The sequence below is a fragment of the Streptomyces showdoensis genome (assembly GCF_039535475.1).
Classification (GTDB): Bacteria; Actinomycetota; Actinomycetes; order Streptomycetales; family Streptomycetaceae; genus Streptomyces; species Streptomyces showdoensis.
Genome location: NZ_BAAAXG010000026.1, coordinates 457,852 through 1,357,242, shown reverse-complemented (window position 1 = coordinate 1,357,242; position 899,391 = coordinate 457,852). Strand labels below are relative to the sequence as shown.

Annotated in this window: 853 protein-coding genes, 5 tRNA genes, 3 rRNA genes, 15 pseudogenes and 2 riboswitches (1 of these 878 only partly in view); of the genes and pseudogenes, 503 read left to right on the top strand and 373 right to left on the bottom strand. The window is 72.6% G+C overall.

The features are described 5' to 3' along the window. Positions 1–177: 177 nt before the first annotated feature. Entirely contained in the window at positions 178–798 is a 621-nt protein-coding gene (locus tag ABD981_RS18955; protein ID WP_046908551.1) for a DUF47 domain-containing protein, read from the top strand. 5 nt (positions 799–803) lie between these two features. Then, on the top strand, positions 804–1,802 hold the full coding sequence (locus ABD981_RS18950; RefSeq protein WP_046908552.1) for an inorganic phosphate transporter: 999 nt from the start codon (positions 804–806) through the stop codon (positions 1,800–1,802). 160 nt (positions 1,803–1,962) lie between these two features. On the opposite strand, the gene pstB is transcribed toward ABD981_RS18950, so the two are convergent. The 11 genes and pseudogenes from pstB to mshD form a co-directional block, all read right to left on the bottom strand. Continuing rightward, positions 1,963–2,739, bottom strand: a complete 777-nt coding sequence (gene pstB, locus ABD981_RS18945) for a phosphate ABC transporter ATP-binding protein PstB (protein WP_046908553.1) — start codon at positions 2,737–2,739, stop codon at positions 1,963–1,965. 25 nt (positions 2,740–2,764) lie between these two features. Further along, a complete protein-coding gene (gene pstA / locus ABD981_RS18940; protein WP_046908554.1) occupies positions 2,765–3,838 on the bottom strand; it encodes a phosphate ABC transporter permease PstA in 1,074 nt (357 codons plus the stop codon). Beyond that, positions 3,835–4,818 (bottom strand): phosphate ABC transporter permease subunit PstC, encoded by a 984-nt coding sequence (pstC, locus tag ABD981_RS18935; protein WP_046908555.1) that lies wholly within the window; start codon positions 4,816–4,818, stop codon positions 3,835–3,837. The genes pstA and pstC overlap by 4 nt, the downstream gene beginning before the upstream one ends. A 115-nt stretch (positions 4,819–4,933) precedes the next feature. Then, the gene (gene pstS, locus ABD981_RS18930) at positions 4,934–6,067 is read right to left on the bottom strand and encodes a phosphate ABC transporter substrate-binding protein PstS (RefSeq protein WP_046908556.1); all 1,134 of its coding nucleotides are present in this window, start codon (positions 6,065–6,067) and stop codon (positions 4,934–4,936) included. A 197-nt stretch (positions 6,068–6,264) separates the two neighbouring features. Then, positions 6,265–6,663, bottom strand: coding sequence for an NUDIX hydrolase (locus tag ABD981_RS18925; protein ID WP_046908557.1), 399 nt, complete (start codon positions 6,661–6,663; stop codon positions 6,265–6,267). Beyond that, entirely contained in the window at positions 6,660–7,679 is a 1,020-nt protein-coding gene (locus tag ABD981_RS18920) for a CHAD domain-containing protein (RefSeq protein WP_046908558.1), read from the bottom strand. The genes ABD981_RS18925 and ABD981_RS18920 overlap by 4 nt, the downstream gene beginning before the upstream one ends. After that, a pseudogene (locus ABD981_RS18915) lies at positions 7,666–9,919 on the bottom strand (RNA degradosome polyphosphate kinase). Before ABD981_RS18915 ends, ABD981_RS18920 begins: the two are co-directional and overlap by 14 nt. A 237-nt stretch (positions 9,920–10,156) precedes the next feature. Continuing rightward, a complete protein-coding gene (locus ABD981_RS18910) occupies positions 10,157–11,110 on the bottom strand; it encodes an ABC transporter permease (protein WP_046908560.1) in 954 nt (317 codons plus the stop codon). Further along, positions 11,107–11,946, bottom strand: a complete 840-nt coding sequence (locus tag ABD981_RS18905) for an ABC transporter ATP-binding protein (protein ID WP_046908561.1) — start codon at positions 11,944–11,946, stop codon at positions 11,107–11,109. Before ABD981_RS18905 ends, ABD981_RS18910 begins: the two co-directional genes overlap by 4 nt. Continuing rightward, positions 11,943–12,329 (bottom strand): GntR family transcriptional regulator, encoded by a 387-nt coding sequence (locus ABD981_RS18900; protein WP_046908562.1) that lies wholly within the window; start codon positions 12,327–12,329, stop codon positions 11,943–11,945. Before ABD981_RS18900 ends, ABD981_RS18905 begins: the two co-directional genes overlap by 4 nt. A 90-nt stretch (positions 12,330–12,419) precedes the next feature. Continuing rightward, complete coding sequence (mshD, locus tag ABD981_RS18895) at positions 12,420–13,346, bottom strand: mycothiol synthase (protein ID WP_046908563.1); 927 nt, start codon at positions 13,344–13,346, stop codon at positions 12,420–12,422. Positions 13,347–13,485: 139 nt separating this feature from the next. Here mshD and ABD981_RS18890 point away from each other — a divergent pair, with 139 nt between their 5' ends. Then, positions 13,486–15,327 (top strand): bifunctional metallophosphatase/5'-nucleotidase, encoded by a 1,842-nt coding sequence (locus ABD981_RS18890; RefSeq protein ID WP_046908564.1) that lies wholly within the window; start codon positions 13,486–13,488, stop codon positions 15,325–15,327. Positions 15,328–15,453: 126 nt separating this feature from the next. Next, positions 15,454–18,765 (top strand): FlgD immunoglobulin-like domain containing protein, encoded by a 3,312-nt coding sequence (locus ABD981_RS18885; RefSeq protein ID WP_123954586.1) that lies wholly within the window; start codon positions 15,454–15,456, stop codon positions 18,763–18,765. A gap of 56 nt (positions 18,766–18,821) precedes the next feature. Here ABD981_RS18885 and ABD981_RS18880 read toward each other — a convergent pair whose 3' ends face one another. After that, positions 18,822–19,628, bottom strand: coding sequence for an alpha/beta fold hydrolase (locus tag ABD981_RS18880; protein WP_046908565.1), 807 nt, complete (start codon positions 19,626–19,628; stop codon positions 18,822–18,824). A 156-nt stretch (positions 19,629–19,784) separates the two neighbouring features. On the opposite strand from ABD981_RS18880, the gene ABD981_RS18875 reads away from it, so the two are divergent. After that, complete coding sequence (locus ABD981_RS18875) at positions 19,785–20,645, top strand: phosphatidylinositol-specific phospholipase C (protein WP_046908566.1); 861 nt, start codon at positions 19,785–19,787, stop codon at positions 20,643–20,645. Here the strand turns inward: ABD981_RS18875 and ABD981_RS18870 are convergent. From ABD981_RS18870 to ABD981_RS18850, 5 genes are all read right to left on the bottom strand, one after another. After that, complete coding sequence (locus ABD981_RS18870; RefSeq protein ID WP_046908567.1) at positions 20,610–22,085, bottom strand: sensor histidine kinase; 1,476 nt, start codon at positions 22,083–22,085, stop codon at positions 20,610–20,612. The genes ABD981_RS18875 and ABD981_RS18870 overlap by 36 nt on opposite strands. After that, positions 22,082–22,819: a response regulator transcription factor gene (locus ABD981_RS18865; protein ID WP_046908568.1), complete on the bottom strand. Its 738-nt coding sequence runs from the start codon at positions 22,817–22,819 to the stop codon at positions 22,082–22,084. The genes ABD981_RS18870 and ABD981_RS18865 overlap by 4 nt, the downstream gene beginning before the upstream one ends. Positions 22,820–22,839: 20 nt before the next feature. After that, positions 22,840–23,931, bottom strand: a complete 1,092-nt coding sequence (locus tag ABD981_RS18860; RefSeq protein ID WP_046908569.1) for a S1C family serine protease — start codon at positions 23,929–23,931, stop codon at positions 22,840–22,842. A gap of 136 nt (positions 23,932–24,067) precedes the next feature. Further along, positions 24,068–25,090 (bottom strand): LacI family DNA-binding transcriptional regulator, encoded by a 1,023-nt coding sequence (locus tag ABD981_RS18855; RefSeq protein WP_046908570.1) that lies wholly within the window; start codon positions 25,088–25,090, stop codon positions 24,068–24,070. A gap of 61 nt (positions 25,091–25,151) precedes the next feature. After that, positions 25,152–25,937 carry a response regulator transcription factor gene (locus ABD981_RS18850; protein ID WP_046908571.1) on the bottom strand — a complete coding sequence of 262 codons (786 nt, stop codon included), beginning with the start codon at positions 25,935–25,937 and terminating at the stop codon, positions 25,152–25,154. Positions 25,938–26,170: 233 nt separating this feature from the next. Between ABD981_RS18850 and ABD981_RS18845 the strand changes: the two genes are divergently transcribed. From ABD981_RS18845 to ABD981_RS18815, 8 genes are all read left to right on the top strand, one after another. After that, positions 26,171–26,995, top strand: coding sequence for an alpha/beta hydrolase family protein (locus tag ABD981_RS18845; RefSeq protein WP_123954587.1), 825 nt, complete (start codon positions 26,171–26,173; stop codon positions 26,993–26,995). A 45-nt stretch (positions 26,996–27,040) separates the two neighbouring features. Next, entirely contained in the window at positions 27,041–27,295 is a 255-nt protein-coding gene (locus ABD981_RS18840) for a MoaD/ThiS family protein (protein ID WP_046908573.1), read from the top strand. Positions 27,296–27,305: 10 nt separating this feature from the next. Beyond that, a complete protein-coding gene (locus ABD981_RS18835; protein WP_046908574.1) occupies positions 27,306–28,583 on the top strand; it encodes a hypothetical protein in 1,278 nt (425 codons plus the stop codon). A gap of 113 nt (positions 28,584–28,696) precedes the next feature. Then, a complete protein-coding gene (locus tag ABD981_RS18830; protein ID WP_046908575.1) occupies positions 28,697–29,386 on the top strand; it encodes an LmeA family phospholipid-binding protein in 690 nt (229 codons plus the stop codon). Between the two features lie 242 nt (positions 29,387–29,628). Next, positions 29,629–29,709, top strand: coding sequence for a putative leader peptide (locus tag ABD981_RS38930; RefSeq protein WP_350497993.1), 81 nt, complete (start codon positions 29,629–29,631; stop codon positions 29,707–29,709). 148 nt (positions 29,710–29,857) lie between these two features. Continuing rightward, positions 29,858–30,703, top strand: coding sequence for a sulfurtransferase (locus ABD981_RS18825; RefSeq protein WP_046908576.1), 846 nt, complete (start codon positions 29,858–29,860; stop codon positions 30,701–30,703). Between the two features lie 53 nt (positions 30,704–30,756). Continuing rightward, positions 30,757–31,044: a DUF1416 domain-containing protein gene (locus ABD981_RS18820; protein ID WP_046908577.1), complete on the top strand. Its 288-nt coding sequence runs from the start codon at positions 30,757–30,759 to the stop codon at positions 31,042–31,044. Positions 31,045–31,136: 92 nt separating this feature from the next. Further along, positions 31,137–31,424, top strand: a complete 288-nt coding sequence (locus ABD981_RS18815) for a DUF3099 domain-containing protein (RefSeq protein ID WP_382747316.1) — start codon at positions 31,137–31,139, stop codon at positions 31,422–31,424. 9 nt (positions 31,425–31,433) lie between these two features. On the opposite strand, the gene ABD981_RS18810 is transcribed toward ABD981_RS18815, so the two are convergent. Next, on the bottom strand, positions 31,434–31,796 hold the full coding sequence (locus tag ABD981_RS18810) for a DsrE family protein (protein WP_046908579.1): 363 nt from the start codon (positions 31,794–31,796) through the stop codon (positions 31,434–31,436). Between the two features lie 327 nt (positions 31,797–32,123). On the opposite strand from ABD981_RS18810, the gene ABD981_RS18805 reads away from it, so the two are divergent. From ABD981_RS18805 to ygfZ, 3 genes are all read left to right on the top strand, one after another. After that, on the top strand, positions 32,124–32,696 hold the full coding sequence (locus ABD981_RS18805) for a heme-binding beta-barrel domain-containing protein (protein ID WP_046908581.1): 573 nt from the start codon (positions 32,124–32,126) through the stop codon (positions 32,694–32,696). Positions 32,697–32,757: 61 nt separating this feature from the next. After that, on the top strand, positions 32,758–33,195 hold the full coding sequence (locus tag ABD981_RS18800) for a Fur family transcriptional regulator (RefSeq protein ID WP_046908582.1): 438 nt from the start codon (positions 32,758–32,760) through the stop codon (positions 33,193–33,195). Between the two features lie 9 nt (positions 33,196–33,204). Further along, on the top strand, positions 33,205–34,170 hold the full coding sequence (ygfZ, locus tag ABD981_RS18795; protein WP_046908583.1) for a CAF17-like 4Fe-4S cluster assembly/insertion protein YgfZ: 966 nt from the start codon (positions 33,205–33,207) through the stop codon (positions 34,168–34,170). Positions 34,171–34,217: 47 nt separating this feature from the next. Here the strand turns inward: ygfZ and dtd are convergent, their stop codons facing one another. Then, complete coding sequence (gene dtd, locus ABD981_RS18790; RefSeq protein WP_046908584.1) at positions 34,218–34,643, bottom strand: D-aminoacyl-tRNA deacylase; 426 nt, start codon at positions 34,641–34,643, stop codon at positions 34,218–34,220. Positions 34,644–34,782: 139 nt separating this feature from the next. On the opposite strand from dtd, the gene ABD981_RS18785 reads away from it, so the two are divergent. The 4 genes from ABD981_RS18785 to ABD981_RS18770 all read left to right on the top strand — a co-directional run bounded on the left by ABD981_RS18785 (position 34,783) and on the right by ABD981_RS18770 (position 39,665). Continuing rightward, on the top strand, positions 34,783–35,388 hold the full coding sequence (locus ABD981_RS18785) for an RsiG family protein (RefSeq protein ID WP_123954589.1): 606 nt from the start codon (positions 34,783–34,785) through the stop codon (positions 35,386–35,388). Positions 35,389–35,482: 94 nt separating this feature from the next. Further along, positions 35,483–36,733: a GNAT family N-acetyltransferase gene (locus tag ABD981_RS18780; RefSeq protein WP_046908585.1), complete on the top strand. Its 1,251-nt coding sequence runs from the start codon at positions 35,483–35,485 to the stop codon at positions 36,731–36,733. A 38-nt stretch (positions 36,734–36,771) separates the two neighbouring features. Next, entirely contained in the window at positions 36,772–37,389 is a 618-nt protein-coding gene (locus tag ABD981_RS18775) for a TetR/AcrR family transcriptional regulator (RefSeq protein ID WP_046908630.1), read from the top strand. A 47-nt stretch (positions 37,390–37,436) separates the two neighbouring features. After that, on the top strand, positions 37,437–39,665 hold the full coding sequence (locus ABD981_RS18770) for a HelD family protein (RefSeq protein WP_046908586.1): 2,229 nt from the start codon (positions 37,437–37,439) through the stop codon (positions 39,663–39,665). A gap of 153 nt (positions 39,666–39,818) precedes the next feature. Here the strand turns inward: ABD981_RS18770 and ABD981_RS18765 are convergent. Then, positions 39,819–39,974 (bottom strand): annotated as a pseudogene (locus tag ABD981_RS18765) (HTH domain-containing protein); the annotation flags it as partial. Then, positions 39,971–41,389: an MFS transporter gene (locus ABD981_RS18760; RefSeq protein ID WP_046908587.1), complete on the bottom strand. Its 1,419-nt coding sequence runs from the start codon at positions 41,387–41,389 to the stop codon at positions 39,971–39,973. The pseudogene ABD981_RS18765 and the gene ABD981_RS18760, both read right to left, overlap by 4 nt. Before the next feature lie 146 nt (positions 41,390–41,535). On the opposite strand from ABD981_RS18760, the gene ABD981_RS18755 reads away from it, so the two are divergent. The 5 genes from ABD981_RS18755 (at position 41,536) to ABD981_RS18735 (ending at position 43,979) form a co-directional block, all read left to right on the top strand. Beyond that, complete coding sequence (locus tag ABD981_RS18755) at positions 41,536–42,021, top strand: MarR family winged helix-turn-helix transcriptional regulator (protein ID WP_046908588.1); 486 nt, start codon at positions 41,536–41,538, stop codon at positions 42,019–42,021. Continuing rightward, positions 42,018–42,527 carry an HAD domain-containing protein gene (locus ABD981_RS18750; RefSeq protein ID WP_046908589.1) on the top strand — a complete coding sequence of 170 codons (510 nt, stop codon included), beginning with the start codon at positions 42,018–42,020 and terminating at the stop codon, positions 42,525–42,527. The genes ABD981_RS18755 and ABD981_RS18750 overlap by 4 nt, the downstream gene beginning before the upstream one ends. A 58-nt stretch (positions 42,528–42,585) precedes the next feature. After that, positions 42,586–42,990, top strand: coding sequence for a helix-turn-helix domain-containing protein (locus tag ABD981_RS18745; protein ID WP_046908590.1), 405 nt, complete (start codon positions 42,586–42,588; stop codon positions 42,988–42,990). A 21-nt stretch (positions 42,991–43,011) separates the two neighbouring features. Next, positions 43,012–43,533: a hypothetical protein gene (locus ABD981_RS18740; RefSeq protein WP_046908591.1), complete on the top strand. Its 522-nt coding sequence runs from the start codon at positions 43,012–43,014 to the stop codon at positions 43,531–43,533. A 98-nt stretch (positions 43,534–43,631) separates the two neighbouring features. Further along, entirely contained in the window at positions 43,632–43,979 is a 348-nt protein-coding gene (locus ABD981_RS18735) for a DUF2516 family protein (protein WP_046908592.1), read from the top strand. Positions 43,980–44,162: 183 nt separating this feature from the next. Here the strand turns inward: ABD981_RS18735 and ABD981_RS18730 are convergent, their stop codons facing one another. The 3 genes from ABD981_RS18730 to ABD981_RS18720 form a co-directional block, all read right to left on the bottom strand. Then, positions 44,163–45,398, bottom strand: a complete 1,236-nt coding sequence (locus tag ABD981_RS18730) for a PP2C family protein-serine/threonine phosphatase (RefSeq protein WP_046908593.1) — start codon at positions 45,396–45,398, stop codon at positions 44,163–44,165. A gap of 440 nt (positions 45,399–45,838) precedes the next feature. Next, positions 45,839–46,897, bottom strand: coding sequence for a C40 family peptidase (locus ABD981_RS18725; protein ID WP_046908594.1), 1,059 nt, complete (start codon positions 46,895–46,897; stop codon positions 45,839–45,841). Between the two features lie 244 nt (positions 46,898–47,141). Next, on the bottom strand, positions 47,142–47,951 hold the full coding sequence (locus ABD981_RS18720; protein ID WP_046908595.1) for a hypothetical protein: 810 nt from the start codon (positions 47,949–47,951) through the stop codon (positions 47,142–47,144). A 257-nt stretch (positions 47,952–48,208) separates the two neighbouring features. Here ABD981_RS18720 and mshA (ABD981_RS18715) point away from each other — a divergent pair, with 257 nt between their 5' ends. Together mshA (ABD981_RS18715) and ABD981_RS18710 are read left to right on the top strand one after the other, a co-directional pair. After that, entirely contained in the window at positions 48,209–49,567 is a 1,359-nt protein-coding gene (mshA, locus tag ABD981_RS18715; RefSeq protein WP_046908596.1) for a D-inositol-3-phosphate glycosyltransferase, read from the top strand. Continuing rightward, on the top strand, positions 49,560–50,093 hold the full coding sequence (locus ABD981_RS18710; protein ID WP_046908597.1) for a type III secretion system chaperone family protein: 534 nt from the start codon (positions 49,560–49,562) through the stop codon (positions 50,091–50,093). Before mshA (ABD981_RS18715) ends, ABD981_RS18710 begins: the two co-directional genes overlap by 8 nt. Before the next feature lie 49 nt (positions 50,094–50,142). On the opposite strand, the gene ABD981_RS18705 is transcribed toward ABD981_RS18710, so the two are convergent. After that, positions 50,143–51,504 (bottom strand): MDR family MFS transporter, encoded by a 1,362-nt coding sequence (locus ABD981_RS18705; RefSeq protein ID WP_046908598.1) that lies wholly within the window; start codon positions 51,502–51,504, stop codon positions 50,143–50,145. A gap of 126 nt (positions 51,505–51,630) precedes the next feature. On the opposite strand from ABD981_RS18705, the gene ABD981_RS18700 reads away from it, so the two are divergent. After that, positions 51,631–52,392, top strand: a complete 762-nt coding sequence (locus ABD981_RS18700; RefSeq protein WP_046908599.1) for a phosphoglyceromutase — start codon at positions 51,631–51,633, stop codon at positions 52,390–52,392. Between the two features lie 78 nt (positions 52,393–52,470). On the opposite strand, the gene ABD981_RS18695 is transcribed toward ABD981_RS18700, so the two are convergent. From ABD981_RS18695 to ABD981_RS18670, 6 genes are all read right to left on the bottom strand, one after another. Continuing rightward, the gene (locus tag ABD981_RS18695) at positions 52,471–53,706 is read right to left on the bottom strand and encodes a tyrosine-type recombinase/integrase (RefSeq protein ID WP_046908600.1); all 1,236 of its coding nucleotides are present in this window, start codon (positions 53,704–53,706) and stop codon (positions 52,471–52,473) included. 423 nt (positions 53,707–54,129) lie between these two features. Continuing rightward, positions 54,130–54,354 (bottom strand): helix-turn-helix transcriptional regulator, encoded by a 225-nt coding sequence (locus ABD981_RS18690; protein WP_046908601.1) that lies wholly within the window; start codon positions 54,352–54,354, stop codon positions 54,130–54,132. A 240-nt stretch (positions 54,355–54,594) separates the two neighbouring features. Next, positions 54,595–56,229, bottom strand: a complete 1,635-nt coding sequence (locus ABD981_RS18685; protein ID WP_046908602.1) for a hypothetical protein — start codon at positions 56,227–56,229, stop codon at positions 54,595–54,597. Continuing rightward, on the bottom strand, positions 56,226–56,804 hold the full coding sequence (locus ABD981_RS18680) for an HNH endonuclease (RefSeq protein WP_123954591.1): 579 nt from the start codon (positions 56,802–56,804) through the stop codon (positions 56,226–56,228). The genes ABD981_RS18685 and ABD981_RS18680 overlap by 4 nt, the downstream gene beginning before the upstream one ends. Continuing rightward, positions 56,801–57,250, bottom strand: a complete 450-nt coding sequence (locus ABD981_RS18675; protein WP_046908603.1) for a helix-turn-helix transcriptional regulator — start codon at positions 57,248–57,250, stop codon at positions 56,801–56,803. The genes ABD981_RS18680 and ABD981_RS18675 overlap by 4 nt, the downstream gene beginning before the upstream one ends. Continuing rightward, a complete protein-coding gene (locus tag ABD981_RS18670) occupies positions 57,247–57,633 on the bottom strand; it encodes a hypothetical protein (protein ID WP_046908604.1) in 387 nt (128 codons plus the stop codon). Before ABD981_RS18670 ends, ABD981_RS18675 begins: the two co-directional genes overlap by 4 nt. Positions 57,634–57,844: 211 nt before the next feature. Between ABD981_RS18670 and ABD981_RS18665 the strand changes: the two genes are divergently transcribed. Beyond that, positions 57,845–58,174 carry a GntR family transcriptional regulator gene (locus ABD981_RS18665; protein WP_046908605.1) on the top strand — a complete coding sequence of 110 codons (330 nt, stop codon included), beginning with the start codon at positions 57,845–57,847 and terminating at the stop codon, positions 58,172–58,174. 288 nt (positions 58,175–58,462) lie between these two features. Next, positions 58,463–59,581, top strand: a complete 1,119-nt coding sequence (locus ABD981_RS18660; protein WP_240495274.1) for an NsdA family TPR-like regulatory protein — start codon at positions 58,463–58,465, stop codon at positions 59,579–59,581. Between the two features lie 643 nt (positions 59,582–60,224). Here the strand turns inward: ABD981_RS18660 and ABD981_RS18655 are convergent. From ABD981_RS18655 to ABD981_RS18645, 3 genes are all read right to left on the bottom strand, one after another. Then, positions 60,225–60,563, bottom strand: coding sequence for a hypothetical protein (locus tag ABD981_RS18655; RefSeq protein WP_131723878.1), 339 nt, complete (start codon positions 60,561–60,563; stop codon positions 60,225–60,227). Positions 60,564–60,896: 333 nt separating this feature from the next. After that, on the bottom strand, positions 60,897–61,115 hold the full coding sequence (locus ABD981_RS18650; RefSeq protein ID WP_046908633.1) for a YozE family protein: 219 nt from the start codon (positions 61,113–61,115) through the stop codon (positions 60,897–60,899). 751 nt (positions 61,116–61,866) lie between these two features. Further along, positions 61,867–63,324 carry a hypothetical protein gene (locus ABD981_RS18645; protein WP_131723879.1) on the bottom strand — a complete coding sequence of 486 codons (1,458 nt, stop codon included), beginning with the start codon at positions 63,322–63,324 and terminating at the stop codon, positions 61,867–61,869. 324 nt (positions 63,325–63,648) lie between these two features. On the opposite strand from ABD981_RS18645, the gene ABD981_RS18640 reads away from it, so the two are divergent. The 4 genes from ABD981_RS18640 to ABD981_RS18625 all read left to right on the top strand — a co-directional run bounded on the left by ABD981_RS18640 (position 63,649) and on the right by ABD981_RS18625 (position 65,627). After that, on the top strand, positions 63,649–64,077 hold the full coding sequence (locus ABD981_RS18640; protein ID WP_046908607.1) for an ester cyclase: 429 nt from the start codon (positions 63,649–63,651) through the stop codon (positions 64,075–64,077). Positions 64,078–64,149: 72 nt separating this feature from the next. Continuing rightward, positions 64,150–64,575 (top strand): hypothetical protein, encoded by a 426-nt coding sequence (locus ABD981_RS18635; RefSeq protein ID WP_131723880.1) that lies wholly within the window; start codon positions 64,150–64,152, stop codon positions 64,573–64,575. A 141-nt stretch (positions 64,576–64,716) separates the two neighbouring features. Further along, positions 64,717–65,073, top strand: a complete 357-nt coding sequence (locus tag ABD981_RS18630; RefSeq protein WP_046908609.1) for a hypothetical protein — start codon at positions 64,717–64,719, stop codon at positions 65,071–65,073. A 71-nt stretch (positions 65,074–65,144) separates the two neighbouring features. Beyond that, positions 65,145–65,627, top strand: a complete 483-nt coding sequence (locus ABD981_RS18625; RefSeq protein ID WP_046908610.1) for a GNAT family N-acetyltransferase — start codon at positions 65,145–65,147, stop codon at positions 65,625–65,627. Between the two features lie 46 nt (positions 65,628–65,673). On the opposite strand, the gene ABD981_RS18620 is transcribed toward ABD981_RS18625, so the two are convergent. Beyond that, a complete protein-coding gene (locus ABD981_RS18620; RefSeq protein WP_165590947.1) occupies positions 65,674–65,826 on the bottom strand; it encodes a hypothetical protein in 153 nt (50 codons plus the stop codon). Between the two features lie 103 nt (positions 65,827–65,929). Next, positions 65,930–66,610 (bottom strand): phosphate signaling complex protein PhoU, encoded by a 681-nt coding sequence (phoU, locus tag ABD981_RS18615; protein ID WP_046908611.1) that lies wholly within the window; start codon positions 66,608–66,610, stop codon positions 65,930–65,932. 300 nt (positions 66,611–66,910) lie between these two features. Between phoU and phoR the strand changes: the two genes are divergently transcribed. Then, on the top strand, positions 66,911–68,212 hold the full coding sequence (phoR, locus tag ABD981_RS18610) for a two-component system sensor histidine kinase PhoR (RefSeq protein WP_240495275.1): 1,302 nt from the start codon (positions 66,911–66,913) through the stop codon (positions 68,210–68,212). A gap of 40 nt (positions 68,213–68,252) precedes the next feature. Further along, positions 68,253–68,924: a two-component system response regulator PhoP gene (gene phoP / locus ABD981_RS18605; protein ID WP_466728736.1), complete on the top strand. Its 672-nt coding sequence runs from the start codon at positions 68,253–68,255 to the stop codon at positions 68,922–68,924. 100 nt (positions 68,925–69,024) lie between these two features. Here phoP and ABD981_RS18600 read toward each other — a convergent pair whose 3' ends face one another. Continuing rightward, positions 69,025–69,639 carry a hypothetical protein gene (locus ABD981_RS18600; RefSeq protein ID WP_046908612.1) on the bottom strand — a complete coding sequence of 205 codons (615 nt, stop codon included), beginning with the start codon at positions 69,637–69,639 and terminating at the stop codon, positions 69,025–69,027. Positions 69,640–70,273: 634 nt separating this feature from the next. On the opposite strand from ABD981_RS18600, the gene ABD981_RS18595 reads away from it, so the two are divergent. The 6 genes from ABD981_RS18595 to ABD981_RS18570 all read left to right on the top strand — a co-directional run bounded on the left by ABD981_RS18595 (position 70,274) and on the right by ABD981_RS18570 (position 76,657). Next, complete coding sequence (locus ABD981_RS18595; protein WP_003953493.1) at positions 70,274–70,756, top strand: CarD family transcriptional regulator; 483 nt, start codon at positions 70,274–70,276, stop codon at positions 70,754–70,756. Between the two features lie 301 nt (positions 70,757–71,057). Next, a complete protein-coding gene (ispD, locus tag ABD981_RS18590; protein ID WP_046908613.1) occupies positions 71,058–71,807 on the top strand; it encodes a 2-C-methyl-D-erythritol 4-phosphate cytidylyltransferase in 750 nt (249 codons plus the stop codon). Then, positions 71,797–72,327, top strand: a complete 531-nt coding sequence (gene ispF, locus ABD981_RS18585; protein WP_046908614.1) for a 2-C-methyl-D-erythritol 2,4-cyclodiphosphate synthase — start codon at positions 71,797–71,799, stop codon at positions 72,325–72,327. Before ispD ends, ispF begins: the two co-directional genes overlap by 11 nt. An 82-nt stretch (positions 72,328–72,409) precedes the next feature. Beyond that, a complete protein-coding gene (gene cysS, locus ABD981_RS18580) occupies positions 72,410–73,810 on the top strand; it encodes a cysteine--tRNA ligase (RefSeq protein WP_046908615.1) in 1,401 nt (466 codons plus the stop codon). 152 nt (positions 73,811–73,962) lie between these two features. Beyond that, positions 73,963–74,922 carry a 23S rRNA (guanosine(2251)-2'-O)-methyltransferase RlmB gene (gene rlmB / locus ABD981_RS18575; protein WP_046908616.1) on the top strand — a complete coding sequence of 320 codons (960 nt, stop codon included), beginning with the start codon at positions 73,963–73,965 and terminating at the stop codon, positions 74,920–74,922. A gap of 178 nt (positions 74,923–75,100) precedes the next feature. After that, the gene (locus ABD981_RS18570; protein ID WP_123954594.1) at positions 75,101–76,657 is read left to right on the top strand and encodes a DoxX family membrane protein; all 1,557 of its coding nucleotides are present in this window, start codon (positions 75,101–75,103) and stop codon (positions 76,655–76,657) included. Positions 76,658–77,061: 404 nt separating this feature from the next. On the opposite strand, the gene ABD981_RS18565 is transcribed toward ABD981_RS18570, so the two are convergent. From ABD981_RS18565 to ABD981_RS18555, 3 genes are all read right to left on the bottom strand, one after another. Continuing rightward, positions 77,062–77,775 carry a nucleotidyltransferase family protein gene (locus ABD981_RS18565; RefSeq protein ID WP_046908619.1) on the bottom strand — a complete coding sequence of 238 codons (714 nt, stop codon included), beginning with the start codon at positions 77,773–77,775 and terminating at the stop codon, positions 77,062–77,064. Between the two features lie 39 nt (positions 77,776–77,814). Further along, a complete protein-coding gene (locus tag ABD981_RS18560; protein WP_046908620.1) occupies positions 77,815–78,225 on the bottom strand; it encodes a hypothetical protein in 411 nt (136 codons plus the stop codon). A 231-nt stretch (positions 78,226–78,456) separates the two neighbouring features. Beyond that, positions 78,457–79,554 (bottom strand): ABC transporter ATP-binding protein, encoded by a 1,098-nt coding sequence (locus ABD981_RS18555; RefSeq protein WP_046908621.1) that lies wholly within the window; start codon positions 79,552–79,554, stop codon positions 78,457–78,459. A gap of 181 nt (positions 79,555–79,735) precedes the next feature. On the opposite strand from ABD981_RS18555, the gene ABD981_RS18550 reads away from it, so the two are divergent. From ABD981_RS18550 to ABD981_RS18535, 4 genes are all read left to right on the top strand, one after another. Further along, positions 79,736–79,809: transfer RNA gene (locus ABD981_RS18550), tRNA-Thr, on the top strand. Positions 79,810–79,949: 140 nt separating this feature from the next. Next, on the top strand, positions 79,950–80,345 hold the full coding sequence (locus ABD981_RS18545; RefSeq protein ID WP_046908622.1) for a hypothetical protein: 396 nt from the start codon (positions 79,950–79,952) through the stop codon (positions 80,343–80,345). A gap of 385 nt (positions 80,346–80,730) precedes the next feature. Continuing rightward, positions 80,731–81,135 (top strand): DUF6086 family protein, encoded by a 405-nt coding sequence (locus ABD981_RS18540; protein WP_046908623.1) that lies wholly within the window; start codon positions 80,731–80,733, stop codon positions 81,133–81,135. Continuing rightward, complete coding sequence (locus ABD981_RS18535) at positions 81,128–81,763, top strand: TOPRIM nucleotidyl transferase/hydrolase domain-containing protein (protein WP_345529876.1); 636 nt, start codon at positions 81,128–81,130, stop codon at positions 81,761–81,763. Before ABD981_RS18540 ends, ABD981_RS18535 begins: the two co-directional genes overlap by 8 nt. On the opposite strand, the gene ABD981_RS18530 is transcribed toward ABD981_RS18535, so the two are convergent. After that, positions 81,764–83,152, bottom strand: coding sequence for an NAD(P)/FAD-dependent oxidoreductase (locus tag ABD981_RS18530; RefSeq protein ID WP_046911144.1), 1,389 nt, complete (start codon positions 83,150–83,152; stop codon positions 81,764–81,766). 152 nt (positions 83,153–83,304) lie between these two features. Here ABD981_RS18530 and ABD981_RS18525 point away from each other — a divergent pair, with 152 nt between their 5' ends. From ABD981_RS18525 to ABD981_RS18510, 4 genes are read left to right on the top strand one after another with little or no spacing between them, the layout of a single operon-like run. Beyond that, the gene (locus ABD981_RS18525) at positions 83,305–84,021 is read left to right on the top strand and encodes a DsbA family protein (RefSeq protein WP_046911111.1); all 717 of its coding nucleotides are present in this window, start codon (positions 83,305–83,307) and stop codon (positions 84,019–84,021) included. 9 nt (positions 84,022–84,030) lie between these two features. Further along, positions 84,031–84,921 carry an aminoglycoside phosphotransferase family protein gene (locus ABD981_RS18520; RefSeq protein ID WP_046911112.1) on the top strand — a complete coding sequence of 297 codons (891 nt, stop codon included), beginning with the start codon at positions 84,031–84,033 and terminating at the stop codon, positions 84,919–84,921. A gap of 19 nt (positions 84,922–84,940) precedes the next feature. Further along, the gene (locus ABD981_RS18515; protein ID WP_046911113.1) at positions 84,941–85,420 is read left to right on the top strand and encodes a GNAT family N-acetyltransferase; all 480 of its coding nucleotides are present in this window, start codon (positions 84,941–84,943) and stop codon (positions 85,418–85,420) included. Positions 85,421–85,429: 9 nt separating this feature from the next. Next, positions 85,430–85,786, top strand: coding sequence for a hypothetical protein (locus ABD981_RS18510; protein ID WP_240495432.1), 357 nt, complete (start codon positions 85,430–85,432; stop codon positions 85,784–85,786). Between the two features lie 82 nt (positions 85,787–85,868). Here ABD981_RS18510 and ABD981_RS18505 read toward each other — a convergent pair whose 3' ends face one another. Both ABD981_RS18505 and ABD981_RS18500 read right to left on the bottom strand, forming a co-directional pair. Continuing rightward, positions 85,869–86,855, bottom strand: coding sequence for a zinc-binding dehydrogenase (locus tag ABD981_RS18505; RefSeq protein WP_046911114.1), 987 nt, complete (start codon positions 86,853–86,855; stop codon positions 85,869–85,871). 283 nt (positions 86,856–87,138) lie between these two features. Further along, positions 87,139–88,278, bottom strand: a pseudogene (locus ABD981_RS18500) (FAD-dependent oxidoreductase); the annotation flags it as partial. Between the two features lie 119 nt (positions 88,279–88,397). Between ABD981_RS18500 and ABD981_RS18495 the strand changes: the two are divergent. After that, positions 88,398–89,069, top strand: a complete 672-nt coding sequence (locus ABD981_RS18495; protein ID WP_240495433.1) for a pentapeptide repeat-containing protein — start codon at positions 88,398–88,400, stop codon at positions 89,067–89,069. A gap of 265 nt (positions 89,070–89,334) precedes the next feature. Here the strand turns inward: ABD981_RS18495 and ABD981_RS18490 are convergent, their stop codons facing one another. The 4 genes from ABD981_RS18490 to ABD981_RS18475 form a co-directional block, all read right to left on the bottom strand. Then, positions 89,335–89,835 carry a hypothetical protein gene (locus tag ABD981_RS18490; RefSeq protein WP_046911116.1) on the bottom strand — a complete coding sequence of 167 codons (501 nt, stop codon included), beginning with the start codon at positions 89,833–89,835 and terminating at the stop codon, positions 89,335–89,337. 12 nt (positions 89,836–89,847) lie between these two features. Continuing rightward, on the bottom strand, positions 89,848–91,059 hold the full coding sequence (locus tag ABD981_RS18485; RefSeq protein WP_046911117.1) for an FAD-dependent monooxygenase: 1,212 nt from the start codon (positions 91,057–91,059) through the stop codon (positions 89,848–89,850). Between the two features lie 115 nt (positions 91,060–91,174). Beyond that, positions 91,175–91,801 carry a response regulator gene (locus ABD981_RS18480; RefSeq protein WP_046911118.1) on the bottom strand — a complete coding sequence of 209 codons (627 nt, stop codon included), beginning with the start codon at positions 91,799–91,801 and terminating at the stop codon, positions 91,175–91,177. Next, positions 91,798–92,994, bottom strand: coding sequence for a sensor histidine kinase (locus ABD981_RS18475; protein WP_046911119.1), 1,197 nt, complete (start codon positions 92,992–92,994; stop codon positions 91,798–91,800). Before ABD981_RS18475 ends, ABD981_RS18480 begins: the two co-directional genes overlap by 4 nt. A 218-nt stretch (positions 92,995–93,212) precedes the next feature. Between ABD981_RS18475 and ABD981_RS18470 the strand changes: the two genes are divergently transcribed. Beyond that, entirely contained in the window at positions 93,213–93,761 is a 549-nt protein-coding gene (locus ABD981_RS18470; protein ID WP_046911120.1) for a GlcG/HbpS family heme-binding protein, read from the top strand. Between the two features lie 152 nt (positions 93,762–93,913). Continuing rightward, a complete protein-coding gene (locus ABD981_RS18465) occupies positions 93,914–95,329 on the top strand; it encodes a M1 family metallopeptidase (RefSeq protein WP_046911121.1) in 1,416 nt (471 codons plus the stop codon). 13 nt (positions 95,330–95,342) lie between these two features. On the opposite strand, the gene ABD981_RS18460 is transcribed toward ABD981_RS18465, so the two are convergent. Both ABD981_RS18460 and ABD981_RS18455 read right to left on the bottom strand, forming a co-directional pair. Then, a complete protein-coding gene (locus ABD981_RS18460) occupies positions 95,343–95,870 on the bottom strand; it encodes a GNAT family N-acetyltransferase (RefSeq protein ID WP_046911122.1) in 528 nt (175 codons plus the stop codon). Positions 95,871–95,947: 77 nt separating this feature from the next. Further along, on the bottom strand, positions 95,948–96,523 hold the full coding sequence (locus ABD981_RS18455) for a TerD family protein (RefSeq protein WP_046911123.1): 576 nt from the start codon (positions 96,521–96,523) through the stop codon (positions 95,948–95,950). Between the two features lie 114 nt (positions 96,524–96,637). Here ABD981_RS18455 and arfB point away from each other — a divergent pair, with 114 nt between their 5' ends. Then, positions 96,638–97,063, top strand: a complete 426-nt coding sequence (gene arfB / locus ABD981_RS18450; protein ID WP_205628291.1) for an alternative ribosome rescue aminoacyl-tRNA hydrolase ArfB — start codon at positions 96,638–96,640, stop codon at positions 97,061–97,063. A 165-nt stretch (positions 97,064–97,228) separates the two neighbouring features. On the opposite strand, the gene ABD981_RS18445 is transcribed toward arfB, so the two are convergent. Beyond that, positions 97,229–97,810, bottom strand: coding sequence for a flavin reductase family protein (locus ABD981_RS18445; RefSeq protein ID WP_240495434.1), 582 nt, complete (start codon positions 97,808–97,810; stop codon positions 97,229–97,231). Between the two features lie 281 nt (positions 97,811–98,091). Here ABD981_RS18445 and cdgB point away from each other — a divergent pair, with 281 nt between their 5' ends. Together cdgB and ABD981_RS18435 are read left to right on the top strand one after the other, a co-directional pair. Further along, positions 98,092–99,741 carry a diguanylate cyclase CdgB gene (gene cdgB / locus ABD981_RS18440; protein ID WP_046911126.1) on the top strand — a complete coding sequence of 550 codons (1,650 nt, stop codon included), beginning with the start codon at positions 98,092–98,094 and terminating at the stop codon, positions 99,739–99,741. Between the two features lie 121 nt (positions 99,742–99,862). Beyond that, the gene (locus ABD981_RS18435) at positions 99,863–100,816 is read left to right on the top strand and encodes a CBM35 domain-containing protein (RefSeq protein WP_046911127.1); all 954 of its coding nucleotides are present in this window, start codon (positions 99,863–99,865) and stop codon (positions 100,814–100,816) included. Positions 100,817–100,900: 84 nt separating this feature from the next. Here ABD981_RS18435 and ABD981_RS18430 read toward each other — a convergent pair whose 3' ends face one another. The 3 genes from ABD981_RS18430 to ABD981_RS18420 form a co-directional block, all read right to left on the bottom strand. After that, positions 100,901–101,839, bottom strand: a complete 939-nt coding sequence (locus ABD981_RS18430; RefSeq protein ID WP_046911147.1) for a 1-phosphofructokinase family hexose kinase — start codon at positions 101,837–101,839, stop codon at positions 100,901–100,903. A 140-nt stretch (positions 101,840–101,979) separates the two neighbouring features. After that, a complete protein-coding gene (nagA, locus tag ABD981_RS18425) occupies positions 101,980–103,125 on the bottom strand; it encodes an N-acetylglucosamine-6-phosphate deacetylase (RefSeq protein ID WP_046911128.1) in 1,146 nt (381 codons plus the stop codon). Continuing rightward, positions 103,125–104,075 carry an ROK family protein gene (locus tag ABD981_RS18420; protein WP_123955069.1) on the bottom strand — a complete coding sequence of 317 codons (951 nt, stop codon included), beginning with the start codon at positions 104,073–104,075 and terminating at the stop codon, positions 103,125–103,127. The genes nagA and ABD981_RS18420 overlap by 1 nt, the downstream gene beginning before the upstream one ends. 245 nt (positions 104,076–104,320) lie before the next feature. On the opposite strand from ABD981_RS18420, the gene ABD981_RS18415 reads away from it, so the two are divergent. The 3 genes from ABD981_RS18415 to otsB all read left to right on the top strand — a co-directional run bounded on the left by ABD981_RS18415 (position 104,321) and on the right by otsB (position 106,782). Further along, positions 104,321–105,595, top strand: a complete 1,275-nt coding sequence (locus tag ABD981_RS18415; RefSeq protein WP_046911130.1) for an extracellular solute-binding protein — start codon at positions 104,321–104,323, stop codon at positions 105,593–105,595. 31 nt (positions 105,596–105,626) lie between these two features. Beyond that, positions 105,627–105,866, top strand: a complete 240-nt coding sequence (locus ABD981_RS18410; protein ID WP_046911131.1) for a DUF3263 domain-containing protein — start codon at positions 105,627–105,629, stop codon at positions 105,864–105,866. Positions 105,867–105,930: 64 nt separating this feature from the next. Continuing rightward, positions 105,931–106,782: a trehalose-phosphatase gene (otsB, locus tag ABD981_RS18405; protein ID WP_046911132.1), complete on the top strand. Its 852-nt coding sequence runs from the start codon at positions 105,931–105,933 to the stop codon at positions 106,780–106,782. Here otsB and ABD981_RS18400 read toward each other — a convergent pair. The 4 genes from ABD981_RS18400 to ABD981_RS18385 form a co-directional block, all read right to left on the bottom strand. Beyond that, positions 106,770–110,180, bottom strand: a complete 3,411-nt coding sequence (locus ABD981_RS18400; protein WP_123955071.1) for a hypothetical protein — start codon at positions 110,178–110,180, stop codon at positions 106,770–106,772. The genes otsB and ABD981_RS18400 overlap by 13 nt on opposite strands. Positions 110,181–110,337: 157 nt before the next feature. Beyond that, positions 110,338–111,693: an alpha,alpha-trehalose-phosphate synthase (UDP-forming) gene (locus ABD981_RS18395; protein WP_046911133.1), complete on the bottom strand. Its 1,356-nt coding sequence runs from the start codon at positions 111,691–111,693 to the stop codon at positions 110,338–110,340. Between the two features lie 69 nt (positions 111,694–111,762). Further along, positions 111,763–112,104 (bottom strand): hypothetical protein, encoded by a 342-nt coding sequence (locus ABD981_RS18390; RefSeq protein ID WP_046911134.1) that lies wholly within the window; start codon positions 112,102–112,104, stop codon positions 111,763–111,765. A gap of 38 nt (positions 112,105–112,142) precedes the next feature. Continuing rightward, positions 112,143–113,084 carry a glucosyl-3-phosphoglycerate synthase gene (locus ABD981_RS18385; protein WP_046911150.1) on the bottom strand — a complete coding sequence of 314 codons (942 nt, stop codon included), beginning with the start codon at positions 113,082–113,084 and terminating at the stop codon, positions 112,143–112,145. A gap of 121 nt (positions 113,085–113,205) precedes the next feature. Beyond that, positions 113,206–113,400: riboswitch (SAM riboswitch) on the top strand. Between the two features lie 17 nt (positions 113,401–113,417). Between ABD981_RS18385 and thrC the strand changes: the two genes are divergently transcribed. The 4 genes from thrC to groL (ABD981_RS18365) all read left to right on the top strand — a co-directional run bounded on the left by thrC (position 113,418) and on the right by groL (ABD981_RS18365) (position 117,603). Further along, positions 113,418–114,704: a threonine synthase gene (gene thrC, locus ABD981_RS18380; RefSeq protein WP_046911135.1), complete on the top strand. Its 1,287-nt coding sequence runs from the start codon at positions 113,418–113,420 to the stop codon at positions 114,702–114,704. A 15-nt stretch (positions 114,705–114,719) separates the two neighbouring features. Next, entirely contained in the window at positions 114,720–114,998 is a 279-nt protein-coding gene (locus ABD981_RS18375) for a MoaD/ThiS family protein (protein ID WP_046911136.1), read from the top strand. Between the two features lie 418 nt (positions 114,999–115,416). Then, the gene (locus ABD981_RS18370) at positions 115,417–115,623 is read left to right on the top strand and encodes a cold-shock protein (RefSeq protein WP_046911137.1); all 207 of its coding nucleotides are present in this window, start codon (positions 115,417–115,419) and stop codon (positions 115,621–115,623) included. A gap of 357 nt (positions 115,624–115,980) precedes the next feature. After that, positions 115,981–117,603, top strand: coding sequence for a chaperonin GroEL (gene groL / locus ABD981_RS18365; protein ID WP_046911138.1), 1,623 nt, complete (start codon positions 115,981–115,983; stop codon positions 117,601–117,603). Between the two features lie 104 nt (positions 117,604–117,707). Here groL (ABD981_RS18365) and ABD981_RS18360 read toward each other — a convergent pair whose 3' ends face one another. Both ABD981_RS18360 and ABD981_RS18355 read right to left on the bottom strand, forming a co-directional pair. Next, entirely contained in the window at positions 117,708–118,751 is a 1,044-nt protein-coding gene (locus ABD981_RS18360; RefSeq protein ID WP_345529856.1) for a peptidase associated/transthyretin-like domain-containing protein, read from the bottom strand. A gap of 597 nt (positions 118,752–119,348) precedes the next feature. After that, positions 119,349–121,028, bottom strand: a complete 1,680-nt coding sequence (locus ABD981_RS18355; RefSeq protein WP_046911140.1) for a hypothetical protein — start codon at positions 121,026–121,028, stop codon at positions 119,349–119,351. Between the two features lie 201 nt (positions 121,029–121,229). Here ABD981_RS18355 and ABD981_RS18350 point away from each other — a divergent pair, with 201 nt between their 5' ends. Then, the gene (locus tag ABD981_RS18350) at positions 121,230–121,700 is read left to right on the top strand and encodes an SRPBCC family protein (protein ID WP_046911141.1); all 471 of its coding nucleotides are present in this window, start codon (positions 121,230–121,232) and stop codon (positions 121,698–121,700) included. Positions 121,701–121,749: 49 nt separating this feature from the next. On the opposite strand, the gene ABD981_RS18345 is transcribed toward ABD981_RS18350, so the two are convergent. From ABD981_RS18345 to ABD981_RS18330, 4 genes are all read right to left on the bottom strand, one after another. Further along, positions 121,750–122,088, bottom strand: coding sequence for a hypothetical protein (locus ABD981_RS18345; protein ID WP_046911142.1), 339 nt, complete (start codon positions 122,086–122,088; stop codon positions 121,750–121,752). A gap of 92 nt (positions 122,089–122,180) precedes the next feature. Continuing rightward, positions 122,181–122,924, bottom strand: coding sequence for a class I SAM-dependent methyltransferase (locus tag ABD981_RS18340; protein ID WP_046911143.1), 744 nt, complete (start codon positions 122,922–122,924; stop codon positions 122,181–122,183). A 326-nt stretch (positions 122,925–123,250) separates the two neighbouring features. After that, positions 123,251–123,982, bottom strand: a complete 732-nt coding sequence (locus ABD981_RS18335; protein ID WP_046911812.1) for a transporter substrate-binding domain-containing protein — start codon at positions 123,980–123,982, stop codon at positions 123,251–123,253. 28 nt (positions 123,983–124,010) lie between these two features. After that, positions 124,011–124,964, bottom strand: coding sequence for an aldo/keto reductase (locus tag ABD981_RS18330; RefSeq protein ID WP_046911813.1), 954 nt, complete (start codon positions 124,962–124,964; stop codon positions 124,011–124,013). Positions 124,965–125,062: 98 nt separating this feature from the next. Between ABD981_RS18330 and ABD981_RS18325 the strand changes: the two genes are divergently transcribed. After that, entirely contained in the window at positions 125,063–125,821 is a 759-nt protein-coding gene (locus tag ABD981_RS18325; RefSeq protein ID WP_131723946.1) for a hypothetical protein, read from the top strand. A 320-nt stretch (positions 125,822–126,141) separates the two neighbouring features. Beyond that, complete coding sequence (locus tag ABD981_RS18320; protein ID WP_046911815.1) at positions 126,142–127,638, top strand: alpha/beta hydrolase; 1,497 nt, start codon at positions 126,142–126,144, stop codon at positions 127,636–127,638. 72 nt (positions 127,639–127,710) lie between these two features. Here the strand turns inward: ABD981_RS18320 and ABD981_RS18315 are convergent, their stop codons facing one another. Genes ABD981_RS18315 through ABD981_RS18305 form a run of 3 tightly spaced genes read right to left on the bottom strand, consistent with a single transcriptional unit; the run spans position 127,711 to position 131,187 of the window. Further along, a complete protein-coding gene (locus ABD981_RS18315; RefSeq protein WP_046911816.1) occupies positions 127,711–129,219 on the bottom strand; it encodes a PTS transporter subunit EIIC in 1,509 nt (502 codons plus the stop codon). Between the two features lie 41 nt (positions 129,220–129,260). Then, positions 129,261–130,226 carry an N-acetylmuramic acid 6-phosphate etherase gene (gene murQ / locus ABD981_RS18310; RefSeq protein WP_240495475.1) on the bottom strand — a complete coding sequence of 322 codons (966 nt, stop codon included), beginning with the start codon at positions 130,224–130,226 and terminating at the stop codon, positions 129,261–129,263. Between the two features lie 19 nt (positions 130,227–130,245). After that, positions 130,246–131,187 (bottom strand): MurR/RpiR family transcriptional regulator, encoded by a 942-nt coding sequence (locus tag ABD981_RS18305; protein WP_046911817.1) that lies wholly within the window; start codon positions 131,185–131,187, stop codon positions 130,246–130,248. Between the two features lie 103 nt (positions 131,188–131,290). Here ABD981_RS18305 and ABD981_RS18300 point away from each other — a divergent pair, with 103 nt between their 5' ends. Then, the gene (locus ABD981_RS18300; RefSeq protein ID WP_046911831.1) at positions 131,291–131,647 is read left to right on the top strand and encodes a hypothetical protein; all 357 of its coding nucleotides are present in this window, start codon (positions 131,291–131,293) and stop codon (positions 131,645–131,647) included. A gap of 103 nt (positions 131,648–131,750) precedes the next feature. Beyond that, entirely contained in the window at positions 131,751–132,065 is a 315-nt protein-coding gene (locus ABD981_RS18295; protein ID WP_046911818.1) for a DUF4031 domain-containing protein, read from the top strand. Here the strand turns inward: ABD981_RS18295 and ABD981_RS18290 are convergent. The 4 genes from ABD981_RS18290 to ABD981_RS18275 form a co-directional block, all read right to left on the bottom strand. Next, positions 132,053–134,650 carry a hypothetical protein gene (locus tag ABD981_RS18290; RefSeq protein WP_131723947.1) on the bottom strand — a complete coding sequence of 866 codons (2,598 nt, stop codon included), beginning with the start codon at positions 134,648–134,650 and terminating at the stop codon, positions 132,053–132,055. The genes ABD981_RS18295 and ABD981_RS18290 overlap by 13 nt on opposite strands. A 56-nt stretch (positions 134,651–134,706) precedes the next feature. Further along, a complete protein-coding gene (locus tag ABD981_RS18285) occupies positions 134,707–135,717 on the bottom strand; it encodes a hypothetical protein (RefSeq protein ID WP_046911819.1) in 1,011 nt (336 codons plus the stop codon). A 47-nt stretch (positions 135,718–135,764) separates the two neighbouring features. Then, entirely contained in the window at positions 135,765–136,985 is a 1,221-nt protein-coding gene (locus ABD981_RS18280) for a Cmx/CmrA family chloramphenicol efflux MFS transporter (protein ID WP_046911834.1), read from the bottom strand. 247 nt (positions 136,986–137,232) lie between these two features. Then, the gene (locus tag ABD981_RS18275; RefSeq protein WP_046911820.1) at positions 137,233–137,919 is read right to left on the bottom strand and encodes an HD domain-containing protein; all 687 of its coding nucleotides are present in this window, start codon (positions 137,917–137,919) and stop codon (positions 137,233–137,235) included. A gap of 211 nt (positions 137,920–138,130) precedes the next feature. Here ABD981_RS18275 and ABD981_RS18270 point away from each other — a divergent pair, with 211 nt between their 5' ends. The 19 genes from ABD981_RS18270 to ABD981_RS18180 all read left to right on the top strand — a co-directional run bounded on the left by ABD981_RS18270 (position 138,131) and on the right by ABD981_RS18180 (position 159,985). Continuing rightward, the gene (locus tag ABD981_RS18270; protein ID WP_046911821.1) at positions 138,131–139,570 is read left to right on the top strand and encodes an MFS transporter; all 1,440 of its coding nucleotides are present in this window, start codon (positions 138,131–138,133) and stop codon (positions 139,568–139,570) included. A 91-nt stretch (positions 139,571–139,661) separates the two neighbouring features. Next, entirely contained in the window at positions 139,662–140,885 is a 1,224-nt protein-coding gene (locus ABD981_RS18265; RefSeq protein WP_046911822.1) for a trans-sulfuration enzyme family protein, read from the top strand. Between the two features lie 84 nt (positions 140,886–140,969). Continuing rightward, on the top strand, positions 140,970–141,533 hold the full coding sequence (locus ABD981_RS18260; protein WP_046911823.1) for a MaoC family dehydratase: 564 nt from the start codon (positions 140,970–140,972) through the stop codon (positions 141,531–141,533). Positions 141,534–141,625: 92 nt separating this feature from the next. Further along, positions 141,626–142,474 carry a class I SAM-dependent methyltransferase gene (locus tag ABD981_RS18255; RefSeq protein WP_046911824.1) on the top strand — a complete coding sequence of 283 codons (849 nt, stop codon included), beginning with the start codon at positions 141,626–141,628 and terminating at the stop codon, positions 142,472–142,474. Next, complete coding sequence (locus tag ABD981_RS18250; protein WP_046911825.1) at positions 142,471–143,514, top strand: class I SAM-dependent methyltransferase; 1,044 nt, start codon at positions 142,471–142,473, stop codon at positions 143,512–143,514. Before ABD981_RS18255 ends, ABD981_RS18250 begins: the two co-directional genes overlap by 4 nt. A gap of 118 nt (positions 143,515–143,632) precedes the next feature. Beyond that, positions 143,633–144,526 carry a diiron oxygenase gene (locus ABD981_RS18245; protein ID WP_046911826.1) on the top strand — a complete coding sequence of 298 codons (894 nt, stop codon included), beginning with the start codon at positions 143,633–143,635 and terminating at the stop codon, positions 144,524–144,526. 88 nt (positions 144,527–144,614) lie between these two features. Continuing rightward, a complete protein-coding gene (locus ABD981_RS18240; RefSeq protein WP_046911827.1) occupies positions 144,615–145,502 on the top strand; it encodes a class-II aminoacyl-tRNA synthetase family protein in 888 nt (295 codons plus the stop codon). Position 145,503: 1 nt separating this feature from the next. Then, on the top strand, positions 145,504–145,965 hold the full coding sequence (gene acpS, locus ABD981_RS18235; protein WP_123955185.1) for a holo-ACP synthase: 462 nt from the start codon (positions 145,504–145,506) through the stop codon (positions 145,963–145,965). Between the two features lie 13 nt (positions 145,966–145,978). After that, on the top strand, positions 145,979–146,230 hold the full coding sequence (locus tag ABD981_RS18230; RefSeq protein WP_123955186.1) for an acyl carrier protein: 252 nt from the start codon (positions 145,979–145,981) through the stop codon (positions 146,228–146,230). Continuing rightward, positions 146,227–147,435 carry a methionine adenosyltransferase gene (gene metK, locus ABD981_RS18225; RefSeq protein ID WP_046911828.1) on the top strand — a complete coding sequence of 403 codons (1,209 nt, stop codon included), beginning with the start codon at positions 146,227–146,229 and terminating at the stop codon, positions 147,433–147,435. The genes ABD981_RS18230 and metK overlap by 4 nt, the downstream gene beginning before the upstream one ends. A gap of 11 nt (positions 147,436–147,446) precedes the next feature. Further along, positions 147,447–148,430, top strand: a complete 984-nt coding sequence (locus tag ABD981_RS18220; protein ID WP_046911829.1) for a carbohydrate kinase family protein — start codon at positions 147,447–147,449, stop codon at positions 148,428–148,430. Continuing rightward, on the top strand, positions 148,427–151,894 hold the full coding sequence (gene metH, locus ABD981_RS18215; protein ID WP_345529842.1) for a methionine synthase: 3,468 nt from the start codon (positions 148,427–148,429) through the stop codon (positions 151,892–151,894). Before ABD981_RS18220 ends, metH begins: the two co-directional genes overlap by 4 nt. Continuing rightward, positions 151,891–152,751, top strand: a complete 861-nt coding sequence (gene metF / locus ABD981_RS18210) for a methylenetetrahydrofolate reductase [NAD(P)H] (protein ID WP_046906492.1) — start codon at positions 151,891–151,893, stop codon at positions 152,749–152,751. The genes metH and metF overlap by 4 nt, the downstream gene beginning before the upstream one ends. 13 nt (positions 152,752–152,764) lie before the next feature. Beyond that, a complete protein-coding gene (gene ahcY / locus ABD981_RS18205) occupies positions 152,765–154,153 on the top strand; it encodes an adenosylhomocysteinase (RefSeq protein WP_123954283.1) in 1,389 nt (462 codons plus the stop codon). After that, positions 154,153–154,827, top strand: a complete 675-nt coding sequence (locus tag ABD981_RS18200) for a maleylpyruvate isomerase family mycothiol-dependent enzyme (protein WP_046906494.1) — start codon at positions 154,153–154,155, stop codon at positions 154,825–154,827. Before ahcY ends, ABD981_RS18200 begins: the two co-directional genes overlap by 1 nt. A gap of 63 nt (positions 154,828–154,890) precedes the next feature. Continuing rightward, positions 154,891–158,652: a non-ribosomal peptide synthetase family protein gene (locus ABD981_RS18195; protein ID WP_046906495.1), complete on the top strand. Its 3,762-nt coding sequence runs from the start codon at positions 154,891–154,893 to the stop codon at positions 158,650–158,652. 108 nt (positions 158,653–158,760) lie between these two features. Continuing rightward, positions 158,761–159,039, top strand: a complete 279-nt coding sequence (locus ABD981_RS18190; RefSeq protein WP_046906496.1) for a hypothetical protein — start codon at positions 158,761–158,763, stop codon at positions 159,037–159,039. Positions 159,040–159,080: 41 nt separating this feature from the next. Further along, entirely contained in the window at positions 159,081–159,362 is a 282-nt protein-coding gene (locus tag ABD981_RS18185) for a DUF2087 domain-containing protein (RefSeq protein WP_046906497.1), read from the top strand. Then, a complete protein-coding gene (locus ABD981_RS18180) occupies positions 159,359–159,985 on the top strand; it encodes a LysE/ArgO family amino acid transporter (protein ID WP_046906498.1) in 627 nt (208 codons plus the stop codon). Before ABD981_RS18185 ends, ABD981_RS18180 begins: the two co-directional genes overlap by 4 nt. Before the next feature lie 14 nt (positions 159,986–159,999). On the opposite strand, the gene ABD981_RS18175 is transcribed toward ABD981_RS18180, so the two are convergent. Together ABD981_RS18175 and ABD981_RS18170 are read right to left on the bottom strand one after the other, a co-directional pair. Further along, positions 160,000–160,404, bottom strand: a complete 405-nt coding sequence (locus ABD981_RS18175; RefSeq protein ID WP_046906499.1) for a PIN domain-containing protein — start codon at positions 160,402–160,404, stop codon at positions 160,000–160,002. 82 nt (positions 160,405–160,486) lie between these two features. Further along, complete coding sequence (locus tag ABD981_RS18170; RefSeq protein WP_046906500.1) at positions 160,487–161,875, bottom strand: FAD-binding oxidoreductase; 1,389 nt, start codon at positions 161,873–161,875, stop codon at positions 160,487–160,489. A gap of 111 nt (positions 161,876–161,986) precedes the next feature. Here ABD981_RS18170 and ABD981_RS18165 point away from each other — a divergent pair, with 111 nt between their 5' ends. Beyond that, on the top strand, positions 161,987–162,520 hold the full coding sequence (locus ABD981_RS18165; RefSeq protein WP_046906501.1) for a hypothetical protein: 534 nt from the start codon (positions 161,987–161,989) through the stop codon (positions 162,518–162,520). Here ABD981_RS18165 and ABD981_RS18160 read toward each other — a convergent pair. The 5 genes from ABD981_RS18160 to ABD981_RS18140 form a co-directional block, all read right to left on the bottom strand. Then, positions 162,471–162,749: a hypothetical protein gene (locus ABD981_RS18160; protein WP_123954284.1), complete on the bottom strand. Its 279-nt coding sequence runs from the start codon at positions 162,747–162,749 to the stop codon at positions 162,471–162,473. The two genes, ABD981_RS18165 and ABD981_RS18160, sit on opposite strands and share 50 nt — an antisense overlap. A gap of 103 nt (positions 162,750–162,852) precedes the next feature. Next, the gene (gene tpx, locus ABD981_RS18155) at positions 162,853–163,350 is read right to left on the bottom strand and encodes a thiol peroxidase (protein WP_046906503.1); all 498 of its coding nucleotides are present in this window, start codon (positions 163,348–163,350) and stop codon (positions 162,853–162,855) included. Between the two features lie 101 nt (positions 163,351–163,451). Beyond that, the gene (locus ABD981_RS18150; protein ID WP_345530461.1) at positions 163,452–163,757 is read right to left on the bottom strand and encodes a TetR/AcrR family transcriptional regulator C-terminal domain-containing protein; all 306 of its coding nucleotides are present in this window, start codon (positions 163,755–163,757) and stop codon (positions 163,452–163,454) included. Between the two features lie 464 nt (positions 163,758–164,221). Further along, on the bottom strand, positions 164,222–165,367 hold the full coding sequence (locus ABD981_RS18145) for an MFS transporter (protein WP_123954285.1): 1,146 nt from the start codon (positions 165,365–165,367) through the stop codon (positions 164,222–164,224). Next, the gene (locus tag ABD981_RS18140) at positions 165,364–166,227 is read right to left on the bottom strand and encodes a pirin family protein (protein ID WP_046906506.1); all 864 of its coding nucleotides are present in this window, start codon (positions 166,225–166,227) and stop codon (positions 165,364–165,366) included. The genes ABD981_RS18145 and ABD981_RS18140 overlap by 4 nt, the downstream gene beginning before the upstream one ends. Positions 166,228–166,315: 88 nt before the next feature. On the opposite strand from ABD981_RS18140, the gene ABD981_RS18135 reads away from it, so the two are divergent. After that, a complete protein-coding gene (locus ABD981_RS18135) occupies positions 166,316–167,086 on the top strand; it encodes an MBL fold metallo-hydrolase (RefSeq protein WP_046906507.1) in 771 nt (256 codons plus the stop codon). 82 nt (positions 167,087–167,168) lie between these two features. Here ABD981_RS18135 and ABD981_RS18130 read toward each other — a convergent pair whose 3' ends face one another. The 3 genes from ABD981_RS18130 to ABD981_RS18120 all read right to left on the bottom strand — a co-directional run bounded on the left by ABD981_RS18130 (position 167,169) and on the right by ABD981_RS18120 (position 172,451). Then, positions 167,169–171,146: a hypothetical protein gene (locus ABD981_RS18130; RefSeq protein ID WP_123954286.1), complete on the bottom strand. Its 3,978-nt coding sequence runs from the start codon at positions 171,144–171,146 to the stop codon at positions 167,169–167,171. 114 nt (positions 171,147–171,260) lie between these two features. Further along, positions 171,261–171,809, bottom strand: a complete 549-nt coding sequence (locus ABD981_RS18125) for a GNAT family N-acetyltransferase (protein WP_046906508.1) — start codon at positions 171,807–171,809, stop codon at positions 171,261–171,263. 69 nt (positions 171,810–171,878) lie between these two features. Beyond that, on the bottom strand, positions 171,879–172,451 hold the full coding sequence (locus ABD981_RS18120) for a dihydrofolate reductase family protein (protein WP_046906509.1): 573 nt from the start codon (positions 172,449–172,451) through the stop codon (positions 171,879–171,881). 130 nt (positions 172,452–172,581) lie between these two features. Between ABD981_RS18120 and ABD981_RS18115 the strand changes: the two genes are divergently transcribed. Then, positions 172,582–173,175 carry an SMI1/KNR4 family protein gene (locus ABD981_RS18115; RefSeq protein WP_123954287.1) on the top strand — a complete coding sequence of 198 codons (594 nt, stop codon included), beginning with the start codon at positions 172,582–172,584 and terminating at the stop codon, positions 173,173–173,175. 1 nt (position 173,176) lies between these two features. Here the strand turns inward: ABD981_RS18115 and ABD981_RS18110 are convergent, their stop codons facing one another. Next, on the bottom strand, positions 173,177–173,452 hold the full coding sequence (locus ABD981_RS18110; RefSeq protein WP_046906510.1) for a DUF397 domain-containing protein: 276 nt from the start codon (positions 173,450–173,452) through the stop codon (positions 173,177–173,179). After that, a complete protein-coding gene (locus ABD981_RS18105) occupies positions 173,433–174,284 on the bottom strand; it encodes a helix-turn-helix domain-containing protein (protein WP_046906511.1) in 852 nt (283 codons plus the stop codon). The genes ABD981_RS18110 and ABD981_RS18105 overlap by 20 nt, the downstream gene beginning before the upstream one ends. 115 nt (positions 174,285–174,399) lie before the next feature. Here ABD981_RS18105 and ABD981_RS18100 point away from each other — a divergent pair, with 115 nt between their 5' ends. From ABD981_RS18100 to ABD981_RS18090, 3 genes are all read left to right on the top strand, one after another. Continuing rightward, positions 174,400–174,600 (top strand): hypothetical protein, encoded by a 201-nt coding sequence (locus ABD981_RS18100; protein ID WP_046906512.1) that lies wholly within the window; start codon positions 174,400–174,402, stop codon positions 174,598–174,600. Continuing rightward, positions 174,597–175,013, top strand: a complete 417-nt coding sequence (locus ABD981_RS18095; protein ID WP_046906513.1) for an ATP-binding protein — start codon at positions 174,597–174,599, stop codon at positions 175,011–175,013. The genes ABD981_RS18100 and ABD981_RS18095 overlap by 4 nt, the downstream gene beginning before the upstream one ends. A gap of 177 nt (positions 175,014–175,190) precedes the next feature. Beyond that, on the top strand, positions 175,191–175,730 hold the full coding sequence (locus tag ABD981_RS18090; RefSeq protein WP_276205560.1) for an SMI1/KNR4 family protein: 540 nt from the start codon (positions 175,191–175,193) through the stop codon (positions 175,728–175,730). A 56-nt stretch (positions 175,731–175,786) separates the two neighbouring features. Here ABD981_RS18090 and ABD981_RS18085 read toward each other — a convergent pair whose 3' ends face one another. The 5 genes from ABD981_RS18085 to ABD981_RS18065 form a co-directional block, all read right to left on the bottom strand. After that, positions 175,787–176,074: a hypothetical protein gene (locus tag ABD981_RS18085; protein WP_046906515.1), complete on the bottom strand. Its 288-nt coding sequence runs from the start codon at positions 176,072–176,074 to the stop codon at positions 175,787–175,789. Positions 176,075–176,246: 172 nt separating this feature from the next. Beyond that, positions 176,247–176,918 (bottom strand): DUF4097 family beta strand repeat-containing protein, encoded by a 672-nt coding sequence (locus tag ABD981_RS18080; protein WP_046906516.1) that lies wholly within the window; start codon positions 176,916–176,918, stop codon positions 176,247–176,249. Positions 176,919–177,142: 224 nt separating this feature from the next. Further along, complete coding sequence (locus ABD981_RS18075; RefSeq protein ID WP_205628122.1) at positions 177,143–178,186, bottom strand: HEAT repeat domain-containing protein; 1,044 nt, start codon at positions 178,184–178,186, stop codon at positions 177,143–177,145. A 2-nt stretch (positions 178,187–178,188) separates the two neighbouring features. Beyond that, a complete protein-coding gene (locus tag ABD981_RS18070) occupies positions 178,189–178,896 on the bottom strand; it encodes a HEAT repeat domain-containing protein (RefSeq protein WP_123954288.1) in 708 nt (235 codons plus the stop codon). A gap of 94 nt (positions 178,897–178,990) precedes the next feature. Continuing rightward, a complete protein-coding gene (locus tag ABD981_RS18065) occupies positions 178,991–179,734 on the bottom strand; it encodes a PIG-L deacetylase family protein (RefSeq protein ID WP_046906517.1) in 744 nt (247 codons plus the stop codon). 156 nt (positions 179,735–179,890) lie between these two features. Here ABD981_RS18065 and asnB point away from each other — a divergent pair, with 156 nt between their 5' ends. The 6 genes from asnB to ABD981_RS18035 all read left to right on the top strand — a co-directional run bounded on the left by asnB (position 179,891) and on the right by ABD981_RS18035 (position 187,004). Continuing rightward, on the top strand, positions 179,891–181,696 hold the full coding sequence (asnB, locus tag ABD981_RS18060) for an asparagine synthase (glutamine-hydrolyzing) (RefSeq protein ID WP_046906518.1): 1,806 nt from the start codon (positions 179,891–179,893) through the stop codon (positions 181,694–181,696). Beyond that, positions 181,686–182,585, top strand: a complete 900-nt coding sequence (locus tag ABD981_RS18055) for a 2-methylaconitate cis-trans isomerase PrpF family protein (protein WP_123954289.1) — start codon at positions 181,686–181,688, stop codon at positions 182,583–182,585. Before asnB ends, ABD981_RS18055 begins: the two co-directional genes overlap by 11 nt. A 146-nt stretch (positions 182,586–182,731) precedes the next feature. Further along, the gene (locus ABD981_RS18050) at positions 182,732–183,478 is read left to right on the top strand and encodes an SDR family oxidoreductase (protein ID WP_046906519.1); all 747 of its coding nucleotides are present in this window, start codon (positions 182,732–182,734) and stop codon (positions 183,476–183,478) included. A gap of 46 nt (positions 183,479–183,524) precedes the next feature. Beyond that, positions 183,525–185,090, top strand: coding sequence for a class I tRNA ligase family protein (locus ABD981_RS18045; RefSeq protein WP_046906520.1), 1,566 nt, complete (start codon positions 183,525–183,527; stop codon positions 185,088–185,090). 200 nt (positions 185,091–185,290) lie between these two features. Further along, positions 185,291–186,589, top strand: coding sequence for a D-inositol-3-phosphate glycosyltransferase (gene mshA / locus ABD981_RS18040; protein ID WP_123954308.1), 1,299 nt, complete (start codon positions 185,291–185,293; stop codon positions 186,587–186,589). Between the two features lie 217 nt (positions 186,590–186,806). Beyond that, positions 186,807–187,004 (top strand): hypothetical protein, encoded by a 198-nt coding sequence (locus ABD981_RS18035; RefSeq protein ID WP_046906521.1) that lies wholly within the window; start codon positions 186,807–186,809, stop codon positions 187,002–187,004. An 89-nt stretch (positions 187,005–187,093) separates the two neighbouring features. Here the strand turns inward: ABD981_RS18035 and ABD981_RS18030 are convergent, their stop codons facing one another. The 7 genes from ABD981_RS18030 to ABD981_RS18000 form a co-directional block, all read right to left on the bottom strand. Further along, positions 187,094–188,098, bottom strand: a complete 1,005-nt coding sequence (locus tag ABD981_RS18030; RefSeq protein ID WP_240495131.1) for a helix-turn-helix transcriptional regulator — start codon at positions 188,096–188,098, stop codon at positions 187,094–187,096. 114 nt (positions 188,099–188,212) lie between these two features. Continuing rightward, positions 188,213–189,247 (bottom strand): helix-turn-helix domain-containing protein, encoded by a 1,035-nt coding sequence (locus ABD981_RS18025; RefSeq protein WP_046906523.1) that lies wholly within the window; start codon positions 189,245–189,247, stop codon positions 188,213–188,215. Between the two features lie 97 nt (positions 189,248–189,344). Next, positions 189,345–189,785, bottom strand: a complete 441-nt coding sequence (locus ABD981_RS18020; protein WP_046906524.1) for a Fur family transcriptional regulator — start codon at positions 189,783–189,785, stop codon at positions 189,345–189,347. A gap of 108 nt (positions 189,786–189,893) precedes the next feature. Continuing rightward, complete coding sequence (locus ABD981_RS18015; protein WP_123954291.1) at positions 189,894–190,826, bottom strand: SAM-dependent methyltransferase; 933 nt, start codon at positions 190,824–190,826, stop codon at positions 189,894–189,896. A 211-nt stretch (positions 190,827–191,037) separates the two neighbouring features. Then, the gene (locus ABD981_RS18010; RefSeq protein WP_240495132.1) at positions 191,038–191,313 is read right to left on the bottom strand and encodes a GNAT family N-acetyltransferase; all 276 of its coding nucleotides are present in this window, start codon (positions 191,311–191,313) and stop codon (positions 191,038–191,040) included. A gap of 308 nt (positions 191,314–191,621) precedes the next feature. Next, positions 191,622–192,533, bottom strand: a complete 912-nt coding sequence (locus ABD981_RS18005) for a M56 family metallopeptidase (protein WP_046906526.1) — start codon at positions 192,531–192,533, stop codon at positions 191,622–191,624. Next, the gene (locus ABD981_RS18000; RefSeq protein WP_046906644.1) at positions 192,530–192,904 is read right to left on the bottom strand and encodes a BlaI/MecI/CopY family transcriptional regulator; all 375 of its coding nucleotides are present in this window, start codon (positions 192,902–192,904) and stop codon (positions 192,530–192,532) included. The genes ABD981_RS18005 and ABD981_RS18000 overlap by 4 nt, the downstream gene beginning before the upstream one ends. A gap of 83 nt (positions 192,905–192,987) precedes the next feature. Between ABD981_RS18000 and ABD981_RS17995 the strand changes: the two genes are divergently transcribed. Continuing rightward, positions 192,988–193,143 (top strand): hypothetical protein, encoded by a 156-nt coding sequence (locus ABD981_RS17995; protein ID WP_165590910.1) that lies wholly within the window; start codon positions 192,988–192,990, stop codon positions 193,141–193,143. A gap of 32 nt (positions 193,144–193,175) precedes the next feature. Here ABD981_RS17995 and ABD981_RS17990 read toward each other — a convergent pair whose 3' ends face one another. The 3 genes from ABD981_RS17990 to ABD981_RS17980 all read right to left on the bottom strand — a co-directional run bounded on the left by ABD981_RS17990 (position 193,176) and on the right by ABD981_RS17980 (position 196,141). Beyond that, positions 193,176–193,457 (bottom strand): metal-sensitive transcriptional regulator, encoded by a 282-nt coding sequence (locus ABD981_RS17990; RefSeq protein WP_046906527.1) that lies wholly within the window; start codon positions 193,455–193,457, stop codon positions 193,176–193,178. 31 nt (positions 193,458–193,488) lie between these two features. Beyond that, positions 193,489–195,759, bottom strand: a complete 2,271-nt coding sequence (locus ABD981_RS17985) for a heavy metal translocating P-type ATPase (protein ID WP_046906528.1) — start codon at positions 195,757–195,759, stop codon at positions 193,489–193,491. 91 nt (positions 195,760–195,850) lie between these two features. After that, complete coding sequence (locus ABD981_RS17980; RefSeq protein WP_046906529.1) at positions 195,851–196,141, bottom strand: heavy-metal-associated domain-containing protein; 291 nt, start codon at positions 196,139–196,141, stop codon at positions 195,851–195,853. 210 nt (positions 196,142–196,351) lie between these two features. Between ABD981_RS17980 and ABD981_RS17975 the strand changes: the two genes are divergently transcribed. The 4 genes from ABD981_RS17975 to ABD981_RS17960 all read left to right on the top strand — a co-directional run bounded on the left by ABD981_RS17975 (position 196,352) and on the right by ABD981_RS17960 (position 200,841). Continuing rightward, on the top strand, positions 196,352–197,347 hold the full coding sequence (locus tag ABD981_RS17975) for a hypothetical protein (protein ID WP_046906530.1): 996 nt from the start codon (positions 196,352–196,354) through the stop codon (positions 197,345–197,347). Positions 197,348–197,401: 54 nt separating this feature from the next. Beyond that, positions 197,402–198,100, top strand: a complete 699-nt coding sequence (locus ABD981_RS17970; protein ID WP_046906531.1) for a copper homeostasis protein CutC — start codon at positions 197,402–197,404, stop codon at positions 198,098–198,100. An 869-nt stretch (positions 198,101–198,969) separates the two neighbouring features. Beyond that, positions 198,970–199,869 (top strand): aminoglycoside phosphotransferase family protein, encoded by a 900-nt coding sequence (locus tag ABD981_RS17965; protein ID WP_046906532.1) that lies wholly within the window; start codon positions 198,970–198,972, stop codon positions 199,867–199,869. Between the two features lie 90 nt (positions 199,870–199,959). Next, positions 199,960–200,841 carry a hypothetical protein gene (locus ABD981_RS17960; RefSeq protein ID WP_046906533.1) on the top strand — a complete coding sequence of 294 codons (882 nt, stop codon included), beginning with the start codon at positions 199,960–199,962 and terminating at the stop codon, positions 200,839–200,841. Positions 200,842–200,887: 46 nt separating this feature from the next. On the opposite strand, the gene ABD981_RS17955 is transcribed toward ABD981_RS17960, so the two are convergent. Continuing rightward, positions 200,888–202,933 (bottom strand): HelD family protein, encoded by a 2,046-nt coding sequence (locus ABD981_RS17955; RefSeq protein ID WP_046906534.1) that lies wholly within the window; start codon positions 202,931–202,933, stop codon positions 200,888–200,890. A gap of 235 nt (positions 202,934–203,168) precedes the next feature. On the opposite strand from ABD981_RS17955, the gene ABD981_RS17950 reads away from it, so the two are divergent. Next, positions 203,169–203,351 (top strand): hypothetical protein, encoded by a 183-nt coding sequence (locus ABD981_RS17950; protein WP_046906535.1) that lies wholly within the window; start codon positions 203,169–203,171, stop codon positions 203,349–203,351. Positions 203,352–203,594: 243 nt separating this feature from the next. Further along, positions 203,595–204,056, top strand: a complete 462-nt coding sequence (locus ABD981_RS17945) for an RICIN domain-containing protein (protein ID WP_165590911.1) — start codon at positions 203,595–203,597, stop codon at positions 204,054–204,056. Positions 204,057–204,114: 58 nt separating this feature from the next. Here the strand turns inward: ABD981_RS17945 and ABD981_RS17940 are convergent, their stop codons facing one another. Beyond that, positions 204,115–205,755 (bottom strand): DNA repair helicase XPB, encoded by a 1,641-nt coding sequence (locus tag ABD981_RS17940; protein ID WP_046906536.1) that lies wholly within the window; start codon positions 205,753–205,755, stop codon positions 204,115–204,117. A gap of 130 nt (positions 205,756–205,885) precedes the next feature. Beyond that, entirely contained in the window at positions 205,886–206,629 is a 744-nt protein-coding gene (locus ABD981_RS17935; RefSeq protein ID WP_046906537.1) for a GntR family transcriptional regulator, read from the bottom strand. 218 nt (positions 206,630–206,847) lie between these two features. Here ABD981_RS17935 and ABD981_RS17930 point away from each other — a divergent pair, with 218 nt between their 5' ends. The 5 genes from ABD981_RS17930 (at position 206,848) to ABD981_RS17910 (ending at position 212,531) form a co-directional block, all read left to right on the top strand. Continuing rightward, the gene (locus ABD981_RS17930; protein WP_240495133.1) at positions 206,848–208,020 is read left to right on the top strand and encodes an ABC transporter substrate-binding protein; all 1,173 of its coding nucleotides are present in this window, start codon (positions 206,848–206,850) and stop codon (positions 208,018–208,020) included. Then, positions 208,017–208,952: an ABC transporter permease gene (locus ABD981_RS17925; RefSeq protein ID WP_046906538.1), complete on the top strand. Its 936-nt coding sequence runs from the start codon at positions 208,017–208,019 to the stop codon at positions 208,950–208,952. The genes ABD981_RS17930 and ABD981_RS17925 overlap by 4 nt, the downstream gene beginning before the upstream one ends. After that, positions 208,940–209,788 carry an ABC transporter permease gene (locus ABD981_RS17920; RefSeq protein WP_046906539.1) on the top strand — a complete coding sequence of 283 codons (849 nt, stop codon included), beginning with the start codon at positions 208,940–208,942 and terminating at the stop codon, positions 209,786–209,788. Before ABD981_RS17925 ends, ABD981_RS17920 begins: the two co-directional genes overlap by 13 nt. A gap of 2 nt (positions 209,789–209,790) precedes the next feature. After that, the gene (locus ABD981_RS17915; RefSeq protein WP_046906540.1) at positions 209,791–210,876 is read left to right on the top strand and encodes an ABC transporter ATP-binding protein; all 1,086 of its coding nucleotides are present in this window, start codon (positions 209,791–209,793) and stop codon (positions 210,874–210,876) included. A 113-nt stretch (positions 210,877–210,989) separates the two neighbouring features. Beyond that, positions 210,990–212,531 carry an HAD-IA family hydrolase gene (locus tag ABD981_RS17910; RefSeq protein ID WP_046906647.1) on the top strand — a complete coding sequence of 514 codons (1,542 nt, stop codon included), beginning with the start codon at positions 210,990–210,992 and terminating at the stop codon, positions 212,529–212,531. A 71-nt stretch (positions 212,532–212,602) separates the two neighbouring features. Here ABD981_RS17910 and ABD981_RS17905 read toward each other — a convergent pair whose 3' ends face one another. Further along, positions 212,603–215,152: a helicase C-terminal domain-containing protein gene (locus ABD981_RS17905; protein ID WP_123954295.1), complete on the bottom strand. Its 2,550-nt coding sequence runs from the start codon at positions 215,150–215,152 to the stop codon at positions 212,603–212,605. Between the two features lie 41 nt (positions 215,153–215,193). On the opposite strand from ABD981_RS17905, the gene ABD981_RS17900 reads away from it, so the two are divergent. Beyond that, a complete protein-coding gene (locus ABD981_RS17900; RefSeq protein ID WP_046906541.1) occupies positions 215,194–216,021 on the top strand; it encodes a hypothetical protein in 828 nt (275 codons plus the stop codon). A gap of 7 nt (positions 216,022–216,028) precedes the next feature. On the opposite strand, the gene ABD981_RS17895 is transcribed toward ABD981_RS17900, so the two are convergent. The 4 genes from ABD981_RS17895 to ABD981_RS17880 all read right to left on the bottom strand — a co-directional run bounded on the left by ABD981_RS17895 (position 216,029) and on the right by ABD981_RS17880 (position 220,435). Further along, entirely contained in the window at positions 216,029–217,471 is a 1,443-nt protein-coding gene (locus ABD981_RS17895) for a hypothetical protein (protein ID WP_046906542.1), read from the bottom strand. An 89-nt stretch (positions 217,472–217,560) separates the two neighbouring features. Next, positions 217,561–218,379, bottom strand: a complete 819-nt coding sequence (locus tag ABD981_RS17890; RefSeq protein ID WP_123954296.1) for an ABC transporter ATP-binding protein — start codon at positions 218,377–218,379, stop codon at positions 217,561–217,563. Further along, positions 218,376–219,437 carry a FecCD family ABC transporter permease gene (locus tag ABD981_RS17885; protein ID WP_046906543.1) on the bottom strand — a complete coding sequence of 354 codons (1,062 nt, stop codon included), beginning with the start codon at positions 219,435–219,437 and terminating at the stop codon, positions 218,376–218,378. The genes ABD981_RS17890 and ABD981_RS17885 overlap by 4 nt, the downstream gene beginning before the upstream one ends. Further along, the gene (locus tag ABD981_RS17880; RefSeq protein ID WP_046906544.1) at positions 219,434–220,435 is read right to left on the bottom strand and encodes a FecCD family ABC transporter permease; all 1,002 of its coding nucleotides are present in this window, start codon (positions 220,433–220,435) and stop codon (positions 219,434–219,436) included. The genes ABD981_RS17885 and ABD981_RS17880 overlap by 4 nt, the downstream gene beginning before the upstream one ends. 78 nt (positions 220,436–220,513) lie before the next feature. Here ABD981_RS17880 and ABD981_RS17875 point away from each other — a divergent pair, with 78 nt between their 5' ends. Beyond that, on the top strand, positions 220,514–221,158 hold the full coding sequence (locus tag ABD981_RS17875; RefSeq protein ID WP_046906545.1) for an HAD family hydrolase: 645 nt from the start codon (positions 220,514–220,516) through the stop codon (positions 221,156–221,158). Here ABD981_RS17875 and ABD981_RS17870 read toward each other — a convergent pair. Further along, positions 221,146–221,433, bottom strand: coding sequence for a hypothetical protein (locus ABD981_RS17870; RefSeq protein ID WP_046906546.1), 288 nt, complete (start codon positions 221,431–221,433; stop codon positions 221,146–221,148). The genes ABD981_RS17875 and ABD981_RS17870 overlap by 13 nt on opposite strands. 166 nt (positions 221,434–221,599) lie before the next feature. Here ABD981_RS17870 and ABD981_RS17865 point away from each other — a divergent pair, with 166 nt between their 5' ends. Then, the gene (locus ABD981_RS17865) at positions 221,600–221,983 is read left to right on the top strand and encodes a cold-shock protein (RefSeq protein WP_046906547.1); all 384 of its coding nucleotides are present in this window, start codon (positions 221,600–221,602) and stop codon (positions 221,981–221,983) included. A gap of 18 nt (positions 221,984–222,001) precedes the next feature. On the opposite strand, the gene ABD981_RS17860 is transcribed toward ABD981_RS17865, so the two are convergent. From ABD981_RS17860 to ABD981_RS17845, 4 genes and pseudogenes are all read right to left on the bottom strand, one after another. Next, complete coding sequence (locus ABD981_RS17860) at positions 222,002–222,850, bottom strand: 1,4-dihydroxy-6-naphtoate synthase (RefSeq protein ID WP_205628123.1); 849 nt, start codon at positions 222,848–222,850, stop codon at positions 222,002–222,004. 267 nt (positions 222,851–223,117) lie between these two features. Then, positions 223,118–223,783 (bottom strand): annotated as a pseudogene (locus ABD981_RS17855) (futalosine hydrolase); the annotation flags it as partial. A 14-nt stretch (positions 223,784–223,797) separates the two neighbouring features. Then, the gene (locus ABD981_RS17850; protein WP_046906548.1) at positions 223,798–224,277 is read right to left on the bottom strand and encodes a hypothetical protein; all 480 of its coding nucleotides are present in this window, start codon (positions 224,275–224,277) and stop codon (positions 223,798–223,800) included. 110 nt (positions 224,278–224,387) lie between these two features. Continuing rightward, positions 224,388–225,767 (bottom strand): MFS transporter, encoded by a 1,380-nt coding sequence (locus ABD981_RS17845; RefSeq protein WP_046906549.1) that lies wholly within the window; start codon positions 225,765–225,767, stop codon positions 224,388–224,390. Between the two features lie 335 nt (positions 225,768–226,102). On the opposite strand from ABD981_RS17845, the gene ABD981_RS17840 reads away from it, so the two are divergent. Together ABD981_RS17840 and ABD981_RS17835 are read left to right on the top strand one after the other, a co-directional pair. Next, on the top strand, positions 226,103–227,026 hold the full coding sequence (locus tag ABD981_RS17840) for a DUF3027 domain-containing protein (protein WP_046906550.1): 924 nt from the start codon (positions 226,103–226,105) through the stop codon (positions 227,024–227,026). A 132-nt stretch (positions 227,027–227,158) separates the two neighbouring features. Continuing rightward, positions 227,159–230,452: a sacsin N-terminal ATP-binding-like domain-containing protein gene (locus tag ABD981_RS17835; protein ID WP_046906551.1), complete on the top strand. Its 3,294-nt coding sequence runs from the start codon at positions 227,159–227,161 to the stop codon at positions 230,450–230,452. Between the two features lie 185 nt (positions 230,453–230,637). Here ABD981_RS17835 and ABD981_RS17830 read toward each other — a convergent pair whose 3' ends face one another. The 4 genes from ABD981_RS17830 to ABD981_RS17815 form a co-directional block, all read right to left on the bottom strand. Next, positions 230,638–233,097 (bottom strand): hypothetical protein, encoded by a 2,460-nt coding sequence (locus ABD981_RS17830; RefSeq protein WP_123954299.1) that lies wholly within the window; start codon positions 233,095–233,097, stop codon positions 230,638–230,640. Between the two features lie 191 nt (positions 233,098–233,288). Beyond that, the gene (locus ABD981_RS17825) at positions 233,289–233,987 is read right to left on the bottom strand and encodes a 2-phosphosulfolactate phosphatase (RefSeq protein ID WP_046906552.1); all 699 of its coding nucleotides are present in this window, start codon (positions 233,985–233,987) and stop codon (positions 233,289–233,291) included. 50 nt (positions 233,988–234,037) lie between these two features. Beyond that, positions 234,038–236,449, bottom strand: coding sequence for an HAD-IC family P-type ATPase (locus ABD981_RS17820; protein WP_046906553.1), 2,412 nt, complete (start codon positions 236,447–236,449; stop codon positions 234,038–234,040). Positions 236,450–236,612: 163 nt separating this feature from the next. Next, complete coding sequence (locus tag ABD981_RS17815) at positions 236,613–236,897, bottom strand: DUF2530 domain-containing protein (RefSeq protein ID WP_046906554.1); 285 nt, start codon at positions 236,895–236,897, stop codon at positions 236,613–236,615. Positions 236,898–237,050: 153 nt separating this feature from the next. Between ABD981_RS17815 and ABD981_RS17810 the strand changes: the two genes are divergently transcribed. Continuing rightward, the gene (locus ABD981_RS17810) at positions 237,051–238,496 is read left to right on the top strand and encodes an NCS2 family permease (RefSeq protein WP_046906555.1); all 1,446 of its coding nucleotides are present in this window, start codon (positions 237,051–237,053) and stop codon (positions 238,494–238,496) included. On the opposite strand, the gene ABD981_RS17805 is transcribed toward ABD981_RS17810, so the two are convergent. After that, complete coding sequence (locus tag ABD981_RS17805; protein ID WP_046906556.1) at positions 238,466–238,720, bottom strand: hypothetical protein; 255 nt, start codon at positions 238,718–238,720, stop codon at positions 238,466–238,468. The two genes, ABD981_RS17810 and ABD981_RS17805, sit on opposite strands and share 31 nt — an antisense overlap. Positions 238,721–238,852: 132 nt before the next feature. On the opposite strand from ABD981_RS17805, the gene ABD981_RS17800 reads away from it, so the two are divergent. Together ABD981_RS17800 and ABD981_RS17795 are read left to right on the top strand one after the other, a co-directional pair. Continuing rightward, positions 238,853–239,296 carry a MarR family winged helix-turn-helix transcriptional regulator gene (locus ABD981_RS17800; RefSeq protein ID WP_046906557.1) on the top strand — a complete coding sequence of 148 codons (444 nt, stop codon included), beginning with the start codon at positions 238,853–238,855 and terminating at the stop codon, positions 239,294–239,296. 26 nt (positions 239,297–239,322) lie between these two features. Beyond that, complete coding sequence (locus tag ABD981_RS17795) at positions 239,323–240,660, top strand: MFS transporter (RefSeq protein WP_046906558.1); 1,338 nt, start codon at positions 239,323–239,325, stop codon at positions 240,658–240,660. Positions 240,661–240,770: 110 nt separating this feature from the next. Here ABD981_RS17795 and ABD981_RS17790 read toward each other — a convergent pair whose 3' ends face one another. Then, positions 240,771–241,283 carry a GNAT family N-acetyltransferase gene (locus ABD981_RS17790; RefSeq protein ID WP_046906559.1) on the bottom strand — a complete coding sequence of 171 codons (513 nt, stop codon included), beginning with the start codon at positions 241,281–241,283 and terminating at the stop codon, positions 240,771–240,773. Between the two features lie 58 nt (positions 241,284–241,341). On the opposite strand from ABD981_RS17790, the gene thpR reads away from it, so the two are divergent. Further along, complete coding sequence (gene thpR, locus ABD981_RS17785; protein ID WP_046906560.1) at positions 241,342–241,929, top strand: RNA 2',3'-cyclic phosphodiesterase; 588 nt, start codon at positions 241,342–241,344, stop codon at positions 241,927–241,929. A gap of 168 nt (positions 241,930–242,097) precedes the next feature. Further along, complete coding sequence (locus ABD981_RS17780; RefSeq protein WP_046906561.1) at positions 242,098–243,087, top strand: aldo/keto reductase; 990 nt, start codon at positions 242,098–242,100, stop codon at positions 243,085–243,087. Between the two features lie 166 nt (positions 243,088–243,253). Here ABD981_RS17780 and ABD981_RS17775 read toward each other — a convergent pair whose 3' ends face one another. Beyond that, the gene (locus ABD981_RS17775; protein WP_205628124.1) at positions 243,254–243,814 is read right to left on the bottom strand and encodes a MarR family winged helix-turn-helix transcriptional regulator; all 561 of its coding nucleotides are present in this window, start codon (positions 243,812–243,814) and stop codon (positions 243,254–243,256) included. Here ABD981_RS17775 and ABD981_RS17770 point away from each other — a divergent pair. Both ABD981_RS17770 and ABD981_RS17765 read left to right on the top strand, forming a co-directional pair. Continuing rightward, positions 243,804–244,247 (top strand): carboxymuconolactone decarboxylase family protein, encoded by a 444-nt coding sequence (locus ABD981_RS17770; RefSeq protein ID WP_046906563.1) that lies wholly within the window; start codon positions 243,804–243,806, stop codon positions 244,245–244,247. The two genes, ABD981_RS17775 and ABD981_RS17770, sit on opposite strands and share 11 nt — an antisense overlap. Beyond that, positions 244,247–244,654 (top strand): RidA family protein, encoded by a 408-nt coding sequence (locus tag ABD981_RS17765; RefSeq protein ID WP_046906564.1) that lies wholly within the window; start codon positions 244,247–244,249, stop codon positions 244,652–244,654. The genes ABD981_RS17770 and ABD981_RS17765 overlap by 1 nt, the downstream gene beginning before the upstream one ends. 15 nt (positions 244,655–244,669) lie before the next feature. Here the strand turns inward: ABD981_RS17765 and ABD981_RS17760 are convergent, their stop codons facing one another. Further along, on the bottom strand, positions 244,670–245,356 hold the full coding sequence (locus ABD981_RS17760; protein WP_046906653.1) for a GDSL-type esterase/lipase family protein: 687 nt from the start codon (positions 245,354–245,356) through the stop codon (positions 244,670–244,672). Positions 245,357–245,454: 98 nt separating this feature from the next. On the opposite strand from ABD981_RS17760, the gene ABD981_RS17755 reads away from it, so the two are divergent. Then, positions 245,455–246,435, top strand: a complete 981-nt coding sequence (locus ABD981_RS17755) for a hypothetical protein (RefSeq protein WP_046906565.1) — start codon at positions 245,455–245,457, stop codon at positions 246,433–246,435. A gap of 116 nt (positions 246,436–246,551) precedes the next feature. Here the strand turns inward: ABD981_RS17755 and serC are convergent, their stop codons facing one another. Next, on the bottom strand, positions 246,552–247,670 hold the full coding sequence (gene serC / locus ABD981_RS17750) for a phosphoserine transaminase (RefSeq protein WP_046906566.1): 1,119 nt from the start codon (positions 247,668–247,670) through the stop codon (positions 246,552–246,554). 51 nt (positions 247,671–247,721) lie between these two features. Between serC and ABD981_RS17745 the strand changes: the two genes are divergently transcribed. Then, positions 247,722–250,556, top strand: a complete 2,835-nt coding sequence (locus ABD981_RS17745; protein WP_046906567.1) for an FAD-binding and (Fe-S)-binding domain-containing protein — start codon at positions 247,722–247,724, stop codon at positions 250,554–250,556. Positions 250,557–250,587: 31 nt separating this feature from the next. Here ABD981_RS17745 and ABD981_RS17740 read toward each other — a convergent pair whose 3' ends face one another. Together ABD981_RS17740 and ABD981_RS17735 are read right to left on the bottom strand one after the other, a co-directional pair. Further along, on the bottom strand, positions 250,588–250,968 hold the full coding sequence (locus tag ABD981_RS17740; RefSeq protein ID WP_046906568.1) for an FKBP-type peptidyl-prolyl cis-trans isomerase: 381 nt from the start codon (positions 250,966–250,968) through the stop codon (positions 250,588–250,590). A gap of 78 nt (positions 250,969–251,046) precedes the next feature. Continuing rightward, a pseudogene (locus ABD981_RS17735) lies at positions 251,047–251,956 on the bottom strand (LysR family transcriptional regulator). A 122-nt stretch (positions 251,957–252,078) separates the two neighbouring features. On the opposite strand from ABD981_RS17735, the gene ABD981_RS17730 reads away from it, so the two are divergent. Further along, entirely contained in the window at positions 252,079–253,035 is a 957-nt protein-coding gene (locus ABD981_RS17730; RefSeq protein ID WP_240495136.1) for an EamA family transporter, read from the top strand. A gap of 63 nt (positions 253,036–253,098) precedes the next feature. Beyond that, the gene (locus ABD981_RS17725) at positions 253,099–253,287 is read left to right on the top strand and encodes a DUF1272 domain-containing protein (RefSeq protein ID WP_046906571.1); all 189 of its coding nucleotides are present in this window, start codon (positions 253,099–253,101) and stop codon (positions 253,285–253,287) included. 62 nt (positions 253,288–253,349) lie between these two features. On the opposite strand, the gene ABD981_RS17720 is transcribed toward ABD981_RS17725, so the two are convergent. Beyond that, on the bottom strand, positions 253,350–255,896 hold the full coding sequence (locus tag ABD981_RS17720) for an FtsX-like permease family protein (RefSeq protein ID WP_046906572.1): 2,547 nt from the start codon (positions 255,894–255,896) through the stop codon (positions 253,350–253,352). A gap of 274 nt (positions 255,897–256,170) precedes the next feature. On the opposite strand from ABD981_RS17720, the gene ABD981_RS17715 reads away from it, so the two are divergent. The 9 genes from ABD981_RS17715 (at position 256,171) to ABD981_RS17675 (ending at position 267,940) form a co-directional block, all read left to right on the top strand. Continuing rightward, positions 256,171–256,989 carry a TIGR03084 family metal-binding protein gene (locus ABD981_RS17715; protein WP_046906573.1) on the top strand — a complete coding sequence of 273 codons (819 nt, stop codon included), beginning with the start codon at positions 256,171–256,173 and terminating at the stop codon, positions 256,987–256,989. After that, a complete protein-coding gene (locus ABD981_RS17710; protein ID WP_046906574.1) occupies positions 256,986–258,701 on the top strand; it encodes an acyclic terpene utilization AtuA family protein in 1,716 nt (571 codons plus the stop codon). Before ABD981_RS17715 ends, ABD981_RS17710 begins: the two co-directional genes overlap by 4 nt. Beyond that, on the top strand, positions 258,698–260,296 hold the full coding sequence (locus ABD981_RS17705) for an acyl-CoA carboxylase subunit beta (RefSeq protein WP_046906575.1): 1,599 nt from the start codon (positions 258,698–258,700) through the stop codon (positions 260,294–260,296). The genes ABD981_RS17710 and ABD981_RS17705 overlap by 4 nt, the downstream gene beginning before the upstream one ends. An 8-nt stretch (positions 260,297–260,304) precedes the next feature. Next, entirely contained in the window at positions 260,305–262,407 is a 2,103-nt protein-coding gene (locus ABD981_RS17700; protein ID WP_046906576.1) for an ATP-binding protein, read from the top strand. After that, positions 262,404–263,540 carry an acyl-CoA dehydrogenase family protein gene (locus ABD981_RS17695; protein WP_046906577.1) on the top strand — a complete coding sequence of 379 codons (1,137 nt, stop codon included), beginning with the start codon at positions 262,404–262,406 and terminating at the stop codon, positions 263,538–263,540. Before ABD981_RS17700 ends, ABD981_RS17695 begins: the two co-directional genes overlap by 4 nt. A gap of 96 nt (positions 263,541–263,636) precedes the next feature. Next, positions 263,637–265,241, top strand: a complete 1,605-nt coding sequence (locus tag ABD981_RS17690; protein WP_205628125.1) for a 4-coumarate--CoA ligase family protein — start codon at positions 263,637–263,639, stop codon at positions 265,239–265,241. Then, positions 265,238–265,972, top strand: coding sequence for an enoyl-CoA hydratase family protein (locus ABD981_RS17685; protein ID WP_046906578.1), 735 nt, complete (start codon positions 265,238–265,240; stop codon positions 265,970–265,972). Before ABD981_RS17690 ends, ABD981_RS17685 begins: the two co-directional genes overlap by 4 nt. Further along, positions 265,960–266,538 carry a TetR/AcrR family transcriptional regulator gene (locus ABD981_RS17680; RefSeq protein WP_046906579.1) on the top strand — a complete coding sequence of 193 codons (579 nt, stop codon included), beginning with the start codon at positions 265,960–265,962 and terminating at the stop codon, positions 266,536–266,538. The genes ABD981_RS17685 and ABD981_RS17680 overlap by 13 nt, the downstream gene beginning before the upstream one ends. A 343-nt stretch (positions 266,539–266,881) precedes the next feature. Then, complete coding sequence (locus tag ABD981_RS17675) at positions 266,882–267,940, top strand: isopenicillin N synthase family dioxygenase (RefSeq protein WP_046906580.1); 1,059 nt, start codon at positions 266,882–266,884, stop codon at positions 267,938–267,940. Here the strand turns inward: ABD981_RS17675 and ABD981_RS17670 are convergent. Next, positions 267,919–269,019 carry a citrate synthase 2 gene (locus ABD981_RS17670; protein ID WP_046906581.1) on the bottom strand — a complete coding sequence of 367 codons (1,101 nt, stop codon included), beginning with the start codon at positions 269,017–269,019 and terminating at the stop codon, positions 267,919–267,921. The genes ABD981_RS17675 and ABD981_RS17670 overlap by 22 nt on opposite strands. Before the next feature lie 272 nt (positions 269,020–269,291). Between ABD981_RS17670 and pdxH the strand changes: the two genes are divergently transcribed. Both pdxH and ABD981_RS17660 read left to right on the top strand, forming a co-directional pair. Further along, positions 269,292–269,930 (top strand): pyridoxamine 5'-phosphate oxidase, encoded by a 639-nt coding sequence (gene pdxH / locus ABD981_RS17665; protein WP_046906655.1) that lies wholly within the window; start codon positions 269,292–269,294, stop codon positions 269,928–269,930. Between the two features lie 341 nt (positions 269,931–270,271). Beyond that, positions 270,272–271,612 carry a PAS domain-containing protein gene (locus tag ABD981_RS17660; protein WP_046906582.1) on the top strand — a complete coding sequence of 447 codons (1,341 nt, stop codon included), beginning with the start codon at positions 270,272–270,274 and terminating at the stop codon, positions 271,610–271,612. Positions 271,613–271,670: 58 nt separating this feature from the next. Here ABD981_RS17660 and ABD981_RS17655 read toward each other — a convergent pair whose 3' ends face one another. Next, positions 271,671–272,426, bottom strand: a complete 756-nt coding sequence (locus ABD981_RS17655) for an SIS domain-containing protein (protein ID WP_046906583.1) — start codon at positions 272,424–272,426, stop codon at positions 271,671–271,673. Positions 272,427–272,576: 150 nt separating this feature from the next. Between ABD981_RS17655 and ABD981_RS17650 the strand changes: the two genes are divergently transcribed. From ABD981_RS17650 to ABD981_RS17640, 3 genes are all read left to right on the top strand, one after another. After that, the gene (locus tag ABD981_RS17650) at positions 272,577–273,269 is read left to right on the top strand and encodes an iron-dependent transcriptional repressor DtxR (protein ID WP_046906584.1); all 693 of its coding nucleotides are present in this window, start codon (positions 272,577–272,579) and stop codon (positions 273,267–273,269) included. Positions 273,270–273,686: 417 nt separating this feature from the next. After that, entirely contained in the window at positions 273,687–274,568 is an 882-nt protein-coding gene (locus ABD981_RS17645) for an alpha/beta fold hydrolase (RefSeq protein WP_046906656.1), read from the top strand. A 198-nt stretch (positions 274,569–274,766) separates the two neighbouring features. Continuing rightward, positions 274,767–275,459, top strand: coding sequence for a N,N-dimethylformamidase beta subunit family domain-containing protein (locus ABD981_RS17640; RefSeq protein ID WP_345529789.1), 693 nt, complete (start codon positions 274,767–274,769; stop codon positions 275,457–275,459). A gap of 24 nt (positions 275,460–275,483) precedes the next feature. Here the strand turns inward: ABD981_RS17640 and ABD981_RS17635 are convergent, their stop codons facing one another. Further along, a complete protein-coding gene (locus ABD981_RS17635; RefSeq protein ID WP_046906586.1) occupies positions 275,484–276,647 on the bottom strand; it encodes a phage baseplate protein in 1,164 nt (387 codons plus the stop codon). A 298-nt stretch (positions 276,648–276,945) separates the two neighbouring features. Here ABD981_RS17635 and ABD981_RS17630 point away from each other — a divergent pair, with 298 nt between their 5' ends. Both ABD981_RS17630 and ABD981_RS17625 read left to right on the top strand, forming a co-directional pair. Beyond that, a complete protein-coding gene (locus ABD981_RS17630; protein ID WP_046906587.1) occupies positions 276,946–277,974 on the top strand; it encodes a trypsin-like serine peptidase in 1,029 nt (342 codons plus the stop codon). Beyond that, positions 277,974–278,183: a hypothetical protein gene (locus ABD981_RS17625; RefSeq protein WP_046906588.1), complete on the top strand. Its 210-nt coding sequence runs from the start codon at positions 277,974–277,976 to the stop codon at positions 278,181–278,183. Before ABD981_RS17630 ends, ABD981_RS17625 begins: the two co-directional genes overlap by 1 nt. A 62-nt stretch (positions 278,184–278,245) precedes the next feature. Here the strand turns inward: ABD981_RS17625 and ABD981_RS17620 are convergent, their stop codons facing one another. Beyond that, complete coding sequence (locus ABD981_RS17620; RefSeq protein WP_046906589.1) at positions 278,246–278,689, bottom strand: subtilase-type protease inhibitor; 444 nt, start codon at positions 278,687–278,689, stop codon at positions 278,246–278,248. Between the two features lie 400 nt (positions 278,690–279,089). Between ABD981_RS17620 and ABD981_RS17615 the strand changes: the two genes are divergently transcribed. Continuing rightward, the gene (locus ABD981_RS17615) at positions 279,090–280,313 is read left to right on the top strand and encodes an NAD(P)/FAD-dependent oxidoreductase (RefSeq protein ID WP_046906590.1); all 1,224 of its coding nucleotides are present in this window, start codon (positions 279,090–279,092) and stop codon (positions 280,311–280,313) included. Positions 280,314–280,346: 33 nt separating this feature from the next. Continuing rightward, on the top strand, positions 280,347–281,264 hold the full coding sequence (locus tag ABD981_RS17610; protein WP_046906657.1) for an RNA polymerase sigma-70 factor: 918 nt from the start codon (positions 280,347–280,349) through the stop codon (positions 281,262–281,264). 109 nt (positions 281,265–281,373) lie between these two features. Here ABD981_RS17610 and ABD981_RS17605 read toward each other — a convergent pair whose 3' ends face one another. The 3 genes from ABD981_RS17605 to ABD981_RS17595 form a co-directional block, all read right to left on the bottom strand. After that, positions 281,374–282,987: a hypothetical protein gene (locus ABD981_RS17605; protein WP_046906591.1), complete on the bottom strand. Its 1,614-nt coding sequence runs from the start codon at positions 282,985–282,987 to the stop codon at positions 281,374–281,376. After that, positions 282,984–283,823, bottom strand: a complete 840-nt coding sequence (locus ABD981_RS17600) for an ABC transporter ATP-binding protein (protein ID WP_046906658.1) — start codon at positions 283,821–283,823, stop codon at positions 282,984–282,986. Before ABD981_RS17600 ends, ABD981_RS17605 begins: the two co-directional genes overlap by 4 nt. A 126-nt stretch (positions 283,824–283,949) precedes the next feature. Further along, positions 283,950–284,627 (bottom strand): bifunctional DNA primase/polymerase, encoded by a 678-nt coding sequence (locus ABD981_RS17595; protein ID WP_046906592.1) that lies wholly within the window; start codon positions 284,625–284,627, stop codon positions 283,950–283,952. Positions 284,628–284,916: 289 nt separating this feature from the next. Here ABD981_RS17595 and ABD981_RS17590 point away from each other — a divergent pair, with 289 nt between their 5' ends. Both ABD981_RS17590 and ABD981_RS17585 read left to right on the top strand, forming a co-directional pair. After that, the gene (locus tag ABD981_RS17590) at positions 284,917–286,299 is read left to right on the top strand and encodes an NsdA family TPR-like regulatory protein (protein WP_046906593.1); all 1,383 of its coding nucleotides are present in this window, start codon (positions 284,917–284,919) and stop codon (positions 286,297–286,299) included. 132 nt (positions 286,300–286,431) lie between these two features. Next, on the top strand, positions 286,432–287,859 hold the full coding sequence (locus ABD981_RS17585) for a hypothetical protein (protein WP_046906594.1): 1,428 nt from the start codon (positions 286,432–286,434) through the stop codon (positions 287,857–287,859). 15 nt (positions 287,860–287,874) lie between these two features. Here ABD981_RS17585 and ABD981_RS17580 read toward each other — a convergent pair whose 3' ends face one another. Beyond that, a complete protein-coding gene (locus ABD981_RS17580; RefSeq protein WP_046906659.1) occupies positions 287,875–289,140 on the bottom strand; it encodes an ABC transporter substrate-binding protein in 1,266 nt (421 codons plus the stop codon). 193 nt (positions 289,141–289,333) lie between these two features. Between ABD981_RS17580 and ABD981_RS17575 the strand changes: the two genes are divergently transcribed. Both ABD981_RS17575 and purU read left to right on the top strand, forming a co-directional pair. Next, positions 289,334–289,780 carry an SCO4402 family protein gene (locus tag ABD981_RS17575; protein ID WP_046906595.1) on the top strand — a complete coding sequence of 149 codons (447 nt, stop codon included), beginning with the start codon at positions 289,334–289,336 and terminating at the stop codon, positions 289,778–289,780. Positions 289,781–289,826: 46 nt separating this feature from the next. Further along, positions 289,827–290,678, top strand: a complete 852-nt coding sequence (gene purU, locus ABD981_RS17570; RefSeq protein WP_046906596.1) for a formyltetrahydrofolate deformylase — start codon at positions 289,827–289,829, stop codon at positions 290,676–290,678. Between the two features lie 42 nt (positions 290,679–290,720). Here the strand turns inward: purU and ABD981_RS17565 are convergent, their stop codons facing one another. After that, a complete protein-coding gene (locus ABD981_RS17565; protein WP_046906597.1) occupies positions 290,721–291,941 on the bottom strand; it encodes a zf-HC2 domain-containing protein in 1,221 nt (406 codons plus the stop codon). Continuing rightward, on the bottom strand, positions 291,938–292,522 hold the full coding sequence (locus ABD981_RS17560) for a sigma-70 family RNA polymerase sigma factor (protein ID WP_046906598.1): 585 nt from the start codon (positions 292,520–292,522) through the stop codon (positions 291,938–291,940). Before ABD981_RS17560 ends, ABD981_RS17565 begins: the two co-directional genes overlap by 4 nt. 225 nt (positions 292,523–292,747) lie before the next feature. Here ABD981_RS17560 and ABD981_RS17555 point away from each other — a divergent pair, with 225 nt between their 5' ends. After that, complete coding sequence (locus ABD981_RS17555; protein ID WP_046906599.1) at positions 292,748–293,137, top strand: STAS domain-containing protein; 390 nt, start codon at positions 292,748–292,750, stop codon at positions 293,135–293,137. A 12-nt stretch (positions 293,138–293,149) separates the two neighbouring features. On the opposite strand, the gene ABD981_RS17550 is transcribed toward ABD981_RS17555, so the two are convergent. After that, positions 293,150–294,655, bottom strand: a complete 1,506-nt coding sequence (locus ABD981_RS17550; protein ID WP_046906600.1) for a class I adenylate-forming enzyme family protein — start codon at positions 294,653–294,655, stop codon at positions 293,150–293,152. Between the two features lie 133 nt (positions 294,656–294,788). Here ABD981_RS17550 and ABD981_RS17545 point away from each other — a divergent pair, with 133 nt between their 5' ends. From ABD981_RS17545 to ABD981_RS17530, 4 genes are all read left to right on the top strand, one after another. Then, positions 294,789–295,979, top strand: coding sequence for an amidohydrolase family protein (locus tag ABD981_RS17545; protein WP_046906601.1), 1,191 nt, complete (start codon positions 294,789–294,791; stop codon positions 295,977–295,979). After that, positions 295,979–297,112: an acyl-CoA dehydrogenase family protein gene (locus tag ABD981_RS17540; RefSeq protein WP_046906602.1), complete on the top strand. Its 1,134-nt coding sequence runs from the start codon at positions 295,979–295,981 to the stop codon at positions 297,110–297,112. The genes ABD981_RS17545 and ABD981_RS17540 overlap by 1 nt, the downstream gene beginning before the upstream one ends. An 8-nt stretch (positions 297,113–297,120) precedes the next feature. Beyond that, complete coding sequence (locus tag ABD981_RS17535) at positions 297,121–298,092, top strand: acyl-CoA dehydrogenase family protein (protein WP_046906660.1); 972 nt, start codon at positions 297,121–297,123, stop codon at positions 298,090–298,092. Positions 298,093–298,471: 379 nt separating this feature from the next. Continuing rightward, on the top strand, positions 298,472–298,906 hold the full coding sequence (locus ABD981_RS17530; RefSeq protein WP_123954302.1) for an ATP-binding protein: 435 nt from the start codon (positions 298,472–298,474) through the stop codon (positions 298,904–298,906). A 170-nt stretch (positions 298,907–299,076) separates the two neighbouring features. Here ABD981_RS17530 and ABD981_RS17525 read toward each other — a convergent pair whose 3' ends face one another. After that, the gene (locus tag ABD981_RS17525; RefSeq protein WP_046906604.1) at positions 299,077–300,015 is read right to left on the bottom strand and encodes a cyclase family protein; all 939 of its coding nucleotides are present in this window, start codon (positions 300,013–300,015) and stop codon (positions 299,077–299,079) included. Positions 300,016–300,115: 100 nt separating this feature from the next. Between ABD981_RS17525 and ABD981_RS17520 the strand changes: the two genes are divergently transcribed. The 3 genes and pseudogenes from ABD981_RS17520 to ABD981_RS17510 all read left to right on the top strand — a co-directional run bounded on the left by ABD981_RS17520 (position 300,116) and on the right by ABD981_RS17510 (position 303,476). Then, the gene (locus ABD981_RS17520) at positions 300,116–301,042 is read left to right on the top strand and encodes an SDR family oxidoreductase (protein WP_046906605.1); all 927 of its coding nucleotides are present in this window, start codon (positions 300,116–300,118) and stop codon (positions 301,040–301,042) included. A gap of 2 nt (positions 301,043–301,044) precedes the next feature. Continuing rightward, positions 301,045–302,095, top strand: a pseudogene (locus ABD981_RS17515) (Zn-dependent alcohol dehydrogenase). A 103-nt stretch (positions 302,096–302,198) separates the two neighbouring features. Next, on the top strand, positions 302,199–303,476 hold the full coding sequence (locus ABD981_RS17510) for an MFS transporter (protein ID WP_046906607.1): 1,278 nt from the start codon (positions 302,199–302,201) through the stop codon (positions 303,474–303,476). Here ABD981_RS17510 and ABD981_RS17505 read toward each other — a convergent pair. Next, positions 303,437–304,423 carry a GlxA family transcriptional regulator gene (locus ABD981_RS17505; protein ID WP_046906608.1) on the bottom strand — a complete coding sequence of 329 codons (987 nt, stop codon included), beginning with the start codon at positions 304,421–304,423 and terminating at the stop codon, positions 303,437–303,439. The genes ABD981_RS17510 and ABD981_RS17505 overlap by 40 nt on opposite strands. 113 nt (positions 304,424–304,536) lie before the next feature. Here ABD981_RS17505 and ABD981_RS17500 point away from each other — a divergent pair, with 113 nt between their 5' ends. Together ABD981_RS17500 and ABD981_RS17495 are read left to right on the top strand one after the other, a co-directional pair. Beyond that, positions 304,537–305,778 carry an MFS transporter gene (locus tag ABD981_RS17500; protein WP_240495137.1) on the top strand — a complete coding sequence of 414 codons (1,242 nt, stop codon included), beginning with the start codon at positions 304,537–304,539 and terminating at the stop codon, positions 305,776–305,778. 150 nt (positions 305,779–305,928) lie between these two features. Further along, the gene (locus tag ABD981_RS17495) at positions 305,929–307,239 is read left to right on the top strand and encodes an MFS transporter (protein ID WP_046906610.1); all 1,311 of its coding nucleotides are present in this window, start codon (positions 305,929–305,931) and stop codon (positions 307,237–307,239) included. 10 nt (positions 307,240–307,249) lie between these two features. On the opposite strand, the gene ABD981_RS17490 is transcribed toward ABD981_RS17495, so the two are convergent. The 4 genes from ABD981_RS17490 to ABD981_RS17475 all read right to left on the bottom strand — a co-directional run bounded on the left by ABD981_RS17490 (position 307,250) and on the right by ABD981_RS17475 (position 309,088). Next, positions 307,250–307,552, bottom strand: coding sequence for a helix-turn-helix domain-containing protein (locus ABD981_RS17490; RefSeq protein ID WP_046906611.1), 303 nt, complete (start codon positions 307,550–307,552; stop codon positions 307,250–307,252). A gap of 4 nt (positions 307,553–307,556) precedes the next feature. Continuing rightward, the gene (locus ABD981_RS38925) at positions 307,557–307,709 is read right to left on the bottom strand and encodes a DNA-binding protein (protein WP_382748321.1); all 153 of its coding nucleotides are present in this window, start codon (positions 307,707–307,709) and stop codon (positions 307,557–307,559) included. A 283-nt stretch (positions 307,710–307,992) separates the two neighbouring features. Next, positions 307,993–308,577, bottom strand: a complete 585-nt coding sequence (locus ABD981_RS17480) for a flavin reductase family protein (RefSeq protein WP_046906612.1) — start codon at positions 308,575–308,577, stop codon at positions 307,993–307,995. Positions 308,578–308,641: 64 nt separating this feature from the next. After that, the gene (locus ABD981_RS17475) at positions 308,642–309,088 is read right to left on the bottom strand and encodes a MarR family transcriptional regulator (protein ID WP_046906613.1); all 447 of its coding nucleotides are present in this window, start codon (positions 309,086–309,088) and stop codon (positions 308,642–308,644) included. A gap of 89 nt (positions 309,089–309,177) precedes the next feature. Here ABD981_RS17475 and ABD981_RS17470 point away from each other — a divergent pair, with 89 nt between their 5' ends. Then, positions 309,178–309,561 (top strand): hypothetical protein, encoded by a 384-nt coding sequence (locus ABD981_RS17470; protein ID WP_046906614.1) that lies wholly within the window; start codon positions 309,178–309,180, stop codon positions 309,559–309,561. A gap of 16 nt (positions 309,562–309,577) precedes the next feature. On the opposite strand, the gene ABD981_RS17465 is transcribed toward ABD981_RS17470, so the two are convergent. The 3 genes from ABD981_RS17465 to ABD981_RS17455 all read right to left on the bottom strand — a co-directional run bounded on the left by ABD981_RS17465 (position 309,578) and on the right by ABD981_RS17455 (position 314,141). After that, positions 309,578–310,378: an enoyl-CoA hydratase/isomerase family protein gene (locus ABD981_RS17465; protein WP_046906615.1), complete on the bottom strand. Its 801-nt coding sequence runs from the start codon at positions 310,376–310,378 to the stop codon at positions 309,578–309,580. A gap of 21 nt (positions 310,379–310,399) precedes the next feature. Then, positions 310,400–312,634, bottom strand: a complete 2,235-nt coding sequence (locus ABD981_RS17460) for an acetate--CoA ligase family protein (protein WP_046906616.1) — start codon at positions 312,632–312,634, stop codon at positions 310,400–310,402. Between the two features lie 268 nt (positions 312,635–312,902). Then, positions 312,903–314,141 carry a flavin-containing monooxygenase gene (locus ABD981_RS17455; protein WP_046906617.1) on the bottom strand — a complete coding sequence of 413 codons (1,239 nt, stop codon included), beginning with the start codon at positions 314,139–314,141 and terminating at the stop codon, positions 312,903–312,905. A 157-nt stretch (positions 314,142–314,298) separates the two neighbouring features. Here ABD981_RS17455 and ABD981_RS17450 point away from each other — a divergent pair, with 157 nt between their 5' ends. After that, positions 314,299–314,748: a DoxX family membrane protein gene (locus tag ABD981_RS17450; protein ID WP_046906618.1), complete on the top strand. Its 450-nt coding sequence runs from the start codon at positions 314,299–314,301 to the stop codon at positions 314,746–314,748. Beyond that, positions 314,748–315,146: a Zn-ribbon domain-containing OB-fold protein gene (locus tag ABD981_RS17445; RefSeq protein WP_046906619.1), complete on the top strand. Its 399-nt coding sequence runs from the start codon at positions 314,748–314,750 to the stop codon at positions 315,144–315,146. The genes ABD981_RS17450 and ABD981_RS17445 overlap by 1 nt, the downstream gene beginning before the upstream one ends. On the opposite strand, the gene ABD981_RS17440 is transcribed toward ABD981_RS17445, so the two are convergent. The 3 genes from ABD981_RS17440 to ABD981_RS17430 all read right to left on the bottom strand — a co-directional run bounded on the left by ABD981_RS17440 (position 315,127) and on the right by ABD981_RS17430 (position 316,735). Then, positions 315,127–315,543 (bottom strand): PIN domain-containing protein, encoded by a 417-nt coding sequence (locus ABD981_RS17440; RefSeq protein ID WP_046906620.1) that lies wholly within the window; start codon positions 315,541–315,543, stop codon positions 315,127–315,129. The genes ABD981_RS17445 and ABD981_RS17440 overlap by 20 nt on opposite strands. Next, positions 315,540–315,776, bottom strand: a complete 237-nt coding sequence (locus tag ABD981_RS17435; RefSeq protein WP_240495138.1) for a CopG family transcriptional regulator — start codon at positions 315,774–315,776, stop codon at positions 315,540–315,542. The genes ABD981_RS17440 and ABD981_RS17435 overlap by 4 nt, the downstream gene beginning before the upstream one ends. A gap of 89 nt (positions 315,777–315,865) precedes the next feature. Then, on the bottom strand, positions 315,866–316,735 hold the full coding sequence (locus ABD981_RS17430) for an AraC family transcriptional regulator (protein WP_046906622.1): 870 nt from the start codon (positions 316,733–316,735) through the stop codon (positions 315,866–315,868). Between the two features lie 223 nt (positions 316,736–316,958). Here ABD981_RS17430 and ABD981_RS17425 point away from each other — a divergent pair, with 223 nt between their 5' ends. The 3 genes from ABD981_RS17425 to ABD981_RS17415 all read left to right on the top strand — a co-directional run bounded on the left by ABD981_RS17425 (position 316,959) and on the right by ABD981_RS17415 (position 320,076). Continuing rightward, positions 316,959–317,942: a hypothetical protein gene (locus ABD981_RS17425; RefSeq protein WP_046906623.1), complete on the top strand. Its 984-nt coding sequence runs from the start codon at positions 316,959–316,961 to the stop codon at positions 317,940–317,942. Positions 317,943–318,038: 96 nt separating this feature from the next. Next, positions 318,039–318,794: a MerR family transcriptional regulator gene (locus tag ABD981_RS17420; RefSeq protein WP_046906624.1), complete on the top strand. Its 756-nt coding sequence runs from the start codon at positions 318,039–318,041 to the stop codon at positions 318,792–318,794. Positions 318,795–318,846: 52 nt separating this feature from the next. Then, complete coding sequence (locus ABD981_RS17415) at positions 318,847–320,076, top strand: glycosyltransferase (protein WP_046906625.1); 1,230 nt, start codon at positions 318,847–318,849, stop codon at positions 320,074–320,076. A 29-nt stretch (positions 320,077–320,105) separates the two neighbouring features. Here ABD981_RS17415 and ABD981_RS17410 read toward each other — a convergent pair whose 3' ends face one another. Both ABD981_RS17410 and ABD981_RS17405 read right to left on the bottom strand, forming a co-directional pair. Then, complete coding sequence (locus ABD981_RS17410; protein ID WP_131723841.1) at positions 320,106–321,164, bottom strand: VanZ family protein; 1,059 nt, start codon at positions 321,162–321,164, stop codon at positions 320,106–320,108. 95 nt (positions 321,165–321,259) lie between these two features. Next, positions 321,260–322,363, bottom strand: a complete 1,104-nt coding sequence (locus tag ABD981_RS17405; RefSeq protein WP_046906626.1) for an alkene reductase — start codon at positions 322,361–322,363, stop codon at positions 321,260–321,262. A gap of 66 nt (positions 322,364–322,429) precedes the next feature. Here ABD981_RS17405 and ABD981_RS17400 point away from each other — a divergent pair, with 66 nt between their 5' ends. Then, positions 322,430–322,792: a MerR family transcriptional regulator gene (locus ABD981_RS17400; RefSeq protein WP_046906627.1), complete on the top strand. Its 363-nt coding sequence runs from the start codon at positions 322,430–322,432 to the stop codon at positions 322,790–322,792. Here ABD981_RS17400 and ABD981_RS17395 read toward each other — a convergent pair. From ABD981_RS17395 to ABD981_RS17385, 3 genes are read right to left on the bottom strand one after another with little or no spacing between them, the layout of a single operon-like run. Beyond that, positions 322,782–323,414: an HAD-IA family hydrolase gene (locus ABD981_RS17395; protein ID WP_046906628.1), complete on the bottom strand. Its 633-nt coding sequence runs from the start codon at positions 323,412–323,414 to the stop codon at positions 322,782–322,784. The two genes, ABD981_RS17400 and ABD981_RS17395, sit on opposite strands and share 11 nt — an antisense overlap. After that, positions 323,411–323,656 (bottom strand): DUF397 domain-containing protein, encoded by a 246-nt coding sequence (locus ABD981_RS17390; RefSeq protein WP_046906629.1) that lies wholly within the window; start codon positions 323,654–323,656, stop codon positions 323,411–323,413. The genes ABD981_RS17395 and ABD981_RS17390 overlap by 4 nt, the downstream gene beginning before the upstream one ends. Next, positions 323,653–324,516, bottom strand: coding sequence for a helix-turn-helix domain-containing protein (locus ABD981_RS17385; protein WP_046906630.1), 864 nt, complete (start codon positions 324,514–324,516; stop codon positions 323,653–323,655). The genes ABD981_RS17390 and ABD981_RS17385 overlap by 4 nt, the downstream gene beginning before the upstream one ends. A gap of 91 nt (positions 324,517–324,607) precedes the next feature. Here ABD981_RS17385 and ABD981_RS17380 point away from each other — a divergent pair, with 91 nt between their 5' ends. The 4 genes from ABD981_RS17380 (at position 324,608) to ABD981_RS17365 (ending at position 326,959) form a co-directional block, all read left to right on the top strand. Further along, on the top strand, positions 324,608–325,024 hold the full coding sequence (locus ABD981_RS17380; RefSeq protein ID WP_046906631.1) for an ATP-binding protein: 417 nt from the start codon (positions 324,608–324,610) through the stop codon (positions 325,022–325,024). 107 nt (positions 325,025–325,131) lie between these two features. Further along, positions 325,132–325,674 carry a hypothetical protein gene (locus ABD981_RS17375; protein ID WP_240495139.1) on the top strand — a complete coding sequence of 181 codons (543 nt, stop codon included), beginning with the start codon at positions 325,132–325,134 and terminating at the stop codon, positions 325,672–325,674. Between the two features lie 158 nt (positions 325,675–325,832). Further along, complete coding sequence (locus tag ABD981_RS17370) at positions 325,833–326,699, top strand: isocitrate lyase/PEP mutase family protein (RefSeq protein WP_240495140.1); 867 nt, start codon at positions 325,833–325,835, stop codon at positions 326,697–326,699. Next, positions 326,696–326,959 carry a hypothetical protein gene (locus ABD981_RS17365; RefSeq protein ID WP_240495141.1) on the top strand — a complete coding sequence of 88 codons (264 nt, stop codon included), beginning with the start codon at positions 326,696–326,698 and terminating at the stop codon, positions 326,957–326,959. The genes ABD981_RS17370 and ABD981_RS17365 overlap by 4 nt, the downstream gene beginning before the upstream one ends. A gap of 71 nt (positions 326,960–327,030) precedes the next feature. On the opposite strand, the gene ABD981_RS17360 is transcribed toward ABD981_RS17365, so the two are convergent. The 7 genes and pseudogenes from ABD981_RS17360 to ABD981_RS17330 form a co-directional block, all read right to left on the bottom strand. After that, positions 327,031–327,225: a hypothetical protein gene (locus ABD981_RS17360; protein WP_046906633.1), complete on the bottom strand. Its 195-nt coding sequence runs from the start codon at positions 327,223–327,225 to the stop codon at positions 327,031–327,033. 84 nt (positions 327,226–327,309) lie between these two features. Beyond that, positions 327,310–327,816 carry a mycothiol transferase gene (locus ABD981_RS17355; protein WP_046906634.1) on the bottom strand — a complete coding sequence of 169 codons (507 nt, stop codon included), beginning with the start codon at positions 327,814–327,816 and terminating at the stop codon, positions 327,310–327,312. A gap of 91 nt (positions 327,817–327,907) precedes the next feature. Further along, positions 327,908–328,432 (bottom strand): hypothetical protein, encoded by a 525-nt coding sequence (locus ABD981_RS17350; protein ID WP_131723842.1) that lies wholly within the window; start codon positions 328,430–328,432, stop codon positions 327,908–327,910. Then, complete coding sequence (locus ABD981_RS17345; protein WP_046906635.1) at positions 328,429–330,492, bottom strand: hypothetical protein; 2,064 nt, start codon at positions 330,490–330,492, stop codon at positions 328,429–328,431. Before ABD981_RS17345 ends, ABD981_RS17350 begins: the two co-directional genes overlap by 4 nt. Next, positions 330,492–330,935, bottom strand: coding sequence for a hypothetical protein (locus tag ABD981_RS17340; protein ID WP_123954306.1), 444 nt, complete (start codon positions 330,933–330,935; stop codon positions 330,492–330,494). Before ABD981_RS17340 ends, ABD981_RS17345 begins: the two co-directional genes overlap by 1 nt. Positions 330,936–331,032: 97 nt before the next feature. After that, positions 331,033–333,048 carry a serine/threonine-protein kinase gene (locus tag ABD981_RS17335; RefSeq protein ID WP_345529761.1) on the bottom strand — a complete coding sequence of 672 codons (2,016 nt, stop codon included), beginning with the start codon at positions 333,046–333,048 and terminating at the stop codon, positions 331,033–331,035. A gap of 182 nt (positions 333,049–333,230) precedes the next feature. Further along, positions 333,231–333,640, bottom strand: a pseudogene (locus tag ABD981_RS17330) (DnaJ family domain-containing protein). A 129-nt stretch (positions 333,641–333,769) separates the two neighbouring features. On the opposite strand from ABD981_RS17330, the pseudogene ABD981_RS17325 reads away from it, so the two are divergent. Beyond that, a pseudogene (locus ABD981_RS17325) lies at positions 333,770–333,886 on the top strand (M23 family peptidase); the annotation flags it as partial. A gap of 93 nt (positions 333,887–333,979) precedes the next feature. On the opposite strand, the gene ABD981_RS17320 reads toward ABD981_RS17325, so the two are convergent. Beyond that, a complete protein-coding gene (locus ABD981_RS17320) occupies positions 333,980–334,183 on the bottom strand; it encodes a cold-shock protein (protein WP_046908818.1) in 204 nt (67 codons plus the stop codon). Positions 334,184–334,499: 316 nt separating this feature from the next. On the opposite strand from ABD981_RS17320, the gene ABD981_RS17315 reads away from it, so the two are divergent. Beyond that, complete coding sequence (locus ABD981_RS17315; protein WP_046908819.1) at positions 334,500–335,369, top strand: menaquinone biosynthetic enzyme MqnA/MqnD family protein; 870 nt, start codon at positions 334,500–334,502, stop codon at positions 335,367–335,369. Between the two features lie 28 nt (positions 335,370–335,397). Here the strand turns inward: ABD981_RS17315 and ABD981_RS17310 are convergent, their stop codons facing one another. Next, positions 335,398–336,480, bottom strand: coding sequence for an alpha/beta hydrolase (locus ABD981_RS17310; RefSeq protein ID WP_046908820.1), 1,083 nt, complete (start codon positions 336,478–336,480; stop codon positions 335,398–335,400). A 180-nt stretch (positions 336,481–336,660) separates the two neighbouring features. On the opposite strand from ABD981_RS17310, the gene mqnC reads away from it, so the two are divergent. From mqnC to ABD981_RS17295, 3 genes are all read left to right on the top strand, one after another. Then, entirely contained in the window at positions 336,661–337,860 is a 1,200-nt protein-coding gene (gene mqnC, locus ABD981_RS17305) for a cyclic dehypoxanthinyl futalosine synthase (protein ID WP_046908821.1), read from the top strand. 11 nt (positions 337,861–337,871) lie between these two features. After that, positions 337,872–338,471 carry a hypothetical protein gene (locus tag ABD981_RS17300; protein WP_046908822.1) on the top strand — a complete coding sequence of 200 codons (600 nt, stop codon included), beginning with the start codon at positions 337,872–337,874 and terminating at the stop codon, positions 338,469–338,471. 89 nt (positions 338,472–338,560) lie between these two features. Beyond that, positions 338,561–339,256, top strand: coding sequence for a demethylmenaquinone methyltransferase (locus ABD981_RS17295; RefSeq protein WP_046908823.1), 696 nt, complete (start codon positions 338,561–338,563; stop codon positions 339,254–339,256). Between the two features lie 32 nt (positions 339,257–339,288). Here ABD981_RS17295 and ABD981_RS17290 read toward each other — a convergent pair whose 3' ends face one another. After that, the gene (locus tag ABD981_RS17290) at positions 339,289–340,782 is read right to left on the bottom strand and encodes a phosphodiester glycosidase family protein (protein WP_046908824.1); all 1,494 of its coding nucleotides are present in this window, start codon (positions 340,780–340,782) and stop codon (positions 339,289–339,291) included. Continuing rightward, on the bottom strand, positions 340,779–341,462 hold the full coding sequence (locus ABD981_RS17285) for a peptidase inhibitor family I36 protein (RefSeq protein ID WP_240495299.1): 684 nt from the start codon (positions 341,460–341,462) through the stop codon (positions 340,779–340,781). Before ABD981_RS17285 ends, ABD981_RS17290 begins: the two co-directional genes overlap by 4 nt. A 148-nt stretch (positions 341,463–341,610) precedes the next feature. On the opposite strand from ABD981_RS17285, the gene ABD981_RS17280 reads away from it, so the two are divergent. Continuing rightward, on the top strand, positions 341,611–342,897 hold the full coding sequence (locus ABD981_RS17280; protein ID WP_046908826.1) for a geranylgeranyl reductase family protein: 1,287 nt from the start codon (positions 341,611–341,613) through the stop codon (positions 342,895–342,897). On the opposite strand, the gene ABD981_RS17275 is transcribed toward ABD981_RS17280, so the two are convergent. After that, positions 342,863–343,837 carry a GlxA family transcriptional regulator gene (locus tag ABD981_RS17275; RefSeq protein ID WP_046908827.1) on the bottom strand — a complete coding sequence of 325 codons (975 nt, stop codon included), beginning with the start codon at positions 343,835–343,837 and terminating at the stop codon, positions 342,863–342,865. The two genes, ABD981_RS17280 and ABD981_RS17275, sit on opposite strands and share 35 nt — an antisense overlap. A gap of 102 nt (positions 343,838–343,939) precedes the next feature. Between ABD981_RS17275 and ABD981_RS17270 the strand changes: the two genes are divergently transcribed. Next, positions 343,940–344,809, top strand: coding sequence for an NAD(P)-dependent oxidoreductase (locus ABD981_RS17270; RefSeq protein ID WP_046908828.1), 870 nt, complete (start codon positions 343,940–343,942; stop codon positions 344,807–344,809). Positions 344,810–344,885: 76 nt separating this feature from the next. On the opposite strand, the gene ABD981_RS17265 is transcribed toward ABD981_RS17270, so the two are convergent. Continuing rightward, positions 344,886–345,731 (bottom strand): C40 family peptidase, encoded by an 846-nt coding sequence (locus ABD981_RS17265; protein WP_046908829.1) that lies wholly within the window; start codon positions 345,729–345,731, stop codon positions 344,886–344,888. 671 nt (positions 345,732–346,402) lie between these two features. Here ABD981_RS17265 and ABD981_RS17260 point away from each other — a divergent pair. From ABD981_RS17260 to ABD981_RS17185, 16 genes are all read left to right on the top strand, one after another. Further along, positions 346,403–346,762, top strand: coding sequence for an NADH-quinone oxidoreductase subunit A (locus tag ABD981_RS17260; RefSeq protein WP_019888619.1), 360 nt, complete (start codon positions 346,403–346,405; stop codon positions 346,760–346,762). Between the two features lie 17 nt (positions 346,763–346,779). Next, complete coding sequence (locus ABD981_RS17255) at positions 346,780–347,334, top strand: NuoB/complex I 20 kDa subunit family protein (RefSeq protein WP_046908830.1); 555 nt, start codon at positions 346,780–346,782, stop codon at positions 347,332–347,334. Further along, positions 347,331–348,062 (top strand): NADH-quinone oxidoreductase subunit C, encoded by a 732-nt coding sequence (locus ABD981_RS17250; protein WP_046908831.1) that lies wholly within the window; start codon positions 347,331–347,333, stop codon positions 348,060–348,062. The genes ABD981_RS17255 and ABD981_RS17250 overlap by 4 nt, the downstream gene beginning before the upstream one ends. Next, positions 348,059–349,381: an NADH-quinone oxidoreductase subunit D gene (locus tag ABD981_RS17245; RefSeq protein WP_046908832.1), complete on the top strand. Its 1,323-nt coding sequence runs from the start codon at positions 348,059–348,061 to the stop codon at positions 349,379–349,381. Before ABD981_RS17250 ends, ABD981_RS17245 begins: the two co-directional genes overlap by 4 nt. After that, positions 349,378–350,121 carry an NADH-quinone oxidoreductase subunit NuoE gene (nuoE, locus tag ABD981_RS17240; RefSeq protein ID WP_046908833.1) on the top strand — a complete coding sequence of 248 codons (744 nt, stop codon included), beginning with the start codon at positions 349,378–349,380 and terminating at the stop codon, positions 350,119–350,121. The genes ABD981_RS17245 and nuoE overlap by 4 nt, the downstream gene beginning before the upstream one ends. Beyond that, positions 350,121–351,470: an NADH-quinone oxidoreductase subunit NuoF gene (gene nuoF, locus ABD981_RS17235; RefSeq protein WP_046908834.1), complete on the top strand. Its 1,350-nt coding sequence runs from the start codon at positions 350,121–350,123 to the stop codon at positions 351,468–351,470. Before nuoE ends, nuoF begins: the two co-directional genes overlap by 1 nt. After that, complete coding sequence (locus ABD981_RS17230) at positions 351,467–353,950, top strand: NADH-quinone oxidoreductase subunit G (RefSeq protein WP_046908835.1); 2,484 nt, start codon at positions 351,467–351,469, stop codon at positions 353,948–353,950. Before nuoF ends, ABD981_RS17230 begins: the two co-directional genes overlap by 4 nt. Further along, positions 353,947–355,311, top strand: coding sequence for an NADH-quinone oxidoreductase subunit NuoH (gene nuoH, locus ABD981_RS17225; RefSeq protein ID WP_046908836.1), 1,365 nt, complete (start codon positions 353,947–353,949; stop codon positions 355,309–355,311). Before ABD981_RS17230 ends, nuoH begins: the two co-directional genes overlap by 4 nt. After that, positions 355,286–355,882, top strand: a complete 597-nt coding sequence (gene nuoI / locus ABD981_RS17220; protein WP_046908837.1) for an NADH-quinone oxidoreductase subunit NuoI — start codon at positions 355,286–355,288, stop codon at positions 355,880–355,882. The genes nuoH and nuoI overlap by 26 nt, the downstream gene beginning before the upstream one ends. Continuing rightward, positions 355,879–356,700 carry an NADH-quinone oxidoreductase subunit J gene (locus tag ABD981_RS17215; RefSeq protein ID WP_046908838.1) on the top strand — a complete coding sequence of 274 codons (822 nt, stop codon included), beginning with the start codon at positions 355,879–355,881 and terminating at the stop codon, positions 356,698–356,700. The genes nuoI and ABD981_RS17215 overlap by 4 nt, the downstream gene beginning before the upstream one ends. After that, positions 356,697–356,996, top strand: a complete 300-nt coding sequence (gene nuoK / locus ABD981_RS17210) for an NADH-quinone oxidoreductase subunit NuoK (RefSeq protein ID WP_046908839.1) — start codon at positions 356,697–356,699, stop codon at positions 356,994–356,996. The genes ABD981_RS17215 and nuoK (ABD981_RS17210) overlap by 4 nt, the downstream gene beginning before the upstream one ends. 10 nt (positions 356,997–357,006) lie before the next feature. Beyond that, entirely contained in the window at positions 357,007–358,902 is a 1,896-nt protein-coding gene (gene nuoL / locus ABD981_RS17205) for an NADH-quinone oxidoreductase subunit L (RefSeq protein ID WP_046908840.1), read from the top strand. 5 nt (positions 358,903–358,907) lie between these two features. Continuing rightward, a complete protein-coding gene (locus ABD981_RS17200) occupies positions 358,908–360,479 on the top strand; it encodes an NADH-quinone oxidoreductase subunit M (RefSeq protein ID WP_046908841.1) in 1,572 nt (523 codons plus the stop codon). Next, entirely contained in the window at positions 360,476–362,137 is a 1,662-nt protein-coding gene (nuoN, locus tag ABD981_RS17195) for an NADH-quinone oxidoreductase subunit NuoN (protein WP_046908842.1), read from the top strand. The genes ABD981_RS17200 and nuoN overlap by 4 nt, the downstream gene beginning before the upstream one ends. Positions 362,138–362,331: 194 nt before the next feature. After that, the gene (locus ABD981_RS17190; RefSeq protein ID WP_046908843.1) at positions 362,332–363,273 is read left to right on the top strand and encodes a helix-turn-helix transcriptional regulator; all 942 of its coding nucleotides are present in this window, start codon (positions 362,332–362,334) and stop codon (positions 363,271–363,273) included. A gap of 42 nt (positions 363,274–363,315) precedes the next feature. Further along, complete coding sequence (locus ABD981_RS17185; protein ID WP_046908844.1) at positions 363,316–364,143, top strand: dioxygenase family protein; 828 nt, start codon at positions 363,316–363,318, stop codon at positions 364,141–364,143. Between the two features lie 38 nt (positions 364,144–364,181). Here the strand turns inward: ABD981_RS17185 and fahA are convergent, their stop codons facing one another. Then, positions 364,182–365,414 carry a fumarylacetoacetase gene (fahA, locus tag ABD981_RS17180; protein WP_046908845.1) on the bottom strand — a complete coding sequence of 411 codons (1,233 nt, stop codon included), beginning with the start codon at positions 365,412–365,414 and terminating at the stop codon, positions 364,182–364,184. 287 nt (positions 365,415–365,701) lie between these two features. Between fahA and ABD981_RS17175 the strand changes: the two genes are divergently transcribed. Together ABD981_RS17175 and ABD981_RS17170 are read left to right on the top strand one after the other, a co-directional pair. Beyond that, positions 365,702–367,000 carry an LPXTG cell wall anchor domain-containing protein gene (locus ABD981_RS17175; protein ID WP_046908846.1) on the top strand — a complete coding sequence of 433 codons (1,299 nt, stop codon included), beginning with the start codon at positions 365,702–365,704 and terminating at the stop codon, positions 366,998–367,000. An 80-nt stretch (positions 367,001–367,080) separates the two neighbouring features. Further along, positions 367,081–368,391, top strand: coding sequence for a hypothetical protein (locus ABD981_RS17170; protein WP_046908847.1), 1,311 nt, complete (start codon positions 367,081–367,083; stop codon positions 368,389–368,391). A gap of 22 nt (positions 368,392–368,413) precedes the next feature. Here ABD981_RS17170 and ABD981_RS17165 read toward each other — a convergent pair whose 3' ends face one another. Together ABD981_RS17165 and ABD981_RS17160 are read right to left on the bottom strand one after the other, a co-directional pair. Continuing rightward, positions 368,414–369,316 carry a LysR family transcriptional regulator gene (locus tag ABD981_RS17165; protein ID WP_046908848.1) on the bottom strand — a complete coding sequence of 301 codons (903 nt, stop codon included), beginning with the start codon at positions 369,314–369,316 and terminating at the stop codon, positions 368,414–368,416. Between the two features lie 259 nt (positions 369,317–369,575). Further along, entirely contained in the window at positions 369,576–370,250 is a 675-nt protein-coding gene (locus ABD981_RS17160; protein ID WP_046908849.1) for a type 1 glutamine amidotransferase domain-containing protein, read from the bottom strand. 217 nt (positions 370,251–370,467) lie between these two features. On the opposite strand from ABD981_RS17160, the gene ABD981_RS17155 reads away from it, so the two are divergent. Together ABD981_RS17155 and ABD981_RS17150 are read left to right on the top strand one after the other, a co-directional pair. After that, the gene (locus tag ABD981_RS17155) at positions 370,468–371,205 is read left to right on the top strand and encodes a type 1 glutamine amidotransferase domain-containing protein (RefSeq protein ID WP_205628199.1); all 738 of its coding nucleotides are present in this window, start codon (positions 370,468–370,470) and stop codon (positions 371,203–371,205) included. 91 nt (positions 371,206–371,296) lie between these two features. Then, a complete protein-coding gene (locus tag ABD981_RS17150; protein ID WP_046908850.1) occupies positions 371,297–371,584 on the top strand; it encodes a putative quinol monooxygenase in 288 nt (95 codons plus the stop codon). A 21-nt stretch (positions 371,585–371,605) separates the two neighbouring features. Here the strand turns inward: ABD981_RS17150 and ABD981_RS17145 are convergent, their stop codons facing one another. The 9 genes from ABD981_RS17145 to ABD981_RS17105 all read right to left on the bottom strand — a co-directional run bounded on the left by ABD981_RS17145 (position 371,606) and on the right by ABD981_RS17105 (position 382,435). Then, positions 371,606–372,394: a type 1 glutamine amidotransferase domain-containing protein gene (locus ABD981_RS17145; RefSeq protein WP_123954636.1), complete on the bottom strand. Its 789-nt coding sequence runs from the start codon at positions 372,392–372,394 to the stop codon at positions 371,606–371,608. A gap of 59 nt (positions 372,395–372,453) precedes the next feature. Beyond that, positions 372,454–373,941, bottom strand: coding sequence for a glucose-6-phosphate dehydrogenase (zwf, locus tag ABD981_RS17140; RefSeq protein WP_240495300.1), 1,488 nt, complete (start codon positions 373,939–373,941; stop codon positions 372,454–372,456). A 30-nt stretch (positions 373,942–373,971) separates the two neighbouring features. Beyond that, positions 373,972–374,922, bottom strand: coding sequence for an SMP-30/gluconolactonase/LRE family protein (locus tag ABD981_RS17135; RefSeq protein ID WP_046908852.1), 951 nt, complete (start codon positions 374,920–374,922; stop codon positions 373,972–373,974). Positions 374,923–375,006: 84 nt separating this feature from the next. Then, on the bottom strand, positions 375,007–376,212 hold the full coding sequence (locus tag ABD981_RS17130) for an MFS transporter (protein ID WP_123954638.1): 1,206 nt from the start codon (positions 376,210–376,212) through the stop codon (positions 375,007–375,009). Between the two features lie 267 nt (positions 376,213–376,479). Then, positions 376,480–377,256: an HAD family hydrolase gene (locus ABD981_RS17125; RefSeq protein WP_046908853.1), complete on the bottom strand. Its 777-nt coding sequence runs from the start codon at positions 377,254–377,256 to the stop codon at positions 376,480–376,482. Then, positions 377,256–377,819 carry a DJ-1/PfpI family protein gene (locus ABD981_RS17120; RefSeq protein WP_046908854.1) on the bottom strand — a complete coding sequence of 188 codons (564 nt, stop codon included), beginning with the start codon at positions 377,817–377,819 and terminating at the stop codon, positions 377,256–377,258. Before ABD981_RS17120 ends, ABD981_RS17125 begins: the two co-directional genes overlap by 1 nt. A gap of 84 nt (positions 377,820–377,903) precedes the next feature. Beyond that, positions 377,904–378,704 carry a cupin domain-containing protein gene (locus ABD981_RS17115; RefSeq protein WP_123954639.1) on the bottom strand — a complete coding sequence of 267 codons (801 nt, stop codon included), beginning with the start codon at positions 378,702–378,704 and terminating at the stop codon, positions 377,904–377,906. 195 nt (positions 378,705–378,899) lie between these two features. After that, positions 378,900–380,909 carry a CocE/NonD family hydrolase gene (locus tag ABD981_RS17110; protein ID WP_046908855.1) on the bottom strand — a complete coding sequence of 670 codons (2,010 nt, stop codon included), beginning with the start codon at positions 380,907–380,909 and terminating at the stop codon, positions 378,900–378,902. Positions 380,910–380,929: 20 nt separating this feature from the next. Further along, positions 380,930–382,435, bottom strand: coding sequence for a peptide MFS transporter (locus ABD981_RS17105; protein WP_205628200.1), 1,506 nt, complete (start codon positions 382,433–382,435; stop codon positions 380,930–380,932). Between the two features lie 174 nt (positions 382,436–382,609). On the opposite strand from ABD981_RS17105, the gene ABD981_RS17100 reads away from it, so the two are divergent. Together ABD981_RS17100 and ABD981_RS17095 are read left to right on the top strand one after the other, a co-directional pair. Next, positions 382,610–383,620, top strand: a complete 1,011-nt coding sequence (locus tag ABD981_RS17100; RefSeq protein WP_046908856.1) for a polyprenyl synthetase family protein — start codon at positions 382,610–382,612, stop codon at positions 383,618–383,620. A gap of 161 nt (positions 383,621–383,781) precedes the next feature. Beyond that, the gene (locus tag ABD981_RS17095) at positions 383,782–384,978 is read left to right on the top strand and encodes a LolA family protein (RefSeq protein ID WP_046908857.1); all 1,197 of its coding nucleotides are present in this window, start codon (positions 383,782–383,784) and stop codon (positions 384,976–384,978) included. Between the two features lie 78 nt (positions 384,979–385,056). Here ABD981_RS17095 and ABD981_RS17090 read toward each other — a convergent pair whose 3' ends face one another. From ABD981_RS17090 to ABD981_RS17080, 3 genes are all read right to left on the bottom strand, one after another. Further along, positions 385,057–386,364 carry a M28 family metallopeptidase gene (locus ABD981_RS17090; protein ID WP_046908858.1) on the bottom strand — a complete coding sequence of 436 codons (1,308 nt, stop codon included), beginning with the start codon at positions 386,362–386,364 and terminating at the stop codon, positions 385,057–385,059. 231 nt (positions 386,365–386,595) lie between these two features. Next, a complete protein-coding gene (locus ABD981_RS17085; protein ID WP_046908859.1) occupies positions 386,596–387,084 on the bottom strand; it encodes a hypothetical protein in 489 nt (162 codons plus the stop codon). 36 nt (positions 387,085–387,120) lie between these two features. Further along, on the bottom strand, positions 387,121–387,699 hold the full coding sequence (locus tag ABD981_RS17080) for a TetR/AcrR family transcriptional regulator (protein WP_046908860.1): 579 nt from the start codon (positions 387,697–387,699) through the stop codon (positions 387,121–387,123). A 95-nt stretch (positions 387,700–387,794) separates the two neighbouring features. Between ABD981_RS17080 and ABD981_RS17075 the strand changes: the two genes are divergently transcribed. The 3 genes from ABD981_RS17075 (at position 387,795) to ABD981_RS17065 (ending at position 389,429) form a co-directional block, all read left to right on the top strand. Then, positions 387,795–388,241, top strand: coding sequence for an anthrone oxygenase family protein (locus tag ABD981_RS17075; RefSeq protein ID WP_046908861.1), 447 nt, complete (start codon positions 387,795–387,797; stop codon positions 388,239–388,241). Positions 388,242–388,502: 261 nt separating this feature from the next. Then, positions 388,503–388,784, top strand: a complete 282-nt coding sequence (locus ABD981_RS17070; RefSeq protein WP_123954640.1) for a beta/gamma crystallin domain-containing protein — start codon at positions 388,503–388,505, stop codon at positions 388,782–388,784. Between the two features lie 177 nt (positions 388,785–388,961). Beyond that, positions 388,962–389,429, top strand: a complete 468-nt coding sequence (locus ABD981_RS17065; RefSeq protein WP_046908862.1) for a pyridoxamine 5'-phosphate oxidase family protein — start codon at positions 388,962–388,964, stop codon at positions 389,427–389,429. A 215-nt stretch (positions 389,430–389,644) separates the two neighbouring features. On the opposite strand, the gene ABD981_RS17060 is transcribed toward ABD981_RS17065, so the two are convergent. The 4 genes from ABD981_RS17060 to ABD981_RS17045 form a co-directional block, all read right to left on the bottom strand. Next, positions 389,645–391,831 carry an alpha/beta fold hydrolase gene (locus ABD981_RS17060; protein WP_165590960.1) on the bottom strand — a complete coding sequence of 729 codons (2,187 nt, stop codon included), beginning with the start codon at positions 391,829–391,831 and terminating at the stop codon, positions 389,645–389,647. Positions 391,832–392,368: 537 nt separating this feature from the next. Next, complete coding sequence (locus ABD981_RS17055; RefSeq protein WP_046908864.1) at positions 392,369–392,668, bottom strand: DUF6342 family protein; 300 nt, start codon at positions 392,666–392,668, stop codon at positions 392,369–392,371. Between the two features lie 215 nt (positions 392,669–392,883). Beyond that, on the bottom strand, positions 392,884–393,786 hold the full coding sequence (locus ABD981_RS17050; RefSeq protein ID WP_046908865.1) for a hypothetical protein: 903 nt from the start codon (positions 393,784–393,786) through the stop codon (positions 392,884–392,886). A gap of 259 nt (positions 393,787–394,045) precedes the next feature. Next, positions 394,046–394,465, bottom strand: coding sequence for an ATP-binding protein (locus ABD981_RS17045; protein ID WP_046908866.1), 420 nt, complete (start codon positions 394,463–394,465; stop codon positions 394,046–394,048). A gap of 142 nt (positions 394,466–394,607) precedes the next feature. Between ABD981_RS17045 and ABD981_RS17040 the strand changes: the two genes are divergently transcribed. From ABD981_RS17040 to ABD981_RS17020, 5 genes are read left to right on the top strand one after another with little or no spacing between them, the layout of a single operon-like run. Beyond that, positions 394,608–395,474 carry a helix-turn-helix domain-containing protein gene (locus tag ABD981_RS17040; protein ID WP_046908867.1) on the top strand — a complete coding sequence of 289 codons (867 nt, stop codon included), beginning with the start codon at positions 394,608–394,610 and terminating at the stop codon, positions 395,472–395,474. Further along, positions 395,471–395,659 (top strand): DUF397 domain-containing protein, encoded by a 189-nt coding sequence (locus ABD981_RS17035; RefSeq protein ID WP_046908868.1) that lies wholly within the window; start codon positions 395,471–395,473, stop codon positions 395,657–395,659. The genes ABD981_RS17040 and ABD981_RS17035 overlap by 4 nt, the downstream gene beginning before the upstream one ends. A 38-nt stretch (positions 395,660–395,697) precedes the next feature. Further along, a complete protein-coding gene (locus ABD981_RS17030) occupies positions 395,698–396,207 on the top strand; it encodes a DUF1203 domain-containing protein (RefSeq protein ID WP_046908869.1) in 510 nt (169 codons plus the stop codon). A gap of 10 nt (positions 396,208–396,217) precedes the next feature. After that, positions 396,218–397,084, top strand: coding sequence for a HEAT repeat domain-containing protein (locus ABD981_RS17025; RefSeq protein WP_205628201.1), 867 nt, complete (start codon positions 396,218–396,220; stop codon positions 397,082–397,084). Between the two features lie 10 nt (positions 397,085–397,094). Next, a complete protein-coding gene (locus tag ABD981_RS17020) occupies positions 397,095–397,601 on the top strand; it encodes a MarR family winged helix-turn-helix transcriptional regulator (RefSeq protein ID WP_046908911.1) in 507 nt (168 codons plus the stop codon). Between the two features lie 13 nt (positions 397,602–397,614). Here ABD981_RS17020 and dapB read toward each other — a convergent pair whose 3' ends face one another. From dapB to ABD981_RS17005, 3 genes are all read right to left on the bottom strand, one after another. After that, complete coding sequence (dapB, locus tag ABD981_RS17015; RefSeq protein WP_123954642.1) at positions 397,615–398,421, bottom strand: 4-hydroxy-tetrahydrodipicolinate reductase; 807 nt, start codon at positions 398,419–398,421, stop codon at positions 397,615–397,617. Between the two features lie 4 nt (positions 398,422–398,425). Then, complete coding sequence (locus tag ABD981_RS17010) at positions 398,426–398,881, bottom strand: VOC family protein (RefSeq protein ID WP_205628202.1); 456 nt, start codon at positions 398,879–398,881, stop codon at positions 398,426–398,428. A 160-nt stretch (positions 398,882–399,041) separates the two neighbouring features. Further along, positions 399,042–399,482, bottom strand: a complete 441-nt coding sequence (locus tag ABD981_RS17005; RefSeq protein ID WP_046908872.1) for a winged helix-turn-helix transcriptional regulator — start codon at positions 399,480–399,482, stop codon at positions 399,042–399,044. Between the two features lie 101 nt (positions 399,483–399,583). On the opposite strand from ABD981_RS17005, the gene ABD981_RS17000 reads away from it, so the two are divergent. Further along, the gene (locus ABD981_RS17000; protein ID WP_240495301.1) at positions 399,584–401,032 is read left to right on the top strand and encodes an MFS transporter; all 1,449 of its coding nucleotides are present in this window, start codon (positions 399,584–399,586) and stop codon (positions 401,030–401,032) included. A 41-nt stretch (positions 401,033–401,073) separates the two neighbouring features. Beyond that, positions 401,074–401,397 carry a DUF6401 family natural product biosynthesis protein gene (locus ABD981_RS16995; RefSeq protein WP_046908873.1) on the top strand — a complete coding sequence of 108 codons (324 nt, stop codon included), beginning with the start codon at positions 401,074–401,076 and terminating at the stop codon, positions 401,395–401,397. Positions 401,398–401,430: 33 nt separating this feature from the next. On the opposite strand, the gene rarD is transcribed toward ABD981_RS16995, so the two are convergent. Continuing rightward, a complete protein-coding gene (gene rarD / locus ABD981_RS16990) occupies positions 401,431–402,378 on the bottom strand; it encodes an EamA family transporter RarD (protein ID WP_382748323.1) in 948 nt (315 codons plus the stop codon). 184 nt (positions 402,379–402,562) lie between these two features. Next, a complete protein-coding gene (locus ABD981_RS16985) occupies positions 402,563–403,429 on the bottom strand; it encodes an NAD(P)H-binding protein (protein ID WP_046908875.1) in 867 nt (288 codons plus the stop codon). Positions 403,430–403,532: 103 nt separating this feature from the next. Between ABD981_RS16985 and ABD981_RS16980 the strand changes: the two genes are divergently transcribed. The 4 genes from ABD981_RS16980 to ABD981_RS16965 all read left to right on the top strand — a co-directional run bounded on the left by ABD981_RS16980 (position 403,533) and on the right by ABD981_RS16965 (position 409,294). After that, on the top strand, positions 403,533–403,922 hold the full coding sequence (locus ABD981_RS16980; protein ID WP_046908876.1) for a winged helix-turn-helix transcriptional regulator: 390 nt from the start codon (positions 403,533–403,535) through the stop codon (positions 403,920–403,922). Between the two features lie 85 nt (positions 403,923–404,007). Further along, positions 404,008–404,844, top strand: coding sequence for a hypothetical protein (locus tag ABD981_RS16975; protein ID WP_046908877.1), 837 nt, complete (start codon positions 404,008–404,010; stop codon positions 404,842–404,844). Between the two features lie 23 nt (positions 404,845–404,867). Beyond that, positions 404,868–407,108, top strand: a complete 2,241-nt coding sequence (locus tag ABD981_RS16970) for a bifunctional serine/threonine-protein kinase/ABC transporter substrate-binding protein (RefSeq protein WP_046908913.1) — start codon at positions 404,868–404,870, stop codon at positions 407,106–407,108. Between the two features lie 2 nt (positions 407,109–407,110). Beyond that, positions 407,111–409,294, top strand: a complete 2,184-nt coding sequence (locus ABD981_RS16965; protein WP_046908878.1) for a bifunctional serine/threonine-protein kinase/ABC transporter substrate-binding protein — start codon at positions 407,111–407,113, stop codon at positions 409,292–409,294. A 55-nt stretch (positions 409,295–409,349) separates the two neighbouring features. Here the strand turns inward: ABD981_RS16965 and ABD981_RS16960 are convergent, their stop codons facing one another. From ABD981_RS16960 to ABD981_RS16940, 5 genes are all read right to left on the bottom strand, one after another. Further along, positions 409,350–410,402 (bottom strand): 2-oxoacid:ferredoxin oxidoreductase subunit beta, encoded by a 1,053-nt coding sequence (locus tag ABD981_RS16960; RefSeq protein WP_046908879.1) that lies wholly within the window; start codon positions 410,400–410,402, stop codon positions 409,350–409,352. Next, positions 410,395–412,332, bottom strand: a complete 1,938-nt coding sequence (locus ABD981_RS16955) for a 2-oxoacid:acceptor oxidoreductase subunit alpha (RefSeq protein WP_046908880.1) — start codon at positions 412,330–412,332, stop codon at positions 410,395–410,397. Before ABD981_RS16955 ends, ABD981_RS16960 begins: the two co-directional genes overlap by 8 nt. A 328-nt stretch (positions 412,333–412,660) precedes the next feature. Then, positions 412,661–413,314, bottom strand: coding sequence for a response regulator transcription factor (locus ABD981_RS16950; protein ID WP_046908881.1), 654 nt, complete (start codon positions 413,312–413,314; stop codon positions 412,661–412,663). 163 nt (positions 413,315–413,477) lie between these two features. Next, positions 413,478–414,764 carry a sensor histidine kinase gene (locus ABD981_RS16945; protein ID WP_046908882.1) on the bottom strand — a complete coding sequence of 429 codons (1,287 nt, stop codon included), beginning with the start codon at positions 414,762–414,764 and terminating at the stop codon, positions 413,478–413,480. 227 nt (positions 414,765–414,991) lie between these two features. Continuing rightward, a complete protein-coding gene (locus tag ABD981_RS16940; RefSeq protein WP_046908883.1) occupies positions 414,992–416,173 on the bottom strand; it encodes a sensor histidine kinase in 1,182 nt (393 codons plus the stop codon). A 213-nt stretch (positions 416,174–416,386) separates the two neighbouring features. Here ABD981_RS16940 and ABD981_RS16935 point away from each other — a divergent pair, with 213 nt between their 5' ends. The 14 genes from ABD981_RS16935 (at position 416,387) to ABD981_RS16870 (ending at position 429,147) form a co-directional block, all read left to right on the top strand. Further along, positions 416,387–416,806, top strand: a complete 420-nt coding sequence (locus tag ABD981_RS16935) for an NADH-quinone oxidoreductase subunit A (protein ID WP_046908884.1) — start codon at positions 416,387–416,389, stop codon at positions 416,804–416,806. Beyond that, positions 416,797–417,369: an NADH-quinone oxidoreductase subunit B gene (locus ABD981_RS16930; protein WP_046908885.1), complete on the top strand. Its 573-nt coding sequence runs from the start codon at positions 416,797–416,799 to the stop codon at positions 417,367–417,369. Before ABD981_RS16935 ends, ABD981_RS16930 begins: the two co-directional genes overlap by 10 nt. Then, positions 417,366–418,655 carry an NADH-quinone oxidoreductase subunit C gene (locus ABD981_RS16925; protein ID WP_046908886.1) on the top strand — a complete coding sequence of 430 codons (1,290 nt, stop codon included), beginning with the start codon at positions 417,366–417,368 and terminating at the stop codon, positions 418,653–418,655. Before ABD981_RS16930 ends, ABD981_RS16925 begins: the two co-directional genes overlap by 4 nt. Next, positions 418,652–419,620, top strand: a complete 969-nt coding sequence (locus tag ABD981_RS16920; RefSeq protein ID WP_046908887.1) for a complex I subunit 1/NuoH family protein — start codon at positions 418,652–418,654, stop codon at positions 419,618–419,620. Before ABD981_RS16925 ends, ABD981_RS16920 begins: the two co-directional genes overlap by 4 nt. A 2-nt stretch (positions 419,621–419,622) precedes the next feature. Next, a complete protein-coding gene (locus ABD981_RS16915) occupies positions 419,623–420,195 on the top strand; it encodes a NuoI/complex I 23 kDa subunit family protein (protein WP_046908888.1) in 573 nt (190 codons plus the stop codon). Next, complete coding sequence (locus tag ABD981_RS16910; protein ID WP_046908889.1) at positions 420,192–420,785, top strand: NADH-quinone oxidoreductase subunit J family protein; 594 nt, start codon at positions 420,192–420,194, stop codon at positions 420,783–420,785. Before ABD981_RS16915 ends, ABD981_RS16910 begins: the two co-directional genes overlap by 4 nt. Further along, positions 420,785–421,171, top strand: a complete 387-nt coding sequence (gene nuoK / locus ABD981_RS16905; RefSeq protein ID WP_046908890.1) for an NADH-quinone oxidoreductase subunit NuoK — start codon at positions 420,785–420,787, stop codon at positions 421,169–421,171. Before ABD981_RS16910 ends, nuoK (ABD981_RS16905) begins: the two co-directional genes overlap by 1 nt. Then, on the top strand, positions 421,168–423,141 hold the full coding sequence (locus tag ABD981_RS16900) for an NADH-quinone oxidoreductase subunit 5 family protein (RefSeq protein WP_046908891.1): 1,974 nt from the start codon (positions 421,168–421,170) through the stop codon (positions 423,139–423,141). Before nuoK (ABD981_RS16905) ends, ABD981_RS16900 begins: the two co-directional genes overlap by 4 nt. Positions 423,142–423,168: 27 nt before the next feature. Then, positions 423,169–424,722 (top strand): complex I subunit 4 family protein, encoded by a 1,554-nt coding sequence (locus ABD981_RS16895; protein WP_046908892.1) that lies wholly within the window; start codon positions 423,169–423,171, stop codon positions 424,720–424,722. Continuing rightward, positions 424,722–426,221 carry an NADH-quinone oxidoreductase subunit N gene (locus tag ABD981_RS16890; RefSeq protein WP_046908893.1) on the top strand — a complete coding sequence of 500 codons (1,500 nt, stop codon included), beginning with the start codon at positions 424,722–424,724 and terminating at the stop codon, positions 426,219–426,221. Before ABD981_RS16895 ends, ABD981_RS16890 begins: the two co-directional genes overlap by 1 nt. Positions 426,222–426,256: 35 nt before the next feature. Further along, entirely contained in the window at positions 426,257–426,706 is a 450-nt protein-coding gene (mscL, locus tag ABD981_RS16885; RefSeq protein WP_046908894.1) for a large conductance mechanosensitive channel protein MscL, read from the top strand. Positions 426,707–426,851: 145 nt separating this feature from the next. Then, complete coding sequence (gene htpX, locus ABD981_RS16880; protein WP_046908895.1) at positions 426,852–427,715, top strand: zinc metalloprotease HtpX; 864 nt, start codon at positions 426,852–426,854, stop codon at positions 427,713–427,715. Further along, positions 427,712–428,113, top strand: a complete 402-nt coding sequence (locus ABD981_RS16875) for a YccF domain-containing protein (protein ID WP_046908896.1) — start codon at positions 427,712–427,714, stop codon at positions 428,111–428,113. Before htpX ends, ABD981_RS16875 begins: the two co-directional genes overlap by 4 nt. 8 nt (positions 428,114–428,121) lie before the next feature. Next, positions 428,122–429,147 (top strand): barstar family protein, encoded by a 1,026-nt coding sequence (locus ABD981_RS16870; RefSeq protein ID WP_046908914.1) that lies wholly within the window; start codon positions 428,122–428,124, stop codon positions 429,145–429,147. Here ABD981_RS16870 and ABD981_RS16865 read toward each other — a convergent pair. Beyond that, positions 429,128–430,358: pseudogene (locus tag ABD981_RS16865) on the bottom strand (APC family permease). The gene ABD981_RS16870 and the pseudogene ABD981_RS16865 overlap by 20 nt on opposite strands. Before the next feature lie 57 nt (positions 430,359–430,415). Here ABD981_RS16865 and ABD981_RS16860 point away from each other — a divergent pair. Beyond that, entirely contained in the window at positions 430,416–430,685 is a 270-nt protein-coding gene (locus tag ABD981_RS16860) for a GlsB/YeaQ/YmgE family stress response membrane protein (RefSeq protein ID WP_046908898.1), read from the top strand. 12 nt (positions 430,686–430,697) lie between these two features. On the opposite strand, the gene ABD981_RS16855 is transcribed toward ABD981_RS16860, so the two are convergent. The 3 genes from ABD981_RS16855 to ABD981_RS16845 form a co-directional block, all read right to left on the bottom strand. Continuing rightward, on the bottom strand, positions 430,698–431,321 hold the full coding sequence (locus ABD981_RS16855) for an alpha-ketoglutarate-dependent dioxygenase AlkB family protein (RefSeq protein ID WP_046908899.1): 624 nt from the start codon (positions 431,319–431,321) through the stop codon (positions 430,698–430,700). Further along, entirely contained in the window at positions 431,318–431,830 is a 513-nt protein-coding gene (locus tag ABD981_RS16850; protein WP_205628203.1) for a methylated-DNA--[protein]-cysteine S-methyltransferase, read from the bottom strand. The genes ABD981_RS16855 and ABD981_RS16850 overlap by 4 nt, the downstream gene beginning before the upstream one ends. Before the next feature lie 62 nt (positions 431,831–431,892). Then, complete coding sequence (locus ABD981_RS16845) at positions 431,893–432,384, bottom strand: YajQ family cyclic di-GMP-binding protein (RefSeq protein WP_046908900.1); 492 nt, start codon at positions 432,382–432,384, stop codon at positions 431,893–431,895. Positions 432,385–432,556: 172 nt separating this feature from the next. Here ABD981_RS16845 and ABD981_RS16840 point away from each other — a divergent pair. After that, positions 432,557–432,638 (top strand) — tRNA-Tyr (locus tag ABD981_RS16840). A gap of 67 nt (positions 432,639–432,705) precedes the next feature. On the opposite strand, the gene ABD981_RS16835 is transcribed toward ABD981_RS16840, so the two are convergent. Continuing rightward, positions 432,706–433,149 (bottom strand): DUF6236 family protein, encoded by a 444-nt coding sequence (locus ABD981_RS16835; protein ID WP_345529706.1) that lies wholly within the window; start codon positions 433,147–433,149, stop codon positions 432,706–432,708. Between the two features lie 77 nt (positions 433,150–433,226). Here ABD981_RS16835 and ABD981_RS16830 point away from each other — a divergent pair, with 77 nt between their 5' ends. After that, positions 433,227–433,436, top strand: a complete 210-nt coding sequence (locus tag ABD981_RS16830; protein WP_345529704.1) for a hypothetical protein — start codon at positions 433,227–433,229, stop codon at positions 433,434–433,436. A 312-nt stretch (positions 433,437–433,748) separates the two neighbouring features. On the opposite strand, the gene ABD981_RS16825 is transcribed toward ABD981_RS16830, so the two are convergent. Beyond that, positions 433,749–434,405: an NAD(P)H-binding protein gene (locus ABD981_RS16825; RefSeq protein WP_046908902.1), complete on the bottom strand. Its 657-nt coding sequence runs from the start codon at positions 434,403–434,405 to the stop codon at positions 433,749–433,751. Positions 434,406–434,421: 16 nt separating this feature from the next. After that, positions 434,422–435,687, bottom strand: coding sequence for an amidohydrolase family protein (locus ABD981_RS16820; RefSeq protein ID WP_345529702.1), 1,266 nt, complete (start codon positions 435,685–435,687; stop codon positions 434,422–434,424). Between the two features lie 220 nt (positions 435,688–435,907). Here ABD981_RS16820 and ABD981_RS16815 point away from each other — a divergent pair. The 6 genes from ABD981_RS16815 to ABD981_RS16790 all read left to right on the top strand — a co-directional run bounded on the left by ABD981_RS16815 (position 435,908) and on the right by ABD981_RS16790 (position 438,429). Beyond that, positions 435,908–435,980: transfer RNA gene (locus ABD981_RS16815), tRNA-Thr, on the top strand. Positions 435,981–436,023: 43 nt separating this feature from the next. Then, a tRNA-Met gene (locus tag ABD981_RS16810) sits at positions 436,024–436,096 on the top strand. An 88-nt stretch (positions 436,097–436,184) separates the two neighbouring features. Continuing rightward, positions 436,185–436,349, top strand: coding sequence for a 50S ribosomal protein L33 (gene rpmG / locus ABD981_RS16805; protein WP_003956487.1), 165 nt, complete (start codon positions 436,185–436,187; stop codon positions 436,347–436,349). A gap of 82 nt (positions 436,350–436,431) precedes the next feature. Then, a complete protein-coding gene (locus tag ABD981_RS16800) occupies positions 436,432–436,884 on the top strand; it encodes a MaoC family dehydratase N-terminal domain-containing protein (protein WP_046912509.1) in 453 nt (150 codons plus the stop codon). Between the two features lie 2 nt (positions 436,885–436,886). Then, a complete protein-coding gene (locus tag ABD981_RS16795) occupies positions 436,887–437,315 on the top strand; it encodes a MaoC family dehydratase (RefSeq protein ID WP_046912508.1) in 429 nt (142 codons plus the stop codon). Beyond that, positions 437,296–438,429, top strand: a complete 1,134-nt coding sequence (locus ABD981_RS16790; protein ID WP_345530459.1) for a UDP-N-acetylmuramate dehydrogenase — start codon at positions 437,296–437,298, stop codon at positions 438,427–438,429. The genes ABD981_RS16795 and ABD981_RS16790 overlap by 20 nt, the downstream gene beginning before the upstream one ends. A gap of 15 nt (positions 438,430–438,444) precedes the next feature. Here ABD981_RS16790 and ABD981_RS16785 read toward each other — a convergent pair whose 3' ends face one another. Further along, entirely contained in the window at positions 438,445–439,476 is a 1,032-nt protein-coding gene (locus ABD981_RS16785) for an adenosine deaminase (protein WP_046908209.1), read from the bottom strand. Positions 439,477–439,613: 137 nt separating this feature from the next. Beyond that, positions 439,614–440,840, bottom strand: a complete 1,227-nt coding sequence (locus ABD981_RS16780) for a pyridoxal phosphate-dependent aminotransferase (protein WP_046908210.1) — start codon at positions 440,838–440,840, stop codon at positions 439,614–439,616. A gap of 228 nt (positions 440,841–441,068) precedes the next feature. Here ABD981_RS16780 and ABD981_RS16775 point away from each other — a divergent pair. The 10 genes from ABD981_RS16775 to ABD981_RS16730 all read left to right on the top strand — a co-directional run bounded on the left by ABD981_RS16775 (position 441,069) and on the right by ABD981_RS16730 (position 454,314). After that, positions 441,069–441,141, top strand: a tRNA-Trp gene (locus ABD981_RS16775). Between the two features lie 112 nt (positions 441,142–441,253). Further along, entirely contained in the window at positions 441,254–441,538 is a 285-nt protein-coding gene (gene secE / locus ABD981_RS16770) for a preprotein translocase subunit SecE (RefSeq protein WP_046908211.1), read from the top strand. A 44-nt stretch (positions 441,539–441,582) separates the two neighbouring features. Further along, positions 441,583–442,500, top strand: coding sequence for a transcription termination/antitermination protein NusG (nusG, locus tag ABD981_RS16765; RefSeq protein WP_046908212.1), 918 nt, complete (start codon positions 441,583–441,585; stop codon positions 442,498–442,500). 161 nt (positions 442,501–442,661) lie between these two features. Further along, positions 442,662–443,096: a 50S ribosomal protein L11 gene (gene rplK / locus ABD981_RS16760; RefSeq protein ID WP_030318720.1), complete on the top strand. Its 435-nt coding sequence runs from the start codon at positions 442,662–442,664 to the stop codon at positions 443,094–443,096. 78 nt (positions 443,097–443,174) lie between these two features. Next, a complete protein-coding gene (rplA, locus tag ABD981_RS16755) occupies positions 443,175–443,903 on the top strand; it encodes a 50S ribosomal protein L1 (RefSeq protein ID WP_046908213.1) in 729 nt (242 codons plus the stop codon). A gap of 159 nt (positions 443,904–444,062) precedes the next feature. Then, complete coding sequence (locus tag ABD981_RS16750; protein WP_046908214.1) at positions 444,063–445,001, top strand: SCO4651 family lipoprotein; 939 nt, start codon at positions 444,063–444,065, stop codon at positions 444,999–445,001. 247 nt (positions 445,002–445,248) lie between these two features. After that, positions 445,249–445,779, top strand: coding sequence for a 50S ribosomal protein L10 (rplJ, locus tag ABD981_RS16745; RefSeq protein ID WP_046908215.1), 531 nt, complete (start codon positions 445,249–445,251; stop codon positions 445,777–445,779). A 119-nt stretch (positions 445,780–445,898) separates the two neighbouring features. Further along, entirely contained in the window at positions 445,899–446,285 is a 387-nt protein-coding gene (gene rplL / locus ABD981_RS16740; RefSeq protein WP_015035540.1) for a 50S ribosomal protein L7/L12, read from the top strand. Between the two features lie 547 nt (positions 446,286–446,832). Then, the gene (rpoB, locus tag ABD981_RS16735) at positions 446,833–450,315 is read left to right on the top strand and encodes a DNA-directed RNA polymerase subunit beta (RefSeq protein WP_046908216.1); all 3,483 of its coding nucleotides are present in this window, start codon (positions 446,833–446,835) and stop codon (positions 450,313–450,315) included. Between the two features lie 99 nt (positions 450,316–450,414). Next, positions 450,415–454,314 (top strand): DNA-directed RNA polymerase subunit beta', encoded by a 3,900-nt coding sequence (locus tag ABD981_RS16730; protein ID WP_046908217.1) that lies wholly within the window; start codon positions 450,415–450,417, stop codon positions 454,312–454,314. A gap of 68 nt (positions 454,315–454,382) precedes the next feature. Here ABD981_RS16730 and ABD981_RS16725 read toward each other — a convergent pair whose 3' ends face one another. The 14 genes from ABD981_RS16725 to ABD981_RS16660 form a co-directional block, all read right to left on the bottom strand. Next, on the bottom strand, positions 454,383–454,646 hold the full coding sequence (locus tag ABD981_RS16725; RefSeq protein ID WP_046908218.1) for a hypothetical protein: 264 nt from the start codon (positions 454,644–454,646) through the stop codon (positions 454,383–454,385). After that, positions 454,633–454,926: a hypothetical protein gene (locus tag ABD981_RS16720; protein ID WP_240495254.1), complete on the bottom strand. Its 294-nt coding sequence runs from the start codon at positions 454,924–454,926 to the stop codon at positions 454,633–454,635. The genes ABD981_RS16725 and ABD981_RS16720 overlap by 14 nt, the downstream gene beginning before the upstream one ends. A 36-nt stretch (positions 454,927–454,962) precedes the next feature. Continuing rightward, positions 454,963–455,871 carry a peptidoglycan-binding protein gene (locus tag ABD981_RS16715; protein WP_046908219.1) on the bottom strand — a complete coding sequence of 303 codons (909 nt, stop codon included), beginning with the start codon at positions 455,869–455,871 and terminating at the stop codon, positions 454,963–454,965. A gap of 83 nt (positions 455,872–455,954) precedes the next feature. Further along, positions 455,955–456,341 (bottom strand): hypothetical protein, encoded by a 387-nt coding sequence (locus tag ABD981_RS16710; protein ID WP_046908220.1) that lies wholly within the window; start codon positions 456,339–456,341, stop codon positions 455,955–455,957. A 31-nt stretch (positions 456,342–456,372) separates the two neighbouring features. Then, positions 456,373–456,936 carry a hypothetical protein gene (locus ABD981_RS16705; RefSeq protein ID WP_046908221.1) on the bottom strand — a complete coding sequence of 188 codons (564 nt, stop codon included), beginning with the start codon at positions 456,934–456,936 and terminating at the stop codon, positions 456,373–456,375. Beyond that, positions 456,936–458,033, bottom strand: coding sequence for a hypothetical protein (locus tag ABD981_RS16700; protein WP_046908222.1), 1,098 nt, complete (start codon positions 458,031–458,033; stop codon positions 456,936–456,938). Before ABD981_RS16700 ends, ABD981_RS16705 begins: the two co-directional genes overlap by 1 nt. An 11-nt stretch (positions 458,034–458,044) precedes the next feature. Beyond that, positions 458,045–459,187, bottom strand: coding sequence for a hypothetical protein (locus tag ABD981_RS16695; RefSeq protein WP_046908223.1), 1,143 nt, complete (start codon positions 459,185–459,187; stop codon positions 458,045–458,047). Positions 459,188–459,229: 42 nt separating this feature from the next. Beyond that, positions 459,230–460,447: a hypothetical protein gene (locus tag ABD981_RS16690; protein ID WP_046908224.1), complete on the bottom strand. Its 1,218-nt coding sequence runs from the start codon at positions 460,445–460,447 to the stop codon at positions 459,230–459,232. A gap of 29 nt (positions 460,448–460,476) precedes the next feature. Next, positions 460,477–461,676, bottom strand: coding sequence for a hypothetical protein (locus ABD981_RS16685; protein WP_046908225.1), 1,200 nt, complete (start codon positions 461,674–461,676; stop codon positions 460,477–460,479). A gap of 37 nt (positions 461,677–461,713) precedes the next feature. Further along, entirely contained in the window at positions 461,714–462,637 is a 924-nt protein-coding gene (locus ABD981_RS16680) for a phage distal tail protein (protein WP_046908226.1), read from the bottom strand. Between the two features lie 45 nt (positions 462,638–462,682). Further along, complete coding sequence (locus ABD981_RS16675; protein WP_046908227.1) at positions 462,683–463,933, bottom strand: hypothetical protein; 1,251 nt, start codon at positions 463,931–463,933, stop codon at positions 462,683–462,685. Continuing rightward, on the bottom strand, positions 463,930–465,132 hold the full coding sequence (locus ABD981_RS16670) for a phage tail protein (RefSeq protein WP_046908228.1): 1,203 nt from the start codon (positions 465,130–465,132) through the stop codon (positions 463,930–463,932). The genes ABD981_RS16675 and ABD981_RS16670 overlap by 4 nt, the downstream gene beginning before the upstream one ends. A 30-nt stretch (positions 465,133–465,162) precedes the next feature. Beyond that, positions 465,163–465,918 (bottom strand): hypothetical protein, encoded by a 756-nt coding sequence (locus tag ABD981_RS16665; protein ID WP_131723871.1) that lies wholly within the window; start codon positions 465,916–465,918, stop codon positions 465,163–465,165. 236 nt (positions 465,919–466,154) lie between these two features. Next, positions 466,155–466,352, bottom strand: coding sequence for a hypothetical protein (locus ABD981_RS16660; RefSeq protein WP_046908304.1), 198 nt, complete (start codon positions 466,350–466,352; stop codon positions 466,155–466,157). A gap of 255 nt (positions 466,353–466,607) precedes the next feature. Here ABD981_RS16660 and ABD981_RS16655 point away from each other — a divergent pair, with 255 nt between their 5' ends. Next, complete coding sequence (locus ABD981_RS16655) at positions 466,608–467,465, top strand: hypothetical protein (RefSeq protein ID WP_123954532.1); 858 nt, start codon at positions 466,608–466,610, stop codon at positions 467,463–467,465. A gap of 57 nt (positions 467,466–467,522) precedes the next feature. Here the strand turns inward: ABD981_RS16655 and ABD981_RS16650 are convergent, their stop codons facing one another. From ABD981_RS16650 to ABD981_RS16635, 4 genes are all read right to left on the bottom strand, one after another. Next, complete coding sequence (locus ABD981_RS16650; protein ID WP_240495255.1) at positions 467,523–467,849, bottom strand: hypothetical protein; 327 nt, start codon at positions 467,847–467,849, stop codon at positions 467,523–467,525. Positions 467,850–467,968: 119 nt separating this feature from the next. Further along, a complete protein-coding gene (locus tag ABD981_RS16645) occupies positions 467,969–468,259 on the bottom strand; it encodes a hypothetical protein (protein ID WP_046908232.1) in 291 nt (96 codons plus the stop codon). A 94-nt stretch (positions 468,260–468,353) separates the two neighbouring features. Next, the gene (locus ABD981_RS16640; RefSeq protein WP_046908233.1) at positions 468,354–468,965 is read right to left on the bottom strand and encodes a phage tail tube protein; all 612 of its coding nucleotides are present in this window, start codon (positions 468,963–468,965) and stop codon (positions 468,354–468,356) included. Positions 468,966–469,103: 138 nt separating this feature from the next. Next, positions 469,104–469,514: a hypothetical protein gene (locus ABD981_RS16635; RefSeq protein WP_046908234.1), complete on the bottom strand. Its 411-nt coding sequence runs from the start codon at positions 469,512–469,514 to the stop codon at positions 469,104–469,106. A 314-nt stretch (positions 469,515–469,828) separates the two neighbouring features. Between ABD981_RS16635 and ABD981_RS16630 the strand changes: the two genes are divergently transcribed. Then, positions 469,829–470,662: an ATP-grasp domain-containing protein gene (locus ABD981_RS16630; RefSeq protein WP_046908235.1), complete on the top strand. Its 834-nt coding sequence runs from the start codon at positions 469,829–469,831 to the stop codon at positions 470,660–470,662. Positions 470,663–470,740: 78 nt separating this feature from the next. On the opposite strand, the gene ABD981_RS16625 is transcribed toward ABD981_RS16630, so the two are convergent. From ABD981_RS16625 to ABD981_RS16615, 3 genes are all read right to left on the bottom strand, one after another. Continuing rightward, the gene (locus ABD981_RS16625; RefSeq protein ID WP_046908236.1) at positions 470,741–470,950 is read right to left on the bottom strand and encodes a hypothetical protein; all 210 of its coding nucleotides are present in this window, start codon (positions 470,948–470,950) and stop codon (positions 470,741–470,743) included. After that, positions 470,944–471,648 carry a hypothetical protein gene (locus ABD981_RS16620; RefSeq protein WP_046908305.1) on the bottom strand — a complete coding sequence of 235 codons (705 nt, stop codon included), beginning with the start codon at positions 471,646–471,648 and terminating at the stop codon, positions 470,944–470,946. Before ABD981_RS16620 ends, ABD981_RS16625 begins: the two co-directional genes overlap by 7 nt. Positions 471,649–471,739: 91 nt before the next feature. Continuing rightward, entirely contained in the window at positions 471,740–472,087 is a 348-nt protein-coding gene (locus tag ABD981_RS16615; RefSeq protein ID WP_240495256.1) for a WhiB family transcriptional regulator, read from the bottom strand. A gap of 245 nt (positions 472,088–472,332) precedes the next feature. Here ABD981_RS16615 and ABD981_RS16610 point away from each other — a divergent pair, with 245 nt between their 5' ends. The 6 genes from ABD981_RS16610 to ABD981_RS16585 all read left to right on the top strand — a co-directional run bounded on the left by ABD981_RS16610 (position 472,333) and on the right by ABD981_RS16585 (position 480,365). Then, positions 472,333–472,782 (top strand): helix-turn-helix domain-containing protein, encoded by a 450-nt coding sequence (locus tag ABD981_RS16610; RefSeq protein ID WP_046908237.1) that lies wholly within the window; start codon positions 472,333–472,335, stop codon positions 472,780–472,782. Between the two features lie 396 nt (positions 472,783–473,178). Further along, positions 473,179–473,550 (top strand): 30S ribosomal protein S12, encoded by a 372-nt coding sequence (rpsL, locus tag ABD981_RS16605; RefSeq protein WP_003948652.1) that lies wholly within the window; start codon positions 473,179–473,181, stop codon positions 473,548–473,550. A 2-nt stretch (positions 473,551–473,552) separates the two neighbouring features. After that, positions 473,553–474,023, top strand: coding sequence for a 30S ribosomal protein S7 (rpsG, locus tag ABD981_RS16600; RefSeq protein WP_046908238.1), 471 nt, complete (start codon positions 473,553–473,555; stop codon positions 474,021–474,023). A 39-nt stretch (positions 474,024–474,062) separates the two neighbouring features. Further along, the gene (fusA, locus tag ABD981_RS16595) at positions 474,063–476,189 is read left to right on the top strand and encodes an elongation factor G (RefSeq protein ID WP_046908239.1); all 2,127 of its coding nucleotides are present in this window, start codon (positions 474,063–474,065) and stop codon (positions 476,187–476,189) included. Positions 476,190–476,339: 150 nt separating this feature from the next. Continuing rightward, positions 476,340–477,533, top strand: a complete 1,194-nt coding sequence (gene tuf / locus ABD981_RS16590; protein WP_046908240.1) for an elongation factor Tu — start codon at positions 476,340–476,342, stop codon at positions 477,531–477,533. 180 nt (positions 477,534–477,713) lie between these two features. Continuing rightward, a complete protein-coding gene (locus tag ABD981_RS16585) occupies positions 477,714–480,365 on the top strand; it encodes a peptidoglycan recognition protein family protein (protein WP_131723872.1) in 2,652 nt (883 codons plus the stop codon). Between the two features lie 60 nt (positions 480,366–480,425). Here the strand turns inward: ABD981_RS16585 and ABD981_RS16580 are convergent, their stop codons facing one another. Further along, the gene (locus ABD981_RS16580; RefSeq protein ID WP_382748343.1) at positions 480,426–482,246 is read right to left on the bottom strand and encodes a PIG-L family deacetylase; all 1,821 of its coding nucleotides are present in this window, start codon (positions 482,244–482,246) and stop codon (positions 480,426–480,428) included. Between the two features lie 273 nt (positions 482,247–482,519). Next, a complete protein-coding gene (locus tag ABD981_RS16575) occupies positions 482,520–482,699 on the bottom strand; it encodes a hypothetical protein (RefSeq protein WP_046908242.1) in 180 nt (59 codons plus the stop codon). A gap of 132 nt (positions 482,700–482,831) precedes the next feature. Between ABD981_RS16575 and ABD981_RS16570 the strand changes: the two genes are divergently transcribed. The 32 genes from ABD981_RS16570 (at position 482,832) to truA (ending at position 501,519) form a co-directional block, all read left to right on the top strand. Continuing rightward, positions 482,832–483,995, top strand: a complete 1,164-nt coding sequence (locus ABD981_RS16570) for a hypothetical protein (RefSeq protein ID WP_046908243.1) — start codon at positions 482,832–482,834, stop codon at positions 483,993–483,995. A 422-nt stretch (positions 483,996–484,417) separates the two neighbouring features. Further along, entirely contained in the window at positions 484,418–484,726 is a 309-nt protein-coding gene (gene rpsJ, locus ABD981_RS16565; protein WP_003948644.1) for a 30S ribosomal protein S10, read from the top strand. Between the two features lie 13 nt (positions 484,727–484,739). Continuing rightward, positions 484,740–485,384 (top strand): 50S ribosomal protein L3, encoded by a 645-nt coding sequence (gene rplC / locus ABD981_RS16560; protein WP_046908308.1) that lies wholly within the window; start codon positions 484,740–484,742, stop codon positions 485,382–485,384. Positions 485,385–485,388: 4 nt separating this feature from the next. Further along, positions 485,389–486,039, top strand: coding sequence for a 50S ribosomal protein L4 (rplD, locus tag ABD981_RS16555; protein WP_046908244.1), 651 nt, complete (start codon positions 485,389–485,391; stop codon positions 486,037–486,039). Then, a complete protein-coding gene (rplW, locus tag ABD981_RS16550) occupies positions 486,039–486,362 on the top strand; it encodes a 50S ribosomal protein L23 (protein ID WP_046908245.1) in 324 nt (107 codons plus the stop codon). Before rplD ends, rplW begins: the two co-directional genes overlap by 1 nt. 48 nt (positions 486,363–486,410) lie before the next feature. After that, entirely contained in the window at positions 486,411–487,247 is an 837-nt protein-coding gene (gene rplB / locus ABD981_RS16545) for a 50S ribosomal protein L2 (protein WP_046908246.1), read from the top strand. Between the two features lie 12 nt (positions 487,248–487,259). Continuing rightward, positions 487,260–487,541 (top strand): 30S ribosomal protein S19, encoded by a 282-nt coding sequence (gene rpsS, locus ABD981_RS16540; RefSeq protein ID WP_023547380.1) that lies wholly within the window; start codon positions 487,260–487,262, stop codon positions 487,539–487,541. A 44-nt stretch (positions 487,542–487,585) separates the two neighbouring features. After that, a complete protein-coding gene (gene rplV, locus ABD981_RS16535; RefSeq protein WP_030359020.1) occupies positions 487,586–487,933 on the top strand; it encodes a 50S ribosomal protein L22 in 348 nt (115 codons plus the stop codon). Further along, positions 487,933–488,766 carry a 30S ribosomal protein S3 gene (gene rpsC / locus ABD981_RS16530; RefSeq protein ID WP_046908247.1) on the top strand — a complete coding sequence of 278 codons (834 nt, stop codon included), beginning with the start codon at positions 487,933–487,935 and terminating at the stop codon, positions 488,764–488,766. Before rplV ends, rpsC begins: the two co-directional genes overlap by 1 nt. Before the next feature lie 5 nt (positions 488,767–488,771). Next, the gene (rplP, locus tag ABD981_RS16525) at positions 488,772–489,191 is read left to right on the top strand and encodes a 50S ribosomal protein L16 (protein ID WP_015035580.1); all 420 of its coding nucleotides are present in this window, start codon (positions 488,772–488,774) and stop codon (positions 489,189–489,191) included. Then, complete coding sequence (gene rpmC, locus ABD981_RS16520) at positions 489,191–489,415, top strand: 50S ribosomal protein L29 (protein WP_046908248.1); 225 nt, start codon at positions 489,191–489,193, stop codon at positions 489,413–489,415. The genes rplP and rpmC overlap by 1 nt, the downstream gene beginning before the upstream one ends. Beyond that, entirely contained in the window at positions 489,415–489,696 is a 282-nt protein-coding gene (rpsQ, locus tag ABD981_RS16515; RefSeq protein ID WP_046908249.1) for a 30S ribosomal protein S17, read from the top strand. The genes rpmC and rpsQ overlap by 1 nt, the downstream gene beginning before the upstream one ends. Before the next feature lie 98 nt (positions 489,697–489,794). After that, positions 489,795–490,163 carry a 50S ribosomal protein L14 gene (gene rplN, locus ABD981_RS16510; RefSeq protein WP_003956455.1) on the top strand — a complete coding sequence of 123 codons (369 nt, stop codon included), beginning with the start codon at positions 489,795–489,797 and terminating at the stop codon, positions 490,161–490,163. A gap of 2 nt (positions 490,164–490,165) precedes the next feature. Beyond that, positions 490,166–490,477, top strand: coding sequence for a 50S ribosomal protein L24 (gene rplX / locus ABD981_RS16505; RefSeq protein WP_041130777.1), 312 nt, complete (start codon positions 490,166–490,168; stop codon positions 490,475–490,477). Then, a complete protein-coding gene (rplE, locus tag ABD981_RS16500) occupies positions 490,474–491,031 on the top strand; it encodes a 50S ribosomal protein L5 (RefSeq protein WP_123954535.1) in 558 nt (185 codons plus the stop codon). The genes rplX and rplE overlap by 4 nt, the downstream gene beginning before the upstream one ends. Positions 491,032–491,036: 5 nt before the next feature. Beyond that, positions 491,037–491,222, top strand: coding sequence for a type Z 30S ribosomal protein S14 (locus tag ABD981_RS16495; RefSeq protein ID WP_003956452.1), 186 nt, complete (start codon positions 491,037–491,039; stop codon positions 491,220–491,222). Between the two features lie 223 nt (positions 491,223–491,445). Next, complete coding sequence (rpsH, locus tag ABD981_RS16490; protein ID WP_015035585.1) at positions 491,446–491,844, top strand: 30S ribosomal protein S8; 399 nt, start codon at positions 491,446–491,448, stop codon at positions 491,842–491,844. A 20-nt stretch (positions 491,845–491,864) separates the two neighbouring features. Continuing rightward, entirely contained in the window at positions 491,865–492,404 is a 540-nt protein-coding gene (gene rplF, locus ABD981_RS16485; protein WP_046908251.1) for a 50S ribosomal protein L6, read from the top strand. A 3-nt stretch (positions 492,405–492,407) separates the two neighbouring features. Next, complete coding sequence (gene rplR, locus ABD981_RS16480; protein WP_046908252.1) at positions 492,408–492,791, top strand: 50S ribosomal protein L18; 384 nt, start codon at positions 492,408–492,410, stop codon at positions 492,789–492,791. Between the two features lie 45 nt (positions 492,792–492,836). Further along, on the top strand, positions 492,837–493,439 hold the full coding sequence (rpsE, locus tag ABD981_RS16475) for a 30S ribosomal protein S5 (RefSeq protein WP_015035588.1): 603 nt from the start codon (positions 492,837–492,839) through the stop codon (positions 493,437–493,439). Continuing rightward, a complete protein-coding gene (gene rpmD, locus ABD981_RS16470) occupies positions 493,439–493,621 on the top strand; it encodes a 50S ribosomal protein L30 (protein WP_005313525.1) in 183 nt (60 codons plus the stop codon). Before rpsE ends, rpmD begins: the two co-directional genes overlap by 1 nt. A 2-nt stretch (positions 493,622–493,623) precedes the next feature. After that, positions 493,624–494,079 carry a 50S ribosomal protein L15 gene (gene rplO, locus ABD981_RS16465; RefSeq protein ID WP_030494264.1) on the top strand — a complete coding sequence of 152 codons (456 nt, stop codon included), beginning with the start codon at positions 493,624–493,626 and terminating at the stop codon, positions 494,077–494,079. A gap of 213 nt (positions 494,080–494,292) precedes the next feature. Then, positions 494,293–495,612 carry a preprotein translocase subunit SecY gene (gene secY, locus ABD981_RS16460; protein ID WP_046908253.1) on the top strand — a complete coding sequence of 440 codons (1,320 nt, stop codon included), beginning with the start codon at positions 494,293–494,295 and terminating at the stop codon, positions 495,610–495,612. Then, positions 495,612–496,259 carry an adenylate kinase gene (locus tag ABD981_RS16455; protein WP_046908254.1) on the top strand — a complete coding sequence of 216 codons (648 nt, stop codon included), beginning with the start codon at positions 495,612–495,614 and terminating at the stop codon, positions 496,257–496,259. The genes secY and ABD981_RS16455 overlap by 1 nt, the downstream gene beginning before the upstream one ends. Positions 496,260–496,367: 108 nt before the next feature. Beyond that, a complete protein-coding gene (gene map, locus ABD981_RS16450; RefSeq protein ID WP_046908255.1) occupies positions 496,368–497,219 on the top strand; it encodes a type I methionyl aminopeptidase in 852 nt (283 codons plus the stop codon). Between the two features lie 140 nt (positions 497,220–497,359). After that, complete coding sequence (gene infA / locus ABD981_RS16445; RefSeq protein ID WP_003956442.1) at positions 497,360–497,581, top strand: translation initiation factor IF-1; 222 nt, start codon at positions 497,360–497,362, stop codon at positions 497,579–497,581. 62 nt (positions 497,582–497,643) lie between these two features. Further along, positions 497,644–497,757 (top strand): 50S ribosomal protein L36, encoded by a 114-nt coding sequence (gene rpmJ / locus ABD981_RS16440; RefSeq protein ID WP_003956441.1) that lies wholly within the window; start codon positions 497,644–497,646, stop codon positions 497,755–497,757. A gap of 197 nt (positions 497,758–497,954) precedes the next feature. Further along, positions 497,955–498,335: a 30S ribosomal protein S13 gene (gene rpsM, locus ABD981_RS16435; RefSeq protein ID WP_015035595.1), complete on the top strand. Its 381-nt coding sequence runs from the start codon at positions 497,955–497,957 to the stop codon at positions 498,333–498,335. Between the two features lie 66 nt (positions 498,336–498,401). Next, a complete protein-coding gene (rpsK, locus tag ABD981_RS16430; RefSeq protein ID WP_003956432.1) occupies positions 498,402–498,806 on the top strand; it encodes a 30S ribosomal protein S11 in 405 nt (134 codons plus the stop codon). 139 nt (positions 498,807–498,945) lie between these two features. Then, positions 498,946–499,968, top strand: coding sequence for a DNA-directed RNA polymerase subunit alpha (locus ABD981_RS16425; RefSeq protein WP_003966937.1), 1,023 nt, complete (start codon positions 498,946–498,948; stop codon positions 499,966–499,968). Positions 499,969–500,110: 142 nt separating this feature from the next. Beyond that, complete coding sequence (gene rplQ, locus ABD981_RS16420) at positions 500,111–500,575, top strand: 50S ribosomal protein L17 (protein WP_046908256.1); 465 nt, start codon at positions 500,111–500,113, stop codon at positions 500,573–500,575. 86 nt (positions 500,576–500,661) lie between these two features. Next, the gene (truA, locus tag ABD981_RS16415) at positions 500,662–501,519 is read left to right on the top strand and encodes a tRNA pseudouridine(38-40) synthase TruA (RefSeq protein WP_046908257.1); all 858 of its coding nucleotides are present in this window, start codon (positions 500,662–500,664) and stop codon (positions 501,517–501,519) included. On the opposite strand, the gene ABD981_RS16410 is transcribed toward truA, so the two are convergent. Next, positions 501,490–502,443, bottom strand: a complete 954-nt coding sequence (locus tag ABD981_RS16410; protein ID WP_046908309.1) for a hypothetical protein — start codon at positions 502,441–502,443, stop codon at positions 501,490–501,492. The two genes, truA and ABD981_RS16410, sit on opposite strands and share 30 nt — an antisense overlap. Before the next feature lie 56 nt (positions 502,444–502,499). Here ABD981_RS16410 and ABD981_RS16405 point away from each other — a divergent pair, with 56 nt between their 5' ends. Continuing rightward, on the top strand, positions 502,500–504,122 hold the full coding sequence (locus tag ABD981_RS16405) for an ABC-F family ATP-binding cassette domain-containing protein (protein WP_046908258.1): 1,623 nt from the start codon (positions 502,500–502,502) through the stop codon (positions 504,120–504,122). 11 nt (positions 504,123–504,133) lie between these two features. Here the strand turns inward: ABD981_RS16405 and ABD981_RS16400 are convergent, their stop codons facing one another. Continuing rightward, positions 504,134–505,072, bottom strand: coding sequence for an NADP-dependent oxidoreductase (locus tag ABD981_RS16400; protein ID WP_046908259.1), 939 nt, complete (start codon positions 505,070–505,072; stop codon positions 504,134–504,136). Between the two features lie 115 nt (positions 505,073–505,187). Here ABD981_RS16400 and ABD981_RS16395 point away from each other — a divergent pair, with 115 nt between their 5' ends. The 4 genes from ABD981_RS16395 to glmM all read left to right on the top strand — a co-directional run bounded on the left by ABD981_RS16395 (position 505,188) and on the right by glmM (position 508,307). Continuing rightward, positions 505,188–505,595 carry a winged helix-turn-helix transcriptional regulator gene (locus tag ABD981_RS16395; RefSeq protein ID WP_046908260.1) on the top strand — a complete coding sequence of 136 codons (408 nt, stop codon included), beginning with the start codon at positions 505,188–505,190 and terminating at the stop codon, positions 505,593–505,595. Positions 505,596–505,799: 204 nt separating this feature from the next. Beyond that, positions 505,800–506,243 carry a 50S ribosomal protein L13 gene (rplM, locus tag ABD981_RS16390; protein WP_046908261.1) on the top strand — a complete coding sequence of 148 codons (444 nt, stop codon included), beginning with the start codon at positions 505,800–505,802 and terminating at the stop codon, positions 506,241–506,243. A 44-nt stretch (positions 506,244–506,287) separates the two neighbouring features. Beyond that, positions 506,288–506,800 carry a 30S ribosomal protein S9 gene (gene rpsI, locus ABD981_RS16385; protein ID WP_030750225.1) on the top strand — a complete coding sequence of 171 codons (513 nt, stop codon included), beginning with the start codon at positions 506,288–506,290 and terminating at the stop codon, positions 506,798–506,800. Between the two features lie 139 nt (positions 506,801–506,939). Then, entirely contained in the window at positions 506,940–508,307 is a 1,368-nt protein-coding gene (gene glmM, locus ABD981_RS16380) for a phosphoglucosamine mutase (RefSeq protein WP_046908262.1), read from the top strand. Positions 508,308–508,412: 105 nt separating this feature from the next. Here glmM and ABD981_RS16375 read toward each other — a convergent pair whose 3' ends face one another. Further along, a complete protein-coding gene (locus ABD981_RS16375; RefSeq protein ID WP_046908263.1) occupies positions 508,413–509,390 on the bottom strand; it encodes a DUF389 domain-containing protein in 978 nt (325 codons plus the stop codon). 2 nt (positions 509,391–509,392) lie between these two features. Beyond that, positions 509,393–510,394: a type I pantothenate kinase gene (gene coaA, locus ABD981_RS16370; protein ID WP_046908264.1), complete on the bottom strand. Its 1,002-nt coding sequence runs from the start codon at positions 510,392–510,394 to the stop codon at positions 509,393–509,395. A 104-nt stretch (positions 510,395–510,498) separates the two neighbouring features. On the opposite strand from coaA, the gene ABD981_RS16365 reads away from it, so the two are divergent. The 9 genes and pseudogenes from ABD981_RS16365 (at position 510,499) to ABD981_RS16325 (ending at position 519,232) form a co-directional block, all read left to right on the top strand. Further along, on the top strand, positions 510,499–511,242 hold the full coding sequence (locus ABD981_RS16365) for a hypothetical protein (protein WP_240495257.1): 744 nt from the start codon (positions 510,499–510,501) through the stop codon (positions 511,240–511,242). Between the two features lie 40 nt (positions 511,243–511,282). Beyond that, the gene (glmS, locus tag ABD981_RS16360; RefSeq protein WP_046908266.1) at positions 511,283–513,130 is read left to right on the top strand and encodes a glutamine--fructose-6-phosphate transaminase (isomerizing); all 1,848 of its coding nucleotides are present in this window, start codon (positions 511,283–511,285) and stop codon (positions 513,128–513,130) included. A gap of 8 nt (positions 513,131–513,138) precedes the next feature. Next, complete coding sequence (locus ABD981_RS16355; protein ID WP_046908267.1) at positions 513,139–513,507, top strand: holo-ACP synthase; 369 nt, start codon at positions 513,139–513,141, stop codon at positions 513,505–513,507. A gap of 135 nt (positions 513,508–513,642) precedes the next feature. Beyond that, a pseudogene (locus tag ABD981_RS16350) lies at positions 513,643–515,083 on the top strand (NAD(P)H-hydrate dehydratase). A 112-nt stretch (positions 515,084–515,195) separates the two neighbouring features. Continuing rightward, positions 515,196–516,053: a L,D-transpeptidase family protein gene (locus tag ABD981_RS16345; protein WP_240495258.1), complete on the top strand. Its 858-nt coding sequence runs from the start codon at positions 515,196–515,198 to the stop codon at positions 516,051–516,053. Positions 516,054–516,085: 32 nt separating this feature from the next. Beyond that, complete coding sequence (alr, locus tag ABD981_RS16340) at positions 516,086–517,234, top strand: alanine racemase (protein WP_046908270.1); 1,149 nt, start codon at positions 516,086–516,088, stop codon at positions 517,232–517,234. 17 nt (positions 517,235–517,251) lie between these two features. Further along, positions 517,252–518,406: an alpha/beta fold hydrolase gene (locus tag ABD981_RS16335; RefSeq protein WP_046908271.1), complete on the top strand. Its 1,155-nt coding sequence runs from the start codon at positions 517,252–517,254 to the stop codon at positions 518,404–518,406. A 14-nt stretch (positions 518,407–518,420) separates the two neighbouring features. Beyond that, on the top strand, positions 518,421–518,948 hold the full coding sequence (gene tsaE, locus ABD981_RS16330) for a tRNA (adenosine(37)-N6)-threonylcarbamoyltransferase complex ATPase subunit type 1 TsaE (protein WP_046908272.1): 528 nt from the start codon (positions 518,421–518,423) through the stop codon (positions 518,946–518,948). 110 nt (positions 518,949–519,058) lie between these two features. Further along, positions 519,059–519,232 carry a hypothetical protein gene (locus ABD981_RS16325; RefSeq protein ID WP_165590939.1) on the top strand — a complete coding sequence of 58 codons (174 nt, stop codon included), beginning with the start codon at positions 519,059–519,061 and terminating at the stop codon, positions 519,230–519,232. 22 nt (positions 519,233–519,254) lie between these two features. Here the strand turns inward: ABD981_RS16325 and ABD981_RS16320 are convergent, their stop codons facing one another. After that, positions 519,255–519,821 carry a L,D-transpeptidase gene (locus ABD981_RS16320; RefSeq protein ID WP_123954536.1) on the bottom strand — a complete coding sequence of 189 codons (567 nt, stop codon included), beginning with the start codon at positions 519,819–519,821 and terminating at the stop codon, positions 519,255–519,257. Positions 519,822–519,941: 120 nt separating this feature from the next. Between ABD981_RS16320 and tsaB the strand changes: the two genes are divergently transcribed. The 8 genes from tsaB to ABD981_RS16280 all read left to right on the top strand — a co-directional run bounded on the left by tsaB (position 519,942) and on the right by ABD981_RS16280 (position 525,827). Further along, positions 519,942–520,598 carry a tRNA (adenosine(37)-N6)-threonylcarbamoyltransferase complex dimerization subunit type 1 TsaB gene (tsaB, locus tag ABD981_RS16315; RefSeq protein ID WP_046908274.1) on the top strand — a complete coding sequence of 219 codons (657 nt, stop codon included), beginning with the start codon at positions 519,942–519,944 and terminating at the stop codon, positions 520,596–520,598. Positions 520,599–520,618: 20 nt separating this feature from the next. Beyond that, positions 520,619–521,089, top strand: a complete 471-nt coding sequence (gene rimI, locus ABD981_RS16310) for a ribosomal protein S18-alanine N-acetyltransferase (protein WP_046908310.1) — start codon at positions 520,619–520,621, stop codon at positions 521,087–521,089. Continuing rightward, entirely contained in the window at positions 521,079–522,200 is a 1,122-nt protein-coding gene (gene tsaD / locus ABD981_RS16305; RefSeq protein WP_046908275.1) for a tRNA (adenosine(37)-N6)-threonylcarbamoyltransferase complex transferase subunit TsaD, read from the top strand. The genes rimI and tsaD overlap by 11 nt, the downstream gene beginning before the upstream one ends. Then, positions 522,197–522,475 (top strand): hypothetical protein, encoded by a 279-nt coding sequence (locus ABD981_RS16300; protein WP_046908276.1) that lies wholly within the window; start codon positions 522,197–522,199, stop codon positions 522,473–522,475. Before tsaD ends, ABD981_RS16300 begins: the two co-directional genes overlap by 4 nt. Before the next feature lie 37 nt (positions 522,476–522,512). Next, positions 522,513–523,364 (top strand): polysaccharide deacetylase family protein, encoded by an 852-nt coding sequence (locus ABD981_RS16295; RefSeq protein ID WP_123954538.1) that lies wholly within the window; start codon positions 522,513–522,515, stop codon positions 523,362–523,364. 98 nt (positions 523,365–523,462) lie between these two features. Next, positions 523,463–523,828, top strand: a complete 366-nt coding sequence (locus ABD981_RS16290) for a YciI family protein (RefSeq protein ID WP_046908278.1) — start codon at positions 523,463–523,465, stop codon at positions 523,826–523,828. Between the two features lie 94 nt (positions 523,829–523,922). Further along, the gene (locus tag ABD981_RS16285) at positions 523,923–525,119 is read left to right on the top strand and encodes an RNA polymerase sigma factor (protein WP_046908311.1); all 1,197 of its coding nucleotides are present in this window, start codon (positions 523,923–523,925) and stop codon (positions 525,117–525,119) included. Positions 525,120–525,158: 39 nt separating this feature from the next. Continuing rightward, positions 525,159–525,827, top strand: coding sequence for a hypothetical protein (locus ABD981_RS16280; RefSeq protein WP_046908279.1), 669 nt, complete (start codon positions 525,159–525,161; stop codon positions 525,825–525,827). Here the strand turns inward: ABD981_RS16280 and ABD981_RS16275 are convergent. After that, entirely contained in the window at positions 525,772–526,956 is a 1,185-nt protein-coding gene (locus ABD981_RS16275; RefSeq protein WP_046908280.1) for a THUMP-like domain-containing protein, read from the bottom strand. The two genes, ABD981_RS16280 and ABD981_RS16275, sit on opposite strands and share 56 nt — an antisense overlap. Before the next feature lie 101 nt (positions 526,957–527,057). On the opposite strand from ABD981_RS16275, the gene ABD981_RS16270 reads away from it, so the two are divergent. From ABD981_RS16270 to groL (ABD981_RS16255), 4 genes are all read left to right on the top strand, one after another. Further along, a complete protein-coding gene (locus ABD981_RS16270; protein WP_046908281.1) occupies positions 527,058–527,990 on the top strand; it encodes a polysaccharide deacetylase family protein in 933 nt (310 codons plus the stop codon). Continuing rightward, positions 527,987–528,349: a hypothetical protein gene (locus ABD981_RS16265; RefSeq protein WP_165590940.1), complete on the top strand. Its 363-nt coding sequence runs from the start codon at positions 527,987–527,989 to the stop codon at positions 528,347–528,349. The genes ABD981_RS16270 and ABD981_RS16265 overlap by 4 nt, the downstream gene beginning before the upstream one ends. 174 nt (positions 528,350–528,523) lie before the next feature. Further along, complete coding sequence (groES, locus tag ABD981_RS16260; RefSeq protein ID WP_037688098.1) at positions 528,524–528,832, top strand: co-chaperone GroES; 309 nt, start codon at positions 528,524–528,526, stop codon at positions 528,830–528,832. Positions 528,833–528,948: 116 nt separating this feature from the next. Further along, the gene (gene groL, locus ABD981_RS16255; protein ID WP_046908282.1) at positions 528,949–530,577 is read left to right on the top strand and encodes a chaperonin GroEL; all 1,629 of its coding nucleotides are present in this window, start codon (positions 528,949–528,951) and stop codon (positions 530,575–530,577) included. A 107-nt stretch (positions 530,578–530,684) separates the two neighbouring features. Here the strand turns inward: groL (ABD981_RS16255) and ABD981_RS16250 are convergent, their stop codons facing one another. Then, positions 530,685–531,383 (bottom strand): ester cyclase, encoded by a 699-nt coding sequence (locus ABD981_RS16250; protein ID WP_046908283.1) that lies wholly within the window; start codon positions 531,381–531,383, stop codon positions 530,685–530,687. Positions 531,384–531,456: 73 nt separating this feature from the next. On the opposite strand from ABD981_RS16250, the gene ABD981_RS16245 reads away from it, so the two are divergent. After that, positions 531,457–534,945, top strand: coding sequence for a hypothetical protein (locus ABD981_RS16245; RefSeq protein WP_131723873.1), 3,489 nt, complete (start codon positions 531,457–531,459; stop codon positions 534,943–534,945). Here the strand turns inward: ABD981_RS16245 and ABD981_RS16240 are convergent. The 5 genes from ABD981_RS16240 to ABD981_RS16220 form a co-directional block, all read right to left on the bottom strand. Next, positions 534,942–535,961, bottom strand: a complete 1,020-nt coding sequence (locus ABD981_RS16240; protein ID WP_046908285.1) for a hydroxyacid dehydrogenase — start codon at positions 535,959–535,961, stop codon at positions 534,942–534,944. The two genes, ABD981_RS16245 and ABD981_RS16240, sit on opposite strands and share 4 nt — an antisense overlap. Positions 535,962–535,978: 17 nt before the next feature. Beyond that, positions 535,979–536,833: a carbohydrate ABC transporter permease gene (locus tag ABD981_RS16235; protein ID WP_046908286.1), complete on the bottom strand. Its 855-nt coding sequence runs from the start codon at positions 536,831–536,833 to the stop codon at positions 535,979–535,981. Then, positions 536,830–537,747, bottom strand: coding sequence for a carbohydrate ABC transporter permease (locus tag ABD981_RS16230; RefSeq protein WP_046908287.1), 918 nt, complete (start codon positions 537,745–537,747; stop codon positions 536,830–536,832). Before ABD981_RS16230 ends, ABD981_RS16235 begins: the two co-directional genes overlap by 4 nt. A gap of 4 nt (positions 537,748–537,751) precedes the next feature. After that, complete coding sequence (locus ABD981_RS16225) at positions 537,752–539,080, bottom strand: ABC transporter substrate-binding protein (protein WP_046908288.1); 1,329 nt, start codon at positions 539,078–539,080, stop codon at positions 537,752–537,754. A 127-nt stretch (positions 539,081–539,207) separates the two neighbouring features. After that, positions 539,208–540,320, bottom strand: a complete 1,113-nt coding sequence (locus ABD981_RS16220; protein ID WP_046908289.1) for a substrate-binding domain-containing protein — start codon at positions 540,318–540,320, stop codon at positions 539,208–539,210. Positions 540,321–540,510: 190 nt separating this feature from the next. Here ABD981_RS16220 and ABD981_RS16215 point away from each other — a divergent pair, with 190 nt between their 5' ends. Both ABD981_RS16215 and ABD981_RS16210 read left to right on the top strand, forming a co-directional pair. Then, positions 540,511–542,349 carry a DUF2264 domain-containing protein gene (locus ABD981_RS16215; RefSeq protein ID WP_046908290.1) on the top strand — a complete coding sequence of 613 codons (1,839 nt, stop codon included), beginning with the start codon at positions 540,511–540,513 and terminating at the stop codon, positions 542,347–542,349. Continuing rightward, positions 542,346–543,875: a right-handed parallel beta-helix repeat-containing protein gene (locus ABD981_RS16210; protein ID WP_046908291.1), complete on the top strand. Its 1,530-nt coding sequence runs from the start codon at positions 542,346–542,348 to the stop codon at positions 543,873–543,875. The genes ABD981_RS16215 and ABD981_RS16210 overlap by 4 nt, the downstream gene beginning before the upstream one ends. A 51-nt stretch (positions 543,876–543,926) precedes the next feature. On the opposite strand, the gene ABD981_RS16205 is transcribed toward ABD981_RS16210, so the two are convergent. Together ABD981_RS16205 and ABD981_RS16200 are read right to left on the bottom strand one after the other, a co-directional pair. Then, positions 543,927–544,700 (bottom strand): SDR family NAD(P)-dependent oxidoreductase, encoded by a 774-nt coding sequence (locus ABD981_RS16205; protein ID WP_046908292.1) that lies wholly within the window; start codon positions 544,698–544,700, stop codon positions 543,927–543,929. A 68-nt stretch (positions 544,701–544,768) separates the two neighbouring features. Further along, positions 544,769–545,434: an MOSC domain-containing protein gene (locus tag ABD981_RS16200; protein ID WP_046908293.1), complete on the bottom strand. Its 666-nt coding sequence runs from the start codon at positions 545,432–545,434 to the stop codon at positions 544,769–544,771. 80 nt (positions 545,435–545,514) lie between these two features. Here ABD981_RS16200 and ABD981_RS16195 point away from each other — a divergent pair, with 80 nt between their 5' ends. Further along, positions 545,515–546,435 (top strand): LysR family transcriptional regulator, encoded by a 921-nt coding sequence (locus ABD981_RS16195; protein WP_046908294.1) that lies wholly within the window; start codon positions 545,515–545,517, stop codon positions 546,433–546,435. Positions 546,436–546,848: 413 nt separating this feature from the next. On the opposite strand, the gene ABD981_RS16190 is transcribed toward ABD981_RS16195, so the two are convergent. Continuing rightward, positions 546,849–547,196, bottom strand: a complete 348-nt coding sequence (locus ABD981_RS16190; RefSeq protein WP_046908295.1) for a WhiB family transcriptional regulator — start codon at positions 547,194–547,196, stop codon at positions 546,849–546,851. A 470-nt stretch (positions 547,197–547,666) separates the two neighbouring features. Between ABD981_RS16190 and ABD981_RS16185 the strand changes: the two genes are divergently transcribed. From ABD981_RS16185 to ABD981_RS16170, 4 genes are all read left to right on the top strand, one after another. Then, entirely contained in the window at positions 547,667–548,278 is a 612-nt protein-coding gene (locus tag ABD981_RS16185) for a response regulator transcription factor (RefSeq protein WP_003948568.1), read from the top strand. Between the two features lie 246 nt (positions 548,279–548,524). Further along, complete coding sequence (locus ABD981_RS16180) at positions 548,525–549,127, top strand: sigma-70 family RNA polymerase sigma factor (protein WP_046908296.1); 603 nt, start codon at positions 548,525–548,527, stop codon at positions 549,125–549,127. Between the two features lie 139 nt (positions 549,128–549,266). Beyond that, entirely contained in the window at positions 549,267–550,766 is a 1,500-nt protein-coding gene (gene guaB, locus ABD981_RS16175) for an IMP dehydrogenase (RefSeq protein WP_046908297.1), read from the top strand. A gap of 106 nt (positions 550,767–550,872) precedes the next feature. Then, positions 550,873–551,997: a GuaB3 family IMP dehydrogenase-related protein gene (locus tag ABD981_RS16170; RefSeq protein WP_046908298.1), complete on the top strand. Its 1,125-nt coding sequence runs from the start codon at positions 550,873–550,875 to the stop codon at positions 551,995–551,997. A gap of 74 nt (positions 551,998–552,071) precedes the next feature. On the opposite strand, the gene ABD981_RS16165 is transcribed toward ABD981_RS16170, so the two are convergent. Together ABD981_RS16165 and ABD981_RS16160 are read right to left on the bottom strand one after the other, a co-directional pair. After that, positions 552,072–552,563 carry a hypothetical protein gene (locus tag ABD981_RS16165; RefSeq protein WP_046908299.1) on the bottom strand — a complete coding sequence of 164 codons (492 nt, stop codon included), beginning with the start codon at positions 552,561–552,563 and terminating at the stop codon, positions 552,072–552,074. A gap of 139 nt (positions 552,564–552,702) precedes the next feature. Beyond that, the gene (locus ABD981_RS16160) at positions 552,703–553,944 is read right to left on the bottom strand and encodes a nucleotide sugar dehydrogenase (protein WP_046908300.1); all 1,242 of its coding nucleotides are present in this window, start codon (positions 553,942–553,944) and stop codon (positions 552,703–552,705) included. 268 nt (positions 553,945–554,212) lie between these two features. On the opposite strand from ABD981_RS16160, the gene ABD981_RS16155 reads away from it, so the two are divergent. From ABD981_RS16155 to ABD981_RS16130, 6 genes are all read left to right on the top strand, one after another. Next, a complete protein-coding gene (locus ABD981_RS16155; RefSeq protein WP_046908301.1) occupies positions 554,213–555,919 on the top strand; it encodes a glycerol-3-phosphate dehydrogenase/oxidase in 1,707 nt (568 codons plus the stop codon). A 152-nt stretch (positions 555,920–556,071) separates the two neighbouring features. Further along, positions 556,072–558,318 carry a serine/threonine-protein kinase gene (locus ABD981_RS16150; RefSeq protein WP_123954539.1) on the top strand — a complete coding sequence of 749 codons (2,247 nt, stop codon included), beginning with the start codon at positions 556,072–556,074 and terminating at the stop codon, positions 558,316–558,318. A gap of 75 nt (positions 558,319–558,393) precedes the next feature. After that, the gene (locus ABD981_RS16145; protein ID WP_345529639.1) at positions 558,394–561,423 is read left to right on the top strand and encodes a protein kinase; all 3,030 of its coding nucleotides are present in this window, start codon (positions 558,394–558,396) and stop codon (positions 561,421–561,423) included. A 151-nt stretch (positions 561,424–561,574) separates the two neighbouring features. Continuing rightward, positions 561,575–563,245, top strand: a complete 1,671-nt coding sequence (locus ABD981_RS16140; protein ID WP_046911936.1) for a serine/threonine-protein kinase — start codon at positions 561,575–561,577, stop codon at positions 563,243–563,245. A gap of 110 nt (positions 563,246–563,355) precedes the next feature. Beyond that, positions 563,356–564,978, top strand: coding sequence for a succinic semialdehyde dehydrogenase (locus ABD981_RS16135; RefSeq protein ID WP_046911937.1), 1,623 nt, complete (start codon positions 563,356–563,358; stop codon positions 564,976–564,978). Positions 564,979–565,019: 41 nt separating this feature from the next. Further along, complete coding sequence (locus ABD981_RS16130) at positions 565,020–566,843, top strand: GMC family oxidoreductase (RefSeq protein ID WP_046911938.1); 1,824 nt, start codon at positions 565,020–565,022, stop codon at positions 566,841–566,843. 644 nt (positions 566,844–567,487) lie between these two features. On the opposite strand, the gene ABD981_RS16125 is transcribed toward ABD981_RS16130, so the two are convergent. After that, on the bottom strand, positions 567,488–567,793 hold the full coding sequence (locus ABD981_RS16125) for a chorismate mutase (protein ID WP_046911939.1): 306 nt from the start codon (positions 567,791–567,793) through the stop codon (positions 567,488–567,490). 322 nt (positions 567,794–568,115) lie between these two features. Here ABD981_RS16125 and guaA point away from each other — a divergent pair, with 322 nt between their 5' ends. The 4 genes from guaA to ABD981_RS16105 all read left to right on the top strand — a co-directional run bounded on the left by guaA (position 568,116) and on the right by ABD981_RS16105 (position 572,760). Next, the gene (gene guaA / locus ABD981_RS16120) at positions 568,116–569,708 is read left to right on the top strand and encodes a glutamine-hydrolyzing GMP synthase (protein WP_046911940.1); all 1,593 of its coding nucleotides are present in this window, start codon (positions 568,116–568,118) and stop codon (positions 569,706–569,708) included. A gap of 155 nt (positions 569,709–569,863) precedes the next feature. Then, on the top strand, positions 569,864–570,652 hold the full coding sequence (locus ABD981_RS16115; protein ID WP_046911941.1) for a class II aldolase/adducin family protein: 789 nt from the start codon (positions 569,864–569,866) through the stop codon (positions 570,650–570,652). A 152-nt stretch (positions 570,653–570,804) separates the two neighbouring features. Further along, positions 570,805–572,043, top strand: coding sequence for a hypothetical protein (locus ABD981_RS16110; protein ID WP_046911954.1), 1,239 nt, complete (start codon positions 570,805–570,807; stop codon positions 572,041–572,043). A 99-nt stretch (positions 572,044–572,142) separates the two neighbouring features. Beyond that, positions 572,143–572,760, top strand: a complete 618-nt coding sequence (locus ABD981_RS16105; RefSeq protein ID WP_046911942.1) for a DoxX family protein — start codon at positions 572,143–572,145, stop codon at positions 572,758–572,760. Here ABD981_RS16105 and ABD981_RS16100 read toward each other — a convergent pair. Beyond that, complete coding sequence (locus ABD981_RS16100; protein ID WP_123955198.1) at positions 572,670–572,930, bottom strand: hypothetical protein; 261 nt, start codon at positions 572,928–572,930, stop codon at positions 572,670–572,672. The genes ABD981_RS16105 and ABD981_RS16100 overlap by 91 nt on opposite strands. Continuing rightward, positions 572,917–574,419, bottom strand: coding sequence for a PspC domain-containing protein (locus ABD981_RS16095; protein WP_046911943.1), 1,503 nt, complete (start codon positions 574,417–574,419; stop codon positions 572,917–572,919). The genes ABD981_RS16100 and ABD981_RS16095 overlap by 14 nt, the downstream gene beginning before the upstream one ends. Before the next feature lie 167 nt (positions 574,420–574,586). Here ABD981_RS16095 and ABD981_RS16090 point away from each other — a divergent pair, with 167 nt between their 5' ends. Next, entirely contained in the window at positions 574,587–575,855 is a 1,269-nt protein-coding gene (locus ABD981_RS16090) for an ATP-binding protein (protein WP_046911944.1), read from the top strand. Continuing rightward, on the top strand, positions 575,852–576,562 hold the full coding sequence (locus ABD981_RS16085) for a LuxR C-terminal-related transcriptional regulator (RefSeq protein WP_046911945.1): 711 nt from the start codon (positions 575,852–575,854) through the stop codon (positions 576,560–576,562). The genes ABD981_RS16090 and ABD981_RS16085 overlap by 4 nt, the downstream gene beginning before the upstream one ends. 53 nt (positions 576,563–576,615) lie before the next feature. Here ABD981_RS16085 and ABD981_RS16080 read toward each other — a convergent pair whose 3' ends face one another. Beyond that, positions 576,616–577,704 carry a C40 family peptidase gene (locus ABD981_RS16080; protein ID WP_046911946.1) on the bottom strand — a complete coding sequence of 363 codons (1,089 nt, stop codon included), beginning with the start codon at positions 577,702–577,704 and terminating at the stop codon, positions 576,616–576,618. Between the two features lie 343 nt (positions 577,705–578,047). Between ABD981_RS16080 and ABD981_RS16075 the strand changes: the two genes are divergently transcribed. Next, positions 578,048–578,401, top strand: coding sequence for a hypothetical protein (locus ABD981_RS16075; RefSeq protein WP_046911947.1), 354 nt, complete (start codon positions 578,048–578,050; stop codon positions 578,399–578,401). Between the two features lie 81 nt (positions 578,402–578,482). Further along, positions 578,483–580,933: a DNA helicase PcrA gene (pcrA, locus tag ABD981_RS16070; protein ID WP_046911948.1), complete on the top strand. Its 2,451-nt coding sequence runs from the start codon at positions 578,483–578,485 to the stop codon at positions 580,931–580,933. A 90-nt stretch (positions 580,934–581,023) separates the two neighbouring features. Here pcrA and ABD981_RS16065 read toward each other — a convergent pair whose 3' ends face one another. Continuing rightward, positions 581,024–582,595, bottom strand: a complete 1,572-nt coding sequence (locus ABD981_RS16065) for a M23 family metallopeptidase (RefSeq protein ID WP_046911949.1) — start codon at positions 582,593–582,595, stop codon at positions 581,024–581,026. 293 nt (positions 582,596–582,888) lie between these two features. Next, on the bottom strand, positions 582,889–583,692 hold the full coding sequence (locus ABD981_RS16060; protein WP_046911950.1) for an esterase/lipase family protein: 804 nt from the start codon (positions 583,690–583,692) through the stop codon (positions 582,889–582,891). A 224-nt stretch (positions 583,693–583,916) separates the two neighbouring features. Here ABD981_RS16060 and icmB point away from each other — a divergent pair, with 224 nt between their 5' ends. Next, positions 583,917–584,324, top strand: coding sequence for a coenzyme B12-dependent isobutyryl CoA mutase small subunit (gene icmB / locus ABD981_RS16055; RefSeq protein ID WP_046911951.1), 408 nt, complete (start codon positions 583,917–583,919; stop codon positions 584,322–584,324). Positions 584,325–584,410: 86 nt separating this feature from the next. Here the strand turns inward: icmB and ABD981_RS16050 are convergent, their stop codons facing one another. Together ABD981_RS16050 and ABD981_RS16045 are read right to left on the bottom strand one after the other, a co-directional pair. After that, positions 584,411–586,003 (bottom strand): DUF5691 domain-containing protein, encoded by a 1,593-nt coding sequence (locus tag ABD981_RS16050; protein WP_345529629.1) that lies wholly within the window; start codon positions 586,001–586,003, stop codon positions 584,411–584,413. A 52-nt stretch (positions 586,004–586,055) separates the two neighbouring features. Then, positions 586,056–587,412, bottom strand: a pseudogene (locus ABD981_RS16045) (SWIM zinc finger family protein). 138 nt (positions 587,413–587,550) lie between these two features. Between ABD981_RS16045 and ABD981_RS16040 the strand changes: the two are divergent. The 5 genes from ABD981_RS16040 to sucD all read left to right on the top strand — a co-directional run bounded on the left by ABD981_RS16040 (position 587,551) and on the right by sucD (position 594,780). Continuing rightward, positions 587,551–588,678, top strand: coding sequence for an ATP-binding protein (locus ABD981_RS16040; RefSeq protein ID WP_046912502.1), 1,128 nt, complete (start codon positions 587,551–587,553; stop codon positions 588,676–588,678). Further along, entirely contained in the window at positions 588,675–591,095 is a 2,421-nt protein-coding gene (locus ABD981_RS16035; RefSeq protein ID WP_382748342.1) for a DUF5682 family protein, read from the top strand. The genes ABD981_RS16040 and ABD981_RS16035 overlap by 4 nt, the downstream gene beginning before the upstream one ends. After that, positions 591,092–592,249: a VWA domain-containing protein gene (locus ABD981_RS16030; RefSeq protein ID WP_046912436.1), complete on the top strand. Its 1,158-nt coding sequence runs from the start codon at positions 591,092–591,094 to the stop codon at positions 592,247–592,249. Before ABD981_RS16035 ends, ABD981_RS16030 begins: the two co-directional genes overlap by 4 nt. Positions 592,250–592,700: 451 nt before the next feature. Continuing rightward, complete coding sequence (gene sucC, locus ABD981_RS16025; RefSeq protein ID WP_046912435.1) at positions 592,701–593,879, top strand: ADP-forming succinate--CoA ligase subunit beta; 1,179 nt, start codon at positions 592,701–592,703, stop codon at positions 593,877–593,879. Positions 593,880–593,895: 16 nt separating this feature from the next. Further along, complete coding sequence (sucD, locus tag ABD981_RS16020) at positions 593,896–594,780, top strand: succinate--CoA ligase subunit alpha (RefSeq protein ID WP_046912434.1); 885 nt, start codon at positions 593,896–593,898, stop codon at positions 594,778–594,780. Positions 594,781–594,896: 116 nt separating this feature from the next. Here sucD and ABD981_RS16015 read toward each other — a convergent pair whose 3' ends face one another. Beyond that, the gene (locus tag ABD981_RS16015) at positions 594,897–596,153 is read right to left on the bottom strand and encodes a sigma factor-like helix-turn-helix DNA-binding protein (RefSeq protein ID WP_345529624.1); all 1,257 of its coding nucleotides are present in this window, start codon (positions 596,151–596,153) and stop codon (positions 594,897–594,899) included. Positions 596,154–596,270: 117 nt separating this feature from the next. Between ABD981_RS16015 and ABD981_RS16010 the strand changes: the two genes are divergently transcribed. Beyond that, positions 596,271–597,824, top strand: a complete 1,554-nt coding sequence (locus ABD981_RS16010) for a cell division protein PerM (RefSeq protein ID WP_240495499.1) — start codon at positions 596,271–596,273, stop codon at positions 597,822–597,824. A 1-nt stretch (position 597,825) separates the two neighbouring features. Here ABD981_RS16010 and ABD981_RS16005 read toward each other — a convergent pair whose 3' ends face one another. Then, positions 597,826–598,554 carry a hypothetical protein gene (locus ABD981_RS16005; RefSeq protein WP_046912421.1) on the bottom strand — a complete coding sequence of 243 codons (729 nt, stop codon included), beginning with the start codon at positions 598,552–598,554 and terminating at the stop codon, positions 597,826–597,828. Between the two features lie 217 nt (positions 598,555–598,771). On the opposite strand from ABD981_RS16005, the gene purN reads away from it, so the two are divergent. Then, positions 598,772–599,398 carry a phosphoribosylglycinamide formyltransferase gene (gene purN / locus ABD981_RS16000; protein ID WP_046912420.1) on the top strand — a complete coding sequence of 209 codons (627 nt, stop codon included), beginning with the start codon at positions 598,772–598,774 and terminating at the stop codon, positions 599,396–599,398. Then, complete coding sequence (gene purH, locus ABD981_RS15995) at positions 599,376–600,938, top strand: bifunctional phosphoribosylaminoimidazolecarboxamide formyltransferase/IMP cyclohydrolase (RefSeq protein ID WP_046912419.1); 1,563 nt, start codon at positions 599,376–599,378, stop codon at positions 600,936–600,938. Before purN ends, purH begins: the two co-directional genes overlap by 23 nt. Before the next feature lie 70 nt (positions 600,939–601,008). Here the strand turns inward: purH and ABD981_RS15990 are convergent, their stop codons facing one another. The 5 genes from ABD981_RS15990 to ABD981_RS15970 form a co-directional block, all read right to left on the bottom strand. Beyond that, positions 601,009–601,470, bottom strand: coding sequence for a hypothetical protein (locus ABD981_RS15990; RefSeq protein ID WP_046912418.1), 462 nt, complete (start codon positions 601,468–601,470; stop codon positions 601,009–601,011). A gap of 37 nt (positions 601,471–601,507) precedes the next feature. Further along, a complete protein-coding gene (locus ABD981_RS15985) occupies positions 601,508–602,398 on the bottom strand; it encodes a hypothetical protein (protein WP_131723956.1) in 891 nt (296 codons plus the stop codon). 97 nt (positions 602,399–602,495) lie between these two features. Continuing rightward, complete coding sequence (locus ABD981_RS15980; protein ID WP_123955291.1) at positions 602,496–603,371, bottom strand: M23 family metallopeptidase; 876 nt, start codon at positions 603,369–603,371, stop codon at positions 602,496–602,498. Positions 603,372–603,519: 148 nt separating this feature from the next. Continuing rightward, positions 603,520–604,911 carry a protein kinase domain-containing protein gene (locus ABD981_RS15975; protein ID WP_345529614.1) on the bottom strand — a complete coding sequence of 464 codons (1,392 nt, stop codon included), beginning with the start codon at positions 604,909–604,911 and terminating at the stop codon, positions 603,520–603,522. Then, positions 604,908–605,651 (bottom strand): hypothetical protein, encoded by a 744-nt coding sequence (locus ABD981_RS15970; protein WP_046912474.1) that lies wholly within the window; start codon positions 605,649–605,651, stop codon positions 604,908–604,910. Before ABD981_RS15970 ends, ABD981_RS15975 begins: the two co-directional genes overlap by 4 nt. A 185-nt stretch (positions 605,652–605,836) precedes the next feature. Between ABD981_RS15970 and ABD981_RS15965 the strand changes: the two genes are divergently transcribed. Beyond that, the gene (locus ABD981_RS15965) at positions 605,837–607,276 is read left to right on the top strand and encodes a DUF2079 domain-containing protein (RefSeq protein ID WP_046912475.1); all 1,440 of its coding nucleotides are present in this window, start codon (positions 605,837–605,839) and stop codon (positions 607,274–607,276) included. Between the two features lie 76 nt (positions 607,277–607,352). On the opposite strand, the gene ABD981_RS15960 is transcribed toward ABD981_RS15965, so the two are convergent. Beyond that, on the bottom strand, positions 607,353–607,940 hold the full coding sequence (locus ABD981_RS15960) for a hypothetical protein (RefSeq protein WP_046912476.1): 588 nt from the start codon (positions 607,938–607,940) through the stop codon (positions 607,353–607,355). Positions 607,941–608,176: 236 nt separating this feature from the next. Here ABD981_RS15960 and ABD981_RS15955 point away from each other — a divergent pair, with 236 nt between their 5' ends. The 6 genes from ABD981_RS15955 to ABD981_RS15930 all read left to right on the top strand — a co-directional run bounded on the left by ABD981_RS15955 (position 608,177) and on the right by ABD981_RS15930 (position 614,116). Next, positions 608,177–609,037, top strand: a complete 861-nt coding sequence (locus ABD981_RS15955) for a bifunctional methylenetetrahydrofolate dehydrogenase/methenyltetrahydrofolate cyclohydrolase (RefSeq protein WP_046912477.1) — start codon at positions 608,177–608,179, stop codon at positions 609,035–609,037. Between the two features lie 2 nt (positions 609,038–609,039). Next, positions 609,040–609,609 (top strand): DUF3017 domain-containing protein, encoded by a 570-nt coding sequence (locus tag ABD981_RS15950; RefSeq protein ID WP_345529610.1) that lies wholly within the window; start codon positions 609,040–609,042, stop codon positions 609,607–609,609. 328 nt (positions 609,610–609,937) lie between these two features. Continuing rightward, complete coding sequence (locus tag ABD981_RS15945; protein WP_046912082.1) at positions 609,938–610,927, top strand: malate dehydrogenase; 990 nt, start codon at positions 609,938–609,940, stop codon at positions 610,925–610,927. 271 nt (positions 610,928–611,198) lie between these two features. Then, the gene (locus ABD981_RS15940) at positions 611,199–612,845 is read left to right on the top strand and encodes a hypothetical protein (RefSeq protein ID WP_240495485.1); all 1,647 of its coding nucleotides are present in this window, start codon (positions 611,199–611,201) and stop codon (positions 612,843–612,845) included. Further along, positions 612,838–613,239 carry a hypothetical protein gene (locus ABD981_RS15935; RefSeq protein ID WP_046912084.1) on the top strand — a complete coding sequence of 134 codons (402 nt, stop codon included), beginning with the start codon at positions 612,838–612,840 and terminating at the stop codon, positions 613,237–613,239. The genes ABD981_RS15940 and ABD981_RS15935 overlap by 8 nt, the downstream gene beginning before the upstream one ends. A gap of 1 nt (position 613,240) precedes the next feature. After that, complete coding sequence (locus tag ABD981_RS15930) at positions 613,241–614,116, top strand: hypothetical protein (protein WP_123955220.1); 876 nt, start codon at positions 613,241–613,243, stop codon at positions 614,114–614,116. Here ABD981_RS15930 and ABD981_RS15925 read toward each other — a convergent pair. Together ABD981_RS15925 and ABD981_RS15920 are read right to left on the bottom strand one after the other, a co-directional pair. Beyond that, entirely contained in the window at positions 614,106–614,831 is a 726-nt protein-coding gene (locus tag ABD981_RS15925; protein WP_046912085.1) for an isocitrate lyase/PEP mutase family protein, read from the bottom strand. The two genes, ABD981_RS15930 and ABD981_RS15925, sit on opposite strands and share 11 nt — an antisense overlap. Continuing rightward, positions 614,828–615,340: a carboxymuconolactone decarboxylase family protein gene (locus tag ABD981_RS15920; protein WP_046912086.1), complete on the bottom strand. Its 513-nt coding sequence runs from the start codon at positions 615,338–615,340 to the stop codon at positions 614,828–614,830. The genes ABD981_RS15925 and ABD981_RS15920 overlap by 4 nt, the downstream gene beginning before the upstream one ends. A 47-nt stretch (positions 615,341–615,387) precedes the next feature. Here ABD981_RS15920 and pdxR point away from each other — a divergent pair, with 47 nt between their 5' ends. Continuing rightward, a complete protein-coding gene (gene pdxR / locus ABD981_RS15915; RefSeq protein WP_046912087.1) occupies positions 615,388–616,794 on the top strand; it encodes a MocR-like pyridoxine biosynthesis transcription factor PdxR in 1,407 nt (468 codons plus the stop codon). A gap of 120 nt (positions 616,795–616,914) precedes the next feature. Here pdxR and ABD981_RS15910 read toward each other — a convergent pair whose 3' ends face one another. After that, a complete protein-coding gene (locus ABD981_RS15910) occupies positions 616,915–617,751 on the bottom strand; it encodes a DMT family protein (RefSeq protein ID WP_046912088.1) in 837 nt (278 codons plus the stop codon). 111 nt (positions 617,752–617,862) lie between these two features. Between ABD981_RS15910 and ABD981_RS15905 the strand changes: the two genes are divergently transcribed. Further along, positions 617,863–618,153: a hypothetical protein gene (locus tag ABD981_RS15905; protein WP_046912089.1), complete on the top strand. Its 291-nt coding sequence runs from the start codon at positions 617,863–617,865 to the stop codon at positions 618,151–618,153. A gap of 7 nt (positions 618,154–618,160) precedes the next feature. Continuing rightward, positions 618,161–619,351 carry a glutathionylspermidine synthase family protein gene (locus tag ABD981_RS15900; protein WP_046912090.1) on the top strand — a complete coding sequence of 397 codons (1,191 nt, stop codon included), beginning with the start codon at positions 618,161–618,163 and terminating at the stop codon, positions 619,349–619,351. A 10-nt stretch (positions 619,352–619,361) separates the two neighbouring features. On the opposite strand, the gene ABD981_RS15895 is transcribed toward ABD981_RS15900, so the two are convergent. Together ABD981_RS15895 and rocD are read right to left on the bottom strand one after the other, a co-directional pair. Continuing rightward, on the bottom strand, positions 619,362–620,057 hold the full coding sequence (locus ABD981_RS15895) for a polysaccharide deacetylase family protein (RefSeq protein ID WP_046912091.1): 696 nt from the start codon (positions 620,055–620,057) through the stop codon (positions 619,362–619,364). A 153-nt stretch (positions 620,058–620,210) separates the two neighbouring features. Beyond that, positions 620,211–621,416: an ornithine--oxo-acid transaminase gene (gene rocD / locus ABD981_RS15890; RefSeq protein ID WP_046912092.1), complete on the bottom strand. Its 1,206-nt coding sequence runs from the start codon at positions 621,414–621,416 to the stop codon at positions 620,211–620,213. A gap of 105 nt (positions 621,417–621,521) precedes the next feature. Further along, positions 621,522–621,610: riboswitch (ZMP/ZTP riboswitch) on the top strand. A gap of 68 nt (positions 621,611–621,678) precedes the next feature. On the opposite strand from rocD, the gene ABD981_RS15885 reads away from it, so the two are divergent. From ABD981_RS15885 to ABD981_RS15875, 3 genes are all read left to right on the top strand, one after another. Beyond that, positions 621,679–622,986, top strand: coding sequence for a serine hydroxymethyltransferase (locus ABD981_RS15885; RefSeq protein ID WP_046912093.1), 1,308 nt, complete (start codon positions 621,679–621,681; stop codon positions 622,984–622,986). A 143-nt stretch (positions 622,987–623,129) separates the two neighbouring features. Continuing rightward, positions 623,130–624,143 carry a tryptophan--tRNA ligase gene (gene trpS / locus ABD981_RS15880; protein WP_046912094.1) on the top strand — a complete coding sequence of 338 codons (1,014 nt, stop codon included), beginning with the start codon at positions 623,130–623,132 and terminating at the stop codon, positions 624,141–624,143. Between the two features lie 95 nt (positions 624,144–624,238). Beyond that, positions 624,239–624,835, top strand: a complete 597-nt coding sequence (locus tag ABD981_RS15875) for a 2'-5' RNA ligase family protein (RefSeq protein ID WP_046912095.1) — start codon at positions 624,239–624,241, stop codon at positions 624,833–624,835. 64 nt (positions 624,836–624,899) lie between these two features. Here the strand turns inward: ABD981_RS15875 and dprE2 are convergent, their stop codons facing one another. Both dprE2 and dprE1 read right to left on the bottom strand, forming a co-directional pair. After that, positions 624,900–625,655: a decaprenylphospho-beta-D-erythro-pentofuranosid-2-ulose 2-reductase gene (gene dprE2, locus ABD981_RS15870; RefSeq protein WP_046912096.1), complete on the bottom strand. Its 756-nt coding sequence runs from the start codon at positions 625,653–625,655 to the stop codon at positions 624,900–624,902. Between the two features lie 106 nt (positions 625,656–625,761). Then, positions 625,762–627,153 (bottom strand): decaprenylphosphoryl-beta-D-ribose oxidase, encoded by a 1,392-nt coding sequence (dprE1, locus tag ABD981_RS15865; protein ID WP_046912097.1) that lies wholly within the window; start codon positions 627,151–627,153, stop codon positions 625,762–625,764. Between the two features lie 272 nt (positions 627,154–627,425). On the opposite strand from dprE1, the gene ABD981_RS15860 reads away from it, so the two are divergent. The 4 genes from ABD981_RS15860 to ABD981_RS15845 are packed head-to-tail and all read left to right on the top strand — an operon-like array spanning position 627,426 to position 630,382. After that, complete coding sequence (locus ABD981_RS15860) at positions 627,426–627,965, top strand: phosphatase PAP2 family protein (RefSeq protein ID WP_046912098.1); 540 nt, start codon at positions 627,426–627,428, stop codon at positions 627,963–627,965. Next, a complete protein-coding gene (locus ABD981_RS15855; protein WP_046912099.1) occupies positions 627,958–628,965 on the top strand; it encodes a decaprenyl-phosphate phosphoribosyltransferase in 1,008 nt (335 codons plus the stop codon). The genes ABD981_RS15860 and ABD981_RS15855 overlap by 8 nt, the downstream gene beginning before the upstream one ends. Continuing rightward, positions 628,962–629,411, top strand: coding sequence for a GtrA family protein (locus ABD981_RS15850; RefSeq protein WP_046912100.1), 450 nt, complete (start codon positions 628,962–628,964; stop codon positions 629,409–629,411). Before ABD981_RS15855 ends, ABD981_RS15850 begins: the two co-directional genes overlap by 4 nt. Continuing rightward, complete coding sequence (locus ABD981_RS15845; RefSeq protein ID WP_046912101.1) at positions 629,399–630,382, top strand: YihY/virulence factor BrkB family protein; 984 nt, start codon at positions 629,399–629,401, stop codon at positions 630,380–630,382. The genes ABD981_RS15850 and ABD981_RS15845 overlap by 13 nt, the downstream gene beginning before the upstream one ends. A gap of 367 nt (positions 630,383–630,749) precedes the next feature. Here ABD981_RS15845 and ABD981_RS38920 read toward each other — a convergent pair. Next, positions 630,750–631,472: pseudogene (locus tag ABD981_RS38920) on the bottom strand (D-alanyl-D-alanine carboxypeptidase family protein); the annotation flags it as partial. A 238-nt stretch (positions 631,473–631,710) separates the two neighbouring features. Between ABD981_RS38920 and ABD981_RS15835 the strand changes: the two are divergent. The 5 genes from ABD981_RS15835 to ABD981_RS15815 all read left to right on the top strand — a co-directional run bounded on the left by ABD981_RS15835 (position 631,711) and on the right by ABD981_RS15815 (position 636,720). Next, positions 631,711–631,956, top strand: coding sequence for an SCO4848 family membrane protein (locus tag ABD981_RS15835; RefSeq protein WP_046912102.1), 246 nt, complete (start codon positions 631,711–631,713; stop codon positions 631,954–631,956). A gap of 28 nt (positions 631,957–631,984) precedes the next feature. Further along, a complete protein-coding gene (locus ABD981_RS15830; protein ID WP_345529596.1) occupies positions 631,985–633,337 on the top strand; it encodes a metallophosphoesterase in 1,353 nt (450 codons plus the stop codon). Between the two features lie 253 nt (positions 633,338–633,590). Next, entirely contained in the window at positions 633,591–635,150 is a 1,560-nt protein-coding gene (locus ABD981_RS15825) for an ABC transporter substrate-binding protein (protein ID WP_046908514.1), read from the top strand. Between the two features lie 156 nt (positions 635,151–635,306). Next, a complete protein-coding gene (locus ABD981_RS15820) occupies positions 635,307–635,813 on the top strand; it encodes a SigE family RNA polymerase sigma factor (protein ID WP_240495270.1) in 507 nt (168 codons plus the stop codon). A gap of 103 nt (positions 635,814–635,916) precedes the next feature. After that, positions 635,917–636,720: a hypothetical protein gene (locus ABD981_RS15815; RefSeq protein ID WP_046908512.1), complete on the top strand. Its 804-nt coding sequence runs from the start codon at positions 635,917–635,919 to the stop codon at positions 636,718–636,720. Between the two features lie 48 nt (positions 636,721–636,768). Here the strand turns inward: ABD981_RS15815 and ABD981_RS15810 are convergent, their stop codons facing one another. Next, on the bottom strand, positions 636,769–637,548 hold the full coding sequence (locus ABD981_RS15810; protein WP_046908511.1) for a TetR/AcrR family transcriptional regulator: 780 nt from the start codon (positions 637,546–637,548) through the stop codon (positions 636,769–636,771). A gap of 93 nt (positions 637,549–637,641) precedes the next feature. Next, positions 637,642–638,872, bottom strand: a pseudogene (locus ABD981_RS15805) (MFS transporter). A gap of 85 nt (positions 638,873–638,957) precedes the next feature. Between ABD981_RS15805 and ABD981_RS15800 the strand changes: the two are divergent. Then, on the top strand, positions 638,958–639,485 hold the full coding sequence (locus ABD981_RS15800) for a MarR family winged helix-turn-helix transcriptional regulator (protein ID WP_046908509.1): 528 nt from the start codon (positions 638,958–638,960) through the stop codon (positions 639,483–639,485). 13 nt (positions 639,486–639,498) lie between these two features. On the opposite strand, the gene ABD981_RS15795 is transcribed toward ABD981_RS15800, so the two are convergent. From ABD981_RS15795 to ABD981_RS15770, 6 genes are all read right to left on the bottom strand, one after another. Next, a complete protein-coding gene (locus ABD981_RS15795; protein WP_046908508.1) occupies positions 639,499–639,975 on the bottom strand; it encodes a hypothetical protein in 477 nt (158 codons plus the stop codon). An 88-nt stretch (positions 639,976–640,063) separates the two neighbouring features. After that, complete coding sequence (locus ABD981_RS15790) at positions 640,064–640,822, bottom strand: succinate dehydrogenase iron-sulfur subunit (protein WP_041130880.1); 759 nt, start codon at positions 640,820–640,822, stop codon at positions 640,064–640,066. After that, entirely contained in the window at positions 640,822–642,576 is a 1,755-nt protein-coding gene (sdhA, locus tag ABD981_RS15785; RefSeq protein WP_046908507.1) for a succinate dehydrogenase flavoprotein subunit, read from the bottom strand. The genes ABD981_RS15790 and sdhA overlap by 1 nt, the downstream gene beginning before the upstream one ends. 24 nt (positions 642,577–642,600) lie before the next feature. Beyond that, on the bottom strand, positions 642,601–643,074 hold the full coding sequence (locus ABD981_RS15780) for a succinate dehydrogenase hydrophobic membrane anchor subunit (protein ID WP_046908506.1): 474 nt from the start codon (positions 643,072–643,074) through the stop codon (positions 642,601–642,603). An 8-nt stretch (positions 643,075–643,082) separates the two neighbouring features. Further along, entirely contained in the window at positions 643,083–643,463 is a 381-nt protein-coding gene (gene sdhC / locus ABD981_RS15775; RefSeq protein WP_123954581.1) for a succinate dehydrogenase, cytochrome b556 subunit, read from the bottom strand. Positions 643,464–643,687: 224 nt separating this feature from the next. Beyond that, entirely contained in the window at positions 643,688–644,179 is a 492-nt protein-coding gene (locus ABD981_RS15770) for a 2-oxo-4-hydroxy-4-carboxy-5-ureidoimidazoline decarboxylase (protein WP_046908504.1), read from the bottom strand. Positions 644,180–644,427: 248 nt separating this feature from the next. Between ABD981_RS15770 and ABD981_RS15765 the strand changes: the two genes are divergently transcribed. The 3 genes from ABD981_RS15765 to ABD981_RS15755 all read left to right on the top strand — a co-directional run bounded on the left by ABD981_RS15765 (position 644,428) and on the right by ABD981_RS15755 (position 647,418). Beyond that, positions 644,428–646,044, top strand: coding sequence for a beta-N-acetylhexosaminidase (locus ABD981_RS15765; RefSeq protein ID WP_046908503.1), 1,617 nt, complete (start codon positions 644,428–644,430; stop codon positions 646,042–646,044). Between the two features lie 138 nt (positions 646,045–646,182). Further along, positions 646,183–646,827 (top strand): DUF4328 domain-containing protein, encoded by a 645-nt coding sequence (locus ABD981_RS15760; RefSeq protein WP_046908502.1) that lies wholly within the window; start codon positions 646,183–646,185, stop codon positions 646,825–646,827. A 69-nt stretch (positions 646,828–646,896) separates the two neighbouring features. Next, complete coding sequence (locus ABD981_RS15755; protein WP_046908501.1) at positions 646,897–647,418, top strand: hypothetical protein; 522 nt, start codon at positions 646,897–646,899, stop codon at positions 647,416–647,418. A gap of 60 nt (positions 647,419–647,478) precedes the next feature. Here the strand turns inward: ABD981_RS15755 and ABD981_RS15750 are convergent, their stop codons facing one another. Then, on the bottom strand, positions 647,479–648,231 hold the full coding sequence (locus tag ABD981_RS15750) for a Clp protease N-terminal domain-containing protein (RefSeq protein WP_046908500.1): 753 nt from the start codon (positions 648,229–648,231) through the stop codon (positions 647,479–647,481). 410 nt (positions 648,232–648,641) lie between these two features. On the opposite strand from ABD981_RS15750, the gene ABD981_RS15745 reads away from it, so the two are divergent. Then, a complete protein-coding gene (locus ABD981_RS15745) occupies positions 648,642–649,331 on the top strand; it encodes an RNA polymerase sigma factor (protein WP_046908499.1) in 690 nt (229 codons plus the stop codon). Continuing rightward, positions 649,331–650,419 (top strand): hypothetical protein, encoded by a 1,089-nt coding sequence (locus tag ABD981_RS15740; protein ID WP_123954580.1) that lies wholly within the window; start codon positions 649,331–649,333, stop codon positions 650,417–650,419. The genes ABD981_RS15745 and ABD981_RS15740 overlap by 1 nt, the downstream gene beginning before the upstream one ends. Positions 650,420–650,596: 177 nt before the next feature. Here ABD981_RS15740 and ABD981_RS15735 read toward each other — a convergent pair whose 3' ends face one another. Continuing rightward, a complete protein-coding gene (locus tag ABD981_RS15735) occupies positions 650,597–651,451 on the bottom strand; it encodes a L,D-transpeptidase family protein (protein WP_046908498.1) in 855 nt (284 codons plus the stop codon). A 199-nt stretch (positions 651,452–651,650) separates the two neighbouring features. On the opposite strand from ABD981_RS15735, the gene ABD981_RS15730 reads away from it, so the two are divergent. The 3 genes from ABD981_RS15730 (at position 651,651) to ABD981_RS15720 (ending at position 654,955) form a co-directional block, all read left to right on the top strand. Next, entirely contained in the window at positions 651,651–653,231 is a 1,581-nt protein-coding gene (locus ABD981_RS15730) for an acyl-CoA mutase large subunit family protein (protein WP_046908497.1), read from the top strand. 200 nt (positions 653,232–653,431) lie between these two features. Then, positions 653,432–654,085, top strand: a complete 654-nt coding sequence (leuE, locus tag ABD981_RS15725) for a leucine efflux protein LeuE (protein WP_046908496.1) — start codon at positions 653,432–653,434, stop codon at positions 654,083–654,085. Positions 654,086–654,133: 48 nt separating this feature from the next. Beyond that, on the top strand, positions 654,134–654,955 hold the full coding sequence (locus tag ABD981_RS15720) for a MerR family transcriptional regulator (protein WP_046908495.1): 822 nt from the start codon (positions 654,134–654,136) through the stop codon (positions 654,953–654,955). Positions 654,956–654,959: 4 nt separating this feature from the next. Here ABD981_RS15720 and ABD981_RS15715 read toward each other — a convergent pair whose 3' ends face one another. Both ABD981_RS15715 and ABD981_RS15710 read right to left on the bottom strand, forming a co-directional pair. Then, positions 654,960–656,267 (bottom strand): alpha-2,8-polysialyltransferase family protein, encoded by a 1,308-nt coding sequence (locus tag ABD981_RS15715; protein WP_046908494.1) that lies wholly within the window; start codon positions 656,265–656,267, stop codon positions 654,960–654,962. After that, positions 656,264–657,274: a glycosyltransferase family 2 protein gene (locus tag ABD981_RS15710; protein ID WP_046908493.1), complete on the bottom strand. Its 1,011-nt coding sequence runs from the start codon at positions 657,272–657,274 to the stop codon at positions 656,264–656,266. The genes ABD981_RS15715 and ABD981_RS15710 overlap by 4 nt, the downstream gene beginning before the upstream one ends. 199 nt (positions 657,275–657,473) lie before the next feature. Here ABD981_RS15710 and ABD981_RS15705 point away from each other — a divergent pair, with 199 nt between their 5' ends. The 11 genes from ABD981_RS15705 (at position 657,474) to ABD981_RS15655 (ending at position 670,830) form a co-directional block, all read left to right on the top strand. Then, positions 657,474–658,775, top strand: a complete 1,302-nt coding sequence (locus tag ABD981_RS15705) for a DUF6716 putative glycosyltransferase (protein WP_046908492.1) — start codon at positions 657,474–657,476, stop codon at positions 658,773–658,775. Beyond that, on the top strand, positions 658,775–659,992 hold the full coding sequence (locus ABD981_RS15700) for an acylneuraminate cytidylyltransferase (protein WP_046908491.1): 1,218 nt from the start codon (positions 658,775–658,777) through the stop codon (positions 659,990–659,992). The genes ABD981_RS15705 and ABD981_RS15700 overlap by 1 nt, the downstream gene beginning before the upstream one ends. Positions 659,993–660,045: 53 nt before the next feature. Then, positions 660,046–660,939 carry an N-acetylneuraminate synthase family protein gene (locus ABD981_RS15695; RefSeq protein ID WP_046908490.1) on the top strand — a complete coding sequence of 298 codons (894 nt, stop codon included), beginning with the start codon at positions 660,046–660,048 and terminating at the stop codon, positions 660,937–660,939. Beyond that, on the top strand, positions 660,936–662,141 hold the full coding sequence (locus tag ABD981_RS15690) for a hypothetical protein (RefSeq protein ID WP_046908489.1): 1,206 nt from the start codon (positions 660,936–660,938) through the stop codon (positions 662,139–662,141). The genes ABD981_RS15695 and ABD981_RS15690 overlap by 4 nt, the downstream gene beginning before the upstream one ends. Positions 662,142–662,257: 116 nt before the next feature. Continuing rightward, positions 662,258–663,490, top strand: a complete 1,233-nt coding sequence (locus ABD981_RS15685; RefSeq protein ID WP_046908488.1) for an amidohydrolase — start codon at positions 662,258–662,260, stop codon at positions 663,488–663,490. A gap of 303 nt (positions 663,491–663,793) precedes the next feature. Beyond that, positions 663,794–664,852, top strand: a complete 1,059-nt coding sequence (locus ABD981_RS15680) for a BMP family lipoprotein (RefSeq protein ID WP_046908487.1) — start codon at positions 663,794–663,796, stop codon at positions 664,850–664,852. Positions 664,853–664,970: 118 nt separating this feature from the next. Then, on the top strand, positions 664,971–666,686 hold the full coding sequence (locus ABD981_RS15675; protein WP_046908486.1) for an ABC transporter ATP-binding protein: 1,716 nt from the start codon (positions 664,971–664,973) through the stop codon (positions 666,684–666,686). Beyond that, positions 666,683–667,801, top strand: a complete 1,119-nt coding sequence (locus ABD981_RS15670; RefSeq protein WP_046908485.1) for an ABC transporter permease — start codon at positions 666,683–666,685, stop codon at positions 667,799–667,801. Before ABD981_RS15675 ends, ABD981_RS15670 begins: the two co-directional genes overlap by 4 nt. Further along, positions 667,798–669,060, top strand: coding sequence for an ABC transporter permease (locus tag ABD981_RS15665; protein ID WP_046908484.1), 1,263 nt, complete (start codon positions 667,798–667,800; stop codon positions 669,058–669,060). The genes ABD981_RS15670 and ABD981_RS15665 overlap by 4 nt, the downstream gene beginning before the upstream one ends. Continuing rightward, positions 669,057–669,461 carry a cytidine deaminase gene (locus ABD981_RS15660; protein ID WP_046908483.1) on the top strand — a complete coding sequence of 135 codons (405 nt, stop codon included), beginning with the start codon at positions 669,057–669,059 and terminating at the stop codon, positions 669,459–669,461. The genes ABD981_RS15665 and ABD981_RS15660 overlap by 4 nt, the downstream gene beginning before the upstream one ends. A 91-nt stretch (positions 669,462–669,552) precedes the next feature. Next, on the top strand, positions 669,553–670,830 hold the full coding sequence (locus tag ABD981_RS15655; RefSeq protein ID WP_046908482.1) for a thymidine phosphorylase: 1,278 nt from the start codon (positions 669,553–669,555) through the stop codon (positions 670,828–670,830). A 168-nt stretch (positions 670,831–670,998) separates the two neighbouring features. Here ABD981_RS15655 and ABD981_RS15650 read toward each other — a convergent pair whose 3' ends face one another. Beyond that, positions 670,999–671,649, bottom strand: coding sequence for an HAD family hydrolase (locus ABD981_RS15650; protein WP_123954578.1), 651 nt, complete (start codon positions 671,647–671,649; stop codon positions 670,999–671,001). A gap of 69 nt (positions 671,650–671,718) precedes the next feature. Between ABD981_RS15650 and ABD981_RS15645 the strand changes: the two genes are divergently transcribed. Next, positions 671,719–671,988 carry an STAS domain-containing protein gene (locus ABD981_RS15645; RefSeq protein WP_046908480.1) on the top strand — a complete coding sequence of 90 codons (270 nt, stop codon included), beginning with the start codon at positions 671,719–671,721 and terminating at the stop codon, positions 671,986–671,988. A 12-nt stretch (positions 671,989–672,000) separates the two neighbouring features. Here the strand turns inward: ABD981_RS15645 and ABD981_RS15640 are convergent, their stop codons facing one another. The 3 genes from ABD981_RS15640 to ABD981_RS15630 form a co-directional block, all read right to left on the bottom strand. Next, positions 672,001–672,960: a sigma-70 family RNA polymerase sigma factor gene (locus ABD981_RS15640; RefSeq protein ID WP_046908526.1), complete on the bottom strand. Its 960-nt coding sequence runs from the start codon at positions 672,958–672,960 to the stop codon at positions 672,001–672,003. A 94-nt stretch (positions 672,961–673,054) separates the two neighbouring features. After that, positions 673,055–673,750, bottom strand: a complete 696-nt coding sequence (locus ABD981_RS15635) for a L,D-transpeptidase (protein WP_046908525.1) — start codon at positions 673,748–673,750, stop codon at positions 673,055–673,057. Positions 673,751–673,816: 66 nt separating this feature from the next. After that, positions 673,817–675,073, bottom strand: a complete 1,257-nt coding sequence (locus tag ABD981_RS15630) for an MFS transporter (RefSeq protein ID WP_046908479.1) — start codon at positions 675,071–675,073, stop codon at positions 673,817–673,819. 62 nt (positions 675,074–675,135) lie between these two features. Between ABD981_RS15630 and ABD981_RS15625 the strand changes: the two genes are divergently transcribed. Further along, positions 675,136–676,089 (top strand): LysR family transcriptional regulator, encoded by a 954-nt coding sequence (locus ABD981_RS15625; RefSeq protein ID WP_046908478.1) that lies wholly within the window; start codon positions 675,136–675,138, stop codon positions 676,087–676,089. A 109-nt stretch (positions 676,090–676,198) separates the two neighbouring features. On the opposite strand, the gene ABD981_RS15620 is transcribed toward ABD981_RS15625, so the two are convergent. Together ABD981_RS15620 and ABD981_RS15615 are read right to left on the bottom strand one after the other, a co-directional pair. After that, on the bottom strand, positions 676,199–676,876 hold the full coding sequence (locus ABD981_RS15620) for a dienelactone hydrolase family protein (protein ID WP_046908477.1): 678 nt from the start codon (positions 676,874–676,876) through the stop codon (positions 676,199–676,201). A 194-nt stretch (positions 676,877–677,070) separates the two neighbouring features. Further along, positions 677,071–677,889, bottom strand: a complete 819-nt coding sequence (locus ABD981_RS15615; protein WP_123954577.1) for a GNAT family N-acetyltransferase — start codon at positions 677,887–677,889, stop codon at positions 677,071–677,073. Between the two features lie 105 nt (positions 677,890–677,994). Between ABD981_RS15615 and ABD981_RS15610 the strand changes: the two genes are divergently transcribed. Then, positions 677,995–679,149, top strand: a complete 1,155-nt coding sequence (locus tag ABD981_RS15610) for an adenosine deaminase (protein ID WP_046908476.1) — start codon at positions 677,995–677,997, stop codon at positions 679,147–679,149. Between the two features lie 138 nt (positions 679,150–679,287). Further along, positions 679,288–679,734 carry a hypothetical protein gene (locus tag ABD981_RS15605; RefSeq protein WP_046908475.1) on the top strand — a complete coding sequence of 149 codons (447 nt, stop codon included), beginning with the start codon at positions 679,288–679,290 and terminating at the stop codon, positions 679,732–679,734. Between the two features lie 89 nt (positions 679,735–679,823). Here ABD981_RS15605 and ABD981_RS15600 read toward each other — a convergent pair whose 3' ends face one another. The 5 genes from ABD981_RS15600 to afsQ1 form a co-directional block, all read right to left on the bottom strand. After that, a complete protein-coding gene (locus tag ABD981_RS15600; protein WP_046908474.1) occupies positions 679,824–680,024 on the bottom strand; it encodes a PspC domain-containing protein in 201 nt (66 codons plus the stop codon). Between the two features lie 91 nt (positions 680,025–680,115). Beyond that, on the bottom strand, positions 680,116–680,631 hold the full coding sequence (locus ABD981_RS15595) for a VanZ family protein (RefSeq protein ID WP_046908473.1): 516 nt from the start codon (positions 680,629–680,631) through the stop codon (positions 680,116–680,118). 141 nt (positions 680,632–680,772) lie between these two features. Next, positions 680,773–681,402 (bottom strand): lipoprotein, encoded by a 630-nt coding sequence (locus ABD981_RS15590; protein WP_046908472.1) that lies wholly within the window; start codon positions 681,400–681,402, stop codon positions 680,773–680,775. Continuing rightward, complete coding sequence (locus tag ABD981_RS15585) at positions 681,399–682,970, bottom strand: sensor histidine kinase (protein WP_046908471.1); 1,572 nt, start codon at positions 682,968–682,970, stop codon at positions 681,399–681,401. The genes ABD981_RS15590 and ABD981_RS15585 overlap by 4 nt, the downstream gene beginning before the upstream one ends. After that, on the bottom strand, positions 682,967–683,644 hold the full coding sequence (afsQ1, locus tag ABD981_RS15580) for a response regulator transcription factor (protein WP_205628185.1): 678 nt from the start codon (positions 683,642–683,644) through the stop codon (positions 682,967–682,969). The genes ABD981_RS15585 and afsQ1 overlap by 4 nt, the downstream gene beginning before the upstream one ends. A 170-nt stretch (positions 683,645–683,814) precedes the next feature. Here afsQ1 and ABD981_RS15575 point away from each other — a divergent pair, with 170 nt between their 5' ends. Beyond that, positions 683,815–684,537: a SigE family RNA polymerase sigma factor gene (locus tag ABD981_RS15575; RefSeq protein ID WP_123954574.1), complete on the top strand. Its 723-nt coding sequence runs from the start codon at positions 683,815–683,817 to the stop codon at positions 684,535–684,537. A gap of 148 nt (positions 684,538–684,685) precedes the next feature. Here ABD981_RS15575 and ABD981_RS15570 read toward each other — a convergent pair whose 3' ends face one another. Then, a complete protein-coding gene (locus ABD981_RS15570) occupies positions 684,686–685,381 on the bottom strand; it encodes a uridine kinase (RefSeq protein WP_123954573.1) in 696 nt (231 codons plus the stop codon). A gap of 52 nt (positions 685,382–685,433) precedes the next feature. On the opposite strand from ABD981_RS15570, the gene ABD981_RS15565 reads away from it, so the two are divergent. Next, entirely contained in the window at positions 685,434–685,826 is a 393-nt protein-coding gene (locus tag ABD981_RS15565) for a hypothetical protein (protein WP_046908467.1), read from the top strand. Positions 685,827–685,923: 97 nt separating this feature from the next. On the opposite strand, the gene ABD981_RS15560 is transcribed toward ABD981_RS15565, so the two are convergent. Genes ABD981_RS15560 through deoC form a run of 3 tightly spaced genes read right to left on the bottom strand, consistent with a single transcriptional unit; the run spans position 685,924 to position 689,208 of the window. Beyond that, positions 685,924–686,814, bottom strand: coding sequence for an aldehyde dehydrogenase family protein (locus ABD981_RS15560; protein WP_046908466.1), 891 nt, complete (start codon positions 686,812–686,814; stop codon positions 685,924–685,926). Continuing rightward, the gene (locus ABD981_RS15555; protein ID WP_046908465.1) at positions 686,807–688,243 is read right to left on the bottom strand and encodes an aldehyde dehydrogenase family protein; all 1,437 of its coding nucleotides are present in this window, start codon (positions 688,241–688,243) and stop codon (positions 686,807–686,809) included. Before ABD981_RS15555 ends, ABD981_RS15560 begins: the two co-directional genes overlap by 8 nt. A gap of 5 nt (positions 688,244–688,248) precedes the next feature. Beyond that, positions 688,249–689,208, bottom strand: a complete 960-nt coding sequence (deoC, locus tag ABD981_RS15550) for a deoxyribose-phosphate aldolase (protein WP_046908523.1) — start codon at positions 689,206–689,208, stop codon at positions 688,249–688,251. A gap of 264 nt (positions 689,209–689,472) precedes the next feature. Here deoC and ABD981_RS15545 point away from each other — a divergent pair, with 264 nt between their 5' ends. The 3 genes from ABD981_RS15545 to ABD981_RS15535 all read left to right on the top strand — a co-directional run bounded on the left by ABD981_RS15545 (position 689,473) and on the right by ABD981_RS15535 (position 692,078). Next, the gene (locus ABD981_RS15545) at positions 689,473–690,666 is read left to right on the top strand and encodes a hypothetical protein (RefSeq protein ID WP_123954572.1); all 1,194 of its coding nucleotides are present in this window, start codon (positions 689,473–689,475) and stop codon (positions 690,664–690,666) included. 103 nt (positions 690,667–690,769) lie between these two features. Beyond that, positions 690,770–691,396, top strand: coding sequence for a class F sortase (locus ABD981_RS15540; protein ID WP_046908464.1), 627 nt, complete (start codon positions 690,770–690,772; stop codon positions 691,394–691,396). Positions 691,397–691,430: 34 nt separating this feature from the next. Continuing rightward, the gene (locus ABD981_RS15535) at positions 691,431–692,078 is read left to right on the top strand and encodes a PH domain-containing protein (RefSeq protein ID WP_046908463.1); all 648 of its coding nucleotides are present in this window, start codon (positions 691,431–691,433) and stop codon (positions 692,076–692,078) included. A 79-nt stretch (positions 692,079–692,157) separates the two neighbouring features. Here the strand turns inward: ABD981_RS15535 and ABD981_RS15530 are convergent, their stop codons facing one another. From ABD981_RS15530 to ABD981_RS15505, 6 genes are all read right to left on the bottom strand, one after another. Beyond that, positions 692,158–695,535, bottom strand: coding sequence for a flagellar hook assembly protein FlgD (locus ABD981_RS15530; RefSeq protein ID WP_131723875.1), 3,378 nt, complete (start codon positions 695,533–695,535; stop codon positions 692,158–692,160). A gap of 192 nt (positions 695,536–695,727) precedes the next feature. Continuing rightward, complete coding sequence (locus tag ABD981_RS15525) at positions 695,728–699,093, bottom strand: FlgD immunoglobulin-like domain containing protein (protein ID WP_123954570.1); 3,366 nt, start codon at positions 699,091–699,093, stop codon at positions 695,728–695,730. Between the two features lie 213 nt (positions 699,094–699,306). After that, entirely contained in the window at positions 699,307–700,503 is a 1,197-nt protein-coding gene (locus tag ABD981_RS15520) for a membrane protein (RefSeq protein ID WP_046908462.1), read from the bottom strand. Between the two features lie 171 nt (positions 700,504–700,674). Further along, entirely contained in the window at positions 700,675–702,330 is a 1,656-nt protein-coding gene (locus tag ABD981_RS15515; protein ID WP_046908461.1) for a phospho-sugar mutase, read from the bottom strand. Positions 702,331–702,417: 87 nt separating this feature from the next. Further along, positions 702,418–703,221, bottom strand: a complete 804-nt coding sequence (locus tag ABD981_RS15510) for a purine-nucleoside phosphorylase (RefSeq protein ID WP_046908460.1) — start codon at positions 703,219–703,221, stop codon at positions 702,418–702,420. A gap of 233 nt (positions 703,222–703,454) precedes the next feature. Next, on the bottom strand, positions 703,455–703,892 hold the full coding sequence (locus ABD981_RS15505; RefSeq protein WP_046908459.1) for a gamma-glutamylcyclotransferase family protein: 438 nt from the start codon (positions 703,890–703,892) through the stop codon (positions 703,455–703,457). 252 nt (positions 703,893–704,144) lie between these two features. On the opposite strand from ABD981_RS15505, the gene ABD981_RS15500 reads away from it, so the two are divergent. Together ABD981_RS15500 and ABD981_RS15495 are read left to right on the top strand one after the other, a co-directional pair. Continuing rightward, complete coding sequence (locus ABD981_RS15500) at positions 704,145–705,584, top strand: NAD(P)H-quinone dehydrogenase (protein WP_046908458.1); 1,440 nt, start codon at positions 704,145–704,147, stop codon at positions 705,582–705,584. Between the two features lie 224 nt (positions 705,585–705,808). Next, positions 705,809–706,741: a DeoR/GlpR family DNA-binding transcription regulator gene (locus ABD981_RS15495; protein WP_046908457.1), complete on the top strand. Its 933-nt coding sequence runs from the start codon at positions 705,809–705,811 to the stop codon at positions 706,739–706,741. 33 nt (positions 706,742–706,774) lie between these two features. On the opposite strand, the gene ABD981_RS15490 is transcribed toward ABD981_RS15495, so the two are convergent. Together ABD981_RS15490 and ABD981_RS15485 are read right to left on the bottom strand one after the other, a co-directional pair. After that, on the bottom strand, positions 706,775–707,320 hold the full coding sequence (locus ABD981_RS15490; RefSeq protein WP_046908456.1) for a TetR/AcrR family transcriptional regulator: 546 nt from the start codon (positions 707,318–707,320) through the stop codon (positions 706,775–706,777). A 94-nt stretch (positions 707,321–707,414) separates the two neighbouring features. Further along, complete coding sequence (locus ABD981_RS15485; protein ID WP_046908455.1) at positions 707,415–709,169, bottom strand: acetyl/propionyl/methylcrotonyl-CoA carboxylase subunit alpha; 1,755 nt, start codon at positions 709,167–709,169, stop codon at positions 707,415–707,417. A gap of 373 nt (positions 709,170–709,542) precedes the next feature. Here ABD981_RS15485 and ABD981_RS15480 point away from each other — a divergent pair, with 373 nt between their 5' ends. Beyond that, positions 709,543–709,965, top strand: a complete 423-nt coding sequence (locus ABD981_RS15480; protein ID WP_046908519.1) for a hypothetical protein — start codon at positions 709,543–709,545, stop codon at positions 709,963–709,965. Positions 709,966–710,004: 39 nt separating this feature from the next. Here the strand turns inward: ABD981_RS15480 and ABD981_RS15475 are convergent, their stop codons facing one another. The 3 genes from ABD981_RS15475 to ABD981_RS15465 all read right to left on the bottom strand — a co-directional run bounded on the left by ABD981_RS15475 (position 710,005) and on the right by ABD981_RS15465 (position 711,557). Then, on the bottom strand, positions 710,005–710,610 hold the full coding sequence (locus ABD981_RS15475; protein WP_046908454.1) for a nucleoside triphosphate pyrophosphatase: 606 nt from the start codon (positions 710,608–710,610) through the stop codon (positions 710,005–710,007). Between the two features lie 54 nt (positions 710,611–710,664). Continuing rightward, complete coding sequence (mmpB, locus tag ABD981_RS15470; protein WP_276205583.1) at positions 710,665–710,793, bottom strand: morphogenic membrane protein MmpB; 129 nt, start codon at positions 710,791–710,793, stop codon at positions 710,665–710,667. A gap of 71 nt (positions 710,794–710,864) precedes the next feature. Further along, a complete protein-coding gene (locus ABD981_RS15465; RefSeq protein ID WP_123954568.1) occupies positions 710,865–711,557 on the bottom strand; it encodes a TetR/AcrR family transcriptional regulator in 693 nt (230 codons plus the stop codon). A gap of 37 nt (positions 711,558–711,594) precedes the next feature. Between ABD981_RS15465 and ABD981_RS15460 the strand changes: the two genes are divergently transcribed. Continuing rightward, the gene (locus tag ABD981_RS15460; protein ID WP_123954567.1) at positions 711,595–713,040 is read left to right on the top strand and encodes an MFS transporter; all 1,446 of its coding nucleotides are present in this window, start codon (positions 711,595–711,597) and stop codon (positions 713,038–713,040) included. Between the two features lie 115 nt (positions 713,041–713,155). On the opposite strand, the gene ABD981_RS15455 is transcribed toward ABD981_RS15460, so the two are convergent. Both ABD981_RS15455 and ABD981_RS15450 read right to left on the bottom strand, forming a co-directional pair. After that, positions 713,156–713,368: an acyl-CoA carboxylase subunit epsilon gene (locus tag ABD981_RS15455; protein WP_046908451.1), complete on the bottom strand. Its 213-nt coding sequence runs from the start codon at positions 713,366–713,368 to the stop codon at positions 713,156–713,158. Between the two features lie 20 nt (positions 713,369–713,388). After that, positions 713,389–714,990 carry an acyl-CoA carboxylase subunit beta gene (locus tag ABD981_RS15450; protein ID WP_046908450.1) on the bottom strand — a complete coding sequence of 534 codons (1,602 nt, stop codon included), beginning with the start codon at positions 714,988–714,990 and terminating at the stop codon, positions 713,389–713,391. 134 nt (positions 714,991–715,124) lie between these two features. Here ABD981_RS15450 and ABD981_RS15445 point away from each other — a divergent pair, with 134 nt between their 5' ends. From ABD981_RS15445 to ABD981_RS15430, 4 genes are all read left to right on the top strand, one after another. Further along, positions 715,125–715,976, top strand: a complete 852-nt coding sequence (locus tag ABD981_RS15445) for a biotin--[acetyl-CoA-carboxylase] ligase (RefSeq protein WP_046908449.1) — start codon at positions 715,125–715,127, stop codon at positions 715,974–715,976. A gap of 181 nt (positions 715,977–716,157) precedes the next feature. Then, positions 716,158–717,342 carry an adenylate/guanylate cyclase domain-containing protein gene (locus ABD981_RS15440; protein ID WP_123954566.1) on the top strand — a complete coding sequence of 395 codons (1,185 nt, stop codon included), beginning with the start codon at positions 716,158–716,160 and terminating at the stop codon, positions 717,340–717,342. A 40-nt stretch (positions 717,343–717,382) separates the two neighbouring features. Further along, complete coding sequence (locus ABD981_RS15435; RefSeq protein ID WP_046908448.1) at positions 717,383–718,189, top strand: enoyl-CoA hydratase/isomerase family protein; 807 nt, start codon at positions 717,383–717,385, stop codon at positions 718,187–718,189. Between the two features lie 107 nt (positions 718,190–718,296). Next, on the top strand, positions 718,297–719,412 hold the full coding sequence (locus ABD981_RS15430) for a GGDEF domain-containing protein (protein ID WP_046908447.1): 1,116 nt from the start codon (positions 718,297–718,299) through the stop codon (positions 719,410–719,412). A gap of 11 nt (positions 719,413–719,423) precedes the next feature. Here ABD981_RS15430 and ABD981_RS15425 read toward each other — a convergent pair whose 3' ends face one another. Next, positions 719,424–719,621, bottom strand: a complete 198-nt coding sequence (locus ABD981_RS15425) for a hypothetical protein (protein WP_046908446.1) — start codon at positions 719,619–719,621, stop codon at positions 719,424–719,426. A gap of 56 nt (positions 719,622–719,677) precedes the next feature. After that, positions 719,678–720,349, bottom strand: coding sequence for a DUF4097 family beta strand repeat-containing protein (locus ABD981_RS15420; protein ID WP_046908445.1), 672 nt, complete (start codon positions 720,347–720,349; stop codon positions 719,678–719,680). 309 nt (positions 720,350–720,658) lie between these two features. Here ABD981_RS15420 and ABD981_RS15415 point away from each other — a divergent pair, with 309 nt between their 5' ends. Then, positions 720,659–721,540 carry an NmrA/HSCARG family protein gene (locus ABD981_RS15415; RefSeq protein WP_046908444.1) on the top strand — a complete coding sequence of 294 codons (882 nt, stop codon included), beginning with the start codon at positions 720,659–720,661 and terminating at the stop codon, positions 721,538–721,540. A 44-nt stretch (positions 721,541–721,584) separates the two neighbouring features. On the opposite strand, the gene ABD981_RS15410 is transcribed toward ABD981_RS15415, so the two are convergent. Further along, the gene (locus ABD981_RS15410) at positions 721,585–722,523 is read right to left on the bottom strand and encodes a hypothetical protein (protein ID WP_046908517.1); all 939 of its coding nucleotides are present in this window, start codon (positions 722,521–722,523) and stop codon (positions 721,585–721,587) included. 366 nt (positions 722,524–722,889) lie between these two features. Here ABD981_RS15410 and hutH point away from each other — a divergent pair, with 366 nt between their 5' ends. Then, the gene (gene hutH, locus ABD981_RS15405; RefSeq protein WP_046908443.1) at positions 722,890–724,431 is read left to right on the top strand and encodes a histidine ammonia-lyase; all 1,542 of its coding nucleotides are present in this window, start codon (positions 722,890–722,892) and stop codon (positions 724,429–724,431) included. Positions 724,432–724,536: 105 nt separating this feature from the next. On the opposite strand, the gene ABD981_RS15400 is transcribed toward hutH, so the two are convergent. Continuing rightward, positions 724,537–724,806, bottom strand: a complete 270-nt coding sequence (locus ABD981_RS15400; protein ID WP_046908442.1) for a hypothetical protein — start codon at positions 724,804–724,806, stop codon at positions 724,537–724,539. A gap of 109 nt (positions 724,807–724,915) precedes the next feature. On the opposite strand from ABD981_RS15400, the gene ABD981_RS15395 reads away from it, so the two are divergent. Both ABD981_RS15395 and ABD981_RS15390 read left to right on the top strand, forming a co-directional pair. Beyond that, positions 724,916–725,269 carry a hypothetical protein gene (locus ABD981_RS15395; RefSeq protein WP_046908441.1) on the top strand — a complete coding sequence of 118 codons (354 nt, stop codon included), beginning with the start codon at positions 724,916–724,918 and terminating at the stop codon, positions 725,267–725,269. Positions 725,270–725,474: 205 nt separating this feature from the next. Beyond that, complete coding sequence (locus tag ABD981_RS15390) at positions 725,475–726,740, top strand: L,D-transpeptidase (protein WP_046908440.1); 1,266 nt, start codon at positions 725,475–725,477, stop codon at positions 726,738–726,740. 113 nt (positions 726,741–726,853) lie between these two features. Here ABD981_RS15390 and ABD981_RS15385 read toward each other — a convergent pair whose 3' ends face one another. After that, positions 726,854–727,726: a helix-turn-helix domain-containing protein gene (locus tag ABD981_RS15385; RefSeq protein WP_046908439.1), complete on the bottom strand. Its 873-nt coding sequence runs from the start codon at positions 727,724–727,726 to the stop codon at positions 726,854–726,856. Between the two features lie 129 nt (positions 727,727–727,855). Between ABD981_RS15385 and ABD981_RS15380 the strand changes: the two genes are divergently transcribed. Further along, positions 727,856–728,899, top strand: a complete 1,044-nt coding sequence (locus tag ABD981_RS15380) for an NAD(P)-dependent alcohol dehydrogenase (protein WP_046908438.1) — start codon at positions 727,856–727,858, stop codon at positions 728,897–728,899. Positions 728,900–729,000: 101 nt separating this feature from the next. Continuing rightward, on the top strand, positions 729,001–729,351 hold the full coding sequence (locus ABD981_RS15375; protein WP_046908437.1) for a DUF1330 domain-containing protein: 351 nt from the start codon (positions 729,001–729,003) through the stop codon (positions 729,349–729,351). 4 nt (positions 729,352–729,355) lie between these two features. Here the strand turns inward: ABD981_RS15375 and msrA are convergent, their stop codons facing one another. Further along, a complete protein-coding gene (gene msrA / locus ABD981_RS15370; RefSeq protein ID WP_046908436.1) occupies positions 729,356–730,015 on the bottom strand; it encodes a peptide-methionine (S)-S-oxide reductase MsrA in 660 nt (219 codons plus the stop codon). A 104-nt stretch (positions 730,016–730,119) separates the two neighbouring features. Further along, complete coding sequence (locus ABD981_RS15365) at positions 730,120–731,226, bottom strand: hypothetical protein (protein WP_046908435.1); 1,107 nt, start codon at positions 731,224–731,226, stop codon at positions 730,120–730,122. Positions 731,227–731,298: 72 nt separating this feature from the next. Here ABD981_RS15365 and ABD981_RS15360 point away from each other — a divergent pair, with 72 nt between their 5' ends. Next, on the top strand, positions 731,299–732,453 hold the full coding sequence (locus ABD981_RS15360) for a cystathionine gamma-synthase (RefSeq protein WP_046908434.1): 1,155 nt from the start codon (positions 731,299–731,301) through the stop codon (positions 732,451–732,453). Between the two features lie 111 nt (positions 732,454–732,564). On the opposite strand, the gene ABD981_RS15355 is transcribed toward ABD981_RS15360, so the two are convergent. Genes ABD981_RS15355 through ABD981_RS15345 form a run of 3 tightly spaced genes read right to left on the bottom strand, consistent with a single transcriptional unit; the run spans position 732,565 to position 733,836 of the window. Continuing rightward, positions 732,565–732,816 (bottom strand): hypothetical protein, encoded by a 252-nt coding sequence (locus ABD981_RS15355; protein ID WP_205628184.1) that lies wholly within the window; start codon positions 732,814–732,816, stop codon positions 732,565–732,567. Next, a complete protein-coding gene (locus ABD981_RS15350) occupies positions 732,813–733,277 on the bottom strand; it encodes a sigma factor-like helix-turn-helix DNA-binding protein (RefSeq protein ID WP_046908433.1) in 465 nt (154 codons plus the stop codon). Before ABD981_RS15350 ends, ABD981_RS15355 begins: the two co-directional genes overlap by 4 nt. A 31-nt stretch (positions 733,278–733,308) precedes the next feature. After that, on the bottom strand, positions 733,309–733,836 hold the full coding sequence (locus ABD981_RS15345) for a MarR family winged helix-turn-helix transcriptional regulator (RefSeq protein WP_046908432.1): 528 nt from the start codon (positions 733,834–733,836) through the stop codon (positions 733,309–733,311). Positions 733,837–734,005: 169 nt separating this feature from the next. On the opposite strand from ABD981_RS15345, the gene ilvA reads away from it, so the two are divergent. The 3 genes from ilvA to ABD981_RS15330 all read left to right on the top strand — a co-directional run bounded on the left by ilvA (position 734,006) and on the right by ABD981_RS15330 (position 737,357). After that, entirely contained in the window at positions 734,006–735,238 is a 1,233-nt protein-coding gene (gene ilvA / locus ABD981_RS15340; protein ID WP_046908431.1) for a threonine ammonia-lyase, read from the top strand. Between the two features lie 206 nt (positions 735,239–735,444). After that, positions 735,445–736,503: an ATP-binding cassette domain-containing protein gene (locus ABD981_RS15335; RefSeq protein ID WP_046908430.1), complete on the top strand. Its 1,059-nt coding sequence runs from the start codon at positions 735,445–735,447 to the stop codon at positions 736,501–736,503. 5 nt (positions 736,504–736,508) lie between these two features. Further along, positions 736,509–737,357: an ABC transporter permease gene (locus ABD981_RS15330; RefSeq protein ID WP_276205585.1), complete on the top strand. Its 849-nt coding sequence runs from the start codon at positions 736,509–736,511 to the stop codon at positions 737,355–737,357. 19 nt (positions 737,358–737,376) lie between these two features. On the opposite strand, the gene ABD981_RS15325 is transcribed toward ABD981_RS15330, so the two are convergent. The 4 genes from ABD981_RS15325 to ABD981_RS15310 all read right to left on the bottom strand — a co-directional run bounded on the left by ABD981_RS15325 (position 737,377) and on the right by ABD981_RS15310 (position 743,272). Continuing rightward, the gene (locus ABD981_RS15325; RefSeq protein WP_046908428.1) at positions 737,377–739,662 is read right to left on the bottom strand and encodes a protein kinase domain-containing protein; all 2,286 of its coding nucleotides are present in this window, start codon (positions 739,660–739,662) and stop codon (positions 737,377–737,379) included. Between the two features lie 13 nt (positions 739,663–739,675). After that, on the bottom strand, positions 739,676–742,078 hold the full coding sequence (locus ABD981_RS15320) for a protein kinase domain-containing protein (RefSeq protein ID WP_046908427.1): 2,403 nt from the start codon (positions 742,076–742,078) through the stop codon (positions 739,676–739,678). A 105-nt stretch (positions 742,079–742,183) separates the two neighbouring features. Next, entirely contained in the window at positions 742,184–742,681 is a 498-nt protein-coding gene (greA, locus tag ABD981_RS15315; RefSeq protein ID WP_046908426.1) for a transcription elongation factor GreA, read from the bottom strand. A 189-nt stretch (positions 742,682–742,870) separates the two neighbouring features. After that, the gene (locus tag ABD981_RS15310) at positions 742,871–743,272 is read right to left on the bottom strand and encodes a DUF4307 domain-containing protein (RefSeq protein WP_046908515.1); all 402 of its coding nucleotides are present in this window, start codon (positions 743,270–743,272) and stop codon (positions 742,871–742,873) included. A 110-nt stretch (positions 743,273–743,382) separates the two neighbouring features. On the opposite strand from ABD981_RS15310, the gene mca reads away from it, so the two are divergent. Further along, positions 743,383–744,264, top strand: coding sequence for a mycothiol conjugate amidase Mca (mca, locus tag ABD981_RS15305; RefSeq protein ID WP_046908425.1), 882 nt, complete (start codon positions 743,383–743,385; stop codon positions 744,262–744,264). Further along, positions 744,257–744,490 (top strand): hypothetical protein, encoded by a 234-nt coding sequence (locus ABD981_RS15300; protein WP_205628183.1) that lies wholly within the window; start codon positions 744,257–744,259, stop codon positions 744,488–744,490. Before mca ends, ABD981_RS15300 begins: the two co-directional genes overlap by 8 nt. A 58-nt stretch (positions 744,491–744,548) precedes the next feature. Here ABD981_RS15300 and ABD981_RS15295 read toward each other — a convergent pair whose 3' ends face one another. Further along, a complete protein-coding gene (locus tag ABD981_RS15295) occupies positions 744,549–747,737 on the bottom strand; it encodes a tetratricopeptide repeat protein (protein ID WP_345529530.1) in 3,189 nt (1,062 codons plus the stop codon). Positions 747,738–748,033: 296 nt separating this feature from the next. On the opposite strand from ABD981_RS15295, the gene ABD981_RS15290 reads away from it, so the two are divergent. Further along, complete coding sequence (locus tag ABD981_RS15290) at positions 748,034–748,429, top strand: rodlin (protein WP_046912337.1); 396 nt, start codon at positions 748,034–748,036, stop codon at positions 748,427–748,429. A gap of 154 nt (positions 748,430–748,583) precedes the next feature. Then, positions 748,584–750,611 carry a thioredoxin domain-containing protein gene (locus ABD981_RS15285; RefSeq protein ID WP_046912338.1) on the top strand — a complete coding sequence of 676 codons (2,028 nt, stop codon included), beginning with the start codon at positions 748,584–748,586 and terminating at the stop codon, positions 750,609–750,611. Positions 750,612–750,713: 102 nt separating this feature from the next. Here ABD981_RS15285 and ABD981_RS15280 read toward each other — a convergent pair whose 3' ends face one another. Beyond that, positions 750,714–751,730 carry an LCP family protein gene (locus ABD981_RS15280; RefSeq protein WP_046912339.1) on the bottom strand — a complete coding sequence of 339 codons (1,017 nt, stop codon included), beginning with the start codon at positions 751,728–751,730 and terminating at the stop codon, positions 750,714–750,716. A 119-nt stretch (positions 751,731–751,849) separates the two neighbouring features. On the opposite strand from ABD981_RS15280, the gene ABD981_RS15275 reads away from it, so the two are divergent. Then, entirely contained in the window at positions 751,850–752,053 is a 204-nt protein-coding gene (locus tag ABD981_RS15275; RefSeq protein WP_123955270.1) for a hypothetical protein, read from the top strand. Positions 752,054–752,191: 138 nt separating this feature from the next. Beyond that, entirely contained in the window at positions 752,192–752,425 is a 234-nt protein-coding gene (locus ABD981_RS15270) for a chaplin (RefSeq protein WP_046912340.1), read from the top strand. Positions 752,426–752,495: 70 nt separating this feature from the next. Here ABD981_RS15270 and ABD981_RS15265 read toward each other — a convergent pair whose 3' ends face one another. Together ABD981_RS15265 and ABD981_RS15260 are read right to left on the bottom strand one after the other, a co-directional pair. After that, positions 752,496–753,755 carry an FAD-dependent oxidoreductase gene (locus ABD981_RS15265; RefSeq protein ID WP_345529523.1) on the bottom strand — a complete coding sequence of 420 codons (1,260 nt, stop codon included), beginning with the start codon at positions 753,753–753,755 and terminating at the stop codon, positions 752,496–752,498. 58 nt (positions 753,756–753,813) lie between these two features. Next, positions 753,814–755,127 (bottom strand): carboxylate--amine ligase, encoded by a 1,314-nt coding sequence (locus tag ABD981_RS15260; protein ID WP_046912342.1) that lies wholly within the window; start codon positions 755,125–755,127, stop codon positions 753,814–753,816. A gap of 160 nt (positions 755,128–755,287) precedes the next feature. Between ABD981_RS15260 and ABD981_RS38915 the strand changes: the two are divergent. Continuing rightward, positions 755,288–756,421: pseudogene (locus ABD981_RS38915) on the top strand (glycoside hydrolase family 26 protein); the annotation flags it as partial. 648 nt (positions 756,422–757,069) lie between these two features. Here the strand turns inward: ABD981_RS38915 and ABD981_RS15250 are convergent. The 9 genes from ABD981_RS15250 to ABD981_RS15210 form a co-directional block, all read right to left on the bottom strand. Then, on the bottom strand, positions 757,070–758,212 hold the full coding sequence (locus ABD981_RS15250) for a GNAT family N-acetyltransferase (RefSeq protein ID WP_123955271.1): 1,143 nt from the start codon (positions 758,210–758,212) through the stop codon (positions 757,070–757,072). After that, positions 758,209–758,859, bottom strand: a complete 651-nt coding sequence (locus tag ABD981_RS15245) for a YveK family protein (protein ID WP_046912344.1) — start codon at positions 758,857–758,859, stop codon at positions 758,209–758,211. Before ABD981_RS15245 ends, ABD981_RS15250 begins: the two co-directional genes overlap by 4 nt. Positions 758,860–758,871: 12 nt before the next feature. Further along, positions 758,872–760,008, bottom strand: coding sequence for a glycosyltransferase (locus ABD981_RS15240; RefSeq protein ID WP_046912347.1), 1,137 nt, complete (start codon positions 760,006–760,008; stop codon positions 758,872–758,874). A 29-nt stretch (positions 760,009–760,037) separates the two neighbouring features. Then, complete coding sequence (locus ABD981_RS15235) at positions 760,038–760,829, bottom strand: polysaccharide deacetylase family protein (RefSeq protein ID WP_046912345.1); 792 nt, start codon at positions 760,827–760,829, stop codon at positions 760,038–760,040. Then, entirely contained in the window at positions 760,744–762,537 is a 1,794-nt protein-coding gene (murJ, locus tag ABD981_RS15230) for a murein biosynthesis integral membrane protein MurJ (RefSeq protein ID WP_046912348.1), read from the bottom strand. Before murJ ends, ABD981_RS15235 begins: the two co-directional genes overlap by 86 nt. A gap of 673 nt (positions 762,538–763,210) precedes the next feature. Further along, positions 763,211–764,533 (bottom strand): O-antigen ligase family protein, encoded by a 1,323-nt coding sequence (locus tag ABD981_RS15225; protein WP_046912516.1) that lies wholly within the window; start codon positions 764,531–764,533, stop codon positions 763,211–763,213. A gap of 2 nt (positions 764,534–764,535) precedes the next feature. Next, positions 764,536–765,969 (bottom strand): sugar transferase, encoded by a 1,434-nt coding sequence (locus ABD981_RS15220; protein WP_345529515.1) that lies wholly within the window; start codon positions 765,967–765,969, stop codon positions 764,536–764,538. Then, positions 765,966–767,180, bottom strand: coding sequence for a glycosyltransferase (locus tag ABD981_RS15215; protein ID WP_123954834.1), 1,215 nt, complete (start codon positions 767,178–767,180; stop codon positions 765,966–765,968). Before ABD981_RS15215 ends, ABD981_RS15220 begins: the two co-directional genes overlap by 4 nt. After that, the gene (locus tag ABD981_RS15210; RefSeq protein WP_046909856.1) at positions 767,074–768,162 is read right to left on the bottom strand and encodes a DUF3344 domain-containing protein; all 1,089 of its coding nucleotides are present in this window, start codon (positions 768,160–768,162) and stop codon (positions 767,074–767,076) included. The genes ABD981_RS15215 and ABD981_RS15210 overlap by 107 nt, the downstream gene beginning before the upstream one ends. Before the next feature lie 409 nt (positions 768,163–768,571). Here ABD981_RS15210 and ABD981_RS15205 point away from each other — a divergent pair, with 409 nt between their 5' ends. The 6 genes from ABD981_RS15205 (at position 768,572) to ABD981_RS15180 (ending at position 772,555) form a co-directional block, all read left to right on the top strand. Continuing rightward, positions 768,572–768,811: a chaplin gene (locus tag ABD981_RS15205; RefSeq protein WP_046909855.1), complete on the top strand. Its 240-nt coding sequence runs from the start codon at positions 768,572–768,574 to the stop codon at positions 768,809–768,811. 278 nt (positions 768,812–769,089) lie between these two features. Next, positions 769,090–769,617, top strand: coding sequence for a hypothetical protein (locus tag ABD981_RS15200; RefSeq protein ID WP_123954833.1), 528 nt, complete (start codon positions 769,090–769,092; stop codon positions 769,615–769,617). A 258-nt stretch (positions 769,618–769,875) separates the two neighbouring features. Then, positions 769,876–770,142: a hypothetical protein gene (locus ABD981_RS15195; protein ID WP_046909854.1), complete on the top strand. Its 267-nt coding sequence runs from the start codon at positions 769,876–769,878 to the stop codon at positions 770,140–770,142. Positions 770,143–770,386: 244 nt separating this feature from the next. Next, on the top strand, positions 770,387–771,361 hold the full coding sequence (locus ABD981_RS15190; protein WP_123954832.1) for an LPXTG cell wall anchor domain-containing protein: 975 nt from the start codon (positions 770,387–770,389) through the stop codon (positions 771,359–771,361). A 131-nt stretch (positions 771,362–771,492) separates the two neighbouring features. Continuing rightward, on the top strand, positions 771,493–771,987 hold the full coding sequence (locus tag ABD981_RS15185; RefSeq protein ID WP_046909853.1) for a hypothetical protein: 495 nt from the start codon (positions 771,493–771,495) through the stop codon (positions 771,985–771,987). A gap of 295 nt (positions 771,988–772,282) precedes the next feature. Continuing rightward, positions 772,283–772,555 (top strand): chaplin, encoded by a 273-nt coding sequence (locus ABD981_RS15180; RefSeq protein ID WP_046909852.1) that lies wholly within the window; start codon positions 772,283–772,285, stop codon positions 772,553–772,555. 50 nt (positions 772,556–772,605) lie between these two features. On the opposite strand, the gene ABD981_RS15175 is transcribed toward ABD981_RS15180, so the two are convergent. Continuing rightward, a complete protein-coding gene (locus ABD981_RS15175) occupies positions 772,606–773,472 on the bottom strand; it encodes a tyrosinase family protein (RefSeq protein WP_046909851.1) in 867 nt (288 codons plus the stop codon). Continuing rightward, positions 773,456–773,878, bottom strand: coding sequence for a tyrosinase family oxidase copper chaperone (locus ABD981_RS15170; protein ID WP_046909850.1), 423 nt, complete (start codon positions 773,876–773,878; stop codon positions 773,456–773,458). The genes ABD981_RS15175 and ABD981_RS15170 overlap by 17 nt, the downstream gene beginning before the upstream one ends. A 150-nt stretch (positions 773,879–774,028) precedes the next feature. Here ABD981_RS15170 and ABD981_RS15165 point away from each other — a divergent pair, with 150 nt between their 5' ends. From ABD981_RS15165 to ABD981_RS15155, 3 genes are read left to right on the top strand one after another with little or no spacing between them, the layout of a single operon-like run. Then, positions 774,029–774,532, top strand: coding sequence for a DUF5949 family protein (locus tag ABD981_RS15165; protein WP_046909849.1), 504 nt, complete (start codon positions 774,029–774,031; stop codon positions 774,530–774,532). Positions 774,533–774,551: 19 nt separating this feature from the next. Beyond that, positions 774,552–775,199: a vitamin K epoxide reductase family protein gene (locus ABD981_RS15160; RefSeq protein ID WP_046909848.1), complete on the top strand. Its 648-nt coding sequence runs from the start codon at positions 774,552–774,554 to the stop codon at positions 775,197–775,199. Between the two features lies 1 nt (position 775,200). Next, complete coding sequence (locus ABD981_RS15155) at positions 775,201–776,262, top strand: glycoside hydrolase family 26 protein (RefSeq protein WP_046909847.1); 1,062 nt, start codon at positions 775,201–775,203, stop codon at positions 776,260–776,262. On the opposite strand, the gene ABD981_RS15150 is transcribed toward ABD981_RS15155, so the two are convergent. Both ABD981_RS15150 and trhA read right to left on the bottom strand, forming a co-directional pair. Then, the gene (locus ABD981_RS15150) at positions 776,216–776,848 is read right to left on the bottom strand and encodes a TetR/AcrR family transcriptional regulator (RefSeq protein ID WP_046909846.1); all 633 of its coding nucleotides are present in this window, start codon (positions 776,846–776,848) and stop codon (positions 776,216–776,218) included. The genes ABD981_RS15155 and ABD981_RS15150 overlap by 47 nt on opposite strands. A gap of 18 nt (positions 776,849–776,866) precedes the next feature. Continuing rightward, on the bottom strand, positions 776,867–777,559 hold the full coding sequence (gene trhA / locus ABD981_RS15145) for a PAQR family membrane homeostasis protein TrhA (protein WP_046909845.1): 693 nt from the start codon (positions 777,557–777,559) through the stop codon (positions 776,867–776,869). 197 nt (positions 777,560–777,756) lie between these two features. Between trhA and ABD981_RS15140 the strand changes: the two genes are divergently transcribed. Next, the gene (locus ABD981_RS15140) at positions 777,757–779,580 is read left to right on the top strand and encodes a phosphoenolpyruvate carboxykinase (GTP) (RefSeq protein WP_046909844.1); all 1,824 of its coding nucleotides are present in this window, start codon (positions 777,757–777,759) and stop codon (positions 779,578–779,580) included. A 150-nt stretch (positions 779,581–779,730) separates the two neighbouring features. Here ABD981_RS15140 and ABD981_RS15135 read toward each other — a convergent pair whose 3' ends face one another. From ABD981_RS15135 to ABD981_RS15120, 4 genes are read right to left on the bottom strand one after another with little or no spacing between them, the layout of a single operon-like run. Continuing rightward, positions 779,731–780,321 (bottom strand): hypothetical protein, encoded by a 591-nt coding sequence (locus ABD981_RS15135; protein ID WP_205628247.1) that lies wholly within the window; start codon positions 780,319–780,321, stop codon positions 779,731–779,733. Continuing rightward, positions 780,308–781,897, bottom strand: a complete 1,590-nt coding sequence (locus ABD981_RS15130) for a substrate-binding and vWA domain-containing protein (RefSeq protein ID WP_046909843.1) — start codon at positions 781,895–781,897, stop codon at positions 780,308–780,310. The genes ABD981_RS15135 and ABD981_RS15130 overlap by 14 nt, the downstream gene beginning before the upstream one ends. Further along, positions 781,894–783,084: a toxic anion resistance protein gene (locus ABD981_RS15125; protein WP_046909842.1), complete on the bottom strand. Its 1,191-nt coding sequence runs from the start codon at positions 783,082–783,084 to the stop codon at positions 781,894–781,896. Before ABD981_RS15125 ends, ABD981_RS15130 begins: the two co-directional genes overlap by 4 nt. Continuing rightward, positions 783,081–784,202 (bottom strand): hypothetical protein, encoded by a 1,122-nt coding sequence (locus ABD981_RS15120; RefSeq protein ID WP_205628246.1) that lies wholly within the window; start codon positions 784,200–784,202, stop codon positions 783,081–783,083. Before ABD981_RS15120 ends, ABD981_RS15125 begins: the two co-directional genes overlap by 4 nt. Positions 784,203–784,301: 99 nt before the next feature. On the opposite strand from ABD981_RS15120, the gene ABD981_RS15115 reads away from it, so the two are divergent. Beyond that, positions 784,302–784,757 (top strand): hypothetical protein, encoded by a 456-nt coding sequence (locus tag ABD981_RS15115; protein WP_123954830.1) that lies wholly within the window; start codon positions 784,302–784,304, stop codon positions 784,755–784,757. A 113-nt stretch (positions 784,758–784,870) separates the two neighbouring features. Here ABD981_RS15115 and ABD981_RS15110 read toward each other — a convergent pair whose 3' ends face one another. Then, positions 784,871–785,263, bottom strand: a complete 393-nt coding sequence (locus ABD981_RS15110; protein ID WP_046909840.1) for an SCO4983 family protein — start codon at positions 785,261–785,263, stop codon at positions 784,871–784,873. An 89-nt stretch (positions 785,264–785,352) separates the two neighbouring features. Next, positions 785,353–786,564: a pyridoxal phosphate-dependent aminotransferase gene (locus ABD981_RS15105; RefSeq protein ID WP_046909839.1), complete on the bottom strand. Its 1,212-nt coding sequence runs from the start codon at positions 786,562–786,564 to the stop codon at positions 785,353–785,355. A gap of 130 nt (positions 786,565–786,694) precedes the next feature. Here ABD981_RS15105 and ABD981_RS15100 point away from each other — a divergent pair, with 130 nt between their 5' ends. Both ABD981_RS15100 and mptB read left to right on the top strand, forming a co-directional pair. Beyond that, positions 786,695–787,180: a hypothetical protein gene (locus ABD981_RS15100; protein ID WP_123954829.1), complete on the top strand. Its 486-nt coding sequence runs from the start codon at positions 786,695–786,697 to the stop codon at positions 787,178–787,180. 33 nt (positions 787,181–787,213) lie between these two features. After that, complete coding sequence (gene mptB / locus ABD981_RS15095) at positions 787,214–788,686, top strand: polyprenol phosphomannose-dependent alpha 1,6 mannosyltransferase MptB (protein ID WP_046909838.1); 1,473 nt, start codon at positions 787,214–787,216, stop codon at positions 788,684–788,686. 7 nt (positions 788,687–788,693) lie between these two features. Here mptB and ABD981_RS15090 read toward each other — a convergent pair whose 3' ends face one another. Both ABD981_RS15090 and ABD981_RS15085 read right to left on the bottom strand, forming a co-directional pair. Then, positions 788,694–790,274 (bottom strand): N-acyl-D-amino-acid deacylase family protein, encoded by a 1,581-nt coding sequence (locus ABD981_RS15090; protein ID WP_046909837.1) that lies wholly within the window; start codon positions 790,272–790,274, stop codon positions 788,694–788,696. Between the two features lie 11 nt (positions 790,275–790,285). Then, the gene (locus ABD981_RS15085) at positions 790,286–791,551 is read right to left on the bottom strand and encodes an alanine racemase (RefSeq protein ID WP_046909836.1); all 1,266 of its coding nucleotides are present in this window, start codon (positions 791,549–791,551) and stop codon (positions 790,286–790,288) included. 152 nt (positions 791,552–791,703) lie between these two features. Between ABD981_RS15085 and ABD981_RS15080 the strand changes: the two genes are divergently transcribed. The 5 genes from ABD981_RS15080 to ABD981_RS15060 all read left to right on the top strand — a co-directional run bounded on the left by ABD981_RS15080 (position 791,704) and on the right by ABD981_RS15060 (position 796,241). Continuing rightward, positions 791,704–792,834 (top strand): sugar kinase, encoded by a 1,131-nt coding sequence (locus ABD981_RS15080; protein WP_046909835.1) that lies wholly within the window; start codon positions 791,704–791,706, stop codon positions 792,832–792,834. Beyond that, positions 792,831–793,589, top strand: coding sequence for an IclR family transcriptional regulator (locus ABD981_RS15075; RefSeq protein WP_046909834.1), 759 nt, complete (start codon positions 792,831–792,833; stop codon positions 793,587–793,589). Before ABD981_RS15080 ends, ABD981_RS15075 begins: the two co-directional genes overlap by 4 nt. 11 nt (positions 793,590–793,600) lie before the next feature. Continuing rightward, the gene (locus ABD981_RS15070; RefSeq protein ID WP_046909833.1) at positions 793,601–794,011 is read left to right on the top strand and encodes a RidA family protein; all 411 of its coding nucleotides are present in this window, start codon (positions 793,601–793,603) and stop codon (positions 794,009–794,011) included. Positions 794,012–794,124: 113 nt separating this feature from the next. After that, positions 794,125–795,591: a GntP family permease gene (locus tag ABD981_RS15065; protein ID WP_046909832.1), complete on the top strand. Its 1,467-nt coding sequence runs from the start codon at positions 794,125–794,127 to the stop codon at positions 795,589–795,591. Positions 795,592–795,797: 206 nt separating this feature from the next. Beyond that, positions 795,798–796,241: a hypothetical protein gene (locus ABD981_RS15060; protein WP_240495354.1), complete on the top strand. Its 444-nt coding sequence runs from the start codon at positions 795,798–795,800 to the stop codon at positions 796,239–796,241. A gap of 9 nt (positions 796,242–796,250) precedes the next feature. Here the strand turns inward: ABD981_RS15060 and ABD981_RS15055 are convergent, their stop codons facing one another. Further along, the gene (locus ABD981_RS15055) at positions 796,251–797,597 is read right to left on the bottom strand and encodes a M14 family metallopeptidase (RefSeq protein ID WP_046909830.1); all 1,347 of its coding nucleotides are present in this window, start codon (positions 797,595–797,597) and stop codon (positions 796,251–796,253) included. A gap of 201 nt (positions 797,598–797,798) precedes the next feature. Further along, positions 797,799–799,481 carry a chitinase gene (locus ABD981_RS15050; protein ID WP_046909829.1) on the bottom strand — a complete coding sequence of 561 codons (1,683 nt, stop codon included), beginning with the start codon at positions 799,479–799,481 and terminating at the stop codon, positions 797,799–797,801. Between the two features lie 300 nt (positions 799,482–799,781). Between ABD981_RS15050 and ABD981_RS15045 the strand changes: the two genes are divergently transcribed. The 14 genes and pseudogenes from ABD981_RS15045 (at position 799,782) to ABD981_RS14980 (ending at position 811,140) form a co-directional block, all read left to right on the top strand. Next, positions 799,782–800,648, top strand: a complete 867-nt coding sequence (locus ABD981_RS15045) for a hypothetical protein (protein ID WP_046909828.1) — start codon at positions 799,782–799,784, stop codon at positions 800,646–800,648. A 99-nt stretch (positions 800,649–800,747) separates the two neighbouring features. Further along, positions 800,748–801,452, top strand: a complete 705-nt coding sequence (gene cpaB / locus ABD981_RS15040) for a Flp pilus assembly protein CpaB (RefSeq protein WP_046909827.1) — start codon at positions 800,748–800,750, stop codon at positions 801,450–801,452. Between the two features lie 8 nt (positions 801,453–801,460). After that, positions 801,461–802,717, top strand: a complete 1,257-nt coding sequence (locus ABD981_RS15035) for a CpaE/TadZ family protein (protein WP_046909826.1) — start codon at positions 801,461–801,463, stop codon at positions 802,715–802,717. Between the two features lies 1 nt (position 802,718). After that, the gene (locus ABD981_RS15030; protein WP_046909825.1) at positions 802,719–803,087 is read left to right on the top strand and encodes a TadE/TadG family type IV pilus assembly protein; all 369 of its coding nucleotides are present in this window, start codon (positions 802,719–802,721) and stop codon (positions 803,085–803,087) included. Positions 803,088–803,491: 404 nt separating this feature from the next. Further along, positions 803,492–803,884, top strand: a complete 393-nt coding sequence (locus tag ABD981_RS15025) for a TadE/TadG family type IV pilus assembly protein (RefSeq protein WP_046909824.1) — start codon at positions 803,492–803,494, stop codon at positions 803,882–803,884. Then, the gene (locus ABD981_RS15020; RefSeq protein ID WP_046909823.1) at positions 803,881–805,227 is read left to right on the top strand and encodes a TadA family conjugal transfer-associated ATPase; all 1,347 of its coding nucleotides are present in this window, start codon (positions 803,881–803,883) and stop codon (positions 805,225–805,227) included. The genes ABD981_RS15025 and ABD981_RS15020 overlap by 4 nt, the downstream gene beginning before the upstream one ends. A gap of 15 nt (positions 805,228–805,242) precedes the next feature. Next, entirely contained in the window at positions 805,243–806,187 is a 945-nt protein-coding gene (locus tag ABD981_RS15015; protein WP_046909822.1) for a type II secretion system F family protein, read from the top strand. 13 nt (positions 806,188–806,200) lie between these two features. After that, positions 806,201–807,088: a DUF5936 domain-containing protein gene (locus tag ABD981_RS15010; protein WP_046909866.1), complete on the top strand. Its 888-nt coding sequence runs from the start codon at positions 806,201–806,203 to the stop codon at positions 807,086–807,088. Between the two features lie 8 nt (positions 807,089–807,096). Next, entirely contained in the window at positions 807,097–807,678 is a 582-nt protein-coding gene (locus ABD981_RS15005; protein WP_240495353.1) for a response regulator transcription factor, read from the top strand. Positions 807,679–807,768: 90 nt separating this feature from the next. Continuing rightward, positions 807,769–808,017: a Flp family type IVb pilin gene (locus tag ABD981_RS15000; protein WP_240495352.1), complete on the top strand. Its 249-nt coding sequence runs from the start codon at positions 807,769–807,771 to the stop codon at positions 808,015–808,017. Between the two features lie 35 nt (positions 808,018–808,052). After that, positions 808,053–808,667: pseudogene (locus tag ABD981_RS14995) on the top strand (pilus assembly protein TadG-related protein); the annotation flags it as partial. A gap of 57 nt (positions 808,668–808,724) precedes the next feature. Next, the gene (locus ABD981_RS14990; protein ID WP_240495350.1) at positions 808,725–809,276 is read left to right on the top strand and encodes a hypothetical protein; all 552 of its coding nucleotides are present in this window, start codon (positions 808,725–808,727) and stop codon (positions 809,274–809,276) included. Between the two features lie 10 nt (positions 809,277–809,286). Continuing rightward, a complete protein-coding gene (locus ABD981_RS14985; protein ID WP_123954827.1) occupies positions 809,287–809,919 on the top strand; it encodes an OmpA family protein in 633 nt (210 codons plus the stop codon). 6 nt (positions 809,920–809,925) lie between these two features. Continuing rightward, the gene (locus ABD981_RS14980) at positions 809,926–811,140 is read left to right on the top strand and encodes a hypothetical protein (RefSeq protein ID WP_046909819.1); all 1,215 of its coding nucleotides are present in this window, start codon (positions 809,926–809,928) and stop codon (positions 811,138–811,140) included. On the opposite strand, the gene ABD981_RS14975 is transcribed toward ABD981_RS14980, so the two are convergent. Further along, the gene (locus ABD981_RS14975; RefSeq protein WP_046909818.1) at positions 811,070–812,047 is read right to left on the bottom strand and encodes a DUF559 domain-containing protein; all 978 of its coding nucleotides are present in this window, start codon (positions 812,045–812,047) and stop codon (positions 811,070–811,072) included. The genes ABD981_RS14980 and ABD981_RS14975 overlap by 71 nt on opposite strands. 169 nt (positions 812,048–812,216) lie before the next feature. Between ABD981_RS14975 and ABD981_RS14970 the strand changes: the two genes are divergently transcribed. Next, entirely contained in the window at positions 812,217–812,573 is a 357-nt protein-coding gene (locus ABD981_RS14970; protein WP_046909817.1) for a hypothetical protein, read from the top strand. 52 nt (positions 812,574–812,625) lie between these two features. Then, positions 812,626–813,723 (top strand): hypothetical protein, encoded by a 1,098-nt coding sequence (locus tag ABD981_RS14965; RefSeq protein ID WP_123954826.1) that lies wholly within the window; start codon positions 812,626–812,628, stop codon positions 813,721–813,723. Here the strand turns inward: ABD981_RS14965 and ABD981_RS14960 are convergent. Continuing rightward, entirely contained in the window at positions 813,684–814,010 is a 327-nt protein-coding gene (locus tag ABD981_RS14960) for a DUF192 domain-containing protein (RefSeq protein ID WP_382748341.1), read from the bottom strand. The two genes, ABD981_RS14965 and ABD981_RS14960, sit on opposite strands and share 40 nt — an antisense overlap. 161 nt (positions 814,011–814,171) lie before the next feature. Here ABD981_RS14960 and ABD981_RS14955 point away from each other — a divergent pair, with 161 nt between their 5' ends. Further along, a complete protein-coding gene (locus ABD981_RS14955; protein ID WP_046909814.1) occupies positions 814,172–814,918 on the top strand; it encodes a prepilin peptidase in 747 nt (248 codons plus the stop codon). Positions 814,919–814,960: 42 nt separating this feature from the next. After that, positions 814,961–816,487 carry a DUF2079 domain-containing protein gene (locus ABD981_RS14950; RefSeq protein WP_123954824.1) on the top strand — a complete coding sequence of 509 codons (1,527 nt, stop codon included), beginning with the start codon at positions 814,961–814,963 and terminating at the stop codon, positions 816,485–816,487. 290 nt (positions 816,488–816,777) lie between these two features. Here ABD981_RS14950 and mgrA read toward each other — a convergent pair whose 3' ends face one another. Continuing rightward, on the bottom strand, positions 816,778–817,815 hold the full coding sequence (mgrA, locus tag ABD981_RS14945) for an L-glyceraldehyde 3-phosphate reductase (RefSeq protein ID WP_123954823.1): 1,038 nt from the start codon (positions 817,813–817,815) through the stop codon (positions 816,778–816,780). A 110-nt stretch (positions 817,816–817,925) separates the two neighbouring features. On the opposite strand from mgrA, the gene ABD981_RS14940 reads away from it, so the two are divergent. From ABD981_RS14940 to ABD981_RS14920, 5 genes are all read left to right on the top strand, one after another. Continuing rightward, on the top strand, positions 817,926–818,687 hold the full coding sequence (locus tag ABD981_RS14940) for an isoprenyl transferase (protein WP_046909812.1): 762 nt from the start codon (positions 817,926–817,928) through the stop codon (positions 818,685–818,687). A 345-nt stretch (positions 818,688–819,032) separates the two neighbouring features. Beyond that, a complete protein-coding gene (gene phoH2, locus ABD981_RS14935; protein ID WP_123954822.1) occupies positions 819,033–820,355 on the top strand; it encodes an RNA 5'-3' helicase PhoH2 in 1,323 nt (440 codons plus the stop codon). A gap of 360 nt (positions 820,356–820,715) precedes the next feature. Continuing rightward, entirely contained in the window at positions 820,716–821,408 is a 693-nt protein-coding gene (locus ABD981_RS14930; protein ID WP_046909810.1) for an aggregation-promoting factor C-terminal-like domain-containing protein, read from the top strand. 97 nt (positions 821,409–821,505) lie between these two features. Continuing rightward, a complete protein-coding gene (locus tag ABD981_RS14925) occupies positions 821,506–823,017 on the top strand; it encodes an AI-2E family transporter (protein ID WP_046909809.1) in 1,512 nt (503 codons plus the stop codon). After that, on the top strand, positions 823,014–823,694 hold the full coding sequence (locus ABD981_RS14920; RefSeq protein ID WP_046909808.1) for a hypothetical protein: 681 nt from the start codon (positions 823,014–823,016) through the stop codon (positions 823,692–823,694). The genes ABD981_RS14925 and ABD981_RS14920 overlap by 4 nt, the downstream gene beginning before the upstream one ends. A gap of 63 nt (positions 823,695–823,757) precedes the next feature. Here the strand turns inward: ABD981_RS14920 and ABD981_RS14915 are convergent, their stop codons facing one another. Further along, positions 823,758–824,291, bottom strand: coding sequence for an alkyl hydroperoxide reductase (locus tag ABD981_RS14915; RefSeq protein WP_046909807.1), 534 nt, complete (start codon positions 824,289–824,291; stop codon positions 823,758–823,760). 2 nt (positions 824,292–824,293) lie between these two features. Then, on the bottom strand, positions 824,294–824,848 hold the full coding sequence (locus ABD981_RS14910; protein ID WP_046909806.1) for a peroxiredoxin: 555 nt from the start codon (positions 824,846–824,848) through the stop codon (positions 824,294–824,296). 152 nt (positions 824,849–825,000) lie between these two features. Here ABD981_RS14910 and ABD981_RS14905 point away from each other — a divergent pair, with 152 nt between their 5' ends. Then, positions 825,001–825,936: a LysR substrate-binding domain-containing protein gene (locus ABD981_RS14905; RefSeq protein ID WP_240495349.1), complete on the top strand. Its 936-nt coding sequence runs from the start codon at positions 825,001–825,003 to the stop codon at positions 825,934–825,936. A gap of 84 nt (positions 825,937–826,020) precedes the next feature. Here the strand turns inward: ABD981_RS14905 and ABD981_RS14900 are convergent, their stop codons facing one another. The 3 genes from ABD981_RS14900 to ABD981_RS14890 are packed head-to-tail and all read right to left on the bottom strand — an operon-like array spanning position 826,021 to position 829,567. Beyond that, positions 826,021–828,366 (bottom strand): FtsX-like permease family protein, encoded by a 2,346-nt coding sequence (locus ABD981_RS14900; RefSeq protein WP_046909805.1) that lies wholly within the window; start codon positions 828,364–828,366, stop codon positions 826,021–826,023. Beyond that, a complete protein-coding gene (locus tag ABD981_RS14895) occupies positions 828,363–829,046 on the bottom strand; it encodes an ABC transporter ATP-binding protein (RefSeq protein ID WP_046909804.1) in 684 nt (227 codons plus the stop codon). Before ABD981_RS14895 ends, ABD981_RS14900 begins: the two co-directional genes overlap by 4 nt. Further along, a complete protein-coding gene (locus ABD981_RS14890; RefSeq protein ID WP_046909803.1) occupies positions 829,043–829,567 on the bottom strand; it encodes a PadR family transcriptional regulator in 525 nt (174 codons plus the stop codon). Before ABD981_RS14890 ends, ABD981_RS14895 begins: the two co-directional genes overlap by 4 nt. A 230-nt stretch (positions 829,568–829,797) precedes the next feature. Here ABD981_RS14890 and ABD981_RS14885 point away from each other — a divergent pair, with 230 nt between their 5' ends. Further along, positions 829,798–831,975, top strand: a complete 2,178-nt coding sequence (locus ABD981_RS14885; protein ID WP_046909802.1) for a transglycosylase domain-containing protein — start codon at positions 829,798–829,800, stop codon at positions 831,973–831,975. A 119-nt stretch (positions 831,976–832,094) separates the two neighbouring features. On the opposite strand, the gene ABD981_RS14880 is transcribed toward ABD981_RS14885, so the two are convergent. The 3 genes from ABD981_RS14880 to ABD981_RS14870 all read right to left on the bottom strand — a co-directional run bounded on the left by ABD981_RS14880 (position 832,095) and on the right by ABD981_RS14870 (position 836,410). Next, positions 832,095–833,945, bottom strand: a complete 1,851-nt coding sequence (locus tag ABD981_RS14880; RefSeq protein WP_345529470.1) for a SpoIIE family protein phosphatase — start codon at positions 833,943–833,945, stop codon at positions 832,095–832,097. A gap of 322 nt (positions 833,946–834,267) precedes the next feature. Continuing rightward, positions 834,268–834,933: a cytidylyl-2-hydroxypropylphosphonate hydrolase gene (gene fomD / locus ABD981_RS14875; protein WP_046909800.1), complete on the bottom strand. Its 666-nt coding sequence runs from the start codon at positions 834,931–834,933 to the stop codon at positions 834,268–834,270. Between the two features lie 76 nt (positions 834,934–835,009). Continuing rightward, entirely contained in the window at positions 835,010–836,410 is a 1,401-nt protein-coding gene (locus ABD981_RS14870) for a class II fumarate hydratase (RefSeq protein ID WP_123954836.1), read from the bottom strand. Between the two features lie 142 nt (positions 836,411–836,552). Between ABD981_RS14870 and ABD981_RS14865 the strand changes: the two genes are divergently transcribed. Beyond that, positions 836,553–838,082 (top strand): ricin-type beta-trefoil lectin domain protein, encoded by a 1,530-nt coding sequence (locus ABD981_RS14865; protein ID WP_046909798.1) that lies wholly within the window; start codon positions 836,553–836,555, stop codon positions 838,080–838,082. 164 nt (positions 838,083–838,246) lie between these two features. Continuing rightward, a complete protein-coding gene (locus ABD981_RS14860; protein ID WP_046909797.1) occupies positions 838,247–838,750 on the top strand; it encodes a dirigent protein in 504 nt (167 codons plus the stop codon). A gap of 4 nt (positions 838,751–838,754) precedes the next feature. Here the strand turns inward: ABD981_RS14860 and ABD981_RS14855 are convergent, their stop codons facing one another. Beyond that, a complete protein-coding gene (locus ABD981_RS14855) occupies positions 838,755–839,387 on the bottom strand; it encodes an HAD family acid phosphatase (protein WP_046909796.1) in 633 nt (210 codons plus the stop codon). A 214-nt stretch (positions 839,388–839,601) separates the two neighbouring features. Beyond that, complete coding sequence (locus tag ABD981_RS14850; RefSeq protein ID WP_046909860.1) at positions 839,602–841,272, bottom strand: fumarate hydratase; 1,671 nt, start codon at positions 841,270–841,272, stop codon at positions 839,602–839,604. Positions 841,273–841,481: 209 nt separating this feature from the next. Here ABD981_RS14850 and ABD981_RS14845 point away from each other — a divergent pair, with 209 nt between their 5' ends. Together ABD981_RS14845 and ABD981_RS14840 are read left to right on the top strand one after the other, a co-directional pair. Next, positions 841,482–842,192 (top strand): DUF1707 SHOCT-like domain-containing protein, encoded by a 711-nt coding sequence (locus tag ABD981_RS14845; protein WP_046909795.1) that lies wholly within the window; start codon positions 841,482–841,484, stop codon positions 842,190–842,192. Positions 842,193–842,428: 236 nt separating this feature from the next. Continuing rightward, entirely contained in the window at positions 842,429–842,797 is a 369-nt protein-coding gene (locus tag ABD981_RS14840; protein ID WP_046909794.1) for a WhiB family transcriptional regulator, read from the top strand. 109 nt (positions 842,798–842,906) lie between these two features. Here the strand turns inward: ABD981_RS14840 and glpX are convergent, their stop codons facing one another. Next, a complete protein-coding gene (gene glpX, locus ABD981_RS14835; RefSeq protein ID WP_046909793.1) occupies positions 842,907–843,938 on the bottom strand; it encodes a class II fructose-bisphosphatase in 1,032 nt (343 codons plus the stop codon). A gap of 117 nt (positions 843,939–844,055) precedes the next feature. On the opposite strand from glpX, the gene ABD981_RS14830 reads away from it, so the two are divergent. Then, positions 844,056–844,589, top strand: coding sequence for a DUF4245 domain-containing protein (locus ABD981_RS14830; protein ID WP_205628244.1), 534 nt, complete (start codon positions 844,056–844,058; stop codon positions 844,587–844,589). Between the two features lie 141 nt (positions 844,590–844,730). Here the strand turns inward: ABD981_RS14830 and ABD981_RS14825 are convergent, their stop codons facing one another. The 4 genes from ABD981_RS14825 to ABD981_RS14810 all read right to left on the bottom strand — a co-directional run bounded on the left by ABD981_RS14825 (position 844,731) and on the right by ABD981_RS14810 (position 848,840). After that, positions 844,731–845,324 (bottom strand): malonic semialdehyde reductase, encoded by a 594-nt coding sequence (locus ABD981_RS14825; protein ID WP_046909792.1) that lies wholly within the window; start codon positions 845,322–845,324, stop codon positions 844,731–844,733. A 135-nt stretch (positions 845,325–845,459) separates the two neighbouring features. After that, positions 845,460–845,717, bottom strand: a complete 258-nt coding sequence (locus ABD981_RS14820) for an exodeoxyribonuclease VII small subunit (RefSeq protein ID WP_046909791.1) — start codon at positions 845,715–845,717, stop codon at positions 845,460–845,462. Between the two features lie 176 nt (positions 845,718–845,893). Then, positions 845,894–847,105: an exodeoxyribonuclease VII large subunit gene (gene xseA, locus ABD981_RS14815; protein WP_046909790.1), complete on the bottom strand. Its 1,212-nt coding sequence runs from the start codon at positions 847,103–847,105 to the stop codon at positions 845,894–845,896. A gap of 367 nt (positions 847,106–847,472) precedes the next feature. After that, the gene (locus tag ABD981_RS14810; protein ID WP_046909789.1) at positions 847,473–848,840 is read right to left on the bottom strand and encodes an APC family permease; all 1,368 of its coding nucleotides are present in this window, start codon (positions 848,838–848,840) and stop codon (positions 847,473–847,475) included. A 54-nt stretch (positions 848,841–848,894) separates the two neighbouring features. Between ABD981_RS14810 and ABD981_RS14805 the strand changes: the two genes are divergently transcribed. Further along, the gene (locus tag ABD981_RS14805; RefSeq protein WP_123954818.1) at positions 848,895–849,914 is read left to right on the top strand and encodes a 4-hydroxy-3-methylbut-2-enyl diphosphate reductase; all 1,020 of its coding nucleotides are present in this window, start codon (positions 848,895–848,897) and stop codon (positions 849,912–849,914) included. A 30-nt stretch (positions 849,915–849,944) separates the two neighbouring features. Beyond that, entirely contained in the window at positions 849,945–850,691 is a 747-nt protein-coding gene (gene ppgK / locus ABD981_RS14800) for a polyphosphate--glucose phosphotransferase (protein WP_046909787.1), read from the top strand. A gap of 175 nt (positions 850,692–850,866) precedes the next feature. On the opposite strand, the gene ABD981_RS14795 is transcribed toward ppgK, so the two are convergent. After that, positions 850,867–851,478, bottom strand: coding sequence for a DUF6542 domain-containing protein (locus ABD981_RS14795; protein ID WP_046909786.1), 612 nt, complete (start codon positions 851,476–851,478; stop codon positions 850,867–850,869). 151 nt (positions 851,479–851,629) lie between these two features. On the opposite strand from ABD981_RS14795, the gene ychF reads away from it, so the two are divergent. From ychF to rrf, 4 genes are all read left to right on the top strand, one after another. Then, entirely contained in the window at positions 851,630–852,718 is a 1,089-nt protein-coding gene (gene ychF, locus ABD981_RS14790) for a redox-regulated ATPase YchF (protein ID WP_046909785.1), read from the top strand. A 754-nt stretch (positions 852,719–853,472) separates the two neighbouring features. Then, positions 853,473–854,998, top strand: a 16S ribosomal RNA gene (locus ABD981_RS14785). 283 nt (positions 854,999–855,281) lie between these two features. Continuing rightward, positions 855,282–858,400 (top strand): 23S ribosomal RNA (locus tag ABD981_RS14780). A gap of 86 nt (positions 858,401–858,486) precedes the next feature. Then, positions 858,487–858,603 (top strand): 5S ribosomal RNA (gene rrf / locus ABD981_RS14775). The 16S, 23S and 5S rRNA genes sit together here, the layout of an rRNA operon. Before the next feature lie 113 nt (positions 858,604–858,716). Here rrf and ABD981_RS14770 read toward each other — a convergent pair. The 3 genes from ABD981_RS14770 to ABD981_RS14760 form a co-directional block, all read right to left on the bottom strand. Continuing rightward, entirely contained in the window at positions 858,717–860,483 is a 1,767-nt protein-coding gene (locus ABD981_RS14770; RefSeq protein WP_123955092.1) for a DUF2075 domain-containing protein, read from the bottom strand. 176 nt (positions 860,484–860,659) lie between these two features. Then, complete coding sequence (locus ABD981_RS14765; RefSeq protein WP_046911258.1) at positions 860,660–860,860, bottom strand: hypothetical protein; 201 nt, start codon at positions 860,858–860,860, stop codon at positions 860,660–860,662. Positions 860,861–861,216: 356 nt separating this feature from the next. Then, positions 861,217–861,903, bottom strand: a complete 687-nt coding sequence (locus ABD981_RS14760) for a ScbR family autoregulator-binding transcription factor (RefSeq protein WP_046911259.1) — start codon at positions 861,901–861,903, stop codon at positions 861,217–861,219. A 268-nt stretch (positions 861,904–862,171) separates the two neighbouring features. Here ABD981_RS14760 and ABD981_RS14755 point away from each other — a divergent pair, with 268 nt between their 5' ends. The 22 genes from ABD981_RS14755 to ABD981_RS14650 all read left to right on the top strand — a co-directional run bounded on the left by ABD981_RS14755 (position 862,172) and on the right by ABD981_RS14650 (position 883,842). Beyond that, positions 862,172–863,152, top strand: a complete 981-nt coding sequence (locus ABD981_RS14755; protein ID WP_046911260.1) for a ScbA/BarX family gamma-butyrolactone biosynthesis protein — start codon at positions 862,172–862,174, stop codon at positions 863,150–863,152. 126 nt (positions 863,153–863,278) lie between these two features. Further along, the gene (locus ABD981_RS14750) at positions 863,279–863,974 is read left to right on the top strand and encodes an HAD family hydrolase (RefSeq protein ID WP_046911261.1); all 696 of its coding nucleotides are present in this window, start codon (positions 863,279–863,281) and stop codon (positions 863,972–863,974) included. A gap of 34 nt (positions 863,975–864,008) precedes the next feature. Next, entirely contained in the window at positions 864,009–864,776 is a 768-nt protein-coding gene (locus ABD981_RS14745; protein WP_123955093.1) for an SDR family NAD(P)-dependent oxidoreductase, read from the top strand. Between the two features lie 195 nt (positions 864,777–864,971). Further along, a complete protein-coding gene (locus ABD981_RS14740; RefSeq protein ID WP_046911262.1) occupies positions 864,972–865,574 on the top strand; it encodes a TetR/AcrR family transcriptional regulator in 603 nt (200 codons plus the stop codon). Positions 865,575–865,755: 181 nt separating this feature from the next. Then, on the top strand, positions 865,756–866,748 hold the full coding sequence (locus ABD981_RS14735) for a 2-dehydropantoate 2-reductase (RefSeq protein ID WP_345529441.1): 993 nt from the start codon (positions 865,756–865,758) through the stop codon (positions 866,746–866,748). After that, complete coding sequence (locus ABD981_RS14730) at positions 866,745–867,854, top strand: NAD(P)/FAD-dependent oxidoreductase (RefSeq protein ID WP_123955094.1); 1,110 nt, start codon at positions 866,745–866,747, stop codon at positions 867,852–867,854. The genes ABD981_RS14735 and ABD981_RS14730 overlap by 4 nt, the downstream gene beginning before the upstream one ends. 56 nt (positions 867,855–867,910) lie before the next feature. Beyond that, positions 867,911–868,207 carry a 2Fe-2S iron-sulfur cluster-binding protein gene (locus ABD981_RS14725; RefSeq protein ID WP_046911264.1) on the top strand — a complete coding sequence of 99 codons (297 nt, stop codon included), beginning with the start codon at positions 867,911–867,913 and terminating at the stop codon, positions 868,205–868,207. A 33-nt stretch (positions 868,208–868,240) separates the two neighbouring features. Beyond that, complete coding sequence (locus ABD981_RS14720) at positions 868,241–868,993, top strand: hypothetical protein (protein ID WP_046911265.1); 753 nt, start codon at positions 868,241–868,243, stop codon at positions 868,991–868,993. Positions 868,994–869,080: 87 nt separating this feature from the next. After that, the gene (locus ABD981_RS14715; protein WP_240495443.1) at positions 869,081–870,439 is read left to right on the top strand and encodes an ATP-grasp domain-containing protein; all 1,359 of its coding nucleotides are present in this window, start codon (positions 869,081–869,083) and stop codon (positions 870,437–870,439) included. Continuing rightward, positions 870,436–871,812 (top strand): ATP-grasp domain-containing protein, encoded by a 1,377-nt coding sequence (locus ABD981_RS14710; protein WP_205628296.1) that lies wholly within the window; start codon positions 870,436–870,438, stop codon positions 871,810–871,812. The genes ABD981_RS14715 and ABD981_RS14710 overlap by 4 nt, the downstream gene beginning before the upstream one ends. Continuing rightward, positions 871,809–873,068, top strand: a complete 1,260-nt coding sequence (locus ABD981_RS14705; protein ID WP_046911266.1) for an ATP-grasp domain-containing protein — start codon at positions 871,809–871,811, stop codon at positions 873,066–873,068. Before ABD981_RS14710 ends, ABD981_RS14705 begins: the two co-directional genes overlap by 4 nt. Positions 873,069–873,119: 51 nt before the next feature. Then, complete coding sequence (locus tag ABD981_RS14700) at positions 873,120–874,199, top strand: LLM class flavin-dependent oxidoreductase (protein WP_046911267.1); 1,080 nt, start codon at positions 873,120–873,122, stop codon at positions 874,197–874,199. Beyond that, positions 874,196–875,452 (top strand): MFS transporter, encoded by a 1,257-nt coding sequence (locus ABD981_RS14695; RefSeq protein WP_046911268.1) that lies wholly within the window; start codon positions 874,196–874,198, stop codon positions 875,450–875,452. Before ABD981_RS14700 ends, ABD981_RS14695 begins: the two co-directional genes overlap by 4 nt. After that, positions 875,442–875,939, top strand: coding sequence for a flavin reductase family protein (locus ABD981_RS14690; protein WP_240495444.1), 498 nt, complete (start codon positions 875,442–875,444; stop codon positions 875,937–875,939). The genes ABD981_RS14695 and ABD981_RS14690 overlap by 11 nt, the downstream gene beginning before the upstream one ends. Next, entirely contained in the window at positions 875,936–876,235 is a 300-nt protein-coding gene (locus tag ABD981_RS14685) for a hypothetical protein (RefSeq protein WP_046911269.1), read from the top strand. The genes ABD981_RS14690 and ABD981_RS14685 overlap by 4 nt, the downstream gene beginning before the upstream one ends. Next, positions 876,226–877,500, top strand: coding sequence for a fatty acid desaturase (locus ABD981_RS14680; protein ID WP_205628297.1), 1,275 nt, complete (start codon positions 876,226–876,228; stop codon positions 877,498–877,500). The genes ABD981_RS14685 and ABD981_RS14680 overlap by 10 nt, the downstream gene beginning before the upstream one ends. Before the next feature lie 69 nt (positions 877,501–877,569). Further along, a complete protein-coding gene (locus tag ABD981_RS14675; RefSeq protein WP_046911270.1) occupies positions 877,570–878,034 on the top strand; it encodes a cobalamin-dependent protein in 465 nt (154 codons plus the stop codon). Then, a complete protein-coding gene (locus tag ABD981_RS14670; RefSeq protein ID WP_046911271.1) occupies positions 878,031–879,500 on the top strand; it encodes a methylaspartate mutase in 1,470 nt (489 codons plus the stop codon). The genes ABD981_RS14675 and ABD981_RS14670 overlap by 4 nt, the downstream gene beginning before the upstream one ends. Before the next feature lie 4 nt (positions 879,501–879,504). Then, positions 879,505–880,467 (top strand): quinone oxidoreductase family protein, encoded by a 963-nt coding sequence (locus tag ABD981_RS14665; RefSeq protein WP_046911272.1) that lies wholly within the window; start codon positions 879,505–879,507, stop codon positions 880,465–880,467. Next, positions 880,464–881,471, top strand: a complete 1,008-nt coding sequence (locus ABD981_RS14660) for an EamA family transporter (RefSeq protein ID WP_123955095.1) — start codon at positions 880,464–880,466, stop codon at positions 881,469–881,471. The genes ABD981_RS14665 and ABD981_RS14660 overlap by 4 nt, the downstream gene beginning before the upstream one ends. After that, positions 881,468–882,979, top strand: a complete 1,512-nt coding sequence (locus ABD981_RS14655) for a pyridoxal phosphate-dependent decarboxylase family protein (protein WP_046911273.1) — start codon at positions 881,468–881,470, stop codon at positions 882,977–882,979. Before ABD981_RS14660 ends, ABD981_RS14655 begins: the two co-directional genes overlap by 4 nt. A gap of 107 nt (positions 882,980–883,086) precedes the next feature. Next, positions 883,087–883,842, top strand: coding sequence for a DUF4232 domain-containing protein (locus ABD981_RS14650; protein WP_046911274.1), 756 nt, complete (start codon positions 883,087–883,089; stop codon positions 883,840–883,842). A gap of 49 nt (positions 883,843–883,891) precedes the next feature. Here ABD981_RS14650 and ABD981_RS14645 read toward each other — a convergent pair whose 3' ends face one another. Further along, the gene (locus ABD981_RS14645; RefSeq protein ID WP_046911275.1) at positions 883,892–885,055 is read right to left on the bottom strand and encodes a threonine synthase; all 1,164 of its coding nucleotides are present in this window, start codon (positions 885,053–885,055) and stop codon (positions 883,892–883,894) included. A gap of 178 nt (positions 885,056–885,233) precedes the next feature. Between ABD981_RS14645 and ABD981_RS14640 the strand changes: the two genes are divergently transcribed. Next, the gene (locus ABD981_RS14640) at positions 885,234–886,811 is read left to right on the top strand and encodes a S8 family peptidase (RefSeq protein WP_046911276.1); all 1,578 of its coding nucleotides are present in this window, start codon (positions 885,234–885,236) and stop codon (positions 886,809–886,811) included. Positions 886,812–886,908: 97 nt separating this feature from the next. Here the strand turns inward: ABD981_RS14640 and ABD981_RS14635 are convergent, their stop codons facing one another. Beyond that, entirely contained in the window at positions 886,909–888,072 is a 1,164-nt protein-coding gene (locus ABD981_RS14635; protein WP_046911277.1) for a serpin family protein, read from the bottom strand. Between the two features lie 84 nt (positions 888,073–888,156). On the opposite strand from ABD981_RS14635, the gene ABD981_RS14630 reads away from it, so the two are divergent. Next, entirely contained in the window at positions 888,157–889,398 is a 1,242-nt protein-coding gene (locus tag ABD981_RS14630) for a DUF4190 domain-containing protein (protein ID WP_046911278.1), read from the top strand. 81 nt (positions 889,399–889,479) lie between these two features. On the opposite strand, the gene ABD981_RS14625 is transcribed toward ABD981_RS14630, so the two are convergent. Further along, positions 889,480–890,826 carry a glycoside hydrolase family 18 protein gene (locus ABD981_RS14625; RefSeq protein ID WP_046911292.1) on the bottom strand — a complete coding sequence of 449 codons (1,347 nt, stop codon included), beginning with the start codon at positions 890,824–890,826 and terminating at the stop codon, positions 889,480–889,482. Positions 890,827–891,012: 186 nt separating this feature from the next. Between ABD981_RS14625 and ABD981_RS14620 the strand changes: the two genes are divergently transcribed. The 6 genes from ABD981_RS14620 (at position 891,013) to ABD981_RS14595 (ending at position 897,780) form a co-directional block, all read left to right on the top strand. Then, complete coding sequence (locus tag ABD981_RS14620; RefSeq protein ID WP_046911279.1) at positions 891,013–891,765, top strand: GntR family transcriptional regulator; 753 nt, start codon at positions 891,013–891,015, stop codon at positions 891,763–891,765. A gap of 214 nt (positions 891,766–891,979) precedes the next feature. Then, positions 891,980–893,689 carry a purine-cytosine permease family protein gene (locus ABD981_RS14615; protein WP_046911280.1) on the top strand — a complete coding sequence of 570 codons (1,710 nt, stop codon included), beginning with the start codon at positions 891,980–891,982 and terminating at the stop codon, positions 893,687–893,689. 156 nt (positions 893,690–893,845) lie between these two features. Continuing rightward, positions 893,846–894,025, top strand: coding sequence for an SPOR domain-containing protein (locus ABD981_RS14610; RefSeq protein ID WP_046911281.1), 180 nt, complete (start codon positions 893,846–893,848; stop codon positions 894,023–894,025). A gap of 16 nt (positions 894,026–894,041) precedes the next feature. After that, entirely contained in the window at positions 894,042–894,497 is a 456-nt protein-coding gene (locus ABD981_RS14605) for a (deoxy)nucleoside triphosphate pyrophosphohydrolase (RefSeq protein WP_046911282.1), read from the top strand. Between the two features lie 109 nt (positions 894,498–894,606). Continuing rightward, positions 894,607–895,029, top strand: a complete 423-nt coding sequence (locus ABD981_RS14600; protein WP_046911293.1) for an ATP-binding protein — start codon at positions 894,607–894,609, stop codon at positions 895,027–895,029. 144 nt (positions 895,030–895,173) lie between these two features. After that, a complete protein-coding gene (locus ABD981_RS14595) occupies positions 895,174–897,780 on the top strand; it encodes a SpoIIE family protein phosphatase (protein WP_046911283.1) in 2,607 nt (868 codons plus the stop codon). Positions 897,781–897,817: 37 nt separating this feature from the next. Here the strand turns inward: ABD981_RS14595 and ABD981_RS14590 are convergent, their stop codons facing one another. After that, a complete protein-coding gene (locus ABD981_RS14590) occupies positions 897,818–898,525 on the bottom strand; it encodes a PspA/IM30 family protein (protein WP_046911284.1) in 708 nt (235 codons plus the stop codon). Positions 898,526–898,565: 40 nt separating this feature from the next. Continuing rightward, positions 898,566–899,391 carry the end of a TPM domain-containing protein gene (locus ABD981_RS14585; protein ID WP_345529426.1) on the bottom strand. 1,289 nt of this gene lie beyond the right edge of the window, so only the last 826 of its 2,115 coding nucleotides appear in the window; the start codon falls outside the window, past its right edge — the gene reads right to left on this strand; its stop codon occupies positions 898,566–898,568.

Sequence of the window (899,391 nt, the reverse complement as noted above, 5' to 3'; positions counted from 1 at the left end):
CCAGAAAGGGTGTGTATACCCCTCGTGGGTATATGGTACCGATCCCCGCCGAACCGGGCGGGGGCCCGTGCAGATCACTGTGCCTGATGGGCGACACTGAAGGGACGCCGGTTAGCCGTGGCCGGATGATGCGCCTAGCATCAGCCTGACCGAAACCCAGCACCCCGAGGACCCCACGTGCGATTTCGTCTGACCCCCAGGGAGACGAGCTTCTATGACATGTTCGCCGCGTCCGCGGACAACATCGTCACGGGCGCCAAGCTCCTGATGGAACTGCTCGGAGCGGATGCCTCCGCCCGGGCCGAGATCGCGGAACGGATGCGGGCAGCGGAGCACGCCGGCGACGACGCGACCCACGCCATCTTCCACCAGCTGAACTCCTCGTTCATCACGCCGTTCGACCGCGAGGACATCTACTCCCTCGCGTCCTCCCTCGACGACATCATGGACTTCATGGAGGAGGCCGTCGACCTGGTCGTCCTCTACAACATCGAGGAACTGCCCAAGGGCGTCGAGCAGCAGATCGAGGTGCTGGCCCGGGCCGCCGAGCTCACCGCCGAGGCCATGCCGAACCTGCGGACCATGGACAACCTCACGGAGTACTGGATCGAGGTCAACCGGCTCGAGAACCAGGCCGACCAGATCCACCGCAAGCTCCTGGCGCACCTCTTCAACGGCAAGTACGACGCCATCGAGGTGCTGAAGCTCAAGCAGGTCGTGGACGTACTGGAAGAGGCGGCCGACGCCTTCGAGCACGTGGCCAACACGGTGGAGACCATCGCGGTCAAGGAGTCCTGAGCTTCGTGGACACCTTCGCTCTGATCGTGACCATCGGTGTCGCGCTCGGCTTCACGTATACGAACGGCTTCCACGACTCCGCCAACGCCATCGCCACCTCGGTGTCGACCCGGGCGCTGACCCCCCGGGCCGCGCTCGCGATGGCCGCGGTCATGAACCTCGCGGGTGCCTTCCTCGGCAGCGGGGTCGCCAAGACGGTCAGCGAGGGTCTGATCGAGACGCCGCACGGCGACAAGGGGATGGGCATCCTCTTCGCCGCGCTGGTCGGCGCGATCATCTGGAACCTCGTCACCTGGTACTTCGGTCTGCCGTCCTCCTCCTCGCACGCCCTGTTCGGCGGCATGGTGGGCGCGGCGCTCGCGGGCGGCACCGAGGTCATCTGGTCGGGCGTGCTCGACAAGGTCGTCATCCCGATGTTCGTCTCGCCGGTGGTCGGTCTGGTCGCCGGTTACCTGGTCATGTGCGTGATCCTGTGGCTGTTCCGCAAGGCCAACCCGCACAAGGCCAAGCGCGGCTTCCGCATCGCGCAGACCGTCTCGGCGGCCGGCATGGCGCTCGGCCACGGTCTGCAGGACGCGCAGAAGACCATGGGCATCGTGGTGATGGCCCTGGTCATCGCCGACGTCCAGCAGGCGGGCGACGAGATCCCGGTCTGGGTGAAGATCGCCTGCGCCGTGATGCTGTCGCTGGGCACGTACGCGGGCGGCTGGCGGATCATGCGGACCCTCGGCCGCAAGATCATCGAGCTGGACCCGCCGCAGGGCTTCGCCGCGGAGACCACGGGCGCCTCGATCATGTTCGGCTCGGCGTTCCTCTTCCACGCGCCGATCTCCACGACCCACGTCATCACCTCGGCGATCATGGGTGTGGGCGCCACCAAGCGCGTCAACGCGGTGCGCTGGGGCGTCGCCAAGAACATCATCCTCGGCTGGTTCATCACGATGCCGGCGGCGGCGCTGGTGGCCGCCTTGAGCTACTACGTGGTGGCGCTGTTCTTCGGTTAGGAGCCGCGCCCACGGCGCGGTGCACCCACGTGGTTGGGCCCGGCTCCCCTGTGGGGGAGCCGGGCCCTTGTGCGTCATACGGCGGCACCGCCATGCAGCGCCGTACGACGGTCCTGGGGCCGGTCCGGACGAGCGGTCCGGACCGGCGGTGCCCGGAGGCCTATCCGAAGCGGCCGGAGATGTAGTCCTCGGTCGCCTGGACGCTCGGGTTGGAGAAGATGCGCTCGGTGTCGTCCAGCTCGATGAGCTTGCCGGGCTGGCCGACGGCCGCCAGGTTGAAGAACGCCGTACGGTCCGAGACGCGGGCGGCCTGCTGCATGTTGTGCGTCACGATGACGATCGTGAAGCGCTCCTTCAGCTCGCCGATGAGGTCCTCGATGGCGAGGGTGGAGATCGGGTCGAGGGCCGAGCAGGGCTCGTCCATCAGCAGGACGTCCGGCTCGACCGCGATGGCGCGGGCGATGCACAGGCGCTGCTGCTGGCCGCCGGAGAGGCCGGAGCCGGGCTTGTTGAGCCGGTCCTTGACCTCGTTCCAGAGGTTGGCGCCCTTGAGGGAGCGCTCGACGATGTCGGCCAGTTCGGACTTCTTGTAGCTGCCGTTGAGCCGCAGGCCCGCCGCCACGTTGTCGAAGATCGACATGGTGGGGAAGGGGTTGGGGCGCTGGAAGACCATGCCGACCGTGCGGCGCACCGCGACGGGGTCGACGTTGGTGCCGTACAGGTTCTCGTCGTCCAGCATCACCTTGCCCTCGACGCGGCCGCCGGGGGTGACCTCGTGCATGCGGTTCAGGGTGCGCAGGAAGGTGGACTTGCCACAGCCGGACGGGCCGATGAAGGCCGTCACGGAGCGGGGCTCGACGGTCATGGAGATGTCGTCGATGGCCTTGTGGTTGCCGTAGTAGGCGGAGAGGCCGCTGACGTCGATTCGCTTGGCCATATCAATTCACTTCCAGTGTGCCGCGTCAGCGGCCGGTCTTGGGGGCCTTCCAGCGGGCGATGCCGCGGGCCACCATGTTGAGGATCATGACGAAGGCGATCAGGACGAGCGCGGCGGCCCAGGCGCGGGCCACGGCGGCGTCGGTGCCGACCGCGTACTGCTCGTACACGTAGAGCGGCAGGGAGGACTGGGCGCCTTCGAAGGGGTTCGGGTTGATGAGCTTCGTACCGAACACGAGGAGGAGTACGGGGGCCGTCTCACCGGTGATGCGGGCGACCGCGAGCATGACGCCCGTGGTGATGCCGCCGATCGCGGTGGGCAGGACCACCTTCAGGATCGTGCGCCACTTGGGGACGCCGAGCGCGAGGGAGGCCTCGCGCAGCTCGTTCGGGACGAGCTTCAGCATCTCTTCGGTGGAGCGGACGACGACCGGCATCATCAGGATCGCGAGGGCCATCGCGCCGGCGAACCCGGAGGGCCCGAAGCCCAGCATCAGGTTCCAGGTGGCGAGGATGAAGAGGCCCGCGACGATCGAGGGGATGCCCGTCATGACGTCGACGAAGAAGGTGACGGCCTGGGCGAGCTTTCCGCCGCCGTACTCGACGAGGTAGACCGCGGTCAGCAGGCCGATGGGCGCGGCGATCAGCGTCGCGATGGCGACCTGCTCGATGGTGCCGAGCAGCGCGTGGTAGACGCCGCCGCCGGTCTCGGCGTCGAGGACGCCGTTCATCGAGTGGCTGAGGAAGTACGGGTCGAGCGCTTCCATGCCCTTGCTGATGGTGACCCAGGCGAGCGAGAGCAGCGGGACCACGGCGAGGACGAAGCAGACCCAGACGAGGCTGGTCGCGACGCGGTCCTTGGCCTGGCGGGAGCCCTCCACCTTGGTGGTGATCCCGTACGTGGCGAGGACGAAGAGCAGTGCGGCGATCAGGCCCCACTGGACCTTGCTGTGCCAGCCGGCGGCGAGGCCGATGCCGCAGGCCGCGGCGATCGAGCCGACGGCGACGGCGGCCGGGGTCCAGCGCGGGAGCCGGGCGTGGGAGAGGGAGCGGCGCGGGCCGGTCGTGGTGACGGGCCGGTCCTGTATGGCGTGGCTCATGCGTTCGCCCCCGAGTACTCCTTGCGGCGCGCGATGATCATGCGAGCGGCGCCGTTGACCAGCAGGGTGATGACGAAGAGGACGAGGCCCGAGGCGATCAGGGCGTCCCGGCCGAACTCGTTGGCCTCGTTGAACTTCGCGGCGATGTTCTGGGCGAAGGTGCCGCCGCCCGGGTCGAGCAGGTGGCCCGAGAGCACGAAGCTGGGGGAGAGGACGACGGCCACGGCCATCGTCTCGCCGAGGGCGCGGCCGAGGCCGAGCATCGAGGCGGAGATGATGCCGGAGCGGCCGAAGGGCAGCACCGACATGCGGATGACCTCCCAGCGCGTGGCGCCGAGGGCGAGCGCGGCCTCCTCGTGCATCCGCGGGACCTGGAGGAAGACCTCGCGGGTCACGTTGGTGATGATCGGGAGGATCATGATCGCCAGCAGGATGCCGACGGTGAACATGTTGCGGGCCACGCCGTCGCTGGACTTGTCGAAGATGTACGTCCAGCCCAGGTACTGGTCGAGCCACATGTTGAGGCCGCCGAGGTACGGGACGAGGAAGATCGCGCCCCAGAGGCCGTAGATGATGCTGGGCACGGCGGCGAGCAGGTCGACCACGTAGGCGAGCGGCTTGGCCAGCTTGCGCGGGGCGTAGTGCGAGATGAACAGCGCGATGCCGATCGCGACGGGCACGGCGATCGCCATGGCGATCACCGAGGACACGACCGTGCCGAAGGCGAGGACCGCGATGCCGAAGACCGGCGGGTTCGCGGCCGGGTTCCACTCGAAGGTCGTGAAGAAGTTGGTGCTGTCCTGCGAGATCGCGAGGACGGCGCGGTACGTGAGGAAGACCGCGATGGCGGCCATGATCACGAGGAGGGTGATGCCGGAGCCGCGGGACAGACCGCTGAAGACGCGGTCCCCGGCGCGGCCCACGCTCTTGGCGCGGCGGCTGCTCCGTATGTCGGGTGAGTCGGGTGTTGTCGTAGCCATCTGCTTCTCCGGTCTGCGGGGCCGGTACGGGGGGCGTACGGGCTCCTGGCGGCGGTGCACCGGATGCCGGGTCCGGCCCCTCCACGGGAGGTGAGGGGCCGGACCCGGCCGGGGGTCAGGACAGGGTGGGGACGATCTCGCGGACCTTGGCCGCGATCTCGGCCGGGAGCGGGGCGTAGCCGGCGTCGGAGAGGACCTTCTGGCCCTCCTCGCTGGCGGTGTAGTTCAGGAAGGCCTTCAGGGTCGGCAGGGTCTCCGCCTTGTTGCCCTTGTCGCAGGCGATCTCGTACGTCACCAGGGTGAGCGGGTAGGCGCCCTCGGCCTTGGTGGTGTAGTCGAGGGAGAGGGCCAGGTCGCTGCCGGTGCCCTTGACCTTGGCGGCGGCGATGGCCTTGGAGGCGTTCTCCGTGGTGGCCGCGACCGGGGCGGAGGCGCCGGTGTTGATGCTGACCGTGGAGATCTTGTTGGCGGTGGCGTAGGAGAGCTCGAAGTAGCCGATGGAGCCCTCGGCGTCCTTGACCGCGGTGGCGACACCGGAGGAGCCGTTGGCGGCCTGGCCACCCGGGGCGGGCCACGACTTCGTCTTCGGGTCGTACTTCCAGTCGGCCTTCGCGGTGGCCGAGAGGTACTTGCCCAGGTTCTGGGTGGTGCCCGACTCGTCCGAGCGGTGGAAGGCCTGGATGGTGGAGTCGGGGAGCTTGGCGCCCGGGTTCAGCTTGGCGATCGCCGGGTCGTTCCACTTGGTGATCTTCGTGTCGAAGATCTTCGCCAGGGTGGGGGCGTCGAGGACCAGGTTGTCCACGCCGTCCAGCTTGTAGCCGATGGCGATGGGGCCGCCGACCATCGGCAGGTTGACGCCCTTGCCGCCCTTGCAGATCTTCTGCGACTCGGCGACCTCTTCGTCCTTGAGGGCGGAGTCGGAGCCGGCGAAGGTGACCTGGCCCTGGTTGAACTTGGTGATGCCACCACCCGAGCCGATGGCCTGGTAGTTGACCTCGACGCCCGAGCAGGCGGCCTGGAAGTTCTTGACCCAGAGGTCCATCGCGTTCTTCTGCGCGCTGGAGCCGGCGGCGAGGAGCTGGCCCTTGGCGCCGTCGCACTTGATGTTCGACGCGGCGGCGGAGGTCTTGCCACCGTCCTTGGTGGGCTCGTTGTTGTTGTCCGAACCACACGCCGAGAGGACGAGCGCGCCGGAGACGACGAGGGCACCGATCGCGGAGGCGCGAAGCCCGTTTCGCGAAAGCTTCACTTTCGGGTGTTCCTTCCAGGAGCCGCCTGGCGTGGACCTTGCTGTCCTGAACGTTCTACGGCGGCGTGTGTCGGGGTGGTGGGTGCCTGGGCTGTGCCGTGCACCTTGTACAGCCGAAATTAGGCAGAACAGGTGAAGTGGTCGACGGAGGAGAGTGAACGGGAAGTGAACCGTGCCAGAAGGTGAGGTGCGGTCCGTTATCGAGCCGTTGCCGAAAGCAGTGCGTCCAGGAGCTCGCGGTCGCGGGGCTGGGTGAGGCGGGCGCGGGCGTCGGCGGGCGGCAGCCAGACCAGGACGTCGACCTCGCGGGAGGGGGCGAAGGAGCCGTCGAGGGCCCGTGCGGCCCAGTAGGCGACCTCCTTCGGCTCCCCGTTCACCTCGTAACGGAGCGTGGGGAGGCGCGGGCCCGGCTCGCAGGCGTGGCCCGTCTCCTCGCGCACCTCGCGCAGCGCGCACTCGCGCAGCGTCTCGCCGCGCTTGAGCTTGCCCTTCGGATGCGACCAGTCGCCGTATTTCGGCCGGTGGACCAGGGCGATCTCGATGCCCCGGCCCGATGCGGCCGGGCGCCAGAGGACGCAGCCCGCGGCGAGGATCACGGGACGCCTGCCGTCGCGCGGGACCAGGCGCGCTGGAAGGTGAAGCGGGCGGCTTCGACGTCGTGGCGCTGGTCGGCGTGGAGGACACCGAGGGCGTACGCGGTGGCCGGGGCGATGCGGGGGGTGCGGGCTGCGGTGGCGGCGGCCGCGGCGGCTTCGGCGGCGTCGCGGTGCCGGTCGAGGGCGCGGCCCGCCTCGTAGAGCACCGGGTCCGGGTCGGCGCCGGCGTGCAGGACCTCGCCCGCGTAGCGGTGCAGGCGGAGCAGGGCGCGGGTGTGGTGCCAGGGGGCGTCCTGGTTCTCGCCGGCGGCCAGGGCGAGGGCCTCGGCGTTGTACGGGTGGGCCGCCCGGTTCAGCGGGAGGGCGGCGACCGCGTCGAGGAGGCGGTGCTCGACGACGGCGGCGGGGGCGTCCAGGACCTCCAGGGCGGGGGCGCCGCCGGCCGGGCCGAGCGGGACCTCGGAGGCGAGCAGGGCGACGGCGTCCGCGAGGGCGTGGAAGCGGGCGGAGCCCAGGGCCTGGAGGGCGGCGGAGTGGGCGCGGGTGCGGGCGAGGGTGAGCTGGCGTTCCAGGAGGGCGCCGGCGCGGGCGGCGCCGACGGTCAGGCCGGGGCCGGCGCTCTCGTGGCCCTCGGTGCGGCGGGCGGCCGGGACCGGGCCCGAGGTCCTGGTCAGGCCGGCCCCGCCGTTCGACAGCCGGGAGAGGGCGTCCACCAGGCGGACCAGCCGGGAGGTGCAGGCGTGCTCCAGGGCGAGGGTGCCGGAGAGCCAGGCCAGCTCGGTGCGGAGCTGGTCGGCCCAGGCGGGGTCGAGGAGCGGCCGGAAGGTGTGGAGGGTTCCGCTGATGCGGCGGGCGGCGGCCCGCAGCGTCCGGGTGGCCTCCTCGGCGCCGGCCGTGTCGGCACCGCTGTCCCCGTGGAGCCGCAGGCCGCGGAGGAAGTCCGCGGCCCGCGCGTGCAGGTAGGGGGTGAGCACCTCGCCGGCCGAGACCTCGGAGGTGATGTCAGGGTTGTGCACGCCGGCGCCTCCGCGCGTCGATGAGCATCTCCTGGACGTGCCGCAGGGGCTGGCCTTCGGGGTCGGTCGCGTGCCGCGTCCAGTTCCCGTCCGGGCCGAGGTGCCAGGAGGAGGTGGTGTCGGACATCCCGGTCTCCATGAGCCGGGTCAGAGCGGCCCGGTGGGCGGGGTCGGAGACCCGTACGAGGGCCTCGATCCGCCGGTCCAGGTTGCGGTGCATCATGTCGGCGCTGCCCAGCCAGACCTCGGGCTCGCCGCCGTTGCCGAAGGCGAAGACCCGGGAGTGCTCCAGGAAGCGGCCCAGGATCGAGCGGACCCTGATGTTGTCGGAGAGGCCCTCGACGCCGGGGCGCACGGCGCAGATGCCGCGGACCCAGATGTCGACCGGGACGCCGGCCTGGGAGGCCCGGTAGCAGGCGTCGATGATCGCCTCGTCGACGAGCGAGTTGACCTTGATCTTGACGTAGGCGGGCCGCCCGGCGCGGTGGTGGGCGACCTCCTTGTTGATCCGGGTGACCAGGCCGTCGCGGAGCGACTTGGGCGCGGTGAGCAGCCGGCGGTAGGTCTCGCGGCGGGAGTAGCCGGAGAGCCGGTTGAACAGGTCGGAGAGGTCGGCGCCGACCTGCGGGTCCGCGGTGAGCAGGCCGAGGTCCTCGTAGAGCCGGGCGGTCTTGGGGTGGTAGTTGCCGGTGCCGACGTGCGAGTAGCGGCGCAGGACCTCGCCCTCCTGGCGCACCACCAGGGAGAGCTTGCAGTGGGTCTTGAGGCCGACCAGGCCGTAGACGACGTGGCAGCCGGACTCCTCCAGCTTGCGGGCCCACTTGATGTTGGCCTGCTCGTCGAAGCGGGCCTTGATCTCGACGAGGACGAGGACCTGCTTGCCGGACTCGGCGGCGTCGATGAGGGCGTCGACTATCGGGGAGTCGCCGGAGGTGCGGTACAGGGTCTGCTTGATCGCGAGGACGTCGGGGTCGGCGGCCGCCTGCTCCAGGAAGGCCTGGACGGAGGTGGAGAAGGAGTCGTACGGGTGGTGCAGCAGCACGTCCCGCTCGCGGACCGCGGCGAAGATGTCGGGCGCGGAGGCGGACTCGACCTCGGCGAGGTCGCGGTGGGTGCCGGCGACGAACTTGGGGTACTTCAGCTCGGGCCGGTCCAGGGAGGCGATGCCGAAGAGGCCGGTGAGGTCGAGCGGGCCGGGCAGCGGGTAGACCTCGGCGTCGGAGATCTTCAGCTCGCGCACGAGCAGGTCGAGGACGTACGGGTCGATGGACTCCTCGACCTCCAGGCGGACCGGCGGGCCGAAGCGGCGCCGCATGAGCTCCTTCTCCAGGGCCTGGAGCAGGTTCTCGGCGTCGTCCTCCTCGACCTCCAGGTCCTCGTTCCTGGTGACCCGGAACATGTGGTGCGCGAGCACCTCCATGCCGGGGAAGAGCTCCTCCAGGTGCGCGGCGATGACGTCCTCCAGCGGGACGTAGCGCTCGGGGGAGGCCTCCAGGAAGCGGGAGAGCAGCGGCGGGACCTTGACGCGGGCGAAGTGGCGGTGGCCGCTGACCGGGTTGCGGACGACGACCGCGAGGTTGAGGGAGAGCCCGGAGATGTACGGGAAGGGGTGGGCCGGGTCGACGGCCAGCGGGGTCAGGACCGGGAAGATCTGCTGCCGGAACAGAGTGAAGAGGCGGGCCTGCTCCTTCTCCGTGAGCTCGGGCCAGCGGATGAGGTGGATCCCCTCGTCGGCGAGGGCCGGGGCGACGTCCTGCTGGAAGCAGGCGGCGTGCCGGGCCATGAGCTCGCGCGAGCGGGTCCAGATGAGGTCGAGCACCTCGCGGGGCTGCAGTCCGGAGGCGGAGCGGGTGGCGACTCCGGTGGCGATGCGGCGCTTGAGTCCGGCGACCCGGACCATGAAGAACTCGTCGAGGTTGGACGCGAAGATGGCGAGGAAGTTCGCCCGTTCGAGGAGGGGGGTGTGCGGGTCCTCGGCGAGTTCGAGCACCCGCTCGTTGAACGCGAGCCAGCTGCGCTCGCGGTCGAGGAAGCGTCCCTGGGGCAGTTCCCCGGTGTTGTCGTCGTCCTCGTAGGCGTCGAGATCGGCGTCCAGATCGGGTTCCAGGTCGCTGGTGGCCGCGCCGTTGACGGCGTGCGGCCGGTGGGCGGCTATGGATCCCAGGGACGGCTGGGGGGGACGTCTTCGAGGATGCCTTCGCGGACGGCTGGACCGGGACCTCGGCGGGCTGCTGGCTCATGGTCCCATTCTTCCGCGCGAAGGGCTGGTGGGGCGCGTCGGAGCGGGCCGTGGGGGAGGGCAGTCTCCCCTTGGGAAGTCTTCCCGGCGGAAGGGCGGACACGGAGCGCTTCATTGCGTGAGCGTCGCAAGCGCGTCTGAATGGTTGGTAACGGGGACGTGTCCTGCGGGAATCGGTGGCGGGGCCGCATCGGGCCCCGCCACCGGTGTCTCCCGGCTCCGGCCGGCCCGCCTCCGGCTACGGGTGCCGGGTGCGCAGCAGCCGGAAGGCGGCGAGGAGGGCGAGGGCGGTGAGGGCGAGGAGGATGCCGGTCTCCGCGAGCTGGGTGGGCCAGAAGTGGGACCGCGGGTGGTAGTCGAGGTACTGGCCGGTGATGCCCAGGTCGGGCGGGCAGTCGGTGAGGTTCCGGGTGTGCTCGAAGCAGGTCCACTCGGGGAGCCGGTCGCCGTGCGGGCCGATCATCCCGGAGTCCATCATGAGCCAGTCGCCGGCGGGCGGAACGAGCGGTGCGGTGTCCTTGCCGACCGGTCCGGTGACGGTGAGTACGGGCATCAGGCTCCAGCGCAGCTCGCCGAGGACCACGGTCAGCAGGGCGAGGACGGCGGCGGTGAGGGCCATCGCGGGGAGCGTGCGGCGGATCAGCAGTCCGACGAGGGCGCCGACGGCGACGGCGGCGAGGACGTAGCCGACGAGGACGATGCCGGTCCCCTCGTACGAGCCGCGGTCGCTCCAGGCGAGCTGGTACGTGCCCGAGACCCGGCCCCAGCCGAGCCGGTAGACGGCGAGGAGGGCGAGGGTGGCGGCGAGGGCGACGGTGGCGGTGGTGAGGAGCTTGGCGCGCAGCCAGGCCGCGGGGCGGACCGACTGGGTGAGGGCGAGCCGGTAGGTGCCGGACTCGAACTCGCGGGCGATCAGCGGGCCGGCCACGAAGGCGCCGGCGAGGAGGGGCAGCAGGAGGAGGCCCGTGCCCGCGTACTCCATGGCGATGCGCAGGGTCTCGTAGCCGCGGCTCTCGTCGGCGGGGGCCCAGGTGCCGTCCGGGAGGCGTACGTCGGGGGTCCGCCCGTCCCAGAGGCGCAGGCCGCCGATGACGGCGAGGGAGAGGAGCACCAGGGCTCCGGTCGTCCACAGGGTGCGCCGGTACTGGCGGACCGTCACCCAGGCGGGTCCCTTGAGGGCGAGGGTGCTCATGACCGGGCTCCTTCGGAGGTGCGGAGGTGGGCGAGGAGGAGGTCCTCCAGGGAGGGGGCGGTGGTCTCCCACGGGCCTTCGACGGGGCCCTCGCGGCGGATCAGGGCGGTGAGCTGACGGCCCGTCGTGCGGGACTCGACCACGGTGTGCGGGGCGAGGTCGGCGACCGGGCCGGTGAGCAGGGTGTGGGCGGTGAGCAGGTCGTCGACGGGGCCGTCGAGGCGGATCCGGCCGTCGGCGAGCAGGAGCAGGTGGTCGCAGGTGCCCTCCAGCTCGGTGAGGATGTGGGAGGACAGGACGACGGTCGTGCCGTGTTCGGCGGCCTCGGCCAGGAGGAGGCCCATCAGCTCCTTGCGGGCGAGCGGGTCGAGGTCGGCCATCGGTTCGTCGAGCAGCAGCAGTTCGGGGCGCTTGCCCAGGGCGAGGGCGAGGGCGAGGCGGGTGCGCTGGCCGCCGGAGAGGTCCTTGACGAGGGCTTCCGGGGGGAGCGCGCCGTCGACCGCCCGTGCGGCGGCGGCCCCGCCCCAGCGGCCGGGGTTGAGCTCGTGGCCCATGCGCAGGGTGTCGGCGACGGTGAGCCGCGCGTACAGCGGCTTGTCCTGGGCCACGTAGGCCAGGCGCTCGCGGGGCGGGGCGGTGACGGTGCCCTCGGTCGGGCGGAGCAGTCCGGCCGCGAGGCCCAGGAGGGTGGACTTGCCGGCGCCGTTGGGGCCGACGAGGGCGCAGACGCGGCCGGCGGGGAGGGCGAAGGAGCAGTCGCGCAGGGCCCAGGGCCGGGCGCGTCCTCCGTACCGTATGCCGAGGCCCTCGGCCTTCAGCGCCGTCGTGGTGGTCATGCGTCGTCCCCCTCGAAGAATGCTTCCAGTACGGATGTGAAGAGCGCGGTCACGTCCTCGCGGTCGAGCCCCTCGGCGCGGGCCCGGCGTGCCCAGTCGGCGAGTTCGCCGCGCAGGGGAGAGTCGGCGGGGCCGGTGCCGAGGGTGGCGCGGACGAAGGTGCCGAGGCCGCGGCGGGCCTCGACGAGGCCCTCGCGTTCCAGCTCCCGGTAGGCCTTGAGGACCGTGTTCGGGTTGACGGCCGTGGCCTCGACGACCTCGCGTGCGGTGGGCAGGCGGTCGCCGGGCTCCAGCAGGCCCATGCGCAGGGCCTGTTTGGTCTGCTGGACGATCTGGAGGTACGTGGCGACGCCGCTGCGCCGGTCGATGCGGTAGGCGAGCACGGGCCCTTCCACCACCCTTTCACTAATCAAGTAGTGAAAGGGTGGTGGAAAGAAGGGGGCGGTGTCAACCGCCCCCTGGCCGAACGGGGTTCAGGACTCCGTGCGGTACATCAGGTCGACCTCGTGGGTCCGGAAGCCGAGGCGCTCGTAGACCGTGACCGCCGCCGTGTTGTCGGCGTCCACGTACAGCATCGCCGTCGGCAGGGTCTGGGCCGCCAGGTGGCGCAGACCGGTCGCGGTCAGGGCCTTGCCGAGACCGCCGCCCTGGGCGTCGGGCAGCACGCCGACCACGTACACCTCGCCCAGCTGCTCCTCGGCGTGGACCTTGGTCCAGTGGAAGCCGACCAGCCGGCCGTCCCGCTCCGCGAGGAAGAAGCCCTTCGGGTCGAACCACGGCTCCGCCATCCGGTCGTCCAGGTCCCGCTGGGTGAGCGAGCCCTGTTCGGGGTGGTGCGCGAAGGCGGCCGCGTTGACCGCGAGCCAGGCCGCGTCGTCCTGGCCGGGCACGAAGGTGCGCACGGTGACGCCCTCCGGCAGCACCGGCTCCGGGATGTCCAGCGGCACCAGCGGGCGGCGCAGCTGGCGCAGTTCGCGGAACAGGGTCAGGCCGAGGACCTGCGCGAGGTGGCGGGCCGCCGACTTGCCGCCGTGCGCCCACACCCGCAGCCGCTTGCCGGAGGCGTCGAGCAGGGCGCTGCCCAGCGCCCGGCCGTGGCCGCGGCCGCGGTGCGAGGGGTGCACGACCAGCTCGGCCGCCGGGGCCTCGACCGGGTCGGTCTCCTCCAGCTGGGCGTAGCCGTAGAGGTGGGGGCCGACCGTCAGCAGGAAGTGGCGGACGCCCTCGCGGCGGCCGTGGCGCAGGTAGAGCCGCCCCTGCTCGGACACGGCGTGCATGCCGTCGGCGCGGTCGGCGGCCTCCAGGAGGTCGAGGACCGCCGTGACCTGCTCGGGGTTCAGCTCTTCGTAACTGGTGATCTGCCGTCCGGGTTCAAGGGCCGGCGCCGCGTCGGAAGTCATGGTGACGAGCCTACGGCCGGGGCGCGCCGCCTTGGGGCAGATCAATGGCAACCAGCTCGTAACCGGCCAACCCCTGTTGCGCTACGCGCGTTGACCCTAGGCTGCGCTCGCAGGACAGATCGGGATTCAAGGGGAGCGGATGGCAGTGAAGCGGTCGAAGACGAGCAGGGCGGGGCGGCGGATTCTCGTCGCCGGAGCGGGGCTTGCCACCATCGGTGCGCTCGTCGCCGCGATGCCCGCCGGCGCGTCGCAGGACGACGTGAGCGCCGACGGCGCGTCGTACGGCACCAACGGCAAGGGCTGGGGGCGGATGGTCGACGTCCAGCTGCTCTCCTTCAACGACCTGCACGGCAACCTGGAGCCCCCGGCCGGCTCCTCCGGCCAGGTCACGCAGACCAACCCGGACGGCACCACCACGAAGATCGACGCGGGCGGTGTCGAGTACCTGGCCACCCACCTGCGCCAGGCCCGTGAGGGGAATCGTTACTCCATCACGGCGGCCGCCGGTGACCTGATCGGCGCCTCGCCGCTGCTCTCGGGCCTCTTCCACGACGAGCCCACCATCGGCGCGCTCAACAAGCTGGACCTCGACGTCACCTCGGTCGGCAACCACGAGTTCGACGAGGGCGCGCGCGAGCTGGCCCGCATGCAGAACGGCGGCTGTCACCCGACCGCCGGCTGTTTCGTCGAGGGCAAGAAGTTCAAGGGCGCCGACTTCCCGTACCTCGCGGCCAACGTGACGAACGAGAAGACCGGCAAGCCGCTGCTCGACCCGTACTTCATCTGGGAGAAGAACGGCGTCCGGATCGGCTTCATCGGCGTGACCCTGGAGGGCACCCCGAACGTCGTCACCGCCGAGGGCGTCAAGGGCCTGAAGTTCGGCGACGAGGTCGAGACGATCAACAAGTACACGAAGATCCTGGAGCGCAAGGGCGTCAAGTCCATCGTCGCCCTGGTGCACGAGGGCGGCATGCCGGCCTCGGCCTCGTACAACTACAACTGCGACGGTGACGGCGACGGCGACGGCGAGGGCGTCTCCGGCGCGATCGTCGACATCGCGAAGAACGTCTCGCCGCAGGTCGACGCGCTGGTCACCGGCCACACCCACCAGGCCTACGTGTGCAGCATCCCCGACCCGTCGGGCAAGCCGCGCCTGGTCACCTCGGCCTCCTCGTTCGGCAAGCTCTACACGGACACCACCCTGACCTACGACCGCCGCACCAAGGACATCGTCCGCACCGCGGTCGCCTCGGCCAACCACGTCGTCTCGCGCGACGTCCCGAAGGCCGCGGACCTCACCAAGCTGATCGACGACTGGAAGGCGCTCGCCGCCCCGGTCGCGAACCGCCCGCAGGGCTACATCGCCGCCGACATCAACGGCCGCGGCTCCACGGCCTACGAGAAGCCGCTCGGCGACCTGATCGCCGACGCGCAGCTGGAGGGTCTGGCCCCCGCGGACAAGGGCGGCGCCCAGGTCGCGCTGATGAACCCGGGCGGCATCCGCTCCGACCTCGTCTACAAGGCGTCCGGCGCCGAGGGCGACGGTGTGGTGACCTACGGCGAGTCCTTCACGGTCCAGCCCTTCACCAACATGATGAACGTGGTCGACCTGTCCGGCGCGAACCTGATCGCCGCGCTGAAGCAGCAGGTCAGCGGTTCGAACCTGAACTCGGTCAAGATCCTCCAGGTCTCCAGGGGGCTGACCTACACGCTCGACATGACGAAGACGGGCGCGGACCGCGTCGTCGACGGCACGATCAAGCTGAACGGTGAGGCGATCGACCCGGCGAAGACCTACCGCGTCGCGATGAACGAGTTCCTCGCGGGCGGCGGCGACGGCTTCCCGGCGCTGGCGACGGGCACCAACAAGCTGGTCGGCGCGTCGGACCTGGACGTCTTCAACGCGTACCTGGCGGCCAAGTCCTCGGCCACGGCCCCGCTGGCGGTGCCGGCGGCGGACCGGATCACGGTCGTGAAGTAGGTCTCCGGAGGTAAGGGAGGGGCGGTGTCCGCTGCGGCGGGCACCGCCCCTTTCCGTTGCCCGTGAACCTGTTCGAGTCGCTGTTACGCTCGTTCAATTCGGAACTTCTGGGGAGGGGTTCAGCCCATGGACAGAGGGTGGGGAAAACCGCGGAGGGGCGCGCTCGCGCTCGCCGCGGCGACGGCGGCGCTGGTCGCGCTGACGCCGGCGGGAGCGGGGATCGCGTACGCCGCTGAGGGGGACGCGCCGGCCGAGCTGGTGATCCCGGCGGAGGAGAGGACCGACCCGTACGCGTCGGTCGTGCGACCGGGTACGACGGGCTTCCTGCAGGGCGACTCGGCCGGCGGTTTCCGCTGGTACGCGTACGCCGACGGCGGCTCCACGGCCTTCGCGGACGGCGGCGCGCAGATCTTCGGCAACGGCACGGACACCCTGGCCCGCGTGGACGAGCAGTCGGGCAAGGTCGTCTTCCAGAACGGCGGGGGCGGCCCCGAGGAGACGTTCGTCATCGGGGCGGGCCGGCACGTCCTGAGCCTGGCCGGACGCACGGTCGTCGCCGAGCTCGCGGGCTTCGGCGGCCCGCCGCACACGTACTCCGTCGAGAACGGCGCCGTGGTCGACCGCGTGGTCACCGGGCTGCCGGCCGACGCGCAGGAGTTCGTGGTGCAGGGGGCCACCGCGTCCGGCTTCCTGCTGTCGTACCAGGCCGGCCAGGGGAGCGCGCTCGCCTGGGTCGATCTGTCCGGCGGCACGCCGACGGCGCGGGAGATCGACGGCGGACCGCGGTCCGCGTTCGTCTCCGGCGACGACCTGCTCCTGGTCACCGGCGACGGGAGGCTGCGCGTGCGGGACCTCACGGGCGACTGGTCCGCACCCGTCCGCGAGACCTCCTGGACCGGCGAGGAGTCCCCGCTGGCCGTCCGGGGCGACCGGGTCCTGAGTGCGCGGAGCGAGGCCGACGGGCGGCTGACGCTGCTGTCCCGCCCCTTCGGGGGCGGCGCCCAGACGAAGGTGCTCGACGGCCTGGCCGCGATGCCGAGGAGCGGCGGCGGATCCCTGCTCGCCGTCGTCGACGACGAGCAGGACCCCTCGCGCCCGGTGTACCGCGTCGCGGCCGGCGCCGACGGCGAGTTCGCGGCCACGAAGGTGGCCGTCGTCCCGTCCCAGCGCACCCTCACGCTCGGCGTCACCGCCGCGCAGGGCGTCCTGAACGCCGTCGACGAGGTGCCCCCGGGCAGCGAGCACCGACTGCGCTCCCTCACGCTGACGGCCGGCGGGCCGCTCGCCGCGGGCGCCCGGGTCGACCGGGGGACGGACCCCGAGCTCGACCGGTACTTCGGGGTCCCCACGGGCGACGGGCGGACCGTCTTCGCCGGCGGCTTCAGCCTGTACGTCCTGGAGGCCGGGGCGAAGCTGCCCCCCGCCTACACGGGGGCGTGGGACCTGGGCGAGCGGGGTGTCCTCGGCGCCTCCGGCCGGTACGTCTCCTACCGTGACGTGGCCGGCGCGACGCGGGTCTTCGACCTGGACGCCCGGGACGACACCACCCCGCGCGGCCTCGTCAAGGGAGCCCCGACGGCGCTGAACGGCGGCACCCTGTGGGCCTCGAACGCCACCCCGGGCGCGGTCGAGGCGATCGACCTGCGCACCGGGGCCGTCACCCGGAAGGCGACCGTCGCCGACTGCGTCCTGAAGGACGTCCAGGCGGTCGGCGCCGACCTCTACTGGAAGTGCGACGCGAAGTCCGGCGTCCTGAACACCGCGACGCAGGTGAACACCGCCCTGCCCGCGCACACGGCGGCCCGGCTCGGCGACGGTTACGTCACCCACGTGAAGGACGGGCTCCTCTCCCTGACGCCGCTGCGGGGCGGCGGCCGGACCCGCGAGATCGGCCGGCAGACCGACGAGGATCCCGAGCGCGGCTGGACCGTCGACCGCTTCGGCGGTCACACCGTGTCCGTCGACGCCCACCAGCGCCTGCACGTCGTGCCGAGCGGCGTCCCGGCCTCGGACCTGTCCGTGCTCGACTCCGAGCTGCCCGGCGACGTCTTCGACGTCGAGGAGGCCACCCCCTGGACCGCGAAGTGGTGGCTGTCCAAGCCCGCCGCGTCCTGGACGCTGACCGTCAGGGACGGGGCCGGGAAGGCCGTGCGGACCCTGGGCGGCGGGGACACCCGCGGACTCGTGAAGGCCGTCTGGGACGGCAAGGACGAGGCCGGGACCGTGGTCCCCGACGGGCGGTACGCGTACGAGCTCGCCGTCGTGCCCGCCGACGGGGCCGGCGGCGAACTGCGCCGGACCGGCGGGACGCTCCTGACGCGCGGCGGGCTCGGGGCGTACGAGCCGGTGACACCGGCCCGGATCCTCGACACCCGCAGCGGCCTCGGCGCGCGCAAGAGCCCCGTCTACACGGGCGACTCGGTGACCCTCCAGGTCGCCGGCCGCGCGGGGGTCCCGGCGACCGGGGTCTCGGCGGTCGTGCTGAACGTGACGGCGACGAACGTCTCGGCCGCCACGTACGTGTCGGTCTACCCGTACGGGACGCAGCGCTCCATCGCCTCGAACCTGAACGCGACGGCCGGCCGGACCGTGTCCAACCTGGTCACCGTGCCGGTCAGGGACGGCAAGGTGACGCTGTACAACTTCCGGGGCTCGCTCGACCTGGTCGCGGACGTGGCCGGCTCGTACACGATGAGCGGCCCGGGCCACCGGTTCTCCCCGGTGACGCCGTCCCGGCTCCTCGACACCCGTGCCGGTCTCGGCGCGCCCAGGGCCAAGGTCGGCCCGGCGCGGACGGTGAGCGTGCAGGTCGCGGGCCGCGGCGGGGTGCCGGCGGCCGGGGTGTCCGCGGTCGTGCTGAACGTGACCGCGACCGGTCCGACGTCCGCCGGCTTCGTGTCCGTCTACCCGTACGGCACCCAGCGGACCAGCGCGTCCAACCTGAACACGGCGGCCGGTGAGACCGTCGCCAACGCGGTGGTCGTCCCGGTGAAGGACGGCAAGGTCACGCTCTACAACCACGCGGGCTCGGTCGACCTGCTGGCCGACGTGTCCGGCTACTTCGCCGCGGGCGACCGGGGCGCGCTGTTCCACCCGCTGGCCCCGGCGCGACTCGTCGACACCCGGAAGGCCTTGGGCGGGCGGACGCTCGGCCCGGCGCAGAGCCTGGCGCTGCCGGTCGCGGGGATCGGAGGGGTGCCGGCGAGCGGCGCCTCGGCGGTGGTGCTGAACATGACGGGGACCGGCGCGACGAAGGCGACGTACCTGGCGGCCACGACGAAGCCGGGGACCCCGACGGTCTCCAGCATCAACCTGCTGCCGGGGCGGACCGTGCCGAACCTGGTGGTCGTGCCGGTCGTGGACGGGAAGCTCTACCTCTACAACCACACCGGTTCGACGGACGTGATCGTGGACGTCTTCGGGTACTACACCGGCTGACGTCCCGGGTGGGCGGAGGGGCGGTGCGCCGGGTGCGCGCCGCCCCTCCGGCGCGTTCAGAGGCCGGCCAGGAACTCCCGCACCGCCTTCTCGAAGCCCCGCGGGTCGCCCAGCTGCACGAAGTGGTCGGTGTCGAGCTCGACCAGGGTCGTGCCCGGGCGGCGGGCGGTCATCTCGCGGGCGTGCTCCCCGGAGAGGACCTGGCTGCGCGTGCCGCGGACCAGGAGGGCGGGGCAGTCGCTCCCGAGCCAGGCGGACCAGTGGTCGCCGTGGACGAGGTGCTCGGAGTCGACGGTGTCCCGGGGGTGGAAGGGGAGGCGCCAGCCGTCGGCGTGCGGGCGCAGGTGCGGGGCGACGGCGGGGCCGAAGGGGCCGCAGGCGGCGATCAGTTCGTCGCGGGTGGGGGCGGTGTAGGGGAAGCCGAGGACGAAGGAGAGCGGGCTCGTGCCGGGGTCGGGCAGGTCGGCGGCCGCGTCGGTGTCGACGAGCGCGGCCACGCGCCCGGGGTGTGCGGCGGCCAGGTGGTACGCGTTGACCGCGCCGAGCGAGTGGCCGAGGACGGCCACGCGGTCCAGGCCCAGGTGGTCGAGCAGCGCCAGGGCGTCGGAGACGTACCCCTCGCGGCCGTAGTCGGCGGCCCGGTCCGAGTCGCCGTGGCCGCGCTGGTCGAGGGCGACGACCCGCCGGTCCCGGCCCAGTGCCGCGGCGAGGTGGGCGAAGGAGGCGGCCTCGGAGAGGTGCCCGTGGAGGGCGAGCAGGGGGAGGGCGGCGGTGCCGCGTGCGGTGTCCGGGGCCTGCGCGTCGGGGGTGAAGTCGAGGTAGGAGAGGGTGCGGCCGTCGGCGGTGGTGCATTCCTTGCGCATGTCGGGTCTCCCAGGGGCTGGCGGGTCGTCGGATCGGGCGGGGCGACAGCCCGACTATACGCATGTATATGACGGACGTACAAGACGGTTGTATAGATCGCTTGTACCGGTTCGAGCTATGGCAGGGTCACGTCAAGCGATGCCATAGTCCGTCCCATGGACCGACGACGCTTTCTCGCGGGCGCCGCCGCAGCCTCCGGCGCCCTGCTCCTGGGTGCCCCCTCCGCCCGGGCGGCCACCGCCCTCGGGACGCAGGACTGGATGGCTGCCCACGGCGACCCCACCCCGCTCCAGAGGCTCACGATCCCCGGCACCCACGACTCGGGGGCGCGCTACGGCGGGCCCTGGACCGAGTGCCAGAACACCACCATCGCCCAGCAACTGGACAGCGGCATCCGGTTCCTGGACGTGCGGTGCAGGGTGACCGGCGGATCGTTCGCGATCCACCACGGGGCCTCCTACCAGAACCTCATGTTCGGCGACGTCCTCGGCGCCTGCTGGGACTTCCTCGCCGCCCACCCCACCGAGACCGTCCTGATGCGGGTCAAGCAGGAGTACTCGTCCGAGTCCGACGCGGCCTTCCGCGCGGTCTTCGACGACTACCTCGACCGCCGCGGCTGGCGGCCCCTCTTCCGGATCGGCGACGGCGTCCCCACCCTCGGCGAGGCCCGCGGCCGGGTCGTGCTCCTCGCCGACAACGGGGGACTGCCCGGGCTGCGGTGGGCCGACGGCACGTACTTCGACGTGCAGGACGACTACCAGGCCGAACCCTTCGGCAAGTGGCCGAAGATCAGGGACCAGTTCCGCAAGGCGGCCGGCCGGCCCGACCGGTTCTACGTCAACTTCGTCTCCACCGCCGCCGCCCTCCCGCCCCGGTGGAACGCCGACCGGCTCAACCCGCAGGTGCACGGACTGCTCGACGGGGAGGGCGCCGGCTGGAAGGGGCTGGGGATCGTCCCCATGGACTTCCCCAACACCCGCTCAGGACTGGTCGAGTCCCTCATCCGGCACAACTGAACCGCCCGGCGGCAGCGCCGAGGGTGACGGCGGTGGCGGTGTCGGGGCACCCGGCAGCCGCACCGTCGCCACCGTGCCGCCGCCCTCCGCCGGAGTGAGCGCGACCGTGCCGCCCGCCTGGCCGACCGTGCGGGCCACGATCGACAGACCGAGCCCCGAACCCGGCAGGCTGCGCGCCGACGGCGAGCGCCAGAAACGGTCGAAGACGTGCGGGAGCTCGTCCGCCGGGATGCCCGGACCGTGGTCCCGCACCGTCAGCTCGCCCCGCATCAGGGTCACCTCGACCGTCCCGCGCGGCGGCGAGAACTTCACCGCGTTGTCCAGGACGTTCACCAGCGCCCGCTCCAGACCCGCCTGCTCCGCCCGTACGTACCAGGGCGCCAGGTCCGTCACGAAGGTCAGCTCCGGGCCGCGCAGCCGCGCCCGGTCCAGCGCCGAGCGCAGGATCGTGTGCAGCGGCACCACCTCCAGCGGCCCGCGGGCCGCCGCGTCCGGCCGCGACAGCTCCTGGAGGTCGCCGATCAGCGCCGCCAGCTCCGTCATCTGCGCCTTCACCGAGGCCATCAGCGCCCGCCTGTCCTCCGGCGGCAGCGCCCGGCCGGTCTCCTCGCTGCGGGCCAGCAGCTCGACGTTGGTGCGGAGCGAGGTCAGCGGCGTGCGCAGCTCGTGGCCCGCGTCCGCGATCAGCTGCGCCTGCCGGTCGCGGGAGGTCGCGAGCGCGGCCGTCATCGCGTTGAAGGAGCGCGACAGACGGGCGATCTCGTCCTCGCCCTCGACCGGGATCCGGACCGTCAGGTCCTCGGTCGCCGCGACGTGTTCGACCGCCCCGGTCAGCCGGTGCACCGGCTCCAGGCCGGTCCGCGCCACCCACAGGCCGGCCGCCCCGGCACCGACCACGCCGATGCCGGAGACGAGCAGCAGCACCCAGGCGAGCGTGGACATCGAGTTGTCGATCTCGTACGTGGGCCGGGCGACGGAGACCGCGACCGGCTGCGAGAGCGGCTGCCGGATCAGGTTCATGGGGTACGTGTAGACCCGCATCTCCGTGCCGTCCGCGGCGTTCGTCGTGTGCAGCGCGGACGAGAGCCGGCCCTGCGCCACCGCCGTGTCCGAGGACTGCGCCGGGATCACCGAGCGGCCCGTGGAGCAGAGCACCTCGCCGTCGGTGGACACGATCTGCAGGGTCTGGCCGCCGCGCGGCGCCGGCGGCGGCCGGTTCTGGGTGGTCGCCCCGCAGGAGCTCAGCAGCTTCTGGGCGTCCTGCGGGGTGAGCTGCGCCGAGCGCAGCGAGTCGTCCAGCTCCGCCTCCAGCTGGGCCCGGGTCACGAACCAGCAGGCCACCGAGACCGCCGCCACCGCGACCGCCACCGCGAGCGCCGTCAGCAGCGCCAGCCGGGAACGCAGCGGCCGCGAGCGGAACCAGGCCACCGGGCTGGTCACTCCGCGCCCCCGCCGCGCAGCACGTAGCCGACCCCGCGCACGGTGTGCACGAGGCGCGGCTCGCCGCCCGCCTCGGTCTTGCGGCGCAGGTACATCACGTACACGTCCAGGGAGTTCGAGCTGGGTTCGAAGTCGAAGCCCCAGACGGCCTTCAGGATCTGCTCGCGGGTGAGCACCTGCCGCGGGTGCGCCAGGAACATCTCCAGGAGCGTGAACTCGGTGCGGGTCAGCTCCACCGGCCGCCCGCCCCGGCTCACCTCGCGCGTGGTCAGGTCCATCCGCAGGTCCTCGAAGGAGAGCACGTCGCCCTCGGGCCGGGGCCCGGCCTGCGGCGCCGCGTAGGAGCTGCGCCGCAGCAGCGCGCGGATCCGGGCGAACAGCTCGTCCAGCTCGAAGGGCTTGACCAGGTAGTCGTCCGCGCCCGCGTCGAGGCCGGTGACCCGGTCGCCGACGGTGTCGCGGGCGGTCAGCATCAGGATGGGCACGGTTGAGCCGGAGGCCCGGATGCGGCGGGCCGCGGTCAGGCCGTCCATGCGGGGCATCTGGACGTCGAGGACGACGAGGTCGGGCCCGTACGACTCCATCTTGGCGAGCGCGTCGAGCCCGTCGACGGCGTCCTCGGTCCCGTACCCCTCGAAGGCGAGGCTGCGGCGCAGCGCCTCGCGCACGGCGGGCTCGTCGTCCACGATGAGGATGCGCTCGGCGCGTTCGGCTTCGTTCTGCTGGCCAGTCATGGGGCCAGCGTCCCATGTGTTCAGGCGGCACCGCCCGAGCGCAGGCTGTCCAGGTCGGCCTTGAGGGTGTCCACCGGGATCGCGAATCCGAGGCCGACGCTGCCGGCCGTGGAGCCGCCGCCGGAACTGGGCGAATACATGGCCGAATTGATTCCGATGATCTCGCCGTTCATATTGATCAGCGCGCCGCCGGAATTACCGGGATTGAGCGAGGCGTCGGTCTGGATCGCCTTGTACGTGGTCTTCGAGGAGCCGGTGTCGCCGTTGAACTGGCGGCCGCCGAACTCGAACGGCCACCCCTGGCGCGGGTCCCACTGCTGCCCCTGGCCGCCCTGGTCCTGCCCCTGCCCGCCCTCGTCCTTGGCGACGGTCACGTCGCGGTCGAGCGCGGAGACGATGCCGCTCGTGACGGTGCCGGTCAGGCCCTCGGGGGAGCCGATCGCCACGACCTCGTCGCCGACCCGCACCTTGGAGGAGTCGCCGAGGGTGGCCGCCTTGAGGCCGGAGGCGCCCTCCAGCTTGATCAGCGCCAGGTCCTTGTCCGGGTCGGTGCCGACGACCTTGGCGTCGTAGCTCTTGCCGTCGGAGGTCTGCACCTTGATCGTCGAGGCGCCGGAGATGACGTGGTTGTTGGTGACGATCTCGCCGTCCCCGGTGATGATCACGCCGGAGCCGGTGGACTTGCCGGCGGACGAGCTCGCGGAGATCTCCACGATGGAGGGGGAGACCGCCTGGGCGACCCCGGCGACCGTGCCCTTGCTGCTCGCCGACACGTTGGTGCCGCTCACCGAGCCGGACGCGGTGACGGCGCCGTCGGAGGTCCAGCGCTCCACGAGGGTCGCGGTGCCGCCGCCGACCGCCGCGGCGGCGATGGCCACGGCCGCCATCAGGCCGACCCCGCGCCTGGCCCGGCGGCGCGGCCCGGGGGCGGGCGCCGGGGCGGCGAAGGCCGGCTCCTGCGGGGTCTGCGGCGGCGGGGGGTACCCGCCGGCCGGGGCGTGCCCGCCGGACGGCCAGACGGTGGTGCCCGGCTCGGTGCTGATGGGCTCCGCCGGGTCGTACGGCGGCCGCGGCGGGTAGTACGGCTGCTGGGGCTGCTGGTTGTCCGTCATGGATATGACGATCGGCGCCGTTCATGAGAACGGCCTGAGGGCGGGGTGAGAAGCCCGACAGAAGCGCGTATGCCCGATATAAAGACCTCTCCGGGAGGGCGGCCTCCCGGGCCAGGGGCGCTCCCCCCGATGGCGCTCAGCCGCAGCCGCAGGAGCGGCGCACGATCAGCGCCGACGGGAACTGCTTCACGCGCTCGCGGCGCGAGCCGGAGACCCGGATCGAGTCGTCGAGCACCAGGTCCACCGCCGCCCGGGCCATCGCCGGACGGTCGGAGTAGACGGTGGTCAGCGGCGGGTCCGAGAGCGCCGCCTCCTTGACGTCGTCGAAGCCCGCCACCGCGAGCTCCGTCGGCACGTCGATCCGCAGCTCGCGGGCGGCCCGCAGCACACCGAAGGCCTGGTCGTCCGTCGAGCAGAAGATGGCCGGCGGCCGGTCGGGGCCGGCGAGCACCTTCAGCGCCACCTGGTAGGCGTCGTAGCGGTTGTACGGCGCCTGGAAGAGCCGGCCCTCGACGGAGAGCCCGGCCTCGACCATGGCCCGCCGCCAGCCCTCCTCGTGGTCGGCGACCGGGTCGCCGACGGCCGGGGTGTTCGGGATGCCGCCCATGCAGGCCACGTACGGGTGCCCGTGCTCCAGGAGGTGCCGGACGGCGAGCTGGGCGCCGCCGATGTCGTCGGTGACGACCGCGACGTCGTCGATCGCCTCGGGCCGCTCGTGCAGCAGCACCACGCGGGCGTCCCAGGCCTCGATCTCGCTCGCGGCCTGCTCGCTCATGCCCTGGCTGACCAGGATCAGACCGGAGACCCGCATGCCGAGGAAGGCCCGCAGGTAGTGGATCTCGCGCTCGGTGCGGTAGTCGGAGTTGCCGACGAGCACCATCTTCCCGCGCTCGGCGGCGGCCTGCTCGACCGCGTGCGCCATCTCCGCGAAGAAGGGCTGGCGGGCGTCCGGGACGACCATGCCTATGAGATCCGTGCGCCGGGACGCCATCGCCTGGGCCACCCGGTCGGGGCGGTAGCCCAGCTCCTTGATGGCGGCGAGGACACGCTCGCGCGTGGCCGGGGCGACCGGCCGGGGTCCGTTGTTGATGACGTAACTCACGACCGCGGTCGAAGTACCCGCCAGTCGCGCTACGTCATCCCGCGTCACCTTGGCCACGCGCGGCAGTCTACGCGGGGTGACCTACCTACCGGCAGGTCGCGTTGTGGCATACGCCACGTTAACGGTCCTCCACCGGAGTGAGTTCCCGCGCGGCTTCCTTGACGCGGGCCTCCGTCCGGCCCCCGCTCCTGGCCTCCTGCTGCGCCCGCGCCTCCTCGGCCGCACGCTCCACCTTCTCGGGGGTGACGAAGCGGTAGCCGACGTTCCGGACGGTGCCGATCAGCGACTCGTGCTCCGGGCCGAGCTTCGCCCGCAGACGCCGTACGTGGACGTCGACCGTTCGGGTGCCGCCGAAGTAGTCGTAGCCCCAGACCTCCTGGAGCAGCTGGGCGCGGGTGAACACCCGGCCCGGGTGCTGGGCCAGGTACTTGAGGAGCTCGAACTCCTTGAAGGTCAGGTCCAGGACCCGGCCCTTCAGCTTGGCGCTGTACGTCGCCTCGTCCACCGACAGGTCGCCGTTGCGGATCTCCATCGGGGAGTCGTCCGCGACGATCTGCTGCCGGCCCATCGCGAGCCGGAGCCGGGCCTCGACCTCGGCCGGGCCCGCGGTGTCGAGCAGCACGTCGTCGATGCCCCAGTCGGCGGTGACGGCCGCGAGGCCGCCCTCCGTCACGACCAGGATCAGCGGACAGCCGGGCCCCGTGGAGCGCAGCAGCTGGCACAGCGAGCGGACCTGCGGGAGGTCGCGCCGCCCGTCGACGAGGATCACGTCGGCGCCGGGGGTGTCCACGAGCGCCGGGCCCTCGGCGGGGGCCACGCGCACGTTGTGCAGCAGCAGGCCGAGGGCGGGCAGCACCTCGGTCGACGGCTGGAGGGCATTGGTCAGGAGCAGCAGTGAGCTCATCGCGCCCCACCTGCCCGGGTCGTCGCTCGTTCGTACGTCGTCGTTCGCTCGTCCATGACGTCGGTTCCTCCTCGGTCCCTGCGAGGACGTCTGCGGCACTGCTTTCCGTACTGCTCACGCGTGGCTCTCGCGCCCTGAGAGCTTTCGGTAATCCGTCCGTAACAACGGTCGGAAAACACAAAAGGACCCGGGGGCTGCGTTGCCCGGATCCTCTCGCAAGCAGAATAGCCCACATGAGTTCCGAGGCAGAGGGGCGATTTCACATGGTGGATGTTTCCTCGCTCACTTCCGTCCATGATCGCGACGCCCGCCGTGCGATGTTGCGTACCGATGACGGTGTCCGGATCGAGGCGGTTTACGAACCGTCCACCGCAAGTGTCACCGATACGGCGGTGGTGGTCGCCCACGGGTTCACCGGGTCGGTCGACCGCCCCGCCCTCCGGCGCGCCGCCCTCGCCCTGCGGGAACACGCGCACGTCGTCTCCTTCTCCTTCCGCGGCCACGGCGGCTCCGGAGGCCGCTCGACCGTCGGCGACCGCGAGGTCCTCGACCTGGCCGCGGCCGTCCGCTGGGCCCGTGAGCTCGGGCACACCCGGGTGGCGACGGTCGGCTTCTCCATGGGCGGCTCGGTCGTGCTGCGGCACGCGGCCCTGGAGCGCGGCACCGGCGCGCACACCGACGCCGTCGCCGCCGTCAGCGCCCCGGCCCGCTGGTACTACCGGGGGACGCCCTCGATGCGGCGGGTGCACTGGGTGGTGACCCGGCCGGTCGGCCGGCTGGTCGGGCGCTACGGGCTGGGCACCCGGATCGACCGCAGGGACTGGGACCCCGTGCCGCTCTCCCCGGTCGAGGCCGTGCCGCTGATCGCGCCGACCCCGCTGCTGGTCGTGCACGGCGACCGCGACCCGTACTTCCCGCTCGACCACCCCCGCAGCCTGGTGGCCGCGGCGCCCGAGGGCACGGCCGAGCTGTGGCTCGAGCGCGGGATGGGGCACGCGGAGAACGCGGCCGGCGAGGAACTGCTCGCCCGGCTCGGCGGCTGGCTCGCCCGGCCATAGCCCATCATGGGGGGCGGCGCGCACACGAACGAAGGGAGTGCCGCTATGGCAGCGGGAACCATCCGCTACTGGGCCGCGGCGAAGGCGGCCGCCGGTGTGGCCGAGGAGCCGTACGCGGCCCGGACCCTGGCCGAGGCGCTCGACGCGGCCCGCGAGAGGCACCCCGGCGAGCTGGTCCGGGTCCTCCAGCGCTGCTCGTTCCTGATCGACGGCGACCCCGTCGGCACCCGCGCCCATGAGACGGTACGGCTGGCGGAGGGCGGCACGGTCGAGGTGCTCCCCCCGTTCGCAGGAGGGTGAACCGCACGCCATGAGCAGTGACCAGCACTATCCGTACGAGCCGCAGGGCGGTCAGGGCGGTCAGCCGTACGACCCGCACGTCACCCAGACGTGGGAGGGGCAGACCTGGGACACCCAGTTCCAGCCGACGGTGCAGCCCCAGCAGCCCCAGCAGCCCGTGTCGTACGACACGGCGTACCTGCCGCCGCAGGGCCAGACGCAGGGCCACGCGCAGGCCCCGGAGACGTACGGCCACGGGTACACCACGGGCGGGCACCCGCTGCCGCCCGAGAGCCCGGCCGCGTACCCGCAGGCGTACGGGACGCCCGCGCCGGTGTACGGGACGCCGGCGCCCGCTCACGAGGCTCCTGCGCCCGTGTACGGGACGCCCGCGCCCGCTCACGAGGCTCCGGCGCCCGCGTACGAGGCGGCCGCGTACGCCGAGGCGCCGGCACCCGTACCCGCCGCATCCGCGCCGGCCTCCGGGCCCGAGGGCGCGGTCGACGCCGACGGCCCCGCCTACTCCACCCCCACCATGGGCGGCAACGCCCGGATCACCGACGCCCAGCGGGCCCGCGCCGAGGGCCGCTCGCCGGTCATCGAACCCGGGATGCAGCCGGCCGCGCTGACCGCCGTGCTCGGCGTGCTGCTCGCGGTGGGCGCCTCGGCCGGCTCGTACGCGCTGCTCGTCCCGCTGCTGCTGCTCCAGGCGGTCACCGCCGCGGGCTGGTTCCGGCTCAACGGCATGTGGCCGGCCCGGCAGGGCATCGCCCTCGCCTTCCTGGGCGGCGTCACCGCCGACGTCGCCCTGCTCGCGGCCGGCCGGGAGAACGCGCCCGCCGCGATCCTGGGCACGCTCGGCGTCTGGGTGCTGCTCACGCTCGTGCTCCAGCTCCGCAGCCACGCCGACCCCGACGAGCGGATGTACGGCCTGATGGCGACGGTCGCCTCGGCGGCCCTCGCGGTCCTGGCCGCCGGCCACCTCGGCGCCGAGCCGGACGCGGTGGTCGTCGGCGGCGTGGCGGTCGCCGCCGCGGTCCTCGCCCGCGCGGTGCCGCTGCCCGGCCCGGTCTCCGTGGTCGTGGCGCTGCTCGCCGCCGCGGGCGGCGGCATCGCCGCCGGCGGGCTCACCGACCTGGGCGCCTCCGGCGCGCTGCTCGGCCTGGTGGCCGGGGTGTGCGCCCTGATCGGGCTGCGGGTGGCCAGCTACGACTACCCCTCCCGCTTCGTGCACATGACGGCCGGTGTCGCGCTGCCGCTGACCGCCGCCGCGCCCGCCGTCTACCTGCTGGGACGGGCCCTGGCGTAACCGCCGCCACAGCCCGCAGGGGAACCGACCGGCCCCCCGACACGTCGATCTTCGTGTCGGGGGGCCGGATCCGTCCCGGAACCGTCGCGGAACGACTGAGGGGGAAGAGGACCATGAGGGCCCTGCGGATTGTGCTGATCCTGGCCGTCGTGCTCGGCGGGATCCTGGTCGGAGTGGACCGCCTGGCCGTGGCCTACGCGGAGTCGGAGGCGGCCGACCGGGTGCGGCTCGGGGCCGTACGGGCCGAGTCCACCGACGTCGACATCAAGGGCTTCCCGTTCCTCACCCAGGCCGCCGACAAGCGCCTCGACGAGGTCGAGGTCCGGCTGACCGGGGTCCGGGCGACCGCCGGGGGCCGCCCGGTGCGCATCGGCGAACTGACCGCCTCCCTGTACGACGTCACCCTGAACGAGGGCTACACGAGCGCCCGCGCGGCCTCCGCCACCGGCACCGCGCTGATCTCCTACGCGGACCTGGGCGCCGCCTCCGGCCGGGACGTCAAGGTCGCCTACGGCGAGGGCGGCAAGCTGAAGGTCACCGGCGGGGTGCACATCCTGGGCCGCACCCTCACCCGCAGCGTGCTGTCCACGGTGACCCTCGTGAACGGCGACACCCTCCGGGTGCGCGCCGACGCGGTGCCCGGCGAGGGCGTCCCGGGGCTGGAGGACCTGGTGCGCGCCCGCACCGACTTCGACCGCAGGATCGAGGGTCTGCCGCAGGGCATGAAGCTGGCCAAGGTGGAGGCCCGCGCGGACGGTCTCGCGGTGAGCGTGACCGGCAAGGACGTCGTCCTGGCGGGCTGAGCGGCCCCGGCGCCCCGCGCCCGCACCCTCCCCGCGTACCGCCGCAAACCGCCCCATCCCGGGGCTGGTGATCACATGCTGAGACGCCCCTGTCCGATCCGCAGAAGCGGAACCCGGACACGTCACCCCACAGGCTCCGGGGCGCCCCGGCCTTCTCGGCGCATCCCGAATGCCGGACGATCGCGTCTCAAAATACGACACACCGGTGACACGGCCGCCTGTCCGTCCCTACGATCGAGGGCATGAAGCGACAGGCGGATCTCACGAAGCGGCGGGCAGTAGACCTGTGCCGCGTCGCCGCCATGCTCTGTCGCTCCGTCTGAGCGGGACGCACTGCTCCCGTATTCCTCAGGCCCTACGACGTGACGTCGGGGCCACCCCTGCGCAGCAGCACCACCATCGCCCGCATGCGATGGCGCGTACCCGCACAAACTGCACGAACCGCCGCACACTGCCCCGGAGGAGAACAGCATGGCTCGCAGCGACGTCCTGGTCGACGCCGACTGGGTCGAGGCCAACCTCGACAACCCCCAGGTCGCCCTGGTCGAGGTCGACGAGGACACCTCGGCCTACGAGAAGAACCACATCCGCAACGCCATCCGGATCGACTGGACGAAGGACCTCCAGGACCCGGTCCGCCGTGACTTCATCGACCAGGAGGGCTTCGAGAAGCTCCTCTCGGCCAAGGGCATCGGCAACGACACCACGGTCGTCCTCTACGGCGGCAACAACAACTGGTTCGCCTCGTACGCCTACTGGTACTTCAAGCTCTACGGCCACCAGGACGTGAAGCTCCTCGACGGCGGCCGCAAGAAGTGGGAGCTCGACTCCCGCGACCTGGTCGACGGCTCCGAGGTCCCCAGCCGCCCGGCCACCGAGTACAAGGCCAAGCCCCAGGACACCTCGATCCGCGCCTTCCGCGACGACGTCGTGGCCGCGATCGGCGTCCAGAACCTGGTCGACGTGCGTTCGCCCGACGAGTTCTCCGGCAAGCTGCTCGCGCCGGCCCACCTCCCGCAGGAGCAGTCGCAGCGTCCGGGCCACGTCCCGTCCGCCCGCAACATCCCGTGGTCGAAGAACGCCAACGACGACGGCACCTTCAAGTCGGACGAGGACCTGAAGGCCCTCTACGAGGCCGAGCAGGTCGACCTGGCGAAGGACACCGTCGCCTACTGCCGCATCGGCGAGCGCTCCGCGCTCACCTGGTTCGTCCTGCACGAGCTGCTCGAGGTCTCGAACGTCAAGAACTACGACGGCTCGTGGACCGAGTACGGCTCCCTCGTCGGCGTGCCGATCGAGCTCGGCGCCAACAAGTAGTCCTCCGGACTCCTCCCCTTCTCCGGACCCCTCGACCGTAAGGACAGAACGACATGTGTGGAGCGCAGCCCGGCGGCCCCGACGCCTCGACGATCAAGCCCGGTGAGACCACCATCCAGGGCTTCGTGACCAAGGACGGCCAGCCCGTCACCGGTTACGTCCGCCTCCTGGACTCGACCGGCGAGTTCACGGCCGAGGTCCCGACCTCCGCCACCGGCCAGTTCCGCTTCTACGCGGCCGAGGGCACCTGGACCGTCCGCGCCCTGGTCCCCGGCGGCACCGCCGACCGCCAGGTCGTGGCCCAGAAGGGCGGCCTCGCCGAGGTCGCGATCGCGGTCTGACACCGCACACCGTGAACGGCCGGAGGGCCGTGCCTCCTGGGGGGTTGGACGCCATCACCAGGACCTGAGGCACGGCCCTTCGGCTTGCCCTTATTCCGTCGTACGCTGAAGAGGTGTACGCACGGCGTCGGCGCGTCTATTTCTGGATGATGGGTGCCTGCCTGGTCCTGTTCGTGGGCGCCTGGGCCGTCGTGCGCCTGTTCTCGATCCCTGTGGCCATCGGCATGTGCGTGGTCGCGATGCTGATCCCCCCGGTCGCCGCGATGACGGCGAACCGGAGAGGGCCCGAGGACCGCTGGTGGGACGACCCCTCGGGCGACGGGCAGTCGGACGAGTGGTGGGACGAGCTGGACGGCAAGAAGCGCCCGGACCGGGACTAGCGCTCGGCCCTAGTAGACGAGCGCCTGCGTCTCCTCGGCCATCGCCTCCTGGACGAAGACCTGCGCGCCCGCGATGCGGACGCCCTTCAGGACGTCCTGTTCGGTGATCTCGCGGCGGGCGGCGCACTGGGTGCAGAGGGTCACCCGGCCGGCCGCCAGGATCGAGTCGATCAGGTCCGGCAGCGGCGCGGCGTGCGGGAGGTCGAACTCGGCCGCGCGCCCCGGGAGGGCGAACCACGAGGACTCACCGGTCAGCCAGAGCGAGACCTCCACCCCGCTGGCGACGGCGACGGCCGCCACCGTGAAGGCCTGGGAGCAGCGTTCGGGGGCGTCGGCCCCGGCGGTCACCTTGATCACGAGCTTCTTCGCCATATACCGAACTGTAATGCGGGCTTCCGCAGTGGGGGCCTCGGCGGGCGCGCCGGCCACCCCGGCGGGCGCGACGGTCGACCCGAGGCCGGACGGCGCCCGGCCACCCGAGACCCACCTCACCGAGAACGCCGGACCCCCGCCCACTAAGCTGGGGTCCGGCCCGTTCCGCCTTCACCGCTCATTCGAGGAGCACCAAAGTGATCGTTTTCTTCGAAGTCCTGCTGGCGCTCGTCTGCGTTGCGGTCCTCGCCTTCGCCGGTCTGACCGTGAAGAAGCTGTACCAGGGCCAGCGCTGAACCCCCTCCACACAGATCGCCTGAGCTGCTCATGATCCAGATTCCGTCCGACCTCAACCCGGGGCTCGTCCCCCTCGCGTTCCTGCTCGGTACGTGGGAGGGCGCGGGTGTCTCCGACTTCCCCGGCGCAGAGAAGTGCAACTTCGGCCAGTCCGTGACCTTCAGCCACGACGGCCGTGACTTCCTCGAGTACCACTCGCACTCCTGGGTCCTCGACGCCGACGGCAACAAGGTCCGCCCGCTGGAGAGCGAGAGCGGGTACTGGCGCATCGACAAGGACCGCAAGGTCGAGATCGTCATGGTCCGCGACCAGGGCGTCGTCGAGGTCTGGTACGGCGAGCTCGCCGACCAGAAGCCGCAGATCGACGTCGTGACCGACGCCGTCGCCCGTACCGAGGCCTCCGGCCCGTACAGCGGTGGCAAGCGGCTCTACGGCTACGTCAACAGCGACCTGATGTGGGTCGGCGAGAAGGCCACCCCCGAGGTCCCGCTGCGGCCGTACATGTCGGCGCACCTGAAGAAGGTCGTCACGCCCGAGGAGGTCGCCGAGATGGCGCGCAACCTCCCCGACATGCCCGACGACGGCATCGCCTTCTTCAAGTAGGACGCAATCCGGGCCGACCGGGCCGTGCCGTGGTGCGCCGCGCCCTCCTACACTGGGGGGCGTGGTGAGCACCGACTGGAAGAGCGACCTGAGGCAGCGCGGCTACCGGCTGACGCCCCAGCGTCAGCTTGTCCTGGAGGCCGTGGACGTGCTGGAGCACGCGACCCCGGACGACATCCTCGTCGAGGTCCGCAAGACGGCCTCCGGCGTCAACATCTCCACCGTCTACCGGACCCTGGAGCTCCTGGAGGAGCTCGGTCTGGTCAGCCACGCCCATCTGGGGCACGGCGCCCCGACCTACCACCTCGCCGACCGGCACCACCACCTGCACCTGGTCTGCCGGGACTGCACCGAGGTCATCGAGGCCGACGTCGAGGTGGCCGCCGACTTCACCGCGAAGCTGCGCGACACCTTCGGCTTCGACACGGACATGAAGCACTTCGCGATCTTCGGGCGGTGCCGGGACTGCAGCCGGAAGGCCGCCGACGCCGAGTCGTAGTCTTGGGGCATGAAGAGCCCCCTGCTGTCCCTGCCCGGCGCCGTCCCCGCCGAGGGCCGTGACGAAGGCGTCGCCGCGCACTACGGCGACCTGTTCCGCGAGCAGCGCACCCTCGCCGACGGCACCGGATTCGTCGACCTCTCCCACCACGGCGTCATCACCGTCACCGGCGACGACCGGCTGAGCTGGCTGCACCTGCTGCTCACCCAGCACGTCAGCGAGCTGCCGCCGGGGCAGGCCACCGAGGCGCTGATCCTGTCCGCGAACGGGCACATCGAGCACGCGCTGTACCTCGTCGACGACGGCGAGACCGTCTGGGCGCACGTCGAGCCCGGCACCCGCGCCGAGCTGGTCGCCTATCTGGAGTCGATGAAGTTCTTCTACCGGGTCGAGGTGGCCGACCGGACCGAGGAGTTCGCGGTCGTGCACCTCCCGGCCGGTTCCATCGCCCCGCTGCCCGAGGGCGCGGCGGTGCGCGAGACGGCGTACGGGCGGGACGTGTTCCTGCCGCGCGCGGAGCTGGAGGCCTTCGCGGCCTCGCACGGTCCGGCCGCCGGCATCCTCGCGTACGAGGCGCTGCGGGTCGAGGCGCACCGGCCGCGGCTCGGCTTCGAGACCGACCACCGGACCATCCCGCACGAGCTCGGGCTCATCGGCAGCGCCGTCCACCTCCAGAAGGGCTGCTACCGCGGCCAGGAGACGGTCGCCCGGGTGCAGAACCTGGGCAAGCCGCCGCGCCGCCTGGTCTTCCTGCACCTGGACGGCAGCGAGGTGCACCTGCCCGGGCACGGCACCCCGGTCCGGCTGGCCGCGGACGGTGCCGAGGGGCGCCAGCTGGGCTTCGTCACGAGCTCGGCCCGCCACCACGAGCTGGGGCCGATCGCGCTGGCCCTGGTGAAGCGGAACGTTCCGGTGGACGCCGACCTGGTCGCGGGCACGACCGCCGCCGCGCAGGAGACGGTCGTCGAGCCGTAGCGCGACGGGGCGACAGGGCGCCGGGGCGGGAGTCCCCGCCCCGGCGGTCAGACCTCGATCAGGACCGTGAACGGGCCGTGGTTGGTGAGCGACACGCGCATGTCGGCCCCGAACCGGCCCGTCTCCACGCGGGCGCCCAGCTCCCGCAGCCGGGCCACCACCTCGTCGACGAGGGGCTCGGCGACCGGGCCGGGCGCCGCCGCGTTCCAGGTGGGGCGGCGGCCCTTGCGGGCGTCTCCGTAGAGGGTGAACTGCGAGATGACGAGCAGCGGCGCGTTCACGTCGGAGCAGGACTTCTCGCCCTCAAGCACCCGGACGGACCAGAGCTTTCTGGCCAATTGCGCCGCCTTCTCGGGGGTGTCCTCGTGGGTCACCCCGACCAGGACGCACAGCCCCTCGCCGGCGATCTCTCCGACGGTCTCCCCTGCGACGACGACGCTCGCGCCGTCGACCCTCTGCACCACTGCTCGCATGCGCACCAACCTACCGATCGCCCCGGCGGCCGAAGGATCGAGGGCCGAACGGGTGCAGACCGCCTGCGTCGGCCGGGTCCCGAGTGGCACCATGCGTGTCAGGCGGTGCGGTTCCGCACCGGTCGAGGGGACGAATCTCATGAGTGCACCTGGCACCGGGCACACGCCGTCCGGTCCCGTTCCGCTGTTCCGAACCGGCGGCGCCGTCGGGCGCCCGCCCGTGCAGCGGAGCGCCGAACCCGGCCTGCCGGACCGGCCACGGCCGGATCTCGGCGCGCTGCGGCTGCCCGAGCTGCGGGCGCTGCGCCGCGACGCGCAGGGCGACGAGGCCGATCTCAGCTACGTACGGCGGATGCTGCAGGGCCGGATCGACATCCTGCGGGCCGAGCTGGCGCGGCGCAGCGACCCGGAGGCGCCGGTCCTGGACCGGCTCTCCGAGATCCTGGCCGACGCGCCGTCGCGGCGCGGGACGGCGGCCCGGTCGGCGCGGCACGTGACGCTGTCGACGCCGCGCAGCGAGGAGTACCGGCGGCTCGCGGCCGAGATGCTGTCCGAGGTCGAGCTGTCCGACCTGTCGGCCCGCACGGACGACGAGCTGCACACGGCGATGGGGCGGCTCGCGGGGTACGAGCAGCAGGTCTCCCGGCGCCGGCACGAGCTGCAGCGGACCGCCGACGACTGCAGCGCGGAGATCGCCCGCCGCTACCGGGAGGGCGAGGCGCAGGTCGACGACCTGCTGGCCTGACGGGCGGGGCGGGCCCGGGCGGGCGCCGTCGGGTGCTTTCGGGCGCGGGAAAACCCGGGTGCGGGGCTCGTCGGGCCGCGCTTAGGTTTGAACGATGAGCCTTGAGGTGCGTGCGATCGACGAGTCCGAGTTCCCCGACTGGCTGCGGGCCATCCGCACGGGCTTCCTGCGGCCGCCCGTCGTGCCGGACGCCGAAGTCGCGGACCGGCTGCCGCACTTCGACCTCTCGCGCGTCTTCGGGGCCTTCGACCGGGGCCGGATCGTCGCCACCTTCCACTCCTTCGACCAGCAGCTGAGCACGGTCGGCGGGGCGAACCTGGCGGCGGACGCGGTCAGCGGGGTCACGGTCGCCCCGACCCACCGCAGGCGCGGTCTGCTCAGCGGGATGATGAAGGACGACCTGGCGGCGGCGAAGGAGCGCGGCGACGCGTGCGCGACTCTGATCGCCGCCGAGTACCCGATCTACGGGCGGTTCGGCTTCGGTCCGGCGAGCTGGCTGACCGAGTGGTCCGTCGACGTCACCCGGGCCGGGTTCGACCGCCGCACTCCGGGCCCCGGCGCCGGGGACGGCGGCGGGCGGATCGATCTCACCGACGGCGCCGGGATCCGCGAGGCGGGCCCCGCGCTGCACCGCCGGCTGGCCGCGGGGCGCGCCGGGATCACCGCGCGCACCCCCCGTTCCTGGGACGTCGGCACCGGCAACAGCTTCCACACCCGTCCGTGGACCGAGCCGTTCTACGCGCTCTACCGCTCGGAGTCGGGCGAGGCCGAGGGGTACGTGGCCTACACGGCCGACGACGCGTGGAGCGATGCCAACCAGCCGGTCCAGACGGCGACCGTGCGCGATCTGGTCGCGGTGACGCCCGCCGCCGAGCGGGCGCTGTGGCGGTACATGTGCTCGATCGACTGGATCACCGTGGTGCGCTCCGGGCACCGCGCGCCGGACGACCTGCTGCCGCTGCTGCTGCCCGATCCGCGGGCGGCCCGGGTGGTGACCCACTCCGACATGCTGTGGCTGCGGATCCTGGACGTGCCGAAGGTCCTGGAGCCGCGCACGTACGCGGCCGAGGGCACGCTGGTCCTGGACGTGCGGGACGGGGCGGGCCTCGCGGCCGGGCGCTACCGGCTGGACGCCTCGCCGGGCGGCGGCTCCTGCGTGCCGACCGGGGCCGCGCCGGATCTGGTGCTGGACGTGGCGGAGCTGTCCCGGCTGGCGCTCGGCGACGAGTCCGCGGTGCGGCTGGCGGCGCTCGGCCGGATCGAGGAGGCCAGGGCGGGGGCGGCGGAGCGGGCGGACCTGCTGCTGCGGTCGGCGCGGCGGGCGTGGAGTATGGACATCTTCTGAGCGGGACGAACGTGGGGTCGAGAGAGGTGGCGGGCGGCGTGAGCGGGCTGCGCGAGCGGAAGAAGGAGCGGACGCGGCAGGCGCTGTCGGACATCGCCGTCGCGCTCTTCCTGGAGAAGGGGTTCGACGCGGTGTCCGTCGCCGAGGTCGCCGCGGCGGCCGAGGTGTCCAAGCCGACCCTGTTCCGCTACTTCCCGGCCAAGGAGGACCTGGTCCTGCACCGTTTCGCGGACCACGAGGACGAGCCGGCCCGGGTGGTGGCCGCCGCCCGGGAGGCCGGTGCGGTGCCGCTCGACGCGCTGCGCGACCACGTCCTGGCGGGGCTGGAGCGGCGCGACCCGGTGACGGGACTCAACGACGACCCGCGGGTGCTCGCCTTCCTGCGCCTCCTGTACGGCACGCCGGCGCTGGTGGCCCGGATGCACGCGTACCAGGGCCGGTCCGAGGAGCTGCTGGCGGACGCGCTGGGCGGGGCGGACCCGCTGGCGGCGCGGCTGGCGGCGGCGCAGGTGGTGGCGGTGCTGCGGGTGCTCGCGGAGGAGAACGTCCGGCGGATCACGGCGGGGGAGCGGGTCGAGGAGGTGCTGCCGGGGGCGGTGGCGGCCACCCGGCGGGCGTTCGCGGGGCTGGGCGAGGGGCTCTCCTCGTTCTGCTGACCAAGTAAAAAATGTAACTGAGTAACGTTTCTGGGTATCCTGGACCCATGAAGCCGCTCGACCATGAACTCCTGAAGGAACGCGGCCACCACGAGACCTGCCGCGCCGCACTCGCCCGGATGACCGCGGACGTCGAGGAACAGGTCGTCGTCGGCGAGGACACCGCCGCCTCCGGCGCCGACGCCGAAGCCCTCGGCCGCCATCTGCGCAGCCGGGCCAAGGTCTTCCGCGAGCAGCCGCCCGGCCCCCTCTTCTTCGGCCGCCTCGACCGCGAGGACGGCCAGGTGCACCACATCGGCCGCCGCCGCGTCGCCGAGCACCCGGCCGCCCCGCCGCTCGTCGTCGACTGGCGGGCGCCCGTCTCCCGCGCCTACTACCAGGCCGGGCCCCAGGATCCGCAGGGCGTCGTCCGGCGCCGCCGGTTCGGCTGGGCGGCGAACAGCCTGGGCGCCTCCGAGGACCTCACCGCGCTGGAGGACGAACGGCTGACGGCCGGCGACCCCGGCGACCCCGGCGGCTCCGGCGGCTCCGGCGGCTCCGGTGTGTCCGGCGGCTCCGGTGCGTCCGGGGCGGGCGGTACCGGCGCGGGCGCGATCCTCACCGGCGAGATCGAACGCCCCCGCGTCGGCCCCATGCGGGACATCGCCGCCACCCTCCAGCCCGAGCAGGACGACCTCGTGCGCTCCGGGCCCGCCGACTCGATCTGCGTGCAGGGCGCCCCCGGCACCGGCAAGACGGCCGTCGGCCTGCACCGCGCCGCCTACCTCCTCTACACCCACCCCCAGCGGCTGCGGCGCTCCGGGCTCCTCGTCCTCGGCCCCAACCGCGCCTTCCTCTCCTACATCGCCGAGGTGCTGCCCGCGCTCGGCGAGACCGGGGTGCGCCAGTCCACCGTCGGCGAGGAGCTCGCCCGCCACGAGGTGCGGGCCGAGGACGACGAGGCGGCGGCCCGGGTCAAGCACGACGCCCGCATGGCCGAGGTGCTGCGCCGGGCGCTGTACGCACGGGTCGACCCGGAGTCCGCCGGGGACCTCTCGGTGCCGGACGGGTCGTACCACTGGCGGCTGCCGGCCGCCGAGATCGCCGGGATCGTGACGGCGGTACGGGAGGAGGCCCCGCCCTACGCCACCGGCCGCGAACGGGTCCGCGCCCGGACCGTACGGGCCCTCCAGCTCCGCGCGGAACGGCGGGCCGGGCCGCTCGGAGCCGCCTGGACGCGCCGGATCGAGCGGGCCCGGCCGCTCTCCGCCCACGTCGACGCCTGCTGGCCCAAGGTCACCCCGGAGGAGGTCCTGGCCGCCTTCCTCACCGAACCGTCCACGGCCGGAGCTCCGTCGCTCACCGACGCGGAACGGGACGCGGTCCGCTGGGCGAAGCCCCCGCGCTCGTACCGCAGCGCCCGCTGGAGCGCCGCCGACCTCGTCCTCCTCGACGAGCTGGCCGGCCTGATCGAACGGCCCGAGGGCTACGCGCACATCGTCGTCGACGAGGCCCAGGACCTCTCGCCCATGGAGTGCCGGGCCGTCGCGCGCCGCGCGGACTTCGGCTCGCTCACCGTCCTCGGCGACCTGGCCCAGGGCACCACCCCGTGGGCGGCCCGCGACTGGCGCGCCCAACTGGTCCACCTGGGCAAACCGGACGCCGAGGTGGTGCCGCTCACCACCGGCTACCGGGTCCCCGCGGCCGTCGTCGACCTCGCCAACCGGCTGCTGCCGGACCTGGACGCGGACGTCCCGCCCGGCCGATCGCTGCGCGGGGGCGGGACGGTGACGGTCCGTCGGGTGACGGACCTGGGGAGCGGGGTGGCCGAGGCGGTCCGCGCGGCGCTGGAGGAGGAGGGCTCGGTGGCGGTGATCGCCCCGGACGAACTGGTGGGGGAGCTGCGGGAGTACGGGGCGGGCGACGCCGCCGGGAACGGCGACGGCTCGGCCGCCGCCCAGGGTCCGGTTCCCGGGGCCGCTCCCGGTTCCGCCGTTCCGGGTTCCGCCGCTCCGGGTTCCGCTCCCGGTTCCGTTCCGGAGGCCGCTGTCGGGTCCGGGTCCGGGGCCGGGTCCGGGTTCGCGTCCGGGTTCGGTGGGCGGGTGTCCCTCGTGCCGGCCTCGCTGGCCAAGGGGCTGGAGTTCGACCATGTCGTCGTCGCCGAGCCGGCCGCGATCGTGGCGGCCGAACCGCGCGGACTGCACCGGCTGTACGTGGTCCTCACGCGGGCGGTGTCCCGGCTGGACCTGGTGCACCGGGAGCCGCTTCCGGAGCAGCTGGGCCGTGGCGGGCGGTGATTCCGGCGCCGATGCGGGCGCGGCCCGGGTCCGCGGGCTGGTCGCGGATTCCGGGCCGGCGAGGAGGAAGGGTTCGCGGATCTCGGGGGCGGTGAGGCCGCTCAGGTCGGTGCGGGCCCCGCCGACGAGCCGCCGGCCGCCGCCCTCGCCCGCCGTCGAGCAGACGGGGACACCGGCGGCGGCGAGTGCTTCGAGGTCGCGTCGGTCGGTCCGTGCGGACACCTCGCGTTCCGCGGCGAGTTCGGCGGCGGTGACGCGTTCCCTCGTCTGGAGGCGGAGCGGGGCGGCGACGGGTCGGTCGGCGCTCATGCCGCCATTGTCAGCTCGCGTCCGGCCGGCTTCTCCGTGCGGAGGAGGGTGAAGGCGGCGGCGAAGGCGGCGACGAGCAGGCCGGCGCCGACGGCGAAGGCGAGGTGGTAGCCGCCGGTGAGGGCCTCGGCGGCGGGGCGGCCGGCGGCGGTCAGGGAGTCGGTGCGGGCGGCGGCCAGGGTGGAGAGGACCGCGATGCCGAGGGCCATGCCGATCTGCTGGGTGGTGTTGAAGAGGCCGGAGGCGAGGCCCGCGTCCTCCTCCTTGGCGCCGGACATCCCGAGCGCGGTCAGCGCGGGCAGGGCGAGCCCGAATCCGGCGGCGAGCAGCATCACGGGCAGCAGGTCGACGGCGTAGGAGGCGTGGACGGGGGTGCGGGTGAGCAGACCGAGGACGCCGACGAGCAGGACGATGCCGGTGAGCAGGACGGCGCGCTCGCCGAAGCGGGCGATGAGGCGGGCCGAGAGGCCGAGGGAGACGGCGCCGATGACGGCGGCGGCGGGGAGCATCGCGAGGCCGGTCTTGGCGGCGCCGTAGCCGAGGACCTGCTGCATGTAGAGCGCGACGAGGATCTGGAAGGAGAACAGGGCGGCGACCATCAGCATCTGGACCAGGTTGGCGCCGGCGACGCTGCGGGAGCGGAGGACGCGCAGCGGCATCAGGGGCTCGGCGGCGGTGGCCTGGCGGACCAGGAAGCCGGCGAGGAGGGCGAGCGCGAGGGCGCCGAGGCCGAGGGTGTGGGCGGAGGCGGCCCCGTGCTCCTCGATCTTGACGACCGCGTAGATGCCGGTCATGAGCCCGGAGGTGACGAGCAGGGCGCCGAGCAGGTCGGCGCCGCCGCGGGTGGTGGCGGGGCGGTCGGCGGGCAGGGCCGGGAGGGCGACGAGGAGGGCGGCGAGGCCGATGGGGAGGTTGATGAAGAAGATCCAGTTCCAGGCGAGGGCCTCGGTGAGGAGGCCGCCGAGGACCTGGCCGATGGAGGCGCCGGCCGCGCCGGTGAAGCTGAACACGGCGAAGGCCTTGGCGCGTTCGCGGGGTTCGGCGAAGAGGGTGACGAGGATGCCGAGGCCGACGGCGGAGGACATCGCGCTGCCGACGCCCTGGAGGAAGCGGGCGGCGATCAGGACGCCCGGGGAGGCGGCGAACCCGGCGAGGACGGAGGCGGCGGTGAAGAGGGCGGTGCCGACGAGGAACATCCGCTTGCGGCCGAGGAGGTCGCCGAGGCGTCCGGAGAGCAGGAGCAGGGAGCCGAAGGCGATGAGGTAGGCGTTGACGACCCAGCTGAGGCCGACGGGGGAGAAGCCGAGGTCGTCCTGGATGGCGGGCATGGCGACGGTGACGATGCTGCCGTCGAGGATCGTCATCAGCATGCTCGTGGCGAGGACGCCGAGGGCGGTCCAGCGTGAGGTGCGCATGGCGGTGTCTCCCTTTCGGGGCGTGGCGGGGCGGGGCGGGGTGGGGTGAGCCGTGCGGGGCGGCCCGCGGCGACAGATAGAACGCTAACAGATAGTTCCGTTGCAGACTATCTATCTCGGTCTCGCTTCCTGGGTACCCTGGCCGTATGACCTCCATGGCGCCCGCCCGCACCGAGCCCGACCTCTCCTACCTCCTCGACCACACCAGCCATGTCCTGCGGACCCGGATGGCCGCCCGGCTCGGGGAGATCGGGCTGACCGCGCGCATGCACTGCGTGCTGGTCCACGCGCTGGAGGAGGAGCGCACGCAGGCGCAGCTCGCCGAGATCGGCGACATGGACAAGACGACGATGGTCGTCACCGTCGACGCCCTGGAGAAGGCCGGCCTCGCCGAACGCCGCCCGTCGAGCACCGACCGGCGCGCGCGGATCATCGCGGTCACGGAGAAGGGTGCCGAGGTCGCCGGGCAGAGTCAGCGCATCGTCGACTCGGTCCACGAGGACGCCCTCGCCTCCCTCCCCGCCAAGGACCGCGACGCCCTCCTCCACGCCCTGAACCTCCTGGCCACCGGCCACCTGGAGACCCCGGCCGAGGGCCCGCACAACGCCCGCAGGGCCCGGCAGGCGAAGTGACCGGCCGGCCGCTGCTGTTCCTGGACGTCGACGGCCCGCTGATCCCGTTCGGCGGCCCGGGCCCGTACCCGACCCACGGCCCCACGCCCCCCGGGGCCCATCCCCTCCTCGCCCGCCTCGACCCGGCCCACGGCCCCCGGCTCGCCGCCCTGGGCTGCGAGCTCGTCTGGGCGACCACCTGGGGCGGCGATGCCAACGACTGCCTCGCCCCGCGCCTGGGGCTGCCGCCGCTGCCGGTCGTCGACTTCCCGGACGAGGGCGAGGTCGGGCGGCAGGCCGGGGTCGACGTCGTCGCGGGACTGCACTGGAAGACCCGGGCCCTCTCCGTGTGGGCGGCCGGGCGGCCGTACGTCTGGCTGGACGACGAGCTCCGCGAGCCCGACCGCGCCTGGGTCGCCGCCCATCACCCGGCCCCCGCGCTCCTCCACCGGGTGGACCCGCGGCAGGGCCTGGCGGTGGCGGACTGCGTGGCGGTCGGGGCGTGGCTGCGGCGGGAGGGGCTGTGACAGAACTATTGCAAGCGCCTGCTTGCAATAGTTAGCGCGGGCTGGCAGGGTTCGGAGCATGGCATCGCTCAACGTCGGCAATCTCGGTGAGTACCTGCGCGAACAGCGGCGCACCGCGCAGCTGTCGCTGCGGCAGCTCGCCGAGGCCGCGGGCGTGTCGAATCCGTATCTGAGTCAGATCGAGCGAGGGCTGCGCAAGCCCTCGGCCGAGGTCCTGCAGCAGGTCGCCAAGGCGCTGCGGATCTCCGCCGAGACGCTGTACGTGCGGGCCGGGATCCTCGACGAGAAGGAGCGGGACGAGCTGGAGACGCGTGCCGTCATCCTGGCCGATCCCTCGATCAACGAGCGGCAGAAGCAGGTGCTGCTGCAGATCTACGACTCCTTCCGCAAGGAGAACGCCGCCGAGGCCGCGCAGGCCGCCGAGCAGCAGGCGCACCAGTCGCCGCAGCCCACCGAGACGTAAACCTCCGGGAGGACCACGACCATGGCCATCATCGACGAACTCCGTACCCCCCTCTACTTCGCCGCCGGCACCGCCGACCGCGCCGTCCAGCAGGCCAAGAAGGTGCCCGGCCTCATCGAGCAGATCGCCGCCGAGGCCCCGTCCCGGATCGAGGCCGTCAAGAAGACGGACCCGAAGGCGGTCCAGGAGAAGGCGCAGGCGAAGTTCGCCGAGCTCGTGGGCGGTCTCGACACCGACCTGAAGAAGCTGGGCGAGCAGGCCCAGGACCTGGCCCTGCGCGGGGTCGGCGTCGCCGCCGAGTACGCGGTCAAGGCGCGCGAGAAGTACGAGGAGCTCGCCGCCCACGGCGAGGAGACCGTGAAGGCCTGGCGCGGCGAGATCGCCGAGGAGGTCATCGAGATCGCGGTCGTCGTCGAGCCCGAGCCGGAGGCGCCGGCGGCCGAGGCCGCGCCGGCGGCCGAGGAGCCCAAGCCCGCCCGCAAGACCACCGCCCGCAAGGCGGCCGCCAAGAAGGCCGCGGCCGTCGAGGGCGCCGAGAAGTAGCGGGCGGGGGAGCCGGGCACCAAACCCGGTGTCCGGAGCGTTGTAACGGGTACGTTGGCCGCGAGGCGCTCACTTCACTCACCTAGGCGGTGCACAGCATGTTGCGCGACGGATTCGACTCGATTCTGTGGCTGGTGGTCGGGCTGGTCTTCCTCGGCTTCGCCGTCGCCGCCCTCGTGTTCGCCGCCATGGCGCGCGAAGACGCCTACCGCGCGGCGGAGAAGCAGACCAAGAAGTTCTGGCTGATCCTGCTGGGCATCAACCTCGTGCTCAACCTGCTGCTGCCGATGCTCTTCCTCCAGATCGCCGGGCTCATCGCCGCCATCGTCTTCATGGTCGACGTGCGCCCCGCGCTCCGCGAGGTCTCGGGCGGCGGCGGCCGCGGCAGGCGCGGCGGCGGCTCCAGCAGCGACGGGCCGTACGGTCCGTACAACGGCGGGCGCTAGCCACCCGGCGACGGCGGCGCCCAGGCCGGTCCACCCGGCGACGGCGGAGGCCGGTGCACCCGGCAAACGGCCGGCGCGCAGGCCGGTCCACCCGGCGACGGCGGGTGTCAGGTCACCCGGCGACTCGGGTGCCGGCCACCACCCGCTCCCCGTCTCACGAACGGCCCACGGGCCCCGGCGGCGTCAGCCCCGGGGCCTCTCCCGTTCCAGGGCCAGGACGGCGACGTCGTCCGTCAGCTCGCCGCCGTTGAGCGCCCGCACCTCGGTGACCGCCGCGTCGAGCAGTTCCTCGCCGCGCAGCCCCTCCGCCAGCTGCCGGTTGATCATCTCGACCATGCCGTCCTGGCCGAGCCGCGGCGAACCGGGCCCCGCCGAACGGCCCTCGATCAGCCCGTCGGTGTACATCAGCAGGCTCCACGAGGCGCCCAGCTCCACCTGCCGGCGCGGCCAGCGGGCGCGCGGCAGCAGGCCGAGGGCCGGGCCGCCGTCCTCGTACGGCAGCAGCCGGGCCACGCTGCCGTGCCGGGCGATCAGCGGCGCGGGATGCCCGGCCAGGCACAGCCCGGCCCGCCGTCCGTCGGGCGCGATGTCGACCGTGCACAGGGTCGCGAAGATCTCCTCGCTCTCCCGCTCGTGCTCCAGGACCTGCTGCATCGTGGACAGCAGCTCGTCCCCGCACAGTCCGGCGAAGGTCAGCGCCCGCCAGGCGATCCGCAGCTCCACGCCGAGCGCGGCCTCGTCGGGGCCGTGCCCGCAGACGTCGCCGATCATGGCGTGGACGGTGCCGTCGGGCGTGCGCACGGTGTCGTAGAAGTCGCCGCCGAGCAGCGCCCGGGACCGGCCGGGGCGGTAGCGGGCGGCGAACCGCAGGTCGGAGCCCTCCAGGAGCGGGGTCGGCAGCAGGCCGCGCTCCAGCCGGGCGTTCTCCTGGGCGCGCAGCCGCGACTCGGCGAGCTTGACCTGGACGACGTCGGCGCGCTTGCGCTCGACCGCGTAGCGGATGGCGCGGCTCAGCAGCCGCCCGTCCAGCTCCTCGCGGAAGAGGTGGTCCTGGGCCCCGACCCGTACCGCCTCGGCCGCCAGCTCGGCGTCCGCGGAGGCGGCGAGGGCGAGGACGGCGTGGCGCGGGGCGAGCCGCAGGATGTGCCGGAGCGGCGCGAGCGGGTCGTGGTCGGCCGTGCGGGACGCGGGCAGCGCGAGGTCGACGAGCACGCAGTGCACGTCGTCGGTGAGCAGCCGCTCGGCCTCGGTGAGGTTGCGGGCGGTGCGGATCCGGACCCGGGTGCCGACGGCGTCGAGCAGCTCGGGTACGGCGAGGGCGCCCGCCGGGTCGTCCTCGACGACCAGGAGCGTGAGATCGGTGGCGGTGCCTGGTGCCGGGAGAGAATCGATTCTCTGCCGCGGTACGGGTACGGGCATCGGTCTGGTTTTCCTTCCCTCCCCCCGAGGGCCGGGGACCGACCATAGCGGTACCGCGCGGCGCTGCGGAACGGCGATCACACGGTGGACCGGAGATCCGCGCTGGCATATGCCGCGGATGGGGAGGTAGCCGCCTGCGGACCGATGAGAAAGGTCACCCCGGGGCCGGCCGGGATCCGTCATGCCGGGCCGGGCCGAGACCTTCCGCCGCTGCCCCGGCCGGGCCGAGACCTTCCGCCGCCGCCCCGGGCCGGGACCCTCCGCCGCCGCCCCGGGCGGACCGGGACGGGCGAGGACCCGCGGGCCCTCCGGGCGGACCGGGAGCCGCGGGCCTTCCGGGCGGACCGGGACGGGCGAGGACCCGCGGGCCCTCCGGGCGGACCGGGAGCCGCGGGCCCTCAGGGCCGGCCGGCTGGTGGCCGGCGGGTGCCCCGGAACCGTCAGCCCGGGCGGACGACGCCCAGGATCTCCATCGAGCCGGCGCCCGCGATCGTCACGTTCCGCCCGGGGCGCGGCGCGTGCACGATCGCCCCGTTCCCGACGTACATCCCGATGTGGCTCGCGTCCTTGAAGTAGACGATCAGGTCGCCGGGCCGCATGTCCTTGATGTCGACGCGCGGCAGCAGCCGCCACTGCTCCTGCGAGGTGCGCGGGATCGGGCGGCCGGCGCTGGCCCAGGCGCTCTGGGTGAGCCCGGAGCAGTCGTACGAGCGCGGGCCCTCGGCGCCCCACACGTACGGCTTGCCGATCTGGGCCGTCGCGAACTCCACGGCCCGCTTGCCCTCCGGGGTCGCCTTGTCGCTGAGGCCCTTGAGGACGCCGGAGTCGAGCCAGGCGGTCTGCGCCCGGTACTGCTCCTGCTGTTCCAGGCGCAGCAGCCGCTCCCGCTCCTCTGCGGCGAGGGAGGACTCCAGCTTCTTGGCGGCGGCGATCTTGTCGTTGATCTCCTTCTTCGCCTTGGCCTGCTTGAGGCGGTTGGCCTCCAGCTTGGTCCAGTTGACGCTGGCGTCCTTGGCGTACGTGGTGAGCTCGTCCTGCGTACGGGTCATCTCGCCGAGCAGGTCCCGGGTGGCCTTCTGGCCCTCCTTGAGGCGGCTCGCGTTGTCGAGGAACAGCTGGGGGTCGTTCGTCAGCACGAGCTGGGCGCCGTCCGGGAGCCCGCCGTTGCGGTACTGGGCGCGGGCCGCGGCGCCCGCCCTCGCCTTGAGGTCGTCGATCCGCTCGTTGCCGGCGACGATCATCCGGGCCAGCTTCACGATCTCGTCGGACTGCTCGTCCGCCTTCTCCTCGGCCAGGTTGTAGGCGTCGGTGGCGGCGGCGGCCTGGCGGTAGAGGCCGTCGATCTCCTTGCGGACCTCTTCGAGGGTCTTCTTCGGCTGGCTCGGCGGCAGCGGCGGCAGCGGGGCCGCGGCGGCCTGCAGGGTGAGTGCGGGTGATGCCAGCACCGTCAGGGCGCAGACCACGGTGATCGTGGCGATGGCATGGCGGCGTCGGTTCACAGGCTCCCCCTCAAGATGGCCCACGTCGATGGCCGAATCGATGGCCGAAATCTGATTTACCGTCAGTAACTTGGTCGTGACCTTGGTGATGGTGCCACGCGAAACACGAAAGCAACAGGGGAAAGCCGGGCCTGTCGGGTCACTTCCCCCCACGAGGGACGATCGTTTCGGGCGGCGCGTTCCCCGCGCGGGGGGAATCGGAGGGAATCGGAGGGAATTCGGCCGGCGTTCGACGGCCCGTCGCTCAGCCCCGCGGAGCCAGCGCCTCCCACCGCACCGTCACCTCGCCCTGCCGCCACCGCCGCGGACCGTCCGTCAGCGGCCAGTCCGCCGCCAGGTCGCGGACCGAACGGATCCAGCGCTGCCGCGCGCCGAGCGAGGCGTACGGGGCGGCCGCCGCCCAGGCCCGGTCGAAGTCCCGCAGGAAGGCGTGCACGGGCTCGCCCGGCACGTTCCGGTGGATCAGCGCCTTCGGCAGCCGCTCCGCCAGGTCGGACGGCCGGTCCAGCGAGCCGAGCCGGGTGGCGAAGGTCACCGTCCGCGGCCCGCTCCGGTCGAGCGCCACCCACACGTGCCGCCGCCCGATCTCGTCGCAGGTCCCCTCCACCAGCAGCCCCTCGGGGGCGAGCCGCGCGCACAGGCGCTCCCAGACGTCCGCGACCTGGTCCTCGTCGTACTGGCGGAGCACGTTCGCGGCCCGGATCAGGGACACCTCGCCGGCCACCGGCACCTCGAAGCCGCCGTGCCGGAAGGCCAGGCCCTCGCACTCGTACGGCTTCGCGGCGGCGACCCGGGCGGGCTCGATCTCGACCCCGACGACGCTCACCCGGGGGTCGGCGGTCCGCAGCCGGGCCAGCAGCTCGACCGGCGTCCAGGGCGCGGCCCCGTAGCCGAGGTCGACGGCGACCGGGGGTGCGGCGGAGCGGCGCAGGGCCGGGCTGTGCGCGGCGGCGATCCAGCGGTCCTGGCGGCGCAGACGGTTGGGGTTGGTGGTCCCGCGGGTGATGGTGCCGACAGGGCGGGTCGCGGCGGGTCGGGTGGTGCGGGGGGCCATGGAACGAGCCTAAGCGCTGCCGAGGCCCGGCCCCACGCGCTCAGGTGTACGTGGGGGGCGTGGGGGCTGTGGGGCTGTGGGGGTTGCGGGGGTGTGATCCATTGCCGCTTCCGGGTGAACCCTCGTAATGAATTGGCAAAGCGGGTGGCGTGGCGGAAATGAAACCCCGGATTCCGGTGTTGTCGCGGCTGGAGGGCAGAGCAGGCCCTCCCTCTGTCATGCCCGATGCCATGCCCGACAGCGGAAGGACCGCCGACGTGAGCCAGTACGTGTCCCGGTTCGCCGGCACCCTGGCGGCGCCGCCCCGGCTCCGGCTTCCCGGCCGGCACCGCACCCCGCGCCGCGTGGCCATGCTCAGTGTCCACACCTCCCCCCTGCACCAGCCCGGCACGGGCGACGCGGGCGGCATGAACGTCTACATCGTGGAGCTCGCCAAACGGCTGGCCGCGATCAACATCGAGGTCGAGATCTTCACGCGGGCCACCACCGGCGGCCTCGCCCCGGTCGTCGAGCTCGCCCCCGGCGTGCTCGTGCGGCACGTGGACGCGGGCCCGTACGAGGGGCTCGCCAAGGAAGAGCTGCCGGCCCAGCTGTGCGCCTTCACGCACGGCGTGATGCAGGCCTGGGCGGGCCACCGGCCCGGTCACTACGACCTGGTCCACTCCCACTACTGGCTCTCCGGCCACGTCGGCTGGCTCGCCGCCGAGCGCTGGGGCGTCCCGCTCGTCCACGCCATGCACACCATGGCCAAGGTCAAGAACGCGGCGCTCGCCGAGGGCGACACCCCCGAGCCCGCGGCCCGCGTGATCGGCGAGACCCAGATCGTCGAGGCGGCCGACCGGCTGATCGCCAACACGGCCGAGGAGGCGGACGAGCTCGCCCGCTTCTACGAGGCCGACCCGGCCAAGATCGCCGTCGTCCACCCGGGCGTGAACCTGGACCACTTCCGCCCCGCCGACGGCCGCGCCGCCGCCCGGGCCCGGCTCGGGCTGCCCGCGGACGCCTTCATCCCGGTCTTCGCCGGCCGCATCCAGCCGCTGAAGGCCCCCGACATCCTGCTGCGCGCCGCGGCCCTGCTCCTGGAGCGGGACCCGTCGCTGCGCTCGCGCATGGTGGTGCCGGTCGTCGGCGGCCCGAGCGGCAGCGGCCTGGCCAAGCCGGAGGGGCTGCAGAAGCTGGCCGCCAAGCTGGGCATCGGCGACATCGTCCGCTTCCACCCGCCGGTCGGCCAGGAGCGGCTCGCGGACTGGTTCCGGGCCGCCAGCGTGCTGGTCATGCCCTCGTACAGCGAGTCCTTCGGCCTCGTCGCCATCGAGGCGCAGGCCGCCGGCACCCCGGTCGTCGCGGCCGCGGTGGGCGGCCTGCCCGTGGCCGTACGGGACGAGGTCACCGGCTTCCTGGTGCAGGGCCACGACCCGGCCGACTACGCCCGCGCGCTCGGCCGCTTCGCCGAGGACCCGGGGCTGACCGCCGCCATGGGCGCGGCGGCGGCGCGGCACGCCGGCTCGTTCGGCTGGGACACGGCGGCGTCCGGGACGGCCGACGTGTACACGGCCGCCATGCACGACCACCGGCTGCGCGAGCAGCGGCGTCGCGTACGCTCGCACCATGGCTGAGGCTGCGGACGTCCGGCGGATCGCCGAGATCGCCGAGATCATGGTGGACACGTTCAAGGACGCGGAACTGGAGTGGGAGTCCCCCGAGGCGGGCTCCTACGTGGTCAAGCTCCCCGGCACCCGCAAGCTCTTCACGACCCTGTCGCTGCGGATCGGCCGCCACTCCCTCTCGCTCAACGCCTTCGTCATCCGCCACCCGGACGAGAACGAGGCGGGCGTCCACCGCTGGCTCCTGGAGCGCAACCTCAAGCTGTACGGGGTGGGTTACGCGATCGACGCCCTCGGCGACATCTACCTGGCCGGCAAGCTGCCGCTGACCGCCGTCACGCCGGAGGAGCTGGACCGGCTGCTCGGCTCGGTCCTGGAGGCGGCGGACGGCGACTTCAACACGCTGCTGGAGCTGGGCTTCGCGACGGCGATCCGGCGCGAGTACGAGTGGCGGGTGTCGCGCGGGGAGTCGACGCGGAACCTCGACGCCTTCAAGAACCTGACGCAGAACGGCCAGAAGGGCCGGCCGGCGGGCTGACCCTTCTGGGCCCTTCTGGGGAAGGTGCGCGTACGGAGCGGACGGAGCGTCAGGAGGCGCTGACCGTGTCCGCGGGGGGAGCCGCCGAGGCGGCGACGGTCGTGCCGGTGCCGGTGTCCGCGGCGGTTTCCACGCCCGGGGTGCCGGTGGCCACCGGAGCGGCGGCGGGCGCCGCGACCAGCGCGTCCTCCTCCGCGTCGGCGAGGACGGACCGCAGCCGGGTCTGGTAGCCGACCGCGGCGGCGACGCCGATCACGGCGCAGGCGATCCACAGCACGTCCGGCCCGGGCCCGTCCACGATCCAGCCGGCCAGCAGCGGCGCGACGGTGCCCGCGACGGCCCACGACATCCCCATCACGCCCTGGTAGCGGCCGCGGGCGTGCTCCGGGGCGAGCCGGGCGGTGGCGGCGGCGTTGGTGGGGACGTGGACCATCTCGCCGATCGTCCAGACGACGACGGTGGCGGCGAAGGCGACCGACGAGCCGGCCAGCGCGGTGGCGCCGGTGCCGATCGCGAAGAGGAGCGAGGAGACGCTCAGCAGCAGCGCGGGGGAGCGCTTGTCCGTCACCTTGTTCACCAGCAGCTGGAAGGCGACGATCACGACGCCGTTGACGGCGATGACGGCACCGTACGCGGAGGTGCCGAGGCCCTCGCCCGCCATGGTCAGCGGCAGGCCGATCCAGGGGGCGGTGAAGACCACGCAGACGAACAGGTTGAGCAGCACCAGGGTGCGGAACGGGGCGTCGCGCAGGACGGTGAGGACGCCGACCTCGGGCTCGGCGAGGGCCTTGCCGGTCGTCTGGTCGACCGCGGCCTCGGGCCGGGTCTCGGGCAGCCGCAGGAAGACGATCAGGGCGCAGAGCGCGGTGGCCGCGGCGTCGACGAGGAACAGCGTGCGGTAGCCGAGGACGATCGCGGCGCCGCCGCCGATGGCGGCGACGGCGAAGCCGAGGTTGAGGGCCCAGTAGTTGAGGGCGTAGGCGCGGCGGACGTCGTGCGCGGGCACCATGTCGGCGATGGTCGCGTTGATGGAGGGCCGGACGCCCTGCATGGCGACGCCCATGAGCAGGACGATGGCGGCGATGCCCCAGGGGGCGGTGACGAAGGCGAGCAGCAGGGCACAGGTGGCGGCCGCCAGGTGCATGCTCACCATGGTGGGGCGGCGGCCCCAGCGGTCGGTGAGGAAGCCGCCGAGCGCGGAGCCGGCGACGCCGCCGAGGCCGTGGAGGGCGACGACGACTCCGGCGAACCAGGCGGAGTGCCCGAGCTCGACGGTGAGATAGAGGGAGAGGAAAGTCAGGACGAAAGCCCCGGTCCTGTTGACCAAGGTCGACAGCCAGAGCCACCAGAAGCCACCCGGAAGTCCCGAGACCGTTTCGCGAGCCGATCGTATGAGCGAATCGATGGACATGTGAGGCCGCCCCCTGGTGCTACGTAAGTCCCTCTTACCGGTGTTGAAACTTACGCATCTCATACGCCGGACGCCAGCGAATTGACGGTGCGCGTCAATCGTCGGGTGTCGTCTAGGCTCGGACGCATGGCCGACGCACCGTACAAGCTGATCCTCCTCCGCCATGGCGAGAGCGAGTGGAACGAGAAGAACCTGTTCACCGGCTGGGTGGACGTGAACCTCACCGCGAAGGGCGAGAAGGAGGCGGCGCGCGGCGGAGAGCTGCTGAAGGACGCCGGTCTGCTGCCCGACGTGCTCCACACCTCCCTCCAGAAGCGCGCCATCCGCACGGCGCAGCTCGCCCTCGAGGCGGCCGACCGCCACTGGATCCCGGTCCACCGCTCGTGGCGCCTGAACGAGCGCCACTACGGCGCCCTGCAGGGCAAGGACAAGGCGCAGACGCTCGCCGAGTTCGGCGAGGAGCAGTTCATGCTGTGGCGCCGCTCGTACGACACCCCGCCGCCGCCGCTGGCCGACGACAACGAGTACTCCCAGGCCCACGACGCGCGTTACGCGACGATCCCGCCGGAGCTGCGTCCGCAGACCGAGTGCCTGAAGGACGTCGTCGAGCGCATGCTCCCGTACTGGTACGACGGCGTCGTCCCGGACCTGCTGGCCGGCCGCACGGTCCTGATCGCCGCCCACGGCAACAGCCTGCGCGCCCTGGTCAAGCACCTCGACGGCATCTCGGACGCGGACATCGCGGGCCTGAACATCCCGACGGGCATCCCGCTGGCCTACGAGCTCGACGAGAACTTCAAGCCGCTGAAGCCCGGCGGCACCTACCTCGACCCGGACGCCGCCGCCGCGGCGATCGAGGCCGTGAAGAACCAGGGCAAGAAGAAGTAGGAAAAGCGATCATGCCCCTGACCTGCTCTTATGGTGCAGATCAGGGGCATTTTCGCGCTCTGGGCCCACGCTGGGCCCTCAGCGCGGAGAGTCGTCAGGCCTCAGGGCCCTGCCGAGCGCCTGCCGTGCGCGGTCCCGGCTGCTCGGCATCAGGTGGGCGTACACCTTCAGCGTGAGTCCCGGGTCAGAGTGCCCCAGGTACTCGCTGACGGCCTTGATGCTCTCGCCTGCGTCCAGCAGCACCGAGGCGTAGAAGTGCCTCAGGGCGTGCATGCCGTGCTCTCGCGCGGCGGTGTGTTCCCGGCTCTTCGCCGCGGGGATGACGCCCACCTTGGCCAGTGCCGGCTTCCAGTGGTCCTCGTTCAGTGACGTGCGCCAGACGTGCCCACCCAGCGGGCCGGTGAAGAGCAGTCGCTTGGTCACAGGCGGACCGCCGGCGCGCATCCAGGGCAGCGTGATCTCCACCGGCGGGAAGAGCTTCATATGAGCCTTGAGCGCGTCCACCACCGGGTCGGGCAGGGGGACGTCACGCAGCTTGCCGCCCTTCGGTGGGGCGAACACCGGCTTACTCAGACTCAGCTTGAGCTGCTGTACGACGTGCAGCGTGGCGTTGTCGAAGTCCAGCTCTTCGACGGACAGTCCGAGGATCTCGCCCTGCCGGAGACCGCATCCGGCGCCCACGTCCACCATGGGCTGGAACCGCTCGACCAGGGCGGCGCGCATAGCGAAGACCCGTTCCGGCAGCCAGGGAACCACACGCCGCGCGCCCATCTCCGGGAGCGTCACGGTGCGTGAGTTGCAGGGGTTCCGCGGCAGGCAGCCGTCCTCGACGGCCGCGCTCAGGATGGCGCGGACGTTGGAGAAGATGACGCGCGCGTACGAGCCGGACATGCCGGAGGCTTCGAGCTGCGTCACGAACTCACGGATGTGGCTCGGCTGGAACGAGCCCAGCGGGCGGGTCCCGATCCGCGGGAAGGCGTGCAGCTTGAGCTGGGACTGCATCGACGCCTTGGTGTTCGGGTCGCCGCTCTGGCTCGCCAGCCACCCCTCCGCGAACTCCTGGAAGGTCGTCCGGGCCGCGTTCGGGTCGATGTACTGGCCCCGGGCCACGTCCGCGCTGATGCTGCTGAGCCACTGCTCGGCGAGACGCTTCTGCCCGTCGGCGAAGGACTTGGACTTCCGGGTGCCGTCAGGCGCGAAGTAGCGGGCCCGGTAGCGCAGGCCGCTGCCGTGGCGGGCGGTCTTGGTGCGGACGGTCTTGCCGTTGGCGTCGGTCTCGGTCTTGAACCAACGGTCTTGGATGCTGCCAGCCATGTGGGCTGTGTCCTCTCGGTTGGTGGCGTACCTGCCCTCAGGGAGGGAGGCATGGGGGTGCCGTGGAAGCGGCTGTGGAGGGGTTGTGGGGTGGCTGGGGAGGGTGCCTCCCTGCCTCCCTGGATGTGGGTTTGTGCAGGTCACTGGCAGGGAGGCGGGCCAGGGAGGCGGTGAGGGAGTTCTCCCTGCCTCCCTGGTGCCTCCCTGCCCGTGACGGGGGTGTGACGGGCGGAGTCACGGCCGTGACGGGCCCCCTTTACCCGCCTTACCTCGCAGGTCAGTGGCCTTTACCGCCCCCTCTACCGGGGTAGAGGGGCCCTCTACCTGAGCGGCTCCGGCGAGAGTGTGACGGTGGGGTGTGACCGGGGTGTGACGCCGTCACGGGTAGCGGGAGGGGGCTCTACCTCCCGCTCGGCCGGCGGGTCATGCTGCGGTGTCGGCGGCTTCCTGGTGCTGGACCCAGGTGCGGACGGCGGCGGGGTCATAGCGGACGTGGCGGCCGACGCGGAAGCCGGGCGGGCCGGTGCGCTGCTTGCGCCAGCGGTAGACGGTCTCGATGGGGACGGAGAACATCGAGGCGATGTCCTCGGGGGTCAGGTAGCGGTCCGGGAGTCCGGCGCGCAGGGTCTCGATCGGCTCGTTGGCCATGGGGTTGGGTGACTCCTCGTGTCCGTCGCGGGGCGAGGTGGGAGTGGTGCCGGTGGCCGTCCTGGAGAATTGCTGCATTTCAGCGTCCGCAGCGTCCCAGCGTCCGCACCGATCAGTCTTCGCAGGTCGGATGGGTGAGGGTTGCGGACTCTGGTGCGGACGCTGCGGGCATTGGACGGCTGTAGCGTCCGCAGCTCCGGCCGTGTCCGGGCCGCTGGTGCGCGGCCCGGTCCGACATCGTCAGTACTGGTCAGAGGGCCTGTGGCCCTGTCCGATCGGGGGTACGTCGGGCCACAGGGAGCCGGTCGGGGGTGCGGACGCTGTCTCCCCGGGGAGGTCGGTCCGGGTCAGCACGAGGAGCTTGTGGCGGTGCCGGTCCGGGCTGCGTTGCGTGTCGTCCACGGTGATCCCGACGGTCCGCAGGAGCGGGGCGAGGCGCCGGATCTTCCCGCCGGCGCGGGTCGCGTCCTTGGGCCAGGTGGGCGGCCGGATGCCGCCCGGGGCCTGGACGTGCTCCAGGAGTTGGGCGGCGGTGCCGGTCCAGGTGCCGCACTGCTCGACCAGGGCGACGACGGCGGAGCCGAACGGGTCGCCCTCCAGTGCGTCTCCGGCGACGGTCGCGGAGGCGGCCAAGTAGTCGTCCAGGGTGTTCCACTCCATGACCTGGTCGACGGCCGCGAGCACCCGGGCGAAGTCGGCCATGCGCGGTAGCGAGTCCAGTTTCACGTGGGGTAGTACCGCCAGAACCGTGGCCAGCAGATCAAACAGTGAGCCCAGGACGGCTGGCCGCACCGTCTCGAACGCGGTGTCCAGCTCCTCCTCGCTCCGGCGCCGCGAGGGATCGATGAGCTGGAGTTCGAGCATCAGCAGCCGCTCGGCCAGGTCCCCGGCGAAGGCTCCCGCGTCGATCGTGGTCATGGACAGCACGCGGCGGAAGGAGACCACCACGACATCGTCGTCGCTGTAGAGCTGCCGGTCCACGAACCCGTCGCCCGTGACGGCCTTGCACAGAGTGTCCGACAGCCAGCCAGGGATGGCGGAGACGTTGTCCAGGCACAGGGCCCAGGAGTTGAACGCCTGAATGGACCACGCCTTGAGGTCGCGAGGAGCGGAGCGCTTCGCCGCGGGCGAGGGGTCGACCAGGTTGACGACCATCTGCGCGGTCTTCGACTTCCCTGTGCCCTGCTCGCCCTTGAAGGTGATGACCGGGTGCGGGATGTTCGGGATCCACGCGGCGATCAGCCAGGCCACGAGCTGCCGGAAGGCGGACTCATTCATGTTGAACAGGCTGTGGAGCATGTTCAGTCCGTCTCCCAGAAGCGCCGGTGCGGGCATGGGTGCCATGGCTCCGGAGCGGCGGAACAGGATGGGCGAGCGGTCAACGATGTGCCAGCCGCCGGCCGACACAGTCACCGCGCGGCCGTCGGCGGTGCCCAGATCGACCACGATCGTGCCGAGGTCGTCCTGACCGACCCGCAGGTGCACCGGCACCGGGTCGTCGTCCTCTGCGATGCCCTCCAGGACCGTCATGGCGTCCGCGAGCGCGGACTGGGAGGCCACGTCACTCTCGTACGTCTCCGCGTACAGCCGGGCAAGTCGCTGCCGCAGCCCGGCACGTCCCTTGAACGGCAGGACGACGTTCGGGCCGTCGATCGCGACCGCGTACGGGCGGCCGTCGGCCGACATCACGAAACGGTACCGCTCCCGCGCGAGCTGGACGAGCCGCACGGCCGCCGAGGGCTTCTTGCCGCCGTCGTCGGCAGCCGGGCGCTTGTTCACGGTCGACCGCCTGGTGTTCACCGGGGCTGGGTCGGCCGGCTGGTTGGGATCGATCGGTCGGGTCTGGCCGTTCATGTGCTGGACGCTGCTGTTCACGCGCTCACCCCTCGATCGGTCGACCGTTCACAGGTGTTCATCCGGGCCGTACGGCGGTGGGAGTCGAGTCGACCGACCCGTACCCCACGCTGTTCCGACTTCTGGTGTTTTGTCTGGTCAGGGGTAGACCGTGCGGTGGTCGAACGGGCGTGAACGAGCCGCGCGAGCATCAACCAGTCGACCTCCTCGGGTCGGAGTCGGATCGGGTCGGAGTCGGCCGACCGATCGGGCCCCGTGAACGCCGACCCGTCGGCCGTGAACGCCCGACCGGTCGGGCCGTTCGTCGGCTGAACACCCGTGAACGTCGGGTCGGCCGACCAGACCAGCAGGAGTGCGAGCGACAGGAACAGTCGGTCGGCCTTGGCCCGGTTGCACGGCAGGCAGGCGAGCACCAGCGCGCTGACCGACCACGTGCGGTAGAGCGAGATGGGCACGACGTGGTCCATCGTCGCCTCCCGCAGGTCGCGGAAGCGGTGCCGGCAGTAGGCGCACCGCCAGCCGTCGCGGGCCGCGATCTGTGCCTTGCGGCTGCGACGGCGGGCGGAGTTGAGCTGTGGTCGGGCGTGCAGGCTCACGCGGACACCCCGGAGACGTCGACCAGGTCGAGCACGGTCCGCAGTGCGGACGAGAGCGAGCCCAGGTGCATGGCCATCGCGGTCGGGCTGGCACTGCCCAGGTCGAGGTTGTCGACCCGGCTCAGCGCGTCCCGCGCGGCGGCCAGCAGCACGGGCGGCACGGGCACCACGGTGGGCGTCTGCGGGGCCGTCTCCTGCGGCTGGCGGGCGGGCCACAGCTCCCACACGGTCGTACCCAGGATCCGGGCGACCGCGTGGGCGTGACGGGCGTACGGGCGCCGGCCGGGCTCGTTCACCCAGCGCTCCACCGTCTTCGGGTCCACCTGGAGCCGTTCGGCGAGTTCGGCGTAGGTCAGTCCGGCCTCCACCACGGCCTCCGCGAGTCGCATGTTCCGCTCAGGCGCCGACGTGGTCAGGTTCAGCGGGGTTTCGGGTGCGATCGTCACAGCGCCGCCTCCAGCCCGAACGCGCGGGTGATCGCGGAGCCGAGGGACTGCAGGTACTCGAACGACAGGGCGCGGCTTCCGGGCACCTTGCCCTGGTAGACGGCCATGACGTGCTCGGACCGCTGGTCCAGAGACAGGAGGTCCGTGGAGATGAGCGCGAACCGCACCGAGTCACGCACCACGTCGTCCCTGACCAGGTCCGCGTACGTCAGGCACACGCCCGGAGTGGTCACGAGCAGCGTCAGCAGCTCCGCGAACGACACGTGCGCCGTGATGGGGACGCTGATCCGTACCGGCTCGTTCGGGTCCGCGTCGCCGAACGTGTCGACGTGACTGCCGACCGGGCGACTGACCGAACGAAGAGCGAGGGATCCAGGCATCATAGTTGTACCCCTTCGTGGGTCGGGGAGCGGTGACTTTGCTTGGCCGCGAGCGCCGCTCCCTGCTTGCCCTAGGTCTTTGACCAGGGCTTTTCCTCTGATTCCGCCGCGTTTCCCCGGCGCCATCTACTAACTAGCGTGCACTAGTGCACGCTAGTCGTCAAGCGGTGTGCGATAGCGTGCACTAGTTCGCTCTAGTGGGTACTCTCAGGGCATGACTGTGACTGGGATCCCCAAGCCGAAGGCCGTCCAGGTCGCTGATGCGCTCCGTGAGGACGTCAAGAAGATGCAGCCCGGCGAGCGGCTGCCCACGCAGCGCGAATTGATGGACCGGTTCGGCTTTGCCGGCCAGACCATCCAGAACGGACTCGCGATCCTGCGCGCCGAGGGAGCGATTGTCTCGGCGGGAAACATGGGCAACTTCGTGAGCGGTGGCGAGGCGGGCGATAAGAACGACGAGCTCAAGGAAATCCGCTCCCAGATCCAGGCGTTGACTGAACGGGTCGCAGCGCTGGAAGGGCGCTCCGAGTCGGGCCGTGCTTGATCTGTATCCACCATGCGGCAAACGGAGCGTGTGCAGTAAGTGACACATGGGGGGCATCGCGGCAGGTGAGGGGACAGCACCGGTGTCCCCTGGCTGTCCCTTGCGTGTCCCCCCGGGCGATCGGCCAGACTCGCGGTAGGCACTCGGAAGAGAGGGCACATGGGCGACGACAGGCCCGCATGGGCACGGCGGATGGCTGCGGAGCGAGCGGCGCGCGACTGGTCACAACGGGATGCCGTTCGGGCCCTTCGGGCTCACGCACCCTCGGAGCTCCCGTCCGACGACAGCATGATCCGGCAGTGGAAGCGCTGGGAGTCCGGCGCTCTCCCCAACGACTTCTACCGTCCGGTCATCGCGGCCGTCTTCGGCACGGTGACGAACGCGCTCTTCCCGGCGCCCTCCCGCCGTGACGGCAACAGGGAGATCCTGGCCGCGAGCGGCATGGAGACGCTGGAGATCGTGAGCCGACTCAATCGGTCCGACGTCGACAATGCGACGCTCGACGCACTGCGGATCACGACGGACCGCCTGTGCTCCGAGTACCCGTTCATGCCGAGCGAACAGCTCCTCATCGAGGGCCGTCAGTGGTTGCGCCGGGTTGTTGAGCTGCACTCCAAGAGCCTCACGCTCGCCCAGCATCGGGAAGTGCTCGCCCTTTCGGGGTGGCTGGCTCTCCTCGTTGGCTGCGTGGAGTACGACTCTGGTGACCGTCACGCGGCCGAGTCGACGCGACGCGCAGCGCTCTCGATCGCGACAGAGGCGGATCACGCGGAAGTGGCCGGATGGGCTCACGAGATGCGGGCCTGGTTCGCTCTCACAACCGGCGATTACCGGGGAGTGATTGCCGCGGCTCAGGCCGGGGCGGAGGTCGCCTCCCACCACGGCGTGGCGGTACAGCTCGCCGGCCAGGAGGCGAAGGCTTGGGCGCGGCTCGGGGACCGGCGTCAGGTCGAGGTCGCGCTGGACAAAGGCCGGCGGCTGCTCGAAGGGATGCCGCATCCGGAGAACCTGGACAACCACTTCGTGGTCGATCCGGCGAAGTTCGACTTCTACTCGATGGACTGCTACCGCCTGGTGGGCGAGGACCGGCTTGCCCGGAACCTTGCCGAGGAAGTGCTGCGTGCGGGTACGGACTTCGATGGAACGGAGCGCTCGCCGATGCGCAACGCGGAGGCACGCGTGACGCTCGGCGTGACGGCGGCCCGCGAGGGTGACCTGGAACAGGCGCTCATCATGGGGGAACAGGCGCTCCAGGGAGACAGGCAGTCGGTCCCATCGCTCATCATGACGAGCCGCGAGCTGGCCGCCGAGGTCAAGCGCCGGTACAGCGACGAGCCGTCGGCTCAGGAGTACCTCGCGAACCTTCGAGCGCTCGGCCAGGAGAAGCCCGGCTTTCTGCCCAACTAGCAAGCACTCCTCCTTCCTCGGACCCCGGTTTCGCGCTGAGACCGGGGTCCCGGCGTCTTCCTTGCTAGACGCTAGAGCGCAGGTCAAGGCACCGATTGGCTGCTAGCGGGGGTGCTAGACCTAGCGCCCCCCGTTGCTAGACCTAGCGGCGCGTTCGGCCGGCCTTCTGCCTGTGGGAGGGGCTAGAAGGGGCGGCCCGTGGGCCGCTCGACCCTTGGCAGCTCGCTTCGCTCGCGCTGCGATGAGCGCCGTCTGCGGCCAGACGTTCGGCGCTCTGCCGCTTGTCTTGTCGCTTGTCGGCATGGACGTCCGTGTGCCCACCCAACGCGGCGAGAGGTCCTCTGACCTGCGTGGCGACAAGCGACAAGACAAGTGACAAGCGACAAGTGGACGACAAGCCGTTCCCCGTGCGGCGGAGGGCAGAAAGACCACAGCCCACGCCGCGCGCCCGGAGGATCTCTTTCCTGGGAGGCTTCTGCCCACTGGGGGGCGTATGCGGTTTCGATCACTCGCGGTGTTTCTCGGAGGGGGCTCTCGGGACTGCAGAGTCAAGGGCAGTTGCGTCCCCCAGGCCATGTTCGATATCGCCCGCCTTCACAGCCTGGCCCTATCGGGACACGGCTGCCCTGATGCGGGGCAGCCTTTAGCGGCTAGATCGCGCGCTTCCATCATCCTCAAGGGCGGATTGAGCAAGGCGCTCAAAGTCGCGAATCTGTTCTTCTATCGATGACGCAAAACCTTGCACGAAGCCAAGTGCATCGTGGCGGTCTCTCCGGTCGCTCTCGCTCATTGTCATGCCCTGAGTTTCAAGCATCCCCATCACGACGAATACTCGTGCTTCGCGCGTGACCTCGCTGGCCAGCTCTTCTATTTGCTGGGCGGCAATGCTTACTTGATCGGGACCCGATAGAACAACGTCAAGGCGGGCTCCCTGTAGGGCTGCCCAGGCTGTCTGCAGCTCTTGAGAGAATTGCTCAGTCACGACGTTATGGGAGTCGCGATGAGAGGTGGAGCGTCTCACCAAGTCCCGCACTTTGTATGCGGTACTCACGAATTCTCGGTAATGGGTTTGTCGGGACTGGAGTCGCTCTTTTCGGTGCTGGGATCGAGCGGCAATTCGAGCGGCCTCCCGCTGCGCCCAGCCCGTTGAAAGTGCGGCGCCGGTGGTTGCTACCGCGCCCGCCAATGCGCCGCATACAGCGGCCAATCCTGCGTCCATGGGCGCACCTTGTGTCAAAATCGGGCTCCGGGCTTTCGGGCACGCGGGGGCTGCTAGCTTATGCAGCAGCAGGCTTTCGGAGCATGGGTGAGGCGTTCAGTCCACCTGCGCGCGGTACAGATCCCAGGCCCGTTCAAGGGTCTCCACAGCCTGCGGCATCGCGCCCAGGTTCTCCAAGTACTCCCGTTGCCCATCAAGCTGCTTCCTTGAGGGCCAATTGGGATCGGAGGCCACGTCCCGGGCCAGATCGCCGATGGCGTTCCTGTCCTTAACGTGGCTCTTCAGCCACACGGTGAAGCTTTGAGGGCGCGTCATGGCCACATCCTCGCACCGCGCCGTCCACCGTGCGGCCGATTGCGGAGAGTTTGCGGACCTCCGCACAGACAAGAGGAGCACGCGGGGCCCGGGGTGCTCCTCTTGCCTGCGGGGGCTGGCCCCCATGGTGGTTCCGTGACGAGGGAGTGAGCGTCCGATGGTTGCTCTGCACTAAGAGCGCTTTGACCTGGGGTGATTCCCTTAGAGGGGGGATCTCTTACGGACGCTGCGGACACTGGCGGGCGCTACACATTTTGTTCAGCGTCCGCACGGAAACCGCAGGTCAGAGACCGCACGGAAGGTGCGTCGGACGCTGCGGACGCTGTTTTCTCTCAACTCTCTAGGATGAGAGGGAGAGGCTTTTCAGGAGTGGGGCGGCCGAGGATGCGCATCGCCGTCCTCTCCCCTCTGAAAAGCCCTCCCGAAGCTCCACGGAGCGGCAGGACGCCGGAGCCCTCGATCATCCCCGGGTGCCGATCCGGCGCCCACGGAAGTGCCCACGCCGCGCGGTCGGTTGGTGGACTCTTCCTCGATGACATGCGATAGCGGCCCGCCGGCCGGGACCCCCGGCCGTACGTCCGGTACGAGGTGCCGGTGGACCCAGGCGCTAACCGCTAACGCGCTGCTCACGGACGAGTTGGCCCGCTATCGGGGGCGCTAACGTTAGCGGGTAGTACCGATATCGAGACCCCGGAGTCCTAGCCCGGACACCAGTGAACAAGTCACCCGCCGGGTCCACTGAGGGTGGGACCTACAGGGACGGGTTGTACCCAGCGGCGCTCAGGGCTTGCCCCAGCGCGGGGTAGCTGTAGTAGTCGCCAGTCCCTTCGATCGCTCGGACCTTGGTCAGGAACTCGCCAAACACCGGGGCCCGCTCCGGGCCAAGGTGCGCGGTTCCCTGGAACAACTGCACCGCGAAGGCGGGCATGTCGGAGGCCCGGCGGCATTCTCCGTTCGCGCACCAGGCCCCCAACACGGTGCGCAGCCTCTCGATGGTCAGGAACGGGGCGTGGTGGAGAAGAAGCAAACCAGCCTGATTGCCGGAGCGCCAGCTCGGCGCCTCCTGGATGAGTTGGATCACGGCGGGCACGAAGTATGGATCGGGTCGCTCTGCGGCCACGAAGAGGCGTTGCGTCCACGAGAGGCTCGTGAACCGAGGTTCCAGCACCGGCAGCCGTTCGCGCGCGAAAGGGCTGAGGATCAGGGCCATGACGGCGGAGTGCTCAGCCGGGAGCGGATCCCATTCCGAGACGGTGACAGGCGTGTCCACCATGCCCTGCAGACGGGTGCCCAAGGCCTCGTCCACGCTGTTCCAGAAGAAGTCCTGGTCTCCGAGCCGCGCGAGCGCTCGCAACTGCGTGGCACCGTCGAGCACCTGGAACCGCTCACTCTGCGCCGCCACCGCCGCGCGGACCAGTTCCCGGTCGCGTTGCGCGAAGGCGAGCAACGCCGTGGCCATCCGGTCGGCGTGCTCGACGGCGGGCATCCGGCCTGCGGGATCGAGTTCAAGCAGCGCGTGCTTGGCGGCGAACTTGGTGATCGTCGACCGGGCCGCGGTGCGAACTCGATCGAAGAAGGTGGCTTGGATATGGGGAAGCGTCGGCACGAACAATGGGTCGCAGATGTAGGCGGAGAACTCGTCGAGTACCTTGCCCCCCTGCGTGGGCGGGTTGGTGAGCAGCGTGTTCAATGCGATGGCCAGGTGACCGCGGGCTACTTCCGGGCGAGGCTCGTAGACGTCGCCAAGGGCGCGCAGTGACGGGTGAACGCACAGGTTGCGGTCCTCGCGGATGCGCTCCAGTTCGCGCACGCCGATCGAGTCGATCAGTTCGAAGTCGGCGGCCTTGTCTAGCAGCGTCGCCTCAATTGCCTGCATGGCGCGTACGCCGTCTTTGTTCAGCCCCTTGCCTTGGGCACTCCTCAGGGTGGTACGGAACGGCACCGCTTGGGTGTCGCCGTCGTCGGCCATCCATACGAGCTTGGTGATGATGTCGGCGGTGATCGCCGTCCAGGTCGCGGCGATACATGCACGGGTGGCGCCGGCGTTGTAGCAACGCCAGGCCTCCGCGGCTAGCGGCCGGACGTCCGGGCTCCACACCTGCCTGATCAAGGTCTCCATATCCGTCACGCGCACCATCTTGTCTCCGGCGAGCACATGGCACCGGAAAACAGCAGAGAAGTGACCTCTGAATCCTTCCTGGTGGGTCACTTGTTCTTCGGTGTCCCGGCTAGGACTTCAGGGCCATCAATGCCGGTGCGGTGGGCCCCGCGCTGGGCCCTCTCGGGGCCCTCCGACGGCGACCGGTGACGGCCAACGACGACCAATAATGACCGCTCGACCGCAGGTCACTCGGGGTGCACGGCCCTCTGACCAGGGGCGGAAGACGGGCCCGCCAGACCCAGGGCAAGAAGTAGTCCTGACCCACGAAAGAGCCCCCTGCCCGCGGTTTCTCCGCCGGGAGGGGGCTTCTTCGTGCGCTGGGGCCGTCGGTCCGGGCCGCCCGCCGCGGGGACGGAATGCCAGACTGCGACCATGATCGATGCCAAGGAGACCGTCCACCAGTTCCTGCTGCAGGTGCGCTCGGGGCTGCACCCGGAGCGAGCCGGTCGATTCATGGCCGACCGGGTCCGGGCCCACCAGGTCGAATCGGAGGCGCCGGCGATCGTGGAGCGGACGCCGCAGCAGTACGCGGAGCACGTTCGGGAGATGCTGGACGCGTACGGCGCCTTCACGCTGACGGTGGACGAGCTCATCGCCGAAGGAGATCGGGTCTACGCCCGCTGGACCCAGACCGGTCGGCACGTCGGACCGGTCGCCGGCCATCCGCCGACCGGCGCGCCCGTCACGGCGATGACCAGCGCGGTCTATCGCGTCGAGGACGGACTCATCGTCGAGTACTGGATCCAGATCGACCGGCAGGGAATCGCCGCCCAGCTCCAGGCGCCGGCTGCCGATCACTGATCCGCGAGGCCCTCGCGTGCTGCTCGGTAGAGTGCCGCGCGGACACGGGCGGTACGAACACGGGGGTGGCGCATGGGAGTCGGGCGGGCTGTCGGGGTGCGGCCGTGGCACGTGTTCGTCTGCGCGGCGGGGCTGGTGCTGCTCGCGCTCCTCGAGCGGGTGCAGGGGTTCCGGTCGGGGCGTCAGTACGTGCTGTGTCACGCGGCGCCGGTGCTGGACCACCGCACGCTGCTCGCCCTCGCCCTGGTGGCGGCGGCCTTCCTCGCCGGTGTCGTCGGCGCGGCCGCCGCGGCCCTGCGGGGCCGGCCGGTCCGGCCCGGGCTCCTCGTCCTCTGCATGGTGGCCGCCCTCGCCTTCGTGGTGGCCGCCGACCGGGTGGACGACGGCGGCGAGCGGCGGGCGGCGGAGCTGGCCGCCGGGCCCTTCGACGAGAAGTCCTGCGACTACGCGCCGCAGGTGTACTCGGCCACGCCCGGCTGGTTCTCCCTCGGGACCTGACGCCGGGCCGCGGCCGGACGGGTGAGGGCGAAACCTTCCGGCCCGGGGGCTCCGCATGGCGGGCGCCGCGGGGGAGCAGAGGTGCAGACGACCCAGGTCGCTCCAGTCGACCCAGCCACCTCACGAAACGAGTAACCCCCCGTGCGTCTCCGGCACTCCCTCGCCGCCGCTTGCGGTGCCCTCGCCCTGACGGCCACCCTCGCCACGCCCGCCCACGCCGCCACCGGCGACTTCCACTACAAGGCCGTCGGCCAGAACGGCTCGCCGATCCTCGTCACGCTGCACGACCCGGAGAGCGGGACGTGCCTCACCCTCCCCGAGGTCGCGGACCCGGACGCCTCCGAGCCGGCCTTCGCCCCGCACAACGACACCGACGAGTACGCGCTCGTCTTCACCGGCCCCGAGTGCACCGGCGCCGAGTGGCGCCTCCGCCCGCACGGCCGGCCCGCCTCGGACCGGCTGAAGCTGCGCTCGGTCGTGTTCCTGCCGGGCCAGTGAACGGTAGGGCCCCCTTCCAGGGGGCCCTATTCACGCGCAGCGCGCGCCCGCGATTGGTTACCGTCCAGGCCATGAGCACGTCACTGCGCCTCGAACAGGTCACCCCCGCCACCATCGACGCCGCCCTTGAGCTGCGCGTCCACCCGCACCAGGAGAAGAACGTCGCCCCCGTCGTGCGCTCGCTCGCCGAGGCGTACGCGTACGGGGAGACGGCCTGGCCGCGGCTGGTGTTCGACGGGGACGAGCTCGTCGGCTTCCTCATGGCCTTCGTCGACATCCAGTGGAACGCCGAGAAGGACCCGGCCGACCGGCGCAGCGGGCTGTGGCGGCTGAACATCGGGGCCGAGCGCCAGGGCAAGGGGTACGGGCGGTTCGCCGTCGACGCCGTGCGGGAGGAGCTCGTGCGGCGCGGGGCGCGCGAGATGTACGTCTGCTGGGAACCGGGGGAGCACGGGCCCGGGGAGTTCTACCGGCGGCTCGGGTTCCGGGAGACCGGGGAGCGGGCCGGGGAGCAGCTCGTCGGCGTGCTGGAGATCGGCCCCGAGCAGGGCTGAGGAGCGCGGAGGCGGGGCCCGCCCTCGCGGGTCCCGCCTCACACGATCAGCCGGAGCAGCCCCCGCACTGGCACGGTCCGCCGGACTGGCAGCCGCAGCCGCAGCCCGAGCCGCAGCCGCAGGCGCCGAGGACGGGCAGGAACTCCGCGTCGCGCGGGGTCTCCTGCTGGGGGTCGGTGGTCGGAGCGGATTCGGCCATGGGGTCCCTCCCTGGAAGGCGTACCTCGCCTCCTCCCATTGGATGCCCAGCCACCAGGGCGCATCAACGGCGCACTGTTGTGCGAGCTCCGCCTCCGCGCGGCTTACGCGCCCTCGACCGGCGACTCCGCCGGCTGGAGCTCGTCCGCGTGCTCACCCGTCACCAGGTAGACCACGCGCTTCGCCACCGACACCGCGTGGTCCGCGAACCGCTCGTAGTAGCGGCCCAGCAGCGTCACGTCGACGGCGGTCTCGATGCCGTGGCTCCAGCGGTCGTCCATCAGGTGCTGGAAGAGCGTGCGGTGCAGCAGGTCCATCTCGTCGTCGTCCTGCTCCAGCTGGAGCGCGAGGTCGACGTCCTTGGTGATGATGACCTCCGCCGCCTTCGCCATCAGGCGCTGCGCCAGCTGCCCCATCTGCAGGATCGTGGCGTGCAGGTCGTTCGGCACCGCGCGGTCCGGGAAGCGCAGCCGGGCCAGCTTGGCCACGTGCTGGGCCAGGTCGCCCGAGCGCTCCAGGTCGGCGCTCATGCGCAGCGAGGTGACCACGATCCGCAGGTCCGTCGCCACCGGCTGCTGCCGGGCGAGCAGGGCTATCGCGCGGGCCTCCAGGTCGTGCTGGAGGTCGTCGACCCTCTGGTCCGCGGCGATCACGCTCTCCGCCAGCTTCAGGTCCGCGTCCAGCATCGCCGTCGTGGCGCGCCCGATCGCCGACCCGACCAGGCGGGCCATCTCGACCAGGCCCTCGCCGATCGAGTCAAGTTCCTCGTGGTACGCGTCACGCATGGATGTCCCTCTCTGGCTCTGCCTGCCTCGGTGCGAGGCACCGGTTCCGGTGGTCCGGTTCCGGGGTTCCGGGTGGGCTCGGACTCCCACGCTCCCACGTTCGGCCCCCTACGCGTCCGGATCCACCCCCTCACATGAACCGGCACTTTCCCCCAGGTGAACTCTGGGCGACGCGGGGCGCAGTCTCCACCAGGGCAAATGAACCAGCACCGTCCCCATGGTGAACTCTGGGCGACGACTGTTCGAGCAGCCACTCGGACGGCTGGGAGAGTGTCGGCGGACCCGCATAACCTTGATGCCATGGACGTGAACGCGGCGGTCGCCGCATTGGCCGCTATCGCCGGAGTGTGCACCGGCGTGATCGCCATGCTGGCGTTCCGCTGGAGCGAGCGCGACCAGGCGAGACCCACCCGTACCTCCCTGCACACCGACGCCGTGCTCCCGCCCGGCGTCGACACCGTGCTGTCCGTGCTGCGCTCCTCCGCGGTCGTCCTCGACGAGAGCGACTCGGTGGTCAAGGCCAGCTCGGCGGCGTACGCCCTCGGTCTGGTCCGGGGCGGGAAGCTGGCCGTGGAGCCGATGCTCAACATGGCCCGCGACACCCGCCGGGACGGGGAGATACGGCAGGTCGAGCTCGACCTGCCGCGGCGCGGCACGGGACGCGGCGAGGCCCTCGCCGTCTCCGCCCGGGTCGCCCCGCTGGGTTCGCGCCTGGTGCTGCTGCTCGTCGAGGACCTGACCGAGGCGCGCCGGATCGAAGCGGTGCGGCGCGACTTCGTCGCCAACGTGAGCCATGAGCTCAAGACTCCCGTGGGTGCGCTCTCCCTGCTCTCCGAGGCCGTCATGGACGCCTCGGACGACCCCGAGGCGGTCACCCGCTTCGCCGGCCGGATGCAGATCGAGGCCACCCGCCTCACCAACCTCGTACAGGAGCTCATCGACCTCTCCCGGGTGCAGAACGACGACCCGCTGGAGGACTCGGAGCCGGTGCGGGTGGACGAGCTGGTCGCGGAGGCGATCGACCGCTCCCGCCACACCGCGTCCACCAAGCAGATCACCATGGCCTCCGGCGGCACCGCCGACCTGCACGTCTGGGGCAGCCGGGGGCAGCTCGCCGCCGCCCTCGGCAACCTCGTCGAGAACGCCGTCAACTACTCGCCGGCCCGTACCCGGGTGGGCATCGCCGCCCGCCGCGTCGCGGCACCCGGCGGCGACCTGATCGAGATAGCCGTGACCGACCAGGGCATCGGCATCTCGGAGAAGGACCGCGAGCGGATCTTCGAGCGCTTCTACCGCGTCGACCCGGCCCGCTCCCGCGCCACGGGAGGCACCGGGCTCGGCCTGGCCATCGTCAAGCACGTGGCCGCCTCGCACGGCGGGGAGGTCACGGTCTGGAGCACCGAAGGCCAGGGCTCCACCTTCACCCTGCGGCTGCCCGAGGCGGGCGCCGCGCGGCGGAACCGCGGGTCGGGCGCCGAGGCCGGACCGGACCCGGACCTCGACCCCGACTTCGACCCGGACTTCGACACGGAGTTCGGCGCCGAGTTCGGCGCCGCGCCCGGCACCGCCGCCTCCGCCTCTCCCACACCCCCGATCTCATGACCGAACCGCTCCCCGCCCCGGAGGTCCTTCCGTGACCCGAGTGCTTGTCGTCGAGGATGAGGAATCCTTCAGCGACGCCCTGTCCTACATGCTCCGCAAGGAGGGCTTCGAGGTCGCCGTCGCGGCGACCGGGCCCGACGGCCTCGACGAGTTCGAGCGCAACGGGGCGGACCTCGTCCTCCTCGACCTGATGCTGCCGGGTCTGCCCGGTACCGAGGTCTGCCGCCAGCTGCGCGGCCGCTCGAACGTCCCGGTCATCATGGTGACCGCGAAGGACAGCGAGATCGACAAGGTCGTCGGCCTGGAAATAGGAGCCGACGACTACGTGACGAAGCCCTTCTCCTCGCGGGAGCTGGTCGCCCGCATCCGCGCGGTCCTGCGCCGCCGCGGAGAGCCGGAGGAGGTCACCCCCGCGGCCCTGGAGGCCGGCCCGGTCCGCATGGACGTCGACCGCCACGTGGTCACCGTCGCGGGCGGCAAGGTCGACCTGCCGCTGAAGGAGTTCGACCTCCTGGAGATGCTGCTCCGCAACGCGGGCCGCGTCCTCACCCGCATGCAGCTCATCGACCGCGTCTGGGGCGCGGACTACGTGGGCGACACCAAGACCCTCGACGTCCACGTGAAGCGCCTCCGCGCCAAGATCGAGCCGGACCCGGGCGCGCCGCGCTACCTGGTGACGGTGCGCGGCCTGGGCTACAAGTTCGAGCCGTAGGCCGCGGGCCCGTACGACTCCTCGGCGAGCCTCTGAGGGCATACGAAAAGGGGCGCCCCCTCCACAGGGAGGGGGCGCCCCTTTTCGTACTCCTGGACGGTCAGTGACCGGCCGCGTGGGTCGCCTCGCCCGACGGGGTGGCGGTGCCCGACGGGGTCGTCGTGGCGGTGGCCGTCGGCGCGGTGGCCGGCGGGGCCGGGACCTCGGAGGGGCCGAAGTCCTTGAAGTAGCTGTGGGCCGGGACGACGAAGGCGGCGATGCCGACGTCGCCGGTCTTGCTCAGCTTGAAGACGAGCTTCTGGGAGTCGCCGTTCTTCGCCTCGCGCAGGCCGCCCTCGATGGTGGCGGACGCGTTGCCCTTGCCGCCGATGACGACGGAGCCGCCGGCGGGGACGACGACCGGGCCGTCGCCCTCGGCCGCCTTGAGCTTCACCGGGCCGGCAGCGCCCGGCAGGGTGATCGAGTCGAGGGTCTGGCGGGTGAGGCCGTTGTTGAAGACCGTCGCGGAGACGACGGCGGGGCCCACGGCGCCGGGGTCGGGCTGGGTGATCACCAGTGCGTTCTGGATCTGGACGTCCTCGACCGTGACGGCGGCGTTGTCCGGCCGGATGCCGAGCGTCTGGGCGTCGTTGCCCGCGCCACAGGCGGACAGCGAGGCGATCGAGATCACGATGGCGGTGGCGGCGAGGGCGCCGCGTCGAAGGCTGCGGCTCACGGCGGCGGCATCTCCTAGGACGAACGGACAAGGCTAAGGACGAGCTAAGGGTGTGTCAGCGGGCCTTAGGTTACCGAGCCGCACTCTCCGTCCCGCACCCGACCCGCCCCCTACGCGCCGTCCGGGTCGCCGAGCCGGGCGCGTCAGCCCCTCTCCGTAGCGTCATGAACACGCCGACATGGCCGGATCACGTCCCATTGGCCTGCCGTTCACATAACCGCGGTGATCAATTCGACCGGCGCCCGCATTCCGCCCGCCCGCACTCCGAAACCGGCTCTCGGAAAATCCCGGGCCGGCCTCCCGGTGATCAATTCGGGATTCGGTCGGTTGAGTACGCTGGATGCATCCGTACGGGTGGACGATCCTCGAACGGAGTACGTGAAGAGCGCCACACCGAACCGGGCAAACCGGGGCATCGACCCTCTGTCGGGGCGCCCCGGACGGGTGTAACGTGCGCGTTTCTCTCCGTCCGCGCAGCCGCTCCGACCTGCGAATACCGCCCTCCGGAAGCCCGTCGCAGCACGTTCGCCGCGCTGTTGTCAAGCCCCGAGATATGCCCTGACCTGCGAAAACGCCATTCAGAAGAAGCCGTATCCGTGTTACCCTGGATAGCCACGGAAGGGGTACCTGTCACATGACGTTCAAGGTTGGCGACACCGTGGTCTATCCCCATCACGGGGCCGCGCTGATCGAGGCCATCGAAACTCGCCAGATCAAAGGCGTGGACAAGACCTACTTGGTGCTCAAGGTCGCGCAGGGCGACCTGACGGTTCGCGTCCCGGCTGACAATGCGGAGTTCGTCGGAGTTCGCGACGTGGTCGGTCAGGACGGGCTGGACCGGGTCTTCGAGGTGCTGCGCGCGCCGTACGCCGAAGAGCCGACGAACTGGTCTCGTCGTTACAAGGCAAATCTGGAGAAGCTCGCCTCCGGCGACGTCATCAAGGTCGCCGAAGTGGTGCGCGACCTGTGGCGCCGCGAGCGGGAGCGTGGCCTCTCCGCAGGTGAGAAGCGCATGCTCGCCAAGGCTCGCCAGATCCTGGTGAGCGAGCTCGCTCTCGCGGAGAACACCAACGAGGACAAGGCCGAGGCTCTCCTCGACGAGGTGCTCGCGTCCTGACGCCTGCGCTCTGACGCCTGGCGTCCAGCCATGCTCATCACCCATGCCGCGGTGCCTGTCGGCGCGCGCTGTGAATCCCACCGATGAACCCATCGGTGCCACAGTGCCGTCGCCGGGCACCGCGGCATGTTCGTCTCTCTTTTCCCGACCCCCTGCACATCTCCGGGCACCTGTCCGTGACGCTTTCGCAAGGCGACGCCCCGACCGTCGTCACGGAAAGGGCCCGGTCGAGGCGTCGCAACAAGCTCGTTGACGCCATACCCACGTCGCCCGCGGAAACAAACCTGCCGGAGTGCAACCGATGTCAGACGAAGCGCGTCCTCCACGTACCGCCGTGGTGATTCCCGCGGCCGGCCGGGGCGTGCGCCTCGGCCCGGGCGCCCCCAAGGCGCTCCGCGCGCTGAACGGCACCCCCATGCTCGTCCACGCCGTCCGGGCGATGGCCGCCTCCCGCGCCGTCTCCCTCGTCGTCGTGGTCGCGCCCCCCGACGGCGCCGGCGAGGTCAAGAACCTCCTCGACGCGCACGCGCTGCCCGAGCGGACCGACTACGTCGTCGTCCCCGGCGGCGACACCCGCCAGGAGTCCGTGCGCCTCGGCCTGGACGCCGTCCCCGAGGACGTCACCACCGTCCTCGTGCACGACGCCGCCCGCCCGCTGGTCCCGGTCGACACCGTCGACGCCGTGATCGAGGCGGTACGGGACGGGGCCGTGGCCGTCGTCCCCGCGCTGCCCGTCGCCGACACGGTGAAGGAGGTCGAGCCGGCCGAGCGCCCCGGCGGCCCCGAGCAGGTCGTCGCCACCCCGGTCCGCGCCCGCCTGCGCGCCGTCCAGACCCCGCAGGGCTTCGACCGCGACACGCTCGTCAACGCCCACGCGACCGTCGCCCTCACCGGCGAGGGCGCCACCGACGACGCCGGCATGGTCGAGAAGCTCGGCGCCCCCGTCGTCGTCGTGCCCGGCCACGAAGAGGCCTTCAAGGTCACCCGCCCGCTCGACCTGGTCCTCGCCGAGGCCGTACTCGCCCGCAGGAGGGCCACCGATGGTTTCTGACAGCCGCCCCACGCCCCCGCTCCTGCCCCGCACCGGCATCGGCACCGACGTCCACGCCTTCGAGAAGGGGCGCGAGCTGTGGTGCGCCGGCCTGCTCTGGGACGAGGACGCGAGCGAAGGCTTCGGGCTCGCCGGGCACTCCGACGGCGACGTCGCCGCGCACGCCGCCTGCGACGCGCTCTTCTCCGCCGCCGGCGTCGGCGACCTCGGCGCCCACTTCGGCACCTCCCGCCCCGAGTGGTCCGGCGCCGCCGGCGTCACCCTGCTCGCCGAGGCCGCCCGGATCGTCCGCGCCGAGGGGTACGAGATCGGCAACATCGCCGTCCAGGTGATCGGCGTCCGCCCCAAGATCGGAAAGCGCCGCGACGAGGCCCGGAAGGCGCTGAGCGAGGCGGCCGGTGCGCCGGTCTCCGTCTCGGGCACCACCACCGACGGGCTCGGCCTGACCGGGCGGGCCGAGGGCCTGGCCGCGATCGCCACCGCGCTCCTCTATCCCGTATCGCCCGCACCGGCTCCGTAATCGGCCCCGTAGGCGCAAAAAAGGCGCCCCGCGACCGGGAATCGGGCGCGGGGCACTACCACCTGCCCACTACCCTGGAGTGGTGACCATTCGCCTGTACGACACCAGCGCCCGGCAGATCCGCGACTTCGTCCCGCTCACACCGGGCTGTGTCTCGATCTACCTCTGTGGCGCCACCGTGCAGGCCGCCCCGCACATCGGGCACATCCGCTCGGGGCTGAACTTCGACATCATGCGCCGCTGGTTCGCGTACCGCGGCTTCGACGTCACGTTCATCCGCAACGTCACCGACATCGACGACAAGATCATCACCAAGGGCGCCGAGCAGGGTCGTCCCTGGTGGTCCATCGGCTACGAGAACGAGCGCGCCTTCAACGCGGGCTACGAGGCCCTCGGTTGCCTGCCGCCGACCTACGAGCCGCGGGCCACCGGCCACGTGCCCGAGATGATCGAGATGATGCGCGGCCTCATCGAGCGCGGCCACGCCTACGAGGCGGACGGCAGCGTCTACTTCGACGTGCGCTCCTTCCCGGGCTACCTGGAGCTGTCCAACCAGGACATCGACGACCTGCGCCAGCCCTCCGAGGACGGCATCACCGGCAAGCGGGACCCGCGCGACTTCGCCATGTGGAAGTCGACCAAGCCGGGCGAGCCCGACTGGGAGACCCCGTGGGGCCGCGGGCGTCCCGGCTGGCACCTGGAGTGCTCGGCGATGGCCCACAAGTACCTGGGCTCCGCCTTCGACATCCACGGCGGCGGCCTCGACCTGATCTTCCCGCACCACGAGAACGAGATCGCCCAGGCCAAGGCCTTCGGCGACGAGTTCGCCCGGTACTGGGTGCACAACGCCTGGGTCACCATGAGCGGCGAGAAGATGTCGAAGTCGCTCGGCAACTCGGTGCTCGTCTCCGAGATGGTGAAGAACTGGCGCCCCATCGTCCTGCGCTACTACCTCGGCACCCCGCACTACCGCTCGATGATCGAGTACAGCGAGGAGGCCCTGCGCGAGGCCGAGGCCGCCTTCGCCCGCATCGAGGGCTTCGTCCAGCGCGCCACCGAGAAGGCCGGGGCGCCCGTCGCCCCCGCCGCCGAGGTGCCGCCGGCCTTCGCCGAGGCCATGGACGACGACCTGGGCGTGCCGCACGCGCTGGCGATCATCCACACCACCGTCCGCCAGGGCAACAGCGCGCTGGCCGCCGACGACAAGGAAGAGGCGGTCGCCCGCCTCGCCGAGGTGCGCGCCATGCTCGGCGTCCTCGGCCTGGACCCGCTCGACCCGCACTGGGCCGAGGAGTCCGGTGGCGGCGAGGAGCTGCACGGCGTCGTCGACACCCTCGTCCGCCTCGTGCTCCAGCAGCGCGAGGCGGCGCGGGAGCGCAAGGACTGGGCGACCGCGGACGCCATCCGCGACCAGCTGTCCCAGTCCGGCCTCGCCATCGAGGACAGCCCCGACGGCCCCCGCTGGACCCTCGGAAACCGCTAGAACGCCGATGATGTGCCGTCCGGGCCCCCCGGGCGGCACACTTCAGTTAGCAGACACGTACAGATTCACGTACAGATTCACGTAAAGACTTACGCACAGAGTTACGCGCAGACTTCTCGCACGTACGCAGCAGGCAGAGGAAACAGGTAGTCATGGCCGGGAACAGCCAGCGCAGGAACCGCCGCACGTCCAACAAGAAGGGCGCGACGGTCGGCAGCGGTGGCCAGCGGCGCAAGGGCCTGGAGGGCAAGGGCCCGACGCCCAAGGCCGAGGACCGCAAGGGCCACAAGGCCTTCCGCGTCTCCAACGCGATGGCCCGGCAGGCGGCCAAGCGCCGCCCCGCGCCCCGCCGCGGCGGCCCCAAGGGCCAGAGCGAGATGGTCGTCGGCCGCAACCCGGTCTTCGAGGCGCTGCGCGACGGCGTGCCCGCCACCACCCTGTACGTGCAGCAGTTCATCGACAACGACGAGCGGGTGCGCGAGGCGCTCCAGCTCGCCGGCGCGCGCGGCAACATCAACCTGATGGAAGCCCCGCGCCCCGAGCTCGACCGCATGACCAACGGGCTGAACCACCAGGGCCTGGTCCTCCAGGTGCCGCCGTACGAGTACGCGCACCCCGAGGACCTCACCGCCGCCGCCTACGACGACGGCGAGGACCCGCTGATCGTCGCCCTCGACGGCGTCACCGACCCGCGCAACCTCGGCGCGATCGTCCGCTCCGTCTCCGCCTTCGGCGGCCACGGCGTGGTCATCCCCGAGCGCCGCGCCGCCGGCATGACCGCCGGTGCCTGGAAGACCTCCGCCGGCACCGCCGCGCGCACCCCGGTCGCCCGCGTCACCAACCTGACCCGCGCCCTGCAGGAGTACAAGAAGGCCGGCATCGCGGTCGTCGGCCTCGCCGCCGAGGGCACGCACGAGGTGCAGGACCTGGACGCGCTGGCCGGCCCGGTCGTCATCGTCGTCGGCTCCGAGGGCAAGGGCCTCGGCCGTCTCGTCGGCGAGACCTGCGACTACCTCGTCCGCATCCCGATGCCGGGCGGCGCCGAGTCGCTGAACGCCGGTGTCGCCGCGGGCGTCGTGCTGTACGAGGCGGCGCGCCGCCGCACGCGCTGACCGCACGGACCGACGCGCCCGACCGCAGGGACGGACGCGTCGGCCCACCGGGTGCGCCGACCCGTGTCCCCCGTACGGGCTGACCCGAACGGGGGACGCGCCCCGGCCGTGATCTTGACGGGCCTCGGACATTTGCGAGCCGTCAAGGCAGTGTCCTAAACGCACATCACTCGGTTAGATGAGTGTGGACACCAGAACGCCCCGGCCGGGGTTCGACGATCAGCCCGCGCTGAGCATGGTCAAAGTGGATTCCGATCCCGCCCAGGTGATCGTGAACCACGCCAGCTTCCGTGTGCGGCTCGCGCCGGCCCAACAGCCGAGGTTCGCAGTGAACCCCCGGATCGCCGCCCTCGCCGGATCGGCGGCCGGGGGTGCCGCGGCGGGCGCCGCGCGCCGCCGGCCCGTCGTGTGGACCGGGAAGTCCGCGCCCGGCGCGACCGGTCTCCTGCAGGCGGTGCGCGAGTCGTCCGCCGGCGCGGTCTCCATCCTGGAACCGACGACCCAGACCATCCCGCGCGTCGACGACACGATGCCCACCCCCGTGGTGCCCGCGGGCCCGGCGGCCCCGCTGCTGCCGCCGATGCGGCGCGCCGAAGGGGCGTACGACGAGGGCGCGTACGACGAGGTCTACGCCCTCGGGCCGGACGCCCACGACGACCAGGGCGCCGGGTACGACGCCAGGTCCCCGCACCGGCACGGCGCGGACGCCGTCCGGCACGCCTACTACCCGGGCCGTCGGATGAACCTCGGGGTGGTGCTGCTGCCGCTGCGGGTCTTCCTCGGCTTCATCTCCATCTACGCCGGCATGGGCAAGCTCTGCGACCCCGTCTACTTCGACGGCGGCGAGCGCGGCTCGATGGTCAAGTGGCTCAACTCGCTGCACCCGTGGGGGCTCGCCGAGCCGCTGCGCGACTTCGCCCTCCAGCACCCGGTCGGCGCGGGGCTCACCGTCGCCTTCCTCCAGGTCGTCGTCGGCGTCCTCACCGTCCTCGGCCTGTGGCAGCGGGTCGCCGCCGTCGTCGGCGCGCTGCTGTCCGCGGCGCTGATCCTGACGGTCAGCTGGAAGACGGTCCCCGTCTACGACGCGCCGGACATCATCTACCTGGCCGCCTGGTCGCCGCTGATCATCGCGGGCGCCCCGGTCTACTCGATCGACGGACGGCTGGCCGGCGAGGCCTGGCGCACCCTCGGGCCGCGCTCCGAGCTGTGGGAGCTGCGCCGCCGGGTCCTGCGCCGCGGCACGGTCGTCGCCGCGGTCGTCGTCGGGCTCACGCTGCTGGGCGGCTCGATGCTCGGCGGGGCCGTGCGGTCCACCCAGATGGTCACGGTCCCCGGTCCGGACGACGACCCGATCAACCACCTGCCCGGCGAGCCGCTCCCGAAGGAGCCCGGCGCCACCGGCCCGGCCCGCAAGCAGTCGAAGAGCCCCGAGCCCTCGGCGACGACCGGGGCGAGCGGGGAGAAGGAGCGGGACGAGGAGACGGCCGAGCCGTCGCGGACCACGGAGCCCCGCCGCAGCGAGCGGACCAGCCCCTCGGCCAGCCAGGGCAGCGGCACCCGCACCCCGAGCCAGTCGCGCACGGCGGCCCCGCCGACCTCCACGGGCTCCGGCTCGGGCTCCGGCGGCTCGGGCGGCACCAGCGGCACCCCGAGCAGCGGCAGCAGCAGCGGCTCCACGGACGGCGGTTCGTCCACGGCCGGACCCCGCAACCCGATCGGCGGCCTGCTGGGCTGAGACCCGGGACACGGGAGTGGGCGAGGGCCCCGGCGCCGCGACGGACGGCACCGGGGCCCTTTCGCGTGCTTGCGTGTCCGTGCGTGTCCGAGCGGTCCGTGCGGTCCGTGCGCGGGGTGCGCGGCGACCCTCGCCTTGCACAAGGTTCAAGAGACCACGCTGAACAGCCCGAACGCCCGAACGCCCTGAACGTGGTCGCCGCCGTCGCCCAGCTCCTCGTCGCCGCCGGCCCGCGCGCTGACGGCCGCGGCGCTGATCTGAGCGGGCGGGGCCGGCAGGCCGGGGACGTCCGTACGGGGGGCCAGGGGGCCTCCGTACGGACGTGGAAGGGGCCGCACCGGTCAGTCCGGTGCGGCCCCTTCCCCGTACGACCGAGGCCCCGGTGGGGGCCGCCCGTACTGCGTCTACGCGTGCGCGGCGAGCTCCTTGGCGGCCTCGGTGAGGTCCTTGGCGGTGTCGATGGCCCGCCAGTAGGCCCCCTGGGGCAGCGGGAAGCCCGCCAGGCGCCGTTCGCGGGCCAGCCGGGGGAAGGTGGTGCGCTCGTGGTCGCCGAGGTCGGGCAGCAGCTCGGTGAAGGCGGCGGAGAAGACGTACACGCCCGCGTTGATGAGGTACGGGGACGGCGGCGACTCGATGAAGTCGGTGATGTGGCCGAACGCGTCGGTCTCGACGGCGCCCCAGGGGATGCGGGGGCGGGCCAGGGCGAGGGTCGCGGTGGCGTCGCGCTCCTCGTGGAAATCGGCCATCTCGCGCAGGGAGAAGCGGGTCCAGATGTCGCCGTTGGTGGCGTACCAGGGCTTGCCCGGCTCCGGCAGGTGGGCGGCCGCGTACTTCAGGCCGCCGCCGCGGCCCAGCGGCTCCGACTCGACGACCGTCGTCACCTTGAGGGGCAGGACGGCGCTCTCCAGCCACTCCTGGAGGACCTCGGCGAGGTGGCCGCAGGAGACGACGACGTCCGTCACGCCCTCGGCGGCGAGCCAGGAGAGCTGATGGCCGATGATCGGGGTCCCGGTGCCCGGGATCTCGACCATCGGCTTGGGGCGGTCGTCGGTGTACGGGCGCAGCCGCGAGCCCTGGCCGCCCGCCAGGACCACGGCCTGCGTCGGGGAGGTATGCATACCGGGAACGATATGCGCACCGGGGTTGCCGGGCTCCACTCAGCTCGCGTGCATGACGCCGGTCGCGAAGGAGGTGTCGCAGACGGGGCGGGAGAAGGACTGCGCGCGGGCGGGGCCGTAGTGGCGGACGGCGGCTGCGCCGAGCGACCGGGCGATGGACATGCAGTGCTTGGCGAGCGACGGACGGTTCTCGACCTCGCGCTGGAGGTGGGTGAGGGCCTTTCCGGGGTCCTTCTCCTGAAGCTCTGCGAGCAGCTGGTCGCGCAGAATATCCTGCGGGGCACGGGACTTGGCCCGCGTCGAGACGTCCGTGGACGACGCCAGCAGCTGGGTGTCGGAACCGTGGCCGGCCCACGGGACGGCGGACACCGCGAGCGTTCCGGAGAGCACCAGGACGACGGGCAGGACGAGGGCGAGAGAGCGGCCGATTCGGCGGGCAGTGTGCGTCACGCAGGCGAGCGTAGCGGCCGGTAGTGATATGGCGACATTTAGTCACTCTCGCGAGGGATGGTTCGAAGTGTCTTTTCGAATCCCGTGTTGACGCCGAGGGTGGGTCGGGGGCCTGAATGCCCAGTTCTGCCGGGGTTTTCGCCAAGTCGGCGATTCATGCCTCCTGTACGCGAACGGCCCCGCCCCCCGCAAGCGGGGACGGGGCCGTCGGAAGCGCCGCGGATCGGTGCGTCAGTCGGAGAGGCGCTCGCCGGTCGAGGTCGAGAAGACGTGCAGCTCGGCGGAGCGCGGCACGACCTGGAGGGTGGAGCCCTTCGAGGGGACGTCACGGCCGCCGACGCGGACCACCAGGTCCTTGTCCTCGCCGCCGACGCGGGTGGAGCCGTAGACGAAGCCGTCGGAGCCGAGCTCCTCGACCACGTTCACGGTCACGGCCAGGCCGTCCTTGCTGCTCGCGCTCTGCACGTCGAAGTGCTCGGGGCGGACGCCGACGGTGACCGTGGTGTCGCCCTTGGCGGAGGCGGCGGCGATGGCGTCACGGGAGACCGGGACGATGCTGTTGCCGAACTTCACGCCGCCGTCGGTGATCGGGACCTCGACCAGGTTCATGGCCGGGGAGCCGATGAAGCCGGCGACGAAGAGGTTGGCGGGCTTGTCGTACATGTTGCGCGGGGTGTCGACCTGCTGGAGCAGACCGTCCTTGAGGACGGCGACGCGGTCGCCCATGGTGAGCGCCTCGGTCTGGTCGTGCGTCACGTACACGGTGGTGATGCCGAGCCGGCGCTGCAGCGAGGCGATCTGCGTACGGGTCGAGACGCGGAGCTTGGCGTCGAGGTTCGACAGCGGCTCGTCCATGAGGAAGACCTGCGGCTCACGCACGATGGCGCGGCCCATGGCGACACGCTGGCGCTGACCGCCGGAGAGCGCCTTCGGCTTGCGGTCGAGGTACTCGGTGAGGTCGAGGATCTTCGCCGCCTCCTCGACCTTCGCGCGGATCTCGCTCTTGTTGACGCCGGCGATCTTGAGCGCGAAGCCCATGTTGTCGGCGACCGTCATGTGCGGGTAGAGCGCGTAGTTCTGGAACACCATGGCGATGTCCCGGTCCTTCGGGGGCAGGTGCGTGACGTCGCGGTCGCCGATGCGGATGGCACCGGTGGTGACGTCCTCCAGGCCGGCGAGCATGCGCAGCGAGGTCGACTTGCCACAGCCGGAGGGGCCGACGAGAACGAGGAACTCGCCGTCGGCGATCTCGATCTCCAGCTCGTTGACGGAGGGCTTTTCGGCGCCGGGGTAGACCAGGGTCGCCTTGTCGTAGGTGACGGAAGCCATGGTGATGTGTCCCTTCACCGGCAGGAACGTGCCGGACGATCCGAGTAAAGGAAGGATTGAGGTCTAGTCCACCTGGGTGAACCGGGAGTGACGCTACCTGGCCACACCCGATCTGTCAGCAGTCCGGGCCCGTGAGATTCCCGCCCCTGTGCGTGCGCCCGTTGGTTACACTGCACGGACTGCCTCCTTAGCTCAGCTGGCCAGAGCACCGCTCTTGTAAAGCGGGGGTCGTCGGTTCGAACCCGACAGGGGGCTCAGGGCGAGGGCCGGTGCGGGGGGATGCTTCCCGGCGCCGGCCTTTTGCGTGCGACCGGAGGCGTGCCAGATGGCTCCGACGCCGGGCGCCATCGTGGAGGCAGCCCTGGCTGTCGTAGCCGCGTTGTACGGTCCGCGGCATGGCTGAGAGACCTACGACGAGTTGGCGCGAGGGCATAGCCCGTGAGGCCGAGCAGCTTGCCGCCGGCACCTTGGATCCTGGCTGCGCGTGCATGGCCGACCTGTACCCGGAGGGACTCCTGACGGCGACCGATGCCGTTCTCGATTCCTTCGACGGGGAGGTCGCCGGGCTGGAGGGAGCGGAAGACGCGCAGGTCTTCGCGGTGGTCGAGCGCGTCGTCCTGGCCCTGAACGCCGTGGACGACGTCCACGGCGGCTACGAGACGGATGAACGCGAGGCATTGTGCGCCTACATCGATGAGGCGCTGGGCGATCACGGTGTCGATGTGGCCGCGTTGGCTGCCCGGCATGGGCTTGGGCGGTACGAGCTCACGGACAAGTGGCGCGACTGGTAGGGGGTCCCGACGGTGTGGTGCGCGGTCGGTGACGCGCTCACGAGCCTGTGAGGTGGAAGGAAAACCCGTTGGGGGCCGTGTCGGGGGCGGCGTAGGGTCCGCGGATGGTTTTCGAGGGTGGCGGGGGCGTGTGGACCCTGCAGGGGTTCAGCAAGGCGGACGGTTCCTGCGGGCCGAGGTTCCCCTGAGCCGGGCGCAGGCTCTGCGGCTGCGTGAGGTGATCACGCCGGATGCGGATGATCCCTGGATGTGGCTCGACGCGGCCGGCGGTGGCGGCGATTCTGGGGTGCGGGCCGCCTGATCCCGGGCTCGGCCACCAGGTGGGCGCGTATGCGTCCGAACGATCGGCTGAGGCGGAGGTGCCGGATTGAGTCATCCCTTTGCGGTGGACGGCGAAACGCTCTGGGACGCGGGGTACCGCAGTGTACGGCTGTACTTCTCGCTGATGAAGGGAGTGGCGGAGCACATCGACTTGCCGATGGGCTTGGCGCGCAACGACCGGCTGGGCGGCTGCGATGTGGAGCCGGCGGTGTTCCGGGCGTTCGTGGCGGAGATGTACGACTCCTACTTCCGGACCAACAGCGCGGTGCTGCGGGGGCTGTGGCGCGGCCCGCTGGTCACGTCGCTCGTTCTCCTGGACATGGCGGGGGCTCCCCTCGCGCCGGGTGCCGGGCGCGAGGACGCCCTGTGGGGAGACATGGCCGCCGTCGGGCGTTCCATGGGGGCGCCGGACTGGAGGCGGTACGGCGACGTCGTACCGGACGCGCGGGGCGGCGACGGACATGGGTGACATGAAGTCGTTCCGGGACGCCGTCGTCGCCTGGGCCGGGAGTGGGCGGGGGGACGAGGGGGCTCGGGAGCGGGCGGTCGGGCTGGTGGGGGAGGTGGGGGTCCGGGGGGTCGTGCTCGTCGAGGGGCCCAGTGATGTCGGGGCCGTCGAGGCGTTCGCCGGGAGGCTGGGGCGGGATCTCGTGGGGGAGGGGATCTGCGTCCTGGCGATGGGGGGTGCCATGGGGGTCGGGCGGTTCGCGGGGTTCCTCGGGCCGGACGGGTTGGGGCTGCGGCTGACCGGGCTCTGCGACGAGCGGGAGCGCGACTACTTCGAGCGCGGGTGGACGCGGGCCGGGGTCGTCGGGTCGCGGGACTACTTCGTGTGCGCGGCGGACCTGGAGGACGAGCTGATCCGCGCGCTCGGGGTGGAGCGGGTGATCGAGATCGTCCGCGAGGAGGGCGACCTCCGGCCGCTGGAGACCTTCCTGCGGCAGCCCGCGCAGCGGGAGCGCACCCCGCAGCAGCAGCTCCGGCGCTTCTTCGGTACGACGAAGGGGCGCAAGATCCACTACGGCGGGGTGCTGGTGCGGGGGCTCGAGGGAGAGCGCGTGCCCGGGCCGCTGGCCCGGTTGTTCGAGGTGCTCTGATCAGCGGCCGCTCAGGCGGTTGGCGAGGGTGGCCACCCGGTCGGTGGCGGCGGTGTGGCCGGTGGCCTCGCGGCGGTCGGCGCCGCGGAACGCCGCGTACATCGTCTGCACGCCGAGCCAGCGCAGCGGCTCCGGCTCCCACTTGCGGACCTTGTGGTTCACCCAGGGCAGCGTGGTCAGGTCGGTCGGCCCGGACTGGCCGGAGTCCTGCTGGATGAGGTCGCGCAGGGTGCGGGCGGCGAGGTTGGTGGTCGCGACGCCGGAGCCGACGTAGCCGCCGGCCCAGCCGAGGCCGGTGGAGCGGTCGAGGGTGACGGTGGCGCACCAGTCGCGCGGCACGCCGAGGACGCCGGACCAGGCGTGGTCGATGCCGACGCCGGCGAGCTGCGGGAAGAAGCGGACCAGGATCTCGCGCAGGGCCTCGATGGTCTGGGGCTGGGTGCGGCCGTCGTTGTCGGTCTTCGAGCCGAAGCGGTACGGGACGCCCCGGCCGCCCAGGGCGATGCGGCCGTCGGCGGTGCGCTGGGCGTACATGTAGGCGTGCGCCATGTCGCCGAGGGTCTCCAGGCCGTTCCAGCCGATCGACTCCCACTGCGCGTCGGTCAGGGGCTCGGTGGCGATCATGGAGGAGTTCATGGGGAGCCACGTGCGGCGCTGCCCGGCGAGGGAGGCGGTGAAGCCCTCGGTGCAGCGCAGCACGTACGGGGCGCGGACCGTGCCGTACGGGGTGACGGCGTGCTTCGGGCGGATCTCGGTGACCGGGGTCGACTCGTGGATCGTGACGCCGAGGGCCTCGACGGCGTCGGCGAGCCCCTTGACCAGCTTCACCGGGTGGAGGCGGGCGCCGTGCGGGGTCCAGCTGGACCCCACGGCTCCGGCGACGCGGATGCGTTCGGCGGTCTCGCGGGCCCCGTACAGCTCCCGGTCCTTCTCGCCGAAGGCGAGCTCGGCGGCGTGGAACTGCTTGAGGCGGGCGAGCTGGGCGGGGGAGAGGGCGACCTCCAGGACGCCGCCGCGGTGCAGGTCGGCGTCGATGCCCTCGGCGGCGCAGACCTCGATGACCTCGGTGACGGTGTCGTTCATGGCGTGCTGGAGGCGGACGGCGGCCTCGTGGCCGTGCAGCCCGGCGTAGCGGTCGCGGCCCGCGATCCCGTTGTAGAGCCAGCCCCCGTTGCGGCCGGAGGCGCCGTAGCCGCAGAACTTGGCCTCCAGGACGGTGATGTCGAGGAAGGGGGCGGCCTTCTTGAGGTAGTAGGCGGTCCACAGACCCGTGTACCCGCCGCCGACGATGCAGACGTCGGCGGTGGTGTCGCCGGGCAGCGGTTCGCGGGGTGCGGGGGCGCCCTCCTGGGCGTACCAGAACGAGATGCCGCCGTTGATCGTGCTCATGTCCATCCCTCTTCCGGGTCCGTGCGCGGGAGGCTACAGGGCCCTTGGTCCCGTGGATACGGGCCTTTCGCGGCGGCCCGGGCGGCGGGGCCGCGCCTACGGTCGTGGATACGGATTCCGTCGCCTGTCGCCCGTCGTGGAAGGACCTCGTCATGCGTGTACGCAGGACCCGGCGGGCGGTGGCCGCCGCGCTGGCCGTCGCCGTCATCGGCCTTGCGGGGACGGCCTGTTCGCAGGACTCCCCGACCGCCGCGGCGCAGCCGGCGGTGGAGTCGGCGGACCACACGGCCGTGCTGGCCGAGCTGCCGGCGTCCGTGGACGGCCCCCGGATCGTGGTCGGGCAGCCCGAGGCGCCGCACACCGTGACGGTTTTCGTCGATCCGCGCTGCAGCTACTGCGCGAAGTTCGAGGCGGCCGCCGGGAAGGTCCTCGCGGAGCAGGCGGCGGCCGGGAAGGTGCGGGTCGAGTACGTGATCGCCTCCTTCCTGGACGCCCGCACGGGCGGTACGGCCTCGGCTCGGGCTGCCAACGCGCTGCGGGCGTCGGCGGAGGCGGGCCCGGGCGCGTTCGCGACGTACCAGGCGACGCTGTTCGCGAGCCAGCCCTCGGGGGAGTCGAAGGACGGCTACTCCGTCGACCACCTCCTCGGGATCGCGGACCGGGTGCCCGGCCTGCGCGGCGCGGCCTTCGACAAGGCCGTCCGGGAGGACGCGTACAAGGACTGGGTGGCCTCCTCGGAGAAGGCCTTCGAGGACGCGGGCGTCGGCGGCACCCCCACCGTCCTGGTGGACGGCAGGCCGCTGCCCGCCGGCAACGGCCTCTACGACGCGGCCCGATTCTCGGAGGCGCTGCGCGACGCCGGTGTCTAGGCTCGGCGTGTGATCCACGTACCCGAGGAACTCGCGGCGTCGCAGGCGAAGTACAACGGGGAGGCGGGCCGGGCGTTCATCGCCGGGCTGCCGGCCCGCGCGGAGGCCTTCCTGGACCGCTGGGACCTCCACCTCACCGGCCCGTCGATGCACGGAGTGGCCTCCCTGGTCCTGCCCGTGCGCAAGGACGGCACCCCGGCCGTCCTCAAGCTCCAGCTCCTGGACGAGGAGAGCGAGGGGGAGCCGACGGGCCTGCGGGCCTGGGCCGGGAACGGGTCGGTGCGCCTCCTCGACCACGACCCGGAGACGGGCACGATGCTCCTGGAACGGGCCGACGAGACGCGCCACCTGTCGACCCACCCGGACCCCCGCGAGGCGGTGGACGTCCTGGCCGGGCTGCTGGCCCGGCTGACGGCGCTGCCCGCCCCGCCCGGCCTGCGCACCCTGGCCGACATCGCGGCCGCCATGCTCGCCGACACGCCCCGGGCGGCGGAGCGGCTGGGCGCCGACGACGCCCGGCTCCTGAAGGACTGCGCGGCGGCCGTGCGCGAGGTCCTCCCCGAACCCGGGGACCGCCTCCTCCACTGGGACCTGCACTACGACAACATCCTGGCCGCCGAGCGCGAACCCTGGCTGGCCATCGACCCGAAGCCGCTCGCCGGCGACCCCGGCTTCGACCTGCTCCCCGCCCTGACCGACCTGGGGGACCCGGACCCGGCGGAGACCCTGTGGCGCTTCGACCTGCTGACCGAGCGACTGGGCCTGGACCGGGCGCGGGCCCGCGCCTGGACGCTGGGGCGGGTGCTGCAGAACGGCCTGTGGGACGTCGAGGACGGCGAACCGGCCCTCGACGAGGACCAGGTGTCCATCGCCCGGACGCTCCTGTCGCGGACGGCCTGATCCGGTGCACCCTGAGCCCATGATCCGTATCGCCACGCCTGCCGACGTCCCCGTCATCCACCGCCTGGTCCGCGACCTCGCGGAGTACGAGAAGGCCCTCGACGAGGCCCGCGCCACCGAGGCCCAGCTCCACGAGGCCCTCTTCGGCGAGCGCCCCGCCGCCTACGCCCACATCGCCGAGACGCCCGAGGGCGAGGTCGCCGGCTTCGCCCTCTGGTTCCTCAACTTCTCGACGTGGCGCGGAGTGCACGGCATCTACCTGGAGGACCTGTACGTCCGCCCCGACCTCCGGGGCGGCGGCCACGGCAAGGCCCTCCTCACCGAACTGGCCCGCATCTGCGTGGAACGCGGCTACGAGCGCCTGGAGTGGTCGGTCCTCGACTGGAACAAGCCGTCGATCGAGTTCTACGAGTCCCTCGGCGCCCGGCCCCAGGACGAGTGGACGGTGTACCGGCTGACGGACGGGGCGCTGGCGGAGCTGGGGCGGGCGGGGGTGTAGGAAGGGGGCATGGACAAGGTCAGCGACATGCGCGACATGGGTATTCAGCAGCGGTTCGAGCGGATCACCGGCTTCATCGAGGCGCGCCTCACGCCGCTCTTCGACCCCGAGAACGGGAGCGACCACGGGTTCGGGATGGACGACACCTCCCGGGCCCTGCGGGCGCTCCGCTACAGCGTGCAGGCCGCCTCGGCCGTGAACGGTCTGGTGGAGAAGCGCGAGACGGAGCCGGCGCTGCGGCAGGTGGTGGACCAGGCGCTGGAGCACAACTGGGACGTGCTGCGCTCCATCGCCCGGATGTGGGAGGACCACCCCGACTTCCTGAAGGAGTTCAAGGGGCACTCCTGGGACGTGATCGGGGTCTGAGGCGCGCCGGTTCCTGACGGCGGACCTGCATCCTCTGCCGTCAGGCGGACTTGGCCCCTCTTCCGTACGGCGGACCTGACCGCTACGGCACAAGGACCACCTTGCCCGTCGTCCCCCGGGTCTCCAGGGCCCGGTGGGCCCGGGCCGCCTCCGCGAGCGGGAAGCGGTGGACGGCGGGGCGGAGGGTGCCGGACGCGGCGGCCTCCAGGGCGGCGAGTTCCAGGTTGCGGACGTCGCCGCCCGCCTTCTGGATCATGACCGGGCCGAGGACGCCCTCGGAGCGGATGCCGCGCGCGGCGAGCTCCTCCTCCGTGAACGTGAGGGGCTCGCCGCCGCCGGACCAGCCGAAGACCAGGTGGTGGCCGCCCTCGCCGAGCAGGTCGACCGCCGCGCGGCCGGTGTCGCCGCCGACCGAGTCGAACACGATCGTCGCGGCGCGCCCGCCCAGGTACGCGCGGACCTCCTCCGGCCACTCCGGCCGCGTGTAGTCGACCGCCAGGTCGGCGCCGTTCTCGCGGACCAGCGCGGTCTTCCGGGGGCCGCCCGCGAGCCCGATGACGGTGGCGCCCGCGTTCTTCGCGTACTGGACGAGCAGGGTGCCGATGCCGCCCGCCGCGGCCGGCACGATCGCGACCGACTCGGGGCCGAGCTCCGTGAACTGCAGGATGCCGAGGGTCGTGCGGCCCGTGCCGATCATCGCCACCGCCTCCGCCTCGCCCAGGTGGTCGGGGAGGGCGTGGAGGCGGGCGGCCTCGGTGACGGTGAGTTCGGCGTAGCCGCCGGGGGCCATGCCGATGTGGGCGACCACCCGCTTGCCGAGCCAGGCCGGGTCCGTGCCCTCGCCGAGCGCGTCCACGGTGCCGGCCACCTCGCGGCCGGGGACCGTCGGGAGCTCCACGGGGGCGGGGAAGGGGCCCGGGTCGCCCTCGCGCAGGGCCGTGTCGAGGACGTGCACGCCGGCCGCCGCGACCTTGATCCGGACCTGGCCGGGGCCGGGGACGGGGTCGGGCGTCCGCTCGTACGTCAGGTTCTCGGCGGGGCCGTAGGCGTGGAGGCGGATGGCGTGCATGGGGGCTCCCCTGTTCGGCGGGCCGGTGGGCCGCTGGGCCCGCCGACCGTGGGCGGGTGTTCCGTGGTGGGCCCAGCCTGCGACCTCAACCGCGCTTGAGGTCAAGCGGCCGGGCCTCCTGCGTGCCCGTGGTCGTCGCTGCCGCCCCCGTGGTCGTCGCTGCCGCCCCCGTGGTGCCCGTCGTGCCCGTGGTCACCTCGGTCCGTGTGGCCCCCGTGGTGCCCGCGGTCGCCTCGGTCCCCGTGGTCCCCGTGGCCCCCCGCGGCCCGTGCGACGAGGCCCGCAGCGCCAGCGACACCGCCTCCACCGCGCTCGTGAACGACACCTCCGCCAGCACGCCCGGCGCCGCCACCTGGTCGCCCGCCAGGTACACGCCGTCGCCCCGGTCGATCGCCGGCCGGTCGCGCCAGGTCGTGCCGGGGCGGTCCACCGCGCCCGTACGCCCGTTGGAGACCGCGTCGCGCCGCCACACCGTCCGCTCGCGCCAGCCCGCGAAGCCCAGGTCCAGGAGGCGCTCCACGTGGGCGAGGCCGTCCGCCTTCGACTCGCCGGGGGCGATGGGCATCTGGGCCTGGATCAGCTGCTCGCCGGCCGGGGCGAGGGTCGGGTCCTGGGTGGTGAAGCGCTCGATCCAGCCGGGCGCGTCCAGGTCGGAGATCGCGAACGGGTCGCCCTTGCGGGTGCGCAGGGCCAGGTCGAACAGGACGGTGCGGCCCGACTCCCAGGTGAGGGAGGGGTCGTCGAGCAGGCGGGCCGCCGAGCTGAGGGCGGTCGCGACGACGACCGGGCCGCCGTCGGTCGGCAGCGAGTCGATCCGGGAGGAGGTCTCGATCCGTACCCCCAGCTCCCGGGCGTGCGCCGCCATCCGGTCGATCAGCCGGCCCCAGCCGCCCTTGATGAAGTGCGCCTCGGCCGGGATCGACGCGGCCCGGTGCAGCCGCTCCTGCACGAAGCGGGCCGACAGCGCGCCGGGGTCGTGGTGGTAGAGCGCGACCCCGCAGTACGAGGCGGCCGCGCGGGCCGCGGACTCGCCGATCAGGCCGGTCGCCCAGGTGAGGAAGTCGACGTCCACGGGTGCCTGTTCGCCCTTGCGGAAGGACTGCCGCAGCAGCCCGAACGGGGGCGTGCGGCGCAGCGCGCCCCGGTGGTGGAAGCGGATCCGGGCGGCTTCGAGGGCCGGCAGCGGGGCGAGCTCGCCGAGCAGTCCGCGCTGCTTCAGCCAGGTCCAGTGCGGGCCGCCGGCGTAGATCGCGTGCGGGCCGTCGTTGGTGAGGTACGGGCCCTCCGCCGTGCGCGCCCGGCCGCCGAGGCTGTGGTGCGACTCGTGCAGGGTGACCTCGGCGCCCGCCTCGGCGGCGGTGACGGCCGCGGTGAGTCCGGCGAAGCCGCCGCCGATGATGGTGATCTTCCGCGTGTTCCGCATCTCTCGCTCCCTCGTCTGCCCGGCCCGGTGTCGGGTCTCACGCACAGGACGGGCGGCGGGGGCGGGTTCGTGACATCGGGGCCGGGGCGTTGTCAGTGGCGTGCGTCACGATGGGGGGCATGACGCGCAAGACGGTGAAGCGAGTGGCCGGGGTGAGGAAGCCGGAGGTGCGCCTGCCGCCGCTGGCGGTGTACGAGGGTCCCGGGCTCGACCCGGACGGGGACTACGACGGGCTGGAGTTCACGGACCTCGACCTCGCGGGCCAGGACGGCGCGGGGGCGCGGTTCCTGGACTGCGCGGTGCGCGGCTGCGCGCTCGACGAGACGCGGCTGCGGTCGGCGCGCTTCGTCGACTCGGTGCTCGAAGGGGTACGGGGGGTCGGCACCGATCTCGCCGGGGCGCAGCTGCGGGACGTGGAGTTCGGGGTGGCCCGGCTCGGCGGGACGCAGCTGCACGGGGCGGTCCTGGAGCGGGTGTGGGTGCGGGGCGGGAAGATCGACTATCTGAACCTGCGGACGGCTGAGCTGAGGGACGTCCTCTTCGAGGGCTGCGTGCTGAGCGAGCCGGACTTCGGGGGCGCGACGCTGGAGCGGGTGGAGTTCCGGGACTGCGTGGTGACGGGGGCGGACTTCGGCCGGGCGAAGCTGAAGGACGTCGACCTGCGCACCGCCCAGCGCCTGGACATCGTCCGCGGAGTGGACGCGCTGGCGGGCGCGGTGATCTCCACGGGGCAGCTGCTGGACCTGGCGTCGGTGTTCGCGGCGCAGCTGGGGGTGCGGGTGGAGGACTGACGGCTGGGACGGAGGGCGGGGCGGGGGCGGGGGTGGCCGCCGGCCCCGGGTACCCGGCCCCGGTTGCGGCGTCGGCCCGGGGCCTTCCGTCCCCGCACCCTTCGGGGCCTGGTGCCTTCCGGCCCCGCACCTTCGGGGGCCCGGGGCCTTCCGTCCCCGCACCTTCGGGGGCCCGGGGCCTTCCGTCCCCGCACCTCCGGGGGCCCGGGGCCTTCCGTCCCCGCCGGGCCCCGCACCTCCGGCGGCCCGGCGCTCCGCCCCGCCCCTACGCGACCCGCGGGAAGCGGGCCTGGAGGGACCACACGGCCGGGTTGTCGGCCAGGCCCTCGTGCATGTCGGTGAGGTCGGCGATCAGGTCGTGCAGGAAGTCGCGGGCCTCGCGGCGCAGCGCCGCGTGGTTGAAGGTGAGCGGCGGCTCGTCGCCCGGCATCCAGTCGGCCTCGACGTCCACCCAGCCGAAGCGGCGCTCGAACAGCATCCGGTCCGAGGACTCGGTGAAGTCGAGCTCCGCGTACTGCGGCTGGGCGGCGCGGCTGCCGCGCGGGTCGCGGTCGAGCTGCTCGACGATGTCGCACAGCGCCCACGCGAAGTCGAGCACCGGCACCCATCCCCAGGCTGTGGAAACCTCCTGGTCCTTCTCCGTGTCCGCGAGGTACACGTCACCGCAGAACAGGTCGTGGCGCAGGGCGTGGACGTCCGCGCTGCGGTAGTCCGTCTGCGGCGGGTCGGGGAAGCGGCGGGAGAGCGAGTAGCCGATGTCGAGCACGGGGAGATGGTGTCATGCCCGCGAGGACCGGTGCACCGCCCTCGCCACCCGCGGCCCCAGCCAGCGCTTGAAGCGGCGCAGCGGCTCCAGCTGCTCGGCGGCGCGGTCCAGCCGGTAGTAGAGCTGGGGCGGGACGTGCGGGAGGAGCGGGGAGTGCCGCTGGCCGAGCAGCGCGAACATCTTGGCCGGCTCCAGCGCCATGTACCGGGGCAGGTTCTCGTACCACTGCGCGCTGTAGCGGGCCGCGCTCTGCGCCGAGACCAGCTCCGCGCGGCGGCGCTTGCCGTACGTGGTGAGGGCGGCGTCCAGGTCGCCCGCCGGGCGCAGCGCGGCGGCCAGCGCGAGGGCGTCCTCCAGGGCCAGGGTGGTGCCCGCGCCGATCGAGTAGTGGGTGGTGTGGGCCGCGTCGCCGAGCAGGACCAGGTTGCCGTGGTGCCAGGTCCGGGTGGTCAGGGTGCGGAAGGTCAGCCACTGCGCGCTGCCGTCCGCGTGCTCGCGCCCGATCAGCGGCTCGCCGTCGAGGAGGTCGGCGAACAGCTTCTCCAGCAGGTTCAGGCTGTCGGCCTCGTTCATCCGGTCCATGCCGAGGCCGGTCCAGGTGGCGGGGGAGCACTCGACGACACAGGTCGACCGCTCGCCGCTGAAGCCGTAGGCGTAGCACCAGATCCAGCCGTGTTCGGTCTCCTTGAAGGCGAAGCTGAAGGAGTCGAAGACCTTGGTCGTGCCGAGCCAGATGTAGTGGTTGCGCCCGCTGGTCAGCTCGGCGCCGAAGCGGTCGGCGTACGCCTCGCGGAGCGCGCTGTGCACGCCGTCGGCGGCCACGACGAGGTCGGATCCGGCGAGCTCGGGGGCGTCCGGGCCGCCGACGCCGTGCTCGAACTCGACCCGTACGCCGAGCTCCCGGGCCCGGTCGGCGAGCAGCCCGAGCATCCGGCGGCGCCCGATGCCGAAGCCGGCGTCGCCGCGGTGCACGGTCCGCTCGTCGCGGACGATGGCGACGCCGTCCGTCCAGGTGACCGAGGCGGCGGAGATCGCCTCGGCGGAGGCGGGGTCGCCCGCCCGCAGCTTGTCGAGCAGGCCCGCCCAGTACGTGACGCCCCAGCCGTACGTGGAGCCGGCCGGGTTCCGTTCGTACACGGCGATCTCGTGGGACGGGTCCTGGCGCTTCATCAGGATCGAGAAGTACAGGCCGGCGGGCCCGCCGCCGACGACGGTGATCTTCACGTGCGCTCCCACGGGGACATGACACTGTGCGCTGGAATGGCAACGCAGGGTAGCAGCGTCGTGGCCGCCCGTGCCCGGCGCCGTGCCGGGCGCCCGGGCGCACCGGCGCCGCGGCCTACGGCAGCAGGCGCTGTTCCTTCGCCACCGCCACCGCGCCCGCGCGCGTGTCGACGCCGAGCTTCGCGTAGATGCGGCCCAGGTGGGTCTTGACCGTCGCCTCGCTGATGAACAGCGCCCGGGCGATCTCCCGGTTGCCCAGGCCGTGGGCCAGCTGCCCGAGGATGTCGCGCTCCCGGTCGGTGAGCGTCGGGCCCGCCGCGCCCCGCATCCGGTCCATCACCCGGCTGGCGACCGGAGGCGACAGCGTCGTGCGGCCCTGCGCGGCGGAGCGGATCGCGGCGAACAGCTCCTCCGGGCGCTCGGCCTTCAGCAGATAGCCCGTGGCGCCCGCCTCGATCGCGCGGGTGATGTCCGCGTCCGTGTCGTACGTGGTGAGGACGAGGACGTGGACGCCGGAGCCCGGCACGGCGATCCGGCGGGTGGCCTCGACGCCGTCGATGCCCGGGCCGAGCTGGAGGTCCATCAGGACGACGTCCGGCCGCAGGTGGCCGGCCATCGCGACGGCCTCCTCGCCGCTGCCCGCCTCGCCGACCACCTCGATGCCGGGGGCGCTGCCCAGCAGGGCGAGCAGTCCGGCGCGGACGACGGCGTGGTCGTCGCAGAGCAGGATCCGTACGGTCACTCGCCTGCCTCCAGGGGGCGTGGGAGGGGGATCGCGGCGGAGAGCACGGTGCCCTCGCCGGGGGCGGACTCGACGGTCAGGGTGCCGCCCAGCTGCTGGGCCCGCACCCGCATCGCGGGCAGGCCGTGGCCCCGTACGCCCCCGTCGGGGCGGCCGGACGCCGGCTCGAAGCCGCGCCCGTCGTCGGCGACGTCGAGCACCACCTGGTCGTCCAGGTAGGTCAGGGTGATCGCGGCCGAGGTGGCCCCGGCGTGTTCGCGGATGTTGGCGAGGGCGCCCTGCGCGATCCGCAGCAGCGCCGACTGCACCCGGTCCGGCAGCGCGACGGCCGTCCCGTCCACCCGGAACGCGGCCGACTCGCGGGTGGCGAGGCCGCGCAGCGCCTCCTCCAGGCCGCCGCCCTCGGCGAGGTCCGCGGGGGCCAGGTCGTGCACGAAGCGGCGGGCCTCGGCGAGGTTGCGCTCGGCGATCGACTCGGCCGTACGGACGTGCCGGCGGGCGGTCGACGGGTCGCCGTCCCAGGTGCGGTCGGCGGCCTGGAGCAGCATCTGCTGGCTGGACAGGCCCTGCGCCAGGGTGTCGTGGATCTCCATGGAGAGCCGCTGCCGCTCCGCCAGGGTGCCCTCGCGCCGCTCGGTCGCGGCCAGCTCCCTGCGGGTGCGGATCAGGTCGTCGATCAGGGCCCGCTGTCGGTCCGCCTGCCGCTCGGCGTGCACGAACACGGCGGTCGCGATGGCGGCGACGGCCGGCGGGGCGATCACCAGGTTGGGGTCCCAGCCGCCGTGCGACAGCTTCACCTGGGCCGCCACCACGAAGACGGTGAGCAGCCCGACCAGGCCGAGCGCGGCCCGCGGCGGCAGGGTGCGCAGGCCCGTGTAGAAGAGCGGCACCGCGCACCAGGCGAAGCTGGGCGCCAGCACCACCAGGACCATCCACACGGCGACGACCGTGCTCAGCCAGGCGATCCGCCGGGGCGTCGCGCGGGTGCCGAGGACGGGCCCGAGGAGGTAGAGGGAGGCGAGCGCGCCCGAGAGGGCGACGATCCAGGGGCTGCGGTCCTCCCACGGATGGCGCAGCAGGAAGCGGGCGAGGGAGGCGCCGAGCAGCAGGAAGAAGGCGACGTGCATGACCCGCGCCAGCCAGCGGGCGTCGGGATCCTGCCGGCCCTGCTCCATCGTCCGCCCTCTCGCCATCGCTTCTGACCTGGGAGGACACCCAGGGGTACGGTCCCATCCTGGCCCAGGGGGACCAGGGCGGCATCAACCGATCGGCTGACACCCCCGTCCTCCACTATGCGCGGCGGGCCGAGCCGGAACGTGGACCGTACGGCCCGGATTGCGGGCCGAGGATCGATATCAGAGCGAACGGAACACCGATACCGGCCGCCGTACCCGACTCCCAGGAGCCCGCCATGAAGAAGAAGATCCTCCTCGGCACCACCGCCGCCGTCGTCCTCGCCGCCGGTACCTTCGGCGCCGTCTCCGCCAACGCCTCCGCCCCGCAGGCCGCGCCCGCCGCCGTGGCCGCGAAGAAGGCCGGCGCCGACAAGGACAACCTGCGCCAGGACACCCACCTGACGATCGAGGCCGCCACGAAGGCCGCGCAGGCCACGCTGAAGGCCGCCGAGAAGGAGAACCAGCGGGTCTCCGTCGCCGTCGTCGACCGCAACGGCAACACCATCGTCACCCTGCGCGGCGACGGTGCCGGCCCGCAGTCCTACGAGTCGGCCGAGCGCAAGGCGTTCACCGCCGTCTCCTGGAACGCCCCGACCTCCGTCCTCGCGGGCCGTCTCGCCCAGGCTCCGAACCTGAAGGACATCCCGGGCACCCTCTTCCTCGCCGGTGGCGCCCCCGTCACCGCGAACGGCGCCCCGATCGCCGGCATCGGCGTGGCCGGCGCCCCCTCGGGCGACCTGGACGAGAAGTTCGCCCAGGCGGGCGTGGCGTCCCTCGACGACTGATCCCCCTCCACGCGGCACCCCGTGCGGGCCGCGCCGCGTGGAACCCCGCACGTCAGCGGCGCCCGGACCCCCCGCCGGGCGCCGCTGACCCCGGTCCGGGCGCCGGCTGATTCGTACACCGATCCGTTCGCACGTCTGTTTAGGATCGGTTCGTGAACACCCGCAGCCGTCCCCGCACCGCAGGAGTCCGTACCGCAGGAGCCCTCGCGCTCGCCGTCGCCCTGCTCGCCGCCGGCTGCACCGGCGGCGGGGCCGGCGGGGTCAAGGGCACGCCCGGCGCGGCCGGGCTGCGCGACCCGTACTTCCCGCGGCTCGGCAACGGCGGCTACGACGTCGGCCACTACGGCCTCACCCTCGCCTACGACCCCGCCACCGGCCGCCTCGACGGCCGTGCCGAGATCACCGCGAAGGCCACCCAGGACCTCAGCGCCTTCAACCTGGACCTCGCCGGGCTCACCGTCCGCGGGGCCACCGTCGACGGCGAGCCCGCCGCGGTCAGCCGGGCCGGGAACGAGCTGACCCTGCGCCCGGCCGACGACATCGACGAGGGCGCGGAGTTCCGCGCCGTCGTCACGTACGAGGGCGTACCGGAGACCGTCACGGACGCGGACGGCTCGGAGGAGGGCTGGCTGAAGACCGCCGACGGGGCGCTCGCGGTCGGCGAACCGACCGGCTCGATGGCCTGGTTCCCCGGCAACCACCACCCGTCCGACAAGGCGGCGTACGACGTCACCGTCACCGTCCCCGTGGGGCTGAAGGCCCTGTCCAACGGCGTCATGACCTCGGAGAAGACGACGGCCGACGGGCGCACCACCTCCGTCTGGCACTCGCCCGAGCCCATGGCCAGCTATCTGGCGACCCTCGCCATCGGGCGGTACGACACGACGTCCGCGACCGCCCTCGGGAAGGTCCCCGTGCTCACCGCCGCCGACCCGCAGGTCGCCGCGGAGACCGCGGCGCTGCGCGCCCGGGTGCCGGAGATCCTGAAGTGGCAGACGGAGAACTTCGGCCCCTACCCCTTCGGGGCGGCCGGGGCGATCGTCGAGCGGGACGGAGACGTCGGCTACGCCCTGGAGACCCAGAGCCGCCCGGTCTTCCCCCTCGGCTCCTTCGACACCCCGACCCTCGTCCACGAGCTGGCCCACCAGTGGTACGGCGACTCCGTCTCGCCCGCGTCCTGGAAGGACATCTGGCTCAACGAGAGCTTCGCGACCTACGCGGAGTGGCTGTACGCGGAGGACTTCGAGCACACGCCGGCGCAGAAGAGCTTCGAGAGGGCCTTCGCCGACGAGGACGCCTGGGCCTTCCCCCCGGCCGAACCGCCCACCGCCGAGGACCTGTTCGGCGCGCCGGTCTACCAGCGGGGCGCGATGGTGCTGCACAAGGTCCGGCAGGCGGTCGGCGACGACGCCTTCTTCGAGATCCTGGCCGGCTGGCCGGCGAAGTACCGGCACGCCACCGCCACCACCGAGGACTTCACGCGGTACGTGGAGTCGGTGGCCGGCCGGGACCTGGGGGACCTGTGGGACGTCTGGCTGTACGGGGACGGGAAGCCCGCGCAGCCCTAGGGTGCCTCGTCGATCAGGCCGGGCCCTCCCGGAGCGGCTTGCGCATCACGACGCAGGCCCGCCCGTGGGCGAGGTCCGGGCGGCGCGCGGTCTCCGCGTAGCCGAGGGAGGTCCAGAAGGCCAGCGCCCGGGGGTTGTTCTCCAGGACGGCGAGCTTCAGTCCGGCGCGCCCGGCGGCGCGGAAGCGGTCCTCGACGTGGCCGGCGAGGCGGCGGCCGTGGCCGGCCCGGTGCTCCTCGGCGTGCACCATCAGCAGGCCGAGCCACGGATCGGGGTCGGCCGGGTCGGGGTGCCGGCCGAGGGTGACGGCGATGCCGACGAGGCGGCCGCCGGACCGGGCCAGCAGCACCTCGGCGGTGGGCTCGGCGAGCTCGTCGGCGAGGGCGGCGGCGACCTGTTCGGGCCGGATGTCGTCGGGGTCGGGGAAGTCGCCGCTGAGCTGCTGGAAGGCGTGGTTCGAGGCGTACAGCGCGGTGAGTTCCGTGAGCAGCGGGCCGGGGAGGTCGCGCGGGTCCTTGGCGGCCAGGGGTTCGACGATCACACGGGCAACAGTAGGGCCCCGGCCCGCCCGGCGGCTGCCGGGCGGGCCGGGGCCCTCCTTCTTCACGTGCGGTCGGGTCAGATGTTGACGCCGAAGTCGCGGGCGATGCCCTCCAGGCCCGAGGCGTAGCCCTGGCCGACGGCGCGGAACTTCCACTCGGCGCCGTTGCGGTACAGCTCGCCGAAGACCATGGCGGTCTCGACGGCGGCGTCCTCCGACAGGTCGTAGCGGGCGATCTCGGCGCCGCCGGCCTGGTTGACGATGCGGATGTACGCGTTGCGGACCTGGCCGAAGTTCTGCGAGCGGTTGACCGCGTCGTAGATGGAGACCGGGAAGACGATCTTGTCGACGCCGGCCGGCAGGCCCGCCAGGTTGACGTTGATCTGCTCGTCGTCGCCGCCGCCCTCGCCGGTGCGGTTGTCACCGGTGTGGACGATGGTCTGGTCCGGGGTGGACTTGTTGTTGAAGAAGACGAAGTGCCCGTCGGAGACGACCTTGCCGGTGCCGTCGACGCCGATCGCGGAGGCGTCGAGGTCGAAGTCCGTGCCGGTGGTCGTGCGGACGTCCCAGCCGAGGCCCACGGTGACGGCGGTGAGGCCGGGGGCCTCCTTGGTCAGGGAGACGTTGCCGCCCTTGGAGAGGCTTACAGCCATGGGAAGTCCCTTTCATCGTGGTGTGTTCGTACCCGATAACGCGCGGGGGACCCCGGCGGTTCCAGGTGGAAAACGGGGTGACGTCCCCGAGCCCCTGCGGGGAACATGGAGGACATGGCCGGTCCCTATCTCATCCGCGGCTCCGTCTCGCTCCCCGAGGCCGAGCTCCAGTGGCGTTTCTCGCGGTCGTCGGGGCCGGGCGGGCAGCACGTGAACACCAGCGACTCGCAGGTGGAGCTCCGCTTCGACCTGGCCGCGACGGAGGCGTTCCCCGAGGTCTGGAAGGCCCGCGCGCTGGAGCGCCTGGCGGGCCGTCTGGTGAACGGCGTCGTCACGGTCCGCGCCTCGGAGCACCGCTCCCAGTGGCGCAACCGCGAGACCGCCGCCGTCCGCCTCGCCGCGCTCCTGGCCGAGGCCACCGCCCCGCCGCCCAAGCCGCGCCGCGCGACGAAGATCCCGCGCGGCATCAACGAGCGCCGGCTGCGGGAGAAGAAGCAGCGCTCGGACACCAAGCGCGGCCGCCAGGGCCGCGACTGGTAGCACCGCGACCGGCAGCCGCCGTGACGGGTGGCCGCTGTGACGGGTGGCCGCTGTGACGGGTGGCCGCTGTGACGGGTGGCCGCTGTGACGGGTGGCCGCTGTGACGGGTGGCCGCCGTGACCGGTGGCCGCCGTGACCGGCAGCCCCGCCCGGGGGGCCGGCCGCTCAGCCCAGCGTCCGGTACTTCCCGCGGAAGTACGTCAGGGGCCCGCCCTCCGCCGAGGGCAGGGTCGTGGCGAGCACCCGCGCGACGACCAGGGTGTGGTCGCCGGCGACCACCCGGCTCTCCGTGCGGCACTCCAGCGTCGCGAGCGCGCCGCCGATCAGCGGGGCGCCGCTGTGCGGGCCGCGGGTGTAGGGGAGGTCGGCGAAGAGCAGCCGGTCGCTGACCCGGCCCTTCATCGCGAAGCGCCCGGCGACGTGCCGCTGGCTCTCGGAGAGCAGCGAGACGGCCCAGACGGGCACCTCGGCGAGGAGGTCGTCCATGCGGGAGTCGTTGCGGAGGCTGACCAGGACCAGCGGGGGGTCGAGCGAGACCGAGAGGAACGCGGTCGCCGTCATGCCGACGTCCTCGCCGGACGGGCCGTCGTCCGGGTCGTGGGCCGTCACCAGGACCACGCCCGCCGCGAGGCGGGACATCGCCGCCCTGAACTCGTCGTCGCTCACCCCCTCAGCATGAGGGATGGCCGACGGGCCGGGGACGGCCGGGTCGTGCACGGGGGGCTGGGTGGGAGTCTTCTGCAGCACCCTCGCACGCTAGTCCGGGCCCGGTCCCCCCTACATCGGGCCGCGGGACCAGTCGGGCTTCCCCCGCCGGTCCTAGGACCCCTTTCGCCCATCCGCCGCACGCCGTTCACGCAGGGTTCGGAATGGCCTGCGACCTGCTGTGACTTGAGTCACAGAGTGCAGTATTTGTTGACCCTGTGTACCGGGTGCACAGCTCGCTGTGATTCAGTGGCTGGGACAGTGCAGTACGAAGCCGATGAGAACCCTGGAGTTAGCTGTCGAGGTCTCGGGGAGAGCGAGCGATGGAGACCGAGTCGGAGCCGTACGTCCGTCTTGCGACCCTGCGGCAGCTGCATCAGGTCGTGGCGGACCTCAACACCGCCCGCAGCCTGGCGGACACCCTGCAGGCCGTCGCCGACGGCATCGTCGCGGGCCTCAACTATGAGCTGGCCTGCGTCAACCTCGTGCGCCCCGACGGCGACCTGGTGGTCGCCGCCTTCGCCGGCAGCCCCGCCGCCGAAGCGCTGATCACCGGCCGGGTCGGCTCCCGAGCCTCCTGGGACCGCCGCCTCTCCATGGGCGAGGCCTGGGGCGACCTGCGGTTCATCCCGCACACCGAGGGCTGGGTGCTGATCGAGGACGACGTCCCGCAGTGGCACACCGAGGGCCCCGCCCCCCGCTTCGAGGACGAGTGGCACCCCCACGACCGCCTCTACGCCCCCATGTACGCCTCGGGCTCCGGCCGCGAGCTGCTCGGCGTGATCTCCGTCGACCGCCCGCGCAACGGCCGCCACCCCGGTCCCTGGGGCCGCGAGGCCCTCCAGATGTACGCCTCCCAGTCCGGCATCGCGATCAGCAACGCCCGGCTGCGCTCCAACATGCAGCGCGCCCTCGTCCGCCTGGAGCGCGAGCAGCAGGCCCTGCGCGCCAGCGAGGAGTCCTTCCGGCAGGCCTTCGAGTACGCGCCCTCCGGCATGGCCATCGCCGAGATGGGCGGCGACCAGCACGGCCGCCTGCTGCGCACCAACGACGCGCTGTGCCGCCTCCTCGGCCGCCCCGCCTCCGTGATGCGCCGCTACTCCTTCGCCGACCTCGTCCACCCCGAGGACATAGGCACCCTGCTGCGCACCTCCGCCGAAGGCGGCCGCGCCGAGCTGCGCCTCGGCCGCCGCGACGGCACCTACGTCTGGGTCTCCCTGCGCAACTCCGTCGTCGCCGACACCGCCGACGGCCCCCGCTTCCTCCTCACCCACGTCGAGGACATCGAGGAACGCAAGCGGCACGAACTCCAGCTCGCCCACCGCGCCTCGCACGACGCCCTCACCGGCCTGCCGAACAGCGCCGAGCTCCGCTCCCGGCTCTCCGCCCGCCTCTGCGAGCGCCCCTTCGCGGGCTCCGGCGCCCCCGCCGACGCGTACGAGCCGCCGTACGAGTACGACTACGACCAGGGGCACGGGCACGGCTTCGGCTTCACCCCGGTCGGCGCCGCCGCCGGGGCCTACGACCACCACGTGCACTCCGTCGCCCCCACCGGCGGCGAGGTCGACGACGGCACGAAGGGGCTCGCCGTCCTCTTCTGCGACCTCGACGGCTTCAAGTCGATCAACGACCGCTTCGGGCACCACACCGGCGACGCCGTCCTCATCGAGGTGGCCCGCCGGCTCACCACGGGCGTACGGGACGGGGACACGGTCGCGCGGCTCGGCGGCGACGAGTTCGTGGTCCTCGCCGACGGGCTGGGCTCGGCCGACGCCGCCGATCTCGCGGTGCGGCTGCGGAACGCGATCATTCCGCCGATCCGGGTCGACGGGCGGGCGGTCCGGGTCGGGGCCAGTTTCGGCATCGGCTGGGCCGAGTGCGGCATGACCGTCGAAGAGGTCCTGAACAGCGCGGACCAGCGGATGTACATCGAGAAGCGGTCCCGTTCGAAGATGCACCGCCGGGCCGGCTAGGCGGTGTGCCCGGGCCCCCGTTCACGGCCCGTACACGGAGTGAGGAATTCCCCGCAGGGCCGTTCGGGGTAGGCTCGGCCGGTCGGCGACGGCTGGCGAGCGTGGAAAGGGAGTGACCCGGATGGCTGCGGGTAACGACGGCGCGAAGACGCCCCAGGACGACGATCCGTTCGGCTACCTCTACGAGGACGGCCAGGCGGCAGGCGCCCAGCCACCCCAGGGCGGCGGCTACGGCTACCCCGGCCCCGCGTCCCAGCCGGGCGTCCCCCGCACCTCGTACAACCAGGTCCGCACGGTCGGCGAGCGCCAGTACGGCGGCCGCCCCCAGCCCCACGTCCCGCAGCAGCAGGCGTACGGCCAGCCGCACCCGCAGTACGCGGCCCCCGAGACGTACCCCGGCGGCCCCCAGACCCGCCAGACCCCGCTGCCCCCCGCCGGGCGCGGCGGCGGCCCCAACACCAAGGGCCTGCTGATCGGCGCGGTCGCGGTCGTCGCGGTCGTCGTGATCGGCATCGCGGCCGCGGTCATCTCCAACAGCGGCGACCAGACGGACAACGCGGGCGCCGCGGGCGGCAAGACCAACGCCCCCACCCAGGTCGAGGAATCCCCGTCCACCGACCCCAGCCCCTCGTCGCAGCCTCCGGCGCAGCTGCCGCAGCAGGACGCGGCGACGCTGAAGCTGGGCGGGTCGGCGGTGCTGGCGAAGGACATCAAGGGCGCGGAGGGCGCGGACGGCGCGTACGTGACCGGGTTCAACGCGGTCGGTTCGTCGGTGACCTGGCAGGCGGACGTGCCCGAGGCCGGGGACTACTACCTCTACGTGCGGTACGCGATCCCGGCGAAGGACGCGAACGCGACGCTGACGGTCAATGACAAGGCGAACAGCAATCCGATAGGGCTGAAGAACTTCGTCGGCTCCTCGGACCCCAACCTGGAGAAGAACTGGCAGACCACCTGGGCGCCGGTCACTCTGAAGCAGGGTCAGAACTCGATCAAGCTCTCGTGCGAGCAGGGCAACCAGTGCGACGCGCTCTTCGACTGGCTGAAGATCAGCAAGACCAAGCTGAGCGGCTGAGCGGCTGAGCGACGGACGAACGGCGGGGCTCCTTCGGGGGCCCCGCCGGTGTTTCCGGGGGTTCGGTGCTCCGGGAGTTCCGGCTCAGGCCGCCGTAGCCGGGGTCTCGACCGTGATGCGGGGGAGGAGGGACTCGTACGCCGACTCGTCGAACTCGCCGGCCACCGGGGAGAGGACGGTCGCCGCGGAGAGGGCGACGGCGTGGGCGAGGCGGGTGGGCCAGTCGGCGCCGTCGACCAGGCCGGCGAGGAGGGCGGCGACCGCCGAGTCGCCCGCGCCGGTCGGGTTGCCCTGGACGGGGGCGGGCGGGGAGGCCTGCCACAGGCCCTCCGGGGTGGCCGCGAGGAGGCCCTCGGGGCCGAGCGAGGTGATGACCGCGTGGGCGCCGCGGCGGCGGGCGTCGCGGGTGGCGCGGTGGGGTTCGCGGGAGCCCGTGAGCTGGGCCAGCTCCTCGGCGTTGGGCTTGATCAGGTCGGGGCGGGCGGCGATGCCGCGGCGCAGCGGTTCGCCGCTGGTGTCGAGGAGGACCGGGACGCCGGCGCCCCGGGCGAGCCGGACGAGTTCGGCGTACGCGCCGACGTGGATGCCCGGCGGGAGGCTGCCGCAGAGCGCCACCGCCCGTGCCCCGTCGAGGAGTTCGGCGTAGCGGGCGGTGAACGCGGCCCACTCGGCCGGGGCGATGGCCGGGCCGGGCTCGTTGAGCTGGGTGGTGTCGCCGCTGGCCGCGTCGACGACGGCGACCGTGCGGCGGGTGGATCCCGCGACGGGGACCAGGGCGTCACGGACCGGCTGCCCGGCGGTCGTTCCGGCGAGGAGCTCGCGCAGGGTCTCGCCGGTGGCTCCGCCCGCGAAGCCGGTGACGACCGTCTCGTGGCCGAGGGCGCCGAGCACCCGGGCGACGTTGAGGCCCTTGCCACCGGGGCGTTCGATGACCTGGGTGACGCGGTGCGAGGCGTGCGGCACGAGCGCGGGGACCCGGTAGGTCAGGTCCACCGCCGTGTTGAGGGTGACCGTGAGGATCACCGGCGCCACCCCCGTCGTCTCGTGTCGGCCCCATCGGGCGCTGCTGGCGCCCTGATCATGCCAAAGAGAAGGCGGTTGGCCCAGACCCTGGACCGACCGCCGACCTTCGGTGACGCGTTTTCAGCTGGCTCGTCCCGTGATCAGCCGAGTTGCGGCTCGACCACCCAGGCGCCCTTGCGCATCACGCCCTTGAGCTCGAAGTCCGCGTCGAGGACGACGAGGTCCGCGTCCTTGCCGGGCTCCAGTGAGCCGACCCGGTCGTAGACGCCGAGCAGCTTGGCGGGGTTGGCGGAGAGGGCCTGGACGACCGACTCCACCGGCAGCCGGTCGATGGTGGCCGCGCGCTTGAAGGCGCGGTCCAGGGTCAGCGTCGAGCCGGCGATGGAGCCGCCCTCGACGAGCCGCGCCACGCTGTCCTTCACCTCGACCTCCAGCGGGCCGAGCATGTAGCGCCCGTCGCCGAAGCCGGCGGCGTCCATCGCGTCGGTGATGAAGGCGACCCGCTCGGCGCCCGCGTGGTGGAAGGCGAGCTCCAGGGCGGCCGGGTGCAGGTGGGTGCCGTCGTTGATGAGCTCGACGGTGATCCGCTCGTCCTCCAGGAGCGCGGCGATCGGGCCGGGCGCCCGGTGCCCGAGGCCGGGCATCGCGTTGAAGAGGTGGGTGGCGACGGTGGCCCCGGCGTCGATGGCGGCCTGGGTCTGCTCGTACGAGGCGTCCGTGTGCCCGATCGCGGCGATCACGCCGTGCTCGGCGAGCAGCCGTACGGAGTCGATGCCGCCGGGCAGCTCGGTGGCGAGGGTGACCATGCGGGCCTGGCCGCGGCCGGCGTCGATCAGCTTGCGCACGTCGGCCGGGTCGGGGTCGCGCAGCAGCGTCTCGTCGTGGGCGCCCTTGCGGCACGGGGAGATGAACGGGCCCTCGAAGTGCAGGCCGGCGATCTCGCCCTGCTCGGCCAGCTCGGAGAGCAGGCCGGCGCGCTCGGTGAGGAAGTCCATCTCGCCGGTGACGAAGGAGGCGACGACGGTGGTGGTGCCGTGCAGCCGGTGGGTGTGGACGCCGGTGAGCACCTCGTCCACGGTGCCGGAGGTGAAGGACGCGCCGCCGCCGCCGTGGTTGTGCATGTCGACGAAGCCGGGCACGAGCCAGTGACCGCTGAGGTCGAGGGCGGGTGCGTCCTCGCGGGCGGCGCCCACGATGCGGCCGTTCTCGACGATCACTCGTCCGTTCTCGACGATCCCGGTCGGCAGCACCACGCGGGCCCCGGTGAGAACTGTGGAAACGGCCATCAGGCGGATACCTCCGAGTCGGCGGGGTGCTGGTCGGCGAGCAGGTCCCAGGCGAGGAGGCCCGCGCCCAGGCATCCGGCGGTGTCCCCGAGGGCCGCCGGGACGATGGCGGGCAGCTTCTGGAAGGTGACGCGCTCCTCCACCGCGGCCCGTAGGGGTGTGAACAAGGTTTCCCCGGCCTCGGCGAGACCGCCACCGATGATGAGCATGCGGGGGTCCAGCAGGGTGAGCGCGGTGACGAGTCCGTCGGCCAGGGCGTCGACGGCGTCCTGCCAGACGCGGACGGCGGCCGGGTCGCCGGACTCCACGGCCTTGGCGCAGTCGGCGGCGTCGGCGTCGGGGTCGCCGCAGGCGGTCGCCCAGGCGAGGGAGACGGCGGAGGCGGAGGCGTACCGCTCCAGGCAGCCGCGCTGGCGGCAGCCGCAGGCGATGCCGCCGGGGCGGACCACGATGTGGCCGATCTCGCCCGCGTAGCCGTGGGCGCCGGCCTCGATCTCGCTGCCGATGCCGATGGCCCCGGCGATGCCGGTGCCGAGCGGCACGAAGAGGAAGCGGTCGGCGCCGTTCCCGGCGCCGATCCGGCCCTCGGCGAGGCCGCCGGTGCGCACGTCGTGGGCGAGGGCGACGGGGATGCCGCCCAGGCGCTCGCTGAGCAGGGCGCGCATGGGGACGTCGCGCCAGCCGAGGTTGGCGGCGTAGACGGCGATGCCGTTCTCGGTGTCGACGATTCCGGGGACGGCGACTCCGGCGGCCGCGGCGGGCTCTCCGTACCGCTCCTGGCCGAGGGCGCGCAGCTCCTCGGCGAAGCCCAGGATCGTCTCGACGATCGCCTCGGGCCCGCGCTCGCGGCCGGTGGCGCGGCGGGCCTCGTGGAGCAGGGTGCCGTCCGCCCCGACCAGGGCGGCCTTCATACCGGTGCCGCCCACATCGAGGGCGATGACGTGTCTCACGAGGACAGTCTCGCCCTTCGGGACCCGAAAGGTCTAGTCCACTGCGGAGGATTGTTGAGCTCGGATACAAATTCCCGCAGGTGGCGAGCCGCGATGCGTTGCAGAAGCGATATGCAAGTGGTGTAGACCGCCCCTGTTCATGCGCGAGAAACTTGCCGCTCAACGGCGATCAACGGGGATCGGCGGCGCTCGGTGACGCCTCGACCGATGACGCCTCGATCACGAGCAAAGGGTGGGTTACGGCTGTGCAGCGGCGACGATTCCTTGGACTGGCCGCGGCGGCCTCCGCACTCGGCCTGACCGGCGCCCTCTCCGGCTGCGGCACCCTGGACGCCGAGTCCGGCGACGTGACCCTCAAGCTGATCGCCGCCGACTACGACCTCGGCGGCGGCGACTCCACCAAGAAGTACTGGGCCGGCGTGGTCTCCGCCTTCGAGGCCAAGAACCCCGGCGTGAAGGTCCAGGTCCAGATCGAGTCCTGGAACGACGTCGACCGCAAGGTCGCCGAGCTGGTCAAGGCCGGCCAGGCCCCCGACATCGCCCAGATCGGCGCCTACGCCGACTACGCGGCCGCCGGTCAGCTCTACGCCGCCGACGAGCTCCTCTCCATCCGGGTCCAGGCCAACTTCCTCGCCCCGCTGGTCGCGGCCGGCGAGCACAAGCGCACCCAGTACGGGCTGCCCTTCGTCGCCTCCACCCGGCTGCTCTTCTTCAACGAGGACCTCTTCGACAAGGCCGGCGTCAGCGCGCCCCCGACCACCTGGGACGAGCTCGCCGCCGCCGCGCGCAAGCTGGAGAAGAAGGGCGTGAAGTACCCCTTCGCGCTGCCGCTCGGGCCCGAGGAGGCCCAGGCCGAGACGATGATGTGGCTGCTCAGCGGCGGCGACGGCTACACCGACGCCACCGACCACTACAAGATCGACTCCGAGGCGAACGTCCGCACCTTCGAGTGGCTGCGGACCAACCTCGTCGCCGAGGGCCTCACCGGCCCCGTCGCCCCCGGCAAGCTCAACCGCAAGGAGGCCTTCGCGGCCTTCGCCCGCGGCGAGGTCGGCATGCTCAACGGGCACCCCTCGCTGATGCAGGAGGCCGAGAAGCAGGGCGTCAAGGTCGGCAAGATCGCCCTGCCCGGCGCCTCCGGCAAGGCCAGGGCCACCATGGGCGTCGCCGACTGGATCATGGGCTTCAAGCAGAACGGGCACCGCAAGGAGATCGGCGCCTTCCTCGACTTCGCCTTCAGCGACGAGAACGTGCTGAAGTTCGCCGGCGACAACGACCTGCTGCCCGCCACCATCACGGCCTCCGCGCGGATGGAGTCGGACCCGGAGCACGCGGGCCTCCGCGAGTTCCTGCAGGCGCTGCCCGACGCGCAGCTGCCGCCGGTCGGCAAGACCTCCTGGGCGCAGGTCAGCGGGGTCATCAAGAAGGACATCGGGCAGGCGGTCGCGCCGGACGCCAAGCCCGCGGAGGTGCTGGGCCGGATCGCGCGCGCCGCGTCGACGGCGGAAAGCGCCGAGTGAAACGCCCGGCGGGCGGCATTAGGTTGGTCACATGACCACCGAACCCGGCGCGCTGGGCGAACGAGAGCAGGCCGTCCTGGCCATGGAACGCCGTTCCTGGCCGGGCCCCGGCGCCAAGGAGCGGGCGGTGCGCGAGGGACTCGGTCTCTCCGCCACCCGCTACTACCAGCTGCTCAACGCCCTCCTCGACGACCCGCGGGCGCTCGCCCACGACCCGGTCACGGTGAACCGGCTCCGCAGGGTCCGCGCGGAGCGCGAATCCCGCCGCTGACCCCCTCGGGACGGCCGGACCCGCCCCCCTGACGCGGGGCGCGTCCCTGGGTAGGGTCGGGTACATGGTCAGCAGCCTTCCGCACCCGACCACCACCGCCGGCCGCGACGGTCTCGACGCGCTCCTCGCGCGGCCCGAGAAGGCCGTCGTCGCCCTCGACTTCGACGGGACGCTCGCCGAGATCGTCCCCGACCCCGAGCGGGCCCGCGCCCACCCCGGCGCGGTCCCCGCCCTGGCCGCCCTCGCCCCCCGGGTGGCCGCCGTCGCCGTGATCACCGGCCGCCCCGCCGGAGTGGCCGTACGGTACGGGGGCTTCGCCGGCGTCCCGGGCCTGGAGCACCTCGTGGTCCTCGGCCACTACGGCGCCGAGCGCTGGGACGCCGTCACCGGCACCGTGCACGCCGCCGCCCCCCACCCGGGCGTGGCCTCGGTCCGCGCCGAGCTGCCCGGCTTCCTCGACCGGATCGGCGCCTGGCCCGGCACCTGGATCGAGGAGAAGGGCCGCGCGGTCGCCGTCCACACCCGCCGCGCCGACGACCCGCAGGGCGCCTTCGAGGCCCTGAAGGGCCCGCTCGGCGACCTGGCCACCCACCACGGCCTGGTCCTCGAACCCGGCCGCATGGTCCTGGAGCTCCGGCCCCCGGGCATGGACAAGGGGGTGGCCCTCTCCGACTACGTCCGGGAACTGGGCGCCGGGTCCGTCCTGTACGCGGGCGACGACCTGGGCGACCTCCCCGCGTACGCGGCCGTGGAGAAGCTCCGCTCCGACGGCACCCCGGGCCTGCTCGTCTGCTCCGCCTCGGCCTCCGAATCCGTCCCCGACCTCGCCGACCGCGCCGACCTCACGGTCCCGGGGCCGGCGGCGGTGGTGGGTCTGCTGGAGGGGCTGGCGGGGGCGCTGGGTCAGGGGGCGTAGAAGCCCTGGACGTCGGCGATGAGGTCGACGGAGCCGGAGTGGTTGTACAGGGTCACCTTGCCGTCCTTGACCGGCACCACCGCCAGGACGGACACCGTCCGCCCGGCCGGCACGTTGAGGTTGGACGTGCCGGGCCGGTTTGTGCCGTACGAGTAGGCGGTGACCACCGTGCCCCGCGTCCCACCGGTCGCCGTCAGGTTCAGCACGACCGCGGTGGCCCCGCTCGCCGGCACTCCGTTCAGCCCGGCGACGGTCAGCGTCACCGTCCGGCCCGCCCCGACCTTGCCCTTGGGGGTGCCGGTGCCCGTGCGGGTGTCGAGGGAACGGGCGGGGGCGAGGGGCTGGAAGAGGGAACCGAGGTGGGTGCCGGTGTAGTAGCCGGCGATGTCGGCGATGAGGTCGGCGGCGCCCGCGCGGTTGACGAACGTGATGGTGCCGTTGGGGGAGACGGGCACGACGGCGAGGTTCGAGACGGTCTCCCCGACACCGAGGTTCAGGATGCTGCCCTCGCTCTGTTCCACGTACGCCGTCACGTCCGTCCTGCGGGTGGCGTTGGTCGCGGTGAGGTTCACGAGGACGGCGGTGACCCCGGTCGCGGGTATCCCGGACCGGCCCGTGACTTGCACCGTCGGCCAGTGGTAGTCGTCCGCCTTGTGCGGGCGGCTGCCCAGGCCGGTGCGGGTGTCCAGCACGCGGGTGGGCTTGAGCGGTTCGAAGTGGTCGGAGGTGCCCGTCGTGGTGAAGTACCCGGAGATGTCGGCGACGAGGTCGACGCTGCCTGCGTGGTTGTAGAGGGTGATCTTCCCGTCCTTGACGGGCACGGTCACCAGGTTGGCCGTCGTGCTGCCGGCCCGCACGTTCACGTTGGAGGCGCTGCCCCGCGTGGTGCCGGCCGGGTACACCGAGACGTACGTGGCGGCCGTCGCGTTCACGGCCGTCACGTTCACGGTCACCGCGGTCAGCTCGTGGGTGGGCACGGCCCAACGATCGCCGATCTTCAGCGTGACCGTCCCCTTGGCCCCGACCTTGCCCTTCCGGACGCCCAGACCGGTACGGGTGTCCATGGCCCGCTGGGCGGGGATCGGGTGGAACTTCCCGGTGGCCTGACCGGTGCCGTTGACGAGGGTGGCCTCACCGGAGAGCGGGATGCCGGGGCCCACGCCGTCCGCCGGCTCGGCCGTGAGGGTCCATGTGTACGCACCGCTGGGCAGCAGGTTTCCGGCCTCGTCGTAACCGTGCCACGGGAGCCACAGCCGGCCCCGGACGTCCTTGCCCGAGCTCAGTCGGCTGACCGTGCCCGAAACGCGGTGGCGAGCCGTCAGGGTCCAGGTGCCGACCGGCTTGCTGAACAGCACCGAGGATAGGGAGTCGGTGCCCTTCTGGGCATCGACGACGGTGGACCCGCCCTCGTTCTCCAGCAAGGACAGCGGCGGCGCCTCGATGCCGGACGGCACGAGGTGCACCTGATCCCGGGCGTCGACGTAGGCGATGTGACCGCCGAACTTGTCGACGGTCCAGCGGACATGACGCTGCGAGACGCCGGTGTCGGGCAGGTCGCCCACGACCCGGCCGGCGGGCCCGGTCGGGTCGGCGCCGGTGAGGACCAGCTTTCCGGCGGCCCGGTCATGGGTGACGACATAGCCGTCACCGATCAGTGCCTCACCGGCGGGGACGGGCCGTGAGGTCTTCGTCGCGCGGTCGTAGATCCCGGCCGGTCCGTCGGGGCCACAGCTCCAGTAGAGCCGGCGCCCGGCTGCCTGGAGCTCCGCGGGCACGCAGGAGGCACCGGTGTCCACGGTCTCGACCGTCCTGGCGGTCTCCAGGTCCTTGGCCGTCACCACGCCCTTCGAGGTGCCGGCCGTCCACAGCCAGGACCCCCACAGCGCGGCCGCTCCCGGCGCCCGCTCGTCCAGGATCCGTCCGCCGTACAGTGCCGTGGTGGTCTGACGCCCGACCGCGCCGGGACCGGACCGCACCACGTAGAGGGGGTTGGCGTCGACGAGCCGTCCGCCCTTGGGCACGGTGACGGACACGTTGGCGCCCGTGTAGCGGTCGTTCGTGCCGTCGGCTCCGGCCCAGCGCAGGAACCGGCCGTCGCCGAGCGCCCGGAGCTGCGCGCAGGGGAGGTCGCCGTCCCCGGTGCAGGCGGGCTGGGCGCTGCCGTAGGTGTCCGAGACCCCTCCGTACGTGAGGGGAACCGTGCTGCTGACCGGTCGCTCCCAGGCGTACGTGCCCGCGGGGTTGCGGTCGTCGGCGGTCGACAGCTCACCCTTGGCCAGGGCGATGCCCCGGATGTGGCCCGGCTCGTGGAAGCGCTTCACCGTCGTCACCACGGGCCTGCCCGTGGGGTCCGCCGTGATGCGGTGGACCCCCCAGTCGGCGCGTCGGTCTCCGCCCGCGCCGGTGGTGCCGACGGCGACGGCCGTGCCGGCCGGGCCGGACGACAGCGTGCCCGTGATGTGCGTGAGCAGGTCGACGGTGGCGCCGCCCGCGATCGGGACGCTCTCGACGCGGGACTGGGAGTCGCGGTAGACGAGCCAGTCGCCGACGACGGCAAGGTGGTGCAGGGGCCCGGTGATCGTGGTGTCGACGGGTACGTCGACGAGCGGGGCCGCGGGGTCGGTGCGCGAGGCGACCACGGCCGTGTGGACGGCGGGGTCGGAGCTGTACGCGACGATGTACTCGGGCGAGAGCTTCCCGAAGGTGTAGCCCGCAGGCAGGGCCTTCGTGACGGTCTCGACCGTGCCGGTCTCCCTGGAGACGAGGACCTGGCGGCGCGTGCCGTCCTCGTCCTGCGCGGTGAACAGCAGGGACGTGGCGTCGGCCGCGCTGACGGACCCCAGCCGCGTACCCTCCGGGAGGCCGCCGATCTCCAGCTCGCGGGTCGTGCCGTCGTCCTGGAGCGACAGCAGGTGCTTCTGCGCCGTGCGCGTTCCGTCCGGCTGGGTGACGGAGGTGAACGCGAGCAGGGTGGAGCCGAACACCCGGGGGCTGAAGTAGCCCGGGGGAAGCGGGTGGACGCGTGCGCCGCCCTGGGGGTCGCGCAGCTCGACCTCTCCGTCGCGTATGAAGGCCAGTGTGTCGGTGCCCGTGCCCTGGACCTCTGTCCAGGGCACGGTCGGCAGCGGCACGGTGAGGGTCTTGCCGTCGGAGTAGCGGGTCCAGAGGATGTCGCGGGTGTGCCCCGCCTCGTAGCGGAAGACGCCTTCGGAGCCGGTGCTGTCGGCCTGCCACAGACGGGCTTGCTCGGCCTTGTACGTCCAGCTGTACAAGGGCTCGCCGTAGTAGGGCGCCGGGATCACCGTCTCCTCGGGCACCGGCTCCGCCGCCGCCGTTCCCGCCAGAGGCGTGAGACCGCCGCCCATCGTCAGTGCGAGCACCGTCGCGGCGGCGAACACGCCCCGCCTCAAGGTGTGACGAATCACCAGAAAGCCCCTCCCCGAACCTCTGTGCCTGCCGTGCCCCCACCGCAGGTGGACGGGAGCGTAACAGTGGGAAGGGCTGCCCCCATCTGCGGGGGCACGTGTTTTTGAACAGGGTCGGTCCTGAGTTGGCTCAGCCCGTGCGCAACGACCCGAGCTGCGCCAGGAACCACTCCCGCGGCGGCAGTGCCGTCGCCGCCGTGGCGAGGCGCTTGGTGCGTTCGGCGCGTTCGGGGGCGGGCATCGAGAGGGCCTGGTGGAGGGCTTCGGCGGTGGCCGTCACGTCGTACGGGTTCACCGTGAGGGCGTCCTCGTGGAGCTCCTCGTACGCGCCCGCCTCGCGGGACAGGACCAGGGCGCAGCCCTCGTCGGAGACGACCGGGATCTCCTTGGCGACCAGGTTCATGCCGTCCCGGACGGGGTTGACCAGGGCCACGTCGGCCAGCCGGTAGGCGGCGAGGGAGCGGGTGAAGTCGTCCTGGACGGAGACCAGGACGGGCTGCCAGTCGGGGGTGCCGTACTCCTCGTTGACCGCCGCGGCGAGCTCGGTCACCGAGGCCGTGTACGCGCGGTAGACCTCCAGGTCCTGGCGGGAGGGGTACGCGGAGGCCAGGTGGACGACCCGGCCGCGCCACTCGGGGTGGCGGGCGAGGAGCTCGCGGTAGGCGAGCAGGCCGCGCGGGATGTTCTTGGACAGCTCCGTGCGGTCCACCCGGACGATGGTCCTCCGGCCGGCGGTCTCGGCGCGCAGCTCGGCGAGGCGGGCGTCGACGGCGGGGCGGTGGGCGAGGGCGCGCAGCTCCTCGGCGTCGACGCCCAGCGGGTACGTGGCGACCCGGGGGGCCCGGTCCACGAAGGGGTCGGCCAGGAAGGCGGAGGCCCAGGCGCGGGTGTGGAAGCCCAGCTCGTCCGCGCCCGACATGCCCTCGACCAGCTCGCGGTGGACGTCGTCCGGGAGCATCGCCAGGTATCCGGGCGAGGCCCAGGGCGTGTGCGTGAAGTGGGCGATCCGCAGGTCCGGGCGGAGCGCGCGGAGCCGGCCGGGGACGAGCGCCAGGTGGTAGTCCTGGACCAGGACCGCGGCGCCCGGGTCGGCCGCCTCGGCGAGGGCCTCGGCGAAGGCGTGGTTGTAGGCGCGGTAGGACGCCCAGCGGCGGCGGAAGTCCGCGTCGAAGACGGGCTCGCGCGGGATGTCGTACAGGTGGTGGTGGAGGAACCAGAGCACCGAGTTCGCGATGCCGTTGTACGCGTCGGCGTACACCTCCGGGTCGATGTCCAGCATCCGCACGCCCGGCTCGGCGACCCCGCGGCGCACGGCCTCGCGGTCGCCGTCGCCCAGGGCGGCGCACACCCACAGGCCGCCCTCCGACGAGACGGCGCTCAGGCCCGAGACGAGCCCGCCGCCGCCCCGCCGGGCGTCCAGCCCGCCGTCGTCACGCACGGTGTACGAGACCGGGCCGCGATTCGATGCCACGAGGACGGAAGCCATGGGGCGAACCTAGCCCGTCCGGTAAACGCTCAAACGTACGGATACCAGACAGGGGGCGCGAAGTCGCCGTCAGTAGTCGCGGCGGCCGCGGACCGCCGCCCGTGCCACCAGGCCGGTCGCCGCGAGCGCCAGGGCCAGCCCGCCCAGCAGCCACAGCCGCTCCCGGTTCGCGCCGGCACCCGCCGTCACGCTGCCCCGGGGGGCGGGGCGCGGGGCCGGCGGGACCGCCACGTGAACGGTGCCGGAGCCGTGGCCGGGGCCCAGGGCGGCGGGGTCGATCCGCTGCGCGGCGAAGGTGGTGGTGCCGGTGCCCTGCCGGGCGGCGGCCGGGGCGGCTCCCCCGGGGGAGAGCGGCCCGGCCATCAGGCCGAGGGTCGCCAGCAGGATGCCCGTTCTGGTCGTGAACCGCATGAAACGGAAATTTATGCAGAAAGCACTATTTTCGTGCGTTACGCCACGCGGCGCCGGGCGTACTCCGCGATCTCCGCCATCGGCGGGCGCTCCTCGGTGTCCACCGGGTACGTACGCGGCTCGAAGCCCCGCTCGCCCCGCTCGAACTGGGTCAGCCAGGGCCGCACCAGGTGCCCCCGCGACAGCCGCAGCTGCGCCGTCCGGTAGATCGCGGCCGCCATCCGGCCCAGCGCCTGCCCGTCCTGGTGCCGGTGCTTGCGCACCCCCACGTCCACCTGCGCGAGCGCGTCCAGGCCCACCGTGTGCAGCGCGTCGACGAGCAGGCCCAGCTCCACTCCGTAACCGACCGGGAACGGCAGCCGCTCCAGCAGCGAGCGCCGCGCCGCGTACTCGCCGCCCAGCGGCTGGACGAAGCCGGCCAGCTGCGGCCAGTGCAGATTGAGCAGCGGGCGCGCCACCAGCTCCGTCACCCGACCGCCCTGACCAGGGGTGTCGCCGAGCGGGCGGTCGTACATCGCCTTCACGAAGTCGACGTCCGGCTCGGTGAGCAGCGGGCCCACGATGCCGGAGACGAAGTCCGCGGAGAAGTCCCGCAGGTCCGCGTCGACGAAGCAGACCACGTCCCCGGTCGTCACCATCAGTGACCGCCAGAGGACCTCGCCCTTGCCGGGCACCGCCGGTATCCGGGGCAGGATCGCGTCGCGCGCCACCACCCGCGCGCCGGCCGCCGCCGCGACCTCCGCCGTACGGTCCGTCGAGCCCGAGTCGATCACCACGAGCTCGTCCACCAGCGGCACCGCCTCGGTCATCAGCTCGCGGCGGATCACCGAGACGATCGCGCCGACCGTCGCCTCCTCGTTCAGCGCGGGCAGCACCACGCTGACCTTCGTGCCGCGCTTGGCGGCGAGGACGCGCTCCAGCGGGCGGTCGGCAACGGACCAGGACCGCCGGGCCAGCCAGCGCTCCACCTCTTCCAGCAACGTGATCTCCATCTCGCGGATCGGACGACCGTCTCCACCTTCGAAGCCTTCGGTTACAGTCTTGAACAACGCGGATCCCCGATGCATGTCGGGGTGCCGACCGCGTCTCACAATCGAATACCGCTCATCCAGAGGGGCAGAGGGAAACGGCCCGTTGAAGCCCCGGCAACCCTCCAGTCGGTCACTCGTCCACCCGTCTCCCGGCCACCACCCCAGGTGGAGCCCTGACGGGCGCTGCTCATAGCGCGAGGTCCCCGGCTAGGGAAGGTGCCAAATCCGTCTCATGGCGAAAAATTCGTCATGGGAAAGATGAGGAGAAAGGGCCTCGCCTCCATGGCTGTACAGACCGTCGCACCCGGAACCACCGTCGACCTCGGTCCCGCTTCCGGACTCTCCTGTCGCGAATGCGGTGAATCCTTCCCGCTCGGCCCGATCTTCGCCTGCGAACTGTGTTTCGGCCCGCTCGAAGTCGCGTACGAGCTGCCCTCCGGTGACCCGGAGGAGCTGCGCAAGCGCATCGAGGCCGGCCCCGCCAACATCTGGCGCTACGCCCCGCTGCTGCCCGTCCCGGCCGACGTCGCCGAGAAGCCCAACCTGAACCCCGGCTGGACCCCGCTGGTCAAGGCCGACAACCTGGCCCGCGAGCTCGGCGTCGAGCCCGGGAAGCTGTTCGTCAAGGACGACTCCGGCAACCCGACCCACTCCTTCAAGGACCGGGTCGTCGCCCAGGCCATCGAGGCCGCCCGCGCCTTCGGCTTCACCACCCTCTCCTGCTCCTCCACCGGCAACCTGGCCGGCGCCGTCGGCGCCGCCGCCGCCCGGGCCGGCTTCCGCTCCTGCGTCTTCATCCCGCACGACCTGGAGCAGGGCAAGGTCGTCATGGCCGGCGTCTACGGCGGCGACCTGGTCGCCATCGAGGGCAACTACGACGACGTCAACCGCTTCTGCTCGGAGCTCATCGGCGACCCGCTGGGCGAGGGCTGGGGCTTCGTCAACGTCAACCTGCGCCCGTACTACGGCGAGGGCTCCAAGACCCTCGCGTACGAGATCTGCGAGCAGCTCGGCTGGGTCATCCCGGACCAGCTGGTGATCCCGATCGCCTCCGGCTCGCAGCTCACCAAGATCGACAAGGGTCTGCAGGAGCTCATCAAGCTGGGCCTGGTCGAGGACAAGCCGTACAAGATCTTCGGCGCCCAGGCCGAGGGCTGCTCCCCGGTCTCGGTCGCCTTCAAGGCCGGCCACGACGTCGTGAAGCCCCAGAAGCCGAACACCATCGCCAAGTCGCTCGCCATCGGCAACCCGGCCGACGGCCCGTACGTGCTCGACATCGCCCGCCGCACCGGCGGCGCCGTGGAGGACGTGAACGACGAGCAGGTCGTCGACGCGATCAAGCTCCTCGCCCGCACCGAGGGCATCTTCGCCGAGACCGCGGGCGGCGTGACCGTCGGCGTCACGCGGAAGCTGGTCGAGGCCGGCCTCATCGACCCGGCGCTGACGACGGTGGTCCTCAACACCGGCGACGGCCTCAAGACCCTGGACGCCGTGGCCGACAGTTCTCAGGCGACCGCCACCATCCGCCCGAGCCTGGACGCGTTCCGCGACGCGGGCCTGGCCCACTGAAAGGTACGTGACCCCATGGCCGTCACCGTCCGCATCCCCACCATCCTCCGCACCTACACCGGCGGCGCGTCCGAGGTGAAGGCGGAGGGCGCGACCCTCGCCGAGGTCATCGCCGACCTGGAGAAGAACCACGCCGGCATCGCCGCCCGCGTCCTGGACGACCAGGGCAAGCTGCGCCGCTTCGTCAACGTGTACGTCAACGACGACGACGTGCGCTTCGAGCAGGGTCTGGAGACCGCCACGCCCGACGGCGCGGGCGTCTCGATCATCCCCGCCGTCGCCGGCGGCTGCTGAGCCGTCACCCCGCCCGGGTCGGCTTACCGGCGGTACCCGTCTTATCTGAATTGCCCCTTCCGCGAGAAGAAGCGGAAGGGGCAATTCTGCATGGTTGAGCGCGGTAGAGTTGGGGAAGTCCCCTCCGCTGCTCATGCCAGACGCATATGAGAATGCGCCCGCGCGCGACAAGAAGCAGCCAAAGTGCCCGTGCCTTGTGTACCTTCTGCGCGCTTTGCCCGGCCCGACTTGACCCGGAATTCAAGGGATTCTCCCCAATTCCCCTTTCCGGCGTGCCCAGAATTCTCGTCGGATTGACCTGTTGCAGAGGGCAGTTGGGCAGATACATTCAGCCGCGGTCGACGCGTTCCGGCGCAGGGTCTGACCCGGGTCCGCGAAGTGCGGTCCCGCGCAAGGGCCAGTAATAGGGGAGTTAGGCATGGCTCAGGGCACCGTCAAGTGGTTCAACGCGGAGAAGGGCTACGGCTTCATCGCGGTCGACGGTGGTGCGGATGTTTTCGTCCACTACAGCGCGATCCAGATGGACGGCTACCGCACCCTTGAAGAAGGGCAGCGGGTCGAGTTCGAGATCTCGCAGGGCCAGAAGGGTCCGCAGGCGGACATGGTCAAGCTCGCCACCGCCTGAGCGCGGCGCGATCGGCCACCGACGCACTTCCGTCGAGGGGCCCGCATCCGTAACCGGATGCGGGCCCCTCGTCATGTCCGGCGTCCGCCGTCATGTGCGCCGGGCTCGTGCGCCGGGCTCGTGCGCGCGGCGCGCGCGTTCGTGGGTGACCGATCCTCGGTAGTCGCTTGCACTCGCATGGGGCGAGTGCTAATCATTGGCGTTAGCACTCTGAAGGTGAGAGTGCTTACGAGGATCGGGCAGACGAGGCCCGCGGCCAGGTGGGGCAAGGAACCACAGGGCACGCAGGCCGTCCGTCGCGGGCGTCGGCGCGGTCCAGGAGCGTTATCCACCCCATGTCCGGGAGGACCACTTCACATGGCCAAGATCATCGCGTTCGACGAGGAGGCCCGGCGCGGTCTCGAGCGCGGCATGAACCAGCTCGCTGACGCCGTCAAGGTCACCCTCGGCCCCAAGGGCCGCAACGTCGTCCTCGAGAAGAAGTGGGGCGCCCCCACGATCACCAACGATGGTGTCTCCATCGCCAAGGAGATCGAGCTCGAGGACCCGTACGAGAAGATCGGCGCCGAGCTGGTCAAGGAAGTCGCCAAGAAGACGGACGACGTCGCCGGCGACGGTACGACCACCGCCACCGTCCTCGCCCAGGCGCTCGTCCGCGAGGGTCTGCGCAACGTGGCCGCCGGTGCCAACCCGATGGCTCTCAAGCGCGGCATCGAGAAGGCCGTCGAGGCCGTCTCGGGCGCCCTGCTCGAGCAGGCGAAGGATGTCGAGACCAAGGAGCAGATCGCTTCCACGGCCTCCATCTCCGCCGCCGACACCCAGATCGGCGAGCTCATCGCCGAGGCGATGGACAAGGTCGGCAAGGAAGGCGTCATCACCGTCGAGGAGTCGCAGACCTTCGGGCTCGAGCTCGAGCTCACCGAGGGCATGCGCTTCGACAAGGGCTACATCTCGGCGTACTTCGCGACCGACATGGAGCGCATGGAGGCGGCCCTGGATGACCCGTACATCCTGATCGTCAACTCCAAGATCTCCTCGGTCAAGGACCTGCTCCCGCTCCTCGAGAAGGTCATGCAGTCGGGCAAGCCCCTGCTGATCATCGCCGAGGACGTCGAGGGCGAGGCCCTGTCGACCCTGGTCGTCAACAAGATCCGCGGCACCTTCAAGTCCGTCGCGGTCAAGGCCCCGGGCTTCGGCGACCGCCGCAAGGCCATGCTGAACGACATCGCCATCCTCACCGGCGGCACGGTCATCTCCGAGGAGGTCGGCCTCAAGCTGGAGAACGCGGGCCTCGACCTGCTGGGCCGCGCCCGCAAGGTCGTCATCACCAAGGACGAGACCACCATCGTCGACGGTGCCGGTGACAGCGAGCAGGTCGCCGGTCGCGTGAACCAGATCCGCGCCGAGATCGAGAACAGCGACTCGGACTACGACCGCGAGAAGCTCCAGGAGCGCCTGGCGAAGCTCGCCGGTGGCGTCGCCGTCATCAAGGCCGGTGCCGCGACCGAGGTCGAGCTCAAGGAGCGCAAGCACCGCATCGAGGACGCCGTGCGCAACGCGAAGGCGGCCGTCGAGGAGGGCATCGTCGCCGGTGGCGGCGTGGCCCTGCTGCAGGCCTCCGCGGTCTTCGAGAAGCTGGAGCTGGACGGCGACGAGGCCACCGGTGCCAACGCCGTCAAGCTGGCCCTGGAGGCCCCGCTCAAGCAGATCGCCGTCAACGGTGGTCTCGAGGGTGGCGTCGTCGTCGAGAAGGTGCGCAACCTCCCCGTCGGCCACGGTCTGAACGCCGCGTCCGGTGAGTACGTCGACATGATCGCCGAGGGCATCATCGACCCGGCGAAGGTCACCCGCTCCGCGCTGCAGAACGCGGCGTCCATCGCGGCCCTGTTCCTCACCACCGAGGCCGTCATCGCCGACAAGCCGGAGAAGGCGTCCGCGCCGGCCGGCGGCGGCATGCCGGGCGGTGACATGGACTTCTGATCCTCGTAGAGGATCGGTCGTTCATCGCTGAACGCGACGAAGGGCGGCACCCCCCAGCGGGGGTGCCGCCCTTCGGTCATGTGCGGGCCTCCGCCCGCCGGGCGTCAGCGGACGTCGACGTAGTCGCCCTTGCCGGCCGCGTCGAAGTGCGACGCGTCACCGACGTAGACGATCGTGTACGTCCCGTCCACCGAGGTCCGCGCCTTCAGGCTCGTCCTGCCCGCGGCGTTGGTGCGGCCCCAGGCGACGGTCTTCCACGTCTTCGAGCCCCATGCGGCGAAGCGCAGCTGCACCGGCTGGTTGGCCAGCGGCTTCCAGCCCGCCAGGTCGTGCTGCACCGTGCCCGTCACCGTGATCTCGGCGCCCTTGCGGACCGGCTCCGGGGTCGCGTCCACGGCCAGGACGCGGGTGGAGGTGCGGGCCGCGTGGAAGGTCCGGCTGAGGGACCCGGCGTACATCGACGTGCCGACCGTGCGGAGCCGGAACCAGCCGCCCTTGGTGGTCAGGCCGAGGCCGAACGACACGCGCACGTTGGTGGAGAGGGTGGTCGAGGCGACCTTCCTCCAGCCGTTCTGCCCGTCCGGCGACTGCTCCAGGAGCACCGTCTGGTCGGTCGTGTAGCCCGCCCAGCTCTCGTACGGGGAGCGGAACTGGCCGTACACGGAGAGACGTCCGTCGCCGCCGAGCCGGTAGGCCGTGAGGGTCGTCCGGGTGTCCTTCGGCAGGGCCAGCGGACCGCTCGCGTACAGCCCGTCCTGGAACATGCTCGTGCCCCGCACGCTCCAGCCGGTGCTGTCCGGGCCCGGAGCGGCGACCAGCCGCACGGAGAACCGGCCGTCGGAGTCGGTGCGCACGGGCTTCGGGACCCCGCCGCCCAGGAGCGCCTCCAGCGGCTCGTCGGCGACGGGGGAGCCGTCCACCGGGTCGGTGACCCGGCCGGTGAGCGTGACGGTCTCCCCGTTCGCCGCGATCGGCCGGTCGGCGGCGGCGGTGATCGCCATCGTCCTGGTCCGCACGTCGACGGAGTCGTAGGTCGCGGTGGTGCCGTGAACCTGGTCGCTGTTCTCGCTGAACTCGGCCCGGTACGCGTCCCAGCGCGTGACCACCGGGATCGGCTCGGCGGCGAAGGTGCCGTCGGCGGCCGTCATGGCGGAGCCGAGCGGGGGCGTCGTCCGCCCAGCGCTCGATGGAGACGGAGCGGCCGGACAGCGGGACCTGGTCGCCGGATCCCGGCTGGATGCCGGTCAGGGTGCCCGCCGGGTGTCCGTTCCGGTCGGCCCAGGTGGCGAAGCCGGCGGTGAACCGGGTCAGGCTCGGCCGCAGCGTGAAGTCGAGCGTGCCGGCGTTCGCCCGGGTGACGGTGTTCCCGAGGGAGTCCGTGGCCGTCACGTCGATCGCGTACCTCCCGAGCTCCGGCAGCGTGCCGCCGTCCTCGGTGAGCTTGAGGGTGGACTCCACGGGCAGCGCGAACAGGCCCTTGTTGGCGGGGTCCTGGACGAGCGCGGGCAGGTCGGCGAGGACGGTGTCGCCCTTCCGGACCTTGGCGGACACCGCGGTGACGGTGGCCTGCGGTGCGTCGGTCCAGGCGGTGACCCGGAAGGTGCCCCGCTGGGTGTCGACGGTGACGGCCCGGCCGATGCCCACGGTGGCGGGGGGCCGGAGCGGGCTCCTCGGCGAGGGCGGGGGCCGCCCCGGCGCCCAGGGCGAGCGCCGTGACGAGCGAGACGGCGGAGAGCCGGCGGAGGTCAGCGCGCATCGACATAGAAGTTCCTCGACTCGCTGTAGAAGTAACCGGCCTTGGACTGCAGCCCCAGACCCCAGGTGCCGTCGCCGTAGTTGGCGGTGGTGACGGTGAACGCGCCGGTGGAGCCGGTGGCGATGTTCCTGGCCGCCCAGTACCAGTTCGGGTCGCCCTTCGGCTTGACGTAGAGCGTCAGCCGCGCGCCGGGCATGGCCTTCCAGACGCCGTTCACCTTCTGCTGCACGAGGCCCTTGACGGTCATCTTGCCGTTGACCCGCGGCCGCAAGGGGCTGTAGGTGACGTTGACGATCCGGGTCTCGATGCGGGAGAGGCGCACGTTCGCGGTGTTCTTGGCGACGTAGCGGTCGCTCTCCGGGTGGTAGATCCGGTAGACCGCGTTGACGTAGCCCCAGGCGCCGAAGTCGTACCAGCAGCCGGTGTCGACGTACCCGGACTTCAGGGTGCGGAAGGTGCGTCCGTTGTCCAGGGAGACCTGGAGGGCGACCCAGTCGGGCTTCGTGTCGCAGTACGTGGAGCCGTTCCCCAGGCGTCCTCGGGCCTTCACCCAGCCGTACTCGTCGAGCGTCATCGTGGCGCCGGCGTACGTGAACTGCTGCGGCACGGCGATGTCGGCGGTGGCGGACGGGTAGGTCGCGTTCCGGTCGAAGTAGACCGACGGCTTCGGCAGCGTGTACAGCCGGTGCGTCGAGTACTGGGCCCGGACGGGGTACGAGAAGTCGCCGTCGGCCGTCGTGGTGCCGCTGCCGATCGGGGTGATCACCTTGGTGTACGGGTACGGCTCGCCGGAGACGGTGACCACCGGGATCCCGCCGAAGCTCCGCCAGCCCTCCGTGGTCAGGCGCTCCACCCGGCCCGAGACCCTGACGTCCGTACCGGCGGCGACGCGGAACCGGTCGGTGTCCGAGGTGACCCGGTACTTGAGCTTCTCCACCCCCACGGCGGGCAGCGGGCGCGCGGCCGCCGGGTCGGTGTCGGTGGACGCCGGCACGACCTCGGCGGTACCGCCGGTGATCTCGTCGTCGGCGGTGACGGGCAACGTGAACGTGCCGTCCGCGGCGGTGGCGACGGCCAGGGTCCGGGACTGGGGCCTGGCGTAGGCGTCGGTCAGGTTCAGCACGACCTTGACCGTGGTGCCCTCGGCGGCCGGGCCGGTGGTGTCCGTGGCCGGGTTCCAGGTGGTGGCCTTGCCGGACAGGACGACGTCCCGGCTGTCGTAGCTGGTGGTCGTGCGGTCGAACGAGGCGGCCGAGACGCCGGTGTGCAGCCGGTAGCCGAAGGAGCCGCCGGTCCAGCGCTGCACGGTGCCGCCGGGCAGCCGGTACTCGACGGCGAGCGGGTAGTCCCCGAGGGCGGTGCCCTCGGGGAGCCGGATCGGCGCCTCGGTGGTCCAGGCGGCGTAGGCGGAGAGCGTGAGCTCGTCCGTCGAGGCGAGCACGGCGGCGTCCGGGGCGGCGGAGGCGAGCACGCTCACCTTGATCCACAGGGCGTCGTTCGGCAGACCGTCGACGGTCAGCCGGCCGTCGTCCAGCGTGGTCGTCCGGCTGACGGTCGCCGCGTACGCGGTCGGAGCCGTGATGACGGCGGGCAGGGCGACGCCCGCCGACAGGGCGAATACGGTGGCCGCACGCACGAGGGCATGCGGCAGGGTGCGCTTCGAGCGCATCAGAAGGACCCCCCACAGGTCAGAAAGACGCGGCGCCTGCTCGCGTTGGTGATCGCGGGCCGCGTGGGAGCACCATAGCGCTTGATCGTTGAACATGTTCACTGCATTGCCAGGCTCGCTGGAGCGGGCCCGGGGGGCGATCCTGGTGGAGAGGGCCGGACCCGGAAGCCCGGGGGCCCGGCCGGAAGCGGGAGAGATCTCATGATCACGCTGCTGACGACACCGGCGGAACGCGAGCTGGTCATCACCCGCACCTTCGAAGCGCCCGTCTCGCGGGTCTGGGAGGCCTGGACGCGGCCCGAGCACGTCCGCGCGTGGTACGGCGTCTCGGGCCTGACCATGTCCGTCTGCGAGGTCGACCTGAGGCCGGGCGGCGCCTGGCGCTGGGGGCAGCGGGCCCCCGACGGGCAGGAGATCGTCTTCTCGGGCACGTACGAGGAGATCGTGCCGAGCGAGCGGATCGTCTACTCGGAGGTCTTCGAGCAGATGCCGGGCGCCGAGCCGGTCCGCGTGATCCTCGCCTTCGACGCGACCCCGGACGGCGGCACCGCGCTGACCAGCACCTCCTTCTGGCCGTCCACGGAGACCCGGGACCAGGCGCTGGCGGCGGGCATGGAGGCGGGGGTGAGGGAGCAGTACGACCGGCTGGCCGACCACCTCCGCACGATGTGACCGCCCCGGGGCGACCGCCCCGCCTCCGCGGGCGCGACCGCCCCGGAGCTCAGCCCGCGGGCACCTCGTAGTGCAGCAGGGCACGGGCCAGGGGCTCGCCGGTGCGGCGGGCGTGGGCGCTGCGCTCCTTGACCTCGCGGAGGGTGCGGGGGCGCCAACCCGGGCCGCCGCAGCAGCTCTTGTGGAAGCCGATGCCCGCGTTCAGCACCACCGACAGCGCCCGCCAGGCCGCGAGGTCCCGCCGTCGGGGCGGCGCGAACGCCGAACCGGCGTGGATCATCACGCGCGCGCAGCGCGGACAGCGCCGCTCCCGGGTGATGTCGAGGTACGGCTGCTTGTACGACGCCCGGCACGGCAGACAGACGAACGAGGTCTTGGCGTAGCGCATGGGCGGAGCGTAGGAGGCGACGGGGCGGGAGCGCCATCGGATTCCGGCGGCCCCGCCCCTTCCCGTGGGACGGTGCCGGCTGCGGGACGGTGCTAGCTGCGGCGGAAAAGCCCCGTCCACAGGAAGGGCTCGCCGAAGAGGGGGGAGCTCGGTGTCTCGTCGCGCATGCGGCGCAGGTCGACGGGTTCGAAGGCGTCGAAGACCTCGCGGAGCGCCTCGGCCGTGTAGGCGAGGCCGCCGTGGAGGGAGCGGTCGCGGTAGAAGGCGGGGTCGGGGAGTTCGGAGCCCATGCCGCCGGGGCCGGCGGCGAAGCAGGTGAGGGCGAAGTGGCCGCCGGGGGCGAGGTGGCGGGAGAGGAAGGCGAGGTAGGTGACGCGGCGGTGGGGCGCGAGGTGGTGGAAGCAGCCCGAGTCGTAGATCAGGTCGTACGGGCCGTCGAGCGCGGCGTCCGTCTCCGGGGCGAACGCGTCCCCGTGGAGGAACCGGACGTCCCGGCCGGCCTCCTGGGCGCGCTCGCGGGCCCAGGCGAGGGCCCCCGGCGAGAGGTCCACCGCGTCGACGCGGAAGCCCCGTTCGGCGAGGTGCAGCGCGTTCCGGCCGGGACCGCAGCCGAGGTCGAGGGCGCGCCCGCCGGTTGGGACGAGGCCGCCGTCGAGGTACCCGACCAGGTTCTCGTCCGGCTTCGGCACGAAGAACGGCACCGGGCGCGAGCGGTCGTCGTAGAAGCCCTGCCACTTGTCGACGTCCTGCGCGAACAGGCCGTCCAGGAGGCGGAGGACGTCCTCGGTGGTGCGGGTCGTGCGGGTGGTGTGGGCCGTGCGGTCCGTACGGTTCATGCGGTCCCCTTCCGTCTCCGTTGAACGGTAGGGGAGTTGAGGGAGAAATCCCAGGTCAGAGGTGTTGCGGGGGAGGTCTGGGCGGGGTCTGGGCGGGCGTTCGGGAGGGGGTGTGGGCGCCCCTTGCCGGGAGGGGGTGGGGCGGGGCGTGGAGGGGGAGTCAGGGGGCGTGGAGGGGGGATTTCGGGGGGTGGGGGAGACGGTTTCCGGAGGAGTTTCGGGGCCGCCGGGGAAGCCGGCCCCGGGAGGCCGGGGCCCGCCCGAGTGGCCGCCCCCGGGGGCCGGTGAGGAGTGCCCGGCGGGGGGCGGCGGGGCGGTTCGGGCGGTTACGCCTCCGGGCCCGCCAGCAGGCCCGTGTCCTGGCCCGCTCGTTCCAGGGACGCCGTCACGAAGCCGTTCGTCTTCAGTTCCCCGATCGTCGCGCGGAGGAAGGCGACCGTCTCCGCGGAGCGGGTCACCGGGGTGCCCACGGCCTGCCGGATCTGCATGAAGCGGGGGTCGAGGAGGCGGACCTCCGGGTGTGCCGCCGCGTACGCGGTCATCGGCTGGCGGATGCCCGCGCCCGCCTCCAGGGACTGCGCGGCGAACGTGTCGACGCCCTCCTCGCCGCGCACCAGCGTCGCGTGGCGCAGGGTGCGGGTGAGGTAGAGGTCGTACGCCGAGCCCGCCTTCACGCCGATGCGGACGCCCGGGGCGTCGACCTCCTCGGGGCTCGTCAGGGCGGAGTCGCGCGGCACCGCGTACACGCCCTCGATGACGACGTACGGCGCCGTGAACGCGACCTCCGCCTCGCGCGCCGGCTCGACGGCGAGGAAGCAGAGGTCGGCGCGGCCGGTCGCCATCGCCTCGTACGACTTGCGGGCCGCGTCGAAGCACAGCAGCTCCACCGGGACGCCGAGCCGGGCGCCGATCTCGCGGGCCAGGTCCACCGTGATCCCGGCGGGGGCGTCCGGCGTGCCCTGGGCCAGGACCGGGTTGCCCAGGTTGATCGAGGCGCGCAGGGTGCCGGTCGGGGCCAGGTCGGAGACGAGGGCGGGGGTGGGCTTCGCAGAGGTCATGGGGCTGGAGTCTAGGGCGCCGCGGAGCTCAGGCCGCGGGCGGTTCGTGGGCCTCGGCCAGGAGGGCCAGATCCTCCTCGGTCAGCTTCAGCGCGCCCGCCGCCACGTTGTCCGCCAGGTGGCCGAGGTCGCCGGTGCCGGGGATGGCGAGCAGGTGGGGGCCCTGGTGGAGGGTCCAGGCGAGGCGGATCTGGGCCGGGGTCGCGTCGTGCGCGCGGGCCACGGCGAGGATCGCCGCCGGCTCCGGCGCGGCCGTCGTGCCGCCCTCACGGCCCGCCGCGGCGATCGAGTAGAACGGCACGAACGCGATGCCCTGGTCGCCGCAGTGGCGCACGAACTCCGCGTACTCCGGGCGCACTCCGATCCCGTACATGTTCTGCACGCAGACCACGGGCGCGATCCGCCGGGCCTCTTCGAGCTGTTCGGGGGTGACGTTGGAGACGCCGAGGTGGCGGATGAGGCCGGCCGTGCGGAGTTCGGCCAGGGCGCCGAAGCGTTCGGCGACGGAGTCGGTGCCGAGGACCCGGAGGTTCACGACGTCGAGGTGGTCGCGGCCGAGCTGGCGCAGGTTCTCCTCGACCTGGGCGCGCAGCTCCCGCGGGGTGCGGGCGTGCTCGGTCCAGGCGCCGGAGGCGTCCCGCGCGGGGCCGACCTTCGTCGCGATGACCAGGTCCTCGGGGTACCGGCCCGAGGGTCCGGCGAGCGCGCGGTTGATGAGCTCGTTGGCGGAGCGCAGGCGCGAGAAGTAGAAAGCGGCGGTATCCAGGTGGTTCACGCCGAGCTCGACTGCCCTGCGCAGGACGCCGATCGCCTGCTCGCGGTCCCTCGGCACGGCGTCCTCGACGAGGGCGCCACCGGTCTGCGGCAGTCGCATGGTGCCGAAGCCGATGCGGCGGACGGGGAGGTCGCCGAGCAGCCAGGTGCCCGCGGCGGCGGCGGGGAGGGACAGGGGGGCGGGCGGAGCGGTCAGGTCTGTGGTCATGGCGGGGATGATCTCCCGTCCGGCGGGCTGTGGCCAGCAGCTTTCCGCGGTCGTACGCTGCGTCGGACGTGATCGTGAGCGGCATGGGGGGCGGGGGAATGGCGGTGGCTCGTGAGGGCAGACCGGTGCGGGTGTGGCAGGTGCGGCGCCTGCACGCCGACGGGGACCGCGCCGAACGGACCGCGCGGCGCTTCCTCCTGAGCGCCCGGCTGGCGGCGGCCGCCGCCGTCCTGCTCGGCCATCTCGCGGTGCTGCTGCTCTGGTGGGATCCGAACACGGCCGGGCAGCGGTGGGCGCTCGGCGTCGGCACGGCGGCGCTCGGCTGCGGGGTGGCGTGGGTGACGGTGCTCGCCCGGGCGCGGCGCTGGGTGCGGGCCGGCGTGGTCGCCGACGCGGGCACCGGCCCGCCGCCCGCGACCGGTCTGCTGCCCGACGGCCTGGGCGGGCCGCCCGACTGGCTGTGGGACTGGGCTCGGCTGCTGCACCTGGTGTCGATGTGCGTGCCGATCGGCGCGCTGGCCGCCGCCCTGACGAACGGGGCGGGCGACGAGGCCTTCACGAGGCTGTCCGTCTGGGGCACCACCGGCTTCGCGCTGCTGCTCACCGGGATCATGGGCGGTGTCGTCGGCGGCCTGGGCTTCGGCCTGGTGGACTCGGACGAGGAGTGCTGGACGGTACGGGGGGCCGTGCGCCGCCTCCGCCGGTACGCCGTGCCGTTCCTGCTCGCGGCACCGTGGCTGGCCGGCTGGACCGGGGTCTGGCCGGCGCTGCTCGTGTGCGGGGCGGTGCTGTGGCTCCTGATCGCTCCGGTGAACTACGTGGGCACGCAGATACCGTCGACGGGCTCGTCCGACTGACGGCGGTGATCGGTCGGTGGCGGCGATCGGCTGACGGCGGCGATCGGCTGACGGCGGCGATCGGTCGGTTGCGCCGCCCGGTCGGTGCACGGCCTCGTCCCGTCCCGTCCCGTCCGGTCCGGCTCCGCCCGGTCCCGCCCGGTCCCGTACGGTCCCGCCCGGTCCGTACGGCTTTCGGCTTGTCCGCCCGGCGCATGGCCTCGTCCGCACGTCGGCCCCGATCGACCTCAAGTGCTCCCCGATCCGCGGGGGTTACCCCCACCCCCCGCCCGCCTGCCTCCCGGATGGGGACCTGACGCCCGCTCAACCATGCTTCACACATGACGACTTCCGCTGGTCTCGCGCTCGCCCTGGCCCTCTCCTCCGCCGCCCTCGCCGTCCCCGCGGCGGGACCGGCCGGGGTCTCCGCGCCGGTCTCCTCCGGCTCCTCCTCCGCCGCCCTCGCCTGGGAGAAGTGCGGTCCCGAGGGCCTGCGCCAGGAGTGCGCCACGCTCACCGTCCCGCTCGACTACGCCGAGCCCGACGGGCGCCAGGCCACGCTCTCCGTGTCCCGGATCCTCAGCGGCCGGCCCGAGGCCCGGCGCGGGGTGCTGCTGGTGGTGCCGGGCGGGCCCGGCGGGTCGGGGGTGCAGCGGCTGTCGGCCAAGGGGCCGGCGCTGGTGAAGGAGCTGGGCGGCGCGTACGACCTGGTGGCCTTCGACCCGCGCGGGGTCGGCGGCAGCATGAAGGCGGACTGCGGGCTCGCCGACGAGGACCGGCACCTGGTGAACCTGCGCAGCTGGCCCGCCGCCGACGGCTCCATCGACGTCTCCGTCGCGCGCTCCCGCCGCATCGCGGAGGCCTGCGCCCGCAACGGAGGCGCCGAGCTGCGCAGCCTCACCACCGCCAACCAGGTGCGGGACATGGACCGGCTGCGGGAGGCGCTCGGCGAGCGGAAGGTGTCGGTCTGGGGCGTCTCGTACGGCACCTACGTCACCGCGCAGTACGCGCAGAAGTTCCCGCGGCACACCGACCGGCTGGTGCTGGACAGCAGCGCCGACCCGGATCCGCGCACGGTCGCCCAGGGCTGGCTGCGCGGGATGGCGCGGGGCGCCGAGGACCGCTTCTCCGACTTCGCCGCCTGGGCCGCGCACCCGGACCGGGCGGGGGAGGGGCTGCGGCTCGCCGAGCGGGCCGAGGACGTGCGGCCCCTGGTCCTGGATCTCGCGGCCCGGCTGGACCGGGAGCCGAAGCCGTCGACGACGCCGGGCGTGCCGCTGACCGGCAACCTGCTCCGCCAGGCCCTGCAGATGGCGCTCTACTCGGACTCCCAGTTCGAGGGCTTCGCCCGGCTCGTGCAGCAGGCCGGGACGCCGGGCGCGAAGCCCGTCCTCCCGCCCGCCCTGTCGGGCCCGATGCCGGGTTCCGACGCGGCCGTCACGGTCGGCGTCATCTGCAACGACGTGAAGTGGCGCGGTTCCGTCCGCTCGTACGAGCGGGCCGTCGCCGCCGACCGGGCCGCGTACCCGCTGACGGCGGGCATGCCGGCCAACATCACGCCCTGCTCCTTCTGGAAGGGCGGCCCCGTCGAGAAGCCCACCCGTCTCACCGACGAGGGCCCCTCCAACATCCTCATGATCCAGAGCCTGCGCGACCCCTCCACCCCGCACTCCGAGGGCCTCAAGATGCGCCGGGCCCTGGGCGCCAAGGCCCGGCTGGTCTCCGTCGACCACGGCGGCCACGGCATGTACCTGGGCAACGGCAACGCCTGCGGCGACCGCACGGTGACCCGCTTCCTGCTGACGGGCGAGCGGCCGGCGACGGACGTCGGCTGCTGAGCCGCCGTATGCGGAAGGGCTCCCGGTACGCACGTACCGGGAGCCCTTCCGCATGCCGTCGGGCCGGGAGCGTCAGACCTTCGCTGGTTCGGGCGCCGTGGCCGGTTCGGGGGCGGTGCCCGCGCCCGGGGCCGCCCCGGCCCCGGCCGCGGTCTCCGGGGCCGTCTCCGTGTCCACGTCGAACTCCTCGATCAGCTCCTTGCTGAAGCCGAAGAAGTACGTGGCCAGGAAGCCCACCACGTAGCCGACGAGGAGGCCGCCCGCGTAGATCGCGATGGTCTCGCCGAGGCCCTTGTTGCCGTCGAGGAGGGGGAAGAGGGCCCAGCCCGAGGGGCCGATGGCGGTGGAGCCGACCTGGTCGCCCAGCATGTTGAAGAGGCCGACGAAGCCGCCGCCGAAGGCGCCGCCGATGCAGGCGGTGATGAAGGGGCGGCCCAGGGGCAGCGAGACGCCGTAGATCAGGGGCTCGCCGACGCCGAGGAAGCCGGCCGGGAGGGCGGACTTGATGGTGCGGCGGATCGAGCCGTTGCGGGGGAGCTTGCGGTAGACGGCCATCGCCGCGCCGACCTGGCCCGCGCCCGCCATCGCCAGGATGGGCAGGAGGACGGTGTAGCCCTGCTGCTCGATCAGGGTGGTGTGGATGGGGATCAGGGCCTGGTGGAGGCCGAGCATCACCAGCGGGAGGAAGAGGCCGCCGAGGAGGAAGCCCGCGCCGGCGCCCGCGTTCGCGAGCAGCCAGGTGGCGAAGTCGCCGATGCCCTGGGAGATCTCACCGGCCACGAACATCAGGCCGAAGATCGTGACGAGGCCGGAGATCAGCACGGTGAGGGTGGGGGTGACCAGCACGTCGAGGGCTTCGGGGACCCAGCGGCGGCACCACTTCTCCACGTACACGGCGAGGACCGCCGCGCCGAGCGCGCCGAGGACGCCGCCCTGGCCGGGGGAGAGGGTCTGGCCGAAGACCTCGATCTTGGCGACGCCGGCGAAGACGATGATGGACGCGACCGCGCCGCCGAGGATGGGCGTACCGCCGAACTCCTTGGCCGTGTTGAAGCCGACGAAGACCGCGATCAGGGCCATGAAGCCGCTGGCGATGGCGGCGAGCGCGGGGGTGATGCCGGGCAGCCAGCCGAGGTTGACGAGCAGGCCGTTGAGGCCGGCGATGATGCCGCAGCCGATGAGGGCGGGGATCAGCGGGACGAAGATGTTCGCGATCTTGCGCAGGAGCAGCTTGACCGGGGTCTGGTTCCTCGCCTTCTGCGCCGCCTTGATCGCCGCGCCCTGGGCGGCGAGGTCGTCGGCGGAGTGGGCGGGCTTGGGGGCCGCGGCGACCAGGGCCTCGAACTCGGGGGTCACGCGGGCGACGGTGCCCGGGCCGAGGACGATCTGGTACGTGTCGTCCTCCACCACACCCATCACGGCCGGCACGGCCTTGAGGGCTTCGTCCTGGACGAGCGAGCGGTCCCGCAGACCCAGCCGGAGGCGGGTCATGCAGTGGGCCACGGAGCTGATGTTCTCTGCGCCGCCGACGAGGGGGAGGATCGCGGCGGCGATGGCGCGGTTCTTGTCGTCTGTGCTCATGGTGCGGTGGTGCCTTGCTGTGAGGGGGTGCCCGGCGGGGGTTAGGGGGTGAGGGGGGCGGCGGGGCCGGTGGCGTGCAGCGCTGCGCGCAGGTGGCCCCGGGAGGCGTCCAGCCGCTGGTCGGCGGCCTTGGCATCGATGTCGGCGAGGATCATCAGGATCGCGGTCTTCACCTCCCCGTCGGCGGCGGCGAGGGCGGTCTCGATCTGCTCGTCCGGCGCGCCGGTGGCGAGGGCCACGATGCGGCGCGAGCGGGCCTGGAGCTTCTCGTTGGAGGCGCGGACGTCGACCATGAGGTTCCCGTAGGTCTTGCCGAGCCGGATCATGGTGATCGTCGAGATCATGTTGAGGACCAGCTTCTGGGCGGTGCCCGCCTTCAGCCGGGTGGAGCCGGTGAGGAGTTCGGGGCCGGTGACGACCTCGATGCCGTGCTCGGCGGCGGCGGCCAGCGCGCTGTCCGCGTTGCAGGACAGGCCGATGGTCAGCGCGCCCTGGGAGCGGGCGTGCTCGACGGCGCCGATGGCGTACGGGGTGCGGCCGGAGGCGGAGATGCCGACCACCGTGTCGTCGGCGGTGAGGCCGAGCGCGGTGAGGTCCTCGACGGCGAGCTCCTTGGAGTCCTCGGCGCCCTCGACGGCCTTGACCATGGCGGAGGGTCCGCCCGCGATGAGGCCGACGACCTCGGAGGGGTCGGTGTTGAAGGTGGGCGGGCATTCGCTGGCGTCGAGCACGCCGAGCCGTCCGGCCGTGCCGGCGCCGAGGTAGATGAGCCGGCCGCCGCGGGACATCCGGGCGGCGGTGGCGTCGATGGCGGCGGCGATGACGGGCAGCTGCTTGGCGACGGCGGCGGGGACGGACTGGTCCTCGCCGTTCATCAGCGCGGCGATCTCGGCGGTCGGGAGCTGGTCGATCTCGGCGAGCTCGGGCCGGAACGCCTCGGTGGTGAGGGTGGCGAGCTGGGCGCGCAGTGCGGAGTAGGTCTCGGAGGTGATGGGTGCGGTGGACACGGGGCGGCTCTCTCGTGTTTCAGCGGGCGCGGGGGGCGTGGCGGTGGGCGAGGGCTTCGTACGAGGCCGCGAGGGCAGGGGCCGCCGTCTCGTACGTACGTTGGGTGACACAGGTGAACAGACAGTCCACGACCAGGAGTTGGCTGGTGCGGGACGACATGGCCGCGGGGCGAAGTTCGCTCTCGCGGGCGGTGGAGGTGGTCAGCACGTGGTCGGCGTACTGCGTGACCGGGCCGTCCGGTCGGCCGGTGATGGCCACCGTGGTGGCGCCGTGGTCGAAGGCGACCCGCAGCGGTTCTATGACGTCGCCGGTCGACCCGGAGTGGGTGATGGCGATGGCGACGTCGCCGGAGCGGAGCTGGACGGCGTTGGTGACGGCGAGGTGCGGGTCGCTGTGGGCGTGGGCGATGAGGCCGATGCGCAGCAGCTTCTGGCCGAGGTCCTGGGCGACGAGGCCGGAGGCGCCGACGCCGTAGATGTCGACGCGGCGGGCGGTGGCGAGGGCGGCGACGGCGGCGCCGAGCTGGACGGTGTCGAGTCCGGCGGCGGTGTCGGCGAGGGTCTGCTGCTCGTCGTAGGCCAGCTTGGCGACGACGTCGGCGACCGGGTCGTCGACGGCGATGTCGGCGGTGACGGAGGGGGCGCGGCCGGACTGCTGCTGGGCGGCGAGGCCGGCCAGGGCGAGGCGCAGGTCGCGGTAGCCGGGGTAGCCGAGCAGCCGGGCGGTGCGCACGACGGTCGCCTCGCTGGTGCCGGTGAGCTCGGCGAGGCCGGTGACCGTGAGGGCGGCGCAGCCGGCGGGGTCCCCGGCGACGGCCTCGGCGACGCGCTGCATGGAGCGGGTCATGGAGGGGGCGAGGGTCCGCACCTTGGCCGCGAGGGCGGCGGGGGCGGGCGGGGCCGCGACGGCGGCCGCGGTTCCGGCGGCGCCGCTGAAAATTTCCTTCACTTCATTGGTCACACTTGAAAGATATTTTCGGCCGGGGGGAGCGTCAAGACCCCGTTGGTCCCCTCTCCGGGCAGGACATTGGTCCCGCGCGGGGCCTTGGGGCGAGAATGTGAACATGGACGACATAGACCCCGTGGAACAGGCACTCCATGCCGCCCGCGCCCTGGTTCTCGCCGACCTGGTGGCCCGCGAGGTCGCGATGGCCGAGGTCGTCTCGATGGTGGAGGACGCCGTCGCGCACCGCCGATGGTGGGTCGAGCAGTGGCCCGAGGGAGCGCCCTTCGTGGCCGGCCTGGTCGCCCAGGACGTGCAGGACGCCCTGCTCGAACGGTACGGCCGCTGGCCGATCTGCCCGGTCTGCTCCTCGGGCGACCCGCACGCCCTCGACGTCGAACCCGAGATGGGCCCCGACCCGCACTGGGTCTGCGGCAAGCAGGGCGTCGTGGTCGCCCCGGTGGGCGGGCTGACGTGACGGGGGCCGGAGCGGTGCGGACCGGAGGGGCGAGGACCGGAGCGGCGCGGACCCGAGAAGCGAGGGCCGGAGTGGTGCGGGCCGGAGCGACGGGGGCGGCGGAGTGACGCTGTACATCGACCCGCCCTCCTGGCCGGGTCACGGCCGCATGTGGTCCCACCTGGTCAGCGACGTCTCCTTCGAGGAGCTGCACGCCTTCGCCGGCTCGATCGGCGCGCCCACCCGGGGCTTCGACGGCGACCACTACGACATCCCGTCCGACCGCTACGCGGACGCGGTGGCGGCGGGCGCGGTCGAGGTCGGCTCGAAGGAGCTGCTGCGCCGGCTCACGGAGGCGGGGCTGCGCCGGCCGAAGGGGCGGCCGGCGCAGACGGACACGCAGTCGCAGTCGCAGTCGCCGACGGACTACGAGGTGTAGTACCCGGCGACGTCGGCGAGGAGGTCGACGGAGCCGGCCTTGTTGTAGAAGCTGACCTTGCCGTTGACGACGGGGACGACGACGAGGTTGGGGATGGTCTGTCCGGTGGTGAAGTTGAGGTTGGACGCGCTGGTGCGGGTGGTCCCGTCGGGGTAGACGGAGACGAAGCCTCCGGCCGTGGGCGCCGTGGCCGTGACGTTGAGGACGACCGCCCTTACGCCCGCGGCGGGCACCCCGGCGACCCCCTCGACCTGGAGGGTGACCGTACCGCCGGGTCCTACCTTGCCCTTCGGGACACCGAGTCCGGAGCGGGTGTCCATGAGGCGGGTCGGGCTGAGCGGCTTGTACGTGGCGCCGGTGACCCGCTTCGTGAAGTACCCGGCCACGTCGGCGAGCAGATCGACCGAGCCCGCCCTGTTGTAGAAGTTCACCTTGCCGTTGACGACGGGGACGACGACGAGGTTGGGGATGGTCTGTCCGGTGGTGAAGTTGAGGTTGGACGCGCTGGTGCGGGTGGTCCCGTCGGGGTAGACGGAGACGAAGCCTCCGGCCGTGGGCGCCGTGGCCGTGACGTTGAGGACGACCGCGGTCACGTCCGTGGCCGGGATTCCGCCCTGTCCGGTCACCTGGAGGGTGGCGACGCCGCCGGGGCCGACCTTGCCCTTCGGGACGCCGAGTCCGGTGCGGGTGTCCATGAGGCGGGTCGGGGTGAGCGGCTCGTACGTCGAGCCGAGGGGGCCCGAGACCGACTCCTCGCCGGAGAGGTAGTAGCCGGTGACGTCGGCGAGGAGGTCGACGGAGCCGGCCTTGTTGTAGAAGTTCACCTTGCCGTTGACGACGGGGACGACGACGAGGTTGGGGATGGTCTGTCCGGTGGTGAAGTTGAGGTTGGACGCGCTGGTGCGGGTGGTCCCGTCGGGGTAGACGGAGACGAAGCCTCCGGCCGTGGGCGCCGTGGCCGTGACGTTGAGGACGACCGCCCTTACGCCCGTCGTGGGGATGCCGGCCTTTCCGGCCACCTGGAGGGTGATGACGCCGCCGGGGCCGACCTTGCCCTTCGGGACGCCGAGTCCGGAGCGGGTGTCCATCAGCCGGGTCGGGGTGACCGGCTTGAACCAGCCGTGCGTGTTGTCGTAGAACTCGCACCCGAGCGTCGGCTCGGCGCAGGCCAGCCTGGTCTTGTAGGCGGTCCGGTCGGTCCGGTCCGGCAGCGAGACCAGGAGGAGGCTCTCGCCGTTGGGCTCGCAGGACTGTGTGGAGGAGACCGCGCACCAGGTGCGGTTCCGCTTGCTGAAGAGGGCGCCCTTCGCGTTGACGCTGCCGCCGTCGGTGGCGGTGACGGAGCCGTACAGGCGGGCGCTGTCCGAGGTCGGCAGCACGGCGCACACGGCGGTGCGCTGCTCGTCCAGCTCACCGGTCACGGGCCCGAACCCGGCCCGTACCGAACCGGCCCGCGGGCACTCGGGGGCGAGACCGGCGGAGGTGGCGATCCGCCAGGCGTCCAGGCGGTACGAGGCGGGCAGGGTCCAGTCCGCGGGGGCCTGGGTGACGACCTGGTAGCCGGTGGAGCCGGTGACCGCGCACGAGGAGGTGCGCGGATAGCACTTGATGGTGCCCGCGTCGTCCATGACGAGCAGGTGCGTGGCGTCCTCGGTGTCCCGGGCGTCGATCCGCAGGTGGTCGGTGGCCGCTGCCGTCGTGACGCGGTGACAGCGCAGGGAGCCGTTCGCCCCGGAGGCCGCGGTGAGCGCGGGTGCGCCGATGGCAGTGGCGGCGGAGGCGGCGCAGCCCTGGGCGCCGGAGGTGACGTCGCGGCGGTTCAGGGTGTGGGTGCGGGGGGCGTCCTGGCCCGCCACCAGCACGGTGTACGCCACCCCGGCCGTGAAGGAGCAGCTGACCAGGGTGTCGGTCTTGAGCTGCTGCTGCGTCGGGTGGGCGTAGCAGTCCGAGCCGTTGCCGTCGGTGCCGATCAGGTACAGGCCGTAGTCCGGGAACTCCTCGGTGTCGTCCGGGAGTCCGTACCGCACGCGGAGGAGTTCGTGGGTGGAATGGGCGCCGGCCGGGATGGTCAGGCAGTGCGAGAAGACGCCGTTGCCGGTCTCCAGGCGGACGGCCGTCGTGTCGTCGGCGAACGTGCCGGCGGGCAGGACGGCGCAGTCGGCCTGGAGTTCGTCCGTACGGACGAGGTGGATGCCGTACGCGCCGGTGTCGGCGGGCTCGTCGGCCGTCACCTGGAGCCTGAAGGGGGCGGTGCCGGTCAGGGCGCACTCGCCTGTGGCCAGTTCGGAGGCGTTGCACTGGGTGGTGCCGCCGGCGTCGATGGCGGTGACGCCGACCTCGACCCCCGCGCCGCTGCGCGAGGTGAGTGCGGCGATGCGCGCGCCGCGCGGGACCGGCAGAGTCAGACACGCGGTCTGACCGGCGCTCGTGAGCTCACCCGCGTACCGGCCCATGGCGACCGGTGCGCATGCCTCGGCGGCCTGCGCGGTCCCGGCGGTGCCGGGCTGCAGGAGCGCGAGGAGGACGGTGAGCAGGCACGTCAGTGCGGTGGAACGAGCCGTCGCCAGACGGGATGCCCTTGGCATGTACCCCCCAGGGTGTGTGCGAACGAGAGATCGTCGCACACGCCCCGGGCCGCCCGTCAGGCGGTGTAGCTGATCCCCGCCCCGTGGGTGGCGGCGACGGTGCCGGAGGCGTGGCCGTCGTGGATCTTCACGGGGTTGCCGTCGGTGTTGCGGACCTTGAGGGTCGCGCGGACCTGGGTGCAGCCGCCGAGCTGGGCGCGGGTGAGGTGGAGGGTGTTGGCGGCCGTCTGGTGGTGCTTGGCGTCGGTGATGTTCCAGCGCGAGACCGGGCCGGTGAGGGCGGGGCCGCAGAGGGAGCCGTCGGGGTTGCGGGGCTGGGCCTCGACCCAGGTCTCGGCGGTGGTGCCGGTGTGGGCGGTGGTGCCGCCGGAGCAGATGGGGGAGCCGGCGGCGCAGGTGGACAGGGCGGCGTCCTGGTAGACGACGAAGTCCGTGTCGCTCGCGGACGGGGTGTACGTGTACCCGAGCGTCGTCGCGGTGGTGCCGCGGGCGACGGTGGTGCCGCTGCCGGCGAGGAGGGTCCAGCGGGCGGTGGCCGGGTAGGCCTTGCGGGCCAGTTCGGCGCCGGCCGGGACGCGCATGGTGACGGTGCGGCCGTTCACGATGACCGAGGAGTACGAGACGACCGACAGCGTGCAGGTGTAGCTGCCGTCGGCGGGGGCGACGAACACCCAGCGCAGGGAGGCGGTCAGGGAGGTCTCGCCCGGGGGCACGAGGTTGGCGGCCCAGTAGGAGCCGGCCTCGGTGCCGGCGGGCAGCGGGGTGCCGTCGGCGTTCGCGCAGCGGATGGCGAAGGTGTTGCCTATGTTGTCGCCGGCGGCGAGGCGGTCGACCGGCTCGGTGGCGAAGTACCGGGACCACAGGAACGAGCGCTCCCCGGCCGCGGCGTCGAAGGTGATCGCGGTGCCGGGCACGTCGAGGTAGGTGCCCGCGTTCCGCGTCACCTCGTACGGGAAGCCGGCGGAGACGGCGCTCGCGGGCGCGGCGGTGAACACCGCGCCCGCGAGGGTGAGTACGAGCGCACCGGCCGCGGCGGCGGCGGTCCGGAGTGTCGTCCTGAGGCGCACGGGGACGTCCTGCTCTCTCGTCGGAGGTCGGCCCTCCGGCGGGAGGGTCAGCGGGACGATACGGCCTTCGCGTCCAGCGGCGCACCCGCATCCGAGCCCGCGCCCCCGGCCACCAGCCGGGACGTGCCCTTGTGGAGCCGCAGCGAGAGGGCGACGGTGGCGAGCGCGAGCAGGGTCATGGCGGCGCCGGCCCAGGCGGGGGAGGCGTAGCCGTGTCCGGCGTCGATGACGGTGCCGCCGAGCCAGGGGCCGCCGGTGTTGCCGAGGTTGAAGGCGGCGGTGGTGGTGGCGCCGGCCAACGTGGGGGCGGCGCCGGCGACGTTGAACATGCGGGCGTTGAGCGCCGGCGCCGTGTAGAAGCAGGAGACGCCGAGCAGGAAGGTCAGCGCGATCGTGGCGGCGGGGCTGGAGGCGAACAGCGCGAGCGCGGTGAGGAAGACGGTGGAGGCGGTGACGCCGCTGAGCAGCACCCCGAAGAGGTGGGCGTCGGCGACCCGGCCGCCGATGTACGTACCGATGAGGGCACCGATGCCGAACAGGGCGAGCACGCCGGAGACCCAGCCCTCGTCGAGGCCGGAGACGTCGGTGAGCAGCGGGGCCAGGTAGGAGAAGGCGCAGAAGACGCCGCCGGCGGCGAGGGCGGTGAGCAGGACGGAGAGCAGGACCTGCCGGTCGCGGTAGATGACGAGCTCGGCGCGGAGCCGGGGGCGGGTCTCGGGCGGCGGGATGCGCGGGATCCTGGTCACGACGCCGACCAGGGCGATGGCGGACGCGGCGCCGACGGCCCAGAAGGCGGAGCGCCAGCCGAGGTGCTCGCCGAGGAAGGCGCCGGCGGGGACGCCGAGGACGTTGGCGATGGACAGTCCGCCGATCATGACGGCCATGGCCCGAGCCCGGGCCCCGACCGGCACCATGGCGATCGCGACGGCGGCCCCCACGGCCCAGAACCCGGCGCAGGCGAGCGCGCTGACCACCCGGGAGGCGAAGAGCACCGCGTAGTTCGGCGCGAGCGCTCCGGCGACCTGACCGAGCCCGAAGAGGCTGATCAGGGCGACGAGCGTGGTCTTGCGGGGGAGCCGCAGGGTGGCGACGGCGAGCAGCGGGGCGCCGACGACCATCCCGATGGCGAAGGCCGAGATGAGCAGCCCGGCGGTCGGTATGGAGACGTCCATGTCCTCCGCGATGGGCGGCAGCAGCCCGGAGAGCATGAACTCGCTCGTGCCGAGCGCGAAGACGGAGAGCCCGAGGATGTAGACGGCCAGGGGCATGCGGGTGGAGGCGGCGGGGGCGGGTGCCGCGGTGGGTGCGGGGGCGGGCTGTGGGGAGTCGGGTCCGGCATCGGCGGAGGCTGAGGGCATGACATGGGCAACCTGGCGTTTGTGCCTGTCATTCCTCCCCGGGTGACCGTCTCGGGATACGGGACGGTCACCCGGGGAGGGGCCGCGGCGGGCCCGGCTTCCGAAGCGGGCCGCCCCGGTGTCCGTCCCCGCGCCTCCCCGCGGCCGGGCCCCCGGCCTACCCCTCCTCCACCGGTGCGCGCAGCTCCGCCAGCTCCCGCTCCAGGTTGGTCCGGGCCCGCTCCTCCCAGGCCGCCGCCCCGTACGGGGTGCGGAAGAGGCGGGGGAGGGAGAGGAGGTGGGTGAGGATGGCGGCGCGGCCCTCGCGGAAGGCGGCTTCGGGGACGAAGGCGTACTCCTCGCGGACCGCGGCCGTATACCCCGTATAGGTATCCGGGCGGCTGGCCAGGATCGCCAGGTCGGCGTCGCACAGGGCCTCGCCGTTGAGGTCGCCGGGCGCTGGGTCGTGGGTGGTCGTGAGGCGGACCAGGCGGGCCACCTCGGCGACCTCGTGGGGCGTGAGGCCCGCCTCGGGGAGGGCTCTTTCGGCCAGGTTCGCCGAGCGCTCCTCGTTCTCCGAGCGGTCCGGCCGGTAGACCGCGTCGTGGAACCAGGCGGCCAGCCGGACGAGCTCCAACTCGCCGCCCTCACCGCCCTGGTCGGCGAGTTCGTCGATGCGGTCGAGGACCGCCTTCAGATGGTCGACGGTGTGGTACCTGCGCTGGGGCTCGGCCCAGCGGGACAGCAGGTTCCGGCCGTACGGCAGGGGGTCCGGGCCCTCGCGGCCGGCCCGGGCGGCGAGCAGGGTCGAGGTCCAGCGACGGAGCAGCTCCCGCTCCAGGTCTGTCTCCTGATCCGTGGTCATGCAGGGCATTCTGCCGTGCCGGACGGGGCTTCCGGGTGCGGAGGCGCGCGCTCCCGTTCGCGCTCCACCTCGCCTTCATCTCACTCTTACATACCCCCCATGGGTATGCTACGGTGCAGCGCACAGGTACCCCCCAGGGGTATGTCTCGGGGGTTCCCGAGGTGGTCCCGAGGTCTCCCCGGGGTCGGAACGCGAGCGAAGGGTCAGGGCAATGTCAACCGTCAATCCCCGGCGCTGGTGGGCACTTGTCGTGCTCGCCGCCGCACAGTTCATGGTCATCATGGACACCTCGATCATCGGGGTGGCGCTCCCCGAGATGCAGAAGGACCTGGGCTTCTCCCAGGGCGAGCTCCAGTGGGTCTTCAACGCCTACGTGATCGTCTTCGGCGGACTGCTGCTGCTCGGCGGCCGGCTCTCCGACCTGATCGGCGCCCGCAAGATCTTCGTGGCCGGCTGGGTCGTCATGATCGCCGGTTCGGTCCTCGCGGCCGTCGCGCAGACCGCCTGGGTCGAGATCCTCGGCCGCGCCGTCCAGGGCGTCGGCGGCGCGCTCATCGCGCCCTCCGCGATGACCCTGCTCATGATGCTCTTCATGCACGACCCGAGGGAGCTCGGCAAGGCGATGGCGCTGTACGGCGCGGCCGCCCCGGCCGGCGGCACCGCGGGCGTCTTCCTCGGCGGCGTCTTCACCGAGTGGGCCGCCTGGCAGTGGTGCTTCATCATCTACGTGCCGATCGGCATCGCGACCCTCGCCGCGACCAAGCTGCTCCCGAACGTCGAGTCCCGCCGCGGCTCCGTCGACGTCCTCGGCGCCGTCGCCGTCACCGCCGGTCTGGCGCTCGCCGTCTTCGCGGTCGTCCGCGCCCCCGAGGTCGGCTGGGGCTCCACCGGCACGATCCTCCAGCTGGCCGGCGCCGTCGTCCTGCTGATCCTGTTCTTCGTGATCCAGAAGGCCATCCGCGAGCCGCTCATGCCGCTCAGCGTGTGGCGGGTGCCGCGGCTCGGCACGGCCAACCTGGCGATGACGCTGCTCGGCGCCGCGTGGATCCCGATGTGGTACTTCCTCAACCTCTACCTGCAGCAGGTCCTCGGCTACGGCGCCTTCGCCTCCGGTGCCGCGCTGCTCCCGATGACCGTGCTCCTGATGATCTTCATGACGGCCATCACCGCCAAGCTGATGGCGAAGGTCGGCGCCAAGCCGCTCATCGGCGTCGGTCTGCTCGTCCTCGCCGCCGGTCTGCTCTGGCTGGCCGCCGTCGAGCCCACCGGCACCTTCCTCGTCGACGTCCTGCCGGCCTCGCTGGTCGCCGCGCTCGGCATGTCCCTCGCCTACATCCCGGCGATGATCGCCGCGATGTCCGGCGCCCCGCAGGAGCAGGCCGGTCTCGCCTCCGGCATCGTCAACACCACCTACAACGTCGGCTCCGCGCTCGGCCTGGCCGCCCTCACCGCGGTCGCCATGTCGCAGGGCGCCGACCAGCTGGGCAACCTGCCGAAGCTGACGGACGGCTTCTCGTCCGCCTTCATCGGCGCCGCGGTCATCGCCGCGGTCGGCGGTGTGATCACCCTCCTCGTGATGAAGGGCGACAAGGCTCCGGCCGCCGACGCCTCCGTCCCCGCGCAGCAGGGCGGCGACAAGGTCTCCGCGTGACGCAGCCCCTCAGGGGCCGCCCGGCATCCGTCAGCAGCGGATGCCGGGCGGCCCCTTTCCCGTACCCGATCCGAAGGGAAAGCAGCCGGACATGGATCTGAACACCCGGGCCGTGCACGTCGTGAACCAGCCGTTCGATCACGGGAGTTGGCCGCTCTCCGTGCCCCTCGTGCAGTCCTCCGCCTTCGCCTTCTCGTCCGCCGACGAGCTCGCCGGGGCGATGGCCGGGCCCGACGGGCGGTACGTCTACAGCCGCCGCGGCAACCCGACCGTACGGGCGCTGGAGCAGACCCTCGCCGGGCTCGAAGGGGGCGCCGGCGCCATCGCCTTCGCCTCCGGGATGGGCGCGATCAGCGGGGTGCTGCTCGCGCTGCTCAAGCCGGGCGACCGGGTGGTGGCGCAGCGCTGCCTGTACGGGGGGACCTTCGCCGTCCTGTCGGACCTGGCCCGGCGGTACGGGATCGAGGTCGTGTACGTCTCCGGGGACGAGGTCGCCGAGTTCGAGGAGGCGGCCGTGCACCCAGCGGTCCGGCTGCTGGTCCTGGAGACCATCGCCAATCCGACGGGCCAGGTGGCCGACCTGCCGGGGCTGCTCGCGGCGGCCCGCCGGCTGGGGGTGACCAGCATGGTCGACAACTCGCTCGCCTCGCCGGCGCTGTGCCGCCCGATCGAGCTGGGCGCGGACATCGTGGTGCACTCCACCACCAAGTACCTCTCCGGCCACTCGGACGTGCTGGGCGGCGCCGCGGTCTTCGCGGACGACGCGCTGCGCCGGAAGGTGTGGCCGCGGACGGTCGAACTGGGCGCCTGCGCGGACCCGTTCGCCGCCTGGCTGACGCTGCGCGGGATACCCACGCTGCCGCTGCGGATGCGCGAGCACTGCGCCAACGCGGCGGTGCTCGCCGAGCGGCTCGCGGGCCGCAGCGACGTGACCGCGGTGCACTACCCGTGGCTCGCCGGCCACCCCTCGTACGCCACGGCCCGCAAGGTGCTGGCCGGGGGCGGCGGGCTGCTCTCCTTCGAGCTGGCCGGTGGCCGGGAGGCGGGGCGGGCGTTCATCGAGCGGGTGCGGGTGGCGAAGCTCGCGCTGTCGCTGGGCGGGGTGGAGAGCCTGGTGACCCATCCGGCCTCCACCTCGCACCGCGAACTGGACGCGGAGGCGCTGGAGGCGGCCGGGATCGGGGCCGGTCTGGTGCGCATGTCGGTCGGCATCGAGGGCGTCGAGGACCTGTGGGGCGACATCGAGCGCGCACTGGCCGGCGAGGGCGGTGAAGACCCCGGCGGATGGGGTCATTTGAGCCTTCTTTTGGGTTGACAAAATAAATGGTGAATTCGTAGATTGGGTAGTGCCAAGGAACAAAGGAACGAACGACCACTCCTAGGTCAGGGGGGGCGCGTGATGCGCTACTTCGAGGACTTCCGGCCCGGCGACATCCACGAGCTGGGCACCGTCACCGTCACGGCGGAGGAGGTGCTGGAGTTCGGCAGGCGCTTCGATCCGCAGCCCTTCCACACGGACCCCGAGCTCGCCGCGGAATCCCAGTTCGGCGGTCTGATCGCCAGCGGTTTCCACACCCAGTCGATGTTCATGCGGCGCTACGTCGACGGCCTGCTCGCCTACAGCTTCTGTATGGGCTCGCCCGGGATCGACGAGGTCCGCTACCTGCGTCCCGTACGTCCCGGGGACGTCCTCACGGCACGGGTGGAGGTCCTCGCCGCCACCCCGTCGCCGTTCAACCCCACCAGCGGCACCGTCAAGCCGCGCTGCACGCTGGTGGCCGCCGACGGGACGGCCGTGTTCAGCATGATCCTGCACAGCATCTTCCGGCGCCGCCCCGCCGGGACCGAGGTCGGACATCTGTCGTCGATGCCCGCGGCCCAGGACCCGATCGGATGCTGCGCGCGCCCGCGCACGCACGCGCGCGCCGAGAAGAGCGCCCCCGCAGCGGCCATGAGCGCCTGACCTGAACAGGTACGCGACTGAGCACGGCCGTCCGCACCGCCCGTACTCCCGTACTCCGGCATTCCCGCCAACCAAGTGAAGGGGGACCTCCTGTGGAGGCCGTATCCCGCACCGCCCAGTGGACCGCCGCGGCGCGCGCCCTGGAGACCGAGCGCGAGGACCGGCTGTTCGCCGATCCGTACGCGCGCACCGTCGCCGACCAGATCGGCTTCGAACTGCTCGAGCGCTACGACGGGGGCGGCATCGTGCCGTTCCTCGCCATCCGCACCACCTACCTGGACCGCGCCATCGTCGCGGCGGTGCAGGAGCGCGGCATCCGCCAGGTGGTCTTCCTCGCCGCCGGCATGGACACCCGGTTCTTCCGGCTGCCCTGGCCCGACGGCGTCACCGTCTACGAGCTCGACCGCCCGGCCCTCCTGGAGGCCAAGGCCGAGATGCTGAAGGACGAGCCGCTGCCGGCCGGCCGCACCCGCGTGCCGATCCCGGTCGACCTCACCCAGGACTGGACCGGCGCCCTGAAGGAGGCGGGATGGAAGAGCGACGAGCCCGTCCTGTGGGTCGTCGAGGGCCTGCTGTTCTTCCTCCCCGAGGAGGCCGTGCGGACCCTGATCTCGACGCTCTCCGCGCACGCGGCGCCCGGCTCCGTGCTGCTCGGCGACGTCATCTCCAGGGCCGCCCTGGAGAACCCGCTCGCCCGCACCTTCATGAACGCGCTGAAGGAGGACGGCAACCCCTGGCTCTTCGGCACCGAGGAGCCCGAGGCGCTGCTCGACGCCTGCGGCTGGGCCGTGCGCGAGGTCAGGCAGCCGGGTGAGCCCGGCGCGGACTTCGACCGCTGGCCCTACCCGGTCCCGGCCCGCAACGTCCCGCGCGTCCCCCGCTCCTTCCTGTTCACCTGCGACCTGCCCGCCCACGGATACGAGGAGGAGACGGCCGCATGAGCGCCCACGACTTCCACCAGAGAGTCATCACCGACGCCGGCGCGGCCGTGCGCGGCCTCACCGTCGCCATCGGCGAGCGGCTCGGCCTGTACAAGGCGCTCGCCGAGCACGGCCCGCTGACCTCGGCCGAGCTCGCCGGGAAGACCGGCACGGACGAGCGCTACATCGAGGAGTGGCTGCACGCCCAGCTCTCCGCCGGGTACGTCGAGCGGCACCCGAGCTCGCTCACGTACACGCTGCCCGCCGACCACGTCGAGGTGCTGGCCGACCCCACCGCGGTCACCTTCGCGGCCGGCTTCTTCACCGCCCTCAAGGCGCTGTACGCCACCGAGGACCTGCTCGTCGAGGCGTACAGGACGGGTGACGGCGTGGGCTGGGCCGAGCACGACGCGGCCCTCGACACCGGCATGGGCTCCTTCTTCCAGCCGACCTACGAGCACAAGCTGGTCCCGGACTGGCTGCCCGCGCTGCACGACGTCATCGAGAAGCTCGGCGACGGCGGCACCGTCGTGGACGTCGGCTGCGGCGTCGGCCACACCACGCTGCTCATCGCCAAGGCCTTCCCGAACGCCACCGTGCACGGCTTCGACTACTCCGAGGAGGCCATCAGCATCGCCCGGCAGCTCGCCGAGGAGGCCGGCCTGTCCGACCGGGTCGTCTTCGAGGTCGCCTCCGCCGACGACTACCCGGGCACCGGCTACGACCTGGTCTGCTTCTTCAACGCCCTGCACGACATGGGCGACCCGGTGGCCGCCGCCTCGCACGTGCTCAAGTCGCTCGACAAGGACGGCACCTGGATGCTCGTCGAGTCGAACGTCTCGCCCGCCGACATCGACACCCAGACCCCCGCGGCCCGCATGTTCATGGCCCTGTCCGCCGTGATGTGCCTGCCCGTCGCCGTCGCCCAGCGCGGCCCGCACGCGCTCGGCAACCACTCCGGCGAGAAGGCCTTCCGGGCGATCGCCGAGGAGGCCGGCTTCACCCGCTGGCGGCGCGCCACCGAGACCCCGGTCAACGCGGTCTACGAGGTCCGTCCCTGAGGGACCCCACCGACAGTCCGGCCCTGAGGGTTCCACCCCGACAGTCCGGCCCTGCGGCTCCCCGGGTCCCGTCCGGCCCCCCGAGCCCATCGCCCCACGAGTCCCGAGGAGTCACACCATGGGCGTCACCGCCCCGCTGCCCGTCACCGACCGGTTCATGGAGGTCCTGGAGCGCCTCAGCGAGCGCTCCGTCGAGGACTACTACAACCCGTACCAGACCTTCCAGTGGCCCGAGACGCTGGAGGAGAACCGCTACTGGATGACGCCGGAGCTGCTCACCGTCTACGGCACCGAGCACTTCGAGACCCTCGGCGAGGAAACGCTTCAGCGCCTCTCGAAGTGGGAGTCCATCAACTTCTACAGCCTCAACGTGCACGGCATCCGCGAGCTCCTCATCGAGGTCGTCGGCCGGATCCACATGCCGGGCTTCGAGGTCCCCTCGGACTTCTTCCACCACTTCATCGGCGAGGAGAACGAACACATGTGGTTCTTCTCCGAGTTCTGCCGGCGCTACGGCAACAAGATCTACGGCTCCACCGCCATGCGCGCCGACGCCGCCTGGGAGCCCGAGGTCGAGAACTTCCTCGTCTTCACCCGCATCCTGTTCTTCGAGGAGCTGGTCGACCACTACAACTCCCGGATGGCCAGGGACGCGAGCCTGTGCCACACCATCCGCGAGGTCAACCGCATCCACCACCAGGACGAGTCACGGCACATCGCCTTCGGCCGCGAGCTGGTCTCGCTGCTCTTCCAGCGCATGTGCCAGGCCGTGAGCGCCGAGCGGGTGCGGGAGGTGGAGGCGTACCTCAAGCGGTACGTCGTCTACAGCACCAACTCGCTCTACAACCCCCACGTGTACCGGGACGCCGGCATCCCCGACCCGCTCGCGCTGCGCAACTCCCTCGTCGCCGACGAGCGCCGCCGCCCGCACGAGCGCAAGGCCATCCGCAAGCCGCTGTCCTTCTTCCTGAAGACCGGGATCTTCACCGACGACACGCTGCCCGTCGTCTGAACCCGCCCAGGAGACCTCCCCGGAGACCCGGTCCCCACCCGGAGCCCGGAGCTTCCCGGAGGCCTCCCACCCGAGAGGTGACGAGACCATGACCTTGACGAGCCCCGAGACCGTCGGGGAGACCAGGGGCCTGCCCACGATGGGCCCCGAGGGGACCCGCCTGCTGCGGCTCCTCGACGACACCTTCGAAGGCTGGGGAGTGGCCGCGGGCGCCCGCCCGATGACCATGCCCCCGCTGCTGCCGGCCGCCGAGCTGGCCAAGCTGGACTACTACGACAACTTCCCCCACCAGGCGGTCGTCGCCACCTCGCTCGACCTCGAGCGACGCGAGACCGTCCCGTTCTCCGCCGACACCGGCCGCTTTCCGACCGCCGCGCTCGAACAGGCCGCGCTCGGACTGCCCTCGGCGTCCTGCTACGCCGTCTACCTGACGCACCAGGGCCAGTCGGTCGCCGACGACACGCTCGTCACGATCTGCTCCTGGTGCTTCCGCAAGGAGACGCATTACGAGGGCATGCGGCGCCAGCTCGGCTTCCGCATGAGGGAGATCGTGGCCATCGGCGCGCAGCAGCACGCCGAGGACCACCTGGCCGACTTCACCGCCCGGATCCACGCCTTCGCCGCGGCGCTCGACCTGCCGCTGCGCAAGGAGGCCGCCTGCGACCCGTTCTTCGACAAGGGCAGCTCCAAGGCGGTGCTCCAGCGGCTCACGCCGGTGAAGTACGAGTTCCTGTACGAGGACCTGGCCATCGCCTCGGTCAACACGCACCGGAACTTCTTCGGCGACCGCTGCGACATCGCGCTGGCGTCCACCGGAGGCCCCGCCTTCACCAGTTGCGTCGCCTTCGGCCTGGAGCGCTGGCTGTCGGCACTGACCCGGCGGCACGGCAGCTGGGAGTCCGCCACGCAGGCGGTGCTCGACGCGAACGCCCGACTGCGGGCCGATGCGAGTGTCGCGGCCGGGCCGGTGATCTGACGTGACGGCCCGTCCCGTGGCCCCGCCGGCGGGCGGCCTGGGCTGGGCGAACCTCGGCATGGACATCGTGTCCGTCAACCGTGTCCGCAGGCTTCTCGCGCAGTACGGGGAGAAGTTCTTCGAGCGGATGCTCACCCCCGGTGAACTCGACGACTGCCGCACCTCCGGCGGGCTCGACGTACTGAGCCTGTGCGGGCGGATCGCGGCCAAGGAAGCGGCCTTCAAGACGTTACGGGTCCGCGGCAGGTTCCTGCCCTGGCCGGACATCGTCGTACGCCGCTCCGAGGGCGGCTGGCCGCTCGTGGAGCTGTACGGGCCCGCGGCCGACATGGCCGCCGAGTCCGGCATCTCGGAGATCACCGTGTCCATCAGCCACGACGTGGACTATGCGGTCGCGGTCGCCGCGCCGATCATCGCCCCCACCCCTTCCGCCCCCACCCCCTTTCACAGCAGCAGTAGCTAAAAGGAGAGCAATCATGGCCGACGGCCTGCAGACGGTGAAGAACTGGATCCTCGAGCGCCACCCCGAGCGCGAGGACATCGCGCCCGACCTCGACCTGATCGAGAACCGGCTCATCGACTCGCTGTCCTTCGTCGAGTTCGTCTTCCTGCTGGAGCAGGAGAGCGGCACCGCCATCCAGATGGAGACCCTGGAGGTCGACTCCATCCGCACCCTCGGTGCCATCGAGCAGCACTTCTTCAAGACCCCGGCGGAGGCCCAGGCATGAGCCGCCGCCTGTTCACCTCGGAGTCCGTCACCGAGGGACACCCCGACAAGATCGCCGACCGGATCAGCGACACCATCCTGGACGCGCTGCTCGCCCAGGACCCGTCCTCCCGCGTCGCCGTGGAGACCCTGATCACCACCGGTCAGGTCCACATCGCCGGCGAGGTCACCACCGGGGCCTACGCGCCGATCGCGCAGCTCGTCCGCGACGCCGTCCTGGACATCGGCTACGACTCCTCCGCGAAGGGCTTCGACGGCGCCTCCTGCGGCGTGTCGGTGTCCATCGGCGCCCAGTCGCCGGACATCGCGCAGGGCGTCGACACCGCGCACGAAGCCCGCGTGGAGGGCGTGGAGGACGAGCTCGCCGCCCAGGGCGCCGGCGACCAGGGCCTGATGTTCGGCTACGCCTGCGACGACACCGCCGAGCTGATGCCGCTGCCGATCGCGCTGGCCCACCGTCTGTCGCGCCGGCTGACCGAGGTCCGCAAGAACGGCACCGTCCCGTACCTGCGGCCCGACGGCAAGACCCAGGTCACCATCGAGTACGACGGCGACAAGCCGGTCCGCCTCGACACGGTGGTCGTCTCCTCGCAGCACGCCGCCGACATCTCCGTCGAGGGCCTGCTCACCCCGGACGTGCGCGAGTACGTCGTCGAGCACGTCCTCAAGGAGCTCGTCGAGGAGGGCGTGACCCTGGAGTCCGACGGCTACCGGCTCCTGGTCAACCCGACCGGGCGCTTCGAGGTCGGCGGCCCGATGGGCGACGCCGGACTCACCGGCCGGAAGATCATCATCGACACCTACGGCGGCATGGCCCGCCACGGCGGCGGTGCCTTCTCCGGCAAGGACCCGTCGAAGGTGGACCGCTCGGCCGCCTACGCGATGCGCTGGGTGGCGAAGAACATCGTCGCCGCCGGGCTCGCCCGCCGGGCCGAGGTGCAGGTCGCGTACGCGATCGGCAAGGCCGAGCCGGTCGGTCTCTTCGTCGAGACCTTCGGCACCGGGACCCTCCCGGACGAGCGCATCCAGGAAGCCGTCTCCGAGGTCTTCGACCTGCGGCCGGCCGCGATCATCCGCGACCTGGACCTGAAGCGCCCGATCTACGCGGCCACCGCCGCGTACGGGCACTTCGGCCGGGAACTGCCGGAGTTCACCTGGGAGCGCACCGACCGGGTGGAGCGGCTGAAGAAGGCCGCGGGGATCTGAGGAGAGCCGTCATGCGTATCGCTGTCACCGGATCCATCGCGACCGACCATCTGATGACCTTCCCCGGCTGGTTCAGCGAGCAGCTGCTCGCCGACCGGCTCGACCGGGTCTCCCTGTCGTTCCTCGCCGACAACCTGGAGGTCAGGCGCGGCGGAGTGGCAGCGAACATCGCCTTCGGACTCGGCGTGCTCGGCCTGCGTCCCGTTCTGGTGGGCGCGGTCGGGGCCGACTTCGAGCCGTACCGGATCTGGCTCAAGGACCACGGTGTGGACACCGACTCGGTGCGCGTCAGCGAGTCGCTCCACACCGCCCGGTTCGTCTGTACCACCGACCGGGCGCAGAACCAGATCGCCACCTTCTACGCCGGAGCGATGGCCGAGGCCCGCGAGATCGACCTGCGGGAGGTCGTCGCCCGGACCGGGCGTCTGGAGCTCGTCCTGGTCTCCCCGGACGACCCCGAGGCGATGCTCCGGCACTCCCGCACCTGCCGTGAGCTGGGCGTCCCCTTCGCCGCCGACCCGTCGCAGCAGCTCGCGCGGCTCGACGGCGGCCAGGTGCGGGAACTGGTGGACGGGGCCCGCTTCCTGTTCACCAACGAGTACGAGACCGCCCTGCTGCACGAGAAGACCGGCTGGTCCGAGGCGGACGTGCTGCGCCGCGTCGGCACCTGGATCACCACCCACGGCGAGGCCGGCGTGCGGATCCGCGGCGAGGGCCGTGCCCCGCTGGCCGTGCCGGCGGTGCCGGTGGCGGGCGTGGTCGACCCGACGGGCGTCGGCGACGCCTTCCGGGCCGGCTTCCTCGCCGGAACGCTGTGGGGCGTGCCCGAGCGGTGCGCGGCCCAGCTGGGCTGCGCGGTCGCCGCCACCGTCCTCGACTACGTGGGGACACAGGAGTACCGGCTGCACCGGGATCCGCTCCTGGACCGGATCAGGACGACCTACGGAGTGGGCTGCACGGCGTCGCTCCTCACCCATCTGAGGGGGCTGACATGAGCCAGGGAAGGCGTTCACTGCGGGAGGAGTTCGCCACGCGGGTCGTGGTGGCCGACGGGGCGATGGGCACCATGCTCCAGGCCGCCGACCCCTCGATGGACGACTTCCAGCAGCTGGAGGGCTGCAACGAGATCCTCAACGTCACCCGGCCCGACATCGTGGCCTCCGTCCACGACGCCTACTTCTCGGTCGGCGTGGACTGCGTGGAGACCAACACCTTCGGCGCCAACCTGGCCGCGCTGGCCGAGTACGGCATCGAGGACCGGGTGTACGAGCTGTCCGAGGCCGGCGCCCGGATCGCCCGCACCACCGCCGACGCCCACACGGCCGCCGACGGGCGCCCCCGCTGGGTGCTCGGCTCGATGGGCCCCGGCACCAAGCTGCCGACCCTCGGGCACATCACGTACGAGCCGCTGCGCGACGCCTTCCGGCAGAACGCCGAGGGCCTGATCCGCGGCGGCGCCGACGCCCTGCTCGTCGAGACCTCGCAGGACCTGCTCCAGACCAAGGCGGCCGTCATCGGCGCCCGCCAGGCCCTGGACTGGTGCGGGCTCGACCTGCCGCTGATCGTGCAGGTGACCGTCGAGACGACGGGCACCATGCTGCTCGGCTCCGAGATCGGGGCGGCGCTGACCGCGCTGGAGCCGCTCGGCATCGACATGATCGGCCTCAACTGCGCCACCGGTCCCGCCGAGATGGCCGAGCACCTGCGCCACCTGTCCCGGCACGCCCGGATCCCCCTCTCCGTCATGCCCAACGCGGGCCTGCCGGTGCTCACCTCGGACGGCGCGCACTATCCCCTGACGCCGTCCGAACTGGCCGACGCCCAGGAGGCGTTCGTACGGGACTACGGCCCGGCGCTGGTCGGCGGCTGCTGCGGCACCACCCCCGAGCACCTGCGCGAGATCGTGGAGCGGGTGCGGGGCGCGGCCGTGAAGCCGAGGACCCCGGTCGTCGAGCCGGGCGCCTCCTCCCTCTACAGCCACGTGCCGTTCCGCCAGGACACCTCGTACCTGGCGATCGGCGAGCGGACCAACGCCAACGGGTCGAAGCAGTTCCGCGAGGCCATGCTGGAGGGCCGCTGGGACGACTGCGTCGAGATGGCGCGGGACCAGATCCGCGAGGGCGCGCACATGCTGGACCTGTGCGTGGACTACGTGGGCCGGGACGGCGTCGCCGACATGGCGGAGCTGGCCGGCCGGTTCGCGACCGCGTCCACGCTGCCGATCGTGCTGGACTCCACCGAGGTCGGCGTGCTGCGGGCCGGCCTGGAGAAGCTGGGCGGCCGGGCCGTGCTCAACTCGGTCAACTACGAGGACGGTGACGGGCCCGAGTCGCGGTTCGCGCAGGTCACGTCGCTGGCGCGGGAGCACGGGGCGGCGCTGATGGCGCTGACCATCGACGAGGAGGGCCAGGCCCGTACCGTCGAGAACAAGGTCGCCATCGCGGAGCGGCTGATCGGCGACCTCACGGAGAACTGGGGGATCAGGGAGTCGGACATCCTGATCGACACCCTCACGTTCACCATCTGCACGGGTCAGGAGGAGTCCCGCAAGGACGGCATCGCCACCATCGAGGCGATCCGCGAGCTGAAGCGGCGGCATCCGGACGTCCAGACGACCCTGGGCCTGTCCAACATCTCCTTCGGCCTGAACCCGGCCGCGCGGCTGGTGCTGAACTCGGTCTTCCTCGACGAGTGCGTGAAGGCCGGTCTGGACTCGGCCATCGTCCACGCGTCGAAGATCCTGCCGATCGCCCGCCTGGAGCCGGAGCAGGTCGAGGTCGCGCTCGACCTGATCTACGACCGGCGGCGGGAGGGCTACGACCCGCTCCAGCGGCTCCTGGAGCTCTTCGAGGGCGCCACCGCGAAGTCCCTGAAGGCCGGCAAGGCCGAGGAGCTGCTGGCGCTGCCGCTGGAGGAGCGGCTGAAGCGGCGGATCATCGACGGCGAGAAGAACGGCCTGGAGGCCGACCTGGACGCGGCGCTCGCGGTGCGCCCGGCCCTGGAGATCGTCAACGACATCCTCCTGGACGGCATGAAGACGGTCGGCGAGCTCTTCGGCTCGGGCCAGATGCAGCTGCCGTTCGTGCTCCAGTCCGCCGAGGTCATGAAGAACGCGGTGGCCTACCTGGAGCCGCACATGGAGAAGTCGGACGCCGAGGGCAAGGGCACCATCGTCCTCGCCACGGTCCGCGGGGACGTCCACGACATCGGCAAGAACCTCGTCGACATCATCCTCTCCAACAACGGCTACAACGTCGTCAACATCGGCATCAAGCAGCCCGTCTCCGCGATCCTGGAGGCCGCCGAGGAGCACCGCGCCGACGTCATCGGCATGTCGGGCCTCCTGGTCAAGTCCACGGTGATCATGAAGGAGAACCTGGAGGAGCTGAACCAGCGCGAGCTGGCGGCCAAGTACCCGGTGATCCTCGGCGGAGCCGCCCTCACCCGGGCGTACGTCGAACAGGACCTGCACGAGCTGTACCGGGGCGAGGTCCGCTACGCCCGCGACGCCTTCGAGGGCCTGCGCCTGATGGACGCCCTCATGGCGGTGAAGCGGGGCGTGCCGGGCGCCACCCTGCCGGAGCTGAAGCAGCGCCGGGTGCCGAAGCGGGTGACCCCCGTCCTGGAGGTGCGGGAGCCCGAGCCGGCCGGGCGTTCCGACGTGGCCGTCGACAACCCCGTACCGGAGCCGCCGTTCCTCGGCACGAGGGTCGTCAAGGGGATCCAGCTCGCCGAGTACGCCTCCTGGCTCGACGAGAGCGCCCTGTTCAAGGGGCAGTGGGGGCTCAAGGACGCGGCCACGATCGAGTCGGAGGGCCGGCCGCGGCTGCGCGGCTGGCTGGACCGGCTGCAGACGGACCAGCTCCTCGAAGCGGCCGTCGTGTACGGCTACTTCCCCTGTGTGTCCAAGGGCGACGACCTGATCGTCCTGGACGAGGACGGAGGCGAGCGGACCCGCTTCTCCTTCCCCCGCCAACAGCGGGGCCGCCGCCTCTGCCTGGCCGACTTCTTCCGCGCGGAGGACTCCGGCGAGGTCGACGTCCTCGCCCTCCAGGTCGTCACCGTCGGTTCGCGGATCGGGGAGGAGACGGCGAAGCTCTTCGCCGCCGACGCCTATCGCGACTACCTCGAACTCCACGGCCTGTCGGTGCAGTTGGCCGAGGCGCTGGCCGAGTGCTGGCACGGCCGGGTGCGCGCCGAGTGGGGCATCGGGGGCGCCGACCCGGAGGGCATCGAGGGGATGCTGCGGACCGAGTACCAGGGCTGCCGCTATTCGCTGGGCTACCCGGCCTGCCCCGACCTGGAGGACCGGGCCAAGATCGCCGAGCTGCTGCGGCCCGAGCGGATCGGGGTCGAGCTCTCGGAGGAGTACCAGCTGCACCCCGAGCAGTCGACGGACGCCTTCGTCGTGCACCACCCGGAGGCCAGCTACTTCAACGCGGGAGGCAGACGCCTGTGAACCCGACCTTCTCCTTCGAGTTCTTCCCGCCGAAGACCGACAAGGGCGAACAGACCCTGTGGGACGCGATCCGGCGGGTGGAGGCCCTCGCGCCGGACTTCGTCTCCGTGACGTACGGCGCGGGCGGCTCGTCCCGCGACCGCACCATCGAGGTGACCAAGCGGATCGTCACCGAGACCACGCTGCGGCCGGTCGCGCACCTGACGGCCGTCGGCCACTCGGTCGCCGAGCTGCGGGCGATCATCGGCGCCTACGCGGACGCCGGCGTGCGGGACGTCCTGGTGCTGCGCGGCGATCCGCCGGGCGATCCGCGGGCGCCGTGGACCCCGCACCCGGACGGCTTCACGTACGCCTACGAGCTCGTCGAACTCGTGCGCTCGCTGGGCGAGTTCCGGATCGGCGTGGCGGCCTTCCCGGAGGGCCATCCGCGCTCGCCCGACCCGGCGAGCGACCTGGCGCACTTCGTCGCCAAGTGCCGGGCGGGCGCCGACTACGCCATCACGCAGATGTTCTTCGACCCCGAGGACTACCTGCGGCTGCGGGACCGGGTCGCGGCGGCCGGCTGCGACACCCCGATCATCCCGGAGATCATGCCCGCCACCGACGTGCGGCAGATCCGCCGCTTCGCGGAGCTGTCGGACGCGGCCTTCCCGGAGGACCTGGCGCACCGCCTGGAGGCCGCGAAGGACGACCCGGCCGCCGCCTACCGGATCGGGGTCGAGCACGCCACCGCGATGGGCCTGCGGCTGCTCGACGAGGGCGCCCCGGGCCTGCACTACATCACGCTCAACAAGAGCACCGCCGCCCTCGAAATCCACCGTTCGATCCACGCCTCAAGGAGCCTCGCACGTGTCTGAGTCCACCGGTGCTGTGTTTTCCGACTACAAGGTCGCCGACATCGGCCTCGCGGAGTTCGGCCGCAAGGAGATCACCCTCGCCGAGCACGAGATGCCCGGCCTGATGGCGATCCGCCGCGAGTACGCCGAGCGGCAGCCGCTGGCCGGGGCCCGGATCACCGGCTCCCTGCACATGACGGTGCAGACCGCCGTGCTGATCGAGACGCTCGTCGCGCTCGGCGCCGAGGTCCGCTGGGTGTCCTGCAACATCTACTCCACCCAGGACCACGCGGCCGCCGCGATCGCCGCCGCCGGCATCCCGGTCTTCGCCTGGAAGGGCGAGACCCTGGAGGAGTACTGGTGGTGCACCGAGCAGGCGCTGACCTGGCCGGACGCCGACGGCCCCAACATGATCCTGGACGACGGCGGCGACGCCACGCTCCTCGTCCACAAGGGTGTGGAGTACCGCAAGACCGGTGCGCTGCCGGAGGCCTCCAACGAGGAGCTGGCCGTCGTCCGCGCCCTGCTGGAGAACAGCCCGCTCGACTGGGGGACGATCGCCGCCGAGATCCGCGGCGTGACGGAGGAGACCACCACCGGTGTCCACCGCCTCTACGAGATGCACCGCGAGGGCGAGCTGCTCTTCCCGGCGATCAACGTGAACGACGCCGTCACCAAGTCGAAGTTCGACAACAAGTACGGCTGCCGGCACTCCCTGATCGACGGCATCAACCGCGCCACCGACGTCCTCATCGGCGGCAAGACCGCCGTCGTCTTCGGCTACGGCGACGTCGGCAAGGGCTCGGCGGAGTCGCTGCGCGGCCAGGGCGCCCGGGTGATCATCACCGAGATCGACCCCATCTGCGCCCTCCAGGCGGCGATGGACGGCTACCAGGTGGCGACCCTGGAGGACGTCGTCGAGACCGCCGACATCTTCATCACCACCACGGGCAACAAGGACATCATCATGGCGTCCGACATCGCCCGCATGAAGCACCAGGCGATCGTCGGGAACATCGGCCACTTCGACAACGAGATCGACATGGCCGGCCTGGCCAAGATCGACGGCATCGTCAAGGACGAGGTCAAGCCGCAGGTCCACACCTGGACCTTCCCCGACGGCAAGGTCGTCATCGTGCTGTCGGAGGGCCGCCTGCTCAACCTGGGCAACGCGACCGGCCACCCCTCCTTCGTGATGTCGAACTCCTTCGCGGACCAGACCCTGGCCCAGATCGAGCTCTTCACCAAGACCGCCGAGTACCCCGTCGGCGTCTACACGCTGCCGAAGCACCTCGACGAGAAGGTCGCCCGGCTGCACCTGGACGCCCTGGGCGTCCGGCTCACCACCCTCCGCCCGGAGCAGGCCGCGTACATCGGCGTCCCGGTGGAGGGCCCGTACAAGCCGGACCACTACCGCTACTGATGTGTACCGACGACACGCACGACAGACGTGACCCCTGGCTCCCGGACCACCTCCTGAAGACGGAGCGGGACCTGCTGATGCCGCTGCTGCGCCGGACGCCCGCCGAGGCGTTCGAGCTCCGCACGGCCTGCCCGGGCTGGACCGCCCGGCAGGTGCTCGCGCACTGCGGGGCGGCCCTGGTCAGGATCGTCGAGGGGCGGCTGGAGGAGGGCGTGTTCCTGCCCGAGGCCAACGCCTGCGACGTGGCCGAGCGGGAGGACTGGCCGCTCGACCGGGTCCTCGACGAGCTGGAGCGGGGCCTCACCGAGGCCGGCCCGGTGATCGCCGAGCGGGAGGACGGCCGGCTCGACGCGGTCGCGCTCGGCGAGTGGGTCCACGCCGGGGACGTACGGGAGGCCTTCGGCGAACCCGGGGCCTACTGCGGGGACGCCCTCGACCTGGCCCTGCCGCTGCTCTCCGTCACCAGCCGCAAGCGGGAGACCCCCCGGCTGGTCGGGGTGCTCGCGGACCGGGACGGCGAGGTCGCCCTCGGCAACGAGATCGAGGGCCGGCCGCCGGCCCGCTTCCACGGGGACGCGGCGACCTTGATCCGCATCTATTCGGGACGCCCGCTGGTACGGACCCGCTACGAACTGACGGGCGCGACGGAGCAGGAACTACTCATCTACCGCTGAGGGTGGCGGGCCCCGGTCCTTCGGGACCGGGGCCCACCCCTTTCACTCACGAAGAGGACCTTCATGCCCAGCACGGTGACACCGCGGGAGACGCTCGACCGGCTCCTGCGCGACCAGGCGGCACGGCGGCCGGAGGACACCGCCGTCGTCTTCGGCGACGACGGCCTGTCGTTCCGCGAGCTCCACGAGGGCGCCGCCGTCCTCGCCGCGTACCTCCGCACCTTGGGCGTGCGCGCCGACGAGCGGATCGGCGTGCACGTCGAACCTTCACTCGAACTGGTGATCGGCACGTGGGGCGTGCTGTTCTCCGGCGGTGCCTACGTCCCGCTCTCCCCGGAGTACCCCGAGGAGCGCCTGCGCTACATGATCGAGGACAGCGGCGCCCGGATCGTCTTCACCCAGGAGCGCTTCCGCGAGCGCGTCGCCGAACTCGCCCCGCCCGGCACCACCGTGGTCACCCTCAAGGACGCCGTCCAGCACGCCTGGCGCACCGCCGGCGAGGAACCGCCCATCACCGAGGTGGAGCTGAGCCCGTCCCAACTCGCGTACGTCATCTACACCTCGGGCTCCACCGGCAAGCCCAAGGGCGTCATGGTCGAGCACCGCTCCCTCGCCGCGCAGCTGCGCTGGATGGGCGCCGAGCACGCGCTCGGCCCGGACGCCGTCGTCGTCCAGAAGACCCCCATGTCCTTCGACGCGGCCCAGTGGGAGATCCTCGCCTCCGCCGTCGGCGCCCGCGTCGCCATGGGCCCGCCCGGCGTCTACCGCGACCCCGAGGGGCTGATCGACACCATCCGCCGGTACGACGTCACCATGCTCCAGGGCGTCCCCACCCTGCTCCAGGCCCTCGTCGACACCGAGCGCCTCGGCTCCTGCACGAGCCTGCGCCGGGTCTACTCGGGCGGCGAGATCCTCTCCCGCAACCTCGCCGTGCAGCTGCTCGCCGAGCTGCCCGGGGCCGAGCTGGTCAACCTGTACGGCCCGACCGAGTGCACCATCAACGCCTCCTCCCACACCGTGGACCGCGCCACCGTCGCCGACGGGCCCTCCGCGATCCCGATCGGCAGACCGGCGTACGAGACGAGCTTCCACATACGCGACGGCGAGCTGTGCATCGGCGGCGTCCAGGTGGCGCGGGGGTACCTGGACCGGCCCGAGCTCACGGCCGAGCGCTTCATCACCGCCGAGGACGGCGAACGGCTCTACCGCACCGGCGACCTGGCCACCTGGAACGAGGACGGCACCGTCCAGTTCGCCGGCCGCGCCGACAACCAGATCAAGCTCCGCGGCTTCCGCGTCGAGCTCGACGAGATCGCGCTCGCCATCGAGAACCACGACTGGGTGAAGTCCGCGGCCGTCATCGTGAAGAACGAGCCCCGCACCGGCTTCCAGAACCTGGTCGCCTGCGTCGAGCTCTCCCCGAAGGAAGCCGCCCTGATGGACCAGGGCAACCACGGCGCCCACCACCAGTCCAAGGAGTCCAAGCTCCAGGTCAAGGCGCAGCTGTCCAACGCGGGCACCCTCGACGCCGCCGCCCTCGCCGGCCGCCCCGTCGTCGGGCTCCCCGGCCGCACCCCCACCGAGCGGATGCGCCGCACCGTCTTCGCGCGCAAGACCTACCGCTTCTACGAGGGCGGCCCGGTCACCCGGGCCGACGTCCTCGCCGCCCTGGCCCGCCGCCCCGAGGACATCGGCTCGCGCCCGGTCGGCAGCCTGACCGCCGCCGACCTGGGCGAGATCCTGCGCTGGTTCGGCCAGTTCGCCAGCGAGGAGCGGCTGCTCCCGAAGTACGGCTACGCCTCGCCGGGCGCGCTCTACGCGACGCAGCTGTACGTGGAGGTGCGCGGGATCGCGGGCCTGGAGCCCGGCACGTACTACCACCACCCGGTCCACCACCGGCTGCACCTGATGGAGCCGGGCACCGCCGAGGGGGAGCCCCTGGTGCGCTTCGGGTTCCGCGGCAGGTGGGCGGCGATCGAGCCGGTCTACCGGAACAACATCCGCGAGGTGCTGGAGATCGAGGCCGGCCACATGGTCGGTCTGTTCGAGGAGATTCTGCCGGGCCTGGGCCTCGCGATCCGCCCGGTGCGCGGCGGGGCGCCGGGAGCCCCCGAGGGCATCGTGGACCTGGGCGTCTTCGAGCTGGTGCCGTACGACGAGGAGTCGGCCGCGGCGACGGAGGCGGAGGTCGACCTCTACGTCCAGGCCCACCCGGACCGGATCGCCGACCTCCCGGAGGGCCAGTACGCCTACGAGGACGGCGGGCTGACCCTCCTGTCGCCCGGCCTGGTCGAGAAGAAGCACGTCATCGCGATCAACCAGGCGGTGTACGAGCGGGCGAGCCTCGGCATCACGGCGATCAGCCGGAGCACGGAGCCCTGGCGCGCCTACATCGACCTCGGCCGCGCCCTGCAGCGGCTCCAACTCGGCGGGCACGGACTCGGGTTCATGTCCTCCGGCTACAGCTCCATGTCGGGCAACCCGCTGCCGGCCGCCCGCCGCATGGACGAGGTCCTGACGGCGGCGGGCCGCGCGACCGGCCCCTCGTACTTCTTCGTCGGCGGCCGGGTCAGCGAGGAACAGCGGCTCAGCGAGGGCATGTACGAGGACACCGTCCACATGAAGGGCCCCGCGGAGATGATCCGCGACGACCTGGTCAACCACCTGCCCGACTACATGATCCCGAACCGGGTCGTCGTCCTCGACCGGCTGCCGCACTCCGCCAACGGCAAGGTCGACACCAAGGCGCTGGGCGAGCTGGCCGTCGTCAACGCGGGCCTGCACGGCCGCCCGCACGTGCTGCCGCGCACCCGCACCGAGAAGCGGCTCACCGAGATCTGGGCGGCGGCGCTCAAGTACGAGGAGGTCGAGGCGGTCTCCGTGCAGGACGACTTCTTCGAGTCGGGCGGCAACTCGCTGATCGCGGTCGCCCTCATCACGAAGATCAACCGCGAGTTCACGGAGGCCTCCCTCCCGCTCCAGATCCTCTTCGAGGCCCCCACCATCGAGAAGCTGGCCCACCGCGTGGACGGCGCCGCGGCGGCCCCCGCCTCCCGGCTGGTGCGGCTGCACGCGGACGGCGCCCAGTCGCCCGTGTTCTGCTGGCCCGGGCTCGGCGGTTACACGATGAACCTGCGCTTCCTGGCGGAGGAGATCGGCATCGACCGCCCGTTCTACGGGGTGCAGGCGCACGGCATCAACCGGGGCGAGACGCCCCACGCGACGATCCGCGAGATGGCCGCGGCCGACGTGGCCGCGATCCGGCGGCGCCAGCCCTCCGGCCCGTACACCCTGTGGGGCTACTCCTTCGGGGCCCGCGTCGCCTTCGAGTCGGCGCACCTCCTGGAGGCGGCGGGCGAGCAGGTGGAGAACCTCTTCCTGATCGCCCCCGGCTCCCCGAAGGTCCGGGCGGAGTCCGCGGCCGGCGGCGCCTCGTACGACAACCCCGGCTTCACCCAGATCCTGTACTCGGTCTTCGCGGGCGCCCTCGCGGACGTCCCCGCCGAGGACGCGGAGTCGTTCGCCGCGCACGTGGCGGAACGCTTCCCGGCGCTCGACCCGGAGCTGATCGCCCGGATCATCGCGATCGTGGAGCAGACCTTCGACTTCACGTACACCTTCCGGGAGCTGACCGAGCGGAAGGTGTCCTGCCCGGTGACGATCTTCAAGGCGCAGGGCGACGACTACTCCTTCCTCGAAGCCGCCACCGGCTGGTCCTCCCGCCCGCCGACGGTGATCGAGCTGGACGCCGACCACTACAGCCTGCTGCGGGCGCCGGACCTGAAGGAGCTGGTCAAGAAGATCCACTACCGGCTGGGGCGGTAAGGGCCCCCGCGCCGGTAGCCCTTTCGGGCCCGGCCGCGGTGCGGGGCGGGGGACCGGCTGCTGTGCTGGTCGGGACCCCGCCCCTTCGCGCGCACCGGGAGCAGCACCATGGCCGTCATCGTCACCATCGAGGTCCCCGGTCTGACCCAGGAGGTCTACGAGCGCGCCACCGCCGCGCTCGTCGCCGCGCCCTGGTGGCCCGCCCGGGGCTTCCTCGCCCACGCGGCCGGTCCCGACGGGTCGGGGGGCTGGCGGGTGGTGGACTTCTGGGAGTCGGAGGAGGACTTCCGGGCCTTCGTCGAGCAGGCCCGGCCGATCTTCGTGGAGCACGGGATGCCGCCGCTGATGCCGAGGATCGACCCCGCGGTGAAGGTCATGACGCGATAAACCCGTTGCCGCGGGCGGCCGTCCGGCGCCAGTCTGCACCCATGACCTCCGACCTCTTCGCCGCCGACGGGCGCCTCAAGGCGATCCCGCGCAAGCCCGCCCGCCGGGCGGCCCTGCTCGACCACCTGGCCGCCACCCTCTTCGAGCCGTCCCGCGTCTACACCGAGCGCGAGGTCAACGAGGCCCTGAAGACCGTGCACGCGGACTTCCCGGCGCTGCGCCGCTACCTCGTCATCGGCGGACAGCTCGCCCGGACCAAGGACGGCTCGGCCTACCGGCGACAGCCCGGCGCCCCCGTAGGAGCGACCGCCGCCGTCGCGTGACGACCGCGGCCCTGGCCGGCCTGCTGGCCGGCTACGGCATCGCGATCCCGGTCGGCGCGGTCGGCGCGTACCTCGTCGCCGTCACCGCCCGCACCGGCTGGCGCACGGGCGCCGCGGCGGCCCTCGGCGTCGCGACCGCCGACGGCGTCTACGCCCTCCTCGCGGTCGCGGGCGGCTCCGCCCTCGTCCCGTACCTGACCCCCGTGACGACCCCGCTCCGCTGGGTCTCCGCCCTGGTCCTGGTGGTCCTGGCCGTCCGCGCGGCCCGGACGGCCCTCCGCGCCCACCGCGACGGCGCCCTCGCCTCCCGCGACGACGGCTCCGCGCCCCTGAGCCCGGCCCGCGCCTACGCGACCTTCCTGGGCATCACGGTCCTCAACCCCATGACGGTGATCTACTTCGTCGCCCTGATCCTGGCGACCGGCCCCGACGCCCCCGCCTCGGCCGCCGAACGCACCGCCTTCGTGACCGCCGCCCTCGCCGCCTCCGCCAGCTGGCAACTCCTCCTGGCCACCGGCGGCACCCTCCTGGGCCGCACCCTCACCGGCCCCCGCGGCCGCCTGACCACGGCCCTGGCGTCGAGCACGCTGATCGTGGTGCTGGCGGTGCGGTTGGTGGGGTAGGGCCTCGCCGCCCGTCAGAGCGTGTCGAGGCGCAGCACGGAGATCCCCGGACGCACCTTGGCGACGGCGTCGAAGTCGTCGTCGACGTGGATGAGGGTCAGCCCGTGCTGCGCCGCCGTCAGGGCGATCAGGAGGTCCGTCGGGGAGGGGCCGCGGTGGTGTCCGATGCGGACCAGGTCCCGCTGGATCGCGATGATCTCCGGCCAGGGGTCGTCCGGGGCGGGGACCCACCCGAAGGTCTGGCCGAGCATGGTGAGGAAGGGCTCGCAGTCGCGGTCGGACCGCAGCCCCGGCATCAGTTCGGCCTCCACGGGCGGGCACAGGGAAACCTGCCCCCGGGCCACCCGCTCCGGCCACGGCGAGCCGATCTGCCGGCGCAGGATGCGCCACACCGCGGAGGCGTCGGCGAGGTAGTTCACCGGCCGGACCGCTCCCGCTCTTCCAGGACCTCGAAGTCGAGGAACCCCGCTCGACCCTCGGGTGGCCGAGGGGCTCTAGGCCCTAGCCCTTCGCCGGTTCGACGTTCTGGGTGTGGCGGAAGACGTTGTCCGGGTCGTACGTGCGCTTCACCCCGGCCAGCCGGTCGTAGTGGCCGCGGTAGGTGGCCCGGACGCGGGCGTCCGGTTCGTCGGCGCCGAGGAAGTTCACGTACGCCCCGCCCATCGAGTGGGGGTGCAGCGCGTCCCAGTAGCCGACGGCCCAGTCGCGGATGCGGTCCGCGTCGGACGGGTCGGGGCTGATGCCGCCGATCACGCCGGACCAGACCGCGTCCCGGTAGGCCCAGGCGGTGTCCGCCGGGCCGGGGCGGTGGGCCGCGCCGTCGACCGGGTAGAGGTGCATCGTCGACAGCTCGGTGGGGAGGTCCTCCAGGAAGGCGCGGTGCACGTCGATCGCGCCCTCGGTGATCCGGTCGAAGAAGTCCCCGCGCCAGTACCACTGCAGGCCCTTCGGGATCAGCTCGTCGAACAGCGACTGGAGCGCCGGGTACGGGATGGGCGTCGCGAAGTGGAAGACCGGCGGGGCCGGTTCGGCGACGTCGGCGAAGGTGCGGACCAGCTCCTCCTCGTCCACCGGGCCGGTGGAGCACCACACCACGCCGCACATCCTCTTCCCGTGGATCTCCTCCGGGAACGGCGGCCCCGGCGCCACGGTCAGCGTCGCGAAGAAGCCGTTCAGCGTCTCCGGGGCGGCCGGCAGGAACTCCCGGTACCAGCGGAGCACGGCCCCGATGTCCTTCGGGTCCCACAGCGTGACCGCCAGGCCCACCGTGTCCACCGGATGCAGGGCGTACGTGAACGAGGTGGCCACCCCGAAGTTCCCGCCGCCGCCGCGCAACGCCCAGTACAGGTCCGGGTGTTCGTCGGCCGAGGCCGTCACGAACGAGCCGTCCGCGAGGACCACGTCCACCGAGAGGAGGCTGTCGATCGTCAGCCCGTACGCCCGGGTCAGGTGCCCGTGCCCGCCGCCCAGGGTCAGCCCGCCCACTCCGGTCGTCGACATGATCCCGGCCGGGACGCCGAGCCCGAAGCCGTGCGCCTCGTGGTCCAGGTCGCCCAGTTGGGCGCCGCCGCCGACCCGGGCCGTCTTCGCCTCCGGGTCCACGTGCACCCAGCGCATCCCCGACAGGTCGAGCAGCAGGGAGCCGTCCACCATGCACAGCCCGCCGCCGCTGTGGCCGCCGCCGCGCACCGCCAGGTCCATCCCGCTCTCGCGGGCGTACCGCACCGTCGCCCGCACGTCCGTCACGTCCGCGCACCGCGCGATCACCGCGGGCCGCCGGTCGATCATCGCGTTGTAGACCGACCGGGCCTCGTCGTACCCGGCGTCCTGCGGGCCGGTCACCTCGCCGCGCAGTGCCTCGCGCAGCGTCTCCACAGCCGTACCGCCCATGACCATTCCTCCAGCTCCAGGGCACCCCTGTGGCCGGCCGCGCTACCCCTTCAGTCTCCCCCTCGGCGTGGCAGCCCGCCTCCCGGGCCGCGGCCTCGGCATCCTTGCGCCATGACCGACAGCGAAGAAGCCGTCCGGACCTCCGCCCGCGGCTGGCTGACGCTCCAACTCGCGGCCCTCGGCTTCGTGGGCCTGTGCGGCGCGCTGAAGGCCGGCGGCGGCCCCGGGACGGCACCCCGGGGCGTCGAGGCCGTCGCGGGCGTCCTGGTCCTGGTCGCCCTGCTGCTCGCCGTCCTCGCGGTCTACCTGGTGGGCCGCACGGCCTGGCCGCACTCCGGCCCCGACGACCCGGACCGGGCCGCCCGCCGGCTGCGCACCGGCCTGATCCTCACCTTCGCCACCGTCCTGCTGACCGCCCTCGCCGCCACGAGCTCCTGGTGGCCCGCTCCGGAGGACGCGGGCACCCCGTCCGGCGCCGGTGCCGGTTCCCGGGCCGTGGAGGTCGTGACCTCCACGGGCGCCCTGTGCGGCGAACTCACCCGGGGCAGCGGCGCGTTCACCCTCGTCGTGCAGGGCCGCACGGTCGACGTCCCGCTCACGGACGTGACGTCGGTGACCCCGGTCGCCGGCTGCGGGAGCGCATGACCGCGGCCACCGACCGCGAGGCCATCACGGACCAGCGCGAGCGGTCCGACAGCAGCGACCCGACGCTGAGGAAGGACCCGACGGAGCCGATCGAGAAGGCCGAACCGACGGATCCGATGGACATGAAGGACCCGACGGACCCGATCGACAGGAACGAGCCCTTCGACCAGAGCGAGAGGAAGGAGGTGGAGGAGCCGCATGATCCCGGGGCGGTGCGTGTGCTTCTCATCCTCCGATCGTAGGCCGCGGGCGGGACGGCACGGGGAAGACGCCGCAGGGGCCGCCACGACACCTGTCGTGACGGCCCCTGCGGGCGGGTGGACCCGGGTGGACTACAGGGCGGCGAGGGCGGCCTCGTAGTTGGGCTCGTCGGCGATCTCGTTGACGAGCTCCACGTGCAGGACCTTGTCGTTCTCGTCGAGGACGACGACGGCGCGGGCGGTCAGGCCGGCCAGCGGGCCGTCGGCGATGTCCACGCCGTAGTTCGTGTGGAACTCACGGCCGCGGAGGGTGGAGAGGTTCTTCACGTTCTCCAGGCCCTCGGCGCCGCAGAAGCGGGACTGGGCGAAGGGCAGGTCCGCCGAGATGCAGAGCACGACGGTGTTGTCGAGCTCGGCCGCCTTGCTGTTGAACGCCCGCACCGAGCTCGCGCAGGTCGGGGTGTCGACGCTCGGGAAGATGTTGAGGACCTTGCGCTTGCCGGCGAAGTCCTTGAGCGAGAGGTCCGCGAGGCCCTCGCCGACCAGGCTGAACTGCGGGGCCTGCTCGCCCGCGGCGGGCAGGCTGCCGTTGACCTGAACCGGGTTGCCCTTGAGCGTGACCTGCGCCATGCCGAATCTCCTTCGATGGGTAGTGCTGACGACGGTCCCGATCCTACTGCGCGTGGAATCCGCATCTCGCGGAACGGAACGTTCGGGACCCGCTCGCCCGTTCAGCCGCGCCCGTACCGGGCCAGGAAGAGGTCCACCCCCGAGGCGATCTGCCGGGTCAGCTCCGCGTCGTCGACGGCGGTGCCGGGCGCGAAGGTGTGGACGAGCTGGGGCACGCCGACCGTGGTGGCCACGAGCTGCCGCACGGCGAGGTCCGGGTCGGGCACCTCCAGCGCGCCGCTCGCGTCGAGCGCGGTCACGGCCTCGACCAGCGGGCCGTTGTACATGTCGTACGTGAGCCGGTACCAGAGCTGTCCGAGCTGCGGGAAGCGGTCGATCTCGCCGATCACCAGGCGCCGCAGCGACATCAGGTCCGGGCGCAGCAGCGTACGGGCCCAGTCGCCGGCCAGCCGGACGAGCGCGGCCCGCAGGTCGGGGGGCCTCCGCCAGGCCGGCGCCGCCGGGCTCCACGTCGGCGTAGGTCCGGGTCAGCACTCCTCCGATGACGGCGAGGAACAGGCGCTCCTTGCTGCCGAAGTGCTTGTAGATGGTCGCCTTGGAGACACCGGACCGCTGGGTGATCGCGTCCATGGAGGCCGCCGAGTACCCCTCGGCCAGGAACTCCGTGAGCGCGGCGTCGATCATCGCCCGGCGCTTGCGGGCGGCGGCGGCGGCGGGGTCGGGGATGACGGGGATGCCGTACGCGTCGAGTACGTCGTCCGTGGTGTGGGCGCCCATGGGGGTCCTTCGGGGTGGCGGGGCGGAGTCACCGCCAGTATAGGAAGTGCGTGAACTGAACGGTTCGGTCTGTCGGGGCGGGCGTTCGATCGGGTCAGGCGGTCGCCGCGAGTGCCGGGCCGATCGCGACGCCGGTCAGGAAGGCCAGGTTGAACAGGGTGATCGCCGTGCCGTGCCGCTCCTCGCCGAGCCCCCTGGTCGCGGCCCCGGTCAGCACCCCCTGGCCGCCCGCGGTCACGAGCGCGCTCAGCCCGGAGCCGAGCAGCACCGCCGCGGGCCAGGGGGCGAGGGCCGCGAGCAGCAGTGCGGTCGCCGAGCCGGCGGCCAGCAGCGTCCGGGTCCTGCGCGTCCCGAGCCGGGGCGCGAGGCGGATCAGCCGCCAGGAGAGCAGTGCCCCGGTCAGGGCGGCGAGCGCGGCGGCCGCGCCCGTCTGGACGGGGCTCCAGCCGGTGAGGGCGGAGAACCGGCGCGGGGCGCCGTAGAGCAGCGCGAAGTTGACGGTGGAGAGCGCGAGCATGAGCCCGGCGGCGGCGAGGAAGCCCGGGGCGCGCAGTACGCCGAGGGGGCGCCCCGCGCCGGTGGCCGCGGCGGTACGGGATTCCGTCGGACCGGCCAGTCGCCGTACCGGCGGCAGGACGAGGAGGCTCAGCAGCGGCAGGACGAGGGCGGCCTGCCAGCCCGCCGCCCAGGCCGCGGCGGCGCCCGCGAAGAGGCCGAGGGTGCCGCCGACGGCGCTGCCGATGGCGACGATCCCGGCCGTCCGGCCCGAGCGGTCGCGGCCCGCGAGCCGGAACGCGGCGACGGTGACCCCGGCGGCCCCGAGGGCCTCGACCGCGCGTCCGGCGACGGCGAGCGGCAGGGCTCCGGCGCTGCCGGAGGCCCCGGAGGCCCCGGAGGCGAGGACGAGCGCCGCGCCCAGGGCGAGGAGCACGCCGCTCGCCCGGACGAGCCCGCCGGGGCCGCGCCGGCCCGCCGTGGCGGAGAGCAGCGGGGTGCCGACCGCCAGGCCGATCCCGAACACGGTCATCAGCCAGGCCGCCGACCCGGCGGGGACGCCGAGCTCCCGGGCCGCGTCCGGCAGGGCGAGACTCGGCCCCGACACGCCCATCGAGGCGGGTGCGACGAACAGGGCGGGGAGCAGGGCGCGCCGGGCACCCGTCCCGGTCCGGCGGCGACCGGGCGCCCCCGCCCCCGCACCCGCACGCGTCGCCGTGCTCGTGCTCGCACTCGTGCCCGTCATACCGGCATCCGTCCCATCAGCCCGTTCGCGAAGTCCTTCTCGGCCTGCCGGAGTTCCGCCGCCGTGTTCATCACGAAGGGGCCGCTGCGGGCCACGGGCTCGCCGATCGGTTCGCCCGCGAGCACCAGCACCTCGGCCGCCGCGCCCGGGGCCTCGACGGTGAAGCGCTCGCCGTCCCGGTCGAGCACCGCGAGGTGTCCGTCGGCCAGGGGCTCGCCGGCGACGGCGGCGTCGCCGGTCAGCACGTACGCCATCGCGTTGTGCCCGGCGGGCGCGGTGAACTCGGCGCGACCGCCCGCCGCGAGGCGCGCGTGGACGACGAGGACCGGGGTGTGGGTGCCGAACGGGCCGGTCACCCCGTGGCTGCTGCCGGCGAGGACGGTGAGTGCGGTGCCGTCGGGGGTGGTGACGGTCGGCAGGTCGGCGGCCCCGGCGTTCTGGCTGCGGGGCGGCAGCGCCTTGAGCCGGGCCGGGAGGTTCACCCAGATCTGCAGCATGTGCTGGCGACCGCCCGAGGCGAGGAACTCCTCGGTGGGCAGCGCCTCGTGGACGATGCCGGAGCCCGCGGTGAGCCACTGGACCCCGCCGGCCCGGACGACGGCGCGGTGGCCGCGCGAGTCGGCGTTGGCGACGTCGCCGTCGAGGACGTACTGGATCGTCTCGAAGCCGCGGTGCGGGTGCGGGGGAGCGCCCTTGGCCTCGCCGGGGGCGAGTTCGGTGGGGCCGACCTGGTCGACCATCAGGAAGGGGTCGACGAAGGGGAGTTCCGCGGTGGGGAAGGGGCGGCGGACGGGGAAGCCGGCGCCCTCGTGGGTGTGGAAGGGGCGGGCGATGCGGGTGACGGTGCGCTCGGTGGTCATGCCAAGAATGAACTACACCATTCAGTTCAGTGTCAAGACTGAACCGTTCGGTTGACATAGATAAACCGATCGGTTTAGTTTCACGTCCATGACGACAGGGATCAGCGCCACCTACATCGGCACGGCCACCGTCCTGCTCCGCATCGGCGGCCTCACCGTCCTGACCGACCCCGCCTTCGATCCGGCGCCCGCCGACTACCCCGCCGCCCGCCCGCTCCGGCGCCTCGCGGGCCCCGCCCTCGCCGCCGACCGGCTGCCGCCCGTCGACCTGGTGCTGCTCTCGCACGACCAGCACGCCGACAACCTCGACCCCACCGGCCGCGAGGTCCTCGCCCGCGCCGGCCGCACCTTCACCACCCCCGAGGGCGCCGCCCGCCTCGGCGGCCGGGCCGAGGGCCTGGAGCCCTGGGAGAGCCGGGAGTTCACCGCCGGCGGCACGACCGTACGGATCACCGCGACCCCCGCCCGGCACGGTCCCGAGGGCACCGAGCAGGCCACCGGACCCGTCACCGGCTTCGTCCTCGAACACGACGGCGGCGCCCTCTACCTCTCCGGCGACACCGTCCGCCACGACGCGCTCGCCGCGATCGGAGCCCGCTTCGCCCTCGACACCGCCTTCCTCCACTTCGGCGACGCCCACTTCCCCTCCACCGGAGACCGCGCCTTCTCCCTCAGCGCCGCCGAAGGGGCCGCCCTCGCCCGCACCCTCGGCGCCCGCACGGTCGTCCCCCTCCACTTCGACTCCTGGGCCCACCTCGCCGAGGACCCGGCCGCCATCACCGCCGCCTTCGCCGCCGACCCCGCACTCGCGGGGACGCTGCGCTGGCTGGAGCCGGGGGTGGCGGAGGAGCTGGGCTGAACTCCCGCCCGCACGAACGCCGGAGGGCCGGACCGCATCCGCGGTCCGGCCCTCCTCACACCGCGCGCGAGCGGCGACGGCGTCAGCCGCTGTACCAGCCGTTCAGGTCGGCGATGACCTGCACGCCGCCCGAGTGGTTGGTGAAGGTGATCCGCCCGTCGACCACCGGCACGACCACCAGGTTGGAGATCGTCCGGCCCGCCGGGTAGTTGAGGTTCGACACCGCGGGACGCGGGCGCCCGTGCGGGTGGACGGTCAGGAAGCTGCCCGAGGTCGGGGCCGCGGCCGTGACGTTCAGGACGACCGCTGTGACGCCCTCGCTCGGCACCCCGGCCACGCCGGAGACCCGCATGCTCACCACGCCGCCGGGACCGACGGCCCCCGCACGCGCGCCGAGACCGGAGCGGGTGTCCAGGAGCCGGACCGGCTCGGCCGCGGTGAAGCCCGCGCCCGTGGCGGTGAAGTACCCCGTCACGTCGGCGAGCAGATCGACCGCGCCCGCGCTGTTGCGCAGCACCACCGAGCCGTTCACCACCGGCACGACCACCAGGTTCGGCAGGGTCTCCCCGGCCGAGTAGTTGATGTTCGACGCGGTGGGGACGGCCTGCCCGTCGGGGTAGACCGTCACGAAGCCGGTCGCGGTCGGGGCGACGGCGGTGACGTTCATGACGACCGCCGTGACACCCGTCGCCGGGACGCCGTTCACCCCGGCGACCTTCAGCTTCACCGAACCGCCCGCGCCGACCCGGGCCTTGGGGGCGCCGGTGCCGGACCGGGTGTCGAGGAAGCGCGTCGGGTCGATCGACGTCAGCGCGGAGCCCGCACCCTCCGCCGTCGTGTAGTAGCCCGCCACGTCGGCGACGACGTCGACCGCGCCCGTGCTGTTGCGCAGGTTCACGGTGCCGTTGCGCACGGCCACCGTCACCAGGTTGGAGAGCGTGCGCCCCGCCGTGTAGTTCAGGCTGGACGCCGACGGGACCGGACGGCCGTCCGGGTAGACGGTGAGGAAGCCGGTGCCGGTCGGGGCGACGGCGGTGACGTTCATGACGACCGCCGTGACACCCGTCGCCGGGACGCCGTTCACCCCGCCGACCTTCAGCTTCACCGTGCCGCCCGCACCGACCTTCGCCTTCGGCGCGCCCGTGCCGTACCGCGTGTCGAGGAAGCGCTTCGGCGCGACCGGGACGAAGCGGCCGGGGGCCGCCGCGGCCGGGGCCTCCGTCACCGTGAAGGCGTTCGGGAGGTAGCCGGGGGAGCGGGTGCCGGAGGTGTAGCCACCGTCGCCGACCTGCAGGTCGTACCGGCCCGGAGGCAGGTCACGCGTGCCGAGCAGCACCTTCATCGAGGTCCCGTCCGGGGCGACGGACACCACCTGGTTCATCCAGGTCTCGCCGGACGTGGCGTCGTTGCGGAGCCTGATCCGCGTGCCGAGCGTCAGCCCGGAGCCGTACAGCTGCACCGGGTGCGCGGTGCCGGCCGGGCCGGTGGTCGTGCCGAGGCGCTCCACGTCGGGCTGGGCCGGGAGGCTGTCGCAGGGCGACTTGCAGGTGCCCTGCATCGTGAACTCGTACGGCGTCGGGGCCTTGCCCGGGGTCACCAGCAGCACGTACTGCCCGGTGGGCGCGTTGCCGTCGGCGAGGCAGTTGTGGCGGAACCCGGTGCCGTTGCACTGGTACGAGTAGTCGGTCGTCGGGCCGAAGGCGTTGGCCGCCAGCAGGCTCACCGTCGGGGAGGCCCCGTTCGGCTCGCTGTCCACGCCGTCCACGTCGAAGTACGTGCGCGGCTTCATGTCCAGCACCGCGCAGTACGCCGTCGCCGACTCGGTCAGGACCGCGCTGCGCTGCGCGAACCCGGCCGCCGACACCTTGTTCGCCGTGCACTCCGGTGCCCAGCCGGAGGCCGTGCCGACCCGCCAGGTGTCCACGTACGAGGCGATCGGCGTCTCGCCGTAACCGACCGCGACGACGTACACCAGGTACGAGGTGGAGCCGGTGACCCGGCAGGTGCCGGCGGTGCCCCAGGTGCGGCACTTGATGGTGCCGCTGCCGTCGACGACACCGAGGACCGCGCCCGTCTTGTAGGCCGCGTCCGGGGTCCGCACGGACAGCCACAGCTTGTCCGCGGCCGCCGCCGTCACCCGCAGACAGGTGGCGTCGAGGTCCCCGCGGAGGGTGTACGGGGTGGAGGGCCCGCCGACCGCGAGCGACTTCGGCGCCGCGCAGCGGGCCGTCTCGGAGATGTCGCGGCGGACCAGCTTGTACGTGTCGGAGCCGTAGCCGTTCTTCGTGAGCAGCGCCGTGTAGGGGGCGCCGGCGGAGAGGCGGCAGGTCGTCGTCGAGGTGCTGACGGTGGTGCCGCACACCTGGTTGCCGGCGGCGTCGTGGACACGCAGCCAGGCGTTCACCTGGTTGCTGTCGTTGGTGTAGTCGACCATCTCGGCGGTGGAGTGCGCGTCGCCCGCGAGGGACAGGCACGCGGTCTGCCCGGCGGCGAGCGCGGTCTGCGCGCCCCACGTGTTCCCGAAGCCGGACGGGGCCCAGGGGGTGCAGCCCGCGGCCTCGCCGGTGCGGTGCACGGCCAGCGCGTACGCACCGGGGGCCGTCGCGCTCAGCACGGCGTGGAAGGGGGCGGTGCCGGTCAGCTTGCAGACCCCCGGCGCGCCCTCGTTGGCGCACTGTGCCTCGCCCTTGGCGTCGTAGACCCGCACGGTCGGGTGCGCGGCGCCCTCGCCGCTCGCCCGGTCGAGGAGGTACAGGCCGCGCCCCGAGGCGGTCGGCAGCCCGAGGCACAGGGCCTGGCCGGCGTCCGTGAAGGTGCCGGTCGCCGGGCCGGAGGCGAAGCCGTCGTCCTTGACCGGCGTGCAGCCCTGGGCCTGCGCGGTCGCCAGGAACCAGACGCCGTACGCGTCGGTGACGGCGCCGGTGACGGCGTCGCGGGACCAGGTGTAGTCACCGGCGGTCAGCCGGCACGGGGTGGTGGGCTCGGGGGAGCAGACCGGGGTGCCGTCGCCGCGGTAGAGGCGGCCGGCGAGGCTCGCGCCGTTCCCGTCCTTCCCGTCCACGGTGCCGAAGAGGTACGGGCCGTCCGCCGGGACGCGCAGCGTGTGGCAGCGGGCCGTGCCGGTCGCGTCCGGCACCGCCCCGTACGCCTGGGGCTGGACGACGGGGCAGCCGCTCGGGTGCGAGAGGCGGGCCGTGGTGAGCGTGAGTTCGGACGCGGCACCGTCGCGCTCGGTCGCCAGCAGGCGGTAGGGCGCGGTGCCGGTGAGCGTGCAGTCGACGTACTGGTAGCCGGAGACGCGCGTCGAGCAGATCTGGGCGCCCGCGGCGTCGTACACGGTGTGCGAGACCCGGTAGTCGGTGCCGAACAGGCGCAGCACCTCGCCGGAGCCCGTCGGCAGCGTGAGGCAGTCGCCCGTCGAACCCGCCGCGAGGCTCAGCGCCCGGGCGGCGGGACGGCCGAGCGCGGTGTCCCCGTCGGTCACGGCGGTGCAGGCGGTGTCCGAGAGCAGCGCGCGGTACGAGACGGAGAACCCGCTTCCGCCGCCCCACGTGTCGGTCAGCCTCAGCGTGTGCGGGCCCGCCTGCGAGGTCGGGCAGCGCAGGCTGCCGCTGCCGTCGGGCAGGTCGCAGGCGACCTCGGAGCCGTCGGGAGCGGTCAGGACGACGTTCAGCGAGCTGCTGTGGGCGCCGACGACCCGAGCGACCACGAGGTCCTCGGCGCGCGGCACGTCGAGTGTGAACGAGGTGGTGCTGCTCTCCGCGGGCCAGGCGGAACAGGTGTGGACGGTGTTCGGCGCGATCGGCCCGGAGCACGTGTCCGCGAGGCCGCCCTCGGCGATCTGGCGGGCGGCGAGGGCGCGGGCCTGGGCCGCGGTGGCCTTCGGCGCGGCGGTCTCGGGCGCGGCCTTCGACGGGGCCGGGGCGGTCGGCGTCGGCGCCGCGGCGGCGGACGCGGTGGCGACCGGGCCGAGGACGGACGCGACGACCGCGACGATCAGCGCGATCAGTGTGAGCGCGCGCGGCGGGCCTGCCGGTCTTCCGGCATGGGCGGAGTACAAGAGGTCCCCCCCTGGGACGGTTCATGAAGCACGAACGGAAGCCGTTCGGACGAGGTGCGAGAGCTGCGGGAGCCGCGTGGGCGCCGCTCGGGCGCTGCTCGGGTCGGGCCGAGTCTATGGGTGCGTCGTCCGGGCGAGCCGCCAGGTCCGGAGACCGTCGCTCACGTCGTGGTCGGCGAAGCCGAGACGCGCGGCGACCGCCCCGCTGGCGTGGTTGCCGAGGTCGTGGACGATCAGCAGCTCGTCGACGCCGGGCAGCCGGAATCCCTCCTCGACCAAGGCCCCCGCGGCCCGGCTGGCCACGCCCCGGCCGGTGGCGGCGGGGTGCAGCCAGTACCCGATCTCGCGGGCGCCCTCGGGGGTGTCCTCGTGCCGGTACAGCCCGCAGGTCCCGACGATCGCCCCGTCGGCCACGACGGCGTACGTGAACTCCGCGCCGGCCTCCCAGAGCTCCGCCCGCCGCGCCAGGAAGTCGGCCGCCCTGGAGGGGCTGTGCTCGGCGACCCAGGGCATCCAGGGCCGCAGGTGCTCCAGGGACTCCTCGATCACCCGCAGCCACACGGCCAGGTCCGCCTCGGCGTCGAAGGGGCGGAGGACGAGGCCGTCGTCGATGCGGATCAGTTGCGCGGGCGCCTGCGCGGGTGCGTGCTGCGGGAGTTCCATGCGAGGAGGCTCGTACGGGAACCCCCGCGTCGGCAAGGCGATTTCGGCGCGGCGCCGGGTCCTGTTCGGTCAGCGGACGACGTCGAAGACCTGCTTCTGCAGCCCGTTCGCGTAGACCTCGTGCTCGACGAGCTCCAGCTTCTGCGCGTCCTTGTCCGTGGTGCTGAACAGGCGCTTGCCGGCGCCGAGGAGGAGCGGGAAGACGAGGAGGTGGTAGCGGTCGATCAGGCCGGCGTCGGAGAGGGCCTGGTTCAGGGAGGCGCTGCCGTGCACGATGATCGGGCCGCCCTCGGTCTCCTTGAGCGCGGCGACCTCGTCGAGGGTGCGCAGGATCGTCGTCTCGCCCCAGTTCGACACGAGGTCGTCCTCGGTGAGGGTCGTCGACACGACGTACTTCGGCAGCTCCTTGTAGCGGGCGAAGTCCTCCATGCCCGGCCACACGGGGCTGAACGCCTCGTAGCTGGCCCGGCCGAGCAGCATCGCCGCGGCCTCCTTCTGCTCCCGCTCCTTGATCTCGAAGGACTCGGGCAGGAACTCCGTGTGCTTGAAGGTCCAGCCGGAGTTCCGGTAGCCGGGCTCGCCGCCGGGGCCCTCCACGACGCCGTCGAGGGAGATGAAAGCGGTGCTGATGAGAGTGCGCATGGCCGGGATCCTTCGTGGTTGTCGGTGCGGTCGTCGTTGTCCGTCGTGAGTAGGACCGGGGGTGCTCCGGAAAATCATCGGTGATCGCCGATCTTTTTCGACCCCGCCGCGACCGGGCGACAATGCCGGGATGAGCATCGACTGGAGCGCGGAGTACCGGCGCCTGGCGCAGGGCTGCCGGTTCGGGCACCCGGAGGAGGGCTACGCCCCCACCGCCTGGCCCCTCACCGAGGCGGACGTCCTCGAGGCCGAGGCCGACCTCGGCGTCACCTTCCCGGCGGCCTACCGCGACCACCTGCTCACGAGCACCGCCCCGGGCAAGGCCCGCCCCCTCTGCCGGGGCGCGCGAGGCTGGGGCTGGCACGGCGACACGGACACGAACTACTTGTTGCTCACCGAGCCGTTCCCGCACCCGGACAGCTACCGCGCCTACGACGACGAGCTCGACGACCGGGAGCCGCCCCGCGAGGACCTGGCGGCCTGGCAGGCCTGGGACGACGAGTGCGGGGTGCTCCAGGAGCGGAAGACCGCCGGGGCGGTGTTCCTTGAGGAGAACGGCTGCGGCTTCCGCACCCTGATGGTCGTCACGGGCCCCCACCACGGCGAGCTGTGGTTCGACGCCCGCGCGACCTGCGACCTGCTCCTCCCGATGCGCCGGCACGGGCGCGCGGCGACGTTCGCGGACTGGCTGGAGCACCACTCCATGGACATGGTCCCGTGGTGACTCAGGAGCTCGCCTTCACGGCCGCGACGAACGGCGCCCAGGCGGCGGCCGGGACGACGAGCACGGGCCCGTCGGGCCGCTTGGAGTCGCGGACGGGGACGAGGCCGGGGGCGTCGTCGCGGACTTCGAGGCAGTTGCCGCCGGACGTGTTGCTGTAGCTGCTCTTACGCCAGGCGGCGAAGCCTTCGGCCACTTCGAGGCAGTCGCCGCCATCGCCGTTGCTGTAACTGCTCTTGCGCCAGACGGCGGCGGTCAGATCAAGGGCTTTGCTGGCCATGTCGGTAGTCCTCAGCCGCTTGTTCGAGCAGGGCGAGGGACGCCTCCGGCGGCATGGCGGCGGCCCTCAGCCGATCGTATGCCCTGCGGTACTGCCTCACGAGGGACGGATCGTCGACTGTCTGACCGTGGTACGGGCCCTCCGTGTACATCAGCGGTGGTTCGTCGTCGAACTCCATGAACTTGAACGGCAGCGCCATGAAGGGTCTCGTCGGAGCGTTCCACGGGAGGATCTGCAGAACGACGAGGCCGCGTCGTACGAGGGCGGCGATGTGGTCGAGTTGCTCGGCCATCTCCACCGCCGAGATCGTGGGGTTGCGTACCAGTGACTCATGGAGAATGACCCAGTACTCGGGTCTCTTCGGCTCGTTGAAGAGCCCCGCACGCTTGAGTCGGGCATCGATCTTCGCCTGCACCTCGTCCGAGGTGTGGCGCGGATGCGTGGCATGGATGACGGCGCGCGCGTACGCAGCGGTCTGGAGCAGACCTGGGATGAGGACGTTGCACCACTCCTCGATCACCAGCGCCCGCTTCTCCGCCTCCGCGATCGCCGCGAAGTACGCCGCATGCGCGCCCTGCTTCGCCTTGCGGACGTCCTCGCACCGCCGCGCGAAGAACCCATCCGTCCCGAGGACACGGTCCACGTGCTGCGCCAGATCGCGCGGCATCCGCCGCTTCCCGTGCTCGATCTCGCTGAGATACGTCACACCGTAGAAGCTGCCCTCCACCAACCCCTCCAGCGTCAGGCCCGCCTCCTCCCTCTTGAAGCGGAGCTCCTTCCCGTAGAACTGCGGGACGCTCGCCGAGCCGTCGATCTCCTTGCGCGCAGCCACCGTCGACCGCCTTTCGCACCTTGCGTCGTGGAGCGGGAAACCCTTCCACGGTAGGGCGCCGACCGGCAGCGTGTGAGGGGTTCGTCACGGCACGCTACGAAAGGCGGAACCCCGCATGACCGACGACATCAGGCCCGACGTCGAGGCCCTCCGTACCGCTCTCGCAGGTCACGGCATCACGCTGCCGTCCCTGGGGGTGGACCCGGTGACCCTCGCGGGGCGGACCGTCCGGCCCCCGCTCGTCGCGCTGGGCAACTGCACCGTGGCGACCGCACGCCAGTTGGCGGAGGCGCTGCGGACGGCGGCGGGCGGGTGACGCTGCCGTTCGCGGTCGAGCTGATCGCGGTCCCGAAGGCGGTGCCGGAGGTGCGGCGGATGGTGGAGGGGGACGAGCTGCGGCTCTGCGTGAGCGAGTTGCTGACGAACGTCATCCGGCACGTGGGGGAGGGGACCCCGGTCACCGTCCGGGTGTCCGCGACGCGGGAGGGGCGGACGAGGCTCGCGGTGACGGATCCGGATCCGCGGGTCTGGCCGGTGCTGCGGGAGGCCGTCGACGGGGCCGAGTCGGGGCGGGGGCTCGCGATCGTGGAGGCGGTGGCGCTGCGGTGGGGCGTCGAGCAGGGGCCGTACGGGAAGACGGTGTGGTGCGAGCTGTCCGGCACCGGCCGGAGGGATGCCGGGACGGGTTCCCCGGAACGGCCCTCGCGCGGGCGCTCGTTCGGCGGGTGACGTGGGCGGTGGGCGTTTCCGGCTTCGCCACGGGCCGAGCCCGCGCCTCGGGGAGGGAACGCACGCGCGAAGTACCATCCCTGCACGGTTCTCCGGCCGGTACTTCCCGGGCGCCGGAGACATCCCTGCGGAGAGGGGTAGAGGGCGGTGGATGTGGCGGAGAGCTGGTCACGTGTGATGGGTCTTCTTCGGGAGCACGCGCCGGCCGATCACGCGGATCTGCCGGGGCCCGCCACGGAGCAGGTGCTCGCGGCAGCCGAAGCGCGGATGGGGATCTCCCTGCACGGGGACCTGCGGACGTGGCTGTCGCAGAACAATCCGGATCTGCCGGCGGAGGAGGTCGACGACGACGTGATGTGCTGCGGCTTCGACGGGTTCCCCGACGAGGGAAGCTTCTTCCTGGGTGTCCGGGCGATCGAGAGGCTCTACGCGAATCGCTCCACGTCCTGCGGATTCGACCCTCCGGACCAGCCGGACCATCCGTTCTGGCGCAACGAGTGGATCCCGTTCCTGTCGGACCGGGACGGGTGGAGCGGGAAGTTCGTCGACGTGCGGGACGGGCGCGTCGGCAGCTGGTTCGTGGGTGAGCCCACGGTCACGGGCGAGTACGAGTCGATGGCCCGGTACTTCGACTCCGTGGCGGAGACGCTGACGAGGATCGCCGAGGGAAGCCACCCGGTCTGCCGGTTCGGCGAGGGCCGACTCGTCTGGTCGTGAGTCGGTTCCCGACCGGAGGCGGGTCACGATGACGCGTCGGGAGGGGGCCGCGGCCCTCAGACCCAAGGGGGGTCGCACTTCAGGATGCATTCGCCGTGGTGCCATCCGCAGCAGTCCTGGCTGCGGGTGGGGTCTCGGTCGACGAACTCCGTGATGATGCGGCCGTCCTCGACGCGGGCGATGCCTTCCTGCCTCCTGAAGTCGATCTTCAGGTAGTCGAGTTCCAGGGTCATGCACTTGATCGCGTACTTGTCGGCCGCTTCGGGGTACTGGTCGAACAGCTTGTTCAGCGCCTCGAAGAACTCGGGGTCGCTCTGCGGCCCGCACGCGGGCTTGGTGGTCATGGCAACGCTCCACGGCGATGAGTGCTCTGAATCCCCCGGGCGAGTGCGTTGCAAGCCTCGGCTCCCATCGTCTCGCGGGCGCCGGGCCGATGCCACTCGGGCCGCCGGCCCTGCGGCCCCCGGTCCGGCGGCGAACCGATGTCGCCGCTCGACCGGTCGGTGCGAGGCGCCATCAGATGCTGCGGGCGGTGATGTCGCCGTACGAGGTGGTGGCGCGGATGGTCAGCTCGGCGTCGGGGCCGACGGTGTTGGCGAGGGCGTTCTGGACGCGGCCGTAGGCGGTGCCGGCGTCGAGGGTGGCGGAGGCCCCGCGGGCGGCGGAGACCTCGATGTCGCCCTTCTCGGTGCGCAGTTCGACCGCGCCGCGCACGGCTCCGGCGACCTTGATGTCGCCGCGCATGGTGCGGAGCTGCGCGGGGCCGCTCAGGCGGCCGACCAGGATGTCGCCGTCCTGGATGCTGATGCGGGCGCTCGCGGCCTCGTCGAGCTTGACCTGGCCCTGGGCGGTCTCCAGGACGACGTCGCCGAGGCGCCCGACGCCGCGCAGGTCGCCGGCGGCGGCCTTGGCCTCGACGCGGGAGCCGGCCGGGAGCTGGACGGTCACCTCGACGGCGCCGGAGTTCCCGAAGAGCCTGTTCTCCGGCGCGGGGGCCTGGACCCGCAGGACGCCGTCGGCGAAGGCGACCTGGACGCGTTCGGCGGCCTTCACGTCACGGCTCTTGGTGGCGTTCGCGGGGCGGATGTCGACGGTGGCGTCCTCGCGGTCGGCGGCGATGAGCTGGACGCGGCCGGCGGGGATGTCGAGGACGGCGGTGATCGGGGCGGTGGCGGGGAAGTTCTGCATGGCTCTTCCGGCTCCTCTGGAGTGGCGTTCCCTGTGTCTTTCTGACTTGAGAAACGCTACGTTGCGTTCGGGAGGGGCGCAACATGAATGTTGCGTAGTGGAAGTGTATGAGCAGGTCGGAGGGTCTAAATCGTTGCAACGAGTGACGGGGGAACGCAATGTTCGCCGCCCGGTTCGTTGCAATGGGTGGTGCGTGAACGCTCTGCCGGAGGTGGGGGACCGCCCTACCGGCCCGCGCGCAGCCCCAGGACGTACGTGGCCGTCAGCGCGACCGCCCGGTCCGGGTCCCGCGACAGTTCCGCGAGGGCACGGGTCGCCGCCGGGCCCGGGATGTCGGCCAGGGCCTGGGTGAGGCGCCGGCGGGTGGGCGGGGTGGTCGTGGTGCGGGTGAGGCGGTCGACGAGGGCCGTGGTGATCGCCTCGGCGCGGGCCGGGTCGGCCGCCAGCGCGCCCAGCGCGTCCGCGGCGTCCGCGTCGTTGCGCTCCTCGACGACCATCCCGACGAGCGTCGGGACCGCCTCCGCCACTCCCCGTACCCCGAGCGCGAGGGCCGCGTACCCGCGCACCGCCGGGTCGGGGTGGGCGTGGGCCTCCCGCAGGAGGGCGGTCGCCCCGGCGTCCGGGAGCTCGGCGAGGGAACGGACCGCCCGGACCCGTACCTCGGGGTCGGCGGAGTCCAGGCCCCGCGCGAGCAGGGGGGCCGCCGTCGCGCCCGTCTGCGCGAGGGCCCAGCGGAGGGCCCCCGCGACGATCGGGTCGGGCTCGCCCAGGACGGCCTCGACGAGGGCCTCCACGGGTACGGGCGGGGGCGCGGAAGGGTGCTCGGCGGACGGGGTCGCGGGGCCCGGCGGCGCCGACTCCAGGGCCGCGCGCTGCCGGGTCTCCGGGCTCGGCGACCCCAGGCCCTGGAGGAGCGCGGTGATCCGCAGGACCTCCTCCCACCCGGCGGGTTCCGCGGCGCCGATCCGCCGCAGCCGGGTGAGCAGTTCGGTCTCCGCCGCGATGCGCTCCCGGGTCCGGCGTACGAGGTCGTCGACGAGCTCCGCGGGCGCGAAGCCGGGGTCGTCGAGCGCGCGCCCGACGTCGCGCAGCGAGAGCCCGAGCGAGCGCAGGCTCTCGATGTGGAAGACGCGCCGGATGTTCGCGTCGGAGTACTCGCGGTAGCCCGAGCCGCTGCGTCCGGTCGGGCGGACCAGGCCGAGCGACTCGTAGTGCCGGAGCATCCGGGCGCTGACCCCGGACCGTCGAGCGACCTCGCCGATCAGCACCGCTACCGTCCTTCCCGGCCGTCCCCGCCGAGGGCCACGATCCGCTTCGCCTGCTCGACCGCGGACGCGAACCCGGCCTCCGGGTCCCGCCACAGCTGCTCCGTGGCGAGCGCGTGGGCCCGTACCCCCGGGTCGGGGTGGGCCGTCGCCGCGCCCAGGGCCGGCAGCATGACCTCCCCGAGCGCGATCAGCGCCCGGCTGAGGCTCAGTCGCGTCTCGTGCGGTCCGCGCCCGAGCTGCGTCGTCAACCCTACGGCGAGCGCGCCCTCCTCACCTTCCGGTACGAGCACGACGGCCGCGCGCCACGCGCTGCGGGCCACCTCGTCGTCGGGGTCGGCGAGCAGGGCCGGGGTGATCGCCGGCCAGGCCGTGCGGTCGCCGATCTTGGAGAGGGTGTGCAGGGCCTGGCTGCGGGCCTGCGCGTGCTCCGAGCGGACCTCGTCGACCAGCGGCGGGACCGTCGCGGCGGGGGCGTGGCGGGTGAGCGCCCAGGTCAGCATCTCGCGCACGGAGAAGTCGGGCTCGACCGCGCACCGCTCGACCAGGGTGCCGACGGAGGCCGGCGCCGGGTCCGAGCCGACCGCGAGGGCCGCGCGGAGCCGGACCGACGGGTCGGCGTGCGCGAGGGCGCGGAGGGCGGACGCGGGCGCGGATACGGGTGTGGGCGCGGATGCGGGTGTGGATGCGGGCGTGGGCGTGGGCTGGGTCATCGGGGGACCACCTCCTCGGCCACAGTGAAGGGCTTGTCACCGTGTCAAGGTCAAGCGAGTCGCCCGCCCGCTTCCCCGCTCGCGTGCCCGCCGGTCAGTCGATGTGCACGATCTGGAACGCCTCCGCCATCCGCCCCGCCGGCAGCCCGCCCGCCGTCGCGTGCTCGCTGAGCCAGTCGCGCAGCAGCCCGGCCAGGTCGTCGAAGTGGGCGGTCTGGGAGGTGTGGATGCGCAGGGCCTCGACCTTGCGGTCGAAGACGGGGGTGACGTCGACGTACTGGTTCGGGGTCGGCCCCGTCATCAGCCACAGCTCGTGGACCGTCCACGGCTCCAGGCCCTCCTGCTTGAGGAGCTGCGGGTGGGCGAAGGGGTTGCGGGCCTCGGGGTATATCGCGCGCAGACAGGCGTCGCCGACGGCGCGGTGGTCGGGGTGGAGGTCGGCCACGCGGGCCCAGTTGATCTCGGGGGACGGGATGATGGCGCGCTGCGGGCGCACCTCGCGGATGACCCGGCACAGGTCGCGGCGCAGGTCGACGGAGGCCTCGACGAAGCTGTCGGGGTAGCCGAGGAAGCGGACGTCGGCGACGCCGCTGAGTTTCGCGGAGTGGACCTGCTCCGCGCGGCGCAGGTCCGCCATGGCCTGGCGGGGGAGCGCCTCGTCGTAACCGCCCGCGCCGCCGTCGGTGACGATGCAGTAGGTGACGCGGGTGCCGCGTTCGATCCACTGCATGACGGTGCCGCTGACGCAGAACTCGATGTCGTCCGGGTGCGCCGCCACCACCAGCAGTGATTCCGGTGCGCTGCGGACGGTCGGGTCGGTCGTCGCGAAGTCCTCCATGGGGCCAGCCTCTTGGTGCGGCGGGGACGTCGCAAGGCCAAGCCGTGGCGTGAACTGGACATGGCACTTACGCGCCATTCAAAAGCTTGGTAGATTCAAATCATTGGGTGTTCCACGTGGATAGAGACTGGTAGAGAGATCCGGAGGCGACCGGCAATGTGCAGGATCCTCGGCACCATCGCCGCGGGTGCGGCGCGTCCCGACCCCGCCGAGCTCGCGGCGGTCTCGGCCCGGCAGCGGCACGGCGGCCCCGACGAGCACCACGTGCTCAGCGGCCCCGGCTGGTCGCTCGGCTGCGACCGGCTCGCCGTCACCGACCCCTGCGGCGGGCGGCAGCCCTACCGGCTGCCCCACCTGCCCGGCATCCTCGCCGTGCTCAACGGCGAGATCTACAACCACACCGAGCTGCGCCGCCGGCTGGCCGCGCGCGGCCACCGCTTCCCCGACCGCTGCGACGGCACCCTGCTGCCCGCGCTGTACGCCGAGTACGGGCCCGCCTTCGCCGAACACCTCGACGGCATGTTCGCCGTCGCGATCCTCGACCTGCGCCCCGCCCGCGCCCAACTCGTGCTCGCCGTCGACGACATGGGCATGAAGCCGATCCACCTGCACCACGACCCGACCGACGGCTCCACCCGCTTCGCCTCCGAGATCCCCGCCCTGCTCGCCTTCGAGGGCGTGCGGATCGCCCCGCGCGAGGACGCCCTCGACACCGTCCTCGCCACCCGCACCTCCTTCTCCGCGCGCACCGCCCTCGACGGCATCGACGTGCTGCCGCCCGGGGCCACCGCACTCGTCCGGCCCGGCTGCGCGCCCGTCGTGCGCCGCCGTGCCCCGCACGCGGCGCGGCCGCTCGGCGACACCCAGGACGTGCTGCGGCACGAGGTGCGCCGGCTCGCCACCGCGGACGTGCCCGTCTGCGCGGTCACCAGCGGCGGGCTCGACTCGGGGCTGGTCACCGCGCTCGCCGCCGAGCACGCGCGCGAGACGGACGCGCCGCCGCTGCACACCTTCCACCTCGCCTACCGGGGCAAGTGGCCCGACTCCGAGGCCGCGTACGCCCGTTCCGTCGCCCGGCGGGCCCGGACCGTGCACCACGAGGTCGTCGTCGATCCCGACGAGATCCCCTCGCTGCTCACCCGCACCGTCCGCCACCTCGGGCAGCCCAACGCCGACCCGATCGCGCTCTCCACGTACGCGCTGTTCCGGGCCGTGCGCGAGAACGGCTTCACCGTGGCGCTCACCGGGGACGGCGCCGACGAGCTCTTCGGCGGGTACGACCGGATGCGGGCCGCGCTCACCGCGCCGGCCGGCATCGACTGGGCCGGCGCCTACGCCGACGCGCTCTCGGCCGCGCCGCGGCTGCTGCGGGAGCACCTGTACACCTCCTCGTACGCCGCCTTCATCGCCGACCACGGCTCGGCCGCCGACCGCATCGAGCAGGAGCTGCGCTCGGCCGACGCGGCCGGGGGCGACCGGGTGACCGCGCTCAGCGCCTTCGAGACGCGGTGGCGGCTGCCCGCGTACCACCTGCGGCGGGTCGACCACCTGTCGATGGCGTGGGCGGTGGAGGCGCGCATGCCGTTCTGCCAGCCCGGGGTCGTGACGCACGCCCGCTCCCTGCCGGCCGCCGCGCGGCACGGGAAGCCCGCGCTGTACGAGGCGGGGGCGGAGCTGCTGCCCGCGGCGGTCCTCAACCGGCCCAAGCAGCCGTTCACGCTGCCCGTCGCCGCCATGCTCGCCCCCGGCGGGCCGCTCCTCGACACCGTCCGCGAACTCCTGTCCCCGGCCCGCCTGGTCCTCGGCGGCAAGGTCCGCGCCGACCGCGTCCAGAAGCTGCTCGCGCGGCATCTGCAACGGCCCAACCAGCACGCGGCGATGGCGCTTTGGGGGCTGGCCGTGCACGAGCTGTGGACGGAGGTCGTCCAGGGCATGCGAATCCCGGCCGGCTGTGCGGCCTGACGTCCCGGAGCCGCCCGTCCGCGTCACCGTCGTCCGGGCCGAGGACGCCCCCGGGCCCACCCTCGTCGTCCGGCTCGACCAGCTCCCCCCGGGCGCCCTCGCGCTCGGCGACGAGCTGGCGGGAGTGCGCCGGGCGCTCGCGGGCACCCCGTACGCGGAGCTCAACAAGATCGCGCTGTACGGGCCTTCGGCCGGACGCCGGGGCGGGCTCGACTACCGGTTCGTGCAGGCCCTCCCGGACGGCCGGTTCGACTTCCGCACCGGGTGCGGGCATTCGCTGCTCGCCTGCGTGGTCGCCGAGGGCCGGCCGGACGACGTCACCGTGCGGGCCGTGACGACCGGGGACACCGTGCGCGTCGAGCGGGAGGACGGCGACGGCGAACGGCACGCGCTGCACTTCCTGCGGCCCCCCACCGCCCCCGGCACCCTCCCCACCGGCCGCCCCGTCGACACCCTGCTCGGCGTGCCCGTCTCCCTCGTGCGGTACGGGAACCCGTACGTCTTCGTCGACGCCCGCCACCTGGCGGACGGGGGGACGGAGGAGGGGCTGGAGCGGCTGCGGGGCGAGGCGGCCCGTCTGCTCGGGTACGCCCCGCACGCGCCGCTGCCCAAGATCGCCGCCTTCCGCCCGACCCCCGAAGGGCTCTTCGTGCGGGCCCTCACCGTCGGCGGCTGGCATCCGCGCCTGGCGCTCACCGGCGCCGCCGCCCTCGCCGCCGCCGGCGCGCTCGACGGGACCGTCGTGCCCGGCGGCCCGGGCCGTACGGTCAGGACGCCCGGCGGGGTCGTCACCGTCTCCACCGGGCCCGACCGGGTCACCGTGCACCACAAGCGGGCCCGGGTCCTGGACCGGCTCGAACTCCCCTGGCGTATCCACGCAACGGCGTGAATGCGCACCCCTGGGGACGGGCGGTCACCCGCGAACCTCTGTCACGCTGAAATACGACCGGCAATCGGTGGCACGCCATGGCGGAGCCGTATCCGTGCCGTGGTCCGTGCGTATCCGTGGCGTATCCGTGGGGAGAGCAGACACACATGAAATTCGAGAATCTGCGTGTCGTCGTGACCGGGGCGTCCCGCTATTTCGGCCGCGCGCTCGCCGTCGGATTCGCCCATCTCGGCGCCGAGGTCTACGTGTCGGCCCGCACCGTCGAGGCCGCCGAGCGCACCCGCGCCGAGGTCATGGGCTCGGCCCGCGACCGCATCCACGCCTTCGGCTGCGACCTGAGCCGCCCGGCCGAGATCCGGGAGTTCGCCGCCCGCGTCGGCGAGCGCACCGACCGGGTCGACCTGCTGGTGAACAACGGGGCCCGCTGGCTGGACGGCATGGACCTGGAGGCGGCCAGCGACGACGAGATCGTCGAGACGATCGAGTCGACGGCCGGCGGCACCGTCCTGATGGTGAAGCACTTCCTGCCGCTGCTGCGCGGCTCGCTGCGCCCCGACATCGTCAACATGGTCGCCGTGCGGGACGCCGAGGGCGCCTCGGCCGCGACCGCGGGCGCCGCGCACGAGGCGTTCTGGACGGCGAAGAGCGCGCAGGCGGGATTCGCCGACATCCTCTCCCGGCGGCTGCGGCCCTCCGGCGTCCGGGTGTTCTCGCTCTACCCGCCGGACTTCTCGACCTCCGACCCGCGATTCGCCGAATGGAACGGCCTGAATCCGGACGGAATAGCGCCCGACGAGAAGCTGACCACGCAGGCGCTCTTCGAATGCATCGTGTACGCCGTCGAGCAGCCCCGTGACTGCTTCATCCGTTCCTTCCACTTCGAACCCCGCTGACCCGGGCTCCCCCGAGCTCACCGCAGCACAGCGTCAAGGAGGTCCCATGAGCACCCCTGTCTGGATCACCGCGACCCCTCCGGCCACCCATGGCGAACTGCACATCGGACACCTCGCCGGTCCGTACGTCGCGGCCGACGTCCTCACCCGCTACCTGCGGGCCGAGGGCGAACCGGTGCGGTTCACCACCGGTACCGCCGACCACGCCAGCTCGGTGGAGGTCAGAGCGCTGCGGCACAACCGCAAGCCCGAGGAGGTCGCCGAGGGCTACCGCGCGGCGATCACCGCGGACTGGCTGCGCTCCGGTGTCGAGTTCGACCACATCGTCCGGCCCCGCAAGGACCGCGGCTACGCGCGCTGGGTGCAGGAGCTCTTCAGCCGCCTGTACGCGCAGGGCGTCATCGCCCCGCGCACCCGCCTGCTGCCGTACTGCGAGCCCTGCGAGCGCTGGCTGTACGGGGCGCACGTCACCGGCAGCTGCCCGCACTGCGGGGCCACCAGCGACGGCGGCATGTGCCACGAGTGCGCGCGCCCCAACGACGGCGGGGACCTCATCTCGCCGCGCTGCTCGCTGTGCGACACCCCGGCGCTCGCCAAGCGCTGCCGGCGGCTCTACGTGCCCCTGGAGCCGTTCCGCGAGACCCTCGCCGACTACTGGGCGGCGGCCGGCCTGCCGCCGCGGCTCGCGGCGCTGTGCGAGTCGCTGGTGGAGGACGGGCTGCCGGACATCGCGGTCGGCCACCCCGCCGACTGGGGCCTGCCGGTGCCGGTGGAGGGCTTCCCGGACCACCGCATCGACGGCTGCTTCGAGGCCGCCGCGATGCACCTGTTCGGCTACGACACCAAGGGCCCGCTGCCCCGCCGCACCATCCACTTCTGCGGCTTCGGGCACGCCTTCTGCCACGCGGTGCTGCTGCCGGTGCTGCTGCTCGCGCAGGACGTGAAGCTGCCGCAGGAGTTCAACGTCAACGAGTCGTACGTGGTGGAGGAGGGCGTCCGCGAGGGGAACGTGTGGGCGCTGGACCTGCTCACCGAGTACGGCTCCGACACCCTGCGCCGCCATGTCCTGCAGGCCCGCCCGACCGGCCGCCGGACCGTCTTCCAGCGGGACCGGCTCGCCGCCGCCCGCATGGAGCTCGACGAGAACTGGAACAGCTGGCTGGCCCGGCTGTTCGCGTCCGTCCGCGAGGAGTGCGACGGGCTCGCCCCGCAGGCGATGCCCGGCGGCACCGGCTGGGAGATCCTGGAGCGGCGGCTGCACCGGGGCGTGGACGACCTGCGCGAGGCCTACGGTCCCGACGCCTTCGACCCGCGCCGCGCGGTGGCGGTGCTCGACGAGATGGTCCGCTCGGTCGCCGACTTCGGCTACGTCAACGCGCACGAGCGCTGCCGGCCCAGCAACTCCTGCCGCCACCTGCCCTCGCTCGCCGCCCAGTTGGCGGTGGCCTCGGCGCTGTCGGCGTGGTCCCGGCCGGTGATGCCCGAGGGCGCGGACCGGCTGGCGTCGGCGCTCCAGGTGGCGCCGGGCCGCCCGGTCGACTGGTCGGCGCTGATCGCCCCGCTGCCGGGGACGCGGCTCGCGCCGCCCTCCGGTCCGGTCTACGGGTTCTGACGAACTCGCGCCGGATTTCCCCGCCCTCTACTACTAATCAGCTAAGTAATTCAGTGCATCGGCGAGCCGGTGCCACCGCACAGCGCCAAGAGAGAAACACGAGCAACGCAGTCCCCATCCCCGCCGCGTGACCGTGCGCGCGACGCGCAGGGACCACGTGGCCCTCCCCACAGGAGCCCCACGTGTCCCTGCGCGTCGCCATGCTCAGCGTCCACACCTCCCCGCTCCACCAGCCCGGAACCGGGGACGCCGGCGGCATGAACGTCTACATGGTCGAACTCTCCCGGGCCCTCGCCGAACAGGGCGTGGAGGTGGACCTGTTCACCCGCTGCCGCGGCGAGGGCCGGCCCGGCATCGAGGACCTCGCGCCCGGCGTCCGGGTCCGCCACCTGCACGCGGGACCGCGCCGGCCGCTGCCCAAGGAGGCCATGCCGGACCTGGTCGTCCCCTTCTCGCTGGCCCTGCTCAAGCAGAAGCGCCGCTACGACCTGGTCCACTCGCACTACTGGCTGTCCGGGCAGGCGGGGCGGATCGCCTCGTTCGGCTGGGGCATACCGCTGGTGCACACCGCGCACACCCTGGCCCTGGTCAAGAACGCCCACCTCGCCGAGGGCGACACCCCCGAGCCCGAGCTGCGGATCCGCGGCGAGCGCCAGGTGGTGGGGGACGCCGACCGGCTGATCGCCAACACCGCCGACGAGGCGGAGGCGCTGCGCTCCCTGTACGGGGCGGCGGCGCCGCGCACCGAGGTGGTGCGGCCGGGCGTGGACCTGCGCACCTTCGGGCCGGGGGCCGGGCGGGCGGCGGCCCGGGCCCGGCTCGGGCTGCCGGCCGACGCCTTCATCCCGCTGTACGCGGGGCGCATCCAGCCGCTGAAGGGGCCCGACGTCCTGGTGCGGGCGGTCGCGGAGCTGCTGCGGATGGCGCCGGAGCTGCGCCCGCGGCTGCTGGTCCCGGTGGTGGGCGGGCACTCGGGGGCGGGCCGGGAGGGCTCGATGGGGCGGCTGGCGGCCGAGCTGGGGGTCGCGGACGTGCTCCAGGCCTGTCCTCCCGTACCGCAGGATCGGCTCGCCGAGTGGTACCGGGCGGCGGACGTGCTCGTGGTGCCCTCGCGCAGCGAGTCCTTCGGGCTGGTGGCGCTGGAGGCGCAGGCCTGCGGGACGCCGGTGCTCGCCGCGGCGGTGGGCGGGCTGCCGACGGCGGTGTGGGACGGGGTGTCGGGGATGCTGGTCCGGGGGCACGACCCGGTGGAGTACGCCCGGCGGCTGCGCTGGCTCGCGACGCACCCGCAGGCGCGGGTGTCGATGGGGGAGGCGGCGGTCCGGCACGCGCAGGGGATGAGCTGGCGCACCTCCGCCGCGCGGACGATCGACGTCTACGAGGACGCCCGGGCGGCCGCGCTGGGCCGGGCGGACCGGGTGGGGCAAGGGCGGCGGCACGCCCCTGCCCCGACGGCCCCTCTCTCCTGGAGGAACGAGAAGGCCGTAGCTCAAGTCTAGCATCTCTTTTGGTTCGACCAAAGGTTAGAGGAGCTCCGGATCCCCCAATTCCGTTGCTCGGGCGGCACATTGACGCACTCACGCCATGGCGGGTGCACGCATCGACCATCTATGGATTCGCTTCCGGAGGCGGAACAGAATAGAGATGTCTTCAGGGAGCGCCCGGCGGCACGGGCCCCCAGAAGGCGGAATTCACATTCCAACTCCTGGAGGAATCATGTCCGCTCAGCAGAACGCCGGTGTGCGCAAGACGGTCCGCCAGTTCGCCCTCGCGCTGGTCGCGTGTCTCGCCGTCGCCGGCGGTGCGAGCCTGGCCGCCGCCGACGACAGCGGAGCTGCCCAGCAGCAGAACGCCGGCGTCACCAACGAGTGGCCCTTCGTCGACCCCACCCCCACGCCCACCCCCACCAACTGAATCCCGGCTGCCTCCCCTGAATTCGGCAGCGAAAAGGCCCCGCAATCGACCTGCCACGATTGCGGGGCCTTTCCTTTCCGTCGAACGGGTCAGTCCAGCCAGCCCAGGCGAACCGCGCGGACGCCCGCCTCGAAGCGGCTCGACGCCCCCAATTCCTGCATGAGTTCCGAGAGCATGCGGCTCACCGTGCGCAGCGATACCCCGAGGTTCCGGGCGATCTTCTCGTCCTTCATGCCGGTCGCCAGCATCTCCAGGGCGGCCCGCTGCTGCTCCGAGAGGCCGTCGCCCCCGCGCTCGACGGAGGTCTCGTCGCCGTAGGGGGCGGCCGTGTGCCAGCAGTGCTCGTAGAGGCCCAGGTAGGAGCGGACGAGGGCCGAGCCGCGGGCCAGGATGGCGCCCTCGCGCCCGTCCTCGGGGCGGATCGGCAGCAGCGCGTACTGCTGGTCGGCGATCACCATGTTCATCGGCACCTGCCGGGCCACCTTGATCTCCACGCCCATCTCGATGCGCATCCGCAGCAGTTCGGCGACGTCCGGCAGGTCGGCGTGGGCGCGTGAGTAGATGGCGCGGACCCGCACCCCGTTGTCCAGCTGGCGGCGGTCGCGGTCCAGGGTCCTGGCCTGCGCCTGGCGGCTCGGGCCGCCCGGGTGCATGGAGGCCGAACTCTCCTGGATGACGTCGGTGATGTCCTCCAGCGTCTGCTGGATCCTGCGGTAGTCCGTCAGCGCCTCCACCTCGACCTCGGAGCCCGCCAGCGCGCTCGCCCGCAGGAACGTGCCGGCCAGGGTCTCCAGGGTGCTGAACGCCCGGTCCGCCTCGGCCAGGTGCTCCCTCAGCCGGGCCCGCTCCCGGTCCAGCAGGCGCAGCAGCGCGATCTCCGGGGCCACCGAGGCCACGGTGTCGGCGTCCGGCCGCCACTCGGCGTTGCGCACGTCGGCGACGGTGGCGTGGGTGGTGCCGGTGGGCACGATCAGCCCCAGGGCGATCAGTTCGGCCCGACATCGCTCGAACTCCTCGGGGGCGATGCCTAACGCGCCCGCGGTCTCGGTGAAGCTCGACGCCCCCCGCCGGCGGAGCTCCTGATAGAGGGTCACCAAACGACCGGTCGCCGGCCGGCCCCCTGTGCCGCCGCCCGTCGTGACCATGGCGAACCACCCCCCTGTCGTGCTCTCGTCAGCGTCGCGAATCGATCGTCCGGACCGTTCAGGCTACGCGCCGCGCCCGTGCGTCTCGCCGTCCAGGAGTCCCATCCGGGCGGCCTTCACGCCCGCCTCGAAGCGGCTGGCGGCGTCCAGCTCCTGCATCACCTCGGAGATCAGCCGGCTCACCGTGCGCAGCGAGACGCCGAGGTTGCGGGCGACCTGCTCGTCCTTGATCCCGGAGGCGAGCATCCGCAGCGCGGCCCGCTGCTGCTCGTTCAGCCCGTCGCCGCCGTGCTCGGCCGGCTCCTCGTGGCCGTACGGGGTGGCGGCGTGCCAGCAGTACCCGTACAGCGCCCGGTAGGAGCGGACCAGGCCCGGGCCGCGGGCCAGGATGGCGGCCGATTCGGGATCGTGCGGATCGGTGGGCAGCAGCGCGAAGTTGTCGTCGGCGAGGACCATGTTCATGGGGACGACGGGGGAGAGCCGGACCTCGACGCCGAGCGCGGTGCGCGCCGCGAGGTGCTGCACCATCTCCGGTACGGCACCGACCCGTTGGCTGTACATGGCGTGCACCCGCACCCCGCGCGCCACCCGGCGGCGGTCCCACTCCAGCTCCAGCGCCATCTCCTCGCGCCGCACCGCTCCGGTCAGCATCGAGTAGACCGAGTCCCGGACGGATTCCGTCAGGTCGGCCAGTTCGCGGTGGACCTGGGCGGGGTCGTCGACGATCTCCACCTCGACCTCGGAGCCGGGTTCGAGGCCGGCCCGGAGGAACGGTCCTGCGAGGGTCTCCAGGGTGGTGTGGGCGCGGCTGGTCTCGGCCAGCCGGTTCTCCAGCCGGTCCCGCTCGTGCTGGAGCAGGTGGAGCAGGGCGACGTCGGGGGCGACGACGACGGGGGCGGGGCGCTCGGGGGTGATGTGCCCGTGGTCGAGCAGGCCGAGGGCGATCAGCTCGTCGCGGCAGCGCTCACGCTCGGTCCCGGACAGTTCCAGGCGGGCGGCGACGACCTCGAAGGAGTCGGCCGGGGTGGCGCGAAGCGCCTGGTAGAGGGTGAGGGCCTGTTCGCTTCCCGCACGCGCACCGGCGGCGTTTTTGGACACGGCGCAGCAGACTCCCCTCGGATCGCGCGGATCCCGTTGAAACGCCCCGCTCGACCCTGCCACAGATTCGAACGCGACGCACGGTGTTCAAGCGCTTTCAGCGCGAAGGGTGCTCTTCGTGGCAGTCGGGGCAAAGGCCCTTGAAGACCACCTCGGCATCGCTCACCCGCCACTGCGGCAGGCTGCCGCGCGGCGGGGCGGGGGCGGTCGCGGTCACGTTCTCCACCCGGCCGCACTCGACGCACAGGGCGTGCTGGTGCGGCGGGCCGGACACCTCGAAGACGGCCGGGAGGCCGGGCCGGTCGAACTTGCTGACCAGGCCGGTCTCCTGGAAGTGCCGCAGCATCTCGTACACGGCCTGGCTGGTCAGGGTGCCGAGCCGCTCACGGGCGGTCGCGGTGATCGCCTCGACGTCGAGATGGCCGCCGGCGGCGAGCACGGTGAGCACCTCCAGGCGCGGTCCGGTGACCCGCAGGCCGACGTCGCGCAGGCGCTGGATCACCGCCTCGCGGCCCGTCAGCTCTTCCACGACTGCCATCTTCTCCGCCCGCCACCTGGTCGGCCCAAACCTTTGTGGGCATCGTACCTCTTGGCCATCCTTGTCGTCAGTGGGTCGGCCCCGGGCGGTACCCGGGGCGGGCCCCGGTCAGTCGTCGGGCCGGCAGACCAGCAGGACGCTCTCGGTCCGCTCGTCGATCCGGTGCCGCCGCCGGCCCTCGATGTGCAGACCTGCCGAGTGCAGCTCGGCCGCCAGGTGCGCGCCGTCCACGATCCACTTGTCGGTGGTCAGCACCACCCGCTCGGTGGAGAGCTTGCCGGTCCGCGCCGAGTAGTAGGTGATCCGCTCGCTCATCGAGCGCAGGTCGAAGACCTGGCGGGCCACCACCCACTCGTCGATCCCGTCGAAGCGCGGGACCTGGAAGGCCCAGGTCCGCTGCGGCTCCGCGATCAGCCCCGGCACCTGGTGCGCGGTGTAGTCGAGCGCGAGCGCTCCGCCCGCCCCCAGGTGCGAGGCGATCTCGCGCAGCAGCCGGGGCCGTGCGCGGGGCGGCACGGCGGAGACCATCGCGCCGGCCAGCAGGGCCAGCCGGTAGTCGCCGTCGAGCCGCAGCTCGGTGAGGTCGGCCCGGGTGGTCACGACGAGCTCGGCGACCTGCGGGCCGATCCGCCGGGCCCAGGACTCGAGGCGTTCCAGGGCGGGGCCGTCCCGGTCCACGGCCTCCACGGCGAAGCCGTGCCGGGCGAAGGGGACGGCGAGCCGTCCGGCGCCGGAGCCGAGATCGAGGACGGGGCCGCCGGTGGAGCGGGCGAGGCTGAGGTACCGGACGATGTCGGCGCTGTGCGGGCCGAGGAGCGCGTCGTAGAGCCAGACCGAGTCCTCGTCGCCGGGGGAGACCGATTCGAGTCCGGGAAGGGTGTCGGACTTGAGCCGGATGCCCGCGCCGGGGGCGGGCGGTTCGAGGGGGCCGAGCGCGTCGAGCGTCCCGGCCCGGGTGCCGGGGAGGCCGTATCGGGACGGCAGGACCGGCGCGAGCGCTGCGGGCACGGCGGGCAGGGAAGTGCCGCTCGGTGTGTGCATCGCTCCTCCAGGGGCTCGCTCGGTCCATGCCGTCCGGGCGGGGCTCCCGTGCCGCCGGGGCCGCGCCGCTGAGCTCCATCCTGGCCGGGGACGGAGGGCCGATTCCAGCGGATCCGGGGGCGTGAACACGCGATGGCGTGTGTCTGCCACGAATGCGTGGGCGAGCGGGAGGTGAGGAGGGGTCAGGTGTACGGGCGGACCCGGGGCGCCGTCAGAGCGCGCGGTTCAGACGGGTCGGGCCCAGCGGCCTGAAGCCGAGGCGCTCGAAGAAGGGGAGCGAGGGGTCCCGCTCGCTCGGCAGCGTGACCCGCTGCTCGGTGGCGCCGAAGCAGAGCATCCGTTCGCCGGCCGCCGTGAGGAGCGCCCGGCCCACCCCGCGGCGGCGCGCGCCGGGGACGACGGCGAGGGCGTAGATCTCCCCCTCGCCCGGCAGCGGGACTCCGCCCGCCGCGACGCCGATCACCGAGCCGTCCGCTCCGGTCGCCACCAGCCAGCCGAGCCAGCCGGGCGCACCGCCGGGAATTTCAATTTCCGCACGGATACGGGGAAGTGCGCATTGTGTGGCGACAAGGCGCCCGGTCGGCATTTCTCCGAGTATTTCCGTATAGCTGCCCCGAATGGACTCAGCCAGCAGCCTGGATATGGTCGTCGCGTCCGCGGCACCCGCCGCCCGCACGTCACCCAGCTGCATTGGTTCGTACCCTTCGACGTGCCGAGCTGAACGCCAACATACCCACAATAGCGGGGAATTCAGACGGCCGTGACCGATGTGAAATCTACGAATTCACTTAGTATTTAATTGGGGAACGAGCAGCAGGCGATGATCAGAGGCGCCGTGGCGAGTCCGGCCGTCGCGATCGTGAGCAGCCCGCGCAGCACCGGGTGTCCGGCGCTGTGCGGGGTGAGGATGCGACGCATGCGCAGCGCCGCCGAGGGGCCGCCCGCGGCGAACGCCTCGCGCGGTGCCTTTCCGGAGGCCAGCGCGTACAGCGCGGTGGCCAGCGCGTCGCGCGAGCAGCGGCGCAACGCCCGGTCGTCGGCGGCCATTTCGAGCAGCAGGGGCACCGCCGTGGCGCCGTGCCGGGCGAGCGGCAGGTGCGGGAAGGCGGTGGCGAAGGACTCGGTGGCCGCGACCAGGATGTGGTGCCGCCCGGAGATGTGCGCCCGCTCGTGCGCGAGGGCGGCGTCGAGCTGAGGGGGCGTCAGGGTGCGTAGGGCGCCCGAGGAGACCACCACCCGGCGCGAGCGGCCGGGCAGGCAGTAGACGGCGGGGTGTTCGTGTTCCAGGACGGTCGCCCGCAGCTCGGGGTCGTACCGTCCCACCAGCCGCAGCGTCTCCGCGTGCCGCCGCCGCAGCCGGCGGGCCCGCAGCAGGGCGCGGGCGAATCCGGCGAGCGGGCCGGCGACCAGGCCGAGGGCGATCGCGGCGGCCACGTACTCGCGTCCGTCGAGGTGGAGCAGGCGTTCGGCGGGCGGGAGCCGGAGGGCGAAGAGGGCGTCGCTCAGCCGGTGTCCGGTCCGGCTGGGCAGGAGCAGCTGGGCGGCGAGCAGGGCCACGCTGCCGGCGAAGAACGCCCCGCTCGCGGCCCACACGGCGAGCGCGAGCCGGGGGACCTGCTGGGCCCAGCGGGCCCGCACCAGCAGCCAGGGCACCAGGAAGCCCGTACAGAGGGCGAGGCCGAGCGGGGGGAGGGTGTGGTGGTTCATCGGTCCTCGCCGTGGGCCCGCCGGGCGGTGCGCAGCGCCGCGTCGAGGGCGGCCATGTCCTCGTCCGAGATGGTCTCCACGAAGCGCAGCAGCGCGGCGGGCCGGTCCTGGCTGTCGCCGAGCGCGTCCTGCATGAGGCCCGCGGTGTACTCCTCGCGGCTGCGGACGGGCTCGTACAGCCAGGCCCGGCCCGATTTCTCGCGGCGCAGCCAGCCCTTGCGGTGGAGTATGTCGGCGACCGTCATCACCGTGGTGTAGGCGACCCGGCGTCCCAGGTTGATGTCCTCGACGATCTCGCGGACCGTCGCGGGCCGCTGCCAGGCCCACAGCCGGTCCATGATCTCGGCCTCCAGCTCTCCCAGCCGGCGCACGTGCATCCCCTCCCGTCACGGGCGGCTCATCGTACGGGCCGCCTCACCCGCACAGGTATACCCCCCAGGGGTACAGTGGCGGGATGACTACTCCGATACGGAACCGCCCCTGCGCGAAGGTCTGCGGCCTCGAAGTCCCCGGTTCGGCGGAGCTGGTGCTCCTGCGTCAGGTGCTCGGCCTGTGTCTTCGGCTGAGCGTCCGGCTGTCCGCTGGCTGCCCTTCGCACAAGGGCGGTTGACTCTCTCTTTACTTCTCGCGACGCCGACTGCGTCAGGTCCGGATCAGGCGGGCGATCGCCTTCGAGGCCTCGCCCACCTTCACTTTGGCCTGATCCCCGCCGGCCTCGATGGCCTCCGTGACGCAGCAGCTGAGGTGCTCGTCCAGGAGGGCCACCGCGCAGGACTGGAGCGCCGCGTTGATGGCGGAGACCTGGGTGAGGACGTCGATGCAGTAGACGTCCTCGTCCACCATCCGCTGCACCCCCCGGACCTGGCCCTCGATGCGCCTCAGGCGTCTGATGATGTCTTCCTTGTGCTGTCCGTAACCGGCCACGGCGGCCTCCTCGTCACATCACGGCCGACGGCTACTTGTCGGCGGCTTGGAAACCACGCAGGCGCAGGCTGTTGCCGACCACGAAGACCGAGGAGAAGGCCATCGCCGCTCCGGCGATCATCGGGTTGAGCAGTCCGGCCGCGGCGAGCGGCAGGGCGGCCACGTTGTAGGCGAAGGCCCAGAAGAGGTTCGAGCGGATGGTGCCGAGGGTCTTGCGGGAGAGCCGGATCGCGTCCGCCGCCGCCCGCAGGTCGCCCCGTACCAGGGTCAGGTCGCCGGCCTCGATGGCGGCGTCGGTGCCGGTGCCCATCGCGAGGCCGAGGTCGGCCTGGGCGAGCGCGGCGGCGTCGTTGACGCCGTCGCCGACCATGGCGACCGAACGGCCCTCGGCCTGGAGGCGCTTGACGACGTCGACCTTGTCCTGCGGCATGACCTCGGCGATCACCTCGCCGATGCCGACCTCGGCGGCGACGGCCTCGGCGACCGCCTTGTTGTCGCCGGTGAGCAGGATCGGGGTCAGGCCCAGGGCCTTGAGCCGGCGGATGGCCTCGGCGCTGGTCTCCTTGACCGCGTCGGCGACCTCCAGGACCGCGCGGGCCTCGCCGTCCCAGGCGACCGCGATGGCGGTCTTGCCGGCCTTCTCGGCCGCGTCCTTGGCGGCCTTGAGGGACGGGGTGAGCTCCATCGCCCACTCTTCGAGCAGCTTCTCGCGGCCGACCAGGACCGCGTGGCCGTCGACGACGCCCTGGACGCCGAGTCCGGGGATGTTGGCGAAGTCCTCGGGGGTGGGCAGGGTGCCGACGCGGGCGGCGGCGCCGGTGGCGACGGCCTGGGCGATCGGGTGCTCGGAGGAGTGCTCCAGGGCGCCCGCGAGGCGCAGCACGTCGGTCTCGTCGGTGCCGGCGGCGGTGTGGACCTTGATGAGGGTCATCCGGCCGGTGGTGACGGTGCCGGTCTTGTCCAGGACGATGGTGTCGACCTTGCGGGTGGTCTCCAGGACCTCGGGGCCCTTGATCAGGATGCCGAGCTGGGCGCCGCGGCCGGTGCCGACCATGAGGGCGGTCGGGGTGGCCAGGCCGAGGGCGCAGGGGCAGGCGATGATCAGCACGGCGACGGCGGCGGTGAACGCGGCGGTGAGGCCCTGTCCGGTGCCGAGCCAGAAGCCGAGGGTGCCGAGGGCGAGCGCGATGACGATCGGCACGAAGACGGCGGAGATCTTGTCGGCCAGGCGCTGGGCGGCGGCCTTGCCGTTCTGGGCGTCCTCGACCAGCTTGGCCATGCGGGCCAGCTGGGTGTCGGAGCCGACCCGGGTGGCCTCGACGACCAGGCGGCCGCCGGCGTTGAGGGTGGCGCCGGTGACGGAGTCGCCGACCGAGACCTCGACCGGCACGGACTCGCCGGTGAGCATGGAGGCGTCGACGGCGGAGGAGCCCTCGACGACGGTGCCGTCGGTGGCGATCTTCTCGCCGGGGCGGACCAGGAAGCGGTCGCCGACCTGGAGTTCGGCGGTCGGTACGGTGACCTCCTGCCCGTTCTTGAGGACCGTCACCTCCTTCGCGCCCAGCTGCATCAGCGCCTTGAGCGCGGCGCCGGCCTTGCGCTTCGAGCGGGCCTCGAAGTAGCGCCCGGCCAGGATGAAGGCGGTGACGCCGGCCGCGGCCTCCAGGTAGATGTTCCCGGCGCCGTCGGTGCGGGCGATGGTGAACTCGAAGGCGTGGGTCATGCCCGGGGTGCCGGCGGTGCCGAAGAACAGCGCCCACAGGGACCACAGGAACGCGGCGATGGTGCCGACCGAGATCAGCGTGTCCATGGTCGCGGCGCCGTGCTTGGCGTTGGTCCAGGCGGCCTTGTGGAAGGGCCAGGCGGCGTAGACGACGACCGGCGCGGTGAGCGTGAGGCTCAGCCACTGCCAGTACTCGATCTGGAGCGCCGGGACCATCGCCATCGCGATGGTGGGCACGGCGAGGGCGACGGCGGTGATCAGGCGCTGCTTGAGCGGGCGGAGCTCGGCGTCGGCGATCTCGTCGTCCGTGGGGCCCTCGGGGCCGCCGCCGGAGGCGGCCGGGCGCTCGGGCTCGGGCTCCTTGGCGCTGTAGCCGGTGGCCTCGACGGTGGCGATCAGGGCGGCGACGTCGATGTCGGCGTCGAAGGTGACCTTCGCCTTCTCGGTCGCGTAGTTGACGGTGGCCTCGACCCCGTCCATGCGGTTGAGCTTCTTCTCGATACGGGCCGCGCACGAGGCGCAGGTCATGCCGCCGATGGCGAGCTCGACCTGGGCGGTGCCCGGAGTGGTCGTTGTCATGAAACTGCTCCTCGGTGTAGCGAGTTCGGGGGCCGGGGCCCGGGCGTGGTGGGCGAGCCCCGGCGGCCGGTGTCGGCGCGGGCGGCGCCGGTCAGGCGCGGCCGGTCAGCTCGTAGCCCGCGTCGTCGACCGCGGCGGCGATCGCGGCGTCGTCGGGCTCGCCGCCGGTGGTGACGGTCACCCGGCCGCCCGCGATGTCGACGTCCACGGTGATGACGCCGTCGAGCGCGGAGACGGAGTTGGTGATGGCGGTCTTGCAGTGGCCGCAGGTCATGCCGGAGACGGCGTAGACGGTGGCGGTGGTGTCGGCGACGGCGGTGGCCGTCGTGACCTCGACGGTGTTGGTCGAGCAGCTGCCGTCAGGGGTGCAGCAGGAACCCATGTCTTCCTCCAGTGTTCTGCGGACTCAGATACCCTCGGGGGGTATCGATCTGCCTCCATGTATACCCCCCTTGGGTATCTGGCGCAAGCGCCGGCCTGACTTGACTTGATACCCCCCAGGGGTATGGTGAAGTGCAATGAAGGTGAGGCTCACGCGTTTCTGCGGGTTCGCCGGAGCCCACGCCGCCCATGCACGTACGGGAGAGCAGCCATGAACACCGGAGTGAAGATCACCGCCTTTGCCGCCGCGCTCGCCGCGACCTTCGGGACCGCGTACGGGGTGGGCAAGGGCGTCGGCCCGGTCGGCGGGACCGTCGAGAAGGGGCACGGAGGGCACGCCGCCGCCCCCGCGGAGCCGGAGGCCGGGGGCGACGGGCACGCGGGCCACGGCGCGGACGCCACAGGCGCGGACACCGGGGGTGCGAGCGCCCCCGCGGCCGGCGGCCTGCAGATCTCGGAGGGCGGCTACAGCCTGACCCTGGAGACCCCGACGCCGGCCGCGGGCCGGAGCACCCTGAAGTTCGCGATCAAGGACGCGAACGGCCGGAAGGTCACCGCGTTCACCACGGAGCACGGCAAGGAGCTGCACTTCATCGTCGCCTCGCGCGACCTGACCGTCTTCCGCCACCTGCACCCGGTGAAGGGCGCCGACGGCACCTGGACGGTCCAGGCGGACCTGCCGGCCGCCGGCGGCTACAAGGCCTTCGCCGACTTCAAGCCCGCGGTCAAGGGCGCGAAGGGCATCACGCTCGGCGCCGACCTCTCCGTGCCCGGCGCCTACGCCCCGCGGCCGATGCCCCCGGTCGCGCCGACGGCGGCCGTCGACGGCTACCAGGTCCGGCTCGCCGGGACGCTCGACCCGGGCAAGGCGGGCGAGCTGCGCCTCACGGTCACCAAGGCCGGCAGGCCCGTCACCGACCTGGAGCCCTACCTGGGGGCGTACGGCCACCTGGTCGCCCTCCGCGACGGCGACCTGGCCTACCTGCACGTCCACCCGAACGAGGGCGGCCCCGGCCCCGACGTGTCCTTCACGGCCACGGCCCCGAGCTCGGGCACGTACCGCCTGTTCCTGGACTTCCAGCACGAGGGCAAGGTCCGCACGGCGGCCTTCACGGTCCGCGCGGGAGCGACGGGGACGCCGGTCGCCGCCGCGCAGACGCCGACCGAGTCCGCCTCGCACGATGCGGGAGGCCATTCCCACGGCTAGTCTGGTCATTGGACTAGACCTGTAAGCCGTGTGATCACTGGAGGAATGGGCTCAATGAGCAACCGTGCAGTGCTGGAGGTGATCGCCCTCGACGAGGAGGACGCGGTCGCTGCCCAGGCCGGTGGGGCGGACCGCCTCGAGCTGGTCACCGACATGGCGGCGGACGGGCTCACCCCGTCCACGACCGGCTTCGCGGCGATCCGCGCCGCCGTGGACATCCCGCTGCGCGTGATGCTCCGGCTGACGGACGGCTTCTCGGCGGGCGACCCCGGGCAGCTGGACGCCCTGGCCGGCCGCGCCGCCGAGCTGCGCGCGGCCGGAGCCGACGAGTTCGTCCTGGGCTTCCTCACCCCGTCGGGCGACCCCGACCTGGTCGCCGTCGAGCGCCTGATCGCGGTCCTGGACGGCTGCCGCTGGACCTTCCACCGGGCGATCGACCGGGCCGCCGACCGCGACGCCCTGCGCAAGCAGCTCGCGGACCTCCCGGGCCTCGACACCTACCTGACCGCGGGCGCGGCCACCGGCGTCGACGACGGCCTCGGCACCCTGAAGGCCGAGGCCGCCCGCGCGGGCGAGCCGGGTTACGAGCCCCAGATCCTGGTCGGCGGCGGCCTCCGCCTCGACCACCTCCCGACCCTCCGCGCGGCCGGCCTCACCGCCTTCCACATCGGCGGCGCGGCCCGCCCGTCCGGCTGGGCGGCCCCGGTGTCGGCGGACGCGGTACGCACCTGGCGCGAGGCGCTGGACGCGTAGCCGTGCCAGAGCGGGCGTCTCTGCGGTGCCGGACGCCCCGAAGCCCCGGAGGGCGTCCTCCGGGGCTTCGGAACTGCTCGGTGTCGCGCTCTACTTCTCCAGAGAGAGTGTGAACCGGCAAGGAAGATCCTGCGTGAACCTGCCACTTCCCTGGACGTAGCTGAAGCGGCAACTGGATGCCTCACCGGATACCGCTCCGGTGACCTTGGTCTTCACCACGTAGTAGATGAAGTTGTCGTCCCCGGGGGCTATCTCGATTGGCAGCTTCGAGTAGTCCTTTGTAAGTGGACGTCGGGAATGCCGGATCCCCATCCGGAGAGATGAGCACCACACCCCGGGTCTCCGCGCTGCTGAACGCCGTGTACCCGATGACCTGAAGGCCCTTGGGCGGGTCGAGCACCTGAACACCGGTCAACTTGACAGGAGAATCGGATTGGTTCTGGACCATGGGGAGGGCGAACCACCAGTACTGCCCGATCTTCGCGTGCTCGCTTCCTACGATTGCACTGTCTCCCGGCCCGGTCAGGGCGTCTCCTTGGCTGACCTGGTCTACTCCGGGGGCAGCGCAGGAGGTGAGTGCCGACAGAACGGCGAAGACTACGAGGCTAGTACGAGTAGAACGTACCTTCCTTGCCCGACCCGACTTGTCCACAGAGTTGGCACTTCGCCCCCGGCCCAGTGAGTAGTACGTGCCGGGCATGATACGAGCTCGGTTTGTGACCGGAGACTTGAAGAAGCGCGCCATACCATTAATGTTCCCTTCTTGGCCGTTTGCCCGCCGGATGCGTCAGTTACTTGATCAATATCTGAGCTTCCGGGAGAGGGAATTGGGGCGCGGGTGGGGGCCGGGGGCAGCTAGCCTCGCGGCTATGTCGACGCTACCCGCCTCGCCGAGCCCCGTGACTCCCGACGCCGACCTCGTCCGGCGGCTCGTCGCCGCCCAGTTCCCGCAGTGGGCCGGTCTGCCCGTGCGGCAGGTGGATTCCGCCGGGACCGACAACGCGATGTTCCGGCTCGGGGACGCGCTCGTCGTGCGGCTGCCCAAGGCCGCGTGGGCGGTGGGGCACGCCGAGAAGGAGCAGCGGTGGCTGCCGCGGATCGCCGCGCACCTGCCGCTGCCCGTGCCGGTGCCCGTCGGGGAGGGGGTGCCCGGGGAGGGGTTCGGGGAGCGGTGGGGCGTGTACGCGTGGATCGACGGGGAGGACGCCTTCCGGGCCCCGGTCCGTGATCTCGCGGGCGCCGCGGTCGAGTTGGGGCGGTTCGGGGTCGCCCTGCGCGGTGTCGACGCCACCGGTGGGCCCGCTTCCTCCCGGGGCGGGCCGGTCACCGGGTGGGAGGAGGGCGCGATGGAGCCCGCCATCCGCACGCTCGGGGCCGACGGCACGCTCGACGCCGACGAGGTCTCGGCGGCCTGGGAGGCCGTGCTGCGGCTCCCGCAGTGGGACGGCGCGCCCGTGTGGGTCCACGGCGACCTGCTGCCCGGCAACCTCCTCACCCGCGACGGCCGCCTCAGCGCCGTCATCGACTTCGGCGGGCTCGGGGTCGGCGACCCGGCCTGCGACATGATGGCCGCCTGGACGCTCTTCACCCCGGAGACCCGGCCGCTGTTCCGCGAGGCCGCCGAGGTCGACGACGCGACCTGGGCGCGCGGGCGGGGGTGGGCGCTGTGCTGGGGCGTGGTGACGGAGGAGTACTACCGCGTCACCAACCCCGTGCTCGCCGCCGTCGCGCGACGGGCGTGGACGCAGGCGCTGCCGGAGTACGCGTAGCCCCCGCGGCCCGCCCTATGATCGCGCGGGATTCGGGATGATCGCGCGGGATTCGCGCGGGATGCGGGACGGGGAGCGGGGGAGGCTGCCGTGGAGACGGTGCTGTCGGGGAAGGGGACGCGGGCGCGGTGCGACGGAGCGCGGCTCCTGATCGTGCGGGGCGGTACGACCTGGACGGTGCCGGTCCGGGCGATCGCCTCGGTCGAGCGGACGGCGGACTCCGAGGTGACGGTCGCCCTCTCCGGTGATCCGGCCGCCGCCGCCCGGGCCCGGCACGGCCTGGGCCGGTCCGTGACGCTGTCCGGGCCGAACGCCCGGGCCGCCGACGCCTTCGCCGGCCACCTCCGTACCGCCTGCGCGGGGGTCGGGACCGCCGCCGACGGGCATCCCCTGGTGACCGTCCGGCGGGCACCGGACCCGGCGGGCGCGGGCGGCGCCGGTACGGGGGAGTCGGGGCTGCGCGCGGTCCTGGTCTTCTTCCTGCTGCTGGTCTACGCGGCGGTCCTGTGGGCCGTCGGCGCGACCGGACCCCTTCGCCCGGGCCCGGCCGCCGCGTCCCTCGTGGTCGGCGGCGGCCTCGGCATCCTCGGCGGGGTGACGCTGTGGCGGGTCGGCCGGAGGTTCCGCACCGTGGCGGTGCTGCGCGCGCGGGGCGTGGGCGTCGTCGGCCGGGTCACGGGCCGCGTGAGGATCTGGGCCAAGGGATCCTCGGTCTGGGTCTTCCCCCTCGTCTCGTACACGACCGTCGAGGGCGAGGAGTTCGAGCGGGTGCCGTCCGCGGTCTCGGCCGGCCTCGGGGCCGTGCCCCTCGACGAGGCCGAGGTCCTCTACGACCCCGAGCGGCCGCACCGGATGGGCCTGCCGCCGACCTTCGGTTTCGCGGTCCGCAGCCTCGTCCTGGGGCTGGCCGGACTGGGCTCGACCGCCCTCTTCGGGTGGGCGGTGCTCGCCAACACCGCGGTACTGGGCTGACCGGCGGGGCGGAGGGCCGCCCCGCCTCCACCGGGTGCCGGGCCGCCTACCCCAGCTGCCCCGGCATGTCCGCCGCGTGGACCACCGTCAGCCCCGACACCGCACGCGTCAGCGCCACGTACAGGCGCCGCAGGCCCGTGCGCTCGTCCGGTTCGCCGTCCACCACGGCGGCCGGCTCGTCGAGGACCACGTAGTCGTACTCCAGGCCCTTCGCGAGCGAGGCCGGGACCAGGGTCAGGCGGGAGTCGGCCGTGGTCTCCTCGCCGGGGGAGAGGTGGGCCAGGCCTGCGGCCTCCAGGGCCCCGGCCAGGGGGGCGATGCGGGCGTCCGCCGCGATCAGGCCGATCGAGCCCTCGTGGGCGAGCGACGCGACGCACGCCGCGATCACGGCCGCGTCCAGCTCCTCCGGCCCGGCGACCCGCCGGAGCTCCAGCGAGCCCGGGTTCTCCCGTACGGACTCGACCGGGGCGAGCCCCGGCGACATGTGGGGGAGGAGCCGGGAGGCGTACGCGATGACCTCGCGCGGCACGCGGAAGCCGGCCGTCAGCTCCTCCACGTGGGCCTCCGGCTTGCCCAGGTGCTCCAGGGCCTGCGCCCAGCTCTCGGTGGCCCACGGGGTGGTGCCCTGAGCCAGGTCGCCGAGGACCGTCGCCGAACCGGTCGTGCAGCGGCGGCCGACCGCCCGGTACTGCATGGGGGAGAGGTCCTGCGCCTCGTCGAGGACCACGTGGCCCAGCGAGTGGGTCCGCTCCACCAGGTCCTTCGTCTCGTCGACGAGGACCGCGTCCGCCGCCGACCACTTCGCCGACTTCACGCTCCGGGCGGGCTTCGCCCACAGGAGCAGTTTCTGCTCGTCCTCGCTCAGGACGCCCTCGGCGTGCGCCGCCAGGAACTCCGGGTCGCTCAGCAGGCGCAGCACCAGCTTCGCCGGGTCGACCGCCGGCCAGCACTCCTTCACGACCGCCTTGACCGCGGCGTTGCGGGCGACGGCGTTCTGCACCCGGTCGTCGGGGGCCTCGCCGGCCTCCTCCATGCGCACCAGGACCGCGTGCGCGATGCGCTGCGGCAGGGCCTCGCGGGCCGCCCCGTACCGGATGTCCCGGTCGAGCAGCTCCCGGACCATCTCCTCCAGTTCGTACGCGGGCACCCGCCAGCGCCGGGAGCCGCGGACCACCATCAGCGGCTCGGTGGGGAGGGCGACGTGCGAGCGGACCGCCCGGCGCAGCACCTCCGCCATCCGGGCGTCGCCCTTCACGACGGCGGTGGCCGCCTCGTCCGTGCCGCGCACCTCGACGTGGGCGACGAGGTCGTCGACGGTGGCCTGCTGCACCTCCAGCTCGCCGAGCGCGGGCAGCACCTGCTCGATGTAGTGGAGGAAGGACCGGTTCGGCCCGATGACCAGGGTGCCGGTGCGGGCGAGCCGCTCCCGGTGGGCGTACAGCAGGTAGGCGACGCGGTGCAGGCCGACGGCGGTCTTTCCGGTGCCGGGGCCGCCCTGCACGCAGACCGTGCCGGACAGGTCGGAGCGGACGATCTCGTCCTGCTCGGGCTGGATGGTCGCGACGATGTCCCGCATCGGGCCGACGCGCGGGCGCTCGATCTCCGCCTGGAGCAGGCGGCTGGTGTGCTCCAGCTCGGCCGGGTCGGACAGGTGCTCGTCCTCGTACGCGGTGAGCTCGCCGCCCGTGTACCCGAAGCGCCGGCGCAGCCCGACGTCCTGCGGGTTCTTCTTGGAGGCCTGGTAGTACGGCTGGGAGACCGGCGCGCGCCAGTCGATCACCATCGGGTCGCCGGCGGCGTCGTGGACGTGGCGGCGGCCGATGTAGAAGCGCTGCCCCTCCTGCGTGGTGTGCAGGTAGTCGAGGCGGCCGAAGAAGAGCGGGGTGTCGGCGAGGTCGGCGAGGGCCTTGATCCGGTCCTCGATCTGCCGGGTCAGGATGACGGCGTTGACCCAGTTCGCGGTGACGTCCTTGATGTCGAGCGACTCGACGTCCTCGCGCATCGCGCGCAGGGCGGCGCGGGAGGCGGCGAGGTGGGCGCGCTCGCGGGCGAGCGGGTCGTCGAGGGGGTCGGTGGCGGACGTTACGGACACGGTGGAGCCTCCGGGTCGGGTACGCGGACACGTCGAGGTGGCCGCCGGTTTCCGACCGGACGGCGGCGCTCCTGGAGGGAGGCGGGGAAGCTGGCGAGTGTACGCCGCCGTGGTGCTTCGGTGCGAATGGATTGACCGGGCTCCTACCCGTAGGGGGCGGGGTCCGACTCGCGGGGGATCCCGGTTCCACCCCAGGGCCGATGTGTTCCGAATGTCCGGATTCCATCATGGATGCATGACCGCCACGACCCTCACCCCCGCGCCCACCGTCCCCAGCCTGCCCCGCGCCCGCCGCCTGGCCTCCGCCCCCTTGCGCGCGATACGCGCCTTCGGCGGCGCGCTCGTCGCCGTCGTCGTCCTCGGGGTGCACGACGAGGAGGCGGGGGTCCGCGACCCGCGCCCCGTCCACGAGGGCTGACCGGCCCGGCCGCTCCCCCCGGGGGTCTGTCGCCCGTGCGCCAACTCGGCGCTCTCCGCATCGAGATGTCCCGGCCGGGATGATCTAATGACCGGGCAAGGAGACACGGGGGGTGCGCTCCAGTGCCGCGTCTTCGACACGCACGCGTGCTCCCCGCTAGGTACGACAACGGGGGACATGATGCGATCGCTACGACGCTCTTTCATCGGCGGACTCGCTCTGGCGTTCACCTTCCTCATCGGCATGGCGGCCACGCCGGCGGCGGCGATGAACGTCCAGCGAGTGACCAACGGCTCCAGCGGCCTGTGCCTGGAGATCTACCAGCAGTCGAAGAACAACGGCGCGGTCGCCAGCCAGTGGCCCTGCAGCGACCAGCTCCACCAGACCTGGTACTTCGACCAGCAGTACCCCGACAACCGCTGGCGGCTGATCAACAAGAACTCGGGCAAGTGCCTGGAGGTCGTCGGCTGGGGCACGAACGACGGCGCCGCCGTCGGACAGTGGGACTGCACCGGCGGTGCCAACCAGGTCTGGTACGCGATCGACTACCCCGGCGACGGCACCGGGGCCATGGCCCTCGTCAACGTCCACAGCGGCAAGTGCCTGGAGATCGGCGGCTGGAGCTCGACCTGGGGCGCGCGGGCGAACCAGTGGAGCTGCCACAAGGGCGCCAACCAGCTGTGGGGCGGCGTCCCGCGCTGGTAGTCCGGACCCGGCGGAGGCGGAAGGGCGGCCCCGTGCCCGGGGCCGCCCTTCCCGTTCCTCAGGGCGCCAGCAGCTCGCTCGCGTCGAGGATCCGGTACGCGTACCCCTGCTCGGCCAGGAAGCGCTGCCGGTGCGCGGCGAAGTCCTGGTCGATCGTGTCGCGGGCGACGACCGAGTAGAAGTGCGCCTGGTGGCCGTCGGCCTTCGGGCGGAGCACCCGGCCCAGCCGCTGGGCCTCCTCCTGCCGGGAGCCGAAGGTGCCCGAGACCTGGATGGCGACCGTCGCCTCGGGCAGGTCGATCGAGAAGTTCGCGACCTTGGAGACGACCAGCACGCTGATCTCGCCGTTGCGGAACGCGTCGAAGAGCTTCTCGCGCTGCGCGTTCGAGGTCTCGCCCTTGATCACCGGGGCGTTCAGGTGCTCGCCGAGCTCGTCGAGCTGGTCGATGTACTGGCCGATGACGAGGATCTGCTGCCCGGCGAACTTCTTGACCAGCGCCTCGGTCACCTTCCGCTTGGTCGCCGTCGTCGCGCAGAAGCGGTACTTCTCCTCCGCCTCCGCCGTCGCGTAGGCGAGCCGCTCCGAGTCGGTCAGGTCGACCCGGACCTCGACGCAGTCGGCGGGCGCGATGTAGCCCTGCGCCTCGATCTCCTTCCACGGCGCGTCGAAGCGCTTGGGCCCGATCAGCGAGAAGACGTCGGACTCGCGCCCGTCCTCGCGTACCAGCGTCGCCGTGAGGCCGAGCCGGCGGCGCGCCTGGAGGTCGGCGGTGAACTTGAAGACGGGGGCCGGCAGCAGGTGCACCTCGTCGTAGACGATCAGGCCCCAGTCGCGGGAGTCGAAGAGCTCCAGGTGGGGGTAGATCCCCTTCCGGCGGGTGGTGAGCACCTGGTACGTGGCGATGGTGACCGGCCGGATCTCCTTGCGGGTCCCGCTGTACTCGCCGATCTCGTCCTCGGTGAGCGAGGTCCGCTTCACCAGCTCGTGCTTCCACTGCCGGGCCGAGACCGTGTTGGTCACCAGGATCAGGGTGGTCGCCTTGGCCTTGGCCATGGCACCCGCTCCGACCAGCGTCTTTCCCGCCCCGCAGGGCAGTACGACGACGCCGGAGCCGCCGTGCCAGAAGCCCTCGACGGCCTGCTGCTGGTACGGGCGCAGGGCCCAGCCGTCCTCGGCGAGGTCGATCCGGTGCGCCTCGCCGTCCACGTACCCGGCGAGGTCCTCGGCCGGCCAGCCCAGCTTGAGCAGGGTCTGCTTGATCTGGCCCCGCTCGGAGGGGTGCACGGCCACGGTGTCCGGGTCGATCCGCTCCCCGACCAGCGGCTGCACCTTCTTCGAGCGCAGCACCTCCTCCAGGACCGGCCGGTCGGTGGTGGTGAGCACCAGCCCGTGCGTGGGGTGCTTGGACAGGGTGAGGCGCCCGTAGCGGGCCATGGTCTCTGCGATGTCGACGAGCAGCGCGTGCGGCACCGGGTACCGGGAGAACTCCACCAGCGCGTCCACGACCTGCTCGGCGTCGTGCCCGGCGGCCCGCGCGTTCCACAGGCCGAGCGGGGTGACCCGGTAGGTGTGGATGTGCTCGGGCGCCCGCTCCAGCTCCGCGAAGGGCGCGATGACCCGCCGGCAGGCCTCGGCCTGCTCGTGGTCGACCTCCAGCAGGAGCGTCTTGTCGCTCTGGACGATCAGTGGACCGTTCACGTGTCGTGCTTCCCTTCCGCGCGGCCGAACGTGGCCAAACATCCAGTCTGCCCGACCGGCGCGGGAAGGGGCAGCCCGGCGCCCGCCGCGTCAGCCCGGCGCCCGCCGCGTCAGCCCGGCGCCCGCCGCGTCAGCCCGCCGTCGTCCGGGACAGCGCGTTGTTGGCGATCGAGTTGTGGACGGTGAAGCTCACCGCGTCCGGGCGGTAGCGGTCGTCGGACCATTCGACCGGGCGGCCGTCGTGGGTCGTGGTGACGCGGCGGACGCGGAGCAGCGGGCTGGTGCGGCGGACGGTGAGGAGGGCGGCGTCGCGGGCGCCGGCGGCGACGGCATCGATGACGTGCTCGCCGTGGGCGAAGACCAGGCCGGTGTCCTCGTACAGGCGCTGGGTGACCGAGGCGCACTCCGGGTCGAGGGAGGCGACGGTCGGGGAGATCCAGTCGGCGTAGACGCTCCGCTCGATCAGCACCGGCTCGCCGTCCAGGCCGCGCAGCCGGAGCACGTTGAGGAGCGGGGTGCCCGGGGCGAGGTGGAGGCGGGCGGCGTCCTCGGCGGTGGCGGGGCGGTACTCCTGCTCGACCACCCGGCCGGTCGCCGTGCGGCCCATGGCCTGGGCCCACTGGGCGAAGCTGCGCAGCTCGGCGAAGCTCTGGCTGCGGCGGCCGGCCAGGACCACCCGGCGGGCGCCCTGGCGGGAGCCGATCAGGCCCTCGGCGGTGAGGGCGGCGAGGGCCTGGCGGACGGTGCCGCGGGAGGCGTCGTGGCGGGCGGCTAGCTCGGCCTCGGTCGGCAGCCGGCTGCCGACCGCGTACTCCTCGCGGTCGATGGCCCGCCGCAGTTCCTCGGCGATCCGCTCGTGGCGTGGCGTCGGCATGGTTCCCCCTTCGCGCTTCGAGGACGTCCTCAGTGCGCAGTGGCATCAGCCTAGTTGAGCGTGTCAGTGGCCGAAAAGCGTTGCCAATGTGCAGGGAATGGCGGGCGGCCGTTCCCTTGCCGTTCATGTTCACGTCACGGACGCCCGGCGTACTGGGGCCAACTTGTCCATACAAGTTGATCACCTCTCCCCTGGACCGACGCTCCCCTGGAGAAGCCGTGCCCGTCCCCACGCCCCCGCTGAGCCTCCCGAGAACCGCCGCCCTCGGCGGCTCCCTCGCCCTCGTCGCCGCCCTCGCCCTCACCGCCTGCGGCGCGGCCCCCGAGAACGCCGCCACCACGCCCGACGGCAAGAACGCCGCCACCGCGGCCTCCGCCGCCGACTTCGGCGGCATGGACGCCCTCGTGAAGGCGGCCAAGAAGGAGGGCGCGCTGCACGCCATCGCGCTGCCCCGCGACTGGGCCAACTACGGCGCCCTCATCGACGGCTTCCAGCAGAAGTACGGGATCAAGGTCGAGGTCGAGAACCCGGACGCCTCCAGCCAGGACGAGGTCAACGCCGTCACCTCCCGCAAGGGCCAGGACCGCGCCCCCGACGTCCTGGACCTCGGCAGCTCCTTCGCGCTCAGCGCCGCCCAGCAGGGCCTCCTCGCCCCGTACAAGGTCGCGGCCTGGAACGACATCCCCGAGGGCCAGAAGGACCCGAAGGCCCGCTGGTACAACGACTACGGCGGCTACGTCTCCATCGGCTGCGACGCCAAGCGGGTCAAGAACTGCCCCGCCACCTTCAAGGACCTCCTCAAGCCCGAGTACAAGGGCCAGGTCGCCCTCAACGGCAACCCCACCAAGTCCGGCTCCGCCTTCGGCGGCGTCTACGCGGCCGCGCTCGCCCAGGGCGGCTCCTTCGACGACATCCAGCCCGGCCTCGACTTCTTCGCCGCGCTGAAGAAGAACGGCAACTACACCCCCGTCGAGTCCACCCCGGCCACCGTCGAGAAGGGCGAGACGCCCATCAGCATCGACTGGGACTACCTCAACGCCGGCTACGCCCAGGAGTTCAAGGCCAAGGGCCTCGACTGGAAGGTCGCCGTCCCCACCGACGGCCGCTACGCCATGTACTACTCCCAGGCGATCAACAAGGACGCCCCGCACCCCGCCGCCGCCCGCCTGTGGCAGGAGTACCTCTACAGCGCCGAGGGCCAGAACCTCTGGCTCAAGGGCTTCGCCCGCCCCGTCCTGATGCCCGCCATGGACAAGGCCGGCACCCTCGACGCGCAGGCCGCCCTCAAGCTGCCCGCCGTCTCCGGCATCCCGTCCTTCCCGACCGAGGCCCAGCAGGCCAAGGCCAAGACGGTCCTCGCGCAGGGCTGGGGCAAGGCCGTCTCCGGATGACGAGCACCCTGACCACCCCCGCCGCCTCCCGGACCGGTTCCGGGAAGCGGCGGGGCCGCGCCCCCGGCGCCGGGCCCGATGCCCGGCCGCGCCGCCGCCGCGCCCCCGCCTGGCTCGCCGCCGTCCCGCTGCTGGCCTTCACCGCGGTCGCCTTCGGCGTCCCCGCGATCGCCATGCTCGGCGGCGCGTTCACCGTCGACGACCCGGCCGGCGGCCCCGCCTCGTACGGCACGGGGAACCTGGCCACCTCCCTCCAGGGCGCCTACCTCACCGCCCTGATCGGCAGCGTCAAGCTCTCCGCGACCGCCGCCGTCCTCGCCGCCCTGCTCGGACTGCCGCTCGCCCAGGCCGTCGTGACCGGCTCCCGCGCCCTGCGCGAGGCCGTGCTCACCGCCTCCGGCGTGCTCGCCAACTTCGGCGGCGTCCCGCTCGCCTTCGCCTTCGTCGCCACCCTCGGCAACGCCGGCGTCCTCACCCGGCACCTCGGCCTCGCCGACAAGGGCTGGAGCCTCTACAGCTTCTGGGGCCTGGTCGTCGTCTACCTGTACTTCCTCGTCCCGCTCATGGTGCTCACCATCACCCCCGCCCTCGACGGCCTGCGCACCCAGTGGCGCGAGGCCGCCCGCAGCAACGGCGCCACCACCGTCCAGTACTGGCGGCACGTCGCCCTGCCCGTGCTGCTGCCCAGCCTGCTCGGCGGGCTCGTGCTGCTCTTCGGCAGCGCCTTCGCCGCGTACGCCACGGCCGCCGCGATGGTCGGCAGCGCCGTCCCGCTCGTCACCCTGCAGATCTCCGACGCCCTCTCCGGCAACGTCCTCGTCGGCCAGGAGAACGTGGCGCTCGCCCTCAGCCTCGACATGGTCGTCGTCGCCGGGCTCGTCATGGCCGTCTACCTGCCCCTGCAACGCCGGAGCTCCCGATGGCTCGCCTGACCCCCACCGCTCCCCGGAGCCCCCAGTGGCGCCGCTGGGTCCTCGGCCTCGCCGGGCTCTACTTCCTGGTGCCGCTCGCCGCCTCCGTCGTCTTCACCGTCGACGTCCCGGGCCAGGGCCTCACCCTCGACGCGTACACGAAGATCATCGGCACCGAGGGCTTCACCTCCAGCCTGCTGCTCTCGCTCGGCCTCGCCGCCGTCACCATCGCCGTCGTCCTGCTGCTCATGGTGCCCGCCCTGGTCGCCCTGCGGCTCGGCGCGCCCCGGCTGCGCCCGGTCGTCGAGGCGGTCTGCTCGCTGCCGCTCGTCGTGCCGCCCATCGCCTTCGTCGCCGGCCTCGGCACCGTCCTGAAGTGGGGCCCCGAGCACTTGGCCCGCACCCCCCTCTTCCAGACCTTCGTCGCCCTGCAGAACCCGGACTTCCCCGTCGTCCTGGTCCTCGCGTACGTGGTGATGGCGCTGCCCTTCACCTACCGGGCCCTCGACGCCGGCCTGCGCGCCGTCGACGTCCGCACCCTCGTCGAGGCCGCCCGCAGCTGCGGCGCCGGACCGGTCCGGGCCCTGGTCACCGCGGTGCTGCCGAACCTGCGCGGCGCGCTGATGAACGCGGCCTTCCTCGTCCTGGCCCTGGTCCTCGGCGAGTACACCGTCGCCCAGCTGCTCGGCTTCCGGCCCTTCGCCGTGTGGATCGTGAACATCTCCGGCTCCCAGGCCCAGATGTCCGTGGCCGTCTCCGTGCTCAGCCTCCTCGTCACCTGGGTGCTGCTCCTGGCCCTCGCCGGGGCCGGCGGCCGCGCGCCCGGCGCCCGCCGCACCCGTACCGCCAAGGGATAACCATGACCGTCACCACCACCGACGCCGCGCCCGCCGCCACCGCCGAGGCCGCCACCGTCGAATTCCGCGGCCTGCGACGCCAGTTCGGGCCGACCACCGCGCTCGACGGGCTCGACCTGACCGTCCGGCCCGGCGAGCTGCTCGCCCTGCTCGGCCCCTCCGGCTGCGGCAAGACCACCGCCCTGCGCATGCTCGCCGGCTTCGAGACCCCCGACTCCGGGGCGGTGCTCGTCGACGGCCGGGACATCACCCACGTGCCGGCCCACCGGCGCGACGCGGGCATGGTCTTCCAGTCGTACAGCCTCTTCCCCCACCTCGACTGCGTCGACAACGTCGCCTTCGGCCTGCGCATGCGCAAGACCGGCAAGACCGAACGCCGCAGGCAGGCGGCCGAACTGCTCGACCTCGTCGGCCTCGGCGACAAGGGCGGGCGCTTCCCGCACCAGCTCTCCGGCGGTCAGCAGCAGCGCGTCGCCCTCGCCCGCGCCCTCGCGCTGCGCCCGCGCGTCCTGCTCCTCGACGAGCCGTTGTCCGCGCTCGACGCCAAGGTGCGGCTCACCCTGCGCGAGGAGATCCGCCGGATCCAGTCCGAACTCGGCATCACCACGCTCTTCGTGACGCACGACCAGGAGGAGGCCCTGTCCATGGCCGACCGGGTCGCCGTCATGCGCGCCGGGCGCCTCGAACAGTGCGCGGCCCCCGCCGAGCTGTACGGGCGTCCCGCGACCGCCTTCGTCGCCGAGTTCGTCGGCACCATGAGCCGGATCCCCGGACGCCTCGACGGCGGCACGGTCGAGGTCCTCGGCCGCCGCCTCCCCGTCGACGGCGAGCCGCCCGCGACGGCGGAGGTCGACGTCCTCGTCCGTCCCGAGGACCTCAAGGTCGGTACGGACGGCGCCTGTTCCGCCCGTGTCGTGGCCACGGCCTTCCTCGGGGCCACCACCCGGCTCACCGTCCGGCTGGCCGACACCACCGAGGTCAAGGCAGACCTGCCCACCCACGAGGCCGCCGCCCTCGCCGCCGGCGACGCCGTCACGGTGACCCCGCGCGAGCGCCCGGTCCTCGTCGCGGAGCGCCGCACCCCCTGAGACCGCGGCTCGCGCGACAACTGGACCGGTGGCGCGAGCCGCTCTTGTACGAAGCGATAGAGAAAGCGACCAGCGTGACCAACGAACTCCCCCTGCACGCCGTTCTGTTCGACATGGACGGCACGCTCGTCGACACCGAGGGCCTGTGGTGGGAGGCGGTGGAACAGGTCGCGGGCCGCCCCCTCACCGAGGCCGACCGCCCCGACGTCCTCGGCCGCCCGGTCGAGCACACGGCGGCCTGGCTGGCGACGGAGGCCGGGCCGGACGGCGCCCCCGGTGACCGGGACGGTGTCCTCGCCGCGCGGGCCGCCACCGCCGACGCCCTCGCGGCCGAGCTGCACCGGGAGTTCGCCGAGCGGGTCCGGGCCGGGGTCGTGCCACGGCCCGGCGCGCTCGCGCTGCTCGCCGCGCTCGCCCGGGACGGGGTGCCGACCGCCCTGGTCACGGCCTCGCCCCGGGCCGTCGCCGACACCGTGCTCGACGCCCTCGGAGCGCTCGGCGCACCGGGGTTCGCCGTCTCGGTCACCGCGGACGACACCGAGCGCACCAAGCCCGAGCCCGACCCGTACCTCGCGGCCTGCCGCGCCCTCGGCGTCGACCCCGCGCGCTGCGTGGCCGTCGAGGACACCCCCACCGGGGTCGCCTCCGCCGAGGCGGCGGGGTGCGCGGTGCTCGCGGTCCCCTCGGTGACCCCGATCGGGGCGGCCCCCGGACGGACGGTGCTGGACGGGCTGACCGGGGTCACCCCTGACCGGCTGCGGGCCATGGCGGGCCGTCGGCTCACCGTCATGAGCTGGAACCTGTGGCTCGGCGGCGCCCTCGTCGACGACCACCGGGCCAAGCAGCTCGCCGCCGTCCGCGCCTCGGGCGCCGACGTCGTGGGCCTCCAGGAGACCGGCGGCACCGCGACCCGCGAGCTGGCCGAGGCGCTCGGCTGGCACCACCACGAGGCCGGCGAGAACCTCGGCATCCTCAGCCGCCACCCGGTCGTCGCCCGGCTCGGCGACCCGGACGTCGGCTTCTACGGCGCGGCGGGCGTCCGGATCCTCGTCGACGGCGAGCACGAGGTGGACGTGTGGACCGCGCACCTCCACCACACCCCGTACGGGCCGTACGAGGCCGTCTTCGACGGGCTCCCGGCCGAGCGGCTGATCGCCCACGAGGACGTCCGCCTGGAGCAGATGCGGGACACGCTCCGGCGGATCGCGGAGGGGGCCGGGCAGGACACGGGGCAGGACCCCGGCCAGGACTCGGGCCGGGACACGGGGGGAGCGGCGGGGCGGGCGCGGCCCGTGGTCCTGGTCGGCGACTTCAACGCGGCCTCGCACCTCGACTGGCCCGAGGTCGCCTGGCCGGTCACGAAGGCCGCCGAGGAGGCGGGGTTCCGCGACTCCTACCGGGAGGCCCGCCCCGACCCCGTACGGGACCCCGGACACACCTGGTCGCCGGTCCACCCCGTGCACCCGGAGGAGGGCGGGCACGCGGGCCGCCCCGAGCCGCAGGACCGCATCGACTACGTCCTGCACAACGCCCGCGGCCTGCGCGTCCTCGCCTCCCGCACGCTGGTCACCGGCACGCCCGCGCCGTGGCCGGACGTCGCGGCGAACGCCTGGCCGTCGGACCACGCGGCGGTGGTGACGGCCTTCGCCCTGTAGGCCGTGTCCTCCGGATCGGGCGGGGCGCGCGGCGTGATCCGACAGGCACGTCCCAGGCGCCCCGGGGCGCCTCAGACGGTCTCGTCGTCCGCCAGCTCGGCCACGCCCGTGATCCGGTGCAGCGGGTACGTCCGCACCTCGTCGGCCGTGTGGTCGTACCCGGTCACGAAGCCGCCCTCGACCCGGACCGGCGCGATGACCCGCTGGCTGGCCGCGCCCTCCGCGTTGACGTAGCCGATCCACACGGCCGAACCGGTCATGGCGGCGGCCTGCACGGTGGCCAGGGTCTCGGCGGCCGAGGTGCGGGGGAGTTCGCCGGCCGCGAGCGGCGTGGCGGGCTCCTTGCGGACCACGGTGGCGGCCCGGTCGCCCGCCCGGATCGCCCGCACCGCCGCCGTGAGCAGCGTGGCGTCCGGGGCGGGAGGGCCGTCCGGGACCGGGGCGGGAGGGGTGCGCGGCGGGGTGCGGTACGCGTCGGCGCGGGTGATCAGCACGTCGCCCTCGGCGGACTCGGCCGCGGGCGCGTACCCCATCGCCCGCAGCCCGTCGAGCAGCGCGGACGGGTCCGCCTGCGCGGCGAGCACGGTCGGGGCGAGCCGCCGCAGCCGCAGCGGGGCCGACCGCCGGTCGGCGAGGATCTCGCCGAGCACCGCGTCGTCGTCGCAGCGCACGTACGCCGACGCGGCGCCGACCCGCAGGTGCCCGTGCTTCCGCGCCACGTCGTCGATCAGGTACGAGAGCGGCTGCGGCACCGGCGTGCGCGCGTGCGCGGTCAGGAAGTCGTGCAGGTCGGACGCGCTGCGCCCGGCGTCCAGGGCCCGGCGTACGGATCCGGGCGTGAAGCGGTAGACGGTCGCGCCGCCCTTCGACTCCACGTCGGCGAGCACCGAGAGCACCTCCGCCAGCGGGCGGCGCAGCGGCCCCGGGGCGACGGCCGTCAGGTCGGCCTGGAGCAGCACGTGGTCGACCGCCTCGGGCAGCAGCGGCGCCAGCAGGGTCGCGGCCCGCGAGGCGGCGACGGACGGCTCGCAGTCGCCCGGGTGGGCGGATTCGGGGGCGGCCTCCGCGAGCGGCAGGTTGAGCAGCGCGCGGGCGGGCGAGGCGAGCGCGCCGCGGCCGGTGACACCGAGGAGTTCGGCCTCGTCGAGGGTCCAGGCGGCGATCCGGGCGCGCAGGTCGGCGGGGGTGCCGGAGCCGCCGTCGTCGGTGCCGGGGCCGCCGGTGCCGCCCCGCAGCGGCCGGTCCCAGCGCAGCCGGGCGAGCACCGAGGCGCGGTCGGCGGCGGAGCCCGGCGGGAGGGTCGCCTGGAGGGCGAGGACCCGGTGGCGCACCTCGGGGGCGGCCGCCCGGTCGAGTCCGGGGCCGAGGGCGGAGAGGGCGCGGCCCTTGCCGTCCAGGGTGCCGACCAGGCCGGAGGTGCGGGTGGCGGCCAGCCACGGGACGACGAGCCGCACCCAGCGCTCGGCGGGCGGCAGGTCGAGCCAGTCGTCGTACGCGGGGGTCGGCGCGTAGCGCTCGTCGGCCTCCCCGTCGGAGGCGAGCAGTCCCGCCCCGTACAGCAGCTCCAGCCAGAACGCGGCGACCTGCTCGCCGGTGTCGAGGGCGGCGGCCGTGCGCTTCAGGTCGCGGACGGCGAGGCCGCCGGCCCGCAGCACCTGCGGGCCGCCCTGGTCCCAGGACTTCAGCAGCTCCTCGGCGGTCGCCAGCGCCGTGTACGCCTGGCCGGCCGCCGCGCTGTCCACCACCTGGGGACGGTACTCGCGGGCCGTCCCCACGACGGGGGGCACCGGCTCCGGCGTGCGGTGCGCCCGGCCGCCCCGCAGGTGCAGCGCCGCCTCCCGGGGCAGCACCACCGTCCGGGTCGACACCGGGAGCAGCAGCCCCCGGTCGCGCAGCCAGCGCACCGGCGGCGTCGGATTGGCCGTCACCTCCCCGTACGGCGGGCCCCACACCAGCCGGTCGAGCACCGTGAGCGCCTCCGGCGGCGCGGTGTCGAGCAGCGCCGCCATCCTCGTACGGTCCGTGAACAGGCTCGTCAGCGCCGCGACCGCCGACACCGGGTCGTGGGTCGCGGGCAGCCCGGCCGCCGCGATGATCTCCTGGAGCCGGCCCGGCGACATGCCCGCCGTCGCCTCCGCGACCGTCGGGCCGAGCCCGGTCGGCGAGGGGTGCTGCGCCGACGGGGCGAGCAGCTCGCGCGCCGTCCGCACCAGCCGCAGCCGCTCGTCGTCGCCCCACACCAGCGCCTGCTCGCGCAGCACCCCGACCGCGCGCGGCAGCGCCGCCTCGATCTCGGGCTCGCCGCCGTCGCCGGTCAGCAGCTCCAGCAGTACGGGGTAGGGGGCGGGGTCGGGCGCCACGGCCAGCGCCTCGGCCGCCTGCAGCGCGAACCGGTCCAGCCGCTCCAGGGCCCGCACCACGGAACCGCGGGTGCCGGCCCGGGTGGCCAGCTGCGTCAGGTCGTTCGGCACCGGCGAGAGCAGGTCCGGGCGGGCCCGCAGCAGCGCGGCGATCCCCCCGTCGCCACCGGCGCGCAGCGCCTCCGCGAGGGTGCGCGGCGCCGCGCCGACACCTGTTGCCTCGGGCACGTGCGCCTCCCGGTCCAGCTCACCGATCCCCATCCGCACCACGTTAGCCCCTGCGCAGGCGCTAACGTCGTGCCGTGGGGATCGAGAACGACCGGTTGGTCTTCGACTATCTGAGCCGCGTCGGCGACCTGGCCCAGCAGCGCCGGATGCCCTCGGCCGAGCGCCGCGAGCTGGTCACGGGCCTGCGCGACGAGATCGAACGCCGCCGCACGGTGAAGGGGGAGCCGGTGCGGGGGATCCTCGGCGACCTGGGTACGCCGGACGAGGTGGTCGACGGGACACGCCGGGTGCCGGGTCCACGGCCCGACACCGACACCGAGGCCGAGGCCGAGGCGGTGCCCGCGCCCCGGGAGCCGGACTGGTGGCGTGCGGACGCCACCGGGGCCGGCGGCGATGTCGTCGACGCGATGGACGTCCCGGCCGCCCTCGGCTTTCACGGCGGGGTGGAGATCCCGGAGCTCCTGGAGCCGCCGGACGCCGAGGACGACGCCGATGACGACGCCGCGACCGCCGAAGACGCTGACGAGGAGGCCGTACCGGAGGAGCGCGGGGCGGCGCTCCGCCGCCGTCTCTCCTTCCGCCTCGGCAGCCCCCTCCTGCTCGTCTCCGCCGCCCTCCTCCTGACGGGCGCGGCCGGCGGCTGGCTGCTCCCGCTCGCCGCGGGCTGGGTGCTGACCTACTTCTCCCGCGAACGCCGCGCCGCCGCCCTCACCCTCCCGGGCCTCGCCGTCACCGCGGGCGCGGTCTGGCTGTGGGGCCGCGTCGGCGGCCGCTGGGGCGACCCGGTGGCCCCGGGCGGCGAGGCGCTGGGAGCGGCCCTCTCCGACACCTGGCCCTGGACCCTGCGGGCCGCGGCGATCGCGTCGGGGCTGTACCTGCTGTGGCGGTCGCGGCGGGGGTGAGCGGGGCTCAGGGGCGGGGGTCCACGACGTCGGCGAAGGGGATGGCGGCGTCGGCGGTGACGGTGAACAGGTCGTATCTCTTGTTCTCACGCTCCGTCTCGGCGTCGCTCATGAAGCCCTTCCCCTTGAACGTGGAGATGTTGGAGTCGAAGTTGGAGTCGGCCTCGCCCAGGCCCCACCACGCGGTCACGTAACGAGGCTTCCGCGTCACGTTGACCAGGTTGTTGTTGTTGCGAACCTGGGCGTTGTAGGCGAGGAACTCGCCGTGACACTTCTCCTCGGGGCAGTACAGGACCGACTCCTTGTCCCACGAGTACTGCTCCGTGCTGAAGGCGGCGAGGTCGATCCTTCCCCGGTCCATCCGCATGACGTGGAGCTTCAGCTGGGCCTTGACCGTGTCGTACTCCGACGCCTTGGGGATCTCGACGATCTTGTCCTGGCTGAACTCCTCACCCGGTTCGTACCAGTTGCCGGGTCCTGAGAACGGGCCGACGCCGAGGGAGGTGTCCCCGACGGATTCGACGTGGCGCCACGCGTCGTGCTCCCCCTGCTCGAGTGCCGTCCTGCGGTCCCGCAGTTCCTCGCTCTTCTCGACGTACTTTCCCCCGCGCCCGTAGACGGACCAGTCGCCGGCGAGGATGTAGAGGGGAACGGTGCCCGAGTTCTTCAGCCGGAACGTCACGGGAACGTGGTAGACCGGCTCGTCGAGGTCCAGGCGCGCTTCTCCGAACCGTGCAGAGACGTCCAGCTTCGCCGGTGCCGTGGTGGGCTGGTACATGGCCGAGTAGGCCAGGTTCACCGCGGCGAGCAGCGCGGTGACCACCACCCCGGTCGCGATCTTCGTCGGATGCGGAGTGCCGCGCCACACCTTCCCCCTGATCACCACCCACAGTGCCCACAGGGACCAGGCGCACAGAGGGAAGATCGCCCACATGTACGGCGTGTACTCCATCTCCTCGGACCACAGGAAGATCAGCAGGGTGGTGACGGTCAGGGCGATCAGGACGCCCACGAGGACGATCGCCCCGGAGGCCGTCAGGCCGCGTTTGCCCCAGTAGTCGACGGCCGCGACGGCCGCCGCCACCTCGGTCACGCCCCCGAGGATGAACAGGAACCCGGAGATCCGCCCCGCGAAGGTCAGCGCGTTGAAGGCGTCCGGGGCGCCCACCGTGGTCAGCAGGACCCCGCCGGTCACCAGGCCCGCCACCATCAGGACGATCACCGCGTGCCTGCGCCAGCTGTGATCGGGCCAGGTGTCGCTTCCGCCGCCCAGCCAGGACACGCGGGACCTGTCGTCCGGGTCCAGGTCGGGAGGGACGCCGTGGCGCCGGAGCAGGGTCCGCAGTTCTCGCAGCGACCAGACGCTGCCCACCGTCTCGCCGCCGATGCGCACCTCGCGCAGGCCGCGGTTGTTCGGCGGATGCACCGTGATCTTGGTCCGGCGTTCCATGCCCACAGACTCCCGCCCCGGCGGGCGCCCCGCAGGAGGTGTTGCCCCGTTGGAGTGCGGAAACGCCCTGGAGAGGGACTACACGCCGGTCACCCCCGTACCGGCTCCGCGTCCTCCACCGCCCCCGACCACGGCGCGCCCGGCACCACCAGGGGCGACCCCGTCACCGGGTCGGGCACGACCACCGACTCCAGGCCGAACACCTCGCGGACGAGCTCCGCCGTGACGACGTCCCCCGGGGCGCCCTCCGCCACCACCCGGCCGGCCTTCATCGCGACCAGGTGGTCCGCGTAGCGCGCGGCCTGGTTGAGGTCGTGGAGGACGAGGACGACGGTGCGGCCGCGGACGTGGTTGAGGCGGCGGACCAGGTCCAGGACCTCGACCTGGTGGGCGATGTCGAGGTAGGTGGTGGGCTCGTCGAGGAGGAGCAGGTCGGTCTCCTGGGCGAGGGCCATCGCGATCCACACGCGCTGGCGCTGCCCGCCGGAGAGCTCGTCCACCGAGCGGTGCGCCAGGGCGGCGACGTCGGTGCGTTCCATCGCGTCGACGACCGCCCGCTCGTCCTCCTCCGACCACTGCTTCCACCACGCCTGGTGCGGCTGCCGGCCGCGCGCGACGAGGTCGCCGACGGTGATCGCCTCGGGGGCGACGGGCGTCTGCGGGAGCAGGCCGATGGACCGGGCGATCCGCTTGGTGGGGACCTTCGCGAGCTCCTCGCCGTCGAGCAGGACGGCCCCGCCCCTGGGCTTGAGGAGCCGGCCGAGCGCCCGCAGCGTGGTCGACTTGCCGCACGCGTTGGGGCCGACGATGACGGTGACCCGGCCGTCGGGGATCGCCAGGTCCAGCTCGTGGACGACGGTCCGCTCCTCGTACGCGAGGGTCAGCTCCCGCGTCGCAAGCCTGCTCACGATCTGCCTCCTACTCCACGGCTGCGCATGATCAGCCAGATCAGGTACGGGGCGCCGACCGCCGCCGTGAGGACGCCCACCGGCAGTTCGACGGGGGAGAAGAGCCGCCGGCCCAGCAGGTCGGCGGCGACGACGACCAGCGCGCCCATGAGGGCCGAGCACAGCAGCGGGATCTGGGCGGTGCGGGTGGTCCGGCGGGCGATCTGCGGGGCGAGCAGCGCCACGAAGTCGACCGGTCCGGCGACGCCCGTGGCGACCGAGGCCAGGATCACGCCCACCGCGACGAGCCCGAGCCGGACCCGCCCGAGCCGCACCCCGAGCGCCGTCGCCGTGTCGTCGTCGAGCGCCACCGTCCGCTGGGCGCGCGCCGCCCACAGCACGGCCGGCAGCATCACGAGCAGCGTGATCCGCAGCGGCAGGGACTCGTCCCAGCCGCGCCCGTTGAGCGAGCCGGTCATCCAGATCTGGGCCTGCTGGGCGACCAGGTAGTCGCCCTTGGTCATGAACAGGGTGGTCAGCGAGCGCAGCGCGATGGCGAAGCCGATGCCGATGAGCACGAAGCGGGTGGCGTGCAGCCCGCCCCGCCAGGCGAACACGTACACGAGCGCGGCGGCGAGCACGCCGCCGGCGATCGAGAGGTACGGCAGGACGGTGTACGAGGCGAGCCCGAAGGTCATCGCCGCCACGGTCACCGCGCCCGCGCCCTGGCTGATGCCGATGATGTCGGGGCTGGCCAGCGGGTTCCGGGCGACGGTCTGGATGAGCGCGCCCGCGATCCCGAAGGCGGCGCCGACCATGAGCCCGGTCGCGAGCCGCGGCAGCCGCAGGTCCTCGACGACGAAGGCGGCGGGCGCGCGCTCCCCGGCGAGGATCTTCAGGACCTCGGCGGGGGCGACGAACCGTTCGCCGACGCAGAGGTACGCGACGCAGACCGCGGCCAGCAGCAGCACGAGCCCTGCGGCGACGAGCGCGGAGCGCCGGTGGACGAGGAAGGAGGCGCGCCCGGCGCGCACGAGCCCGTACCCGGCGGGGCGCACGGGGGCGGTGGTGGCGCTCACGCGGGCACCGCCTTCCGGCGCACCAGCGTCACCAGGAACGGCACGCCGATCAGGGCGGTCATCACGCCCGCCGGGACCTCGCCCGGCGGGAAGAGGATGCGGCCGAGGACGTCCGACACCAGCAGCATCACGGGTCCGATGAGCGCCGCCATGGGCAGCACCCAGCGGTGGTCGCTGCCGACGACCGCGCGGGCGATGTGCGGGACGGCGAGGCCGACGAAGGCGATCGGGCCGGCGGCTGCGACGGCGGCGCCGGTCAGCACGGTCGCGCCGAGGCCGCCGACGATCCGCACGGTCGCGACCCGCTGGCCGAGGCCCTTGGCGACGTCCTCGCCGAGGGCGAGCGCGTCCAGGCCGCGGGCGACGGAGACCACGAGGACGGTGCCGAGCAGCAGGAAGGGCCAGATCTGGGCGACGATCTGGGCGTCCCGGCCGTCCAGCGAGCCGATCTGCCAGAACCGGAACTCGTCGAGGGCGGACGCCTTCGTGGTGAGGACCCCGGTCGTCACGGAGAGCAGCAGCGCGTTGATCGCCGCCCCGCCGAGCGCCAGCTTCACCGGGGTGGCGCCGCCGCGGCCGCGGGAGGCGATCGCGTACACGGCGACGGAGGCGAGCGCGGCGCCGGCGAAGGCGAACCAGACGTACCCGGTGAGGGAGTGCACCCCGGCGAACGCGATGGCGAGCACGACGCCGACCGAGGCTCCCTGGCTGATGCCGAGGATGCCGGGGTCGGCGATCGGGTTGCGGGTGATGCCCTGCAGGGCGGTCCCGGCGAGGGCGAGCGCGGCGCCGACCATGAGGCCGATCAGGGTGCGGGGCACCCGCAGCTCCCGTACGACCTCGGCGTCGGGGCTCGTCGCGCCGTGCAGCAGGGCGTCGACGACGGTGGACGGGGGGACGGCGCGGGCGCCGACCGCGAGGCTCAGCAGGATCGCGAGCACCAGGGCGGCGAGGGCCGCGCCGGTCGCGACGGCGCGCCGGGTACGTGGGGCGGTCATGTACACCCATCAGAGGGACGAGGTTCGGTAAGGCTTGGCTAAGTCTAGACAGCGGCCCCTTTCGAACACCCGGGCACAATGACCCCTATGACGACGACCTCCGCGCCCGTGCCCCTGAGCCCCCTCACCGTCGGTTTCGACCTCGACCTCACGCTGCTCGACACCCGTCCCGGGATCAGGGCGGCGTTCGAGGCCCTCTCGGCCGCCACCGGCGTCCCGGTCGACGCCGAGCTCGTCGTCACCCGGCTCGGGCCGCCGCTGGAGCAGGAGCTCGCGCACTGGTTCCCGCAGGAGCGCGTGCCGGAGATGGCGGCGCTCTACCGGGAGTTCTACGGCGTCCACGCGATCGAGCCGACCGTGCCGATGCCCGGGGCGGTGGATGCGATTCAAGCCGTTCGCGAGGCCGGCGGCCGGACCATCGTGGTGACCGCCAAGAACGAGCCGCAGGCCAAGCTGCACTTCGCGCACCTCGGCATCGAGCCGGACGCCGTCATCGGCGGTCTGTTCGCCGAGGGCAAGGCGGAGGCGCTCCGTGCCCACGGCGCGGGGGTGTACGTGGGTGATCACGTCGGCGACGTGCGCGGGGCGATGACCGCCGGCGCGTTCTCGGTCGCCGTGGCGACCGGCCCGTGCGCCCCCGAGGAGCTGCGCGCGGCCGGCGCGGACGTGGTCCTCGACGACCTGACGGACTTCCGTGCCTGGTGGGAGGCCTACCGGGGCTGAACCGTCGCGGCCTGGACCGCGCGGGCCCGGCGCCGCTGGACGGCGATCGAGCGGAACACCCCGGCGCCGGCGACGAGGAATCCGACGCCCATCAGCATGGAGACGAGGTAGGCGACGGTCGGGAACGGCTTCGTTCCGAGGAACAGCGGAGCCACCGTGACCAGCGTCGCCACCGCGCCGACGATGAAGACGATCGCGCCGGCGCGGACCAGGCCGTCACCCGGCGCGCTGTCGTCCGCGGGCGTCGAGGGGGCCGAAGGGGTTTCACTACGCATTCGGCCAGGGTAGTTCCCAGGCGCGGACAACAGTCCGGCGACGTCTTGTCACCGGGCCTGATCCCATTAGCCTTGGTGCCGGCGGGTCCGCGATCAGTGACCCGCTGTATCTCTTTCCCGAGCCGGAATCCCGGCGCACCCATCGAGTACGAGGACGAGGACGGACGTGCCTACCGGCAAGGTCAAATGGTTCAACAGCGAGAAGGGCTTCGGCTTTCTCTCCCGCGACGACGGCGGCGACGTCTTCGTGCACTCGTCGGTGCTCCCGGACGGCGTCGACGCCCTGAAGCCGGGCCAGCGCGTCGAGTTCGGCGTGGTCGCCGGACAGCGCGGCGACCAGGCGCTCTCGGTGACGGTTCTGGACCCGACCCCGTCCGTCGCCGCGGCGCAGCGCCGTAAGCCCGACGAACTGGCGTCCATCGTCCAGGACCTCACGACGCTCCTGGAGAACGTCACGCAGCAGCTGGAGCGCGGCCGCTACCCCGACAAGGCGCACGGCGGGAAGATCGCCGGCATGCTCCGGGCGGTCGCCGACCAGCTCGACGTCTAGTCGCCCGTCCCCCCTCCGCTAGGGGAAGCGCAGCGCGTCCGGGCCGAGGGGCGGTACGAGCCCCTCGGCCGCGGCGCGCGTGAGCAGCCCGCGCACCGCCGCGTAACCGGTCTCGCCGAGGTCCGCGGTGAACTCGTTGACGTAGAGACCGATGTGCTGATCGGCCACCTTCGGGTCCATCTCCTGCGCGTGCTCCAGTACGTACGGCCGGGAGACGGACGGGTCGTCCCAGGCCATCCGGACCGATGCCCGCGCCGACTCGGCGAGCAGCCGCAGGGTGTCCTCGCCCAGCGAGCGCTTGGCGATGATCGCGCCGAGCGGGATGGGCAGCCCGGTGGTGTGCTCCCAGTGCTCGCCCATGTCGGCCAGCGCGTGCAGGCCGTAGTTCCGGTACGTGAAGCGGGCCTCGTGGATGACGAGCCCCGCGTCGACCTTGCCGTCCCGCACGGCGGGCATGATCTCGTGGAACGGCAGCACCACGACCTCGCCGACCCCGCCCGGGACGACGTCCGCCGCCCACAGCCGGAACAGCAGATAGGCCGTCGAACGCTCGCTCGGCACGGCGACCGTCTTCCCGGTCAGGTCCGCCCCCGGCTCCCGGGTCAGTACCAGCGGCCCGCAGCCGCGCCCCAGAGCGCCGCCGCAGGGCAGCAGGGCGTATTCGTCGAGCACCCACGGCAGCACGGCGTACGACACCTTCAGGACGTCGTACGGGGCCTCGCCGCCCTCGGCCCAGCCGTTGGTGAGATCGATGTCGGCGAAGGTCACGTCGAGCCGGGGCGCCCCGGGGACCCGGCCGTGGGCCCAGGCGTCGAAGACGAAGGTGTCGTTCGGGCAGGGCGAGTAGGCGATCTTCAGCTTGGTCACGACGGGGGCTCCGACTCCACGGGGGCGGGGACGACGGGGGGCGGCGGGGGTGGTGCGGGCTGCGGGCCCGGCGGCGGACCCGACCGCCGGCCCGGCTGCGGGCTCGGTGGCCGCCTCGGCGGCAGGTTCGGTGACCGGCCCTGCGGTGGGCAGGCCGGTGGGCGCGGCGGTGGGCGCGGCGGTCGGGCCGGCGGTCGGGCCGGCGGTGGCGCGCGGGTGCGTCCCGGGGTGTTCCGCGACGGTTCCGAACACGTCCCGGTCGAGCAGCGCGAAGGTGTCCCGCAGGGCGCCCAGGGCCTCGCCGATGCGCCAGGCGGCGCGGTCGCGCGGGCCGACGGCGTTGGACACGGCCCGGACCTCCACCACCGGCAGGCCGTGCGCGGCGGCCGCCTCGGCCACCCCGAAGCCCTCCATCGCCTCGGCGACGGCGCCGGGATGACGTTCCGCCAGTTCGGCGGCGCGGGCGGCGGTGCCGGTGACCGTGGATACGGTCAGTACGGGCCCGACGGCGCACGGCCGCCCGCCGTCCGCGAGCGCGCCCGCGATCCGTGCGACGAGCCGCTCGTCCACCGGGTGCACCGAGCGCCCGAAGCCGAGCGCGTCGACGGGCAGGTAGCCCTCGGGCGTCTGTGCCCCCAGGTCGGCCCCGACGACGGCGTCCGACACCACGACCGCCCCGATCGGGGCGTGCGGCGCGAAACCCCCGGCGATCCCGGCCGACACGACGAGCGCGTACGGGTCGGGGGCACAGGCCAAGGCCGTCGCCGTGGCGGCCGCGGCGGCCGCGGGACCTACGCCCGCGACGAGCACGTCGGCCCGCGCGTGGCGGCGCAGGACGAAGCCGCCGGGCAGCGGGGACTCGCCCCCGCCCGGCCCGGCGGACCCGAGACCGCCGGCGACGGAGTCGGCCTCCGCCGCCACCGCGGTCACGATGAGGATCCGGTGGATCAGGACTTCTTCTTGAGCTCGAAGTGCCAGATGCCGGTCACGGTCTTGCCGGTGTTCTCGACGATCGTGACCTGGGTCTTGTTCGTCGACTCGCCCGACTGGCTGGAGAAGAAGGCGCTGGCCGGGATGGTCCGGTACGTCTTCTTGTACGGCTCCGGCTCGGCCTGCTGGCCGCCCAGGAAGATGGTCCAGCCGTTCTCGGCGATCTCCGGGTCGACGCCGAAGCGGATCTTGTCGTCGGACTCGACGCTGATGGACTTCTCGGCCTTCTTGTTGAGGCAGGCCGGGATCTGCGACTCCTTGATGGGGTCGCCGTCGTTGTAGCAGGCCGCCTCGGAGTTCACCGACTCGGTCCCGACCGTCACGGTCGCGAGCGGCGTCGGCTTGTCGCAGGCGGAGAGGACGAGGAGCCCGGCGGAGACGGCCCCGATGGCCACGACGGCCCGGCGGCGCTTGCGGGTGAGGAACGCAACGGTCATGGGCCGAAGGCTATCGGGCCGCCGCGTCCACGCCACGCGGGGGTACGGCGTGCCGCCCTCGGAGCGACCCGTTGTATGCATTCGTCCCGGGTCCCCGCACCAGCCCGCCCCTACGCCACCCGGGCCTTCGCGGTCCCGCCCCGGCCCTTCTGCCGCCGTGCCGCCGTCAGCAGGCCCCGTACCGAGAGCGAGGCGCCGACCGCCAGGATCCCGGCCGCCACCGACATGCCCACCGTTCCGTTCAGCGGCAGCGCGATGCCGATCCCGCCGCCCACCACCCACGCCATCTGCAGCGCCGTCTCCGAACGGGCGAACGCCGAGGTGCGGACGACCTCCGGCACGTCGCGCTGGATCAGCGCGTCCAGGGACAGCTTCGACAGGGCCTGGGTCAGGCCGGCCACCGCGCCGAGGACGGCGACCATCAGGCCGCCGAAGAAGATCGCCGTGCAGATCGCGGTGCCCAGCACCGCCGACAGCATCGTGGCGATGATCACCTCGGGCCCGTGCCCCCGGTCCCGCAGCAGCGAGCCGACCGCCGTGCCGCACGCGTTGCCGACGCCCGCCGCCACGCCCACGATGCCCAGCGAGACCGCCGCGCTCTGCCCCGACAGCGGGTGCACGCGCAGCAGGAACGCCAGGAAGAAGATCAGGAAACCCGACAGCATCCGCTGCGAGGCGTTCGCCTGGAGCCCGTGCAGGACGGATGGCCCGACCGTGCGCAGACTCGGCTTCTTCTCGCCGTGCGTCAGCAGGTGCGCCCGCCGTTCACCCTTCGCCGAGTCGACCTTGTGGGGCATCCGCAGCGCCCAGAAGGTGCCCAGCAGGAACAGTGCGCACGCCCCGTACAGCGGCCAGGCCGGCCCGATCAGCTGGAGGCCGGCCCCGATGGGCGCGGCGATGCCGGTGGCGAGCAGCCCGGCGAGGGTCACCCGGGAGTTCGCCTTCACCAGGGAGAAGTTCGGTGGCAGCAGCCGCGGCACGACGGCGCTGCGCACCACCCCGTACGCCTTCGACGCCACGAGCACGCCGAGCGCCGCCGGGTACAGCTGGAGCCCGCCGGTGGCGACCGCCCCGGACATGGCGACGGCCAGCACCGCCCGGGTCAGCATCGCGCCGGCCATGGCGGCGCGCCGGCCGTGCGGGATGCGGTCCAGGAGCGGGCCGATGACGGGGGCGAGGAGGGTGAAGGGCAGCATCGTGATGCCGAGGTAGAGCGCGACACGGCCGCGCGCCTCGTCCGTCGGCACGGCGAAGAAGACCGTGGTGGCGAGCGCGACGGTGATCATGACGTCGCCCGCGCCGTTCACGGCGTGCAGCTCGATGAGCTTGCCCAGGCCCGACTCGCCCGCGCCGTGCGCGTGGGTGGCCCGCCGGATGCCCCTGGCCGTACCGGTGAAGGGCAGGTGGAGGGCGCGCCCGAGCTTCCGGCCCGCTCGGCTGAGCGGCCCGGCATGATCGTGGGATCGTGCGGAAGACCGTGCGGCTGCCACTCCGTCATAGTGCCCCACGCGCCCCTCGAACGAACCGTGGCGCGGCCCGGAGGAACTCCTCGATCGTCCGCGATGCGGGCCGTTTGGTACGGGCAGGTGGGCGGCGGGCGGCGGAGAGGGTAGCGTGCGTAGCGCGTCACCGGCGGATGTTCTCGGCCGCGCGCCTCTTCGGCATCCCGCAGAATGGATGACGATAGGTGTGCCCGAGACGCGCGAGTCATGTCGGGCGTGGACGTCGATGCGGCCCTCTGGTCCGCTCCGCCCACGACCCGGGACTTCGCTCCCGCTCCTCGGCCGGCGCACCCGTGAGACGGCGTAGGAGAGAAGCGAGACCTGTGAGTGCTGCGACGACGCGAACCCCGCGTACCCCGCGAGCCACGCGTACCCCCGACCGCCTCTGCGTCGAGGCCGTAGAGCTCGCCCGCGAGGCCGCCGAGGAGGCGGCCGCCCCCGGCATCGTCGGGGAGCACGTCGAGGCGATCGCCGAGGGCGACCGGGTCGTCACGCACTTCTTCGAGTGCAAGGAGCCCGGTTACCGCGGCTGGCGGTGGGCCGTGACGGTCACCCGCGCCTCCCGAGCGAAGAACGTCACGCTTGACGAAACCGTCCTGCTGCCCGGCTCCGACGCCCTGCTCGCGCCCGAGTGGGTGCCGTGGAGCGAGCGGCTGCGGCCCGGCGACATGGGCCCGGGCGACCTGCTGCCCACCGAGGCGGACGACCTGCGTCTGGAGCCCGGCTACTCGGGCGAGGACGCGCCGCCGCCGAACTCGGCGGTCTCCGAGGAGCTGGCCGACCACCTGGACGTCGAGGACGCGGAGATCGTCTCCCGTACGCCGTCCCGGGGCGCGATCGGCGCGGTCGCCGAGGAGCTCGGCATGCGCCGCGCCCGGGTGCTGTCCCGCTACGGCCTGCACGTGGCGGCGGACCGCTGGGACGAGGCCTTCGGGGCGAAGACGCCGATGGCGCAGGCGGCACCGGCGACCTGTGTCTCCTGCGCCTTCCTGGTGCCGATGGCCGGCTCGCTGAAGCAGGCGTTCGGTGTGTGTGCCAACGAGTTCTCGCCCGCGGACGGCCGGGTCGTCTCCCTGTCGTACGGCTGCGGGGGCCACTCCGAGGCCGCGGTCATGCCGAAGCCGCCGCGGCCGGCACCGCCGGTGCTGGACTCGATGGCCGCGGACGAGTTCCCCCTCCGCCCGGCGAAGGACTCGGGCTCGACGACGGAACCCGACACGAGCTCGGACGACCTGGGCCACTCGTAGCCGACCCGGCGGGGTCATCGGGGCGGGCGCGGTATTGCCCCCGCGCGCCCCCACGGGGGCACGCGCCCCCACGCCGGTCCTGCGGTACGGCGCGGTACCTTCGGGCACCGGCCACCTTCCCCGTCCCGCAGAGTGGAGTCAGACGTGAACGTCAGCGTCAGGACGTCGACCGACGGAACCGACCCCTTCGGTACCGCACGGCTCCGCAGAGGCGTCCTCGACGCGTGGGGCGCGGGACCCGCCCGCTTCCGGGAGGACGCCAACGCCGAGGAGGACCTGGTCCTCGGCGGCTACCGCGACCGGCTCGTCGTGGAACTGGCCCAGAACGCGGCCGACGCCGCCGCCCGCGCCGGCGTCACCGGCCGGCTCCGGCTCACCCTGCACCCGGCCGACTCCGACGGCCCCGCCGTCCTCGCCGCCGCCAACACCGGCGCCCCGCTGGACGCCACCGGCGTGGAGAGCCTGTCCACGCTCCGCGCCTCCGCCAAGCGGACCGCGCACGACACCACCTCCGTGGGCCGGTTCGGCGTCGGCTTCGCCGCCGTCCTCGCCGTCTCCGACGAGCCGGCCGTCCTCGGCCGCCACGGCGGCGTCCGCTGGTCCCTCGCGGAGGCCCGCGAACTCGCGGCGGACGCGGCCCGGCACAGCCCCGGCCTCGGCGACGAACTCCGCCGCCGCGACGGCCACGTACCGCTGCTGCGGCTCCCGCTGCCCGCCGAGGGCACCGCGCCCGACGGCTACGACACGGTCGTCGTGCTGCCCCTGCGCGACTCCGCCGCCGTCGACCTCGCCGAACGCCTGCTCGACTCGATCGACGACGCCCTCCTGCTCACCCTCCCCGGCCTCACCGAGGTCGTCGTCGAGACGGCGGCCGGCATCCGCTCCCTGGTGCGGGACGAGCGGGACGGCTACGTGACCATCAGCGACACGGCCGATTCCGCCGACCGGGCCGCCGGCACGCACCGCTGGCGGACCGTCAGCCAGGCCGGCCCGCTCGACCCGGCCCTGCTCAAGGACCGTCCCGTCGAGGAGCGGCTGCGCCCGCACTGGTCGGTCACCTGGGCCGTGCCCGTGGACGCGGAAGGCGCCCCGCAGTACCCCCGTACCAGCGCCGTCGTGCACGCCCCGACCCCCACCGACGAGCCGCTCGGCATCCCCGCCCTGCTCATCGCGTCCTTCCCGCTGGACACCGCCCGCCGCCACCCGGCGCCCGGTCCGCTCACCGACTTCCTGGTACAGCGGGCGGGCGACGCCTACGCCGAACTCCTCGCCGAGTGGCAGCCGGTGACCCCCGCCACCCTCGACCTCGTGCCCGGCCCGCTCGGCAAGGGCCCCCTCGACGGCGCCCTGCGCGCCGCGGTCCTGGAGCGGCTGCCGCGGGTCGCCTTCCTGGCCCCCGCCACCGCCTCCGAGGAGCTGCCCGCGCTGCGGCCGATCGAGGCCGAGGTCGTGGAGGGCGCGGGCGCCGAGACGGTCGAGGTGCTGGCCGAGGTGTTCCCGACGCTGCTCCCCGCGGGCCTGGAGCGCCGGGTGGAGCTGCGCACGCTGGGCGTCGGCCGGGTGCCGCTGACCGAGGCCGTGGACCGGCTCGCGGGCGTGGACCGGGCGCCGTCCTGGTGGTGGCGCCTCTACGACTCGCTGGCGGGCGTCGACCCGGACCGGCTGACGGGCCTTCCGGTGCCGCTGGCCGTGCCGGAGGGAGAGCGGCCCGGGGCGGCGTCGCCCGAGCCGTACGGCGTCGGTGACATCGGTGACATCGGTGACATCGGTGACGTCGACGGCGCGGAAGGCATCGACGGGGGCCTCGGCGGCCTCGGCGGCGGGGTGCAGCCCTCGCGGGTGCGGACCACCATCGGGCCGCGCCAGGTCCTCCTGCCGCAGGAGCGCACCCCCGCCGAGCTGACCCGGCTCGGCCTCAAGGTCGCGCACCCGGAGGCCGCCCACCCGCTCCTGGAGAAGCTCGGCGCGCTCCCGGCCACGCCCCGGGCCGTGCTGACGACCCCGCAGGTCAGGGCGGCCGTCGCGGCCTCGCTCGACGCGGGCGAGATCTGGGACGAGGACGCCGACACGCTGGACGCCGAGGAGCTCGCCGAGACGGTCCTCGCGCTCGTCCGGGACGCCGACCTGGCCCCCGGCGACGAGCCCTGGCTCGGCGCGCTCGCGCTGCCCGACGAGGACGGCGAGCCCGCTCCGGCGGGCGAGCTGGTGCTGCCGGGCTCGGCCTTCGCCGCCGTGATGCGCGAGGGCGAACTGGCCCTGGTCGACCAGGAGCTGGCCGACCGCTGGGGCGAGCAGCCGCTCGCCGCGTGCGGCGTCCTCGCGGACTTCGCCCTGGTCCGGGCCGCCGACCTCGTCCTCGACCCGGACGAGCTGGAGCCCCGCGAGGGCGACTTCGCCGAACCCGACGACGCGGGACTCCTGGACGCCGTCGACGTGTGGTGCGAGGACGTCCTCGACCGGCTGCCGGAGACCCCGGTGCCGCCGGTCGCGACGGAGATCGTGGCGGTCCGGGACCTGGACCTGGTCGACGACGACGCCTGGCCGCAGGCGCTGGCCCTGCTGGCCCGCCCGCCGCTGCGGGACGCGCTGACCCAGCCGGTGCGGGTGCTGCTGCCGGACGGCACCACGGAGACCGTGCGCTCGTACACCGCCTGGTGGCTGCGCGACCACCCCGTCCTCGACGGGCGGCGCCCCGCCGGACTGCGCGCCGAGGGCACGGACCCGCTCCTGCTCGGCCTGTACGACTCCGTCGACGCGACCGGCTTCGAGGACGAGCAGGTCCTGCGCGCCCTGGGCGTACGGACGTCCGTCCCGGCGCTCCTGGACGAGCCGGGCGGTGCCGCCGAGCTCCTGGGCCGGCTCGCCGACCCGTCCCGCGAGGTGTCGGGCGCCCAGCTGCACGCCCTGTACACGGCCCTGGCCGACCTCGACCCCGAGCAGGTCACCCTCCCGGACGAGCTGCGCGCGGTGGTGGACGGCGCCCTGGTCGTCGTCGACGCGGCCGAGGCGCTGGTCGCCGACGCCCCCGACCTGCTGCCGCTGGCGGCGGGCCTGCCGCTGCTGCCGGTAGCGCCGGACCGGGCGGCCGAGCTGGCCGAGCTGTTCCAGGTGCGCCGTCTGAGCGAGGCGGTCGAGGCCGAGGTGACGACGGTGGGCGAGGAGCACGAGGTGCCGTCGGCGGTGCACGCGCTGCTCGGCCCCGCGACCCCCGGCACGTACGTCGAGCACGAGGAACTGCGTGCGGCCGGCGTCGAACTCGACTGGCGCCGCACCCCCGACGGCGTCCTCCACGCCGCCACCCTGGAGGGCGTCGCCGCGGGCCTCGCCTGGGCGGCGGGGCAGTGGCCGCGCCGCTTCGAGGTGGCGGCGCTCCTGGAGGACCCGTCGCGGACGGCGGAACTGGCCCGGGACCGTTGGTTCGACTGACGGGACGGGCAGGGCCGGCCCGGACCCGCCCGGACCCGGCCGGACCCGCCCGGACCCGGCCCGGACCCGCCCGGACCCGGCCCGGACCCGCCCCGGACCCGGCCCGGCCCGGCCTGGAACGGACGGAGAACGCGAAGGGCCCCGGTCGCGCCGTGCGACCGGGGCCCTTCGCGTGCGTCCAGGGGTCAGCGCACGTCGACGTTGTCGACCCACGAGTACGAACCGGCCGCGGCCGTCGTGCCCGCGAACCGGAGGCGCCAGCCGCCGTCGCTCCACGCGGCCCGCTTCACGGTGACGGTGCCGGTGGCGTTCGTGACGCCGGTGCCGACGGTCGACCACGTCGTGCCCGGGCCCGCCTTGCGGAACTGGAGCTCGACCTTCTGGCCCGCGAGGCCGGTCGGGGCGCCGTACTCCCAGGCCGCGCCGGACAGCTTCCCGGTGACGGTGAGGGTCTTGCCGCGGGTGAGGGGCTGCGGGGTGGCGGTGATGGTGAGGGAGGTGGCGCGCTGGACGGCGACGCCGCCGGGGACGCCGCCGTAGAACTGGGCCGTCCGGTCGGCCGAGTGGGCCCAGACGGCCACGGACCAGGTGCCGGCCAGCTTGTCGAGCCCGGGTCCGGTGGTGCCGAAGCCGAGCTGGGCGACGCAGTCGTGGACGGGGCTCGCCACCCGCCGGGTGCAGGAGGCGGGGGCGGCCGTCGCGCCGTCCGGGTTGTCGAAGGCGCCGTGGTACAGGACGACGCCCGCCGTCTCCACGCCCGAGGGGGACGAGACGGTGAAGCGGGCCGGGAACGTGCCCTCGACGGGCTGCGGGGCGACGACCGGGCGTCCGCCGTTCACGGTCACGCCGCTGACCGGGACGGAGCCGATCCGCAGCGGCTGCTGCGCCGCGGGGCCGCCGAAGGCCCGGGTGATCGTCTGCCGGACGGTGCCGCCGCCGTTGTCCTGCCCGCTGATCCGCAGGGAGACGAAGCCCGCGCCCGCGGGCACGTCGACCGTGGCCGTGCCGGAGGCGCCCTCGGCGGTGAGTGGGGCGGTGCGCCAGGTCGCGCCGTCGTCGGTGGAGTACTCGACCGAGGTGAGGGTGGCGGCGTACGAGGCCTGCCGGTTGGCCAGGGAGACCGTGACGGAGGCCGGTCCGGCCGCCGCGCGGTTGCGGAGGTCGAGGCCGGGGACGTCGACGCGGGCCTCGATGACCGGGAGCGCGAAGGTGTTGTAGAGGCCGAGCATGCTGCTGGAGAGCAGCCAGTCGGTCTCGATGCGCGGGGACAGCCGGCTCTGCGCCCCGGTGCGGGTGAGGGTGTGGTGGATGCCGTAGGTGGCGTGCTGGTTCACGGGCAGGGAGTACTGCTCGTGGGAGGCCAGCGTGCCCGAGCGGCCCAGCTCCTGCCCCTCGGCGGTGACCCGGTAGCTGTGCGTCGCGTGGAAGTCGGTGCCGGTCTCGCCGGACGGCCCGGCCAGCTGGCGCTCCTGCAGGACGAGGGTGCCGCGGCGCCAGGTCGAGGCGGAGCGGCCGCCCGCGTTGAGGGTGAAGGGCGCCTGGCCGAAGGCCTCGGCGGGCAGCGCCTGCCCCTTCGGACCGTTCAGCGGCGGCAGGTTCGTCTGCAGGCCCGACCGCGACAGCAGTCGCTCGAAGGTGATGCCGGGGGTGAGGTAGTGCGTGAAGGGCGCCCCGGCGGGGACCGTGCCCGACGCGAAGGTCCCGCTGCTCTCGCCGAGCGACGGGTACACCGCGAGGTTCGCGGTGAGCCCCGCGCCGTCCACCTTGACGGTGGTGCGCGTACGGGTCAGGTCGGCGGTGCGCACCTGGGCGACCGGGTTGGCCGGGACGCCGTTCGTGAAGCGGTGGACGAGGTCGTAGCGGTACGGGGTGGGCCGGCTGCCGGTGGAGCCCTTGCGGCCCAGCACCTCGTGCACCGAGAGCGTGACGCCCGGCAGGGACAGCGGGGTCACGTACACCTGCTCGCCCCAGCCGCCCACGGATCCGGCGATGCTCCCGCCGGGGAGGGTGAACCAGATGTCGGCGGACTGGCGGACCGCGCTCGGGTCGTCGACGCCGATGCGGGTCGGCTTGGCGAGCCGGGCGTCCAGGGTCACGGTCAGCGGGGCGGCGCCGACCGTGAAGGTCTTCGACAGGAGGTGGCTGTCCTGCTGCCAGTTGGCGTAGAGCCCGATGGTCAGGTAGTCACCCGGCGGCAGGGAGACGGTGCCGTAGTCGTCCCACTGCTCCTCTTTCACGTCGTAGTACTGCCAGGTCCGGCGGTTCCAGACGTGGATGAGCCCGCCGAAGTGGTTCGCGTTGACCAGGTCGATCTTCACCCGCTGGTTCGCGACGGCGGCGCGGGACGTGCGGGCGGGCGCCTCCGTGCCGCCGCCCAGGACCGTGGTCGCCGTGCCGCGGGCCGGGCCGTCCGCGGTCGGCGTCACCTCGGTCCTGCCGTGCACGGAGGAGAAGCGGTACGAGCCCGGGGCCGCCCCGTCCGGCCCGGTCACCCGCAGCCCGCCGGCGGCGTCGAGCGTGGCCCGGTCGCCGTTGGCGAGCTGCGCCGAACGCGGTGCCGGGCCGGCCTCCGCCACGGGCGCCGACGCGGCCGGCCCGCCCTCTTCCGCCCCGGCCGGGGCCGCGAGCAGCGCGGTGGCCGCCATGGTCCCGCACATCACTCCGGCGACCGCTGTCCATCTCTTCGTACGGCTCGTACGACGCACCCGCGTCCCCCCACACCCCACTCGTCACTGCTGTAGCACAGGCAAGACACGTGAGGGGGCGAAAGGTTGTACGGATCCCCGCACGGGTTCCGTACGGGTTCCGTGCGGGGTTCCGTACGGAACCAGCGGGTTCAGCGCGGGTCGGACGGCGCGCCGGGCGGTGTGACGGGGCGGAGCACCGTGAGGGAGTCCTCGCGGCGGGCCAGCAGCGCGAAGGGGAACCGGTCGACCTCCAGGCAGAGCTCGACGTCGTCCGGGTGGAAGCCGCTCCGCAGCCCGGCGGCGAGCTCCGCCGCGGCGCGGGAGGTCCGCGCGCGGTGGAGGTACGGGGCCGCCTCGACCTCGTCCCCGGCCGTGCGCCGCCCGATGTACTCGGCGCAGGCCAGGTCCTCGTCGGCCCGGCCGCCCTCGCCGGTGACGACGAAGGTCACCGGACCCGGGGCCCCGCTCCGCAGGAGGCTCGCGGTGGGGCCGGCCACCACGAAGCTCGCGCAGAGGACGAGCGGGGCGTCGGCGACGGCCAGCGCCCCCACCGTGCCCGCCGTCGTCTTCTGCACCAGCGTGCGGCCGGTGAAGTCGCGGGACCGGAGCAGGCCGGGCGAGTTCACCGCGTCGAAGCCCGCCGCCGGGGGCCCGTCCTTCAGGGCCAGCCAGCCGGGGTGACGTTCCTTCAGGGCGAGCGCCTCGCCCTCGGTCGGAGCGAGGACGATCCGTTCGGCGCCGCGCGAGAAGGCCCAGGCGGCCGTGGTGAAGGCGCGCATGACGTCGATGACGACCGCGACGCGGGGGACACCGGTCAACTCCGGTATGCCGACGAAGTGATGATCCATCGCGTCATTCTGGCGGGCGCGCCGGCCTTCCGGCGGGCTTGCGGGCGGAATCAGGCCGGGAACCTGCGTCCCACCCACCGCCACACGAACTCCAGCACCGCCGCCCCCGCCGCCGCGATCGCGACCGCCGTCCACGGCATCGTCACGCCGACCAGCTTCAGGGCGAAGAAGTCCTGGAGCCAGGGGACGACGAGGACGAGCAGGAAGGCGCCGCCCATCGCGGCCACCAGGGCGATCCGCCACCAGGTGTAGGGGCGGGCGATGATCGCGAGCACCCACATCGAGACCAGGAACAGGGTGAGGGTGGCCGCGCTGGTCTCGGCGTCGAGGGCGTCGGGGCCGGTGTAGTAGTGGCGGGCCAGGAGGTACGTGGTGAAGGTGGCGGCGCCCGCGATGACGCCGGCCGGGATCGCGTACCGCATCACCCTGCGGACGAAGTGGGGCTTGGCGCGCTCCTTGTTGGGGGCGAGGGCCAGGAAGAACGCGGGGACGCCGATGGTCAGCGTGGACAGCAGGGTCAGGTGCCGGGGCAGGAACGGGTACTCGACCTGGGAGCAGACCACCAGGATCGCGAGGAGCACCGAGTAGACGGTCTTCGTGAGGAAGAGCGTCGCGACCCGGGTGATGTTGCCGATGACCCGGCGGCCCTCGGCGACCACCGACGGGAGGGTGGAGAAGGAGTTGTTGAGGAGGACGATCTGGGCGACCGCCCGGGTGGCCTCGGAGCCGGAGCCCATGGAGACGCCGATGTCGGCGTCCTTGAGGGCGAGGACGTCGTTGACGCCGTCGCCGGTCATGGCGACGGTGTGACCGCGGGACTGGAGGGCGGCGACCATGTCGCGCTTCTGCTGCGGGGTGACGCGGCCGAAGACGGCGTTGTCGTCGAGGACCTCCGCCATGGCCTCCGGCTCGGCGGGCAGGGTGCGGGCGTCGACGGTGTTCGCGGCGCCGGGCAGGCCCAGCTTGCCGGCGACGGCGCCGACGGAGACCGCGTTGTCGCCGGAGATGACCTTGGCGGCGACGTTCTGGTCGGCGAAGTAGGCGAGGGTGTCGGCGGCGTCGGGCCGCAGCCGCTGTTCGAGGACGACGAGGGCGGTGGCGCGGGCGCCCCGGGCGACCTCGGGGGAGTCGAGCTCGGCGGCGGCGCGGGCGAGCAGCAGGACCCGCAGGCCCTGCTCGTTGAGCCGGTCGACCTCGCCGAGGGACGGGTCGCCGGGCGGGAGCAGCACGTCGGGGGCGCCGAGCAGCCAGGTGGAGTTCTCGCCGTCGCCCTCGCTGAAGGCGGCCCCGCTGTACTTGCGGGCGGAGGAGAAGGGCAGCGACTCGGTGCAGCGCCAGTCCACCGTGTCCGGGTAGGCGTCGATGATGGCCTGGAGGGAGGCGTTGGGGCGCGGGTCGGACTCGCCGAGGGCGCCGAGCACCCTGCGTACGTAGCTCTCGTCGGCCCCGTCGAGGAGCCGCAGGTCGGTGACGTCCATGCCGCCCTCGGTGAGGGTGCCGGTCTTGTCGAGGCAGACGACGTCGACCCGGGCGAGGCCCTCGATGGCGGGGAGCTCCTGCACCAGGCACTGCTTGCGGCCGAGCCGGATCACGCCGATGGCGAAGGCGACGGAGGTGAGCAGCACCAGGCCCTCGGGGATCATCGGGACGATGCCGCCGACCGTGCGGGCGATCGACTCCTTGACGTCGTTGTCCTTGACGACGAGCTGGCTGATGATCAGCCCGATGGCGGTGGGGATCATCATCCACGTCACGTACTTGAGGATCGTGGAGATGCCGGTGCGCAGCTCGGAGTGGACCAGGGTGAAGCGGGAGGCCTCCTCGGCGAGCTGGGCGGCGTAGGCCTCGCGGCCGACCTTGGTGGCGGTGAAGGCGCCGCCGCCGGCGACGACGAAGGAGCCGGACATCATCCGGTCGCCGGGCTTCTTCACGACGGGGTCGGCCTCGCCGGTGAGCAGGGACTCGTCGACCTCCAGGCTGTCGGCCTCGGCGACCTCGCCGTCGACCACCACCTTGTCGCCGGGGCCGAGCTCGATGAGGTCGCCGAGGACGATCTCGGAGGTCGAGATCTCGGTGGCGGCGCCGTCGCGGCGGACGGTGGGTTTGGCCTCGCCGATGACGGCGAGGCCGTCGAGGGTCTTCTTGGCGCGGAGCTCCTGGACGATGCCGATGCCGGTGTTGGCGATGATCACGAAGCCGAAGAGGCTGTCCTGGATCGGCGCGACGAAGAGCATGATCACCCACAGCACGCCGATGATCGCGTTGAAGCGGGTGAAGACGTTGCCGCGGACGATGTCGGCGGTGGAGCGGGAGCTGCGCAGCGGGACGTCGTTGACCTCGCCCCGGGCGACCCGCTCGGCGACCTCGGCGGTGGTCAGGCCCGAGGGGCGGTGCACGACGGGTGGTCCCGCCGCCGGTCCCGTGCCCCCGCCGTCGGTGTCGATCTTCGCCCGCTGAGTCATGTTTTCGACGGTACGGCGGGAAAGGGGCGCACACCTGCCGAGAAGTCCGAAGATCAGACCGGGGGAGGAGGGGAATGGTCCCCTGGGATTACGTGGGGCACCCAGGGCCACGGGTCCCCAGGGCTAGGGGTCCCTGGGGCTGCGGGGCTGCGGGGCTGCGGGGCTACGGGGCGGGGTGCGCGTCCGGTCCGGTCGCCGCCTGCGCGGCCGCGTGGCGCTTGATCGCCGCGTCGCGCTTGCGCACGTACCAGATGCCGATCAGGCCGAGGCCCGCGCCGGCCAGGCAGGTCCACACCCACCAGGCGAGGTCCCGGTCGTCGAACCAGCCGTAGAAGGGGACCTGGACGAGGAACAGGACGAACCAGAGGATCGTGCCGCCCGTGATGGTGGCGACGACCGGGCCCTCAAGGGGTTCGGGTGCCTCGTGCTTCGGTGTCCACTTCGCCATGGGGCTCAGTCTAGGCGGCCCGATTTCGTATCTACGCGCGGAGATGGACGCTCGCTCGTTCATGTGTTCATACTGAAACGGTTTGCCTCTGGCGGGTTCCCTTCGTATGAACCGCCAAAAAGGACTTCTCTGAACCTCCGAAGAGGAACCCCCATGAGCACCACGGCCCCCGCCAAGGCCATGCCCCCGGAGAGCCCCCAAGGGCCCGTCTCCGGTCTCGACCGCTACTTCAAGATCTCCGAGCGCGGCTCCACCGTCGCCCGCGAGGTCCGCGGCGGCTTCGCCACCTTCTTCGCGATGGCGTACATCATCGTGCTGAACCCGATCATCCTGGGCAGCGCGAAGGACATGTACGGCCACCAGCTCGACGGCGGCCAGCTGGTCACCGCGACGGTGCTCACCGCCGCGTTCACGACCCTGCTGATGGGCGTCATCGGCAACGTGCCGATCGCCCTGGCCGCCGGTCTCGGCGTCAACACGGTCGTCGCGCTCCAGCTCGCGCCGAAGATGTCCTGGCCGGACGCGATGGGCATGGTCGTGCTCGCCGGTCTGGTCGTGATGCTGCTGGTCGCCACGGGTCTGCGCGAGCGCGTCATGAACGCCGTACCGCTCGGCCTGCGCAAGGGCATCGCGATCGGCATCGGCCTCTTCATCATGCTCATCGGTCTGGTCGACTCGGGCTTCGTCTCCCGGATCCCGGACGCCGCGCACACCACCGTGCCGCTCCAGCTCGGCACCGGCGGTCACCTCACCGGCTGGCCGGTGCTGGTCTTCATCCTGGGCACCCTGCTGACCCTGGCCCTGATCATCCGCAAGGTGCCGGGCGCGATCCTGATCTCGATCGTCGTCATGACGCTGGTCGCCATGGTGATCAACGCCGTCGCCGACATCCCGTCCTGGGGCCTGACCACCCCGGAGTGGCCGGGCAACCCGGTCGCCTCGCCGGACTTCGGCCTGGTCGGCCAGGTCAGCCTCTTCGGCGGCTTCTCCAAGGTCGGCGTCCTGACCGGCGTCCTCTTCGTCTTCACCGTCCTGCTGTCCTGCTTCTTCGACGCCATGGGCACGATCCTCGGCGTCGGCGACGAGGCCAAGCTGACGGACGCGGACGGCAACTTCCCCGGCATCAACAAGGTCCTGCTGGTCGACGGCCTCGCCGTCGCCTCCGGCGGTGCCACCTCCTCCTCCGCCACCACCTGCTTCGTGGAGTCCACGGCGGGCGTCGGCGAGGGCGCGCGCACGGGTCTGGCCTCGGTGGTGACCGGTGCGCTGTTCTCGGTCGCGCTGTTCCTCACGCCGCTGGCGACGATGGTCCCCTCGCAGGCGGCCACCCCCGCCCTGCTGGCGGTGGGCTTCCTGATCCTGGCCGGGTCGATCAAGGAGATCGACTGGAGCGACTACACGATCGCCGTTCCGGCCTTCCTGGCCATGGTGATGATGCCGTTCACGTACTCGATCACCAACGGCATCGGCATCGGCTTCATCACGTTCAGCGTGCTGCGTCTGGCGGCCGGCCGGGGCCGCGAGGTCCCGGTGGCCATGTACGTCGTGTCGGCTGTCTTCGTCTTCTACTACGCGATGCCGGCACTCGGCCTGATGTGAGGCGCGCGGGGGGCGGCCGGCGCGGCCGCCTCCTCGTGCCCCGCCTGCTTCCCGTAGAACTTCTCGGTCTCGTCGACGGCGGTCTTGAACCGTTCGTCGAAATCCTCGCGAATGAGCGTCCGGACGACATAGTCCTGGACGCTCATTCCGCGTCTGGCGGCGTGCCCGCGGAGCCGTTCGAGCAGCTCTCCGTCGAGGCGCAGGCTGAACACGGTCGATTCCATGCCCGTCAGGGTCGCGCCACGGAAGGCCTCCGTGCGTCACTTTCCGGATCGCTCTCACTCGTTCGGGTGACAGTTGGCGGCTACACGTTTTCGATTGGTCTTTAGGAAGAGTAATGAGTTACGCTAAGGACTATGCCTGATCTGTCCCACGGCACCGCCGACGACGCCGCGGCCGTGAACGCGCTCCGCAGTTCCGTGATGCGGTTGAGCCGACGCCTGAAGCACCAGCGCGTCGACGAGTCGCTGAGCCCCACCGAGATGTCGGTGCTCGGCACCCTGTCGCTCTGCGGCTCGGCCACCCCCGGTGAGCTGGCCCGCAAGGAGCACGTCCAGCCGCCGTCGATGACCCGCATCGTCGCGCTGCTCGAAGCCAAGGGACTGGTCCGGCTGGAGCCGCACCCCGACGACCGCCGGCAGAAGGTGGTCCGCCAGACCGAGCAGGCCGAGGCCATGCTCGACGAGTCCCGCCGCAAGCGGAACGCCTGGCTGGCCTCCCTCGCCGAGGGTCTGGACGAGGACGAATGGGCCAAGCTGCGCGCGGCCGCCCCGGTCCTGGAGAAGCTCGCCCATCTCTGACCCCGCAGCCGAGGAGGCGACGCACTTTGAGTACGGGACCCGGAGCAGACTCCGCACCCGTCCATAAACCCACCCTCAAGACCCGTGGGCGGGGGGAAACCTTCTCCTCGCTCAGAATCCGGAACTACCGGCTGTTCTTCACCGGAGCGATCGTCTCCAACACCGGTACGTGGATGGCCCGGATCACCCAGGACTGGCTGGTGCTGAGCCTCACCGGCTCCGCCGCCGCCGTCGGCATCACGACGGCCCTGCAGTTCCTGCCGATGCTGCTGTTCGGGCTGTACGGCGGCGTCATCGCCGACCGCTACCCCAAGCGGCGCCTCCTCCTCGTCAGCCAGGCCGCGCTCGGCCTGTGCGGACTGACCCTGGCGGTCCTGACGCTCTCCGGCTCCATCCAGGTCTGGCACGTCTACCTGGTCGCCTTCCTGCTCGGCATGGTCACCGTGGTCGACAACCCGGCCCGGCAGTCCTTCGTCTCCGAGATGGTCGGCCCCGGACAGCTGCGCAACGCGGTCTCGCTGAACTCGGCGAACTTCCAGTCCGCCCGGCTCGTCGGCCCCGCCGTCGCGGGCCTGATGATCGCGTCGATCGGCAGCGGCTGGGCCTTCCTGATCAACGGCCTGTCCTTCCTCGCCCCGATCGTCGGCCTGCTGTTGATGCGGACCGGCGAGCTCCACAAGGTGGAGCGCGCCCCGCGCGGCAAGGGCCAGCTGCGGGAGGGCCTGCGCTACGTCGCCGGCCGCCCGGACCTGATCTGGCCGATCGTCCTCGTCGGCTTCATCGGCACGTTCGGGTTCAACTTCCCGATCTGGCTGACCGCCTTCTCCGAGGAGGTCTTCCACGTCGGCGCCGGTACGTACGGCTTCCTCAACACCCTGATGGCGGCCGGGTCCCTCGCGGGCGCGCTGCTCGCGGCGCGGCGGGGCTCGACCCGGCTGCGGATGCTGGTCGTCGCGGCGGGCGTCTTCGGCGCGCTGGAGATCGCGGCCGCGCTGTCGCCGGCGTTCTGGCTGTTCGCGCTGCTGCTGGTGCCGATCGGCGCGATCGGCCTGACGGTCAACATCAGCGCGAACTCGGCGGTCCAGATGGCGACGGACCCGGCGATGCGGGGCCGGGTGATGAGCCTCTACATGATGGTCTTCGCCGGCGGCACCCCGATCGGCGCGCCGCTGCTGGGCTGGGTCACCGACACGTACGGTGCCCGCGTCGGCTTCGCGACAGGCGGCCTGGTCTCGCTGACCGCGGCGGCCGTCATCGGCCTGGTCCTGGCCCGGGTCGGCCGTCTGAAGCTCGCCCTGGGCTGGCACCACGGCCACCCCCAGGTCCGCTTCGTCCCGCGCGAGCGGCTGGCGACGGCGGCGTGATGCGAATGGCGGCGTGAGGAGAGGGACTGCGCGACCCGAAGGATCGCGTGATCCGAAGGACGGCGTGAGCAGAGGGGGCGGGCCCGTGTGGGCCCGCCCCCTCTCGGGTGTCACACCCGCCGCTCCAGCACCTGCCCCGGCCAGTCCCCGACGGTGAACGTCTCCGTCCGGGTGAACCCCTGGCCCTCGTAGTACGCGACGAGCCGCCCCTCGCTCCCCGCGAAGCAGTCCACCCGCAGCAGCGAGATCCCCTGCCGCCGGGTCTCCTCGGCCGCGTGCGCGAGCAGCGCCGCGCCGACGCCGAGGCCGTGGAAGCGGGCGTCGGTGGCGAGGAAGCGGACGTACGACTCCGGCTCCCCGGCGGGTTCCACGTAGGCGCCGGGGTGCGGGGTCAGGGTCAGCGTCCCGGCCGGCACCCCGTCGACCTCGGCCATCCACGGGACCCCCTCGGCGGCGACCCGCTCGACCAGTTCCACCGTCTTCGGCCGCGCGCTGAACGGCTCGGTGCCCCACTGTGCGGTGATGCCCCTGCCGTTGAGCCAGCCGACGGCGCTGTCGAGGACGGCGAGCATCGCGGGGACGTCCGCTGCCCCGCCCTTCCTGATCGTGATCACGTTGTCCATCCGGCAGAGGCTAGTCCGCGGCCTCCGGTCCGCGCCCCCGCCCTGCCACACTCACCGTATGAGGCTTTTCGCCGCCGTCCTGCCGCCGCCCGCGCAGCTCGCCGAGCTCGCCCACGAGGTCGACCGGCTCGCCCACCTGCCCGGTGCCGGGCGGCTGCGCTGGACCTCGCGGCCCGGCTGGCACTTCACCCTCGCGTTCATGGGGGAGGTCGACGAGGCGCTGCTGCCGGACCTGCGCGCCCGCCTCGGCCGGGCCGCCCACCGCTCGGCGCCCTTCCCGCTCCGGTTGCACGGGGGCGGGCGCTTCGGGCGTGCGGTGCTCTGGACGGGCGCGGCGGGCGACCTCGACGACCTGCGGCTGCTGGCCGAGCGGGCGGACGCGGCCGCCCGGCGGGCGGGCGTCGCGATGGACGAGCACCGCCGCTACCAGGCCCATCTCACGGTCGCCCGCTCCCGCACGGACCTGGACCTGCGGCCCTTCGTCACCGCCCTGGACGCCTTCGAGGGGACCCGCTGGGAGGTCGCGGAGCTGGCGCTGGTGCGCAGCAACCTGCCCGGCGGCGGCACCCCCGGGGAACGGCCGCGGTACGAGACGGTCACCACATGGCCCCTGGGCGGCGCGGGGGCGGGGGACCGGCCGGGTTAGTCTCGGAGGGTGGACCCGAAGACCCGAAACCGGATCATGGCCGGCGTGCTCGTACTGATGTTCGCGATCATCGCGGTGGCGTCCGTGGTGGGCTGACCCGGCGCGGTCGCCGTGCCGCCGCGGAAGGCCCTTGCTTCGAGCGCACTCGAAGGCGTTGGCTTGACGCCCATGGAGTACACGCAGCTCGGACGCACCGGACTCAAGGTCAGCCGACTCGTCCTGGGGACGATGAACTTCGGCCCGCAGACGGACGAAGCCACCAGTCACGCCATCATGGACACCGCGCTCGACGCGGGGCTCAACTTCTTCGACACCGCCAACGTCTACGGCTGGGGTGACGACAAGGGCCGCACCGAGGAGATCATCGGCTCCTGGTTCGCCAAGGACCCGGCCCACCGCGACAAGGTCGTCCTCGCCACCAAGGTCTACGGGAACATGGGCCCCGACGGCGCGGCCTGGCCCAACCACGACAAGCTCTCCGCGCTGAACATCCGCCGGGCCGTCGACGCCAGCCTGAAGCGGCTCGGCACGGACTACATCGACGTCTACCAGTTCCACCACGTCGACCGCCTGACCCCCTTCGAGGAGATCTGGCAGGCGATCGACGTCCTCGTGCGGCAGGGCAAGATCCTCTACGCGGGCTCGTCCAACTTCCCCGGCTACAAGATCGCCCAGGCCAACGAGACCGCCGCCCGGCGCGGCTCGGTCGGCCTGGTCAGCGAGCAGTGCCTCTACAACCTCTACGAGCGCCGCGCCGAGATGGAGGTGATCCCGGCCGCGCAGGAGTACGGCCTGGGCGTCATCCCCTGGTCGCCGCTGCACGGCGGTCTGCTCGGCGGCGTGATCCGCAAGGAGGTCGAGGGCGGCCGGCGCGCCACCGGCCGGGCCGCCGAGGTGCTCGCCGACCCGGTGGCGCGGGCCCGTCTCCAGGCGTACGAGGACCTGCTGGCCAAGCACGGCGCGGACCCGGGCGAGACGGCCCTGGCCTGGCTGCTCACCCGGCCCGGGGTGACCGGTCCGATCATCGGCCCGCGCACCCCGGAGCAGCTCCAGGGCGCCCTGCGCGCGCTGGAGGCGGAGCTCGGCGAGGAGCTCCTGGCCGGTCTGGACGAGGTCTTCCCGGGCCCGGGTCCCTCGCCGGAGGCCTTCGCCTGGTGATCCGGGCGGCCGGGTGATCCCGGTGATCCCGGTGATTCCGGCGGCCCGGTGATCCCGGCGGCCCGGTGATCCCGGCGGCCCGGTGATTCCGGCGGCGCGGTGAGGCCGCCCGGACGGCGGGCCGCCCGGACGGCGGGCCCGCCCGGACGGCGGCCCGCCCGCCCGGTCAGGTCCCGCCCAGCCAGCTCGTCGCGTCGAGACGGGAGACGGTCCCGGGCGGGACCACCGTGCCCAGCGCCTGCTCCAGGTCGCGGACGCGGTCGGCGCCGAGCCGGTCGGCCCACTCGGCGCGCAGCGCGTCGAAGGCGGCGGCGGAGCGGGTGAGGGCGTCGATGCCGCGGGGGGTGACGCGGACCAGTTTGCGGCGGGCGTCGGCGGGGTCGTCGGTGCGTTCCGCGTAGCCGAGGGCGAGGAGGCGGTCGACCGTCTTGCCGGCGGCCTGCTTGGAGACGCCGAGGCGGCGCCCGATCTCGCTGGCGGTGGCGCCGCCGGGCCCGATGGCCTGGAGTGCGAAGCCGTGCGCCGGGCGCAGGTCGGGGTGGCCCTGCTCGGCGAGTTCGGTGTGGACGCGGTCGATGAGGGTGCGGAAGCCGGCGAAGAGGAGCATCGGCAGCATGAAGCCGGGCGGGTCGGCGGCGGCGCGCCCGGCTGTCCCGGAAACCCCCTTGCGCGAATCGACAACCTGGTTTACGTTTTCTCCATCGACATGGTCAACCATGTTGTCCATCTTAGCCGGGGGAGTCACCGTGCCGCAGGACCTGTCCAGTCGTACCGCCGGGGCCGTCGCCCTTCTCAAGGAGTCGCCGCACACCCTCGACGGCTTCCTCAAGCTCAGCGAGATCTTCGAGTCGACCACCCTCGACCCGCACTCCCGCGAGACCGTCGTCCTGACCGTCGCCGCCCGCAACCAGTGCCACCTCTGCGTCGACATGCACGAGGCGAAGTTCGCCGCTCTCGGCCCGGCCCCCGAGCGCGCGCGGCTCGACGCCGTGCGCCGCTTCACCCTCCAGGTGCTCGCCGCCTCGGGCGCGGTGTCCGACGCCGAGCTGGAGGCGTTCTTCGCCCACGGCTACACCCGTCAGAACGCCCTGGAGGTCGTCCTCGGCATAGGGACGTACACGGTCTCCACCTTCGCCAACCGCCTGACGAGAGCAGCCTGATGACCGACCGCACCACCCCCCGCAGGAACATCGCCTCCGGGTCCCCGCTCGAACCCGAGATCGGCTTCTGCCGGGCCGTCCGCAAGGGCGCGCACGTCGCCGTCGCCGGCACCGCGCCCATCGGCCCCGACGGCGGCACCGTCGGCCCGGGCGACGTCCACGCGCAGACCGTGCGCTGCCTGGACATCGCCGAGGCCGCGCTCAAGGAGGCCGGGGCCACGCTGGAGGACGTGGTCCGCACCCGCATCATGCTCACCGACGTGACGGCCTGGAAGGAAGCGGCCCGCGCCCACGGCGAACGCTTCGCGGACATACGCCCGGTGACGACCTTCGTGGAGGTCTCGCGCTTCATCGACCCGCTGTGGCTGGTGGAGATCGAGGTCGACGCGATCGTCGACGCCCCCTAGACCGTGTCCTCCGGGTCAGGCCCGGCCCCGGTAGGGGCCGCCGATCCCCCAGGCCTGGTGCAGGGCGTCCGCGAAGGCCGCCGCCAGCTTGTGCTCGCCGGTGGGGCCCGGGTGGGTGCCGTCGTAGGTGTCCATGTGGATGTCGTACGACTCCGGCACCGAGCCGAGGAGCAGTGGCGAGGCCGCCGAGTCCAGGTCCGCGACCGTCTTCGCGAGCAGCTCGTTGAAGCGGGCGCACTCGGCGGCGAAGGTCTCGTCCTTCTCGGCCCGGGTGTTCGGGATGACCGGCAGGAGCACGGCCCGGACGCGCGGGTTCGCCGCCCGGGCGGCGGCCAGGAAGGCGCGGACGTTCTCCGCGGTCTGGTCGCTGTTCGTGTAGAAGCCCAGGTCGATCAGGCCCAGCGAGATCAGCAGCACGTCCGCGCCGGTCTCCGCCACCGTCCCGCCGATCAGCGGCGCCATGTGCAGCCAGCCCTCGCCCCAGCCGGCCAGATGGCGGCGCGCCCCGGCCGGGAAGTCCGGGGCGGCGTAGGCGTGCGACACGGCCGCGTCGGCCCCGGTCTCGTACAACTCCGTGCGCGGGCCCACGATCTCGTGGGCCCCGGGCAGGACGGACTCCAGGTGCTGCCACATCCGGTAGCGCCAGGTGAAGTCGCCGGCGCGTCCGATGGTCATGCTGTCGCCGACGAACAGAAAACGCATGGCGACCATCATCACCGACCGCGGGCGGGCCCTGCGACGTGATCCCCGACACCCGGATGCCGCGGCCCCGCCGCGGCACCCATGGCAGGCTGGAGGGCATGCGACCTGCTCTGTGCGCCCTCGGAACGGCGGCCCTCGTCCTGCTCGCGGCGGTGCCCGCCGTCGCGGCGGACGCCGACCGCGACTTCACCATCGAGGACCCGCGGATCACCGAGTCCAGCGGCCTCGCCGCGAGCCGCGCGCACCCCGGCGTCTACTGGACGCACAACGACCAGGACGCCCCGCTGATCTACGGCGTCGACTCCCGCACCGGCGAGACGGTCGCCACCCTCACCATGAAGGGCGTCGGCACCCCCCGCGACATGGAGGGCATCTCCGTCGGCCCCGACGGAGACATCTACGTCGGCGACATCGGCGACAACCTCGACGGCTCCTGGGACCACGTCTGGATCTACCGCTTCCCCGAGCCGAAGGAGCTCAAGGACCAGACCGTCCGCGCCACCCAGTACGACGTGAAGTACGCCGACGGGGCCCGCAACGCCGAGGCGCTGATGGTCGATCCGAAGACCGGCCGGGTCTACATCGCCAGCAAGAACGAGGACGGCGGCGGCCTCTACCAGGGCCCCGAACGGCTCAGCACCTCCGGCACCAACGTCTTCCGCCGCATCGGCGAGGTCCCCTGGGTCACCGACGGCGCCTTCTCCCCGGCCGGCGACCGGCTCGTCCTGCGCGGCTACCTGATGGCCAGGGAGTACGCCTGGAAGGACGGCCGCCTCGGCGACGAGGGCACCTCCGTCGGCGCCCCGTTCCAGGGACAGGCCGAGTCCGTGACGTACACGCCGGACGGCTCGGCCTTCATGTTCGGCTCGGAGGGGCGGAAGAGCCGGGTCGTCCGGATCGACCGGGAAGGCGCCGGGGCCCCCGAGGAGCAGCCGACCCGGGCGCCGGGCGGCTCGCCCGACTCCCCTTCGGCCGCGGCCGAAGGGGGCGAGAAGGGCAATGTCACCCTCGGCTTCCTCGTCCTCGCCGGCGCCACCGTCCTCGTGGTCGGCATCAAGCGGCTGTTGCGCCGCGACTGACCCCCGACTGACCCCCGACGGATCCCCGACGGACCGGCCCCGGACGCGCCCGGACGCGCCGGAGGCCCGGCATCGGCCATGTCCGACGCCGGGCCCCCGTACGGAGCGTCCGCCCGTTACAGCTTCTCGATCACGTAGTCGATGCAGGCCGTCAGGGCCCGCACGTCCGCCGGGTCGATCGCCGGGAACATCGCGATGCGCAGCTGGTTGCGGCCCAGCTTGCGGTACGGCTCGGTGTCGATGATGCCGTTGGCGCGCAGCACCTTGGCGACGGCGGCGGCGTCGACCTCGTCCGCGAAGTCGATCGTGCCGATGACCTGCGAGCGCTTCGCCGGGTCGGTGACGAACGGGGTCGCGTACTTCGACTCCTCGGCCCAGCCGTACAGGACGTCCGAGGACTCCTTCGTACGGGCCACGGCCCAGTCCAGACCGCCCTGGCCGTTGATCCACTTCAGCTGCTCGTTGAGCAGGAAGAGGGTCGCGAGCGCCGGGGTGTTGTACGTCTGGTTCTTCAGCGAGTTGTCGATCGCGGTCGGCAGGCTGAAGAACTCCGGGATGTGCCGCCCCGAGGCGTGGACGCGCTGGGCGCGCTCCAGCGCGGCGGGGGAGAAGGCCGCCAGCCACAGACCGCCGTCGGCGGCGAAGGACTTCTGCGGGGCGAAGTAGTAGACGTCGGTCTCGGCGATGTCGACGGGCAGACCGCCGGCGCCGGAGGTCGCGTCGACCAGGACGAGCGCACCCTCGTCGGCGCCCGCGACCCGCTTCAGCGGGGCGGCGACACCGGTCGAGGTCTCGTTGTGGGTGTAGGCGTAGACGTCCACGCCCGCCTCGGCCACCGGCTCCGGGTGGGTGCCCGGGTCGGAGGAGATCACGGTCGGCTCGGCCAGCCACGGGGCCGCCTTCGCCGCCTTCGCGAACTTGGAGGAGAACTCGCCGAAGGTGAGGTGCTGCGACTTGTTCTCGATCAGCCCGTGGGTCGCGACGTCCCAGAAGGCGGTCGATCCGCCGTTGCCCAGGATCACCTCGTAGCCCTCGGGCAGCGAGAACAGGTCACTGATGCCGGTACGGACCTCGCCGACCAGGTTCTTCACCCGGGCCTGGCGGTGGGACGTACCGAGGTAGGAGGTGCCGGTGGCGGCCAGGGCGTCCAGCGCCTCCGTACGCACCTTGGAGGGGCCCGCGCCGAAACGGCCATCGGCGGGCTTGATGTCAGCGGGAATCTGGATATCGGCCACGAGGCGGAGCGTATCGGGTCGGCGGAGGCGGGGTTGCGGCATGTCCGCCCGATGAGACGAGGACTGAGACATTCTGTAGTGGTGGGATCACACGAACACGCGACGGCGGAACTGGCGGACGCACTGCGGGCGGCGGTGGCGGGCGAGGTCGACTTCTCCCCCACCGCCCGCGCCCTGACCTCGATGGACGCCTCCAACTACCGGCGCGTCCCGCTCGGCGTCGTCGCCCCCAGGGACGCCGACGACGTCGCCGCGGTCCTGGAGGTCTGCCGGGAGCGCGGGGTGCCGGTCGTCCCCCGCGGCGGGGGTACGTCCATCGCCGGACAGGCCACCGGAACGGGTGTCGTGCTCGATCTCACCCGGCACCTGCGCGCGCTCGTCTCCCTCGACCCCGAGGCGCGCACCGCCGTCGTCCAGCCAGGGCTCGTCCTCGACCGGCTGCGCGAGGCGGCCCGCCCGCACGGGCTGACCTTCGGCCCCGACCCGTCCACGCACAGCCGCTGCACGCTCGGCGGGATGATCGGCAACAACGCCTGCGGCTCGCACTCGGTGGCCTGGGGCACCACCGCCGACAACGTCCGCGGCCTCGACGTGGTCACCTACGGCGGCGAACGGCGGCGCCTGGGCCGCGACTGGCAGGGCGCGCCGGCCGGGCTGCGCGAGCTGGTCGGCCGCAACCTGGCGCCCCTGCGCACCGGTTACCCCGACGGCCTGCCCCGCCGGATCTCCGGCTACGCCCTCGACGCGCTGCTGCCCGAGCGGGGCGCGGACGTGGCCCGCTCCTTCTGCGGCAGCGAGGGCACGCTCGGGGTGGTGACGGAGGCCGAGCTGCGGTTGGTTCCGCTCCCTGCGGAACCCGTCCTCGTGGTCCTCGGCTACCCCGACGAGAGCGCCGCGGCGGACGCGGCGGCCGGACTGCTGCCGCTCGGACCGCTGACCGTGGAGGGCATGGCCGCCGACCTCGTGCGGGGCGCGGCCACCGGGCTGCCGAAGGGCGGGGCCTGGCTGTTCGTCGAGGTCGACGGCGCCGCGGCCGCCACCGCGCTGGTGCGGGCCGCGGACGCCCTGGACTCCCTGCTGGTCGCGGACCCCGTCGGGCAGCGGGCGCTGTGGCGGATCCGGGAGGACGCGGCGGGCACGGCCACCCGGATGCCCGGGGGCGGCGGGGAGGCCTGGCCCGGCTGGGAGGACTGCGCGGTGCCGCCGGCCCGGCTCGGCGCGTACCTGCGCGCATTCCGCTCGCTGCTCAAGGAGTTCGGGCTGCGGGGCACCCCGTACGGGCACTTCGGCGACGGCTGCGTCCACGTCCGCATCGACTTCGACCTCTACACCGGAGCCGGGGTACGGGACTTCCGCCGTTTCTCGGAGGCGGTGGCCGACCTGGTCGTCGCGCACGGCGGCTCCCTGTCGGGCGAGCACGGCGACGGCAAGGCGCGGGCCGAACTGCTGCCGCGCATGTACGGGGACGCGCTCGTCGGCCTGTTCGGCGAGGTCAAGGACCTGTGGGATCCGGCGGGCGGCCTCAACCCCGGCATGCTGGTCCGTCCCGAGCCGCTGGACTCGGGCCTGCGCTTCGCGGAGCTGCCGGTGGTGGGCCTCGGGCGCGAGGTCGCCCGCTGCGTGGGCGTCGCCGCATGCCGTACGGAAGGACCGAGTTCGGGACCCGGCGTGATGTGTCCGTCCTACCGGGCGACCGGCGAGGAGCGGCACTCCACACGCGGCCGGGCCCGGCTGCTCCACGAGATGGCGCTCGGCGAGATCATCACGGACGGCGCGCGTTCGGAGGAGGTCCGCGAGGCGCTCGACCTGTGCCTGTCCTGCAAGGGCTGCCACAGCGACTGCCCGGCGGGCGTCGACATGGCCGCGTACAAGGCGCGGTTCCTGGACGAGCACTACGCGGGGCGGCCCTGGGCGCGCCCGCGCTCCCACTGGACGATGGGCGGACTGCCGCGCCTGCTCGACCACTTCGGGCCCGCCCTCAACGTGGCGATGCGGCTGCCGTTCGCGGCCCGGCTCGCGGGCGTCACCCCGGAACGGGCCATGCCGAGGGTGGCGGGGGAGTCGTTCACGTCCTGGTTCGGCGAGCGCGCCTCGGACCGGCCACCGGCGCTCACCCTGTGGCCCGACACGTTCACGGACCACCTCGCCCCCGAGGTCGGGCGGGCCGCCGTCCGCGTCCTGGAGGACGCCGGGCTGGGCGTCACGCTGCCGCCCGGCCGGGTCTGCTGCGGCCTGACCTACGTCTCGGCCGGCCGGCTGGACGCGGCGCGGAAGGCGATGCGCCGGACGCTCGACGTCATGGTCGGCGGGGGCACGGCGGACGGTGCGCGGGGCGGTGCGGGCGGGGCCACCGTCGGTCCGTCCGGCGGTGCGGGGCTCCCGGTGCCCGGGCCCGTCGTCGTCCTGGAGCCCTCCTGCGCGGCCACGCTCCGCTCCGACCTGACCGCACTCCTCCCGGACGACCCGCGCGCCGCCCTGCTGGCCGCCTCCGTGCGCACCTTCGCCGAGGCCCTGGAGGAGCTGGCCCCGGACTGGGCCCCGCCCCGGGTGGACCGCCCGGTCACCGGGCAGACCCACTGCCACCAGCACGCGGTCCTGGGCGACGCGGCCGACCGCCGTCTGCGCGAGCGCGCCGGCCTGGACGGCGAGCCGGCGGGCGGGTGCTGCGGCCTGGCCGGCAACTTCGGCTTCGAGCCGGGCCACGAGGAGGTCTCCGCCGCCTGCGCCGAGGACCAGCTCCTGCCGGCCCTGCGGGCCGCCCCGCCGCACGCCGTCGTCCTCGCGGACGGCTTCTCCTGCCGTACCCAGATCGCCCACACGCGGCCGGACCGGCACGCGCGGCACACCGCGGAGATCCTGGCGGAGGCGCTGGAGGAGGGGGAGTGAGGAGGGCCGGGGGACGGGTGGGCGAGGGGGCTCAGACCGCGACGGAGAGCAGGTCCACGACGAAGACGAGGGTCGAGCCCGCCGGGATCGCCGACGTGGGCGACTGGTTGCCGTAGCCGAGGCGCGGGGGGATGACGATCTCGCGCCGGCCGCCGACCTTCATGCCCCGGATCCCCCGGTCCATGCCCTTGACGACCCGGCCGCCGCCCACGGCGAACTTGAACGGCTCGCCCCGGTCCCAGGAGGAGTCGAACTCCTTCCCCGACGCGAAGGTCACCCCGACGTAGTGGATCCGGACGACCCGGCCCGGCTTGGCCTCCAGGCCGTCGCCGACGACGAGGTCGCGGAAGGTCAGCTCGGTGGGGGCCTCGCCCTCGGGGCGCTCGACCACGGGCTTGGTCGGTTCGGTCATCGCAGTCTCGTCACTCTCCGCCGGGAGCCCTGGCCCGGGCCGGCCGGGGCCGGACCAGCCTAGACCCCGCCCTCCGGATCACGCCGGGCCCGCGGTCCCCGCGATCTCCCGCGCCAGCTCGACCAGCGCCGCGACCGCGGGGTGCCGGTCGCCCTCCCGCCAGGCCAGCAGGACCGGCACCGGCGGCGCGTCGGTCAGGGGGCGGTAGGCGACGCCCGGGTGGGGGTGGAGGGTGGCGGTCGAGGCGGAGGTGACGCCGATGCCCCGGGCCGCGGCGATCGTGCTGAGCCAGTCGTCGGTGTTGGCGACGGTCAGGGTGGTGCGGGGGGCGGGCGGCGGCGGGCCACAGGTCGAGGGTGGTCGTGCCCGAGACCGGGTTGAGGATCGCGGTCTCGGCCGCCAGGTCCGCCAGGGCCAGGGCGGGGCGCGCGGCCAGCGGGCTGTCCGCCGGGACGGCCGCCACCCGCTCCTCGGTGAGCAGTTCCTCGGTCGCCAGGCCCGGGACCTCCACCGGCCCGCGCAGCAGCGCCGCGTCCACCTCGCCGCGCAGCAGGCCGGCCGTGCGGTCGTCGACGCGGAGGAGTTCGAGCGGGGTCCCGGGGTGCTCGGCCTGCCATCGGCGTAGCAGCGGGGTCGTGTACGGGCCGAAGGCCGACCAGGCGTGGCCCAGGCGCAGCGGGCGGTGGCGGAGCAGCTCCGGGTCGACGGCGGCGTCGAAGGCGGTGACGGCCGCGGCGGCCCGGTCGTGGAAGGTCCGCCCCTCGGGGGTGAGGGCGAGGTGGTGGGTGCTGCGGTCGACGAGCCGGGCGCCGAGGTGGCGTTCCAGCGCGGCGAGGGTGCGCGAGACGGCCGGCTGGGTGAGGTGGAGGCGGGCGGCGGCGCGGGTGAGGTTGCCTTCCTCCGCGATCGCGAGGAAGCAGCGGAGGTGGCGGAGCTCGATGTTCGTCCGGCTCATGTCTTCGGAGCATAACCACAGATCAATCGGCATTTCACATGCCGCGCGGAGGCTCCTAGCGTGAGGGTTGGAGCCTCGGGGGTCGGTCCACTACTCTGGACTGGTTGGTTCAGAGTAGTGAACTCTTGATCGTTTTCAGTACAAGGAGCGCGCCGGTGGACAGCCCGGTCAAGGAGACAGCCGCCGTATCCACGGCCACCACCGCGGGCCCCGCCGTTCCGGGCGGAAGCGCCTCCCGGGCCTCCCGGGCCACCCGGGCCACCCGGCTGGGGCCTGTCGCGCTCGTCGTCGCCGGCGGCCTCTCCGTGCAGTTCGGATCCGCCGTCGCCGTCCTGCTCATGCCCCGGGCCGGCGCCCTCGGCGTGGTCACCCTGCGGCTCGTGCTCGCCGCCGCCGTCCTGCTGCTGGTCTGCCGCCCGAAGGTCCGCGGCCACAGTCGTGCCGACTGGGGCACCGTGCTCGCCTTCGGCGCCGCCATGTCCGGCATGAACATCCTGTTCTACCTGGCCGTCGACCGGATCCCGCTCGGTGCCGCCGTCACCCTCGAAGTGCTCGGCCCGCTCGCGCTCTCCGTCATCGCCTCCCGCCACCTGGCCAACCTGCTCTGGGCCGGCCTCGCGCTCGGCGGCGTCGTCCTGCTCAGCGGCGGCGGCTTCGACCGGCTCGACCCGGCCGGCGCCGGCTTCGCCCTCGCGGCGGGCGCCATGTGGGCCGCGTACATCGTCTTCAGCGCCCGCACCGGCCGCCGCTTCCCGCAGGCCGACGGACTCGCGCTCGCGATGGCGGTCGGGGCGGTCATCAGCCTGCCGTTCGGCATCGTCGAGGCCGGCGACCGGCTCCTCGTGCCGTCGACCGTCGGACTCGGCCTGGCCGTCGCGCTGATGTCCTCGGTCCTTCCGTACACCCTCGAACTGCTCGCCCTGCGCCGCCTCCCGGCCCCCACCTTCGCCATCCTGATGAGCCTGGAACCGGCCATCGCCGCCACCGCCGGCTTCCTCGTCCTGCACCAGGCCCTCGGCGTGACGGACGCCCTCGCCATCGCCCTGGTCATCGCGGCGAGCATGGGCGCGGTGCGGACCCAGGCCAGGCGGTCGGCCGGCGGACCGGCCTGATCCTGTCGACGTCTGGCCCGTGGGCGGTTTCCCGCCCACGGGCCTTCTCGCAGGATGGGGGGCATGGCACTGGACATGCGCGAACTCTGCGAACGCTGTGAGACGACCCGGCTCACCCCCGACGGCCCCGCCCGCATCTGCACCTACGAGTGCACCTTCTGTGTGCCGTGCGCGGACGAGATGCGGGACGTCTGCCCCAACTGCGGCGGGGAACTGGTGCCCAGGCCCCGCCGCCGCGTCACCGCCGGCTAGCGCCCGTCCGGCGGGCCCGGACCGGCAGGACGCCCGCGCCGGCCTGATCCGAAGGACACGGGCTAGGCCTCCCTCAGCGCCTCCACCACCACCATCCGGCGCACCCGCCGGGCCGGCAGGACCGAGGCCGCGACGCCCGTGAGGACCGTGGCGGCGAGGATGCCGAGGACGGTGAGGACCGTGCCGCCGGAGGAGGCCAGCACCTGGGGCGCGGAGACCTGGTCGCCCGTCACCGAGCGGGCGGCGAGGGAACCGTAGACCAGGCCCAGGACCGTGCCCGCGAGGGCGCCGGAGAGGGCGAGGAGGACGGACTCCAGGGTCAACATGCGGCGGAGCTGGTCGCCCGCGAGGCCGATCGCGCGGAGCATGCCGAACTCGCGGGTGCGCTCCTCCACCGTGAGCATCAGGGTGGCCGCGACGCCGAGCGCGGCGATGGCCATCGAGAAGCCGAGCAGCACGGTGACCACCAGCATCATCCGGTCCAGCATCGAGCGGACCGTGACGGCGTCGGAGCCGGTGTCCGCGACCCGGATGTCGGGGTGGGCGGCGAGCGCGCGGTCCAGGGCGGCGCGGGCCTCGGTGTGGCCGGTGCCGTCGGCCGGGTTCACCAGGACCGTCGCCAGGTGCGCGGCGGAGCCGGGGGCGAGCCGCTCGAAGGTGGCGCCGTCGACGTACACCGTGGCCTCGGGGAAGAGCGCGACCGGCAGCATGGAGCCCGCGCCGGCGTCGACGACGGTCAGGCGGGTGCCGGCCGCGGACGCCGCCCCGCCCTTCACCGTCAGGCTCCCGTCCCGTGCGCCGAGGGCCAGCGCCTGCCCGTCCTTCAGGGCGCGGGCCGCGGCCACGCCCTCCGCGTCGGGGTTGAGGGCGGCCGGGTCCGCCGTGGCGACCACCGTGCGGCTCCCGTCGACGGTCAGGACGGCGGTGCGGACCGGGGTGACCCGCAGACCGGACTCGGCCCGCAGGGCCGTGAGGGCGTCGGCCGGGACCCGGTCGCGGTCGGAGTCCAGGGTGAAGACGGCGGGCATCCGGCTCGCGAGCATCTCCTCCAGGCCGCCCTTGGTGACGCCGATCGCCGTCACCGCGGAGACCGCGACCGTCACGCCGACCAGCATCGCGGAGGCGGCGGCGGAGGTGCGGCCCGCGTTGGCGCGCAGCTGCTGGACGGAGAGCCGTCCGACGGTGCCGAAGGGGCGGCGCAGGGCCAGCCCGATGAGGGCGACGAACGGCGGCAGCACGTACCGCGCGTACCGCAGCACCGCGAAGAAGGTGAGGATCGCGCCGAGCGTCACCGCGAGCAGCATGAGCGGCGAGCCGCCGAACGCGCCGAGCGCGAGCAGGCCGGTACCGGCGACGAGCAGGAGCAGCGAGACGAGCTCGCGCAGGGCGCGGCTGCCGGGCTCGGGCAGCTTCGCCGCGCCGCTCGCGGCGAGGGCCGCGACGGGCGGTACGGCGGAGGCGGCCCGGGCGGGCTTGCGCACCGCCCAGAGGGTGAGCAGGACGCCGAAGAGCCCGCCGAGGACGAAGGTCCAGCGGCCCGGCATCAGCGAGACCTCGACGGGGCCGAGGTCGGCGAGCCCGTTGAGGAGGGCGGTGCCGAGGGCGCAGGCGCCCGCGCCGGCCGCGAGTCCGCCGGCGGAGGCGAGCACGCCGAGCATCAGGCCCTGGCGGCGGATGATCCGGCGCACCTGGTCGCGGTCGGTGCCGATGCAGCGCAGCAGGGCCAGCTGGCGGGCGCGCTGGGCGAGGACGACGGAGAAGGTGTTGGTGACGACCATCCGGGCGACGGTCATCGCGATGAGGACGAAGGAGAGCGCGGCGGTGAGCACGACCGCGTACATGGTCCTGCCGCTCTGCTTGGCCTCCTCGACCGCCCCGGCGTGGGTGCGGGCGGTGACGCCGCCGCCGAGTTCCTTCTTGACCTCCTTCGCGACGGCGAGCGCGTCGGCGCCGGGGCGGAGGGCCAGGTCGAGGTGGGTGGCGCGCAGGCCGGTGGCGTACGTGGCGGTCTGCGCGTACGGGACGCCGATGGCCGGCTGGGAGCCGAGGGCCTGGGAGGCGGAGGTGTCGAGGAGGCCGGTGAGGCGTACCTCGGCGGTGCCGCCGGCGGCCCTGGTGAGCCGTACGGTGTCGCCGACGGCGGCGCCGACCCGGGCCGCGCTGTCCCGGTCGAGGGCGATCTCGCCCGCGCGCTCGGGCCAGCGGCCCCCGTCGAGGCGCTGCCAGCGCAGGGCCGGGTCGGCGGCGACGGAGGTGACCAGGGCCCGGTCGTCGAGCGGGCGGCCGGCCGGGGTGAGGACGTTGGCGTGGCCGGTGAGCCGCTCGGCGACGCCGCCGACCTGCGGGAGCCTCGCCGCGCGGGCGGCGCTGCCGGCCGGCAGCGGGGCGCCGTCGCGGCCGGCCACCTGGACGGCCGCGTCGCCGACGTCGGCCGCCGCCGACTGCTCGTAGGACTGGACGAGCGCGCCCGCGCCGCCGACGGACAGCACGAGGAAGGCGACGCCGACGGCGACGGCGGCGCCCGTGAGGACCAGCTGGCGCAGCTGCGCCCGGAAGTCCTTGACGGTGAATCCGAGCAGCGAGGAGGAGCGCGAAGGCGACGGCGACATGCTTCAACGCTAGGAGCGGGAGGGGGCGTTCTCGGCCCCACGAGGCAGGATTCGGGGTCATCCCGGAGTCGTCGGCGGGCGGGTGGGGGTGTCCCTCCGGAGGAGGACACGGGGTCGTTCCGGGGTCGTTCCGGGGGCGTGCGGCCGGCGCTGTCCAAAAATCATGCAAGCGTGCTTGATTGTTTCTTGGGGCCCTGCCATGCTCCTCCGCAACACGCCCGTGCACAGCTCTGTGGACGGGCCCGCGACCGCCGATCCCCGAGGGGGGCGTTCCGTGTCCGACCCCGTCACCCTGCTCGACGACCTGTCCGCCGAGAGCGGGGAAGTCGACTCCCTGGTTGCGGAGTTGAGCCCCGAGCGGTGGGCCGCTCCGACTCCCGCGGCCGGGTGGACGATCGCCCACCAGATCGCGCACCTGGCCTGGACCGACCGGGCCGCGCTGCTCGCCGCGACCGATCCCGAGGCCTTCGCCGCCGAGGCCGCCGAGGCCCTCGCCTCGCCCGGGACCTTCGTCGACGAGGGCGCCGAGAAGGGCGCGGCCCTGCCGCCCGCCGAGCTCCTCGCCGGCTGGCGGGACGGCCGCGAACGGCTCCTCCGGGTGCTGCGCGAGGCCCCGCCGGGCGCCCGCTTCCCCTGGTACGGGCCGGCCATGAGCGCGGCCTCCCTGGCCACCGCCCGGCTCATGGAGACCTGGGCGCACGGGCAGGACGTCGCCGACGCGCTCGGCGTCGTGCGCGTGCCCACGGCGCGGCTGCGGCACGTGGCCTGGATCGGACTGCGCGCCCGCGACTACGCCTACCTCGTCCGGGGACTCACCCCGCCCGCCGAGCCCTTCCGCCTCGAACTCGTCGCCCCCGGCGGCGAGACGTGGGCGTACGGCCCGGAGGACGCGACCCAGGTCGTCAGCGGCCCCGCGCTCGACTTCTGCCTGCTCGTCACGCAGCGCGTGCACCACGCCGACACGGCCCTCGTTCCCCTCGGAGCGGAAGCGGCCCGCTGGCTCACCTTCGCCCAGGCCTTCGCCGGCCCGGCCGGCCAGGGCCGCCCCCCGAAGGACGGCGCACAGGAGCGCGCGGAAGGGGGCGCCGCGTGAGCCGGGTCCTGCGCATCGGCAACGCCTCCGGCTTCTACGGCGACCGCTTCGACGCCGTCCGCGAGATGCTCACCGGGGGAGCGGAGGGCGGCGGGCTCGACGTCCTCACCGGGGACTACCTCGCCGAGCTCACCATGCTCATCCTCGGCCGCGACCTCCTCAAGGACCCCTCCGCCGGGTACGCCAAGACCTTCCTGCGCCAGATGGAGGAGGGCCTGGGGCTCGCCCACGAGCGCGGGGTGCGGATCGTCGCCAACGCCGGCGGGCTCAACCCGGCCGGGCTCGCCGACGCCCTGCGCGCGCTGGCCGGGCGGCTCGGCGTCCCGGCCCGGATCGCCCACGTCGAGGGCGACCGGCTGCCGGCCCGGGACGGGGTGCTCGCCGCCAACGCCTACCTCGGCGGCGCCGGGATCGCCGCCTGCCTCGACGCGGGCGCCGACGTCGTCGTCACCGGCCGGGTCACCGACGCCGCCCTGGTCACCGGGCCCGCGCAGTGGTTCTTCGGCTGGCGGCCGGAGGACCCCGGCGGGTACGACCGGCTCGCGGGAGCGGTCGTCGCCGGGCACGTCCTGGAGTGCGGCACCCAGGCCACCGGCGGCAACTACGCCTTCTTCACCGGCCACGACCCGAAGCTGCTGCGCCGGCCCGGCTTCCCGCTCGCCGAGCTCCACGAGGACGGCAGCGCGGTGATCACCAAGCACCCCGGCACCGGCGGCGTCGTCGACACCGGGACCGTCACCGCGCAGCTGCTGTACGAGACGGGCGGCGCGCGCTACGCGGGCCCCGACGTCACCGCGCGGCTCGACACCGTCCGGCTCGCCCAGGAGGGCCCGGACCGGGTCCGGATCTCCGGGGTGCGGGGCGAGGCGCCGCCGCCGACGCTCAAGGCCGGGCTCTGCCGGCTCGGCGGCTTCCGCAACGAGCTCGTGTTCGTGCTGACCGGCCTCGACGTCGAGGCCAAGGCGGAGCTGGTCCGCGACCAGGTCGAGGACGCCCTCGCCCGGGGACCGAAGCCGCGCCCCGCGCAGGTCCGCTGGGAACTGGCCCGCACCGACCGCGCGGACGCCGCCACCGAGGAGACCGCGAGCGCCCTGCTGCGGCTCGTCGTGCGGGACCCGGACCCCGAGGCCGTCGGCCGGACCCTGTCCGGGGCGGCGATCGAACTGGCCCTCGCGAGCTACCCCGGCTTCCACGTGACCGCCCCGCCCGGGAAGGGCGCCCCCTACGGGGTCTTCGAGACCGCGTACGTCCCCGTCGGGGAGGTCCCGCACACGGCGGTGCTGCCCGACGGGACCCGCCTCGCCGTGCCCGCACCGCAGGAGCGCCGGGCCCTCGCGCCCGTACCGGAGCCGCCGCTGCCGGAGCCGCCGCCGTCGGGGCCCACCCGCCGGGGGCCGCTCGGGCTCGTCGCCGGGGCGCGCAGCGGCGACAAGGGCGGGGACGCGAACGTCGGGGTGTGGGTCCGGGACGACCGGGCCTGGCGCTGGCTCGCGCACACCCTCACCGTCGACCTCTTCCGGCAGTTGCTTCCGGAGACGAAGGAACTGCCGGTCGAACGGCACGTCCTGCCCGGTCTCCGGGCCCTCAACTTCACCGTGACCGGGCTGCTCGGCGAGGGCGTCGCCTCGCAGGCCCGGTTCGACCCGCAGGCCAAGGGACTCGGCGAATGGCTCCGTTCCCGGCACGTGGACCTACCGGAGGAACTGCTGTGACCGTCCTCGCCTCCGCCCTCGACACCGGCGGACCCGACTACGCGCTGCACCGCTCGGCCATGCTGGAGAAGCTCGCCGCGCTCGACGCCGACCACGCCAAGGCCTGCGCGGGCGGCGGCGAGAAGTACACCGCGCGGCACCGCGGGCGCGGCAAGCTGCTGGCCCGCGAGCGGATCGAGCTGCTCGTCGACCCGGACACCCCCTTCCTGGAGCTGTCCCCGCTCGCCGCCTGGGGCAGCGACTACCCGCTGGGCGCCTCGCTCGTCACCGGCATCGGCGTCATCGAGGGCGTCGAGTGCCTGATCACCGCCAACGACCCGACCGTGCGCGGCGGAGCCTCCAACCCCTGGACGCTGAAGAAGGCGCTGCGGGCCAACGAGATCGCGTTCGCCAACCGGCTCCCGGTGGTCTCGCTCGTCGAGTCCGGGGGCGCGGACCTGCCCTCCCAGAAGGAGATCTTCATCCCGGGCGGCGCGCTCTTCCGCGACCTCACCCGGCTGTCCGCCGCCGGCATCCCCACGATCGCGGTCGTCTTCGGCAACTCGACGGCCGGCGGGGCGTACGTCCCCGGCATGTCCGACCACACGGTGATGATCAAGGAGCGGTCGAAGGTCTTCCTCGGCGGGCCGCCGCTGGTGAAGATGGCCACGGGCGAGGAGAGCGACGACGAGTCGCTCGGCGGCGCCGAGATGCACGCCCGGGTCTCCGGGCTCGCCGACCACTACGCCGTCGACGAGGCCGACGCCCTGCGCCAGGCCCGCCGGATCGTCGCCCGCCTCAACCACCGCAAGGCACACCCCGACCCCCTCCCGGCGGCGCCCCCGAAGTACGACGAGGACGAGCTGCTCGGCATCGTCCCCGGCGATCTGAAGACCCCCTTCGACCCGCGCGAGGTGATCGCCCGGATCGTCGACGGCTCGGAGTTCGACGAGTTCAAGGCGCTGTACGGGCCGAGCCTGGTGACGGGCTGGGCCGAGCTGCACGGCTATCCGGTCGGCGTCCTCGCCAACGCGCAGGGCGTGCTGTTCAGCGCCGAGTCGCAGAAGGCGGCGCAGTTCATCCAGCTCGCCAACCAGCGCGACATCCCGCTCCTGTTCCTGCACAACACCACCGGCTACATGGTCGGCAAGGAGTACGAGCAGGGCGGCATCATCAAGCACGGCGCCATGATGATCAACGCGGTGGCGAACTCGAAGGTCCCGCACCTCTCCGTGCTCATGGGGGCCTCGTACGGCGCCGGGCACTACGGCATGTGCGGCCGGGCCTACGACCCGCGCTTCCTCTTCGCCTGGCCGAGCGCCAAGTCGGCCGTCATGGGCCCGCAGCAGCTCGCGGGCGTGCTCTCCATCGTGGCGCGCGCCTCGGCGGAGGCGAAGGGGCAGCCGTACGACGAGGAGCAGGACGCCGGCATGCGGGCGTTCGTCGAGGCGCAGATCGAGGCGGAGTCGCTGCCGTCCTTCCTCTCCGGACGGCTGTACGACGACGGGGTCATCGACCCGCGCGACACCCGCACCGTCCTCGGGCTCTGCCTGTCCGCGATCCACAACGCACCGGTCGAGGGCGCGCGCGGCGGCTTCGGCGTCTTCCGAATGTGAGGCCTCTCGTGATGACGACTGTTCTGGTGGCGAACCGGGGCGAGATCGCCTGCCGGGTCTTCCGCACCTGCCGCGAACTGGGCATCGCCACGGTGGCGGTGTACTCCGACGCGGACGCCGGCGCCCTGCACGTGCGCGAGGCGGACGCGGCCGTACGGCTGCCCGGGGCGACGCCCGCGGAGACGTACCTGCGCGGCGACCTGGTGGTGAAGGCGGCGCTCGCGGCGGGCGCGGACGCGGTCCACCCTGGCTATGGATTCCTCTCCGAGAACAAGGAATTCGCGCAGGCGGTGATCGAGGCCGGCCTGCTGTGGATCGGCCCGCCGCCCGCCGCGATCGAGGCGATGGCCTCCAAGACCCGCGCCAAGGAGCTCCTCGGCATCCCGCCGCTCGCGGCCGCCGACGTGACCGAGGCCGAGCTGCCCGTCCTGGTGAAGGCCGCGGCGGGCGGCGGCGGGCGCGGCATGCGTGTGGTGCGCGAACTGGACGCGCTGAAGGGTGCGTTGGCGGCGGCGTCCGCCGAGGCGCTGAGCGCCTTCGGGGACGGCGAGGTGTTCGTCGAGCCGTACGTCGAGGACGGCCGGCACGTCGAGGTGCAGATCCTCGCCGACGCGCACGGCACGGTGTGGACGCTCGGCACCCGCGACTGCTCCCTCCAGCGCCGCCACCAGAAGGTGATCGAGGAGGCTCCGGCACCCGGCCTCCCGGCGGAGCTGCTGGACTCCCTCTACGCGGCCTCCGCCTCCGCCGCGCGCGCCGTCGGCTACGTGGGCGCGGGCACGGTCGAGTTCCTGGTCGCCGAGAGCCCCCGAGCACTCGGCTCCGCTGGAGCAGGGGGGAACCTCGTCGCGCACTTCCTGGAGATGAACACCCGCCTCCAGGTCGAGCACCCGGTCACCGAGGAGATCCACGGCCTCGACCTGGTCGCCCTCCAGCTGGCGGTGGCCGAGGGGACCCCGCTCCCGCCCGAGCCGCCCGCGCCCCGCGGCCACGCCATCGAGGCCCGGCTCTACGCGGAGGACCCGGCGGGCGGCTGGACCCCGCAGACGGGGGTGCTGCACACGCTGGAGTTCCCGGACGCTCCGGACGCTCCGGACGCCACCGGGGCCACCGGGGCCACCGGGGCCGCCGCCACCGGCGCGCCCGCCCGCGCGTCCGGCGCGTCCGCCCTGCCGGGTGCCGTTCCGGCGCACGCCCCGGCCCGTACCCGGGTCCGCGTCGACACCGGATACGCCTCCGGCGACACCGTCGGCGTCCACTACGACGCCATGCTCGCCAAGGTCGTCGTCCACGCCCCCACCCGTGCCGAGGCGGCCCGCAAGCTGGCCCACGTCCTGGAGCGGGCCCGGATCCACGGGCCCGTGACCAACCGGGACCTGCTCGTCGCCTCCCTCCGGCACCCCGACTTCACCGACCCGGCCCGCCTCGGCACCGGCTTCTACGAGCGCCACGTCGAGGGCGCCGTGAGCGCTGACGGCACCGACGGCGTCGGCGTCCTGACCGAGCCGCCCGCCGGGGAGGAGCAGGCCGCCGTGGCCGCCGCGCTCGCGGCGGCGGCGCAGGGCCGCGGCCGCTTCGGCGGCGGCTGGCGGAACGTGCGCTCGCAGGACGAGACCCGTACGTACACGGGGCACGGCACCCACGAGGTCCGCTACCGCCCGACCCGCACCGGCGGCCACGAGGTGACGGCCCCGCCCGGGATCCGCGCGGTGGCCGTCGGGCCCGACCGGGTGAGCCTCGAAGTCGACGGCGTGGTGCGCCACTTCGAGGTCGCCCGGCACGGCGACACGGTCTTCGTCGGCCGCCACCGCCTCACCGCCGCCCCCCGCTTCCCCGACCCGCGCGAGCAGACCGCCCCCGGCTCCCTGCTCGCCCCCATGCCCGGCACCGTCGTCCGGGTCGCCGAGGGCCTCGCCGTCGGCGACCCGGTCGAGGCGGGGCAGCCCCTGCTCTGGCTGGAGGCCATGAAGATGGAACACCGGGTCACCGCGCCCGCCTCCGGCACGCTCACCGCGCTGCACGCCGCCCCCGGCCGCCAGGTCGAGGTCGGAGCCCTGCTCGCCGTCGTACAGCCCGTACCGACCGAAGCCCAGGAGGACCAGACCGCATGAGCAGCAGCATCATCGAGTCCCCGGAGCACACCGCGCTCCGCGCCGCCGTCTCCGCGCTCGGCCACCGCCACGGCCCCGGCTTCGACCGGGCGAGCCTGTGGGCCGAGGCCGGCAAGCTGGGCTACCTGGGCGTGAACCTGCCCGAGGAGTACGGCGGCGGGGGCGGCGGCATGGCCGAGCTGTCCATCGTCCTGGAGGAGGCGGGCGCGGCCGGCGCGCCGCTCCTGATGATGGTGGTCTCGCCCGCCATCTGCGGCACGGTGATATCCCGCTTCGGCACCGAGGGGCAGAAGCGGGCCTGGCTCCCCGGTCTGGCCGACGGCAGCCGCACCATGGCCTTCGGCATCACCGAGCCGGACGCCGGCTCCAACTCCCACCGCATCACCACCACCGCCACCCGCACCGAGGACGGCTGGGTCCTCAACGGGCGCAAGGTCTTCGTCTCCGGCGTCGACATCGCCGACGCCACCCTGATCGTCGGCCGCACCTCCGACGCCCGCACCGGCACCCTCAAGGCCTGCCTGTTCATCGTGCCGCGCGACACGCCGGGCTTCGAGCGGCGGCAGATCGAGATGGAACTGGCCGCGGACGAGAAGCAGTTCGAGCTGGTCCTGGACGACGTGCACCTGCCGGCCGACGCGCTGGTCGGCGACGAGGACGCGGGCCTGCTCCAGCTCTTCGCCGGGCTCAACCCGGAGCGGATCATGACGGCCGCGTTCGCGATCGGCATGGGCCGGTACGCCCTCGCGCAGGCGGTGAAGTACGCCAAGGAGCGGCAGGTCTGGAAGGCCCCCATCGGCTCCCACCAGGCCATCGCCCATCCGCTCGCGCAGGCCCACATCGAGCTGGAGCTGGCCCGGCTGATGATGCGGAAGGCCGCCGCGCTCTACGACGCGGGCGACGACATGGGCGCGGGCGAGGCCGCGAACATGGCGAAGTACGCGGCCGCCGAGGCCTGCGTCCGGGCCGTCGACCAGGCCGTCCACACCCTGGGCGGCAACGGCCTCACCAAGGAGTTCGGCCTGGCCCGGCTGATCACGGCCGCCCGGGTGGCCCGGATCGCCCCGGTCAGCCGCGAGATGATCCTCAACTTCGTGTCCCACCAGTCCCTGGGTCTCCCCAAGTCGTACTGACCCGGTCCATGCTGGCCGTCCCGTGACGGCGGCACCGCCGGTGCCGCCGTCACGACCGTCACCGCCGTCCACCCACCGATCAGGGGGCCCGTACGCATGGTGTTCCACAGCGAGTTCGCGGATGTTCCGGCCGTCTCCCTCCCCATCCACGACGCCGTCCTCGGGCGGGCCGCCGAGTTCGGAGACCTCCCGGCGCTCGTCGACGGTGCGGCCGGTGCGGCCGGTGCGGCCGGGGCGGGGGAGCTGACGCTCACGTACGGCCAGATCGACGTCTTCCACCGGCGGATCGCCGCGGGCCTCGCCGAGGCGGGCGTCCGCCAGGGGGACGTGCTCGCCCTGCACAGCCCCAACACCGTGCTGTTCCCCGTCGCCTTCTACGCCGCCACGCGCGCCGGGGCGGCCGTGACCACGGTGCATCCGCTGGCCACGCCGGAGGAGTTCGCCAAGCAGCTGCGGGACTCCTCCGCGCGGTGGATCGTCACCGTGTCGCCGCTGCTGGCGACGGCACGGGCGGCGGCCGAACTCGCGGGCGGCGTCGAGGAGGTCCTCGTCTGCGACACGGCCGAGGACTGCCGCTCCCTCCAGTCCTTCCTGGGCTCGACCGCGCCCGAGCCGGTCCTGGACATCGACCCGGCCGCGGACCTCGCCGCCCTCCCGTACTCCTCCGGCACCACCGGCGTCCCCAAGGGCGTGATGCTGACCCACGCCTCCATCGCCACCAACCTCGCCCAGCTCGAACCGCTGATGCCGATGGGCCCGGGAGACCGGATCCTGGCCGTGCTCCCGTTCTTCCACGTGTACGGCCTGACGGCGCTGATGAACGCCCCGCTGCGGCGCGGCGCGACCGTGGTCGTGCTGCCCCGCTTCGAGCTGGACGGCTTCCTCGCCGCCATCGAGCGGCACCGGATCAACGCCCTCTACGTGGCCCCGCCGATCGTCCTCGCCCTCGCCAAGCACCCGGCGGTGGCCGACTACGACCTGTCCTCGCTGCGCTACATCGTCTGCTCCGCCGCCCCGCTGGACGCGGCCCTCGCCGAGGCCTGCTCGGCCCGGCTCGGGCTGCCGCCGATCCGCCAGGCTTACGGCATGACGGAGATGTCCCCGGCCACCCACCTGGTCCCGCTCGACGCCGTGAACCCGCCGCCCGGCACCGTCGGCAAGCTGCTGCCGTCCACCGAGATGCGGCTGGTCGCCCTCGACGACCCGGCGCGGGAGGCCGGACCGGGCGAGGAGGGCGAGATCGCCTTCCGCGGTCCGCAGGTCATGCGGGGCTACCTGGGCCGGCCCGAGGCCACCGCGGCCATGATCGACGCGGACGGCTGGCTGCACACCGGCGACGTCGGGCGGGTCGACGAGGACGGCTGGCTGTACGTCGTCGACCGGGTCAAGGAGCTCATCAAGTACAAGGGGTTCCAGGTCGCCCCGGCCGAGCTGGAGGCCCTGCTGCTCACCCACGAGGGCATCGCCGACGCGGCCGTCATCGGGGTCGCGGACGAGGACGGGAGCGAGATCCCGAAGGCGTTCGTGGTGCGCCAGCCCGCGGCGAAGGAGCTGACCGGCGACGAGGTGGCCGCCTTCGTGGCCGAGCGGGTCGCCCCGTACAAGAAGATCCGCCGGGTGGAGTTCATCGAGACGGTGCCGAGGGCAGCGTCGGGGAAGATCCTCCGCCGAGAGCTGCGAGAACCGAGGGACCGCGCATGAGCCAGAGCCAGAACCTGATCGAGGCATCCACCGACCGGGGCGTCACCACGCTCGCCCTGGACTCCCCGGCGACGCGCAACGCGCTGTCGGCCCCCCTGGTCGCCGAGCTCGCCGACGCGCTGAGCGCCTGCGGCAAGGACCCGGCGGTGCGGGCGGTGGTGCTCACCCACACCGGCAGCACCTTCAGCGCGGGCGCCGACCTGAAGGCCCCGCCCGGGCCGTACGCCTTCGTGGACCTGCTGCGACAGATAGTGGAGCTCCCCAAACCGGTCGTCGGCGTCGTCGAGGGCCACGCCCGCGCGGGGGGCCTCGGGCTGCTCGGCGCGTGCGACATCGTGGTGGCCTCGGACGCGGCGGACTTCGCGCTGACGGAGGTACGGATCGGGGTCGCGCCCGCCGTGATCTCGCTGACCCTGCTCCCCAAGCTGGACCAGCGGGCGGCGGCCCGCTACTACCTGACCGGCGAGCGCTTCGGGGCGGCCCAGGCGCGCGCGATGGGCCTGGTGACCGCTCCCGCCGCCGACCTGGACGGCATCCTCGACGGGCTGCGCGGCGCCTCCCCGCAGGGGCTGCGCGCCTCGAAGCGGCTGGTCACGGCTAGAGTCCTGGAAGCCTTCGAGCGGGACGCGGAGGAGCTGGTCCAGCTGTCCGCGTCGCTGTTCGCCTCGGCCGAGGCACGCGAAGGGATGACGGCCTTCCTCGAACGACGGGACCCAGCATGGCGGCTCTGACCGGCCCGAAGCAGGACAGGAGCCGCGCCACCCGGCAGCGGCTCCTGGAGGCCGCGGTGTCCTGCCTGGCCGAGCACGGCTGGGCGGGCTCCACGGTCGCGGTCGTCGCCGAACGGGCCGGCGTCTCCCGGGGCGCCGCCCAGCACCACTTCCCGACCCGCGAGGACCTGTTCACGGCGGCGGTCGAGTACGTCGCCGAGGAGCGTTCCCAGGCCCTGCGCGAGCTTCCCGCCGTCGGCCGCCAGGAGGCCGTAGCGGCCCTGGTCGGCCTCTTCACCGGCCCCCTCTTCCGGGCCGCCCTCCACCTGTGGGTGGCCGCCTCCGACGAGGACCAGCTCCGCGCCCGCGTCACCGAGCTGGAAGCCCGCGTGGGCCGCGAGTCGCACCGCATGGCCGTCGCGCTCCTCGGCGCCGACGAGTCCCGCCCGGGCGTCCGCGAGTCCGTCCAGGGCCTCCTCGACATGGCCCGCGGCCTGGGCCTCGCCACCCTCCTCACCGACGACCGGGCCCGCCGCGATCGGGTCGTCGCCCAGTGGGCCCGGCTCCTGGACGAGGCGCTGGGCTGAGGCGGGGCGGCCGGGGACGGGCGGGGACCCGGCCCCGGCCCGGGACGGGCCCCGTCCCGGGTCCGTCCGTACGACCGGCACGGACGGGCCCGTACGGCGGTCACGCGGGCCCTCCCCGGGCGCTCGTGACGCGGGCCACAGCCACCCCCGCGCGCCCGCAGTACGCTGGTCGCATGCTTTCGCTCGTACGTCGCCGCCACGTGGACCTGCTCCGCGTCGCGAGCATGGGCTGTCCGGGTCGTCACTGACCCCAGGCCCCACCCATCGCCCCGTTCGGAACGACACGGCACGACCTGCCACGCATCCGGAACCCGGGCGCCGTACACCCCCGCGGACGCACACCATGAGTTACACCTCGCAGCTCCCCATCGTCGACCTCTCCGCCGCCGACCGAGGCCCGCAGGCCCGCCGGCTGCTCCACGCGCAGCTCCACTCCGCCGCCCATGACGTGGGTTTCTTCCAGCTCGTCGGGCACGGCGTGACCGAGGCCGAGACGCGGGCGCTCACCGGCGCCATGCGGGCCTTCTTCGCGTTGCCGGAGGCGGACCGGCTCGCCCTGGACACCACCAACTCGCCGCACTTCCGCGGCTACACCCGGATCGGCGACGAGCGCACCGCGGGCGCCCGCGACTGGCGCGACCAGCTGGACATCGGCGCCGAGCGGCCCGCGCACGTGCCGGGCCCGCAGGAGGCCCCGTACTGGTGGCTCCAGGGCCCCAACCAGTGGCCCGTCGCCCTGCCGGAGCTGCGCCTCGCGGCGCTGAACTGGATCGAGCGGCTCAGCGGCGTCGCCGAGCGGCTGCTGCACGAGCTGCTGACGTCGATCGGCGCCGCGCCCGACTTCTACGACGACGCGTTCGGCCCGCGCGCCCACCCGCACCTGAAGCTGGTCCGCTACCCGGGCAGCAGCGGCGAGGGCGACGACCAGGGCGTGGGCGCGCACAAGGACTACGGCTTCCTGACGCTGCTGCTCCAGGACCACGTGGGCGGGCTCCAGGTGGAGCGGGAGGACGGCGTGTTCCACGACGTGCCGCCGCTGCCGGGCGCGTTCGTGGTCAACCTCGGCGAGCTCCTGGAGGTGGCGACGGACGGCTACCTGGTCGCCACCAACCACCGCGTGGTGTCGCCGCCCGGGGCGACGGAGCGGTATTCCGTGCCCTTCTTCTACAACCCGCGGCTGGACGCCCGGATCGCCCCGCTCCAGTTCCCGTACGCCGCGGCGGCGCCCGGGGTCACGACCGACCCGGCGAACCCGCTGTTCGCCGAGTACGGTCGCAACGAGCTGAAGGGCAAGCTCCGCGCCCATCCGCTGGCGGCGGCCCGCCATCACGCGGACCTGCTGCTGGGCCGCGACCGGTCGGCCGGGCCGGCCCAGCCCGCTCAGCCCGCGATGTCCTCGTAGCCCTCGATCTGACGGGGGTCGCGGACGCCCGGGCCGGTGTAGCGGGCGGACGGGCGGACCAGGCGGCCGGTGCGCTTCTGCTCCAGGATGTGCGCCGACCAGCCGGCCGTGCGGGCGCAGGTGAACATCGACGTGAACATGTGCGCCGGGACCTCGGCGAAGTCCAGGACGATGGCCGCCCAGAACTCGACGTTGGTGGCGAGGACGCGGTCGGGGCGCCGGTTGTGCAGCTCCTCCAGGGCGGCCTTCTCCAGCGCCTCGGCGACCTCGAAGCGCGGCGCGGCCAGCTCCTTGGCCGTGCGGCGCAGGACGCGGGCGCGGGGGTCCTCGGCGCGGTAGACGCGGTGGCCGAAGCCCATGAGCCGCTCGCCCTTGTCGAGGGCCTGCTTGACGTAGGCGGTGGCGTCGCCGGTGCGCTCGATCTCCTCGATCATGCCGAGCACGCGGGAGGGCGCGCCGCCGTGCAGCGGGCCGGACATGGCGCCGACCGCGCCCGAGAGGGCCGCGGCGACGTCGGCGCCGGTGGAGGCGATGACGCGGGCGGTGAAGGTGGACGCGTTCATGCCGTGCTCGGCGGCGGAGGTCCAGTAGGCGTCGACGGCCTTGACGTGCTTCGGGTCGGGCTCGCCGCGCCAGCGGACCATGAAGCGCTCGACGACGGTCTCGGCCTTGTCGATCTCGCTCTGCGGGACCATGGGCAGCCCCTGGCCGCGGGCCGACTGGGCGACGTACGACAGGGCCATGACGGCGGCGCGGGCGAGGTCGTCGCGGGCCTGCTCGGCGGAGATGTCCAGAAGCGGTTTGAGGCCCCAGACCGGCGCGAGCATCGCGAGCGCGGACTGCACGTCGACGCGGATGTCGCCGGAGTGCACCGGGATGGGGAAGGGCTCGGCGGCGGGCAGACCGGGGTTGAAGGCGCCGTCGACCAGCAGGCCCCAGACGTTGCCGAACGAGACGTGACCGACCAGGTCCTCGATGTCGACCCCGCGGTAGCGGAGCGCGCCACCCTCCTTGTCGGGCTCGGCGATCTCCGTCTCGAACGCGACGACTCCTTCGAGCCCCGGTACGAAGTCAGACATGAGGCGGCTCCTCTATAGCGATGTGTGCGGTGCATGCGCTGTGCGGTGTCGCATGCGGTGCCTGATCGATGATCAATCATTAGGTCGGGCCGGTTGGCGGGACGTAACAGTGATCCAGCCGATGAGTCTGTACGGTTCCGATGATGCGGGGAAGCGTGACATCCGGCACACTGCGCCGAATCGGCGATGAAGGATTAGCCGCCCGCGGTGCCGGGCAGACTCGGGCGCTACGGCAGGATGGCCCCGTGACCGACGCCCTCGATCCCGCCGACATGCGCGAGCAGTACCGGACCATGGAACTGACCGTGGCGGACCTCGCACCCGAACCGATCGAACAGTTCTCGCGCTGGTTCAAGGAGACCGCCGCGACCCCGGCGATCCACGAGCCGAACGCGATGGTCGTCTCCACCGCCACCCCCGACGGCCGCCCGTCCTCGCGCACCGTGCTGCTCAAGCACTACGACGAGGGGGGTTTCGTGTTCTTCACCAACTACGGCTCGCGCAAGGGCCGGGAGCTGACGGACAACCCGTACGTCTCGCTGCTCTTCCCGTGGCACCCGATGGCACGGCAGGTCATCGTGACCGGCCGCGCGGTCCGGACCGGGCGGGACGAGACGGTGGCGTACTTCCGCACCCGCCCGCACGGCTCGCAGCTGGGCGCGTGGGCCAGCCACCAGTCGACGGTGATCGGCTCGCGGGCCGAACTCCTGGCCCGCTACGAGGAGCTGGCCGCGCGGTACCCGCAGGACGAGCAGGTGCCGGTGCCGCCGGAGTGGGGCGGCTTCCGGGTGGTGCCGGAGACGGTGGAGTTCTGGCAGGGCCACGAGAACCGGCTCCATGACCGGCTGCGGTACGTGCGCGAGGACGCCGCCGGGGGCACGACCTGGCAGGTGGAACGCCTCTCCCCGTGAGGGGCGGGCCCCGGGAAACGCAGACGACCCGTGGGCCTTGGTCCCGTCCGCTGCAGTTCGGACGGAAGCCGGCCGGACTGACCGGCGGCCCACGGGTCGGGTGACTGCGATTGTTTCGGCAGAAGGCCTGCCGAGGTGCACAAGAGTGCGACGGCAGGCCTTAGCCCGCAGTCACCTCACGAGTCCGAAAAGAAACCATTTTTTCGGATCACCTCCTTTCACGTGTGGCTTCACCTTAGGAAGCCGCGCGCCCCCGCTCAACCCATTTTCGGGAACGGGATTTTCGGCAACGGGCTGTGTCCTGGGTCACGTTTCCAGTTGAATGAGGCGGGGGGTGTCGAATGAGTGCTTCGACGGGTTCTGCCAGCGACACGGCGCGGGTTCCGGGGGTGCCGGGGGCGGACCTGCTGGCCGCCCTGCTCGACGGGATGGACGCGGCGCTGTGCGCGCTGGACGTCGACGGGACCGTCACCCACTGGAACCGCGAGGCCGAGCGGATCCTCGGCTGGTCGGCCGGGGAGGCCGTCGGCCGGCGGGGCTTCGACGGCTGGGCCGCGCGCAGCGCCGACGCCGAGGAGACCCTGGCCCGGCTGATGCGGGCGATGACCGCGCCGGGCCGCCAGGTGCACGAGTTCGCGCTGCTGCGCAAGGACGGCGGGCGGGTCCTGGTCCGCACCCAGACGGCGGGCGTGCGCGGGGCCGACGGCGGGCCGGCCGGGGTGTACTGCGCGTTCAGCGAGGTGCACGTCCAGGTCGACCTGGAGCGCTCCATCGCGCTGAGCGAGGCGCTGTTCGAGGACGCGTCCTGGGGCGTCGTCCTGGTCGACGTGGACCTGCGCCCGGCGGTGGTCAACGCCTACGCGGCCCGCGCGCTGGGCACGGCCCGCACGACGCCGCTCGGCCGCCCCCTCGGGGAGATCGTCACGCAGGGCGTCGAGCAGCTGGAGGCGGCCCTCCAGCACGTCCTGGCCGCGGGCGCGCCGCCCGAGCCGGCCGACCTGTGGGTGACGCTGCGCGGCCCGCGCGGCGACCGCCGCCGCTGCTGGCGCTCCGGCTTCGTCCGGCTCGCCTCCCCGCTCGCCGAGGCGCCGGAGCCGGTCCCGCTGGGCGTCGGCTGGCTCTTCCAGGACGTGACCGAGGCCCGTCTCGCCGCGCAGGAGGCGGACCGGCTGCGCTTCCGCTGGAGCCAGCTGCACCGCGCGGGCGCCGCGGCGGCGGAGTGCGAGGACCCGAGGGAGGCCGCCGCCGTCCTGCTGGACTTCGCGCTGGCCGGCTTCGCCGACCACGTCCTGGTCGACCGGACCCTCCCGGACGGCCGCCTGGCCCGCGCCCTGGCGACTCCGGCCGGAGCCCCGGGCCCGGTCACCCCGGCCGTGACGGGCGGCATCCCCCTCCCGTACCCGCCGTCCCACCCGGCCCTCCAGTCCCTGAGCCGCCAGGGCCCGGCGAGGGCGACCGCCACCCCCGACACACCCGACTGGTCCACCGCCCGCCTGTGGCCCCCCGACATGGCCCACGCCCTCTGCGTCCCCCTCCGCAGCCGCGCCCGCACCCTCGGCATCGCGACCTTCCTGCGCTCCCCGTCCCGCCCGGCCTTCGCGCGGGAGGACGCGGTGTACGCGGAGACGGTGGCGGGGCGGGTGGCGGCGGAGCTGGGCCGGGCCGGTGGACCCGAGGCCTGACGCACGACGAGGGGGTGGTGGCGAGTTCTCGCCACCACCCCCTCGGTGCGTCTCCGGCTCAGTGGCGGAAGAAGATGCGGTCCCCGTACTCCGTCATCACGCGGCCGTTCCACTCGTGGCCGCCGTCCACGTTGCCCGAGCGGAGGAGGGGCGGCTCGATGCCGAGGCGGACCAGTTCCTCGGCGGCGGCCGCCATCGTGGCCTGCATGAGGGCACTGGTGACGACGGTGGAGGCGGGGGCGAAGGGGGCCTCGATGCCCTCGTGGGTGAGCTCGGCGTCGCCGATGGCGATCTTCGAGTCGAGGACGACGTCGCAGTGGTCCTTCAGGTAGGTCCCCGAGACGTGCCGCGACTTCGTCTCCGTCGCGTACGCCACGGAGGTGACCCCGATGACCGTGAGGCCGAGGGCGCGGGCGTTCATCGCCATCTCGACCGGCAGGGCGTTGCGGCCGGACAGGGAGATGATGATCAGGACGTCGCCGGCCCGCGCGGGGGAGGAGTCCAGGACGGCGCCGGCCAGTCCGTCCACGCGTTCGAGGGCGGAGCCGAGGGTCGCGGGCATGACGTCCACGCCGACGACGCCCGGCACGGCCAGCAGGTTCATCAGCGCGAGACCGCCCGCGCGGTAGACGACGTCCTGGGCGGCGAGCGAGGAATGGCCCGCCCCGAAGGCGAAGAGCCGGTTGCCCGCGGCGACCGCCCCGGCGATGGCCTTCCCGGCCTCGGAGATCGCGTCCGCCTCCTCGTCCCGCACCTTCTGGAGCAGGCCGATCGCGGCGTCGAAGAACTGTCCGGCCAGCTTGCTCTCGCCCATGGCGGCGGCTCCTTCTCGTCGTGGTCGCCGATCACGGTGCGGTCTGGACCATTGCTCTGTCAATACCGCCGCACCCCGGCACGCCCCGGTTGTCGGCGCGATGCGTCAGAATTGGTGCAGGGCCAGCGCACGACTCATCGAGGGGCACGTATGTCCGGACTGATCGACACCACGGAGATGTATCTCCGCACCATCCTTGAGCTCGAAGAGGAAGGTGTGGTCCCCATGCGCGCCCGGATCGCCGAGCGGCTGGACCAGAGCGGTCCGACCGTGAGCCAGACCGTGGCCCGCATGGAGCGCGACGGCCTGGTGGCCGTCGCCAGCGACCGCCACCTGGAGCTCACGGACGAGGGCCGCCGCCTGGCCACCCGCGTGATGCGCAAGCACCGGCTCGCCGAGTGTCTGCTCGTCGACGTGATCGGCCTGGAGTGGGAGCAGGTCCACGCGGAGGCGTGCCGCTGGGAGCACGTGATGAGCGAGGCCGTGGAGCGCCGGGTGCTGGAGCTGCTGCGCCACCCGACGGAGTCGCCGTACGGCAACCCGATCCCGGGCCTGGAGGAGCTGGGCGAGAAGGCCGAGGCGGAGTCCTTCCTGGACGACTCGATGGTCTCGCTTGCCGACCTGGAGGCCGGCGGCGAGGGCAAGACCGTGATCGTCCGCAGGATCGGCGAGCCCATCCAGACGGACGCCCAGCTGATGTACACGCTGCGGCGTGCAGGTGTGCAGCCGGGTTCGGTCGTCTCCGTGACCGAGTCCCCCGGCGGCGTCCTGGTGGGCAGCAGCGGCGAGGCGGCCGAGCTCGACGCCGAGGTCGCCGCGCACGTCTTCGTCGCCAAGCGCTGACCGCCGCCGTGCGCCGACGGGGTGCCCCTCGGGGGTCGGCCCCGTCCCGTCCCCGTCCCGTACGGGCCCGTTTTACGGCGGAATCGCCACGCCCACGCCCCCGCCCGTGCCACGCTGGGGGGATGAGGGCGGTCCTTCATGCGTATCGCGCCACCGCGACAGAAAGCCCCGGCGCCCTGAGGCGCCGGGGCCTGTCCTCCCCTGTGCTGACCCGGAGCCCCGAGCTCCCAGGGTCATTCCCCACGGACCGTTTTCCCCGAGCGGTCCGCCTCCCGCTCAAGATCTCCCCTCGGCAGCGCCCGCCAATCCTTGAGCGCCGTCACTCGAACGAGGGGTGTTGAGCGGCAGGAGCGCATTTTCGAATACGGGTTCGATAGTCTGGCGCAGTTCCAAGGGAAAGAGGGGGTGCCGAGCAGCATGGTGCGACGACTCGACGTCACCGCGGCCGACGGCGTACGCCTGGCGGCCTGGGACTTCACGGAGGACACCGCCCCGCGGGCCGCTGACGGCTCCGGGGTCTTACTCCTCCACGGGCTCATGGGGCACGCCGCCCACTGGGCCCGCGCCGCCGGCTGGCTCGGCCGGAGCCACCGCACGGTCGCCCTCGACCAGCGCGGCCACGGGCGCAGCGAGAAGCCCGAGGCGGGCCCCTTCACGCGCGAGGCGTACGTCGCCGACGCGGCGGCCGTCGTCGAGCGGCTCGGCCTCGGCCCCGTCACCCTCGTCGGGCACTCCATGGGCGCCCTCACCGCCTGGCAGCTCGCCGCCGAGCGCCCCGACCTGGTCCGCGCCCTCGTCATCTGCGACATGCGCGCCTCCGCCCTCGGCGCCGCCTCCCAGCGCGAGTGGCAGGACTGGTTCCGCCGCTGGCCCGTCCCCTTCGCCTCGCTGGACGCGGTGCGCCAGTGGTTCGGCGACGCGGACCCGTGGGTGGAGCGGCCGCATCCGGCCCGCGGCGAGTTCTTCGCCGAGGTGATGACCGAGCAGCCGGACGGCTGGCGCCCGGTCTTCGACCCGGCCCAGATGCTCACCTCCCGCGAGACCTGGGTCCACGACGCCCACTGGGAGTCCCTCGCCCAGGTCCGCTGCCCGACCCTCGTCGTCCGCGGCCTCGACGGCGAGCTGGGCCGCGCCGAGGCGCAGGAGATGGTCCGCGTCCTGCCCCGCGGGGCGTACGCGGAGATCCCCGACGCCGGGCACCTGCTGCACTACGAGCACGCCGATGCCTGGCGCGAGGCCGTCGAGCCCTTCCTGGAGGGTGTCCTGACGTCCCGGCAGGCACCGGCGCCGGGTTCGTAGGACCACCGGTCTATAAGATCACCGGCGGGCGCCGATCGGGCGTCAGACAGCCAGCGACGTCGGACCCGGAGGTCCCCATGCAGCTCGCCCGCCGTACGGTCCTGCTCGCGGCCGGAGCCGCGTCCGCCGCCCTCGCGGTCGCCGCCCCGGGCACCGCGGCCGCGGCCGGCCCCCTGCCCCCGGCCGGTCCGCACACCGGTGACAACCCCGTCGTGCGGGAGAACCTGGCGGAGGGCTCCGACGAGTGGGGCATCGGCCCCCCGCGAGACCTGTGGGGTCGACCCGCGCCACCCGGAGATCCAGGGGTACGCGGCCGCCGCCTCGGTCGAGCCCGGCCAGGACCTCGCGCTGCGGGTGTCGGCCCGCGGCGAGCGCACCTGCACGGTCGAGGTCTACCGGCTCGGCCACTACGGCGGCGACCGCGCCCGCCACCTGCTGACCGCCGAGGACGTCCCGGCCGACGGCCGGACCTGGAAGACGCGGGTGCCCGCGAGCTGGGTCTCCGGCCTCTTCCTCGCCGTCCTCACCACGTCCGGAGGGCACCGCGCCTACACGCCGTTCGTGGTCCGCGAGCCCGCCCGCCGCTCCGACGTCCTGGCCGTCGTCCCGCTGAGCTACGCCGGCCGGCGCCCGTACCCGGGTCTCGGCATGCCCGGAACCCTCGGTACGGACGCCAGCACCGCCCGCTGGCTGGAGGAGGCCGGGTACGACGTCACGTACGCGACCGAGGAGGACGTCCGCAAGGGCCGCGTCCGCCCGGCCCGTTACGGGGCCGTCGTGCACCCCTCGGCGACCGCCCTGCCCCGCCCGCTCGCGCTCGCCGAGCCCGGTCACGCGGACGAGCGGACCCGGAGCGAGGCCGCCGCACTCCTCGACGGCCTGCTCGACTAGACGTACCCGGGTACGGGGAGGGCGTCAGCAGACCCAGAAGCCGGCGTCCGCCCCGACCCAGCCCACCAGGCTGCGCTCGTCCCAGATGGTCACCTTGCCGTCCGCGGCCACCTCGAAGCGCACCGCCATGGTGTCGCCGTTGACGGCGCCGCCGCTGACCACGCCGAGCAGCCGCTGGGTGCGGTTCGGCCGGACCCGCTGCGGCAGCGTGAAGAGCACCTCGCCCTGGCCCCACGCGGTGCCGTCCGCCTTCGACATCGAGAAGTGCAGGTGCACCTGGTCGCCGGCGATCCGGTACTGGGGAACGTAGTTGGCGCTGTTCGGGGTGTAGGCCGCGGAGTCGTAGGGGATCTCGACCCACGGGTTCGTGCCCGGGTACGGGAAGCGGGCCACGTTCAGCTGGCGCACGCCGGAGACGCGGCCGGCGATCCCGAACGCCAGCGTGCCGTCGTACACGCATATGCCCTCGGGCTCGCGGTACTCGATGCCCGGGAAGGCGCCGACGCGCTGCGACTGGAGCACCGTCCCGGTGGCCCAGTCGGTGCACGTCACCAGGAAGTTGTCGACGCCCTGGTCGCCGTACAGGTGGTACACGTAGTCGCCCAGGCTCGTGAAGCCCTGGAGCGTCTTGCCCGAGGCCTCGAAGGCCACCGAGCGCACCCGCTGGAACGTCCCGGTGGCCGCGGCCCCCAGGTCGTACGCGTCGATGCCGCCGACCGCCGTCGGCGAGGCCACGTTGTTCGACTGCCAGCGGACGACGAGCTGGTGGCGGGTCGGGTCGATCGACGCCGAGACCCGGTACACGCCCGTGCGCGGGGTGCGCACGACGGACGCCTCGGACGCGTCGGCGGTGCCGTTCGGCACGTACGGGATGCGGGCGAGGGCCGTGGCCCAGCCGCCGTTGGGCACGGCGCCGGTCCAGAGGTGGACCCCGGCGGCGGTCCGCTCGACGCAGAGGCCGGTGCCGTGTCCCGATCTGCCGATGTACATCTTGTCGACGATCGCGCCGTCCACGCTCAGCCGGGTGACCGTGACCCGGTCCATATCCTCCGGCGTGCCGTCGGGCTGGCACACGTACCAGAGCTGGTCGGTGGTCTCCCAGAACACCGACTGCGCCACGCTGACCGGCGAGGCGAGGGTGGCGCCGACGAGCAGCGGGGGCGTGCCGGCGGAAGCGAGCTTGATCAAGTGACGTCTCCTCAAAAGTGGCAGGAGAGGCCGAGCCTACGTTCCGGGCCCCGGAGGATGGCATGGGCGTCGGGACAGTCCCGGGCGGGGCGCCCGCGGCTGTCCGCCCCGTGATCGCCCCGCGGCCGTCCCGGCGCCGCGCCCTCCGCTCAGGTCTAGGCCAAAGGCGCAGGTCAGGGCCGGTAACCGGTCGCCGTGTCCCCGGAACCGGCCATACCTCCACGGGCTCCGTTGACGCCCTTTCCCGCCTCCGCCAAGCATTGCGTGTCCATGCCAGCAACGGAGATCGAGGTATCACGTGTCGGGCATACGCCACAGACGCAGGCACTCCATCGCGGCCGGCCTCGCCGCCGCCATCGCTCTGTTCCTGATCCCCACCGCCGCCACCGCCCAGGCGGCGGGGGCTCCCCGCAAGGGCGCCGACCCGGCCGCCGCGGTCGAACACGCCGTACCGGCGGGCGAGTCCGCGCGGCTCGCGGAGTACTGGACCCCCGAGCGGATGGCCCGCGCCGTCCCGTTCGACCTGGCCGACCGCACGCCCAGGGGCGGCCAGGCCGCCCCGCAGGCCCCGGCGGCCCCGCGGAAACCGACCGGCCCCGCCGCCACCGGCTCCGACCCGGTGGCGGGCCACGCGCCCGCGCCCGGCGGCATCAGGATCAGCGTCACGGCGACGCGGGTCGTCGGCAAGGTCTTCTTCACCGGCTCGGACGGGAAGGACTACGTCTGCTCGGGTTCGGCCGTCAACAGCACCAACAAGAACATGGTGTTCACCGCCGGGCACTGCGTCCACGGCGGCCCCGGCCAGTCGTGGAACTCGAACTGGCAGTTCGTCCCGTACTACGACCACGGCAACCGCCCCTACGGCACCTGGTGGGCCGAGACGCTCGTCGCCTTCAACGGCTGGACGCAGAGCGGCAACTTCGGCTACGACCTCGGCATCGTCATCACCTCGCCCAACTCCAGCGGTGAACTGGTCAACGCCGTGGGCGGCATGGGCATCCAGTGGAACTACCCGAAGGACCGCTACGTGACGTCCATGGGCTATCCGCAGGCCCCGCCGTTCGACGGGCAGTGGCAGTACTTCTGCGCCGCCACCAGCTCCCAGCGCAGCTGGTGGACCACCGACCAGATCAAGATCCCGTGCAACATGACGGGCGGATCGAGCGGCGGCCCCTGGATCTTCGGCAAGGACGACAACGTGTACTACAGCGGCTGGGTGAACGGCGTGAACAGCAACGTCGACAGCGCGACCGCCCCCACCGAGATGCGCTCGCCGTACTTCGCCACGTGGGTCGGCGACGCCTTCAACACCTACTCGAACTACTGATGAACCGGTCCGCACGCGCGCCGCGCGGCCCGCTCGCCGCAGCCGCCGTCAACGCCGTGCTGCTGGCCGGCCTGCTCGGCCTGCTCGGTCCGCTCGCCGGGTGCGGGCCGGAGTCCGGGGACCCCGGGGGCAGCCGGACCCACTCCGTGGACCCGGGCGGCGACCACGTCATCGAGAGCGGTGCGCCGGACATGCCGGTGGACCCCTGAGCGACCCGCGCACGACGAGGCCGGACCCCCGCGGGGTCCGGCCTCCTCGCGTACCGCGGGCGTCAGAACCCGAAGACCGTCCGCTCGCCGGTCTTCTCCCGCAGCTCGCACGTGTTCCCGTACCGCGCCGACCAGTTGACCCGCTTGCCCCGCCAGACCCCGGAGCCGGTGACCACGACCGGGTCCCACTCGCGGGTACAGGGGCGCTGCCCGGGCGAGCCGGCCGCGAGCCGGGCCAGGTCGCCGCCGACCGCCGCCAGCTCCGAACAGGCCGCCGCCGGGGCGGGGTGGGTGCCGCCGGGGGTGGGGGAGCAGACCAGGGTGACCGCGCGGTCGACCGTGGCCGTGGCGGCCCGCTCGCCCTTGCCGACGGTGAGGACGAGCGCCGAGGGCGGGTAGAGCCCGGCGGGCGCGGCCTCGGCTTCGCTCGTGACCGCGGTGGCGATGAGAGCGAGGCCGGTGGTGGTGGCGAGCGCGGTGGCGCCCAGGGTCCGGAAGTAACGCACGGGGGTGTCCCTTCGCGTGGGTGTGCGGATACGGACGGGAGTCTTGTCGACGCGGAGGGTGATCGCACAATCGCTCACCGCTTTCCGGCCGTACGTGCGAATCGCGGCCTACCGACCGGTAGTTCGGGCAGCTCGGGGCGGGTGTGCGGGGGTGTGGCGAGGTCCTTGATCGACTCGGATGGGATGGCGGTTCAAGCGAGAACGACCGTCTGACCTGGGGCGATCCGGAAAATGTTCCGAGTTGGAGCATTCTCGCCCGAGTTCGATCGACTGGAACCCTCCGTTCAGAGTCCGGCGATGCGCCGTGACACGCCCTCGGATGTGATCCGGGCCACAACGTGTCACAGGAGCGGGCCCCCCGGTGTCTTGTGCCCGAACCGCCCACCACGGAGGAGACACCATGAACGCGCACACCACCGCCCCCGCCCACGTCGTCGTCATCGGCGGCGGCTACGCCGGCGTCATGGCCGCCAACCGGCTCACCGCCCGCGAGGACGTCACCGTCACGCTGGTCAACCCCCGCCCCTCCTTCGTCCACCGGATCCGCCTGCACCAGCTGGTCGGCGGGACCGACCCGGCCGTCATCGCCTACGAGGACGTCCTGGCCGAGCGGGTCCGGCTGGTGGTCGACTCCGCGACCCGGATCGACGCGCCCGGACGGGGCGTCGAGCTGGCGGGCGGCGGCACCCTCTCTTACGACTACCTGGTCTACGCGGTGGGCAGCGGCAGCGCCGACCCGAAGGTCCCCGGGGCCGCCGAGTTCGCGTACCCGATCGGCACCCTGGAGGAGGCCGAGCGGCTGCGCCCGGCCCTCGACGCCGTCCCCGCCACCGCCCCGGTCGTCGTCGTGGGCGCCGGACCGACCGGCATCGAGACGGCCGCCGAACTGGCCGAGGCGGGCCGCACCGTGACCCTGGTGTGCGGCGGCGTCCTCGGCCCCTACCTGCACCGGCGCGGCCGGCGCTCGGTCGCCAAGCGGCTGGCCGGGCTCGGCGTGACCGTGGTCGACGGCCCCGGCACCAAGGTGGCGGCCGTGCGCGAGGACGGCGTGCTGCTCGCCGACGGGCGCGAGCTGCCGGGCGCGCTGACCGTCTGGACCGTCGGCTTCGGCGTGCCGGACCTGGCCGCGCGCAGCGGGCTGAGCACCGACGCGCTGGGCCGCCTGCTCACGGACGAGACGCTGGCCAGCGTCGACGACGACCGCGTCATCGCCGCCGGGGACTCGGCCGCGCCCTCGGGCCTGCCGCTGCGGATGAGCTGCCAGGCCGCGATCCCGATGGGCGCGCGGGCCGCCGACACGGTCCTCAGCCTGATCGCCGGCGAGCGGCCCGCCACGCTCAACCAGAACTTCGCCGCCCAGTGCATCAGCCTCGGCCGGGGCGCCGGCATCTTCCAGTTCGCCAACCGGGCCGACGAGGCGGTGTGGTTCCACATCGACGGCGGCCTGGGCGCGAAGCTCAAGGAGACCGTGTGCACGGTCGTCCCCAAGCACCTGGCCGACGAGGGCCGCAAGCCCGGTTCGTACCGCCTGCACGCCGGCTCGGGCGGGCCCGCCCGAGCCAAGGCGCTCCAGACCGCCGGCGCCCCCGTCCCCGCCCCCGCGCTCGCCGGCCGGAAGGGCTAGCGCGCCATGTGGCACGACTACCAGGATGTGATCATGAACGATCACGGGGACACACCGGCCGACCTGGCCGAAGCCGACACGGCGACCGACGCCTTCGTCGCGCACCGCAACCTGCTCTTCACCGTCGCGTACGAGATGCTCGGCTCGGCCGCCGACGCCGAGGACGTGCTCCAGGAGACCTGGCTCCGCTGGAGCAAGGTCGACCTGGACACGGTCGACGACCGGCGCGCCTACCTGGTCCGCATCACGACCCGGCAGGCCCTCAACCGGCTGCGGTCGCTGAAGCGCCGGCGGGAGGCGTACGTCGGGCAGTGGCTGCCCGAGCCGCTGCTCACCACGCCGGACGTGGCCGAGGACGTCGAGCTCGCCGAGAGCGTGTCGATGGCGCTGATGCTCGTCCTGGAGACGCTGTCGCCGACCGAGCGGGCCGTCTTCGTCCTGCGCGAGGTCTTCGAGGTCGACTACGAGGAGATCGCGGCCGCCGTCGACAAGACCCCGGCCGCCGTCCGCCAGATCGCCCACCGGGCCCGCAAGCACGTGGAGGCCCGCCGCCCCCGCAAGACGGTCTCCGTGCGGGAGGCCCGCACGGTCCTGGAGTCCTTCCAGCGGGCGCTGGAGAGCCGGGACCCGCAGCAGCTCCTCGACGTGCTCGCCCCCGACGTCGTGGTGCTGAGCGACGGCGGCGGCATCCGGCGGGCCGCGCTCCGCCCGATCATCGGCTCCGACAAGTTCACCCGCCTGTTCCTCGGCGGCTCCGCCAAGGCCGGCGTCACGGTCACCTGCCAGCCCACCGTGCTCAACGGCAACCCGGCGCTCGTCATCCTCGCCGACGGCGAGATCGACGGGGTCATGGCGATCCGCGCCGAGGAGGGCCGGATCAGCGGCCTCTACTACGTCCGCAACCCGCACAAGCTCACCCGCGTCGGCGAGGCGACCCCGCTGACCCGCTGACCCTCTGACGGACCCACGGGCACACGAAAGGGCCGGGCTCCTCCGCGAGGAACCCGGCCCTTCGCCGTGTGCGCACGGCCGGCCCCGTGGGACCGGCCCCGTCGCCCGGCTAGCCCTTGCTGACCGCCGCCAGGATCTCCGGCAGCCGGCCCGACACCCGCGGGGCGGCCAGCTTCAGACCGGCCCAGGTGATCAGCCCGCCGTACAGCACGCCGCCGGGCAGCAGCAGCCACAGCAGGTCCTCGTGGTCCGCGAGGTGCAGGAAGAGCGTCAGGCCGATCACGGGGGCGCACAGCACCGCCGCGGAGACCATGCCGCCGAAGATGGAGATCCAGGCGAGCCCGCCCTGCCCCGGCGCGACGTTCTTGTACGCGCTGTCCTGCGGGATCGAGTACGGGAAGGTCGCCGAGGCCACCGCGCCCGTCGCCATCATCGCGCCGAGCAGCGCGAAGGCCACGCCCAGCGCCTCCGGCAGCTGGTGCCAGGCGTCCAGCATCCCCGCCGTCACCGCCGTCACCAGCGCCGTGTAGGGCACGGTGACGGTCAGCAGCGCGAGGGCCCGCGCGCGCAGTTCGGCGTACGCGTCGGCCTTCGTCGCGATGGTCTGCGCGACCATCCAGAAGGCCGAGGTGTCCTGGCCGAACTGGTTGTACATCTGGATGCCGAGCATGCCGGAGGCGAAGCAGGCGAAGTAGATGGTGCCGGTTCCCTGCAGCGCGTTGAAGACCGGCACGATCGCGCCGATCGCCAGCGAGGTCACCCACGCGGCCTTCGTCTTCGGGTCCCGCCAGATGTAGCGCAGGCTGCGCTCCATCACGGTGCCCGTGCGCCCGCCCGGCAGGATCCGGCCCAGCAGGCCGGAGGAGGCCTTGTCCTTGGCCGGCTCCGAGGCCGCGCCGACCGTGGAGCCGTCCGGCTCGACCATCAGGCGCACCAGGCTCCGCTGCCACCAGTGGACCAGGCCGGCCAGCGCGGCGGCGGTGAGCAGCAGCTTGGCCGCGGCCACCGCGTACTCGCCCCGGGCCGCCGCGTCCACCGCGGAGATCGCGGAGGCCGGGGGCAGCCAGCCGACGACCCCGGCGGCCGGCTCGACCGCCGTCAGCCCGCCGGCCTGACTGAGCCGCTGGGCGCCGAAGTTGACCAGCTGCATGCCGACCGCGATCACGAGGCCGGACAGGACGGCGAGGTCACGGCCCTTGCGGGAGGTGAGGAGGCGTACGTTGGCCGCCGCCACCGAGCGCGAGAGCGCCACGCACACCAGCACCACCAGCGGTACGGCGAGGACGGCGGCGACCGTCCCGGCGGCGCCGTGCGCGAGGGCCAGGACCGCGCCGATGCTGACGATCAGGGTGAACACCGGGCCGACGCCGACCAGCGAGGCCACCAGCAGCGCCCGGACCAGCGGCCGGGGCCGCAGCGGCAGCATCACGAGCCGCGAGGGGTCGAGGGTCTCGTCGCCGCTCGCGATGAACAGCGGCATGACCGTCCAGGCGAGCGCCAGGATCCCGGCGAGCAGGACCGTGACGGTGGCCGCGTCGGTGTGGCCGCGCAGCAGCACGAAGCCGAGCAGCAGTACGGCGCCGAAGACGGCGGCGAAGACGACGGAGAAGACGTAGGCGGCCGTCCGGCCCCCCGACTGCTTCAGACCGTTCTTCAGCAGCGACAGCTTGAGCCGTACGAAGACGGAGGTCAGGGAGGGGACGGGCGGAGCGGCGGTGGTCATCGGCCCGAACCGCCCAGCCAGTCCAGGGACTCGCCGGCGTCCCGCCCGTTCGCGCCGACCAGCTCCAGGAACGCGGCCTGGAGGGACGGCGCTTCGCCCCGCACCTGCTCCAGCGGGCCCTGTGCGCGGATCTGGCCCGCGGCCATCACCGCGACCCAGTCGCACAGCGACTCCACCAGCTCCATGACGTGGCTGGAGAAGACGACCGTGGCGCCGGAGGCGGTGTAGCGCTCCAGGACGCCGCGGATGGTCTGCGCCGAGACCGGGTCGACGCCCTCGAACGGCTCGTCGAGGAAGAGGACTTCCGGGTTGTGCAGCAGGGCCGCGGCCAGACCGATCTTCTTGCGCATGCCGGTGGAGTAGTCGACGACCAGCTTGTGCTGCGAACCGGCCAGGTCGAGCACGTCGAGCAGCTGGGAGGCGCGCTTGTCGACCTCGGCGCCGGGCAGCCCGCGCAGCCGGCCGCTGTAGGCGAGGAGTTCACGGCCCGAGAGGCGCTCGAAGAGCCGCAGCCCCTCGGGCAGGATGCCGATCCGGGCCTTGACCTGGGCGACCGACTCGGGGTCGGCCCAGACGTCGTGGCCGGAGACCAGGATGCGTCCGTGGTCGGGGCGGAGCAGGCCGGTGATCATCGACAGCGTGGTGGTCTTGCCCGCCCCGTTGGGGCCGACGAGCCCGATGAACTTGCCCGCGGGCAGGACGAGATCGATCCCGTTCACCGCGATCTGCTGGCCGAAACGCTTCCACAGCCCCTCGACACGAACGGCGGGCACCGCACCGGATCCCGGTGCGTCGCCCGCCGTTTCGAACACTCCGTCAAATGCCTGGTCAGGCATCATGTTGCGTCAACCCTTCGATGGTCCCCGTCTGACGGGCACCACCTTACGGCCGCGCCTGATCCGGCCATATGGGCCGGAAGCCCCGAAGATCGGGCGGGAGCCGAAGAGCGGACGACGAGGGGATCAGGCCTGCCGGGCCCGGGCGTCCGCGGCCTCCCGGCCGCACGCGTAGGCCAGCGCGCTGATCAGCTCCTCCGCGTCCGGCAGCCAGCGGTTCGCCGCCGTGGGCTTGCGGGCCCACTGGACCGCCCCGAAGCCGCCGACCCGGGTCGGCGGGGCCGCCACGAAGTGCCCCTCGCCGCGCGTCACGAGGTCGATCGAGGAGGGCACCCAGCCCAGCTTGCGGACCAGGTCCGGCACCTTGGCCGCGGCGCCGGGCAGCACGAAGAAGAACATCCGGCGGTCCGGCGTGCAGGTCACCGGGCCGAGCGTCAGCTCCATGCGCTCCATGCGGGCCAGCGCGAGGAAGCCGGCCGACTCGGACACCTCCAGCGCGTCGAAGGTGCGGCCGGTGGGCAGCAGGATCGAGGCCTTCGGCTGCTTCGACCACATCCGCCGGGCCCCCACGGCGCTGCCCGTCGCCTGGGTCGACCAGTCGGGCCGCGCGGGGTGCGCGCCGGGGGAGGCGCACGCGTCCGCGCCGCAGGAGCAGCGTTCCCTGCCCTCGACCGCCTCCAGCCAGGTCCCGGGGAACACGTCCCAGTGCCGCTCTTCCGCGTACCGCACGGCGCTGTCCAGCAGCTGCTCGCCTCGCTGCTTGGGGATCTGTGCGGCTTCCGTGACTCCGATGGTCTCTTCCACGTCGAACTCAACTCCCGCCGTCACCTGGGGTTACGGGCGGGGCCGAGAGCGGTGTGGAGCATCGATCCTGCATGCGGGGCGCACGGTTGCACGGGCGGGGGCGCGCGCGGGGCAGGGGAGCGGTGGGCGGGTAGGGAGGAAACGGGAGGGCGTCGGTGTGACGTGTGCCCGGAGGCGCTCGCGACCGACGTGTCCGGTTTCGCGTGTTCACATCGGCATTGACCGGATATCTGCCGGGCATTGATCAGTCCTGTTGTTGATCACCGCACGGCCTCAGGGGGTAGTCATCATGGCAGCCAGGCCACTCGTCGCCCGCCAGCCCAACGAACGGCTGCAGGCGCTCATCCAGGAGGCCGCGTGCTCCAACGCCGGCCTCGCCCGCAGGGTCAACATGGTCGGCGCGGAGCGCGGCCTCGACCTGCGGTACGACAAGACCTCGGTGGCGCGGTGGCTGCGCGGGCAGCAGCCGCGCGGCCGGGCACCGGGCGTCATCGCGGAGGCGCTCGGCCGCAAACTGGGCCGCACGGTCACGATCGACGAGGTGGGGATGGCCAACGGCCGCAACCTCGCCTCGGGCGTCGGCCTCCAGTTCGCGCCGACCGTCCTCGGCGCCATCGAGCAGGTCTGCGAGCTGTGGCGCAGCGACGTGGGCCGCCGGGACTTCCTGTCCGGCTCCGCCGTCGCCGCCTCGGCGCTGGTCGAGCCCAGCCGCGACTGGCTGATCACCGGCGCCGACCCGCAGGTGGCACGGGCCGCCGGGGCGCGGGTCGGGCCCTCGGACGTCGCCGCGGTACGGGCGATGACCGGCGCGCTCGTCGACCTCGACCGGCGCTTCGGCAGCGGGCACGTACGGCCGGTGGTGGTCCACTACCTCAACAGCGTGGTGTCGGGGATGCTCTCCGGCTCGTACCGGGAGGCGGTCGGGCGGGAGCTGTTCGCGGCGGTCGCCCGGCTGACCGAGCTCGCCGGGTACATGGCCGTGGACACCGGCCAGCCCGGCCTCGCCCAGCGCTACTACATCCAGGCGCTGCGCCTCGCGCAGGCGGCGGGCGACCGGGCCTACGGCGGCTACGTGCTGGCCGCGTCGATGAGCCACCTCGCCGCCCAGCTCGGCAACCCGCGCGAGATCGCCCAGCTGGCGCGGGCCGCGCAGGAGGGTGCGCGGGGGCACGTGACGCCCCGCGCGCAGGCCATGTTCCTCGCGGCCGAGGCCCGCGGCCACGCGCTGCTCGGCGACATCTCCTCCTTCGAGCCGGTGGCGGGGCGCGCGATGGAGGCCCTGGGGCAGGCCGACCCGGAGTCGGGCGACGACCCGGACTGGATCGCCCACTTCGACGCCGCCTACCTCGCGGACGAGCTGGCCCACGGCCACCGGGACCTCGGCCAGGCGCGGGCCGCGGCCCAGGCGGCCCGGGAGTCGCTGGCCGGGCACCCCGAGACCCGGGCCAGGCGCCGCGCGATCGGCCTCGCGCTGCTCGCCACGGCGCAGGTCCAGCAGCGCGAGGTCGAGCAGGCCTGCCAGACGGGCACCCGGGCCCTCGAACTCCTCGCCACGCTGCGCTCCTCGCGGGGCATGGAGTACCTGGAGGACCTGCGCGACCGTCTGGAGCCGTACGCGGGGGAGGCGGTGGTGCGGGAGTTCGGGGCGAGGCTGGAGCTGCACGCGGCATAGCGACGGCTCCCGGGGGCGTCCTACGTCACACCTCTGTCACACGTGTGTGCGGGGCGCTGGGCGCACCCGGTAGCGTGAGCCGACGCTTCCGTAGGCACGCAGGTCCATCAGCAGGCATCAGTAGGAGTCCCGGTGACGCACAGCGGACAGGGGCCGGAGCAGCAGTATCCGGCCGCTCAGCCCCTCCCCCCTGAGGTGACCCCTGGCGGCTCCTCGGACGCCCAGGCCACGCAGTACCTGCCGCCGGTCCCGGCCCAGCCGCCGGTGGCCCCGCAGCCCCAGCCGGGCTACGGCTACCCGCCGCCGCAGCAGGCCCAGCCGCCGCAGGGCTACGGGTACCCGCCCGCGCCGCCGCAGCAGCAGCCCCAGCCGGGCTACGGCTACCCGCCCGCGCCGCAGCAGGCCCAGCACCAGGCCCCGCAGGGGTACGGCTATCCGCAGCCGCCCGCCGACGCGCAGGCCACGCAGTACCTGCCGTCGATGGCCGCCGACGCGCAGGCGACGCAGATGATCCCGCCGGTGGTGGCCGACGCCCAGGCGACGCAGATGATCCCGCCGGTCGCCCCGGGCCCCGCCGGTCCGGGCCCGGACATGCAGGCGACCCAGTTCATCGCGCCCGTACCGCCGCAGCAGACGCCGCAGGCCCCGTACGCCCCGCACGCCGCGCCCGCATCCGGTGAGCGGCCGCCGCTGGCCGACTTCGAGAGCCTCTTCCGGAGCGAGACGCCGCAGCAGGCGGCGGCCCCCGTGCCGCCCGTCGTGCAGCACCAGCAGCCGTCGGTCCAGCTGCACCAGCAGCCGTACCAGCCGCCGCAGGCGCCCCCGCAGCAGCCCCAGCAGCCCCAGCAGCAGTACGGCGGGGGCGGCTTCCAGGGGGCGTACTACGACGAGCAGGGGTACGACGAGCCCGAGCCGCGCCGCCGGAAGTCGCCGGTCGCGCTGATCGGCGCCGTCGTCGTGGGCTGCGCCGTGATCGGACTCGGCGCGGGCGCGCTGCTCAGCGGCGGGGACGAGAAGAAGGACGACCAGAAGGGCGGCCAGAACGTGGCCGCGAGCTCCTCCGCGCCGTCCGCCGGCGGCGGGACCGCCGACAAGCCCGCCGACCCGGCCGAGGCGCAGGCCAAGGAGCTCGACAAGCTGCTCGCCGACAGCAACAACAGCCGCGACGCGGTGATCCGTTCCGTCGAGGCGATCAAGACCTGCTCCGACCTCGACAAGGCCGCCGGCGACCTGCGCGGCGCCGCCGAGCAGCGGCGCGGTCTGGTCACCCGGCTGCAGGCGCTCTCCGTGGACAAGATCCCGGACAGCGGCGCGCTCACCGCCGCCCTCACCAAGGCCTGGCAGGCCTCGGCCTCCGCGGACGACCACTACGCGGCCTGGGCCGACCAGGCGAAGAGCAAGAAGGTCTGCAAGGGCGGCAGGGCCCGCTCGACCTCGCAGACGATCGAGGCCAACAAGAAGAGCGGCGAGGCCAGCGCCGCCAAGCGCGAGGCGGCCGGGCTGTGGAACCCGACCGCCGAGAAGTACGGACTGACGAAGCGCAGCCAGACGCAGCTGTAGGCGTCGCCGCGCGGGCTACGGCGCCGCCAGCACGGTCTCGCCGACGTCGACGAAGCCGGGCTTCTGCGCCACGAGCCGCCCCTGGCGGACCACCTGGAACGTCACGTCGTGGTTGACGATCCGGGGGAAGCCGGGGGCGCCGAGCAGGTCGTCGTACCGCCAGCGCAGGGCGGGGGTCAGGCCGCCGGTGTCGATCCGCACGCCGTTGTCGAGGGCGTGCGAGAGCTGCACGGCGGTGACCCGGTCGCTGTCGAGGGACTCCACGACCTGCTTGAGCACGGTGTACGCGATCCAGGTGGTCTGCACGCCCGCGTCCGAGGGGTCGACCCGGTTGTCGACGAAGGCGTGCTCCTTGATCACCTTGCGCATCGGGGCCCAGCTCCCGTCGTCGGCGTCGGGGTACCAGCCGGTGACGAACGCGCCCTCGAAGGGGCTGTGCGCGCCTCCGGTGCGGTCGATGAGGGGCTGGCCGACGCTGCCGAGCACGGAGGAGATCCGCACGGTGCTCCCGTCCTTGTCCTTCTCCTCCTCCGGCAGGCGCCGGAAGGAGTCGAAGAAGGTCTGGGTGCGCTCGCCGAGGACGGCGGTGACGCAGCCGCCCTCGTCCCCGGCCCGGGCGCGGGCCCGGTCGGCCTGCTCGGTGTACTCGGCGGCGTCCTCGACGGCCGGGATGTCGATGGCCTTGCGGTGGCTGGCCTTGCGCAGGCCGGAGTTGAGCAGGTCGGGCAGCTTGTCCCCGGCGATGGTGTCCGGGCGGACCAGGGAGACCTTGCGGCAGCCGGCCGCGAGCTGCATGCCGTGCCCGGCGATGAGGGAGGCCTGGCCGCCGTTGACGGGGTACGAGAGCGGGGAGGTGAACTCGTCCTCGGAGATCCCGTAGCCGCCGATGTACGGGATGCCGGCGGCCTCCAGGGGGGCCATGAAGGCGCGCCCGTTCTGGCTGTACGAGCCGACGACGGCGACGGCGCCCTCGCGGACGGCCCGGCGGGCGCACGCGGCGGCGCCGGCGGTGGTGTTCTGTTCGTTGCAGGTCAGGACGCGCAGCTCGTGCCCGTCGAGGCCGCCCTGGCTGTTGACCCAGCGGGCGTAGGCCTGGGCCATGGCGGGCATGCCGGGCATGTTGGTGGCGCGGGTCTGGTCGGGTGCCCAGGTCATGACGGTGACGGGCTCCCTGGAGCCCCCCGTGGCTCCAGGGAGTACGCCGCAGCCGGTGAGCAGCGACACACCTGTCGCCGCTGTCGTGACGTACGCGATGAGTGAAGTGAGTCGCCTACCGGTCATGGGCATGCACAATTCCGCCCCACGGGTAACGCGGGAGTGAGCACGCTTCAACGCTGGGTGACGAGAAGGTGAATTACAGGGGCCGCCCGGGCCCGGAACGGGCGCTGTCAGTGGGTGAACGTACGATCGAGCGATGTCCGGTACCACCTCCCCTTCGGTGAACTCTTCCCGTCGCGGCCGTCGCTCCTCCACCATGGGCGGCATGCCTCTCAACGACATGCCGTGGTGGCGCTGGCGCAGCAACGTGCGCTCGGCGCTCCACATGCTTTCGGACCCGGGGTTCCACGAGACGACCTGGCTGGCCGGCCAGGAGGGGTACGGCGACGTCACCGACGCCGTCTACCGCCTGGTCGAGGACACCTGGCTGGACAACTGGTCCGCCGAGAAGTACGTGGGAACGATCTTCCGCGACTCCGGCGAGGCCGCCCTGGTGGACGTCGCCGTGCTGCGGGTGCTGCGGATCATGCACCAGGTCGGCCCGGACGCCCCGGTCTCCGCGTACCTGGAGCACCACGGGTGGCCGGAGGCGGTGCGGGCCGCCCGCGAGGCACACGTACGGATGGCGACGGCGGACGGGGAGGACCCCGAGGTGCCCCCGCGTTCCCTGGAGATCCTGCGCATCATGACCCGTTCCGCCTGACGGACGGCGGCGCGGGGCGGTCCGCCCGGTGTGGCAGGCTGGGCCAATGACCGACCAGTACGTCCTCACCCTCTCCTGCCCCGACAAGCAGGGCATCGTGCACGCCGTGTCGAGCTATCTCTTCATCACGGGATGCAACATCGAGGACAGCCAGCAGTTCGGGGACCGCGACACCGGTCTCTTCTTCATGCGGGTCCACTTCTCGGCGGAGGCGCCGGTCACGGTGGAGAAGCTGCGGGCCAGCTTCGCCGCGGTGGGCGACTCGTTCACGATGGACTGGCAGATCAACCGGGCCGACGAGCGGATGCGCGTCGTGCTCATGGTGTCGAAGTTCGGCCACTGCCTGAACGACCTGCTGTTCCGCTCGCGGATCGGGGCGCTGCCCGTCGAGATCGTGGCGGTCGTCTCCAACCACACCGAGTTCTCGGCACTGGCCGGCTCCTACGGGATCCCCTTCCGGCACATCCCGGTCACCAAGGACACCAAGGCGGAGGCCGAGGCGGAGCTCCTCGCCCTGGTCGACGAGGAGAACGTCGAGCTGGTCGTCCTCGCCCGCTACATGCAGGTCCTCTCCGACGACCTGTGCAAGCGGCTCTCCGGGCGGATCATCAACATCCACCACTCCTTCCTCCCCAGCTTCAAGGGCGCCAAGCCCTACCACCAGGCGCACGCCCGCGGCGTGAAGCTGATCGGTGCCACCGCCCACTACGTCACGGCGGACCTCGACGAGGGCCCGATCATCGAGCAGGAGGTCGAGCGGGTCGGCCACGAGGTGACCCCCGACCAGCTGGTGGCGATCGGCCGCGACGTCGAGTGCCAGGCCCTGGCCCGCGCCGTGAAGTGGCACGCCGAACGCCGCATCCTGCTGAACGGCCGTCGCACGGTCGTCTTCGCGTAGCCCCGCGGACGCCCGCCGCGCCCCGGCCCGGGGCGCCCTCCGCTACATCCGGCTCAAGGACGCCGCCGCGCACAGCACGTCGCGGATCGCCTCGCGGTCGCCGTCCTGGCCGGCGGCGGCCTCCTCCGGCGGGATGTGACCGGCGACCAGCTGGAAGAACTCGGCGCCGTCCATCGCCACCTGTGCCACCGTGTGCTCGCGGGAGCCGAGCGCCGCGGGGGAGTCCAGGGCGATGTACCAGTGGCCGCCGCCCGCGCCCTCGATCTCCAGGTGGAGGGAGCGCCCGGGCGAGCCGGCCGCGACGAGCTCGCGGGGCGGGGCCGCCAGGCCCGTACGGCGGCGTCCGGCGAGGGTCGCCGGGAGCAGCCGGGCCGCGAGGTCGATCATGTCGTGCATGTGCGCGCCGCTCGGCGGGTCGTACGGATAGGCGACCGCCTGCGCGATGTCCTCCGCGTGCACCCAGCACTCGAAGGCCCGCTCCAGGAGCGAGTCCCGCAGCGGCAGCGCGAAGTCGCCGTACGTCACCGTCAGGTCCGCGACCCCGCGGCCCGCGAAGGAGGCGGTGCGGATGAGGGTGTGGCTCTGCTCCCGCCAGGGCTCGCGGACCGCGCGGGTCGGCGGCCGGGGCGAGCCGTTCCAGTAGGCCTCGGTGCGCTCGGCGGGGGAGAGCTCGCCCACGCCGGGACCCAGCGGGTCGTCCAGGCCGAGGGACGCCGCCACCAGGCCGTCCACCGCGAGGAGGTGCCCGATCACCCCGGCCACGGTCGTCTTCCGGTTCACCCGGCGCTCGTCCTCGAACCACTTCAGCCGCACCGGCGCGTGCCACTCCGACTCGCCGATGTCGCGCAGCAGCGCGTCGAGCCGCGCGGTCTCGGCGTCGTACGGGGTGGCCCAGACGGGCACCGGGATACGCGCCGGGCGCCGGCCGAGGCAGTTCTCCAGGACCCGCGAGCGCAGCAGCGGGTCGAGGTCCAGGTCGCGCTCGGCGTGCAGCAGCCCGACCGCGTCGCGCAGCCGCAGCGCCTCGTCGGCGCACGGCGCGCACTCGGTGAGGTGGTCCTCGACGGCCTGCGTCTCCTCGGGCGAGCAGGCGGACAGCGCCCAGGCGCCGAGGAGCGACTTGAGGACGCGGTGCGGGAGCGGCGGCTCCGGCGGGTCCGGCGGCGGGGACGACAGGTCCGCGTGGTCGTCCGCCGCCCACCTCGGGCCCGGTATCCGCGGGGCGCGTGCGGTCTCCTCAGGATCGCCGTTCGCCCCGGTCACAGCGGACGTCCGTAGGAGCCGGGCGGAGAAGAGCCCTCCAGCGGACGGGTGTTGGCCGTGGACAGCAGCTGGAGCCCGAGCCGCAGCCGGCGCCGCGCCTCGTCCTCGGTGACGCCCAGGTCCGCGGCGGTCTGCCGGTAGTCCCGGCGCTGGAAGTACGCCAGCTCCAGTGCCTGCCGCAGCGGCGTCGGCATGGAGGTCACGATGTAGTCCGCGCGGGCCGCGACCGAGGCCCGGCGCACCTTCTGCTCCAGCTCCTCCGCCGAACCCTCGCCGCGCTCCGCGTACGCCTCCGCCTCGGACTGCCGCAGCCGGTGCACGGCCTGCCGCTGGGTGAGCCGGGCGACCCAGGCGCGCAGGTTGCCCTGCTTGGGGTCGTAGGCGTCGGGGTTCTCCCAGATGTAGCCGAAGACCTCGCGGGTGACCTGGTCGGCCGCGTCGTCGTCGTCGAGCACCCGGTGGGCGAGGCTGTGCACGAGGGAGGCGAAGCGGTCGTACAGCTCGCCGAGGGCGGCCGCCTCGCCGCGTGCGAGCCGCTGTTGCATCCTGCGGTCCCAGCGCGGCGGTGTGTCCTTCGCCATCCGAAGCCCTCCCGGCAGCCCTCCCGACGCCCCGGCCCTCCTGACCGGGTTCTTCTCCAAAGTAATGCGCCCGGACCCGGCGCACTCCTCTTTGCCGCAAGTGCGCCCTTGACGGATTCGGGGATGGTAAGGAACGGGGCAACCTCGGCCCCGGGGGTTTCGCGGCCCCCCGACGGGGCAGCGGAGACCACGGGAAGCACTGCCTCCGTTTGAAAGGCGCCGCTCGTGACGATCCGGGTCGACGAGGACGAGCAGAACCGATGGACCGTGCTGCGCATCAGCGGCGAACTGGACCTGGTCACCTCCCCGCTGATCCGCAGACGCGTCCACGACGCCGTCGCGGCCGGCCGGCACGAGCTGGTCCTCGACCTGGCCGGGGTCCGCTTCTGCGACTCCAGCGGCGTCGGCGTGCTCGTCGCCGCCCGGCGGCTGATGCGCTCCTGCGGCGGCCACCTCCGGATGGTCCTGCCCGCCCGCGGCGCCGAGGACGGCGCCCATGTCAACCGGGTCCTCGGCGCCCTGGGGGTCCGCCGCCTCTTCGAGGTGTACGAGGACCTCCCCGCGGCCCTCGACGATTCGGCCGAGCCGCTCCGCACGGCGGCCCCCGCCTGCTGAGTCCCGTGGTGCTCAGGAGTACCGCTCGCGGAGCTTGTACTTGAGGACCTTCCGCAGCGTCTCGTTGCGTGGCAGCGCCTCCACCACCTCCAGCTGTTCGGGCAGCTTGAAGACCGAGAGTCCCGCCTCGCGGAGGAAGGCCGTGACCGTCTCCAGGGTCAGCGGCTCGGCGCCCCCGGGCTGTTCGACGACCGCGCAGACGCGTTCGCCGCGTTCGGGGTCGGGCAGTCCGATGACGGCCGCGTCGCCGACGCCGGGATGCTCGTGGAGGAGGTCCTCGATCTCCTTGGCCGAGATGTTCTCGCCCTTGCGGATGATGATGTCCTTGATCCGCCCGGTGAGGACGAGGTGGCCGTCCTCGGTGAGCCGGCCGACGTCCCCGGTGATCAGGAAGCCGTCCTCGTCGAAGGCGGCGGCGGTCTGCGCCGGGTCCAGGTAGCCGCGGCAGACGGCCTCGCCGCGCAGCCGGACCTCGCCGTCGGCGGTGATCCGTATCTCCATGCCGGCGGGCGGGCGGCCCTCGGTGCCGGCCAGGTTCTCGGGGGTGTCCCCCGGGTCGCCCATGGTGATCATGGGGACCTCCGTCATGCCGTACCCGTGGGTGAGCTGACAGCCCATCTCGCGCGTCACCGCGTGGTAGATCTCCGGCGGCTTGGGCGCGCCGCCGCCCGCGAGGAGCCGCAGGGTGGGGATGACCGGCTCGCCCGGCTGCTTGCGCTGCTCGGCGAGGAACATCGAGTAGAAGGCGGTGGACCCGCCGGCCACCGTGACGCCGTGCTTGCGGTACTCCTCCAGCGCCTCCGGCAGCGCGAACTGTTCGAACATGACCGCGGGGAATCCGTACAGCAGCAGCATCACCGTGTAGTCGGGTCCGGCGATGTGCGCGTACGGGAAGGCCATCGAGCCCACGTCGGCCTCGCTGAGGTGCAGGGCGTGGGCCAGGCAGGAGCCGCCGGCGAGGAGCGAGCGGTCGGTGTGCAGGACGCCCTTGGGGTCGGAGGTGGTGCCCGAGGTCCAGTAGATCCAGCGCACGTCGGTGCCGGAGGCGGGCGGCGGCGGGAGCACGGCCGGGTCGCCGTCGGGCAGCGCGTCCGGCTCGTACGCCTCGAAGACCCCCCGCGCGCCGAGCCGCCGGGCCATCGCGGCGTGGTCGAATCCGCGCCAGACCCCGGGGACCGCGAAGAACTCGGCGCCGGACTCGCGCAGCGCGAAGCCGACCTCCTTGTCCCGGTAGAAGGGGATGACGGGGGTTTGCACGGCGCCGAGCCGGGCGAGCGCGAAGGAGAGCACCGCGGTCTCGATCCGGGTGGGCAGCTGCCAGGCGACGACGGAGCCCGGGCGCACGCCCCTGCCGTACAGGCCGGCGGCGCAGCGCTCGGCGCGGTCGCGGAGTTCGCCGAAGGTGAGGACGCGGTCGCCCTGGAGCAGGACGGGCCGGTCGGGGGTCAGCGCGGCGCGGCGCTCGACGAGCTCCCAGAGCGTCCGGGACTCGCCCAGGGCGTGTGCGGTCTCGTTCATCCCGTACTCCTCGTGGCTGACGTTCCGTCAGATGGTGCGGTGAGCGTAGAGGTCCGGCGCTTGTCGGTCCAGGGGGTCGGGGCTAGCCTGGCTCCACAGGATCTGACGGGTCATCAGAAATGGGAGAGGCTCCATGACGGAACTGCCCCGCATCATCAGCGTCGACGACCACGTGATCGAGCCGGCCCACCTCTTCGACACCTGGCTGCCGGCGAAGTACCGCGACCGGGGGCCCAAGGCCCTCACCGCGGGCATCGGCGAGCTCGCCTACGTGGGCGGGAAGTACCGGATCACGATGGACCCCGACGGTCCGCCCACCGACTGGTGGATCTACGAGGACCTCATGTTCCCGTACAAGCGGAACATCGCCGCCGTCGGCTTCGACCGCGACGACATGACCCTGGAGGGCATCACCCGCGCCGAGATGCGGCCCGGCTGCTGGGACCCGGCCGAGCGGCTCAAGGACATGGACCTCAACCACGTCGAGGCCTCGCTCTGCTTCCCCACCTTCCCCCGCTTCTGCGGCCAGACCTTCGCCGAGGCGCACGACAAGGAGGTCGCCCTCGCCTGCGTCCGCGCCTACAACGACTGGATGGTCGAGGAGTGGTGCGGCGACAGCGGCGGCCGGCTGATCCCGCTGTGCATCATCCCGCTCTGGGACATCGACCTCGCCGTCGCCGAGATCCGGCGCAACGCGGCCCGCGGCGTCAAGGCCGTCACCTTCTCCGAGATCCCCACCCACCTCGGACTGCCGTCCATCCACTCCGGCTACTGGGACCCGTTCTTCGCGGTCTGCCAGGAGACCGGGACGGTGGTGAACATGCACATCGGGTCCAGCAGCCAGATGCCGGCCGCCTCCCCGGACGCCCCGCCGGCCGTCCAGGCGTCCCTCTCCTTCAACAACGCGATGGCGTCGATGATGGACTTCCTCTTCTCCGGCGTCCTGGTGAAGTTCCCCCGGCTCACGCTCGCCTACAGCGAGGGCCAGATGGGCTGGATCCCGTACGCCCTGGAGCGCGCCGACGACGTGTGGGAGGAGCACCGCGCCTGGGGCGGGGTCCGCGACCTGATCCCCGAGCCGCCCTCCACCTACTACTACCGGCAGATCTTCTGCTGCTTCTTCCGCGACAAGCACGGCATCGCCTCGCTCGACGTCGTCGGCCGCGACAACGCCACCTTCGAGACCGACTACCCGCACGTCGACTCCACCTTCCCGCACACCAAGGACGTCGCCCTCGACCACGTCAAGGGCCTCGACGACGAGACCGTCTACAAACTGATGCGCGGCAACGCCATCCGCATGCTCGGCCTCGGAATCGTCTGATGGAGCTGGCCTACACGGAGGAAGAGGAGGAGTTCCGGGCCCGGCTGCGGGAGTGGCTCGCCGCCGCGCTGCCCGGACTGCCGCCCAAGCCCGACCCGCTCGACTGGCCCGCCCGGCGCGCGTACGACTGCGGCTGGCAGCGGCGCCTCTACGACGCCGGGTACGGCCACGTCCACTGGGACGCCTCGCCGACCCAGCGCCTGATCTTCCTGGAGGAGACCGAACGGGCCGGCGCCCCCTACGTCGGCGCCAACTTCGTCGGCCTCCTGCACGCCGGGCCCACCATCGCCGCCGAGGGCACGCCCGCACAGCGCGAACGCTGGCTCGAACCCGTGCTGCGCGGCGACGAGGTCTGGTGCCAGGGCTTCAGCGAACCCGAGGCCGGCTCCGACCTCGCCGCCCTGCGCACCCGGGCGGTCCGCGACGGGGACGCGTACGTCGTCACCGGCCAGAAGATCTGGACCTCGCACGCCGAGGCCGCCGACTGGTGCGAACTCCTCGTGCGCACCGACCCGGACGCCCCGAGGCACCGGGGCATCAGCTGGCTCGCCATGCCCATGGACGCCCCCGGGATCACGGTCCGGCCGCTGCGCACCCTCGCCGGGTCCACCGAGTTCGCCGAGATGTTCCTGGACGAGGTGCGCGTGCCGGTCGCCAACCGGGTGGGCGAGGAGAACGACGGCTGGCGCGTCACCATGGTCACCCTCTCCTTCGAACGCGGCACCGCCTTCGTCGGCGAGGTCGTCGCCTGCCGCCGGGTGCTCGGCGAACTCGCCCGCACCGCCCGGAAGAACGGCACCTGGGACGACCCCGTCCTGCGCCGCCGGCTCGGCCGCCTCGGCGCCGAGTTCCAGGCACTGTGGCGGCTCACCCAGTGGAACGTCAGCGAGGCCCAGGCGAGCGGCGGCGTCCCCGGCACCGGCGGCTCCGTGTTCAAGCTGCGCTACTCGCACGCCCGCCAGGAGCTGTACGACGCGGCCGCCGCCGTCCTCGGGCCCGAGGCGCTCGACCTGGGCCGCGAGTGGAACCAGGACCGGCTCTCCTCGCTGTCGTACACGATCGCCGCCGGCACCTCGCAGATCCAGCAGAACATCGTCGCCGAGCGCATCCTCGGCCTGCCGAAGGGCCGGTGAAGCCGACCGTGGACTTCCGACTCACCGAGGACCAGCGGGCGCTCCGCCGGGGCGTGCGCGAGCTGCTCGACCGCAGCTTCGGCCGGGACGCGCTGCGGGCGGCCGTGGAACGCGGGTCCCTCGACCGGGAGCTGTGGCGCGAGCTCGGCGCCGCCGGCTTCTTCGCGCTCCGGCTGCCCGAGGAGGCGGGCGGGGTCGGCCTCGGGCTCCCGGAGGCGGTGCTGCTGTTCGAGGAGGCCGGGCGGGCGCTGCTGCCGGGACCGCTGATCGCGACGCACCTGGCGGCGGGGGAGGTGCCGGGGGCGGCGGAGGGGGCCGCGGTCGTCACCGCCGTCGACCCGAGCGGGTTCGTGGAGTGGCTGACGGAGGCGGACACGGTACGGGGGGAGGCCGGGTCCGCCGTTCCCGTGCGGAGCGTGGACCCGCTGACGCCGCTGCACCGGGTGCCGGGCGCCGGGGGTGCGCGGCCGGATCCGGACCGGCCGGACCGGGCGGACCCGGCGGACTGGGCAGACCGGGCGGACCCGGCGGACCCGGCGGACCCGGCGGCCCGGGAGGCCCGGGAGGCCCAGGAGGCCCAGGAGGCCTCCCTCCTCACCGCCGCCGAACAGCTCGGCAGCGCCGCCCGCACCACCGAGCTGGCCGTCGCCCACGCCCGTACCCGGGAGCAGTTCGGGCAGCCGATCGGCGCCTTCCAGGCGGTCAAGCACCTGTGCGCGCAGATGCTCGTGCGGACCGAGCTCGCCCGGGCCGCCGTCTACGCGGCGGCCGTCACCGCCGACCCGGTCGAGATCGCCGGGGCCCGGCTGCTCGCCGACGAGGCCGCGACCCTCTGCGCCCGGGACTGCCTCCAGGTGCACGGCGGGATGGGCTTCACCTGGGAGGCGGACGTGCACCTGCACCTCAAGCGGGCGTGGGTGCGGGCCGAGCGCGGGCTGTCGGGGGCGGCGGCGGAGGAGCTGGTGGCCGCGCGGCTGTAGGCGCCGCCCGTGGTCGCGGCGTCACACAGCGTCGATACCGTGTTGTGTCCTTCGGCGCGGTCGTCACGGGCCGGAGTCGGCCTCCGGCTCCGGTACGCTCCGTGGGATGCGAGTGTGTGTGAGCCCGGATCGCGCCGGTGCTGCCGATGCGGCGGCGCCGCGTCCGGGAATGCCCGCCGCTCGCACCCCCCGGCGGCCTTGCGCGCGCCTCTGTTCGACTCCCAGCGACGTGCGTCGCACAGTATGGACCACACGTACTCCTTCGCGCTGGAATATGCCCGAAGCGCTTGTTGCGGTGACTGTACGTCAACCATGCTGTCCCACAAGGGAATCACGTTCCGTTAGGTCGTCGAGGACGCCGGTTCGGATGGTGTGAACGGTGCAGGTGCTTCAGGTTCAGTTGGAGGTCGGACCCGATCCGGCCGAGGTGGGTCGCGCCCGGCGCTGGGCGCGTTCGCGGCTGGCCGGGTCGGGGATAGGGGACGACGAGCCGCTGGCGGACACGCTGGTGCTGCTCATCTCCGAGCTCGTCACCAACGCGGTGGTCCACACGGGCTGCCCGGCCGTGCTGCGGATGCTGTTCGGCGGGGGCGGGGTGCGGGTCGAGGTCGCCGACACGAGCGACCGGCCGCCCAAGCCCCGGCACGCGGAGGGCGAGGACACCAACGGGCGCGGTCTGGAGCTGGTGGACGGCCTGGCCGACCGGTGGGGCTGGCAGCGCGAGGGCGCCGGCAAGAGCATCTGGTGCGAGGTGGACCGGGCCCCGGCCGCGGGGACGCTCGCGCAGGGCTCACCCTCCCGGGTGCACTGTTGACGGTTCGTGGCGAATTGATCACCCTGGGGTGAGCGATTCGTACGGCGAGGGGAGCCGAGGGGCGTGGCCCCTCGGCGAGCGCGGGTCGTGACGGGTGGCGGCCCGGTCGTGCCGTGCTCGGGGCGCGCGCGAGTGCGCCGCCACCCACGTCCGTCGGGGCCCGGCCGGCCTCAGAGGACGGCCACCGGTGCCACGGGGGTACCCGTCCCGCCCACGAAGGGTTCCGGCATCGCGGAGAGCAGGAACGCGTACCGCCGCTCTTGTGCACAGGCTGTGGACAGTTCCTCCAGGTTCCAGTTCTGCCCCTGGAGCATGCCCATCTCGACCAGGTCGAGGGCGTGCACGGGCAGCCACAGGTTCTCGATCTCCGGCGGGAAGATCTCGAAGGTGAGCGTGTCGTTGGCGACCGCCGCCACGTCCCGGGCGTGGAACCACTCGGGCGTGCGCACGGACAGGCCGGGCGAGGGGAACGCGTAGCCGTGCTTGTCCCCGGCGAGATACGCCCGGATCTGCCCGGTGCGTACGAGGACGATGTCGCCGGAGCGTACGGTGACCCCGCCGAACTCCGCCGCCTCGTCGAGGTCTTCGGGGGTGACGGCGTGGTCGCCGGGCAGCCGGTCCAGGCCCTTGGCGGCGGCCACGTCGAGCAGCACCCCGCGGCTCACCAGGTGGCGGGCGGTGTGGATGCCGCTGTACTGCGAGCGGCCGTGCGCGGTGACGGTGTCGGCGGGCCGCCCGTTGTAGATGCGCCCCGAGTGCGAGACGTGGGTGAGCGCGTCCCAGTGGGTGCCGGCCTGGAGGCCGAGGGTCACGGCGTCGTCGCTGGTGGCGACGGTGCCGGGGCCGAAGAGCTCCTGGTTGATCTGGACCATGACGTGGAGCGGGTTGACCCGGCCGGGGATCATGCCGGTCTGTACGCCGTCCTGTTCGAGGGCGACGGCGAGCGGGACGCGCCGGCCGGTGCGGACGGTGGCGGCGGCCTCGCGGACCACCTCGTCGGTGATCAGGTTGAGGGTGCCGATCTCGTCGTCCCGGCCCCAACGGCCCCAGTTGTTGACGCGCTTGGCGATCTCGTGGAATTCGGGCGGGAGTGCGCTGGGGGAAGACATCGGGCCTCCGGGGTCTTGTTTTCCGGTATCTGACGGGCCGTAGAATCCTGACGACGAAAGAATCTAACGGACCGTCAGAAACCGCGGGAAGGGGCCGGGCGTGGGGAACTTCTTGGCAGGGAAGGTCGTCGCCGTGACGGGCGCGGGGCGGGGGATCGGCCGCGCGGTCGCCCTCGCCTGCGCGGCGGAGGGCGCGAAGGTCGTCGTCAACGACTACGGGGTCTCCATCGAGGGCGGCGAGCCGACGAGCGAGATCGCCGAGTCCGTCGTCAAGGAGATCGAGGCGGCGGGCGGGGCGGCCGTGGCCGTGGCCGACGACATCTCGACGATGGCGGGCGGGCAGCGCGTCGTCGACGTGGCGCTCGCCGAGTACGGGCGGATCGACGGCGTCGTGTGCGTCGCCGGCATCCTGCGCGAGCGGATGCTCTTCAACATGTCCGAGGAGGAGTGGGACCCCGTCGTCGCCACCCACCTCAAGGGCACCTTCACCGTCTTCCGGGCCGCCTCCGCGGTCATGCGCCGGCAGGGCGGCGGTACCCTCGTCGGCTTCACCAGCGGCAACCACCAGGGCTCGGTCGCCCAGGCCAACTACTCGGCGGCCAAGGGCGGCATCATCTCCCTGGTCCGCTCGGCGGCGCTCGGCCTCCACAAGTACGGCGTCACGGCGAACGCGGTCGCGCCCGTCGCCCGCACCCGGATGTCGGCCAACGTGCCCATGGAGCTCAAGGAGATCGGCGAACCGGAGGACGTGGCCGCGCTCGTCGTCTACCTGCTCTCCGACCGGGCCAGGGCCGAGAAGATCACCGGCCAGGTCTACACGATCGCCGGACCCAAGATCGCCGTCTGGGCCCAGCCCCGCGAACTGCGGGCCGGATACGCCGAGGGCGGCGCCTGGACCCCGGACCGGATCGCCGACTTCCTCCCGGGCACGGTCGGGACGGACCCGATGCCGATGCTCCAGCAGCTGGAGGAGATGGCGCGGGCGGCCGCCGCCGGAGACCGCCCCAACTCCCGCAAGGAGGGCTGACCGTGAGAGGCGTCGTCTTCGACGGGAAGCAGGTCCGGGTCGTCGACGACCTGGAGGTCCGCGATCCCGGACCCGGCGAGGTGCTCGTCGCGATCGCCGCGGCCGGGCTGTGCCACAGCGACCTCTCGGTCGTCGACGGCACGATCCCCTTCCCCGTGCCCGTCGTCCTCGGCCACGAGGGCGCCGGCGTCGTGGAGGCGGTCGGCCCCGGCGTCACGCACGTCGTGCCGGCCGACCACGTGGCCCTGTCCACCCTCGCCAACTGCGGGGCCTGCGCCGACTGCGACCGCGGGCGCCCGACGATGTGCCGCAAGGCGATCGGGATGCCCGGCCGGCCGTTCTCCCGCGACGGGCAGCCGCTGTTCCAGTTCGCCTCGAACTCCTCCTTCGCGGAGAAGACCGTCGTCAAGGCCGTCCAGGCCGTGAAGATCCCGACGGACATCCCGCTGACCTCGGCCGCCCTCATGGGCTGCGGCGTCCTCACCGGCGTCGGGGCCGTCCTCAACCGGGCCCGGGTCGACCGCGGCGAGACCGTCGTCGTCATCGGCACCGGCGGCATCGGCCTCAACGTCCTCCAGGGCGCCCGGATCGCGGGCGCGACGACGATCGTCGCCGTCGACACCAACCCGGCGAAGGAGACGGTGGCCCGCGACTTCGGCGCGACCCACTTCCTCGCCTCGACGGACGCGGTACGGGAGATCCTGCCCACCGGCGCGGACCACGTCTTCGAATGCGTGGGCCACACCGGCCTCGTCCGCACCGCGATCGACCTGCTCGACCGGCACGGCCAGGCCATCCTGCTCGGCATGACCGCCCCCAAGGCCGAGGCGAGCTTCCCGCCCGCCGCGATGTTCCTGGACAAGTCGATCCTGGGCTGCCGCTACGGCTCCTCACGCCCCCAGAAGGACATCGCCCTCTACGCCGAGCTCTACCTCTCCGGCCGGCTCCTGCTCGACGAACTGGTCACCGCCACCTACCCGGTGGAGGAGTTCGAGCGGGCCGTGGAGGACGCGGAACAGGGGAAGGTGGCGCGGGGGGGTGCTCACCTTCTAGGCGCTGTCCGCCGGATCGCGCCGGCCCGGCCCGGGCGCCCCCGGCCGACGAGGCCGCCGAAAGTGCCTGGGCAGCAGGGCCGTACCTCGTTACGGTCCTGTCCATGTCCTACCGCGAGCTCGTCACCCGCCCCGTCCTCGCCTGGTCGGCGGTCACCGTCGCCGCCCGGCTGCCCGTCGCGATGGCGCCGCTCGCGCTGGTCTTCCTGGTACGGGAGGAGCCCGGCGGGTACGCCCTCGGGGCCGTGCTCGCCGCCGCGTACGTCCTCGGCGAGATCATCGCCGCGCCCGTGCTCGGCATGCGGATGAACGCGGAGCGGGCCCGGCCGCAGCTCGCGGCCGGGCTCGCGGTCGGCGCCACCGGCTTCGCGGGGCTCGGGCTCGCGGGCGGCGGCGCCCACCCCGTCCTCCTCGGCACCCTCGCCTTCTGCGCCGGCGCGGGCCCGGCCGCCGTCCCCGGCGGGCAGCGGGCGCTGCTCACCAGCCTGGTCCCGGAGCGGGCGGTCACCCAGGCGATGAGCATGGAGTCGGTCCTGACCTTCGGGATCTGGGCCGCCGCCCCCGCGCTCGCCACCGGACTCGCGCTCGGCGCCGGGCCCGCCGTACCACCGCTGCTCCAGGCCGGGCTCATGGCCCTGTCCGTGGCGGGCCTGTGGCTGCTCCCCGCGGGCTGGTCCGCCGAGGCGAAGGAGACCGGCGCAGCGATGGGCCGGGTCCTCGCCCGGGCCTGGCCGGTGTACGTCACGGGCGCGGCGAGCCTCACCCTGCTCGCCCTCGCGGAGCTGGTCCTGCCCGCCCTGCTGGAACAGCGCGGGGCCGCCATCGGCTGGGCCGGGCCGCTGCTCGCCGGCTTCTCGATCGGCTCGGCCGTCGGCGCCTTCCTCTACGGCCTGCGCGACTCCTGGCCGGGGCGGCTGCCCGTCCAGTCCGCCGTCCTGATCGTCGCCGTCTCCGCGGGCGTCGCGCTCGTCGCCGTCCTGCCCTGGACCGCCGCCGTCGGCGCCGCCCTGATCGCGGCCGGACTCCTCCAGGCCCCGGCCATGCTCACCCGCAACCTCGCCCTGCGCCAGATCCTGCCGCCCGGCGCCCTCGCCGCCGGCTATTCGGTGATGTACGCGGCGGTCGGCGCCGGATACGCGGTCAGCGGCACCCTCGCGGGCGCGCTGCTCGGGGTCGTGGCCCCGTCGACGGCGATCCTGTGCGGGGTGGTCCTGACGCTGGTCCTGACGGCGGTGGGGGTGTGGGGCGAGCGCCGGATGCCGGTGGCGCGGAGGGCGGACGGGGCGGAGGAGGCGGAGGAGGCCGGGGACCGGGCGGCCGGGGCGGCACCCGGCGCGGTCGCTCAGCCCACGGCCCCCGCCGCCCGGAAGGTGCGCCGGTAGGCCGTGGGGGTCACCCCGATCGCCGCCTGGAGGTGCACCCGCAGCGACTGGGCGGTGCCGAAGCCCGCGTCGTGGGCGATCTGGTCGACCGGGAGGTCGGTGGACTCCAGGAGGTGACGGGCGCGTTCCACCCGCTGCCGGGTGAGCCACTGGCCCGGGCTGACGCCGGCCTCCTCGCGGAAACGGCGGGTGAAGGTCCGCACGCTCATCGACTCGCGCACCGCCAGGTCCCGCAGCTGGATCGGCTCGTGCAGGTGGGCGAGGGCCCAGGCGCGGGCCGCGGTCGTGGTCGAGCTGCCCGCCTCGGGCACCGGGCGCGCGATGTACTGGGCCTGGCCGCCGTCCCGGTGCGGGGGCACGACCGTGCGACGCGCCACCTCGTTGGCGACGCCCGTGCCGTGGTCGCGGCGCACGATGTGCAGGCACAGGTCGATCCCGGCGGCGACCCCCGCCGAGGTCAGCACGTCCCCGTCGTCCACGAACAGGACGTCCGCGTCCACCCGCACCCGGGGGAAGAGCCGCTGGAAGTGGTCGGCGGAGGCCCAGTGGGTGGTGGCCGGGCGCCCGTCGAGGTAGCCCGCGGCGGCCAGCACGTACCCGCCGGTGCAGATGGAGACGAGCCGGGTGCCGGGCCGGACGTGCGCGAGCGCCGCCGCCAGTTCCGGGGTCAGCCGTCCCTCCTCGTAGACGGGGCCGAGCTCGTACGAGGCGGGGACGACCACCGTGTCGGCGGTGGCGAGGACCTCGGGTCCGTGCTCGACGTGCACGGAGAAGTCGGCGTCCGTCGGGACCGGCCCCGGGACCGGAGCGCAGGTGACGATCTCGTACAGGGACCGTCCGCCGGGGTCCTTGGCGCGGCCGAAGATCCGGTGCGGGATGCCGAGTTCGAAGGGGAGCAGGCCGGGCAGGGCGAGGACGGCGACCCGGTGCGGACGGATGCTGCTCACTCCTGCTCGCTCCTTGAAATCCAGTGGTGGTCCAGACCAGTCACTGATACCTCTGTGTGCTCGTGACGGACAACACGTACAAGTCTGAGGCCGACGGACGGATTCCCGCCCCCGTGGAGCCGCCCGCACCCGTCGAGGGGATCCCCGCCCCCACCGAGCCGCCCGCTCCCGCCCTCTGGAACCGTAACTTCCGGCTCTTCTTCGTCGCCCGCGCGGTCGCCGTGTTCGGCGAGGGCATGGTCCCGGTCGCCTTCGCCGCCGGGCTCATCGGCGCGGGTCACTCCGGCTCCACCGTCGGCTACGCGCTCGGTCTGTGGACCGCTTCCTTCGCCGTCTTCGTGCTCTTCGGGGGCGTGCTCGCCGACCGCTTCACCGCGCGGCGCATGATGATCCTCGCCGACCTCCTCCGGCTGCCGGGCGCGGTGCTGCTCGGGGTGACCTTCGCGCTCGGCAGCCCGCCGCTGTGGGCCGTGTACGTGCTGTCCGCCGTCAGCGGCATCGGCGCCGCCCTCTTCCAGCCGGGCGTCGCGTCCACGATCCCGCGCATCGCCCCGGACGTGCAGCGGGCCAACGCGGTGCTCAGGGTCGTCGAGGCGCTCATGACGATGGCCGGCCCGGCCGCCGCCGGTCTGCTCGTCGCCCTGTGGAACGCCGGCGCGGCCTTCGGCGTCAACGGCGCCGCCTTCGCCGTCAGCGCCCTCTGCTTCACCCTGATGCGGCTCGCTCCGGTCCCCTCGGACGGGATCCGGCGCGGCTCTATGGCCTCCGAACTCGCTCTCGGATGGCGTGAGTTCCGGGCCCGGAGCTGGCTGTGGGGGGTCATCTCCATCTGGACGGTGTACGGCCTGACGGTGGCGGGCCCGATGGTGCCGCTCACCGCGAGCCTGGTGACCGAGCAGCACGGCTCGGCGACGTACGGCGTGCTGATGGCCGTCAACGGAGCGGGCAGCGCCGTCGGCGGCCTGCTCGCCCTGCGGCTGCGCCCGGTCCGCCCGCTGGCCGCCGGGGCGGTCGCCCTGCTCGGCCTGCCGGTGAACCTGCTGCTGCTCGGCACGGACGCGGCGGTGCCGCTGCTGTACGCGGGCCAGTTCACCGGCGGGGCGGCCTTCGCCTTCTGGCTGGTGATGTGGTCGACGGCGGTCCAGACCCACGTCCCGCAGGACGCGCTGAACCGGATGCACGCGTACGACGTGGCCGGATCGCTGCTGATGATGGGCGTCGGCCGCACCCTGTCGGGCCCGGTCGCGGCGGTGGTGGGCGCGGAGCAGGTGCTGCTGGCCGGGGCGGGGATCGCGGTGCTGGTGGTGACGGCACTGCTGGTGGTGCGGCCGATCAGGACCTTGCCGAGGGCGTAGGCGGGGTGGGCGCACGGGCGTGCCGGGTGCGCCGGGCGGGTTCGGAGTCCGGCCGGCGGGTCGGCGGGTCGGCCCGCCTGGCCCGATCCGTTGCAAACCCGTCCCTCGGGCCAATGGTGGCGGGGCTCCGATGGCCGGATTCTGTATGACGTGACCCAGACAACCGAGCCCCCCGCGCGGCCCGCGCCGCCCGCCGCCTCCCGCCCGTCCGCCCGCACCCCCCGCGTGCACCGCGCCTGGTTCGTCGCGGCCGTCACCTTCGTCACGATCATCGGGGCGGCGGCCTTCGCCTCGCTGCCCGGCCTGCTGATCGAGCCGCTGCACGGCGAGTTCGCGTGGTCGCGCGGCACGATCGGCTTCGCGGTCTCCGTGAACCTCGCGCTGTACGGCCTGACGGCACCGTTCGCGGCCGCGCTGATGGACCGCTTCGGCATCCGCAGGGTCGTGGCGCTGGCCCTCACGGTCATCGCGGCCGGCTCCCTGCTCACCGTCTGGATGACGGCGGCCTGGCAGCTGATCCTGTTCTGGGGCGTCCTGGTCGGCCTCGGCAGCGGCTCGATGGCGCTGGCCTTCGCGGCGACGGTCACCAACCGCTGGTTCGTCGCGCGGCGCGGCCTGGTCACGGGCATCCTGACCGCGGCCGGCGCCTCCGGGCAGCTGATCTTCCTGCCGCTGCTCTCCTGGCTGGTCGAGCACCACGGCTGGCGCCCCGCCGCCGTCACGGTCGCGCTGGCCGCCCTCGCCGTCGTGCCCTTCGTCTGGCTGCTGCTGCGCGACCACCCGGCGGACGTGGGCCTGGCCCCGTACGGCGGGGAGTACGCCGACAAGCCCGCCCCCGTCACCGGCGCCGCCCGCCGCGCGGTCACGGTCCTCTTCAAGGCGGCCCGCACGGGCCCCTTCTGGCTGCTCGCCGGCACCTTCGCGATCTGTGGCGCCTCCACCAACGGCCTGGTGAAGACCCACTTCGTGCCCGCCGCCCACGACCACGGCATGCCGGTGACGGCGGCGGCCGGACTCCTCGCCGTGATCGGCGTCTTCGACGTGGTCGGCACGATCGCCTCCGGCTGGTTCACCGACCGCTTCGAGGCCCGCCGCCTGCTCGCCGTCTACTACGCCCTGCGCGGCGTCTCGCTGCTCTTCCTGCCGATGCTGCTGGCTCCCGCGGTCCACCCGCCGATGCTCTTCTTCATCGTCTTCTACGGCCTCGACTGGGTCGCCACGGTCCCGCCGACCATCGCCCTGTGCCGCGAGCACTACGGCGAGGACAGCGCCATCGTCTTCGGCTGGGTCCTCGCCTCCCACCAGGTCGGCGCCGCCGCCGTCGCCTTCGCCGGCGGCCTGGCCCGCGACGTCTTCGGCTCCTACGACCCCGTCTGGTACGCCTCCGGCGCCCTGTGCGCGGCGGCGGCACTGATGGCCCTGGTCATCCGGCGGCCCCGGGGCGGGGTGGTGGCGGCGTAGGGCGGCGCGGTCATCCGGCGGCGCGGTCCAAGGGCTCGAACCCGACGTGCAGGCGCAGGTCCAGCGCCGCGGCGAGCCGTTCGAGCACGGGCAGCGTGGGCATCGTGCCGCCGGCCTCGAACCGGGCGACGGCGGGCTGCTGGAGCCCGCTCGCCAGCGCGAGCTGGCTCTGCGTCATACCCAGCTCCTCCCGCCTCGCCCGAACGGCGACCCCCAGCTCGTACCGGATGCGGGTCGCCTCGTACGAGGCGACCGCCTCGGGGTCGCGCAGCGCGTCCTGCCGCAGGTCGGCCCAGTCTTCTCGGCTGGTCATCGGGTCACCCCTCGTCGACGGTGTGTTCCTGCCCGACGCAGTGAGCCCAGGCCCGCACGGCCCGAGCGATCTCGGCCGGCTCCCGCTGTCGCGTCTTGCGGAAGGCGGTCAGGAGAATGATCCGTCGCTCGGGCGCGATCCAGTACGTGATGCGCATCGCGTCGCCGTCCAGGTGGAAGCGCGTTCCCTGACCTTCCCGGACAGCTGGCGCGTGTACGGCTCGCCGAGGTGCACACCCTGGTCGGCCAGGAGGTCGATGTAGAACGCGGCGGTACCGCGATGGCCCGGACTGAGCCCGAGGAACCACTTTTCCACCTCCGGCTCGACTTCGACGCTTCCCCACGACATAACGCGGACGTTATAGCCAGCGTAGCCGTGCGGGGCGTCGGTTGCCCAGGAGCATCCGAACGGGTGAGTCGGCGCCTGGGGGGCTTTTGGTGCTACTCGCTGAACCGCCCGAACCGCCCCCGGTGGAACAGCAGCGGGTCCGCCGTGCCGTCCGTGGCGCCGAGGGAGTCCACGCGGCCCACCACGATGAGGTGGTCGCCGCCCGTGTGGACCGTCGTGATCGTGCAGTCGAGCCAGGCCGGGGCGTCCGGGAGGCGGGGGGAGCCGGTGCTCGGGGCCGGGGTCCACTCCACGCCCGCGAACTTGTCGGCGCCGCTCACCGCGAAGGAACGGCACAGTCCGCCCTGGTCGGCGCCGAGGATGTTGACGCAGAAGGTGCCCGCGCGGGCGATCCGGGGCCAGGTCGTGGAGGTGCGGGCGACCATGAAGGCGATCAGCGGCGGGTCGAGGGAGAGCGAGGCGAAGGACTGGCAGGCGAAGCCCGCCGGGCCTTCGGCGTCCAGGGCCGTCACGATCGTGACCCCGCTCGCGAAGTGCCCGAGCACGCGCCGGAACTCGGCGGGGTCGACCGGCAGCCGCTCGTCGTCCCGTACGGCGCGCAGCGCGGGGCGGGGCAGGGGTTCCACGGCCGTGGGCGCCCCGGCCGACCTGAGGTATCGGACGGCGGTGGCCGCCATCCCAGCGTGTCCCATCATGCCGACCAGTGAAGCTGACGGAGCGTCAGATGAGAAGCCCCGCGGCTCAGTCGGCCTCGCCCACGGCCGTCTCGTAGGCGAGCAGGGTGTCCACGAACAGGCGCCGCTGCTCCGCCGTCAGTGGGGCGAGGGCCGTGCGCCAGGCGGCGGCGCCCGGGGCCAGCCAGGCAGTGATGGCCGGTGCGTGGGCCTCGGCGATCCGGACGATCCGGCGGCGCCGGTCCCGCTCGTCCTCGCGCCGCTCCAGCACGCCCTTCCGGCTCAGGTCGCCCACGAGCAGGCTGACCGTGGTCGGTGCGACCTCCAGGCGGGCGGCGAGCTCGTTGACGGACATGTCCCCGTCGAAGAGCAGGAGGGCGAGGAGGGAGAGGTGGCGCGGGGCCAGGTCGAGGGGGCGGAGCGGTTCGGGGACGGGGATCCGCTTGGCCCGGCCGATCAGGCGGGGCATGAGCAGCAGCAGCTCGCGGACGGTGTCGTCGGCGTTCCCGGACATGCGGCGGCGGCCTCCCTCATTTACCTTTGAGTACAAAGGTGTTTTACTGGCAAAGCTAAACCCCCTCATCGTACGGAGGTCGGTCCGCTATGCCCCACTTCACCGTGCACATCCGCGAGGAGACCCTCGACGGCACCGTCGAAGCCCCTCTGATCCGCGCCCTCACCGACGCCGTCGGCGCCGTCTTCGGCGACGGCTTCGCCCGTCTCGTCGGCGTCGACCTGATCGGCGTCCCCCAGCACCGCCGGGGCCTCGGCGGCGTCCCGACCGAAACCCACGGCCCGCTCGTCACGCTCAGCATGCGCGAGGCCGCCTACCACCTCCCGGAGGTCCCCGACGCCCCCGCACGGCTCGTCGCCGCTACGACCGACGCCCTCGCCGGCGTGCTCGGCGAGGGCGTGCGCGGTCAGGTGATCGTCACCGTCGCGGGCGTGCCGGACGGGCGTACGGGCGTGGCGGGCGCAGTGGCGTAGGGGCCGCCAGCCCCCCTCAGCGCCCCCCGTACGTAGGGGTCCGGCGTTCCACGAACGCCGCCACCCCCTCCTGCGCGTCCCGCGTCGTCATGCACAGCTCCTGGGCGTTCGCCTCCGCCGTGAAGGCGGACGCCCGGTCGGTGTCCAGGGACGCGTTCACCAGCTGCTTGGTGAGGGCCAGGGCCCGGGTCGGGCCCTGGGCCAGCCGCTCCGCCCACTCGCGGGCGGTCTTCTCCAGCTCCTCCGCCGGCACCACCCGGTTCACCAGGCCCATCGCCCGCGCCTCCGCCGCCGGCACCGCGTCGCCGAAGAACATCAGCTCCTTCGCCCGCTGCGGGCCCACCAGTCGCGGCAGCAGATACGCCCCGCCCCCGTCCGGCACGATCCCGCGCCGCACGAACACCTCCACGAACTTCGCCGGCTCCGCCGCCAGCACCAGGTCGCACGCGAAGGCCAGGTGCGCCCCGATCCCCGCCGCCGTCCCGTTCACCGCCGCGATCACCGGCTTCTCGCAGTCCAGCACCGCCCCGACGAAGCGCTGGGCGCCCCGGCGGATCATCCGGGCCACGTCCCCGGCCACCCGCTCCCCGTCGGCCGGGGAGGCCGGCGGGCCTCCCCGCAGGTCCGCGCCCGCGCAGAAACCGCGCCCGGTCGCCGTGATCACCACCGCCCGGACCTCCGGGTCGGCCGAGGCGTCCGCGAGGAGCGCGATGATCCGCTCCCGCTGGTCCCAGGTGACCGCGTTCATCGCCTCGGGCCGGTTGAGCGTGATCCACGCGACGCCGTTCTCGACGGCGTGCAGGACGTCCTCCGACATGGGTTCCCCTTCGCCTGCCGCCTACCGGCACACCGCGAGCGCGTCCAGGGCCACCGCGCCCTGTCCCCGCGGCAGCACCATCAGCGGGTTGATGTCCAACTCGGCCAGATCGCCGTCCAGTTCGAGCGCCATGCGCTGCACCCGCAGCACCACCTCCACCAGCGCGTCCACGTCCGCCGGCGGCGCCCCCCGCACCCCGTCGAGCAGGGCCCGGCCGCGCAGTTCGCCCAGCATGTCCCGGGCCTCCCGCTCGCCGAACGGCGGCACCCGTACCGCCGCGTCGTTCAGCACCTCCACCAGGACGCCGCCGAGCCCGACCGTGACCGTCGGCCCGAAGAGCGAGTCGTGGGTCACCCCGACCACCATCTCCACCCCGCGCCCGACCATCTGGCAGACCAGGACGCCGTCCAGGTCGATGCCCTCGTAGCGGGCGATGTCGGTCAGTTCGCGGTACGTGTCGCGGATCTGGCTCGCCGAGGTCAGCCCGACCTTCACCAGGCCCAGCTCCGTCTTGTGGGCCAGCTGCGCGCCCGAGGCCTTCATGACCACCGGGTAGCCGACCAGGCCCGCCGCCCGCACGGCCGCCGCCGCGCTGGTGACCAGCTGCTCGCGCGGCACCCTGATCCCGTACGCCCGCAGCAGCTGCTTCGCCGCGTGCTCGCTCAGCCGGTGGCCGGGCCGCATCAGGGCCTGCGCCTTGCGGAAGGAGGGGGACGGGGTGCGCGGGGCCTCGTCGAAGGGGGAGCGGTAGCCGGCGGTGAAGCGGTGGTGGTCGAGGTAGGCCTTCACCGCGCCGATGCAGTTGCCGAAGGTGCGGAAGGTGGCGACCCGCGAGGAGCCGAGCAGCGTGGTGCGGTAGGCCTCCTCGGTGCCGACCGGCGAGCCCCACACCACGCAGACCAGCTTGTCCGTCGCCTCGGCCGCGTCCACCAGGTCCTGCGCCAGCTTGTCGCTCATCGGGGGGAAGGGGCCGGTGATCGGACAGATCAGCACCCCCACCTCCGGGTCGGCGAGGATCGAGTCGATGATCTTCCGGCCGCGCCAGTCGCCCACCGGGTGCCCGCCGTTGTCGACCGGGTTGGCCACGCTCAGGTACGGGGGGATCCACTGGTGCAGCTCGTCCTGCCGGGCCTGGGAGAGGGTGGGCAGCTTGAGCCCCGCCGCCGTGGCCAGGTCCGAGAAGTGCGCGCCGGTGCCGCCGGAGATCGAGTAGACGACCACCCCGTCCGCGACCGGCTTGCGGGCCCGGGCCAGCAGCGCGGCGGTGTCCTGGAGCTGGTCGAGCCCGTCGACCCGGATCACCCCGAACTGCCGCATGGCCGCGTCGACGACCTGGTCCGCCCCGGTCAGCTTGCCGGTGTGCGAGGCGGCCATCCGGGCCCCGGCCTCCGTGCGGCCCACCTTCACCGCGACGACCGGCACCCCGCGCCGGGCGGCCTGGTCGGCGGCGAGCAGGAAGGAGCGTCCGTCCTTGAGCCCCTCCACGTAACAGGCGATGGCGCCGACCTCGGGCCGGTGCGCGAAGTACGAGAGGAAGTCGGCGGTCTCCAGGTCGGCCTCGTTGCCGGTGGGCGCCCAGTGCGAGAGCCGGACACCCAGCTCCTGCATGGTGAAGACGGGCCGGCCCTGGTGCCCGGACTGGGTGATGAGGGCGACGGCGGGTCCGTCGAGGTCCTCGCGGAAGCGCTCGAAGGCGTTGAGGTTGGTGTTGGGGCCGAGCAGCCGCAGCCCCGAGCGGCCCACCGCGGCCGCCAGGCGCTCCTGCGCGGCGGCACCCTCCTCGCCGGTCTCGGCGAAGCCGGACGCGAAGGCGACGGCGAACCGCACCTTGGCCTCGGCCAGTTGCTCGATCACGGGCAGCGGGTCGGCCACCAGGAGCACGGCGAGGTCGACGTTCACGCCGAGCGCGCCGAGTTCGCCGACGGACGCGACGCAGTCGATGCCGAAGACCGAGGTGCGGGTCGGGTGCACCGGCACCACCCGTGCCCCGACCCGCCCGGCCCAGTCGAGGAGCTGGCGGGTGATCCCGGTGTTGGGCCGGCCCTCGGCGTCGGAGGCGCCGACGACGGCCACCACCTCGGGCCGGAAGAACCGGTCGAGCTCGGGCACGGACGCGTGCAGCGGGCGCCCGCTGACGTCCGTATCGCCCTCGACGGCGGTGACGCCGTGCACGGCGACCCGGGTGGGCTGCTCGCCGCAGGCGACGACGCGAGCGCGGAGGTCTGTGGTGAAGGTGCCGTGAGTCGATCCAAGCATCGTGGTAGCTCCGCCCGTCCGTCCGCTCGTCCGCGTGTGCTGTTTCCGGCCGTTCCCTTCTCTGACGCACAGTCAGATTACAGAACTGACGGTAAGTCAGGAATGGCCGTGCAGCGAACTGTCGTGGGGAAGGGGGATCTTCGCGGTGCGGGAGGTGCCGTCGGGCGCCTCTCGCGGGGGCGCCTCCCGCACCGCGGAGCCCGCCGAGTCCGTCCCCTGGCGCCCCGCCGCGCCGCCGCGCCTGCTACCGGGATCGAGGGCGGGCCCGCTACCGGGCCCGCTGCCGGGCGATCCGCCGGGCGATCCGCTCCGCGTCGAGCGCCATCTCCCGGAACATCCCGCTGATCGGATTCGTGAACCCCGTGAAGTAGAGCCCCGGCACCCCGTCCGGGCACCGCGCCCCCCGCGCCACCGGACGGCCGCGCTCGTCGAGCACCCCGAGGTGGCCGAGCAGGGGCTCGAGGGCGCGCTCGTAGCCGGTGGCGGCGACCACCGCGTCGGGAGTGATCCGGGAGCCGTCGGCGAGGACGACCCCGTCGCCGTCGAAGGAGGTCACGGCGGCCACCGGCTCCACCTTCCCGGCCCGCACGGCCGCGACCAGGCCCACGTCCTGCACCGGGATCGCGCCCTGGCGCACCCGGGAGTAGAGGCCTCCCTCGGGGCGGGGCAGCCCGTACGCCGAGAGGTCGGCCGTGATGAACCGGCCGAGCAGCCCCGTGGCCCGGTCCACCAGGCCCGCCGGGAGCCGCCGCACGAGGATGCCGGTGCGCTGGCTGGGCCAGCCGGCCGTGGAGCGGCGGACGATGTACGGGGCGGTGCGCACGGCCAGCCGCACCCGGGCGGCGCCGCCCTCCGCGAGGTCCGCGGCTATCTCGGCGCCGGTGTTGCCGACGCCGACGACGAGGACGTCCCGGCCCTCGTACGGCCGGGGGTCGCGGTAGGCGCTCGCGTGGACGAACTCGCGGCCGGGGGTGCCGGCGTAGGCGTCCAGGCCGGGCCAGTCGGGCACCCGGGGCGTGTGGTTGTAGCCGGTGGCGACGACCACGGCGCTGCCGACGAGCCGGCGCCCGCCGGTCGCGTGCAGCACCCAGTGCCCGTCGGCGTCGGCGTCCGGGCGCTTGCGCGACCGCTTGCGGCCGCCCGCGCCCGGGTCCCCGTCCCCGCCCGCGCGCGCCCGGGCCTCCTCCCGCTCGATCCGGGTGACCTCGACCCCCGTCACGATCTCCAGGTCGTGGACCTCGGCGTACTTCTCCAGGTAGCGCACCACGTCCGCGCGGGCGACCCAGCGTCCGAAGGAGCGGGGGATCTTCAGTCCGGGGAGCGCGGAGAGGCGGCGGGTGGTGTGCAGCCGCAGCCGGTCGTAGTGGCGGCGCCAGGAGGCGCCGACGGCGTCCGACTTCTCCAGGACGACGGCCCGCACGCCCTGCTCGCGCAGGGTGGCGGCGACGGCGAGTCCGCCGGGGCCGCCGCCGATGACGTAGACGGGGTGGGTCTGGGGGGTGGTCATGACCGCTGAGCGTAATGACGCGTACACGCGATGGGTCTCGGTCAAGAGGGGGTTCGGTTGCGAATCGATCACGCGTGCAGAGGTCTTGCGGAGAACCGGCGCCATCCGCTGAACTGACGGCCTGTCAGATTTCATCACCCGAAGGGCGGCGGGGCACATGCGGACGATCTGGCTCACGGGCGCCGAATGGCTCGCCGTCCTCCGTATCGGCCTCGGCCTGTGGTGGCTGGAGAGCTGGCGGCACAAGGACAAGAAGGGCTGGTTCGAGCGGGGCACGGGCATCGCCTGGGCCGCGGACGTGGCGGGCAGGCACAAGTGGCCGCCGGTGAAGAAGGGCTTCGACGCCGTCGTCGCCCCGCGCCCCAGGCTCATGGCGTACGTCGTCGTCTACGCCGAACTCGCCCTCGGCCTCGGCCTGATCTCCGGCCTGCTCACCCCCGTCGCCCTGGTCGGGGGGCTGCTCCTCAACCTCCTGTACCTCACCCTGATGATCCACGACTGGGCCGAGCAGGGGCAGAACGCGATGATGGCGCTGATCTCCCTGGTCGCCCTCTTCGCCGTGTCCTGGCAGACCTGGTCCCTCGACCACGCGATCGGACTCTTCTGATGACGGCCACCCCGGATGTCGACGCCTTCACCCGCACCTACTGGGACGCCGCCGCCGAAGGCCGCCTGCTGCTCCGCCACTGCGCCGGCTGCGACCGCGCCCACCACTACCCGCGCGAGTTCTGCCCGTACTGCTGGGGCGAGTCCGTCGCCTGGCGCCCGGCGAGCGGCCGCGCCACCCTCTACACCTGGTCCGTCGTCCACCGCAACGACCTCCCGCCCTTCGGCGAGCGCGTGCCGTACGTGGCGGCGGTCGTCGACCTCGCCGAGGGCCCCCGGATGATGACCGAGGTGGTCGACTGCCCGGAGGCGGACCTGCGCATCGGCATGGACCTGGACGTCGCCTTCCGCCCGGAGGGCGACGTCCGGGTGCCGGTGTTCACACCCCGACGGTCGTGACCCGCTGTCCGCAGAGCTTGACCATGTCGTCGACGTCCGAGGTCACGACGATCCTCGGGCCGGGGTAGCCGAGGGCGGTGGCGGCGACGACGGAGTCGATCGCGTACTTGTGGCCGTGCAGATGCGCGTTGCGCAGGAGATCGAGCGCCCGCCACGAGATCTCGTCGGTGACGGGGACGACCTCCAGGCGGGAGACCTCCCATCGGAATCGGTCCATGCGCGTCCGCGGGTTCCAGGCCTCGAGCAGGGTCAGGTTGCTGAGGGCGACGAGTGTGTCCTTCGACTGGGCGGTCCGCACCAGGCCGACCACCTTGGGGTCGTTCGAGAGGTACTTGCCCAGCCCCCGGGAGTCCAGCAGGAGAACGCCGTGGGCCAACTGGCTTCGCGTGCGTGTCACCGCTTCTCCTCCCCGGGCTCCAGCCGGGCGGCCTGCTCCTCGGCTTCGCGGAAGATCGCCGCGGCCCAGTCCTGGATCTCCTGGGTGGGAGGGCCGATCTCGGCCTCCTTGGCCCGGAGCGACTCCTCCAGCAGGTCCCGTTGTATCTGCCGTTCGACCGCCGCGCTGACGTAGGCGGAGAAGCCGCGCGCGCCCACGCGCGCCTTCACCGCCGCGACGCGACCTGCCGGCATGGAAACGCTGACCTTCTGGGCGGGGCCCTCATCCGGCCCGTACTCCGCCTGAGACTCCATGGAGCGAGAGTGGCAAAGCGAGTGGCAATTCAGGGTCGGATCCGCTCCACCGGCACCCACAGCTGGGAGTCCGTGTCCGTGCCGATCTCCACCGGCACGGTCCGCAGCAGTTCCGGGCCCGGGCGGCTCGCGTACGGGTTGGAGGGGAACCACTGGGTGAACACGGCCCGCCACAGCTCCTGGAGTGCGCTCGGGTAGGGCCCGTGGTCGTCGAAGACCGCCCAGGTCCCCGCCGGCACGTCGAGGGCTTCGAGCCCCTCGGCGGCCGCCCCCGGGCCCGCCACCACACCGATCCAGTAGTCCAGCTCGGTGCCCTCCTCGCGGCTGTCGGACAGGTGGACCGCCGCCGACAGCACGCCCGCCGGCTCCCCGTCGGCCACCCCCTTCATCGCGCCGATCGCCCGCTCGTCCAGGCTCGCCACGAGCGCCGCCCCGGCCGGGTTCACCCCCTCGTGGACCAGGGGGATCCGCGCCTTCCTGCCGAGGAACCGGAACGCTTCCTTCTCGACGATGCGGTACCGCATGGTGCTGCTCCCTTCGATGACGACCCGGAAGGACATCCGCGGCTGCGCCGTGAGCACCGCGCCGGTGCGCCGCGCCTCCCCGGGCCCCACCCCGTGCACCGCGCGGAACGCCCGCGCGAACGCCTCCCCGGAGCCGTAGCCGTAGCGCACCGCCACGTCGAGCAGCGTGCGCTCCCCGCCGATCACCTCGGCCCCGGCCAGCGTCATCCGCCGGCGCCGCACGTACACGGAGAGCGGCATCCCGGCGAGCGCCGAGAACAGGCGCCGGAAGTGGTACTCCGAGGTCATCGCGATCCGGGCCGCCTCGGCGACGTCGAGCTCGCGGTCGAGGTGCGCCTCGACGTATTCGAGAGCCCGGTTCAGGTCGTCCAGCACGGGTGGGTGTCCTTCCCTCTGATGCCTCCACCGTAGGAATCACCACCCTCCCAGGACCCGACGAACCGTGCCCGGAAAGGTCGGGAGGGCCGGGAGGGCCGGGAGGGCCGGGAGGGGGCCGGGGCAGCGAAGTGTGCCCCCGCGCACCTGACGCCGGCCGGGGCCCGGCCGGTAAGCAGGAGGGGCCACCCGTCAGCCCCGCCCCGCAGAATCGAGACACCTCATGTCCGCCCGAGACACCCGGGACTCCCGAGCGGCCCACCCCGCCGCCCCCGACCGCACCCCGCCCCGCCGCACCGGAGCCGCGCCCCAGCCCCTGCTGGCCCTCCAGCGCAGCGCGGGGAACGCCGCCGTCGTCCAGTTCCTCCGCCAGGCGGGCCACGCGGAGGCCCAGGAGCCCGTCGTCGTGCAGCGCGCGGGCGGCAAGGACAAGGACAACGGCGAGGGGTCCTCGGGCGGCGACCGGAAGGGGAAGGCGGTGAAGAAGGACAACGGCAAGGGGGAGGAGGAAGAGTCGGCGTCCGCGCAGGGCGAGCACGTGTTCAACGCGCTGGACGACCTCGCGAAGGAGTTCGCGGGCGCGATGATGAAGGCCCTCGGCGAGCGCGCGGGGTTCATCCAGGGCAACCGCAAGTCGCTCTCGGAGACCCAGCGCACCAGGTCGGCGGGGATCGGCACGGTCAAGGACGCGATCAACCACCTGAGGACGTCCGCCACCGAGGCCGGCACGTCCCGTGACCACGCCCGGTTCCGCTCCGCCTCGCACGGCGGCCCCAAGGGCAAGGACGGCGACCAGAACTCGCAGGACTACGGGCAGTACAAGAGGGACGTCATGGCCGCCCTGGGGACCTGCGGTACGCGGGAATGGCGCGACGCCGCCGAGCTCAGGGCCCTGCAGGACCGGCTGATGGACACCATCTACGACGGCGCCGCGGCCGACGTTCTCAGGAACGAGGACCTGGTCGGCGGGACGAAGGGCAGCAGCGTCGGGAAGAAGCGGACGAACACCGCCGACCAGCAGGCCTTCGACCGGTGGGTGACCGACACGTCCACCCTCATGACGAACCTCTTCCGGGAGATGGTGACGACCGCGAACCAACTGCACGCCGTGCTGCGGCAGACCCGCCGGGGCGCCCTCGGATACTCGGACAACGACCCCGACCTCTCGGGCACGGACGCCGAGCCGGACTCCGACCCGGAGGAGTAGCCGCCGGCGCCGCGCTTGCGCTTGCCGCAGCGTCAACTCCTACGGTCGTGGTGTGGGGGCCGGAGACACCGGCCCCGGCGACGGAAGGACACCACCATGGCCTGGTCGATCGCGGACGTGGCCCGGATGTCCGGGGTGACCTCCCGGACCCTGCGCCACTACGACGAGATCGGCCTGCTGCCCCCCGCGTGGACCGGCTCCAACGGGCACCGCATGTACGAGCGGGACGACCTGCTGCGGCTGCAGCAGATCCTGCTCATGCGGGAGCTAGGCCTGGGCCTCAAGGAGATCCGCGCGGTCCTGGACAGCCAGGTCGACCGGGTGGCCGTCCTCCGCGAGCACCACGAGCGGCTGCTCGCGGAACGCGAACGCCTCGGGACGCTCGCCCGGACGGTCGCCCGCACCATCACCGAACTGGAGGAGGACGCCCCCATGGCGCAGATCAACCGACCCGAGAACCTCTTCGAGGGCTTCGAGCCGGACCCCGAGATGGAGGCCGAGGTACAGGAGCGCTGGCCCGCGGCCTACGAGCAGTCCCGGCAGGCGACGGCGGGCATGACCCCCGCGGACATGGAGCACTGGCAGCGCGAGGTCACGGCCCAGATGATCCGCCTCGCGGAGTTCATGACCGCCGGCACGCCCGTCGACGACCCGGCCGTCCAGGCCGAGATCGACGCCCACTACCGCAACGTGAGCCGGTTCTGGACGCCGAACGCGGAGGCGTACAAGGGCCTGGCCCTGATGTACGTGGAGGACCCGCGCTTTCGCCGGAACTACGAGCGGATCGCGGCCGGTCTTGCCGAGTATCAGCGCGATGCGATGGCTGTCTACGCGGACACCCGGCTGAGCTGAGCCGGCGACGGGGGCGGCACGGCCCCGGGGCGCCCCGGGCAGAATCGCCGCCATGCGCATCGTCATCATCACCGCCGGTTCCCGGGGCGACGTCGCCCCCTTCACCGGCCTCGGCCGACGCCTCCGGGACGCCGGCCACCAGGTCGCCGTCGCCGCGCACGGGTCCTTCGCCCCGCTCATCGGCGGCTGCGGGCTCGACTTCCGTCCCGTCCCCGGCGACGCGCAGCAGCTCATCCGCGACTGGTCGCAGGCCGCCTCGCGGGCCGAGGTCCAGGCGCTGACCAGGGCGTACGCGGACGGGATCGCCGACGGGGTGGCGGACGCCGTGTCGGGCGGGGCCGACCTGCTGCTCACCCCCTTCGGCCCGGCGCCGCTCGCCCGCGCGGCCGGCGAGGCGCACGGCGTCCCGGTCCTCGGCACCTACCTCACCCCGTCCTTCGCCACCGCCCGCTTCCCGCTGCCCAACGCCCGCGACCTCTCCCGGGGCAACCTCGCGGCCGGGCAGGACGTGGTGCGGCGCGCGGAGGGGGCGTTCGCGGGGGCGGTGACCCGGCTCCGCACCCGCCTCGGCCTGCCGACGGGGCCCGGAACCGCGACCGGGGCGGGGACCGGGGCCTGGGCGGACACCGGGGGCCTCCGGCCGCCCGTCTTCCACGGCTACAGCCCCCTCGTACTGCCCCGCCCCGACGACTGGCCCACCGGTGTCGGGGTGTCGGGCTACTGGTGGCCCGCCCGCCCCGACGGCTGGCGGCCCCCGGCCGAGCTGGCCGACTTCCTCCAGGCGGGCCCGCCCCCGGTCTTCCTCGGCTTCGGCAGCATGGCGCCGGGCGAGGGGGAACGGCTCGGCGACCTGGTCACCGCGGCGGTCCGCCGCGCGGGCGTCCGCGCGGTCGTCCAGGCGGGCTGGGCCGGGCTGCACGCCCTCGGCCCCGACGTCCTGCCCATCGGCGACGTCCCGCACGACTGGCTGTTCCCGCGCACCGCCGCCGTCGTGCACCACGCGGGCGCGGGCACCACCGGCGCCGCCCTGCGCGCCGGCGTCCCCGCCGTCCCGGTCCCCGTCATGGCCGACCAGCCCTTCTGGGCGGACCTGCTCCACGCCCGCGGTGTCGCCCCCCGCCCCCTCCCGTACGCGGAACTCACCGCCGAGAACCTGGCCGACGCGATCACGACCTGCCTCACCGACCCGACGTACCGCACCCGCGCGACACAACTCGCCCAGGGCATCGCGACGGAGGACGGCGCGGGGGCGGTCCTGTCCCACATCGGGCGGGCGGCCTGAGCCGGACCTGCGACCGACCGGCACCGCGTTCACGGCACGAAGACGACCCCCGTCACGCGTCCGGCCCGGTCGACCTGGACGTCGAGCCTCATGGGCAGGAGAACGCCGTTCGCGTCGTGGCGGCGCCGGCTGGTCGTCCAGCCGAGTTCCGCCTTCTCGTCGACCTTCGTGGTCCTCGGCCGAGCACCGCGCAGTCCCCATGCGGCGTGGCGAGCGGCGTACGTCCTGGCGACCTCCTGCGCCTGCTGCCCGCCGGAGGGGGAGACGTTGACGCCGGGGAGCGGGTAGCCGCTCGGCTCGCCCGTGCTCGACATGTCGAGATAGGCCTGGAACGTATCCCGGCCGGGCCAGCGGAGCTCGGCGGAGCCGCCCCCGACGAACTGGGCCATGACCGTGCCGGTGCCGTCCGGTCCGGCCGCGAAGTCGACGCGGCTGACCTCGTAGTACCCGTCGAAGGACTCGTCCACGGCCGCACGGATCGCCGCTTCCTGCGCGGCGTCCGCCCGCCCGATCCCGAGAGTCCGGTCCACGACCTGCGGCTCGATGGCGAGGCCCCAGACCAGGGCGAGCCCGGCGACCAGGGAGACGGCCGCCCAGGTGTTCCGAGTGCGCCAGACGTGGAGGAACCCGGCACGCGGCCTTTCCAGGGCAGTGATGCCCCAGCCGACGCATGCGCCGACGACCACGCCCAGGGAGTTCATCAGCAGGTCGCTCGAATCGCAGCCCCGCCCCAGGAAGGTGAGCGAGCCCTGCAGGGTCTCGATCGAGAAGGTGAGCAGGATGCCGAACGCGAGGGTGCCGAGGACCTTCCGGGTCGCGAGCACGCCCAGCAGCCCGACCGGGAGGAACAGCCCGGCGTTGAGGAGGCTCTGGTCGGTGGTGAAGGGCTCGATGAGGTCGCGGTTGACGACGCACATCCGCGGCTGATGGACAGGCGAGCCGGTCGACCAGAGCGTCAGACTGGTCACGGCGGCCACGGACGCCCCGAACAAGCCCTTGAGGGCACGGTGCCCGGCTTCACGCGGGGACTGCTTGTAGACGACGAAGCCGACCGTTGCCGACAGCAGGGTCGCCAGGGCGATGAACATCCCGTGCCCTTTGAAGACGGCGTACAGCACCTGACCACTCGCTTCGACCCGTGCGGACGGGAGCCCGGGCGGGCACGGACCCCCGGCGTCCTCTTCTAGGCCGCGTCCAGTGTCGGGTAGTCGGTGTAGCCCGCCGCCCCGCCCGTGTACATCAGGCCACCGTCCCGTACCGCGTTGATCGGGGCGCCCGTGCGCAGGCGGGTCACCAGGTCCGGGTTGGCGAGGAAGGAGCGGCCGAGGGAGATCAGGTCGGCGCCGGCGGCCAGGAGGCGTTCGGCCGCCGCGCGACCGCCGTCGGCGGGCAGCGGGCCGCCCCAGCCGAGGACCGGGTTGGCGATCAGCGCGCCCGGCCAGGCCTTCCGGATCTCCTGGAACAGCGGCTGCTCCGGGTCGGCGAAGACGACGTGCAGGTACGCGAGCCCCCGGTCGGCCAGGGCGGCGACGAGGGCCGGGTAGATCGCCTCGGTGTCGCCCTCCTCGATGCCGTTCACGCCGACCCCGGGGGAGACGCGCACCCCGACCCGCTCCGGCCCGATCGCCTCCGCGACCGCCGTCACGACCTCCACCGCGAAGCGGACGCGGTTCTCGACCGTGCCGCCGTACCCGTCCGTCCGCAGGTTCGTGTTCTTCGCCAGGAACTGGTGGATCAGGTACCCGTTGGCCGCGTGCACCTCCACCCCCTCGAAGCCCGCGTCGACCGCCCGACGCGCGGCGGCGGCGAAGTCGGCCACGGTCGCCCGGATCTCGTCGACGGTCAGCTCGCGCGGCGCGACTGCCTCCCGCGGCCCCTCGGCGGTGTGGATGTGCTCCGGCAGCGCCACCTCCGAGGGCGCGACGGGCACGGCCCCGCTCGTGTCGGGGTGGCCGACCCGCCCGCCGTGCTGGAGCTGTACGAACATCCGCCCGCCCGCGTCCCGTACCGCGTCCGTCACCCGCCGCCACCCCGCCACATGGGCGTCCGTGTAGAGGGCGGGGATGTTCGCGTACGTCCGGCCGACGGCGTTCGGCGTCGTCGCCTCCGCGATGATCAGACCGGCCGTCGCGCGCTGCGCGTAGTACGTGGCCATCAGCGGCGTCGGTACCCCGTCGGCCGCCGCGCGGTTCCGCGTCAACGGCGCCATGACCAGCCGGTTGGCGAGGGGGAGGGGGCCGAGGCGGGTGGCTTCGAAGAGGCGGGATCCGCTCGTGTTCTGCGTCATGCCGGTACCGTAGATCCTGACATCAATGTCAGATTCAAGCGTGAACGAGGCGTACGGGGGCGGCACATGAGGATCGGTGAACTCGCACGGCGGGCCGGCGTGAGCGAGCGCTCCCTGCGCTACTACGAGCAGCAGGGCCTGCTCCGCTCCGAGCGCACCCCCGGCGGCCACCGCGCCTACGGCGAGTGGGCGGTGGACCGCGTCATCCGCGTCCAGGCCCTGTACGCGGCCGGCCTCAGCAGCAAGAAGATCGCCGTCCTCCTCCCCTGCATGCGCGACGCCGACGGCGGCCCGACCGAGCACACCACCGGCGAACTCGTCGACGAGCTCATCGTCGAGCGCGACCGCATCGACCGCATGATCCTCGACCTCGTCCGGTCCCGTGACGTCCTGGACGAGGTCATCGACGCGGCGACCGTCAGGGTCTGACGCCGGCCCGCGCCAGGATCTCCGGCGCGGCCTCCGCGAGCGTCCCGAAGTGGCGCTGCGAACCCTCGGCGGGCGTCGGGGTGTTGACGGTCCAGACCGTCATCCCGGCCGCCCGCCCCGACCGCACACCCGACGGCGCGTCCTCGATCACCAGGCACTCGGCCGGGTCCGCGCCCAGGATCTCGGCGGCCCGCAGGTACGGCACGGGCGACGGCTTCCCCTCGCTCACCGAAGCCGCGTCCACGATCAGCTCCGGCAGCGGAAGCCCGGTCCGCTCGAACCGGCCCCGCACCCGGTGCTCGTAGTTCGACGTGACGAGCGCCCAGCGCCCGGTCGGCAGCGCGGCGAGGAGCTCGGCGGCGCCGTCGAAGGCCGCGTACGTGCCCGTCCGCACGTCCTCGTCCTCCAGTGCGTGCAGCAGCGCCAGGCACTCGGCCGGATCCGCCCCGGGCACGACGGCGGCGAAGGTCTCGACGGGCCGCGTCCGCAGCGCCACCGCGTACACCTCGTCCCCGTCGAGCCCATACCGACCGGCCCACTCGTGCCAGACGCGCCGCTGGTTGGCGACGGCGTCCATGAGGGTGCCGTCCACGTCGAAGAGGATGGAGTCCTTGCTGGTCACGCGCCCGATGCTACGACCACGAACGCGGCCCAGGACGCGGGGGTCACGGCGAGCTGAGGGCCGTGGGGGTCCTTGGAGTCGCGGATGTGGACGGCGGTGGGGTGGGCGGCGACCTCGACGCAGTTGCCGCCCTCGCCGCCGCTGTAACTGGACTTGCGCCAGTCGTAGGCGACCTCGACGCAGTTCCCGCCCTCGGAGCTGCTGTAGCTGCTCTTGAACCAGGCCAGACCCTTGGTGTTCATAGTTCTCCCAGCAGTTTTTCGATCCAGTCGATGGACTCCCGAGGAGGGAGAGCCCGCGCCCGGATGATCCCATAGCGCTCCGCGTACTGGCGCACGAGTTCGGGGTCGGTGATCAGCCGGGCGTGACCGTAGATCTCGGTGTACGCGACCTCTCGCCGACCTCTGGGAGTAAGAAGGGTGAACGCTCCGTCCAGGTAAGGGTGTTCCTGGCCATCTAAGGGCATGATCTGCAGCTCGACGGTCCGTCGTCGAGCCACGTCCAGGATGCGGCGGAGCTGTTCGCGGTGGACGTCCGGCCCGCCGAACGGGCGAAGCAGGACGGCGGCCTCCAGGACGAAGCTGATCGTCGGGGTGGGCCACTTGTCCAGGATCGCTTGGCGGGAAATCCGGTCGGCGACGCGCTTCTCGATTGTCTCCTCGTCCAGCATGGGGCGCCGGTTCTCGAACAGGAAGCGCGAGTACGACGGTGTCTGCAGGACGCCCGGGACTGCCTGCACCTCGTAGTAGTGCAGAGCCACTGCCTCCGCCTCCGCCTTGGCGAAGTCCTGGAACCAGTCCGGGTGCCGCACCCTCGCCCGCGCCAACGCCTCCCGCACGTCGTCCACGGCCGCGATCAGCACCCCGTCCGCCCCCAGCACCGGATCCGCCCGCACCAGGAAGTCCGGCTGCGGCGTCCGCACCCCCCGCTCCACCGACGACACCAGGTCCTCGCTACAGTGCGTCGCCTCCGCGAGCTCCGCCTGGCTCAGGCCCGCGTTGCGGCGCAGCACCTTGATGATTTTGCCCAGCGCCCTGAACAGGTGCGCCGTACCGTCGACTTCGGAGGGCCTTTCCGGCCGCTCCTCCTCGTTCACCGACATCCGTACCGCCCTCTTGGCGTGCTCGTACCGCTACTCAGCGTCGTGGTGTCGCCCCTGGTCAGGGTAGGGGCGGGCGTCCAGGCTCGGGGTCATGACGACGGAAATGACCTCCTCCGCCACCCCAACCGGTGAGTCGGGTGGCGAGTTCGCGCAACGCTTCTCCGCCACGCACCGGGGCGCGCGTCTGGCGCGGCTGCTCGCGGTGCAGCAGTTGCGCGACTGGGGGGTGACGGCGACGGACGCGGCGGAGCTGGTGGTGGCCGAGCTGGCGAGCAACGCGGTGACGCACGGGCGGGTGCGGGGGCGGGACTTCGAGTTACGGCTGGTGCTCGCGGGCGACCACGTCCGGATCGAGGTCTCGGACGCCCGCGCCGAGCGCGAGCCGGCGCCCGACCCGTACCCCGACGAGCACGGCTACGGGCTGCTGCTGGTCGGCGCGCTCGCCACGGCGTGGGGCGTGAAGGGCCGGAGCGTCGGCAAGACGGTGTGGGCGACGGTCCGCATCTGAGGTGCGCGGCGGCTACCTCAATTCTTCCTCTGAGGATCGAGGGTTTCCTCGACCGGTCCGACGGGCGCGGTTACCTTCTGCTCATCGATCTTGTTTCGGGGGGAACTGTGAAGACGACCGATCGGCGTACCAAGATCTTCGTGGCGGCCGCGGCCCTGGCGCTCCTGGCGCTCTCTGCGACCGGGTGCACGGAGGGTGCGGCGAAGGGGGCCGCCCCGTCGGGGAAGGCGTCGGCGAAGGCCTCGGCTCCGGCGAAGGCGGCCGGGGTCGAGAGCGAGCAGGAGCAGGGGCAGCGGGCCAAGGCCGCGCTGGAGCCGCTCGATCCGGACGAGATGCTCGAACCGAATGGGCCGCGCTTCGTCGAGTCCGGGCTGGACCGGGTCGTGGAGGGCGTGCACCACCTCTCCCGGCTCAAGGCGGGCAAGGACTACCAGGTCTTCGTGGCCTGCGTGGGCAAGGGGACCGTCAAGATCGTCCTGGCCGGCCAGGCGCCGAGGACCGCGGCCTGCGACGGGCGGCCCGTGGGTGAGTCGGTCCGGAACGCGCCGGAGGAGCTGAGGCTCGACATCACCGCGGTGGGCGGAGCGACCGGCATGGTCGCGTGGCAGCTCCACGCGCTCACGCCGGACGGCGGGACGCGGGTCCAGTGACGTTTCTCTGGTGAATGCGCTACGCCTGGAGAGTGAGTAAAGCAGGCGTATCGGAAACTTCTCGGATCTCTCAGGAAATCATCAGGTTTTGGTAAAGGGCCGTCGTGTTGCGGCCCCCTGCCTCTTCCGATTTCCCCGAGATGACCAGGAGTCAGGCGTTGACCAGTTACGGAAACCTGCTGCGCGAACAGATCGCCGCACCCGGGACCACGCCCCTCATCGGCGTGTACGACATGTACTCGGCGTCGGTCGCGGCCGACCACTACGACGGCATGTTCGTCTCCGGGTTCGGCTTCGCCGCCTCGTACTACGGGCTGCCGGACATCGGGTTCATCGCCTGGCCCGACATGGTCGCGTTCGTGCAGCGGCTGCGCGGCGCGTTCCCGAAGCAGCACCTGCTCGTGGACATCGACGACGGCTACGTCGACCCCGAGGTGGCCTGCCACGTCGTCCAGGGCCTGGAGCGGATCGGGGCCTCGGGGGTCATCCTGGAGGACCAGAAGCGGCCGCGCCGGTGCGGGCACGCGGACGGCAAGCAGGTGCTGCCGCTGGACGAGTACCTGGCCAAGCTGGAGATGGTGCTCGCGACCCGGCGGGACATGGTCGTCGTGGCGCGTACGGACGCCACGGACGAGGCGGACATCCTGCACCGGGCCGAGACCCTCGCCGCGACCGACGCCGACGTCGTGCTCGTGGACGGGGTGCGGAGCGTGGAGTGGATCCGGCGCATCCGGGAGGTCGTGAACGGCAAGCCGCTGCTCTTCAACCAGATCGCCGGCGGAAAGTCCCCGCGGCTCTCGCTCGGCGAGCTCTCCGAGCTCGGCGTCGACGTGGCGATCTACAGCACCCCGTGCCTCTTCGCCGCGCACCAGGCCATGGACTCGGCGCTCTCCGAGCTGAAGCGGGCCGACGGGCGACTGCCGTCCTTCGACCCGGCCGACGGGGTCGGCGTCGCGGCCTCGACCCGGCTCCTGGAGCGGAACATCGCCCGCCACCACGACGCCCCCGAGCGGGTGGGGGTGTGATCCCCCGGCCGCGAAGGGCGCTCCCCAAGGCGCTCGGGCTGGCCGCCGTCCTGCTCGCGGCGGGCGCCGCGCCCGCCGCCGCGGGCGGCAGCCTGGTCACCGTCATCGACAACTCCCACGCCGACTCGGTGCTGGAGGTCGACCGGTCCGCCAACCTCCAGCACGGCGGCAGCGGCGTCGTCGGCAGCGACCAGGACGGCAGCGCGGTCGACGCGATCCAGGCGCTGATGGGGTCCGTCGGGGCCGGGCACGAGGACTGAGGAACGACGAGCGGCCGGACACCGCCCTCGTGGTGTCCGGCCGTTCCGTCACGTCGTGCGGTGCCCGGGGATCAGTCCTCCGACAGGTCGGCCCTGCCGTCCTCGCCCACCTCGACCGGCTCCGGGTCCTCCGCGACGCGGTGCGTGACGGAGGCGTCGGCGGACTCGGGGGCGGTGGCCTGGGCCGTCTGCGCGGCGAAGCCGAGCGCCGCGCCGGTCAGGGCCAGGGCGGAGACGAGCACACGGGGGAGGGTGGTGAGGTTCATGCCCGGCCAACGGTCCGGTGTTCCCGCAGGTCACGGACAGTGACCCGGGAGAGGGAGGGGCGCGCGGCGGGGGCGCGGGCGCCCTCAGCGCCGCTCGACCACGCCCCGTACGTACGAGGCCTGCCCCGCGTGCTGGTTGTCGTCGGTGAGCACGCTGACCAGCCGGACGCCCAGGGTCACCGGCGGGTCCCAGCGGGTGTCGACGATCCGGTCGAGGTCCGCGGCGGTGACGGAGCCGACGTGGGCGAGGGTGTGGGTGTGGACCGCGTCGTAGTAGGCGAGGAGCAGGTGCGCGGGGGCGCGGACGGCGGCGACCTGCTCGCGGGAGTGGCCGTAGCCGGTGTCCGGCTCGGGGAAGGGCAGGCCGAAGCGGGCGGCCCAGCCCTCGGTGTGCCAGATCTGTTCCGTGCCGAAGGCGTCGGCGATGTGGTCGTCCTGGATGCGGGTCAGGTGCCACACGAGCCACGCGATCGAGTTGGCGTCGGCGTCGACCCGTACCGTCAGGTCGTCCTCCGACAGGCCCTCGACGGCCTCGTGCACGGTCTCCTGGATCCGGGCGAACGCGTCGAGCAGCAGGTCGGAGCTTTTCATGGGGCCAGCCTTCCGGTCCGGCGGCGCACGGCCCGGCCCCGACCGGCGCCGTACGGGCGGATTTCACCCGAACGGCGTCCGGCCGGGCGGCTCAGGCCGTGCAGCCCGCGGCCTTCTGCGCCGCCGGGAAGTAGGCGGCCATGAAGCGGGTCAGGGCCTCCTTGCGGGCGGCGGCGTCGCCGCCCGCGGTGCTGAAGCGCTCGGCGCGGGAGACGAAGACGGCCTTCCGCGAGCCGACCGCGCACGCGCGCGCCGCGCTGACGAGGGTGTCCGTGGCACGGCCCGCGTCGCCGATCTCCACCGCGGTTCCGTTCGCCATCTGCCACTTCCAGGTGGACCGGTAGTCCAGGGTCGCGGGGCCCGTCGTGTTCTCCAGGGCCAGGATCCGCTTGCCGTCCACCGACACCGCGCAGCCGGCCCCGCCGGAGGCCGCGCCGGCGAGGGAGACGGCGACCTCCTCGCCCGGGACGAGCAGGGGCTTGAGGACCTCCGGGTCCACGGAGACCCCGCACAGCGCCGTCGGAAGCTCCGGTGGCTTCGGATCCGCCCCCTTGGAGCAGCCCGCCGCCGCGAGCACCGCGACCGCCGCCAGCACCGCCGGCGCGCCGCGCCTCACTGGTCGCCCGCCAGGCCCTTGGCGCGGCTGTTGCCGTTCAGGGCGGCGAGGTTGATCTCGTTCTCCAGGGTGTACGCGTTGTTGGTGCCGCCCGGGTTGGCCTTCGCCCACTCCTGCGACAGGGCCCGCAGCTGGTTCTCCCGGAAGTCGAAGGTCTTGCCGTTCTGCTCCTGGATCCCCTTCTCGATGCGGGCCTGCTCGTCGAGCTGCCACTGGTAGGCGAGGGCGTCCACGCCGCGCTGGGCGGCGTCACCGACCACCGGGATGAAGTTCACCGCCCCGCCGAAGCCGTGGTACAGCCACTTGGCGTTCCAGGACGGGTCCTCCTTGTCCGTCTTCAGCGCCTGGTAACGGGCCTCTTCGAGGAAGCCGACGGTGGCGCCGCCGCGCTGGAGGGTCTCCTTCGGGTCGCTCGGGTGGTCGCCGTGGATGTCGTTGAGGATCTCCCGGTTCATCGCCTCGTTGAGCATGCCGTAGGCGTCCTGGTCGCGGGAGATCTGCTTCGTGACCTCCAGGAGCTGCTTGCGGTCCAGCTGGCGCGGGTCCTGGGCGTCGTCCGAGAGCGAGCTCGCCGAGTGGTGGACGACGTCGCTGTGGCGGGACAGGACCTTCGCCATGTCGTCGCGCATCTCCGGCGGGAAGTCGTCGCCGCGCCCGGACAGGTACTCCAGGGAGCGGTCCAGGACCCGGCGGTGGTCCGGGGTGAGGTCGACCTGGGGGGCGTTCGGGTCGTTCGGGTTCATGCCGGTGGCGGCGGCGGCCAGGGCCTGGCCGGTGGCGTCGAAGGCCGAGTTGCCGTCCTTGCGGTTCAGCGGGGTGTCGTCGAAGGTGTGCCGGTCGCCGAGGACGTACCGGGCGTTGTCGTCGGGCCGGGTGGCGTTGAAGAACTCGGTGGCCGCGTCCGGGCTGGCGGCCAGGCCCTTCATGAAGCCGGTCATCGGGTCGCGGCCGAAGTCCTCGCCGATGAAGTTCATCTTCGGCATCGGCGGGGCGCCCGCGTTCCAGTAGTGGTCGGGCAGCTTCATCTTCTTCTCGGTCGCGACGAGCGCGTTGCCGTAGTCGTTGAGGAAGCGGTCGTCCCAGTCGCCGGTGCGCATCAGGTTGCTCATCAGCTGGTAGCCGTAGACGTGGGCGCCACGGGTCTGGATGCGCTCCTCGCCCAGCTTCACCATGTCGTTCTCCCAGGTGCGCATGGCGGGGCTGTCCGACTGGGTCGCGCCGGCCAGGACCAGGGAGAGGTTCTGCTGGAAGTCGCCGAGCTCCTTGAGGCGGGCGCGCTGGAGGGTGCCGCCGTCGGACGGGTCGGAGAGGTCCGCCCAGAAGTCGAGGACCCCGCGCGGGCCGAGGGTGGTGGCCAGCTTCTCCTGGAAGAGCCGGTCGTCCTTGTAGGCGGCCAGGTCCTTGTTGAGCCGGTCGAACTCCTCGGGGGAGAGGTCGTCGCCCTTGGTCTTGAGCAGGTTCGCGATCCGCTCCGCGTCCTGCATGGCCTGCGCCGCGCGGTCCCGGTCGTAGTAGGCGGCGTCCGAGAAGCCGTACGGGGTCCGGGAGACCAGCATGGTCAGCGCCTGGGCGGCGGTGCCGTCGCTCTCGGTGGCCTGCTGGAGGATCTTCTGGACCTCGTTGCGCAGGCTGATCGCGTCGGCCTCGGTGTGCTCCGGGACGGTGGTGCCCTTGGCGGCCCGGTCGGGGTGGATGTTCATGGTGACGGTGAAGCCGCCGCCGCTCGTCCCCACCACCGTCAGGTTGCGGGTGAGGGCCTGCGTGATCGTCTCGTTGAGCTGCTTCTTGTAGCCGTCGAGTTCGCCGTGGGTGTCGCGGAGGATGTTCGCGATGCTGGTCGCCTGGGTGGCGGCGTCGGCGAACTCCTTGGCCGTCTTGCCTATGAACTCCCGCGTGACGGTGGCGTTCACGCCCTTCCAGTCGGCCTTCCGCGCCGTGCCGCCGAGGTTGTCGCGGGCGTCCGACTCCAGCTCCCACAGCTTCTTCGCCATGGCGTCCCAGTCGCCGGCGGCCGTGCCCAGCTTCGAGAAGTCGGCGAACCTGAGTGCGTCGAGGTCCATCAGTGGCCCGCCCTCTCCTCGAAGCCCTTGTCGAGCTGCTCGTACTTGAAGCGGGTGGCGATCCAGTGCTCGTCCTCCGCGTGCGTCCGCTGCGTGTACTCGAGGTGGTTGGAGATGTGGGCACAGGCGTCGAGCAGCGTGTTGACCTGCTCGTTCCACTTCTCGGCCACGGTGGTGAGGGCCGGCCCGAGCGCGAAGTCCTGCTTCATCGCGGTGCCGGCCTCCTGCGTGCTGGCCTTCGCGTGGTCGCCCTCGGTGCCGAGCCGGGTGTGGAGCTTGAAGGCGGCGTCGCCGACGGCCGCCAGGTCCGTCTGCCCGACCCGCAGATCGCCGCCCTGGGCGGAACCGCCGTCGCCGTCGATGTCGACGTGGGCGAGCTGCATCGCCGCCCGGTCGTCCTGCGTGGCCGACCTGATGCCGGCCCATTCGTCGTCGAATGACACGAGACCCCCGTGTGGTTCCAAGTACCTTCGTGCGCCGGACAGATGTACGGCGCACCGACGTGAGCGCAATCAGCATATTGCTATCGGGAACGCCGTATCAGGCCCTCTCGTAGTGATAGCCCTCTCCGTGGGAGGGCCCCACGTCATGGCGCAGTCCGGTCGGCGTGGCGAGTGCGAAGTAGGTGGGATCGCCGTCCTGGCAGAGGCTGTCGGAGCGGGCCCGGTCCGTGACGGCGGTCCCGAGGTTGATCCGGCGGCCGCCGTCGCTGACGGAGACCAGCCTGGCCACCTGCTCGCAGTGCAGTCCGCTCTGCATGTCGGTGACCAGCTTGGCCGCGATCTGGCCCGGGGCGACCCGGTAGATGTACACGGTGCCCGGCTGGTTGATGTTGAACTGCGCCGTGTACTTCCAGGTGCCGACGAAGGCCGACGGGACGCGGTTGTCCGTGGTGGCCGGGGGCTTGGGCTTGGGGGCGGTGGTGGCGGGCGGCCGGGTCGTCGTACCGCCGGAGCCGCTCGTGGCGGAGCCCCCGGTCGAGCCGCCGGAGGTGCCGGCCGAGGATCCGCCGGACGCGCTGGTCGAGGACCCGCCGCCCGAGGCGCCGCCGACGGCGCCGCCCGAGGCCCCGCCCGAGACCGAGGCGCCCCCGGCCCCGCCGCCGCCCGCCCCGCCCGCCGCTCCCGCGCCGCCCGCCGTGGTGGGAACGCCCGGTGGCGGTACGGCCTTCGTCGGGGCCGGGCCCGTGCTCGGACCGGCCGACGTGGTGCCGGCCGACGGGGTCCCGGTCGACGGGCCGCCCGCCGTCGCCGGGGGCGCGCTGCTGTTCGTACCGGGTGCGCCCTGGAGGTCGCGCTGCCGTGCGCTGTCGTCGATGAGGCGGACCACGGTGCCGCTGATGCCGAGGACGACGAAGACGGCGGCCACGACGGCCCAGACCCGTGAGGCCCGGCGCGGCTCCCTGGCGGCGGTGCCGGTGCTACCGGCGGCGCCTGCGGTCCCGCCGCCCGCCGCGCCTCCGGTGGTCGCGGCGCCGTCGGCCTGCGGGCGCAGGCCCAGGGTGCCGGTGCCGGAGGCCCCCGTGGTCCCGGAGGCCCCGGCGGCGGCCTCGGCGTCCCGGGCCTGGCGGGCCTCCTCGGCCAGCTCCACCGACAGGGCCTCCACGTCGAGCAGCCGGGCGGCCTGGCGGGCGAGCCGGGCGACGAGCGCGGGCGGCAGCCAGGCACCGGAGGCGGCCGCCCCGCGGCCCGCCTCCTCGCCCGGCAGGGCGGGATCGGCGAGCAGCAGGTCGACGCCGGGCCGCTCGGCGGGGTCCTTGGTCAGGCAGCGGGCCAGGAGGGCGCGCAGCGGCTCGGACTCGATCCGGTCGAGCTCCGGCTCGGCCTCGACGATCTGGAACATGATCGCGTGCTGGTTGCTGGCCCCGTGGCCGAACGGCAGCCGCCCGGTGGCCGCGTACATGAGGACGCAGCCGAGCGCGAAGACGTCCGCCGCGGGCCCCAGGGACTCGCCCCGGACCTGCTCGGGGGCCATGAAGCCGGGGGAGCCCACCACCATGCCGGTGCTGGTGAGCAGCGACTCGACGGAGGGCTCCAGGGCGCGCGCGATGCCGAAGTCGATGACCCGGGGGCCCTCGACGGTGAGCATGACGTTGGACGGTTTGAGGTCCCGGTGCAGGATCCCGGCCCCGTGGATGCCCTGGAGCGCCCGCAGCAGGCCGAGCGCGAGGGCCAGCACCGAGTCGGCGGGCAGCGGCCCGTGCTCCCGTACGACCTGCTCCAGGGAGGGGCCGGGGACGAACCCGGTGGCCACCCAGGGCCGTTCGGCCTCGGGGTCGGCGTCGAGGACCGGCGCGGTGTAGTGCTCGCCGACCTTCCGCACCGCCTCGATCTCGCGCCGGAAGCGGGCCCGGAACTGCGGGTCCTGCGCGTGCTCCTCGTGCACGACCTTCACGGCCACGGTCCGCCCGCCCTCGGACCGGGCCAGGAACACCCGCCCCATGCCGCCGGAGCCGAGCCGTCCGAGCAGCCGGTACGGCCCGATCAGCCGCGGATCGCCGGCGGCGAGCGGCTCCATGCCGCTGCCGCCCTTGTCGCGCTTGCCGTTCTCGCTCATGCCGGTCTGACTCCCCCTGGTCGTGACGGTGCCCCGCGGTCGGCCGAACGCGCTCAGATTAGATGAGTACGCGTCAAGTGGACGCCTCGGACGCCCACTTGGTTTCCGGGGGCACCGATCCGCGACCGCGTCGCCCCGAGCCCCCGGTCACCCCCCAGTCGGGTGATCATGATCGAAAGCGTTCAGGAGTCCGCCGGCGGGCGTCCCGCCCGCCACTCCGCCGCCATCGCCTCCACGTCGAACGGCTTCAGGTTCAGCGGCGGCCCCGCGGGCGGCCGGGCCAGGGCGGCGGCGATCTTCGTGTTGATCTCGCCCAGGATCCGGCGCAGCTGCGACTCCGAGACGGCCGCGCGGGCGGCCTCCGCCGCGTCCTCGGCCTGCTTGCGCAGGGTCAGCGACGGGGGCAGCACCGAGGCGCCCTCGCGGTGCATCTTCTGCTTGATCCACCACAGCTCGTCGTACGGCGCGGTGTCGTTCTCCAGCGGTCTGCCGAAGCCCTTCAGGCGGCTGAACTCCCCGCGCTCCGCGGCTCGCGGATCTGCTTGTCCACGAACGACTCGAAGCTGACGCCGGGCGGTTTGCGTTCGGTCATGTGTCCAGCGTACGTACCCGCCGGGCCGTACATGTGGGTGCGGCGGGCTTCTGCGGAGGGCGGAATTCGGGCACGCTGTGCGCGTTCAACGCGCGTCGACCCCTGTCGGTGCCGTCGTGCCCGACCAGCGACACCGTCTACTCCGGCAAGAACGGTCGCGGGGCGTACGTGTCCGCGTACCACCTGTCGCGGTGGGGCGACGGCGAGGCCCGGGACAACGGCGGGGACGTGATCCGGGACCGCTGAGGAACGGCAGGAGCCCCGCTCGTACGCTCGTCACGTACGGAGCGGGGCTCCTTGGGTACAGCTCTAGAGATCGCGATCGTCGACCCGGGTCACTTAGACCGGGGTGACGTTCTCCGCCTGCGGACCCTTCGGGCCCTGCGTGACGTCGAAGTTCACCTGCTGGTTCTCCTCGAGGGAGCGGAAGCCAGAGGCGTTGATCGCGGAGTAGTGGACGAAGACATCCGGGCCGCCGCCTTCCTGGGCAATGAAGCCAAAGCCCTTTTCAGCGTTGAACCACTTCACGGTTCCGGTAGCCATGAGCCCTCCTATGGGCCAAAGGGTCGCCCTGCTCCAGAACCTGCAACCAAGTCTGAAAACTACAAAAGCCTGCGGGTTACATGCTCCGCAGGCTCTGTACTGCAAGGGAAACCAAACTGCAACTTGCGTTGAGCGTAGCACGCAGCGTGGTCGAAGCGGTAGAGGGAAAGATCACGTCACCCGCATGTTTGACGCGCTTCCGATGTGCTGACGCGAGGGTCCTGCCGAGTTCGGACGGATGTCCGATACGGCCCGACGTACGCCCCATGCGTGCCCCGGCGAGGTCCACCGTGCGAGACGGGTCTAGCCTCGCGATGTGGACAATGCAACCGATGACCACCAGCGCCGCCGGCCCCGGGTCGGGCACATCCAGTTCCTGAACTGCCTGCCCCTCTACTGGGGCCTGGCGCGTACCGGAACGCTCCTCGATCTGGAGCTGACGAAGGACTCCCCGGAGAAGCTCAGTGAGCAGCTGGTGCGGGGCGACCTCGACGTCGGCCCGATCACCCTCGTCGAATACCTCCGCCACGCGGACGACCTGGTCGCCCTGCCGGACATCGCCGTCGGCTGCGACGGACCCGTCATGTCCTGCGTGATCGTCTCGCAGCGGCCGCTGGACCGGCTGGACGGGGCCCGGGTGGCGCTCGGCTCGACCTCGCGCACCTCCGTGCGCCTGGCGCAGCTGCTGCTCGCCGAGCGGTACGGGGTGCGCCCCGACTACTACACGTGCCCGCCCGACCTCGGCCTGATGATGCAGGAGGCGGACGCGGCGGTGCTGATCGGCGACGCGGCGCTGCGGGCCTCGCTGCACGAGGCGCCCCGGCTCGGGCTCCAGGTCCACGACCTGGGGCAGATGTGGAAGGACTGGACGGGGCTGCCGTTCGTCTTCGCCGTGTGGGCGGCCCGCAAGGACTTCCTGGCCCGTGAGCCGGAGACCGTCCACGAGGTGCACCAGGCCTTCCTGGCCTCGCGCGACCTCTCCCTGGAGGAGGTCGCGAAGGTGGCCGAGCAGGCGGCCCGCTGGGAGGCCTTCGACGCGGAGCTCCTGGAGCGGTACTTCCGGACGCTCGACTTCCGCTTCGGCCCGGAGCAGCTCGCCGGGGTGCGCGAGTTCGCCCGCAGGACCGGTCCGACGACCGGTTTCCCCGCGGACGTACGGGTGGAGCTGCTCGCGCCCCGGCGCTAGCGCCCGCCGGGGGCCGGGCCGTGCCGGCCTAGGAGGAGGACTCCGAGGAGGAGGGGACCGGTCCCTGCATCTGGCGGCTCAGCCAGGCGATCGATCCCTCGTCCATGCCCTTGATGTAGCTCAGCGCGTTGTGCCCGCCGTTCTGGATGATCTGCAGGTGGGACTTGATCGGGCCCTTGGTGTAGGTCTTGATGAAGGCCTTCAGCTGCGGGGCCAGCCGGGTCTCCTTGGTGCCCAGCTGGAACGCCAGGAAGAGCTCGTCGCCCTTCCTGTCCGGCTTCGCGCCGAGCGCCCGGGCCAGGAGGCGCGGGTCGTTCGCCCGCTGCTCCCGGGCGTGCCCCTTCCACAGCGGCGAGTCCGGGACGAGGTCCGGCCCGGAGGCGATGACGCCCTTGAACCTGTCCGGCTTCTGGAGCACGGACTTGAGGCCCACGAAGCCGCCCGAGGACGAGCCCATGAACGCCCAGCCGTCCCGCGACTTGAACGTGCGGAAATTCGCCCGGACGAAATCCGGGACGTCCTCGGTCAGCCAGGTGCCCATTCGCGGCTGGCCCGGGATATCGCTGCCGTCGTAATAGTGCTTGTCGTCCGGGTTGAGGACGGGCATCACGACGATGAACGGGAGGCTCTTTCCCTCCTCGGACCACCGGGCGATGCTCGACTGGAGTTTGAGGTCGACGCCCATCCAGTAATTCGTCGGATAGCCGACGCCGCCCGGCAGGGAGATCAGGACCGGGAAGCCGCTGTTCGCGTACTTCGGGTCGAAATACTGCTTCGGGGCCCACACCCACACCTTGCCGGTGAAGCCCGACTTCGCCCCGTGGAGTTCGGTGACGCCGATCTTCGTGCCGTCCTCGACGGTGTTGGCGTCGGTGAACTCGGCCCTGGGCCCGGTGGGGAAGACGGTCTCGGGGACGTGGCCCCCCTTGGTCCCGGTGCCCTTCCCGCCCGGCTTGTGCACGACGGTCTGCTGGGGCTTGTCGCTCCGCGGCGTGTCGAAGGAGACCGGGTCGCCCTTGCCGTCCGACGAGCAGCCGGCGACCACGGCCAGCGTGGTCCCGAGGGCGAGGGTGGCCGCGAGGGTGCGGTGGAGGCGGCGGCGACGTGTCATGGCGGGGTCTCCGAGTGCGTTTCGGGTCATACGGCGGATTCCGGATAGGGAGAGGGATCCGGTGACCGTTCGGTTGGCTCGGGACCGGCACGAATCCGTCCGGGGGCGCTGGCGTAGGCTGGCGCGGTCCGTCCAGTACGCGCCCGCCCGTGCGTACGCAGCCTCCGAAAGGGACACCCGGTGACCGAGAAGGCCGCACTCCAGTCCGTTCTCGACCGCGCCGCCGCCGGTGGCCGGATCACCCCCGAGGAGGCGCTCGACCTGTACCGCTCGGCGCCGCTGCACGCCCTCGGCGCCGCCGCCGACGCCGTGCGCCGCCGCCGCTACGCGGGGACCGAGCACATCGCGACGTACATCATCGAGCGCAACATCAACTACACGAACGTCTGTGTGACGGCGTGCAAGTTCTGCGCGTTCTACGCGGCCCCGAAGGACACCAAGAAGGGCTGGACCCGCGACCTCGACGACATCCTGCGCCGCTGCGCGGAGACCGTGGAGCTCGGCGGCACCCAGATCATGTTCCAGGGCGGCCACCACCCCGACTTCGGCGTCGAGTACTACGAGCAGCACTTCTCCGCCATCAAGAAGGACTTCCCGCAGCTGGTCATCCACTCCCTCGGCGCCTCCGAGGTCGAGCACATGGCCCGGATCTCCAAGGTCTCCGTCGAGGAGGCCATCACCCGCATCCACGCGGCCGGCCTGGACTCCTTCGCGGGCGCCGGCGCCGAGCTCCTCCCGGAGCGGCCGCGCAAGGCGATCGCCCCGCTGAAGGAGAGCGGCGAGCGCTGGCTGGAGATCATGGAGATCGCCCACAAGCTGGGCGTCGAGTCCACCTCCACCATGCTCATGGGCACCGGCGAGACCAACGCCGAGCGGATCGAGCACCTGCGGATGATCCGTGACGTGCAGGACCGGACGGGTGGCTTCCGGGCCTTCATCCCGTACACCTACCAGCCCGAGAACAACCACCTGAAGGGCCGTACCCAGGCGACCCTCTTCGAGTACCTGCGGATGATCTCCATCGCGCGGCTCTTCCTCGACAACGTGGCGCACATCCAGGGCTCGTGGCTCACCACGGGCAAGGAGATCGGCCAGCTCACCCTGCACTACGGCGCCGACGACCTCGGCTCGATCATGCTGGAGGAGAACGTGGTCTCCTCGGCCGGCGCCAAGCACCGCTCCAACCTGCGCGAGATGATCGACATGATCCGCACCGCGGACCGCGTCCCCGCGCAGCGCTCGACCACCTACGAGCACCTGGTCGTCCACGACGACCCGGCGAACGACCCGGTCGACGAGCGCGTGGCCTCCCACATCTCGTCCATCGCGATCGAGGGCGGCACGGCCCACCCCGAGCTGAAGCTCCTCGACGCCAACTGAGAACGGCTCCGATGCTGACCCTGCACGCCGCCGAGGCCTCGCCCGAGCTCGCGGTCCTGGTCGACGGCCCGCTCGTCGCGGCCGTCGGCCCGTACGAGGAGCTGGCCGACGCCCACCAGGACGCGCGGCTGCGCCGCTGGCCCGGCATCCTCACCCCCGGGCTGATCAACCCGTACGGCCCCGAGCTGCTGGAGGCGACCTACCACCCGGACCCCCGGGAGGCCGCCGAGTTCGGTACCGAGCCGGTCACGGGGGAGCGGGCGCAGGACATCTTCGAGGCCGACCCCGCCCGCCGGGGCGCCTCCGCGCGCCGCGGTGTGCAGCGGCTGCTCGCGCACGGCACGGTCGCCGTCGGCGGGGAGCTGCGGGGCCGGGCCGCCGCGGACGCGGTGCGCCGGGCCGGACTCGCCGTGGGCCGGCGCCCGCCGAACCTGCCGGGGCCGCCGTCCCTGACGCCGGCGCCGCTCGTGCTGCTGCCCCCCCTGGCTGCGGGCGCGCCGGCCCGGTTCGCCGTCTTCGACGTGTCCGACCGGGCGGAGCTGGTGCGCCGGGGGCCCGCCACCTGCGTGGCCACGGTCATCGGCGGCCGGCTGGTCTACCGGGCCCGCTGACGGCGGGGGCCGGGCGGCCCTGCGACAATGCGGGCGTAACGTCAGCCCGTAGCCCCAGACCCGCACCGAACCAAGTGAGGCGAACGCCGGTGACCCGCGCCACCCTGGACAAGCAGCCGCACGAAGTCGCCTCGATGTTCGACGACGTGGCGGAGAACTACGACCTCACCAACGACGTCCTGTCGCTGGGCCAGGACCGGCGCTGGCGCAAGGAGGTCGCCAAGGCGGTCGACGCGCGCCCGGCCCAGAAGGTCCTGGACCTGGCCGCCGGCACCGCGACCTCCTCGCAGCCCTTCGTGCGCGCCGGGGCGTACGTCGTGCCCTGCGACTTCTCGCTGGGGATGCTGCGGGTCGGCAAGAGGAACCACCCGTGGATGCCGTTCACCGCGGGCGACGGCACCCGGCTGCCCTTCCGTGACGACGTCTTCGACGCCGTCACCATCTCCTTCGGGCTGCGCAACATCCAGGACACCGACCAGGCGCTGCGCGAGCTGTACCGGGTGACGAAGCCCGGCGGCCGGGTCGTCATCTGCGAGTTCTCGCACGCCACCTGGGCGCCGTTCCGCACGGTGTACGAGGAGTACCTGATGCGCGCGCTGCCGCCGGTGGCGCGGGCCGTCTCCTCCAACCCCGACGCGTACGTGTACCTCGCCGAGTCCATCCAGTCCTGGCCGGACCAGCCGACCCTCGCGCAGATGATGCAGAAGGCCGGCTGGTCGAAGGTGGCCTGGCGGAACCTGACCGGCGGGATCGTGGCCCTGCACCGCGGCTTCAAGGCCGAGTAGGGCCGCGCGGGGCGGAGCGGGGCCGCCCGGGGCTACTTCTTGTACATGCCGTAGCCGCTGATCCCGGCGTACACGGCGTCGGAGACGGCCCGGTGCACGTACGTGCCGTTGACCCGGTCCGTCGGCGGGGTGCGCACGGTGGTGGTGCCGGGTGTGGTGGTGGCGGTGATCAGGGTCGCCGAGCCGCCGCCGTCGAGGTTGAGGGCGTCGATCAGGCCGAGCTCCCCGGAGTGCAGGAGTTCGGCGAAGTCCCGCAGCCAGGCGCCGTCCTCGTGGGTGGTGGCGGTGCTCGCCTGGGGCTGCCCGGTCAGGGTGACGAGGACCGTGCGGCCGCGCACGTTCGTGCCGAGGGCCACCCGGGAGTCGGTGCAGATCTCGGTGCCGTCGACGCCGGTGTCCGTGTCGCCGCAGGTGTCGGGCAGTTCGGCCGGGACGTCGCCGTTGCGCAGGAGCTGGTGGAAGGAGCTCACGACGTCGAGCGACGGGTCCAGCGGGATCTCGCGCTTGAACCGGGTGTCGGTGAGCTTCTGGGAGACCGCGAGGGTGCTGTTCAGCGGGGCGTGGTCGCGCAGCCAGGTGGCACCGGTGCCGACGCCCTGCAGGATGCGGCCGCCGGAAGGCACCGTGACCTGGGCGGTGTTGCCCTTGCCGCCGCCGCGGCTCGCGCGGGCGGCCGTCACCTTGCCCGTGGCGTCGAGGACGACCTCGTAGCCCTCGTCGTCGTCCGTGGTGACGTACGGGTCGAGGCCGGGCTTGGGCACCGGGTACTTGTAGTCCGAGGTGAACAGGACGATCTCGTCGGCGTCCACGAAGACGCCCTTCTGATCGCCGGCCTGCTCCTGGGGGATGAGCCTGTCCTCGTTGTCGCGGGCGCAGCCGCGGGCCCGGCCCGGGTCCCGGTTGATGTCGTCGAGGCGCATGGGGGCGGACCCGTCGGACGCGGTCAGGGTGAGGTCCGTGCGCAGCTTGGTGATGTACGGGACGCCGTACTGGATCACGGCGCCCGAGGTGCCCTGGCCGCCGCCCCAGCAGCTGGAGCCATGCAGGACGCCGTCGGTGACCGAGACGCCCATGTGCTGGAGGGTGACGGGGCCGGCGGACGCCAGGTCCGGGTGCGGCTTCTCCGACTTGAACAGGCTGCCGTTGACGCCCGCCAGGGGGTGCCTGGAGGGGGACTTCGGGCTGACGGCGGCGAGCTGTTCGGCGACCGTCTCGGCGAGGCCGTCGCCCGTGCCGACGGTGCTCTGCAGGTCGAGCGGGGCGGCGGTGGGGTCGATCTCGACGACCTGGAGGAGACGGGGTCTGCTCCGGTTGTCCTTGCCCGGATCCTTCTCGGTCCAGTGGGTGACCGTGATGCCGGCGGGGAGCTCGGCGGCGCCTGGTACCGGAGTCTGCTGCCAGGAGGCGGCGAGCGGGCTCTCCACGCCGTCCACCGCGGTGGAGGCGGGGGCGTGGGAGGTGGTCAGGGCGAGGGTCGCGACGAGGGCGGCGGCGACGGCGAGGGCCGGGCGCGGGGGCGTGGTCACTGGCACTCCGAGGTTCCGTCGACGAGCTCGTGGGAGCGGAAGGTGCCCGTGAAGGGCGAGGGGACGGTGACGCTCTGGCCGCGCAGCACGACGTAGGCGCCGTACGTGTCCTTGTCCCAGGTGCCGGTGTAGTCGGCGTTCGGGTAGAAGCAGAGGTGCTTGGCCGTCCGGTTGAACACGGAGGCGGGGGCGACCTCGGGGCCGTAGCTGTTGCCGTAGTTCCGGGTCGCGGTGTCGAGGGCCGGCCGGTGGACGGTCATCGCCCCGCGCCCGTTCTTCTCGGCGAAGGTGCAGACCTCGCCGTTCGCGCAGCGCTCGTAGCCGGTGAAGCAGAGGGCGCGGGTGGGCACCAGCTTGTACGAGCCGACGAGCCAGCGGGTGCCGTCGGTGACGTACTCGTCGCCGTTGCCCGGCTTGACGGTCTGGAGGCCGCCGCCGTACTCGGGCCTGCCGTACACGCAGGCCCACATGCCGGTGTTGTTCTGGACGGACAGGATGGTGCCGGCGTCCCGCTCGGCCTTGGCGCCTTCGGCGAGGTCCACGCGGGTGCCGGTGCCCCCGCTGCCGTCGTAGAGGCAGAACTGTCCGGCCGGGCAGTCGGGGAAGGAGGCGGCGCCGGCCTTCCCGGGCAGTCCGAGGAACGCGGAACAGAGCAGGGCGAGGAGGGCAGCGAGCAGCATGCCTCTCCGCATGTGTGTGCGATTAAGGGTCACGGCTGGTGATCTTGCATGGAGGGGTGGCCCTCCGGCTACTCCATTCCCGGTCCCCATAGACTGCCCCGGTACGTCCGTACCGCCCCCTACCGTCGAGTCTTCGGGAGAATCCGCCGTGACCGAGCAGCCCCTCTCCGAGCACAGCGCAGACGTGATCGTCGTCGGGGCGGGCCCGGCCGGCTCGACCACCGCGTACTACCTCGCCAAGGCCGGACTGGACGTCCTGCTCCTGGAGAAGACCGCGTTCCCGCGCGAGAAGGTCTGCGGCGACGGCCTCACCCCGCGCGCCACCAAGCAGCTCGTCGCCATGGGCATCGACATCTCCGAAGAGGCCGGCTGGCTCCGCAACAAGGGCCTGCGGATCATCGGCGGCGGCGTCCGGCTCCAGCTCGACTGGCCCGATCTCGCCTCCTACCCGGACTACGGACTGGTCCGCAAGCGCGACGACTTCGACGAGCAGCTCGCCCGCCAGGCCCAGAAGGCCGGCGCCCGGCTGTACGAGCGCTGCAACGTCGGCGCCCCGATCGTCGACGACCGCACCGGCCGGATCACCGGCGTCCACGCCAAGCTCGGCGAGGAGAAGCGCGAGGTCACCTTCCACGCCCCGCTGGTGGTCGCCGCCGACGGCAACTCCACCCGGCTCTCCCTCGCGATGGGCCTGCACCGGCGCGAGGACCGGCCGATGGGCGTCGCCGTGCGCACCTACTTCACGACCCCCCGGCACGAGGACGACTACCTGGAGTCCTGGCTGGAACTGTGGGACCGGCGCGGCCCGCAGGACCGGCTGCTGCCCGGCTACGGCTGGATCTTCGGCATGGGCGACGGCACCTCCAACGTCGGCCTCGGCATCCTCGACTCCTCCTCCGCCTTCAAGGAGCTGGACTGGCGCGAGGTCCTCAAGGCCTGGTGCGCCTCCATGCCCGAGGACTGGGGCTTCACCCCGGACAACATGACCACCCCGATCCGCGGCGCCGCCCTGCCGATGGCCTTCAACCGCCAGCCGCACTACACCAAGGGCCTGCTGCTCGTCGGCGACGCCGGCGGCCTGGTCAACCCGTTCAACGGCGAGGGCATCGCGTACGCCATGGAGTCCGGCCAGATCGCGGCCGACGTCATCGTCCAGGCGCACGCCCGCGCCACCCCCGCCCAGCGCGAACTGGCCCTGCACAACTACCCGAAGATCCTCAAGGACACCTACGGCGGCTACTACACGCTGGGCCGCGCCTTCGTGAAGCTCATCGGCAACCCGAAGGTCATGAAGATCGCGACCCAGCGCGGCCTGACCCACCCGCTGCTGATGAAGTTCACGCTGAAGATGCTGGCCAACCTCACCGACCCGACCGGCGGCGACGCGATGGACCGCATCATCAACGGCCTCTCGAAGGTGGCCCCGAAGGCGTGAACGAGCGCCGGTAGGCGGTCGGGGAGAGTCCGACCGCCCGGGTGAAGTGGCGGCGCAGGTTCGCCGCCGAGCCCAGCCCGCTCTCCTCGCCGATCCGCTCCACCGGAAGGTCCGTCGACTCCAGGAGCGTCTGCGCGCGCGCCACCCGCTGCTCCAGCAGCCACTGCAGCGGGGTGGTGCCGTGCACCTCGCGCACCCGGCGGTGGAAGGTGCGCGGGCTCATCCGCGCCCGACGCGCCAGCAGCTCCACCGTCAGCGGCTCGCCCAGCCGCTCCAGGGCCCAGTCCAGGGCCGGGCCCAGCGTGTCGGCCCCGCCGGCCGGGAGCGGCGCCCCGAGGGACTGCGGCCGGTCGCCGGGGCGGTGCGGCGCGACGAGCAGCCGGTCGGCGAGCGCGCCCGCGACGGCCGCGCCGAGGTCCTTGCGCACCAGGTGCAGGCACAGGTCCAGGCCGGCCGCCGCGCCCGCGCTGGTGAGCACGCGTCCCCCGTCGGTGTAGAGCACCGAGGCGTCGACGGTGACCCGCGGGTGACGGGCGGCCAGCGCGGGCGCGTAGGCCCGGTGGAGCACCGCCCGGTGGCCGTCCAGCACCCCGGCCGCCGCGAGCGCGAAGGCGCCCGTGCACATCGAGACCATGCGCGCGCCCGCCGCGTGCGCCTCCCGCAGGGCCGCGAGGAGTTCGGCGGGCAGTTCCCGGCGCCCCTCGGCCACCGCGTCCGGCACCGAGGGGACGACGACGGTGTCCGCGCCCGCCAGACCGCCGAGGCCGTGGGCGGCGTGCGGGGCCGGGCCGCACACCCGCAGGGTGTACCAGGGGTCGGCCAGGTCGGTGTGCGGGACCCCGAACACCATCGAGACCGTGGACAGCTCGTACATGTCCCAGGGCGAGAGGCCTCCCTGCTCGTCGGGGACCAGGACGACGGCGACCGTTCCAGCGCTCATGCCACGACCGTACGGGAGGCGACCGACACCGTGGCAGGAATCGTGCGCCGCGGGGCGGTTCCGCCGCTGTCGGGGCGGTCGCCGCGCTGCGAGCGTGGAGCCATGAGCACGCAGCGCACTCCAGTGACCGTCATCGGCCTCGGGCAGATGGGCGCCGCCCTCGCGGGCGCCTTCCTCGACGCCGGCCACCCCACCACCGTCTTCAACCGCAGCCCCGAGAAGGCCGGTCCGCTCGTCGCCCGCGGCGCCCGGCACGCCGCCACCGTCGCCGAGGCGGCCGCGGCGGGCGAACTCGTCGTGGTCTGCGTCCTCGACTACCCGGCCGTCCGCGCCCTCCTCCAACCCGTCGCCGCGGAGCTGCGGGGCCGGGTGCTGGTCAACCTGACCTCCGGCTCGCCCGAACAGGCCCGTGCCGAGGCCGAGTGGGCCGCGGGGCACGGCATCGGCTACCTCGACGGCGGCATCATGACCACCCCGCCCGGGGTCGGCGACAGCGCCAACATGATCCTGTACGCCGGTGACGCCGGGCTGCTCGCCGCGCACCGCCCGACGCTCGCCGTCCTCGGCGACCCGGTGGACCTGGGCGCGGACGCGGGCCTCGCCTCGCTGTACGACGCCGGTCTGCTCGGCCTGATGTGGTCGGTGTTCGGCGGCTGGCTGCACGCGACGGCGCTCACCGGGGCCGACGGGGTGCCGGCGAAGGAGTTCACGGCGCTCGCCGTGCGCTGGCTGCGCACGGTGTCCTGGTTCATGACCACGTACGCCGAGCAGATCGACGCGGGGGAGTACCCGGGCGACGACGCCACGATCGACGTCCAGGTCGCGAGCATCGGCCATCTGCTGCACGCGGGGGAGGCGCGGGGCGTCGACGGCCGGCTGCCGCAGCTGCACCTGGCGCTGATGGAGCAGGCCGTGGCGGCCGGACACGGCGGGGACAGCTACGCCCGGATCATCGAGGCATTCCGGGAGTAACACCCGAAAGGCCGCAAAGAGAAGGGCCGTCGCTCCCCCGAGGAGTGACGGCCCTTCACACGTGCAGGTGGTGCGATCAGAGGATGCGCACGGCGCCCGAGGGGGTGTCCCAGTCGAGCGAGCGCTCGACGACACCGGTCGAGGGGTTCTGCGCGCCGACGTACTTGCCGCCGCCGACGTAGATGGCGACGTGGTACGAGCCGCTGCGGCTGCCCCAGTACAGGATGTCGCCCGGCTGGAGGTTGCTCAGCGAGACGGAGGTGCCGCGGCTCGACTGGTCGCCGGAGATGCGCGGCAGGTCGATGCCGGCGGCGCGGTAGGCGGCCTGGACGAGGCCGGAGCAGTCCCAGGAGTTGGGGCCGGTGCCGCCCATGACGTAGGCGTCGCCGACCTGGGCCTTGGCGAAGGCCACGATCGCGGCGGCGGAGCCGGTGGCGACCTGCTGGTCGCTGCTGGAGGCGGAGTTGCCGCCGACGGCGCCGGAGGAGCCGGACGACGAGGAGGACTTCGTGGAGAGCGAGGTGCGCTCCGCGGTGCGGGAGGCGCGCTCGCGGGCCTCGGCGCGGGCCTTCTCGGCCTTCTCCGCCTCGGCCTTGCGGTCGGCCTCGGCCTTGGCCTTCTTGGCCTCGGAGGCGGCCTTCTTGAGGGCGGCGTCCTCCTGGGCGGCGAGGCTCTGGTCGAGGGCCTCCTGCTGGCTCGCCTCGGCGGAGGCGGAGACGGCGCTGGCGAGGTCGGCGTCGAGCGAGCCCAGGGTGGGCATCTCGAGGGTCGTCTCGGTCACCGGCTCGGCGTTCGCCGGGGCGGCGGCGCCGGCCACGGCGATCGTGCTGAAGACGCCACCGGCAACTCCGGCTCGGAACGCGAGCTTCGAAGCGCTGCGGCGGGGCTTCCGGTGGCTGGGTATGTGAGCGGTGTGGGACATGGGTACAACCGCTATCAGGGCTTCGCGGTTCCCTTCAAGAAACGTGGGTTGCGCCACAGTTACGTTCGGAACCGCTGAATCCGCTTCCTTGGCGCCCTTATTGACGCCGTAACGGGCAAATCGGGCATGGCCCCATGCGGGCTTGATCACGGGTTTTCAATGAAACGTCCGAATTGCCCGTCACTTACCACCTCTTCACCTCGATGGCCAAGCCCCGTTCTTCCAGGCCGGTTCCTTGTGTGACGCAGGTCACATCAAGGCTCGTGAACGCGTGCACACGTCCACCGCGGTACGCCGGACCCCCCGACCGGGCGATGGCCGGATCCCTTATCACCCGTACGCGTCCCACTGCCAATTTGCTTGTAGGGCCCAACTCTTGATAGTGCGCCACCCCCTCCGACCAGCGTTTTCCGGTCCGGATGTCACATCTGGTGATCACCTGGGCGCTTCGAGTGGCAAGATCACCGCTCATCCGACTTCATGATCCTTCGTCAGGTGGTGGAGATCACAAAGTCGTTGCTGTACCCCGTGTCGCAGATCACAGAGGGGCGGGCTTAAGATGCGGGGCAGTCAGGCTTGTGAACTGCCTCACATGGGAGCGATCTTCCACGGGGAGGCGCAGGCCGGCAGTGCGGTCCAACGGTCAAGGACGACTGGAAGGAGCGAGGAGCGTGAATGCGTACGCGCCCGTCCTCGTGCTCGGTGCCCTGGGTGCGGGGTTTGCGATCTTCTCCGTGGTCATGGCCACGCTAATCGGGCCAAAGCGGTACAACAGGGCAAAACTTGAGGCCTACGAGTGCGGCATCGAGCCGACGCCCACTCCGGCCGGAGGCGGCCGCTTCCCGATCAAGTACTACCTGACGGCGATGCTCTTCATCGTCTTCGACATCGAGATCGTCTTCCTCTACCCCTGGGCCGTCACCTTCGACGCCCTGGGGCTTTTCGGGCTCGTGGAGATGCTGCTCTTCGTGCTCACCGTCTTCGTCGCCTACGCCTACGTGTGGCGGCGCGGCGGCCTGGAATGGGACTGAGGGGCTGAGGAGCACCCATGGGACTCGAAGAGAAGCTGCCCAGCGGTTTTCTGCTGACGACCGTCGAGCAGGCCGCGGGCTGGGTCCGGAAGGCCTCCGTCTTCCCCGCGACCTTCGGCCTCGCCTGCTGCGCCATCGAGATGATGACGACCGGCGCCGGCCGCTACGACCTGGCCCGCTTCGGCATGGAGGTCTTCCGCGGCTCGCCGCGCCAGGCCGACCTGATGATCGTGGCCGGCCGCGTCAGCCAGAAGATGGCGCCCGTCCTGCGGCAGGTCTACGACCAGATGCCGAACCCCAAGTGGGTCATCTCCATGGGGGTTTGCGCGTCTTCTGGCGGAATGTTCAACAATTACGCGATTGTGCAGGGCGTTGACCACATTGTTCCGGTTGACATCTATTTGCCGGGTTGCCCGCCGCGCCCCGAGATGCTGATGGACGCGATTCTCAAGCTCCACCAGAAGATCCAGGGCTCCAAGCTCGGCGTGAACGCCCAGGAGGCGGCCCGCGAGGCGGAGGAGGCGGCGCTCAAGGCGCTGCCCACCATCGAGATGAAGGGTCTGCTCCGGTGAGCGACGAAACCCCGAACCCCGAGAAGGAGCTCAGCGAGCAGAACCTCCCGGGACAGCGCGGCGAGCACGGGGAGGAGGTCCGCGTCCAGCGCGGCATGTTCGGCGCGAACAACGGCGGCGACACCTCCGGCTACGGCGGCCTGGTCCGCTCGGTGCGGCTGCCCGGACCGGCCTCCCGCCCGTACGGCGGCTGGTTCGACGAGGTCGCCGACGAGCTGGAGGGCGCCCTGGAGGAGCAGGGCCTGGTCCCGGAGAACGCGATCGGGAAGACGGTCGTCGACCGCGGCGAGCTCACCTTCCACATCGAGCGCGAACACCTGGTCCGGGTCGCCCGCACCCTGCGCGACGACCCCGCCCTGCGCTTCGAGCTGTGCACCGGCGTCTCCGGCGTCCACTACCCGGGCGACAAGGGCCGCGAGCTGCACGCCGTCTACCACCTGCGCTCGCTCACCCACGGCCGGCTGCTGCGCCTGGAGGTCTCGGCCCCCGAGGGCGACCCGCGCATCCCGTCGCTGGTCCCGGTCTACCCGACCAACGACTGGCACGAGCGCGAGACGTACGACTTCTTCGGCATCGTCTTCGACGGGCACCCCGCCCTCACCCGGATCATGATGCCGGACGACTGGCCGGGCCACCCGCAGCGCAAGGACTACCCCCTCGGCGGCATCGCCGTCGAGTACAAGGGCGCCCAGATTCCGGCTCCGGACCAGCGGAGGTCGTACTCGTGAACACCCCCAACGCCTCCGCACGGGAGACCACGGAAGGGACCGTCTACACGGTCACCGGCGGCGACTGGGACGAGGTCGTCCAGTCCGCCGCCAAGGCCGACGACGAGCGCATCGTCGTCAACATGGGCCCCCAGCACCCGTCCACCCACGGCGTGCTCCGGCTCATCCTGGAGATCGACGGCGAGACCGTCACCGAGGCCCGCTGCGGCATCGGCTACCTCCACACCGGCATCGAGAAGAACCTCGAGTACCGGACCTGGACGCAGGGCACCACCTTCGTCACGCGCATGGACTACCTCACCTCGTTCTACAACGAGACGGCGTACTGCCTCGGCGTGGAGAAGCTGCTCGGCATCACCGAGGACGTCCCGGACCGGGCGAGCATCGTCCGGGTGCTCCTCATGGAGCTCAACCGGCTCTCCTCGCACCTGGTCTGCATCGCCACCGGCGGCATGGAGCTCGGCGCCACCACGATCATGATCTACGGCTTCCGGGACCGGGAGATGATCCTGGACCTGTACGAGCTGATCACCGGCCTGCGCATGAACCACGCGTTCATCCGCCCCGGCGGCCTCGCCCAGGACCTCCCGCCCGGCGCCGTCGACGCCGTGCGCGAGTTCGTGAAGACCATGAAGAAGAACCTGCCGGAGTACGACAAGCTCGCCACCGGCAACCCCATCTTCAAGGCCCGCATGCAGGACGTCGGCTACCTCGACCTCACCGGCTGCATGGCGCTCGGCGCCACCGGACCGATCCTGCGCTCCGCGGGCCTCCCGCACGACCTGCGCAAGGCCGACCCGTACTGCGGCTACGAGACCTACGACTTCGAGGTCCCCACCGCCGACAGCTGCGACTCCTACGGACGCTTCCTCGTCCGCCTGGAGGAGATGCGCCAGTCGCTGCGGATCGTCGAGCAGTGCCTCGACCGGCTGGAGCCCGGTCCGGTCATGGTCGGCGACAAGAAGATCGCCTGGCCTGCCCAGCTGGCCCTCGGCCCCGACGGGCTCGGCAACTCCCTCGACCACATCAAGAAGATCATGGGCACCTCCATGGAGGCCCTGATCCACCACTTCAAGCTGGTCACCGAGGGTTTCCGGGTCCCGGCCGGACAGGCCTACGCGGCCGTCGAGTCGCCCAAGGGCGAGCTCGGCGTGCACGTCGTCTCCGACGGCGGCACCCGCCCCTACCGGGTCCACTTCCGCGACCCGTCCTTCACCAACCTCCAGGCCATGGCCGCGATGTGCGAAGGCGGCCAGGTCGCCGACGTCATCGTCGCCGTCGCGTCCATCGACCCCGTGATGGGAGGCGTCGACCGATGACGGACGGACACACCAGTCTCGGGATGCCCCAACTGCCCGCGCCCGACTACCCCGCCGAGGTCCGCGCCCGGCTGGAGGAGGACGCGAAGGCGATCATCGACCGCTACCCGGGGTCCCGCTCCGCGCTCCTGCCGATGCTGCACCTCGTGCAGTCGGAGGAGGGCCACGTCACCCGCACCGGCATGCGGTTCTGCGCCGAGATGCTCGGCCTGACCACCGCCGAGGTCACCGCCGTCGCCACCTTCTACACGATGTACCGGCGCAAGCCCTCCGGCGACTACCAGGTCGGCGTCTGCACCAACACGCTCTGCGCGGTCATGGGCGGCGACGCCATCTTCGAGGAGCTCAAGGAGCACCTCGGCGTCGGCAACGACGAGACCACCCCCGACGGCAAGGTCACCCTCGAACACATCGAGTGCAACGCGGCCTGCGACTTCGCGCCCGTCGTGATGGTGAACTGGGAGTTCTTCGACAACCAGACGCCCGACTCCGCCAAGCGGCTCGTCGACGACCTGGTGGCCGGCCGTCCCGTCGCCCCCACCCGCGGCGCACCGCTGTGCACCTTCAAGGAGACCGCCCGCATCCTCGCGGGCTTCCCCGACGAGCGCGAGGGCGCCGTCGGGGCCACAGGCGGAGCGGGCCCCGCCTCGCTCGTCGGCCTGCGCCTGGCCAAGGGGGAGACCCCCCAGCACCGGATCGTCCACCCGCGGGGCGAGGCGGCCCGTGAGGAGGGGGAGTGATGACCTTGGCGGCCGAGATCAACAACAGCAGCCCCGAGAAGCTGCTGGCACCCGTCCTGTCGGCGTTCTGGGACGAACCCGAGTCCTGGACCCTGGAGACCTACCGGCGGCACGAGGGCTACGAGGGCCTGCGCAAGGCGCTCGCGATGTCGCCCGACGACCTCATCGCGTACGTCAAGGAGTCCGGCCTCCGCGGCCGCGGCGGCGCCGGCTTCCCCACCGGGATGAAGTGGCAGTTCATCCCGCAGGGCGACGGCAAGCCGCACTACCTCGTCGTCAACGCCGACGAGTCGGAGCCGGGCACCTGCAAGGACATCCCGCTGCTCTTCGCCAACCCGCACTCCCTCATCGAGGGAATGATCATCGCCTGCTACGCGATCCGCTCCGAGCACGCGTTCATCTACCTGCGCGGCGAGGTCGTGCCCGTCCTGCGACGGCTGCACGAGGCGGTCCGCGAGGCCTACGAGGCCGGCTACCTGGGCCGGGACATCCTGGGCAGCGGCCTGAACCTCGACATCACCGTGCACGCCGGCGCCGGCGCGTACATCTGCGGCGAGGAGACCGCGCTGCTCGACTCGCTCGAAGGGCGCCGCGGCCAGCCCCGGCTGCGTCCCCCCTTCCCCGCGGTCGCCGGTCTGTACGCCTGCCCCACAGTGGTGAACAACGTCGAATCCATCGCCTCGGTTCCCGCGATCCTCAACCGGGGCAAGGACTGGTTCACCTCCATGGGGACCGAGAAGTCCCCCGGCTTCACGCTCTACTCGCTCAGCGGGCACGTCTCCTCGCCCGGCCAGTACGAGGCCCCGCTCGGCATCACCCTGCGCCAGCTCCTCGACATGAGCGGCGGGATGCGGCCCGGCCACCGGCTCAAGTTCTGGACCCCCGGCGGCTCCTCCACCCCGATGTTCACCGAGGAGCACCTCGACGTCCCGCTCGACTACGAGGGCGTCGGCGCCGCCGGGTCCATGCTCGGCACCAAGGCGCTCCAGTGTTTCGACGAGACCACCTGCGTGGTGCGGGCCGTCACCCGCTGGACCGAGTTCTACGCCCACGAGTCCTGCGGCAAGTGCACCCCCTGCCGCGAGGGCACCTACTGGCTGGTCCAGCTGCTCCGTGACATCGAGGCCGGCAAGGGCGTCATGAGCGACCTCGACAAGCTCAACGACATCGCCGACAACATCAACGGCAAGTCGTTCTGCGCCCTCGGCGACGGCGCCGCCTCGCCGATCTTCTCGTCCCTGAAGTACTTCCGCGACGAGTACGAGCAGCACATCACGGGCAAGGGCTGCCCCTTCGACCCCGCCAAGTCCACCGCCTGGGCGGACAAGCACCGGGAGGTGAACGCATGACAGTCACCACGTCCGCCCCGGGAGGGGGCGGGGCCGCGGCCGTGCCGCCGGAGGACCTCGTCACGCTGACCATCGACGGCATCGAGATCTCCGTCCCCAAGGGGACCCTGGTGATCCGGGCGGCCGAGCAGCTCGGCATCGAGATCCCCCGCTTCTGCGACCACCCGCTCCTCGACCCGGCCGGCGCCTGCCGCCAGTGCATCGTCGAGGTCGAGGGCCAGCGCAAGCCGATGGCCTCCTGCACCATCACCTGCACCGACGGCATGGTGGTCCGCTCCCAGCTGACCTCGCCGGTCGCCGAGAAGGCCCAGCACGGCGTGATGGAGCTGCTGCTCATCAACCACCCGCTGGACTGCCCGGTCTGCGACAAGGGCGGCGAGTGCCCGCTGCAGAACCAGGCCATGTCCCACGGGCAGGCCGAGTCCCGCTTCGAGGGGAGGAAGCGGACGTACGAGAAGCCGGTCGCCATCTCCACCCAGGTGCTGCTCGACCGCGAGCGCTGCGTGCTCTGCGCGCGCTGCACCCGCTTCTCCAACCAGGTCGCCGGCGACCCGATGATCGAGCTGGTCGAGCGCGGCGCGCTCCAGCAGGTCGGCACCGGCGAGGGCGACCCCTTCGAGTCGTACTTCTCCGGCAACACCATCCAGATCTGCCCGGTCGGCGCGCTGACCTCGGCCGCCTACCGCTTCCGCTCCCGCCCCTTCGACCTGGTGTCCTCGCCGAGCGTCTGCGAGCACTGCGCGGGCGGCTGCGCGACCCGCACCGACCACCGCCGCGGCAAGGTCGTGCGACGGCTCGCCGCCGAGGACCCCGAGGTCAACGAGGAGTGGATCTGCGACAAGGGGCGGTTCGGCTTCCGGTACGCGCAGCAGCGCGACCGGCTGGCCACCCCCCTGGTCCGCAACCCGGAGACCGGCGTCCTGGAGGAGAGCTCCTGGCCCGAGGCGCTCGAAGCCGCGGCCCGCGGGCTCGTCCGCGGCCGCACCGGAGTCCTGGCCGGCGGGCGGCTGACCGTCGAGGACGCCTACGCGTACGCCAAGTTCGCCCGGGTCGCCCTCGACACCAACGACGTCGACTTCCGGGCCCGCGTCCACTCCGGCGAGGAGGCCGACTTCCTCGCCTCCGCCGTCGCCGGCCGGGGCCGCGACCTGGACGGCGCGGGGGTCACGTACACCTCCCTCGAAGCCGCGCCCGCCGTGCTGCTCGTCGGCCTGGAGTCCGAGGAGGAGGCGCCCGGCGTCTTCCTGCGGCTGCGCAAGGCCTGGCGCAAGCACGGACAGCGGACCTTCGCGGTCGCCGCGTACGCCACCCGAGGCCTGGAGAAGACCGGCGGCACCCTGCTCGCCGCCGCCCCCGGCACCGAGACCGAGTGGCTCGACGCCCTCACCTCCCGGGTCGGGCTCTCCGCGGACGGTCTCGCCGCGGCCGAGGCGCTGCGCCAGGACGGCTCCGTCATCGCCGTCGGCGAGCGGCTCGCCGGGGTCCCCGGAGCGCTCACGGCCGCGCTGCGGGCCGCCACCGCCACCGGCGCCAAGCTGGTGTGGATCCCGCGCCGGGCCGGAGAGCGCGGCGCGATCGAGGCGGGCGCCGTCCCGGCGCTGCTGCCCGGCGGCCGGCCCACCACCGACCCGCGCGCCCGGGAGGAGGTCGCCGCCGTCTGGGGCGTCCGCGAACTCCCGCACGGCTACGGCCGCGACACCGGCCAGATCGTCGAGGCCGCCGCCACCGGCGAACTCGGCGCGCTGCTCGTCGGCGGCGTCGACGTGGACGACCTGCCCGACCCGGCCCGCGCCCGCGAGGCCCTCGACGCCGCCTTCGTGGTCTCGCTGGAGCTGCGGCCCGGCGCGGTCACCGAGCGCGCCGACGTGGTCCTGCCGGTCGCCGCGGTCGCCGAGAAGTCCGGCACCTTCCTCAACTGGGAAGGCCGCGCCCGGATGTTCGAGGCCGCGCTGAAGCCGGAGCAGATGACCCGGACGCTGCCGCCCGCCGACGCCCGCGTGCTGCACATGCTGGCCGACGCCATGGACGCCCACCTCGCCCTGCCCGACCTGCGGGCCGTCCGGCGCGAGCTGGACCGGCTCGGCGGCTGGACCGGCGAGCGGGCCGGCGAGCCCGCCGAGCCCGGACAGGCCGCGGCGCGGCCGGCCGACGGCGAGGCCGTCCTCGCCGGGCACCGGCTGCTGCTCGACCTCGGCCGCCTCCAGGAGGGCGACACGGCGCTGGCCGGCACCCGGCACGCGGCCGTCGCCCGGCTCTCCGCCGGCACCGCCGCCGCGACCGGCGTCAAGGACGGCGACACGCTCGAAGTGACCGGGCCCGCGGGCGCGGTCCGCTTCCCCCTCCAGGTCACCGAGATGCCCGACCGGGTGGTCTGGCTCCCGCTGAACTCGGCCGGCCGCGGCGTCCTCGCCGGCACCGGCGCCCGCCCCGGCGACCTGGTCCGCATCGGCCCGGCCACCCTCACGGAGGTGGAGGCATGAACACGCTGCTCGCCGCCGAAGACCTGTCCATGTTCGGACGCGACCCCTGGTGGCTCGTCCTCGTCAAGGCGGTCTTCTGCTTCGCGTTCCTGATGGTGACGGTGCTCTTCTCCATCGTGTGGGAGCGCAAGGTCGTCGCCTGGATGCAGCTGCGCATCGGCCCCAACCGGCACGGCCCCTGGGGCATGCTCCAGTCGCTCGCCGACGGCGTGAAGCTGATGCTCAAAGAGGACCTGATCGTCAAGCGGGCCGACAAGGTCGTCTACGTCCTCGCTCCGGTCATCGCCGCCATCCCCGCCTTCATGGCCATCGCCGTCATCCCCTTCGGCCCGGCCGGCAACGAGGTGTCGATCTTCGGCCAGCGCACCACGATGCAGCTGACCGACCTGCCGATCGCGATGCTGTACATCCTCGCGGTCGCCTCCGTCGGCATCTACGGCATCGTGCTCGCCGGCTGGTCCTCCGGCTCGACGTACCCGCTCCTCGGCGGACTCCGCTCGGCCGCGCAGATGATCTCGTACGAGATCGCCATGGGCGCCGCGTTCGCCTCGGTCTTCCTCTACTCCGGGTCGATGTCGACCTCGACGATCGTGGAGGCGCAGGCCGACCGCTGGTACGTCGTGCTGCTGCCGGTCTCCTTCATCATCTACATCGTCACCATGGTGGGCGAGACCAACCGCGCCCCCTTCGACATGCCGGAGTCCGAGGGCGACCTGGTCGGCGGCTTCAACACCGAGTACTCGTCCATCAAGTTCGCGCTGTTCATGCTCGCCGAGTACGTGAACATGGTGACCGTCTCGGCGGTCTCCGTGACCCTGTTCCTGGGCGGCTGGCGCGCCCCCTGGCCGATCTCCGGCTTCTGGGAGGGCGCCAACCACGGCTGGTGGCCGATGCTCTGGTTCGTCCTCAAGGTCCAGCTGCTCCTCTTCTTCTTCATCTGGCTGCGCGGCACGCTCCCCCGCGTCCGCTACGACCAGCTGATGAAGCTGGGCTGGAAGGTGCTGCTGCCGGTCTCCGTGGTCTGGCTGATGCTGGTCGCCACCGTCCGGGCGCTGCGCAACGAGAACTACGACTTCCAGTCGATCGTGCTGTACGTCGCCGGGGCCGTCCTCGGCGTGCTGCTGATCTCCTTCGTGGTCGACGTCTTCCGCGACCGCAAGGGCAAGGCGGCCGCCGCCTCGGAGGAGGCGGACACCCGCCCGTTCGACCCGATGGCCGGAGGCTTCCCCGTACCGCCCCGGCCCGGACAGTCCCTGCCGCCCGTACCGCGGCGTCGGCCCCGCCACGAGCGGGAGCTGATCGTCAGCGGTGGCCCCGATTCCGCTACGGCGACTGATGGAAAGGAGACGGACGGTGTCTGATTTCCAGAATCCGGTGGCCGGCTTCGGCGTGACCTTCAAGGCCATGTTCAAGAAGCGGCTGACCGAGCAGTACCCGGAGCAGCAGAAGACGACGGCGCCCCGCTTCCACGGCCGGCACCAGCTCAACCGTCACCCCGACGGTCTGGAGAAGTGCGTCGGCTGCGAGCTGTGCGCCTGGGCCTGCCCCGCCGACGCCATCTACGTGGAGGGCGCGGACAACACGGAGGAGGAGCGCTACTCCCCGGGCGAGCGCTACGGCCGCGTCTACCAGATCAACTACGCCCGCTGCATCCTGTGCGGGCTGTGCATCGAGGCGTGCCCCACGCGGGCGCTGACGATGACCAACGAGTTCGAACTGGCCGACTCCTCCCGCGAGAACCTGATCTACACCAAGGAGCAGCTGCTCGCGGGCCTCGAGGACACCATGGTCGACACCCCGCACGCCATCTACCCGGGCATGGACGAGCAGGACTACTACCGGGGCATGGTCACCGAGGCCGCCCCCGGCACCGTCCAGCAGGTCGCCGTGTCCAAGGGGGAGAAGGGCGAGCCGGAGGGGGCGGACGCATGAGCACGACACTCGCCGCCTACACGACGTCCACGGGCGAGGCCTTCCAGTTCTGGGTCCTCGGCACCGTCGCCGTCGTCGGCGCGCTGTGCACGATCCTCATGAGGAAGGCCGTGCACTCCGCGCTCTGTCTCGCCGGCACCATGATCGTCCTGGCCGTGTTCTACCTCGCCAACGGCGCCTACTTCCTCGGCATCGTCCAGATCGTCGTCTACACCGGCGCGATCATGATGCTCTTCCTCTTCGTCGTCATGCTGGTCGGTGTCACCGCCGCGGACTCGCTGAAGGAGACCATCAAGGGACAGCGCTGGTGGGCCGCCCTGTGCGGACTCGGCTTCGGCGTCCTGCTGTTCGCCGGCATCGGCCACGCCTCGCTGACCGAGTTCAACGGGCTGGGCACCGCCAACACCGCCTCCGGCGGCAACGTGGAGGGCCTCGCCGCCCTCATCTTCACCAAGTACGTGTTCGCCTTCGAGATCACCGGCGCGCTGCTCATCACCGCCGCCATCGGCGCGATGGTCCTCACCCACCGCGAGCGCACCGAACGCGCCCGCACCCAGCGCGAGCTGGCCGAGCAGCGCGTGCGCGAGGGCAAGCACCTCCCGCCGCTGCCCGCCCCCGGCGTCTACGCCCGGCACAACGCGGTGGACGTCGCGGGCCTGCTGCCCGACGGCACCCCGGCCGAGCTGAGCGTGATGCAGACCCTGCGCAAGCGGGGCCAGATCCGGGACGTGTCCAGCGAGGCGCTCGCCGACCTCAAGGCCCTCGAACAGCGCTCCGAGGAGCGGCTGGGCCGGGACGCAGAGGAGGCTTCGCGGTGAATCCCGTCAACTATCTCTATCTCTCCGCGCTGTTGTTCACCATCGGCGCGGTGGGCGTGCTCATCCGGCGCAACGCGATCGTGCTCTTCATGTGCGTCGAGCTGATGCTCAACGCCTGCAACCTCGCGTTCGTCACCTTCTCCCGCATGCACGGCAACCTCGACGGCCAGATCATCGCCTTCTTCACGATGGTCGTGGCCGCCGCGGAGGTCGTCGTCGGACTCGCGATCATCGTGTCCGTCTTCCGTGCCCGCCATTCGGCCTCGGTCGACGACGCCAGCCTGATGAAGCTGTGAGGGGCTGACCGTGGACAACCTCATTGCGCTGCTCGTCGCGGCGCCCCTGCTCGGAGCCGTCGTCCTGCTGTGCGGCGGCCGGCGGCTCGACAGGGCCGGGCACTGGCTCGGCACCCTGCTCGCCGCCGTCTCCTTCGGGATCGGCCTGGCGCTCTTCGCCGACATGCTCTCCAAGAGCGCCGACGACCGGGCCCTGCACCAGACGCTGTACACCTGGATCCCGGTCGAGGGCTTCCAGGCGGACATCGCCTTCCAGCTCGACCAGCTGTCGATGACCTTCGTGCTCCTCATCACCGGGGTCGGCACCCTCATCCACGTCTACTCGATCGGGTACATGGAGCACGACGAGCGGCGCCGCCGCTTCTTCGGCTACCTCAACCTGTTCGTCGCGGCGATGCTGCTGCTGGTCCTCGCCGACAACTACCTGCTGCTGTACTTCGGCTGGGAGGGCGTCGGCCTCGCCTCCTACCTCCTGATCGGCTTCTGGCAGCACAAGCCCAGCGCGGCCACCGCCGCCAAGAAGGCCTTCCTGGTCAACCGGGTCGGCGACATGGGCCTGTCGATCGCGATCATGCTGATGTTCACCACCTTCGGGAGCTTCGCCTTCGGGCCGGTCCTGGAGTCGGCCGGCGAGGCCTCCGAGGGCAAGCTCACGGCGATCGGCCTGATGCTGCTCCTGGCCGCCTGCGGCAAGTCCGCCCAGGTGCCGCTGCAGTCCTGGCTCGGTGACGCGATGGAGGGCCCGACCCCGGTCTCGGCCCTCATCCACGCCGCCACCATGGTCACCGCCGGCGTCTACCTGATCGTCCGCTCCGCCGACATCTTCAACGCGGCCCCCGACGCCCAGCTGGTCGTCACCGTGGTCGGCGCCGTCACGCTCCTCTTCGGTGCGATCGTCGGTTGCGCGAAGGACGACATCAAGAAGGCGCTGGCCGGCTCGACGATGTCGCAGATCGGCTACATGATCCTGGCGGCCGGCCTCGGCCCCATCGGCTACGCCTTCGCGATCATGCACCTGGTGACCCACGGCTTCTTCAAGGCCGGGCTCTTCCTCGGCGCCGGTTCGGTCATGCACGGCATGAACGACGAGGTCGACATGCGCCGCTACGGCGGGCTGCGGAAGTACATGCCGGTCACCTTCGTCACCTTCGGCCTCGGCTACCTGGCGATCATCGGCTTCCCCGGCCTGTCCGGCTTCTTCTCCAAGGACAAGATCATCGAGGCGGCCTTCGCCAAGGGCGGCACCGAGGGCTGGATCCTCGGCGCGGTCACCCTGCTGGGCGCCGCGATCACCGCGTACTACATGACCCGCGTGATGTTCATGACCTTCTTCGGCGAGAAGCGCTGGCAGCCCGACGAGAAGGGCGAGCTGCCGCACCCGCACGAGTCGCCCAAGTCCATGACGGTCCCGATGGTCCTGCTCGCCTTCGGCTCGGTCTTCGCCGGCGGAATCTTCGGCATCGGCGACCGCTTCGTGACGTGGCTGGAGCCGGTGACCTCTTTCGAGCACGGGCACCCGCCGATCAGCGCCGGGGCGATCACCACCGCCACCGTCGCCGTGATGGTCCTGGGCGTCGGCCTCGCCTACCTCCAGTACGGGCGCCGGCCGGTCCCGGTCGTCGCCCCGCGCGGCTCGCTGCTCACCCGGGCCGCCCGCCGCGACCTCCTCCAGGACGACTTCAACCACGTCGTCTTCGTCCGGGGCGGCACGCACCTCACGCGCTCCCTGGTCTACGTCGACCACAGCCTCGTCGACGGGGTCGTCAACGGCACCGCGGCCTCGGTCGGCGGACTGTCCGGCCGGCTCCGCAAGCTCCAGAACGGCTACGCCCGGTCGTACGCGGTCTCCATGTTCGGAGGTGCGGCGGTGCTCATCGCCGCGACCCTGCTGATGAGGGCGGTGTAACTCCCATGTCCTTCCCGCTCCTTACGGCGACGGCGGCGGTCCCGGCGGTCGGTGCGATCCTCACCGCCGCCGTGCCCGCGGCCCGGCGCACCGCGGCCAAGTGGTTCGCTCTGCTGGTCTCGCTCGTCACGCTCGTGCTCGCCGCCGTCGTCTTCGTGCGGTTCGAGCCCGGCGGCGACCGCTACCAGCTCGTCGAATCGCACTCCTGGATCAAGGACTTCGGCGTCCGCTACGAGCTCGGCGTGGACGGCATCGGGGTGGCGCTCATCGCGCTCACCGCGCTGCTGATCCCCTTCATCGTCCTCGCCGGCTGGCACGACGCCGACCCCCTGGAGACCTCCTCCACGCGGTGGCGGCCCACCCAGGGCTTCTTCGCCCTGATCCTCATGGTCGAGGCGATGGTGATCCTCTCCTTCGAGGCCACCGACGTCTTCCTCTTCTACATCCTGTTCGAAGCCATGCTCATCCCGATGTACTTCCTCATCGGCGGCTTCGGCGACCGCGCCCACGCGGGCTCCGACGAGAACGCGGCCGCCCAGCGCTCCTACGCGGCGGTCAAGTTCCTGCTCTACAACCTGGTCGGCGGCCTGATCATGCTGGCCGCGGTCATCGGGCTGTACGTGGTCGCGGGGAACTTCTCCCTCACGGAGATCGCCGAGGCGCGGGCCAACGGCTCGCTGGAGATGGCGACCGGCACCGAGCGGTGGCTGTTCCTCGGCTTCTTCTTCGCCTTCGCGGTGAAGGCCCCGCTGTGGCCGCTGCACACCTGGCTGCCGAACGCGATGGGGGAGGCCACCGCCCCCGTCGCCGTCCTCATCACCGCCGTCGTCGACAAGGTCGGCACCTTCGCGATGCTCCGCTTCTGCCTCGGGCTCTTCCCGGAGGCGTCGAAGTGGGCCACCCCGGTGATCATCGCCCTCGCGCTGATCAGCATCGTGTACGGGGCGCTGCTCGCCGTCGGCCAGCGGGACATCAAGCGCCTGGTCGCCTACGCGTCGATCTCGCACTTCGGCTTCATCATCATGGGCATCTTCGCGATGACCAGCCAGGGCCAGTCCGGCGCCACGCTCTACATGGTCAACCACGGCATCTCGACGGCCGCCCTGATGCTGGTCGCCGGCTTCCTGATCTCCCGGCGCGGCTCGCGGCTCATCGCCGACTACGGCGGTGTGCAGAAGGTGGCCCCGGTGCTCGCCGGGACCTTCCTGATCGGCGGCCTTGCCACCCTGTCGCTGCCCGGACTCGCCCCGTTCGTCAGCGAGTTCCTGGTCCTCGTCGGCACCTTCGCGCGCTACCCGGTGGCCGGGATCATCGCCACCACCGGCATCGTCCTCGCCGCGCTGTACGTCCTCGTCCTCTATCAGCGGACGATGACGGGCCCGGTGAAGGAGGAGGTGCGCGAGCTGCCGGACCTGCGGGCGCGCGAGCTCGCCGTGGTCGTCCCGCTGATCGCGGTGCTGATCTTCCTCGGGGTCTTCCCTAAGCCGCTGACGGACGTCGTCAACCCGGCGGTCCAGCACACCATGTCCGATGTCCAGCAGAAGGACCCGAGCCCGGAAGTGGAGGCGGCCAAGTGAGCCCGTACGCCGTCGCACCCGCTGTCCACAGCCTGTGGACGACGGCCGCCGAGCCGATCAACAAGATCCCGGCACCGCACATCGAGTACACCCAGCTCTCGCCCGTGCTCATCGTGGTGGGCGCGGCCGTCCTCAGTGTCCTCGTCGAGGCCTTCGTGCCGCGCAGGGGCCGCCACTACGCGCAGGTCTTCCTCAGCGTCCTCGCCCTCGTCGTCGCGTTCGCCGCGGTCGTCGGCCTCGCCGCCGGCGGCTACGGCACCACCAAGGCGCACCTCGCGGCGATGGGCGCCATCGCCGTCGACGGCCCCGCGCTGTTCCTCCAGGGCACGATCCTGCTCGCCTCGGTCGTCGCGGTCCTCACCTTCGCCGAGCGCAGGCTCGACCCGGCCGACCACGGCCACCGGGTCGACTCCTTCGCCGCCGAGGCCGCCGCGGTCCCCGGCAGCGAGCAGGAGCGGGCGGCCGTCAAGGCCGGCTTCACCACCACCGAGGTCTTCCCGCTCGCCCTGTTCGCGGTCGCCGGCATGCTGGTCTTCCCGGCGGCCAACGACCTGCTGACCCTGTTCATCGCGCTGGAGGTCTTCTCCCTCCCGCTCTACCTGCTGTGCGCGGTCGCCCGCCGCAAGCGCCTGCTCTCGCAGGAGGCCGCGGTCAAGTACTTCCTGCTCGGCGCGTTCTCCTCGGCGTTCCTGCTCTTCGGGATCGCCCTGCTCTACGGCTACGCGGGCTCCGTCTCGTACGCCGCGATCGCCGACGTCGTCGACGGCGCCGTCCCGGGGATCGACCCGGCGCTCGCCGACACCATGGGCAACGACGTGCTGCTGCTCATCGGCTTCGCCATGGTGCTGATGGGCCTGCTGTTCAAGGTCGGCGCCGTCCCGTTCCACATGTGGACCCCGGACGTCTACCAGGGCGCCCCGACCCCCGTCACCGGCTTCATGGCCGCCGCGACGAAGGTCGCCGCCTTCGGCGCGATGCTGCGCCTGCTGTACGTGGTGCTGCCCGGGCTCACCTGGGACTGGCGGCCGGTCATGTGGGGCGTCGCGATCGTCACCATGCTGGGCGGCGCGATCGTCGCCATCACCCAGACCGACATCAAGCGGCTGCTCGCGTACTCCTCGATCGCCCACGCCGGGTTCATCCTGGCCGGTGTCATCGCGGCCACGCCCAGCGGCGTCTCCTCGGTCCTGTTCTACCTGGGCGCCTACTCCTTCGTGACGATCGGCGCCTTCGCCGTGGTCACGCTGGTGCGGGACGCGGGCGGCGAGGCCACCCACCTCTCCAAGTGGGCCGGTCTGGGCCGTCGTTCGCCGCTGGTCGCGGCGGTCTTCGCGGTCTTCCTGCTCGCCTTCGCCGGCATCCCGCTGACCTCCGGGTTCTCCGGGAAGTTCGCGGTCTTCAAGGCGGCGGCGGACGGCGGCGCGGGCGCGCTGGTCGTGGTCGGCGTGATCTCGTCGGCGATCGCCGCGTTCTTCTACATCCGGGTGATCGTGCTGATGTTCTTCAGCGAGCCGAAGGCGGACGGCCCCACGGTCGCCGTGCCCTCGGGGCTCACCTCGGTGGCGATCACCGCCGGTGTGGTGGTCACGCTGGTGCTCGGCTTCGCGCCGCAGTACTTCCTGGACCTGGCGAACCAGGCGAGCGTGTTCGTGCGCTAGCCGTCACCGACGCGTCGACCGGCACCGTCCGCCGACGCCGTACGCCGGGGAAGGGCCCGGCCGCCCGACACGGGTGGCCGGGCCCTTTCGCGTACGCCTTCGGCCACCGGTTCGCCCACCGGGTCGCCCATCGCGGGGGGTTGTGTCATCGTGAGGGGCTGGATTGGTCTCGACCAGTCGAGGGAGGCCGCACGATGCGCGGGACCACCGCGTCGCCCGACACCCCCCACGCCGAGCCCCCGCGCGGCGCGCTGCCGGTGCACCGGCTGGAGGTCCGGCTCCCCGACGGCGTGCCGTTCGCCGTCGGCAGCTTCGACAGCATCGGCCCGATGTCCCGGGCCGCCTTCCCGCACCGCCACACCTTCTACGAGTTCGTCCACGTCACCCGGGGCACCGGCACCCACGTCGTCGACCTGGCCCGCTGGGAACTGCGCCCGCCGCATCTGGGCCTGATCCTGCCCGGGCAGGTCCACCACTGGGAGGACACCCGGGACCTGGACGGCACCGTCGTCCTGTTCACCCCCGAGTTCCTGCTCGACCACCCCGGCGACCGGGAGCTGCTGCGCCGCCTCGGCGAACACCCCTGGCTCCGCCTCGACCCGGACGAACACGCCCGCACCGCCCGGCTGATGGCCGAACTCACCGAGGAGTACGGCCGGGTGGACGCCGGCTTCGCCACCGTGCTCCGCTCGCTGCTGCACGTCCTGCTGGTGCGTACCGCCCGCCTCGGCGACCGCACGGGGGGACGGCGCCGGCCCCCGCCGCCCGGGCGGCACGCGGCCGTCGCCGAGGAGTTCGCCCGGCTGGCCGCCCGTACCGGAGCGGACGCCGCCCGGTCCGTACGGGAGTGCGCGGAGCGGATCGGGGTCACCCCCGGCTACCTCACGGAGGCCGTCCGGACGGCCCTGGGCCGCACCCCGGCCGAGCTGCTGCGGGAGGCCCGCGCCCAGGAGGCCCAGCGGCTGCTCGCCCGGACCGACCTGTCGGTGCGGCAGGTCGCGGCCCGGACCGGCTTCGAGGACCCCGCGTACTTCTGCCGCTTCTTCCGCCGGGAGGTCGGGATGAGCCCGGGGGACTTCCGAAAGCACCATGACCGCCGGGTTCCGTCCATCGAAGCGGGCCCCGGCGCGGCCTAGGTTTCTGCTCGATCGTTCAAGCCCCCCACCCGAGGAGCAGGCATGGACAGCGAGACCAGTACCGGGCACGTCACCCGCAAGGCCGTGTTACGCGCGGCGGTCGCGGCCGGCATGGCCGTCCCCACGGTGCTCATGGGCGTCCCCGCGCTCGCCCGCACGCTCGACCCGGGCGTGACGGAGCCCGCGCTCACGCCGGAGTGCGACGACGGCGACCACCCCACCGTCGCGCAGATCGAAGGCCCCTACTTCAAGCCCAACTCGCCCCTGCGGTCCAGCCTGTTGGAGGCGGGCACGCCCGGGGTGCGGCTCACCGTCAGCGGCTACGTCTTCGGGCGGGCCTGTCTGCCGGTGTCCGGGGCGCTGCTCGACTTCTGGCAGGCCGACACCAACGGCGCCTACGACAACACGGGCTTCCGCTTCCGGGGGCACCAGTTCACCGGCGCGGACGGCGCCTTCAGGCTGACCACGATCGTGCCGGGGCTCTACCCGGGCCGGACCCGGCACCTCCACGTCAAGGTCCAGGCCCCCGGCCGGCCGATCCTGACCACCCAGCTGTACTTCCCGGGGGAGCCGCGCAACAACACGGACTCGATCTTCGACGCGCGGCTGCTCATGACCGTGCGGGACGCGGGCGGGGCCAGGGAGGCGGCGTTCGACTTCGTCCTGGACGTGCCGCAGACCCCCGGCCCGAATCCCACGCCGACCCCGACCCCGACTCCGGGGCCCGGGGGCAGCTGGGCGGTGGGGACCGCGTACCGGGCGGGGGACGCGGTCACCTACGCCGGGCGGGGCTACGTGTGCCTCCAGGCGCACACGGCCCAGCCCGGCTGGGAGCCGCCGACGGTGCCCGCCCTGTGGCGGGCGGTCTGAGCCGGCGGCTCCGGGGCGGCTGAGGGAGCCCGAGGGGGTCAGCCCGCGTTCGGCGCGATCCGGCCGGTGACCTCGCCGAGCGCGACCCGGGTGCCGTCCGGGCCCGGGGCCCAGGCGGTCAGCGTGACCTCGTCGCCGTCCTCCAGGAACGTCCGCTTGCCGTCGGCCAGTTCGAGGGCGTCGCGGCCGTTCCAGGTGAGTTCGAGCAGCGAGCCGCGCTGGCCGACCTCGGGGCCGGAGACCGTGCCGGAGCCGTAGAGGTCGCCGGTGCGCAGGGAGGCGCCGTTCACCGTCATGTGGGCCAGCTGCTGGGCGGCGGTCCAGTACATGGTGGAGAACGGCGGCTCGGCCACCACCTCGCCGTTGATCGTCACCGTGATGCGCAGGTCGAAGCCGCCGGGCTCCTCCTCGGCGGCGTCGTCCAGGTACGGCAGCAGGGCGAAGTCGCGGGCCGGCGGCGCGACCCGGGCGGCGTCCAGGGCCTCCAGGGGCGTCACCCAGGCGGAGACGGAGGTCTGGAAGGACTTGCCGAGGAACGGGCCCAGCGGCACGTACTCCCAGGCCTGGATGTCGCGGGCCGACCAGTCGTTGAGCAGGGTCAGGCCGAAGACGTGCTCGCGGAAGTCGCCGAGGCCGACCGGGCGGCCCATCGCGGACGGGGTGCCGACGAGGAAGCCGACCTCCGCCTCGATGTCCAGCTTGACCGAGGGGCCGAAGACCGGCGCCGGATCCGTGGGCGCCTTGCGCTGGCCGGCCGGACGGACGACGTCGGTGCCGGAGACCACGACGGTGCCGGAGCGGCCGTGGTAGCCGATCGGCAGGTGCTTCCAGTTCGGGGTGAGCGGCTCGCCGTCGGGGCGGAAGATGTGGCCGACGTTGGTGGCGTGGTGCTCGCTCGCGTAGAAGTCGACGTAGTCGGCGACCTCGTACGGCAGGTGCAGGGTGACCGCGTCCAGCGGGTGCAGCAGCGGCTCGACGACCGGCCGGTGCGCGGGGACGGTCAGCCAGCCGGTGAGCGCGCGGCGCACGTCGCGCCAGGCGGTGCGGCCGGCGGCGAGCAGCGGGTTCAGGCTCGGCTGGGCGAGCAGCGCGGCGTACGGCGAGCCGAGCGCGTGGGCCGCGGCCCCCGCGTCGAGCACGTGCCCGCCGATCCGGACGCCGAGCCGGCGCCGGTCGGGCTCGTCGGCGGTGCTGAAGACGCCGTACGGAAGGTTGTGCGGGCCGAAGGGATCGCCCTCGGCCAGGTCGAGCGGGCTCTGCTGCTCGGGCATCGGTGCTTGCCTCGCTTTCCAGGTGTGTGGGGGACACGTTACGGGGCGGGCGGCGAGGCGCAGATGACATGTGTCACACGGAAAGCGGGGCCTCCGTGGGCAACTGTCCGGGTTCGCACGCTTTGCGTCCGCTGTGAGCTCGCTGTGTCGACGCGAACGCGTCAATACGACTATTCCGGGGTCGTATTCCAGTCATACGATCTCGTGGACGTCGCGCCGCGTGAGTTATCCGCAGGCGCGGCCCCCACAACTCTCCTTTCCTTTTGTCCGACCAGAAAAGGTCCATCTTGAAGATCCGTCGGATTCTCGCGACCGCCGTGGCCGCCGCCGTGACCACCCCGGTCGTGCTCCTCTCCGCCGCGCCCGCCTTCGCGGACACCAAGCCGGGTACCGCCGCCGAGCAGCGGACCAAGAAGCCCACGATCGAGGAGCTCCGGCTCGCGGTCACCAAGGCGCAGGCCGCGTACGACGCGGCCGTCGTCGCGGACTCGGACGCCCAGCGGGCCATGGACGAGTTCGACAAGCCCAGCAACCCGCTGGCCGTCACGCTCGCCGCGGCGAAGAAGGCCTCCGCCGAGGCCGCCGCCGCCAAGGTCCTCGCCGACGAGGCGCTGACGAAGGCCAAGGACGCGCTGGCCGCGCTGCCCGCCGACGCCCCGCAGGTCGACAAGGACGCCGCCCAGAAGGCCGTCGACGACGCCCAGAAGGCAGCCGACGAGGCGAAGACCACCGCCGAGACCAAGGCCGCGGCCTACACCGCAGCGGACAAAGCCTTCGACGACGCCGCAGTCGAGCTCTCGCGCAAGATCGGCAAGGCGCAGAAGGCCAAGGCCGACGCCCTCAAGACCCTCGACGCCGCCAAGGCCGCCCTCAAGGCCGCCGAGGAGGAGGAGCCGGGCGAGGACTGCGACTTCGACAAGAACTTCGTCACCACGCTCACCGGCCCGAAGAAGGTCACGGTCGGCACCAGCGCCGTCTACAACCTGCGCTTCACCAACAAGGGCAAGGAGCTGACCTTCGACGAGGTCGGCGGCTACGCCAACGCCTTCTCCCTGGACGACGGCCAGGACAAGTACCTCAGCGTGCTCTGGTCCTCGGCCAACAGCCCGAAGTGGCAGCCGGTCGACGAGGAGGAGGGCTTCTCCAGCCTCTCCGCGGTCAAGCCGGGCGGCTCCTTCGACTTCAAGCTGAAGGTCACCGTCGACGCCAAGGCCAAGGCCGGCGACGCGGTGCTGGCCGGTGGCGGTGGCTACATGAACAAGGACGGCTCCTGCGGCTTCAGCGACGAGGGCGCCTTCGCCGAGTTCACCGTCGTCAAGGCCGCCAAGCCCGCCCCGGGCAAGGGCACGGGCGGCTCCGGCAACGGTGGCTCCAGCACGGGTGGCAACGGCAACACCTCCCAGCAGGGCGGTTCGTCCGACACCGCGGTGACCGGCGGCACGTCCGGCTCCACCGGCGGCACCCTTGCCAAGACCGGTTCGAGCAACTCGACCCTGCCGATCGCCCTCACGGGCGGCGCGGCGGTCGTGCTCGGCGCCGGCGCGATGGTGCTCGTGCGTCGCCGTAAGGCCGGCGCGGACGCGTAATCGCGCGCGGACAGCGTGAGAGTGGCCCCGATTCCGCTTTCCGGGATCGGGGCCCCTTTTTTCTTTTGAAAGGCCCTTTTATGAAGTTCCGTCACATTCTCGCGACCGCCGTCGCCGCGGCCCTCACCGCACCCGTCGTGGCCCTTTCCGCCGCGCCCGCATTCGCGGACGTACGGCAGGAGGCGAAGCCGACGATCGAGCAGCTGCGGCTCGCGGTCACCAAGGCGCAGGCGGCGTACGACGCGGCCGTCACCGCGAACGCCGAGGTGCAGAAGAAGGTCCTCGCCACCCTCAAGTCGCTGGGCCCGGGCGGCGACCACCCGCTCGCCGTCGCCTCCGACGCGGCCGAGAAGGAGGCCAAGGCCGCCGCCGCCGCGAAGACGGAGGCCGACGCCGAGCTGGAGAAGGCGCGGGCCGGCCAGGACGCGCTGCCCGACGACGCGACCGCCGAGCAGGAGGCCGCGGCGCAGAAGGCCGTGGACGCCGCGCAGAAGGCCGTCGACCAGGCCGTGGCCGCGAAGACGGCGGCGGACGCGAAGGCCGAGCGCGCGAGCGGCGACTTGGTGGACGCGCAGGCCGCCGCCGCGCACGAGGCCGCCGTGGCCCGCTCCGCGAAGGAGGACGCCCTCAAGGCCCTCGACGCCGCCAAGAAGGAGCTCGCCGACGCCGAGAAGGCGGCGGGGGAGAAGGACTGCGCGCGGGACGACGTGCTGGCCGTCTCGATGACGGGTCCGAAGGCGATCGAGGCCGGCGGCAGCGGCGTCTTCACGTACCGAGTCACCAACACGAGCGAGCGCACCTTGGAGAAGGTGACGTCGAGCGCCTTCGCCTTCGGCTGGGATCGGATCGAGCAGGACTGGCGCCACGTGCACCTCGCGTGGTCCTCGGCGGACAGCCCGAAGTGGCAGACCGGCGGAAAGGGGTACGCCCACCTCTCCTCTGCGCTCAAGCCCGGTGGCTCCGTCGACTTCAAGCTCAGGGTGAGCGTGGACGCCGAGACCGAGTCCACCAAGGGTGAACTGGTCGTCGACCCGGCCCGCTACAGCGACACGACCGGCTCCTGCGGCGTCGCGAAGGACGGCGGCTACGAGCAGTTCGTCATCAGCCACAGGCCTGGCGAGCCGGCCCCCGACAAGGGCTCCGAGGAGGGCTCCGACAAGGGCTCCGGCAAGGGCTCCGGCAACGGCGACACCGCCGAGCAGGGCGGTTCGTCGCAGGCGCCGGTGACCGGCGGCACGTCCGGCACGTCCGGCACGTCCGGTGACGCCCTCGCGACCACCGGCGCGGACTTCTCGACCCTGCCGATCGCCCTGACGGGCGGCGCGGCGGTCGTGCTCGGCGCCGGCGCGATGGTGCTCGTGCGGCGCCGTAAGGCCGGCGCGGACGCGTAACCCCGTCAGGGACGCCCGCGCGTCACGTCCACAGCTGGCCCTTCATCAACAGGTGACCGTGGAGGAGGGCCAGCTGCGGGTGGGACAGCTCGCCCTGGCGGACGGCCAGGTAGAAGGTGTTGATCGGCGGGACCTCGGGCTGGAGCAGCGGGACGACGTCGCCGGACGCCATCTCCTCGGCGCACAGGTACGTGGGCAGGATGGAGATGCCCGCCGAGGACCGGACCGCCGCGAGGGCGCCGCGCAGGTCGGGGACGACGACGGCGGGCGTGACCACGGGCACGGTGTCGAAGACCGTGCGCCAGTAGCGCCGGATGATCGGCAGGGACTCGGCGTAGCTGATGAGCGGGACGCCGTCGAGGACCGAGGGGCCCTCGGTGGCCAGCTGGTCGCACGGGATGCGGGCGGCCAGCTCGGCGGAGGCGAGGAGCACGAACTCCTCGTCCACCAGGGGCGTCGCGCTGATCCCGCGGGAGCGCGGCCGGATGGTGGACAGCACGAGGTCCAGTTCGCCGGCGCCCAGGTCGGTGAGGAGCTCCTCGGCGAGGCCGAAGCGGAAGCGGAACTGCATGCCCTCCGCGACGAGGTCGCTGACGGACGGGATGAGGCGGGTGGTCGTGAGTTCGACCGGGCCGCCGATGTAGAGGGGCCGGTGGGCCACCTCGTTGCCCAGGGAGCGCTGGACGGCCTGGCCCAGGGCGTCCACCGGGCCCTGCACCTCGCGGAGCAGGCCGTCGGCGGCCGGCGTGGGCTGCGTGCCGTGCGGCAGCCGCTCGAAGAGCGGGCGGCCCATCTCCTTCTCGAGGTTGCGGATCTGGTGGGTGACCGCGGGTTGTGAGATGCCGAGCCGGTGTGCGGCCTTCGTGAACGAACCCAGTCGGTAGACCGTCACGAATGTGCGCAGCCAGTTGAGTTGTACGGACAAGGCATCCCCCGATGCTTCCCGAACTGACAGATCTGGTCACAGATCATCGTTTTCCGGGCCCCCGTGCAGCCTCGAAGGCCCGATTATGTCAGGACTGTCGTCTCACACCGGCTGACGGTTCCCGGGGTGAGACGCGCCGGACAGCCCGACGGACCCGTTCTCGCGCGCCGCGGCGGGGGTGGATACGGCACGGAGAGCGGGTCCGTCGGACGGGTGCGACGCGCCGGGCGGCGAGCGGCGGCCCGGGGCGTCGCGCGGGTCAGGCGCCCAGCTCGGCGACGGCGAGCTCGGCGACCTTGGCGGCCGAGGCCGGGTTCTGGCCGGTCACGAGGCGGGAGTCGGCGACCGCGTGCTCGGCGAAGTTCGGGGCCTTGGTGAACTTGGCCCCGCGCTCCTCCAGCTTGGTCTGGAGCAGGAAGGGCACCACGCCGGTGAGGCCGACCGCCGCCTCCTCCTCGTCGGTGAAGGAGGAGACCTGCTTGCCGTCGACGAGGTACGAGCCGTCGGAGAGCTTGAGGTTCACCAGGCCGGCCGGGCCGTGGCAGACGGCCGCGACGACGCCGCCGCGCTCGTAGACGCCGGCGGCGAGCTCGGCGAGCTCCACGGAGTCCGGGAAGTCCCACATGGTGCCGTGGCCGCCGGCGAAGTAGACGACGTCGAAGTCCTCGGCGCTGAGCTCGGCCGGCTTGGGCGTGGCGGCCAGGGCCGCGGCGTTGTCCTCGTCGCCGAGGAAGGCGGAGACCACGGCGTCGTCGGGGTTGACGCCGTCCTGCGGGGCGGCGCCGCCCTGGACGGAGACGTAGGCGATCTCGTAGCCCGCCGCGCGGAACACCTCGGCGGGGTGGGCGACCTCGGGGACGTAGAAGCCGGTGGTGCGGCCCGTGTCACCGAGCCGGTCGTGGCTGGTCAGGGCGAAGAGGACCTTCTTGGCCATGGTGGCTCTCCAGAATGCGAGGAAAACGCCGGCCGGGGGTGCCCCGGACCGCTGCTGATATCCAGGAATCTACGGACGGATAGCCACGCCTTTCAAATAATCAACCGCATGACCCCTATGAATTAATTTATGGGGGGCGATAAGCGGGTGCATGCTTTAATGGTCAAGAAACCCGCGGTAATGGGAAAGTGAGGCAACGATGCCTGCGCCGGTGCCCGTGAGAGAGCGAGGGCTCATCGTCCTCACCAGCGTCGAGCGGCTGCCGGGCGGCCGCTCGGCCGGCTTCTGGCTGCCGGAGGCCGCCTATCCATGGCTGGCGCTCGTCACCGCGGGCTGGGACTACGCCTTCGCGAGCACGCGCGCGGGCACGCCCCCGATGGGCGGCGTGGACCGCTCCGACCCGCCGCAGCGCATGTTCCTGGAGGACGGTCTCGTACGGGAGCGGCTCGCGTCGACGGTGACGCCCGGGCTGCTCGATCCGGCCGACTTCGGCGTCGTCTTCGTCGCGGGCGGCCACGGCGCCATCCTCGATCTGCCCGAGGACGAGCAACTCGCGAGATTTCTGGGGAAGTTCACGGAGTCCGGCGGCGTCCTCGCGGCCGTCTGCCACGGGGTCGGAGCCCTCCTCGGCGTCGCCGCGCCCGACGGGCGCCCGCTCGTCGAAGGGCGCCGGGTGACCGCCTTCACGCAGGCGGAGGAACGGGCGGTGGGCCTCGACGGCGTGGTGCCGTACTTCCTCGACGAGGCCCTCGAACAGCGCGGCGCGCGCTATCTGGCGGGCGAGCCCTTCCGCAGCCACGTCGTCGTCGACGGGCGCCTGATCACCGGCCAGAACCCCGCCTCGGCCGTCGCCGTCGCGGCGCAGGCGATGGAGCTGGTCACCGGCCGGCCGCTCCCCGAGGGCTGGTCGAGAAGAGCCCCGGCCGTACACCCCCTCGCGCAGACACGTACGTAAAGAGCCATCCCCTATACCCGCCATAAATTTCCCGATGTGCCCGGACCGTTAATGTTCGGGACGTCAGGAAATGCATGACGAAGGAGTGGGAATGGCTATTTACGTGGTGGCGCGTTGGCTCGCCAGGACCGGCGAGGACGAGCGCGTCGCGGAACTGCTGCCGGAGATCTCCGCGGCCAGCCGGGCCGAGCCCGGCTGCCTGGAGTACCGCGCGGTGCGCGCGACGGAGAACCGCCGCGAGTTCGTGCTCTTCGAGGGGTACGCGGACGAGGCCGCGCTCGCGGCCCACCGGGAGTCCGAACACTTCCGGACCCTGGTGGTCGGCACGGCCGTGCCGCTCCTGGAGGAGCGGCAGGTCACGGTCTGTACCGGCGTCTGAGCCCGCCGGCCGGCGGGGGGTTCAGACGGCGGCCAGGAGCTCCGCCATCCGCCGGCCGAGGCCGTCGGCGGACTGCGGGTTCTGCCCGGTGACCAGCCGCCCGCTCACCACCACGTGCGGGTGCCGGTCCGGCGCGCAGCTGTAGGCGCCGCCGTCCTTCTCCAGGGCGTGCTGGAGGGAGAAGGGGACCACGGTGTCCAGGCCGCGGGCGGTCTCGCCCTCGTGGGAGAAGGAGGTCACCGCCTGCCCGTCGAGGAGCAGCCCGCCCCCGGCCAGCCGCACGCCCACCAGGGCCGCGGGACCGTGGCAGAGGGCCGCGACCACGCCGCCGCTCCCGTACACGGCCCGGATGATCCCGTGCAGCGGCGGGTGCTCGTGGAAGTCCCACATGGTGCCGTGGCCGCCCACGAAGTAGACGCCCCGGTACGCGGCGGGGTCCAGGTCCTCGGGACGCGGGGCGGCGTCGACGAGGGCGCCGCCCGCCGGGTCGGCGAGGAAGGCCGCGTGGGTGGGGTCCGAGGGGTCGTGGCCGATCATGGGCGGCCGGCCGCCGCGCACGGACGCGAACTCCACGGTGTGCCCGGCGTCGCGGAGGATCCGCCAGGGCTCGATCGTCTCGCCGAGGTGGAAGCCGGTCGGCTGACCGCTGTCACCGAGCTCGCCGTGGCTGGTGAGGACGAAGAGGACGCGGTGACCGGAGAGGTCCGCGGGGACAGAGGGGTCTGCGGGGACGGCGGAGTGCTCGGGGACGGCGGAGTGCTCGGGGACGGTGGAGTGCTCGGGGACGGTGGAGTGCTCGGGAGTGGGCATGTCGGCTCATCTCGATTCTTCTCTGAGGGTATGACGGGGCCGGGCGGGATGTACGGGGCTCAGGGCCTGCGCCAGCGGCGGCCCTCCCGGGCGAGCAGCTCGTCCGCCTCGGCCGGGCCCCAGCCGCCGGCCGGGTAGGGCGCGGGCGCCGCCGGGTCCGCCGCCCAGTGCCGCTCGACCGGGTCGAGGATCCGCCAGGACAGCTCGACCTCCTCGGCGCGCGGGAAGAGCAGCGGATCGCCGAGCAGGACGTCGAGGATCAGCCGTTCGTAGGCCTCGGGGCTCGACTCCTCGAAGCTGTCGCCGTACGCGAAGTCCATGGTCACGTCCCGGATCTCCATCGCGCTGCCCGGGACCTTGGAGCCGAGCCGCACGGACACGCCCTCGTCGGGCTGCACCCGGAAGACCACCGTGTTCGGGCCGAGCCGCCGGGTGGAGGCCGCCGCGAAGGGGGTGCTCGGCGCCTCCTGGAAGGCGACCGCGATCTCGGTGACCCGGCGGGCGAGCCGCTTCCCGGTCCGCAGGTAGAACGGCACCCCCGCCCAGCGCCTGCTGTCGATCTCCAGGCGGACCGCCGCGTAGGTGTCGGTGCGGGAGCGCGGGCCGACCCCCGGCTCCCGGAGGAAGCCCGCCGCCGGGCGCCCGCCGGCCCGGCCGTCCGTGTACTGGCCCCGGACCGCGCCGCGCGCCAGGTCCCGGGGCAGCCGTACGGACCGCAGCACCTTCGCCTTCTCGGCGGCGATCGCGCCCGCGGCGAAGGAGGCGGGCTCGTCCATCGCGGTCAGCGCCAGGAGCTGGAGGAGGTGGTTCTGCAGCACGTCACGGGCCGCGCCGACCCCCTCGTAGTACCCCGCCCGGTCGCCGATGCCGATGTCCTCGGCCATGGTGATCTGCACGTGGTCCACGTACGAGCGGTTCCAGACCGGCTCGAACAGGGCGTTGGCGAAGCGGAACGCCAGCAGGTTCTGGACGGTCTCCTTGCCCAGGTAGTGGTCGATGCGGAAGACCTGATCCGGTGCGAACGCCCGGTCCAGGACCGCCTCCAGCTCCCGCGCGGAGGCCAGGTCGTGCCCGAAGGGCTTCTCGACCACCGCCCGCCGCCAGCCGCCGCCGTGCGGCCCGGCCGGACCGTGCCCGGCCAGGCCGTGGCGGGTCAACCGCTCGACCACCAGCGGGAAGAAGCGGGGCGGCACGGAGAGGTAGAACGCCATGTTGCCGGCCGTGCCGGGCAGCGCGTCGAGCTCCTTGCGCAGCAGCTCGTACGCGGTGTCGTCACCGAACTCGCCCTCGACGAACCGCAGTCCGGCGGCGAACCGCGCCCACACCTCCTCCCGGAAGGGGGTACGGGCATGGGCGCGGACGGCCTCGCGGGCGATCCGCACGAACTCCGTGCCGCCCTCCCGGGCGAACCCGACCACCGGGAACCCCGGGGGCAGCAGGCCCCGCTGGGTCAGGTCGTACAGGGCGGGCAGCAGCTTGCGCCGGGAGAGGTCGCCGGTCATGCCGAAGAGGACGAGGGCGGACGGCCCCGCCGGTATGGACGCCACTGCTGTCACTCCTGTCTGTGGGGGTCCGGGTCAGCGGGCGAGCCGCACACCGAGGACGTTGGGGTCCTTCTGGGTGAAGTAGGCGGCGCTGGTGACGACCGCGCGGCCGTCCTCGACGGCGACCGCCGTCGGGTTGGAGAGCCCGTCCGCCTCGGACAGGACCCGCGTGACGCCCCGGCCCGGCGTGAGCCGCAGCACCACGTTCTCCTTGATGCCGGTCGCGAGCAGCTCGTCGCCGCGCCCGGTGAAGGCGAAGTCGTCCACCGCGCCCAGGCCGGACGCGACCGTCCGCGCCGTGCCCGCGGCGCCGTTCCAGCGGACCGGCACGCGCAGCAGGGTGCCGGCGTCGAGGTTCGACACCCACACCGCACCCCGGTGCAGCTTCAGGCCGTTGGCGCCGAGGAAGCCCTGCGTCGGGGCGAGCGAGGGGGAGCGGTACCAGGCGGTGGCGGGGCCGTCGCCGTCCAGCGGGGCCCGCCAGACGGTGGCGTCGACGGAGTCGGCGACGTAGATCCAGCCGTTGTCGGCGTCCACCGCGAGCCCGTTGAGCAGGCTGGTGGCGGGCAGCGCGGCGACCCGCACCGGGGCCTTGCCCCGGGTGACCCGCCAGATGCCGGTCTCCTCGGCGGTGCCGGTGCTCAGGGCCACGTACAGGCTCCGCCCGACGCGGTCGATGCCGGCGGCGAAGGTACGGCTGCCGAGGACGGGGGTCCGCCCGGCGGCCGGGGCCGGCAGCTGGGCGAGGACGTTCACCCGGCCGTCGCGGGAGACCTCCGCGACCTGGCCGGTGAGGGCGAAGGTCACGGCGGCCGAGCCGTCGGGGCGCAGGACCAGGTTCTCCGGCTGCTGCCCGCCGGCCAGATCGAGGTGGGTGACCGTCCGGGCCCGGTGGTGGGCGGAGGCGGGGACGGCGGTGGCCACGACGGTGGCGGCGAGGGCGGCGGCGGTGGCGAGGCCGAGGAGACGGCGGGGGGCGTGCACGGGAAGACCTCCGAGAGGATGAAGGGGAAACGGGATGAGGGACGGGAAGGCGAGGGGGTGAAGGGGCGGGCAGGGGGCGGCGGTTCACGCCCCCGCGCGGCCCCCGGCCAGGCGGCCGGTCGCCGCCACCGCGCCCGCGGCGGCCGTCAGTGCCACCGCCGCCACGGTGCCGACCTCGTGGTACGAGGCGGACGCGGCGAAGGTCTGGCCCAGCGAGGCGCCGAGGAAGAGGACGGCCGTGTTGACGGAGACGGCGGCGCCGCGGGCGTGCGGGGCGAGCTGGTGCAGCAGGCCCACCAGACCGGGCACCACGAGGCCGATCCCGGCGACGAAGACCACGCTTCCGGCGATCGGCAGCGCGGAGCCGGCCGTGGCCTGGGCGAGCAGCAGCCCGCCGAGCGCGGTCAGGAAGCCGGTGACGGCCAGGAAGCGGGGGCCCCGGGCGCCCGCGTACCGGCTCACCAGGGGCGCGACGACCAGGCCGAGCGCGCCGAGCGCCTGGACGCCGAGGAGCCCGGTGCTGGAGTAGCCGTGCTCGGCGGCGAGGTGGCGGCCGAGCACCGCGTACAGGGCGACGAAGCTGCCGAAGACGGTCGGCGCCGCGCAGAACACGGCGACCACGGCGGGGGTGCGCAGCAGCCGGCCCATCGAGCGGAGCGCCGTGCCGACGCCGGCGGACGCGTCCGTGGAGCCGACGCCGAGCAGGCGCCGGAAGAGCAGGGCGGCGGCCAGGTAGAGGACGGCGGCGGGCCAGAAGGCGGCGCGCCAGGCGTGCGCCCCGGCCACCGCCTGGCCCAGGGCCTGTCCGGCGGGCCCGGCGCCGAGCAGCCCGGTGGTGAGCAGGGACAGCGCGAGCGGGCGGCGGGTGGCGGGGGCGTGCTCCGCGACGTACGCGAGCGCGACGGGGGCGAAGGTGGCGGCGGCGAGCCCCTGGAGCGCGCGCAGGGCGAGGAACCAGCCGTACGAGGGGGAGAGCGGGACGAGCGCGGTGACCGCGGCGAGGGCGAGCGCGCCGGCGACCAGGACGGGGCGGCGCCCGTAGCGGTCGGAGAGCGGCCCGAAGAGCAGGAAGCCGAGGGCGTACGCGAGGGAGAAGGCGCTGCCGGTCCAGGCGGCCGATCCGGCGCTCGTGCCGTAGTGGGCGCCGACCGGGGCCGCGAGCGGGATGGCGAGGTAGAGCTGGGCGGGGATGGCGACGGCCATGACGGCGAGGAGCGCCAGCTGGGCGCCGAACCCGCGGGGGGCGGCGGGGGAGGGCGTGGGGGCGGTCAGCGGGTGGAGCGCGGTCATGGGTGTCGCCTCCCTGGAGGGTGCGGAGGGTGCGGAGGGTGAAGAGGGCGCGGAGGGTGCGGAGGTGCGGAGGGCGCCGGGGGCGCCGGGGGCGCCGACGGTGTGCGCGGTGTTTTCGGGCAGGCCGGTGCGCGGCCCGGTGCGCGGGTGGACGCGCCCCGGGCCGCGCGGGGGAGGGGGTGCCTCGGAGGACGGCCTCCGCAGAGGTTCCTCCGAGGGAGGTCTCCGAGCTCGCGCCTCCGCGGAGGCGCGAGCTCGGAGCCGGTCTCAGACCGTGGCAGCGGCCGTGTCCGCCGGGACCAGCGACGCCACCGCGTCCAGCTCCAGCGGGGTCAGCGCGAGGCGCTCGGCCTCGGCCCGGTGCTCGGGGGTCTGGTAGCCCCACTGGGCCCACCGGGAGCGGGCCCCGGTGGCGGCCACCCGGACCGCGTTGGTGAGGTTGTCGTCGATGAAGGTGATCCGCTCGGCGGGGACTCCCCAGCGGGCGCTCACGTCCAGGACGGCCTCGGCCTTGGCGCCGGTCTCGCCGAAGATCTCGGCGACGGTGTCACCGAGCCCGTGCCGGCCGAGGATGGCCCGTACGGAGTCGGCGTCCTTCGCGGTGACGACGACCACCGAGCCGCTGAAGCGGCGCAGGAGTGCGTCGAGACCGGGGTAGAGCGTGTGCAGGTCGAGCCAGAAGTCGGACTCCTGGGTACGGAACCAGTCGCGGGCGGCGGTGGCCGTCTGCGTGAACTTCCGTACGTATGCGGGGTCCAGGGCCTCGAAGAGCCGGTCGTAGTCGGCCTGCGAGGTGATGGCGGCGGCCTCCGGGAGGTGCGCGACCACGAAGTGGTCGAGCAGCCGGGAGTAGTCCCGGACCTTGCGGAAGCGCTCCAGGAACTCCGCGGGCACGGCCGCGAGCTGGGCCGGTCCGGGGACCGTGGTGTCGTGCGGGTGGATGCCCAGCCAGGTGACGAGCGCGCACTCCTCCAGGGCGTCGCAGATGACGCCGTCGAAGTCGAGCGCGAGCACCGCGGGGTGGTCGCCGTCCTGCGGTGCCATCAGGCGGCCTGCTTCTCGCCGGCCTGGGCGGCGAGCTTGTCGGCGGTCTCGAAGACCGAGCGCATGAAGGCGCCCATGTAGCCGTAGTACGAGCAGGTGATGATGTTGCCGTCGACGATGACGTCGCTGTCCACGACGTCCGCGCCGGCGTTGATGACGTCGTCGCGCAGGCCGATGTAGGCGCAGGCCTTGCGGCCCTTGAGGACGCCCGCCGAGACCATGATCCAGGGGCCGTGGCAGAGACCGGCGACGATCTTGCCGGCCTTGTCCATGCCGGCGACGAAGTCGAGGACGTTGCGGTCCTGGCGGACCCGGTCCGGGGCCTCGTGGCCGCCGGTGAGGATGACGACGTCGTACTGGTCGACCGTCAGCTCCTCGAAGGAGATGAGCGGGCGGGCGGTCTTGTCCATCGGCAGCGGGATGCCGTACTTGCCGTTCACGGCGTCGCCGTTCTTGGTGGCGACGTCGACGTGCCAGCCCTCTTCGAGCAGCCGGTAGTAGGTGAAGACGACGTCGTGGTCCTGGAAACCGGGGCCGGTGATGATGACGGCGCTACGGGACATGGTTCTGCCTCTTTCCTGTTCTGTGCGGGAATGTTTTTCGGCACGTAATTCGGTTGACGCGCCGATGTCGTGATGCCCGGTTTCTCAGTGGTTCCTGCTGATGCAGAGGTACTGCTTGTCCGTCTGCGGCCGCCGGTTGTCGTCGCGGTTTCCGGTGAGGATTTCGACGTCCCGCGCGATGACCCCGGAGATGTGGAGCGGAATGTGGAAGATGTCTTTGTCGCTGGGGCGGTAGAAGATGTCCATGCCCGTGCGCAGGTCGAAGCGGAACCGGCCGTCCGGGGTCTGCGCGCGCATCTTCGTGTTCGGGTACGCGGGCACCTTCCGCATGGGGTGCCGCGGCTCCTCCAGGGCGGTGGTCTCGTACGCGGTGCCCGCCCGGTTGTAGTCGTCGCGCAGCCGGATCAGGTCGAACTTGTTCCGCGGGACCTCGACCTCGATGAGTTCGAGGGGCTCGGTGCCGGTGTTGCGGGTGCCGTGGAAGGCGCCCGCGCCGATGCGCAGGATCGTGCCCGCCCGGACCGGGATGTCGGCCCGGCCGAGGCCGGTGGTCACGCCGACTCCGCCGAGGCAGATGAGGTAGGTGAGCTTGCGCGGGTGGACGTGCACCGAGGTGCCGGCGCCCGGCTCGATGTGCAGCGCCCACAGGTCGAAGAAGTCGTCGACGAAGGCGCGGTACTCGTAACCCCACGGCTTCGGAATGACGTCGTTCAGGTGCGCGTCCTCGTCGAACTGCTCGTTGAACGCGCGGGCTCCGTCCTGGAGCAGCCGGTGGAGCTTCGCGATGTCCGCCCGGCCCGGGTCCACCCGGACGGGCTGATGGGAAGGTGCCTCGGTCCCGGGCCCGGTCGCTGTGGCGACCGGGGCCTCCTGAGTGACGGTCATTATTCCCCCGTTTTCTTCGTTTGGCGATTTCCTGCCGGTTCCCCCCGGCGGCATGTACAGCCAACCAGGTGCCCGGCTCGTCGCTCAAATAAGAAAACTTGGGTGGGGTATAACCGTGCCCCACCTGGAATTACCTGCTCCGCGCCGGGAAATCCGGCATTAAACATTCCGCAACGGCGGACGACTTTCGCGCCGTCAGCCCGCCGTGCGCGGAATGGCGCGTTCCCATGTGCGGTGGAACACGACCTCGCCGCCCTCCTTGCAGACCAGCTCGTTCGAGGTCAGGAAGGAGTCGGCGTCGCAGTGGATCTCGGAGCGGGTGTCGATCGTGACGTCCCAGGCCATGTCGGGCCGGTGCAGCCGGACCGACCAGTCGGAGCGGGTGCGGGCGGTCAGCGGGCCGGACTCGGCGATCGTGTACGTCTCCAGGGCGTCCTCGGTGAACTCCAGGCCGTCGGGGTAGACGCGGGTGCCGCCGTAGCGCGGGTCGACCTCCAGGCGCCACTCGCCCTTGGCGACGTCCCGGACCAGGAGCCGCTCGGGGCGGGGCTCCTCCAGGGTGGCCGGGTGGCTGACGCCCAGCGGCTCGGACTGCTCGGGCTCCTCGAAGGCGACGGCGTCCTGGGTGCGGGCGCGCACCGGCAGGGTGAGGGAGGAGCCGGCCGGGTCGAGGGTGAAGCCGGCGGCGTCCGGCTGCGGCCAGATCCAGGGCCAGTACGTGGAGGAGACGGCGAGCCGGACCCGGTGGCCGGGCGGGAAGGTGTGGCCGATCGCGTTGAGCTCGAAGCCGACGCCCTCCCATTCGCCGATCTGCGCCTCCACCGCCCGGTCGCGGCCGTAGCGGGCGGAGAGGTTCAGCACGCCCCGGGTGACCAGGGTGGAGGAGCCGTCCGGGGCGACGTCGCAGAGCCGGGCGATGACCTGGCCGGTGGGCGCGGGCGTCATCAGGTGGAGGTCGACGGCGGGCCGGCCCAGGATCTCGATGGGCTCGCCGTCGGCCGGCACCGGGAAGTCGAAGCAGGCCGAGTGGGCGTCCTCCTCGCGCTGGTCCGGCGGTAGGTCGGCGTCGTTGCCGAAGGGGAAGAAGCGGCCCGCGTCCAGGCCCGTCTGCTGGGGCGAGACGACCTCCACCGGCTCGCCCGCGAAGCCGTACCGGACCGGCGTGACGTACGGGGAGGGCCAGGAGGGGTCGGCGACCCAGCGGCCGGGCAGCTCCTCGTACACCGTGGCCGGCGGGTGGGAGCCGCTGATCCAGGAGCGCAGCAGCGGCTCGGCCATCACGTCGTTGTCGACGCCCTTGAGGTGGTGGTCCCACCAGCGCAGGGTCTCCTGGAGGAAGCCGATCGCCGGGCCGGGCGGCAGCCCGCGGTCCGGGTACTGGTGCGACCAGGGGCCGACGATGCCCCGGACCCGGTCCTGGGGGAGGTGCTCGACGAGCCGGAGCACGGTGTCGCGGTACGGGTCGTGCCAGCCGCCGACGGCCAGCACGGCGGCCCTGACCGCCGAGTAGTCCTCGCAGACGCTGCCGTGCCGCCAGTAGGCGTCGCGGGTCTGGTGGGCGAGCCAGGTGTGGACGAGCGGCTCGACCGCGTCCAGCCGCTTCAGCCACAGCTCGCGCCACTCCTCGCCGGCGTACCGCGGGTCCGGCGGCCGGGCGACGAAGGCGAGCATGGTCGCCGCCCAGGCGTGCATGTCGACGGCGAGGACGGAGCCGCCCATGTAGTGCACGTCGTTGTCGTAGCGGTCGTCGGTCGAGCAGACGGTGACGACCGCCTTCAGCGGCTCGGGGGCGAGCGCGGCGATCTGCAGGGAGTTGAAGCCGCCCCAGGAGATGCCGAACATGCCGACCTTGCCGGTGCACCAGGGCTGCGCGGCGAGCCAGTTCACGACGGCCACGCCGTCGGCGAGCTCCAGGGCGTCGTACTCGTCGCCGGGCAGGCCCTCGCTGTTGCCGTGGCCGCGCACGTCGACCCGTACGGAGGCGTAGCCGTGGCCCGCGTACCAGGGGTGGCGCTGCCAGTCGCGGGGCGCGGTCCAGTCGGTGAGGCGGTACGGCAGGTACTCCAGGAGGGCCGGTACGCGCTCGTCGGTGAGCGGGCGCCACACCCGGGCGTACAGCCGCGTCCCGTCCGGCATGGGGATGCGGACGTCCTCGTGGCGGGTCTCGTACGGGAAGTCGGTGCGGATCTTGGGCGTCTCGCTCATCGGGGTCACCTCGGGCTGCCTCAGTGGACGGGGTGCATGGTGCGGCGCAGCCACGGCGCCAGGGCGATCACGGCGAGGCCGACGGCGACCGCGATGGCGCCGTTCACGCCGAAGTAGGCGGGCTTGGAGACGTCGTCGTAGAGCTTCACGGTCTGGGCCTGGATGCCGTTGGCGAGCGCGAGGGAGAGGAACCAGAGCGACATCGTCTGGCTCCCGAAGGCCTTCGGCGCGAGCTTGCTGGTGGCGGACATCCCGGAGGTCTCCAGGAGCACGTCGCCGAGGCCCAGCAGCAGGTACGAGCCGACGATCCACCAGGCGGCCATCTGGTAGGTGTCGTCGGCGTGCCCGGAGGTCGGCAGGACCATCAGGAGGAAGGACAGGCCGCCGAGGATCACCCCGAAGGCGATCTTGTTGGAGGCGTGCGGCTGGCGGGGGCCCATCCGCGCCCAGACGGCGGCCACCACGGGTGCCAGGAGCACCTCGAAGGCGCCGAGGGCGGAGGCGTACCAGCTGGCCGGGAAGTCGAAGCCGAGGATGGTCGTGCGGGCGTTGGTGGAGGCCAGCAGCATCATCGTCGAGTACGCCTGGAAGAGGATGAAGTTGAACGCCACCGAGGCCAGGAAGAGTACGACGTACGGCTTGAGCCGCCCCCGCTCCTCGGCGGTCACCCGGGGGCTCGCGAACATGACCCAGAAGTAGACGACCGGGGCGATCACCGAGATCAGGGTGAGCAGGTCGACGAAGCGGTCCATGGTGAGCCGGCCGGCGAGCGCCAGGCCGGTCGCGGCGAGGGCGGTGACCAGCGCGCCGACCACCATGATCCGGATCGCCCGGCGCAGGGCCTCCGGGGCGAGCGCGTACTCGGCGGAGTGCTTGCGCCCGGCCAGGTGACGGCGGCCCGCCACGTACTGGATCAGGCCGAAGGTCATGCCGATCGCGGCGGCGGAGAAGCCCCAGTGCCAGCCCTTGTGGTCGCCGAGCCAGCCGGTGATCAGCGGGCCGGCGAAGGCGCCGATGTTGATCGCCATGTAGTAGAGGGCGAAACCGGCGTCGCGGCGGTCGTCGTCGGTGCGGTAGAGCTTGCCGACCATGGTGGCCACGTTCGGCTTGAGCAGCCCGGTGCCGGCGCTGATGAGCCCGAGCCCGACCCAGGTCATGGCCGGGGTCGGCACGGCCATCGCGTAGTGCCCGCAGGCGATCAGGACGCCGCCGTAGAGCACCGCCCGGTACGAGCCGAGGATCCGGTCGGCGAGCCAGCCGCCGGCCACCGAGACCAGGTAGACGAGGGTGCCGTACGCGGCGGAGACGGAGGCCGCCGTGCCCGGGTCCATGCCCATGCCGCCGTGCGCGACGGTGTCGGCGAAGTAGAGGACGAGGATCGCCTGCATCCCGAGGAACGAGAAGCGCTCCCAGACCTCCAGGCCCGAGAGGGTGAGCAACCCCCTCGGCTGCCCGAAGAACGCGTGGTCGTCCTCGGGCGGCGGCTGCTCGCCGTTCGTGTCGGTGTCGATCGCTGTTCGGGACAAAACGCCTACTCCTGGTCGTATGAGCTGATCACGAACATACCGGGGGTGACGGGAAGGCGCCCACGGTGATCGAAACGTGACCGGATACGCTGGCTTGAGTGAATCGACCGACACATCGACAATCCGAGTGATCGGGACAGCGTCAGCAGGCGTCAGCAGACAGGAGACCCCCTCGTGACCGTCGTCGGGCCGTTCGGTCTTAGCGTGCGGGACCAGGCTCTCGAAGCCGATGTCCAGACCGGATTGGCGGCGGTGGAGGCCGGCCTCCTCGACGCCACCAAGAGCGACGTGCCGTTCATCACGGAGGCCGCCCAGCACCTGGTGCTGGCCGGCGGCAAGCGGTTCCGGCCGCTGCTCGTGATGCTCGCCGCCCAGTTCGGCGACCCCTACGCGCCGGGTGTCGTGCCCTCGGCCGTCGTGGTCGAGCTCACCCACCTCGCCACGCTGTACCACGACGACGTCATGGACGAGGCGGACGTGCGCCGCGGTGTCGACAGCGCGAACACCCGCTGGGGCAACTCCATCGCCGTCCTCACGGGTGACTTCCTCTTCGCCCGCGCCTCGCACACGCTCGCGGACCTCGGACCCGAGGCCGTACGCATCCAGTCCGAGGCGTTCGAACGGCTGGTCACCGGCCAGATCCTGGAGACCGCGGGCCCGCAGGACGGCCGCGACCCGATCGACCACTACCTCGACGTGCTCTCCGGCAAGACCGGCTCGCTCGTCGCCGTCTCCTGCCGCTTCGGCGCCATGATGTCCGGCGCCGACGAGAGCGTCGTCGACATCCTCACCCAGTACGGGGAGCGGCTCGGCGTCGCCTTCCAGCTCGCCGACGACGTCCTCGACATCGCGTCCGACTCCCACGAGTCCGGCAAGACCCCCGGCACCGACCTGCGCGAGGGCATCCCGACCCTCCCCGTCCTCCGCCTCCGCGCCGCCGCGGCCGCCGAGGGCCGCCCCGAGGACCTGGAGCTGGTCGCCCTCGTCGACGGCGACCTCACCGACGACGCCCGCCACGCCGAGGCCCTCCGCCGCCTCCGCGTCCACCCCGCCCTGGAACAGGCCCGCCGCGACACCGTCCGCTACGCGGAGGAGGCCCGCGCGATGCTGGCCCCGCTGCCGGAGTGCTACGCGAAGTCGGCGCTGGAGGAGATGTGCGACGCGGTGGTGCACCGGGCGGGGTGACCGCGCGGGCCATGCCGTACCCCTCCGAGGGCTAGGGGTTCTCGGGGTGGGGTCATCCTGGAGAGGTACTCCGGGTTGATCCCGAGGGCTGACGATTTTGGGGCGTCGGCTTGGTGAGATGGATCCATCGACCAAGGTGCCCCACGGAGGTAGCGCAGACCATGGCAACGAACGAAAACCGTCAGCGCAAGGCGAGCCGTTACGTCGTCCCGGTCGCCGTGGCGGGGGTGGCGGCGGCCACGATCGGCCTCGTTCCCGCGCTCGCGGCGTCCGGTGACCCGGACCTGCCCGAGATCACCGCGCAGCAGCTGATCGAGAAGATCGCGGCTTCGGACACGCAGGCCCTGTCCGGCACGTTCAAGATCAGCACCGACCTGGGCCTGCCGTCCGTCGCGGGTCTGCTCTCCTCCGGCTCCGGCTCCGGCTCCGGTTCCGCCGATCCCGCGGACCGGCTCACCCAGCTGGTGTCCGGCTCGCACACCCTGCGGCTCGCCGCGGACGGCCCCGACCGGCAGAAGCTGACCGTGCTCGACGGCTCCGACGAGTACAGCCTGATCCACAACGGGAACGACGTCTGGGCGTACGACAGCAAGTCGAACGAGGTCTTCCACGAGAAGAGCGAGGGCGCGGGCGGCAAGCCGGAGGACGCGAAGCTGCCCGGCACCCCCAAGGAGCTCGCCGACGAGGTCCTGAAGGCGGCCGGCGACACCACCTCCATCACCGTCGGCGGCACCGCGAAGGTGGCCGGCCGGGACGCGTACCAGCTGGTGATCAAGCCGAAGCAGTCCGGCTCCACCGTCGAGTCGGTCAAGATCGCGGTGGACGCGGCGAACGGCACCCCGCTGAAGTTCACGCTCAACTCGGTCAGCGGCGGCAAGCCGGTCGTCGACGCGGGCTTCACCAAGGTCGACTTCGGCAAGCCGGAGGCCTCGGCCTTCGACTTCAAGGCCCCGAAGGGCGCCAAGGTGACCGAGGGTGCCGCCGAGAAGGCCGGCAAGGACGCCGAGGGCGAGTTCGGCAAGGGCGACTTCGACAAGGAGTTCGGCGGCCTGTTCGGCGGCCTGGTTCCGGAAGGCGCGGGCGGCCCCGACGGCAAGGGCGGCTTCAACGTCATCGGCGAGGGCTGGACCACCATCGCCACGCTCGACTCCGGCGCCCCCGCGCCCAAGACGGACGAGGCGCCGAAGGAGGTCCGGGGCTTCCTGGACGCGCTCGGCGACAAGGTGAGCGGGAAGTTCGGCTCGGGCACGGTCTTCAAGACGAAGATCGTCAACGCCCTGATGACGGATGACGGCAAGGTCTACGTGGGCGCGGTCACCCCGCAGACCCTGGTGGACGCCGCCAACTCCGGCAAGTAGCCGGAGCGGTAGGACGGTTGGGACCCCGGGTGGGTCGGGGGCGATGGTCACCGACCCACCCGGGAGTTTTCGCGCGTCTTACGGGAACGTCAGCTTGAACGAGTTGATGTAGCCGGTGTCGACCGACGCCTTGTCCTGGACGCGGAGCTTCCAGACGCCGTTGGCGACCTCGGAGGAGGCGTTCACGGTGTAGGTCTGGTTGATGTTGTCGGCGCTGCCGCCCGTGCGGTTGTGCAGGTTGTAGACCGAGCCGTCGGGGGCGATGAGGTCCACGACGAGGTCGCCGATGTAGGTGTGGACGATGTTCACACCGACCGCGAGGTTGGTGGGCGCGTTGCCGGTGACGCCGGAGACGGTCACCGAGGAGGTCACCGCGGCACCGTTGTCCGGCACGGACACGTCGGCGGTGTTCTCGAAGACGGTCCCGGTCGGCGGGGTCGTCGAACCGCTCGACAGGTTCCACACGGCGTACGCGATGGCGTCCGCGTTGCGGTCCAGGGCGGTGTCGTTGATGTTCGCCGTCGTGTCGCACGAGGAGTGGTAGCAGCGGTCGAACGCCTGGCCCGAGGTGCCGCCCCACTTCTGCGCCTGGGCGGCCGTCTTGGTGTAGTCGGCGCCGGAGAACAGGCCGCCGACCGGGATGCCGACGTTCTTGAACGGCGCGTGGTCGGAACGCCCGTCGCCCTCGGTCTCGATCTCCGTCGGGACGCCGAGCCCGGCGAAGTAGGTCTTGAAGGTCTGCTCGATCGTCGGGTCGTCGTCGTAGACGAAGTAGCCCGGGTTCGGCGAGCCGATCATGTCGAAGTTCAGGTAGCCCGAGATCTTCGAACGCTCGGCGGCCGGCAGGTTGTTGACGTAGTACTTCGAGCCGACGAGCCCGAGCTCCTCCGCGCCCCACCAGCCGAAGCGCAGGTGCTTGGTGGGCTGGAACTGGGCCCGGGAGACGGCGAGCGCGGTCTCCAGGATGGCCGCGGAACCGGAGCCGTTGTCGTTGATGCCGGGCCCGGCGGTCACCGAGTCGAGGTGCGAGCCGGACATGACGACCTGGTTCGGGTCGCCGCCCGGCCAGTCGGCTATCAGGTTGTAGCCGGTGGCGCCGTTGTAGGTGAAGGTCTGGAGCGTCGTGGTGTAGCCGGCGGCGTCCAGCTTGCCCTTCACGAAGTCGATCGAGGCCTTGTAGCCGGTACGGCCGTGGGCGCGGTTGCCGCCGTTGGCGGTGGCGATCGACTGGAGGTCGGTGAGGTGCTGCTTGACGTTGGCCACGGATATGTCGGGCGGGGTCACGGCCTGCTCCGAGGCGGACGCGACCGGCGCGGCACCGGCGAAGGCACCGAGCACGAGCGCCGAGGCTCCGACGGCGGCGGAAAGTCTCGCGGAGAGTTTCATGTGGGGGCTCCGGATTCCGAACTGGGGATGGGACGGAACGTACGAGCGCCTCGCACCGTGGGTGGTACGAGGCGTTGGAGCTGTGCGGTTGCGCTGTGTGTGACGAATGTTCAGCGAGAGTTTGACGTCACGTCAAGAGCAGAATCCGGTCAGGAGTGTTCGCTGTGCGAACGCGGTGGTGGGTGCACGCATGGGAGGCCAACACTCCACTTGGCTCTGAGAGTTGGCGCCTCACATGAAGCCGAAGAACCGCGTCCACCAGGTGGGCCGCGCGGCGAAGAAGCCGAGATCGCTGGGGCCCTCGTAGTCGGTCTCCAGCAGCTCCTCCGGGACGCTCACGTAGCCGAGCTCGGCCAGCGCCCGCTCCACGGTGGCGAGGTCGGCGGGGTCCAGCACGCCCTCCGCGCAGGCCTCGTCCGTGCCGAGGTACGCCCCCGGATTGTCGGCGCAGACCTCGGCGAGCGAGCCGAACTTGCTCACGCAGATCACGATCCGCGTCCCGCGGATCGTAGCCTCGGCGGGCACGTGGACGCGTCCGTACTCGCTTGAGTCCTGGGTGTCCCGCTCGAAATCGCACGGAGCTCCGAAGTCCGCTTCGAGCCGCCGCACCAGGCCGCCGAACGCGAGGCGCGTCGCCGCGGGGTCGTAGTGCCGCGGCTGCTCCAGTCGCTCGGGATCGTCGAGCTCGCGCAGCAGCGCCAGCAGTTCCGTCTCGCTCATGGCCCCCCCATGTCCACCCGCTTGTGTGCACGCGCGTCAGAGTACGGCGAGCCGGTCCACGAGGAGGGTCAGGCGGCGGGCGGTGTCCTCCGGGGGGAGGCGGCGGGATCGGGTCAGGGTGGCCTGGCCGTGGAGGGCGGACCAGAAGACCTCGGTGAACATGCCCGGGTGGACGCCCGGCCCGGCGACCTCGGTGAGGGTTTCCAGGAGGGCGGCGAAGGCGTCCTTCAGGGGTTCCGGGGTGTCCTCCCGCGCGAAGGCCAGCCCGCCGTCGAGCTGGAACATCGCGTCGTAGACCGCCGGGTTGTCCTCGGCGAAGGCGAGGTACGCGCGGGCCAGGGCGGTGACCCGGGCGCGCGGGCCGTCGGCCGCGGCGGTCGCGGCGCGCAGGGCCGCGGCCATCTCGGCGGCGCCCTCCAGGGCCACCGCGCCGATGATCTCGCGCTTGCCGCGGAAGTGGCTGTAGAGGACGGGCTGGCTGTACTCGATGCGCTCGGCCAGCCGGCGGGTCGTCACCGCGTCCCAGCCCTGCTGCTCGGCGAGTTCACGGGCCGTCGCCACGATGAGGCGCTCGCGGTCCGCCCGTTCGCGTTCCTTGCGTTCCTGTACCGACATACCTCGATGCTAGCACCGCTAGACAATCGAGCGGCAGTAGCGCTAGCGTTGCTTCATCAGCTAGCAGCGCTAGATCAGGGAGAGGTCAGGTCGCCATGCTCAACGCACTCGAGGTCGTCACCACCGTGGTCGTCGGTGTGATGGTGGGGGTGGAGTTCTCCGTCGCCTTCGTCATGAACCGGATCTTCAAGGCCCTCCCGGAGGACGGCGGCCTGCTCGCCCGTGCCCACGGCGGCCGGATGCTCGGCGCCCTCATGCCGTTCTGGTACATCGGATCGCTCCTCCTCGTCGCCGCCTGGGCCGTCGCCGGATGGGGCCAGGGCGGGGCCGGACTCGTCGTCACCGCCGGCGCGCTGCTCGTCGTCAGCGTGCTCATGTCGGTCCTGCTGCTCGTCCCGATCAACAACCGCAGCAAGACCTGGACCCCCGACAACCGGCCCGCCGACTGGAAGGAGCAGAGCGACCGCTGGGACCGCTACCACTACGCCCGCGTCGCCGTCATCGTGGGCGCCTTCGCCCTGCTGGCCGCCGCCCTCGCCTGAGGGGCTGAGGAAACGGGACGGACCGGTGCGAGTTTCGGTCGCCTGCACGTGAGTTGATTGCGCGTCGCATCCACTTCGTAGGAGCCTCGATGTGCGACCGCGAACGCCCTGCCGGCGTCCGCGGTGCGGGATTCCGGCGTGCCCGCGGCGCGCCGGACGCCCTTCCCGCTCGATTCCCTGAACGGAGAGATCGTGCTCTTGAGTTCGACGAGGTTCGTTCGTTCCGCTGTCGTCTCGTTCGTCGCGGCGGCATCCCTGACCATGGCCGTCCCCGGCAACGCCTACGCCATCGACCACATCGAGTGCCGTGGCGGCGAGAACTTCCTGAAGATCTGGTCCCACAGCGGCGGCCGCCAGAGCGTCGACTGCTACGCCAACAAGGGGCGGACCGGCTTCGGAAGCTGGTGGGTCGACAAGATCTCCACGGGCAACAACGACCTCATCTACTACGACGTCAACGGCGACTCCGTCCGCATCAACCGCTGGACCGAGATCACCTTCCCGCACCGTCCGCCGCAGGTCAGGGACATCGAGATCCTCTGACAGTCCGATCGTGCGAGACCCTGACGTCCTGACGTGACCCTCCCCTCGCAGGGGCCGGCCGAGTTCCTCGGCCCCTGCGAGGGGAGCGGCGTCACCGGGTTCGGCCCACGGTAGGTCTCCGGGCCTAGGGCCCGCGCCCCATGTGCTCCGCCGGCCCGCCGGCTAAGGTCGGCGATCATGCGACAAGCCACGGAGACCACGCGCCGCACCACCGCGGAGCGCAGGCGGGACACCCTGGAGCGGCTCGGTTCGGAGCGCGACGTCTGGGTGTCGACGTCCCACCCCGACCACGGCCCGCACCAGGTGCCGCTGTGGTTCCGGTGGGACGGCCGGGCGGTGTGGATGTGTACGGGCGCGAATTCCGCGACCGCGCGCAACGCGCTCAAGGAGCCCCGCGTCCGGCTGGCCCTGCCGGACGCCTACGACGTGGTGCTCCTGCAGGGGGTCGCCACCTGCTACCCCGCGCGGGACGTCCCGCAGGACGCCGCGGACGCGTTCGCGGACAGGTTCGGCGGCTGGGACCCGCGTACGGCGGACGCCCCCTACCTCTACCTGTGCGTGACGCCGAGGACCGTGCGCGCCTGGCGCGGGGAGGCCGAACTGCGCGGCAGGGTCGTGATGCGCGACGGGGCGTGGCTGGCGTAGCCGGTCCCGCTTCCCTCCGGTCCCGCTTCCCTCCGGTCCCGCTTCCCTCCGGTCCCGCTTCCCTCCGGTCCCGTTCCCTCCGGTCCCGCTTCCCTCCGGTCCCGTTCCCTCCGGTCCAGGGTCCCGGCCGCGTGGTCGTCAGGTTCGCCGCCGGGGCCCGTCACGAGGGCTCCGGCGGCTCGGTCCCGAGGAGTCGGCCAGGCTCCGGGCGCCCGTCAGGGCTTGGGCAGGGTGCACTCCTGGCGCTCGAGGTCGACGGTGTTGCCGGCGCCGATGCACGCGGCGATCGCCGCGGTCTGGGTGGCGTATCCGCGTCCCCGGTGGACCGTGGTGCCCGTCTCGTCGATCTCGCAGGGGTTGTTCAGCCCGCACGTCCCGCCGTCACGGTTGCTGGTGCTGTTCACCGCGACGAGCTCCCGGGTCTCGGCGTCGACGACGGCCGAACCCGAGCTTCCGGGTCGGGTGTCGCATTCCTTCGCGTACCGGATCGCACGGGTCGACGTGTAGTCGCCTTCCTTGAGCGTCGGCACCACGGCCTCGGCCTGGCACGACCAGACGCTCTCCAGGAAGCTCGACGCCACCTTGATCTTCTGCCCGGGGACAGGACCGGTCGAAGCCAGCGGGAACGCCTCGATCCCGTACTTCTGCCGGATGTCCGCGTACGTGGAATCCAGCTGGGCCAGCGTGATGTCGGTTCCGGTCATCGTCGCGTAGCGGACCCGCCCCGTCACCGGGCCGAGGTCACGGCCCGCCGGGCTCAGCACGGTGCCTTCGATCGGGGCGCCCTCTCCGGTGATCACTTCACCCGGCTTCGGCCGTCCCTCGGGGTGGCAGTGCCCGTTCGTGAGCAGCAGCGCCTTGTCCTCGTCGCGGGCGGTGCGGGGGCGGACCAGCGAAGCGGAGCAGTTCGGGAGCCGCACGGTCCCCGCCAGGTTGCCGGCGGGGCCTGCGGGACCGGTCTGATCGGCGGGGAAGCCGGGGCAGCTGCCCTTCGCCGGCGTGCCGTCCCGGAAGAAGTCCGCCACCTTGGAGCCGCAGGCGAGCTCGGTGGACTTCATGGTGGAGTGCGTCGCGTCCGTGACGGTCAGCAGCGATCCGCCGATCTTCTTGTGCATCATCTTCGCCCACGCGTAGGGCGTGACGGTTTCGAACTCGTGGCCGGACAGCTGGAGGCGGCTCTTGCCGGGCTTCAGGTCCCACGGCTTGCCCGCCGGCCAGCCGGCGCAGTAGGTGATGGGCTGGTCGCTGAAGTCCGGGGCGAAGGGGTACCTCGCCTGCCGCTCCTTCCTCATCCTGACGAGATCGGCGTAGGTGCGGCCGTCGGCGCTCGCGTTGCACATGAAGGCGTCATGGGTGAACCCGTAGTTGTGCCCCATCTCTCCGAACCCGAAGGACTTCCGCTCCCTGTCCTTCCGCTGGGGGACGACCTTGCCCCTCCCCTCGTTCCGCAGCTCCAGCAGCTTGGCGGCAGAGCGCTCCCAGCGGTCCGGTATGGCTTCCAGGTTGGGATCGAGGAAGGGGGCGAACTCGTCCCGTCCCACCTTCGCCTGCAATGCCTTCATCGCGGCTTCGACCTTCTTGGGCGAGTTGCCGAAGCGGTACGTCGCGTCCTTGCCGGCCAGCCATGCGAAGAAGCGCCGGTACCCGGCGTGGTACTGCGCGACTTCCGCGGTGATCGCCGCGTCCTGGCCGACCGGGGACATGATCGAGTCCAGCCACATCCGGTCGACACGGCTGTCGAACATGGAGCGGTAGACCGCGCCCAGCGCTGTTCCGCCGGAATTTCCGTAGAAGTTGATCGTGCGGTAGCCCAGCACCTCCCGGACGCGGTCCATGTCCCGTGACGCGTTCTCCATGCTGATGGAGAGCGCCAGTTCCGGGTCCTTGGCGATGCAGGCGCGCTTCGCCTCCGCCTGACGTTCGAAGGACTCCCGTTCGCTCTCGCCCTCCCGGAATTCGGGCGTGTCGCAGGAGATCTGGGCGCTGTAGCCCGTACCCCGGGTGTCGATGCCGATGAAGTCCCACTCCGTGTTCATCGGCGCCAGTTGGCTGTTGAGCAGGCCGTACGGGGACGGCGTGCCGGCCAGGCCGGGTCCCCCGGGGTTGCCGAACAGGGCGCCCGTGCGCTTTCCGGTGGCCTTGACCCTGCTCACGGCGATGTCGATCGTTCTGCCCGTGGGCTTGGCGTAGTCCACCGGGACGGGGATGAGCGCGCATTCGCTGCGGTTGTCCGCGCGATTCCAGTCCGCCGCGGCATCCCGGCAGAGCTCCCACTTCACGCGCTCCGGGGTGGATCTCGAAGCCGCGTCGGCGGGAGCGGCTGTCAGGGAAATCAGCGAGGCGGCGACGCTGATTCCGACGGCGATCGACGGGACGGTCACATACCGCAAGATGATCTGCACCTCTTCGATGGGAGACGGCGGCTTCGGCTGTCCTGGAGGCGAGCCGGCCCAGGCGGCCGGCAGGAGGCGGTTCCCCCTGCGCCGCTGCTGGGCAAGGCTCGCCGCCGAAGACTTCAGCCTCACATCGGAAATGTGTCGATCACCGCTCGATCGCGTTCGAGGTGCGGAGGTCCACAGGTTCTGTCGTCGCATGCCACGCGCGCATCAGGATCGAGGCGCGTGCGACGGCGGCTTCCCAGGACTGGGGGTCCGCTCCGGAATCGTGGGGGCGATGCTCCGCCGGCGGAGCCGGGCGCGGATCGCCTTCGGGCCGCAGCCCTTGTCGCCCAGGACGTGATCGGACCGGACGCGGACCGGACGCGGACCGGCCGCGGGCCTGACGCGGGCCGGACGCGGGCCGGAGGCCGTCCGGCCGCTTGCGTCCCCGCGACGACTCGGGCACCAGCGGCCGGACGAACTCCCGGTCGGCTTCGAACAGTTCATGACGGCGTACCACGACCCCGTGATCCACCGGTCGTGATCATGTGAAGGTGCCGCCTAGTAGCCGAGGTCCTTCTGCTCGGTGATCAGGCGGCCGGCGATGCGCAGGTTGCCGTCGGAGTCGAGCACCGCGATGATCTTCTTCGTCGAGCCGTGGTACGTCGTGAAGTAGATCTTGTCCGCCTCCTGCGAGGAGGAGTGGTTCGTGTTCACGGACAGCTCGATGCTCACCGGGGAGCTGATGAGCACGTCCTTCTTCGGTGAGCCCGGGTAGACCTGGTTGTCCCGCAGCCTGATGCGGCCGTGGGTGTCCCCCTCGTCCCAGTCGGATGCCACGCCGAGGTCGATGTCAGCCATGCGATTCCCCTCCGGTTCCAGTGGGCGAACTCTGCGGCCGGGCGTCACGGGACGTCCCGAACCGAGCCCAGAAACTACGCAGTTCGCTCACAGAACGGCATGACATCGCGTGACTATGACTGATTTTCACCCCGCTTCGCCGCGAAACGGCATCAAGGTGCCGGAGGCCCCAAAAGCCCGAAAAGAGGCGTGACAGTTCCCGAGGGGGCGGCTAGCTAGGCGGCCTCGGTGTCGGTGTCGCGGCAGTCGGCGCACAGGCCGTCCGGTGCCGGGGCGCCCCGGAACGGGCGGCCGCAGTCCTCGCATTCCGCGAACGGCGAGCGGGGTGACGTGAGCGTCATCCGGCCGGTCGGGGAGACGACGGCCGTCGGGGAGACCGCGGCCGTCGGGGAGACCACGGCCGTCGGCGGCGGCAGCTGCGCCGCGAGGCGGTGGGCCAGCAGCCCGGCCGGGTGGGCCAGGTCCTCCGGCAGCCCCGCCGCGAGCGTGCGGCTCACCGCGTCGGGACGGGCTCCCCGTTCCAGCCACGCCGTCACCCCCGGAGCCAGGCGTTCGATGTCCCGCACCCCGAGTAGCAGCCGGGGATCGCGGACGCGGAGTTCGGCCAGGAGTGCGGCGGCAGGCAGGTCGCGCTCCGCGAGCGGCGCGACGGGTGGGGACGGCGGGGCGGACGGGGGTGGCGGGGGCGGTGGGAGCTGCGGCGGCGGTGGCGTCTCGCGTCGCCCTTCCCGTACCGGCGTCGGCGCCGCCGGCTTCCGCGTCGCGCGTACGGGCTCGGGCTCAGCCCCCGGCCGGTTGTACGAGATGGTGCGCGGCAGGAAGCGTCCGCTCGGCAGGCGCTCCCTGGTCCGCTTCACGTACCCGTGCTTCTCCAGCTCCCGCATCGCCGCCGCGACGCGCAGCTCGCTCTCCGGGTGCTGCGCGGCGAGGGCCTTGACGCCCACGGCGGCACCGGCGGGCAGCGACTGGAGGTAGAGGGCCAGCCCCTTCGCGGTGAACGAGAGCCCGCGGTGCTGGGCGAGGTGGTTGCCGACGACCGTGTACCGGGTCGTGTGGCGGACATTGACGTGTACGAGCCCGGCAGCGGACGGGCGCGCGCTAGTCTTCTGTGTATCCATCGGGAAGGTGCTTCTTCCTCGGTGGTCAGGCCCTCGATCGGGATGCCAGTCCCGGCCGGGGGCCGACGTATGTGTCGGGTGGTGAGCGAGAGCATATGCCACGCAACCCGCGCCAAATCCAGCCCAGTTGGTCGAAGTCACCCGTCCGGGTGATGGGCGGCCGGGGGAGGCTGGAGGGGTTGGGAGGGGGATTTCCCCCGGGCTTTAAAGCCTTTACGGCGCGGGCCTCCGCGTCGCGAACGTCCGCGACGCGGGCCCGTCATTTCAGGGCCAGTTCCGCCCACACCGTCTTCCGGGGCACGGGCCCGAGCCGCACGCCCCAGCCGCGCGCCGCCAGCCCCTCCACGATGAGCAGCCCGCGCCCCGACTCGGCCTCGCCCGGCCGCCCGAGCCGGGGGAGGCGGTCACCCCGCGTGTCCGTGACCTCGATCCGCAGCGCGTCCCCCGACGCGAACAGCGCGAGGTGGAAGTCCCGGCCCGCCACGTGGCCGTGCGTCACCGCGTTCGCGGCGAGTTCCGCGACGATCTGCGCCGCCGGCTCCGCCACGTACGCCAGCTCCCAGGAACGCAGCTGCTCCACGGCCAGGAGCCTGGCCAGGCGGGCGCCGCGGCGGGTCGCGGAGAGCTGGATTCCGAATTGGCGTACGGACGCCAAGAGTTGGGTGGGTTCCTGATTCATGTCACCCAGCGTGGCGGTGGCTGCTTACGCTGCCCATCGAACATGCCCTTACGTACGGTTACTGTCCCGCGACTGTCCGGTCCTGTCCTGACTGTCCCGGGCCACCCGGGGGGTAGGGCGGGGCCGAAGGAGGTGGGCGCGCATGAGCGTGAACGATGTGGACGGTGCGGAGACCGAGGACGCCGGCTGGGAGGTCGAGCCGGGTGACGAGTCGGGCGCGGCCGTCATCGCCACGGTCGGCCGGCAGGTCCGGTTGTGGCGGGAGTCGAAGGGGTTGCGGCCGGTCGAGCTGGGGGACCGGATCGGCTACGGCGAGGACCTGGTGCGCAAGGTCGAGCGCGGGGTGCGCATTCCGCGTCCCGAGTTCCTGGACAGGTCGGACGAGGTGCTGGGTGCGGGCGGGCTCATCTCGGCGATGAAGAAGGACGTGGAGGAGGTGCGCTATCCCAAGGAGGTGCGAAACCTCGCGAAGCTGGAGGCGAAGGCGGTCGAATTCTCGATGTACTTCAACTACAGCATCCACGGGCTACTGCAGACCGAGGAGTTCACGTGGGCGCTGCTCCGGACGAGGCGACCGGCGTACGGGCCGGAGGAGCTGGAGCGGCTCGTCAAAGCGAGGACGGCGCGCCGGGCGGTTCTGGAGAAGGACCCGGGCCCTGAGTTCAGCTTCGTCCAGGAAGAGGTGACTCTGCGGCGGCCCATCGGAGGGAGAATGGTCCTGCGTCGTCAGCTCGAACGACTCCTGGAGGTGGGTGAGCTGCCCAACGTCGAGATCCAGGTGATGCCGACCGATCGCGCTGACCACCCAGGGTCGGGAGGGTTGATCGAACTGCTGAAGTTCGGTGACGGCACGGCGGTGGGGCGCTCCGACGGCATCTTCAACGGTCGTCCGGTCCACGATCCCAAACGGCTTCGGATCTTGGAGCTGCGCCATGGCATCATCCGGGCTCAGGCTCTCACCCCTGGGGAGTCACGGGCTTTCATCGAGCAAGTGCTGGGAGAGACATGATCCGCACGTCCGAGCTGGCTTGGTTCAAGAGCAGCTACAGCAGCAACAGCGAAGGCACTGACTGCGTCGAGGTCGCCGCCGCCCCCGGCACCGTCCACGTCCGCGACTCCAAGGACGCCGACGGGGCCCGGCTCGGGTTCGGGCGGGACGCCTGGGCCGGGTTCGTGAGCTTCGCGTCCGAATAGCGCCAGCGTCGGGGTCGGGTGCGCGTGAGGGTGGACGCATGGCAACCACCTACACCGCACTCCCCATCCCGCCCGCCGCCCTCGCCGAGCTCCGCCGCACCGACGACGCCGGCCGCCCCTGCGTCCCCTACGCCGCCACCGCGGACGCCGCCGGCAGCCCGCTGCGCTGCTGTCTCCGCGGCGTCCAGGAGGGCGAGTCGATCGCGCTCGTCGCGTACGCCCCGCTGCGGCGCTGGGCGGCCGAGACGGGGGCCGCGCCCGGGGCGTACGACGAGCAGGGGCCCGTGTTCATCCACGCCGAGGAGTGCGGGGGGCCCGACGGCGACCCCAAGACGTACCCCTTCGACCGGCCCGGCGCCCTGCGCACCCTCCGTCGCTACGACGCCCGCGGCCGGATCGTCGGCGGGCGGCTGATGGAGATCCCCGAGGTCCCCGCCGAGGGCTTCGACCGGGGCTTCGAGGAGGCCTTCGCCGATCCCGCCGTCGCCCTCGTGCACGTACGGGCCGTGGAGTACGGCTGCTTCCAGTTCGAAGTGCGGCGCGCCTAGCATCCGTGGCATGGCGATGTTCGTGCACCTGACTTCGGCGGCGAACGCGCCGCGCATCCGGCGGTCCGGGATCCGGGCGGTGTCGCACGGGCAGGGCGGCGCCCGGGGCGTCTACTGCTTCCCGGTGCTGCCGTCGTACACCCTCACCCACCAATGGCTGCGCGAGCTGGCCCGGTTCGGCACGCGGGGCGGGCTGGTGGCGGTGCACGTGCGCGTCGACGACGCCCAGGACGTGTTCGTCGGCCGCTACGGCGACCGGGTGCTGGGCGCCCAGGCCGCCGTTCCCGCGGCGGAGGCGGTGCGGCGGATCGGGGCGCTGGAGGATCCGCGCGGGTGGGAGGTGTTCGTGCCCCGGGCGATCCGGCCGCGCGAGGTGCACCGGGTCCGCCCCGCGCCGCAGGTGGCGGGCTGGCGGTACGTGCCGGACGCGCACGGCAGGCGCCCCTGCACCTGTTTCGGGTGCCGCGAGCGCGGCGGGTACGGGGCGCGGCGCCTGCGCGAACGGCTGCCGCACCCCCTGGACGGGCCGCCGCCCCCGGTCCGGGTGCTGCTCGCCCGGGTCGAGGCGGCCGACCCGGGGGACCCGGCCGCGCTGCGGGAGGCGCTGTACTGGTTCGGGATGCGCCGGCGCGGCCCGCTCGCCGAGTTGAGCCGCCTCGCCGGCCATCCCGACCCCCGGGTGCGGCAAGACCTGGTGTGGGCGGTCGGCCGTTGGACCACACCCGGGGTCGCCGAGCTCCTGGACGGGCTGGCCGAAGACCCGCACGCGGACGTCCGGGCGGCGGTGGAGGAGGTCCGCGATCCGGAGTGCCGGCGGATCCCGGAGCCGCCGGGGGCCCGTTCGGTAGGCGACGCGCTCCGGCTGGAGCGGAGGTAGCGTCGTGATCATGAAACCGTCAGGCGGCAGCGCCGCCCCCGCCACCGACCAGGCCCCCGCCGACCCCGCCGCCACCGACGCCGCGCTGGCCAGCCAGCCGATCGGCTACTGGAGCGGGCTCGCCCACGCGGCCGTCACCCGGCACCTGCGGGACGCCATGGCCCGGATCGACGTCACGCAGCCGCAGTACTGGGTGCTCAACCGCGTGCACGGGGGTCCCGAGGCGCCGAGCCGCGCGGACGCGGTCGCCCAGCTGACCCCCCTCGCGGACGGGCCGGACGAGATCGGCCGGGTCGTCGACCAGTTGGTCCACCGCGGGTGGCTGCGTACGGACGCCGATCAGCGGCTCCACCTCACCGACGAGGGCGAGGCCGCCCGGCTGCGGCTGCGCGCGCTCGTCACCGAGCTGCGCGCGGTCGTCCACGAGGGGATCGGCGACGAGGAGTACGTGGCCGCGCTCAAGGTGCTGCGCACGATGATCGCCAACGTCGAGGGCGCCGGGGCCCGGCACTCCTAGCCGTGCCTTCCGGCTACCCCTTCGCGTCGAAGAGCACCGAGCCCAGCCCCCGCCGCACGCCCACCGCCTCGCCCACCCGCCGCACGGCGAGCAGCGTGCCCGCCGTGTACGGGTCGGGGGTCGGGCCCGCGTCGTGGCGGAGGGTGAGGCGTTCGCCGTCGCCGCCGAAGACGACCTCCGTGCTGACGACGAAGCTGGGCAGCCGCACCGAGTGCACCCTGCTGCCCGCCACGTCGGCGCCCCTGGCCTCCGCCGGTCCGTGCAACTCGGCGAGCGGAACGCCCTGTTCGGGGGTGCGGATGCCGCCCAGGGACTCGGCGAGCTCGCGGGCGGTGCCGCTCGGCACGTCCGGCTTGGCGGCGCTCGCGTAGTCGATGATCTCCCAGTGGTCCAGGTGCTCCGCCGCGAGCTCGGCGGCGCGGGCGAGGACCGCCGCCATCACGGAGAAGTTGCCCGCCGCGATCACCCCGACGCCCCGCGCCCGGGCCAGGGCGTCGAGTTCGGCGTAGTCCTCGGCGCTGAGACCGCTGGAGCCGACGACCACGTGGACGCCCGCCTCGACCGCCGCCCAGACGTTCTCCCGGACGGCGGCGGCGCTCGTGTAGTCGATCAGCACGTCCGCGGGCGTCGCCGCGAGGGCTTCGGCGACCGAGCCGTGCACGATGCCGTCGGAGCGGACCCCGGCCACCTCGGTCAGCGGGCGCCCGGCCGCCGACCGGGAGACCCCGGAGACCAGCTCCAGGTCGGCGGCGTGGGCGATGCCCGCGAGGATCGGCGGGGCGGTCCAGCCGGTGACTCCGGCGAAGCAGACTCGGATCATGCGGTCAATGTACGCAGAACTCGTTGCCTTCCGGGTCCGACATCACGACCCAACTGCCGCCGGGTTGCGCCACTTCCCGCAGGGTCGAGGCGCCGAGGGAGGTCAGCCGCGCGACCTCCGCTTCCCGGCTGTCCGTCCGGGGGTGCAGGTCGATGTGGAGGCGGTTCTTGACGGTCTTCGCCTCCGGGACGCGCTGGAAGAGGATGCGGCGGCCGAGGCCGGTGTCGGAGGCCGGGTCGTGCGGGTCCTCGGGGTGCCGGACGGCGGCCAGGTCGCGCCAGGCGGCGCGGCCCCGGACGGTGAGCGTGGCCTCGGCCGGGGCGGCTCCGGCGGCGAGCAGCGTGGCGATCAGCCCGCTGTGGTCCTCCTCCGCGTAGCCGAGCGCCGCGGCCCAGAAGGCGGCCTGGGCGTGCGGGTCGGCGCAGTCGACGACGAGCTTCCAGTGCACGGGAGTGGTCATGGGGCCGTTTATACGGGAAGGGACTGACAGACCGTCGGAGGCCGGGGTCGGGGCCGGCCAGGTCCGGGGCCGGCCAGGTCCTGGGTCCGGCCAGGTCCGGGTCCGGGGCGGATCCGGCCCGGGACCGGCCCGGCCCGGCCAGGTCCGGGCCCCGCGCGGCTCAGACGGCCGCTTCCCGCGCGTCGTACGCCTCGCGTGCCGCCGCGATCTCGTTCTGGTGCTCCTCCGTCCAGGTCACCAGGGTGCGGATCGTCGTGTGCAAGGTGCCGCCCAGCGGGGTGAGTTCGTACTCCACGCGCGGCGGCACCACCGGGTACACGGTCCGCTTCACCAGGCCGTCCCGCTCCAGCTGGCGCAGGGTCACGGTCAGCATGCGCTGGCTGACGCCGTCGATCTCGCGGCGCAGCTCGGTGAAGCGGAGCTTGCGCCGGTCGAGCAGGGCGATGACGAGCAGCGACCACTTGTCCGCCACCCGGTCCAGGATCTGCCGCACCTCGCAGTCCTCGCGGGTGTCCCACTGGAAGGGGTCGGTGTCCGCGGCGCCCGCGGCGTGGTCGGTATCCGCGCAGTGACTCGGTGACTTCGAAGTGCCTTCTTCCATGGCACCCGATGCTCCCGCAGGATGCAGATGGTTACAAGAGGGAACCGACCCTCATTCCCGTAACCGAACGCACCCCAACCCTCCCCGACCTGGAGACAGTTGTGTCCGTACGCGCCTGGAGCCTGCTCCTCGTCCTCTGCGGGACGATCTTCCTCGAAGGCATCGACGTCGCCATGCTCGCCGTCGCCGTCCCCGCCGTCCGCGCCGACCTCGGCCTGAGCACCGGCACCACCGCCTGGGTCATGTCGGCCTACGTCCTCGGCTACGCCGGCTTCACCCTGCTCGGCGGCCGGGCCGCCGACCTCCTCGGCCGCCGCCGGATGTTCCTCGGCTGGCTCGCCGTCTTCCTCGTCTTCTCCGGCCTCGGCGGCTTCGCGGAGGAGGGCTGGACGCTGATCCTGGCCCGCTTCGTCACCGGCGTCGCCGCCGCCTTCATGACCCCCGCCGCGATGTCGATCATCACGACCTCGTACGCGGAGGGCCCGGAGCGCGACAAGGCGCTGCTCGTCTTCGCCGGCACCGCCGCCGGCGGCTTCTCGCTCGGGCTCGTCATCGGCGGCGTGCTCACCACGCTCGGCGGCTGGCACTGGGTCTTCTTCGCCCCCGTGCTGCTCGCCGCCGTGGTGCTGGCCGCCGCGGTCCGGCTCATCCCCGCCGAGGCCCGCCCCGTCCGGACCGGCGGCTTCGACCTGGGCGGCGCGCTGACCGCGGCCGGGGCGATGCTGTTGCTCGCCTACGGCATCGTCCGCCTGGAGCACGGCCTCGACGGCTGGGCCGTCACCGCCGCCGTCCTCGCCGGCGGACTGGTCCTCGCCGGGCTCTTCGTCGCCGTCGAACGCCGGGCCGCCGCACCACTCGTCCGCCTCGGGCTGCTGCGCCGCGCCCCGCTGGTCCGGGCCGACCTCGGCGCGCTGCTCTTCGTCGGCTCCTTCTTCGGCTTCCAGTTCGTCGCCACCCTCTACCTCCAGGAGCTGCGCGGCTGGTCCTCGCTCCAGACCGCCTTCGCGCTGCTCGTGATGGGCTGCGACGCGATCCTCGCGCCCACGCTGACGCCCCGGCTCGTCGCGCGCTACGGCAACGCCAAGGTGATCCTCGGCGGCTTCGTCCTCGCCGTCCTCTCGTACGCGCTCTTCCTGCCGGTCGGCCCGGACCGCTCGTACGCGGCGATGTTCCCCGCCCTGCTGCTCACCGGCCTCGCCTTCAGCCTGGCGTACGGGCCGCTCACCATCGCCGGCACGGACGGCGTGGCGGAGGAGGAGCAGGGACTGGCGAGCGGGCTGCTGACCACGGCCACGCAGTTCGGTTCGGCGGTCGGCGTGGCGGCGGTGACCGCGGTGTACGGGATCGCGGGCGGCGGCCTCGACGGCATCCGGGCGGCGCTCGTGGTCCCGCTGGCGATGGTGGCGGTCGGCGCGGTGATCGCGGCGACGGGGGTACGGGGGAGCCGGGCGGCGGCCGACGGCCCGGACGCGGACCCCGGTCAGGTCCCCGGTCAGGCCCCCGGTCCGGCCGCCGCGCCCGCCCCCGCTGCGACCAAGCTCACGGCCTGAGGGGCGTCCGCGGCGCCTCCCCCCGCGCCTACCGTGGAGGAATGAACGATTCGCCCGGCTGCCCCCTGGCCGATGTCGCCGCCACGTACGGGCCCCGGCTCTCGGAGTGCTCCTCCGAGCCGGGGCTCGTGGCCGCGCTCGACCAGCACGAGGCGGCCGTGTGCGACGCCCTGGTCCCGGCCCGGCGCGGGGCGCGGCGCCGGGCCGTGGGGCGGGAGGAGCTGGGGGACTACGTCCTCGGGTTCACCGACCGGCTCGCCGAGGTCGCCTGGGTCGAACCGGCCGGGCACGACTTCGCCACGCTGCGGCTCACCGCGGTCTGCCGGCTGATCCGGGACCACGGCCTGCTGGGCACCGCCTCGTAGGCACCGCCTCAGGCGCCACCCCGCGGGCGGGCGCTACGCGGGGTCCGTGACCGGCTGCGGCGCTGCGGCCGTCGCCGGGGGCGCTGCGGCCGTCTCGCGGGCCGCCGCCGGGACGGGCGCCGTCTCGCGGCCCGCCGCCTCCACGGCCGCCCGGCTGCGGCGGGCGGTGCGCAGGGCGTCCCAGCTGAGGATCGTCAGCGCCAGCCACACCAGCGAGAAGCCGGCCCAGCGCTCCGGCGGCATCGCCTCGTGGAAGTAGACGACGCCGAGCAGGAACTGGAAGACCGGTGCCAGGTACTGGAGCAGGCCCAGCGTGGACAGCGGGACCCGGATGGCGGCGGCGCCGAAGCAGATCAGCGGGACGGCGGTCACCACGCCGGTGGCCGCGAGCAGGGCCGCGTGCCCCGCGCCGTGGGCGCCGAAGCTGAGCGTGCCCCGGGTGCCGAGGAAGAGCAGGAAGCCGAGCGCGGGCAGGAACTGCACGGCCGTCTCGGCGGCGAGCGACTCCAGGCCGCCGAGGTTGACCTTCTTCTTCACCAGGCCGTAGATCGCGAAGGAGAAGGCCAGGGTGAGCGAGATCCAGGGCAGCCGGCCGTAGCCGACGGACAGGACGACCACGGCCGCGAAGCCGACGCCGACCGCCGTCCACTGGGCGGGGCGCAGCCGTTCCTTGAGGACGAGGACGCCCAGTGCGATGGTGACGAGCGGGTTGATGAAGTAGCCGAGCGAGGCCTCGACGACCTGGCCGTTGTTGACGGACCAGATGTAGAGGCCCCAGTTGACGCTGATGACGGCCGCGGCCACGGTGATGAGTCCGAGCTTGCGCGGGCTGCGTATCAGCTCGGGCAGCCAGCTCCAGCGGCGCAGTGCCAGCAGCGCGAGGCCGACGACGAGGAGCGACCACACCATCCGGTGGGCCAGGATCTCGACCGCGCCCGAGGGCTTGAGGAGCGGCCAGAAGAGCGGGACCAGCCCCCACATCCCGTAGGCACCGATCCCGTAGAGGAGCCCTGCCCGGGCCTCGCTGTCGTCCTTCACCGAACCTCCCCGCCCTGCGCCGCGCTGTCCCGTCGAAGGTAGCGCCGCACAGGGCGGGCTGTCATGTCCGTATCGCCATACGGTCCTGACCGATCTTGAAGGGGGTGGAGCCGGACCGGGCCTCGGCTCAGGCGTCGGCGAGCGCGGCCGCGATCGTCTCGGCGATCGGGGTGGTCGGGCGGCCGATCAGCCGGGCGAGGTCGTCGCCGCGGCTCGCCAGCGCGCCCTGCGCGACGGCCCGGTCGACGTCGACCAGGATCTCGGCGAAGGGCTGTGGCACCCCGGCGCCGGTGAGGATCTCCAGGTGGGTCGCGGCGGGCACGTCCGCGTGGCCGATCTCCCGGCCGGACAGGCGGGCGACCTCCGCCGCGTACTCGGCGAGGGACCAGGACACGTCGCCGTTCAGCTCGTACGCCCGGTTCAGGTGCTCCTCGGCCGGGCCGGTCAGGACGGCCGCCGCGGCGGCCGCGTAGTCGGCGCGGGCGGCGGAGGCGATCCGGCCCTCGCCGGCGTTGGCGACGACGGTGCCGTGGGCCAGGACGGGGGCGAGGTTCGCCGTGTAGTTCTCGGTGTACCAGCCGTTGCGCAGGAAGGTGTACGGCAGCCCGGAGTCGAGGATCGCCCGCTCGGTCGCCTTGTGCTCCTCGGCGAGCAGGAAGTCGGCCTCGGGCCCGCCGAGGATGCCGGTGTACGCGAGCTGGGCGACGCCCGCGGCCTTGGCGGCTGCCACCACCGCGGTGTGCTGGGCCACCCGCTGCCCGACCTCGCTGCCCGAGATCAACAGCACCCGGTCGCCCGCCCCGAAGGCGCCGGCCAGTGTCTCCGGGCGGCCGTAGTCGGCGATCCGCAGCTCGACGCCGCGCTCGGCCAGGTCGGCGGCCTTCTCCTTGTCGCGGACGACCGCGGCGACGGACTCGGCGGGGACGGTGGCGAGGAGGGCGTCGATGACGAGGCGGCCCAGCTGGCCGGTGGCTCCGGTGACGACGATGCTCATGAGGGGCTCCTGTGGTGCGGCGGGGTGGGGCGTTCCGTTCTGCACTCACCGTACGACGGGCGCTAACCTTTCGTAAGTACCCACCTTGAAGTAAGGTACTGGTGTGGAAGTAAGTGAGAGCCCGCTCGGCCGGACCGTCGTCGACGCCGTGTGCCCCGAGCGCCGCGTCCTGGAGCACGTCACCAGCCGCTGGGGCGTCCTCGTCCTGATCGCGCTCGGAGAGCGCTCGTACCGCTTCGGCGAGCTGCGCCGGGCCATCGGCGGGGTCAGCGAGAAGATGCTCACCCAGACCCTCCAGACCCTGGAGCGCGACGGCCTCGTGCACCGCGCCGCCCAGCCCGTCATCCCGCCCCGGGTCGACTACAGCCTCACCCCCCTCGGGCGCGAGGCCGCCGAGCAGGTCACGGCCCTGGCCCGGTGGACCGAGCGCCGGCTGCCCGCCGTGCAGGAGGCGCGCGAACGTTACGACCTGGTGCGCGGGGCGTCCCAATGACGTTGTAGCCCCGCCGAGTTGACCCCCGGGGCCGTACGATCTCCCTCACCGACCGGGGGATCGTGTGAGCGACCGTGGGGGAATCGTGAAGGACGCAGGCAGAAGGGCGCTGCGCACCGGAGCCGTGGCGGCGGCGGGCGTGGCGCTGTTGGCGGGCTGCTCGTCGGGCGGAGGCGGCGGCGGGGGCGACGGGAAACCGTCCCGGACGGCGACGCCGGGCGCGAGCGCGTCCGGGACCCCGGCCGCGTCCCCCACCCCGTCCGCCACGCCGACCGGTCCCGGCTTCACCCCGGACCCGAAGAAGGCCCCGCGCGACGCGGCCGACGCGAAGCGGCTGGCGCTCGCGATGGTCGCGGGGCCCGACGACTGGGGGCCCGAGTACGCCGAGCGCGCCCCCAACTTCAGCGAGCCCGGCTACTGGCCGGTCCTCGACGCGAACTGCGAGTGGGAGGCGGGCACCACGCCCCGCACCGTCCTCTACAGCGTCACCGCCTACAGCGAGATCCCGGCCACGGGCGGCAAGGCCCCGCTGCGGGTCGCCGCCACCGTCACCGTGCACCGCACCGAGTCCGACGCCGACTGGGAGATGGCCGAGACCCTGGAGGAGGCACTGCGCTGCCCCGACCAGCAGCTGCGCGACGGCGAGCGCATCACCGAGCTCAACTCCCTCGGCGTCCCGTACGGCACCGGCGGCAACGCCTCCACGATCGACTCCGTCCTGGAGCGCGGCTCGTACGTCAACAGCGCCTTCAAGGGCACGCACTTCTACAGCTGGCTGCAGACCCGCACCGGCCAGGTCACCGTCGCCACCGTCGTCAAGGGTGCCCCCGGCTACACCGAGTCGGAGACCAACACCGCCCAGATCCGGGCCAACGTCATCATGCAGGACCGCGTCAAGAAGCAGCTGGGAGTCCAGTCGTGAGCCCGACCGCCCAGCCCGGCCCCCTGCCGGAGCCGCAGCCCGCCCCGCGCCCCGGAGCGCTCCAGCCGCTGCTCCCCTCCGACCCGTCCGCCCTCGCCGGCTACCGCCTCCTCGGGCGGCTCGGCGCCGGCGGCATGGGCGTGGTCTACCTCGGCCGCACCGACACCGGCGAGCTCGCCGCCGTCAAGGTCACCCACGCCGACCAGGCCGACCAGGCCGACTTCCGGGCCCGCTTCCGCCGCGAGGTCGAGGCCGCCCGCAGGGTCGTCAGCCCCTGGGCCGTCCCCGTGACCGGCGCCGACCCCGACGCGCCCGAGCCGTGGATGGCGACCGCCTTCGTGCCCGGCCCGTCCCTCGGCGAGGCCGTCCGCGCCCACGGGCCGCTGCCCGAGCGGAGCGTACGGATCCTCGGCGGGAGCATCGCCAGGGCGCTCGCCGCCGTCCACGCGGCCGGGATCGTCCACCGGGACGTGAAGCCCGGCAACATCCTGCTCGCCATCGACGGCCCCCGGCTGATCGACTTCGGCATCGCCCGCGCCACCGGCGAGACCGGGCTCACCTCCGCCGACATGGTCGTCGGCACGCCCGGCTTCCTCGCCCCCGAACAGGCCGAGGCCCGCGCCGAGGCCATCGGCCCGCCCGCCGACGTCTTCGCGCTCGGCTGCCTCCTCGCCTTCGCGGCGACCGGCCGCCCGCCCTTCGGCACCGGAGCCCTCGACGCGCTGCTCTACCGGACCGTCCACGACGCGCCCGACCTCGCCGGCGTCCCGGCGGGCCTGCTGCCGCTCCTGACGGCCTGCCTGGCCAAGGACCCGGCCCACCGGCCCGCCGCCGCCGAGATCGCCGCCGGGCTCACCGAGGACGCCCCCGGCAGCGCCGCCGAGTGGCTGCCCGCGCCCGTCGTCACCACGATCGCCGAACGCTCCGCGGCCATGCTCGCGCTGCCCGACATCGACCCCACCGTCTCCGGCACGGACCCGGCCGGCCCGGCGAAGCCCAGCCGCCGCGGCTTCCTCGCGCTCGGCGCCGGCGCCGCGGTGCTCGCGGCCGGCGGCGGCGGGTACGCGCTGTGGAACTCCCGGCGCGACGACGCGGACGCGAAGCCCCCCGCGGCCAGGCCCCGGAACACCTGGACCATCGGCGTCCTCGCCGACCTGTCCGGGCCCGCCCAGGAGATCGGCCGGGCCCAGGAGCGCGGCGCCCGGCTCGCCGTCGAGCAGTTCAACGCCGTCCACAAGGGCAAGCCCTTCACCCTCGCGCTCAAGGTCTCCGACGACCGCGGCGACCGCAACGGCGCCCTCGCCGCCGCCCGGCGCCTCACCTCGGACCCCTCCGTGCTCGCCGTCCTCGGCCCCACCTCCGACGACACCGGCCAGGCCGCCCTCCCCGCCTTCGAGGAGGCCGGAACGCCGCTGATCACCGTCTCGGCGGGCTACAACCTGCTCACCCTGCGGGGCGAGTCCGGCCCGCCGAACACCACCGTGCTGCGCGCCATCCCGAACCACCTCCTGGCGGGCACCTACATGGCCTGGGCCGCCACGCTGCTGCCGCAGATCCGCCGCCCCGGAGTCCTCCAGGAACGCACCGACGACCAGTACAGCTGGCAGTACGTCAGGGGCGTCGGCTTCGGCTTCAAGCAGGCCGGCATCAAGCCGCACTTCCGGGTCATCCCCGGCCGGGTCACCGACTACCGCACGGTCATCGGGGAGATGATCGACGCCGGCATCGACGCGTACGTCCACTGCGGGGTCCGCTCCACGGCCGTGCTCGCCGCCCGGGCCCTCCAGCAACTCGGCTTCACCGGACCGAAGTTCGTCGGTCAGCACGCCTTCGGGAACCGGTTCCTGAAGGAGGCCGGGAGCGCCGCCGAGGGCTGGTTCCTCTGCGCGCCCGTCATCGACCCCCTCCAGCGGGTCGCCGACACCAAGGAGAAGCCGGCCACCCTCAAGATCACCCAGGACTTCCTCGACGCCCACCGCAAGCGCTACGGCACCACCCCGGCGTTCTACACCGGCGAGTCCTTCGACGTGGTCAACATGGTCACCTCCTGGCTCTCCACGAAGGCCGCCAAGGGCCCGCTCTCCCGCAAGGGCCTCTGGGAGGCCCTGCGCGCGCGGAAGTACACCGGGGCCATGGGCGGATACGAGTTCGGCGAGGCCGGCGAGCTCCGGGGCATGGGCACCTTCCTGTACGGCGTGCAGAACGGGGCCTACAAGTACCTCGGCGCCGCGCCCCCCGAACCCAACAAGCCCAAGAAGGCGTGAGCGTGCAGCCCCTCAAGAAGGCCGACCCCTCCTCGATCGCGGGGTTCCGGCTGCTCGGCCGGCTCGGCGCCGGCGGCATGGGCGTGGTCTACCTCGCCCGGTCCGCCGGCGGCGCGCTCGCCGCGCTCAAGCTCATCCGCGCCGAGCACGCCGCCGACCCCGGTTTCCGCGAGCGCTTCCGCCGCGAGGCGCGGGCCGCCGAGCGGATCACCGGGCAGTGGGTGGTCCGGGTCCTCGGCGCCGACCCGGAGGCCCGGGAGCCGTGGCTGGCCACCGAGTTCGTGCCCGGGCCCTCGCTCGCCGAGGCCGTCGCCCTGCACGGCGCGCTGCCCGAGCCGACCGTGCGGGCCCTCGGCGCGCGGCTCGCCGACGCCCTCGCCGACATGCACGTGGCCGATCTCGTGCACCGGGACGTGAAGCCCGGCAACGTGCTGCTCGCCCTCGACGGGCCCCGGCTCATCGACTTCGGCATCGCCCGGACCAGCGGCGCCACCGCGCTCACCGCCACCGACGCGATGATCGGCACGCCCGGCTTCCTCGCCCCCGAGCAGGCCCGCGCCCTGGGGGCCGGCGAGGTCGGCCCGGCCAGCGACGTCTTCTCGCTCGGCTGCGTCCTCGCGTACGCGCTGACCGGCCGCCGCCCCTTCGGCACGGGCGGGGTGGCCGCGGTCGTCTACCGCACCGTCCACGAGGAGCCCGACCTCGACGACGTACCGGACACCCTGCTCCCGCTCGTCACCGCCTGCCTCGCCAAGGACCCGGAGCTGCGGCCCACCGCCGTCGAGGTGCGGGCGGAGCTCGGCGCGGCCGACGGGCCCGCGCGCGACTGGCTCCCGGCCGACCTGCCCGCCCTCATCGCCCGGAGCTCCGCCCGCGTCCTCGACCTCCCGGTCGCCGATCCGACCCTCCTCGTGGCGCCGGAGGAACCCTCCGGGCCCACCCGCCGCCGGCTCCTGATCGCCGGCTCCGCGGCCGCCGTCGCGAGCGCCGGCGGCCTCACCGCCTGGCTGCTCGGCCGCGGGCCCGCCGGTACGGGCGCGGGCGGCGGCACCGGCTCCGGAGCCGTCCGCGCGGCTTACACGATCGGCGTGCTGACCGACCTGAGCGGCCCGGGCAAGGCGGACGGGATCGGCCAGGAGCGCGGGCTGCGCCTCGCCGCGGAGACCTTCAACGCGCGTCCCGACCGCCCCTTCGACCTGGTCCTCAAGGTGACGGACGACGGGGGAGACCCCAAGCGGGCCGCCGCCGGGGCCCGCGCCCTCCTGAAGGACCCGGCCCTGGCCGCCGTCCTCGGCCCGACGAGCACCGAGACGGCCATGGCGGCGGCGGACGTGCTCGTCGACCCGAAGGTGCCGATGCTGAGCGTGGTGGCGTCCGTCCCGGACGGGGTGATCCGGGGTCAGACGCCCGAACTGCGCACCTACTTCGAGGTGCGGCCCTATCCCGACGTGATGATCGTGCCCTTCGGCCGCTTCCTCAGCGAGCACGGCCTGGGCCGCACCGCCGTCATCGAGGACCGGGCGGGCGGCACCTACAGCTGGCTCGCCACCAAGAACACCAAGAACTCGCCCCCCGCCGGCGGCACGGTCACCAGCCACCCGGTCGAGGCGGACAGCGAGGACTTCGGCCCGGCCGTCCGGGCCGCGCTCGCCGGCTCCCCGACGGGCGTGATGTACGCGGGGAAGTCGCCGCGCCGGGCCGCCCTGTGCGCCAAGGCCCTGCGGCAGCAGGGGTACAAGGGTCCGTGCGGGGGTCCCGAGCCCGCGTTCCGGCCGGAGTTCCTCACCGTGGCGGGCGAGGCCGCCGAGGGCTGGTACTTCGGGGCCGGGTTCACCGACCCCGACACGGTCCCGGCCGCCAAGGAGTTCGCGGCCGCCTACCGGAAGCGCTGGCGGCTCGCCGCCACGGATCCGGTCGACCGGTTCGCGGTGGAGTCGTACGACGCCGTGCTCTGGGTGGGGAAGGCGCTGCGGACCGGCGCCACGAGGAACGCGGCGAACCTCGGCGCGGCCATGGCGAACACGTTCATGAAGGACGACAAGGTGTACCGGGGGATCGCGCGGTCCTACGACTCCCGGCCCAGCGACAGCTCGGCGGCCATCCTCATGGGACTGACCCTCTGGCGGATCGTCTCGGGCCGGCCGCGCTGCCTCGGCCCGTATGCCGAGGCGGCCAAACGCGACTGACCGCGGCCCCGGGAGCCGGGGCGGCGGTCAGTCGGTGCGGTCGTGCGGCCGGCCGTCAGCCGACCACCGTCCAGGTGTCGTTGCCGGTCAGCAGCTGCCCCAGGTCGCCCTTGCCCTGCTGCTCCACGGCCTTCTCCAGCTGATCCGCCATCAGCGTGTCGTACACCGGCCGCTCCACCGACCGGAACACCCCGATGGGCGTCTGGTGCAGCGTGTCGGGGTCGGCGAGCCGGGACAGCGCGAAGGCGGTCGTGGGGGAGGAGGCGTGGGCGTCGTGGACGAGGATCCGGCCCTCGTTCTCCGGGGTCACCGGGACGACCCGGAGGTCGCCGGTGGCCTCGTCGCGGACCACGCCCTTGTCGAGCGCGGCGCCGAAGCGGATCGGCTGCCCGTGCTCCAGGCGGATCACCGCCTCCTTGGCCTGCTCGTTGTCCTTCAGGACCTCGAAGGCGCCGTCGTTGAAGATGTTGCAGTTCTGGTAGATCTCCACCAGCGCCGTGCCGTCGTGGGCGGCGGCCTGCCGCAGCACCTCGGTGAGGTGCTTGCGGTCGGAGTCCACCGTGCGCGCCACGAAGCTCGCCTCGGCGCCGATCGCCAGCGACACCGGGTTGAAGGGCGCGTCGAGGGAGCCCATCGGCGTCGACTTGGTGATCTTGCCGAGCTCCGAGGTGGGGCTGTACTGGCCCTTGGTCAGGCCGTAGATCCGGTTGTTGAAGAGCAGGATCTTCAGGTTGACGTTGCGGCGCAGCGCGTGGATCAGGTGGTTGCCGCCGATGGACAGGGCGTCGCCGTCACCCGTGACGACCCACACCGACAGGTCGCGGCGCGAGGTCGCGAGGCCGGTCGCGATGGCCGGGGCGCGGCCGTGGATCGAGTGCATCCCGTACGTGTTCATGTAGTACGGGAAGCGGGACGAGCAGCCGATGCCGGAGACGAAGACGATGTTCTCGCGGGCCAGTCCGAGCTCGGGCATGAAGCCCTGGACGGCGGCGAGCACCGCGTAGTCACCGCAGCCGGGGCACCAGCGGACCTCCTGGTCGGACTTGAAGTCCTTCATCGACTGGGCGGCCTCGGCCTTCGGCACCAGGTGCAGCAGCGACTCACTCATCGATGGCCTCCTTGAGAGCGGCGGCGAGCTGCTCGGCCTTGAACGGCATGCCGTTCACCTGGGTGTGGCTGCGGGCGTCCACGAGGTAGCGGGCCCGGACGAGGGTGGCGAGCTGGCCCAGGTTCATCTCGGGCACCACCACCTTCTCGTACCGCTTCAGGACCTCGCCGAGGTTCTTCGGGAAGGGGTTGAGGTGCCGCAGGTGGGCCTGGGCGATGGGCCGGCCGGCCACCCGGAGCCGCCGTACGGCCGCGGTGATCGGGCCGTAGGTGGAGCCCCAGCCGAGGACCAGGGTGCTCGCGCCGTCCGGGTCGTCGACCTCGATGTCCGGCACCTCGATGCCGTCGACCTTGGCCTGCCGGGCGCGGACCATGAACTCGTGGTTGGCCGGGTCGTAGCTGATGTTGCCGGTGCCGTCCTGCTTCTCGATGCCGCCGATGCGGTGTTCGAGACCGGGGGTGCCGGGCACGGCCCAGGGCCGGGCGAGGGTCTCCGGGTCGCGCTTGTACGGCCAGAAGACCTCGGTGCCGTCCGCCAGCGTGTGGTTCGGGCCGGTGGCGAACGCCGTGGTCAGGTCGGGGAGTTCCTCGACCTCCGGGATGCGCCAGGGCTCGGAGCCGTTGGCCAGGTAGCCGTCGGAGAGCAGGAAGACCGGGGTGCGGTAGGTGAGCGCGATCCGGGCCGCGTCGACCGCCGCGTCGAAGCAGTCGGCGGGGGTCTTCGGGGCGACGATCGGGACCGGGGCCTCGCCGTTGCGCCCGTACATGGCCTGGAGGAGGTCGGCCTGCTCGGTCTTGGTGGGCAGACCGGTGGACGGGCCGCCGCGCTGGATGTCGACGATGAGCAGCGGCAGTTCGAGCGAGACGGCCAGACCGATGGTCTCGGACTTGAGCGCCACGCCGGGGCCGGAGGTCGTCGTCACGGCCAGCGATCCGCCGAAGGCGGCGCCGAGCGCGGCGCCGATGCCGGCGATCTCGTCCTCGGCCTGGAAGGTGCGCACGCCGAAGTTCTTGTGCTTGGACAGCTCGTGGAGGATGTCCGAGGCCGGCGTGATCGGGTACGAGCCGAGGTAGAGCGGCAGGTCCGCCTGACGGGCGGCGGCGACCAGTCCGTACGAGAGGGCGAGGTTCCCGGAGATGTTGCGGTACGTGCCGGTGGGGAAGGCCCGGGTCGCCGGGGCGACCTCGTAGGAGACGGCGAAGTCCTCGGTGGTCTCGCCGAAGTTCCAGCCGGCCCGGAAGGCGGCCACGTTCGCCTCGGCGATCTGCGGCTTCTTCGCGAACTTCTGGCGCAGGAAGGTCTCGGTGCCCTCGGTGGGCCGGTGGTACATCCAGGAGAGCAGCCCGAGCGCGAACATGTTCTTGGAGCGCTCGGCCTCCTTCCGGGACAGCCCGAACTCCTTCAGCGCCTCGACCGTCAGGGTGGTCAGCGGCACCGGGTGCACCCGGTAGGCGTCCAGCGAGCCGTCCTCCAGCGGGGAGCTCGCGTATCCCACCTTCGCCATCGCGCGCTTGGCGAACTCGTCGGTGTTGACGATGATCTCGCCGCCGCGCGGCACGTCCCCGATGTTGGCCTTCAGCGCGGCCGGGTTCATCGCGACCAGGACGTTCGGAGCGTCGCCCGGGGTCAGGATGTCGTGGTCGGCGAAGTGCAGCTGGAACGAGGAGACGCCCGGCAGGGTGCCGGCGGGGGCCCGGATCTCCGCGGGGAAGTTCGGCAGCGTGGAGAGGTCGTTCCCGAACGACGCGGTCTCCGAGGTGAACCGGTCACCCGTGAGCTGCATGCCGTCACCCGAGTCACCCGCGAAGCGGATGATCACCCGGTCGAGCCGGCGGACTTCCTTCGCGGAACCGTGGTCGGCCGTCGCCGGGGCGCTGCGCTGCTCCCCGACCAGGGCCTCACCGGCCTCGCTACTGACCTGGCTGGTCACTGAACTGGACCTCCCTCGCGGCAGGGGTTCTCTCTCCGCCGAGGCGGAGAAGGCTCGGAAGACGACCGGCCGACCGGTCGTCCCGTGGCCCACCCTACGTCCGTGAGGGGGGCCTTCCCGGGACTTCTCGCATGGTGGACCTCGTTTTGAGACGCCCGCGACGCCGTTTTCTTATCAATTGTCGCGCTCCGTGAACCGCCGGGTCCACCGAGGGTCACGCTCCGTCCATTGTCGGTCACGCGGAGGCGTCCTCCGTCCACTCCGTGGACCGGATGGCGCCGAACCGCCGGCCGAACCGTCCCGAACTATCTGACAGGGTGTCAGGTAACTAGGAATTCAGGTAGGTCAGCACCGCCAGGACCCGGCGGTGATCCCCGTCACTCGGCGAGAGGCCGAGCTTCATGAAGATGTTGCTGATGTGCTTCTCCACCGCGCCGTCGCTCACCACCAACTGCCGCGCGATGGCCGAATTCGTGCGTCCCTCCGCCATCAGACCCAGCACCTCGCGCTCCCGCGGGGTCAGCGCCGCCAGCACGTCCTGCTTGCGGCTCCGGCCGAGCAGCTGCGCCACCACCTCGGGATCCAACGCCGTGCCGCCCCGGGCCACCCGCACCACCGCGTCCACGAACTCCCGGACCTCCGCGACCCGGTCCTTCAGCAGGTAGCCGACGCCAACGCTGGACCCGGCCAGCAGCTCCGTCGCGTACTGCTCCTCCACGTACTGCGAGAGCACCAGCACGCCGATCCCCGGGTGCTCCTTGCGCAGCCGCACCGCCGCCCGCACGCCCTCGTCCGTGTGGGTCGGGGGCATCCGCACGTCCGCGACCACGACGTCCGGCAGCGCGCCCTCGGCCGCCAGGTCGGACACGGTCTTCACCAGTGCCTCGCCGTCACCCACCCCGGCCACGACCTCGTGCCCCAGGTCGGTGAGGAGACGGGTCAGACCCTCACGGAGCAGCACCGAATCCTCGGCGATGACCACCCGTACTGCCTCCGTGCCCTTGTCCGTCACGGCCCTGCCTTTCTGCCTGAGCTGAGAGCTCCCCAGCATCGCAGCAGAAAGGACGCGGGAGACGGCGCGGGGGTTCAACTCGGCCAGGTGGACCGCCCGCCCGCGGGCCGCCGCGGTCACGCCCCCACGGCGGTCAGGCCCGCCAGGGCAGCTCGGCCGTGACCGTCGTCGGGCCGCCGGCGGGGGAGTCCACCGCCAGGACGCCGTCGACCGCGTCCAGTCGCTCCGTCAGGCCCGCCAGGCCGCGGCCCTCCGCCGGCGCCGCGCCGCCCACGCCGTCGTCGCGGACCTGGAGCATCAGCCGGTCCCCCGAACGCCACACGTCCACCCAGGCCTGCCGGGCCCTCGCGTGCTTCGAGACGTTCTGGAGGAGCTCGGAGACCGTGAAGTAGGCGATGCCCTCGATGGCCGCGGCCGGGCGGGCCGGCAGCTCCACCGTCACCGTCACCGGGACGGTGCAGCGGGCGGAGACCGCGGAGAGGGCCGCGTCGAGGCCGCGGTCGGTGAGGACGGCCGGGTGGATGCCCCGGGCCAGGTCGCGCAGCTCCTGGAGGGCCAGCTTCACCTCGCCGTGCGCCTCGTCGACCATCACCGCGGCGGCCAGCGGATCGTGCGCCAGCTTCTCCTTCGCCAGGCCCAGGTCCATCGCCAGGGACACCAGGCGGGCCTGCGCCCCGTCGTGCAGGTCCCGCTCGATGCGGCGCAGATCGGCGGCGGCCGTGTCCACGACCACGCCCCGGTCCGACTCCAGCTCCGACACCCGCGAGGCCAGCCGGGACGGCCCCAGCAGCCCCGAGACCATCAGCCGGTCCACCGCCACCAGGCCCCGCAGGACCCACGGCCCGGCCAGCACGAACAGCAGGCCCACCAGGCTGGTGAAGGCGATCTCGAAGCCCGAGTCCAGGTAGATGTCGTGGGTGCCGTCCCCGTACAGCTGGAGCCCGGCCTGACCCGCGTACATCGGGAAGACCCACTGCCACAGCGGATACGTGAACAGGCCCCAGCCCCAGGTCCACAGCGCGAGCGCCAGGGAGAAGGAGAGGACGGCCCACGGCAGGTGCAGCAGCGCGTACAGCAGGTGCCGCCAGGACGCCCCGCTCTTCAGCATCGCGCCCATCCACGACAGCGCCCCGCCGGTCCGGCCCCGCACCGGCTCCGGCGCCCGCACGTCCAGCCCCAGCAGCCCGCGCGCCCGGGCCCGCTCCACCGCGCCGAAGCCCCGGCACATCGCGAGCGTGCCGGCCAGCACCGGAATGCCGAGGAAGGTGATGAGCAGTCCGGCGCCGGCCGAGAAGAAGGCGATGGAGAGGGAGAAGAAGAGGACGCTCAGCGGCAGACCGAGCAGGACGTAGCCGAGCCCGCGCCAGGTACGCCCTTCGAACGGCGCGCGGACGGCGGCGGGGAGACGGGGGGAGGCCATCGGGAAGGTCCGTTTCTCACGCGGGTGTGGTGGTCGCTTCCAGCCTCCCGGGAAGGAGGAGCCGGGACCATGAGGTGGGTCGGCGTCTGCGGAGGGGGGTTTTCCCTACCGGCCGGGCGCCGGCGGTGCACTGGCCGGGCGCCGGCGGGGCGCCGGCGGTGCGCTGGCCAGGCGCCGGCCGGGCGCCGGCCGCGCACCGGCGGGGCGGGAGCGGGTCCCGCCGGGGCCTACCGTCCGCCCGTCGCCGGTGCGCGGTCCCGCCAGGGCAGTTCCGCCGTCACCACCGTCGGGCCGCCCTCCGGCGAGTCCACGACGAAGACCCCGTCGACCGCGCCGAGCCGCTCCGCGAGCCCCGCCATCCCCGTACCGCCGCCGTCCAGGCGCGCGCCGCCCACGCCGTCGTCGCGGACCTGGAGCATCAGCCGGTCCTCCGCCCGCCACACCTCCACCGAGGCCGAACGGGCCCGGGAGTGCTTGGAGACGTTCTGGAGGAGCTCGGAGACCGTGAAGTAGGCGATGCCCTCGATGGCCTCCGCCGGGCGGGCCGGCAGGTCGACCCCCACCTTCACGGGGACCGTGCAGCGGGCGGAGACCGCGGAGAGGGCCGCGTCGAGGCCGCGGTCGGTGAGGACGGCCGGGTGGATGCCCCGGGCCAGGTCGCGCAGCTCCTGGAGGGCCAGCTTCACCTCGCCGTGCGCCTCGTCGACCATCGCCGCCGCCGCGTCCGGGTCGTCGAGCAGCTTCTCCTTCGCCAGGCCGAGCCCCATCGCGAGCGCCACCAGCCGGGCCTGCGCCCCGTCGTGCAGATCGCGCTCGATGCGGCGCAGGTCGGCGGCGGCCGTGTCCACCACGACCCCCCGGTCCGACTCCAGTTCGGCGATCCGCCGCTCCAGCTCGTCGGAGGGCGACAGCAGCCCCCGGACCATGGCCCGGTCGACATTGGTCAGCCCGCGCGCGATGAACGGCAGCACCGGCCACAGCACGAACAGCGACACCACCGTCACCGTGAACGTCACGATGCCCCAGGGCAGCCGCACGAAGCCGTACAGCTGGCTCCGCCACGCCACCGGGTCCTTCAGCTGCGCCCACAGCCACGGGAAGAAGCCGTGCCGCCGGGGCAGCCGGCTCGGCTCCTCGACCCGGACGCCGAGCAGCCCGCGGGCCCGCGCCCGCTCCGACCGGGCCATGCCGCGCGCCCCGGCCAGACCGAGCGCGAGCAGCGGCAGCCCGATCACGGTGACGGCGAGCCCCACACCGAGCGCGATCGTCACGACGGCGTAGACGAAACCGGCCAGCGCGCACGGCAGATCGGCGAGGAGGTGCGCCACCTCCTTCCAGGTGTGCCGGCCGTAGGCGAGGCGCGCGGGCGGCGGAGGGGCGTCGGCGTCGGGGGCGGTGAGGTCACTCATGAGGACAAGGCTGCCGGTAGGAGGCCCGGGCGCGCCATGGGGGAGGTCGGTGAGGAAGAGGGGGGATAACCCCACCCGGACCGAGGCCGCACCCCACCCGGACCGAGGCCGGACCGAGGCCGCACCGAGGCCGGATCGCGGCCGGACCGCCCCGCTCCGGCTGCTTACGGTCTCTTTAGCAGGGCCTAGACTCGCGTGCGTAAACGAAACCCGATGAGACACCGAGACCGAGGGGCGGACGTGCGGGAACCGACCGTTGTCGCGGCGGACTACTTTCAGACGTACTCCGTCGTCGGGCTGCTGGCCGTGCTCGGAGTGCTCTTCGTGGCCGTCGCGTTCGGCGCGGGCCGGCTGCTCCGGCCCGTCGTGCCCACCCCCGAGAAGCTGCTGACGTACGAGTGCGGCGTCGACCCGGTCGGCGAGGGCTGGGCCCACACCCAGGTCCGCTACTACGTCTACGCCTTCCTCTACGTGATCTTCGCGGTCGACTCGATCTTCCTCTTCCCCTGGGCCACGGTCTTCGCCGCGCCCGGCTACGGCGCGACGACGCTGGTCGAGATGTTCATCTTCCTCGGCTTCCTGGCCGTGGGACTGCTCTACGCGTACAAGAAGGGCGTCCTGGCATGGACGTAACACCCCTGCCGGCCCCCACGCTGGGCCCGCTCGCCCGCCTGGCCCCCGAGCCGATGAAGGTGGTCCTGAACTGGGGCCGCCGCTACAGCCTGTGGGTCTTCAACTTCGGCCTCGCCTGCTGCGCGATCGAGTTCATCGCCGCGTCGATGGCCCGCCACGACTTCATCCGCCTCGGCGTGATCCCCTTCGCGCCGGGTCCGCGCCAGGCCGACCTGATGATCGTCTCCGGCACGGTCACGGACAAGATGGCCCCCGCGGTGAAGCGTCTCTACGAGCAGATGCCCGAGCCGAAGTACGTCATCTCCTTCGGCGCCTGCTCGAACTGCGGCGGCCCCTACTGGGACTCGTACTCGGTCACCAAGGGCGTCGACCAGATCATCCCGGTCGACGTCTACGTGCCCGGTTGCCCGCCGCGCCCGGAGGCCCTCCTCCAGGGCATCCTCAAGCTCCAGGAGAAGATCGCCCGCGAGAGCCTCGGCGAGCGCTACGGCGCGGGCGCGCCCTCGGTCGCGCAGCTCACCAGCGGCCTCGTGCGGCCCCCGAAGCCGGGAGCCACCGCATGACGCTCGACGAGAACGCCTACGACACCCTCCCGGACGCGGTGACGGAGCTCTTCGGCGAGGAGGCGACGGCGGAGCGGGCCTACGACCTGCTCACCGTCGACGTCCCCACGGCCTCGTGGATCGCCGCGCTGGAGATCGCCCGCGACAAGCTGGGCTGCACCTACTTCGACTGGCTCAGCGCCGTCGACGAGCCGGGCACGGGCTTCCGCGTCTGCGCGCACGTGGCCTCGCTGGGCCCCGGCCACGTCCGCCGGCTGCTCCTCCGTACGACGGTCCCGCACGCGGCCCCCTCCCTCCCGACCGCCGTGGCGGTGTACGCGGGGGCGGCGTGGCACGAGCGCGAGACCTACGAGATGTTCGGCGTGACCTTCACGGACCACCCGCACCTGGTCCACCTGCTGCTCCCCGAGAACTTCGAGGGCCACCCCCTCCGCAAGGACTTCGTGCTGGCCGCCCGCGTGGCCAAGGCCTGGCCCGGCGCCAAGGAACCGGGCGAGTCCCACGACCCGAACGCGCCCAAGCGCCGCCAGATGCTGCCCCCGGGCGTCCCCGACCCCAACGAGTGGGGCCCGCTGAAGGGCCAGCTCCCGCCCGCCCCGGCCCGCCCGGCCCGCGCCGCCGCGGGCGACCGCCCGGTCCGCCGCACCCGCACGGCCGCCGAGGGCTCGGCGACCCAGCCGGACGCGTCGGCCCCGGTGCGCCGCGCCAGGACGGCGTCGGAGGGTTCGGCGAGCCAGGGGGCCGTGGATCCGTCGGCTCCGGTGCGTCGGTCCCGGTCGGCGTCGGACGGCTCGGCCAGCCAGACGGGTACGGGTGTGGATCCGTCCGCTCCGGTACGGCGGTCCCGCAGCGCGAGCGCCGGTTCGGCGAGCCAGCGCGCGGAGGCCGCGGACGCCCCCGAGGCCACGACCCCGGCCCCCGAGGCCCCGGCCGCGGGCCAGGACGCCGAGGCGCCGCGGAAGCCCGCGCCCGCTCCCCGTACCCGCAGCGCGGACGCCCCGTGGCACCACGCCCGCCCGGCCTTCGACGAGGAGCCGAAGACGGGCACGGAGCCCGCTCCGACCGAGCCGGCCGGGGCCTCCGCGCCCGAGGCCCCGGAGGCCCCGGCCCCGGAGCCCGCCGAAGGCGAGGCCGACGCGACCCCCGAGGCCGACGCGACCCCCGAGGCCGACGCGACCCCCGAGGCCGACGCAGCCCCCGAGGCCCCGGCCCCGCCGCCCGCCGAGGGCCCCCGCTCCGAGCCCGACGAACCCCACGACACCCCCGCCGGAGGCGATCCCGCGTGAACGACGTACTCGACGTCGCCCTCCGGCTGCTCGTCGTCTTCGCCGTCTTCCTCGTGCTGCCGCTGGTCGTCGGCCAGACCGAGCACAAGGTCATGGCCCACATGCAGGGCCGCCTCGGCCCGATGTACGCCGGTGGCTTCCACGGCTGGGCGCAGCTCGTCGCCGACGGGGTGAAGTTCGCGCAGAAGGAGGACGTCGTCCCGGCCGCGGCCGACCGGCGGATCTTCCAGCTCGCGCCGGCCGTCGCCCTCCTCCCGTACCTGCTCGTGCTGGTCGCGATCCCGATCGGGCCGAGCGAGGGCGCGGTCGGGCAGGTGATCGACGCGGGCATCTTCTTCGTGCTCGCGGTGATGGGCGTCGGCGTGCTCGGCAGCCTGATGGCGGGCTGGGCCTCGGCCAACAAGTTCTCGCTGCTGGGCGGGCTCCGCACCGCCGCGCAGCTGCTCGCGTACGAGCTGCCGATGCTGCTCGCCGCCGCGTCCGTCGCGATGGCGGCCGGCACCGTCTCCCTGCCCGGCATCCTGAACGCCTTCGAGTGGTGGTGGGTGCCCTGGCAGATCGTCGGGGCGCTGGTCTTCTTCACCGCGGGCCTCGCGGAGCTCCAGCGACCGCCGTTCGACATGCCGGTCGCCGACTCGGAGATCATCTTCGGCGCCTACACGGAGTACACCGGCCTCCGCTTCGCGCTCTTCCTGCTCGCCGAGTACGCGGGCATCGTCGTCCTGTGCGGCCTGACCACCGTCCTCTTCCTCGGCGGCTGGCACGGCCCCTTCGGCGCCGACGGGCTCGGCTGGGTCTGGACCCTGCTGAAGACCGCCGTCCTGGCGTTCGTGGTGATCTGGCTGCGCGTCTCGTACCCCCGGCTCCGCGAGGACCAGCTCCAGAAGCTCGCCTGGACGACCCTCGTCCCGCTCGCCCTCGCGCAGATCGCGCTGACCGGCATCGTGAAGGTGGCGATCCAGTAACCATGGCCCCCCCGATCCCCGGCTCCGGCCTCGCCAAGGGCCTCGCCGTCACCCTCCGCACGATGACCCGCAAGAGCGTCACCGCGCAGTACCCGGACGTGCAGCCCGAACTGCCGCCCCGCACCCGCGGGGTGATCGGGCTGTTCGAGGAGAACTGCACGGTCTGCATGCTGTGCGCCCGCGAGTGCCCCGACTGGTGCATCTACATCGACTCCCACAAGGAGACGGTCCCCCCGGCCGCCCCCGGCGGGCGCGAGCGCAGCCGCAACGTCCTGGACCGCTTCGCGATCGACTTCTCCCTCTGCATGTACTGCGGCATCTGCATCGAGGTGTGCCCGTTCGACGCGCTGTTCTGGTCGCCCGAGTTCGAGTACGCGGAGACCGACATCCACGAGCTGACCCACGAGCGCGACAAGCTCCGCGAGTGGATGTGGACCGTGCCGGAGCCGCCGGCGCTCGACCCGCGCGCGGAGGAGCCGAAGGAGATCGCCGCGGCCCGCAAGGCGGCCGAGAAGGCGGCGGCCCAGGCCGCGGCCTCGGCCGCCGCCGAGGCCGCCGAGGGGGAGCAGCAGTGATCCTCGCCGCCCCGAACGCCCACGGCTTCCTGTCGCCCACCGGCGTCGAGATCGCCTTCCTCCTCGTCGGCCTCGTCACCCTCGGCGCGGCCCTCGTCACGGTCACCACCAAGCAGCTCGTGCACGCCGCCCTGTGGCTGGTCGTGGCGCTCGGCGGGGTCGCCGTCGAGTACCTGCTGCTGACCGCGGAGTTCATCGCCTGGGTCCAGGTGCTGATCTACGTCGGCTCGGTCGTCGTCCTCCTCCTCTTCGGGCTCATGCTCACCAAGGCCCCCATCGGCCGCTCGCCGGACTCCGACTCGGGCAACCGCTGGGTCGCCCTCGGGGTCGCGGTGACCGCCGCGGCCGCCCTGGTGTGGGTGGTCGTGGACGCCTTCCGCACCACCTGGATCGACCTCGACGGGCCCGGCGGCACCGTCCAGGGCTCCACCGCGGTGACCGGAGAGATCCTCTTCCGGCACTGGGTGCTGCCCTTCGAGGCGCTGTCGGTGCTGCTGCTCGCGGCCCTGGTCGGCGCGATCGTCCTGTCGAAGCGCACGAACGGGACCGAGAACGGGACCGAGAACGCGAGTGCGGGGGAGCGGGACTGATGCACCTCGTCTACCCGGCCGTCCTGGCCGCCCTCCTCTTCTGCGTCGGCCTGTACGGCGTGCTCGCCCGCCGCAACGCGATCCTGGTCCTGATGTCCGTCGAGCTCATGCTCAACGCCGTCAACCTCAACCTGGTCGCCTTCGACGTCTGGCTGCGGGACGCCCTGCACGCCGGGCAGGCCCTCACCCTCTTCACCATCGCCATCGCCGCCGCGGAGATCGGCATCGGTCTCGCGATCGTCCTGATGGTCTACCGCAACCGCGGCACCTCCGACGTGGACCGGCTCCGCGACACCAAGGAGACCGCGTCCGAGGACGAGCCGTCCGACGACGACCGGTCCGACGACGAGCCGTCCGCGGACGAGAAGGCCGAGGCCCACGCGTGACCACCACGACCCTCGCCGTCCTCGTCCCCCTGCTCCCCTTCCTCGGCGCCGTCGCCGGCCTCTTCCTCGGCCGCACCGCCCCCGGCTTCGTGCGTCCCCTCGCCGTGCTGCCGACGCTCGCCGCGGCGGTCCTCGCCGCCGTCGTCGCCGGCCGCCAGGGCGGCGGGAAGTCCATCGACGCCGCCACCCAGCTGACGCCCACCGGCTCGGTCCCGATCGACCTGGCCCTGCACATCGACGGCTTCGCCGCCCTCGTCGCCGTCCTGGTCGGCGTGGTCGCCACCTGCGTGCAGGTCTACTCGACCGGCTACCTCCGCCACGACCCGCGCTACCCCTCGTACGCGGCGCTGGTCTCCCTCTTCACCTCCGCGATGCTGCTCGTCGTCTACTCCGGCGACCTGATGGTGCTCCTGGTCGGCTGGGAGATCATGGGCATCTGCTCGTACTTCCTGGTCGGGCACTACTGGGAGACCCCCGAGGCCCGCTCGGCCTCCCTGAAGGCCTTCCTCGTCACCAAGCTGGGCGACGTCCCCTTCCTCATCGGGCTCTTCGCCCTCGCCACCGACGCGGGCACCTTCCGCATCACCGGCGTCCTCGGCGCCGTCGCGAGCGGCGGCCTCGACCACCCCACCCTGATCGCGCTGCTGCTCCTCGCCGGCGTGGCCGGCAAGTCCGCGCAGTTCCCGCTGCACACCTGGCTGCCCGACGCGATGGCCGGCCCGACCCCGGTCTCCGCGCTGATCCACGCGGCGACGATGGTCGCCGCCGGCATCTACTTCGTGGCCCGGCTGCTGCCCGTCTTCACCGCCTCGGCCGCCGCGCTCGTCGTGCTCGCCGTGATGGCCGCGGTCACCATGGTCGGCTCGGCGCTCGCCGCGCTCGCCCAGGACGACATCAAGCGGGTCCTCGCCTACTCGACGATCGGCCAGCTCGGCTACATGTCCGGCGCCCTGGCCGTCGGCGACCGCGGCGCCGCCGTCTTCCACCTCCTGTCGCACGGCGCCTTCAAGGCGCTGCTCTTCCTCGCCGCGGGCGCGGTCATCCACGCCGCCGGCACCAACTCGCTCTCCGCGATGTCCCGGATGAGCGGGCTGACCAAGCGCATCCCGGACGCCTACTGGACGATGACCGTCGGCCTGCTCGCGCTCGCCGCGATCCCGCCCTTCGCCGGCTTCTTCTCCAAGGAGGCCGTCCTCGTCGCCGCCGAGCACACCGCCACCGGCGAGACGACCGTCGCCCCGGCCGGGGCCGGCTGGATCGTCTTCGTCGCCGGACTCCTCACGGCGCTGCTCACCGCCGCGTACGCGATGCGGCTGTGGCTGCTCGCCTTCCGCGGCCGCGGCACCGAGGCGCCGGACCACGGACGCCAGCCGCTCGCCATGACCACCGTCCTGTGGGTGCTGGCCGTCCCCTCGCTCGGCTTCGGACTGACCGCCGCCTACCTCGACGACTGGTTCGACGGGCACCCGCTGACCCCGACCGTCACCACCGCCGTCCTCGGCACCGGCCTCGCCGTCGTCGGCGCCGCCGTCCTGTACGCGGTCTGGCGGGCGCTCGCCCCCCGGCGCGCGGTCCCCGCCGGGACCACCGTCGCCCACCCCGACGCCGAGGGCGGCCAGGTCGAGGCGGAGGCCCTGGACCTGCCGCACCCCGCCCAGGACCCGGCCGACCCCGGCCGCGCCCTGCTCGGACCGCTGCACCGCCCGGCCGCCGACGGCTTCCACCTGGACGCCGTCTACCGGGCCGCCTTCGTCCGCCCCGTGCTCGCCGCCGCCTCCCTGGTCCGCTTCCTGGACCGCGAGGTCGTCGACACCTACGTCCGCGGCGCGGCCGACAGCGCCAAGGGCCTCGGCTGGCTGGTCCGCCGCGCCCAGACCGGCAACGTGCAGAGCTACCTCAGCGCCCTGCTCGCCGGCTCCGTCGTCCTGGCGATCGTCGCCGTCGTCCTCGCCAACGTCGCCGGAGCGTGAGCCGTGATCGATATCAGCGAATCCGTGATGCAGTTCCTGCTCGCCCTGATCGTCGCCGGCCCGCTCGTCGGCGCCGCCGCGGCCCTCCTGCCGGCCCCGCCCGGACTGAGGGGGAACTCCCCCGACCAGGCCGTGCTGCGCCACGGCGTCACCGTCACCGGCGTGATCCTGCTGGCCGCGATCGTCCTCGCGCTCGGCTTCGACCACGACCGGCCGTCGGCGATGCAGGCCACGACGGACGTCAGCTGGATCCCCGCGCTCGGCGTGCGCATCCACCTCGGTGTCGACGGCATCTCGCTCCCCCTCCTGCTCCTGACCGCGCTGCTGACCTTCCTCTGCGCGCTGTACAGCTACTTCAAGATGCCGTCGGGCCCGTCACCCAAGGCATTCGTCGCGCTGCTGCTCGTCCTCGAGTCCGGCACCCTCGCGACCTTCGCCGTCCTCGACCTGGTCCTGTTCTTCCTGGCCTTCGAGACGGTCCTCATCCCGATGTACTTCCTCATCGCCCGCTGGGGCGGCGAGGGGAGGCGGGCCGCCTCCTGGAAGTTCGTCCTCTACACGCTGCTCGGCTCGGTCGTGATGCTGCTCGGCCTCCTCCTCATCGGCATCAAGGCGGGCACGTTCGACATGGTGGCACTGGCCACCGACAACGGCCGGGGCCTGACCACGACGGTGCAGGTCGTCGCCGTTCTCGCGATCGGCCTCGGACTCGCGGTGAAGACCCCGATGTGGCCGCTGCACAGCTGGCTCCCGGACGCCCACACCGCCGCCCCGACCGTCGGCTCGGTCCTCCTCGCCGGCGTCCTGCTGAAGATGGGCACCTACGGGTTCGTCCGCATCGTGCTGCCGATCGCCCCCGACGGCATGCGCACCTTCGCCCCGTACCTCGCCGCCTTCGCCGTCGCCGGGATCATCTACGGATCGCTCGCCTGCCTCGCCCTCGTACGGCCCGGCAACAAGGGCGACCTCAAGCGCCTGATCGCGTACTCCTCCGTCGGCCACATGGGCTTCGTGCTCCTCGGCATCGCCACCATGACCCCCACCGGGGTCAACGGCGCCCTCTTCGCCAACATCGCCCACGGCCTCATCACCGGCCTGCTCTTCTTCCTGGTCGGCGCCCTCAAGGACCGCTACGGCACCGCCGACCTGGACACCCTCGCCGGGGCCACCGGCGCCGCCCTCTACGGCCGCGCCCCCCGTCTCGGCGCCCTCCTCGCCTTCGCCGCCGTCGCCTCCCTGGGACTGCCCGGCCTCGCCGGGTTCTGGGGCGAGATGCTCGCCCTGTTCGGCGCCTTCGACCCGGCCGAGGGCCTCAGCCGGCCCGCCTTCCTCACCTTCATGGCGATCGGCGGCCTCGGCACCCTCCTCACCGCCGCCTATCTGCTCCTCGTCGTCCGCCGCGTCTGCATGGGCGGCCCCCGCCCGGCCGGCGAGACGCCCATCGCCGACGTGCAGGGGTACGAGGTCGCCGCCTGGAGCCCGCTCGTCGCCCTCACCGTCCTCGCCGGACTGTGGCCCGCGGTCCTCCTCGGCCTCACCGACCCGGCCGTCCAGCAGCTGCTCGCCGGAGGAAAGCCGTGATGTCCCTCGTCCAGTCCGTCGACTGGCTCACGATCGCGCCGCCCACCCTCACCGCGGTGGTCGCGGTCGGCATCCTCGTCGCCGACCTCTTCGTCCCCGCCGCGCGCAAGCAGCTGCTCGGCTGGACCGCGGTCGGCGGCCTGGCCGCCGCCCTCGCGCTGCTCGTCCCGCTGCGGGCCGGCGACCGGTCGACCTTCTGCCTCACCCCCGACACCGGCCTGCGGGCGTGCAGCTACACCGCCGACCACTTCACCGTCGTCATCCAGTTCCTGGTGCTCGGCGGCGCGCTCGTGACCGCGCTGCTCTCGCTCGCCGACACCCGTGACAAGCTGCCCGTCGGCGAGTACTGGTTCCTGCTGCTGTCCTCCGCGGCCGGCGCCGCCCTGCTGCCCGCCTCCCGGGACCTGGCGACCCTCGTCGTCGCCCTCGAAGTGGCCTCGCTGCCCGCCTTCGCGCTGGTCGGCCTCAAGCGCGGCGACCGCATGTCCAGCGAGTCGGCCCTCAAGTTCTTCCTCTCCTCGGTCACCGCGACCGCCGTGACCCTGCTCGGCGTCAGCTTCGTCTACGCGGCGACCGGCACCCTCCACCTCACCGAGATCGCCCAGCGGCTCGGCGGGGTGCCGGGCCAGCTGCAGACCCTCGCCCAGGCGGGCGTGGTGCTCACCCTCGTCGGCTTCGCCTTCAAGACCGCCGCCGTGCCCTTCCACTTCTGGGTGCCCGACACCTACGTCGGAGCCCCGCTGCCCGTCGCCGCCTACCTGTCCGTGGTCGGCAAGGCCGTCGGCTTCACCGGGCTCATCCTGGTGACCGTCGTCGCCTTCCCCTCCTACGCGGACGTGTGGGGACCGGCGCTCGCCGTCCTGGCCGCGCTCACCATGACCGTCGGCAACGTGGCCGCCCTGCGGCAGGTCTCCACGCGCGCGTGGAGCGCGGTACGGCTGCTCGCCTGGTCCTCCGTCGCCCAGGCCGGCTACCTCCTGGTGCCGATCGCCGCCGCCGCGTACTCCAGCGACGACCAGATCGGCGCCACCGTCGCGTACGCCCTGATGTACGCCGTCGTGAACCTCGGCGCCTTCGCCGTCGTCGTGCTCGTCGCCCGGACCCGCCCGCAGGCCCGGATCTCCGACTTCCGCGGCCTGTACGCCGAGCGCCCCGGCGTCGCCCTCGCGCTCGGCTTCTTCCTGCTGAATCTGGCCGGACTGCCCCCGGGTATCATCGGCCTCTTCGCCAAGGTGACCGTCTTCTCGGCCGCCGTCGACGCCGGCCTCGGCTGGCTCGCCGTGATCATGGGCGTCAACGTCGTGATCGCCCTCTACTACTACCTGCGGTGGACGGCGCTGATCTTCCGTGCGCCCGAGGGCGCCGCCGACGGCGCCGTCACGCGGCTCGGGGCCCCCACCCCCGTCACCCTGGCGATCGCGCTGACCGCCGTCGCGGGCGTCGTCCTGTCGGGCTACCCGCAGATCGCCCTCCGCTTCGCGGCGAACAGCGTCTTCTGATCCCCCCACGGAAAAAACCCAAGGAGCAGTACCCCGTGCTGAACGGTTTCAAGGACTTCATACTTCGCGGGAACGTCGTCTCGATGGCCATCGGACTGGCCGTCGGCTCGGCCTTCACGGCCGTCGTGACCGGTTTCAGCAAGGCGTTCATCACCCCGCTCATCGGTCTCGCCACCGGCTCGGTCGGCGACTTCAGCGAGGCCAGCTTCACCGTCGGCAAGACCGTCTTCCCGTACGGTCTGGCGATCGCCGCCGCCATAGCGTTCGTCATCACCGCGGCCGTCCTCTACTTCCTGATCGTCGTCCCCATGTCGAAGATCCAGGAGAGGTTCGCCAAGGAGGAGGCGTCCGACCCGAAGTCCGAGAAGCGCGACTGCCCCCGCTGCTTCACCGAGATCCCGGCCATCGCCTCCCGCTGCGCCCACTGCACCAGCGAGGTCGAGCCGGTCTTCTCCCTCGCTGAGAAGATCCCCGCCGCCCGCTAGTCACCCGTACGGCCCACACGGCACCCCGTGCGGCCCGGGGAACCCGAGCCTTCCGCCTGGCGTTGACCAGGAGGGGAGGGTCCACTGGACGGTGGATCCCCATAGAGCAAAGGGTTCCCCTGCCGCACCACTTGGAGGGCGTACCGTGCACCGCCGGCACAACGGGCTGAGGACCGCCGTACTCCTCGGAGGGCTCTCGGCCCTCATCATCGTCATCGGCAGCTTCTTCGGGCGTACGGGCCTGATCGTCGCGCTCTTCGTGGCGATCGGCACCAACGCCTACGCGTACTGGAACAGCGACAAGCTGGCGCTGCGCGCCATGCGCGCACGTCCCGTGAGCGAGTTCGAGGCCCCGGCCCTCTACAAGATGGTCCGGGAGCTCTCGACCCAGGCCCGCCAGCCCATGCCGCGGCTCTACATCTCGCCCACCCAGGCGCCCAACGCCTTCGCCACCGGCCGCAACCCGCGCAACGCGGCCGTGTGCTGCACCGAGGGCATCCTCGCCATCCTGGACGAGCGCGAGCTGCGCGGGGTCATCGGCCACGAGCTGAGCCACGTCTACAACCGGGACATCCTGATCTCCTCGGTGGCCGGCGCGCTCGCCTCCGTGATCATGTTCCTGGTGAACTTCGCCTGGCTGATCCCGATCGGCCGCTCCAACGACGACGACGGCCCCGGGCTGCTCGGCATGCTGCTGATCATGATCCTGGGCCCGATCGCCGCCTCGGTCATCCAGCTCGCCATCTCCCGCTCCCGCGAGTACGAGGCGGACGCCTCCGGCGCCCAGCTCACCGGCGACCCGCTCGCCCTCGCCAGCGCCCTGCGCAAGCTGGAGGCGGGCACCAAGCAGCTTCCGCTGCCCCCCGAGCCGAAGATCGAGACCGCGAGCCACATGATGATCGCGAACCCGTTCCGCCCGGGACAGGGCCTCTCGAAGATGTTCTCCACCCACCCGCCGATGGCCGAGCGCATCGCCCGGCTCGAACAGATGGCAGGTCGACGCCCGTGAAGACAATCCTGAACGTCATCTGGCTGGTCCTCTGCGGATTCTGGATGTTCCTCGGCTACATGCTGGCGGGCGTCCTGCTCTGCATCACGATCATCGGCATCCCCTTCGGCCTCGCCGCCTTCCGGATCGGCGTCTACGCCCTGTGGCCCTTCGGGTACACGGTCGTCGACCGCCGCGACGCGGGCGCGCCCTCCTGCGTGGGCAACGTGCTGTGGCTGATCCTCGCCGGCTGGTGGCTGGCTCTCGGCCACATCACCACCGGCATCGCCCTGTGCATCACGATCATCGGCATCCCGCTCGGCATCGCGAACTTCAAGATGGTGCCGGTCTCGCTGCTGCCGCTGGGCAAGGAGATCGTCCGCACGGACCAGGCCGCCCACGGCTACCCGGTCCACTAGTGCGGGGAGTGCCGAACCCGAAGTACGCGCTGCTGTCCGGCGCGGACGTCCTCGCCCTGTGCGCCGACGTCGACGGCCTGTTCGCCGACCCCGCGCCGCCCGCCCGCGCCCGCTACGAGCTCCGCGGCTGCGAGCCGCGCGGCCCGCTCGCCCGGGCCGTCACCCAGGCCGTCGTGGAGGGCACCGCGCCCCAGGGCGAGCTCCTCGTGCGCACGGCGGACGGCGTGTCCCGCCTCCTGGACGTCCGCGTCCTCGGCATACGCGGCGACGTCGTCACCGTCGAGGCCCGCACCCCGCCCCTGCGCGAGCGGGACCGGCGGGACGCCGTCGACTGCGCCAACCTCATACGGGTCTCCCCCGAGGAGCCGGAGGAGGCGACGCACACCGAGGTCACCTTCCTCGGCTGCTCCCCGCGCGGGGCCCTGCGCGGCGCCGTGGAGTCCGGCGGGCCCGCGCTCCCCGGTCCCGTCACCTACGAGCGCCTGGCGCGGGCCGGCACGGCCGCCTCCGGCACCCGGGGCGCCCGGATCACCGGCTGGGCGCCGTCCGAGGGCGACGCGCACGCCCGGGCCGGACTGCTCGACCTGACCGTGCTCGTCGACCGCCGCGACCTGCGCCCGCCGGCCGTCGCGGACATCTGGGAGCTGTGGTGGGGGTGCCGCCCCGAGGAGCCCGGCACCTGGGCCCGCTTCCCCTCCGGGACCCGCGGCGCGTGGCTGGAACAGGCCAGGCGCCGCTCCGAGGTGCCGGACCCGCCGGCCGACACGTACCACCTCGACGGCACCCACGTCGTCGACGCGGACTCCTTCTGGTGCGCGCTGGGGGAGGCCTTCCTGGGCCCCGGCGGCTATCTCGCGGAGGACCTCGACCAGCTGCACCCGCCGTTCGAGCCGGGCACCACCCTCGTCTGGCACGACGCGCACGTCGCCCGCACCTGCCTCGGCGTGCTGCCCCGGACGCGGAACCGGCCGCCCACCTTCGAGGAGATCGTCGTCGCCCTGGCCTGCTCGGGCGTCACGGTCGAGTTCGCCTGACGGCGCCCACCACGGCGTACGCGACCGTCCCCGCCGCCAGGACGCCCACCCCGGCGAGGACGGCGCCCATCGGCAGCGCGAAGGCCAGCACGCCGCAGCCGAGCAGCCCGAGGGCGGCCAGCGGGCGTTCGCGGGGGCCGAGCGTCCAGGCGGCGGCGTTGGCTATGCCGTAGTAGACCAGGACGCCGAACGACGAGAAGCCGATCGCGCCCCGCACGTCGGCCGTCGCCGCCACCACGGCCACCACCGCGCCCACCGCGAGCTCCGCGTGGTGCGGCACCCCGAAGCGGGGGTGCACGGCGGCCAGCGGGGCCGGCAGATGCCCGTCCCTGGCCATCGCGAGGGTGGTCCGGGAGACGCCGAGGATCAGCGAGAGCAGCGCGCCGAGGGCCGCGAGCGCCGCGCCCGCGGTGACGGCCGGCACCAGCCAGGGCGCGCCCGCCGCGCGCGCGGCGTCGGCGAGCGGGGCCGCGGAGGCGGCCAGCCGGGGCGCGCCGAGGACGGCGAGGACGCTCAGGGCGACGGCCGCGTAGACGACGAGCGTGATGCCCAGGGCGATCGGCACGGCCCGGGGAATGGTCCGCTCCGGGTCGCGGACCTCCTCGCCGAGCGTCGCGATCCGCGCGTACCCGGCGAAGGCGAAGAACAGCAGCCCCGCCGCCTGCAGCACCCCGCCGGTCGGCACGTCCCCGTCGAGCCCGAGCCGCTCGGCCTGTCCGGCCCCCCGCGGAGACCGTCACGACGGCGGCGAGCACGGCCAGGACGAGCGCCACGATCACCCGGGTGAGGAGCGCCGACTTCTGCACGCCCCGGTAGTTCACGGCGGTGAGCGCGACCACGGCGGCGACCGCGACCGCGTGCGCCTGCTCCGGCCACAGGTAGGCGCCGACGGTGAGCGCCATGGCCGCGCAGGAGGCCGTCTTGCCGACGACGAAGGCCCAGCCCGCCAAGTACCCCCAGAACGGGCCCAGTCGTGCCCGCCCGTACACGTAGGTGCCGCCGGAGGCCGGGTAGCGGGCGGCGAGCCGGGCGGAGGCCGTGGCGTTGCAGTAGGCGACGACGGCGGCGGTCGCGAGCGCCGGCAGGAGTCCGGTGCCGGCCGCGTGGGCCGCCGGGCCCAGCGCCGCGAAGATCCCGGCGCCGAGCATCGAGCCGAGCCCGATGACGACGGCGTCGAACACCCCGAGGGAGCGGCGCAGTTCCTGTGTCATGGGCCGCACACTAGTCAGCGCGGCAACCGCGGGGGCCGACAGGGCGTCCTTCCTGGCATGAGCATCATCGGTTGGATCGTCCTCGGACTCCTCGCCGGAGTCATCGCCAAGATCCTGCTGCCCGGGCGGGACCCCGGCGGCCTGATCGGCACGACGCTGATCGGCGTCGTCGGCGCGTTCCTCGGCGGCTGGCTGTCGGCCCGCTTCCTCGACCGCCCGATCACCGCGGACTTCTACGACGGGGCGACCTGGCTGTCGGCGATCGGCGGCTCGCTGGTCCTCCTGATCGCGTACCGGGTCCTCTTCGGCCACTCGCGGGAACGCTAGGACCTCGGAGCCCTAGAGCCCCGTCTCGCGCAGGGTGATGTTCAGCCGCCCGCCGAGCCCCAGCGCGGGATCGGCCGTCCCGGCGTACACCCTGGGCACCCCGTGGTACGCGAACCTGGACGGCCCGCCGAAGACGAACAGGTCCCCGGAGGCCAACTCCACGTCGGTGTAGGGCCGTCCGCGGTCCTGCGTGTTCCCCAGCCGGAACACGCAGGTGTCGCCCAGGCTCAGCGACACCACCGGGGCGGCGGACCGCTCCTCCCTGTCCTGGTGCATGCCCATGCGCGCGCCGTCCGGGTAGAAGTTGACCAGCGCGGTGTCCGGCGCGAACCCGCCGTGGTCGCCGTACGCCTCGGCCAGCGCCTCGCGCCCCAGCTCGGCCAGCCAGCCCGGGAGTTCGACGGCGACGCCGTCCAGGTAGCGGTACGGCTCCCAGCGCCGGCCCAGGCAGAGCGAGCGCACCGACATCACCCCGCCGCCGGGCAGCACGGTCTGCCGGTACGGGACGGGCCCGCGCCCGAAGTCGCGGCAGGCGGCGACCAGTTCCCGCTGGCGCGCGAACGGCAGCCAGCCGGGGACGTGCACCGCCCCGGGCGCCGGTTCGGCCCGCTCGCGCGGGAACAGTCCCTCGCTCACGCGAGGGCCCCCTCCAGCCCCAGCAGGGCCTCCTTGCGCTCCAGCCCGGCCGCGTAGCCGCGCAGGCTCCCGTCCGCGCCGATGACCCGGTGGCAGGGCCGCACCACGAGCAGCGGATTGCGTCCGATCGCGGTGCCCACGGCCCGCACGGCGGCGCCGGAGGCCCCGACCCGCCGGGCGACGTCGCCGTACGACACGGTCGTCCCGTACGGGATCTCCTCCAGGGCGGCCCACACCCGGCGCTGGAAGTCGGTCCCGCCCCCGGCGAGGAGCAGGTCGAAGGAGTCCCGCTCGCCGGCGAAGTACTCCCCGAGCTGCCGCACGGCCTCCTCGAAGGCCGCCGGATCGCGGACCCACCCCTCCTCGACCGTCGCGCCCCCCTTCTGGCCGGGCAGCGAGAGCGAGCGCAACGCGGTACGGCCCCCTTCGGCGAGCTCTCCGACCAGGAGCATCTCGCCCAGGGGGCCGTCGGTGTACGCGTACACGGTGATCTCGTCGATGACGTCCATGACTCCAGTGTGCGATTCCCGCCGGCCTCCGGCTGGCGGTTTTCGGACGCCGAACCGGGTGCTTACCGGTAGTTCACGAACTGCAGGGCGAAGTCGAAGTCCTTGCCCTTGAGCAGCGCGATGATCGCCTGCAGGTCGTCCCTGCTCTTCGAGGTGACCCGCAGCTCCTCGCCCTGCACCTGGGCCTTCACGCCCTTGGGGCCCTCGTCGCGGATGACCTTGGAGACCTTCTTGGCGTTCTCCTGGGAGATGCCCTCGACGATCGAGGCGAAGAGCTTGTACTCCTTGCCGGACAGCTGCGGCTCGCCCGCCACGTCCAGCGACTTCAGCGAGATGCCGCGCTTGATCAGCTTGGTCTGGAAGATGTCGAGGATCGCCTTGACCCGCTCCTCGCCGTTCGCCTCCATCAGGATCTTCTCGCCCGACCACGAGATCGAGGCGTTGGTGCCCTTGAAGTCGTAGCGCTGCTGGATCTCCTTGGCGGCCTGGTTGAGGGCGTTGTCGACCTCCTGCCGATCGACCTTGGAGACGATGTCGAAACTGGAGTCGGCCATGGGGTGAGGCTCCTTGCTCGGATGCGTTCGGGTACAGCACAAAGCGTAGCCACCCGGACCGCCGCGAACCCGTGATCAATCCGGTGGCGAAGCACCCCTGGGGATCAGGTATCGTTTACGTCGTTGCCAAGGAGCACCGCCGAAAAGCGGCCATCCGAAGCAGCGATCCCATGGCGGTGTGCCCGAGTGGCCAATGGGAGCGGACTGTAAATCCGTCGGCTTAGCCTACCCAGGTTCGAATCCTGGCGCCGCCACATGGAAGGAACGGCCCCCGATCTGCGGAAACGCGGATCGGGGGCCGTTCCGCGTTTCCGCGGTCGTTCAGCCCAGGTCCTCGCGGACGTGGTGCAGGTAGGCGAAGTCGTGGTCGTCGCGACGGGTCTTCAGCGGGCGGATGGGGGCCGTGGCCACGTTGACCGCGTAGGCGCCCGCCGTGGCCGCCGTCACCGTGGCCCAGCCGGGGAGCGAGGCCGCGGCGCCGGCGGCGCCCGTGAGGGCGACGGCGACGGTGATCAGGCGGGTGCGCCAGGCCAGGCGGAGGGCGGTGCCGGCCGCGCGGTAGTCGGCCGCCGCCGCGGACAGCTCGCGCTCCAGCTCGCCGAGGACCTCGGCGGGGTGGGCGTAGTCGCGGCGCAGCTCGCCCAGGAGGCGGTGGACGGCCCGCAGCAGCCGGTGCCGCTCGTCCGCGTGGCGCTCCCGGAAGGCCAGCACCGCCGAGAGCGGCGTGCCCGGGGCCGGGAGCGGCAGGACGCGGCCCAGGTCCACCTCGTAGCCGCCGCTCAGGGTCCCGGGGGGACAGCTCCCGCGCGGCCCGGTGCGCGACGCGAGCGTCGGTGTACGGGATGTACGCCGTGGTGTCGCGGCTCGCCTCCGCGGCGGCGATCCGCGCAGCCGCCCCGATGACCGTCTGCGCGGTCTCCGCGGTCACGGCGATGGACCAGCGGCCCGACAGCCGGGTACCGAGCCCCAGGGAGACGAGGTGCCGCTCCAGGGACCACGACCACTTGGAGGAGTTGATGTACGCGTCGAAGGGCGCGGGGGCCGCCGCCTGACGCTCCGCCAGCCGCCGCAGCGCGACGCGGATCCGGTCCGTGAACTCCCGGTCGGGCAGGGCCTGGTCGAAGAGCCGGTAGTGGTCCATCGGGTGGTACAGCCCGAGCTGTTCGAGTTCCGCGAGTTCCGGGCTCGTCGCGGCCCGCCGGACCTGGCGGTCCAGCGGCGTGACGGACGCCAGGGCGTCCCAGTAGAGCAGCGCCTGGTGGACGACCTCCGGCGGCGGCGAGACGAGCGGGTAGTAGAGCAGGACGCGCATGTGCTGGACCCCCCGGTGCGGCGTGGAGGGTCCAAGCTACGCCCGGCGGGGGTCAGTTGCCCGCGACGTCCTTCACCGCCACCGTGACCGGGACCGAGCCCGAGATCAGTTCGAGGGTCAGGCCCGCCGTCGCCGGGGTCTCCAGCAGCTCGGCCAGCACCGCCGCCACGTCGTCGCGGGGGACCGGGCCGCGGCCCGTGCGGGCCTCCAGGCGGACCAGGCCCGTACCCGCGTCGTCGGTGAGCATCCCGGGGCGCAGGACCGTCCAGTCGAGCCCCGTGCGGGCGCGTACGGCGTCGTCCGCGGCACCCTTGGCGCGCAGATAGGCGTCGAAGACCGCGTCGCCCTCGTGGGCCGCGTCCGCGCCCATCGACGAGACCACGAGGAAGCGGCGCACGCCTGCCCGTTCGGCCGCGTCGGCGAAGAGGACCGCCGCCGCGCGGTCCACCGTGTCCTTGCGGTCCGCGCCGCTGCCCGCGCCCGCGCCCGCCGCGAAGACGGCCGCGTCCGCGCCCTGGAGGATCCCGGCGACCTCCTCCACGGAGGCCGACTCCAGGTCCATGAGCGCCGGTTCCGCACCCGCCTCCCGCAGGGCCGCGCCCTGTTCGGGACGGCGGATGACGCCCACCGGTTCGTGCCCGGCAGCGGCGAGCAGCCGCTCCAGGCGCAGGGCGATCTGTCCGTGTCCACCAGCGATGACTACGCGCATACCCCGACCGTACGACTCAGCGGGCCGCGTTGCTCCCCGGATCGGGCCGCTCAGGGCGTGTCTGCCTCGGCAGGTCCAACGCCGCCGCCGAATCGCAGTACTCCCGCACCGCGCTGGTCCGCGCCACCACCCGGCCCCGGTGCACCACGATCCGGCTGTACGCGAGGGACAGCACGCCCGCCAGCCGCTCGCCCCGCACCGCCAGCAGCTCCGCCGGGAAGCCCGCCTCCACCCGCACCTCCGGCAGGCCCATCGCCGCCCGCGCGTCCGTGCTGACCGCCGCGTACGCCGCCCCGGCCGGCAGTCCGGCCACCGAGGCCAGCAGATAGGCGGCCTCCAGCGGGTCCCCGCGCCCCACCGGGTTGGAGACGTCCCGCAGCGCCCCGCTGCCCGCCGCGACCCGCACCCCGGCCGCCCGCAGCAGCCGCACCGGGGCCGTCCCGCGCCGCTCGGTGGCCCCGCAGCCGCCCTGGGGCAGCGTGACCACCGTCACCCCGGCCGCCGCCAGCCGGTCCGCCGCCCGCCGGGCCGCGTCCGGGGCCGGCCGCCCCAGCCCCGCGCAGGGCCCGATCGTCACCCCGGGCCGCAGCCCGCCGGCCATCGCCGCCAGCCGGGCCAGCCGGGCCGGGTCCTCGCCGTCGGTGTGCAGGTCCACCGGGCAGCCGTGCTCGGCGGCCACCTCCAGCACCGCCTCCACGTACCCGGTCGGATCCGGGTCCAGGTCCGGGCAGCCGCCGACCACCCCGGCGCCCATCTTCACCGCGTCCCGCAGCATCGCCAGGCCGTCGGCCCCGGCCGCCCCGGTGAGCAGCCGGGGCACCGCCACGGCCGTCAGGTCGACCAGGCCGCGCAGCGAGCGCCGCGCCTGGAGCACGGCCTCCAGCGGCCCGAGGCCGTGCACGTCCCCGATCCGCACCTGGGCGCGCTGCGCGGTGGCCCCGTGCCCGAGCTGGAAGAGCGCCGCCTCGGTGGCCCGCCGCTGGACGTCCTCGGGGGCGTACGAGACGGGGCCGGGGGAGTCCGCGGTGAGGGCGGTGTCGGCGTGCGCGTGGGGCTCGGCCGGAGCGGGCAGCAGCAGGTAGCCGGCGAGGTCGACCCGGGCGCCGACGGCCGCGAGGCTGCCGGCCGTGCCGACCGCCTCGATCCGGCCGCCGCCGAGCCGTACGTCCACGGTGCGCCCGTCGGTCAGCCGCGCGTTGCAGAGCAGCAGCGACGCGGCGTCGGCGGTGGCCGCGGCACGGTCCTCGGGCGACGGCTGGGGCTGCTTGCTGTCGGCTGACAATCGGGCTCCTCTGGGCTCCGGGCCACCGCTGGCCAAGATCAAGATCACGCAGCGTGCGCCCGAGCCTAGGGGCGCCCACGGCCGCCTTCGAGGAGGAGCGCAATAGTCGTACTGATGAGGGCACGAGTGGCCTAGGAGGCTGCCGGGAAGCGGCCTCGCAGGTGGCCGGGGAAACGGATTTGGGTGATGGGCGGAGGACCGTGTAATGTCTTCCTCGCTCGCCCCAATAGCTCAGTCGGCAGAGCGTCTCCATGGTAAGGAGAAGGTCTACGGTTCGATTCCGTATTGGGGCTCTGGTGAGAAGGACCCACCTTCGGGTGGGATCCGGATCATCAAAGCGGTGTAGCTCAGTCGGTAGAGCAAGCGGCTCATAATCGCTGTGTCACCGGTTCAAGTCCGGTCACCGCTACACGCAGTAGCCGATTGTGGGGTCGGTCCTACGATCGGCTACTATTTTCTGCGTTCATCCGTCAATCCGTCCGTCAAGGAGCACTCACGTGGCTGCCACCGACGTCCGCCCGAAGATCACGCTGGCCTGCGTGGAGTGCAAGGAGCGGAACTACATCACCAAGAAGAACCGGCGTAACAACCCGGACCGTCTTGAGATGAAGAAGCACTGCCCTCGCTGCAACTCGCACACCGCGCACCGCGAGACGCGCTAATCAGGCTCGTACACGAGGCCGTCCCCTTTGGGGACGGCCTCGTGTCGTTTGTACAGGCAACACACCAGGAGGTATCGAGGCCATGGCGCTCGACCAGTCCTTCGTGGGCCGGACCTATCCGCCCACCGCGCCGTACGAAGTCGGCCGCGAGAAGATCCGCGAGTTCGCCGAGGCGATCGGGGACGCGAATTCCGCGTACACCGACCAGGAGGCCGCCAAGGCGCTCGGCCACCCGGACGTGATCGCCCCGCCGACCTTCGTCTTCGCGATCACCTTCAAGGCCGCGGGCCAGGTCATCGAGGACCCGCAGCTGGGTCTGGACTACAGCCGGGTGGTGCACGGCGACCAGAAGTTCGCCTACACCCGCCCGGTGCGGGCCGGGGACCGCCTCTCGGTCACCTCGACCATCGAGGCGATCAAGTCCCTCGCCGGCAACGACATCCTGGACATCCGCGGCGAGGTCCACGACGAGACCGGCGAGCACGTCGTCACCGCCTGGACCAAGCTCGTGTCCCGCGCGCCCGAGGAGGCCTGACCGTGACCGCGAAGATCGCTTACGACGAGGTCGAGGTCGGCACCGAGCTGCCCGCGCAGTCCTTCCCGGTGACCCGCGCCACGCTCGTGCAGTACGCCGGCGCCTCCGGTGACTTCAACCCGATCCACTGGAACGAGAAGTTCGCCCGCGAGGTCGGCCTCCCCGACGTCATCGCCCACGGCATGTTCACCATGGCCGAGGCGATCCGCGTCGTCACCGACTGGACCGGCGACCCGGCCGCCGTCGTCGAGTACGGCGTCCGCTTCACCAAGCCGGTCGTCGTCCCCAACGACGACGAGGGCGCCGTGATCGAGGTCTCCGCCAAGGTGGCCGCCAAGCTGGACGACCAGCAGGTCCGCGTCGACCTCGTCGCGACCTCGGCCGGCCAGAAGGTGCTGGGCATGTCCCGCGCTGTGGTCAAGCTCGCCTGACGACCCCGGAGACACGGGCCCCTTCCGTACGGGAGGGGCCCGTACCCTTGAGCCCGTGCAGCAGCTCAACGACGCCCCCCTCGCCCCCCTGACCACCTTCAGGCTCGGCGGGCCCGCCACCCGGCTCGTCACCGCCACCACGGACGACGAGGTGATCGCCGCCGTCCGCGAGGCCGACGCCTCCGGCACGCCGCTGCTCGTCATCGGCGGCGGATCCAACCTGGTCATCGGCGACAAGGGCTTCGACGGCACCGCCCTGCACGTCGCCACGACCGGCTTCTCCCTCGACGGCACCCGTCTGGAGCTGGCCGCCGGAGAGGTCTGGACGGACGCCGTCGCGCGGACCGTCGAGGCCGGGCTCGCCGGGATCGAGTGCCTCGCCGGCATCCCCGGCTCCGCGGGCGCCACCCCCATCCAGAACGTCGGCGCCTACGGCCAGGACGTCTCCGCCACCGTCACCGAGGTCGTCGCGTACGACCGGCGGGCCGAGGAGACGGTCACCCTCACCAACGCCGAGTGCGCCTTCTCGTACCGCCACAGCCGCTTCAAGGACCAGCCCGACCGCTACGTCGTGCTCCGGGTCCGCTTCGAGCTGGAGGACGCCGACGGGATGTCCGCGCCGATCGCCTACCCGGAGACCGCCCGCGCCCTCGGCGTCGAGGCCGGCGACCGGGTGCCCCTCACGCGGGCCCGGGAGACCGTCCTGCGGCTGCGGGCGGGCAAGGGCATGGTCCTGGACCCGGAGGACCACGACACGTGGTCGGCCGGCTCCTTCTTCACCAACCCGATCCTCACGGCGGAGCAGTACGCGACCTTCCTCACCCGGGTCGCCGAGCGCCTCGGGCCCGAGACCGCCCCGCCCGCCTACCCCGCGGGCGCGGACGGCGCCGTGAAGACCTCCGCCGCCTGGCTGATCGACAAGGCCGGCTTCGTGAAGGGCTACGGCTCCGGGCCCGCCCGGATCTCCACCAAGCACACCCTCGCCCTCACCAACCGCGGCGAGGCGACCACCGAGGACCTGCTCGCGCTCGCCCGCGAGGTCGTCGCCGGGGTACGGGACGCCTTCGGGGTCACCCTCGTCAACGAGCCCGTGACCGTCGGCGTCCGGCTCTAGGCCGGGCCGCGGGGATCAGCCGGCCGGCGCCGCCAGCCAGTCGTCGATCCCCGCGAGCATCCGCGTGCGCACGTCCTCCGGGGCCGCCGAGCCCCGCACGGACTGCCGGGCCAGCTCCGCCAGCTCCGCGTCCGTGAAGCCGTGGTGGACGCGGGCGATCTCGTACTGCGCCGCCAGCCGGGAGCCGAACAGCAGCGGGTCGTCCGCGCCCAGCGCCATCGGCACCCCGGCGTCGAACAGGGTCCGCAGCGGCACGTCCTCCGGCTTCTCGTACACCCCGAGCGCCACGTTGGACGCCGGGCACACCTCGCAGGTCACCCCGCGCTCCGCCAGCTTCCGCAGCAGCCGCGGGTCCTCGGCCGCCCGGACGCCGTGCCCGACCCGGGCCGCCCGCAGGTCGTCCAGGCAGTCCCGTACGGACGAGGGGCCGGTCAGCTCGCCGCCGTGCGGGGCCGCCAGCAGGCCGCCCTCGCGCGCGATGGCGAAGGCCCGGTCGAAGTCGCGCGCCATGCCCCGCCGCTCGTCGTTGGAGAGCCCGAAGCCGACCACGCCCCGGTCCGCGTACCGCACGGCCAGCCGGGCCAGCGTGCGCGCCTCCAGGGGGTGCTTCATGCGGTTCGCGGCGATCAGCACCCGCATCCCGAGCCCGGTCTCCCGCGCGGCCGCCTCCACGGAGTCCAGGATGATCTCCATGGCCGGGATCAGACCCCCGAGCAGCGGCGCGTACGAGGTGGGGTCGACCTGGATCTCCAGCCAGCCCGAGCCGTCGCGGACGTCCTCCTGCGCCGCCTCGCGCACCAGCCGCTGGATGTCCTCCGGCTCGCGCAGGCAGGAGCGGGCGAGGTCGTAGAGCCGCTGGAAGCGGAACCAGCCGCGCTCGTCGGTGGCCCGCAGCTTCGGCGGCGTGCCGCTCTTCAGCGCCTCGGGGAGGTGCACCCCGTACTTGTCGGCCAGTTCGATCAGGGTCGAGGGGCGCATCGAACCCGTGAAGTGCAGGTGCAGATGGGCCTTGGGCAGTGTGGCGAGGTCGCGGTAAACGTGCTCCATCGACCGATCTTGCCGCACCCGAATGGACGAGGACAGTCCCTTTCCCCGATCGGGACCTTGCTAGAACGCAAAAACGGGCCCCCGGTTCCGCAGAACCGGGGGCCCGCACGACCTGGCGACATCGCCGGCCGGTCAGGTCAGTCGCGGGCCTCGGCCAGCAGCTTCTGGAGCCGGGACACGCCCTCCACCAGGTCCTCGTCGCCGAGCGCGTACGACAGGCGCAGGTAGCCCGGGGTGCCGAAGGCCTCGCCCGGGACGACCGCGACCTCGGCCTCGTCCAGGATCAGCGCGGCCAGCTCGACCGAGCTCTGCGGGCGCTTGCCGCGGATCTCCTTGCCGAGCAGCGCCTTCACCGACGGGTACGCGTAGAACGCGCCCTCGGGCGTCGGGCAGTAGACGCCCTCGATCTCGTTGAGCATCCGCACGATGGTCTGGCGGCGCCGGTCGAAGGCGGTGCGCATCTCCGCGACCGCGTCCAGGTTCCCGGAGACGGCGGCCAGCGCGGCGGCCTGGGCCACGTTGCTCACGTTGGAGGTGGCGTGCGACTGCAGGTTGGTCGCGGCCTTCACGACGTCCTTCGGGCCGACGATCCAGCCCACCCGCCAGCCCGTCATCGCGTAGGTCTTGGCGACGCCGTTGACCACGATGCACTTGTCGCGCAGCTCGGGCAGGATCGCCGGCAGCGAGGTGAACTTCGCGTCCCCGTAGACGAGGTGCTCGTAGATCTCGTCGGTCAGGACCCACAGGCCGTGCTCGACGGCCCAGCGGCCGATGGCCTCGGCGTCGGCCTCGCTGTAGACCGCGCCGGTCGGGTTCGAGGGGGAGACGAAGAGGACGACCTTGGTCCGCTCCGTGCGCGCCGCCTCCAGCTGCTCCACCGAGACCCGGTAGCCGGTGGTCTCGTCGGCCACGACCTCCACCGGGACGCCGCCCGCGAGGCGGATCGACTCCGGGTACGTGGTCCAGTACGGGGCCGGGACGATGACCTCGTCGCCCGGGTCGAGGATCGCGGCGAAGGCCTCGTAGATCGCCTGCTTGCCGCCGTTGGTCACCAGGACCTGGGAGGCGTCGACCTCGTAGCCGGAGTCGCGCAGCGTCTTCGCGGCGATGGCGGCCTTCAGCTCGGGCAGCCCGCCGGCCGGCGTGTAGCGGTGGAACTTGGGGTTCTTGCAGGCCTCGACGGCCGCCTCGACGATGTAGTCCGGCGTCGGGAAGTCGGGCTCACCCGCGCCGAAACCGATGACCGGGCGCCCGGCGGCCTTGAGGGCCTTTGCCTTGGCGTCGACGGCGAGGGTCGCGGACTCGGAGATCGCACCGATCCGGGCGGAGACCCGGCGCTCGGTGGGAGGGGTAGCAGCGCTCATGCGGCCCATCGTCCCAGACCCCGAACGGGCCCGGCACACAGGTTTCACGGAGCGGACAGGAACGGTCATTCGTGGTCGTACAGGCCCTCCCGCAGGCCGTTCTGACGGGTCGGACGCAGGTCGGAGCCGTTTCTGTTCGACGTGGGGCCCCATCACCACGTACACTCACTGCTCGTTGGCCCCGCACCGACCACATCTCACGATGCGGTAGGTTGGGGGACACCGCAAAGGGTCGTAGCTCAATTGGTAGAGCACCGGTCTCCAAAACCGGCGGTTGGGGGTTCAAGTCCCTCCGGCCCTGCTACACACACCGCCAGGTGTTGTGCGCATGTTGTACGTACTTCATTGCACCGCCGTGCGGCTTAACCCATCCGGGCGCGGCACGGCCACGACCCGGAATCAGGTGAAACATCGTGACGGACGCCGTAGGCTCCATCGACATGCCTGATGCCGAAGATGCCGCGCCGGAGTCGAAGAAGGCCCGGAAGGGCGGCAAGCGCGGAAAGAAGGGCCCTCTGGGCCGCCTCGCGCTGTTCTACCGCCAGATCGTCGCGGAACTCCGCAAGGTCGTCTGGCCCACCCGAGGCCAGCTGACGACGTACACCACTGTGGTGATTGTCTTCGTTGTCATCATGATCGGCCTCGTGACCGTGATTGACTATGGCTTCCAGGAAGCAGTCAAGTACGTCTTCGGCTGACTTTTTGTTCCACCCCATCTGTATCGCAGGAAGAAGCAGCCACCGTGTCTGACGCGAACCTGAACGACGCCTTCGAGTCCGAGTCCGTCGAGGACGAGCTGGACATCGTCGAGGCGGCCGACGAGGACCAGGCCGACGCTGCTGACGCCGAGGCCGGCGAGGCCGCCGAGGAGGCCGCCCTGCACGCCGAGGCCGACGAGGACGTCGAGTCCGTCGACGCCGAGCTCGAGGCCGAGGAGTCCGACGAGGACGCCGAGGGCGACGAGGAAGCGGTCGAGGACTCCGAGGACGACGCCGAGGCTGACGAGGCCGTCGAGGACGTCGACGCCGAGCCCGCCGCCCCGGTCGACCCCATCGCCGCGCTCCGCGAGGAGCTGCGCACGCTCCCCGGCGAGTGGTACGTGATCCACACCTACGCGGGCTACGAGAAGCGCGTGAAGGCCAACCTCGAGCAGCGTGCCGTCTCGCTGAACGTCGAGGAGTTCATCTACCAGGCCGAGGTGCCCGAGGAAGAGATCGTCCAGATCAAGAACGGCGAGCGCAAGAACGTCCGGCAGAACAAGCTGCCCGGTTACGTTCTCGTCCGCATGGATCTGACGAACGAGTCCTGGGGTGTCGTCCGCAACACGCCGGGCGTCACCGGCTTCGTGGGCAACGCCTACGACCCGTACCCGCTGACCCTGGACGAGATCGTCAAGATGCTCGCCCCGGAGGCCGAGGAGAAGGCCGCCCGCGAGGCCGCCGAGGCCGAGGGCAAGCCGGCGCCGGCCCGCAAGGTCACCGTCGAGGTCCTGGACTTCGAGGTGGGCGACTCGGTCACCGTCACCGACGGCCCCTTCGCCACCCTGCAGGCCACGATCAACGAGATCAACGCCGACTCGAAGAAGGTCAAGGGCCTCGTCGAGATCTTCGGTCGCGAGACCCCGGTCGAGCTCAGCTTCGACCAGATCCAGAAGAACTGATCCACACAGGTTTCCGACCAGGTCAGAGCGGCTCCCAGAGCGGCTCTGACCTGCTCGGTTTTTAGCCGCACGTCTATACCCGTTATCGTTGTGCGGTATGCCTCCGTCCGGACGACCGGATGGATCGGCTGAAAACTCTCACTAGGACCCGGAGAGAGCACATGCCTCCCAAGAAGAAGAAGGTCACGGGGCTTATCAAGCTCCAGATCAACGCCGGTGCGGCGAACCCGGCCCCGCCGGTCGGCCCCGCGCTCGGTCAGCACGGCGTCAACATCATGGAGTTCTGCAAGGCCTACAACGCCGCGACCGAGTCGCAGCGTGGCATGGTCGTGCCGGTGGAGATCACGGTCTACGAGGACCGTTCCTTCACCTTCATCACCAAGACTCCGCCGGCCGCCAAGCTGATCCTCAAGGCCGCGGGTGTGGACAAGGGCTCCGGCGAGCCGCACAAGACCAAGGTCGCGAAGCTCACGGCCGCCCAGGTCCGCGAGATCGCCACGGTCAAGCTGCCCGACCTGAACGCCAACGACCTGGACGCCGCGTCGAAGATCATCGCCGGCACCGCCCGTTCCATGGGCATCACGGTCGAGGGCTGACCAGCCCCCTAAGTCCCCAGTGGTAGGGCCTGCGCCGGCCCGCACCACGACTCCCCCCTGAAACACACAGGAGCAGAAGTGAAGCGCAGCAAGTCTCTCCGCGCTGCGGACAGCAAGATCGACCGGGAGAAGCTCTACGCCCCGCTCGAGGCCGTCCGTCTTGCCAAGGAGACCTCCACCACGAAGTTCGACGCCACCGTCGAGGTCGCCTTCCGCCTGGGTGTCGACCCGCGCAAGGCCGACCAGATGGTCCGTGGCACCGTGAACCTTCCGCACGGCACCGGCAAGACCGCCCGGGTCCTGGTCTTCGCGACCGGTGACCGTGCCGAGGCCGCGATCGCCGCTGGCGCCGACATCGTCGGCTCCGACGAGCTCATCGACGAGATCTCCAAGGGCAACCGCCTGAACGAGTTCGACGCCGTGGTGGCCACCCCGGACCTCATGGGCAAGGTCGGCCGCCTCGGCCGCGTCCTCGGCCCGCGTGGTCTGATGCCGAACCCGAAGACGGGCACCGTCACCCCCGACGTGGCGAAGGCTGTCACCGAGATCAAGGGCGGCAAGATCGAGTTCCGCGTCGACAAGCACTCGAACCTGCACTTCATCATCGGCAAGGTGTCCTTCGACGACACCCAGCTGGTGGAGAACTACGGTGCGGCCCTGGAGGAGATCCTCCGTCTGAAGCCGTCCGCCGCCAAGGGTCGCTACATCAAGAAGGCCGCCATCGCCACCACGATGGGCCCCGGCATTCCGGTCGACTCGAACCGCACCCGCAACCTCCTCGTCGAGGAGGACCCGGCCGCGGTCTGAGTCTCCTGACTCAAGCGTCCTGAAACCGCCCCCCACGGCTCTCCGGAGCCGTGGGGGGCGGTTTTCTCGTGCGGGGGTTGTCGGCACCGTGCGTTACGGTGCTGGGGACCACAAGTTTTGCGAACACATTAACGATCAACGATCAAGGGGTGGGGACGCATGAGCATGTCCGCATGGAAGCGCGCGGGCGTCTCGGTGGCGGCCGTGGCGGTCATCGCCGGTGTGGCCGGCTGTCAGGACGGCGACAAGGGCGACAGCGGCAAGAAGGCGGCCGGAGCGGGCGAGCAGGTCCAGACCCGCGACGAGACGACCAAGGTCATCCAGGCCGCCTACAAGAAGACCTCGGCCGCCAACTCCGCCAAGGTCAAGATGACCATGGACATGAAGATGCCGGCCGCCCCCGGGGAGTCCGGCACCATGGAGATGACGGGCATCCAGTCCTGGAACCCCGCCGCCATGGACATCACCATGACGGGCTCCGCGCTCACCGCCGCCGACCCGGAGGCTCCCAAGGAGTCCCGCATGATCATGCTCGACCAGGTCATGTACGTGGACATGGGCGCCAAGCAGGCCGCCGAGATGGACGGCAAGCGCTGGATGAAGCTGGACCTCAAGGCCGCGGCCGAGGCCTCCGGCGACCCGGCCGCGCAGAAGCAGATGACCGGCGGCCTGGAGAACATGAACCAGGACCCCGCGCAGCAGCTCGCCCTGCTCCTGGAGTCCCCGAACCTGAAGCACGTGGGCTCGGAGAAGGTGAACGGCGGCGACACCGAGCACTACAAGGGCACGCTCACCTTCGAGCAGATGCTGAACGCGAACAAGCAGTCCGAGTTCCTCACGGCCAAGGAGCGCGACCAGCTCGTGGCCAACATGAAGAAGATCGGCATGAAGGGCTACGACACCGAGGTCTGGGTCAACCAGGACGGCTACCCGGCCCGCATGGTCGTCGACATGAAGATGGCCCAGGGCACGATGAAGATGCGCGCCGACTACACCGAGTACGGCGCCAAGGCGACCGTCCAGGCCCCGCCGGCCAAGGACACCTTCGACCTCTTCGAGATGCTGAAGGGCCTCAAGGGCGCCGGCGCTCAGGGCTGATTTGCCCCTTGCCCGTTCCGTCACGTACTCTTCCACAGAAGCCAAAGACCGCTGGTCGTCGCTGCGCCCCTATAGGTGCGGTGGCCGAAGGATTCGCTGAGTGGCGAACGACCCGCGCAGGTGACTGTGGATGAGTTCCCGGATTCCGATCCGGTCGAGCTGAGCCCCGTGCGCCTGCGCCCGGGGCGTTCTGTTTTGTTCAGCCCCTTCCGTGCGGTCACATCACCCGGAAGGAGGCCGACGCTCTATGGCAAGGCCCGACAAGGCTGCCTCGGTGGCCGAGCTCGCGGACCAGTTCCGTGGCTCGAACGCCGCTGTGCTGACCGAGTACCGGGGTCTCACCGTTGCGCAGCTCAAGACGCTGCGTCGTTCGCTCGGTGAGAACGCCCAGTACGCCGTGGTGAAGAACACGCTGACCAAGATTGCGGCCAACGAGGCCGGGATCACCGCACTGGACGAGCACTTCGCTGGTCCGACCGCGGTCGCCTTCGTCACCGGTGACCCGGTGGAGTCGGCGAAGGCTCTGCGTGACTTCGCCAAGGAGAACCCGAACCTCATCATCAAGGCCGGTGTCCTTGACGGTAAGGCTCTCTCCGCCGACGAGATCAAGAAGCTCGCGGACCTCGAGTCCCGCGAGGTTCTGCTCAGCAAGCTGGCCGGCGCCTTCAAGGGCAAGCAGTCCCAGGCTGCTTCGCTCTTCCAGGCTCTGCCGTCGAAGTTCGTCCGCACCGCGGAAGCGCTTCGCGTCAAGCTCGCCGAGCAGGGCGGTGCCGAGTAATTCGGCTCGCGCAATGATCCGTACCGCCGCCTAGGCGGAACGGGTCGCAGCGGGCCGAACGTACGCCCGCCTCACCAGTACATCCGGCACCTGCCGAATTAGTGGAAGGATCGCCCATCATGGCGAAGCTCTCTCAGGACGACCTCCTCGCCCAGTTCGAGGAGATGACCCTCATCGAGCTCTCCGAGTTCGTGAAGGCCTTCGAGGAGAAGTTCGACGTCACCGCCGCCGCGGCCGTCGCCGTTGCCGGCCCCGCCGTGGGTGGTGGCGACGCTGGCGCCCAGGCCGAGGAGCAGGACGAGTTCGACGTCATCCTCGAGGGTGCCGGCGACAAGAAGATCCAGGTCATCAAGGTCGTGCGCGAGCTCACCTCCCTGGGCCTCAAGGAGGCCAAGGACCTCGTCGACGGCACCCCGAAGCCGGTCCTCGAGAAGGTCGCGAAGGAGGCCGCCGAGAAGGCTGCCGAGTCCCTCAAGGCCGCCGGCGCCTCCGTCACGGTCAAGTAAGACCGTTTCGGCTCGCTGAGCTGACTCTCGCCCCCGTGTAACGCGGAGGCACCGAAAGGCGATCATCCATCTGGGTGGTCGCCTTTCGGCGTTCCCTGGGACCGCGTGGCGGCGGTCGTGCGGGCCTCCGGATGCGGAGTATGGTGATCTTCGCCGTGCGCTGCGCAGGGGCGGGGGCCTTGACGAACCGCACGCAGCGCGCAATTCTCAGGACGCGTCGTCACATCGATCCGTTTCCGAGGCATGGATCGGCGACCGAACGGGCAGTATCGAGGTGCGCCGCACGGCGCGAGGTACCGCGGAGTTGAGAACAACGAGGGTTGCGAAGAACTCGCCCTGGACATCAGTGGGCCAACTGGCTACACTGTCCCTTTGCGCTGCCTGTTAACTGCCCCCTGCCCGTCACCAGGGGCATCCCCTCGCAACCGCTTCGCTGGTCGACCCACTCTGACCTGGCCTTTCAGCCACATCGGGAAACGTCTTCCAACAAGCTCCGCTAGGGACCGGTACGCGCGTAGTGAGTCCGAGCCCTCGGAAGGACCCCCTCTTGGCCGCCTCGCGCAACGCCTCGACCAATACGAACAACGGCGCCAGCACCGCCCCGCTGCGCATCTCCTTTGCAAAGATCAAGGAGCCTCTCGAGGTTCCGAACCTCCTCGCGCTCCAGACCGAGAGCTTCGACTGGCTGCTCGGCAACGCTGCCTGGAAGGCTCGCGTCGAGGCCGCCCTTGAGTCGGGACAGGACGTCCCCACGAAGTCCGGTCTGGAGGAGATCTTCGAGGAGATCTCCCCGATCGAGGACTTCTCCGGGTCGATGTCGCTGACCTTCCGCGACCACCGCTTCGAGCCGCCGAAGAACTCGATCGACGAGTGCAAGGACCGTGACTTCACCTACGGTGCCCCGCTCTTCGTGACCGCCGAGTTCACGAACAACGAGACCGGCGAGATCAAGTCCCAGACGGTCTTCATGGGCGACTTCCCGCTCATGACCAGCAAGGGCACCTTCGTCATCAACGGCACCGAGCGCGTCGTCGTGTCGCAGCTCGTCCGTTCCCCCGGTGTCTACTTCGACTCCTCCATCGACAAGACGTCCGACAAGGACATCTTCTCCGCCAAGATCATCCCGTCCCGGGGTGCCTGGCTGGAGATGGAGATCGACAAGCGCGACATGGTCGGCGTCCGCATCGACCGCAAGCGCAAGCAGTCCGTCACCGTCCTCCTCAAGGCTCTCGGCTGGACCACCGAGCAGATCCTGCAGGAGTTCGGCGAGTACGAGTCCATGCGCGCCACCCTGGAGAAGGACCACACCCAGGGGCAGGACGACGCGCTGCTCGACATCTACCGCAAGCTGCGTCCGGGCGAGCCGCCGACCCGTGAGGCCGCGCAGACGCTGCTCGAGAACCTGTACTTCAACCCGAAGCGCTACGACCTCGCGAAGGTCGGCCGCTACAAGGTCAACAAGAAGCTGGGTGCGGACGAGCCGCTGGACGCGGGCGTCCTCACCACCGACGACGTCATCGCCACGATCAAGTACCTGGTCAAGCTCCACGCGGGCGAGACCGAGACGATCGGCGCCAGCGGCACGGAGATCGTCGTCGAGCCCGACGACATCGACCACTTCGGCAACCGTCGTCTGCGCAACGTCGGCGAGCTCATCCAGAACCAGGTCCGCACGGGTCTGGCTCGTATGGAGCGCGTCGTGCGCGAGCGCATGACCACCCAGGACGTCGAGGCGATCACGCCGCAGACCCTGATCAACATCCGGCCGGTCGTCGCCTCCATCAAGGAGTTCTTCGGCACCAGCCAGCTGTCGCAGTTCATGGACCAGAACAACCCGCTGTCGGGTCTGACGCACAAGCGTCGTCTCTCGGCGCTGGGTCCCGGTGGTCTGTCCCGTGAGCGGGCCGGCTTCGAGGTCCGAGACGTGCACCCGTCCCACTACGGACGCATGTGCCCGATCGAGACCCCCGAAGGCCCGAACATCGGTCTGATCGGTTCGCTCGCCTCGTACGGCCGGATCAACCCCTTCGGCTTCATCGAGACGCCGTACCGCAAGGTCGTCGACGGCCAGGTCACCGACGAGGTCGACTACGTCACCGCCGACGAGGAGGACCGCTTCGTCATCGCCCAGGCGAACGCGACCCTGAACGACGAGCTCCAGTTCACCGAGCCTCGCGTCCTGGTCCGTAAGCGTGGCGGCGAGGTCGACTACGTCGAGCCCTCGGACGTGGACTACATGGACGTCTCGCCGCGCCAGATGGTGTCGGTCGCGACCGCCATGATCCCCTTCCTCGAGCACGACGACGCCAACCGTGCCCTCATGGGCGCGAACATGATGCGTCAGGCCGTTCCGCTGATTAAGTCGGAGGCCCCGCTCGTCGGCACCGGCATGGAGTACCGCTGCGCCACCGACGCCGGCGACGTGCTCAAGGCCGAGAAGGACGGTGTCGTCCAGGAGCTGTCGGCCGACTACATCACGGTCGCCAACGACGACGGCACGTACATCACGTACCGCCTGCACAAGTTCTCCCGCTCGAACCAGGGCACCTCGGTCAACCAGAAGGTCGTCGTCGACGAGGGCGACCGGGTCATCGAGGGCCAGGTGCTGGCCGACGGTCCCGCCACCGAAGACGGCGAGATGGCGCTCGGCAAGAACCTGCTCGTGGCGTTCATGCCGTGGGAGGGCCACAACTACGAGGACGCGATCATCCTGTCGCAGCGCCTCGTGCAGGACGACGTCCTCTCCTCGATCCACATCGAGGAGCACGAGGTCGACGCCCGTGACACCAAGCTGGGCCCCGAGGAGATCACCCGGGACATCCCGAACGTCTCCGAGGAGGTCCTCGCCGACCTCGACGAGCGCGGCATCATCCGCATCGGTGCGGACGTCGTCGCCGGCGACATCCTCGTCGGCAAGGTCACGCCCAAGGGTGAGACCGAGCTGACGCCGGAGGAGCGCCTGCTCCGTGCGATCTTCGGTGAGAAGGCCCGTGAGGTCCGTGACACCTCGCTGAAGGTCCCGCACGGCGAGATCGGCAAGGTCATCGGCGTCCGCGTCTTCGACCGCGAGGAGGGCGACGAGCTTCCCCCGGGCGTGAACCAGCTGGTCCGCGTCTACGTCGCCCAGAAGCGCAAGATCACCGACGGTGACAAGCTCGCCGGCCGTCACGGCAACAAGGGTGTCATCTCCAAGATCCTTCCGATCGAGGACATGCCGTTCCTCGAGGACGGAACCCCGGTCGACATCATCCTCAACCCGCTCGGTGTGCCGTCCCGAATGAACCCGGGACAGGTCCTGGAGATCCACCTCGGCTGGCTCGCCAGCCGCGGCTGGGACGTCTCCGGTCTCGCCGACGAGTGGGCGCAGCGCCTCCAGGCCATCGGTGCCGACCAGGTCGCCCCGGGCACCAACGTCGCCACCCCGGTCTTCGACGGTGCGCGTGAGGACGAGCTCGCGGGTCTGCTCCAGCACACCATCCCGAACCGCGACGGCGAGCGCATGGTGCTCCCGACCGGTAAGGCGCGCCTGTTCGACGGCCGCTCCGGCGAGCCGTTCCCGGACCCGATCTCGGTCGGGTACATGTACATCCTCAAGCTCCACCACCTGGTCGACGACAAGCTGCACGCCCGGTCGACCGGCCCGTACTCGATGATCACCCAGCAGCCGCTGGGTGGTAAGGCCCAGTTCGGTGGCCAGCGCTTCGGTGAGATGGAGGTGTGGGCGCTGGAGGCTTACGGCGCCGCGTACGCCCTCCAGGAGCTGCTGACGATCAAGTCCGACGACGTGACCGGCCGCGTGAAGGTCTACGAGGCCATCGTCAAGGGCGAGAACATCCCTGAGCCCGGCATCCCCGAGTCCTTCAAGGTGCTCATCAAGGAGATGCAGTCCCTGTGCCTCAACGTGGAGGTGCTGTCCTCGGACGGCATGTCCATCGAGATGCGCGACACCGACGAGGACGTCTTCCGCGCAGCGGAGGAGCTCGGCATCGACCTGTCCCGGCGCGAGCCGAGCAGCGTCGAAGAGGTCTGACGGGAGTCCGGCAGGGGGACCAGTGAAGGTCCCCCCGCCGGCCCCAGGACCCCCGTATCAGACCCACAGCCTTACAACCCTGAGAGGGATTGACGCATAGTGCTCGACGTCAACTTCTTCGACGAGCTCCGGATCGGTCTGGCCACCGCTGACGACATCCGTCAGTGGAGCCACGGCGAGGTCAAGAAGCCGGAGACCATCAACTACCGCACCCTGAAGCCCGAGAAGGACGGACTCTTCTGCGAGAAGATCTTCGGTCCGACCCGGGACTGGGAGTGCTACTGCGGCAAGTACAAGCGTGTCCGCTTCAAGGGCATCATCTGTGAGCGGTGTGGCGTCGAGGTCACCCGCGCCAAGGTGCGCCGTGAGCGGATGGGCCACATCGAGCTCGCCGCTCCCGTCACCCACATCTGGTACTTCAAGGGCGTTCCGTCGCGTCTTGGCTACCTGCTCGACCTCGCCCCGAAGGACCTCGAGAAGGTCATCTACTTCGCGGCGTACATGATCACGTTCGTCGATGACGAGCGTCGTACGCGTGACCTGCCCTCGCTGGAGGCGCACGTCTCCGTCGAGCGTCAGCAGATCGAGAACCGTCGCGACTCCGACCTGGAGAACCGCGCGAAGAAGCTCGAGAACGACCTCGCCGAGCTCGAGGCCGAGGGCGCCAAGGCCGACGTGCGCCGCAAGGTGCGCGAGGGTGCCGAGCGCGAGATGAAGCAGCTCCGCGACCGCGCCCAGCGCGAGATCGACCGCCTCGACGAGGTGTGGACCCGCTTCAAGAACCTCAAGGTCCAGGACCTCGAGGGCGACGAGCTCCTCTACCGCGAGCTGCGTGACCGCTTCGGCACGTACTTCGACGGCTCGATGGGTGCCGCGGCGCTGCAGAAGCGCCTGGAGTCCTTCGACCTCGAGGAAGAGGCCGAGAAGCTCCGCGAGATCATCCGGACCGGCAAGGGCCAGAAGAAGACCCGTGCGCTCAAGCGCCTCAAGGTCGTCTCCGCGTTCCTGCAGACCGCGAACAGCCCCAAGGGCATGGTTCTCGACTGCGTGCCGGTCATCCCGCCGGACCTGCGTCCGATGGTGCAGCTGGACGGTGGCCGCTTCGCGACCTCCGACCTGAACGACCTGTACCGCCGTGTGATCAACCGCAACAACCGTCTGAAGCGTCTGCTCGACCTCGGCGCCCCCGAGATCATCGTGAACAACGAGAAGCGGATGCTCCAGGAGGCGGTCGACGCCCTCTTCGACAACGGCCGTCGTGGTCGCCCGGTGACGGGCCCCGGCAACCGTCCGCTGAAGTCCCTCAGCGACATGCTGAAGGGTAAGCAGGGTCGATTCCGTCAGAACCTGCTCGGCAAGCGTGTGGACTACTCCGCGCGTTCCGTCATCGTCGTCGGCCCGCAGCTCAAGCTGCACCAGTGCGGTCTTCCGAAGGCCATGGCGCTGGAGCTCTTCAAGCCGTTCGTGATGAAGCGCCTGGTCGACCTGAACCACGCGCAGAACATCAAGTCGGCGAAGCGGATGGTCGAGCGCGGCCGCACGGTCGTGTACGACGTCCTCGAAGAGGTCATCGCCGAGCACCCGGTTCTGCTGAACCGTGCGCCCACGCTGCACCGCCTCGGCATCCAGGCCTTCGAGCCCCAGCTGGTCGAGGGCAAGGCCATCCAGATCCACCCGCTCGTCTGCACCGCGTTCAACGCGGACTTCGACGGTGACCAGATGGCCGTCCACCTGCCGCTCTCCGCGGAGGCGCAGGCCGAGGCCCGCATCCTGATGCTGTCCTCGAACAACATCCTCAAGCCCGCCGACGGCCGTCCGGTGACGATGCCGACCCAGGACATGGTCCTCGGTCTGTTCTTCCTCACCACCGACGGTGAGCTCCGTGACACCAAGGGCGAGGGCCGCGCGTTCGGCTCCACGGCCGAGGCGATCATGGCCTTCGACGCCGGCGAGCTGGCGCTGCAGTCCCCGATCGACATCCGCTTCCCGATCGGCACCGTCCCGCCGCGCGGCTGGGTTCCCCCGGTCGCCGAGGAGGGCGAGCCGGAGTGGCAGCAGGGTGACTCGTTCCGCATCCGGACGACCCTGGGCCGCGCGCTCTTCAACGAGCTGCTGCCCGAGGACTACCCGTTCGTCGACTACTCGGTGGGCAAGAAGCAGCTCTCCGAGATCGTCAACGACCTGGCCGAGCGCTACCCCAAGGTCATCGTGGCGGCGACGCTCGACAACCTGAAGGCGGCGGGCTTCTTCTGGGCGACCCGTTCCGGTGTCACCGTGGCCATCTCCGACGTCGTCGTTCCCGAGGCGAAGAAGGAGATCGTCAAGGGCTACGAGGCGCAGGACGAGAAGGTCCAGAAGCAGTACGAGCGCGGTCTGATCACCAAGGAAGAGCGCACGCAGGAGCTCATCGCGATCTGGACCAAGGCGACCAACGAGGTCGCCGAGGCGATGAACGCGAACTTCCCCAAGACGAACCCCATCTTCATGATGGTTGACTCGGGTGCCCGAGGAAACATGATGCAGATGCGGCAGATCGCCGGTATGCGTGGTCTGGTGTCGAACGCCAAGAACGAGACGATCCCGCGTCCCATCAAGGCGTCCTTCCGCGAGGGTCTCTCCGTCCTCGAGTACTTCATCTCGACGCACGGTGCCCGTAAGGGTCTCGCCGACACCGCCCTGCGTACCGCCGACTCGGGTTACCTGACCCGTCGTCTGGTGGACGTCTCGCAGGACGTGATCATCCGCGAGGAGGACTGTGGCACCGAGCGCGGTCTGAAGCTGAAGATCGCCGAGCGCGGTGCGGACGGCTCCCTGCGCAAGACGGACGACGTCGAGACCTCCGTGTACGCGCGGATGCTCGCCGAGGACGTCGTCGTGGACGGCAAGGTCATCGCGCCGGCCAACGTCGACCTGGGCGACGTGCTCATCGACGCGCTGGTCAACGCGGGCGTCGAGGAGGTCAAGACCCGTTCGGTCCTGACCTGTGAGTCGGCCGTCGGCACCTGTGCCTTCTGCTACGGCCGCTCGCTGGCCACCGGCAAGCTGGTCGACATCGGTGAGGCGGTCGGCATCATCGCCGCCCAGTCCATCGGTGAGCCCGGTACCCAGCTGACGATGCGTACCTTCCACACCGGTGGTGTGGCCGGTGACGACATCACCCAGGGTCTGCCCCGTGTCGTCGAGCTCTTCGAGGCCCGGCAGCCGAAGGGTGTCGCCCCGATCTCCGAGGCGGCCGGTCGCGTCCGCATCGAGGAGACCGAGAAGACCAAGAAGATCGTCATCACCCCGGACGACGGCACCGACGAGACGGCGTTCCCGATCTCGAAGCGCGCCCGTCTGCTCGTGGGCGAGGGCGACCACGTCGAGGTGGGCCAGAAGCTCACCGTGGGTGCCACCAACCCGCACGACGTGCTGCGCATTCTGGGCCAGCGTGCCGTCCAGGTCCACCTGGTCGGCGAGGTCCAGAAGGTCTACAACTCGCAGGGTGTGTCGATCCACGACAAGCACATCGAGATCATCATCCGGCAGATGCTGCGCCGCGTGACGATCATCGAGTCGGGCGACGCGGAGCTGCTGCCCGGGGAGCTGGTCGAGCGTTCGAAGTTCGAGACCGAGAACCGTCGTGTGGTCCAGGAAGGCGGCCACCCGGCCTCCGGCCGTCCGCAGCTGATGGGTATCACCAAGGCCTCGCTGGCGACGGAGTCCTGGCTGTCGGCCGCCTCCTTCCAGGAGACGACCCGAGTCCTGACGGATGCGGCGATCAACGCCAAGTCCGACAGCCTCATCGGCCTCAAGGAGAACGTCATCATCGGTAAGCTCATCCCGGCCGGTACGGGTCTGTCCCGCTACCGCAACATCCGGGTGGAGCCGACCGAGGAGGCCAAGGCCGCGATGTACTCGGCCGTCGGCTACGACGACATCGACTACTCGCCGTTCGGCACCGGCTCCGGCCAGGCCGTTCCGCTGGAGGACTACGACTACGGTCCGTACAACCAGTAAGCGAGTCGCTTGACCGAAGGGCGGTCACCCCGCGAGGGGTGGCCGCCCTTCGGCGTTCCCGCGAAAGGTCAGCGCGCGGTCAGCTCCCAGGCTGTGACGGCCACCGTGGCCACCGCGGCGAGGGCGCCGATGCTGGCGAGCGGCCAGCGGGCGCGCTCCAGCGCGTCGAGCCGTGCCTCGTGGTCGGCGAGCTGCTTGTCGGTCTGGTCGCTGCGCTGCACCAGCAGGGCGAGCGAGCCGTCGACGCGGGCGAAGCCGGCCTCCAGCGTGCCGCGCAGCCGCTCCAGTTCGAGGGCGACGGCGACCGGGTCGTTCGGGTCAGACTCGGTCATCGGCCGCCTCCGGGAGGTCCTCCGGGGCGGCCACGAGGGCGAGCTCCGGGGCCGGGAGCGGCGCGGGCGCCGGTTCGACGCGCAGCCAGGCCGGCAGCAGCACCTGGAAGGCCGGGTAGGCCATCACCCGGGTGAGGGCGCCGGCCGCGGCCAGCGCCCCGGCGACCCAGGGGAGGGTCGCGGGGATGCCGGAGGCGTCGACCAGGGCCGGCAGCAGCACGGCGATGCCGACCGCGGTCTGCAGCACGGTGCGGACCGTGCGCTTGGCGGCTTCGGACATGGGTGGTTCTCCTTGCGTGGGGGTTCGGTGCGGGGGTTACCGGACGTAGGGGACCTTCAGCGCGTTCCAGGAGGCGGGGCCCGGCCAGCCGTCCGCGTCGGTGCCGGAGAAGCCGAGCTTGCGCTGCCAGGCGGCGTACGACTGGCGGTCGGCCTCGGACCAGCGCGGGCTCGGGCCGGTCCGGTAGCGGCCGCAGCCCTCGGCCATGAGCCGGCGGCCCATGGCGGTGACGACGGGGGAGCTGGGGGTGGTCTTGAAGAAGGCGGTCCCGGGGAACGGCTGGTAGCGCGGGGCGGCCGGCTTGGGGGCGGTGGGCTTGGCGGCCGGCGCGGAGCCGAGCCGCTTCTGGACCCGCTCGCGCATGCCGGGCATGCCGAAGCCGCGGGGGTCGTTCTTCCAGTCGGACCACTCGGAGTGGCCGATCACGGAGCGGGCGCCCCAGCCGTGGGCCCGGCACAGGGCCGCCGACACCCGCTCGATGGCGTCGAGCTGGGCGGGCGGCCAGGGGTCGGAGCCGTTGCCGAGGTTGATGCACTCGAAGCCGTAGAAGCGGGCGTTGCCGTCGACGGCGCCGGGGCTGCCCTGGTGCTCGCGCGGGGTGGGCGGGCGGTCCCCGTAGGTCTCGGTGATCACGGCCTGGAGGACGGACGGGTCGCCGCCGCCCGCGTGGTTGGCGCGGCCGCTGGCGACCAGGTGGACCGAGCCGTCCTTGGCGATGACGCCGTGGCAGAGCGGGCCGGGCAGGCCCGCGTACCCGTCGTAGCAGAGCGCGACGGTGTTCTCCGTGCCGGCCGAGACGGTGTGGTGGATCATCACGCCGGTCACGGGCCCCCAGGCGCCGTGGCCGTTGCGGTTGTGGGTGCGCCAGCCGTCGTGCTCGACGACGGTGACGCCTTCGGCGCGGAGCGCGGCGACGAAGCGGTCCGCGGAGAGGGGAGTGGCCATCTGTGTCCTCCGGGCATGCGAAAACCCCGGCCGGATCGGCACGGGGCGTGGGACGTACGGGGGCGGGCGGGGTGCCCGCGGGGTTACGGGGCCGGGGCCGGGGCGGGTGGCGCCGGCGCCCAGGCGGCGCAGAGCGCGGCGTAGGCGGTGCGGCGGGTCTCGAAGTCGGTGAGCGCCGCGGTGACGGCCCGCTGGACGGCGGTCGGGTCGGGGACGACCGGCGCGCCGTCCTGGGCGTTGACCACGACGAGGCCGTTGCCGCGCAGGGCGGCGTCCCCGGCGCCGTTCTCGGCGAAGGCGGCCGAGACGTAGACCGGCGGGTACTGGCCGGTGACCGGGTCCCGGTCCAGGTTGCCGCCGAAGGTGTTGTCGTAGACGCGGATGTCGAGGGTGTGGCCGTTCTCGGTCACGGTGGCGCGGCCGGCGTAGTCGATGGCCACGCCCCACGGCTGGGTGGGGTCGATGTTCATGGGGTGCTCCTCGTGCTCCTGGGCGGGCCGGTCAGCTCTGGGTGCCGTAGATGAGGACCGGCTGGGCGTAGACGGTGCCGCCGCTGGCCAGGGCCTGGATCTCGATCTTCATGGTCTGGCTGAACCGGGTCTTGAAGTCGCCGGGCACCAGGCCGGTGTAGTCGTAGGTGGTGCCCGCGGTGACGGTGGGGCCGAACTGGACGTCGTCGACCATGACCTTCACCTGGCCGGTCGCGCCGCCGGAGGCCGCGGTGCTGAGCGAGATCCGCATCTTCGGCTGCCAGATCGGGTTGAAGGACCGGGCGACGGTGACGAAGGAGCCGCTGGTGGTCTGCGGCCACCGGGTCGTGCTGGTGTCCTTCGGGGGCAGCAGCGCGAGCCAGGGGCGGGCGAGGCCGCCGGTGACGATGTCGTCCGAGAAGATCTCGTGGACGTAGCCGTCGTACATCCGGATCACCGGCCGGTTGGGCACGAAGTTCGGGTCGGGGCGGATCTCGTTGAGCGGCGGGCGGGTGTTGACGGCGGTGGACAGTGCCTTCAGCCGGCGTTCCATCTGGTTGAGCCGGTCGATGATGTCCTCGGGCAGCTGGGGCATCAGGCCTCCTCGAGGTAGAGCTCGGCGGTGTCGGGGCGGCCCCGCTCCGGGGGAGTGATCTTGACGCCGATGATGCGGTAGCGGGCGTCGAGGCCGGTGGAGAACCACTCGTCGGTGATCCGGATGCGGGCCACCCGCCCGAGCAGCGCCGGCGGGACGATCCCGCCGAGGTGGATGCTGATCGCGGGGATCAGCACGGCGCCGCGGGCCTCGGCGAGCTCCGCCGCGGCCACCTGGTTCAGGGTGAGCTGGTCGGCGATCTCGTTGTGGTCCGAGGACAGGTCGATCCGCGGCCAGCCGTCGACGAGCAGTCCGGTGTCGACCTGTTCGGCCGAGGCGAGCGGCCGGGACTCGGTGCCGGCGTTGGAGTTGACCGAGCCGCCGCGGGCCACCGCCGTGGTGCCGCCGCGGGTCGCGTCGTACGGGAAGGAGTAGGACAGGATGACGCCGGGCCGGTCGAAGACCAGGTCGGTGGCGCCGGTACGGATCTTGGTGGAGCCGAGCCGGAGCTGCCGGACGCGCTTGCCGTCCTCCGGGTTCCGGTAGACCAGGATCTGGTACTCGAAGCCGTTCTGGAGGCCGGCGAGCTGGTCCAGGGCCTCCTGGTAGACCGTCTCGTCGCCGTAGCGGTAGCTGATCGTCCGCTTGGTGTCGGAGCTCTCCTCGCCCATCGTGAGGGTGAAGGAGTTCGGCCCCTTGGTGAGCTCGCCCCACAGCTTGCGGGCGATCTCCAGCTGGTCGGTGTCGGTGTAGGCGAGGTCGGTACGGATCCGGCGGCGGGCCGCGTACGAGTCGAAGGTCGCCGCCTGCAGGGACAGGGTCAGCACCCCGCGCCCGCTGGACTGCAGGGTGGTGGTCCAGACGATGCCGCCCCACCACAGGTCGCCGCCGCGCTCCAGGTAGATCGCGGTGCGGCCCTCGCGGACCTTCTTGACCCGGTCGGCGATCTCCTTGTTGGGGACCGGGATGGTGCCGGACAGGGAGCCGGCCTTGCCGATGTAGTCGTCGAAGGAGACGTCCCGCAGCGGCAGGATGTCGATGGTCTGGTCGGTGATCAGGTCGCAGAAGATGGCCCGGTAGGGCGTGTCGAGTGCCATCGCGGGCCTCCTTACAGGACGTAGGTGGCGGAGATGCGGATGTTGCGGCCGGCGGCGAGCTGGCCGTTGGGGGACCAGGTGCGCAGGTCGATCTGCCCGTTGGTGTTGATGTTGGCGCCGCCCGAGCCGAAGCCGTCGCAGGCGACGGCCTCCATGGAGTTGCCGCCGGGCCGCCAGCCGGCCGGGATGACGCACACCGGCTCGTCGCTGATCTGGCCCGTGTTGTCCGCGGTGACGGTGGAGCCGGTGCGGGTGACGGTGACCGTCATCGTGCACAGGCCGCCCTTGGTCCTGCGGCCGTTGAAGGCCACCACCGACCAGTTGGGCAGTCCGGTCGCTCCGGCGGTGGTGGACTCGGTCTCGACGGGCGGCTGGTAGACCACCCAGGAGGTGCCGTTCCAGCGCTGCAGGCTGGTGCCGTTGTCCCGGTACTGGCCGCTGTAGCTGCCGGTGGTGATGGTGCCGCTGGGGGCGATGCCGCCGACCTCCTTGGGATAGGCCACCCAGAGGGTGCCGTCCCAGCGCTGGAGGAAGTGGGCGTTGTCGTTGTCCTGGTACTGGCCCGGGTAGGCGCCGGGCACGCCGCCGTTGTTGTAGACGGGCAGGATGCCGCCCGCCGCGACGACCGTCTGGCGCAGGTCGGTGGAGGCGCCGGCGGCCCAGTCGATGCCGCCGGTGCCGGCCGAGGCGCCCTTCTTGACCTGGACCGAGAAGAGGACCAGCGAGCGGGCCGGGGCGACCGGGGCCACCGGGACGGCCTTGGCCTCGCCCTTGACGATCTCGACGGTGGCCTCGTACTTGCCGAGGGTGTCCACGTCGTTGTCGTAGACGCGGACCACGACGAGGTCGATGCGCGGGTTGAGCGGGTCGCCGTCCGCGAAGGTGATGGTGACGTCCTGGTCGAGGGTGACCGGGTAGGCGCCGTCGTTGTCGGTGCCCTGGATGACGGCCCGGCCGGCGTAGACGATGGCCGTCATCGGGCCGTTGGAGCTCATCCACAGGCCGCCCACGCGGTACTTGCCGTCGTAGGTGCCGGGCAGGATGCCCGAGCGGACGCCCAGGGTGTTGACGGGGGTGGTGGCCCCGAGGTTGGTGATGCGGGTGTGCTGACGGGTCTGACCGGTGGGCAGCAGCCAGCCGGAGCGTACGGGCATGAAGATCTCCTGGAGAGGGGGCGGACGGGACCGGCGGGCGGCTCAGTACTGCGGGGTGACCTGGATGAACGTGTTGTCGAACCAGGCCCGCACATTGGTGTGGGTGGTCCGGTAGTACGCGGTGACCGTGTAGGTCTGGCCCGGCGTCAGGTTGTAGAGGCGCTGGGTGGTCGAGACCGAGACGGCGTCCGTCGGGTCGGCGGACTTCGAGGCCATCGCGGCCAGTTCGTCCTCCACCTCGCGGACCACGGTGGCGCCCTGGGTGATCCGTACGCACATGAACGCCGAGCTGGCGATGCCGGTGGTGCCGGAGGCCAGGCTCAGCTCCATCCGGGAGCCGAAGCTGAGGATCGCCTGCTTGGACTCGGGCGCGACGAAGCTCACCACCAGCGGGTTCTCGGCCCGCTCGACCAGCGCGTTCACGTAGGTCGTCGAGACCGTGTAACCGGCGTCCAGCGAGTCGTTGAAGTACGGGCCCGGGTAGGCCGGCGCCCACGCCGCGCCGGTCCAGCGCTGCAGCGGGCCGTCGGCGACGGCGCGGTACTGGCCGGTGTACGAGCCCGGGCTCGCGGTCGGCACCGAGGTCGGCACGACACCGCCGACGGCCTGCGGGTACGCGACCCACTTGCCGCCGTCCCAGCGCTGGAACTGGTTGTTCGGGGTGTCCTGGTACTGGCCCGGGTAGGCGCCCGGCAGCACCGCGTTCTCGACGGGCAGGATGCCGCCCGCGGCGACGACCGTCGTGCGCAGGTCCTTCAGCGAGGTGTTCCACGGGATGCCGCCGTTGCCGGCGCTGGCGCCGGCCGGGACCAGCACCTCGTACAGCGGGAGGCTGCGGGGCGGGGCGGCCGGGGCCTTCGGGGCCTGCTCGGGGACGCCCTGGATGACCTCGACCACGGCCTCGTTGCGGTTCAGCCCGTCGTACAGCTTGTCGTAGATCTTCAGGACGACCAGGTCGACCCGGCCGTACTGGGCGTTGCCCACGGCGAAGGTGACCGGCTCGGCCGCGGGCAGGGTCACCGGGTAGGCGCCCTGGGAGATGTCGCCCTGGATGACGGCGCGGCCCTCCGCGACGGTGGCCGTCATGGCCGAGACGCCCGTCATCCAGAAGCCGGAGAGCCGCCACTGGCCGCTGTAGGAACCCGGCAGGATGCCGGAACGGACCTGGACGGGGTTGACCAGGGTGGTCGGGGTCTGGGTGAGGCGGGTGTCCTCGCGGGTCTGGCCGGTCTCGAGGGTCCAGCTGCTGCGCAGGTTCATGCGGTTCTCCTATCGGGAAGCGGTGGGGGTCAGGACTTGAGCCACTCGGCGGTGAGGGTGCAGGCGTAGCCGGAGCCGCCCAGCGTCTTGATCGCCGCGGTGTGGTTGTGGAACCCGGCGAGCTGGAGCGTGTCGCCGGCGACGAGCCGCATGAGGCCCGTACCGCCGACGGAGATGGCGCCGTTGCCGGCGGGGACGAGCCAGGTCGTACGGGACTGGCCGACGCCGCTGACCATGATCCGGGCACCCCGCATGCCGGTCTGGGAGTCGTTCTGCCAGGTGGCCTGGCCGGAGACGCTCCACCAGCCGGTGCGCGGCACGACGTAGGTGTTGGCGCTCTTCCAGCCGGCGGCGTCGTCGATCTCGACCGTCGGCAGGTTGAGCACGGTCCAGGTGTTGGGCGGCACGGTCTGCTGCTCGCCGGACAGCCACTGGGTGGCGCCGAAGAGGATCTTGGCCGTGCCCTCGGCGTACTGCCAGGTCGTGCCGTCCCAGCGCTGCAGGCTCGTGCCGTTGTCCCGGTACTGGCCGGTGTAGCTGCCGGTCGACAGCAGGGAGCCGGGCGCGATGCCGCCGATCGCCTTCGGGTACGAGATCCAGGTCGCGCCGTCCCAGCGCTGGAGCATGCCGCCGGCGTCGCGGTACTGGCCGACGTACGCGCCCTTGAAGCCGCTGGTCGGCAGGATGCCGCCGAGCGCGACCACGGGCCAGTGCTGGGTGGCGTACCCGCCGGTGGTCCAGGCGATGCCGCCGGTGCCGGCGGAGGTGCCCTTCGGGACGGTCACCGTGTAGAGCGGCAGGGTGCTGCCGGGGCCGCTCGGCGGGGCGACCGGGGTGGCCGACGGGGTGCCCTTGACCAGGCGCACGACGGCCGTGGTGGTGCCGGTCTTGTCGTAGTCGTCGTCGATGACGGCCAGTTCGATCAGGTCGATCCGGCCGTACTGCGGATCACCGTCGTCGATGGTGACGGTCTCCGGGGTGACGGCGCTGACCAGGTAGGCACCCTGCTTGGTGTCCTTGCCCTGGACGATCGCCCGCCCGGTGCCGATGGCGCACTGCATGGCGGCCGTCGGGGTCAGGACGAAGCCGCCCGGCACGATGCCCGGGCGGGAGCGGAGCGGGGTCTCCTCGGGGCTCTGGCCGCTCGGGGTGAGCAGTGCGGCCAGGGTGAGACGGGTGTCCTCGCGGGTCTGGCCCGTGGGCTGGAGCCAGGCGGCCTTGACGGTCATGGTTCACCTCTCTGCGGGGTTCTCGGCGGGACGTCGGTCACCATTCGGCGCTGCGCCAGCGGATCGTCATGAGCGCGTCCGGGGTGGCGTAGTCGGGCCGGAACGCCAGCTCGGTGCGGCCCGGTTCGAGGAGGAACAGCTCCTCCGGGCTGGAGTCGGCCATCGCGGTGTGCCGGCGGGAGGCGGTGTTGTTCAGCATCACGGTGCCGTTGGCGGTGTCGACGACGAGCTCGTCGCCGGCCGCCAGGTCGATCGCGTACCGCAGCCGGCGCCTGCTGACCCGCTCGGTGACGGTCGGCATGGAGCAGGGGCCGCGGAAGACGATCACCGGGTGGGTGGGCGCGGAGCCGGTGTTGTCGGCGATGGCGTCGCCGGTCGACTTGGCCTGGCCCCAGTTGAGCGGCCAGACCAGCGGCCAGGTCAGGCCGCTCTCGGGCTGCGGCGGGGTGGTGGAGGCGGACTGCTCGTTGACGGCGTAGCGGCGCGGGTCGGAGGCGAGCCACTGGATCGACATCTTCGAGCTGCCCTGGGTGGCGAAGCCCTGGTCGGCGGGGACCACGCGCTGCGCGATCCGGGCGCGTACGGCGAGCAGTTCGCCGTGCAGCCGGACGGTGAGCCAGCGCTCCTCGTCCAGCAGGGCGAGCGCCTGGCGCAGGGCGCGGATCGCCTCGCCGGCCTGGTTCCACTCCGGGACCAGCACGATCGTGCCGCCGATCTTGCGCGGCTTGGCGTACCGCGAGCCGGGCCAGGCGCCGTGCGAGGTGGGCCGGTCGGCGTCGGAGGAGTCGTACTCGGGCAGGTCCTCCCAGCCCTGGAGCCCGCTCCGGTCGACGGCGAACGGCGTGCCGGGCCCGATGAGGAGCCCGGCCCACTGCATCTGCCCGTCCTGGGTGATGAGCGAGCCGGGCGCGAGGTCGGCGGTGAAGTTGCTTCCGGCATAGGGGGTGGTGGTCTCGGCCATGAGGCCGTCACCTCACTTCTGAGGGGTGTCGGGTGGGTGGGCGCCTCAGGCGTGGGCGGCCATGAGGAAGAGCAGGTCCTCGGCGGTGGACCGGGGGCCGGCACCGGCGTCCTCGTGGAAGTCCCGGATGCGGTGGGGCTGCCGTGGCGCCTCGGTGATCGCCGGGACGCGGCGGTTGTCGAGGTCGGTGACGGGGTCGATGCGCGGCGCGGAGTCGGCGCCGGGGAAGACGACACCGCCTTCGGCGAGCATGGGGATCTTCGGGATGTCGACGCCGAAGTGCTTGCCGAGGAAGTCGAAGCTCAGCTTGTTGAGGCCGTCGATGATCCAGTTGGCGAAGGCGATGAGGCCCTTGATGGGCCCCGTCACCACGCCGCTGACCGAGGTCAGCGCGCCCTTGATGAGCTCGCCGAAGCCGTGCATGGCGCCGCCGACGGCGGTGTTGGCGGAGCGGAAGAAGCCGGGCACTTGGTCGGTGAAGAAGGAGAGCATCGGCTGGACGGCGTTGCGGATCCCGCCCATGGCGCCGGAGGCGATGCCACGGAGGGCGTTGGAGGAGGACGAGACGGAGGAACCGGTGCCGGAGAAGCCGCCGACGGCCGCGCCGATGACGGTCAGGGCGCCGGTGATGACCGTGAGGTAGCCCTGGAAGTACGTCATGACGGCGTTGCCGACGAACTCCATGACCGGCTGGAGGTACTTCCAGATCGACTCGAAGCCCTTGAACGCCTGCTTCATGACCTGCTCGATGATGCGCTGCCCGGCCTCGCTGTTCATCGCGTACTCGATGAGCCAGGCGGCGACCGGCACCAGGATGCCGACGAGGAAGCCGAGCGGGTTGGCCCGCATGGCGACGTTGACGGCCATCATGACGACGGAGGCGACGGTCATCACCATGCCGAACTTGTCCATCAGCCCGGTGATGATGTCGGTGATGGGGAGCATCGGCAGGAGGATGGTGAGGATCCCGCCGAGCCCCTTGCCGAGCTTGCCGAAGACGCCGTTGGCCTTGCCGGCTTTGTCGCCGAAGGACTTGACGCCGTTCGCCGTGCCGGGCTTGCCGAGCTTGCCGAGCGAGGCGCCGGCCGTCGAGGCGTTCCGTCCGAAGTCGCTCACGGAACCGGCCGCGTTCCGTGCCGCGGCGCCGAGCCGGTCGACACCACCGGCAGCCTGCCGTACGGCGTCCTTGATCCGCCGCACCGTGACGACCGCCTGTCCGGCGCTGCGGCCCAGCGTGGCGAACCCGGACGCGCTCCCCCTCAACGGGTCGAGCGGCATGGCCGCGGCGGCACTCATCCGCGCGCCTTGGCCAGGTACATCAGGGCGTCGGCGGTGGACTGCGGGTCGCTGTTACGGGCCGCGTGGTAGTTCTCGATGTGCAGCCCGACGCCGCCGCCCTGGCCGGACTGCATCTGCGCCGACATGCGGGCGCGGCGGGCGGTGAGGGCGAGCAGCCGGTCCAGCTTGGAGAGCGGGAGCACGGCCTCGGCCTCGCCGGCCTCGGCGATGATCGCCGGGACACCGCCGGCGCGCGGCATGACGACACCACCGGTGGCGAGCATCGGGATGGTGGGCACGCTGACGCCGAAGGTCTTGCCGCCGACGATCGGCACCCAGCCGGGAACGCTGACCTTGACCCGGTTGACGGCGCTGATCATGCGGTTGATCAGCCCGATGATGGAGTTGATCGGGCCGGAGACGCCGCTCTTGATGCCGTTGAACGCTCGGGACGCGATGTCCTTGAGGCCGTTCCAGATGGACGACATCTTGTCCTTGACGGCCTGGAAGGCGCTGGGGATCGCGCTCTTGATCCAGTTGACCACCGGGGTGATGACGGCCTTGATGCCGTTCCAGACGGAGCTGATGACCGTCTTGATCGCCTTCATCACGGTGGTGATGACGGTCTTCCAGATGTTCACGTAGGTCTTGACGACGGTCGCGACGGCCTTGACCACGGTGGAGATGGCGCTCTTGATGCCGTTCCAGACCGTCTTGATCAGTGCGCCGGCGCTCTTCATGATCGGGCCGATGGCCTTCATGACGGCGCTGATGACGACCTTGATGGCGTCGAACGCCTTCTTCATGATCGTCTGCATCGTCTTCGAGCGGGACGCCATCTCGACGATCTTCTCGATGAGCGGCATGAACAGCTCGATCAGGCGGGCCAGGAAGTTGCCCTTCATGGACTTGTTGAGCTTGTCCTGGCCCTTCGCCGCCTTGCCCGCGCCGGACTCGTACTTGCCGAGCTTCGTTCCGGCGCTCTGGCCGGTCTGGCCGGCCTTGGTCATGGACCGCTCGGCCTGGTCGGACGCGGTCTTCAGGCTCTTCAGCTGACCGGAGGTCCCCTGGGATGCGGTCTGCAGCGAACGCAGCCCGGTCTCGCCGGTGCGGGCCTTCTGCCGGATGCCGTCGGTGGCGCGGGCCGCTTCCGCGGCCTTGTCCTTGAAACTCTTGAGCGCGTTGGAGCTCGACGTCAGTGACTTGACGAGAGACATGGATCCCTCACTTCTCAGATGGGTTGATCGTCAGAGGGCGCCGAGAGACGCGATGAGCTGGTCGACCGCGCTGCGGAGGTTCTTCACGTCCTTGGCCACGGGGCCCACCGTCGGCTTCTGGGCGTCGACGCCCTGGTGGTTCGGTCGGAGCCCGGTGCGGTCGTTGCGGGCGGTGGTGGCGCTGTCCCTGGCGCCGCGCAGCGCCTTGAGGATCTTGTCGATGTCCTGTTCGTTCTTGCCGACGCGCTTCGGCAGACCCTTGAGGTCCTCCTGGAGCTTCTTCTCGGCGGCTTTCGCCTTCTCGGCCTCTTTCGCGTCCTCCGCTTCCTTCTTCTTCCGCTCCTTGGCCTTTTCCCGGAGGATCTGGTCCTTCAGCTTTTCGAAGAGGCTTCCGCTGCCCCGGCTCGTCAGCTTCGTGAAGATCTTCTGGGCCTTTTCGATGCCGGTCCGGAGCTTGAGGAAGTTCCAGACGTTCTTCTCGTCGATCTTCTTCAGGAGAGTCAGGTCGATCTTGATGGCCTGGATGTCGAACTTGACGAGGGTCCCGGTGGCGGCCAGGCCGAAGACCAGGTAGCGGAACTCCTTGAACTTGTTGGACATGTCCAACAGCTTCGTGTCGATGCCCGCCAGCCGGGCGGCCACGTTCTGACCCTGGGGAAGGTTCCCCATCTGGGTGGTGAGCGTCTGAATGCTGGTCGCGTGGGCGTTGACATCGGCCCTGAGGATGCCGATTTCTTTCTCGGCGGCGGCGACGTCCTGATCCAACTGCTTGAGATCTCGTGCCATTTCACCTCGTCCTCTGCTTGAGAGGGATGCAAAAAACCCGACCCCTGCCGGGGTCGGGTTTCGATTCCTTGTGTCTTGTGTCAGCGGATGAGCGCGGACGCGGATCCGACGAGGGCGGCGACTGCCGGGACGGCAGGGGTTTCCGTGGTCGGGCGGCGGGGGCTCATGGTGTGGCGCTCGTGGTCCCGTGCTTGCCCGGGTTCAGTGGTGCCCCGGGTTCGGCGGGAGAGGAGGGTTCAGCGGGAGACGCGGCGGAGTTCGGCGAGGGCGTCGGTCCAGCCGGCCGTGTAGGCACGGATCTCCAGGGCCGAGGCCTCGGCGTCGAGCGTGTCGATCAGGGCGAGCTTGTCGAGGGGGCCGGGGCCTCGGAGCAACGCTTCGACGCGGTCGCGGAACGTGTTCCCGGTGTGGCTTCCCCCGGCCTGAGACGTCATGGTGGTGCCCTGCCTTCCGGTGTCGAACAAGTGAGCGATAGTCATTCTCGAACAAGAGTTCGAGCTTTGTCGAGTCGAAACGCCCGCCGAGGCGTGCTGATCAGGCCACTCCCCTGGATGAGGTCCAGATCGGAGCCGGTGTTCGAACCGGGGTACCCTGGACGATGCGTTCCCCAGACCTGACACAGTCGGGGGGCGACGGGGCGCGAGGGGCGCGCGGGGGGACCCCAGGGGGCTGGAAGGCAGTGCTGACGCATGGACACGGAGCCGGGGGCTAGCCGGCGGGAACGGGGCGTCGACTGGCTCGAATCCCACCCGGACCTGCCGCATCTCTTCGCCCGCCTCGCCGAACTCGTCCATGTCGAGGGCTACGCGCCGGAGGACCTCGTCGTCCTGCCGCGTGCCGAGGTCGACCGGCGGGAGACCGCCGCGTTCACCGGCGGATGGGCCGAAGCTGTCGCGGACGAACTCCCGCGGATCCGCCGCGAGTACGAGAAGCGGGTGGGCGACGCCTACACCCAGGGACAGGCCGACGCCCGCGGCCTCCGGCGCCCGGAACGGCGCACCGACCCGAACCCCGACGGGGCCCGGGTCATCACGCTGCCCTTCGCCCGACTGCTCGAACCGCCGGCCTCGCTCGTCCAGGCCGAGGAGCGGGTGCGCCTGGAGCGCCGGCTGTTCGACCAGCGGGCCGAGCACGCCTACCCGGACGAGTCCGGGGCCCGGCCCGAGTCCGAGGCCCGGCCCGAGCCCGCTCCCGAACAGGAACCCGACTCCGCGGGGGAACCGGAGGAGGGACCCGCGCGCCGGCCCGAAGCCGAACGCGGGCAGGGGCCGGAACAGGAGGCCGGGGCCGGGCCCTCCGCGACACCCGAACGCCGCCCCCGCCGTGCCGCCCAGCCGGTCCGCAAGGTCGTCCGCGGCAAGGGCGGGCGTCCGATCGTGCCGCCGCTGACCAGCGTGCCCGCCCAGGACCGGCGCGGCGGCGAACCCGCCGACCCGGACGCCCGCGCGCGTGCGCGTGGGCGCCGCCTGTCCGACCGGGCCAAGGCCCTGGAGCAGGAGCTGGGCGTCGAGCAAGCACGGGAAGTGCCCCCGGAGCCCGCTCCCTGACGGGAACGGGCGCCGGGGGCCATGGGGGTGGCCGGCCGGGGACGGCCGGGCGGAGGGTCAGCCGAAGAAGCGGGCGAGCGCCGTCGGTGAGATCGTCTCGGCGTTCGTCCTCGAAGGGCCCCCCGCTCCGTGACCGTCCCCGTCGTGCTCGCCGTGCCCGTCGTTCTCGTCGTCCTCATCGTCCTTGAGGCCGGGACGGGGGATCGGCTGCGGAGGATCGGGGGTCTCGTCGTCCTCGCCCGTGTTCACGGCCTGGAACATCCAGTTGGCGACGGCGAGATGGTCCACCGCGGCAGCCATCAGGTGGTCGGTGATCGACCACTCCGCGGACTCCCCGTGCAGATCGCGCTGCACGGCGCCGTCCTGCGGCAGATGCTTGATCATGACCATCAGGCGTCTGCTCGACAGTTCTCCGCGATGCCAGTCGAGGAGGTCCGTCCCGTAGTAGCGGAGCAGGTCCGCCTCGAGTGCCTCGGCGTGTTCGTCGACGAACTCGACGAGGCTCAGTCTTCCCCCAGGCCGAGCCCGGTCTCCGCGCCGTAGGCCTCCAGGATGGCGCCGACGTCCTGCATGGTGACCTCGTGCTCCTCGAAGCGGGCGTACTGCTCCGCACCCATCAGGAGTTCGAGCAGGCCGTCCACGTCGTTGTCGTCGAGCTGGCGCAGGGCCTTGGCCGTCTTGCGCGAGAGCTCGGTGGGAAGCGTGTAGGACTCGCCGTCCAGCTCGAAGGACCAGGTGCGACCGTGGGCCTCCAGGCGCTGGGCGCGAGCGGCGTTGACGTCGAAGCGGGTCATGGTGATGCGTACTCCTTGGTCGGGTGGTGCGGGCTGCGGAGAAAAGGGGCGGGGCGGGACGGCGGTGGGCCGTCCCGCCCCGGGTGGAGAAGGATCAGACGGTCGCGGAGTACTGGCTGTCCTTCATGATGAAGGTGGCCAGCGGCTTGCCGTCGCCCTTCGACATGGCCGTGAAGGTGACGCCCAGCTGGGACGCGGCCTTGCGGCCCAGCTTGATGTCGTCGGTCGCGGTGACCTGGCCGTTCGGGATGATGAAGCGGTACTTGACCACGGTCGTGCCACCGGCCTTGACGTCGGTGAACTCGAGGCCGAGGGCGCGCACGTCCGCGAACGGACGCTCGGCGATCTCGTAGCGGTAGGTGTCGACCGCCGGGGCCGCGTCCTGCTTGACGGCGTCGCCGCCCATGAAGAACGGCAGCGTGTCCTCGTTGAACTGCAGCATCGAGAACTTCAGCGACAGGTCACGGGCCGAGTAGATGTAGTGGATCGGGGAGACCGACTGCCACGAGTCGATGGCCTCCAGCTTGTCCTTCTTGGAGAAGGTGACGCCGTCGCTGGAGGTGAAGCCGAGGTCCTTCCAGCCCGCGCCCGACCAGTCGGTGGCGGAGTCGGCGCCGAAGGAGGTCGGGGCGGCGTTGCCCGCGGTGGCGACGTAGAGCTTGCCGGCACCTGCGACGCGGATCTCGGCGGAGTTGTTTCCTGCCATGGTGGTGTTTCTCCTTGATGAGAGGGTGAGGGCACCGCCCCGGACCGTCGGGGTCCGGGTACGGCAAAGGCCCCGCCGGACGGCAGGGCCTGGTCTGTGGGGGCGGCCGGCACGGGGGTGACGGCCTGCGCGGGACCGTCAGGGAGCGACGGTCAGGGAGAGCTGGATGAGGCAGAGGTAGCGGTTGGCGCCCCGGTAGAGGTAGTCGGGCGTCCAGCGCGGACCGTCCATCTCCTCCACGTCCTGGACGAGGCTGTTGCCGAGCGGCTTGCCGAGCGTGCCCAGCAGCGACTTGCGGGCGGCGTTGGCGAGCAGATGGGCCGCGGGCTTGGTCGGCGCGTAGACCTCGAACTCGATCAGCGGCTTGTCCAGGTGCAGGTCGCCGATCCAGGCGCCGCCGCGGCGGTTGACGAGGACCGCGCTCTGGGTCCCGTCGAAACCGGCCGGGGCCTGGGCGGCGACCGAGGCACCGGCCAGCGCCGGGTCGGCCTTGAGGACGTCGACGACCAGCTTCTCGACGTCCGGGAACGCACTCGGGGGAGTGGTCATGACGGTTCTCCTCGAAGGAAGGCGGGAGGGGAGAGGGGGTGGTGCGGGTGGTGCGGGGTGCCGCCCGGGGCGCTCGACGCGGGGAAGGGGGCGGGGGCGCGGAGCGCTCCCGGACGGCGAACGGCGGAGACCGCCGCCCGTCTGCGGGCGCAGCTCCGCCGCTGCACCAACTGTGACAGAGAGCGTGCGCGCACGCAACTAGTTCGGTGATCCGGTGCGGGACTCCCCGGAAGAAGAGCTGCCGCGCGACCCTGACCTGCGGTTTCGCGCCGGCGGATAGGTTGGCCCGGTCTTCCCCGAACAAGGAGCCGCCCGTGTCCGCCGCCCGCCCCCGCCTCCTCTACGTCTCCGACCTCGCCTACCCGGCCCGCGGACGGCGCTACTGCGACGAGGACATCGACCTCACCGCCCGGCTCCGCGCCGAGTTCGACCTCGCGCTCTGCCACCCGCGCGACGCCGCCGCCCTCATGGACGGCTTCGACGCCGTCGTCGTCCGCAACAGCGGGCCCGTCCTCCACTACCAGGAGGCCTACGACGACTTCCGCGCCCGCGCGGCCGCCCGCGGCACCCGGGTCTACAACCCGCTGCACGGGCGCGGCGACATGGCCGGCAAGCAGTACCTCCTCGACCTCACCGCCGCCGGACTCCCCGTCATCCCCACCGTCGACCGCCCCGAGGACCTCGACCGGCTGCCCGCCGCCGGCTCGTACGCCGTCAAGCCGAAGGCCGGCGCCGACTCCATAGGGCTGCGCTTCCTCCCGTACGAGGAGCTCGCCGGGCTCGCGTACGGCGAGGGGCTCCTCGTCCAGCCGCGGATCGACTTCCGCCACGAGGTCTCCTTCTACTTCGTCGACGACCGCTTCCAGTACGCCCTGTACGCCCCCGACCCCGAGCGGCGCTGGGAGCTGGAGCCGTACGAGGCCGACGAGGCCGATCTGCGCTTCGCCCGCCGGTTCGTCGACTGGAACACCCTCGACCACGGCATCCAGCGCGTCGACGCCTGCCGCACCCGCGAGGGCGAGCTGCTCCTGGTCGAGCTGGAGGACCTCAACCCGTACCTCTCCCTCGACCTGGTGCCGGAGGCGGTGCGCGCGGGGTTCGTGGCCGCCATGGCCGAGTCGCTGCGGGGCTTCCTCGGCGCCCGTTAGGCCTGCCGGGAACGCCGGAGCGCCCCGTGTCTCCCAGGGGACACGGGGCGCTTCGACGGGGCGGGCGGTTCGGGCGGTTCAGGCGGTGCGGGGGCGGCGGCGGGCCGCCCGTTCGGCGGCGAAGACGTCCTCCAGGCGGAACAACTGCGCCCGGCCGGCCCTGCCCGCGGCCCGCAGGTGGCCCAGCTGGACCCACTTGCGGATCGTCGCCGGGGCGACCCCCGCCTCGACGGCGGCGAGCGGTCCCGGGATGAGTGCCGGCAGGGAAAGCGCGGTCGAGCTCAGCATGAGGTCTCCTTCGTGTCGTCCATCGCCGCTTCGATCTCGTCCGTGCGCGCACCCGACGCGTCCGCGAGCTCCGTCCACCCGTCCTCCGGCCACAGGTGCCGGTAGGCCGGGTCGTCCTGGCAGCCGCAGGCCTGGTCCGTGCACACGCACGCCGGGTTCACGCACAGCACCGCCCGCCGGTCCGGGAAGGCCCGCAGCGACACCGAGTCGCACCAGGGGCAGCGCCCCGACACCCGTACGACCGTCTCCGCGTCGCCCAGCGTCCGCGCGCAGCGGCGCGCCATCCGGCGGATCTCGTCCCGCACGTGGCGGGCCAGCACCGGGTGGGCCGCGATCGTGTCGAGCGTCCCGGTGACCCGGCGCAGCCGCTCCACGACGCCCGCCCGGCGCGGCCGGGGCAGCCCGAGGCGGGCGCAGACCGCCTCCTCCAGCTCCACCACGCCGTCGGTGATGTCGCGGATCGCGTCGGAGACGTGCAGCCGGATCGGGGCGGCGCCGTGGCCGGGTACGGAGAGGCCGTGCCGCTGTTCGAGCAGCAGCGCCTCCCGCCGCTCCGCCCGGATCTGCTCGTCGCGCCCCGGGTGGGGGGCGGTGGGCGCGCTCCCGGCGGGGGAGCGGCGGCCGGGGGCGAGCTCCTCGGCCAGCTCGGGGAACTGCCGGACGAGGGAGGCGGTCCAGAGCACGATGTCCCGCACCACCCGCTCGTCGGCGGCGGCCCCCGGGGCGGGGGACGTGGCCGCGTACTCGGTGGGTTCCGCGTGCTCCGCCGTGGCCGCGTCACGGATGTGCTCAGCCACGGTCGCCTCCGGCGAGGGCGGCGCCCGCGGCGTCCAGAGCGGCGTGGTCGGCGTGGCCGGCGAGCGCGGTGGCGGCGGTCCGGGGCGCCGGGGCCGGCTCGCCGCGGCGGCGGCGGGGCTTCACCGGGCGGCCGTTGCGCCACAGGCGCCCGGCGCAGACCCCGTCGAACCAGCTCTCGGCGGGGGCGACGGCCGTCTCGCACTCGCGGCGGACGGGGCAGACGGCACAGGCGCGCAGGGCCGGGGCCGCCTCTTTGCCGCGGCGCGAGAACACGACGGACGGGGAGAGGTCGGCGCAGGCGGCGGAGGCCTGCCAGGGGGAGGAGTCGGACTGGTGCAAGGAGGTTCTCCACGTTCCGGGGCCCCAGGCACCCATGGGGCCAGTGGGGCCCTTGGGACTCAGGAGACCGACGAGTGCGGCGGCGAGAACACTGACATGTTGCGTGCGAGCTCGCAACTACCTTTGGGGGCGCCCCTTCACCGATTCGACACGATTGCGTGCCCGAAAGCACGTAATTCCGTGCGCGCAAGCACGCTAAAGTAAGGGGCCCGAAAGGTGGGGGAGTTAGAGGGAGCGGTACACACATGAGCACTCAAGGGCTCGACGAGTTCGCCGGATGGGTCGAGGGCCTGATGCGAGCGCGCGGCTACGACATCGACAGCCCCCGCGGTGGAGGGAAGTCCCGGATCGCGGACGAGGCCGGAGTGCACCGTGCCGCCGTGACCCGGCTGCTGCAGCGGCAGAGCATGCCGGACCTGGAGACCATGCGCAGGATCGCCCCGCTCCTCGGGGTCTCCGTCCGCGACATGCTCATCCGGTCCGGCCGGGTGACCCCGGAGGAGCTGCCGCTGGCGGAGGACCTGCTCGCGCCGGGCGACTGGCAGCCGACCATGGAGGACTTCGCGCGCTGGCTCGGGGTCCCAGACGAGCGCATGGACGTCTTCGTCAAGGTCGTCACCCAGTTCCTGGAGCCGGACGCCGAGGGCGCCGACGCCCGCGGAACGGCCGAATCCCGCCGCGCCGCCCAGGACTGACCCCGCGCGGACCCCGCACCCCCGGTCGTGCGGGGTCCCGGCGGGCCGTACGGGGCCGCACAGGGCCGTACGGGGCGTGCCGGGCCCCCGCGCGCCCCGCTTACCACGTCGTGACCCGGCATGGGCGGCGTTCTCCCAGGTCGCCCGGGCCGGCTTGCGCGTGGGCATTTGTTTTGACCGGAGTCCATGCGATAGGTACGCTCATGCCTTGTGCCTGGGGTGTGCCCGGACTCGTGTGCGTGTCCTCAACCGCAGACTGAGTCCGATACCGGCCACCGCGATCCGCGCCTCTCTCCGCCTCTGGCGGAGGTTCGCAGGATTCGACACACCCGACCGCGTGGGTCGGCGAATGTTCCAGGTTAGTTTTACCGACGGCACACAGAAACCGGAGAAGTAGTGCCTACGATCCAGCAGCTGGTCCGTAAGGGCCGGCAGGACAAGGTCGAGAAGAACAAGACGCCCGCACTTGAGGGTTCCCCTCAGCGCCGCGGCGTCTGCACGCGTGTGTTCACGACCACCCCGAAGAAGCCGAACTCGGCCCTCCGTAAGGTCGCGCGTGTGCGTCTGACCTCGGGCATCGAGGTCACGGCCTACATCCCGGGTGAGGGCCACAACCTGCAGGAGCACTCGATCGTGCTCGTCCGCGGTGGCCGTGTGAAGGACCTGCCGGGTGTTCGTTACAAGATCATCCGCGGTTCCCTCGACACGCAGGGCGTCAAGAACCGTAAGCAGGCTCGCAGCCGCTACGGCGCCAAGAAGGAGAAGTAAGAATGCCTCGTAAGGGCCCCGCCCCGAAGCGCCCGGTCATCATCGACCCGGTCTACAGCTCTCCTCTTGTCACCTCGCTGATCAACAAGATCCTGCTGGACGGCAAGCGTTCCACCGCCGAGCGCATCGTGTACGGCGCCATGGAGGGCCTCCGCGAGAAGACCGGCGCTGACCCGGTCGTCACGCTGAAGCGCGCTCTCGAGAACGTCAAGCCGTCCCTCGAGGTCAAGTCCCGCCGTGTCGGTGGCGCCACCTACCAGGTGCCGATCGAGGTCAAGCCCGGTCGCGCGTCCACCCTGGCGCTGCGCTGGCTGGTCGGCTACTCCCGCGCCCGTCGCGAGAAGACCATGACCGAGCGCCTCATGAACGAGCTGCTGGACGCCTCGAACGGCCTCGGCGCTTCGGTCAAGAAGCGCGAGGACACGCACAAGATGGCCGAGTCCAACAAGGCCTTCGCGCACTACCGCTGGTAGTCGCAACCCACATCGAGACCGAGAGAAGACTGAAGCCTTATGGCTACCACTTCGCTTGACCTGGCCAAGGTGCGCAACATCGGCATCATGGCCCACATCGACGCGGGCAAGACGACCACCACCGAGCGGATCCTGTTCTACACCGGCGTTTCGTACAAGATCGGTGAGGTCCACGACGGCGCCGCCACGATGGACTGGATGGAGCAGGAGCAGGAGCGTGGCATCACGATCACCTCTGCTGCCACCACCTGCCACTGGCCGCTCGAGAACGTCGACCACACGATCAACATCATCGACACGCCGGGCCACGTCGACTTCACCGTCGAGGTGGAGCGTTCGCTGCGCGTGCTCGACGGTGCTGTCACCGTGTTCGACGGCGTGGCCGGCGTCGAGCCCCAGTCCGAGACCGTCTGGCGTCAGGCGGACCGCTACGGCGTTCCGCGTATCTGCTTCGTCAACAAGCTCGACCGGACCGGTGCCGAGTTCTTCCGCTGCGTCGACATGATCGTGGACCGCCTCGGCGCGACCCCGATCGTCATGCAGCTCCCGATCGGTGCCGAGGCCGACTTCCAGGGTGTCGTCGACCTCGTCCGCATGAAGGCGCTCGTCTGGTCCGCCGAGGCCAGCAAGGGCGAGATGTACGACGTCGTCGACATCCCGGCCACGCACACCGAGCTCGCCGAGGAGTGGCGCGGCAAGCTCGTCGAGGCCGTCGCCGAGAACGACGAGCAGCTGATGGAGCTCTACCTGGAGGGCCAGGAGCCCACCGAGGAGCAGCTCTACGCCGCGATCCGTCGCATCACCATTGCCTCGGGCAAGGGTGGCGAGACCACGGTCACCCCCGTGTTCTGTGGCACCGCGTTCAAGAACAAGGGTGTTCAGCCCCTGCTCGACGCGGTCGTCCGCTACCTCCCGTCCCCCCTCGACGTCGAGGCCATCGAGGGCCACGACGTCAAGGACGCCGAGGTCGTCGTCAAGCGCAAGCCGTCCGACGACGAGCCGCTGGCCGCCCTCGCGTTCAAGATCGCGAGCGACCCGCACCTGGGCAAGCTCACCTTCGTCCGGATCTACTCCGGTCGCCTGGAGGCCGGCACCGCGGTGCTGAACTCCGTCAAGGGCAAGAAGGAGCGCATCGGCAAGATCTACCGCATGCACGCGAACAAGCGTGAGGAGATCGACTCGGTGGGCGCCGGCGACATCGTCGCCGTCATGGGCCTGAAGCAGACCACCACCGGTGAGACGCTGTGCGACGACAAGAACCCGGTCATCCTGGAGTCCATGGACTTCCCGGCGCCGGTCATCCAGGTCGCGATCGAGCCCAAGTCCAAGGGTGACCAGGAGAAGCTGGGTGTCGCCATCCAGCGTCTCGCGGAGGAGGACCCCTCCTTCCAGGTTCACTCTGACGAGGAGACCGGCCAGACCATCATCGGTGGTATGGGCGAGCTTCACCTCGACATCCTCGTCGACCGTATGCGTCGCGAGTTCAAGGTCGAGGCGAACGTCGGCAAGCCGCAGGTCGCGTACCGCGAGACGATCCGCAAGGCCGTCGAGCGCGTGGACTACACCCACAAGAAGCAGACCGGTGGTACCGGTCAGTTCGCCAAGGTGCAGATCGCGATCGAGCCCATCGAGGGCGGCGACGCCTCGTACGAGTTCGTGAACAAGGTCACCGGTGGCCGCATCCCGAAGGAGTACATCCCTTCGGTCGACGCGGGTGCGCAGGAGGCCATGCAGTTCGGCATCCTGGCCGGCTACGAGATGACTGGCGTCCGCGTCATCCTTCTCGACGGTGCCTACCACGAGGTCGACTCCTCCGAGCTCGCGTTCAAGATCGCCGGCTCGCAGGCCTTCAAGGAGGCCGCGCGCAAGGCTTCTCCCGTCATCCTTGAGCCGATGATGGCCGTCGAGGTCGTCACGCCCGAGGACTACATGGGCGAGGTCATCGGTGACATCAACTCCCGCCGTGGCCAGATCCAGGCCATGGAGGAGCGCAGCGGCGCTCGCGTCGTGAAGGGCCTCGTGCCCCTCTCGGAGATGTTCGGCTACGTCGGAGACCTCCGCAGCAAGACCTCGGGTCGCGCAAGCTACTCGATGCAGTTCGACTCCTACGCCGAGGTTCCGCGGAACGTCGCCGAGGAGATCATCGCGAAGGCCAAGGGCGAGTAACTCACCCGAGTGCACGCTTTAGGCTTGACACCGTACGCCGGGGCTCGGACTTCGAACCCGAAGGAAGAGTCCCCGGCGGACGGCATCCCAGCAAAGATCACCTGGCGCCGATGAGTAAGGCGTACAGAACCACTCCACAGGAGGACCCCAGTGGCGAAGGCGAAGTTCGAGCGGACTAAGCCGCACGTCAACATCGGCACCATCGGTCACATTGACCACGGTAAGACGACCCTCACGGCCGCCATTACCAAGGTGCTGCACGACGCGTACCCGGACCTGAACGAGGCCTCGGCCTTCGACCAGATCGACAAGGCTCCTGAGGAGCGCCAGCGCGGTATCACGATCTCGATCGCGCACGTCGAGTACCAGACCGAGTCGCGTCACTACGCGCACGTCGACTGCCCCGGTCACGCGGACTACATCAAGAACATGATCACGGGTGCGGCGCAGATGGACGGCGCCATCCTCGTGGTCGCCGCCACCGACGGCCCGATGCCGCAGACCAAGGAGCACGTGCTCCTGGCCCGCCAGGTCGGCGTTCCGTACATCGTCGTCGCCCTGAACAAGGCCGACATGGTGGACGACGAGGAGATCCTGGAGCTCGTCGAGCTCGAGGTCCGTGAGCTCCTCACCGAGTACGAGTTCCCGGGCGACGACCTGCCGGTCGTCCGCGTCTCGGCGCTCAAGGCGCTCGAGGGCGACAAGGAGTGGGGCGAGAAGCTTCTCGGCCTCATGCACGCCGTCGACGAGGCCATCCCGCAGCCCGAGCGTGACGTCGACAAGCCGTTCCTGATGCCGATCGAGGACGTCTTCACGATCACCGGTCGTGGCACCGTCGTCACCGGTCGTATCGAGCGTGGTGTCCTCAAGGTCAACGAGACCGTCGACATCATCGGCATCAAGACCGAGAAGACCACCACCACGGTCACCGGCATCGAGATGTTCCGCAAGCTGCTCGACGAGGGCCAGGCCGGTGAGAACGTCGGTCTGCTCCTCCGTGGCATCAAGCGCGAGGACGTCGAGCGCGGCCAGGTCATCATCAAGCCCGGTTCGGTCACGCCGCACACCGAGTTCGAGGCCCAGGCCTACATCCTGTCGAAGGACGAGGGTGGCCGTCACACCCCGTTCTTCAACAACTACCGCCCGCAGTTCTACTTCCGTACCACGGACGTGACCGGCGTCGTGACCCTCCCCGAGGGCACCGAGATGGTCATGCCGGGCGACAACACCGCCATGTCGGTCGCGCTGATCCAGCCGATCGCCATGGAGGAGGGCCTCAAGTTCGCCATCCGTGAGGGTGGCCGGACCGTCGGCGCCGGCCAGGTCGTCAAGATCACCAAGTAAGTTCTCACGAACTTCGGTGGTTTGACCTGGTAGCTCGACAGAGCTGCTTGGAAGGGCCCCGTACCGCTTCGGCGGTGCGGGGCCCTTCTGTTTGCCCACCCCGGTGGCAGCCGCAAACCTGACGTCCCGTAGGCTCGGCCGGTCAGGCGTGTCATGGCCACATACAGGGGTGGATTCGACTTGAGTTCGGGACGTGGAGTACGCCGCAAACAGAGCAAGCGGGTGCGCCGTACGGCGATCGCCGCGGGTCTCGCGGCGGCGACGGTGCTGGGATTCCAGGCCGCCGCGAACGGCGCGGTGTTCGGCGAGGAGGGCCCCACGCCCAACCCGCCCAGCGTCTACAGCGCCACGGGCGAGGAGACCGGACCCGTCAAGAGCGAGGTCCAGAAGCTGGCCCTGACCGACAAGGGTCACGGCGAAGCGATCCTGTCCCAGCGTGACACCCAGCGCTTCGGCCTCCTCGGCGTGTCCTGGACGGACCCCGAGGCGAAGATCAAGGGCAAGATCCAGGCCCGGTCCCGCGACGCCGAGACGGGCGCCTGGACCGAGTGGATGGACCTGGAGCCCTACCCGGCGCTGCTGGACGGCAAGCGGGCCGGCGCCCGCGGCTCCACCGAGCCGATCTGGGTCGGCGCCTCCGACGGCGCCGAGGTGCGGGTCACCGACGGGGCCGCCAGCGGCGTCCTCCCGGCCGGCCTGCGGCTCGACCTGGTCGACCCCGGCACGCCCGCGAAGGCGGCCGGTGACCTGAACGCGGAGAACACGGCCTTCCGCGCCGACGTCCCGCCGACCCCGACCGGCCCGGCGTCGACGGCTCCGAAGCCGACGATCGTCACCCGCGCCGAGTGGGGCGCCGACGAGACCCTGAACAACGAGGGCCCGATCTACCTGCCCGGCGGGAAGATCAAGGCCGCGTTCGTGCACCACACGACGGACGCGGACTACGACTGCGCCCAGTCCGCCGCCCTGGTCAGGGCGATCCACGTGTACCACGTGAAGACCAACGGCTGGCGCGACCTCGGCTACAACTTCCTCGTCGACAAGTGCGGCACGATCTTCGAGGGCCGCCAGGGCGGTGTCGACCAGCCGGTCCTGGGTGCGCACACCTACGGCTGGAACTCCGAGTCGACCAGCGTGTCCATCATGGGCAACTACACCGACAAGGCCGCGCCCCAGGCCGCGCTGATCTCGGCGGCCAAGGTCGTCGCGTACAAGCTCGGCCAGTACGGCGTCGACCCGGGCGGCAAGGCCACGCTGACCGCCGGCGCCACGCAGAACAACTTCTTCGGCGACAAGTTCACCGTCGGCCAGACGTACAGCTTCGACGCCGTCTCCGGGCACCGCAACGGCTTCAACACCGAGTGCCCCGGCACCAAGCTGTACCCGCAGCTGCCGGAGATCCGCTCGTACGCCACCGGCTCCGTCGCCGACCTGAAGATCGACTCGCTCGGCGGTGGCGCGACGAAGGCGGGCGACGGGTACGAGACCCCGGGCCCGGTCGAGGTGAACTGGTCCACCAGCACCACCCCGAACAGCCTGATCAACAAGTTCGAGGTGCTCGTCGACGGCCAGGCCGTCAACTCCGCCTGGGGCCACATCCGCAGCTCCTCGCTGACCGTCAGCGGCGCCGGCGACCACACCGTCGCCGTCCGGGCCACCCACATCTCCGGCAAGGTCACCACCTCCGCGCCGGTCACCGTGACCGTGCCCGGGCCGAAGACCTACAAGCCGCTCACCCCGGCCCGCCTGATGGACACCCGCTCCGGTCTCGGCGTGCCGAAGGCCAAGGTCGGCCCGGCCGGCGAGGTCGTGCTCCAGGTCACCGGCAAGGCCGGCATCCCGGACACCGGCGTCGGCGCCGTCGTGCTCAACGTGACGGCGACCGCCCCGACCGCGACCAGCTTCGTCTCCGTGTACCCGAACGGGACGGCCCGCACCAGCGCGTCGAACCTGAACTTCACCGCGGGCAAGACGATCCCGAACCTGGTCGTCGTCCCGGTCGTCGACGGCAAGGTGCGGTTCTACAACCACGCCGGCTCCGTGGACCTGCTCGCCGACGTCACGGGCTACTACGCCAAGGACGACAGCGGCTCCACCCACGTGAACCTCGGCCCGCTGCGGCTGATGGACACCCGCTACGGCACCGGCGTCGCCAAGGCGAAGGTCGGTGCGGACAGCACGGTCGACCTCCAGGTGGCCGGCGTCAACGGCGTCCCGGCCGACAAGGTCACCGCCGTGGTCCTCAACGTGACGGCGACCAACCCGACCGCGGGCAGCTTCGTCTCCGTCTACCCGCACGGCACGGCCCGCACCAGCGCGTCGAACCTGAACTTCACCGCCGGCCAGACGATCCCGAACCTCGTGGTCGTCCCCGTCGTCGACGGCAAGGTCAGCTTCTACAACAAGGCCGGCTCGGTGGACCTGCTGGCCGACATCACCGGCTACTTCACCTCGGAGAACACCGGCGCCTCGCACATCAACCTGGGTCCGAAGCGCCTGATGGACACCCGCTCCGGCCTCGGTGTCCGCAAGGGCGCCATCGGCGCGGACAGCTACGTCACGCTCGACGTGGCGGGCGTGCAGGGCGTTCCGGCGACCGGCGTCACGGCCGTCGTCCTGAACGTGACCGCGACCAACCCGACCGCGGGCAGCTTCGTCTCCGTCTACCCGGACGGCACGGCCCGCACCAGCGCGTCGAACCTGAACTTCACCTCCGGCCTGACCATCCCCAACCTGGTGGTCGTCCCGGTCGTCAACGGCAAGGTGAACTTCTACAACAAGTCCGGCTCGGTCGACCTGCTGGCCGACATCACGGGTTACTTCACCAAGTGACCTGAGCGCAGGGCTGCTTGAGGGCCTGCCTCCCTTCGGGGAGGCAGGCCTTCGGCGTTCCTACGGCCGCCAGGCCCACGGCCGCGCGTCCGCACCCAGGCCGACCGCCGCCCCCTCGTGCAGCACCGCGTCGCCGACCGGCGCCGGTCCTCCCGTACGGGTGTGCAGACGGCCCGCGCGGTGCAGCTGGACCCGGTGGAGCTCGTCCCGGCCCAGCAGCGCCGGGCCGGGGGCGGCGGACAGGAGGCCGTAGCCGGCGAAGGCGGGGGCCGTGCCGGTCGTGGTGCGGAGCCGGGCCTCGGCCGGGCGGCGGTAGAAGACCCGGACGCCGTCCGGGCCCGGGGCCGGGACCGCGGCGACCGGGTCCCCGGCCAGGGGCAGCGGGGCGGCGGGGGAGCCGTCGATCCAGTGCCGTACGGCCTCGCGGCCGGCCGCGAGGAGGTGGACCCGGCCGGTGGCGTCGATCAGGGCGGTCAGACCGTCCTGGAGCTCGCCCTGCGCGGGGAGCGCCCGCCACGGGCCCCAGGCGCCGTCGGCGGCCCGGACCCGGGTGGAGACGCCCTTGTCGGCGTCGCGCACGAAGAGGTGGACCCGGCCGTCGGGCGCGGCGACGGCCACCGGGGCGCCGATCCGCCGGCTGCGGTCGTCGCCGCGCTCCGGGCTGCCCAGGCCGCGCCAGGCGAGGAAGGGGCCGCCGGGGGAGCGCTGCTCCAGGAGGACGAGCTCGCGCCGGTTCGGGCCGCCGCGACCGGCGACGGCGGCGAAGCGGACCCCGAAGAGCAGGACGCGCCCGTCGCGGAGCACCGCCCGGCCGAGCGCGGGCGCCAGCGGGCCGCCGCCCAGGTCCTCGGGCGCGCCGAAGCGGCCTGAGCCGGGGGCCGTCTCGTGCCAGCGGACGGCGCGCAGCCCGAGCACGCCGTACGCGGCGAGCCGCCCGTCCGGCTCGGTGGCGACGGCCGGTCCCGGCGCGGGCCAGCGGTAGTGGGTGGCGCGGACCCAGCCCTTCCTGTTGGTGAGCGGCCGGTCGCCGCCGACGCCGTAGTCGCCGCAGCCGGAGGGGTTGCCGCACTCCCAGGACGGGTCGCCCCCGTAGGGGACGAGGTGGGCGGCCTTCTCGGCGAGGACCCCGGGCGGGAGGTTCTTGGGCCAGTGGCGGTTGTAGTAGCCGCGGAAGGCCGTGGTGGTGAAGGCCGGGACGGGCTCTCCGGCGGCGGTGGCGTCGGCGACCCGGCGCAGCAGCGCCGCCCAGGTGAAGGAGGCGACGGCGGTGTGGTCGCCGTGGTCGGAGTAGCCGGGCTGCTCGCTGTCCCGCTTGCGGGTGGCCTCGTCGCTGTGCTGGATGTCCGGGTCGGGGTCGAGGGTGTGCACGACCGTCGGCCGGTACCTGGCCAGGAGCCCGGCGAGGACCTCGGTCAGGCCGTCGTGGTCGTAGCCGTCGGAGCGGGTGACGGGGGAGTCCGCGGACAGGTGGGTGCGCAGTTCGAGGGCGCGGTCCTCCCACAACGCGGGCAGCGCCATGGAGCGGCGGGAGGTGTGCATGGGCAGGTTGAGGAAGACCAGCTCGACCCGGCGCCCGTCGTGCACGAGCACGTCGGCCTCGGCCCGCCGCCCGCCGGCGAGGGTGATGATTCGTTTCTGCCACCGGATGAAGCGGTCTGCGCCGAGGGCTTCCGCGTATGCCTGCCGCAGGCCCTGGTGGCGGGCGGAGGAGTAGGCGGCCCTGTCGGGCGGGGTCGCGGGCATGCCCTTGATCCAGTTCTTGCCCGTGTGCTCGCCGGCCGTGACGTACACGGAGACGAGCGGCACCCCGGCGTCGAGCAGCCGCTGGGTGTCGGGGTTCATGAAGTACAGGTCGTCGTCCGGGTGGGCGGCGAACTGCATCAGGAGCGCCCGCCCGGAGGCGTGCGCGACGGGCCGGCCGGGCGCCGGGTCGGCGCTCTTCTCGGTGCTGGGCGGCCTGGGGACGGAACATCCGGCGGCCGTCGCGGCGGCGGCCGCGACCGCTCCCGCGAGAACGCTCCGCCGCGCCACTCTTCTGCTGTCCACCGGCGTGCGTCCCCCGTGCGTCGTGCTGCGTCCTGGGCCTCGTGCGTCTGACTAGACGGCTTTTCGATTCCCCGGGTTCTACGGTAGGCGGCCGTTCGTACGCGTGATTCACCCGGGGCGGTGGCTCCCGAGCGGCACGGTGGCCCTGACCCGCATCGGGCCGTCGGCCCGGCGGGCGAGCAGCACGAGCGCGGTGACGTCGGCGTCCGCCGTCCCGAGCAGCGCCTCGGCGGAGGCGGCGAGGGCCCCGGGGTCACCGGGGTCGTCCGGCGCGGCACGGGGGCACATGCTCCGGCTCTGCCCCGATTCGAGCGGTCACGAACTGATCAAGAGGCCCTGACCAGGCTTTTCCGCCCGTCCGGCGGCGTGAGAACGTCCGGAGCGCACCAGGCGACACCGCAGCACCCGGGGTGGGAAGACATGAGTGAGAAGCCGTCGGTCTCCGACGAGGAATGGGCCGCGTTCGTCGAGTCCGCGCGCGAGCAGGGACTGGGCACCGAGGCCCAGGAGAAGGCCCTGCGCAAGGCCAGGCCGCCGAAGCGGCCGAAGCCGGCCAAGGCGCCGAGGCCGCCGAAGCGCCGGGAGCCGGAGGGCTGGCGCACCGGGCCCGCCTGGCAGGAGATGAACGGCACCGCCCGCCGCCGGGGCCGGGCCAAGGCGGCGCTCGGCATCACCCTGGTCGCCGCCCTGGCGCTGGTCGCCGTACGCCCCCAGCTGCTGACCGAGCACCTCCCGGAGGGCGTGACCTCCGCGCTGCCGTCCAGCTGGACCGACCGCCCCGAGGACGCCACCCCGCTGGCGGCCGAGACGGCCCGGCCGACGGCGCCGCCGCCCACGGTCGACCCGCAGCGCCCGACCCTGAAGGAGCCCTTCAAGGGCTCCCCGGCGCTGCGGTGGGGGAACGGTGCGGCGGGGATCGTGCCGCCCGAGGCGAAGGCCACGGGCGGCCTGTCGAAGAAGCGGGTCGCGGAGGGGCTGCGGCTGACCAAGGCGTTGCTGGTGGCCGCCAACCTGGACCCGGACACCCTGGCCGGCCGGCGCCCGGCCGAGGCGCTCGCCCTGATCGAGCCCGAGCAGCGGGACCTGCACGCCGACATGGAGGCGTCCCTGCGCAAGATGACGGCGGAGAACGACCCGCTGTACTGGTTCACCCGCTTCGGGCCCGAGGTCAAGCCGGTCGGCACGGTGGTGAAGACCCGCGGCCGGATCACCTTCGAGGCGGGCGACGAACCCGGCATGGTCCTGATCAAGGCCGACTACACCTTCGTCTACCCGCTGGTGAAGTCGCGGCCCGGGGCCGACGAGGTCGCGAGGACGGTGATCCGCCGCACCCTGCACGTCGGGCTGTACGGCGGGCGGACCGGACCCGCCACGCCGGGCACCGTGACGCTGATCCGCCACCTGCACGAGGTGGCCAACAGCTCCTGCACCGTGCAGGACGGATTCCTCCACCCGCAGTTCCGGGAGGACGCTCCCGACCCGGCCGGCGTGCGCCCGACGGGGGCGCCGGTCGACCCGTACGACCGCAGCCACGACCAGGTCGTTCCCGAGGAGGCGGGCTGCGGGCGGGTCTCGCGCACCTGACGTCGTGCCCCTGCGTGTACCCCGACGTGACGTGGGGTACAGTCTTCGCCCCCGATTGGCGGCGGGATGGCCGTGTATGGCAGACTGTCGGGGTTGCTCGGTTGAGTGCCGATGCTGCGCGCCTCCCGCCGGGAGGACCGGAAGCGAGTCCCACAGTACTCGTCGCCCCCCAGGGGCGGACGTACGGGAATCTTCCGGGAAGTGTCAGCGGGGCTCCTACCAGGCACCCGGTGGGTGTTCCACCCCCGTCTCGCGGTCCACGGCCCGCACCCCCTTGGTTGGGAATTCCTCAGGGAATTCTTCGTAGAGGGAGTGCGACACGCCCGACCGCGTGGGTCGGAGGAGGGGCCGCGTTCCCGCAAGGGAGACACAGCCGACCAGGTTCCAGAGCGTTACGACAGAGACAGGACTACGAAGTAGCCATGGCGGGACAGAAGATCCGCATCCGGCTCAAGGCCTACGACCACGAGGTCATCGACTCCTCGGCGAAGAAGATCGTCGAGACGGTGACGCGCACTGGTGCGTCGGTCGCGGGCCCGGTGCCGCTGCCCACTGAGAAGAACGTGTACTGCGTCATCAAGTCGCCGCACAAGTACAAGGACTCGCGCGAGCACTTCGAGATGCGCACGCACAAGCGCCTCATCGACATCCTCGACCCCACGCCGAAGACGGTCGACTCGCTCATGCGTCTCGACCTGCCGGCCGGCGTCGACATCGAGATCAAGCTCTGAGGTGACGCGCGAGATGGCTAAGAACATCAAGGGCATCCTGGGCGAGAAGCTCGGCATGACGCAGGTCTGGGACGAGAACAACCGGGTCGTCCCGGTGACCGTCGTCAAGGCCGGCCCGAATGTCGTGACCCAGGTGCGTACGAACGACAACGACGGCTACGAGTCGGTCCAGATCGCCTTCGGCGAGATCGACCCGCGCAAGGTGAACAAGCCCCTCAAGGGCCACTTCGCCAAGGCCGACGTGACCCCGCGCCGTCACCTCGTCGAGATCCGTACCGCTGACGCCAGCGAGTACACCCTCGGCCAGGAGATCACCGCTGAGCTCTTCGAGGCCGGCGTCAAGGTTGACGTCACCGGCAAGAGCAAGGGCAAGGGCTTCGCCGGTGTCATGAAGCGCCACAACTTCCGTGGTGGCAAGGCTTCGCACGGTGCCCACCGCGTGCACCGCAAGCCGGGTTCGATCGGTGGCTGCGCCACCCCGGGCCGCGTCTTCAAGGGCATGCGCATGGCCGGCCGTATGGGCAACGAGCGCGTGACCACCCAGAACCTGACCGTCCACGCCGTTGACGCGGAGAAGGGCCTGCTCCTGATCAAGGGCGCGGTTCCTGGTCCGAACGGCGGCCTCGTCCTGGTCCGCACCGCGGCCAAGGGGGCCTGAGGATATGAGCACCATTGACATTCTGTCGCCCGCGGGCGACAAGACCGGGACCGTCGAGCTCCCGGCCGAGATCTTCGAGGCCAAGGTCAGCATCCCGCTGATCCACCAGGTCGTCGTCGCGCAGCTGGCCGCCGCCCGTCAGGGCACGCACAAGGTCAAGACGCGTGGCGAGGTCCGTGGTGGTGGCAAGAAGCCCTACCGCCAGAAGGGCACCGGCCGCGCCCGTCAGGGTTCGACCCGCGCCCCGCAGTTCGCCGGTGGTGGCGTCGTGCACGGTCCCGTGCCGCGTGACTACTCGCAGCGGACCCCGAAGAAGATGAAGGCCGCCGCCCTCCGCGGTGCCCTCACCGACCGGGCGAACCACTCCCGCATCCACGTCGTCTCCGGCGTGGTCGAGGGTGGCATCTCCACCAAGGCCGCCAAGACGCTGTTCGGCAAGATCTCGGAGCGCAAGAACCTGCTCCTGGTCGTCGAGCGCTCCGACGAGGCCGCGTGGCTGTCCGCCCGCAACCTGCCCCAGGTGCACATCCTGGAGCCGGGCCAGCTGAACACGTACGACGTGATGCGATCCGACGACGTGGTCTTCACCCAGGCCGCCCTCGAGTCCTTCGTGTCTGGCCCCCAGGCCGCCACGACCGAAGGGAGCGAGGCCTGATGTCCGAGGCCACGATCACCAGCAAGACCTTCACGGACCCGCGCGACATCCTCGTCAAGCCGGTCGTCTCCGAGAAGAGCTACGCGCTGCTGGACGAGAACAAGTACACGTTCATCGTCGCGCCCGGCGCCAACAAGACCCAGATCAAGCAGGCCGTCGAGGCGGTCTTCTCGGTCAAGGTCACCGGGGTCAACACGATCAACCGTCAGGGTAAGCGCAAGCGCACCAAGACCGGTTTCGGCAAGCGCGCCAACACCAAGCGCGCCATCGTGACCCTTGCCGAGGGCAACCGCATCGACATCTTCGGCGGCCCGACCGCCTGACGGCGGTCGGAGACGTCCAGAAGTCGGATATCTTCCGAGGACTGAGAAATGGGAATCCGCAAGTACAAGCCGACTACGCCGGGCCGTCGTGGCTCCTCCGTAGCCGACTTCGTCGAGATCACGCGGTCCACGCCGGAGAAGTCGCTGGTCCGTCCCCTGCACAGCAAGGGCGGCCGTAACAACACCGGTCGTGTGACCGTCCGTCACCAGGGTGGTGGCCACAAGCGCGCCTACCGTGTGATCGACTTCCGTCGTCACGACAAGGACGGCGTGCCGGCCAAGGTCGCTCACATCGAGTACGACCCCAACCGCACCGCTCGCATCGCGCTGCTGCACTACGCGGACGGCGAGAAGCGCTACATCATCGCCCCGCGCGGTCTCTCGCAGGGCGACCGGGTCGAGAACGGCCCCACGGCCGACATCAAGCCCGGCAACAACCTGGCCCTCCGCAACATCCCGGTCGGTACCACGATCCACGCGATCGAGCTCCGTCCCGGCGGTGGCGCCAAGTTCGCCCGTTCCGCGGGTGCCTCCGTGCAGCTGCTGGCGAAGGAGGGCACGATGGCCCACCTCCGCATGCCGTCCGGTGAGATCCGTCTGGTCGACGCCCGCTGCCGCGCCACCATCGGCGAGGTCGGCAACGCCGAGCAGTCGAACATCAACTGGGGTAAGGCCGGCCGTAAGCGTTGGCTGGGCGTTCGCCCGACCGTCCGCGGTGTGGCGATGAACCCGGTCGACCACCCGCACGGTGGTGGTGAGGGCAAGACCTCCGGTGGTCGCCACCCGGTCTCCCCGTGGGGTCAGAAGGAGGGTCGTACTCGTTCGCCGAAGAAGGCTTCGAACAAGTACATCGTCCGCCGCCGCAAGACGAACAAGAAGCGCTAGGAGCGGGTTTAGATGCCGCGCAGTCTCAAGAAGGGGCCCTTCGTCGACGACCACCTCATCAAGAAGGTGGACGCCCAGAACGAAGCCGGCACCAAGAACGTCATCAAGACCTGGTCCCGTCGCTCCATGATCGTGCCGGCCATGCTCGGCCACACGCTCGCGGTGCACAACGGCAAGACCCACATCCCGGTGTTCGTCACCGAGTCGATGGTCGGTCACAAGCTCGGCGAGTTCTCGCCGACGCGCACCTTCCGGGGTCACGTCAAGGAAGACCGGAAGTCGAAGCGCCGCTAGTAGCGGATCGCATTCAGACACGTAAGTAACTGAGAGGGACAACCATGGAAGCCAGGGCCCAGGCGCGGTACATCCGCGTCACGCCCATGAAGGCCCGCCGCGTGGTGGACCTGATCCGTGGCATGGATGCCACGGAGGCTCAGGCTGTTCTGCGATTCGCTCCGCAGGCAGCCTCCGTGCCGGTCGGCAAGGTGCTCGACAGCGCCATTGCCAACGCCGCGCACAACTACGACCACACGGACGCCTCTTCGCTGTTCATCAGCGAGGCGTTCGTCGACGAGGGTCCGACCCTGAAGCGGTTCCGTCCGCGTGCCCAGGGCCGTGCCTACCGGATCCGCAAGCGGACCAGCCACATCACCGTGGTCGTCAGCAGCAAGGAAGGAACCCGGTAATGGGCCAGAAGGTAAACCCGCACGGGTTCCGGCTCGGCATCACCACGGACTTCAAGTCCCGCTGGTACGCCGACAAGCTGTACAAGGACTACGTCAAGGAAGACGTCGCCATCCGTCGGATGCTGACGTCCGGCATGGAGCGCGCCGGCATCTCGAAGGTTGAGATCGAGCGCACCCGTGACCGTGTCCGCGTGGACATCCACACCGCTCGCCCGGGCATTGTCATCGGTCGCCGTGGCGCCGAGGCCGACAAGATCCGCGGCCAGCTGGAGAAGCTGACCGGCAAGCAGGTCCAGCTGAACATCCTCGAGGTCAAGAACCCCGAGATGGACGCTCAGCTGGTGGCCCAGGCCGTCGCCGAGCAGCTCTCCTCCCGCGTCTCCTTCCGTCGCGCCATGCGTAAGAGCATGCAGGGCACGATGAAGGCCGGCGCCAAGGGCATCAAGATCCAGTGTGGTGGCCGTCTCGGCGGCGCCGAGATGTCCCGCTCGGAGTTCTACCGCGAGGGCCGTGTGCCCCTGCACACGCTCCGCGCGAACGTCGACTACGGCTTCTTCGAGGCCAAGACGACCTTCGGCCGCATCGGTGTGAAGGTCTGGATCTACAAGGGCGACGTCAAGAACATCGCCGAGGTCCGCGCCGAGAACGCTGCTGCCCGCGCGGGCAACCGCCCGGCCCGTGGCGGCGCTGACCGTCCGGCCGGCCGCGGTGGCCGCGGTGGCGAGCGTGGCGGTCGCGGTCGCAAGCCGCAGCAGGCTCAGGCTGCCGAGGCCCCCAAGGCCGACGCTCCCGCCGCCGCTCCGGCTGCTGAGAGCACCGGAACGGAGGCCTGACCGAAATGCTGATCCCCCGTAGGGTCAAGCACCGCAAGCAGCACCACCCGAAGCGCAGCGGTATGTCCAAGGGTGGTACGCAGGTTGCGTTCGGCGAGTACGGCATCCAGGCCCTCACTCCGGCGTACGTGACCAACCGCCAGATCGAGGCGGCCCGTATCGCGATGACCCGCCACATCAAGCGTGGCGGCAAGGTCTGGATCAACATCTACCCGGACCGCCCGCTCACGAAGAAGCCGGCCGAGACCCGCATGGGTTCCGGTAAGGGTTCTCCGGAGTGGTGGATCGCGAACGTCAAGCCGGGTCGGGTGATGTTCGAACTGTCCTACCCGAACGAGAAGATCGCGCGCGAGGCTCTGACCCGTGCGGCTCACAAGCTGCCGATGAAGTGCAAGATCGTTAAGCGCGAGGCAGGTGAGCTGTGATGTCGGCCGGTACCAAGGCGTCCGAGCTGCGCGAGCTGGGCAACGAGGAGCTTGTCGCCAAGCTCCGCGAGGCCAAGGAAGAGCTGTTCAACCTCCGCTTCCAGGCGGCGACGGGCCAGCTCGAGAACCACGGTCGGCTCAAGTCCGTCCGTAAGGACATCGCCCGGATCTACACCCTGATGCGCGAGCGTGAGCTGGGCATCGAGACGGTGGAGAACGTCTGATGAGCGAGAACAACGTGACTGAGAAGACCGAGCGCAACGCTCGCAAGGTCCGCGAGGGCCTCGTCGTCAGCGACAAGATGGACAAGACCGTCGTCGTCGCTGTCGAGGACCGCGTCAAGCACGCGCTGTACGGCAAGGTCATCCGCCGTACCAACAAGCTCAAGGCTCACGACGAGCAGAACGCTGCGGGCGTCGGCGACCGCGTCCTCCTCATGGAGACGCGCAAGCTGTCCGCCTCGAAGCACTGGCGCGTCATCGAGATCCTCGAGAAGGCCAAGTAAGCACCTGAGGATTCCCTCAGGTTCGTTCCGCCAGGCTCCGCCGGGGGCCGAGTGATCGGCCCCCGGCGGGGAACCGGCAGACAAATCAGGAGATAGACGTGATCCAGCAGGAGTCGCGACTTCGCGTCGCCGACAACACTGGTGCCAAGGAGATCCTTTGCATCCGTGTTCTCGGTGGCTCGGGTCGCCGCTACGCGGGCATCGGTGACGTCATCGTCGCCACCGTCAAGGACGCGATCCCCGGTGGCAACGTGAAGAAGGGTGACGTCGTCAAGGCGGTCATCGTTCGCACCGTCAAGGAGCGCCGCCGCCAGGACGGCTCGTACATCCGCTTCGACGAGAACGCCGCCGTCATTCTGAAGAACGACGGCGACCCTCGCGGCACCCGTATCTTCGGCCCGGTGGGCCGTGAGCTGCGCGAGAAGAAGTTCATGAAGATCATCTCGCTCGCGCCGGAGGTGCTGTAAGCATGAAGATCAAGAAGGGCGACCTGGTCCAGGTCATCACCGGTAAGGACAAGGGCAAGCAGGGCAAGGTCATCACGGCCTTCCCCGCTGAGAACCGCGTCCTGGTCGAGGGTGTCAACCGGGTCAAGAAGCACACCAAGGCCGGCCCGTCGCAGGCCGGCGGCATCGTGACGACCGAGGCTCCGGTCCACGTCTCCAACGTCCAGCTGGTCGTGGAGAAGGACGGCAAGAAGGTCGTCACGCGTGTCGGTTACCGCTTCGACGACGAGGGCAACAAGATCCGCGTTGCCAAGCGGACGGGTGAGGACATCTGATGGCTACCACCACTCCGCGTCTCAAGACGAAGTACCGCGAGGAGATCGCGGGCAAGCTGCGTGACGAGTTCAAGTACGAGAACGTCATGCAGATCCCCGGCCTCGTGAAGATCGTGGTCAACATGGGTGTCGGCGACGCCGCCCGTGACTCGAAGCTGATCGACGGTGCCATCCGCGATCTCACCACGATCACCGGTCAGAAGCCGGCCGTCACCAAGGCCCGCAAGTCCATCGCGCAGTTCAAGCTGCGCGAGGGTCAGCCGATCGGTGCCCACGTCACGCTCCGTGGCGACCGCATGTGGGAGTTCCTGGACCGCACCCTGTCGCTCGCGCTCCCGCGCATCCGCGACTTCCGCGGCCTGTCCCCGAAGCAGTTCGACGGCCGTGGCAACTACACCTTCGGTCTCACGGAGCAGGTCATGTTCCACGAGATCGACCAGGACAAGATCGACCGTACCCGGGGTATGGACATCACCGTGGTCACCACGGCGACCAACGACGACGAGGGCCGCGCGCTTCTCCGTCACCTCGGCTTCCCGTTCAAGGAGGCGTAAGCGAGATGGCGAAGAAGGCTCTCATCGCGAAGGCTGCCCGCAAGCCCAAGTTCGGTGTGCGTGCGTACACCCGCTGCCAGCGCTGCGGTCGTCCTCACTCCGTGTACCGCAAGTTCGGCCTGTGCCGCGTGTGCCTTCGTGAGATGGCTCACCGTGGCGAGCTGCCGGGCGTGACCAAGAGCTCCTGGTAATTCCCCCTCGCCCTTTGGGCGTTGAGGAATGACCGGAGTCTCTCGGTAAGCATTGGGTTGGCGGAGGCCCACCCCCGCATGGCTTAGGCTTGTGGGGTTGGGCGTCCGCCGCCCGTACGACTTACTACGCCGTAGGTCCACCGCACCGCACCCGCCCCGTCTCGGATCGGGGAGAGGGATGGTGCACCAGGAAACCCCGGCGAGAGAGGCCGAAGGCCAATTCATGACCATGACTGATCCGATCGCAGACATGCTCACGCGTCTGCGTAACGCGAACTCGGCATACCACGACTCCGTGACGATGCCGCACAGCAAGATCAAGTCTCACATCGCGGAAATCCTCCAGCAGGAGGGCTTCATCACGGGCTGGAAGGTCGAGGACGCCGAGGTCGGCAAGAACCTCGTCCTCGAGCTCAAGTTCGGTCCGAACCGTGAGCGCTCCATCGCGGGCATCAAGCGGATCTCGAAGCCCGGCCTCCGGGTTTACGCGAAGTCCACCAACCTGCCGAAGGTCCTCGGCGGCCTGGGCGTGGCGATCATCTCCACGTCCCACGGTCTCCTGACCGGCCAGCAGGCAGGCAAGAAGGGCGTAGGTGGGGAAGTCCTCGCCTACGTCTGGTAGTCGGGAACGGAGGAAAAGCTATGTCTCGTATCGGCAAGCTCCCCATCCCGGTTCCCGCCGGCGTGGACGTCACCATCGATGGCCGCACGGTCACGGTGAAGGGTTCCAAGGGCACCCTCACCCACACCGTTGCCGCCCCGATCGAGATCGTTAAGGGCGAGGACGGCGTTCTCAACGTCACCCGTCCGAACGACGAGCGTCAGAACAAGGCCCTCCACGGCCTGTCCCGCACGCTGGTGGCCAACATGATCACCGGTGTGACCCAGGGATACGTCAAGGCGCTCGAGATCAGCGGTGTCGGTTACCGCGTGGCCGCGAAGGGCTCCGGTCTGGAGTTCCAGCTCGGCTACAGCCACCCGATCGTGGTCGAGGCGCCCGAGGGCATCTCGTTCAAGGTCGAGTCCCCGACCAAGTTCGCTGTCGAGGGCATCGACAAGCAGAAGGTCGGCGAGGTCGCCGCCAACATCCGCAAGCTGCGTAAGCCCGACCCGTACAAGGCCAAGGGCGTCAAGTACGCGGGCGAGGTCATCCGCCGCAAGGTCGGAAAGGCTGGTAAGTAAGCCATGGCATACGGTGTCAAGATCGCCAAGGGCGACGCTTACAAGCGCGCTGCCAAGGCGCGCCGTCACCTGCGCATCCGCAAGCACGTGTCGGGTACGGCGGAGCGTCCGCGCCTCGTCGTGACGCGTTCGAACCGCGGCATCACCGCCCAGGTCATCGACGACCTCAAGGGTCACACCCTTGCGTCTGCGTCGAACCTGGACGCGTCGATCCGCGGTGGCGAGGGTGACAAGTCCGCGCAGGCCAAGCAGGTCGGTGCCCTGGTCGCTGAGCGCGCCAAGGCCGCCGGTGTCGAGGCCGTCGTGTTCGACCGTGGTGGCAACAGGTACGCCGGGCGCATTGCCGCTCTGGCTGACGCCGCCCGCGAAGCCGGGCTGAAGTTCTAAGCCCCGGTTCCGGGACTAACGGACGTAACAGAGAGAGGTAATCCAATGGCTGGACCCCAGCGCCGCGGAAGCGGTGCCGGTGGCGGCGAGCGGCGGGACCGGAAGGGCCGCGACGGTGGCGCTGCCGCCGAGAAGACCGCGTACGTTGAGCGCGTTGTCGCGATCAACCGCGTCGCCAAGGTTGTCAAGGGTGGTCGCCGCTTCAGCTTCACCGCGCTGGTCGTGGTGGGCGACGGTGACGGCACGGTAGGTGTCGGTTACGGCAAGGCCAAGGAAGTTCCCGCGGCCATCGCCAAGGGTGTCGAGGAAGCCAAGAAGAACTTCTTCAAGGTTCCGCGCATCCAGGGCACCATCCCTCACCCGATCCAGGGCGAGAAGGCCGCGGGCGTCGTCCTGCTCAAGCCGGCTTCCCCCGGTACCGGTGTTATCGCCGGTGGCCCGGTGCGTGCCGTGCTCGAGTGCGCCGGCGTTCACGACATCCTGTCGAAGTCGCTCGGCTCCGACAACGCGATCAACATCGTGCACGCGACCGTGGAGGCCCTGAAGGGCCTGCAGCGTCCCGAGGAGATCGCGGCTCGCCGTGGTCTGCCCCTCGAGGACGTCGCCCCCGCGGCTCTGCTTCGTGCGCGTGCGGGAGCGGGTGCGTAATGGCTCGCCTCAAGATCACGCAGACGAAGTCGTACATCGGCAGCAAGCAGAACCACCGCGACACCCTTCGTTCGCTCGGGCTCAAGCGCCTGAACGACGTGGTCGTCAAGGAGGACCGCCCCGAGTTCCGCGGCATGGTGCACACCGTCCGCCACCTCGTGACGGTTGAGGAGGTCGACTGATCATGGCGGAGAACAACCCGCTCAAGATCCACAACCTCCGTCCCGCCCCGGGCGCCAAGACCGCCAAGACCCGTGTGGGTCGTGGTGAGGCGTCGAAGGGTAAGACGGCCGGTCGTGGTACCAAGGGCACCAAGGCCCGTTACCAGGTTCCGGAGCGCTTCGAGGGTGGGCAGATGCCCCTCCACATGCGTCTCCCGAAGCTCAAGGGCTTCAAGAACCCGTTCCGCACCGAGTACCAGGTCGTGAACCTGGACAAGCTGGCCGCGCTCTACCCGCAGGGTGGCGAGGTCACGGTGGCCGATCTGGTCGCCAAGGGTGCGGTTCGTAAGAACCAGCTCGTCAAGGTGCTCGGCACCGGCGAGGTCTCCGTGGCGCTGCAGGTGACGGTCGACGCCGTCTCCGGCTCCGCCAAGGAGAAGATCGCCGCCGCCGGCGGCACCGTCACCGAGCTCGTCTGAGACGACTCGATGGCCTGAACATCCGACCGGGGATGCCTCTCAAAAGGGGCATCCCCGGTTGGTCGTTCCTAGGGGGCCATAGTCGCCGGTAAGGTGGCGTCCACTGTCTAGAGTGCGTGCGGTGTGTCCGCAGGTTCTCCGGACGGATTCATATTCGTCGAACCTCAAGACCGTCACCTCTGACGCACGTGCGCGGGGGTCGCAGGAGGCACCGTGCTCACCGCGTTCGCCCGGGCGTTCAAGACGCCCGACCTGCGCAAGAAGCTGCTCTTCACGCTGGGCATCATCGTGCTGTACCGCCTCGGGGCGCACATCCCCGTGCCGGGTGTCAGCTACGAGGCCGTGCAGCAGTGCGTGGACCAGGCCAGCCAGGGCAACAACAGCCTGTTCGGTCTGGTCAACATGTTCAGTGGCGGGGCGCTGCTGCAGATCACCATCTTCGCGCTCGGCATCATGCCGTACATCACGGCGAGCATCATCCTGCAGCTGCTGACCGTCGTCATCCCGCGTCTGGAAGCCCTCAAGAAGGAGGGCCAGTCCGGTACCGCCAAGATCACGCAGTACACGCGTTATCTGACGGTCGCCCTGGCCATCCTCCAGGGCACCGGTCTCGTCGCGACCGCCCGTACCGGTGCGCTCTTCAGCGGCTGCACCGTCGCGAACCAGGTCGTCCCGGACCAGTCGATCTTCACCACCGCCACCATGGTCATCACGATGACCGCCGGCACCGGCGTGGTCATGTGGCTCGGTGAGCTCATCACCGACCGCGGCATCGGCAACGGCATGTCCATCCTGATGTTCATCTCGATCGCCGCCGGTTTCCCCGGCGCCCTCTGGGCCATCAAGAAGAGCGGCAACCTGGCCGGGGGCTGGATCGAGTTCGGCACCGTCATCCTCATCGGCTTCGTGATGGTGGCCCTCGTCGTCTTCGTCGAGCAGGCCCAGCGCCGCATCCCGGTGCAGTACGCGAAGCGCATGATCGGCCGCAGGTCGTACGGCGGTACGTCCACGTACATCCCGCTGAAGGTGAACCAGGCAGGTGTGATTCCTGTCATCTTCGCGTCGTCGCTGCTCTACATCCCGGCCCTGGTCGCGCAGTTCTCGAACTCGACCGCCGGGTGGAAGACCTGGATCGAAGCCCACTTCGTCAAGGGTGACCACCCCTACTACATCGCCGCGTACTTCCTCCTGATCGTGTTCTTCGCCTTCTTCTACGTGGCGATCTCGTTCAACCCCGAGGAAGTCGCCGACAACATGAAGAAGTATGGTGGCTTCATCCCGGGTATCCGGGCTGGTCGTCCTACTGCCGAGTACCTGAGCTACGTGCTCAACAGGATCACTTGGCCGGGCTCGCTGTACCTGGGTCTGATCGCTCTTGTGCCGACGATGGCGTTGGCAGGCTTCGGTGGCGCCAATGCCAACTTCCCGTTCGGCGGGACGAGCATCCTCATCATCGTGGGTGTGGGTCTTGAGACCGTGAAGCAGATCGAGAGCCAGCTCCAGCAGCGCAATTACGAAGGGTTCCTCCGCTGATGCGAATCGTCCTCGTCGGACCGCCCGGGGCCGGCAAGGGAACGCAGGCCGCGTTCCTTGCCAAGAACCTGGACATCCCGCACATCTCCACGGGTGACCTGTTCCGTGCCAACATCTCGCAGGGCACCGAGCTGGGCCTGAAGGCGAAGGCGTTCATGGACGCCGGCGACCTCGTCCCGGACGAGGTGACCATCGGGATGGCCAAGGACCGCATGGAGCAGGACGACGCCGTCAACGGCTTCCTGCTCGACGGGTTCCCGCGCAACGTGGCCCAGGCCGAGGCTCTGGATGTGGTCCTCAAGGCCGAGGACATGCAGCTGGACGCGGTCCTGGACCTGGAGGTCCCCGAGGACGAGGTCGTGAAGCGGATCGCGGGTCGCCGCATCTGCCGCAACGACTCCTCGCACGTGTTCCACGTGTCGTACAACGCTCCGAAGTCCGAGGGCGTCTGCGACGTCTGCGGCGGCGAGCTGTACCAGCGCGACGACGACTCCGAGGAGACCGTCCGCCGGCGCCTGGAGGTCTACCACACGCAGACCGAGCCGATCATCGACTACTACCGGGCGCAGAACCTGGTCGTCACGATCTCGGCCCTCGGCAAGGTGGACGAGGTCACGGCGCGGGCGATGGACGCGCTGAAGAAGTAACCCACGGTTCGTCCGATACGGCCGCGGTGCCCGCGAGGGGCGCCGCGGCCGTATCGTTGTTCTGTCCCCCGTACACGCGCAGTACTCGCAAGGAAGGCCCCCGTCACGATGGTGCAGATCAAGACCCCCGAGCAGATCGCGAAGATGCGCGAGGCGGGGCTGGTCGTCGCGGCCATCCACGCGGCCACCCGCGAGGCGGCGGTGCCCGGCGCGACCACGCGCGACCTGGACGAGGTCGCCCGCAAGGTGATCGCCGACCACGGCGCCAAGTCGAACTTCCTGGGGTACGGGGGCTTCCCCGCGACGATCTGCACCTCGGTGAACGAGGTCGTCGTCCACGGCATCCCGGACGAGAAGACCGTCCTGAAGGACGGCGACATCATCTCGATCGACGCCGGCGCGATCGTCGACGGCTGGCACGGCGACGCCGCGTACACGGCCTTCGTGGGCACCGGGCACGCGCCCGAGCTGGTGGAGCTCTCCCGGGTGACCGAGGAGTCCATGTGGGCCGGCATCGCCGCGATGAAGCAGGGCAACCGCCTGGTCGACATCTCGAAGGCGATCGAGACCTACATCAAGCGTCAGCCGCGTCCGGGCGTCGGCGACCACAGCCTCGGCCGCTACGGGATCATCGAGGACTACGGCGGCCACGGCATCGGCACCGAGATGCACATGGACCCGCACCTGCTGAACTACGTCTCCCGCAAGCGCGGCAAGGGCCCGAAGCTGGTCCCCGGCCTCTGCCTCGCCATCGAGCCGATGGTCTCGCTGGGCACCCCGCAGACCGAGGTCCTCGCCGACGACTGGACGGTCATCACGACCGACGGCACCTGGTCCTCCCACTGGGAGCACTCGGTCGCCCTCACCGAGCAGGGCCCGCTGGTCCTGACGGCGGTCGACGGCGGCAAGGCGAAGCTGGCGGAGCTGGGCGTCGTGGCGGCGCCGGATCCGCTGGCGTAACGATCTTCCGCGTGGGGCAGACTTCCCGGATTCGTCTTTTGGAAGGCCCTGACGTAGACTGATGCGTCGGCTCTCGTGTACCCGTGTGTCCGCACTCGGAGGCGAGAGTCGATCAAGGTAGCCGATTCGAAGGGCGAAGCGTGGCCAAGAAGCAAGGTGCCATCGAAATCGAGGGCACCGTGATCGAGTCCCTGCCGAACGCCATGTTCAAGGTGGAGCTCCAGAACGGTCACAAGGTCCTCGCGCACATCTCCGGCAAGATGCGGATGCACTACATCCGAATCCTCCCGGACGACCGGGTCGTCGTGGAGCTGTCTCCGTACGACCTGACGCGTGGCCGGATCGTCTACCGGTACAAGTAGATCTTGCCCGCACCCCGCATTCCGCGCGGGTGGTGGCACTGACCCGGAGAACCTCACATCCCATGAAGGTCAAGCCGAGCGTCAAGAAGATCTGCGACAAGTGCAAGGTGATCCGCCGCCACGGCCGGGTCATGGTCATCTGCGACAACCTGCGCCACAAGCAGCGCCAGGGCTGACGCACGCCGACCGACCTGCATCTCGCAGTCTTCGCGCGACGCATAGCAACACGTACATAAGCAGAGCCCGTCGGGCCGTGATCCCTGAGATCCGCGGCTGACGACACCTCCGGCGGGGGCCGGGGACTCGATTCGTACCTCGTACGGCGGTCGGGAGCGGTTCTGCAGCAGACCCCCGAGAACACAGGAGCCATTGAATGGCACGCGTTTCCGGTGTTGACATCCCGCGCGAAAAGCGTGTGGTGGTCGCACTCACCTACGTCTTCGGCATCGGGCGTACCCGGTCCGAGGAGATTCTCGCCGCGACCGGCGTGAACCCGTCCACCCGTGTCCGCGACCTTGCCGAGGAAGACCTCGTCAAGATCCGCGAGTACGTGGACGCCAACCTCCAGACCGAGGGTGACCTCCGTCGCGAGATCGCCGCCGACATCCGCCGCAAGGTCGAGATCGGCTGCTACCAGGGCCTCCGCCACCGTCGTGGCCTGCCCGTCCGCGGCCAGCGCACCAGCACGAACGCTCGTACCCGCAAGGGCCCGCGTCGCGCCATCGCCGGTAAGAAGAAGCCGGGCAAGAAGTAGTCCTCAGCGGACGCTTGACCAAGCGGTCTTCGCTGTAGGACCGACCACCTCCCGTAGGAGTAAGAGATGCCCCCCAAGGGTCGTCAGGGCGCTGCCAAGAAGGTGCGCCGCAAGGAAAAGAAGAACGTCGCTCACGGCCACGCGCACATCAAGAGCACGTTCAACAACACGATCGTCTCGATCACGGACCCCTCGGGCAACGTGATCTCCTGGGCCTCCGCCGGCCACGTCGGCTTCAAGGGCTCGCGCAAGTCCACCCCCTTCGCCGCGCAGATGGCCGCCGAGTCGGCCGCCCGCCGCGCGCAGGAGCACGGCATGCGCAAGGTCGACGTCTTCGTCAAGGGTCCCGGCTCCGGCCGTGAGACCGCGATCCGCTCCCTCCAGGCCACCGGCCTCGAGGTCGGCTCGATCCAGGACGTCACCCCCACCCCGCACAACGGCTGCCGTCCGCCGAAGCGCCGCCGCGTCTGACGCAGCGACGCCTGTGCGTCTTTGAGTGTCCGGGCGGTACGACCCCGTGAGGGGACGTGCCGCCCGTACCCTTGGCAGTACTCCGCAGTACCTGTCGGGCGTCAAATAGTGGGCGTCCACGACTGAAGGAAACGAAGACATGCTTATCGCTCAGCGTCCTTCGCTGACCGAAGAGGTCGTCGACGAGTTCCGCTCCCGGTTCGTCATCGAGCCGCTGGAGCCGGGCTTCGGCTACACCCTCGGCAACTCCCTCCGCCGCACCCTCCTCTCGTCGATCCCCGGCGCTGCTGTCACCAGCATCCGCATCGACGGTGTCCTGCACGAGTTCACCACCGTGCCGGGCGTCAAGGAGGACGTCACCGACCTCATCCTGAACATCAAGCAGCTGGTCGTCTCCTCGGAGCACGACGAGCCGGTCGTGATGTACCTGCGCAAGCAGGGTCCGGGTCTGGTCACCGCCGCCGACATCGCGCCCCCGGCCGGTGTCGAGGTGCACAACCCCGACCTCGTCCTCGCCACGCTCAACGGCAAGGGCAAGCTGGAGATGGAGCTGACCGTCGAGCGCGGTCGCGGCTACGTCTCCGCCGTGCAGAACAAGCAGGTGGGCCAGGAGATCGGCCGTATCCCGGTCGACTCCATCTACAGCCCCGTGCTGAAGGTCACCTACAAGGTCGAGGCGACCCGAGTCGAGCAGCGCACCGACTTCGACAAGCTGATCGTCGACGTCGAGACCAAGCAGGCCATGCGCCCGCGCGACGCCATGGCGTCCGCCGGCAAGACCCTGGTCGAGCTGTTCGGTCTGGCGCGCGAGCTCAACATCGACGCCGAGGGCATCGACATGGGCCCGTCCCCCACGGACGCCGCCCTGGCCGCCGACCTGGCGCTGCCGATCGAGGAGCTGGAGCTCACGGTCCGCTCCTACAACTGCCTCAAGCGCGAGGGCATCCACTCCGTGGGTGAGCTCGTGGCGCGTTCCGAGGCCGACCTGCTCGACATCCGCAACTTCGGTGCGAAGTCGATCGACGAGGTCAAGGCGAAGCTGGCCGGCATGGGCCTGGCCCTCAAGGACAGCCCGCCCGGATTCGACCCGACCGCCGCCGCCGACGCCTTCGGCGCCGACGACGACGCGGACGCGGGCTTCGTCGAGACCGAGCAGTACTAAGAGCTCGTCTGCGGGCCGGTCCCGGCCGGCCCCGCAGTTCCCCGCGCCCCTCAGGGGCGCGGGGTCTCCGACAGGCGACCGCCTGCTCGGATACTGACCCCGGTACCTCATACGGCCGGGGCAGACACCAAGGAGAAACACCATGCCGCGTCCCGCGAAGGGTGCCCGCCTCGGCGGTTCCGCCGCTCACGAGAAGCTGCTCCTCGCCAACCTGGCGAAGTCGCTGTTCGAGCACGGCCGCATCACGACGACCGAGGCCAAGGCCCGTCGTCTGCGTCCCGTCGCCGAGCGCCTCATCACCAAGGCGAAGAAGGGCGACATCCACAACCGTCGCCTGGTGCTGCAGTCGATCACCGACAAGGGGATCGTCCACACCCTCTTCACCGAGATCGCGCCGCGCTACTCGGAGCGTCCGGGTGGTTACACCCGTATCACCAAGATCGGCAACCGCCGTGGTGACAACGCGCCGATGGCCGTGATCGAGCTGGTCGAGGGCGAGATCGCCAAGAAGGCGACCGTCGCCGAGGCCGAGGCCGCCACCGTGCGCGCCGTCAAGGAGGCCGACGAGGCCGCCGCGGTCGAGACCAAGGACGAGCAGGACGCCTGAGCGTTCTGAACGATCTTGTGGGCGGGCCCGCACCCCTCGGGGTGCGGGCCCGTTCCGTATGGACAGGCTTTGAGAGGATGGGTCGCGTGAGCGATGACGTGCAGCCCGGTTTCGTACGGGTACGGATGGACCTTTCGTACGACGGCAGGGACTTCTCCGGCTGGGCCAAGCAGGCGCACGGGCAGCGCACCGTTCAGGGCGACATCGAGGACGCCCTGAAGACGGTCACCCGCTCCAAGGAGACCTTCGAGCTCACCGTCGCCGGCCGCACCGACGCCGGGGTGCACGCCCGCGGCCAGGTCGCCCACGTCGACCTGCCCGTCGCCCTGTGGGAGGAGCACCGCGAGAAGCTGCTCCGGCGGCTCGCCGGCCGCCTCTCGCACGACGTCCGGGTGTGGAGGCTGACCGAGGCCCCCGAGGGCTTCAACGCGCGCTTCTCGGCGATCTGGCGCCGCTACGCCTACCGCGTCACCGACAACCCCGGCGGCGTCGACCCGCTGCTGCGCGGCCACGTCCTGTGGCACGACTGGGCGCTCGACATGGACGCCATGAACGCCGCCGCCGAGCGGCTCGTCGGCGAGCACGACTTCGCCGCCTACTGCAAGAAGCGCGAGGGCGCGACGACCATCCGCACCCTCCAGGAGCTGCGCTGGGAGCGCCGCGCCGACGGGGTCATGGAGGCCACGGTCAAGGCCGACGCCTTCTGCCACAACATGGTCCGCTCGCTGGTCGGCGCGCTGCTGTTCGTCGGCGACGGGCACCGGCCGGTGGAGTGGCCCGGCAAGGTGCTCGCCGCCGGTGTGCGGGACTCGGCCGTGCACGTCGTGCGGCCGCACGGCCTCACCCTCGAAGAGGTCGGCTACCCCGCCGACGACCAGCTCGCCGCCCGCAGCAAGGAGGCGCGCAACAAGCGCTCACTCCCCGGGAGCGCCGGCTGCTGCTGAGGCCTGGGCGCGGCCGCGGGCGTAGATCTGGTTGAACGCGAAGGTGCCCAGGTCGTCGGCGGTCTGGAAGACCGCCTTGTCGCCCTTGGTGACCTTGGTCCCGTTGGTGAAGCCGGTCTGGGTGAGGTAGACGTACCGCCCGATCGCGTTGGTGCGCCGCAGGCAGACCGTCGCGTGGCAGAAGTCGGCGACGCCCGAGCCCGCGAGCGGGGCGATGCCGCCCGTCGCCTGCTGCTTCGCCTTGAGGGCCTTCTCGTCGGTGGGGAAGACGGCCACGCCCACGGTGACGGCGACCCCGTCCTTCACGTACGTGGCGCGGATCACCCGGGTGCAGCCGTTGGCCTTCAGGACCGGGCCGAGGCCGCCCTGGGTGACGGCGGCGCAGTCGGTCGTCGAGGAGGTCGCGCCCTTCTGGTACGGGCGCCCGTTCATGGTCAGCTTCTTGCCCGGGAAGAGGCCCTCGGCGCTCAGCGGCGCCTTGTCCTTCTTCGCGTCGGAGATGAAGTCCATGGGGTTCGGCGGGGGCAGCGGCGCGACCGAGGAGAAGGTCGGCGCGGGGCTGGCGGAGTCCGTGGGGGCGGCCGAGCCGGTCGGGGAGGGCCCGCCGTTCTTGGCCTCGTCGTTGCTCTTGTCGGTCAGCACCACGGCGGTGGCGACGGCCGCGCCCACGGCGAGGACCGCGAGGACCCCGCCGCCGATCAGCAGGCCGCGCCTGCGCTTGTCACGGGCGGCCGAGGCGTCGGCGAGGGCGCCCCAGTCGGGGGTGTGCCCCGGCTGCGCCCCCGGGAAGGGGTTCGGCTGCCCCTGCCCGCCTTGCGGACCCCCCTGCGGGCCGCCCTGCCACGGCTGCGGCTGAGGCTGCTGTCCGTACGGCTGCTGCTGTCCCGGGCCCTGCTGCGGCCACTGTGGTCCCCCAAAGCTCATGCCGCGCATCCTAATCCGCTTGGGATCACACGGGTCCGGCGGTGACAATGCCCCTCATGGGACATGTCGAGGCCGCGCATCTGGAGTACTACCTTCCGGACGGGAGGGTCCTGCTCGGGGACGCCTCCTTCCGGGTCGGAGAGGGCGCCGTCGTCGCCCTGGTCGGCGCCAACGGCGCCGGCAAGACGACCCTGCTCCGGATGATCGCCGGTGAGCTGCAGCCGCACGGCGGCACCGTCACCGTCAGCGGCGGGCTCGGCGTCATGCCGCAGTTCGTCGGCTCCGTGCGGGACGAGTCGACCGTGCGCGACCTGCTGGTCTCGGTGGCGCCCGCGCGGATCAAGGCCGCCGCGAAGGCCGTCGACGCGGCCGAGCACCGGATCATGACCGTCGACGACGAGGCCGCGCAGATGGCGTACGCGCAGGCCCTCAGCGACTGGGCGGAGGTCCAGGGGTACGAGTTCGAGACCCTCTGGGACATCTGCACGACGGCCGCGATGGGCGTGCCGTACGACAAGGCCCAGTTCCGCGAGGTGCGCACGCTCAGCGGCGGCGAGCAGAAGCGGCTGGTGCTGGAGTACCTGCTGCGCGGCAACGACGAGGTGCTGCTGCTCGACGAGCCGGACAACTACCTGGACGTCCCCGGCAAGCGCTGGCTGGAGGAGCGGCTGCGGGAGACCCGCAAGACCGTGCTCTTCATCTCGCACGACCGGGAGCTGCTGTCCCGGGGCGCGCAGAAGATCGTCGCCGTCGAGCCCGGCCCTGCCGGCTCCGACGTGTGGGTGCACGGCGGCGGCTTCGACACCTTCCACGAGGCGCGGCGGGAGCGCTTCGCCCGCTTCGAGGAGCTGAAGCGGCGCTGGGAGGAGAAGCACGCCCAGCTGAAGAAGCTGGTGGTCAACCTGCGGCAGGCGGCCGCGGTCAGCCACGAGATGGCCTCGCGCTACGCCGCCGCGCAGACCCGGCTGAAGAAGTTCGAGGAGGCCGGCCCGCCGCCGGAGCCGCCGCGCGAGCAGGACATCCGGATGCGGCTGCGCGGCGGACGCACCGGGGTGCGGGCCTTCACGGCCGAGAACCTGGAGCTGACCGGCCTGATGAAGCCGTTCTCGCTGGAGATCTTCTACGGGGAGCGGGTCGCCGTCCTGGGCTCCAACGGCTCCGGCAAGTCGCACTTCCTGCGGCTGCTGGCGGGCGACCCCTCGGTGGCCCACACCGGTACGTGGAAGCTGGGCGCGCGGGTCGTTCCCGGCCACTTCGCGCAGACCCACGCGCACCCGGAACTCTTCGGGCGCTCGCTCGTCGACATCCTGTGGACGGACCACGCCAAGGACCGGGGCGCCGCGATGTCGATGCTGCGCCGCTACGAGCTGGAGCGCCAGGGCGACCAGCCCTTCGACAAGCTCTCCGGCGGCCAGCAGGCCCGTTTCCAGATCCTCCTCCTGGAGCTGGCCGGCACCACGGCGCTGCTCCTGGACGAGCCGACGGACAACCTGGACCTGGAGTCCGCCGAGGCGCTGCAGGACGGCCTGGAGTCCTACGAGGGCACGGTCCTGGCGGTCACCCACGACCGCTGGTTCGCCCGCTCCTTCGACCGCTTCCTGGTCTTCGGTTCGGACGGGGTCGTGCGGGAGACCTCGGAGCCGGTGTGGGACGAGCGGCGGGTCGAGCGGGCGCGGTAGGGGGCCGCGTCCTACGGGACCAGCACCAGCCGGCCGCGCAGGCCGCCCTCCGCGAGCCGGCGGTGGGCCCGGGCCGCCTCCGCGAGGGGGAGGGTTCCGGCCAGCCGCGGGGTGAGGGTCCCGGCGTCGGCGAGGGCCGCCAGGCGGGCCAGGCCGGCCGGGTCGGCCCGGACCCAGACCGGGAGGACCCGGATGCCCCGCAGGGGGAACGGGGCGCCGCCCGCGACCAGGGCCGCGAAGGCGCCGCCGGTGCGGACGGCGTCCAGCGCGGCGGCCCCGAGGACGGCGCCGTCCAGGGCCGCGGCCACGCCGCCGGGGACCAGGGCGCGGACCGCCTCGCCGAGGCGCGGGGCGTCGGCGGGCACGAAGAGCTCGGCGCCCAGGCTCCGTACCGGTGCCTCGTCCGCCGGACGGGCCGTCGCCAGGACCCGCAGGCCGCGTGCGGCGGCCAGCTGCACCGCGTAGCCGCCGACCGCGCCCGCCGCGCCCGTGACCAGCACCGTCTCGCCCGCGGGCAGGGCGAGGGCGTCCAGCGCCTGGAGCGCGGTGAGCCCGGCCAGCGGCAGGGTCGCGGCGGCCTCGGGGGCGAGCCGGGCGGGGGCCGGGGCGACCGCGTGGGCGTCCAGCACCACGTACTCCGCCTGGGTGCCGAGCGGCACGTCCAGCCGGTCGTTCATGCCGATGACCCGGTCGCCGGGGCCGAGCCCGGCGACCCCCGGGCCGGTCTCCTCGACGACGCCGGCGACGTCCCAGCCGAGGCCGGTGCGGCCCCGGCCGGCCATCAGGCCCGCCTCGGCGAGGGCGCCCGAGCGGGTGGCGAGGTCGACCGGGTGGACCGTGGCGGCCTCGACCCTGATCCGGACCCTGCCGGGTCCCGCCGGGGGCACGGGGACCTCGGCGATCCGCAGGACCTCGGGGCCGCCGAAGGAGTCGATGACGAGAGCGCGCATGGCGGGGGCCTTCCCTGGGGGAGCGGTGACGCTGACCCGACGAACCTAGGGAGAGCTACTCTCCGTCGGGAAGTACGTACCCAGGAGTGCGTACCGCACCGGAAGGAGCGCGCCCATGGGCACCCGTACCGCCGCCGAACGCCGCGAGGAGAGCCGGCGCGCCTATGACGCGTATCTCGCCGAGTGCCCCGCCCGGCAGCTCCTCGACCGGCTCTCCGACAAGTGGGTCACGCTGCTCCTGAACGCCCTCGCGGACGGCCCGCGCCGCTACGCCGAGCTGGGGCGCAGGGTCGCCGGGGTCAGCCAGAAGATGCTCACGCAGACCCTGCGGGGCCTGGAGCGGGACGGTCTGGTGGCGCGTACGGTGACGCCGTCCGTGCCCGTGCGGGTGGACTACGCCCTGACCCCGCTCGGCGTGAGCCTGCTGCCGGTGGTGCGGGCGGTCAAGGACTGGGCGGACGGGCACATCGAGGAGGTCGTCTCGGCGCGCGAGGCGTACGACGCCGGCGCCGACGCGTTTTGACCCGCTCGGGGGAGCCCGGGTACGCTTCTGCTTTGTTATGCGTATTGGCTCCGTCGTTCTCACGCGAAGGGCCGTTCCGCAAGTTCCCTGGAGCAGTTACCAGTGGCTCGCATACGGGCAGTGATCCCGGCAGTGCAGGCCCCAGCTGCATGATCGCTTCAGGTGTGTCTGGACTCCATCCACTGAAGAAGCGAAGGCTACGAAGTGCGTACGTACAGCCCCAAGCCCGGCGATGTCACTCGCCAGTGGCACATCATCGACGCGCAGGACATCGTCCTGGGTCGTCTGGCGACCACGGCTGCGAACCTCCTGCGAGGCAAGCACAAGCCGGTTTACGCCCCCCACATGGACATGGGCGACTTCGTCATCATCATCAACGCCGACAAGGTTCACCTGTCCGGCAACAAGAAGACCCAGAAGATGGCGTACCGCCACTCTGGCTACCCGGGTGGTCTGCGCTCCGTCCGCTACGACGAGCTGCTGGACAAGAACCCCGAGAAGGCCGTCGAGAAGGCCATCAAGGGCATGATCCCCAAGAACTCCCTGGGCCGTCAGATGATCTCGAAGCTGAAGGTCTACGCGGGCGAGAACCACCCGCACGCTGCCCAGCAGCCGGTTCCGTTCGAGATCACCCAGGTCGCGCAGTAGTTCCGGCCACACCCCCTAAGAACGAAAGAAATCTGAGGAGCATCGTGGCCGAGACCACCCCCGAGACCCCCGTCGACGAGTTCGAGGGCGTCGAGGAGTACACCACCGAGACCGAGATCGTCGAGGGTGACTACACCTCCGAGTCCCTCGCGTCCCGCTTCGGCGACCCGCAGCCGGCCGCCGGCCTGGGCCGTCGCAAGAACGCCATCGCCCGCGTCCGGATCGTTCCGGGCACCGGCAAGTGGAAGATCAACGGGCGTACGCTCGAGGACTACTTCCCGAACAAGGTCCACCAGCAGGAAGTCAACGAGCCCTTCAAGGTGCTCGAGCTCGACAACCGCTACGACGTCATCGCCCGCATCGCGGGTGGCGGTGTCTCCGGCCAGGCCGGCGCCCTGCGCCTCGGCGTGGCCCGTGCGCTGAACGAGGCGGACGTCGAGAACAACCGCCCGGCGCTGAAGAAGGCCGGCTTCCTCTCCCGCGACGACCGTGCGGTCGAGCGCAAGAAGGCCGGTCTCAAGAAGGCCCGTAAGGCTCCGCAGTACAGCAAGCGTTAATCGCCTGCTCGGTCTGCTTGTCCGTACGCCCCGGCGGCACTGTCCGTGCTGCCGGGGCGTACGGCTTTTTCACACCTTGGTTTCATAATCTTGGGGCAGGACCCCGGACACCCTGGGCACGTACATTCGGAGGACAGCTGTGGGACGACTCTTCGGCACGGACGGGGTCCGCGGTGTGGCCAACGCCGACCTGACGGCGGAGCTGGCGCTCGGCCTGTCGGTCGCGGCCGCGCACGTGCTCGCCGAGGCGGGCACCTTCGAGGGCCACCGGCCGACGGCCGTGGTCGGCCGTGACCCGCGTGCCTCGGGAGAGTTCCTGGAGGCCGCCGTCGTCGCCGGTCTCGCCAGCGCGGGCGTGGACGTCCTGCGCGTCGGCGTGCTGCCGACCCCCGCCGTGGCGTACCTCACCGGCGCCCTCGGCGCCGATCTCGGCGTGATGCTCTCGGCCTCGCACAACGCCATGCCCGACAACGGCATCAAGTTCTTCGCGCGCGGCGGCCACAAGCTGGCCGACGAGCTGGAGGACCGGATCGAGTCCGTGTACGAGGAGCACCGCACCGGCGCCCCCTGGGACCGTCCGACCGGCTCGGGCGTCGGCCGGGTTCGCGACTACGACGAGGGCTTCGACAAGTACGTCGCCCACCTCATCGCCGTCCTCCCCAACCGGCTCGACGGGCTGAAGATCGTCCTCGACGAGGCGCACGGCGCCGCGGCCCGCGTCTCGCCCGAGGCCTTCTCCCGGGCCGGCGCCACCGTCGTCACCATCGGCGCCGAGCCGGACGGCCTCAACATCAACGACGGCTGCGGCTCCACCCACCTGGGGCTGCTGAAGGCCGCCGTCGTCGAGCACGGCGCCGACCTCGGCATCGCGCACGACGGCGACGCCGACCGCTGCCTGGCCGTGGACGGCGCCGGCAACGAGGTCGACGGCGACCAGATCCTCGCCGTGCTCGCCCTCGCCATGCGCGAGGCCGGAACGCTGCGCGGCGACACCGTCGTCGGCACCGTCATGTCGAACCTCGGCTTCAAGCTGGCCATGGAGCGCGAGGGCCTCGCCCTCGTCCAGACCGCGGTCGGCGACCGCTACGTCCTGGAGTCCATGAAGGAGCACGGCTACGCCCTCGGCGGCGAGCAGTCCGGCCACGTCATCGTGCTCGACCACGCCACCACCGGCGACGGGACCCTCACCGGCCTGATGCTGGCCGCCCGGGTCACCGCCACCGGAAAGTCCCTCGCCGAGCTCGCCGCCGTGATGGAGCGGCTGCCGCAGGTCCTGGTCAACGTGCCGGACGTGGACAAGTCCCGGGTCGGCACCTCGGCCGAGCTGGCCAACGCCGTCGCCGAGGCCGAGCGCGAGCTGGGCTCCACCGGCCGCGTGCTGCTGCGCCCCTCGGGCACCGAGCCGCTGGTGCGGGTCATGGTCGAGGCGGCCGACATCGAGCAGGCGCGCTCGGTGGCCGGACGCCTCGCGGACGTCGTGAAGTCGGCCCTCGGCCAGACCGGCTGACGACCCGTCCGGCTGACGCGCGGTCCGCCTGACGGACCGTCGCCGTCGCACGGGATCCGCCCCGCCGGCCCCCTTCCCCGTACCGGGAAGGGGGCCGGCCCCGTGTCAGCGGGAGCCGTTGCCGCCCGGTCCGTCGGCGCCCTTGCCCTTGCGGGTCCACTGGCCGCGCTGCGTGCGCCACAGCAGCACCTGCCCGAACAGCGTCACCGTGCCCGCGAGGATGATGCCGGTCAGGTTGAGCAGCAGCTGCTCGACCGAGCCCCACATCTGGGAGTACTGCCCGTAGCTGAGCGCCACGGCCGCGTTGGCGGCGGCCGGCACGGTCGTCACGGAGATCGCGACGCCGATCAGCGCGCCCGACTTCGTCGAGGTCAGCGAGAGCGTGCCCGCCGCGCCCGCGAGGAGGGCGACGACGAAGGAGAACGGGTCCGGCTTCCAGATGAAGCCGGTGTTCAGGCGCGGCGCGTCGAGCTGCTCCACGCTGAACAGGCCGAGCGCGTCCATCCCCAGGCTGAAGACGGTCGTCGCGACGATGGCCGCCGCGAAGCCGACGATCAGGGCGTACGAGGAGCGCAGCACCAGCTTCGCGGAGCGCCGCACGATCCCGGTGCAGATGCCGGCCAGCGGGCCGAACTCCGGGCCGACGGCCATCGCGCCCACGATCAGGATCGCGTTGTCGAGGACCACACCGCAGGCCGCGATCATCGTCGCCAGGATCATGAACGCGCTGTAGGTGATGGTGAGGGTCGACTCCTCGTGGGTGGCGTCGGTCAGCTGCTCCCAGACGACCGCGTCCGCGGCCTGGCCGGGGGCTTCCTCCTCGGCCGCCGTGGCGCGCCGGGACAGCGAGAGGTCGATGTCGTCGACGGCGATCGACCCGTCCTGGTCGATCCTCAGGTCCCGCATGCCGTTGAGGAGTTCGTGCCCCGCCTCGCGGGCCACGTCGCACATCACGACGTCCCCGGCCGGTTCGCGGGCGGCGCCCGGCAGGACCACCACGTGGGTGGTGCCCACCGTGCGGTCGATGAGGGCGACGGCCGCCTCCGTCCGGTCGGGCGGAACGATCATCCGTAGGTGCAGCATCCTCAGAGCTTACGGAGGCTCAGCCGCTGCACCTTGTGATCGGGGCCCTTGCGCACCACGAGCGTCGCGCGGCCGCGGGTGGGGGCCACGTTCTCCAGCAGGTTCACCTTGTTGATGGTCCGCCACATCGTGCGGGCGTAGTCCAGGGCCTCCTCCTCGGAGACCGTCGTCCAGCGCCGGAAGTACGAGGACGGGTCCTGGAAGGCGGTGTCGCGCAGCTTGCGGAAGCGGTTGAGGTACCAGCGCTCGATGTCCTCCGGCCGCGCGTCCACGTAGACCGAGAAGTCGAAGTAGTCGGCGAGGCCGACCCGGGTGCGGCCGTCCTTGCCGGGCAGGGCCGGCTGGAGGACGTTCAGCCCCTCGACGATGAGGATGTCCGGGCGGCGCACGACGAGCCGCTCGCCGGGCACCCGGTCGTAGATCAGGTGCGAGTAGACGGGCGCGGTGACCTCCTCCTTGCCCGCCTTGATGTCCGCCACGAACCGGGTCAGCGCCCGCCGGTCGTACGACTCGGGGAAGCCCTTCCGGGACATCAGCCCGCGGGCCCTGAGCTCCTCCATCGGGTAGAGGAACCCGTCGGTGGTCACCAGCTCCACCCGCGGGTGCTCGGGCCAGCGCGCGAGCAGCGCCTGGAGCAGGCGGGCCACCGTCGACTTCCCGACCGCCACCGAGCCGGCGACCCCTATGACGAAGGGGGTGCCGCGCTGCTCGGCCCGCTCCCCGAGGAAGGTGTTCAGCGCCCCGCGCAGCCCGCTGGTGGCCTGCACGTACAGGTTGAGGAGCCGCGACAGCGGCAGGTAGACGTCCCGCACCTCGTCGAGGTCGATGACGTCCCCGAGTCCGCGCAGCCGCTCGACCTCCTCGGCGGACAGCGGCAGCGGCGTCTTGTCCCGCAGCGCGCTCCACTCGGCCCGAGTGAGATCGACGTACGGCGTCGGCTCGGCCCCCCGCCTGGCTCCGTTGCCGGCGGGACCGTTCGGGCTTCGTGGCGGCGAAGTGATCACCCCGCCATTGTCGTGGCTGCGGGGCGATCGTGGGCCGTGGGGTGGGTCACGCGCGCGACGGCTTGTGGGGTAAGGGGCCGGGCCGTGATCATTCGGTCATGCGCATGTCTGTACGTACCGCCCTCACCGCCGCCACCGCCGCCTCCCTGGCCCTGCTCCTCACCGCCTGTGGAGGGGACTCCGGCGACGGCAAGCCGAAGGGGGACAACGACGCCTCCGCCTCCGCCGCCGCCAAGCCCGACGTCAAGGCGCTGACCGCGGCCGAGCTGGAGAGGCTGGTCGTCGCGCAGGCGGACCTCAAGGGCTACCTGGTGAAGAAGACGGACGCCGCGGACGTCGCGAACACCGGCGACGTCGGGGCCGACAAGGCGGCCTGCGAGCCGCTGGCCGAGGCCCTGTCCGCGGTGTCCACCGGCACCCCGGGGGCCAGCGTGCAGCGCAAGGCCGTCCAGGCGAAGAAGGGGACCGGGGCCTCCCCGGAGGACATCATGGGCGCGCTCGGCGCCCCGGCCACCGCGGTCACGCTCGGCTCGTACGCGGGGGAGGGCGCCCAGCAGGCGTTCGCCTCGCTCAAGGCCGCCGGGGACGCCTGCGGCGAGGGGTTCACCGTCAGCGCCAGCGGCGAGAAGACCAAGGTCGTCAAGGTGACGCCGGAGCCGCTGACCGCGGGCGACGAGGCGCTGGCCTTCACCGTGATCAGCCAGATGGAGGGCAAGCCCTTCATGAGCACGCTGGCCGTCTTCCGCAAGGGCAACAACCTGGCCACCTTCTCCACGATCAGCCTCACCGGCAAGGTCAAGACGCTGCCGCAGGACGTCGTCGACGCGCAGGCGGCCAAGCTGCGCTGAGTCCGGACGGCGGGGGCCGTCGGGTCGTAGGCTGCGCGGTATGTGCGGAATCGTGGGCTACGTAGGCGGACAGTCGGCACTCGACGTCGTCATCGCCGGCCTCAAGAGGCTCGAATACCGGGGCTACGACTCGGCCGGGGTCGCGGTGCTCTCCGACGGGGGGCTCGCCGCGGCCAAGAAGGCCGGCAAGCTGGTCAATCTGGAGAAGGAGCTGGTGGACCGCCCGCTGTCGAGCGGCTCCACCGGCATCGGCCACACCCGCTGGGCCACCCACGGCGGGCCCACCGACGCCAACGCGCACCCGCACCTCGACAACGCGGGCCGCGTCGCCGTCGTCCACAACGGCATCATCGAGAACTTCGCCGTCCTGCGGGCCGAGCTGGCCGACCGCGGCCACCGGCTGACCTCCGAGACGGACACCGAGGTCGTGGCCCATCTGCTCGCCGAGGAGTTCTCCTCCGTCGGCGACCTCGCCGAGGCCATGCGGCTGGTGTGCCGGCGGCTCGACGGGGCGTTCACCCTGGTCGCCGTCCACGCCGACCAGCCGGACGTCGTGGTCGGCGCCCGCCGCAACTCCCCGCTGGTCGTCGGCGTCGGCGAGGGCGAGAACTTCCTCGCCTCCGACGTCTCCGCCTTCATCGCCCACACCCGCTCGGCCGTCGAGCTCGGCCAGGACCAGGTCGTGGAGCTCACCCGCGAGGCCGTCACCGTCACCGACTTCGACGGGGCCCCCGCCGAGGTGCGGGCGTTCCACGTCGACTGGGACGCCTCCGCCGCCGAGAAGGGCGGCTACGCCTCCTTCATGCTCAAGGAGATCGCCGAGCAGCCGAAGGCCGTCGCCGACACCCTGCTCGGCCGGATCGACGCCGAGGGGCGGCTGCGCCTCGACGAGGTGCGCATCCCCGACGCGGTGCTCCGCGAGGCCGACAAGATCGTCATCATCGCCTGCGGCACCGCCTTCCACGCCGGGCTCATCGCCAAGTACGCGATCGAGCACTGGACCCGGATCCCCTGCGAGGTGGAGCTGGCCAGCGAGTTCCGCTACCGGGACCCGATCCTCGGGCAGCGCACCCTGGTCATCGCGATCTCCCAGTCCGGCGAGACCATGGACACCCTGATGGCGCTGCGGCACGCCCGCGAGCAGGGCGCCAAGGTGCTGGCCGTGTGCAACACCAACGGCGCGACCATCCCGCGGGAGTCGGACGCCGTCCTCTACACGCACGCCGGGCCCGAGGTCGCCGTCGCCTCCACCAAGGCCTTCCTGACCCAGCTCGTCGCCTGCTACCTGCTCGCGCTCTACCTCGGCCAGGTGCGCGGCACCCAGTGGGGCGACGAGATCCACGCCGTCGTCCGCGAGCTGGCCCGGATCGCCGACGAGGTCGAGCGGGTCCTGGAGACCATGGAGCCGGTCCGGGCCCTCGCGCGGTCCCTGGCCGACAAGGACACGGTGCTCTTCCTCGGCCGGCACGTCGGCTACCCGGTGGCCCTCGAAGGCGCGCTGAAGCTGAAGGAACTCGCGTACATGCACGCGGAGGGCTTCGCGGCGGGCGAGCTCAAGCACGGCCCGATCGCCCTGATCGAGCACGACCTGCCGGTGGTGGTGGTCGTGCCCTCGCCGCGCGGCCGGTCCGTGCTGCACGACAAGATCGTCTCCAACATCCAGGAGATCCGGGCGCGCGGGGCCCGGACGATCGTGATCGCCGAGGAGGGCGACGAGGCCGTCGTGCCGTACGCCGACCACCTCATCCGCATCCCCGCGACGCCTACGCTGCTCCAGCCGCTGGTCTCCGCCGTGCCGCTCCAGGTCTTCGCCTGCGAACTGGCCACGGCCCGGGGCAACGAGGTGGACCAGCCGCGCAACCTGGCCAAATCCGTGACGGTGGAGTGAGTGGACAGATGATCATCGGGGTGGGGATCGACGTGGCGGAGATCGACCGGTTCGCCGCGTCGATCGAACGGACGCCGGGGCTGCTGCAGCGCCTCTTCGTCGAGCGCGAGCTGCTGCTGCCGAGCGGGGAGCGGCGGGGGACCGCCTCGCTGGCGGTCCGCTTCGCCGCCAAGGAGGCCGTCGCGAAGGCGCTCGGCGCCCCGGCGGGGCTGCACTGGACGGACGCCGAGGTGTACGTCGAGGACACCGGGCAGCCGCGGCTGCGGGTGCGCGGGACGGTGGCCGCGCGGGCGGCCGAGCTCGGGGTGCGGCACTGGCACGTGTCCCTCAGTCACGACGCGGGCGTGGCCTCGGCCGTGGTGATCGCGGAGGGCTAGGCCCTGTCTTCCGGATGAGGCCGGGCCCGGTCCGGGCCCTGGCTTCCGGATCATGCCGGAGATGGCTCGGGCCGCCCTCCCGCGGGACCGGCCCGAGGGTGGCGGGCGGCGCGCGGAGCGGAGAGGGTGGGTGCCATGCGTACCGCTTACCGCGTGGAGACCGTACGGGCCGCCGAGGCCGAACTGATGGCCCGGCTGCCGGAGGGCGCCCTCATGCAGCGGGCCGCGGCCGGGCTCGCCGCCGCCTGCCGCACGCTGCTGCCCCGGGTGTACGGGGCCCGGGTGGTGCTCCTCGTCGGGAGCGGCGACAACGGGGGCGACGCCCTCTACGCCGGGGCCCGGCTCGCCCGGCGCGGGGCCGGGGTGGCGGCCGTCCTGCTCGGGGCGCGGGCCCACGAGGGCGGGCTCGCCGCCCTGCGCGCGGCGGGCGGCCGGGTCGTCGGCGAGCACGACGACCCCTACGAGGTGCTGGCCGTCGCCGACCTCGTCCTCGACGGGATCACCGGGATCGGCGGGCGGGGCGGGCTGCGGCCCGACGCCGTACCGGTCGCCCGGGCGGCGCGCGGCTCCGACGCGGTCGTCGTCGCCGTCGACCTGCCGAGCGGGGTCGACGCGGACACCGGCGAGGTGACCGGGGAGGCGCTGCGGGCCGACGCGACCGTCACCTTCGGCACGTACAAGCCGGGTCTGCTCGTCGACCCGGCGCGGGAGTACGCGGGCGCGTTGCGGCTCGTCGACATCGGGCTCGGCGCCTCCCTGCCCTCGGTCCCCGAGCTGGAGGCGCTCCAGCACGAGGACCTGGCGCGGATGCTGCCGGTGCCGGGGGCCGAGAGCGACAAGTACCGGCGCGGGGTCGTCGGCCTCGTCGCCGGCTCCGCCCGCTACCCGGGCGCCGCCGTCCTCGCCGTCGAGGGCGCGCTGCGCGGCGGCGCGGGCGCGGTCCGGTACGTGGGGCCGGCCGGCGACGCGGTGATCGCCGCCCGCCCCGAGACGCTCGTGCACGCGGGGGCCCCCGGCGAAGGCGGGCCGGGTCCAGGCCTGGGTCGTCGGGCCCGGCCTCGGCGACGGGCCGGGCGTGCCGGAGGTGCTGGCGACGGACGTCCCGGTCCTGGTCGACGCCGACGGCCTGCGCGACCTGTCCCCGGAGGCGGTGCGGGCCCGGGGCGCCGCCACCCTGCTCACCCCGCACGCGGGCGAGGCGGCGGCGCTGCTCGGCGTCTCCCGGGAGGAGGTCGAGGCGGGCCGGCTCGCGGCCGTCCGCGCCCTGGCGGCCCGGTTCGGCGCGACGGTGCTGCTGAAGGGCTCGACGACGCTGGTGTGCGGGGCGGGCGGCACCGGCCCGGTCCGGGTGAACCCGACGGGCACGTCCTGGCTCGCCACGGCGGGCAGCGGCGACGTCCTGTCCGGCCTCGCGGGCTCCCTCCTGGCCGCGGGCCTGCCCGCGCCGGACGCGGCCTCCGCCGCCGCCTACCTCCACGGCCTCGCGGCCCGCCGGGCCGCCCGGGGCGCGCCGGTGTCCGCCGGCGACGTGGCGGCGGCGCTGCCGGGGGCCTGGCGGGACGTGACGGGCGGCTGAGCGGGGCGTCCACGCGGGGGAGCCCCCCCCGGGCCCGCCAGTCGGCGGAACGTGTTGGTCCGCAGGGGGCGCAGCGCAGGCGGCCGGGGGCGGGGCGGCGTGGGATGGGCGGGTGATCAGATGGAGAAGAGGACGCCGCCGCGGCGTCGCCGTGCTGGTGCTCGCCCTGGCCCTCGTACCCCCGCCGCTCGCCCTCGCCGACGGTCCCGGGCCCGCCGAGCCCTTGCTGCCGGGCGGGGTCGGGGCCGCGCGGGCCGAGTACCCGATGGACACGCCCGACCAGGTGCTGCCGCCGCTCCCGCCGGACGGGGAGGTGCCGGTGCCGGTGCCCGAGGCGGAGGTGGACGAGCTCGTCGAGTACCTGCCGCGCAGCGCCGTCGGGGCCTCCTGCACCGCGAGGACGGGGCCCCACCAGCGACGGGTCGAACGGCTGCTGCGGCTGAAGGCGGACGGGAAGCAGTCCGCGGCGGACTGCAGGGCGATCCGGGCGTTCCAGCGCCGGGAGAAGATCAAACCGGCCGTCGGCTACGCCGGTCCCGTCACCTGGGGCCGGGCCGAGCTGCTCGCCGCCCGCGGGAACCCCAACGCCGCAGGGAGGTGCCCGGTGCGCGCGTACACCGTGGCCTGCGTCGACCTCGACCGCGAGCTGATGTGGGTGCAGAAGGGGAAGAAGGTCACGTACGCGGTGGTGAACGTGCGCAGCGGGCGGCCCGGGTACCGGACCAGGACCGGCTGGCACGAGGTCTACTGGCGGCACAAGGACCACTGGTCGTCCATCTACGACACGCCCATGCCGTACGCCCAGTTCTTCAGCGGCGGCCAGGCCTTCCACGCCGTCTACGGGCAGATCGCCACGCCCGGCGGGAGCCGCGGCTGCGTGAATCTGGGCCACGCCGACGCCAAGCGGCTGTGGGGTGCGCTGCGCAAGGGTGACCGGGTCTACGTCTGGGGCAAGCGGCCGGAAGGGTGAGGCGGGCCGGGGACCTGAGAGACTGGGCGGCGATGACTGAGACACCACAGCCCCGCCGAGCCCGCGCCGAGATCGACCTCGGTGCGCTGCGTGCGAACGTCCGCACGCTGCGCGCCAGGGTCGATCCGCACGTTCAGATCATGGCCGTGGTCAAGGCCGACGCGTACGGGCACGGCGCCCTGCGCTGCGCCCGGGCCGCCGTCGAGGCGGGGGCGACCTGGGTCGGGACGGCGACACCGCAGGAGGCGCTGGCGCTGCGGGCGGCCGGTCTGCTGGACGTGCGGATCATGTGCTGGCTGTGGACGCCGGGCGACCCGTGGGCGGAGGGCATCGAGGCCGGGCTCGACATGTCGGTGAGCGGCCTGTGGGCGCTGACCGAGGTCGTGGAGGCGGCCCGGGAGACCGGCCGCCGGGCGCGGATCCAGCTCAAGGCCGACACCGGGCTCGGCCGCAACGGCTGCCAGCCCGCGGACTGGCCGGAGCTCGTCACCGAGGCGCTCAAGGCCGAGGCGCAGGGGCTGGTCAAGGTGACCGGGCTCTGGTCGCACTTCGCCTGCGCGGACGAGCCGGGGCACCCGTCGATCGCCGCCCAGCTCGACGTGTTCCGCACCATGCTGGACTTCGCCGAGAAGGCCGGGGTCGAGCCCGAGGTGCGGCACATCGCCAACTCGCCCGCCACCCTGACCCTGCCCGAGGCGCACTTCGACCTGGTCCGGCCGGGCATCGCCATGTACGGCGTCTCGCCCGCGCCCGAGGTCGGCACCTCCGCCGAGCTGGGGCTGCGGCCGGTGATGAGCCTCAAGGCGAGTGTCGCCCTGGTCAAGGACGTGCCGGGCGGGCACGGGGTGTCCTACGGGCACCACTACGTGACCTCCGGCGACACCACCCTCGGCCTTGTCCCGCTGGGGTACGCGGACGGGATCCCGCGGCACGCCTCCGGGCGCGGTCCGGTGCTCGTCGACGGCCGGGTCCGTACGGTGGCCGGGCGGGTCGCCATGGACCAGTTCGTCGTGGACCTCGGCGGCGACCGGCCCGCGCCCGGCACCGAGGCGGTGCTCTTCGGACCCGGCGACCGGGGCGAGCCGACGGCCCAGGACTGGGCCGACGCGGCCGACACCATCGCGTACGAGATCGTCACCCGGATCGGCGCGCGCGTCCCGCGCGTCTACCTGGGCGAGTAACGAGGGGGAGGGCGGTCGTGGGCGACGAGACCTGGCGGCGGGCCGGCTGGGCCGGTGCCGCGATCGGCGTGCTCGCGGCCGGGGCCGCCGCCGGCGTCGCGGTCGAGCGGCTGACCGTCGGGCGTTCGGTACGGGAGAAGGCCCGGCTGGCGCTGGACGCCGAGGGCCCCTACGGGGCGCTGCGCTCCGCCCCGGGCTGGGCGGTGGCCGACGACTCCACCCGCCTCTACTTCGAGGTCGACGAGGTCGAGGGCGACGCGCCCGCGCCGCGCAGGCGGCGGCTCTTCGGGCGGAAGGCGCCCGCGCCCGTCACCGTCGTCTTCAGCCACGGCTACTGCCTCAACCAGGACTCCTGGCACTTCCAGCGGGCCGCCCTGCGGGGTCTGGTCCGCACCGTCTACTGGGACCAGCGCAGCCACGGGCGGTCCGGCCGCGGGGTCGAGCAGGCGGGGCCGGACGGGGTGCCGGTCTCCATCGACCGGCTGGGCGAGGACCTCAAGGCCGTGCTCGACGCCGCCGCGCCCGAGGGCCCGCTGGTCCTGGTCGGGCACTCCATGGGCGGCATGACGATGATGGCGCTGGCCGACCGGTACCCGGAGCTGGTGCGCGAGCGGGTGGTCGGCGCGGCCTTCGTGGGGACCTCGGCCGGGCGGCTGGGCGAGATCAGCTACGGGCTGCCGATCGCCGGGGTCAACGCCGTGCGCCGGGTGCTGCCCGGGGTGCTGCGGGCGCTCGGCTCGCAGGCGGAGCTGGTGGAGCGCGGCCGGCGGGCCACCGCCGACCTCTTCGCCGGGCTGATCAAGAAGTACTCCTTCTCCTCGAAGGACGTGGACCCGGCGGTCGTCCGGTTCGCGGAGCGGATGATCGAGTCGACCCCGATCGACGTGGTCGCCGAGTTCTACCCGGCCTTCGTCGAGCACGACAAGACGGCGGCGCTGGCGGCCTTCCGCGAGCTGCCCGTGCTGGCGCTGGCCGGCGACCGCGACCTGGTCACGCCCGGCTCGCACACCGAGGCCATCGCCGACCTGCTGCCGGAGGCGGAGCTGGTGATCGTGCCGGACGCCGGGCACCTGGTGATGCTGGAGCACCCCGAGGCGGTCACCGACCGGCTCGCCGACCTCCTCGGGAGGGTGGGAGCGGTCGCCGTCGGCGGCCGGCCCGTCGGCGGGTAGGTAAGTTGGCGGCCATGGACACTCCGCACATCCAGGCCACCCTCGACATCGACTCGCCCGAGCGCATGCAGGAGCTCGGCCGCCGGCTCGCGAAACTGCTGCGCCCCGGCGACCTCGTGATGCTCACCGGCGAGCTCGGCGCGGGGAAGACCACGCTCACCCGCGGGCTCGGCGAGGGCCTGGGCGTCCGCGGGGCGGTGACCTCGCCGACCTTCGTCATCGCGCGCGTGCACCCCTCGCTGGTCGGCGGCCCGGCGCTGGTCCACGTCGACGCGTACCGCCTGGGCGGCGGCCTCGACGAGATGGAGGACCTGGACCTCGACGTGTCGCTGCCGGACTCGGTCGTGGTGGTCGAGTGGGGCGACGGCAAGGTCGAGGAGCTCGCGGACGACCGGCTGCACGTGCTGATCCACCGGGTGGTCGGGACCCCCGGGACCCCGGAGAACGCCGAGAACGCCGAAGAAGCGGCGGACGACCGGCGGACCGTGGTGCTGAACGGGATCGGCGCCCGCTGGGCCGAGGAGGACCTGCTGCTGGGCTGAACGTACGTAGGTTCCGACAACGTGTCGGGAAAATGTTGCGTCAGTGCTCCGCGCCGTGGTCACATGGAATCACGAGCTGGTTAGGTGTACCTAACCTACGGGAGGCATTCATGGCGACGCCGGAGCACGCCGCACGGATGGACCGCACCGCGGACAGCGTCTCGATGAGAGACCTGCTGGCCTCCTGCGCCGCGGCCAGCGCCGTGTCGACCCCGCCGCGCGAGCCCGTGGCACCGGACGAGCCGGAGCAGCGCGCGGCCGCGGCCCACGACGAGGCCGCGTAGGCCCCGCGGGAGCGGGCCCCGGCTACGCGACGACGACGACCTTCTGGCCGATCACCGCGAAGGTCCACAGCGCGTCGCCGTCCGCCCGCTTCATCCGCACGCCGCCGGTCTTCTTCGACGGGTCCGGCTTCGGCGTCGAGCCGTCCACCGCCGCGCTGAAGCCGATCGACACGTCCTGGACGGTCGCGAAGCGCACCACGTGCTCGATCGCCACGCCGTCCGAGCCGCGCACCGCGCCCGAGCGCGAGGTCACCGCGTACGCGCCGGGCGGCGGCGAGACCGTGCTGGGCATCACCGAGAAGGTGTGGGTGACCTGGTTCTTCTCGTCCACCAGCCACACCCGGCGGTCGGCCAGGGCGTAGACCACCCGCTCGCCGGTACCGGAGCCCGCGGGCAGCGCCAGCGGGTCCTTCCGGGGCTTCGGGGTGTTGCTCGCGGTGGCCGCGGGGGCCGAGCTCGGCGCCTGCGGCTTGGCCGCCAGTTCGGCGGGCGAGGGCGCGACGGCCTGGGCCTGGTAGGCGAGGAAGCCGATCACGGCCACCGCGGCCGCGGTGAGCCCGGCCACGAATCCCGAGCTGCTCCTTGCCACCGTGCGCCCACCTTCTGTCGTACGTACGTATCGGTGCCTGACCGTAGCAGCCGCCGCCCGGTGCGGGCGGGGCGCCGTACGCCGGACACGCCCTGCGCTCCGGCGCCGTAGGCTGTTCGCGTGCTCTTGCTCGCCATGGATACCGCCACCCCCGCCGTCACCGTCGCCCTGCACGACGGGGACTCCGTCGTCGCCGCGTCGAGCCAGGTCGACGCCCGCCGGCACGGGGAGCTGCTACTGCCCGCCGTCGACCGGGTCCTGAAGGAGGCCGGGCTGAAGCTGGACGCGGTGACCGGCATCGTGGTCGGCGTCGGCCCCGGCCCGTACACCGGTCTGCGCGTCGGCCTGGTCACCGCCGCCTCCTTCTCCTCCGCGCTCGGGGTGCCGGTGCACGGCCTGTGCACCCTGGACGGGCTCGCGTACGCCTCCGGGATCGAGGAGCCGTTCGCCGTCGCGACGGACGCGCGCCGCAAGGAGGTCTACTGGGCCCGCTACGCCGACGCCCGCACCCGCGTGACCGACGCCGCCGTCGACCGGCCCGCCGAGATCGCCGGGCAGCTCGCCGGACTGCCCGTGGTCGGCGCCGGCGCCCGGCTGTACCCGGAGGCGTTCCCCGACGCCCGCGACCCCGAGCACCAGTCCGCCGCCGCGCTCGCCGCCCTCGCGGCCGAGCGGCTCGCCGCGGGCGGGGGCGGCTTCCTCGACCCGCGGCCGATGTACCTGCGCCGCCCCGACGCGCAGGTGCCCAAGAACTACAAGGTGGTCACGCCGAAGTGAGCGGCGTGACCCTGCGCGAGATGCGCTGGTGGGACATCGGCCCCGTGCTCACCCTGGAAGCGGAGCTGTTCCCCGAGGACGCCTGGTCCGAGGGGATGTTCTGGTCGGAGCTCGCGCACGCCCGCGGGCCGCGCGCGACCCGGCGCTACGTGGTGGCCGAGGACGCGCACGGCCGGATCGCCGGGTACGCGGGACTCGCCGCGGCCGGTGGCCTCGGCGACGTCCAGACCATCGCCGTCGCCCGTGACCAGTGGGGCAGCGGCCTCGGCGGGCGCCTCCTCACCGACCTGCTCCAGCACGCCACGGCCTTCGAGTGCGACGAGGTCCTGCTCGAAGTGCGCGTGGACAACACCCGGGCCCAGAAGCTCTACGAGCGCTTCGGCTTCGAGCCCATCGGTTTCCGGCGCGGCTACTACCAGCCCGGAAACGTGGACGCGCTCGTGATGCGACTGACCGTTCAAGGAACTGAGACTGATTCTGATGGCTGCTGACGAACCGCTCGTACTCGGCATCGAGACCTCCTGCGACGAGACCGGCGTCGGCATCGTCCACGGGACCACCCTCCTCGCGGACGCCGTCGCCTCCAGCGTCGACACCCACGCCCGCTTCGGCGGCGTCGTGCCCGAGATCGCCTCCCGCGCCCACCTGGAGGCGATGGTCCCGACGATCGAGCGCGCCCTCAAGGACGCCGGCGTCTCCCCGAAGGACCTCGACGGCATCGCCGTCACCGCGGGCCCCGGCCTCGCCGGCGCGCTGCTCGTCGGCGTCTCGGCGGCCAAGGCGTACGCGTACGCCCTCGGCAAGCCGCTCTACGGCGTCAACCACCTCGCCTCGCACATCTGCGTCGACCAGCTGGAGCACGGCCGGCTGCCCGAGCCGACGATGGCCCTGCTGGTCTCCGGCGGCCACTCCTCGCTGCTGCTGTCCTCGGACATCACCTCCGACGTGCGGCCGCTGGGCGCGACCATCGACGACGCCGCGGGCGAGGCCTTCGACAAGATCGCCCGGGTGCTCGACCTCGGCTTCCCCGGCGGACCGGTCATCGACCGGCTCGCCAAGGAGGGCGACCCGAAGGCGATCGCCTTCCCGCGCGGCCTGTCCGGCGCCAAGGACCCCGCGTACGACTTCTCCTTCTCCGGTCTGAAGACCGCCGTGGCCCGCTGGATCGAGGCCAAGCGGAACGCGGGCGAGGACGTGCCCGTACGGGACGTCGCCGCGTCCTTCCAGGAGGCGGTCGTCGACGTGCTCACCCGCAAGGCCGTCCGGGCCTGCAAGGACGAGGGCGTCGACCACCTGATGATCGGCGGCGGCGTGGCCGCCAACTCGCGGCTGCGGGCGCTCGCCCAGGAGCGCTGCGAGCGGGCCGGCATCCGGCTGCGGGTGCCCCGGCCGGGCCTGTGCACCGACAACGGCGCGATGGTCGCGGCGCTCGGCGCCGAGATGGTCGCCCGCAACCGGCCGGCCTCCGACCTGGAGCTGTCCGCCGACTCCTCGCTGCCGGTGACGGACCCGCACGTGCCGGGGGCCCACGCGCACGACCACGGGCACGCGCACGACCACGACCACGTGCACGAGGTCAGCAAGGAGAACCTGTACCCGTGACCGTGGTGACCCTGATGTGGGAGGCCCGCGCCGCCGAGGGCCGCGGCGCCGAGCTGCTGGCCTGGGCGCTCGCCCAGGAGCCGGCGCCGGCGCCGCTGCGCCGCGAGACCTTCCGCGCCCCCCAGGACCGGGTCCTGGTGCTCACCTGGTGGGAGACGCCGGACGGGCTGGACGCGGAGCTGCCCGAGCTGCCGGAGCCGGAGGCGGGGCTGCTCACCCGTCCGGTGCACCGCTGGCGCTTCGAATCGATCGAATCGATCGAATCCGCGACATAGGGGCAACCGTTCGAACGGTTCGCGCATCCCACAGCGTGTGAAGAAGACGATCGCGCTGTGGGCGGCGCTGACCGCCGTGGCCCTGTTCGCCACGACCGGCTGCACGACGACGGCCGACGCGGACAGCCCCGCCGCCGGAACCGGCGGCGTGACCCCGTCGGCGTCGGCGTCCGCCGGGACGCAGGAGCCCGACGTGGCCGCCGCGCGCGCCGCCGCGTACCGCAGGTGGGGACTGAAGCCCCTCGCGCCCCCGCCCGCCCCGCCCGCGAAGAAGCCGGTGACGCGGAGCGCCGGCGGGCCCGTGCCCGTGGTCAGCGACATCCCGACCACCGAGAAGATCGTCTTCCTCACCATCGACGACGGCGCCGAGAAGGACCCCGAGTTCGTCGCGATGATGCGCGACCTGAAGATCCCCGTGACGATGTTCCTCACCGACGCGGCCATCCGCGCCGACTACCGGTACTTCGCGCCCCTCGTCGCCCAGGGCCACGGCGTCGCCAACCACACCCTCACCCACCCCAACCTGCGCACCCTCTCCGCCGAGGCCCAGCGCAGGGAGATCTGCGGACAGCAGGAGAAGCTCGCCGAGGAGTACGGTCAGCGGCCGCGGCTCTTCCGCCCGCCCTACGGCAACTGGAACGAGTCCACCCGCGCCGCGGCCGCCGCGTGCGGGGTGGACGCGATCGTGCTGTGGCGCGAGTCCATGCAGATCAAGAACATGCAGTACCAGCGCGGCGACAAGAAGCTGCACCCCGGAGACATCGTCCTGGCCCACTTCCGCGGCCCGTCCGAGCTCAAGGGCACGACGATGACCGAGATGACGGCCAACCTCCTGCGCCACATCCAGGAGCAGGGCTTCACCGTGGCGCGCCTGGAGGACTACCTCTAGAAGAAGATCCCGGGGTGGTGTCGATGCGGGCGACCGCCGTTCGACGTATGAGTGTGAAGGCGGGGAACGGCCCCGCCACCGCACCCCGAGGAGCCACCATGCCCCGCTACCTCTCCCTCGTCCGCATCGAGGAGAACACCATCGACATGGCGTCCGCCGACCCCGGCTTCGAGGAGCGCATGGGCGCGCTGTTCGAGGAGATCACCAAGGCCGGCGTCATGCTCGACACGGCCGGGCTCAAGCCCACCGCCGACAGCACCCGGATCTCCTGGCAGGACGGGAAGCTGTCCTACACCGACGGCCCCTTCACCGAGACCAAGGAGGTCGTCGGCGGCTACGCCATGATGCAGTGCAAGGACATGGCCGAGGCGATCGAGTGGGGGAAGCGCTTCCTGGAGGTCCACCCGCCGCAGTGGACCGTGGGCCTGGAGATCCGCGAGGTCGAGGAGATGCCGGGGTCCTGAACCCCGCCGCTGTCGGCCGCTGTCAGTGGGCTGTGCTGTCATGTGAGACGTGACGGCACAGTCGGTCGAGCAGACCCTGGACACGGTCTTCCGGATGGAGTCCGCCCGGATCATCGCCACCGTGGCACGGATCGTCCGGGACGTCGGGATCGCCGAGGAGATCGCCCAGGACGCGCTCGTCGCCGCCCTGGAGCAGTGGCCCCGGACGGGCGTCCCGGACCGGCCGGGCGCCTGGCTGACGGCCACCGCCAAGCACCGCGCCGTCGACCTCGTACGGCGCCGCGAGACGTACGCCCGCAAGCTCGCGGAGGTCGGCCGCGAGCTGACCGACACGGCGTACGACCCCGAGCCCTCCGGCCCCGGGGACATCGACGACGACGTGCTGCGGCTGGTCTTCACCACCTGCCACCCGGTGCTCTCCGCCGAGGCCCGCACCGCGCTCACCCTCAGGCTGCTCGGCGGGCTGCGCACGGACGAGATCGCCCGCGCCTTCCTGGTGCCGGAGCCGACCGTCGCCGCGCGGGTCACCCGGGCCAAGCGGACCCTGGCGCGCAGCGGGGTCGCGTTCGAGGTCCCCTACGGGGAGGACCGGGCGGCCCGCCTCGGCTCGGTCCTGGAGGTCATCTACCTGATCTTCAACGAGGGGTACGCGGCGACCGCCGGCGACGACCTGCTGCGCCCGGCCCTGTGCGAGGACGCGCTGCGGCTCGCCCGGGTGCTCGCCGCGCTGATGCCCCGGGAGGGCGAGGTCCACGGGCTGGCCGCCCTGCTGGAGATCCAGGCCTCCCGGACGGCGGCCAGGACCGGCCCGGACGGGCAGCCGGTGCTCCTCGCCGACCAGGACCGGCGGCGCTGGGACCGGCTGCTGATCCGGCGCGGCTACGCGGCCCTGGGGCGGGCCGTCGAGGAGGGCGGTGCCACCGGCCCGTACGCCCTCCAGGCCGCCATCGCCGCCTGCCACGCCCGGGCGGCCCGGTACGAGGAGACGGACTGGGCGACGATCGCCGCGCTCTACGGGCGGCTGGCCGCCGTCGCGCCCTCCCCGGTCGTCGAGCTGAACCGGGCGGTCGCCGTGTCGATGGCCGAGGGCCCCGAGGCGGGCCTCGCCCTCGTCGACGCCCTCGCCGCCGCACCCGCCCTGGCCCGCTACCACCTGCTGCCCAGCGTCCGGGGCGACCTGCTGGCCCGGCTCGGCCGGGAGGAGGAGGCGCGGGCCGAGTTCGCGCGGGCCGCGGAGCTCACCCGCAACGAGCGGGAGCGGGCGCTGCTGCGCCGCAGGGCCGCCGGGTGAGGCCGCCGTGCGGGAGGGCCGCCGGTTAAGCTCCCCCGCATGTCCCGCCGCATGCCTCTCCCCCCGCCCCCGCCGCCCGCCGAGGTCCAGGCCTGGCCCGACCGGGAGGCGCGGCTCGCCGACCGGGCGCTCGCCATGGACGAGTTGGTGCGCCGACTGCTCGGCGGCGGACGGCTGGTGCTGTTCCTGGTCTGGTTCGGGCTGCTCCAACTGGGCTGGTCGCTGGTGGGCGTCCCGCTCGTGTCCTTCGGCGGCGCCGGCGGGGTGGCGGACCCGATCGGCATGCTGCTCGGACTGTTCTGCGGAGCCGCCGGGATCGCCGTGCTCGTCCCCGCCGTCTGGCTGACCGTGCGGAGCCTCGGCCGGGACCGGGTGGCCCGCGAGCGGCTCGCGGCCTGGGCCGCGCTCGACCGGCACGGGCCGTCCGACGCGCGGCTGCGGCTGCCGCTGCTGAGCGCGGGCTGGCTGCTGCTGTCCTTCGCGATGTGCGCGGTCGGCCTGTGGACCGCCTTCGCCGTGCCGCTCAACACGGGCCCGGAGGACGGCGGTTACGGCGCCGTCGCGTACGGCATGGGCGCCGCCCTCATCCTGTGGGTGACGGGTCTGACCGGGCTCGCGAAGGCCGTCGGGCACTACCGCATGGCCGTCCGCCTCACCGGCCGGCCGGGCGCCCGATCAGCATCGTCGGGGCTCCCGCGACCCGAGTGAGGAGCACCGTCGCGGAGTTGGGGCCCTTGGGCTTCACCTTGCGCCGGATCTCCTCGGGTTCGACGGCGGAGCCGCGCTTCTTCACGGTCAGCACGCCGACCTCGCGCTCGCGCAGCAGGGCCTTCAACTTCTTGAGGTTGAAGGGGAGTTCGTCGGTGATCTCGTATGCGGAGGCGTACGGGGTCGGGACGAGCGCGTCGGCGGTCACGTACGCGATGGTCGGGTCGATCAGGCCGCCGTCGAGCTCCCGGGCCACCTCGGCGACCAGGTGCGCGCGGATGACGGCGCCGTCCGGCTCGTACAGGTAGCGGCCGACGGGGCGGACCTCCGGGTCGGGGAGCCCGCCCCCGGTGAGGGTCGCGCCGCCGGGCAGCAGGGTGGCGCGGCGGGCGCCGGGCTCGGTGCCGAACCAGAGCACCGCCTCCTTCACGTCCCCGCCGTCCGAGATCCACTCCGCCTCGGCCTCCTCCGGCACCGCCTCGTGCGGGATGCCCGGGGCGATCTTCAGGGCCGCGTGCGGGGCCTTGCGGGCCGCCTCGACCGCCCAGGACAGCGGCGGCGAGTAGGCCTCCGGGTCGAAGATCCGGCCCCGGCCGCCACGCCGGGCCGGGTCGACGAAGACGGCGTCGTACGGGCTGGTGTCGATCTCCGTCACGTCCGCGCAGCGCACCTCGATCAGCCCGTCGAGGCCGAGCGCCGCCGCGTTGGCGCGGGCCGCCTCCGCGGTGAGCGGGTCGCGGTCGACGGCGAGGACGGAGATCCCGGCCCGGGCGAGCGCGAGCGCGTCGCCGCCGATGCCGGAGCAGAGGTCGGCGACGCTGCGCACGCCGAGCGCCTTGAGGCGGGCCGCGCGGTAGGCGCCGACGGTGGCCCGGGTGGACTGCTCGACGCCGTTGGGCGTGAAGTACATGCGGTACGCGTCCTCGGCGCCGAACTTCGCCACCGCGCGCTGCCGCAGCCGGGCCTGGCCGAGCGCCGCCGAGACCAGCTCGGCGGGGTGCTCCCGGCGCAGCCGGGAGGCGACGGCCAGCTCCTGGGCGGGGTCGTAGTCGCGCAGGGCGGCGAGGAGCGCCTGCCCCTCGGGGGAGAACAGGGCGGCGAAGGCGGCGAGGTCGGTCACCCGTCCCATTCTGAGGGGCGCCGGGGCTGTGGGCCGCCCGGGGGACGGCGTGGGCGGCGCCGGTGGTGTCGGAGGCCGGGAGGGGCTCGGCGCTGACAGGATGCGGCGCCATGCAGCTAGTCAGACAAAAGGAACAAAAAGCGCGCTTCCGGTCCGTGCGCATGATCGGCGCCGCCCTCGTCGTCGCCGCCCTCGGCTCCGCCTGCGCGGGCCCCGGCGGCGACGGCGGAGCCGCGCCCCCGAAGCCCGCCGCGGGCCAGCAGGGTGCGCAGAACGCGGCCGGCGCCCTCGACGCGTACGTCGCACGGGTCCGCGCCGCGCGCGCCGCCCGGGTGGCCGCCGCCAAGAAGTGGGGCCTGGCCCAGCCGCCGCTCGAAGCGCCGGCGCCGCCCGCCGTGAAGCCGAGGATCACCACCCGCAAGGGCTTCGAGACCCAGGGGGAGGGGCTGCCCCCGGTCTTCACCACCGTGCCGACCAAGCAGAAGGTCGTCTTCCTGACGATCGACGACGGCGCCGAGAAGGACCCCGCGCTGCTGCGGATGATGAGCGAGCTGAAGCTCCCGTACAGCGCGTTCCTCAGCGACTACCTGGTCAAGGAGGACTACGGCTACTTCCGGACGATGCAGAAGTCGCAGCCCGGCGGGGTCGCCCTGTACAACCACACCCTCCGCCACCGCTATCTGCCCGGGCTCGACTACGACGACCAGAAGCGCGAGATCTGCGGGATGCAGGACGTCATCCAGAAGCAGTTCGGCAAGCGGCCCGAGCTCTTCCGCCCGCCGTACGGCAACTACAACGAGGACACCCTGCGCGCGGCGAAGAGCTGCGGGGTCAAGGCCGTCCCGCTGTGGGCCTCCGAGGCCTTCCCCGACCACATGGAGTGGCGCGAGTGGGACCGGGACCTGCACCCCGGCGACATCATCCTCACGCACTTCCGCGGCAAGGAGGACTGGAAGGGCACCATGCCGGACATGATCCGGCGGGTGATGAAGACGATCACGGCGAAGGGGTACGCGGTGGCCAGGCTGGAGGACTACGTATGAGCCCGGCGCGCCGGCTGGCAGCCGCCCTGGCCCTGACCGGCGCGCTGCTCACCCTGCCCGCCTGCGCGTCCTCGGCCGACCCGATCGACCCGATCGAGCGGCTGGGCCGCAAGGCGGCGGAGAAGGTCTCGCCGCACCCGCCGCGCGTCCCGCGCCCGCCGCACGCGGCCCGGGGGCCCGCCGCCGACCCGCACGCGGGTCCCGCGGCTCCCGCCGGGCCCGCCGGGCCCGCCGCCTCGGCGGTTCCCGCCGGCCGGGCCTCCGCCTCCCCGGTCCCGGTGAGGCCCCTCGTACGGAACCACGGGCTCCGTCCGCGCGTTCTTCCCGACGCGCCCTCCGCTCACGCCACGGGGTCGTGAATTGGCACTCCGCTTGACCGAGTGCTAATCGCGGTCATAGTCTCGGCTCTGGCACTCACCACTGGAGAGTGCCAACACAGCGACGGGCAGGTCCGGCACCCGCGACGACGGATCCAGCTGGTCGCCACCTCAGACAGTTAACCCCGTGAGATCTCCGAAGGGGGAGGTCGGATCGTGACGACCACCAGCTCCAAGGTTGCCATCAAGCCGCTCGAGGACCGCATCGTGGTCCAGCCGCTCGACGCCGAGCAGACCACTGCCTCTGGCCTGGTCATCCCGGACACCGCGAAGGAGAAGCCCCAGGAGGGCGTCGTCCTCGCCGTCGGCCCGGGCCGCTTCGAGAACGGCGAGCGCCTGCCGCTCGACGTCAACACCGGCGACATCGTGCTGTACAGCAAGTACGGCGGCACCGAGGTGAAGTACAACGGCGAGGAGTACCTCGTCCTCTCGGCTCGCGACGTGCTCGCGATCATCGAGAAGTAAGTCACCAAGGCACCTGTACAGATGCTTTGAGCTGCGCCCCTGACCCCTGCTTTTTCCGTGGGCGTCCAGGGGCGCAGTTTTCTTTCAACGATTTCCGAGAGGGCTGAACCGCTCCCATGGCGAAGATCCTGAAGTTCGACGAGGACGCCCGTCGCGCCCTTGAGCGCGGCGTCAACAAGCTGGCCGACACGGTGAAGGTGACGATCGGCCCCAAGGGCCGCAACGTCGTCATCGACAAGAAGTTCGGCGCCCCCACCATCACCAACGACGGTGTCACGATCGCCCGCGAGGTCGAGATCGAGGACCCGTACGAGAACCTCGGCGCCCAGCTCGTGAAGGAGGTGGCGACCAAGACCAACGACATCGCGGGTGACGGCACCACCACCGCCACCGTGCTCGCCCAGGCCCTGGTGCGCGAGGGTCTGCGCAACGTCGCCGCCGGCGCCTCCCCGGCCGCCCTGAAGAAGGGCATCGACGCCGCGGTCAAGGCCGTGTCCGAGGAGCTCCTCGCGACCGCCCGCCCGATCGATGACAAGTCCGACATCGCCGCCGTCGCCGCGCTCTCCGCGCAGGACCAGCAGGTCGGCGAGCTCATCGCCGAGGCGATGGACAAGGTCGGCAAGGACGGTGTCATCACCGTCGAGGAGTCCAACACCTTCGGCCTGGAGCTGGAGTTCACCGAGGGCATGGCCTTCGACAAGGGCTACCTCTCGCCGTACATGGTCTCCGACCAGGAGCGCATGGAGGCCGTCCTCGACGACCCGTACATCCTGATCAACCAGGGCAAGATCTCCTCCATCCAGGACCTCCTGCCGCTGCTCGAGAAGGTCATCCAGGCCGGTGGCTCCAAGCCGCTGCTGATCATCGCCGAGGACGTCGAGGGCGAGGCCCTCTCCACCCTCGTCGTCAACAAGATCCGTGGCACCTTCAACGCCGTCGCCGTCAAGGCGCCCGGCTTCGGTGACCGCCGCAAGGCGATGCTCCAGGACATGGCCACCCTCACCGGTGCCACCGTCATCTCCGAGGAGGTCGGCCTCAAGCTCGACCAGGCCGGTCTCGACGTGCTGGGCACCGCCCGCCGCGTGACCGTCACCAAGGACGACACCACGATCGTGGACGGCGCCGGCTCCTCCGAGGACGTCCTCGGCCGCGTCAACCAGATCAAGGCCGAGATCGAGTCCACGGACTCCGACTGGGACCGCGAGAAGCTCCAGGAGCGCCTCGCGAAGCTGGCCGGCGGCGTGTGCGTGATCAAGGTCGGCGCCGCCACCGAGGTGGAGCTGAAGGAGAAGAAGCACCGTCTGGAGGACGCCATCTCCGCGACCCGCGCCGCGGTCGAGGAGGGCATCGTCTCCGGTGGTGGCTCCGCGCTCGTCCACGCCGTCAAGGTCCTCGAGGGCAACCTCGACAAGACCGGCGACGAGGCCACCGGTGTCGCCGTGGTCCGCCGCGCCGCCGTCGAGCCGCTGCGCTGGATCGCCGAGAACGCCGGCCTCGAGGGCTACGTCATCACCTCGAAGGTGGCGGAGCTCGACAAGGGCCAGGGCTTCAACGCCGCGACCGGCGAGTACGGCGACCTGGTCAAGGCCGGCGTCATCGACCCGGTGAAGGTCACGCGCTCCGCCCTGGAGAACGCCGCCTCCATCGCCTCCCTGCTGCTCACGACCGAGACCCTGGTCGTCGAGAAGAAGGAAGAGGAGCCGGCGGACGCGGGCCACGGCCACGGCCACGGTCACTCGCACTGACGCCGTAGCTCGTAGCGCGTAGCGCGTAGCTCACAGCCGAGGCCCGGTGCCCCCGTCGCGGGGGCACCGGGCCTCGATGCGTTCCGGCGGGATCCGGAAGGCGGGGCCTAGGCCTCGACCGCCCCGAGCTGCCCCATCAGCCCGAGCATGTCGTACTGCCACCACCCCGCGACGGCCTTCCCGTCCTCCCGGAACCGCTGGATCATCGTGCCGGTCATCTCCACCGCGATGCCGGAGGGCTGGAGACCCATGAAATCGCCGGTGTGGGTGGCGTGCCAGGTCCAGCGGGTGCACACCCGGTCACCCTCGGCGATCTGGTCCTCGACGGTGAAGGCGAAGTCGAAGCCGCCCCGCCACATCTCCACCTCGCGCCGCACCGCGTCCATGCCGATGACGTCCGTGGGGTTGGACGGATCGTGGTCGTGGTACCCCTCGGCGAGCACCTGGTCGAGGAGCGACAGGTCCTCCCCGCCGGCGACCAGTTCGAGGAAGCGGCGCGAGTTCGCCTTGTAGAGCGCCTCGTCGCGGACCACGTCCAGATCGGTGAAGGTCGGCATCTCGTCGCAGAGCGCGACCATCTCCCGGAAGATCCGGTCGGTCTCGGGCAGCTGCGAGTTGCGCATGGCCACGTCGTACGAGGGGAACTCGACGATCTCCACCACATGGGAGGCGTCCGAGCGGTCCGTACCGACGATGCTGTGGGTGGCGGTGCGCTTGCCCTTGGTCTGGGCGACCCACTCGTCCATGAGCCGGTTCAGGTCGTCGATCCGGCTGGTCTTGCAGTCGATTATCTGTACGAAACTCATGGCGCCTCCCGGGCCGGGGCGGACCCTTCCAGTCTAGGTCCGCGGGCGCGGGGTGCCCTGGCAGCATGGGGGCATGCGGGCCATGGGGGAGGAACCGGGGGAGCGGTCGGTCACGGTCGACAACGGCACGGGGATCGTGGTCGTCGGCGACGGCAACCGGATCGTGGCCGGGGCGGCGGCGCCCGTCCGGTCCGCGTACTGGGAACAGGTCGGCCGCCTCGCCCCCGCCGAACTGCGCGACCGGGAAGACGAGTTGGCGGAGCTCGCCGCCTTCTGCCGGGGCGGCGCCCCCGGCTACCTGTGGTGGCGGGCCGACGCCTGGGCCGGCAAGACCGCGCTCATGGCCTGGTTCGCCCTCCGCCCGCCGCCGGGCGTGCGGATCGTCCCCTTCTTCGTCACCGCCCGCTGGGCCGCCCAGAGCGACGCGGCGGCGTACCTCGACGTGGTCCTGGAACAGCTCGCCGAACTGGCCGCCGAGCCGCTGCCCGCCCTCCTCACCGCCGCCACCCGGCAGGCCCACCTGCTCCGCCTGTACGGGGCCGCCGCCCGCGCCTGCGCCGAGCGCGGCGAACGGCTGGTCCTCCTCGTCGACGGCCTCGACGAGGACCGGGGAGTGACCACCGGCCCGGACGCCCACTCGATCGCCGCCCTCCTCCCGGACGACCTGCCGGTCGTCGTCTCCGGCCGCCTCAACCCGCCGCTCCCGGCCGACGTCCCCGACACCCACCCGCTGCGCGACCCGGCGGCCGTCCGCCTCCTCGCCCCCTCTCCGTCCGCCCGCGCGATCCGGGTCGAGGCGGAACGCGAGCTGAAGCACCTCCTCACGGCGGGCGGCCTCCCGTACGAGCTCCTCGCCCTGCTCACCGCCGCGGGCGGCGGCCTCACGGCGGACGACCTCGCGGAGCTCACGGACGAGGTGCCCTACCGGGTCCGCGACCTGCTGCGCACCGGCCCCGGCCGCACCTTCGCCCCGGCCGGCCCCGCCTACCTCCTCGCCCACGAGGAACTGGCCGCCCAGGCCCGGGAGATGCTGGGTCCGCGCGAACTGGACCGCTTCCGGGCCCGGTTGCACACCTGGGCGCAGCGCTGGCGGGAGCGCGGCTGGCCCGAGGGCACACCGGAGCACCTGCTGCGCGGGTACGTCGCGATGCTGCGGGCGGCGGGGGACGTGGACCGGCTGGTCTCCTGCGCCCTCGACACCGCACGGCACGGCCGGCTGCTCGCGGTGACCGGCGGGGACGGGGCGGCCCTCGCGGAGGTGCGGGCGGCGGAGGAAGCCCTGCTCGCCGGGGGCGACCGGCCGGACCTGGTCCCGCTGATGCTGAGGCTCGCGATCCGGCGGGACGGCCTGGAGCTGAGCGGCGGCCTCGTGCGCCCGGAACTCGCGGCCGGGTGGGCAGCCGTCGGCGAGGTCGACCGGGCGGTGGCGCTGGCGCGGGGTGCGGGGGACGAGGGGGCGGTGGCGGGGCTGTGCGCGGTGGCGGCGACCTTGCTGCGGCGCGGGGACCGGGACAGGGCCGTCCGTCTCGCCGAGGAGGCGGAGACGCTGGCGCTGCGGGACCGGGAGAGCTACGGGCGGGACCGCGCGTCGGCGGATGCCGCCATGCTGCTGGTCGCGCTCGGCTTCCACGAGCGGGCGGAGCGGCAGGTACGGCGGATCGTCAGTGACCACAACCGGTACCGGCCGCTGTACGCGCTGACCCGCGCGTTCTGCGCGACGGATAAGTACGAGCGGGCCCTCGGCCTCGCGCGCGGCGAGCCGCACATCCGGCTGCGGGCCAACGCGCGCTCCGAGACGGTCCGCTCGCTGATCTGGGCGGGCCGGGGCGGGGACGCAGAGCAGGCGGCGCGCGAGACTGACCCGAACCGGGCGGTCGCCGCCGTGGTCCTGATCAGAGCGGCGACCGCACTCCGGGAAGCGGGACAGGACGGCGCGGTTGCCGACCTTCTGGCCGAAGGACTGCGGCAGTACGAGGTGATGGAGCCTGACGAGGACGGGGCCGGGCTACGGCGCAAGCTGATCGAGGCGTTGGTGGAGGCCGGTGAGCTCGGTCTGGCGCGCGCACCGCGGCATCCGTCGAATGGCGGTGACGCGGAGGCCTACACCGTCGCGCTGGCGAGGATCGGAGCGTGGGACCTGGCCTGGGAAGCGTTCGACTCGGCTAGCGATGGGGTTCTGGCGAGCTTTCCCCGCGTCACGGCTGAGCGCGGTCTGGACGGGGAGGCCGAGGAGATGGCTCTCGGACTGCCACCGGGCGAGTACGCCGAGAACGTGTGGGAGATCATCGCGGAGACCCGTCTCGCGCGCGAGGAGCCGGACACGGTCATGCCCCTGCTGGGACGGCTGACCGAGAGTGCCCGCGGCTTCGCCGCTATCGGTGAACTCGTACGGCAACTGACCATGCGAGGCCGGGTCGACGAGGCGCGGGAGGTGGTGGCGCGCATGACCGGGCCCGAGCACGAACTGCGTCTCACCTCCGCGCTGATCGGACCGGCGGCCGAGTCCCTGCACGATGTCGGGTACTTCGCAGAGGCGCGTGAGCTGCTGACAGCGGCCGAGGCGGGCAGTCGCAAGCCGCCCCGGCGCATGCTGGTGGAGCGCCTGGCGGGGTGCGCCCGCGCTCTCGCGGAAACCGGACAGCGGGAACGGGCCTCGGTACTGCTCGACGGCGTGACCCACGAGCAGGACCGCGACGACGGAGACCTGGTGCCGGCGCTGCTGGCGACCGGGCAGACCGGGCTCGCCGAGTCGTTCGCCGTGAGGTCCCACGATTGGATCGGGGCGGTCGCGAGAGTCGCGGCGGCCCGGATCGCCGAAGGCTCGCTCGCGGAGGCGGGTCCGCTGTTCACCGCCGCCAGGTCCGGAGTTCGCGTGTCGGAGGCCACCGCGTACGCGCGGTCGGGCGAGGTGGAGCGGGCGGCCTGGCTCGCCCGACGGCTCACGGCAGACCTCGATGTCATCGAGGTCTCCACCGCACTGGCGCACGCCCTGGCTCTCCAGGGCCGCCGCGAGGAGGCGGAGCAGTGGCTGGACCGGGCCGTGGAGGTGTCCTGGCCCCGGGCGGCCACCACCGCGTACATGCTGCCGGACCTCGTCCGTGCCCAACTGGCCCTCGGCCGCCGCGAGGAGGCCACGGCCCTGCTGCACCGGGCGACCCGGTCCTGGCTCACCTACTACGGCTCGTCCCAGCCCGAGTACCTGCTCCGCGCCTGGGTCCTGCTCGGCGCCCACGACCACGCGCTCGACCTCGTGCGGCGACTGGAGCCCGACGCCGTGCAGAAGGCGCTGCCGCTGCTCGCCGCCGACCTCGCCCGCGCCGGCGAGCACGCGCGGGCCGAGGCGGTGCTCGCGGAGCTGCACCACCTGGGCCCGAAGTGCGCCGCCGCGTACACCGTCCTGGCCGTCGAGCACCCCGACCCCCGCCGCGCCCGCGAACTCACCGCCCTCGCCCTGCACCTGGGCCCCTGGTACGAGGCGCTGCCGGCCGTGCTGGCGCGGGAGCCGGGCGCGAGGGAGGAGGTGGTCGCCGAGGGCGAGCGGCTCCGGCTGCTGCTGCGCTAGGCGGACCGCGTCAGGTCCGCCGCCCGTACCTCCTCCGCGAACGGCTCCCCCCGCCCGTACCGCGCCACCTCCTCGATCGCCTGGTCCGCCATCCGGTGCAGTTCGTTGCCGAGGGAGCCGGCGACGTGCGGGGTGAGGAGGACGTTGGGGAGGGTCCACAGGGGGGAGTCGGGGGCGGGGAGTTCGGGGTCGGTGACGTCGAGGACGGCGTGGAGGCGGCCCGAGCGGAGGTGGGGGAGGAGGGCGGTCTCGTCGACGAGGGAGCCGCGGGCGGTGTTGATCAGGGTCGCGCCGTCGGGCATCGCGGCGAGCTGCGCGGGGCCGAGCATGTGGTGGGTGGCGGGGAGCTGGGGGGCGTGGACGGAGACGACCGAGCTGCGGGCGCAGAGTTCGTCGAGGGGGACGAGCGAGACGCCCGGGCCGGGGTCCGTCACGTACGGGTCGTGGAGCAGGATCTCGTAGTCGAAGGGGCGCAGCAGCTCGATGACCCGGCGGCCGATGCGGGAGGCGCCGATGATGCCCACCGTGCGGCGGTAGTTGCCCCAGGCGGTGGACTCGTCGAGCCAGGCCTGGGCGGTGCGCCGGTCCGCGTACTGCTGGGCGGAGCGCAGGACCCGCTTCCCGGCGAAGAGGATCGCGGCGAGGGTGTATTCGGCGACGGGCAGCGCGTTGGCGGCGGCGGCCGAGGTGACGGCGAGGCCGCGGGTCCAGCAGGCGTCGGTGACGTGGTGCTTGACCGAGCCGGCCGCGTGGACGACGGCCTTGAGGCGGGGGGCGCGGGCCAGCACCTCGGCGGTGAGCGGGGTGGTGCCCCAGCAGGTGAGGAGGAGTTCGGCCTCGGCGAGGGCCGCGGCGACCCTCGCGTCCGGGGCCGACAGGTCGTGGGCGACGAGCCGCGGGTCGGTGCGGGTGAGGGCGGCGAGGCGGTCGCGGTGGGCGTCGGTGAGGAGGCGTTCGGCGATGCCGGGGCCCATCGCGAGGAGGAGGGCGGGGCGGTTGTCAGTGGTGTGGTGCATCGTGGGACCTGTGCTCCTCACTTGACGCTGCCGGCGGTCAGGCCCGCTTTCCAGTGGCGCTGGAGGGAGACGAAGGCGACGACGAGGGGGACGACGGCGAGCAGGGATCCGGTGACGACGAGGGGGTAGAAGTCGGGCTCGGCGTGGGCGTTGCTGTTCCAGGAGTAGAGGCCGAGGCTGAGCGGGAAGAGCTTCTGGTCCGAGAGCATCACGAGGGGGAGGAAGAAGTTGTTCCAGATCGCGGTGAACTGGAAGAGGAAGACGGTCACGAAGCCGGGCATGACCATGCGCAGGCCGATGGACCAGAAGGTGCGCAGCTCGCCCGCCCCGTCGATGCGGGCGGCCTCCAGCGCCTCGTCGGGGATGTAGCCGGCGCTGAAGACCCGGGCGAGGTAGACCCCGAAGGGGTTGACCAGGACGGGCAGGATGACGGCCCAGTAGGTGTTGACGATGCCCGCCTCGCTGGCGAGCAGGTACATGGGCAGGGCGAGCGCGGTGGTGGGGACGAGCACGCCCAGCAGGACGACGCCGAAGAGTTTCTCCTTGCCCGGGAAGTCGTACTTGTCGAAGGCGTACCCCGCGGCGACGCTGACCAGCGAGCAGGCGAGGGCGCCGACGCCCGCGTACAGCAGGCTGTTCAGGTACCAGTGGAAGTAGATGCCGTCGTTGTACTCGGCGAGCCGGGACAGGTTGCCGCCGAGGTCGAAGCCCTCGAAGGAGAAGGCGTTCCCGGCGAGGAGCCCGCCGGCGTCCTTGGTGGCGGCGGTGAGCAGCCAGACGAGCGGGAAGAGCATGTAGACGACGGCGAGGACGAGGGCGCCGTTGACGGCGGCCTTCGACAGCCAGACGGAGGGGGTGCGGGGCTTGCTCATGCGGCCTTCTCCTTCCGGCGGCCGGTGCCGCGGCGTCCGCCGCGACGGCCGGTCAGGCGGGTGACGGCGAAGGAGAGCAGGGCGGCGGTCAGGGCGAGCAGGACGGAGGCGGCCGCGGCGAGGCCGTAGTCGTTGCGGTCGAAGGCGGCGGTGTACGCGTACATGTTGGGCGTCCAGGTGGAGGTGACGGCGGATCCGGTGCCCTTGTTGAGGATCAGCGGTTCGGTGAAGAGCTGGAGCGAGCCGATGACGGTGAAGAGCGCGACCATCGCCAGGGAGGACCTGATCAGCGGGAGTTTGATGGAGAAGGCGACCCGCCAGGAGCCCGCGCCGTCGACGGTGGCGGCTTCCAGGACGGAGCGGTCGATGGCCTGGAGGGCCGCGTAGAAGATCACCAGGTTGTAGCCGAGCCACTCCCACAGCGCGATGTTCACGATGGAGGGGAGGGCGCCTTCGGGGGAGAAGAAGTCGAAGCCGATGCCGCCGGCCTCCATGGCCTGGACGACCGGGCTGAGCTGCGGGGTGTAGAGGTAGACCCAGATCAGCGCGGCGATGATGCCGGGCACGGCGTGCGGCAGGAAGAGCGCGAGCTGGAAGAAGCGGCGGGCGCGGGCGAGCGCCGAGTCGAGCAGCAGGGCGAGGCCGAGGGCTCCGGCGAGCAGCAGCGGGATGTAGAGCAGGCAGTATCCGAGCAGGACGCCGAAGCCCTCGAGGAAGGCCCGGTCACCCAGCGCCGCGGTGTAGTTGTCGAGTCCGCTGAAGACGGTCTCGGCGCCGCCGAAGCCGAGCCCCGACTGCTTCTCGGTGAAGAGGCTGAGCCAGACCGCGTAGCCGATCGGCACCACCATCACCGTGGTGAACAGGAGGAAGAACGGGGTCAGCAGGGTCGCGGCGGCACGGGTGCGGGCCTTCACCGGATCAGCCCTCGACCTTCAGTCCGCGCTTGGTGAGTTCGGCGACGGTGGCGTCGTGGCCGGCCTTGATGGCGTCGGTGATGCCCGGGCCGCCCTTGGCGATCTTGCCGAACTGGTCCTTGATGGTGGTGTTGGTGGTGCCGGTGGTCGGTCCCCAGGACCAGCCGGGGGCGATGGAGGCGCCGGACTGCTCGAAGAGGGCGTAGATGTCCTGGCCGCCGTAGTAGCTCGCGTCGAAGACCTGCTTGGCGACCGGGCGGAGCGCGGTGGCGGCGGGGAAGGCGCTGGAGGTGCCGGAGGCGATCCGGGCCTTCACGCCGGCCTCGGTGGTGGACATCCACTCGGCGAACTCGACGGCGGCGGCCTTCTTCCCGCTGTCCTTGGTGACGGCGAAGGAGGTGCCGCCGAGCATGCCGCTGGCGGGGGTGCCGTTCCAGTTCGGCATGGGGGCGACGGCCCACTTGCCGCTCTGCTCGGGCAGGGTGCCCTTGAGGACGCCGGCGCCCCAGGAGGCGCCGAGGTAGCCGATGGTGGTGCCGTTCTTCAGGGAGCCGGTCCACTCGGGGCTGAACGAGGCGTTCTTGTGGACGAGGTCGGCGTCGAGGAGGCCCTGCCAGTAGGCGGCGACCTTGGTGGTGGCGGCGTCGGTGGTGTCGATCTTCCAGGTGTCGTTCTCGGCCTTGAACCACTGGGCGCCGGCCTGCCAGGCCATGGCCTCGAAGGTGGTCGGGTCGTCGGGGAAGAAGGTGGCGATCCGGGCCTTGGCGTCGGCCTTCTTCACCTTCTCGGCGGCGGCCTTGAACTCGTCCCAGGTCGTGGGGACGGCGACCTGGTACTTGGCGAACAGGTCCTTGCGGTAGAAGAAGGCCTGCGGCGCGGCGTCGAAGGGCACCGCCCAGCTCTTGCCGCCGAGGGTGGTGAGCTGCACGGCCTGCGGCAGCAGCTTGGCCCGGTCCTGTTCGGTGAACTCGCCGCCGATGTCCTGGAGGGCCCCGGAGGAGACGAACTCGGGGAGCGAGGAGTACTCGATGGAGACCAGGTCGGGGGCGTTGCCCGCCTTCACGGCGTTGGAGATCTTGGCGTAGCCGCCGGCGGTGCCGGAGGGGATCTCCTCGAACGTCACCTGGATGTCTTCGTGCGAGGCGTTGAACGCGTCGACCACGTCCTTGGAGCCCTTGGCCCAGCCCCAGAAGGTGAGGGTCACGGGCCCGGAGGGCTTCGCCGCGGTGTCGCCGTCGCCGCCTCCGCAGGCCGTGAGGACGGCCAGGGCGGTGGCGGCGACGGTGGCGGCTATGACACGGGTGATTCTTCGACTGCGGGGTCTACGGGGCACGGCACGGCTCCTGACACGGCGGCACGGACGGGGTTGGCCGTGATCCTGGAACCGTTCATGACCGAAGTCAAGAGCGAAAGATTGAATGATCGAAAAATGATCAGGATATGAGGGCTGGGCGTCCCGTTCAGGAGAGCGCGGACGCCCCGCAGGAGGACCGCACCCGCAGGCTCGGCAGCAGGCTCAGATGGCGCCGCGCCGGCTCCTCGCCGCCCCCGTCCCCGGCCCGTTCCCCCGCCCGCTCCGTGACCCGTTCCACCAGCAGCTCCGTCGCGTGCCCGCCCACCTGCCGCTTGGGCGGTGCGACCGCCGTCAGCGGGGTGTCGGCCAGTGCGGCGACCTCGTCGTCGTACGCGATCAGCGCCAGGTCCTCCGGCACCCGCACGCCCAGCTCGGCCAGGCGCTGCACGATCTGGATCGCGTCCACGTCGTTGTGGACCAGCGCCGCGCTCGCCCGCCCGGACCCCACCGCCTCGTGCAGCGCCCGCACCGCCCGCTCGAAGCCCTCGGGGTCGTGCTCGGCCGGTACGGAGTCGATCACGGCCCGCGGCGCCTCCAGGCCCAGCGTGCCGAGCGCCTCGGCGTACCCCGCGCGCACCGCGAGCGCCGTCGGACTGTCCCCGCGCGCCACGAGGAGCGGCGTCGCGTGGCCGAGCGCGAGCAGGTGGCGCAGGGCGAGCAGCACCCCGTGGGCGTGGTCCGAGGCCACCCGGTCCAGGCCGTCGAGCGGGGTGCCCGGGTCCGCCCGGCGCTCCAGGAGCACCGCCGGCACCGGCAGTTCGGCCAGCCAGTCCCCGTACGCGAGCCGGTCCTCGGGGCCCCGCCAGCCCGGCGCGACCAGCACGCCCTCGGCGCCCGCCGCGAGCAGGCCCTCGGTGCGGGCCCGGTCCTCCTCGGGCCGGTAGTCCGAGATCCGCAGGATGAGCCGGGCTCCGGCCCGGGCCGCCGCCTCGTGCGCGCCCCGGATGACCTCGGCGAAGTAGTAGGTGGCCGAGGGGGCGAGGAGTCCGAGCACCAGCCCGCCGCCGCCCTGGGGTCCCGCCGGGCCCTGGCCGCGGGGCCAGGAGACCTGGCCGTGCACCCGGTCCAGCAGGCCCCGGGCGGCCAGCGCCTCGACGTCCCGGCGCGCGGTGACGGGGGAGACCCCGAGCAGTCCGGCCAGGTCGGAGACGCGGGCCGTGCCGCGCTCGCGCACCAGGGCCAGCAGTCGGTCGTGTCGTTCGGCAGCACTCTCGCGCACGGTGCGGTTCCCCTCGGTTCCCCTGGCGGTGGTGGTCGTTCCCGACCTTAGAGCAGGACGAGCCGAAATGATCGAACGGAAGGAGTTTCGATCATTCGCTCCGTCTCCTCTTGACGTTCGATCGAAGCGTCTTCAGGATTCCGGGCGACGCCGCCGTCACCCGCCGACGCACGGAATCCCAGGGAGCATCATGCCCACGCCGCCCGAGAACCGTGAGCTCAGCCCGTACACCGGCTGGACCCGTGCCCACTGGGAGGCCACGGCCGACCGCCTCCTGCTCGCCGTCCGCCCGCACGCCTCGCCCCGCGGCGGACTCATCGCCCTGCCCGGCCCCCGCCCCAGCTGGTCCGGCCCCCGCTCCGACGCCCTGGAGGGCTACGCCCGCACCTTCCTGCTCGCCGCCCTGCGGGCCGCGCACGGCGACGACCCGCACGGACACCTCGGCCGCTACGCCGAAGGACTCGCCGCCGGCACCGAACGCCCCGGCGGCGACGGCCCCGAGTCCTGGCCCCTCATGGCCGGCACCCGCCAGGCCGTCGTCGAGTCCGCCTCCGTCGCCCTCGCCCTGCGCCTGACCCGCCGCCGGCTCTGGGACCACCTCGACGACACCGTCCGGCAACGGGCCGTCGACTGGCTGCTCCCCGCCCTCGGCCCGTCCCCCGTCGACAACAACTGGTGGCTCTTCGGACTCACCGTCGCCGGCTTCCTCCAGGACGCCGGCATCGAGACCGACCGCGCCGCCGCCACCGTCGACCGCGCCCTCGAAAGGATCGAGCACTGGTACCTCGGCGACGGCTGGTACAGCGACGGCGACAACCGCGCCTTCGACCACTACAACGCCTGGGCCCTGCACTTCTACCCGGTCCTGCACGCCCACCTCGCCGGTGACCGCGCCCTGCTCGACCGCTACGGCCCCCGGCTGCGCGCCCAGCTCGACGACCACGTGCACCTCTTCGACACGAACGGCGCCCCCCTCCCGTACGGCAGGTCCCTGACCTACCGTTTCGCGGCGGCCGCCGCCCCCTGGCTCGGCACCCTCACCGGACACACCCCGCTCACCCCCGGCGCCACCCGCCGCCTCGCCTCCGGCAGCCTCCGCCACTTCCTCGACCGCGGCGCCGCCGACGCCCGCGGGCTGCTCACCCTCGGCTGGCACGGCCCCCACGAGCCCGTCCTGCAGACCTACTCCGGCCCCGGCTCGCCCTACTGGGCCTCCAAGGGCTTCCTCGGCCTGCTGCTCCCGGCCGACCACCCCGCCTGGACCGACCCCGAGGAACCCCTGCCCGCCGAACGCGCCGACACCGTAAGGGCCTTCGGGCCGACCGGGCTCCTCGTCCAGACCACCGCCGCCGACGGCCTCGTCCGCCTCCACAACCACGGCAGCGACCACGTCGGCGACCCCCGGGCGGACGACCCCGGCTACTCCCGCCACGCCTACTCCACCCGTACCGGCCCCACCACCGCCCCCGACCCCGCCGACAACCACTTCGCCCTGCTCGACGCCGACGGCCGCGCCACCCCCCGCGGCCCGGTCACCCCGCTCGGCACCGGTCCCGACCGGGCCGTCTCCCTGCACGCGCCGCTCCCCGGCGTCCGCGTCGTGTCCGCCGTCCTCGTCCACGGCCGCGCCGAGGTCCGCGCCCACCTCGTCCTGGACGCCCCGGAGGGGACCCCCGTCCGGCTGACCGGCTGGACCGTCCACCCCGACGGGCCGGTCTCCCAGCTCCACCCCGTCCACGGCTACGGCCCCGGGCTCGCCGAACTCCCCACCGGCGCCACCCTCCAGGGCCCGGGCCCCACCCGCACCCCCGCCCTGCACGGCACCACCGCCGGACCCGCCGCCCTCTTCGTGGCCCTCGCCTCGCTCACCGCCGAACCCGGCCCCGAGCCCGGCTCCGCCGCCACCCCCGCCCCCGTGTCCGACCTCGCGAACGTCCAGGTCAGCGGTGCCCGCACGCTCCACGTGACCTGGCAGAACGGCAGCACCTCCCGCATCGCCCTCGACGCCCCCGACCCGGAGGACCAGTGACCCAGCGCCGTACCTTCGCGGCCCTCACCGCCGCCGCCCTGGCACTACCGTTCCTGACCGCCGTCCCCGCCACGGCCGCCCCGCGGACCGGCGACCGCCACTACGTCGACTGCTCGGCCGCCGCCCCCGGCGACGGCAGCGCCCGACGCCCCTGGACCACCCTGGCCGAGGCCAACGCCCACCCCTACGGGCCCGGCGACCGGCTCCTGTTCAAGCGCGGCACCACCTGCACCGGCACGCTCCAGCCGCGGGGCGCGGGCGCCCCCGGGGCCGTCTTCACCATCGCCGACTACGGCGGCGCGCCCGGCCGCGCGGTCATCGACGGCAACGGCGCCCACGACGCCGTCCTCCTCGCCGACACCCAGTACGTCCGCCTCACCCGGCTGGAGATCACCAACGCGGCGGCCCCCGGCACCGAGCGCAACGGCGTCCGGCTGCGCCTCGCGGACTACGGCGCGGCCAAGGGCATCACCCTCGACCACCTCTCCATCCACGACGTGCGCGGCGGCGACTCCAAGACCCTCACCGGCTCCAGCGCCATCCACGTCGCCGTCGAGGGCACCACCGTCCCCAGCTGGTACGACGGCCTCGACATCGGCCACAACGAGATCCGGGACGTCGACCGCGAGGGCGTCTACTTCAAGTCCCGCTTCTCCAAGCGCGACCTGGTCGGGAACCAGCAGGACCCGGTCGCCTTCCCCGGCCCCTGGACCCCCAGCCTCGGCGTCCGGGTGCACCACAACTCGCTGACCTCGATCGCCGGCGACGGCATCAAGATCGACACCACCAGCGGCGCCCGCGTCGACCACAACCGCGTCGACGGCTTCCAGCTGCGTTCCAAGGCCGCCAACGCCGGCATCTGGACCTTCAACACGGACGACACGACCGTCGAGTACAACGAGGTGTCGGGCGGCGGCAACACCAAGGACGGCATGTCCTTCGACGCAGACGGCGCCTCCAAGGGGACCGTCTTCCAGTACAACCACAGCCACGACAACGCCGGCGGCTTCCTGCTGATCTGCCCCTACAGCGGTGCCCGGACCCTCGACACCGTCGTCCGCTACAACGTCAGCGTCGACGACGGCGCCCGCCTGATCCAGAACTGCTGGGGCCCCATCCTCAACACCAGGATCTACAACAACACCTTCGTCAACCGGACGGCCGTCCCCGCCCACCTCGTCCAGGACGACGCCGGAAGCCCCGCCACCACCCGCCACGAACTCGCCCTCACCAACAACCTCTTCGTGAACGAGGGCGCCCCCGGCGGCTACGCGTTCAAGAACCCCACCCCCGGGCTCTCCTTCGCGAACAACCTCTTCCACGGCATCACCATGGCCCGCCCGAACCCCGGCGGCCTCACCGCGGACCCGCTGCTCCGGCCCGACCTCCGGCTCGCGGCCGGCTCCCCGGCCCTGACCGCCGGCGCCCCGATCGAGGACAACGGCGGCAGGGACTGGTTCGGGAACGACGTGTCGGCGACATCGCCCCCCAACATCGGGGCGTACGAGGGGCCGGGCCTGGACTGACCGCACGGACCGCCGCACGGACCGCCGCACGAGCGGGCGTGCGTACGGGCCCTACTTGGGCCCGTACTTGCGCCCCGCTCGGGAGGACACCCCGCCCAGCAGCCCGCGCGGCGCCAGCTTCACCACGCCCATCAGCGCCTTGTAGCGGGGATCGGGGATGGACAGCGTCCGCCCCCGGGCCAGGTCGACGAGCGCCGCGGAGACCAGCTTGTCCGCGTCGAGCCACATCCAGCCCGGGATGTTGTCCGTCCCCATCCCCGCCCGCTGGTGGAACTCCGTCCGCACGAACCCCGGGCACAGCGCCATCAGCCGCACCCCGCTCCCCGCGAGGTCCCGCGCGGCGCCCTGCGTGAACTGCACGACCCACGCCTTCGACGCCCCGTACGTGCCGCGCGGCACGAACGCGGCCACCGAGGCGACGTTCACCACCCCGCCGCGCCCCCGGGTCCGCATCGACTCCGCCGCCGCCGAGGTGAGCCGCAGCACCGCCTCGCAGTGCACCTTCAGCATCTTCAGCTCGTCGGCCATGGACACTTCGAGGAACCGGCCCTTGTTGCCGAACCCGGCGTTGTTCACCAGGAGGTCCACCGGCTTCCTGGTGTCCGAGAGCCGCGCCGCCACGGCCTCGATCCCCTCCTCCTCGGAGAGGTCGGCCGCCAGCACCTCCGCCTCGATGCCGTGCCGGTCGTGCAGCTCCGTCGCCTGGTCCCGAAGCCGCTTCACATCGCGGGCCACGAGCACCACGTCGTGCCCGTCCGCGGCCAGCCGCCGGGCGAAGGCGGCGCCGATGCCGGCGGTCGCGCCCGTAATCAGTGCAGTCGTCATACGCGGCACGGTAACCCGCGCCGTGTGAACGCCGTGTGCGGGAAAGGGGCGCTCCCCGGCCGCCCGCCTTACTCCCCGTACTTCTCCGCGTGGTTCCGCGCCAGCGCCAGCAGACCCGACTCCATCCACTCGGCCGCCACCAGTGTGCTCGGCAGCAGGGAGCGGTCCGCGGTGGCGGCGTGGTGGAGGCGCGTGACGGTGATCGGGTGGGCGGGGCGGTGGACGACCTCGACGGGGTCGCCCGCGCGGACCTCGCCCGGCTCGATCACCCGCAGCAGCGCGCCCGGGCCCGCCGGCGACCGGTTGAGGCGGCGGACCCAGGCGTCCTCCTGGACGAAGCCGGCGAAGGTGCGGCAGGGGATGCGGCCGCCGGTGACCTCCAGCACCAGGTCGGGGCCGATCCGCCAGCGCTCGCCGATCAGGGCGCCGTTCACGTCGAGGCCCCGGGTGGTGAGGTTCTCGCCGAAGGAGCCGGGCGGCAGCGGGCGGCCGAGCTCGCCCTCCCAGACCTCCATGTCCTCGCGCGCGAAGGCGTGCACGGCCCGGTCCGGGCCACCGTGGAAGCGCAGGTCGCACACGGCGTCCCCGGCGACCCCGCTGGCCCCTCCGGGCGCGGGGGCCGTGATCAGGACGGGGCCGTCGACCGGGCGCTTGTCGATGCCGGTCCGGCCCCCGGGGGCGTTGGTGTAGTCGACGGTCCTGGGGCGTCCCACGTTCACGCTGAGCAGTTCCATGGGGGCAGCCTAGGCGAGCTTCCTCAAAGTTTGGTGCAAGAATTCTGCGCCATATCCAAGGGTGGCTTATGATTGGGGTCATGATCGAGGCCCGCCACCTCCGCGTCCTGCGCGCCGTCGCCGCCACCGGTTCCTTCTCCGCCGCCGCGCGCGAACTGGGCTGCACCCAGCCCGCCGTGAGCCAGCAGATGAAGGCGCTGGAGGGCTCGGCCGGCACGCCCCTGCTGATCCGCACCGGACGGGAGATGCGCCTCACCCAGGCGGGCGAGGCCCTCGTGCGCCACGCCTCCGGGATCCTGGCCGGGCTCACCGCCGCGGAGGAGGAGGTCGCCGCCATCGCGGGCCTGCGGGCCGGGCGGGTGCGCCTGGTCTCCTTCCCGAGCGGCAGCTCCACCCTGGTGCCCACCGCCCTCGCCGCGCTGCGCGCCGCCCACCCCGGCACCCGGGTCTCCCTCGTGGAGGCCGAGCCGCCGCGTTCGGTGGAGATGCTGCGCGAGGGCGACTGCGACCTGGCCCTCGCCTTCCGTTACGGGGCGGGCCCGGACGCCTGGGACGACCTGGTGGTCCGCCCGCTCCTCGCCGACCGGCTCGTCGGCCTGGTGCCCGAGGGGCACCGGCTGGCCGGGGCGGAGTCGGTGGCCATCGGCGAACTGGCCGAGGACCCGTGGATCGCCGGCTGCCCGCGCTGCCGCCGCCAACTGGTCGACGTCTGCCGCGAGGCCGGCTTCACCCCGCGCATCGACTTCGCCACCGACGACTACCCCGCCGTGATCGGCCTGGTGGGCGCCGGTCTGGGCGTGGCCGTGCTGCCGGAGCTGGCCCTCGAGTCCGTACGGCCCAAGGGTGCCGTCACCGTCACGGTGGAACCCGCCGTCGAGCGCGAGATCGTGGCCCTCACCCTTCCGGACCTGGCCCAGGTCCCGGCCGTCGCGGCCACCCTGGACGAGCTGACCCGCGCCGCTGAGCGCGCCGCCGAGCGGTCGGCGACGACACGGGCATAGCCCGTCCGGGTGAGGCCGGGCCGCCGCCGTACGGGTGGTCCGTGGACCGCCGTCCGGGGGACCGCGGTACGGGTCGGGCTGCGCCGTACGGGGGAACGGGGTCCGGCCGGACGGGTGCGGGCGCACGCCCGTCGGAGTGGGTGCGCGGCGCCGTACGGGTGAGGGGGCCGCGACCGTACGGGTGAGGCCGCCGGTATCGGCCGGCCGAGCGCGTTCCGCCCCGAGGGGGTACGCGCCCGCCGTCCGGGCGACGGCCCGGTTCCGCGGCCGTCCGCCGCGCGGCGGGCGCGGGCCCGCGCGGCCACGGGCGCCGCACGCCCCCGGGCCGCGTGCGGCGCGGCTCCCGGAGCCGGGTGGGTGCGGGCCCGGCCCGTGTCTTCGGTTGTCCCGGTCAGTCGTGCAGAAACGTTACTTCAGGCGTGACCCAAGCCTGCCGAGCTCGTGTGGGACGTCCGCGCGGCGGCGGACGTCGTGACCAGGCGATTGCGGGCTCGACCCATGAGCTCTTCGCGTTCGTCCTCGGTGAGGCCGCCCCAGACGCCGTAGGGCTCCCGTACGGCGAGCGCGTGTGCCGCGCACTCCGCGCGTACCGGGCACCGCATGCAGACCTCTTTCGCCGAGTTCTCGCGCGCACTCCGTGCCGCGCCGCGCTCTCCCTCGGGGTGGAAGAACAGGGAGCTGTCGACCCCGCGGCAGGCCGCGAGCAGTTGCCAGTCCCACAGATCGGCGTTGGGTCCGGGAAGGCGGGAGAAATCTGCCATTGCGCTAGTCCCCTTGAAACCGTGTCGAACGGATTGGTGGGCGGGTTGATGGCTTGGCTGGCTGATCGACGGGGGCCCTTCGCCCCCCGCCGGGTGTCGCGTACCCGCTCTCGCGGGTTCGATCCGACCGTACAACTACTGTCTAAGTAGATGTAAATATGACTCATTGCGAATCTAGCCACAGACACCGCGAAAAGGGAAGAAAACCCGCTAAATGGGGCATAGCTTCGGGTGAAGGACGGATGACCTGCGACGCTCTCCTCCGCGTACGGGCCCTCACATAGAGTGCCGAAGGCGGCCGTCCGACCCGTAACTCTTTCGAGTGACCGTCGTTAGAGAGTGCGGAGGCGGTTGAAGAAGAAAGCGCTCGGACAGGTGTCCGGGGGTGTCAACCGCACAGGTGACGATACGTACCAGCCCTGGAGGCTCAAGGTGACGCGCTTCAGCTGCGAGAGCAACGGAGGTCAGGCATGACTTCCGTCCTCGTCTGCGACGACTCCCCGCTTGCCCGAGAGGCGCTTCGGCGGGCGGTCGCGACCGTGCCCGGCGTCGAGCGCGTGACCACCGCGGCCAACGGCGAGGAAGTCCTCCGCCGCTGGGGCGCGGACCGCTCGGACCTGATTCTGATGGACGTGCGCATGCCCGGCCTGGGCGGCGTGGAGACCGTCCGCCGGCTGCTCTCCGCGGATCCCGGCGCCCGCATCATCATGCTCACCGTCGCCGAGGACCTGGACGGCGTCGCGCTCGCGGTCGCCGCGGGTGCCCGTGGCTATCTGCACAAGGACGCCTCGCGCGCCGAGCTGCGGGCCACCGTCACCCAGGCCCTCGCCGACCCCACCTGGCGACTGGCCCCGCGCCGGCTGCGTTCGGCCGAGATGGGCGCCGCGCCCACCCTCACCGCCCGTGAGATCCAGGTGCTCGAAGGCATGAGCCACGGCCGGTCCAACGCGGAGATCGGGCGCGAGCTCTTCCTCTCCGAGGACACGGTGAAGACCCACGCGCGCAGGCTGTTCAAGAAGCTGGGCGCCTCCGACCGGGCGCACGCCGTCGCCCTCGGATTCCGCTGGGGCCTGGTCCGCTGACCTGCGGCCATCGGCCGCATCCCCGTCCGCCGAGCGGCGGACGGGGTGGGCTTGTGTCACTTCTCCGCGGAATGCCGCATCCTTGAAGGTGTGGAGTTCCTCGGGGACGAGACGAACGAGCGAGCGGACAACCAGCGGAAGGGGAGGGCGCAGGAGATGAGTGCCGGCGCACCTGCTCATAACGCTTCGGTGCACAACTACGGACGCGGTGCCGCGAACGAGCAGGCGTCAAGGCACCATGGAGCGATGCGCGACGACGAGACCATGGGGTCCCCCGTGCCCGCAGGGCAGGGGGAGATCGGTGCACTCGTTCACCGTGCCGTCGAGGGGGACCAGCAGGCGACGCACGACCTCCTCGCGCGCGTGCACCCCCTTGCCCTGCGCTACTGCCGTACCCGGCTGAACCGGCTGCCCGGTGACGCCCGTCACTTCGTGGAGGACCTGGCCCAGGAGGTCTGCGTCGCGGTCCTGATGGCGCTGCCGCGCTACAAGGACACGGGCAGGCCGTTCGAGGCCTTCGTCTTCGCGATCGCCGGACACAAGGTCGCCGACCTCCAGCGGGCCGCCATGCGGCACCCGGGATCGACGGCCGTGCCCTCCGACGAGATGCCCGAGAGGCCGGACGACTCGCTCGGGCCCGAGGAGCGGGCGCTGCTCAGCGACGACGCCGAATGGGCCAAGAAGCTGCTCGCCAACCTCCCGGAGAACCAGCGCGAGCTGCTCGTCCTCCGGGTGGCCGTCGGACTCACCGCCGAGGAGACCGGGCAGATGCTCGGGATGTCCCCGGGGGCCGTCCGGGTGGCCCAGCACCGTGCGCTGAGCCGGCTGCGGGCGCTGGCCGAGCAGTAAGGGTTCGGAGGGGCGGGTGTCCCTCACGTACACGTATGAACGTCCAAAGCTGCCCGCTGATCTTGATCGTGGAATGAGACACGGCCGCGGCCCGTTAGCATGGACATCCGCACCGATCAAGGCCATTGGGGAAGGTGTCATGACCAACATCGACGGAGTGCCCGAGAAATTCGCGACACTCGGGCTGACCTACGACGATGTACTGCTGCTGCCGGGCGCGTCCGACATGGCGCCCGACCAGATCGACACCTCCTCGTACATCTCCCGGAACGTGCGGGTGAACATCCCGCTGCTCTCCGCCGCGATGGACAAGGTCACCGAGTCCCGGATGGCCATCGCCATGGCGCGTCAGGGCGGTGTCGGTGTCCTGCACCGCAACCTCTCCATCGCCGACCAGGCGAACCAGGTCGACCTGGTGAAGCGCTCCGAGTCCGGCATGGTGACCGACCCGATCACCGTGCACCCGGACGCCACGCTCGGCGAGGCCGACGCGATCTGCGCCAAGTTCCGCATCAGCGGCGTCCCGGTCACCGACCCGGCGGGCAAGCTGCTCGGCATCGTGACCAACCGCGACATGGCCTTCGAGTCGGACCGCAGCCGCCAGGTGCGCGAGGTCATGACCCCGATGCCGCTGGTCACCGGCAAGGTCGGCATCTCCGGCGTGGACGCCATGGAGCTGCTGCGCCGCCACAAGATCGAGAAGCTGCCGCTGGTCGACGAGGCCGGGCTGCTCAAGGGCCTCATCACGGTCAAGGACTTCGTCAAGGCCGAGAAGTACCCGAACGCCGCCAAGGACAAGGACGGCCGGCTGCTCGTCGGCGCGGCCGTCGGCGTCGCCGGCGACTCGTACGAGCGCGCCCAGGCCCTGATCGAGGCGGGCGTCGACTTCATCGTCGTCGACACCGCGCACGGTCACTCCCGCCTGGTCGGCGACATGATCGCCAAGATCAAGTCGAACTCCTCGGTCGACGTCATCGGCGGCAACGTCGCGACCCGCGACGGCGCCCAGTCGCTCGTCGACGCCGGCGCGGACGGCATCAAGGTCGGTGTCGGCCCCGGCTCCATCTGCACCACCCGCGTGGTCGCCGGCATCGGCGTCCCGCAGGTCACCGCCATCTACGAGGCCTCCCTCGCCGCCAAGGCGGCCGGCATCCCGGTCATCGGCGACGGCGGCCTGCAGTACTCCGGCGACATCGCGAAGGCGCTCGTCGCCGGCGCCGACACGGTGATGCTCGGCTCGCTGCTCGCGGGCTGCGAGGAGTCCCCGGGCGAGCTGCTCTTCATCAACGGCAAGCAGTTCAAGTCGTACCGCGGCATGGGCTCGCTGGGCGCCATGCAGACCCGCGGCGACCGCAAGTCCTTCTCCAAGGACCGCTACTTCCAGGAGGGCGTCGCCTCCGACGAGCAGCTGATCCCCGAGGGCATCGAGGGCCAGGTGCCGTACCGCGGTCCGCTCGCCTCGGTCGTGCACCAGCTGACCGGTGGCCTGCGCCAGTCGATGTTCTACGTCGGTGGCCGCACGGTCCCGGAGCTCCAGCAGAACGGCCGCTTCGTCCGGATCACCTCGGCGGGCCTCAAGGAGAGCCACCCGCACGACATCCAGATGACCGTCGAGGCGCCGAACTACAGCAGGAAGTAACACTCCGCGACGCAGGGGGGCGGTTCCGGCATGTGGCCGGAGCCGCCCCTTCGGCGTGTGTCGGGGATACTGGTAGGCGCAGACCAAGAGGGAAAGGCCACACAACGTGACTGAGATCGAGATCGGGCGCGGCAAGCGCGGCCGCAGGGCGTACGCGTTCGACGACATCGCCGTCGTACCGAGCCGGCGCACCCGGGACCCGAAGGAGGTCTCGATCGCCTGGCAGATCGACGCCTACCGCTTCGAGCTGCCCTTCCTGGCCGCCCCCATGGACTCGGTCGTCTCGCCGCAGACCGCCATCCGGATCGGCGAGCTCGGCGGCCTGGGCGTGCTGAACCTCGAGGGCCTGTGGACCCGCTACGAGGACCCGCAGCCGCTGCTCGACGAGATCGCCGAGCTGGACGAGGCCACCGCGACCCGCCGTCTGCAGGAGATCTACGCGGCTCCGATCAAGGAGGAGCTGATCGGGCAGCGCATCAAGGAGGTGCGCGACGCGGGTGTGGTCACCGCCGCCGCGCTCTCCCCGCAGCGCACCGCGCAGTTCTCCAAGGCCGTGGTCGACGCGGGCGTGGACATCTTCGTCATCCGCGGCACGACCGTCTCCGCCGAGCACGTCTCCGGCGCGGCCGAGCCGCTGAACCTCAAGCAGTTCATCTACGAGCTCGACGTCCCGGTGATCGTCGGCGGCTGCGCCACGTACACCGCGGCCCTGCACCTGATGCGCACCGGCGCCGCGGGCGTCCTGGTGGGCTTCGGCGGCGGCGCCGCGCACACCACGCGCAACGTGCTCGGCATCCAGGTCCCGATGGCCACCGCCGTCGCCGACGTGGCCGCGGCCCGCCGCGACTACATGGACGAGTCCGGCGGCCGGTACGTGCACGTCATCGCCGACGGCGGCGTGGGCTGGTCCGGCGACCTGCCCAAGGCCATCGCCTGCGGCGCCGACGCGGTCATGATCGGCTCCCCGCTGGCCCGTGCCACGGACGCGCCCGGCAAGGGCCACCACTGGGGCATGGAGGCCGTCCACGAGGACGTGCCGCGCGGCAAGCTGGTCGACCTGGGCATCGTCGGCACCACCGAGGAGGTCCTCACGGGCCCGTCGCACACCCCGGACGGCTCGATGAACTTCTTCGGCGCCCTGCGCCGCGCGATGGCCACCACGGGCTACAGCGAGCTCAAGGAGTTCCAGCGCGTCGAGGTGACGGTCGCGGACGCGCAGCACAAGCGCTGACGGTCCGCACGGACGTACGAGAGGGGCCCCGCACCGGGTGGTGCGGGGCCCCTCTCGCGTACCGGTGCCGCCGGTTACTGCGCGGCCTTCTTCGAGCCGCTGAAGGCGGCGAAGGCGGCGAGGCCGAAGAAGAGGAAGTCCATCGGGCCCAGCTCTTCCTTCCACGCCGCCTGGACGACGTCGAGGTGGTCGAAGAGGAGCGTGGTGACCGAGACGTTCAGCTCCTTCGCGCCGATGATCGAGATGGCGAGCAGCTGGCCGACGTAGACCGCGCCGAGCGAGAGCACCGCGCTGACCACCGGCAGGGCGGGGTTGCGGCCGCCGGCCTTGCCGGACGCGAAGCCGACGAGGAAGCCGACACCGACGGCGGCCCAGCCGATCTCGCGCTCGATGGCGCCGGCGATCCCGCCGTAGACGCCGCCGGCGACGAGCGCGGCGACCAGCGCGACGACCAGGCCGAGGCCCACGTTGGAGCGGGCCGGCGGGGCCGGGGCGACCGGCGGCTGCGGGAAGGGCTCGGCACCCTGGGCGAACGGGTTGCCGGGCGGCGGAACGGGCTGAGACATGAAGAAGATCCCCCCATGGGACGCGTGATGAAGCGGCCTGGAGGCTAGCAGCCACGTACGACATCTTCACAGGGGGTTTACTTCGGACGTTTCGTCAGCGGTGGGGCGGGGTGCTCCGCGGGGTCTCCGCGGGCCCCGCTCACAGCCGGTGGGCCGCGCCCGCCGGGGTGGCGCCCCGGGTGTCGAGGAGGAGCTGGGCCTTCACCGACAGGCCCTGGAGGTCGTAGGTGCGGTGGTGCTGGAGCAGGATCGTCAGGTCGGCGTGGGCGGCGGCCTCGTAGAGGGAGTCGGCGCGGGGGACGGGCAGGTCGCGGACGCGCCAGTCGGGGACGTACGGGTCGTGGTAGCTGACCGCGGCGCCCAGGTCCATCAGGCGGCGGGCGATCTCGTCGGCGGGGGAGCCCTGCCGGTCGGCGAGGTCGGGCTTGTAGGTGACGCCCAGCAGCAGGACCCGGGCGCCTCGGGCGGACTTGCCGTGCTCGTTGAGGAGGGTGGCGGAGCGCTGGACCACGTACTGCGGCATGCGCTCGTTGACCTGGCCGGCGAGTTCGACCAGCCGCAGCGGGCGGTGGGCGCCGACGGTGTCCACGGGGACGCCGTGGCCGCCGACGCCGGGTCCGGGGCGGAAGGCCTGGAAGCCGAAGGGCTTGGTCTCGGCGCAGCGGATGACGTCCCACAGGTCGACGCCGAGTTCGTTGCAGAGCACGGCCATCTCGTTGACGAGGGCGATGTTGACGTGCCGGAAGTTGGTCTCCAGGAGCTTGACGGTCTCGGCCTCGCGCGGGCCCCGGGCGCGGACCACCTTGTCGGTGAGGCGGCCGTAGAACGCGGCGGCGGACTCGGTGCAGGCGGGGGTGAGTCCGCCGATGACCCTGGGGGTGCCGGCGAAGCCGTGGGTGCGGCTGCCGGGGTCGAGGCGGCCGGGGGAGTACGCGAGGTGGAAGTCGCGTCCGGCGCGCAGCCCCGAGCCCGCTTCGAGGAGCGCGCGGAAGGGGCCTTCGGTGGTGCCGGGGGGCACCGGGGACTCCAGGAGGACCGTCGTGTGGGGGCGCAGCCGGGCGGCGAGGGCGCGGGCGGCGTCGGTGACGGCGGTGAGGTCGAGGGAGCCGTCGGGTCCGGGCGGGGTGGGTGCGCAGACGACGGCGGTGCGGACCCGGCCGAGTTCGGCGGGGCCGGTGACGGGGCGGAAGCCGGCGGCGAGCATCCGGCGGATCTCGGCGGCGGTGAGCGAGCCGTCGACCGGGGGCCGTCCGGCGGCGAGTTCGGCGACGGGACGGGGGTCGGTGTCGTAGCCGATGGTGCCGACGCCGGCCGCGGTGGCCGCCTGGGCGAGGGGGAGGCCGTGGTGGCCGAGGCCGATGACGGCGAGATCAGCGGGCATGGAGGTGGGCCGTCCTTCCCTGGTGCCGGAGGGGGTGTGAGGCCGAGGGCCGCTAGCCCGAGGGGACGCGACGCGCAAGCCCTGTGGACAGAACGGGGCGAGTGCAATGTCAGACTAGGCGTAAATATGACCGATATGCGGCATTGTGTGACCGCAGGTCGCCGAGTGTTATCCACAGGTCCCCGTCCAGGCGGTGGCCGAAGCCGGAGGGCCGGGACAGAATCGAATCCGTGAGCCGGACCACACGGGGGGACGACGGGAGGCAGCGGTGAGGACAGCGACACTGGGACCCGCCGAGCGCACGGCGGCGCTCGCGGCGATGGCCGAGCGCGAGCTGGACGTGCTGGTCGTCGGCGCCGGAGTGGTCGGCGCGGGCACCGCGCTCGACGCGGTCACCCGAGGCCTCTCCACCGGCCTCGTCGAGGCACGCGACTGGGCTTCGGGCACCTCCAGCCGGTCCAGCAAGCTCATCCACGGCGGCCTGCGCTATCTGGAGATGCTCGACTTCGCCCTCGTCCGCGAGGCCCTGAAGGAGCGCGGCCTGCTCCTCGAACGGCTCGCGCCCCACCTGGTCAAGCCCGTCCCGTTCCTCTACCCGCTCCAGCACAAGGGCTGGGAGCGGTGGTACGCGGGCTCGGGCGTCGCGCTGTACGACGCGATGTCGGTCTCCTCGGGCCACGGGCGCGGCCTGCCCGTCCACCGCCACCTCAGCCGGAGCCGCGCCCTGCGGGTGGCGCCCTGCCTCAAGAAGGACGCCCTCGTCGGCGCCCTGCAGTACTACGACGCCCAGATGGACGACGCCCGCTTCGTCACCACCCTCGTCCGCACCGCCGCGAGCTACGGGGCCCACGTCGCCAGCCGGGCCCGGGTCGTCGGCTTCCTGCGCGAGGGCGAGCGGGTGGTCGGCGCCCGCGTCCAGGACGTCGAGGCCGGCGCGGAGTACGAGATCAGGGCCCGCCAGATCGTCAACGCCACGGGCGTGTGGACGGACGACACCCAGGCCCTCATCGGCGAGCGCGGCCAGTTCCACGTCCGCGCCTCCAAGGGCATCCACCTGGTCGTGCCCAAGGACCGCATCCACTCCACCACCGGACTGATCCTGCGCACCGAGAAGTCCGTGCTGTTCGTCATCCCCTGGGGCCGGCACTGGATCATCGGCACCACCGACACCGACTGGGACCTCGACAAGGCCCACCCGGCCGCCTCCAGCGCCGACATCGACTATCTCCTGGAACATGTCAACAGCGTGCTGGCGACCCCGCTGAGCAGGGACGACGTCCAGGGTGTCTACGCGGGCCTGCGCCCGCTGCTGGCCGGCGAGTCCGACGCCACCAGCAAGCTCTCGCGGGAACACACCGTCGCCCACCCCGTACCCGGCCTCGTGGTCGTCGCCGGCGGCAAGTACACGACCTACCGGGTGATGGCGAAGGACGCCGTCGACGAGGCGGTGCACGGCCTCGACAAGCGGGTCGCCGCCTGCGTCACCGAGGACACCCCGCTCATCGGCGCCGAGGGCTACAAGGCCCTGTGGAACGCGCGGGCCGGGATCGCCGCGCGCACCGGACTCCACGTGGCCAGGGTCGAGCATCTGCTCAACCGCTACGGCTCCCTGACGGAGGAGATCCTCGACCTGGTCGCCGCCGACCCCTCGCTCGCCGCGCCGCTGCCCGCGGCCGAGGACTACCTGAGGGCCGAGGTCGTCTACGCGGCCTCGCACGAGGGCGCGCGCCACCTGGACGACGTCCTCACCCGGCGCACCCGCATCTCCATCGAGACCTTCGACCGGGGCACGCTCAGCGCCCGCGAGTGCGCCGGACTGATGGCCCCGGTCCTCGGCTGGGACGCCCACCAGATCGACAAGGAGGTCGAGCACTACGAGAAGCGGGTCGAGGCGGAGCGCGAATCACAGCGCCAGCCCGACGACCTGACGGCCGACGCGGCCAGGCTGGGGGCGCCCGACATCGTCCCGATCTGAGCGGCGCGGGCACGGGAACGCTTCTCGGAGTTCGGACCCGGGGGAGGCATCGGTCCCGGAGTGAGGGACAATGAGCTCTCTTCCAGGGCGGGTTGCCGTATCGCGCGGAAGCGGCGGACGCGGGCGCAGATCAGGGATCGACGAGGGGACGCATGTCGGAGGCGGAGCAGTCGCGGGATTCGGGGCAGGACCCCCGGCGGGACGCCGCCGCGGGAGCCGCCACCGACGGCGACCGGGGTGCGGTTCCGGCCGCACGCAAGGCGGACCGGGACGAGGCGGCACAGGACGCCGTGCGGGACGAGGCGCGGGACGCCCCGGACCCGCGGGGCGCCGTGGCCGCGGAGGACGCGGTCGCGGCCGGGAGCGGAGCCGGTGCGCGCAAGGGCACCGATCTGACGAAGAAGCCGGGAGCCGCGCGCGACGCCGGCGCCCCGGCCGGCAGCGGATCGACCGACGGGGCCGCTCCCGCCACCGGGTTCGGGGCGGACGTGGCGGACGTCGACGCGAAGCGCTCCGCGAGAACGGGCGGTCGCACCGGTCGCGCTGACGCGGCGTCCACCGAGGGCCGGCTGCTCGCCGGCCGCTACCGGCTCGGCGTGGTCCTCGGCCGCGGCGGCATGGGCACCGTGTGGCGGGCCGTCGACGAGACGCTGGGCCGGACCGTCGCCGTCAAGGAGCTGCGCTTCCCCAACAGCGTCGACGACGACGAGAAGCGACGCCTCATCACCCGGACCCTGCGCGAGGCCAAGGCCATCGCCCGGATCCGCAACAACGGCGCCGTGACCGTCTACGACGTGGTCGACGAGGACGACCGGCCGTGGATCGTCATGGAGCTCATCGAGGGCAAGTCCCTCGCCGACGCCGTGCGCGAGGACGGCACGCTCACCCCGCGCCGCACCGCCGAGGTCGGCCTCGCCATCCTCGACGTGCTGCGTTCCGCGCACCGCGAGGGCATCCTGCACCGCGACGTGAAGCCGTCCAACGTGCTGATCGCCGACGACGGCCGGGTCGTCCTCACCGACTTCGGCATCGCCCAGGTCGAGGGCGACCCCTCGATCACCTCCACCGGCATGCTCGTCGGCGCCCCCTCGTACATCTCGCCCGAGCGGGCCCGCGGCCACAAGCCCGGCCCCGCCGCCGACCTCTGGTCGCTCGGCGGACTGCTGTACGCGGCCGTCGAGGGCAGCCCGCCCTACGACAAGGGCTCCGCGATCGCCACGCTCACCGCGGTGATGACCGAGCCGGTCGACCCGCCGAAGAACGCCGGCCCCGAACTGGAGCAGGTCATCTACGGCCTGCTCGCCAAGGACCCCGACCAGCGCCTCGACGACGCCGGGGCGCGGGTGCTGCTGCGGGCCGTGCTCGACGCGCCCGAGGCGCCGCCGGAGCCGTCCCCCGAGCAGACCAGGGTCGTCCCGCTGCCCCCGCTCCCCGAGCGCCCGCCGGTGGCCCCGACGGCCGGCCGGGAGAAGCCGGCCCGGGAGAAGACCGGTGACGCCGCCGACCGCGTGCGCGGCGCCCTGAACTCCGTACGGAACGCGGCGGCCTCGGCGAAGCCGGAGACCGAGCGCAGGCCCGGCACCGGAGCGCCCGACCGGCCCGCGCAGCCCCGGGCCTCGATCACCGACGTCGTCCCGCGCCGGACCCTCGTGATCATCGCCGCGGTCGTGGTCGCCGCCCTGCTCGGCACGATCCTGTACGTCGCCCTCGGCGGCGGCAAGGACGCGGCCGACCAGGGCAAGGGCGGCAACTCCGGCGGTACGACGGCCTCGGCCGGAAGCAACGGCGGCGGGAGCGACCCGAGCACCGACACCGGCACGTCGAGCGGCGGCCCCAGCCAGCAGGGCGGCGGCGACAAGCCCGCCGCCACCAGCGGCGGCCAGAGCGGCAGCACGCCCTCCGGCACCCCCGGTGGCGGACGGACCGCCGGCCCGCAGCTGCCCGCCGGCTACGTGATGGTGACCAACGACCGCTTCAACTTCCGGATGGCGATGCCCGCCTCCTTCAAGCTCGCCGCGATAGCGGGCGTGAACTCGGGCGGCATCTTCCACGCGGGCGGCAGCGGATTCCCGCGGGTCCAGGTCGACTTCAACGACAGCCCCGGCGACGACGCCGCCACCGCCTGGAAGGCCGCCAAGGCCGTGGTGGCCGCGACCAGCAACGGCTACGAGCACATCGGCATCCGCGAGGTCGCGTACAAGGGCTACCCGACCGTCGCCGACTGGGAGTTCTCCCGCAACCAGAACGGCATGCGGGTCCGCGTGCTCAACCGCGGCTTCAAGGTCGACGCCGGACACGGCTACTCGATCATGATCAGCTGCAAGGCCGACGCGTGGGACGCGGCGGAGTGCAAGACGCTGAGGGAGACGGCGTTCGCCACGTTCAGCCCCAAGGACTGACGGGCGCACGTATGGTGAAAGTCCCCGGCCCCGAGGACCGGGGCACGGGGGACCGAGGGCGCGTGGGGAGGCGTCGTGGACGACTACGCGGGAAGGGTGCTCGCGGACCGCTACCGCCTGCCCCTGCCGCCGGCCGACGCGTACGACCTGGTCGAGACGCGCGCCTTCGACACCTACAGCGGGCAGGAAGTCCGCATCCGGCAGGTGCCGCTGCCCGAGGTCGTCGACGCCGAACTCGTCGGCGACGAACCGTACACCGCACCGGGCCGGGCCACCCGGCGCCCCGCCGACCCCGGCGTCCGGCGCGCTCTGGAGGCGGCCCAGGCCGCCGCGCAGATCCCCGACCACCCGCGCCTCGACCAGGTCTTCGACGTGTTCGCGGAGGCCGGTTCGCTGTGGATAGTGAGCGAGTTCGTGGCGGCCACCCCGCTGTCCGAGCTCCTCGCCGAGGCCCCGCTGAGCCCCTACCGGGCCGCCGAGATCGGCTCCGACCTCCTCACCGCCCTGCGCGCCCTGCACGCGCACGGCTGGACCCACCGGAACGTCACCCCCCGCACGGTCCTCGTCTGCGAGGACGGCCGCGTGGTCCTGACCGGCCTCGCCGCGGGCGCCGCGGAGGAGGCCTTGTGCGGCTACGCCCCGGTGCCCTTCCCGGACGAGGAGGAGCTGTCCTTCGGACCGCGCCCGACCGCGGAGGAACCCGAGGACGACGGGTACGAGCCGGAGTTCCACGAGGCCGAGGAGATCGTTTCCGGGGACCAGCGGGCCGAGCTCTACGGTCCGGGCGCCGGACACGGGTCCGGTGCCTGGGAGCCCGTGCCCGCCTACGAGCCGGAGCGAGTGCCCGGGGTCCTCGAAGCGTCCTACGCCGCCGAGGAAGCGTCCTACCGGACCGACGAAGCGTCCTACGCCACCGACGAGTCCGACTACCGGCCCGAGTACCAGGCAGGACCCCTGGACGCACCCCGGGCCGAGCCGCGGGACGAACCCCTGGACGAACTCCAGGCCGGACCCCAGGACGAGTTCGACGCCGGCCGGGACCACGCCCAGGACCGCACCCGGGACCCGCAGGGCTTCTACGGGCCCGATCCCGCCGGCACCCCCTACGGCCCCGCTGCCGGCCCCGGTCGCTCCGACGGCGCGGGCGCCCGGCCCGAGTCGCCCGCCGCGCCCGGCGTGCCCGTGCCCGGCACCCCGTCCGCCGCGGACGTACGGGCGGCGCGGGCCGGGGCCATCGCCGCGTACCGGGCGGGTGCCCGGGCCGCCGCGCGGCTCGGCGAGACCGGCGCGCTGCCCGCCCAGCGCCCGGCAGCCCCGACGCCGGATTCCGCGCCCGGGACCGAGTCCGGGACCGATCCCGCGCCCGGGCAGCCGCCCGTACAGCCCCTCGCCGCGCCCGCCCCGCCCGCGCTTCCCGCCGCCCTTCCCGAGCCCCAGTGGTGGGCGCGGACGGACGGGGACGACGACGAGGACGACGAGGACGACGAGGGCGGGGGCGACGGCGCGGCGGGCGGCGGTGGCGCCCGGCCGCCGCGGGTGTACCTCGCCGGCACGTGGAGCGACGGGCCGCACGCCTCGCGGGACGGGTCCCGTTCCGTGCCGGCGGGCGGCGGCGCGCTGCCCGCGCTTCCCGCCGGGTACACGGCGGCCGCCCCCGCGCCGCCGCCCGCATCCGTGCCCGCCCCGGGCGGCCCGCGGGGCGGCGCCGCGGTGTACCGGGGGCCGGTGACCCGGCTCGCCGCCGAGCGGGCCCGGCAGGCGCGGATCGCGGTCGTGGGCCCCGTCACCGAGCGCTGGGCGCCCGAGCAGGCGGGTCCGGTCCACGAGCACTGGCGGCTCGCCCCGCCCATCGGTCCGGCCACCGACCTCTGGGCGCTCGGCGCGCTGCTCTACCGGGCCGTCCAGGGCCACGCCCCGTACCCCGAGGACAGTGCCGCCGAGCTGGTCCAGCTGGTGTGCGCGGAACCCCCGGCGTTCGCCGAGGAGTGCGGTCCGCTGCGCCCGGTCGTGGAGTCGCTGCTGCACCAGGATCCGACCGAGCGGCCGGACTTCGAGGTGCTGAGCGGCTGGCTGCGTTCGCTGGTGCGCTCGGCGCCCGAACCGGAGGCCGGGACCGGTGTCGTGCCGCTGCCGTCCCCCGACGCCGCCCGGCTGCCCATCGTGCGCCGGCGCGGCGAGCTGGTGCGCCGGCGGCGCGGCGGCGCGGCGGGCGGGCGGCACCGGCACCGGCACGCGAAGGGCGCCGTGCCGCGCCAGGGCCGCGCGCACGACGACGCACCCGCCCACGAGGCCCCGTACGCCCGTCGTCCCGAGGACTTCCAGGACGACTTCCGGGACGACTTCCACGAGGAGATCCCGCAGCGCGCCGCGCGCACCACCGCCGCCCCGCGCACCTCGGGTTCCCCGCGTTCGCTCGGGCGCCTGCTGCTGCTCCTCATCCTCCTGCTGCTGGGCGGAGCCGTGGCGTACGCCGTGCTGGTCATGCCGGGCGAGGACGACGGGAAGGGGCCGTCCGCGACCCCGCCGCCGACCGGGAGCACCGCCCCGCCCGCCTCCGGGAAGCCGTCCACGACGCCGACGGCCGAGCCGACCCGGCCGTCCGCCACGCCCACCCGGACCACCGCTCCGCCGCCGGCCTCCGGCCCGGCGCTCGCCCCCGGCTACGTGCTGCGCAAGGACGCCGAGGGCTTCGAGGTCGGCGTGCCGCGCGACTGGCGGCGCAGCCCGATCAACGACGCGGGGCAAGTGCGCTACACGGGAGGCGACTTCACGCTGATCGTGGTCCCCGGCCGGGACACCGTCCGGGCGAACGGCGCGGACCCCATGGCGTACCAGCGCACGAAGGAGCGCGAGCTCCAGCCCTGGCGGGACTCCTCCTGGTCCAGCGCCTCGGGGCTGCGCCGGATCGACGTCGGCCGACAGGCCATGGCGGTCGGCCAGTTCACCTGGCAGGACAGCACGGGGCGGGAGGTTTTCGTCCGCAACCTGGCCCTGATCGAGGGCGGCCGTTACCACGTCGTGCAGGTCATCGGCCCGGAGAACGAGCGGGACAAGGTGTCGGAGATCTACGACCAGGCGGTGAAGGCCTACCGGGCGACGCGCTGACCGGCCGGTCGAACCGCCGGGCGAGCCGAGGAACGAACCGCCGAGCGGCCGACACCCCGCCGGTCACAGTGTTGTTCCACAACCAGCCCCGAGGTTCCGCGCCCCGCACCCCCCTCCGTAACCTTGCTTCCGAGCAAACAGGCGGGGGCACGTGGAACATTCTGAGAGCACCGGCACCGGACTTCTGCTCGCCGGCCGCTACCGGTTGGGCGAGTCCATCGGGCGCGGCGGCATGGGCAAGGTCTGGCGCGCCCACGACGAGGTGCTGCACCGCGTGGTGGCGGTCAAGGAGTTGACGGCGGGCCGGTTCGTGGCGGAGGCCGACCGGCTGGTCCTGCACGCCCGGACCCAGAAGGAGGCGCGCGCGGCGGCCCGGATCACCCACCCGGGCGTGGTCACCGTGCACGACGTCCTGGAGCACGACGACCGGCCGTGGATCGTCATGCAGTACGTGGACGGGCCCTCGCTGGCGGACGAGACCAAGGAGTCCGGCCCCGTCGAGCCCCGGGAGGCGGCCAGGATCGGGCTGCACGTCCTCGGCGCGCTGCGGGCCGCGCACGCGGCCGGGGTGCTGCACCGCGACGTGAAGCCGGGCAACGTGCTGCTCGCGCGCGACGGCCGGGTCCTGATCACCGACTTCGGGATCGCGGCGATCGAGGGCGACTCGTCGATCACGCGGACGGGTGAACTCGTCGGCTCCATCGACTATCTGGCACCCGAACGGGTTCAGGGCGGCGACCCGGGCCCCGCCTCCGACCTGTGGTCCCTGGGCGCCACGCTGTACGCGGCGGTGGAGGGCAGCTCGCCGTTCCGCCGCACGTCGCCGATCAGCACCATGCAGGCCGTGGTGACGGAGGAGCCGCCGTACCCCGAGAAGGCCGGCCCGCTCGCGCCGGTCATCGTGGCGCTGCTCCGCAAGGATCCGGCGCAGCGTCCCCAGGCGGACGAGGCCGGGCGGATGCTGCTCGACGCGATGGAGGGCCGTGCGCCGGAGGCCGCGCAGGCGTACGTGCCGACGCAGCGCGTCCCGGCCGAGGACCTGGCCGCCGCCGGGACGTCGACGACGACCCCGCTGCCCGTGCCGCACGACGACCCGGCGGCCGGCGGCGCTCCCGCGCCGGAGGGGCAGGGCCCGGCGCCTTCCCCCGGTGCCACCGTCCCCGCTCTGCCGGGCGCTTCCGGCGCTTCCACCGGAGGCCGGGGCCGCTGGCGCGCCACGCTCCTCGCGGCCGTCCTCGCCGGACTGCTCGCGGGCGGCGCGGTCTTCGCCGCGATGACCCACATGGGCGGCCAGGGCGACAAGAAGGACGACACGCCCGTCACGCAGGCCACGGACAAGGACGGCAAGGACCCGGCCAAGGGCGGCGTCCCGGCCGGCTGGGAGCGGGTCGTGGACCCGGAGGGCTTCAGCCTCGCCGTCCCCAAGGGCTGGAAGCGCCGGATGGACGGGGACCAGATCGACTACACGCCGGACGACGGACGCCACCGCATCCGCATCAGCATCGACCGGTCGCCCGACTTCGAGAACCCGTACATGCACATGCTCGATCTGGAGAAGATCGTGGCCAGGCGGGCCGAGTACCGGCGGATCCGGCTGACCCAGAACACCTTCCGCGACCAGGTCGACTCCGCGATCTGGGAGTTCACCTGGATCGAGAAGCAGACCTTCCCGGGACCCCGGCACGCCATCGACCAGGTGTACTACGACGACGACGGCGTCGAGTACGCCCTGTACATGGCCTCGCCGGAGGAGAGCTGGGAGCGGACCCGCGAGCAGTTCGACATCGTGAAGAAGTACTGGAGGGCCCCGGGACCGCAGTGAGCCCCTGATCAGGGCTTATGTGCCAGTGAACGCTGGCGCGGTGTGGGCGGGTGGTGAAAACGCGTTACTCGCGGGTACCCAAAGGGCGGAATGAGTCCTACGCTCGCCTCATGACGGACTCGCAGGCACTGCTCACCACGGCCCCCCTCGGCACCAATCCCGTCGCCCCCGTGCCCGCCGCCGCGCGCACGGCCGCCGACGTGGTCACGCCCGAGCTGGTCGCCCGGCTCACCCGCGGGGTCGCGGGCTCCGGCCGTACCGCCAACCACACCCCCTTCACCGGGGCCAGGCTGGCGGACCTGCCCGAGTCCACCCCCGAGGACGTCGCCGAGGCCTTCGCCCGCGCCCGTGCCGCCCAGGGCGCCTGGGCCGCGACCCCCGTCAAGGCCCGCGCGGCCGTGCTGCTGCGCTTCCACGACCTGATCCTCCAGCGCCAGGGCGAGATCCTCGACCTCATCCAGCTGGAGACCGGCAAGGCGCGCCTGCACGGCCACGAGGAGGTCCAGTCGGTCGCCGTCGCCGCCCGCCACTACGGCCGCAAGGCCCCCGCGTACCTGCGGCCCAAGCACCACACCGGGGTCGTGCCGACCCTCACCAAGGTCACCGAGCTGCGCCAGCCGCGCGGGGTCGTCGGCCAGATCGCGCCCTGGAACTACCCGCTGGAGCTGTCCGTCGGCGACGCGCTGCCCGCCTTCGTCGCCGGCAACGCCGTCGTGATGAAGCCGGACACCGAGACCGCGCTGACCGCCCTGTGGGCCCGCGACCTGCTCATCGAGGCCGGGCTGCCCGCCGAGGTGTTCCAGGTCGTCATCGGCGAGGGCCCGGTCGTCGGCCCCGAGGTCGTCCGCCACGCCGACTACGTGTCCTTCACCGGCTCCACCCGCACCGGCCGCGAGGTCGCCCAGGGCGCCGCGGCCCGGCTCATCGGCGTCACCCTGGAGCTCGGCGGCAAGAACGCCATGATCGTCCTCAAGGACGCCGACATCGAGAAGGCCGCCGCCGGCGCCGTCCGCGCCTGCTTCTCCTCCGCCGGTCAGCTCTGCATCTCCATCGAGCGGCTGTACGTCCACGAGTCCGTCGCCGACGCCTTCGTGGCCCGCTTCGCCGCCCGTACGAAGGCCATGCGGCTCGGCAACTCCCTCGCCTACGGGGCCGACATGGGCTCCCTCGTCGGCGAGCGGCAGCTGGAGACCGTCACCCGGCACGTCGACGAGGCCGTCGCCAAGGGCGCCAAGCTGATCGCCGGCGGCGTCGCCCGCCCCGACATCGGCCCCCTCTTCTACGAGCCGACCATCCTCGACGGCGTCGAGGCCCCGATGGCCGTGTGCACCGAGGAGACCTTCGGACCGGTCGTCTCGATCTACCGCTTCAGCGACGAGGACGAGGTCGTCGAGCGGGCCAACGGCACCCCGTACGGCCTGAACTCCTCCGTGTGGACCACCGACTCCCGCCGCGGCCACGCCCTCGCCGCCCGGCTGCGCACCGGCACCGTCAACATCAACGAGGGCTACGCGCCCGCGTACGGCAGCGTCCGCGCCCCCATGGGCGGCATGAAGGACTCCGGCCTCGGCCGCCGCCACGGCTCCGAGGGCATCCTGAAGTTCACCGAGGCCCAGACCGTCGCCCAGCAGCGGCTGATGCCGCTCGCTCCTTCCTTCGGGATGGACGACGAGAAGTACGCGGCCTTCATGAGCACCTCCCTGAAGGTGATGAAGGCCCTCCGCCTGCGCTGAGCCGCACCCCGTTCGCCGTCCCCTTCCGTACGAGGAGAGCCATGACCGCGGTACCCCCTGCCCAGAATCAGGCCGAGGACGGCCCGGACGACGGCGCGTACGACTACGACGTCCTCGTCGTCGGCTCGGGCTTCGGCGGCTCGGTCACGGCCCTGCGCCTGACCGAGAAGGGATACCGGGTGGGCGTCCTGGAGGCCGGCCGGCGCTTCACCCGGGCCACCCTGCCGAAGAACTCCTGGGACCTGAAGAACTTCCTGTGGGCCCCCGCGCTCGGCCTGTACGGCATCCAGCGCATCCACCTGCTCGGCAACGTCATGGTGCTCGCGGGCGCGGGCGTCGGCGGCGGCTCCCTCAACTACGCCAACACCCTCTACGAACCGCTCGCGCCGTTCTTCGAGGACCCGCAGTGGAAGGACATCACCGACTGGCGGGACGAGCTCACGCCGTACTACGACCAGGCCAAGCGGATGCTGGGCGTGCGGCTCAACCCGACGATGACCCCCTCCGACGTGCACCTCAAGGCCACCGCCCAGGCCATGGGGATCGGCGACACCTTCCACATGGCGCCGGTCGGGGTCTTCTTCGGGGACGGCGCCGACTCCGACGGGTCGGAGCGGGTGCGGGCCAAGCCCGGCGGCGAGGTCGCCGACCCGTACTTCGGCGGCGCGGGCCCGTCCCGCAAGGCCTGCACCGAGTGCGGCGAGTGCATGACCGGCTGCCGCCACGGCGCCAAGAACACCCTCAACGAGAACTACCTGTACCTCGCCGAGAAGGCCGGCGCGGTCGTCCACCCGATGACCTCGGTCGTCGCCCTCACCGAGGACTCGCGCGGCGGCTACGCCGTGAAGACCCTGCCCACGGACAACCGCAAGAAGGGCGCCGGACGCACCTTCACCGCCCGGCGGGTGGTCGTCGCGGCCGGCACGTACGGCACCCAGACCCTGCTGCACCGGATGAAGGACAGCGGCCTGCTGCCCCGGATCTCGGCCCGGCTCGGCGAGCTCACCCGCACCAACTCGGAGGCGCTGGTCGGCTCGCAGACCACCGACCGCCGCTACCGCAAGCGGCACGGCAAGGACCGGGTCGACTTCACCCGCGGCGTCGCGATCACCTCCTCGATCCACCCGGACGAGAACACCCACATCGAGCCGGTCCGCTACGGCAAGGGCTCGAACTCCATGGGCGGCCTCACCGTCCTCCAGGTGCCCTACGGCGCGCACCGGGTCCGCAACTGGCTCGTCGAGCTGGTCAAGCACCCCTCGCTCGCCGTGCGCTCGCTCTCCAACCGGCGCTGGTCGGAGCGGACCATCATCGGCCTGGTCATGCAGTCCCTGGACAACTCCCTGACGACCTTCCGCAAGCCCGGCGGCCTCGGCAAGGGCCTGCTCACCGCCCGGCAGGGCCACGGCGCGCCCAACCCGACCCAGATCGAGGCGGCGACCCGCGCGGCCGCGCTGATGGCCGAGGAGATCAACGGCTTCGCCGGCTCCAACATCGGCGAGCTCATGGGCACCCCGCTCACCGCGCACTTCCTGGGCGGCTGCCCGATCGGCGCGGACGCGGACTCGGGCGTCATCGACCCGTACCACCGCCTCTACGGCCACCCGGGCATCTCCGTCGTCGACGGCGCGGCCGTCTCCGCCAACCTCGGCGTCAACCCGTCGCTGACGATCACGGCGCAGGCCGAGCGGGCGATGTCGTTCTGGCCGAACAAGGGCGAGGAGGACCCGCGCCCGCGCCAGGGGGAGGCGTACGTACGGCTGACCGCCGTCGAGCCCAAGTCCCCGGCGGTCCCGGCGGAAGCCTTCGGCGCGCTCAGGCTGCCGTTCCTGGGAATGCCGGCGGTGCCGCCGAAGAAGGACTAGCCGGTTCCGGGCACGTTCCAGATAAGTGGAAAGGGCGCTGCACCCCCCTCCGAGTGCAGCGCCCCTCCAGCTTCTGGGTGGTGCTGCATAGATGACCGGTGACCTGGGGCATTGGTTGTAGCCTTCTCACGAGATCTTTATGTGACGCGCGTCACGTATCCCGGGGCCGGACAGCACAGGGGCCCCGCGTCGCGATTCCGGTCGCGGTCGCGGGGCCCCTGGGGAACGCGGCGCCGGGGGAGTGGAGTGCGCCGCTGGGGAGGGAAGCGGAAGGGTGTGGGAGGGGGACGGTGTGGGGGTCTCGGGTCGATCGGCCGGTTGCGGCCGGCCCCGGGCGTCCCCGGGACCGACCGCCCTTTCTGGGTGACCGGGCTGCTGTCCCCTGCCGTCCGGTCACATGCGCTGGAGCGAGGTCCCACGACGCACCAGAGGTACGTCACACGCCCCAGCGAAGCCACGCGTGGTCTTTTCGGGCCCGCCCCTGGCTGGCACGGACAACACCACCAACGAAGCGGCGCCCGGCCCGGTCACGCGCCGTACGGGTGAGGGCGCGACCGAACTCGGGTGCGGGGACGCACCCCCGCGCCCCCGGCGGGCGGACCGGCGGCCGCGCGGGTGGCCGGTTCGGCGCCCCGGGCCGGCGGTCAGATGCGGCCGCGGCACAGCTCCAGCATCGTCATCGCGAGCGCGGTGCCCGGCTTGCCCAGCGCGTCGCGGTAGTGGCCGAGGACCTCCATCTCGCGGGCCAGGTTCACCCGGCGCCCGCCGGAGGAGATCCGGGCCTCCTGGATGACCGCCGAGACGGCCACCCGTTCCTGGATCAGGCCGATGATCCGGTCGTCGAGCGCGTCGATGCGCTCGCGGGCGTCGCCGATCAGCGCGGCCGCCTCGTCGGTGCGGGCGCCGGTCTTCTCGGCCGGGGTCAGGGGGGTCGCGGTGGTGGTGGTCATGTCGGGGCTCCTGGCGGTGTCGGGAGGCCCTCGGGCGCCGTGGCCCGGAAACGACAGACGCCCCGGGCCTTGTCGGCCCGGGGCGCCTGGGAAGTCGCTTGTCAGTTGCTCAAGCAGCACGACCATGGCAGCCGGTGGGCCGGTTGCCATAGGTAAAGACGAAGGTCGTGAGCTTGCGCATGGAGACAGTATGGACCCCTTTGAACGCTGTGCACCAACCCGGGTTCGGATGGTGAGACGAAAACCGGCCGCGGCTCGCCGGTAGAATCGACAAATAGCCCCCCTTCGGGGGAACCGCTCCTACCGCCGGAAGGCCGCCGTAGTGTCATCAGCGACCCCCGCTGCCGCGCCCGACGTCACCAACCCGGACGTAGTCCTCGTTGTCGACTTCGGCGCCCAGTACGCCCAGCTCATCGCCCGCCGCGTCCGCGAGGCCCGGGTCTACAGCGAGATCGTCCCGTCCACCATGCCGGTGGCCGAGATGCTGGCCAAGAACCCGAAGGCGATCATCCTCTCCGGCGGCCCGTCCTCGGTGTACGCCGAGGGCGCCCCGCGCCTGGACCGCGCGATCTTCGAGGCCGGAGTCCCCGTCTTCGGCATGTGCTACGGCTTCCAGCTGATGGCGACCACGCTCGGCGGCACCGTCGACAACACGGGCGCCCGCGAGTACGGCCGTACGCCGCTGCACGTCTCCAGGGCCGGCTCGACCCTCTTCGAGGGCACCCCGACCGAGCAGTCCGTGTGGATGTCGCACGGCGACGCCTGCTCCGCCGCCCCCGAGGGCTTCAGCGTCACCGCGTCCACGGACGTCGTGCCCGTCGCCGCCTTCGAGAACGACGAGAAGAAGCTCTACGGCGTCCAGTACCACCCCGAGGTGCTGCACTCCACGCACGGCCAGCAGATCCTGGAGCACTTCCTCTACCGCGGCGCCGGCATCGAGCCCAGCTGGACCACCGGCAACGTCATCGAGGAGCAGGTCGCGGCCATCCGCGCCCAGGTCGGCGACAAGCGCGCCATCTGCGGCCTCTCCGGCGGCGTCGACTCCGCCGTGGCCGCCGCGCTCGTGCAGAAGGCCATCGGCTCGCAGCTCACCTGCGTCTACGTCGACCACGGCCTGATGCGCAAGGGCGAGACCGAGCAGGTCGAGAAGGACTTCGTGGCCGCCACCGGCGCCAACCTGGTCGTCGTCGACGCGCAGGAGCGCTTCCTCGACGCGCTGGCCGGCGTCTCCGACCCGGAGACCAAGCGGAAGATCATCGGCCGCGAGTTCATCCGCGTCTTCGAGCAGGCCCAGCTGGAGATCCTCCAGGAGGAGGGCCCCGAGGTCGCGTTCCTGGTCCAGGGCACGCTCTACCCGGACATCGTCGAGTCCGGCGGCGGCACCGGCACCGCCAACATCAAGTCCCACCACAACGTGGGCGGCCTCCCCGACGACATCGAGTTCCAGCTCGTCGAGCCGCTGCGCCAGCTGTTCAAGGACGAGGTCCGGATGGTCGGCCAGGAGCTGGGCCTGCCGGAGGAGATCGTCCAGCGCCAGCCGTTCCCCGGCCCCGGCCTCGGCATCCGCATCGTCGGCGAGGTCACCAAGGAGCGCCTGGACCTGCTGCGCGAGGCCGACGCCATCGCCCGCGAGGAGCTGACGGCCGCCGGTCTCGACCGCGAGATCTGGCAGTGCCCGGTCGTGCTGCTCGCCGACGTCCGCTCCGTCGGCGTCCAGGGCGACGGCCGCACCTACGGCCACCCGATCGTGCTGCGTCCGGTCTCCTCCGAGGACGCCATGACCGCCGACTGGTCGCGCCTGCCCTACGAGGTGCTCGCCAAGATCTCGACCCGGATCACCAACGAGGTCGCCGACGTCAACCGCGTCGTCCTCGACGTGACCAGCAAGCCGCCGGGCACCATCGAGTGGGAGTGACCCCTCCCCGCGCGTGAGCGCGCTCGTGCGAGCGCCCGCGCGTGAGTGGTCCGAGACCGCCGTTCCCGTACGTCACGGGGGCGGCGGTCTCGCGTTTTCGCTTTGACCCGTACGGGCTCTGGTGACTTGCGTGGGCGGGCGTTACCTTCCGGCGCATGACCCAGATACCGGCGCCCGTCCCCGTCGAGCAGCTCCACTTCGCCATGCCGCCCGTCCACGCGACGGCCGCCGAGGAGCGCACCCACCGCAAGCAGCGGCTCGCCGCGGCGCTCCGGGTCTTCGGCCGGCTCGGGTACGAGGAGGGCGTCTCCGGGCACATCACCGCCCGCGACCCGGAGCACCCCGACTGCTTCTGGGTGAACCCCTTCGGCGCCCCCTTCGCCGAACTCACCGCGAGCGACCTGATCCTGGTCGACGGCGACGGGCGGGTGGTCTACGGCGTCCACCACGTCAACCAGGCCGCGTTCACCACGCACGCCGAGGTCCACCGGGCCCGGCCCGACGTCGTCGCCGTCGCCCACACCCACTCCCCGCACGGGCGGGCGCTCGCCGCCCTCGGCGAGATGATCGACCCGATCACCCAGGAGGCCTGCGCCTTCTACCAGGACCACGTCCTCTACGACGCCTACACCGGAGTCACCGTCGACCCCGAGGAGGGCCGGCGGATCGCGGTCGGCCTCGGCGTCTCCAAGGGAATGGTGCTGCGCAACCACGGTCTGCTCACCGTCGGTTCGTCCGTCGACGCCGCGGCCTGGTGGTTCATCGCCATGGAGCGCTGCGCCCAGGTCCAGCTCGCCGCGCGGGCGGCGGGCAAGCCGGTGCTGATCGACCACCGCGACGCCGTCGCCACCCGCGAGCAGCTCGGCAGCGACCTGGTCGCCTGGATCAACTACCAGCCGCTGTGGCGCAGGATCAGCCGCACGGAGCCCGAACTCCTGTCGTAGAACGTGTCTTTACGTCAATGTGATGACTCTTCAATCACTCCCGTGCGGGGTGTGCACAGCCCACGGAGTGAGCACTCGGTGCGGCACAATTCCCAGGAATCAACAGTGAGTTGACGATGGGCAAGTCGACCGAGCGGGAAGTGGGCGGCGCCGTGGCGGTGCAAGAGGCGAGACAGTGCGGGGCGGATCAGGACGGCGGCGGCTGCCCGCACTGCGACGGCGCCGGTCACCGGCGCGCCGTCGCCGCCTTCCTCGCCCGTCGCGACGAGCTCGCCACGGGCCACGGCGTGCCGGCCGCCCTCGCCCACTCGCCGGTCGCCTCCCGCCAGTGGGTCTCCGACGAACTCGCCCAGTCCGCCCGCACCGTCACCGCGAGCGGCCGGGAGGCGGGCCCGGCCCGGCTCGGCCGGGTGTACCGCGGCACCCTCGCCGCCGTCTGGGGCGCCGTGTTCGCGCTGCTCCTCGGCCAGGCCCTCACCGCCGTCGGCACGGGGTGGACCGGGACCCGCACGGCCGCGCTCGGCGCCGCGGTCCTGTCGGCCCTCGCGCTCACCGCGGCCGCCCGGCTGCACCGCGAGCGGGGCGGCGTCCTCGCCCCGCTCGTCGGCGAGGACCGGCGGCTCTCCACCTCCCGCACCGTCGCCGCCGGCTGGCTGCTCCTCAGCGTCTTCGCCGTCCTGCTGCTCTCGCTCCGGCTGGCCGGCGGGGCCGACGGGGTCGACCTCGGCCTGCGCCGCGGCGCCGGGCTGCTCGCCGTGTTCGCCCTGGTCTCGGGCGTCGCCGTCACCGCCCGGCTGGTCGTCTCGCTGCGGGTCGCCGCCCGGCGGCTGCAGAAGGTCCGCGCCGACCGGCCCCGGCCCGCCGACCTCCTGTGCGACGACGACGGCCACGCCTCCCTCGGCGACGTCCAGTACGTCCTGGTCGCCGGCGCCGTGCTCCTGCTCGCCGCCGTCCGCCTCGGCCGGACCCCCGACCGGCTGCCCGAACTCCCCTGGGCCCTCGTCCTCCTCCTGGCCGTCTCCGCCGCGGGCTACCTCGCCGGCAAGTGCGCCGAGGGCGGGCGGCCGAAGGTCTTCTCGGTGGTCCGGGCCCGCGAGGCGGGCGACCTGGACGCCCCGATCCGGACCGGCGACGACATCGAGATCCGCGGCACCGGCTTCGTCCCGGCCGGGGCGGCCGGCCCCGAGCCGCTCACCCGGCTGGTCGTCCGGATCGGCCCGGTCCACGCCCACGTCCCGCTGGTCCCGGTCCCCGGCGGCTTCGCCAACCCGACCGACACCGCCCTGACGGTGCCCCTCCCCGCCGACGTCGAGCCCGGCCGGGTCGAGGTGTCCGTCGTGACGGCCGCCGGGGTCGAGACCAACCGGGTCACGATCGACGTCGTCGACTGAGCCCCCTGCCCCGTCACGGGGAATCCGGGGAGAATCGTTCCGCGGACCCGGCCCGGACAGGCGCGGGCAGTGACGCGGGGCGTGGAGAGGCGGCCGGAGATGACGGGACGGACGGACGACGGCGGAGCGGCGGAGCGGGGCGGGGGGACGGGACCGGACCCCGGCTCCGGGCCGGGTTCGGGCTCCGGCTCCGGCGCGGGATCCGTCCGGCGGCCGTCGTGGGCGGCGTCGGACGGCGGCTTCGGCGGGACCGACGGCTGGAAGGCGCTCGCCTCCCGCTACGCGCTCGTCCCGCTGCGGATCTTCCTCGGCGTCACCTTCCTCTACGCCGGGCTCGACAAGCTGACCACCGCCGGCTTCCTCGCCGACACCGGCCCCGGCTCGATCGGCGAGCTCATGCGGGGCGTCCGGGACACCTCCGCGCTCCCGGCCCTCGTCGACCTCGCCCTCAGGAACCCCGTCGGCTTCGGCTACGCCATCGCGCTCGGCGAACTGCTGGTCGGCATCGGCACCCTCTTCGGCCTGTACGCCCGGGTCGCCGCGCTCGGCGGGGCGCTGATCTCGCTGAGCCTCTGGCTCACCGTGAGCTGGCAGGTGAACCCGTACTACCTCGGCAACGACCTCGCCTATCTGATGTCCTGGCTCCCGCTGCTGCTCGCCGGCGCCCCGGTGTTCTCGCTGGACGCGCTGCTGTCCGAGCGCCGCCGGATCCCGTAGGCGATCCAGGAGCTGAGCGCGGCCAGCCCGAGGGCGCCGCACAGCACCGGGACCACCAGGTACCAGGGGACGGACCAGCGGCCGGCCGCGTCGCCCGCGAAGAGGGCCGCGAGGGCGAGCGCGGCGAGGCCCAGGACCAGCCGGCCGGGGCGGAACTCATGAACCGGCACGGATGACCTCCACCTGTCCGGCCCCGACCTTCAGGAAGAGGTCGAGGGTGCCGCCCGGGGTGACGCCGGGCGACGGGGGGAACGTCCGGGTCTCGTCGAGATCCGGCTCGATGTCGATGTCGTCCGCCGACCGCGCGTGCTGCGGGGACGGCGACGGCGGCGACTGCGGTGCCGCCGGGGAGGGCGGCTGGACCGGCTGTCCGGAGGCCGCGGACCCCGTCGCGGGCGTCCCGGGTGTCGCCGGAGGTGCCGGCGCGGTGGGGGCCGCGGGAGGCTGTTGCTGCGGCCACTGGATGTCGCCGAGGCCCACCTGGGCCCGGACCTTCAGCGTCACGCCCTTCGGGACGATCACCTTCAGCCGGCCCGCGCCGACCTCCGCCTGGGTGACCACGGTCGTCCCGGCGGGGACGGCCAGGCCGGACAGGTCCAGCGTGCCGACGCCCAGGCCCAGCTCGTACCGCGGCTGCACGGCCGCGACGGCCGCCGGGCGCCAGGTCTCGCGGATCCACTCCGTCGAGATCTCCTTCGGCAGCGCAGAGGCCCCCGCGAGCAGGCCCGCCGTCACGATCGTGAGGAACACCGTGCCGAAGCCGGTCCGGCCGATCAGGCTGCTGACGACCAGTCCCAGGCCGAACACCGCGAGCGCGGCGACCAGACCGATCTGCAGGCTGGTGCCCAGCGGGTGCCCGTGCCAGGAGAGGCCCGTGCCGAGGCCGCCCGCCACCAGGGCGAGCAGGAACACCAGACCGCCGATGGACGGCGGACCCGTCCGCACCCGCGTCGAGGGCGTGGGCCGCTGGGGCGGACCGCCCGGCGGACCCCACGGGCCGCCGGGCGTCGGGACCGCGCCGTCGATCCCGACGCCCTCGTCGAGTACGCCGTGCGGCCCCCACAGGTAGCCGGTGGCGACCTTGCCGGTCGAACCGTCCTTCACGATCGGGTCCCGCCACCAGGACGGGAACTCCACCAGGGGCGGCGCCTTGGTCTCGGGCGGCGCCTCGGCGACCGCGAGCGCGGCGGCCGCGTCTATCCGGCCGCCCTCCTCGGCGGTCGCGGCGACCGCGGGGCGCCGCTGCGACCACACCGCCGCCCCGCTCAGCGCGACCGACAGCACCAGCGCGAAGGCCAGCGTCCCGCCGTTGTGCAGCATCGACAGGAAGACGCCGGAGCCCACCAGGGCCGTCAGCACCGCCGTCAGCGAGGAGCCGGAGACCCGGCCGGTCAGCAGCCGGCGCCCCTCGCTCTCCTCCTCGCCCGCGAGCGGGACCAGCAGCCAGGCGAAGCCGTAGAAGAGCAGCCCGACGCCTCCGGTCACCGCGAGCACGCCGAGCGCGACCCGGAAGATCACCGGGTCGAGGTCGAAGTGCCGGCCGAGACCGCCGCACACGCCGGCCACCACCTTGTGCCCGCGCGACCTGCGCAGGGGCGGGGCGGGTGCGGCCTCCGCCGGCGGCGGGGCCTCGGGGGGCGAAGGCGTCGAACTCGTCATGGGTCCATGGTGACCGCCCGTGACGCCCGGCGGCACCGGGACCGACCCTGCCTTGACCCTGATCTTCCGGGGGCCACCGGCCCCCGCTCGACCCCGAGACGCCTCCGGGGCCGATATCCGGGCGGACCCTGATGCACCGGGACGGCCGGACGTGTGACGATCACTGCATGTCCGCAGCCGCCCGCGTCGCAGAGACCGACGAACCGCCCGTCCGCAGGCTCTACCGGAGCGCCGACGGCCGGTGGCTCGGCGGCGTCGCGCGCGGACTCGCCGGACACCTCGGGCTGCCGGTGATCTGGGTCCGCGCGTTCTTCGCGGTCCTCATGCTCACGGACGGCCTGGGCGCCCTGCTGTACGCGGTGTTCTGGATCGTCGTCCCGCTCGGGGTCGGCGGCCGGGCCGCGCCCCGCCCCGTCTTCGAGACCACCGCCGACGGGCGCAGACGCCTCCGCAAGCCCGACAAGGGCCAGGTCCTCGCGCTGATCGCGCTCGCGATCGGCTTCTCCTCCTTCATCGGCAGCATCAACGTCGACAAGCAGGCCGGGCGCTACGTCTGGCCGTCGCTGCTGATCGGCATCGGCGTCGTCCTCGTCTGGCGGCAGGCGGACAACGCCCGCCGGGCCAGCTGGACCGACCCCGGCGGCAGGAGACGGGTCCTCCAGCTGGTCCGCGGTCTGGTCGGCGTCGCCCTGGTCGGCACGGGCCTCGCGGTCTTCCTCGTGGTCCGCGGCTCGGTCGCCCAGCTCGGCACGGCGCTCACCGCCGCCGTCGCGGTCCTCACCGGCATCGCGCTGCTCGCCGGGCCCTGGCTGGTGCGGATGTCGCAGGACCTCAGCGAGGAGCGCACGCTGCGCATCCGCGCCCAGGAGCGGGCCGAGGTCGCGGCCCACGTCCACGACTCCGTCCTGCACACCCTGACCCTGATCCAGCGCAACGCCGACGACCCGGGCGAGGTCCGCCGGCTGGCCCGCGCCCAGGAGCGGGAGCTGCGCAACTGGCTGTACAAGCCGGAGGGCACCGGGAAGGACGAGGACGAGGAGCCGGCCACCCTGGCGGAGGCGGTCAAGCGGGCCGCCGCCGAGGTCGAGGACAAGCACGGCGTCCCGCTGGAGGTCGTGGTCGTCGGCGACTGCCCGCTCGACGAGAAGCTGGCCGCGCAGATGCAGGCCGCGCGCGAGGCGATGGTCAACGCCGCCAAGTACGGTGGCGAGGGCGGGGCGGTGCAGGTCTTCGCGGAGGTGGAGGGCCGGACGGTCTTCGTCTCGGTGAAGGACCGGGGTCCCGGCTTCGACCTGGACGCGGTCCCCGACGACCGCATGGGCGTACGAGAATCGATCATCGGCCGGATGCAGCGCAACGGCGGATCGGCGCGGCTGAGGTCCGTGCCGGGCGGGGGCACCGAAGTGGAGCTCGAGATGGAGAGGGCGGACGGATGAGCGACGGGACCGGGACCGGGAGCGGGGCGGCGGAGCAGGGCACGGAGCGCCGGGTGCGGGTCGTGCTCGTCGACGACCACCGGATGTTCCGCACCGGGGTGCAGGCCGAGATCGGCCGGACCGACGTGACCGGCGTCGAGGTGGTCGGCGAGGCCGCCGACGTCGACCAGGCGGTGACGGTGATCACCGCCACCCGCCCCGAGGTCGTCCTCCTCGACGTGCACCTGCCGGGCGGCGGCGGCGTCGAGGTGCTGCGCCGCTGCGCGAGCCTGATGGCGGCCGCGCAGGACCCGGTGCGCTTCCTGGCGCTGTCGGTCTCCGACGCGGCCGAGGACGTGATCGGGGTGATCCGGGGCGGCGCCCGCGGCTATGTCACCAAGACGATCACCGGCACGGACCTGGTCGACTCGATCTTCCGGGTCCAGGAGGGCGACGCCGTCTTCTCCCCGCGCCTCGCGGGCTTCGTCCTCGACGCCTTCGCCTCGACGGACGCGCCGCCCGTGGACGAGGACCTGGACCGGCTGACCCAGCGGGAGCGGGAGGTGCTGCGGCTGATCGCCCGGGGCTACGCGTACAAGGAGATCGCCAAGCAGCTCTTCATCTCGGTGAAGACGGTCGAGTCCCACGTCTCGGCGGTGCTGCGCAAGCTGCAGCTCTCCAACCGGCACGAGCTGACCCGCTGGGCGACCGCCCGCCGCCTGGTCTAGGCCCTGTCCTTCGGATCATGCCGGGCCCGCCTCCCGGATCGGGCCCCGGCCGCTCACCCCACCCGGGTCGCGCCCGCGAACGGCATCTCGTCGATGGGGGCGATCCGGACCGGGGCGCCCGGCCGGGGCGCGTGGATCATCTGGCCGCCGCCGATGTAGAGGCCGACGTGGCTGATCCCGGAGTAGAAGAAGACCAGGTCGCCCGGGGCCAGCTCGGATCGGGAGACCCGGCGGCCGGCGTTGATCTGGGTGTACGTGGTGCGGGGCAGTGAGACCCCGGCCGCGCGCCAGGCCGCCTGGGTGAGCCCGGAGCAGTCGTAGGCGGAGGGCCCGGTGGCCCCCCAGACGTAGGGCTTGCCGAGCTGGGCCTGGGCGAAGGCGATGGCCTCGGCGGCGCGCGCGTTCGGTGCCGTGACGGGCCCGCGGTTCGCCGAGGAGCGGTCCGCCCTGGCCACCGGGGCGGACGGGCCGCCGTGCCCGTCGGCCCCGCCGTGCCCGCCGGCGGCGACGGCCGCCTCGTACCGGGCCCGCTCCTCGGCGCCGAGCCGGGCGAGCAGCGCCCGCGCCGCGTCCAGCTTCCCCTGCACGGTCGCCTTCTGCCGCCGCAGCTCCGCCTCCTGCGTCCGCAGCTCCCGCAGCCGCCCCTCCGACTCGCTGCGGAGCTGCCGTACGGCCGCCAGCTCACGGCGTACGGCGGTGACGGCGGCGGCCTGCCGGTCGCCGGCCTTCTCGGCCAGCGAGGCCCGCTCCAGGTACTGGTCCGGGTCGGAGGTCAGGGCGAGCTGGATGGCCGGGTCGAGTCCCCCGGAGCGGTACTGCGCGGCGGCGACCGCGCCCAGCGCGTCGCGGGACCGGTTCAGCCGCTCGGTCCTGCGGGCCGCCTCGTCGCGCAGCCCGTCGAAGGCCGCCCGGGCCCGGTCCGCCTTCTCCTTCGCCCCGTTGTACTTCTCGGTGGCGACCTCGGCCTGCTCGTAGAGCCGGTCGACCTCGCTCTTGACCTGGGCGGGGGTCGGCCGCGGCGCGGCGTGCCCGGAGCCCTCGAAGACGGTCGCGGTCGCCGCGGAGGCGAGGGCCAGCGTGGCGGCCGTGCGGGCCGCCTGGCCGCCGAAGGGGGACTGCTTGGGCTTGCGGTGCGCTGCCACGAGGGCGGGTCACATCCTCTCCCTGTGGGGGACGCGGCCCGCCGGGGCCGGCGACGGTCCGCACAGGGGGACGGACCGCCGCCGGTCTTTCTCGGCGGGGGTGACCGGCAGCCGCCGGAACGCGGCGGTGGTGGGGAGCCGGTCACCTGGGGGAGGACGCTAAACCTGGCCGCCGTGGGGCGGTGACGGGTTGACCGTTATTGGCGTCAGTTGGCGCTTCCCGACCGCTCGCGTTCACCCCGGGGGAGGGTCGGGCGGCGCTTGCGGCAGCCGCTGACCGAAGCCCGGGAGAAGGTGGACCCGCCCGGAGGCCGGTGCTATGGCCCCGGTTAGGCTCCGCCCCATGGACGTCCTCATCAATGTCTTCGTCGCCCTGCACATCATCGGCATCGCCAGCCTCCTCGGCGGCTTCCTCACCCAGATGAAGGCGATGGGCGCGGGCACCGCCCGCTTCGTGCCCGCGATGCTGCACGGCGCCCTGACCATGCTGGTCACCGGCATCGCCCTCGTCGGGCTCAACCAGGCCGACGACCACACGGTCAACAACCTCAAGGTCGGCATCAAGCTGGCCGTCCTCGTCGTGATCCTCGGCCTGGTCTACGTCAAGCGCGACGAGGAGAAGGTCGACAAGGCCCTCTTCGGCGCCGTCGGCGGCCTCACCATGGCCAACATCTTCATCGCCACCCTCTGGGTCTGACCTCGGGTGACCTCGGGCCTTTCCGGTCACTTCCGGAGGCGGCAGCGGAGTGTCGGTGCGGCGTCCTAGACTCGTGAGGCGATGAGCAGCCTCTTTGACGACAGCTTCCTGGCGAGCCTCCAGAACCACTCCTCGGAGGAGCCCCCGCCCCCGCCCGAGGACCACGAGCACGGCGCCCCGGCCGCGGAGGAGGTTCCGCACGCCCTCTTCGGGGAGCACTGGGACGCGCCTCCGCCCGCGCGGGACGCCTACTACCGCGACGGGGCCCACCGGCCCGTCGTGGACGCCGCCGCGCTCCTGGACGGGCTGAACGAGCAGCAGCGCGCCGCCGTCGTGCACACGGACACCCCGCTGCTCATCGTGGCCGGCGCCGGCTCCGGCAAGACCCGGGTGCTCACCCACCGGATCGCCCACCTCCTGGGCACCCGGCACGTCCACCCGGGCCAGATACTGGCGATCACCTTCACCAACAAGGCCGCCGGCGAGATGAAGGAGCGCGTCGAGCAGCTGGTCGGCCCGCGCGCCAACGCCATGTGGGTCATGACCTTCCACAGCGCGTGCGTCCGCATCCTGCGCCGCGAGTCGAAGCGGCTCGGCTTCACCTCGTCCTTCTCGATCTACGACGCCGCCGACTCCAAGCGCCTGATGGCGCTGGTCTGCCGCGACCTGGACCTCGACCCGAAGAAGTTCCCGCCGAAGTCCTTCAGCGCCAAGATCTCCAACCTGAAGAACGAGCTGATCGACGAGGAGACCTTCGCCGACCAGGCGGCCGACGGCTTCGAGAAGACCCTCGCCGAGGCCTACCGGATGTACCAGGCCCGGCTGCGCGAGGCCAACGCGCTGGACTTCGACGACATCATCATGACGACGGTCCACCTGCTCCAGGCCTTCCCGGACGTCGCCGAGCACTACCGCCGCCGCTTCCGCCACGTCCTCGTCGACGAGTACCAGGACACCAACCACGCCCAGTACACCCTGGTCCGCGAGCTCGTCGGCACCGGGTACGAGGACCTCGGCCCGGCCGAGCTGTGCGTGGTCGGCGACGCCGACCAGTCGATCTACGCCTTCCGCGGCGCGACCATCCGCAACATCCTCCAGTTCGAGGAGGACTACCCGGACGCGACCACGATCCTCCTGGAGCAGAACTACCGCTCCACCCAGACGATCCTCTCCGCCGCCAACGCGGTCATCGAGCGCAACGAGTCCCGCCGCCCCAAGAACCTGTGGACCAACGCGGGCGCCGGCGCGCAGATCACCGGATACGTCGCGGACACCGAGCACGACGAGGCGCAGTTCGTCGCCGACGAGATCGACCGGCTCACCGACACCGGCGCGGCCAAGGCCGGCGACGTCGCCGTCTTCTATCGCACCAACGCCCAGTCCCGCGTCTTCGAAGAGATCTTCATCCGCGTCGGACTGCCCTACAAGGTCGTCGGCGGCGTGCGCTTCTACGAGCGCAAGGAGGTCCGCGACGTCCTCGCCTACCTGCGCGTCCTCGCCAACCCCGAGGACAACGTGCCGCTGCGCCGCATCCTCAACGTCCCCAAGCGGGGCATCGGCGAGCGCGCCGAGGCGATGATCGACGCCCTCTCGCTGCGCGAGAAGATCACCTTCCCGCAGGCCCTCAAGCGCGTCGACGAGGCGTACGGGATGGCGGCCCGCTCCGCCAACGCCGTCAAGCGCTTCAATACGCTGATGGAGGAGCTGCGCACCATCGCCGAGTCGGGCGCCGGCCCGGCGGTGGTCCTGGAGGCCGTCCTGGAGCGGACGGGGTACCTGGCCGAGCTGCAGGCCTCCACCGACCCGCAGGACGAGACCCGCATCGAGAACCTCCAGGAACTCGCCGCGGTGGCCCTGGAGTTCGAGCAGGAGCGCGGCGAGGAGCCCGCCACCCTCGCCGAGTTCCTGGAGAAGGTCGCGCTCGTCGCCGACTCCGACCAGATCCCCGACGAGGACGAGGAGGGCTCCGGGGTCATCACCCTGATGACCCTGCACACCGCCAAGGGCCTGGAGTTCCCGGTGGTGTTCCTCACCGGCATGGAGGACGGCGTCTTCCCGCACATGCGCGCGCTCGGACAGACCAAGGAGCTGGAGGAGGAGCGCCGCCTCGCCTACGTCGGCATCACCCGCGCCCGCGAGCGGCTCTACCTGACCCGTTCCGCGATGCGCAGCGCCTGGGGGCAGCCCTCGTACAACCCGGCCTCGCGCTTCCTGGAGGAGATCCCCGCCGCGTATCTGGAGTGGAAGCGGACCGGCCCCATGGCCAAGCCCGCCGGGCCGACCTCGGGGATCACCTCCTCGCTGTCCTCCTCGCGCGCCCGCTCCGGCCCCTCGGGCTTCGCCACCCGGCGAACCAGCGACAAGCCGGTGATCTCGCTCCAGGTCGGCGACCGGGTCACCCACGACCAGTTCGGCCTGGGCACCGTCATGGCCGTGACGGGCGTGGGCGCGGACGCACAGGCGACGATCGACTTCGGCGACGAGAAGCCCAAGCGGCTCCTGCTGCGCTACGCGCCGGTCGAGAAGCTGTAGGGCGCCCGCCCGCGGGAGCCCATGGAAGCCCACGGGAAAGGGGCCCCTGCCGGATGCCGGCGGGGGCCCCTTCCTCGTGGGCGGCGGGTGTCAGCTGGTCGGGTCGAGCCCGCGGCTGAGCAGCCAGGGCAGCGGGTCGATCGCCGCGCCGCCGTTGGGCCTGACCTCGAAGTGGAGGTGCGGGCCGGTGGAGTTGCCGGAGTTGCCGGAGTACGCGATGACGTCGCCGGCCTTGACCTTGCCGGAGCGGATCTTGGTGCTGCTGAGGTGGCAGTACCAGGTCTCGGTGCCGTCCTCCATGGTCACGATCGCCATGTTGCCGTAGGCGCTGTTCCACTGGGTGCGGACGGTGCCGTCGGTCGCGGCCATCACCGGGGTGCCGTACTGCACGGGGAAGTCGATGCCGGTGTGCACGGACATCCAGTTGACGCCGGACTGGCCGAAGCGGGCGCTGAGCTGGTGCAGCTTGACCGGGAGGAGGAACTTGGGCCGCAGGGCCTCCTTGCGGGCCGCCTCCTCCTCGCGCTTCTTCTTCTCCGCGTCCTGGCGCTGCCGCAGGTCGATGCGCTCCTGGGTGCGGCTGGCGCGGTCGCCGAAGTCGCGGGCGTCGGCGCTGAGCGCGGCGAGCTGGGTGTCCAGCTTCGTGTTGGCGGCGACCTGCTTGACGGAGGCGGGGTCGGCGGCGGCGAGGGCCGTCGTGTCGGTCTTGTTCTCCGCGCCGGTGTCGGCGAGCCCGGCGACCGAGGCGGCGGCGATGCCGGCGACGCCCATGACGCAGGCGGACGGGACGGCGACCGTCAGGAGCGCGGAGCGCTTGGCGGGCGTACGGCGCCGGCCGCGGCTGCCGCCGGAGGAGCGGCGCACGGGGTGGCCGGCGACGGGCGGGAGCTCTTCGGCGCCGCCGAGGGCGCTCTCCGGGAGGACCTCGAGACCGATCATGGTCTCGGCGGCGTGGAAGGCGTGCCGCTCCGACTCCGCCTCCGTCTCCTCGGCCGTGCCGGCCTCGTAGCCACCGTCCAGGTCGTACGCGGGGACCTGCATGGTCTCGGAGTACTCGGCGTACTCGGAGTGGTCCGCGTGCTCGGCGTGCGAGGCGGAGTGGGCGTCGAGGTCGAACTCGAACTCGGCGGTGTGCTCGGAGCCCGGCGTGTACTGCTGCGGGACGACCGGCTCGGGCGTCGCGGGTGCCTCGTTCCAGGCGGTCGCGGCGGCCAGGTCGTAGGTGCCGGTCTCGAAGCCCGGGGTCGTCCACTGGCCGGTGGTGTCGTACGCGGTGGTGGCGAAGGCCGCGGCCTCGTACGGGGCGGCCTGCTGGGCCTCGGTCCAGGCGGTGGCGTCCCACTGGCCGGTGGCGGTGTACGAGCCGTAGGAACCGGTGTCCCACGAGGGGGAGTGGCCGGTCTGCTCGGTGTGCCCGGCGTAGGCGTTCGGGTCGGCGTACCCGTTCGGGTCGGCGTAGCCGGTGTACCCGGAGTAGTCGGTGTGGCCGGCGTAGTCCGTGTGGCCGGTGTGCTCGGCGTACTCGCCGTACGTGCTCTGACCTGCGCTGTGACCTGCCGCGTAGCCTGCGTCGTAGCTGCCGAACAGCGGGTCGACGGTGTAGCTCCCGGTGGTCTGGGTGCCGTCCGCGACGTACCCGGCGTGGGGGTGCTGGTCGTTCACCAACTTCTCTCTCGCCTCGGCAGCAGGGGGTCAAGCAGTGGCGTGACTGTACCCGGCGGTATGCGCGCCCGACAATCTTCCGCGGGTTTCGAGCCGCCAGGAAACGGGCAATCGGCCGTCTTTCGGCGGGTAGCGGAGAGAGCTTTGGCTCTGTGTTCGAGGAACGTTCGAAGAACGGTGGTCGGGCGGGTGCGGGTCGCCGTCGGGCGGGCCCCGGCGGGGGTCGGGTGGTGGCCCGGCGGGGGCCGGGTGGTGGCCGGGCGGGGGTTGGGTGGTGGCCGGGCGGCGGTGGGTCAGGCCACCGAGCTCGCCCCGGGCGCGGTGTCCGCGGCCCCGGCGGCCGGGTCGCCGTCGTCCAGCGCGTCGAGGATCCCGGCCGCGACCGTCGGGTGCACCGGCAGCGCGAGATGGCCGATGCCGCTCACCCGCACGTTGTGGACGATCAGGTCCGGGTGGTCCAGACGGGCCGTCTCGGGCGGCACCATCACCTGGTCCAGCTCGCTCCAGAAGCTCACGAATCGGGTCCGGACGCCCGGCGCCGGCCCCGCCAGCTCGCGCAGCACCTCCGAGCCCGGCCGCATCTGGCGCACCAGCGGGTGGGCGTCGGCCAGCGGCACGAAACCGGTGCCGGAGTGCGGGGTGCCCAGCATGACCAGCGTGCGCACCCGGGCGTCACCGCCCAGCCGCTGTACGTAATAGCGGGCGATCAGGCCGCCCAGGCTGTGCCCCACGAGGTCGACCTCGGCGTGCCCGGTGCGGGCCTGGATCTCCGCCACCCGGCGCCCGAGCAGCTCGGCGGCGGTGCGCAGGTCGCAGGTGAGCGGGGAGTAGTTGAGCGACTCGACGCAGTCACGGCCGTGCCGCGCCAGGGCCCGGCGCAGCAGGACGAAGACCGAGCGGTTGTCGACGAAGCCGTGCAGCAGCACGACCGGGCGGCTCGAGGCGGTGCCCGGGGCGTCCCCGGCGGGTGCGGGGCGGCGCGGTCGGCGTTCGGAGACGAGCCCGGAGGGGTAGAGGACCAGGTGTCCGGCAAGGACCGCGAGCTCCAGGGCGGCGGCCTTCACACGGTCGGCGACCTCGGTGGGGGTGAGCTCCATCGTCGGCCTCCGTCCCGGGACGGAGGTGCGCCGCACCTCCGTGCCGTGCGGCTGGCGGCGCGGTGGTACGGCGACCCCGTGGCGGCTCCTCCGCGGAGCGAACGATGTCCCACGTGTGATTTCCCCCTCGCTGTCCACCGCGAAACGGCCGCTTGCGGGATGCTGGCGATAACGTTCGTTCACTTTCCCGCGGCCAGGCGCGGGGGTCGCATGTGGAGGCACTGATGGGTGTGACCGGTCCGATCCGAGTGGTGGTGGCCAAGCCGGGTCTCGACGGCCACGATCGCGGGGCCAAGGTGATCGCGCGGGCGCTGCGCGACGCCGGTATGGAGGTCATCTACACCGGGCTCCACCAGACGCCCGAGCAGATCGTGGACACCGCGATCCAGGAGGACGCCGACGCGATCGGTCTCTCGATCCTCTCGGGCGCGCACAACACGCTGTTCGTGAAGGTCCTCGAACTGCTGAAGGAGCGCGACGCGGAGGACATCAAGGTCTTCGGCGGCGGGATCATCCCCGAGGCGGACATCGCGCCGCTGAAGGAGAAGGGCGTGGCCGAGATCTTCACCCCCGGCGCGACCACCGGCTCCATCGTCGAGTGGGTCAACGCGAACGTCCGCGTGGCGGCCTGACCCGTACCGGCGACGGGGCGGCGGGACCACGCAGGAGAAGACGGGGACGGGAGCGGGCGGCGCGGAGGACGCGCCGCCCGCTCCCGTCATCCGTCCGCCAGCTCCGCGTGCATCGCCGCCCGCAGCTCCAGCGTCGCCACGAGCCGCTGGAAGGCCTCGGACCAGTAGCCGCCGGCGCCGGGGGAGGCGTCCTCCTCCTCGTCCGGAAGGGTGGTCAGGGCCGCGAGCTGCGGTACCGCGGCCGGGGCGAGACAGCGCTCGGCGAGGCCCATCACCCCGCTGAAGCTCCACGGGTAGCTGCCCGCGTCCCGGGCGATGTCCAGGGCGTCGACCACCGCCCCGCCCAGCGGCGCCGACCACGGCACCGCGCACACCCCCAGCAGCTGGAACGCCTCCGACAGCCCGTGCGCCGCTATGAACGAGGCCACCCAGCCGGCCCGCTCCTCCGCCGGGAGCGTCGACAGCAGCTGGGCCCGCTCCGCCAGCGAGGACGTGCCCGGGCCGGTGGCCTGCGGGGCCGCCGGGGGGCCCAGCAGGGCCCGCGACCAGTCCGCGTCCCGCTGGCGCACCGCCGCCCGGCACCAGGCCGCGTGCAGCTCGCCCTGCCAGTCGTCGGCGACCGGCAGCGCCACGATCTCCTCGGGCCCGCGCCCCGCGAACCTGGCCGGCCAGCAGTGCAGCGGCGCGGCCTCGACGAGCTGGCCGAGCCACCAGGAGCGCTCGCCGCGGCCCGTGGGCGGCGTGGCCGTCACCCCGTCGTGCTGCATGCCCGCGTCGCACTCGTGCGGCGCCTCGACGACGATCGCCGTCTCCCCCTGCGTACGGTCCAGGGAGACGCACGACGCGGCCCGCTCCGCCATCCGCGCGGCCAGCGCCGAGCCCGGCAGCGCCGACAGCAGCTCGGCGGCCGTCGCGCGCACGTTGCGGCTGCGGTCGGACAGGGCCGCCTCCAGGAACTCCTCGTCCGCGTCGGAGAGACCCGCGCGCAGCGAGTCCAGGAACATCAGCCGGTCCTCCGCCCGCTCGGCGCCCCAGGTGGCGGCCAGCAGCCCGCGGCCCGCCGCCGGGTCCCGTGCCCGCACGGCGGCGAGCAGGGCCACCCGCTCCGCGAACAGACCCTCCTCCCACAGCGCCGCCACCGCCTCCGCGTCCCCCGGGTCGGGCAGCGAGCCGCCCCCGCCCGAGCCGCGCAGCGCGAACTTCCACTCCGCGTTGAGCCGGGCCAGCCACAGCCCGCGCGGCCCGGCGAAGGCCAGCGCCTGGGGCCGCAGGTCGGTGCGGGCCCGGGCGGCGTCCAGCAGCGCGGGCAGCGCCGCCGCCGGAGCGCGGTAGCCCCGCTCGTGCGCGGCGGTCAGCCACTGCGGCAGCAGCTCCGTCAGATCGGGTGCGGCCCCGCGCCGCCCCCCGGAGGGCGCGGGCGCGGCCCGGCCGGCGAGCAGCCGGGCCAGCCGGCGCCGGGCCGCCTCGGGCAGCGGTCTGCGTCCGTCCTCCGGCGCGGCCTCCAGCTGCGCGGCGGCGGGCCCGGGCCGCAGCCCCGCCCGGCGCCGCACGGTGTGCACGGCGGCGGCGTCGAGCAGCGCGGCGGGCGCCGCGTCCCCGGAGGCGCTCGCGTGCGGTCTGCGGTCGGTGCCCAGCAGCGCCGACGTGACGAGCTCTTCCCAGGCGTCCTTGGCCACCATGGCCTCCTCACAGATGGGGGTTTCCGAGACGGATCGGGGCGGTTCCCGGGGATCAGACCAGCGGCACCGTCTCCCCGGGGGCGTCCGGGGACCAGGCCGCCAGCGGGGTGAAGCCCTGGTGGCCGCACTCGCCGAAGACCGTGAGCGGCGCGCCGCCCGACAGGGCCACCAGCCGCCACAGGCCGGGCCGGGCCTGGGCGGCGCGGGTCAGCGGCACGGCCTCCCGCTCCCCGGCCGCGGCGGCTCCGAAGTCCGCGAGCTGCCAGCCGTACTCCGCGCGGGCGGGGACGACGTCGGCCAGGGTCACCGGCCAGGAGTCCAGCCACGGATCGTCGCGCAGCGCGCGCCCGTACGCCGTGAGGGCGGCGCCGACCGTGCCGCCGCGCGGCGGGGGGGCCGGCGGGCGCCGGGGTGCCGAACTGCTCGACCAGCTCCGCGCGGAGCCCGCCCCCGCCCTCGTACGGCCGCAGCTCCGCGTCGAGCACCGCGCCGACGGGGAAGGCGAGCTGCGGGGCACGGCCCCCGGCCCCGAAGGAGAGCAGCAGGGCGGTGCGGGCGCTCGACTCCCCGTGCAGCCAGATGCGCCGGGTCGTCAGCTTGCCGTCCGCCGCGTCGTACTGCGCGAGGACCAGCCAGCGGTCCCGCAGCGCCGTGCCCTCCGGCGGGGCGGTGAGCCCCACCCTGGTCCGCACCGTCGCGGCCAGCGGGCCGGGCAGCCGGTCGGCCGACAGCCAGGCCCGGTCCAGGAGATGGGTCAGCGCGCACTCCTCCAGGAGCCGCACCGGCCAGCCCGGACCCGAGCCGGGTATCGTCCCCAGTTCCCGCACCCGGCCCGCGAGCCCCGGCGCCTGCGCGTCGACCATGCGGGCCGCGGTCTCCTCCCACAGCCCGGGCCCCGACCGCTCCGCCGCGGCGAGACCGCCGCGCAGCAGGTCGGCCAGCCGCTGCTCCAACTCCTGCGCCCCTGCGGTGATCCGGGCGGCCCGCCGCTCGGCGCGGCGCCGGGCCGCCTCCGGGTCCGCCGGGCCCGAGTCCGCCGCCGTCCCGGCCGCCTCCGCCCGTCCGCGGCGGGCCGCGAGCCATTCCTCCGCCCAGTCCGGCGCCGCGGCCTGCCCGGGGCCGGCCGGCAGACCGCCGTCGGCCCAGAGCAGCAGCAGCCCCAGCGCGTGCTTGCACGGGAACTTCCGGCTCGGGCAACTGCAGTGGTACGCCGGGCCCGTGGTGTCCACGACCGTCCGGTACGGCGTGCTGCCGCTGCCCTTGCACAGGCCCCAGACGGCCCCCCGGCCGCCGCCCGCGCCGGACCACGGACCGGCCGTGCCCAGCTTGCTTCCCGCTCTGCGTGAGGCGTCGTCAGGAGCCAGTGCCAGCACCTGATCCGCCGTCCAGAGCGCCCCCTGTTCGTCCATGGGAACGACCGTACGACCCCCCACTGACAGATGCTCCCACCTGCGGTTTCCACGGCCGTGTCGGCGACCGGGGCCGAATGTCAGTGGCATGGTGCACCGTGGTTCGTACAGCAGGTCGAACGATCTGGAGGGGGACCCATGACGCTGCCCGAAACCACCACGGACTCCACCGACGACACCGCCGGCGGCGAGGTGCTGCGGCCGCACGCCGAGGACGCCTTCGCCCACGAACTCGCCGCGCTCGCCGCCGCCGACGACCGGCCGCGCCCCACCCGCTGGCGGCTCTCTCCGTGGGCCGTCGCCACCTATCTCCTCGGCGGCACGCTGCCCGACGGCACGGTGATCACACCGAAGTACGTCGGCCCGCGCCGCATCGTCGAGGTCGCCGTCACCACCCTCGCCACCGACCGCGCCCTGCTCCTGCTCGGCGTGCCCGGCACCGCCAAGACCTGGGTCTCCGAGCACCTGGCCGCCGCCGTCAGCGGCGACTCGACCCTGCTGGTCCAGGGCACCGCCGGCACGCCCGAGGAGGCCATCCGGTACGGCTGGAACTACGCGCAGCTGCTCGCCCACGGCCCCAGCCGCGACGCGCTCGTGCCCAGCCCCGTCATGCGCGCCATGGCCCGGGGCATGACCGCCCGGGTCGAGGAGCTCACCCGCATCCCCGCCGACGTGCAGGACACCCTCATCACGGTGCTCTCCGAGAAGACGCTGCCGATCCCCGAACTGGGCCAGGAGGTGCAGGCCGTCGGCGGGTTCAACCTCATCGCCACCGCCAACGACCGCGACCGGGGCGTCAACGAGCTCTCCAGCGCCCTGCGCCGCCGCTTCAACACCGTCGTGCTGCCGCTGCCCGCCACCCCGGACGCCGAGGTGGACATCGTCGCCCGGCGCGTCGACCAGATCGGGCGCTCGCTCGACCTGCCGGCGGTGCCCGAGGGCGTCGAGGAGATCCGCCGGGTCGTCACCGTCTTCCGCGAGCTGCGCGACGGGGTGACCGCCGACGGACGGACCAAGCTCAAGTCCCCCTCGGGGACGCTCTCCACGGCCGAGGCGATCTCCGTCGTCACCGGCGGCCTCGCCCTCGCCGCCCACTTCGGCGACGGCGTGCTGCGCTCCGCCGACGTCGCCGCCGGGCTGCTCGGCGCCGTCGTCCGCGACCCGGCGGCCGACCGGGTCGTGTGGCAGGAGTACCTGGAGACGGTCGTGCGCGAGAGAGACGGCTGGAAGGACTTCTACCGCGCCTGCCGCGAGGTGACGGCGTGACGCGAGCCGGCGCGCCGGGCGCGGCCGGCGCCGCCCGTCCGGCCCCCTCGGCGCCGGGGGCGGGTGCCGCGGGCCCGGCCCGCGTCGCAGGGCCCGGAGCCACGGTCGGACCGGCCGGCCCTCCGGGCCCCGCCCCCGGGCCCCTCCTGCTCGGGGTGCGGCACCACGGTCCCGGCTCCGCGCGGGCCGTGGCCGCCGCCCTGGAGGCGGGGCGGCCCAAGGCCGTCCTGATCGAGGGACCGCCCGAGGCGGACGGCCTCGTGGGGCTCGCCGCCGAGGAGGGGATGCGACCGCCCGTCGCCCTCCTCGCGCACGCCGTGGACGACCCCGGCCGCGCGGCCTTCTGGCCGATGGCCGAGTTCTCGCCCGAGTGGGTCGCGATCCGCTGGGCCCTCGGCCACGGCGCCGAGGTCCGCTTCGTCGACCTGCCCGCCGCCCACACCCTCGCCGCCCCCGAACCGGCCCCGGAACCGGCCGCAGAGGAGGACGGCGCGGGCCGCGGCCCGCGCGTCGACCCCGTCGCCGAACTCGCCCGCGCCGCCGGGTACGAGGACGCCGAGCGCTGGTGGGAGGACGCCGTCGAACTGCGCGGCGCCGCCGACCCGTTCGCGCCCTTCGAGGCCCTCGCCGAGGCGATGGGCGCCCTGCGCGAGGCCTACGGACACGGCGGACACCCGCGCGACCTGGTGCGCGAGGCCCACATGCGGCTGCAGCTGCGGGCCGCCCGGAAGGAGTTCGGCGGCGACATCGCCGTGGTCTGCGGCGCCTGGCACGTTCCCGCGCTGCGCCGGGCGACCACCGTCACCGCCGACCGGGCCCTGCTCAAGGGGCTGCCCAAGGTCAGGACCGAGCTGACCTGGGTGCCCTGGACCCACCGCCGGCTCGCCCGGCGCTCCGGCTACGGCGCGGGCATCGACGCGCCCGGCTGGTACGCGCACCTCTTCACCGCCCCCGACCGCCCCCTCGAACGCTGGATGACCAAGGTCGCCGGGCTGCTGCGGGCCGAGGACCTCGCGGTCTCCTCCGCCCATGTCATCGAGGCCGTCCGGCTCGCCGACACCCTCGCCGCGATGCGCGGACGCCCGTCCGCCGGGCTCGGCGAGACCACCGACGCCGTCCGGGCCGTGATGTGCGACGGCTCCGACGTCCCCCTCGACCTGGTCCGCGACCGGCTCGTCGTCGGCGACGTCCTCGGCGCCGTCCCGGACGGCGCCCCCGCCGTGCCGCTCCAGCGCGACCTCGCCCGGCTCCAGCGCGGCCTGCGCCTCAAGCCCGAGGCCGGGCGGCGCGACCTGGAGCTCGACCTCCGCAAGGAGAACGACGCCGCCCGCAGCCGGCTGCTCCACCGGCTCCGGCTGCTCGGCGTCGACTGGGGCGCCCCCGCCCCCGGGCGCGCCTCCACCGGCACCTTCCGGGAGAGCTGGCGGCTGCGCTGGGAGCCCGAGCTGCACGTGCAGGTCGCCGAGGCGGGCGTGTGGGGCACCACCGTCGAGGCCGCCGCCACCGCCAGGGCCGAGGCCCGGGCCGGTGCCGCGCGGGAGCTCGCCGCCCTCACCGCCCTCGCCGAGCAGTGCCTCCTGGCCGGGCTCACCGAGGCCCTGCCCGTCGTCCTCGGGGCGCTCGCCGACCGCGCCGCGCTGGACGCCGACGTGGCCCACCTCGCCCAGGCCCTGCCGGCCCTCGCCCGCTCCCTGCGCTACGGCGACGTCCGCGCCACCGACACCACCGCGCTCCGCGAGGTCGCCGCCGGGCTCGCCGAACGCGTCTGCGTCGGCCTGCCCCCCGCCTGCGCGGGCCTCGACCCCGACGCGGCCGCCGAGATGCGCGGACACCTCGACGGGGTCCACGCGGCGATCGCGCTGCTGCCCGCCGACCCCGCCGACCCCGCCGCCCCCGCGCTCGCCGAGCGCTGGGCCGGGGTGCTGCGGCGGCTCGCCGAGCGGGAGCGGGTGCCCGGGGTGCTGCGCGGGCGGGCCGCCCGGCTGCTGCTGGACGAGGGGCGGCTCGGGGAGGACGAGGCCGCCCGGCTCATGGGCCTCGCGCTCTCGCCCGGCACCGCGCCCGCCGACGCCGCAGCCTGGATCGAGGGCTTCGTCGGCGGGGCTTCCGGCGGCGGGCTGCTCCTCGTCCACGACGAGCGGCTGCTCGCCCTCATCGACGGCTGGCTCGGCTCCGTACCGGCCGGGGCGTTCACCGATGTGCTGCCGCTGCTGCGGCGCACCTTCTCGGCGTACGAGCCCGGAGTGCGCCGCACCCTCGGCGAGCTCGTCGCCCGCGGCCCCGCCGCCGGCGGCCCCGCCCGCACCCTCGCGACGGCCCCCGGCTTCGCGACCGCCCTCGACCGGGAGCGCGCCGACGGCGTCCTTCCCCTGCTGCACCTCATCCTCGGCACCCCCGGCACGGAGGCCCCCGCATGACCCCCAGCCCTGACCGGCGACCCGACGAGGAGCGGCTGCGCCGCTGGCGGCTCGTCCTCGGCGGCGGCCCCGCCGACGGCACCGGCCAGGCCCTCACCGGCACCGACGCCGCCATGGACGGCGCCCTCACCGCCCTGTACGAGGGGCGGGGCGGGGACGGCCGGGAGCGTTCGGCCGGGCTCGGCGGCTCCGCGCCCTCCGTCGCCCGCTGGCTCGGCGACATCCGGACGTACTTCCCCAGCTCCGTCGTCCAGGTCATGCAGCGCGACGCGATCGACCGGCTCGGGCTCGCCACGCTGCTCCTGGAGCCCGAGATGCTGGAGGCCGTCGAGCCGGACGTGCACCTCGTCGGCACCCTGCTCTCGCTCGGCAAGGCGATGCCGGAGACCACCAAGGACACCGCTCGGGCCGTCGTCCGCAAGGTCGTCGAGGACCTGGAGAAGCGGCTGGCCACCCGCACCCGGGCCACCCTGGCCGGGGCGCTGGACCGTTCGGCGCGGATCAGCCGGCCCCGCCACCGGGACATCGACTGGGACCGGACCATCCGCGCCAACCTGAAGAACTACCTCCCCGAACACCGCACGGTCGTCCCCGAGCGGCTCGTCGGCCACGGCCGGGCCGCGCAGTCGGTGAGGAAGGAGGTCGTCCTCTGCGTCGACCAGTCCGGCTCCATGGCCGCCTCCGTCGTCTACGCCTCCGTCTTCGGCGCCGTCCTGGCCTCCCTGCGCGCGATCGCCACCCGGCTGGTCGTCTTCGACACCGCCGTCGTCGACCTCACCGACCAGCTCGACGACCCCGTCGACGTCCTCTTCGGCACCCGGCTCGGCGGCGGTACGGACATCAACCGGGCGCTCGCCTACTGCCAGTCCAGGATCACCCGTCCCGCCGACACCGTCGTCGTGCTCGTCAGCGACCTCTACGAGGGCGGCATCCGCGACGAGATGCTGAAGCGGGTCGCGGCGATGAAGGCCTCCGGGGTGCAGTTCGTGTGTCTGCTCGCCCTCTCCGACGAGGGCGCGCCCGCCTACGACCGGGAGCACGCCGCCGCGCTCGCCGCGCTCGGCGCCCCCGCCTTCGCCTGCACCCCCGACCTCTTCCCGGAGATCATGGCCGCCGCCCTGGAGAAGCGCCCGCTGCCGATACCCGAGGCCTGACCGGTCCCGGCCGGGACCGGACCGACCGGGCCCGGCCGGGGTGCGGAAGGGCCCGCCGGGAGGTGCGGAATCCGTCGTGCGCGCGCCACCCGGACGGGTGCGCGGAGCCCGACTGAGGTCCATATCACAGTGGCGTCCCCGCGCCCCTCACCCCGCGCTCCGGCGCGCCGTGAGGGCCGCAACCCCCGCGCCCCGCCTGCCACAAGGGGGTCCGGGGCACCCGCGGCCCCCTCCACGGAAAGCCCCGTGACCCCTACGTTCTGTGACCCGTATCACCGCTCCGTTGTGATCTGCGATTTAGGGACCTACGTCCCACGGGGATAACCTGCGAGACGGACATGCCGCGTCCACGGACACCGTGTACGCCTCCCTAGTGACAGCGCAGTCACGTTGCCCTCCGCGGCACGCCCACGCAGACAACGAACCGCGATCATCTAGAAAAGGGACGCGCGTGGACCTGTTCGAGTACCAGGCGAGGGACCTCTTCGCCAAGCACGGTGTACCGGTGCTGGCCGGTGAAGTCATCGACACGCCTGAGGCGGCGCGCGAGGCCACCGAGCGGCTTGGCGGAAAGTCGGTCGTCAAGGCGCAGGTGAAGGTCGGCGGCCGCGGCAAGGCCGGCGGCGTCAAGCTGGCCGCCGACCCGGACGAGGCCGTCGCCCGCGCGACGGACATCCTGGGCATGGACATCAAGGGCCACACGGTCCACAAGGTGATGATCGCCGAGCTGTCCCCGGAGATCGAGGCCGAGTACTACGTCTCGTACCTCCTCGACCGCACCAACCGCACCTTCCTGGCCATGGCCTCGGTGCAGGGCGGCATGGACATCGAGGAGGTCGCGGAGAAGACCCCCGAGGCCCTCGCGAAGGTCCCGGTCAACGCCAACGACGGCGTCTCCCTGGAGAAGGCCCGCGAGATCGTCGCCCAGGCGAAGTTCCCGGCCGAGGTCGCCGAGGGCGTCGCCGAGGTCCTGGTCACCCTGTGGGACACCTTCGTCGCCGAGGACGCGCTCCTCGTCGAGGTCAACCCGCTGGTGAAGACCAAGGACGGCCGCATCCTGGCCCTGGACGGCAAGGTGTCTCTCGACGAGAACGCCGACTTCCGTCAGCCCGAGCACGAGGCGCTCGAGGACAAGGCCGCAGCCAACCCGCTCGAGGCTGCCGCCAAGGCCAAGGGCCTCAACTACGTGAAGCTCGACGGCGAGGTCGGCATCATCGGCAACGGCGCCGGCCTGGTCATGTCGACCCTGGACGTCGTCGCGTACGCCGGTGAGAACCACGGCGGCGTGAAGCCGGCCAACTTCCTCGACATCGGCGGCGGCGCCTCCGCCGAGGTCATGGCGAACGGCCTGGAGATCATCCTGGGCGACGCGGACGTCAAGTCCGTGTTCGTCAACGTCTTCGGTGGCATCACCGCCTGTGACGAGGTCGCCAACGGCATCGTCCAGGCCCTGGAGCTCCTCGCCTCGAAGGGCGAAGAGGTCACCAAGCCGCTGGTCGTGCGCCTCGACGGCAACAACGCGGAGCTGGGTCGCAAGATCCTGTCCGACGCCAACCACCCGCTGGTCCAGCGCGTGGACACCATGGACGGCGCGGCCGACAAGGCCGCCGAGCTCGCGGCTGCGAAGTAAGGGACGAGACACAGCCATGGCTATCTTCCTCAACAAGGACAGCAAGGTCATCGTCCAGGGCATGACCGGTGCCACGGGCATGAAGCACACCAAGCTCATGCTGGGTGACGGCACCAACATCGTCGGTGGCGTGAACCCGCGCAAGGCCGGCACGAAGGTCGACTTCGACGGCACCGAGATCCCCGTCTTCGGCACCGTCGCCGAGGCCATGAAGGAGACCGGCGCCAACGTCTCGGTCCTCTTCGTGCCGCCGGCCTTCGCCAAGGCCGCCGTGGTCGAGGCGATCGACGCCGAGATCCCGCTCGCCGTGGTCATCACCGAGGGCATCGCCGTCCACGACTCCGCCGCGTTCTACGCGTACGCCGTGGAGAAGGGCAACAAGACCCGCCTCATCGGCCCGAACTGCCCCGGTCTCATCACCCCGGGCCAGTCCAACGCCGGCATCATCCCGGGCGACATCACGAAGCCGGGCCGCATCGGCCTGGTCTCGAAGTCCGGCACGCTGACGTACCAGATGATGTACGAGCTCCGTGACATCGGCTTCTCCTCCGCCGTCGGCATCGGTGGCGACCCGGTCATCGGCACCACGCACATCGACGCCCTGGCGGCCTTCGAGGCCGACCCGGAGACGGACCTGATCGTCATGATCGGCGAGATCGGCGGCGACGCCGAGGAGCGTGCGGCCGACTTCATCAAGGCCAACGTCACCAAGCCGGTCGTCGGCTACGTCGCGGGCTTCACCGCGCCCGAGGGCAAGACCATGGGCCACGCCGGCGCCATCGTCTCCGGCTCCTCCGGCACCGCCCAGGCGAAGAAGGAGGCCCTGGAGGCCGCGGGCGTCAAGGTCGGCAAGACCCCGACCGAGACCGCCAAGCTGGCGCGCGCGATCCTCGCGGGCTGAATCCGGGCACAGCGGTACGCGGCCTCCGGGCCGTGAGACGAGCGGGCCCCGCCCCTCCCGGGAGACCGGGTGGGGGCGGGGCCCGCTCGCGTGCGCCCGGCGACCGTCGCCCGGCGTTACTCCGCTCGGGGGATCAGGCGCTCCGGGCCGGGGTTCGGCTCGGAGCGCAGCCGGTCGCGCAGCTCCCTGTCCTCGGGGCGCAGCTTCTGCGGGCCGCCGCGGACCGGGACGCCCTCGACGATCTCGCCGGGCGCGTTCACCGGGATGTACTGGGTCGGCGCGGTCGACACGGTGAAGGCGGTGACGCCGATGAGCGCCGCCGTCACCCCGAAGACGGCCCGGGTCAGCAGCCGGCTCCGCCGCTCGCAGCCCGTCCGCACGCTGCGGGCCGCGGGCAGGGTCGCCGTCGGCGCCTCCGCGACGAGCGCGCCCAGCCTGCGCTGCAGGGCCGCGGGGTCGTCGAGCCCGGGTACCCGCTGCCCGAGGACGGTGCGGGCGTGCAGCAGCCGGTTGCCGGCCGCCGGGGTGCTGGCCTCGGTCTCCGCCGCGGTCTCGGGCAGGTCGAGGCCGAGGCCGTCGTAGAGCAGCACGGTCCGGCGGTACGGCGCGGGCAGCTCCAGGAGCGCCGTGAGCAGCGCGCGCCGGGAGGCCTCGGTCGGCGCGGCGTCCGGATGCCGGTGGCGGCGCCGGAAGCGGTGCCAGGGGGAGAGCGCGTACTCGTACGCCGCGGCGCGCACCCAGCCCGCCGGGTCGCGGTCGACGGCGACCTCGGGCCAGTGCTGCCAGGCGTGCTGGAAGGCGTGCTCGACGGACTCGCGGGAGAGGCTGCGGCGCCCGGTGAGCAGATAGGTCTGGTGGACCAGGCCGGGCGCGGCGTGCGCGTACAGCGCGTCGAAGGCCTGCTCGGGCGTGAGTCCGGGCTCCGCGGCGACCGGAACCGCGGCGACCGGCTCCCTCGCCGGCTCCACCGCGGGCCGTGCGGGCTGCACGGGGTCCACCACGGGCTGCGGGGCCGGTTTCAGCCGCTCCTGGTGGGATGGGGGGCGGACGGGCGCCGGGGCGGCCGGTGCCGGGGCCTTGGGCGGCCGGGCGATGCCCTTGGCGGCCGGGCGGGGGCGGGTCGCGGAGGGGGCCGGGCGGGCGGGCTTCTCGGTACGCGGCGCCGTGGGCTCCTCGTACACGCCGAGCAGCTTGGCGTACGCCTCCCGCTTGCGGCCCCGGGGAGCGCTGCGCCCGGTCTCCCACGAGCGGACGGTGGCGCGGGTCACGCCCATGGCCTCCGCGACCTGGTCCTCGCTCAGGGAGAGGGCCTCGCGCAGGCGCCGCCGCTCCTTGGGGGAGGGCAGCGGGACGGTCGGAGTCGTCGGGCTCATCGGTGTCGACCTCCCGTGCAGCCGGTGCGGCTCTGGGCCGAAAAGTACATAAACGTATCTTGAGCGACACAACGGCCATTCGCCTGTTACGAGGGCAAACCGCGTGTCGCTGGCAGCATGGGCCCCGTGACGCACGTGACCGAGCACCGCCCGCCGTTGTCACCCGACGCCCCGGCCCAGCGGGCCCGTTCCGCCGCCCTGGCCACCGCTTTCGTGCGCGGCGGCGTCGCCGCGGGCCTCGGGCTCGGCGCGCTCGCCGTGCTCGTGACGGCGGCCTGGATCGCCTCCCCGTTCCCGGACAGCGGCCCCGGCGGGGCCCTGCACACGGCCGCCGGGCTCTGGCTGCTCGCCCACGGCGCCGACCTGCTCCGCACCGACACGACGGCCGGGGCCCCCGCGCCCCTCGGCGTCACCCCGCTGCTGCTCACGGTCCTGCCGCTGTGGCTCGCGCACCGGGCCGCCCGGGACACCCTCGACACCGACGACGGACGCCCCGTGCCGTCCCCCGCCGGGGCCGTGGCCGCCGTCTCCGGGGGATATCTGCTGGTCGCGGCCATGGTCGTGGTCTACACGGAGAGCGGGAGGCTGCCCGCCGACCTGGTCACCGCCGGGGTCGTGACCCCCCTGTCCGTCCTCGCGGCGGCCGCCGCGGGCGCCTGGACGGCACAGGGCAGGCCGCTGCCCGGCCGGACGGAGACCGTCGTGGCCCTGCGCGCCGCCGGGCTCGCGCTGACCGTCCTGCTCGGCGGCGGCGCGGTGCTCGCCGCGGCCTCGCTGCTCTGGCACGCCGGCGACGCCCAGGCCTCCCTCTACGGCCTCGCGGGGGAGTGGTCGGGGCGGGCGGCCGTGCTGCTGCTGGTCCTGGCCCTGCTGCCGAACGCCGTCGTGTGGGGCGCGGCGTACGGCCTCGGCCCCGGCTTCTCGGTCGGTACCGGTGCCCTGGTGACCCCGCTCGGTTTCACCGGCACCCCGGCCCTGCCCGACTTCCCGCTGCTCGCCGCGCTCCCGGCCGAGGGCCGGGGCACGTGGCTGCACTGGACGGCCGCGGCGGTCCCGGTCACCGCCGTGCTGCTGCTCGGGCGCCTGGTGGGCCGTGCCGCCCGCGGCTGGTCGGCCCGGGAGGCGGTCCAGGCCGCGCTCGTCGCCTCCTGGGCCTGCGGGGCTGCCGTCGCCCTGCTCGCGGCGGCGGCGGGCGGCCCGCTCGGTGCCGGGCGGCTGGACGCCTTCGGTCCGGTGTGGTGGGCGGCGGGCGCGGCGGCGGTGCTGTGGGGCTCGGCCCTCGGCGTGCCGACGGCGCTCGCGGTGCGGGCCTGGGGGCTGCGCGGTCGGGTGCCGCGGCCTGCGCGCAAGGAGGCGGCGAAGCCGGTCCCGGTCCCGGTGCCGGTCGGGGCCGGGGCGGCGGTCGGCCCCCTGCCCGTACCGGCCGGGGTGACGGAGCCCCCGGGCGCGGGCAAGGGTGCCCCTGCGGCCGAGGAGGCGGCCCCGGCGGCCCCGGCGGGCGCGCTCGCGGCCCTGGACGCCCTGGAGGCACTCGACGACCTGGACGAGGGCACGGGCCAGGACGGCTACGGCTTCCTGCCCGCGGCCTGGGAGCCCGCCGCCGGGCCCCCCGCACCGCCGGCGACCCCGCCCGCGGCGCCGGAGCCCGAGACCGGTGCCGCGGGGACGTGACCTACTCGCGCACCCCGAAGGTGTCCTGCAGCGGCTTCGGCAGCAGGTCGTTGCAGGCCAGCTGGGCCTGCTTGGTCAGGGCGTCGTCCCGGCACTCGTAGAAGTCCCGGTAGACGAGGTGCATCGCGAAGCCGCTCGCGACGATCGCCAGGGCGACCGCGGACGCGACCAGGCCGCTGACGGCCGAGGTCCGCTTCGAGCGGGCCGCTCCGGCGGCCGCCGCGACCTGGGCCGGCGTGGGCGGCCCGTCGGGGTGCGCGGGGCCCGCCGGGTTCGCGGCGTTCGCGGGGGTCCCGGGCGTCTTGACCCGGGTGCGCAGGGCGCTGATCGCCCAGTACAGGCCCAGGGCGCCGAGCAGCAGGGCCAGCTCGGGGATGTTGAAGATCGCGAAGAAGAACGCCCACATGCCCGAGAGCACCGCGTACCGCGCCCGCCGCTGCGCCGGGTCGGTCGGATCCCAGCGCAGGCCCGGGCCCTGGCCGCCCTCGGGTCCGCCCGGTCCGCCGCCCTGGCCGCCGGAGGGCTGCTCGGGGCGGCGGCCGAAGCCGTCGGAGGAACGCCCCGGCTGGCTGCTGCTCCAGCCCGGCCCGCCCGCCGGGCCCTGCGCGCCCTCCCCGCCGTCTTGGCCCTCGGCGCCCTCTGGGCGCCGCGGCTGCCACGGCTGGTCCGGCCGCCCCTCCGGCGGCGGCGCGAACGGGTTGTTGTCGTTCGTGGACTGGCGATCCGGCATGTGCTGGACGTCTTCCCTCTGTCTGTCGTGCGCGGGTGTGGCCTGCTGTGGCGTGTCGTCGGACCCTGACGCTACCCCCCGGCCCCGCCCCCGTCCCGTGGGGGCCGTCCGGTGTGCCGGTATCGTTGCTGACGGCCGAGCCCTTCGTAGGGTTCCCCGTATCGCGGGATGCGATTCGTTCGTACGACCGCACAAACACCACGGAAAGAGTGACCCAGTGGCTGCCGCCCGCCTCGTCGTCCTGGTCTCCGGCTCCGGCACGAACCTCCAGGCCCTGCTCGACGCCATCGCCGCCGATCCCCAGGGGTACGGCGCCGAGGTCGTCGCGGTCGGGGCCGACCGCGACGGGATCGCCGGGCTGGAGCGGGCGGAGCGCGCCGGGCTGCCCACCTTCGTCTGCCGGGTCAAGGACCACGGCACGCGGGAGGAGTGGGACCGCGCGCTGACCGAGGCCACCGCCGCGTACGCGCCGGACCTCGTCGTCTCGGCCGGATTCATGAAGATCGTCGGCAAGGAGTTCCTCGCCCGCTTCGGCGGCCGCGTGGTGAACACCCACCCGGCGCTGCTCCCCAGTTTTCCCGGTGCCCACGGCGTGCGTGACGCACTCGCCTACGGGGCGAAGGTCACCGGGTGCACCGTCCACTTCGTCGACGACGGTGTCGACACCGGCCCGATCATCGCCCAGGGCGTGGTCGAGGTCCGGGCCGAGGACGATGAGGCCGCGCTCCACGAGCGCATCAAGGACGTCGAGCGCTCGCTGCTCGTCGAGGTCGTGGGGCAGCTCGCCCGCAACGGCTACAGCATTGAGGGACGAAAGGTTCATGTCGGTGAACGACACCGTTAAGCCCATCCGCCGCGCGCTGGTCAGCGTCTACGACAAGACGGGGCTCGAAGAGCTGGCCCTCGGACTGCACGAGGCCGGGGTCGAGCTCGTCTCCACCGGCTCCACCGCCTCGAAGATCGCCGCGGCCGGCGTCCCGGTCACCAAGGTCGAGGAGCTGACCGGCTTCCCCGAGTGCCTGGACGGCCGCGTCAAGACCCTCCACCCGCGCGTGCACGCCGGCATCCTCGCCGACCTGCGCCTGGAGTCGCACCGCGAGCAGCTGGCCGAGCTGGGCGTCGAGCCCTTCGACCTGGTCGTCGTGAACCTCTACCCGTTCCGCGAGACCGTCGCCTCCGGCGCCACCCCGGACGAGTGCGTCGAGCAGATCGACATCGGCGGCCCCTCCATGGTCCGCGCCGCGGCCAAGAACCACCCGTCCGTGGCCATCGTCACCGAGCCCGGCGCCTACGCCGCGGTCCTCGACGCGGTCAAGGCGGGCGGCTTCACGCTGGCCCAGCGCAAGCGCTTCGCCGCCCTGGCCTTCCAGCACACCGCCGCGTACGACGTGGCCGTGGCCTCCTGGTTCGCCGACGACTACGCCGCGGCGGACGACAGCGGCTTCCCCGACTTCCTGGGTGCCACCTACGCGCGCAAGAACGTGCTGCGCTACGGCGAGAACCCGCACCAGGGCGCCGCGCTCTACGTCGACGGCACGGGCGGCCTCGCCGAGGCCGAGCAGCTGCACGGCAAGGAGATGTCCTACAACAACTACACGGACACCGACGCCGCGCGCCGGGCCGCGTACGACCACGACGAGCCGTGCGTCGCGATCATCAAGCACGCCAACCCGTGCGGCATCGCGGTCGGCGCCGACGTCGCCGAGGCGCACCGCAAGGCGCACGCCTGCGACCCGCTCTCCGCGTTCGGCGGCGTCATCGCCGTCAACCGCCCGGTGTCGGTCGCGATGGCCGAGCAGGTCGCCGAGATCTTCACCGAGGTCATCGTCGCCCCGGCGTACGAGGACGGCGCGGTCGAGGTCCTGGCCAAGAAGAAGAACATCCGCGTGCTGCGCGCCGAGGGCGCCCCGGCCAACCCGGTCGAGGTCAAGCCGGTCGACGGCGGTGCCCTGCTCCAGGTCACCGACCGCCTCCAGGCCGAGGGCGACGACCCGGCGAACTGGACCCTCGCCACCGGCGACGCGCTCTCCGCCGAGGAGCTCGCCGAGCTCGCCTTCGCCTGGAAGGCCTGCCGCGCGGTCAAGTCCAACGCGATCCTGCTCTCCAAGGACGGTGCCTCGGTCGGCGTCGGCATGGGCCAGGTCAACCGGGTCGACTCCGCGAAGCTGGCCGTCGAGCGGGCCGGCGAGGAGCGGGCGCGCGGCGCGTACGCCGCCTCCGACGCGTTCTTCCCGTTCCCGGACGGCCTGGAGATCCTGACCGCCGCGGGTGTGAAGGCGGTCGTGCAGCCCGGCGGCTCGGTCCGCGACGAGCTGGTGGTCGAGGCCGCGGCCAAGGCCGGCGTCACGATGTACTTCACCGGGACGCGCCACTTCTTCCACTGAGCCCGGGGCTCGGAGGACCGAGGGCCCGCCGGTACGCGTGACGCGTACCGGCGGGCCCTCGCCGTGCGGGTCAGCTCATCCAGCGGTCACAGCCGTTCACCCAGCGGTGGGAGCGGATGTTGTTGTTCATGGTGTAGCCGCTGCTGAAGGTGTTGCGGGAGAGGTCGTCGACGAAGAACTCCTCCGCCTTCAGGCAGTTGTAGCCGCCGGCGTAGCCGGTCAGGTAGTGGAACTGCACGATGGAGTAACTGCCGGTGTAGCCCGCGTTGAGCACGGACGAGGCCTTGTCCCCGGCGTTCTCGAAGCCGCCGCCCGCCGCGTTCCAGTCCGCGTCGTCGCCCGCGGCGCGGCCGAGCTGGGTGTAGCAGTACGCGCCGTCGTACGCGTACACGTAGCCGTTGCGGCCCGGCCAGATGTCGTTGCAGTGGTTGCTCGCGGTGCCCGTGGCGGAGGCCTCCGCCACCGCGGCCGGCGCGACGAGGCCCGCGACGGCGAGGCCGAGGGCGGCGAGGGACGTGCCGAACCTGCGCATGCTGTGCTCCTTGGTGTCGGTGGTGCGGACGGGTCGTTCAGGTCCGGGGGCCGGTGATGCCGGCCGCCCGTTCCGAGGCCCTGCGCTCCATCCGGCGGTGGGCGTCGAGCTCGCCCCCGTACGTGCCGCGCAGGGAGTCCAGGTAGTGCGACTGGCGCTCGCGGGCCACCGCGGCCAGCGAGGTCTCACGGGCGCAGCGGGCCTCGGCGACCGCGGTGCGCGTCTCGGCGGCGAAGTCCGCGGTCCGGGCCGTCGCCTCGCGGGCCGCCGACGGATCGGCGTAGCCGAAGCCCGCGCGCTCCATGCACCGGGCCCAGGCCGCGAGGGCGGTGGTGAACCGTTCGTCCCGCAGGATCCGGGAGACGTACAGCGGCTGCAGGTTGGTGACCGTCTTGTCGGCGCGGAACCAGGCGTCCGGGTCGCCGTACAGCTCCCGCTCGGCGCTTTCCGAGCAGCCGCCGAGCCGCTTGTGGACGGACGCGGTGCCGCCGGGGATCCGGGCGGTGAGCAACCGTGCCCGGCGGCCGCCGTCGAGGACCTCGTCGTAGGACCGGCGGCGCTCCGGGGAGAGGCCCTCCCGGTAGGCACCGTTCGGGTTGGTGCGCCGGTAGCGGTCCGCCGCCGCCTGGATGCGGCTGCCGTAGCCGTGCTTCCGCGCCCACTCCACGTCGTCGTTGACGTAGTCGGACGGGCGGCTCTCCTCCAGGCTGAGCCGGGGGCTCGTCCAGTACGAGAAGCCCGCGCGGCGCATGCACCGCTGGAGCAGCACCTCGGTCGCGTCGGAGACGCGCAGCCGCTCGGCCTGGGTCAGTTCGCGGGCGGGTGCGGCGGGCGGCGCGGCGGGCGGTGCGGGCGCCGGAGCCGTACAGGCACCCGTCGCCAGCAGCGCCGCCACGGCCGCGCCGGCCCGTCGGAGCAGGCGTTCCATCGTCGTCCCCCCTGAGGCGGCCCCGGTGACCGCGCCGCCTCTTCGCGGCGCGGTCACACCATCGGCCCCGGGGGAGCCGCCGGGTACCTCGTAACTCCTAGGGGCACTCTCCGCCCCAGGTCACGGACCTGATCGTGCGTCCGCCCGCGGGGAAGTCGCCGCGGCCCTCCGCCCAGCCGTGGTGCAGGCACTGCGAGCCGCCCTCGGCGAAGGTGACGTAGGCGTGGTCGTAGCCGGGCTGCGGGTCGCCGTTGTTGAAGAAGGACCGGCGCAGGCCGCAGGTGCTGGAGGGGACGTTCACGGCGGTCGTGCAGACCGTGCCGGTGCCGCCGGTGCCGGACCAGAAGCAGACGTGGCCGGCCGGGCAGCCGCTCCAGGGCTGCGGGGACGCGCAGTTGCGGCTGGTGACGGAGGGCCACTCGGCCTGGGCGCCGCTGTACTCGACGCCGTCGAAGTGGACCGGCACGCGGTCGCGCTCGTCCGTGAAGCCGCCGGAGGCGCGGTAGCGCTGCTCGTAGTGGAGGTGGGCCCAGTTCCCGGAGTTCCGGCCGGTCTTGCCGACCGTGCCGATCAGCGTGGCGCCGGTGACGGCCTGCCCGGTGCGCACGTACGTGTCGGGGGCCTCCTGGAGGTGGTAGTAGGCGGTGAACCAGCCGTTGCCGTGGCTGATCTGGAGGGTGTTGCCCGAGCCCGCGTCCCAGTACGCCGCGGAGACGGTGCCGGGCGCGGAGGCGTACACGGGTCGGCCGTCCGAGCCGGGGTTGCCCTCGGCCATGATGTCGACGGCCGGATCGTGGCCCCAGGTGTCGAGCTGCCAGGTCGTCCCGCAGGCGAAGGGCAGCTGGAAGGCGGGTTTTCCGGCGGGCGGCGCGGCGGCGCGCGCGGTGCCCGCGGCGGTGCCGAGGCCGAGGACGAGGACGGCCGCGAGGGCGACGAGCGTCGCGAGGGCGGCGCGCAGCGGTGCGAAGGACATGCGTACGGTCACCTTCCTGGGTACGGAACGCGTACGGGGGCGGGTACGGGTACGGGTACGCGTGCGGCTGCGGGTGCCGTGCGCGGGGGCTGCCCGCACACGGGCCGGAGCCGGTCCACCGTCTCCGGAGCGGCCGCCCGGGGCGTACTCAGAGTTCCGAGGGTGCGGTGCAGTGCGAGGTCCACTCGTGGGAGCGGGGCCGCACGGGGCTCTTGAAGTCGAGCCGCGTGCCCTGGGGCAGACAGCCCATGAGCCCCTGGCGGTGGGTCCCCGCGTAGTACTCCAGGTCCGGCAGGAGGGTGCCCTCCGCCGGTCCGAAGCCGTTGTTGAACACCGAGCTGACCGTCCCGGAGGTCACGGCGGAGCACCGGTAGGCCTGGGTGGCCCAGTCCATGGCGCCGCCCTGCCAGACGCACATGTCGCCCTTGCCGCCCGGCTGGGTGAAGAAGCAGACGGCGCCGGGCGTGCAGCGCTCGTAGCCCGGGTCCGCGGGCCCGTTCCAGAACAGCAGCCCCGCGCCGAGGCCGAGCGCGGCACCCGCGGCGACCAGGGCCGCCCCGCGCGCCGCCGCGCGCCGGCGTCCGGGCCGCCGGGGCAGCCGCCCCTGGGCCGCCTGCCGCACCCGCTCCAGCAGGACGGTGGCGTCGTGCGGGATCCGGGACTCGTGGGTGCGGCTCAGGCAGTCGGTGACGATCCGCCGCCAGGGTTCGGGCAGGGCGGGGGAGAGGCGCAGGTCCTCGTCGCCGCGGGCGTAGCGGACGGCCGCGTCGCGCCGGGCCGCGGCGGTGCCGCCCGGGAGCGGGTGGGTGCCGGTGAGGACGAGGTGGACGAGGACGCCGTACGCCCAGATGTCGCTGCTCGGGCGGATCCGGATGCCGCGGGCGCCGGTCTCCGTCCAGAGCAGTTCCGGCGGCGTGTAGTCGGGGGTGGCGAAGCCGGGCGTGTAGGCGTGGGTGCCCTCCAGCTCGCCGGCGGTGCTGAAGTCGCCGAGCCGCACGCCGCCGTCCGCCATCAGCAGGACGTTGCCCGGCTTGAGGTCGCCGTGCACCCAGCCGGCGTCGTGCAGCTGGTGCAGCCCCTCGCAGATCTGGACGAGCAGGTCGGGGCCGTCGGCGGGCGGTTCGGGGCCGGCCAGCAGGGAGTGGAGGGAGCACTCGGCCCGTTCCAGGACGAGCACGGTCGCGCCGTCGAGCTCGGGCCTGGCGGGGTCGTCGACGGTGAGCGTCTCGTACAGCACGATCAGCCGCGGGGCGCGTAACCGGCTCAGCAGCTCCACCTCGCGCTCGACGAGGTCCTTGAGGTGGCGCAGGCCGCGCGGGGTGCAGGTGCCGGTCGGCAGGAACTTGAGCGCGACCCGGTCCGGCACCGTCCCGTCGCCGGGGGCGCCCCGGTCCTCGTGGTCGCCCCGGTCGTCCCGGTCCTCCGCGGCCTCCCGCCGCCCGGCGTACACGCTGGCGAACGAGCCCGAGCCCAGCGGGTGTTCGACCGTCCAGCCGCCGACCCGGTAGCCCGGGTCCACGGTCAGCGGGAACCCGGTCACCGGGACGCCGCCAGGGCCGTGAGGTCGTCCTCGCGGACCAGGTCGAAGCGGAGGGCCAGGGAGACCAGGGACTCCTTCTTGCCGTTGAGCCGGGGGCCGGCGGCCGCGCTCTCGGGGCCCGGCTTGAGGCGGAGCTTCACCGCCAGGTAGTCGATGTTCCACTGCACGGCGGCCCGGTTGGCGGCGGGCCAGACGGGCCGCAGCCGGTCGGTCACGGCGTCGACGGTGGGGAGCGGGGCGTGCGGGGTGCCGCGGAGCCGCGGTTCGCACAGCGCGACGAGGACGAGGAAGTAGCGCTTGGAGCGGTCGAGCGGGAAGGCGAGGACGGTCGGTTCGCCGCCCGCGCTGCCCGGCACGGATTCCACGTAGTCGTGGCGGGGCGCCCAGACCGCGAAGTCGATCAGGTCGCCGCCGGCCGGCAGCACGACCCGGGAGAACTCGAAGGGCACCGGCGCCGCGATCCGGCCGGGCGCGATCTTGATGTGTTCCCCCGCCCCCTCCGGGTTCTCGACGACGTAGGTGGCCGTGGGGCTGAAGTTGCTGAGCGTCCAGTGGCTGCCGGTCGCGCCGATCTCGCCGGCCGAGCGGGAGACACCGGGATGCGGGATGTCCAGGTGCCGGACCTGCCCCCTCTCCGGGTGCGGGGCGGCCCGCCCGAAGTGGAGCCGGTCCCCGGGGGCCATCCTGAGCTGGCCGTCCGGGCTCGTGCGGTCTGCGGGCACCACGATGATGCTGTACACGGCGCTTTCCTTCCCCGAGGTCTGCCTAGCGAGGAGAGGCTAGGAACCGCTGATAAACGAACGGCGAACGCGGCGGAGTGCCCGCCACGGGCTCCCGCCCGCGGCCCCGTCCGGCGGTCGGGGGACTCTGGTCTAATGGGTTGCTCTTTTGTCGGCGGCTGGTCCATGGGGGCGCGGTGCTGGATATGCAGAACGGATCCGTGGCGGAGGCCTCCGCCCCCGAGGCGCGCGGTGGGCCGCCGGGCGGTCTCGCGCCCGCGCCCCTGCGTCCGTACGCGATCATCGCGGGCGTGCTGGGCGCCCTGTACTTCCTGTACTCCTGGGTGCAGTACACGCAGTTCCGCAACCCGTCCTGGGACCTCGGGATCTTCGAGCAGTCGGTCCGGGCGTACGCCGAGCTGCGCGCCCCGATCGTCGACATCAAGGGCCCCGGCTTCCTCATACTCGGGGACCACTTCAGCCCGGTGACGGCGCTCCTCGCGCCGCTCTACTGGGTCTGGTCCTCCCCCCTCGCCCTCCTCTTCGCCCAGGCGGCGCTCTTCGCCGCCTCCGCGGCCGTCGTCGGGCGCACCGCCCAGCAGGTGCTCGGCAGCCGGGCGGCCGGCATCGGCCTCACCGTCGCGTACGGCCTCTCCTGGGGCCTCCAGGAGGCGGTCAAGTCCGACTTCCACGAGATAGCCTTCGCGGTCCCGCTGCTCGCCCTCGCCTGCCGGGCCCTGCTCCTCGGCCGCTGGACCGCCGCCGTCGCCTGGGCCGCGCCCCTGGTCCTCGTCAAGGAGGACATGGGGCTCACCGTCGCCATGGTCGGCGCGGTCCTCTTCGTGAAGGGGCAGAAGCGGCTCGGCGCCGCGGTGGCCGGATTCGGGGTGGCCTTCTTCGCCCTCACCGTCCTCGTCCTCATACCGGCCGCGAGCAAGGTGGGCCAGTACGACTACTGGGCCAAGATCGAGAAGACCGGCGAGGGCGCGGACGTCACCTTCCTCGACTCGGTCTTCGGCGCCTTCGGTCCCGGCGACAAGTGGGAGATGGTCTTCTTCCTCGTCGGCATCACCGGCTTCCTCGCCCTGCGCTCCCCGCTCATGCTGCTCGTCCTGCCGACGCTCGCCTGGCGCTTCCTCTCCCAGGACCCCAACCACTGGGGCATGATCTGGCACTACAGCGCCATCCTCATGCCCGTCGTCTTCCTCGCCCTGGTCGACGCGGTCCGCGCGGTGCGCAGCTCGCCGCGCCCCTGGCTCGTCGCGTACGGGAAGGTCGCCGTCCCCGTCGTCACCGCGATCGCCGTCGTGCACGCCCTGGACCTGCCGCTGCGCGAGCTGCTCCGCTCCGAGACGTACCGCACCGACGCCCGCACCCTGGACGCGCGCCGCGCGGTGGCCGCGGTGCCGGAGGGGTCCAGCGTCGAGACCAACGTGACGCTCATGGCGCACCTGACCGCGGACCACACGGTCTACTGGGTCGGCGGAGCGACCGGCGTGAGCCCCGACTACCTCGCCCTGGACCTCAACTCGGGCTGGTCCCAGCCGATCACCGACCCGGTCCAGCTGGCCTCCCAGCTCCACCCGGAGGCGCGCTACGAGGTGGCCGCCCAGGCGGGACAGTTCGTGGTCCTGAAGCGGGGCTAGGCCGCCGCGCGTACGACGAAGGGGCCCGGTTCCGTCCAGGAACCGGGCCCCTCCGTCGTACGGGGATCGCCGAGGATCAGTACTGCTGGCGCTGGCGGTTGAACCAGGCCGAGCCGTCGCCCTTGGCGCACATCACGATGATGATGACGCCCAGCGCCATGCTGACGACACCCAGCGGCAGCGAGAAGATGCTGAACAGCACGATGAACGACGCGTACACGATGGAGCAGATGCGCACGCCGTTGCCGCCGGACTTGAACTTGGCCGCGAGGACCATGCCGAGGACGGCGAAGATGATCGAGAAGATGCCGACGCCGATCATCAGGCCCTGGCCCAGGTTCGCGAAGGCCTCCGCGTCGGCCGAGGACGCGCCGGACTTCTCCAGCTCGCTGTCGAGCGCGAAGGAGAAGGCGATGGCGCCCAGGCCGCCCAGCAGGTTGAGGCCGCCGATGACCCACAGCATCACGCGGGCCGCCTTCACCCCGCCCGGCATCTCCGTCGGGCCGGCCGGGAAGCCGCCGTACTGGTTGACCGGCGGGGCGGCCGGGTAGCCGTAGCCCTGCTGCGGCGGGACGCCCTGGGGGGTCTGCTGCGGGTAGCCGTAGCCGGGCTGCTGGCCCTGGGGCTGCTGGCCGTAAGGGTTGTTCGGTTCGCCGTAGCTCATCGAGGGGTTCCTCCGTGGATTCTGTGCGGGGACGACGCGGTCCGCGCGGAGGAATTTTCACTATGTGTTTCACCACATTTGAGCGGTTTTGCCCCCCGGCACTGCCCGCGGCACTGCGCGGATCATCGTCGTCAATCCGGCGACTGCTTGTCCAGTCGATACGCAGCGGAGTTGTGCAAGTGCAACGTTCGGTTCCGAATTGGAAACAGGCGGGGGTCATCCGGGAGGATGGCCGCATGAGCGCCCAGATTCTCGACGGCAAGGCCACCGCAGCCGCGATCAAGTCCGATCTGACCGCCCGTGTGGCGGCCCTCAAGGAGCGGGGCGTCACGCCCGGTCTCGGCACCGTCCTGGTCGGCGACGACCCGGGCAGCCAGAAGTACGTCGCCGGCAAGCACCGCGACTGCGCCCAGGTCGGCATCGCCTCCATCCAGCGCGAACTGCCCGCCACCGCCACCCAGGAGGAGATCGAGGCCGTCGTCCGGGAGCTCAACGAGGACCCCGACTGCACCGGGTACATCGTCCAGCTGCCGCTGCCCAAGGGCATCGACGAGAACCGCATCCTGGAGCTGATGGACCCGGCCAAGGACGCCGACGGCCTGCACCCGACCAACCTCGGCCGGCTGGTCCTCAACGAGCCCGCCCCGCTGCCCTGCACCCCGTACGGCATCGTCCGGCTGCTGCGCGAGCACGGCGTGGAGATCAACGGCGCCGAGGTCGTGGTCGTCGGCCGCGGCGTCACCATCGGCCGCCCGATGCCGCTGCTGCTGACCCGCCGTTCCGAGAACGCGACGGTCACCCAGTGCCACACCGGCACCCGCGACCTCTCCGCGCACCTGCGCCGCGCCGACATCATCGTCGCCGCCGCCGGTGTGCCCCACCTGATCAAGCCGGAGGACGTGAAGCCGGGCGCCGCCGTGCTCGACGTCGGCGTCTCGCGCAACGGCGAGGGCAAGATCCTCGGCGACGTCGACCCCGGTGTCGCCGAGGTCGCCGGCTGGATCTCGCCGAACCCGGGCGGCGTCGGCCCGATGACCCGCGCCCAGCTCCTGGTCAACGTCGTCGAGGCCGCCGAGCGCGCGGCCGGGGTGCTCTGACCGTGCCCCCCTCCGGCACTTCGGAGGAGCCGACCGGGGCCGCGGCGGAGTCGGAGGCCGTGGTCCCGGCGGAGGCGCCCGCGTGGGCGGCCGCGGCGACCGGCGCGGCGCGGGGCGCCGCCGACGCGGACCCGGCGGACGCTCCGGCGACGGACGCGTCCCCCGCCGGCGCCCCGCGCCGCCACCCCCGCGCGACGCTCACCACCGGGACCGTGCGCCCCGAGGGCGGCGGCCGGGCGGCTCCCGGGGACGCCCCGGCGCCCGCGCGGCAGTGGCCGCTGCTGACCGTGCTCGGGACGGCCGCGCTCGGGCTGCTGATCGTGGGCACCGACCTGTTCCCGCAGGCGTTCCGGGTCGGCACGCTGCTGGTCGGCGTCGCGCTGCTGACCGGCGCGGTGCTGCGCCGGACGCTGCCGTCGGTGGGCATGCTCGCCGTGCGCTCGCGCTTCACCGACATGATCACGTACGGGGTGATGGGCGCCCTGATCGTGTTCCTCGCGCTCATGGTGCAGCCGCAGCCCTGGCTGAAGATCCCGTTCCTGGAGGACGTCCTCCACCTCACGGTGACGTAGCCGCCCGCACCCCGCACCCCGTACGTGCACGCGTACGTGCCACGGCGCCCGTCCTCTCCCCCGAGGGAGGACGGGCGCCGCTGCGATCAAGGGTCATGTACCCGCCAACGCCCGTTCAAGGGCTGCCGGACCCTTGTGGCACGGAGGTGACCGTTCCGGTACGCGGGTGGCAGTGAGCCGTCCCACAAGGGGTCGGGGATTCCCGGGGGCCCGGGTCGGATAGCCTGACCGACGGATATCTCTTCACATCGAGACAAGGATCGATCAAGAGGGGTATCCCGCACCCGGGGCAGGGACCCCCACCGCCAGCTGTCTTACGGAGATCGCCATGACCCGCACTCCCGTGAATGTCACCGTGACCGGCGCGGCCGGCCAGATCGGCTACGCGCTGCTCTTCCGCATCGCCTCCGGCCACCTGCTCGGCGCGGACGTGCCGGTCAAGCTCCGCCTCCTGGAGATCCCGCAGGGCGTCAAGGCCGCCGAGGGCACCGCGATGGAGCTCGACGACTGCGCCTTCCCGCTGCTCAAGGGCATCGACATCTTCGACAACCCGAACCAGGGCTTCGAGGGCGCCAACATCGGTCTGCTCGTGGGCGCCCGCCCGCGCGGCCCGGGCATGGAGCGCGGCGACCTGCTCGCCGCCAACGGCGGCATCTTCAAGCCGCAGGGCGAGGCCATCGCCGCGCACGCCGCCGACGACGTCAAGATCCTGGTCGTCGGCAACCCGGCCAACACCAACGCCCTGATCGCCCAGTCGGCCGCCAAGGGCGTCCCGGCCGAGCGCTTCACCGCGATGACCCGCCTGGACCACAACCGCGCCCTGACGCAGCTGGCCCAGAAGACCGGCTCCTCGGTCACGGACATCAAGCGCCTCACCATCTGGGGCAACCACTCCGCGACCCAGTACCCGGACATCTTCCACGCGGAGATCGCCGGCAAGAACGCCGCCGAGGTCGTGGGCGACCAGGCCTGGCTGGCCGACGAGTTCATCCCGACCGTCGCCAAGCGCGGCGCCGCGATCATCGACGCCCGTGGCGCGTCCTCCGCGGCCTCCGCCGCCAACGCCGCCATCGACCACGTCCACACCTGGGTCAACGGCACCGCCGAGGGCGACTGGACCTCCATGGGCGTTCCGTCGGACGGCTCCTACGGCGTCCCGGAGGGCCTGATCTCCTCCTTCCCCGTCACCTGCAAGGACGGCGCGTACGAGATCGTCCAGGGCCTGGAGATCAACGAGTTCTCCCGCGCCCGCATCGACGCCTCCGTCAAGGAGCTCTCCGAGGAGCGCGACGCGGTCCGCGAGCTCGGCCTGATCTGAATCTGATCAGCGACTGATCCGAGCCCACCCGCTCCTTCAGCGCACGGTGCCCCCGGCCCTTCGGCCGGGGGCACCGTGCGTTCTATGCTGTCCCCTCGCGCGGCCCGGACGGCAACTCGGCCGCGCGTTTGCACAGTTCGACACCATCGGGGGAGCCATGGCGCAGTCGTTCTTACCTCAGCAACCCGGACCACCACCGTCCCCGCCACCACAGCCGCCATCACCCGCCGGCGACCCGCGTCGCGCGCCCGCCGCCAGCGAGGCGACCCGGATGCTCTGCGCCGGCACCTACCTCGACGGCCGCTTCCGCGACGCCGTCATCGACGAGCTCTACCTCCACGAGGAGCGCGTCGCCGCGCCCTCCCTCGGCATCGACGCGGGCCGCGTCCTCGCCCACGCCCTGCGCGCCCGCCGGATCGAACTCGGCTGGGCCGCCGGGATCCTGGCCCTGTGGATCATCGCCTTCCCGGTGACCAAGGGCCTGGTCATGTTCTTCGTGCCGCCCTTCCTGCTGCTCGGGATCGCCCGCTGGGTCCGCGGCCGCTCGGCCCAGGCGCCCCCCTTCCGGACCGTCCCCGCCTTCCTCCTGCGCTGGTACGGGCGGCTCACCCTGCTCCAGACCGTCCTGCTCCTCCTCGTGCTGGCCCTCGCCGGCGAGGAGACCCGCTGGGAACTGCTCGGCGAGCTCGGCGACTGGGGCCAGTACCTCGGCCCCTCCCTCATCGGTGCGGGCCAGGAGCTGTGGGACGTCGGCCGCCTGGAGGTCTGGCTCACCCTCGCCGTCCCGCCGCTGCTCGCCTGGGCGGTGGCCACCCAGCGCGGCCAGTTCGCCCGCTCGCTCACCGAGGAGCTGGCGAAGGGGCGCTTCGACGACCACGCCGCGGACCCCGCGGAGCGGTTCCAGGGCGCCCGCTTCCGGCGGCTGCGCGAGCGGATCGGGATCGAACAGCACTCCCGGCTCGTGATGTACCGCTACGAAAATCCGTTCTGCGGCGCGGGCGAACCGTACGAGCCCTGGTCGCTCTCCGTCGAGCTGCGGCCCCGCGAGGACCTCGACGGACGCACGCCCGAACCGCTCGACAACAGCGCGATCATGCGGCACATCGTCCCGCTCGTGGAGGCCCTGCGGGTGCCCTCCCGGCACGGCTCCCCGCACCTCGCCGCCGCCGTCCGCGACCGGCTGCGCGAGCTGGAGATCGACGAGATCGTCTTCCTGCCCGCCGACGGGCTGCCGGCCCGCGCCGCCGCCCCGTACACCGCCGAGGGCTTCGAACTGCACCGCTCCGGCGCCATCGAGGAGGGCGGCGAGGTCCGCCGGCACTTCCTGCGGATCCGGGTCGGCGGCTGGGGCGAGGAGATCGTCACGACCGTCTTCGTCCGGGTCCACACCCAGGGCGGCATGCTCATGCTGGAGGTCGCCCCGCACGTCCTGCGGCCGGTCGCCCGGCTCTACCGCCACGCCGACCGGATCGCCCACCGCTACCGGCACAACCACCACTTCGGCAAGGCCGTCTGGGCGCTCGGCCAGGCCCCCGGCTCGGCCGGACAGGCCCTCGTCACGCTCGGCCGGGCCCTCGCCCACCTGTGGCGGCAGACCACCGGCGGGCACGCCGGGGCCCTGGCCGAAGGGCCGCGGGTCTCGGTCCGCGAACTCGGCTCCGACGACGAGGCCTCCCTCTTCCACGAGATGGACATCAGCCGCTACCTGAAGACCGTCCAGGACCGGGTGGTGAACGGCGTCACCGTCGCCCTGCGCCGGGCCGGTTACGAGACCGCCGAGTTCGAGCAGAAGATCGTGCACGTCGCCGAGGGCGGCACGTTCATCGAGAACACCAGGGGGAACGTCACCATCGGCGACCACAACACCGTCACCAGCAAGACCTTCCACACGACGAGGACCGGAGGCGACCGTGGCTGACCAGGGTCAGGACCAGGACCGGGGCCGGAGCGGGCCCGCGGCGGGCGGCATCAGCATCACCAACACCCACGGCAACGTCACCGTCGGCGACCACAACACCGTCGCGTACACCGTGCGGGGCGCGGGGCCCGAGCGCGACCCCGCGCAGGAGGAGCTGCTCCAGGCCGTCCGCCGGCTCCGCGCCGACCTCGGCGGAGTCGTCGCCTCGGAGCAGACGGCCGCCCTCGACGCCGAACTCTCCGACGCCGAGGACGAGATCGAGGGCACGGGCGCCGCGGGCCCGGGCCGGCTGACCCGGCTGCGCCAGGCCCTGACCGACGCCGGGGCCGTGACCGGCATCCTCGCCTCGGGGGTCGCCGTCGGCCAGGCCGTCGGCGCCCTGCTCGGAGGATGAGATGAGCGGGTACGGGGGAGGGGCCCGCTGGAACGACGCGACGCAGAGCTGGGAGCCGGTCCAGGAGACGCAGGCCCCCGGCGGCCCCGTGCCGCCCCAGCCGCCGTCGGCGTCGCTCCAGCCCTTGCCGCTGCGGCCGCCGCCGCCCCCGGCGCCCCCGTCGTACGACCCGACCGCGGTCCCGTCGCCGGGACCGGTGCCCGGCCCGGTGCCGGGGTCCGGCCGCTCGCGCCACGCCGTGGTCGCCGGGGTCGTGGCCGCGGTCCTGGCCGCCGGGGGCGTCGGCGGCTGGCTGGTGTGGGGCGGGGACGGCGACGGCAAGGGGACCGCCGGTCCGCCGGCGGTGACGAGCACGGCGACGGACGGACCGGGCCCGTCGTCCGGGCAGGACTCCGGCACGCCGTCCGATCCCGCGTCCCCGTCGGGCGGTCCGGCGGCCACGGACCGCGAGCCCCCGCCCGGCTTCCACACGGTCGAGGACCCGGAGGGCTTCACCATCGCCGTTCCGGTGAACTGGAACCGGACCTCCTCCGCCACCGAGGGCGTCTTCTACCACTCGCCCGACGGGAAGAGCCTGGTCCAGATCTTCACCCTCGCGGCCCCGGGCACCCCGCCGTACGAATCGCTGCGGCAGACGTCCGGCAACCTCGCCGCCAAGCCGGGCTACCAGGAGCTCAGCCTGGAGCGGACCGGCCCGGGGGACGCGGCCGAGCTGGTGTACGCGTACGACCGGGAGGAAGGGCGCCGCAAGGTGGTCGACCGGGCGTTCACCGGCACCGACGGGCGGCAGCACGCGATCCTGGTCGCGGGACCGGAGACCGACTGGCCCCAGCAGCGCGGGACGCTGACCACGGCCCTGGAGTTCTTCAGGCCGTGAGCAGTCCGGCCGCGATCTCCCTGGTCCCGGCGAGGGCGCGCAGGAGCAGGCCCTGCCCGAAGGTGATCCGGGTGGCGCCGAGCCGGCCCAGCTCGGCGAAGGACGGATCGCCGGGCCGGGCGAGGAAGTTGACCGGCCCCTCGATCCCGGCGGCCCGCAGCCGGGGCAGGTCCCCGGCCGGGGCGAGGATCGGGAAGACGCAGTCCGCGCCCGCCTCCGTGTAGAGGCGGGCGCGGGCGGCGGCCTCCTCGACGGTCCCTCCCTGGAGGTACGTGTCCACCCGGGCGTTGACGAAGAGCGCGGGTCCGGCCTCCGCGCGGACCGCGGCGAGCCGTTCGGCCTGTTCGCGGGGGTCGCGGAGGCCGTGCGTACGGTCGGAGTCCTCCAGGTTGAGGCCGGCCGCGCCGGTCTCCAGGACCCGGGCCACCAGCTCCTTCGGGGAGAGGCCGTAGCCGGCCTCCAGGTCGGCGGTGACCGGGACGGAGACGGCCCGGACGATCCGCGTCACGGCCGCGAACATCTCGTCGGCCGGGGTCCGCCCGTCCTCGTGGCCCAGCGCGGCGGCGATCCCCGCGCTCGGCGTGGCCAGGGCCGGGAACCCGGCCTCCTCGAAGACCCGCGCGGAGGCCGCGTCCCAGGGCCCCGGCAGGACCAGCGGCCGTCCGCCGGCCGGCCCGCCGGCGTGCAGCGCCCGCAACTCCTCGGCGCGGCTCACCGCTTGTACATCCCCGGGGTGTAGTGGCCCGGGGCCATCCGGGTGCTGACGCCGATCCGGTTCCAGGAGTTGATGACCGTGATGGCGCCGATGAGGTGGGCGAGCTCGGTCTCGTCGAAGTGCTCGGCGGCCCGTGCGTACACCTCGTCGGGCACGAAGCCGTCGGTGAGCACGGTGACGGCCTCGGTCAGGCCGAGGGCGGCCAGCTCGCGCTCCGTGTAGAAGTGCCGCGACTCGCGCCAGGCGGAGAGCTGGACGATCCGCTGCACGGTCTCGCCGGCCGCCAGGGCGTCCTTGGTGTGCATGTCCAGGCAGAAGCCGCAGTTGTTGATCTGCGAGGCGCGGATCTTGATCAGTTCGTAGAGGGTGGGGTCCACGTGCTTGGACGCGGCGATCTCCAGGCCGACCATGGCCTTGTAGAACTCGGGGTGGCGCTCGGCGAAGGCCAGGCGGGGGGCGTGCTCGTGGGCGTAGGCGGTCTGCTCGCCGTGCTGCGTCGTGGTCGTCATACAGATCACCGTACGAGCCGGATGGCTCCCGGGTATGGTCCATTTCCATGGCGAACGACTGGTCCACTTTCGGGTCCGACCTGCATCTGGAGCTGGGCGGGCAGGGCCTGCGCAGCGGGCTGATGGACGCCCTGCGCGAGGCGGTGCGCAGCGGGCGTCTGGAGGCGGGGGTGCGGCTGCCGTCCTCCCGCTCGCTCGCCGCCGACCTGGGGGTGGCCCGCAACACGGTCGCCGACGCGTACGCGGAGCTGGTCGCGGAGGGCTGGCTGACCGCGCGGCAGGGCTCGGGCACCCGGGTGGCCCGCCGCTCGGTGCCGCGCCGTCCGGCCCCGGCGCGCCCCGGCGCCCCCCTGCACTCCCCGACCGGGAAGCCCACCCACAACCTGCGCCCCGGCACCCCCGACCTGGCGTCCTTCCCGCGCGCCGACTGGCTCAAGGCCTCCCGCAAGGCGCTCATGGCCGCGCCCAACGAGGCCTTCGGCTACGGGGATCCGCGCGGCCGGATCGAGCTGCGCACGGTGCTCGCCGAGTACCTGGCCCGGGCGCGGGGCGTGTACGCGCGGCCGGAGCGGATCGTGGTCTGCTCCGGGTTCGTGCACGGGCTGATGCTCATGGGGCGGGTGCTGAGGGCGCGGCGGGCGAAGGAGGTGGCGGTCGAGGCGTACGGCCTCGACGTCCACTGGGACATCCTGGCCCGGGCGGGCCTGCGCATCCCGGCGCTCCCCTTCGACGAGCGGGGCACCCGCACCGAGGAGCTGGCCGCGATGACCGGGGTCGCGGCGGTCCTGATGACCCCCGCCCACCAGTTCCCCATGGGCGGGGCGCTCCAGCCGGACCGGCGGGCGGCGGCGGTCGACTGGGCGCGGGCGTCCGGCGGTCTGATCCTGGAGGACGACTACGACGGCGAGTTCCGCTACGACAGGCAACCGGTGGGCGCCCTGCAAGGACTGGACCCGGACCGCGTCGTCTACCTCGGCACCGCGAGCAAGTCCCTCGCGCCGGGGCTGCGGCTGGCCTGGATGGTGCTGCCGGAGCACCTGGTCGGCGAGGTGACGGAGGCGAAGGGGGCGGTCGACTGGGTGTCGAGCGTGACGGACCAGCTGACCTTCGCGGAGTTCCTGGGCTCGGGGGCGTACGACCGGCACGTGCGGGCGATGCGGCTGCGCTACCGGCGGCGCCGCGACCAGCTCGTGGCGGCGGTGGCCGCGTGCTCGCCCGGGACCCGGATCAGCGGGATCGCGGCCGGGCTCCACGCGGTCCTCGAACTCCCTCCGGGCTCCGAGGCCTCGGTCGCCCGTGCGGCCGCCTTCCAGGGCCTGGCCCTCCAGGGCATCGACCGCTTCCGCCACCCGGACACGCCCCCGGCGGCGGACGCGCTGATCGTGGGCTACGGCACCCCGACCGACAGCGGCTGGCCGAGCGCCCTGGAGGCCTTGTGCAGGGTGCTGCCGTAGGCCGTGCCTTTCGGAGCGGGCCCGGCCTGATCCGAAGGGCACGACCCAGGTCGTGTCCGGAAAGTCCCGCCCGGCCCTGCTTTCCGGACAGGGCCCAGGGGGCGCCGAGCTCCTCGCGCGTCAGCCCGCCGCCTCCGGTCGTGGTGCGGTGGTCGGGGCCTCGCCGAAGCGGGCGAGGGCGAGGGAGCCGGCGATCGCGACGGCGAAGCCGAGGAGGGCGAGCCAGCCGAGGCCCTCGCGCGTCTCGTCCCCGAGCCACGCCACCCCCACCACCGCCGGCCCGATCGTCTCGCCCAGCACGAGCCCCGCCGTCGCGGTGGTGACCGAGCCCCGGTGCAGCGCCGAGGTCAGCAGCAGGAACGCCGCCCCGCCCCCGACCAGCAGCGCGTACAGCGCCGGGTTCGTGAAGTCGACCGAGTCGATCAGCCGCACCGCGACCTCCACCACCCCGAAGCCGAAACCGGCCGCGAGGCCCAGCGTCAGGGCGCGCGGCCGCTCCGGCAGCCGCCCCGCCGCCGCGCCGACCGCCAGGACGGCGAAGGCCGCCACGAGCAGCCCCCACTGCAGCGCCGCCGAGCCGGTGCCCTCGTGGCCCTCCCGCCCGGCCGCGAGCGCCAGCATCGCGAGCCCGAGGCAGACCACGCCGACGGCCGCCCACTCGATCCGGCTGAGCCGCACCTCGAGCACCCGCGAGGCGATCACCGCCGTCACCGCGAGGCTGGCCGCGAGCGAGGCGCCCACCGCGTAGATCGGCAGCGTGCGCAGGGCGACGACCTGGAGGACGAAGCCGATCCCGTCCATGCCGAGCCCGGCCACGTACCGCCACTGCCGCAGCGCCCGCCACAGCAGTGCCACGTCGACCCCGCCGCCCGTGCCGGGCTCGGCGGCCCGGGCGCCGAGCGCCTGCAGCACCGACGCGGCCCCGAAACAGAAGGCGGACCCGAGCGCACACACCATCCCAAGAAGCACGAAAGGGACTCTAGTGCGACGGGCATCCGACGGCCGCGCATGCCGGGCCTACACTGTGCGGTCGCGACAGGCACAGGGGAGAGCAGGGGAGGACGGGACATGCGCAGGCTGAGGTCGGGCACGGTGGTACTCGGCGGAGTGAGCGTGCTCGCGGCGACTCTGACGGCGTGCGGCTCGGAACCCGACCGCCGCTGCATCGACCCGGTGACGTACAAGGAGCTGCCGGACTACACGTGCGAATCCGGCAGCGGCAGCGGCTCCAGCTCCAGCGGCCGCTACTACTACGGCGGCTCGGTCAGCAGCGGCAAGGTGAGCGGCGGCAGCTTCGACAAGGCGGCCGTGGACTCGGGCGGCTTCGGCGGCCACCACTCCGGCTCCGGCGGCGGCTGATCCCCGCATGGAGCGCCACAGCATCGAGCCCCGCCCCGACTGGCAGCGGACGGTCGAGGAGCAGGGCCTGATCTACCCCCTGACCCGCTACCCGGACGACTCCCTCCGCCCGTACTGGGACGAGAGCGCCTACTACTCCTTCAGCCTGCCCGAGGTGGAGGCCCTGGAGGAGGTCGTCGAGGAGCTGCACGCGATGTGCCTGGCCGCGGCGGCGCACATCGTCGAGAAGGACCGGTTCGCCGAGCTCGGCATCACCGACCCCCGGCTCGCCGCGCTGGTCGCCGAGTCCTGGCGCCGCCGGGACGAACTCCCCACCCTCTACGGCCGGTTCGACCTGCGCTACGACGGCACGGGCCCGGCGAAGATGCTGGAGTACAACGCGGACACCCCGACCTCCCTGGTGGAGGCGGCGAGCCCGCAGTGGTTCTGGATGGAGGAGCGCTTCCCCGGCGCCGACCAGTGGAACTCGCTGCACGAGCGCCTGGTCGACGCGTGGAGGAGGCAGGCCCCTCTCCTCCCGCCCGGCAGCCCGGTGCACTTCGTCCACTCCGAGGGTGACGAGCTCGGCGAGGACCTGATGACGGTCGCGTACCTGCGCGAGACCGCCCAGCAGGCGGGCCTCGACACCGCGGCGCTCTCCGTCGAGCGGATCGGCTGGGACCGGATCTCGGGCCGCTTCGTCGACGACCGGCTCCGCTTCATCCGCGCCTGCTTCAAGCTCTACCCGTGGGAGTGGCTGACCACGGACCGGTTCGGCCCGCACGTCCTCGACACCCTCGACAACGGCGGCGGCACCGGCACCACCTGCTGGATCGAGCCGGCGTGGAAGATGCTGCTCTCCAACAAGGCGCTCCTGGCGATCCTCTGGGAGCTCCACCCCGGCCACCCGAACCTGCTGGCCGCCCACCTCGACGGACCGCGTGAACTCGCCGCCGCCACCGGCCCCGGCTACGCGGCCAAGCCGCTGCTCGGCCGCGAGGGCGACGGCGTCACGCTCCACCAGCCGGGCGAGGCGCCCGTCGTACGGGACGAGCCCTGCTGCTACCAGGAGCTGGCCCCGCTGCCGGACTTCGACGGCAACCGGGTGGTGCTCGGCGCGTGGACGGTCGGCGACGAGGCGGCGGGCCTGGGCATCAGGGAGTCGGCGGGCCCGATCACCGACGGGTACGCCCGCTTCCTCCCCCACGTCATCCTCTGAGGGCCCCGCCCTACTCGGGCACGTACTCCCGCAGCGGCGCCGGCTTCAGCCCGGCCGCGTCGGCGAGGTCCAGGGCCCGCTTCAGGTCCTGCTCCAGCGTCTCGTTGAAGTGCAGCAGGATGATGTCGCCGGCCTTCAGCCGCGGCGTGGGCGGGGTCCACTGCCCCCAGGTGGTCAGGTCGTACGTCCACGTCACCACGGCCTTCGCCCCGCAGGCGCGGGCCGCGGTCCGGGTGGTGGCGTCGTACGCCCCGTACGGCGGGCGCAGCAGCCGCGGCCCGTCGCCGAACTGCGCGAGGTGCTGATCGCGCGCCCCGCACACCTCCGCCTTCTGCCCGGCGGCGTCCAGGGAGGTGAGGTCGGGGTGGTTCACGGTGTGGTTCTCGACGCGCGAGCGCCCCTGGTTCAGCAGGGTGTGGAAGTAGCCGGAGTCGTACGAGTACGCGCCCGGCAGCAGGAAGAGCGAGGCGGGCACCCGCCGGTCGAGCAGCAGCTTCGCGGCGGCGGGGTCGTGGTACCAGCCGTCGTCGATGGTGATGAAGACGACCGGGTCGCCGGTCTCCACGTGGGAGACGACCGGGACGGGCTCGGGCCAGGCCGCGACCGGGGCGGCCTGGGCGGGCCCGCTCAGGCCGCCGAGCAGCGCGACGGGGACGAGCGCGGCGAGCGCACCGCGCAGGGCGCGGCGCAAGCGTGGTCTAGACATGGCGGAATCATTGGCCTAGACCAACTACCGTGTCAATGGCCCGACTTGACCCGTTCGCCGACGGCCCCCGGCCCCGGCCCCGGCCCCGGCCCCGGCCCCGGCCCCGGCCCCCGGCCCCCGGCCCGGGCCCCCGGCGGACCTACCGCCGCGCCGTCACTCCGCCAGCACCCCCCGCAACTGCTCCAGCCCCCAGTCCAGATCCTCCTTTCCGATCACCAGCGGCGGCGCGATCCGGATCGTCGACCCGTGGGTGTCCTTCACCAGCACCCCCCGCTCCATCAACCGCTCCGAGATCTCCCGCCCCGTCCCCTTCTCCGGAACGATGTCGACCCCGGCCCACAGCCCGCGCCCGCGCACCGACTCCACCGCCCCGCCGCCCACGAGCAGCCCCAGCTCCGCGTGCAGGTGCTCGCCGAGCTCGGTCGCCCGCTGCTGGTACTCGCCGGTGCGCAGCATCGCGATCACCTCCAGGGCCACCGCGCAGGCCAGCGGGTTGCCGCCGAAGGTCGACCCGTGCTCACCGGGCCGGAACACCCCCAGCACGTCCCGGTCCGCGACCACCGCCGAGACCGGCACCACGCCGCCCCCGAGCGCCTTGCCCAGGATGTAGACGTCGGGCACGACGCCCTCGTGCTCGCAGGCGAAGGTCCGCCCCGTACGCCCCAGACCGGACTGGATCTCGTCGGCCATGAACAGCACGTTCCGCCGGGCCGTCAGCTCCCGCACCCCGCGCAGATAGCCGGCCGGCGGCACGAGCACCCCCGCCTCGCCCTGGATCGGCTCCATCAGGACGGCCACCGTGTTCTCCGTGACCGCCGCCTCCAGCGCGGTGAGGTCGCCGTACGGAACGATCTCGAACCCCGGCGTGTACGGACCGAAGTGGTCCCGCGCCTCGTGGTCCGTGGAGAAGCTGACGATCGTCGTGGTCCGGCCGTGGAAGTTGTTCGCCGCCACCACGATCTTCGCGTGCCCGTCCGGCACGCCCTTCACCTCGTACCCCCACTTCCGGGCCGTCTTCACCGCCGTCTCGACCGCCTCGGCGCCGGTGTTCATCGGCAGCACCGCCTCCTTGCCGCACAGCTCGGCCAGGCGCGTGCAGAACTCGGCGAACCGGTCGTGGTGGAAGGCCCGCGAGGTCAGCGTCACCCGCTCCAGCTGCGCCCGCGCCGCCTCCAGGAGGCGCGGGTTGCGGTGCCCGAAGTTGAGCGCCGAGTACCCGGCGAGCATGTCGAGGTAGCGGCGCCCCTCGACGTCGGTCACCCACGCCCCTTCGGCGGTGGCGACGACCACGGGCAGGGGGTGGTAGTTGTGGGCGCTGTGCGCGTCCGCGGCAGTGATCTCGTCTTGCGTTCTCGACACGGGATCTCCGATCGTCCTGCGGCCAGGGGCTGGTGTCCCCTTTTCTTATCGTCGCTCGGATGCCGGACGGAGAAACCTGCGTGACGGCGCGCCCGCTAGGCTGGAAACACGCACGGCGACTGGCGTACGGGGAAGCGACCCCGGGGGAGCCGCGCGGCAGACCACACGAGGTGCCGCCCGCCTGGGCATCACGGGAACCGACCGGGTCCCGTGTGGCGCCGAGGCGTCCCGGGACCGTCCCGCCGAAACCCGGAGCGACGCCATGACGACCCCCGCGCACCCCACGCACGGCACCACCGTCCCCACCCCCACCCCCACGCACCCCGCCCTCGCCGCCGCCGACCCCGAGCTCGCCGCCCTCGTCGGGGCGGAGGAGCGCCTCCAGGCCGAGACGCTGCGGCTGATCCCGAGCGAGAACTACGTCTCCGCCGCGGTCCTCGAAGCCTCCGGCACGGTGCTGCAGAACAAGTACAGCGAGGGCTACCCCGGCCGCCGCTACTACGAGGGCCAGCAGAACATCGACCAGGTCGAGACCCTGGCCGTCGAGCGGGCCAAGGCCCTGTTCGGCGTGGACCACGCCAACGTCCAGCCCTACTCCGGCTCCCCGGCCAACCTCGCCGTCTACCTCGCCTTCGCGCAGCCCGGCGACACGGTGATGGGCATGGCCCTGCCGATGGGCGGCCACCTCACCCACGGCTGGGGCGTCTCGGCGACGGGCACCTGGTTCCGGGGCGTGCAGTACGGCGTGCGCCACGAGGACGGGCTGATCGACTTCGACCAGGTACGGGAGCTCGCCCTCGAGGAGCGCCCGAAGGTGATCTTCTGCGGCGGCACCGCGCTGCCCCGCACGATCGACTTCGCGGCCTTCGGCGAGATCGCCCGGGAGGCCGGCGCGGTGCTGGTCGCCGACGTGGCCCACATCGCGGGCCTGATCGCGGGCGGCGCCCACCCGTCCCCGGTGCCGCACGTCGACGTGATCTCCACGACCACCCACAAGACCCTGCGCGGCCCGCGCGGCGCGATGCTGATGTCCCGCGAGGAGCACGCCAAGGCCCTCGACAAGGCGGTCTTCCCCGGCCTCCAGGGAGGCCCGCACAACCAGACCACCGCCGCCATCGCCGTGGCCCTGCGCGAGGCGGCGCAGCCGTCCTTCCGCAGCTACGCGCACGCGGTCGTCGCCAACGCCAAGGCGCTCGCCGAGGCGCTGCTGGCCCGCGGCTTCGACCTGGTCTCGGGCGGCACGGACAACCACCTGATCCTGATGGACCTGACCCCCAAGGAGGTCCCGGGCAAGATCGCCGCGAAGGCCCTCGACCGGGCCGGGATCGTCGTGAACTACAACACGGTCCCGTACGACACCCGGAAGCCCTTCGACCCCTCCGGCGTCCGCATCGGCACGCCGTCCCTCACCTCCCGCGGCCTGGACGTCACGCACATGCCGCTGGTCGCGGAGTGGATCGACCGGGGCGTGGCCGCGGCGGGCAAGGGCGACGAGGACGCCCTGGCGGCGGTCCGCGCCGAGGTCGCCGAGCTGATGGCCGCGTACCCGGCCCCGGGCCTGCCGGTCTGACCCGCCGGGGGTGCGCCGCCTCCGCCCCGGAGCGCGGCGCACCACCCCGGGCGCGCTCCGCTGTGTCCCACCTCTCACCGCCCACGAACCCCGGCAGCGAGGGCAGTCGGGGATCGCCTTCCGCACCTGAGAGAATGATGGGCATGGCCTCTGACAGTCCTCGTGTGCTCTCCGGAATCCAGCCCACCGCCGGCTCGTTCCACCTCGGCAACTACCTCGGCGCCGTGCGCCAGTGGGTCGCCCTGCAGGAGTCCCACGACGCCTTCTACATGGTGGTGGACCTGCACGCGATCACGGTCCCGCAGGACCCCGCCGCGCTGCGCGCCAACACCCGGCTCGCCGCGGCCCAGCTGCTCGCCGCGGGCCTCGACCCGGAGCGCTGCACCCTCTTCGTCCAGAGCCACGTGCCCGAGCACGCCCAGCTCGCCTGGCTGATGAACTGCCTCACCGGCTTCGGCGAGGCCTCCCGCATGACGCAGTTCAAGGACAAGTCCGCCAAGCAGGGCGCGGGCAACGCGAGCGTCGGCCTCTTCACGTACCCGATCCTCCAGGTCGCGGACATCCTGCTCTACCAGGCCCACCAGGTCCCGGTCGGCGAGGACCAGCGCCAGCACATCGAGCTGACCCGCGACCTCGCGGAGCGCTTCAACGGGCGCTTCGGCGAGACCTTCACGATCCCGGCTCCGTACATCCTCAAGGAGACGGCGAAGATCTACGACCTGCAGGACCCGGCGATCAAGATGAGCAAGTCGGCGTCGACCCCCAAGGGTCTGATCAACCTGCTCGACGACCCGAAGACGACGGCGAAGAAGGTCAAGAGCGCCGTCACGGACACCGACACGGTGATCCGCTTCGACCCGGAGAACAAGGCCGGCGTCTCCAACCTGCTCACCATCATGTCCGTGCTCACCGACACGTCGGTCGCCGACCTGGAGAAGAGCTACGAGGGCAAGATGTACGGCGCGCTGAAGACCGACCTGGCCGAGGTCATGGTGGACTTCGTCACGCCGTTCCGGACCCGGACGCAGGAATACCTGGACGACCCGGAGACGCTGGACTCGGTCCTGGCCAAGGGCGCGGAGAAGGCCCGCGCGGTCGCCGCGGAGACGCTGGCGCAGGCCTACGACCGGATGGGCTTCCTGCCCGCGAAGCACTGAGCCGAAGGGCCCTGGCCACGAGGGTGGTGCAGGCCGCACACTGGGCGCCTGCACCACTCGTGCACATTTCTCGACGGACGACGGAGGAGAACGACGTGGGGACCGTAACGCTCGGCGTTTCGATCGCGGTCCCGGAGCCTCACGGCAGCCGCCTCCAGGAGCTGCGCGCGGGCTTCGGGGATGCCGCCGCGCACGGCATCCCGACCCACGTCACCCTGCTCCCGCCGACCGAGGTGGCCGCGGAGCGGCTGCCGGAGATCGCGGCGCACCTCGCCGGGATCGCGGCCACCAGCGAGCCCTTCGCGATGCGGCTGGAGGGCACCGGCACGTTCCGGCCGCTCTCCCCGGTCGTCTTCGTCAAGCTGGTCGAGGGCGCGTCCGGCTGCGACCGGCTCCAGGAGCTGGTCCGCGACGAGACCGGCCCGGTCCCGCGCGAGCTGCAGTTCCCGTACCACCCGCACGTCACCGTCGCCCACGGCATCTCCGAGGAGGGGATGGACCGGGCGTTCGAGGAGCTCTCCGGCTACGAGGCGGACTGGATCTGCCGCTCCTTCGCGCTGTACGAGCAGGGCGCGGACGGGGTGTGGCGCAAGCTCTGCGACTACGAGTTCGGCAGCGGCCGCACCGTCTCGGCGGTCCCGGCCCAGTGCGGCAGCCCGGTCGAGTCCCCGGCGGCGACCCCGGCGGTCTGAGCCCCCCGCTCACGAGCGGCCGGGCCCGGGGCCGGGCCCGCCCGTACCGGCCGCGCCACCCGCCTCAGACCGGCAGTCGCCGGAACACCGCCCGCGGCACGTGCCGCAGCGCCGACATCACCACGCGCAGGCTGCCCGGCACCCACACCGTCTCCGAGCGCCGCCGCAGCCCCAGCTCGATCGCCGTGGCGACCGCCTCGGGCGTGGTCGCGAGCGGCGCCTCCGCCAGGCCCTCGGTCATCCTGGAGCGGACGAAGCCGGGCCGGACGACCATCACCTGCACCCCGGTGCCGTGCATCGCGTCCCCGAGCCCCTGCGCGAACGCGTCGAGCCCGGCCTTGGACGAGCCGTAGATGAAGTTGGCCCGCCGGGCCCGCTCCCCGGCGACCGACGAGAGCACCACCAGCGAGCCGTGCCCCTGCGCCTGGAGCGCCTGCGCGCAGACCAGGCCGGCCGAGACGGCGCCGGTGTAGTTGGTCTGGGCGACCCGGACGGCGGCCGACGGGTCGGACTCGTCGCGCGCCTGGTCGCCGAGGACGCCGAAGGCGAGCAGCACCATGTCGATGTCGCCCTCGGTGAACAGCTTGCCGAGTCGTTCCTCGTGGGACTCGGTGTCCAGCGCGTCGAAGGGCACGGTGTGCACGACGGCACCGAGCGCGCGCAGCGAGTCCGCGGCGGCGGTGAGGGCGGGGGAGGGGCGCCCGGCCAGCCAGACGACGCGGGTGCGGCGGGCGATCAGCCGGCGCGCGGTGGCGAGGCCGATCTCGGAGGCGCCGCCGAGAACGAGCAGGGACTGCGGGGCGCCGAAGGCGTCCTTCATGGCGTTCACGCTCCTCAGAGGGCGAGTCGGGGCGAAGGGGGACGGAGGCCGCGATCGGGGATCGGGGATCGGGGAACGGAGAGGGGGGATCGCGGAGGTGCCGGGGTCACAGCCCCAGCCGCCGGGACAGGTCGGACACGAAGACCCCCGCGGGGTCGAGCCGCCCGCGCAGCTCGCGGAAGTCGGCCAGCCTCGGGTACATCGCGGCGAGCAGCTCGGGCCGCAGCCGGGAGTCCTTGGCGAGGTAGACCCGGCCGCCCGCGGCGACGACCTCCTCGTCGAGCTCGTCGAGGAAGGCGCCGAGGCCGCTGAGCGAGGCCGGGATGTCGAGGGCGAGGGTCCAGCCGGGCAGGGGGAAGGAGAGCCAGCCGGGGTCGGACTCGCCGAAGCGCTTCAGTACGGCGAGGAAGGACGGGCAGCGGCGGCTGGCGATCCGCCGGACGACCCGGCGCAGGGTCTCCTCCTGCCCGTACCCGACGACGAACTGGTACTGCACGAAGCCGCCGCGCCCGTACACCCGGTTCCAGTGCGGGACCCCGTCGAGGGGGTGGAAGAAGGAGGTCAGCCGCTGGAGCCGGCCGGTGGAGCGGCGGGGGGCCCTGCGGTACCAGAGCTCGTTGAAGGCGCCCACGGTGTGCCGGCCGAGCAGCCCCTCGGGGACGTACGCGGGCGCGCCGGGCAGTCGTCCGGGCCGGAAGGCGAGCGGACCGCGGCGGGCCCGCAGGGGCAGGGCCTCGTACGGGGCGTGGTCGCCGCGGGTGAGGACGGCGCGGCCGGTCGCGGCGCCGCGGGCGAGCAGGTCGATCCAGGCGACCGAGTAGCGGTAGAGGTGGTCGGTGGAGGTGAGCCGGGCCATGAGGTCGTCGAGGTCGTCGGCGCGTTCGGTGTCGACGGTCATCAGCGAGCTCTCGACGGGCAGCAGCCGCAGGGTGACGGAGAGGATCACCCCGGTCAGGCCCATGCCGCCGGCGGTCGCGTCGAAGAGCGGCTCGCCGGGCGCGAGGGTGTGCACCCGGCCGTCGGCGGTGAGCAGGTCCAGGGAGACGACGTGCCGGGAGAAGGAGCCGGAGACGTGGTGGTTCTTGCCGTGGATGTCGGCGCCGACCGCCCCGCCGACGGTGACGTAGCGGGTGCCGGGGGAGACGGGCACGAACCAGCCGAGCGGCAGCAGCACCTCCATCAGGTGGTGCAGGCTGACGCCCGCGTCGCAGACGGCGAGCCCGGCCTCGGCGTCGATGGCGCGGATCCGGGCGAGGCCGGTCATGTCGAGGACGGAGCCGCCCGCGTTCTGGGCGGCGTCGCCGTAGGCCCGGCCGAGTCCGCGGGCGATCGACCCCCGGGCGCCGCAGGCGCGGACGGCGGCGGCGGCCTCCTCGTACGTACGGGGGCGGATCACGCGCGCGAGGGTGGGGGCGGTGCGGCCCCACCCGGTGAGGGTGTCGACATCGGTGGGGATGTCCGTCGCGACACCGGTCTCGAAGTCCGTCTCGGCAGCCATGGAGGTGACCGTATCGCCGTGAGTGTCGCTTATGCCGGGATTGGTGGGCGGTTCGTCGAAATGGGTGATTAAACGAGTGTCAGGAAAGCGTGCCGTCCCGTACGACACCTTCGCGCGTCAGAGTCGCCTCTGGCCGCGCCCGGCCGACGGGCACGACGCGCGACACGGGCACGACGGGCACGACGCGCGACACGGGCACGACGGGCGGCACGGCAGGACACGCGACACGGGCAGGGCGCCGCATCGGCGGACCGGGGAGGCGGGCGAGACGCATGCGACACGGGGACTGGGCCGAGGCCGATCACCGGATCCTGGCCGCCGCGCACGCCCACGGGCGCCGCCCCGCCGTGGCCGCGGCCGCCCGCGCGCTCTCGCTCGGCGGGGAGCACGGGGCCCTCTGGATCGCCGCCGGACTCGCCGGCGCCGCCCTGGACCCGCCGCACCGCACCGGCTGGCTGCGCGGCACGGCCCTGATCGGCGCCGCGCACCTCGCCAGCATGGGCGTCAAGCGGCTCGTGCGGCGCCCCCGGCCGCACCCCGGGGCGTACCCGCCGCTCGTCCGCACCGCGGGCCGGCACTCCTTCCCCAGTTCCCACGCCGCCTCCGCCGCCGCGGCCGCCGTCGCCTTCGCCGCGCTCCACCCGCCGACCCGGCCCGTCGCCGTGCCCGCCGCCGCCGCGATGTGCCTCTCCCGGCTGGTGGCCGGGGTCCACTACCCGACCGACGTCGCCGCCGGAGCCCTCCTGGGCGCCGCCACGGCCGCGGCGGGCCGGACCTGGCTGGCGAAGGCCCCGGGAGGCACCCGTGCCTGACCCCACGACCCCCACGACCGGCACCGGCGGCCCCGTCGGCGGCACCGGCACCGCCCTCCTCGCACGCCGCGCCCCCGCGCCCCGGCCCCCGGCCCGCCCCGGCGCCCTCGCCGGCACCCGCGGGCTCCTCGGCGGGCTCGTCCGCACCGCCCGGCCCCGCCAGTGGGTCAAGAACGCGCTCGTCGCCGCCGCGCCCGCCGCCGCCGGGCAGCTGGTCTCCTGGCCCACCGCCGCCCGACTCGCCCTGGTCTTCGCCCTGTTCACGGCCGCCGCCTCCGCCGTGTACCTGGTCAACGACGCCCGCGACGCCGGCGCCGACCGTGCCCACCCGGTGAAACGGCACCGCCCCGTCGCCGCCGGACTCGTCCCCGTACCCCTCGCGTACACGACGGGCGCCCTGCTCGGCCTCGGTGCGGCGGTCGCGAGCGCCCTGCTGTGCAACGCCATGACGGCGCTGCTCCTGACCGGGTACCTCGCCATGCAACTCGCCTACTGCGTCCGCCTCAAGCACGTCCTCGTCGTCGACCTCGCCGTCGTCGCCACCGGCTTCCTGATGCGGGCGATGATCGGCGGGATCGCGCTGGGCATCCCGCTCTCCCGCTGGTTCCTCATCACCACCGGCTTCGGCGCGCTGTTCATGGTCGCGGCCAAGCGCTACTCGGAAGCCGTGCAGATGGAGGACGCCCAGGGCGCCACCCGGGCCCTGCTCACCCAGTACACGACCGGCTACCTGCGCTTCGTCTGGCAGCTGGCCGCCGGGGTCGCCGTCCTCGGCTACTGCCTGTGGGCCCTGGAGAGCGGCGGCGCCGCCGACGGCTCGCTGCTGCCCTGGCGCCAGCTCTCCGTCGTCGCCTTCATCCTGGCCGTCCTGCGCTACGCGGTCTTCGCCGACCGCGGCACGGCCGGGGAGCCCGAGGACGTCGTCCTGCGCGACCGGCCGCTCGCCGTCATCGGCCTGGTCTGGGCGGCGATGTACGGGATGGCGGTCGTCGGCCTGTGAGCCGGGGGCCGGCGCGGGGCGGGGGCCGGGGCCACGAGCTGCTGGGCTTCGCCGTCTCCGGGGCCGCCGCCTACGCCGCCGACCTCGCCGTCTTCCTCGCCCTGCACGGCCCGCTCGGTCCCGTCGCGGCCAAGTCGGTCTCCTTCCTGGCCGGGTGCACGGTCGCGTACCTCGGCAACGCGCTCGGCACCTACCGTCGCCGCGCCGTCGCCGCCCGCGAGTACGCCGCGTTCTTCGGCGTGAACCTGGCCGGCGCCGCCGTCCAGCTGCTCTGCCTCGCCGTCTCCCACTACGGGCTCGGACTCACCTCCGCGCGGGCCGACACGGTGTCAGGACTCGGTGTCGGCATGGCACTCGCGACCTGTCTGCGATTCTGGGGGAACCGGACTCTGGTGTTCCGAGCCCCGCCCACCGAGGGAGAGACGCGCACGACATGGACTGGCTGACCAAGCTCCCCGTCGTCGGCCCCTGGGCCGTCCGCCTCATGAGGACGCACGCCTGGCACGCGTACGAGATCCTCGACGAGGTCCGCTGGAGCCGCCTCGCCGCGGCCATCACCTTCCTCAGCTTCCTCGCCCTCTTCCCGCTGATCACCGTCGCCGCCGCGATCGGCGCCGCCCTGCTCAGCACCGAACAGCTCGACAAGATCGAGAACAAGATCGCCGACCAGGTCCCCGGCATCTCCGACCAGCTCGACATCGGCGGGCTGGTCGACAACGCGGGCACCGTCGGACTCGTCGCCGGAGCCGTGCTGCTCTTCATGGGCATCGGCTGGGTCGGTTCGATGCGCGAGTGCCTGCGCGCCGTCTGGGGCCTCGACGGCGTCGACGAGGGCAACCCGTTCCTGCGCAAGGGCAAGGACACCCTCGTCCTGTTCGGCCTCGGCGGCGTCGGCCTCTGCTCGCTGGCCGCGTCCTGGCTGGGCTCCACCGCCGTCGGCTGGAGCGCCGACCGGCTCGGCATCTCCCACTCGGGCGCCGGCGGCACGTTCCTCCAGATCGCCGCCCTGCTGGTCGCGATCGGCGCCGACTTCCTGCTCCTGTCGTACGTCCTCACCCTGCTGCCGGGCGTCGAACCGAAGCGCCGCGACCTGGTGGTCGCGGCGCTCCTCGGGGCGGTCGGCTTCGAGCTGCTGAAACTGCTGCTCGGCGGCTATATGAAGGGCGTCGCGGCGAAGTCGATGTACGGGGCCTTCGGCGTGCCGGTGGCCCTGCTGCTGTGGATCAACTTCACCGCGAAGCTGCTGCTGTTCTGCTCGGCCTGGACGGCTACGGGGTCCCGCCCGGGTCGGCAGGGGCGGGCGGAGCCGCAGGACTCGCCGGAGTCGCGGGCGCGGCCGGAGTCCGGTCGGGACCGGGAGCCGGGTGCTGCCCCTTCCGACGGCCGGCCGACCCCGCCAGCGGCCAGCGCCGGTTGACCAGGAAGACGGCGCCCGCGAGGAGCACGAGCACCCCGCCCGCCACGGCGAGCGCGATCCCGATGCCGCCCGACTTCTCCTGGGCGGCCGCCCGCTCCGCGCCCGACGGGGCGTTCTTGCCGGGGGCGGGCACCGAGCCGTCGGCGGTCGAACCGGCCGAGGAACCGCCGGCCGACGAGCCCGTGTCCGTGCGGACCGACTTCGGCGGCACCAGCTCGCCCACCGGCGTCACCTTGCCGGAGGCCGCGAAGCCCCAGTCGAGCAGCCGGGCGGTCTCCTTGTAGACCGCGTGCTGCTCCTTGGAGGAGGGGTTCATCACCGTGACGAGCAGCACCTTGCCGTTGCGCTCGGCGACGCCCGTGAAGGTCGCGCCGGCGTGCGTGGTGTTGCCGTTCTTGACCCCGGCGATGCCCTGGTAGGCGGGCACGCCGATGTCACCGGTCAGCAGCCGGTTGGTGTTCTGGATCTCGAAGGTCTCGCGCTTCTTGCCGGGCTTCTGCTCGCCGGGGAAGGCGGCCCGGGGGGTGGCGGCGTACTCCCGGAAGTCGGCCTTCTGCATGCCGCTGCGGGCGATGAGCGTGAGGTCGTACGCGGAGGAGACCTGGCCCGGCGCGTCGTAGCCGTCCGGCGAGACGACGTGGGTGTCGAGCGCCTGGAGGTCCGCGGCGTGCTCGTTCATGTCCCGCACGGTCTGCGGGACCCCGTTGTTCATCGCGGCCAGCACGTGGACGGCGTCGTTGCCGGAGCGAAGGAAGACGCCGAGCCACAGGTCGTGGACGCTGTAGGTCTGCTTCTCCTTGATGCCGACCAGGCTGGAGCCCGCGCCCATGCCGGCCAGGTCCGCCGCCGTGACCGTGTGGTTCTCGGTCTTGGGGAACTTCGGCAGCACGGTGTCCGCGAAGAGCATCTTCAGCGTGGAGGCGGGGGCCAGCGGCCAGTGCGCGTTGTGCGCGGCGAGCACCTGCCCGCTCTCCGCGTCCGCGACCACCCAGGACCGCGCGCTGAGCTCCTTCGGCAGCACCGGGGCCCCCGGCCCCAGCTGCACCTGCGTGCCCGGCCGGGACAGCAGGGTGCCGCCGACGCTGGACATCGCGTTGGGCGGTTTGGGCTGCTTGTCCTTTTCATCCGCATGCGCGGGTGCCGAGGCGAGGAGGGGGAGCAGCACGCTGGCGGCGGTCACCGTCAGGGCGGCCTTCACGGTCATCTTCGAAGCGGACACGATCGAGAACGTACATGCCCGGAAGCGGCTTCCGAACACCGCATGGCGGTTCGCCCAGGCTCGTCCACCCGTCCGCAGGCCGTGCGGGGCGGCCGGTGATACTGGGACCATGAAGCTCAGTCGGCCCGCCTCCTGGTTCCTGCTCGCCTTCGGCGTGTGGAGCTGGTTCATCTGGATCACTTTCGTCAAGAACTTGTGGAACGACGGGAGCGGTCTCGCGTTCGACGACGCGGGCGATCCGACGGCCTACTTCTGGGTGCACCTGCTGCTGGCCATCACGTCCTTTGTTCTGGGGACGGTCGTCGGAGGCATCGGGTTGCGTGGCGTGCGCGCACTTCGGCGCGAGCGCGGATAAGCGGTAGCGGACAAGGGGTACGTGGGGCGTGGTCGTCGTCTTCCTGCTGGTGCTGGTCGTGGTCCTCGCCCTGCTCGGCGCGGTCCACTGGTACGTGTGGCGGCGCCTGGTGCGCGACCTGACGGCCCCGGGCGGGCGCGCCCGCCGGGCCGGCACGGCCGCGGCCGTCGCGCTGCCGCTGCTCTCCCTCGCCGCCCTGGTCTCGGGCCGGGCGGGCGCCCCCTTCCGCCTCCAGCAGGCCGTCGCCTGGCCGGGCTTCCTCTGGCTGGCGCTGCTCCTGTACGTGACGCTCGCCCTGGCGGTGACGGAGCCGCTGCGGCCGCTGCTGCGGCGGGCGCTGGCGCGGCGGGCGGCGCCCGCGGTGGCCCCGGAGGCCGTGGGGGCGGCCGCGCGGGCGGGGGGCCCGGGGGCGCCCGCCGGGGCGGAGGCCCCGGAAGCCCCGGAGGGCCGGGACGTCGTGGTGGCCCCGGAGGGCCCGGACGCCGTGGTGGCCCCGGAAGCCCCGGAGGCCGGCGGGATCTCCGCCGCGGCCCCCGCGGCCCCGACCCCCGACCTCTCCCGCCGGCTCTTCGTCAACCGTCTCGTCTCCGGCACCGCCGCGGCCGTCGCGGTCGGGACCGTCGGGGCCGGGACGTACGGGGTGCTGCGCGGCCCGCGGGTGAAGCGGGTCACCGTGCCCTTGGCGAAGCTGCCGCGCGGGGCGCACGGGTACCGGATCGCCGTCGTCTCGGACATCCACCTCGGGCCGATCCTGGGGCGGGCCCACACGCAGCGGATCGTCGACACGATCAACGCCACCCAGCCCGATCTCGTGGCCGTCGTCGGCGACCTGGTCGACGGCACCGTGCAGGACCTCGGGCCCGCCGCCGAGCCCCTCGCCCGGCTGCGCGCCCGCGACGGGTCGTTCTTCGTGACGGGCAACCACGAGTACTTCTCGGGCGCCGACGCCTGGGTCGACCACGTCCGCGAGCTCGGCATGCACCCGCTGCGCAACGCCCGCGTCGAGATCGGGGCCGGCTTCGACCTCGCGGGGGTGGACGACGTCGCGGGGGAGAGCGAGGGGCACGGGCCCGACTTCGGCAAGGCGCTCGGGGACCGGGACCGGGCGCGTACCGCCGTCCTGCTCGCGCACCAGCCGATCGTCATCGACGACGCCGTCCGGCACGGCGTCGACCTCCAGCTCTCCGGGCACACCCACGGCGGCCAGCTCTGGCCGGGGAACTACCTCGCCGAGCTCGCCAATCCGACCGTCGCGGGGCTCGAACGCTACGGCGACACCCAGCTGTACGTGTCGCGCGGCGCGGGCGCGTGGGGGCCGCCGGTGCGGGTCGGGGCGCCCTCGGACATCACGGTCGTGGAGCTGGCGTCCCGTCAGGCCTGAGGGCGGACGGGACGGGTGACGGAGCGTACGGCGTGACGCGTGGGGCGCGCGGGGCGCGAATGGCGCAGATGTGACAGCGCGCTCCGTTACGGATACGTACCGCTCCGTCCCTTACTTCCCTCATCTCGGACATATGCGTGCCGTGTGAATGTTTCCTCTTCCGCTTGTGAAATCCGTGTGATTGGCTGAATCCATCGCGGCTGGTTGGGAGCCGTCGCGACAGGGGTGGGAACAAAAAAAGGAAGCACGTCTCATGCGGTCGTCAGTCCGTTTGCGGATTCTGATCACTTGTGGAGTTCTGGTGGCCGCCGGGATCGGAGGGTGGCAACTTCTGCCCTCCGACGACGTGCGGACCGAGCCGATCACCGTCGGCACCACCGACAAGGTGACCTCACTGGACCCGGCCGGCGCCTACGACGCCGGTTCCTGGGCGATGTACAGCAACGTCTTCCAGTCGCTGCTGACCTTCAAGCCCGGCTTCACGACGCCGGTCCCGGACGCGGCCGAGAGCTGCAAGTTCGTCGGCACGACGCTGACCACGTATCAGTGCACGCTCCGCGACGACCTCACGTTCTCCAACGGGCGCAAGGTCACGGGCGAGGACGTCGAGTTCTCCTTCGAGCGGATGCTGGGCATCAAGACGGACGTCGGTCCGCAGCCCCTCTTCCCGACGCTCGAGAGCGTGGTGGCGGACGGGCGGAAGGTCACCTTCAACCTGAGCGGCCGGGACGCCACCTTCCCGCTCAAGCTGGCGACCGGCGCGGGCTCGATCGTCGACCGCACCGCGTACCCCGGGAAGACGCTGCGCACCGGGACCACGGTGGACGGCTCGGGGCCGTACGTCCTCAAGGAGTACAAGCCGGGGGAGAGCGCCCGGCTGGAGCCCAACCCGAACTACCGGGGCGCCGTCACCAAGACCGGCCGCACGGTGGTCGTGAAGTACTTCAAGGAGTCCGAGGGGCTCGCGGCCGCCTGGAAGGACGGGCAGGTCGAGGTGACGCACCGGCAGATGCCGCCGGCCTTCATCAACTCGTTGAAGGACGCGTCGAAGGACGGCACCCGGATCACCGAGGCGGCCAGCGCCGAGATCCGCAACCTGAACTTCAACGTCCGGCCCGGCTCGCCGATGGCGAAGAAGGCGGTGCGGCAGGCCGTCGCCGCGGTCGTCGACCGCCCGGCCATCACCACCGGCACCTACCAGAGCACGGTCGAGCCGCTCTACTCCCTGATCCCGCAGGGCTTCGTCGGCCACAGCACGGCCTTCTACGACCTCACCCCCGAGCCGGACAAGGCCAAGGCCAAGCGCCTGCTGAAGGCCGCGGACGTCGACATCCCGGTGAGGTTCACCCTCGGCCACAGCAAGGACTCCACCTACGACGCCGAGGCCGCCGAGCTGAAGAAGCAGCTGGAGGAGACCGGCCTGTTCGAGGTCGACGTCGTCGCGGCCGACTGGCCGTCCTTCCAGAAGGGGTACGCGAAGGGCGCCTACGACGCGTACACCGTGGGCTGGCTCCCCGACTTCCCCGACTCGGACAGCTTCACCGCTCCGCTCGTCGGCACCGACAACACCCTCCACAACGGCTTCTCCAACAAGCGGATCGACGCGCTGATCGCCGCCACGCAGCAGTTCAGCGACCGCTCCCGGGCCACCAACGACTTCCGCGACATCCAGTCCGAGGTCGCCAAGGACGTACCGCTGGTGCCGCTGTGGCAGAAGAAGGACTACGTGCTGTCCACGGAGGACGTGGCCGGATCGCAGTTCCTCTCCGACGGCACGGGCATCTGGCGCCTGTGGGAGCTCAGCTGGATCTAGCCGGACCCGAACCACGCAGGGCCTGTCCGTCTCCCCGGGCAGGCCCTGAGCCGTTCCCGGAGAAAGATTCCCGATCCGCACGACATCCCGCCGTCCCGCGTAGTCAAGAGGGATATGCACGGGGAACACGGAACAAGGGGAACGGGCGGGAAACGAGTGACATCAGCACAGGAGGACGCGTACCTGGAGTTCGTGGCCGAGCGGGCGCGGGCGCTGTACCGCTCGGCGTACGTCCTCGCGGCCGGTGACACCCACCTCGCCGAGGACCTGGTCCAGGAGACGCTGGGACGGGTGTACGCGCACTGGAAGCGGGTGGCCCGGGCGGACAGCCCGGCGGCCTACGCCCAGACGGTCCTGGTCCGCGCGTTCCTCAGTCTGCGGCGCCGGCGCAGCACCGGCGAGCGCCCCGTCGGAGACCTGCCCGACCGGGCGGCGTCCGGTCCGGACACCGCCCTGCGGCTCACCCTGCTGGACGCGATCGGGCGCCTCCCGCCCCGCGACCGGGCCGTGCTCCTGCTGCGCTACTGGGAGGACCGCAGCATCGAGGAGACCGGCCGGATGCTCCGGATGAGCAACAGCGCGGTCCGCTCCCAGGGGACCCGGGCGCTCGTGCGGGTGCGCGCGCTGCTCGGCGACAGCCTGACCGATCTCGTTCCGCGCTGAGCCCCGCCCGTACCGGGCGCGCGAGCGCACCGGGACCGCCGCACAGCCTCCATCGACGACAGACGTCGACGCAGAAGTCGACGACACGAAAGGTGACTTCAGCATGCCCTTCGAAGCAGATCTCGCCCAGGCGCTGGACCGTACGACCGACTCCCTCGACCCCGATCTCACCGCACTCCTGGACGGAGCCGTCGAGCGGGGCCGCCGCCGTCGGCGCCGGCGCACCGCCGGGATCGTCGCCGGGGCGGGTGCCTGCGCCGCGATCGCTGCGGCCGGCCTGGTGCTCCCCGGCGTGCTCGCCGGGACCGGCTCGGGGGGAGCCGGGATCGAGACGGTGGCGCTGGCGATGCCGCGGTCCGCGGTCAGTGGGACGCAGATGATCCACGCCCTGGAGGCGACGTTCCCCGGGGGCCGGTACAGCCAGGTGACCGGGCAGGGCAACAACCCCTCGGATCCCTCCGCCGGCTACGTCGCCAACGCCGGCCTGGTCGTCGACGACGGGCACGGCGCCGCCCGGGTCGGCGTCTCGGCGGTCCGGCTCAAGCTGCCGCTCGCCGACGGCGACGGGCTGAGCTGCGAGCGGACGCCCGCGCGGGCCGAGGGGGACACCTGCGCGCTCAGCGAGCTGCCGAGCAGCGCCGCGCTGCCCGGCGGGGCCGTGGTGATGTCGGAGCGGACCGCGGCCGAGCGGCCGGCCGGCGCCGGCACCGCCCACCGCTGGACGGTGACGGTGACGGTGAAGTCGACCGGCGCGCAGGTCCAGTTGACGCAGTGGAACAGCCTCGGCGGCGGTACCGGCGCCGACGTGCCGGAGCCGACCCGTACCGCGCCCCCGCTCTCCGAGGAGCAGGCGGTGGCCGCGCTCACCGGCGCGACCTGGGCGCCGGTCCTCGGCGCCGTCGGCTGACGGGCCCGCCGGGACCCGGACCGTCGGGACCGGGGCCGCCCGTGCGGGCTACCCGGACTTGGCGGCCCGCCTCGGCTTGCCCGAGGCGGCCATCCCGGCCGCCGTCGGCATCATGTCGGCGAGCAGTTCGTGGGTCTCCTTCACCAGCGGGCGCAGGATCCGGAAGCGGGAGAGCTGGATGGCGCGGGCGGTGACGGGGGAGAGGCGTTCGACGAGGCGGCGGCTGTTGGCGGCGTTCTCGGAGCGGTCGTAGACCCAGAACAGCACCAGGCCCATCTGCTGGAGCCACAGCAACTGCGGCAGCGCCTCGGACAGTTCGGGGTCGACCTTGACCGAGGCCCCGGAGATGACCCGCCGGTGCACCTCGATCGCCGCCTCGCGCGGGCCCTCGGACTCGGGGGAGAAGGGGCTGAGCGGGCTGTCCGGGTCGGCGGCGTTCTTGAAGAACTGGGACGCGAACTCCTGGTACGGGGCGGCGATGTCCAGCCAGGCGAGCAGCACCCCGCGGATCCGGGCCGTGAGGTCCTTCTCGCCGCTCTCCAGGATGGGTTCGACGGCTGCCTGGTGCTCCTCGGCGATCCGGTCGTAGAAGCCCTGGACCAGGTGCTCCTTGGAGGAGAAGTAGTAGTACGCGTTGCCGACGGAGACCCCGGCCTCCTGGGCGATGGCCCGCATCGTGGTCTTGTCGTACCCGCGCTCCTTGAACAGCCGGAGCGCCGTCTCCAGGATGAGTGCGCGGGTCTGCTCGCTCTTGGGCGCCTTGGCGGGCTTCTCCGCCGGCCGCCCGCCCGCGGACGGGCCCTGCTGCTCTTCACTCGCGTCCGTCACAGGGCCTGAGCCTAGTCGGCCGTACGGGGTGTCCCGCACCCCCGTCCGGGGGCCGGAGGGGAGCGGCGGCGGGGCACGCGCCGACCGGGTTCCTCAGCCGTTCCCGAAGCGGCGCACCCCCGGCACGAGTCCCGTCCCGAGGCAGCAGCCGCCCACGATCACGGCGGCGGCCAGCAGCGGGACGTCGGGCCCCCAGGCGGAGGCGGCGAGCGGCGCCAGCGCGTAGCCGAGGGGCATCGCGGCGAGCGAGAGCAGCCAGTCGTACGAGGTGACGCGGGCCAGCGCGTGGGCGGGGACGGCCCGCTGGACCGCCGTCTCCCACACCGGGCTGAGGAAGCCGAGGCCCGCCTGGGCGAGCCCGTACGCGGCGATGGTGAGGGGTGCGGGCGCCGCCACCGCGAGCAGGACCAGGGGCAACGCGTACGTGGCGAGGCCGAGGTTGGCGACGAGGATCGGGCGGCGGGGCCGGATCCGGTCGGCGGCGAGCGAGCCGAGCAGCAGGCCGACGGCGCCGACCTGGAGGAACAGCACCCAGGTCGCCTTGCCGCCGAGCCGGTCGAGGGCGATGGCCGGGCCGAGGGTCATCAGGACGGCGGCGGCGCCGTTCCAGGCGCTGTGGCCGATGAGGCTGGTCCAGTACCAGTCGCGGGTGCGGACCTCCCGCCAGCCCTCCTTCAGGTCGTCGAGGAAGGCGCTGCGGGGGGGTGCTCACCCGCTCGACCCGTACGGCGCAGAGCAGCGCGGCGCTGACCGCGAAGCTCGCCGCGTCCAGGACGAACGCCCAGCCGGGGCCCACGGTCCAGATCAGCGCCCCGGCGAGGGCGGGGCCGCCGACGCGGCTGGCGCTGTGGGCGATGCCCATGGCCGCGTTGGCCCGCTGGAGCCCGTCGGGGGACACCGTGCCCTTCACGAGCGGCGCGCCGGTCGGCATCGCGAACGCCCCGGCCGCGCCGCCGGCCACCTCGACGGCGGCGATCAGCCAGAGCGTGGGCGAGCCGCTCAGCAGCTCGATGCCGACGGTGAGCTGGGAGGCGCAGCGGACGAGGTCCATGGCGAGGGCGACGGTCCGGGCGTCGAAGCGGTCGCCCACCACGCCGCCGAGCGGCAGCAGGAGCAGCTTCGGCACCATCGAGCAGGCCAGCACCAGCGCGAGCGCGGAGGTGGAGCCGGTCGCCTCCAGGACGGCGAGGGCGAGCGCGGCGGGGACGGCGGCGTCACCGAGGAGGGAGAGCGCGCGGCCGGTGAAGAGCAGCCGGAAGGAACGGGTGCGCAGCGGATGGGGGGTCGGGGGGTGCGTGGGCGCGGCGGTGCTGGGCAGGGGCATGCCGAGCAGAGTATTTCGGTGCCGAATAATTCGTCAACGAAATACTTTTCCGGCCGAGCGCCCCGCCCGGACGTACGATCACCCCATGGCACCCACCGAGGAACCGCGCGACTGGACCGACGAGCACGTGGCCCGCTGGCAGCCCGTGCTGCCCGACCTCGACCCGGTCGTCGAGGGCGCCGTCACCCGGATGAAGAAGCTCTCCGTCCACCTGCGCCGGGTGCGCGAACAGTCCCTCGCCGACTTCGACCTGGAACGCCACGAGTTCGACACCCTGCACAAGCTGGCCGGCCGCGGCGGCAGCGCCGCGCCCTCCGAGCTCGCCCGGGACCTCGACCTCGCCCCCGCCTCCGTCACCGGCCGCCTGGACGCCCTGGAGAAGCGGGGCCTGGTCCACCGCACCCCGTCCACGACCGACCGCCGCCGGGTGGTCGTCGAACTCACCCCCGCGGGCCACGAGACCTGGCTCGGCGCCATGGACGTCCTCGGCCACGAGGAGTACCGCATCCTCGGCACCCTCAGCGCGGAGGAACGCACCCAGCTCAACGACCTGCTCCGCCGGATCATGCTGGTCGCGGAGGAGAACACGGGCGTCGAGCCCTGGCACGGCTAGGCCGTGCCTCTCGTCAGATGCTCAGCGAGCGCGCGTAGTTCAGCTGGCCCATGACCCACTGGAGGGTCTCCGGGGCGGTCGCCGGGATCATCGTCGAGTGGTAGCGGCCGCCGCTGGTGACGGTGACCTGGATGAAGCCGGTCGTCTTCTTCTCCTTCATCAGCAGGAACAGCAGCCCCAGGAAGCAGAAGACGAAGAACACGACCGCCAGGACGATGCCCGTCGTCGAGATCTTCTCCTCGGTCCGCGACATGTCCATCACGTTCCACGCGGCGCCCTTGAGCGGCATCGGCCCGGCCGGCGTGATGATCTGGTCCCCGACGACGGTGATGTCGCCCAGGGCGAGCTGCGGGCCCGGCGCGTGCTGCGGCGGCACCGGCACTCCCGCCGGGATCGTCGGCTGGTGCGGGTACCCGTACGCCGGCGTCCCGGGCTGCTGACCGGGCCCCCACTCGTACTCCCCCGACTTGTAAGGGTTCGGCTCGCTCATCAGTCCCCGTCCTCCGCACACGAAAAAGCCCGCTCCTGCACGTCGCAGCGTACAGAAGCGGGCTTCGCCGCAGGGCGGTGGCCAGGGATCAGAAACGACGCGTGATCAGCGCGCGCTTCACTTCCTGGATCGCCTTCGTGACCTCGATGCCACGCGGGCAGGCGTCCGTGCAGTTGAACGTCGTGCGGCAGCGCCACACGCCGTCCTTGTCGTTCAGGATCTCCAGGCGCTGCTCGCCCGCCTCGTCACGCGAGTCGAAGATGAAGCGGTGCGCGTTGACGATCGCGGCCGGACCGAAGTACTGGCCGTCGTTCCAGAAGACCGGGCAGGACGACGTGCACGCGGCGCACAGGATGCACTTGGTGGTGTCGTCGAAGCGCTCGCGGTCCTCGGCGGACTGCAGGCGCTCGCGGGTCGGCTCGTTGCCCTTGGTGACCAGGAACGGCATGACGTCCCGGTACGCCTGGAAGAAGGGCTCCATGTCGACGACGAGGTCCTTCAGCACCGTCAGGCCCTTGATGGCCTCGACCGTGATCGGCTTCTCGGGGTTGATGTCCTTGATCAGCGTCTTGCAGGCGAGCCTGTTCTTGCCGTTGATCCGCATCGCGTCCGAACCGCAGATGCCGTGGGCGCACGAGCGGCGGAAGGTCAGCGTGCCGTCGACGTCCCACTTGATCTTGTGAAGGGCGTCGAGCACACGCTCCTTCGGGTCGATCTCGATCTGGAAGTCCTCCCAGACCGCGGCGTCCGACACCTCGGGGTTGAAGCGGCGGATCCGCATCGTGACCGTGATGTACGGGGAGGCGGCGGACTCCGCCTCGACCTTGTCCAGTACGGGGGTAGCCATCAGTACTTACGCTCCATCGGCTGGTAGCGGGTCTGGACGACCGGCTTGTAGTCGAGACGGACGGTCTCGGAGCCGTCCTCGCCGACCTCGCGGTACGCCATGGTGTGGCGCATGAAGTTGACGTCGTCGCGGTTCGGGTAGTCCTCGCGGTAGTGACCGCCGCGGGACTCCTTGCGCGCCAGCGCCGAGACGGCCATGACCTCGGCCAGCTCGAGCAGGTTGCCCAGCTCGATGGCCTCCAGCAGGTCCGTGTTGAAGCGCTTGCCCTTGTCCTGGATGGACACGTTCTTGTAGCGCTCGCGCAGCTCGGCGATCTTCTCGACGGCCGTCTTGATGGTCTGCTCCGTACGGAACACCATCACGTTGGCGTCCATCGTCTCCTGGAGCTCACGGCGCAGGTCGGCGACCCGCTCGTTGCCCGTGGAGTTGCGCAGGTTCTCGATCTGCTCGACGACGAAGGCCTCGGGGTTCTCCGGCAGCTCGACGAAGTCGGCCTTGGCGGAGTACTCGGCGGCGGCGATGCCGGAGCGCTTGCCGAAGACGTTGATGTCGAGCAGCGAGTTGGTGCCGAGACGGTTGGCGCCGTGCACGGAGACACAGGCGACCTCGCCGGCCGCGTACAGGCCCGGGACGACGGTGGTGTTGTCCGAGAGGACCTCACCCTCGACGTTGGTCGGGATGCCGCCCATGGCGTAGTGCGCGGTGGGCTGGATCGGGATCGGGTCCGTGTAGGGCTCGATGCCGAGGTAGGTGCGCGCGAACTCCGTGATGTCGGGCAGCTTGGCGTCCAGCTGCTCCGGCGGGAGGTGCGTCAGGTCCAGGTAGACGTGGTCGCCCTCGGGACCGCAGCCGCGGCCCTCGCGGATCTCCGTGTAGATGGAGCGGGAGACGACGTCACGGGACGCGAGGTCCTTCATGACCGGCGCGTACTTCTCCATGAAGCGCTCGCCGTCCTTGTTGCGCAGGATGCCGCCCTCACCGCGGGCGCCCTCCGTGAGCAGGATGCCCATGCGCCAGATGCCCGTCGGGTGGAACTGGAAGAACTCCATGTCCTCCAGCGGCAGCCCGCGGCGGTAGCACGCGGCCTGGCCGTCACCGGTCAGGGTGTGGGCGTTGGACGTCACCTTGAAGAACTTGCCGGTGCCGCCGGACGCGTAGATCACGGCCTTCGCCTGGAAGACGTGGATCTCGCCGGTGGCCAGCTCGTAGGCGATCACGCCGGCGGAGTGCTTGACCCCGTCGACCTCGGTGATCAGCTGGTCCAGGACGTAGAACTCGTTGAAGAACTCCACGCCCTCCTTGACGCAGTTCTGGTACAGCGTCTGGAGGATCATGTGGCCGGTGCGGTCCGCGGCGTAGCAGGACCGGCGGACCGGGGCCTCGCCGTGGTTGCGCGAGTGACCGCCGAAGCGGCGCTGGTCGATGGTGCCGTTCGGGGTGCGGTTGAACGGCAGGCCCATCTTCTCCAGGTCGAGGACGGCGTCGATGGCCTCCTTCGCCAGGATCTCGGCGGCGTCCTGGTCGACCAGGTAGTCACCGCCCTTGACCGTGTCGAAGGTGTGCCACTCCCAGTTGTCCTCCTCCACGTTGGCCAGCGCGGCGGCCATGCCGCCCTGCGCGGCGCCCGTGTGGGAGCGGGTGGGGTACAGCTTCGTCAGCACGGCGGTGCGGCTGCGCTTCGTCGCCTCGATGGCGGCGCGCATGCCGGCGCCGCCGGCGCCGACGATGACGGTGTCGTACTTGTGGATCTTCATGACGTGGTTACCTCAGCCCCGTGCCTAGCGGATGTTCGGGTCGAAGGTGAAGATCACCAGCGTGCCCAGAAGGATGGTGAACACCGTGGCGGTGTACAGCAGGCCCTTCAGCCACAGACGCGTGTTGGCGCGCTCCGCGTAGTCGTTGATGACCGTGCGGAGGCCGTTGGCGCCGTGCAGCATCGCGAGCCACAGCATCAGCAGGTCCCAGACCTGCCAGAACGGGGACGCCCAGCGGCCGGCCACGAAGGCGAAGCCGATCTTGGAGACGCCGCCGTCCAGGAAGAGCTGGATCAGCAGGTGGCCGAGGACCAGGACGACGAGGACCACGCCCGAGAGGCGCATGAAGAGCCACGCGGCCATCTCGAAGTTGCCGCGCGTCGCCCGCGGGGTCTTGCCCGTGCGCTTGCGGGGGGCCTCGATGTACGGGGCCGGGTTGTCCACGCCGTAGGCAGCGCCCTCGACGGGACCGATGGCGGAAGTGGTGTCAGCAGACATGTCTGGCGTCAGCTCCCGAACAGTTCACGTGCGGCGTGGCCGAGGACGGGGTAGAGCGAGCCCGCCATCAGCACGACCCAGATGCCCACGACGGTCCAGAGCATCTGCTTCTGGTAGCGCGGGCCCTTGGACCAGAAGTCCACGGCGATGACACGGAGACCGTTCAGCGCGTGGAAGAGGATGGCGGCGACGAGGCCGTACTCGAGGAGTGCGACGATCGGCGTCTTGTACGTCGCCACGACATCGTCGTACGCCTCGGGGGAGACGCGGACGAGAGCGGTGTCCAGCACGTGTACGAACAGGAAGAAGAAGATGAGGACGCCGGTGACTCGATGAGCCACCCAGGACCACATTCCTTCCCGGCCGCGGTACAGCGTTCCAGCCGGCACGGAAAAACCCTCCGGGAGCGGGGATCGGGGCCGGCCGGCTTCTCTGTCGGTCTGGCCCGGCCGGGTACGGTCCACCGGCCCCGGTCATCGTAGCGACGACTTGTCGGTTCGCTCGCGCGGGGTCCATAGGTGTGATCAAACAGGCACGGACGGACTATCAGCGGAGCCCGAATCGCCGCATTTCGGGTGCTTGTGGAGGAGTCCCGCGGGAATCGCGGACGAACTCAGCCTCCTGCGACCGAACGGGTGAGCCGGGTCCGGGCGAGCCGGCGCAGTTCCTCGGCGGCGACGGCCCGCTCCTCCTCCCTTTCGTTGCCGAGACGTGACCGGATGCCGAAGAGGACCCGGTCCAGCCGCTCGCCCGCCGGGACCCCGTCCAGGCTGATCACGAAGGCGTGTCCGAAGCCGCTCTCGTACGCGGCGTGCGCGGCCCGCAGCGCCGTCCGCGCGGCCGGCGGGGCGTCCGGGTGCGGCAGCGCCGCGGTCTCGCGGGAGAGCGCCTCGTCCAGATCGGCCCCCGACAGGTCGTACCCTGCCTCGTCGGCCGCCGCGAGCAGCGCGTCGAGGGTCGGGTACGGGCGGTGTGCCGCCACCCGTTCGGCCCAGCGCCGGCTGCCGCAGCAGCGCAGCAGCAGGGACTCGGCGAGGGCGTGCGGGGCCGCGTTGAAACCGGCGAGGCCCTTGGGGTGCCAGTGGCGCGCCGCCTGGGCAGGCATGGCGGGGGAGTCCGGGGTCCGGGAGGGTGCGCGAGTGTCGCCGGTGCTGGTGCTGGTCAGCGGTGACTCCGGGAGGGACGCAGGGGTGCCAGGGCAAGCTGTGGGGTGGATGTGACGCCACGCTATCGGCGGGACGGGGGAAGTGTCCGACGGATGCGCGAATTTCACCTGGACGAGTGGTTTCGGTCGAGGCGTCGACAGAAGGCCCGGGATGCCGTGAATCGCGCGGTGAGAGAGGATTCCGAGTGATGCGGTACTCCATACGAGGGCCCCTCCGGGGCCCCGCACTCGTGGCGGCCGCGGTGGCACTGGCCACCGTGGCGGCCTGCTCGACCGGTTCCGGCGACGGCCCGCCCGCCGCCTCCGGCACGGGCACCACGGCCACCGCCCCCGGCACGGCCACGACGCCGCCGCCGAGCCCGACGCCCACCCGGACCTACCCGCTCTCCACGGCCCCGCGGACGATCCCGGCCGTCGGCTCCCACCGGGCGGCCCGCGGCCCCGGCTGGAAGCCGGGACCGGACACCGGGGTCGTGGTCGCCGCGAAGGACGAGGCCGCCCTCGCCGACGAGGCCCGGCTGATCGCGGGCGAGCTGCGCGTCCCGTACCGCGGCACCGCCGCCGCCCGGCCCGGCGACGTCTCCCTCGCCCTCGGCGGCCAGGGCTCCGCCGAGTCGTACACCCTCGCCGTCCAGGGCGGCGGGGTCCGGATCACCGGCCCCGGCCAGGCCGGCGTCTTCTACGGGACCCGCACCCTCAAGCAGTCCGTCAGGTCCACCGGGGCGATACCCGAGGGCGTGGTCGAGGACGCCCCGGCCAAGCCCCAGCGCGGGCTGATGGTCGACATCGCCCGCAAGTACTTCGACGCGGCCTGGATCGAGGCCCGGGTCCGCGAGATGGCCGACCTCAAGCTCAACCAGCTCGGTCTGCACTTCTCCGACGACCAGGGCTTCCGCATCGCCTCCGACAGTCACCCCGAGGTGGTCTCCGCCCGGCACCTGAGCAAGGCCGAGGTCCGGCGGATCGTGGACCTGGCGGCGAGCCTGCACATCACCGTGGTCCCCGAGATCGACTCGCCCGGACACCTGGGCGCGGTCATCGCCGCCCACCCGGAACTCCAGCTCGTCAGCGCCACCGGCCGCACCCCGCGCGGCGCCGTCGACATCTCCAAGCCGGCCTCCGCGCGGATCGTCGACGAGCTGCTCCGCGAGTACACCGGCCTCTTCCCCGGCGCCTACTGGCACCTGGGCGGCGACGAGTACGTGGCCCTGATGGCGAGGAACCCCGAGGCGACCTACCCCCAGCTCGCCCGCGCGGCCACCGCGAGGTACGGCGCCTCGGGCCGGGTCCAGGACCTCGCCACCGGCTGGCTGAACGACCGCGCGGCGGTGGTCCGGCCGACCGGCAAGGCCCTGCGCGCCTGGAACGACGGCTTCTACCCGGGCGGGGTGGCCGTCGCGGCCCAGGACCTCCAGGTCGCCTACTGGACCGGCAAGGAGATCGGCGCCCGGCCGCCCGTCGCGTACCTGAGCGCGGGCCGCAAGGTGCTCAACTACAACGACGAGTACCTCTACTACGTGCTCGGCCAGCCCAACGACTTCGCGTACCCCACCGGCCGGCGCATCTACGAGCAGTGGACCCCCCTGGTTCTGCGCGGCACCACGCCCGTGCCCGCCCGCTACGACCCGCAGATCCTCGGCGGCAGCTTCGCGGTCTGGTGCGACCTGGCGGGCGCGCAGACGCAGGCGCAGGTGGCCGACGGCATCCGGATGCCGCTGACGGCGACGGCGCAGAAGCTGTGGGACGCCCGGAGACCGGCCCTGACCTGGGACCGCTTCAAGGCGCTCGCCGGACAGGTGCGCTGAGGTACTCAGGCCCGACTGAGTGCTTTCCCCGTGGACGCCGGTCTTCCGCGTCACGTACGGTCCTCCCCGCTGCGGCCGTCCGGCCGCGTCGGCGCCTCGGGGAGGGGCGCCGTACTCCCTGGGGGGATCCGCCCGACCATGCTCCGCAATCCCAACGGCCTGTCCTACGCCGTCGTGTCCCTGCTCGGCGCCACCGCGGCGGCCGACGTCGTCAGCCTGATCGCCACCTCCGGCGTCCGCTCCGAGCTCACCGGCCCGCTGGCGGACCACCCCGACCCGGAGGGGTACGCGGGCACCCTGGCCTCGACCGTGGCCTGGTCGGCGCAGGGCCTGCTGCTGCTCGCGACCGCGGTGCTCTTCATCGTCTGGATGTTCCGGCTGCGCGGCAACGCCGACGTCTGGGCGCCGGACCTCCAGCGCCGGGCGAAGGGCTGGATGATCGCGGGCTGGGTCGTCCCGATCGTCGCGTTCTGGTTCCCGCGCGGGCAGATCGTGGACATCTGGCGGGCGAGCCGCCCCGAGCCGTACGGGCCCGACCGCGGGGGCGAGTTCGTCCTGGTCAACTGCTGGTGGCTGTTCTTCCTCGTCTCCCGGATCACCGGCGAGGTCGGCAGCCGGGTCTTCGACCGTGCCATGACCGTGGACGAGCTCGTCGCCGGCACCCAGTGGATGCTCGCGGCCGACGCCCTCGACGTCCTCGCGGCCGTCCTGGCGATCCTGCTCGTCCGGCGTCTGACCTCTATGCAGCACCTGAAGGCGACTGGCATGATTCCGGCCGCGTAGTGACGGAAACACGCCGCGCGACGCAGTAGTGGAAGTACTGCGTCCGCATCGGGTGGCGAGGAGGCGTCCATGACGTCGGCGACGAGCACGAGCCTGCTGGAACTGATCGACCGGGCCGACGAGCGGGGCCTGGCCGCCGCCGGGCTCGCCTGCCTGGACCGCTGCCTGCCGCTGCTCGCCCCCGAGGGCGCCGAGGTGCTGCGGCCCGTGTGGGCCGCGGTCGCGCGCGGCGACGGCGGGGTCTGGGGCGAGGCGGTCGGCAAGGCGCGGGCCGAGCTGGACGGCGCGGGCGGCGGCGCGGACGAGGCCGCCGGGCTCGTCCGGGGGATGCTCGACGGCCTTCCCGCCGAGTGGGCGGAGGGCCCGCTGCGGGAGTGGGCCGGGCGCTGCTCGGTGATCGCCCTGGCCGTGCACCGCCTGCACGACGCGAACGACGACGGCCCGCTCCAGGCGGGCGAACTCCGACGCCAGCAGGCCGTCCTCGAATCCGCCGCCCACGGCCCGACGGGGCTGCGCCGGGCGCGCGAGCTGTCGACCGAGGGCGGCCGGGTGCTCCGCGCGGTGGTCTCGCGCCGGGCGCGTACCGCCTGACGAAGCCGACCGAGAGGGCGGCCGGGACCCCCCCGTGGTCCCGGCCGCCCTCTCCGTGCGTCAGGCCTCCGGCTCCGGCTCCTGGATCTGCAGCGACGCGAGGGCCTCGGCGATCTGCCGCTCGGCCACCGCCTTGTGGAGGCCGAGGCCGGCGAGCGGGCCCTTGCCGTCCTCGAACTCCATGAGGGCCAGCAGGATGTGCTCGGTGCCGACGTAGGTGTGGCCCAGCCGCAGGGCTTCCCGGAAGGTGAGCTCCAGGACCTTCTTGGCGTCCGCGTCGAAGGGGATGAGCGCGGGCACCTCCTCCGCCGCCGGCGGCAGCGCCGGGGTGAGGGCCTCGCGGAGCGCGTCGAGGGTGACGCCCTGGCGGGTGATCCAGACGGCGGCGATGCCCTGGGGCTCGGCGAGCAGGCCGAGCGCGAGGTGGACGGGGGCCGTCCTGTCGTTGCGGGCGGCGGCGGCCTCGTTCTGCGCGGCCACCACGACGTTCCGGGCCCGGGGGGTGAACCGGCTGAAGCCGGCGTTCGGGTCGAGGGCGGCCGCGTCGCCGTCCTTGTCCCCCTTCGGTACGAAGCGCTTCTGGGCGGCCTGCCGGGTGACGCCCATGCTCCGGCCGATGTCGGTCCAGGAGGCGCCGGCGCGCCGGGCCTGGTCCACGAAGTGGCCGATCAGGTGGTCGGCGACCTCGCCGAGGTGGTCCGCCGCGATGACCGCGCCGGAGAGCTGGTCGAGGGCGTCCGGGTGGGACTTCTTGATCGCGTCGATCAGGTCGTCGAGTCGCACGGGGTTGCTCACGCCGAGTGGATTCGTCATGAGTGCAACCCTAGGTTGACAGTCTCTCGGTGTCAACGGCCGGTTGACAGTTGAGGGGGGAGGGCGGGCGAAAGGAAAAGGGCGCCCCGAAGAGGCGCCCGAAAAGGAAGACGACCGGGGCCGCCACCCCCCACAGGAGAGGCCCCGGTCGTCGTCCGCGGAGCCGCAGCACGGCCCCGTACTCCTAACAGCGCCGGGTCCGCGATTTGTGTCACACCCCCGCCGCGCACTCCCCGCGACTCCGCCGCATCCCGGTCACACCCCGCCGTCCCCGACAGAAGTTGCACGTTGTACAAAGAGCGGACCCGCGTGGACGCGGCGCCCGAAAAGGACGTAGCGTTCTGCTGCGCCCAGGGCGGCGTGGCGGTGCCGACCAGCCGCGATGGCGCGACGACGAACAGGTGTGGGGAGTGCTGGGGGACGACGCGGAGCTGACCGCCGCAGTGCTCGCCGCGCAGAACGGCGACGAGGACGCCTTCCGCACCGTCTACCGCGCGGTGCAGCCCCGGCTCCTCGGCTACATACGCACCCTGGTCGGCGAGGCCGACGCGGAGGACGTCGCCTCCGAGAGCTGGCTCCAGATAGCCCGCGACCTCGACCGCTTCGACGGCGACGCCGACCGCTTCCGCGGCTGGGCCGCCCGCATCGCCCGCAACCGCGCCCTCGACCACATCCGGATGCGCGGCCGCCGCCCCGCGGTCGGCGGCGACGAGACCGAACTGACCGACAAGCCCGCCGACTCCGACACCGCCGGCGAGGCACTGGAAGCCCTGGCCACCGGCCGCACCATGCACCTCATCGCCCAGCTTCCGCAGGACCAGGCCGAGGCCGTCGTCCTGCGGGTCGTCGTCGGCCTGGACGCCAAGAGCGCCGCCGACACCCTCGGCAAGCGCCCCGGCGCCGTCCGCACCGCCGCGCACCGCGGCCTCAAGAAACTCGCCGAACTCCTCGGCGCGGCCGGCGCCACGGGCCCCGAGGACCCCGAGGCCGACCCCGCCGCCCCGCTGGACGGCGTCCCTCCGCAGCGCGGCCGGCGCCCGGGGGCCACCGCCCCCGGCGGTGTGACGCAATCGCGCGCGCGGACGCAGAAGGACATGTGATGGCCGACGAGCGGTACCAGTGGCTCGACCAGGAGGCCGCGGAGCGGTTGCTGCGCGGCGAGCCGGTCGACCCCGTCGGCCTCCCCGACGAGGCGTCCCGCGCGCAGGCGGAACTCCTCGCGCGCACCCTCGGCGCGGCCCGCACCCCCGCCGCCGCCCTCGGCCCGGACGGCGAACTCCCCGGCGAGGCCGCGGCCCTGGCCGCCTTCCGCAAGGTCTCCGCCGAGCGTGCCGCCGAAGCCGCCGCGGCCGCGTACGCGGTGTCCGCCGCGCCCGCCGCCACGCCTCCCGCCGCGCCCGAACTCGGCACCGTACGGATCGCACCCGCCCCCGCGGGCCACCGCTGGGGCCGCTCCCTGCGCTACGGCCTGGCCGCCGCGCTCGCCGCCGTCACCGTCGGCGGGGTCGCCGTCGCCGCCGGTACGGGCATGCTGCCGCTCACCCGGGAGCCCGCGCCCCGCTCCGTCACCGCCGCCGGCACCCCCGACGGCTCCGGCTCCAGCGGGCCCGCCGTCCTCGGATCGCCGAGCGGCGGCACGGGCCCGGCGATCCCGTCCGTGCCCCTGGACCGCGAGAGCGGCACCCCCACCCCCGGCACCAGCGGCGGCCCGCCGACCGCCACCGGCGGAACCGGCGGCCACGACGGCACCGGCGCGTCGCCGACCCCGGGCGAGTCGGGCAAGACCGGGGGCGAGGACGCCGAGCGCAGGAAGACGCTGAAGGCCTGCCGCGAGTACCAGGACGGCACGCTGGCCGACAGCGGCCGGCAGCGGCTCCTCGGCGCGCTCAGGAACGGCGAGACCGTCAAGCGCTACTGCACCCGCGTCCTCTCCGGCACTCCCGGCACCGGCTCGACCGCCACCGGCCGCACCCCCTCGGGCGACGGCAAGGGCAACGGCGGCTCCAACGGCGGCTCCGGCTCGGGCGGCTCGGGCGGCTCCGACGACGACAAGGGCGACCGAGGCGGCGACAAGCACCACCCCGACGCGCCAGGGAAGCCCGGCGCGAAGCCCGGCAAGGGCGACGACAAAGGTGGCGGAAAGGGTCACGAGAAGCCCGGCCGGGACCGGTCTCCCACCCAGGTGTGACACTTTTCGACCCGCCGGCGCTGTACTGAATGAGCCGACTGGTCATCGGCGAGCGCAACGAGCCGGGGTTCCCCCCGTACCTTCGGCTCAGCGCAACGGCGCGGGTGGGACACGTTCCCCCGGTCCCACCCGCGCCACTTCTTCCCTCAGGTCACACGGGCCGCGCGGCCCGCACCGCTACCAGTGCACGACGACCTTGTCGCCCACCTGCACCTGGTCGAACAGATCCGACAGCTTCGACTTGTCCCGGACGTTCACGCAGCCGTGCGAGGCCCCCGCGTAGCCGCGCGCCGCGAAGTCCGCCGAGTAGTGCACCGCCTGGCCCCGGCTGAAGAACATCGCGTACGGCATGGGCGTGTGGTAGATCGTCGACGTCCACTTCCGCGCCTTCCACTCGACCTTGAACAGGCCCTCGCGGGTCGGCGTGTTCTCCGAGCCGAAGCGCACGTCCATCGACGAGACCACCTTGCCGTCGATCATCCAGGCCAGCGTCCGGCTCTCCTTGCTGATGCACAGCACCCGCCCGGTCATGCAGCGCGGGTCCGGGGTGTCCAGCTTGTTGGTGGTGGACGGCTTCAGCTCGTCGGCGGTCGGCCGGTGCGTCATGGCGACCAGCTTCTGCCAGGTCACCTCGTCGACCGAGCCCGTCTCCGGCAGCTCCCGCTTCTTCTGGAAGGACTTCACCGCGCCCGCGGTCATCGTCCCGTAGAAGCCGGTGGGCGCCCGGTCGAAGTAGCCGACCTGCCGCAGCCGCGCCTGCAGCTCGCGCACCTGCTCGGTCTCGTCGCCGTCGCCCATCAGCGCCTTGGGCGCCGTCGTCCCGTCGGACGCGGAGGGCGCGGCCGAGGACGGCTTGTCGTCCGAGCCCGGGGTCGCCGGGGGAGTGCCCGTGGTCGCGGCGGGCGGCGCCGTCGTCGCGCTCCCGCCCCCGCCCGTACCGCCGGAACCCACGGCCTGCGGCCCGCAGCCGGCGACCAGGGCGATGGCCGCCGCGCCCAGGACCACTCTGCGTATGACGGACGATCGCTTCATGAAATGCCCCCCGAAATTGCGTGTGTACCCAAGGGATGTTTCCCGGCCGCGCGCGGTTGCGCACGTGACCGAATCGAGACGGGCATGCTGGGAGCGAGGTCCCAGCGGACTGCTCTCCTCCCCGCCGCACGGCCGGGGCCGCAGTCCGTCGCGTCGGGGCCGTACCGCCGAGTAACAGGCTGATCGGGAGGCACAACACATGGCGCGCGAGTCGGAGTCGGGGCTGCCCATCGAACCGGTCTACGGACCGGAGGCCCTGGACGGATGGGACCCCGCCGAGAAGCTGGGCGAGCCGGGGGCCTACCCCTTCACCCGCGGTGTCTACCCCTCGATGTACACCGGGCGGCCCTGGACCATGCGCCAGTACGCCGGCTTCGGCACCGCCGTCGAGTCCAACGCCCGCTACCAGCAGCTCATCGCCAACGGCACCACCGGCCTGTCCGTCGCCTTCGACCTGCCCACCCAGATGGGCCACGACTCCGACGCGCCCCTCGCGCACGGCGAGGTCGGCAAGGTCGGCGTCGCCATCGACTCGATCGACGACATGCGGGTCCTCTTCGACGGCATCCCGCTCGACAAGGTCTCCACGTCGATGACGATCAACGCCCCCGCCGCCCTGCTGCTCCTGCTCTACCAGCTCGTCGGCGAGGAGCAGGGCGTCCCGGCCGACCGGCTCACCGGCACCATCCAGAACGACGTGCTCAAGGAGTACATCGCCCGCGGCACGTACATCTTCCCGCCCAAGCCCTCGCTGCGGCTGATCGCGGACATCTTCCAGTACTGCAGGGCCGAGATCCCGAAGTGGAACACCATCTCGATCTCCGGCTACCACATGGCCGAGGCCGGTGCCTCGCCCGCGCAGGAGATCGCGTTCACGCTCGCCGACGGCATCGAGTACGTCCGCACCGCCGTCGCCGCCGGCATGGACGTGGACGACTTCGCGCCCCGGCTCTCCTTCTTCTTCGTCGCCCGCACGACGATCCTGGAGGAGGTCGCCAAGTTCCGCGCCGCCCGCCGGATCTGGGCCCGGGTGATGAAGGAGGAGTTCGGCGCGGAGAACCCCAAGTCGCTGATGCTCCGCTTCCACACCCAGACCGCGGGCGTCCAGCTGACCGCGCAGCAGCCCGAGGTCAACCTGGTCCGGGTCGCCGTCCAGGGCCTGGCCGCCGTCCTCGGCGGCACCCAGTCCCTCCACACCAACTCCTTCGACGAGGCCATCGCCCTGCCGACCGACAAGTCGGCCCGCCTGGCCCTGCGCACCCAGCAGGTCCTCGCGTACGAGACCGACGTCACCGCCACCGTCGACCCCTTCGCCGGCTCCTATGTCGTCGAGCGGATGACGGACGACGTCGAGGCCGCGGCCCTGGAGCTGATGGCGAAGGTGGAGGACCTCGGCGGTGCGGTCGACGCGATCGAACGCGGCTTCCAGAAGGCCGAGATCGAGCGCTCCGCGTACCGGATCGCGCAGGAGACCGACTCCGGTGAGCGGGTCGTCGTCGGCGTCAACCGCTACACCGTGGACGTCGAGGAGCCCTACGAGCCGCTGCGGGTCGACCCGGCGATCGAGGCCCAGCAGGCCGCCCGCCTCGCCCGGCTCCGCGCCGAACGCGACCAGGCGGCCGTGGACGCGGCCCTGACCGGGCTGCGGAAGGCCGCGGAGGGGACGGACAACGTCCTCTACCCGATGAAGACCGCCCTGAAGGCACGGGCGACGGTCGGCGAGGTCTGCGACGCGCTGCGCGCGGTCTGGGGGACGTACGTCCCGACCGACGCGTTCTAGCGGCGGGCGGGGGCCCGCCGGCCGGGGCGGACCCCCGCCGACGGGCCCCGCAACGGCCTGCCGCTCACGGCGGCCCCGGTGTCCTGCCGGCGGCCGGGGCGGGAGACGGCCGCGGACCTGCCGCGATCCGGCGAAGGGAAGGGTTCCGCAGAGTGAAACCCACAAGCGGAATGTCGTACTCACATGCGACACTCCGCCTCATGCTGGGTGTCACCGATCTGCCGACCTATCTCGCGGGGCTCGTCCTCATCATCCTCCTGCCGGGGCCGAACTCGCTGTACGTGCTGTCCGTCGCCGCCCGCAAGGGCACCCGGACCGGCTACCGGGCCGCCGCCGGCGTCTTCACCGGCGACGCGGTCCTGATGACCCTGGCCGCCCTCGGCGCGGCCTCGCTCCTCCAGACCACGCCGCTGCTCTTCATGATCGTGAAGTACGCGGGCGCCGGCTACCTGGCGTGGATGGCGTACGGGATGCTGCGCTCCGCCCTCGCGATGTGGCGCGCCCGGCACGAGACCGCCGTCGAGGCCGCGGCGGAGCCGGACGCGGGTCCGTCGGAGCACCCGTACCGGAGGGCGCTGGTCATCAGCCTCCTCAACCCCAAGGCGATCCTCTTCCTGATCTCCTTCTTCGTGCAGTTCGTCGACCCGGGCTACGCCTACCCGGCCCTGTCCTTCCTGGTCCTGGGCACCCTGCTGCAGATCGGCAGCTTCCTCTACCTGACCACCCTCATATTCGGCGGCACCCGCCTGGCCGCCGCCTTCCGCCGCCGCAAGCGCCTCTCGGCCGGCGCCACGACCGCCGCGGGCGCCCTGTTCCTCGGCTTCGCGGTGAAGCTCTCGACGGCCGGGGCCTGACCGCCGCTTGACCCTCACACCGTGTGAGGCCGTTCCGTAGGGGGCGTCATGTTCACCATCGGAGACTTCGCCCGGCACGGGCGGGTGTCGGTCCGGATGCTGCGCCACTACGACGCGATCGGACTGCTGCGCCCGGCCCGGGTCGACCCGCACAGCGGCTACCGCTTCTACGAGGCGGGGCAGCTCGCGCGGCTCAACCGTGTCATCGCGCTCAAGGACCTCGGCTTCACGCTCGACCAGGTGCAGTCGATCCTCGACGAGCAGGTGGGCGCGGAGGAGCTGCGCGGGATGCTGCGGTTGCGGCAGGCCGAGCTGGAGGCGGCCCTCGAAGCGTCGAGGGCCCGGCTCGCCCAGGTCGGTGCGCGGCTCCGAGCCATCGAGAGCGAGGGACGCATGTCCACGCAGGACGTCGTCGTCAAGAAGGTCCCCGCCGTGCGGATCGCGGAGCTGAGCGGGATCGCCGCGAGCTTCGGGCCGGAGCACATCACGCCCGTCATCGGGCCGCTGTACGAGGAGCTGTGCGGCCGGCTGGAGGGGGCCGGGGTCACCGGTTTCGGGCCGGGCATCGCGTACTACGAGGACGCCGGGCGGGGGGACGGCTCGGTCGTGGTGCACGCCGGGATGACGGTGCCCGAGGGCACCGCCGTCGAGGGCCTGGAGGTGCTGGTGCTGCCCGGCATCGAGGAGGCGGCGACGGTCGTGCACCGGGGGCCGATGGAGACCCTGCTGCCGACCGTCCAGACCCTCGCCACCTGGATCGACACCAACGGCTACGCCTCCACCGGCTACGCCCGGGAGCTGTATCTGGAGTGCCCGGAGGACCGGACCAAGTGGGTGACCGAGTTCCAGGAGCCGGTCGCCCGGGTCTGAGCGGCTAACTCCCCAGGGCCCGTCGCTTGAGCTTGAGGGCGCGGCGGGCCAGGCGGCGGATCTTCGGGTGGCGGGGGACCGGGAGGCCGCCGGGGAGGCCCAGGGAGGTGAGGCGGCGGCGGGTGAAGTGGTGCCGGGTGCGGGCCGCGAGCGGCCCGGACAGGTGCCGCACTGCCGTCTCCCGCAGGTCCGGCCGGACCTTCGGCTGCATCGCGAAGCCGATCGCGGCGACCAGGCCGGCCAGCTCCTCCGTCCTCAGGGGGGCGGTCGCCTCCCCGTCCTCCAGGGCGGGGACGAGCGCGTCGACCAGGGCCAGCGGGATCCGGTTGCTGTTCTGGTACGGGGTGAGCCCGGCCAGCAGGGAGCGGGTGCCGACCCGGGCGGTGCCGATCCCGTAGAAGGCGCTCGCGGTGAGCAGCGCCGTGGAGAAGCAGCCCACCACGAGCGCGGGCCGCAGCTCGCGGTAGAGCACCTCGGCGAGCACCGGCCGGTCCAGGACGGTCAGCTCGGCGCCGAGCGCCTCCGCCTCCCGGACCAGGGCCCGCGACCAGGCGTCGGGGGCCGTCGGGTGCGGTTTGAAGACGAGCCGGCGGTGGCCGCGGGCGACGGCGCCGCGCACCATCCGCAGGTGCAGCTCGCCCTCCTCGGCGGGGGTGAGCAGCGCGAGCGCCGACAGGTACTGGCCCAGCAGCAGCGCGGGGCCCTCCTGGCCGGCGGCGGGTCCGGCCAGTTCCTCGACGACCTTGGTGAAGGCCTCGGTCGGCACGGTCTCGGCGACGGCGCCGAACTCGGCGAGCAGCAGCGGGTCGAGGCCGGGCACCAGGTCGAGGTGGAGCAGCCGGCGCACCCGCTCGCCGACCAGCGGGTCGATCTTGTTGCGGGTCGGGCCGTAGCTCATCAGCCCGTCCGCGTACACGTCGACGGGGGCGTCCGGGAAGAGCTGGGCGATGGTCAGCGCGGGTGCCACCTGGAGTGATTCCACGGTGAGTTCGACCCGGTCGGTGCCGAGTCCCCACAGCAGCCGCAGGTGGCGCTGGAGCATCGGCAGGTCGTCGGGGCGGGGGGTCCAGCCGCCGGGGTGCAGCGGCTCGATCGTCGCGTTCCAGTCGAGGACGCCGTCGAAGCGGCCGCGCAGTCGCTCGAAGCCGGGCATCCGGTCGAGCGGGGTGGCGGTCTCCGGGACGGCGGCGTTGGTGGAGACGAGCAGCAGGCGCCGGTCGGCGGGGCGGAAGCAGCCGCTGTCCAGGGCGGCGGCGAGGGTGGCGGCGCCGTAGAGGGTGGAGGCGTAGAAGATCTGGGTGGTGGTGCTCACGCGGCGCCCGCCTTCCGGACGGTGGAGGTCGAGGGAGCGGGGGCCGGGGCGGGCCGGCGGCGCTTCAGGCGGCGCAGGGCGCCGGCCCGCTCGTCGCCCATCGCGGTGAGTGCCTCGCCGAGGACGTCCTGCGGCATCCGGCGCAGCGCCCCCGCACTCATCGCCCGCAATTTCCGCGCCACTTCGGGTTCGAATTTGGCCATGTTCCCGATGTGGTGGGAAATCACCGCGCAATAGGTGCGGACGGCCTTCGGGAGAAGTCGGTCCGCGTCCGGATCGCTCATTGTTTCTTCGATCACCTGGTCGAATGCGCGAATGAAATCGAGCTGCCGTACGTCGCCGATCTGCGTGAGCGAGGTGGCCACCCCGCGCCGGTAGAAGATTCCCAGCTCACCGGTGACGGCGAAGGATTCCGCCTCCCGGTGCAGCCGCCAGATCCACGGCCGGTCCTCGGCCGTCCGCAGCCCGTGCGGGAAGTGCAGCAGCCCCCGGTCGAGCAGCCGCCGGTGGTAGAGCCCGGCCCAGGCGTACGGGTAGTCCACCGAGGTCGTCCGGTCGGCCGGCAGGATCGCGTCGCGCGGCCGCAGCACCTCGCCGCGCCGCCCCACCGGCACCCGCCGGACCGACCGGCTGCGCCCGGTCACCCGGACGTGATCGGTGCGCAGGAAGTCGCAGCCGAGCCCGTCGAGGGCGGCGACCAGCCGCTCGTAACAGCCGGGCGCCAGCCAGTCGTCCCCGTCCAGGAAGGCCAGGTACTCGCCGCGTGCGGCGTCGAGCCCGGTGTTCCGGGCGGTGGCGAGACCCTCGTTGCGCGCGTGCCGGATCAGCACCGCCCCCGGGATCTCGCGCTCGGCCCGCTCCAGGAGCTCCGCGGTCCCGTCGGTCGAACAGTCGTCGACCAGCAGGAATTCGAAGTCCTCGCGGGCGTTGGCGCGCAGGCTTCTGAGGGCGTCGGGGGCATATGTCTGCACGTTGTAGAACGGCACGACGACGGAGAGCTTGACCACGCGGCCGACGCTATGCGCCGCCCCGGCATTCGTCCTGACCGACAGAGGGATGCCCGGTGAACACAAAGCGGCGGGCCCCTTAACCACCCCGTACCCGAACCCCTTTCTGTCCGTTTCCCGCAATGCGTCATGGTGCTGTTAACCATTTGTTGCGGCCCAGTTGGGCCGCGAATCCCCCGGCCCTCCTAGCGTCCTCGACGTGCCATCACGTACCGATCGAGCGGCGCGCGTCGCCGTACTCGCCGACTCCGACACCCGGTGGAAATGGGGCGTGCTCACCGCCCGCAGAATCACCACCGAAAGCGCCGGGAGCGCCGGAAGCACCGGATCCGGAGGTCCCACCGGGTTCGTCCTGCGCGGCCGGGCCACCCCCACCGCGCGGCAGCTCGCCGAGACCGGGGTGTCGGACGTCCCGCCCCGCGAGGTGACGGGCGCGGAGTTCCTGCGGGAGGTACGCGACGGCGACTACGACGTGATCGTCCTCGCCCTCGTCGGCGGCACCGTCCGGGCCGTGCTCCAGGGCCTCGCCGAACTCGCGCAGGAACGGCGCCCGGTGATCGTCACCGGCTACGTCGGCGTCGTCTACGAGAAGCTCGCCGACGGACTGCTGCTGCGCCACGGCGCCGACGTCGTCCTCGCCAACTCCCGCCACGACGCCGAGCGTTTCCGCGCCGTCTACGAGGGCGTCGGCGCCGACGCGGAGTGCGTCGTCGAGGCCGCCCTGCCCTTCCTGGGCGGCGCCCCGCACACCCCCGAGCCCGGCCGCGACACGCTGGTCTTCGCGGCCCAGCCCTCCGTGCCCGCCACCAAGGCCGAACGCGCCTACGTGCTGCGCCGGCTCGTCGAGCACGCCCGGCTGCACCCGGACCGCGAGGTGCTGCTGAAGCTGCGCTCCAAGCCCGGCGAACACACCACGCACCTGGAGGAGTTCCCGTACCAGAAGCTGGTGCGCGAGCTGCCCGTGCCACCGAACTTCCGCCTCGTGTACGGGCACATGGGCGAGGTCCTGGACCGCACCGACCTGCTGGTCACCGTCTCCTCGACGGCCGCCCTGGAAGCCCTGCACCGGCGGATCCCCACCGCGGTCCTCACCGACCTCGGCGTGCGCGAGGCGCTCGGCAACCACCACTTCATCGGCTCCGGCCTGCTCACCTCCTTCGACCGCCTCGACGCGCGGTCCGTGCCGCGCCCCGACGAGGAGTGGCTGGCCCGCCAGGGCGTCGCCGCCGACCTGCCGTACGAGAAGGCCTTCGACGCCGCCCGCGAGCGGGTCGCCGAGCTGCTGGACGGGCCCCCGCCGCCGCCGATCGCCCCGTACTACACGCAGGGGACCGCCGGCGGCTACCTGCCGACCGTCCTCGCCCGCCACCGCCTCGACCTCACCGCGCCCGAGCCCCGCGAGAGCGGGGTGCGCCGGATCGTCCGCGAGGCGGCGCGCGGCGCCTACCGCCACGGCGTGCAGCGGGTGGCCCCCGTCATCCGCCGGCTGGGAGAGATCTGATGACACCGCCGACGCCGACCGTCCTCGCCGTGATCCCCGCCCGGGGCGGCTCCAAGGGCGTCCCCGGCAAGAACCTGGCCACCGTCGCCGGCCTGCCGCTGGTGGCCCGCGCCGTGCGGGCCTGTCTCGCCGCGCCCATCGTCACCGACGTCGTCGTCTCCACCGACGACCCGGACATCGCCGCGGCCGCCCGCTCCTTCGGCGCGGAGGCGGTGCGGCGCCCCGCCGCCCTCTCCGGCGACGCCGCCACCAGCGAGTCGGCCGTCCTGCACGCCATGGACGCCTTCGAGGCCACCACGGGCCGCCGCCCCGACGTGGTCCTGCTGGTCCAGTGCACCAGCCCCTTCCTCACCCCGGACGAGGTCGACGGCACGGCCGCCAGGATCACCTCGGGCGCGGCCGACACCGCCTTCACCGCCGCCCCCTCGCACGGCTTCCTGTGGCGGGACGCCCCCGAGGGCGCGACCGGCGCCACCGGCGTCAACCACGACAAGGCGCACCGCCCGCGCCGTCAGGACCGCGAGCCCGAGTACCTGGAGACCGGCGCCGTCTACGCCATGGCCGCCGAGGGCTTCCGCACCCACCGGCACCGCTTCTTCGGCCGCACCGCCCTCGTCGTCACCGACCCCGCCCGGGTCCTGGAGATCGACGACCCGCACGACCTCGCCCGGGCCCGCGCCCTCGCCCCGCTGCTCGACACGGCGGCCGCCCCCTCCCTCGACGACGTGGACGCGGTGGTCCTCGACTTCGACGGCACCCAGACCGACGACCGCGTCCACATCGACGCCGACGGGCGCGAGTTCGTCTCCGTCCACCGCGGCGACGGCCTCGGCATCGCCGCCCTGCGCCGGGCCGGCGTCCCGCTGCTGATCCTCTCCAGCGAGCAGAACCCCGTCGTCGCCGCCCGCGCCCGCAAGCTGCGCATCCCCGTGCTGCACGGCGTGGACCGCAAGGACCTCGCCCTCAAGCAGTGGTGCGACGAGCAGGGCGTCGACCCGCAGCGGGTGCTCTACGCCGGCAACGACGTCAACGACCTGCCCTGCTTCCACCTCGTCGGCTGGCCCGTCGCGGTGGGCAGCGCCCACGACTCCGTACGGGCCGCCGCCCGCGCGGTCACCGAGACCCCGGGCGGCTTCGGAGCGATCCGCGAGATCGCCGCCTGGCTCCTCGGACCCGAGCTCAGCCTCCCCGACACCCCTGTCACCCCCGCTCGCTGATCCTCCGATCCCCCCGGATCCACCGATCTCCCGATCTCCCGAAGGAAACCCTCATGAGCACCCGCCTCCGCACCCTCGGCAGCAAGACCGCAGGCCCGGGCCGGTCCGTCTACATCACGGGCGAGATCGGCATCAACCACAACGGCGACCTGAACAACGCCTTCGCCCTCATCGACGCGGCCGCCGAGGCCGGCTGCGACGCCGTCAAGTTCCAGAAGCGCACCCCCGAGATCTGCACCCCGCGCGACCAGTGGGACATCGAGCGGGACACCCCCTGGGGCCGGATGACCTACATCGACTACCGCCACCGCGTGGAGTTCGGCGAGGACGAGTACCGCGCCATCGACGAGCACTGCGCGAAGCGCGGCATCGACTGGTTCGCCTCCCCGTGGGACACCGAGGCCGTCGCCTTCCTGGAGAAGTTCGACGTCCCCGCCCACAAGGTGGCCTCCGCCTCCCTCACCGACGACGAGCTGCTGCGCGAACTGCGCGCCACCGGTCGCACCGTGATCCTCTCCACCGGCATGTCCACCCCGAAGCAGATCCGGCACGCCGTCGAGGTCCTGGGCAGCGACAACATCCTGCTCTGCCACGCCACCTCGACCTACCCGGCCAAGGCCGAGGAGCTCAACCTGCGCGTGATCCAGACGCTCCAGGAGGAGTACCCGAACGTCCCGATCGGCTACTCCGGCCACGAGACCGGCCTCCAGACCACGCTGGCCGCGGTCGCCCTGGGCGCCACCTTCGTCGAGCGCCACATCACCCTCGACCGCGCCATGTGGGGCTCCGACCAGGCCGCCTCCGTCGAGCCGCAGGGCCTGCAGCGCCTGGTCCGCGACATCCGCACCATCGAGGCCGCCCTCGGCGACGGCGTCAAGAAGGTCTACGAGTCGGAGCTCGGCCCGATGAAGAAGCTCCGCCGGGTCCAGGGGCTCGTCGCCGCATGACCGGGCAGCTGGCGTTCGTCGAGAGCCCGGTCCAGCTTCTGAACGTCCTGGAATGGGCCCACACGGCCGCCCACCGGGACCCGCCCCGCCTCCGGGCGGTCCCGCCCCAGCCGACCCGCCGCGCACCCGTGGCGGCGGCCGGCGGACGGCCCGACGGCCCCTCCGGGCGGGGCGGCACGCCCGCCCTGGCGGACGGACCGGGTCGTCCCGACTCCGGCCTCCCCGCCCGTACCGCCCCCGGAGAGGGCACCGCCCCGGCCGACCTCACGGTGGTCGTCCTCTCGCCCACCGACCCGATGTCCCGCGGCCAGCTGCGCCGCATGGCCCAGCTGGCCAGGGACGAGGGCATCACGGTGAAGTGGCAGGACGCCCGCCAGGGGCGGGGGGCCGTGGTGCGCACGCTCCGGGAGCTCGCCCGGCCGCTGCGCACGGCGGAGCGGGTGATCGTGGGCGACCCCTTCTCGCGCTACGTCCAGCTGCTGCTCACCCTGTTCGGCCCCCGCCGGGTCACCGTCGTCGACGACGGCACCGCCACCATGGAGTTCGCCGCCCAACTGGCGCGCGGCGAACGCCTGGTGCGCTGGCACCGGCGGGGCAGCCGGGGCCCGCGCGAACTGGTGCTCGCCCCGGTGACCTCGATGGCCCGCCGCAAGCTGGCCCCGGGCCGGCACCGCGCGGTGGAGATCTTCACCTCGCTGCCGGTCGAGCCGCCGCCGGGCACCACGGTGCTCGTCAACGACTTCTCCTGGACCCGGTCCCGCTTCGGCCCGCCCCGGCTGACCCGCGGCGCCGACCTGGTCGGCACCTCGCTGGTGGAGACCGGCGTCGTCGACCCCGACGAGTACCTGCGGGCCGTGACGGTGCTGGCCCGCACCCACGGCGCCACCCGCTACTTCGCGCACCGCCGCGAGAGCGCCGAGAAGCTGCACCGGATCGCGGTGGAGACCGGCCTGGAGGTGGTCCGCCCCGATCTGCCGCTGGAGCTGATCGCCCGCCGCGGCCCCATCGGGCGCACGGTCGTCAGCTTCCCGTCGACCGTCGTGCACACCCTGCCGCTGGCCCTCGCCGGCACGGGGGTGAAGGTGGCCGTCTGCGAGATCGCCCCCGAGTGGCTGCGGGAGAACGCCTCACCGCGCGCGCAGGGCTTCCTGGCGGGCGTCGCCGGCACCGCGACCCTCACCGAAAGGCTCGAATTCGGGTAAGCGTACCCACAGAGGGTGACCGTCATGCCTGCGGAACCGGATTTCTTTCCCCTAACGGGCTGAACTTTTCGTGATCAACGGGCAGTTGACCTCTCTTGGGGCCTACCCTTCAAAAGGTGAACCAGTTGAAGTCCCGTGAGCCCGGCTCCGACGCGGCGCCCGCAACGCTGCCCGGAACGCTGTCCGACACCCTGCGCGGCGAACTGATCGCGTTCCGCAGGGACTTGCACATGCACCCCGAGCTCGGCAACCAGGAGTTCCGCACCACCGCCGCGCTCAAGGAGCGGCTGGAGGCGGCGGGCCTGGCGCCGAAGGTGCTCGCCACCGGCACCGGTCTGATGTGCGACATCGGCACCTGGGACCGGCGGCGGCCCATGCTGGCGATCCGCGCCGACATCGACGCGCTCCCCATTCCGGACACCAAGTCCGTGGCGTACCGCTCCACCCTCCCCGACCGCGCCCACGCCTGCGGCCACGACGTGCACACCACCGCCGTTCTGGGCGCCGGGCTCGTGCTCGCCGAGCTGGACCGGCAGGGCCGCCTCCCGGCCGCCGTCCGGCTGATCTTCCAGCCCGCCGAGGAGGTGCTGCCCGGCGGCGCCGCCGACGCCATCGAGTGCGGCGTGCTGGACGGCGTCGGCCGCATCATCGCGGTGCACTGCGACCCGCGGGTCGACGCCGGCCGGATCGGGCTGCGCCCCGGGCCCATCACCTCCGCCTGCGACCGCCTGGAGGTCACCCTCGACGGCCCCGGCGGCCACACCGCCCGCCCGCACCTGACCACCGACCTGGTCACCGCGGCCGCCCGGGTCGCCGTGGACGTCTCCGCGGTGCTCGCCCGCCGGGTGGACGCCCGCTCGGGCCTCTCGGTCACCTGGGGCCGGATCGAGGCCGGGCATGCCTGCAACGTCATCCCGCAGCACGCCGAGCTCTCCGGCACCGTCCGCTGCCTGGACCTGCCGACCTGGCGGGAGGCCCCGGACCTGGTGCACGCGGCGATCGACGAGATCGCCGCCCTGCACCGGGCCAAGTCGACCGTCGACTACGTCCGCGGCGTCCCCCCGGTCGTCAACGACCCGGTCGTCACCGAGCTGCTCCGCGACGCGATGGCGGCCCGGCGCGGCCCGTACGCGATCGAGGACACCGAGCAGTCGCTCGGCGGCGAGGACTTCTCCTGGTACCTGGAGCACGTCCCCGGCGCCATGGCCCGGCTCGGCGTCCGGACCCCCGGCGACACCCGGGTGCGCGACCTGCACGCCGGCGACTTCGACGTGGACGAGCAGGCCATCACCGTCGGGGTGGAGCTCTTCACCGCGGCGGCCCTCCTCGACGCCGCCGCGGGGAGCTGACACCCGGCGTTCACAGAAACGCCGAATACCGGACTTTAAGTACGACTTAATGGCGGGCCGGTTCTCGTTCCTCCGTCCGGCCCAGCCCCCGGCGTGTCGGATCGGGGCCCGGCCCGTACCTCCGTACCAGCGTGTATGACGGGCCGTATCGGGCCGGACGCCGGGGGTTGCCAGTTGGCCGGTTCGCGTCGATCCGATAACGACTCATGAACGGGTCTTTAACTGACATCTACGCGCGTTACGATCGCCGCGAAACCAGCGCCGGAAGAGGCGCTTTCGGTCAGTCTCGAAGGGACCCTCCTCTTGCGCCGGATCACCAGGATCACCACGGTAGGCATCGCCTCCGCGGCCCTCGCCCTGTCCGCCACCGCCTGTGGCAAGTCGTCGACGGACGCCGGTTCGAGCCCCAGCTCCTCCACCGGCGCCACCAAGGCCGCCATCGCGTACGACATCGGCGGCCGCGGCGACCAGTCCTTCAACGACGCCGCCTACGAGGGCCTGAAGAAGGCCGAGGACGAGCTCGGCGTCAAGGGTGCCGAGGCCGAGCCCTCCGAGGGTGAGGGCGACGCCGACAAGGTGCAGCGCCTGACCGCTCTGGCCCGCGCCGGGAACAACCCGGTCATCGGCGTCGGCTTCGCCTACGCCCCGGCCATCGAGAAGGTCGCCAAGGCCTACCCGAAGACCACCTTCGGCCTCATCGACGACACGTCGAAGACCGGCCCGAACATCGCCAACCTCGTCTTCAACGAGGAGCAGGGCTCCTACCTGGCCGGCGTCGCCGCCGCCAAGGCGTCCAAGACCGGCAAGGTCGGCTTCATCGGCGGTGTCGAGGTTCCGCTGATCAAGAAGTTCGAGGCGGGCTTCGTCCAGGGCGTCAAGGCCACCAACCCCAAGGCCGAGGTGCTCACCCAGTACCTGACCCAGCCGCCGAACTTCGACGGCTTCTCCAAGCCCGACCTCGGCAAGGCCGCGGCCCAGGGCCAGCTCGACAAGGGCGCCGACGTGATCTACGCGGCCGCCGGTCTCGCCGGCTCCGGCGCGATCGAGGCCACCTCGAAGGCCGGCAAGTGGGCCATCGGCGTCGACTCCGACCAGTACAACCAGAAGGGTCTGGCCGCGTACAAGGCCAACATCCTCACCTCGGTCACCAAGGACGTCTCGGACTCCGTCTTCAACCTGATCAAGTCGGTCAAGGACGGCAAGCCGCAGACCGGTGAGATCCGCTACGGCCTCGCCACGGACGGCGTCGGCCTGGCCGACTCCAACCCCGAGTACAAGAAGATGACCGACCTCATCGCCGCCGTCGAGAAGGCGGAGAAGGACATCGTCGACGGCAAGATCACGGTCAAGACCACGCCGTAACGGCACTCGGGTCACGACCTGAGCCCGCGGGCCCGGTCCCAGTGGCACCCCCACTGGTACCGGGCCCCGGGCCCATTCCCGTACGGGTTTTCAATTTTCGGCAGCGCTACGCGTGTAGATAGCCCACCGGCACGATAACTTCGCCCCGCCCTGCCCCTCCGCCCCCGCTCCTTCCGGCCAAGGAGAGTGCGCCATCAACGCGTCCAGCCCCCCTGCCGTAGAACTCCACGGCATCACCAAGCGGTTCCCCGGCGTCGTCGCCAACAAGGACATCGCCATCACCGTCCGCAAGGGCACCGTGCATGCCCTCATCGGCGAGAACGGTGCCGGCAAGTCCACCCTGATGAAGATCCTCTACGGCATGCAGAAGCCGGACGAGGGCACGATCGCCATCGACGGCGAGCAGGTCTCGTTCTCGAGCCCCGGCGACGCCATCGCGCGCGGCATCGGCATGGTGCACCAGCACTTCATGCTCGCCGACAACCTGACGGTCCTGGAGAACGTCGTCCTCGGCGGCGAGAAGCTCTACGGCATCGGCGGCAAGGCCCGCCGGAAGATCCAGGAGATCTCCGACGCGTACGGCCTCGGGGTGCGCCCCGACGTGCTGGTCGAGGACCTCGGCGTCGCCGACCGGCAGCGCGTGGAGATCCTCAAGGTCCTCTACCGCGGTGCCAAGATCCTCATCCTCGACGAGCCGACCGCCGTGCTCGTCCCGCAGGAGGTCGACGCGCTCTTCGACAACCTGCGCGAGCTCAAGTCCGAGGGTCTGACCGTCATCTTCATCTCGCACAAGCTGGGCGAGGTCCTGAAGGTCGCGGACGACATCACCGTCATCCGCCGCGGCACCACGGTCGGCACCGCCGACCCGAAGACCGCCACGACCAAGCAGCTCGCCGAGCTGATGGTCGGCACCGAGCTGCCCTCGCCGGAGACCCGCGAGTCGACGGTGACGGACGTGCCGATGCTGCGGGTGCAGGGGCTGACCCTGGTCGAGGCCGGGGCCGCCGTCGGCGCCCCGCTGACCACCGCCGCGCCGGCCGACCCGTCCACCACCGTCGACGTGCACGACGAGGCCGTCGCCGGCCGCAAGCTGCTCGACGACGTCTCGCTCACCATCCACAAGGGCGAGATCCTGGGCATCGCCGGCGTCGAGGGCAACGGACAGACCGAGCTCATCGAGGCCCTGATGGGCATGAACAGCCCCGACGCGGGCGTCATCACCCTCGACGGCACGGACATCTCCAAGGTCTCGGTGCGCAAGCGCCGCGAGGGCGGCATCGGCTACATCCCCGAGGACCGGCACCGCCACGGCCTGCTCCTGGAGGCCCCGCTCTGGGAGAACCGCATCCTCGGCCACGTCACCGAGGCGCCCAACTCCAAGCGCGGCATCCTCGACCCGAAGGCCGCCCGCAAGGACACCGAGCGGATCGTGCGCGAGTACGACGTCCGCACCCCGGGCATCGACGTCACCGCGGCCTCGCTCTCCGGCGGCAACCAGCAGAAGCTGATCGTCGGCCGCGAGATGAGCCACAGCCCCAAGTTCCTGATCGCCGCCCACCCCACCCGTGGTGTGGACGTCGGCGCCCAGGCGCAGATCTGGGACGCGATCCGCGACGCCCGCCGCGAGGGCCTCGCGGTGCTGCTGATCTCCGCCGACCTCGACGAGCTGATCGGCCTGTCCGACACGCTCCGCGTCATGTACCGAGGCAAGCTGGTCGCCGACGCGGACCCCGCCACCATCACGCCCGAGGAGCTGGGCTCCGCCATGACCGGCGCGGCCACCGGCCACCTCGAAGGCGCCGAAGAGCACCCCGAAGACGGTGACGCCCGATGATGAAAATCGACAAGGACAAGCTGATCATCGGGGCCGCCGGCCCCGTGCTCGCCCTGGTCACCTCGTTCGTCCTCACCGTGCTGGTGCTGCTCGCCACGGGTCTCGACCCGATCGAGCCGATCCGGCTGATGATCGAGAACGCCGGGTACTCGGACATCCAGGTCCTGATCGTCAACCAGACCGGGATCTACTACCTGGCGGCCCTGGCCGTGGCCGTCGGCTTCCGGATGAACCTCTTCAACATCGGCGTCGACGGGCAGTACCGCCTCGCCGCGATGATCTCGGCCGTGGTCGGCGCCTCCGTCGAGCTCCCGGGCCCGCTGCACATCCTGCTGATCGTGCTGGTCGCGATGCTCACCGGTGCCCTCTGGGCCGGTGTCGCGGGCATCCTGAAGACCACCCGCGGGGTCTCCGAGGTCGTCTCGACGATCATGCTGAACGCCATCACCACCGCCCTGGTGGCCTGGCTGATCCTGCCGAAGAACTTCGGCGTGCAGCCGGCCGGCTCCAACAACCTCACCACCGGTGACATCGCCGAGTCCGGCTGGTTCCCGGGCGTGGACATGGGCGAGGGCAACGGCGAGATCTACGGCTTCACCTTCGTCGCGCTCGCGCTCGGCGTCGTCTACTGGTTCGCGCTCAACCGCACCAAGTTCGGCTTCGACCTGCGCGCCACCGGCGCCAGCGAGTCCGCCGCGCAGGCCAGCGGCGTCGACGCCAAGAAGATGATCCTCACCACGATGCTGATCTCGGGTGCGCTGGCCGGTCTGTCGGGCATGCCGACGCTGCTCGGCGAGACCCACACGTACAGCCTCGACTTCCCGGTCGGCGTCGGCTTCACCGCCATCGCCATCGCCCTGCTCGGCCGCAACCACCCGGTCGGCATCCTCTTCGCGGCCCTCCTCTTCGCGTTCCTGGACAAGGCGTCGAGCTCGCTCGACACCGCCGGGTACCCGAAGGAGATCACCCAGATCATGCAGGGCATCATCGTGATCGCCGTGGTCGTCTCCTACGAGCTCGTCCGCCGTTACGGCCTCCGTCGCCAGCAGCAGAAGGTCGGCGAGCAGCTCGCCGCCGGCGGCGCCATCAAGACCGACAAGGAGGTGGCGGCATGAGCACCGGCACCGTTGCCAAGCCGAGCGCCGCGCCCAAGAGCGCCGGGCGCCGCAAGCTGACCTGGCCCTGGATCCTGCTGATCGTCGCGGCCGGTCTCGTCCTCTTCTCGCTGGTCCGGGTCATCTCGGGAGCCTCCGACCTCACCTCCGTCGGCCAGGTCTCCGGAGCCCTCCAGCTCGCCGTGCCGATCGGCCTCGCCGGTCTCGGCGGTCTGTGGGCCGAGCGCGCGGGCGTCGTCAACATCGGTCTCGAAGGCATGATGATCCTGGGCACCTGGTTCGGTGCCTGGGCGGGCTACCAGTGGGGCCCCTGGACCGGCGTGCTCGTCGGTGTCCTCGGCGGCGCGCTGGGCGGCCTGCTGCACGCGGTCATCACCGTGACGTTCAACGTCAACCACATCGTCTCCGGTGTGGCGATCAACATCCTCGCGGTGGGCTTCACCCGCTACCTGTCGAACTTCACCTTCGCCGAGGCCGAGGGCGGCTCCTCCAAGCAGTCCCCGCGCATCGACCAGATCACCCAGATCACCGTCCCGGGGCTCTCGGACTGGCTGCAGGACCTCCAGCAGAAGCACTGGTTCCTGATCTCGGACCTCGCCGGCATCCTCGGCGGTCTGGTCACCAACCTGTCGCTGCTGACCGTGGTCGCGATCCTGCTGATCCCGGCCACCTGGTGGCTGCTGTGGCGCACCTCGTTCGGCCTGCGCCTGCGCTCCTGCGGTGAGAACCCGGTCGCGGCCGAGTCGCTGGGCGTCAACGTCTACAAGTACAAGTACATCGCCGTCACCGTCTCCGGCGGTCTGGCCGGCCTCGGCGGCGCGTTCCTCGCGATCGTCGCCACCGGCATCTACCAGGAGGGCCAGACCGGCGGCCGCGGCTACATCGGTCTCGCCGCGATGATCTTCGGCAACTGGATGCCGGGCGGCATGGCGATGGGTGCCGGCCTGTTCGGCTTCACCGACAGCCTCAAGCTGCGCGGCGGTGCCGAGAACGTCCACGCGCTGCTGCTGCTGGTCGCGCTGCTCCTGGTGATCGCCACGCTGTGGCAGCTGTACAAGAAGAAGTACGTGGTCGCGGGCGTCTCCGCCGCCTTCGCCGTCGGCTTCTTCCTCTGGTACGCGTTCACCGACGAGGTCCCGAGCCAGTTCGTCGACGCCGCGCCGTACGTCACCACGCTGCTCGTGCTGGCCCTGTCGGCGCAGCGGCTGCGGATGCCGAAGGCGGACGGCCTGCCCTACCGGAAGGGCCAGGGCAAGTGACGACGCCCGCCCCGAAGCCGGACTGGGAGGCCCTCCGGGCGGCGGCGCGCGAGGCGATGTCCCACGCGTACGCCCCCTACTCGGCCTTCCCGGTCGGCGCGGCGGCGCTCGTGGACGACGGACGGGTGGTCTCCGGCTGCAACGTGGAGAACGCCTCGTTCGGACTGGGCCTGTGCGCCGAGTGCGGCCTGGTGTCGCAGCTCCAGGCGACCGGCGGCGGCCGGCTGACGCACTTCGTGTGCGTGGACGGCCGGGGCGAGTCCCTGGTGCCGTGCGGCCGGTGCCGGCAGCTGCTGTACGAGTTCGGCGGCCCCGAGCTCGTCCTGGAGACGCCCGCCGGCCTGACCACGCTGGCGGAGATGCTGCCGCAGGCCTTCGGCCCGGAGCACCTGAGCAAGTAGCACGTCGGAGCGGCCCTTCCGCCACCATGGAAGGGCCGCTCCCGCCTTCCCACCCGTATCACCCTCTATGCGCGTAGAAAGAGGCTCCACCATGGACGTCATCTCCGTCATCCGCACCAAGCGGGACAAGGGCGAGCTGAGCCCCGAGCAGATCGACTGGGTCATCGACGCCTACACCCGCGGCGTGGTCGCCGACGAGCAGATGTCCGCCCTGGCCATGGCGATCCTGCTCAACGGCATGAACCGCGACGAGATCGCCCGCTGGACCGCGGCGATGATCGCGAGCGGCGAGCGCATGGACTTCTCCTCCCTCTCCCGCCCGACCGCCGACAAGCACTCCACCGGCGGCGTCGGCGACAAGATCACCCTGCCGCTGGCCCCGCTGGTCGCCGCCTGCGGCGCGGCCGTGCCGCAGCTCTCCGGCCGCGGTCTCGGCCACACCGGCGGCACCCTCGACAAGCTGGAGTCCATCCCCGGCTGGCGGGCGCTGCTCTCCAACGAGGAGATGCTGCACGTCCTGGACACCACCGGCGCGGTCATCTGCGCGGCGGGCGACGGCCTGGCCCCGGCGGACAAGAAGCTGTACGCGCTCCGCGACGTGACCGGCACGGTGGAGGCGATCCCGCTGATCGCCTCCTCGATCATGTCGAAGAAGATCGCCGAGGGCACCGGCTCCCTGGTCCTCGACGTGAAGGTCGGCACCGGCGCCTTCATGAAGAACATCGAGGACGCCCGTGAGCTCGCCTCCACGATGGTGCAGCTCGGCACCGACAGCGGCGTGAAGACCGTCGCGCTCCTCACCGACATGTCGACCCCGCTCGGCCTCACCGCGGGCAACGCCCTGGAGGTCCGCGAGTCCGTCGAGGTCCTCGCGGGCGGCGGCCCGGCGGACGTCGTCGAGCTGACCATCGCCCTGGCGCGCGAGATGCTGACCGCGGCCGGCATCAAGGACGCCGACCCGGCGAAGGCCCTCGCGGACGGCTCGGCGATGGACGTCTGGCGCCGCATGATCCAGGCGCAGGGCGGCGACCCGGACGCGACCCTCCCGGTCGCCCGCGAGCAGCACGTCGTCACCGCCCCGTCGAGCGGCGTCCTGACCCGCCTCGACGCGTACGACATCGGCATCGCCGCCTGGCGCCTGGGCGCCGGCCGCGCCCGCAAGGAGGACCCGGTGCAGGCCGGCGCGGGCATCGAGCTGCACGCCAAGCCGGGCGACACGGTCACGGCGGGCCAGCCGCTGCTGACCCTGCACACGGACACCCCCGAGAAGTTCGACTACGCCCTGAAGTCGCTGGACGCGGCCTGGGACATCGCCCCGGAGGGCACGTCCTTCACGGCGAACCCGATCGTGCTGGACCGCATCGCGTGATCCTCTGATCGCCTCTGGCATGCGCCGGCGACACCTTCGGGCGAACGGGACCGGTGGACCCCCACCGGTCCCGTTCGGCATGCTGGGATCGGTGCCGACCGATCGAGGAGCACGCCATGAGCGATCGGATCGAGAGGCTTCACGGGTACGCGACCGCCGAGTTCCCCGTCAGCTGACCAACAGGCCCACCAGCTCGCGCATGTCGTCGAAGACCACCGTGTCCGGGCCCATCAGCCGGTCCGCGCGGGTGAGGCCGCCGCAGTAGCCGAAGGCGCGCATGCCGGCCGCGCGGGCGGCCTGGACGCCGTACGGGCTGTCCTCGACGACGGCGCAGCGCTCGGGCGGGACGCCCATCGTGGCGGCGGCGTGCAGGAAGAGGTCGGGGGCGGGCTTCGGGTGCGGGACGTGACGGGCGCTGAAGACGCGGCCCTCGAAGCGGTCGAGCAGGCCGGTCCTGGTCAGGTTGGCGCGGATGCTCTCGGGGCTGCCGTTGGAGGCCAGGCAGAAGGGCACGTCGAGCGCGTCCAGGACCTCCGTGATGCCCTCGACCACCGTCAGCTCCGCGTCCAGTGCCTCCTCGTAGCGCGGCCGGAACGGGTGCTGCCAGTCCGGGGCGAGCCTGCGCCCGGCCCGCTCCTCGACGAGCGCGGTGAGGCGCGTGTGGGAGACGCCGACGAAGAGCTCCGCCATCTCCGCCTCGGTGAACTCCGCGCCCACCTCCGCGAAGACCTCCCGGTCCACCCGGCAGTAGACGCGCTCGCTGTCGACCAGAACACCGTCACAGTCGAAGATCACCAGTTCGACACGATCATGAGTCATGGGCCGAGCCTAAGGGGCGCCGGAAGCGCGGTGCGATGAGTTACGGGGGCGACGGCGGTCCCCCTTGGTGTGGACACCTCTCGCACCCTCGAACTGCGGCTCACCGGACGCCCCGCCCCGGACGAACTCGGCCGGCTCTGCGCGCTGCTCGACGCGGCCGAGCCCACCGACGTCGTCTGCGAGCTCGACGGCCTGGGCCGGGCCGATCTCGGCGTCGTCGACGCCCTGGCCCGGCTGCGACTGGCCGCCCGGCGGCGCGGGCACCGGCTCACCTTCCGGGGGGCCGGGCCCGAGCTGCGCTCCGTACTGGAACTCGTCGGGCTCGGCGGGCTGCTCTGACGGGCGGGCGGCTCAGGCGGGCAGCCGGTCCGGCAGGTCGAAGAGCGGGAACCAGCGCTTGGTGTCCAGGAAGAAGTCCATCCCGCCGACCTTCCCGTCGTGCACCTGGAGCACGATCAGCGCCCACGGGGCGAAGCCGCCCTCCGGGTCCGGGTGGTAGTGCGCGAAGGCCGGCGAGCCGTTCGCCACGGTCGGCAGCAGCTTCGAGCCCCGGCACACCTCGCCGACCCCGAGCATCCAGCCCACGATGTCCTCGTGGCCCCGCAGCCACAGGTCGTACGGCGGCATGGACATCGTCGCGTCCTCGTGGAGGAGGGCGGTCAGCGCCTGCATGTCGTAGCCCTCGAAGGCCGCCACGTAGCGGTCCAGGAGCGCCTTCTGCGCCTCGTCCAGCGGGTCCGCCGCGTCCGAGGCGGCCGGAGCCTGCTCGGCCAGCGTCGCCCGGGCCCGCTGCAGCGCGCTGTTGACCGAGGCGACCGTGGTGCCGAGCAGCTCGGCCACCTCGCTCGCCTTCCACGCGAGGACCTCGCGCAGGATCAGCACCGCCCGCTGCTTCGCCGGCAGGTGCTGGAGCGCCGCCACGAAGGCGAGCCGCACGGTCTCCCGGTGGACCGCCGTCTCCGCCGGGTCGGCCACCGACGGCAGCACCCGCCCGTCCGGCACCGGCTCCAGCCAGGTGATCTCGGGCCGCTCGTTGAGCCTGGCCTGCGCCACCGGCGTCGGGTCCGTCAGGTCCATCGGCCGGGCCCGGCGGTTGCCCGCGTTGAGCGAGTCCAGGCACACGTTGGTGGCGATGCGGTAGAGCCAGGAGCGCAGCGAGGAACGCCCCTCGAAGGAGTCGAGCGCGCGCCAGGCGCGCACCATCGTGTCCTGCACCGCGTCCTCCGCCTCGAAGGCGGAGCCCAGCATCCGGTAGCAGTAACCCGTCAGCTCCGTACGGTACTTCTCCAGGTCATCGGTCAGCACGTCCATCGAGTCCACCCCACTCGCCCCTCACCGGCACCGGGTATCGGGGCCGATGAGGGGAAGCTATCGCAGGGCACCGACAATCGCGGGCCGACCGGCCTCACGTGCCGGGCTTGCGCCCGTACACGAAGACGTCGTCGCCGTTCCTGAGCAGGTTCCAGTACGCCTTGGCGTCGGCCGAGCGCATGTTCACGCAGCCGCCCGAACCCGGCGGGTTCCACATGGACTTGGTCGTCGAGTGGAAGGCCTGGCCGCCGTCGAAGAACTGCGCGTACGGCATCGACACGTTGTACAGCGTCGACCAGTGGTTGATGTTGCGCCAGTAGATCTTCTTGGCGCCGGTCCGGGTCGGCGAGGCCGCCTTGCCCGTGCGCACCGGCACCGGGCCGTACTTCAGCCGGGAGCCGTCCTGGATCCAGCTGAGCTGCCGGGTCAGGTCGACGCAGGCGATCCGCCCCTTGTTCGTCGGGCACTTGCCGTCCCGGTTCGGGTTGGTCCCCGCCGCCCGCTGCGCCAGCATCGTCGACATCGTGCGCCAGGTGACCGTCCCCGCGTAGCCCGCGGACGGCGTGATGCCGTGCTTGAGCTGGAAGGACCGGATCGCCTTGCAGTCGGCGAGCGACTGGCGCCCGTCGACCGGCCGGCCCAGGAACTTCTCCACCTGCTTCTGGTACGGGCCGGTCGTCACGTTGCAGGACGCCGCGGCCGCCGGTGCGGTGCCGAGCGCCACCGTCGTCGGCACCGTCAGAGCCGTCACCGCGAGGCCGATGACGGCTCTCCTCCGTATCGCGTTCATGATCGTCAACTCCCCCTTGAGTCCTGCTGATTACGACGCTCGGGGGAGCCGGACAGTTGCAGCGGATCAGCAGGCGACCCGCAGCCGGCGGGCCTCGGCCCGCGCGCTGTGCGTGCCGTAGAGGGTGACCGACACGACGCCGAGCACCGCCACCAGGCCGATCAGGACCGTCCCGGCCCAGCCGCCCGCGTGGAAGGCGACCGCGCCGAGCGTGCCGCCCGCGCTGCTGCCGAGGTAGTAGGCGGACTGGTAGAGCGCCGAGGCCTGCGCGCGGCCGGTCTTCGCGGTGCGGCTCACCGAGGAGGAGGCGACCGCGTGTCCGGCGAAGAAGCCGGCCGTGATCAGCACCAGGCCCGCGAGGACGGCGGGCAGCGCGTCGGCGAGCGAGAGCAGCAGGCCCGCCGCCGTCGTGGAGACGGCCAGGTAGAGCGCCCCGCGGCGGCCGAGCCGGCCGACCAGCCTTCCGGCGGCGGCCGAGGAGACTGTGCCGACCAGGTAGACCAGGAAGATCGAGCCGATCACGCCCTGGGGGAGCGAGAACGGCGCCTCGACCAGCCGGTAGCCGATCACCGTGTACACGGCGCCGAACACCGTCATGAACAGCGCGCCGATCGCGTACAGCCGCATCAGCAGCGGGTCCGCCAGATGCTCCCGCACGGTCCGGCCGAGCGCCCTCGGGTTCAGCGGGCCGGGCGTGAAGTGCCGGGCCTTGGGCAGCAGCGCCCGGAAGGCGACCGCGCAGACCACGGCCATCAGGCCGACGGCCGCCAGGCCCGCCCGCCAGCCCCACAGCTGGGCGACCCAGCCGGTGACGATCCGTCCGCTCATCCCGCCGATGGAGTTGCCCGCCACGAACAGGCCGATCGCGGCGATCAGCGCCTTCGGCCGGACCTCCTCGGCGAGGAAGGCCATCGCCGAGGCGGGCACGCCGGCCAGCGCCGCGCCCTGCACCGCGCGCAGCGCGATCAGGACCTCCAGGCTGGGGGCGAGCGGGACGAGGAGTCCGACCAGAACGGCGACCGCGAGCGAGGCCGTCATCATCGAGCGCCGCCCGAAGCGCTCGGACAGGGCGCTGAGGGGGATCACGCACAGGGCGAGCGCGCCGGTCGCGGCGGAGACCGTCCAGGAGGCCGCCGACGCGGTGGCGCCGAACTCGGCCGAGACGGCGGGGAGGAGGGCCTGGGTGGAGTAGAGGAGGGCGAAGGTGGCCACTCCTGCGGCGAACAGCGCGAGGCTCATCCGGCGGTAGCCGGGGGCACCGGGGGAGAGGCGGGAGTCGGCGGCCGGGCTGGTGACGGCCGCCTTGGTACTGGCGGAAGGCATGCCTCGAACGTAGGACGGCCCGGTTCATGCGTCCAATGCACGGACCTGCTGTAATCGTTCCCATGCTGCATGAGTACAGGTCACAGCCTCGCCTGTCACCGAACAGTAACGAAGAAGACATGGGACTGCTGCTCGCGCCGCGGCTCGCCTACTTCGCGGCCGTCGCCCGGCACGAGCACGTGACCCGGGCCGCCGCCGAGATGGGCGTCCCCCAGTCGACCCTCTCGCGGGCCGTGGTCCGGCTGGAGGAGGACCTCGGCGTCGCCCTGTTCGCCCGCCGCGGCCGCACGGTCTCGCTCACCCCGGCCGGCCGCCGTTTCCTGGCCTCCGCCGAGCGGGCGCTCGCCGAGGTCGAGAAGGCCGCCGACTCGGTCCGGGCCGACGCCGACCCCACCGCCGGCCGGGTCGCCTTCGGCTTCCTGCACACCATGGGCTCCGAGACCGTGCCCGGACTCCTCCGCGCCTTCCGTGCCGACCACCCCAGGGTCCGCTTCACCCTGGTGCAGAACTACGGCGAGGCGATGATCGAACGGCTCCGGGCCGGCGAGCTCGACCTCTGCCTGACCTCCCCCGTGCCGGACGCCCCCGACCTGGTCGCCCGCCGCCTCGACGAGCAGCGGCTCCGCCTCGTCGTCCCCGACGACCACCGCCTCGCGGGCCGCAAGCGCATCCGGCTGGCCGAGGCCGCCGACGAGACCTTCGTGACCCTGGAACCCGGCTACGGGCTGCGCCGCATCACCGACGACCTGTGCGCCCAGGCCGGGTTCAAGCCCCGGATCGCCTTCGAGGGCGAGGAGGCCGAGACCCTGCGCGGCCTGGTCGCCGCGGGCCTCGGCGTCGCCCTGCTGCCCCCGCCGGCCGTCGCCCGCCCGGGCGTCGTCGAGCTGGGCGTGACCTCCCCGCGGGCGGTCCGCGAGATCGGAGTGGCCTGGCTCGACGGACACCCGGACACGCCTCCGGTGGCCGCCTTCAAGAAGTTCCTCCTCGGCAAGCGGGGCAGCCTGCTGCCGGAGTGACCCGGGCGTACGGGACGGTCCGCGCCCGGCGGGCCGCCGCCGGACGCGCCGTCGCGGGACGGGCCACCCCGCCGGACCCGCGGCCCGCAGGCCGGGCGCCGCCGGACCGCTACCGCAGCGAGCGCCCGAACCCGGCCGCCAGCGGCATCCGCAGCCCCAGCGGCGGCGGCGCGGCCATGGCGTCCGCGAGCGGCCGGCTCGGCGCGTGCGAGAAGAGCGCGGACAGTACGAAGTCGGCGGCCAGGGCTCCGACTTCCTCGTGGTACTGGCGCAGCGCGTGCCCGTCCGCGTGCACCTCGAAGCGGCAGGTGTCCCGGTTGGACTTCTTGGCCCGCTCGGCGAAGCGGTAGGACAGCTCGGGGTCGGTCCGGGCGTCGTTCGTCCCGTGGACGATCAGCACCCGCCGCCCGACGAGCTGCCGCACCGGCTCCGGCTCGGCCGCCCGGTCCTCCTCGGGCAGCCAGGGCGCGAGCGCCAGCACCGCCGACACCGCCGGGTGGCCGGCCGCCCGCAGCGCCGCCCGTCCGCCCATCCCGCGGCCCAGCAGGCAGACCGGGACGTCGCCGTAGCGCCGTACCGCCTCGGAGACCGCCCAGGAGGCGTCCTCGGCGAGTTGGGCGTCCGTGCCGTTCCAGCCGCGCCCCCGGTAGCGGACCACGTGCGCGACCAGTCCGTCGGCCCGGCCCGCGCGGGCCAGCCGGCGGGCCAGCGGCAGGGCCGTTGCGTGGGCGAGGGGGGAGGGGCCCCGCGCGGAGGAGGGCTCGCCGTCCGGGAGCAGCAGGACCACCCCGCCCGCCTCGGTGACCGGGTTCGTCGCTCCTGCGGGCCGCCCGAGCCGGGGTCTCCGGGAGCCGGCCGTCCCTACGAGTGCGTAGTGCGCCATGGCAGAACAGTCTCAGAAGCCGAGGTGTACGCCATCCGTACGCGCGGTCACTGTTACGTATCGCCCGGCGCGTCCCGTCGGCCGAACGGCCGCCTCCCTCACGTCCGTTCGAAGCAGTGCACGCTGCCGACGGTGACGAAGCCGCGCCGTTCGTACCAGTGCCGGGGCCAGTCGTCGGCCAGGGCCGTCAGGAAGCGGGTGGTGCAGCCGGCCTCGGCGGCGGTGCGCAGGGCGGTGTCCAGGACGACGCCCGCGTGGCCCTGTCCGAGGTGGGAGGCGGCCGTGACGAGGTCCTCGATCTGGGCGACGCCCTCGGTCCGGTCCAGGTACAGGTCGGCCCAGGAGGCCGGCTCGCCCCACGCGTCGTGCGAGGCGAGGAAGCGGACGTCGTCGGCGCCGCGCCGGCGGGCCGTCCGCCGCTCCACGAGGGCGCGGATCACCTCCTCGGGGGCGTCCGGCAGGAAGCGCCGCTGGCTCTCGGTGAGCGGCCCGCGGAGCGCCGGCAGGTCCACCTCGCGGGCCCCGCCGCGCTCGGGCACCGGGCCGGTGTGGCGCATCACGAGGACGGTCGTGAGGGTGTAGCCGGCCCGGGCCAGCGGCCCCGCGCAGGCCTCGCCGGTCGCCGCGTCCAGCACCCACACGGCCCGGTGCGCCAGCGGGGCCATGGCCGCGTCCACGTGGCCGGGCAGCGCATCGGGGTCGGTCGGTCCGTCGATCAGGACGTAGTTGTTCCCGTAGGACAGCGCGTACGTGTCGTCCAGCGCGGCGAAGCCGCCCGGGACCGGGACCGTCCGCTCCGCCTGCCGCCGGGTGAAGGCGGCGAGGAAGGCGTGGATCCGGCGCAGTTCGGCGTCGGCGCCGGCTTCGGCACGGGGGCCGGCGGGATCCGGGGACGGGGCGGGCGCGGCTGCGGTCATACCGCCAGGCTAGGGCGCCCGGCCACCCGGGCGCACCGGAATTCGGGCCGTGGGATGTGGTGCCGAAGAGGCGCGCTCTACGCGCGTAGGCGCTAGAGTGCCGAAATGACGAGCCAGATCCCCAGCACCCCCGCCGCGGACCAGATCCGCCGTGCCCCGAAGGTGCTCCTCCACGACCACCTCGACGGTGGGCTGCGCCCCGGCACGATCATCGAACTCGCCCGTGCCCAGGGCTACGAGAACCTTCCCGAGACCGAGCCCGACAAGCTCGGCGTCTGGTTCCGGGAGGCCGCCGACTCCGGCTCCCTGGAGCGCTACCTGGAGACCTTCGCGCACACCTGCGCCGTCATGCAGACCCGCGAGGCCCTGTTCCGGGTCGCCGCCGAGTGCGCGATCGACCTGGCCGAGGACGGCGTCGTCTACGCCGAGGTCCGCTACGCCCCCGAACAGCACCTGGAGGGCGGCCTGACCCTCGAAGAGGTCGTCGAGGCGGTCAACGAGGGCTTCCGCGAGGGCGAGCGCCAGGCCAGGGCGAACGGCCACCGCATCCGGGTCGGCGCCCTGCTCACCGCGATGCGGCACGCCGCCCGCGCCCTGGAGATCGCCGAACTCGCCAACCGCTACCGCGACACCGGGGTCGTCGGCTTCGACATCGCGGGCGCCGAGGCGGGCTTCCCGCCCACCCGCCACCTCGACGCCTTCGAGTACCTGAAGCGCGAGAACAACCACTTCACCATCCACGCCGGCGAGGCCTTCGGCCTGCCCTCGATCTGGCAGGCCCTCCAGTGGTGCGGCGCCGACCGGCTCGGCCACGGGGTGCGGATCATCGACGACATCGAGGTCGCCGACGACGGCTCGGTCACCCTGGGCCGGCTCGCCGCGTACGTGCGGGACAAGCGCATCCCGCTGGAGATGTGCCCCACCTCCAACCTGCAGACCGGCGCCGCCGACTCGTACAAGGAGCACCCCATCGGGCTGCTCCGCAAGCTGCACTTCCGGGCCACCGTCAACACCGACAACCGGCTGATGAGCGGCACCAGCATGAGCCGGGAATTCGAATTCCTGGTCGAGGCATTCGACTACACGCTCGACGACATGCAGTGGTTCACGGTCAATGCGATGAAATCAGCGTTCATTCCTTTCGATGAACGCCTCGCGATGATCAACGATGTGATCAAGCCCGGATATGCCGAGCTGAAGTCCGAATGGCTGTTCCAGCAGACGGCCACGACCAGCGAGTCTTCCCGCCAGACGAGCTGAACTCCCTCTCGGAAGGGGCACGGAATGCGGCCGGCCGCACGGCGACCGGCCGCATTTCGGTATTTGCGGACGGAGGTTTCGATGATTAGTTTGCGTAGCCACTCTGCATTCCCCGAGATTCCTGAGGACGATTTTCTGATGAAGCAGTCTGCCGCCAAGACGCTCGGTGTCGCCGCTCTCGGTGCCGCTTTCGCCGCTGCCGCCGCCGGCACGGCCTCCGCCACCGCGCTGCCGCTCGGCCCCGACGCGCTCGGCACGGTCACCAGCATCGTGCCGCTCGGCGAAGACGTGACCGACCTCCCCTCCGGCGTCGCCGAGACCCTCGGGGCCGGCCAGGGCGCCCTCAACCTCGGCGCCGAGCAGGGCATCGGGACGCTCCCGCAGATCACCGACCAGGCGACCAAGGCCCTCCCGCCGGTCACCGAGCAGGCCACCAAGGTCCCGATGGACGGCGTGCAGAACGGCCTCGCCCACACCCCGGCCGGTCAGCTCACCGGCCTCCTCGGCGGCCTCCCGGTCGGCGGCCTCACCGGCGGTCTGCCCACCGGCGGCCTGCCCACCGGCGGCCTCGGCCTGCCGGTCTGACGCACCCGCGCTCCCGCACCAGACGCCCGAGGGCGCCCCTCCCGGACCGGGAGGGGCGCCCTCGGGCGTGCGTACGGAAGACGGACCGGCTACCAGGCCGTGCTCGGCGCCTTCTCCGCCGGCAGCAGCACCCACAGCGCCAGGTAGAGCAGGAACTGCGGGCCGGGCAGCAGACACGACACCAGGAAGATCAGTCGCATCGTCCCCGCGGAGATGCCGAAGCGCCGTGCCAGCGCCGCGCACACTCCACCGATCATGCGTCCGTCACGGGGGCGGGCAAGTGCGGCCATGGTGGGCTCCTTCGGAGTCTCGCGGAGGCCGCTTCGTCGGGCCCCCGATGTGACTCCATCCTCGCCCGGGCCCCCGGGACAAAGCGTCGGTCTACGGGGCGATCCCGACCCTGGGAATCGTCGGGGTCACCCCCTGCGGGGAACGCCCCCGTCTCCTCCCCGAGGAGGACCCCACCCCCGACCTGCGGCGCAGCCGCGCCCGCCCGGCCGGCACCACCAACAGATGGGCGAGGGCCACGCCCGCGGTGTTCAGCAGCACCGAGTCCACGTCCACGACCTGCCCCGGCACCGCCGTCTGCAGCATCTCGATCGTCACCGACAACAGCGCCCCCGCCGCCGTCGTACGGGCCAGCGACGCCCACGGCGAGACGGAGAGCCGCCCGTCGGCCATCGGCAGCAGCACCCCGAGCGGGGCGAGGAGCAGCAGCCCCCCGGCGATCCGCCGGGCCGCCTCGGCCGCGCCGAGCGCCAGATCGCCCCTGATCCCGGCCAGCGGGGTCAGGTTCGGCGCGGTCACCCAGGCCACGTCGCGCGGGCGGAGCGCCACCCAGGCGACCAGCAGCAGATGGGCGAGGAGGAGGACGAACCCCGCCACGCGCACGACCATGGCGGCACTGCCGCCCGAACCGCCGGAATCACCCGAACCTTGACGCTGCACGACCCCCAAGACGCGCGCCCCGCCGGAATCGGTTCCGCCGCCCCGGAGACCGAGGTCAGGGGCGCGCCGGGACGGCATGAGGAAGCCGGTTCAGGGGGCCGGCGGCGCCGAGACCGGGGCCGAGGCCACCGGCACCGTCGGCACCGTCGAGTCCGGGCGCTCCTTCAGCTCCTGCGTGCACCGGTAGCGCCGGGGTTCGTACGCGCCCGGGCCGCCGAGCACCACCGTGTCGTCGCCCGCGCCCGCCGCGCTCTCCGCGAACGTGCAGACCACCTGCGCGAGCGCGGTCGGCGGCAGGTCCTCCGGCTGACGGCTCAGCCGCAGCGTGTCCTTCGGGTCGCCCCGGTGGCCGGCGGTCACCGCCAGCGGCCCCTTCACGGCCGTGGCGAACCCCGCCTGCCGCTCCTCCTCCGACGGCTCGCCCTCCAGCTGCGCGAGCAGCGCCGAGGCCGTGCGCACGGGATCGCCGACGGCCTTCTCCTCCGGCAGCGGCGAGCGGCGGTCCACCCGCTCCAGCTGCGCCCCGCACAGCAGGTACACGCGCAGCTGGACGCCCTGCGCCGCGGGCTCGGAGGACCCGGTCACGTTGCAGGGCACCCGGGTGGGCGCGGCGCCCGCGTCCACCGGTACCGAGGTCGTCCTGATCCCGCAGCCGGAGACCAGGCCGGCGGCCAGGGCCACGCCCGTCACGAGCAGCGCACCCGTACGGCGACGTCTCAACTCTCCTCCACCTCGCCCTGGCTGCTGCGGGTCTGCAGCTCGCGCGCGATCCCGGAGGCGTCCCTGGGGAACCGCAGCACGAACACCGCGCCGTCCACCCGGCCCTGCTCGTCCGTCGAATTGGCGGCGGTGATCGAACCGCCGTGGATCACCGCGTTCTCCATCGCGATCGACAGTCCGAGGCCGCTGCCGTCGGACCGCGGCCGGGAGGCGCTCGCCTTGTAGAAGCGGTCGAACACGTGCGGCAGGACCTCCTCGGGGATGCCGGGCCCGTGGTCGCGCACGGCGATCACCAGGTCCTCCCCGAGGCCGGCGCCCTCCTCGCCGTCCTCGGCGGGCTCGGCGGGCTCGGTCCGCACCGAGACCCGCACCGGCGAACCGCCGTGCTTGAGCGCGTTGCCGATCAGGTTCGCCAGGATCACGTCCAGCCGGCGCGGATCGAGGCGCGCCACGATCCCGCGTTCGGCGTCCAGGTCCACCGCGTCCAGCCAGGCGCGCGCGTCGATGCACGCGGTGATCTGGTCGGCGATGTCGACGTCGTCGAGGACCAGCCGGGCGGTGCCCGCGTCGAAGCGGGTCACCTCCATCAGGTTCTCCACCAGGTCGTTGAGCCGCCGGGTCTCGCTCACCACCAGCGCGACCGCCGGGGCGATCATCGGGTCGAGCGAGTCCTGCTCGTCCTCCAGGACCTCCGTGACGGCGGTCAGCGCGGTCAGCGGGGTGCGCAGCTCGTGGGACATGTCGGCGACGAAGCGACGGCTCGCCTCGTCCCGGGCGCTCATGTCCGCGACCCGCTTCTGCAGCGATTCGGCGGCGCTGTTGAACGTACGGGAGAGATCGGCCAGTTCGTCGGTGCCGGAGACCTGCAGGCGGGTGTCCAGCTTGCCCTCGCCGAGCTGCCGGGCGGCCTCGCCGAGCCGCTGCACCGGGCGCAGCACGGTCGACGAGGCGACCTGCGCGAGCAGCACCGAGCCGATCACCGCGAGCCCGGTGGCGATCCCGAGGGACCAGGACAGGGAGTTGAGGTCGGCCTTCTCCGCGGCGAGCGACTTGAACATGTAGCCGGTCGGCCCGCCGCCGTCGATCTTCGTCCCGCCGACCAGGTACGGCGTCGAACCGCGCTGGGTCCGCTGCCAGAACAGGTGGTACGGGAAGGGGTTGGCGTCCGTCACCGGCCGCTCGGTCTCCACCGCGGTCTGCAGCGAGCGCGGCACGTCCGCGAGCGTGAACGCGTCCGGGTCGGAGGCGCCGACGATCGGCTTGCCCGCGTCGCGCTCGCCGATGAGCAGCACGCTGTAGCCGGCGCTGCCGCTCGCCATCTGCTCGGCGGTGCGGCGCAGCTCCTCCTCGGTGGGCCGCGGCGGCAGCGACGCCGCCCGGTTCTGCATCTCCTGCCGGAAGTCGTTCAGCGCCCCGTTCTGGGTACGGGTGAGCACCGCCTCGCGGTTCAGCCAGTACGCGATGCCGGAGGCGGCGGCGGCAGCGGTGAGCGCGACGAGGGCGAACACGACGACTAGGCGGAGCCGCAGGCTGGTGAGCCGGAGCCCCGCGATGATCCCCTTGCTCACGCAGGGACGTCCAGCCGGTAGCCGACGCCGCGCACGGTGCGGATCAGGGTCGGCGAGGACGGCACGTCCTCGACCTTGGCCCGCAGCCGCTGCACGCAGGCGTCCACCAGGCGGGAGTCGCCCAGGTAGTCGTGCTCCCAGACGAGCCGCAGCAACTGCTGGCGCGACAGGGCCTGGCCGGGCCGCCGGCTCAGCTCCAGGAGCAGCCGCAGTTCGGTCGGCGTGAGCTGGAGGTCCTCGCCGTTCTTCGTGACGGTCATCGCGGAACGGTCGATGACCAGCGAGCCGAAGCTGGCCGAGTCGGTCGACTCCCGCTCGCCGCGGCGCAGCACGGCCCGGATCCGGGCGTCGAGCACCCGGCCCTGGACGGGCTTGACCACGTAGTCGTCGGCTCCGGACTCCAGGCCCACGACCACGTCGATGTCGTCGCTGCGGGCCGTGAGCAGGATGATCGGCAGCTGGTCCGTACGCCGGATCCGGCGGCAGACCTCGAAACCGTCGATGCCGGGCAGCATCACGTCCAGCACGACCAGGTCGGGCCGCTGCTCCTTGAGCAGCTTCAGGCCGTCCTCTCCCGTCGCCGCGGTGGCCACACGGTGGCCCTGGCGGGACAGGGAGAGTTCGAGGGCCGTGCGGATGGCGTCGTCGTCCTCGATCAGCAACAGGAAAGGCACGGCCTCATTCTGTCCCATCCGGCCGTCGGAGTTCGACCGTCCGGTCGGGACGCCGTGCGACCCCCCGCCTGTGACACGCCTGTGACAGTCGGCGGACACCGCCATGAAGTCGGCCGGGCAGGCTTTTCGACATCAAGGACCTACGGACTCCAACCGACGGGGGGCGCGGAATGAACGCACTGCACAGCACCACCTCAAGCGCAGTTGTCACGCGTCTCCACGACGTCACGCGGAGCACGGAGAAGTCCGGCGCGGTGAACGGACGGGGGTGCGTTCGCAGCGTCGGGCGTCAGCACAAGGCGCCGTACATGGTCGCCGTGGCTGACGGGGCAGCGGTGTACGGGGAGGTCACGGGGGAGCGCTCCGGGTGTTCGGAGGCCGAGTTCACGGCCTACGTCCAGGAGCGCCGGGCCTCCCTGTACGCCACCGCCTACCACCTGACCGGTGACCGGTTCGAGGCCGAGGACCTGCTGCAGAGCGCGCTGTTCTCGACCTACCGGGCCTGGGACCGGATCAGCGACAAGGCCGCGGTCGGCGGCTACCTGCGGCGCACCATGACCAACCTGCACATCAGTGCCTGGCGCCGGCGCAAGCTCAACGAGTACCCGACCGAGGAGCTGCCGGAGACGGTGGGCGAGACGGACGCGATGCGGGGCACCGAGCTGCGCGCGGTCCTGTGGCAGGCCCTGGCCCGGCTGCCCGAGCTCCAGCGCACGATGCTGGTGCTGCGCTACTACGAGGGCCGTACGGATCCGGAGATCGCGGAGATCCTGGACATCAGTGTCGGCACGGTGAAGTCGAGCATCTGGCGCTCCCTGCGGAGGCTCCGCGAGGACGAGGTGCTGAGCTTCGGCCGTGACGAGGAGGAGTCCTTCGGCGAGCTTGTCGCCTGAGGGCGGTACGGGGGATACGGGGGATACGGGGGAAGCGACGGGGGACCGTACGGGGGTACGGGGGACCACGGGGGAAACACGTCGAGGGCCGGACGGGGATCGGGGGATCCTGTCCGGCCCTCGACGCGTGTGCGGACGCCCGTGGGGGTCAGCGGGTCGCGGGGGTGCGGCAGCGGCCGGCCGCGGCGGCGGCGAGGCGGCCCAGGGCCTCGTCCTTGCCGCAGGGGTGGGCGCCCAGGGCGGTCTGGCGGGCGACGATCGAGCGTTCGGCGCGCATCAGGCGCCAGCCCCGGCGGAGCAGGAAGGGGACCGACTTGCGGCCCTCCTTCAGATCGCGGGCCAGCCGGCGGCGGAAGGTCGTGGACGGGCGGCCGCGCAGGCAGAGCGCGTCGGCGAGGACGCCGAGCTCACGGCAGCGCTCCACGATGTCGGCGGCGAAGATGCCCTCTGCCACGAACAGCGGGGTCCGCTCGATGTCGAGGGTCTCGTGGTCCACGCGCGAGCTGGTGGCGATGTCGTACACGGGCACGGCGGTCCGGCCGCTGCGGCACAGTTCGACGATCGCGGCGACGGCCGCGTCCCCGTCCCAGGAGACCGGGGAGTCCCAGTCGATGTCCGCGCTGCCCTCGACCAGCGGCAGCGAAGGGTCGTCGGCCTCCTTGTAGAAGTCGTCGAGGCGCAGCACCGGCAGTCCGGTGACGGCGGCGAGGGACGACTTGCCGGAGCCTGAGGGGCCCGAGAGCAGGACGACCCGGGTCGGGATCGGTTGGGAACTCACGGGACACCAGTGTGAACCATTACCCCGTAAAGGGGACCACCGAGGCGGCCCGTTGGTATCGAGCATCACACCTCCACTACTGTCCGTACCCGCCCGCTCACTCCTCGGAAGGATCTCCATGGCGCGTCACGCAGAATCCAGGAACCCCCGTCGCAGCGCCCTGCTGAAGGCCGGTCTCACGGTCACGGCGGCCGGCGCGGCCGTGTTCGGCGTGGGAGGCGCGGCGCAGGCCGCCGACGGCGTGGGGCTGCCGATGCCGACCGACTCGCTCACCCAGGTGGACGGCGCCGCGGCCCTGGAGGGCCTCGGGCACGGGGTGGCGCCGCTGACCCGGCTCCAGCTCGACCCGCTGGCCAACACCGGCGTCGACCCGCTCGACAACGGGCTCGGCACCCAGGTCGCCGACTTCAAGCCGGTCGGCACCAACCTGCTCACCGACCACGTCACCAAGGGCGGGGCGCTGGCCGACCTGCCCGTCGCGGGGCCGCTGACCCAGGGGCTGCTCCCGTAACGACCCCCGTCAGCCCGGCGCGGCCTCGGGGGCCGTGCGGGGGTGCGGGTACGGCGACGGCCCCCGGGAGCTCCCGGGGGCCGTCGCCGTGACGGACCTAGTAGGCGGAGCCGCTCGCGCCCAGCGAACCCGTGGGGTGCCAGACGGTCTTCGTCTCCAGGAACGCGGTCATGCGGTCCGTGCCCGGGGACGCGGTGAAGTCCTCGGCGCGCGGGCGCAGGACGCGCTTCAGGTTGTCCGCCGCCGCGATCTCCAGCTCGCGCGCCAGGTCGGCGTCCGCGCCGGTCAGGTCGATCGCGTTGACGTCCTGGTGGGCCGCCAGGTGCGGGCCCATCTCGGAGGCCTTGCCGGAGAGCAGGTTGACCACGCCGCCGGGCAGGTCGGAGGTGGCCAGCACCTCGCCCAGGGACAGCGCCGGGAGCGGGGCCTTCTCGCTGGTGACGACGACCGCCGTGTTGCCGGTCGCGATGACCGGGGCGATCACCGAGACCAGGCCCAGGAAGGACGAGTCCTGCGGGGCGATCACGGTGACGACACCGGTGGGCTCCGGGGTCGACAGGTTGAAGTACGGGCCCGCCACCGGGTTGGCCCCGCCGACGACCTGGGCGATCTTGTCGGTCCAGCCCGCGTACCAGACCCAGCGGTCGACGGCGGCGTCCACGACGGCGGCGGCCTTCGACTTGGACAGGCCCTCGGCCTCGCCGACCTCGCGCACGAACTGGTCGCGGCGGCCCTCCAGCATCTCGGCGACGCGGTAGAGGATCTGACCGCGGTTGTAGGCGGTCGCGCCCGCCCAGCCGCCGAAGGCCTTGCGCGCGGCGACGACCGCGTCACGGGCGTCCTTGCGGGACGAGAGGGGCGCGTTGGCCAGCCAGTTGCCCTTGGAGTCGGTCACCTCGTACACCCGGCCGCTCTCGGAACGCGGGAACTTCCCGCCCACGTACAGCTTGTAGGTCTTGAAGACGCCAAGACGGGTCGCGTCAGACATCGAGGTAGGCCTCCAGACCGTGGCGGCCGCCCTCGCGGCCGAAGCCCGACTCCTTGTAGCCGCCGAAGGGCGAGGTCGGGTCGAACTTGTTGAACGTGTTGGCCCAGACGACCCCGGCCCGGAGCTTGTTGGCGACGGCGAGGATCCGCGAGCCCTTCTCCGTCCAGATGCCCGCCGACAGGCCGTACTGGCTGTTGTTGGCCTTGGCGACGGCCTCGTCGGGCGTACGGAAGGTGAGCACCGACAGGACCGGGCCGAAGATCTCGTCGCGGGCCACGGTGTGCGCCTGGGTGACGCCGGTGAAGAGCGTCGGGGCGAACCAGTAGCCGGCCGAGGGGATCTCGCAGGCGGCCGACCAGCGCTCGGCGCCCTCCGCCACGCCCTGCTCGACGAGCGAGGTGATCCGGGCCAGCTGCTCCTCGGAGTTGATCGCGCCGATGTCGGTGTTCTTGTCGAGCGGGTCGCCCAGCCGCAGGGTGCCGAGGCGGCGCTTGAGGGAGTCCAGCAGCTCGTCGTGGATCGACTCCTGGACCAGCAGGCGGGAGCCCGCGCAGCAGACCTGGCCCTGGTTGAAGAAGATGCCGTTGACGATGCCCTCGACGGCCTGGTCGATCGGGGCGTCGTCGAAGACGATGTTGGCGCCCTTGCCGCCCAGCTCCAGGGTGAGCTTCTTGTCGGTGCCGGCCACCGACTTGGCGATGGCCCGGCCGACCGCGGTCGAGCCGGTGAAGGCGACCTTGTTCACGTCCGGGTGCTCGACCAGGGCCGCGCCCGTGTCGCCGTAACCGGGAAGGATGTTGACGACGCCCTTGGGCAGGCCGGCCTGGCGGCAGATGTCCGCGAAGAACAGCGCGGAGAGCGGGGTCGTCTCGGCCGGCTTCAGGACGACCGTGTTGCCGGTCGCGAGGGCCGGGGCGATCTTCCACGCCAGCATGAGCAGCGGGAAGTTCCACGGGATGACCTGGCCGGCCACGCCCAGCGGGCGCGGGTCCGCGCCGTAGCCCGCGTGGTCCAGCTTGTCGGCCCAGCCCGCGTAGTAGAAGAAGTGCGCGGCGACCAGCGGGAGGTCCGCGTCGCGGGTCTCCTTGATCGGCTTGCCGTTGTCCAGGGTCTCCAGGACGGCCAGCTCGCGGCTGCGCTCCTGGATGATCCGGGCGATCCGGAAGAGGTACTTGGCGCGCTCGGAGCCGGGCAGCGCCGACCACTTCTCGAAGGCCTTCCGGGCGGCCTTGACCGCGCGGTCCACGTCCTCGGCGCCCGCCTGGGCGATCTCGGACAGGACCTCCTCGGTGGACGGGGAGACGGTCTTGAAGACCTTGCCGTCGGCCGCGTCGACGAACTCGCCGTCGATGAACAGCCCGTAGGAGGGCGCGATGTCGACGACGGACCGGGACTCGGGCGCCGGCGCGTACTCGAATGCAGATGCCATGTTGATCAGTCCACCGTCACGTAATCGGGGCCGGAGTAACGGCCGGTCGCCAGCTTCTGACGCTGCATCAGCAGGTCGTTGAGCAGGCTGGAGGCACCGAAGCGGAACCAGTGGTTATCCAGCCAGTCCTCGCCGACGGTCTCGTTGACCAGGACCAGGAACTTGACGGCTTCCTTGGTGTTGCGGATGCCGCCCGCGGGCTTCACGCCGATCTGGACGCCGGTCTGGGCGCGGAAGTCGCGCACGGCCTCCAGCATCAGGAGGGTGTTGGCGGGGGTGGCGTTGACCGCGACCTTGCCGGTCGAGGTCTTGATGAAGTCCGCGCCGGCCATCATGCCGAGCCAGGAGGCGCGGCGGATGTTGTCGTACGTGGACAGCTCGCCCGTCTCGAAGATCACCTTGAGGCGCGCGCGGTCGCCGCACTCGGCCTTGACGGCGGCGATCTGCTCGAACACCTCCAGGTAGCGGCCGGCGAGGAAGGCGCCACGGTCGATGACCATGTCGATCTCGTCGGCGCCGGCGGCGATCGCGTCGGCGGTGTCGGCCAGCTTCACCGGCAGCGCGGCGCGCCCGGCCGGGAAGGCGGTGGCGACCGAGGCGACCTTGACGTCGGAGCCCTTCACGGCGGCCTTGGCGGTGGCCACCATGTCGGGGTAGACGCAGACGGCCGCGGTGGTCGGCGTGGTGCGGTCGGTCGGATCGGGGTTGACGGCCTTGGCGGCGAGCGCCCGGACCTTGCCCGGGGTGTCCGCGCCTTCGAGCGTCGTCAGGTCGATCATGGAGATGGCCAGGTCGATGGCGTATGCCTTGGCCGTGGTCTTGATCGAGCGGGTACCGAGGGACGCGGCGCGCGCCTCCAGGCCGACGGCGTCGACGCCGGGCAGCCCGTGGAGGAAGCGGCGCAGCGTGCTGTCGGACGCGGTCACGTCGGCGAAAGCGTGTGCTGCGGTTGCAGTGGTGGGCATGGTCACCAGTCGAGCATATCTACGCGCGTAGCGGCCTGTACAGGGGGCCGCTCGGACGAGCGTGCGAAAGCGCAGGTGGGTGCGGGAGGAGGCGGGGCCGGTGAGCTCTGTCACATGCCCGTGACACGGAGCGGACGCGTCCAGAACCCAAGATCCATAACGTTTCCTCCGCAGCCAGCCAGAACTCACCGGCCTCCACCGAACGAGACGTCAGCGGCATGCGGCTCTTCCACACCCGACCTTTCTGACTTCACGGGAGTCGTGATGCGCACCGCCCTCCGCACCGCCGTCGCCACCGCCCTCCTCACGGGCCTGGCACTCACGCCGGTCGTCGCCACCGCAACCGCCTTCGCGGCGGACGGGCCGGCGGCCACCGCGGAGAGCACCGGCACGCTCGTCAGGACCGAGACCCTCGCCGACGGCACCGTCGTGAAGGTCTACAAGCTGGGCAAGGCGTGGTTCCGCGCCGAGGGCTTCGTGCGCGGCGAGTCGATCGGCGCGATCGAGGCCAACGGGCGGCCCGCGGCGGGCAATGACAACGGGCGGTTCATGGTCCTCACCGAGGACGGCCGCATCTTCTCGTGGCAGGGCAACTACGCCCAGCCCACCCGCTCCGGCACCTACCGCCTCGCCGACGGCACGCTTGTGCAGCTGGACCGGCAGGACACGAGGACGGGCATCCAGCTGATCGACCGCGGCAAGGGGCTCGGCTACACGTACGTGACGCCGGGCGAGATCCGCAGGGTCTTCTACATGGCCAAGAGCGCCGTGGTCGTCATGGAGGCCGACGGCGGTCTCTCCGCCTACATCGCGGGCGGGGCGAAGCAGGCCACCCCCGAGTACCTGGGCCCCGGCATCGTCACGCCCAAGCCGACCCCGACCCCGACCCCGGCCCCGAAGCCCGCGCCCCCGGCGAAGGTCCTCAGCGGCCCGACCTCCCTCGGCCCGTGCACCGTCACCGAGGTCATCGAGTCGGGCTACGGCGGCGGCTGGACCGTCGTTCTCACCAACGACCTGGAGAAGGGCCCGAAGGCCGTCCTCAAGGACGCGAAGGGCAAGGTCCTCCAGTCGGTCGACCGCGCCCACCCCGGCCCGACCGGGCTCGGCATGAAGATCGACCGGCCGCGCACCTCCACCGCTCGCTTCGGACAGCACACCAACGGCGGCGACACCGCGCCGTACCAGTGGAACGACTTCCCGAAGCTGCCGAAGGACTGCGGCAGGAAGCCCGCCTCCACGGCCACCCCCGCGCCCGCCACCGGCACGGGCACCGGAACCGGCACCCAGGGCGGCCAGACCACCGTCGTGCCCAAGGGCGGGGTCGCCGCCGGGGCCGAGACCGGCACCGTCGAGCAGGGCAACGACACCGCGCTGACGGCCGCCGGCGCCGGCGCCGCCCTGGTCGTCGCCGGGCTCGGCCTCGCCACCCTGCGCCGTCGCGCCGCCGCCCGCGGCTGACGCCCTCCGCGCACCTCACACCCCACACGTCACACCCACACCCCTACGGCGGGCCGCCCCTCCTCCTCGGCGGCCCGCCGGACCCCTGTCCCGGAGCACGCCCATGAACCGCCGCCGCCCCCTCCTGCTCACCCTCGCCGTGGCCGCCGTCGCGCTCGCGGGCTGCGCGGCGCCCGCCGCCGAGGCGCCGAAGGGGCCCGGCGTCCCGGCCCCGCGGGTCACGGCGACCGCGGCCCCCGCTCCGGCCGCGCAGCTCGCCACCGCGCCGATGCCGCGCTCGAAGCCGGTCCGCGTGCGGGTGCCCTCCGCCGGCGTCGACGCCCGGCCGCTGCTGGACCTCGGCCTCAACCCGGACGGCACCGTCCAGGTGCCCTCGGTCGCCCAGGCCGGCCGGATCGGCTGGTACGACAAGGGCGTGACGCCCGGTGAGACCGGCCCCGCCGTCCTCATCGGCCACTACGACACCGCCGAGGGCCCCGCCGTGCTCAAGGACGTGGCGAGGATCCGCGTCGGCGACCGCATCACCGTCACCCGCGCCGACGGCACCGACGCCGTCTTCCGGGTGCGCGAGCTGGAGCAGGTCGACAAGAAGGCCTTCCCGACCCGGAAGGTGTACGGGGACACCCGGCGGCCCGAACTGCGGCTGATCACCTGCGGCGGCGAGCTGGTCGACGGCCACCGCCCCGACAACATCGTCGTGTACGCCGATCTGCTCACCCGAGCCGCGTGAGCCGAACGGGGAGCGCTGAGGCAGAATCGGCCCCATGACGACCCCCGAGCCGCCCTCCCAGCAGCCCTCCGAGCCCGCCCACGCCGACCGCGTCTTCCGGTCCTCCCTGGGCATCGCGGGCGGGGTCATCCTGCTCGTCCTCGCCGCGCTCCTCGGCGGCGACTCGCTGTTCCGGGGCGAGGGCCGGGTCCCGTGGATCACGCTCGCCGGGCTGGTCCTCGTGGTCCCGCTGATCGTCGCCTTCACGATCCGGCCGGCGGTCTTCGCCAACGACGAGCGGCTGCGGATCCGCAACCCCTTCCGCACCATCGTGCTGCCCTGGGGTTCGGTCGCCGACCTGCGGGCCGGCTACTCCAGCGAGGTCTTCACCCAGGACGGCGACAAGTACCAGCTGTGGGCGATCCCCGTCTCGCTGCGCCAGCGCAAGCGCGCGGCCCGCAACGCCGCCCGCGCCTCCCAGGACGACCCGCACGGCCGCTCCTCGGTCACCGCCGACGTCACCGACACCAAGGCCCGGGTCGCCCCCACCGACCAGACCGTCGCCGACCTGCGCGAGCTGGCCGAGCGCCTCGGCGGGCGCCCCGAGGCACAGGGCGCGCCGCAGATCCGCTGGGCGTACGAGATCCTCGCGCCCGCCGCGGCCGGCCTCGTGCTGCTCGTCGTGCTCTCCGTGACCGGCTGAGCCGACCCCTGAACGGCCGAGGGCCGGGCGCGCACCACGCGGTGCGCACCCGGCCCTCGGGCTTTACCCCGTGCGTGGCTCAGGGGCTGTAGTACCCGGCGACGTCGGCGAGGAGGTCGATGCTGCCGCCGCGGTTGTAGAAGGTGACCTTGCCGTCCTTGACGGGGACGACGACGAGGTTCGGGACGGTCTGTCCGGCGACCACGTTGAGGTTGGAGGCGCTGGTGCGGGTGGTGCCGTACGGGTAGACGGAGACGAACGTCGCCGTCGTGGGGTTCGTGGCGGTGACGTTGAGGACGACGGCGGTGACGCCCGTGGCCGGGACCCCGCCCTTGCCCGCGACCGTCAGCGAGACGGTCTGGTCGGCGCCGAGCTTGGCCTTGGGGACGCCGGTGCCGGAGCGGGTGTCCATCAGGCGGGTGGGCGTCACCGGCTCGTACAGCGAACCGGAGCTCCCGTCGGTGAAGTACCCGGCGACGTCCGCGAGCAGGTCGAGCGAGCCGCCGCGGTTGTAGAAGGTGACCTTGCCGTCCTTGACGGGGACGACGACGAGGTTCGGGACGGTCTGTCCGGCGACCACGTTGAGGTTGGAGGCGCTGGTGCGGGTGGTGCCGTACGGGTAGACGGAGACGAACGTCGTCGCCGTCGGGTTCGTCGCGGTGACGTTGAGGACGACGGCGGTGACGCCCGTGGCCGGGACCCCGCCCTTGCCCGCGACCGTCAGCGAGACGGTCTGGTCGGCGCCGAGCCTGGCCTTGGGGACGCCGGTGCCGGAGCGGGTGTCCATGAGACGCGTCGGCGTCACCGGCTCGTACAGCGAGCCCGTCGACGCCGGCCAGTAGTACCCGGCGACGTCGGCGAGGAGGTCGATGCTGCCGCCGCGGTTGTAGAAGGTGACCTTGCCGTCCTTGACGGGGACGACGACGAGGTTCGGGACGGTCTGCCCCGCGACCACGTTGAGGTTGGAGGCGCTGGTGCGGGTGGTGCCGTACGGGTAGACGGAGACGAAGGTCGCCGCCGTCGGGTTCGTCGCGGTGACGTTCAGGACCACGGCCGAGACGGCGCTCGACTCGGGGACCCCGCCGCGTCCGGCGACCTGGAGCGTGACCGTCCCGCCCGGGCCGACCTTCGCCTTGGGCACGCCGATGCCGGAGCGGGTGTCCATCACCCGGGCCGGAGCCACGGGCTGGTAGCGGCCCGAGGCGAGCGAGGTCAGGCGGGTCAGCGCCACCTCCCCGTACGTGTAAGTCGCCATGCCGAACTCGACCTCGGGCTCGGCGGTCAGGGTCCAGCGGTACAGGCCGTCGGCCATCGGCTGCCCGGCCGAGTCCGTGCCGTCCCAGTTCACCTCGAGCGCGCCCCGGACCTGGCTCCACCCCTGCAGGGTGCGCTGGTGGGCGCCCGAGTCGCTCACGAACGTGATGCTCCAGCGGCGCAGCGGGTTGGAGAACCACCACTTCCCCGACCACTTCTGAGGCGTGGCCGCCTTGCGGTCCAGGAGGGCGGTGGGCCGCTCGGAGTCGAGGACGGAGAAGTCCGCCGTCGAGACGCCGCTCGGCGTCACGTGGGTGCGCTGGAGCTCGTCGACCCAGGCCAGATGGCCGCCGAAGCGGTCCACCGCCCAGCCGAAGCCGGGCCGGATGTCGGCCGGCCGGCCGACGGTCCGGGTCGCCGTGTCGCCGCCCCGGAGCGGGGTCAGCGACAGGGTGCCGTCCTTGGCGGCGTGGGCCACGTAGCCGTCCCCGAGGAGCGCGGCGTCATGGCCGGGCAGGGTGCGGGTGGTCTTCGTGTTCAGGTCGGTGACGCCGGAGGCGGTGTCGCACTTCCAGTACGCGGAGCCGCCCCGTACCTGAAGGTCCGTCAGGGAGCAGTCGGCGACCTTCTCCGAGCGCAGGACCGCGCCGGTGCGGACGTCGAGGGCGTCGACGGTGCCGGCGGTCGTGCTCTCCGACCAGAGGGTGCCGCCGTCCAGCGCGGTCGCCCGTCCGGCGAGGCCGCCGCGGTCGAAGACGACCGTGCGGGCGTCGAGGTCCAGGACCTTCTGCGTGCCGTCGAGGGAGCGGAAGGAGACGTACCGGCCCGAGGCCTCGACGTCGCCGACGACGCCCCCGTCGACGACGGTGGTGCCGGGCAGCTGCTTGCCGGCGTCGAGGAGGACCAGGGCCTGGCGGGAGTTCCGGTAGACGACCCGTCCGTCGCCCGTCGGCACGAGCACGGGGCAGTCGGGCTCGTCCGCGCACTGGCGTCCGAAGTCGGGGCCGGTGCCCCGGTCCTGCGCCTGGTCGGCCAGGACCGGGTCGCCGAGGGTGAGCCGGGTGCTCCGCAGGCGGGGTGCCTCCCACGGGATCCGGTCCACGGTGCTCACCTCGCCCTGGGCGACCGCGATGCGCTGGCGGGCGGTGGGGACGAGCGGGATCTGGTGGACCGTGTCGACGCGGAGCGCGCCGCCGTTGATGTCGTTCCGCAGTGCCTGGACGGTGCGGATGTTCTCGGCGCCGAACTTGACGGCCAGCAGGCGCCCGTCCGGGGTGAGCCGGAGGTCACCGCGCACCTGGGAGAGGACGACGCGTCCCAGCCCTCCGCTGACGTGGTACGCCGTCAGCGTGGCCCCGTCGGGCCCGTCGGCCGAACGGGTGATCACGTTGCTGCCGACCATGCCGACCGGCTCCAGGCCCTCAGGCCAGTCCATCTCGTGGAAGGGGGTCTGGCCCCCGAAGAGGTCGGCGCTCCAGATCTGGAGCCGCTGCTCCTGGGTGACGACGAAGAGGTAGTCGCCCGCCGCGCTCACGCTCCGCGCGTTCTCCGGCGCCCACATGCCGAGCGACGCGGTCCGCACCCAGGCCGTCCGCTTCTGTCCGTCGAGCGTGTAGGAGACGAAGAAGCCCTTCGGGTTGTCCCCGCCCGCCACCGAGATGTCGGTGGTGCCGGGCCGGAATCCCCAGACCGTACGGTCCTTGGCCACCCCGTCCACGACGGTCAGGGCGTGTACGGCGACGACCGCGCCGTCCTCGTACTCCTCGGTGATGACCTCGGTCCCCGAGACCGCCGCGAACCTGTGGCCCGCGGGGATGGCGACGGTCGCCGTGGTCCCGCCGTAGGGGTCGGTGAAGTCGACCCTGTCCCGCGCGGCGCTCAGCCGGGCGATCAGGTCGCGTCCGGTGCCGAAGAGCCGCTCCCCGTCGGAGATCTTGTACGAGCCGACCGTTCCGCCGTTGTACGGGACCCACTTGAGCCCCGTCCCGCCGTCACCCCTGAGGAAGCCGGTGGCACCGGCCAGTTGCAGACGTCCGGCGTCCGGTGTCGCGTTGCGCTCGGACGGGATCACCAGTTCCGCCGGGGCCGACGGTGCCGCGACCGCCGTGCCCGCGCCGAGTGGCGACACCGTGGCCAGCGCCGCCGTGAGCGCGACGGCGGCCGCCGTCAGACGCGCACGGCGGCGCGTTCGTATCTGTCGCAAAGAAGGGTCCCTCCCCGTATGAGTACGTGTGTGGGAGGTGGTGGCGTTCCGCTGGTGGACCCCCCCGGTCCGCACCCCCACCTGCCGCAACTGCCCCGACAGTAACAGTGGTTCAGGTTCGAACGACCGAGGGCCGGTCGCGCGCCGTGTGGCGAGCGACCGGCCCTCGGGGTTCTCCCGCGGCCCCGTCGGTCAGGGGCCGTAGTACCCGGCGACGTCGGCGATGAGGTCGACGCTGCCGTTGCGGTTGTAGAAGGTGACCTTGCCGTCCTTGACGGGGACGACGACCAGGTTGGGGATCGTCTGGCCCGCGACGACGTTGAGGTTGGAGGCGCTGGTGCGGGTGGTGCCGTACGGGTAGACGGAGACGAAGGTCGCCGCCGTCGGGTTCGTCGCGGTCACGTTGAGGACCACGGCGGTGACGCCCTCGGCCGGGACGCCGCCCCTGTCCGCGACGGTCAGGGTGACCGTCTGGCCCGCGCCGACCTTCGCCTTGGTGACGCCGGTGCCGTTACGGGTGTCCATCAGGCGGGCCGGGGTCACCGGCTCGTAGAGGGAGCCCGTGGTGCCGCTGGTGTAGTACCCGGCGACGTCGGCGATGAGGTCGACGCTGCCGTTGCGGTTGTAGAAGGTGACCTTGCCGTCCCTGACCGGGACCACGACGAGGTTCGGGACCGTCTGGCCCGCGACCACGTTGAGGTTCGACGCGCTGGTGCGGGTCGTCCCGTACGGGTAGGCCGAGACGAACGTCGACGCCGTCGGGTTCGTGGCCGTGACGTTGAGGACGACGGCCGTGACGCCCGTGGCGGGGACGCCGCCCTGGCCCGCGACCGTCAGGGAGACCGTCCTGTCGGCGCCGAGCTTGGCCTTCGGCACGCCGATGCCGGAGCGCGTGTCCATCAGCCGGTTCGGCGTCACCGGCTCGTACAGCGAGCCCTTGCCCGACAGCGAGTAGTACCCGGCGACGTCGGCGATGAGGTCGACGCTGCCGTTGCGGTTGTAGAAGGTGACCTTGCCGTCCCTGACCGGGACCACGACGAGGTTCGGGACGGTCCGGCCGGCGACCACGTTGAGGTTCGACGCGCTGGTGCGGGTCGTCCCGTACGGGTACGCCGACACGAACGTCGACGCCGTCGCATGGGTCGCCGTCACGTTCAGGACCACGGCCGAGACGCCCTTCGCGGGCACCCCGCCCCGGCCCGCGACCGTCAGGGTGACCGTCTTGCCGGCGCCGATCTTCGCCTTGGCGACACCGACGCCGGAGCGAGTGTCCATCACGCGCGTCGGCGTCACCGGCTCGTACCGCCCGGTGGCCAGCGTGGACTGCCCGCGCACCAGCGCCACGTCGCCGGTCCGGGTGAGCGCGGGGCCCACGCCGTCCGCCGGGGCGGCCGTCAGGGTCCAGTCGTACAGCCCGTCCGGCAGTGCGTTCCCGGCCGCGTCCTTCCCGTCCCAGTCGGGCTTCACCAGGCCGCGGGCCTCGCCGCCCTCAAGGGTGCGCACGACGGTGCCCGCGCTGTCGCGGACGTCCATCCGCCAGGAGGCGGCGGGCTTGTTCAGCCACCACTTCGCGGCCCACGCCGGCTTCGCCGCCTTGCGGTCGAGGATCTTCTTTTCCTCGGCGTCGAGGAGACGCAGCGGCGAGGCGGGGACACCGGTGGGCACGACGTGGATGTTCTGGTCCGCGTCCACGAGGCTCACGTGGCCGCCGAAGCGGTCGACCGTCCAGCCGTAGTCCGGCCGGGAGTCGGCCACGGGCCCCACCGCACGGGTCGCGCCGCCGCCGCGCAGCGGGGTGACGGAGACCGTGCCGCCCTTCTCGTGGGCGAGGTAGCCGTCGCCGAGCAGCGCGTTGGTGTGCGCGGGCAGGGAGACGTTCGCGAGGGTGTCGAGGTTCTTCACGCCCGTGCTCGACGTGCACTTCCAGTACGCGAAGGAGCCCACGACCTGGAGCCCGGTGAGGTCGCAGCCGGCCAGCTTCACCGTGCGCCTCGTCGTGCCCGTGCGGACGTCGACCGCGTCGACGGTGCCGGTGGCGGTGGATTCGGTCCACAGGGTGCCGCCGTCGAGCGAGGTCTGCCGGGCGCCGAGGTCGCGGCGGAACACGACCGTGCGGCTGTCGAGGTCGAGGACCTCGCGGGTGACGGCCCGGCCCGAGCTGACGCGCGCGATGTACGACACGTAGCGGCCCGAGAGCAGGAAGTCCTCGCCGTACTTCTCGGGCTCGGCACCGGTCCAGTTGCGGTCGTCCAGGCCGCCGCCCGGGTTGACCACGTACAGGCTGCCCGGGTACGCCTGGAAGACCAGCCGCCCGTCGCCGGTGGGCTTCACGGGCACGCACCCCGGGAGGCAGCTGCCGGGGATGGCGGTCTCGTGCTCGTACCCCCGGTCGGTCTTCGGGCCCGCGGAGAGCTCGCCGGCGACGGTGACCTTCCGGCTGGTCACCCGGCCGTACATGTCGTCCAGGCCCTGGTGCTCCGCCGCGTGCAGCTCGCCCTGGGCGACGGCGAGCCGCCGGGTCTGGGCGACCGTGTCCGGGGTGTCGTAGAGCTTGGTGAGGACCGGCGCCGAGCCGGGCCCGGGGACGGTGACCTTGTGGACGGCGGGCTGCCCGTCCGCGCCCGTGGCCGTGGCGAGGACGCCGCCGTCGGCGGTGGGGACGACGTCGGCCGCGTCGAAGGCCGGCCGGGGCGCCCCGCCCGCCAGCGGGTACAGCACGTACGGGACGTCGCCCTGCCCGACCTTCGTCACCACCAGGACGTCCTGGCCCACCAGCGCCACCGGGTGCCCCTCGGACACCGGGATCTCCGCCGTGGGCCGGGTGAGGTCGCCGGTCAGGTCCCAGACCTTGAGCTGCTTGGTCCTCCGGTCCCAGCTGAAGGCGCGGGTCCCGGAGACGTCGGGGGCGTAGTCGGCGATGTCGAACGGGATCGCGGTGGGCTTGACGACCGGATCGGCGAAGGCGACCCAGCCGAGGAGCGTCTTGCCGTTCAGCGAGTAGGCGACGAAGAAGCCCTGCCCGTCGCCCTGCCGGCCGGAGTGCCGTGAAATCGTGGAGATCCAGGCCGATCCGGCCGGGGAGAGCACCTTCACGTCCTTCTGGACGCCGTTCTCGACCGACAGGATGTGGACGACCTTGTCCTCGCCGTTGGTGATGACCTTGCCGCCCTGGACGCTCGCGAAGTACTGCCGCTGCGGGATCGTCACCGTCCGCTCGGGGCCGGTGGGCCCGTCCTGGAGGACGACCCTGCCGTGGTACTGGCGCGCGATGACGTCACCGCCGCCGCCGTACAGCGCGTACGAGCGGTCGGGGGCGAACCGGGTGGTCTTCCCGCCCGCGTACGGCACCCAGGAGAAGCCGCGGGAGTCCTCGTGCAGGAAGCCGGTCGCCCCGGCGAATTGCAGCTTGCCCGGACTCGGGAAGTGCTCGGGCGCGATCGTCAGCGGTGCCTGGGCCTGTGCCTGTGCCGTGGGTGCCTCCGCCGCGACCGCCGTCCCCCCGGCGAGCGGTGCGAGCGAGGCGAGGGCCGCCGTCATGGCGACCGCGGTCGCGGTCATGCGTCTGCCGCGGGCGGCCTTCAGAGTCCCGCCCGATCGTGTGTCACGCAACGTGTCCCCCCTCAGAGTCACTAGTGGTTCACGTGTCAACCTCCCGAGGTTAAAACCTCCTCCTCTGTTCGAACCCCGAATCGATCGTCACAAGCTCGTCCCTGTTCGTCACAGTTCTGTGACAGAGGCATCCGCGGACCGGCAGGGGCCCACAGGGGTCTCTCACGGCGGCCCCGGCCACACCAGCAGCATGTAGCCCCCCAGCCACGCCGAGGACAGCGCCGCCCCGGCCAGCACCAGGACGGCCGCCGGGCGGCGCGCCCGGGCCAGCGCCAGGGCCACCGGCAGGAGCAGCGGGAAGCCCGGCAGAAGGAAGCGGGCGCGCGGGAAGTAGACACCGCCGCTCCCCAGGACGACCAGCAGCAGCACCCCCGTGAACACCAGCAGCGGCAGCGGCTGCCGGTCCGCCACACAGAGCAGGAACAGGCCCGCCGACACCACCAGGACCAGCGAGACCACCACCAGGAAGAGCTGCGGATGGCGGGCGTAGACCAGCAGGCCGCGCAGCTGCCGCAGGGTGTCCGCGCCGCCGTCCCACTCGTTGGTCCACAGCCGCTGCACCGCGAAGTAGCCGTCCCAGCGGCCCAGCCGCACCCCGACCCACCCGACGTAGCCGAGCCACCCCAGCGGGGCCGCGAGGGCGGCCCCGAGGGCCCGGCGCTCGCCGTGCCGGACGGCGAGCAGCGCGCCGGCCGCCACCGCCGCCGCGACCGCCACCCCGGTCGGCCGGGTCAGCCCCGCCGCCACCGCGAGGCCCGCCGCCCACGCCCAGCGGCCGCCCAGGACCGCGTACAGCGCCCACGCGGCGAGCGCCGTGAACAGCGATTCGGTGTAGCCCATCCACTGCACCACCGCGACCGGCAGCGCCCCCCACAGCACCGCCAGGACCGCGCCCGTGCGGCGCCCGTGCAGCCGGTCCCCGACGGCGAAGACCCCCCAGGCGGCGACCAGCGAGCACGCCCACGCGAGCACCAGGCCGACGGAGGCCCGCGAGCCCGGGGTGACCGCCGCGAAGGCCTTGACCAGCAGCGGGAACAGCGGGAAGAACGCCAGGTTGTTGTGGTTGGTGCGGGTGCCGAGCTCGTCGTCGTAGCCGTGGTCGGCGATCCCCAGGTACCAGGTGGAGTCCCAGGAGGCCGCCAGCGTCGGCCACACCCCGTGGCCCTTGAGGTGCGCCCAGCGGGCCAGCACCAGCAGGCCGAGCAGCCGTACCGCCAGATAGCCGAGCAGCGCCGGTGCCGCGCGCCGGGCCGCGTGCCGCAGCAGGCGGAGCAGCCGCCGGTCCGGCGGCGCGGGAGCGGGGCCGCGCGCGGCGGGGACGGTGCGGCGGGGGATCAGCTGGGACGGCACGGGGGACACCGGGTCACCCTTGCTCCGGCCCCGCCCCGGCCGCCCGGACGCGGGGCGCGCCTTAGGTCACCTGCCGTACCCGGTTCACCCGGAAGGGGAGTCGTCGGGAGCCCCCGGGGAACGCCGGAGGGCCCGTACGGAAACGATTCCGTACGGGCCCTCCCTCGGCCATGGCCGCCGCTACAGGCCGGCGGCCTCCGCCAGGTCCTTCTTGATCGCGGCCAGCACGTCGGCGCCGGTCGCGCGGGCCGTCGCCAGCTCGCTCGCGTCGGCGACCGGGACCACGACCTCCAGGTAGCACTTGATCTTCGGCTCGGTGCCGGACGGGCGGACGATCACCCGGGCCTTGTAGTCGCCCTCCAGGTGGTAGCGCAGGCCGTCGGTCGGCGGCAGCGACTCCGTGCCCTTCGTCAGGTCCTCGGCCGAGACGACCGTCAGGCCCGCGAGGCGCACCGGCGGCTTCGCGCGCAGCGCCGCCATGGCGTCGGCGATGACGCTCAGGTCCTCCACGCGCACCGACAGCTGGTCCGTGGCGTGCAGCCCGTGGGCCACCGCGAGGTCGTCCAGCAGGTCGCTCAGGGTGCGGTCCTGCTCCTTGAGCACCGAGGCCAGCTCGGCGACGAGCAGCGCCGCCGTGATGCCGTCCTTGTCGCGCACGCCCTCCGGGTCGACGCAGTAGCCCAGCGCCTCCTCGTAGCCGTACCGCAGGCCCTCGACGCGGGCGATCCACTTGAAGCCGGTCAGCGTCTCCTCGTAGCCGACGCCCGCCGCCTCGGCGATCCGGCCGAGCAGCGAGGAGGACACGATCGACTCGGCGAACACGCCCCGGGCGCCCTTGTGCACCAGGTGGGCCGCGAGCAGCGCGCCGACCTCGTCGCCGCGCAGCATCCGCCAGCCGCCCTCGACGGACGCGTCCGGCACGGCCACCGCGCAGCGGTCGGCGTCCGGGTCGTTGGCGATCACGATGTCGGGGTCCACGGCCCGGGCCGCCTCGAAGGCGAGGTCCATGGCACCCGGCTCCTCCGGGTTCGGGAACGCGACCGTCGGGAACGCCGGGTCCGGCTCCGCCTGCTCGGCGACCAGCGCCGGCGGCGGGAAGCCGTGCCGGCCGAAGGCCGCCGTCAGGACGTCCTTGCCGACGCCGTGCATGGCCGTGTAGACGGTCCGCACGGTGCGGGGGGAGCCGGGGGTCAGCACGGCGTCGGTTCGCGCCAGGTACGCCTCCAGGACCTCGTCGCCGAGGGTCTCCCAGCCGTCCTCCGGGCGGGGCACGTCGGCCAGCGCGCGCACCGCGTCGATCTCGGCGGCGATCTCCACGTCGGCGGGCGGCGTGATCTGCGAGCCGTCGCCCAGGTACACCTTGTAGCCGTTGTCGCGCGGCGGGTTGTGGCTCGCGGTCACCTCGACACCCGCGACGGCGCCCAGATGCCTTATCGCGTACGCGAGGACGGGCGTCGGCAGCGGGCGCGGCAGGAGCGCGGCGCGCAGCCCGGCGCCGGTCATCACGGCGGCGGTGTCGCGGGCGAAGTCGGCCGACTTGTAGCGGGCGTCGTAGCCGATGACGACCAGGCCGCCGCTCTGCCCCTTGGCCTTGAGGTACGCGGCGAGGCCGGCGGCGGCGCGGATGACCACGGCGCGGTTCATCCGCATCGGGCCGGCGCCCAGCTCGCCGCGGAGGCCGGCGGTGCCGAACTGCAGCGTGCCGGCGAAGCGCTCGGCGAGCTCGTCGACGGCACCGCGGTCCAGGAGCGCGCCGAGTTCCTCGCGGGTCTCCGGGTCGGGGTCCTCGGCGAGCCACGCCTGGGCCCGGGCGAGGAGGTCGTCCTGCGTCGTCACGGTGGTGTGCCTTTCGGGGAGTGCGGCGGTGCGGAGGGGCGGGCGGTTTCCTTCCCCGCGCCGCCCCTTCCCGAACGGGGGGAGGAATCAGATCCGGTCCAGGACCCGCGTGAGCAGCTCGCCCATGCGGGCGGCCGAGTCGCGGCCCGCCTGGAGGACCTCCTCGTGGTTCAGCGGCTCGCCCGACAGGCCCGCGGCCAGGTTGGTGACGAGGGAGATGCCCAGGACCTCGGCGCCGGCCTCGCGGGCCGCGATGGCCTCCAGGACGGTGGACATGCCGACCAGGTCGCCGCCCATGACGCGGACCATGTTGATCTCGGCCGGGGTCTCGTAGTGCGGGCCGGGGAACTGGACGTAGACGCCCTCCTCCAGCGTCTCGTCGACCTCCTTGCACAGCGCGCGCAGGCGCGGCGAGTACAGGTCGGTGAGGTCGACGAAGTTGGCGCCGACGATCGGGGAGGCGGCCGTCAGGTTCAGGTGGTCGCTGATCAGCACCGGCTGGCCGGGGCGCATGCCCTCGCGCAGGCCGCCGCAGCCGTTGGTGAGGATGACCGTCTTGCAGCCGGCGGCGACGGCGGTGCGGACACCGTGGGCGACGGAGGCGACGCCCCGGCCCTCGTAGAAGTGGGTGCGGCCGAGGAAGACCAGGGCGCGCTTCTCGCCGATCTTGTACGAGCGGACCTTGCCGCCGTGGCCCTCGACGGCCGGCGGCGGGAAGCCGGGCAGCTCGGTGACCGGGAACTCGGCCTCGGGGGCGCCCAGGGCGTCGACGGCCGGTGCCCAGCCGGAGCCCATGACCAGGGCGACGTCGTGGTTCTCGACTCCGGTCAGCTCGCGAAGGCGCGTGGCAGCGGCCTCGGCGGCCTCGTACGGGGTGGCAGTTGCGTTCACTGACTCTCTCGCCTCGGGGAGGGGGGTCCGAGGGGAGCCCCGGACGGATTTGATACGCGCAGCAGCCTAGCCGGAGAATCCCTACGCGCGTAGATGACGTTGCGGACGGAGCTGCGATCGTTGTCTTGTCGTTTCCGACGAAGATCGCGACGGACATCGCGACGGACATCGCGACGGCGGCCGCCGCGAAGGCCGGAACCGAGGTCCCGGCCGGCCGGCCCCGGCGCCCGGCCTCAGCACGGGCGCTTGCGCAGCTCCATCACGTAGTCGTGCGGCGCTCCGGCCGACTCCGCCGCGTCCGCGACCTCGCCCAGGTAGCGGGCGGAGGGCAGCCCGCCCTCGTACGCGTTGAGCACGTACACCCAGGCCGGCTCCTCGCCGTCCAGGGTGTGCACCCGCACCCGCATCCGCCGGTAGATGTCGAGCCCGACGCCCTCCCAGCGGTCCAGCGAGTCCTCGTCCATGGGCGCGATGTCGTACAGGGCGACGAAGACCTGGGAGCGCGGCGCCTCCACGATCGTGGCCAGCGCACCCTCCCAGCCCATCTGCTCCCCGCCGAAGGTCAGACGCCAGCCGTTCAGCCAGCCGGTGCCGCGCAGCGGCGAGTGCGGTGCGCGGCGGGTCATGAGCCGCGCGTCGAGGTTGCCGGCGTAGGCGGCGTAGAGCGACATGGGATCGAGGGTACGGGAGGGGGCGGGGTGGATGACGAAGTCCGTGGTAGGGGGCCCGGCGGCCCCCGGGACCGGGGGCGCCCGCCGGACCGCCGCGAGCCGGGTGACCCGTCGGTACGCCCCCGGCGCGTGGCCGCCCGGCGCGTACGGGACAATGGGGTACGCACTTGAAGCGTGCGGGACAATGGCGTACGCACTGCATCCCAGCGGGGGGACCCCCCGGCAGAACGAGAGCGCGAGGCGTAGATCCCAGTGACCCGGATCGTGATCATCGGCGGCGGACCCGGCGGCTACGAGGCGGCCCTCGTGGGCGCCCAACTCGGCGCGGAGGTGACCGTCGTCGACTGCGACGGCCTCGGCGGCGCATCCGTCCTGACCGACTGCGTCCCCTCCAAGACCCTGATCGCCACGGCCGAGGTGATGACCACCTTCGACTCCTCCTACGAGGAGCTGGGCATCATCGTCGCGGACGACACCCCGCACGTCGAGCAGGCCGCCCGGGTGGTCGGCGTCGACCTGGGCAAGGTCAACCGACGGGTGAAGCGCCTGGCGCTCGCCCAGTCCCACGACATCACCGCCTCCGTCACCCGGGCCGGCGCCCGGGTGCTGCGCGGCCGTGGGCGGCTGTCCGGGCGGCAGGCCATGGACGGCTCCCGCCAGGTGGTCGTGACCGCCGCCGACGGCAGCGAGGAGACGATCACCGCCGACGCGGTCCTGATCGCCACCGGCGGCCACCCGCGCGAGCTGCCCGACGCCAAGCCGGACGGCGAGCGGATCCTGAACTGGACCCAGGTCTACGACCTCAAGGAGCTCCCCGAGGAGCTCATCGTGGTCGGCTCCGGCGTCACCGGCGCCGAGTTCGCCGGCGCCTACCAGGCGCTCGGCTCCCGGGTCACCCTGGTCTCCTCCCGCGACCGCGTGCTGCCGGGCGAGGACCCCGACGCCGCCGCCGTCCTGGAGGACGTCTTCCGCCGCCGCGGCATGAACGTCATGGCCCGCTCCCGCGCGGAGTCCGCCAAGCGGGTCGGCGACCGGGTCGAGGTCACCCTGTCGGACGGCCGGGTCATCTCCGGCACGCACTGCCTGATGGCCGTCGGCGCCATCCCGAACTCGGCCGGAATGGGTCTGGAGGAGGCCGGTGTCCGGCTGAAGGACTCCGGTCACATCTGGACCGACAAGGTCTCCCGCACCTCCGCCCCCGGCGTGTACGCGGCCGGTGACGTCACCGGCGTCTTCGCGCTCGCCTCGGTGGCCGCCATGCAGGGCCGCATCGCGATGTACCACTTCCTGGGCGACGCGGTGGCCCCGCTCAACCTGAAGACGGTCTCCTCGAACGTCTTCACCGACCCGGAGATCGCCACCGTCGGCTACACCCAGGCCGACGTGGACGCGGGCAAGATCGACGCCCGGGTCGTCAAGCTGCCGCTGCTGCGCAACCCCCGCGCGAAGATGCAGGGCATCCGGGACGGCTTCGTCAAGATCTTCTGCCGTCCGGGCACCGGCATCGTGGTCGGCGGCTGTGTCGTCGCCCCCCGGGCGAGCGAGCTGATCCACCCGATCTCGATCGCGGTCGACAACAATCTGACCGTCGAACAGATCGCAAATGCTTTCACCGTGTACCCCTCCCTGTCGGGCTCGATCGCGGAAGTGGCACGGCAGTTGCACACCCGAAAGACCGCGGGCGAGGCGTAGCGGTCCCGTCCGGGCCGGTCGGGAACCGCTCCCGCCTGCGGGAACGGTTCGCCGGGTCGGACAACCCCCGGCAAGCCGGGACAACGGCGGGGTCTCCCATACCACTTGGGGACCCCGCCTGTGCGCATCTTCTGCAATTCGGCGCATAGTGCTGAAAAGTATCGGCCGCTCACGTTACTGTCAGTTTCGTGTTCGCTGCAGAACGTCGCCAGTTGATCCTCGAAATGGTGCGGGCCAATGGAGCCGTGTCGCTCCGTGAGCTCGCCCGCGTCGTCCAGACCTCAGAAGTGACCGTACGGCGAGACGTGCGGGCCCTTGAGGCAGAAGGACTCCTCGACCGCCGCCACGGCGGTGCGGTGCTGCCGGGCGGATTCACGCGCGAATCCGGCTTCCCGCAGAAATCCCATCTCGCGACCGCCGAGAAGACCGCCATCGCCGACGTGGCCGCGAGCCTCGTCGAAGAGGGCGAGGCCATCGTCGTCGGCGCGGGGACCACCACGCAGGAGCTGGCCCGCCGGCTGGCCCGGGTGCCCGGGCTCACCGTCGTCACCAACTCCCTGCTCGTCGCCCAGGCCCTCGCCCACGCCAACCGGGTGGAGGTCGTCATGACCGGCGGCACCCTGCGCGGCTCCAACTACGCGCTGGTGGGCAGCGGGGCCGAGCAGTCGCTCCAGGGGCTCCGGGTCTCCCGGGCCTTCCTCTCCGGCAGCGGGCTGACCGCCGAGCGCGGCCTGTCCACCTCGAACATGCTCTCCGCGAGCGTGGACCGGGCGCTGGTGCAGGCGGCGGCGGAGGTGGTGGTCCTCGCCGACCACACCAAGCTGGGCACCGACACCATGTTCCAGACGGTGCCGACCGACGTGATCACCCGCCTGGTCACCGACGAGCCCCCCGCCCACGACGAGCGGGCCGCCACCGAGCTCCAGGCCCTGGCCGACCAGGGCGTGCAGATCGCGGTGGCCGGCACCGGCGCGGCCCACGGAGGCGACCAGCACCCCCCGGGCGGCCGCCCGCGCCGTGACGTCCCCCTGCCGGGGCAGCGCGGCCGGGTGCCCGCCGGGCAGTTCCGGGGCGGCCCCGGCGGTCCCGGAGGTCTCGCGGGCGAGGTGCTCGCGCCCGAACGGCCGGTGCGGGTCGCGGACATGAGGCGGCGCTGAGGCGGGGGGCGCCGTCCGGCGCTCCTCCTCCGCTCAGCTCTTGATGCCCCGCAGCGTCAGGCTGAGCAGCCGGTCCGCCAACTCCGGCTCCTCCGGCGAGCGTTCGGCGGCCAGGGCGATGGCGTTGGTGAGCTGGATCAGGTCGCCGATCGACACGTCCGCGCGCACCGCGCCCGCCTCCTGGGCCCGGACGAGCAGCCGCAGGCCCGCCGCCCGCAGCGGCTCGCTGCACTCGGCGAGCGCCGAACCGCGGTCGTGCGACGCGGACATGAGCGCGACGGCCAGTCCGCGGTACTCGCCCGCGTGGGTGATCAGGGTGCGCAGCCAGGCCACGAGCGCCGCGCAGGGCTCGGGCGCGCCGGCCAGCTCGGCCGAGTGGCGGAGCAGCGCGGCCAGGGCGTCCTGGAAGACGGCGCCGAGCAGGGCCTCGCGGTTGGGGAAGTGCCGGTAGAGGGTGCCGATGCCGACCCCGGCCCGGCGCGCGATGTCCTCCAGGGACGCGTCCGTGCCGTGCGCGGCGAAGGCGGTGCGGGCCTCGGCGAGCAGCCGCTCGTGGTTCCGGCGCGCGTCGGCACGCATCCGTACTCCTCCCTGCCGGGGACCGCGTCGCGAAGGGCCCGCAGGCGGTGCCTGCGGGCCCTTCGTACCGTACCCCGGTGTCCGGGGCCCGGTTTCAGTCCTTGATCTCGCAGATCGCGGCGCCGGAGGTGATCGAGGCGCCGACCTCGGCGGACAGGCCCTTGACGGTGCCGGAACGGTGGGCGTTCAGCGGCTGCTCCATCTTCATGGCCTCCAGGACGACGATCAGGTCGCCCTCCTTGACCTCCTGGCCCTCCTCGACGGCCACCTTGACGATGGTGCCCTGCATCGGGGACGCGAGGGTGTCGCCGGAGGCGGTCGGACCGGACTTCTTCGCGGCGCGGCGCTTCGGCTTGGCGCCGGCGGCGAGGCCGGTGCGGGCCAGCGTCATGCCGAGCGAGGACGGCAGGGAGACCTCGAGGCGCTTGCCGCCGACCTCGACGACGATCGTCTCGCGGCCGGACTCGTCCTCGTCGGCCTCGGCGCCCGCCGGGGCGAACGGCTTGATCTCGTTGACGAACTCGGTCTCGATCCACCGGGTGTGGACGCGGAACGGGTCGGCGGTGAACGCCGGGTCGACCACGACGGCCTGGTGGAAGGGGATGGCGGTGGCCATGCCCTCGACCTTGAACTCGGCGAGCGCGCGGGCGGCGCGCTGGAGCGCCTGCTCACGGGTGGCGCCGGTGACGATCAGCTTCGCGAGCAGCGAGTCCCAGGCGGGGCCGATGACCGAGCCGGACTCGACACCCGCGTCCAGGCGGACGCCCGGGCCGGTCGGCGGGGCGAAGAGGGTCACGGTGCCGGGGGCCGGCAGGAAGTTGCGGCCCGGGTCCTCGCCGTTGATGCGGAACTCGAAGGAGTGACCGCGGATCTCGGGGTCGCCGTAGCCGAGCTCCTCGCCGTCGGCGATCCGGAACATCTCGCGGACCAGGTCCAGGCCGGTGACCTCCTCGGTGACCGGGTGCTCGACCTGGAGGCGGGTGTTGACCTCGAGGAAGGAGATCGTCCCGTCGAGGCCGACCAGGAACTCGACGGTGCCCGCGCCGACGTAGCCGGCCTCCTTCAGGATGGCCTTGGACGCCGCGTACAGCTGGGCGTTCTGAGCCTCCGACAGGAACGGGGCCGGGGCCTCCTCGACCAGCTTCTGGTGGCGGCGCTGGAGGGAGCAGTCACGGGTGGAGACGACGACCACGTTGCCGTGGGTGTCGGCGAGGCACTGGGTCTCGACGTGCCGCGGATTGTCCAGGTAGCGCTCGACGAAGCACTCGCCGCGGCCGAAGGCGGCGACGGCCTCGCGGACGGCGGAGTCGTAGAGCTCCGGCACCTCTTCGAGGGTGCGGGCGACCTTCAGGCCGCGGCCACCGCCGCCGAAGGCGGCCTTGATGGCGATCGGCAGGCCGTGCTCCTCGGCGAAGGCGACGACCTCGTCGGCGCCCGAGACCGGGTCCGGGGTGCCGGCGACCAGCGGGGCGCCGGCGCGCTGCGCGATGTGCCGGGCGGCGACCTTGTCGCCGAGGTCGCGGATGGCCTGCGGCGGCGGGCCGATCCAGGTGAGGCCGGCGTCGAGGACGGCCTGGGCGAACTCGGCGTTCTCGGAGAGGAAGCCGTAGCCCGGGTGGATTGCGTCGGCGCCGGAATCCGCGGCCGCCTGGAGCACCTTGGCCATGTCCAGGTAGCTGGTGGCCGGGGTGTCACCGCCCAGGGCGAACGCCTCGTCGGCCGCGCGGACGTGCAGAGCGTCCCGGTCCGGATCGGCGTAGACGGCTACGCTGGCGATCCCGGCGTCCCGGCAGGCCCGGGCGACGCGGACAGCGATTTCGCCACGGTTGGCGATGAGCACCTTGCGCACGATGGCTCCCTCCTTGAAACAAGCTGAGTTTAGGGACTGCCGACACGGCCTTTCGACCCGTCCCCAGTGGTGAGCTTGCCCACACGGAGCGTGATACGAGGCCTGCTCGGGTCGTGAAATCCCTTGTCGCACCACGGTACGCAGGGTTTCTTTACGGCACAGTAGCTCCGAGGTGTGGCGCAGGTCTCTGTTCGTGGGACCAGTCGCCAAATGGGTTTCTTTGTGGAGTCCCTACGAATGGCTCAATCATTCTTTGCCCGAGCGCCGCCGTTCCGCTCCACGGCACGAACCCTTGTCCAGGGTTTTACCGGCCAGTAGCCTTCGCCCTGTCGTTCGTACCGGAGGTAACAGCCGTACTCAGGGGGTGGCCGAGGTGGCCCGCAGACCGATAGCGCTCGTGACGGCCGCGGTGCTCTTCCTCGAAGCACCCGGGATCGTCGCCTTCAACGCCGTGATGGCCCGCTTCGTGAAGGCCCAGTCGATGTCCCTCGACGGGCTGCATCCGGACGCGATGTACGCCGGCACCTGGGCGCTGGGCCTCGGCTCCGGCGCCCTGCTGCTGCTCTGCGGCCTGGTCCCCCTGATCGCCGCGATCCGCGACCGCCGCCCGGGCCGGGCCGGCCGGGTGCTGCTGATCGGCTGCGCGGTGGTGCACGGCATCCTCGGCGCGGTGACGGTGGGTCTGATGGGCTGGGGCGCGTTCGCGTTCATGATGGCGGTGGTCGCGCTGATCGTGCTCACCCTCGTGGCGTTCGGGGAGCCCAAGGGCGCCGAGGGGGCGCCGGCCGCCGCCTGAGGCGCCGGGGGCCGTGCGGCCCCCGGGCCCGGCGCGGGCTCAGGCCCAGAGGTCGGTGATCGAGACGCCCAGCTTGCCGAGCAGGGTGCGGAGCAGCGGCAGCGACAGGCCGATCACGTTGCCCGGGTCGCCGTCGATGCCCTCGATGAACGGGGCCGAGCGGCCGTCGAGGGTGAACGCGCCCGCCACGTGCAGCGGTTCGCCGCTCGCGACGTAGGCGGCGATCTCGGCGTCGGTCGGGTTGCCGAAGCGCACGACGGTGGAGGCGGTGGCCGACTCGTAGCGCTTGGCCGCCGTGTCGTACACGCAGTGGCCGGTCTGGAGGATGCCGACGCGGCCCCGCATCGCCTTCCAGCGGGCGGTCGCCTCCTCGGCGTCGGCCGGCTTGCCGAGGGCCTGCTTGTCCAGCTCCAGGACCGAGTCGCAGCCGATGACGAGCGCGCCGAAGGCCTCGGGGCGGGCGGCGACATGGGCGGCCTTGGCCTCGGCCAGGGCCAGCGCCAGCTCGGCCGGGGTCGGGGCGGTCGTCTTGTCCTCGTCGACGCCGCTCACGATCACCTCCGGGGCGAGCCCGGCCTGGCGGAGCAGGCCGAGCCGGGCGGGGGAGGCGGAGGCGAGTACGACACGGCGGCGGTCAGCAGTCATGGGGGCAGCGTATCGAGCGCCCCCCGTGCGCGCCGCGCCTGATCGGGCGTCCCCTCAGCGCGCGCCGAGCACGAACATCAGCACCACCATCGCGAACCCGAGCAGCACGCCCGCGCGGCGCAGCATGGCCTGCATGTCGCGCATGTCCTTCGGCGGCTCGTTGTTCGGGTCGGACCAGAGCATGCTCCCGATCCTGGGGCCCGGAGGGCCCGGGGCGCCTGAGTACGGGTACTCAAGCACCCCGTGCCGAAGGACTAGTCCACGCCGGGCCCGGCGGCCGGCCGGGGGGCGAAGGCGCCGGCCGCCGCCGCGGCGAGGGCCGCCGTGACCGCCCGTTCGGCGTCGGCCGCGGTGAGCTCCTCGCGGGTGACGGCGAAGCGGTAGTAGAGCGGGGCGGAGACCGCCCGCAGCAGTTCGAGGGCGTCGGTGTCCGGGGGGAGTTCGCCGCGGGCCGCCGCCCGGGCCGCGACCGGGGCCCATTCCGCGAGCCGGGTGCGGTAGAAGCCGTTCAGGGTCCGCGCGCACTCCTCGTCGCAGGCCGCCGCGGCGATCACGGCCTGGAAGACGGCGCCCATCCGCGGGTCGGTGAGGGTCCGGAGCACGAGCTCCGCGTTGGCCCGCAGGTCGCCCGCGAGGCTCCCGGTGTCGGCGGCGGGCAGGGACTGCTCGGCCATGTCGCGCAGGAGGTCGGCGACCAGGCCCGCGGGGGAGCCCCAGCGGCGGTAGACGGTGGTCTTGCCGACGCCCGCCGCCGCCGCGATCCGGTCCGGGTTCAGGGTGTGGAAGGCGGCCTCGGCCAGGGCGTCCTCGGTGGCGTCGAGGACCGCCCGGCGCACCTTCGCGGTACGGCCTCCGGGGCGCACGGTGCCGGGCACGGCCGACGGGCTCTCGCTCAAACGGGTCTCCTGTTCCATTAACGCTCCGGGCTCTGCTACTGTCGCCGACATCTTAACGGAACCGTCATCCCATTAAGGGGTCCCCGTCATGGTTTCCCTCGACAGCCCTGCCCCTGCACCTGCCCCTGTCGCCGCCACCGCCACCGCCACCGCCACCGCCTCCGTCCCCGAGAGCGCCCGCATGGACGGCCGGATGCGGCTCGTCCTGCTCGTCCTCCTCGTCTCCCAGTTCATGCTGGCCGTCGACTTCTCGATCCTGAACGTCGCCCTCCCCGTCATCGGCCAGGGGCTCGGCTTCACCCTCGGCGGCCTCCAGTGGATCGCCACCGCCTTCGCCCTCGCCGCCGCCGGATTCACCCTGCTCTTCGGGCGCGTCGCCGACCTCGCCGGGCGCCGCCGGGTCTTCCTCGGCGGCATGGGCGTCCTCGGCGCCGCCTCCCTCGTCGGCGGACTCGCCACCGGCCCCGAGCTGCTGATGGCCGCCCGCGTCGCCCAGGGCCTGGCCACCGCCGCCGTCACCCCCGCCGGGCTCTCGCTGCTGACCTCCTCGTTCCCCGAGGGCCCGCTGCGGGCCAGGGCGCTGGGGCTCAACGGGGCGCTGATGTCCGCCGGGTTCACCACCGGAGCCGTCCTCGGCGGGGTCCTCACCGACCTGCTCTCCTGGCGCTGGGCCTTCTTCGTCAACGTGCCGGTCGCGCTCGCCGTCCTGCTCGTCGCCCCCGCCGTACTGAAGGAGAGCCGCCCGGCCGACCGGCCCCGGCTGGACGTTCCGGGCGCGGTCACCGTCACCGGCGGACTCCTCGCCCTCGTCTACGGGCTCACCGCCGCGGGCGGGCACGGCTGGAGCGACCCGGGCGTCCTCGCCGCCCTCGCCGCCGCCGCCGTCCTGCTGACCGCCTTCCCGCTGGTGGAGCGGCGGGCCGCCGCGCCGCTCGTGCCCGTCCGGGTCCTGAGGCGCCGCACCGTCGTGTGGGGCAACCTCGCCGGGCTCGTCGCCTTCGCCACCGAGACCTCGCTGGTCTTCCTGATGACCCTGCACCTCCAGGACGTGCTGGGCTTCTCCCCGCTCGCCGCCGGGCTCTCCTTCGGCGTCCTGGGCGCGGGCACCGTGCTCGGCGGACTGTTCGCCGCCCGGTTCATCGGCCGGTGGTCGGCCCGTACCGCGCTGATCGCCGGCGGGGTGCTCCAGGCCGTCGCGACCCTCTCCCTCACCGCCCTCGGCGACGACCGGAGCATGTACGCGCTGCTGCTCGCGGGCACCTTCGCCGGCGGCGTCGGCAACATGCTCGCCATCGTCGGCTTCATGGTCACCGCCACCTCCGGGCTGCCCGACGCGGAGCAGGGCATGGCGACCGGCATCGCGACCATGACCCAGCAGGTCGGCATCACGCTCGGCACCCCGGTCATGAGCGCCGTCGTCGTCACCTCGGCCGCCCTCCCCGACGGCATCGGCCGGGCCGTCCTGGTCAACGCGGCCGTGGTCCTCGTCGGCGCGCTCGCCTCGGCGCTGTTCCTGCGCCGGGACCGCCCGTAGCCGCCCCGCGGCCGGCCGGGCGGCCCGGCGAGCGGCCCCGCGCCCCGCGCACGACGAAGGCCGGACCCCCGCACGGGGTCCGGCCTTCTCTCGTGGCGGTCTCCTCCGGTCCGGCTCAGACCGGCCAGTAGGACCGCGCCCAGGAGCGCGGCCCCGGACGGTGCTGCGCGCCGAGCGCGATCCGCGCCGGGTCCGACCAGCCCTGCGGCACCCCGGGGCCGCCGCCCTCGGCGGCAGCCGCCGCCGTGGCCGCGGCCCGGGCCTGGACCACCGCCAGTGCGGCGGCCAGCTCCTCAGGGGTCGGGTTGCCTCGTACGACCTTGATCATCGTGTTGTCCCTCCCAGCGCCTAGAGCGGGATGTTGCCGTGCTTCTTCGGAGGCAGGGATTCCCGCTTCGTCCGCAGCTGACGCAGACCCTTGACGATCTGCGGGCGCGTGTCGGACGGCAGGATCACCCCGTCGATGTAACCGCGCTCGGCGGCGATGTACGGGTTGAGCAGCGCGTCCTCGTACTCCTGGATCAGCCGCGCCCGCTCCGCGTCCGCGGTGCCGGCCTCCTCCGCCTCCGCGATCGTGCGGCGGTGCAGGATGTTGACCGCGCCCTGCGCGCCCATGACGGCGATCTGCGCGGTCGGCCAGGCCAGGTTGAGGTCGGCGCCCAGGTGCTTGGAGCCCATGACGTCGTACGCGCCGCCGAAGGCCTTGCGGGTGATGACGGTGATGAGCGGGACGGTCGCCTCGGCGTACGCGTAGATCAGCTTCGCGCCGCGCCGGATGATGCCGCCGTACTCCTGGTCCACGCCCGGCAGGAAGCCCGGCACGTCGACGAAGGTGAGCACCGGGATGTTGAAGGCGTCGCAGGTGCGCACGAAGCGCGCGGCCTTCTCGCTCGCGTCGATGTCGAGGCAGCCGGCGAACTGCATCGGCTGGTTGGCGACCACGCCGACCGGGAAGCCCTCGACGCGGCCGAAGCCGGTCAGGATGTTCGGCGCGAACAGCGCCTGGGTCTCCAGGAATTCGCCGTCGTCGAGGACGTGCTCGATCACGGTGTGCATGTCGTACGGCTGGTTCGCCGAGTCCGGGATGAGGACGTCGAGCTCGCGGTCCTCGTCCGTCGCCTCGGTCTCGGCCGTCTCCGGGAAGGCCGGCGGCTCGGAGAGGTTGTTCGAAGGCAGGTAGGACAGAAGGGACTTGACGTACTCGATCGCGTCCTTCTCGTCGCCCGCCATGTGGTGCGCGACGCCCGAGGTGGTGTTGTGGGTGCGCGCGCCGCCGAGCTCCTCGAAGCCGACGTCCTCGCCGGTCACCGTCTTGATGACGTCCGGGCCGGTGATGAACATGTGCGAGGTCTGGTCGACCATCACCGTGAAGTCGGTGATCGCGGGCGAGTAGACCGCACCGCCCGCGCAGGGCCCGACGACCAGCGAGATCTGCGGGATCACGCCGGAGGCGTGGGTGTTGCGGCGGAAGATCTCCCCGTACATGCCGAGCGCGCTGACGCCCTCCTGGATGCGGGCGCCGCCGGAGTCGTTGATGCCGATGACCGGGCAGCCCGTCTTCAGCGCGAAGTCCATCACCTTGATGATCTTCTGGCCGTAGACCTCGCCGAGGGCCCCGCCGAAGACGGTGAAGTCCTGCGAGAAGACGGCCACCGGGCGCCCGTCGACCGTGCCGTAGCCGGTGACGACGCCGTCGCCGTAGGGACGGTTCTTCTCCAGGCCGAAGTTGGTCGAGCGGTGCCGGGCCAGTTCGTCCAGCTCCACGAACGAACCTTCGTCGAGCAGCAGTGCGATCCGCTCGCGCGCGGTCAGCTTGCCCTTGGCGTGCTGCTTCTCGACCGCGCGTTCGGAACCGGCGTGGGTGGCCTCGCCGATCCGGCGCTGCAGGTCCGCGATCTTGCCCGCGGTCGTGTGAATGTCGATCTGGTCGTGCTCTGCCGGCTCGGACATCGGGATGCGGCTCCCTGCCTGGTCACGGGGGGTTCGTTGACTACGAATGGGCTAGCGCTGGGCTACTGACCCGTAGCGTATCGGCGTCGATACGGTTCGGCAGTGCGGCGTTTGCCACACCTACGCTGGCTTGCATGACGTCCTCCCAAGGCTCAGCGGGACGCTGGTCCGACCTCGACCGGCCGCCGCTCAACGCGCCCGCCCTGCGCCACGCGCTCGTCCTCCCCGACGGACTGTGGACCTCCCTCGACGTGGTCGACTCCACCGGATCCACCAACTCCGACCTCGCCGACCGCGCCGACGAACTCCCCGAGGGCGCGGTGCTGGTCGCGGAGGAGCAGACCTCCGGCCGCGGCCGGCTCGACCGCACCTGGACCGCCCCCGCCCGCTCCGGGCTCTTCCTCTCCGTGCTGCTCAAGCCGGACGTGCCCGTGCACCGCTGGGGCTGGCTGCCGCTGCTCACCGGCGTCGCCGCCGCGAGCGGCCTCTCCAAGGCCGCCGGCGCCGACCTGACCCTCAAGTGGCCCAACGACCTGCTGGTGCGCGTCGAGGGGGAGGAGCGCAAGACCGGCGGCATCCTCGCCGAGCGGGCCGGCGCGGACGGCGTGGTCGTCGGCCTCGGCCTCAACGTCACCCTGCGCCCGGACGAGCTCCCCGTCCCCGCGGCCGGCTCCCTCCTGCTCGCCGACGCCGTCTCCACCGACCGCGACACCCTCCTGCGGGCCGTCCTGCGCTCCCTGGAGCAGTGGTACGGGGACTGGGTGCGGGCCGAGGGCGACCCGGGCGCCTCCGGCCTCCTGGCGGCCTACGAGGAGCGGTGCGCCACCCTCGGCCGCCGGGTCCGCGCCGACCTGCCGGGCGAGCGGATGCTGGAGGGCGACGCCGTCGGGATCGACGGCGACGGGCGCCTGGTCGTGGCCACCGAGGGCGGCGGCACCGAGTCCGTCGCGGCGGGCGACATCGTCCACCTGCGGGCGGCCGACTGACCCGGCGCGGGACGCGCGGCGCGTCCGAACCGGTCGGTCACCCCGGGTGGCGGCCGGTTCGGGCGTGAGCCAGCACACACCTGTCGTATCGTGGAGCCCGATTCGTGGGGCGCGAACGTGAAGCGCCGTCCACGCGACAGAACGGCAGGACAGTGGGCAGGGAACGGGCAGGAGGCGGCCGGTGACCGTCGACGACGCGGGCAGCGGCGACGTGTCCGGACCAGCCGAACCCGCACGGCCCTCCACGGCCGCGGAAGCGCCGGAACCCTCGGCGTACCCGACCCCCCACCACGTCGTCGACCACACGGCCGAACCGACCGACGACCCCCTCGCGATCCGCCTCGAACAGCTCATCCTGGGCGCGGACCGCCGCTACACCCCCTTCCAGGCCGCCCGTACCGCCGGCGTCTCCATGGAGCTCGCCTCCCGCTTCTGGCGCGCCATGGGCTTCGCCGACATCGGCCAGGCCAAGGCGCTCACCGAGGCCGACGTCCTCGCCCTGCGCCGGCTCGCCGGCCTCGTCGAGGCGGGGCTGCTCAGCGAGCCGATGGCCGTGCAGGTCGCCCGCTCCACCGGGCAGACCACCGCCCGACTGGCCGAATGGCAGATCGACTCCTTCCTGGAGGGCCTGACCGAGCCGCCCGAGCCGGGCATGACCCGCACCGAGGTCACGTACCCCCTCGTCGAGCTGCTCCTGCCCGAGCTGGAGGAGTTCCTCATCTACGTGTGGCGCCGCCAGCTCGCCGCCGCGACCGGCCGCGTCGTGCAGGCCGCCGACGACGAGGAGATGGTCGACCGGCGGCTCGCGGTCGGCTTCGCCGACCTCGTGGGCTTCACCCGGCTCACCCGCCGTCTGGAGGAGGAGGAGCTCGGCGAGCTCGTCGAGGCCTTCGAGACCACCTGCGCCGACCTGGTCGCCGCGCACGGCGGCCGGCTCATCAAGACCCTCGGCGACGAGGTGCTCTACGCCGCCGACGACGCCGGCACCGCCGCCGAGATCGCGCTGCGCCTCATCGAGACCCTCAGCCACGACGAGACCATGCCCGCGCTGCGCGTCGGCATCGCCTTCGGCACCGTGACGACCCGGATGGGCGACGTCTTCGGCACCACGGTGAACCTGGCCAGCAGGCTCACCTCGATAGCCCCCAAGGACGCCGTCCTGGTCGACAGCGCCTTCGCCGAGGAGCTGACCAGGACCGGAGAGGCGCCCGTCTCCGAGACGAAGGCGGCCGAGGAGGCCGCCCGCGCGGAGAAGGAGGGCGAGCGCGCCCCCACGTACCGCTTCGGCCTCCAGCCGATGTGGCAGCGCCCGGTCCGCGGACTCGGCGTCGTGGAGCCCTGGCTGCTGGGGCGCCGCCCGACCTAGGATCCCGGTGAACAGTCGTTAACCGGGAGGGTGTGCGGTCATGTCGGAGCAGTCCGGGCAGTCGGAGCAGCGCTTTGGTGAGTTCGTCGCGGTCCGCAGGGAGGGATTCGTCGCCGAGCTCGTCCTCGACCGGCCCAAGGCGATGAACGCCGTCTCCTCCGAGATGGCCCGTTCCATCGGCGCCGCCTGCGACGCGCTCGCCGCCGATCCCTCGGTGCGGGTCACCGTGCTGACCTCCTCCAACGACCGGGCCTTCTGCGTCGGCGCCGACCTCAAGGAGCGCAACTCCTTCACCGACGCCGAGCTGGTCCGGCAGCGGCCCACCGCCCGCGCCGCCTACACCGGCGTCCTGGAGCTGCCCATGCCGACCGTCGCCGCCGTGCACGGCTTCGCCCTCGGCGGCGGCTTCGAGCTGGCGCTCGCCTGCGACGTGATCGTCGCCGACGCGACCGCCGTGGTCGGGCTGCCCGAGGTCTCCGTGGGCGTCACCCCCGGCGGCGGCGGTACGCAGCTGCTGCCGCGCCGGGTGGGTGCGGCCCGCGCCGCCGAGCTGGTCTTCACGGCCCGCCGGGTGGAGGCCGCCGAGGCGCGCGAGCTGGGTCTGGTGGACCTTCTGGAGGAGGACGCCCGTACGGCCGCCCTGGAGCTGGCCGGCCGGATCGCGGCCAACTCGCCGGTCGGGCTGCGCGCCGCCAAGAAGGCCATGCGGCTCGGTCAGGGCCTGGACCTGCGGGCGGGCCTGGAGGTCGAGGACGCGGCCTGGCGCTCGGTGGCCTTCTCGGGCGACCGGGCGGAGGGCGTGGCGGCGTTCAACGAGAAGCGGAAGCCGAACTGGCCGGGGGAGTGACCGGGACGCCGGGTCTTTCGTCCCGATATCGTCCCGATTTTCACTATATGTAACTTTCCGTGACGTCTCAGAGGGGAAAACGGATCAAACCTCCCTAAGCTGGAGGAATGGGTGAGGACGTACGGTTGCGGGCCGTAGTGGCGCTGGCTCAGGCGATTGCGGCGGCGCACACCCCGCGCGAGTTCTGGCGGGCCGCCGCGCTGGGCGCCTGCGAGGCGCTCGGCGGCAGCTTCGCCGCGCTCTCGGTCTGGGAGCGGGACCACGGGCGGCTGAAGGTCCTGGTGAACGCCGGGGAGCGGGCCGTGGGGGAGGAGGAGTTCCCGGACTCCGAGACGTATCCCGTGCACCAGTTCCCGGAGATCACCGAGTTCCTGCACGAGCAGTGGGCGGGCGGCGGGGAGCCCGACGCCTGGGTGGAGACCGCCGCCGACAGCGTGCCGACCGGCCGGGTCGCCGGGCTGCGGCGGCGCGGGCGCGGCTGCTGCGTGGTCGCGCCGATCGTGCTGCACGGGCGGGCCTGGGGCGAGCTGTACGTGGCCCGCCGGGCCGGGGAGGTGTGCTTCGACCGGGACGACGCGGACTTCGCGACCGTGCTGGCCGCGGTGGTCGCGGCCGGGATCGCGCAGTCGGAGCGGCTGGAGGAGGTCCGCAAGCTGGCCTTCACCGACCCGCTGACGGGCCTCGCCAACCGGCGGGCGGTCGACACCCGCCTCGACGAGGCGATCGAGCGCTATCGGGTCGACGGCTCGGTGGTGAGCCTCGTGGTCTGCGACCTCAATGGTCTGAAACGAGTCAACGACACGCACGGCCACGCGGTCGGAGACCGTCTGCTGGAACGATTCGGCTCCGTGCTGTCACGGTGCGGGGCGCGGCTGTCGGGGGCGCTCGCCGCGCGGCTGGGCGGCGACGAGTTCTGCCTGGTGTCGGTCGGGCCGAGCGCCGACGAGGTCGTGGGCGTCGCCGAGGAGCTGTGCGTCCGGGCCGCGGAGCTGGAACTGGGCGAGGGCGTCGCCTGCGGGGTCGCGTCGACCGGCGATCCGATCGGCCCGCTGAAGTCGGCCCGCCGGCTCTTCCGGCTCGCCGACGCGGCGCAGTACCAGGCGAAGGCCGCGCGCTCGGTGAAGCCGGTGGTGGCGGGGCGCGACGGCACGGTCATCCGCCTCGCCGACGCCCCGCCCGGGGCGCGCGACCGCCGCCGCTTCCGGGACGCGCCGCCGGTGTAGCGCGGGGAGCGTCACGCGGCCGCGGGGGCCGGCGCGGCGGCGAGTTCGCGGATCGTGTCGGCGATGGCGCGGCGCCAGTGCTTCTGGTCGGCGTAGGAGCCGTTGAGGTAGACGACGGCCTGGCCGGGGCCGCCGGTGTCGGTGACGGCGAGCGCGGTGTCGTCGATCGGTACGAGGCCGGTCCAGGGGGCGGCGGTGGTGCTGGTCATGGGAGGTGCTCCTTCGGACGTGCGCGGCGGGTGGGGGAGTGGGGCCGGGTGCGGGGTCAGTTGCCGCGGGCGGTGATGTCGCCGTACGAGGTGGTCGCCTGGATGTTCAGCGGGGCGGCGGCACCCTCGGCGTTCTTCAGGGTGTTGTGGACGCGGCCGTAGGCGGTGCCCGCGTCCAGGGAGGCGGAGACGCCCGGGGCGGCGCCGACCGTGATCTCCCCGGCGTCGGTGCGCAGTTCGACCGTGCCGCGCACGGCCTCGGCGACCGTGACGTCGCCCTTGTGGGTGGTGATCTCGGCGGAGCCGCCCAGCCGGCCGACGGAGACGTCGCCCGCCCGGAGGCCGATCCGGGCGCTCGCGGCCTCGTCCAGCTCGACCAGGCCCTGCGCGGCCTCGAAGGAGACGTCGCCCAGCCGTCCGACGCCCCGGAGTTCGGCGGCGGCCGCCTTCGCCCGGACGCGGGAGCCGGCGGGGAGCCGAACGGTGACCTCGACGGCCCCGGAGGCGCCGAGGACCCGGTTCGGCGCCGGCGCCGCCTCGATCCGCAGGACCCCGTCGCCGTACGCGACCGTGATCCGCTCGGCCGCCTTCACGTCCCGGCCGCTCGACGCGAGGGCGGGCAGGACCTCGACCGTGGTGTCGGCCCGGTCGGCGGCGACGAGCCGTACGCGGCCGGCGGGGATGTCGAGGACGGCGGTGATGGGGGCGGTGGTGGAGAAGGTCTGCATCGCGAGCTCCTGCGTTCGTTGCGGTTTCTGACAACGGAAAAGCTACGTTGCGTTCTCGAATGTGGCAACAAGTTCGTTGCGTCAAAAACGCATCTATGCAGCTCAGTGCAGATTATTCGTTGCAACAGATATGAATTTAATGCAACGTCAGGAAGGTGTGCGTTGCAATGAGGCAGGGTGAAGGCTACGCGGGACGGACTCTGTCCCGCCTAAATATCTGCGCGACGCAGATGGTTCCGTTATCGTCTGCGCATCGAAAAGAGTGCGTCACGCAGGCATTGCTACGCCCGCCCGCCCCAGGAGAGATCCATGTCCCTCACCGTCGCCGTCACCGGCGCCACCGGAGCCCAGGGAGGCGCCACCGCCCGCGCCCTGCTCGCCGCCGGTCACCACGTCCGCGCCCTCACCCGCGACCCCGCCTCGCCCGCCGCCGAGGCCCTGGCGGCCCTCGGCGCCGAGCTGCGGCGCGCCGACTTCGACGACCGCGGGTCGCTCGACGCCGCGCTCGCCGGGGCGGACGCGCTGTTCGCGGTCACCACCCCGTTCGGCACCGACACCGCCACCGAGGTCCGCCAGGGCGAGGCGCTCGTCGACGCCGCCGCCGGCGCCGGCCTCGGCCACGTGGTGTTCACCTCCGCCGCCCACGCGGACCGGGCCACCGGCGTCCCGCACTACGACAGCAAGGACCTGATCGAGCGCCACCTCCGGGCCTCCGGCGTCCCCTGGACGGTGATCGCCCCCGCGGCCTTCATGGACAACTACGCCACCGGCTGGACCCTGGAGGGCCTGCGGGACGGCTCCTTCCTCTGGCCCATGCCGTCCGGCACGCCGCTCACCCTCATCCCCGCCACCGACATCGGCGCCTTCGCGGCCCTGGCCATCGGCCGCCGCGGGGACTTCGCCGGCCGCCGGATCGACATCGCCTCCGACGAACTGACCCCCGAGGCGATCGCGGCCGTCCTCGCCGCCGCGACCGGCCGCCCGATCGGCCACCACGAGGTCCCTCTCTTCGTGGTCCGCCGCCACTCCACCGACCTGGCCGCGATGTTCGCGTACTTCGCCACGCACGGCCTCTCCGTCGACGTGGCCGCCCTGCGGCGCGCGTACCCGGAGGTGGGCTGGACCACGTTCGCGGACTGGGCGGCCGCGCAGGACTGGACCGCCCTGCTCTCCGAGGGGGTTCACGCCTGAAGCCCATCGGCCACCGGCTCCATCGCGCCGACCGGGCCCCCTGCTCACCGTGGACGCGCCGCCCGTTCCTGCGGGACGGCGGCGCCCCCGCCCTCCGCCCGGCAGGACCAGCACAGCGCCTCGTCCCCGACGGGCCGGAACAGCGTCGCCTGCACGTGATGGCCCTCGCACTCCCGCATCCCGGCCAGCCGGGACGGCGCGGGCGGACTCGCCCGCCGCGTGGGCGGCACGTCGCGCAGCAGATGGCGCAGCAGGCCACCGGGCCGGTGTACGGGCGTTCCGGCGGCCGGGAGGCCGCGCAGGATGTGCTCGTGCACGGCCTCGGACGTGTGCCCGGCGGCCAGCCAGGCCGCGGCGAGCCGGGCCAACTCCTCCCGCATGCCGGGCGGGACGTACCGCAGGGCGGGGGAGAGCAGCGGCAGCACGCCGATGAGCGCGCGGGCCTCCTCGGGCGGCTCGGGCTCCCCCGCGGCCGCCGTGGGTGCTGATTCCCGTGCCGGTGCCGGTGCGGGTGCCGGTGCGGGTGGCGGTGCGGGCGGACGGTGGGAGGTGTTCTCCCCGTGGTCTTTTCCTGGATGACCGTCGGCGCGCCGAGGGGTCGGAACACCGACCGCCGGAATCCGGGCACTCGGCGCGACCTGCGCGGAAGCCGGCGATCTCCCCAGCAGCCTGGCCGCCTGGTCCTCGCCCAAGGGCACGTTGGAGACGAGCTGTTGGGTCACCCACCGCCCTCCGGGCCCCTGCACCCGCCGCTCGTGGACGAAACCCTCGGCCATGAGCTGACGCTTCGCCCGGGTGAACGCGCATGCCCCGATCCGTGCCCGCTCGGCGCTCCGCGACAGCGACTCGCGGGCCCCGTCGGGGAGGGAGAGCTGCCAGGTCAGGAGCCGTACGGCATCGGAACAGAGCCGCGGATGGCGGATGATCTCGTGCGAGAACTGGGTGAAGCCGCGAGAGGGCGCGATAAAGTGCCGATACGTCACGGTGGAGGCCTGATCCACTAGTGGTCGAGGCCCTCGCCGATGGTTGGCGCCATCGCGAGGGCCGATTTGCGTGAACGGTACCGCACGCAGCGTGGCCGTATGAACGCATCGAGTGAATATGCCACGTGCGGGTGAGGGGACCCCGGCTCGGACCGCTCGGACCCGGGCCCCGCCCGCCCCCGCCGACCGGCCCCCGTCCGCTGAGCCCCGCCCGCCCCCGCGCGGCAGACTGGAGGCCCGGCGCGTGCCGGTCCGGGCCGCCCCGGGTCCGTGCGTCACCGCGTAAGGGGTCATCGACCCGAGGGCCGGTGACGAATTCACCTAGTGACAGGTCGCTCTTCAGTCCGTAGGGTGCTGAATATGGATATGCAGACTGTCGTCCTTGGGACGTCCGGCACCACCCCGCAGGACGTCATCGACGTCGCCCGCCACGGCGCGCGCGTCGAGCTGTCATCCGAGGCCGTCCAGGCGCTCGCCACCGCGCGCGCCACCGTGGACGCGCTCGCCGCGAAGCCCGAGCCGGTCTACGGCGTCTCCACCGGCTTCGGTGCCCTCGCCACCCGGCACATCGGCCACGAGCTGCGGGCCCAGCTGCAGCGCAACATCGTCCGCTCGCACGCCGCCGGCATGGGCCCGCGCGTCGAGCGCGAGGTCGTGCGCGCGCTGATGTTCCTGCGCCTCAAGACCGTCGCCTCCGGCCACACCGGCGTCCGTCCCGAGGTCGCGCAGACCATGGCCGACGTGCTCAACGCGGGGATCACCCCGGTCGTGCACGAGTACGGCTCGCTCGGCTGTTCCGGCGACCTCGCCCCGCTCTCGCACTGCGCCCTGGCCCTCATGGGCGAGGGTGACGCCGAGGGCCCCGACGGTGTGGTCAAGCCCGCCGGCGAGCTGCTCGCCGCCGCCGGCATCGCGCCCGTCGAGCTGAAGGAGAAGGAGGGCCTGGCCCTCCTCAACGGCACCGACGGCATGCTCGGCATGCTGATCATGGCCCTCGCCGACCTCGACACCCTCTACAAGTCGGCCGACATCACCGCGGCCCTCTCCCTGGAGGCGCTCCTCGGCACCGAGAAGGTGCTGGAGCCCGAGCTGCACGCCATCCGCCCGCACCCCGGCCAGGCCGCCTCCGCCGCCAACATGCTCGCCGTGCTCAAGGGCTCCGAGCTCACCGGCCACTTCCAGAGCGGCGAGGCCCCCCGCGTCCAGGACGCCTACTCGGTGCGCTGCGCCCCGCAGGTCGCCGGCGCCGGCCGCGACACCATGGCGCACGCCCTCCTGGTCGCCGAGCGCGAGCTGGCCGCCGCCGTCGACAACCCGGTCGTCCTCGGCAACGGCGAGGTCCGCTCCAACGGCAACTTCCACGGCGCCCCCGTCGCGTACGTCCTCGACTTCCTCGCGATTGCCGCCGCCGACCTCGGCTCCATCGCCGAGCGCCGCACCGACCGGCTCCTCGACAAGAACCGCTCGCACGGCCTGCCGGCCTTCCTCGCCGACGACGCCGGCGTCGACTCCGGCCTGATGATCGCCCAGTACACGCAGGCCGCCCTGGTCAGCGAGATGAAGCGGCTCGCCGTCCCGGCCTCCGCCGACTCCATCCCGTCCTCGGCCATGCAGGAGGACCACGTCTCCATGGGCTGGTCCGCCGCCCGCAAGCTGCGCACCGCGATCGGCAACCTCAACCGGATCATCGCCGTCGAGCTGTACGCCGCCACCCGCGGCATCGAGCTCCGCCACGGCCTGACCCCGGCCCCCGCCTCCGTCGCCGCCATCGAGGCGCTGCGCGCCGCCGGTGTCGCCGGTCCCGGCCCGGACCGCTTCCTCGCCCCCGACCTGGAGGCCGCCGACGCCTTCGTGCGCGCGGGCGCCCTCGTCGCCGCCGTCGAGCCGGTCACCGGCCCGCTCGCGTAACCGCTCGCGTAACCGCTCGCGTCGCGGACGCACCTGCGCCGAAGGGCCGCCCCGGGAGACCGGGGCGGCCCTTCGGCATGTGCCGGCAGGCGCCGGGGCGGGGGCTCAGCAGGCCCGGCCGCCCCTGCGCATCGCCAGGGTCACGAAGCCCGCCCCGACGCCCAGGAAGGCCGTCCCGCCGAGGAGGTACGGCGTGGTGTCGAAGCCGCCGGTCTCCGCGAGCCGCGGATCCTGTTCCTCGTCGGAGACGGAGGACACCGGAAGGTCCCCCGGGCGCTGCTCGTCCGTGGCGTTCGCCGACGGGACGAACCACAGGGCGCAGAGAAGTGTCCCCGCGGCGGTGGCGGTGAGCAGCGGGCGTCGGGCGACGGACACGGTGTGGTGATCCCCCTTGCGGAAACCGCGAATTGGCAGGTGAGGAGATGCTAATGAACACACCGCGTCGCGGGAAACCCGAGGGCTCCCGGCGCTCTACGCTCCGGCCATGAGCACTTCCGAGACATCACGCTATGTACGGCTTCGGGTCGACCTGGTCCTGGAGATCGACGCACCCGCGGCGCTCGCCGAGGCCGCCGTCGGCCGGATCGACGCCGACGAGTTCATGCCCGAGGAGGAACGGACGCACGCCCGGGCCGCCGTCGCGGACGACAGCGCCGAGGCCCTCGCGTACCTCGTCGAGCCCTACGACCTGGTCGGCACCGTCCCCGGCGTCGAGCTCGTGCAGGCCTCCTGGAGCAGCGAGGAGATCGAGTACGACCCCGATGCCATGGAGTGGGACCTCGACGACGAAGATGGTGTGCGGGAAGACGACGAAGAGCACGAGCCCGACCGCAGCTGACCCCCCGCGCACCCGCACCACAGGGCCTCGGGACGGCGGCGTCCCGCGGCCCTGTGCCGTGTCCGGCGCCGTATCGGAACGGGGGCGGGAACCGGAGGCTCCGCCGGTGCGTGTCGGACAGTGGTGTTCCCCACAAACCCCCCGGTTGAGGAACCGGAGGGGCTCTCATGGGTGTTTCAGTAGGAAGTCAGGGTAGTCGGCGACGATGGAGAAGCGTGTGATGACGGACGGCAAGCGTCGTAAGAGCCTGGCGGCCGCCGCCGCGGTGCTCGGCGGCGTGCTGGTGCTCACGGCGTGCAACGACGGCGACAAGGGCGGCAGCGCCTCGGACGCGTCACAGAACGCGCAGGCCCAGGTCGACGAGGCAGCCGCGCAGAAGACCTCCAAGGCGCAGATCACCATCTCGCCGAAGAACGGCGCCCAGAACGCGTCGATCAACAACGACGCCAAGGTCACCGTCACCGACGGCAAGCTCACCGACGTGAAGATGACCTCCGCGGAGGGCGCCGCCGTCGAGGGGCAGATATCCGCCGACGGCCTCAGCTGGAAGCCGACCGGGCAGCTCAAGCGCGCCACCGTCTACAAGATCGCGGCGACCGCCCAGGACACCGCCGGTCTGGAGGCCCACGAGAACTCCTCGTTCACGACGGTCTCGCAGGCCAACAGCTTCATCGGCAACTTCACGCCCGAGGACGGCTCCGTCGTCGGCGTCGGCATGCCGGTCTCGATCAACTTCAACAAGGCGATCACCGACAAGAAGGCCGTCCAGGGCGGCATCAGCGTCTCCTCCAGCTCCGGCCAGGAGGTCGTCGGCCACTGGTTCAACTCGCAGCGGCTCGACTTCCGCCCCGAGAAGTACTGGACCGAGAACTCCACGGTCACCCTGAAGCTGAACCTCGACGGCGTCGAGGGCGCGAACGGCGTCTTCGGCGTCCAGCAGAAGACGGTCACCTTCAAGATCGGCCGCAACCAGGTCTCCACGGTCGACGTGGCCACCAAGACGATGACCGTCAAGCAGGACGGCCAGACGATCAAGACGATCCCGATCTCCGCCGGCTCCCCGGAGAACACCACCTACAACGGTGAGATGGTGATCTCCGAGAAGTTCAAGGAGACCCGGATGAACGGCGCCACCGTCGGCTTCACCGACTCCGACGGCAAGGGCGAGTACGACATCAAGGACGTGCCGCACGCCATGCGCCTGTCCACGTCGGGCACCTTCATCCACGGCAACTACTGGGGCTCCCGCTCGATCTTCGGCTCCGTGAACACCAGCCACGGCTGCGTGGGCCTCGCCGACGTCAAGGGTGCCGGCGACCCGAACCAGCAGGCCGCCTGGTTCTACGACAAGTCGATCGTCGGCGACGTCGTCATCGTCAAGAACTCCAAGGACAAGACGATCGCTCCGGACAACGGCCTCAACGGCTGGAACATGAGCTGGTCGGCGTGGAAGGCCGGCTCCGCCGTCTGATCCGCGTGTGAACGCGGAAGCGGCCCCCTCGGACTCCGAGGGGGCCGCTTCCGTATGCCGTACGGACGGCACGGACGGGGGCGGACCACCGGGCTACCGGGCCGGCTACCGGGCTACTTCCGTACGTCCCGCGCGTCGGCGTGCTCGTCCAGGCCCCACTGCGCCAGCAGCCGCAGCGCGTCCGCCGACGGCGTCCCGGGCTCCGCGTGGTACGTCACGAGCATCAGGTCGGGGTCGTCGCCCGAGACCTTCAGCGACTCGTACGACAGGGTCATCTCGCCCACCAGCGGATGCCGCACCCGCTTCGTCCCGTGCCCCTTGTCGGTCACCGTGTGCGCCGCCCACAGCGAGCGGAACTCCTCGCTCCTGACCGACAGTTCGCCGACGAGCGCCAGCAGCTCCTGGTCGTCCGGGTGCAGCCCCGCGTACAGCCGGAGCACGCTCACCACCTCGACCGCCTTGCACTCCCAGTCGACGTACAGATCGCGCGCGTTCGGGTCCAGGAAGACCAGCCGGGCCATGTTCCGCTCGCGCGGCTCCCAGGCGGCGAAGTCGCCCATCAGGGCCCGCGCCATCCGGTTCCAGGCCAGGATGTCGCCCCGCCGCCCCAGCACGAAGGCCGGGACGCCCTCCATCGAGTCGAGCAGCTGCACGAGGCCGGGCCGCACCTTCTGCGGGCGGGCGATCGCCTTCTGCCGCTTCTTCACCGTCGGCTTCGCCAGGTGCGTCAGGTGCGCCCGCTCGGTGTCGCTGAGCCGCAGGGCCCGCGCGATCGAGTCGAGCACCTCCATGGACACGTTGCGCCCGTTCCCCTGTTCCAGACGGGTGTAGTACGCCACCGAGACCCCGGCCAGCTGCGCCAGCTCCTCGCGGCGCAGCCCCGGCACCCGCCGGTGCCGCCCGAACTCGGGCAGCCCCACGTCCTGCGGCTTCAGCCGGGCCCGGCGGGAGCGGAGGAATTCGCTGAGTTCGGCACTGAGGTCCATACGTCCCCAGTATTCCCGTCCGGGGCCGCGGAAGCACCGGTGTGCCTGACCCTGCCAGTGGTAGGCACGCGGAACATAGGCAGAGCAGTGGTCTGGGCCCGGCCGCCGGGATCCGGCAGGCTTGCCGCCATGACCACGAACGTTTCCGCTTACGCAGCGCCCGCCGCCAACGCCCCGCTGGAGCGCACCACCGTGCCGCGCCGGGCCGTGGGCGAGCACGACGTCCTCATAGAGATCAAGTACGCAGGCATCTGCCACTCCGACATCCACCAGGCCCGCAACGGCTGGGGCGAGGGCATCTTCCCCATGGTGCCGGGCCACGAGATCGCCGGAATCGTCACCGAGGTCGGCCCCGGCGTCACCAAGCACCGGGTCGGCGACCGCGTCGGCGTCGGCTGCTTCGTCGACTCCTGCCGCACCTGCGAGTACTGCGAACGCGGCCTGGAGCAGTACTGCGCCAACGGCGGCACCAGCACGTACAACGCCCTCGACAAGAACGGCGAGCCCACCTACGGCGGTTACTCCAGCCACATCGTCGTCGACGAGAACTACACCCTGCGCATCCCCGAGGGCATCGAGCTCGACGTCGCCGCCCCCCTGCTGTGCGCCGGCATCACGCTCTACTCGCCGCTCGCCCACTGGCAGGCCGGCCCCGGCAAGAAGGTCGCCATCGTCGGCCTCGGCGGCCTCGGCCACATGGGCGTCAAGATCGCCCACGCGCTCGGCGCCGAGGTGACGGTGCTCAGCCAGTCCCTGAAGAAGCAGGAGGACGCCCGCAAGCTGGGCGCCGACCACTACTACGCCACCAGCGACCCGGAGACCTTCACGGAGCTGGCCGGCACCTTCGACCTGGTGATCTCCACGGTCTCCGCGCCGCTGGACTTCGACGCCTACCTGAGCCTGGTCAAGACCGACGGCGCCCTGGTGAACGTCGGCGCCCCCGAGGAGCCGGTCAAGGTCAGCCTCTTCTCCCTCATCGGCGGCCGCAGGACGCTGGCCGGCTCGATGATCGGCGGCATCGCCGAGACCCAGGAGATGCTCGACTTCTGCGCCGCGCACGGCCTGGGCTCGGAGATCGAGGTGATCTCCGCCGAGCAGATCAACGAGGCCTACGAGCGGGTCATCGCCTCCGACGTGCGCTACCGCTTCGTGATCGACGCGTCGACGATCTGACGCACGGCCGCGCCGAGGCGCAGCGCACGGCACGGCACCGCACCGGGGCATGACGTCCGGGGTAATCGACCCCGTACGGCATGCCCCGGCACGCTGTACCCATGACCGCATACGCCATCGGAAACCTGCACCCGAAGCCCGTCCTCGACGAGGAGGTCTTCACCTACATGGAGCGCATCCAGGACACCCTGGACCCCTTCGGCGGGCGCTTCCTCGTCCACGGCGCCCCCGAGCGCGAGGTCCGCGAGGGCGAGTGGCCCGGCGCCCTCGTGATCATCGGCTTCCCGACGTACGAGGACGCCCGCGACTGGTACGACTCCGAGCCCTACCGGGCCCTGATACCGCTGCGCACCCGGCACATGGCCGGCGACGTCCTGCTGATCGACGGCGTCCCCGAGGGCTACGCGGCGTCCGCCACGGCGGCACGGCTCCGCGCCGCGCCGCCGGCCTGAGCCGCTACTCCGCCCGCGCGACCCCGATGGGGCACGAGACGCCCGTGCCGCCGATGCCGCAGTAGCCCGCCGGGTTCTTGTCCAGGTACTGCTGGTGGTAGCCCTCGGCCGGGTAGAAGGGGCGGCCCTCGGCCGGGAGGAGCTCGGTGGTGATGGTGCCGTATCCGGAGCCGGTCAGGACCTTCTGGTAGGCCTCGCGGGAGGCCTCGGCCGTGGCGGCCTGCTCGGGGGAGTGGGTGTAGACGGCCGAGCGGTACTGGGTGCCGACGTCGTTGCCCTGGCGGAAGCCCTGGGTCGGGTTGTGCGACTCCCAGAAGAGCTTCAGGAGCCGCTCGTACGACACCTTCGCGGGGTCGAAGACCACCCGGACGACCTCGGTGTGGCCGGTGAGGCCCGAGCAGACCTCCTCGTACACCGGGTTCGGCGTCGGACCGCCCTGGTAGCCGACGAGGGTCGTGTACACCCCCTCGGTCTGCCAGAACTTGCGCTCGGCCCCCCAGAAGCAGCCCAGGCCGAAGTCCGCGACCTCCAGGCCCTCCGGGTAGGGCCCGAGGAGCGGGGTGCCGAGCACGGTGTGCCGCTCCGGCACCGCGAACTCGGGCTCGGGACGGCCGCGCAGGGCCTGGTCGGCGGTGGGGAGGACGGGGGTGCGGGACAGGAACATCGGGCATCTCTCCTCGACGGTCGTGGGGCTCCCAGCACAACGCCGAGGGCCCCCGGCGGATTCCCGCCGGGGGCCCTCACGCCGTGACGGCGGGCACCGGAGCGCTAGCGCGCCAGCGTAGCCGGGCTGCCGCCGTTCGACTCGTAGCCGGCCACCGCCAGGTTCCGGTACACCGTGTACTCCAGCGCCGGGTCCCCGCTCAGCGTCCACGGCAGCGCGCCCACGTAGCCGTCCACCCGCACCAGCAGCCGCATGGCCTCCTCCCAGCGCTCCGCGCGGACCAGGAAGTGCACCAGCAGGTGGCGTACGTGCGCCAGCATCGGGTCGTCCGGACGCGCCGAGTGCACCGCGTACAGCGCGCCCTCCATCGCCTTGGACACCACCGCGGTGCGGTAGTAGTCCTGCACGATCACCAGGTCCGGCTGGTGCTCGAAGACGGCGAACAGCGGCAGCGCCGCCAGCAGCGAGCCGTGCGGGGCGCGGGCCGCGGCCGTGGTCGCGAAGTGGTCCGCCTCCTCGCGCGAGCCGTGCCACTTCTCGCACCAGTAGTGCAGCGCCGCCAGATGCGCCCCCATGTGCTGCGGCGCGCGGTCGATGACCTTCGCCCACACCTGGTCGAACTGCTCGTGGGTGTCGCCCAGTCCGCGCGCCACGGCCAGTTCGGAGATGTACGGCACGGGGTCGCCCGGCGCGAGCAGCGCGGCCTGGCCGCACGCGGCCCGCGCCTCCTCCAGGATGATCCGGAAGTCGTCGGTGCCGGCCGCCGAGGAGCGCCACGCCTGCTGCACCAGGAACTCCGCGTACACCTGCGCGCCGCCGGGGTCCTTGGGCGCCTCGGCCCGCCAGGACCGCAGCCACGCCCCGCCGACGCCCGGCCGCTCGGCCAGTTCGAGGGAGGCGGCGCCCGCGAATGCCTGGACCCGCTGCCAGCGCGACTCGCCCTCCTTGGCGGTGCCCTTCAGGAGCTGCGAGGCGGCCCGCCAGTCCTGGGTGGCCTGCACGACGTCGAGCACGTCCAGGAGGTCGCGGTCGGGGCCGGGGAGCCGTACGTCCTGCTGTTCCTGCCGGAGGAAGCCGTACGCCTCCGGGTCCGCCGCGTCGGGGGCGCCGGGCGCCACCTGCCGGATGCCGCCGCCGCGCCGGCGCAGCACGTAGGGGCCCAGGATGCCGAAGAGCAGCCCGAGCGCGATCAGGAACCACAGAATGTCCATGCGTCCATTGTCCAGGACACCCGGTGAGACATACGGCGGCGGGCGGGCCCCCTCGGCACTACGCTCCTGACCATGAGCGACCAGCACTCCCACCAGAACTTCGAGACCCGCGCCATCCACGCGGGCAACACCGCAGACCCGCTGACCGGCGCGGTCGTCCCGCCCATCTACCAGGTGTCCACCTACAAGCAGGACGGCGTGGGCGGGCTCCGCGGCGGCTACGAGTACAGCCGCAGCGCCAACCCGACCCGTACCGCCCTGGAGGAGAACCTGGCGGCGCTGGAGGGCGGCCGCCGCGGCCTCGCCTTCGCCTCCGGCCTCGCCGCCGAGGACTGCCTGCTGCGCACCCTCCTCGTCCCGGGCGACCACGTGGTCATCCCCAACGACGCCTACGGCGGCACCTTCCGCCTGTTCGCCAAGGTCGTCCAGCGCTGGGGCGTGGACTTCTCCGTCGCGGACACCTCCGACATCGAGTCGGTGCGCGGCGCGCTCAACGAGCGCACGAAGCTGATCTGGGTCGAGACCCCCTCGAACCCGCTGCTCGGCATCACCGACATCGAGGCCGTCGCGGGCGTGGCCCGCCAGGCCGGCGCGAAGCTCGTCGTCGACAACACCTTCGCCTCGCCCTACCTCCAGCAGCCGCTGGCGCTCGGCGCGGACGTCGTCGTGCACTCCCTGACCAAGTACATGGGCGGCCACTCCGACGTCGTCGGTGGCGCCCTGGTGACGGCCGACGCGGAGCTCGGCGAGGAACTGGCCTACCACCAGAACGCGATGGGCGCGGTGGCCGGCCCGTTCGACTCCTGGATCGTGCTGCGCGGCATCAAGACGCTCGCCGTCCGCATGGACCGGCACAGCGAGAACGCCGCCAAGATCGTCGAGATGCTGACCCAGCACCCGAAGGTCACCCAGGTCCTCTACCCGGGCCTGCCGGAGCACCCGGGCCACGAGATCGCGGCCAAGCAGATGCGCAACTTCGGCGGCATGATCTCCTTCCGCGTCGAGGGCGGCGAGGAGGCGGCGGTCGAGGTCTGCAACCGCGCCAAGCTGTTCACCCTGGGCGAGTCCCTGGGCGGCGTCGAGTCGCTGATCGAGCACCCGGGCCGGATGACCCACGCGAGCGTCGCGGGCTCCGCCCTGGAGGTCCCGGCGGACCTGGTCCGCCTGTCGGTCGGCATCGAGAACGTCGACGACCTGCTCGCCGACCTGCGCGAGGCGCTGGGCTAGTCACCCGCGAGGGTAGGGACGCGCGTCGGTACGGACGGGGGCCGGGTTCCGTGACGGGACCCGGCCCCTTCGCGTGCGGTGCGGGTCCGCGGCCCCACGTCCCGCCCGCCCTCACCAGCCTTCGAGCGGCGGCGTCGTCCCGGCCGGCGGGGCCTCCCAGGGCCGGACCATCGAGGCCCAGACGACGAAGGCGCAGACCGCCAGGCCGAGCAGCGTCCACCAGATCCGCCGCACCGCCCGGGCCCGGTGCAGCAGCCGGACGCCGCGGGCCGTGGCCCGGGCGGCGAGGTCGCCGGGCACGTGCGGGTGCCCGCTCTCCAGCATCCGCCGGACCTCGTCCTCCTTGTGCTCGTGCCGGCTCACGAGGCCGCCCGCAGGGCCGAGACGGAGCGGGCGCAGACCGCCCGCACCCGCTCCTCGGGCAGCCCGAGCAGCGCCGCGGTCTGCTCCTCGGCCACCCCCTCGTACAGCCGGAGCACGACGATCAGGCGTTCCTGCGGGGTGAGTGCGGAGAGCACCCCGCCCAGGCCGCGGTGGTGCCGCCAGGCGGTGCGGGCGAAGCGGGTGGCGAGTTCCGAGCGGGTGACGTCGTACGGGTCCTCGCCGCGCAGCCGGTCCCACTGGGCGTAGGTGTGGGCGAGGGCGGCCGTCAGCAGGGCCTGCGCGCGCGGGTTGCGGTGCGCGGGCTCGGTGGTGAGCAGGGTCGCGGTGTGCAGCAGCCGGCCCGCCGCCCCGGCCACGAACGCGTGGAACTCCCGGGTGCGGTAGGCGTCTTCGCCGCCGAGGCCGTTCCGGCCGCTCCGGCCGGTTCTCCGCTCACGCACCTCCTCATATGAGGGCAGCGCGCGCCCGGGGTCAAGACTCCGGCGAGGACTCCGCGGGGGCGGCGGCCTCCTGGACCACGGGCAGGCCCGACTGGCGTGCGGAGAGTGCCGAGTTGAAGCGCGTGAGCAGGGTGGTGAAGGACTCGCGCTCGTCGGGCGTCCAGCCCTCGGTCACCTCCGCCATCAGCTGCCGGCGGGAGAGCCGCACCTCCTCCAGGCGGGCCTGCCCGCGCGGGGAGAGCTGGAGCACGACGGCGCGCCCGTCCTCGGGGTGGGAGGTGCGCTTGACCAGGCCGGTGTCGACGAGCGGGGCGACCTGGCGGGTGACGGTGGAGGAGTCGATGCCCATGCCTGCGGCGAGCGCCTTGACGCCCATGGGGCCCTCCTGGTCGAGCCGGTTGAGCAGCAGGTACGCGGCGCGGTCCATGGAGTTGCGGAGCTGCCCGGTGCCGCCGAGCCGGGTCTGCTCGGCCCGTCTGGCGAAGACGGCCACCTGGTGCTGGAGGGCATCGAGGAGGCCGGGGTCAAGCTCTGTCGTCATGTCCTGAGATGTGGGCATGGCTGTAGGGGCTCTCTCGTGCGGTGGTCGGTTGGTGGGGGACAGAGTACGCGGACCGGCCGGGGTCCGTACCGGGGCTGCGCGATCCGGATCGGAACGGGCTCCGGGCCGGACCGGGCGCGGGTTCCCCGGGCGGCCACATACCCGTTGAACTGCGAAACTTGATGTCATGAGCTTCCGTACGCCAGACCCCTTTCAGCGAGTGATCCTCGACGATGTGCGAGGAGCGCAGAAGATGCTCGCCGGGGTGGCCCGGATGACTGCGCTGGAGGGCAGCCGCCACCTGTCCTCGCTGGTCGGCGCTCCGGTGCACCTGAAGTGCGAGAACCTCCAGCGGACCGGCTCGTTCAAGCTGCGCGGCGCGTACGTGCGGATCGCGGGGCTGCGGCCGGAGCAGCGCGCGGCGGGCGTGGTCGCCGCCTCGGCGGGCAACCACGCGCAGGGCGTGGCGCTGGCCTCCGCGCTGCTCGGCGTGCACGCCACGGTCTTCATGCCGGTCGGCGCCCCGCTGCCGAAGGTGGCGGCGACCCGCGACTACGGGGCGGACGTGCGGCTGCACGGGCACGTGGTGGACGAGACGCTCGCGGCGGCCGAGGAGTACGCGCGGGAGACCGGCGCGGTCCTCATCCACCCCTTCGACCACCCCGACGTCATCGCCGGGCAGGGCACGGTCGGCCTGGAGATCCTGGAGCAGTGCCCCGAGGTCCGGACGATCCTGGTGGGGGTCGGCGGCGGCGGGCTGGTGGCCGGGATCGGCCTCGCGGTGAAGTCGCTGCGGCCCGACGTGCGGGTGATCGGCGTGCAGGCGGAGGGGGCGGCGGCCTATCCGCCCTCGCTGGCGGCGGGGCACCCGGTGGCGGTCGAGTCGCCGGTGACGATGGCGGACGGGATCCGGGTCGGACGCCCCGGCGAGGTGCCGTTCGCGATCGTCCAGGAGTACGTGGACGAGGTCCGGACCGTCACGGAGGACCAGATCGCGGCGGCGCTGCTGCTCTGCCTGGAGCGGGCGAAGCTGGTGGTGGAGCCGGCCGGGGCGAGCCCGGTGGCGGCGCTGATGGCCGATCCGGAGGCGTTCGGTCGGGGGCCGGTGGTGGCGGTGCTGTCCGGCGGCAACGTGGACCCGCTCCTGATGCAGCGGGTGCTGCGGCACGGCATGGTCGCCGGAGGCCGGTACCTGAGCCTGCGGGTCAAGGTGACCGACCGGCCGGGCGCGCTGGCGACGCTGCTCGCGGTGCTGACGGTGGTGGACGCCAACGTGCTGGACGTGGGCCACGTGCGGACGGACCCGCGCCTCGGCCTCACCGAGGTGGAGGTCGAGCTGCAGCTGGAGACGAAGGGACCGGAGCACTGCGCGGAGGTGGAGGCGGCGCTGCGGGACGCGGGGTACACGGTGCTGAGCTGAGGGCCCGGGCCGAGGGCCGGGCCGAGGCCCGGGCCGAGGATCCGTGGGATGGCGTGAACCGGTTGTGTATCGCGATGTATCGCGTTAGCTTGTGGTCCAGGTCACTCGTTCGCCGGGCGCCGGCCGTCCGGCGTTCCTAGACTTGGACGGAAACGCCCGGATCAGGACAAAAGAAGAATCCCGCCACACTCGCTGGGAGAACCCACATGCCAGGCGCGATCCACGCCGAAGGTCTGGTGAAGACCTTCGGTGACGTACGAGCTCTCGACGGGGTGGACCTGGACGTGCCCGAGGGCACCGTCCTGGGCCTCCTCGGTCCCAATGGCGCGGGGAAGACCACCGCGGTGCGCGTGCTCACCACGCTGCTCCAGCCCGACAGCGGCCGCGCCTCCGTCGCCGGCATCGACGTGCTCAAGCACCCCAACGAGGTCAGGCGCTCCATAGGCCTGTCCGGACAGTTCGCCGCCGTGGACGAGTATCTGACGGGCCGGGAGAACCTCCAGATGGTCGGCCAGCTCTACCAGTTGAGCGGCAAGGCCGCGAAGGCGCGGGCCGGCGAGCTCCTGGACCGCTTCAACCTCGCCGACGCCGCCGACCGCCCCGCCAAGACCTACTCCGGCGGCATGCGCAGGCGCCTCGACCTGGCGGCCGCCCTGGTCGTCTCCCCGCCCGTCATGTTCATGGACGAGCCCACCACCGGCCTCGACCCCCGCAACCGCCAGGCCCTGTGGGAGGTCATCCAGGAACTGGTCGCCGGCGGCACGACCCTCCTCCTCACCACGCAGTACCTGGAGGAGGCCGACCACCTGGCGCACGACATCTGCGTCATCGACCACGGCAAGGTCATCGCCCGCGGCACCTCCGACCAGCTCAAGGCCCAGACCGGCGGCGAGCGCGTCGAAGTCGTCGTCCACGCCCACGAGATGATCCCGCCGGCCCGCGAGGTCCTCGCGCGCTACGGGGTGGCGGACATCGGCCACGGCGAGGTCTCCGTCGAGAACCACACCCGCAAGCTCACCGTCCCGGTCACCGGCGGCGCCAAGCTGCTCGCCGAGGTCATCCGCGACCTGGACGCCGTCGGCGTCGAGATCGACGACATCGGCCTGCGCCGCCCCACCCTCGACGACGTCTTCCTCTCCCTCACCGGCCACACGGCCGAGCGCGCCGACGACGAGAACGGCGAGGGCGGCGGCGGGGGCGAGGCCCGGCAGGACGGCGCGACCGGCCGCGACAAGCGCTCCAAGGTGACGGAGGCGGCCAAGTGACCACCCTGACCGACACCGCGCCCCGGTCGAAGCCGCGCGGCGGCGTCGCCCAGTCGTTCCACGACTCGCTCGTCGTCACCAAGCGCAATCTGATCCGGATGATGCGCATCCCCGAGATGATCATCTTCGGTCTGATCCAGCCGGTGATGTTCGTGATCCTCTTCACGTACGTCTTCGGCGGCTCGATGCAGATCGGCGACACCACCGACCCGGACGTCTACAAGAACTTCCTGATGGCCGGCATCTTCGCCCAGACGGTCACCTTCGCCACGGCCGGCGCGGGCGCGGGCATCGCCGACGACATGCACAAGGGCCTCATCGACCGCTTCCGCTCCCTGCCGATGGCCCGCGGCGCGGTCCTCACCGGCCGCACCCTCGCCGACCTGGTGCAGACCGCGCTGACCCTGCTGGTCCTGGCGATCGTCGCCCTGATCATCGGCTGGCGCCCGGGCTACGCGGCGCCGACCAACTTCCTGAAGATCATGGCCGGGTTCGGGCTGCTGCTCCTCCTCGGCTACGCCTTCACCTGGATCGGGGCGCTGATCGGCCTGTCCGTGCGCACCCCGGAGGCGGCCACCTCCGGCGGGCTGATCTGGCTCTTCCCGGTGACCTTCATCTCCAACGCGTTCGTGGACTCCAGCAAGCTGCCCGGCTGGCTCCAGCCCATCGCGGAGTGGAACCCGTTCAGCGCCACCGTCCAGGCCTGCCGCAAGCTCTTCGGCGATCCGGGCCTCTCCCCCTCCGACGCCTGGCCGATGCAGAACCCGGTGTGGGCGTCGCTGATCTACTCGATCCTCATCGTGATCGTCTTCCGGACGCTGTCGGTGCGGAAGTACCGGTCGGCGACGGCGTGAGCCCGGGCCCGCGGCCGGATCAGGGGGCGTAGCCGGAGACGACCAGGCCGTCGGCGAGCGTGATGAACAGCGCTCCGCCGGCGGCCAGCACGCTTTCGGCCCCGGTGTCGCGCGCACCGGTCTCCCGGGGCGTGGTGAAGGCGGCGCTCCGCTCCGCGGATTCCGTGGACGAGTCGTCCGCGGGGAGCGAGGAGACGGTGGTGCCGCGGACGGCGAGGAGGCGGTCGCCGGAGAAGGCGGCCCGCTCGCCCTGCACGGGCCCCCGCCGGCCCTCGGCCCCCGTCCTCAGGTCGTACTCGTGGAGGCTCGTGCCGTCGCCCAGCACCACGACGCCCTTCGCGCTCACCGCCGGCGCCCCCGTCGTCCGCACGCCCGCGCCGAGGGTCCGCACCCGCTCCAGGGTCCGCGGGTCCAGCACGGTCACCCCGTCGCCCGCGCCCCTGCACAGCACGCCGTCCTTGTGGACGGTGAGGAAGTAGCAGCCGTAGGCGTCCGAGCCGCGCGCCGTCTCCTTGCCGTCGCGCACGTCCAGGGCCACCACCCGTCCGCCGCCCGGCACGAAGACCGAGCCGCCCGACACCACGGGCCCCTCCGGCAGCACGTCGAGCCGTCGCTGCCACAGTTCCTCGCCCCCGTCGCCCGGCCGCACCGCCGTGACGAGGCCCGCGCCGTTCTCGAAGGTCCCGCCGACGTACGAGGTGTAGAGCACCCCGTCGTGCAGATCGGTGCCCTTCACGGCCCAGCCGCCCGCCGGGAGCCCGCGCTTCCACCGCTGGGCGCCGTCCTTCAGCCCGTACGCGGTGACTCCGTCCCCGCCGGTGACGGCCACCAGGTCGCCGACGATCGCCGGATACTGCGCGGACGTCCGCGGCGCCGCCCCGCGCCCCGGCTTCGACCAGAGCACCCTGCCGTCGGCCGCGGACAGCGCCGACACCGCGCCGCCGGCGCCGGGGCAGACCAGCACCTCGGGGGAGAGCGCGCAGGCCTCCGTCCCCTCGTCGAGCTGCCGCGTCCACGGGGACCAGCCCGCGGGCCGCGAGGTGCGCCGGGAGCCGGCCGTCCCGTAGTCGCCGCCGTGCCCCTCGCCCCCGTACGGCAGGACGACCCGGCTCAGCGTGCGCGGGGCGGCGGGACCGGACGCGCTCGTGGAGGGCGAGGCGCTCCCGGACGGCCCCTGGCCGACCGAACCGCCCTGCCGCCCGCCCCTGTCGAGCATCACGACCCCCACCGTGGCCACCACGGCCACCGCCACCACGGCCGCCGAGATCGCCGCCCAGGGCCGCCGCCGGGGCGCCGGCCCCGCCGGCTCGGCGGGCCGGTATCCGACCGCCGTGGGGGAGTACGGCACCACGGGCCCGAGCGTCGGCAGATCCGCCACGCCCGCCCCCGAAGCGGCCTCCTCGCCGGCCCGCCGCGCCGCCTCCCCGTACTCGGCGAGCAGCGACAGCACCCCGCCCGGCCACGGGAACGCCTCCGGCGCCGCCGCCCCGCCCAGCAGCTCCACCAGCTCCGCCGCCGAGGGCCGCTCGGCCGGGTCCCGTCGCAGACACCGCTCCACCGTCGGCCGCAACTCCTCTGGAACCCCGTCCAGTTCGGCCTCGGCCCGGCTGATCCGGTAGATCACCGCCGCCATCTCGTCGTCGTGGAACGGCCCCCGCCCGCTCGCCGCGAACGCCAGCACCGCGCCCAGACAGAACACGTCCGACGCGGGCACCACCGCCCGGCTGCCGACCAGGTGCTCCGGCGACATGAAGCCGGGCGAGCCGACGACCAGCCCCGTGGAGGTCAGCGCCGTCGCCTCGAAGGCCTGGGCGATGCCGAAGTCGATCAGCTTCGGCCCGCCCGGGCCGAGCAGCACGTTCGCCGGCTTCAGGTCCCGGTGCAGCACCTGCGCGCCGTGCACCGCGTCCAACGCCCGCGCCAGCGTGACCCCGAGCGCCCGCACCGCCGCCACGGGCAGCGCCCCGGACCGTACGACCGCCTCCGCGAGCGAGGGGCCGGGCACGTACTCGGTCGCCAGCCACGGCGCCGCCGCGTCGGCGTCCGCGTCCACGAGCCGCGCCGCGTAGGGGCTGTCGACCGCCCGCGCCGCCGTGATCTCGCGCCGGAACCGGGTCCGGAAGTCCCCGTCGACCTCCAGGTCCTCCCGCACGGTCTTCACGGCCACCATCCGGTACGGATCGGCCGTCGGCCGGTCCGTCCGGCACGCCAGATGGACCTCGCCCATGCCGCCCGCGCCGAGCCGGGCGAGCAGCCGGTAGGGGCCGACGAGCCGAGGGGGCCCGGCGGGCAGTGCTTCCAGCACGGAACGCGCCTTTCTAGCGGGGGAGTTCGACGGAGGCGACGACACCCTGGTCGTACACGAGGTAGGCGAGGCCGCCGACGGGGATCAGGTCGGGGGTGCGGAGCATCTCCCTGTAGGTGACGCCGCTCGACGGGTTGGCCGGGTCCTGGTCGACGCGTGCGCCCGGCGCCCCCGGCACGGGTGTGACTCTCAGTCCGGTCGGCTTCCCGTCCTTGCCGATCCGCACGGTGTACAGCGAGGCGTAGTCGGCGTACACCACCTGGTCGCCCGCGAGCAGCGGCGCCGACATGGCCTGGGAGAGCCCGGCGGGCGCCGCCTTCGCCGCGTACGACCCCAGCTCCTTGCCGTCGCGCGGGTCGAAGACCTTCAGGGCACCGCTCTCGCGTACGACCCCCGCCGCCACGCGCTCGGTCACGAACGCCGGGTCCACCCCCGTGGGGGGCATCGGCAGGGACTTCCGCGGGGCGAGCGTCGTGGAGTCGAGGAGGTGCGCGCGTTCCGCCGTACCGGCGCTGTGGGAGACGTCGACGCAGTACGCGTACGCGCCGAACACCTTGATCTCCTCGCAGCTCCGCGCGTCCTGCTCCACCTGGCCGCGCACCGCCCCGGTCTTCGCGTCGTACGCGATGATCCCGCCGTCGCTGAGCGCGTACACGATGCCCTTGGCGTAGGCGACGGGCTCGAAGTCCCGGTACTCGGAGCGGGCGAGGTCGCCGTTGGTGAGCGTCTTGGTCCACAGCTTGCGCCCGTCGGCGAGGGTGTAGGCGAAGACGCTGACGTTCTCGATGTCGTTCGTCTGGTCCTGTGCGGTCGGCGCCGCCACGAAGACCATGCCGTCGGCGACCACCGGACGGCTGCCCTCGCCCTGCTGCGCCCAGGCGGGCTTCTCCCACTTCACGGCGCCCGTGCGTGCGTCCCGGACCTGTACCACGTCGCCGAACGCCAGCACGACCAGCCCGTCGTGGACGATGGGCCGGGCTGCCTCCTGGGCGAGGAAGATGCCGCCGGTGGGGCCGACGAAGCTCTCCTCCGAGTCCGGCTGGACGCTCGGCCTTGCCCCCCACAGCCGCTTCCCGTCCGCCGGGTCCAGCGCCTCGTACCGCCCGCCCGTCGTCCGGCACACCAGCACCCGCTCGTTCCCCGAGCAGCCGAACGCGGGCTCCGACAGCTTCGCCCGCCAGGGCTTCCAGCCGGCCGGCCGCTGGGCGGCGTTCTGCGGGACGACCCCGGAGGCGTCGGCCAGGCCCTGGTCGTCGACGCCGGTGACGTGCGGCCCGGCGGGCGCCTTCGGCCCGGCGGCGACGGGCTTCCTCGGGGTCTCCGGCTCCGGCCACAGCAGGTAGGCGCCGAGCCCGCCGCCCAGGACGGCGAGGGCGAGCACGCCCGCGAGCAGCGCCCGCCGGCGCCGCTTCGGCGGGGTCGGCGGCACGGTCGGGCCGGTCGGCGCGAGGGTCGGGGCGAAGTGCAGGCCGGGCGGGCCGGAGGTGACGACGGGGGCCGTCGCCGGGACCTCCAGGAGCGGGCCGCCCGCGGCGACGAGCTGGGCGAGCTCCGTCCCGTACTCGCCGATGTGCTCCCGGACGGGCACCGGCCACGGGGGCGCCTGCCGCTCGCCGCCGAGGAGTTCCACGAGGGCCTCCGGCGCGGGCCGGTCCGCCGGGTCCGCCGACAGGCACGCGCCGATGACCTCGCGCAGCTCCTCGGGCACGCGCTCCAGGTCCGCGTCGGCCTGGGAGACGCGGTAGAGGACGGCGGCGAGGGGCCCGTCGCCGAAGGGGTCCTCACCGGTCGCCGCGTAGCAGAGCAGCGAGCCGAGGCAGAAGACGTCCGAGGCGGCGGTCACCTTCCGGGCGCCGGCCACGTGCTCGGGCGACATGAAGGCGGGGGTGCCGACCATGAGGCCGGTCGCGGTCATGGTGGTGGCGCCGTGGGCGCGGGCGATGCCGAAGTCGATCAGGCGCGGGCCGTCGACGGCGAGCATGACGTTGCCGGGCTTGAGGTCGCGGTGGAGCACCCCGCCGGCGTGCAGGTCGGCGAGGGCCCGGGCGATGCGCGCGCCGAGCGCCCGGACGGCCGGGACCGGCAGCGGGCCGGAGCGGCGGACGGCCTGGGCGAGGCTGGGGCCCGCGATGTAGGCGGTGGCCAGCCAGGGGACCTCGGCGTCGGCGTCGCCGCCGACGGGTGCGGCGGCGTGCGCGCTGCGGACCAGCCCGGCGACCCGGATCTCCCGGCGGAAGCGGTCGCGGAAGGCGGGGTCGCCCGCGAAGTCGCGCCGCACGGTCTTGACGGCGAAGAACTCGCCGGAGGTGTCGAGCCGCGCCAGGTACACCTCGCCCATGCCGCCGGCGCCGAGCCGGGCGAGCACCTCGTAGGGTCCGATCCGCCGTGGCGCCCCGTCGCGCAATGCTCCCAGCACGTGCCCCGCCCCCCTCGTATGGCCTGCCGCCGCCGATCATTGCATGGGCATGACGAAGGGCCGGTCCCTTCCGGGGGACCGGCCCTTCTCGCGCGCTGCGGTGGATCAGCCGGCGTACGGCTTGGCTTCGAGGATCTTCACCGTGGCCATCTTGCCGTTCGGCAGCTCGTACCGGGCGTCGTCACCGACCTTCTTGCCGTTGACTCCGACGCCCAGCGGGGACTGCGGCGAGTAGGTCTCGATGTCGTCGCTCGCGTACTCGCGGGAGGCGAGCAGGAAGGTCACCGTGTCGTCCTCGTCGCCGTCGAAGGCGATCGTCACGACCATGCCCGGCTCGACGACGCCGTCGTCCGCGGGGGCCTCGCCGACCTTGGCGTTCTGCAGGAGCTGCGTGAGCTGGCGGACCCGGAGCTCCTGCTTGCCCTGCTCCTCCTTGGCCGCGTGGTACCCGCCGTTCTCGCGCAGGTCGCCCTCCTCGCGCGCCGCGGCGATCTTGGCGGCGATCTCGGTACGCGCGGGACCAGACAGGTACTCAAGCTCGTCCTTGAGCTTGTTGTACGCCTCCTGGGTGAGCCAGGTGACGTTCTCGCTGGTCTGGGTCACAGGTGCTCCTCGTAGGTACTGGGAATACAAAGCATCGCCCTACACGGAAAGGATGCGCCTTACCGGTGGGCGAAACCACGAGCCTAACAATGAGTGGCGAAAAGCGGGAGGACATAAACCACCAAGATGGCGTCACCCCAGGTCACCGTGGCGACCCGCCCGAGCTCGTCCCGGGCTCCCTACCCACCGCTACCGCGCCGTACACCCCAGGAGCTCGGCGTTGGTCGCCTTCGCGGTGGTCCGGATCGAGTAGACCTGGTCGATCCGGCTGCCGGTCTGCTCGACGGGGACGTCCTTGCGGCCGACCTCGGCGCCGTCCTCGGAGCGGGAGCGGAGCGTGCAGACGCCCTTCGCGTCGGCGTCCTTGCGGATCTCCAGGTGGACCTGGACCTCGGTGTCGCTCACCACGTCGAACTTGATCATCTCGGCGCTGATCTTCGTGCCGCCGACGTAGTGCCAGCCGAACCAGCCGATCATGGCCAGGAAGAGGGTGCCGAGCACGGCTCCGGCGATCTTGAGCTTCCGGTCGGCACGCTCGTCCGCGGAGCGGCCGTACCGTCCCTCGGGAAGCTGCTCACGCACCGCGCTCATGATCGTCCTCTCGCCGCCGGAATCCCCGGCCACGGGGCCGGAATTTTTCCCACCCCCGATTCCGTCACTATAGAGACCTCCCTAGGCGACGAATCACTGAGGACCGAGTCTTGACTGAGCAGCTGCGACTGATGGCCGTTCACGCCCACCCCGACGACGAGTCGAGCAAGGGCGCGGCGACGATGGCCAAGTATGTGTCCGAGGGGGTGGAGGTCCTCGTGGTGACCTGCACGGGCGGGGAGCGTGGCTCGATCCTCAACCCGAAGCTCCAGGGCGACGCCTACATCGAGGCCAACATCCACGAGGTCCGCCGCAAGGAGATGGACGAGGCCCGCGAGATCCTGGGCGTCGACCAGGACTGGCTGGGCTTCGTCGACTCCGGCCTGCCCGAGGGCGACCCGCTGCCGCCGCTGCCGGAGGGCTGCTTCGCCCTCGCGGACGTGGACCAGGCCGCCGGCGAGCTGGTCCGCCGGATCCGCGGCTTCCGTCCGCAGGTCATCACGACCTACGACGAGAACGGCGGCTACCCGCACCCCGACCACATCATGACCCACAAGATCACGATGGTGGCCTTCGAGGGCGCGGCCGACACCGAGAAGTACCCCGAGGCCGAGTTCGGCCCGGCCTTCCAGCCGCAGAAGCTCTACTACAACCAGGGCTTCAACCGTCCGCGCACCGAGGCCCTGCACAACGCCCTGCTGGAGCGCGGCCTGGAGTCGCCGTACGGGGACTGGCTCAAGCGCTGGGACGAGTTCGGCGGCAAGCCGCGCAACCTGACCACGCACGTCCCCTGCGCGGACTTCTTCGAGACCCGCGACAAGGCGCTCATCGCCCACCGCACCCAGATCGACCCCGACGGCGGCTGGTTCCGGGTCCCGATGGAGATCCAGAAGGAGGTCTGGCCGACCGAGGAGTACGAGCTCAGCAAGTCCCTCGTCGCCACTTCCCTCCCCGAGCAAGATCTCTTCGCGGGCATCCGCGAGAATGCCTGACATGAGCGCACACCTGGCAATGACCCAGCTTGTCCCCTTCGCCGCCGAAGAACTGGACAAGAACAAGGTGACCCCCGGCGTCCTCGGGTTCGTCGTCTTCGCCGTGCTGGCGCTGGCCGTCTGGGGCCTGATGAAGTCGATGAACCGCCACATGCACAAGATCGACTTCACCGAGGCCCCCGACCCGGCCGCAGCCACCCCGGCCGCGTCCCCGACGGAGAAGTAACCGCACGCCCCCGTACGGGCCCCGGCACCGCCGGGGCCCGTACGAGCGCTGCCCGGGATCAGGGGCGGGCGGCCTCCACCGTCACCCCCATCACCTCCCGGGCCCCGCGCCCCGGCACCATCCCCAGGTCCCAGGCCTGCCAGCCCGTCTCGCGCGGGGTGCCGCGGTCCAGGACCAGGGCGTAGGCCTCGGCGCAGTCGTCCAGGCGCGGGTCGCGGGCCGGGTGGCGGGCCGCGGCCAGGGCGGTCAGCTCCGCGCGGGCCGGGTCCCGGCCGGGGAGCAGGGTGGCGCGCAGGAAGCGGGCCCAGTCGGTGCCGCGGTGGTCGCCGTACGTGGCGAACAGGCGGGCCGCCTCCTCGCACAGGTCCAGCGCCTGAGCCGAGCGGCCGTTGCCGGCGTCCACGATCGCCAGCTCCAGGCAGGTCCAGGCCTCGCCGTGGGCCACCCCGATGCGGTGGAAGTCCGCGCGGGCGTCCATCAGCAGCTGACGGGCGAATCCGGAGTTGCGGAGGTTGCCGGTCTGGGCGGCCCGCTGGTCGCGGGTGACCCGGCCCGAATGATGGCGGGCGCATGCCAATCCGTAGACGTCCCGCATCCGCGAGAACATCGTCCGCGCCCGCTCCAGCTCCCGCACCGCCTGGTCCCGTTCGCCCCGCTCCTCCAGCGCGTGCCCCAGGTAGTAGAGGGTCCACGCCTCGCCGCGGGCGTCCTCCTGCTCCCGGTGCCGCGACAGCGCCTGCCGCAGGCCCTCCATCGCCGCCTCCGGATCCCCGGCGACCAGCCGCGCCCGGGCCAGCTGGGTCAGCGCCCACGCCTGGCCGCGCCCGTCATGGGTGCGCCCGTACTGCTCCAGCGCCCGCCGCAGCTCCTCCTCCGCCCGCGCCACCTCGCCCGTCCGCAGGCACACCTGGCCCAGCTGGAAGTGCGCCCACGCCTCGCCGTGCAGCGACTCGCTCTCCCGGTGCCGGGCGAGGGCCCGGTCGAGCAGCTCCAGGGCCTCCGCCAGGTTGCCCCGGTCCCGCTCCACCGCCGCCAGGGCGTGCAGCGTCCAGCCCCGGTCCGCGGCCAGCGACTCCGGCTCCTGGAGGACCAGCGCCTCCCGCAGCTTCGCCGCCGCCTCCGACAGATTGCCCTGGTGGTGCAGCGTGATCCCGAGCGAGCAGAGCGCCAGCGCCGCCCCCGCGTCCTGGTGCGCCTCCTGATAGAGGGAGACGACCGAGGCCAGCGTCGTGCGGGCCTTGTCCAGCTCGCCCAGCTGCCGGGCCGCGATCCCGGTCCGCCACTGGACGGAACGCGACAGCAGTCCCTGGCCCACCGCGTCCGTCAGCTCGTTGATCTCGCCCAGCCGGTACAGGTCGCCGCGCAGCAGGCAGTAGTCGCACAGCGCGCCCAGCAGGTCGAGCACCGTCTGCTGGTCCACGCCCTCCGTGTGCCGCAGCGTCGCCGTGATGAAGCTGGACTCCTCGTCCAGCCAGCGCAGCGCCGCGTCCAGCGACCCGAAGCCGTGCCCGCCGAACCGGGCAGCGCGGTTGACGCGTGTCGACATCTTGCCGTCGACCATCCGGATGACCGCGTCCGCCAGCTCCGCGTAGTTGCGGATCAGCCGCTCGTGCGCCGCCGCGATCTCCGCCTGGTCCTCCTCCTCGACCAGCCGCGCCGCCGCGAACCCGCGCACCGCGTCGTGCAGCCGGTACCGCTCCCCGCGCACGTGGTCGAGCAGCCCCGCCCCGGCCAGCTCCCGCAGCAGCCGGGCGCCCTCCGTGCCCGGGGCGCCCAGCAGCGCCCCCGCGGCCGCCGCCCCCAGCGAGGCCCGCCCCGCCAGCGGCAGCCGGCGCAGCAGCCGCCGCCCGTCCTCGTCCAGCCCCGCCGCGTACCCGGCCGCCAGCGCCCGCTCCACCGGCCCGGCCTCCGCGCCCGCCGCGCCCAGCAGCTCCCCGACCGTGCCCGCCGTGCGCCCGCCGAGCAGCGCCCCCGCCGCCCGCAGCGCCAGCGGCAGACCGCCGCACAGCTCCCGCACCCGCGCGAAGCCCTCCGCGTCGTACGGCCCCCGGGCGCCCTCCGCCGCGCCCAGCAGCTCCTCCGCGCCCGCCTCGTCCAGCGCCGTCACCGGCAGCACGTGCACCGAGGCCGGCACGTCCGGGCCCAGGTCCAGCGGCGAGCGGCAGGTCACCAGGACCAGACTGTCCGAGCGCTCCGGCAGCAGCGTCCGCACCTGCTCCGCGTCCACCGCGTCGTCCAGGACCACCGTCACCGGAAGCCCTGTCAGGTGCTGGTGGTACAGCTCCGCGAGCCGCCGCACCTGCTGCTCCGCCGAGGACCGCTCCCGGAAGAGCAGCTGTTCGCGCGGCGCGCCCAGCCGGTTCAGCAGGTGCAGCAGCGCCTCCCGGGTGGCGAGCGGCTTCTCGCCCCGCGTGGCGCCGCCCCGCAGGTCCACCACGCACGCCCCGCGGAACTGGTCTCGCAGCGCGTGCGCCGCCCGCACCGCCAGCGTCGTACGGCCCGAGCCCGGCGCCCCGTGCAGCATCACCACCGTCGGCCGGGTCGCCGTCGCCGCCCGGCCCGCCTGCACCCACCGCGTGATCTGCGCCAGCTCGCCCCGCCGCCCCGCGAACCGCCCCGCCGGGTCCGGCAGATGGCCGAAGGACTGCTCCAGGACGCTGCGCCGCCGGGCCGCCGCGCTGCGGTCCACGCCCCGCAGCCGCTCGACCGCCTTCTGCGGGGGCTGCCCGGCCGTGCCGAGGAGCACCCGCTGCTGCTCCAGGAACGGCTGTACGCCCCGCGCCTCGAAGGCCGTCAGCCACCGCAGCCGCACCTGCTCCGCCCCGCCCGGCCGCCCGAGGTCGCCGGCCCTGCGGTGCGCCGCCGCCCGCCGCCCGGCGCCCAGCTTCAGGGCGGTCGCCGCCGCCCCCGCCACCGCCACCACGGCCCCCGCGCCGAGCGCGGTCCCGGCGGCGGTGCCCAGCGCCAGGTCGCCGCCGACCGCGGCCGCCGCCGCGACGGCCGTCACCAGCGCGGGCGTTCCGAGCCCGGCGGCCGCATCGGGGGCGGCGGGACCGTCCCCGGCCTCCTCCAGGGCCCGCAGGTAGTCCGCGTACTCCTCGGCCGCCGACGCCGCCATCGTGTCCAGGGCGGCCCGGCCGCGGGCGAGCAGCGCGTCCCGGTCGACGCGGCCCGCGGAGCGCCGTACCTCCTCCTCCACGGTCCGTTCCCACAGCCGCTCGGCATCGGCCCGGTGGCTGTCCCGCATCCGCGTCCCCCTCCGCCAGCCGGAAGCATCCGGCCCGAACAGTCCGAGGACAAGTGTCCTGCGGGACGCCCGTCGGCGCGAGGGAGCGGTGCGAACGTCCGGTGATTGCAAGGGAATCGGGCCTCGCGCCGCACGACCCGAACGGCTGCCCGTCGACCTCGCGTCCGATGGCGTTCATGTGCCGAATACCGCGTCCGGGTGACGCCCCGGAACCAATCCCTCCCGGGGCAGTTGATCAGGTCGCTTCGGTCAACACGGAGCAGTTCCGGGCCATCGAGCTCAAGAAGGAAGATCTCGTGATCAAGAAGGTTCTTGCCACCGCTGCGGTTGCCGCCTCCGTCGTGGGCATGGGTGCGTCGACGGCCATGGCTGCCGGCAACGACGGCGGCAGCGCCAACATCATCGGCAACCAGTCGAAGCAGTCCATCGGCAGCAACTCCACCGGTGGCTACATGAGCCCGAACTTCGGCCTCATCAACGGCGGTGTCCTGCACTGCTTCGACGTGCAGAAGGTCGAGGCGCAGGTCCCGATCGGCGCGCTCATCGGTGTTCCGATCGCCGTCCAGGACGTCCTGGGCAACCCGATCGCGAACCAGACCTGCACCCAGAACTCCGTGCAGCAGAAGGGCGACGACGCCCTGTCGCACATCCTGGGCGAGGTCCTCTCCCAGAACGGGAACGTCGGCGGCTGACGCCTGCTTCTCGCCTGAAGCGGCCCCGTTCCTCGCATTCGACCTGCGAGGAACGGGGCTCGCTGCCGTATCGGTGCCCCGTTCCCGTCCCGCCCACGCGTGGCGCGCGGACGGGGCTCCGCCGTCCGCACCCCGGATGCGCAAGGATGGGGACATGCCGAACAGACTGGCCCATGAGACCTCCCCCTACCTCCTCCAGCACGCCGACAACCCCGTCGACTGGTGGCCCTGGTCGGCGGAGGCCTTCGAGGAGGCCCGGCGCCGCGACGTCCCGGTGCTGCTGAGCGTCGGCTACAGCTCCTGCCACTGGTGCCACGTCATGGCCCACGAGTCCTTCGAGGACGAGGCCACGGCCGCGCTGGTCAACGAGCACTTCGTCGCCGTCAAGGTGGACCGCGAGGAGCGCCCCGACGTCGACGCCGTCTACATGGAGGCGGTCCAGGCGGCCACCGGCCAGGGCGGCTGGCCGATGACGGTCTTCCTCACCCCGGACGCCGAGCCCTTCTACTTCGGCACCTACTTCCCGCCCGAGCCCCGGCACGGCATGCCCTCCTTCCCCGAGGTCCTCGACGGCGTCGCGCAGGCCTGGACCGGCCGCCGCGAGGAGGTCGCCGAGGTCGCCGCCCGGATCGTCAAGGACCTCGCCGGCCGCTCCCTCGCCCACGGCGGCGACGGCGTCCCCGGCGAGCCCGAGCTCGCCCAGGCCCTGCTCGGCCTCACCCGCGAGTACGACACGGCCTCCGGCGGCTTCGGCGGCGCGCCCAAGTTCCCGCCGTCGATGGTGCTGGAGTTCCTGCTGCGCCACCACGCCCGTACGGGGGCCGAGGGCGCCCTCCAGATGGCCGCCGACACCTGCGAGGCGATGGCCCGCGGCGGCATCTACGACCAGCTCGGCGGCGGCTTCGCCCGCTACGCCGTCGACCGCGCGTGGGTCGTGCCCCACTTCGAGAAGATGCTGTACGACAACGCCCTGCTCTGCCGGGTGTACGCGCACCTGTGGCGGGCCACCGGCAGCGACCTGGCGCGCCGGGTCGCCCTGGAGACCGCCGACTTCATGGTCCGCGAACTGCGCACCCCCGAGGGCGGCTTCGCCTCGGCGCTCGACGCCGACTCGGACGACGGCACCGGGCGGCACGTCGAGGGCGCCTACTACGCCTGGACCCCCGCGCAGCTCACCGCCGCCCTCGGCGAGGACGACGCCGCGTACGCGGCCCGGCACTTCGGCGTCACCGAGGAGGGCACCTTCGAGCACGGCTCCTCGGTGCTCCAGCTCCCGCAGGACGCCGGGGTGGCCGACGCCGAGCGGATGGCCTCGATCCGGGAGCGGCTGCTCGCCGCCCGCGACGAGCGGGCCCGCCCCGGCCGCGACGACAAGATCGTCGCCGCCTGGAACGGACTGGCCATCGCCGCCCTCGCCGAGACGGGCGCCCTGCTCGACCGCCCCGACCTGGTCGAGCGGGCCACCGAGGCCGCCGACCTCCTGGTCCGCCTCCACCTCGACGACGGCGCCCGGCTGACCCGTACCTCCAAGGACGGGCAGGCGGGCGGCAACGCGGGCGTCCTGGAGGACTACGCCGACGTCGCCGAGGGCTTCCTCGCGCTGGCCTCGGTCACCGGCGAGGGCGTCTGGCTGGAGTTCGCCGGATTCCTGCTGGACATCGTCCTCGACCAGTTCACCGCCGAGGGCGGCGCGCTGTACGACACCGCGCACGACGCCGAGCCGCTGATCCGCCGCCCCCAGGACCCCACCGACAACGCCACCCCGTCCGGCTGGACCGCCGCCGCCGGGGCGCTGCTCTCGTACGCGGCGCACACCGGCTCCGAGCCCCACCGGGCCGCCGCCGAGGCCGCCCTCGGCGTGGTCAAGGCGCTCGGGCCGCGGGCGCCCCGCTTCATCGGCTGGGGCCTTGCCGTCGCCGAGGCCCTGCTGGACGGGCCGCGCGAGATCGCCGTGGTCGGCGCGCTCGACGACGACGCCTTCCGGGCCCTGTGCCGGACCGCCCTCGACGCCACCGCCCCCGGCGCGGTCCTCGCCTTCGGCCCGCCGGACAGCGCGGAGTTCCCGCTCCTGAAGGACCGGCCGCTGGTGGACGGGGCGCCCGCCGCGTACGTCTGCCGGCACTTCGCCTGCGAGGCGCCGACGACCGATCCGGCCGGGCTGGCCCGCGCGCTGACCCGCTGAGGGAGCGGGCCGGTGAGGGAGTGCCCCCCCCGGGGGAGTGCCCCCCGGGGGAGTGCCCCTGGGGGAGCGCCCCCCGGGGAGTGGCCCCCTCACCGGCCGGTGTCAGTCGCAGAGCAGGGTCTTGCCCCCCGCGGGCTTGTACTCGCCCAGCGGGGTCTGGCTCTGCGGGGTGGGCCGGGCCTTCGGCAGCGGCTTGTCGGCACGCAGCTTCGCGAAGATGTCGTCGGCGTACGGCACGTCCCACGAGATCGTCGCGCCGACCCCCGGGATGAGCGGGTTGATCTTCTTGATGGGCACGGTGGCGAACTCCGTCCGCTCCGGGCCGAGCTTCCGCAGCCGGCCCGCCAGCGTCAGCAGCTCCCGCGGGCTGATCGCCCGCTCCGCCGACTCCCTGCCGCGCAGCGTCTCGGCGAACCAGCGCATCCAGTCCGGGTCCCGGTACAGATGGGCGCGGACCTCGCGCAGCGTGTTCACGACGAACTTGTGCTGCTTCTTGATCCGTCCGAAGTCCGCCTGACCGTCGGCCTTCCGCGAGCGGACGTACTGGAGCGCCTCACCGCCGTGGACCTTGCGGGTGCCGGGCCTGAGGTCGAGCCCGGTGGACGGGTCCTTGAGGGTCTTCTTGGTGCAGATCGGCACGCCGTCGATGACGTCCACCGTGTCCATGAAGCGCCGGAAGTCGATCTCCAGGTAGCGGTGTACGGGGGTCTTGGTCATCGCCTCGACCATCTCGATGGCGAAGGACGGTCCGCCCTCCTTCCACGCGTTGTTGAGCTTGGCCTGGTGCCGCGGCAGCATCTCGCCGGTCTCCCGGTCGCGGTGCGCGGGGAACTCGGTGAGCGAGTCGCGCGGCAGGCTCACCACGCTGACCCGGTCGTTCTTGGCGGAGACGTGGACGAGCATCATCACGTCGGTGCAGCGGCAGTCGTGGTTGCCGATGTGGTACTTGATCCGCTCCTCGGGGGTGACACGCGCACGCGAGTCGATCCCGACGACGAGGATGTTGAGGCCTCCCTTGGGCGACGGCAGGTCGGAGGGTGCCAGCGCGAGTGAGCCGGAACCGAGCGCGACCAGGGCCGTGGACAGGAACAGCAGACGTCCTGGGCGGGGGAATTTCATGGGAGAAACGTTAAATCGGACGCATTCGCACACAGGTACGCGACGCGACATGGACAGGACGAATCACTCTCCTGCGGAGGCTGTGTCATGATGCCGGGACCACACCGGAAGGAGCGAATATGGCGCCCGATCCCGGAAAATGGGAGCGGATGGCCTTCATTCCGAAGAGCCGATATGTGGCCGACCCGCCGCCGGTCGACCGGGAACCCTTCCCGCTCTACTCCTCGCTGGCCAGACAGTGGATGCAGGCCGGGCGGACGGTTCCGGGAGTTCCCGACCGTGAATGGGAACGGCTCACCCGTACCCCCATCTGGCCGCGATGAGCGGCCGTCGCTGCATTCGATGGATGCAATGGAGTGAATGACGGAAGTCCGACGATAGGCCGGTTTCCTTTTCGTGGCAGGTTCGTTGGGGAGTATGCAGCGGAGAAGGGTCTTCGCCGCAGAAAGGATCCAGACGAAATGAAGTGCAAGAAGGCTGCCGCCGTCGTCGCCGGTCTGATCATGGCCCTGGGTGCGGCCACCCCCGCGATGGCGGACGCCGACGCCCACGGTGCGGCCATCGGTTCGCCGGGCGTTCTCTCGGGCAACGTGGTCCAGATCCCGGTCCACGTTCCGATCAACGTCTGCGGCAACAGCGTGAACGTCATCGGCATCCTGAACCCGGCCGCGTTCAACACCTGCATCAACGCCTGACGTTCCGGTCCGGCACGAGGCCGGCCCCGGGGAGCGTCCAGCACGCTCCCCGGGGCCGGCCTCCGTCGTGTCAGCGGGCCGCGGCCACCGCCCGCTCCGCGCCCGAACGCGGCCGGCCCACCCGGCCGACGCCGCCCCGCAGCCGCCGGCGCACGCCCTTGACCAGCCGGCCGGCCGTGTAGCCCGCGCCGAAGACGAACCGCATCGAGGGACCGTACGAGGGGGCCGTCAGCAGCCCGGCCAGGAAGAGGCCCGGCCGGGAGGACTCGAACAGCGCCCCCACCTCGGGCGCCCCGCCCGGCCCGACCCGGCGCAGCCCGTCCCGCAGTCCGGGGGCCAGCACGTCGGCCCGGTCCAGGCTCGGCACGAAGCCGGTCGCCGCGATCACGTGGTCGGTCTCCACGACGGAGGTCCCGTCCGGCCCGTCCACGTCGAGCCGCAGCCGCTCGTCGGCGGTCACGGTCGCCGCCGCGACCCGCTGCCCGAGCCGCACGTCCCCGACCGCGGCGAACCGCTCGCGCAGCCACCAGGCACCGGCCGGTCCGAGCGCCGAGTCGAAGATCCGCTCGCGGGTGGCGGCGGGCAGCCGGCGGAAGGCGCCCGGGGTGTCCGCGTACAGCCGGTTCTGCCAGCCGCAGCCGAGCCCCGTGTGCGGTGCGCGCAGCGACTGCCAGGCGCCGCGGTCGAGGGCGGGCGGCAGGGTGTTCCAGTTCAGCCGGTCCGAGCGGGCCAGGATGCGCACGGCGGCGCCCTGTTCGGTGAGGATCGCCGCGGTCTCCAGGGCGGCCTGCCCGGCGCCGATCACGGTGACGTCCCGGCCGGCGAAGCCGTCGAGCTCACCGTGGTGGCTGGAGTGGGTGACGTACCGGCGGGGCAGTCCGCGCAGCGGGCCGGGGACCTCCATGAAGGGGAGCACGCCGACGGCCAGCGCGACCGTGCGCGAGCGGTACGTCTCGCCGTCCTCCGCCGTCACCTCGTAGCCCTCGCCGCCCGGGCCGGGCGCGACGCGGGAGATCAGGCGCTCGTCGAGGGCGGGCACCGCCTGGCGGGCGAACCAGTCGCCGTACGCGGCGAAGAAGCCGACGGGCAGCGGCACCCCGTGCTCGGCGCGGATGCCCTGGGTGGCCGCGTAGGCGTCGAGCCCGTAGGCGCCCCGCGGATCGGAGAGGTGGGAGGCCCACGGCTCGGACTTGAGGAACATCGCGGAGGGCATGGCGTGCCAGGACTCCATGGGGCGCCCGAAGACGCGCAGGTTCAGCCCGTGCGCCGCCGCGTGGGCGGCCACGGACAGACCGTAGGGTCCCGCGCCCACAATCACCAGGTCGTACATCGTGTGTTCCGCCTTCGTCGTTCCGGTCGTGAGGGGTGTGCAGGGGGTGTGCAGGGGGTCAGCGCTGGGTCATCTGGTCGGAGCGGGTGCGGGCCGACGACGGTGCCGGCACGGCCGCCGTCCGCCGGGGGCGCCTCGACTTCAGGGCCCGACGGAGGGTCAGCAGGCCCTTGCGCAGGACGTGGGAGCACCACGCGCGCAGCATCGCGAGGGCCGGGGCGAGGTCGTCAGGGGCGAACCAGGCGGTCTCGATCCGTTCGCCCAGCGGCCGCGAGGCGCCGGGCTCGGCCGCGTACCGGCGGCGCGGCGAGGCGAGGAAGGACAGCGTCGCGTAGTTCTCCACGACGAAGCGGCGCCCGTACGAGGGGGTGTGCCCCGGGACCGTTCGTCCGGTGAGGTCCAGGTGCATCGCGCGCACCACGTCGAGGCCGTCCCGGTCGGCGAAGAGCCGGAACTGGGCGCCGGGGCGCGGGTTGAAGTCCAGCAGGTGGTAGGCGCCGGTCGCCCGGTCGAGCCGGAAGTCCAGGTCGCACACGCCCCGGTAGCCGAGCGCGGCGAGCAGGTCCCGGGCCAGCGTCTCGACGGCCGGGTTCGCGCTCCAGCGGCCGACGGCGGTGAGCCCGGCGCCGTCCGGCCAGGAGCGCTCCTTGCGGCCGGTGGCCCCGGTCGAGCAGTCGCCGCGGGAGTCCACGTAGCCGTGGAAGAACCAGTCCAGGTCCCGGCCCGCCGGCAGCAGCTCCTGGAGCAGCAGCCGGCTGCCGGCCTGCGGCGTGCGCGCGTACAGCTCGCGGACCTCGGCGAGGGAACCCACGATCGTGGTGCTGCGCAGTCCGCCGCCGACCGGGAGCAGCCAGGGCCGGCTCCACTTGGCGATCACCGGGAGCCCCAGCGACCAGGCCATCGCGGCGGCCTCCTCGGAGCTGGCGGGCAGTTCGGTACGGGGGTGGGGGAGCGAGAAGGCCCGGCAGGTCTCGGCGAGCTGGGCCTTGTCGGCGACCCGGGTGAGCTGCTCCGGCGACTGGTCGGGCAGCAGGTAGCGGCCGGCGAGCTCGGGGCGGCACTCGGCGAGGGCCAGGGCCGTGATGTCGTCGAGGGGGACCAGGACCGCGGGGTGCGCCGAGGAGCCGGGCAGCCGGTCCGCGATGCGCAGCAGCAGCCGGGTGAGTTCGGCCGGGGAGGGCTCGGCCGGACGGGCGTGGGCGCCGTGGAGGTAGCGGGAGCGGACGACCGGACTGGTGAGCGACTCGACCACCGCGTGGACCGGGATGCCCGCCCGCCCCAGGGACCGCGCGGCGCCGAGCGTGCCGTGATGAAAGGGGTTCGGGTCGAGCCGCACAAGGACCGCGGGGACGCGGCTGTCAAAACTCGGCACGGCATGTCCTTCGTCTCGGGGTGCCCCAACTGGGGGATGAAGAATCCTCTAATGGACTATTGATCGGATCCAAGCCGAGTTCTCGGTCGGCTCATTAGGAATACTTTCGGAGTATCAGACTGACGGACCATCAAGCGGCGCGAGAGAAGAAGGAGCTGCCATGGCAAACCGAAAGCGACGGACTTCGAGAGGATGGCTGGGGGTGTTCACCGCCGGTCTCCTTGCATCAGGTTCTGTCGTGCTGTCCTCCCCCGCTCACGCCGCCGAATCCGTAACGACTCGGGACCCCCAACCGACTCTGTCCGGTGCGATGGGCGCCTTCCTGGAATCGGGCCCGGTCGGGGTGGCCCGGATCGCCCAGCTGGAGAGATGGCTCGGCGGCCGGGAGCTCCGGGTGGGCCACACCTACCTCCCCGGCGACCGCTGGTCGAACATCGAGGGCCCGCCCGGCTTCCTCGACGCCTGGGCGGACTGGCGCAACCAGCGCACCGACCGGCTGTTCGTCCTCAACGTGCCGATGCTGGAGCGCAACGAGGCCGGCGTCTCCGACCACGAGGTCCGCCGCCAGCTGCAGTTGGGCGCCGCCGGCTACTACGACCACCACTTCAGGAAGCTGGCCGAACGGCTGGTCGACCTGGGGGTGCCGGACACCGTCGTCGTCCTCGGCTGGGAGATGAACGGCACGACGTACACCAGCCGGTGCGCGCCGGACCCGAGCTCGTGGAAGAAGTACTGGAACCGCATCGTCACCTCGATGCGCTCCGTGCCCGGACAGACCTTCCGCTTCGACTTCAACCCGAGCCGGGGCCGGGACGCCGTGCCGTGGACGGAGTGCTACCCCGGTGACGACGTGGTCGACATCGTCGGCATGGATTCGTACGACCAGCCGCCCGGTTCGAGTTTCGAGCAGCACGTCAGCGAGCCCTACGGGCTGCAGGCGCAGGTCGATTTCGCCGCCCAGCACGGAAAGCAGATCTCCTATCCGGAATGGGGCCTGTTCCGGAACGGAGACAACCCCGAGTACATGCGGCGCATGCTGGAATGGATGAAGCAGCACAAGCCGCTGTATCACACGATCACCGATTACTGCCCGCACGGCGTCTGGCAGTGCGACGACAATCCGAAGTCGTCGCTGGTGTTCCGGCAGATGCTGTACGGGGTCGAGCCGCAGGTCCCGACGGACCCGGTTGACCCGACGGACCCGACGGACCCGACGGACCCGACGGAGCCCACGGAGCCCACGGATCCGGTCGACCCGACGGAGCCGACGGAGCCGACGGAGCCGACGGAGCCCTCCGAGCCGACGCATCCGACCGACCCGACCGACCCGACCGACCCGACCGACCCGGTCGATCCGGTGGATCCGACGGATCCCGTCGACCCGGTCGACCCGACGGTTCCGGTGCCGAAGCCTGAGCCCAAGCCGGACCCGAAGCCCGAGCCCAAGCCCAAGCCGGACCCGAAGCCGGACCCGAAGCCGGAGCCGAAGCCGGAGCCGAAGCCGGAGCCGAAGCCGGAGCCGAAGCCGGACCCGAAGCCCGAGCCGAAGCCTGAGCCGAAGCCGGACCCGACGGTCCCGGTGCCCGAGCCGAAGCCCGAGCCGAAGCCCGAGCCGAAGCCGGAGCCGAAGCCCGAGCCCAAGCCTGAGCCGAAGCCTGATCCGACGGTCCCGGTGCCCGAGCCGAAGCCCGAGCCCAAGCCCAACTGCTGGTCCGTGAACCTCGGTTCATGGGTCGAGAGCTGGATCGGCGGGCCGGTCTGCGTCCCCAAGGACTCGTGGAAGGAGTCCTGGAAGGACACGGTGAAGGAGTCCGTGAAGGAGTCCGTGAAGGAGTCCAGCACCAACTGGACGACCGGCCTCGGCGGTGACTGGAAGGGCGCCCTGAAGGGGGTCTGGCCCTTCTGACCGGCCGGTGACGGAGCCGCGCGGCGGTGGAGGAGCTCATCCTCCGCCGCCGTTCGGCGTCCGGCCGGGCAGCCGGCCGAGGGCCCGCCCCAGCCACTCCCGCTGCCGCGCCTGCCGGGCGGCCCAGTGCCGCCCCGCGGCCGCGCCCGCGCGTACCCACAGCAGCGGGGCCGTGGAACGGCCGCCGAGCATGAGCCGCTGGTTGGGGACGGTCTCGGGGCGCCAGTGGTGCTTGTACGGCTCGGTGCCGCGCAGCATGCTCAGCGTCGCCCGGCCGCTCGCGCTGGTCTCGCGGGCCCCGTGCCGCAGCAGCATCGTCGCCACGTCGACCTTGCGGGCCCGCAGCGCCGGGTCGGCGCCGTACAGGTAACCGCCCGCGAGCCGCCGCGACATGAGGGTGAGGTCGGCCGCCACCACGTCCCCGGCGAGCCGGAACTCGGTGACCATCGCGTCGCCGCACTCGACCATCGGCCGCACCGCCCGCGCCAGGTGCTGGGCGAACCGCTCGCTGGTGTGCTCGGCGGTCACCCCCCGGCCCTGCCACTGGAGCTGGTGGAGCCTCAGGAGCCGCTCCAGCGCGGCCGGGACCTCGGGCGCGGCCACGATGTGCTCGTCGATGCCGAGCGCGTCCAGCTTCCGCAGCTTCGCCCGCACCCGCTGGGCCTTGCCCGAGGGGATGCGCGTGAGCAGGTCCTCCATCGGTACGGCCGGCAGCTCCAGGCACAGCGAGTCCGCGAGCCGCCGACGGGGGCCGCGCCACGCGTCGAAGACCCGCTCGGCCGCGGCACCGGGCCGCACCTCGCGCAGGTCGATCACCGCGCCGCGCGCCGCGCCCGCCAGGGCCTCGGCGAGCGCGGGCACCGCGTCCGGGCAGCCGTCGTCGAGGAGCACGTCGGTGAAGTCGGTGATGGTGCCGCCGAGCTGGGTGAGGACGGGCAGCGGCCCCGGGGCCCGCATCAGCGGCGCCGCCGCGACCGGCGTGCCGTCCGCGCGGCGGACCAGGACCACCCGCAGCGCGCCCGGCCGGCCGTACGAGAGCCACCAGGAGTGGAGCCAGGCGTGCGACTGGAAGGGCGTCGCCGTCGAGCAGCGGGCGTACAGCGCCGCCCATTCGGGACCGAGCCGGCCGAACTCCGCGCCGTCCCGGCAGACCTCGGCGTACAGGGATCTGCCGCTCACACCGCCTCCGGTTCCGGCTGCTGCGCGGCCACGGCAGGACCCGGTACGGCGGCGCCCTGCCGCGAGTGGCGGGCCTCGGCCCGTACGCCGCGCTTGGGCCGGACCAGCAGGACCAGCCCGCCCAGCAGCCCGCCCGCGCAGGCGCCGACCAGAGCCGACAGGGACGCGGACGGGGACACCGGGGTGACCGGCTTGGTCGCCCGGGAGAACTGGACGACCTTCACCCCCGTGTTCCCGGCGACGTGCGAGCTGTCCAGGACCAGCGCGCGGGCCACCCCGTCGGCCATCGACACGGCCTGCGAGGGCTTCGCCGAGCGGGCGGTGATCGAGATCATCGGCGCGTCCGGCGAGGTCGCCGCCTGCACGCCGGCACGCAGGGTGTCCGCGGACACGCCCGCCCACACCTGGGCGTCGCCGGTCACCGCGATGTCGGTGGCGACCCGTCCGTACGCCTGGGCGAAGCCGAGCGCCGAGGCCGGATCGGACTTCTCCGACGGGACGACGATGACGTAACTGGTCGCCGCGTACTGCGGGGTCTTGAGCGCGCCGTAGCCGCCGCCGAGGACCGCGCCGGCCAGCGCGGCGGCCGGCAGCACCATCCAGCGGGCGGGGGTGAGGAGACGGGAACGTGGCGGAGTCGTGTTCATGGGGCTCAGCTCTCACTTCACGGGAAGAGGGGTGCCGTGGACGGCCTGGTCGTACAGGGACAGCAACTGCCGGGCGCTGTGCGCGATGTCGTAGCGGCGGGCGGCCTCGGGCAGCGGCAGCCGCCCGGCCGGGGCGTCCCGCAGCTCGCGCAGGGCGCCGATCAGCTCCGGCACGGACTCGCCGATCCGCCGGGCGCCGGGCGCCGAGCCCGGCGGCAGGTCGTCGATCGCGGGACACGCCGCGTACCGCACCGGCAGCCCCGCCGCGAGCGCCTCGACGACCGCGAGCCCGAAGGTCTCGTCGGGGGAGGTGGACACGAAGACGTCCATCGCGGCCAGCAGCGACGGCAGATCGGGCCGGCCGCCCGCCGGACGGGACGGCGGATCCTCGAACGCCCCGGGGAGCAGCACCCGGTCGGCGGCCCCGCACTCCGCGGCCACCCGCAGCAGCCCCGCCCGCTCCTCGCCCTCGCCGACGAGGAGCAGCCGCGCCTCCGGCACCGAGGCCACCGCGCGCACCAGCCGGTCGAACCGCTTGCCGGCCGTGAGCCGCCCCACCCCGCCCACCACGAACGCGTCGGCGGGCAGGCCGAGCGCCGCCCTCGTCATGGCCCGCGCCCGGGGGTCGTGGGCGAAGCGGCCGGTCTCGATGCCGTTCGGCACCACCCGGATCCGGGACGGCGCCACCCCCCACCGGGCGAGGCGGCGGGCGACGCTCGGCGAGACGGCGACCGTGGAGGTGCCGAGCCGCTCGGAGGCCAGGTACAGCGCCCGGGTCCCGGCCGACAGCGGGCGCCCCTCGATCTGGGCCTCGCCCAGCGAGTGCTCGGTCGCGATGACCGGACGGACCCCGGCCAGCCGGGCGGCCGCCCGGCCGTACACGCAGGCCCGGTACAGATGGGTGTGGACGAGGTCGTAACCGCCCTGCCGGATCAGCCGGGTGAGCCGGGGCAGCGCGCCCAGGTCGCGGTTGCCGGTCATGCCGAGGTGGGTCACCGCGGTGCCGTCCGCCTCGATGCCCTCGGCGACCGCCCCCGGGTTGGTCAGCGTCACCACCCGTCCCTGGACGGGGAGATGGCGCAGCAGCAGCCGCAGCTGCTGCTCGGCGCCGCCGATGCCGAGCCCGGTGATCACGTGCAGCACCTTCAGGTCGCCGCGGGGCTCCGCGCTCACGGCGCTCACGACAGGACGGCCCGGGCCGGCCCGCTCTGCGCGGGGATCACGTCGGCGGGCCGCCTGCGGCGCAGCGGGTGCAGGATCCGCTTGGCGGTCAGCCGCCAGGAGGTGTCGGCCTCGCCGACGTGCACCCGCGGCAGGGCGAACACGCTGCTCAGCGGGCCCGGGTCGATCGCACAGGCGTGGCGGTAGCCGGCCTTGCGGACGGCCCGCACGACCCGGGCGTCGACCTTCCCGTACGGGTAGCAGAAGCCGTCCACCGGGTCCCCGGTGATGTCCTCGATCAGCTCCCGGCTGTGCCGGGTCTCGGCGGCGAGGCCCTCGTCGTCGAAGCCCGCCAGCTCGACCAGGTCCACGTGGTGCAGCCCGTGCGAGCCGATCTCCATGCCGGCGGCGGCCGCCCGCCGGATGCCGTCCTCGTCGAGCAGCGGGCGGCGCGGGCCCCGTTCGTCCCAGGCGTTGTCGCCGCCGAGCCGGCCGGGCAGCACGTACACGGTCGCGGTGAAGCCGTGCCGGCGCAGCAGCGGCACCGCCGACTCGACGAAGTCGGCGTAGCCGTCGTCGAAGGTCAGCCCCACCAGGCCGCGGGCCCGGCCGGCGGCGGCCGCCGCGAGCAGCTCCCGCACGGACACCCCGCGCAGCCCCCGGTCGCCCAGCCAGTGCAGCTGCCGGGCGAAGCGCACGGGCGAGACCGTCACCTGGTACGGATCATCGGGGCTGTCCGCGATCGAGTGGTACATCGCCACCCACAGAGGGGGCTTCGGCAGCAGTCGACGCAGCACGGCGGCGGGCATGGGGGGTCCTTCGGCAGGCGGATCGGGGGAGGGGCGGAATCTCGGGCGCCTTGGCGGCGCACGCGACGAAGAGCAGGAAGACGCCGACCACCACGAGCGCGGCGACGGCGACGGCGACCACGGGCGGGCCGATCGCGACGGAGCACAGCCACCCGGCGCCGGTGGCCCAGGCGCCCGCCGTGGTGAGCCGCAGCAGGCCCTCGCCGAGGCGGCGCACGTCGATCGGCACCGACTGGCGGTGCGCGCCGAGCAGCAGCATCACGGCGGTCACGGTGATGCCCAGCGCGTTGGCGCCGGCGATGCCGACCGCGCCCCACAGAGCGGCGCAGACCGCCCCGGCGAGCCCGGTGGCGAGCAGCCCGGTGGCCATGGCGGCGGCCGGGTACCAGAGCGGGCGGGCGGCGGAGAAGTAGCAGCGGACCAGGGCGCCGACCATGGTCTGGCCGAGCAGCCCGAGCGCGTACACCCGCATCACGGCGGCGGTCGCGGCCGTGTCCGAGGCGTCGAACGCGCCGCGCTGGAACAGCAGCTCGACCATCTGCGGGGCGGCGGCGACCACCGTCGACGCGCCGATCAGGACGACGACCGCGGCGAGCAGCAGGTCCCGCTCCACCCGGCGGCGGGCCGCCTCCGCGTCGCCCGCCGCGAGGGCGCGGGCGACCACGGGGAAGCTGACCGTGCACAGCATCAGGGAGAGGATCATCGGCATCTGCGCGACCTTCTGCGCGTAGTTCAGATGCGAGATGGCACCGGCCGGGAGCGGCGAGGCGAGGAACCGCTCGATGAGGATCTGCGACTGGCGGGTGAGCGCGAAGACGATGACCGGCGCGATCATCCCGAGCACCAGCAGTCGCCCGTCCCCGGCCGGCACCGGCTTCGGCTCCTCCTTCGGCACGGGCCGGCTGCGCAGCTCCCGCACCAGCGAGGGCGCCTGCACCAGCACCATCAGGACCCCGCCGACGGCGACCCCGGCGGCGGCGGCCCGCACGCCGAAGGGCTCGCGCAGCACCAGGATCGTGCCGATGATGCCGACGTTGTACGCGACGTAGATCGCGGCCGGCGGCAGGAAGGAGCCGTGCGCCCGCAGGGCGGCCGAGCAGTACCCGGCGAGCGCGAAGGAGAGCACGCAGGTCGCCGTCAGCCGGGTGCAGTCGACCGCCAGCCGCGGGTCCGGCAGCCCCGGCGCCAGCGCCGCCACGAGCAGCGGGGCGAGCGCCACGAGCAGCGCCGAGACGGCGGCGACGGCCAGCACCAGCCGGGGCAGCGTGGCGCGGACGAGGGCCCGGACCGGGTCCCCGAAGAGGCTGACCGGGCGGCGGGCCAGGGCCCGGGAGAACGCGGGCACCAGGATCAGCGCCATCGCGTCCTCGATGAGCAGCGTCGACGCGAACTCCGGCACCGTCCACGCCACGAGGAAGGCGTCCGTCTCGGCGCCCGCCCCGAAGTACCGCGCGAGGATCTGGTCCCGGACGAGTCCGAGCACGGCCCCGACGGCCGTGAGCGCCGCCGTCACGACGGCGGCCCGCAGCAGGAACCGGCCGGAGGAGGACCCGGCGGCGGACTCCGGGGTCTTGCGGCGGGCGTGCCGGCCGCCGCCGGCCGCCGGCCGGGGGGAACCGGTCGGCGGTCCCGGCCGGGCGGGCGCGGACTGGGGCGTCCAGCCGAGCGCGGCGCCCGCGAGGGCGTCCTCGGCGCCGGGCCGGCCCACCGGTTCGACCGGCCGGGCGCCACCGGCCAGCGGCCGGCCGCCGAGCAGCGCGGGCCGGCCGTCGTACTCCGGCCCCGGAGCCGGCTCGTGCCCGGGCCTGCGCACCGTCCGCGTGCCGGCCTGCGCCCGGTGCGCGGCACCGGCCGGGCGCACCGCCCGCCCGGCCACCGTCGCGACCCGCGCCCCCGGCGCCGCGGCCGGCGCCCGCCCGCCGTGCCCGCGCCCCACGCTCCCAGCCGCCGCGTGCCGCCGGGCCTCGGCCCCGGCGGGACCGGCCGGCGGCAGCCCGCACATCAGGTCCAGGGTGTCCTCGGACGACACGCCCGCCCAGGGGTCGAAGGGCGCGCCCTCCGGGCCGCGCCCGGCCGGACCCCCCGCGGGTCCGGTCGCGGCGGCCGGAGGCAGTGCGCACAGGGCGTCGCCCGCGGGGCCGTCCGTCCAGGGGTCGGCGGGACCCGCCGCCGGTCCGTACGCGGCCGGACCCCCCGCGGGTCCGGCCACGGGCACCGGGGCCCGGCCCCGGCCGGCCGGTTCGGCCGGCGCGCCGAGGTCGAGGGCGCCCGCCCGGCCGGTCGCGCCGCCGCCCGCGGGCACGCCGTGGTCCCGCGCGCCGGTGAGGGGGGCGGGCGGGACCGGGGCGGCGTCCGTCGGGTCCGGGGGGCCGGACCACGGGTCACGCACGGCGCACCTCCGCCAGCGACCACCAGGCGGCCAGGCCGAGGACGACCGACATCAGGACCGTCGAGGGGCCGCCGATGTCCGCGTAGAAGAAGTCGATGAGCTGCCAGGACAGCACGCCGACGGCGACCAGCGCGCAGTCCGCGCCCAGCCGGCGCCGCCGCAGCGCCGCCACCAGCAGCGCGGCCCAGCTGCCCGCCAGGGCGAGCAGCCCGATCAGGCCCTGCTCGCTGAGCACCAGCAGGTACATGTTGTGCGGCGACAGCAGCGGCTGGCGCTGGAAGGCGGCGCCCGCGCCCGCCGTGTCGCTGCCCGAGGACAGCGCGAGCGAGGCGTTCGAGTCGCGGTAGGCGGGGAAGCCCTTCAGGCCCACGCCGGTCAGCGGCTCGCTGCGCCACATCCGGCCCGCCGCCGCCCACATCGTGTACCGGTCGGTCACCGACTGGTCCGGGGCCGCCGCGACCTGCGTGATGCTGGTGACCCGCTCCTTGACCATCTCCGAGCCGATCCCGAGCCCGCCCACCAGGACCACCCCGAGCGCGGCGGCCACGAGCGCCACCCGGCCGGCCCGCCGCAGGCCCGAGAGGACCAGCTGCAGCGCGCAGGTCAGCACGGTCGCGATCCACGCGCCCCGGCTGAAGGAGAGGACCAGCGGCAGGAAGAGCAGCCCGGCGCAGACCAGCGCCGCCGTCCGGGCCCGGCCCGCCGTCCCGCCCAGCGCGAGACCGGTCGCGATGACGAGGCCGTACGCGACGACCGTGGCCATGCCCATCACGTCGGTCGCCCCGAAGGTGCCGACCGCGCGGATGTCCTCGCCCTGGTACGAGGCGCCGGTGCCGGTCAGGTACTGGACGACGCCCACCCCGCCCTGCAGCAGCGCCAGTCCGACCAGCGCCCACGCCACCACGGCGAAGTCCCGCCGGTCCCGGATCATCAGCAGCACGGCCGCCGGGACGAGCACGAAGATCTGTACGTAGCGGGCGACGCCCGGCAGGCTGGCGCCAGGGTCGTTGGAGGTGATCGCCGCCAGGCAGATGCCGAACACCGGCAGCCCGAGCACGACCGCCGCGGTCCGGCTCAGCGGCCGGGCCCCGGAACGCACCACCCGCACCAGGCAGATCAGGACCAGCAGCCCCGAGGCCGCGTCGGCGACCGTGCCCGTACCGCCCGTTCCGCCCTGGGCACCGCCCCCGCCGCCCGGCACGAGCAGCAGGGCGATGACGGCGAGCACCGGCGACAGGGCCCCGGCCCTGCGCGCCCACTCCCGTACCCCGAAGCCGGCCGGGCCGGTCCTCGGCAGCGAAACGGCCGTCGCCATCGTCAGCTCCCCGTCGGTCGCACGAGCCCGGCCGCCGTGCGCAGCAGGATGCACACGTCCTGCCAGAGCGACCAGTGGTCGATGTAGTGGTTGTCGAAGCGGCAGCGGTCCTCGATCGAGGTGTCGCCGCGCAGCCCGTGCACCTGGGCGAGCCCGGTGAGCCCCACCGGCATCCGGTGCCGGGCCGAGTAGCCCGCGTGGACCCGGCTGAACTGGGCGACGAAGTAAGGCCGTTCGGGCCGCGGGCCGACCAGGCTCATGTCCCCGCGCAGCACGTTCCACAGCTGCGGCAGTTCGTCCAGCGAGGTCTTCCGCAGGAAGTGGCCGGCGGCGCTCATCCGGTGGTCGTCGGCGACGCTCCACCGGGTCGCCGACTCCGTCTCGTCGGACGGGCGCAGCGTACGGAACTTGAGCAGCGTGAACAGCCGCCCGTTCTGGCCCACCCGCTCCTGCCGGAACAGCACCCCGGGACCGTCCGCCAGCCGCACCGCCAGCGCGCACATCAGCAGCACCGGCAGCGCGACCGCGAGGGCCGGCGCGGCCAGCGCCACGTCCAGGGCCCGCTTCGCGGTCAGCCCGCGCCGCTCGGAGAGCGGCACCAGACGGTGGCTCCCGTAGCCCCACAGGTGGTCGCCCATCGCCCCCGGCCGCGGCTCGCCGCCCACCCGCCAGGTGGTGCAGCCGTAGTGCTGGAAGAGCGTGACGAGCCCGTCGTCGGGGGTGAGGAACACGGCGTCGCGGACGGTGTTCTGGATGACCGCCCGGTGGATCTCCTCCGGCGTCGTCAGCACCGGGAGCCCCCGCTCGCCGTCGGCCCGGCCGGCCACCAGCCCCACCGGCCGGATGCCGTACTCGGGGTGCTGGCCGAGCGCCGCGGCGAACCGCCGCGCCGCGCCCGGCGCCCCGACCACGAGCGCCGACCGCGGGTGCGCCCGGGCCGCCCGGCGCCGCCGCGCGTGCGCGAGGCCGCGCACCGCGACCACGGCCACGAGGTGCGTTCCGTACGCCCCGCACAGCCGCAGCGGACCGATCGCGTGCCCGGGGGCGTAGGCGGCGACCGCGGCGGCCGTCACGCACCAGGCGACCCCGGCGCGCGAGGCCAGCGCGGGCAGCTCGTCCAGGGCCCCGGTGAGCGCGGCGACCGGCCGGTACAGGCCGGCCCGGCCGTCCAGCAGCGCGACCAGACCGACGACCAGCAGCGACAGCTCCCAGCGCCGGTGCGCCGTGGACAGCACGCAGACCGCGAGCAGGACGGCGACGGCGTCGGCCGCCAGCAGCGGCACGGCGGTGGACCGCACCCGTCCCGGCCGCCGCGGCGGCAGCGAGAGACGGTCGGACGCGCCGCGCGGCGACGCCAGGGAGGTGAGGCCCGCGAGGGAGCCCGCCGAGGGCCACGGGCCCGGCGAAGAGGGGAGGGAGGTGCTTTCGGTAGTCACTGCGCAATCGGCTCTCTGTGCTCCGTGCACCGCACTCCGGCCAGTTCGCGGTAGAGCTCCGCGACGGCCGCGCCGGTGCGCCGCACATCGAATCTGCTGAGTACGTGCTCGCGGGCCTCCCGGCCCAGCGAGCGCCGCAGCCCGGGCTCGCCCAGCAGGCGGCCGAGCGCGGCGGCGAGGGCGGCCGGGTCCCCGGGCGGGACCAGACACAGCTCCTCATGACCGGGCGGCAGGCTCTCGCGCGCGCCGTCCACGTCGCCGACCACCACCGGCCGCCCGCTCGCCATCGCCTCCAGGGGCGCGAGTGCCATGCCCTCCCAGCGGGAGGGCAGCACGACGAGGTCGGCTTCCCGGTACCAGGGCGCGGTGTCGGTCACGGCGCCCACGAAGCGGACCGAGGGCCCGGCGGCGGCCCGCAGCCGCTCCCCGTCGGGGCCGTCGCCGACCAGGACGAGCCGGGCGTCCGGCACGGCGGCGAGCACGGCGGGCCAGGCGGCGAGCAGCACGTCCTGGCCCTTCTGCCGGCAGAGCCGCCCCACGCACACGACGAGCGGCCCGGCCGGCCCGTCCGGGGCCTCGTCCTCCGCGGGCGCGAAGCGCTCGGCGTCCACCCCGTTGTGGATCACCGACCAGGGGGCCACCACCCCGGCCGTCTCGCCGGTGCGCCGCTCGGCCTCGCTGACACAGACGATCCGGGCCGTCCAGCGGGCGGCCCAGCGCTCCCAGCGCCGGGCGAGCGCGGCGGTCGTCCCCTCGATCGCCTCGAAGGACCAGGCGTGCGGCTGGTACACCGTCGGAACCCGTCCGCGCAGGGCCAGCCGGGCGCACAGCCCGGCCTTGGCGCTGTGCGCGTGGACGAGCGCGGGGCGCGCGGTACGGATCAGCCGGCCGAGCTCCCGGGTCTCCCGTACGGTCCCGGGGCCCGGGTCCCGGCCCGCCCGCCACGCGTACGTGTCGGCGCCCTCGGCCCGTACGGCCGCGGCGAGTTCGGTGTCGGGCGGACAGGCCACGGCGACCCGCAGCCCGGCCGCGAGCTGTGCGCGGACCAGGTCGGTGACGACCCGGGCGACCCCGCCGTCACCGGGCTGGACCGCGTGCAGCACGTCAGTGCCGGGCGGTGGCCCTCCGGACGTCCGCCTGGAGGAAGAGCGCGCCGAGCCAGACGGTGTCCGTCCGGGTGCCGACGCGGATGTGGAAACGATCGGCCCCATGGCGCAGCGCCCCCCGCAGATCGAAGACGTCGGAGTCGTACCCCAGGGTGTTCTGATGAGCGGGCAGTCGTTCCATCCGACTTGTTCCCGATTCCGTGATGCTGGAGTTCATCACGTCGTCCGCGGAATTCGCGGAATCGGAGATCACGCTCCGCGTGACGCTCTTGGCCCCCTCGGATTCCACCGCGAGGTAATCCCCGGAAGTGCCGCGGTCGCCGTCATAGGCGACCAGTCCGAGCAGGCCGCCCGCCCCCTGGGGAATCCGGTCCCGGCCCAGCGGGACCGGGATTCCCAGCTCACGGTTCTTCGGACCGAGCGTTTCGAAGCCGTCCCATACGGCCAGTCGGCGCAACGGCTCGTCGGCCTTCTCGTACGCGGCGACCAGCGTCCAGCCACCCCATCCGCCGACGGCCGAACGGCCCATCGCGACGTTCACCTGGGCGACGGTCCACAGACCCGAACGGGACGAGCGGACCAGCTCGGTGACGTCGGCGGAGGCCTGGAAGGCGTCGGCGCCGTCGCCCGTGCGGTGACCGGTGGTCGTGTCGGCGAGCAGCGCCTTGTAACGGCCGCCGGGCTCGGAGATCAGCACCCGCCCGTTGTCCTTGGGCGGTTTCTGCTCGCCCACGCGCAGGTTGCCGCCCCAGTACAGGCGGGCCCAGCTGACCCGGGCCCCCTCGGGGATCCGCAGCTCGGCGCTGCTGGAGTTGTAGGTGTTGGCGTCGTCGTCGACGTCCACGTACCCCATGGTGGCGCCGTCGTTGGCCGACTCGGTGCCCAGCGTGCCCCTGGCCGAGGCGTTGGCGGCACGGACGATGCCGCCGTGCTGGACCGCCTGGTACCGCGGGGCGAAGGCGAGTCGGGAGGCTTCCGTGGGCTGGGGGGCGGCGGCGGACGCGGCCGGGAGCGCGGCGGAGAAGGCCGCGCACGACACGGCGCACAGCACGCCCCGGCGTGCAGCATGAACCGCTGAATTCCGCATACAGGTTCTCCGCTTTGATGAGAGAAGGAAGGGAAGACCCGCGTGGACCGGGAGAGAGGAAGGTGTCGTCCGCGCAAAATGCATGAACGCGTGACGGGGCCGGAAGCAACGTTCGGGAACGTTATAACCCCCACGGCGGGCGATAGTAAGCATTAGATGCTCACAAACGCTAACTTCCGTATCCTTGCCGCCGGTTCCTCGTTGAGCGTGTTGCCCGTTTCCAGGTCCGGTCACTCGAATGACCCTCCTATGGCCCAAAGATCGGTTGAACGTCACCCGTTCGGGAGAGCAACCGATGAATTGGCGGGGCGTTGTTGAAGGAGCCGGGCTGAACCGTCCGCGCCGACCCTGCAGGCGGATCAGCTTCCCCGGATTCCGTCGCTTCCCATCGATCGAGGAGATCCTCTTCATGTCCCGTATCGCGAAGGCCGTCGTCCTGTCCGTCGGTGCCGCCGCCGCTGTCGCCGGTGCCGCCGGTGTCGCCGCCGCCGACGCCGGTGCCGAGGGCGCGGCCGTGCACTCCCCGGGCGTCCTGTCCGGCAACGTCGTCCAGGTCCCGGTCCACGTCCCGGTCAACGTCTGCGGCAACACCGTCAACGTGATCGGCGCGCTGAACCCGACCTTCGGCAACACCTGCATCAACGCCTGATCTCGCACGCCGGATCGTGGTCCTTCCGAGGCCGGCGCGCCGTCCCCGCCAGGGGTGGCGCGCCGGCCTTCGCCGTTCTGCTGACTGAGTGGTGACTCGTTCGGACGCACCCCTGTGCGCCGCCCGGTGCAACGGCGTACGCCCCTTGGAGGGGCAGGTCGGAGGCGGGATTCACTCGAACGGAGACGTGGCGCTCAGTAGTTCTCCGGTTGCGGACCGCTATACCCGCAGGCACGGTGACGGAGAAGTTGTCCGACGCATAAGGAAAAGGAACACATATGCGTCCCCTGGCATCACGCCGTCTCACCGCCCTGGCGATATCCGCCGTCATCACCCTCGGCGCGGCAGGACCCGCCCTCGCCGACGAAGTCCGTCCCCCGGGTCCGGCCGCCCCCGCCGCGACCCTGCCCGTCGCCGCACCCGTCTCCCCGCCCGTCGAGGCCGGGGCGAGGGCGGCGGCGCCCACCGATGCCGTCGCCGACCTGCTGGCGAGCGTGCAGCAGGCGGTCGCGGGTCTGCTCGCGGGCGTCGCCTCGGGTGGTGCCACCGGGATCGTCTCCCAGGTCACCTCGACCCTGAGCTCGGTGGTCGACCTCGTCCTGGCCGGCATCGGCGGCGGCCTGCCCGCACTGCCGGGCGTGGACGGGCTGCCGGCCCTGCCGGCCCCGCCTGACCTCACGGCACCCGGCCTCCCCGTCGACACCGGTTCGCTGCCGGTCGACACCGGTTCGCTCCCGGTCGACGCGGGTTCGCTGCCGGTCGGCACCGGCGTCCTGCCGGTCGCTCCGCCGCTCCCGGCCCGCTGACCGACCCGCCGTACGAACGGCCGTGCCCGCCCGGGACTCCCGGGTGGGCACGGCCGTTCTCGTGTCATCCCATCCTCACATCACACCGGTCCGCATCATTCGGGTGCAGTGTCGAGAAATCCCATCTCCCGGAGTTTCCGGGGGGCGCAGCTGTCGTTACAGAGGTCAGAACGACGTACGGGAATCACTCAAGAGGCCTGTACGGCAAGCCACTTGCTTGCGCCGACCCGTATACGCCAGAAGGAAGGACCCTCATTCATGAAGCCCACCAAGGTTGCAGCGGTCATCGCCGGTTCCGTGATGGCCCTGGGTGTCGCCGCGCCCGCGATGGCCGCGGAGTCGCTGGCGCCCTCCAGCCTGGACGGTGGCCTCGGAGCGCTGACCAGCGAGGGGCTGAAGTCGGACGCGCTGAGCAGCACCACGGACGGCTCGCCCGTCCAGAAGGTGACCGAGACCGCCGGTCAGCTGAACCAGGCCGGCAAGAGCACGGGCTCGCTGCTCGGCGGTCTTCCGCTCGGCGGCTGACGGGCTGTCAAAGTCCCTCGCGGTACCCGGCCCTGGCGGACCTTCCCCGCCAGGGCTTCTTCCTGCCCTTTCCGTGAGTCCGATTGAATGATTTTCGGATCATGTGTCGCGTGGGATCGATCGCGCGCCGTGCCCGCTTCTTACGCTCTCGCCATCCCCACTTAGTTGGACGGCGGGGAATCACGGGCCGGTCGGAGCGAGGGGGGATCCTCGCCGGTCTCTCCCTTTCCAGAGGAAGAGCGGAATGCGATCCATCATCACCAGGAAAATGCTCACCACCGCGGCGGCGGCCGGCATCCTCTCGCTGACCGGCGGTCTCGCCCTCGCGGCGAACTCCGCCACCGCCGCGGGGGACGCGCCCGGACCCGGCGCCGGGGGCCAGGGCCGGAAGCCCGCCGCGGCCGAGGTCTGTGGCGACCACGCGCACCTCGGGGGCATGGGTGCCGCCGTCGCCGAGCTGTGCGCCAAGGCGGTCGGCTCCGCCGCCGACGATCCCGGCGGTTACGGGGAGGACGAGCCGGGCGGCTACGGGGACGAGGGCCACCCGCCCGGTCACCACCCGGCCCCGCCGGGTGGGGGGCACGAGACGAAGCCGCCGACGACCCAGCCGCCCACCCACCCGGGCGAACCCGGATGTGAGTACGGCGAGGAGGGGCCGGACTGCGGCCCCACGACGCACCCGCCGACGACGCAGCCGCCGACGACGCACCCGCCGACGACCCAGCCGCCGACCACGCAGCCGCCGACGACGCACCCGCCGACGACGCACCCGCCGACGACCCAGCCGCCGACGACGCACCCGCCGACGACCCAGCCGCCGACCACGCACCCGCCGACGACGCACCCGCCGACGACCCAGCCGCCGACGACGCACCCGCCGACGACCCAGCCGCCGACCACGCACCCGCCGACCACGCAGCCGCCGACCACCCGGCCTCCCACCCACCCGGGCGGGCCCGGGTGCGAGTACGGCGAGGAGGGGCCGGACTGCGGCACGCAGCCGCCGACCCATCCGGGCGGGCCCGGCTGTGAGTACGGCGAGGAGGGACCGGACTGCGGCCCGTCGCATCCCGGTCACCCCAGCGAGCACCCGCACCTCCCCGACACCGGCAGCGACTCCGCCGCCCTCATGGGCGCCGCCGCGATCAGCGCCGCCCTCCTCGTCGGCGGCGGCGTGATGTACCTGCGCGGCGGACGCCTCGTCCGCGGCCGCCACTGAACCGCCGCCACGGCACGTCACGCTGACGGCGCGTCAACAGGGGTCCTCGCCGCTCACCGGTGAGGACCCCTGGCGTTGCTGCACTCAGGGGAATTGCGTCACGTTCCCCACCCGGAACTCGTTTGCAGGACATGAATCTGCGATCTCACGTCGGCCTGGGTCTCCTGGCCACCGCCCTCGCGTCCGCGGCCCTGGCGACCCCCGCCGCCGCGGACGCCCCCGTGGTGGTTCCCCTCCAGGGCCTCGAGCCGGTGATCCCGATGGACGCCCCCACCGTCGAGACCGGCGTCCCCACGCCGGTCCCGGGCGCGCCCACCGGCTTCCACGAGGGCGTCGGCAGCCTGCCGGACCTCACCCTGCCCCGCATCCCGCTCGACAGCACCCTGTCGAGGACCGACATCGCCGCCCCGCTGCCCGAGCTCCTCAAGAACAGCGAGCCGGGCACGGCCGAGCTCACCAGCCCCCGGGCGGAGATGAAGGCCGTCACCCCCGGTGCCGTCGTGGGCAACCCGGTCAGCACCCCGCAGGCCGGCGGACTGCTCCCGGGGCTCACGGCGCCCGAGGCGGGCGTCCTCACCCCCGCGCTGAACGGCGCGCTGGACCCGCAGCTGGGCCTGGCGCCGTAGCCGGCCGGACGGCGTTCGTTTGTACGACCTTTGATCCGGCGGGTGAAGACACGATTCTTCCCGCCACCCGAGGGATCGCTGCTCGTTGCAGATGAAGGCTTGTCGCATGGCCGCGGCCCGCAGGTCCCGGTCCGTCCCGTCGTAGCCGACGACGGGCGGACGGGCGATCTGCGGGCCATCTCTTCCGATTTCGTTTCCATTCGGCGCAATGGCCGTGACCCGCACGCCATTGTGGCGTTGAAGGAACGCGTGACCGTGATTCTCGCGGTCGCATTCCACGTTCAAGGAGTTCTTGATGTCTCGCATCGCGAAGGCTGCCGCTGTCCTCGCCGGCACGGGTGCCGTTGCCCTCAGCGGAGCCGGCATGGCCGTCGCCGACTCCGGCGCCGAGGCCGTCGCCGCCCACTCCCCCGGTGTCGCCTCCGGCAACGTCGTGCAGGTCCCGGTCCACGTGCCGATCAACCTCTGCGGCAACAGTGTCAGCGTCATCGGCCTGCTGAACCCGACCTTCGGCAACCAGTGCGCGAACGTCGACGGTCACCACGGTGACGGCGGCTACGGCGGCTGAATCCCGGCCCCGACAGCGTCCCCCCGGCCCGGCGGGCCGGGGGGACGCTGTCATGCGTAGCGGTAGATGCCGCTGTGGTCGAGGAGCTCCGCGGGGGTCACGTTCCACGGGCCGAGCTTCTCGTTCAGCGAGGTGACCCGGCGGTACTGCGGGTCGCCCAGCGGCGGCGGGTCCTTCGGCAGGTAGCCCGCCCCCGGGTTGCGCTGCTGCCAGCGCGACCAGAGCAGGTCGACGTAGGCGTGGTGCAGCCAGAACACCGGGTCGTTGACCGAGGCCCCGCCGAGCATCAGCCCGCCCACCCAGCGGTGCACCCGGTTGTGCAGGCGGAAGCGTTCGTTGCCCTGGCCGCCGGACCAGCCCTCCATCCGGTTGCGGAACCCGGAGGCGCTGGTGGAGTTCCACGGCGCCACGTCGTACGCCCGCTCGCCCATCACCTCCTCCACGTGCGCGGCCGTCGGCAGCGTGATCGGGTCGCGCGGGCGCCCGAAGTCCCTGGTGAGGAAGTTGCCCTCGGTCATGTTCTGCTTGACCGTCCAGCGGCCGCCCGCGTACGCGAAGGGGCCGGTGGTCACCTGGAGGTCGCCCCGGCGCCCGTTGCCGCCCATGAAGTCCTCGCTCCACAGCGACGAGCCCGGGGTGTTGTCGCGGGTCCAGTCCCAGTACGGCACGGTCACCGCCGGGTCGACCCGGCGCAGCGCCCGCTCGAACTCCAGCAGGAACCTGCGGTGCCAGGGCAGGAAGCTGGGGCACATGTGGGCCTCGCGCCGCTTGCCCTCGCCGTCGGCGACGTAGTGGTCGATGTGGGTGCGGACGAAGTCGTCGTAGGTGCCCCTCCGCTTGAGTTCGAGGACGGCGGCGACGAAGCGCTTCCGCTCGGAGCTGGTCAGGTCGCGCTGGTTCTTACGCGTGTACGCCACGCGGGCTCCCTCCCGGGTGGGTGCCGTGGGCGGCGGCGAGCCGGGAGAGCGGGGCGGAACCCAGCTCGTCCACGGCCGCGCGGACGGCCGCCAGCGGCGTCGGACAGGACTCGTAGTGGTCGATCGGGGTGACGTAGCCGCCGTCGGCGCAGCGCATCAGGTGGAGCGGCCGGCCGTCGACGAGGGCCAGCGGCTCCCCGTCCGGTCCCGGACGCCCCTGGATGCGCCGTCCCGCGTACATCTCGTCGAAGGAGACGGAGGCCTCTGCAGCGGGGCCGGCGGAGCCGGCGGGGTCGCCGGGGCGGCTCGGGTCCGCCGTCCCGATCCGGGCCAGTGCGCCGCCCGTGAAAGCGGTGACGGCCAGCGCGAAAAGGGACCGCAATGCGGCGCGGCGCGGGACGATCATGAGCGATCTCCTGAGGTCGACTGATGCCCTCTGGGCACAACGATGTAAACCGCGCTTCGTTGCGCCGGAAATGCAGGCGGATGGAATGTCGGCCGAATGAGTGAATTCGGCGGAGGGGGGGCGGGTGTTCGTCCCCTAGCATCCGGAACCATGACCACTTCCAATGTCCTCCCCACGGAGCACAGCGCCCACACGATGGGAACGCTCAGCGTCATCTCGTGGACCCTCGGGCCGACCGAAGACATGCCCGCCACGCCCTTCCTGATGGTCTATTCGGTCGGCGACGGCCTGCACGGCCGGGAGGCCGGAGAGACGGAGCTGCGGGAGACCCTGGAGGGCATGGGCGTGCCGATCGGCGGCATCGTCGTCGACGCCGGCCAGGAGCGCGGCATCGGCGCGCACCTGCTCGTCGAGGCGGAGCGGGCCGTGCTGACGCTGCCGTTCATGAACGCGCAGTGCCCGGTGTCGGCGGACTGGCAGGCCGCGGCGTACGAGACCGGTCACGTCATCGTGAAGGTCCCGGTCCAGCCGTGGCCGGACGCGGAGCCGGGTGCGCCGGTCGCGGAGGACCGCCTCAAGGCCTTCATCTCCGACGACGAGGTCGTGCGGAACTCGGGCCACATCGCGGTGCCGGTGAGCCGGATCCAGGGCTGAGCGGAGAGGGGGCGGCGTCATGGCGACGGTGAACGTACGGGGTGCGGTACCGGGGCAGCGGCAGCAGGAGGACGAGCGGACGGGCGGAGCGGGGACCGGCGCGAGCCGGGCCTTCGCCTGGATGCTGATCGTGACGGGCGCGGCGGGCGTGCTGGCCGGCTGGGTCATCACGATCGACAAGTTCAAGCTCCTGGAGGACCCGGGCTTCCAGCCCGGGTGCAGCCTCAACCCGGTCGTCTCGTGCGGCAACATCATGAAGAGCGAGCAGGCGGCGGTGTTCGGCTTCCCGAACCCGATGCTGGGGCTCGTCACGTACGCCGTGGTCGCCGCCGTGGGCGCCGGCATCCTGGCCGGCGCCCGCTACCGGGGCTGGTTCTGGCTCGGACTCAACGCGGGGATGCTGTTCGGGGTCGGTTTCTGCACCTGGCTGATGTACGAGTCGCTGTACGAGATCAACTCGCTCTGTCTGTGGTGCTGTCTGGCCTGGTGCGCCACGATCACGATGTTCTGGTACGTCACCGCGCACAACGTGCGGCACGGGACGCTGCCCGCGCCGGCCGCCGTGAAGGGCTTCCTCGGGGAGTTCACCTTCGCGCTCCCGGTGCTGCACATCGGGATCATCGGGATGCTGATCCTGACCCGCTGGTGGGAGTTCTGGACCGCCTGACGTGCCCCTTCCCTCCTCCTGGCCGCGAGTGGCGCTGACGCTGCTGCTCGCGGCCGCGTTCGCGTTCCTGCTGCCGTACGAGCGGCTCGCGCCGGGCGGCCGGCCGTCCGCCGGGCGGGCCGATCCGTCCGGCCCGACGGTGCCGCCGGAGCCGGACGGGGCGCCGGTGCCGCTGCCCGGGGTGCCGTCCGGGTTCTTCACCGGCTCCGACGAGGCCGGGGTGCGGCGGATCGCCGGGGTGGAGCGCTGGCTCGGCGGGGAGCCGCTGAGCGTCGGGCACACCTATCTGCCGGGCGACCGCTGGTCCAACATCGAGGGGCACCCGGCGCTGTTCGAGCCGTGGGCGCACTGGAAGGAGGAACGGCAGGGGCGCCTGTTCGTCCTGAACGTGCCGCTCCTCGACCGCAGCGAGGCGGGCCTGGACGACGGGCAGGTCCGGGACGGACTGCGGCGCGGGGCGGCCGGGGCGTACGACGGGCACTTCAGGACCCTGGGGGAGCGGCTGGTGCGGTACCGGCTCGGGGACGCGGTGCTGGTGCTGGGCTGGGAGATGAACGGGACCACGTACAGCCATCGCTGCGGGCCCGACCCGGAGGCCTGGAAGGCGTACTGGCGGCGGGTGGTGGGCGTGCTGCGGGAGGTGCCGGGGCAGCGCTTCCGCTTCGACTTCACGCCGAGCCGGGGGCTCGACGCGATCGCCTGGCCGCGCTGCTACCCGGGCGACGCCCACGTCGACATCATCGGCATGGACGCGTACGACCAGCCGGCCGGGCTCTCCTTCGAGGAGCAGGTCACCGAGGAGTACGGGCTCGCGCACCACGCCGCCTTCGCGGCGGCGCACGGCAAGCCGGTCTCGTTCCCCGAGTGGGGGCTGTTCCGCAACGGGGACAACCCGGCGTACGTGCGGGGGATGCTCGACTGGTTCGGGCGGCACCGGCCGGTGTACCAGACCTTCACCGACTACTGCCCGCACGGGGTGTGGGGCTGCGCGGAGAACCCGGCCTCGGGCGAGGTGCTCAGGGGCGCGCTGGGCCGGCCGGCCGGAGCGTCAGCCCGGCCTTGAGGGTGTCGACGGTCCGGTCGAGGAGCGGCACCAGGTCGTCGCCCTGGCCGTGTTCGGCCCAGTGCAGGGTGGCCTCGCGCAGCGCGCCGAGGACGGCCGCGGTGAAGACCCGTACCTCCAGGTCGTCGGGGTCGCGGCCGGTGCGCTCGGCGACGGCCCGGGAGAGCCGTCGGCCGCTCTCGGCGGTGGTCTCGGTGAGCCGGGCGCGGATCGCGGGGATCTCCGTCATGAGGCGGGCGCGCAGCCGGATCTCGTCCGGCTCGTGGGCGAGGGCGGCCGTGACGGCGTCGAGGACGACGGCCCGCAGCGACTCCAGCGGCTCCTCGCCGGCCGGGCGGGCGAGGAGCCGGGCTTCCAGCAGGGCGTCCTGGTCGTCGGTGAGGAGGATGTCCTCCTTCACCGGGAAGTAGCGGACGACGGTGGAGGGGGAGACCTCGGCCGCCGCCGCGATCTGCTCGATGGTGGTGGCCTCGTACCCCTGCTCGGTCACGAGCCGGTAGGTGGCGCGGCGGATCGCGGCGCGGGTCCTGAGCTTCTTGCGCTCGCGCAGGCCGGGGCGGCCGGGGGTGACGGGCATGGCCGTCATTGTGCCTGGTCAGGCTCCTCAGGCGTGCTGGTAGGCGACGAGCGAGATGCCCACGTAGTGGACGATGAACGCGGCCAGCGTCAAGGAATGGAAGACCTCGTGGAAGCCGAACCAGCGGGGTGAGGGGTTCGGGCGCTTGATGCCGTAGATGACCCCGCCCGCGCTGTAGAGCAGGCCGCCGACGATCACCAGGACGAGGACGGCGATGCCGCCGGTGCGCATGAAGTCCGGCAGGAAGAAGACGGCGGCCCAGCCCATGGCGATGTAGCAGGGCGTGTACAGCCAGCGAGGGGCTCCGACCCAGAAGACCCGGAAGGCGATGCCGGCGGTGGCCGCCGCCCAGACCGCCCACATGAGCGGGCGCCCGGTGGAGTCCGGGAGCAGCAGCAGGGTCAGCGGGGTGTAGGTGCCCGCGATGATCAGGAAGATGTTGGCGTGGTCGAGGCGCCGCAGCACCGCCTCGCCGCGCGGGCCCCAGTTGCCGCGGTGGTACAGGGCGCTGATCCCGAAGAGCAGGCAGGCCGTGAGGGCGTAGATCCCGCACGCGATCCGGGCCCGCGGCGAGTCCGAGAGGGCGACCAGGACGAGGCCGGCGACGATCACCGCGGGGAACATTCCGGCGTGCAGCCAGCCCCTGAGTCTCGGCTTGATCGGGAGCGGCAGCGCCGGGCGCTGTTCCGCGGACGTGAGGTCCGGCGTGGCTGCAGTCATAGAACCGAATGCTACCTACGCCCCCGTAGGTACCGGATATGAGTGGCGATGCTCACGTGTGAGGCCCTCTGGACATATGGGCGGTAGCATCGGATGATCAAATGAGTGCGGTCGGCACCGGATGAGCGCCTACGACGCATCCGGGTCGCAGCCCCCAAGGGGCATACATCTTAAAAACCCCTCAACAAGGAGCAATCGTGGCGCGCGACAACGCGGCTCCCTCCACCGTCCCCACCCAGCACAAGGAACTGATCTCGTGGGTCAACGAGATCGCCGAGATCACTCAGCCCGACCGGATCGTCTGGTGCGACGGTTCCGAGGCCGAGTACGAGCGCCTGTGCGAGGAGCTCGTCTCCAAGGGGACCTTCAAGAAGCTCGACCCGGTCAAGCGCCCGAACTCGTACTACGCGGCCTCCGACCCGACCGACGTCGCGCGCGTCGAGGACCGGACCTTCATCTGCTCCGAGAAGGAGGAGGACGCGGGCCCGACCAACCACTGGAAGGCCCCGGCCGAGATGAAGGACATCTTCGCCGGTGAGAAGGGCATCTTCCGCGGCTCGATGAAGGGCCGGACGATGTACGTCGTCCCGTTCTGCATGGGCCCCGTCGGCTCCCCGCTCTCCGCCATCGGCGTCGAGATCACCGACTCCGCGTACGTCGCCGTCTCCATGCGCACGATGACCCGCATGGGACAGGCCGTCCTCGACGAGCTCGGCACCGACGGCTTCTTCGTCAAGGCCGTGCACACCCTGGGCGCGCCGCTCGCCGAGGGCGAGGCCGACGTCCCGTGGCCGTGCAACTCCACCAAGTACATCTCGCACTTCCCGGAGACCCGCGAGATCTGGTCCTTCGGCTCCGGCTACGGCGGCAACGCCCTGCTCGGCAAGAAGTGCTACGCGCTCCGCATCGCCTCCGTCATGGCGCGTGACGAGGGCTGGCTCGCCGAGCACATGCTCATCCTCAAGCTCACCCCGCCGCAGGGCGAGGCCAAGTACGTCGCCGCGGCCTTCCCGTCGGCCTGCGGCAAGACCAACCTGGCCATGCTGGAGCCGACCATCCCCGGCTGGACGGTCGAGACCATCGGCGACGACATCGCCTGGATGCGCTTCGGCGAGGACGGCCGCCTCTACGCGATCAACCCCGAGGCCGGCTTCTTCGGCGTCGCCCCCGGCACCGGCGAGCACACCAACGCCAACGCCATGAAGACCCTCTGGGGCAACTCGGTCTTCACCAACGTCGCGCTCACCGACGACGGCGACGTCTGGTGGGAGGGCATGACCGAGGAGGCGCCCGCCCACCTGACCGACTGGAAGGGCAACGACTGGACGCCGGAGTCCGAGACCCCGGCCGCCCACCCCAACGCCCGCTTCACCGTCCCGGCCGGGCAGTGCCCGACGATCGCCCCCGAGTGGGAGGACGTCAAGGGCGTCCCGATCTCCGCGATCCTCTTCGGCGGCCGCCGCGCCTCCGCGGTGCCGCTGGTGACCGAGTCCTTCGACTGGAACCACGGCGTCTTCCTCGGCGCGAACGTCGCCTCCGAGAAGACCGCCGCCGCCGAGGGCAAGGTCGGCGAGCTGCGCCGCGACCCCTTCGCCATGCTGCCGTTCTGCGGCTACAACATGGGCGACTACATGGCGCACTGGGTGAAGGTCGGTGCCGACAAGGACCAGGCCAAGCTGCCGAAGATCTACTACGTGAACTGGTTCCGCAAGAACGACGCGGGCACGTTCGTGTGGCCCGGCTTCGGCGAGAACAGCCGCGTCCTGAAGTGGATCGTCGAGCGCCTGGACGGCAAGGCCGAGGGCGTCGACAGCCCGATCGGCGTCCTGCCGACCCGCGAGTCCCTGGACACCGAGGGCCTGGAACTGCCCGAGGCCGACCTGGACTTCCTGCTCACCGTCGACAAGGACGTCTGGCGCGAGGAGGCCGCCCTGGTCCCCGCGCACCTGGAGACCTTCGGCGAGCACACCCCGAAGGAGCTGTGGGACGAGTACCGCGCGCTGGTCGAGCGCCTGGGCTGATCCCGTAGCGGTACACCCGAGACTCGTGGCGGGTTGCCCCGAAACGCCGCCCTGACCAGTGGGGTCACGACGGCCCGCCACGACGCATCCGGCCCCCGGAGCCCCCTCACGGCTGCGGGGGCCGGCGCATGTCCGGGTACGGGACGGGGGTCAGCGGTTGCGGTCCTCCAGGTAGCGGGTGTGGGTCTCCTGGCGCCGGGCCTCCGCCTCGTGCATCGCCTCGGCGATCGCCCCCGCCTCGGTCCGCAGCGCCGCCAGCTGCCGCTCCAGGTGCCGCTCCGGGGGCTCCTTGCCCGGCACCGCCCGGATCCACCACCGGCTCCGCACGAAGGCGTCGACGGCCTCCGGCACGTCCTGGCGCACGGCCCGGCCCAGCACCCGCAGGTGCTCCGGGTCGCTCACCCAGCCCGGCTCCAGCAGGGCGCCCAGCAGGGTGTCCAGCTCCGTCAGGCGCCCGTGCGCGGCCGGCGGGAGCTCCACCTCGGCCAGGTACTCCCGCAGCGTCGCCAGGTCCGCCCGCAGCGCGTCCAGCTGTTCGGCCGGATCCGGGAAGGCGGGGGCGGCCGGGCGCTCCGGCGGGGCGATCAGCGCGCCCGCCCCGTACAGGCCCGCGACCACCAGCGGCCACAGCGGGCCGGCCGCACCGGTCAGGGCCAGGCCCACCCCGGCCAGGCCGCACACGCAGCCCGCGAGGTTCTTGCGGGACTCGACGTACCGCAGCAGCGGGTCACTGATAGCCACGGATCTCCTCGAAGGCTCCGTCGAGCGAGCCGTGGGTCGCGTCGAAGAGACGGCCGCCGGTGAGCTCGGCGATGTGGTCGAGCGCGGACCGGTCGGAGTCGCCGAAGAGGATCGGGAAGACCGGGGTGCGCTTCTGGGCGGGGGTGAGCGTGTCCGCGTAGAAGGCGTCGAAGGCCTCGGCCGGGTCGCCGTCGGTGTTCTCGCCGTCCGTCATCAGCACGATCGAGGTGAACGCGCCGTCCGAGGCGTCGGCGCCGAGCTGCGCGTACGCCTCCTTCAGGCTGGAGTAGATCGCGGTGCCGCCCGAGGCCGACAGCCGGCCCGCGTCGGCCCGGATCGCGTCGAGGGCGCCCTTCGGGGCGGCCGGGTCGACCGTGCGGGTGGTCACCTCGGAGCGCTTCACCGAGGAGCCGAACGGCATCAGCGTGACCTCCTCCCGGTCCCGGAAGTCGCCGGTCAGCTGCGCGAGCGCCGCCTTGAGCCGGTCCAGCCGCCCGCCCTCCATCGAGCCGGAGGTGTCCAGGACGTAGACCGTGCGGGAGGGGCGGCGCAGCGTGTTGTCGTACGCGTCGAGCAGCCCGTCGGCGACGGAACGGGTGCCGGGGAAGGGCAGTTCGCGGCGCGGACCGGCCGCGAGCCGGGGAGCCGGGGCCACCCCCGGGACGACCGGGCGGCGCAGGGTGCGCTCGGTGATCAGGCGCTGGACGGCCGGGGTGCGCAGCTGCGCGGCGAGCCGGCGGGCGGCGTCCTTGGCCTCCGGGCGGGCGGCGGTGAGCGAGGTCAGCGGGTAGTCCGCGGTCACCACCCCGTCGGCGGGGCGGATCACGGTGAGGTCGCCCGGCATCGACAGCAGCACCGACTCGTAGTTGACCAGCGCGTCGACGTCGCCGCGGCGGGCGTAGGCGGTGGCGAGCCAGCCGGAGGAGCCGGAGGTCAGCCTCTGCCCGGCGAAGAACTCCTTCAGCTTCGGGGTGGCGGCCCTCACGTCCCGGTCGGTGAGCGCGGACTGGGCGCCGGAGAGGCCCGAGGCGACCGAGACGAGCGCGGAGAAGCCGGAGTTGGAGCGCATCGGGTCCGTCATGCCGTAGCCGAGCTTCTTCTCGGCGACGGCCCGGTGGATCTGCGCCCAGGTGACCTTCGCCGGGTCCCAGCCGAGCCGGGCGACGACGCCGGGCCGCACCCCGAGCGCGACCGGGGAGGTCATCACCGGGGTCTCGCCGGTGATCTTCCGGGAGGTGTCGGGGCGCAGCCGCAGGTAGTCGTTGGACGACAGCCAGACGGCGTCGTACTCCTTGTCGGCCTCACCGGAGGCGATCCGCCCGACGGCGTCGAGGGTCCCGGCGTAGGTGGGCCGCACGGTGACGCCGGTCGCCTTGCGCACCTCCTCCAGCACGGGCGCCATGTCGGCGAGTTCGGAGGAGGCGAGGACCCGCAGGGTGCCGGGGCGGTAGGCGTGCCGGTCGCCGTCCGGGCCGTCGGTTCCGTCGGGGTGCTGCCCCCCGGCGCAGCCGGTGGCGGCGAGGGCGAGCGCGAGGGCGACGGCGGCGGTGCGGACGGCGGTGCTCACGGTCCTCATCCGCGGCCCCCTTCGAGGATCCCGGCGCCGCCGGACGGCTCGCGGGTGCGCTCCAGGTGGGCGCTCGCCGCCTCCAGTTCGGCGGTGAGCGCGTCGACGGTCTGCGCCATCGACTCGGTCGCGCGGACCTTGTACGTGTCGATCGCGTCGAGCGTCGAGTAGATCTGCTGGAAGGCCGTGCGCACGGTCTCCAGGCCCACCGCGGGCTCCGCGGCCAGCTGCTGGATGTCGCCGGACTGGCCCGCGAGCGCCTCCGCGTTGTGCCGGATGAGGGACTCGGTCGTCCCGCGCAGCGCCTTCACCTGCTCGGTGACCTTCCTCTGGTGGTCCAGCGCGGAGGCCAGCATCACCGCGATCCGCAGCGCCGTGACGGTCGTCGTCGCCGCCCGCTCCACGCCCTTGATCAGCTCGTCGTTGTTGCGGCGCACCACGTCCATCGCCAGGTAGCCCTGGGCGCAGACGGCCAGCTGGGTCAGCAGGTCCTGGTGCTTCTGCCGGACCGGGAAGAGCACGTCGGCCCGGAGCGCGTCCGCCTGCGCGGGGTCGGCGGTCCGCGCGACCCGCTCCTCGACGGCCCCGTCCAGGGCCTCGGTCAGCACCGCGTACTCCTGGAGGCGGCCCATGGTCTCCCACAGCCGGGCCCGCTCGGTCTGCAGGGCCGCGTTGTCACGGCGCAGTTCGTCCTGGCCGGCGTCCAGGGCGTCCAGGATCCGGTCGAGGGTGGCCTTCGAGGAGGCGTACTTCGCGATGTGGTCGCGCACCCGGTTGCCGCCGGGGAGCTTGGACAGCAGACCCCGTACGCCCTTCGCGGCGGTGTCGCGCGGGTCCAGGTCCTCGACCGTGCGCCGCAGCGCGACGAGCGAGTCGCCGACCCGGCCCTGCGGGTCGCCGCCGGCCGAGCCGAGCGAGCGGACCGTGCGGTCCAGCATCCGGTTGGACTGCTGGGCGGCGGTGCGGAGCTCGCCGCGGCCGAGCGCCGCGATCTCCCCGATCCGCCCGGCGAACTCGGGGGAGCGGGCGTCGAGTCCGGCGAGCGAGCCGACGTACTCGTCCGCGCGCCGGGCCATCTCGGTGCGGACGGAGTCGTCGACCGGGACGAGCGTCTTCGCCTGCTCGGCGCGGACCGGCGGGACCGGCTCGGGCGGGGTGAGGACGAGCGGGCTGTCGGGTCCGGTGGGCGTGGTCATGCGGGGTCCCCCTGGTCGCGGGCCCGCAGCGCCATCCGGTGCAGCACCGCGGAGGTGGGCACGGGCGCCTGGCGGACCCCGGTGAGCGTCTGGTCGAGATAGCCGGTGAGACCGGCGGTGGCGGCGGTGAACTCGGCGGGGGCGCCCTGCGGACGGAAGCCGTGGCGGACCGCGAGCCTGCGCAGCTCCGGGTCGGTGGAGAGGAGGTCGCCGAGGGTCCGGCCGGCCTCGGTGAGCGGGACGAGCGTGTGGTCGCTGTTGACGGTGGTGTCGGGATAGAGGACGACCAGGTCGCCCGCCTCCTGCTTGGCGATCAGCTGCGCGGCGACCTGCGACTCGTAGACCAGGACCAGCGGGTTGCCGACCCCGCTGACGAAGTCCCGGAAGGGCGCGTCGGAGCTCGACTGCTGGGCGCCCTGCACCTGGATGAGCTTGCGCAGCAGCGGGGCCGTGCGGTCGACGGCGGCCTCGTCCCCGGCGACCCGGCCGCCGTCGGCGACGTAGCTCGCGGCGGCGAGGTAGAGCGCGCCGGAGCTGGAGGCGAGGGGGTCGGTGGAGGTGACGAACAGGGTGCCGCTCAGCTCGGCGTGCCCGGCGGAGCCCTTGAGCTGCTGCCAGGTCCGGTCGGCGCGGGCGGCGGCGAGATAGGCCTCCATGCGCAGGGTGCCGGTGTGGCCGCCGGGGCCGAGCGTGGCGAGCCCGTTGCCGGCGAGCACCGTGGCGGCGGCGCTGTGCGCGACCACGACCAGCGGCGAGTAGAAGGGCCGCACCGGGGTGCCGGTCGCCTTCGTCCTGGCCTTGATCTCGTCGGCGGGCGCCTTGGCGGACGGGAACGCGAAGTCGTAGCCCCGCAGGGGCAGTCGCTCCATGTCCCAGGACCCGGAGGTCTCCGTCCGTACGGTGAGGCCCTTGGCGGCAAGGGCCTTCACGACCTCGGGATCGGCGAAGAACTCCGCCTTCTCCGACCCGATCACTCCTCGCACGGTCTTCGTTGCCGTGCCGCTGTCGCCCCGGTCGCCGCCCGCCACGAGGACGGCGGCCACGCCGCCCAGGAGCAGGACGGCGAGGACGATTCCCAGAATGCGTCTCACGCGGGCAGCGTGCTCGCGGAAACCCACATTCCAGGGCGAGTTGGGTGTACGGAGGGTGAAGCCGTGATCCCGGAAGGGAACAGGAACGCCGTGTACCGTGAGCCGACTTCACCGGGGGGTGACGGTATGCCGCGTTGGCTGGTCGTGGTGCTGGTGACCGTGGGGGCGCTGACGGTGCTCGCGCCGGTCGGCGTGTTCGTCGGCTACGTCTACGTGTCGGGGACGATCCACGAGGACATGCGCTTTCCCGAGGACGACGTGGCGCTGGCGACGTGCGTCACGGATCCGGTCTCGGGGAGGCCGACGGCCCGGGTCGAGCTGGAGGAGGGCGTGCCCGCAGGGGCGTACACCGTCGGCGTCGACTTCCTCGACACGAGCGAGGCGGGTCGGGGGGCGGTGGTCGACGCCGGCAGCGTCGTCCTCTCCACCGGCCCGGAGGGCCCCCGGCGGGCGGTGCTGGTCGGCGCGAAGCGCTTCGGCGGGGGTGAGCTCGGCTGCGGGGTGAGCGGCCTGGTGCCGGTCGGGGCCGGGGCCGCTGGATCGCCCGAGGGCGGGGGGCCCGACGCGGACGGCGGGCCGTAGCGCGGAGGGCGGGCGGTGGGGACGGGGGCGCCGTGGATGAATTCCGGGTGGCGCCCGTGAATTCTGGGTGGCGCCCGGTCCGCGCGGTGTCGTGGCCGCGCGGACCGGGGCCGTCAGGGGGCGCCGACCAGGGAGTCCCCGGTGAGCGCCGCGGTGTGCGCGTCCATGCGCTCGGCGGCGAGGATCGCGGCGGCCGTGTCGGCCCGAGAGGCGGCGACGACCAGGGCGCGGCCCGCGAGGGCGTGGGCCCTGCGGTGCAGCGCTTCGGCGGGGGAGCCGCTGAGCCCCGCGTGGCGCGCGGGGGGCGCGCCGCGGAGCCTGGCGACCTGCCGGGCGATCAGCTCGCCGGCCTCGCCGTCGCCGAGCTCGTCGGTGACGGCGAGCAGGGCGGCGAGGTGCCCGGCGAGCTGGATGTCCAGCTCTTCCTCGCGGGAGCGGTGCGGATACGCGGTCCGGTCGTCGTCGGCCATCCGGTGGACCGACTTGGTGCGGATCGGTTCGTACATGGGACGGCCTCCTGATTGCTCTGGAGGCATCCTAGCTTAGATTCAATCTAAAGTTGAGTGGTGTCCGGATCCGGTCGCGGTGGCGTGGTCTAGTGCTGGCTGTAGCCGTCCAGGAAGGTGCCGATCCGGGTGACCGCGTCCGCCAGGTCCGGGGCGGCGGGCAGGGTGACGATCCGGAAGTGGTCCGGCTCGTGCCAGTTGAAGCCGGTCCCGTGCACGACCATGATCTTCTCGGCCCGCAGCAGGTCCAGGACCATCTGCCGATCGTCCTTGATCTTGTAGACGGTCGGGTCGAGCCGCGGGAACAGGTACAGGGCGCCCTTCGGCTTCACGCAGGTCACGCCCGGGATCCGGGTGAGCAGCTCGTACGCCGTGTCGCGCTGCTCCAGCAGCCGGCCGCCCGGCAGCACCAGGTCCTCGATCGACTGCCGCCCCTGCAGGGCGGCGGCCACCGCGTGCTGGGCCGGCATGTTGGCGCACAGGCGCATGTTGGCGAGGATCGTCAGGCCCTCGATGTACGAGGTCGCGTGGTGCTTCGGGCCGCAGACCGCGAGCCAGCCGGAGCGGAAGCCCGCCACCCGGTAGTTCTTGCTCATCCCGTTGAAGGTGAGGACGAGGAGGTCGGGGGCGATCGCGGCGGTCGGGGTGTGCGTGGCGCCGTCGTAGAGGATCTTGTCGTAGATCTCGTCCGAGCAGACCACCAGGTTGTGCCGGCGGGCGATCTCCGTCAGCGAGCGGAGCATCTCGTCGTCGTAGACGGCGCCGGTCGGGTTGTTCGGGTTGATGATCACGATCGCCTTGGTGCGGTCGGTGATCTTGCGTTCGATGTCGGCCAGGTCCGGCATCCAGTCCGCCTGCTCGTCGCAGCGGTAGTGCACGGCCGTACCGCCGGCCAGCGAGACCGACGCCGTCCACAGCGGGTAGTCGGGCGCCGGGACCAGCACCTCGTCGCCGTCGTCGAGCAGCGCCTGCATCGACATCTGGATCAGCTCGGAGACGCCGTTGCCGAGGTAGATGTCCTCGACGGAGAGCGGGATGCCCTTGGTCTCGTAGTGGCTCATCACCGCGCGCCGGGCGGACAGCAGGCCCTTCGCGTCTCCGTAGCCGTGCGCGTCGGACAGGTTGCGCAGCACGTCCTCGAGGATGGCCGGCGGACACTCGAAGCCGAAGGCGGCCGGGTTGCCGGTGTTGAGCTTGAGGATGCGGTGACCCGCAGCCTCGAGCCGCATCGCCTCTTCGAGCACCGGGCCCCGGATCTCGTAACAGACGTTGGACAGCTTCGTGGACTGGATCACCTGCATGACGAGAGCTTACGGCGGGGCCGGTCGGCGCGCTCCGTGTTCTGTGCCACGTCGTGCGTCCGGACCCCCGGGCGGGTGACATGTGACCCACGTCGCTCCCGCACTGACGTGCTCCCTACAATCCCGGTTCGTGAGCCAGTACGACACGGGGGCCGACGACGGCCCGAGACGCCGCCGCAGGCACGCCTCGAAGCGCCGCGGGCCCGGTCCGCTGCTGATGGCCGGGGGCGGTGCGGTCGTGGTCCTCGGCGCGCTGGCCGCCGTCGTGGCCACCGCCTTCGACCAGGGGTCCGACCGGGGCTCCCCGCCGGGCGGGGACGGCGGCCGGGCGGGGATGCCGGCGCTGATCCAGCCGGATCCGGGGACGGGGGACGGGGGCGGCGACGGGGGGAGCGGTGTGAGCCCGTCGGGTACGGGCACGGCGTCCCCTTCCGGTCCCTCCGCGTCGGCGTCGGCGTCGGCGTCGGCCTCCGCGTCGGTGTCGGCCTCCGCCTCCGCCCCGGCCCCGCCGGCCACCGTCCCGCCGCCCGCCGGGACCGTGACTCCCACCACTCCCGGCGGGGAGCGGCCCGGAAAGTCGGGCTCCGCGCCCGGGACGAAGAGGAAGCAGCGGTAGGCCGGGCGGGCCCGCAGGATAGGTTGGTCCGTCATGTGGGTTTTCAGCACCGCCGGATGCCGGTGGCTCGGCGCGGCCGGATCGCTCGCCGTCACGGTCGGCGGCTGGACCGCCGGGACCCTGCCGGTACGCGGTGGCCGGGGCCTGTGGGAACCACGCGGCTCCGCCCTCACCGTGGCCGGTGCCGTCCTCGCGTACCTCGGGCTGACCCTGCTCATCGTCGCCTGGTGGCAGTACGGGCGGCTCCTCCTCGCCGGTGCCCGCGAGCGGGTCGGGGTCACCCTCGGCTGGTGGACGGCGCCGCTGCTGCTCGCGCCGCCGCTCTACAGCGCCGACGTCTACAGCTACATCGCCCAGGGCGCGATGGTCCTCGAAGGCCACGACGTCTACGGCGCCGGGCCCTCCGTCCTCGCCCCCGGCGAGCTCGGCGCGGACGCCGCGGCCAGCGTCGGCGGGCACTGGACGGACACCCCCGCGCCGTACGGGCCGGTCTTCCTCGTCCTCGCCCAGGCGGTCGTGAAACTCACCGGAGGGTCGGTCGTGCCGGCCGTCCTCGGCATGCGGCTCGTCGCCGTCGGTGCGCTCGCCCTGATCGTCTGGGCCGTACGGGGACTCTCCGGCGGCCGCCCCGGAGCGCTCTGGCTCGCCGCGCTCAACCCGCTGCTCCTCGTCCACGTCGTCGCCGGCATGCACAACGACGGGCTGATGATCGGCCTCATGCTCGGCGGCGTGCTGCTCGCGGTGCGGGGGCGGTGGGTGGCCGGCAGCGTGCTCGTCGGCCTCGCGGTCATGGTCAAGTCGCCGGCGGCGGTGGCGCTGCTGTTCGTCGGGATCATCGTGGCGCGGGGCTGCGGCGGGGGTGTGCGGGGGCTCGCGAAGGGGCTGCTGCCGGGGGTCGTCGCGGCGGGGGTCGCCGCGCTCGCGACCCTGGCCGCCGGGACCGGCTTCGGCTGGCTGCGCACCCAGAGCGTGGCCGGGACCATCCACACGGCGCTCTCCGTCACCAGCGACCTCGGGCTCGGGCTCGGGCTGCTCGTCGCGGACGATCCCGAGCCGGTGAAGGCGGTCGTCCAGAAGCTGGGGCTGCTGGTGGCCCTCGGGATCATCGGGGCGCTGGGGTGGCGCGCCTGGAAGGGTTCGCTCGATCCGGTGCTCGGACTCGGGCTCTCGCTGGTCGCGCTGGTGGCGCTGTCGCCGATGGTGCAGCCCTGGTACCTGCTGTGGGGGGTCTGCGGGGTCGCGGCGGTGGCGTGGGACGGGGCGTGGGGGCGGTACCTGGCGGTGGTCTCGGCGGCGCTGACGTACGAGACGGCGCCGTCGGGGCGGACCCCGGGGTACGGCTTCGCGCTGATGGGGGTGGCGCTGGTGGTGGGCGTCCTCGTCCACCGCCGCGCGGGCGGCCTCCCCGGGGCGGAGTCTTCGGGAGGGCGGCCGCACGGGACGGCGCCCGTTCCCGCACCACGACGGCGCCGCAGCCGTGGTGCGCGCACGGGCACGGGAGCCTAGGCCCCGGTCAGGGGGTCCTTCTGATCGACCGGCCGGCCAGGACGTCCGTCCGCTTGCCGTCCTCGATCACGAAGCGGCCGTCGATCAGGACGTGGGGGATGCCCACCGGGAGGGTGCGGGGGGAGGCGTACGTGGAGCCCGCCGCGACCGTGGCCGGGTCGAAGAGGGTGAGGTCGGCGCGGTAGCCCTCGCGGACCAGGCCGCGGTCGGGGAGGCGGAGGCGGGCCGCGGGGCGGGAGGTGAGGTGGGCGACGCACTCCTCCAGGGAGAGGACCCGTTCCTCGCGGACGTAGCGGCCCAGGTACTCCGGGAAGGTCCCGTAGGCGCGCGGGTGGGGCTTGTCGCCCTGGAGGATGCCGTCCGAGCCGCCCGTGTGGACCCGGTGGCGCATGATCGCGCGGACGTTCTCCTCGTGGCCCACGTGCTGGAGGATCGTCGTGCCGAGGCGGTCGGCGAGCAGGAGCTCGCGGGCCGCGGGCCAGTCGGGCACGCGACGGCCGACGGAGGCCGACAGGGCGGGGTCCGTGACGCCCGAGATCTCGATCGTGTCCCACTCGACCGGAACCCCGTGGCAGCCGTCCGAGCCGATCTCCTCCAGGTGGTGCCGGATGCGTTCGGCGGTCCCGTCGTCGCGCAGCCGCGCCAGCAGCGCCTCCGGGCCGCCCTCGTGGGCCCAGCTCGGGAGCACGGCCACCAGGGTCGTACAGCCGGGGGTGTACGGGTACGTGTCGAGGCTGATGTCCGAGCCGCCGGCCAGGGCCTCGTCGAGGAGGGCCAGGAGCTCCGGCGCCCGGCCCTCGTTGACGCCGAAGTTCATCGTGGCGTGGGCCAGGTGGAGGGCGCAGCCCGCGTCCCTCGTGAGCCGGACCATCTCCTCGTACGCCTCCAGCGCGCCCGCCCCGTAGGAGCGGTGGTGGGGGCAGTAGTAGCCGTCGTACTCGGCGACGACCCGGCACAGCTCGGTGAGCTCGGCGTCGGGCGCGTACATCCCGGGCGTGTAGGTGAGGCCGGAGGACATGCCGACCGCGCCCTGCTCCAGCCCCTCGGCGACGAGCCGCCGCATGCGGTCCAGCTCGGCCTCCGTGGCGGGGCGGTCCTCCCAGCCCACGGCGTACATCCGGACCGTGCCCTGCGGGACGAGGTAGGCGGCGTTGACCGCGATGCCCTGCCGGTCGAGGCGGTCCAGGTACTCGCCCACCGTGCGCCAGTCGAAGTCGATGTCGGAGCCGTCGCCGTTCCAGCCGGTGATGGCCCGGCGGACCTCGGCCAGCGTGCGGTCGTCGACCGGCGCGTACGACAGGCCGTCCTGGCCCAGGACCTCCAGGGTCACGCCCTGCGCGGCCTTTGCGGAGTGGTCCGGGTCCCGGAGCAGGGCCAGGTCGCTGTGGGCGTGCATGTCGATGAAGCCGGGGGACAGGACGAGGCCCTCGGCGTCCACCACGCGGCGGGCGGTGGGGCGCCGGCAGCCGGCCGCCGCGCCCTCCTTGACGATCGCGGCGATGCGGCCGTCGGCGAGGGCGACGTCCGCGCGGTAGGAGGGCGCGCCGCTGCCGTCGACGACCTCGGCGTCACGGAAGACGAGATCCATCTCGGGCTCCTCTAGAAGAAGGTGCGGATGTAGTCGACGACCGTGCCGTCCGCCTCGACGAGCGGGATCAGCTGCCACTTGTCGAAGGAGGTGCACGGGTGGGACAGGCCCATGCCGAGCCAGTCGCCGACCTCCAGGTCGGCGTCCGGGCCGGTGCGGAGCCAGCCGTGCTGGTCGGACAGGCCGGTGACGGTGACGCCGTCGGCGGGGCGGATCTCGCCGGTGCGGGCGTCGCGCACCACCTGCGCCTCGGGGAGGTGCAGGTCGTAGGCGGCGTCGCGCTTGCCGGCGTTGGTGAAGGCCTGCTCGGGCGTGGGGCGGGAGACGACCTGCGCCCAGAGCCGGAACGCGGGCTCCAGCGCGCCCTCCTCGGGGACCCGGTTGAAGGGGGTGAGGGCGCGGTAGTGGCCGGAGTCGTGGCTCACGTACGCGCCGGAGCGCAGCAGCTTCAGGACCGGCAGGGAGAGTGCGGGGAGCTCCGCGAACACCTCGGCGACGGTGTCGAACCAGGCGCTGCCGCCCGCGCTGACGACGATCTCCCCGGCGGCCGGGTCGAAGCGGCCGGCCTTGTCGAGCTCGGCGGCCAGCGCGGTCAGCCGGCGCAGCCAGGCGCGGACCCTCTCCTCGTCGGCCTGCGGGACCTCGCCCTCGTAGCCGGCGACGCCGACGAGCCGGAGGGTGGCGGTGGCCGCCACGGCCTCGGCGACGGCGAGGCAGTCGGCCTCGGTGCGGGCGCCCGTGCGGGCGCCCTCGCCGGCGCCGAGCTCGACGACCACGTCGACGGGGCGGGCGGCCGGGGCGGCGCGCAGGGCCTCGTCCATCAGCTCGACGCCGCGGACCGAGTCGACGTAGCAGACGAAGCGGAACTCCGGGTCGGCGTCGAGCTCGGCGGCCAGCCAGCGCAGGGCGGCGGCGTCGACGAGCTCGTTGGCGAGGAAGATCCGGGCGATGCCGTGGGCGCGGTAGACGCGGGCCTGGTGGGGGACGGCCGCGGTGATGCCCCAGGCGCCGTGCGCGAGCTGGCGGTCGAAGAGCTGCGGGGCCATGGAGGTCTTGCCGTGCGGCGCGAAGGCGAGGCCGTGGCGCTCCGCGTACGCCTCCAGGAGGCGCAGGTTGTGCTCGACGGACTCGGCGGAGAGGGCGAGGACGGGGGTGGTGAAGCCGCCGGTGAACAGGTTGCGGCGCTGGGCGGCCAGCTCCCCGACGGTCAGGCCCTCGGCGTCCGGCGGCAGGGCCTTGAAGCGGTGGTCGACGACCTCGTTCGCCAGGTCCGGCATGGGTCCTCCTCCTTGAGGGTTCCTGCGCGGGTTGCAACATATGCAACGCCCGTTGCGCGTATCGCTTAAGGCTGTCTAACATCCGGGCCAACGCCGGGTCAATGGACCCGGCGCCGAGCCGCCCCGCCGCACCAGCGTGAAGGAGCCCGAAGGTGACCGGAACCCCGCCTCCCGCGGACGATGCCCCGGACGTCGTCTGCCTCGGCGAATCCATGGTCACCTTCCTGCCCGACCGGCCCGGGCGCCTCGCCGACGTGCCCTCCTTCGCCCGCGGGATCGGCGGCGCCGAGTCCAACGTCGCCTGCGCCCTCGCCGCCGCCGGACACCGCGCGAAGTGGGTCGGCCGGGTCGGACGGGACGGCTTCGGCGACCACCTCGTCGAGGCGATCGGCGCGTACGGGGTCGACGTCGGCGCCGTGCGGCGCGACCCCCGCCGGCCCACCGGCGTCTACTTCCGCACCGCCACCGACCGGGCCAGCGAGGCGCACGAGGTCGTCTACTACCGGGCCGGGTCCGCCGCCTCCGCGATGTCGCCGGAGACCGTCCCGTACGCCTCCGTCGGGGACGGCCGGATCCTCCACCTGTCGGGGATCACCGCCGCGCTGTCCGAGCCCTGCCTGGCCCTCGTGCGCGAGCTGACCGCGCCCCGGGCCGGGCGGCCGCTCGTCTCCTTCGACGTCAACTTCCGCCCCGGGCTGTGGGCGGACGCGGCCGAGGGCGGGCGGCTGCTGCTGGAGCTGGCGCGCGGGGCGGACCTCGTCTTCGTCGGGGCCGACGAGGCGGAGGCGGCGTGGGGGGTGGGCGAGCCGGAGGGGATCCGGGCGCTGCTGCCCGAGCCCGCGGTGCTCGTGGTGAAGCGGGGCGGCGAGGGGGCGGTCGTGTTCGAGCGCCCCCTCGCCGCCCCGCCCGTTCCCGACCCGGGGACTCCGCTCCCGGACCTGCGCGCCACGACCGCCGGTGGCGCTCCCGGAACCGCCGCCGCACCCCCCGACCTCGTCGTCTCCGTCCCCGCCCCCCGCGTCGACGTCGTCGCCCCCGTCGGCGCCGGGGACGCCTTCGCCGCCGGGTTCCTCTCCGGGACGCTGCGCGGGCTCGGGAGCGTCGCCCGGGTGCGGCACGGGCACCTGATGGCCGCCGCCGCGCTCACCGTCCCCGGGGACCTCGCCGTGCCGCCCCGGCGCGCCCGCGCCGACCGGCTCGCCGGACTCGACGACGCCGCCTGGGGGAGACTGCACCTCGGCCCCGGCTGGACGGGGGACGACCAGGAGGTACGTACGCCATGAGCCAGACCGTCGACCGCGCGCTCAGCATCCTGCCGTTGCTCGCGCAGGGGCCCGCCGACCTCGGCCAGGTCGCCGACCGGCTCGGCGTGCATAAGTCCACCGCGCTGCGCCTGCTGCGGACCCTCCACGAGCACGGGCTCGTCTACCGGCAGCAGGACCAGCGCTACCGCCTCGGCGCCCGGCTCTTCGCGCTCGCCCAGGAGGCCGTCGAGAACCTCGACATCCGGGAGATCGCGCATCCCCATCTCGCCGCCCTCAACGAGCAGATCGGCCACACGGTCCACCTCGCCGTCCACGAGGAGGGCGAGGTGCTCTACATCGACAAGGTCGAGAGCCGCTACCCGGTGCGCATGTACTCGCGGATCGGCAAGCCGGTCGCCATCACCGTCGCCGCCGTCGCCAAGCTGCTCCTCGCCGACCTGCCCGAGCACGAGCGCCGCGCCCTCGCGGCCAAGCTGGACTACCCCCTGTACACGCCCCGTTCGACGCCCAACGCCGCCGCCTTCCTCAAGGAGCTGGCGACCGTGCGCGAACAGGGCTGGGCCACCGACCTCGGTGGCCACGAGGAGTCGATCAACTGCGTCGGCGCGCCCATCCGCGGCGCCGACGGCCGGGTCGTCGCCGCCATGTCGGTCTCCGCGCCGAACGTCGTGGTGACCGCGGAGGAACTCCTCACCCTCCTCCCGCTGGTGCGCCGCACCGCCGAGGACATCAGCCGCGACTACTCCGGAAACGCCCCCAGGAAAGACAGTTAGGACACCGCACCATGACCGAGAAGACCGCCCTCGTCCCCGCCACCCACACCGCCCCGCCCGCCAAGTTCTCGCACGGCGTGAAGAAGGGCAACATCCTCCAGGTCGCCGGCCAGGTCGGCTTCCTGCCCGCCGTCGAGGGGCAGCCCCCGACGCCGGCCGGCCCGACCCTGCGCGAGCAGACCCTCCAGACCTTCGCCAACGTCAAGGCGATCCTGGAGGAGGGCGGCGCCTCCTGGGACGACGTGATGATGATGCGCGTCTACCTCACGGACGTCGACCACTTCGCCGAGATGAACGAGATCTACAACGCCTACTTCGAGGAGCAGGACCTCAAGGCCCCCGCCTCGGCGCGCACGACGGTCTACGTCGGCCTGCCCAAGGGCCTGCTCATCGAGATCGACGCACTGGCGGTCCTGAGCTGATCCCCCCCGCTCCACCAGCCGCACCACGGCACGGCGTTCACCCCCGGAACGCCGTGCCGCGCTCCACCCTGCCCAGAACGGAACACCTGAACGAGAACCGAGGTCCCCCCTCCATGCACCTCACCCCCCTCGCCGCCGACGCGCCCCCCGCCCCTCCCCACACCGGCGGCCTGCTGCTCCTGATACCCGGCACCGCGGGACTGCTCACCGTCGCAGCCCTCGGCATCGCCCTGCTGCTCCTCCTCATCATCAAGGTGCGGCTGCAGCCCTTCGTCGCCCTGCTCGCCGTCTCCCTCTCCGTCGGCCTCGCCGCCGGCCTGTCGGTCACCGAACTCTTCGGCACCGTCCAGAAGTCCGCCGCCACCTCCGTCATCGAGAACGGCATGGGCGGCATCCTCGGCCATGTCGCCATCATCATCGGCCTCGGCACCATGCTCGGCGCGATCCTGGAGGTCTCCGGCGGCGCCGAGGTGCTGAGCAGCCGGCTGCTCGGTCTCTTCGGCGAGAAGCGCGCCCCGCTCGCGATGGGCCTGACCGGCCTCGTCTTCGGCATCCCGGTCTTCTTCGACGTCGGCATCTTCGTCCTCGCGCCGATCGTCTACGCCGCCGCCAAGCGCTCCGGAAAATCGATTCTGCTCTACTGCATGCCGCTGCTCGCCGGCCTGTCGATGACCCACGCCTTCCTGCCGCCGCACCCCGGTCCGGTGGCCGCCGCGGGCCTGCTGCACGTCTCGCTCGGCTGGGTCATCCTCATGGGCGTCGTGGTCGGCGTCCCCGCCGTCCTCGCCGCCTGGGCGTACGCCGCCTGGATCGGCAAGCGGATCTTCGTCGAGGTCCCGCAGGACATGCTGGACGCCGCCGAGGAGGCCAAGCGGCAGGTGGACGCCGAGCGCGCGGGCGGCTCCGAGGCGCCCGTACCGCTGGCCACCGTCCTGTTCATCATCGGCACGCCGCTGGTGCTCATCCTCGCCTCGACCTTCTCGTCCATCGCGCTCGACGAGTCCACCCTCCGCTCGGTCGTCGAGTTCTTCGGCAACCCGTTCGTCGCCCTGACGATCGCGCTGCTCCTCGCGTACTACCTGCTCGGCATCCGCCGCGGCTGGAGCCGCGCGTCCCTGGAGCAGGTGTCCACGTCCTCCCTGAAGCCGGTCGGCAACATCCTGCTCGTGGTCGGCGCGGGCGGGGTCTTCGGCGCGGTCCTCAAGGCGAGCGGGGTGGCCCAGGCGCTCTCCGACACCTTCGACGGCATCGGCCTGCCCGTCATCGTCCTCGCCTACCTGATCTCCCTGGTCCTGCGCGTCGCCCAGGGCTCGGCCACCGTCGCCATCGTCACCACGGCCGGCATCGTGCTCCCGCTGGTCGAGGGCGGAGACCACTCGCAGGCCTTCCTCGCCCTGGTCATCATGGCCATCTCGGCGGGCTCGATCTTCGCCTCGCACGTCAACGACGGGGGCTTCTGGATGGTCTCCAAGTACTTCGGGATCTCGGAACGGGACACCCTGAAGTCCTGGACGGTGCTGGAGTCGGTGCTGTCGCTGGCCGGCTTCGCGGTGGCGGCGGCGCTGAGCCTGGTCGTGTAGCCGGCGCGCGGCCGGGAGCGCGGCCGGCGGGTTCGGCGAGGGGCGCTTGCCTTCCTCACAGCATCGTCGTCCATACTTCCGGCGTGGAGCAGAGCACAGGACCCAGCAGCATTCCGCCCCTCCAAGGCGCCGCGGCCGATCCGGCGTTCGTCCCCGGCATCACGGGGCCACGCCCGGAAGCGGCGGTGGAGCCGGCAGGACCGGCGGTGAGTGACGTGGCCGACGACGGGGCCGTCGACGTGGCCGAGGACGCGGCCGACGAGGTGGCCGTCGACGTGGCCGAGGCCGCCGAGGACGCGGCCGACGAGGTGGCCGTCGACGTGGCCGAGGTCGCCGAGGAGGAGGCCGTCGAGGACGCCGTCCCCGACGGGCCCGTCTTCGAGGCCGCCGACCGGCGGGCCCGGATCGTCGCCGACGGCGAGGGCGTACGGCTCAGCCTCGACGAGGAGAGCTGCGACTTCCGCTGGGACGAGATCGGCGCGGTGGAGACCGCGGCGGGGCGTTTCGGCAAGCGGTTCACCGTCACCGTGCACACCCCTGACCGGCGCTGGTACCCGATCGAGATCGACGCACCGGCCAGGGGACGCATCACGGAGTGGGAGTCACAGCTCGACGCGGTGCTGGACGCCTACTTCGACGAGAACGCGTAGCCGTACCGCTCACGAGCAGTACTGCGCGGCCTTGCCGATCGAGCGGTACATGCAGTCGCTGTTCTCCAGGAGCTGGAGCACGGCGTCGCGGTTGCGGCTGGTCTCCCGCTCGATCACCTCGTCGGGCGGGTAGAAGCCGCCGCTCCAGGAGTCGGTCGGGTACATCTCGAAGGTGTACGCGAAGATCTTCTGCGCGCCCCACAGGTAGTCGTCGATCGACCCGTCCGTGATGTACAGGTCGCTGGACTGCTCGGGGGTGTAGCCGTTGCTCGTCGCCATCTTCTTGCCGACGGTGGCGAAGGCGTCGCGGTCGTCCTGGGTCATGCCCGTGGCGGTGTCCGCGGTGGTCCAGCCGAAGGGCCACAGGACCAGTTCGCTGTAGGTGTGGAAGTCGATGCCGGTCTTGATCTGCTGCTTGCCCCCGACGACCCGGGAGCGGACGAAGTCGGCGACGACCTTCACCTCGGGCGCGGACTCGGGCGCCGTGCCGCGGTAGGTCTCGGAGCTCTTGGAGCCGGAGGAGCCGCCGCAGCAGCCCCACTTGTAGTCCCAGTTGCGGTTCATGTCCGTACCGACGTACGAGGAACCGGAGTTGGGCTGCCGGTTCTTGCGCCAGCTGCGGTAGGAGCCGCTGGCGATGTCGTACTCGCCGCCGTCCGGGTTCAGGTCCGGCACGATCCAGATCTCGCGGCTGTTCACCATGGTGGTGATCCGGGAGTCCGTGCCGTAGCCCGCGCCGAGCTCGCGCAGCAGGTAGAGCGCCATCTCGACGGTGAGGTGCTCACGGGCGTGCTGGTGGTGGGTGAAGAGGACCTCGGGCTCGGCCTCGTCGGTGGCGACGTTGTCGCTGACCTTGATCGCGATGATGTCCCGGCCCTGGTACGTCTTGCCGATCACCCGCTTGTTCATGATGGACGGGTAGGCGGCGAGCCGCTGGTCGATCTCGGCGTTCATCTCCGCGTAGTTGTGGTACTTCGCGTCGGCGGAGGGGAAGTCGAGCGGACCGAGGGCGCTGGTGGCGGCCTTGCCCCGGTCGGGCGGGGCGGGCAGGGCGACGGGCTTGTAGCCGAGGCTCTTGAGGTGGGCCGCCTGCTGGGCGTTGGCGCTGACCACGACGTGGCCGGCGTCGACCTCGTCGATGGAGACGCCGGTGGCGGTGAGGGCGGTGCGTTCGGCGGGGGTGGCGGGTCCGGCGATCTCGTACTGCCGGATCACCTCGTCCCCGCCGCGGGTGGCGGCGGCCGGCGCCGGGTCGGCCCCGGCGGGTGTCGCGAGTGCGGAGATCGGCGCCGCCAGGGCGAGCGCCAGGAGGCCGGCCAGCGCGGCCGACCTTCTTCCGCGGATACGAAGTCGCATGCTGTCTCCTGGGTGGGGAGTGTGGGGGAGTGCGACAGACGGTCGTGCGGTGGTGACATGGTGAGGCTGTGACATGGACCGGTCAAGCGGTCGGGTTCGGCCACATTCTTCCGGCCCCGGACCCCGGAAACGGCGCAGCGCCGCCGGGGGAGCGGCGGCGCTGCGGGGGGATTCCCCCGAAGGGGCGAGGGGGTGCGGGCGTTACGGGAGGCCGTGGACGTGCGGGCCGACCGCGTTCGACCAGGCGTTGCCGGCCGTCGCGTCCCAGTTGGTGGACCAGGTCATCGCGCCCCGGATGTTCGGGTAGGTCTGCGACGGCTTGAAGCTGCCGCAGCCGGTGCCCTTGGCGAGGCAGTCCAGGGCGTTCTTCACGATCTGCGGGTCGACGTAGCCGCTGCCGGCGCCCCGGGTCGAGGCGGGGACCCCGAGGCCGATCTGGGAGGCGTCGAGGCCGCCCTGGAGCTGGATGCAGGCGAGCGCGGTGAGGAAGTCCACCGAGCCCTGGCTGTAGACCTTGCCGTCGCAGCCGAGCATCGAGCCGCTGTTGTAGTACTGCATGTTGACCACCGTGAGGATGTCCTTCACGGCGAGCGCGGTCTTGAAGTACTCGGTGCCGGTCGACTGCATGTCGATGGTCTGCGGGGCCATCGTGAGCACGAGCGACGAGCCGGCCTTGGCGGAGAGCTGGCGCAGCGCCTTGGTCAGGTACGTCGAGTTGATGCCGTGCTCCAGGTCGATGTCGACCCCGTTGAAGCCGTACTCCTGCATCAGGGCGTACGCGCTGTCGGCGAAGGCGGTCGCGGAGGCGTCGCTGTTGATGGTGACGTTCCCCTTCTCGCCGCCGACCGAGAGGATGACGGACTTGCCGGCCGCCTTCTTCGCGGCGACGTCCGCCTTGAAGTCGGCGACGGAGGCGTAGCCGACCGCCGGGTCGAGGTTGAAGGTGAGCTGCCCGGCCGTGGTGGTGGCGTCGGCGAAGGAGACGGCGATGATGTCGTACTGCGCCTGGACGTCCCGCAGCTTCTGCTTGGCGGCGCCGTTGTCGAAGTTCTGCCAGTAGCCGGTCAGCGCGTGCTTGGGCACGGCCGGGCCGGGGCCCGGGTCGGTGACCTGGGCGGTCTTCGCGGAGACGACGGCCGACTTGGCGGACTCGCCGGCGGCGTTGGTCGCGGAGACCTGGAACTGGTAGGTGGTGTTGGCGGTCAGGCCGGTCACGGTGGCCGAGGCGCTGTTGACCGTGGTCGCGAGGGCGCCGTCCTTGTAGACCTTGTAGCCGGTCGCGTTGGAGACCGCGCCCCAGCTCAGCGGGACGGACGAGGAGGTGGGCGTGCCCGCGGCGAGGCCGGCCGGGACGGCCGGGATCGTCGGCTGCGGGTCGGTGCCGCCGCCCCCGTCGGGCCCGAAGACGCTCACGTCGTCGACGGAGTACGCGGCCGTGCCGTACCAGCCGTGCGTGTAGATCTGCACCGAGGTGGTGTTCGCGCCGGTGGTGAAGGTGGTCGTCAGCTGCTTCCAGCCGGCGCTGTCCGGGGTCCAGGTGGAGACGTCGGTGGTGCCGGTGCCGGTCGCGCCGAGGTACGCGTAACCGCCCTGCACCCACGCGCTCAGCGTGTAGGTGGAGCTCGGCTTCACCGTCACGGTCTGGGTGCACTTGGCGTTGTCGAGGCCGGCCGGGGTGGCCCGCAGGGCGCCGGCCCCGGTGCGTACCGGCGAGGAGACGACGGTGCCGCTGCCCGCGGAACAGGCCCAGTTGGCGAAGCCGTTCTCGAAGCCGGCGTTCTTGGCCACGTTGACGTCCGCGGCCTGGGCGGTGCCGGTGCCGACGGCGAAGACGAGTCCGGCGCCGACGGCGAGCGCCAGGGCGGCTCTGGTGGTGCGGTCCACTTGCTGCCTCCGGGGGAGTGGGGGAGGGCGGGGGGGAGGGGAGGCCGTACGCCTTCGTACGGAGGTGCGGAACGGTGGCCACCGTCGGGGGAACAAGCTGGTCCAGACCAATCGGGTTGTCAAGACCTCTGACGGGAACCGCAGTTCAGGGCCGCCCGCGGCGGAGCGTCCACCGGCCGAGAAAGTGACGGAGCTTGAAGGATTGTCTGTTCACCACCCCGGGGGACGTGGATAAAGTGCAGGGGCGTGACGCTGCGAACGCAGCATGTAGTGGTCAGTGAGGGATCGGGGGAGCCCGGCGTGCCGACAGCGATTGCGGTCACCAGCCCCGACCTGGTGCTGCCGCCCACCGACCCCCAGACGCCCCCCGCGGCCGTCCTGCCCGGGCCCGACACCCGTTCGCTCGACGCCGCCCTCGCCGACGTGCAGCTCCTGCTCGAACGCCACGGGCACGTGATCGTCGTCTGCCCCACCTCCGCGCCGGCCGCGACCGAGCAGCGCCTGCACACGGTCCGCTCGCTGCTCGAATCCGACCGGATCGCGATCGTCAGGACCGCCCTGCCGCCGCTCGGCGCCGCCGTCCTCGTCCGCCAGCTGCGCCAGCTCTCCGGCTGCGACTTCAGCCCCGGAGTCCTCGCCTCCGCCGCCCGGCTGCTCACCCACTACGTGTACGCCGGCGCCGTCCTCGGCTCCGTCGCCCGTCTCGACCGGGTCCCGGTCGGGCTCACCTCGCACGTCAAGGGCTGGCTCCCCGGCGCCCAGTTCGGCGTCCTGGCCGGACCCGTGGCCGAACTCGTACGGATCGGATCCGGCGGCCACGGCGCCTCCGACGCGCTCACAGGCCCCGAGTTCACCACCGACCTCGTGCTCGCCCGCGGCCAGCTCCAGACCGACTGGCCGACCGCCGCCCTCGCCCCGCGCTGGCAGGTCCGCGCGGTCCAGGAGACCGCGCTGCCCGAGTCCTCGCCCCGCTGGTGGGGCACCGGCAAGCTGGTCGAGTTCGCCGCCCACCTCGCCGACCTGCCCGTCCTGCACCAACTGGTCTCCTCCGTACGGCGGGAGACCTGCCACTGGTGCCGGATGGAGCTCATCGGCGACCGCTGCGGCTTCTGCGTGGCCCCGCTGCCCACGGCCGAACCGACCCCGGCGACCGCCCCGTCCCGCTAGCCACCGCCCGCCCCGTCAGCCCGTCCCGCCCCGTCAGCCCCGCCCGCCCCGTCCATCGAGTCCATCGCGTCCCACGTCCACGATCGAGGTAGTACGGCCATGAACTCCCGCCAGCGCCGTGGTGTCATCCTGCTGCTGCTCTCCGTCCTGTGCGCCCTCGGCGCCTTCGCCGGCGTGCTCTCGGTGATCGGCGACGTGAACTCGAAGGTCGGGCCCGAGGTCACCGCGTACCGGGTCAAGGACGACATCCAGCCGTACACCCCGCTCGGCCCCGGCCGCTTCGAGAAGATCACGATGCCCGAGCGCTGGCTGCCGGCCACCGCCGTCACCGACCTCGCCCAGACCGAGGGCAAGATCGCCGTCACCACCCTCAAGGCCGGCTCGCTCCTCCAGAGCGACATGATCGTCAAGCGCCCGGCGCTCGAACCCGGGCAGCAGGAGATCGCCATCATGATCGACGCCGCCACCGGAGTGGCCGGCAAGATCACCCCCGGCTCCACCGTCAACATCTACGCCACCTTCGCCGGCGAACGCGGCGGCCAGGCCGCCCAGTCCAAGATGATCGTCGCCGGCGCCCGGGTCATCGACGTCGGCGAACTCACCGCCCTCACCCCCTCGCGCGAGGACCGCAACCGGGCCACCGAGGCCGTCCCGATCACCTTCGCGCTCTCCACCGTCGACACCCAGCGCGTCGCCTACGCCGAGTCCTTCGCCCAGCACGTCCGCCTCGCCCTCGTCGCGCCCGGCGGCAGCACCCCGCCCGACGCCCGCGACCGCACCTACACGCTCGACAAGGACAAGTGAGGCCCCGCATGACCACCAGGATCCTGCCGGCGGTCGGCGACGCGGACGCGGCCCGCGCGGTCACCACCCTCATCGGCCAGCTCCCCGACGCCGAACCCGCCGCCCCCGTCGCCGACTCCACCCAGCTCGTCGACACCCTGGCCCGCCTCGCCGCCGAGTCCCTCGACGAACTCCCCGAGGTCGTCCTCGTCCACGAGCGGATCGGACCGGTGCCCGCGCTGGAGCTGATCCGCGAGGTCGCCCTCCGCTTCCCCGCCGTCGGCGTCGTCCTCATCACCGCCGACGCCAGTCCCGTGCTGTTCTCCGCCGCCATGGACTCCGGGGCCCGCGGCCTCGTCACCCTCCCGCTCGGCTACGAGGAGCTGGCCAGCCGCGTCCAGGCCGCCGCCCAGTGGTCCACCGGGGTCCGCCGCCACCTCGGCGCCGGGACCGAGGCCCTCACCGGACCCGGCGGCCGGGTCGTCACCGTCAGCGGCGCCAAGGGCGGCGTCGGCACCACCGTCACCGCCGTCCACCTCGCCCTCGCCGCCCGCGCCTCCGGCCACACCGTCGCTCTCGTCGACATGGACCTCCAGGGCGGCGACATCGCCTCCTACCTCGACGTGCAGTTCCGCCGCTCGCTCGCCGACCTCGCCGCCGTCGACGACATCTCGCCCCGGGTCCTCCAGGACGCGGTGTACGTCCACGAGACCGGCGTCAGCCTGCTCCTCGCCCCCGCCGAGGGCGAGCGCGCCGAGGAGGTCACCGACCGCTCCGCGCGCCAGATCGTCAGCGCCCTCCGCAGCCGCCACGAGGTCGTCGTCATCGACTGCGGCACCCACCTCGACGGGGCGAGCGCCGCCGCCGTCGAGATGGCCGACACGGCCCTGCTGGTGACCACCCCCGACGTGGTCGCGGTCCGGGCGGCCAAGCGGGCGGTACGGATGTGGGACCGCCTCCAGGTCCGCAAGCCGGAGGAGACCACCATGCTGGTCAACCGCCACCACCGGTCCACCGAGATCCAGCCGCCCCTGGTCCAGAAGATCACCGGCACCCGCATCGCGGGCGTCACGGTCCCCGCCCACTTCAAGGAGCTCGCCGCCGTCGTCGACGCGGGCCGCCTCCACGACCTCGACGCCCGCTCGACCGTCAAGCAGGCGCTGTGGGCGCTGGCGGGCGAGCTCGGGCTCGTGAAGACCGGCGGCGGATCCGCCCAGGGCAAGGAGCTCGTACGGGGCGGGGAGCGCGGCGCCCTGGGGCTGCGGCGGCGCGGGGCGGGACGCTGAGATGAGACGCGGGGAGCGGGACGACAGGGGGCAGGTGGCGATCGAGTTCGTCGGCATGCTGCCCCTGATCCTGCTCACGCTGGTGCTGCTGTGGCAGTGCGTGCTGATCGGCTACACGTTCACCCTCGCCGGCAACGCCGCCGACGAGGCGGCCCGCGCGGGCGCCGTGGGCGACGACTGCGGGGAGGCGGCCGAGCGGCACCTGGACGGCGCCTGGGCCGCGGGCGCCTCGGCGGGCTGCGAGCGGGACGGCGGGCTGGTGCGGGCCACGGTGAAGCTGCGCGTGCCGGTGCTCTTCCCGGGCGCGATCAGCTTCCCGTTCGACGTGACCGGCGAGGCGGGGGCCGTGTGGGAGGGGGAGGGCCGATGAGGGGACGTCGACGTCTTCAGGGGCTCGGACGGCTTCTGCGCGTTGGGCGCTCCGGGCGGCTTCTGCGCGGCGGGCGCTCCGGGCGGCTCGGACGGGTCGGGCGCTCCGGCAGGCTCGGGCCGCTCGGGTGCTCCGGCCGGTTCGGACGGGTCGTGCGCTCCGGCAGGCTCGGGCCGCTCGGGTGCTCCGGCCGGTTCGGACGGGTCGTGCGCTCCGGCAGGCTCGGGCCGCTCGGGTGCTCCGGCCGGTTCGGACGGGTCGGGCGCTCCGGCAGGCTCGGGCCGCTCGGGTGCTCCGGCAGGCTCGGACGGGTTGGGCGCTCTGGCCGCCTCGGGCGGTTCGGCAGGCTCGGGCGCGGCGGGCGCTCCGGCCGGCTCGGGCGTCCGGAGGGCCTCGGGCACCCCGTGCGCCCCTCGCGCCCCGCGCGGCTTCCGGTGCGCGACCGCGGGCAGGTCGCCGTCGAGTACCTGGGCTTCCTGCCGCTCCTCCTGCTCGTCGGCCTCGTCGGCGTGCAGTTCGGCATCGCCGCGTACGCCGCCCAGCAGGCGGGCACCGGCGCGCGGGCGGCGGCGCGGGCCGCGAGCGTGGACGACCTCGACTCCGTACCGGGTCCGGCGGCCGCCGGGAAGGCGGCGATGAGCGGCTGGATCGCCGGCCACAGCACCGTGACCGAGTCCGGCGGGGTCGCGACCGTCAGCGTCGACGTGCCGTCCCTCATCCCCTTCCTGGACATGCCGACGATCACGAGGACCGCCACCATGCCCCTGCCCGACGCGCCCCAGGAGGACCGGCCGTGAGTCTCAGGTCCCGTATCGGCCACCCCGAGGAGACCGGCGCCGGAGGCGGCGGCCGGGAGGACGGACACCTCGTCGCGTCCTTCCGGGCCAAGCTCCTGGAGGAGATCGACCTCACCGAGATGTCCGCGCTCGCCGCCGCCGAGCGCCGGGCGCGCCTGGAGCGGGTGCTCGGCCACATCATCAGCCGCGAGGGCCCCGTCCTGTCGACGGCCGAGCGGGCCCAGCTGATCCGCCGGGTGGTCGACGAGGCGCTCGGCCTCGGCGTGCTCGAACCGCTCCTGGAGGACGCGTCCATCACCGAGATCATGGTCAACGGACCCGACCAGATCTACATCGAGCGGGCCGGCCGGGTGGAACTCCTCCCGCTCCGCTTCGCCTCGCACGAGCAGCTGATGCAGACCATCGAGCGGATCGTGTCGACGGTCAACCGGCGGGTGGACGAGTCGAACCCGATGGTCGACGCCCGGCTGCCCTCCGGCGAGCGCGTCAACGTCATCATCCCGCCGCTCTCCCTCACCGGCGCCACCCTCACCATCCGCCGCTTCCCCCGCGCGTACACCCTGCACGAGATGATCGGCCTCGGCTCGCTCGACGAGCAGATGCTGCTGCTGCTCTCCGGTCTTGTCCAGGCGAAGTTCAACATCATCGTCTCCGGCGCCACCGGCACCGGGAAGACCACGCTGCTCAACGCCCTGTCCGGACTCATCCCCGACGCCGAGCGGGTCATCACGATCGAGGACTCCGCCGAACTCCAGCTCCAGCAGTCCCACGTCATCCGCCTGGAGGCCCGCCCGCCCAACATCGAGGGCCGGGGCGCCGTCACCATCCGCGACCTCGTCCGCAACTCGCTGCGCATGCGCCCCGACCGGATCGTGGTCGGCGAGGTCCGCGGCGGCGAGACCCTCGACATGCTCCAGGCCATGTCCACCGGCCACGACGGCTCGCTCGCCACCGTCCACGCCAACTCGGCCGAGGACGCCCTCATGCGACTCCAGACCCTGGCCTCCATGTCGGAGGTCAAGGTCCCCTTCGAGGCGCTGCGCGACCAGATCAACAGCGCCGTCGACGTCCTCGTCCAGCTCACCCGCCACCCCGACGGCACCCGCCGGATCACCGAGATCGCGATCCTCGCCTCCGACGGGCGCGAGCGCTACCTCCTCGCCACCGTCTGCCGCTTCCAGGCCCAGCCGCCGGCCGCCGACGGGCGGGTGTACGGGGAGTTCGCGTACCACCCGCTGCCGCGCCGGGTCGCCCAGCGGCTGTACATGGCGGGCCAGCCGATCCCGCAGGCCTTCGGCGTGGCCGCGCACGACGAACAACTGGCCGTTCGGGAAGCCAGGTAGGGAAGGAAGACCGACGTGAATCCGACTCTGCTGACCGTGGGCGCGACGCTGATCTGCTGCGTCCTGGCCGTGCTCGGCATCCGGACGTACGCGAGCGGGTCCGCCCAGCGGGCCGCGCTCATCGCCCGGCTGTCCGAGACCGGCGAGGGCGGCGAGGGCGGTACGGGCGGACGCCGCCGCCCGTTCCGCGGCATCGACCGCCGGGTGCGCCGCACCGCCTTCGGGCGCAAGCTGGAACTGCGCATCTCCGCCACCGGACTCGACATCACCCCCGGGGAGTTCGTCGTCTCCATGGCGGCGACGGTCGCCGTCCTGTGGATCACCGGCCAGGCGCTGCTGTCCCCCTTCTTCGGCCCGATCTGCGGATTCCTCGGCCTGTGGGTGGCGATGGGCTTCCTCAACTGGCAGCGGCAGAAGCGGATCGAGAAGTTCATCAACCAGCTCCCCGAGCTCTCCCGCATCCTGGCCAACGCCACCCAGGCCGGACTCGCCCTGCGGATGGCGCTCTCGCTCGCCGCCGACGAGCTGGAGGCCCCGGCCGGCGACGAACTGGAGAAGGTCGCCCAGCAGCTCGCCGTCGGCACCTCGGTCGACGAGGCCCTCGGCGAGCTGGCCGAACGCCTGCCCTCGCGTGAACTCGTCGTCCTGGTCACCACGCTGGTCCTCGCCAACCGGGCCGGCGGCACCGTCGTCTCCTCGCTGCGCAACCTCACCGAGACCCTGGAGGAGCGCAAGGAGACCCGCCGCGAGGTCCGCACCCAGCTGTCGCAGGTGAGCCTCACGGCGTACGCGGTGCCGGTCATCGGTGTCGGCTCGCTGCTGCTCATCGACAACATGCAACCGGGCGCGCTGGACCGGATGACCGGCTCGGGCATGGGGCAGCTGGCGGTGGTGATCGCCATCGCGCTCTACGGCGTGGGCTTCGTGGCCATCCGCCGCTTCTCGAAGATCGACGTGTAGGGGCGTGGAGAACGTGGAACTGCTGCTCGCCCTCCTCGCCGGGCTCTCCGTCGCCGGCGCCTGCTACGGCATCCGCCTCTACCGGGCGGACGCCAAGCTGCCCTCCGACCTCCAGCTCGCCCTGGAGGTCGGCGCCACCCGCACCGGCGCCGTCGACTCGCTCGTCGACCGGCTCGGGATGCGCTGGTCGCCCGCCGTGCTGCGGCTGATGGGCCCCAAGCGGGTCAGCTCGGTGCGCCGCCGGATCGACCTCGCGGGCAACCCCGGCGGCCTGACCATAGACCGGTACGGGGCCCGGCGCGCCGTCTACGGCTTCCTCGGCGTCTTCGGCGGCCTGCTGATGCTGGGGCGGGGCTCGTTCCTGGTCGCGGTCCTGCTCTTCGCCTTCGGCGCCTTCTGGACCGAGGTCGGCATCTGGTCCGCGGTCCGCATCCGCAAGGACCAGATCGAACGCACCCTGCCGGACTTCCTCGACGTCCTCGCCGTGGTCGTCTCCGCGGGGCTCGGCTTCCGCCAGGCGCTGGAGCGGGTGGCGGAGAAGTACGAGGGCCCGTGGGCCGACGAACTGCGCATCACCCTGCGCCAGATGGACATGGGCGTCAGCCGCCGCCAGGCCTTCGACGAACTGCGCCGGCGCAACGACTCCGAGCAGGTCGCGCAGTTCGTCACGGCGCTCCAGCAGGGCGAGGAGCTCGGCGCCCCGATCGTCGACACCCTCATCCAGATCGCCAACGACATGCGGCGCACCGACGCGCAGAACGCGCGGCGCAAGGCGGCGAAGGCGGTCCCCAAGGCGACGATGGTGATCACGACCCTGATGGTCCCGGCGACGATGATCCTGCTGGGGGCGGGCCTGTTCCTCGGCACGGGCACCGACTTCGGCTCGATCACGGGCGAATGAGGGCCGCGATGAGAGTCCTGGTGGCGAGCGCGAACCCGGTGGTACGGGCGGGGCTGACGGCGCTCCTCGGCGGCCGCGCGGACGTCCGCGTGGTGGCGGAGACCTCCGCCCCCGACGAGACCCTCGCCCGGGCCCGCCGCACCGCCCCGGACCTGATCCTCCTGGACGCCTCGACCCCGCTGCCCCCGCCGAGTTCGGTGGCCCCGGTCCTGCTCCTGGTCCACCCGGGGCAGGAGGCGCCGGAGGGGGTGTCCTGCCTGGTCCACGGGGCGTTCGTCCTGGACGACCTCTTACGGGCGATGCGTGCTACTGCACACACTGGCGCGGGCTCAACTGTCTCGAATATATTGCGTTTCAGAAATCCAGCTTCGCAAGTGCAACCAGATGTGGGACGGTTTGGCCTGAGTGCGAGGGAGGCGGAGGTGATGGACCTGATCGCGTCGGGCATGACCAACCAGCAGATCGCCGCCACCTGCTTCATCACCGAGAAGACCGTCAAGAACCACATCAACCGCATCTTCGCCAAACTCGACAGCACCACCCGCGGCGAAGCCATCGCCTCCTGGCTCGGCACGAGGACGGCGTCATGACTACCCACCGTGATTGGGCCTACGGACCCTGTGAACACCCCGCCCTCCAGGCGTACCCTGCCCGCGTCGCCGGACACGGAGGGGAACACCATGAACGACGCGCTGCTCAAGCTCCTGACCAAGGCCCGCGTACAGGCGGGGACTTGGTCCGACCGCAGGTCCGCCCGGAGGGGGGACCGGGGGCAGACGGCGGTGGAGTACCTGGGGATCATCGTGGTGGTGGTGGCGATCGTGGTCGCGATCACGGGGACGGACATCGGCCAGTCGATCAAGGGCGCCATCACCAAGAAGATCTCCGAGCTGACCGGCGGAGGTGGCGGCCAGGGCGGCGCGCACTAGCCGGCCTCCGGCGGGGTGACGAGGGGCAGGCCTTTCCCGTCTACATCGCGGTGATCGGGGGGCTGCTCTTCCTCGCGTTCGTCTACTTCGCCGTGGGGCAGGCGGCGGCCACCCGCAACGGTGGACAGACGGCGGCCGACGCCGCTGCGCTCGCCGCTGCACAGGACGCCCGCGAGCAACTGCGGGACGGCTGGCTCGACGTGATCCTGGATCCGGGTGCGTGGGACCGCTACCTGCAGGGCGAGGAGTACGACTCTGAACGCGCCTGCCAAAGGGCGGAGCTGTTCGCGTCGAAGAACGACGCTGAGCTCTGGGACACCGGTTGCACCGCCCTCGGGTCCGGTGAGGAAGGGTTCCGGGTCCAGATCCGCACCCTCGACGTGGTGGGCCTTCCCGGGGCGGCGAAACAACACGCGGTGGCGACAGCGACGGCCGTGCTCGAACCTCGCTGCTACTTCGACGCTCCAGAGCCGTCGCCCACGACTCCGGAGCCCAGCGGATCGGCGACACCGGAGCCGACCCCCACGCCCAGCCCTGAACCGGAGCCGATCACCGGCCTGTTCTGCGACGGCGTCGAGTGGACGATCGACCCCGACCACCCGAGCCTGCCCGACGCGGCCGAGCTCTTTTCCGTCCGACTGGCCGACTGACGAGCGAAGGACCCTGTTCCCATGAGTGTGCGGCACGTAACGAAGGCCGGTAGAGGGATGGCCGTGGTGGCCATCGCAGCCGGACTGGTTTTCGGCCTCTCCGCTTGCGGCGGCGAAGAGAAGCCGCAGCAGGACAAGCCGGCGTCGACCAAGTCGTCCTCCACAGCCGGTGGCAGCGGCGGGAACACCCAGCCGCAGTCCCAGGAGCCCGCGACGGTCCTCGCGGTGCTCAAAGGACAGGAGGGCCTTGAGCTCTCCGTCGAGTCGGCCAAGCGGGACGGTGGCGGATTCATCACCGTCTCCGGAAAGCTGAGGAACGTCGCCGACGCGACGGCGGTCATCCCACCCCAGGTGAACGGCAACGAGACCGAGGTCATCAAGCACGGAAGTTCGCTGGGGGGTGCCACCCTCGTCGACTCGGTCGGCAAGAAGCGCTACTACGTCCTCCGCGACACGGACGGCCGCCCCCTCACCACCACCGGCCTCGACAGCCTCGCCGCCGGCGCCTGGACCTCCGTCTTCATGCAGTTCCCCGCCCCACCCCCCACCACCACCGAGGTCTCCCTCCAGCTCCCCACCTTCGACCCCGCCACCATCAAGCTCTCCTGAGGGCGCAGCCATGACGACGACACCCCGCCGCCTCGCCGCTCTCACCGCCGGCATGGTCCTGCTGTCCGGCCTCGCGGGTCCCGCCGCGACGGCGCGGGCCGATGATCCGCCCGGATCGACGTCCAGCGCGTCCCCGCCGCCGCCCATCGACTCCAACGCGCCCGCGCTCATGCTCCCCGACGGCGCCACCCTCGCGCCCGCGAAGATCCTCGACATCAAGCAGATCGTCGAGGAGGAGGGCGGCGAGCAGCGGCGTGAGGACACCAACGTGGACGTGACGTTCGCGCTGCAGGCCGAAGTGCTGTTCGCGAAGGACAGCGCCAAGCTGAGCCCCGCCGCCACCGCCCGGATCGCCGCCATCGCCGTGGAGATCAACAAGCAGGGGTCCGGCCGGGTCCGCGTCTTCGGGTTCACCGACGACCTCGGGTCGTACGAGCACGGCCTCAAGCTCTCCAAGGCGCGCGCCGACGCCGTGCAGCTGGAGCTGGCGAGGAACCTCGACGCGGGGACGACCTTCGACATCCGCGGCTACAGCGAGGACTACCCGATCGCCGACAACTCCACCGAGGAGGGGCGGAAGAAGAACCGCCGCGTCGAGGTGTCCTTCCCACGGACCTCGGGATCCTCGGGCGGCGGCGGGTAGCGGCCGATGCGCAGGGTCCTGGCCGCCGCGCTCGCCGTCGGGGTGCTGGGCGGAGCCGCCCCCCGCCCCGGCGCCCCGGCGGCGTACCGCACCGCCCCCGACGCCCGCCCCGTCCGCTCCGGGGCGGAGCTGCCGGGGCCCGGCACGTACCTCGACGAGATAGCGCGCGGGGAGACGCACACGTACCGCCTCCGGCTCGACGGCGGCTCGGACGTCTTCCTCTCCGCCGTCCTCGCCCCCGAGCCCGGCAGCGAGGTCGACGTCGTGGACGGCCTCTCGCTCTCGCTGCGCACCGCCTCCGGCGCGCCCTGCGGTCCGCCCAACGACATCCGCTTCTACGGGGACACCGCCCGGCCCGTCGCCGACTACGTCAGCCGGCGCGTCGAGCCGGGGCGGCCCTGCCAGGAGCCGGGGGAGTACGTGCTGGTGGTCGAGGGCGTCGGCCGCGCCCTGGGCGCGGTGCGGCGGCGGACCGTCGAGATCGGGTACGTCGCCGAGTCCGGAGGCGGCGGCACGGGCGGCACCGGTGCCGCGCCCACCGGCTGGCGCACCGAGCCGCCCGCCGGCCTCGGCGACGGCCCCTCCGCCGGCACCGCCCGGGGCGGCACCGGCTTCAACGACGCCGCCCCGGTCGGCGACGGCACCTGGCGCGACGAGCTGCTGCCGGGGGAGAGCCGCTTCTACCGGGTGCCGGTGGCCTGGGGGCAGCAGCTCTTCGTCCAGGCCCGGTTCGCGAACGGGACGCCCCCGCCCGGCCGTTCCGCCCTCCCGGACGGGCTGCGGCTCGCGCTCTACAACCCCGCGCGCGGCGCCGTCGACGAACGCAAGGCGCTGTACACGGGTGCCCCGGCCACGCTCTTCCTCGCCACCGCCCCGGCCGCCTACGCCAACCGCACCCAGGGCGCCACGGAGGCCGCGAGCGCCATGCGCTTCGAGGGGGCGTACTACGTCCAGCTGGCGCTCGACCGCCGCGCCCCCGGCCCCGTCGCCCTGGCGCTCGACCTCGGCCACCTCCCCTCGGAGGAGGGTGGGGGAGAGCGAGAGGGCGGGGCCGGCGGGCGGGAGCCGGATCCCGTCCTCCGGGCCGTCGGCATCGCCGGCATCACCACCGGCACCGTCCTGGTCGCCGGCCTCGGCGCCTGGCCCGTCGTCACCCGCCGGCGCCGACGCCCCCGGGGCCGGCACGCGGCGGCGCCCCGAGAGACCCGAGCGCCTCTCTGATCGTGGCCGTCATCCGGTCCGGGCGGTCGAACACCTCCCGTGCCGTGAAGCGCAGCACCCGGCGCACCCCCGGGCAGCTCTGCAGCTCGTTGAAGCGCCGGACGTCCCGCTCGTGGGCCTCCCGGGTGCCGTGGAAGGCGAAGCCCTCGATCTCGACGACCAGTCCCGCCGCGCGGAAGTAGAAGTCCGGGTGCAGGGCGCGGCCCGCGCCCGAGCGGAGGGCGGGCTGCACCTCGGGGAACAGGCCCGCGTCCCCCATCCGCAGCCGGGCGACCGTCTCCGCGGGCGAGCCCGACCCCGGACGGGCCAGCGGCAGCCAGCGCCGGGCCCGCGGCGCACCCGGGCGGCGGGGCACCGCGAGCGCCGCCGCCAGCTCCTCCCGGCCGACCAACGGCTCCCGCCGGCGGCCCGCCACGCAGCGGCGGGAGAGCGCCGAGTCCGCGACCACCACCGCCTCCTCGCGGATGGCGGCGGCCCGTATCAGGTCGGCGACCGTCCGGGCCGGGCCCGTCACCCGCAGCCCTCGCCGCACGACGCAGTCACGGTCCGTCAGCCCGGCCGTCCCGTGCACATGGATCCGGCCACCGGAAGCGCCGCCTCCGGGCGCGGTGAACTCCAGTGGCTCCGGCCCGTCCGCCCCTCTCGCTCCGTCCGCGAGCAGCTCGATGCGGTGCAGGGCCGCCGCCGTGCGGTGGCTGCACACGAGCTCGGGGCGGAGCAGCTGGACCGCGCCGGCCCGCACCCTCCAGTCCACCTCCTTCCCCGGGACCGCCCACGCGCCCCGGCAGATCCGCTGCCACCCGTCCCCGCGCAGCCGCACGGCCAGCCGGCCCCGCGGCCAGCCCGCCGCGAGTGCCCACACCGTGAGCAGCACCCCGCCCCGGGCGAGTGTCACCAACTCGTACATACGAGCAACGATCCACGGATGGGGGACCTTTCGCACCCCCTGTGGAAAAGCAGGCATAAGACGTCGTCAGGAAAGCGCAAAAGTGACGGGACGGGGTACTTCAGGAGGAGCATGCTGGTCGGAAGAGCAACAGCTACAGAGCGCTTTCGAAGTCCGAAATGGGCAGCCGATGACGACCACGACCCCGAGTGTCCAACTGGTCAGCGACCTCGTCGCCCGGATCCCCGAGTTCCGTGACGCGTACGAGTCGCACGTCTTCACCCAGGGCGGCGTCCTGCCGCACGTCTTCTTCTGGGACGTGGTCCAGGGAACCGTCAGCTCCTTCCTGGAGGACCAGGACCGCTGGCGGCGCACCCTGGACTTCCTCGAGGAACAGTGCTGCCGGGGCGTCCTCGGCATCGACGAGGTGATCGTCACCTCCTTCCTCGGCGACCTGCCCTCCCCGCCGGAGCCGGGGCACGAGATCGCGGGGCAGCTCGGCCCGGTCCTCTCGGCGAAGTTCCTGAGGATCCGGCCCCTGGGCTGAGCGGACCGGGTGCCCGCCGGGGCGCCCGGCCGGTCCGGACATAATCGATCGCATGTCCCGCACCACCCCCGCCCCGCCCTGGGCCGCCCTCGGCGGCTATGCCGCCACCCGTCTGGTGGGCCTCGCCGTGCTCGCCGCCTTCGCGGCGGCCACCGGCAAGGACGGGCTGCACCGGCTCATGGGGCGCTGGGACGCGGTCTGGTACACCCGGATCGCCGAGCACGGCTACGGCCACCAGGTCACCCTGCCCGACGGCGGCGTCCACGCCGACCTCGCCTTCTTCCCGCTCTTCCCCGCCCTCGAACGGGCCGTCTCCGCCGTCCTGCCCGTCGACGCGGCCACCGCCGGACTGCTCGTCTCCTGGGCCGCCTCGCTCGCCGCCGCCTGGGGCATCCACGAGGTCGGCGCCCATGTGGCCGGGAAGCGCGCCGGGGTGGTGCTGGCCGTCCTGTGGGGGGTGTACCCGACGGCGTTCGTGCAGTCGATGGCGTACACGGAGACGCTCTTCACCGCGCTCGCCGCCTGGTCGGTGCTCGCCGTGCTGCGCGGGCGCTGGATCGTGGCCGGCGCGCTGTGCGTGCTCGCCGGGCTCACCCGGCCGACCGCCGCCGCGCTGATCGCCGCGATCGGGATCACCGCCCTGGTCACGGTGGTGCGGGAGCGCCGGCTGCGGGCCTCCGTCGCCGTGGGCGCCCTGCTCGCGCCGCTCGGCTGGCTCGCGTACATCGTCTACGTCGGTCTCCGGCAGGGCAGCGCGACGGCCTACTTCGACGTGCAGGCCGCCTGGGGCAACTCCATCGACGGGGGCGTCGCCCTCGCCCGCTTCATCGCCGGGCTGCCCTGGCCCGCCGGGCTCGGCCTGTGCGCGGCGCTCGGACTGCTCGGCTGGCTGGTCGCCCTGTGCGTGCGGCAGCGGCAGCCGCTCCCGCTGCTCGTCTACACGGTCGCCGTGGTCGTGATCTCGCTGGTCGGCGCCGCCTACTTCGGCTCCCGGCCGCGCCTGATGATGCCGGCGTTCGGTCTGCTGCTGCCGCCCGCGGTGGCCCTGGCCCGGCTCCGGACCCGTACCGCGGTGCCGGTCCTCGCCGCGCTGGCCCTGGCCTCGGCGGTCTACGGGGCGTTCACGCTGCTGGGCTCCGGCCCGCCGTAACGGTCCACCGTGACCCGTACGCCCCGGCGCAGCCCCCACTCCGCCATCGCGCCGCCCGCCGCCTCCAGGACGTGCCGGCCGCGCGGGCGGATCATGCCGAGCCGGCCGGGCCGCATGGTGACCACGTCGAGGACGGTCAGCGAGCGGTCCAGGTAGGCGACGTCGAGGGGGAAGCGCATGCCGAAGGTGTGCACGCTGTTGGTCGGCGTGATGAGCAGCGCGCCGTCGATCCCGTCCCGCCCGAGCAGCCCCCGCCGCCGGGCCCGATAGGAAGCGGCGATCTCCAAAGGCACCGCCCCGCCCGGCGTTTCCAGCACCCCCGGCCCGTCCCGCCAGGTCCGCCGCGCCGCCCATCCGGACGCCCACCCCGGCGCCCAGCCCGACGCCCGTCCCGAAGTCCGTCCCGAAGTCCGCCCCATGGGCCAGACCCTAGCCCTAGGGTCGCTCCGTGGACGCCGTCTCGCTCGCACTCGTCACCGCCGCCGCCCTGTGGGGCGCGGCGGCCGGCCGGCTCGTCCCCCGGGCCGCGTACCGGCTCTCCGTCGCCCCGGACGAGCCGTGGCGCGACCGCTGCCCGGCCGGGCACCCCTTCGCCGGTCCGGCCCGCGGCTGGCTGGGCGGCCCGGGGCGGGCCCGGTGCGCGACCACGCCCGCGCCGCTGACCGCTCCGCTGCTCACGGCGCTGGTCTGCGCCGCGCTCGCCGCGGCCGCCGACGGGCCCCGGCCCGAGCTCCTGGTCTGGCTGTTCGCCGCCCCGTTCGGCACCCTGCTCGCCTGGGTGGACCTGCGCGTCCACCGGCTGCCCGACCGGCTGACCCTGCCGCTCGCCGGGGCGCTGCCCCTGCTGCTCGCGGTCGCCGCCCTCCTGCCGTACGCGGCGGGGTCCTGGCTCCACGCCCTGCTGGGCGCGCTCGCCCTCGGCGGCGGCTATCTGCTGCTCTTCCTGATCCACCCCGACGGCATGGGCTTCGGCGACGTGAAACTGGCCGTCCCGCTCGGCGCCGCCCTCGGCTGGTACGGCTGGGGGGTGCTGTTCGCGGGGGCCTTCGCGGGCTTCCTGCTCGGCTCGCTGTACGGCCTCGGACTCGTCCTCACCCGGCGGGCGGGCCGGGGTTCCGCGATCCCCTTCGGCCCCTTCATGCTCGGCGGCGCCCTCCTCGGCCTGCTCCTCGGCGCGTTCACCGCCACCCCCTGAAAGGCCCGCCCCGGGGCCGCTCCGGCCCTAGCATCACCCCATATGCGGACAATCGTTGAGAAACCGGCATCGACTCGGCACGGGTCGGACCTCCCCGCCCCCACCCCCTGGTACCGCCGCCCCGGCGTCCTGCCCTGGGTCTGGGCGCTCGGCCTCTGCCTGCTCTACGCGACCGTCGCCGTACGCCGCCACCAGCTCCTGCGCACCACCGGCTACGACCTCGGCATCTTCGAACAGGCCGTCCGCGCCTACGCCGAACTCCGGGCTCCCGTCGCCCCCTTGCGCGGCGAGGGCTTCAACCTCCTCGGCGACCACTTCCACCCCCTGCTCGCCGCCCTCGCCCCGCTCTACCGCCTCTGGCCCTCACCCCTCACCCTGCTCGTCGTCCAGTCCGCGCTCCTCGCGCTCGCCGTCGTCCCGCTCGCCCGCTGGGCCGCCCGCGCGCTCGGCCGCCGCGCCGCCCACGCCGTCGCCGCCGGGTACGGACTGAGCTGGGGCGTCGCCTCCGCCGCCGCCTTCGACTTCCACGAGGTCGCCCTCGCCGTACCGCTCCTCGCCTTCTCCCTGGAAGCCCTCGGCCACCGGCGCTGGCGGGCCGCCGTCGGCTGGGCCGCGCCCCTGCTCCTGGTCAAGGAGGACCTCGGGCTCACCCTCGCCGCCGTCGGCGGCTACATCGCCCTGAAGGGCCGCACCGACCGGCGCGCGCTCCGCCTCGGCCTCGCCACCGTCGCCGCGGGCCTGCTCGGCTCGTTCCTGGAGATCAAGGTCCTGCTGCCCGCCCTCGACCCCACCGGCGGCTACGCCCACGGCGGCAACCTCGCCGCCGCCCACGGCTCGCTCCTCGGTGCGCTGGCCCACGCCCCGCTCGACCTGCTGCGCCCCGAGACGAAGGCCACCACCCTCGTGCTCGTCTTCGCCCCGTCCGCGCTGCTCGCCCTGCGCTCCCCGCTCGCGCTGATCGCCCTGCCCACCCTCGCCTGGCGGATGGCCTCGGAGAACGGCTTCCACTGGAGCACCGCCTTCCACTACAGCGCGATCCTCATGCCCGTCGTCTTCGCCGGCCTCGTGGACGTCCTCGGCCGGGAGACCGACCCCCGCCGGCTCCGCGCCCCGCTCGCCACCGTGCTCGCCGTGACGGCGGTGCTGCTGCCCTCGTTCCCGCTGGCCCAGCTCGCCCAGCGGGCCACCTGGCACACCCCCGGGCACGTACGGGCCGCCCGCGCCCTGCTCGACGAGATCCCCGACGGCGCCACCGTCGCCGCGTCCAACCGGCTCGCCCCGCAGCTCACCTCGCGCTGCACCGTCGTCCTCTTCCCGACCTTCCCGGTCGGCGGGCGGCTCTACGCCTACCCCCGCGGGGACCTGCCTGCGCCGACCGCCGAGTGGATCGTCCACGACAGCGAGACCCCCGAGGCCTGGCCGTACAAGCCGGGGCACTGGCCCTACCCGCTGCCCCAGCAGCTCGCCGAGCTCCGGGCCGCGCAGCGCGAGCACGGTTACGAGCTGGTCGCCCGCCGTGACGGCATCACGCTGCTGCACCGCACGGGGACCCCGCGCACCCCGTCCTGACCTGCGGCGCCCCGTCAACCGGGCGACCCTGCGCGGGGGTCCCCCGTGGGAGGTACCGATTCCGCCGCCACGCCCGGGCGCAAACCCGCCACCGGGCCCTACAGCCCTTGTGCCGCTTGGCCTCCACCGAATCCGCGACCCGCCGGTCGGCGCACGTGGCACGCAGCACGACTAATGAAGGGTTATGGTGGAAACCCCCCCTCGGGCCGGTCCGTATCCCCCCCACGGACCGGCCCGTTTTTCTTGCCTCCCGGCTCCCCGGGGACGTCCCCCGGGTCGCCCTGCGGGCGTCAGCCCCGGCCGGCCCAGATGTTGGTGCCCTCGGTGTCGACGGCGAAGGAGTCGATCTCCTTCAGCTCCTCCTCCGACAGCGGGGCCGCGGCGAGGGCCGCGACGTTCTCCTCCAGCTGGGCCACGCTCGACGCACCGATCAGCGCCGAGGTCATCCGCTCGTCCCGCAGCACCCACGACAGCGCGAGCTGCGCCAGCGACTGCCCGCGGCTCTCGGCGATGTCCGCCAGGCCGCGCAGCCGGCGCAGCACCTCGTCCGACAGCAGGTTCGGGTCGAGGGACTTGCCCTGGGTGGCCCGGGAGCCCTCGGGGATGCCCTTCAGGTACTTGTTGGTGAGCAGGCCCTGGGCCAGCGGCACGAAGGAGATGCAGCCCATGCCGGCCGCCTCCAGGGTGTCGAGCAGGCCGTCGTCCTCGGTCCAGCGGTTGATCATGGAGTACGAGGGCTGGTGGATCAGGGCCGGGACGCCCATCTCCCTGAGGATCCGCGCGGCCTCGGCGGTCTGCTCGCTCGTGTAGGAGGAGACGCCCACGTACAGCGCCTTGCCCTGCTGGACGGCGGAGGCGAGCGCCCCCATCGTCTCCTCCAGCGGGGTGTGCGGGTCGAAGCGGTGCGAGTAGAAGATGTCGACGTAGTCGAGGCCCATCCGCTTCAGGGAGGCGTCGAGCGAGGACATCAGGTACTTGCGGGAGCCCCACTCGCCGTACGGGCCGGGGTGCATCTCGTACCCCGCCTTGGTCGAGACGATCAGCTCGTCGCGGTAGGGCGCGAAGTCCTGGGCGAAGAGCTTGCCGAAGTTCAGCTCGGCGGAGCCGGGCGGCGGCCCGTAGTTGTTCGCCAGGTCGAAGTGGGTCACGCCCAGGTCGAAGGCGCGGCGCAGGATCGCCCGCTGGGAGGCGAGTGAACGGTCGTCGCCGAAGTTGTGCCAGAGGCCGAGGGAGATGGCGGGGAGCTTGAGGCCACTGCGGCCGGTGCGCCGGTACTCCATGGAGTCGTAGCGGTTCGAGGCTGCCTGGTACAGGGGGGAATCAGTCACGTATCTCTCCCTATCACGGACTTGTGACAGTCCCGGGCTGGGAGCCCGTGACCCGTGCGCAGTAATGTGGCGGCTTCGGGGGGCCGACACTCATGGAGGGGTAAAGAACGGTGAACCTGCGTGACCTGGTGTACGGGCTGTACGCACGCCGGGTGGAAGGCCGACTCGACCACGCCCAGGTGCCCAAGCACATCGGTGTCATCCTCGACGGCAACCGCCGCTGGGCCAAGGCCGCCGGCGGCACCCCCGAGCAGGGTCACAAGGCCGGCGCGGACAAGATCCAGGAACTGCTCGGCTGGTGCTCCGAGACGGACGTCGAGGTCGTCACGCTCTGGATGCTCTCCACCGACAACCTGAACCGTCCCGAGGAGCAGCTGGTCCCGCTGCTCGCGATCATCGAGGGAGCGGTCCGCGCGCTCGCCGCCGACGGCCGCTGGCGGGTGCACCACGTGGGCACCATGGACCTCCTGCCGGCCCGCACCCAGTCCGTGCTGAAGGAGGCCGAGCAGGCCACCCACGACAACACGGGGATACTCGTGAACGTCGCGGTGGGCTACGGCGGCCGCCAGGAGATCGCCGACGCGGTCCGCTCGCTGCTCCTGGAGCACGCGGAGAAGGGGACGAGCTTCGAGGAGCTCGCCGAGATCGTCGACGTCGAGCACATCTCCGAGCACCTCTACACCCGCGGTCAGCCCGACCCGGACCTGGTGATCCGCACCAGCGGCGAGCAGCGGCTGTCCGGATTCATGCTGTGGCAGAGCGCGCACTCCGAGTACTACTTCTGTGAAGTGCACTGGCCGGCCTTCCGCAAGGTCGACTTCCTGCGCGCGCTGCGCGACTACGCGGCCCGGCACCGCCGCTTCGGTTCCTGAGCCGCGGACGGCCCCACCCGGACCACGCGGACCCCCAGGACCCCCGGGACCAGCCGCACCTCCTGTCACCCCTTGTTCACGAACACGCCGTCATATGCCTCGGCATGACGGCGTGTGTTCGAGGGCATATCCCTGGTGAAGTGAGCGGCACGGAGACCGCCACCCGGGAGGCCCTTTGCACCAGGACGACCGTGCAGGACATGTACGGACGAAGCGGAGGGCCGGAGCTCGGCCCGCGCATCGCGGCCTGAGCCCGGTCCCATTCCGCAGCGACGGCGGCTCCACCGTGGGCGGAGCCGTCGCACCCCGACCTCACAGGGGTGCTCGAAGGGGGTCTGTCCTTCCGTGGTGACCAGCACTAAGCGCCGCTTGTCCGACAGGCGCACCTATGTTCTCGACACCAGCGTCCTGCTGGCCGACCCGAGCGCGATGTCCCGCTTCGAGGAGCACGAGGTCGTGCTCCCGATCGTCGTGGTCACCGAGCTGGAGGCCAAGAGGCACCACCCCGAGCTCGGCTACTTCGCGCGGCAGGCCCTGCGCCTCCTCGACGACTTCCGGGTCCGGTACGGGCGCCTCGACTCCCCCCTCCCCATCGGGGAGCTGGGCGGCACGCTCCGCGTCGAACTCAACCACTCGGACCCCGGCGTCCTCCCGGCGGGCTACCGGCTGGGGGACAACGACTCACGGATCCTCGCGGTCGCGCGCAACCTGCAGGCGGAGGGGTACGACGTCACGGTCGTCTCCAAGGACCTGCCGCTGCGCATCAAGGCGTCCTCGGTCGGGCTCCTCGCCGAGGAGTACCGGGCGGAACTCGCCATCACGGACTCCGGCTGGACGGGCATGTCCGAGCTGGCCCTCTCGGCGGACCAGATCGACATCCTCTACGACCAGGAGACGCTGTACGTGCCGGAGGCGGCCGAGCTGCCCGTGCACACCGGTCTGGTGCTCCAGTCCGAGCGCGGCAAGGCGCTCGGCCGGGTCGCGGCCGACGGCGGCGTCCGGCTGGTGCGCGGCGACCGGGAGGCCTTCGGGATCCGCGGCCGCAGCGCCGAGCAGCGGATCGCGCTCGACCTGCTGCTCGACCCGGACGTCGGCATCGTCTCGATGGGCGGCCGGGCCGGCACCGGCAAGTCGGCGCTCGCGCTCTGCGCGGGCCTGGAGGCGGTCCTGGAGCGCCGTCAGCACCAGAAGGTGATGGTCTTCCGTCCGCTGTACGCGGTCGGCGGCCAGGAGCTCGGCTACCTGCCCGGCACCGAGGCCGAGAAGATGAGCCCCTGGGCCCAGGCGGTCTTCGACACCCTCTCGTCCGTGGCGGGCCGCGAGGTGATCGAGGAGGTGCTCGGCCGCGGGATGCTGGAGGTGCTCCCGCTCACCCACATCCGCGGCCGCTCGCTGCACGATGCGTTCGTCATCGTGGACGAGGCCCAGTCCCTGGAGCGGAACGTCCTGTTGACCGTTCTGTCCCGGATCGGGGCGAATTCCCGGGTGGTCCTGACCCATGACGTCGCCCAGCGCGACAACCTGCGGGTCGGGCGGTACGACGGAGTCGTCGCCGTGGTCGAGAAGTTGAAGGGGCATCCGCTCTTCGCGCACGTCACGCTCACCCGCTCCGAGCGCTCGCAGATCGCCGCGCTCGTGACCGAAATGCTGGAGGACGGGCAGATCTGACCCGAATCGCACCGCAGTTGGCGCCGCCCGGCAAAGCGCAGGAGCTTAGCCGGGCGGCGTCGTGTTGTCCGCCGTATCGGCCAAAACCCGTGCACCTGTTCAGGTGTGAGCTTTCACACGCAGTACGGAATTGCCTTGCGGTACGGGCGTCCGGCAGAGTCTTGCTTCCGTCAGGCCCCGCATACGGCACACGTGCACCCTCAGGGGTGCGGCACCACACAACTGAACAGCCGTCAGCCGTATGCCGCCCACAGCACCACGGGCCCGTGTCTTCTGTGACCCAGCAGTTCGGAGACCAGCGCCAGGGGCACGATTTCGCCCGCGTGGTCACCTCTACGGGCGATGCTGGAAGGAAACCGTGTGAGCCGGATCTCGGTCCGGGGATTCGCGGTGGCTTCGGCCACTGCGGTCACCACCGTCGGCGCCGTCGTCGGCGTCGCCTCGGGCAACGCCGCGCAGCCCGCGGACGACAACTTCGAGGCCACCGCGGCCGACACCACGCTGCTCGCGGAGATTCCCGCGGGCGACCAGGCGCAGGTACAGGTCTCCTCCCTCTCGGAGCAGGCCGACGTGCAGGCCGCTGCCGCCGACTCCCTCGTGCGCAAGTCCGCAGAGGAAGCCGCCCGCATGCAGGCCGCCAAGGACGCCGAGGCCAAGAAGAAGGCTGCCGACAAGGCCGAGCAGGAGCGCAAGGACGAGGCCGAGCGCGCCAGCCGTTCCGCGCTGCGCGACGCCAGCAGCTTCTCCGCCCAGGGCTCGTACAGCGTCTCCGAGGTCAAGGCGATGGCTCGCCAGATGATCCCGGCCGACCAGTTCCAGTGCTTCAGCAACATCGTGGACCACGAGTCCAGCTGGAACTACCGCGCCACCAACGCCTCCTCGGGTGCCTACGGCCTGGTCCAGGCGCTCCCCGGCTCGAAGATGTCCTCGGCCGGCGCCGACTGGCAGACCAACCCGGCCACCCAGATCAAGTGGGGCCTGAGCTACATGGACGGCCGCTACGGCAGCCCGTGCGGCGCCTGGTCCTTCTGGCAGGCCAACCGCTGGTACTAGTACCGGCCGCTCAACTTCGCGCAGCCCCTCGCCGTCCTACGGTGGGGGGCTGCGTGCGTGTAGGTTCGGGGATTCGGAGGGGGAGAGGGAAAAGAGCATGTCGAGACTGCCAGGATGGCTGAACCGGCTGGGCGAGAGCTTCAGCCGCATGGGCGAGCGCCTTGACGAGCGCCGCGCGCAGGCCGAACGCGAGGACCCGCTGGGCCCGCCGTACGTCCTCCCGGACGTCCCGGCGTACGCCCCCTCGTCCGGCTCCGCGTCCCCGGCCGCGTCCGGGTCCGCGCCCCCGGCCTCCGCCGTGGCCGTCGCGGACCCCGAGGCGGCCCCGCGGGCCCGCCCCGACAAGGACCACCACCCGGACCCGGGCCAGGGCCCCGGACCGGCCGCGGAGCCCGGCGAGGCCGCGCCCGCCACGGCCTCCGTCCCGGCGCCGCCCGCCTACGCGCCCGCCGTCGCCGCCCGCCCCGACCCGGTCGCCGCGATCCCGTGGGGCATGCGGGTCGCCGCCGAGGCCGGCTGGCGGCTGCTCGTCCTGGCCGGCACGGTCTGGGTGCTGATGAAGGTGATCAGCTCCGTCCAGCTGGTCGTGCTCGCCTTCGTCGCCGCCCTCCTCATCACCGCGCTGCTCCAGCCCACCGTCGCCCTGCTGCGCCGCAAGGGCCTGCCCCGCGGCCTCGCCACCGCCGTCACCGCCGTCTCCGGCTTCGTCGTGATGGGCCTGGTCGGCTGGTTCGTGGTCTGGCAGGTGATGGACAACATCGACAACCTGTCCGACCAGGTCCGGGACGGCATCGAGGAACTCAAGCGCTGGCTCCTCGACAGCCCGTTCCACGTGACCGAGTCGCAGATCAACGACATCGCCAAGAACCTCAGCGACACCATCGGCGCCAACGCCGAGCAGATCACCTCCGCCGGACTCCAGGGCGTGACCGTGGTCGTCGAGGCGATGACCGGCATCCTGCTCGCCATGTTCTCCACCCTCTTCCTGCTCTACGACGGGAAGAAGGTCTGGGAGTGGACGCTGAAGCTGGTGCCCGCGCAGGCCCGGCCCGGGGTCGCCGGAGCCGGCCCGCGCGCCTGGCGCACCCTCACCGCGTACGTCCGCGGCACGGTGCTCGTCGCCCTGATCGACGCCGTCTTCATCGGCCTCGGGCTCTACTTCCTCGACGTGCCGATGGCCGTGCCGCTGGCCGTCTTCATCTTCCTCTTCGCCTTCATCCCGATGGTCGGCGCAGTGCTCTCCGGGGCCCTCGCCGTCGTCGTCGCGCTCGTCACCAACGGGGTGTTCACCGCCCTGATGGTGCTCGTCGTGGTGCTCGCGGTGCAGCAGATCGAGGGCCACGTCCTCCAGCCGTTCATCCTCGGCCGGGCCGTCCGGGTGCACCCCCTCGCGGTGGTGCTCGCGGTCGCGGCCGGCGGACTGACCGCCGGCATCGGCGGCGCCGTCGTCGCCGTCCCGCTGGTCGCCGTCGCCAACACGGTGGTCGGCTACCTCCGCGCGTACAGCCACGAACAGGCCCTGCGGGCCGCACCTGAGCCGCGCGGCGCCACCGCGTACGGGGTCGCGCCGACCCCGGCGCCGGGCACGGTCGAGCGGGTGGACGGATGATCTCGGAACCGGAGCTGGTCGGCGGCGCGGAGTTCCCGGCCGCCCTGGAGCCGCTGCCGGTCGAGCCGAAGCGGCCCGGGCCCCGCCGCCCCTGGCTGTGGGCGCTCGGCGGCGCCGTCGCCGCCTCGGCGGTCTGGGCCGGCGGACTCGTCGCGTACGACCGGGGCGAGAGCGGCGCCGGACCGGATCTGAGGGGCTACCGGGCGGAGGAGGACCCCTGCCGGAAGGCCCGGCTCCCCGGGCTCTCCTCGGCCTTCGGCGGCAAGGGCGAGACGACCAACCCGCTCGTCCTCGACCACCCCGCCCTGTTCCGGGCGGAGTGCGTGGTCACCCTGGACGCCAAGCCCGTCCCGTACCAGCTCAACGTCAGCTACACGCTGCACCGGGCCACCGACCCGCGCCCGGAGTTCGAGGCCCGGATGAACGACCCCTTCCAGGGCATCGGCGACCGCGTCTCGGGGGTCGGCGAGATCGGGTACCTCAAGGACAACAACGACGGCGGCGAGATGGAGCTGCACGTCCTGGACGGGCAGGCCGTCGTCCAGCTCGGGCTCTCCCCGGTCCTGACCTACGACGGCGAGGGCCCGCAGCCCGAGCCGCCCCGGCTGGACCCGGCCGCCACCCGCACCTACCTCGTCGAGGACATGAACGAGCTGCTGGCGGCGCTCCGGACATGACCGAAGGGCCCCGGGGCGTGCTGCGCCCCGGGGCCCTCCTGGTTCCTGCGTCGCGGACCGGCCCTACTCGGCCAGGACCGCCTCGGCGTCCAGCGTGACGCCGACCGCCTGGATGACCGCGGCGATCTTCACGGCCTCCTGGATCGTCTCGCGGTCGACACCGGCCTTGCGCAGGACCTGCTCGTGCGAGTCCAGGCACTGGCCGCAGCCGTTGATCGCGGAGACGGCCAGCGACCACAGCTCGAAGTCGACCTTGTCGACGCCCGGGTTGCCGATGACGTTCATCCGCAGACCGGCGCGCATCGTCCCGTACTCCGGGTCCGACAGCAGGTGCCGGGTCCGGTAGAAGACGTTGTTCATCGCCATGATCGCGGCGGCGGCCTTGGCGGCCTGGTACGCCTCGGGCTTCAGGTTGGCCTGGGCCTCGGGCTCCAGCTCCTTGAGGACCTTCGGCGAGCGGGAGGCGATCGCGCAGGCGAGCACCGTGCCCCACAGCTGCTGCTGCGGGAGCTCGCTGTTGCCGATGACCGAGCCGAGGTTCAGCTTCAGGTCCTTGGCGAAGTCCGGGACGGCGGCCTTCAGCTCATCGAGCGCCATGCTCACTCACCGGCCAGGAGCGCGCCGGCGTCGAGGGTGTCCTCACCCTTGTTCCAGTTGCACGGGCACAGCTCGTCGGTCTGCAGGGCGTCCAGCACCCGCAGGACCTCCTTGGGGTTACGGCCGACGGAGCCGGCGGTCACCATGGTGAACTGGATCTCGTTGTTCGGGTCCACGATGAAGACCGCGCGCTGGGCGAAGCCGTCCTCGCCGCGGACGCCGCAGTCGCTCATGAGCTCGTGCTTGGAGTCGGCCAGCATCGGGAAGGGCAGGTCACGCAGGTCGGCGTGGTCCTTGCGCCAGGCGTGGTGCACGAACTCGGAGTCACCGGAGACGCCGAGGATCTGGGCGTCACGGTCGGCGAACTCGTCGTTCAGCTTGCCGAAGGCGGCGATCTCGGTGGGGCAGACGAAGGTGAAGTCCTTCGGCCAGAAGAACACCACGCGCCACTTGCCCTCGTAGGACTTGTGGTCGATCTGCTCGAACTCCTTGCCGCTCTCCAGCGACACGCAGGCGGTCAGGTCGTAGGTGGGGAACTGGTCACCGACAGTGAGCACGCGCTCTCCTTGCAGTTCGGAAGGGTCCCTTTTGAGGTCTTCCGTGAGGGGTTGGACGGATCCCCAGCATGGCACGGAGTGCATTGATCAGTGAAATAGCTAGACTGGCTCAGGTTGATCGAAGGTGGTTATCAGTGATTCCGGCCCGGCGTGTGAAGCAACCCAGCCTGTCCCAGCTCAGAGCCTTCGCGGCGGTCGCGGAGCATCTCCACTTCCGGGACGCGGCGGCGGCCATCGGCATGAGCCAGCCGGCGCTCTCGGGCGCGGTGTCGGCCCTCGAAGAGGCACTCGGTGTCCAGCTCCTCGAGCGTACGACGCGCAAGGTACTGCTCTCGCCCGCGGGGGAGCGGCTCGCGGTGCGGGCCGGCGCGGTGCTCGACGCGGTGGGCGAGCTGATGGAGGAGGCCGAGGCGGCCCAGGCGCCGTTCACCGGCGTGCTGCGGCTCGGGGTCATCCCGACGGTCGCGCCCTACCTCCTGCCGACCGTGCTGCGCCTCGTCCACACCCGCTACCCCGAGCTCGACCTCCAGGTCCACGAGGAGCAGACCTCCTCGCTGCTCGACGGGCTGGCCGCCGGGCGGCTCGACCTGCTGCTGCTCGCGGTGCCGCTGGGCGCGCCCGGGGTCACCGAACTCCCGCTCTTCGACGAGGACTTCGTCCTGGTCGCGCCCGAGGGGCATCCGCTCGCCGGACGCGTCGACATCCCGCGCGAGGCGCTCAAGGAGCTCAAGCTGCTGCTCCTGGACGAGGGGCACTGCCTGCGCGACCAGGCCCTCGACATCTGCCGGGAGGCCGGGCGCACGGAGGGGGCGCCGGTCACCACGACCGCCGCCGGCCTGTCGACGCTCGTCCAGCTGGTCGCGGGCGGCCTCGGGGTGACGCTGCTGCCGCGGACCGCGGTGAAGGTCGAGACGGCCCGCAACCCGGCCCTGCACACCGGCTGCTTCGCCGCCCCGGCCCCGTCCCGCCGGATCGCCCTCGCGATGCGCACGGGGGCGGCCCGCCAGTCCGAGTTCGAGCAGCTGGCGGCCGCGCTGCGGGACGCGATGAAGCGGCTGCCGGTACGGGTGGTGGGCGCGGGGACCTGAAAACCCCGCGCCCACCCGTACGCGCCCGGGGCGCGCCGCCCGCCGGGAATCCCCCCGGATCCCCGGCGCGCTCCGGCACCCCGCCTACTCCGTCCTGAGCCCGTCCGCCCGCATCAGGCGCCACAGCAGCGGCAGGCTCAGCAGCGTCACCGCGGCGATCAGGGCCGCGCCGACGCCCGCCACCGGCAGGAAGACCCACCAGTCCTCGACCGACTTGCCGATCATCCGCAGCAGCGCCGTGCCGAGGGCGAGCCCGCCGGCCACCGCGAGGGCGAGCCCGAGCACGATCGGCACCGTCGTCTGCCACAGCACCGACCACGCCAGCGTGGAGCGCCGGGTGCCGAAGGCGACCAGCGAGGACAGCAGCCGGCGCCGCTCGCGCAGCTGCTCCAGGGTGGTGACCAGCAGCGAGGCCGCCACGAGCAGCATGGTGAGCGTGGCGCCCACCAGGATCCCGGTGCGGACGCTGGAGTACTGGGCGTCGCGCTCCATGTTCCGCAGGGTGTCGACCCGGGTCAGCGGATCGAGGGCGGCGACCGTGTTGCGTACGTGCTCGGGCGCGTCCGGCACCGCGGAGTCGATGCGGATCATGACGTTGGCGACGGGGGCGTCCAGCCGGGCCGCGTCGAGCGCCTTGGGGGTCGCGAGGACACCGAACTGCATCATTCCCATCGGGTCCGGGCGCGAGTCCACCACGCGGGCGGAGGCCGGGATGCGCCAGGTGGGCGGTTCGGCCTTGCCGCGGACCCGCTCGCGCAGCGCCACCTGGGCCCCCGGTCGCGCGGTCGCGGTCACCCAGGCGTCGTCGGGGCCGGCCTTGCCGTGCGTGAGGGCGATGAACACGTCGCCGTCCGTGCAGGAGGGCAGGGCGGCGAGTTCCCGCAGCGAGGCGCAGTCGCCGACGAAGGCCGCGGTGATCCCGCCGACGTCCTCGCCCCGGGGCGCCGGACCGGACCGCCACACGCTGGACTCGATGACACCGGCGACCCCGGTGACGCCCTTGGTCGTGGCCAGCCTGTCGACCGCCCGGCGGGCCGTGTCCCCGTCCCGGGCGTGCACCCGGGTCTGCATCTGGGCGCGGGCGGTGTCCTGGTTGGTGGGCCGCATGAAGTCCTGCTGCATCGCCTGGAACAGCATCAGCAGGGCGATCGCCCCGGTCGCCGCGACGACGATGCCGCTGACCGTGCGGGCGGCGGCGCCGCTGCTCAACTGGAGCCTGCGGACGGCGAGCTGCCAGGCCACCGGGCCGCCCTGCAGCGGCTTCACCAGGGCCTCCACCAGCCAGGGAAGCAGCGTGGTGAGGCCGATCAGGGACAGGGTGGCGCCGGCGGCGATCCAGACCGTGTCGATCTGCGTCTCGTCGAACTCCACGCCCGAGACGGACGGGACGAGGAGCGCGGCGCCCGCCAGCACGAGCACCAGCCGCCAGGCCAGCCGGCGCGGGCGCGGGACGGTGGTCCTGACGACGCCGAGCGGCTCGATGGCGACCTCGCGCAGCGCGAAGAGGGTGACCGCGACGGCGGCCACCGGCACCGCGCCGATGATCAGCGCGGCGAGCCAGGGCAGCGGGGACACGTCGGACGGGAAGGCGTTGACGTCCCAGAACTTCACGGAGCCCGAGAACTGCCGGGCGACGGCGAAGAGCAGGCCGCCCGCGGCGAGTCCGAGCACGGCCCCCGCGAGGGACTCGCCGGCCGCGATCCGCCGGGTCATCGCGGTGTCCGCGCCGACCAGCCGGAGCGCCGCGAGCCGCCGGTCGCGCTGTTCGCCGCCGAAGCGCACGGCGGTGGCGATGAAGACCAGCACCGGCAGCAGCAGCACCACGCAGCCGATGACGACCAGCAGGAGCAGGAAGGCGTTCGCCGGCTCCTCGGGCACCGACCAGCCGTACGTCCGGCCGCGGCCGTCGTAGTTGTCCGTGGTCAAGGTGGAGCTGCCGGCCACGTAGCGCAGTTCGCCCGGGCCGATCAGCCCGTCCTCGCCGAGGGTGCCGACGGTCTTGTACGGGAGCCGCTCGCGCAGCAGCGCCCCCTCGGAGGAGCCGAGCAGTTCGCCGAGGGCGGGGGAGACCAGCATCTCGCCCGGGCCCGGTATCGCGGCGGCACCCGGCGGCACCGCGGCGCGCTCGCCCTCGGGGCGCAGCAGCAGGCCGGTGACGGCCGCGCCCCGGTACTCGGTGTGGTGGCCCACGTGCAGAAAGGTGTCGGCGGCCGGCTCGGCCACCTCGTAGCTGGCATCGGGCACCCGGGCGGACTCCCGCACCTCCCGCTGGAACAGCATGTTCGGCAGCGACGCGGCCACCAGCAGCAGGGCCACGCCGAAGCCGATGCCGGTCGCCGTCAGGGCCGTACGGATCCAGCCGCCGCGGCCGCCGGTGACGGCGAATCGCGCGCCGAGGGCCAGGTCGCGCGCCCAGGTCCGCAGGTTCATACCGCCCACTCCGTGTCCCGTACGGAGCCGTCGCGGACCACGACCTCACGGTCGGAGTAGGCGGCGACCCGGGCCTCGTGGGTGACCAGGACGACGGCGGCGCCGGTGTCCCGGGAGGCGTCGGTGAGCAGCGCCATCACGCGCTCGCCGTTGAGCGAGTCGAGCGCGCCGGTCGGCTCGTCGGCGAAGATCACCCGCGGGGCGGTGACGAGCGCGCGGGCCACGGCGACCCGCTGGCCCTGGCCGCCGGAGATCTCGCCGGGGCGCTTGCCGGCCACGTCCTCGACCTCCAGGCGCGTCAGCCAGGTGCGCGCCTTCTCCTCGGCGCTCCTGCGCCGCTCGCCGTTCAGGCGCAGCGGGAGGGCGACGTTCTCGACGCAGGTGAGCTCGGGGACCAGCTGGCCGAACTGGAAGACGAAGCCGAAGTCGGCGCGGCGCAGGGCGCTGCGCTGCCCGTCGGTGAGGGCGGTCAGCTCGCGCCCGTCGTAGTGGATGGTCCCGGCGTCGGGCCGGACGATGCCGGCCAGGCAGTGGAGCAGGGTGGACTTGCCGGAGCCGGAGGGGCCCATCACGGCGACGACCTCCCCGGCCCGCAGGCTGAAGTCGGCCCCGGCGAGCGCCGGGGTCGGGCCGTAGGCCTTGTCGATCCCACTCGCCCTGAGCAGCGGTTCGGCGGTCATCGGCGGACCTCCTCGGCCAGCCGGTCGAGGCGGGCGGCGGTGAGCTCCAGCCAGCGCAGGTCGGCCTCCAGGTGGAAGAGGGCGTGGTCGCAGATCAGCTGGTCGGCGAGGTCGCCGTCCTTCTTGCGCCGGGTGAGCTCGCGCATCAGGCGCAGGTGCTCGGTGCGCTGGACGTCGAGGAGTTCGGCGGCCCCGCGCCCGGTGAGCAGGGCGAGGACGACCTTGGTGTAGAGCGTCGACTGGAGGTAGGGCTCGGGCTTCTCGGGGGTGGCCAGCCACGCGGCGACATCGGTGATGCCGGCTTCGGTGATGGCGTACCGCTTGCGCTCGGGGCCGCCGCCGGCCTCGATGCCGTCGACCTCGACGAGGCCGTTCTTCAGGAGCCGGGACATGGTCGAGTAGACCTGCCCGTAGTGCAGCGGCCGGTCGTGGCCGAACCGCTCGTCGAAGGCGCGCTTGAGGTCGTAGCCGTGGCGCGGACCGGACTCCAGGAGCCCGAGAAGGGTGTGACCGATGGACATGTGCGCCACTGTACATGGGGTGTATACGCACGATGTATAGCGCTGGTCGCACCCCCGTGCGTGCGGATTGTGACCGGCGGCACACAACCATCCGGCGCTCCCGAGCGTCGGTTCCCTCGGGAGCAGGTGCTGATTCTCACGTCCGGAAAATACGGATCGATCGCCCTTTGTCTCCATGGGCGGTGTTAGCTTTCCAAGCTGATTCCACGACGAGCGGAGCGACGGAAGACATGGGCCGAACGGGCAAGAGCCAGGCGAAGCAGGGCGGGCGCATACGCCGCCTCTTCACCTGGAAGAAACTCCTGGGCACGTTCTTCGTGGGCTGCCTGCTCGTCATGGGCGCCCTCTACACGGTCTACGTGATGGTCCCGGTGCCCACCGCCAACGCCGACGCGACGCTGCAGAGCAACGTCTACAAGTACTCCAACGGCAAGGTCATGGCCCGCACGGGCCGGATCAACCGCGAGATCGTCGGCCTGGACCAGGTCCCCCAGGACGTCCAGAAGGCCTTCGTCGCCGCCGAGAACAAGACGTTCTACAAGGACAACGGCGTCGACATCAAGGGCACCGTCCGCGCCGCGTGGAACACCCTCACGGGCAAGGCCAAGCAGGGCGGCTCGACGATCACCCAGCAGTACGTCAAGAACTACTACCTGAGCCAGGACCAGACCGCGACGCGCAAGCTCAAGGAAATGGTCATCGCGATCAAGGTCGACGAGAACATGTCGAAGCCCGAGATCCTGGCCGGGTACATGAACACCAGCTACTACGGCCGCAACGCCTACGGCATCCAGGCCGCCGCCCAGGCCTACTACGGCGTCGACGCGAGCAGGCTGAACGTCGCCCAGGGCGCGTACCTCGCCTCCCTGCTCCAGGCCCCCAGCCAGTACGACTGGACCTCCGCCAGCCCGGAGGGCCGCAAGCTCGTCGAGCAGCGCTGGAACTACGTCCTCGACAACATGGTCGGCGAGAACTGGCTCGACGCCGGCAAGCGCGCCGGCATGAAGTTCCCCGTCCCGCAGAAGCCCAAGGCACCCAAGGGCATGAGCGGCCAGAGCGGCTACATCGTCGAGGCCGCCAACCAGGAGCTGATGCGCCAGGGCGTCAGCGAGGAGGACCTGAAGGCCGGCGGCTGGACCATCACCCTCAACATCGACGAGAAGAAGCAGAAGGCCCTCGTCAAGGCCGTCGACGACGAGCTCGAGGACAAGCTGGACCGCAAGGGCAGCAAGAAGCAGGCCGGCGTCCAGGCCGGCGCCACCTCCGTCGACCCGAAGACCGGCGCGGTCGTCGCCCTGTACGGCGGCATCGGCGCCACCGAGCACTGGACCAACAACGCCACCCGGCGCGACTACCAGCCCGCCTCGACCTTCAAGCCGCTCGTCCTGGCCTCCGCGATCGACAACGACGCCGAGACCCAGGACGGGCGCAAGATCGGCCTCGGCACGATCTACGACGGCACCAGCAAGCGCCCGGTCGTCGGCAGCTCCGTCCCGTTCGCCCCGGAGAACGAGGACAACCAGAGCTACGGCCCGGTCAGCGTCCAGAAGGCCACCAACAGCTCGATCAACTCGGTCTACGCCCAGATGATCGTCGACGTCAGCCCCACCAAGGTCAAGCAGACCGCGATCGGCCTCGGCATGAAGGACGGCGTCGACTTCGGCGCGACCCCGTCGATGTCCCTCGGCGTCATGGGCGCCTCCACCATGGACATGGCGGGCGCCTACGCCACCCTCGACAACCACGGCGTCAAGGTCACCCCGACCCTGGTGAAGTCCGCCGAGCACAAGGACCGCAAGGCCGAGCCGGTGAAGTCGATCGGCGACCGGGTGATCAGCCGCGAGGCCGCCGACACCACCACCAAGGCCATGCAGGGGGTCGTCCAGTCCGGCTCCGGCTTCCGGGCCGCGGGTGACTACGCGGCGGCCGGCAAGACCGGTACCTCCGAGAACAACCGCTCCGCCTGGTTCGTCGGCTACACCCCCGAGCTGGTCACCGCCGTCGGCCTCTTCGGCGAGGACGCCAAGGGCAACCAGGTCACCCTGACCGACACCATCAACCCGGGCCGTGCCAACGGTGGCCGCACCCCCGCGCAGATCTGGGGCGCCTACACCACCGCCGCGCTCGGCGGCGGCTCGGACGCCGGCTTCGACCTGCAGACCGACGGCACCTCCGGCGGCGACGGCACGGCCCCGACGCCGACCCAGACCACCGGGTCGCCCACGCCGACCACGACGCCGAGCGACGAGGCCACCACGCCGACCCAGCCGCCCACCTCGACGGCCACGACGCCGACCCAGCCGCCCACCTCGACGGCCACGACTCCGACGGAGCCGCCGCCGACGAAGACGGACGAGCCGACGACGGAGCCGCCGCCGGACGGCAACGGCGCCCTCGACGGCCAGTGAGACGAGGCGACGCCCGGGCCCCCCGCACAGGGGCCCGGCCGTCGCCTTTCTCGTACGTCTCCGACGGTCCTGTCCGGTCCGTCGGTCCCACCCGGTCCTGCCGGGCCTCCGGTACGGCCTCAGCGCGTGGCCAGCTCGAACCAGACCACCTTGCCGCCCGAGAGCCGGGTCGCGCCCCACCGCCGGGCCAGCCGGTTCACCAGGAACAGGCCGCGCCCGCCCTCGTCGGTGTCCCGCGCCCGCCGCTGCCGGGGCAGCTGCGGGGAGTCGTCGCCGACCTCGCAGCGCAGCACGTCGGTACGGAGCAGACGCAGCGTCACCGGACGCTCCGCGTACCGCACCGCGTTGGTCACCACCTCGCTGATCAGCAGCTCCACCGAGTCCGAGAGCTCCTCCAGGCCCCAGCGCTCCAGCGCCCGCCGCGCGAGCCGCCGGGCCCGGCCCGGCGCCGCGTCCTCCGGTTCCAGGAACCAGTACGCCACGTCGCTCGGCGCGATCCCGTCGAAGCGGGCCGCGAGCAGCGCGATGTCGTCGTCCCGGTCGCCCGGACCCAGCATGTCGAGCACGTCGTCGCAGAGCGCCTCCAGCGGAGGCGAGTGGTCGGGTCCGGTGAGCTGGGCGGTCGCCGCCAGCCGCTCGCGCAGCTGCTCGATCCCGGTCCACACGTCCCGCAGCCGGGACTCCACCAGACCGTCCGTGTACAGCAGCAGCGTGGCCCCGGCCGGCGCGTCCAGCTCCACCGCCTCGAAGTCCACCCCGCCGACGCCGATCGGCGCGCCCGGCGGCACCCGCAGGACCTCGGCCCGGCCGCCCAGGTGCAGCAGTATCGGCGGCGGGTGGCCCGCGTTGGCGATGGTGATCCGGTGCGAGACCGGGTCGTACACCGCGTACATGCAGGTGGCCATCCGGTTCTCGCCGAGCCGCTGGGCCTGCTCGTCCAGGTGGTGCAGCACCTCCTGCGGCGGCAGGTCGAGCCCGGCCAGGGTCTGCGCCGTCGTGCGCAGCTGGCCCATGATGGCCGCCGAGGTCATGGAGTGGCCCATGACGTCGCCGACGACCAGCGCCCCCCGGCTGCCGGGCAGCGGGATCGCGTCGTACCAGTCGCCGCCCACCCGGGCCGTCTCGGCCGCCGGCAGGTAGCGCGAGGCGAGCCGGACACCGGTCGGCTGCGGCAGCGAGTCCGGCAGCATGGTGCGCTGGAGCTCGTCCGCGATGTACGCCTCGCGCCCGTACAGCACCGCCTTGTCGATGCCCAGGGCCGTGTGGGTCGCCAACTGGGCCGCCACGAGCAGGTCGTTCGGCTCGAAGCCGGCCCGCTCCGGGCGGCGCAGGAACACGGCCGCGCCGATCACCCGGCGCCGGCCGCGCAGCGGCGCCAGTATGGCCCGCTGCCCGCCGGGCACCGGGTGCTCGGGGCCGAGCAGCTCGGGGAGCGCCGCCCGGGCGGCCGCGGAGTCGCCGGGCACCGGCCGGACCCCGCGCAGCACCTCGGCCAGCGCGCTGCCCGAGCGGACCTCGCACAGCTCCGCCGCGGGGGTCGGGTCGGGGTCGGGGACGAGGACCAGCTCCTCGCCCTCCAGGTCCGTTAAGCGCAGCCGGTCGGTGCGGCGCAGCCGCAGCACGAAGGGCTCCGCCGGGCGCTCGTCGCCCACCGGCAGCGGGTCGCGCAGATAGACGAGGATCGCGTCCGAGAAGGTCGGCACGGTCGCCCGGCACAGGCCGAGGACGATCTCGTCCAGGTCGAGGCCGCGCGCGATCCGCCGCGTCGCGGCGCCCACGAACCGCAGCCGGTCGCCCTCGCGCCGGGCCGCGGCTCCGTCTGTCCCGTTCCCGCCGCCGGGGGCGGGTGCGGGCACCGCGACGGCGGCCGCGGCCGCCGTCGCCGCCGTCTCCTGACGGGGGCGAGCGCTTTCCTGCGGCCGGGCGGCCATCGCCTTGCGGCCTTCGTGGGAGGTGGGATGCTCCGTCACGCCTGGGATTCCGTCCGTCCGGGCCGGTGGTGCGCTGCACTCGCTCTTCTCGCCGATGCCGCGCCTTCGGCAGGGCTAAACCCCCGGCGCGCCGTGGATGTGGACGCCGTGCGGGCAGGGGCGGCGAAGGGGGTGCGGACACCCGGGCGCACGTCGGGCACTGCTCTCCCCCTCATGAGGACTCATGGATGACTTGCGGTCAGTTCCTGCGCCGTGTTCGGTGGTTGACGTGCCGTTCGGTGGGGCTCCGGGTGGGGCGTCGATGATCGACTGCTTGCGGAGGACGATCCTACGGTTGCACCCGGGGGGCGCATCAAGGGTCTCATGGCACGGTCTGCGCCGGGGTGAGATCCCAGTCGGCGGGGAGCCGGGGCACCGGCCAGGCCGGGTCGGGCCGCCAGTTCTCCCAGCCGTCGGAGAACGGCGCCCCCCAGGCGTGGATCAGTTCGACGGCGGCCCGGCCCGCCGCCTTGACGCGGGCGGCCTGCGCCGGGTCCATCAGGCCGGCCCGCTGGGCCTGGGCGAACTCGTCCTCGTCCCGCCACAGCCAGCTGTGGTCCGGATAGACGGAGATGTCGAGGAAGTGGTCCTCGGAGTCGATGCCGCCGGACCAGCGGGTCCGGGGCTCCTCCAGGTTCACGTACCAGCTGCGGAAGCGCCAGCCCCGCTCCCAGAACAGCCAGACGGACCACGGGTCGCCGGGCGCGGCCAGCTTGAGGACGCCGGTGCCGAACCAGTGTGCGCGGGTGGTGGTGCGCGGCGCGGTGTACCGGGTGGCCAGCGGCTCCTCGTGGACGGGGGTGCCGTCGGTCAGGACCGGCTTGACGCATTCGGTGCCGGGCGCCATCCAGACCGCGAGCAGCTCCGGGGTGTCCTGCACGACGGTGACCGGCCGGCAGATGTGCACGTCGCCGGTGGCGTTGTCGCGGTAGCGCCAGAGGATGTGATCCCCCGGCGCCCAGTGCTGGGGGCGGCCGGATCCTGTCATGCGCAGATCTTAGGGGCGCGCCCCCGGCACCGCTGCGGCGAAGGTCACGGATGAGTCAGCGGTAGGCGAGAACGGGTCAGGGCCGGGTCATCCGGAGGACGTCGAGCGCCTCGTCGAGCTGTTCCAGGGTGAGGTCGCCCCGCTCCACGTACCCGGACTCCAGGACCACCTCGCGGATCGTCCTGCGCTCGGCCAGCGACTTCTTGGCGACCTTGGCGGCCTCCTCGTAGCCGATGTACCTGTTCAGCGGGGTGACCACCGAGGGCGAGGACTCGGCGTACTCGCGGGCCCGCTCCACGTTGGCGGTGATCCCGTCGACCGTGCGGTCGGCGAGCAGGCGGGAGGCGTTGGCGAGCAGCCGGACCGACTCCAGGAGGTTCTTGGCGATCACCGGGAGCATGACGTTGAGCTCGAAGTTCCCGGCCGCGCCCGCGACCGCCACCGTGGTGTCGTTTCCGGTCACCTGGGCGGCGACCATGAGGACCGCCTCGGGGATGACCGGATTCACCTTCCCCGGCATGATCGACGAGCCCGGCTGGAGGTCCGGCAGGTTGATCTCGGCGAGGCCGGTGCGCGGTCCCGAGGACATCCAGCGCAGATCGTTGGCGATCTTCGTGAGGGAGATCGCGATGGTCCTGAGCTGCCCGGACGTCTCCACCAGTCCGTCCCGGGCGCCCTGGGCCTCGAAGTGGTCGCGGGCCTCGGTCAGCGGCAGTCCGGTGGTCCGGGCGACCTCGGCGATGACGGCGGCGGAGAAGCCCGGCGGGGTGTTGATGCCGGTGCCCACCGCGGTGCCGCCGAGGGGGAGTTCGGCGAGCCGGGGCAGCGAGGCGCGCAGCCGCTCCGCGCCGTACCTCACCTGGGCCGCGTAGCCGCCGAACTCCTGGCCGAGGGTCACCGGAGTGGCGTCCATGAGGTGGGTCCGGCCGGACTTCACCACCTCGGCGAATTCGGCCGATTTCCGCTCCAGGGAGTCCGCCAGATGGCCGAGCGCGGGGATCAGGTCGTGGGTGACGGCGGCGGTGGCGGCGATGTGGATCGAGGACGGGAAGACGTCGTTGGAGGACTGCGAGGCGTTGACGTGGTCGTTGGGGTGCACGTCGCGGCCCTCGGGGAGGCGCTCCGTCGCCAGGGTGGCGATGACCTCGTTGGTGTTCATGTTGGACGAGGTGCCGGAGCCGGTCTGGAAGACGTCGACCGGGAACTGCTCGTCCCAGCGCCCCTCGGCGACCTCCTCGGCGGCCGCCCGGATCGCCCCCGCGACCTCCTCGTCGAGCACCCCGAGTTCGGCGTTGACCTTCGCGGCGGCGGCCTTGATCCGGGCCAGCGCGGCGATGTGGGCGCGCTCCAGGCGCTGGCCGCTGACCGGGAAGTTCTCCACCGCGCGCTGGGTCTGGGCGCGCCACTTGGCGTGGGCGGGGACGCGGACCTCGCCCATGGAGTCGTGCTCGATCCGGTAGCCGGCTTCGTCGTTCATCTTCGTCATCCTCCTGGCTGTGCTGGTCGGGGGCGACCTCCCGAACCCCCTGAAAAACATGAGCACTTGTCTTGTTCGACGTATTCCCAAGTCGCTTACCGGCCAGTAAAAACCGTGGGTAACCCCACTTCCAGGAGGCGCAATGAGGCGCACCAGGTACAGACTCCGCTGGCCGATGGCGGCCGTCGCCGCTGCGGCGGCGGCCCTCGGCAGCATGACGGCCGCCACCCCCGCCGGCGCGGCCGACACGAGCGGCACGGCCCAGATCACCTCCGTACCGCTCCCGCCGCAGCTGGAGGCGATCCGGGCCGCCGAGGCCACGAAGATCTACGGCAGCCCCGAGGAGCGCCCGCTCGCACAGCGCAAGACGGGCCTGATCTCCCTCGGCGACAGCGAGATCTCCGGCGAGGGCGTCGGCAGCTACGAGTCGCCGACCAACGGCCCCAGCAACTGGTGCCACCGCTCGCCCGACGCCGCCATCCACCGCACCGGGATCCCCGCGGACCTCACGTTCAACGTGGCCTGCTCCGGCGCGTACACCGGCAACATCCGGATCGGCGGCTCGAAGCAGTACGCCGACGAGCTCGTCCAGAGCGACAACCTGGCCGTCAAGGCGCGCAACACCCACATCAAGATGGTGCTGCTCGTCGCCGGAGCCAACGACGACCTCCAGTTCGGCCCCGTCATGACCGACTGCGTCCAGCGCTACCTGCTCCTCCAGGGCGCCTGCGAGCCCGTGTACGCGCCCGGCTGGCAGGCCCGCGTCGACGGCCTCGTCCCCAAGGTCGAGCAGACCGTCCGCGACCTGCGGAGCGTGATGCGCGACGCCGGGTACGCCGACGGGGACTACAAGCTGGTCCTCATGGGCTACCCGAGCCCCATCGGACCGGACTTCAACGACAACCCGAACTTCCCCGGCAAGCTCGCCTGCGGCGGCCTGGGCTACGACTCCGACACCAAGTGGGGCCGCAACACCGCCGTCCCCGCCTTCGAGCGCGGCATGCGCAAGGCGGCGGCCGACACCGGGGCGGTCTACCTGGACAACTCGCGGCTCTTCCACGGCCACGAGGTCTGCATGGAGGACACCTGGGCCCGGGGCCTCTACATCGACCTCTCCAAGCCCGGCACCCCGGACGAGAACTCCGTGCGCCAGTCCTTCCACCCCAACTACCGGGGCCACGGCGCCTTCGCGTCCTGTCTGACCCAGATCTACGGGTCCGGCCTGCGCGAGGCGAGCTGCGCCGACGTCGACTCCAGCGGCACCCCGACGCTCTTCCCGCTCGCCTGGGACGACGCGTACAAGCCGCTGAAGAACGCCGCCACCGGCAACTGCCTGGACGTCAACGCCTCCGAGTCGGCCAACGGCACCGCCGTCCTCGGCTGGGACTGCCACGGCGGCCGCAACCAGAACTGGTGGTACGACTCCGCCCGCCGGACCCTGCACACCGGGCTCACCCAGGACCGCTGTCTGGACGTCCCCGGCGCGAACTACGCGGCCGGCGCCGCGCTCATCGTGTGGAACTGCCACGGCGGCGCCAACCAGCGCTTCGTCCGCGACGGCGACACCCTGCGCCCGGCCGCGGCGACCGGACTGTGCCTGACCCAGGGCGCGGCGAAGGAGGCGATCCGGCTGCAGCCCTGCACCGGCTCGGCCCACCAGCGCTTCGTCTGACCTGCGCGAACGTACGAAGGGGCCCGGCCACCGAGGGGGGTGGCCGGGCCCCCGCGTGCGCCCGGCCGGGCCCCGTGCGTGCGCCCGAACGGGCGAGGCCGAGGCACCCGTCGGAGAATGTGAAGCGTGCTCGGGGAGATCGGCCACCTCGCGGGAGGCAGCACATGACCGGCAGCTTCAGGAGGATGGGCGCGCTCGGCGCCTGCACGGCCGCCGTCCTCGCCCTCGGCACCGCCGCCCCGGCGTCTGCCGACAACGGCGACGGCTTCGAGTTCACCCTGTACGCCAAGGAGGTCCCCGGCCCCACGGCGAGCGAGAGCGCCCCCGCGCCGAAGCTCGGGGAGTCCTTCGCCTTCGCCGACGACCTCTACAAGACCAAGGACGCCGGCGGCGACAAGGTCGGCCGGGACGGCGGGATCTGCGCCGTGGTGCGCACCGGAGACCCGATGGACCTCCAGTGCGTGGGCACCGTCGTACTGAACGGCGGCCCCGGCGGGCAGCTGGCGCTCCAGACCCTCGCGGCCGTGGACCCCGATGACGAGGCGCCGCCGGCGCTCGACATCGCGATCACCGGCGGCACCGGCGACTTCGAGAACGCGCGCGGCTGGGTGCGTTCGACCCCGGACGGCGACTGGTCACGGATGGACTTCCACATCGCCACCCGCTAGCGGGTCAGGACAGCTTGCCGCCGTAGTCCGGCAGCTTGAAGGTGCGCTCGGCGTGGCCGCCGACGAGGTCGGTGGTGTTGTTGCCGATGTTCGCGATGATCGTGTAGCCCTTGGCCTCGATCTCCGCGCGCTTGGCCGTCTTGTACGCGCCGACCTCGGCGAACAGGTCGGGCAGGGACCGCACGTACAGCCCGTCGACCGGGTAGCCGGCCCGCTTCAGGTTCCAGTCGGTCAGCGACTGGATGATGCCGGGGCGGGCCGTCACGAAGAAGACGGCCACCCCGCGGTCGTGCGCGTCCCGGACCAGCGCGCGGACGTCGGCGATCGCGGGGGTCGGCAGTTCCCAGAACGGGTGGAAGTCCGTCTCCAGGGAGGAGTTGTCGATGTCGAGGACGATCGCCTGCTTCTCGCGGCCGGCGTCCTCGGCGCGCGCCTCGACGTAGGGGCGCGCCTCGGCCACCACGGCGGCCACGTCACGGCGCCAGGTCGTGTAGTCGACGTGCTGGATCGCGGCCGTCGACGTCACGTGGGTGTCCGGATCGGCCGCGGAGGCGGCGGACGCGGGGCCGACGACGAGGAGGGCGGTGGTCAGGGCGACGGCGGCGGTTGCCGTGGCCTTGGCTCTGGCGGAGGACATGGGGGCTCCCGAGGGGTCGACCGGCTCAATGGTTGACATGCTCGCGGCCAATACTGGCCAGTAAGTGACGCGGGGGATACCGGTCGGTAGCCACTTTCTGAGCGGAGATCGACACCGGAGCGCGCGGGAGTGCGCGGGAGTGCGCGGGAGCGCACGCGAACGCCCCCCGGTCCCGAAGGACCGAGGGGCGCCGGAGGAGCGGGAGCCGTACGGGTCAGCCGAGACCCGGGCCGCGCACCGGGATGTGCGTGAAGGTCGGCTCCGGAGCCGGGTTCTGGAAGAAGTCGTTGCCCTTGTCGTCCACCACGATGAACGCCGGGAAGTCCTCGACCTCGATCTTCCAGACCGCCTCCATGCCGAGCTCCTCGTACTCGACGACCTCGACCTTCTTGATGCAGTCCTGCGCGAGCCGCGCCGCCGGGCCGCCGATCGAGCCGAGGTAGAAGCCGCCGTGCGAGCCGCACGCGTCCGTGACCTGCTTGCTCCGGTTGCCCTTGGCCAGCATGACCTTCGAGCCGCCCGCCGCCTGGAACTGCTCCACGTACGAGTCCATCCGGCCGGCCGTCGTCGGGCCGAAGGAGCCGGAGGCGTAGCCCTCGGGGGTCTTCGCCGGGCCCGCGTAGTAGACCGGGTGGTCCTTCAGGTACTGCGGCATCTCCTCGCCCGCGTCCAGCCGCTCCTTGATCTTGGCGTGCGCGATGTCGCGCGCCACGACCAGCGGGCCGTTCAGCGAGAGGCGGGTCTTCACCGGGTACTTGGTCAGCTCGGCGAGGATCTCGTCCATCGGCTGGTTGAGGTCGATCGTCACGACCTCGCCCGACTCGGCCAGGTGCGCCTCCTCGGTCTCCGGCAGGAAGCGCGCCGGGTCGGTCTCCAGCTGCTCCAGGAAGACGCCCTCGGCGGTGATCTTCGCGACGGCCTGGCGGTCGGCCGAGCAGGAGACGGCGATCGCGACGGGCAGCGAGGCGCCGTGGCGGGGGAGCCGGACCACGCGCACGTCGTGGCAGAAGTACTTGCCGCCGAACTGCGCGCCGATGCCGATCTTCTGCGTCAGCTCGAAGACCTTCTCCTCCAGCTCCTTGTCCCGGAAGCCGTGACCGGTCTCGGCCGAGCCCTCGGTCGGCAGCTCGTCCAGGTAGTGCGCGGAGGCGTACTTGGCGGTCTTCAGCGCGAACTCGGCGCTCGTGCCGCCGACGACGATCGCCAGGTGGTACGGCGGGCAGGCCGCCGTGCCGAGCGAACGGATCTTCTCCTCCAGGAACTTCATCATGGAGGCCTCGTTCAGGACCGCCTTGGTCTCCTGGTAGAGGAAGGACTTGTTGGCCGAGCCGCCGCCCTTGGCCATGAAGAGGAACTTGTACGCGCCGCCGTCGGTCGCGTACAGCTCGATCTGCGCGGGCAGGTTCGAGCCGGTGTTCTTCTCCTCCCACATGGTCACCGGGGCCATCTGCGAGTAGCGCAGGTTGAGCTTGGTGTACGCGTCGTAGACGCCCTTGGACAGGGCCTCCTCGTCGCGGCCCGAGGTGAGGACGTTCTGGCCCCGCTTGCCCATGACGATCGCGGTGCCGGTGTCCTGGCACATGGGCAGGACGCCCGCCGCGGCGATGTTCGCGTTCTTCAGGAGGTCGAGGGCGACGAACTTGTCGTTGCTCGACGCCTCCGGGTCGTCGATGATCTTCCGCAGCTGGGCCAGGTGCGCCGGGCGCAGGAAGTGCTGGATGTCGTGGACGGCCTCCGCGGCCAGCTTGCGCAGCGCCTCCGGCTCGACCTTGAGGAACGTACGGCCGTCGGCCTCGAAGGTGGAGACGCCCTCGGCGGTCACCAGGCGGTAGGGCGTGGTGTCCTCTCCCAGGGGGAGCAGATCGGAGTACGCAAACTCAGGCATGACGGCGGCCATTCCTCACTCGGCAGACAGCTGCGCCGCCTCCGTTGGCGGCGCGCCCTCCAGCGTAAGACGCGGGCCCGGCCGGAATCCTGTGAGGTAAGGCTCACTAGCGCCCGCGACCACTCCGCGATGGCGCATTCCGCACCCCGTCCCCCGTCCACGGCGACCTCCCCTGGTCGCGATCTATCGCGTTTCGCTAGGCTGAGGTCGTGGACCTCGAAAAGCAGCCCCAGCAGCCGGTCGCTCCCGCCGAGCCCGCCCCCGCGCCCCGGCCCGCCTACGCGGATCCGGAAGGGTCGCTGCGGGCCTCGGACGCCGACCGGGACCGGATCGCGGACATCCTCAGGGACGCCCTGGCCGAGGGCCGGATCGACGCCGAGGAGCACTCGGACCGGATCGACTCCGTCTACCGCGCCAAGACCGTGGGCGAGCTGGAGCCGCTGGTGCGCGACCTGCCGGCCGCCCGGTCCGCCGCCGCGCCCGGACCCGCTCCGCTGTACGGGCCGGAGGACACCGAGGGCGCCGCGGACAACCTGGTCGCGGTCTTCTCCAGCACCACCCGCAAGGGCCGCTGGCGGGTCGGCCGCAAGACCAACGCCTTCTCGCTCTTCGGCAACATCGAGATCGACCTGACCGAGGCGATCTTCGCCCAGCGGCTCACCACCATCAACGCCACCTCGATCTTCGGCAACGTGGAGGTCCGCGTCCCGGAGAACATCAGCCTGCGCGGCAGCGGCACCGGCATCTTCGGCAACTTCGAGGTGGTGACCCTGGAGGGCGCCGACCCGCAGGCCCCCCTCGTGGTGGTCAACGGCTACGCGGTCTTCGGCAACGTCGAGGCCAAGCCCAAGCGCGGCAAGTGGATCACCGACCTCCAGGGCCGCGTCCAGGACAAGCTGCGCAAGCACCTCGGCGACTGACACCCGGGGCCGCCGTCACGACGGCCGGCGCCCTCGCGGCCTCCTTCCGGCGCTCCGCCGCTCCGGCCCGGCGGTGCTCCGGCCCACCGGCGCTCCCGTGCTCCCGGGGGTGACCGGAATTCGCCGTCCGGTGTCCGCGCTGCGGAACTCCGGGGCACGCAGTGCATAGGCGCGCGCACAGCGGGTAGGGCTCGTGCATCGTCGCTCGCTCGCGAAGCCGTCGTCAGGAGTAGACCGTGCTGCCCATGCCGCATCAGCCCCTCTCGGTCGCCGCCGTGCCGTCCCAGCGCGTCCCCGCTCGGGAGGACGAGGCCGGCCCCTGGCACACGGAGGCGGTGTGCCGCCGGGACGAGGCCGGGCTCTTCTTCGCCCCGTCGAAGGAGCCCACCGCCGCCCGGCTCTCCCGGGAGGAGGCCGCCAAGCGGGTCTGTGCCCGCTGTCCCGTGATGGTCGCCTGCCGCGAGCACGCGCTGCTCCAGCCCGAGCCGTACGGGGTGTGGGGCGGGCTCACCGCCGCCGAGCGCCGTGTCGTGCTCGCCCGGCGCCGCCGCCGCGAGGTCGAGCTCAGGAAGGCGGCGTCGGAAGGCATCGCCAAGGCCGGCTGACGGGTCCGTCGCCCGTACGGGAAGGGGCGCCCCCACCGCACATGGGGGCGCCCCTCTTCGTACCGTCGTCGCGTCGGCCGCCGCTCGGGGCGGGCCGTCCGGCCGCGTGCTACTTCGCGCGGTCGAAGTCGATCTTGCTGTACGCGCGCAGCTTCGAGAGCCGGTGCGTGGAGTCGATCTGGCGGATCGTGCCGGACTTCGAGCGCATGACGAGCGACTGCGTGGTCGCCGTCTCGGCGCGGTAGCGGACGCCGCGCAGGATCTCGCCGTCGGTGATGCCGGTGGCGACGAAGAAGACGTTCTCGCCCGAGACCAGGTCGTCGGTGGAGAGCACCCGGTCCAGGTCGTGGCCGGCGTCGAGGGCCTTCTGGCGCTCGGCCTCGTCCTTGGGCCACAGCTTGCCCTGGATGACGCCGCCGAGGCACTTTATGGCGCAGGCGGAGATGATGCCCTCGGGGGTGCCGCCGATGCCCATGAGCATGTCGACGCCGGTGCCCTCGCGGACGGCCATGATCGAACCGGCGACGTCGCCGTCCGAGATGAACTTGATCCGGGCGCCGGTCTCGCGGATCTCCTTGACGATGCCCTCGTGGCGCGGGCGGTCCAGGATGACGACCGTGATGTCCTCGGGGGAGGAGTTCTTGGCCTTGGCGACCCGGCGGATGTTGACCGAGACGGGGGCGTTGATGTCGACGAAGTCGGCGGCCTCGGGGCCGGTGACCAGCTTGTCCATGTAGAAGACCGCGGACGGGTCGAACATGGTGCCGCGGTCGGCGGCGGCCAGCACGGCGATCGCGTTCGGCATGCCCTTGGCGTTCAGGGTGGTGCCGTCGATCGGGTCGACCGCGATGTCGACCTCGGCGCCGGTGCCGTCGCCGACCCGCTCGCCGTTGAACAGCATCGGGGCTTCGTCCTTCTCGCCCTCGCCGATGACGACGACGCCGTTCATCGAGACGGTGGAGATCAGGGTCCGCATGGCGTTCACCGCGGCGCCGTCCGCGCCGATCTTGTCACCGCGGCCGACCCAGCGGCCGGCGGCCATGGCGGCCGCCTCGGTGACGCGGACCAGTTCGAGGGCCAGGTTGCGGTCGGGGGCCTCGGGAGAGACCTCCAGTTCGGGCGGGAGGTGGTGCTCGGTCATCGGAGCGCACCTTTCTGTACGGCGACGGCCGGATAAAAGAGGGTGCTGCGACTCTATCGTCAGGTCGACAAATTGAGCAGAGGGGCCCACGTATGAGCACAACACCATGATGCGACCATGGGGGGCGTGGCAGGTATGCGAGGCAGGCAGACGGTACGGGGGATGTTCCAGTCCCTCGGGGTGATCATGGTCGCCGCGGGCGTGATGTATCTCTTCATCCCGCACGACGACAAGGCGGAGCCGGTCCGGACGAAGGACTACCGGGTCGAGCTCCTGACGGCCCAGCGGGCGGCGCCGTACCCGGTGCTGGCCCCCGAGGGCCTCGGCGACGACTGGCGCGCGACGGTGGTCTCGTACAAGCGGGAGAACCACGACGCGTGGCAGCTCGGCTTCCTGGACCCGGACACCCAGTACGTGGCGGTCCACCAGTCGACCGAGGAGGCGCGCAAGTACGTGCCCGACGTCACCCAGCAGGCGAAGGACTCCGGCAGGACCCAGACGGTCGCCGGGAAGGTCTGGCAGCGCTGGGAGGGCCCGAAGTACGACGCCCTGGTGCGCACCGAGGGCGGCGCGACGACCGTGGTGACGGGCACCGCGTCGTTCGAGCGCCTCGCGCAGATGGCGGGCGCGCTGCAGTCGAAGAAGGCGTAGCGGCGGGACGCACGGCATGCGAAGAACCCCCGGGCACTGGGTGCCCGGGGGTTCTTCGCGTCGTCCGAAGGGATCGGACGGGCTGATCAAGCGCACTGATCAAGAAGCGGACTGATCAAGCCGTCTGGTCGGACCCGTGGGTCAGACGGTGGTGATGACGTCCTCGTAGGCGAGGCGCGGCTGGCGCGGGAACGGGGAGGCGTCCTCGCCCGGCTTGCCGATGTTGATGACCATCAGCGGGCTGTGGTCGGCGTCGAGGAACTCCTTCTGGACGCCCTCGAAGTCCAGACCGGTCATCGGGCCCGCGGCCAGGCCGGCGGCACGGATGCCGACGATGAAGTAGGCGGCCTGCAGGGCGCCGTTCAGCAGCGCGGACTGCTCGCGGACCGGACGCTCGGAGAAGAAGAGGTCCTTGGCCTGCGGGAAGTGCGGCATCAGGGCCGGGAGCTCCTCGTGGAACTCGTTGTCGGCGGAGAGGATCGCGACCAGCGGGGCGGCGGCGGTCTTCGGCTGGTTGCCCTCGGCCATGTGCTTCACCAGGCGCTCGCGGGCCTCGGGGGAGCGGACCAGGGTGATGCGCAGCGGCGTCTGGTTGAAGGCGGTCGGGCCGTACTTGACCAGGTCGTAGATCGCCTGGACCTGCTCCTCGGTCACCGGCTCGTCGGTGAACGTGTTGGCGGTGCGGGCCTCACGGAAGAGGAGGTCCTGGGCGGTGGGGTCAAGGGCGAGAGACATGCTGCGTACCTTCCGGGGTGTACGGGGCTATGGCTCGACAGTACGCCCAAGGTAGGTGAAACTTCAACAATCCTATCCGGATAGTGATCCGCTTCACAGCCGAGTGTACGCGACGTCCCTTCGGTGTCCGGACGTCTACTCGGCCCCGGAGTCGGCGCCCTCCGCCGGGGAGTCCTCCGACCGCTCGGCCGCGAGCGAGGCGTCCAGACGGGCGCGAGCCCCCTCCAGCCAATGCCGGCACACCTTCGCCAGCTCCTCGCCGCGCTCCCAGAGCGCCAGGGACTCCTCGAGCGTCGTGCCGCCCGCCTCCAGCCGCCGGACGACCTCGATGAGCTCGTCGCGCGCCTGTTCGTAGCCGAGTGCAGTCTCTTCCGCGCCGGTCCGTGCCGCCATGCCATCCACCCTTGTCTGTCAGTTCCTTGACGTTCTTCTGTACTTCCCGACGTTCCCGTGACGTCCCGCGGCCGGTCGAGGGTTCCGCGAGGAGCCAGGGGCCCCGCGGAGTTCGCCGGCAACCACCCGGCCGCGGGACGTCACGGCAACCGCCCGGCGCCCCCGGGCGCCCTCGCTCAGGAGCCGGTCCTGCGCACCGTGAACTCGCCCGCGGCCACCCGGGCCCGCAGCTCCTCATCCACCGCGACCTCGGCGGGATCCCGGACCACCGCGCCGTCCGCCCGCTGGAGCACCGCGTACCCCCGCTCCATCGTCGCCGCCGGCGACAGCGCCCGGACCCGCGCGCGGGTGTGCGACAGCTCCGACTCGGCCCGGTCCAGGAGGTGCCCGAACGTCCGCCGGCCCCGCGCGAGCAGCGCCCCGACCTCGTCCTCCCGGACCTCCACCATCCGCTGCGGGTGCTCCATCACCGGCCGGGCCAGCGCGTGCGCGAGCCCCCGCTCCTCCCGGTCGAGCAGCCCCCGCACCGTCCGCAGCGCCCGGTCCCGCAGGCCCTGCACCCGGTCCAGCTCCTCGCCCACGTCCGGCACCACCTTCTTCGCGGCGTCCGTCGGCGTCGACGCCCGCAGATCCGCGACCAGGTCGAGCAGCGGCGAGTCCGGCTCGTGCCCGATCGCCGACACCACCGGCGTACGGCACTCCGCCACCGCCCTGACCAGCTGCTCGTCCGAGAACGGCAGCAGGTCCTCGACGCTGCCGCCGCCCCGCGCCACGATGATCACGTCCACGCCCTCGTGCGCGTCCAGCTCCCGCACGGCCTGCACCACCTGGGGGACGGCCTTCACCCCCTGCACCGCCACGTTCCGCACCTCGAACCGGACCGCGGGCCAGCGGCGCCGCGCGTTCTCCAGCACGTCCCGCTCCGCCGCCGAGGCCCGCCCGCAGACCAGACCGACCAGCTGCGGCAGGAACGGCAGCGGCTTCTTGCGGTCCAGCGCGAACAGCCCCTCCGCGCCCAGGCTCCGCTTCAGCTGCTCCAGCCGGGCCAGCAGCTCGCCGATCCCGACCGGCTTGATCTCCGCCGCCCGCAGCGACAGCTGCCCTCGCGGCGCGTACCACTCCGGCTTCGCGTGCACCACGACCCGGGCGCCCTCGGAGACGACGTCGGCGACGGCGTCGAAGACCTGGCGATAACAGGTCACGTTGATCGAGATGTCGTACGAGGGATCCCGCAGCGTCAGGAACACGACCCCGGCCCCCGGCCGCCGCGACAACTGCGTGATCTGCCCCTCGACCCAGATCGCCCCCAGCCGGTCGATCCACCCCCCGATGAGCCGGGAGACCTCCCCGACGGGCAGCGGCGCTTCGGCGGACGTGTTCAGACCCATGCGCCGAGCGTAACGGGAGGGTCGGACAGGGGGAGGCCCAAGCGGGGCCGCGGCGCGGACGCCGGAGCTCCGCGCCGGGTCGCGCCGGCGCGCGGTGCCGCTGGATGCCCACACCGTCGTCGTCCACCCCGGCGTCGGATGTCCGCGCCGCCATCGGCCGTCCGCGCCGCCCGTCGGTCCCCGCCGTACCCCTCGTCCGCGCCGTCCGTGGCTCCCGCCGGGAGCTCGGGCGGCGCGTACGTCGTCAGGACCGGGGTGCCCGCGCCGACGCCCATCCCGCGCCGACGCTTCCCGCGCCGGTGCGTACCGCGCGGCCGCCCGTACGCCCGTACGCCCCTACGCCCCTACGCCCCTACACCCCGCCCCCTCAGGCGCTCCGCCGCGTCCCCTGCACCGCCAGCACCACCAGGCCGACGCCCAGCCAGATGACGCCCACCACCTGCGCCGCCGGCGAGGCCTCCACGATGACCGCGATCAGGATCGCGGCGCCGAGCGCCGGGGCCACCACGTGCAGGAACCAGTGCGGCGGCCCCTCCATCCGCCGCACCGCGAACCAGCCGACCACGCTCGCGTGCAGCAGCACGAAGGCCGTCAGGGCGCCGACGTCCACGACCGACACCAGGTGGTCGAGCCCGTCGTCCCGCCGGGCCGCCCACACCGCGGCGATCATCGTCACCGTCGCCGACACCAGCAGTGCCACCCGCGGCACCCCCGAGTCGGTCCGGGCGAGCACGTGCGGCAGCCGCCGGTCGCGGCCCATCGCGAACAGCAGCCGCCCGCCCGCCGCCTGCCCCGCCAGCGCCGCGAAGGCCGCGCCGATCGCCTTCGACACCGCGACCAGATCGTGCAGCCAGCCGCCGACCGAGGCCTCCACCGCGTCGTAGAACGCCGAGCCCTGCGCCCCCGGATCCGCCGCGAGCTCCGCGGAGGAGAGCGGTTCGAGCAGCGCGATCAGCCAGGTCTGCGCCACGAACAGCAACCCCGCGAGCGCCAGACAGAACAGCACCGCCCGCGCCACCTTCGCCGACCCCCCGGTCACCTCCTCCGCGAAGGACGCGATCGCGTCGAAGCCGAGGTACGACAGGACGGCCACCGACACCGCCCCCACCACCGCCGCCGCCGAGAACCCGGCGTCACCGGTGAGCGGCGACCACCAGTCGCGCTGCGCCCCGTCCCGTACGAGCACGACCACCGCCGACACGACGAAGACCAGCAGCACCACGATCTCCATGGCGAGGACCGCGAAGCCCACCCGGGCCGCCGCCCGCACCCCCCAGAGGTTCAGCAGCGTCGTGACGACCACCGCGATCATCGTCCACACCCAGCGGTCCACCTCCGGGACCAGCGCCTCCATCGCGATCCCCGCGAAGAGGTACGCCACGGCCGGGATCAGCAGGTAGTCCAGCATCGCCATCCACCCGGCGATGAAGCCCGGCCCCTCCCCGAGCCCCTTGCGGGCGTACGTGAAGACGGACCCCGCCTGCGGCGCGACCCGCACCATCTGGGCGTAGCTCAGCGCCGTGAAGGCCATGGCCACCGTCGCCACCAGGTACACCAGTGCGACCGCGCCGTGCGACTTCGCGTCGAGCGTGCCGAAGACGCCGACCGGGGCCATCGGGGCGATGAACAGCAGCCCGTACACCACAAGATCGCGAAACCCGAGGTTGCGACGGAGCCCCGTGTGCTCCGCGACCTGCGCCTCCACCTCCGCCTGCCCCCGCGCGTCCTCAGCCATGGCGCCAGTCTCGGCCACGGCACCGCTCCAAACGCTGACCGACGCGGCCTTACGATGGGACGCATGACTGCAACGCCCGCGTCGACGCCCGCGACGAACCGCCCGAAGCGTGTCCTGCTCGCCGCTCCCCGCGGCTACTGCGCGGGTGTGGACCGTGCCGTGATCGCCGTGGAGAAGGCCCTGGAGCAGTACGGGGCCCCGATCTACGTCCGCCACGAGATCGTCCACAACAAGTACGTCGTGCAGACCCTGGAGCGGAAGGGCGCGATCTTCGTCGACCAGGCGACCGAGGTGCCGCCGGGCAACATCGTGATGTTCTCCGCGCACGGCGTCGCCCCGACCGTCCACGAGGAGGCCCGCCAGGGCCGGCTCGCCACCATCGACGCCACCTGCCCGCTGGTGACGAAGGTGCACAAGGAGGCCGTCCGCTTCGCCAAGGAGGACTTCGACATCCTCCTCATCGGCCACGAGGGCCACGAGGAGGTCATCGGCACCTCCGGCGAGGCCCCCGACCACATCCAGCTCGTCGACGGCCCCGCCGACGTCGCCAAGGTCGAGGTCCGCGACCCGTCCCGGGTCGTCTGGCTCTCCCAGACCACGCTCTCGGTCGACGAGACCATGGAGACCGTGGACGCGCTGAAGGAGAAGTTCCCGCAGCTGATCTCCCCGCCCTCCGACGACATCTGCTACGCCACGCAGAACCGTCAGATCGCGATCAAGGAGCTCGCCGGGCAGGCCGAGCTGGTCATCGTCGTCGGCTCGAAGAACTCCTCGAACTCGATCCGCATGGTCGAGGTCGCCAAGCAGGCCGGCGTCCCCGCCGCGTACCTCGTCGACTTCGCCAGCGAGATCGACGAGGCCTGGCTGGAGGGCGTCACGAGCGTCGGCCTCTCCTCCGGCGCCTCCGTCCCGGACGTGCTGGTCCAGGAGGTCCTGGAGTGGCTGTCCGAGCGCGGCTACGCCGACGTGGAGATCGTCAAGACCGCCGACGAGTCGCTGACCTTCTCCCTCCCCAAGGAACTGCGCAACAAGGACCTGCGCGCCGAGGCGGCGGCCCTGCTCGAAAACGAGTGACGCAGGGCTCCGGCCCGTAACGTTGGGTCCATGAACGTCTTCGGAGTGGACATCGGCGGCTCGGGCATCAAGGGAGCCCCCGTCGACCTGGACCGCGGCGACCTCGCCGAGCCGCGCCACAAGGTACTGACCCCGCAGCCCGCCACACCCGACGGTGTGGCGGGCTGCGTCGCGGAGGTCGTGGCGAACTTCGGCTGGCAGGGACCGGTCGGCGTCACCTTCCCCGGCGTGGTGACCGGCTCCACGATCCGCACGGCGGCGAACGTCGACAAGTCGTGGATCGGCGTCGACGCGGGCAGGCTCCTCGGGGACCGCCTCGGCGGCCTGCCGGTCACCGTCCTGAACGACGCGGACGCGGCCGGCCTCGCGGAGATGTCCTTCGGCGCCGGCCGGGGCCGCAAGGGCACCGTCATCCTGCTCACCCTCGGCACCGGCATCGGCTCCGCCGTCTTCGTCGACGGCCGCCTCGTCCCCAACACGGAGCTGGGCCACCTGGAGCTCAAGGGCCACGACGCCGAGAAGCGCGCCTCGTCCAAGGCCCGCGAGGACGAGGACCTCAGCTGGGAGCACTGGGCCACGCGCCGGGTGCAGAAGTACCTGGCGCACGTGGAGATGCTCTTCTCGCCCGAGCTCTTCATCATCGGCGGCGGTGTCAGCCGCAAGGCCGACAAGTTCCTGCCCCTGATCGAGGGCATCAAGGCGGAGATCGTCCCGGCGGAGCTGCAGAACAACGCGGGGATCGTGGGGGCGGGGATGGCGGCGGCCTCGCCGGCCTGACGGCCTGGGACCGTCCGGCCCGACGGCCCGCGACCGGTTCTGTCCGGTGGGGCGGCGGGGGCCGGGGTGTCCGGACTGCGACCTTCACTTCACTTCGCTTCGCTCGTCACGGGCGCCGCCACGTCCGGACACCGGCCCCCGCTCCGCCCCCGGCCCCCCTCGCGCCGTCGTCCGGCTAACCGCGCTCGGGGGCGGGGCGCCGGACCGGGCGTACGGAGGGGGCGGCGGCCCGCTGCCGGCGGCCCATGTCCCGCACCTTGCGCACGCTGGCGATCAGGCCGGCGACCAGCGTGCCGCCGTACAGCCACCCGGCGTGCACGGCGAGCGCCGTGACCAGGGCCATCGCCTGCCCTCCGACCCCACCGGTGCCGCCCGAGATGGGGACGACGCCGACGGCGAAGGCGATCGGAACGCTGATCGGGGCGGTGACGAGGTCGGCGGTACGGACCCAGAGCGCGGTCAGGGCGCTGACCGGCAGGAACAGCAGCCCGAAGACGACCGGGGAGCTGTCGAACAGCAGCCAGTCGAGGAAGCCGAGCACCAGCATCGCGGCGGAGGCGAAGAGGCCCGCGCCCAGCCCGGTGAGCCGCGGGTTCGGCAGCCTGCGCAACGCCACCACGACCGGGGGCGCCGGCCGCTCCACCCGGGGCTTGCCCGGGCGCGGGCGGGCGGCGACGCGATAGACCGCGGCGCCCTCGACCATCGCACCGGGCGGCGTCAGAGGGGTCTGCGGCCGGCGCCCGGAGGGGCGCCGCGACTGCGGCTTGCGTGTCCTGTGCTGCTCCACCCCACCAACGTAGGTCGGAAGGGGCCGGGAACCACGTGCGGGACACGCCCTTTGGGTGACCTTGGCGCGAAGAGTGCCGTCCCGGCCCGGTTCGGTGCCCCCGTAAACTGGGGGATCGCCCCACCTCCACTCCTCTAGGGAAGTCGCCACCGTGTCGCTCACGATCGGAATCGTCGGCCTGCCGAACGTCGGCAAGTCGACCCTGTTCAACGCCCTGACCAAGAACGACGTGCTGGCGGCCAACTACCCGTTCGCCACGATCGAGCCCAACGTGGGCGTCGTCGGCGTCCCGGACGCCCGCCTGACCAAGCTGGCCGAGATCTTCGGCTCGCAGCGCATCCTCCCGGCCACCGTCGACTTCGTCGACATCGCCGGCATCGTGCGCGGCGCGAGCGAGGGCGAGGGCCTGGGCAACAAGTTCCTGGCGAACATCCGGGAGTCGGACGCGATCTGCCAGGTCATCCGCGCCTTCAAGGACGAGAACGTCGTCCACGTCGACGGCAAGGTCTCGCCGAAGGACGACATCGAGACGATCAACACCGAGCTGATCCTCGCCGACCTCCAGACCATCGAGAAGGTCCTGCCGCGCCTCCAGAAGGAGATGCGGATCAAGAAGGACACGGCGCCCAAGGTCGCCGCGGTCGAGGCCGCCCAGGCGATCCTGGAGAAGGGCGACACCCTGTTCTCCCAGGGCATCGTCCAGGGCTCGGAGAAGGCGGAGCTCCTCCACGACCTCCACCTCCTGACGACCAAGCCCTTCCTCTACGTCTTCAACGTCGACGAGGACGAGCTGACCGACGACGCCTTCAAGGCGGAGCAGAGCGCCCTGGTCGCCCCGGCCGAGGCGATCTTCCTCAACGCCAAGCTGGAGCAGGACCTCTCCGAGCTCGACGAGGAGGACGCCATGGAGCTCCTTCAGTCCGTCGGCGCCGAGGAGCCCGGTCTGGCCACCCTCGCCCGCGTCGGCTTCGACACCCTCGGCCTGCAGACCTACCTGACGGCGGGCCCGAAGGAGTCCCGCGCCTGGACCATCAAGAAGGGCGCGACGGCCCCCGAGGCGGCCGGTGTGATCCACACCGACTTCCAGAAGGGCTTCATCAAGGCCGAGGTCATCTCCTTCCAGGACCTGGTCGACACGGGCTCGGTCGCCGAGGCCCGCTCGGCCGGCAAGGCCCGCATGGAGGGCAAGGAGTACGTCATGCAGGACGGCGACGTGGTGGAGTTCCGCTTCAACGTGTGACCCGCACGGCCGCTCCGCGGTACTGCGACAGGGGTCGGCTCCCAGGGAGCCGACCCCTTCGTCGTCACCCTGCGTACCCGGGGGCGGCGGCCCCGAGGCCTCAAGTTGACACGGGTTTCCCCGATGCGTAATGTCCTCCGAGCTGTCCGACGTGAGCACCGATTCCGATCGGCCCCGGGCGGCCATCCCGCAAGATCCACAGAAGCTGACGGTTCTTTGTCGTACCGTTCGGTCTTCTCGTGCGTTTTTGCGGAATGAGGAATCCGCGTCCGAAGGATTCGAGTGCGAGTCGCTCGATTGGCTTCGGGGGCAGGGAATCCGCTAAAGTCTCACTCGTCGGAACGGCCCAACAGCCGCGAAGGCAACTCCCACTGACTGGGAATCAGGACCGAAAGGAACTGATAGAGTCGGAAGCGCCGGAAGGCCCCGAGAAACAAGTTCGGGACCGGAAAGCACCGAGGAAATCGGATCGGAAAGATCTGATAGAGTCGGAAACGCAAGAACGAAGGAAGCGCCCGGAGGAAAGCCCGAGAGGGTAAGTACAAAGGAAGCGTCCGCACCTTGAGAACTCAACAGCGTGCCAAAAATCAACGCCAGATTAGTTGATACCCCGTCCATCTTCGGATGGTCGAGGTTCCTTTGAAAAAGTCCACCCTCCGGGGTGGCACACAGCGAGGACGCTGTGGACAGCAGGCCATATTCCGGCTTGTCTGTCCCGCTCAACGCGAGTGTAGAGCCGGATTACCGGCAAACATTCACGGAGAGTTTGATCCTGGCTCAGGACGAACGCTGGCGGCGTGCTTAACACATGCAAGTCGAACGATGAAGCCCTTCGGGGTGGATTAGTGGCGAACGGGTGAGTAACACGTGGGCAATCTGCCCTTCACTCTGGGACAAGCCCTGGAAACGGGGTCTAATACCGGATACGACCTGCCGAGGCATCTCGGCGGGTGGAAAGCTCCGGCGGTGAAGGATGAGCCCGCGGCCTATCAGCTTGTTGGTGAGGTAACGGCTCACCAAGGCGACGACGGGTAGCCGGCCTGAGAGGGCGACCGGCCACACTGGGACTGAGACACGGCCCAGACTCCTACGGGAGGCAGCAGTGGGGAATATTGCACAATGGGCGAAAGCCTGATGCAGCGACGCCGCGTGAGGGATGACGGCCTTCGGGTTGTAAACCTCTTTCAGCAGGGAAGAAGCGAAAGTGACGGTACCTGCAGAAGAAGCGCCGGCTAACTACGTGCCAGCAGCCGCGGTAATACGTAGGGCGCAAGCGTTGTCCGGAATTATTGGGCGTAAAGAGCTCGTAGGCGGCTTGTCACGTCGGGTGTGAAAGCCCGGGGCTTAACCCCGGGTCTGCATCCGATACGGGCAGGCTAGAGTGTGGTAGGGGAGATCGGAATTCCTGGTGTAGCGGTGAAATGCGCAGATATCAGGAGGAACACCGGTGGCGAAGGCGGATCTCTGGGCCATTACTGACGCTGAGGAGCGAAAGCGTGGGGAGCGAACAGGATTAGATACCCTGGTAGTCCACGCCGTAAACGTTGGGAACTAGGTGTTGGCGACATTCCACGTCGTCGGTGCCGCAGCTAACGCATTAAGTTCCCCGCCTGGGGAGTACGGCCGCAAGGCTAAAACTCAAAGGAATTGACGGGGGCCCGCACAAGCAGCGGAGCATGTGGCTTAATTCGACGCAACGCGAAGAACCTTACCAAGGCTTGACATATACCGGAAAGCATTAGAGATAGTGCCCCCCTTGTGGTCGGTATACAGGTGGTGCATGGCTGTCGTCAGCTCGTGTCGTGAGATGTTGGGTTAAGTCCCGCAACGAGCGCAACCCTTGTCCTGTGTTGCCAGCATGCCCTTCGGGGTGATGGGGACTCACAGGAGACCGCCGGGGTCAACTCGGAGGAAGGTGGGGACGACGTCAAGTCATCATGCCCCTTATGTCTTGGGCTGCACACGTGCTACAATGGCCGGTACAAAGAGCTGCGATGCCGCGAGGCGGAGCGAATCTCAAAAAGCCGGTCTCAGTTCGGATTGGGGTCTGCAACTCGACCCCATGAAGTCGGAGTTGCTAGTAATCGCAGATCAGCATTGCTGCGGTGAATACGTTCCCGGGCCTTGTACACACCGCCCGTCACGTCACGAAAGTCGGTAACACCCGAAGCCGGTGGCCCAACCCCTTGTGGGAGGGAGCTGTCGAAGGTGGGACTGGCGATTGGGACGAAGTCGTAACAAGGTAGCCGTACCGGAAGGTGCGGCTGGATCACCTCCTTTCTAAGGAGCACAGTACCGATTGCAGGCAAACGTTCTGCACGGTCAGCTCATGGGTGGAACGTTGATTAGTTGGCGTGAGTGACCTGAAGGTCTCCTAGTACTGCTTCGGCGTGGAACGGGGAACACGGATGGTGCTCACGCTTGGCACGTTGTTGGGTATCTGAGGGTACGGCCGAAAGGTCTGCCTTCGCGATGCCGGCCCCAGTGAACTTGATCCGTATGGGTCAGGGTGATGGGTGGCTGGTCGTTGCTTGAGAACTACACAGTGGACGCGAGCATCTGTGGCCAAGTTTTTAAGGGCGCACGGTGGATGCCTTGGCACCAGGAACCGATGAAGGACGTGGGAGGCCACGATAGTCCCCGGGGAGCCGTCAACCAGGCTTTGATCCGGGGGTTTCCGAATGGGGAAACCCGGCAGTCGTCATGGGCTGTCACCCATGCCTGAACACATAGGGCATGTGGAGGGAACGAGGGGAAGTGAAACATCTCAGTACCCTCAGGAAGAGAAAACAACCGTGATTCCGGGAGTAGTGGCGAGCGAAACCGGATGAGGCCAAACCGTATGCGTGTGAGACCCGGCAGGGGTTGCGCATGCGGGGTTGTGGGATCTCTTTTTCACAGTCTGCCGGCTGTGAGACGAGTCAGAAACCGTATGGATAGGCGAAGGACATGCGAAAGGTCCGGCGTAGAGGGTAAGACCCCCGTAGCTGAAATTCATGCGGCTCGTTTAAGAGACACCCAAGTAGCACGGGGCCCGAGAAATCCCGTGTGAATCTGGCGGGACCACCCGCTAAGCCTAAATATTCCCTGGTGACCGATAGCGGATAGTACCGTGAGGGAATGGTGAAAAGTACCGCGGGAGCGGAGTGAAATAGTACCTGAAACCGTGTGCCTACAAGCCGTGGGAGCGTCGGACATAGCTTGCTATGTCTCGTGACTGCGTGCCTTTTGAAGAATGAGCCTGCGAGTTTGCGGTGTGTTGCGAGGTTAACCCGTGTGGGGAAGCCGTAGCGAAAGCGAGTCCGAATAGGGCGATTCAGTAGCACGCTCAAGACCCGAAGCGGAGTGATCTAGCCATGGGCAGGTTGAAGCGGAGGTAAGACTTCGTGGAGGACCGAACCCACCAGGGTTGAAAACCTGGGGGATGACCTGTGGTTAGGGGTGAAAGGCCAATCAAACTCCGTGATAGCTGGTTCTCCCCGAAATGCATTTAGGTGCAGCGTCGTGTGTTTCTTGCCGGAGGTAGAGCACTGGATAGGCGATGGGCCCTACCGGGTTACTGACCTTAGCCAAACTCCGAATGCCGGTAAGTGAGAGCACGGCAGTGAGACTGTGGGGGATAAGCTCCATGGTCGAGAGGGAAACAGCCCAGAGCATCGACTAAGGCCCCTAAGCGTACGCTAAGTGGGAAAGGATGTGGAGTCGCAGAGACAACCAGGAGGTTGGCTTAGAAGCAGCCACCCTTGAAAGAGTGCGTAATAGCTCACTGGTCAAGTGATTCCGCGCCGACAATGTAGCGGGGCTCAAGCGTACCGCCGAAGTCGTGTCATTGCAGCAATAGGGCCAACGCCCGCTGTGATGGGTAGGGGAGCGTCGTGTGCCGGGTGAAGCAGCCGCGGAAGCGAGTTGTGGACGGTTCACGAGTGAGAATGCAGGCATGAGTAGCGATACACACGTGAGAAACGTGTGCGCCGATTGACTAAGGGTTCCTGGGTCAAGCTGATCTGCCCAGGGTAAGTCGGGACCTAAGGCGAGGCCGACAGGCGTAGTCGATGGACAACCGGTTGATATTCCGGTACCCGCTTTGAAACGCCCAATATCGAGCCCATTAATGCTAAGGCCGTGAAGCCGCCCCGGAGCCTTCGGGCAAAGGGGAGTGGTGGAGCCGCTGACCCAAGGTGGTAGTAGGTAAGCGATGGGGTGACGCAGGAAGGTAGTCCAGCCCGGGCGGTGGTTGTCCCGGGGTAAGGGTGTAGGCCGTGTGATAGGCAAATCCGTCACACATTAAGGCTGAGACCTGATGCCGAGCCGATTGTGGTGAAGTGGATGATCCTATGCTGTCGAGAAAAGCCTCTAGCGAGTTTCATGGCGGCCCGTACCCTAAACCGACTCAGGTGGTCAGGTAGAGAATACCGAGGCGTTCGGGTGAACTATGGTTAAGGAACTCGGCAAAATGCCCCCGTAACTTCGGGAGAAGGGGGGCCATCACTGGTGATCGGATTTACTCCGTGAGCTGGGGGTGGCCGCAGAGACCAGCGAGAAGCGACTGTTTACTAAAAACACAGGTCCGTGCGAAGCCGTAAGGCGATGTATACGGACTGACGCCTGCCCGGTGCTGGAACGTTAAGGGGACCGGTTAGCTCTGTTTCGACAGGGCGAAGCTGAGAACTTAAGCGCCAGTAAACGGCGGTGGTAACTATAACCATCCTAAGGTAGCGAAATTCCTTGTCGGGTAAGTTCCGACCTGCACGAATGGCGTAACGACTTCTCGACTGTCTCAACCATAGGCCCGGTGAAATTGCACTACGAGTAAAGATGCTCGTTTCGCGCAGCAGGACGGAAAGACCCCGGGACCTTTACTACAGTTTGATATTGGTGTTCGGTTCGGCTTGTGTAGGATAGGTGGGAGACTTTGAAGCCGTGACGCCAGTCATGGTGGAGTCGCCGTTGAAATACCACTCTGGTCGTGCTGGATGTCTAACCTCGGTCCGTGATCCGGATCAGGGACAGTGTCTGATGGGTAGTTTAACTGGGGCGGTTGCCTCCCAAAGGGTAACGGAGGCGCCCAAAGGTTCCCTCAGCCTGGTTGGCAATCAGGTGTTGAGTGTAAGTGCACAAGGGAGCTTGACTGTGAGACCGACGGGTCGAGCAGGGACGAAAGTCGGGACTAGTGATCCGGCGGTGGCTTGTGGAAGCGCCGTCGCTCAACGGATAAAAGGTACCCCGGGGATAACAGGCTGATCTTCCCCAAGAGTCCATATCGACGGGATGGTTTGGCACCTCGATGTCGGCTCGTCGCATCCTGGGGCTGGAGTCGGTCCCAAGGGTTGGGCTGTTCGCCCATTAAAGCGGTACGCGAGCTGGGTTTAGAACGTCGTGAGACAGTTCGGTCCCTATCCGCTGTGCGCGTAGGAATATTGAGAAGGGCTGTCCCTAGTACGAGAGGACCGGGACGGACGAACCTCTGGTGTGCCAGTTGTCCTGCCAAGGGCATGGCTGGTTGGCTACGTTCGGGAGGGATAACCGCTGAAAGCATCTAAGCGGGAAGCCTGCTTCGAGATGAGTATTCCCACCTCCTTGAGAGGGTAAGGCTCCCAGTAGACGACTGGGTTGATAGGCCGGATGTGGAAGCCCAGTAATGGGTGGAGCTGACCGGTACTAATAGGCCGAGGGCTTGTCCTCAGTTGCTCGCGTCCACTGTGTTAGTTCTGAAGTAACGAACTCGCCCCTCCTGTGGGGGGTGCGGCTTGAGTTCAACTTCATAGTGTTTCGGTGGTCATAGCGTTAGGGAAACGCCCGGTTACATTCCGAACCCGGAAGCTAAGCCTTTCAGCGCCGATGGTACTGCAGGGGGGACCCTGTGGGAGAGTAGGACGCCGCCGAACAATCATTGTGGGAAAGCCCCGCACCTTATGGTGCGGGGCTTTTCTGCGTTCACGGGCCCGAACACCGGGAGAAAGGGGCCGGCACAGTCGGATGGCCGGCCCCTTCGGTGTGCCTAGGCGGTGGCTGAGGCGGGGGAGGTGGTCAGTTCGCGCAGCTTCTCGCGGGTCTCGGTGTCGGTCGCGTACAGCACCGTGCCGATCATTCCGCGGGTCAGCAGGACCTTGTACGTGTTGCGGATGAGACGGTCCACGTCCGCGTCAGCGATCGCCTTCCTGAAGACGGGGTCCTTGGACGCCGTGCGGTCGGTGACCCAGTGGTCGCCCCGCCATACCAGGTCGGGGCCGATGATGACTCCGCTCCAGTCGTATTCGAAGCCTTGCGCTGTGTAGACGCAGCCGACCTGTCCGAAGCCGGCCGGGTCGATCGCCCACAGGGCGGCCGGCGGCGCGCCTTCGACGGCGCGGTCGCCGAAGATGCTCCACGGGCGGGCCCAGTCCCCGATCCGTACGTCTTCCGGCAGGGGGCTTCCCGGCTTGGCGACCGACCACGGCCAGCACATTCCGGCGGTCATGCGAGCGGTGAAGCCGTGCGAGTGCCGCTCGGCGAGGAAGCCTTCCAGGTCCCGGGGCGAGTCGGCGACCCGGACCTCCGTGCGTCCGTCAGGGGTCCAGAGCGCCGGGCCGTCCTGCGGAGGGTGGAGCAGCTGCTGCACCCAATGCAGATAGGCGCCGCTGCCACCGCTCCGGAAATGCCCCTGGAGATCGACGATCCGGCAGTCGAGGCGCTTGGCCTCGGCAGTGGACCTGATCATGTCGACCGTTCCCAATTCGCCGGGACGCACCGTCTGGAACTCGTCGAGCAGGAAGACGGAGACGCGGGCGGCGTCGATCAGCTCCTCCACCTGGGACTTGCCCGTGCGTTGCGAGGACGGGGTGTAGCGCGTTGCGGAGGTCTCCCGGATGCGGTGGGCTTCGTCGCAGATGAGGACATCGGTGCTGTCGCGCTCGGCGCGGCTGAAGCTGTTGAAGTGGGTGAAGAGCTTCTGCGTCTCGCGGCTGCCCGCGCCGGCCAGCTTCCGAATGCTCTTCGTGAACGCGGCGGAGCCCGTGGCGTGCAGGGCGGTGAGGCCCCGGCGGTGGAGCTCTCCGAGCAGGGCCAGCGCGACGGCGCTCTTTCCGGTGCCGGGGCCGCCGGTGACGATGACCACGGTCTTCTCGCCGGAGCGCTGGGCCCGGTCGGCCGCGGACAGCACCTCGTCATAGGCGACGCGCTGTTCGTCCAGGAGAACGAGCTGTTCCCGTTCGCGGACCTCGTCGGCGGCGATCGCCATCAGGTGCTTGGCAGGGCGGATGCGTCCTTTGAGTAGTTCCTCGGCCGCCGCCGCTCCAGGAAGAGGAGCGAAGCGCTCCTTCAGGAAGGAGACGAAGTCCCTTGCGCGTTCCGCGGTGAACAGGGGGCCATGGGGGTCGGGAAGGTCGAGTGAGGTCGCGTTGTACAGGTAGGCGGCCCCGGTGATCCGTTCCGGACGACCGGTGAGCGCCTCGTTGAAGGACGCCAGGTAGGCGCTGTAGCGGAGGGCCTGCTCCACGGGGTTCAGCACGGGCCGGGGGTGCGGATCGACATGCCACAGCGTCGGCTCCCCCTCTACCGGCTCCGCGCTGCTCCATCGCTTCAGTTCGATGACGGTGTACGAGGGCTCGCCGCTCTCCGGATGGACTCCGGCGAGGATCACATCCGCCTGCTTGGACGTGAACGGCAGCGTGTAGTCGATGATCATCTCGACCTGTTCGAGCCCGGCGTCCAGCAGCACTGCGGACAGGGCGTCGAGGCCCTCGCGCGCCTGCGCGGCGACTTCGTGTGCCGGTGCGTGGAACAGCAAGGAGCGCCCCCGTAAGTGGCGTGCAGGGTCTTGGGCGATCGTGCGGGTCCGTCCGGACCAGCCGTCTCGGCTGAGCGTTGCTTCGGCGAGACCGACCGCCTATCCGGGCAACTGTACCTCCGCAGGTGGCACCCCCTGCCCTGTGCGTTCTTCGGGGCAGGGGGCCGGAGCGGCCGCTATTTCCGGCGCCACCAGGAGGTCAGGAGGTGGCGGAAGATCCTGGCGAGCTCCCGGATGATCTCGGGGCGGTCGACCGAGCGGCTGTCCCGGAGGGCGGCGTTGACGATCCTGCACGCAGTGACGCAGATGGCCACGCAGCAGGTGACGAGGGTGAAGCCGGTGACGGCGGCGGCGATGAAGAGGGGGTCGGAGAGCAAGGCAGTCCTTTCGGCGCTGCGCCGAACCCTGGTGGGATGTCCGGTCCAGGCTCGACGCAGCCCATCGTGGGCGGTCTGAGCGTTAGACCGTGTGGTCGGAACTGGCCGACGATGCCTTGGAGACTGCCGTGTCCCGCCGCGGTGCGTGGCAGGGGGACGTCCATCGCTGCTGAGCGACAGCTGAAGCGTGGAAGGGCATGAGAAAGCTCCGTTGGCTGTTGAGGACGTGTCTGCCGAGGCAGAAGTCCGGTGTTTGCCAGATGGGGCGGAACTCTACACGGGAAACCGTGGTGTGGGGACCCGTACGTCCTCCCGGCCGGACGGGAGCCGGCTCGGCGCGGTCCTGAAGTCGTGTGTCAGGCCGGGGAGTTCGGGGGTGTCGTCGCGGTGGCTGCCGAGGTGGTGGCGTCGAGGAGGGCGGTCTTGGCCCGGGCCGGGTTCACTTCGGTGCGGGCGATGACCGTGGGGACCGCGATGCCGGGCATCAGGAGGCGCCACATGCGGGTGACGCGGTCGACCAGGTCGGCGCGGTCCTCGCTGGCGACGGCCGAGTAGGTCTGCATGCCCGTACAGGACTCGACGACGAATTCGGCCAATTCCGTGGGCTCGATGCCCGACAGCAGTTCGCCCTTCTCGACCGCGACGCGGAGGCAGTCCGCCATGATGCGGCTCCAGTCCTGGTACGGGGCGATGTCGCGGAAGCCGAAGGAGCCCTGCTCGCTGGTGAGGCGGACTCCGGCCCTGAGGAGGACGTCGGTCTGGAGCTGGTGGGCCCAGACCAGGGTGATGTCGACGAGGCGCTGGAGGCCTTCGGAGGAGAGCCAGGGAACGATCGAGTCCGGCTGCGCGTTCATCACGGCGCGGGCCAGGTCTTCCTTGGACTTGAAGTGGAAGTACAGCGCGCCGGCCGTGAGGTCGGCTTCCGCCAGGATGCGGTTGATGCTCGCGCCGGCGAAGCCCGACTTGTCGAAGACGACAGCCGCGGCCCGCAGGATCTCCTTGCGGGTCTGGATGGCCCTCTCCTGCTTCGGCTGCTGCGCCACGGTACCTCCTAGAACAAACAGAACATTTCTTATGTTACGCACGGATCGTTGGTGCTGCCAACCTCCTGGCGGGGGGCGGGGGTCCGTAGGGGGGTATTGCTGGGCATGTCCAGAAATAGCGCGTCTGGCTGAAATCACTTGGGTAAGCAATGAGCCTTCCTTTACTATTTCTTTGCTCAAAACAAAACGAGCATTCTTTATTTTCATCACTGGAACAGCGTCTGTCACTCGCACCAGCTCTATTCCATGCTTCTCAGGGGGAAACCGGATGTCCGTCACCATCGCCAGCGAGAGCCCAAACGACCTGCACGACCTGCTCGCCACCTCCATACCGAGAGAGTTCGTCCACAAGACCGTGCAGTCGGAGGTGCTGCTGACCGGGTGGTTCGCCGTCGCGCCCGACCGGTTCAGGGTCACCGCCCGCTGGCCCGTCGACCACGCCTTCTACGGGCCGGTCAACGGCCACCACGATCCGCTGCTCATCGCCGAATCCGTGCGCCAGACCGTGCCGTTGCTCAGCCACGTCGCCTACGACGTGCCCTTCGGGCACCGCCAGACCTGGAGCACCTTCCGGTACGAGATCGACCCCGCCGCCCTGGTCGCCACCGGCGGTCCGGCCGAGGTCGAGATGGACATCCGCTGCTCCGACGTCGTCCGCCGGGGAGGACGGTTCGTCTCCGTGCGGATGCACGTCGAGATGAGCGTCGACGGAGCGCGGCTGGGGTGGGTCGAGACCGCCTTCTCCGACATGTCGCCCACCATCTACCCGCGGCTGCGCGGCGCCTACGCCGACATCGACGAGGCCGTCCGGCGGTCCGTCCCGCTGGCCCCGCCGATGCCGCCCGGCCAGGTCGCCCGCTCCCGCTTCGCCGACGTGGTGCTCTCGCCCACCAACTCCCCGCTCCGCACCGAGCTCCGGGTCGACCACTCGCACCCCTTCCTCTTCGACCACCCGGTCGACCACGCCCCCGGCATGCTGCTGCTCGAGGCCGCCCGGCAGGCCACGCACGCCGCCGCCGGCGACCGGCCCGTGATCGCCAGCGCCATGGACGTCGTCTTCAGCCAGTACGTCGAGTTCGACGCCCAGTGCTGGATCCAGGCGGATGCGGAGGATGCCGAGGGGCGGGTGCGCGTCGACGCCCAGCAGAACGGGGTGTCCGCCTTCAGCGCCCTCGTCACCGCCACCCCGCTCCGGCCGTCCCGCCGGACCGGCAAGATCCCCGGGCAGCGCAGCTGCCGGGGGCGCTGAACGGAATCGGCCGTGCAGGCGTAGTCAGTCGTAGGTGTAGTCGTAGGTGCCGGGATTTCCGGTCGTGGGCGGGGCCTCGCCTCGTCCGCTCGTTCAGTGATCAGTTCGTCGGGGGGACAACACCCAATGGTTCAGCCGCTCGCCCATCTGCGCCTCTGCGCCGTCAACATCGACGGGGTCATGCTGGAGGACACCTTCAGTCCGGTCATCCACCACTTCCTCGTCAGTCGCGGCTGCGCGTACACGGCCGACATCGAGCGCAGCATCTTCTCCCAGCCCCGCGCCCTCGCGGGCCGGCTGCTCGCCGAGGCCGTCGGGGGGTCGATGACCGGGGAACAGGCGCTGGAGGAGTATTTCGAGGAGCGGGCGCGGTTCGTCGCCGAGCATCCGGTGCGGGTGAGCGACGGGGCCGTCGAGCTGCTGGAGCGGCTGCGGGCCGCCGGGCTCGCGACCGTCTGCTACGGGGGGCTCGGCAAGGAGCACTTCGACGCCTTCCTCGGCGAGTTCGCCGGGCTCTTCGACGAGCCCGGGTACGTGTGCACCAACGACTTCCGGCCGGGACTGCGCGAGATCGCCGCGGACCACTTCGGGCTCGCCTTCGACCAGGTGCTCGTCATCGACGACGTGGCCCGGGTGGGCGAGGAGGCCGGGCGGCTCGGGATGCCGTTCGTCGGGCACCCCAGCTCCTTCGAGCACAGCTTCCAGCGGCAGCTGATGGGCGAGGCCGGGGTGCGGCACGTGGTGGACTCGCTGCACGCGGTCGACGAGGGGCTGCTGAGGACCCTCGACGCGGAGGCGGCGGCCTCCGCGTCGCGACACTGATTCCGACGGTACGGGCGAGGGGCAGGGCGAGCGGATGAGCGGCATGAAGTTGCTGGACGGCAAGGTGGCCATGGTCACGGGGGCATCGAGCGGCATCGGGGCGGCGGCCGCGCGGCTGTTCGCCGCCGAAGGCGCGGCGGTGCTGCTGGTGGCCCGGCGGAAGGAGCGGCTGGACGCGCTGGTCGACGAGATCCGCGCGGCCGGAGGGCGGGCCGCCGCGGCCGTCGCCGACGTGGCGTCCTCCGCGGAGGTCGAACGGGCGGTCGCCATCGCCGTGGAGACCTTCGGGGGGCTGCACGCGGCCTTCAACAACGCCGGGTACGCCACCGCGGGGGTGCCGCTGCACGAGATCGACGACGAGACCTACGAACGGACCGTCGACGTCAATCTGCGCGGGGTGTGGAACTGCATGCGCCACCAGGTGCCGGTGATGCTCGCCGGCTCCGGCGGCTCGATCGTCAACACGTCGAGCGTCGCCGGGCTGAAGGCCACCGGGGCCTCCGCCGCGTACGTCGCCGCGAAGCACGCGGTGATCGGGGTGACCAAGGCGGCGGCCCTGGACTACGCCCGGCAGGGGATCCGGGTCAACGCGCTCGTCGTCGGGGCCACCAGGACGGAGATGATGGACGGCGTCCTGGACGCGCATCCCGCGCTGGAGGAGGTCTTCCTGGCGGACTCCATGCAGCACCGCATGTCCGCGCCCGACGAGGTGGCCCAGGCCGCGGCCTGGCTGTGCAGTGACCGGTCCTCGTTCGTCACCGGGACCGCCATGGCCGTCGACGGCGGGTCCACCGCCTTGTAGGCGGGCCGGCGCGCAGGAGCGGAGCGAGCCCTCAGGGGGCGGTCGGGATCTTCCCGGCCGCCCCCTTCGTGCGTCCCGCCGCCGGTTCTTTTTTCGTCAATGGCCGCCGAGAGGCACAAAAATACAGAACGCTTGCTATTTTTTGAACCAGCAGAAGACGCGGGGGCATCGGAGGCATGGAAGGGAAGCACGTGGATGGCTATCCAGGGGAGGGCCGTGCGGACGCGCGGCGCGCTTGTCCGGGCGGCGGCGGCGGAGTTCGACGAGGCCGGGTACGAAGGCGCCAGGCTGTCGCACATCAGTGAGCTCGCGGCCGTCTCGATGGGGGCCCTGACCTTTCATTTCCCTGCCAAGGCGGCCCTCGCCGACGCTGTGGAGGAAGAGGGCCTGGCCATCACGAAAGCCCTGGTGGAGCGGCTGTGTGAGGGGCGTGCGCCCGGCCTGGAGGCCGTCATCGGGCTGACCGTGGGGCTCGTGGGGCTCCTTGAGGAGGACCTCGTCGTGCGGTCCTGCGTCCGGCTCGCGCGGGAGCGCCCCGGGGGAGTGGGGCGGTGGGTGGAGGTCTGGCTGCCGGCCGTGCGCGACCAGCTCGGCCAGGCGTACGCGGACGGGCGCTCGCCCCGCGTGGAAGAGGTCCGGCAGACCGTGGCGGACATGGTCGTCTATCTGCTCGCCGGTGCGGAGTCCCAGGTCAGAGCGGGTGCGGAGGGCCCCACCAGCGTGACGCGCAGCGTCGCGGAGCGGCTGGAGCGGATCTGGCGGCTGGCCCTCGCCGGGGTCCTGTTCGACGAGTCCTGAGGGGGCTCCGGGGGCCGTTCGGGGTCGATGTTCTTCAGGCCGGGCGGGAAACCCCTAGAAAAACAAAGCGAGCGTTCTGTATGGTTCATGGCGTCGGGGGTGATCCGGCCTCCGGGGCGCGTGCCCATCGGGCGTTCGCTTGGCGCATCGCAGAGAAACGGGGAAGTCCGTGAAAGTAGCGGTGGTTGGAGCCGGCGGCATCGGCGGCTACTTCGGTGGCCGTCTCGCCGCGGCCGGACACGACGTCCGGTTCGTCGCTCGGGGACGCCACCTGGAGGCCCTGCGACGCGACGGACTCACCGTGGACGGTCCCGCAGGCCCCGGGGGCGACGCGCCCGGCGGCTTCTCCGTCCCGGCCTCGGCGCTCCGCGCGACCGACGACCCGGCCGCGATCGGGCCGGTGGACTTCGTCCTCCTCGGCGTGAAGACCTGGCAACTGCCCGCCGCCCTGCCCCTGCTGAAGCCGCTGGTCGAGGACGGTACGGGGGTCCTCACCACGCAGAACGGGGTCGAGGCGCCGGCCGAGGTCGCCGAGGCCGTCGGCCGGGACGCGGTCCTGCCGGGCAGCGCGAAGATCATCACGTACCTCTCGGGTCCCGGCCGGATCCACCACGTCGGCGGCCTCGGCTCGCTGACCTTCGGCGAGTGGGACGACCGCCCCTCGGCGCGGGTCGAAGCCCTCCGCGGGGCGCTCGACGAGGCCGGTGTCACGGCCGTGGTGCCGAAGGACATCTGGGCCGAACTCTGGTCCAAGTTCGTCTTCGTGGCCGCGGCCGGCGGCCTGGGCGCGGTGACCGACGCGCCGTTCGGCGCGGTCCGCTCCCGGCCCGGCACCCGGCGCCTGCTCGCCGACGCCATGACCGAGATCCAGCGGGTCGCGCGGGCCGCCGGCACCGTCCTGCCGGACGACATCGTCACCACCACCCTCGACTTCGTCGACCGCCAGCCGGCCGAGGGCACCACGTCGCTCCAGCGCGACCTCGCCGCGGGCCTGCCCTCCGAACTGGAGGCGTGGACGGGCGCGGTGGTCCGCCTCGGCGGAAGCCACGGCGTCCCCACCCCGGTCAACGGCTTCCTCTACCAGGTCCTCGGCCTCCGCGAGGCGCGCGCCGCCGAACAGCGGGCCGCCGAACAGCGCGCGGCCGAGCGCCGTACCGAAGGGAACGCGGCATGACCCCCCGTACCGGAGCCACCGAGACCACCGTGGACCTCGCGATCGTCGGGGCCGGACCCGCCGGGCTCTACGGCGCCTACTACGCCGGGTTCCGCGGTCTGTCGGTCGCCGTGATCGACGCGCTGGACGAGCCGGGCGGCCAGGTCTCGGCGATGTACCCCGAGAAGCTGCTCTACGACGTCGCCGGGCACCCCGGCATCAAGGGCCGGCACCTGATCGACAACCTGCTGGCGCAGGCCGCGCCCTTCGGCACCACCCACCTGCTCGGCCGCACGGCCGTCAGCCTCACCCCGCGGGGCGAGGGCTGGACCCTCGGCGCCGACGACGGCACCCGGGTGCACGCGGGCGCCGTCGTGATCGCCGCCGGGCTCGGCCGCTTCGTGCCGCGCAAGCTCCCCTGCTCCGTCCCGTACGAGGGCCGCGGCGTCGCCTACCACGTGCCGCGGCTCGCGGACCACGCCGGGCGGGACGTGGTGGTCGTCGGCGGCGGCGACAGCGCCGTGGACTGGGCGCTGGCCCTGGAGCCGATCGCCCGGAGCGTGACCCTGGTGCACCGCCGGGCCGACTTCCGCGCCCACGACTACAGCGTCCGCCAGCTGCACGCCTCCTCGGTGCGCGTCGTCACCGACGCCCAGGTCGTGGCCTGCCACGGCGCGGACCGGCTCGAACGGGTCGAGGTCCGCGGCGCGGACCGGGTCCTGGAGCTGCCGGCCGACGCGCTGGTGGCGGCGCTCGGCTTCTCGTCCGGGCTCGGCCCGGTCGCCGACTGGGGCCTGGAGCTGGAGCACCGGCGGATCCGGGTCGACCAGTCCATGCGGACCAACCTGCCGCAGGTGTACGCCGTCGGCGACGGCTGCACCTACCCGGGCCGGGTCCCGCTGATCTCCGTCGGCTTCGGCGAGGCCGGCACCGCCGTCAACCACGCCGCGGTGGCCCTGCGGCCGGGGCAGCGGCTGGCGCCCGAGCACTCCTCCGACACCACGCCCGGGAGCGTGCCGGCCGCGCCGCCCACGAGCGCCGTGCCCGGCGGGCGGGCCGAGGCCGCCGTGCCCGCCACCGAGGCCGCCTCCGTCACGGACGCGACTCCGGTCCCCGTGCCCGCCTGACCCGCCCCGAGGCGCGCCCCCACCACTCCGACCCGCCCAGAGGGGACTTGGAAGCGATGAAGCTCCACACACTGACACTCCTGCCGGACGGCGTGGAGATAGCCCTGCCGGAGGGCTCGCCGCTGACGGACATCGAATACGAGACGTCCGAGCCGCTGATCCCCTTCGGCTGCCGCTCCGGCGCCTGCGGCGCCTGTGTCGTCGAGGTCGTCGACGGCGCCGAAGCCCTCGGGGAGAGCGACCCCGAGGAGACCGACTTCCTGGAGGACCTGGGCTGGGCGGACGGCAACCACCGTCTCGCCTGCCAGTGCCGCCTCCTGGATTCCGCGACCGTCCGCGTCGTGGAGAACTAGCCCATCCGTAAGCGCATGTGATCGAGGAGAGTCATGAAGAACCGCGTGTCCAATGTCGGCTACGGCGACCGCAAGCCCTTCCTCAGCGCCGCCGCCGCGGTGGAGCTGCGGGCCGAGATGGACCGGCAGATCGACGCCCAGGTCGTGGAGTGGTACGCCAACGTGCCCGCCGCCGCGCACCTGGAGAGCAAGGACGTCGACTCCGAGTACTACAAGCGCAACCTCATAGAGACCGCCTGGCGCATCCGCCTGCTGCGCGTCGCCGAGGCGAAGGCGCTCGTCGAGATCGCCAAGCAGAGCCCCGAAGCCGCCCAGGTCTGGGCCAACTACGAGATGGAGGAGATGCTCCACGACGAGCTCTTCATCCAGGACCTCGCCAAGGTCGGCGTCTCGCGCGAGGAGTTCCTCGCCACCGAGCCGTACCTCTCCACCAAGCTGCTCGCCGGCTACTTCTCGTACCTCCTGGACCACGAGGGTCCGCTCGGCGTGGTCGCGTACTCCTACCTCGTCGAGTACGTGAACGTGAAGCTGGAGCCGCGCAAGCTCGTCGCGCTCAAGGAGTCCATCGGCGAGAAGAACATCGGCGGCCAGATCAGCCACTCGCACACGGACATCAACGACGACCACCCGGGCGAGGTCTGGGCGGCCGTGCGCCACCTGATCCGCGGCGAGCAGGACGTCGAGGCCTTCAAGAAGTACCTGGCGGAGCACCAGACGGTGCTGGCCCTCTACTTCAAGGAGCTCGCCGACGACACCATCGCCGCCGACGAGAAGACGGCCGTCTGATCCTTCCCGGTCCGGCACCGCGCGTGACGCCGTCGCCCCACCGGCGGCGTCCGCGCCCGGCCCCTCCGCAAAGGAGCAAGGAGCATCGTGCACAAGCAGCACACGGGCGGGGGGATCCTCCTTCTCAGCCACGTCGGGTTCTCCTTCGTGGAGGACCTCGCCGAGGCCCTCGGCGCAAGGGGCCTGAAGACCTTCGTCCTCAGTTCACGGCCCGAGCCGGCCCACCCCGGGCGGCTGGACGACCTGCGGCGGCTCGCCGACCGCGTCACCGCCGCCGACGAGCACGTCCTGACCCACCAGGACGTGGAGACCTGCCTCGCAGACCTCCGCCGGCAGGGCGAGACCGTCCTCGCCTGCGTCACGGTCTGGGAGGGCTACCGCCATCTGATGTCCCTCGCCAACGAGACGCTCGGGGTGGGCGACCTCGGCGAGAAGCAGGTCCTGGGCCTGCGCGACAAACTCGGTCTGCGCAACCGGCTGTTCGACGCGGGACTCACCCGGGTCCGGGCCACCGAGCTCACCCCCGCCTCGCTGGCCGACCGCCAGGCGGACGGGGGCCGCCACTTCGTCAAGCCGGTCAGCGGCATCGCCTCCTACGGGGCCTTCCCGCTCACCGCCGCCACCACCTGGGCGGACGTCGAGCGGATCACGGCCGAGTCGCGTGACGACACCGTCTACGCCTCGGCCTTCGGGGACGACGGCCTCACCTTCCTCGTCGAGGACTACCTGCCCGGGCGGGAGTTCAGCTTCGAGGTGGTCGTGACCGAGCGCTCGGCCCACGTGGTCGCCCTGCACGAGAAGTGCGAGGTGACCGAGACGGCCGGCACCGTCCTGGAGAACGCCTGCACCAGCCCGCCGGTGAGCGTCACGGCCGCCGAGCGCGCCGCGGGCATCGCCTGGGTGCGCCGGCTGCTCGACGAGCTCGACCTGCGCCGGGGCTGCTTCCACATCGAGGCCCGGTACGACGCCGACCGTCCCGAGGGGGCCCGCTGGGACCTCATCGAGATCAACCCGAGGGTCGGCGGCAGCCTGATCTCCCACAGCACCCGGGAGCTCACCGGCGGCGCGAGCCTGCTCGACCTGTGGATCGACTCGCTCCTCGCGCCGGAGGGCTTCGACGAGCGGATCGCCTCGCTCTCCTACACCGCCGACGGCGAGACGCCGACGGAGAACGCCACCTTCTTCCGGGTCTTCTTCGCCGAGAAGGGGCGTATCGCCTCGGTGCGGGTGAACAGCGAGGAGCTGCCGCTCGAACCCGTCGTCACCCACCTGCTGCTCAAGGCCGGCGACACGGTCGACGCCACCGCCCGCGAGGTCTTCCTCGGGCAGCTGCTGTGGCGCTACCCGCGCGGCGAGGCCGGCCGCCTCTTCCCCGAACTGGCGCGCGCGTCCGCGCACGCCATCGACATCCAGTACGAGAGCCAGGAGAGTGGGGGTCCGCGGTGAGCCGATCGACCGGCCGGTTCCTGATCATCGACTACAACCTGTCCCGCGTGGACGACGTGCGCCACATGAGCGCGTACGCCCGCGAGCGGCACGGCACCGAGGTCACCCTCATCCGGGCCGACCCGAGCGCCGTCGACGCCGAGATCTGCGACGAGGTGATCGACCTCGACCCGCTGAGCCCCGACTTCGTCGAGACGGCCGAGCGCCTCCTCGGGCCCCGGCGCGCGGAGTTCCGGGCCGGCGTCGTCTTCTCCGATAACGCGGTCCAGAGCGGCGCCGTGCTCCTGGAGCGCCTCGGCCTGCGGATCGACTCGGCGGAGCTCGCCGGCGGGGCCTTCTGCAAGCACGAGTACCGGCTCAGCGAGGCGGCCCACCACAAGCTGCTCGCCGCCCAGCGGCTGCTCGTGCCCGACTTCGTCACGGTCGACTCCCGGGAAGGACTCGCGGACTTCGCCCGCAGCCACCCCGACGGCTTCGTGGTGAAGCCGACCAAGGAGGGCAACAACCGGGGCGTGGTCGTGGTCCGGCCCGGCGACTCCCTGGACGCCGCGTTCGCCGAGGTGGGCCCGTACCTGGAGGGCGGGGTCATCTGCGAGCAACTGCTGCCCTACCGGCGGGAGTACTCCTTCGACGGACTCGGCCAGGTCTCCTTCGTCACCGAGAAGGTCAGCGCGACCGGACGCTACCCCGTCGAGGTCGCGCAGATCCTGCCCGCCCGGCTCAACCACGCCGAGCGGTCCGCCGTCGAGCGGGCCGGCCGGCAGGTGAACTGGCTGGTCGGGCAGGTCGACGGGCCCTTCCACAACGAGATCCGGCTCAGCGACGACGCCAGCGGCACGGCGGTCGTCGAGCCCAACCGGCGCCCGGCGGGCATGAAGATCTGGTCGCTCGCGCGCTGGGTCTACGGCATCGACTTCTACCACCGCTGGGTCGACGCGGCCTTCGGGATCACGGCGGGATCCGCCCTGCCCGAGCCGCTGTGCTCGGCCGCCACGGTGATGCTGGGCGTGCGGACCGACCGGGCCTTCGCCCCGGCGGACGTCGCCCCCGGCGCGACCCCCTTCGAGGACGCGGTCGCGGCGACCGCCGCCGCCCACGGCCTGCTCCCGCACGAGCTCGCCGTGAAGGAGTTCGCCTGGCTGTCCCCGGCCCGGCGCGAGCTGCACGCCACCGCCCGGGACAACGCCGACTTCGCCGCCCAGGGCTGCGTGGTCCTGACCGCCGCCGGCGCCGACATGAGCGAGGTCGTCCGCACCCTGCGGGACGCCTGGCCCGACGCGCTCGACGCGAGCACCGGCCGGGGACCCCGCGCCCAGGAGCGCGCCGCCGCGGCACCCCTCGAACCGACCACCATGATGGAGGCAGCCCGATGAGGATCCTGGTCCTGCACCGCGTGCCGTACCCGAAGATCGCCTACCACCGGGGCATCGACCACGAGCTGCACGAGGTCACCTACTTCGGCAAGCGGGCCGCGCTCGACACCCTCCCCGAGGACCTGCGCTGCGAGCGGGTCGAGCGCCCCGGCACGGGCGCGCCCTACGACGAGGCACGGGCCTGGCTCGAAGCGGAGCCCCGCGGCTTCGACCGGGTGATCTCGATGTCCGAGTACGAACTCCTCGACGCCGCCCGGCTGCGCGCCGACCTCGGGGTCGAGGGCGCCACCGTCGAGCAGGTCGAACTCGCCCGCGACAAGGTCCTGATGAAGCGGGCGGTCGGGGCCGCCGGGCTGCGCGTGCCGCGCTTCCTGCCCGTGGAGGACTTCCTCGCCGCCGGCGGGGCGTCCCCCTGGACGGGGAAGACGGTCCTCAAGCCGCACCGGGGCGCCTCCAGCGTCGACGTCGTCGTCTTCGACAGCGCGGCCGAGGCCCACGCGGCCCTCGCCGGGCGGCGCAGCGGCGTCCCGTCGATCGACGAGGACGGCCGCGGCCTGCCGGAGCACGAGGTCGAGGAGTTCGTCGAGGGCCCGATCCTGCACTTCGACGGCCTGGTCGAGCGCGGCACCGTGCTCGCCCTGGGCGCCAGCGAGTACGTGGGCACCTGCCTGCGGTACGCGCAGGGCGTCCCGATGGGCTCCTTCCAGTTCGAGCTGACGGACGCGCTGCGCGACTGGGTCGCCGCCGCGCTGGCCGCCGTACGCATCGAGGACGGCAGCTTCCACCTGGAGGCCATCCTCGACGGGACCGACCCGGTCTTCCTGGAGGTCGGCAACCGGGTCGGCGGCGCCGACGTCGTGGACACCTTCGAGCTGGCCACCGGCATCCACCTGCCCTCCTTCGAGCTGCGCGTCCTGACCGGCGAGCCGGTCGCGGGCACGCTGCCCGAGCCGCCCGCCGAGCGCGCCTGGTACGGCTGGTTCGTGCACCCCGGGCACCACCTCGGCGCGGGCTTCTTCGAGGGCTTCGACGGGGCCGAGGACTTCCGGTCCGCCCCGGAGACCGTCACCTGGTACGAGCTGCCGGCCGGCGCCCCGCTGCCCGACCACGTCACGTACGGCGCGCACGAGACCGCGCTCGCCGGGATCGTCGGCACGGACTCCCCGGAGGGGACCCGCGACTGGCTGACCCGCCTGTTCGCGTCGCTGACCCTGCGCACCTCCGCCGCGCCGCGCGTGCCCGATCCGGTCGCGTAGAGCCCCGCCCGCACGCGCGACCACACCCGAGACCGAGAGAGAAGAAGGAAGATGGCCGAACTCAGGTTCCACTGGGGCTCTTCGCTGGACAGTGGCCAGAAGAAGTCGACGCAGAAGTACCGGTCCGACCTGCTCGACCTGGACGGTGCGATCGAGTTCGCGCAGGACGCGGACGCCCTCGGCGTGGAGTCCCTGCTGATGGCGCAGAGCTACACGCTGCCCGACCCGCTGCCGATCATCGGCGCGCTGGCGCGGGAGACCGAGCGGGTCAAGTACATCCTGGCGTACCGCCCCGGCCTGCTCTCCCCGACGCTCTTCACCCAGATCGTCAACACCGTGTCGTGGATCTCCGACGGCCGGATCGCACTGAACGTCGTCGCCGGCACCTCCCCGGTCGAGCAGGGCTACTACGGCGACTTCCTCGCCCACGACGAGCGCTACGCCCGGGAGGGCGAGTTCCTCGACATCCTGCACCGGCTGTGGGGCGACGGGAAGCCGGTGTCCTTCACCGGCGACCACTACAAGGTCGTCGACGCCCAGCTCGGCCTCGGCCACAAGGGCGGCGGCCGCCCCGAGATCTACATCAGCGGCAACTCGGCCGTCGCCCAGCAGACCGCGATCCGCTACGGCGACTGCTGGTTCCGCTACGGGGACACCCCCGAGGAGATCGCCAAGGCGGCCGCCCCGCTGGTCGCCGCGGGCACCGACGTCGGTCTGCGGCTCCAGGTGCTCGCCCGCGAGACCCGCGAGGAGGCGCTCACCGAGCTCGCCGAGATCATGAGCGAGACCGACGAGAACCACCGGGCGTACGTGAAGGCCTTCGTCGAGGCCGGCGACTCCGAGGCGGTCAAGAACTCGATGCGCCTCGCCGAGGAGGCCGGACACGGCTGGCTCTCGCCGGTCCTCTACTCCGGCGCGGTGGCCTACCGCGGCGGCCCGGCGCTCTGCCTGGTCGGCAGCTACGAGGAGGTCGCCGCCTACCTGATGGAGTACAAGGCGGCGGGCGTCGGCCAGTTCATCTTCTCCGGCTGGCCGGCCCGCGACGAGATGCGCATCTTCTTCGGCAAGGTCCTGCCCGTGGTCCGCGCGTACGAGAAGGAGCTCGACGGCTCCCTTGCGGGCGCGCGATGACCGGCGAACGCACCCGCCGGGGCCTGTTCGGCACCGGCGTCCTGGTCGGCCTGATGGCCGAGCAGGTCGTGATGTTCAGCGTCCCGCTGCTCATCTTCCAGCAGACCCGCCAGGTCTCCTCGCTCGGCGTCGCCTACGCCGTCGAGTGGCTGCCCTGCCTCCTCGCGTACCCCTTCGCGGGTCTGGTCGCGGACCGGGACGGCGGCCCCCGGCTGTTCTCCCGGGCCAACACCGCCCGCGCGGCGGTCCTCGCCTGCGCGGTGCTGCTGGTCGCGCTGCGGCCGGAGTGGACGGTGCCGGTCCTGATGACGACCGGCGCCCTGCTCTCCACGCTGGTCGCGCCGATCCGGATGTCCATCGAGAAGGTCGTCCCGCAGCTCGCCCAGGGCTCCGACCTGGCCAGGACCCAGTCCCTGGTGCAGAACATGGAGCTGCTGGCCATGGCGCTCGGACCCGGCCTCGCGATGGTGGCGGTGCTGTTCCTCGGCAAGGTCTGGCTGCTGGCCCTCGCCGGCGCGCTGTTCGCGGCCGCCGCCTCCTGCTGGCTGGTGCTGCCGCGCACGGCCGCGGCGGCGCCGGCCGAGGCCCGGGGCGCCGGGGCGATCGTGACCGAACTGGCCCTGGGCTGGCGGCTCCTGGTCGGCAACCGGCCGGTCATGCTGCTGGCCGGCCTCAACTTCGCGATCAACCTGGTCTTCTCGACCGTCCTCGCCGCCAACGCGGCGGTGGTCACCGGCGTCCTGAAGGCCCCCGAGTCGCAGTACGCGATGCTCAACATGTTCGTCGGCATCGTCGGACTGCTCAACCTGCTGCTGACCCCGCTGCTGCTGCGGAAGTTCGACGTGAACTTCCTCGGCTCGCTCGGCTACACGGTCCTGACCGGCTGCCTGCTGCTGCTCGGCACGGCCTCGTCCTTCTGGCTGTACGCGGCGGCCTTCGTGGTCGCGATGTCCGGGGTCGCGTACTTCAACATCTTCAACCGCACCCAGCGGGTGAAGGCCATCCCCCGGGAGCACCTGGGCAAGGTGATGGGCCCGTTCTTCCTGGTCGGGCTCCTGTCCTACCCGATGGGCGGCCTGCTCATCAGCACCTTCGGGGCGAGCGTCGGCCCGCAGCGGCTGGTCGCCGCGCTGGCCGTCCTGCTCGGGGTGTACGGAGCGGTCTTCATGCCGCTGACCATCCGCAGCTTCCGTGCGAAGGAGGTGTCCCGTGTCGGCGCTGGAACTGAGCCCGCCCTGTCCGGTGGACAGTGAGACGTTCCGCGAGGCGATGGCCCACCTGGCGGCCCCGCTGACCGTCGTCACCACCCGGGACGCGACCGGCCGCCGCTGGGGCTTCACCGCCAGCGCGGTGACCTCGGTCTCGATGGACCCGCCGCTCGTCCTGGTCGGCCTGGGGAACGACTCCAGCTGCCGGGAGGCGCTGAGCTCCTCGCCCGAGTTCGTGGTCAACGTGCTGGGCGAGCACCACACCGAGGTCGCCGGCCGCTTCGCCCGCCGCGGCGTGGACCGCTTCGCCGAGGGCGGCTTCACCACCTGGCCCGAGAGCGGACTGCCCTACCTCACCGACGCCACCGCGGTGTTCCGCTGCACGGCCGTCGACCGGATACCGATGGGCGACCACCAGCTGCTCATCGGCGAGCTCACCGGGCTGCGCACCCACGGGGAGGCCAAGCCGCTCCTCTGGTACCGGCGGGGCTTCCGCGCCGCGGGCCCGACGCCCGCGGGAGGTGCCCGGTGACGGCGACGACGGCGGCCGTGGCGGCCACGGCGAGGATCCCCGGGGTCGTGGACGGCACCGTCACCCCGACCGTGGACGACGAGGGCAACCTCTGCCTCCACATCGAGGTCCGCCACGGCCCCGGCCGCTCCGAGGGCGGCGACTCCATCGAGATCGTCCTCACCGGAGCCGACGCCCGCGCGCTCCTGTCGGCCCGGACCCCCACCGGATCCCAGGTCTTCCCCTGCTCGGTCGGCGTGCGCCTCCAGGCCGGCCCCTCCCTCTCGTCCTCCCTCCAGGAGTCCTCATGTCCGTGATCAACCCGGAAGCCCCCGCCGCCCGCCGCACCCCGGCCAAGCCGCAGCCGCAGCCCCAGCCGCAGCCGCAGCCGCAGGCGCCGGCCGCCGTCGAGCCCCGGCAGAGCATGGCCGGACTGCCCGGCTTCCTCCAGTACCCGCTCACGGTCTTCACCGGCCGCGCCCTGCCCCGGCAGCGCTCCCTCGGCTGGACGCCCACCTTCCACCTGGTGACCGCGACCGCCTCGCTGCTCCTCGGGCTCGCGGTCGGCATCACGGGGTACGCGCTCGGCGGCCTCGGCCTGCTGTTGCTGCTGCCCGGCTGGGCGATGACCCTGCACGGGATGCGCAACCTCCGGATGATGGTCTACCACCAGTGCTCGCACCGGAACATGTACCGGAGCCGAAAGCCCGACAAGGCCATCGGCCACGCCATATCGAGCCTGCTCGTCATCCAGAACTTCGCCCGCTACAGCCGTGAGCACGTCGCCGACCACCACGCGCTGGGCCACATGACGCTCCAGGACCCCACGGTCCAGGCCTTCCTGGTCAGCCTGGACATGCACCCGGGCATGACCCGCCGCCAGATGTGGCGCCGGCTGCTGCTCAAGCTGGTCTCGCCGCGCTTCCACTTCGCGTTCGCCGTCTCCCGCATCCTGTCCTTCTCCAAGGAGTCGGCCCGCAGCGAGAAGGTCACCGCGCTCACGCTGTACGGCACGGCCGTCGCCGCGACCGTCCTGACCGGCACCTGGCAGGCGCTGCTCGTCGTCTGGTTCGTGCCGCTGGTCCCGCTCTTCCAGATCAGCAACACCCTGCGCCTCTGCGTGAAGCACACCTTCCCGGTCGCGGGCCTGGAGGACCGGCGCAGCCGCGCCTACTTCACCTCGCTCACCAACGCCATCTTCATCGGCGACGCGGCCCCCTCGCCCGAGCTGCCGGCCGCCCGGCGCGCCCTCGCCTGGAGCCGCTGGACGCTGCGGATGCTGTTCGTGCACGCCCCGTCCCGCTACCTGGTGCTGACCGGCGACACGGTCGTCCACGACTACCACCACCGCCACCCGCGCAGCGACGACTGGTCCAACTACATCTTCGCCCGCCAGCAGGACGCCGAGGAGGCCGCCGCGGCCGGTGACCCCAACCGGCCGCCGTACCACGAGGTGTGGGGCCTGGTGCCCGCGATCAGCTACGTCTTCGACTCGCTGTCCGTCGCCGACGCCGAGGAGTTCGACGTCAACCGTCTGAAGTCGGTCAGCAAGCGCGAGCTGTTCGCCGCCTTCGACGACTGACCCCGACCGACCGCACCGCGCGCACCAACCGCCACCCGCCTCCCCTCCACCGGATTCAGGAACCCATCGATGCGAACCACCTCCCACCAGGAACCAGCGGCTCGTACGGTCATCCTCGGCGTCGCCGCCAGTGACAGCCACGCCGTGGCCAACCACCTCATCGCCTACTCGCTGCGCGGCCTCGGCTTCGACGTCGTCAACCTCGGCACCTGCACCCCGGTCGACGAGTTCGCCGAGGCGTGCGCCCGGCACCCCGAGGCCGAGGCCGTCGTCATCGGCAGCCTCAACGGGCACGTCCACGAGGACCTGCGCGGCCTCGACAAGGCCAAGCAGTCCGGCCGGATCGCCTGCCCCGTGATCGTCGGCGGCAACCTGTCGGTCGGCAGCCACAAGGACGGCTCCTCGCACGAGCGCCTGTACGCGGCCGGCGTCGACCACATCCTGGCCGACCCGTCCGAGCTGCCCGGCCTGCTCGACGCGCTGCGCGCCGACCGCGAGCGCACCGCCGTGACCTCCGGACTGGCGGCGTCATGAGCCTGACCTCGCTCCCGGCCCGGGGCGCCACCCCGCACTCCGACGCGGCCGCGCCGCTGCCGACACCGGCGGAGTCCGCCGCGTACATCCTCCAGCTCGGCAAGCCCACAGCGGCCGAGGTCCTCGACCGCTGCCGCGCCCAGGGCCGGGTCGCCATCCAGCCCCGCTGCGGCGTCGGCGGCCACGAGGAGATGAAGGCGCTCCTCGCGACCCTGGAGGCGGAGGCCTCGCCCGACATCCTCACCCTGACCATCGACTCGCACACCCGGCTGCTGCGCTTCGAGGAGGCGCTGCGCACCCTCAACCTGCGCCCGGCCGACCTCAACGGCTACCCGATGGTGGCGCACGGCTGGCGGCGCGGCCGCGAGCTCAACGAACTGGTCGCGGCGCCGCTGGAGATCCGGCACGGCTCGCCGGACGCCCGCACCCTGTTCGACGTCTCGGTGGCCTCCGGCATCACCTCCTTCGAGGGCGGCGGGATCTCCTACAACCTGCCCTACTCGAAGGCCGTGCCGCTCGCCGACTCGCTCGGCGCCTGGCAGGACGTGGACCGCCGCTGCGGCGAGCTCGCCGAGCACGGCGTGGTCGTCGACCGGGAGCTGTTCGGCACGCTCACCGCCGTGCTCGTGCCGCCGTCGATCAGCCTCGCGATCAGTGTCCTGGAGGCGGTGCTCGCCGCCCGCGCCGGCGTGCGCTGCATCTCCGTCGCCTACCCGCAGGGCGGCCACCTCGCCCAGGACGTCGCGGCGCTGCGCGCCATCGCCGTGCTCGCCGAGCGCTACCTGCCGGCCGACGTCACGGTCCACGCGGTGCTCCACGAGTTCATGGGGGTCTTCCCGCGCGACCGGGGCAACGCCGAGGACCTGATCTTCTACGGGGCCCTGGTCGCCCGGCTCGGCGGCGCCTCCAAGCTGATCACCAAGACCCACCAGGAGGCGTACGGGATCCCCGACACGACCGCCAACGTGGAGGGCCTGCGGCTCGCCGACCGCGCCAACTCGCCGCTGCTCGACTTCATCCGGGTCGACGAGGACCAGGTCGCCCGGGAGCTGGAGTGGATCCTCGCCGAGGTCGCCGACCTCGTCGAGCCGCTGCTGGCCCGCCCCGACCTCATCGGGGCGGTCGTCGAGGCCTTCGCCGAGGGCCGGCTCGACATCCCCTTCAGCGCCAGCCGGTACGCCCGCTCCGACCTGATCCCGCGACGCGACCGCACGGGCGCCATCCGCTACCTGTCCACGGGCGCGCTGCCCTTCTCGGCCGAGCACGTGGCCCGCAACACCGAGCTGCTGCACGCGGTGGACGGCCCGGACCCCGCCCTGGACGCGCTGATGCGCGGACTGACGGGCGACATCAACCACTTCCGCCACGTGTTCCAGGAGGAGGAGCGGCCGACCGCCGCCACCCCCGTCCGCGTCCCCGTCCCCGCCCCCGACCCCGCACCCGTGCTCACCGAACCGAGGAACTGATCCGATGCGAGCCGTCCATGTCACCGAGGCCGGTGCCCCCTCCGCCCTCACCCTCGCCGAGCTGCCCGAGCCGGCCGCCCTGCCCGGCCAGGTCGTCGTCCGCAACGCCGCCATCGGCCTCAACTTCATCGACGTCTACTACCGCAACGGCACCTACCCCGCCCCGTACCCGCTGGTCCCCGGCCAGGAGGCGGCCGGCATCGTCACCGCCGTCGGCGAGGGCGTCGACGAGATCACCCCGGGCGACCGGGTCGCCTACGCGACCCAGCTCGGCGCCTACGCCGAGTTCACGTCCGTCCCGGCGGCCAAGCTGGTCTCCGTCCCCGAGTCCGTGACCCTGGACGACGCGGCGGCCGTGCTGCTCCAGGGCCTGGCCGCGCACTACCTCAGCCACACCAGCCACCCGGTGGCGTCCGGCGAGACGATCGTCGTCCTCGCCGCCGCCGGCGGCCTCGGCCGGCTGCTCGTCCAGCTGGCCGCGCACCGGGGCGCCACGGTCGTCGCGGTGGCCTCCACCAAGGAGAAGCGCGAGACCGCCCTCGCGGCCGGCGCCCACCACGCCGTCCCGTACGAGGGCTTCGCGGAGGCCGTGCGCGAACTCACCGGCGGCGAGGGCGCGCACGCGGTCTACGACTCGGTCGGCGCGGCCACCTTCGAGACCAGCCTCAAGGCGCTGCGCCGCCGCGGCACCCTCGTCGTCTGCGGCCTGTCCAGCGGCCCCGTACCGCCCTTCGACGTGGAGCTGCTGCGCACCTCCGGCTCGCTCTACCTCACCCGCCCGACCCTCGCCGACCACGTGCCGGACGCGGCCTCGCTGCGAGCGGCGGCGGCCGAGGTCTTCCGGTACGTGGCCCAGGGCGTCCTGCGCCCCGAGGTGGGGGCGCGGCTGCCGCTGGGCGAGGCGGCGCGGGCGCACGAGCTGCTCGAAGGCCGCGGCACCACCGGCAAGGTGCTGCTGACGCCATGAGTGTCGACCTCGGAACGAGCGCGCCGACGAGCGTGAGCGCGCCGACGAGCGTGAGCGCGCCGACGGGCGCGGGCGCGGCCAGGACCGGCCGGGGCCTCGGCCTCGGCGTGGTCCCGGCGCCTGTGCTCATGCTCATCGGCATGGTCAGCACCCAGCTGGGCGCCGCCTTCGCCAAGCAGCTGTTCGGCACCGTGGGGCCGGCCACCATCACCCTGATGCGGCTCGGCTTCTCGGCCCTGGTGCTGCTGCTGTGGTGGCGGCCCTCGATGCGCCTGGACCGGCGCACGGCCGGCTCGGTGGCGGCGCTCGGCGTGGCCATCGCCGGCATGAACATCTGCTTCTACCTCGCCATGGCCCGGATGCCGGTGGGCGTGGCGCTGACCGTCGGCATGGCGGGCCCCCTCGCCGTCGCGGGCTTCGCCTCGCGGCGCGCGGCGGACCGGCTGTGGATCGTGCTGGCCGCCCTGGGCATCGCGCTGCTCGGCTGGCAGGGCGGCGCGGCCGGCCTGACCGGCCTGCTGATCGCGCTGGCCTGCGCCGTGTTCTGGGGCTCGTACGTGCCCCTGTCGAAGCGGGTCGGGGCGGTGCTGCCGGGCGGCGGCGGGCTGGCGCTGGCCATGGCCTTCGGCACCGTCTGCTCGCTGCCGGCCGGTCTGGCCGAGGGCGCGGACGCGCTGGCCCGGCCCGAGGTGCTGGCGTTCGGCTTCGGTGTCGCGATGCTGTCCTCGCTCGTCCCGTACACCTGCGAGATGGAGACGCTGCGCCGGGTGTCCGCCACCGTCTTCGGGGTGCTGCTCAGCCTGGAACCGGCGATCGGCGCCCTGGTCGCCCTCGCCGTGCTGAGCGAGACGCTCTCCCCGGCGCAGGTGGCCGGTCTGGTCGCGGTCGTCGTGGCCTCGATCGGCGTCATCCGCGGCTCCCGCAAGGCGCGGTCCACACCGCCCTCCCCACCGCAGGGCCCTCCCGCTCCTCCCACCCTCACCGAAGGAACCCACACGTCATGATCTCCACCGGCAGCAACGCAGCGCTCGCGGGCCGTCCCGAGGGCCTGGAGCAGCTCAGGAGCCTCCTGGACACGGCGCTCGGCGCGCTCGGCGACGCCGCCCTCAAGCGCGGCGGCCCGGTCGCGGCCGGCGGACCGGAGGCCGCGGTGGCCGCGGTGGGCGAGGTGCTGGGCGGCGGGCGCTTCCTCGCCGAGGAGCCCAGCGCCGAGCGGGTGACGGAGCTGTTCGAGGCGTACGCGCGCTGGTCCGTCGACCTCACCCACCCGTCGGCCGTGGCCCGGATGCAGTGCGCCCCGACGGCCGCGTCCGCCGCGGCCGAGCTGCTCGCCGCCTCGCTCAACCAGTCGCTGCACGCCTGGGAGAGCGGCCCCTTCGCGCTCGAACTGGAGCGGCGGCTGATCGCGGAGATGGCCTCCTGGGTCGGCTTCGGCCCCGAGGCCGGCGGCACCCTGACGCCCGGCGGCTCCATCTCCAACCTGATGGGCCTGCTGTTCAGCCGCGACCGCGCGCTGAAGGACTCCGGCGAGGTGTCGGCGACCGGGCTGGCCGGCCGCGCGGTCCGGCCGCGCGTCCTGTGCTCCGCCGCCGCCCACTTCTCGGTCGCCCGCGCCGCCGGCTTCCTCGGGCTCGGCCGGTCCGCCGTGGTCAAGGTGCCGGTGGACGACCGGGGCCGGATGCTCGCCGACGAGGCCCGCCGGATCGTCGAGGGCTTCGCGCCCGACGAGGTGCCGGTCGCGATCGTCGCCACGGCCGGCACCACCGACCACGGCTCCTTCGACCCGCTGCCCGAACTGGCCGACCTCGCAGCCGAGTTCGGGATCTGGCTGCACGTCGACGCCGCGTACGGCATCGGCGCGCTGTTCTCGCCGACGCTGGCCCCGCTCCTGGACGGCCTCGGCCGGGCCGACTCGGTCGCCTTCGACCTGCACAAGTTCGGCTGGGTGCCGGCCTCGTCGAGCGTGGTCGTGGTGCGCGACCGCAAGCACATGGAGTGCCTCGACGAGCAGGCCGTCTACCTCAACCCGTCCGACGACGAGGCCCTCGGCTTCACCGCCCTGCTCGGCACCTCGCTCCAGACCACCCGCCGCTCCGACGCCCTGAAGATGGCCGCCACCCTGCTCACGGTCGGCCGCGAGGGCATGGGCGCCTGGGTGGACGCCTGCCACGCGCAGGCCCGGTACGCGGCGGGCCGGATCGCCGCCGCCGAGGGCCTGGAACTCGTGGCGGACCCGCTGCTCAGCACCGTCATCTTCCGCTGCGCGCCCACCGACGGGACGCCGGTCGACGACGAGAGCGCCTGGAACGCCGCGGTGCGCCGCAGGCTGATGACGGACGGCCGCGCCCTGCTGGCCCGGACGAAGATCGCCGGCCCGGACGGCACCCCGCGGGTGCACCTGAAGCTGGTCTTCCTCAACCCCATGACGACCGAGGACGACATCGACGCCCTGCTGGCGGACGTCTCGGCCGCGGCCCGCGGGCTCGCCCGCGAGGCGGCAGCGGAGCGTTAGCGGTACGCAAGCAGGACGGCAGGGGCGGGCGGGAAGGTAGGTGGTGTCGGCAGCGAACGGGGTGCCGGCCGACCGACCTACCTTCAGCTCAGCGGGGGAGTACCACCATGCGTACCAAGCGCAAGAACACCGTCCTGGCCGTCACCGCCGCCGCCGTCCTCTCGCTCGGCCTCAGCGCCTGCGGTGGCGGCGACGACGCCGCGACCCGCGACGAGGGCGCCGCGGCGGCCCAGTCGCAGAACCAGGCGGGCGGCGGCACGGGCGGCGCCACCACCACCGGCGGCTCCACGAAGGGCGCGTCCTCCACGGGCGGCACCTCCGGCGGCTCCACGGCGGGCGGCTCGACCGGCGGCTCGACGGCCGGCGGCTCCACCGGCGGTTCGACCGCGGGCGGCGCCAAGAACGCCTCCTCCGCCAAGTCCTCGGCCAACGCCCCGGCCTGCACCTACAACGACGTGAAGATCACGACGGCGAAGGCCGACGAGACGCCCACCGAGCACATCGTCCTCACCGCCACCAACACCTCGGGCAAGACCTGCCGCCTCTACGGCTACCCGCTGATCGCCTTCGGCCCGATCCAGACCGCCAAGGACGTCCCGGCCGTCGCCAAGAGCAAGCCGGCCGCCCCGGTCGTGCTGCAGCCCGGCGCGCCCGCGTACGCCAACGTGCGGATCGCGCTCGGCGGCGCCCACGAGGACAACAAGGTCGTGAACAGCTTCAACGTGAACCTCTTCACGGGCTCCGACCCGGCCGAGGGCAGCGTCGTCGTCAAGGCCCCGGCGGGCGGCCTGGCCGTCGACGAGGCCGCCGCGAAGACCGGCTACTGGACGTACGAGCTCCGCAACGGCGCCGACGAGTTCTGATCGACCGCCGATCACGCCGCACCACGGACCGACTGCGCCGCCTGCCCCCTCAGGCGGCCAGTCCCGTTTTGGCCCCCGCCCCGCACAGCGGCAGCACCGTCGTGCCGGGGCGCCCGGGAGCGGCGCGGACGGCCGCCCAGCAGGCCACGCCGGTCGGCTCGACGAACAGGCCGCGCCGGGCGAGGTCGAGCTGCGCGGCTCGGATCTGCTCCTCCGTCACGGTGAGGAAGGTGCCGCCGGTGGCGCGCACCGCCCGCAGGATCTGGGCCGCCCGGGGCGGGGCCGGGATGGCGATGCCCTCCGCGAGGGTGGGGCGGACCGGGGCGGGGCCGGACGGCTCCTCGGCGCCCGCGCGGAAGGCGGCGGCCAGCGGGGCGACCGCCGCGGCCTGGACGGCGACGAGGGCGGGGCGCCGGTCGACCAGCCCGTGGCCGTACAGCTCCTCGACGGCGAGGGCCGCGCCGAGCAGCAGGGTCCCGTTGCCGACGGGCAGCACGAGGGTCTCGGGGAGCCGGCCGCCCAGGTCCTCCCAGAGCTCGTAGACGTAGGTCTTCGTGCCGTGCAGGAAGTGCGGGTTGTACACGTGCGAGGCGTAGAAGACGCCGGGCGCGTCGGCCGCGGCCCGCGCGGCCCGGGCGGTGTCCTCGCGGTCGCCGGGGACGACGACCGTGCGGGCGCCGTGGGCGCGGATCTGCTCCAGCTTCTTCGGGGACGTCCCCTCCGGCACGTACACGGCGCAGTCGAGTCCGGCGCGAGCGCAGTACGCGGCGACCGCCGTGCCCGCGTTGCCGCTGCTGTCGGCGATCACGGTGTCCGGCCCGAGGCGGCGGGCGAGTTCGGCGAGCATCACGGCGCCGCGGTCCTTGAAGGACAGGGTCGGCATGAGGAAGTCCAGTTTGGCCGAAACGATTCCGCCGTCGGAGCCGGAGTCGCTGCCGGAACCGGTCCCGGGCCCCGTGAGCGGGACCAGCGGGGTGCGGCCCTCGCCGAGGGTGACGTGGGGCGCCTGGGGCGGTTCGGTCGCGAGGGGCAGGACCTCCTCGTAACGCCACAATGAATTCACACGTGACGTGAGGGACGCGAGTGACACGGGTGCTCCGGTGAACTCCAGATCCCAGGGCCCGTGGCAGCGCGGACAACACCAGGTGAGGGCGGACGCGGGGGCGTGGACCTGGCAGCGGGGGCACACGTAGTCGGTCATGGGCGCCAGCATGGCAGCGGTGTGGCGCCCGTGTGACGTGGCGCCCGGGGCCCTTGTGCGATTCCTATGGATCCGCCAACCTTTCGCTCGGCACCCCGACATGACGAACGGCCCGGGTTCCCCCTGCCCTCTTGTCATGTCCCTGCCGTACCCCCACAGCAGCGCACCACCAATGAGGAGGACCCCTCACATGTCCGTGATGCGTGATTCCAGGCGCAGGCTGGCCGCCGCGAGCGCCATAGCCGTCGCCGCCCTCGCGCTCGGCTCCCTCTCCGCCGTCCCGGCCACCGCCGCCGGAACCGCCGCCGAAGGCGTCATCCTGAACGCCGGGGCCGAGGGCACCGTCGCCAACAGCTACATCGTCACCCTCCGCGAGTCCGCCGCCCAGGCGGAGACCGCGAAGGGGCGGGCGGTGGCGACGAAGTTCGGCGCGAAGATCAAGCGGACGTACACCGCGGCCCTCAACGGCTACTCCGTCGAGCTCTCCGAGGCGCAGGCGAGGAAGCTCGCCGCCGACCCGGCCGTCGAGACCGTCAGCCAGAACCGCGTCTTCCACGTCGACGGCACCCAGCCCTCCCCGCCGTCCTGGGGCCTCGACCGGATCGACCAGAAGGCCCTCCCGCTCAACCAGAGCTACACCTACCCGGACAGCGCGGGCCAGGGCGTCACGGCGTACATCATCGACACCGGCGTCCGGATCACCCACAGCGACTTCGGCGGGCGCGCCTCCTACGGCTACGACGCCATCGACAACGACAACACCGCCCAGGACGGCCACGGCCACGGCACCCACGTCGCCGGCACCGTCGCGGGCAACGCGTACGGCGTCGCCAAGAAGGCGAAGATCGTCGGCGTCCGCGTCCTCGACAACTCCGGCTCCGGCACGACCGAGCAGGTCGTCGCGGGCATCGACTGGGTGACGGCGAACGCGGTCAAGCCCGCCGTCGCCAACATGAGCCTCGGCGGCGGGGTCGACTCCGTCCTCGACGACGCGGTGCGCCGCTCCATCGCCTCCGGCGTCACGTACGGCGTCGCGGCCGGCAACGAGACCGACAACGCGGCCAACCACTCGCCCGCCCGGGTCGCCGAGGCCATCACGGTCGGCGCCACCACGTCGACCGATGCCAAGGCGAGCTACTCCAACTACGGCGCGGGCCTGGACCTGTTCGCCCCCGGCTCGTCCATCACCTCGTCCTGGAACAGCAGCGACTCGGCGACCAACACCATCTCCGGTACGTCGATGGCGACCCCGCACGTGGTCGGCGCCGCCGCCCTCTACCTGGCCGACAACCCGACGTCCACCCCGGCGCAGGTCGCCACGGCGCTGGTCAACGCCGCGACCCCGAACGTCGTGACCAGCCCCGGCTCCGGCTCGCCGAACCGGCTGCTGTTCGTCGGCGGAGGCGGCACCACCCCGCCGCCCGGCAAGAAGTTCGAGAACACCACGGACTACGCGATCAACGACAACGCGACCGTCGAGTCCCCGGTCACCGTCACCGGCGTCACGGGCAACGCGCCGGCCGCCCTCCAGGTCCCGGTCAACATCGTGCACACCTACATCGGTGACCTCCAGGTCCAGCTGATCGCCCCCGACGGCTCGGCGTACACCCTGAAGGCCTTCGGCACCGGCGGCAGCACGGACAACATCAACACCACCTACACCGTCAACGCCTCCTCCGAGGTCGCGAACGGCACGTGGAAGCTCCGGGTCACGGACAACGCGGCCGTCGACACCGGGAAGATCGACTCCTGGGCGCTGCAGTTCTGACGCGTCGCGCTTCCGACGCGCCGGGGTCCTGACGCGTCGAGGTTTCCCACCTCGCGGTTCCGAGGGGCGGTCGCCGGTCCGGCGGCCGCCCCTCCCGTCACGGCCGGGCCACCCAGCCCGCCGTCAGGACCAGCCGTGAGTCGCGGTGCACGGCGAGGAAGCCGAAGGGGCGGTCCACGGCGAGACGGACCAGGCGGACCCGGTACGGGGTCGCCGGCGCGGCCCCGCCCATCGCGCCGGACACCGTCGCCGACGCCGCCAGGAAACCCTCGGCGCCGAACTCGGCGGTCGCCGTCTGACGGCCCTGCCCGATCGCCAGCGGCTCCGCGCTCACGCCGGGGAAGTGCCCGTCGCCGTCGTCGCTCGCGGCCGTCAGGCCGAAGACCTCGCGGTGCGCCAGGAGATCGTGGCCGGCGGCGAGCGAGAAGCCCGGCGTGGACACCGCGAGCCGCGGCTCGCGACCGGTGCTCCGCACGGTCTCGACGGTGAGGCCGGGACCCGGTTCGCCGAGCGGCAGCCGCTCGCCGGTGACGACCGGCCGGCCGCCCGCGAGGACGTCGAGCCCGGCCCGCAGCACCTCGCCGGACGCGGCCTCCTCCGGGCCGAGGAGCAGGTGCACGTCGACCCCCGTGTCGCCGAGGACCCTGAGCACCGTGAGCGGGCCCGCCGCGGTGTCGGCCACGCCGACCTGGTCGAGCAGGGACGAGGACCGGTGCAGCGACGGGTAGGCCAGGCCCGCCCAGGGGCCGACCCGTCCCCGTCCCCGGCGCTGCCAGAAGGGCTGGAGCCAGGTCGTCCGCACCACCTGGGCGGAGGCCAGGACCAGCAGCGCCTCTTCGTCCACCGTGACCGGCAGCGCGGGGATCAGACCGTCCGTGCGCGCGGCCGCCCACGCGTCGAGGGCCTTCCGGTCGACGGCCCCGTCGCCGGTGAGCCGGCCCAGTGTCGCGTCCGGCAGCCCCGCGACCCAGGAGTCCCGCAGCCGCAGGCCCGCGCGGGCCCACAGTCCGGTGGCCGAGGCGACTCCGGGGATCCCGGCGAGCCCGGCCGCCAGCTCGCGGGCCGCCCCGGCGGCCTCGTCGGCCGGCAGGCCGAGCGCCTCCGCCAGCTCGCTCCGGGCCGCGCCCGTGGCGCCCTCGGCGAGGTGGGCGAGCAGGGGCCAGACGCCCGCCGCCGACAGGACGGTGCCGGCGCCCGCCGGAACCGCCCCGGCCCACCGTGCCGTCAACCGGTTGACCGCCCGTACCGTCTCGCCCCGCATACCGCCCCCGTCCCCGGACCACGTACGATGCGCGCGCCCGTTCGATTGTTCGCTCTCCCCGCCCCGATCAGGAGCACCGTACTCGTGGACCCCTCCCAGCCGCCCCAGGATTCTCCGGCCCCGGGGACCCCGACGCCGCCCCCTCCCGCCCCGCCCGCGGGGCCTCCCGCCGGGCCGCCCGCGCCCGGTCCGTACGGGGCTCCCGGGCCGTACGGCGCCGGCCCCGGGCCGTACAACGCGCCGGGGCCCTACACGCCGTACGGTCCCTACGGCCCCCAGGGGCCCGGAGGCACCGGCCCGTACGGGGAGCCCCGGCCCGGCACCAACGGGCTGGCCGTCGCCTCGTTCGTCGCCGGCATCGTCTGCTGTCTGCCGCCGCTCGGGCTGATCCTCGGCCTGGTCGCCCTGCCGCAGATCAGGAAGAAGCGGCAGAAGGGCAAGGGTTTCGCGATCGCGGGCATCGCCCTGTCCACGGTGAGCTGCCTGCTGATCGCGCTCGGCTTCGCGACCGGCGGGTTCAACGAGTTCTGGCAGGGCTTCAAGGAGGGCGTGGACGAGGCCGGCTCCGCCAAGTCGAAGTCCACCTTCTCGCTGCGCAGGGGCGAGTGCTTCAACGTGCCGGGGAAGATGGAGACGTCCACCGCGGACGTCGACATCGTCGACTGCGCGAAGCCCCACGAGGGCGAGGTCACCGGCGGCTTCAAGATCACCGGCTACGCCAAGTGGCCCGGCGAAAAGGTGCTCGACGGCCTCGCCGAGGAGCGCTGCCAGGAGATCAACGACGCGTACACGCTGGACAAGTGGGCCGTCCCGGACGACGTCTGGACCTACTACTACCTGCCCACCAGCCTCACCTGGCGCGGCGGCGACCGTGAGGTGACCTGCACCTACGGCACCGACAAGGCGCGCTTCACCGGTTCCCTGCGCAAGGACGGGTTCACCCTCGACCGCGACCAGCACGCCTTCCTCCTGGCCGTCAACGCGATCGACGCCGCCCTGATGGAGGAGCCCGAGGAGGACGCCGACGCCGAGCTCGCCGGGAACAAGGCCTGGGCCCGGAAGGTCTTCTCGACCGTCAAGCGGGAGAGCCAGGGGCTGCGCACCCGCGGCTGGCCCGCCGCGGCCTCCCCGTCCGTGGTCGGGCTTTCGGACAAGCTCGACGCCGCGGCGAAGAAGTGGCAGAAGCTGGCCGCGGCCCCGGACGCCGACGCCTTCTGGGCGGAGTACGAGAAGGCCTACGACGCGCTCGACCCGACGATCGAGTCCCCGGCCCGCCGGGCGCTCGGCCTCGCCGACACGGCCGGCCACGACAGCAAGAAGGTCTGACCCGGGGCCGCCGTCCGCGGGCCCCTCCGCCGTGGTGCCCGAGCGGACTTCGGCGCCTCAGCGCCTCGGCGCCTCAGCGCCTCAGCGGCGGCCGCCCAGCACGCCGTTCACCGCGGTGATCAGCTCGCCGTCCGGGGTGTCCCCGTCCAGCGACCAGAACATCGCGCCGCCGAGCCCCTTGGCCCGTACGTACGCCGACTTGGTGCGCAGCACCTGCGGGTCGTCGTAGGTCCAGAAGGTCGTGCCGTCGAACAGCCAGGCGTGGCCGTTGCGCCGGTCGCGGTGCACGGTGGACGCCCCCGAGGCGGCGAGCTTCTTCAGCGCCTCGTAGTCCTCGGAGCCCGCGCCCCAGGTGCCGGCCGCCGGGCCGGTCGCGGGCTTGCCGAGGCCGGTTCCGCCACCGGTGACACCGGTCCAGCCCTGGCCGTAGAACGGCATGCCGACCACCAGCTTGCGGGCGGGCGCGCCGCGCCGCAGCCAGTCGTTCACGGTCTGGTCGACGCTGAAGTCGCCCTGGGGGGCGAAGAGCGCGGACTGCTGGGCGGTGGTCGACTCCCAGCTGCCGTGGAAGTCGTAGCCCTGGAGGTTGACGAAGTCCAGGTCGCGCATGATCTTCCGGACCTCGAAGCCCGCGTCGATCTTGGCCGGCGCGGTCGGCACGAACGCCGACAGCTCGTAGTGCTTCCGCTTCCGCTCGGTCTTGGCGTACGCGTCGAGCTGGACGCGGAACTCCCGTACCAGGGCGGTGAAGTTCTGCTTGTCCTCGGGGCGGAAGACGGTGTCGGTGTCGCCCGCGGAGCCGGGCCACTCCCAGTCGATGTCGATGCCGTCGAAGACGCCCGCGGCGGCTCCCGCGCCGCCTCGGGCGCCGTCGACGGGCAGGTTGCCCTTGATGTAGAGGTCGATGCAGGAGGCGACGAGGGCCTTGCGGGAGGCCGGGGTGCGGACCGCGTCCGAGAAGTGGGTGGACCAGCTCCAGCCGCCCAGCGAGATCATCACCTTGAGGCCGGGGTGCTCGGCCTTGAGCTCGCGCAGCTGGTTGAAGTTGCCGGCCAGCGGCTGGTCCGGGGTGTCGGCGACGCCGTCGACCGAGCCGGCCGCGTCGATCGGGCGCACGTAGTCGGCCCAGGGGTCGGCCTCGCCGGGGACGTTCCCGGTGAAGCACCTGCCCTCGGCGCTGACGTTGCCGAAGGCGTAGTTGATGTGGCTCAGCTTGGCGGCGGTGCCGCTGGTCTCCAGGTCCTTGACCTGGAAGTTCCGCCCGTAGACGCCCCATTGGGTGAAGTAGCCGACGCGCTTGTACGCGGGCTTGGCGGACTGCTCGTGCCGCTCGGGGGCCGGGGCCGCGCCCGCGGCGGGGGCGAGGGCGGCGAGGAGGCCGAGGGCGACGGTGGCGACGGACATCCGGGAAAGGGTTATGCGACGCATGAGGCGGAACGTATTGGTCTGGACCATCAACGTCAAGGATTCCGACGGGAGTTCGGTGGCTATACCTGCGGTAAGCGCCTGCGTAAAGGCAAATCATCACTTCGGGTGAAACCCTGGCCCATGCTTGCGGATGTGCACCCTCGGTCGTCAGTCTGTAGCTGTCAGTCAACCTGAGGGGAGTGTCCAGTGACGTTCGGTGAGCAGCCGGCCTATCTGCGTGTGGCGAGCGATCTCCGGGAGAAGATCGCCAACGGCTCGCTTCCCCCGCACACCCGGCTCCCCTCGCAGGCGCGCATCCGCGAGGAGTACGGGGTGTCGGACACCGTCGCGCTGGAGGCGCGCAAGGTCCTGATGGCCGAGGGCCTGGTCGAGGGACGCTCGGGTTCGGGGACCTATGTGCGCGAGCGCCCGGTGCCGCGCCCCATCGCCCGCTCCGGCTACCGCCCGGCCGCGGGCGCCACGCCCTTCCGTCAGGAGCAGGCCGCCGAAGGGGCCCGCGGCACCTGGGAGTCGAACAGCGAGCAGGAGCCGGCGAGCGCCGAGACCGCCGCCCGGCTCGGCATCGAGCCGGGGGAGCGGGTGATGCGCACGCGGTACGTCTACCGGGACGCGGGCGAGCCGATGATGCTCTCCACCTCCTGGGAGCCGCTCGCCGTCACCGGTCGCACGCCGGTCATGCTGCCCGAGGAGGGGCCGCTGGGCGGCTGCGGGGTCGTCGAGCGGATGGCCGCGATCGACGTGGTCGTGGACAACGTCGTGGAGGAGGTCGGCGCCCGGCCCGGCCTCGCGGAGGAGCTGCTGACCCTCGGCGGCGTCCCCGGCCACGTCGTGATGGTGGTCGAGCGGACGTACTACGCCTCGGGGCGCGCGGTCGAGACCGCCGACGTCGTCGTCCCCGCCGACCGCTACCGGGTCGCCTACCACCTCCCGGTGCGGTGAGAATCGCGGGTCTCGCGCCGTCCGCCGCCGGTCGGGCCCCGTCGGCGGTGCGCTGAGCGGTGCCGGCTGTCCGGGGGCGTTCACACCGAGTTGACGGAGTGTCCACTCCCGTAACGCCGGGGCAACCGCGCGCCGCGACGGATCGTCACGCCCCGCTCCTACCTTCCTCGTCCGTACCCGCAATCCGGTCGGACGACAGGAAACAGGAACCCTCATGACGGACACGGTCACCCCGCCCGGCACCTCGGCGCCCGCCCCGCCGCCCCGCCGCCGCTACGCCGCACTGGCCGCCGACGAGAGCCGCGAGGACTACTCGCTGCGCTACGCGCCGTACTCCTTCCGCCGCTGGTCGCCCGCGACGGTCGCCGGCACCGCGCTCGGCGGCATCGCCTACCTCGCCGACTTCGCCATCGGCGCCTCGATCGTCTTCACCTACGGCTTCACCAGCGGTCTCGCCTCGATCCTCACCGCCGCCGTCGTCATCTTCCTCACCGGCATCCCGATCGCCCGCGCCTGCGCGCGCTACGGCCTGGACATGGACCTGGTCACCCGGGGCGCCGGCTTCGGCTACTTCGGCTCGACCCTCACCTCGCTGATCTACGCCTCCTTCACCTTCATCTTCTTCGCGCTCGAAGGCTCGATCATGGCCCAGGCCATGCACCAGGCCTTCGGGCTGCCCGTCGAGATCGGCTACCTGGTCACCACGCTGATCGTGATCCCGATCGTCTTCCGCGGCATGGGCGCCCTCGCCAAGGTGCAGGCCTGGACCCAGCCCCTGTGGCTGGTCGGCCTGGTGCTGCCCTTCCTGGTGCTCGCCTTCGAGGCGCCGGACTCCTGGGGCGCCTTCGCCTCCTTCGGCGGCACCGAGGGGGCCGGCTCCGGCTTCTCGTGGATCGGCTTCGGTCTCGGCACCGGAGTCGCCCTCTCGCTCATCGCGCAGATCGGCGAGCAGGCCGACTACCTGCGCTTCATGCCCGCGAAGACCGAGGAGAACAAGCGGCGCTGGAACCTCGCCGTGCTCGCCGCCGGACCCGGCTGGGTCGTCATCGGCGCGGCCAAGCAGCTCGGCGGCGCCTTCCTCGCCTTCGTCGCCCTGGAGGCGGTCGGCAAGACCCACGCCCTGGAGCCGATCGCCCCGCAGATCGAGGCGCTCAAGCCCTGGCTCGGCTCCTTCGCGCTGCCCGCCGCCGCCCTGTTCGTGATCGTCTCCCAGATCAAGATCAACGTCACCAACGCCTACAGCGGCTCGCTGTCCTGGTCGAACTTCTTCTCCCGGATCACCCACCGCCACCCCGGCCGGGTCTGGTACATCTTCCTCAACCTCGCCATCGCGCTGACGCTGATGGAGATGAACATGTTCGCGGCCCTGGGCAAGCTGCTGGGCTTCTACTCCAACGTCGGCATCGCCTGGATCGCCGCCGTCGCCGCCGACCTCGTCATCAACAAGCGGGCCGGCTGGAGCCCGCCGTACATCGAGTTCAAGCGCGCCTACCTGTACGCGGTGAACCCGGCCGGCTTCGGCGCCATGGCGATCGCCTCGGTCGTCTCGATCCTCGCCTTCTTCGGCCTCTTCGGGACCTACGCGGAGGCCTTCTCCACCTTCATCGCCGCCGGCCTCGCCCTGCTGCTCTGCCCGCTCATCGCCTGGGCGACCAAGGGGAAGTACTACCTGGCCCGGCCGAACCCCGTGAACGGCCCGGACGCCGCGCCGGCCGACGTGACGGCGACTCACGAGTGCACGGTCTGCGCCACCGCGTACGAGCTGCCCGACATCGCCGACTGCCCCGCCCACTCCGGTCCGATCTGCTCGCTGTGCTGCTCCCTCGACGCCGGGTGCGGGGACGTCTGCCGCAAGGATCCGGAGGCCGCGGGACCCGTCCTGATGCCGGTGCCGACCGTCCCGAAGGCCGCGCCCGCGGCGTGAGCTCCGGCCTCCCTCCGCCGGTTACTGGCCAGATACATATCTCTTCGTGAAAACACGTATCCGCTGTGTAAAGGTCAGGCGTAAGCTCCGGCATATGCGGATTGCGGTTTCCTGGAGATCGTCAGACACGGCCGGACCGGCGGAGGGAGAAGTCCGATGAGCGACAGCGGCCCCGTCCTCCCCTGGCTGGTCATACGGCAGGACGACAACGGCAACCGCTACCGCGTCGGTCGGTACGCGACGCAGGACGAGGCCCAGAAGATCGCCGACAGCCTCGACGCCCGCGGCCACAAGCAGCTCTACCTGGTCGAGCGGATCGGCGAGCCCGCGCTCTGAGGCTACGCTCCGCCCCATGACCGATCGCACCACCCGTTCCGCCCGCCCCGGCCCCGGCCCTGTCGTCGTGGTGGTGGCCGGGGCGCTGTACGACCAGGGGCGGCTGCTCGCCGCCCGTCGCAGTGCCCCCGCCGAACTCGCCGGCCGCTGGGAGCTGCCCGGCGGCAAGCTGGAGCCCGGCGAGAGCCCCGAGGAGGCCCTGGTCAGGGAACTCCGCGAGGAGCTGGGCGTCGAGACCGAACCCGGCGAGCGCATCCCCGGCGAGTGGCCGCTCAAGCCCGGCTACGTGCTGCGGGTGTGGACCGCCCGCCTGCTCTCCGGCGAGCCGCGGCCGCTGGAGGACCACGACCAGCTGCGCTGGCTGGCCCGCCACGAGCTGGACTCCGTCGACTGGCTCGACCAGGACCGGCCCGCCGTCGCGGAAGCCGCCCGGCTGCTGCCCGCGAGCCCCCGTGACGGCGCGCGCGACTGACTCCTACGCCGTTCGTGCCACCGTGCGCCCACCCGGCCGCCCGGCGCGATATCCCACTCCAAATATCGGGTATGTGCTGATTAACCCCCCGAAATAGGACGTGGGCCTCGTGATCGACACCGAAGGCGACTGTGCCGAGTGGCACTTTCCGGCGGAGGCCAACGCCGTGCGCACGGCCCGCCACGCGGTGCGGGACACCCTGAGGGCCTGGCAGCTCGATTCGGTGATCGGCGATGTGACGATCCTGCTGGTCAGCGAGCTGGTGACCAACTCCCTGCGGTACGCCTCCGGGCCCATCGGGGTCCGCCTGGTGCGTCTCCGGGCCGACGGAACCGGCCCCGGGCACGGCCCCGCGCTCCTGGTGGAGGTCTCCGATCCGCTTCCGGATGGGCCCACCGAACGCCCCGCGGGACCCGAGGACGAGGGGGGCCGGGGGCTCCAGCTCGTGGCCTGTTCCGCACGCCGCTGGGGTACCCGTGCGGGCAGGACGGGAAAAACCGTGTGGTTCGAGCTGGCCCTGCCTGGTGAGTAAAGAGGGTGGGACGACGATCAGCGGGCCTCGGCCGGAAACGAACGAGACCACCCTGTGATCGTGAACGTCGTGCCGACGGGGGCCATGGTGCTGAATACTGCGCTCATGGCCGGTCCGGTGCGGTGAGCTGGAGGGGACGGTCGCGTGAGCGAGATACCTGAGACGGCGAGCGGTGTCGTGTGGCAGAGCAGCCCGCCCGGATCGATCTATGACTACATCCGGGTCGCCTCCTTCTCGATCGGCCCCGACGGGCTCGTCGAGCAGTGGAGCAGACGGGCCGTCGAGCTGTTCGGCGTGACCGCCGAGGAGGCCAGGGGCAAGGACCCGGTCGAGGCGTTCATGCCCGCCGACCTGCGCGAGCGCGGCCATCGCAGGGTCAAGGAGATCCTCGACGGCAAGGAGTGGACCGGCCTCGTCCCGTTCCGCATGCCGGGCGAGGACCGCCCGCACGGCATCGCCGAGATGTACGTGATGCCGAGCGAGACCGCGGACGGGGAACGGGCCGCGCTCTGCATCGTCGTGGACGTGCGCGCGCTGCGCCGGATCGAGACCGACCTGGCCGCCTCGCAGGCCATTTTCGGCCAATCCCCGTTCGGCTTCCTCCTCTTCGGCACCGACCTGACCGTCAAGCGGGCCAACCGGCGCTTCGCCACCGTCTTCGGCGGCTCCGCCGACGACCACCGCGGCCGGACCGTCCACGACTACCTGCCCGCGCCCGAGGCCGACCGGATGACCGCGGCGCTGCGCAAGGTCCTGGAGACCGGGGAGTCCGTCGCCGACCTCCAGATCGTCGGCGCCGCCCCCGGCTCCACCGACCGGCGCCAGTGGTCGATCAACCTCTACCGCGTCCACAGCGGCACCGGCCGCCCCGTCGGCGTCGCCGGGCTCGGCATCGACGTCACCCGGCGGCACAACGCGGCCCGCGAGGCCGCCAACGCCCGCCGCAACCTCGCCCTCCTCAACGAGGCCGGCGCCCGCATCGGCACCTCCCTCGACCTGGAGGCCACCGCCCGCGAGCTCCTCGGCGTCGCCGTACCCGGCTTCTGCGACCTCGCCGCCGTCGACCTCTACCAGGGCCTGCTCACCGGGGACGAGGCCCCGCCCGGCCGCATGGGCAGCTCCCACGACGTCGGCTACGGGGCCGGCAGCGCCGAACTGCGCCGGGTCGCCGTCGCCAGCGCCGTCTCCGACTCCCGCGTCCAGGTCGGCAGGCCACGGCCCGCCGGGGACGACGCGGCCGCCCGGACCGCCGGCGCCGACCGCGAGGTCTGTTGCGACGAGGGCCCCATCGCGGTCGGCTCCGTCCACCGCTACCCGTTCAACTCGCCCTGCGCCGACGCCCTGCGCACCGGCCGGATCCGCACCGTCCCCGGCACGGACGGCAGCCTCGTCCAGTCCACCCTCGTCGTCCCGATGGTCGCCCACGACACCGTCGTCGGACTCGTGCAGTTCTCCCGCGCCAAGGGAAGCGAACCCTTCGGCGAGCGCGACCGGGCCCTCGCCGTCGAACTGGCCGCCCGCGCCGCCGTCTGCATCGACAACGCCCGCCTCTACCGGCGCGAACACGAGCGCGCCCTCATCCTCCAGCGCAGCCTGCTGCCGCCCGGCGACCCCGAGGCGGCCGGCCTCGACATCGCCTGCCGCTACCTCCCCGGCACCGCCGCCACCGAGGTCGGCGGCGACTGGTTCGACGTCATCCAGCTCCCCGGCCACCGCACCGCCCTCGTCGTCGGCGACGTCATGGGCCGCGGCCTGCGCGCCGCCGTCGCCATGGGCGAACTGCGCACCGCCGTGCGCACCCTGGCCCAGCTCGACCTCGAACCCGCCGAGGTGCTGTCCCACCTCGACGAGATCGCCCGCGGCCTCGGCGCCCCCGGCGGCGCCCAGCAGTCCGCCCGCGCCCACAAGGCCCGCGGCCCCGAGCTCTCCGAGGTCTACCTCGCCACCTGCGTCTACGCCGTCTACGACCCGGTCACCCGGCGCTGCACCTTCGCCAACGCGGGCCACCTGCCGCCCGTGCTGGTCGAACCCGGCGAGGAGGCCCTGCTGCTCGACGTACCCCCCGGGATGCCGCTGGGCGTCGGCGGCGAGCCCTTCGAGGAGGTCGAGGTCGAGCTGCCGGAGGGCTCGCTGCTCGCCCTCTACACGGACGGGCTGGTCGAGTCGCGCGACCATCCGCTCGACGAGGGGCTGAGTGCCTTCCGCAGCGCCCTCGCCAACCCCGGCCGGCCCCTGGAGGACGTCTGCGACCACGTCCTGAGCACCCTCGACACGCGCCACGGCGAGGACGACATCGCGCTGCTGATGGCCCGCATCCAGGGACTTCCCGCCGAGGCCGTGGGCGACTGGCGGCTGCCCCGGGAGCCCCGCTCCGTCGGCCGCGCCCGGGAGCTGGCCCGCGCCCAGCTGACCGCCTGGCGGCTGGAGCCCCTGGTCGACACCGTCGAACTGCTCGTCAGCGAACTCGTCACCAACGCCCTGCGCTACGGCGAGGGGGAGATCCGGCTGCGGCTGCTGCGCGACCGCACCCTGGTCTGCGAGGTGTGGGACGCGGGCCTGGTCCAGCCGCGCCGCCGCCGTGCCAAGGACACCGACGAGGGCGGCCGCGGGCTGCAGCTGGTCGGACTCCTCAGCGCCGCCTGGGGCTCGCGCCGCACCCCGCGCGGCAAGACGGTCTGGTTCGAACTGCCGCTGCCGGACGGCGACGGCCTGGCCGAACCGACGGTGGACCAGCTGCTCAGCATGTTCTGAGCAGCGGGCCACCGCTCCCGGCGCGAGGGGCCGCCGCTCAGCCCTTCAGGGCGGCCAGCCGGGCCTCGATCTCGGCCTGGTCGCCGAGCGCGTCCAGCTGCTCGAACTGGGCGTCCAGGGAGGAGGCCGCGAGCTCCTGCTCGCCCAGGGCCCTCGCCTCCTCCCGGCGGACCTTGTCCTCGAAACGGCTGAGCTCGCTGGTCGGGTCGAGGACGTCGACGCTCTTCACCGCGTCCGTCATCCGGTTCTGCGCCTGCGCCGACTTCGCCCGCGCGACCAGCTCGTCCCGCTTGGCCTGGAGCTCGCCCAGCTTGGCCTTCATCTGGGTGAGACCGCCCTTGAGCTTCGCCACCACCTCGGTCTGCGCGGCGATCGTCGGCTCCGCCGTCCGCGCCTCCTTCTCCGACTGGAGCTGGCGGCCCAGCGCGACCTTCGCCAGGTTGTCGAAGCGGTCCGCCTCGGCGGTCTGCCCGCCGGCCCGCAGCTCGTCCGCCTTGCGGCTCGCGGCCAGGGCCTTCCCGCCCCACTCCTTCGCCGCGTCCACGTCCTCCTGGTGGTCCTGCTCCATCATCCGCAGATTGCCGATGGTCGCGGCGACGGCCTCCTCGGCCTCCGCGATGTTGCTCGCGTAGTCGCGGATCAGCTGGTCCAGCATCTTCTGCGGATCCTCGGCCTGGTCGAGGAGCGCGTTGATGTTGGCCTTCGCCAGCTGGGCCACCCGGCCCAGGATCGTCTGCTTGCTCATGGTCGGTCTCCTTGGATGGGACGAGAGTGGGGGCGCACGGTCAGAACCGGCCGCCGCCGCCCAGCCGGCCGCGCGTGCCCCCGCCGCCGAAGCTGCCGGGGCCGCCGCCGAAGCCGCCGCCCCCGAACCCCCCGCCGTGCCCGCCCCCGCCGTGCCCGCCCCCGCCACGGCCCCCTCCGAACAGGCCGCCGAGGATGATGCCGCCGAGCACCGCGCCGCCGAGCCCGCTGCCGCCGGCACCCTCGGTGCCCGGGGCGCCGCCGAAGCCGTCCGGGTTCCCGTACGTCCGCACGTCCCGCTCGGCCAGCTCCTGCGCCCGCCGGGCCAGCGCGTCCGCCTGCTGGGCCTCGGCCAGGGCGGCCTGCGGGTCGCCCTCGCCGAGCCCGGCCGCCCGGTCCAGCCGCCGCTGGGCCTCGGCCAGCCGGGTGCGGGCCTCGGCGCCGACCGCGCCGCGGTGCGTCGTCACGTAGTCGCCCGCCGCCCCGATCGCGGAGCGGGCCGTGAGCAGGGCCTGGTCCAGGAGGGCCCGGGCGCGCCGGGTGCCCGACTCGCGCTCCCGGGCGCCGGCCAGGGCCTCGTCGAGCGCGGAGTCCGCCTGCTCGACCCGGCGCAGCGCGTCGATCGGGTCGTACCGCCCGGAGTCCACCGCCGCGCGCACATCGGCCAGTACGGACTCGGCCCGGCCGATCCGGCCCCGCAGGTCCGCCGTGGACACGCCCTCCGCGGTGCCCTGGAGCAGCCCGCGGGCATCGGCCAGGTCCGCCTCGGTCTCGGCGAGCGCGCCCGGCAGTCCGCCCACCGCCTCCGCCAGCTCCTTGGCCCGCCGGTCGACCGCCTCGATCAGCCGGGCCGCCTGGTCCACGGCG

What these genes read in the sequence shown, in the direction of transcription:
- ispD (WP_046908613.1), top strand. Translation starts at nt 71,058, where the DNA reads ATGTCAGACGAAGCGCGTCCTCCACGTACCGCCGTGGTGATTCCCGCG.
- rpsJ (WP_003948644.1), top strand. Translation starts at nt 484,418, where the DNA reads ATGGCGGGACAGAAGATCCGCATCCGGCTCAAGGCCTACGACCACGAG.
- guaB (WP_046908297.1), top strand. Translation starts at nt 549,267, where the DNA reads ATGACCAACATCGACGGAGTGCCCGAGAAATTCGCGACACTCGGGCTG.
- ABD981_RS16285 (WP_046908311.1), top strand. Translation starts at nt 523,923, where the DNA reads ATGGAGTCCGCCCGGATCATCGCCACCGTGGCACGGATCGTCCGGGAC.
- ABD981_RS18275 (WP_046911820.1), bottom strand. Translation starts at nt 137,919, where the DNA reads ATGACCACGGATCAGGAGACAGACCTGGAGCGGGAGCTGCTCCGTCGC.
- ABD981_RS17685 (WP_046906578.1), top strand. Translation starts at nt 265,238, where the DNA reads ATGAGCCAGAGCCAGAACCTGATCGAGGCATCCACCGACCGGGGCGTC.
- ABD981_RS16575 (WP_046908242.1), bottom strand. Translation starts at nt 482,699, where the DNA reads ATGTGCCCCCGTGCCGCGCCGGACGACCCCGGTGACCCCGGGGCCCTC.
- dapB (WP_123954642.1), bottom strand. Translation starts at nt 398,421, where the DNA reads ATGATCCGAGTCTGCTTCGCCGGAGTCACCGGCTGGACCGCCCCGCCG.
- ABD981_RS14890 (WP_046909803.1), bottom strand. Translation starts at nt 829,567, where the DNA reads ATGTCCATCGGTCACACCCTTCTCGGGCTCCTGGAGTCCGGTCCGCGC.
- ABD981_RS15365 (WP_046908435.1), bottom strand. Translation starts at nt 731,226, where the DNA reads ATGGACATTCTGTGGTTCCTGATCGCGCTCGGGCTGCTCTTCGGCATC.
- ABD981_RS17695 (WP_046906577.1), top strand. Translation starts at nt 262,404, where the DNA reads ATGAGCAGCAGCATCATCGAGTCCCCGGAGCACACCGCGCTCCGCGCC.
- ABD981_RS18455 (WP_046911123.1), bottom strand. Translation starts at nt 96,523, where the DNA reads ATGGCTGTAAGCCTCTCCAAGGGCGGCAACGTCTCCCTGACCAAGGAG.
- ABD981_RS18375 (WP_046911136.1), top strand. Translation starts at nt 114,720, where the DNA reads ATGGCCGTCACCGTCCGCATCCCCACCATCCTCCGCACCTACACCGGC.
- ABD981_RS15735 (WP_046908498.1), bottom strand. Translation starts at nt 651,451, where the DNA reads ATGAAGCGATCGTCCGTCATACGCAGAGTGGTCCTGGGCGCGGCGGCC.
- dtd (WP_046908584.1), bottom strand. Translation starts at nt 34,643, where the DNA reads ATGCGAGCAGTGGTGCAGAGGGTCGACGGCGCGAGCGTCGTCGTCGCA.
- nuoH (WP_046908836.1), top strand. Translation starts at nt 353,947, where the DNA reads ATGAACACGCTGCTCGCCGCCGAAGACCTGTCCATGTTCGGACGCGAC.
- rpmD (WP_005313525.1), top strand. Translation starts at nt 493,439, where the DNA reads ATGGCTCGCCTCAAGATCACGCAGACGAAGTCGTACATCGGCAGCAAG.
- ABD981_RS16785 (WP_046908209.1), bottom strand. Translation starts at nt 439,476, where the DNA reads ATGGAGCACGTTTACCGCGACCTCGCCACACTGCCCAAGGCCCATCTG.
- rplJ (WP_046908215.1), top strand. Translation starts at nt 445,249, where the DNA reads ATGGCAAGGCCCGACAAGGCTGCCTCGGTGGCCGAGCTCGCGGACCAG.
- ABD981_RS16695 (WP_046908223.1), bottom strand. Translation starts at nt 459,187, where the DNA reads ATGCCCGTACGCTCCGGCTGGCTGCTGCCCACCGGTCAGACCCGTCAG.
- rimI (WP_046908310.1), top strand. Translation starts at nt 520,619, where the DNA reads ATGCGCTGGTGGGACATCGGCCCCGTGCTCACCCTGGAAGCGGAGCTG.
- ABD981_RS16945 (WP_046908882.1), bottom strand. Translation starts at nt 414,764, where the DNA reads ATGGCCTCCCCCCGTCTCCCCGCCGCCGTCCGCGCGCCGTTCGAAGGG.
- ABD981_RS17965 (WP_046906532.1), top strand. Translation starts at nt 198,970, where the DNA reads ATGTCGACGCTACCCGCCTCGCCGAGCCCCGTGACTCCCGACGCCGAC.
- ABD981_RS16150 (WP_123954539.1), top strand. Translation starts at nt 556,072, where the DNA reads ATGTCGGAGGCGGAGCAGTCGCGGGATTCGGGGCAGGACCCCCGGCGG.
- ABD981_RS18770 (WP_046908586.1), top strand. Translation starts at nt 37,437, where the DNA reads ATGAAGCCGCTCGACCATGAACTCCTGAAGGAACGCGGCCACCACGAG.
- ABD981_RS17760 (WP_046906653.1), bottom strand. Translation starts at nt 245,356, where the DNA reads ATGCGTTTTCTGTTCGTCGGCGACAGCATGACCATCGGACGCGCCGGC.
- ABD981_RS14925 (WP_046909809.1), top strand. Translation starts at nt 821,506, where the DNA reads ATGTCGAGACTGCCAGGATGGCTGAACCGGCTGGGCGAGAGCTTCAGC.
- nuoE (WP_046908833.1), top strand. Translation starts at nt 349,378, where the DNA reads ATGACGGACGGACACACCAGTCTCGGGATGCCCCAACTGCCCGCGCCC.
- ABD981_RS15605 (WP_046908475.1), top strand. Translation starts at nt 679,288, where the DNA reads ATGAAGCAGTCTGCCGCCAAGACGCTCGGTGTCGCCGCTCTCGGTGCC.
- ABD981_RS15180 (WP_046909852.1), top strand. Translation starts at nt 772,283, where the DNA reads ATGTCTCGCATCGCGAAGGCTGCCGCTGTCCTCGCCGGCACGGGTGCC.
- ABD981_RS16570 (WP_046908243.1), top strand. Translation starts at nt 482,832, where the DNA reads ATGAGTGAGAAGCCGTCGGTCTCCGACGAGGAATGGGCCGCGTTCGTC.
- ABD981_RS14755 (WP_046911260.1), top strand. Translation starts at nt 862,172, where the DNA reads ATGTCCGTCACCATCGCCAGCGAGAGCCCAAACGACCTGCACGACCTG.
- ABD981_RS18860 (WP_046908569.1), bottom strand. Translation starts at nt 23,931, where the DNA reads ATGACGGACAACCAGCAGCCCCAGCAGCCGTACTACCCGCCGCGGCCG.
- ABD981_RS16365 (WP_240495257.1), top strand. Translation starts at nt 510,499, where the DNA reads ATGTCTGTACGTACCGCCCTCACCGCCGCCACCGCCGCCTCCCTGGCC.
- ABD981_RS18705 (WP_046908598.1), bottom strand. Translation starts at nt 51,504, where the DNA reads ATGTCCATCGATTCGCTCATACGATCGGCTCGCGAAACGGTCTCGGGA.
- ABD981_RS14825 (WP_046909792.1), bottom strand. Translation starts at nt 845,324, where the DNA reads ATGTCTCTCGCCCTTGACCCCACCGCCCAGGACCTCCTCTTCCGTGAG.
- ABD981_RS17185 (WP_046908844.1), top strand. Translation starts at nt 363,316, where the DNA reads ATGGACAGCGAGACCAGTACCGGGCACGTCACCCGCAAGGCCGTGTTA.
- ABD981_RS17600 (WP_046906658.1), bottom strand. Translation starts at nt 283,823, where the DNA reads ATGCCTGACCAGGCATTTGACGGAGTGTTCGAAACGGCGGGCGACGCA.
- ABD981_RS17895 (WP_046906542.1), bottom strand. Translation starts at nt 217,471, where the DNA reads ATGGAACGCCGGACCAAGATCACGGTGCATCCGCCGAACAACCGCGGC.
- ABD981_RS15945 (WP_046912082.1), top strand. Translation starts at nt 609,938, where the DNA reads ATGACCCGCACTCCCGTGAATGTCACCGTGACCGGCGCGGCCGGCCAG.
- ABD981_RS15910 (WP_046912088.1), bottom strand. Translation starts at nt 617,751, where the DNA reads ATGGTGTGTGCGCTCGGGTCCGCCTTCTGTTTCGGGGCCGCGTCGGTG.
- ABD981_RS18650 (WP_046908633.1), bottom strand. Translation starts at nt 61,115, where the DNA reads ATGACGCGCCCTCAAAGCTTCACCGTGTGGCTGAAGAGCCACGTTAAG.
- tpx (WP_046906503.1), bottom strand. Translation starts at nt 163,350, where the DNA reads ATGGCGCAGGTCACGCTCAAGGGCAACCCGGTTCAGGTCAACGGCAGC.
- ABD981_RS16720 (WP_240495254.1), bottom strand. Translation starts at nt 454,926, where the DNA reads ATGTCCGAAGCCGCCAAGCGCACGGTCCGCACCGTGCTGCAGACCGCG.
- cdgB (WP_046911126.1), top strand. Translation starts at nt 98,092, where the DNA reads ATGGAGACCGAGTCGGAGCCGTACGTCCGTCTTGCGACCCTGCGGCAG.
- ABD981_RS18635 (WP_131723880.1), top strand. Translation starts at nt 64,150, where the DNA reads ATGGGAGTCGGGCGGGCTGTCGGGGTGCGGCCGTGGCACGTGTTCGTC.
- ABD981_RS16850 (WP_205628203.1), bottom strand. Translation starts at nt 431,830, where the DNA reads ATGGACGTCATCGACGAGATCACCGTGTACGCGTACACCGACGGCCCC.
- ABD981_RS17720 (WP_046906572.1), bottom strand. Translation starts at nt 255,896, where the DNA reads ATGTCGCCGTCGCCTTCGCGCTCCTCCTCGCTGCTCGGATTCACCGTC.
- ABD981_RS17460 (WP_046906616.1), bottom strand. Translation starts at nt 312,634, where the DNA reads ATGCTTGGATCGACTCACGGCACCTTCACCACAGACCTCCGCGCTCGC.
- thpR (WP_046906560.1), top strand. Translation starts at nt 241,342, where the DNA reads ATGAGGCTTTTCGCCGCCGTCCTGCCGCCGCCCGCGCAGCTCGCCGAG.
- ABD981_RS14615 (WP_046911280.1), top strand. Translation starts at nt 891,980, where the DNA reads ATGACGGACACGGTCACCCCGCCCGGCACCTCGGCGCCCGCCCCGCCG.
- ABD981_RS16625 (WP_046908236.1), bottom strand. Translation starts at nt 470,950, where the DNA reads ATGCTGAGCTCGACCGCGCTTTCCCTGCCGGCACTCATCCCGGGACCG.
- ABD981_RS18670 (WP_046908604.1), bottom strand. Translation starts at nt 57,633, where the DNA reads ATGATGCCTGGATCCCTCGCTCTTCGTTCGGTCAGTCGCCCGGTCGGC.
- ABD981_RS16270 (WP_046908281.1), top strand. Translation starts at nt 527,058, where the DNA reads ATGCAGCTAGTCAGACAAAAGGAACAAAAAGCGCGCTTCCGGTCCGTG.
- ABD981_RS17915 (WP_046906540.1), top strand. Translation starts at nt 209,791, where the DNA reads ATGACCGTCACCACCACCGACGCCGCGCCCGCCGCCACCGCCGAGGCC.
- ABD981_RS15380 (WP_046908438.1), top strand. Translation starts at nt 727,856, where the DNA reads ATGACCACGAACGTTTCCGCTTACGCAGCGCCCGCCGCCAACGCCCCG.
- ABD981_RS15780 (WP_046908506.1), bottom strand. Translation starts at nt 643,074, where the DNA reads ATGTCTGCTGACACCACTTCCGCCATCGGTCCCGTCGAGGGCGCTGCC.
- ABD981_RS16075 (WP_046911947.1), top strand. Translation starts at nt 578,048, where the DNA reads ATGGACGTCCTCATCAATGTCTTCGTCGCCCTGCACATCATCGGCATC.
- ABD981_RS17905 (WP_123954295.1), bottom strand. Translation starts at nt 215,152, where the DNA reads ATGGGGATCGGTGAGCTGGACCGGGAGGCGCACGTGCCCGAGGCAACA.
- ABD981_RS16010 (WP_240495499.1), top strand. Translation starts at nt 596,271, where the DNA reads ATGGGCCCCGTGACGCACGTGACCGAGCACCGCCCGCCGTTGTCACCC.
- ppgK (WP_046909787.1), top strand. Translation starts at nt 849,945, where the DNA reads ATGAACGTCTTCGGAGTGGACATCGGCGGCTCGGGCATCAAGGGAGCC.
- ABD981_RS16410 (WP_046908309.1), bottom strand. Translation starts at nt 502,443, where the DNA reads ATGAGCTTTGGGGGACCACAGTGGCCGCAGCAGGGCCCGGGACAGCAG.
- trpS (WP_046912094.1), top strand. Translation starts at nt 623,130, where the DNA reads ATGGCCTCTGACAGTCCTCGTGTGCTCTCCGGAATCCAGCCCACCGCC.
- leuE (WP_046908496.1), top strand. Translation starts at nt 653,432, where the DNA reads ATGCTGGGTGTCACCGATCTGCCGACCTATCTCGCGGGGCTCGTCCTC.
- ABD981_RS18110 (WP_046906510.1), bottom strand. Translation starts at nt 173,452, where the DNA reads ATGGCCAGCAAAGCCCTTGATCTGACCGCCGCCGTCTGGCGCAAGAGC.
- rpsS (WP_023547380.1), top strand. Translation starts at nt 487,260, where the DNA reads ATGCCGCGCAGTCTCAAGAAGGGGCCCTTCGTCGACGACCACCTCATC.
- ABD981_RS17455 (WP_046906617.1), bottom strand. Translation starts at nt 314,141, where the DNA reads ATGACCACCCCCCAGACCCACCCCGTCTACGTCATCGGCGGCGGCCCC.
- ABD981_RS17345 (WP_046906635.1), bottom strand. Translation starts at nt 330,492, where the DNA reads ATGGACCTCGACGCACTCAGGTTCGCCGACTTCTCGAAGCTGGGCACG.
- ABD981_RS17300 (WP_046908822.1), top strand. Translation starts at nt 337,872, where the DNA reads ATGCTGACCCTGCACGCCGCCGAGGCCTCGCCCGAGCTCGCGGTCCTG.
- ABD981_RS18120 (WP_046906509.1), bottom strand. Translation starts at nt 172,451, where the DNA reads ATGCGCACTCTCATCAGCACCGCTTTCATCTCCCTCGACGGCGTCGTG.
- ABD981_RS17910 (WP_046906647.1), top strand. Translation starts at nt 210,990, where the DNA reads ATGGACGGCACGCTCGTCGACACCGAGGGCCTGTGGTGGGAGGCGGTG.
- ABD981_RS16700 (WP_046908222.1), bottom strand. Translation starts at nt 458,033, where the DNA reads ATGGCACTCGACACGCCCTACCGGGCCATCTTCTGCGACCTGATCACC.
- nuoF (WP_046908834.1), top strand. Translation starts at nt 350,121, where the DNA reads ATGACCTTGGCGGCCGAGATCAACAACAGCAGCCCCGAGAAGCTGCTG.
- ABD981_RS14975 (WP_046909818.1), bottom strand. Translation starts at nt 812,047, where the DNA reads ATGTACGAGTTGGTGACACTCGCCCGGGGCGGGGTGCTGCTCACGGTG.
- rpmC (WP_046908248.1), top strand. Translation starts at nt 489,191, where the DNA reads ATGTCGGCCGGTACCAAGGCGTCCGAGCTGCGCGAGCTGGGCAACGAG.
- ABD981_RS15885 (WP_046912093.1), top strand. Translation starts at nt 621,679, where the DNA reads ATGACGACCCCCGCGCACCCCACGCACGGCACCACCGTCCCCACCCCC.
- ABD981_RS15235 (WP_046912345.1), bottom strand. Translation starts at nt 760,829, where the DNA reads ATGCCCGCCGCCGTGCTGCGTCGACTGCTGCCGAAGCCCCCTCTGTGG.
- ABD981_RS15560 (WP_046908466.1), bottom strand. Translation starts at nt 686,814, where the DNA reads ATGTCTGACGCGACCCGTCTTGGCGTCTTCAAGACCTACAAGCTGTAC.
- ABD981_RS16205 (WP_046908292.1), bottom strand. Translation starts at nt 544,700, where the DNA reads ATGACGACTGCACTGATTACGGGCGCGACCGCCGGCATCGGCGCCGCC.
- ABD981_RS15755 (WP_046908501.1), top strand. Translation starts at nt 646,897, where the DNA reads ATGACGTCGGCGACGAGCACGAGCCTGCTGGAACTGATCGACCGGGCC.
- rplQ (WP_046908256.1), top strand. Translation starts at nt 500,111, where the DNA reads ATGCCGCGTCCCGCGAAGGGTGCCCGCCTCGGCGGTTCCGCCGCTCAC.
- ABD981_RS17270 (WP_046908828.1), top strand. Translation starts at nt 343,940, where the DNA reads ATGAGCACGCAGCGCACTCCAGTGACCGTCATCGGCCTCGGGCAGATG.
- ABD981_RS14985 (WP_123954827.1), top strand. Translation starts at nt 809,287, where the DNA reads ATGACGACGACACCCCGCCGCCTCGCCGCTCTCACCGCCGGCATGGTC.
- ABD981_RS18300 (WP_046911831.1), top strand. Translation starts at nt 131,291, where the DNA reads ATGGACGACATAGACCCCGTGGAACAGGCACTCCATGCCGCCCGCGCC.
- ABD981_RS17690 (WP_205628125.1), top strand. Translation starts at nt 263,637, where the DNA reads ATGGTGTTCCACAGCGAGTTCGCGGATGTTCCGGCCGTCTCCCTCCCC.
- ABD981_RS15815 (WP_046908512.1), top strand. Translation starts at nt 635,917, where the DNA reads ATGCCCTTCGAAGCAGATCTCGCCCAGGCGCTGGACCGTACGACCGAC.
- ABD981_RS17590 (WP_046906593.1), top strand. Translation starts at nt 284,917, where the DNA reads ATGGCAGCCAGGCCACTCGTCGCCCGCCAGCCCAACGAACGGCTGCAG.
- ABD981_RS17310 (WP_046908820.1), bottom strand. Translation starts at nt 336,480, where the DNA reads ATGACACGTCGCCGCCGCCTCCACCGCACCCTCGCGGCCACCCTCGCC.
- ABD981_RS14730 (WP_123955094.1), top strand. Translation starts at nt 866,745, where the DNA reads ATGACCCCCCGTACCGGAGCCACCGAGACCACCGTGGACCTCGCGATC.
- ABD981_RS15490 (WP_046908456.1), bottom strand. Translation starts at nt 707,320, where the DNA reads ATGCGTGCCGACGCGCGCCGGAACCACGAGCGGCTGCTCGCCGAGGCC.
- ABD981_RS18690 (WP_046908601.1), bottom strand. Translation starts at nt 54,354, where the DNA reads ATGGCCAACGAGCCGATCGAGACCCTGCGCGCCGGACTCCCGGACCGC.
- ABD981_RS14990 (WP_240495350.1), top strand. Translation starts at nt 808,725, where the DNA reads ATGGCCGTGGTGGCCATCGCAGCCGGACTGGTTTTCGGCCTCTCCGCT.
- ABD981_RS17670 (WP_046906581.1), bottom strand. Translation starts at nt 269,019, where the DNA reads ATGTCTGACTTCGTACCGGGGCTCGAAGGAGTCGTCGCGTTCGAGACG.
- ABD981_RS18810 (WP_046908579.1), bottom strand. Translation starts at nt 31,796, where the DNA reads ATGGCGAAGAAGCTCGTGATCAAGGTGACCGCCGGGGCCGACGCCCCC.
- ABD981_RS16135 (WP_046911937.1), top strand. Translation starts at nt 563,356, where the DNA reads ATGACGGACTCGCAGGCACTGCTCACCACGGCCCCCCTCGGCACCAAT.
- ABD981_RS17680 (WP_046906579.1), top strand. Translation starts at nt 265,960, where the DNA reads ATGGCGGCTCTGACCGGCCCGAAGCAGGACAGGAGCCGCGCCACCCGG.
- ABD981_RS15730 (WP_046908497.1), top strand. Translation starts at nt 651,651, where the DNA reads ATGGCGCGCGAGTCGGAGTCGGGGCTGCCCATCGAACCGGTCTACGGA.
- ABD981_RS17275 (WP_046908827.1), bottom strand. Translation starts at nt 343,837, where the DNA reads ATGAGCGCTGGAACGGTCGCCGTCGTCCTGGTCCCCGACGAGCAGGGA.
- ABD981_RS17010 (WP_205628202.1), bottom strand. Translation starts at nt 398,881, where the DNA reads ATGACCACTCCCGTGCACTGGAAGCTCGTCGTCGACTGCGCCGACCCG.
- ABD981_RS15790 (WP_041130880.1), bottom strand. Translation starts at nt 640,822, where the DNA reads ATGGCTACCCCCGTACTGGACAAGGTCGAGGCGGAGTCCGCCGCCTCC.
- ABD981_RS15085 (WP_046909836.1), bottom strand. Translation starts at nt 791,551, where the DNA reads ATGCCGGACCTGGCGAACGAGGTCGTCGACCACCGCTTCAAGGCCCTG.
- ygfZ (WP_046908583.1), top strand. Translation starts at nt 33,205, where the DNA reads ATGAAGAGCCCCCTGCTGTCCCTGCCCGGCGCCGTCCCCGCCGAGGGC.
- ABD981_RS18125 (WP_046906508.1), bottom strand. Translation starts at nt 171,809, where the DNA reads ATGGAACTCCCGCAGCACGCACCCGCGCAGGCGCCCGCGCAACTGATC.
- ABD981_RS18495 (WP_240495433.1), top strand. Translation starts at nt 88,398, where the DNA reads ATGACGCGCAAGACGGTGAAGCGAGTGGCCGGGGTGAGGAAGCCGGAG.
- tsaD (WP_046908275.1), top strand. Translation starts at nt 521,079, where the DNA reads ATGGCTGCTGACGAACCGCTCGTACTCGGCATCGAGACCTCCTGCGAC.
- ABD981_RS17360 (WP_046906633.1), bottom strand. Translation starts at nt 327,225, where the DNA reads ATGAACCTCACCACCCTCCCCCGTGTGCTCGTCTCCGCCCTGGCCCTG.
- ABD981_RS17675 (WP_046906580.1), top strand. Translation starts at nt 266,882, where the DNA reads ATGAGTTACACCTCGCAGCTCCCCATCGTCGACCTCTCCGCCGCCGAC.
- ABD981_RS17040 (WP_046908867.1), top strand. Translation starts at nt 394,608, where the DNA reads ATGAGCGTGAACGATGTGGACGGTGCGGAGACCGAGGACGCCGGCTGG.
- ABD981_RS17650 (WP_046906584.1), top strand. Translation starts at nt 272,577, where the DNA reads ATGTCCGGACTGATCGACACCACGGAGATGTATCTCCGCACCATCCTT.
- pstA (WP_046908554.1), bottom strand. Translation starts at nt 3,838, where the DNA reads ATGAGCCACGCCATACAGGACCGGCCCGTCACCACGACCGGCCCGCGC.
- ABD981_RS17850 (WP_046906548.1), bottom strand. Translation starts at nt 224,277, where the DNA reads ATGACCGTTGCGTTCCTCACCCGCAAGCGCCGCCGGGCCGTCGTGGCC.
- ABD981_RS15610 (WP_046908476.1), top strand. Translation starts at nt 677,995, where the DNA reads ATGACGAGCCAGATCCCCAGCACCCCCGCCGCGGACCAGATCCGCCGT.
- ABD981_RS15595 (WP_046908473.1), bottom strand. Translation starts at nt 680,631, where the DNA reads ATGGTCGTGCGCGTGGCGGGGTTCGTCCTCCTCCTCGCCCATCTGCTG.
- ABD981_RS17170 (WP_046908847.1), top strand. Translation starts at nt 367,081, where the DNA reads ATGAAGTTCCGTCACATTCTCGCGACCGCCGTCGCCGCGGCCCTCACC.
- ABD981_RS16860 (WP_046908898.1), top strand. Translation starts at nt 430,416, where the DNA reads ATGAGCATCATCGGTTGGATCGTCCTCGGACTCCTCGCCGGAGTCATC.
- cpaB (WP_046909827.1), top strand. Translation starts at nt 800,748, where the DNA reads ATGAACTCCCGCCAGCGCCGTGGTGTCATCCTGCTGCTGCTCTCCGTC.
- ABD981_RS14625 (WP_046911292.1), bottom strand. Translation starts at nt 890,826, where the DNA reads ATGCGTCGCATAACCCTTTCCCGGATGTCCGTCGCCACCGTCGCCCTC.
- ABD981_RS15505 (WP_046908459.1), bottom strand. Translation starts at nt 703,892, where the DNA reads ATGTCGCTCTACGCCGCCTACGCCGGCAACCTCGACGCGCGGCTCATG.
- ABD981_RS15860 (WP_046912098.1), top strand. Translation starts at nt 627,426, where the DNA reads ATGCGACACGGGGACTGGGCCGAGGCCGATCACCGGATCCTGGCCGCC.
- ABD981_RS17190 (WP_046908843.1), top strand. Translation starts at nt 362,332, where the DNA reads ATGCGCGGGACCACCGCGTCGCCCGACACCCCCCACGCCGAGCCCCCG.
- ABD981_RS18345 (WP_046911142.1), bottom strand. Translation starts at nt 122,088, where the DNA reads ATGCGCTACGCCAAGACCTCGTTCGTCTGTCTGCCGTGCCGGGCGTCG.
- dprE1 (WP_046912097.1), bottom strand. Translation starts at nt 627,153, where the DNA reads ATGGCTGCCGAGACGGACTTCGAGACCGGTGTCGCGACGGACATCCCC.
- ABD981_RS18190 (WP_046906496.1), top strand. Translation starts at nt 158,761, where the DNA reads ATGGCCGTCATCGTCACCATCGAGGTCCCCGGTCTGACCCAGGAGGTC.
- ABD981_RS18735 (WP_046908592.1), top strand. Translation starts at nt 43,632, where the DNA reads ATGTTGCGCGACGGATTCGACTCGATTCTGTGGCTGGTGGTCGGGCTG.
- ABD981_RS18390 (WP_046911134.1), bottom strand. Translation starts at nt 112,104, where the DNA reads ATGCGGTTCACGACCAGAACGGGCATCCTGCTGGCGACCCTCGGCCTG.
- ABD981_RS15495 (WP_046908457.1), top strand. Translation starts at nt 705,809, where the DNA reads ATGGTGCGGGCCAATGGAGCCGTGTCGCTCCGTGAGCTCGCCCGCGTC.
- ABD981_RS18015 (WP_123954291.1), bottom strand. Translation starts at nt 190,826, where the DNA reads ATGCACACACCGAGCGGCACTTCCCTGCCCGCCGTGCCCGCAGCGCTC.
- ABD981_RS15070 (WP_046909833.1), top strand. Translation starts at nt 793,601, where the DNA reads ATGACCGAGAAGACCGCCCTCGTCCCCGCCACCCACACCGCCCCGCCC.
- ABD981_RS17550 (WP_046906600.1), bottom strand. Translation starts at nt 294,655, where the DNA reads ATGAACGAGACCGCACACGCCCTGGGCGAGTCCCGGACGCTCTGGGAG.
- ABD981_RS16670 (WP_046908228.1), bottom strand. Translation starts at nt 465,132, where the DNA reads ATGTCTCTCGTCAAGTCACTGACGTCGAGCTCCAACGCGCTCAAGAGT.
- ABD981_RS15310 (WP_046908515.1), bottom strand. Translation starts at nt 743,272, where the DNA reads ATGAGCGCGGTGCGTGAGCAGCTTCCCGAGGGACGGTACGGCCGCTCC.
- ABD981_RS18325 (WP_131723946.1), top strand. Translation starts at nt 125,063, where the DNA reads ATGGCGGTGGCTCGTGAGGGCAGACCGGTGCGGGTGTGGCAGGTGCGG.
- ABD981_RS15005 (WP_240495353.1), top strand. Translation starts at nt 807,097, where the DNA reads ATGAGAGTCCTGGTGGCGAGCGCGAACCCGGTGGTACGGGCGGGGCTG.
- ABD981_RS17755 (WP_046906565.1), top strand. Translation starts at nt 245,455, where the DNA reads ATGCGACCTGCTCTGTGCGCCCTCGGAACGGCGGCCCTCGTCCTGCTC.
- mshA (WP_123954308.1), top strand. Translation starts at nt 185,291, where the DNA reads ATGCTCAGCGTCCACACCTCCCCGCTCCACCAGCCCGGAACCGGGGAC.
- ABD981_RS18005 (WP_046906526.1), bottom strand. Translation starts at nt 192,533, where the DNA reads ATGAACCACCACACCCTCCCCCCGCTCGGCCTCGCCCTCTGTACGGGC.
- fomD (WP_046909800.1), bottom strand. Translation starts at nt 834,933, where the DNA reads ATGACAGGATCCGGCCGCCCCCAGCACTGGGCGCCGGGGGATCACATC.
- ABD981_RS14590 (WP_046911284.1), bottom strand. Translation starts at nt 898,525, where the DNA reads ATGAGCAAGCAGACGATCCTGGGCCGGGTGGCCCAGCTGGCGAAGGCC.
- ABD981_RS18165 (WP_046906501.1), top strand. Translation starts at nt 161,987, where the DNA reads ATGACCGACAGCGAAGAAGCCGTCCGGACCTCCGCCCGCGGCTGGCTG.
- ABD981_RS14675 (WP_046911270.1), top strand. Translation starts at nt 877,570, where the DNA reads ATGCGAACCACCTCCCACCAGGAACCAGCGGCTCGTACGGTCATCCTC.
- ABD981_RS14660 (WP_123955095.1), top strand. Translation starts at nt 880,464, where the DNA reads ATGAGTGTCGACCTCGGAACGAGCGCGCCGACGAGCGTGAGCGCGCCG.
- ABD981_RS17035 (WP_046908868.1), top strand. Translation starts at nt 395,471, where the DNA reads ATGATCCGCACGTCCGAGCTGGCTTGGTTCAAGAGCAGCTACAGCAGC.
- ABD981_RS15265 (WP_345529523.1), bottom strand. Translation starts at nt 753,755, where the DNA reads ATGTACGACCTGGTGATTGTGGGCGCGGGACCCTACGGTCTGTCCGTG.
- pcrA (WP_046911948.1), top strand. Translation starts at nt 578,483, where the DNA reads ATGAGCAGCCTCTTTGACGACAGCTTCCTGGCGAGCCTCCAGAACCAC.
- ABD981_RS15835 (WP_046912102.1), top strand. Translation starts at nt 631,711, where the DNA reads ATGAAGCTCAGTCGGCCCGCCTCCTGGTTCCTGCTCGCCTTCGGCGTG.
- ABD981_RS15110 (WP_046909840.1), bottom strand. Translation starts at nt 785,263, where the DNA reads ATGTACGAACCGATCCGCACCAAGTCGGTCCACCGGATGGCCGACGAC.
- ABD981_RS16275 (WP_046908280.1), bottom strand. Translation starts at nt 526,956, where the DNA reads ATGGGACGGGTGACCGACCTCGCCGCCTTCGCCGCCCTGTTCTCCCCC.
- ABD981_RS18555 (WP_046908621.1), bottom strand. Translation starts at nt 79,554, where the DNA reads ATGGCTTCCGTCACCTACGACAAGGCGACCCTGGTCTACCCCGGCGCC.
- ABD981_RS16895 (WP_046908892.1), top strand. Translation starts at nt 423,169, where the DNA reads ATGCAGTTCCTGCTCGCCCTGATCGTCGCCGGCCCGCTCGTCGGCGCC.
- ABD981_RS15985 (WP_131723956.1), bottom strand. Translation starts at nt 602,398, where the DNA reads ATGGAACGCCTGCTCCGACGGGCCGGCGCGGCCGTGGCGGCGCTGCTG.
- ABD981_RS17285 (WP_240495299.1), bottom strand. Translation starts at nt 341,462, where the DNA reads ATGCTGCTCGCTGCCCTCCTCGCCCTGCTCTGTTCCGCGTTCCTCGGA.
- ABD981_RS17115 (WP_123954639.1), bottom strand. Translation starts at nt 378,704, where the DNA reads ATGACCGTCACTCAGGAGGCCCCGGTCGCCACAGCGACCGGGCCCGGG.
- rplV (WP_030359020.1), top strand. Translation starts at nt 487,586, where the DNA reads ATGGAAGCCAGGGCCCAGGCGCGGTACATCCGCGTCACGCCCATGAAG.
- ABD981_RS18335 (WP_046911812.1), bottom strand. Translation starts at nt 123,982, where the DNA reads ATGACCTCTGCGAAGCCCACCCCCGCCCTCGTCTCCGACCTGGCCCCG.
- ABD981_RS15845 (WP_046912101.1), top strand. Translation starts at nt 629,399, where the DNA reads ATGGACTGGCTGACCAAGCTCCCCGTCGTCGGCCCCTGGGCCGTCCGC.
- ABD981_RS15300 (WP_205628183.1), top strand. Translation starts at nt 744,257, where the DNA reads ATGCCTGACATGAGCGCACACCTGGCAATGACCCAGCTTGTCCCCTTC.
- ABD981_RS15345 (WP_046908432.1), bottom strand. Translation starts at nt 733,836, where the DNA reads ATGCCCACATCTCAGGACATGACGACAGAGCTTGACCCCGGCCTCCTC.
- ABD981_RS14645 (WP_046911275.1), bottom strand. Translation starts at nt 885,055, where the DNA reads ATGCTGGCGCCCATGACCGACTACGTGTGCCCCCGCTGCCAGGTCCAC.
- ABD981_RS17020 (WP_046908911.1), top strand. Translation starts at nt 397,095, where the DNA reads ATGAAACCGTCAGGCGGCAGCGCCGCCCCCGCCACCGACCAGGCCCCC.
- ABD981_RS17610 (WP_046906657.1), top strand. Translation starts at nt 280,347, where the DNA reads ATGAACGATCACGGGGACACACCGGCCGACCTGGCCGAAGCCGACACG.
- ABD981_RS16290 (WP_046908278.1), top strand. Translation starts at nt 523,463, where the DNA reads ATGCCCCGCTACCTCTCCCTCGTCCGCATCGAGGAGAACACCATCGAC.
- ABD981_RS14695 (WP_046911268.1), top strand. Translation starts at nt 874,196, where the DNA reads ATGACCGGCGAACGCACCCGCCGGGGCCTGTTCGGCACCGGCGTCCTG.
- ABD981_RS16935 (WP_046908884.1), top strand. Translation starts at nt 416,387, where the DNA reads ATGAGACACCGAGACCGAGGGGCGGACGTGCGGGAACCGACCGTTGTC.
- ABD981_RS17425 (WP_046906623.1), top strand. Translation starts at nt 316,959, where the DNA reads ATGTCCGCCCGAGACACCCGGGACTCCCGAGCGGCCCACCCCGCCGCC.
- ABD981_RS16060 (WP_046911950.1), bottom strand. Translation starts at nt 583,692, where the DNA reads ATGGAGCTCACCCCCACCGAGGTCGCCGACCGTGTGAAGGCCGCCGCC.
- ABD981_RS18395 (WP_046911133.1), bottom strand. Translation starts at nt 111,693, where the DNA reads ATGGCTTCCGTCCTCGTGGCATCGAATCGCGGCCCGGTCTCGTACACC.
- ABD981_RS16650 (WP_240495255.1), bottom strand. Translation starts at nt 467,849, where the DNA reads ATGATCAAGCATCTGCCGCAGGACGGCGCCGTGCAGCGCGATCTGCAC.
- ABD981_RS17410 (WP_131723841.1), bottom strand. Translation starts at nt 321,164, where the DNA reads ATGTTCATCGCCCTGGCGACCCTGCTGTCGGCAACGGTCGGCTTCGTC.
- ABD981_RS17080 (WP_046908860.1), bottom strand. Translation starts at nt 387,699, where the DNA reads ATGTCGGTACAGGAACGCAAGGAACGCGAACGGGCGGACCGCGAGCGC.
- ABD981_RS15030 (WP_046909825.1), top strand. Translation starts at nt 802,719, where the DNA reads ATGAGACGCGGGGAGCGGGACGACAGGGGGCAGGTGGCGATCGAGTTC.
- ABD981_RS15375 (WP_046908437.1), top strand. Translation starts at nt 729,001, where the DNA reads ATGACCGCATACGCCATCGGAAACCTGCACCCGAAGCCCGTCCTCGAC.
- ABD981_RS17725 (WP_046906571.1), top strand. Translation starts at nt 253,099, where the DNA reads ATGGCACTGGACATGCGCGAACTCTGCGAACGCTGTGAGACGACCCGG.
- ABD981_RS16265 (WP_165590940.1), top strand. Translation starts at nt 527,987, where the DNA reads ATGAGCCCGGCGCGCCGGCTGGCAGCCGCCCTGGCCCTGACCGGCGCG.
- ABD981_RS17945 (WP_165590911.1), top strand. Translation starts at nt 203,595, where the DNA reads ATGGCGGCCACGCCGGCGGCGGCGATGAACGTCCAGCGAGTGACCAAC.
- xseA (WP_046909790.1), bottom strand. Translation starts at nt 847,105, where the DNA reads ATGGGTCTGAACACGTCCGCCGAAGCGCCGCTGCCCGTCGGGGAGGTC.
- ABD981_RS14820 (WP_046909791.1), bottom strand. Translation starts at nt 845,717, where the DNA reads ATGGCGGCACGGACCGGCGCGGAAGAGACTGCACTCGGCTACGAACAG.
- ABD981_RS15000 (WP_240495352.1), top strand. Translation starts at nt 807,769, where the DNA reads ATGAACGACGCGCTGCTCAAGCTCCTGACCAAGGCCCGCGTACAGGCG.
- ABD981_RS15690 (WP_046908489.1), top strand. Translation starts at nt 660,936, where the DNA reads ATGACCGGGCAGCTGGCGTTCGTCGAGAGCCCGGTCCAGCTTCTGAAC.
- ABD981_RS17740 (WP_046906568.1), bottom strand. Translation starts at nt 250,968, where the DNA reads ATGACCGAACCGACCAAGCCCGTGGTCGAGCGCCCCGAGGGCGAGGCC.
- rplR (WP_046908252.1), top strand. Translation starts at nt 492,408, where the DNA reads ATGGCATACGGTGTCAAGATCGCCAAGGGCGACGCTTACAAGCGCGCT.
- ABD981_RS18530 (WP_046911144.1), bottom strand. Translation starts at nt 83,152, where the DNA reads ATGAGCACGATCAACGGCGGCATCTCGTTCTGGTACGCCCAGGAGGGC.
- ABD981_RS16185 (WP_003948568.1), top strand. Translation starts at nt 547,667, where the DNA reads ATGACTTCCGTCCTCGTCTGCGACGACTCCCCGCTTGCCCGAGAGGCG.
- ABD981_RS14805 (WP_123954818.1), top strand. Translation starts at nt 848,895, where the DNA reads ATGGGACGCATGACTGCAACGCCCGCGTCGACGCCCGCGACGAACCGC.
- ABD981_RS16180 (WP_046908296.1), top strand. Translation starts at nt 548,525, where the DNA reads ATGCGCGACGACGAGACCATGGGGTCCCCCGTGCCCGCAGGGCAGGGG.
- ABD981_RS18185 (WP_046906497.1), top strand. Translation starts at nt 159,081, where the DNA reads ATGACCTCCGACCTCTTCGCCGCCGACGGGCGCCTCAAGGCGATCCCG.
- ABD981_RS16085 (WP_046911945.1), top strand. Translation starts at nt 575,852, where the DNA reads ATGAGCGACGGGACCGGGACCGGGAGCGGGGCGGCGGAGCAGGGCACG.
- ABD981_RS15475 (WP_046908454.1), bottom strand. Translation starts at nt 710,610, where the DNA reads ATGACTGCTGACCGCCGCCGTGTCGTACTCGCCTCCGCCTCCCCCGCC.
- rarD (WP_382748323.1), bottom strand. Translation starts at nt 402,378, where the DNA reads ATGTGGGGGCTGGTCCCGCTCTTCTGGCCGCTCCTCAAGCCCTCGGGC.
- ABD981_RS18745 (WP_046908590.1), top strand. Translation starts at nt 42,586, where the DNA reads ATGGCATCGCTCAACGTCGGCAATCTCGGTGAGTACCTGCGCGAACAG.
- ABD981_RS17045 (WP_046908866.1), bottom strand. Translation starts at nt 394,465, where the DNA reads ATGAATCAGGAACCCACCCAACTCTTGGCGTCCGTACGCCAATTCGGA.
- ABD981_RS16015 (WP_345529624.1), bottom strand. Translation starts at nt 596,153, where the DNA reads ATGAGCCCGACGACTCCGACCGTCCCGCTGCCCTCCCCCAAGGAGCGG.
- ABD981_RS16750 (WP_046908214.1), top strand. Translation starts at nt 444,063, where the DNA reads ATGAGCATGTCCGCATGGAAGCGCGCGGGCGTCTCGGTGGCGGCCGTG.
- ABD981_RS18100 (WP_046906512.1), top strand. Translation starts at nt 174,400, where the DNA reads ATGACCGACGACATCAGGCCCGACGTCGAGGCCCTCCGTACCGCTCTC.
- ABD981_RS18035 (WP_046906521.1), top strand. Translation starts at nt 186,807, where the DNA reads ATGTCCGCTCAGCAGAACGCCGGTGTGCGCAAGACGGTCCGCCAGTTC.
- rplX (WP_041130777.1), top strand. Translation starts at nt 490,166, where the DNA reads ATGAAGATCAAGAAGGGCGACCTGGTCCAGGTCATCACCGGTAAGGAC.
- ABD981_RS14680 (WP_205628297.1), top strand. Translation starts at nt 876,226, where the DNA reads ATGTCCGTGATCAACCCGGAAGCCCCCGCCGCCCGCCGCACCCCGGCC.
- ABD981_RS18330 (WP_046911813.1), bottom strand. Translation starts at nt 124,964, where the DNA reads ATGACCACAGACCTGACCGCTCCGCCCGCCCCCCTGTCCCTCCCCGCC.
- ABD981_RS17645 (WP_046906656.1), top strand. Translation starts at nt 273,687, where the DNA reads ATGGTGCGACGACTCGACGTCACCGCGGCCGACGGCGTACGCCTGGCG.
- ABD981_RS17935 (WP_046906537.1), bottom strand. Translation starts at nt 206,629, where the DNA reads ATGCCGACGCCACGCCACGAGCGGATCGCCGAGGAACTGCGGCGGGCC.
- ABD981_RS17215 (WP_046908838.1), top strand. Translation starts at nt 355,879, where the DNA reads ATGAGCACGACACTCGCCGCCTACACGACGTCCACGGGCGAGGCCTTC.
- ABD981_RS17320 (WP_046908818.1), bottom strand. Translation starts at nt 334,183, where the DNA reads ATGGCTACCGGAACCGTGAAGTGGTTCAACGCTGAAAAGGGCTTTGGC.
- ABD981_RS18200 (WP_046906494.1), top strand. Translation starts at nt 154,153, where the DNA reads ATGTGTACCGACGACACGCACGACAGACGTGACCCCTGGCTCCCGGAC.
- ABD981_RS17510 (WP_046906607.1), top strand. Translation starts at nt 302,199, where the DNA reads ATGTCCTACCGCGAGCTCGTCACCCGCCCCGTCCTCGCCTGGTCGGCG.
- ABD981_RS16830 (WP_345529704.1), top strand. Translation starts at nt 433,227, where the DNA reads ATGTACGCCGTGGTGTCGCGGCTCGCCTCCGCGGCGGCGATCCGCGCA.
- ABD981_RS15415 (WP_046908444.1), top strand. Translation starts at nt 720,659, where the DNA reads ATGTCCCTCACCGTCGCCGTCACCGGCGCCACCGGAGCCCAGGGAGGC.
- ABD981_RS18315 (WP_046911816.1), bottom strand. Translation starts at nt 129,219, where the DNA reads ATGAGCACAGACGACAAGAACCGCGCCATCGCCGCCGCGATCCTCCCC.
- ABD981_RS17055 (WP_046908864.1), bottom strand. Translation starts at nt 392,668, where the DNA reads ATGGCTGACATCGACCTCGGCGTGGCATCCGACTGGGACGAGGGGGAC.
- ABD981_RS15920 (WP_046912086.1), bottom strand. Translation starts at nt 615,340, where the DNA reads ATGACGACCACGACGCAGCACGGCGAGCAGACCGCCTACGCCCACGAG.
- ABD981_RS17975 (WP_046906530.1), top strand. Translation starts at nt 196,352, where the DNA reads ATGAACACCGGAGTGAAGATCACCGCCTTTGCCGCCGCGCTCGCCGCG.
- ABD981_RS15115 (WP_123954830.1), top strand. Translation starts at nt 784,302, where the DNA reads ATGCCGCGTTGGCTGGTCGTGGTGCTGGTGACCGTGGGGGCGCTGACG.
- ABD981_RS18080 (WP_046906516.1), bottom strand. Translation starts at nt 176,918, where the DNA reads ATGCAGAACTTCCCCGCCACCGCCCCGATCACCGCCGTCCTCGACATC.
- ABD981_RS16635 (WP_046908234.1), bottom strand. Translation starts at nt 469,514, where the DNA reads ATGACCACTCCCCCGAGTGCGTTCCCGGACGTCGAGAAGCTGGTCGTC.
- ABD981_RS15055 (WP_046909830.1), bottom strand. Translation starts at nt 797,597, where the DNA reads ATGCGACTTCGTATCCGCGGAAGAAGGTCGGCCGCGCTGGCCGGCCTC.
- ABD981_RS15125 (WP_046909842.1), bottom strand. Translation starts at nt 783,084, where the DNA reads ATGACCACGCCCACCGGACCCGACAGCCCGCTCGTCCTCACCCCGCCC.
- rplP (WP_015035580.1), top strand. Translation starts at nt 488,772, where the DNA reads ATGCTGATCCCCCGTAGGGTCAAGCACCGCAAGCAGCACCACCCGAAG.
- ABD981_RS18245 (WP_046911826.1), top strand. Translation starts at nt 143,633, where the DNA reads ATGGGCGTCACCGCCCCGCTGCCCGTCACCGACCGGTTCATGGAGGTC.
- ABD981_RS17880 (WP_046906544.1), bottom strand. Translation starts at nt 220,435, where the DNA reads ATGACCGCCCCACGTACCCGGCGCGCCGTCGCGACCGGCGCGGCCCTC.
- ABD981_RS17525 (WP_046906604.1), bottom strand. Translation starts at nt 300,015, where the DNA reads ATGTCTTCCCCCAGCGCACTCCCGCCCGAATTCCACGAGATCGCCAAG.
- ABD981_RS16780 (WP_046908210.1), bottom strand. Translation starts at nt 440,840, where the DNA reads ATGAGCGCTGCTACCCCTCCCACCGAGCGCCGGGTCTCCGCCCGGATC.
- ABD981_RS16130 (WP_046911938.1), top strand. Translation starts at nt 565,020, where the DNA reads ATGACCGCGGTACCCCCTGCCCAGAATCAGGCCGAGGACGGCCCGGAC.
- ABD981_RS16995 (WP_046908873.1), top strand. Translation starts at nt 401,074, where the DNA reads ATGAACGATTCGCCCGGCTGCCCCCTGGCCGATGTCGCCGCCACGTAC.
- ABD981_RS17805 (WP_046906556.1), bottom strand. Translation starts at nt 238,720, where the DNA reads ATGGAATCGACCGTGTTCAGCCTGCGCCTCGACGGAGAGCTGCTCGAA.
- hutH (WP_046908443.1), top strand. Translation starts at nt 722,890, where the DNA reads ATGCAGACTGTCGTCCTTGGGACGTCCGGCACCACCCCGCAGGACGTC.
- deoC (WP_046908523.1), bottom strand. Translation starts at nt 689,208, where the DNA reads ATGCCCACCACTGCAACCGCAGCACACGCTTTCGCCGACGTGACCGCG.
- ABD981_RS15770 (WP_046908504.1), bottom strand. Translation starts at nt 644,179, where the DNA reads ATGCCTGCCCAGGCGGCGCGCCACTGGCACCCCAAGGGCCTCGCCGGT.
- ABD981_RS17050 (WP_046908865.1), bottom strand. Translation starts at nt 393,786, where the DNA reads ATGGATACACAGAAGACTAGCGCGCGCCCGTCCGCTGCCGGGCTCGTA.
- ABD981_RS18250 (WP_046911825.1), top strand. Translation starts at nt 142,471, where the DNA reads ATGAGCGCCCACGACTTCCACCAGAGAGTCATCACCGACGCCGGCGCG.
- ABD981_RS15390 (WP_046908440.1), top strand. Translation starts at nt 725,475, where the DNA reads ATGGAGAAGCGTGTGATGACGGACGGCAAGCGTCGTAAGAGCCTGGCG.
- ABD981_RS38925 (WP_382748321.1), bottom strand. Translation starts at nt 307,709, where the DNA reads ATGCGCATCACGTACTGGATCGCGCCCGAGCGACGGATCATTCTCCTG.
- ABD981_RS18905 (WP_046908561.1), bottom strand. Translation starts at nt 11,946, where the DNA reads ATGACCACCACGACGGCGCTGAAGGCCGAGGGCCTCGGCATACGGTAC.
- ABD981_RS17825 (WP_046906552.1), bottom strand. Translation starts at nt 233,987, where the DNA reads ATGGATCATCACTTCGTCGGCATACCGGAGTTGACCGGTGTCCCCCGC.
- ABD981_RS15225 (WP_046912516.1), bottom strand. Translation starts at nt 764,533, where the DNA reads ATGGCGACGGCCGTTTCGCTGCCGAGGACCGGCCCGGCCGGCTTCGGG.
- ABD981_RS18525 (WP_046911111.1), top strand. Translation starts at nt 83,305, where the DNA reads ATGCGTGTACGCAGGACCCGGCGGGCGGTGGCCGCCGCGCTGGCCGTC.
- ABD981_RS15800 (WP_046908509.1), top strand. Translation starts at nt 638,958, where the DNA reads ATGGCACCCACCGAGGAACCGCGCGACTGGACCGACGAGCACGTGGCC.
- pdxH (WP_046906655.1), top strand. Translation starts at nt 269,292, where the DNA reads ATGCGCGAGCAGTACCGGACCATGGAACTGACCGTGGCGGACCTCGCA.
- ABD981_RS15570 (WP_123954573.1), bottom strand. Translation starts at nt 685,381, where the DNA reads ATGCTCGATACCAACGGGCCGCCTCGGTGGTCCCCTTTACGGGGTAAT.
- ABD981_RS17815 (WP_046906554.1), bottom strand. Translation starts at nt 236,897, where the DNA reads ATGGCGAAGTGGACACCGAAGCACGAGGCACCCGAACCCCTTGAGGGC.
- pdxR (WP_046912087.1), top strand. Translation starts at nt 615,388, where the DNA reads ATGGCGAACGACTGGTCCACTTTCGGGTCCGACCTGCATCTGGAGCTG.
- ABD981_RS17870 (WP_046906546.1), bottom strand. Translation starts at nt 221,433, where the DNA reads ATGCGTAGTGAAACCCCTTCGGCCCCCTCGACGCCCGCGGACGACAGC.
- ABD981_RS14860 (WP_046909797.1), top strand. Translation starts at nt 838,247, where the DNA reads ATGACCGGCAGCTTCAGGAGGATGGGCGCGCTCGGCGCCTGCACGGCC.
- ABD981_RS17800 (WP_046906557.1), top strand. Translation starts at nt 238,853, where the DNA reads ATGCCTGATCTGTCCCACGGCACCGCCGACGACGCCGCGGCCGTGAAC.
- ABD981_RS15740 (WP_123954580.1), top strand. Translation starts at nt 649,331, where the DNA reads ATGGCCGACGAGCGGTACCAGTGGCTCGACCAGGAGGCCGCGGAGCGG.
- ABD981_RS17120 (WP_046908854.1), bottom strand. Translation starts at nt 377,819, where the DNA reads ATGTCCCGTAGCGCCGTCATCATCACCGGCCCCGGTTTCCAGGACCAC.
- ABD981_RS16160 (WP_046908300.1), bottom strand. Translation starts at nt 553,944, where the DNA reads ATGCCCGCTGATCTCGCCGTCATCGGCCTCGGCCACCACGGCCTCCCC.
- alr (WP_046908270.1), top strand. Translation starts at nt 516,086, where the DNA reads ATGACTGAGACACCACAGCCCCGCCGAGCCCGCGCCGAGATCGACCTC.
- ABD981_RS15960 (WP_046912476.1), bottom strand. Translation starts at nt 607,940, where the DNA reads ATGAGCTACGGCGAACCGAACAACCCTTACGGCCAGCAGCCCCAGGGC.
- ABD981_RS18840 (WP_046908573.1), top strand. Translation starts at nt 27,041, where the DNA reads ATGGCAGCGGGAACCATCCGCTACTGGGCCGCGGCGAAGGCGGCCGCC.
- ABD981_RS15190 (WP_123954832.1), top strand. Translation starts at nt 770,387, where the DNA reads ATGCGATCCATCATCACCAGGAAAATGCTCACCACCGCGGCGGCGGCC.
- ABD981_RS17255 (WP_046908830.1), top strand. Translation starts at nt 346,780, where the DNA reads ATGGGACTCGAAGAGAAGCTGCCCAGCGGTTTTCTGCTGACGACCGTC.
- rpsH (WP_015035585.1), top strand. Translation starts at nt 491,446, where the DNA reads ATGACCATGACTGATCCGATCGCAGACATGCTCACGCGTCTGCGTAAC.
- ABD981_RS14915 (WP_046909807.1), bottom strand. Translation starts at nt 824,291, where the DNA reads ATGGCGCTCGATGAGCTGAAGGCCGCCGTCCCGGACTTCGCCAAGGAC.
- ABD981_RS17030 (WP_046908869.1), top strand. Translation starts at nt 395,698, where the DNA reads ATGGCAACCACCTACACCGCACTCCCCATCCCGCCCGCCGCCCTCGCC.
- mshD (WP_046908563.1), bottom strand. Translation starts at nt 13,346, where the DNA reads ATGACTTCCGACGCGGCGCCGGCCCTTGAACCCGGACGGCAGATCACC.
- ABD981_RS17830 (WP_123954299.1), bottom strand. Translation starts at nt 233,097, where the DNA reads ATGGCGGCCACCGCGCTGCTCGCGGCCCCGGCCGGGGCGGAAGAGGGC.
- ABD981_RS17450 (WP_046906618.1), top strand. Translation starts at nt 314,299, where the DNA reads ATGCGGACGATCTGGCTCACGGGCGCCGAATGGCTCGCCGTCCTCCGT.
- ABD981_RS17920 (WP_046906539.1), top strand. Translation starts at nt 208,940, where the DNA reads ATGGCTCGCCTGACCCCCACCGCTCCCCGGAGCCCCCAGTGGCGCCGC.
- ABD981_RS17150 (WP_046908850.1), top strand. Translation starts at nt 371,297, where the DNA reads ATGGCTATTTACGTGGTGGCGCGTTGGCTCGCCAGGACCGGCGAGGAC.
- ABD981_RS15555 (WP_046908465.1), bottom strand. Translation starts at nt 688,243, where the DNA reads ATGGCATCTGCATTCGAGTACGCGCCGGCGCCCGAGTCCCGGTCCGTC.
- ABD981_RS14920 (WP_046909808.1), top strand. Translation starts at nt 823,014, where the DNA reads ATGATCTCGGAACCGGAGCTGGTCGGCGGCGCGGAGTTCCCGGCCGCC.
- ABD981_RS17415 (WP_046906625.1), top strand. Translation starts at nt 318,847, where the DNA reads ATGCGCATCGTCATCATCACCGCCGGTTCCCGGGGCGACGTCGCCCCC.
- ABD981_RS15940 (WP_240495485.1), top strand. Translation starts at nt 611,199, where the DNA reads ATGCTCTGCGCCGGCACCTACCTCGACGGCCGCTTCCGCGACGCCGTC.
- thrC (WP_046911135.1), top strand. Translation starts at nt 113,418, where the DNA reads ATGGCTGTACAGACCGTCGCACCCGGAACCACCGTCGACCTCGGTCCC.
- ABD981_RS18850 (WP_046908571.1), bottom strand. Translation starts at nt 25,937, where the DNA reads ATGAGCTCACTGCTGCTCCTGACCAATGCCCTCCAGCCGTCGACCGAG.
- ABD981_RS15295 (WP_345529530.1), bottom strand. Translation starts at nt 747,737, where the DNA reads ATGCGGGACAGCCACCGGGCCGATGCCGAGCGGCTGTGGGAACGGACC.
- ABD981_RS18510 (WP_240495432.1), top strand. Translation starts at nt 85,430, where the DNA reads ATGGACAAGGTCAGCGACATGCGCGACATGGGTATTCAGCAGCGGTTC.
- ABD981_RS17810 (WP_046906555.1), top strand. Translation starts at nt 237,051, where the DNA reads ATGAGCACCACGGCCCCCGCCAAGGCCATGCCCCCGGAGAGCCCCCAA.
- ABD981_RS18730 (WP_046908593.1), bottom strand. Translation starts at nt 45,398, where the DNA reads ATGCCCGTACCCGTACCGCGGCAGAGAATCGATTCTCTCCCGGCACCA.
- ABD981_RS16115 (WP_046911941.1), top strand. Translation starts at nt 569,864, where the DNA reads ATGACCCAGATACCGGCGCCCGTCCCCGTCGAGCAGCTCCACTTCGCC.
- ABD981_RS16705 (WP_046908221.1), bottom strand. Translation starts at nt 456,936, where the DNA reads ATGCCCCAGCTGCCCGAGGACATCATCGACCGGCTCAACCAGATGGAA.
- ABD981_RS15565 (WP_046908467.1), top strand. Translation starts at nt 685,434, where the DNA reads ATGGCGCGTCACGCAGAATCCAGGAACCCCCGTCGCAGCGCCCTGCTG.
- ABD981_RS18265 (WP_046911822.1), top strand. Translation starts at nt 139,662, where the DNA reads ATGGATCTGAACACCCGGGCCGTGCACGTCGTGAACCAGCCGTTCGAT.
- ABD981_RS17765 (WP_046906564.1), top strand. Translation starts at nt 244,247, where the DNA reads ATGACCGACCGCACCACCCCCCGCAGGAACATCGCCTCCGGGTCCCCG.
- ABD981_RS17775 (WP_205628124.1), bottom strand. Translation starts at nt 243,814, where the DNA reads ATGGACAACATGGTTGACCATGTCGATGGAGAAAACGTAAACCAGGTT.
- rplW (WP_046908245.1), top strand. Translation starts at nt 486,039, where the DNA reads ATGTCCGAGGCCACGATCACCAGCAAGACCTTCACGGACCCGCGCGAC.
- ABD981_RS38930 (WP_350497993.1), top strand. Translation starts at nt 29,629, where the DNA reads ATGAAGCGACAGGCGGATCTCACGAAGCGGCGGGCAGTAGACCTGTGC.
- rplC (WP_046908308.1), top strand. Translation starts at nt 484,740, where the DNA reads ATGGCTAAGAACATCAAGGGCATCCTGGGCGAGAAGCTCGGCATGACG.
- ABD981_RS16890 (WP_046908893.1), top strand. Translation starts at nt 424,722, where the DNA reads ATGTCCCTCGTCCAGTCCGTCGACTGGCTCACGATCGCGCCGCCCACC.
- ABD981_RS14740 (WP_046911262.1), top strand. Translation starts at nt 864,972, where the DNA reads ATGGCTATCCAGGGGAGGGCCGTGCGGACGCGCGGCGCGCTTGTCCGG.
- ABD981_RS15640 (WP_046908526.1), bottom strand. Translation starts at nt 672,960, where the DNA reads ATGGACGTGCTGACCGATGACCTGGAGAAGTACCGTACGGAGCTGACG.
- ABD981_RS16680 (WP_046908226.1), bottom strand. Translation starts at nt 462,637, where the DNA reads ATGGCCGAGACCACCACCCCCTATGCCGGAAGCAACTTCACCGCCGAC.
- ABD981_RS14705 (WP_046911266.1), top strand. Translation starts at nt 871,809, where the DNA reads ATGAGGATCCTGGTCCTGCACCGCGTGCCGTACCCGAAGATCGCCTAC.
- ABD981_RS18135 (WP_046906507.1), top strand. Translation starts at nt 166,316, where the DNA reads ATGACGACAGGGATCAGCGCCACCTACATCGGCACGGCCACCGTCCTG.
- ABD981_RS15105 (WP_046909839.1), bottom strand. Translation starts at nt 786,564, where the DNA reads ATGCAGGTGATCCAGTCCACGAAGCTGTCCAACGTCTGTTACGAGATC.
- ABD981_RS16250 (WP_046908283.1), bottom strand. Translation starts at nt 531,383, where the DNA reads ATGAGTTTCGTACAGATAATCGACTGCAAGACCAGCCGGATCGACGAC.
- ABD981_RS14885 (WP_046909802.1), top strand. Translation starts at nt 829,798, where the DNA reads ATGGGCCGAACGGGCAAGAGCCAGGCGAAGCAGGGCGGGCGCATACGC.
- ABD981_RS15980 (WP_123955291.1), bottom strand. Translation starts at nt 603,371, where the DNA reads ATGTCCTTCGCACCGCTGCGCGCCGCCCTCGCGACGCTCGTCGCCCTC.
- rpsM (WP_015035595.1), top strand. Translation starts at nt 497,955, where the DNA reads ATGGCACGCGTTTCCGGTGTTGACATCCCGCGCGAAAAGCGTGTGGTG.
- ABD981_RS15665 (WP_046908484.1), top strand. Translation starts at nt 667,798, where the DNA reads ATGAGCACCGGCACCGTTGCCAAGCCGAGCGCCGCGCCCAAGAGCGCC.
- ABD981_RS14655 (WP_046911273.1), top strand. Translation starts at nt 881,468, where the DNA reads ATGATCTCCACCGGCAGCAACGCAGCGCTCGCGGGCCGTCCCGAGGGC.
- ABD981_RS18805 (WP_046908581.1), top strand. Translation starts at nt 32,124, where the DNA reads ATGATCCAGATTCCGTCCGACCTCAACCCGGGGCTCGTCCCCCTCGCG.
- ABD981_RS17445 (WP_046906619.1), top strand. Translation starts at nt 314,748, where the DNA reads ATGACGGCCACCCCGGATGTCGACGCCTTCACCCGCACCTACTGGGAC.
- nuoK (WP_046908890.1), top strand. Translation starts at nt 420,785, where the DNA reads ATGCACCTCGTCTACCCGGCCGTCCTGGCCGCCCTCCTCTTCTGCGTC.
- ABD981_RS18640 (WP_046908607.1), top strand. Translation starts at nt 63,649, where the DNA reads ATGATCGATGCCAAGGAGACCGTCCACCAGTTCCTGCTGCAGGTGCGC.
- ABD981_RS18230 (WP_123955186.1), top strand. Translation starts at nt 145,979, where the DNA reads ATGGCCGACGGCCTGCAGACGGTGAAGAACTGGATCCTCGAGCGCCAC.
- ABD981_RS15465 (WP_123954568.1), bottom strand. Translation starts at nt 711,557, where the DNA reads ATGTCGGCGACAGTAGCAGAGCCCGGAGCGTTAATGGAACAGGAGACC.
- ABD981_RS17405 (WP_046906626.1), bottom strand. Translation starts at nt 322,363, where the DNA reads ATGACGCAGAACACGAGCGGATCCCGCCTCTTCGAAGCCACCCGCCTC.
- ABD981_RS17380 (WP_046906631.1), top strand. Translation starts at nt 324,608, where the DNA reads ATGACGACGGAAATGACCTCCTCCGCCACCCCAACCGGTGAGTCGGGT.
- ABD981_RS17435 (WP_240495138.1), bottom strand. Translation starts at nt 315,776, where the DNA reads ATGCCGGCAGGTCGCGTCGCGGCGGTGAAGGCGCGCGTGGGCGCGCGC.
- ABD981_RS16325 (WP_165590939.1), top strand. Translation starts at nt 519,059, where the DNA reads ATGGCGACGCCGGAGCACGCCGCACGGATGGACCGCACCGCGGACAGC.
- ABD981_RS15430 (WP_046908447.1), top strand. Translation starts at nt 718,297, where the DNA reads ATGGGTGAGGACGTACGGTTGCGGGCCGTAGTGGCGCTGGCTCAGGCG.
- metH (WP_345529842.1), top strand. Translation starts at nt 148,427, where the DNA reads ATGAGCCAGGGAAGGCGTTCACTGCGGGAGGAGTTCGCCACGCGGGTC.
- ABD981_RS18835 (WP_046908574.1), top strand. Translation starts at nt 27,306, where the DNA reads ATGAGCAGTGACCAGCACTATCCGTACGAGCCGCAGGGCGGTCAGGGC.
- ABD981_RS18240 (WP_046911827.1), top strand. Translation starts at nt 144,615, where the DNA reads ATGACCTTGACGAGCCCCGAGACCGTCGGGGAGACCAGGGGCCTGCCC.
- ABD981_RS15170 (WP_046909850.1), bottom strand. Translation starts at nt 773,878, where the DNA reads ATGATCGTCCCGCGCCGCGCCGCATTGCGGTCCCTTTTCGCGCTGGCC.
- ABD981_RS18085 (WP_046906515.1), bottom strand. Translation starts at nt 176,074, where the DNA reads ATGACCACCAAGCCCGCGTGCGGGCCGCAGAGCGACCCCGAGTTCTTC.
- ABD981_RS17095 (WP_046908857.1), top strand. Translation starts at nt 383,782, where the DNA reads ATGGCAACGAACGAAAACCGTCAGCGCAAGGCGAGCCGTTACGTCGTC.
- ABD981_RS16245 (WP_131723873.1), top strand. Translation starts at nt 531,457, where the DNA reads ATGCGGGCCATGGGGGAGGAACCGGGGGAGCGGTCGGTCACGGTCGAC.
- trhA (WP_046909845.1), bottom strand. Translation starts at nt 777,559, where the DNA reads ATGACTGCAGCCACGCCGGACCTCACGTCCGCGGAACAGCGCCCGGCG.
- groL (WP_046911138.1), top strand. Translation starts at nt 115,981, where the DNA reads ATGGCCAAGATCATCGCGTTCGACGAGGAGGCCCGGCGCGGTCTCGAG.
- ABD981_RS16610 (WP_046908237.1), top strand. Translation starts at nt 472,333, where the DNA reads ATGAGCACTCAAGGGCTCGACGAGTTCGCCGGATGGGTCGAGGGCCTG.
- icmB (WP_046911951.1), top strand. Translation starts at nt 583,917, where the DNA reads ATGGGTGTGACCGGTCCGATCCGAGTGGTGGTGGCCAAGCCGGGTCTC.
- ABD981_RS17085 (WP_046908859.1), bottom strand. Translation starts at nt 387,084, where the DNA reads ATGAGCGAGACGGAACTGCTGGCGCTGCTGCGCGAGCTCGACGATCCC.
- ABD981_RS16940 (WP_046908883.1), bottom strand. Translation starts at nt 416,173, where the DNA reads ATGAGTGACCTCACCGCCCCCGACGCCGACGCCCCTCCGCCGCCCGCG.
- ABD981_RS17970 (WP_046906531.1), top strand. Translation starts at nt 197,402, where the DNA reads ATGAGCAACCGTGCAGTGCTGGAGGTGATCGCCCTCGACGAGGAGGAC.
- ABD981_RS18260 (WP_046911823.1), top strand. Translation starts at nt 140,970, where the DNA reads ATGCGCTACTTCGAGGACTTCCGGCCCGGCGACATCCACGAGCTGGGC.
- phoR (WP_240495275.1), top strand. Translation starts at nt 66,911, where the DNA reads ATGGACGTGAACGCGGCGGTCGCCGCATTGGCCGCTATCGCCGGAGTG.
- ABD981_RS17540 (WP_046906602.1), top strand. Translation starts at nt 295,979, where the DNA reads ATGGAGCTGGCCTACACGGAGGAAGAGGAGGAGTTCCGGGCCCGGCTG.
- ABD981_RS16985 (WP_046908875.1), bottom strand. Translation starts at nt 403,429, where the DNA reads ATGAGCATCGTCGTCACCGGAGCCACCGGCCAGCTGGGCCGCCTCGTC.
- ABD981_RS14965 (WP_123954826.1), top strand. Translation starts at nt 812,626, where the DNA reads ATGTCCCGCACCACCCCCGCCCCGCCCTGGGCCGCCCTCGGCGGCTAT.
- ABD981_RS18535 (WP_345529876.1), top strand. Translation starts at nt 81,128, where the DNA reads ATGGGTGACATGAAGTCGTTCCGGGACGCCGTCGTCGCCTGGGCCGGG.
- ABD981_RS18470 (WP_046911120.1), top strand. Translation starts at nt 93,213, where the DNA reads ATGAAGAAGAAGATCCTCCTCGGCACCACCGCCGCCGTCGTCCTCGCC.
- ABD981_RS18150 (WP_345530461.1), bottom strand. Translation starts at nt 163,757, where the DNA reads ATGTCGCTGCGGCGCCTGGTGATCGGCGAGATCGACCGCTTCCCGCAG.
- ABD981_RS16400 (WP_046908259.1), bottom strand. Translation starts at nt 505,072, where the DNA reads ATGCGCGCTCTCGTCATCGACTCCTTCGGCGGCCCCGAGGTCCTGCGG.
- rpsC (WP_046908247.1), top strand. Translation starts at nt 487,933, where the DNA reads ATGGGCCAGAAGGTAAACCCGCACGGGTTCCGGCTCGGCATCACCACG.
- ABD981_RS17130 (WP_123954638.1), bottom strand. Translation starts at nt 376,212, where the DNA reads ATGACCGCGCTCCACCCGCTGACCGCCCCCACGCCCTCCCCCGCCGCC.
- ABD981_RS15575 (WP_123954574.1), top strand. Translation starts at nt 683,815, where the DNA reads ATGAACGCACTGCACAGCACCACCTCAAGCGCAGTTGTCACGCGTCTC.
- ABD981_RS17995 (WP_165590910.1), top strand. Translation starts at nt 192,988, where the DNA reads ATGACTACTCCGATACGGAACCGCCCCTGCGCGAAGGTCTGCGGCCTC.
- ABD981_RS15905 (WP_046912089.1), top strand. Translation starts at nt 617,863, where the DNA reads ATGCGCAGGCTGAGGTCGGGCACGGTGGTACTCGGCGGAGTGAGCGTG.
- ABD981_RS16200 (WP_046908293.1), bottom strand. Translation starts at nt 545,434, where the DNA reads ATGGAACTGCTCAGCGTGAACGTGGGACGCCCCAGGACCGTCGACTAC.
- ABD981_RS18140 (WP_046906506.1), bottom strand. Translation starts at nt 166,227, where the DNA reads ATGACCACCGAGCGCACCGTCACCCGCATCGCCCGCCCCTTCCACACC.
- ABD981_RS14605 (WP_046911282.1), top strand. Translation starts at nt 894,042, where the DNA reads ATGACCGATCGCACCACCCGTTCCGCCCGCCCCGGCCCCGGCCCTGTC.
- ABD981_RS15635 (WP_046908525.1), bottom strand. Translation starts at nt 673,750, where the DNA reads ATGAACGCGATACGGAGGAGAGCCGTCATCGGCCTCGCGGTGACGGCT.
- ABD981_RS14900 (WP_046909805.1), bottom strand. Translation starts at nt 828,366, where the DNA reads ATGAACCTGCGGACCTGGGCGCGCGACCTGGCCCTCGGCGCGCGATTC.
- rplB (WP_046908246.1), top strand. Translation starts at nt 486,411, where the DNA reads ATGGGAATCCGCAAGTACAAGCCGACTACGCCGGGCCGTCGTGGCTCC.
- ABD981_RS17625 (WP_046906588.1), top strand. Translation starts at nt 277,974, where the DNA reads ATGAACCGGTCCGCACGCGCGCCGCGCGGCCCGCTCGCCGCAGCCGCC.
- ABD981_RS18515 (WP_046911113.1), top strand. Translation starts at nt 84,941, where the DNA reads ATGATCCGTATCGCCACGCCTGCCGACGTCCCCGTCATCCACCGCCTG.
- ABD981_RS17490 (WP_046906611.1), bottom strand. Translation starts at nt 307,552, where the DNA reads ATGACCAGCCGAGAAGACTGGGCCGACCTGCGGCAGGACGCGCTGCGC.
- ABD981_RS15525 (WP_123954570.1), bottom strand. Translation starts at nt 699,093, where the DNA reads ATGACCGCGACCGCGGTCGCCATGACGGCGGCCCTCGCCTCGCTCGCA.
- ABD981_RS18700 (WP_046908599.1), top strand. Translation starts at nt 51,631, where the DNA reads ATGGCCGACGCACCGTACAAGCTGATCCTCCTCCGCCATGGCGAGAGC.
- ABD981_RS18865 (WP_046908568.1), bottom strand. Translation starts at nt 22,819, where the DNA reads ATGACTGGCCAGCAGAACGAAGCCGAACGCGCCGAGCGCATCCTCATC.
- ABD981_RS17200 (WP_046908841.1), top strand. Translation starts at nt 358,908, where the DNA reads ATGTCCTTCCCGCTCCTTACGGCGACGGCGGCGGTCCCGGCGGTCGGT.
- ABD981_RS15765 (WP_046908503.1), top strand. Translation starts at nt 644,428, where the DNA reads ATGCGGTACTCCATACGAGGGCCCCTCCGGGGCCCCGCACTCGTGGCG.
- ABD981_RS14980 (WP_046909819.1), top strand. Translation starts at nt 809,926, where the DNA reads ATGCGCAGGGTCCTGGCCGCCGCGCTCGCCGTCGGGGTGCTGGGCGGA.
- ABD981_RS16190 (WP_046908295.1), bottom strand. Translation starts at nt 547,196, where the DNA reads ATGGCAGATTTCTCCCGCCTTCCCGGACCCAACGCCGATCTGTGGGAC.
- ABD981_RS15720 (WP_046908495.1), top strand. Translation starts at nt 654,134, where the DNA reads ATGTTCACCATCGGAGACTTCGCCCGGCACGGGCGGGTGTCGGTCCGG.
- ABD981_RS16645 (WP_046908232.1), bottom strand. Translation starts at nt 468,259, where the DNA reads ATGACCCGCTTCGACGTCAACGCCGCTCGCGCCCAGCGCCTGGAGGCC.
- arfB (WP_205628291.1), top strand. Translation starts at nt 96,638, where the DNA reads ATGGCCGGTCCCTATCTCATCCGCGGCTCCGTCTCGCTCCCCGAGGCC.
- ABD981_RS15275 (WP_123955270.1), top strand. Translation starts at nt 751,850, where the DNA reads ATGGCGCCCGATCCCGGAAAATGGGAGCGGATGGCCTTCATTCCGAAG.
- ABD981_RS14745 (WP_123955093.1), top strand. Translation starts at nt 864,009, where the DNA reads ATGAGCGGCATGAAGTTGCTGGACGGCAAGGTGGCCATGGTCACGGGG.
- rplL (WP_015035540.1), top strand. Translation starts at nt 445,899, where the DNA reads ATGGCGAAGCTCTCTCAGGACGACCTCCTCGCCCAGTTCGAGGAGATG.
- ABD981_RS15150 (WP_046909846.1), bottom strand. Translation starts at nt 776,848, where the DNA reads ATGACGGCCATGCCCGTCACCCCCGGCCGCCCCGGCCTGCGCGAGCGC.
- ABD981_RS16845 (WP_046908900.1), bottom strand. Translation starts at nt 432,384, where the DNA reads ATGGCCGACTCCAGTTTCGACATCGTCTCCAAGGTCGATCGGCAGGAG.
- ABD981_RS18220 (WP_046911829.1), top strand. Translation starts at nt 147,447, where the DNA reads ATGCGTATCGCTGTCACCGGATCCATCGCGACCGACCATCTGATGACC.
- ABD981_RS17820 (WP_046906553.1), bottom strand. Translation starts at nt 236,449, where the DNA reads ATGACTCAGCGGGCGAAGATCGACACCGACGGCGGGGGCACGGGACCG.
- ABD981_RS16090 (WP_046911944.1), top strand. Translation starts at nt 574,587, where the DNA reads ATGTCCGCAGCCGCCCGCGTCGCAGAGACCGACGAACCGCCCGTCCGC.
- ABD981_RS17090 (WP_046908858.1), bottom strand. Translation starts at nt 386,364, where the DNA reads ATGAAACTCTCCGCGAGACTTTCCGCCGCCGTCGGAGCCTCGGCGCTC.
- ABD981_RS15655 (WP_046908482.1), top strand. Translation starts at nt 669,553, where the DNA reads ATGGACGTCATCTCCGTCATCCGCACCAAGCGGGACAAGGGCGAGCTG.
- ABD981_RS17075 (WP_046908861.1), top strand. Translation starts at nt 387,795, where the DNA reads ATGCTCAACGCACTCGAGGTCGTCACCACCGTGGTCGTCGGTGTGATG.
- ABD981_RS16105 (WP_046911942.1), top strand. Translation starts at nt 572,143, where the DNA reads ATGACGGGACGGACGGACGACGGCGGAGCGGCGGAGCGGGGCGGGGGG.
- sdhA (WP_046908507.1), bottom strand. Translation starts at nt 642,576, where the DNA reads ATGAAGATCCACAAGTACGACACCGTCATCGTCGGCGCCGGCGGCGCC.
- ABD981_RS18370 (WP_046911137.1), top strand. Translation starts at nt 115,417, where the DNA reads ATGGCTCAGGGCACCGTCAAGTGGTTCAACGCGGAGAAGGGCTACGGC.
- ABD981_RS16280 (WP_046908279.1), top strand. Translation starts at nt 525,159, where the DNA reads ATGTCCCGCCGCATGCCTCTCCCCCCGCCCCCGCCGCCCGCCGAGGTC.
- ABD981_RS18595 (WP_003953493.1), top strand. Translation starts at nt 70,274, where the DNA reads ATGACGTTCAAGGTTGGCGACACCGTGGTCTATCCCCATCACGGGGCC.
- ABD981_RS14865 (WP_046909798.1), top strand. Translation starts at nt 836,553, where the DNA reads ATGAGGCGCACCAGGTACAGACTCCGCTGGCCGATGGCGGCCGTCGCC.
- ABD981_RS16235 (WP_046908286.1), bottom strand. Translation starts at nt 536,833, where the DNA reads ATGAGCAAGCCCCGCACCCCCTCCGTCTGGCTGTCGAAGGCCGCCGTC.
- ABD981_RS18695 (WP_046908600.1), bottom strand. Translation starts at nt 53,706, where the DNA reads ATGGCTGGCAGCATCCAAGACCGTTGGTTCAAGACCGAGACCGACGCC.
- ABD981_RS18780 (WP_046908585.1), top strand. Translation starts at nt 35,483, where the DNA reads ATGAGCCTTGAGGTGCGTGCGATCGACGAGTCCGAGTTCCCCGACTGG.
- ABD981_RS15615 (WP_123954577.1), bottom strand. Translation starts at nt 677,889, where the DNA reads ATGACCGCAGCCGCGCCCGCCCCGTCCCCGGATCCCGCCGGCCCCCGT.
- ABD981_RS17770 (WP_046906563.1), top strand. Translation starts at nt 243,804, where the DNA reads ATGTTGTCCATCTTAGCCGGGGGAGTCACCGTGCCGCAGGACCTGTCC.
- ABD981_RS17230 (WP_046908835.1), top strand. Translation starts at nt 351,467, where the DNA reads ATGACAGTCACCACGTCCGCCCCGGGAGGGGGCGGGGCCGCGGCCGTG.
- ABD981_RS15445 (WP_046908449.1), top strand. Translation starts at nt 715,125, where the DNA reads ATGACGTCCTCCCAAGGCTCAGCGGGACGCTGGTCCGACCTCGACCGG.
- ABD981_RS18290 (WP_131723947.1), bottom strand. Translation starts at nt 134,650, where the DNA reads ATGCCAAGGGCATCCCGTCTGGCGACGGCTCGTTCCACCGCACTGACG.
- ABD981_RS17005 (WP_046908872.1), bottom strand. Translation starts at nt 399,482, where the DNA reads ATGGAAGAAGGCACTTCGAAGTCACCGAGTCACTGCGCGGATACCGAC.
- ABD981_RS17125 (WP_046908853.1), bottom strand. Translation starts at nt 377,256, where the DNA reads ATGGCACCGCAGGACGGCGACCACCCCGCGGTGCTCGCGCTCGACTTC.
- ABD981_RS17615 (WP_046906590.1), top strand. Translation starts at nt 279,090, where the DNA reads ATGAACGCGCACACCACCGCCCCCGCCCACGTCGTCGTCATCGGCGGC.
- ABD981_RS16125 (WP_046911939.1), bottom strand. Translation starts at nt 567,793, where the DNA reads ATGACCACCACCACCGCGACCCCCCTGACCCCGGCCGAGAAGACCGGC.
- ABD981_RS18820 (WP_046908577.1), top strand. Translation starts at nt 30,757, where the DNA reads ATGTGTGGAGCGCAGCCCGGCGGCCCCGACGCCTCGACGATCAAGCCC.
- ABD981_RS15270 (WP_046912340.1), top strand. Translation starts at nt 752,192, where the DNA reads ATGAAGTGCAAGAAGGCTGCCGCCGTCGTCGCCGGTCTGATCATGGCC.
- ABD981_RS15455 (WP_046908451.1), bottom strand. Translation starts at nt 713,368, where the DNA reads ATGATCAAGGTCGTACGAGGCAACCCGACCCCTGAGGAGCTGGCCGCC.
- ABD981_RS14650 (WP_046911274.1), top strand. Translation starts at nt 883,087, where the DNA reads ATGCGTACCAAGCGCAAGAACACCGTCCTGGCCGTCACCGCCGCCGCC.
- ispF (WP_046908614.1), top strand. Translation starts at nt 71,797, where the DNA reads ATGGTTTCTGACAGCCGCCCCACGCCCCCGCTCCTGCCCCGCACCGGC.
- ABD981_RS17465 (WP_046906615.1), bottom strand. Translation starts at nt 310,378, where the DNA reads ATGTCGGAGGACGTCCTGCACGCCGTCGAGAACGGCGTCGCGTGGATC.
- ABD981_RS16240 (WP_046908285.1), bottom strand. Translation starts at nt 535,961, where the DNA reads ATGCACCACACCACTGACAACCGCCCCGCCCTCCTCCTCGCGATGGGC.
- ABD981_RS17065 (WP_046908862.1), top strand. Translation starts at nt 388,962, where the DNA reads ATGCGACAAGCCACGGAGACCACGCGCCGCACCACCGCGGAGCGCAGG.
- ABD981_RS15285 (WP_046912338.1), top strand. Translation starts at nt 748,584, where the DNA reads ATGCCGAACAGACTGGCCCATGAGACCTCCCCCTACCTCCTCCAGCAC.
- ABD981_RS17985 (WP_046906528.1), bottom strand. Translation starts at nt 195,759, where the DNA reads ATGACAACGACCACTCCGGGCACCGCCCAGGTCGAGCTCGCCATCGGC.
- ABD981_RS16960 (WP_046908879.1), bottom strand. Translation starts at nt 410,402, where the DNA reads ATGAGTGAGTCGCTGCTGCACCTGGTGCCGAAGGCCGAGGCCGCCCAG.
- ABD981_RS14850 (WP_046909860.1), bottom strand. Translation starts at nt 841,272, where the DNA reads ATGCCTGAGTTTGCGTACTCCGATCTGCTCCCCCTGGGAGAGGACACC.
- ABD981_RS17355 (WP_046906634.1), bottom strand. Translation starts at nt 327,816, where the DNA reads ATGAAAAGCTCCGACCTGCTGCTCGACGCGTTCGCCCGGATCCAGGAG.
- ABD981_RS17390 (WP_046906629.1), bottom strand. Translation starts at nt 323,656, where the DNA reads ATGAACACCAAGGGTCTGGCCTGGTTCAAGAGCAGCTACAGCAGCTCC.
- rpsK (WP_003956432.1), top strand. Translation starts at nt 498,402, where the DNA reads ATGCCCCCCAAGGGTCGTCAGGGCGCTGCCAAGAAGGTGCGCCGCAAG.
- ABD981_RS15245 (WP_046912344.1), bottom strand. Translation starts at nt 758,859, where the DNA reads ATGAACACGACTCCGCCACGTTCCCGTCTCCTCACCCCCGCCCGCTGG.
- ABD981_RS16710 (WP_046908220.1), bottom strand. Translation starts at nt 456,341, where the DNA reads ATGAACATCGACCCCACCCAGCCGTGGGGCGTGGCCATCGACTACGCC.
- ABD981_RS14750 (WP_046911261.1), top strand. Translation starts at nt 863,279, where the DNA reads ATGGTTCAGCCGCTCGCCCATCTGCGCCTCTGCGCCGTCAACATCGAC.
- ABD981_RS17335 (WP_345529761.1), bottom strand. Translation starts at nt 333,048, where the DNA reads ATGAGCGAGAACGGCAAGCGCGACAAGGGCGGCAGCGGCATGGAGCCG.
- ABD981_RS15760 (WP_046908502.1), top strand. Translation starts at nt 646,183, where the DNA reads ATGCTCCGCAATCCCAACGGCCTGTCCTACGCCGTCGTGTCCCTGCTC.
- ABD981_RS14810 (WP_046909789.1), bottom strand. Translation starts at nt 848,840, where the DNA reads ATGGCTGAGGACGCGCGGGGGCAGGCGGAGGTGGAGGCGCAGGTCGCG.
- ABD981_RS14870 (WP_123954836.1), bottom strand. Translation starts at nt 836,410, where the DNA reads ATGAACGACGAAGCCGGCTACCGGATCGAGCACGACTCCATGGGCGAG.
- ABD981_RS18845 (WP_123954587.1), top strand. Translation starts at nt 26,171, where the DNA reads ATGAGTTCCGAGGCAGAGGGGCGATTTCACATGGTGGATGTTTCCTCG.
- ABD981_RS17475 (WP_046906613.1), bottom strand. Translation starts at nt 309,088, where the DNA reads ATGTCCGGGAACGCCGACGACACCGTCCGCGAGCTGCTGCTGCTCATG.
- phoU (WP_046908611.1), bottom strand. Translation starts at nt 66,610, where the DNA reads ATGCGTGACGCGTACCACGAGGAACTTGACTCGATCGGCGAGGGCCTG.
- ABD981_RS18875 (WP_046908566.1), top strand. Translation starts at nt 19,785, where the DNA reads ATGGACCGACGACGCTTTCTCGCGGGCGCCGCCGCAGCCTCCGGCGCC.
- rplO (WP_030494264.1), top strand. Translation starts at nt 493,624, where the DNA reads ATGGCGGAGAACAACCCGCTCAAGATCCACAACCTCCGTCCCGCCCCG.
- rplK (WP_030318720.1), top strand. Translation starts at nt 442,662, where the DNA reads ATGCCTCCCAAGAAGAAGAAGGTCACGGGGCTTATCAAGCTCCAGATC.
- ABD981_RS18890 (WP_046908564.1), top strand. Translation starts at nt 13,486, where the DNA reads ATGGCAGTGAAGCGGTCGAAGACGAGCAGGGCGGGGCGGCGGATTCTC.
- ABD981_RS14895 (WP_046909804.1), bottom strand. Translation starts at nt 829,046, where the DNA reads ATGACCGCCGAACCGCTGCTCAGGGCGAGTGGGATCGACAAGGCCTAC.
- ABD981_RS18355 (WP_046911140.1), bottom strand. Translation starts at nt 121,028, where the DNA reads ATGCGCTCGAAGCGCACCCTGCCGCATGCCCTCGTGCGTGCGGCCACC.
- ABD981_RS17875 (WP_046906545.1), top strand. Translation starts at nt 220,514, where the DNA reads ATGACCCCTATGACGACGACCTCCGCGCCCGTGCCCCTGAGCCCCCTC.
- ABD981_RS15545 (WP_123954572.1), top strand. Translation starts at nt 689,473, where the DNA reads ATGCGCACCGCCCTCCGCACCGCCGTCGCCACCGCCCTCCTCACGGGC.
- rplF (WP_046908251.1), top strand. Translation starts at nt 491,865, where the DNA reads ATGTCTCGTATCGGCAAGCTCCCCATCCCGGTTCCCGCCGGCGTGGAC.
- ABD981_RS18320 (WP_046911815.1), top strand. Translation starts at nt 126,142, where the DNA reads ATGACGACTTCCGCTGGTCTCGCGCTCGCCCTGGCCCTCTCCTCCGCC.
- ABD981_RS16580 (WP_382748343.1), bottom strand. Translation starts at nt 482,246, where the DNA reads ATGCAGTTCGCCGCCCACCCGGACGACGACCTGTACTTCATGAACCCC.
- ABD981_RS17480 (WP_046906612.1), bottom strand. Translation starts at nt 308,577, where the DNA reads ATGGCGGCCACCGCCGTCCGATACCTCAGGTCGGCCGGGGCGCCCACG.
- ABD981_RS15750 (WP_046908500.1), bottom strand. Translation starts at nt 648,231, where the DNA reads ATGACGAATCCACTCGGCGTGAGCAACCCCGTGCGACTCGACGACCTG.
- nagA (WP_046911128.1), bottom strand. Translation starts at nt 103,125, where the DNA reads ATGGCCGTTTCCACAGTTCTCACCGGGGCCCGCGTGGTGCTGCCGACC.
- map (WP_046908255.1), top strand. Translation starts at nt 496,368, where the DNA reads ATGGTGCAGATCAAGACCCCCGAGCAGATCGCGAAGATGCGCGAGGCG.
- ABD981_RS16915 (WP_046908888.1), top strand. Translation starts at nt 419,623, where the DNA reads ATGGCCCCCCCGATCCCCGGCTCCGGCCTCGCCAAGGGCCTCGCCGTC.
- ABD981_RS18020 (WP_046906524.1), bottom strand. Translation starts at nt 189,785, where the DNA reads ATGGCAGTCGTGGAAGAGCTGACGGGCCGCGAGGCGGTGATCCAGCGC.
- ABD981_RS18475 (WP_046911119.1), bottom strand. Translation starts at nt 92,994, where the DNA reads ATGGCGAGAGGGCGGACGATGGAGCAGGGCCGGCAGGATCCCGACGCC.
- ABD981_RS15625 (WP_046908478.1), top strand. Translation starts at nt 675,136, where the DNA reads ATGCTGCATGAGTACAGGTCACAGCCTCGCCTGTCACCGAACAGTAAC.
- purH (WP_046912419.1), top strand. Translation starts at nt 599,376, where the DNA reads ATGTCGGTGAACGACACCGTTAAGCCCATCCGCCGCGCGCTGGTCAGC.
- ABD981_RS15215 (WP_123954834.1), bottom strand. Translation starts at nt 767,180, where the DNA reads ATGGGGCCGATCGTTTCCACATCCGCGTCGGCACCCGGACGGACACCG.
- ABD981_RS17420 (WP_046906624.1), top strand. Translation starts at nt 318,039, where the DNA reads ATGGCCTGGTCGATCGCGGACGTGGCCCGGATGTCCGGGGTGACCTCC.
- mptB (WP_046909838.1), top strand. Translation starts at nt 787,214, where the DNA reads ATGTGGGTTTTCAGCACCGCCGGATGCCGGTGGCTCGGCGCGGCCGGA.
- ABD981_RS15600 (WP_046908474.1), bottom strand. Translation starts at nt 680,024, where the DNA reads ATGGCCGCACTTGCCCGCCCCCGTGACGGACGCATGATCGGTGGAGTG.
- ABD981_RS16040 (WP_046912502.1), top strand. Translation starts at nt 587,551, where the DNA reads ATGACGCTGCCCGAAACCACCACGGACTCCACCGACGACACCGCCGGC.
- ABD981_RS16655 (WP_123954532.1), top strand. Translation starts at nt 466,608, where the DNA reads ATGGACACGGAGCCGGGGGCTAGCCGGCGGGAACGGGGCGTCGACTGG.
- ABD981_RS15435 (WP_046908448.1), top strand. Translation starts at nt 717,383, where the DNA reads ATGTCGGAGCAGTCCGGGCAGTCGGAGCAGCGCTTTGGTGAGTTCGTC.
- ABD981_RS17160 (WP_046908849.1), bottom strand. Translation starts at nt 370,250, where the DNA reads ATGGCCAAGAAGGTCCTCTTCGCCCTGACCAGCCACGACCGGCTCGGT.
- ABD981_RS15695 (WP_046908490.1), top strand. Translation starts at nt 660,046, where the DNA reads ATGAGCACCCGCCTCCGCACCCTCGGCAGCAAGACCGCAGGCCCGGGC.
- rlmB (WP_046908616.1), top strand. Translation starts at nt 73,963, where the DNA reads ATGGCCGGGAACAGCCAGCGCAGGAACCGCCGCACGTCCAACAAGAAG.
- groL (WP_046908282.1), top strand. Translation starts at nt 528,949, where the DNA reads ATGGCGAAGATCCTGAAGTTCGACGAGGACGCCCGTCGCGCCCTTGAG.
- ABD981_RS16355 (WP_046908267.1), top strand. Translation starts at nt 513,139, where the DNA reads ATGATCATCGGGGTGGGGATCGACGTGGCGGAGATCGACCGGTTCGCC.
- ABD981_RS16425 (WP_003966937.1), top strand. Translation starts at nt 498,946, where the DNA reads ATGCTTATCGCTCAGCGTCCTTCGCTGACCGAAGAGGTCGTCGACGAG.
- ABD981_RS15090 (WP_046909837.1), bottom strand. Translation starts at nt 790,274, where the DNA reads ATGGATCTCGTCTTCCGTGACGCCGAGGTCGTCGACGGCAGCGGCGCG.
- ABD981_RS17400 (WP_046906627.1), top strand. Translation starts at nt 322,430, where the DNA reads ATGAGGATCGGTGAACTCGCACGGCGGGCCGGCGTGAGCGAGCGCTCC.
- ABD981_RS18825 (WP_046908576.1), top strand. Translation starts at nt 29,858, where the DNA reads ATGGCTCGCAGCGACGTCCTGGTCGACGCCGACTGGGTCGAGGCCAAC.
- ABD981_RS16005 (WP_046912421.1), bottom strand. Translation starts at nt 598,554, where the DNA reads ATGCCGGATCGCCAGTCCACGAACGACAACAACCCGTTCGCGCCGCCG.
- ABD981_RS18505 (WP_046911114.1), bottom strand. Translation starts at nt 86,855, where the DNA reads ATGCACGCCATCCGCCTCCACGCCTACGGCCCCGCCGAGAACCTGACG.
- ABD981_RS16725 (WP_046908218.1), bottom strand. Translation starts at nt 454,646, where the DNA reads ATGACCGAGTCTGACCCGAACGACCCGGTCGCCGTCGCCCTCGAACTG.
- ABD981_RS15825 (WP_046908514.1), top strand. Translation starts at nt 633,591, where the DNA reads ATGCGGTCGTCAGTCCGTTTGCGGATTCTGATCACTTGTGGAGTTCTG.
- ABD981_RS15900 (WP_046912090.1), top strand. Translation starts at nt 618,161, where the DNA reads ATGGAGCGCCACAGCATCGAGCCCCGCCCCGACTGGCAGCGGACGGTC.
- ABD981_RS16395 (WP_046908260.1), top strand. Translation starts at nt 505,188, where the DNA reads ATGGGCACCCGTACCGCCGCCGAACGCCGCGAGGAGAGCCGGCGCGCC.
- ABD981_RS16675 (WP_046908227.1), bottom strand. Translation starts at nt 463,933, where the DNA reads ATGAGTGCCGCCGCGGCCATGCCGCTCGACCCGTTGAGGGGGAGCGCG.
- pstC (WP_046908555.1), bottom strand. Translation starts at nt 4,818, where the DNA reads ATGGCTACGACAACACCCGACTCACCCGACATACGGAGCAGCCGCCGC.
- ABD981_RS15420 (WP_046908445.1), bottom strand. Translation starts at nt 720,349, where the DNA reads ATGCAGACCTTCTCCACCACCGCCCCCATCACCGCCGTCCTCGACATC.
- ABD981_RS15965 (WP_046912475.1), top strand. Translation starts at nt 605,837, where the DNA reads ATGCAGAACGGATCCGTGGCGGAGGCCTCCGCCCCCGAGGCGCGCGGT.
- ABD981_RS15395 (WP_046908441.1), top strand. Translation starts at nt 724,916, where the DNA reads ATGAGCACTTCCGAGACATCACGCTATGTACGGCTTCGGGTCGACCTG.
- ABD981_RS15670 (WP_046908485.1), top strand. Translation starts at nt 666,683, where the DNA reads ATGATGAAAATCGACAAGGACAAGCTGATCATCGGGGCCGCCGGCCCC.
- ABD981_RS18545 (WP_046908622.1), top strand. Translation starts at nt 79,950, where the DNA reads ATGGCTGAGAGACCTACGACGAGTTGGCGCGAGGGCATAGCCCGTGAG.
- ABD981_RS18740 (WP_046908591.1), top strand. Translation starts at nt 43,012, where the DNA reads ATGGCCATCATCGACGAACTCCGTACCCCCCTCTACTTCGCCGCCGGC.
- ABD981_RS16455 (WP_046908254.1), top strand. Translation starts at nt 495,612, where the DNA reads ATGCGAATCGTCCTCGTCGGACCGCCCGGGGCCGGCAAGGGAACGCAG.
- ABD981_RS16375 (WP_046908263.1), bottom strand. Translation starts at nt 509,390, where the DNA reads ATGCTGCACCTACGGATGATCGTTCCGCCCGACCGGACGGAGGCGGCC.
- ABD981_RS18760 (WP_046908587.1), bottom strand. Translation starts at nt 41,389, where the DNA reads ATGCGCACCTCACGCTGGACCGCCCTCGGCGTCCTCGCCACGAGCATG.
- ABD981_RS18785 (WP_123954589.1), top strand. Translation starts at nt 34,783, where the DNA reads ATGAGTGCACCTGGCACCGGGCACACGCCGTCCGGTCCCGTTCCGCTG.
- ABD981_RS15360 (WP_046908434.1), top strand. Translation starts at nt 731,299, where the DNA reads ATGAGCGACCAGCACTCCCACCAGAACTTCGAGACCCGCGCCATCCAC.
- fusA (WP_046908239.1), top strand. Translation starts at nt 474,063, where the DNA reads ATGGCTACCACTTCGCTTGACCTGGCCAAGGTGCGCAACATCGGCATC.
- ABD981_RS17385 (WP_046906630.1), bottom strand. Translation starts at nt 324,516, where the DNA reads ATGTCGGTGAACGAGGAGGAGCGGCCGGAAAGGCCCTCCGAAGTCGAC.
- ABD981_RS14700 (WP_046911267.1), top strand. Translation starts at nt 873,120, where the DNA reads ATGGCCGAACTCAGGTTCCACTGGGGCTCTTCGCTGGACAGTGGCCAG.
- ABD981_RS16030 (WP_046912436.1), top strand. Translation starts at nt 591,092, where the DNA reads ATGACCCCCAGCCCTGACCGGCGACCCGACGAGGAGCGGCTGCGCCGC.
- ABD981_RS18885 (WP_123954586.1), top strand. Translation starts at nt 15,454, where the DNA reads ATGGACAGAGGGTGGGGAAAACCGCGGAGGGGCGCGCTCGCGCTCGCC.
- ABD981_RS18570 (WP_123954594.1), top strand. Translation starts at nt 75,101, where the DNA reads ATGAGTGTGGACACCAGAACGCCCCGGCCGGGGTTCGACGATCAGCCC.
- ABD981_RS16685 (WP_046908225.1), bottom strand. Translation starts at nt 461,676, where the DNA reads ATGACCGTCAAGGCCGCCTGGCTCCAGCCCACGGGCCAGACCCGCGAG.
- ABD981_RS17145 (WP_123954636.1), bottom strand. Translation starts at nt 372,394, where the DNA reads ATGCCCACTCCCGAGCACTCCACCGTCCCCGAGCACTCCACCGTCCCC.
- ABD981_RS16660 (WP_046908304.1), bottom strand. Translation starts at nt 466,352, where the DNA reads ATGACGTCTCAGGCCGGGGGAAGCCACACCGGGAACACGTTCCGCGAC.
- ABD981_RS18270 (WP_046911821.1), top strand. Translation starts at nt 138,131, where the DNA reads ATGTCAACCGTCAATCCCCGGCGCTGGTGGGCACTTGTCGTGCTCGCC.
- ABD981_RS18065 (WP_046906517.1), bottom strand. Translation starts at nt 179,734, where the DNA reads ATGGAGGACTTCGCGACGACCGACCCGACCGTCCGCAGCGCACCGGAA.
- ABD981_RS17470 (WP_046906614.1), top strand. Translation starts at nt 309,178, where the DNA reads ATGCCCCACTTCACCGTGCACATCCGCGAGGAGACCCTCGACGGCACC.
- ABD981_RS16925 (WP_046908886.1), top strand. Translation starts at nt 417,366, where the DNA reads ATGACGCTCGACGAGAACGCCTACGACACCCTCCCGGACGCGGTGACG.
- ABD981_RS15540 (WP_046908464.1), top strand. Translation starts at nt 690,770, where the DNA reads ATGAACCGCCGCCGCCCCCTCCTGCTCACCCTCGCCGTGGCCGCCGTC.
- ABD981_RS14970 (WP_046909817.1), top strand. Translation starts at nt 812,217, where the DNA reads ATGACGACCACGACCCCGAGTGTCCAACTGGTCAGCGACCTCGTCGCC.
- nuoI (WP_046908837.1), top strand. Translation starts at nt 355,286, where the DNA reads ATGGAAAGGAGACGGACGGTGTCTGATTTCCAGAATCCGGTGGCCGGC.
- ABD981_RS18625 (WP_046908610.1), top strand. Translation starts at nt 65,145, where the DNA reads ATGAGCACGTCACTGCGCCTCGAACAGGTCACCCCCGCCACCATCGAC.
- ABD981_RS16800 (WP_046912509.1), top strand. Translation starts at nt 436,432, where the DNA reads ATGGCGCTCGACCAGTCCTTCGTGGGCCGGACCTATCCGCCCACCGCG.
- ABD981_RS15200 (WP_123954833.1), top strand. Translation starts at nt 769,090, where the DNA reads ATGCGTCCCCTGGCATCACGCCGTCTCACCGCCCTGGCGATATCCGCC.
- ABD981_RS15185 (WP_046909853.1), top strand. Translation starts at nt 771,493, where the DNA reads ATGAATCTGCGATCTCACGTCGGCCTGGGTCTCCTGGCCACCGCCCTC.
- ABD981_RS14855 (WP_046909796.1), bottom strand. Translation starts at nt 839,387, where the DNA reads ATGTCCTCCGCCAGAGCCAAGGCCACGGCAACCGCCGCCGTCGCCCTG.
- ABD981_RS16640 (WP_046908233.1), bottom strand. Translation starts at nt 468,965, where the DNA reads ATGGCAGGAAACAACTCCGCCGAGATCCGCGTCGCAGGTGCCGGCAAG.
- glpX (WP_046909793.1), bottom strand. Translation starts at nt 843,938, where the DNA reads ATGACCGAGCACCACCTCCCGCCCGAACTGGAGGTCTCTCCCGAGGCC.
- ABD981_RS16930 (WP_046908885.1), top strand. Translation starts at nt 416,797, where the DNA reads ATGGACGTAACACCCCTGCCGGCCCCCACGCTGGGCCCGCTCGCCCGC.
- ABD981_RS14950 (WP_123954824.1), top strand. Translation starts at nt 814,961, where the DNA reads ATGCGGACAATCGTTGAGAAACCGGCATCGACTCGGCACGGGTCGGAC.
- ABD981_RS16825 (WP_046908902.1), bottom strand. Translation starts at nt 434,405, where the DNA reads ATGCGCGTAGTCATCGCTGGTGGACACGGACAGATCGCCCTGCGCCTG.
- ABD981_RS17660 (WP_046906582.1), top strand. Translation starts at nt 270,272, where the DNA reads ATGAGTGCTTCGACGGGTTCTGCCAGCGACACGGCGCGGGTTCCGGGG.
- ABD981_RS18620 (WP_165590947.1), bottom strand. Translation starts at nt 65,826, where the DNA reads ATGGCCGAATCCGCTCCGACCACCGACCCCCAGCAGGAGACCCCGCGC.
- ABD981_RS17110 (WP_046908855.1), bottom strand. Translation starts at nt 380,909, where the DNA reads ATGAGCGAGACGCCCAAGATCCGCACCGACTTCCCGTACGAGACCCGC.
- ABD981_RS18045 (WP_046906520.1), top strand. Translation starts at nt 183,525, where the DNA reads ATGAGCACCCCTGTCTGGATCACCGCGACCCCTCCGGCCACCCATGGC.
- ABD981_RS18170 (WP_046906500.1), bottom strand. Translation starts at nt 161,875, where the DNA reads ATGGGCGGTACGGCTGTGGAGACGCTGCGCGAGGCACTGCGCGGCGAG.
- ABD981_RS15450 (WP_046908450.1), bottom strand. Translation starts at nt 714,990, where the DNA reads ATGTCCGAGCCGGCAGAGCACGACCAGATCGACATTCACACGACCGCG.
- ABD981_RS17560 (WP_046906598.1), bottom strand. Translation starts at nt 292,522, where the DNA reads ATGGCGAAGGACACACCGCCGCGCTGGGACCGCAGGATGCAACAGCGG.
- ABD981_RS17580 (WP_046906659.1), bottom strand. Translation starts at nt 289,140, where the DNA reads ATGACCGGTAGGCGACTCACTTCACTCATCGCGTACGTCACGACAGCG.
- ABD981_RS15795 (WP_046908508.1), bottom strand. Translation starts at nt 639,975, where the DNA reads ATGAGCGAGCCGAACCCTTACAAGTCGGGGGAGTACGAGTGGGGGCCC.
- ABD981_RS16495 (WP_003956452.1), top strand. Translation starts at nt 491,037, where the DNA reads ATGGCGAAGAAGGCTCTCATCGCGAAGGCTGCCCGCAAGCCCAAGTTC.
- ABD981_RS16690 (WP_046908224.1), bottom strand. Translation starts at nt 460,447, where the DNA reads ATGAACCTGCGCAGCAGCTGGACCCTCGAGACCGGCCAGACCCGCGAG.
- ilvA (WP_046908431.1), top strand. Translation starts at nt 734,006, where the DNA reads ATGAGCTTCCGTACGCCAGACCCCTTTCAGCGAGTGATCCTCGACGAT.
- purU (WP_046906596.1), top strand. Translation starts at nt 289,827, where the DNA reads ATGACCGACCAGTACGTCCTCACCCTCTCCTGCCCCGACAAGCAGGGC.
- asnB (WP_046906518.1), top strand. Translation starts at nt 179,891, where the DNA reads ATGTGCAGGATCCTCGGCACCATCGCCGCGGGTGCGGCGCGTCCCGAC.
- ABD981_RS17655 (WP_046906583.1), bottom strand. Translation starts at nt 272,426, where the DNA reads ATGGGCGAGAGCAAGCTGGCCGGACAGTTCTTCGACGCCGCGATCGGC.
- otsB (WP_046911132.1), top strand. Translation starts at nt 105,931, where the DNA reads ATGGTCAGCAGCCTTCCGCACCCGACCACCACCGCCGGCCGCGACGGT.
- ABD981_RS18910 (WP_046908560.1), bottom strand. Translation starts at nt 11,110, where the DNA reads ATGAGCACCCTCGCCCTCAAGGGACCCGCCTGGGTGACGGTCCGCCAG.
- ABD981_RS18280 (WP_046911834.1), bottom strand. Translation starts at nt 136,985, where the DNA reads ATGCCCCTGGCCGTCTACATCCTCGGGCTCTCCGTCTTCGCGCTCGGC.
- ABD981_RS15165 (WP_046909849.1), top strand. Translation starts at nt 774,029, where the DNA reads ATGACCACTTCCAATGTCCTCCCCACGGAGCACAGCGCCCACACGATG.
- ABD981_RS18115 (WP_123954287.1), top strand. Translation starts at nt 172,582, where the DNA reads ATGAGCATCGACTGGAGCGCGGAGTACCGGCGCCTGGCGCAGGGCTGC.
- ABD981_RS18090 (WP_276205560.1), top strand. Translation starts at nt 175,191, where the DNA reads ATGGGTCTTCTTCGGGAGCACGCGCCGGCCGATCACGCGGATCTGCCG.
- dprE2 (WP_046912096.1), bottom strand. Translation starts at nt 625,655, where the DNA reads ATGAAGGACGCCTTCGGCGCCCCGCAGTCCCTGCTCGTTCTCGGCGGC.
- ABD981_RS17745 (WP_046906567.1), top strand. Translation starts at nt 247,722, where the DNA reads ATGAGACGAGGACTGAGACATTCTGTAGTGGTGGGATCACACGAACAC.
- ABD981_RS16165 (WP_046908299.1), bottom strand. Translation starts at nt 552,563, where the DNA reads ATGTCTCAGCCCGTTCCGCCGCCCGGCAACCCGTTCGCCCAGGGTGCC.
- ABD981_RS18070 (WP_123954288.1), bottom strand. Translation starts at nt 178,896, where the DNA reads ATGACCCAGCCCACGCCCACGCCCGCATCCACACCCGCATCCGCGCCC.
- rpsG (WP_046908238.1), top strand. Translation starts at nt 473,553, where the DNA reads ATGCCTCGTAAGGGCCCCGCCCCGAAGCGCCCGGTCATCATCGACCCG.
- ABD981_RS15700 (WP_046908491.1), top strand. Translation starts at nt 658,775, where the DNA reads ATGACACCGCCGACGCCGACCGTCCTCGCCGTGATCCCCGCCCGGGGC.
- ABD981_RS18160 (WP_123954284.1), bottom strand. Translation starts at nt 162,749, where the DNA reads ATGAGAAGCACACGCACCGCCCCGGGATCATGCGGCTCCTCCACCTCC.
- ABD981_RS15425 (WP_046908446.1), bottom strand. Translation starts at nt 719,621, where the DNA reads ATGACCAGCACCACCGCCGCCCCCTGGACCGGCCTCGTACCGATCGAC.
- ABD981_RS14665 (WP_046911272.1), top strand. Translation starts at nt 879,505, where the DNA reads ATGCGAGCCGTCCATGTCACCGAGGCCGGTGCCCCCTCCGCCCTCACC.
- rpsQ (WP_046908249.1), top strand. Translation starts at nt 489,415, where the DNA reads ATGAGCGAGAACAACGTGACTGAGAAGACCGAGCGCAACGCTCGCAAG.
- ABD981_RS18360 (WP_345529856.1), bottom strand. Translation starts at nt 118,751, where the DNA reads ATGACGGCCGCCGACGGCACCTTCGCCGCCGAGCCGATCCCGGTGGTC.
- ABD981_RS15210 (WP_046909856.1), bottom strand. Translation starts at nt 768,162, where the DNA reads ATGCGGAATTCAGCGGTTCATGCTGCACGCCGGGGCGTGCTGTGCGCC.
- ABD981_RS18830 (WP_046908575.1), top strand. Translation starts at nt 28,697, where the DNA reads ATGAGGGCCCTGCGGATTGTGCTGATCCTGGCCGTCGTGCTCGGCGGG.
- ABD981_RS14725 (WP_046911264.1), top strand. Translation starts at nt 867,911, where the DNA reads ATGAAGCTCCACACACTGACACTCCTGCCGGACGGCGTGGAGATAGCC.
- ABD981_RS14635 (WP_046911277.1), bottom strand. Translation starts at nt 888,072, where the DNA reads ATGCGGGGCGAGACGGTACGGGCGGTCAACCGGTTGACGGCACGGTGG.
- ABD981_RS18880 (WP_046908565.1), bottom strand. Translation starts at nt 19,628, where the DNA reads ATGCGCAAGGAATGCACCACCGCCGACGGCCGCACCCTCTCCTACCTC.
- ABD981_RS18050 (WP_046906519.1), top strand. Translation starts at nt 182,732, where the DNA reads ATGAAATTCGAGAATCTGCGTGTCGTCGTGACCGGGGCGTCCCGCTAT.
- ABD981_RS18435 (WP_046911127.1), top strand. Translation starts at nt 99,863, where the DNA reads ATGGCTGCGGGTAACGACGGCGCGAAGACGCCCCAGGACGACGATCCG.
- ABD981_RS17265 (WP_046908829.1), bottom strand. Translation starts at nt 345,731, where the DNA reads ATGTCCCACACCGCTCACATACCCAGCCACCGGAAGCCCCGCCGCAGC.
- ABD981_RS14670 (WP_046911271.1), top strand. Translation starts at nt 878,031, where the DNA reads ATGAGCCTGACCTCGCTCCCGGCCCGGGGCGCCACCCCGCACTCCGAC.
- ABD981_RS17070 (WP_123954640.1), top strand. Translation starts at nt 388,503, where the DNA reads ATGGCCGTCCCCGGCAACGCCTACGCCATCGACCACATCGAGTGCCGT.
- ABD981_RS16715 (WP_046908219.1), bottom strand. Translation starts at nt 455,871, where the DNA reads ATGGCCACTCCCCTCTCCGCGGACCGCTTCGTCGCCGCGCTCCGCGCC.
- ABD981_RS18195 (WP_046906495.1), top strand. Translation starts at nt 154,891, where the DNA reads ATGCCCAGCACGGTGACACCGCGGGAGACGCTCGACCGGCTCCTGCGC.
- ABD981_RS15195 (WP_046909854.1), top strand. Translation starts at nt 769,876, where the DNA reads ATGAAGCCCACCAAGGTTGCAGCGGTCATCGCCGGTTCCGTGATGGCC.
- ABD981_RS18350 (WP_046911141.1), top strand. Translation starts at nt 121,230, where the DNA reads ATGATCACGCTGCTGACGACACCGGCGGAACGCGAGCTGGTCATCACC.
- ABD981_RS16195 (WP_046908294.1), top strand. Translation starts at nt 545,515, where the DNA reads ATGATCGAGGCCCGCCACCTCCGCGTCCTGCGCGCCGTCGCCGCCACC.
- ABD981_RS15535 (WP_046908463.1), top strand. Translation starts at nt 691,431, where the DNA reads ATGACGACCCCCGAGCCGCCCTCCCAGCAGCCCTCCGAGCCCGCCCAC.
- ABD981_RS17950 (WP_046906535.1), top strand. Translation starts at nt 203,169, where the DNA reads ATGACCGCCACGACCCTCACCCCCGCGCCCACCGTCCCCAGCCTGCCC.
- metK (WP_046911828.1), top strand. Translation starts at nt 146,227, where the DNA reads ATGAGCCGCCGCCTGTTCACCTCGGAGTCCGTCACCGAGGGACACCCC.
- ABD981_RS16405 (WP_046908258.1), top strand. Translation starts at nt 502,500, where the DNA reads ATGGGACATGTCGAGGCCGCGCATCTGGAGTACTACCTTCCGGACGGG.
- ABD981_RS16215 (WP_046908290.1), top strand. Translation starts at nt 540,511, where the DNA reads ATGCCCACGCCGCCCGAGAACCGTGAGCTCAGCCCGTACACCGGCTGG.
- ABD981_RS18340 (WP_046911143.1), bottom strand. Translation starts at nt 122,924, where the DNA reads ATGAACCGTACGGACCGCACGGCCCACACCACCCGCACGACCCGCACC.
- glmS (WP_046908266.1), top strand. Translation starts at nt 511,283, where the DNA reads ATGTGCGGAATCGTGGGCTACGTAGGCGGACAGTCGGCACTCGACGTC.
- ABD981_RS15335 (WP_046908430.1), top strand. Translation starts at nt 735,445, where the DNA reads ATGCCAGGCGCGATCCACGCCGAAGGTCTGGTGAAGACCTTCGGTGAC.
- ABD981_RS15955 (WP_046912477.1), top strand. Translation starts at nt 608,177, where the DNA reads ATGAGCGCCCAGATTCTCGACGGCAAGGCCACCGCAGCCGCGATCAAG.
- ABD981_RS17925 (WP_046906538.1), top strand. Translation starts at nt 208,017, where the DNA reads ATGACGAGCACCCTGACCACCCCCGCCGCCTCCCGGACCGGTTCCGGG.
- ABD981_RS15460 (WP_123954567.1), top strand. Translation starts at nt 711,595, where the DNA reads ATGGTTTCCCTCGACAGCCCTGCCCCTGCACCTGCCCCTGTCGCCGCC.
- ABD981_RS17790 (WP_046906559.1), bottom strand. Translation starts at nt 241,283, where the DNA reads ATGGACAACGTGATCACGATCAGGAAGGGCGGGGCAGCGGACGTCCCC.
- rpmJ (WP_003956441.1), top strand. Translation starts at nt 497,644, where the DNA reads ATGAAGGTCAAGCCGAGCGTCAAGAAGATCTGCGACAAGTGCAAGGTG.
- ABD981_RS17575 (WP_046906595.1), top strand. Translation starts at nt 289,334, where the DNA reads ATGGGCGGCATGCCTCTCAACGACATGCCGTGGTGGCGCTGGCGCAGC.
- ABD981_RS18720 (WP_046908595.1), bottom strand. Translation starts at nt 47,951, where the DNA reads ATGGCCCCCCGCACCACCCGACCCGCCGCGACCCGCCCTGTCGGCACC.
- ABD981_RS18565 (WP_046908619.1), bottom strand. Translation starts at nt 77,775, where the DNA reads ATGCATACCTCCCCGACGCAGGCCGTGGTCCTGGCGGGCGGCCAGGGC.
- ABD981_RS18410 (WP_046911131.1), top strand. Translation starts at nt 105,627, where the DNA reads ATGACCACCGAACCCGGCGCGCTGGGCGAACGAGAGCAGGCCGTCCTG.
- tsaE (WP_046908272.1), top strand. Translation starts at nt 518,421, where the DNA reads ATGGACACTCCGCACATCCAGGCCACCCTCGACATCGACTCGCCCGAG.
- fahA (WP_046908845.1), bottom strand. Translation starts at nt 365,414, where the DNA reads ATGCCCGAGCAGCAGAGCCCGCTCGACCTGGCCGAGGGCGATCCCTTC.
- ABD981_RS15930 (WP_123955220.1), top strand. Translation starts at nt 613,241, where the DNA reads ATGAGCGGGTACGGGGGAGGGGCCCGCTGGAACGACGCGACGCAGAGC.
- ABD981_RS15130 (WP_046909843.1), bottom strand. Translation starts at nt 781,897, where the DNA reads ATGAGGACCGTGAGCACCGCCGTCCGCACCGCCGCCGTCGCCCTCGCG.
- mmpB (WP_276205583.1), bottom strand. Translation starts at nt 710,793, where the DNA reads ATGCTCTGGTCCGACCCGAACAACGAGCCGCCGAAGGACATGCGCGAC.
- ABD981_RS14640 (WP_046911276.1), top strand. Translation starts at nt 885,234, where the DNA reads ATGTCCGTGATGCGTGATTCCAGGCGCAGGCTGGCCGCCGCGAGCGCC.
- ABD981_RS17605 (WP_046906591.1), bottom strand. Translation starts at nt 282,987, where the DNA reads ATGACCACCGCCGCTCCGCCCGTCCCCTCCCTGACCTCCGTCTTCGTA.
- ABD981_RS15160 (WP_046909848.1), top strand. Translation starts at nt 774,552, where the DNA reads ATGGCGACGGTGAACGTACGGGGTGCGGTACCGGGGCAGCGGCAGCAG.
- ABD981_RS15280 (WP_046912339.1), bottom strand. Translation starts at nt 751,730, where the DNA reads ATGAAATTCCCCCGCCCAGGACGTCTGCTGTTCCTGTCCACGGCCCTG.
- rplD (WP_046908244.1), top strand. Translation starts at nt 485,389, where the DNA reads ATGAGCACCATTGACATTCTGTCGCCCGCGGGCGACAAGACCGGGACC.
- sucD (WP_046912434.1), top strand. Translation starts at nt 593,896, where the DNA reads ATGGCTATCTTCCTCAACAAGGACAGCAAGGTCATCGTCCAGGGCATG.
- ABD981_RS15650 (WP_123954578.1), bottom strand. Translation starts at nt 671,649, where the DNA reads ATGACTCATGATCGTGTCGAACTGGTGATCTTCGACTGTGACGGTGTT.
- ABD981_RS14830 (WP_205628244.1), top strand. Translation starts at nt 844,056, where the DNA reads ATGGGGGGCGTGGCAGGTATGCGAGGCAGGCAGACGGTACGGGGGATG.
- ABD981_RS15205 (WP_046909855.1), top strand. Translation starts at nt 768,572, where the DNA reads ATGTCCCGTATCGCGAAGGCCGTCGTCCTGTCCGTCGGTGCCGCCGCC.
- ABD981_RS17780 (WP_046906561.1), top strand. Translation starts at nt 242,098, where the DNA reads ATGGAGTACACGCAGCTCGGACGCACCGGACTCAAGGTCAGCCGACTC.
- ABD981_RS16095 (WP_046911943.1), bottom strand. Translation starts at nt 574,419, where the DNA reads ATGACGAGTTCGACGCCTTCGCCCCCCGAGGCCCCGCCGCCGGCGGAG.
- ABD981_RS15990 (WP_046912418.1), bottom strand. Translation starts at nt 601,470, where the DNA reads ATGCGCAGGTTCGGCACGTCCCTCGCCGCCCTCGGCCTCGCCGTCGCG.
- ABD981_RS15035 (WP_046909826.1), top strand. Translation starts at nt 801,461, where the DNA reads ATGACCACCAGGATCCTGCCGGCGGTCGGCGACGCGGACGCGGCCCGC.
- ABD981_RS14720 (WP_046911265.1), top strand. Translation starts at nt 868,241, where the DNA reads ATGAAGAACCGCGTGTCCAATGTCGGCTACGGCGACCGCAAGCCCTTC.
- ABD981_RS15385 (WP_046908439.1), bottom strand. Translation starts at nt 727,726, where the DNA reads ATGGACCTCAGTGCCGAACTCAGCGAATTCCTCCGCTCCCGCCGGGCC.
- ABD981_RS15065 (WP_046909832.1), top strand. Translation starts at nt 794,125, where the DNA reads ATGCACCTCACCCCCCTCGCCGCCGACGCGCCCCCCGCCCCTCCCCAC.
- ABD981_RS15895 (WP_046912091.1), bottom strand. Translation starts at nt 620,057, where the DNA reads ATGTCTAGACCACGCTTGCGCCGCGCCCTGCGCGGTGCGCTCGCCGCG.
- ABD981_RS17025 (WP_205628201.1), top strand. Translation starts at nt 396,218, where the DNA reads ATGGCGATGTTCGTGCACCTGACTTCGGCGGCGAACGCGCCGCGCATC.
- ABD981_RS17545 (WP_046906601.1), top strand. Translation starts at nt 294,789, where the DNA reads ATGACGGAACTGCCCCGCATCATCAGCGTCGACGACCACGTGATCGAG.
- rpsE (WP_015035588.1), top strand. Translation starts at nt 492,837, where the DNA reads ATGGCTGGACCCCAGCGCCGCGGAAGCGGTGCCGGTGGCGGCGAGCGG.
- msrA (WP_046908436.1), bottom strand. Translation starts at nt 730,015, where the DNA reads ATGTTCCTGTCCCGCACCCCCGTCCTCCCCACCGCCGACCAGGCCCTG.
- ABD981_RS18755 (WP_046908588.1), top strand. Translation starts at nt 41,536, where the DNA reads ATGACCTCCATGGCGCCCGCCCGCACCGAGCCCGACCTCTCCTACCTC.
- ABD981_RS17980 (WP_046906529.1), bottom strand. Translation starts at nt 196,141, where the DNA reads ATGGGTTCCTGCTGCACCCCTGACGGCAGCTGCTCGACCAACACCGTC.
- pstB (WP_046908553.1), bottom strand. Translation starts at nt 2,739, where the DNA reads ATGGCCAAGCGAATCGACGTCAGCGGCCTCTCCGCCTACTACGGCAAC.
- ABD981_RS16050 (WP_345529629.1), bottom strand. Translation starts at nt 586,003, where the DNA reads ATGGTGGCCAAGGACGCCTGGGAAGAGCTCGTCACGTCGGCGCTGCTG.
- ABD981_RS15075 (WP_046909834.1), top strand. Translation starts at nt 792,831, where the DNA reads ATGAGCCAGACCGTCGACCGCGCGCTCAGCATCCTGCCGTTGCTCGCG.
- ABD981_RS14610 (WP_046911281.1), top strand. Translation starts at nt 893,846, where the DNA reads ATGAGCGACAGCGGCCCCGTCCTCCCCTGGCTGGTCATACGGCAGGAC.
- ABD981_RS18710 (WP_046908597.1), top strand. Translation starts at nt 49,560, where the DNA reads ATGGCTGAGGCTGCGGACGTCCGGCGGATCGCCGAGATCGCCGAGATC.
- ABD981_RS15630 (WP_046908479.1), bottom strand. Translation starts at nt 675,073, where the DNA reads ATGCCTTCCGCCAGTACCAAGGCGGCCGTCACCAGCCCGGCCGCCGAC.
- ABD981_RS18145 (WP_123954285.1), bottom strand. Translation starts at nt 165,367, where the DNA reads ATGACGGGCACGAGTGCGAGCACGAGCACGGCGACGCGTGCGGGTGCG.
- ABD981_RS16665 (WP_131723871.1), bottom strand. Translation starts at nt 465,918, where the DNA reads ATGGCACGAGATCTCAAGCAGTTGGATCAGGACGTCGCCGCCGCCGAG.
- ABD981_RS18660 (WP_240495274.1), top strand. Translation starts at nt 58,463, where the DNA reads ATGATCCGGCAGTGGAAGCGCTGGGAGTCCGGCGCTCTCCCCAACGAC.
- ABD981_RS18665 (WP_046908605.1), top strand. Translation starts at nt 57,845, where the DNA reads ATGACTGTGACTGGGATCCCCAAGCCGAAGGCCGTCCAGGTCGCTGAT.